Raw genomic sequence first — 911,463 nt, forward strand, 5'->3', positions numbered from 1 at the left:
GCCGCGTTCGGCCCGGAGGCGAAATTCCGCACCGACCTCGGCTACCACGTCGCCGGGTTCACCGCGCCCAACCATCTCCACCTCGACCACGCGGGCCTGCTCTACAACGAACCCGGTCTCGGCGCGATCGTCACCAGCCACCGCGACCCGGAGACCGTCACCGTCGGCCTCACCTTCCGCGGCGACCCGGACGGGTACGGCCGTCCCGACCTTGCCCGGCAGAAGGACATCGTCACCGAGGTCTTCGCCGACGCCGGATGGGAACTCCCGCAGCTGCTCACCGCGGTCGCCGACGCGCCTGACCTGTACTTCGACACCGTCGGCCAGATCAAGCTCGACAGCTGGTCGCGCGGCCGGGTCGTACTGCTCGGCGACGCCGCCTGGTGCGCCGGGCCGGGCGGATCCGGCACCGGTCTCGCGATGATGGGCGCGCAGGTGCTGGCCGGAGAACTGGCCGCGGCGGGCGGCGACCACGTGACCGCGTTCGCCCGCTACGAGCAGCGGCTGCGCAAGCCCGCCCGCGTCGGGCAGCGCAACGGAGCCGGTTCGGGCGACTTCCTGGTCCCGGCCACCGAGGAGAAGCTGCGCAAGCGCAACCGGATGTACCGCAAGCTGACCGGCCCGATCGGCCGCCGCCTCTTCGAATACATGGGCAACCGCGCGGCGAACGCGGTCAAATACCGCGAATACCCCCAGCCCCGCGCGCACGCCTTGCCTTGACGCTGACGACAACGTTTAGCGTCGCAGACATGCGCATCGGCGAACTGGCTCAGCGGACCGGGACCACCACGCGGGCCCTGCGCTTCTACGAGGCACAGGGCCTGCTCCCGGCGGCGCGCGCGGCCAACGGCTATCGCGAGTACGACGAGGACCACCTGCGGCTCGTCAAGGAAATCCAGACCCTGCGCACGGTCGGATTCAGCCTCGACGACACCCGCCCGTTCGTCGACTGCCTCCGCACCGGCCACGACGCGGGCGACGCGTGCCCGGCGTCGGTCGAGGTGTACCGGCGGAAGCTGGACGAGGTCGAGGCCTGCATGCGCGACCTCGCCGCGGTCCGGGCCGCCCTGCTCGACAAGCTCGCCGCCGCCACCACGCATCCGGCCGACCCGTGCACCGCCGAACCCGAGGAGTCCCGATGACCACCGACGCCACCTTCGCCGCCGACGTCCTGGACCACGACCAGCCCGTCCTGGTCGATTTCACCGCCGACTGGTGCCCGCCGTGCCGGATGATCGCGCCGGTGCTCGCCGAGATCTCCGCGGAACGGCCCGGTCTCACCGTGCGCGAGCTCAACACCGACGAAAACCCCGAAACGATGCGCGCGTACCAGGTGATGGCGTTGCCGACGCTGATGCTGTTCCGCGACGGTGCCCCGGTCGCGTCGTTCGTCGGCGCCCGGCCGAAGGCGAAACTGCTCGCCGAACTGGACAAGCTGCTGGGCTGAACCGGTGGCCTTCCCGGTTTGCCCGGTGGGCGGGTGACGGAGCAGGTACAAAGAGTGCACGACTTTCGGGGAGGCCGTGCCATGACCGCTTTCGTGCGCTCTTACCTGTTCCTTCGCCGCGCCATCGGGGTGCTCGGGATCCTGCTGCCGATCGTCGTGATCGTCGGGAAGGAACTGCTCGAGGGCGGCGGCCTGCTCGGTTCGCTGAGCGGCTATTACTACAGCGATCTCCGGAACGTCTTCGTCGGCACGTTGTGCGCGATCGGCGTCTTCCTGATCGCCTACCGCGGTTACGGCCGCGTCGACGACATCGCGGCCAATGTCGCCGCGATCGCCGGCATCGGCGTCGCGCTGTTCCCGACCCAGCCGGTCTCGCCGACGCCCACCGAGCACGCGATCGGCATCGCGCACCTGGTGTTCGCGGCGATCTTCTTCCTCACCCTCGCGTTCTTCTGTCTCTTCCTGTTCACCAAGGACGACGGCGCGCCGACCAAGCGCAAACGTTCGCGCAACGCGATCTACCGGACGTGCGGCATCGTGATGCTCGCGTGCCTGGTGCTGATCGTGGTCAACGGCTTGTTCTTCAGCGCCGCCACCGCGGCCCTGCACCCGACCCTCTGGCTGGAGTCGCTAGCGGTGTTCGCGTTCGGGTTCGCGTGGCTGACGAAGGGCCAGACGCTGCTGGGCGACCAGCCGCAGCCGCGGCCCGCGGCTCAGGCCAGCTTGCCGTAAGCCTCCGACACCTGGGTCAGCCAGGCGACCTCGGCGGCGAACGTCTTCGCGTCGTGGGCGTCGAACGCGCCGTTGTCCTGGCTTTCCGCCGGGGCCAGGCCGGAGGTCTTCGCCTCCAGCGCCTGGCGGATCTTGCGGGCCTCGGCCATCGCCTGGTCGCTGTCCGGGGTGTCGGCGCGGTCCATGTACGGGCGCAGCGCGCGCCAGCCGTCGCGGATCTCGATCACCCGGCGATGCAGCCGGTAGTGCAGGTCCGACCAGCGCCGGTCGGTGTCTCCCTCGGCCGGCGGTTCCAGCGCGATTCCCGGCGACGATTCGTACAGCGAATGCCACAGCGGGTAGAGCGCGCGATAAGAACGGTAATTGCGCTGCCATCGGGCGACCGACGAGACGTGCTCGCCCCACGACGGCATGGTCAGCCCGAACGACACGATCACGATGCCCAGCGCGCTGAACACCGACGGGGCGATCGCCCACGCGCCGAGATGCCAGCCGAGCGCCGGGCTCACGATGTTCACCGCGCGCGTGGCGCAGTAGCAGAACAGCACGACCGCGCCGACCGCGAGCGTCCGCAGCGTCCGGCGCAGCCACACCCGCGACGTGCTCCGCGCGTACGGCAGGCATTGCAGGTAGATCGTCACGCACGGCACGGCCTGCGAAATGATGAACAACAGCAGGTAGGTGAGGATCACCGGGTCGCTGCTGCCCACCGCGAAAGCGGTGCCGGGGGTGCCCGGTTTGTTGCCGATGAAGAACAGCACGGTCAACACGACGAACAGCACCGCGCCGGAAACGATCCACGCCCGGATCTGCGTGCGGATTTCCGCCAGGGGATTCGCCCACAGCATCAGCAGGAGCTGCGCGCTGATGCAGTACGCGACCGCGGCCAGGTGCAAGATCAAGATCGCCAGATTGGGGATCCCGAACAGCGAGCCGATGCTGAGCGAGAGGGCGCCGAGGGTGAAGGTGACGCACTGCAGGATCAGCGTCGTCATCAGCACGATGTAGGCCGGGTCGCGCCACGAACGGCGCATCGAGAAAAGCTTGTACAGCAAAGCCGCGTACGAGGAGACCGCCGACAGCGAGAATAAGATGATCTTCAGAGTGTTCACTCGCGCCCCCGGAACGGCCTCAGCGCCCGGTGGGCGGAACGGTGTGCGCGGCACTCTTGGCGGAATTGTTCACGATCGGCGACCATACACCACCGCAAGTGCCGGAACTAGGGCCGGAAAACTGGTTCTGGCCTGGGCGAATTCCGGATGGATCCCGGGTGTCGGCCGCCTGCTCGAGCGCTGCCGCGGGTGATCTTCCGGTGAACGGCGGGCGACCGGGTCGTGAGCGGCCGCAACAGGATGCGCCCGTCGCTAGGGTGTCGCCATGAGTCTCCAGGTGGTGATCGGGTACGGACCGGCGGGGGCGGCCACCGCCGCGCTGCTGGCTGAACAAGGGGAACGGGTCCGGGTGATCGGCCGGTCGCCCCGGGAGCCCGAACCGGGGCTGGAGCACGTCTCCCTCGACGCCGCTGACCAGGCCGCGCTCACCGAAGCGACCAAGGGCGCGACGGCGATCTACAGCTGTGCGAGCCCGCCGTATCACCGGTGGGCGGCCGATTGGCCGCCGCTGCAGGCCTCGATCTGCGCCGCGGCCGAGGCGAACGACGCGCTGCTGGTGTCGCTGGGGAATTTGTACGGTTACGGTCCGGTCGATGGTCCGCTCACCGAGAATCTGCCGCTCGCGGCCACCGGAACCAAGGGCCGGATCCGGGCATTGCTGTCCGAACAACTGCACGCATTGCACGACGAGGGCCGCATCCGCGCGGTCGAGGTGCGGGCTTCCGATTTCTTCGGCCCCGGCGTGACCGACGGCGGCCATCTCGCCGCTCGCGTGGTGCCGAACGTGCTGCGCGGGCAGAAGGTGCAGGTACTCGGCGATCCGGACGCCTCGCACAGTTGGACGTACATTTCCGATGTCGCGCGCACGCTGGTCGCGGCCGCGCGGAAAGAAAACGCGTGGGGCAAGGCGTGGCACGTGCCGACTGGTCCGCCGCGGTCCGCCCGGGTGATGGTCGCGCTGTTGTGCGAGGCGGCGGGAGTGCCTCCGGTGCCTGTGCAACGGCTTTCCCCGATGTTACTGAACGCGGCCGCGCTCGTTTCGCCGATGCTGCGCGAGCTGCGGGAGGTCCGTTACCAGTTCGACCGCCCGTTTGTCCTCGATTCCGGTGCGGCACAGGAATTTTTCGAGATTACGCCGACGCCCGAGAAAGATCAATTCCCGGCCACCGTGCGCTGGTGGCGTGATCGCTTGGCTACCGTGAGTTGAGGTGCCTGTGCATTCCTCCGCACCTTGCCCAATGCCCTTGAAAAACTGGGTAAGAACGGGCAATCTCGGTGTCGACTGGGTGGGAATCGGCACGAGGAAGTCATGCCATGGGGTCCGTAAGATCTGGGTGGGAAGAATCCGAAAATAGCCAGGACATCGCCGTTGTCGGAATGGGATGCCGTTTTCCGGGGGCGCGCAACGTCAACGAGTACTGGGATCTGCTGAGCGAGCCCAAACCGCAGTTTCGGCGGGTGCCGGATTCGCGGTGGCGGCGGGAAGCGTTCTACAACGACGATTTCCGGGACAGCGGCGCGGTCTACTCCGACCGCATGGCGCTGCTGGAGGACGTCGGCGACTTCGACGCCGGGCACTACAAGATCCCGCCGCGGCGGGCCAAATCGCTCGATCCGCAGCACCGGCTGCTGGTCGACCTGACCCGCGAGGCGCTGCAGGACGCGGGATGGGAAGCCGAGGGCTTCGACCGCGAAGACACGTCGGTGATCATGTCGCTCAGCGACAGCGGCTACCGCGACATGAGCACGCTGCACCTGCGGATGAAACAGCTGATCGGCGGCGAGTTCGGCCGGGCGGGCGATCCGGCGATGGCCGAGGCGGCGTCCGCGGTCAGCGGCCTGCACGCCACCGCGATGGCCGGGCTGCTGCTCAACATGGGTCCGAGTTCGATCAGCAACGTCTTCGACCTGCACGGAGAGAGCTACGCGCTCGATTCGGCCTGCTCCGGCGGGCTGACCGCGGTGGCGAACGCGGTGTTCGCCCTGCGCGCGGGCCGCTGCCGGATCGCCGTCGCCGGCGGCGCGCAGCTGGTACTGGCCCCGGACCTGTTCGTGGGCCTGTGCCGGATCGGCGCGATCTCGCGCGCAGGCGAATGCCGTCCGTTCGACCGCCGGGCGGACGGATTCGTGCTCGGCGAGGGGGCAGGCGTCCTGGTGCTGCGCCCGCTCGCGGACGCACGGGCGGCGGGCGACCGGGTGTACGCGGTGATCCGCGGCGTCGGACTGTCCAACGACGGCACGGTCAAGGGCGGCATGATGCCGCAGGAGTCCGGTCAGCTGCGGGCGCTGCGGCGGGCGTACCAGGACGCGGGGGTCGACCCGGCGTCGGTCGGGTACCTGGAAGCACACGGCACCGCGACCGCGGTCGGCGACGACGTGGAGATCAGCGCGCTGAGCGAGCTGCGCCGCGGCGCGGAGAACCCGGCGTATCTCGGAGCGGCGAAGTCGGTCGTCGGGCATTCCCTTGGCACCGCGGGAATCGCCGGTTTGATCAAGTCCATTTTGTCCGTCCACAAGGGACAGATCCTGCCGCAGCCGGATTTCGAATCGGCCGATCATCTGCCGCTGCGGGACGCCGGGCTGCAGGTGGCGGGCCAGGCCACGCCGTGGGACAGCGACGGACCGCGCCGGGCCGGGGTGAGCGCGTTCGGCTTCGGCGGCTCGAACGTGCACGTGGTCGTCGAGGAAGCGGCGCAGGAACCGCCGCCCGCCGAGACGCCGCGGCTGCTGCTGCTCACCGCACGGGACCGGGCCGGGCTCGCCAGGCACGCCCGCGAGGTGGCCGAGGCGCTCGGCAGCGAGAACCCGCCGCTGGCCGCCGTCGCGGGCACGCTGGCTCGCCGGACGCTCTTCCCGGAGCGGCTCGCGGTGGCCGCGGACGACGTCGCGGACGCGGTGTCCAAGCTCGTCGCCGCGTCGGTCGCGCTCGAATCCGGCCAAAGCGGCGAGCTCGTGCCAGGCGTGTTCGCTGGTGTGGTGTCACCGGGAGCGGAGCCGATCGAGGACGGGGTGCCGGCCGAGCTGGCTCCCCGCGCGGTCGCCGGGGCGGGGCTGCGTCCGGTGGCGGACGGCCTGCCGCGCTGCACGCTGCCGCCGAGCCCGCTCAGCCCGCGCCGGCACTGGGTGGTCGACGACGCGAAGCTCGCCAAGGCGCAGACGCTGGAGCCGCTCGGGGCTGCCGCGACGCCGGTCGAGGAGACGGAGGAGACGACGTCCGCGCGGGATGTGCTGGCGATCGTGCTCGAGGAAGTCGCGCGGACGACCGCGTTTCCGGTCAGCGAGTTGTATGCCGGGCAGTTGCTGGTGGACGATCTCGGCTTCGATTCGTTGATGCTCACCGAGTTGGAAGCGCGGCTGCGGAAGCGGTTCCCGGGGGCTCCGGTGGAGGTCGAGCAGTCGGGGTCGCTGACGGTGGGGGCGGTCGCCGGGATGCTCGCTCCGGCAACGGATTTGGTGCCTGCCGCTCCGGTTCCGGCTGCTCCGGCTCCGTCGTGGGATCCGGCCAGTGCGGCGATCGAGGAGTTCCCGGAAGCAGCGGCTATCGAGGCGCGGTTGACGGAGTTCGACGATCTCGGGGTGCCTAATCCGTACTTCCGCAAGCATCAGGGGCGGATGGACGCTACGACGTCCGTGTCCGGGCGGGAGTACCTGTCCTTCTCCAGCTACAACTACCTTGGGCTGGCCGGGCACCCTGCGGTGACTGCGGCGGTGCACGACGCGGTCGAGCGGTACGGGACTTCCGTGTCCGGCAGCCGATTGCTTGCCGGGGACCGGGATTTGTCGCGGGACCTGGAGACGGAGCTGGCCGCGTTCCTCGGGGTCGAGGACAGTCTCGTCCTGGTGAGCGGGCACGCCACGAATGTCGGGGCGATCGGTCATCTGGTCGGGCCCGGGGATTTGATCGTGCACGATTCGCTGGCGCACGACAGCATTCTGCAAGGGTGTGCGCTGTCCGGGGCTACGCGGCAACCGTTTCCGCACAACGACACAGCACGGCTGGAGGACGTGCTGCGTCGGACGCGGTCCCGGTTCCGGCGGGTGCTGATTGTCGTTGAAGGCGTTTACAGCATGGACGGGGATCTTGCGGATCTGCCTGCGTTGATTGAGCTTAAGCAGCGCTATGGGGCGTTGCTGATGGTTGACGAGGCGCACAGTATCGGGACGATGGGTCCGCGCGGGGCTGGGGTTGGGGACCACTTCGCGGTGGATCGGTCCGGGGTTGATCTCTGGATGGGGACGCTGTCGAAGTCGCTGGCCGGGTGCGGGGGGTATCTGGCTGGGTCGGCTCGGACTGTGCGGTGGTTGCGGTATTCGTTGCCTGGGTTTGTTTACAGTGTGGGGATTACTCCGGCTAATGCGGCGGCTTCGCTTGCGGCGCTTCGTGTGTTGAAGGAAGAGCCGGAGAGATTGGTGCGGTTGCGGGAGAATTCCCGGTTGTTCTTGGAACTGGCCGCTGCGGCGGGGGTGCCGACTGGGGTGGCTGGGGGGACGCCGATCGTGCCTTGCGTGGTGGGGAGTTCCCAGGTCGCGTTGAGGCTGGCTACGGCGTTGTTCGAGCGGGGGGTGGTGGTGGATCCGATTTTGTATCCGGCGGTGGATGAGGAGTTGGCTCGGTTGAGGTTCTTCATCACCAGTGAGCATCGGGAGGATCAGCTGCGGTATGCGGTGGGGGTTTTGGGGGCTGAGTTGGGTGCGTTGAGGTAGGCGGCTCGTCGCCTGGCGGCGACATTGCGCGCCTTGGTTGCGTGGGGCACCCCGAAGCTTGATTGTGCTGACGGGCGGTGGGTGCTTGTCAAGGCGGGAAAGATGCCTTGACAAGCACCCACCGCCCGCAGGGAGGCTTCGTATCGGGGTGCGGGGGAGGGGCTGGGTGCCTCGATAGCGGGTGCATCGGCTGCGGTTGGGTGTCTTGATGGTCGGGTGCATCGGCTGCGGGGGTGTGGCTGGGTGCTTCGATCGTTGGGTGCACTGGCTGCGGGTGGTTCGTGGTGGGAGCTAGCGCCCCAATGTGGCATTGGGTGCGTCAGATGCACCCAATGTGGCGTTCGGTGCGTCCCCCGCACCCAATGCCACATTGGGGCGGCATCCCGGCCGACGGCTGCGAGCCCCGGCGGGGTGGTCCGTGAAGGGCTCCTCGAGGGAATCTAAGTCCGTGAAGGGGCCCCTCACGTACTTCGGCTGGTCGTGAGGGGAACCCTGAGGGAATCAGAGTCCGTGAAGGTGGCCCTCACGTACGGTGCGCTAGAGGAGCGAGCGTTCGATGCGGTCCATCGGCTTTTCCCCTGCTTTGGGGGTTTCGGCGATGGGTTTCGACGGCGTGCCCATGCGTTCCGACAGCAGGAAGGCGATGATCTCCGCTTCCTGTTCCTGTGCGTCGTCGTAGGTGGCGCGCATCAGCATGTCCCGGACGATGTCCGGGTCCAGGTTGGGGAACAGCGAGCGGGCGCTCTCGTCGTCAAGGAGACCCGAGCCGCGATGACAGCAGATGATGTGACCCAGCTCGTGCAAGATGATGTGCTCCTGGTGCGCCCCGGTGGTGTTGGCGTCGAAGAAGATCAGGTCCTCGCCCCGTGCGGCTACCCACATGCCGCACGGGTGCGACGCTGGCATCGGCAGCGGCACGAGGGTGATCGGCCGTTCGCGGATTTCGCCCAGGCGGGCGCACAGGGTGGCCAGGTCGTACTTCGGCGGGAGGTCGAGTTCGGCGATTCGCTGGGCGCCTTCGTCGCGCATCCGCCGCAGCTGCTCGCGCCGCTGCGGGGCTTCGGACGGGGTGCCGGTCACCGCGCCGCTTCGTCCGTGACCGGGGGCAGCCCCTGCATTTTGCGGTATTGGTCCATGATCGTGGTGATCGCCTGGAGGTTTTCCTCGCGCATGCCCGCCGCGCGCATGGCGACCGCGCGGACGCCTGCCTGGCGCATCGCCTCCACCGCGGCCAGCTCCGACAGCACCGATCCGGCCACTTCGTCGTCGAAGAAGTACGCGACGGAGACCCCGAAGAATTTCGCCAGTGCGGCCAGCAGCTCCTGAGAAGGATTGGTCCGTTTGCCCGTGCGTAGCTGAGACAGGTACACCGCGCCGACCTTCAGCTCCGGCGTGGCCCGCTTCAGTTCGGCTGCCACCTCGGCGTTCGTCCAGTGCCTCCCCTGCGGGCGCACCGTGCGGAACAGGTCGTCGAGTCTGGAGGCCAGGGTGGGCCGGGCATCCGCCGGCTGAGTGTCATCGGACATGCTGCTACGCCCCTCCAGTTGCAGCTGATTGCTCTCAGCTAAGGCGACTATCTCAGATTAGCTCACAGTTGACAATCGCCGGAGGGCTCCACAAGACTGTGCCTCAACGAGATAGCTGGTGGCTAACTCGCCACACAAACCGGGCAAGAGCGGCAGGCGTAGTACCGGCCCGGGGCGACGCTGGGGGTGTCGCCCCGCTCGGTCCGCCGAGGCCGGGTCCGGAGGCAGCAGACGTGTCAGCGAACTGCCTCCGGACCCGGCGCACTACGCCGCTGGCCGGGCTGCGGAGCGCGCCAATGCCAGGGACGTGCGGAACGTCGGGAGCCGGTACCTGGCAGCGGCCGGCGCCGGACTGACGGATCGCGCCTGTCCAACAGCCGACCGCGCTGGCACCGGAGGTGTTCCGGCGCGGAACCTCCAGCAAGCACCGTGGCTGGCAGAGCTGTCAGCGAACTGCTTCCGGACCGGCGAACTGCGCCCATTCGTCAGCCCACCGCGCCGCGCGCCGGTGGTCGAGCACTCGCCGCGCGATCCAGAACGCGCCGCCCAGCACGCCGACCGCGCACAGCCAGCAGAAGGCCGCGACGAGCACGCCGTTGGTGACCGCGTCCGCGTGCGTCAGCGGGGCGGTGGTCTGCTTGCCGCTGTCGTCCAGCCAGATGTCGGTGGTCGAGCCCTCGGTCGCGGAGGCGGCGGGCACCGTGATGACACCGGTCCGCTGCACGCCGTGCGGGGGCTTCCAGACCGCGTTCACGCGCGCGGTGTTCGCGATCGGCGCGCTGTCGCCGACTGAGGCGGCCGGCTGCGCGGCCGTCGTCAGCACCGTGGCGGTGACCTGGTGCCGCGACTGCAGCTGCGCGTCCGACGCGGCGGTCTCCGCGGCGATGTCCTCGCTGCCGATCATCATCGCGAAGGGAATCGCGATGAGCGCCAGCAGCGTGACGATCCCGGCGAGTACGCCTTCGATCCGGTCCGACCGTCGCACGAGCGGGTTGCGCACGGCGCCGAGCCGTCGGAGCAATCGTTTACCAGGGTGTGGTGGTCTGCCTGCCCGAGTCCTGTTCCGCATGCCTCTCATGGTCCTCTTTCGCGCGCGCGAGCGCTGTGTCCCGCACAACGTTTTTCATGTTTTTCCTGGGGATCCGGTGTGTTTTCGCTTACCTCCGGGCCCGGGGACTACCCGTGTGGGTGACGACGAGCGGAGGTTGCGCCTTGCGGGGGCAGGGTTTCGCGGGGCGCGACGAGTGGTCCAGGCCAATGTCTGGCGGGTCCGGTACGCGTTGCCCGGGTTGATCTTTCGCCGGGTTCGGCCGCGGATGGGTTGCGGTATCGATGGTTCGGCGCCGCGGTCGCTCGGTGGATCGTCTGATTCGCACGGTTCGCGTTGGCGGGCAAGCGATCTTGCGGCCTCGGCGGCCGGTGCGACTGTGTGCCGGGAGTTCGCCTGCGGGCAACCGGAGGTTTCCGCCGGGGACAGCCCGGGCAGACAGGTCCGCCCGGGCCGCTCGGGAAAACGCTCATTGCCGTCCGGTCCGGAATCGGGGTATCGCCAAGCACAAACCGGGGGAACGCTCCCGATATCCGGGAACCATTCAGTCGACCAGTCGAATCGTCGCCGTCGGACTGTGCGAACGACGCCGGGTGATCCCGTGTTCGGCGACGATTCCGAGTTGGATGCTGCGATCGGCGGGCGCCCAGTAGCCCGTGCGCACGAAATAGCCGTCCATTGTGCAGAGCCGGTTCGCGCTCTTGCGGGAACTGATCGCTTCCCAGCCCCATTGCCGTCCGGTCTCCTCGACGCCGTTGCGCCGCACGTGCAGCCGCGGGTTCCCGATCTCCCGGCAGTACGCGCTGCCGTCCGCGATGTACAGCACGCCGTCGACCTTGTAGAACCGCTTGCCGTCCAACAGGCTCACCTGGCCGGACAGGGTGAAGTGCACCCTGCCGCCATGGGCCCCGTCCATCGTCCAGTCGAGACAGAATTCCTTCGTCGGAACCTCGAGCGACTGGGTCATGGCCGTGTCTCCTTTGCTCGCCTTCCGGAGCGTCCAGGAAAATATAAGGAAGAAACGCGTTCCCGACAGGTATCGGGAACCGTTTTCACCCGAAGAGGCCCGGCGGACACGCATCGTGGTCAAGCCCCGATTAATCGGTGGAATTACCGCCGATGGGGTATCGCGGATACGATCAGTGAATTCTCCTTGCCCGAAACCGGTGGCGGCGCACCGGCGCCGGGACCGGCGGGCCGTGCGGGTCGTGTCGGCAGCGTGACATCTTCCATGACGCTTGTCATAGACCCGGCCGTGTGCCACCCTCGGGTTATGACGACTGTCATGACCGCCGTGCGACCGGCCACCGCCGGTTCCGTGGCCGACCTCGTCCGCGCCTGCTCGCCGGAATCGCTGAGCCGCCGGTTCACCCTCGGCGGCCCGATCGAGCCGGACGCGGTCCTGTCCAGGTACCAGCGATTCCTCCTGGTCGACACGGCCCTCGTCGCCGAGGTTTCGGGTGTGCCCGCCGGGCTGCTGAACGCGGTCCCGGAGGACGACCGCCGCGTCGAACTGGGGCTGCTCGTCGCCGACCGGTGGCAGCGGAGGGGCATCGGCCGCGGCCTCGTCCGGCTGGCCGCGGAGCAGTGGCTCGGCTGGAAGCTGCACGCCACCGTGCAGGAGGGCAACGTCGCTGCGGAAGGATTGCTGCGGGCGTGCGGGTTCCGCTTCGTCCCGGGGTACCGCGGCGAGAACGAGTACGAGCTGACGGTCACGGAGGAGACGCTCGATGACGGAACGGCCGGCGCGCGACCGGATGGTCTTCAGCGCTGCGCAGTTGCTGCGTACGCAGGGCTTGAGCGGCACTGGCATGCGCGAGGTGGTAGCGCATGCCGAAGCGCCGCGGGGGTCGCTTCAGCACTACTTCCCGGGCGGTAAGGAACAGCTGTTCGGCGAGGCCATCGATTGGGCAGGGCGCTACGCCGCGCGACGCGTGACGCGCGCGATGGACTCTCTGCCGGACCCGACGCCGTCCGCGCTCTTCGCCGCGGTGGTCGAGAACTGGCGCGCGGAGTTCCTCGAGATCGGTTACGACTACGGCTGTCCGTTAGTGGCCACAGTCACCGACACGGCGGCGTCGAGCGAGCCGTTGCGTGAGCGTGCGAACGACGCCTTCGCGCAGTGGCGGAAGCCCATCGTGTCCGCGCTGCAGCAGATGGGCGTACCGGCGGCGCGCGCTGCTTCGCTGGCAGTGTTGATGATCAGCGCGCTTGAAGGAGCTTTAGTGCTGGCCCGGGTCGAGCACTCGGTGACGGCGCTTGACACGGTTGTCGAGGAGTTAGGTCCAGTTCTCGACGCCGCAGTGGACAAGCGCCGCCGCCGCTAACGCCTGCCGAGCTTCGCGCGCAACGTGGCGACAGTGTCCGGGTCGTGCAGCAGTTCGGCGAAGTGCTTGGACTCCGACTCCATGCGCTCTTCGACGCTCTCGTCAGTGCGGTCGTGCAACAGCGCGCGCGTCGCCGTCACCGCGCGTACCGACCGCTCCGCGAGGGTCGCGACGCGTTCTGAGACGCGCTTGCTGAGCGCTGTCTCGTCAGGGAGCACTTCGTTGACCAACCCGAGTTGCGCCGCTTCGACCGCAGGCAGGCGTTCTCCGAACAGCAGCAGCTCCGTCGCACGCTGCGGTCCGACTCGACGCGGCAGCGCGTAACTACTGCCGAACTCCGGCACCAGCCCCAGCGGTACGAAGGGGAACTGCAGGTAGCTGCGTTCGGTGGCGTAGACGAGGTCGCAGTGCAACAGCAGGGTCGCGCCGATGCCGACAGCGGGACCGTCGACCGAGGCGACGACTACTGCCTGCGTCGCGAGCAACGCCTCTTGGAAGACCCGCGCAGGTGTCTTCGTACGGTCACCGGCTTCGTGCGCAAGGAAGTCGCCGAGGTCGTTGCCTGCGGTGAACGCGCCGCCGGCTCCGCTCAGTACGACGATCGGCGTACGGACAGCGTCGAAGGCGTCCGCGAGGGCGACGTACATCGCCTTCGTGAGCGCGTTCCGCTTCTCCGGACGGTTGATGGTGATGGTGGTGATCTGTCCGTCGACAGTCGTCTCGATGCTCATTCACAGCTCCGCAACAGCAGCGAGCAGCAGATCAACTTCCGCTGCAGTCGTGTACGGCGCGATGCCAGCGCGTACGGCACCAGTGTCGCCAAGACCGAGATGCCGCGCGCACTCGATGGCGTAGAACGTCGAAGCAGGCGCGTTGATCCCGCGCGCGCCGAGACGCTCGTACACCGCCTGCGGCGTCAGCCCGGTGACCGAGAACAACACTGTCGGCGTACGGCGACGCGTCGGCGAGCCGTATCGCACGACGCGCGGCAGTGCGGCGAGCCCGTCTTCCAGACGCTGCAACAGTGCGTCTTCGTGCTCTTCGAGCGCCGTAAGCGACGTACGCAAACGTTCGCGACGACTGCCTTCACTCGGCACGAGCCCTGCGAGGAAGTCGATAGCGGCGGTAGTGCCCGCGAGGAGCTCGTACGGCAACGTACCCAGCTCGAAACGTTCCGGGACCGCGTTGCTCGACGGCAGCAGCTTGTCCGGCTGCAACGTCTCCAGAAGATCCGGTGCGGCGGCGAGAAGGCCGAGGTGCGGTCCGAGGAACTTGTACGGCGAGCAGGCGTAGAAGTCCGCGCCCAGCGCGGCGATGTCGACCACCGCGTGCGGCGTCAGGTGCACGCCGTCCACGTAGCTCAGCGCGCCTGCTTCGCGGACCGCGCCGGTAATCGCCGGGATGTCCGGACGAGTGCCCAGCAGGTTGGAGGCAGCAGTGACCGCTACCAGGCGCGTCCGATCAGTGAGCAGTTCCGTGATCGATGACGTCGGCAACTCGCCGGTCTCGGGATCGAAGTCCGCCCAGCGAACAGTCGCACCGCGCGCTTCGGCCGCCTGGACCCACGGCCGGACGTTGGCGTCGTGGTCGAGCCGGGTGACCACGACCTCGTCGCCCGGCCCCCAGTTCTTCGCGAGCGTACGGGAGAAGTCGTAGGTCACCTGCGTCATGCTGCGCCCGAAAACGAGGCCCTCCGGTTGCGCGCCGAGCAGGTCAGCGACGGCTTGCCGGGCTTCGCGCACGACGCCGTCCGCGCGGCGCTCCGCCGCCGTGACGGTGCCGCGGTTCGCGATGGCGGCGCAGAGGGTCGAGGAGACTGCTTCGCCGACCACGTCCGGGACCTGGGAGCCACCGGGTCCGTCGAAGTGGGCAGCGCCGTTCTCGAGCGCGGGGAAGTGCTTGCGGATCGCGTTCACGTCGTAGGCCACGGCTGCCAGCTTGCCTGATCCCCGGGCGAGTGTCGTGCTCCGCGCGGGTGCGATCATGCCGCTGTCCCGTTGCCCTTGGAGAGGGGTTCGCCGGTGCTTGCCGAACAGGTCGAAAAACTGCTCGCCCAGCCGTTGCCGTGGCCGATCGTGCAGGCAGGCGACCCAGTGCTGCGCGCCGCCGCCCGTCCGTACGAGGGCGAACTGAGCGACGAACTGCTGTCTGGACTGATCGCGGGCATGAAGGAGACCATGCACGCGGCACCCGGCGTCGGTCTCGCGGCTCCGCAGATCGGCCTGTCGGTCCGGATCGCGGTGGTCGAGGACGGCGCCCGCGACCGCCCCGGCGTCGCTGAGTCCACGCTCGCCACCCGCGGGATCGTCCCGTTGCCGTTCCGCGTGCTGGTGAACCCCGAGTACACCCGAGTGGGCGACGAAACCGCCGCGTTCTTCGAAGGCTGCCTGAGCGTGCGCGGATGGCAGGCCGTCGTCGCGCGCCCCCTGCGGATCCGGCTCCGCGGCACCGACGAAACCGGTGCGGCCCTGGACGAGGAATTGTCCGGCTGGCCAGCACGAATCGTCCAACACGAGACCGACCATCTGCACGGCATCCTGTACCTGGACCGAGCCGAACTGCGCTCGCTGTCCACCCACGAAGCCGTCGCCCGCCGCTGGACCCAGCCGACCCCCGCCGACGCCGCCCGCGAACTGGGCTTCGACCTCCCCTGATTTCTCGCCGGCCCGTTTTTGTCGGTGCCCGCTGATACGTTCCTCCGCAGTTGCCCCGCCCGGGGCTCGCCACTGGGGAGGACCCTGATGAACTCGTTGCAAGACAAGGCAAATCTCTTCCGCGAACTGCACGCGGCTGATGTTCTCGTGCTGCCGAACGCCTGGGACGCAGGCAGCGCAGTCGCCATCGAACGCGCCGGTGCCCCCGCGATCGCCACCACCAGCGGAGGCGTCTCCTGGGCCCTAGCCAGAGGCGACGGCCAGCACCTATCGCGGGCGGAAATGCTGACCGTGATCGCCCAAATCGCCGCAGCCGTAAAAGTCCCAGTAACCGCCGACATTGAGGGCGGCTACGGCCTAGCCCCCTCAGCGGTCGCCGAAACCGTGCGAGGCGTGGTGGAGGCGGGCGCAGTCGGCGTGAACCTGGAAGACTCCCGCGCCGGAACCGCCACCCTCTTCACCCCCGATGAACAGGCAGAACGCTTCACCGCAGCCCGCGCCGCCGCCGCGACGGCCGGTCTGTCGGAACTGTGGATCAACGCCAGGACGGACGTGTACCTCTTCGGAATCGGCGAACCCACCGGCCGCTTCGACGACGTCCTGACCCGAGCCCGCGTCTACGCCGACGCCGGAGCGGACAGCATCTTCGTCCCCGGCTTGACGGACGTCGAAGTCCTGGCAGAACTGGCAAAGTCCTCGCCGATCCCGGTAAGCGCCATGGCAGGCCCCGGTGCGCCCCCAGTGTCCGACCTGGCAGCCGCTGGCGTGCGCCGGGTGAGCGTAGGAACGTCCATCGCCCAGGCGGCCTACTCCCTGGCCCACCACGCCGCGGCAGAGGTGCTGAAGCAGGGGACTTACGGGGAGGTGACGGGTGCATTGGACTTCGGGACGGTGAACGGCTGGTTCAACTGACCCTCGGCGGAGGGCGGGAGCCGCTGGAGTGGGGCGCCGCGGGCAGGCGATCTGAACGGGCGGGCGAGGCGAACTGGAGAGACCGGCGAGGCGAACTGGGGCAGACGGGGGAGGTGAGCTGGGGCAGACGGGCGAGGCGGGACGCTGGCTTGCCCTCAATCCGAGCCGCAACTCACCCCACCCAAACCGCGACCCGGCCGCCCGCCTCGACCGCAACTCACCCACCAACCAACCGCCCAAGCCTCGGCCAACTCACCCTGCAACCAAACACCCAAGCCGCGGCCAACTCACCCTGCAACCAAACACCCAAGCCCCGGCCAACTCACCCCGCAACCAACCACCCCAGCCGCAGCCAACTCGCCCCCCGACTCACCCCGCGACCAATCGCCTACCCCGCTCCAGTTCCAGCAACCTCCGCTTGCACTCCACCCCAGCCGCGTAGCCGGTCAGCGATCCGTTGCTGCCCAGCACCCGGTGGCACGGCACCACGATGCCGATGGGGTTCCGGCCGTTCGCCAGGCCGACCGCACGGGACGCCGTCGGGCGGCCGATCGACTCGGCCAGTTCTCGGTAGGTCGTCGTCTCGCCGTACGGGATCCGCAGGAGCGCCCGCCACACCGTCTCTTGGAAAGGAGTGCCGCTGAAAGCTAACGGAAGGTCGAACTCGACCCGATCCCCGGCGAAGTACTCGTTCAGCTGACGGGTCGCCGCGGCGAACGGGCGGTCGTCCCGGTCGCCGAAGGCGGCTCGGGGCGGGCGGTACTGCTCGTCGCCGATGTACAGGCCGGCCAGGCCGCCGTCTTGGGCCATGAGGGTCAGCGGGCCCTCGGGGCTGTCGATGACGGTGTGCACCACGGTCATGCCGATTCCTCAGCGGGGATCCGGTTGATCGGGTGGTCGCCGGTCGCCCACAGGTGCTGGACCGCGTACGCGCGCCAAGGCTGCCACCGGGCGGCGTGCGCGATCAAGGCGGCTGGACTTGTTGGCAGGCCTAGGATTTCGGCCGCGATCTTGACGCCCAGGTCGGTCGCGACGAAGGCGTCCGGGTCGCCGAGGGCGCGCATGGCGATGCTCTCGACGGTCCACGGGCCGAAGCCGGGCAGGGCGGCCAGTTGTGCGCGGGCGTGGACCCAATCGCCGCCGGCGGTCAGGTCGACGTCGCCGGAAACCAGGGCCGACACGAGGCCCAGCAGGGTCGCGCGGCGGGATTTCGGCATGGCTAGCGTTTCCGGGTCCAGTTCCGCCAGCGACTCGGGCGACGGGAACAGGTGCGTCAGGCCGCCTTCCCGGTCCTCGATCGGGGTGCCGTGCGCCAGGACCAGGCGCGCTGCGTGGGTGCGGGCGGCCGCGGTCGAGACCTGCTGGCCGAGGACTGCTCGCACGGCGAACTCGGCCGAGTCGGTCGTGCGCGGGACGCGCCTGCCGGGTGCGGCGGCGACCAGGGGAGCGAGGGTCGGGTCCGTGGCGAGCTGTTCGTCGACGGCTACCGGGTCGGCGTCCAGGTCCAGCAGCCAGCGGCAACGGCTGATCGCGGCGGCCAGGTCGCGCAGGTCGGTCAGGCTCAGGCGGCACGCGACGTGGTCCAGCTCCGGGCGGAGCGACACCACGCCGTGGCCGTGCGGCAGTCGCAGGGTGCGGCGGTAAGCGCCGTCGCGCCATTCCTCGACGCCCGGGACTGCGGTGGCGATCAGGTGCCCGAACAGGTTGTCCGGACACAGCGGCCGACGGAACGGGAGCCGCACCGACAGCACTCCCTGCGACTTGGTCCGCTTGCCGCCGCGGACGCGGGAGCGCAGTTCGCTCGGCGTCAGGGCGAAGACTGCCCGCACGGTTTCGTTGAACGTCCGGATGCTCGAAAACCCGGCCGCGTGCGCGATGTCGCTCATCGGCATCGTCGTGGTTTCGATCAGCAACCGGGCGGTCTCGGCACGCTGGGCCCGGGCGAGGGCGAGCGGACCCGCGCCCAGTTCGGCCTGCACCTGGCGTTCCACCTGCCGGACGCTGTACCCGAGTCGCGCGGCCAGCCCCTGCACGCCTTCGCGGTCGACGATCCCGTCGCCGATCAGGCGCATCGCGCGCGCCACCATGTCGGCGCGTTCGTTCCACAGCGGCGAACCGGGCGACGCGTCGGGCCGGCAGCGTTTGCAGGCGCGGAATCCGGCGGCCTGCGCTGCGGCGGCGCTCGGGTAGAAGCGCATGTTCTCGACCTTGGGCGGCACCACCGGGCAACTCGGCCGACAGTAAATCCCCGTGGTCAGCACCGCGGTGAAGAACCATCCGTCGAACCGGTCGTCTTTCGACTGCACCGCGCGGATACAGCGTTCGGTGTCCTCGTACACGCCGACCAGTCTGCCCCGCCTCGCGCGCGAAACCTCGCGAAAAAACGACATCACCCTGGCGGGGCAACCGGCTCCCGGTCCACCGCCCGCGTGTCGACGACCGACAATCCGCACACCAGCCCGGTCAGGCCCCGATGTCCGCGAGTGAAGACCATGAACACCAGATGCGCCAGCAGCCACAGCGACGTCCACCCGGAATCCAAGCCGACCAGGATGAAATAGCCGCCCGAACCGATCAGGAACCGGACGATCGACTGCAGCATCGACGGCGGCCGCCCGTCCGCGCGGACCACCGTCAGCAGAACCGCGCGCTGACCAGGCGTCGCGCCGTTGCCCGCCAGCGGCACGAGCAGCAGCATGACCGCGGTGGGCACCCAGCGGCCGAGGACGTCGTCGATCAGCGTGTTGTTCTGCAGCGTGCCCTTCGTGACGTACTGGACCGCGAGCGCGATCATGCTCAGCACGACACCCACCAGCGTGACCGAAATCAGGTCGAGCACCATGCCGAGCAGCCGTCGCCGGGCGAGGACCGGGCGCGGTTCGTCGGCCGGACGCAGCCGTCCAGAGCGCCGCAGCACGGGCGCGAGAAGTGCGCCGACCCCCGCGCCGACGGTGTTGGTCAGCAGGTCGCCGGTGTCGAACAGCCGGTACGGGCACTCCATCAGGAACCACACGCCGGTCAGCTGGGTCGTCTCGATGGCAAGGGACACGAAAAACCCAGTGACGATGGCGAAACCGATGCTCCGCCCGAACAATCGCCGCACGAACACGCCCCACGGCACGAAAAACGCGACGTTGAACAACACCTGGCGCAGCGCGGGATTGTCCAGTAGCCCGGTGTTGAACTGCCGCATGTCTTCCAGGAACTGGAGCGGATTCCACACCGGGCGCCGCAGAGCTTCGTGCGTCGCGCAGTACGCCGCGTCCACGTCCGGCAGCGGCAAGAGCGTGTAGGTGACCAGCGCGAAGCAGTACACGAGGAACGCCGGCGCGGCGATCGCGCGCAGCAGGCCGAGCTCGCCGCGTTTGCGATAGCTGATCGCGACGTACGGGACCACCAGAACGAACGCCAGCCCGAACCCGGCGAACACGGCGATCAGCGTGGGACCGCTCCACTGAGTCATCGTTCCTCCACCCCGCGTGAGCGCACAGGCTAGCGGGCGGCAGTAACCTGGGCACGCGGGAAGGAGGAGCAGTGGACGACGACATCGAAGACAACGCCGACACCGGCGTGCTGGATCCTGAAGACACCCTGGAGGACGGCGACCCCTACGACGAGGGTTATTCGCCGCCGGAACGTCCACTCGCGACTCGCGACTGGGGCACCACCGCCGCGGAAGAAGCCGCCGGGGAAAGCTGGGCGGGGAGGTTGGCCCGCGAACTCCCGGACATCCGCGCGACCGACGGCGACGGTCTCGGCGACACTGACGACACCGACGGCGAACTCGTGGACGTCGAGGTCGGCGACTTCCGCGCGGGCCGCCTGGTGGCCGCCAACGCGGGCTTCGGCCCGGACACCGAAGACGAGCTGTACGCCTCGGACATCGGCATCGACGGAGGCGCGGCCTCGGCGGAGGAAGCCGCGGTGCACGTCGTCAACCCGCGGGATTTGTGACCGGTCGGCAGCACCGGGACTAGTCCGCCGGATCCCCGATCCAGACCGACGCCGGAAGCACATACGGCCGCAGCAGCTTGACCAGTTCCGGGTCCCCGCCGCCGTGCAGGGATTCCTCGGTGAGCCGCCGGGCGACTCCGGCCAGGAAATCGGCCAGCTGGACCCGCGGTTCGGACCTCGAGTCGACGAATCGCCACCGCGGCACCGGATCGAGCAGCTGGGCGAGCCGGGCCGGAGTGAGGGACGGCTGCTCGTCGTGGATGACCAGTTCCGGACGCCAGAACGCGATCGTGTCGGCGAGCGCGGGCATCAACGGGTCGATCGGCGAGACGAGACCAGGGTCGGCGAGGAGTTCGTCGCGGAGTGCAGTCACCTGCGGGCGAGCTGCGACTAGTTCGCCGAGGACGTCCGTCTGGGCGAAGAACTCTGCGGGGGTGGTCGCGGGGAGGCGGCGGTTCGAGGTGCGCAGCAGCCCGGTGAACGAGCGCAGGAATTCGGTCCAGCGCCGGGTGCCGTGAATGCGCGGGCCGTCTCGGTGCAAGGCGCGGGCGCGGCCGTCCGGACGGTGGCGCAGGCATTCCGGGTAGGGGGTCCGGTCGACGAGCAGGTCGACGATTTTGCCCGCGAGGAACAGGGTTTTGTCGACGAGCAGGACGCTGGCGGCGTCGGCGAGGGGTTCGGTGAGCAGCCACTCCAGGGCAGCGCGGTTCTTGGCGCGCAGGAGATGGTTTGCTTTGTACTCGAGCGCGGGCGAACCGATGAATTCCCGCAGCCGCGCAACACATTCCGCGGCAGCCCCGGGCTCCAGCCGGACGGCGGCGTGCGCGAATACCGCGGTGTTCGCGCCGATCAGGTTCACGCCCTCGGAGCCGGACTCGTCGCACGCGATCGTCGGCGGCCGCACCTGCCCGATCCTGCCAGGTCCGCGGGGCGGGGGCGACCCCATTTCTCCAGGGAACCCCTGAGGTGGATTCCCGGATGTGCGGGCGGTCCCGGACGTTTCACCATGAAGGGGACGGAGGGAGCCGGTCATGGTGCTCGTCGAGGAGGACGTACACGCACTGGACGACGTCCGGCGCGGGCTGGTGGTGGTCCACAACGGATTAGCCGGGGAGTGCTACCTGTGGTCGGTCGGCGGGCGGGTCCCGCTGTGGGAGACGCAGGCGATGGACCGCTTGCGCCGCCGGGGCCTGGTGAGAATCGCCCGCCGCCGAGGGGCGCCGGCGAGCCCGGTCGTGCTGACGGATCTCGGTGTTGCTGCCGCTTGAGTCCTTTGTGGACTGACGGGCTCGCGGGGGCGGGGCGGTGGGCTGGGTGCTTGAACGGCGGCTGGGGAGAGGTACTGGGCGGTGGGTGACCGCCGTCGTGCTCTGCCGAAACCCGGCCTGATGCGATGGCCGCCGGTACGACTCGCCGCCGGCGGAGCTGGACTACCCGCGAAGGCCGTGGCGTGCGAACTGCAGCGCAAGTCGCCGTGGTCGAGCAACCCCCAACTGCTCCGGAACAAACCGCAGCACAACCCACCCCGGACCTTGCAACCCATCCCGTCGGAGCCGCGAGGGCCGGGAACGAAACAGCCCCAGGGTGCCCCGGAGCCGCCGGGAGGGCGGTGTGCGCAGCGCTCCCGGCGGCTCCAGGGCGGTCGGGCGGCCGGGGCGGTGATCCCAGTGCACGACACCGGCGTGCGCCGACCTGGTGAGCAAGCCTTCCGGCTGGATCAGTTGCGAACTTAGCCCAGGTCCGGGGCCCGCAGGCGGCGCGTTCCCCGATCGTGTCGGCGGAACCACGCTGGTGGGCGGGTATCGATCGGGGAGTCGCCGCGAGCGCGGACGCGGTGCCGGGAGAGGCGGGGGACTGCACCGGTCGGAGAGCCGCTGTCCAGCGCGGAATCGTCACCAGGAAAACGGGCCCGCGGCGATCGCGGAGCCGCCGCCCGCTGCGGAAGCGGCACCAGGAAAACCGGGGCCCGCACCGATCGGCTAAGCGGCACCAGAGCCGTTCGGCGCATCAGGAACCAGGAGGCACCGGCACCGGGCAACAAGCAACACACCTCGGCTGCGCGACAATCGGGCCCGACCGGGGGGATGATCGGGGGCATGGCCGGGTTCAGGGCCCGTCACCGGCGGGCGGTTGCGGACGAGGCGCTGGTCCGTGCGCTTTTCGAGGAGCACGGGCGGGCGATGCTCGCCTACGCCACCCGGCTGCTCGGCGACCGCGCGGCGGCGGAGGACGTGGTGCAGGAGGCGCTTGTCCGCGCGTGGCGGAGTCCGGACAGCCTGGTCAACGGGCGCGGGTCGGTGCGCGGGTGGTTGCTCACCGTCGTGCGGAACCTGGTGATCGACCGGTTCCGGGCAAAGGAGGCGCGGCCGCAGGAGGTGGCCGAGTCGCCGTCGGGCGGGCCGGTCGAGCGGGATCATGCCGATCAGGTCGTCGACTCGATGGTGGTGCTCGCCGCGCTCGACGGGCTTTCTCCGGAGCATCGCGAGGTGCTCGAGCAGATGTATCTGCAGGGGCGCAGCGTCGCGGAGGCGGCCGAGCGGCTCGGGATCCCGCCGGGCACGGTCAAGTCCCGCTCGTATTACGGGTTGCGGGCGTTGCGGGAAGAGTTCCGGCGAGCGGAAGGGGTGGCCGGATGAACACAGCCGACGAGCACGTCGACCTGGCGGGGTACCTGACCGGTCAGCTCGCCTCGGGCGAGCAGCGCGACGTCGAGGCGCATCTGGACGGCTGCGAGCGCTGCCGGGCGGAGGCCGCGTCTCTGCGGGAGGTGCAGAGTTTCCTCGGCGAACTGCCGCCGGAGGCATTGCTGGACGGGCCGCCGGTGGGGGCGGACTTGGTGTTGCAGCGGACCGTCGGCCAGGTCCGGGCGGAGTCGAGCGCGCGGGCTGGGCGGGGGCGGTCGATGGCGATCGTCGCCGCGGTCGTGGTGGCTGCGGTCGCGTTGGGCGTCGGGGTGATGGTGGGGCGGAGTTCGTCCGGGCCCGCGGTGGCGGTGCCGACTACGCCGCCGCCGACCAGTGCGGTTCCTGGCACGCGGGTCGTTTCCGGTGCGGATGCCAGCGGCAAGACCCGGCTGACCGCGAACATCGTGCCGCAAACCGGCTGGGTGCGCGTGGACGGTTCGGTGACGGGCATTCCGGCTGGACAGAAATGCCTGCTCGTCGTACTCAGCAAGAACGGCGAGCGGCAGGTCGCGGGCGGCTGGATGGTCTCGGAGCGGGCGGCGCGGGACGGCGCGTACCTCTACGGAACGGCGGTGATCGATCCGGCGCAGGTGGCGGCGGTGGTCATCGAGAACACCGCCGGGCACCGGTTCGTCGAGGCGGACGTCAGCTGAACCGCCGGTCGAGCCATTCGCGGGCGGACTGCCACGGCTCGTCGGCCGGGTCGATCAGGCGGAAGTGGTCGACGCCGGGAAGTTCGACGTAGTCCACGTCGTCGCCGGCCGCCTTCGCCGCGGCCACGTAGTCGCGGCTGTGCGCAACGGGGACCCGGACGTCGGCGTCGCCTTGCACGACCAGTTGCGGGCAGCCGAGCGGGAGCTGCTGGATCGGCGACGCCGCGGGGTCGTCGCCAGTCAGGAACAGTCCGGCGGCGCCTTCGCCCAGTTCCTCGGCCCGGGCGCGCGGGACGTCGGTGATCGGGGCCAGCGCGACGACCCCGGAAAGTCCGCCGGTCAGCAGCGCCAGGTGTCCGCCCGCGGAGTGTCCGATCGCGACCGTCGGCAGCTCGGCCGGACGGTCGACGGCGGCGATCGCGGCGCGCACGTCGTCCAGGGTTCGCGGCCAGCCGCCGGTGTCGCCGTCGATGCGGCGGTACTCGACGTTCGCCACGTACCAGCCCGCGGCGACCAGGTCGGCGGCCATCGGGTCGAGCTGGTGCAGGTCGTGCCGGGCGCGCCACCATCCGCCGTGGAGCAGGATCGCGGTGCCTCGCCCGCCCGGGGTGCCGTGAAGTTCCACGAACTGGCTGGGCTCGCTGCCGTAGCGGAGGGTCTCCATGCTGGCCATTAGATCACCATCGCGCCAGCCGTTCGTGCACTCGTGCCAGCCCTTCGTGCGCCGCGCGATACGCCTCGTACAGGCCGGTCAGGTCCGTGTCCGGGGTGAAGGTGCGCTCGACGGCGACGGTCGCGGCGGCGGCAGTTTTGACGTCCGGGTACCGGTCCGCGCCGACTGCGCCGAGCAGGGCGGCACCGAGCGCTGCGCTGTCGTGCACGCGGAGGCGTTCGACGGGGCGGGACAGCGCGTCGGCGTGGAGCTGGGTCCAGAGGTCGCTGCGTGCGCCGCCGCCGGAGAAGGTGACGGACGGAAGGGTTTCGCCGCAGGCTTCTTCGACGGTTTCCAGCACGTGCCGTGCGGAGAACGCGACTCCGGCGAGGACGGCTCGCGACAGGTCCGCGGTGGTGGTGGACGACGTCAGCCCGAGGAAGCTGCCGCGCAGACCCGGATCCCACAGCGGGGCGCGTTCGCCTTGCAGGTGCGGCAGGAAAACCACTCCGGGCCTGCCGTCCGCGGCGGAAGCGAACACGTCCGGTACGGACAGTCCGGACGCTCGGCTCCACCAGCGCACCGCGTCGCCCGCTGCTTGCGTTGGTCCGGCGTGCACGACGAGATCGCCGCGGGGCGGGAAGGTGACCAGGCCGCGGACCGATTCGTGCCGGTGCGAGGCGGCCGCGACGACCAGCGACGTCCCGCAGGTGACCATGGCGCGGCCGGGTTCTGTTGTGCGGGTACCGAAAACGGCGCCGAACGCGTCCATGGTTCCGACGACAACCGGGGCGTCGCCCAGTACGGCAGCGTGACCGAGAGGTTCCTCGGGAGCGAGCAGTTCCGGCAGCCGGTCGCCGAGTCCGTCCACGAGGGCGACCGCTTCGGGCAGATAACCCGACGCGCCCGCGATGCGCACGCCGGACAGCAGGTCGGTCGCGACGCGTCCGGTGAGCCGCGCGCCGATGAAGTCCTTGGGGCTCAGCATCCATCGCGCACGGGACCACAGCTCCGGTTGCTCGCGCGCGAACCACACGGCGCGGGCCCCCGCGAACGACGCATCGAGCACGATCGGCCCGCCCCAGATGCGTTTTTTGTCGTCGTCGGTGAAGCGTGCGTCGAGTTCCGCGGCGACCTCCGCGCAGCGCTGGTCCTGCCAGATCACCGCCGGGGTGAGCGGCCGCAGGTCTCGGTCGACGAGGAGGTGGGTGTTGACTTGGCTGACGATCCCGGCCGCGCGCACCGCACCGGCGGGGAGTCCGGAAAGGACCGTGCGGAGCGCGGTTTCCGTTGCGTGCCACCAGTCTTCCGGGTCCTGTTCGGCCCAGCCGGGACGCGGCCGCGCGATCGGGTAGGGCACCGAATGCGCCGCGAGTTCCCGGCCGTCCGCCGCGAACGCCGCGACTTTCACCGCGGTCGTGCCGACGTCGATGCCGAGCAGAGCTTCTTCGTCCATGCCACAGGGGTACCAGGAATTCGCTACCGTCGGTGCATGACCTCTGCCGCGGAGAATTACCTGCGCGAGTACCACGATCGCAAACCGGACGCGATGTCCGTGCTGATCGAGTCCGGCCGGGTGACCGGGGACGGCCGGACGAGTTACGAGGTGCTGGCCGACCGGGTCGCGCCCGCGCGCCGGGTGCTCGATCTCGGCTGCGGCGACGGTGCGCTGCTGGCCGTTTTCGCCCGCCGTGGCGCGGAAAAGCTCGCTGGTGTCGACCTGTCCTCGGGGCAGCTGGACCTTGCCCGGCAACGGCCCGAGCTGGCCGACGCGAGGCTGCATCACGGTCGCGCGCAGGAGCTGCCGTTCGAGGATGACAGTTACGACGCGGCTGTGTCGCACATGGCCTTCATGCTCATGGACGACCCCGAGGCGGTCGCCGCCGAGCTCGCGCGGGTGCTGGTTTCGCGCGGAACCTTCGCGTTGGTCGTCGGCGGTCCTGAGTCGACGGGCGCGACGCCGGTGTTTCTCGAATTGGCCCGGCCGTTGTTCCGCGAGGTGCCGGAGGAACGGCGTGCTACCTACACCGCCGAGCGGCGCACATCGAACCGCGAGGGGATCGACGAGGTGCTCGCTCCGGCCGGGTTCGCGCCGGTTTCCTGGGAGCCGTACGAGATCGACCTGACCGCCGCGCCGGAGGAGGTGTGGACGTTGTGCTGCGAATCGTATTACTCGACCGACACCCTCGATGCCGCTCAGCTGGCCCGGCTCCGCTCGTCCTTCTTCGCCGAGACCGAGCACCTGCGCACCGCGGACGGCCTCCTTCCGGCGGGGCTGTGCGTCAACCTGGCGAAAACGGAACTGCTGAAGTGACCGTTCGCGCTACCGTCTCGGACATGATGACGCCTGCCGAAGAGTTCCTCCGCGATTTTCACGACCGGAACCCGGCAGCCGCGTCCGAACTGGCCGAGCGGGGCCGGGTCGACGGACGCTCGGTGTACGAGGCGTTCGCCGACCACGTCGGCACGCCGGACAGCGTGCTCGACCTCGGCTGCGGGGACGGCGCACTGCTGGCGGTGCTCGCCGGTCGCGGTACCGGAAAGCTCGCCGGCATCGACCTTTCCGCCAAGCAGCTGGAGGTCGCGCGCGCCCGGGCCGGGCTCGCCGACGCGGACCTGCGACCCGGCCGCGCGCAGGAACTGCCGTTCGAGGACGACAGCTACGACGCGGTCGTGTCGCACATGGCGCTGATGCTCATGTCCGATGTCGAGAAGGTGATCGCCGAGACCGCCCGCGTGCTGCGGCCCGGCGGTGCCTTCGTGATCGGCGTGGGCGGCGGCGGGACCGACGCCCTCGAGGTGTTCCTGAAGGTCGCCCGGCCGCTCTTCGCCGTGGTGGCCGAAGACCGGCAGGTGCCGACCTCCGGCGACCCGCGCAGCCGCACCCGCGAAGGCCTCGACGCGCTGCTCGGCCCGGCCGGTTTCGCGCCGGTCGAATGGCACCAGCTGCGGGTGGACCTCTCCGGCACGCCGGATTCGGTCTGGCAGACCTGCCACGACACCTACTACCAGGTCGAAGCCCTGGACGAGACGCAGTTGCTGGGGCTGCGGACCGCGTTCAAGGTGGCGTCCCGGCCGCTGGTGACCCCGGACGGCACGCTCCCGGCCGGGGCACTCGTCAACGTGGCGACGACACGGCTGACCTGACCGGTGCGCCGAACCACTGCGTGAGCGCGGTTCGCAGCGCTTCGACGTCCGGCTCGGCGTCCGTGGAGGACCAGGCGACGTAACCGTCCGGACGGATGAGCAGCGCGGTGGGTGCGTCGCCGGTCGCCGTGGTGGACACGGTGGTGACGCGGTCTTCCCATGGCGCGGCGACGTCGGCGAGCACTGCGCCGGCCGTCAGGTCCAGCAGTACCGGGCGCGCGGCTTGGTACGCGGCGGTCAGTGGGCCTGGGTCGGCGAGCGGCAAGTCGGGAGCCCACCGGCCGCTGTCCGGGTCGGTGCCGTAGTGGATGTCCGCGCCGGACATCAGGTCGGCGATGTGCTGCCGCGTATCCGGAGAGCCGAGCAGTTCGACGAAGAATTCGCGCAGCGCGGTGACTTCCGGCCCGGGCGCGACGAGCGCGCTCTGCGCCTGGGTGTGCATCACGACGCGCTCGCTCACCGGGCGGCGTTCGGCTTCGTAGCTGTCGAGCAGCCCCGGCGGAGCCCAGCCCCGGACCTCCGCGGCGAGCTTCCACGCGAGGTTCGCCGCGTCCTGCAGACCGAGGTTGAGCCCCGGGCCGCCGAGTGCGGAATGCACGTGGGCCGCGTCGCCGACCAGCAGCACCCGGCCCCGCCGGTAGGTCTCGGCGATCCGGGTGTTGCCGCCGGACAGCCTGCGCAGCAGGAACGGACCGGGACCGGACGGCGGTTCGAGCGGCAAATCGACCCCAAGCACCCGCTGCACGCTCGCGCGCAGTTCTTCCATGGTCAGCGGATCGTCCTCGGCGAAATCGGCGGCGCCGCTGTGTTCGGTGACTGACAGCGCCGGGTTCGCCGGATCGAACGGCGCGAACACGAACAACCCGGTTTCCGTCCGGTGGTGCTGGAACGGCGGGATGACGCCCGTTTCCAGCTTCAGCCCGCCGGTCACCGGATCGACGAAGGACTGCGGGATCCGCACGTTCGCGCTGCGGGAGACGGTTTCGTCCCAGCTGACCCCGGGAAAGTCGATTCCGGCGAGCTTGCGCACCGTGCTGCGTCCGCCGTCCGCGCCGACCAGGTACTCGGCACCGAGTTCGTAGGGCCCATCCGGTCCCTGCACCTGCACGGTCACCGAGTTCTCGTTTTGGGTGAAGCCGGTGATTTCGTGGCCGCGGCGGAGATCGGCGCCGAGCGCGCGGATGTGCTCGATCAGCATCTCCTCCAGTTCGTGCTGCGGCTTCGGCAGGATGTACATCGGATTTCTGGGCAGATCGGCGAATTCGACCGGGAACGCGCCGAAGACGAACCTCGGGACCGGCGTGGGTTCGGGGACCGCGGCGAGCTTCTCGAACAGCCCGCGCCGGTGCAGCAGCGGCACCACCTGGCCGACGAGACCGTTGGCGCGGCGCAGCCCCTCAGGTTCGGCGAGCCGTTCGAGGACAATGGGGCGGACCCCGGCGAGGCAGAGTTCGGCGGCGAGCATCAGGCCGTTCGGCCCGGCGCCCGCGATGACGATGTCGGACATGGGGATCTCCTTGCGGGATCAGGGAAGCACCTCGGCGAGCGTGTCGAACGCCCGGTGCACGATGGCGGTCAGGTCCGCGGACGGGGCGGTGCGCAGCCACTCCTGGATGACTGCCCGCAGCACGCCGCCCGCGGTGGTGGCGATGAGCTGGACGCGGAGATCGTGGACGTCCGCGCCGAGGCGTTCCGCGATCGCCTCGGCCAGTGCTTCTTCGGCCGCGACATTGGCTTTGAGGAATTCGCCCGCCAGCGCGGGTTCGGCGATCATGACCTGGACGCCGGCCGTCCACTGCGGATCGTTGCCGCCGCCGGGGGAGGTGCCGCGGTCGGCGTCGAGCTGCATGAGCGACGCCTCCCGCAGCGCGGTCCACAGCGGTTCCGACGCCGGGCGCGCGCGGAGGTGATCAGCGATCCCGCGAGCCCGGTCCTGGTGCCGGGCGACGATCGCTTCGGCCTTGCTGGAGAAGTAGTTGTTGACGGTGCGCGGCGAAACTCCCGCTTCGCGGGCGATGTCCTCGATTGTCACGTTCGACAGACCGCGCTCGACTGTGAGCCGGACTGCCGCCCAGGAGATGTCGACCCGGGTCTCTTGGCGGCGGCGGTCTCGCAGGTTCGGTCGCTCGGTCATGAGACCACCATAGCGCGCTACTTGCGTGACGCGCAAAGTTTGCGCGTTACGCAAGTTTGGGGGCACGAAGAAGCCCGGGGCACGGATGCCCCGGGCTTCGCCGACGCGTCAGTCCTTCGTGCTCTTGAACGCGTCCTTGACCTTCTCGGCGGCCTGCTTGAGGTTGCCCTTGCCCTGCTCCGCCTTGCCTTCGGCCTGCCACTGCTCGTTGTCCGTGGCGTTGCCTACGGCTTCCTTGGCGCGGCCCTTGAGCTCTTCGGCCTTGTTCTCGGCTTTGTCGTTCACGATGGGTCCTCCCTTTCGTGCCTCGCGCTTCGGCTACCCGCTCTGCCGGGCGCCAAACTCGCGAATCGGTGCCCGGCGCGAACCGCCTCGAAACCTCGCAACCGACGTCGGCGAAGCGGCGGGTTTCCCTTTGCTGTGAAAGCGTTCTGTCCAGTTGCGAAAGGAGATCCCGGTCGCCGCGCTGGTGAAATCGACCGAGGTCAGGCTCGGCGTCGAGTGACCTAGGGCAGCACCCGGCACAGCGCCGCCAGCGCGCCCGACCACGCGCTGGCCGACGGGGTGCTGTAGCCGATCACCAGCGCGTCGCGGTCCGCGGGCGCGTCGGGATGGCGGAACGCGCCGAGCCCGTGCATGGCCAGCCCCTGCCACGCGGACCCTTGCACCACCGCGTCTTCCTCGCCGGACGGGACGTCCACCAGCACCTGCAAACCGGCGGAAAGCCCGGTCACCCGCGTGTTCGGCGCGTGCTCGGCCAGTGCCGCGACGAGCTGGTCGCGCCGGCGGCGGTAGTGCAGCCGCATCGCGCGGATGTGCCGGTCGTAGCTGCCCGAAGTGATGAATTCGGCCATGACGAGCTGGTCGAGCACGCCGGAGAACGGGTCGCGGTCGCCCTTGACCTCGGCGGCGGCCCTGGCGATCCGCGGCGGCAGCACCATCCAGCCCAGCCGGAGGCCCGGGGCGAGCGCTTTGCTTGTGGTGCCAAGGTAAATCACGTGCTCCGGGTCTAGTCCCTGCATCGCGCCGACCGGGCTGCGGTCGTAGCGGAACTCGCCGTCGTAGTCGTCCTCCAGCACCAGGCCGCCGGTCCGGCGCGCCCAGTCCACCACCGCGGCGCGGCGGTCCGGATGCAGCGCGACGCCGGTGGGGAACTGGTGCGACGGCGTCAGCAATACCGCGCCGACGGCGGGCAGGTCGTCGAGGCGTTCGACCTTCGCGCCGTCGGCGTCCACCGGCAGCTGCGGAGTGTCGAGGCCGACCTTCGCGAGATGCGCGCGATGTACCTGCAGGCCGTACGACTCGACGGCGACTGCTCGCGTTTCACGTTGCTTCAGTACTTCGGCGAGCACGATGAGACTGTGCGACGTACCGGTGCAGAGCATGATCTGGTCCGGGTGTGCGCGTACGCCGCGCGTACGGGCGAGGTACGCGGCTACGGCCTCACGTAGCTCTGGACGGCCGTACGGACCGCCGTAGCCGAACGCGTCGTCTGGTGCGTCGGTCAGGGCGCGTCGCGCGGCTTTAAGCCAGTCCGCGCGGGGGAACGCGGACAGATCGGGCTGGCCGGGGCGTAGGTCGTGCACGATCCGGTGTCGCGAAACAGGCTTCGGCACGGCCGGTGCGGGCGCGATCTCGGCGCGCGGGGCAACCCGGGTTGCGGCCCCTTGCCGCGCGGTGAGCCAGCCCTCGGCGACGAGTTCCGCATACGCTTGCGCCACGGTGTTCCGGGCGATTCCGAGATCCGCGCCGAGCGTGCGGCTGGACGGCAGTTTCGCGCCCGGGGTGAGCCGTCCGGTGCGGATGGCGTCGCGCAGGGCCTCCATCAGGCCGTCGCGCAGGCGAGGCCCGCGCAAGTCGAGGTGGAGGTCTTCACTCAGCGAACTGGCCCACTCCGCGCGCACGGAAATGGACCATAACAGAGTGCCAATCGCTCGTAGGGTCGAAGTTATGACAACGACAGAACGACTTCCGGTGCAACCGCCCCGCCTCAAGATGGCGGAACTGGCGCCCGAGGCCTACAAGACGATGATCCGCCTCGACGCCGCGACCCGGCACGGCCTCGACCCGGCGCTGCGGCAGCTGGTGCTGATCCGGGCGTCGCAGATCAACCACTGCGCCTTCTGCATCGACATGCACTCGAAGGACGCGTTGGCCGCGGGCGAAACGAGCGAGCGCGTCATCCAGCTCTCCGCGTGGGAGGAGTCGAAGCACTTCTACACGGCGAAGGAGGTCGCCGCGCTGGAGCTGACCGAAGCGGTCACCGTGCTCACCGACGGCTTCGTGCCCGACGACGTCTTCGCCCGTGCCGCCGAGCATTTCGAGGACGCCGAACTGGCTCAGCTGATCGCGACGATCACCGTGATCAACGCGTGGAACCGGTTCGCGGTCACGACGCGGATGGTGCCCGGCGAATACGTTCCGGGGAAGCATTGACCTGGTGGTCTGGACCACTATGTGAGCAGGATCGCGGGGCGGCATACCGCCGGTTTGCCCGGCGAAGGGAAAAAGGGCGCCCGGGGTTTCGGGTGCCCTTTTCCGGGATTGGTGACTTAACCGATCCAGCGTGATTACTGAGTGTGCTTGGGTGGCCTGGTGCAACCAGGGGTGGCCAAGTAAGCAGCTGCTTAACTACAAGGTCGGCAATGGTTTGGTGTCTTCTTGACCGCTTGTGACGGCGACTACTGACGGTGAGATTTACCCGCGAGGGTGAGGTCGATTCCGGATGCCGTAGTTAGCGTGGTCGGCGCGATCCAGGGACGGTTTCCCGGATCGCGTCCGCTCTCGCTGAAATGGGGTTCCGTGATGACCCGGGGTGACGCACCGGTGGTCTGGCTGATTGCCGGCACCCGGCCGGAGGCGATCAAAATGGCGCCGGTCGTGCAGGAGATGCGCCGGTCCGGACGGCTGGACCCGGTGCTCGTCGCGACCGGGCAGCATCCGGAGCTGGTCGACCAGGTGCTCGCCGCGTTCTCGCTGACCCCGGACCTGCGGCTCACCCTGAACCGGGTCGACGGCGGTCAGCCCGAGCTGTTCTCGCAGCTGGTCACCGGCCTCGACGCGCTCGCCGCGCAGCGTCCGCCCGCGGCGGTGCTCGTGCAGGGCGACACGACGTCCACTGTGGCCGGTGCGATGGTCGCGTTCTGGCGCAAGATTCCCGTGGTGCACCTGGAAGCCGGGCTGCGCTCGTTCGATCTGCAGTCGCCGTTCCCGGAGGAGCTGAACCGGCGGCTGGTCACGCAGACCGCGAGCCTGCACCTGGCCCCGACTCCGGCGGCCGCGCAGAACCTGCGTGCCGAGAGCATCGACGACAGTGTCCTCTTGGTTACCGGAAACACTGTGGTGGACGCGATTTCCCGGGTGACGGACCGGGGAGTGTCCTTTGCCGACAGTGCGGTCGGCGACGTGGTCGAGTCGGCGACGCGGGGCGAGTGCCGGTTGGTTCTGGTGACCGCGCATCGCCGGGAGTCCTGGGGCGAGCCGTTGACGCGCATTCTGTCCGCTGTGGACACGCTGCTGGCGCGGCATCCGGACGTTCGCGTGCTGCTGCCGATGCATCCGAACCCGGCTGTGCAAGAGGCGGTGCGCAAAGCGCTGGCTGGCCATCCGCGCGTGGTGCTCACCCCGGCGTTGCCGTATGAGCAGACCGCGACGGCGATCGCGGCGAGTTCGCTTGTGCTGTCGGATTCCGGTGGCATTCAAGAAGAAGCCCCGACGTTCAAGGTTCCGGTGCTGGTGCTGCGGGACACGACGGAACGGATGGAAGCCGTCAACGCCGGGTGTGCGATGCTCGTCGGAACGGACGCCGACCTCATTGTGGACACCGCGTCGAAGCTGCTGACCGATCCGGCGCAGCGGGCGGCGATGAGCACGCGCGCCAACCCGTTCGGCGACGGCCGAGCTGCGGAACGCACCGAACAGGCGGTGGCCTGGCTGCTCGGCCTGACCGATGATGCGCCGGAGCCGTTCGTCCCGGAGCGGGTTGAGGTCATGCAGTGAAGCAACGATTCCCGGCGTGGTTGCGGCTCGGGATGATTGTCGTTGCGGTGGTCAGCCTGGTGGGCGGAATCGTCGTGGTGGTCTCGGACGACGGCTCCGGTTCGGAAGCGGCGTCTCCGATCGAACCGGTGCTGCGGCAGCCGAAAATCGGTCTGGCCGGCCCGGGCGGGCGGGACGACCGGCGCACGTTGGTGCTCTTCGACGACGGGCGGCGGTTGCGGCCGAGTCCGCCCGCGACCCAGGTCGCCGAGGAGGCGCAGGCCAACGCGATCCAGACGGCGAACCTCGTTTCCCGTTCTACTGCTTGGCGAATGCTGCCCGCCGCGGACTACCGGAGCGGCCAGCTGAACGAGTACCAGGCGGTCGTCTACGTCGGCACGGTCTACGACGCGCAGCTCCCGCCCGCGTTGCTGGACGACCTGAGCCGGACCCGGCTGCCGGTGGTGTGGATGGGCAGCAACATCTGGCAGCTGTTCGACCACACGCCGGCGCTCGCCGGAAAGTGGGGTTGGACGTGGGCTCCGTTCCGGGAGGACAAAGTCACGACGGTGTCCTATCGGGACACTGACCTGCGGCGAGATCCCAATGCCGGCGTCGATGTCGTGGGCGTGCGGGTGACGTCGCCGAAGGCGAAGGTGCTGGCGCAAGCGAAGTCTGCCGAGGGAGTGTCGTCGCCGTGGGCGGTCCACAGTGGATCGTTCACCTATCTCGCCGAAGTGCCGTATTCGTACGTCGGTGCAGGTGATCGTTATCTGGCGGCTGCGGACATTCTCCTTGGCGTGCTCGCGCCGGACGCCCCGGCACGCCGACGTGCGCTCGTGCGGATCGAGGACATCGGCCCGCGCACGCCGCCTGCTGAAGTCCGGGCGATCACCGACTACCTCAGCGGGCACGGCGTGCCGTTCTCGCTAGCGGTGTATCCGTATTACGCGGACCCGCATGGTGCGGCGAACGGCGGTAAGCCGACGTTCGCGCGACTGGTGGACAGTCCGGAACTTGTTGCGGCACTGCGCGATGCGGTCGCGCGGGGCGGAACATTGGTGATGCACGGCTACAGTCACCAGTACAACGAGACCGACAATCCGTATTCGGGAACCAGCGCCGCGGACTACGAGTTCTATCGCGCGACCGTCGACCACCAGGACAACGTGCGGCTCAGCGGACCGGTGCTGGAGGATTCGCCGGAGTGGTTCCGCGGCCGCGTCGCGACTGGTCTCGCCGAGTTCGACCGGGTCGGGCTGCCTCGGCCGGATGCGTTCGAGTTCCCGCATTACGGCGGGTCCGCTGTGGACTATCAGGAGGCGGGCCGGGTCTTCCCGATGCGGTACGACCGGGGCAGCTACTACGCCGGTCAGTGCGACGGCGGCCACTGTGGACGGACCGACGTTTCCTATCGCGAGGTATACGGCCAGTTCTTCCCGTATCCGGTCCGCGACGTCTACGGGACTGTCGTGGTGCCGGAGAACGTCGGGAACGTGGCTCCGGCCAAGTTCAACCAGCACGCCGCCCGCACCGCCGACGACATCCTGGCTGACGCGAAAACCCATCGCGTGGTGACCGACAGCGTCGTCAGTTTCTACTATCACTCGTTTCTCGGCATCGGCGACCTCCGGAAAGTGGTCGAAGGGATCGAGGGGCTCGGCTATCGCTTCGTGTCCCCGGCCGCCGTCGCTGCCTGAGTTTGTTCTGGAAGGAAAAGAAATGTCTGTCACCCGGGTCGCTCCTGCCGTCGTGTCCGCCGCCGCGATCGGTGTCGCACCGTTCCACGGGGTGCTGTGGTTTGTCCTGTCAGCGGCCGGATTCGTCGCGATGGCGTTCACGGTCCGTTCGGTCCGGCTGCGTGCCAGCGGTTCCCGGGGCCGGCACGCGGCATGACGCAGCCGTGGTGGTTCGTGCTGCTGCTCTGCTGGTGGCCGGTCCACAACCTGGTACTGGCGGCCTTCGCCTGGCGGGCACCGCGGCCCGCGACTGAACGCGCGTCGCGCCCGTTGCTGTTCTGGATCGTTATTCCGGCGTTGAACGAAGAACGCGTTATAGCCAACACGGTGCGACACGCATTACGGCTGGGAACGCCCGAAACTCCGGTGCGAGTGCTGGTCATCGATGACGGATCCGATGACGCCACGCCAGAGATCGTCGCGGGTATCGCTGATGATCGGTTGCATGTGCTGCGGCGTGACTTGCCGCAGGCGCGACGCGGAAAGGGCGAAGCGCTCAACGCGGGTTATCGCTACATCGACGCCATTGCCGAGCGGGAGGGCACGGTTTCCCAGACTGTCGTGGGCATCATCGACGGTGACGGGCGCGGCAGCACGGGGCTGCTCACTGAGGTGGCGGCGATGCTGCGCAGCCGTGGCGTCGGTGCGGTGCAGTGCCGGGTGCGAATCCACAATAGACACCGGTTGCTGGCGTTGTTGCAGGACTTGGAATTCGGCGCGATCGCGGATGCTTCGCAGTCGTTGCGGGACGTGCTCGGCAGTGTCGGGATGGGCGGCAACGGGCAGTTCACGCGACTGTCCGTGTTGCGGAAGTTCGGGCCGTCTCCGTGGAGTGATTGTCTGGTCGAGGATCTTGAGCTGGGCCTGCGGCTGCACCTGGCAGGAGTGCGGATCCGGTACACGCAACGGGCTTGGGTGACCCAGCAGGGCCTGGAAGACGCGCGCCGCCTGCTGCGGCAGCGGACCCGGTGGGCGCAAGGGAATCTTCAGTGCTCACGACATTTGCGCAGTCTCGCGACCTCTCGATTCATTGCCGGGACCGGATTGTTCGACTTCCTGGTCTACCTGGTCGTGCCGTGGCTGACTGTTCCGCTGTCGTTGATCGCCGCGGCGCTGCTGGTGATCGTGCCGACGGCGTTGTTGACCGGGAACACGTTCGGCGGGTTAGTCGCGGAGACCGGGAACCTGGCGCAGGCGGTGGTGTGGTGGCTGGCCGCCTTGCTGCTGCCCGGGATCATGTGGGCGATCGTCTACTTTGTCCGGTTGCGCGACGAACCCCTGCACCGCGCGTTGCTGGCCGGATTGTGCTATCCGGCGTTCCTGTTGCTTGGCGTGCTGGCGACGTGGCGGGCGGTGTTCCGGATCGTCTTGAAGCGGAACGTGTGGGCGAAAACGGAAAGGCTGGCAGAGTTGCCAGCCTGACCGTCCTCAGAGAGTGCGCAGCAGTCGCACGGGGTTTTCGATGCAGTCGGCGACGAACCGGAGGAAGCCGCCCGCGGTGCCGCCGTCGCAGACGCGGTGGTCGAACGCCAGCGTCAGCTCGGTGATCTTCCGCGCGGTGACCTGACCGTCCACAATCCACGGCCGGTCGATGATGCGGCCGACGCCGAGGATCGCCACCTCCGGGTAGTTGATGATGGCGGCCGAACCGTCCACTCCGAACACGCCGTAGTTGTTCACGGTGAACGTGCCGCCGGTGAGGTCGGCCGGGGCGAGGCGTCCGGCGCGGGCCTGTTCGGTGCGGTCGGCGAGCGCGGCGGAGAGGTCTTCCAGGGTGTGCTGGTGCGCGTTCTGGACCACCGGGACGACCAGACCGCGGTCGGTCTGCGCGGCGAATCCGAGGTGCACGGCGGACGGGATGACGATCTCGTCGCCTTCCAGATGCGCGTTCAGTTCGGGGAACCGGCGCAGTCCCGCGACGGCGAACCTGCCGATGAGCGCGAGCAGGCTGATCTTCGGGGCGTGCGGATCGCTGTTGAGCGCGGTGCGCAACTGAAGCAGTTCGGTCGCGTCGACATCCACCCAGACGGTCGCCTCGGGGATCTCGCGGCGGGAGCGGGCGAGTTTGTCGGCGACGGTTTTGCGCAGGCCGCGCAAGGGGATTCGCTGCTCGTCCGAGGTGGGGACTGCTGGGGTTTCGGTGGCGGCGATCGCGCGTTCGACGTCGGCGCGGCTCACGATGCCGTCGGTGCCGGTTCCGGTGAGCGCGTGAAGGTCTACTCCGGACTCGCGGGCGAGGCGGCGGACCAGCGGCGACACGACACGAATACGGTCCGAAGTGGACTTCGACGCAGGAACCGGTGCGGTCGCTGGGGCCTTGCTGCCGCGCGGCCGCCGCGTGCGCCGAGTGCGGGTTTGGCTGGTGCCGTATCCGATCAGGACGTTCCCGCTGCCCTCCGGCGTCACGACGCCGGGTTCGGTGAAGTCCGCGGCACTGTCCACTGTGATCAACGGGCTGCCGACGGTCAGTACTTCGCCCGCTGCTCCGTGCAGCGTCGCGACTCGGCCCGCGAACGGCACCGGCACCTCGACGCTCGCCTTCGCGGTCTCGACCTCCACGACGGTCTGGTCCACGGTGACGGTGTCGCCGACCGCGACGTGCCACGTGACGATCTCCGCCTCGGTCAGGCCTTCGCCGAGGTCCGGCAGTTTGAAGACGGCCATCACTTCTCCCCGTCGAGCGGTGCCGCGTCGTCCCACTGGAGGCGTTCGATCGCGTCCAGGATCCGGTCGACGCCCGGCAGGTGGTGCTGTTCCAGATTCGGTGCGGGATAAGGAATGTCGAATCCGGCGACGCGCAGGACCGGCGCTTCCAGGTAATGGAAACAGTGCTCGGAAAGCTGCGCTGCGACTTCGGCCCCGTAACCGCAGAATCGGCTCGCCTCGTGCACCACGACGGCGCGACCGGTGCGCCGCACGGACGCGGCGACTGTTTCCGGATCGAATGGCGCGAGGCTGCGAAGATCGATTACCTCGGCGTCGTAGCCTTCTTCGGCGGCCGCTTCGGCAGCTTCGAGCGTGGTGCCGAGTGCTCCGCCGTAGGAAATGAGGGTGACGTCGCTGCCTTCGCGGCGAATCACCGCTTTGTCGAGACCGGGCGAACGGCGTTGCGGGTCAACGGTTCCCTTTTCCCAATACCGGCGCTTGGGTTCCAGGAAAATGACCGGGTCCGGGCTGTCGATCGCCTCGCGGAGCAGGGTGTAGGCGTCGTCCGGCGTGGCCGGGGTGACGACGCGCAGGCCGGCCGTGTGCGTGTAGTAGACCTCGGACGAGTCGCAGTGGTGCTCGACGCCGCCGATGCCGCCGCCGTAGGGCACGCGGATCACCACGGGCAGTTCGACCTGGCCCTTGGTGCGGTTGCGGAGTTTGGCGAGGTGGCTGGTGATCTGCTCGAACGCGGGGTAGGCGAACGCGTCGAACTGCATCTCGATCACCGGGCGCAGGCCGTTCATCGCCATCCCGATCGCGGTGCCGACGATGCCCGATTCGGCGAGCGGCGAGTCGAAGACGCGAGCGTCGCCGAAGCGCGCGGCGAGTCCGTCGGTGACGCGGAAGACGCCGCCGAGCGTGCCGACGTCCTCTCCGAAGACGAGCACGCGTTCGTCCTCGGCCAGTGCGTCGGCGAGCGCGCGGTTGAGTGCCCCGGCGAGGGACAGCGTCGTGTCGAGAGTCGCGGTCATGCCTGGTCCTCGGTGTTCTCGTGCGCCAGTTCGGCGGCCTGCTGGCGCAACGCGGCGGTCGGTTCGGCGTAGACGTGCCGGAAGAGGTCCGCCGGGTCTAGCTCGGTGTCGACGTTCATCCGCTCGCGCAGCGCCGCTGCTTCCTCTTCGGCGCGCGCGTCGATCTCCTGCTGCACCTTGTCGTCGAGGAGACCACGGTCGGTGAGGTACTGCTTGAGGCGGCTGATCGGGTCGCGCGTGAGCCACTGCTCCACTTCGGCCTTCTCGCGGTAGCGCGTCGCGTCGTCGGCGTTGGTGTGCGACTCCATTCGATAGGTGACAGCTTCGATGAGCGTCGGTCCTTCGCCAGCCGCGGCGCGTGCGACAGCCTGCTCGACGACAGCGTGTACGGCGGCAGCGTCGTTGCCGTCAACGAGCACGGAGGGCATGCCGTAGCCGACGCCCTTGTACGCGAGCGAAGGAGCGGCGGTCTGCTTCTCGAGCGGGACGCTGATGGCGTAGCCGTTGTTCTGTACGAGGAAGACCACCGGTGCCTTCCAGACAGCGGCGAAGTTCAGCGCTTCGTGCGTGTCGCCTTCACTGGTGGCACCGTCGCCGACGAGAACGAGCGAGACCGTGTCCTCGCCCTTCACGCGCGCCGCGTGTGCGAAGCCGACCGCGTGCAGCGTGTTGGTGGCGAGAGGCGTGCACTGCGGGGCGACGTTGGCGCGGTACGGGTCGTAGCCGCAGTGCCAGTCGCCGCGCAGCAGCGTGAGCACCTCGACCGGGTCGACGCCGCGCGCGACGACGGCCATCGAGTCGCGGTAGGTGGGGAAAAGCCAGTCCTGCGGGCGAAGCGCGAGGATCGAGCCGATCTCGGCGGCCTCCTGTCCGCGCGCCGACGGGTACACCGCGAGCCGGCCCTGTTTGGTGAGCGCGGTGGCCTGGGTGTCGAAGCGGCGTCCGGAAACCATGCCGCGGTAGAGGCGGAGGAGGACGTCGTCCGCGGGCATCGCGAGCGCCGGGTCGGGCGCGGGCGTGCCGTCGGCGGTCACGAGGCCGAGCGGCTCGTCGCTGGGCAGGAAACAGGACGCGGCAGTGCGTTCCGTAGTGGTCACCGACAGCTCCCATCGACAAAGACGAGTAGGCCCTGATACTCGCTGTCAGGCGATCAGGGATCCAGACTTGACGGAGAACTGTGGAATGATGGCCTGGCTGACGGGTATTGATTGGACGATTGGCTTGCGAGGTGGCGCGGATGTCCCAGCCGGGTGGACAAATGGCAGCGGCGCTGGACGAGGTCGACCTGAAACTCATCGCTGAGCTGAAGAAAGACGGCCGCGCTTCGATGCGCGCGCTCGCCGAACGCGCGCACATTTCGCGGGCCGGTTGCTACACGCGAGTGGAGCGGCTGCACCGCGAGGGCGTGATCACGGGGTACGCGGCGGTCATCGATCCGCGCCGGATGGGGCAGGGTTTGGCGGCGTACGTGTACTTGAAGGTCACGCAGAACTCGTGGCGCACGGTGAGCGCGGAGCTCAAGCACATCCCGGAAATCGAACACGGCGGCCTGGTGTCCGGGGACAACGACCTGATCCTGTTCGTGCGGACCCGCGACGCGGACAGCCTGCGGGACTTGGTGTTCGAACGGTTGCAGAACATGCCGGACGTGCTCTCGACGCACACCGTGCTGGTCTTCGACGAGCTGTGAGCCGCCGTCAGGCCGGTTTCACCAGGTAGACGGCGAGCTGGTAGACCCCGGTGGCTTCGAACGGCATCGGCGTGCGGCGGTACCCAGCGCGTTCGTAGAGGGCGATGTTGCGCTCGCTGGACGCGCCGGTGAAGAGGACGAACTGCTTCGTCTCCGGCGGAGCGTGCCGCTCGGCGTGTTCGAGGAGCAACCGCCCGAGGCCGCGCCCGGCGAGATCCGGCGCGACCATCAAGCGGCCGATTTCCCAGCCGCCGTCCTCGACGGTGCGGGCCCGGACCGCCCCGACGAGCCGGTGTCCCTGCCGGACGATCCAGCTGCGCCAGGTCTTGATCGCCTCGCGCACCTCGGCGAGGTCCTCCCTCAGCGCGGGATGCTCCAGGGTGTTGTTGAGCAGGGCTTCCTGCACCCAGCAACACCGCTGGAGCACCATCAGCTCGGCGGCGTCGTCGGGGGTCGCGGGGAGCAGGGCCGCGCCGGGGAGGGTTTCGAGGTCCACCTGTTCTGTTCTAGCACCGGTTCCGGGGAGTCGGGGTTCACGAGCCAAGAACGAACTCCGTGCCGAACGGATCCTTGATGGTCACCATGCGTCCGTAGGGGCTGTCCTGTGCCTCGACGACCTCGCCGCCGTGCTCGACCGCCCGTGCGCCTGCCGCGTCGGCGTCGGTGGCGAGGAACAGGGTGCCCCATGCCGGTGCCGCGGCGGACGGATCGCCGAAGACGCCGCCGATTTCGTGGCCGTCCGGGCGGCGGAGGAAGGTGAAGTCGACGCCGGGCAGGTCGTCGTTGCCGTCGAGGGTGAAGGCGAAGACCTCGCAGTAGAAGTCACGTGCTGGTTTGGGGGCTGGCGTGACGAGGTCGTTGCGCAGCAGAGTGCTGGGTTCGTTGACGAGCCGGGCACCGGGGAGCTCTCGGCCTTGCCAGAGCCCGAACCGCGCACCGGTCGGATCTTCCGCGACGGCGATACGGGCGTGCTCTCCGTCGTCGTGGGGTTGGTCGAGGAGCTTGCCTCCCGCGTCGGTGACAGCTTTGGCGGTGCTGTCGCAGTCGTCGGTCGCGAAGTAGACGGTCCAGGCTGGTCGCGGGTCGGTTCCTTGGCGCAGGCCAGCGACGGGTAGGTCGCGGAGCTGGCACTGATCGCCGTCGAAGGTCCAGCCGAGGACAGCGCCGTAGAAGCGCTGCGCGCGGTCCAGATCCGGTACGGCGAGGTCGATCCAGGTCGGGGTGCCGAGCGGCTGGTTGCGGTCGACGGTGCTCATCGGGGTCCCTTCGTCGGTGATGGCGGCGACGCTAGGGCCGATCGCGGACAGCTGCGGTCCTCGGCTGCTCACCATGTGGGAGGCAGTGGCCGCGTCCGGCCCGGGGCACGCATTCTGGACGGGCACCCCGGATCTGGAATGGCAGGCGAGAATGAGCACGTCCCCGCTCGAAAACCCCGCTTGGGCCGCGCTGAGCGGCCCGCACGCTTCGTTCGCGGAGCAGAAGGGGCAGGTGCTGCGGTATCCGGTGGATGTCTCTCCGTTCCTCGCCGTGCCCGACCAGCCGGACGAACACGTGTGGCACGACATCGCCGACCTCGTCGGACCGGGCGCGTCGACCGTCGTGGTCGGGAAGGTCGGGACGCCGCCGCCTGCGGGCTGGACGGTGGAGTCCGAGATCGCCGGTGTGCAGATGGACGGTTCGGCCGCGCCCGCTGCCGCCGACCCGGAAGCGGTGCGCCTGACCGAGGCGGACGTGCCGGAAATGCTCGACCTGGTGTCGCGCACGAAGCCCGGCCCGTTCCTGCCCCGGACGATCGCCCTGGGCGCCTACCTGGGCATCCGCCGTGACGGTGCACTGGTGGCGATGGCGGGCGAGCGGCTGCACGTGCCGGGATGGACCGAGATCAGCGCGGTGTGCACCGACCCGGCGTTCCAAGGGCAGGGCTTGGCGGCCCGGCTGGTCCTCGCGGTGGCCGCGGGGATCCGGGAACGCGGCGAGCGGCCGTTCCTCCACGCGGCCGGGACGAACACCGGCGCGATCCGGTTGTACGAGAAGCTGGGGTTCCGGCTTGCTCGCGAGATGCAGTTCGGCGTTTACCGGGCTCCTTCGCTGTAGTCGGCGGTTCCGGCGGGCGGTGCAGTTGGTCGCGGTGGCCGACCTGCACCAGGTCGGCGTGCGTGATGCCAGCCATCGCTGACGGTTCTTCGGCGAAGGCTCCTTTCGGCCTAGGGGCGGACCTGACTGTCCATTGTGGATCTAGGGGGAGTTAGGGGTCGTTGCGCGCGGTGGGCGCGGTTACCGTGGGTCGGCGAAGAAGGATCCGTGGCCGGGTCGTCCCGGCGCAGACGTCGGAAAGGCGGTGGGACGACATGACGGGTAGCGCGAATTCCGACGAGGACAGCTGGTTTCGCCGCTTCCACACGTCGCCCGAGGCGAAGGCAAGGCTGGTGTGCTTGCCGCACGCCGGAGGTTCGGCTCCGTTCTACTTCCCGGTTTCGCGGGCGCTCACGCCGGACATCGAGGTGCTGGCGGTGCAGTATCCGGGCCGCCAGGACCGGCGGCACGAACCGTTCCTGACCACCGTCGACGCGCTGGCCGACCGGATCGCCGAGCTGCTGCGCGGCCGCGACGACCTGCCGCTCGCGCTGTTCGGGCACAGCATGGGCGCGATGATCGCCTTCGAGGTGACCCGGCGGCTGGAGGCCGCGGGCACCGAGGTGCACACGCTTTTCGTCTCCGGACGCCGGGCACCGACGCGGCTTCGCAACGAGAACGTGCACACCCGCACCGACGACGGCGTGATCGACGAACTGCGCCGGTTGAGCGGCACCGAAATGGACCTGCTCGGCGACGACGATGTCGTGCGGATGATCCTTCCCGTGGTGCGCAACGACTATCGCGCCGTGGAGACCTACCAGTACCGGCCGGGTGCGCCGCTGGCCGCCCCGGTGGTCGCGTTCACCGGCACCGCCGACCCGGTCGCCTCGGTGGACGAGGTCCGGTCGTGGAGCGAGCACACTTCGGCGGGCTTCGAGCTGGTCCCGCTCGCCGGCGGGCATTTCTTCCTGACCCGGCACCAGGACGTGATTCTCCAGCACTTGACCGATCGGCTTGTCGACAAGGGGCGTGCACATGTCTGAGGCACTGGCGGTCGGATTCGACAGCAAGCTCGAGGAACTGCGGGAGATCAAGGAGGCCGCGCGCCGCGGTCCGGACGACGCCGCGACCGCTCGGCAGCACGACCGCGGCAAGCTGACCGCGCACGAGCGCATCGAACTGCTTCTCGACCCAGGTTCGTTCACCGAGATCGAGTCCTTGCGCCGGCACCGCGCGACGGCTTTCGGTCTCGAACACCGCAAACCGTACTCGGACGGCGTGGTGTGCGGCTGGGGGACGGTGTACGGACGCACGGTTTTCGTGTACGCCCACGACTTCCGCATTTTCGGCGGCGCGCTCGGCGAGGCGCACGCGCAGAAGATCCACAAGGTGATGGACCTCGCCGCGACGGCCGGGGCTCCGCTGGTGTCGCTGAACGACGGGGCCGGTGCGCGGATTCAGGAGGGCGTGACGGCGCTCGCCGGGTACGGCGGGATTTTCCAGCGCAACACCCGGTCTTCGGGAGTCATCCCGCAGATCTCGGTGATGCTCGGCCCGTGCGCGGGCGGTGCCGCTTATTCGCCCGCGTTGACGGATTTCGTCTTTATGGTGCGCGAAACGTCGCAGATGTTCATCACCGGCCCGGACGTGGTGCACGCGGTGACCGGCGAGGAGATCACCCAGAACGGTCTCGGCGGCGCGGACGTGCACGCCTCGACGTCGGGGGTCGCCGCGTTCGTTTACGACGACGAACCCAGCTGTCTCGAGGATGTGCGGTACCTGATTTCGTTGCTGCCGTCCAACAACAACGAGGTGCCGCCAGTGGAGCCGACGGCTGATCCGGTGGATCGCCGCACGGACAAGCTGCTTGAGGTGGTGCCGACGGACGCGGCCCGCGCGTACGACATGTGTGCGGTGATCGAGGAAATCGTCGACGACGGCGAGTTTCTTCAGGTGCATGCCGGTTGGGCGACGAACGTGGTGTGCGCCTTGGCGCGCCTCGACGGGCACGTGGTCGGGATCGTGGCGAACCAGCCGGCGACGCTCGCCGGGGTGCTCGACATCGAGGCGAGCGAGAAGGCCGCGCGGTTCGTGCAAACCTGCGACGCGTTCAACATTCCGCTGGTGACGCTGGTCGACGTGCCGGGTTTCCTGCCCGGGGTGGACCAGGAGCACGGCGGCATCATCCGGCACGGTGCGAAGCTGCTGTACTCCTACTGCAACGCGACGGTGCCGCGTGTGCAGGTGATCCTGCGAAAGGCCTACGGCGGCGCGTACATCGTGATGGACTCGCGGTCGATCGGCGCGGACGTTTCGCTCGCGTGGCCGACGAACGAGATCGCGGTGATGGGTGCCGAGGGCGCGGCGAACGTGATCTTCCGGCGCGAGATCAACGCTGCCGACGACCCGGAGGCGGTGCGGCGGCAGAAGATCAAGGAGTACAAGACCGAGCTGATGCACCCGTACTACGCGGCTGAACGCGGACTGGTCGACGACGTGATCGAGCCCGGCCGGACGCGGGAGATGCTGATCCGGTCGCTGTCGATGTTGCGGGCCAAGCACGCCGACGTTCCGGCGCGCAAGCACGGGAACCCGCCGATGTGATGGCGGCCCGGGTCGCGCGGTTAGGGACGGGGGATGTGATGGGGGCGGCGGAGTTGGAGGTTCTTGCCTCGGTTGGCGAGTCGGGCGGTGCGCGGAGTGGGGCCGGCGGGGTGCCGGGTGGTTCTGGTTCGGTTGCTGGGACGCATGGGGAATGGTGCGAGGGGATGGCAGGGGACGTAGGTGTGGCCAGGACGAGGCTTCCTGCGGTGTCGCGGGGAGTTGCTGGCTTGGGGGTTGCTTCTGCGCGTGATGGACGGCGTGATTCGCTGGCAGCGGCTGCGGATGTGGCTGCCGGGGAGCGCGATGGACGGCGTGCTGCGGTGGCAGCGGCTGCGGGTGCGGGCGTGGGTAACCGGGAAGCTGATGGAGAGCGCGGTGAACAGCACGCTGCGGCGGTAGTGCCCGCAGTACGTGTGGTGCGTGGGAATCCGGATGACGTTGAAGTGGCTGCGTTGATGGTGGCGTTGGCCGCTGTCGGTCAGGCTGCGGGGGCTGGGGGCGCGGAAATTGCTGTGCCGTCACCTCGGCGACCGTTGGCAAGGTTTGTTCCGGCGACGAGCTGGCGGGCGCGGTAGCTCGGCTCGTCCAGGGCGTGAGGGAGCGAGGCCCGTATCGGCGCAGGGCGATGCGGGCTTTTCGCAGTACCGCGGTTCCGGCTTCGGCGGCTGTGCGGAATGCGGGTCTTCGAAACAGTCGGGCCGGGCGAGAAGCCGATCTCGAAGGCAAGCGCGATCGGTGGCGGGTGGCAGAAGTGTGCGTGACAGCAGTGCCCGCACCGGCAGTGCGAGTGCCAGAAGCCTTGCGCCACAACAGAATTACCACCTCGTCCACAACGGACGACAGGGGAACAGGTCCAAGATCCATATCCCCAAGTTACCGCCGCCAGTCGAACATCTGCACGGTATCGATCCGGTGAATCAGGCGTGCACCGCGGTGCTGTCCAGGTAGGTCAGGACGGCGCGGATGCGGCGGTTCTGGTCCCGGCTGGCTTCCAGGCCGAGCTTCGCGAAGATGTTGCTGATGTGGTTTTCCACTGCTCCCTGAGTCACCACCAAGGCCTTGGCGATGGCCGTGTTCGACAGGCCTTGCGCCATCTGGGCGAGCACCTCGGTTTCCCGCGCGGTCAACGCCTCCAACGGATCCCGGCTGCGGGAAAGCATTTGGGCGACCACGTCCGGGTCGATGGCTGAGCCGCCGTCGGCGACGCGGCGGACTGCTTCCAGGAAGTCCGCTACGTCGGCGACTCGTTCCTTCAGCAGGTAGCCGACGCCGGACGTGCCTTCCGCGATCAGGTCTACCGCATAGCTTCCTTCTACGTACTGCGACACCACCAGCACCGGCAGGCCGGGGATTTCCTTGCGGGCGGCCAAAGCCGCGCGCAGGCCCTCGTCGGTGAAGGTCGGGGGCATGCGGACGTCGGCGATCACCAGGTCGGGGCGGTGGTCTCGGATGGCCACCAGCAGATCGTCGCCGTTGTCGACCGCGGCGGCGGTTTCGATGCCTACGTCCGCGAGCAGGCTTTGCACCCCGGCGCGCAACAGTACCGAGTCTTCCGCGATCACGACGCGCATTTTCCTTGCCTCCACAACAGGATTCACCAGCGGACGGGCAGATCGGCCCGCACGACGGTGGGGCCGCCGGCGGGGCTGACGACGGTGAGCACGCCGTCGATCGTGGCGGCGCGGTCGGCCAATCCGGCCAAGCCGCCGCCGGGGCGCATCGACGCGCCGCCGTGGCCGTTGTCGGTGATCTCGACGACCACGGTGTCGTCGTCGCGGGTCACTCGCACGGACGCGCGGTCGGCGCCGGAATGTTTGGTCACGTTGGTGAGCGTTTCGCTCACGATGAAATAAGTGGTCGTCTCGACAGGTGCGGGCGGACGGGGTTGTACGGTAACCTCGACCTCAATAGGGATAGGCATTCTTGCGGTAAGAGAAGACAGCGCCGCGTCCAGGCCGCGATCCTGGAGCACCGGCGGATAGATTCCGCGCGCGAGGTCACGCAACTCCGAGACAGCGAGTTTGGCGTCGGCGTGCGCGGCTCCGATGAGTTCGCGGACCGCGGTCGGGTCGTCGAGATCGAGTTTGAGCTGGGCGCGGCCCAGGCTCATCGCGACGGATACCAGCCGCTGCTGTGCGCCGTCGTGCAGGTCTCGTTCGATCCGGCGTCGTTCGGCCTCCACCGCGTCGACTCCGCGCGCTCGCGAGTTCTGCAGCTGCTGCGTGCGCGCTTCCAGTTGCGCGGTGCGGTTCGGGCCGAGGAACGACGTCGCCAGTTCGCCGTGCACCGCCCCGATGCGCGGTGCCACGAAAATACCGAAAGGAGGTACTGCGATGGATACGACGCCCGCCACGAATTCCACGATGCCCAACGGAAAAGCGATGAGCACGAACGCGAACTCGTGCCAGGTGGCGGCGTCGAGCAATCGCGCCTGCCACACCGCGAGCATGCCCGGTCCGGCCGGCTGCCGGCGGACCGGTTCGGCGACGGTGACGCCGAGCATCCGGCGTGCCCAGCGTCGTTCGAAGGCGCAATACGAACGCATCAGCGAGGTCGCGACCAGCAGGACGGGGATGCCGATCCACAGCATCGTCGTCGCGACGCCGACCAGCATGGTCACCAGGATCAGCACGAACGCGACGAGCCGGATCGGGAGGCTCAGCACGAGAAACCCGATCGCCCGCATGGTCGGCGGCCGCGTCACGGGCATAGCGCCATCCGTTCCAGTTCCGGTACGAGGTCGTCGAGAGTGGGTGTCGCGAGCATCTCGTCGCGCACCTCGAGCGCACATTCGCGAAAGGACGGTTCTTCCAGCAATCGGCACACTCCCGCCCGGACCCTCGAAGGGGTTGCGTTCTCGAGGTCCACCAGCAAACCGTTGCCGCGCTTCGCCTGCGCAACCGCTGAGCAGCGTTCGCTCCACGTGGTGCCTGGGATGACCAGCTGCGGGACGCCGTTGACCGCCGCGTTGCTGATCGTCGCGCCGTCGCCTTGGTGCACAACAGCGGAGCACGAGGCGAGGAGTTCGTTCATCGGCGCGGAATCGACTGCGCGGACGTTGTCCGGGATCGCGCGCACGGGCGCGAGCTGGCTTGCGTCCGCCGTGGCGATTACCTCGATGTCGAGGTCGGCGAGGCCGTCCAGCAGGTCTCCGATGGAGGGCTGCTCGATGCCGGGGGTCTGGCAGTCCGAGCTGCCGAGAGTGAGCAGCACCCGCGGCCGCGTCGGGTGCTCCAGCATCCACGACGGGAGGGGCATCGGCTTGTCCTGCGGCACGAACCGGGCCGGGAGGTAGTCGACGTCCACGCCGTCGTACCGCAGATACGACGGATGGCAGTCGATGGTCCGCACGCCGTAGCGCAGGGTTTCGTCGTAGTCCGCGCCGAAGCGGCCGACCGCGGCGGACATCCACGTCACGAATGGGTCCGGCGACGTGCCGGAGGTGTTTTCGGGGCGGCTGGCTCCGCGGTCGCGGTACTGCGCGCCGAGGCGGGCGGTCTGGTCGGCGGCGTCGATCATCCGCAGGTGCGGCACCCCGAGCGCGTGCGCGACGATCGGCGCGGCGTAGACCACCGGGTCCCACACCACGAGGTCCGGCTGCCAGTGGCGGGCGAAGAGCACGAGTTCGTCGAGCAGCGAGTCCGGCGTGGTCCAGCGGAACACGTCGACCCAGTGCTCGTACACGTTGCGCACGTACTCGTCGGTGTAGCACTCGGGACGGCTTTCGGAGATCCGGAAGTCGCCCTGCCTCGCGGTGTTGCCGTCGACCTGGAGCCTGCGGTGCCGGGCGAGGTCGAGTTCGTCGCCGAACCACATGGCGTCCAGCCCGGTCTCGGCGAACGGCGCGACCTCGCGCGGGTTGCGCTGCCCGACGAAGCGCACCTCGTGCCCGGCAGCGGCCAGCGCCCAGCCCACCGGAGCCATGCTGTACACGCGCGCCCTCGTCGGGAGGACCATCAGCATCACGCGCATCGCGGCGGCTCCCGGGATTCGTAGGTGCGGCGGGACAACGGAAACGGTAGGGCCGGCGCACGGCCCCGCCCACCCGGTAGGGGACCCCTGAATCCGGCGCGGGGAACGCGGATTTGGCTCGGCTTTAGATGCCCCTTAGGGGCTGGTGGCGCGCGGGCTCCGGCGGATAGACAGGTAACCGGATCCGGCCGCGCTGCGCCGGAGAAGGACGAGGGAGGCGAACGAGGTGATGAGCATGGCCGTGGCGCCCACCGCGAAAGGCTGGGTCCCGTTCGGCGAGCACCGCACCTGGTACCGGGTCACCGGGCAACCGGGAGGGGCGGCTCCCGCTGTGGTCGTGGTGCACGGCGGGCCGGGCAGCACCCACGACTACCTGCTGAGCCTGACCGAGCTCGCCGAGCACGGATTCCCGGTCGTGCACTACGACCAGCTCGGCAGCGGCGGATCGAGCAGGCTGCCGGACGCCGACCCCGGATTCTGGAACCCGGAGCTGTTCGGCGACGAGCTGGACAACCTGGTGCACCGGCTCGGCATCGAGGACAACTACGTCCTCTATGGACAGTCCTGGGGCGGGCTGGTCGTCGCGCGGCACGCCGCGGAGCGTCCGGACGGCCTGCGCGGGCTGGTGATCGCCAACTCGCCGGCGTCGTACGAGCTGTGGCGCAGCGAAATGGACCGGCTGCGCGCGCTGCTCCCGCCCGGCGTCGACGAGGGCCTGCGGGCGCACGAAGCGGCCGGCACGACGGACACGCAGGAGTACTTCGACCTCATGCGCGTCTTCTACGACCGGCACGTCTGCCGCGTGCTGCCGTGGCCCGCCGACTATCTCGCGTCCTTCATGGAGATGGCCGACAACAACACCGTCTACTCGGTGATGAACGGCCCCAGCGAGTTCACCGTCACCGGCACGCTCGCGGACTACTCGGTGATCGACCGCCTCGACGACATCGAGGTGCCGACCCTGCTCATCTCCGGCGCGCACGACGAGGCCACCCCGGCCACCGTGCAGCCGTACTACGACCGGATCCACGACGTGCGCTGGGAGATCCTCCCGGAATCGAGCCACGTCCCCCATCTCGAGGAACCGCAGCGGTTCCGCGAAATCCTGCTGGGATTCCTGCAGGAAGTCCATTCCCCCGCCGAAAGAGAGGTCGCCAGTCATGGATGACGCCAGCCAGGCCGGATCGGCGGTCGTGTTCCCCGGGATGAGCCCGTGCCGGTTCGTCGACTTCGGCAAGTTCCTGCTCATCAACCCGTTCGCGCGCAGGCTCATCAAGGACGCCGACGACCGGCTGGGCTACTCGCTGGTCGACCGCTTCCGCGAGGCCGAGGGCGACTACTCCGAGTACGCCCAGGTCGGGTTCATGCTCACCTGCGTCGCGCTCGCCGAATGGGCCGAACAGGAGTACGGGATGAGCCCGGACTACTGCACCGGCCCGAGTTTCGGGGAGAAGCCGGCCAGCGTGTACGCCGGTTCGCTGACTTTCCCGGACGCGGTGTGGATGACCGCGAAGCTCGCGCAGTGCCTCGACGAGTTCTTCGCGACCGAGCACACCGACGTCGTCACGCACTCGTTCGTCCGCACGCCGGAAGAGAAACTGCGCGACGCGCTGACCGAACTGGACGGGCGCGGCGAATGGTCGGACATCTCCTGCTACATCGACCACGACTTCTACATGGTCTCGGTGCGGGAGCGGAACCTCGACTGGCTCAAGCAGACCGTGCGGGGCATGGGCGGGCTGTCGCTGTACACGATGCGTCCTCCGCTGCATTCGCGCGCGTTCGGCGCGTTGCGGCGCAAGGCCGAGGACGAGGTGCTCGGCGGCCTCGACTTCCATGATCCCCTTCTTCCGATCATCGCCGACCAGGACGGTTCGGTGCTGCGGACCGGCGAGCAGGTCCGCACGATGCTGCTGGACAGCATCGTCGAGCCGCTGCGCTGGCCGGACGTCGTCTCGTCGCTCGAACAGCTCGGCGTGCGCAAGCTGTGGGTGGCCGGGCCGGACACGCTCTTCGGCCGCGTCCGCGCCACCACCAGCCGGTTCGAGGTGACCACGGTGAACCCGCGGCTCGCGCTGCAGCCGCGGCGGCGCGGCGCGGGTCCCTCGCGGGTCAGCTAGCCGGCTGCAGCTTCGACAGCGTCGTCCAGAGGCGTCCGGGGTTCTCGAACGTCTCCAGGTTCAGCGCGTCGTCGGAGAACCGGACGTTGTACTTCTCCTCCAGCACCGCCAGCAGTTCCACCGTGGCGAGCGAGTCGAGGCCGTACTCCTTGAGCGGGGTCTCGGCGGTCAGCGCCTCGTCGGCGGGCAGGAACGGAAGGTACGGGCGGAGGGCTTCGTCGAAAGAGCTGTCCCACATGGCTACTCCGGTGGCTGGGTCGGGCACTTCACCGGGCAGGGAAACCGACCGCCCGGTTCGGTTTTGAACCTTACCCCGCGCCGCCGCTTCCGGGCGACGCACCGGCACCCCTATTACCGATCCGGCCGAAAGCCGCCCGACCCCCGACCCGGCACGGAACCGTTGCCGCGAAGCCACGAGGCCGTGACTGTGGGTCGGGTCAGCAGCGATCGGCACAGCAACGCGGAGGACCACGATGGACACGACGACCACCTCGGGACTGCATGCGCGGTTTCTGCGCGGGCTGGCCCGTTCCGAGTCCCGGCCGGCGGTCAGCGTCGGCGGGCAGACGCTGACCTACGGCGAACTGCACGAGCGGGCGTTGCTGTGGGGCGGCGCGCTGGCGGAGTCCGGCGCCCGCACGGTAGGGGTGCTGGCCGGCAAGGGCGTCACCGCCTACGCCGGGATTCTGGCCGGGTTGTACGCGGGGGCGACGGTCGTCCCGCTGCGGCCGGACTTCCCGGCGGCCCGGACCGCGCAGATGGTCGAGGCGGCGGAGGTGGACGCGCTCATCGCCGACGAACGCGGCCTGACCGTGGCTCCGCCGGTGAAGACGCTGCTGGCTCCGGAGGCCGGTCAGAAGGGATTGCTTCAGCCGAACACCGCGCTCAGCGAGCCGATGGCCGTGCGGCCGGAGGACTCCGCGTACATCCTGTTCACCTCGGGCTCCACGGGTCGGCCGAAGGGCGTCCGGATCGGCCACGGCTCCACCGAGCACTACTTCGGCCTGCTCGACGCGCGGTACGACTTCACCCCGGACGACGTCTTCTCCCAGACGTTCGACCTGAACTTCGACTGCGCCATGTTCGACCTCTTTTGTGCATGGGGCGCGGGCGCGGAAGCGGTGGTCCTGCCGGGAGCGGCGTACCGCAATGTGCCGGCGTTCGTGGAGGAGCGCGGCCTTACCGTGTGGTTCTCCACGCCGAGCGCGATCGATCTGGTGCGTCGCACCGGACGGCTCACCCCAGCTGCGATGCCCGGTTTGCGGTGGAGCTTCTTCGCCGGGGAAGCATTGACCGTCCGCGACACCGCGGACTGGCGGGCGGCGGCGGGCAATTCCGTGACCGAGAACCTTTACGGGCCCACGGAGCTCACCGTCACCGTTGCCGGGTACCGGTGGGACGACGAGGAAACCCCGCGGATCGCGGTGAACGGCGTGGTGCCGATCGGCGCGGTGCACGAGGGGCACGAGTACGTGCTCATCGACGAGAACGAGGCGGGAGAGGGCGAGCTCGCCATCGCCGGACCGCAGCTGACGCCGGGCTACCTCGACCCGGCGGACGAGAAGGGCCGGTTCCTCGACCGTGACGGGCAGCGATTCTACCGCACCGGCGACCGGGTGCGGCGGCTCGGCGGCGGCGACCTGGCGTACCTGGGGCGGCTTGACTCGCAGGTGCAGGTGCTCGGCTGGCGCGTGGAGCTCACCGAGGTGGAGCACGCGCTGGAGACGTGCGGGGTGCAGGCGGTGGCGCTCGGCGTCCAAGGGGACAGCGGGACGGAGCTGTTCGTCTTCTACACCGGTCCGCGGCGGCCGGTGATCGAACTGGTGCGGGCGCTGCGGGCGGTGCTGCCCGAGGGCGTGATCCCGCGGCGGTACGAGCACGTCGAGGAGTTCCCGTTGAATTCCAACCGGAAGATCGACCGGAAGACGCTCGCCGCGCGGGCCGCGGAGCTGCTGAGCCCGGTCCCCGCCTAGTCGTTCGCGAAAGGGCTCCTTGAGGGAATGCGGATTCCCTCAAGGAGCCCTTCGTGTTGTCCGGGTCGGAGCGGCAGAGTGCCAGCTAGGGGCCGTTAGGGGTGTGGGCCACCGCCTGCGCGCGGATAACTTTCCGGACGTCGGGGAGCGATCCCGCGCAGGCACGGTGATTCTACGAATCCTTTCGGGAGTGGCAGTCGTGAACGAATCCGGTTCTCTCGTCCATGCCCTGCTCGACGCGGCGGCGGCCAGTGCGCCGGACGCCGCCGCGGTGCGCGACCGGGCGGGGGTGTGGACGTATGCCGAGCTGGCCGCTTGGAGTCACGCGGTGGAGGCGGTTCTCGCGCGGCGCGGAGTCGGGCGCGGCGATCGCGTCGTGGTGCAGTTGCCGACGGATCGGGCGCTGGTCGCGCTCTTCCACGGGACCTCGCGGCGGGGCGCGGTCTTCGTGCCGATCAACCCGGCGATGAAGCAGTTCCACTTCGATTCCGTCGTCGAGAACGCCGAGCCGGTGCTGATTCTCCAGCCGGACGAGTTCGCTCCACTGTGGACGGAAGTCGAAGAAGCTCACCGCGAGCAGACCCGTGTCGAGCCGACTGAGGTCGATTTGGACGACGTCGCGGTGCTCGTGTACACCTCCGGCAGCACGGCCGCGCCCAAGGGCGTCATCGGGCCGCACCGGCAGGTCACCTTCGCGGCGGGCGCGATCCAGGCGGTGCTCGGCTACCGCCAGGACGACGTCGTCTTCTGCCGGTTTCCGATGTCCTGGGACTACGGCCTGTACAAAGTCCTCCTCTCGACGCTCGGCCGCAGCGAGATCGTGCTCGCCGACGCCGAATCCGATCTTCGCCTGCTGCAACGGATGCGTGAGGTCGGCGCGACGGTCGTCCCGATCGTGCCTTCGCTCGCCACGATGATCGCCACCCTCGCCGAGCGGGAGCAGGGCGAATCGGCTCCGGTGCGGCTGTTCACCAACACCGGTGCGGCGCTGCCGGACTCGACGATCACGAAGCTCCGCGCCGCATTCCCCGGCGTCCGCGTCGTCCGCCAGTTCGGGCAGACCGAGTGCAAGCGGATCACCGTCATGCCGCCCGAGGAGGACACGGAGCGTCCGGGTTCGTCGGGTCTTCCGCTGCCGGGGACGACCGTGCACATCCTCGCTGCCGACGGAACTCCGTTGCCAGCCGGGGAAATCGGCGAGATCGTGGCCGCCGGGCCGCACGTGATGCCCGGTTACTGGCGCGCGCCGGAGCTGTCCGCGCGAGCGTTCCGCCGCGACGAGGCCACCGGCGAGCTCCGCCTGCACACCGGCGACTACGGCCGGCTCGACGAGGACGGCTACCTCTACTTCGAGGGCCGCCGCGACGACATGTTCAAGCGCAAGGGAATCCGGATGTCCACGTTGGAGATCGAGGCGGCCGCGATGGACATCCCCGGCGTGCGCGCGGCGGGCGCGATCCCGCCGAGCGAGACCCGGGACCTGGCGATCTGCGTGGAGAGCGACCTGCCGCCGACCACGGTGCTCAAGGAACTGGCGCAGCGGCTCGAGCCGCAGAAGGTGCCCGCGCTGTGCCACGTCGTGGACGAGTTCCCGCTCACCGCGCACGGCAAGAACGCGACGAAGGAACTCGCCCTGCTGGTGGAAGGTGCCCGCAAATGAGCAAGTACGACGAGCTGGCCGCACGGTTCGGCACGCCGGCTTACGTGTACGACCTTGACGTGACCGCGCAGTCGCGCGATCAGCTGTTCGGCCTGCTGCCGGAGGGGTTCGCGGTCTACTATGCGCTGAAAGCCAACCCGCATCCGGAGATCGCCCGCGAACTCCGTGAGGGCGGCTGCCGCGCGGAGATCAGCTCGACCGGCGAACTGGCCAACGCGCTGACCGCCGGGTTCGCGCCGGAGGACATCCTCTACACCGGCCCGGGCAAGACCGACGGCGAGCTGGACGCGGCGATCACCGCGGGCGTCCGGCTGTTCTCCGTGGAATCGCTGACTGACCTGCAGCACATCGGTGCCGCTGCGCAGCGCCAGGACACCGTGGCGCGGTGCCTGCTGCGGATCAACACCACGCAGGGCAGTGCGTCGACCGGGATCCGGATGATGGGCCGCCCGTCGCAGTTCGGCGTCGACGCGGAGACTCTGCCCGAGCTTATGCCGCTGTTCAAGGCGGTCGCCGGGGCGAAGATCGTCGGCGCGCACTTCTTCACGATGAGCAACGCCCAGGACGAGGACGCGCTGCTCGGCGAGTACGAGTTCGTGCTGCAATCGGCCGCGCAGCTGCGTCAGGAGACGGGGCTGCCGCTGGAACTGCTCGACATCGGCGGCGGGTTCTCGTCGCCGTACGCGGTTCCCGGCGAGCGCACCGACTATCCGAAGCTGCGCAACGGTTTGGAACAGCTTCTCGACCTCTACCTGCCGGAATGGCGCGGCGGCGAGGTCGAGCTGGCCTGCGAATCCGGCCGCTACCTGTCCGGCACGTGCGGGACGCTGCTGGCCGGGGTCGTGAACGTGAAGGAGAGCCGGGGCCACCGGTTCGTCATTCTCGACGCCGGGATCAACGTGGTCGGCGGGCTTTCCGGCATCGGCCGTCTGCTGCCCGCCGCGGTCGGTGTCGACCAGGTCGGGGACAACCCGGGGCAGCTCGTCGGTCCACTGTGTACTCCCGGGGACTCGCTTTCGAAGGCCGCGAAGCTGCCCGAGCTGTCCGCTGGAGATCTGCTGACCGTGCCGAACGTCGGTGCGTACGGCGTCACCGCGAGCCTGATCAGCTTCCTCGGCAGGCCCGCGCCCACCGAAGTCGTGGTCCGCGGCGACGAGGTCATCTCGGTGTCGCGATTGGATTACCAGCGAGCTTATGAGGTGTCGCCATGAGCGAGGAAGTCCACGCGTACAGCGGCAGCGTCATCGAAGAACCCGCCGGGCGCACGGTGATCGTGAGCAGCATGGCGTCGGACTCGCACACCTGGAACCTGGTCTACCTGGAACTTCTCGTGGCGGAACTCGGCTTCGACGTGGTGAACCTCGGTGCGTGCGTGCCGGACGAGCTGCTCGAGTCCGAATGCGTCAGCCGCCGTCCGGCGATGCTGGTGCTGAGCAGCGTCAATGGGCACGGCTACCAGGACGGGCTGCGGGTCGTGCAGCGGCTTCGCGCACAGCCGGAGCTGCGCCGGCTGCCGATCGTCATCGGCGGCAAACTCGGCACCGGCGGACCGCTTTCGGACGAGCAGACCGCGGAGCTGCTGTTCGCCGGGTTCGACGGAGTCTTCGACGAGCAGAACGCCGCCGCCTTCCGGCATTTCGCGGCCACGCTTCCCGGCGGCGTCAGCCAGTTGGAGGAGGCGTGAGCTTCGAGCGGTTCGTCGCGCAGCGGCACGCGGCCGGGGAACTGGTCGTGCAGCCGCGCATGGGCTTCGACAGCCCGGCCGCGATGCGCGCCGGTCTGGTCGCGACGAAACAGGCGAACGCCGCGACCGTCGGCACGCTCACGCTCGACAGCTACACCCGCGTCCGCGACACCGATTCCGCGGCACACGCGTTGCGCAACGGAATCCCGCTCAATGGCTACCCGATTGTCAACCATCCGCCCGAGGTGACCCGGGCGATGCTCGACGGTCTCGAGGGCCCGGACTTCCCGGTGCAGGTCCGGCACGGTTCGGCGCGGCCGGTGGACATCTTCCGCGCGATGATCGCCGCCGGGCTGCACGCCACCGAGGGCGGGCCGATTTCCTACTGCCTGCCCTACAGTCGTACTCCGCTCGACGAGTCCGTGCGGAATTGGGCGTATTGCTGCGATCTGCTGGTCGACGCCGAACATCCGGGCGGCCGCCCGCATCTGGAGACGTTCGGCGGGTGCATGCTGGGACAGCTGTGTCCGCCGAGCGAGCTGGTCGCGATCAGCGTCCTGGAGGCGTTGTTCTTCTACCGCAAGGGCGTACGCAGCATCTCGGTGAGCTACGCGCAGCAGACGAATCTGCACCAGGACCGCGAAGCCGTCGCCGCGCTGCGCCGGTTGTGCGCCGAGCTGTTGCCGGAAGCGACCTGGCACGTGGTGATCTACGCGTACATGGGCCTCTTCCCGCGCACGCCCGACGGCGCGATGCTGTTGCTGGGCAAGGCCGCTGAGCTGGCGATGAGCACCGATTCGGAGCGGTTGATCGTGAAGACCGCCGCCGAAGCGCACCGCATCCCGACCGTCGCGGAGAACGTGACCGCGCTCGAACACGCGGCTGCCTCGGCGAAGGGCATCAAAGCCATTGTGGACGAGGACAACCAGGTCTACCGCGAGGCCTACGCCCTGGTCGACGCGGTTCTGAACAGTCACGCGGATCTCGACCGCGCGCTCGTGGTCGCCTTCAAACGCGGTCTGCTCGACGTGCCGTACTGCCTGCATCCGGACAACGCGGGACAGGCGCGCAGCACGCTCGACGCGGACGGCAGGCTCGGCTGGTCCGAGCTCGGTTCGCTGCCGTTGCGCGGGATCGCCGAACGCGCGCCGAGCGGCCGGATCACCTCGTCGACGCTGATGTCGGCGCTTTCCTACGTCCAGCACACCCATGACACCCAGGCATTGGAGCAGCCGATGACCGCGATCGGAGGGGAACCGCGATGAGCACTCGCCGGACTGTCCGGGCGTATCCGTTCGACATGCACGAGACGTCCGTTTCCGAGACCTACCACCAGTTGCAGCGCGACGAGCCGATGAGCCGGGTCCAGATGCCGTTCGGCGAACAGGCTTGGCTGGCGACGAAGTACGCCGACGTCAAGCTGGTGACCGCCGACCCGCGGTTCAGCCGCGAACTGGCACAGGGTCTCGACCAGCCGCGGATGCGTCGCCAGCAGATGGGCGACGGCATCATGGGGATGGACCCGCCGGACCACACCCGCCTGCGCCGCCTGGTGATGAAGGCGTTCACCGCGCGCCGGCTGGAGGCGATGCGCGAGAGCGTTCGCACCCTGGTGCACCAGCTGATCGACGAGATGATCGAAAAGGGCGCGCCCGGCGACCTCGTCGAAGATCTCGCACGGCCGCTGCCGGTGACGGTGATCTGCAAGCTGCTCGGCGTGCCGAAGGAAGACCACTCGATCTTCAGCGAGTGGACCCAGGCGCTGGTCGGTGACGCGACGGCGAAGGGCGATGTGCTCGACGTCTATGGCGACAAGCTGGACAACTACGTGGCCCAGTTGGTCGCGCAGCGTCGTGAGGAGCCGACCGACGACCTGCTCGGCGCGCTCGTCTATGCCCGGGACGCCGGTGACAAGCTCACCGAGAACGAGCTGATCGCGATCGCGGGCGCGGGGCTGCTTACCGGTGGCGTGGAGACGGTTTCCACGGCGCTGCCGAGCTTCATCTTCACCCTGCTGACGCAACCGGAACTGCTCGCGCAACTGCGGGCGCAGCCGGAGATCATGCCGACCGCGGTGGAAGAACTGCTGCGGTGGGTGCCGATCAACACCGCCGCGATGTTCGCGCGTTACGCCACTGAGGACATCCGGATCGGCGACGTCGTGGTGCGGACGGGCGACCCGGTGCTGCCCGCGCTGCACGCGGCGAACCGCGACCCGGAGGTCTTCGCGAATCCGGACGTCATCGACCTGACCCGCAGCCCGAACCCGCACGTCGCGTTCGGGCACGGCCCGCACCACTGCATCGGCGCGCAGCTGGCGCGGCTCGAACTGCAGGAGGGGCTGAAAGCGATTCTGGAGCGGTTCCCGGAATTGCGGCTCGCGGACGGGCGCGAGGGCGTGAAATGGGAGTACGGGGTGATCGTGCGCGGCCCGTCGCTGCTGCGCGTCGCCTGGTGATTTCCCGCCCCTAACAACGTTTTCTGGGGATCCGGCGCGGCCCGAGTCCGGCCTACGATCCGATCGACGACCCATGAATGCTGCCTGGCTACCGCGGTGGAGTGCGCAATGCGTGAGAGTGACAAGAATCGGGAATCCGGCTTCGCGGAGCGGCTGACGCTTCTGCCGCCGGCGGACCGCGCGAGGTTCCTCGCCGACGTGGTCCACGACGCGACGCGGGCGGCGCTGCAGGCCGCGCTGCCTGAGGTTCCGGCCGTCCTCGACCCGGAGAAAGCGTTCTCCGACCACGGTTTCGACTCGCTCGCGGCGGTGGAGCTGCACGCGCAGCTCACCGACGCGACCGGGCTGGAACTGCCGGTGACGCTGGCCTTCGACTATCCGACCCCGGCCGCGGTCGCCCGGTTCCTGCACGCCGAGGTGTTCGGCGCGGAGGAGTCCGTCGCGGCGCTGGCCGGCGGTGCGGCGGACGACGAACCGGTCGCCATCGTCGGCATCGGCTGCCGCTACCCGGGCGGCGCGGTGTCGCCGGAAGCGTTGTGGCAGCTGGTCGCCGACGAGGTGCACACGATCTCCGGCTTCCCGACCGACCGCGGCTGGGACCTCGACAGCCTGTATGACCCGGACCCCGACAAGCCGGGCAGCAGCTACGTCACCTCCGGCGGATTCCTGCCCGGCGCCGGGGAATTCGACGCCGGGTTCTTCGGCATCGCACCGCGCGAAGCGTCCGCGATGGACCCGCAGCAGCGGCTCGTGCTGGAGACCGCGTGGGAAGCGTTGGAGCGGGCCAAGATCGACCCGTCCGCGCTGCGCGGCACCCCGGCGGGCGTGTACATCGGCGCGGAGGCGCAGGAGTACGGACCGCGGCTGCACGAAGCTCCCGACGGTCTCGACGGCTACATGCTCACCGGCAACGCGCCTAGCGTCGTCTCCGGTCGCGTCGCTTACGCGCTCGGTCTGGAAGGGCCGACGCTGACCGTCGACACCGCTTGCTCCGGTTCGCTGGTCGCGCTGCACTTGGCGGTGCAGGCGTTGCGGCGCGGGGAAACTCAGCTCGCGCTCGCCGGTGGTGTCGCGGTGATGGGCGCGCCGGGCACGTTCACTGCCTTCAGCCGTCAGCGCGGTCTCGCGGAAGACGGCCGGTGCAAGGCTTTCGCGGCCGCCGCGGACGGCACCGGGTTCGCCGAGGGTGTCGGTGTCCTGGTACTGGAACGGCTTTCCGACGCTGTCGCGAATGGACACACGGTGCTCGCCGTGGTCCGCGGGTCGGCGATCAACTCCGATGGCGCGTCGAACGGCCTTACCGCGCCGAACGGTCCGTCGCAGCAGCGCGTGATCAAGCGCGCCCTGGCCGACGCTGGTCTGGAAGCGTCCGATGTGGACGCTGTTGAGGCGCACGGAACCGGCACCCGGCTCGGCGACCCGATCGAGGCGCAGGCGCTGCTGTCCGCCTACGGTCAGGACCGCGAGACGCCGCTGCTGCTCGGGTCGATCAAGTCGAACATCGGCCACACGCAGGCCGCGGCGGGTGTCGCGGGCGTGATCAAGATGGTCGAGGCGATGCGGCACGGCGTGCTGCCGAAGACGCTGCACGTGGACGAGCCGACGCCGCACGTCGACTGGACCGCGGGTTCCGTCGAGCTGCTGACCGAGCAGCGGGAATGGCCCGCGAGCGAACGTCCGCGCCGTGCTGGCGTTTCGTCGTTCGGCGTCAGCGGGACCAATGCGCACGTCATCATCGAGCAGGCTCCGGCCGTCGAGACCGTGGAAACCACCAGCGATGAGCTGCCGGTCGTGCCGCTCGTTGTCTCGGCGCGCAGCGAGGAAGCGCTGAAGGCGCAGGCTGCCGCACTGGTGTCCACTGTGGAATCCAGCAATCTGACTGACCTCGGCTTCTCGCTCGCCACCACTCGCGCCGCGCACGACCAGCGCGCCGTGGTCGTTGCGGAGAATGTCGCCGACGCTGTGCGCGGGTTGCAGGCGCTGGCGGCGGGGGAGCAGGACCCGAACGTCGTCCTCGGCGAACGCACTCCGGGCAAGCTCGCGATGCTGTTCACCGGACAGGGTTCGCAGCGCCTCGCGATGGGGCGTGAGCTGTACCTGGCGTACCCGAAGTTCGCCGAGGTCTTCGACGAGGCTGTCGATCACCTCGACGTGCAGATGGAAACCCCGCTGCGCGATGTCCTTTTCGGCGACAACGCCGAGGAACTTAACGAGACGCAGTACACGCAGTGCGCGCTGTTCGCGGTCGAGGTCGCGCTGGCGCGGCTGCTCGAATCGTGGGGCGTGCGGCCGGACATCCTGCTCGGCCACTCGATCGGCGAACTGGCCGCCGCGCACATCGCGGGCGTGTGGTCGCTCGCCGACGCGTGCCTGGTCGTCGCCGCTCGCGGACGGCTTATGCAGGCGCTGCCGGAAGGCGGGTCGATGGTCGCCATCGCGGCGACCGAGGACGAGGTCCAGCCGCTGCTGGGCGACCAGGTCAGCCTGGCCGCGGTGAACGGTCCGACGTCGGTCGTCGTCTCCGGCGAGCGCGAAGCGGTGGAAGCCGTCGTGTCGGTGTTCCGCATGCAGGGCCGCAAGATCAGCCAGCTGCGCGTGTCGCACGCGTTCCACTCGCCGCTGATGGAGCCGATGCTGGCCGAGTTCCGCGAGATCCTCGAGGTGGTCGAGTACGCGGCCCCGGCGATCCCGGTCGTCTCGAACGTGACCGGCCGGATCGCGACCGCCGAGGAACTCTGCTCGCCCGGGTACTGGCTGTGGCACGTCCGCCGCGCGGTGCGCTTCGCCGACGGGGTCCAGGCCCTGGTCGACGCGGGCGTGACGACCGCGATCGAGGTCGGTCCGGACGCCGTCCTGTCCGCGATGGCCGCGGGCACCAGCGACGCCATCGCGTTCACCCCCGCGCAGCGCCGCGACCGGCCCGAGGCCGCCACCCTCGCGACCGCGCTCGGCCGCCTGCACACCCGCGGCGTGGCGATCGACTGGACCGCGTTCTTCGGCGAGGCGCAGATTGTCGACTTGCCGACGTATGCCTTCCAGCACAAGCACTACTGGCTCACCGCGCCGACCGGCCACGGCGACGCGGCCGACCTCGGCCAGCTGGCTTCCGGACACCCGCTGCTCGCCGCCGAGATCGGCTTGGCCGGCGACGACGGCCTGGTCCTCACCGGTCGCGTCGCACTCCGGACGCACCCGTGGCTGGCTGACCACGCGATCGCCGGTACCCCGGTCCTGCCGGGTACCGCGTTCGTCGAGATGGCGTTGCACGCCGCCGCGCAGGTCGGCTACGGAGTGGTTGACGAGCTGACGCTGCAGGCCCCGCTCGCGCTGCCGGAGGCGGGTGGTGTCGCGCTGCAGACGCTGGTCGGCCCGGACGTCGACGGCCGCCGCACGATCGAGTTCCACTCCCGCCCCGACCACGACGCCGACGCGGCCTGGACCCGGCACGCCGTCGGTGTCCTCGCCGCCGGCCCGGTGGTCGAGCCCGCGCCGCGCAGCGAATGGCCGCCCGCTGGTGCGGAGGTCGTGGCTACTTCGGACCTGTACACCGAACTGGCCGAGCACGGTTACGGCTATGGCCCGCTGTTCCAGGGGCTGCGCACCGCGTGGAAGCGCGACGACGTCGTGTTCGCCGAGGTCGCGCTGCCTGCGACTGGTCGCGACGCGGCGTTCGGCGTCCACCCGGCGCTGCTCGACGCGGTCCTGCACGCCACCGACTTCGCCCCGGGCGAGGCGCGCGAGCCGGACGAGATCCGGCTGCCGTTCGCGTGGACCGGTGTGCGGCTGCACGCTTCGGGCGCGACCGAGGTCCGGGTGCGGATCACGTCCCCGGCCACCGGCGGCGTCTCGATCGACGTGACGGACGTGGCCGGTACGCCGGTGCTGTCCGTCGAGTCGTTCCGCTCGCGGCCGGTCCGCGAGGCCGACCTCGGCGCCCAGGCGCGCGACCTGCTGTACACCGTCGAATGGACCCCGGTCACCGTCACGGCCGAGCTGCCGTCGCTGGCTTCGCTGGGTTCGATCAGCGGTTTCGACGTTCCGGTGGTCGATTCGCTGGTGTCGCTGGTCGAGGTGCCCGAAGTCGTGCTGCTGCCGGTTTCCGTGCCGGGTAACAACATCGCCGCCGCTGCCAAGCAGACCGCGCATCGCGTCCGGACTGTGCTGCAGCAGTGGCTGGAAGGCGACCGCTACGCCGGTGCGCGCTTGGTCGTGCTGACGCGCGGCTCGCTGGCCGACTCCGCCGTCCGCGGGCTGGTGCGTTCGGCGCAGGCTGAGCACCCCGGTCGCGTGGTCCTGGTCGAGGGCACGGCCACGGCGGCGACCCTGGCCACCGCGCTCGGCTCGGGCGAGCCTGAACTGCGCATCGACGGCGACACGGTCTCGGCCGGCCGGATGGTCCGGCTCGTGGCGGAGGCCGGGGAGCCGACGTGGCGTTCTGACGGCACCGTGCTGATCACCGGCGGTACCGGCGGTCTCGGCGCCCAGGTCGCGAAGCACCTCGTCACGAAGCACGGCGTCCGCAGCTTGTTGCTGCTCAGCCGTCGCGGGCTTGACGCGCCGGGCGCGGCTGAGCTGGTCGAAGAGCTGGCCGAGCTGGGTGCGACCGCGAAGGTGGTCGCCTCGGACGTCAGCAAGAAGCGCTCCCTGTCGGCGGCGATCAAGAAGGCCGAGCACCCGCTGTCGGCCGTCGTGCACACCGCTGGCGTGCTCGACAACGCGATGATCGGTTCGCTGACCGCCGAGCAGCTCGACGCAGTGCTGGCCCCGAAGCTCGACGCGGCGTGGGCGCTGCACGAGCTGACCGCGGAGCTGGACCTGTCGGCGTTCGTCCTGTTCTCCTCCTCGGCGGGGCTCGCCGACGGTGCCGGACAAGCGAACTACGCCGCTGGCAACACCTTCCTCGACGCACTGGCCGAGCATCGGCACGCCGCTGGCCTGCCCGCGACGTCGCTGGCCTGGGGGCTGTGGGCCCCCGACGCCGGTCAGGCGATCGGCATGGGCGCGACACTGTCCGAAGTGGACCGAAACCGCATCGCGCGGCTGGGGCTGGCTCCGCTGACCGTGTCGGAAAGCCTTGCCGCACTTGACGCTGCGCTCGGCACCGGGGTTCCGACGGTGGTCCCGACCCGCGTTGACCGCGCTGCCCTGCGGTCGCGTGGCGAGGACGTTCCGGCCGTGCTGCGCGGGCTCGTACCCGCCGGCCGCCGCCGGATCGCCGTCGCCAGCGGGGAAGTCACGCCCGAGCAGCAGTTCGCCGAGCGGTTCGCGCACCTCGCCGAGGCCGACCGCGACCGCGCGCTGCTCGACCTGGTCCGCACGCACGTCGCGGCCGTTCTCGGCCACGACAGCGCGGACGCGATCAGCCCGGCCCGCCCGTTCGGCGAGATCGGCTTCGACTCGCTGGCCGCGGTGGAACTGCGCAACATCCTCGACTCGGTCACCGGCATGCGGCTGCCCGCGACGCTGGTGTTCGACTACCCGACGCCGCGCGCGCTCGCCGAGTACCTGGCGTCGCGGCTCGCCGGGCTGGCTCCGACTCGCACGATCACTCCGGTGACCACGGTGGACCCGGAGGAGCCGATCGCCATCGTCGGCATCGCCTGCCGCTACCCGGGCGGCGTCGAGACGCCGGAAGACCTGTGGCGGCTCGTGTCCGAGGGCGAGGAAGCGCTGTCCGGCTTCCCGGTCGACCGCGGCTGGAACGTCGACTCGCTGTACGACCCGGAGCCCGGCAAGCCCGGCCACTCCTACGTCAAGCACGGCGCCTTCTTGCACGACGCGGCCGAGTTCGACGCGGACTTCTTCGAGATCAGCCCGCGCGAGGCGGCCGCGATGGACCCGCAGCAGCGGCTGCTGCTCGAGGTGTCCTGGGAAGCCTTCGAGCGCGCCGGGATCGACCCGGTCGGCCTGCGCGGCAGCGCGACCGGTGTGTTCGCCGGCGTGATGTACCACGACTGGGGCACCCGCCTCGGCACGGTTTCCGACGACATCGCGGGCTACCTCGGCAATGGCAGCCTCGCCAGCGTCGTGTCCGGTCGCGTGTCGTACGCACTGGGGCTGGAAGGTCCGACGGTCACCGTCGACACCGCGTGTTCGTCGTCGCTGGTCGCGCTGCACTGGGCGGTGCAGGCGCTGCGTCGCGGCGAGTGCACGCTGGCGCTGGCCGGCGGTGTCACCGTGATGTCCACTCCGGACACTTTCATCGACTTCAGCCGTCAGCGCGGGCTTTCCGCCGACGGCCGGTGCAAGGCGTTCGCCGAAGCGGCGGACGGCACCGGCTGGGGCGAGGGCGCGGGTATGCTGCTCGTCGAGCGATTGTCTGACGCACGTCGCAACGGGCACCCGGTGCTCGCGGTTCTGCGCGGCTCTGCGGTGAACCACGACGGCGCGTCGAACGGCCTTACCGCGCCGAACGGTCCTTCGCAGCAGCGGGTGATCGCCAAGGCGCTGGCTGACGCTGGTCTGCGGCCGTCCGAAGTGGACGCTGTCGAGGGCCACGGCACCGGAACCACGCTGGGCGACCCGATCGAGGCCCAGGCGCTGCTGGCCACCTACGGGCAGGACCGTTCCGAGGACCAGCCGCTGTGGCTCGGGTCGATCAAGTCCAACATCGGCCACACGCAGGCCGCGGCGGGTGTCGCGGGCATCATCAAGATGGTCATGGCCATGCAGCACGGCCAGTTGCCGCAGACGCTGCACGTCGACCGTCCGTCCACTGTGGTCGATTGGGAGACCGGCGCGGTCCGGCTGCTGACCGAATCGCGGGAGTGGCAGGTCGACCGGCCGCGCCGCGCCGCGGTGTCGTCGTTCGGCATCAGCGGTACGAACGCGCACGTCATTCTGGAGCAGGCGCCGGCGATTCCGGTCGAGCGGGCTTCGGAGACGCAGACGATCGTTCCGGTCGCGCTGTCCGGCCGGTCCGCTGCCGCGGTGCGCGGACAGGCGGCGCGGCTGCGTTCTTGGCTGGCTGAAGGCGTTTCCGTCGCGGAGATCGCGCGTTCGCTGGCGGCGACGCGTGCCTCGCTCGAACACCGCGCGGTGGTGGTCGCCGAGACCGCCGGAGAACTCGCCGACGGGCTCGACGCGCTGGCCGGCGGAGACGCGCCGACCGGTCAGGTCGTGGACGGAAAGCTCGCCTTCCTGTTCTCCGGACAGGGCGCGCAGCGAGTCGGCATGGGACGAGAGCTTTACGACGCGTATCCGGCCTTCGCGACGGCGTTCGACGCGGTGTGCGCGGCAATCGACCCGTTGGTCGATGTTCCGCTGCGGGACGTCGTGTTCGGCACCACCGAGCTCGCTGACCGCGGCCTGCTGGACCAGACGCAGTACACCCAGACCGGGCTGTTCGCGGTCGAGGTCGCGCTGTTCCGGCTCGCCGAGTCGTGGGGCTTCCGGCCCGACGCACTCGCCGGGCACTCGATCGGCGAGCTGGCCGCGGCCCACGTCGCGGGCGTGCTTTCCCTTGCGGACGCGGCAAAACTGGTCGCCGCGCGCGGCCGGTTGATGGGTGCGCTGAACGACCGTCGCGGCGCTATGGTCTCGCTCGCCGCGACCGAAGAGGCGGTCCAGGAACTGCTGCGCGGCCACGAGGACGAGGTCAGCATCGCAGCGGTGAACGGCCCGGCCGCCGTGGTCGTCTCGGGCGACGCAGATGTGGTCGCTGAGATCGAGCGAGCCGCTGGCGATGTCCAAACGCGACGGTTGCGCGTGAGCCACGCGTTCCACTCGCCGTTGATGACGCCGATGCTCGACGAGTTCCGCGAGATCGCCGCCGGGCTGACCTACGAGGTGCCGAAGATCCCGATTGTCTCGACGGTCACCGGGAAACTCGCCACCGACGACGAGCTGCGTTCGCCGGAGTACTGGGTCAACCATGTCCGCGAGACTGTCCGATTCGGTGCCGCGGTGTCGACCCTGGCGGAGAGCGGCGTCCAGACGTTCCTGGAGATCGGGCCGGACAGCGTGCTGTCCGCGCTCGGCCAGCAGAGCGTCGACGCGGAGTTTGTCCCGTTTGGACGGCGCGACCAGGACGAGGTGCGCACCGCGCTCACCGCGGCCGGTCGCCTGCACATCCGCGGCGCGGTGAAGCTCGGCCCGCTGCTGGGCGACGGTCCGGTCCGGCTCGACCTGCCGACGTATGCCTTCCAGCACAAGCGTTACTGGCTCGACGCGACACCGTCCGGCGATGTCACTTCGGTCGGTCAGCAGCCGCTCGCGCACCCGATGCTGGGCGCGGTCGTGGCACTGTCCGGTTCGGACATCACTGTCCTCACTGGACGGTTGTCCGCCTCGTCGGTGCCGTGGGTCGCCGACCACGTGGTGAAGGGTGCGATCCTGGTGCCCGGCACCGGATTCGTCGAGCTCGCGGTCGCCGCCGGTGACCAGGTGGGCCACCCGACGGTGGAGGAGCTGACGCTGCAAGCGCCGCTCATCCTGTCGCCGGACGGCGCGGTCGCGCTGCAGGTCGTGGTCGGCCCGGCGAACGGCGACCGCCGCCCGGTCACCGTGTTCTCCCGCCCGGTCGAATCGGACGGCGACTGGACCCAGCACGCGCTGGGCACGCTGTCCGCGACTGCCCGGCCGGAACCCGCTGGCCTCACCGAATGGCCGCCGGCGGGTGCGACCCCGATCCCGGTCGAAGGCGCGTACGAGCGGCTCAACGAGCGCGGCTACGGCTACGGCCCGGCGTTCCAGGGGCTCACCGCCGCGTGGCGACGGGGCAACGAGGTGTTCGCCGAGGTCGCGCTGCCGGAACCGGCCGCGTCCACGGCGGGTTCCTACGGCCTGCACCCGGCGCTGCTCGACACCGCGATGCACGCCGACCTGCTCGGCGACCCGAGCGGTTCGACGCTGCTTCCGTTCGTGTGGAACGGCGTCACGCTGCACGCGGTCGGCGCTTCGGTGCTGCGGGTGCGGATCGTGCGGCTGGACGGTGACGAACTGTCCTCGATCGAGGTCGCGGACGGCGAAGGCAACCCGGTAGCTTCGGTGGAATCGCTGGTCTCGCGGCCGGTGCGGACCGAACTGGCCGCGCAGGCGGAGACCACGGACGGTTCGCTGCTCAAGATCGGCTGGCAGTCCGTGCCGGTCCCGGCCGCGGAGCCGGGCGACGTCGTCGCGATCGGCCGTGGCCGAGTCGGCGTGGCTGCCACTTACAGCGGGTTCGCGGACCTGCTCGGAGCGGTGGACCGCGGCGAGCCGGTGCCCGGTCTCGTGACGCTCTCGGTGCCCGCCGCCGACGGTGCGGTGCCGGAAGCGGCGCGGGCCAACGCGACCTGGCTGCTTGCCGAGATCCAGGCGTGGCTGGCCGAAGCACGGCTGACCGACACGAAGCTCGCCGTCATCACGCAGTCGGCGGTCTCGGCGGGTGAGTCCACTGTGGACGTCACCCAGGGCCTCCTGTGGGGACTCGCCCGGGCGGCGCAGGCCGAACACCCCGGACGCGTGTTCCTGATCGACGCGGATGCGGACACGAAGGTCGAGACGATCGCCGCGGTGGTCGCCTCGGGCGAGCCGGAGTCGGCGATTCGCGCTGGCTCGGTGCTCGCTCCGCGCTACACCCGCACCGAATCGACCGACACCACGTCGTGGGACGGCACGGTCCTGATCACCGGTGGCACCGGCGGTCTCGGCAGCCTGCTGGCGCGCTACCTGGTGGCCGAGCACGGGGTGCAGAGCCTGGTGCTCACCAGCCGTCGCGGGCTTGACGCACCGGGTGCCGCGCAGCTGGCCGAAGAGCTGACCGACCTGGGTGCGACCGTCCAGGTGGCGGCCTGCGACGTTGCTGACCGCGAGGCGGTCGAGCAGCTGATCAACGGCCTGCCGGACCTCGGCGCGGTGGTGCACGCCGCCGGTACCGCCGACAGCGGCGTCTTCGACTCGCTCACCGCGGAGCAGCTTGCCGCGGTGCTGCGGCCGAAGGTCGACGCGGCCTGGCACCTGCACGAGCTGACTGCCGACCGGCAGCTGTCCGCGTTCGTCATGTTCTCCTCGGCGGGCGGCCAGGTGCTGCCGGCCGGGCAGGCGAACTACGCGGCGGCCAACGCGTTCCTCGATGGGCTCGCCGAACACCGGCGCGCGGCCGGGCTTCCGGCCACCGCGCTGGCGTGGGGCTTGTGGGCGGAGAACACCGGTCTCGGCGGCGACCTCGCCGAAGCCGACCTCGCCCGGATGGCCCGCCTCGGCCTGCCCGCGGTGACCGCCGAGCAGGGTCTGGCCCTGTTCGACGCCGCCGTGGCCACCGAAGACGCGGTCATCGCGCCGCTTCGCGTGGACGTTCCGGCACTGCGGGCGCGCACCGACGAACTGCCCGCGCTGCTGCGTGGTTTCGTGCCGCCGAAGGCGCGTCGCGTGGCGAAGGCGGCCAAAGCGGCGGACAACGCGCTCGCCGACGAACTGGCCGCGCTGGTCGAAAGCGAACGGGACCGGGTGCTGCTCGACCTCGTCCGCACGCAGGTGGCCACCGTGCTCGGCTACGCGGACAAGTCCGAAGTGGACGGAACACGGGCGTTCAAGGAGCTGGGCTTCGATTCGCTCGCCGCGGTCGAACTCCGCAACCTGCTCGGCACCGCGACCGGCCTCACGCTGCCCGCGACGCTGATCTTCGACCACCCGACCGCCAAGGCCGTCGCGGACTTCGTCAAGGGCAAGCTCCTCGGCGCGGTCGCGAAGACCCCGGCGACGACGGCCCGGACGAACGCGTCGATGCAGGAACCGATCGCGATCGTCGGCATGGCCTGCCGCTACCCCGGCGGCGTCCGGTCGCCGGAGGACCTGTGGCAGCTGCTGGTCGACGAGGTCGACGCGGTCTCCGGCTTCCCGACCAACCGCGGCTGGGACATCGAAGGCATCTACGACCCGGAACGCGGCAAACGCGGCAAGACCTATGCCAACCAGGGCGGCTTCCTGCACGACGCGGCGGAGTTCGACCCGGCGTTCTTCGGCATCGGCCCGCGCGAGGCGATGGCGATGGACCCGCAGCAGCGGCTCCTGCTGGAAACCGCGTGGGAGGCCATCGAGCGCGCCGGGATCGACCCGACCGTGCTCCGCGGCAGCCTGACCGGCGTCTTCACCGGCGCGATGTACGACGACTACGGCAGCCGCGCCCCGGGCGCTCCGGCCGACGTCGCCGCCTACATCCCGAATGGCAGCTCCGGCGCGGTCGTCTCCGGCCGCATCTCCTACCTGCTCGGCCTCGAGGGCCCGAGCATGACGGTCGACACCGCGTGCTCGTCCTCACTGGTCACGCTGCACCTCGCGGTGCAGGCGCTGCGGGCGGGGGAGTGCGGACTGGCGCTCGCCGGCGGTGTCACGGTGCTGTCGCAGTCGGATCTGTTTGTCGACTCCAGCCGCCAGGGCGTGCTCTCGCCCAACGGACGGTCGAAGTCGTTCTCCGCGGCTTCCGACGGTGTCGGCTGGGCTGAGGGCGCGGGTCTGCTCCTGCTGGAGCGGCTGTCCGACGCGCAGCGCAACGGGCACGAGGTGCTCGCGGTGGTCCGCTCCAGCGCGGTCAACCAGGACGGTGCGTCCAACGGCCTGACCGCTCCGAACGGCCCGTCGCAGGAACGCGTGATCCACGCGGCCCTCGCCGCCGGTGGCCTGCAGCCGTCCGATGTGGACGCTGTCGAGGCGCACGGTTCGGGCACGAAGCTGGGCGACCCGATCGAGGCGCAGGCGCTCCTGGCCACCTACGGCCAGGACCGCGACCGGCCGCTGTACCTGGGGTCGGTGAAGTCGAACATCGGGCACGCGCAGGCGTCCGGTGGCGCTGCTGGCGTGATGAAGGTCGTGCAGGCGTTGCGGCACAACATGTTGCCGAAGACGATGCACGTCGACGCGCCGTCGCCGGTCGTCGACTGGACCACGGGCAACATCGAGCTGCTCACCGAACCGCGGCCGTGGGTGCGCAACGGTCACCCGCGTCGCGCCGGCGTTTCGTCGTTCGGTATCAGCGGCACCAACGCGCACATCATCATCGAGGAGGCACCGCCCGCTCCGGCCGTCGAAACCCGGCGCACCGCACCGGAACTCCCGGCGATCCCGTTGCCGCTGGCCGGTTCAGTCGCGTCGGCGCTCGCCGACCAGGCCGCCCGGCTGGCCGCGCACCTGCGGGCCAACCCGGACGTCAGCCTGACCGACATCGGCTACTCGCTGGCCACCGGTCGCGCCGCGCTCGACCACCGCGCGGTGGTCCTGGCGGCCGACCGCGAAGCGGCGCTCAAGGCGCTCGACGGACTGGCCGACGGCCGGACCCCGGCGGGCACCGTGGCCGGAACGGTCAGCGCGGCCGACCTGACGGCGTTCCTGTTCACCGGACAGGGCGCGCAGCAGCCGGGCATGGGACGCGGGCTGTACGAGGCGTTCCCGGCCTTCGCCGGAGCGTTCGACGAGATCTGCGGACTCTTCGACGCCGAGCTGGAAACCCCGCTCAAGCAGGTGATCTGGGAAGACTCGCCGCTGCTCAACCAGACCGCGTACACGCAATGCGCGCTGTTCGCGATCGAGGTCGCGCTGTACCGGCTGGTCGAGTCCTGGGGTGTGACGCCGGATTACGTCGCCGGGCACTCGATCGGCGAACTCGCCGCGGCACATGTCTCCGGAGTGTTCTCGCTGGCCGATGCCTGCTCGCTGGTCGCCGCTCGCGGCCGGCTCATGCAGGCGCTGCCGGCCGGAGGCACGATGGCGGCGATCGCCGCCACTGAGGACGAGGTGCGCGCTTCGCTGCCTGACGGGGTCGACATCGCGGCGGTGAACGGGCCGCGTTCGGTGGTCATCTCGGGTCCGGAAGCGGCGGTGCTCGCTGCCATGGCGACCTTCTCCGACGCTGGTCGCCGGACGAAGCAGCTGGTCGTGTCGCACGCGTTCCACTCGTCGCTGATGGAGCCGATGCTGACCGAGTTCTCGGTGGTGGCGGAGAAGCTCACCTACTCCGCGCCGTCGATCCCGGTGGTGTCGAACGTGACCGGCAAGATCGCGACCGCCGCCGAGCTGTGCTCGCCGCAGTACTGGGTGGGCCACGTGCGGGAGGCCGTCCGGTTCGCCGACGGCGTCAGCACGTTGCTCGCCTCGGGCGTGACCCGGTTCGTTGAACTGGGTCCGGACGCAGTGCTCACCGGGATGGCCCGCGAATGCGACACCGCGGTCGCCGACCGGCCGGACCGGGTCGTCCAGGTGCCCGCGATGCGCCGCGGCCGGGCCGAGGTGCCGACCGTGTTCACCGCGCTGGCCACGCTGTTCTCCCGGGGCGGGAAGATCGACTGGAAGGCGCTGTTCGCCGGCCAGGGTGCGTTCACTGTGGACCTGCCGACCTACGCGTTCCAGAACAAGTCGTACTGGCTCGACGCGACTAAGCCGACTGGTGACGTCACCACTTTGGGCGCCCAGTCCGCCGGACACCCCCTGCTGGGTGCGCTGGTGGAACTGCCCGATGGCGGCGCGGTGCTGACCGGACGGCTGTCGGTCGCGACGCAGCCGTGGCTCGCCGACCACGTGGTGATGGGGCGGACGATGCTGCCCGGCACCGCGTACGTCGAGCTGGCGATGCACGCCGGCGACCAGGTCGGTTGCGACCTGCTGGAGGAGCTGACGCAGCAGGCACCGTTGCTGCTGCCTGAGGACGGGGTCGACCTGCGCGTGGTCATCAGCGCGCCGGACGGCAGCGGTCGCCGGGAGCTGTCGGTGCACTCGCGGACCGAGGCGGGCTGGGTTCAGCACGCGGCGGGCACGTTGGCCAATGGCGCGGCTGCGGACTTCTCGCTGAGCGAGTGGCCGCCGTCCGGTGCCGAATCGGTTGACCTGACCGGGTTGTACGACGACCTGGCCGACCTCGGCTTCGGCTACGGGCCGACGTTCCGCAACCTGCGGGCGATCTGGCTGCGCGAAGGCGAGGTATACGCCGAGGTCGCGCTGCCGGAAGGCACCGCGGCGAACGACTTCGGCCTCCACCCGGGCCTGCTCGACTCGGCGCTCGGCGCGACGGACTTCCTGATCCCGGGCGGTCCGAAGGCGTTGACCGAGACGACGATCCCGTTCGCGTGGAACTCGGTGTCGCTGCAGGCCAGCGGCGCGACCGCGCTGCGGGTGCGGGTGCGGAAGACCGAGAGCGGTTCGTCGCTCGACCTGGCTGACACTGCTGGTGCTCCGGTCGCTCAGATCGCTTCGCTGATCACGCGGCCGGTGTCGGAAGGCCAGCTCGGCACGAAGGTGCCGGACTCGCTGTACCGGATCGAATGGCAGCCCGCTTCGGGCGTGCGGCTGGTGCCTTCGCTGGACGGCTGGGCTGTGCTCGGCACCGACGATCTCGGTCTGGGCGTGCCGCTGAAGGCCGAGCCGGTCGACGCGGAGGTGCTGGTGCTGCCGGTCGGCTCCGGTACCGGTTCTGTTCCGGCGCAGGTGCACCAGATCGTGCAGGACACGTTGCGGCACTTGCAGAACTGGCTGTCGATCGGGGACGGCAAGCTGGTCGTGGTCACTCGCGACGAGCTGGTGCAGGCTCCGGTCTGGGGCTTGGTGCGGGCCGCGCAGGCGGAAAACCCGGGCCGGATCCAGATCGTGGACCTCGACGCTTCGCCCGCGTCGGCTCGGGCACTGCCCGCGGTCGTCGCCTCCGGCGAACCCGAAGCCCGGTTGCGGAACGGCGAGGTGCGCGTGCCGCGGCTGACCCGGGTCACCGAGGTTGGCGAGCCGGTCGAATGGGACCCGAACGGCACGGTGCTGATCACCGGCGGCGCAGGCCTGCTCGGCGGACTGCTGGCCCGGCACCTGGTCGCACGCGGTGCCCGTGACCTGGTCCTGACCAGCCGCCGCGGTCTCGACACGGCGGGGGCGCGGGAACTGGTCGACGAACTGGCCGGCGAGGGCGCGAAGGTGACTGTCGCCGCGTGCGACGTCACCGATCGGGACGCGCTGGCGAAGCTGCTCGACACGCTGCCGCGGCTGACCGCCGTGGTGCACGCGGCCGGGCAGATGGACAGCGCGGTGCTGAGTGCCTTGACGCCGGAGCAGGTCGAGAACGTGTTGCGGCCCAAGGTCGACGCGGCCTGGAACCTGCACGAGCTGACGGCAACTCGGGACCTGGCGGCGTTCGTCCTGTACTCCTCAGCGGGTGGTCTGCTGCTCGCTGCCGGACAGGCAAACTACGCGGCGGGCAACGTGTTCCTGGACGCGCTGGCCGAGCACCGGTCTTCCCTCGGCCTCCCGGCGACGTCGCTCGCGTGGGGCCCGTGGGAAGGCACCGACGGCGAAGTGGACCTGGCACACATCGCCCGGTCCGGGGTCGCGGAACTGTCGGCGGCTGAGGGGCTGGAACTGTTCGATGCCGCGTTGGCTGCTTCGTCGGCGGCGTTGGTGCCGGTGAAGCTCGACCTCAAGGACGCGGACCGCGCGTCGGCCCTGCTGAAGGGCCTCGCCACTACCGCCCCGCGGCGGGCAGCTGTTGCCTCGTCGGCGTCGGCACAGCCGGAGGCCGGGTTCGCTGACAAGCTCGCCACGCTCCCGACGGACGAGCGAGACTCGGCGGCGCTGGACCTGGTGCGCGAACACACGGCGGCGGTTCTCGGGTATGACGACGCTTCAGCGGTCGGGGTTGAGAAGGGCTTCACCGACTTGGGCATCGATTCGCTAGCCGCGCTGGAGCTCCGCAACCGGCTCGGTGCCGCGACTGGTCTGCGGCTGCCTGCGACGTTGATCTTCGACTACCCGAGTCCGTTGCCGTTGGCTCGGCATCTGTTGGAGGAGCTGGCACCTGCTGTTGCGGAGGAGGTCGTCGAAGAACTGAACGGCACTGATGAGGCGGCGGCTGCGGTGGCTTCGATGGATCTGGCCGACTTGGTCCGGTCTGCGATGGGTGGTGCCGAGGAGTCGGGTGAGTCTCAGTGATCGGTAGGTGCGCTTCTTTGGTTGGGCCGGTTGTCGCCGCGTTGCGGCAGGCTGGGACGGATAACTAACGGCTCTGTAGGCAGTTAGCGCTGGTTGTTTGGCAGCCCGTGTCGATCGCGAGGATCGGCACGGGCTGCTGGCGTTCCTGGCGGGTGCGACCCGCCTGGCTTGGCGCGACCTGCCTGGTCTGGCCCGTCCCGGCTCGCCCTGCATGGTCCGCTCGAACGAAGTCGGTTTCCTTTGCGCGGCGCTCGATTCCGAGCCGGAGTTCATCGACATTAGCCAGCGTGCGCCAGATGCAGCCATTCTCCGAGGGGTGACACGTGCGCGCGTCGTCCTGCGTGCGTGCGGAACTCGTTCTCCGGGTCGGAAATCTCGACGTAGCCCGCGACTTTGGACGGCTGCTCCGCCTCGTAATGCATCGAGACCGCGTACTGGGCGACGAGGAGTTCCGCGGCCGCGGCGGCCTGCATCGGGTCCATCGCAGCGGGCGGCGGACTCGGCGGCTGGAGGTGCGGCGCGTCGACCACCGCGCCGTTGGCGGGCAGGAATGCCGAGTCGAACGGGCTGAAGCGGCGTGCGATGAGCCACCAGGAACCGTGGAAGATTGTGTCGCCGTCGTGGAAAACGCGTGGTCCGTCGGCCTCGACTGCCCAGTTCAGCTGCGGGTCGCCCAACCCGTCGTCTGCGGGACGGCGGTGACGCGGGAGGTCTGTGTGCGGTCTGCGCCAACTCGGTGGCCTATCGGGAAGAACCGCTGCTTCCCGGTGGCTGCCTGATGACTGCGGCGCTCACCGAGTACGGCGGCCGTCCCAACCGGGTCCGTGAGGCGGTGGCCGAGGTGTGGTCGCGCTGGCGGGAACAGCTGCGCGCCGACTTGACCACGGCGGTGGCGAGCGGTGAGCTGCCGGGCGGGTTCGATGTCGATGAGGCGCTGTTCGAGATCGTCGCTGCCGGGCTGGCGTTGAACGCTGCCACGTAGCTCCAGCACCACCGGGCGGCTGCGGGCCGGGCGCGCCGTGCGGTTGAACGGGCTCTCGACCAGTCCTGACTGGCTGGCTGTTCGCTTCGCTTCGGGGATGTGACCGCGTTCCAGCTGCCGGGCTAGTCCGGGGTTTCCCGGTGCCGGGGCGTGCTGGGGCGCTTCGGCCGAGTGCGTCGCGTGGTGCGTTGTGCAGTGCGGCCGAGGGTTTGGTTCGGTCGGAGGGCTGGGGTGCGGATGTCGGCCCAGGCAGGGGAGTGCTGCTGTGGGATCGGTCCGCGGGTGTCACGGGCCGGCTCAGGCCTCGCCGGTTACGACTCGGTGGCCATGCCCAGGGAGCACAGGGAGCCGGCCAGGGCGATCAGGTCGTAGCGGGTGTCGTCTTCGTTCGTGTGCCACAGGGCGGAGAGGGTGCTTGCTGCCCGGTCGACGTCGCCGTTGTGCTGTTTCAGGGCGATCCACATCGCGGCGGCTACCGGTTCGCACTCGATGTGGCGGTTGGACGTGCGGCAGGTGAGCTCCAGGTGGCCGTTGGAGAGCATGCGCTGGGTGACGCCGGGGGCGGTGGTGATTGCCATCATGATGGCCTCCTGGTTGAGAGGGGGTGTTTCCTTGATGTACCTAGTTTCTCGGAAGCGGGCCGCCGGGACCATGGGGTGTGCTCCTGAAGCTTCCCTGGGGTTTACCCACCCTTATCCCCGGTAGATCCCTGGTTGTCAGCGGGTCAGGGTTGTGGTGTGCGGGCGCGTCAGGGGCACCCGGGCCTTGGTGGGCGGGTGGGAATGGTGGCTTCATAGCTCCGCGCGCGGGCTCATGCTGTGGCTCGCAAGGGGGTGGGCGGCGGGTTGTGGGCGGTGTTGCGGAGCGGTTTCTGCTCCGGGTCGAGGAGGGACGGCGGGATCCAGTGGACGGTGCCGTCGTGGAGGGCGATTTTCCAGCCGCTGTGGTGGAGGAGGCGGTGGTGGCGTTCGCAGCACGAGGCCAGGTTGTCCAGGTCGGTGGGGCCGCCGTGGGCCCAGTGGACGATGTGGTGCGGGGTGGTCCACTTTGGACCGCGGTCGCAGCCGGGGAAGGTGCAGCCGCGGTCGCGGATTGCCAGGGCCCGGCGCTGGGCGTTCGTGGCGGTGCGGGCGGAGCGGCCCAGGTCCAGGACCTGGCCTTCGGTGCCCAGGACCGCGGGGTAGACCTTGGCGTCGCACAGGATTCGGCGCAGGTCGGCGGCGGACAGGACGGATTCGTCTCCTGTCACGACCGTTTTCGCGGTGCCCTGCAGGGTTTCCAAATCGACCGTCACCGTTGCGACTGCTCGTTCGCCGGCTTTGGCGGGCAGGTCGGGGGTGCGGGCGGCCAGGTCGACGATCGCGGCGAGGGCATCGCCGTGGCGTTCGGCCGGGGTGCGGGGGTCGGGGGTGTCCGGCGCGGTCGCGGGGTCCGGTGCGGCCAGGGGGACCAGCAGTTGTTCGATCAGGGTGCCGGTTTCGTGGTCTACGTTGCCGCTGAAGCGGAAACGGCCGCTCTGGGTCCACTGCCAGCGGAATTCCCGCCAGGGGCGGGCGGCTTCCTCGGGCCGCGAGTCCGAGTCGGGAACCGAGTCTGGGTCCAGGTCGTGGTCCACGTCAGGGTAGGCGGGATCGCTGTCCCAGTAGATCTTCAGCCGGGTCGCGGCGCGGCGGACGATGCTGGGGTTGGCCTGGGTCGCGAGGGTCACCAGGGTGTCTTCGGCGACGGTGTAGTCCTCGGGGGTCAGCCACCTCGGGGCGGCGGCGAGGAATTCGGCGATGACCGCGGCGTGCTGGGCGGTGATTTCGCCCGAGGACAGGGCTTTCCAGGTCAGCGGGAGGGTCCCGGTGGCTTGGGCGAGCCGGGAGCGGGCCTCGCGCGGGGTTACGTGCAGGATCGTCGCCAGGTACGACGACGTCGAGGTGTAGCCCTCGGGCAGGGCGCCGCGCGAGTGCAGTTCCCGGATTGTCTCCAGTTGCGCGGCGTAGGCGACGTTCTGCTGTCGTTGGGTGGTCAGGAGCCTGGTGGTCAGGTCCCGGTCTGACAATTGCCAGGCGGGGAGCGTCGCAGTCGTGCTCACCCCACAATTCAATCGAACGCGCGTTCGATTACGCTATCGCTCGAAGTGGTCAACCCGTACTGCCGACACAGTGCGCACAAGATCACCTTCCGGAGCCAAAGCCCAGTCGCAGCAGTGGAAATCTGCCACTCGCCTCCAGGCGAAGGCCAACAGAAGCCAGAGCAAAAGCGACGCTTGGTAATCGTGATCACCTGATTGAGTGACTTTAGATCGCGGTTGGCTGGGCTTAGGGGGCGGCTGCGACCGTGGTACCCGCAGGAAGATGACCGTTGGGTCGAGGAGCTTGCGATGGGCGTGAACTGGGGGCAGAACCGCCGCACCGAGCCGAATGAAGCAGTGTCCCTTCTCGAGGGCTTGCTGATCGAATGCGATGCGGGGGCAGGAGACACGGTATTGGTCGGCGGAGGACCGGCCAGCGGGAAAACGCAAGTGCAGAACCAAGTGGTGGCGCGGGCCCGTGAACTGGGCGTTCTCACGCTCACCGCGGCGGGTGCGGCCGACGAGCGCGACGTCGACGGAGGTGTGCTCGACCAACTGCTGGCCAGCCCGGCATTGCCGCGAGAAACACTGGCCGCCGCGGACGGCGAGGACCGGATCGCCGCGTTGTGCAGTGCCTTGCACCGGTTGGCGCGAGAGCGGTCGCTCCTGATCGCGGTCGACGATCTGCAGCACGTGGACGAGACGTCGGCGCGGTTGTTGCTGCGGTTGCAGCGGCGGGCGCGGTCGGCGGGGATGCTGCTGGTGCTGACGCAGCCGGACGGCTGGTATTCCGGCGAGGGCATGACCTTCGCCGCGCAGCCGCACCGGTACGTGCATCTCACGCCGTTCACCGTGGAGGCGATCGCACAGCTGGTCCCGGACCACGGCGAAGCTGAGCGGATCCACGGACTGAGCGCGGGAAATCCGTTGCTGGTCAGCGCTTTGGTCGACGCCCGCCGTAGCTCGGTGGACGACGGACCGGCGTATTCCGATGCGGTGCAACGGCTTCTGCATCGCTACGGTTCGCCGCTGCGGGAGGTGGCGACAGCGATCGCGGTGCTGGACACCGACGTCACGACGGACGCGGTCGCGACAGTCGCGGGCGTGGACCCGGTCGAGGCGGAGACGTCCGCGGGGTTGCTCGTGGAGACCGGGCTGGTCGACGGTGTGCGGTTCCGGCAGCAGCCGGCCGCGGCGGCGGTGGTCGGCGGGTTGCGCGGGTCCGAGAAGGTGCAGCTGCACATCCGGGCCGCTGAGGTGAAGCACGCACGCGGGTTGCCCGCACCGGAGGTCGCGCGGCATCTCGTGGCGGCGGGCGAAGCTCAGGCGGAGTGGGCGTTGCCGGTGCTGGTCGCGGCGGCGGAGCAGGTGATGCTCGGCGACGACGTCGACTTCGCGACCCGTTGCCTGCAACTGGCGGCATCAACGACTACTGCGTCGTGGGAGCAGCAGATGATTTCCCAGATGCTGGCCAAGATCACCTGGCGGGTCAACCCGGCGGCGGCCGCTCCGCATCTCGCGGCGTTGTGCGAAGGGGCTTCGCTCGACCAGTCCGACCGGATCGCGGTGGTGCGCCAGTCGTTGTGGTTCGGCGACCGGGAAACCTTCGAATCCGCGCTGGTCCGGCTGGGCGACGACCTCGAGCCGCTGCACCCGCGCACGGCGGCTGAGCTGACCCTCGCCGCGCATTGGCATTACGGCACGGCGCCGGAGTTGTCGGTCGACGCCTCGGATCCCTGGATGCGCACCGCGAAAACGCTCGCATCGGTCTGGCAGGTCGGTGGCAGCGAAGAGACTTCGGTGTGCGCGGAACGGATTCTCCAGAACTGCAGGCTCTCTGACACGTCGCTGGAAGCGCTCTCCACCGCGATTCTCGCCCTGGCGTACGACGGCAAGGCGGACCGAGCGGAAGGCTGGTGCACGTCGCTCGCCGAGGAGGCGGAGTACCGCGGCGCGGTGACCTGGAAGGCGATGCTCGACGCGATCGGCGCGAGTCTTCTGCTGCGTCGCGGCGAGCCCGCCAGCGCGGCGGAGGCGGCGAGCCGAGCGCTTGCGCTGCTTGACGAACCGAACTGGGGCGTCGCGATCACGTATCCGCTCGCCACGATGCTGACCGCGCACACCGCGGCAGGCGCGTTCAAGGCCGCGGCTGGGGTTTTGCGCCACGCGCTGCCGGAATCGGTGTTCACGACGCTCGGCGGGGTGCGGTTCCTCCGGGCGCGCGGGCAGTTCCATCTGGCCACGAACCGAGGGCTCTCCGCGGTGAGTGATTTCCAGCAATGCCAGCGCATTCTCCGCGAAAACGACCTTGACCTGCCCGCCGTGGCACCGTGGCGGACCGACCTCGCCGAGGCGAACCTCCGGCTGCGCAACCCGACCCTGGCGGTCGAGCTGGCGAAACAGCAGCTGGCGGACACGACGGACTCGTTCTCGCAGGCGGTGGCGCTGCGGGTGCTGGCGTTCGCGGGCGACGCCGGCGCGCGGTCCGGATTGCTGAACCGGGCGGCGGAGGCGTTCAAGGAATCCGGCGACCGGCTCGAACTGGCCCGCACCGTCCGCGCGATCAACCAGCTCGGCCAGCGCGCGGAACGCTCGGCAGGCCTGGTGAAGCCGGTGCAGGTGCCTCGGCAGCCGTTGCGCCCGCTCGCGCCTCGCCCGGTGGCGTCGAGACCGGAGCCGCCGCGCGCGGATCCGGAGGGACCGGCGGCGACCGCGTTGAGCGACGCCGAACTGCGGGTCGCTGAACTCGCCGCACATGGGCGGACCAACCGTCAGATCGCGGAAACGCTGTACATCACAGTGTCCACTGTGGAGCAACACCTGACCAGGGTGTACCGGAAACTCGGCGTCGCCGGGCGGCGGGGGCTGGCGGGCGAACTGGCCGGTGCCGGACAGTGACCGAAAAGCTGACGGAAAGCGTGCCGGAGAGCCTGACCGAATGCGGGGCGAGAGTGCTGACCGAGGTCGAGCTGCGGGTTGCGGAACTGGCCGCGCGGGGCACGCCGGTCGGGGTGATCGCGGAGGTACTGGGAGTGTCCGCGAACACCGCCGCTAGTCACCTCGCCGCCGTCTACGTCAAGCTCCGGAACGCGTGAAGGGCCTCTCGCGCGAGATCCGCGAGAGGCCCTTCACCGAGGGCGGGAACCGGTCAGGATCGGCGGTCGGCGACCACCGCGGCGATGATGTCGTCCAGCGAGCGCGTCGGCACGAAGCCGATCTGATTGTACGCGCGGGTGCAGTCGGGGATGCGGCGCTGCATGTCCTCGTACCCGTCGCCGTACGCCTCCTCGTACGGCACCTTCGTGATGGTGCTGCTCGAACCGGTCGCGCCGATCACACGCTCGGCCAGCTGGGAGATGGTGGTCTGCTCGTTGCTGCCGAGGTTGAACACCTTGCCGTACGCGGAATCGTCGGCGAGCAGGTCCGCCAGCGCGGGCACGACGTCGTGCACGTGGCAGAAGCAGCGGGTCTGCTGTCCGTCGCCGAACACGGTGATCGGTTCGCCCGCCAGGGCCTGGGTGACGAACCGGGGGATCACCATGCCGTAGCGGCCGGTCTGGCGCGGGCCGACCGTGTTGAACGGCCGCACGATCACGGTGCGCAGGCCGTGCTCGACGGCGTACAGGTGGGCGAACGTCTCGTCCAGAGCCTTCGCCTCGGCGTAGGACCAGCGGTTCTTCAGCGGCGACCCGATGATCCGGTCGTCGTCCTCGCGCAGGCCGTCCGCGGTGTTCTTGCCGTAGATCTCGCTCGTCGACGCGACCAGGATCGGCACGTCGTGCCGCAGCGCCGCGTCGAGCATGTTCTCGGTGCCGTGCAGGTTGGTGCGGAGGCTGTCCATCGTCTTGTCGAGGATGGTGAACACGCCGACCGCGGCGGCGAGGTGGAAGATCGCGTCGATGCCCGCCATGCACGATTCGACCGCGTTCGGGTCGGTGATCGAGCCGCGCACGAACTGGAAACCGGGGTGCCCGGCGACGCCGGCGAGGTTGTCCAGGGTGCCGGTGCTGAGGTTGTCGAGCGCGACGACCTCGTCGCCGCGGGCCAGGAGGTGTTCGGTGAGGTGGGAGCCGATGAACCCGGCGCCTCCGGTGATGAGGTAACGCACGTTAGTGTCCCTTTCTCAGTTCGTGAAGAGCGCGGGGTCGAGGCGGTAGGTGGCGTCGATGACGGTCGGGCAGTCGGCGAGCCATTCGTAGTCGTGGCCCGGTTGGATGGTGTGGATGAGCGCGACGTCCCAGTCCTCGCCGTCGGGCTCGGGGACGGTGTCGAGCGAACCGCCGGTCACGCGGACGTTCGGGACCAGCGGGTCGTAGTAGCCGACCTTCGCGCCCTTCGCGGCGAGCAGGTCGATGATGTCGAGCGCGGACGACGAACGCACGTCCTGCACGCCGGGCTTGTAGGTCACGCCGACCACCAGCACGCGCGTACCCGCCATGCCCTTGCCTTCGCGCGACAGTGTGTTCAGTACGCGGTCGACAACCTGCTTCGGCCGCTCCGCGATGGCGTGCATCGCCTGGGTCACCAACGGCGCGTTGCTCTGCGTCGCGCGCAGTTGCCACAGCAAATAGTGCGGGTCGCAGGGGATGCAGTGGCCGCCGACGCCGGGGCCGGGGTGGAAGGCCATGAAGCCGTACGGCTTGCTGGCCGCCGCGTCGATGACCTCGATCGGGTCGATCGCGAAGCCGTCGCTGATCTCGGCGAACTCGTTGGCCAGCGCGATGTTCACCGCGCGGAAGGTGTTTTCGTACAGCTTGGTCATCTCGGCCGCTTCCGGCGAGCTGACGCAGTGCACGCTCGGGGTCAGCACGTTGATCACGCGCTGCGCCATCGCCGTGCACACCGGGGTCACACCGCCGAGCACGCGCGGCGTCTCCGCCTGGGTGTGCGTGACGTTGCCCGGGTCGATGCGCTCGGGGCTGGACGCCACGAACAGGTCGCGGCCAATGGTGAATCCCTTGGCCACCAGCGGTTTCACCAGCAGCCGGTTCGAGGTGCCGACGTAGCTGGTGGAGGTGAGGATGAACGTCTGGCCGCGGCGGGCGTTCGCGACCAGCGCCGCGCACGCCGCCTCCAGCGGGCCGAGGTCGGGCATCAGGTACTCGTCGAGCCCGGTCGGGACGCAGACCAGCACCGCGTCGGCGTCGGCCATCCGCGCGGAGTCCGTGGTGAGCTGGAAGTCCTCCTGGTGCACGGCTTTCTCGAGCCTGCGGTGGTCGGCTTCGATGAGGTCGACCTCGCCCGAGCGGATCGAGTCGAGCCGGTTCTGCGACAGGTCGATGCCGATCACGCCGACGCCGCCGGCGTGCAGGCCGAGCGCGGTCGGCAGGCCGACGTAGCCCATCCCGATCACGGCGACCGACGTCAGCTCGTTCCGTTCGGCGATGGTCTCGAATTCAGCGACAGTACTGGTCATTCCTGGTCACCCGTTTCTGGATGGGCAGTGGAAAAGCGAGCGGGAAAAGCGGAGGGAAATCCGGTCATCGGACGGAACGGACGATTTCGAAAGCTTCGGCGAGCCCGGCGCTGACCTGTGAGCCGCGGTATTCGGCGAGTGCGCGGACGCCGCGTTCGCTGCGCGGGTTCGGCCACGGCTCGAGTTCCTTGCCGTAGGCGCGCAGGGCTTCGATTTTGCGCTCGAGGTGGCTTTCGTCGAGAAGCTGCCAGCAGTTCGGCCGGAAGGCGACCGGCAGCCCGGAGGCTTCTCCGACGTCCGTGGCGGAGCGGATCTCGAAGGTGCGGACTTCGCGCACCGGGCCCTTGCCCGGCCGGCCGGCGACTCGCGCGGCGCGGCTGACGAGGGCGTGGTCGGTGCTCAGGTCGCACATGCTGGTCGCGAAGATGGTGTCCGGCTCGAATTCGCGGACCTCGCGTTCGACGACCTGGTTGAGCGCGAGGTGGCTGACCGTGTCGAGCCGGTTGTCGCCGAATTCGTGGACTCGCACGCGTTCGATGCCCAGTGTTTTGGCGGCGAGTTCGATCGCGTCGGTGCGGTTGGTGACTTCGGCGCCGGCGGCCGAACGCGAACCGTCGTCGTTGGTGAGAATGCAAAGCGAAATGGAGACGCCTTCGTCGGCGAGCCGGGCGATGGTCCCGCCCGCGCCGAGCGTTTCGTCGTCGCCGTGGGCTCCCACCACCAGCAGCCTGCGTGTCAACGTGTGCATACGATTCCCCAGTCCTTGTCCGGGCGGTGAAACCCCCAGCGGAAACGAGCCGTGCGAAATGGCTTGGAACGCAAGAAAAATTTGACATCCGGCGGTGCTTGCGACAACCCCTAAAGACCGTCTAAAGCGGACCTTGGCCGCGCGGGAGGACAGGCGCGGCAAGCGCGTTAGGGGGTGGGCCGTCGCGAGGTCGGAAGCTGGTCGCTTTACCAGCGCACGGGAAGGTCGGCGCGCACGACGGTAGGCCCGCCCGCCGGGCTGACCACGGTGAGCACGCCGTCGATGGTGCCCGCTCGGTCGGCGAGGCCAGCCAGTCCGCCGCCCGGACGCACGGATGCGCCGCCGTGCCCGTTGTCGATGATCTCGACGACCACCGTGTCGTCGTCGCGAGTAACGCGTACCGACGCGCGGTCCGCGCCCGCGTGTTTGGCGATATTGGTGAGGATTTCGCTGACGATGAAGTACGTCGTGGTCTCCACGGGCGCGGGCGGCCGGGGTTCCACCGTCACCTCGACGTCCACGTGGATCGGCATCCGCGCGGTCAAGGCGGACAACGCGGCGTCCAGGCCGCGGTCCTGCAGCACCGGGGAGTAGATCCCCCGGGCGAGGTCGCGCAGCTCGGACACGGCGAGTTTCGCGTCCGTATGGGCCGCGCCAACCAGTTCGCGCACGGCGGCGGGATCGTCAAGCTTTAGCTGCGCCCGGCCCAGGCTCATCGCCACCGCGACCAGCCGCTGCTGCGCCCCGTCGTGCAGGTCGCGTTCGATGCGCTTGCGCTCGGCCTCTACGGCATCGACGCCGCGGGCCCGCGAGTCCTTCAACTGCCGGGAACGGGCCTCCAGCTGCGCCGTCCGGTCCGGCCCGAGCATCGACAGCGCCAACACGCCGTGCATCGCCCCGATCCGCGGCGCCACGAAGATGCCGAACGGCGGCACGGCGACGGACACGATCCCGGCCACGAATTCCACGATGCCCAGCGGGAACGCGAGCAAGGCGTAGAGCAGTTCGCGCCACGTGGCCGGGTCCACGAGCCGGGTCTGCCAGGTCAGGAGCAGCCCGGCGCCGTGCGGATGCCGGCGGGGCGGCGGGACGTCGACGCCGAGCATGACGCGCACCCAGCGGCGTTCCGCGCGGGCCAGGCCGCGGGCCGTCGAGGTCGCGGTGATCAGGATCGGGATGCCGATCCACAGCATGGTGGTGGCGATGCCGAGCAAGGTCGTGGCGAGCACGAGCACGAACGCGACGACGCGGAGGGGGAAACTCGCGATGAGGAAGCCGATAGTGCGGACGACGCGGGGCCGCTGCGTCACCGGCATCGAGCGATCCGCTCCAGTTCCGGCACGAGGTCGTTGAGGGTCGGCGTCGCCAGCATCTCGTCCCGGACCTCGAGCGAGCACTCGCGGAACGACGGTTCCTCCAGCAACCGCTGGAGTCCATTTCGGACGGAGCCCGGCGTGACCTCTTCCAGATCGATCATCAGGCCGTTGCCGCGTTTCACCTGTGCGAGCGCGGAAATCCGCTCGCTCCACGTGGTGCCGGGGATCACCAGCTGCGGGACGCCGTTGACCACCGCGTTGCCGATCGTCGCGCCGCCGCCCTGGTGCACGATGGCCGAGCAGCTCGCGAGGAGTTCGTACATCGGCACGAAGTCCACCGCGCGCACGTTGTCCGGAACCTTGTCGACCGACGCGAGCTGTTCCGCGTTGAGCGTCGCGATCACTTCGACGTCGAGGTCGGCTAGGCCGTCGAGCAGCGCGGAGACCGAGGTCTCCTCTTCGCCGAGCGTCTGCCGGTTGGAGATGCCGAGGGTCAGCATGACGCGCGGGCGCGACGGGGGTTCGACGACCCAGCGCGGCAGCGCCATCGGCTTGTTCAACGGCACGAACCGCGCCGGGAGGTAGTCGACGTCGACGCCGTCGTACCGGAGATAGGACGGATGGCAGTCGATGGTTTTGACGCCGTAGCGCAGGTTCTCGTCGTAGTCCGCGCCGTAGCGGCCCACCGCGTCCGACATCCATTCCACGAACGGGTCCGGGCTGGTGTCCTCGGGCTTGCTCGCGCGCAGGTCCCGGTACTGCGCGCCGATCCGCGCCGTCTGGTCGGCCGCGTACATCATCCGCAGGTGCGGGACGCCGACCGCCTGCGCGACGATCGGCGCGGTGTAGACCAGCGGGTCCCACACGACGAGGTCCGGCTGCCAGTGCCGGGCGAACCGGACGAGGTCGTTGAGCAGCGGTTCCGGCGAGTTCCAGCGGAAAACGTCGACCCAGCCGTCGTAAACGGTGCGCACGTACTCCTCGGTGTAGCGCTCCGGGCGGCTCTCGGAAAGCTGGTGCTTGCTGTGCGCGGTGTCGTCGCCGCCGGCGCTGAGCCGCCGGTGCTCCGCGATGTCGAGGTCCTCGCCGAACCACATCGCGTCGAGGCCGGTTTCGGCGAACGGCAGGACCTCGCGGGGATTGCGCTGGCCGACGAACCGCACCTCGTGCCCGGCGGCCGCCAGCGCCCACCCGACCGGGGCCATGCTGTAGACGTGCGTCCTAGTCGGGAAGACCATCAACATGACTCGCACAACGCACTCTCCGATGCCGGGGTCCGGGAAACACTGCTGGGGAAACGGTAATCGCGGCGGGCCGCTCGGCAGACCCGGCATTACGGCGTTAGGGGCCGTTAGGGGTGGGGATTCGCGGGCAGGCGCGAATAGCTTCGGCGAGGTCGTGGTGCGCGCGGGCGACCCGGCCCGCGACGGCAGGTGCCGAGACCGACGAACGAGGGGACTTCCCAGTGACCGGCCACGAGCAGAACACCGCACCGTCCACCGAGCAGATCGTCGCCGCGCTGCGGCAGTCCATGGTGGACAACGAACGGCTCAAGGCGGACAACCAGAAGCTCGCCGCGGCGATGAACGAGCCGATCGCGATCATCGGGATGGGCTGCCGGTACCCCGGCGGGGTCGCCACGCCCGCGCAGCTCTGGGACCTGGTCGCGGGCGGTGTCGACGCGGTCGGCGAGTTCCCCGAGGACCGCGGCTGGGACACCGATTCGATCTTCGACCCCGCGGGAAGCCCCGGCACGACGTACTCGAAGGAGGGCGGTTTCCTTTACGACGCCGCCGACTTCGAGCCGGAGTTCTTCGGCATCTCGCCGCGTGAGGCCCGCACGCTCGACCCGCAGCAGCGGGTGGTGCTGGAGACCGCGTGGGAGGCGGTGGAACGCGCCGGGATCGTGCCGTCGACGTTGCGGGGCAGCAAAACCGGCGTCTTCGCCGGCGTGATGTACCACGACTACGGCGCGGGCAGCAGCGACGGCAGCCTGATTTCCGGCCGCATCTCCTACACCCTCGGGCTCGAAGGTCCGTCGGTGTCGGTCGACACGGCGTGCTCGTCGTCGCTGGTCGCTTTGCACTGGGCGGCCCAGGCGCTGCGCCGCGGCGAATGCTCGCTGGCGCTGGCCGGTGGCGTCACCGTGATGGTGACCCCGGACATGTTCGTCTACTTCAGCGAGCAGCAGGGCCTCTCCCGGGACGGCCGGTGCAAGGCGTTCGGCAGCACCGCGGACGGCGTCGGCTGCTCCGAAGGTGCCGGAATGCTTCTGCTGGAACGGCTTTCCGACGCGCGCCGCAATGGCCACCACGTCCTCGCGGTGCTGCGCGGCAGCGCGGTCAACTCCGACGGCGCGTCCAGCGGCATCACGGTCCCGAACGGGCCAGCGCAGCAGCGGGTGATCCGCGCGGCCTTGGCGGACGCCGGACTGAAACTGTCCGATGTGGACGCCGTCGAAGCACACGGCACCGGAACGAAGCTCGGCGATCCGATCGAGGCGCAGGCACTGATCGCCACCTACGGCAAGGCGGCCACTGCTGATCGGCCGCTGCACGTCGGGTCGTTCAAATCGAACGTCGGCCACACGCAAGCCGCGGCGGGCGTCGGCGGCGTGATCAAGATGGTGGAGGCGCTGCGGCGCGGCGTGCTCCCGCGCACGCTGCACGCCGACGAGCCGTCGCCGCACGTCGAATGGACCGACACCGTCTCGCTTCTCCGTGAGCCGACGCCGTGGCCGGAGACCGGGCGGCCGCGTCGCGCGGGCGTTTCGTCGTTCGGCATCAGCGGGACCAACGCGCACGTGATTGTCGAGCAGGGCGACCCGGTGACGCGTTCTTCGGACGATGGACCCGCGACCTGGCTGCTGTCCGCCAACGACGCGGAGGCCCTGCGGGCACAGGCGGGCAACCTCGCGTCCTGCACTGCCGATGCGTCCACTGTGGACATCGGATTCTCACTGGCGACCACCCGGACCCAGTACGAGCACCGCGCCGGGATCGTCGCGGCCGACCGGACCGCCGCGATCCGCGCGCTGACCGAGTACGCGGCGGGCCGCGCACCGGCGGGTGTCGTCGAAGGCGTGGCGAGCACCGGGCGCACGGCGTTCCTGTTCACCGGGCAAGGCGCCCAGCGCGCCGGGATGGGCCTGGAGCTGGCCGCGGCCTACCCGGCGTTCGCTGAGGCCTTCGACGCGGTGGCGGCCGAACTGGACAAGCACCTCGACGTGCCGGTGCGGACCGTGCTGGGTTCCGACGAGACCGGGTACACACAGCCGGCGTTGTTCGCCGTCGAAGTCGCGGTGTTCCGTCTGCTCGAATCGTGGGGCGTCACCCCGGATTACCTGCTGGGGCATTCGATCGGCGAGCTGGCCGCGGCGCACGTCGCCGGAGTGCTCTCGGTTGAAGACGCGTGCACGCTCGTGACGGCGCGGGCCCGGCTGATGCAGGCCCTTCCCTCCGGCGGGGCAATGGTCGCTGTCGCGGCGGCTGAGGCCGATGTCGTGCCGCTGCTGACCGAGGGCGTGTCGATCGCCGCCGTCAACGGACCGGCGTCGGTCGTGCTGTCCGGCGACGAGGACGCGGTCCTCGCGGTGGCATCGAACTTCGAGAAGACTTCGCGGCTCAAGGTGTCGCACGCGTTCCACTCGGCGTTGATGGAGCCGATGCTGGCCGATTTCGCTCTCGTCGCCCGGAAGCTGACCTATTCCGAGCCCGCGATCCCGATCGTCTCGACGGTTTCGCCGGACGCCGATCTGACTTCGCCGGAGTACTGGGTGAACCAGGTGCGCGACGCGGTCCGGTTCGCCGACGGTGTCCGCACGCTGCTCGACGCTGGCGTCACGACGTTCGTGGAGGTCGGCCCGTCGGCCGTGCTCACCGCGATGGGCCAGCTGTGCCTTGGCGCGGACGACCGGGCGACGTTCGTGCCGGTGCTGCGCAAGGACCGGCCCGAAAGCGAGTCGGCAGCCGCCGCCGTGGCCACGTTGTTCACCACTGGGTCCACTGTGAACTTTTCGGCGTTCTACGCTGGCGGGGCATCGGTCGAGCTGCCGACGTATGCCTTCCAGCGCAAGCGTTACTGGCTGGAGAACCCGACCGGGGCCCGCGTCCGCGGGGTCGCCGAGGTCGGGCAGGTCGACGCCGGGCACCCGCTGCTGGGCGCGGTCGTGGCGACCGCCGACACCGGCGGCGTCGTGCTCACCGGGGAGCTTTCGCTGCGCGCGCAGCCGTGGCTCGGCGACCACGTCGTGCAGGGGGTTCCGCTGTTCCCCGGCACGGCTTTCGTCGAACTGGCCGTGCGGGCGGGCGACGAGGTGAATTGCGCGCGGCTCGACGAGCTGACGCTCGCGGTCCCGCTGATCCTGCCCGAACACGGATCCGTCCCGGTCCAGGTGACGGTGGGCGCGGAGGACGAGTCGGGCACCCGCGCGGTGGGCATTTACTCGCGGGCCGCGGACACCGGGGAGTGGACGCACCACGCCAGCGGGAGGGTGTCGCCGACGGCGGACACGCCCGTTGCCGCCGCGGAGTGGCCCCCGGCCGGTGCGGTCGAGATCGACGTGACCAGCCGCTATGACGAACTCGCCGCCCAGGGCTTCGACTACGGGCCGGTCTTCGCCGGGCTCCGCCGGGTCTGGCGCGACGGGAACACTCTCGCCGCCGAAGTCGCGTTGCCGGAGCACACCGACGGTTCGGCCTTCGCGTTGCATCCCGCCCTGCTGGACGCCGCGCTGCACACCATCGGTCTGGCCGGGCTGACGGAGGACAAGCCAGCGTTGCCGTTCGCGTGGAGCGGGGTTTCGCTGCACGCCGCCGGGGCGTCGAGCCTGCGCGTGGTGCTCTCCGCAGACGTCGAGAACACCATTTCGCTCACCGCCACCGATCCCGCTGGCGCGCCGATCGTGACCGTGGGGGCGCTGGCGCTGCGGCCGATCGCCGACGACGCGTTCGCCCGTCCGGCAGCAGGCGACTCGCTGTTCCGGGTGGAATGGCAGCCTTACTCCGGCGATGCCGCTTCCGGCGTTTCGCACGCCGTGCTCGGCGCGGATCCCTTCGGCCTCGGCGGAGAGTCCTATGTGGACCTTGCCGCGCTGACCGACGCGGTGGGGACGGGAAAGGCCGCCCCGGACGTGGTGTCCGTGTCGTTCGAGGCACCCGAGGAGGCGTCGCCCGAACTGGCCCGCGAGGCCGCCCACCGGCTGCTGGACCTGGTCCGGACGTGGGTCAGCGAACCGGCGCTGGCCGCTTCCCGGCTCGTCGTGGCCGCCTCCCATGCCATCGCGACGCGTCCCGACGAAGACGTCGCCGATCTGGTGCACGCCGCGCTGTGGGGCATCGTCCGGTCGGCCGAGCTGGAGTACCCGGACCGGTTCGCCGCGGTCGACCTCGACGGCAGCGAACCACCGCTGGCCACCGTGCTCGGCGCGATCCAAGCCGGTGAGCCCGGTGTCGCCGTCCGCGACGGGGCGGTGCTGGTGCACCGGCTGGCGAAGTTCGCCCCCGAGACTTCGGCACCGTCGCTGAGCCCGGACGGAACTGTGCTCGTCACCGGCGGCACCGGGGCGCTGGGCGCGTTGATCGCGCGGCACCTGGTGACCGACCACGACGTGCGTCACCTGCTGCTCACCAGCCGTCGCGGCGAGGCGGCACCGGGAGCGACGGAGCTCAAGGCGGAACTGGAGGAGCTGGGCGCTTCGGTTTCGCTGGCGGCCTGCGATCTCGCCGACCGGACCGCGGCGGCCGCGCTGGTGGCGGGCGTGCCTGCCGAGCACCCGCTGACCGCGGTCGTGCACACGGCAGGCGTCCTGGACGACGGGGTGCTGCTCGCGCTGACCCCGGAGCGGATGGACGCGGTGCTGCGGCCGAAGCTGGACGCGGCCTGGCACCTGCACGAGCTGACCGCGGAGCTCGACCTGGCCGCGTTCGTGCTGTTCTCCTCCGTCGCGGGCACGTTCGGTTCGGCCGGGCAGGCGAACTACTCGGCCGGGAACGTGTTCCTCGACGCGCTGGCCCACCGCCGGACGGCGCGCGGGTTGCCCGCGGTGTCGCTGTCGTGGGGCCTGTGGTCCGGCGGCATGGCGGGCGCGCTCGGCGACACCGACCTGGTCCGGATGGCGCGGTCCGGCGTGGCCGGGCTGTCGTTCGCCGACGGGCTCGAGCTGTTCGACGTGACGTTCGGCACCTCGCAGCCGGCGCTGGTGCCGGTCCGGCTCGACCTGGCCGGGCTGCGGTCCGCCGCGGACCGAGTGCCGCCGATGCTGCGCGGCCTGGTGCGCGCGGGCACGCGGCGGCGTGCCGCGGCCGCCGACGACTCGTGGGCCCGGATCGAGGCCCTGCCCGCCGGGGAACGGGAGCGGGCGCTGCTCGACCTCGTGTGCGGCACGGCCGCGGTGGTGCTCGGGCACGACCGCTCGGACGCAATCGACCCGCGCAAGGGATTCATCGAGCTCGGCTTCGATTCCCTGACCGCGATCGAGCTGCGGAACCGGCTGGACGAGCTGTCCGGTCAGCGCCTGCCCGCGACGCTGATCTTCGACTACCCGTCCCCGGGCGCGGTGGCGGGGCTCCTCGGAACGGGCCTGGCGGACCAGCCGTCCATTGTGGATTCCCGGTTGGCCGCTCTCGAAGCCGCGTTGCGGGACAACGCCTTGGCCGAGGACGACCGGGAGAAGCTGGTCAGCCGCCTGACCGCGTTGCTGACGGCGTACTCGGCTCCCGAGAAGTCGGCGGACATCGAGAACGCCAGCGCTGAGGACCTCTTCGCGCTCCTGGACGAGGAACTGGACACCAAACCGGTGTGACCCCGCGAGTCCCCGCTGACGCCAAGCCAATGGCGCAGCGGGGACTTGCGGCGGGCAGAGAAGCGCTTCACGACCGCGAGCGGCCGGGGGTGCTCACACCTCGGTGAGAAGTCCGAGGGAGCAGAGGGAACCGGCCAGCGCGATCATGTCGTAGCGGAGGTCCTCGACGTCCGTCTCCCACAGTTCGGCGAGGACGGCGCTGGCGCTGTCGATGTCGCCGTTGTGCTGCTTGAGAGCGATCCACATGGCCGCGGCGACCGGTTCGCAGTCCACCTGGCGGCTGCTGCTGACCAGCTCGAGATGCCCGTCGGGGAGCATCCGCTGGGCGACGCCGTGAGCGGGTCTGATGGCCATCATGGCTGCCTCCGAGGGGCGGTGGTCCGGTCTGTTTCCTTGCTGCACCAAGTTTCGCGGACCCGGGCCCTTCCGGCCATGGGGGCGGCACCTGAAAGCGGCCTGGGGTTTACTCCCCCGTCAGCCGCCCGAGATCAGGGGTTGCGGACGCGAGTACCTCCCCGCGCCATTCGCGCAAGCGCGCGGCGACGGTCGTCAGCACCCCTTCGAGCTGGGCGTTCAGGTAGAAATGCCCGCCCGGCAACACTTTCACCGCGCAGCCGCCGCGGGTGTGGCCACGCCACGCTTCGGCCTCGGCGAGGTCGACCACGGGGTCGTCCGCGCCCAGCAGCACCTGGACCGGGCAGTCCAGCGCGAGCCCGGGCTCGTGGCGGTAGGTCTCGACGGCGGTGTAGTCCCCGCGGACGGCGGGCAGCACCAGGCGCAGCAGTTCGTCGTCGCCGAAAACGGCGCTGCCGGTGCCGCTCATCTCCTTGAGGGCGGCGATCAAACCGTCGTCGCCGAGCTCGTGGACGTCCTCGGGCCGCGGCACCGACGGCGCCGGGCACGCGGACGCGAACAGCCCCAGCGGCCGGGCGCCCCGTGCCTCGAGCCGGCACGCGACCTCGTACCCGAGCGTCGCGCCCATGCTGTGGCCGAACAGCGCCACCGGCCGGTCGATCCACGGGCCGAGGTCGTCGGCGATGACGTCGGCCATCGCCTCGAGGTCGTCGAAACACTGCTCGTCGCGGCGGTCCTGCCTGCCCGGGTACTGCACGGCGATGACGTCGGCGTCCAGTCCGCCTTCAGCGGCCGCGCGCGAGAACGGGAAGTAAGCGGTGGCCGACCCGCCCGCGTGCGGCAGGCACACCAGTCGCACCGCGGCGTCGTCGGACGCGTGGAATCGCCGGAGCCATCGGCTCGATTTCTCGTTCAGGGCAGTCACAGTTCAGGAAGTCTCCGGCCCCTTCGCGCGCCCGGCAACCCCTAGCCGAGCGTCGCCGTGCCCGTCCGCCGTGCGGCGATCCAGGCTCGCTCAGGGGGCCAGGCGGCTGGTTAGGGGTGGGTATGCCCTGTTCACCGCTCGTAACGTACGGCGTCAGGTGGGTGCATTGGGCGATCACGGAAAACCCCGCCGAAGCCGTTCCCGGGGACCTCCCGGCAGCCGTGCCCTGGCGAACCGGCCCGCACCGCGCCGACGACCACGCGACTCAGGAGAAGGTCTGAATGAACAAGTCCGACGACAAGCTGGTTCACGCCCTCCGTGCGTCCCTGAAGGAGACCGAGCGTCTTCGCGCGCAGAACAAGAAGCTCAGCGGGGCCGGCCACGAGCCGATCGCGATCGTCGGCATGGCCTGCCGGTTTCCCGGCGGTGTGCGCACGCCGGAGGACCTGTGGCGGCTGCTGGCCGACGGCTCCGACGTCGTCGGCGAATTCCCCACCGACCGAGGCTGGGACACCGACCGCCTCTACGACCCGACCGGCGAGCGGCCCGGGGCCAGCCGCACCCGGCACGGCGGTTTCCTTTACGACGCACCTGAGTTCGATGCCGGGTTCTTCGGGTTCGGCGAGCGGGAAGCGCTCACGATGGACCCGCAGCAGCGCCTGCTGCTGGAGACCACCTGGGAGTCGTTCGAGCGGGCCGGGATCCAGCCCGCGTCGGTGAAGGGCAGCCCGGTCGGGGTGTTCACCGGGGTGATGTACCACAACTACCCGGGCCACTACGGTTCCTCCGCGGTGGTGTCCGGACGGCTCGCCTACGCGTTCGGTCTCGAAGGGCCCACGGTGACCGTGGACACCGCGTGCTCGTCCTCGCTGGTGACTCTCCACATGGCGGTGCAGGCCCTGCGCCAGGGCGAGTGCTCGCTCGCGCTGTCCGGCGGGGTCACGGTGATGGCTTCCCCGCAGACGTTCGCCGAGTTCAGCGTCGACGACACGCTGTCGGTCGACGGCCGGTGCCGTTCGTTCTCTGAGTCCGCGGACGGCATCGGCTGGTCCGAGGGGGCCGGAATGCTGTTGCTGGAACGGCTTTCGGACGCACGCCGCAACGGTCACCCGGTGCTCGCGGTCGTCCGCGGCAGCGCGGTCAACCAGAACGGCGCCTCGAACGGGATGATGTCGCCGCGCGGCCCGGCCCAGCAGCGGGTGATCCGCCAGGCGCTGGCCAACGCCCAGGTGTCCGGCGACCAGGTCGACCTCGTGGAGGCGCACGGCACGGCGACCCCGCTCGGCGATTCGGTGGAGGCGCAGGCACTGCTGGCCACCTACGGCAAGGAACGGCCGGACGGCCGGCCGCTGCGGCTGGGCTCGATCAAGTCGAACCTCGGGCACACCCAGGCGGCGGCCGGGGTCGCTTCGCTGCTCAAGGTCGTGCTCGCGCTGCGCAACGACCTGCTGCCCAAGACGCTGCACGTGGACGAGCCGAACCACCGGGTGGACTGGGCCTCCGGCGGCGTCGAACTGCTCACCGAACCGGCGGACTGGCCGCGCGCCGACCGGCCTCGCCTCGCCGCGGTGTCCGGCTTCGGCATGAGCGGCACCAACGCGCACATCATCCTGGAGGAGGCTCCCGAAGACACCGCGGTCGAGCAGCCGGAAACCCCGGCGGGCGGCGCGATCCCGTGGGTGCTGTCCGGCCGGAACCCGGAGTCGCTGCAGGCACAGGCCGCGCGGCTGCTGGAGCACGTTCGCGGCAATCCGGGTCTCGACCCGCTCGACATCGGCTACTCCCTCGCCACCGGCCGGTCGGCGTTCCCGCACCGGGCCGTGGTCACCGGGACCGGCCGAGAGGACCTGCTTCGCGGCCTGACCGCGGTCGCCGAGGGTGAGACTTCCTCCGAGGTCGTGCACGGGGTGGCGCGCGGCGAGACGTCGACGGCGTTCCTGTTCTCCGGTACCGCGTCCGACGGTCTCGGCCAAGAGCTGAGCGCCGCGTTCCCCGCGTTCGCCACCGCGTACGAAGAAGCCCGCGCGACGCTGGCCGAGAACGGCACCGCGTTCGCTGTCGAGGTGGCGTTGTTCCGGCTGCTGGAGTCGTGGGGGCTCACCCCGGACTTCGTTACTGGGAAAGGGATCGGCGAGCTGACCGCCGCGCACGTTTCCGGCGTGCTGTCGCTGGCGGACGCGGCCGCGCTGGTGGCAGCCGCCGACGCCGGACCCGATGCGGTCCGGAAGGCGGCCGAGCCGTTGACCTACGCGGAGCCGGAGATTCCGGTGCTGCCGGGCGGCGGCACGGAGCTGGCGACCGAGGAAGAGCTGCGCTCACCGGAGTACTGGGTCCGGCGGCTCGGCGCGAAGGCCCGCTTCGCGGACGGGATCCGCCACCTGGAAGCCCAGGGCGTCAATCGGTTCGTCGAGTTCGGACCCGCGGGCGCGCGGGAAAGCCTGACCGGGAACGCCCTCGTTGTGTCGACGCCGACCGGCGACCGGCCCGCGGAAGCCGTGACTGCGATGATCGGGGAGCTGCACGCGCACGGGGTCTCCCCGGATTGGCAGGCCTGCTTCGCCGGCCGCGGCGCACGCCTCGCCGAACTGCCCACGTACGCGTTCCAACGGCAGCGGTACTGGATGCAGTCGGCCAAGATCTACGGCGACCCGGTCTCCCTCGGCCTGGAGCCGGTCGACCACCCGCTGCTGGGCGCGGCCACCGTGCTCGCGGACTCCGAGGGCGTCGTGCTGTCCGGACGCGTCTCCGTCAGTACTCACCCCTGGTTGGCCGACCACGCCGTGGGCGGCTCGATCCTCTTCCCCGGCACGGGTTTCGTGGAACTCGCCATCCGGGCGGGGGACCGGGTGGAGTGCTCCCGGCTGCGCGAGCTGACCCTGCAGGAGCCGCTGGCGCTGCCCGCGGAAGGCGGCGTCCGGATCCAGGTCAACGTCGCGGCCCCGGACGCGTCCGGGGCGCGCTCATTCGTGATCAGCTCGCGCACCGACGACCTGACCGGCGAAGGAACATGGACCCGGCACGCCAGCGGGGTGCTGGCCGCCGCGAACGGCGCGGCGTCCTTCGCGCCGGCTTCCTGGCCGCCCGCCGAGGCCGAGCAGCTGGAAATTGCGGACCTGTATGAGGAAATGGCGGACCGCGGCCTGGACTACGGACCGGTGTTCCGCGGCTTGCGGGCCGCGTGGCGCGGTGCGGACGAGATCTTCGCCGAGGTGAGCCTGCCCGAACGGGCCAAGCGCGACGCGGCAGGCTTCGGACTGCACCCCGCCGTGCTCGACGCGGCCCTGCACGCGCTCGGCCTTGCCAGCGACGCAGAAGGCATCTCGTTCCCGTACACCTGGTCCGGCGTCGAGCTGTTCGCCTCCGGTGCCGCCGCGGTGCGGGTGCGGTTGCGGCGCACGGAGCCGGACACCGTGACACTGGAACTCGCCGACGTGGCAGGGAATCCGGTCGCCTCGGTCGAAGCACTGACGCTGCGGCAGATCTCCGAGGAACAGCTCGCCGCTGTCCGCGCCGCCGCACCCCGCCGGGAGTCCAGACGCGCGCCGGAACCGGTCGCACGGCGCGCCGCCGGCGCCCCGGAAACCGCCACTCAAGCCAGCGCTGAAGCCGACCCGGATTCCTTGCGGGGCAAGCTGCTCGCGCTTCCCGCCACCGAACGACTCAAGGCCGTGCGCGGGGTCGTCCTCGCCAACATCGCCGCGGTGCTCGACCAGGACTCCGCGGACCTCATCGACGTCGACCGCGCGTTCAACGACCTCGGCTTCACCTCGCTGCTCGCCGTCGAACTGCGCAACCAGCTCGGCGCGGCCACCGGGCTGTCCCTGCCGCCCACCCTCGTGTTCGACTTCCCGACCGCGGCGGAGCTGGCCGAGCACCTGTACCAGTCGCTGCTCGGCGAGCTGGACGGCAAGCAGGAGACGGTCACGCTGACCGCCCTCGCCGGGGACGAGCCGATCGCGATCATCGGGATGGCCTGCCGGTATCCCGGCGAGGTCGCCTCCCCGGAGGAGCTGTGGCAGCTCGCGTCGTCAGGCGGGGACGGGATCTCCGCCTTCCCCGCCAACCGGTCCTGGGACATGGACTACTGGCTCGGCCTGGTCGAGGCGAGCGGACGGGTGCCGCAGGGCGGGTTCGTGCACGACATCACCGATTTCGACGCGGCCTTCTTCGGGATCGGCCCCAACGAGGCCCCGATGATCGAGCCACAGCAGCGGATGCTGATGGAGACCTGCTGGGAGGCGCTGGAGCGGGCCGGGATCGACCCGGTTTCGCTCAAGGGCAGCGACACCGGCGTCTTCGCCGGGGTCATGAAGTCCGACTACGACCCCGGGCCCGCCGGCGACATGGAGACCAACGGCCTGTTCCGCAGCACCGGCGTGCTCGGCAGCGTGGTCTCCGGCCGCGTGTCCTACGCGCTCGGCCTGGAGGGGCCGTCGGTCTCGATCGACACGGCCTGCTCGTCGTCCCTGGTGGCGCTGCACTCCGCGAGCCAGGCGCTCAACCAGGGCGACTGCTCGCTCGCGCTGATCGGCGGCGTTTCGGCGCTCACCTCGCCGAGCCCGTTCGCCCACTTCGATTCCGGCGGCACCGCGGCCGACGGCCGGTCCAAGTCGTTCTCCGCGGACGCGGACGGCATCGGCTGGTCCGAAGGCGTCGGCGTCCTCGTGGTCGCGCGGCTTTCGGACGCCGTGCGCGACGGCCGCGAGATCCTCGCGGTGATCCGGTCGAGCGCGGTGGGCCAGGACGGCGCGTCCAACGGGCTGACCGCGCCCAGCGGATCCTCGCAGGAACGCGTGATCCGCAAGGCACTCGCGCTCGGCGGGCTGAAACCGTCCGATGTGGACATTGTCGAGGCATCCGCGACCGGGTCCACCCTCGGCGACCCGATCGAGGCGCGCGCACTGCTGTCGGTCTACGGGCAGGACCGGCCCGGCGACAGCCCGCTGTGGCTGGGCTCGGTCAAGTCGAACATCGGTCACAGCCAAGCCGCTTCCGGGGTCGCCGGCGTCATCAAGATGGTGATGGCGCTGCGGAACGAGCAACTGCCGATGACCCGGTACGCGGACAACCCGACCACGCAGGTCGACTGGTCGGCGGGCCAGGTCCGGCTGCTGGCTGAAACCATCCCGTGGCCGGACGCCGGACGTCCGCGCCGCGCCGGGGTGTCCTCGTTCGGATACAGCGGCACCAACGCGCACGTGATCATCGAGCAGGCGCCCGCGCAGGAGAAGGACGAGCCCGCGGCACCCGAGTCGCACGGGCCGTTGCCGCTGCTGCTTTCCGCGCGCAGCAAGGAAGCCCTGCCGTTGCAGGCGGAGCGACTGCTGTCCCGGCTGACCGCTGACGAACCCGGACTGGCGGACCTCGCGTACTCGCTGGCTACCTTCCGTGCCCCGGCCCCGCACCGCGCCGTCGTGGTCGGTGCGGACCGGCAGGAACTGCTCGCGGGGCTCGCCGCGCTGGCGAACGACGAACCCGCCGCCACGGTGCTGCGCGGCAGCGTCCGGGCGGGCGCGAAGACGGCGTTCCTGTTCGCGGGCCACGCCGCCGTCCGGCCCGGCAGCGGCAAGGACCTCTGCGCGGCCTTCCCCGCGTTCGCCCGGGAATTCACCGACGTGAGCGAGAAGTTCGGGGCGTACCTGGACCGGCCGCTGCTGGACGTCCTGTTCGCCGAGGAGGGCTCGGTGGACGCTCAACAGCTCGCGCGGACGTCGTTCACGCAGGCGGCGCTGTTCACCGTGCAGGTCGCTCTGTTCCGGCTGCTCGAATTCTGGGGGCAGCGGCCCGACTACGTGCTGGGCCGTTCCGGCGGCGAGGTGGCCGCCGCACACGTCGCGGGCGTGCTTTCGCTGCCCGACGCGGTCAAACTGGTCGCCAGCCGCGCGCAGCTGCTCGAGGAAATGCCCGGCGGCGCGATGGTCGAGGTCGAAGCGAGCGAGGAGGAAATGCGTCCGCTGTTGACCGCCCGGCCGCAGGCCGCGCACTCGCCGCGGATGGACGAGGTCCTGGCGGAGCTGGCCGAGATCGCTGGCGAGCTGTCGTACGGCACCCCGCGCGTCCCGGTGGTCTCCACGGTCACCGGAGCGCTGGCCGGGGACGAACTGTCCGAGCCCGCGCACTGGGTCGCCACTTTGCGCGAGCCGGTCCGCTTCCTCGACGCGGTCCGCAGCCTCGAAGCGGCCGGGGTGAACCGGTTCGTGGACCTCGGTCCCGGCGGCGCGCTCGCGCACGACGTGCGGCCGTGCCTGACCGGACCCGGCGAGGACGTCGCCGAACTGCCTGTGCTGCCTAGCGATCTTGCCGAGACCGCCGCGGTGCTGCGCGCGGCCGGACAGTTGCATGTGGACGGTCTCGCCCTCGACGGCACGCGCCTGTTCGCGGGCCAGCAGGTGCGGCGGGTGCCGGTGCCGCCGTACGCGTTCCACCGCAAGCGGTACTGGCCGGATGTCGACATGGAGGCGATCAGGTCGAGCGGCGACCTGGGCGCCACCGGGCTCGAGTCGACCGGGCACCCGCTCGTCGGCGCGGCGATGTGGCTGGCGGACTCGGACGGCATCGTGCTCAGCGGCCGGCTCTCTGCTGGCACTCACCCGTGGCTGGCCGAACACACAGTGGGCGGCGAGATCATGGTGCCGGGCGCGGCTTTCGTCGAGATCGCCGTCCGCGCCGGTGACGAGGCGGGCTGCTCGCGGGTCGAGGAGTTGGTCGTGCATACGCCGCTCGTGCTGCCGGAGTGCGGGAAGATGCAGGTGCAGGCCGTGGTCGGCGCTCGGGACGAGGACGGCGCGCGGTCGCTGACGGTGTATTCGCGTCCGGACGACCCGATCGCCGGGTGGATCCGGCACGCGACCGGATCGCTGACCGGCGGGAAGGCCCGGCCGGAAGGGCTTGAGGAGTGGCCGCCCGCCGCCGCCGAACCGGTGCCGGTGCGATACGAGGCACCGACAGAAGGAGGGCTCAGCCACGGCCCTGCGTTCCAGGGTCTGCGCGCGGGCTGGCGTCGGGGTGACGAGGTGTTCGCCGAGGTGAGCCTCGGTCAGGAGACGAGCCAGCAGGCCGGCCGGTTCGGGCTGCACCCGGCCGCGCTGGACGCTGCGATCCAGGCGTTCGGCCTGCTGCCCAGCGGCGAGCCGGGACTCGCGGTCGCGTGGGCGGGCGTCGAACTGCACGCCACCTCGGCGGCGAAGCTGCGCGTGCGGATGACTCCGGTCGGCGAGGACGCGGTCGCGGTGACGCTGGCCGACCAGGCGGGCAAGCCGGTCGCCTCGATCGAGGCCGTGACGGTGCGTCCCGTCGCCGAGGTGCGGGAAACCGTTGCCGCACCGGTGGAAACCGTCAAGGCCGGGCCGGTCCGGGTGCGCCGCGCGGCGAGCACCGGCGTCGCGGCCGACCCGGACGCGCTCCGCAAGCGGCTGGCCGGGCAAACCCAGGCACAGCGCGAGAAAATCCTCCTGGAGGTCGTGCTCGAGCACACCGCGGCCGTGCTCGGTTACACCGACTCCGCCGAGGTCGACCCGAACCGGCACTTCCTCGAATCGGGCTTCGACTCGGTGACCGCGGTGGGCCTGCGCAACGGCCTCAACGAGGCCACTGGGCTGAGCGTGTCCCCGACGGTCATCTTCGACCACCAGAACCCGATGGCGCTGACCGTCCACTTGCTGTCCGAATTGGACGGTGCGGGCGGTGCTTCGCCGGAGGACCCGGCTTCCGACGGGCTCAAGCAGATGTTCACCGAAGCGGTCCGTTCCGGACAGACGGAGAACGGGATCGGCTTGCTGAGCGCGGCGGCCCGGCTGCGGAAGTCGTTCCGGTCGTCGGCCGACATCGACCAGCTCCCGGCACCGGTCCGGATGGCCGAAGGACCGAAGCAGCCGCACCTGCTGTGCCTGTCCACCCCGGCGGCGATGGGCGGCGCTTACCAGTACGCACGGTTCGCCTCGCACTTCCGCGGCGTGCGCACGCTGTCGGCGTTGCCGATGCCGGGATTCCTCTCGGGCGAGCTGCTGCCCGAGTCCGCCGAGGCCATCGTGGACGTGCTCACCGAGAGCGTCCGCAAGGCCGTGGGCGATGAGCCGTTCGCGTTGCTGGGCTACTCGTCGGCGGGGATCTTCGCGCACGCCATCGCGGGCAGGCTGGAGGAATCGGGCACCGGCCCGGCCGCGGTCGTCCTGCTGGACACGTACGCGGCCGGCGGCGAGGACATGCAGCGCAGCGACCAGGCGGAACGGGACGAGGCCACCCTCGGCCTGGTCTCGGGGCTGCTCGCGAACGAGGACCGGTACGGGCCGTACGACCGGACCAAGCTGACCGCGCTCGCCAAGTACCTGGAGGTGCTTCCCGAGGTCACCCTGCCCAAGATCGCGGCGCCGAGCCTGCTGGTGCGCCCGGAGGACCGGTTCGACGCGGGCGAGGCCGTGACCGGGGATTCGGAGGCGTGGCGGACGGCCTGGAGCCTGTCCGATGACACCGCGGTAGTCCCGGGCGACCACTTCAGCCTGGTCGAGAGCAGTTCGGCGACGACCGCGCAGGCCGTCGAGGAGTGGCTCGGCTCGCGGTAGCCGCGTAACTCAGGCGGCGGAGGTGCCCCGTTCGGCGGGGTGCCTCCGCCGTTTCCGCGCGCGAAAACGGCGCTGCACGCCGAGCGTCACCGGTGCCCGACCCGATCGTGCCCAGCTGCCGCCTTCCGCTCCGCGGCGCCCTTCGAGTAAACTGTGCAAGCCCTACACTAATCAAGCTGAGAGGCTACGGGAATGGTCGTGGCGGCATCCAAGCCCGCGCCGGAACGCGTTCTGGCCGAAGGTCCGCTGTCGTGAACGCGACCCGCCGGTTCGCGGGCCGGGTCACCGAGCTGGACCGGAAACTGGCGGCCACCGAGATCGAGCACGCCCGCTCGCAAGGCGAGTACGACGTCGCCGAAGCGGCCCGGCGGCTGGCTCGCGTCCAAACCGCGACCACGCAAGCCGCGCTGCGGGTCGCGGTCGCCGGACAGACCGGGGACGTCATCCCGCCCGCGCTCGAGGCGGCGCCGCGGGTCGCAATCGCGCTGTGGCTGCTCGTCAGCGTCGTCCACATCGTGATCTGGCTGCTGGACGGCGTCCTCAACGGGGACTGGGACCCATCGTGGCTGCTCTGGGTGCTGTTCGGCGGCGGCGTGCTGGCGGGCGGCGTATGGGCCGCGCGCGAATGGGACCGCCGCCTGCGCGCGGTGTCCGGGGCGGGCGGATAAGGCCGGGCTGTCGACGGCGAAGCACGACCGGGGTGTCCCTGATCGGCGGCGCAATAGGGGTACTGGGGCATCTCCGGCGCGGCTAATCTCGGATCAACCATTCGCGCCGGGCGTGCCCCGGTTTCCTTTTCCTGGAGTGGATTCCATGCGTGTGCTCATGGCCGCCCCGTCTTCGCCCGCCCGGCTGCACAATCTCGCGCCACTCGCGTGGGCATTGCGGACGGCGGGCCATGACGTGAAAATCGCCGGACGCCCTTCGTTCACCGAGGAGATCCTCCGCACCAGTTGCGTGGCGGTCGAACTGGAAAACGGTGCCGAAGAGGCGCTCGCCGAGTCCGCGGCCTTGGCCGAGTTCGCCGAGTTGTGGCGCCCCCAGGTCGTGGTCTCCGACGCCCTCGCCCCGGCGGGAACGGCCGCCGCGCGAGCGGTCGGAGCTGTCGCCGTCCGCGTCCTCGGCGCGCTGGACGAGCCGGACGCGGACGACACCGCAGACGTCACTTTGGACACCGTGCCGCCGTCGCTGCGGACCGGTGAAACAGCCGTGCGAGCGGTGCGGCACGTGCCTTACTTCGGTCCCGTGGTGGTGCCGAACTGGTTGCGGCGCAAGGCACGACGCAGTCGCGTTCTGCTTTCCCTCACCGACGAAACGCTGTTCGGCCCATTGTTTGACGCGGTCGCGGAAGCGGACTTCGAACTTGTGTGCTCGGCCCGCGTGCCGGAGGGGGTCACGCTGCCGGCCAACGCTCGGCTGGTCGACTCCGTGCCGCCGGCCGCGCTGCTGCCGACGTGCGCCGCGGTCATCCACGACGGCGACGCGGCCCTCGCGCTCGCGGCGGCCGCGCATGGCCTGCCCCAGCTTTCCCTTGCCGAATCGCCGATTACCGCGCGCATCGCGGCGGCCGGAGCCGGGAAGACCGGCTCCAGCGAAGCGGCCCGCACACTGACGGCCGACGAAGAGCTCGACCGCGCCGCGAAGGCGTTGCGGGAAGAAATCGCGGCACTGCCCGCCCCGCGCACCGTGGTGGACGAACTGATTCGCTGACCGCACCGCAGAAGTCCGTGAGGGCCGCCTTGAGGGAATGAATTTCCCGCAGGGCGGCCCTCACGCATGTCCGCCGGTCGCCGACCCCGGACTCCGTCGGTTAGGGGTGGGACGGGGCACCACATCTGGATAGCGTTTTTCCCGGAATCACCTGGAAATCGCGGCAACTTCCCGAGGCGGTCGATTACGTGAGTGCCAATTTCTGCTTCGCCCGCGCCGGACTGGGGGCAATGACGTGAGCACGGAAAACGAGGGCAAGCTGCTCGGTTACCTCAAGCGCGCCACCGCGGAACTGCGCGAGGCGAAGCAGGCCCTGCGGGACGCGCGGGAGGCCGAGACCGAGCCGATCGCGATCGTCGGCATGGACTGCCGCTACCCCGGCGGCGTCAGTTCCCCGGAAGACCTGTGGGAGCTGGTGGCGACCGGCACCGACGCCATCGGCCCGTTCCCGGCCGACCGCGGCTGGGCGCTGGACGCGCTCTACGACCCTTCGGGCGAGCGGCCCGGCACCACGAACACCCGCGAGGCAGGCTTCCTCTACGACGCCGCCGAGTTCGACCCCGAGTTCTTCGGCATCTCGCCGCGCGAGGCACGGGCGATGGACGCCCAGCAGCGGCTGCTGCTGCAGACGTCCTGGACCGCGCTGGAGCGGGCCGGCATCGTGCCGGAGACGTTGCGCGGCAGCAACACCGGCGTGTTCGCCGGGGTGATGTACCACGACTACCTCGGCCACGAAGCCGCTGGCAGCGTCGTCTCCGGACGGGTCGCGTACGCGCTCGGGCTGGAGGGTCCGGCGGTGACGGTGGACACCGCGTGCTCGTCCTCGCTCGTCGCGCTGCACTGGGCCGCCCAGGCGCTGCGCCGCGGGGACTGCGCGCTGGCTCTCGTCGGCGGGGTCACGGTGATGGCCACGCCCGGGACGTTCGTGGACTTCGCCGAGCAGCGCGGCCTGTCGGACGACGGCCGCTGCAAGGCATTCGCCGCGAGCGCCGACGGAACCGGCTGGGGCGAGGGTGTCGGCGTGCTCGTTGTCGAGCGACTGTCCGACGCCCGCAGGCTCGGCCACGACGTGCTCGCCGTGGTGCGCGGCAGCGCGGTGAACTCAGACGGCGCCTCCAGCGGGCTCACCGTCCCCAATGGACCGGCGCAGCAGCGGGTCATCCAGCAGGCGCTCGAATCGGCCGGACTGTCCACTTCGGACGTCGACCTCGTCGAAGGCCACGGCACCGGGACGAAGCTGGGCGACCCGATCGAGGCGCAGGCCCTGCTGGCGACCTACGGTCAGCGCTCCGAAGCGGCCGGAGAGCCGCTCTGGCTCGGCTCGCTCAAATCGAACATCGGGCACGCGCAGGCCGCTGCGGGCGTCGGCGGCGTGATCAAGGTCGTGCAGGCCATCCGCCACGGCGTGCTGCCGAAGACCCTGCACGTGGACGCGCCCTCGCCGCACGTCGACTGGTCGGCGGGCAAGGTCGAGCTGCTCACCGAGTCCCGTGCGTGGCCCGAAGTGTCTCGGCCTCGGCGTGGCGCGGTGTCGTCGTTCGGCATCAGCGGCACGAACGCCCACGTGATCGTTGAGCAGGCGGAGGCTGCCTCGGAGGAGCCGACGACCCCGCCCGCGCTGCCGGTCGTCGCGTGGCCGGTGTCGGCCGACTCGGCGGACACCCTGGCCGCGCAGGCGCAGCGGCTCGCCGATGCCGCCGGTTCGCTCGCCGACATCGGTTTCTCCCTCGCCACCACGCGTTCGACGCTGGACCACCGGGCCGTCGTCGTCGGTGCCGACCACGCGGAACTGCTTGCCGGGCTGAACGCGCTCGCCGAGGGTGCCGACGCGCCCGGCGTAGTGCGCGATCGGCGGGGCAACGGCCGGACGGCGTTCCTGTTCACCGGTCAGGGCGCCCAGCGCGCCGGGATGGGCCTGGCGCTCGCCGAGCAGTACCCGGCCTTCGCCGAAGCGCTCGACGCCGTGGCCGCCGAACTGGACCAGCACCTGGACAGTCCACTGAGGACGGTTCTCGAAGACGAGGAAGCACTGCAGCAGACCGGCTTCACGCAACCGGCGCTGTTCGCCGTCGAGGTCGCGTTGTTCCGGCTGCTGGAAACCTGGGGCGTGCGGCCGGACTTCCTCCTCGGGCACTCGATCGGCGAGCTGGCCGCGGCGCACGTCGCCGGAATCCTCTCGCTGCGCGACGCCTGCACGCTGGTCGCCGCGCGCGCGAAGCTCATGCAGGCCCTGCCCTCGGGCGGCGCGATGGTCGCGATTCAAGCCACCGAAGCCGAGGTGACGCCGTTGCTCACGGACGAGGTGAGCATCGCCGCGATCAACGGCCCGGACGCGCTCGTGATTTCCGGTACCGAAGAAGGAACCGCCGCCGTCGCCGCTCAATTCGAGGGTCGCAAGACCTCGAAGCTGCGGGTCTCGCACGCTTTCCACTCGCCGCTGATGGAGCCGATGCTCGCCGAGTTCGCCGCCGTCGCGAAGAAGCTTTCCTATGCCGCACCTGCGATCCCGATCGTCTCGACGGTCTCGGCCGATGCCGACCTCACGACTCCGGAGTACTGGGTGCACCAGGTCCGCGCGGCCGTCCGGTTCCACGACGGCGTGTGCACGCTGGCTGGCGAAGGCGTCCGGACGTTCGTTGAGATCGGGCCGGGCGCGGTGCTCACCGCCGCCGCGCGGACCGCACTGGACGACGACGCACTCGCCTTCGTCCCGGCGCAGCGCAAGGACCGCGCCGAAGCCCACACCGTCGTCACCGCGCTCGCGACCCTGCACGCCCGGGGGATTCCCGTGGACTGGGCCGCGTTCTACGCCGGTGCCCGCCGGGTCGCGCTGCCCACCTACTCGTTCCGCCGCACCCGCTACTGGGCACCCGCCACCACTGCTGCCGGGGACATCGCGGACCACGGCCAGGAGCCTGCCGGACACCCCGTGCTGAGCGCCGTCGTGCGAGTCCCGGACTCCGACACGCTCGTGCTGACCGGCCGGCTGTCGACCACCACCGCACCGTGGCTCGCCGACCACGTCGTCCTCGGCACGATCCTGTTGCCCGGCACGGCTTTCCTCGAACTGGCGCAGCGCGCCGCCGACGAAGCGGGCTGCGCCCGGATCGAGGAGCTGACGCTGCACGCCCCGCTGACCCTCGCCGAGGGCGCGGGCGCGGCGATCCAGGTTTCGGTGGACGCCGAGGACGAAGGCCGCCGCCGGATCGCCGTCCACTCGCGACCCGACGGCCAGGACGCCTGGATCCGGCACGCCGAGGGGTTCGCCGGCACCGAGGCGGAGCCGCCGTCGTTCGACTTGGCCGAGTGGCCGCCGACGGGGGCCGTCGAGGTCGAGCTGGCCGACCCGTACGCGCGGCTCGCGGAGCTGGGCTACGACTACGGCACCGCTTTCCAGGGCCTGCGGGCGATGTGGCGCGACGGCGACGACGTGTACGCCGACGTCGTCCTGCCCGACGCCGCCGACGCCGTCGGTTACGGTCTGCACCCGGCGCTGCTCGACGCCGCGATGCACGCCCAGCTGCTCGGCCCGGCACCCGAGGAAGGCGAAGCGAAACCGATGTTGCCGTTCGCTTTCAGCGGCACCACCCTGCATCGCGCGGGAGCTGCGGCGTTGCGGGTGCACGTCTCGCCGACCAGTCCGGACACCATCACGCTGCGGATCGCCGACGACGCTGGCTCGCCCGTGCTGTCCGTCGAATCCCTTGCCGCGCGGCCGATCTCGCTGGACAAGCTGGCTTCGAACCGGGACTCGCTGTTCCGGGTGGAGTGGGAACCCGCCGGGAACAACGGGAACGCCGCGGACGCGAAGGTGCTGGAAGTGTCCACTCCGGACGGTCCGCCGCCCGAAGCGGCCCGCACGGTCACGCGACAGGTGCTCACCGCCATCCGGGAACTGCTCGCCGAGGACGGCGAGACCCGCTTGGCCGTGGTCACGCGCGGCGCGGTGTCGGTCGACGGCGAGGACGTCGACCCGGTCCTCGCTCCGGTGTGGGGCCTGGTGCGGGCGGCCGAAGCCGAAAACCCGGGTCGGTTCGCGCTCGTCGACCTCGACGGGAACGGCACTGCTGAAGCCGCCTTGGCCACCGGGGAACCCGAGACGGCCGTCCGCGGCGGCAAGGTTCTCGTGCCGCGCCTGACCCCCGCGACTCCGCCAGCCGGGGAGCTGAACTGGAACCCGGACGGGACCGTCCTCATCACCGGCGGCACCGGCGGGCTCGGCGCGGTCGTCGCGAAGCACCTGGTGACGCGGCACGGCGTGCGCCGTCTGCTGCTCACCAGCCGCCGGGGCGCCGACGCGCCCGGCGCGGCCGAGTTGTGCGAAGAGCTCCGGCAGCTGGGCGGCGAGGTGACGATCGCGAGCTGCGACGTCACCGACGCGGCGTCCGTGCGGTCGCTGCTCGACGCGATCCCGGCCGAGGCGCCGCTGACCGCCGTCCTGCACGCCGCGGGCGTCCCCGCCGCCGGCCGGGTCGAGGCCCTCGCCGACGACGAGCTGGACCGCGTCTTCGCCCCCAAGGTCGACGGCGCGTGGAACCTGCACGAGCTGACCGGCGACCTGGCCGCGTTCGTCCTGTTCTCCTCGGCCGCGAGCACCGTCCTCGCCGCGGGTCAGGCCGGGTACGCCGCCGCCAACGCCTACCTGGACGAGCTGGCTCGCCACCGCCAGGCCCAAGGACTCGCGGCGACGGCACTGGCCTGGGGTGCGTGGGCCGAGGACGGCGGCATGGCAGGCGAACTGGACGAGGCCGACTTCCGCAGGCTGCGCCGCCTCGGCACGCCGCCGATGGCCACCGAGGAAGCCCTCGCGCTGCTCGACGCGTGCCTCACCGCCGAGGACGCCGTGCTCGCGCCGGTGAAGCTCGACCTCGCGGCCCTGCGCGCCCGCAGCGACGCTCTTCCGCCGGTCCTGCGCGGGCTCGTGCGGCCCGCGCCGAGCCGCCGCCCGGCCGCCCGCTCCGGAGCCGCGGTCGCCGCCCGGCTGGGCACGCTGCCCGAGTCCGAGCGCGAGGCCTACCTCCTGAATGTGGTGGCCGAGCAGGTCGCGGCGGTGCTGGGCTTCGCTTCGGCCGCGTCCGTCGAGCCCGAGCGGGCCTTCCAGGAAATGGGGTTCGACTCGCTCACCTCGGTCGAGCTGCGCAACCAGCTCGGCGCGCTGACCGGCCTCAAGCTGACCGCGACCATCGTGTTCGACCATCCGACACCCGCCGCGCTCGCCCGGCGCCTGCACGAGCTGCTCGGCCCGGCCCGCGGCGCCGCGGAGCCGCTGCTGACCGAGATCGACCGCCTGGAAACCCTCCTCGGCGGCGCGGCCGGAACGCTGAACGGCTCGACCGCGAAGGTCGCCGCGCGACTGGACGCCCTGGTGCGCAAGTGGACCGACGCGCACGCGGGAGCCGAAACCGAAGCCGGTCTGGACGAGGCCACCGACGACGAGCTGTTTGCCGTGCTGGACGACGAATTGGGCATCTCATGAACGGGCAGACCATGAGCAACGAGGACAAGCTCCGCGACTACCTGAAGCGTGCGACGGCCGATCTCAAGCAGGCCCGCCGCCGGCTGCACGAGCTGGAGGCGCGCGACACCGAGCCGATCGCGATCATCGGCATGAGCTGCCGCTACCCCGGGGGCATCGCGACGCCGGACGACCTGTGGGACGTCGTCGACGAGGGCCGCGACGTGATCGGCGAGTTCCCGGCCGACCGCGGCTGGGACATCGAGGGCGTCTACGACCCGAGGCCCGAGCGGCCCGGCAAGACCTACACGCGCCACGGCGGTTTCCTTTACGACGCGGCGAATTTCGACGCCGAGTTCTTCGGCATCAGCCCGCGCGACGCCCGTCGTGCCGACCCGCAGCAGCGGATCCTGCTCGAAGCGTCCTGGGAGGCCATCGAGCGCGCCGGGCTCGACCCGCACGCGCTGAAGGGCAGCCCCACCGGTGTCTTCGCCGGCGTGATGTACCACGACTACAGCGGCGGCAGCCCCGAAGGCAGCCTCGTGTCCGGTCAGGTTTCCTACACGCTCGGTCTCGAAGGACCGTCGGTGTCGGTGGACACCGCGTGCTCGTCTTCGCTGGTGGCACTGCACATGGCCGCCCAGGGACTGCGTCGCGGAGACTGCACGCTCGCGCTGGTCAGCGGCGTCGCCGTGATGGGCACGCCCGAGATGTTCGTGGACTTCTCCAGCCGCCGCGGTCTCGCCGCGGACGGCCGCAGCAAGTCGTTCTCCGACGATGCGAACGGCACGTCGTGGGCCGAGGGCGTCGGCGTGCTCGTGCTGGAACGCGTTTCGGAGGCGCGCCGCTACGGGCACCAGATCCTCGCGCTGCTGCGCGGTTCCGCGGTGAACCAGGACGGCGCGAGCAACGGCTTCTCCGCTCCGAACGGTCCCTCGCAGGTCCGGGTGATCGAGGCGGCGCTCGCTGACGCCGGGCTCTCAGTGTCCGATGTGGACGCTGTCGAGGCACACGGCACCGGAACCGCTTTGGGCGACCCGATCGAAGCGCAGTCGCTGATGGAAACCTACGGCCAGCGCACGACGGGGGAGCCGCTGCTGCTCGGCTCGATCAAGTCGAACATGGGCCACCCGCAGGCCGCCGCCGGCGTCGCCGGGGTGATCAAGATGGTACAGGCGCTGCGGCACGCCAAGCTGCCGAAGACGCTGCACGTCGGCACCCCTTCGACGCACGTCGACTGGACCGCGGGCGCGGTGGAACTGCTGACGGAGCCGCGCGAGTGGCCCGAGGTGAACCGGCCGCGCCGCGGGGCCGTGTCCTCGTTCGGCGTGAGCGGCACCAACGCACACGTGATCCTGGAGCAGGCACCGGGCCAGGAGCGGGAAGAACCGCCCGCGCCGGTGGTCCACCCGCTCGTGCTGTCGGCGAAGACCCCGGCCGCGCTCGCCGCGACAGCGGGCCGGATCGCGTCCCATGTGGACAGTCACGCCGACGGGCTCGCCGACATCGCGCACACCCTCGCCACCGGACGAGCCCGGCTCGACCACCGCGCGGTAGTTGTCGCGCAGGATTCCACACAGGCTGCGGAAGCGCTGCGGGCGTTGGCTTCCGGCGGATCGCGCCCAGACGTCGTCACCGGTACCGCCGACGCACGCGGCAAGACCGTGTTCGTGTTCCCCGGCCAAGGCTCGCAGTGGACCGGAATGGCGACCGCGTTGCTGGAGCAGTCGCCGGTGTTCGCCGAGCGGATGGCCGAGTGCGACGCGGAACTGCGGAAGTTCGCGGACTGGTCGGTGCTCGCGGTGCTGCGCGGCGAACCCGGCACGCCGCCCGCCGACCGCGTGGACGTGGTGCAGCCGATGCTGTGGGCGGTGATGGTCTCGCTGGCCGCGCTGTGGCGGGCGCACGGCGTGGAGCCGGACATGGTGATCGGCCACTCGCAGGGCGAAATCGCCGCCGCGAGCGTCTCGGGTGCACTGTCCCTTGAGGACGGTGCCCGGGTGGTCGCATTGCGCAGCAAGGCGATCGGCGACGTCCTCGGCGGCCGGGGCGGCGGGATGCTCGCCGTCGGCCTGCCCGCCTCCGGCCTCGGCTCCCGGCTCGACGCCTGGGACGGCCGGATCTCGGTGGCCGCGGACAACGGCGCCACGTCGGCCGTGCTGTCCGGCGACGGCACCGCCCTTGACGAGTTGCGCGACCAGTTGGTCGAGGAGGGTTTCCGCGCCAAGCGGGTGCCGGTGGACTACGCGTCGCACTCCGCGCACGTCGAGCACCTCGCCGACCGGCTGCTGGCCGACCTCGCCCCGATCACCCCCGGCGCGGGGACGGTCGCGATGACCTCCACGGTGACCGAGGAGCCGGTGACCGAGTCCACTATGGACGCCAGGTACTGGTTCACCAACCTGCGCACGACGGTCCGCTTCGCGCCGGTGGTCGCGAAGCTCGCCGAGGCGGGTTACACGCGATTCATCGAGATCAGCCCGCATCCGGTGCTGGCCATGAGCATCCAGGAGACCCTGGACGAAGGCGGCCACAACGGTTCCGTCACCGGGACCCTGCGCCGCGACGAAGGCGGTCTGACCCGGTTCGCGACCTCGCTGGCCGAGCACTCGGTCCGCGGCGGCGCGGCGGATTGGGCCTCGCTGGTTCCCGGCGCACAGCTCGTGGAACTGCCGACGTATCCGTTCCAGCACAAGCGTTTCTGGCACGAAGAAGAGGCCGCGGCGGTGCCGGTGACCGGAGCCCAAGTCGCCGACCAGGACTTCTGGCAGGACATCGCCGCGGGCGACGTCGACGCGCTCGCCACCCGGCTCGGCGTCGAACCCGCCCCGCTGGCCGAGGTCGTCCCTGCATTGGCCGCCTGGCACGGCCGCCGCACCGATCTGTCCACAATAGAATCCTGGCGCTACCGAGTCTCCTGGGCACCGGTGAGCGTCGCGGGCGAGCTGGCCGGAACCTGGTTGGTCGTCGTCCCCGCCGATGTTCCGGAAGCGGCCGAGCTGGCTGATGCACTCGCCGCGCAGGGCGACGTCGTCCGGGTGATCGCGACGGCGGACCGTGCCGAACTGGCCGGGCTGCTCACCGAGGCGACCGCGGTGCGGCCGTTCGACGGCGTGCTGTCGCTGCTCGCGCTCGACACTCGCGAACACGCCGAGCACCCCGCGCTCAGCACTCCGGTCGCCGGCACCGTCGCGCTGCTGCAAGCCTTGCGCGACACCGGGGTTGACGCCCCGGCGTGGGTGGTCACCCGTGGTGCGGTCGCGGTGGACGCCTTCTCCGACGCCGACCCGGCCGCCGCGGCGGTGTGGGGACTCGGCACGGTCGTCGCGCTCGACCAGCCCGCCGCTTGGGGCGGCCTGGTCGACATCGAGGGCCCCGCGGACGCCGCGCGGCTGGCCGCCGTGGTGTCCGGGACCGACAACGAGGACCAGGTCGCGATCCGGCCGTCCGGGGTGTTCGCCCGGCGCATGGTCCGCGCTCCGCTGCCCGCGACTGACGCGGAGTGGAAGCCGCGGGGAACGGTGTTGGTCACCGGCGGCACGGGCGCGGTCGGCGCGCACGTCGCCCGCTGGCTGGCCGGACGGGGCGCCGAGCACCTCGTGCTCACCAGCCGCCGCGGTCTCGACGCTGAAGGCGCGCGTGAGCTGGTCGAAGAGCTGGCTGGCACCCGCGTCACGGTCGCGGCCTGCGATGTCACCGACAAGCAGGCGCTCGCGGCGCTGCTGGCCGAGCACCCGCCGACGGCAGTGGTGCACGCCGCGGGTGTCCTGACCGACGAGCCGGCCCTTGCCGACGTCACGCCCGCGGAGTTCGCCGCCGCCACCCGCGCCAAGATCACCGGCGCGGCACTGCTCGACGAACTGCTGGGCGACACCGAGCTGGACGCGTTCGTGCTGATGTCCTCCGGCGCCGCCGTGTGGGGCACCTCCGGCCAGCCTGCTTACGCCGCGGGCAACGCCTACCTCGACGCGCTCGCCCGCCGTCGCCGTGCCGCGGGACGCACCGCGACCGCGGTCGCGTGGGGATCGTGGGGCGGCGGAGGCATGGTCGACGCCGAAGCGAGCGACCTGCTGCGCCGCATCGGCCTGGCCGAAATGGCTCCGGAACTCGCTGCCGAGGCACTGGGCCAGGCGCTGGACCGCGACGAGACCCACCTGGTGGTCGCCGACATCGACTGGGCCACGTTCGCCCCGGTGTACCAGCTCGCCCGGCCGCGGCCGCTGCTGCGCGCGCTGGCCGAGGTCGCCGAGGAGGAGACCGGCCCGGTCGAGGACACCGGCGACCTGAAGGGGAAGCTCGCCTCGCTGACGCCCGCCGAACAGCAGCGGACACTGCTGGAGCTGGTCCGCGGCCAGGTCGCCGTGGTCGCCGGATACGACAACGGCTCGGCGGTCGAACCGGCCCGCGCGTTCAAGGAACTCGGGTTCGACTCGGTCACCGCGGTCGACCTGCGCAACCGGCTCGGGGCCGCCACCGGGCTCAAACTCCCGGCCACCGTCGCGTTCGACCACGTCAACCCGCAGGCGCTCGCCGAACATCTGTGGACCCAGCTGGGCGGCGGCGAGGCGGCGGTCCCGCTGGAGGCGGAACTGGACCGGCTCGAGGCGGTCGCGTCCGGTCTGGACGCCGCGGAGATCGACCGGTCCCGGATCGTCGTCCGCCTGCAGGCGATGGTGACCGCCCTGCACCAGACCCTGGCCGGCACCAAGGCCGCCGACGTCCTGCAAACCGCGACCACGGACGAGCTGTTCGCCCTCATCGACAACGAGCTCGGCGCCTGAGCGCACCCACCCAGCGACAAGAGGATTCTGGCGATGACTGACGAAAGCAAGCTGGTCGACTACCTGAAGCGGGTGACCGCCAACCTGCAGGAGACGCGTGAGCGGCTTCGCGCGGTCGAGGCGGCGGAGGCCGAGCCGATCGCGATCGTGGCGATGGGCTGCCGGTACCCGGGCGACGTGCGCTCGCCGGAGGACCTCTGGGAGCTGGTGGCCGGCGGCCGGGACGCGATCGGCGCGTTCCCGTCCGACCGCGGCTGGAACCTCGACACGCTGTTCGACGCCGACCCCGACAGCCCGGGCACGAGCTACGTCTCCGAGGGCGGCTTCGTCCACGACGTCGGCGAGTTCGACGCGCCGTTCTTCGGCGTCTCCCCGCGCGAGGCGCTCGCCATGGACCCGCAGCAGCGGATCGTGCTGGAGCTGGCGTGGGAGACGTTCGAGCGGGCCGGCATCGCGCCGCACTCGCTCGCCAAACAGCAGGTGGGGGTGTTCGTCGGCAGCGGCGACCAGGACTACTACGACGAGCTGCCGCCGTCCGTGCTCGCGGGCGAGGTCGCGGACTACCTGAGCACCGGCAACGCCGCGTCGGTCATTTCCGGCCGGGTCGCCTACGCGCTCGGGCTGGAAGGACCGGCGCTCACGGTCGACACGGCGTGCTCGTCGTCGCTGGTCGCCCTGCACCTCGCCGTGCAGGCGCTGCGGCAGCGCGACTGCTCGCTGGCGCTCGCTGGCGGCGTGATGGTGATGTCGCGGCCGGGTCCGTTCCTGGCGTTCAGCCGTCAGCGCGGGCTCGCCGCGGACGGCCGGTGCAAGGCGTTCTCCGACAGCGCGGACGGCACTGGTTGGGCTGAGGGTGCGGGAACCCTGTTGCTGGAACGGCTTTCCGATGCGCGCCGCAACGGTCACCCGGTCCTCGCTGTCGTGCGTGGTTCCGCGGTGAACTCCGACGGCGCGTCGAATGGGCTCACCGCACCGAACGGTCCTTCACAGCAGCGGGTCATCCGGCAGGCGCTGGCGAACGCGCGACTCTCGGCGTCCGATGTGGACGCCGTCGAGGGTCACGGCACCGGCACCACGCTCGGCGATCCCATTGAGGCGCAAGCCTTGCTGGCTACCTACGGCCAGGACCGGGACCGTCCGCTGTGGCTCGGTTCGATCAAGTCGAACATCGGCCACGCGCAGGGCGCGGCCGGTGTCGGCGGGGTGATCAAGATGGTCCAGGCAATGCGCAACGGCCTGCTGCCTCGCACGCTCCATGTCACCGAACCGTCCACAGAGGTCGATTGGACCTCCGGCGCGGTCGAGCTGCTGACGGAGGATCGTCCGTGGGCGGCTGGGGAACGCCCGCGGCGCGCGGGCGTGTCGTCGTTCGGCGTCAGCGGCACCAACGCACACGTGATCGTCGAAGAAGCCCCCGCCGTTGAAGCGGAGGAAGTGACGCCGAGCTGGCCCGAAGGCGTCCCGGTCCCGTGGCCGCTCGCCGGGCACGGTGCCGCGGCGCTTAAGGCGCAGGCGGCCCAGCTGCTGTCCGTTGTGGACGGTGCGACCCCGCTCGACCTCGGTTTCTCACTGGCGACGTCCCGGTCGCCGCTCAGCCACCGCGCCGTCGTGCTCGACGGGAAGGCCGGGGTCGCCGCACTTGCCGACGGCTCGACGTCGCCCGCGCTGGTCACCGGCACCGCCGTCGAGGGGCTCACCGCGTTCCTCTTCTCCGGTCAGGGCGCTCAGCGCGCACGCATGGGAGCCGAGCTGGCCGCCGCGTTCCCGGTGTTCGCCGAGGCACTGGACGAGGTCTTCGCCGCGATCGACCCGCACCTCGACCGTCCACTGAAGACGGTCGTCTTCGAGAACCCGCGGCTGATCAACCAGACCGGCTACACCCAGCCCGCGCTGTTCGCGATCGAGGTGGCGCTCTTCCGGTTGCTGTCGTCGTGGGGCATCAAGCCCGACTTCCTGCTCGGCCACTCGGTCGGCGAGCTGGCCGCCGCGCATGTCGCAGGGGTGCTGTCGCTGGCCGACGCCTGCGCTCTCGTCGCGGCCCGGGCGAAGCTCATGCAGGCCTTGCCGACCGGTGGCGCGATGGTCGCCCTGCAGGCGACCGAGGACGAGGTCGCCCCGCAGCTGACCGACGACGTCAGCATCGCCGCGATCAACGGCCCGGACTCGGTGGTGCTTTCCGGCACCGAAGACGCGGTCGCCGCGGTGGTGGCGAAGTTCGAGGGCCGCAAGTCCTCGAAGCTCAAGGTGTCGCACGCGTTCCACTCGCCGCTGATGGAGCCGATGCTGGCGGAGTTCGCCGCCGTCGCCCGCACGCTCACCTACTCGCGGCCCGAAATCCCGGTGATCTCCAACGTTTCCGGCGCGCTCGCCGGGGCCGAGATCGCCACGCCGGAGTACTGGGTCTCGCACGTCCGCGCCGCGGTCCGGTTCCACGACGGGCTGACCGCGCTGAGCGCACAGGGCGTTTCCCGCTTCGTCGAGGTCGGCCCGGACGGCGTGCTTTCCGCGCTCGCCCGGCAGAGCTTCGACGCGGTGGTCGTGCCGGTTCTGCGCAAGGACCGGCCGGAGCCGCAGGCTGCGCTCACCGCGCTCGCCGAACTGTTCGTCAGCGGGCTCGTCCCGGACTGGGCCGCGGTCTTCGACGGCCGCGGCGCCCAGCGCGTCGACCTTCCGCCGTATGCCTTCCAGCGCAAGCGCTACTGGATCGACGCCCGCGCCAACCGCGACGAGGTGACCGCGGCCGGCCTCGCCTCGGCCGGGCACCCGCTGCTCGGTGCCGCCGTCTCCCTCGCCGACACCGACGGCGTGGTGCTCACCGGGCGGCTTTCGGCGGAGACGCACGCGTGGCTGGCCGAGCACCGGCTCGGCGAGGTCATCACCGTGCCCGGCACGGCGTTCCTGGAGTTGGTGGTCCGCGCCGGCGACCAGGTCGGCAGTGGCCGGATCGAAGAACTCACGCTCAGCAGCCCGCTGGTGGTGCCGGAGCGCGGCGGCGTGCAGGTCCAGGTGACCGTCGGCGCGGCGGGGGAGCACGGCGTCCGCTCCGTGACGGTCCACTCGCGCGCGGAAGGTGCCGAGGGCGAGCCGTGGACGCTGCACGCGAGCGGCACGGTCACGCCACCGTCGTACCGCGGCGGGGTGGACCTGGCCGAGTGGCCGCCCGCCGGTGCCGAGCCGGTCGGGATCGACGGCGTGTACGACGACTTCGCCGACACCGGCCTGACCTACGGACCGCTCTTCCGTTCCCTGCAAGCAGTGTGGCAACGCGACGGCGAGATCTTCGCTGAAGTCGCGCTGCCGGAAGACAGTGACGCTGACCGCTTCGGCTTGCACCCGGCGGCGCTCGACGCCTGCACCCACGCTCTGCGTGTCGCGGGCGGCGGTGACGGCGGCGTCGGCCTGGTTCCGTTCTGCTGGACCGGCGTCGAGTTGCACGCCACCGGTGCGTCCGCGCTGCGTGTGCGGTTCAAGCCGACCACCGAGGACGGCTACGAGATCGCCCTCGCCGACCCGACTGGCGCTCCGGTCGCCACGGTCGCCGAGACGGTGTTCCGCTCCTTCACCGCGCCGGTCGCCGAGCAGACCGCTCCGCTGTACCGGATCGAATGGCAGCGGTCGGCGGAAACCGAATCCACTGTGGACACTGCCGACGTGCAGGTCCTGGAGTGCGTCGGCGAATCCGGCACCGCCGCCGAGACGCACGAGCTCACGCACCGCGTCCTGGCCGCTCTCCAGACCTGGCTCGCCGAGGAACACTCCGAGCAAGCCAGGCTCGTGGTGGTCACCCGCGGCGCGGTCCCGGCCGCCGGAGACGTCACCGACCTCGCCGCCTCGGCGGTCTGGGGCCTGGTCCGCTCCGCGCAGGAGGAGAACCCGGACGCCTTCGTCCTGCTCGACCTCGACGCCGAAACCACGCCGGAAGCGGTGTTGCCGCAGGTGCTGGCCTCGGGCGAAACGCAGGCGGCGGTCCGGCTCGGCACGGTCCTCGTGCCGCGGCTGGTCCGCACGACGCCGGAGCTGGACCGGCCGTACTTCTGCCCGCACGGCACCGTGCTGGTCACCGGCGCGTCCGGCGCGCTCGGCGGAAAGCTCGCCCGGCACCTGGTCGCCGAGCACGGGGTGCGCAGGCTGCTGCTGCTCAGCCGCCGGATCACGCCCGCGCTCGACCAGTTGGCCGCTGAACTGCGGGAAAGCGAGGTCGACGTCCGGCTGGAGCGCTGCGACGTCGCCGACCGCGAGGCGCTGGCCGCCGTGCTGGCGTCGCTGCCGGAGGAGAACCCGCTCACCGCGGTCGTGCACGCCGCCGGCGTTCTCGATGACGGTGTGGTCACCGCACTCACCCCGGAGCGGGTCGACGCGGTGCTCGCCCCGAAGGTCGACGGCGCGCTGAACCTGCACGAACTCACCCGCGAGACCGCGCTGTCCGCGTTCGTGCTGTTCTCGTCGGTCTCCGGCGTGCTCGGTGCGCCCGGCCAGGGCAGCTACGCCGCGGCCAACGCGTACCTGGACGCCCTTGCTTCGCACCGCGTCGCGCACGGTCTGCCGGGCTTATCGCTCGACTGGGGCCTGTGGGGCGAGGTCGGCGGCATGGGCGGCACGCTCACCGAAGAGGAGGTGCAGCGGCTCGCGGCCAGCGGCATCGTGCCACTGTCCACTGCGGACGGTCTGGCGCTGTTCGACCGCGCGCTCGCGGTCCGCAAACCGACCGCCGTCCCGGCCAAGCTCGACCTTCCGGTGCTGCGAAAACTCGACCGGCTCCCGCGCACGCTGGAACAGCTCGTCGGCCGCACCGCGCGCCGGGTCGCCGCCACGGCCGGGTCCTCAGTGGACTCCTTCGCCGGACGGCTGCTGAGCTTGCCGGAAGAAGACCGCCGCGACGCCGTGCTGGAACTGGTGCGCGGACACGCCGCGACCGTGCTCGGCTACAGCGGCGCGCACGAAATCGAGTCGTCGGCGCAGTTCTCGTCGCTCGGCTTCGACTCGCTGACCGCGATCGAGCTGCGCAACGGCCTCACCGCGGCCACTGGGCAGCGGCTGCCCGCGACCCTGATCTTCGACTACCCGACACCGACCTCGCTGGCCGCGCACCTGCTGGCCGAGCTGGCCGGCACGGCGGTCGAGATCAGCACAGTGTCCACTAAGGACAACTCGGAGGAGCCGATCGCGATCGTCGGCATGGCCTGCCGCCTGCCCGGCGGTGTCACCTCGCCGGAACAGCTGTGGGAACTGGTCGCCGAGGGCCGCGAAGCGATCGGCGACTTCCCGGCCGACCGCGGCTGGGACGTCGACGGCCTGCTCGACCCGACCGGCCGCCGCCCCGGCACGACGTATGTCGCACGCGGCGGGTTCGTCTACGACGCGGGCGATTTCGACCCGACGTTCTTCGGCGTCTCGCCGAAGGAAGCGCCGATGATCGACCCGCAGCAGCGGCTGCTTCTCGAAGCCTCGTGGGAGGCGCTGGAGCGGTCCGGGATCAACCCGATTTCGCTCAAGGGCAGCCCGACCGGGGTCTACGCGGGCGTCCAGTACCACGATTACGCGGGCGCGAGCAGCGCCGGTTCGATCGTCACCGGCCGAGTGTCCTACTCCCTTGGCCTCGAGGGCCCGGCCGTCTCGGTGGACACGGCGTGCTCGTCGTCGCTGGTCGCGATGCATATGGCGGCGCAGGCGCTGCGCGGCGGGGACTGCTCGCTCGCGCTGGCCGGCGGCGTCACGGTGATGGCGACCCCGGAGACGTTCGTGGAATTCAGCCGCCAAAAGGGGCTGGCCCCGGACGGCCGGTGCAAGGTGTTCTCCGACGACGCCGACGGCACGACTTGGTCCGAAGGCGTCGGCGTCCTGGTGCTGGAGCGCCTGTCCGACGCCCGCGCCAACGGGCACCCGGTGCTCGCGGTCCTCAAGGGCAGCGCGGTGAACCAGGACGGCACCTCGAACGGCCTGACCGCGCCGAACGGTCCCGCGCAGCAGCGGGTGATCCGCGCGGCGCTGGCCGACGCCGGACTGGAACCGTCCGATGTGGACGCCGTCGAAGCGCACGGCACGGGCACGAAGCTGGGCGACCCGATCGAAGTCCAGGCGCTGCTGGCCACTTACGGCACGCAAACCTCGGCGGACCGTCCCTTGTGGATCGGATCGGTGAAGTCGAACATCGGGCACACCCAGGCCGCCGCCGGCGCCGCTGGCGTGATCAAGATGATCGAGGCGATGCGGCACGGCGAACTCCCCGCGACGCTGAACGTGGGCAAGCCGTCGAGCGAGATCGACTGGTCCTCGGGCGCGGTGCGGGTGCTGGCCGAGCCGGTGAAGTGGCTGCCGAACGGGCACACCCGCCGGGCGGGCGTCTCCTCCTTCGGCGTGAGCGGCACCAACGCGCACGTGATCCTGGAGGAAGGCGACCGGCGCGAGGTCACCGCCTCGACTGGTCCGGAGTACGACGGCCCGGTCGCGTGGCCGGTCTCCGGTCGCGGCGCCGCGGCGTTGCGGGCACAGGCCGACCAACTAATGTCCTATGTGGACGAAGAGCCGGAAGGCAGCCTCGCCGACATCGGCGTCTCGCTGGCCACCACGCGCGGCGCGTTCGACCGCCGGGCGGTGCTGATCGGCAGCCGGTCGCCGCAGTTCGTGCGCGGTCTCGCGGCGCTGGTCGACGAGGAAGAGGCGCGCGGAGTCGTCAGCGGGACCGCCACCGCGGGCGGGCGCACCGCGTTCCTGTTCGCGGGCCAGGGTTCGCAGCGCGCGAAGATGGGGGCGCGGCTCGCCGAGCAGTACCCGGCGTTCGCCGCCGCGTACGACGAAGCCTGCGCCGCGGCCGACCGGCACCTGGACCGCCCCATCCGGCCGATCATCGACAGCGGGGAGGGCCTCGACGAGACCCGCTACACCCAGCCCGCGCTGTTCGCGCTGGAAGTCGCGCTGTTCCGCCTGGTCCGCGCGTGGGGCGTCAAACCGGACGTGCTCGCGGGGCATTCGATCGGCGAGATCGCGGCGGCCCACTGCGCTGGCGTGCTTTCCCTTGAGGACGCGGCGAAGCTGGTAGTCGCTCGCGGTGCGCTGATGCAGGCACTGCCGACCGGCGGTGCGATGGTGGCGATCGACGGAACTCCCGAAGCGGTTCGCGAAGCCGCAGGGGACACTGTGGACATTGCCGCGGTGAACGGTCCGACCGCGGTCGTGATCTCCGGCGCTGAAGAAGCGGTTGCCGCAGTGGCGGCGAAGTTCGAGCGCACCAAGAAACTCCGTGTCTCGCACGCGTTCCACTCGCGACTGATGGACCCGACGCTCGGCGAGTTCCGCACTGTCGCGGAAGGACTGTCCTATGCGGACCCGCGGATCCCGGTCATCTCGACGGTCACCGGCGGCCCGGCGGACCTGACCTCGCCGGAGTACTGGGTGAACCAGGTCCGCTCAGGGGTGCAGTTCCGCGACGCGGTCACTCGGGCCGCCGCGGACGGCGTGACCCGGTTCCTGGAGCTGGGCCCGGACACCACGCTCGCCGCGATGGCCGCGGGTTGCTTCGACGAGCAGCCCGAGGCGCTGGCTTCGCTGCTGCACAAGGAGAACGACGAGGCCGTGGCTGCGCTGACCGGTGTCGCGCAGCTGCACGTCAGCGGCGTCGACGTCGACTGGTCCGCGATCTACGAGCCGACCGGCGCCCGCCCGGTGCCGGTGCCGACGTATCCGTTCCAGCGCCAGCGCTTCTGGTTGGAGAGCACTTCTGGTGCCGTCGGCGAGGAAGACCACCCGCTGCTCGGGACGGCACTGGAACTCGCCGACGCCGACGGGCTGCTGTTCAGCGGACGGCTTTCGGTTGGCACACACCCGTGGCTGGCTGACCACGTCGTCGGCGGCTCGATCCTGTTCCCCGGCACCGGTTTCGTCGAGATGGCGATCCGGGCAGGCGACGAGGCGGGCTGCCCGCGCTTGGAGGAACTGACCCTGGAGTACCCGCTGGTCGTCCCCGAGCGCTCCGGCGTCCGCGTGCAGTTCGCCCTCGGCGCGGCCGACGGCAGCGGCAGCCGGACGTTCAGCGTGCACTCCCGGCCGGAAGGCGACAGCGCCGCTTGGACGCGCCACGCGATCGGCAAGCTCGCCAAGGCGGGCAAGGCCGGGAAGTTCGAGCTGGCCGAGTGGCCGCCCGCCGGCGCCGAGGAGGTCCGGCTGGAGGGCACCTACGAAGAGCTGGCCGCCGACGGGCTCGCCTACGGTCCCGCGTTCCGCGGGCTCGTCGCGGCCTGGAAGCGCGACGGCGAAGCGTTCGCCGAGATCCAGCTCCCGGCCTCGGTGTCCGATGTGGACCGTTACGGCATCCACCCGGCCGTGCTCGACGCCGCGCTGCACACCATCGGTGTCTCCGGCGCGGCCGGGGACGAACCGGCGCTGCCGTTCGCCTGGGAAGGCGTCCGGTTGCACGCCGTCGGGGCGACGACCCTGCGGGTCCACGTCCGCCCGGTCGGCTCGGGCGCGGTCTCGCTCGACGTTGCCGACGGTGCCGGGGCACCGGTCGCATCGGTGGAATCCCTGCTGCTGCGCCCGATGTCCGCCGTACCGCAGGCGGCACCGACCGGCGGTGGTGACTCGCTGTTCCGCGTCGCCTGGGAGCAAGCCGACCTCGACGCCGTCGCCGAGGTCACCGACTGGACTGTGCTCGGCCCGGACGCCTTCGGCCTCACCGAAGCGCTGGGCGCCAAGGCCGCCGGGACGGTCGCCGAGGCGAGCGGACTGGTCGTGCTGCCCGCGGGCGGCACCGACGACGTCCACGCCGAACTGCACCGCGTGCTCGGCCTGCTGCAGGACTGGCTCGCCGGGTCCACCGGTTCGCTGATCGTGGCGACCCGGGGCGCGGTGGCCGCCGAAGAGGGGGAGAACCCCGACCCGGCCGGCGCCGCGGTCGCGGGCCTGGTGCGCTCGGCGCAGGCCGAGCACCCCGGCCGGATCACGCTGGCCGACCTCGGCGCGGGCACCCCGGCCGGCCGGACGCTGGCCGCGGTGTCGGCCTCGGACGAGCCGCAGGTGGCGTTGCGAGCGGGCGCGGTGCTGGTGCCGCGCCTGGTCCGGGCGGCCGACGCGGCGGCGGCCCCGGTATGGGACGCCGAGGGCACCGTGCTCGTCACCGGAGCCACCGGCGCGCTCGGCACGGCCGTCGCACGGCACCTGGCGACCGAACACGGCGTGCGGAACCTGCTGCTGGTGAGCCGTCGCGGTGCGGACGCACCGGGCGCGGCCGAACTGCGGGACGAACTGTCCGGTCTCGGCGCCGAAGCCACGTTCGCCGCCTGTGACGTGGCCGACCGGGACGCGCTGGCGGAGCTGCTGGCCGGAATCCCGGCCGACGCGCCGCTGCGGGCGGTGGTGCACGCGGCCGGCGTCCTGGACGACGGGGTGCTGACTTCCCTTACCCCGGAACGACTCGACAAGGTCCTGCGCCCGAAGGTCGACGCGGCAGAGGCGTTGCACGAGCTGACCCGCGAGCTGGACCTCACCGCGTTCGTGCTGTTCTCGTCGGCCGCCGGGGTCCTCGGCGCACCGGGGCAGGGCAGCTACGCCGCGGCCAACGCGTTCCTGGACGCACTGGCCGCCCGGCGCCGCACCGAGGGCCTCACCGGCACCTCGCTGGCATGGGGCCTGTGGAGCGACGGCATGGGCGCGGCGCTGGAAGACGCGGACGCGCACCGCATCGGCGAGACCGGCATCACCGCACTGTCCACTGAGGACGGTCTGCGGCTGCTGGACGCGACGGTCGGCGCGGCGGAGGCGCAACTGGTGCCGATCGCACTGGACACGCGGGTGCTGGCGTCGTCCGGCGGCGACGACCTCCCGGCCGTGCTGCGCGGTCTGGCAGGCACGCCCGGCCGCCGCGCGGCGCAGGACACGGCCGAGGACAACGAATCGCTGGCGAAGAAACTGGCCGGGTTGGCGGCGAACAAGCGCGTCCCGATGGTGCTGAACCTGGTGCGCACGCACGCCGCGGCGCTGCTGGGCCACGCCGGTCCGGAAGCGGTGGAAGCGGACCGTTCGTTCAACGAGGTCGGCTTCGATTCGTTGTCCGCCACCGGGTTCCGCAACAAGCTCAGCCTCGTCACCGGGCTGAAGCTGCCGGTCAGCCTGATCTTCGACTACCCGACGCCGCGGATCCTTTCCGAGTTCCTCGTCGGCGAACTGGCTCCTGCCGAAGAAGCGCCCGCCGAAGAAACCGTTACGGAGCAAGGAGTCCGGGAGGCGCTGGCGGGAATCCCGCTGGAGAAGCTGCGCGCGGCCGGGCTGCTGGACGGGCTGCTGGAGCTGGCCGGCGTGCGCCTTGCCGAAGACCGCGCCGAGGAGCCGGAAGCCGTGGAGGAGGCGTCGATCGACGACCTCGACACGGACGCGCTGATCAGCATGGCGATCGGCGCCGGCGACGACTGAGCACACCGGGCGCGAGGGGCGGGAACCCCTAACCCGGCAGGCCCCGGCCACTGTTGTCCGGCCCTGCCGGGGTGTGGCCCACTGACAAGACCCGAACGAGGAGAGGTAACCCCATGGTCACCGGCTACGCAATCGAAGCACGGGGGCTGCGCAAGTCCTACGGCGACGTGAAAGTGCTGGAAAGCGTCGACCTGAGCGTGCGGCGCGGCACGATGTTCGCGCTGCTCGGCCCCAACGGCGCGGGGAAGACCACGACGGTGCGGATCCTCAGCACCCTCCTGGACGCCGACGGCGGCACCGTGACCGTCAACGGCCACGACCTCGCCGGGTCCAAGCGGACGGTGCGCGAGCAGATCGGCCTGACCGGACAGGACACCGCGGTCGACGAACTGCTCACCGGCCGCGAGAACCTGGAGATGATGGCCCGGCTGTTCCACCTGCCCGCCGCGCGGGCGAAGGCGCGGGCCACCGAACTGCTCGCGCAGTTCGACCTCGTGGAGGCCGCGGGCCGCCAGGTCAAGACCTACTCCGGCGGCATGCGGCGCAGGCTCGACCTGGCGATCAGCCTGATCACCTCGCCGCCGGTGCTGTTCCTCGACGAGCCGACCACCGGCCTCGACCCGCGCAGCCGCTCGGCGATGTGGGACGCGATCCGCGAGCTGCTCAACGGCGGCACGACGATCCTGCTCACCACGCAGTACCTCGAGGAGGCCGACCAGCTCGCCGACCGGATCGCGGTGATCGACAAGGGTCGCGTCGTCGCCGAGGGCACCGCCGCCGAGCTCAAGCGCAAGGTCGGCACCGAACGGTTGAAGCTCACTTTCGCCACCGCCGCCGACGCGGCGCGCGCGCACGACGTCGCCGGCGGGGTGCTGACCGGCGAGACGGTCAGCGTCGCGATCGACCAGCCCGCCCAGGTCCGGCAGGTGCTCAACCGGATCGACGAGGCGGGCCTCGAAACCACCGGGCTGGAGCTCTCCGAACCGACCCTCGACGACGTTTTCCACACCCTCACCGGAACCGCGGGAGCGAACTGATGACCCAGACCCTGTCCAGGGAGATCGAGGGGACGCACATCCCCGGCTCCCCGAGCCGCTCGTCGTTCGCGCTCGCCCTGTCCGATTGCCGGGTGCTGGTCGCGCGCAACGTCAAGCACATCGTCCGCAACCCGGAGATGCTGATCCAGGCGTTCTCGCTGCCGATCGTGCTGCTGCTGCTATTCCGCTTCATGTTCGGCGGCGCGATCAACCTGCCCGGCATGGCCTACGTCGACTACCTGGTGCCCGGCCTGGTGGTCGTCAGCATCGGCTTCAACTCGACGACCACCGTGGTCGGCGTCGCCGCTGACCTGACCCAAGGCCTGGTCGAGCGGTTCCGCTCGATGCCGATGGCGGGCTCGGCCGTGCTCGTCGGCCACGTCGTCTCCGGCGTGCTGCGCAGCATGCTTTCGCTCGTGGTGATGGTCGTGGTCGGCCTGGCCATCGGATTCCGCCCGGCGGGCGGCGTGCTCGGCTGGCTCGCCGCGACCGGACTGCTGGTGCTGTTCGCCGCCGGCGTGTTCTGGCTCGCCACGCTGGTGGGGTCGATCGCCAAGACCGTCGAGGGAGCGGGCGGCCTCGGCATGATCTTCGTGTTCGTCCCGTACGCCACCAGCGCGCTGGTCCCCACCGGGTCGATGCCGTCGGTGCTGCGGGCCGTCGTCGACAACCAGCCGGTAACGGTGGTGATCGACGCCGTCCGCGGCCTGATGAACGGCACTGCGGTGGCGTCGACGGTGTGGCTGGCGTTCGCCTGGTCGGTCGTCCTCACCGCGGTCGGCGCGTACCTCGCGATCCGGAAGTTCCACCAGCGCGCCCGCGGCTGACCCCCTCGCCGCGGTGGCGAAGGCGGCCCGTGCCCCGAGCACGGGCCGCCTTTTTCTTGAACCCGAGACGCGGGCTGCGTCAGACCGCCCAGGTTGCTGTGGGGCAGCTTCCGCACGGCGGCAACCCGGGACCGGCCTAGCTCGTAAAGGCGGGTGAAGCGGTCGGCGTCGAGTTCGCCGTCGGAGATGTGCAGCGAGCAGCCGCCCGGCCTGACACCCCCGGCAGTGTACTAAACCGACTCCCCGGTTTTCCCAGTAAAACAGGCCGGTCGGTTTGGTTGCTGATCACAGTGCGCCGCACGAAAAAGGGCGACCCCGCACCGCCGGGCCGCCCATCTTCCGAAGCTTCACACCGCGGCCGTCTCCTGCTCCGCGCCGCGCGGATCGAACCGGTGCAGCCGCCGCGGCGGGACCACCGAGTTCAGGATCAACGTCCACATGTACTCCGTGCGCTCGAGCAGGTCGTTGCGGCCGGTCAGCACCTGGGAACTCAGCTGGATCCCGGTGAACGACGCCTGCACGTACACCGCGAGGTCGTACGCGTTGATCTCCTTGCGCACATCGCCCGCCGCCTTCGCCGCGAGCAGGCAGCCGTGGATCGTGTCGATCCACCGCTTGTACGCCGCGCCCGCCGGCGCGATGAACGAACCCTGCTCGATGACCAGCCGGACGCTCGCCCGGACCCGCACGTCGGACTGCAGGCTGGCCGCCATCCCCTGAGTCAGGTCGATGACCGTCTGCAGCCCCGGGCGTTCGATCGCCGCGAGCGGCTCCCAGACCGTGAACTGCTCCTCGATCAGCGCGTCGGCCAGGTCTTCCTTCGACTTGAAGTGGAAGTACAGCGCGCCCTTCGTGACGCCCGCTTCGGCCAGGATCTCCGACAGGCTCGCGCCGAGGAAGCCGACGGCGTCGAACCGCGAGGCGGCCGCCTCGAGGATCGCGTTCCGTGTCTGCTCCGCACGCTCTTGGCGAGCCACAGCGGCCCCTCTCGCTCTGGCGGCTCGGTCCACAGCAGACCCCCGCCCAGAAGGACAGTCTACGTCCCGGCGGCCCGGAAAGCCACTAAAAACCGCTCGGTTGGTATGGTTTCAGCGGGGAGCAGGGGGCTCCGGTCAGGGGAGCAGGGCGGCGATTCCGTCCAGGACTCGTTCCAGCGCGAAGTCTTCGGGCGCGGCGGCCGGCCAGCCGCGGGATTCGGCCAGTTCGGCCAGGTGCGGATAGCCGCCCTCGGACAGTCGCGGTTGCAGGAAAGCTCGTACTTCGGCGGAGTATTCGGCGGATTCGGGGGAATCCGGGTCGGCCGCCGTCCGGCGGCGGTCCGCGGTGGCCCGGACGACCGCCGAAACCAGGTCCGCGCACCCCAGTGCGTCCACAGTGGACAAACCGGCTCCGGTGAAAATGTCCAGGAGCTGTTCGGTCCAGCGGAGGCGGTGCGGGGTCAGGCTCTCGCGGACGTCCAGCAGCCAGGGGCGGGCGGCGTACCGTTTGGCGGCGGCGTCCGCCCAGGCCCGGACCGCGGAGCGCCACTCCAGGCCCTCGGCGGGTTTCGGGGGCGGGCCGAATCCGGTCTCGGCCAGCAGGATCAGCAGTTCGTCTTTCGAGCTCACGTAGCGGTACAGCGCGTTGGTCGTCAGCCCGAGCGCGGACGCGATGTTCGGCAGCGACGCCGCGGCCAGGCCCTCGGTGTCGGCCAGTTCGACGGCGGCCGCCACCACCGCCTCGACGGTGTGCGACGGCTTCGGCCCGCGACGGGGACGCGGGCCGCCTTGCCATGCCGGGGACAGGCCTGGGGGCAGGGCGCGGGGGTCGGGCTCGATCGGCATCTTTCGCTCCGGGACGTCTTTCAGTAAACTGTGCAAGTCTTACACCGATCTGGCCTGGGGGCGAGCCAACGTGAGCGAGACCAATCGATCCGGGGCCGGGAGCGCCGCCGAGGCTGAACGGCGCACCCCTGTTTCGCGACGGCCAGCGCGCTGACCTGGTCCGGCATCGGCGGGAATCCGGACCCGCCGCAACTGCTTCGCGCCCTGTCCGGCGGCGCCGTCTGAGCTGCTCCGAGGCCCTGTTGCCGGGGCCTGGGGTTTCCCGATCATCCGGGGTCCGCTAAACTGTGCAAGCCTTACACAATTAATCCCGACTCCGCCGAAGCCGTATTGGGGGGCCTCTCATGTCGGAGAGCACCGAGAAGACCCGTTCGGGGAGCGGATCCGCTCGCCTGATCGTCACGATCGCCTGGGCGGCCGTCCTCGGCGTCCAGTTCGTCATCTGGCTGCTGATGTGCCTCATCAGCATGTCCTTCAAATGGCCGTTCTGGCTGTGGACGCTGGGCGGCGGCGTGATCGTGCTCGGGGTCTGGTGGTCGCTCGACCGCCGCGGTTCCGGGAACGGATCGGAGTGAACGACGTGTCCACCACCACCACTTCCGTGGCAACGCCGGTCCAGCTGGACGCGGTGCACAAGACCTACGGCCGCGGCGAGAGCGCGGTCGAAGCGCTCGCCGGCGTGTCCGTCGCCTTCCCGGCAGGCACTTTCACCGCGGTGATGGGCCCGTCCGGTTCCGGCAAGAGCACGCTGCTGCACTGCGCGGCCGGGCTGGACACGCCGACCTCGGGCACGGTCACCCTCGTCGGGACCGACCTCAAGGGCAAGAACGAAACGAAGCTCACCGAACTGCGCCGCGAGCACGTCGCATTCATCTTCCAGTCGTTCAACCTGATGCCCGCGCTGAACGTGGAACAGAACGTCACGCTGCCCACGCTGCTGGCCGGCCGCACGCCGGACAAGGCGTGGGTGGACCAGGTGATCGCGCGCGTCGGACTGTCCCAGCGCGTCAAGCACCGGCCCGGCGAACTGTCCGGCGGGCAGCAGCAGCGCGTCGCGATCGCCCGCGCGCTCGCCGCCCGCCCCGCCGTGGTGTTCGCCGACGAGCCCACCGGCGCGCTCGACACCACCACCGCGCTCGAGGTGCTCGGCCTGATGCGCGAGCTGGTCAGCGCGGGCCAGACGATCGTGATGGTCACCCACGACCCGGTCGCCGCGTCCCACGCGGACAACGTGCTGTTCCTGGTCGACGGCCGGATCGTCACGCAGATGGCGAACCCGAGCGTCGACGCGGTGGCGAGCACCCTGGCGCACCTCGGCGAACAAGCGAGGAGGCAGCGGTGAGTTCGCGGCGAGTCGTGCTCGCGCTCGCGCTGTCGAGCCTCCGGTACCGCGCGGCGGCGTCGCTCGCGTCGTTCATCGCCATCTTCGTCGGCTGCGGTCTGCTGATCGCGTGCGCCGGCCTGTTCGAGACGGCGATCGTGCTGAAAGCGGCCCCGGAACGGTTGTCCGCCGCGCCGCTGGTCGTCGGCGGATCCGCCGGGTTCAAGCTGCCGGACGAGGAATCGCAGGTCGTCCCGTACGCCGAGCGTGCGGTGCTGCCGGAGGACCAGGTCGCCAAGATCTCCGCGGTGCAGGGCGTCGGACAGGCGGTGCCGGACGTTTCGTTCGCGACCGTGCTGCTGCACGACGGTGCGCCCGAGCCGGGCGCGTCTGTCCTTTCCGGACACGGCTGGGATTCCGCTTCGCTGGGCGGCTACAAGCTGACCGAGGGCGCGGCTCCGAACACGCCGGGCCAGGTCGTGCTCGACGCGGCCACCGCGTCCGCGGCCGGCCTGCACGCGGGTTCGGCCGTCGACCTGGCGGTGAACGGACAGCGCCAGTCGTTCCAGATTTCCGGCGTCGCACAGCCTTCGCAGGCCGTGCGCGCGCCCGCGTTCTTCTTCTCCGTCGCGGACACCCAGCGGTTCAACCCGCATCCCGGCACTGTCGGGCTCGTGGGCGTGTTCCCGGCCGACGGGATCGACGCGACTGAACTGGCGGGCAAGATCTCCGAACAGGTTCCGGCGCTGACGGTGCTGACCGGCGACGACCGCGGTTCGGCCGAATTCGTCGGCGTGAGCGGAAGCCAGCTGCCCCTGATCCTGCTCGCGGCGATCTTCGGCGGCATGGTGCTGGTCGTGATGGCGCTCGTCGTATCCGCGACGATCAGCCTCACCGTCCGGCAGCGGCAGCAGGAACTCGCGCTGCTGCGGGCGACCGGGGCGACGCCGAAACAGGTGCACCGCATGGTCGTCATGGAGACGATGGCGGTCGGCGCGCTCGCCGCGGTGTGCGGGGCGTTCCTGGGCAGCCTGCTCGGGAACTGGATCTTCAGCACCAGCGGCTCGCTCGGCATCGTGCCGGACGAACTCGCCTTCACCCAGGACATCATCGCGTTCGCGGCGGGCATCGTCGTCACGCTCGCGATCACCTTCGGGGCCGCGTGGTTCGCCGCGCTGGCCGCCGCACGGGCCCGGCCGATCCAGGCACTGGCCGAGGCGGCGATCCCCGGGGCCAAGGTGAACGCGGTGCGCCGCATGGGCGCGCTGATCTGCGGTGCGGCCACCGTGCTGCTGGCTTCGACCACGATCTTCATGCCCGCCGACAGCGCGGCGGCGATCGGCGGTCCGGCGCTGCTCACCGGTGCGATCGGCGTCGCGCTGCTCGGTCCGGAGATCATCGCCTGGGTGGTGGACCGGTTCGGTCCGTTCGTGCGCCGGGTCGCCGGCCGCGACGCCACGCTCGCGGTCATCAACACCCGGGCGCGGGCCGTCGCGTTCGCCGCGGTGCTCACGCCGATCACGCTCGCCAGCGCGGTCGCGCTCGGCAACGTGTATTCCGAGACCACCGCGCAGAAAGCACAGGTCAACGCGTACGCCGGGCAATTGCAGGCGGACGCCGTGCTCACCTCGACCGCGGGCGGGTTCTCGCCGGACCAGCTCGCGCAGATCCGCAGCACGCAAGGGGTTTCGACCTCGTCGCCGCTCGTCACGAGCTCCGGCTGGATCGAAGATCCGTACGACGGCAACGGAAGCGACCCGTTGCGGCTGCTGGGCGTCGCCCCGCAGGACCAGGGCGGCACGGTGCTCTCCACCGAGGTCACCGAAGGTTCGCTGACGGCATTGCGCGGGGATTCCGTGGCGCTGCCCGCGTCGGTCGCGGACAGTCTCGAGATCAAGGTCGGCGCCAAGATCAAAATGCGGCTCGGCGACGGGGCACAGGTCCCGGTGACCGTGGTCGCGCTGCTGGACAGCCCGTCCAGCTACGCGAGCATGGTGCTGCCCGCAGACCTGCTGGCCGCGCACACCACAAGCGGCCTGGCGTCGCAGGTGCTCGTGCGGGGCGGCGACGCCAGCGCGATCGTGTCGGCACTGTCGGACCGGACGAAGGACTGGCCCGGGGTCACGGTCGGCGACGACAGTACGCTCGCCGCGAGTTTCCAGGCGAGTGCCGACGTCGAGGCGCTGATCAACTACCTGCTGGCCGTGCTCGCCATCGCGTACGCCGCGATCGCCGCGGTGAACACGCTCTCGGTAGCGGTGCTGGCCCGCCGGCGGGAGTTCGGCGCGCAACGGCTCGCCGGCGCCGACCGCGGCCAGGTGAAGCGGATGCTGTTCGTGGAAGGCGGGATCGTGGCGGTGACCGGGCTCGTGCTCGGCATCGTGATCTCGCTCTTCACCGTGGTGCCGATGGCCCTGACCACCGGCGAGATCATCCCGTCCGGACCGGTCTGGGTGTTCCTCGCCGTGGTGCTCGCGATCTTCCTGATCGTGTGGCCGGCGACCGCGCTCTCGGCGAGGCTGGCGATGCGCCGCAACGCCGTCGAAGCGGTGAAAATGCCCGGCCAGTAACGATTTCTAGGGGTACGCCGGGCCGGGCCGGGGTGGATAGTCTCGAAAGGACTGTCCACCCCGGCCCGGCTTTTGCCGTCTCTGGAGCTATCCCATGCGTGTACTCCTGGCCGCGCCGTCCTCGACCGCCCGGCTGCACACCCTGGTGCCGCTGGCCTGGGCGCTGCGGACCGCCGGACACGACGTGAAAATCGCCGGACGCCCCGCGTTCGTCGAGAACATCCTCCGCACCGGCTGCGTCGCGGCCGAACTCGAAGACGGCGACGCGGAACTGACTGAATCCGCCGCACTGGTCAAGTTCGCGCGACTGTGGCGGCCCGCTGTAGTCGTGTCGAACGCACCCGCCGGAATCACCGCCGCCCGCGAGGTCAACGCCAAGGCAGTTCGCGTGCTCGGGCCGTCGGATTTCGAGGGCACCGCGGACCACACACTCGACGTCGTCCCTCCTTCATTGCGCGACAAGGACTCTCCGGGAACTTCAATACGGCACGTTCCGTATTTCGGTCCGGCCGAGATACCCAACTGGCTGCGTCGCAGGGCATGCCGCCCTCGCATTCTCCTGTCGCTGACCGATCCTTCCTGGTATGAGCCAGTCTTCAGCGCACTGTCCGATGTGGACGCCGAGTTCGTCTGCAAGGCGGAACTGCCAGCCGGGCTCACCCTGCCGCCGAGCGTGAAACTAGTCGACTCCGCGCCTCCTTCTGCCGTGCTGCCGACCTGCGCGGCGGTGGTGCACGACGGCGACGAGACCTTGGCCCTTGCCGCAGTGGCGTACGGGCTGCCGCAGCTGTCGTTGACCGAGTCCGCCTTCGGTACCCGCGTCACCGCTGCGGGCGCGGGGCTTACCGGTTCGGCGGAAAAGATCTCCCGACTCACCGACGACACACTTCGCGCCGGTGCGGCCGCATTGCGTGCTGAGGTAGCCGCGTTACCGGCCCCTCGCGCGGTCGTCGCCCCCCTGCTCCCGCTAGGTCGGCTTTAGATCGCTCCGGCACGCTCTGTGGAGTAGAGAGGACCACTGCGTGAAGTGAGGTGGCGGCAATGCCGACCCGGGTGATGGAAAAGCCGGTCGATCCAGTGGCAGCGTGGCTGGCCCCGCTGGCGGACGACCCGGCGGGCGCGGTCGCGTTCCTCTCCGAAGTGACCGACCGCGTATCGCGGCGCCACGGTTCAGGAAGAGTCCTGGTCCCCGGCGGCGGCCCGGTAGCGGACGCACTGGCCGGCGAAGGCTACGAGGTCCACCTGGAACCCGGCTCGCGCTTCGACACCGGCTACCTGGGCGCGGACGTGCTGTCCCGCCTGCCCGACCAGCGAGACCAGCTGCGCGCGATCGGCCGCTACAGCCGCCTCCTGCGCCCAGGCGGCGCCCTGGTAGTCCAGGGCCGCCACCCGGACCCGGCCTGCTGGACCGCGGACGCCCGCGTACGCACGGTAGACGACGTCCGGCAGATCGTGCACCTGACTGACGCGTCGCTGCCCCTGCGCTATGTGTGGCCCGCCGAACTGGACCTGATGGCCGAACTGGCGGGCCTGGCCTTGGACAGCCGCTGGGGCGGCTGGTACGGCGAACCAGTCACGGGCGGCGGTTTCGTAGTGTCGGTTTACCGCAGCTGAGGCTCTCGCCCTAGCCCCACAGCACAAAGAACGGCCCGGTCTCCCGCTTGTGGCGGAAGACCGGGCCGAATCCGGCGCGGTCAGGATCAGACCGCGTCCGACATCTCGCCGACAAGAATGCTGTGGTGCAGCTTCCGCAACGAGCTCCCGGGCTCGATCCCCAGCTGCTGCACCAAATTCTGCCGAGCCGAAGCGAACGTCTCCAACGCCTCGGCCCGCCGGTTGGACCGGGCCAGCGCGGTCATCAAATACTCGGTGAACGTCTCCCGCAGCGTGTGCTCCTTGGCCAGCGCGGACAGCTGCCCGACGACCTCGCGATGCCGCCCGATCAACAGCTCGGTCTCCATCAGCAGCTCAAGGCAGCCGAGCCGGCTCTCCTCGAGCAGCGTCGCGTAAGCCTGCACGTCCGGCGAGTCGGCGAATCCGCCGAACGCCGCACCGCGCCAAAGGCTGGTGGCCTCCCGCAGCACCTTCGCCGCCTGCCCGTAGCCGCGGTCCCAATGCAACGTCCGCCCCTGCTCGTAAAGCCGGGTGAACCGGTCGGCATCGAGCTCGCCGATGCCGACGTGCAGCGAATACCCCCGCGGACTGGTGACCACCGGGCTCTCTTCCGCATCCTTGCTCGTGCCGCGCAGCAGTTTCCGCAGCTGCGACACGTACACGTACAGTGCCGCGCTCGCCCGCGCCGGCGGATGTTCGCCCCAGATCTCGCTGATCAGGTGCTCGGCGGTCACGACCTGGTTGTTCTTGGCCAGCAGCACGGACAGCAGGGTCTCGATCTTGCGGGCCCGCGGGGCGCAGACGCCGGGCCGGCCGCTCACTCTGATCTGTCCGAGAATTTCGTAGTTGAGCATGACTGCCCTCCGATGTCTCTCGCGCCGGACCCGTCCGGCGGCGCCCCCAGCGCCGCTGCCTGCCGGTCCGAGCCGGGTCCGTGACAGGACCATAGCAAACCGGGAGGTCGGTTTTCAAGGTAAAACCGGGTGGTTGGTCTGTTCCGGTCGCGACCTGCCGGATACGGCCAGGCAATCGGCCCTGCCGACTAGTAAACCGGGCGGTCGGTATGTCATGATGAGCAGGCCGGGAACCCACGCCGTGTCGTTCCCGGCGCGAGACGATGGGGAAGACGGTGACTAAACAGGCCCGTGCGGAGCTGACCAGGCTCCTGCTGCTGGACGCCGCGGCGACACTGTTTTACCGCGACGGCTACGCGGCCACGAGCATGGTGGACATCGCCCGCGAGGCCGGCGTGACCAAGGGCGGCCTGTACTTCCACTTCTCGTCGAAGGACGAGGTCTGCGACGAGGTGCAGTCGGCGGCCGTCGCGGTGCTGCACGGGCACGTCGCGCGAGCGCGCGGGAGCCGTCCGCATCTGCGCAGGCTGGCCGACCTGAGCCGCGCGTTGATGGGCTGGCTCGCCGAGGACGCCAAGGTGGGCGCGAGCTTCCGGCTGGCCCGCGAAATGGGCTCGAACGACCCGAGGTTCGTCGCCTTCGTCCGCGCGTGGATGGGCCAGGTGCGCGCGCACATCGCCGCGGCGCACGGGGCGGGGGAGCTGAGTCCGCGCGTCCGCCCGGATCTCGCGGCGCTGCTGGTCGTGGTGACCTGCGTCGGCCTCGAAACGGCGGCGGCGAGCGGCACGATCCCGGCGGGCACGGATCTGGCGAGCACGCTTTCCGAGCTCTGGCGGGTGATCGAGGTGGCGCAGCCCGCGGATTCGTCCGCCGCCGAGGCAACGGGCACCTGAGCGGCCGCGACGTCTACGGGTCGAGAATTCCCTGCGCTGCGCCAGCCAAGCGAACCGCGCGGATCCGCCGAAACCCGTTGCGCGGCAGCACCTTCACTGAGAAGACCGACCGCCCGGTTTCCCCAGTCTTACACCGCGTCGGCGGGAGGAGTCCCGGCCGGATCGAACTTGTGCAGCCGCCGCGGCGGGACCACGGCGTTCAGGATCGTCTGCCACATGAACGTGATCCGCTCGTGCAGGTCGGTCCGCCCGGTCAGCACCTGCGAACTGAGCTGGGTCCCGGTGAACGACGCGACGACATACTGCGCGAGATCGTGCGCGTTGACCTCTTTCCGCACGTCGCCCGCGGCTTTCGCGGCGAGCAGCAGGCCGTGCACGGTGTCGTTCCACTGCTTGTAGGCGTTCGCGGCCGGGGCGACGAACGACCCCTGTTCGATGACCAGCCGGATGCCCGCGCGCACGCGCACGTCGGTGCGCAGGCTGTGGCCCATGTTCTGGGTGAGGTCGATGGCGGTCTGCAGCCCCGGGTTTTCGACGTCGGCCAGCGGGTCCCACACGATGAACTGCTCGCGGATCAACGCGTCCGCCAGTTCTTCCTTGGACTTGAAGTGGAAATACAGCGCGCCCTTCGTCACCCCTGCCTCGGCGAGGATGTCCGACAGGCTCGCACCGAGAAAGCCGACCGCGTCGAACCTGGACGCGGCCGCGTCGAGGATGGCCTTGCGGGTCTGCTCCGCGCGTTCCTGGCGAGCCACTGCGCACACTCCTTTCGGGAAGCCGCGGGCCCGGAACGGCCGCGCAGGCACGCCAGTCTACCTCCGTCCCGGCCATCGGATCCAGAAGAAAAAAACCGGTAGGTAGGTATGGTTTTGTCCGGCCGTATCCGCTAAACATGGTGTGGGGGTACTGGGGAAGTTCTTTTTTCTGGGAGGACCGACATGGTCGGTATGTTGTTAGAGGAGTCTGTCCGAGGAACCTTCATCACCGATGGCGAAAGTTCGCCGGGCGGACGCCCGGTCGACTTCCAGCAGACGATCCCGCGCAATCTCGTGCACCGCGCGGCCGTCTCGGAAGTTTTCGTCACTGATCTGAACATCGTGGGCGAGGGGCAGTTCGAGGTCGGCGCGCAGTGGCCGCGCCGGCACGGCTTCTTCGGCCCGCGCACCGCGGGGTCGCACGACCCGATGCTCTACGCGGAAACCACCCGCCAGGCGTCGCTGCTGATCGCGCACCGCGCCTACGGCGTTTCGCTCGGCAACGCGTTCATCTCCGACTGGAAGACCAGCTCTATCGCCCCCGAAGGGCTGGTCACCGAAGGTCGGCCGATCGACGTGGTGCTGCGGGCGAGCGCGCACGACCCGGTGTTCCGGGGCAAGAATCTCATCGGGATGCGGACCGAGTTCGGCTGCTTCCGCGACGACGAACTGGTCGGCACCGCTTCGGAAACCTGGCGTTGCGTGTCCCCGGCGGTCTACCGCCGGCTGCGCGGCGACCATTTCGCGGCGACGCCGTTCCAGGCCCGTGCGCTGCCCACGGTGGCCCCGGCGCTCGTCGGCCGGGACCGGGGGGAGGACGTGCTGGTCGCGGAAACCGCGGTGCCGGGCACCTGGTCGCTGCAGTTCGACCCGGACCATCCGGTGCTGTTCGACCACTCGGTGGACCATGTCCCGGGCATGGTGCTGATCGAGGGCGCGCGGCAGGCGGCGCTGCTGACGCTCGGCGATCCGTACGCGCTTCCGTTGCGTTCGGATTTCGAGTTCTCCGCCTACGTCGAGTTCGATTCCGAATGCCTGCTGGTGGCCGAGGAACTCGAACCGGACGCGGACGGCTGCCGCGTGGTGCGGGTGGTGCTGGAGCAGAAGGGCCGCGCGGCCGCCACCGGCATCCTGGCGATGCGCAGGTCATGACTGCCGGCCTGGGGGCGGACAGTACGACCGGGGACATCCTCGTCACCGGAGCGACCGGGTTCATCGGTTCGGCGGTGCTGCGGGCGTTGCTCGCCCGCGGCGCCGCGGTGCGGGTGCTGGCGCGCGGTGCGGTGCCGGAGTGGATCACGCGATCCGGCGCGCGGATCCACCGAGGCGATCTCACCGACGCCGCCGGGCTGGCCGGGGCGTGCACGGGCGTCGCGACGCTCGTGCACGCCGCGTCCCGGATCGGCGGCACCGAAGAGGAATGCGCCGAGGTCAACGACCGCGGCACGGCCCGGCTGCTCGCGGAAGCACACCGCGCGGGCACGCGGCGCGTCGTGTACCTCAGCACCTGCGCGGTCTACCGCGACGGCGAGCATCGAGGCGCGCCCGAGGACACGCTCGACCTCGGGCCCGCCTCGGCCACCAGCCGCACCAGGCTGGCCGGAGAACAGCAGGTCCGCGCCGCGGGCGGGATCGTTCTGCGGCCGCACCTGGTGTACGGCGACGGAGACCGGCACGTGGTCCCCGCGCTGGTGAAGTGGCTGCGAGCGGTGCCGGCGTGGGCCGCGGGCGGCATGGCTCGTACGTCAGTGGTGTCGTCGTGGGATCTCGCTGCCGTGCTCAGCGCGTTCGCGCTGGACCCGGCGCTGGGCAGCCCCGGCGAGGTGTTCCACGTGGCCGACCCCGAACCGGTGCGGATGCGCGAGCTGCTCGAAGCCGTCTGCGGCACGCTCGACCTGCCGGTTCCCGATGCGGACCTGCCGCTCGCCGAGCACCGGGCGCGCACGCCGTGGCTCAGCGAGCACCAATGGTCGCTGCTCACCCGGGATCATTGGTACGACAGCGAAAAGGTCTGGAAACTCACCGGAGTGCCGCCGGGACCGGGGCTGCGCGTCCGGTTGGCCCAAGCCCGGAACTGGTATCGGGAAACGCTGGCAATTCCCGCGCCGGTCTGATCGGGGCGAATTCATTCGGCGATAAACGACGGCGGCCCTCCGGAAATTCGTCCCGGACGGCCGCCGCCGTTTCCGCGGAGTTCATTTCGGTGGCGGCGGACCCGGGCGCGGCGCGAAGATGATCGTCATGTCCCGACGCGAGCTCGTCGTGCTGGGTTCGGCGAGCCAGACACCGACCCGGCACCGCAACCACAACGGCTACCTGCTGCGCTTCGACACCGACGGCATCCTCTTCGATCCGGGCGAGGGCACCCAGCGGCAGATGATGTACGCCGGCGCGACGGCGAACGAACTCACGCACCTGTGCGTGACCCACTTCCACGGCGACCACAGCCTCGGCCTCGCCGGCATCATCCAGCGGCTGTCCCTGGACGCCGTCGCGCACCCGGTGCGCTGCCACTACCCGGCGTCCGGCCAGGAGTACTTCGACCGCCTGCGGCACTCGACGTCGTTCCACGAACGCGCCGAACTGGTCCCGCTGCCGATCTCCGCCCCCGGCCCGCTCGGCGGCGCGTTGTCGGCATACCCGCTGGAACACCGCATCGACTGCTTCGGCTACCGCTACGCCGAACCGGACGGCCTCCGGATGCTGCCCGACGCGCTCGCCGCAGCCGGCGTCCAAGGCCCCGCGGTCCGAAAACTCCAGGCCGACGGCGTACTCGAGACCGCGAACGGCCTGGTCCGGCTGGAAGACGTGAGCGTGCCGCGCCGGGGCCAGGTGGTCGCGTTCGTAATGGACACGCGCCTGTGCGCCGGCGCGTTCGCCTGCGCACAAGAGGCGGACCTGCTGATCGCCGAATCGACCTTCCGCGCCGCCGACGCCGACCTGGCCTACCGCTACGGCCACCTGACCAGCACCGACGCCGGACGGCTGGCCGCGGAGTCGGGTGCCCGGGAACTGCTGCTGACGCACTTCTCGCAGCGCTACCCCTACGAGGAGGCGGACCGGTTCCGCGACGAAGCCGCGAAGGTGTTCGACGGAGAGATCCACGTGGCACGGGATCTGGACGTGGTGCCGCTTCCGCCGCGCCGGTGAGGAGTGGAATGGTGCCACCGGTCCCCGCTGACCTGCTGGAAATCGCCGAGGCGCTTGTCCCTGGTGCCCCGGTCGGCTCCGCTCGCCTTGCCACGCAAGGGAATATGCACCACGTGGTGCTGCTGCCCGGCGTCGCCGCGGTACGGATCAGCAAGCGTCCCGATTCCGCCGCCGAGCTGCCACGCCGAACCGAGATCCTCCACATGATCGCGGCGGCCGGGCTGCCGTTCGCCATACCGGAGCCGCTGACCCCGGTCACCAGCTTCGGCGATCGCGCGGCCGTCGCGGTTTCGTGGATCGACGGCGAGGGGTTGCCGGAAGGCGTCGGCGATCCAGCAGCGTTCGGTCCGCTGTTGACGGCACTGCGCGAGGTCGAGATCTCCCCGGCGCTGGAAGCCGTTCTCCACCGCCCGCGCAGCTCGGACTGGGCGGAGGTCCTGCACGACGTCATTCCCCGGCTGCCGGCGAAGTGGCAGGACGACGTCCGGCAGCGGCTCGACACGCTGCTCGCGCTCGAAGACGTCCCGGCAAGACTCGTCCACGGCGACCTCGGCGGCGCCAACGTCCACTTCACCGCGGACGGCAAGCTGACCGGCGTCCTCGACTGGGACCTGGCGGTCCTGGCCGACCCGGCAATCGACGCCGCGCTCGTCGCGACCTGGCACGGCTGGGACGTCCTCCGCGCGGCCACCGACGAGGAGACCTGCCGCCGCGCCCGGGCCTGGAACGACCCGATCGGCGTCGAACACCTCCACCCACTCTTCGCTCAAAAGCCGCTGACCAGCATCGATGGCTTCATTCAAGCCGTCGTGACCTGGCTGGAGACACACCGCTAAAAATCTTCTCAAGAATTTTCGGCTGCGCTGTCGGATCGGGTCGCCGGTGTTCGTAGCAGTAGTGAAGCCGCCCGCAAGAGGCAGCACCGAAGCGAAGGAACCGACCATGAAGCTCACGACCGTGACCCAGTTGACCGTCGACGGAGTCGTGCAGGGCAACGGCGGCGCGTCCGAGGAAGACCGCCGAAACGGATTCGACCGCGGCGGATGGGCGCTGGGCAAGGGCGACCAGGACACGCTCGCGTTCATCAACGACACCTACCACCGCGCCGACGCCTTCCTGTTCGGCCGCCGGACGTACGACCTGTTCGCGGCGTCGTGGGGCATGATGAGCGCCAACGCCGCCCCCGGCCGCGAACGCATCCGGCTCGCCCTGAACGAGCGGCCGAAGTACGTGGCCTCGAAGACGCTCACCGCCCCGGCGTGGTCCGGCACCAGCGTCCTGTCCGGCGACCTGGCGACCGCCGTCGCGGACCTCAAGGCCCGGCCCGGCGGCGAACTGCAGGTGCACGGCAGCGGCACCCTGGTCCGGCGGCTGCTGGAAATGGACCTGGTCGACGAGATGATTTTCCTGGTGATCCCGGTGATCGTCGGACAGGGCCAGCGGCTTTTCCCGCAGAACGGCCCGGATCTGGCCCTGGATCTGGTTGAGTCACGAGTGGACACGAAGGGCGTGACGACGCAGGTCTGGCGCCCGGCCGGGCGTCCGCAGTACGCGGGCCGCTGACCTCAGAAAGGATCCTGCGATGCAGTACCTGATTTCCGTGATCCACGACCAGCCCCCTTCCGTCACGCCGGAGGAGGACGCGGCGATCGACGTTTTCAACGAGCGTCTCCAGACCGGAAACCACTGGGTCTTCGCGGGCGGTCTGGCCGCGCCGGAAACCGCGACCGTCATCGACAACCGGGACGAGGCGGGAATGGTCACCGACGGCCCGTTCCTGGAATCGAAGGAATACCTGGCCGGCTTCTGGATCATCGAGGCGCCGGACCTCGACGTCGCGCTCAAGCTCGCCGCCGAAGGTTCGAAAGCGTGCAACCGCAAGGTCGAGGTGCGACCGTTCCAGTGAGCGACGTCCGGGAGGCGATCACCCGCGCCCACCGCGAGGAGTGGGCCCGGGTGGTCGCCGGTCTGACCAAACGTTTCGGCGACCTGGACATCGCCGAAGAAGCCGCCGCCGAGTCGTTCGCGACCGCGGTGGAGCGATGGCCGTCCGACGGCGTGCCGCCCAACCCCGGCGCCTGGCTGACCACCACCGCCACCCGCAAAGCCATCGACCGCATCCGCCGCGAAAACAAACGCGACGACAAGCAACGGGAGGCCCAGCCGGTGTACGACGCGACGCCTCCCCACCTCATCGACGACGACCGCCTCCGCCTGATCTTCACCTGCTGCCACCCGGCGTTGGCCGCCGAATCCCGGGTCGCGCTGACCCTGCGCATGGTCGGCGGCCTGACCGTGCCCGAGATCGCCCGCGCCTTCCTGGTTTCGGAAAGCACTATGGGACAACGGATCACGCGGGCGAAAGCCAAAATCAAGGCCGCCCGCATCCCGTATCGAGTGCCCGCCGCCGAAGACCTCCCGACGCGCGTCTCCGGCGTCCTGACCGTGCTGTTCCTGGCCTTCAACGAGGGCTACCTGGCCACCGGCCCCGACACCGACCCCGTGCGCCAGGACCTGACCGCCGAAGCGATCCGGCTGACCCGCCTGATCCGCACCCTGCTCCCCGAGCACGGCGAGGTGACCGGCCTGCTGGCGCTGATGCTCCTCACCGAAGCCCGCCGCCCCGCCCGAGTGTCCGCCGACGGCGAGCTAGTCGCCCTGGACGAACAAGACCGTGCTCTCTGGGACGTGTCGCTGATCGCCGAAGGCCACCGCCTCGTACGCGAGCGCCTCGCCACCGGCGTCGCTCCCGGCCGGTACCAGCTCCTGGCGGCGATCAACGCCGTGCACACGTCCGCGCGGGACATGCGCGAGACCGACTGGTCGCAGGTTCTCGCCCTCTACGACCAACTCGTCCGCGTCGATCCGTCGCCGATCGTCGCCCTGAACCGCGCCATCGCCGTCGCCGAACTCGACGGCCCTTCGGTGGCGCTGGGTTTGGTCGACGGTCTCGGGGACCGGTTGGCCGGATATCACCCGTACCACGCCACCCGCGCTGACCTGCTCCGCCGGTTAGGCCGCGACGAGGATGCGCGCGCGGCTTATGACCGGGCGATCGAGCTGGCGGGCAACACCGCGGAGACTGCTGCGCTGTCTCGTCGACGGGATGAGTTGCGGTAGGGGCGTCGACGCACGAAACGCCGGTCAGTCAGCAGCCCGACGTGCGCACATGCCGGTGCCCCCTGGCCGGGAAGTCCGGAGGCGCGGGCGGCAGCAGTTCAGCGAGCATGTAGCGGCATTTTTCCGCGACCCGGCAGGACGCCGGATTGTCTTCGGCATGCAGCAAGTCCAAGCGGTCCACCCGGACGATCTGCTGCGTGTCGAGCGCCCACCGCGACGTGACTTCCAGCGCCTGGGCAGCGATGCCCCGCCCGCGAGCTTGGGCAGCCGTCCAGTAGCCGACCTCGGCGGCACCCTCGTCCCGGACCTTCACGACGACATGACCGACCGGCGTGTCGTCGACAGCCGCCACCGCGAAGCTGAATTGCGTCGCGGAGTCCCAGCCGGACGCCTGTGCGTCCAGCCACCGCTGAGCCTCGGCGTCGTTGGCGAGGGAAGTCGTCAACCGGCGGCGCAACAGCGGATCGCGATGTGCGTCGACCAACGCCTGCCGATCTTCCGACCTCCACGGGCGCAGTCGCAATGTGGTCCGGGGGATGGGCAGAACGACGGTCACGGTTTTCATTCTGCACCGCCCAAACGTGTCTCGCCCGAATACAGACCGAGCAATGTCCTTGCCCGACAGCGGCTTCAGTTGTGCTGCCCGGGAATGTCGCCGCAGTAGGGTAATCTCACTGCATGCTCATCGAGGTGGACAGAGGCTAGCCGCCGGGTTCTCGGCGGCGTACCGGCCGACGAGTGCCCTGGCCCGACTCTTTCCCACCGAATTCCCCTTCGCGCCCTTGGCGTGCGCTCCGCTGTGCGCTGGTCGCGGGGACGATGACCTTCAGGAGCACTCATGACGCACGATTCGCCGCGTCCGCCATTCGATCCAGAACTCGCCGCGATGCTGCCCGCACTAGCCGACCACGCGCCGGTCGGCATGACCGCGGACCGCTTGCCGCACTACCGGAACCTCCCTTTCCCCAGCATCGAAGACCAAATCGGCAACCGCCCGGTCCGTTGCGCCCACCACACCATCACCGGCTACGACGGCGCGGAGATCGCGGTCTCCGTCCTGTCCCGTGCGGACCACGAAACCCCCGGCCCCGGCATCTACTACCTCCACGGCGGCGGAATGGTGATGGGAGACCGCTTCGCCGGAGCGAGCCCGCTGATCGAATGGGTGCTGAAGTACGACGCGGTCGCCGTCACCGTCGAGTACCGGCTGGCCCCGGAACATCCCGACCCGGTCCCTGTCGAGGACTGCTACGCGGGCCTGCGCTGGACGGCCGCCAACGCGAACGCCCTGCGCTTCGACCCGCAACGCCTGGTGATGTTCGGCGGCAGCGGCGGCGGAGGACTAGCCGCAGGCACCGCGCTGCTGGCCCGCGACCGAGGTGCCCCGGCGCTGCTCGGCCTGCTGCTGCAATGCCCGATGATCGACGACCGCAACGAGACGGCGTCGTCCCGCCAGTACGACGGCACCGGTGTCTGGGACCGGACCAGCAACCTGACCGCGTGGACAGCCGTCTTGGGCGACCGCCGCGGAACCGCCGACGTCTCGCCCTACGCAGCAGCCGCCCGAGCAACCGACCTGAGCGGCCTCCCGCCGACCTTCATCGACGTCGGCGCGGCGGAAGTCTTCCGAGACGAGGACGTCGCCTTCGCAACCGCGATCTGGGCCTCAGGAGGCAACGCAGAACTCCACGTCTGGGGCGGCGCGTTCCACGGCTTCTACGACCTCGCCCCGGACTCCGCGCTGGCCCACGCGTGCGTCGCGGCGCGTGAGTCGTGGCTCGAGCGGTTGCTCGGCCGCCCGATGCCGTAGCGGACCGCGCGCCGTCCTGCCGAGGTTGGCGGGGCGGCGCGTTCCACGGCTTCTACGACCTCGCCCCAGAATCCAAGCTGGCCCACGCGTGCGTCGCGGCTCGTGAGTCGTGGCTCGAGCGGTTGCTCAGCCGCCCGATGCCGTAGCGGACCGCGCGCCGCCCTGCCGTGGCTGGCGAGGCGGCGCACACCTCCCATCACACCCGTTCCCGCCCACTCCAAGATCATCCCACCCGCCACCGACAATTCCGGGCGGCGTGTCGGCACCCGCCTCGCCAGAGCCCTCCCTCGGCCGTGACAGACTGCCGGGCGATGTACACGCCGTCTGATCTCGCTGACCTGCTCGAATGCGAGCACCGGAGCATCCTCAAGCAGGCATTGGCGGCGGGGATACCCGGCGCGCCGCGGCCCACTTCGGCACCCGATCGGCTGGCGGTGAAGCACGGGCGGGCGCACGAGGCGGCCACGCTCGGGCGGCTGCGCAGCGAGCGGACGCAGGTCGTCGAGATCGAGGAACACGATCCGGTCGTCGCGGCGAAGGCCACCGAGGAAGCGTTGCGCGCGGGTGCGCCGGTCGTCTACCAGGCGGTGTTCCACGACGGCGAGTTCTCCGGCCGCGCCGACTTCCTTCTGCGCGACGACCAGGGCCGCTACGAGGTCTACGACACGAAGCTCGCCCGGCACGCCAAGCCGTCGGCGGTTGTGCAGCTCACCGCGTACGCCGACGCTCTGCGCCGCGGCGGCTGGCCCGCCGGGCCGGAGATGCACCTGCTGCTGGGCGACGGCAGCACGCGCAGCCTGCGCGTCGACGACTTCCTCCCGCTCGTGGACCGCCTCCGCGACCGGCTGGAGGACCGTCCGCCGCAGCTGCCGGACCGGATCTGGGCAGACGAACGTCCGGCGTGCACCGGATGCGCGTTCGCCGACCACTGCTCGTCCGCGCGCGAGGCCGACCGCGACCTGTCGCTGGTCGCCGGGATGCGCAGCGAGCAGCGGCGCAAACTGGTGACCGCGGGGCTCGGCACCATCGACGCGCTCGCCGACGCCGAACCCGCCGACCGCCCGCGCGACATGTCCGAGGGCACGTTCGCCTCGTTGCGCGCGCAGGCCGCGATCCAGGTCCGCCAGGACGAAACCGGGGAGCTGGCCTACGAAATCATCTCTACGGATGCGCTCGCCGAACTGCCCGAAGCCAGCCCCGGCGACGTCTTCTTCGACATGGAAGGCGACCCGTACGCCCTGGCTGGCACCGGCCTGGAGTACCTCTTCGGCGCGGTCACCCCGGACGAGCGCTTCACCCCGTTCTGGGCGCACTCGCGCGCGCAGGAGAAACGAGCGTTCGAGGAGTTCGTCGACTTCGCCACCGCACGGCTCGCAGAGCACCCCGACGCGCACGTCTACCACTACGCGCCGTACGAGGTCACGGCGATCAAGCGGCTCGCCGCCGTCCACGGCACGCGGGAGGAAGCCGTGGACGAGCTGCTGCGCAGCGGCGCGATGATCGACCTGTATGCCGTGGTACGCAAGGCTTTGCGGGTAGGACAGCGGTCGTATTCGATCAAGTATTTAGAACCACTGTACATGCCGGAAGCCCGTGCCGGCGAGGTAAAAACGGCGGCGTCGAGCATCGAGGCGTACGAGGATTACCTGACGCTCTCGTCGGCGGGAAACACCGAGCAGGCCGAAGAAGTGCTGCGCGGCATCGCGGACTACAACGAGTACGACTGCGTCTCCACCTTGCGCCTGCACGAATTCCTGCACCGCGTGCGCACCGAAGCCGGAATCGCCCTCGCCGAGCCGGACCCTGAGTCCGAAGTGGACGCTCTGCTCCGCCGCACCGAAGAAGAGGAAGCCGCCCAGCGCCGAGCCGAACGCGCCGCCGCGATGGCTGCGCTGGTCGACCCGCTCCTGGACGGCGTCCCCGACGACCCCGCCGATTTCACCCCCGACGACCACGCCCGCGCGCTGCTGGCCGCCTCCGTCGGCTACCACCGCCGCGAGACGAACCCGGCGTGGTGGGAGTTCTTCCGCCAGCTGGCCGCACCGATCAGCGATCTCGAAGTGGACACCACCTGCGCGGTCCCGGTGTCGGTGACCGCGGGCGAGTGGGTGCCGCCGTCCGGCCGGTTGCGCACCGCGAAACGCACGCTGGTCGTGAGGTGCGACCCGGACCGTCCGCATCCGTACGCGCCTGGTGACGACGTGCGCTTGCGCTACGGCACCGATGCGCGCGACGCGAAAGTCGTGTCCGCGACGGCCGTCGAAGTGACGCTCGAAGAGAGCAGCGCTCCGGACCGGACGTCCAACGACCTCCCCGCAGCAGTCCTGCCCGGCAGCCCGGTCCGCCCGTCGCCGAAGGACGAGGCGGTAGCCGATCTCGCCCGGCTGGTAGGGGAAACTCTGCCTGCGCTGCCGTCACACCCCGGCGTCGACCTGCTGCGCCGCATCCCCCGGTTGCGCGGCGGACTGCCCGAACCAGGCGAAGATCTGGTCGCCACGGTGATCACCGCAGTCGACCAGCTCGACGGTTCCGTACTCGCCGTCCAGGGCCCGCCCGGAGCCGGAAAGACTTACCTGGCCGGGAAACTCATCGCGCATCTGGTGCGTTCGGGCCGGACCGTCGGCGTCACGTCGAACAGCCACAAAGCGGTCGAGAACGTGCTCTCGGCGGCCATGGAAAACGCGCCGGAGATGGCCTGCGCCAAGCGCGCGAAGCGGACGCCGGACCCGGCATTGCCTTGGGAACAGCCGAAAAGCAATACCGCGCTGGTACGCTGGCGTGAAGAACACGACACCGGCCACCTGGTCGGCGGCACGGCGTGGACCTTCGCCAACGCCGCCGTGCGCGAGGAACCCTTCGACGTCCTCGTCATCGACGAAGCCGGTCAGTTCGCACTCGCGGACGCGCTGGCGGTGTCGATGTGCGCGAAAAACCTGGTACTACTGGGGGATCCGCAACAACTACCGCAGGTCGTGCAAGGCACGCACCCGGCCGGTGCGGAGGCGTCGGCGCTCGGCCACCTGATCGGTGAGGCGGACATCATCCCGCCGGAACTGGGCTATTTCCTGGACCTGACGCGCCGCATGCATCCCGCTGTCTGCGCCCCGGTTTCCAACCTGTCGTACGCGGGGCTGCTGCATTCGCATCCCAGCGCGGAGCGTTCGGTCGAGGACTTCCCGTCCGGTCTCTATCTGGCATCGGTCGAGCATCGCGGGAACACCACGCGTTCGGTGGAAGAAGCCGAGCAAGTGGTCGCGGTGATCAAGTCCTTGCACGGCCGTTCGTGGGAAGGCCGACCGCTCACGGACGCCGATTTCCTTGTCGTAGCCCCGTACAACTTGCAAGCGCGAGTCGTGACGCGCGCACTCTCCGACGCCGGCTTCGGCGACGTCCGAGTCGGCACAGTGGACCGGTTCCAGGGTCAAGAAGCACCCGTTGTGGTGACGACAATGACCTCCTCGTCGGCGGTAGACTTGCCGCGAGGCCTTGATTTCTTGTTGTCCCGTAACCGGTTGAACGTCGCTCTCTCCCGCGCGCAGTCCGTCGCTGTCCTGGTGTGCTCTCCGAAGCTGCTCGAAGCCGACATCAGAACGGTAGACCAGATGCGGCTGGTCTCAGGGATGCTCGGATTGCTCCGCGATGCCCGCGAATGGATCGGCTGAGCCAGGCGCTTGGCGACGGGTGAGTGCGCTTGTGCTGGGACGTGTCACTCGGTGTGGGGCGTCCGTGCCTGTGGTGCGATGCGTTGCTCGGTGAGTGGTGCGTTGCCTGTGCCGAGGGCGTCACCCGGTGTGGGTGTGCATGCCTGTGCCGTGATGTGGGCGTGCGCGCCTGCGGGTGGTGTGTCGCTCAGCGAGGGTGCGCTGCGCGCGTGGGGACGCGTTGCTAGGTGAGGGCGTGCATGCCCATGCCTGGATGCGTTGGTCAGTGTGGAGCGTGCGCCCGACCTCGGATGCTTCCCTGTGTGGAGCGCCCGCGAACGGTCCGGGGTGCGTTCCTGGGTGAGTCGCGCGTGACTGCGGCGGCGACGAGTTGCTCGGCGAAGGGGGCTGCCCGCGCCCGGAAGCGTTGCTCGGTGACGGGCGAGCTTCCCCCGCACCGTGATGCGGTCACTCAGCGAGGGCCGGGTATTGCTGTGCCGTGATGCGTCATTCGGTGCGGGAGCGCGCGCGATGCATCGCCCAGCAAAGGCAACGTCTGCCCGCGCCGCAAAGCGGTCAGGCCCGGCGAGGGGCACCCACCCGGCCGATCCGGTCGGGATCCGGCGGCCGGGCGGGCGCATGTCCCCGCTCGCGCGACCGTGGGGGAGGGGGTGGCGCGGCGAGCGAGGTGGTTTGGGCGCCCCGCGCGTCCGGCTTGCGGGAGCCGGAGCGGGGGCGCGGGGTCCCCGTCCGCGCGGGGCACTGGGGAGAGATGCCGCAGCGGACGGGGTGGCTTGGAAAACGGCGTGTCCGGTTCGGACGGTCTCAACCGGACTGCCCGGCACACCGACGAGCGGCGCAACCCAGCTCGTCCGGACTGCCGACGTGCATCTGCGGCCGAGCTCGGTTCGAACTCTGACCGCATTTGCGGCCGAACCCGATTCCTCCGAACTCTGCGGCGCAACCCGGCTTATCCGGACTCCGACGCGCACCCGCGGTTGAACTCAGCTCAACCGGACTCAGCTGCGCATCCGCAATTGAACTCGGCTCATCCGAACTCATCTGCGAACCCGCAGTCGAACCCGGACTCATCCAGTGGGCAAAGCCTGCTCCCCCACACCCCATACAACCCCTTGCGGGCCAAGAACATTCCCGCGGCCGGGGGTGTGCTCCCGCTCTCCGTCCGGACCGGCTGGGGGTTACCGGCCGGCGGGAGCAGGAGCACCGGATCCCGTTCCGCGTCTGGGGGGAGCAGTCACGCGGAGCGGGTGGTTCTGCGCCGGTACGGGGGCCGCCTCGCGGCGAGTGGCACGACCAGGCTCCGGCCGGACCGGTATTCCTGGAAGGCAGAAGGTGAGGCCCGGGGGCACCTCCGTACCGACACCCTGTACAACGCTCCAACCGCCCGAATGTTCCGGCCCCCTCAGGTGATCTGGATCGCCACCAATCGAGTGACCGCTTGGTAAACCAGGCGGATCTCGATCAGGTTGCGCTGTCTGGCGAATCGTTGTCCATTCGCCGCGAGCCCGGACGCGCGAATCGTCCACAGCCACCCATCGGGGCCGGGGGTTGACCGGCGTCACCCGGTAGCGAACTTGTTCGTAACGAACATGTTCGTTAAGCTGAGAGCCAACCACAGAGAAAAGGAGCAACCCATGACCATCACCATCGTCGGCGCCGGCCTCGGCGGTCTCAGCCTCGCCCGCGTCCTGCACGTCCACGGCATCGAAGCCACCGTCCTCGACCTCGACGCCTCCCCGTCCGCCCGCGCGCAGGGCGGCATGCTCGACATCCACGAAGACTCCGGCCAGGTCGCTCTCCGCGCCGCTGGTCTGCACGACGAATTCCGCACCCTGATCCACTCCGGCGGGCAGGAAGCCCGCGTCTACGACCGCACCGCCGCACTACTCTTCGCCGAAGAGGACGACGGCAGCGGCGAGCGGCCGGAGATCGACCGCGGGGTCCTGCGCGACCTCCTCCTCAACTCGCTGCCCGAGGGCACCGTCCGCTGGGGCATGAAGGTCACCGCCGCGGAACCGTTGTCCGGCGGGCGGCATCGCCTCACTTTCGCCGACGGCACGTCTCTCACCACGGACGTCCTCGTCGGAGCCGACGGCGCCTGGTCGCGGATCCGCCCGCTGGTCTCACCGGAAAAACCGGAGTACACCGGGATCTCCTTCGTCGAGATCGACCTCCTCGACGCCGACTCCCGGCACCCGGACGCGGCAGCGCTCCTCGGCGGCGGCATGAGTTTCGCGCTCGGCGAGGACAAAGGCTTCCTCGCCCACCGCGAACCGGACGGCAGCCTGCACGTCTACGCCGCCGTGCGCGTCCCGGAAACCTGGACCGCGTCCATCGACTTCACCGATCACGCCGCCGCCAAGGCCGCCGTGCTGAGCCACTTCGACGGCTGGTCCGACCGGCTCCGCGCCCTGGTCGAGGAGGCGGACGGCGAGCTGACCCCCCGGCTGATCCACGCGCTCCCGGTCGAGCATTCGTGGTCGCGCGTGCCCGGCGTCACGCTGCTCGGCGACGCCGCACACGTGATGTCGCCGTTCGCCGGAGAGGGCGCGAACCTCGCCATGCTGGACGGCGCTGAGCTGGGACTCGCCCTCGCCCGGCACCCGGACGACGTCGAACGCGCGCTCGCCGAGTACGAGGCCGCGTTGTTCCCGCGCAGCGCGAAATCGGCGGCGGAGTCGGCGCAAAGCCTCGACAGCTGTTTCCGCCCGGACGCACCGGCGGCCTTGCTCGAGCTGTTCGGAGCCTGACGTCCATAGTGGACGCGAGTACGACTTAAGCGGTACCCGGATCGAGCCGTCAAGCCGATCCGGGCCGAGCGGTTCCGCTCGCACAATGGGTTTCCGCCCGTCGTGAGAGAGGAATCGCCTGATGACCGCCGTCCTGGCCGACACCGTCCATACCGGCCTGCAGTTCGCCGCCATCGCCGGGATCGCGGTGCTGGTGGCGTTCCCGGTCTTGCTGTTCATCGGCGCGCTGGTGAGCGTGCTCGGCAGTCCGCTCGGCGCCGGGATGAAGTTCGTGTGGGTGGTCTTCGCGTTCTGCGCGCCGTTCCTCGGGCCGATGCTGTGGTTCCTGGTCGGCAAGCGGAGCGCGGAAGCTTCGTTCCGCTGACACAAGATGTCAGTGGGGCGCGGTTAGCGTCCGGGCATGGATCAGGAGATGGACGCAGGCGAGTTCGCCAGGCGTTATGTCGCAGTGTGGAACGAGCCCGACCCGGCCGCCCGGCGCGCGGCGATCGCCTCGTTGTGGGCCGAGGACGGGGTGCAGTTCACCGAGTCCGCGGAGTATCGGGGCCATCGGGAGCTTGAGCGCCGGGTCAGCGAGGCTTTCGAGGAATTCGTTGGCGGGGCGGGATTCGTGTTCCGGTCCGCCCGAGACGCAGTCGGCCATCACGGCATGGTCCGGTTCAGCACCTATATGGTCCCGGCGGCGGGCGGGGAGGCCGCCTGGACCGGCTTCGTCGTGCTCGAACTCGGCGAAGACGGCCGTATCCGGCGCGACTGCCAGTTCGCCGAACCGCCGCGTCCCTCGTTCCCGGACGCCCGGGCGGTCGTGGAGGAATTCCTGCGCCGGATCGAGCAGGGCGACCCGGACCGGATCGCGGAGCTTTTCGCGGAACCGGTCGACTGGCGGTTGAGCTGGCCGGAACCGGCGCATCCCGTGGTGCCGTGGATCCGTGCCCGTTCCTCGCGCGCGGACATCGCGGACCACTTCCGGACGCTCGGAAGTGCTTGTGTGCCAGAGGAAAGCGACGTCCGGTTCGGCCGGATCCTGGTCGACGGCACGGGCGCGGTGTTCTTCGGGACGAGCACCCAAACGGTCAGGTTGACCGGCAAACGCTTCACAACCGGCTTGGCGGTGCGCGTAGCCGTCAGCGGCGGGCAGATCACGCGGTACCACGTTTACGAAGACAGCCTCGCCGTCGCCGAGGCGTTCGCCGGATGAAGCGCCGGGCAGCCGGAGCGGGGATTCCGCCTGGCTGCCCGGCATTCCGCGCGGTCAGGAAACGTTCAGGTCGATGCAGGCGTAGAACGCGTTGCCGGTGTCCGCGATGTTCCACACCGCGAGCACCTTCTGCTGGCCGGTGTAGCCGCTCAGGTCGACCTGGTGCGACACGGTTTCCCCCGGTGCGTGGCCGCCGCCGTCGAAGCTCGCGACCATCGTGTCGCCGATGAAGTACTCGTAGTCGAGGGTGGCGTGCCGCGCGGTGAACACCCAGTTGAAGGTCACCTGGCTGCCGACCGGGGTGACCTTCCAGCCCTTGCTGTCGTCGTCGAGGTCGGCGAACCGCTCGTTGCCGCCGCTGCAGCTGTGCAGCCCCTTCGGGCCCTCGACGCTCTGCGGTTCCCATTTGATGTCGCCGCAGGACACCGTTCCGTCCGCGCACTGGGCCTGTCTGCTCGGCGGGGAGTTGACGTAGCCGTGCGCGCTGGCGATGCCGGGGCCGATCAGCATCAGCACCGGGGCGAGGACCGCGCCGCCGAGCGCGGCGAGCAGCTTGCGTTTGCGGGGCATGGTGGCTCCTTCGAAGCCGGGCCCGCTCCCGCGCCGGAGGGCGGCCGGACGAGCCACGGCACGACCGACGAGCCCGCGGTGGGGTGGTGCGCGGGCGGAGGGGTGGGGAGATTTGTGGTCTAGACCATACTCGTGCGCCAGCGCTCGGTCAAGGATCGGCTACTCTGTGTCATCTATACACGGGATACTGTATGCAATAGAATGTCGGCGAGGATGCCGACCGCAGGGAGACCGCGATGTACACGGTGACCGACCCGGCCACGGGCCAGCTGATCGAGGAAATCGAGAACGCGACCGATGCGGAGGTTCGCGCGGCGATCGAGCGCGTCGACCGCGGATATCGCAGCTGGCGGGCGCGTCCGGTCGAGGAACGAGCAGCGATCGTCGCCCGCACCGCGGACCTGTTCGAGCAGCGCGCCGACGAACTGGCCGCGATCATGACCTTGGAGATGGGCAAGCGGATCAACGAGGGGCGCGGCGAGGTCGGGATCGTCGTGGACATCTTCCGCTACTACGCGGAACGAGGCCCGGACCTGATCGCCGACCAGCCGCTCCCGATCCGCGGCGGTTCCGCGGTGATCCGCAAGGAGCCGATCGGTGCGCTGCTGGGCGTGATGCCGTGGAATTTCCCGTGCTACCAGGTCGCCCGGTTTGTCGCGCCGAATCTGGTTCTGGGCAATACGATCCTGCTCAAGCACGCGTCGATTTGCCCGCGTTCGGCGCTGGCGATCGAGAAAATCCTGCAGGAAGCAGGCGTACCGGACGATGTGTACGTGAACACCTTCGCGTCCAGCCGCCAGGTCCCGATGATTCTTGCTGACCCACGGATTCAAGGCGTTTCCCTGACGGGCAGCGAACAAGCCGGTATCTCGGTGGCGGCCGAAGCGGGCCGGAACCTGAAGCGATGCGTGCTGGAATTAGGCGGCGCGGACCCGTTGCTGGTGCTCGACACCGCGGATCTGGACGAAACAGTGCGCGCTGTCGCGACCGCGCGGATGCGTAACTGCGGGCAGTCCTGTAATGCTCCGAAGCGGATTATTGTCCAGTCTGACCTTTATGACGAATTCGTGGACCGGTTCACTAAGCGGGTCGCGGACTATTACGTCCCCGGGGATCCCGCCGACCCGTCCGCGAAGCTGCCTCCGCTGGCTTCCGTCGCCGCAGCGGACGAGGTCGCCGCCCAGGTGGCCCGCGCGGTGGAACAGGGCGCGACCTTGCGGACCGGCGGTCGTCGTGGCGAGGGCGCGTATCTGGAGGCGACTGTCCTGACTGATGTCACGCCGGAGATGGACGCATACCGGGAGGAGATCTTCGGCCCGGTGGCGATCCTGTTCCGTGCTGAATCGGATGATCATGCCATCGAGATCGCCAATGACTCGCCATTCGGTTTGGGAGCGGCGGTGTTCGGGACGGATCCGGCTCGATTGCGCCGGGCCGCGGATCGGCTGGAGGCGGGGATGGTGTATTTCAACAAATCCGGCGGGTCGCAAGCGGATTTGCCGTTCGGCGGGATCAAGCGCTCGGGGATGGGGCGGGAGTTGGGGCCGTCGGGGATTGAAGAGTTCATGAACCAGAAGTCGATCCGGCTTTGAGCTGCTGTTTTGTTGCGTTTGGGCCCGCCAGGCCGTCTCGGGATCCTGGACCGTTTGCTGCGGTCGGCGGGGCTTTAACACTCGGTTGGTTGCCGCCCGGGCCCGCTTGTGGCTCGACGGTACGAGGTGGGTGTAGATCCGGAGCGTGTATCCGGGGTCGTAGTGGCCGAGGTACTCGGCTACTTCCTTGATCGACACGCCGTTGGCGAGCATCGTGGAGGCGAAGAAGTGCCTCATGGCGTGTATCCCGTCCCGGCGTTCGACGTAGTCAAGCCGTGCACGCGCGAAGGCCGGACGCCAGGCGTGGTACGCGAAGTTCGACCCCTTGATCACGTTCCCGATCGGCTGCCCCGCGTAGGCGCTGCGCTTGATAACACGACCGATCAACACGCGCACGGTCTCCGGCCGGCCACCCGGTTCAAGCCAGGGGAGCGTCAGTGTGACGGGCTCGAAGGTGGCCATGTAGTCGTCGAGGTCATCGAGCACGCCTTGCCCGAGCGGCCGGCTGAGTGCCGATCCACCGAATCTGACGTTGAACGTTGACGATCATCTCGTCCCGGTCAACGTCGTCTGGGCTGAACCCGAAGATCTCCATCTGCCGCACCCCGAGGCCGGCCCCGAGCGGCACCGTGACGGTGTGCTAGGCGGGCAGGGCGAGCCGCACCGCGCGGACCCGGCTGTCCGTCCACGGGATGACCTTCCGCTGAACGGGCTTGGGCAGCTTGACGCTCTTCGCCCGGCACGGGTTGGCGCGGATCTTCTTGTCGTCGTAGGCCGTCTGGAGGATGGCGGACACGGTGTCGAAGAGCATCGGGCGGGTGGACGCCATCAGGCCGCGTCCGCCTTCGCTCTTCGGCCGTTCCAGCCAGTCGAGCCAGTCGCGAATGGTGTCGGTCTTCGCGGCCACCTTGAGCGGCTTGTCTCCGAGGAACGGGAAGATCCCGGTCTTGAGGTGGTTGCTCACGGTCTGCCGGGTTCCGGCGTCGGCGGACTGGCCCTTGCTCCACTGGGCCGTGTAGTCGCGGAACTTCTCTTCGCCGGACTCGGCCGAGATGTACTCACCGGCCAGCACGTCGTGTTGTATCTTGGTCAGGAAGACGGCGGCCGCCGAAGTCGTGCGGGTCTTCCCGCACCGTAACGCCATCCCGGTCGAGCTGTGGGATCGGCTAATCAAGGAGGCGTCGGAGACAGTTGAGGTCCTGGTGCACGCCGCGCTGTTCCTGGTCGAGCGCCCGCGCTTCATCAAGGACCTGACGGCCAAGGCTGCGGCCGGCGCGAAGATCCGCCTGGCCTTCGGTGACCCGGAGGGTGACAGCGTCGCGCTACGCGGCGAGGAGGAGCAGCTTGGCGACGGGACGCTTCCGGCGCGTATCCGCAACGCCCTTGCGTTCTACCGGCCACTGATCGGGGTGGAAGGCATCGAGATGCGGTTCCACAACACGACGCTGTACAACTCGATCTTCCGGTTCGACGACGAGATGATCATCAATACGCACGTGTACGGGTTCCAGGGGCCCATGCCCCATCCCTCCACCGCGGCGGCTCTCCGTCGGGGACCTCTTCGAGACGTACTCGGAGAGCTTCGAGTCAGTCTGGAACCTTGCCAAACCAGCCACCTTCTAGGAGGCAGCATGACCCGAGTCGACTACTACAACGACCCGAACGCGCCCAAGGCAAATAGCATTGCGGTGGCCGTCTCAGCGTTCATCCAAGACGACGATGGCCGGATCTTGATGATCAGGCGCACGAACAACGACCTGTACTCGATCCCTGGCGGCCAGTTAGAACTCGGCGAAACCTTGGCTCAAGCTGCCGGCCGCGAGGTTTGCGAGGAGACTGGCGTCGACTGCGAGATTACGGGTGTGATCGGCCTATATTCCGATCCTAGTCACGTCATAGCTTACGACGACGGCGAGGTTCGACAAGAGTTCTCTATCTGCTTCCGCGCTCGGGCTATAGGTGGTGCACTCCGGACGAGCGTCGAAAGTAATGAAGTTCTCTGGATAGAACACAACAAAGTGGACACTCTATCCGTACATCCATCCATTCGAAAGAGGATCGACCACGGATTAAGTGCGGACGACGTCTACTTCACATGAGGTGTTGGCTATCGTTTGACCTTCTTCCGCTCGGGCTTGAAGTTGCGAATCCAGGCCTCCAATGAGTCAAAATTGACGATCGGAACTGGAGTTTCCAGCACGCGCGGTGTTATTAGGTCGCGGCTCGTAACTATCAGAGACACGATCTTCCAGCCTTTTCCTGCGAGGCCAAAGGTTGAGAGAACTAGGGATACATGCTCCTGCAGCCAGGCTGACCGGCGCTGATGCTTCTTGAGGGCACTTTTCTCACCACGAACGAGATCGTCGGCTTCATTTGCTAGCTCTGTCGCATTGCGGGCAATCTCGAAATCCTTTGCTTCAACCGCGAAAATAATTCGCTTCTTCTTGTCGAATGCTAGGACATCGATGTCGCCCAGGTCCTCACCCGATTTTGACGTTATGCGCTTAGAGCCGACCTTGGTGACGCCTCTGCGTACGGGTGCGCAACCAGAATTCTCGAATGCCACCGATACCTCGGTCTCAAACTGCTGATTTTGACCTTGGCGAATCGATCCCATCAAGATCTTCATCTCTTTGCTTTTCGCGCGCACGCGCCCGGTCCGGATCAAACCAGTCCAGTATTCCGCCGAGTCGATCAGGTGTCGGGCGCCCCAGTAGAGGTCGTGGCTACCATCGTCTCGGCTGAAGAGAATAAATGGTCTCCTGAGGTACGACCATTCCCGATTGTAGCGCCAAGGCCATGCATCTGACCCAACCGATAGAAATTTCTTGCGCGCCTTCAGGCCAAGCTGGGCGAAGAAATGAATGGACTTGCTTCGATTCCAATCGAGCCTTTCATTTATTAGTTCGATCACTTCCTGCATGGGGAGGGATGTGGCGGTGTCAACTCCTGCATCAATGCTGATGTTGATGAGTTCATCGAAAACATCAGAGATATCCGAATGTGTGAATCCGAACTCGGCACGCATGGCTGTGTCGATCGCATCCAAGGAGTCCGTAGAAGCTGTACGAGTGCCCACGGTGCCGGGCGGTGAGATGGCTATCCTTCTCGCGGCTTCGGCCATAGCCTTGCTTAGCGCGGTCGTTCCTGCCTCGAATCTGTCTCCGCGTGACACGCCTAACCGGCCTGAGGGTAAGATAGAAAGGTCGTTTTCGGCGAAACCATGGTAAATGGCGTCTGATAGTGATGCTCGTGCGATCAGCTCGGCGGAGATGGCCATCAATTGGTCAAAGCTGGATAGTGTCAGATCGAGATTTCCCTTTGGCTGGGTTGCGGCAACGTACTCGATGAGGAATCGTATGGCAATTTTCGATTCTGTAAGCTTGTTTCGCCTTTTAGCCAGCTCTTCGGATTTGATGCTTGATTCACCGAAGCACGCGATCTGATAGGGAAGATCGGCCGCAACCACGGCGGACTGGTTGATCAGGCTCTCGTGGAATGAGAGGAGCTTCTGCAGTGCTTCTCGCCCTGGTAGCTCTGCGGTCAATGCGACAACTTTGCCAAAATAGAATTCAACGACCTTGCCAAGGGTTTCCACGCGTTTCTCAGAGGCAATAGGGCCAATGTCATATTGCTGCTCGGATAGCCAGTGCGCTAGTTCATCCATGGCGACCGAGGTATCGTATTCTTGGACAAGCCGCGGAGGGAAAGACTCTGAGGGGTACCGCCTGACATCGTTAAGGGCGACAGTCCGCATCATCTTCTTCTGGGGCGGCGAACACAGTCTATTGACAAAGTCAGTTGGATCACCATCTATAACGTGTAACTTGAGCCCGTCTAGTAAGGCTTTAACGAGGAGCTTCTCACTGTTGGTGTTGGAGCTATCGACGCGGAACAGATCCGATAGTATTTCGAGCTTTACTTTTCCTTCTTGAGCATCGACAACTCGAATCCAGGATCTATCCTCGCTAGTTCCATCGATCTCGCCTGCAAGGACTTGCCCCATCTTTTCTGGATCGTCTATCTCGATCATTATGAAAATCTGCCGATTTTTGCCAACCGAGTCAATGAACGCTACCGATTTGGAGTCGAACATCTGCCATAGCCAAAACGATAGGGCGGTTATGAGGCTTTCAAAGAAATCTTCGACGACCCCGCTGTAGTGGTTGTTTCCTGCGATCCAGACTTCCGAATTCTCCAACTCTAGAAAAAGGCCTCGCCGCCTGTGCCGCGGATGCATGAAGTAGATAGGAGCTACATCGGTTCCCCATAGTGAAATGACCTCAAAGTACCGCTGGCCGTCGGGGCCAAGAACTTCATGTGAGTCGATGCGCTTTTGAGCTTCGACTCGGAGAGAAGTGCCGCTTCCGTTTACGATTGAGAAGAAGGTGGGGGGTCGATCATCGCCAACGTAGTAACTGTGGTTTGCATCGCGGTATATCGCATAGTTATCAAGTGTGCTGAATGTTTGAACTGTAGTGCTGTCATGAAGATCGGAATCTGCCTGAGCAAACTTCCACAGGAAAAGCGGATCTGAGCCGTCAAGTTCTGCCATAACTTGCAGCTCATCTAGTGATAGGGTCGTAAATGGGCCTGGAAGCCTAGGTTTCTCATGACCAAAGAAGACATGCCGGCCGATGCCTTCGAGAATAACTATCCGAAGTGTCTTGTGGTCATCTTCGGTAGGATTCCTTGCGGGGTCTATACTGTCCTGAACTCTGGCACTTAAATCGTCAGTGCGCCATCTGCCGAACGGGTCTGTGACATCGTATTCGCCTAGGTCGTCGATAACGATTGCGACGTCTACATACTTATCCTCAAGGAGTTTATATCTGCGACGAATAAATCCTTCTTCCTGCTCATCTGTCGCAATTCGCGTTGTTCCCATGAGTTTGAATAAACTGTCAACTTGGGCCACAACCTCAGAGTGAAAAGCGTCTCGGAGAACCTCAAGGCAACCGTGCTCTATTGCTGACTTGATTAGGTGATGGCGCAGAGATGCGGCAAGTTCTCCAGGGTTTGCGATGATCAATTCATCGTCTGTTTCCACAATTGGCGTGATCACAAACGTGTTATCTGTGTCGATGCCTAGATTTAGATCATGGAATCCGGCGCGTACGGAAAACCTCTGGAGCGAAGCGATGAGATCGTTGTTTTCTAGTGTGCTAGATAGTTCTTCATTTCTGAATGATACTGCGTGAAGAAGTGGTTCAAGACCTGCTGCGCTGGGGACATGAACTGGGGTGCGCGCAGATAATTCGGGTGGAGGCGTGCCGCGCTTGATGCCCGCTTTCGAGCAGATAGCGTCACTTATGGTCAACACGGCGGTGGCGGCAACGATGGAATCCATGAAGTAGTCTTCTGGAAATTCTTCTTCATGATCCCGTAGTGCGCATAGGAACAATGACAACGAGTGCGCTGAGCGCGTGCTGAGACCTTGTAATACCATCTTTGGTCCGCCAAAGAACGGTATCTCGACGGAATATATGTCGTCGTAAGGATCCTCTTGTGAGATGACATTGGAGGCGCTAATGAGCGGATCTTTTATGATACTCTTGAGTCTAGTTGGCGACAATCGGGGCGCGGTTTCTCGGATCGGTAGAGAGGCGCCAATCGCGGCTAGTCGCTGAAGACGAAGTACGCAGGCGATGTTTATTGGGATCAGCTGAAGGGCGGCAGCAGCCCTTGCCAGCGACGGTCCGTCTACCCCTGACCAAGGCATCGAGTCCTTTAAGCCTATGCTCACCGGCGCATCTCCATTCCGCTGTCTGTGTTCGTCGATTACCGATGCCGCCATGCCGAATCTAGCTCTATGGGATCTAGGCGCGCCGCCGGCGGCGGCGCGCACGTCACCACCCGTGCGGCGGGCCCGCCCTCATGCGACACGGACGGCCTGCCGCACCGCTCCGGCCGCCGGTCGCAGGGCGGCCCGCCGAAGGGCCGGCTGCGTACGCGCGCCGCCGCAAGCTGGTTGATCCACTCGTCCCCATACGCCCAGAGACGTCGGCGAGTCGATCAGTGTTACGCCGAACAAGGGCACGATCAGGTGACCGCTCCCTCGTCGGCGATCGTTTAACACCGGCCGACCGCCATCAAGGGCGCCTGCGGCGTCGCTGCGCGATGGACGCAAGCGCCCACCCTTGACACCGGCCCTCCGGCGCTAACGGCAGCGGGGACGAGGACGACGGGGGAGGTCTGCCACCTGGCCGGATGGGCGCAAGAGCGGCAGAGAGCCAGGCCGTCTACAGGCCGTCAGACGTCCAGGCAGGCCCGGACGTGACCGGACCCAACAGACGCAAAAGAGCAGGTCAGAGGCAGTATGCCCAAGAACGCCCCCAGGCCCACTGACCGCCTGGATAGTTCATGAACCAGAAGTCGATCCGGCTCTGAGCTGTAGCGGTCCGCGGACGGCGAAGTCGCGTGTGGACTAATTCCGGTCTTCCTCGGGCGGCGGGGAAAACCGGGCAGCCTGACGCTCCTCGTAACTGGCCCAGTAGAGGGCTTCGTGGTGATGCCAGCGGTCGTAGTCTGCGACGGTTTGATACATCCGCGCGTTCGCGAGATGGAAGGCCGCCCAAGTCGCACGGGTCGCGTTGGATGCTGGACGCCGGGCTGTCGCAGCGGAGTGCGCGTCGTGCAGGGTCGCGGGTTCAGCTTTGTTCGCCATGGTCCATGCCCTTCCGCTGGCACGTTTGGTTGCTGGAGCCTGCGAGGCGAGGCTCTGGAGTAGAAGTAGTTCTATTAGGCGCGCGGTCGACTAGGTTGTCAATAGAACTACTTCTATCTAGTCTGACGGGCCAAGGCGTTCTGATACCGCTAGCGTTATCGCCGCACGGAGGAGGATGACGTGGGCATTGGGTACCGTGACCTGGCCGCGAGCCTGCGCGACGCGATCCAGCGAGGCGAATACGCACCGGACTCGACGCTGCCGAAGCAGGAGGAACTGGCTCAGGAGCACGGCGTCAACGTCAACACAGTGCGCAAAGCCGTAAGTGTCCTCGAGGCTGAGGGGCTGGTCACGCCGGTCCGGCGCCGCGGCACTGTCGTTCGCGCGCGTCCGCCGATGAAGCGTCTCGGTGCTGATCGCTACGCCAAGAGCAAGTGGAAGTACGGCGAAACGGTCGCGTTCGTCGCTGACCGCGAGGCGTCCGGTCGCGAATGGAAGCCCGCCGATCAGACGCAGACCGTCGCCCGGATCGAAGCTGATGCGGAGATCGCCGAAGCCTTGGGCATCGAGGTCGGCTCGCCCGTTTATGAGCGTGCGCGCCTGGTCAAAGATGCGGGCCATCCGACGCACATCCTCTCCAGCTACTACCGTCCGGAAGACGTCGAAGGCACTCGCCTCGTCGACGAGACGCCGGGGCCGGCGGGGCGAGGCGGAGGCTTCCTGGTCCTCACCCTGCAGGGGCTCGAACCCGACACGATCAGCGAGACCGTCTGCTCGCGCATGCCCACGCCCGTCGAGATCGAGACGCTGGAACTCCCCGCGGGAGAACCGGTGATGGTCTTGGAACGCCGTACATTCACGGCCAAGGGCCGGGTCGTGGAGTTCGCGCGCGGCGTCCACGCGGCGAGCAGGTTCTCCTGGTCCTATACCTTCAAGATCCCCGACTGACTCCGGAGTCCTCGCATGCCTGAGCGCTCGACCACCGTGCCGGAGCACCTCCGCACCGACGTCCAAACGCTCTGGGATTACCACGACCTGCACCACGAACTCCGGCCGACGGACGTCGGGATCGGCCTGGGCAGCCACGACCTCGGTGTCGCTACTTACACAGCGGAGCTGTACCACCAGGGCAGCTTTCCTCGGATCGTCTTCACCGGAGCCAATGCGCCGACAACCGTGGAGCGATTCCCTCGCGGCGAAGCCGTGCACTACCGGGAGCGCGCGTTGGAACTGGGCGTTCCCGACGGCGCGATCCTCGTCGAGCCCACGGCCCGCAACACCGGAGACAACATCACGCGAAGCCGTGAGCTGCTGGCAGCACACGAGATAGAGATCAAGTCTGTCACGCTGATCTCGCGCCCCTACCAGCAGCGGCGGGCATACGCGACGTGCAAGAAGCTCTGGCCTGACATCGACGTTCTCTGCGCCTCCCAGTCATTACCGCTGGACGAATACGTCCGGAGCATCGGCGACGTGGACCGGGTCATCACCATGCTGGTCGGCGACACGCAGCGGATAAGCCTCTATGCCCAGCGAGGATTCGCGATACCTCAAGACCTTCCGGATCAGGTTGAGCGAGCGTTCGAGAGCTTGGCAGCACACGGATACACCGCCCGGCTCCTCACCTAGGAACCAACAACCCGCTCAACCACCCAGCGAACACCTGCTGCACATCCGCCCGCACCCGCCCCGGGTCGTCGGCGTGCGCGATCATCCTCGCCGCCTCCATCACCGCCGCCAAGACCAGTTGCGCCAAAGCATCCACCGGCGTATCCACAATCAACCCGGCATCCCGCGCAGCCGTCAGGTGCTCCGCGACCAGCCCCAAGCCGTACTCGGCCTCCAGATCGCGCCAGGCGTCCCAGCCCAGCACAGCCGGGGCGTCGGTCAGCGAGATTCGCCGGACATCCGGGCGCAGGCAAGCGTCCAGGAACACCCCCAGTGCGGCTGAAAGACCCGAAAGCGGATCCGGCGCACCGTCAAGGACGTCCGAGACCTCGGCGGTCAGTTCGCGTTCCAGCACTTCGACGACGGCCCGGAACAGGCCCTGTTTGTCGCCGAAGTGGTGGTACAGCGCGCCCCGCGTGACGCCTGCCGTGCGCGTGATTTCTTCGGCCGGCACGTCGTGGTAGCCGCGTGCGCCGAAGAGGTCTCGGGCGGCCTTGATCAGTGCGGCTCGCGTCGCGTCGGAGCGTTCTTGCTGGGTACGTCGCACGCACCTAATCTGCCATGGCGGCGGCGAAGCGCGTGATGTGCCCGGCCAGTGCGTCCGGCTGATCCTCCGAGACGAAGGTGTACGAGTCCGCGACCTCGACCAGTTCCGCGTCCGGCAGCACCTCCGCCAGGCGGTGCGCGAGGCTGATCGGGAACAGCTTCTCCTCCGGCGGCCAGACCAGCAGTACCGGACGCTTGAACTGGCGCAGTTTCTCCGCCGCGGCGAGGGTGTGCTTCGAGTCGACGGTGCGCAGGAACTTGCGCAAATCCCTTCGCAGACCAGGGGATTTCCGCAGTTTGCCCAGATACTCTTCGGCGACGTCCGGCGGCAGCGGGCGTTTCGTGACCCAGCCGAACAGCAGCGGCAGCCGGTACAGCGCCTTGATCCGCAGCAACTGGCCGAGCACCGCCATCGAACCCGGCACGCGGGCGAGCACCGGCAGCGGCTGGAAGATCGGCGGGAAGAAGTACTCGAAGCTGTCCGACGGCGTCAGCACGACCCGGCCGACCCGTTCCGGATACCGCGCGAGCAGCAGTTGCGTGATGGCGCCGCCGGTGTCGTTGGCGACCAGGATGACGTCTTCCAGGTCCAGTGCCGTGAGGAAGTCTCCCAGGAGGGTGGCGAGGCCGGCGGCGCTGAGGTCGGCGTCCGAGCGCATCGGCACCGGGTGCGCGCCCAGCGGGAGATCCGGGGCCAGGCACCGGAATCCGGCGTCCGCGACGGCCGGGACGACCTTGCGCCACAGCAGGGCGTTGGTGAGTACGCCGTGCACGAAAACGACCGGACGGCCGTGTCCGCGCTCGAAGTACCGGAGTTCGCCTTGGGGGAGGTTGACGTGCCGGGCAGTGCCCAGGTCTTCGTATGCGCTCATGCTGGCGAAGATACATACATGCAGTCTGTATGTAAATTACCTCTGGGGTAATGCGGGGCCTGACCAGGGCGGTTACCGGGCGTCCAGCCGCCGGGTGACCCGGTCGAACAGGTCGTCCAGGGGTTCGCCGAGGTCCTGGCCGAACTCGGTCAGGCCGTAGGTGACCTGAGGCGGGGTGGTCGGCTCGACGCGCCGCCAGACGAGGCCGTCCTCGACCAGTGCGCGCAGGGACTGGGCGAGCATCTTCTCGCTGATGCCGCGGATGCTTTCGCGCAGTTCGAAGAACCGGAGTTCCTTGTCCCGCAACGAGATCAGGATCCAGATTCCCCACCGGCTGGTCACGTGGTCGATCACGGCACGCGCGGGGCAGTCGGTGTGAAACACCTCATAACGCGGCGTCGGGACGGCCGGGGTGAACTGCGCGCTTCCTGTCACGTATCGAGCTTACCGAAAGGTATGTCCTTACGAAGAGTAAGCGGATCGGCCTAGCGTCGGCGGCCTACGAAGGGAGCTGTTCATGATCGTGGTGACCGGGGCGACCGGAAACATCGGCCGGCCGTTGGTGCGGGCGCTCGCCGACGCGGGCGAGCAGGTGACGGCGGTGTCGCGGCGGGCCGCTGAGGTGCCGGAAGGGGTCCGGCACGTCGTGGCAGACCTGGCGGATGCGGCCAGTCTCGAACCCGCGCTGACCGGGGCGAAAGCGTTGTTCCTCTTGCTGTCCGGCGATCTGCACGCGGTCGGCGCGAACCCCGTCGATCTCGTCCCGAAGGCCGCGGATGCTGGGGTGCGCCGGGTTGTTCTGCTGTCGACCCTAGGCGTGGCGACCAGGCCGTTCGGCACAACGCGGATCGCGATGCGCGAACTCGAGGACGCCGTGCGCGAATCGGGTCTGGACTGGGTGATCCTGCGGCCGGGCGGGTTCGCCTCCAATGCGCTGTGGTGGGCGGAATCCGTTCGCACGCAAGGAATTGTCGCCGCGCCGTTCGGCGACACCGGGGTGCCGATCATCGATCCGGCGGACATCGGCGAGGTCGCCGCGGCTTGCCTGCGCGACCACCGGCACGTCGGCGGTGTGTACGAGCTGACCGGGCCGGCGGTGATCACGCCGCGTCAGCAAACGGAGGCGCTGGCCGCCGCGCTGGGCAAACCGGTGCGGTTCCGGGAGCTGACCCGCGCCGAGGCCAAGGCGGGCATGATGCAGAGCATGCCGGGCGAACTCGCCGACGACACCTTGGACATCCTCAGCTCGCCGACTCCGGCCGAACTGCGCGTGAGCCCGGACGTCGAACGGATTCTCGGCCGCGCGCCGCGGTCCTTCGCCGACTGGGCGGCCCGCAATATCGCCGCGTTCCGCTGAGCCTTACTCGGCCGGATCGCAGCGCGAGCACAGGCCGGACACCGCCTCCTCAGCGGATTCCGTCGGCGCGCCGGGGATCGCCTCCAGCCGGCCGCATTGGCGGCACAGCAGGTGCCGGTGGTCGAAGCCGGAAAGCTCGTAGCGTTGCGCGACGCCGACGTGGTCGAAGCGGTGCACGAGGCCGGCGGTGACGCCGGTGGTCAGCACGTCGTGGACGCCCCTCGTGGACGCCATCGACAGCCGTTCGCGGACCAGCGGCAGCAGTTCCGCGACGGTGACGTGCGGGTTTTCGGCCAGCACTTCCAGCACGACCTGCCGGGCGGTCGTCACGCGCAGGCCGGCGCGCCGGAGCCGGGTTCCGGCGTCGGCGCTGGACGGAATGGGTGCGGAGGTCGTGAGCACGCCTCCTTTGTAGTCCCCAAAGTTGATCCAGTCAAATGTAAGAACGGGTCAACTCTGGGACTGTGAGCCAGTGCACGCCAGAATTGATTCGGTCAAGTCTGGGGGTACGATCCGGGCCATGGACGAGTTCGGGACGCGGTTGCGCGACAAGGGTCTGCGCAACACGCCGCAGCGGCGTGCGGTGCTGGCCGCGGTCGCGCGGACCCCGCACGTCACGGCCGCGGAAATCGCGACGGTGCTCGACGCCGACGGGGCCGTCGGCGCGTTGTCCAGGCAGGGCCTCTACAACGTGCTCGACGACCTCGTCGGCGCCCGGCTGCTGCGCCCGCTCGAACCGGCGGGCTCGCCCGCGCGGTTCGAACTCGAAACCCACGACAACCACCACCACCTGGTCTGCCGCGGCTGCGGCCGGATCCAGGACGTGCCCTGCGCGATCGGAGCCGCGCCGTGCCTCGAACCCGGTCCGGTGCCCGGTTTCCGGGTGGACCAGGCGGAGGTCACGTGGTGGGGGATGTGCGCGGAGTGCGAGGCCAAGGCTTAACGCAGCGCGTCCTGCAGCGCCGCGAGCCCGACCGGGCCGACGGCCAGCGCGTCCTCGTGCCACTGGCGCAACGTGAACCCGGGTTTGGCGGCGGCTTCGGCCCGCGCCCGCAGCCAGGCGCGTTCGCCGATCTTGTATGAGATCGCCTGGCCCGGCCAGCCGAGGTAGCGCACGATTTCGGCGTGCACCCGGTGTTCGGCGGCCAATCCGCGCTCGTGCAGGAACCGGCACGCGGTGTCGAAGTCCCAGCGGGAACCGTCCGGCAGCGGCAGATCGAGGTGTGAGCCGAGGTCGATCACGACGCGCGCGGCCCGCAGCGCCGAACCGGCGAGCATGCCGAGCCGGGTGCCGCGTTCGGAGAACCAGCCCAGTTCGTCGGCGAGGCGTTCGGCGTACAGCGCCCAGCCTTCCGCGTGCCCGCTCACTGAATGGACGCGCGCGTAGCGGCTCACCGAGTCTCCGGCCAGGCCCGCGACGCCGATCTGCAGATGGTGTCCGGGAACACCTTCGTGGAACACCGTCGTCAGCTCGGACCAGGTCGCGAAGCGTTCCCTTCCGCCCAGCGGCCACCACGTGCGCCCGGGACGGGTGCCGTCCTCGGCGGGTCCGGTGTAGTACGGCGAACCCGACGCGGAGCCGTACGCGAGCACGACGTCCAAGGCGCGCAACGGTTCCGGGATGTCGAAGTGCTCGCTAGCCGATTCCAGCGCCCGGTCGTGCGCCGCGCGCAGCCAGTCCAAATAGGACTCTTCACCGTCCACCGCGCACTCTTTGTCCAGCAGCGCCAACACTTCCGCGACGCTCGCGCCGGGCTGGATTTTCGCCACCTCGGCGGCGATTTCCGTTTCGATGCGCTGAAGTTCCGCCCAGCCCCATTCGTAAGCCTCGGCGAGATCCAGGTCCGCACCAAGGGAAAGCCGGGCCGCGACGGCATAGCGTTCCGCGCCGACGCCGTCGGTTTCGGTGGCGTGCGAGGCGTAATCCTCGCGCAGGAAGCGGGCGAGCGCCGCATAACCGCGGTGGGCGGCGTCGGCACCGGCGCGCAGCTCGGCCGCCTGCGGTCCGTCGCCGTACTCCTCGACGAGTGCATTGTGGACACCGGCGTACCGCGCGGCTTGCGCCGCCGTCTCCAGTGCTTGGCGGCGGGCCGCGCGCAGACCGCGGTCGAGACCGGCCTGCAGCGTCTTCTGCCAGCCGGCGAGCATCGTTTCGACGCCGGTCATCCGGACCGCGACGACGTGCCAGTCGTCCGCGTCGCGGCGCGGCAGCAGCCGGACTGAATCGGCGATCGAATTCAGCGTGCCGAAATGCGCCTGTACCCGGCGAAACGGCTCGTCCAGCTCGTGCCAGGCCAGTTCGGCCTCGAGGCTGTTCCGCAGGTGCGCGGACGCGATCCGGTCCGCGCGGGACTCGGGGGTCAGCGTCGCGAGAGCGGCGAGCGTGCGGCGGGCCAGGTCGGCGCGGGCCGCGAAACCGTCCGGGGTGAGGTCGGTGAGCGCGGTCGCGTCGGTGGTCACGCCGTCCAGGGTCGCGGCGATCGGGTCGAGCGCTGCCTCAGCCGTGACGTGGTCGGCGGAGAGCTGAAAAATCGGGGTCACGCCGCCACGGTAGCCGGGAGCCGCCGCCCGAATGTAGAGACGTTCGCGGGGTGCGGACGCTGGTATAGAGAGAGAATGCCCGCGCCGGTACGCCGACGCGGGCATCCGCGGGAGAAAAGCCTCAGTCCGTGCCGGACTCCATCGCGGCGCGGTCGAGCAGCTCGACGTCGTCGGCCCGGCCGCGGGACGCGATCGTCTCGGCCCCGCCCTCGGGCATCGCGCCGATCAGGCCGGTCGAGGCCGCCTGCGCGGCGCCGATCAGCTTCGGGTGCGAGGTGCCGCCGACCATGCCGAGGCTCGCGTACTGCTCCAGCTTGGCGCGCGAGTCGGCGATGTCGAGGTTCCGCATGGTCAGCTGGCCGATCCGGTCGACCGGGCCGAACGCGGAGTCCTCGGTGCGCTCCATCGACAGCTTGTCCGGGTGGTAGCTGAACGCGGGGCCGGACGTGTCGAGGATCGAGTAGTCCTCGCCGCGCCGCAGCCGCAGCGTGACCTCGCCGGTGATCGCGGTGCCGACCCAGCGCTGCAGCGATTCGCGCAGCATCATTGCCTGCGGGTCGAGCCAGCGGCCCTCGTACATCAGCCTGCCGAGACGGCGGCCTTCGTTGTGGTAGCTGGCGATGGTGTCTTCGTTGTGCACCGCGTTGACCAGCCGCTCGTACGCCGCGTGCAGCAGCGCCATGCCCGGGGCCTCGTAGATGCCGCGGCTCTTGGCCTCGATGATCCGGTTCTCGATCTGGTCGGACATGCCGAGCCCGTGGCGCCCGCCGATCGCGTTGGCCTCAAGGACCAGCTCGACCGAGGTGCCGAACTCCTTGCCGTTGATGGTCACCGGACGGCCCTGTTCGAAGCCGATCGTGACGTCCTCGGTCGCGATCTCGACTTCCGGGTCCCAGAACCGCACGCCCATGATCGGCTCGACGATCTCGATGCCGGTGTCGAGGTGCTCCAGCGACTTCGCCTCGTGCGTGGCGCCCCAGATGTTGGCGTCGGTGGAGTAGGCCTTCTCGGTGCTGTCGCGGTAGGGCAGGTTGTGCGCCTGCAGCCACTCCGACATCTCCTTGCGGCCGCCGAGCTCGCCGACGAACGCGGCGTCGAGCCACGGCTTGTAGATCCGCAGGCCCGGGTTGGCCAGCAGGCCGTAGCGGTAGAACCGCTCGATGTCGTTGCCCTTGTAGGTGGAGCCGTCGCCCCAGATCTGGACGTTGTCCTCGAGCATCGCGCGGACCAGCAGGGTGCCGGTGACCGCGCGGCCGAGCGGGGTGGTGTTGAAGTAGGCCCGGCCGCCGGTGCGGATGTGGAAGGCACCGCAGGTCAGCGCGGCGAGCCCCTCTTCGACGAGGGCTTCCTTGCAGTCGACCAGCCGCGCGAGCTCCGCCCCGTAGGCGTGCGCACGGCCGGGGACGGACGCGATGTCGGGTTCGTCGTACTGGCCGATGTCGGCGGTGTAGGTGCACGGAACCGCACCCTTGTCGCGCATCCACGCCACCGCCACGGACGTGTCGAGGCCGCCGGAGAACGCGATGCCGACCCGCTCGCCGACGGGAAGGGAAGTGAGCACCTTGGACATAGGAATGATTATGCACGACGATGTATGAATGTGCATCCCCGGGTGGTGTGAACTCGCTCTCCCAGGGATTCGCGCAGGTCACCGTTCGTACAGCCGCCGGCGCCACCACGCGGAGGCGTGCCAGAGGCTGAGGGACCAAGCTGCCGGGTCGGGCAGGGTTCGCCGCCGGAAGTCGTCGTCGAGGGGAGCGAGGATCCGGCGCAGTTCCGCACGGTCGCGGCGGGGGAGGACTCGCAGGGCGGCGTCCAGGTCGTCGCGGGCGTCGACTGGATCGCAGCACGGGCAATCGGACAGCGGAAGATACAGCCAGCGGCCAGGCTGGCGAAGGAAGCTCCGGTACCGGTCGAGTGCTGGGGAAACGCGTTCGGCCCACAGATCGCGGGCCTCGGGCTGGTCGGCGCGCAGCGCGCCGGGCGTCCTACGAGGCATTGCCCCTTCGGGTCGACATCATGCCGTGAGGATGCCATATCCCGCTGATGAGCGCGGCAGTGTTCAGTAAGTCCGGCCCTTCCACCCAGTCCGGCGACGGGCGGAGTCGATCGTCATAAGCGTGTACAGCGCGGCAGTGAACGGCAGCAACAGCCCCGCGGCCAGCGGCTGCCGGTAGTACCGGGCGACGGGGACGAACGTCGCCGCCATCAGCAGCCAGGCGACGGCGGCCTGCCACGAGCCGGTCAGGGCGAGTGCAGGCGGGGCGAGGAAAACGGCGATCATCCCGACGACCGTCCCGGCCAGCAGCAGCGGCGAATGCCGGAGCTGGGTGTAGGCGCTGCGGGCGACCATCTGCCACAGGTCCGCGAGCCGCGGGTACGGCCGGACGCTCCAGACCTTCGTCGCGTAACCCAGCCAAATCCGGCCGCCCGCGGACGCGACGGCACGGGCGAGTGCGACGTCGTCGATGACCGCACCGCGGATCGCGGCGATTCCGCCGGCGCGTTCGAGCACTGAGCAGCGGACGAGGACGCAACCGCCGGCCGCGGCGGCGGTGCGCCAGCGCGCGGAGTTCACGCGGCGGAAGGGGTAGAGCATCGCGAAGAAGTAGACGAAAGCGGGCACGATCAGCCGCTCCCAGAACGTCGCGGTGCGCAGAACGGCCATTTGCGACACCAGATCCCGGCCGCTGGTCGCGACGAGAGTTTCCAGCGAATCGGGAGCGTGTGCGATGTCGGCGTCGGTCAGGAGGAGGAAGTCGACGTCTCCTGCCTCGCGGACGCCGTGTGCGACGGCCCAGAGTTTCCCGGTCCAGCCGTCCGGTGGTTCGCCGGGGCTGGTGACGGTGAGCGGGAGTCCATTGGGGACAGTCAGTGCGCGGGCGACTTCCGCGGTGCCGTCGCTGCTGCCGTCGTCTACGAGAATCACTCGCGCGTCGCCGGGATAGCTCTGGCGGAGCAGCGTGGGCAGGGTTTCTGGAAGCAGTTCGGCCTCGTCGCGGGCTGGTACCACGATGGCGACGGACGGCCAGCGTTCCGGCCGGACCGGCTCGGGCAGTCGCTGGTCGGTGCGCCAGAACCAGCTGTGGCACAACGCGAGCCCGGCCCACACCGCCAGCGTCGCCCACGCGAGGACCGTGCTCATGCGCGGAGTGTAGTGACTGGCAGCAAACTGACAGGTCGCTCCCAGCGGACTCATAGATTCGCGGCTGAGACTGGGTGTTCCCACCACCGGAGAGGACACCCGGCATGGACCCGGACATCAGGAGAAGGCAAGCGGAACGGGCACGCGTCCGGCACCGGACTGCGCTCGTCACGGCGGTCGCGGCGGCGCTCGGAGTCGCGGCGGCAGGCGGGATCGGCTACGGGCTGACGGCGGCCGGTTCGACCAGCAGCACCACCTCGACCGACAACAGCACCACCTCGACCGACAGCGGGACGGGGTCGAGCACCTCGGACCAGGACCAGTTGCAGGCGCCCGCGCAGGATCCCGGATTCGGTTCCGGGCACGCGCACACCGGCTCGGGTGCGTCGTGACCGGGCCGTACTCGGCGGCGTTTCCCTCGCTCGGCACGACCGCGCGGGTGCTCGTCACCGAGGAGGCCGCGCTCGGCCCGGCGACTGAGCTGCTGCGGACGCGGCTCGCCGAACTCGATCGGGCATGCAGCCGATTCCGGACGGATTCGGAAATTTCGGCCCTCCACCGCGCCGCGGGCCGGGAAGTGGCGGTGAGCCCGCTGCTGGCCGACGCGCTGTCAGCTGCGTTGCGGGCCGCGTGGCTGAGCGGCGGCTTGGTCGATCCGACGGTGGGCGGGTCGATGGCGGCACTCGGCTACGACCGGGATTTCGCCGAGATCACCGACGGTCCCGCCGCGGCGCCGGTCCCCGCGCCGGGTTCGCATTGGGTGCTGTTCGACCCGGCCCGCCGGATCGTCGTGCTGCCGCGCGGCGTGATGCTGGACCTGGGCGCGACCGCGAAAGCGTTTGCCGCGGACCGGACCGCCGCCGAAATCGCCCGCCGCACCGGCTGCGGCGTGCTGGTGAACCTCGGCGGCGACATCGCGGTCGCGGGCCCCGCTCCGGCAGGCGGGTGGAAGATAGCGATCGGCGACGATCACACCGACTCGGCCGCCCACCCGGACATGACGATCACGCTCACCAGCGGCGGCCTGGCGACCTCCGGCGTCGCCCGGCGAACCTGGCGACGCGGCGGGCGCGTGGTGCACCACATCGTCGACCCGCGCACCGGCGATTCGGCGGATCCGTGCTGGCGGACGGTATCGGTAGCGGCACAGTCCTGTGTGGACGCCAACACCGCGAGCACGGCGTCGGTCGTGTTGGGCGTCGCCGCGTTGGACTGGCTGAGGTCGCGTGGGCTGCCCGCGCGACTGGTGAGTTCGCGTGGCGCCGTCCGGACTACCGCCGGTTGGCCGGGGGATCGCCGGGAGCGTGCGTCGTGAGTTCCGCGCTCTGGTACTTCAGCCGTGCCACTGGAATTGTCTCGCTGGTGTTCTCGACGGCCGTGGTGGTGCTCGGTTTCCTCAACTCCGGACGATTCGCGACCCGTCGCTGGCCCCGCTTCGCCCTCGCCGACCTGCACCGAAACCTCGCCCTGGCCAGCCTCGTCTTTTTGGGCGCGCACATCGTCTTCGCGGTCGTCGACGGTTACGTGGACCTCAGCTGGCTCTCCGTTGTCGTCCCGTTCGTCTCGGGCTACGAACCGTTCTGGATCGGCATCGGCGCGGTAGCAGTGGATCTGCTGCTCGCCATTGTCGTGACGAGTCTCCTGCGGACTCGTATCGCGCCGCGGGTGTGGCGCGCCGTGCACTGGCTCGCCTACCTGTGCTGGCCAGTCGCGCTCGCGCACAGCGTCGGCCTGATCGCTTCCGACAGCGCCCGCCCGCTGCTCATCGCGCTCGACATCGTGTGCCTGATAGCCGTTTTGGCGGCCGTGAGCGTGCGGTTCGGCAGCACCAGCCCCGACACCGAGGCCCGCCGCCTCTCTCCCCTCCAGAGGTGACTCGTGCTACTTCCGTTGCACCGTAACAATCTTGCCGCCCACCTGTCCGTCCATGGTGGACTCCCAGCCTTGGACCGCGACGCCTTGATCCACGCAATCGACACCGCCGGTATCCGCGGCCGAGGCGGCGCTGGCTTCCCCGCCGCGGCGAAACTGCGCTCTGTCGCACCAGGACGGTCCATTGTGGTCGCCAACGGCTGCGAGAGTGATCCCTTCAGCAGCAAGGATCGCGCTCTCCTGGAGCTTGCGCCACACCTGGTACTGGACGGTATCCAGGTCGCCGCTCACGCTGTCGGCGCTACCGAGGCTTATCTTTGCCTGCACGGAGAAAACCGAAGCGTAATGGCAGCTCTGGCCGAACGTCGCGACGCAGTTCCGGTGAAGGTCGTCGCAGTCCCGCCCCGATACGTCGCCAGCGAAGAAACCGCGCTAGTGCATTTCCTGGCCACCGGCGACGCCCGCCCGACCGGCAAATCCCCCCGCCCAACCGAACGCGGCCTGCGCGGACGCCCGACGCTAGTCCAGAACGTCGAAACCCTGGCCCGCTTCGCGCTCGTCGCCCGACCTGGCGCGGACCGCTCTGTCCACACAGACCTGGTGACCGTCACCGGAGCCGTCGCCAGCCCCGGCGTACTGGAAGTCCGAGCCGACACCCCGATCTCCGCAATCCTCGCCCGCGCCGGCGGTTCTGTTACCGCACAAGCAGTCCTGATCGGCGGCTACGGCGGCACCTGGATGCCTCGCGCCTTGGCCGACCCGTTGCCGCTCGGCCGTGAACCGGGCTTGTCCTCGCTGCACCTGCTCCCGGAACCGAACTGCGGCCTGGAGCTGACTCGGAATATTCTCTTTGCCCTGGCTGGAGAATCAGCCCGCCAATGCGGCCCGTGCATGTTCGGATTACCGGCCATCGCCGCGGATTTCACCGACCTGCTGTCCGGAAGGGACGCAACCGGCCGCCTGGCCCGCCGCCTCCCGCTCCTCAGCGGACGCGGCGCGTGCGCCCACCCGGCCGGAGCTGTTCGCCTAGCCGCAAGCGCGTTACGCGTCTTCGCCGCCGACGTCCACGCACACCTCACGATCGGCTCGTGCCGGATGATGGCAGGTGCGGCATGAACCGCCTGACTGTGGACCCGATCGCCTGCCGCGCACACGGTTTGTGCGCGGACGTCCTGCCGGAACTGATCACAGTGGACGAATGGGGTTACCCGGTAGTACGCGGGGAATCGGTACCCGAATCGCTGCTAGCCGAGGCACGACGGGCGGCCGCGGCTTGTCCGGCGCTGGCGTTGCGGCTGCGGAAATCGTAGTAGCGGCAACGCCAACGCCGGATTTAGCGGTGAATCAGCAACGCCACCACGCCGAAAGCGCTCCTGCAGCTACGGTGAACCACGGGGCATAGTCGGCGAATGATGCGACCACAAACGACAAGTCGAGCTCCTCGTGAACGTGCTAGTGATACATGCTGCGTAACATGTATGACGCAACAACCGAGCTGCCTGGGATTCCGGTGCTAGCCTCGATGAGTTTTACTCTGTGTGGCTGTCTGCCGGGTGAGACAGTCTCGGCAGGGGCATCTTGTCGTAAGGACGGGTGATCTCGCTAGGCACCCCCTGTTGTGTCACCCGTTCGAGGTTGCAGAGCGACGCGGCGCAGGCATGGCGACAGTGCGTTCGCTGTCCCTGGCCTGCGGAATCGCATGAGGATTCCCGGCCGCGGCCAGCTGTTGTTCGACGCGGTCGGCCTTGGCGTCCTTGCCACGACCCCGGTAAAAGGCGGCAGCGCGCCGCCACGCGTCGACAGCGTCTTCATGATTTCCGCGTGAGTAAAGAATTTCGGCGAACGCTTCCAAGGCTCGGGCCTGACCGGTCGCGTTGTGGGCACGTTCGGCGAGTTCTACCGCTTCCTGGGACAACCGCAGCGCGGCGCGGTCGTCCCGTTCGGCTGCGGCGAGCCGGGCCTCCACAGTGCGCAGCCGCATCGTCGCGGTGAGATCGCCGGCGATCTGGGCATGCGCCAGCTGGCAATGCCGGTGGGCGACCACGAATTGTTCCTCTCGGAGATGGAGTTCCGCGAGTGTCGTGTAGGTCGTCGCTTGACCTGCGGTGTCGCCGGTGAGCGCCCGCAGGTGGAGCGCGCGGTGGTAGTGCGGCAGGGCTTTCTCGTACTGGTCGAGTTCGGCGAGGGTCTCGCCGAGGTACTGCTCGGCCTTCGCCTCGCGGACCGCGTCGCCGTTGCGCTGCGCGTGCGTGATGCAGCGACGGAAGAGAGCGATCGCCTCCACGGGGCGTCCGGTGTGCCGGTACAACTGTGCGAAGTTGATGTTGATTGTCAACACCCCGATGGGCGATCCGTCGGCGGTGGCGAGTTCCAACGCTTGGGTCAGCGCGTGCTCGGCCGCTTTGTGGTTGCTGAGCGTGAGGTTGAGCTCGCCGAGATCATTCAGGCTCGAGGCTTCCGCGTGCGAATTGTTGTTCGCTCGCGCGGCCCGTGCGGCAATGCTGAACCCAGTGCTCATTTCGTCATAAAATCCATACCTGTCAAGGGTATCCGCAAGGAGATGCGGCAGCATGTACGCTATTTCGAAGTAATGATGCTGCTCCGCCACTGCGGCGAGTGCTATCGTATTTGTTCTCTCTCGCAAAAACCATCGCTTCGCGGCTTCCGGAGTCGTGAACTGCGTCGGACGGATGCCGGGTTCGGGATCAAGCCGCGGCGGGCGGTCGCGATACGGGTGCGCCATCCGATGCGCGTGGTACGCGGTGCTGTAGTAATGCGACAGCAAGCGCCGCAAGGGCCGCGAGTCGTGGTCTTGATCGCTGAGCGTTCGCGCGTACCGGTGGAAGATCGAGACAATCCGGTAGCGGTCCGTGTCGCCGGGCTGGTCGATCAAGTGCAACGCGACCAAGGTTTCGAGCGCTCGCCGGGTTTCCGCGGCGGGGAGGCCGGCCGCGGACAGCAAAGTGTCGACGTGGATTTCCGCACCGGGGTGGTGGCCGAAGAGCCGGAAAACGGCCTGGCTCGGAGGCTCCAGCATGCGATACGACGAGGAGAAAACGGCGCGCAGGCTCCGGTCATCGCCGTCGTCGCCAATGCTCAGCAGCATCTCCGGATCGCGCAACTGGTCAAGCATAGTGCTGAGACTCAGCCCCGGACGGCGAGCGGCGCTCTCGGCAATCAAGGTGAGCGCGAGTGGCAAGCCGTCGCAGAGGTGGGCGATTCGGCGGGCCGCGTCGGGTTCTCGTTCGCCTCGGCCGTTCAGGCGGCGGACGAACAGTTCCAGGGAATCGCGGTCGTCGAGGCGGTCGAGGCTGAGGGCGGCGAGTTCGTGTCGCCGGGTGAGTGCGCCGAGCCTGCGGCGCGAGGTGATGATCACCGAGCATTCGGACAGCACGTTCAGCAGCTGGTCGACGTGTTCGGAATTCTCCGCGTCGTCAAGGATGACCAGGACGGACCGGTCGGTGAGCTGCTGGCGCAGGACCGCGGCGCGGGCGGTCGCGTCTACCACGTGGTCGAAGGGGTAGTTGAGTTCCTGCAGGAGCCCGTCGACGATGTCGGTCGGTTCGAGGCGCGGTGCCGGGCCGAAGCCGTGCAGGTCGAGGTAGATCGTCCCGCCGGGGAACCAGTCCGCGGCGCGGTGTGCCCAGTGGACGGCGAGGCTTGTCTTTCCGATTCCGGGCGGGCCGCTGAGCACGACGGCGGGCGAGCGGGTCGGCGAGCCGGGGCGGAGCCACTGGTCCAGCGTGTCCAGTGCGCGGGTGCGGCTGATGAACCCGCGGAGGTCGCGGGGGAGCGGATGGGTCGGAGGCGCGGCTCGGCGTACCGGGGCGGCCGGCGGGTTTTCGTGGCGGTCGCGGAGCTCGTCGTGGAAGGCGCGCAGCATGGCCGTGGCGGTGTCGTCGGCGGCGTCGCGGAATCGCCGGTGCGCGTCGAGGTAGTGGGCCTGGGCCTGCTCGGACTGCCCGAGCGCGTAGTAGATCTGGATCTGGAGCTTGACGAAAGCCAGGCGGCTGGCGTGTTCGGGGGCGAGATCCTGCATCCGCCCCGCGGCCTCGTCGGGACGGCCGAGCGTCAGCAATTGGCTCGTCAGGAATTCTCGCGCGGGAAGCAACATGGACTTTATTCGGTCCTCGCGCCAATTGTCCGCGCGTTCGGTGCGGAGCTCCGGCAGCGGTTCATCACGCCATAAGGAAAGAGCGGCTTCGGCTGATTCGCAAGCTGCTTCATGATCGCCGGAACTCGCCGCGGCGTGTGCTTTCCGCATTGTTTTCCGAAAGAAGGAGACATCCACGAGGCTCTCGTCGAGGTCGATCAGGTAACCGTCGCCGGACCGCGCGACCGTGGCGTGCACGTCCGCTTCTTCGAGGGCGGGACGCAGCCGGTGCACCGCCTTGTACAGGGCTTCTTGCGGGTTTCCGGGCAGGTCGTCGTCCCAGAGCCACGAGATGAGGGTGTCCTGGGAAAAACGCTGGCCCGGCCGGGTGAGCAGGATTCCGAGAATATTCCGGGTTTGCCGCTGGCCCCACTGCTCGCTCATCTTCCCGTGCATCCGCACCGCAGTCTGCCCGAGAATTCCGTAGGCGAAGTCCATTCGACGCCCCTCCCTCGTCGATTGCCCAGTTTCGCATTGATCCGCACGATCGGCGACCGCTTTCGGGATAAGGATCATCCAGGGAATTGTCTTGTCCGGTTTCGGTCCGCTTTGTGTCCAGCGGCGGGAAGTCCCCGGTCAGGACCGCGCCGCAGCCTCGGTTCGTCGGTTTCCGGACGGAGGGGATGAAGATGGCGCACGACGTGTGGGTACGCGGTCCGATCGGTCTCGACGCCGCGTCGCGGGTGACGCGGCCGGGGTGCCGGACCGTGCTGGCGGTCGTTCCGACCGTGACGGCGGGGACGCGGCTGGTCGAACTGCTCTCGCTGCTCGAACGGGACTTGCGGGTGCAGGTGATGTTCACCGTTCCGCACAGCACCGACCGATGGGCCGGGGTCGAGGAGTACGTGCGGGCGCAGCACGGGCTCCTGCTGCCGTGGGAGCAGGCGGTGGCGCACCGGTTCGATCTGGTGCTGGCGGCCAGTCACCGGAATCTCGACCAGGTGCGCGGACCGCTGATGCTGATCGGACACGGTGTCGGGCAGGTCCCCGGCCGTCGGTTCAGCCGGAAGGCAGGCGGTGCGACGTTCGAAACGACCGAGCTGGACCGGGAGTTGCTCACGTTTCGCGGGCGAGTGCTTCCGGCGGTGCTCGGCCTCGGTACTGAAGCAGAGGTGGAAGTACTGCGCGAGCGGTGTCCGGAGGCGGTGCCCGCGGCCGTCGTGGCCGGGGATATCTGCCTCGACGGGATGCGGGCGGCGAGCGGGCACCGGGAGCGATACCGGCGCGCGCTGGGCGTCGGCTCGCGGCGGCGGCTGGTGGTGCTGAGTTCGACCTGGTTCACTGACTCGGCGTTCGGCCGCGTCCCGAAGATGTACGAAGCCATCGCGAACGCGCTGCCGGACGACCGTTACGCGGTGGCGGCGGTTTTGCATCCAAACGTCTGGGCGGTGCACGGGCGGCGTCAGGTCGCGGCCTGGCTCGCCGGATGCCGCGGACTGCGGGTGATCCCGCCCGAGCAGGGATGGCAGGCGACGATGATTGCGGCTGACTGGGTGATCGGCGACCACGGCTCGACCACGGGTTACGCGGCGGCCATCGGCAAGCCCGTGACGCTCGCGTCGCTGCCGGACGGGCGGCCGCAGGCCGGGAGCGTCGCGGACGTGGTGCAGGCGCACGCGAAGCCGCTGGATCTGGACGCGCCGCTCGAAGCCCAGGAAGAAGCCGCGATCGCGGTGGCTCCGCGGCTGGCCGCAGAGGTGCTTCCGGTCGCGAGCACGAGGCTCGACTGTTCGGCGGGGATCTTGCGGTCGGCGATGTACCGCCTGCTGGAGTTGTCCGAACCGGCCACGCTGGCGTGTCCGCCGTTGCCCGCGATGCCCCGGCCGCTGCCCGGGTGGGACGCGTGACCGCCGGCGTCGCGCGCGTGCGGCTCGCGTTGCCGGGGCATCGCGCGCTGCCGGTGCTGGTCGCCGATGTCGATCGCGCCGGGCCGCGGTGCTCGGCCGAGGCGGACGTCGTGGTCCAGTGCAGTACTCGGGCCGCGACGAGAAGCGAGGCTGACGAACTACGGGCGGAGTGGCCGGGAGCGATCGCGGCTGCGGTGTGCTGGCCGGGCGGCGTGGCGTGGTCAGTGCGGCGGCTCGGCGGGATCCCCGCTGAGGCGGCGGGCCTCGTCGAGATGGCGCTGGGCGCTTGCCTCGTCGCCGTGACCGCGTTCGAGGTCGGCGAGCGCGGTGAGGACCTCGGCCTGGAAATGCGGTGACTGGAGGCGTGTGACGCCTTCGAGTGCCTTCAGGAGTTCGGTGCGCGCCCGGCGGTAGTCGCCTCGCCGGGCGTGGACCGCGGCGAGCGGGATGACCGCGCGTGCGTGCTGGATGTCGTCGCCTTCTTCGGCAAGGATGGCCGTGGCTTCGGCCAGTTCACGCAGTGCTTCCTCGTCGCGTCCTAGCTTGATCAGGACTTCGCCACGCCGATAGCGGGCCTGGCCGACGCCGCGGGGAAGGCCGACCTCGGCGTGTTTTCGGGCGCTGCGCTCGTACAGTTCAAGCGCGCCTTCCCAATCTTGCTGTCTTCGCGCGTTTCTGGCGAGCCGCGCCAGTGCGGAGGCCTGGGTCGGGCCGTGCTGCTCTCGTTCGCCGATCTCGAGAGTCACGGCATTGTGCGCGGCTGCTTCGTCGTAGTGGCCGAGCTGGTCGCAGACAAAACCGGCCTGGCTGTGCATCCGAGCTTCCACCAGCGGTAGCTGACATCGCCGAGCCGCCTCGATCCCCGCCGTGCACAGGTCCAAAAACGGTTCGTAATCCCGGTAGTGCAGGAAGAATCCCCACGACGCTTCGGCGAGTTGCCACAGTTCCTCGTCCCACCCGTGTGCCGTGGCGGCTTTCGCGACGGCGTTGATGACCGGTCGGTCGCGGCGCCACCAGGTCACCGCCTGGTCGCGGTCGGCGAAAGATGCCGTCGCCGCAACGGTTTCGGCCGCGAAGGTCGGGCGGAACGGGTGGATGAGCGCGCTCGCGGTGACGGTTTGGTCCCGGTACCAGCGGATGTAGCGGCGGACGAGATAGTGCCGGTCGGCCTCGGCGTCCTGGCGTTCGGCGCGCACGCGGGCGTCGTGGCGGACGACGTCGTGCTGTGCCACGGTTTCGTCCTCCAACTCGTGGAGGAGGTTGGCTTCGATCAGTTCGTCGACGGCGTCGTCCAAGTGGGCAGGCGAGCTCTGCAGCGTGTCGGCGAGCGCGTCGACGGCGTGATGCGGGCCGGGCAGGATGCCGCACGTTCGGTAGAGCCGGGCCGCCGAGTCGTCGAGCGCGGCGTACGAGGCGTCGAAAACCGTTGCCAGATCAGTAGAACCGCCTAGGCGTCGAGCACGTCCACGGCGGGCTTCCTGATGCGGGTTGCGTCTTGGCCGGACGCGCAGCCTCGCTCCGGTGATGGTGAGGGCCAGCGGAAGACCGGCGCACGCGGTCAGCAGGTTTTCCGCGTCCTCCTGGCTGATCTGCCGTTGCCCGGCCCGGCGGACGAGCACCTCGCGGGCCGGTCTGTCCGGAAGCGGGCTCAGCGGAAGGATTTCCGCGCCGTCCAGTGCGAGACTGGTCAGCTGCGACCGGCTGGTGACGAGCACGAACGCGTGCGCGCTGGACGGCAGCACGGCACGGGCGTCGGCGCTGTGCACGACGTCGTCGAGCAGCACGGCGAACCGGCGATCCGCGGTCACCGCACGGAATTCGGCTGCGCGCTGGGCGAGCGAGGCCGGGATGTCGTCGGCCGGAATGCCCAGCGCGGCAAGGAAACCGTGCAGTACGCCGCTCGCGGATTCCGCGGTTTCGGTACCCTCGGCGGAAAATCGCGCGCAGAGGATGCCGTCGGGGAACTGGGCGCGGTGGGTGTGCAGCCAGTGCAGGGCGAGTGCCGTTTTGCCGATTCCGCCGACTCCGGTGAGCACGACGACGGACGGGGCGGGGTCGGAGCGGAGCCGGATTTCGTCCAGCCGGTCCAGCTCCGCGTTGCGGCCGAGCAGCACGGACGGCGCGGGCGGGAGCTGGACCGGCGCCCGCACCGGTCTGTCGGACGTCACCGCCCCTGGCCGCGGTTCAGTCATTCCACACCCCCCATTATTCCTCCTTACCGGGTCCGGATGGCGAATGAAATGAAAAGCGTCAGGAATCACCCACCCCTGGGGGGAAGGATCAGTAACGGGGGGTATCGGGCTTGCGCCGATCGAGAGCGTTCTGGCCGCCATGCGGGCGGATCGTCACCTTTTCCCGCAGCAGCAAGCGACGGATCGTGCCATAGGACGCCTGATGCGCGTCCGCGATGCTCTGGATGGTCGAGCCGGATTCGTATTCCCGGACTATCCTCGGCACGTCGAGTTCGCGGCGCACGCCCTGGCGGATTTCCGGCAGCACCGCGCCTTCCTGCCGCAGCAGCCGCCCGGTCCAGCTCAGGGACAGGCCGTGCTCCCTGGCGATCTCGGTGATCGACGCGCCGGCCCGCCAGGATTCGAGCATCCGGCGATTCCGCTCGATCCGATTCGTGCGTGCCTCGTCCGGCGTGTCCATGCAGGCGCTCCCGCTGCTTGGCCCGAAGGTGATCGACCCTCCATTATCAGCGTCGCGGAGCGGGAATGTGAACCTACGAACGGGGTGCATGCGCGGGAGGGTGTTTGTCCGCAATTGGTGACACCAAGCGGGCGAGCTGAATTGAATATTCAGCAAATGGAGCAGGTCGCTCCGGAAAGCGCAACGCTTCCCCGGAAGCGAGGTAGAATCCGCCGCGTCAGTGCGGCACCCACAGCGTGACCCGGGTCCCGTTGCCGGGCGTCGATTCCACCCGTCCGGTGCCTCCGACCTCCGCCAGCCGGGCTTCGATCGACTGCTGGATGCCGAACCCCGGACCCCGTTCGCGCACGTCGAAGCCGCGGCCCTGATCCCGCGCGACCACTGCGGTCCCGCCGTCGCGTTCCTCCACCCGGAGTACGACGCGGCTCGTCCCGGCGTGTTTCACGGTGTTGCGCAGGGCTTCCCGCACCGCTTCGCACATCGCCGTGCGCCGGTCAGCGGAAAGGCGGTCGTCGTCGGCGAAGTCGGCGGCTACGAGCTGGGTGCGGAGGCCTTCGCGGGCCATTTCGGCGGCGACGTCGGCCAGCTCGACCACAAAGCTGCGCCCCTTGCGCGGTTCGATCGGCTCGGTAATGCTCCGGCGGAGTTCGGCCGCCTCGGCGTGCGCGACCGAGCGCAGCTGGGCCAGCCGTTCGGCGGCGTGGTCGGCGTCGTCGGACGGGGCGATGGCGAGCGCTTCCAGGGTCTGCAGCACGCTGTCGTGCAGCAGCCGCTGGGTGCGCCTGCGTTCGGCCTCCTGACCGCGGCGCAGGCCGATGTCCAGGGCGAACCGGGTGCCGACGCCCAGCAGCACCAGGATCCCGCACGCCACCACGATCGACACCGCCAGCGCGACCAGGCAGCCGATCGACCGGCTGATCGCGAGCGGATCGTCCAGCCGCAGCCCGCCCGCCACGGTCAGCAGGACGCGCACCGGCACCGCCGCGGCGAGCAGCAGCACGGCCGCGGGCAGCCCGGACGTCCCGGCCCACATCGCGACCGAGCCGACCAGCCACGTCCAGGTGACGTCGATCGCGAACGGCTGCACCGCGTCCGGGGCCAGCACCGCGATCAGCAGGTTCAGCGCCAGCCCCGCAGCGAGGTCGACGGTGAGCACCCGCCGCGTGCGCCGCGCGGGCAGGCCGCCGGAGCGCAACAGCCACCACAGGAACCCCGCGTTCGCGGCGACGCCCAGCGCGGCCGCGGGCAGCACCGGGAACAACCCGGTGCTGCCGTTGGCCGCGGCGAAGCCGATGAACACCTTCACGAACGCGGCGATCCGGTAGGCGACCGGGACGACGACCCAGTACCGCGCGGCGCGCGCCAGCGTCGCGTCGCCGACCTCGGCGAGATCCCCGCCGGTGTCCGGCCGTTCCGGCGGGCTGCCGCGGTGCAGCAGCGTCCGCACGAATTCCCGCCGTGGTACGGCAAAACCCGGTACGGGCATCGTCCCTCCCCGTGTCTTCGGCGAGGATATTCGATTGGTGTAGTCCAGTGTGGAAACGCCGGGTCACGCTCTGGACATGGTTAACCGCCACAGGATCGTGCGTTCCCGGGAACGTGCCGCGTGCAGCGGATCGGCACTGTCCGTGGCGCGTCGGTGCCGTGGCGTGGTTTCGCGGCGTCCCACGACCTTGAGGCCAGCGGCGGAGATCCGGTCGAGCAGTTCGGCACGCGTCCGCAGACCGAGGTGTTCGGCGAGGTCCGACAGGATCAGCCAGCCTTCCCCGCGCGGCGTCAGATGGTCGGGCAGGCCGTCGAGAAACCGGTGCAGCATGGCGGACGAGGCGTCGTAGATCCCGAGTTCCAGCGCCGAGGCCGGGTTTCCGGGCAGCCAGGGCGGATTGCAGACGACCAGGTCAGCGCGCCGGTCGGAGGGCCACAGGTCGGTTTCGAGGACCTGGACCCGATCGGACAGGCCGAGCCGGCGCAGGTTGTCCCGCGCGCAGCGCACGGCGCGCGGGTTGAGGTCGGTCGCCACCACTTCGGCGGCACCCCGCCGGGCGAGGATGGCGGCGAGCACGCCGGTACCGGTGCCGAGATCGAAGACGACCGGAGACCCCTTGCCCGGCAACGGTTCCTGCGCGACGAGGTCGAGGTATTCGCTCCGTGTCGGCGCGAACACGCTGTACGACGGATACAACCGCGCGCCCAATGCGTTGAGATGGATGCCTTTCTGATGCCATTGATACGCGCTCAGGGCGCCGAGCAGCTCACGCAACGAAAGCAGCGTGCCGGGTAAACCGCCGAACGCGTGCTCGCAGGCGGCTCGGATGTCGGGGGCCCGGCGAAGCCGAAGCGAATGGTCGGCTTCCACGGAGACCAGGACTTTTCCGAGCAGCGCTGCGCGTTCAGCCCGAGCGGCGCGCACCTCGGCGAAAGATCCCGCGCGCTGCGGGAGCCGCCGGTCCATGGCGCGCACGAGCTGTCGGGCGTTGGGGAAATCGCCGCGCCACAGCATTCCGGTGCCGACGCGCGCGAAACGCAGTGCGGCGGCAGCGGTCAGCCGGTCATCGACGACGACAATGCGGCCCGGCGGCGGAGTTCCGTTTCCGGAATGCCAACGGGCGGTGCGGGTGGTTTCGTTTTCGGTCCACGTGACGGTGGACATGAATGCTCCCGGGAAGGGTCGAAGGGCCAGTCAGCCGTCGACGCTTCGCAGAGAGCAGGCGAGGATTCCCGCCGGTCAAGACAGCGGCGAACCCGCGTGCTCCCGCGAAACGCGGGAGCGGCGGTCGCCGAGAACCATGCCCATCAGCACGGCACATCACTTCCTTCGAAAACTCAGTGGTGCGTAACGGAATGGTGCGTGGTGCCGGTGCTGTGGCCCTTCGTCGCGATCAAGTAGACGATCACCGCGATCACGATCAGCGCGAGCACCGCCGCGATGGCGATCTTCACCTTGCTCCACGGACGCTGACCGTGGATCTCGCCGGTGCGGCCGTTCACGAGGATCTGCCAGTTCTTCCCGGCGTACACATAGGTCGCGACCCACACTGGCAGCAGCATCAGCTTGAAGGTGACGTTGTTGTGCTGCGTGTCGACCGAGTTCAGCCGCTGCGTGTCGCCGCCGATGTCGTACTTGCAGTCGTCGGCGATGATCGGGGCCATCCGGTTCTTCGCCTCTTCGAAGCCGTTCTCCGGTTCGACGTCGTACCGCAGCGCGAAGTGCCCGGAGAGGAACTGCGGCTGGTACGGGGCGGAATCGAGCAGCGGCCACGGCGCGAGCTTGTCCAGCTCCGGCAGCGGCAGCTGGGTGCTCGCCGGCACCAGGACGTCGTCGAAGTTCCGCGCGACCTGCCCGCGCGCCGGGTACCAGCGGGTATGCCGCACCTGGCGCGTCTTGCGCTCGCCGTTGTCGTAGTAGGTCTCGGTGACGTAGTAGTACTCGCCGCGCGCGCCGGTGTACACGGACACGGTCTGCGAGTCGTACGTCCAGTGCGGGATGTACGTGCTCTTCGTGGACTCCGCCGTGGTGACCTTCTTCAGCGCGGTCGGCGCGAACCAGCGCGAAGACGTCCACTTCTTCAGATGCGTGCTCACCGCGGGCCGGTCGAACGCGAACGGCAGCACGCCTTCGGGCACCAGCTGGCCGGACGCGCCCGGGTCGATCACCAGCGGCGCGCCGCAGAACTGGCACATGCTGGCGGTCTCGTTGGTTTCCGTCCTCGCCGCGCATCGCTGGCACACGAAGACGTACTTGCCGATCGACCCGACTGGCTTGCGCGCGAGGTTCGCCAGCTCGGCGAACGGGATCTCGCGGATCTGCCGCTCCCCGGCGGCGATCTCCTGCCGGAACCCGCAGTACGGGCACTGCATCGCGGTCGTGCCCGGCGCGAACTCCAGCCGCGCGCCGCAACCGCCGCACGGATAGGTCGTGTTGGCCACGCCTTCCTGCTGGAAGCGCGGGTCAGTCATGGGTCCCCCAGATGGTCGGCGCGGCTCAGGACGGCGGCAGCGGCGGCGGGGCCGCGCCGAACAGCGCCGACACCTCCGGCACCTGCGCGGCCGGGGTCCACTGCGCCATGCCTGCCTTCCACACCAGGGTGTCCCGGGCGAGCGTGCCCGAGGAGATCTGCTGGCCGAGGCCCGCGCGGTCGAACGGGCCGAGCTGCTGGCCGTTCGCGCCGACGAACCACTGCTCGCTCTGCGGCAGCGGCGGCGGCATCTGCGGCGGGGCCTGCTGCTGGTACTGCGGCTGCTGCGGGGCCTGCTGGTACTGCTGGGGAGCCTGTTGCTGGTACTGCTGCGGGGCGGGCTGCTGCTGCGGTCCGGCCGCGCGCTGGCCGAGCGCCATGCCGAGGCCGATGCCCAGTCCCTCGCCCGCGCCGCCCTGGTTGTTCGCCGCCGCCTCGATCGCGTTCGCGGACTGGAACTTCGTGTACTGGTCGAGGTCGCCGACGACCCCCATCTGGGTCCGCTTGTCCATCGCGGCCTCGACCTCGGGCGGGACCGAGATGTTCTCGATCATGAACTTCGAGATCTCGATGCCGACCTCGCGCAGTTCGAGGTTCAGCGCGTTCGCGATCTTGCCCGCGATCTGGTCCTGCTGGGTGACCAGGTCGAGCATCGGCACCTGGGCCGCGGCGATCGCGGGCCCGAGCTTGCTGATGACCATGCTGCGCAGGTAGTCCGACACCTCTTCGGTGCGGAACTGCGGGTCGGTGCCCGCCAGTTCCTTCAGCAGCGCGACCGGCTCGACCACGCGGACCGCGTAGCCGCCGAACGCGCGCAGCCGGACCATGCCGAACTCGGCGTCGCGCAGGATGACCGGGTTCTGCGTGCCCCATTTGAGGTCGGTGAACTGCCGGGTGTTGACGAAGTACACCTCGGCCTTGAACGGCGAGTTGAAGCCGTACTTCCAGCCCTTGAGGGTGGACATGATCGGCATGTTCTGCGTCTGCAGCGTGTACATGCCCGGCGGATAGGCGTCGGCGACCTGGCCCTCGTTGACGAACACCGCGGCCTGCGACTCGCGCACGGTGAGCTTGGCGCCCATCTTGATCTCGTTGTCGTAGCGCGGGAAGCGCCACACGATGGTGTCCCGGCTGTCGTCGGTCCACTCGATGATGTCGATGAACTCGCCGCGGATCTTGTCGAAGATGCCCACGTCTGACCCCTCGTCGCGTTGCCTCGTGCCCGCGGGCCACAGTACCGTGCCCGCCCCGCCGCGGATCACTCCGGCGCGGCGGCCTCCTGCCAAAAGTCCTGCATGTGCGGTATGCCACCGGGTCCGTCCACCCCGCGCTGGGTGAGCAGGATCGCCACCGAACTCGTCGACGGCGTCAGGTAAGCGCTGGTTCCGGTGCCGCCGACCCAGCCGTAGCGGCCCGGGACCTGCCACGGCCGCGTCGGCGCGACGTCGACCGCGCCGCCGAAGCCCCAGCCCTGGCCTTCGAGGAAGAGCGGGTTGGCCGCGATCTGTTCCGCGGTCAGCTGGTTGGCCGTCATCTGCCGGACGGATTCCTTCGACAGCAGTCCTTCCCCGTCGGAAAGGAGCATCCGGGCAAAGCGGTGCCAATCGTCCGCGGTCCCAGCCAGTCCGCCGGAGCCGGCCGGGAACGGCGGCACCTCGCGCCACTGGCCGTCCGGCGCGTCGGCCAGCTTGAGGCCGTTCTCTCCCGAGCGGTAGTAGCTGGCGAACCGGTCCCGTTTGGCGGCGGGGACCTCGAACGCGGTGTCGGCCATGCCGAGCGGCTCGAACACCCGCTCGGCGAGGAAGTCCGGCAGCGACTGGCCGGACGCGCGGGCGATCAGGATGCCTTGCAGGTCGGCGCAGGTGTCGTACAGCCAGGCCTCGCCGGGCTGGTGCAGCAGCGGGATGCGGGCCAGCCGGGCGAGCCACTCGTCGGGTTCCGGGCGCAGCCGGACCTCGCGGCCGTCGGTCTGCACCGTGCGCAGCTCCTGGACCTGCGGGAGCGAGAAGTCCGACGGGAAGCCGTAGCCGGCGCGGAAGGTCAGCAGGTCGCGGACGGTGATCTGCCGTTCGGCGGGCACGACGTCGTCGACCGGGCTTCGCGGCGTCCGGACGACCATGGGGGCGGCCAGTTCGGGCAGCCATTCGGCGATCGGGGTGTCCAGGCCGAACCGGCCGTCCTCGACCAGCATCAGCACGGCCGCCGCGGTGATCGGCTTGGTGATGGAGGCGAACCGGAAGATGGAGTCGCGGGCCATCGGCGCGGTGCGCTCGACGTCGAGGTGTCCCATCGCGGTGACCTGCACGTCGTCGCCGCGCGCGACGAGGGCTACCGCGCCGGGGATGAACCCGGACTCGACGTGGCGGCGCAGGGCTTCGTGCATCATCGGTCGTTCCCTTCGCGGGCGGATGTTCCGCGGGGTGGTCGGTGCCCGGGCCTTCCGGCGCGGATCACTCTAACGGCGCGGCGCGGTGGTCGGGTCCGATGCGGAGGACGTGCCCGGTCCAGTTTTCGCGCAGCCGCCGGTCGTGCGTGGCGGCGACGATCGCGCCCGGGCTGGTGCCGAGGGCGTCCTCCAGTTCGTCGCACAGCGTGGGGGACAGGTGGTTGGTCGGCTCGTCGAGCAGCAGCAGGTGCGGCGGGTCGGCGATGAGCAGCGCGAGCGCGAGGCGGCGGCGCTGCCCGACGGACAGCTCCCCGACCGGGCGGGAAGCTTCGCGATGGGTCAGCAGTCCCAACGAGTTCAGCGGGACTTCCGCGACGCGTTCGGGACCTAGCTTCGCGAGGTACGTGGCGCGGGCGGTCCGTTGTGGTCGGACGAAAGTGGTGTCCTGGCTGAGGATTCCGGTGGTCGTGCCAGGTTCGCGGGTGACGCCTTGTGCGTCGAGTTCTCCGGCGAGGAGCAGAAGCAGCGTTGACTTTCCCGCGCCGTTCGGGCCGGTGACCAGCAGCCGGGTGTCCGGCCGGATCTCCAGGCGGGATACGGAAAGCCTCTCCGGCAGGTGCACATTGTCCAGTGTGGCAAGGGTTTCTTGCGGATTCTCGACCGCCAGCGCGCGCGGGCGGAACCGGAGCGGCGGCGGTGGGGCGGGAAGCTGGGCGCGTTCCCGCTCGTCCAGTCTTCGCGTGGTGGCCCGGACCCGGCGCGAGATCTGGTTCTGCACCCGGCCGGACCGGCGGCCGAGGCCCATTTTCTCGTTGTCCGGCGCGAGCCGGCCCGGCGCGACCCGATGCGCGGTGACCCCGAGCGCGTCGCGCAGTTCCTCCAGTTCTTCCTGCTCCTCGAGGTACTGCCGTTCCCAGCGCTCGCGTTCGGCGCGTTTCCAGCCGAGGTACTCGGTGTAGGTGCCGCCGTGGCGCACCGGGCCGTCCGGAGCCGGGTCGAGGTCGAGGATGTCGGTGCACACCGCGTCGAGGAACGCCCGGTCGTGACTGGCGAACACCACCGTGCCGGGCAGTTCCCGCAGCTGGGCCTCGAGAAACGCGGCGGCTTCGGCGTCGAGGTGGTTGGTCGGTTCGTCGAGCAGCACCGCCGACGGACGGCGCACCAGCAGGTCCGCCAGCGCGAGCCGGCCGCGCTGACCGCCGGACAGCGAGCCGAGCGTGCGCTGTCGGTCGATGTCGGCGAGCCCGAGCCCGGTGAGCACGACCTCGGCGCGCCGGTCCGCGTCCCATGCCTCGTGTTGCTGTGCCAGGTCGAGCAATTCGGCGTACTCGGCCAGGAACGCGGCGTCTTCGGGTTCCTCGGCGAGCCGCGCCGCGACCCGGTCGAGTCCGGCCAGCACTTCGCGGGCCGCGGCGAGGGCCTGCCCGAGGACGTCCGCGACCGTCTCGTCCGGATCGAACGGCATTTCCTGGTGCAGGAAGCCAAGATCCGGCGGCCGCTCGACCTCGCCGCGATCCGGCGCGTCCACGCCCGCGAGCACCCTCAACAGCGTCGATTTCCCGGTGCCGTTCTCGCCGATCACCCCGATCCGGCGGCCGGGGGCCGCGGTGACCGACACTCCGTCGAGCACGCGCCGTTCCCCGAGCACCCGCACGATCTCGTGCGCGCGCAGGGCGGTCATCCCGTGATCCCGGCCGTTTCCCGGAGCTGCCCGTCGTCCAGCCGCAGCCAGCGGCCGACGCCGATCTCGGCCAGGAACCGCTCGTCGTGGCTGACCACCACGAACGCACCCTGGTAGGCGTTGAGCGCGCTCTCCAGCTGGCCGGCGCTGACCAGGTCGAGGTTGTTCGTCGGCTCGTCGAGCAGCAGCAGCTGCGGGGCGGGCTCGGCGAAGAGGACGCACGCGAGCGTCGCGCGCAGCCGTTCCCCGCCGGACAGCACCCCGACCGGCAGATGCGCCCGCGCACCGCGGAACAGGAAGCGCGCCAGCAGATTCATCCGGTCCGCAGGCAGCATTTCCGGTGCGGCGGCAGCGAGATTCTCCGCGACCGTGCGTTCGGAATCCAGCAAATCGAGCCGCTGCGACAGATACGCGATGCGCCCGTCCACCCGGCTGATCTCGCCCGCGTCCGGGGTGAGCTCGCCCTGCATCAGGCGCAGCAAAGTCGACTTGCCCACGCCGTTCGGTCCGGTCAGCGCGATCCTTTCCGGACCGCGGACGGACAGATCCGCACCGTCGCCCGCGAACAGCCCGCGCACGCGAAGATGCTTGCCGTCGAACAATGTCCGACCGGCCGGAACTGCCGTTTTGGGCAGCTCCAGGCTGATCTTCTGCTCTTCTCGCAACGACCGTTCGGCCTGGTCGAGCTTGGCTTTCGCCGCGCTGACCCGCGCCGCGTGCGTACCGTCCGCCTTCGCCGCGGACTCCTGCGCGTTGCGTTTCATCGTGCCCGCGAAAATCTTCGGCAGACCGGCGCTGGACAGATTGCGCTTCGCGTTGCTGGCCCGTTTGTCCGCGCGTTCCCTGGCTTGCTGCATTTCGCGTTTCTCGCGTTTGACCTCTTGCTCGGCGTTGCGGATATTCTTTTCCGCGACCTCGCGTTCGGCCTGCACGGCCTGTTCGTATTCGGTGAAATTGCCGCCGTAGAACCGGATTTCGTCCGCGCCGAGCTCGGCGATCCGGTCCATCCGGTCGAGCAGCGCACGGTCGTGGCTGACCACGAGCAGGCAGCCGGACCAGTCGGAAAGCACGTCGTAGAGCTGCTGGCGGGCGGTGTGGTCGAGGTTGTTGGTGGGTTCGTCGAGCAGCAGGACGTCCGGGCTGCGCAGCAGTTGCGCGGCGAGGCCGAGCGAGACGACCTGTCCGCCGCTGAGCGTGCCGAGCAGCCGGTCGAGCGCGAGATCGCCCAGCCCGAGCCGGTCCAGCTGCGCCCGGGTGCGGTCCTCGATGTCCCAGTCCGCGCCGATGGTGGTGAAGTGCTCCTCGGCCGCGTCGCCGCCCTCGACGGCCGTGATGGCTTTCAGGATCGCGTCAATGCCCAGCACCTCAGCGACCGTGCGGTCCGCCGTAAGCGGCAGGTCCTGCGGGAGATACCCGAGCACCCCGTCGACGCTGACGCTGCCCGCGGCCGGTTTGAGCTGCCCGGCGATGAGCTTCAGGAGAGTGGACTTACCGGCCCCGTTGGGCGCGACGAGCCCCGTGCGGCCTGCCGGGAACGTGGCGGAGAGCTGGTCGAAGACGAGAGTGTCGTCGGGCCAGGAGAAGGAGATCCCGGACAGGACGATACGAAGATCGGACATGGTGCGGCCTCGCGGTGGATCGGCAGGGAAGTGCCCCTGCAGGTGGTGGTAGTGGACGACATGGGTGGGGCCGTTCGCGACCTGCTGCCCGGCTTGCGCCTGGGCTTCCCCCGATCGGCGCTTGCCTTCGGGTTGCCTCGCAGCCCGTGGGTCCAGTGGCGTACGTCGCCCGACCGGCACGGGAACCTCCACGCGCGGCTCGCGGCCGCGCAGGGATCAGCGAGGGGCCGGTGCCGTACTGGCCCGTGCCCCGGGCTCACCCGGAGATGTCGTCTTCACCTGCCACGATAGAAATCCTCTTGATCGAGTCTGCTGTCCGTCGGCCAGGATACCAGGAAGCGGAGGACGCGCATCCGAGTTCCACAGTGGACGGACTGCGGTTCAGAACGTCTGCCCCAACCGCTCCAGCAACGGGGCCGCCTCCTTCAGCACCGCCAGCTCTTCCGGCGAAAACTCCGAGCCGAGCGAAGCCGCGAACTGGCGCATCCGGGCGTCCCGCCGGGCTCGCAGCACCTCGCTGCCCTCGGGAGTCAGCGAGACGATCACCTGTCGTCCGTCCGCCGGGTCGGCGCTGCGGGTGACGAAGCCGCGGACGGACAGGCCGCTGATGGTCGAGCTCATCGCCTGCGGGGTGATCTGCTCGGCGCGGGCCAGTGCGGCGGTGGTGGCCGGGCCGTCGCGGTCCAGGCGGGACAGGGCGGAGCGTTCCGGCAGGGACAGTTCGGCCGTGACCTGGCTCTGGCGCAGCCTGCGGGCGATCAGGCTGACCGCGCCGTACAGCGTCGCGGCCAGTTCGTCGGGGTCGGACATGGGAAGAGGCTAGAGCAGGTGCTCCGGGACGGCGGTGAGGTCGCCCGCGTCGGAGATCAGGCCGAGATAGCCGTCGGGGCGGAGCAGGACCAGGGTGCGGTCGGCCGGGGAGTACGCGCGGGCGAGGTGGCCGGCGGAATCGGCGATCTCGTCGTCGGCGGCGGGCTCGGCGACGACGTGGAAGGTGCGGACGGGGGAGTCGAATCGGGGGCCGAAGTTCAGCAGGGTGAACTGGCCGCCGCGGGTGAGGTCGAACAGGCGGCATTTGCCGGTCGTGGTGGTGAGGCCGGGGGCGTCGGGGGCGCGGTCGCCTGCCCGGAGCTGGGCGGACTCGTCGCGGTCGTCGCGCGCCAGCGTGGAGCCGCGGTAGTTGACGCTGAGCTGGGTCGTGTCCCGGTCGCTGCGGATGGGGATGCGCTTCTGCTCGGCCGCTTCGGCCAGGCGTGCGGTCGACAGCCGCAGCACGCCGGCGGCGATCGGGCGGCGTTCGGCCTCGTAGGTGTCCAGCAGTTCCGGCACTCCGGCGGCGAGCTTCCAGCCCAGGTTGCGGGCGTCTTGGATGCCGGTGTTCATGCCCTGGCCGCCCGCGGGGGAGTGCACGTGCGCGGCGTCGCCGGCGAGGAAGACGCGGCCCTCGCGGTAGCGGTCGGCCAGCCGGGTGTTGGAGCGCCACACCGACGTCCACTCCGGTTCTTGCAGCCGGATGTCGGTGCGGCCGCTTCGCCGGTCGAAGATCGTTTGCAGGGTGGCGAGGTTGAGGCCGGTGTCGCCGAGGATGGGCGCTTGGTACTGGAACAGGTGGGTGGACGGCAGCGGGCAGAGGCTGACGAAACCTTCGTCGCAGCGCCACATGTGCCAGGCGTCGCGGTCGAGGCCGTCGACGGCCAGGTCTGCGACGATCATCCGGATCCGCTCGTCCGTCTCGCCTTCGAAGGCGATTCCGGCTTGTTTGCGCACGACGCCGCGGCCGCCGTCGCAGCCGACCAGCCACTGTGCGCGGACGGTTTCGGTCTGGTCGCCGGAGCGCAGCACTGCCGTCACGGCGTCGGCGGATTGCTCGAACCTCTCGAGCGCGGTGCCGAATTCGACCGTGCCGCCGAATTCGGCCAGCCGCAGGCCGAGGGTTTCCTCGACCCGCCATTGCGGGGTGATGACCGAGGCGGGGTACGGAACGTCGGGCCGCTCCTCGAAGGCCGGGCCGCCGCTCGTCCGGCCGTCGGGGTCGGTGAGCAGGATCGGCATCGCCGACCGGCCGTTGGCGAGGATGCGGTCGATGACGCCGAGGTCGTCGAACACCTCGAGGCTGCGCGGCTGCAGTCCCTTGGCGCGCGAGCCCGGGCGGAGGCCGGGGGACGCTTCGACCAGCCGGAACGCGACGCCGCGCCGGGCGAGTTCGCAGGCCAGCGTCAGCCCCGTCGGGCCCGCGCCGACGATCAGGACCGGCACTTCCGGCGTGGACAGGTGTGCTTGCGGCATTTTCAACCCCCTGGCTCCGAAGAACTTCTGTCCGCAAGCGTAGGGAAACTTGCTAAGAAAGACAAACCTTTCTATCGTGGGCTGAGTGGCCCCTGAAACCGTGCGTCGCCGGCATGGCGAGCAGCTGGAATCCGCGTTGCTCGCGGCCGGATGGGACGAACTGGTCGAGACCGGTTACTCGCGGCTGACCATGGAATCGGTGGCCGTCCGCGCCCGCACGAGCGAGGCCGTGCTCTATCGGCGGTGGGCCAACAAGGACGAACTGGTGCTGGCCGCGATGCGCCGGCACCGCGACGACCACCCCATCGTCGTTCCCGACACCGGAAGCTTGCGCGGCGATCTGCTCGGGTACCTGACCTCGGCGAGCGAAGCACTGGCCGGATTCTTCGCCATCGCAGCCGCCGCGGCCATCTCCGGACTGTCGGCCAGCACTGGTGCCAGCCCCGGCCAGGTCCGGGACCGGATCATCGGCGACCGGCTGCTCTCGCGAGACATGTACACGCGCGCCCACGCCCGCGGCGAGATCGACCTGACGCGCCTTCCCGGCGCGGTGCTGGAAATGCCGTTCCAGCTGATGCGGCACGACCTGCTGCTGAACCTAGCCCCGCTCCGCCCCGCCCGGATCCGGTCGATCGTCGATGAACTCTTCCTGCCTCTCGTCCAGCCGACGGGCGGAGTTAAGTACTTAACTGCTGCTTCGGAAAACCAGCCGCGACCGACGTCCGGAGACCTTTTCCGGTCGATTCGCTGGGCGCAGCGCAAGCGAATCGAGGAATGGAGCCGCACGCGCGACCTCACCTTCGAACAGGCCCTGGTTCTCGGCTACCTGGAGCGGCAGCCCGGGGTCATTCAGCGAGATGTCGCGGAGATGAGTTACACGACGCCCGCGAACGTCTCGCTGCTGCTGAAGGGCCTCGAACGCCGCGGGCTGGTCGAACGCCGCACCGAGGGAGGACGCAAGCGCGTCTACGCGACTCCGGCCGGAATCGACCTGGTCACCGGCCTCGACGCGGTGCTGGCCGAGGCTGAGGAACTGGTCTTCGCCCCGCTCGACCGGGACGAGCGGGCCGGGCTGGAAAGGTTGGTGGACAAGATCAACGCGCACCTGGCCGGGAGTTCTTGAGAGGTGATGACGGTTCTTGCCGGGATTGCCGCGGACGAGACCTGAATTCGCGCCGTTCGGGGAGGTGAGGTCGACTGCGGCGGGGAAGGGCAGGGGTTCGCTCGCTCGCGGCACCAGTGCGCGGCAAGCACGCCCCGGCCGCCAACACACCGCAAGACGTCTCCGGCCGGTGTTTGCCAGCGCGCCACCCGAGCGAACCCCAGCTCACCCCCGAAGCCGCCGCAAATTTCGTTTCTCCATCACCGCCAGCACCGGCTTCACCGCCAGCCACTCCCCGAACCGGTAATCCCGCCCGGGAACCAGTCGCTCCGCCAGGTCCGGCCGGTGTCGCCGCAGGTAATGCCGCGCCTTCTCCGCATGCAAGGAATTCGAGACGATCTTGATCCGGTCCGCGTCCTCGATCAACGGCACCGCACCCAGTACGTTCTCCCACGTCGACCGGCTCTCGGTTTCGAGCACTAGCTCGCCTCGGTAGCCGCACTCCCGGGCGTACCGGGCCATCAGCGCGGCTTCGGACTCCGTGCCGCCGACGGCTCCGCCGCACAACACCAACCTCGACGGGCCCGGCGCCTGCGAACGTACTGCCGCTCTCACTCGCCAGCGATTCACGAAATTGGCCCGCGACCCGCGATTGCGGTAGCCGAGCACGACCACTGCCTCGCCGGTGCCCGACGTTCCGGGGCGGTCGCCCATTCCGCGGCGCGAGGAGCGCCAGTGTTCCCATTCGGCCCAGCTGAACACCATGACGAAAAGCATCAGAAAACGGCGCGCCACTCACCCGATCCTACCAGCGTCCACAAAGGACAAACCGGGGAACGGAAGAACGCACGTCTGGAACTTGTCGATCCGCGAAGGTACTGTCACACGAACCGCTACGTCGCCGTCCGGTAGTCGGGAGGAGCAGTGTCGCTCGGAGGGATACCGTCGCAGGGCTCCGCTGTCCTGCGGCCGCCGATCGCCGATTCGTGGCGTCGGTCCCGGCTGTTCGGCGTCGAGCCGGAGCTGGACCGGGGCGCGATTTCGATCGGCGAGGTCGACCAGCGCAGCAGGCTGATGACCGCCGCCCGTCCGGTGCTGGACCAGCTCGTCGAGCAGCTCACCGGCACCCGGTTCTCCATTCTGCTCGCCGACCGCGACTGCCGCCTCGTCTTCCGCTGGTTCGGCGACCGCGGTCTGCAGCACCAGCTGGAAGAGCTCGGCGTGCTGCACGGTTCGCAGCTCAGCGAGGGCCGCGTCGGCACGAACGCGCTCGGCACGCCGCACGAATCGCGCCAGGCGGTGGAAATCCACGGCCAGGAGCACTACGCCGACGCGTTGAAGCGGTTCAGCTGCTACGGCCATCCGATCCGGCATCCGCTCACCGGACGGATCGAAGGCGTCCTCGACATCACCGGCGAAAGCGACAGCAGCAATCCGCTCTTCGGGCCGCTGGTGAAACGCGTCGTCGGCGACATCGAACAGCTCGTGCTGGAGAGCGCGCGCGCCTGCGAACGGCGGCTGTTCCTGGCGTTCCAGCAGGCCACGCACCATCGCAGCGTCCCGGTCGCGGTGCTCGGCGGCGATCTCGTGTTCGCCAACGAAACCTGCATCGAACACCTTCGCCCCGCCGATCCGACCCTCTTGCGCACGTTGCTGCCGCAAGTGCCGGAACGCGGAGTATTCGACACTCGCCTCGATGTGGGTGACGGAATCAGTCTTTCGGTCGTAGCCGAACGCGTAGAAGGTTCGACAGACGGCGCCGTCTTCCGCATCGCGCGGAGCACCAGCAGCACCCGAAAACCCGTCCCCGCACCGGCAAAAACCGCACGCTCGGTTCTCATCGCGGGGGAACCCGGCACCGGCCGGACCACCGAAGCCCGCGCGCGAGCCGGCGTGGACGATCCGGTCGTCCTGCACGCCGCGGCCGCGCTGCGCGAGGAACCACGAGACTGGGCAACAAGATTCGCCGACCTCGTCGCGCAGCCGCGCACCGCCGTCGTCCTGGACGACGTGCATCTGCTCCCGGAAAGCCTGCTCCCGTTGGTCGGCGAGGCGCTCGACAACCCGGGATCGGCCCGGTTGCTGCTCACTTCCGTCCCCTCGGACGCGATGTCCCCAGCCGTAGCGGCGATCGCGGCGAGATGCGCGGAAACCGTCGCCCTCGCCCCGCTGCGCGAACGCCTCGACGACCTGCCCACGATCGCCGCGGCGATGCTCCGCGACGAATATCCCGACCGGAAACCGCACTTCACCGGTACCGCGCTGGCCGCGCTGCGGACGCATCCGTGGCCGGGCAACCTGCACGAGCTGCGCGCGGTGCTGCGCGAGGTGTCCCGCCTTCCGTACACGGGGGTGATCGACCTCGCCCAGCTGCCACCCGCGTGCCGAGGCAGTTCCCGCACGCGGCAGCTCGGCGGGCGCGAACTCGCCGAACGGAACGCGATCGTCACGGCGTTGCGCGCCAGCGAGGGCAACAAGCTGCGCGCGGCCCGCGAACTCGGCATCAGCCGCACCACGCTCTACCGCCGCATGCAGGCGCTGGGCGTGACCGACGACTGTCCACTTCTGTAACACTTCGCCCCCGGTCCGCCGGGTGACGATGACCTCCGTCACAACGAAGTGAGGAGGCGCCAGGTGACCGCAACGGTGGAATTCCCCCTGCACACCCAGGTCCGGGAGTTCGTGTCCGGCCCGCTGGAGCTCTTGATCGGCGGGCGCTGGGTCCCGGCCGCGTCGGGCCGCACGTTCCCGACCTACGACCCGGCCACCGGGGAGAAGATCGCCGAGGTCGCCCACGGCGAGGCCGAGGACGTCAACCGCGCCGTCGCCGCCGCGCGCAAGGCGTTCGACGAGGGCCCGTGGGCCGCCATGAAGCCGAACGAGCGCGAAAGGCTGATCTGGCGGATCGGCGATCTGCTGTCCGAGCGGGCGGACATCTTCGGCCAGCTGGAAGCGCTCGACAACGGCAAGTCCGCGGCGATCGCGACCGCCGTGGACACCGGCTGGGCCGCCGACGTCTTCCGCTACTACGCGGGCTGGGCGACCAAGATCGAAGGCAGCACGGTGAACGTGTCGATGCCGTTCGCGCCGGACGCGCAGTTCCACGCCTACACGCTGCGCGAGCCGGTCGGCGTGTGCGGGCAGATCATCCCGTGGAACTTCCCGCTGCTGATGGCCGCGTGGAAGATCGCGCCGGCGCTCGCCGCGGGCAACACCGTGGTGCTCAAGCCCGCCGAGCAGACGCCGCTGACCGCGCTGCTGCTGGGCACCCTGTTCGAGGAAGCCGGATTCCCGCCCGGCGTGGTCAACATCGTCACCGGGTTCGGCGACGCCGGGGCCGCGCTGGCCGCGCACGACGGCGTCGACAAGGTCGCTTTCACCGGTTCGACCGAGGTGGGCAAGAAGATCGTCCAGGCGGCGAGCGGAAACCTGAAAAAGGTTTCGCTGGAGCTGGGCGGGAAGAGCCCGAACGTGGTGTTCGCCGACGCCGATCTCGACCTCGCGGTACCCGGTTCGGTCAACGCGTGGATGTTCAACCACGGCCAGTGCTGCGTCGCCGGGACGCGGCTGTACGTGGAGGACACGATCTTCGAGGAGTTCACCCAGGCAGTCGCGCAGGCGGCGAGCCAGGTGAAGATCGGGCCGGGCCTCGACCCGGAAACCCAGCTGGGCCCGATGGTTTCCCAGGAGCAGTTCGACCGCGTCTCGCGCTACCTCGGCGAAGGGCTCGCCGACGGGGCCCGCGCGCTCACCGGCGGAAAACGCTGGGGCGACACCGGATACTTCATCGAGCCGACCGTTTTCGTTGACGTGAAACCGGAATTCAGCATCGTCCGGGAAGAGATCTTCGGCCCGGTCGTGGCGGCCATGCCGTTCAACGCCGAACAGGGCGTGGCCGCCGCGGCCAACAACAGCGAGTACGGACTCGCCGCCGGGGTCTGGACACGCGACGTCGCGAAGGCGCACCGTACTGCGAAGGAACTGAAGGCAGGCTCGGTGTGGGTCAACCAGTACAACGGCTTCGACACGGCGATGCCGTTCGGCGGCTACAAACAGTCCGGCTGGGGCCGGGAACTGGGCGCGGCCGCGCTCGACCTCTACACGCAAACCAAGTCCGTGAACATCGCGCTGTGATCCGCCCGCTCGAACAAAGGAGTTCCCGATGAAGACGAAAGCTGCGGTCGTCTACGAGGTGGGCAAGCCGATCGAGGTGGTCGAGCTCGACCTCGAAGGCCCCGGCGAGGGCGAGGTGCTGATCCGGTACACCCACGCCGGGCTGTGCCACTCGGACGTGCACATCGCGCACGGCGACCTGGAGGCCCGGCTGCCGATGGTGCTCGGGCACGAGGGCGCGGGCATCATCGAGGACGTCGGCCCCGGCGTCACCCGCGTCAAGCCGGGCGACCACGTGGTGTGCTCGTTCATCCCCAACTGCGGCGTGTGCCGCTGGTGTTCCACCGGGCAGCAGGCGATCTGCGACATGGGCGCCACGATCCTCGAGGGCTACCTGCCCGGCGAGCGGTTCCCGTTCAGCGGCCCCGGGCCGGTCAAGCAGTACGGCGCGATGTGCATGCTCGGCACGTTCAGCCAGTACTCGACCATCCACCAGAACTCGGTCGTGAAGGTCGACGACGACCTCCCGCTCGACAAGGCGGTGCTCGTCGGCTGCGGCGTCCCGACCGGATGGGGCTCGGCGGTCAACGCGGCCAACGTGCGTCCCGGCGAGACGGTGATCGTGTCGGGCGTCGGCGGCATCGGCATCAACGCGGTGCAGGGCGCGCGCTACGCCGGCGCGAAGAACGTGATCGCGCTGGACCCGCTGGAGAACAAGCGCGAAAAGGCGATGGAACTCGGCGCGACGCACGCGGTCGCGACGCCGGAGGAGGCGGCTGAGCTGGCGCAGTCGTTCACCAACGGCAACGGTGCGGACAAGACGATCGTCACCGCGGGCATCGTCACCGAGGAGATCGTGACCGGCGCGTTCAACGCCACCGGCAAGGGCGGCACGATCGTGCTGACCGGGCTGAACAAGCTGTCGGTGAACAACGTCAACCTGCCCGGTTCGATCCTGACGCTGTTCAAGAAGACGGTGAAGGGCAGCCTGTTCGGCGACTGCAACCCGACCGTGGACATCCCGAAGATCCTCGGGCTGTACCAGAGCGGGGATCTGAAGCTGGACGAGATCATCACCCGCACGTACACGCTGGAAGAGGTCAACCAGGGGTACGACGATCTGCTGGAGGGCCGGAACGTGCGCGGCGTCCTGGTCCACGACGCACCGTGACGGCTTTGTCGGCGGACTGCGGGCCGGTTTCCGGTCCGCAGTCCGCGGTCCCCCTCCTGACCGCGGACGTGGTCGGCCGCCGCCGAGAAATCGAACTCCTGCTGGCCGGTTTGGATTGCGGCGCGCACGTCGTGCTCGAAGGCCCGCCCGGCACCGGCAAAACCACCCTGCTGCGCGCTGTCGCGGAAGCAGGCGGTTCACCGTTTGTATTCGTCGAAGGCAATGCCGAACTAACGCCCGCGCGCCTAGTCGGTCAGTTTGACCCTTCGCGAGTGCTGGCCGAAGGCTACGTGCCCGAGACCTTTGTGGACGGTCCGCTCATCGAGGCCCTGCGCACCGGCGGCCTGCTGTACGTCGAGGAAGTCAACCGGATCCCTGAGGAAACCCTCAACGTCCTGATCACGGTCATGTCCGAAGCCGAACTGCACGTGCCACGCCTGGGCCGAGTACGCGCGGCGGACGGATTCCGTTTGGTAGCCGCGATGAACCCGTTCGACGCCGTCGGCACCGCGCGTATTTCGTCGGCTATTTACGACCGGGTCTGCCGGATCGTGATGGGCTATCAAACCCAAGACGAAGAAAGCGACATCGTAGCCCGCCGCAGCCCCGCGGTCCCTGCTGAATGGCGCGACCGAGTCGTAGACCTGGTACGCCGCACGCGCAACCACGCCGATGTCAGGGTCGGTTCCTCAGTACGCGGCGCCATCGACGTAGTGCGACTGGCAGTTTCCCTAGCCCGCATCCGCAACGCGTCGACCACAGATTGGCGAATCGGCCACGATGCCGCACTGGCTGCGTTGTCCGGCCGAATCGGCCTGCACGAATCCAGCGGACGCACCGCGGAATCGGTGATCGACGAACTGTATGTAGCGGTTTTCGGCGAGGAATCCCCGCCGCAGGATTCCGAAGGCGGCGACCCGCCGGGGGAAGCCTAAGCCCGCCACCGGCGGGCCCACAGCAACACCAACGCCCACCCCGGCCAGGCTCAGCGCGGAGCAGCACCACCCCGCGCTCTGAACTCTCCCGGAACGGCCGTTTCGCGGAAATCTCGCCCGAGGTAGGCGTCCTGGACGAGGAAGCGTTCAGCACGGTCTTCCGCGAGGATGCAGACGAAGCAATGGCCTTGCTGGTCGAAATGAGCAAGGCCACCGACGAGTCCCTGCGCGCAGCAGCACGAGATCTGGCCCGCAGACTAATGATCGACGTCGCCCGCCGCGGCGTCGCACGAGGCCGAGGCGTAGGAAAACTACGCCGCGACCGAGCCGACCGAGGCGGCGAACTAGACCTGGACCGCTCCTTGCCCGCACTAGTAGACGCAGCCGCAGTCGGCCGGGTCCCAGCACTGGACGACCTAGTGTCGCGCCGCTGGGCCCGCCCAGAATTGGCCCTATGCCTGGTAATCGACACCAGCGGCTCAATGACCGGCGCGCGACTGGCCGCAGCAGCCCTCACCGCAGCAGCCTGTTCGTGGCGGGCTCCAGTTGAACACGCGGTGGTGTCCTTCGCGCGGAACGCTGAGGTGATCCGCCCGCTGCGATCCTCCCGATCGAAGTCCGCGGTGGTGGAGTCGGTGTTGTCGTTGCGAGGACACGGAGTCACCGCATTGGCCGCAGCTTTACGGAAGGCGAATGAGCAACTGGCTACCTCGCGCGCAGCAAGGAAAACGGTTCTCTTGCTGTCGGATTGCCGGGCCACGGATGACCAGGACCCGCTGCCTGCCGCTCGCGCGTGCGAAGAGCTGCTGATCCTGGCCCCCGCAGAGGATTGCGAGGAAGCCGAACGCTTCGCACGTGAAGCCGGTGCCCGCTGGCGTCCGCTAAGCGGTGCCGCAGCCGCCCCCGCCGCACTGGCCGTGTTGCTGGACCGTACGTGAGGGCCACCCTCACAGCCGCTGATTCCTTCAGGGTTCCCCTCACGCCCCGCCGACGGTCCGTGAAGGGCTCCTTCACGGACTTGGATTCCCTCAAGGAGCCCTTCACGGCCCGCCCGCCCGCTCGCCCCGCGCCCGCCCGCCGCGCCCGCTCGGGATGCGCCCCAATGCGGCATTGGGTGCGTCGCATGCACCGAACGCCACTTTGGGTGCATCAGATACACCCAAAGTGGCATTGGGGCGCACGCCCCCACCCCACCCAAACCGCCGCCGATGCACCCAACGATCGGTGCACCCACACCACCCCCGCACCCCGATACGAAGCTCTCCTGCGGTCTGAGGGTGCTTGTCAAGGCATCTTTCCCGCCTTGACAAGCACCCTCAGACCGTCAGCACAATCAAGCTTCGGGGTGCCCACCGCACGCCAGGGCGCAATGTCGCCGCCAGGCGACGAGCCGCCCGTCAACCAGACCCAGGCTCCCCAACCAACACCTCATCAGCAAACCCAGCCGCCAACGCCCGCAACCCGGCATCCAAATACAACGTCAAATCAGCATCCGCCCGAGCCGACCACCGCTCATAAGCCGCCCGGCACGTAGCCAGCACCGCCCGCCCCACCGCCAGCGGATACAACGAATCCTCAGCCTGCCCAGTCCGCCGAGCCACAAACCCGATAACGGCCCGCTCCCAAGCGTCATAATGCCGAGTAGCACTAGCCGCCAACTCAGCCACAGTACTAAGCAAATTCATCCGCATCCGCAGCTCGGGCACATCCTCAGCCCGGTAATGATTAGCCGCCAACACTGCCCGCCGCACAGCCTCCAGCACGGGCACATCCTCCGGAGCCTCAGCAAGCAACTCCCGGATCGTGTCCACCTCGGAGTCGAACTCGTTCCACAAGACGTCCGACTTGGCGTCGTAGTACCGGAAGAACGTCCGCCGGCTCACCCCGGCCGCAGCCGCGATCTGATCCACCGTGGTCTCGTGAAACCCCTGCTCAGTGAACAGCCGCAGCGCGATCTCCTCGAGCTGCCGCGCGCTCGTCCCTCGAGGCCGCCCCCGCCGGGGCCGCGCCTCGCCAGACTCGCCGACCGGATCTGCAGGCATGCCTCCCCCTCCCGCGGGCGCTTCTGTCACCGGGTGACACTACTCGGCCGCGCACCCCCGGCCACCACAAGGCCGCCCCGGCGAGATCCACAATGGATGGTCGAGTTAACGAAGAATGCGCAATAAAAGACCGTAAGTCCGAAACAAACCCCATTCACCGATTCCCGCAGCGATATCCCCGAATTGCCACTCGAAAGAGGGACCTTGTGGACAGTGGACAAGTCTGTTGCGCCCGGTGTCAGATGTGAAGATCCTGCCGCAAAGCAGAATCGAGGATCCGATGAGTGAGACCGCTGCTCGCCCGACCTCACCCGCCACCGCCGGGATCGCCGATCCGGGACCGCTGGGCCTGGCCGGTTTCGCCGCTACCACTTTCGTCCTGAGCGCGGTGAACGCCGGTCTCATCCCCAAGACCGTCGAACCGGTCGTCCTGCCGCTGGCCCTCTTCTACGGCGGGCTGGCCCAGCTGCTCGCCGGGATGTGGGAATTCCGCAAGAACAACACCTTCGGCGCGACCGCGTTCGGCACTTTCGGCGCGTTCTGGCTGGCTTTCGCCTTCTACGTCTGGCAGTTCGCGGCGAAGATCCCGCCCGCCGACGCGGCGACCGCGACCGGGATGTTCCTGTTGGTGTTCACCATTTTCACCGGCTACATGATGATCGCGTCGCTGCGCACGAACGCCGTCCTGATCGGCGTGTTCGTCCTGTTGTTCCTGACCTTCCTTTTCCTCACCATCGGCGAATTGGGCGGCGCGGAAGGCGCGGGCAAGATCGGCGGCTGGCTCGGGCTCGCCACCGCGGTGGTCGCCTGGTACGGCTCGTTCGCGGTCGTCACCAACACCACCTTCGGCCGCACGGTGCTGCCGACCGGGACGATCGGCAAGCGCTAGCCAGGCGGGAGCCAACGTCACTCCGGCCGCTCCTCACCGCGCACCCAAGAGTCGAGCACGATCAAAGTACGCGTACTGGTGATCCGGTGGCTGCGCCGCAGCTCGTCGATCGTGGCCTGCAGATGCGCCATGTCGCGGCTGCGCAGCCACACGACCGCGTCTGGGTCGCCGGCGATGGTGAACACCGCCTGCGCCTCCGGGATCCGGGTGGTGGTCTCGACGATCTCCGCGACGTTCGTGCTGCCGAAGAACCGCAGCTGCGCGAACGCCTCGATGCCCCAGCCGAGCTTCGCGTGGTCGACCTGCACGGTGAAGCCGGTGATCACGCCCTTCTCGCGGAGCCGGTCGACGCGCCGCTTCACCGCCGCGGTGGAGAGCGACACCCGCCCGGCGATGTCCGAGAACGTGCGCCGGGCGTCCTCGCGGAGCAACGCGATGATCTCGTGGTCGGTCGCGTCCAGCAGTTCTTCGGCCATGAGCGGCATCGTACGCAACAGATCTGCCCGATCCGCCCTCTCGCGCGTCATCCTTTGCGTCCTTGCCACTACAGTGGCCGGGCACGTTGCGCCGGGGTCCGAGCGTGAGGTGAGGTGGCTCACGTCCCAACGGCGGGTGCCCGTGGGCTTGATGGCGTGCGGAAGGGAAGTGCGGATGAACGCCTTCACGTTGGAAGACCGGTACGTGCGCGAAGCGGGCACTGTCTACTTGACCGGGGTGCAGGCGCTGGTGCGCGTCCTGCTCGACCGGATCCGGCTGGACCGGCTGAACGGCGCGGACTCGGCGGCCTTCGTGTCCGGGTACCAGGGTTCGCCGCTCGGCGGGTTCGACCTCGAGCTGGCGCGGCGGGCGGGATTGCTGGCCGAGCACAACATCGTGCACAAGCCGGGTGTGAACGAGGAACTCGGCGCGACCGCGGTCATGGGCAGCCAGCTGGCCGCCCGAGCAGGCACGATGCGCCCCGACGGCGTGGTCGGCATGTGGTACGGCAAGGCCCCCGGCCTCGACCGCGCCACCGACGCGCTGCGGCACGCGAACCTCGCCGGCACCGATCCGCGCGGGGGCGCGGTCGCGCTGGTCGGCGACGACCCCAACGCGAAATCCTCGACCATCCCGTGTGCGTCCGAGCACGCGCTCGCCGACCTCGCGATGCCGGTGTTCTTCCCGGCCGATTCGCAGGACGTGCTGGAGCACGGCAGGCACGCCGTCGAACTTTCCCGCGCGAGCGGGCTGTGGTCCTCGATGAAGATCGTCGCGAACGTCGCCGACTCCGGCGGCACCGCGCTGGTGGATTCGGAATGGACCGCGCCGGAGATGCCGGAGGGCGCGTACAAGCACCAGCCGAACAGCCGTCTGCTCGGGCCGGAGCTGATCACGCTCGAGCACAGTCTGCACCGCGTGCGGCTGCCGCTCGCGATGGAATACGTGCGGGCCAGCGGAATCAACCGGATCGTCCGATCCGGACCGAACGACCGGGTCGGCATCGTCACCGCCGGGAAGTCCTATTTGGACCTTCGGCAGGCGCTGCGGATGCTCGGCCTCGACGAGTCCGAGCTGTCCCGTTACGGCATCCGGCTGCTGAAGCTCGGCGTCGTGTACCCGGTCGAACCGGGCATCATCAAGGAATTCGCCGAGGGCCTGGACGAAATCCTGGTGATCGAGGAGAAGCGCGCGCTGGTCGAACCGGCGATCAAGGAGATCCTCTACGGCCGCACCGGCGCGCCGCGCGTGTACGGCAAGTCCGACCAGCACGGTCAGGTGCTGTTCACCGAACTCGGCGAACTGGACCCGGACCGCATCGCGAGCGGCGTGGCCAAGCGGCTGCCGGACGCGGAACCCGTTGCCGCGTGGAAACAACGCCGTCGCCGCGAGCGGATTTCGGTGCCGCTGCTGGCCCGCACGCCGTACTTCTGCTCCGGCTGCCCGCACAACTCGTCCACCAAGGTCCCGGACGGCACGCTCGTCGGCGCCGGGATCGGGTGCCACACCATGGCTTTGTTCATGGAGCCGGAGCAGGTCGGCGAGGTCGTCGGGCTGACCCAGATGGGCGGCGAGGGCGCGCAGTGGATCGGCATGGCCCCGTTCGTCGAGACGCCGCACCTGATGCAGAACATCGGCGACGGCACGTTCATGCACTCCGGCAGCCTCGCCGTGCGCGCGGCGGTGGCGGCGGGCGTCGACATCACCTACAAGCTGCTGTACAACTCCGCGGTCGCGATGACCGGCGGTCAGGACGCGGTCGGCGGGCTGTCCGTGGAGAAGGTGGCGGCGCTGCTGCTGACCGAGGGCGCGGCGAAGGTCGTCATCACCTCGGACGCGCCGCGGCGGCTGCGGAAGCGCAAACTGCCGCGCGGGGTCGAGGTGCGCGATCGGTCGGAACTTCTTCGCACGCAAGAAGAACTCGCGGCGCACCGCGGGGTCACGGTGTTGATTCACGAGCAGGAGTGCGCGGCGGAGAAGCGGCGCAAGCGCCGTCGCGGGAAGCAGGAAACGCCCGCGCGCAAGGTGTTCATCAACGAACGCGTCTGCGAAGGCTGCGGCGACTGCGGGGTGAAGTCGAATTGCCTTTCGGTGCAGCCGGTCGAGACGGAGTTCGGCCGTAAAACCCAGATCCACCAGGCTTCGTGCAACGTCGACTACTCGTGCCTCGACGGCGACTGCCCGTCGTTCCTGACCGTCGTCCCGACCGGCGAGGTCAAGCGGCGGCATCTCGCCCCGATCGGCGCGGACGCCGTGGCGGAACCGGAGAAAACCCGGTCCGACGTCGCCGTGCGGATCACCGGCATCGGCGGCACCGGCGTGGTCACCGTCGCGCAGATCCTCGGCGTCGCCGGGGTTCTCGACGGCAAGCAGGTGCGCACCCTCGACCAGACCGGCCTCGCGCAGAAGGGCGGCGCGGTCGTCTCGGACGTGAAGATCTCCGCCGGCGCGGTCGAGCAGGCCCCGAAGCTCGCCAACGGGGAGTGCGACCTCTACCTCGCGTGCGACGCGCTGGTCGCCGCCGACCCGGCGTACCTCGGCGTGGCCGACGCCGAGCGGACGGTCGCCGTGGTGTCCACTTCGGAGGTTCCGACCGGGCGAATGGTGGTGGACAAGGAAGTTTCCTACCCGGACCAGTCGAGCATCCGCGGCGCGCTCGGCGACGCGACCGCCGCCGGGCACTACCTCGACGCGCGCGGCCTCGCCGAGCAGATCTTCGGCGACGACCAGTTCGCCAACATCCTCCAGCTCGGCGCGGCGTACCAGACCGGCTCGCTCGCGGTCACCGCGGAGAGCCTGGAACAGGCCATCAAGATCAACGGAACCGCGGTGGAGACGAACCTGCAGGCGTTCCGGCGCGGCAGGCAGCTGGTCGCCGACCCGGACGCGCTCAACGCGGAACTCTCGCCGTCGGCGGAGGACCCGGCCCCGGCCGCGGTCGACGCGGAAGCGGTCCGCCGGGTGCGCGCGCTGGTGCGGGCCGACGGCGAACTCGCCCGGGTGCTCGACCTGCGGATCCCGGACCTCATCGCCTACCAGGACGAGCGCTACGCGCGGGAGTACGCGGAGTTCATCGAGCGGGTCCGCACCCGCGCCAGTGCTTCGGTCACCGAGGCAGTCGCGCGCAATCTCTACAAGCTCATGGCCTACAAGGACGAGTACGAGGTGGCGCGGCTGTCGCTGGACCCGCAGCTGACCGCGGAAATCGAAGCCCAGTTCGGCGTCGGCACCCGGTTCGCGCACCGGCTGCACCCGCCGGTGCTGCGCGCGCTGGGCATGAACCGCAAGATCAGCCTCGGCGGCCGCAGCTTCCGGCCGGCGTTCGCGGCGCTGCGGGCCATGCGCAAGCTTCGCGGGACGAAGCTGGACCCGTTCGGCCGCGCCGAGGTCCGGCGGGTCGAGCGGGCGCTGATCGGGGAGTACCGGCAGGCCCTGACGCGCGCGCTCGAGGTGGCCGACCGGGGCGACTCCCGGCTGGTCGAGCTGGCCGCGCTGCCGGACGCGGTGCGCGGGTACGAGGAGATCAAGCTGGCGAACGTGGCGTCCTACCGGAAGCGGCAGGAGGAACTGCTGCGGGAGCTGGAGACGCCGGACTCGGTACGGGTCGCCACTGCCTGAGCCGGAGTCAGCCGCACTGTTGCGGCAGATTCCGCACCTAATCCCCTTAATCGGAGCGTGATCAACCTCCGCAAACGGCATCTAACGCGGATTCCGTGCCGAACTTCCGCGAAACCTCCGAAACGGCGGGAGGGCCGGGCAAACCCGGTCTCCCGCCGTTTCGGCTTTCCCGCCACGCCCGTCCCGGCGCGAAAAGCCCTGTAGGTGTCACACCAATGGGTGGTCCTGGCGAACCTCTTCGGGCGACCCGCGTCCGTCCCCCGATCGGTGGGGTGGGCGGCGCCCGGCGGGGTGGCACGACGGCAGCCCTGTGACCAGCGCGGACGCGCCGAATCCCCTAATGCCCCTAATCGGGGGAGCGGCGAAGTCCCTAGTGGGTGCCCCGGCTAACCCGGGTGACCCCCCGATGGCGGGCATTCGGCGGCGTCCTATGTTCGGAAAAGGAGCCGGCTCTGGGGCCGGCTCGTCCGTTTCTCGGACACCCCACCCCGATCCGTTGTCACCACAGGAGAATACAAACTATGGGCCCGGTGCAGACGCTGCACGAATTCGCGCTGAACCTGCTGAACGACCCGCAGTCGCTGGCGGAGTACAAGGCCGACCCGCAGGGGGTGCTGAACGGCGCCGGTCTGGGCGAGCTGAACCCCTCGGACGTGCAGGACATCATGCCGCTGGTCATGGACAGCGCCCCGCTGCCCGCCGCTCCCGCCGTCCCGGCCGTCCCCGCGGCGCCGGGCGTCCCGGCCGCGCCGAGCATCCCGGCCGTGCCGGGCGTGCCCGCCGCGCCGAGCGTTCCGTCCGCTGACCTGGGCGGTGCCTTCGACCAGGCGAACTCCGCCGCCGAGCCGGTGGCGCACCAGGTCGGCGACGGCCTCGGCGGTCTCGCCGGCGCCCTGCCGAACCTCAGCCCGGTCTTCGAGGGCGTCAGCAACGTCGCGGACGCGACCGGCCTGAACACCGTCACCCACGGCGCGCTGGGCGCGGTCTCCGGCGTGCTGGACCACGTCGCCGAGGCGACCCACTCGGTGCCGGTCGTCGGCCCGATCGTCGACGCCGCCGCGATCGACACGCAGAACACCGTCAACGCGGTGGGCGAGCACGTCTTCGACGGCAAGCTCGTCGGCTCCGCGGTGGACGCGACCACCAACCACCTCGGCGACGCGCTGACCTGGAAGGCCGTCGTGGCCGAGTCCGGCAAGCTCCCGGTCGTCGGCGGCCCGGTCAGCGGCATCGTCGAGGACGTCCGCCAGGGCGGCTCGCACCTGCTGGGCACCGTCAACGAGGCGATCGGCTCGACCCCGGTCGGCGTCCACGAGGACAGCCTCCGCGCGGACCTGACCCAGGCGACCGGCGACCTGACCCAGGCCGGCGACCTGTCCGGCACGCTGGACCACGCGACCGGCGCGGTTCCGGGTCTCCCGGCCGTCCCGGCGGTGCCGGGTGCGGGCGAGCTGCCGCAGGTGCCCGGTGTCGGTTCGCTGCCGCAGGTCCCGGGTGTCGGTTCGCTTCCGGCCGTGCCGGGCGCGGGCGAGCTGCCGCAGGTTCCGGGTGTCGGCGCGCTGCCGGCCGCCCCGTCGGTCCCGGGCGTCGGCGAGCTGCCGCACGCTCCGGCGCTGCCGGCCGCCCCGAACGCGGGTTCGCTGACCCACGCCATCGAGGGCGCGACCGCGCACGCGCCGGCCGTCAACGCGGCTGCGCACCACGTCACGAACACCGTTCAGGACGCCGTCGAGACCGGTGCCCAGCACGCGACGACCGGCGAGCTGCCGGACGCCTCGCACGCCGCGCCGGTGCTCAACGAGGTCCAGAACCACCTGCACGACGTGGCGGGCGGCCTCGAGTCGCACGCGAGCAACGTGCACCTGGACAGCCTGCACCTGGGTCACTGATCCTGGCGCGTTAAGGGTTTTCCCGCCGCGGGCTCGGGCCGGTCACGGTCCGGGCCCGCGGTGTTTTCTGTGCCGGGCAGCAGCGACAGCACCAGTTCGCGATCCCGGAAGAGGCCGCCGGTGGGAGCACCGGCCGGCAACGTCGCGGCCCACACCACGCCGCGGGCGCTTTCGCTCGCCGGGCGGGCCGTGTCCTCGTCGCCGCGTTCGGGATGGGTGGCGGTTTCTCCCGGATCGACGGCGTTGACGAGGATCGGGGTGTCCCGCAGCGCCGAGGCGAGTACGCCGGTCAGGGTGTTCAGCGCGTGCTTGGCGAAGGAATGCGCTGGCGCGCGGAGGCTCGCGCCGAGGTCGAGCCCGGTGGAGATCTGCAGCGCGGAAATGCTGGAAACATTGACGATCCGGGCGGCCGGAGCCGCTTTCAGCGAAGGAAGCAGCAGCTGCGTCAGCTGCCACGGGCCGAGCACGTCGATGTTCAATGCGGATCGGACGGCGGGCAGATCGACGTCGAGCGCGGACAGCGTCGCGAAATCGACGACGTCGCTGGCATTGTTGATCAATACGTCGAGGTGGCCGAAGGTTTCGGCCACCTGGTCGGCGGCGGCGGTCATGGTGGCGAGATCGGCGAGGTCGAGCCGTAATGCGGTGGCGTTCGGGAGTTGTGCGGCAAGGGATTCGGCGCGGGCGAGGTCCCGGGCGGTGAGGACGACGTGGTAGTCCTGCCCGGCCAGAAGCCGGGCGATGGCGAAACCGAGGCCGGCGGCGCGGCTGGTTCCGGTGATCAGGGCGGTTTTCGACACTGCGTCGCTCGTTTCAGTGGGCGGTGTGTTTCGGGAGGAATCCGACGAGGGCCAGCGCCCCGAGGTAGAGACCGGCGCAGAGGCCGAAAACCAGTTCCGCGGCAGGGATCCAGGACGGTGCGGCGGCAGGTCCGACGCGGGCGAAGAAGACCGTGCCGAGCGCGGCGACACCGATGGCTCCGGCGAATTGCTGGGCGGCGTTGAGCATTCCGGAACCGCTGCCGACTTCTTCGGGCGTCGCGTCGCCGAGGATGAAATCGAAGAGCGGGATGAACAACAGCCCGGAACCGGCGCCGGTGACGAAGAGGGCGGGGGCGAGCTGCCAGATGGTGATGGCGGCGCCCCAGTGCGCGATCGACCACCACAGGGCGAGCAAGCCGACAACCGCGATGGCCAGTCCTAAGTGGAGGGACGCGCCCGAGTTTCGCGGCGAGCACCGCGCCGGACAGCAGGGTCGCGATCGCGGTGCCGGCGGCCCAGGGGAGCAGGGCGAACCCGGATTGCAGCGGCGTCCAGCCGAGACCGGACTGCAGCAGCAGGTTCACGACGAGCACGAAGCCGCTGAGCGAGGCGTAAAACCCGCCGGTGATCAGCAGTCCGAACACGAAACCGCGCTTGGCGAACAGGGACGGCGCGATGACCGGGTGGCTGCTGCGGCGTTCGGATCTGGCGAAGAGGACGAAGGCGACGACACCGGCGGCCATCAGCACGTACGTCCAAGCAGGCCAGCCGAGTTCGCGGCCTTGGATGAGCGGGACGATGAGCAGCGCTGACGCGGCGGTGAGCAGGCCGACGCCGCGCAGGTCGAGGCGGGCGCCGCGGTCCTCGCCGCTGTGTCGCGGCAGCACGCGCAGGGCGAGCAGCCCGGCGAGGATGCCGAACGGGACGTTGATCAGGAAAATCGAGCGCCATTCGCTGCCGAACAGGTTCAGGTGCAGCAGCCAGCCGGAGAGGATCGGCCCGGCGACGGTGGCCATGCCCATGATCGGGCCGAACGGCATCAGGGCTTTGCGCAGCTGATCGGGCGGGAAGACGACCTTCACCAGCGCGATGCCCTGCGGGATCATCGCCGCGCCGAACAGGCCCTGCAACACGCGGGCCCCGATCAGGAACCCGGGGCCGGGGGCGAGGCCGCAGGCCAGCGACGCGAGGGTGAAGCCGGTCATGCCGAGCAGGAACAGCCTGCGCCTGCCGAGCAGGTCGCCGAGGCGGCCGGACGTCACGAGGCCGAGCGCGAACGCCGCGGTGTAGGCCGACAGCACCCACTGCAGGGTCATCGGCCCGCCGCCCAGGTCAGCGCGGATCGAGGGGCCGGCGAGGGCGGCGACGCTGGTGTCGATGAGGTCCATCAGATCGGCGATCACGACGACCGCCAGCACGAGCCACGCCTGGACCAGCGGAAGCGGCTCGGCGCGCGTTGACGAACTAAGTTCAGTAGTCACGAACTAAGTTCTAAATGACGAACTAAGTTCGTGTCAAGCTATAGTGACGGCATGCCCGCTGCCCCCCGAGAGCGCCGCGCCGCCCGGCACGCGTCCGCCGAGGCCCCGCCGAAACCGCGGAAAGAACCCATCACGGTCGACCGGATCACCGACGCCGCGCTGCAGGTCGTCGCCACCGAGGGCTACGACGCGCTGACCGTCCGCCGGGTCACCGCCGTGCTCGGCACCGGACCGTCCTCGCTGTACGCGCACATCGTCAACAAAGAGGACCTCGACGATCTGCTCATCGGCAGGCTCTGCGCGCAGATCGACCTGCCCGAACCGGACCCCGCGAAGTGGCGGCAGCAGGTCCTGGACGTCTACGGGCAGATCCGCGACCTGTACCTGAAGTACCCCGGCGTCTCCCGCGCCGCGCTGGCGATGGTCCCGACGCACCTGGAAACGCTGCGGGTCAGCGAAGGGATTTTCGCGATCCTGCTGGCCGGCGGCATCGAACCGCAGACCGCCGCGTGGGCGCTGGACTCGCTCACGCTCTACGTCACCGCGTACGCCTGGGAGCGGTCGCTCGTCCAGCAACGGCAGCAGCACGGCGGCGAGTGGGTGCTCAGCCAGGAGGAGTTGATGGAGCGGTTCAGCGGGCTGTCGGAGGAGAAGTTCCCGCACACTCGGCGGTATGCGGCGGAGCTGACGTCCGGTGCCGGGCATGACCGGTTTGCCTTCATGGTCAACCTGATCACGCAGAATCTGGCAAGCGGGGCGCCGGAAGGTGCGTGAGGGGAACCCTGGGGGAATCAGATTCCGTCAGGGTTCCCCTCACGCACCTCGCGGGCTGCTTGGCGCGGCTGGGGTTAGCGGGGTTCCGGGATCGCCGGGTCGCAGCAGCCGGTCATCCGGGGCAGTTCGCGGTTGACCTCGGCCAGTTCGGCGGCGACCGCGTGGCACTGCCCGCACACCGCGAGGTGTCCGGCGAGGACTCCGGCCCGGCGGGCGGGCAGGGTGCCGCGCAGCCACGCGCCCATCCGGCGGCGGACTTCTTGGCACTGCGGCAATTCCGCGTCCGGCACCTGGACTTGCAGGTACGCCTGCCGCAGTCCCTCTCGGGCGCGGCGGGCGAGCACCGCGACGCCGTTCGGGGAAACGCCGAGCACCGGCGCGAGTTCCGCCGGGGTGTTGCCCTCGGCGGACATCCGCCACAACACCGTGCGCCAGCGGCCGGGCAGGGTTCGGTACGCCGACCACACCAGCCGGTCTTCGGAGCGCATGACTGCGAGTTCGTCAGCGCCGCCGTCCAGAGTTACGGGTTCCGGAACCGTGGCGTAGAGATCGATGCGGTTTTCGTGGCGGCTCCACCGGGCGAAGAGATTTCGCATGGTGGCCACGAGATACGCGGGCGCGTTCGATTCCGGGCCGCCGCCCGCCGCGACCGTGCTGAGCACGCGGGCGAAGGCTTCGGCGACGAGATCGTCGCGTTCGGCTTGCTGGCGCACCAAACCGGCGGCGACGCGGCGCATCAGCGTGACGTGCCGCCGGAACAATTCCCCGCCGGCCTGGCAATCTCCGGCGCGCACGGCGGCGAGGAGTTCGGCGTCGGTGCGCGCGTCCTCGTCCTCCTCGGTGACCAGCGTGCTGCCCAGTGTCGCGTCCACCGTGCACCTCCCACCGGACCGGCCCACACCTCGTCACGCGGGACTACTGAAAGTAACTGGTACAGCAGTGTACTCCATATGCCGCCGAGGATCCGGCAGTCGGTCGCGCGATTCCGCACCGATCGCCGCTGTCAGCCGAACGAGGAAGTCCTGGCCGTTCAAGGACATTTCGTTCGGCCGCCGACTGTCCGAAGTGGAATATTGACGGATGGTCAGGAAAGTTTTCCGGCCAATTCGGTGAAATAGGGCGTCTTGGCCGGGTGGTAGTCGGCGAAGTCCGGCTTCGGCGGTCCATTGCCGCGCCTGGGGTCTCCAACAGCAGCGCCAGCCTCCGGGCGCCGGATTCGTCGGTGGCCGAAACAGTCAGTCGTCGCGACGGTCGAGCCGCTGCTGTCAGGCGGGCGGGGCGAGAAGCTGGGTGAGCCAGGCGGTGAGTTCGGCGAAGCCTCGCAGGTCGAGGGCGTAAAACCGTTGCCTGCCCACGAGTTCGTCGCGCACCAGCCCGCTTTCCCGCAGTACACGCAGATGCCGCGACACCGCGGGGCGGCTGATGGCGAAGCGCGCGGCGATTTCCCCGGCGGGCAGGCGCTGGTGTCGCAGGAGCGCCAGGATGTCCCGTCGCACCGGGTCGGCGATCGCGCTGGCGGCCAGGTCCGCAGCGGAAGCGTAACCCTGCAGTTACGCGACCGGCTCACGGCCAGGTCGACGCACCGCCGCGGCGTTTGCGGACCGCTTTCCCGGTGCCGGGCGGAAAACCGTGCTTGGTGAGCCGGACCTCGGCGAGTTCGTCGGCGCTGGTGACGGTGAGGAACAGGCTCAGCAGCAGGCTGATCAGCAGCGCGGCGACGATCATCCCGGCGGGCATCGGCGTGACCAGGGTGAGGACGACGTAGCCGGCGATCAGCCAGGGCAGCGCCTCGGCGAAGATCCGGAACGCGAAGCGCAGCACCCAGGTCTTCGCGGTCGCGTCGTACAGCACCCACTCGCGGTACTCCTCGGGGAGTACCCCGCCGTAGACGTAGTGCAGCCAGCGCACCGGGCCGGGTCGCTTCATCCCCGCCGGGTACCCCGGGCTCAGGCGGGATACGCCCCGAGCTTGGCCGGGTTCATCAGCCAGAACACGCGGTGGATGCCCTCCTCCGACGCCGTCGCGGTGAGCACCGCGGTGACGGTTCCGCCGTGGCTCACCACCGCCGCGGGCTGGCCGTTGGCTTCGCTCCAGCGCACCTCGGCGCCGGCCCAGAACCGGTCGGCGAACGCGCGGACGTACTTCGCCACCGTGGCCGCGCCGACCACTGGAATCCGCGTCGCGCGGACCGCACCGCCGCCGTCGGAGTAGCTGACGACGTCCTCGGCGAGCAGTTTCTCCAGCGTCGCCAGGTCGCCGGAGCGCGCGGCGTCCACGAACGCGGTGAGCAGCCGCCGCTGTTCCGCTGGTTCGACGGGCGCCCGGCGTTCCGCGGCGAGGTGCTTGCGCGCCCGGCTGACCAGCTGGCGCGCGCTCACCTCGGTGGTCTGCACGATGTCGGCGATCTGCTGGTACGGGTAATCGAACGCCTCGCGCAGCACGTACGCCGCCCGTTCCGTCGCAGGGAGCTTTTCCAGCAGGAACAGCACGGCGACCTCGAGCGCGGCGGCCCGCTCGGCGCCGAGCTGCGGGTCTGCCGAGGTATCGACGGGTTCGGGCAGCCACGGGCCGACGTAGGTTTCGTGCCGGGCGCGCGCGGTCTGGCTCGCGGTGATGGCCAGCCGGGTCGTGGTGGTGGCGAGGAACGCGCCCGGGTTGCGGACGGCCGAACGGTCGCAGGTCTGCCAGCGCAGCCAGACGTCCTGCAAGAGGTCCTCGGCGTCGGCGACGCTGCCGAGCATCCGGTAGGCGATCCCGAACAGCCGCGGCCGGACCTGCGCGAACACCGAGGCGGCCTCGGCGATTTCCTCCATCGGCGGCGCGTTCCTTCCTGTTCCGGCGGGCATTCGCGAGCTTAGCGGGCCGGGGTGTCACAACTCGGCGCGCTGTCCGGTCCTGACTGGCGACGCTCGCGGCGGCCGCCGCGGCGGGAACGGAGGGAACGAGCATGAAGATCGTCGTCATCGGCGGAACCGGGCGGATCGGCTCGCAGGTCGTGGGGCTGCTCGAGGGGCACGAGGTCGTCGCCGCCGCGCCGAGCACCGGCGTGAACGCCTTGACCGGCGAGGGGCTGTCCGGCGCGCTGCGGGGTGCCGACGTGCTGGTGGACGTGTCGAACTCGCCGTCGTTCGCGGACGACGACGTGATGGAGTTCTTCCGGCGTTCGACCGGGAATCTGGTCAAGGCGGCGAGTGAAGCTGGGGTGGGGCATTTCGTCGCGCTGTCCGTCGTGGGTGCCGACGAACTGCCGGATTCCGGGTATCTGCGGGCGAAGGTCGCGCAGGAGAAGCTGATCCAGGACAGCGGGCTGGACTACACGATCGTGCGCGCGACGCAGTTCCTGGAGTTCGCGGTCGCGATCGCGGACACCTCGACGGTCGACGGCGTGGTGCGGCTCTCCGACGGCGGCACGCAGCCGATCGCGGCGGAGGACGTCGCGGTGGCGGTCGCGCGGGCCGCGGGCGAGCCGCCGGCCGGCGGGATCGTCGAGATCGGCGGACCGGACGTGCTGCCGATGGACGAGTGGATCCGGCGGGTGCTGACCGCGCGGAAGGACCCGCGCGAGGTGGTGACCGACCCGGCCGCGAAGTACTTCGGGACGGTGCTGGGCAAGGACAGCCTGGTGCCCGCGGAAGGCGCGTGGCGGGGGAAGGTCGGGCTGGCGGAGTGGCTGGGCCGGTGAACGGCGATCCCGGTTCTCGCCGGGATCGCCGCTCGCGAGTTACGAAAGCTGGCCGTCGTAATCCGGGAGTTTGAAGCCTTTTTCGTAGTCCCCGCCTTCGAGGTCGGTGGACCGGTTGCCGATGTTCGCCGTGATTGTGTAGCCCTGGTCGGTCAGGTCCGCGCGGCAGCGTTGCTTGCCTTCCGCGGTGTGCTCGCCGGATTTGCGGGTGCAGATCGCGTCGATCGGATAGCCCGCATTGCCCAGCTGCGTGCGCGCCGAGGAAGAACTGGTCCGCGCCGTCACGAAGAGGACGGACACGTGGTGCTCGCCTGCCCATTGCGCGACCGCGAGCACCGGCCGGTTCGGTTCGCCGGGGTGGTATTCGGTTTCCAGCGACGTGTTGTCGATGTCCAGCACGATCGCCAGCCCGGACCCGCCTTGCGCGACCCGGTCGGTCAGCCACGGAATGGCCGGATCGACGGCTTCGCGCACGTCGGCCTGCCATTGGTCGTAGCTGGGCAAGTCGGCTGGCGCGGCCGAGGCGGTGGCAGGCGCGGCGATCAGCCCGGCGACGGCGAGAATGGCGGCGCAGGCGGTTTTGACGTTCATCGGCGCGTTTTCTCCTTAGCGTGGCGGAAAGTGCCGTCGAGCACGCTAATCGCGCGGGGGATTCCGGTGTACCGTCGTTCGTCGGTGAATATTTCGTTCGCGGAGGAGAATTCGCGGTCCGTTCACCGGGAGCTGCGGGGGAGTTTTCCGCCGCGATTCGGGGCGATGATTGTCGACGCGGGTTGACAATCATCACCCCGAATCCGCCGTTATCCGGCGATGGTGTCCAATTCGGCCAAGGCGTCCGCGGGCAGTTCCAGTTCGCCCGCCGCCACGTTCTCGCGCAGGTGCGCGACCGACGACGTGCCGGGGATCAGCAGGATGTTCGGCGACTGGTGCAGCAGCCAGGCCAGCGCGACCGCCTTCGGGCTGGCGCCGAGCCGGGCGGCGACGTCGTCCAGCGTCGAGGACTGCAGCGGGCTGAACCCGCCGAGTGGCCAGAACGGAACGTAGGAAATCCCTTGGGCGGCAAGGGATTCGATCAGCTTCTCGTCCCCGCGGTGCGCCACGTTGTACCAGTTCTGCACGGTGACCACCGGCGCGATCGACTGCGCCTCGGCCACCTGCTCGGCGTCGACCACGCTCACGCCGAGTTCCTTGATCTTGCCTTCCTGGCGCATTTCGGCGAGCGCGCCGAACGGTTCGGCCAGCGAACCCGGCACCGGCGAGTGGCCGTCCGGTCCGCCGCCGACGCGCAGGTTCACCACGTCGAGCGCCTCGACGCCGAGGTTGCGCAGGTTCGACTCGACCTGGTCGCGCAGCTGCGCAGGCGAACGCTCGTGGATCCAGCCGCCCTGGTCGTCGCGCACCGCGCCGACCTTGGTGACGATCTGCAGCCCGTCGTAGGGCGCGAGCGCTTCGCGGAGCAGTTCGTTCGTGACGTGCGGCCCGTAGAAGTCCGCCGTGTCGATGTGGTTCACGCCCAGCTCGACGGCCGTGCGCAGGACCGCGAGCGCCTCGTCGCGGTCGCTCGGCGGCCCGAACACGCCGGGTCCGGCGAGCTGCATCGCGCCGTATCCCAGGCGGGCGACGGTGCGCCCGGCCAACGTGAACGTCCCGCCGGGGAGGTTGTCGGTCAATGTTCCGCCCTTCTTTCCTCGCCGCGCCGGTGCCGTCGCGGCTGCCGTCCATGGTGCGGCCGGTCGCGCGGCGCGGCCAGTACCCCTCGGTCCTGGGAGTGTCAGGGCCAGGCTCACGGGACAGCTGTTCGGTAATTTGGTATACCATTAGCATGGCTTCTCTCACTGTGACCGGCGTGCGCCCGTGGGGCGGCGAGCCGGCCGACCTCGTCCTCGACGGCGACCGCATCTCCGACGTCCGGCCCGCGGGTTCCGCCCCGGTCGAGGGCGAGCGGATCGACGGCGCGGGGCTGCTCGCGCTGCCCGGGTTCGTCAACTCGCACGCCCACGTCGACAAGAGCTGGTGGGGCAAGCCGTGGGTCTCCTACGGCGGCGTCGCGAGCACCGAAGGCCGCATCGCGCACGAGCGGGCCGAACGGGACGCGCTCGGCATCCCGAGCGTCGAAATCGCCGAGACGGTGCTGCGCGAATTCCTGCGGCACGGCACCACCGCGGCGCGCAGCCATGTGGACGTCGACCTGGGGCTCGGCCTGCGCGGGATCGAGATCGTGCAGGAGGCCGCGGAACGGCTGGGCGGCGCGGTGGAGGTCGAGATCGTGGCCTTCCCGCAGGACGGCGTGCTGCGGCGGCCGGGTGTGCTCAAACTGCTCGACGAGGCCGCCGCGGCGGGCGCGGGGCGGATCGGCGGCCTCGACCCGGCGGGCATCGACCGCGACCCGGTCGGCCAGCTCGACGGGCTGTTCGAGATCGCCGAGCGCCGCGGCGTCGGCCTCGACATCCACCTGCACGACGGCGGTGAGCTGGGCGCGTTCCAGTACGAGCTGATCGCGGACCGGACCGTGCGCACCGGGCTGCAGGGCAAGGTCACCGTGTCACACGGCTTCGCGCTCGGCGAGGTTCCCCCGGCGCGGCAGGCGGCGCTGCTCGACCGGATCGCCGAGGCAGGCATCTCGCTGGCGACGGTCGCGCCGGTGCGGGTGGCGCCGCTGCCGTGGGCTGAACTGTCGGCGCGCGAGATCCCGGTCGGCCTCGGCACGGACGGGATCCGCGACCTGTGGTCCCCGTACGGCGACGGCGACATCCTGCAGATCGCGCTCGGTTTCGCTCGCTTGCACGGCTTGCGGAGGGACGAGGATCTGACGGCGGCGGTGGAGCTGGCGACGCGGCGTGCGGCGTCGTTCGTGGGCCGGGAGCGGCATGACCTGGCACCGGGTTGCCGGGCGGATGTGGTGTTGGTGGCGGCGGAGAACGTGCCGGACGCGCTGATGCGGGTGCCGGTGCGGTCGTGGGTGATCGCGGGTGGCCGGGTGGTGGCGCGGGAAGGCGAGGTGCTCGTCTGAGCAGTTAGTCCGATGCTCCAGTCGAGCGCGGATTTTTCCGCATCCTGAGACGAACTTTTGCTCCCGCCGCGGCGATACCTTCCCGGGATGGACAAGCTCGACGCTCTCCGCAGACGGCTGGAGCAGGACCTTCCCGCGCTGCTGGACCACCACCGAGTCCCCGCCGCGGTGATCGCGGTCGCGGTCGGCGAGGAGACCGCCGCCGCGGCCGCCGGGGTGCTGAATCTCGGCATTGGCGTCACCGCCACGGCTGATTCGGTATTCCAAATCGGTTCGATCACCAAGGTGTGGACCGCCACTCTCGTCCTGCAGCTCGTGGACGAGGGCCTGGTCGATCTCGACGCTCCCATCCGGAACTACCTCCCCGGCCTCAAACTGGGCGACGCGGCCATCACCGTGCGCCAGCTGCTCAGCCACACCGCCGGGTTCGAGGGCGATCTCTTCACCGACACCGGTCCCGGCGACGACGCGGTGGAGAAGTTCGTCGAAACCCTCGACGGCGTCGCCCAGCTGTTCCCGCCCGGAGAGTTGTTCTCCTACAACAACGCCGGGTACGTCGTCCTCGGGCGGCTGGTGGAAGTGTTGCGCGGCAAGCATTACGAGGACTGCCTTCGCGAATACCTCGCCGCCCCGCTGAAGCTCCAGCAGTTCTGCCCGAACGCCCTCGACGCGATCCGCTTCCGCGCCGCGATCGGGCATCTCGAACCCGAGCCGGGCGCGGACCTTGTGCCCGCGCCGTTCTGGTCGATGCTGCGGTCCAACGGACCGGCCGGGTCGTCGCTCGCGATGTCCGCGGCGGATTTGCTCGCGTTCGGCCGCATGCACCTCGCGGGCGGCGCGGGGGTGTTGAGCGCGGAGAGCACCGCGGCCATGCTGCAGCGGCAGGTCAGCCTTCCGCCGCTCGGCATCATGGGCGACGCTTGGGGCCTCGGCTGGGAGCTGTTCGACACCCCGACCGGCCAGGTTTACGGCCACGACGGCAACACCGTCGGCCAGGCGGCGTTCCTGCGGCTGGTGCCGGAAAGCGACCTCGTCGTGGCGTTGCTGACCAACGGCGGCGACGCGATGAGCCTGTACGCCGACCTCGTTCCCGCGCTGCTCAAGGAATTCGGCGGCGTCGAGGTGGCGCTGCCGCCCCGTCCGCCCGCCGAACCGGAGCCGTTCGCCGCCGACCGGTATCTCGGCACCTACGCCAGCACGGTCGCCGATCTCGTGGTCTCCCAGGACGACGACGGCCGGGTCTGGCTGGAGCAACGTCCTAAAGGGACAGCCGCGGAACTGAGCGCCGCCAGCAAATCCGAACTGGTCTTTCTCGAGGGCGACACGCTGATCCTTCGCGAGGCGCAGGGCGGAATCTATCTGCCGCTGGTCTTCCTGGGCGACGACGGTTCGGGCCGCGCGCGATACGTCCATTCGGGGAGGGCGACCCGTCGCGCCGGGTGACCGGACGGCTTTGCCCGAACTGAACGATCCGGAGGCCGTTCCCGGGTAAGGTTTTACCTCGTGGCCGCTGATCTGGGGTGGAATACGGGGCAGACGCGCATCCACGCTGCCGACGGCCGCCTCCTCGGCGCCGGCGTGCTGATCGGCGGTCGCTACGTCCTGACCTGCTCCCGGGCGGCCCGCGACGAAACCGTTTTCCGGGTCGAATCGGCGGGTTCCGCGGCGCTGGCCGGGCTGGTCCCGCCGCTCGCGGGCGCGCGCGGCGACCTGGCGCTGCTCGAACTGGACACTCCGGTGATCGGCGGCGCGACCCTCCGGCGGAAGGTCGGATCCGGGCGGGAAGTCCGGATCCACAGCCTTCCGCTCCGCCTCGGCTACGGCATTTGGGTGCGTGCCACCACCGGTGCGGCCGACGGCGAACGGGTGCCGCTCACTCTGCTGGAGGGCGGCGTCGACCCGGACCTGTCCGGCTGTCCGGCGTTCGACCGCACCACCGGGCGGCTGCTCGGCATCGTGGTGGTCGACACCGCGGTGCGGCTGGTTCCGGCGGACACGGTGCTGGCGTACTTCCCGCAGCTGCGCGAATGGGTGACCGACGATTCGGTGCTCGAGGACCGGCTCGACGAACTCCTCGTCCGCACCGGCAGCCGGCCCGCGCCCGGGGACCTCCGGGTCTCGCTGCCGAAAGCGACGCCGCCGGACCCGTTCGACGCCGTGCTGCCCGACGCGGCGCTGCCGGAACGGCACCGGTTCTGCGGGGAATGCGGCAATCCGGTGGGCCGCGGCGAGGCCGGGCGGCCCGGCCGGGTGCGCGGCTACTGCGTGCGCTGCGGCACGCCGTTCACCTTCCTGCCGACGCTGGACCAGGGCACGGTCGTCGCCGGCCGGTACCGGGTGCTCGGCTGCATCGCGCACGGCGGGTTCAGCTGGATCTACCTCGCCCGCGACGAGGCCGAGGGCGGCCGGTTCGTGGTGCTCAAAACCCTGGTCGGCGAACGGGACCGCGGCGGCGCGCTGGCCGCCGCGCAGTCCGCCGTCGTCCCGCAGCTGCTGGAACTGGACCATCCGAACGTCGTCCGCACCCTCGCGCACGTCGAACACCCGGACCCGGAAACCGGCAGGCCCAGCGGGTATCTGGTGATGGAGTACGTGCGCGGCATTTCGCTGCGGTCGGTCCTCCAGCGCGCGAAGCGGCTGCGTCCGGAGCACGTCGCGGCGTACGGGCTGCAGCTGCTCGAGGCGGTCGGGTACCTGCACGCTCGGGGATTGCTGTACGTCGATGTGAAGCCGGACAACGTGTTGCAGGACGGCGATCGGATCACGCTCGTCGACCTCGGCTCTGTGCGGCGGCAGGACGACCGGGACAGCGCGATCGTCGGCACGCCGGGCTACCAGCCGCCGCGGTCCGAGCTGGACCGGGAAGGCATCAGCGTCCGGTCGGATCTCTACTCGGTCGGCCGCACCCTCGAGGAACTGCTGCGGGAGTGTTCCGGGTCGTACGGCGGTCTTGGCCGGGAAATGCTTCAGGTGCTGATCGACCGGGCCACCGCACGTTACGAGGACCGGTTCGTCACCGCCTACGACATGGCCGAACAACTGCGCGGGGTGCTGCGGCAGCTGCTCAGCCAGCGCACGCGCGTGCCGCGTCCGGTCGTGTCGCGGGTGTTCGCCGAACCTCGCGAGCTCGCCGCGGCGGGGCTCGGGGTTCCGGAGTGGGAAGCCTGGGGGCCGGAACCGCCGTTGCGCGCCGACGATCGCCTTCGGGACGACGACGTCCGGGCTGCCTTGCCCATGGCTCTCTTCACCGCATCCGAGGAAGTCTCGGCGGCCTGGCGCAGCGCTGCGATCCTGCTGGACGCGGGCTCGCTGGACGACGCCGAGAACCAGTACCGGGAGTGCGCGCGGCTGGTGCCGGGCGAGCTGGCACCGTTGCTGGCGCTGGGTTTCTGCGCCGAACTGCGAGGGTTGGCGGCGGCCGCGGCGCGCTACTACGAAGCGGTGTGGGTGTGCGACCGGTCCATGGTCGCGGCGGCGTTCGGGCTTGCCCGGATCCGGCTCGGGCAGGGTGATCGGGTCGGTGCCGCCGCGGTTCTGGACGAAGTACCCGCGGCGTCGGGCTTGACGGCTCGGATCGGCGCGGTGCGGGCGCTCGCCGCGCTCGTGCCAGGTGAGACGGAACTGCCGAGCCTCGACGAAGCCGCTGCCGCGTGGGTTCGACTCGGCGAGCTGAACCTGGACGAGGACGCGCAGAGCCGGCTCACCGCGGTGGTCGGGGAAACGCTGCTGCGGCTGGCCGCCGAGAATCCCGCAGCTGCCACCCGGTTTCCTGACTTGCGCCAGGTGAAGCACGACCTCGCGCAGGTCTATTGGGAGCAGGCGAACCGGGCGTGGCCAGCGCTGCGGGACCATGCGGGGCGGGTGCGCGGCCTCGAGGTGCCGCGACCGGTCTCGGCCGCACAGCCGAAAGTCGTGGTGCACTACCCCCGTTACCTGCCGTCGCGCACCTCCAGCACGACCGTGAAGGTGACGGTCACGGCTGGCTCCGGCGGCGGTCCGATGCGGCTGTTCGTGCGGGAATCGCCGGGGTGCGTGGTGTACCGGGTCAGCCAGCTGGCTCCGCGAGAGTTGCATAAACCCCTGCCGCAGCGGCGAATCAGCGAGGAAGGCCTCGATCTCGGGCAGTGGACGCCAGGGGAAACCAGGGAGTACGCGCTGAGCTTGCTCGTGCCGTCGGGGTTGGCGATCGAGCGGGACCATCAGCTGGTCGCGATGTGGGCGCAGCAGGGCTCGGTGCAGTCGGAGGCGGAGACCGTTTCCGTGCGGCTGACCGATGATCCGGCGCATCTGGCCCAGGCACCGGTCGGTCCGCACCTGGGCCTGGGGGCTGCCGTGGATGCCGCGCTTTCCGCGTACCGCAACGGAAACCTGAGTGCCACGCTGGACGCGCTGGGTTCGGCGGTGGCGTTGGCGACCGCGCAGGGCAACGAGGCGGTGCTGGGCCGGTTGCGGTTGCTGGTGGACGTCGTCGACGCGGAGAGCGGGCTGGTCATCCTGCACGGACCGCTGGCTGGGGAAGAGTTTCTTTCGGAGCGGATTTCGGTGACGTTGCCGCCGCCGGTCACTGCTGATGCCGCGAAGCCCGTTGAGGACATCCAGCTCGAAGGGCCGCAAGCACAGGTTTACGGCACGGTGCTCAGCGCGCGGGTCGACTCGCGCCGGATTGATTCGCGCCGGGTCGATTCCCGGCGCGTCGACTCGCGTCGGGTGGATTCCCGGCGCGTGGATTCCCGCCGGGCGGATTCGCGGCCCGCTACCTGGCGCACCGGCCGGACCGGGTATCCGGTGCCGGGCGAGGTTTCGGGGCTGCCGCCGTTCTCCTCCCGGCGGGTGCTCTGGGCGGGCAGACGGCCGCCGGACGCGACACCGCCGGACGACGGCCCGCCGCCGGGACCGGGCCTGCTGGAGGCGACCGTCGAATGCCGGTCTGACGATCCGGTGGTCGTCGGGCGGGCGGTGCGGGTCGCGGTTTCGGTGCGGCGCAAGGAACCCGCGAGCGCGCCGGCCGGCGTCGTGCGCGTCCGGGTGCTGCTCGACGCCGCGCCCGGGGCGGCCCAGCCGATGTCGCGGGTCGGCTGGATCACCGGCGACCGGCTGCGCGAGCCGGCGGAGTTCGACGTCGTCCCGGTCGCGCCGGGGCCGCTGCGGCTGGTGTTCCGGATCTACCGTGAGCACGACGCCCAGCTGCTCCTGGAAATCGCGGCCGCGCTGCCGGTGGAGGTGCCGTCATGACCCGCCAGCTGAGCGCCGAGGTGACCGTCGACAACACCGCCGGGCTGAGCCGCGTCGCGGTGCCGCCGTACAACCGGGCGCGGACGGTCAACCTGCGGTTCCTCGAGTTCCCCGGGGTGCCGGGGCTTCTCGTGCAAGCGTGGGGCAGCGCGTTCCCGGAGGACGGCGGCGGCGGGTACCAGGGCCGGATCGCGCACAGCCTCGGCGAGCTGAACTCCCGGATCGACATCCTCCGCGAAACCTGGCAGCGGCACGTCGTGGACGTCGCCGAACGGACCGAGCGCGGGCCGCGCCGCCACCCGTTCGCCGACGACTGGGACCTGTCGCAGCGACCGGAACTGTTGCGCCGCGCCGGTTTCGCCCTCGCGGACGCCGGCTATCTGATGTACCGGCTGCTGTTCGCCGGTCCGGATCGCGGGCTGCAGCGGATCCGGGCGCTGCTCGAACTGGCGCTCGCGGAGGGCGAGAACGTGATCAGCATCGAATCGGACAGCCTGATCGTGCCGTGGGGCATGCTGTACACCTCGCCGCGGCGGCCGGACGAGTACCCGGACGACGAGAACTGGTCGCTCGCCGGGTTCTGGGGCTACCGGCACGTCGTGGAGCACACCTTCTCCCGGGTCGACGACTTCGACGCGCGGATCACCGTGGACGGCGGCAAACCGGTCGTGGGGCTCAACGTCGACCACGGCGTGGACCGGCAATTCCCGGAGACGCCCTACATCGCGCCGGTGGTCGACTTCTTCCACGGCCGGGCCGAAGTCGTGCTGCGACCGGACAAGAAAACGCTTGCCGTGCATTTCCGCAGCCGCGATTTCGCCGACCACGTCACGTATTTCGGCTGCCACGGCAAGGTAAGCGGATCCGGCGGCCTGATCGAACAGCCGTATCTGAAACTCGGCGACGGCGAACGGATCTACGGCACCGATCTGACCGCGTGGCTGGAGGAAGCGCCGCTGCCGACGAAGCCGTTCGTGTACGTCGGGGCGTGCCAGGGCGGACAGGTGACGTCGGCGTTCTACTCGGCCTTCGGCAAAGCGTTGCTGGGCAACGGCGGACGCTGTCTGATCGGCCCGCAGATCGACCTGCCGCCCGCGTTCGCGTGCGAGTATTCGCGGCGGTTGTTCACCGAATTCATCGATACGGGCGCGAAACTGGGGGACATCGTGCGCTCGCTGGCGCGCGCGTTCGCCGACGAACACCACAATCCGCTCGGGCTGATGTTTTCGCTGTACCGCGGGATCGACGTGCATCTGTGGCAGGAAGGGCGACCGTGACCGAACCGGTGATCCTTGACCTCGACGAGCACGGCGATTTCGTGGATCCGGAAACCGGCGAGCCGGTGCCCGCCGAGGCGGTGCCGCGTTTTCTGGCCCGGTGGCTGGAGGTTCCGGCGACGGCGACCGACATCGTCGTGTTCGTGCACGGCTGGCAGAACAACCGGGAGACGGCGGACCGGCGGGCGCGGCAGTTCTTCGGGCTGCTGGAGGAACGGCACGCGGCTGGGTCTTACGAAGGACTCGGTGTGTGGCAAGGGTTTTACGTCATGGTGCGGTGGCCGTCGATGAGCAACCCGTTCCTGACCGGGTACCGGCGGATCCGCGACCGGGCGCATGCGATGACCACCGACGGGCGGGCCGCGGAGGCGCTCGGCCAATTGCTCGGATATCTGAACGCGGAACGTCAATTGCCGGGCAGCGCGCCGAGTTTGCGGACCGTCACCGGACAGTACCTGCATTGTGTCGGCCATTCCTTCGGCGGCCGATTCGTCGTGGAAGCGGTGCAGGCGGCGGCGGGCGACGGTCCGCCGGTTCTCGGGTGGGATCGGGCTGACCCGCGTTATCCGTACACTGTGGACACTCTGCTGGTGTTCCAGATGGCGGCGCGGCCGGACATCTTCACGAACCGGTTCGCTCCGGTGCTGCGTGCCGCGCCGATCAACGGGCCGGTCGTGCTGACCAGGTCCCGGTTTGACCGGGCGACCGGGTTGTGGCACCGGTTGGCAGAGGGCGTGCGCGGGATCGGGAACGTCGGGGTGGAAGCTCCGGCCGACGAGGTCGCGAACACGGTGCTGCACAAGGTATCGGCGGAGTATTCACGGTCCGAATTGGACCGGCGGATCGTCAACGTCGAGTCGGGGTGGCGGTTCCGGCGCGGGCGGTGGTGGAATCCAGCCGGGGCGCATTCGGACATCTGGTACCCGGAGTCGGCGCATTTGCTGCTGTCGCTGGCCGAACTGGCCCGCTGAACGAGGCTCGACGGTCCCAGGCGGACCGCCGAGCCCCGAAAGCGTTCAGTAGCCGTAGTGCAGCCAAACGGCCTTGGTCTCGGTGTACGCGTCCAGCGCCCACGGACCCATCTCGCGGCCCCAGCCCGACGCTTTGTATCCACCCCACGGGGCGGCCATGTCCGGGATCGGCGGCATGTTCACGAACACCGCGCCCGCGCGAATGCCGTCCGCATAGCGTTGCGCGGTACGGATGTCGCGGGTCCACACGGTCGCGGCGAGGCCGTACTGCGTGTCGTTCGCGCGCGCGACCAGTTCGTCCGGGTCGTCGTACGGCGTCACCGCCAGCACCGGGCCGAAGATCTCCTCGCGCATGATCGTCATGGTGTCGGTGACGCCCGCGAAGAGCGTCGGCTGGTAGAAGTAGCCGTCGCGGTCGACTTCCGAGCCGCCGGTGATCAGGTCCGCGCCTTCGGAACGGCCGGTCGCCACCAGGTTCGCGACGTGCCTGCGGTGCTTGTCCGACACGAGCGGCCCGACCTGGGTCGTCTCCTCCAAACCGGGGCCGACCTGCAGGCCCGCCAGCCCGGCGGCCATTTTCTCCACGAACTCCTGCTCGCGCTTGCGGTCGACGTAGAACCGCGTGTACGCCGCGCAGACCTGCCCGGTGTTCAGCGTCGCGCCGGCGAGGTTGCCCGCGACGGCGGCGTCCAGGTCGGCGTCGGCGGCGATGATGCTCGGGGCCTTGCCGCCGAGTTCGAGGGTGAGCCGCTTGAGGTTGGACTCCGCGCTCGCCGCGGTGATCAGCTTCCCGACCGCGGTGGAACCGGTGTAGGAAACGTGGTCGACGTCGTGGTGTGAACTCAGCAGCGCGCCCACCGGGCCGTCGCCGGTGACCAGGTTGACGACGCCCGCTGGGATACCAGCCTGCTCGGCCAGCTGTACCAGCCGGATGCTGGTGAGCGGCGTGACCTCGCTCGGCTTGATCACCACGGTGTTGCCGGTGGCGAGCGCGGGCGCGAGCTTCCACACGAGGATCATCAGCGGGAAGTTCCACGGCGTGATCAGCGCGTTCACGCCGACCGGCTCGCGGCGCGTGTAGTGCAGGGTGTCCGGGAACGAAACCGGGTTCGTGGTGCCCTGGATTTTCGTCACCCAGCCGGCGAAGTACCGCAGGTGCTCGGCCGCGCCGGTGACGCTCACCTGGCGCGAGATGCCGATCGGCTGGCCCTGGTCGCGGGTTTCCAGCGCGGCGAGTTCCTCGTGGTGCTCGTCGACGAGGTCGGCGAGGCGGAACAGCAGTTTCGCGCGCTGCACCGGCGCCAGCCCGGCCCACTCCGGCGAGGTCAGCGCGCGGCGCGCGGCGGCGACCGCGGCGTCGACGTCGGCCCGCGTCGCCGTCCCGACGTCTTCGAGAACCGTGCCGGTGGCCGGATCGCGGGTCGGGATGGGCTCCCCGCCGGCCTCGGTCCACTGACCGTCGATGAACAGGCGTGTCGCCATGGTGCTCCCTAGTCCCGGTCTTCTGGTCGCTCCCGAGTATCGGCGCGCGGCGGGCGGGCGGTCTTGTCCGCGAGGGCACGCCCGTTGTCGGCGAGTGAAGACAATTCCGGGCGCGGCCGGGGGACCGGCCAGGATCAGGACATGGACGTGATCGTGGTGGGTGCGGGTTCGGCGGGCTCGGTGGTGTGCCGGCGGCTGGTCGATGCGGGCGCGAAGGTGACGCTGCTGGAGGCGGGCGGACCGGACACGAACGCGGCGATCCACGACCCGTCGCGCGCGGCGGAACTGTGGCACGCCGCCGAGGACTGGGACTACTACACGGTGCCGCAGCCGCACGCCGGGAACCGCAGGTTGCACCTGCCGCGCGGCAAGGTGCTCGGCGGCTCGCATTCGCTGAACGCGATGATCTGGGTCCGCGGCGCGGCGGCGGACTACGACGGCTGGGCGCTGCCCGGCTGGACCTGGGACGACGTGCGCCCGGTGTACGAGCGGATCGAACGTGACCTGCTCGACCTCGAACAGCATGATCCGCTGCAGCCGATTCAGCAGTCCATTGTGGACGCGGCGCAGGAGATCGGCCTGCCGTTCAACGACAATTACAACGGCGGCACCCTCGACGGCGTCTCCGTGCAGCAAGTCACCATGTCCGGCGGACGGCGGCGCAACACCTGGCTCTGCTACGCCGAACCGGTCGCCAGCCAGATGACCGTCCACACTGGCGCGCTGGTGCATCGCGTGCTTTTCGAGGGCGATCGCTGCATCGGCGTGCTGGCGGAGGTCGATGGCAAACTGGAGTCGCTGTTCGCCGACCAGGTCGTGCTCGCCGCCGGCGCCCTCGCGTCCCCGGCGATCCTGCTGCGCAGCGGAATCGGCCCGGCTGACGACGTCGCCGCGCTGGGCTTGGACGTCGTCGCGGATCTGCCAGGGGTCGGCGAAAACCTGCACGACCACCTGCTGTCGCCGGTCATCTTCGCCACCGACCGGCGCGCGGTCGCGCCGCCGCAGACCGGGCTTTCGGTGACGCAGACGCATCTGTTCTGGCGCAGCCGCCCGGGCCTGGCGGTGCCGGACACGCAGCCGATCCACTTCAGCGTGCCGATGTACGAACCGTGGATGACCGGACCGGCGACCGGGTTCTCGCTGATGGCGGGCATGATCACGCCGCAAAGCCGGGGAACGCTGCGGCTGCGCAGCACGGATCCGGCCGAGATGCCGCTGATCGACCTGGCCGCGCTGGCACACCCGGCGGACTTCGAAAGCCTGGTCGCGTCGGTGGAACAGTGCCGGTTGATCGGAGGCGCCCCGGCACTGGCCGAGGAATGGGGCGCGCGGGAGCTGTACCCGGGACCGGCGGATATCCGGGAGTACGTCCGGCGAACGGCGATCACGTATCACCACCAGGTGGGCACGTGCCGGATGGGAACCGACGAGCTGGCGGTGACTGATCCGGCGCTGGCGGTGCGCGGAGTGTCCGGACTGAGGGTCGCGGACGCTTCGGTGCTGCCGCGGGTGATCAGCGGGAACACGAACGCGCCTGCGGTGCTGATGGGGGAGCGGGTGGCGGAGTTTCTGCTGGCGTAAATCGCGCGCGGGCGTCAGTAGGCTTGTCGGGTGGATGATCTTCTCGCCGCCGACTATTCGAAGCTCGACGTTTTGGCTGCCGGCCCGTCTTCGGAACGGGCCGCGTTGGCTGTGCGCGCGGGCGAGCTGTACCCGGCGGCGAACGACGACCAGCGGCGGCACCTCCATTACCTGCTGTACCTGCTCGGGACGGACAGCGATCCGGTCTTGCTCGATCTGCTGACCCGGCTCCGCACGGCCAGGCTGCTCGAGGAGGTGGTGCGGCGAGGCCTGCCGGTGCCCGAACCCGTGCTGGATCAGCTGATCAAGGAACTGGGATATCAGCCGCCGGTCATCGACGCGGCGGGGTTGTCCGGCGCCCGGCGGCGGGCGAAAGCGCTCGGTACGCTGCTGAAGGACGACGATCTGTGCGGCCGGGCGGCGCTCGCACTTGCCCGGATCGGTGCGCGCGAATGGACGGTGCCGATCGCCCGGCGGCTTTTCGCGTCCGCCGGGCTCATGCACACCTTCTTGGCGGTCGCGCTGGAGGAAATGGGCGACCCGGCCGCCGTCCCGGTGCTGCTCGACTGGCTGGCGAACGGCCCGGAGCAGCCTGCCTGGGACGTCCACCGGGCGCTGGTCCGGCTCACCGGACGGTCTCCGTTGCTGCCCGCGCCCGACGATATCCGCCGGGTTTGGGCCGCGCTCGACCGCACCGCCGGGCCAGTCCCCCAGGTGCGAGACGTGGTCCCCGATTCTCCTTCCGCACTGCGGTTTTCCGTCGACGAAGGCCGGGCCCGGGTGCGCGTCAGTTCGACGCGCCGTCGCCGGGACCGACGTGGCCGCGCTGCGATCAGACGCTGTACATCGGGGATCGGGCGCGTTTTGGCGTCGGCTCCGGGTGCGAGACCTGCGAAACCACGCTGCACCTGCTCGGCTTCGGTCCCGCCGAAGCGCTGGCCGGCGCCGACCAGGTACGGGAAGTCCTCGCTGGGCTGCGGGAACTCACCACCGCGACCGTGCGCGCGCTGGAACCGCTGCTGCAGGAGCTGGAGACTGGGCACTACCGGATGCTCTTGGCCGATCTGCCGCTGGAACGAGTGCGGACGGCGGAGCAGTCGTGGTGGTGGCTGCGCAGAACCGAGACGCGCAGTGCGTGGGAGGGGGACCCCGACTGGCCGGGCATCGAGCATTTCCAAGTCCCGCGGGCGATTCCCGGCGAGATGCCGGCGTACGGCAGCGTGGTTCCGTCGCAACCGCTGGACGCGCTGGACCCGGTGACAGTCGGCCGGTACGCCGAAGCCATCGCCCGCGGCGAGCGTCCGGCGGCGTTGCTGCTGGTCTGGGCGGAGGACAGGTACATCAGCGCCGAGTGGCCGGAACGGTTCGTGCTGGGCGTCGTCCTTGACGGACACCACCGGCTGGCCGCCTACGCCGCGGCAGGCGTACCCGCGCGCCTGGTACTGCTGGTGCAAGGGGAGAGCGGCGAGACGGTGGAGGACTTTGTGCGTGGTTGTCCCGGTTAGGACCGGGACAACCACGCACGAGCCCTAGTCCCGCGCGTAAACCCGCTTCCCCCCGAACCACGTCTCCCGCACCGTGATCCCGGCCAGTTCGTTTGCCGGGGTCTTGAACGGATCCTGGTCCAGCACCACGAAATCCGCCGACTTCCCCGGCGTCAGCGACCCCGTCACGTCGTCCAGTCCGCACGCGCGGGCTGAGTTCAGCGTGAACACCTGGATCGCCTCGGCCAGTGTGATCGCCTGCTCCGGCCACAGGCTCCCCGGGTGTTTGCCGTACGGGTCCTGCCGCGTGATCAGGCCCTCGATGCCTTCCCAGGCGTTCGGGGATTCGCTCACCGGCCAGTCCGAACCTCCGGCGACGAGTGCGCCGGTGTCCAGCAGTGTCCGGTTCGGCTGCATGCGCGCCGCGCGTTCGGCGGGGATCACCTGGGCGATGGCGTCCGGGATCACGCCGGGCACCCAGAGGAACGGCGAGATGTCCGCCGACACGTTGAGCGTCGCGAACCGCTCCAGGTCGTCCGGGTGGATGAATTGTCCGTGCGCCACTTGGATTTTCGTCGTGTAGTCGCCGCGGGCGCGGAGGTTTCCGGCAGCGTCCAAAGTGGCCCGGACGGCAGCGTCGCCGGCGCAGTGGATCTTCGCCGACAGCCCGGCCGAGACGGCGACATCCAGCCATTTCGCGAGTTCCTCCGGCGGCATCGTGGTGTCGCCGCAGAAGCACTCGTGGTGCAGGTACGGCTCGAGGAACGCCGCGGTGTGCGCGGGCGGGGTGCCGTCGAGGAAGATCTTCACGAAGTCCGGCCGGTGGTGCTCGCTGCGGTACGCCGCGGCCCGGTCGAGCAGTGGTTCGCCGATCGGGTCCGCGCCGAAGATCGGGTCGTTGACCAGCATCGACGACACCACCCACGCGGCCAGTTCGCCCGCGTCGTCCAGCGTCTTCAGCGCGGCGAGGATGTCGAGGGTGGCCCCGGCGTCCTGGAACGCGGTGATGCCGTAAGAGTGCAGGATCGCGATCGCCCGTCGCGACGCTTCGGCGTGTTGTTCGGCGGTGAGCGTGCGCGTGTCCCGCATCGCCCGCTCCACCGCCAAGCCCGCGGTCTCGATCAGCAGACCGGTCGGCGCGCCGCTGTCGAGGTCGCGGTGGATCGTCCCGCCGGTCGGGTCAGGTGTGGCCGCGGTGATCCCGGCCAGTTCGAGCGCCCGGCTGCTCGCCCACCGGTTGTGCCTGCTGTCCTCGATCAGCACCACCGGACGGCCGCCCGCCGCCTCGTCCAGTGCCCGCCGCACGGACTCGTGGCCGAGTTCGGGGGCCAAAGTGGACGGCCAGGCGCCGCCGACGACCCATTCGTCCGGACCGAGCCCGGCCGACCATTCCCTGACTGCGGCGAGGATTTCGTCCAGGCCCGCGCCGCTTTCCAGGCGCAGCTCGAACACTTCCCGGCCGGCGAGGGCGTGGTGGCTGTGCACGTCCACGAAACCTGGCAGCACGAACGCGCCGCCGAGATCGACGACCTCGGTGTCCGGACCGGCCTCGGCGGTGCTCACCCGGCCGTTCTCCACCGCGAGCGAGGCCGCCCACGGCCGATCTTCGTCCACTGTGTACACAGTGGCGTTGGTGAGGAGCAGTTCAGGCGCCACGGGTCACTGTCCAGCGGGGTCGTAGTCCGGCGAATAAACAGTGTTGCTGAGCAGCCGGCCGTACGCGCCGAAGGTGAAGTGCGTCGGCGACTTGCCGTCCTCGCCCAGTCCGAACAGCGAACCGTGCGACCGCAGTTCCCGCACGTTCCGGTGGTCGGCCACGGTCACCGACGCGCACGGGATGACCTTCTCGCGCCAGGTGAACACGTAGATCCCGGGCCGGATCTGGTAGACGGAATTCTCGTCGGTGTCGGCGAGACCGCGCTCCGGGCCGGAAAGGCACTGCCAGGTGTACCAGTGCGGGGTGAGGTAAACGTGCTCGTACGCGTGCTCTTCGCTGTAGACCCACTGCACGCGGCGGCCGATCAGCGCGGTGCTGGGCGCGATTTCCTCGCCGTGCGCCTCGCGGCCCTGGATGGTCGCAGGACGGAACCTTTGCGTCACGCGGGGAAGTCCGTCGCCGATCGTGCTCGTGACGACGAGCGCGCGGCCCTGGCGCACGTCCAGCAGCAGGCTGTACGAGGTTTCCGCGCCGGGGTGGAACTGCACGTAGAACAGTCCGGCGTCGACGAGGAACGTCTCGGAAGCGGTCTCGCCGGTGGCGCCGTCCTCGTTCCACGACGCACGGTCGCCGGTGAAGCTGATCGAGAACGTGCCGCCGTCGGCACAGTCCAAAGTGAACGACTGGTTGTCGAGATCGTCCACAGTGGCCGCTTTGTTGGCGTCGAAGCCGGGGGCGAGCCCGTCGAGCGGGAGCCAGGTGGAGGTGTCGGACAGATTGGTCGCGGGCATGGAGCCTTCCTCAGTGTTCGCAGTGGCCGTGGGCGGCCGAGGGCAGGTCGAGTGCCGGGTTCCGGTCGCAGAACCCGTAGGGGCGCACCATGAATCCGGAGTAGTCGACCGGCATGACCGGCCAGTCCTCCGGACGCGGGATGTGCGTGGGGCCGAAGACGTGCCACAGCACGACGTCGGTGTCGCTGACGGAGCGGTCGGCCGCCGTCCACGCGGGCAGACCGGCTCCGCCCGGGTGCGCGTTGGGGCGGTCGCCCGCCGGGAAGCGCTCGTCGGGCGCGTAGGGCGTGACCCACAGGTGGTTCGTGGCGAACGTCGCGCGCTGGTACACCGTCGATTCCGGTTGTGCCATCAGGGTTGCCGACGGCCGCGGCACGAGCTGGTACGCGGTCGGCGCGCCGAGCCGGTTGGTGTGCTCGGTGCTACGGACCTCCCACACTCGCGCGGTCGCGGGGTTCGCGTGCCGCTTCGCTTCCTGTTCGGTGCGCAGTTCCGTGGCTTTCCAGGTGAAGGCGTTGCCATACGGGTTCTTTTCGCCGACCGGAATGCCGACAGCGTCCACTTCGTACACAGAGTTGCGCTGACCGTCGACGGCGAAGTCGAGCCGCGCGCAGAATAGGTGCTGGTGCACCGGCGCGAACAGGCCGGGCGCGATTTCGGACGCGTGCGGACTCGCGGACCCCGGCTCGCCGGCGCCGGAGAAGACGATCCCGGTCGCCTTGGCTTCGCATTCGATGGTGCCGTCGAGGTAGAGATACCAGAAGAACCCGTAGTCGTAGTTGCCGATGGTGGAGATCGACGAGATCACCAGCCGGCGCGAACGGCGGACCTCGGCCTTGCCGTCCAGATCTGTGTGCTTCCAGAGGATCCCGTAGTCCTCCTCGTGCATGCAGATCGCGTTCGGCACGCGCACCGGCTGGCCGTGGTCGTCGGCGAGGAAGGCGTCGAAGTAGTGGATCACGCCGAGGCAGTCGCAGCCAAGGCGCAGGCTGTTGCCGTTCTTGCCGAGCAGGTATTCGCCGGCGTCGAAGTAGCTGATCCAGAACCGGCCGATTGACGTATCACCGTAGGGAACAACCATCTCAGGCACCGACGCGCGGTACAGCACCGAGCGGTCCTGGAAGGTCAGCTGGTGCAGGGTCAATCCCTCGCGAGCGTTGAACCCGACGCGCAGCTGCCAGCCCTCCCACGTCACGAGCGAGCCGTCGACCTGGAAGCTCGGGCCTTCCGGCTGGGTGATCTCGATCGGCTTGAGCGTCGTGCGCGCGGGGTGGTGCCCGTACCGGCCGGAGTCCTCCGGGACCGGGGTGTCGCCCTCGTCCTCGACCCGCAGGACGCGCTGTTCGGTCAGGTTGAGGTGCGCGACCAGGCCCTCGACCGGATGCGCCCACGGGCTGTCGGTGTCGTCCTCGCGCAGGAAGGTGAGCGAACGGATGACCCGGCCGGTCTCGTCCTCGCGGCCGAAATAGCCGGGGGCGAGCGGCGCGCAGAACGCGTGCTCGATGCGGTCGCCGAGGCCGCGGCGCTCCATGGCCGCCCGCCATTCCGGCGAGGCCTTCGTGACGGCCTCGGCCAGGTCATACTCGTCGAAGAGATACGGGGGCTGGCCCTCGCCGCACTTCTCGTGGCTGACCAGCGCCCCGGCGGTCACCGACACGACCGCGTCGGCCGATTCGCCGGTCGCGGTGTCGAGCAGGGTGAACTGGATCCGGCGGTCGGCCGGGGCGCCGGCCAGCACGGCGGCCTTGTCCGGCTCCACCGGGAGGACCTGCGGAAACCGCGTCGTCTCGGTGATCAGCCCCTGTGCCTCCAGCACGGCCCGGCCTGCGGCGAGCTCGTCGGCGGTCAGCGGGTCAAGGGGGTGCGGGTGTGCGTTGCTCATGGTGTCCCTTCGCGCTCCTCGCCGCAGTGTTCGCGGTGCCCCGGGGACAGCGGTAGCCGGGACCCGGGGTCGTGCGGTCGCTGACAACAAGGATGCACTCGTTGCCAATCCCCGCGGGCGCCGTTGCTGCAGGATTGCCGGATGCGACTCGACCTCGACGGCAAGGCTGTGCTGATCACCGGGGCTGCGTCCGGGATCGGGCTGGCCTGCGCGCGGGCGTTCCTGGACGAGGGCGCGCGGGTCGGGATCCTCGACCGGGTCCGGCCGCCGTCGCTGCCGGGGGACGTCGTCGCGGCGCGGGCGGACATCACCGACGAGGACCAGGTCGCCGCGGGCGTGCGGCTCGTGGCGGAGTCGTTCGGCGGGATTGACGTGGTAGTCGGCTGCGCTGGGATATCAGGACCGGTCGGACGGCCGCTCTCCGAGACCAGCGCGGCGGACTTCACCTCGGTGATGGCGGTGAACGTGCTGGGCCAGTTCCTGGTCGCGAAACACGCTCGGCCGTGGCTGGCGGACGGGAGCTCGATCGTCTTCCTGGCCAGCGATTCGGCCTTCGTGTGCGCGCCGGGGATGGTGCCCTACTGCGCGTCGAAGGGCGCGGTGGTGTCGTTGACGCGGGCGTTGTCGGTCGAGTTCGGCGGCGTCCGGGTCAACTGCGTGTGCCCGTCGGTGGTGGACACGCCGATGGCGCGAGGGGATTTGGGGGACCTGCTGGACGAACCGGGGTTCCCGGTCCAGGCGGCCGGGGAGGTCGCCCAGCAGGTGGTGTATCTGGCTTCCGCGCTGGCGCGGACGGTGAACGGACAGGCCTTGCTCGCCGACTTCGGCTATTCGGCTCGGTCTGGGTTTCCTGCTTGAAAGGGAGAAATGACGATGGCAGACACGCGGGTCGTGGCGATTACCGGCGGAGGGACGGGCATTGGGGCTGCGGTTGCTCGGCGGTACGCCGGCGAAGGCACACAGGTCGTGGTTCTGGGCCGGCGGCGCGAGCCGCTGGAGAAGGTCGCTGCGGAGACTGGCGCGCACGTGATCGCCGGCGACGCCAGCGTCCGGGAGGACGCGGAGGCGGCGATCGCGGAAATCGTCGAAAAGTTCGGGCGGCTGGACGTGATCGTGGCCAATGCCGGCGGGCACGGGCTGTCTTCGGTGGTGGACACCGGCGACGAGGAATGGGAGATCGCGCTTCGGTCCAATTTGTCCAGTGCGTTCGTGTTCTGCCGCGCTGCGTTGCCCTCTCTCGTGAAGAGCGGCGGCCAGGTCGTCATCGTTTCTTCGCTGGCCGGGTTGTTCGCCGGGCCCAATGTCGCCGGGTACACGGTGGCGAAGCACGCGCTGATCGGGCTGACCCGGTCTATCGCTCGGGATTACGGGCCGCGCGGGGTGCGGGCCAACGCGGTGTGCCCGGGCTGGGTGCGGACGCCGATGGCGGACGGGGAGATGGAACAGTTCGCCGAGGCGGCCGGGTTCGACGGCGGGCACGACGAGGGGTACCGGCGGGTGACCGCCGAGGTGCCGCTGCGGCGTCCGGCCGAACCGGAGGAAATCGCTTCCATCGTGCGGTTCCTGGGCTCGTCGGAGTCCTCGTACATCACCGGGGCCGTGCTGGTCGCGGACGGCGGGGCGCACGCGGTCGACTTGCCCACCTTGGCCTTTGAGCGCGCCGGGATGTAGCCCGATAATGGCCGGATGACGTTCGAGGGGGACTGGGCGGAGAAGACCGCGACGGCCAACCAGCGGTTCGCGGACAAGGCCGTCGAGATCGCCCGGGAAGTCGAAGTCCTGCTCGGCCGGGAGGCCATGACCTATCCGCGACACCCGGTCGCGCGCGCCCGCGAGGCGCTCGCCGACCGGGTGTTCGCGCTTCTGGCCGCGGCGCGCGACGCCAGCCAGACCTTCTACAACGTCGACCAGGTGCCGGTGGCGATCGTCTCCGACGGTTACGGCGACGACTGGGTCGAGAAGGTGGCCGACGCCGCTGGCACGCTCGCCGCCGCGATGGCCCGGGCCGCGACCGTGCTCACCGGGGTGGTGGGCGGCGAGTTCAAGGACGCCGACACGAAACAGTGGTTCACCGGCGTTCTGGACGATGTGCGCAACGCCGCCGCCGAAGTCCTCCGCGAAGCTGCCAGCCGTCCCGATCAGGCGACGTGACAAGGACAACGCAAGCCGCGGTCCGCGCGCGATTGCTGGGGCACGAAATCCGGCGGTTCTTCGACATCGCGGTTCTTCGACGTCGACTGCTGGGTGCTCGGAGCCACCGCCGAGACGTCCGATCGGTACCTCGACCTGACGATGCGTTCGTGGCGCGACCGGGGCTGGGCGACGGAGTTCCTCGCGGAGCCGCAACGGATACCTCAGCATGGCGGGGACGACGCCGGTCTTCGCCGCGGACTCGCCCGAGGGCGATCCGTTTCCCAGCCGGATCGATCGTCGCGTCAGCTTGATTCCGCCAGGGTCCGCAGCCATTTCGTGAGCAGCTGGGTTTCCGTCGCGCCCAGAATCTCCGGGTTCGCCGCGGCATGCTCCAGCACGCGGTGGATTTCGGCGGACCGGTCCCCGGTCGCCGAGGTGCCGGTGATCGCGGCGATCGCGCCTTCCCGCACCGCCACGGACAGCGGGCGGTCTTCCTCGGCGAGGATGATCTGCCGCAGCGTGACGCCGATGTTCGCCACCAGGATGTGCGCGGCTGCCTGGTCCGGCGGGACCGTCAGGCGGCCCTGGTCGGCCGCCGCCTTGGTCAGCGCGCGCAGCATCGCGCTGGGGCGTTCTTGCGCCTCGGGGGCGTGGCCGGGGTGCACCTGGCCGTACATGAGCGTGTAGAAGCCGGGGTTCGCGATTCCGAACGCGACGTGGGCGTCCCAGCCGTCGCGCAGGTCCTGGATCGGGTCGCCGGACGGCTCGTGCGCGCCCTTCTCCGCGAGGTACAGGTCGAAGCCGCGCTCGACGACCGCGTCCAGCAGGCCCTGTTTGCTGCCGAAGAAGTGGTACAGCGTCGGCATTTTCACCCCGGCTTGGGCACAGATCGCGCGCAGCGAGATGTCCTCGCCCGGCGTCGCGGCGACCTGTTCGGCGGCGGCGTCCAGGAGCCGGGTCCGTGTATCCGCGTTCGCAATCTGTGTCACACCGCTATGGTAGCCGCTATTGCACTGCTACAGTGATACATATCAGCGATAAAGAGATGGAGGGGTCCTCATGACCGACCACACCCTCAAGGGCAAGAACGTCCTGGTCGCCGCCGGGGCGAAGAACCTGGGCGGGCTCATCAGCAGGCAGGCCGCCGAGGCCGGCGCGAACGTGGCGATCCACTACAACTCCGAGTCGACCCGGCCGCAGGCGGAGGAGACGCTCGCCGCGGTCGAGGCGGCGGGCGGCAAGGGCGTCGTGCTCACCGGCGACCTCACCGTCCCGGCGAACGTGGAGAAGCTGTTCGCCGACGCGGAGGCCGCGCTCGGGAAGATCGACGTCGCGGTCAACACGGTGGGCAAGGTGCTGCGCAAGCCGATCACCGAGACCACCGAGGACGAGTACGACTCTATGTTCGACATCAACTCGAAGGCGGCCTACTTCTTCATCAAGGAAGCGGGCAAGAACGTCGCCGACGGCGGCAAGATCATCACGATCGTGACCAGCCTGCTCGCGGCGTTCACCGACGGGTACTCGACCTACGCGGGCGGCAAGAGCCCGGTCGAGCACTTCACCCGCGCCGCGGCCAAGGAATTCGCCCCGCGCGGGATCTCGGTCACCGCGGTCGGGCCCGGCCCGATGGACACGCCGTTCTTCTACGGCCAGGAAACCCCGGAACGGGTGGAATTCCACAAGTCGCAGGCGATGGGCGGGCAGTTGACGAAGATCGAGGACATCGCCCCGATCGTGTCGTTCCTCGCGACGTCCGGCTGGTGGATCACCGGGCAGACTATCTTCGCCAACGGCGGCTACACCACCCGCTGAGCAACGACAGCAAGGGAAACGCCATGTCCGAAGTGGAGATTCCGGAACCGGTGGCGTCGTTCGTCGACGCGGTGAACCGGCACGACGACGCCGCGTTCCTGGACGCGTTCACCGAAAAGGGCGTCGTGGACGACTGGGGCCGGTCGTTCGCCGGGCGCGCCGAGATCAAGGGGTGGAGCGACGTCGAGTTCATCGGCTCGCGCGGCGTCCTGACCCCGGAGGAGGTCACGGTCTCCGGCGGCACCGTCACCGTTGTCGGGGATTGGCGCAGCAATCACGCCAACGGACGGTCGAAGTTCGTCTTCGCCGTCGAGGGCGACCGGATCGCCAAGATGACCATCCGGGAAGGCTGACCGGCCGGGGCGTGGGCGTCCCACCGCGGAACGCCCACGCCCCGGGTCAGTTGGTGCCCAGATACGCCTGGTGCAGCGTGTCCGGCTGGTCCAGCAGGGGCTGCGACTCCCCGGCGTAGGTGACCCTGCCGGACGAAACGACCACGGCTTCCTGCGCGACTTTCAGCGCCAGGTGGGTGAACTGTTCCACCAGGAGGATCGCCGCGCCCGCGTTGGCGAATTCGGTGACCGCCGGGAGAAGCCGGGTGAAGACGGCCGGGGCCAGGCCGAGCGACATCTCGTCGATGAGCAGGAACTTCGGTTTCGCGGCGAAGGCCCGGCCCAGCACCACCATCTGCTGCTCGCCGCCGGACAGCAGTGCGGCGGGCGAGTTCTTGCGTTTCTCCAGTTCCGGGAACAGGGCGAGGACTTCTTCCACGCCGGCCGGGGTTTTGGCGGTCAGGCGCAGGTTTTCCAGGACGGTCAGGCTGGCGAACACCGCCCGTCCCTGTTCCACGTGCGCCAGTCCGAGCCGCGCTCTGGCTACCCGCGAATGTTTCGTGACATCGGTATGTCCAATGTGGATCGCTCCGGATGCCGCCGGGATCACGCCGGACAGGGCTTCCAGCAGACTGGTCTTGCCCGCTCCGTTGGGGCCGACCAACGCGGTGATCTTGCCCGGTTCCAGTGTCATTCCGACGTCGGCGATGACTGGGCCCGCACCGCGCGCGACGGTCAGGTTCTCGATTCGCAGCGTGCTCACAGCATCTCCGTTTCGCCAAGGTAGGCTTTCAGAACCGCCGGATCCGCCAGCACTTCTGCCTGCGGGCCGCTCGCCAGCACCTCGCCGAAGTCGAGCACGGTCAGCGTGTCGCAGACCGACCGGACCAGGTCCAGGTCGTGTTCGATGATCAGCACCGAGACGCCGAACCGGGCCGGGACCTGCCGCAGGCGTTCGCCGAACGCGACGTGTTCCTCGTGCGGGAGACCCGCCGCCGGTTCGTCGAGGAGCAGCACCTGGGGCTTGGCCATGAGGTGGCCGACGACTTCGACCAGCCGGCGCGCGCCCACGTCGACGCGGTCCAGCGGCGTCGCGGCCGGCGGGCAGCCGAAGAACTCCAGCGCGGCAGCGACTTCGGCGGCATCCGGGCGTCGGCGGGCGACGAACCGGACGTAAGCCTCGATGGTCAGGCCCGCGGGGACTCGGTCTTGCTGGAAGGTTCGGCGCAGGCCGGAGCGGGCTCGTTGCGTCGGATTGCCGGTGAGCGGACGGTCGGCCAGTTCGACGGTTCCTTCCGCTTGCGGTAGGAAGCCGCTGATGGCGTCGACCAAAGTGGACTTTCCCGCGCCGTTCGGGCCGATGACGCCTAGGACTCCGCCCTTCGGTACGGCCAAGTCCACTCCGGACAGTGCCTTCACTTGTCCGAAGGTGACACTCAGGCCCCGGACCACCAGTACCGGCTCGCCGGGCGGCAGCCGCGGAGGTTCTTCGCCCAGCGCAGTGATCTGAACCCCAGCGCTGGCCCTCGATCGACGCCGCCACAGCTCGCGGATCGCGGTGCCGAGGTTGCCGCGTCCGGCCAGTGCCTGGATGCCCAGGAGACCAAAGATCACGTAACCCCAGTCTTGCGGGACTCCCCACCGCTTCAACAGCTCTGGTACGGCAACCCAGAGGACAGCACCGAACACTGCCATATCAATCAGGTGCGCACCGGACATGATTGCCAGCACGTACAACGCCAGCGATTGCAGCGGGGCGAAGCTGGTCGGGAACGCGAACCCGACCTGTGCGGTCAGCAGGCCGCCGCTGATACCGCCCAGAGTGGCGCTGACCGCGAAGGCCGACAGCTTGGCCGTACGAACGCTGGCGCCTGCCGCCGCGGTACCGCGCTCGGAGAACGCCACCGCGGCCCAGCTGCTGCCCCACGGACCGCGCCGGAGGAAGTGCACGAGCAAGGCGCAGACGATCAGGACGATGATGCACATGAGGAAGTACGCGTTGTCGTCGGCCACAAAGGACGGACGGTCCACCGAGACGCCGTCCGTGGTGCCGGGGAACTGGATTTCCACCAGGGTGACGTCGGCGGCCGCGGCCAGGCCGAGCGTCACCACCGCCAGGTTGATCCCGCGCAGGCGCAGCGCCGGGAGTCCGATGAGGACACCGACGACACCGGCGGCGAGACCGCCCAGCAGCAGCCAGAAGAAGAAGCCGCCGGGGGCACCGGCTTTGTTCAACGCGGAGACGACCCACGCGCCGATCGCGCCGAAGGTCAGCTGGCACAAGGAAATCATTCCGGCGCTGCCGGTGACGACACCTAAGCCGAGCAAGGCGATCGCGGCTACGACGACGCTGACGCCGAGGTAGGCGAAGTAGCCGTTGAGACCGACGGTCAGGCCGATTCCGACCAGCACCGCGACCACCGCGACGACCAGTGGGGTTCCGAAGCGGGACACTGCGCCCCGGTCAGCGAGCTGCATCCCACACCTCCTTGCGCTGAGACCACACGAGCAGGCCGACGATGGCCAGGAACGGGACGAAATTCCGCACTACCGAAAGCTGGTCGACCTGCGCGAGCGCGCCCTGCAGCATGCCGAGAACGAGTCCGCCGACGACGGCGAGGTCCAGCCTGCGGAACCCGCCGAGCAGGGCCGCCGCGGCCGCGGGCACGACCAGCATGGACAGCGAGGTGGCATCGTTCGATTGGGACGGCGCGACGATCACGATGATGACCGTGCTGATCAGCCCGGTGGCGCCCCACACGGCGGCACTGAGACGTTTCGCGGGGATACCTAACAGCTCAGCTGTCGTCGGGCGTTCCGACAAAGCACGCAGTGAGATACCAACGGGCGTCTTTGTCAGGATCAGCCGCGCGGCGAAGGCGATCACCACCGCCAGCACGACGGTCACGACCGTCACCTGGCTGATCACCACCCCGCCGACGGTGAACGCCGGGCCGGCCAGCAACGCCTGGAACGGCTGCGGTTTGTTGCCGAACAGGATGAACGACAACGAGATCAACAGCAGCAGCACCGCGACAGTGACCGCCGAGCGGGTGCCGGTGCCTGCTTCGGCGAGCCACGTCGAGACGACCCAGCCGATCAGCACGCTCAGCACTCCGCCCAGCAGCACGCCGAGCACCACCGCCAGCCACTCCGGCAGTCCGCCGTGGACGGACAGCGCCACCCCGACGTAACTGCCGAACATGCCGGTCGCCGCCTGCGCGAAGTTGACGACCCGGACCAGCCGCGACATCAGCGTCAGGCACACCGCCAGCACCGCGTAAAGCCCGCCGGCGGCGAGCCCGGCCAGCGCTCCCTGCACCATTGCAGTCTCCTCTTTCCAGAGCGGATCGGGTCAGCGCCGCGGAATCCGCAGCCAGTCGGTACCGGCGATCTCCCACCGGTTCGTGCCCGTCGCGAGCTTCACCGGCCAGCCCGCGATGTTGTCGTGGTGCGTCTGTCCGGGGCCGAACACGTACGGCGTGCCGACCATCGGATCGGAGATCGGCTTCATTTCGCGCAGCGCCTTCGTCACCGATTCCCGCGTGATGTCGCCCGGCATGCCTTCCAGCACCTTCAGGAAGTACTTCGCCGCGAGATAGCCGCCCTGGCTGAACGAGGTCAGCGGAATGTTGTTGCGAGTCATGAGATCCCGCCACTCCTTGGTGCGCGGGCTCGACGGATCGGTGAACGGGTAGAACTCGGCGGGCACGTAGACGCCCTTGCCCGCGTCGGAAACCGCTTTCGCGTACTGTTCACTGTAGACACTCGTGAGCAGCAGCCAGGTCACGTCTTTCCAACCTTGTGCCTGCGCGGCTTTCAGCTGGCCGATCGAGTCGGGCTCCACCGGGTTCACCGTCACCGCTTTGCACCCGGCGGCACGCGCCTTCACGATGTAAGGCGTGTAGTCGGAACCGTTGTACGGCACGGTCGCGTCGACGTACTTCAGTTTCTTGCCGGTGATTTTCGACCATTCGTCAATGGCCGCGCGGTAGTATGGCAACGTGTTCCCGGCGATTTCCAGCAGTGCGCACATGTCTTCCAGGTGCAGCACTTCGGAGCCGTACAGCAGGGTCAGCGTCATGTCGTGGAACGGCCCGACGTTGGCCGGCCCGATGTTCGGGCTGGTGAAGCACGACGGGTCGACGCCGATGCCGGAGATGGAGAGGACTCTTTCCTGCTGGTAGTACTTGGCGTTGATCTGGCATTCGATGAGGCTCGACGAACCGACCAGCGCCACCGCCTGGTCGCCGCCCACGATTTCGCGGGCCGCGGCCGCCGCGGCGGCGGGGTCGCCCTTGTCGTCGATGGCGTGGTATTCGATCTTGCGCCCGTGCACGCCGCCCGCCGCGTTCGCCGCGTCGAAGACGGCCTTGGCGGCCTGGGAGGATTCCGGGAAGGTGGCGGGACCGCTCAGCGCGTTGACCGAGCCGACCACGATCGGTCCGTTCGGATCGGCGGTGCCCGCGCAGCCCGCCGCGACCAGCGTGACGAGCACGGCCGACGCGAGCGCGGGCAGGAACTTTCTCATCATGGCTCGGCTTTCCGGTCCACAGTGACCAGAGGGGGAGGGGAGAGAGAACGGGGGCGGTGCCGGGGGAAGGACCGGCACCGCCGTGGCGCGGCAGGCTCAGTCGGTCGCCGCGGCGACCGGTGCGGAATCGACGATCTGCTCGAAGCTCGCGACCTTGTCGCCGTCGAACTTCCACACGTGCGCCACGCGCGCGGTGAAAGCCTTGCCGGACTTGCGGTTCTTGCCGGTGTAGGTGCCGAGCCCGACGATCGAATCACCGGCGTCCAGCAGCGCGGACAGGGAGAACTGGTAGCCGTCCCAGTCGCGGGCGATTGCCTCGAAGACGTTGCGCCGTACCTCGTCCGGCCCGGTGTAGGTGCCCGCGTAAGGGAATCCGGCGGCCTCGGTCCAGGTGGTCTCGGGGCCGATCGGCGCGAGCATGCCGTCGAGGTCGCCGCGGTCGCTCGCCTCGTAGTGCGCGGTGATCACGTCCAAATTGGACACAGGGAAACTCCTTAAACGGGCTGGACGTCGGGGTAGCTGATCGAGCCGAGCGGGTAGATGTGCCCGCCCGCGCGGGAGTGCTCGGACCGGCCGTCGCCGGTGATGCCGAGGAAAACGCCGGTGGTGCGCAGGTCGTAGCCGAGGTCGTGCAGCCACACGCTGGCCACCGCGATCCGGAACTCCCGGAAGCAGAACAGGTACAGGCCGTCGGCGAACTTCCAGACAGTCGACATGTCCACGTCGCCGTGCCCGCGCTGCACGCCCTCGACGCACTGCCAGCAGTAGCGTTCGGAGGAAAGGTAAACGTGCTCGTACAGGTGGTTCGGGCTGTAGCGGTAGACGTTGCGCTTGCCGATGAGGTCCCGCGACGGCCCGGGCACGTCCCCCGTCGGCTCGCCGCCGTCGGTGGTGCCGGCGTGGAAGGTCTGCGAAACCCGCGGCGTGCCTTCGATGTCCTCGTCGCCGATCACCGACCGGATGGTCATCGCGCGGTGCGTGGTGGTCGAGTAGACGATTGTGAGGGCCTCGCCTTCGACGCTCGTCAGCGGCAGATTCACGAAAAAGACGTCAGGACGCACGGCGACCGCGTCGTACGGGTCCTCGATGCCGTTGAGCGTGAGCCGTTCGCCGTCGAGGAACCGCAACTCGAGCTTCGCGCCGTCATCGAGCGTGACGGTGAGCTCCTGCCCGGTGAGGTCCGCGTTGGGCAGCCGGTAGGTGTCGATCCCGGCGGCGAACTCGTCGTAGGTGCGCCATTCGTCTGGGGAAGGGTCGGACATGCCCATCATGCTCGCCGCGCTCCGGCCCGGGAGCGAACGTTCGTGCGCTGGCGGGCAACTGCCGGACGCTCGCGGTCAATACCAGCGGCTTCGAGGCGAAACGGCAACGGCGCCCCCGGTGATCGGGAGCGCCGTGGATGGTGTGGGAGCCGGGTCAGCCGCGGGCGCGCAGCTCACTTGGCGACTGTGCGAAGGCCGCCCGGAACACCCGCGAAAAGTGCGCCGCGTCGACAAATCCCCACCGCGCCGCGATTGCCGCCACCGGACGGGCCGCCAGCAACGGATCCCGCAGATCCCGGCGGCAATGCTCCAGCCGCCGCTGCCGGATCCACCCAGCGACGGTCGTCCCCTGCTCCTGGAACAACCCGTGCAGATGCCGCGTCGAAATGTAATGCTCCGCGGCGATCTGCGCCGGACCGAGATCAGACCGCGAAAGATTGGCGTCGATGTAACTGCGGATCCGCCGCATCAGGTCGTGGTGCGGGTCGGCCGCCGTGCGGTCCAGGTCGAGTTCCGTGGCCAGCATCGTGGTCAGCAGGTCGACCGCGTTGTGGGCCAACCGCACGCCCACCGGGCTCGTCAGCACGTCCAGATTCCCGCCCAGCTGCGCCAGGAACGGCACCACGACGTTGCCGACGCCCTCGCGTCCGGACATCCGCACCGCGGTGAGCTGACCAACGAGGTCGCGTGGCAGGTCAACCTGCTGCTGCGGGAACATCAGCACCAGCGTCCGGAAATTCTCTTCGAACACGAGAGAGTACGGCCGGTTCGTGTCGTACAGCGCGACGTCGCCGGGCCGCAGCACGGCTTCGCGGCCGTCCTGGGTGAGAATGCCGGTGCCGGCCAGCATGACGCTCAGCTTGTAGCACGGCCGGTCGGCGCGGGCGATGAGTTCCGGCGTCCGCTCGACGGCGTGCGGGGACGCGGTGATCTCGGTGAGCGCGATCTCGCCCGCCTCGTGCGTGCGGAGCCTGCCGTGGAACCGGTCGCGGTGCTCGGTGCTCACCTGCAGCGGCACGAACGATCGCAGGACAGCGGACCGGAACTCCGTGAAGTCCTGCGCGACCGTGGTCGGCGTCTGCAAGATAGCCGTCATCATGTCACCTCTCCGTCGAAGTGCCGGTACCGCTGCGTGCCCGGGGAAGGGACCTGGCGTCCCTTCCCCGGACGGGACGCACCTTAGACCTGTTCGCCCAGTTTGAAACCCTGGTCGGCCCCGTCGGCGCGGGTGTAGGAGAACCCGTCCGCGCCGATGGTGACGTCCATTTCCTTCGTCTCGGTGCGTTCCTCGACCGGCTGGAGCTTCCCGTCCAGGTCGAGCACCCGCGAGGCCTCGGTGTACCAGCTCGGCACCACCGGATTGCCCCACCAGTCGCGGCGCTGGTTGTCGTGCACGTCCCAGCTGATCACCGGGTTGTCCGGGTCGCCGGTGTAATAGTCGTGGGTGTAGATCTCGATCCGGTGCCCGTCCGGGTCACGCACGTACAAATAGAACGCGTTCGACACGCCGTGCCTGCCGGGACCGCGCTCGATCTGGTCCGATTTCCGCACCGCGCCGAGGTGGTCGCAGATGTGCAGGATCTGGTGCCGCTCGTGCGTCGCGAACGCGATGTGGTGCAGGCGAGGGCCCGCGCCGCCGGTGAGCGCGACGTCGTGCACGGTCGGTTTGCGGAACATCCACGCCGCGTACACGGTGCCCTCGTCGTCCACGATGTCCTCCGACACCCGGAAGCCGAGGCCCTCGTAGTACTTCCGCGCGGCCGGGACGTCCGGCGTGTTCACGTTGAAGTGGTCCAGCCGCGACAGCGCGCCCGGGCCGTGCACGTCGTAGCGCTGGGTGAAGCGCTCGACGTGTTCGGCCTCGTAGAAGAACTCGATCGGGAAGCCGAGCGGGTCCACCACGCGCACCGCTTCGCCGATGCCGCGCGTGGTTCCCGCCGGGACGCGGCGCACCTCGACGCCGAGTTCCCGGTAGTACGCCTCGGCGACGTCGAGTTCGCCCTCGCCGCGCACGCGGTACGCGAGCACGGCCAGCGCCGGTTCCGCGCCCTTGCGCAGGATCAGAGAGTGGTGCAGGTATTCCTCGAACGCGCGCAGGTATATCGCCTGGTCGTCCTCGTATGTCACGACGAGGCCGAGAACGTCCACATAGAACTCTCGCGACGCTTTGAGGTCGCTGACGATCAATTCCGCGTAGGCGCAGCGGATGACGTCCGGCGGGGTCGTGGTCATGCCTTGTCCTTCCCGGCCCCGAAGCGCGCCGTGTGCACGTCGCCGAGCGTGATGTGCACGGCCTGCTGTTCGGTGTAGAAGTCGATCGAGCGGTAGCCGCCTTCGTGGCCGAGGCCGGACGCCTTGACCCCGCCGAACGGCGTGCGCAGGTCGCGCACGTTGTGCGAGTTCAGCCAGACCATGCCGGCGTCGATGCTCTGCGCGAAGTTGTGCGCGCGGGTCAGGTCGGCGGTCCAGACGTAGGCGGCCAGGCCGTACTTGACGTTGTTCGCCAGCTCGAGAGCTTCTTCGTCGGTGTCGAACGGGGTGATCGCCACGACCGGGCCGAAGATCTCCTCCTGGAAGATCCGCGCGTCCGGCTTCACGTCGGCGAACACCGTCGGGGCCACGTAGTTCCCGGTGTCCAGGCCCTCCGGACGGCCGCCGCCCGCGAGCAGTTTCCCTTCCGTCTTGCCGATTTCGATGTAGCTCATCACCTTGTCGAAGTGCTCCGGGTGCACGAGCGCGCCGACCTCGGTGGCCGGGTCGTGCGGGTCGCCGACCACGATGTTGCGGGCGCGTTCGGCGTACCGGGCGCAGAACTCCTCGTAAATCGGGCGCTCGACCAGGATCCGGCTGCCCGCCGTGCAGCGTTCGCCGTTGAGCGAGAAGACGCCGAACAGCGTGGAGTCCAGCGCGGCTTCGAAGTCCGCGTCGGCGAACACGACCGCCGGGGACTTGCCGCCCAGCTCCATCGACATGCCCTTGAGCCCGGGCGCGCAGTTGCGGAAGATCGTTTCGCCGGTGGTGGTTTCGCCGGTGAACGAGATCAGCCGGACGTCCGGGTGCTTGACCAGCGCGTCGCCCGCTTCCTCGCCGAGGCCGTTGACGAGGTTGAACACCCCGTCCGGCACGCCCGCCTCGCGGAAGATGTCCGCCCACAGGCTCGCCGACAGCGGCGTGAACTCGGCGGGCTTGAGCACCACGGTGCAGCCGGACGCCAGCGCCGGCGCGAGCTTCCAGCTCTCCAGCATGAACGGCGTGTTCCACGGCGTGATCAGCCCGGCGACGCCGACCGGCTTGCGGTTGACGTAGTTGACCTGGCGGCCCGGCACCTTGTAGGTGTCGTCGGCCTGCGCGACGATCAGGTCGGCGAAGAACCGGAAGTTCTCCGCCGCGCGCTGCGCCTGGCCGAGCGCCTGCTTGATCGGCAGGCCGGTGTCGAAGGTTTCCAGCTCGGCCAGCTGCTTGTCGCGGCTCTCCACGAGATCGGCGATCTTGTTGAGGATCCGGGCGCGCTGGCGCGGCAGCATCTTCGGCCACGGGCCGTGGTCGAACGCCTCCTTCGCCGCGGCGACGGCGAGGTCGATGTCCTCGGCCTTGCCCGCCGAAGCCGTCATGTACGGCTTGTTGGTGACCGGGTCGAGCACCTCGAAGGTCTCGCCCGAGACGCTGTCGGCCGGCGCTCCGCCGATGTAGTGGCGGATGTGCTCCGGCAGGTTCTCCGGAACGTAGTGCGCGGTCATGGTCACTTTCCTTCCACGGTGAAGCCGTCGACGGGCGAGAGGTACTGCTCGCCCTGGCGCATCAGTTCGGTGATCCGGGCGATGCCCGGTTCGGTCGGGGTGATCAGCGGCGGGCGCACGAAGCCCGACTTGATCAGGCCGCGCTGCTCCAGCACCCACTTGCCCGGCGCCGGATTGGTCTCGACGAACAGCAGGTCGACCAGCGGGTGCAGGCCGTAGTGGATCTCGCGGGCGCGGTCGAAGTCGCCCTCGGTCCACGCGCGGTACATCTCGGCGCTGGCGGCCGGGGCGATGTTCGCGGTGGCGCTGACGAACCCGGTGCCGCCGAGGGAAAGCAGCGGCAGGCACAGCAGTTCGATGCCCGACCAGACGAGCAATTCCTTGCCGCACAAGTGCAGTACGCGGGAGAAGTGCTCGAAGTCCTTAGTGGTCTCCTTGATCCCGACGAAGTTGTCGAAATCGCGGAACAGCCGCGCGACCGTCTCCGGCGCGAGGTCGACCGACGTCCGGCTCGGCACGTTGTAGGCGACGATCGGCAGGTCCGGGAATTCCTTCGCGACCGTGGCGTACCAGCGGTAGAGCGCTTCCTGGGTGGGCCGCGCGTAGTACGGGGTGATGATCAGCGCGGCGTCGATGCCCGCGTCGCGTGCTTCGGAGGTCAGCTCCAGCGTCTCGTCGAGCTTCGCCGAACCGGTGCCGGGCATGAACGGCACCTTGTCGTCCACCGCCTTGGCGACCGTGCGGATCGTCTCCGCGCGCTCGGCCAGCGTCATCGCGCCGGGCTCGCCGGTGGAACCGCCGATCGAGACGCCGTGCGAACCGGACGCGAGCTGCCAGTTCACCAGGTTGGCCAGGCTGTCGTGGTCGACGGCGCCGTCGGCGGTGAACGGGGTCATCAGCGGCGCGATCGAGCCGGTGATGGCGTTCGGGGTACTGCGGAACCTCATGGGGTGGGGTCCTTCCTAGGGAGCTTCGGCGGGCGGGGCGGCCCGCCGGTCGAGGTAGGCGTCGAGGGTTGCGGTGCGGTGCCGGCGCGCGGCCAGTTCGAGTTCCAGCGGGTCGGCGTTCTGCTCGATCAGCACCAGCAGTTGTTCGTGTTCCTTGACCGATTCGTGCGCGCGGCCCGGGACGAAGCTGAACGTCGAATCGCGCAGCGACGCCAGCCGGTGCCAGCCGCGGTGCACGAGGTCGAGCACGTGCGGGTTCGGGCACGGTTCAAAGAGGACAGAGTGGAACTCTTGGTTCAGCTCGGTGAACCGGTGCGGTTCGAAGTTTTCCAGCGACAGGCGCATCTGCTCGTTGACCGCCCGCGCCCGTTCGATGTCCTCAGTGGACAGTTTCGGCGCGGACAGCGAGGTGGCGAAACCTTCCACCAAGGCAAGCGTTTGCATGGTGTGCTCGTAGGCGGTCTCGTCGACCATCACCACCTGCGCGCCGACGTTCCGCTCGAACGTGACCAGCCCTTCGGCTTCGAGCAGCCGGATCGCCTCGCGCACCGGGACGACGCTGACGTCCAGTTCCTTGGCGATCTGCCCCAGCACCAGGCGATAGCCGGGACCGAAGGTCCGGTCCGCGATCCGGTCCTTGATCCAGCGGTACGCGCGCTGGGATTTGCTCTCGCCTGCTACGGGCGCCACTGGGCGTACCTGGCCTTCCAGTGCTCGTTCATCGGGTAGAGGCCGTCGACGCTTTCGCCGTTCGCGACCTGCTCCGCGATGAACGTTTCCTGGCGTTCCTGCTCGATCGCCGCGTCCGCGATCTTTTCCACCAGGTGCGGCGGAATCACCAGGACGCCGTCGGAATCGCCGACAATCACGTCGCCCGGCTGAACGGTCGCGCCGCCGCACGCGATGGTGATGTCGACGTCCCACGGAACATGGCGGCGACCGAGCACGGCCGGATGCGGGCCGGAGTGGTAAGTCGGAATGTCCAGCGCTGCCACCGCAGCCAGGTCACGAACGCCGCCGTCGGTGACGATGCCCGCCGCGCCGCGGACCTGGGCACGCAGCGCGAGGATGTCGCCGATCGTGCCGGTTCCCTTTTCTCCGCGGGCTTCCATCACCAGCACGTCGCCGGGGTTGAGGGAATCGATGGCGCGTTTCTGGGCGTTGAAGCCGCCGCCGTGGGATTTGAAGAGGTCCTCGCGGAACGGGACGTAGCGGAGCGTCCTCGCGCGGCCGATGAGTTTCGTGTCCGGACGGGTGGAGCCGAGGCCGTCGATGGAGACGTGGTTGTAGCCGTTCTTGCGCAGCTGGGCGGAAAGCGTTGCCGTGCCTACGCTGGTGAGCTTGGTCTTGAGTTCCTCGGTGAGCACGAATTCCGCCGGGAGCCCCGCGGATTCCCGGTCGCTGTAAGCCTGTTCGCGCTGGTTGTCGTCGATTTTGGGCTGAGCGCTGAACTCCGGCAGCGGCGTAGTGCCCTCCACGACCGGCGTGACCAGCCGCCCGGTCGTCAGGTCGCCGTGGCTGACCTCGACCTCGACCGTGTCGCCCGGCTGCACCACGGACGATCCCGCCGGAGTCCCGGTGAGGATGACGTCGCCGGGCTCGAGGGTGCTGAGCTGGGAGAGGTCGGCGACGAGGGTGCCGAAGTCGAAAATGAGGTCCTCGGTGGTGTCGTCCTGGACGAGCTCGCCGTTGACCCAGGTGCGGACGCGAAGCTTCCGAGGGTCGACCTCCGCGGCCGGAATGGTCGCCGGACCGAGCGGAGTGAACCCGTCGCCGCCCTTGGAGCGGAGGTTGGAACCACCGTCGGCGTGCCGCAGATCGTATACGCCAAAGTCGTTGGCGGCGGTGACGCTCTCGACGCAGCCCCAGCCCTCATCTGGGCTGACGCGGCGGGCCTGCTTGCCGATGATCAAGGCGATCTCGCCCTCGAAGGCAAGGAGCTCGGTACCCGCAGGGCGCTCGATCGGGGTGCCGGAGGCGCTGATGGACGTCGCGGGTTTGACGAAGTAGGAGGGCTTCGCCGGGATCCTGCCGCGCTGCTTCGCGCGGGACGGGTAGTTCAAATGAAGCGCAATGACCTTGCCCGGCCGCTCCGGCGGGGTGGTGCTCGATACGGGACTCATGGGGGTTGACCTGCCCGGATGTCGTCGGGAGAGGAAGATATCTCAAAAGATATACGATCCTGACCGGTTGGGGCAAGGGGTCGCTTCTGGGCTTGCCTGGTAACGCCTGCGGGCGTGTCCCCGGGCATCCCCGCTGGTCAGACGTGTTTATCCAGCGTTGACTGTTTGCGACCTGCTGACAATCCCTTGCTTCGGCCACTACAGTGACGGCGCGAGCACGCACAGTTGTGCGGGCAGGGGGTGAAGATGGCGGGTCACTCTGACGCGTCCAACGTCGTCCAGGCGCTAGTACGCCTCGACGACGTGCCGGAGCGGTTGCCGGAGCTGGTGTTCGTGCTGGTCATCCTGGGTCCAGAGGGGCAGCCGGGCAGGCTCGAAGTCCGTCGCACCACGCGGAACGAGTCAGCGGTCGCGGCGTATTCGTCGATCGATCGGCTGGTCGATGCCTGCGGGAGCGGACAGCCGTGGGCGCAAGTCGCTCGCGACCGGTTGCTCGAAGCATGCCGCGAGCTGGGAATCGGCATCGTGGCGTTCGATGCCGTGCTCGACCTCGCACCGCGGTATCCCGAGATCGACAGCCGGGACCAGCCTCCGCTGGAGCCGGTCCAGCCGCTGGACGACCAGGACGGCTTCCTCTACGTGCCTTCGAGGCCGGTCCGGGCCGGCCAGCAGATAGTGGAACTGGAACTGCAGCCGGCTCGCAACGGCAGGCCGGTGCTCCTGGCCTACACCTCGCCGGAGCTGCTGGCCGCGGGGTGCGGACCGTATCAACCCTGGGTCGCGATCAACGGCGACGAGCTCGAAGCCGTCGCGGACGAGGCGGGAGCGCACGGGGTATTGCTCAACCCCGTGCTCGCCGAAGAGTCCCGGCACGCCGCTCCCGTGCGCGATTGGACGTCTCGGCCCGCGATCGGAGGGGAATAGGCATGTCCGCGCCCTATGGGGACACGACCGGTTACAGCTTCACCGAAGGAGCGCTCAAGAGCATTGCCGGCCAGCTCCGCGATGCGGAGAAGGCACTCGACGGCGTCACCTCGAACGTCGTGCGGGGCGTCGACGCGGGTGCGTCGTCCGCGATTGTCGGGACCGTGCTGGACGACCTGGTGAAGATGGGCGTCGGCGCGGCTGGCGCGGCCGGTGGTGCGGCGGAGAAGGTGCACGCCGCCAACGGTGCCTACGACGACATCGAAAACACCCACGCCGGGCAGCTCAAGCTCAATGACAAACACGCCGACGATCCTGATACACAGAGGGAAACGCACGTCCACGGCTGAGAGGGGCAGCATGGGGCAAGCGCTCAACACCACGGTGAACGGCTCGTCCGGCACCTGCGTCGCTGCCGCGGACTGGCTGCACACCGTCGCCGAGGCAGGACATCGAGCCGCCGGGAACGTCCGTGCCGCACGCAGCGGTGCCGAGGCGGGCTGGCACGGGCCTTCGAGCCAGTCGTTCCAGGAATCGATCGCCAACATCGACGTCGCCGCGGACGACATGGCGAACTGGGCCGCGACTGCCGAGCGCGGCCTCCGGGAGTTCGCGTCGTCGCTGGACGCGGTGACAGCCCGGATGAACGAAGCACTCGCCCAAGCGCACGCAGGCGGGTTGCGGGTCGACGGCCCGTTCATCGTCGAGCCCGATCCGATCCCCGCGAACAAGCCCGGCACTCCGGTCGAGGTGTGCACCGCTGGCGGCGCGACCCGGGCGGTCGGCACTTACCAGGGCGACATCAAGCAGTACAACACCCTTGTCTTTCAGTACAACGGCAAAGTCGCCGCCTACAACGAGTGCAAAGCGATCGTCGATGCGGCACGGACTGCCGAAGGCAATGCGCACCAAGCGCTCCAGCACGCCCTTCAGCCGCCGTCGGGACGGCTCGACATCGACGCCTACGTGGTGGGGACAACTACGATCGCCCGGGTCAACGGCTACATCAGTTCGTTCGAAAACCCCCGCAAGGAAGCGCTTCTCAACGCCCAGCGTTCCGCGGCGAGCGCGCAGTTCTTCGATGATTGGGCGCACGGCACGCGCGTCAGCCTGACCGCACTCAACAAGGAGGACCTCGCGTGGGCGGCCGACAAGGCGCGGGACAACAAGGCTGCATACGAGACACGGGCGCGGCAGTTTCAGCAGTATGTCGACAAAGTTCCGGAGCCCGTGCGCAGAGCTATCGCCGCTTACCCTGGAAAGGGCAAGTACCACGTCTTGCCCGAAGAAGCGGGAGCAAGCCTGAAAGCCGGCCAGAAGCTGCTCAAGGGAATGCCGTACGTCGGCAGCGCGCTCACCGTGGTCAACGAGGCTGCCGGAGCAATGAGCGGTGAGCAGTCCTGGGGCAAAGCTGTCGCTGATTCGGGCGGTCTGATCGTCGGAGGCGCGGCAGGGGCGGCCCTCGCCGGTGCGGGGGCGAGTGCGGCCGCGGGTGCTCTCTTCGGCACCCCGTTGGGCCCGGTCGGTTCTTTCGTGGCGGGCACAGCCGGCGGAATCGCCGGTGCTGTCGGGGGTCAAGCTGTCGCTGACTGGCTCGTGCCGAAATAATCAAGGAGCCGGATTCGATGACAGATTCAGCAGAGGCCGACGACCACGTGATCGATGCGCTTCCACCACGACCGGACCGGGAGACAGGCGAGCCGTTTCCCCCGCACGGTCTGAGTTACTTTCGCGGCGGGGAAGCATCCTCGGAGCACGATGCCCACCGGGAGAGCAGGCTGGCGCATCGTCCGGACCCGCCGCCTGGCCTTGGCCCCGTTCTCGCCTGGCATCGGGAGAGCCGCCGCGGGAAAATCGCGCTGATCCTGACCAGCGCGGCCATCCTGATCGCCGGAACCTTGGTCATCTCCTTGTTCCACCGAGGAGGACTCGGGATCTTGACGGCGTGGCCGATCTGGGCAGTTATCGTCGTCGCCGTTTTCTTGATCTCCAGCCCGTTCAGTTACTTCACTTATGCGGCGGGCGCGGACTGGCTGATGGTCGAGCGCACACGGTGGGGCGTGAAGAGCCGGGCCTGGATAGATACCTACGAGCTGACGAAGATAGACGCGGCGTACGGCGGGACGACCTTCCATCTGTGGCTGTACGACAAAGACATGGGACTGACTCGCAGCAGCGAAGAACTTCAACGCGATCGGCGAATCTGGGATCTCGTGTACAACGGCATCCTGCACTCGGTCGCGAACGGGGCCCAGGTGAGCAATCAAGCGATCGGCATCTTGCAGCTAGGCAAAACGCCAGCGCTGAAGATGCGGGACGCGGAGCACCCTGACCGGTGACGTGGGACTTTCCTCGACAGCAGACGGTTCCCGACCCGAAAGCCCCGGCTCGCCCGGACGCGGCGCGTACCCAGCCAAGCGCCCAGGCGAGCCCGCCGCGCCTGCTCTAAGCCCCCCACCTCGCCAAGGGAAGCGCCGGAACCCGGTGCCCCCGATGCCCGGTCATCTCCTCGTTCGCCACCAGCGCGTTCAACACCGCCTCCTCCACCGCCTGCACCACTGCCTCGAAGAACGGGTCGATAGCACCCCACGGCACGAATCGCATGCTCTCGTAAGGTTCGTCGTCCGGTCGGGGGAAATGGCTGGTCAGAGCGCCCGCGTTGGCTGTGCTGAACGCCAGGAACAGATCGCCCGAGAAGTGCGACCCGGTGGTTCCGGTGCGGGCCAGCCCCAAAGGCACGCGACGGGCCAGCGCAGTGCACTGACCAGGCAACAGCGGCGCATCCGTCCCGATCACCACGATCACCGAACCGGCACCGGCAGGGGCTAGCCAGCTGGTGTCGGCCATGGGGTTGTCGTCAGCGAGTTCCGCGCCCAGATGCGAACCGGCCACGGTGAGTTCCGGGCGGCTGCCGAAGTTCGCCTGCACCAGGGCCCCGACTGTGTAGCTGTCCGACCCATGCGCGACGACCCGTGACGAAGTGCCGGTTCCGCCCTTGAAGCCGTAGCAGGTCATGCCGGTGCCGCCGCCTACCGAGCCCTCCGCGATGGTGCCGGTGGTGGCCGCGTCGATGGCGGCTACTGCGTGGTCGGTCCGGATGGTCGGGGCGTTGACGTCGTTGAGGTACCCGTCCCACGTCTCCGCGACCACCGGCAGCAGCCACTCCGCCGCGGCGTCCGGGCGTTCGCGGACTACCCAGTCGATCGTTCCCCGGTGACACTGCCCGACGGAGTGCGTACTGGTGATCAGCACCGGCAGGGTCAGCGAACCCGTCTCGGCCAGCCAGGCGCGGCCGGTCATTTCTCCGTTGCCGTTCAACGAAAAGGTGCCCGCGGAGCACGGCACGTCGAACTGGGAACGGCCGCGCGGCAGGATCGCGGTGACCCCGGTCCGCACCGAATCTCCTTCGATCAGGGTGGTGTATCCGACCTCGACGCCTGGGATGTCAGTGATCGCGTTGTGCGGGCCGGGCTTGCCGCCGAGGGCCAGTCCTAGGTCGCGGGCGCGGGTCATGCGGGGTCCTCCAGGGAGCATCGGGTCGAAACGCGGGCATAAGACAAGACCGCGGTCTCGGCGACGGATCGGTCGAGCGGCGGAACGGCTTGGGTCAGGTGCAGGCCGTAGCCGTCTTCGAGGGTGACGAGGTTGCGGGCGATGGTGACCGGGTCGTCGGTCAGGTCGAAAATCCCGGTCGCGGCACCGGCTTCCAGGATGCCGACGTAGCCGCGCACCTGGCGTTCGTACAGGGCGATGTGCCGCGCGGCGTAGGCCGGGTCGCGGCGGGCGATGGTGCCCAGTTCGTACAGCAGCACGCACAGTTCGTCGTTCTTGCCGTTGGGCAGTCCGCTGCCGATCATCGCGCGCAGCCGGGCGCGCGGGTCGGCCTCGGCGGCGACGGCGGCTTCGCGCTCGACGCAGAAGCGTTCGACAGCCTCCTGCTGCACGTCTTCGAGCAGGTCGCTCAGGGAAGGGTAGTAGTACAACAGGGAACCCGGCGACATGCCGGCGTGGTCCGCGACGTCGCGCAGCTTCAGGTTCAGCACGCCGCGTTCGACGACCGTGTGCCGCGCCGCGGCCACCAGTTCCGCCCGCCGCTCGGGGGCCTTGCTCGGTCTTGCCATGCCTTGATTCTTTGAATAAATCTCGAAAAACGCAACCCCCGATCCGGATCGAGACCGGCGAAGCCTTGACGTAGCGGACGTGAGGGCCTTAGCTGAACGCCCGGCTGGTTATTTGAGTTCCATTCAAACAACGTACTTGAGCAACGACTTGATGGAGGCCAGCGTTGTCCACCCCCGTCTTGCGCCGCGGGTTGCGCACCCTCGGCATGCTGCTGATCACGCTTTCCGCGATCAGCCCGGCGTCCTCGGTGTTCGTCATCGCACCGGGCGTCCTCACCGGCGCCGGATCGGGCGCCTTCTACGCCTTCCTCGCCGCCGCCGTGGTCGGCGTGTTCATGGCCTTCGTGTACGCCGAACTGGGCTCGGCCTTCCCGAGCGCGGGCGGCGAGTACACGATCGCCGCCCGCACGCTGGGCAAACTGCCCGGATTCATGGTGCTGGGCATCATGATCGTGACGCAGGTGCTGATCGTCGCGGTGATCGCGCTCGGCGTCGGCACCTACCTGAGCGTGGTGCTGCCTGGCGTCTCGCCCGCGGTCGTGGCGTCGGTGACCTGCGTGCTCGCCGCCGTCGTCGCGGTGTTCGACATCAAGCTGAACGCCTGGGTCACCGGCGTTTTCCTTGCGGTGGAGCTGCTGGCGCTGGCCGTGGTCGCGGTGCTCGGGCTGGTCAAGCCGGCCCGTCCGTTCACCGACCTGCTCGCGCATCCGGTCGCCCCGGGCGGCGGTCCGGCGACGATCAGCGCGGTGATGATCGCGACGGCGATCGCGATCTTCGCCTACAACGGCTACGGCTCGGCTGTCTACTTCGGAGAGGAAACCAAGGACGCCGGCCGCGGGGTGGCGCGCGCTGTCCTCATGGGACTCGGGGTCACCGTGCTGGCCGAGCTGATCCCGGTCACCGCGGTGCTGATGGGCGCACCGGATCTCGGCACATTGTTCAGCTCTCCCAACATGTTGTCGTACTTCGTGCAGTCCCGCGGCGGCAGCACGCTCGACACCGTGCTGAGCCTCGCGGTCGCGCTCGCCATCATCAACGCGGTCCTCGCGATCGTGCTGATCAGCTCCCGGCTGGTGTTCAGCAGCGGCCGCGACCGCGCCTGGCCGAAGGCGATGAACCGCGCGCTCGCCGCGGTGCACCCGAAGTTCGGCACTCCGTGGGTCGCGACGCTGGCGACTGGTTTCATCGCCGCCGCACTGTGCTTTGTGGACCCGCAGATCCTGACCGTCGTGACCAGCACGTCGATCGTCGTCGTGTACGCGGCGCTGTGCCTCGGTGCCATCCTGGGCCGCCGCTCCGGTGCGACGGCGGGGGCGAAGTACCGGATGCCCGGATTCCCGATCGCGCCGGTGGTCGCGCTGGTCGCACTGGCATTCGTGCTGTACGTGAACGCGACCGACCCGGTGATCGGACGGCCGAGTCTCATCGTCACCGCGGCGATCGCGTTGCTGGCCTTGGGGTACTACCTCGTGGTGCTGCGCCGCCGCGGCGGTTGGCAGTTGAGCGAAGCGGTGGAGGAAGAAGAGGACGCGCCCGCGCCGGTGCGGGAGACCTCGTAAGCCGCGGCTGGACCGTCCACTTGAGACCGTGGACGGTCCGGTTGTCGTCCCGCATCGGGTCCGGGATGATGCCCGGGTGCGGGTTTCAGTGCTGGACACATCGCCGATCGTCGCGGGGTCGACCGCGCGCGAGGCGCTGCAACGCACGCTCGACCTGGCCGAACTGGCTGACGAACTGGGATATCACCGCTACTGGTTGCCCGAACACCACAGCATGCGTGGAGTCGCGAGCGCCGCGCCTGCCGTGGCAGCGGCCCGCATCGCGGATGCCACGAAGAGGATCCGCGTCGGCGCGGGCGGCGTTCTGCTGCTCAACCACCCGCCGCTCGTCGTCGCCGAACAGTTCGGCACGCTCGCCGCGTTCCACCCCGGCCGGATCGACCTCGGGCTCGGCCGCGCGCTCGGCGGCCCGCAACGGGTGGCGGACGCGCTCAATCCCGGCCCGGCGGAAAGCTTTCCCCGCCGCGTCAGGGAATTGCTGGAGTATTTCGCCGACGCCGAGCAGCCGTTGCGCGCCACTCCCGCACAAGGCAACGTGCCGGATGTCTGGCTGCTCGGCTCAAGCACGGCAAGCGCTCGCCTCGCCGCCGAACTAGGCCTGCCGTACGCGTTCGCCTACCATCTCCGTCCCGCTGAAGCTGCTGCCGCGACGCGAAGCTATCGCGAGAACTTCCGCCCCGGCCGCACCGCCGAACCGTCCATTGTGGTCAGCGTCGCGGTGGTCGCCGCCGCGACCGAGGAGCACGCGGAATGGCTCGCCAGGTCCATTCGGGCTAAGGCATTGAGCCGTTCGCGCGGCGAGCGGATCTTGTTGCCCCGGCCGGAAGACGCGGTGGTCGACCCGGCGATCGGCCCCGGTCCGGTGCTCGCCGGAGCCCCGGCGGCACTGCGGAATTCGTTGCGCACAGTCATCGCCGAGACCGGCGCGGACGAGCTGATGATCACCACCCCGATCCACGACCACGCGGAGCGGAAACGGTCCTATGCGCTGGTCCGGGAGATCTCGGACGCGCTGTCCGCGCAAGTTTGATCCTTTCTGTCCGGTTAATCGGCTGGGCCGCCCGGGGTTTCCCCAACGTTCAACCTGGCGCGGGTTCGCATGTCACTTGTCGTGCCTAAGTTCCTCACGGCTTCGGAAAGTGGGGATTCATGGGAACCAGCGACGCGGTGCGAGCCCGCGCGATCACCAAGTGTTTCGGCGACGTGCTCGCGCTCGACGGTGTCGATCTCGACGTCGCGCACGGCGAGATCCACGGGCTCGTCGGCCCGAACGGCGCGGGCAAGACCACGCTGCTCGGCCTGCTGCTCGGACTCGCGGTCGCGGACGAAGGCGAACTCGAGATCCTCGGCCGCCCGGTCGGCCGCGCGCTCGCCACCCCGGACGGCATCTCGGGGTTCGTGGACGGGCCGGGGCTGTACCCGTCGCTCACCGCGCGGCAGAACCTCGCCGCGCTGGCCTCGCTGCGCGGCCAGACCGTCGACCTCGACGACCTCCTCGCGCAGGTCGGGCTCACTGACGTCGCCGACGACCGGGCGCGCGGCTTCTCCCTCGGCATGCGCCAGCGCCTCGGCCTCGCCGCCGCGCTGCTGACCAAACCGCGGCTGCTGATCCTCGACGAGCCCGCCAACGGCCTCGACCCGGCAGGCAAGAAACACGTGCACGGCGTGCTCGCCCGGCTCGCCGACGAGGGCACCGCGGTGGTGCTGTCGAGCCATCGGATGGACGACCTCGAAGCGCTCTGCTCGGAGGTCACCATCCTGTCCGCCGGCCGCGTCGTTTTCACCGGCCCGCTGGCGAAACTGTCCGCTGAGGACCGCGAACTGGCGTACCGCCTGGTCACCTCGGACCAGAAGACCGCGCGCGAGATCGCCGAGAACGTGCCCGGACTGCGGATCGACGACGCCCAGACCCCGCGCGGACAGGCCGACGTCCTGGTGGTGCGCGGCCTGGTGCCCGCGCTGGACGACCTGGTCGCGCGCGTCGTCGGCAAGGGCATCGGCGTACGGGAACTGGCTCCGGTCGTCTCGCCGCTGGAGGCCGCGTTCCTGGAGCTGACGGAGCAGGGGGAGAAGCGATGACCGTCCTCGACGCACCTGTCGAGCAGCAAGCCTCGGTCGGACTGGGCCGCGGTTACCGGTTCGAACTGGTGAAGCTGTTGTCGCAGTGGCGGATCCGGGTGCTGCTGCTCGCCTGCTGGCTCGCGCCCGCGGTGTTCGTCGCCGCGGTCAGCCAGCAAAGCGATCTCCCGGTGGACACCCTGTTCGGCCGCCTGATGAACGCCACCGGCTGGGCCGGTCCGCTCGTCCTGCTCGGATTCGCCGGCAGTTACGCGCTTCCGCTGCTGACCTCCCTGGTCGCCGGGGACGTCTTCGCCGTCGAAGACCGGCTCGGCACCTGGCGGCACCTGCTGGTGGCGATGCGGTCGTACCGGCGGATTTTCGTCTCGAAAGCACTCGCCAGCCTCACCGTGATCCTGTTGCTGGTCCTCGGTTTGGCGGTGTCCAGCGCGGTCGGCGGTCTCGTCGCGGTCGGCGGGCAGCCGCTCACCGGACTCGACGGGCACCTGCTGTCCTCGGGCGACGCGGCGGTGAAGGTCGTGCTCGCCTGGATCTGCGTGCTCGCCCCAACCCTTGCCCTGGCGGGGATCGGCCTGCTCGGCTCTGTCGCATTAGGACGGTCGCCGATGGGCTTGCTGCTGCCCGCGGTGGTCGCGCTGGTGATGGCGGTGGCGCAGCTGCTGCCGCTGCCAGTCGTCGTGCGGCTTGCGCTGCCGACGTACGCGTTCATCTCGTGGAACGGCCTCTTCACCGACCCGGTACAGCTCGGGCCGCTGCTGATCGGCGTCGGAGTGAGCCTGGTCTGGGCAGCGGTCTCGACTGCGCTGGCCTACGTGCTGTTCGTGAGACGCGACTTCACCGATCTGACATACGACGGTGCGGGTCGTCGCGTACTAACCGCGGGCTTGTTGCCGCTGGCCGGGCTGATCGGCGTCACGGTGGCAGTCGTCGCGGTCGCTACACCGGCGTCGGGTTCGGGCATCGACCAGGCGAAGCTGCAGCAGTCGCTGTCCACCGAGTTCGCGCATCTCTACCGGATCCAGGCCGCACAACTGCACCGCCCGGACGTCACGGAGGAGCAGCTAGGTGCGAGCACGGAATGCACCAAGGGCGGCGGCCTCGTCGAGGCCGAAGGCCCGGGCAACGACTGGCGCTGCGTCGTCTCCTGGCATCTCCCTGGTATCTCAGCGACCGGGCAGGCGATCTACCAGCTCGATGTCACCTCGGACGGGCGGTATGTCGCCGACGGCGACGGACCGAAGGAAGTGAACGGCTACTTCCAGGTGCGGACCCCGCAGGGGGACCAGCCGAACCCGCTGTGGCAGTTCGACGGCAACGTCGAGCTGCTCTCCTCCACGAAGGGATGAGGACATGCAAGTAACGCGCCGTCGCAGGCGTGGCGGGAAGAAAGAAGCCCGCAAGCTGCGCTTCGTCACGGCAGGGGCGACCGCGGTCGCTCTCGTCGCCACGGGCTCGGGCATCGGCCTCGCCTCCACCAAGCAGTTCGGCACCGACCAGGTCGGCCAGGAAACCGAAAACGGCCTGACCATCTCCAGCGACCAGTACCTCAAGCCGATCGGGGAGCGGCTGGTCCTGCCGAACGGCAAGATCATGTCCTCGACGGTCAGCCCGGACGGCAGCCACCTCGCCGCGCTGACCACCGACGGCGGCATCGCGCTGACCATCGTCGACCTGAAGTCCTGGAAGGTCCAGCAGCTCGTCGGCAAGGACAAGAAGGCCGACCTGCAACTGCCGGGCAACGACGTCGGCCAGGAAGGCCCGTCGTACTCGCCGGACGGCAAAACGCTGTGGCTGGGCCAGATCGACGGCTACCGCAAGTTCACCGTGAACCCGGACGGCACCGTCGCCAACCCCACGTGGGTCCCGATCCCGGCCGACGGCTCCAAGCATTCCCTCGCCGCGGGCGCGATCTTCTCCGCCGACGGGTCCACTGTGTACTCCGCGGTGAACGGCCAGAACCGGGTCGTCGCGATCGACGCGGCCAGCGGCCAGATCAAGCAGAGCTGGACCGTCGGCAACGCACCGCGTGCACTGGTGCGGATCGGCGACCGGATCTACGTCAGCAACGAGGGCGGCCGCGCGGCCAAACCGGGCGACACCACGATCAACTCGTACGGCACCGACATCGTCGCCGACCCGAAGACCGGGGCCGCGACCACCGGCACGGTCAGCGTGATCGACCTGGCGAACCCGTCCGCTCCGGTCAAGAACATCGACGTCGGTCTGCACCCGACCGCGTTGCGTGCCAAGAACAACACCCTGTTCGTCGCGAACACCGGCGGCGACAGCGTTTCGGTGATCGACGCCCAGCGCAACGTCGTGGTGCAGACCATCGCGACGCAGCCGTGGCCGGAAGCGCAGGTCGGGTACGAGCCGACCGACATCGCGCTCACCGACGACGGCCACCTGCTGGTGACCCTCGGCCGGGCCAACGCGGTCGCGGTCTACCGCTACTGGTTCCCGCAGGCCCCCGCCGCCTTCATCGGACTGCTGCCGACGGACTACTTCCCGTCTGGTATCTCAGCGTCGGGCAACAACATCCTGGTCGCCAACACCCGCGGCATCGACGCCCGCCGCCCGACCACCGCGACCGGGCACGCCACGCACGACACCACGTCGAGCCTGCAGCGGTTCACCCTGCCGACCGACTGGCAGACCTGGACGCAGACGCGTCAGGTGTTCAAGCAGAACGGCTGGACGCCGGGTTCGGTGCAGACGGGCAACCGCAACGTCAAGCCGGTCCCAGTGCCCCGTCGGCTCGGCGACCCGTCAACGATCAAGCACGTTTTCCTGCTGGTGAAGGAAAACCGGACCTACGACCAGCTCTTCGGCGACATCGCGAAGGGCAACGGCGATCCGGCGCTCGCGCAGTTCGGCCAGGCGGTCACGCCGAACCAGCACGCGCTGGCCACCCAGTTCGGCTTGTACGACAACACTTACGACATCGGCACCAACTCGGCCGAGGGCCACAACTGGCTGATGCAGGCCGACAACCCGGAGTACACCGAGTCGTCGGCGGGCGAGTACAAGCGCAGCTACGACACCGAGGACGACGCGCTGGGCCACCAGCGCAGCGGCTTCCTGTGGACCGGGGCGCAGGCGGCGGGCAAGACCGTGCGCGACTTCGGCGAGTTCCACCAGTTCCTGACCAAGCCCGCGGACGCGAGCTGGCAGAACCTGTACTGCGACTCGAAGAACATGGCCGCGACCGGCGAGCCGACCGCGTACCCGCTGGTCTCGTCGTCGCCGATCCCGTCGCTGAACAGCGTTTCGGTGCCGGGCTTCCCGAAGTTCGACACCGCGGTCCCGGACCAGTACCGGTACGAGATCTGGAAGAACGACTTCGAGAAGAACGGCCCGGCGGACCTGAACATGTTCTGGCTGTCGAGCGACCACACCGGCGGGCCGCCGAGCCCGGCCGCGCAGGTCGCCGACAACGACCTGGCCGTCGGCAAGATCGTCGACAAGATCTCGCACAGCCAGTACTGGAAGGACTCGGCGATCTTCGTGGTCGAGGACGACTCCCAGGCCGGGCTGGACCACGTCGACGGGCACCGGGCTCCGGTCCAGATCATCAGCCCGTACGCGCAGCGCGGCGTGACCGACAGCCGGTACTACTCGCAGATCACCATGATCCGCACCATCGAGCAGATCCTCGGGATCCACCCGATGAACCAGAAGGACAGCGCGGCCACCCCGATGGCGACCGCGTTCACGCCGAAGCCGGACAACACGCCGTTCACCGCGGTGCCGAACCAGACGTCGCTGACCGCGGGCCTGAAGACCCCGCCGTCGTGCGGCACGGACAACGTCCCGACGGCCTCCACCGCGGCGGCGTCGGCGGCGGTGCCCGCGGACAAGCAGCAGCTGGCCCAGCAGTGGCAGCAATGGCAGTCCCAGCAGAAGCTGACCGGCCCGAACGCCACGGCGGACTACGCCAACCCCGCGCAGATGGACCACTTCACGTGGTACCAGGTGCACGGATGGACCCAGCCGTATCCGGGCGAGGACAAGATCTTCGCCCCGGACCAGGTGCCGGGCGCGTTCATCCCGTCGGCCGATTCGGACGGCTGATCCGTTAGCCGGCAAGGGAAAGCCCCTGCTCGCCGTTGAGCGGGCAGGGGCTTTTCAGCGACCTGCGATCACCAGCCGATCGGCATCCGGCGCGGGCCGCGCACCGGCATGTCGACCTTCCACTCGATCTCTCCGGCGATCCGCAGCCCCGGCAGCTTGGTCAGCAGCGCGCGCAGTCCTTCCTGGAGTTCGACCCTGGCGAGGTTCGCGCCGAGGCAGTGGTGCACGCCGTGCCCGAAAGCCAGGTGCGAGTTCGCCTTCCGGTCGAAGCGCAGCACGTCGGGATTTTCGAACCGCCGGGGATCCCGGTTGGCCGAGGCGAAGTCGGTCACCACGGGCTCCCCGGCGCGCACCAGCGAACCGCCCACCTCGACGTCCTCCGTCGCGTAGCGAGGAAAGCCCTCCCAATGGCTCAGCGGGACGAACCGCAGGAGTTCCTCGGCCGCGGCGGGCAACAGGCTGAGGTCGGCCCGCAGTTCGGCCAGCCGCTCGGGGCGCTCCAGGAGGACGAAGACCGAGCTGGCGATCAGGGACGCGGAGGTTTCGTGGCCGGCCACCAGAAGCCCGTCGCACAAATCGATCAGCTCCGCCTCGGAGAGCCGGTCGTGCTCGTGGCGGGCCTCGACCAGCGCGGTCATCAGGTCGTCGGCGGGCTCCGCGCGCCGGGCGGCGATCAGCCCGCGCATGTACTCCTGGAGTTCCGCCTCGTTGGCCTCGTACTCCTCGGCGGTGGTCTCGCTCGTGGACAGGATCCCGTCGCTCCAGACCCGGAACTTCGGCCAGTCGGCCATGGGCACCCCGAGCAGCTCGCAGATCACCGACACCGGCAGCGGCAACGAGAAATTCTCCACCAGGTCCGCCGGCCCGCCGCCGGCCGCCATCGCGTCCACGAGGTCCTCAGCCAGCTGCCGGACCCGCCCGCGCAACCGCTGCACCCGGTTCTGGGTGAAGGCTTGGGCCACCAGCTTGCGCAGCCGGCTGTGTTCCGGCGGGTCCATCATGACGATCCCGCCGTCGAGCTTGTGCGGCGTCATCCTCGGCACGTCGGCATCGGCGGCCATGGCCCGGCTGAACCGCCGGTCGCCGAACACCATGCGAACGTCGTCGTAGCGAGTGGCCAGCCACGCGGGCTCGCCGTAGAGCAGCTTGATCCGGATCATCCCCGGCGCGTCGCGTGCCTCCGTGTAGGCCGGGTCGAGGTCGACCCCCTCCGCTGAGCCGAAGGGATATCTGATGGGCTCGATCTGCACATCACTGGTCATTCTTCGTGTGTATCGAGTCCTCCGGGATGAGAGCACCCCTAACGCGCCGCCCCTATGCACACTGGGCACGCCTGGGCAAGCCCCTTTCGGGCCCGCCCAGGCGTTGCGGCATCAGCTTCTCAAGACCCGGCGTGCTGCTCCGGCGTCAGCGAGTTCCCCGCCGCGATGTGCCCGCAGCTGGACGGCGCGGCCTTGCCCGCGAACCGGTCGTTGAGCCAGGCGATCGCGGTCGGCGCCCACACCGGGAGGGCGGTGGCGTGGCTGAGCGCGTCGTACTGCGTGTACTTGATCGAGGTGTTTCCGGTGTCGCAGTACTGATTCGCGAGCGCGCGGACGTCCCCGGCCACCATCACGCCGTCGCCGCCGCCGATGCCCGGTTCGTTGCTGACGGTGCCTTCGAGCGCGCCGTTGCTGGCCTGCCCGATGAACCCGGGAATCGAGGGCGTCGCCGCCGAGCCGATGTTCACCTTGTTGACCGCGTCGACGTACGGGGCCACCGAGTTCGGGTTCGCGTACTCCGGTTTGACCAGCTTCTGCCAGGTCAGCCCGGGGTAGCGGCCGAGCGCGTTGGCGATCGACGCGTGCTCGAGCTCGGCGAGCACCTTGAGGCCGTACTCGCTGGCGTACGGCTTGAGGTCGATGCCGTAGCTGCGCGAGACGCCGATCAGCGCCATCGGGATCACGCCGGACCAGACCGGGCTGCCGCCGACGTATTTCAGGTTGTGCGCGGGGTCGACAAGCACCCCGCCCTCGGCGAACCCGACGAGATTCTTCTCGACCTCCGGCGCGTAACTCCCGGCGATCGCCGACGCCCAGCCGGTCGCGATCGCACCGCCGGAATAGCCGAGAAGGCCGAATTTCGTGGACTCCGTCATTCCGGTCCCGGACGCGTGCGTCGCGGCGCGAATCGAGTCCAAAGTGGTCTTGCCGTATTCCGGACCGGCCGCGAAATCGGCGGTCGGGCCTTCGGTGTCCGGGATGACGACGCTGTACCCGAGCGCGAGCGCCGGCGCGATGAGCACCGACTCGGCGTTGGGCAGCACGCCGCCGAGCCGGACGTCGCCCGCGATCGCGCGGGACGGTGCGTCGGCGGGATCGAGCGAGTCGTACGCGGACTGGTACGAGATGGCTTTCCCGTTGCCGCCCAACGGATTTCGGACGACCGAGGTGACGTTCGCGGTGGGATTGCCCTGTGCGTCGGTAGTCCGGTAGAGCAGTTGGGTGGCCTGCACTGGAGTCGGGAAGCCGAAGACGTGATAGCTCAACGTCCGGCTCTTGAGGACGGTGCCCGGAGCGTACGACGAGAGCGGTGTGCTGCCGTCGTAGCTGTAGAAGGAATCGGCCGAAGCCGCGGCGGGCAGCGCGACGGCGGACGTGATCGCGAGAGCGGCGGCGGCGATCAGCGCACGGACGGGTTTCCGGATCATGACTCCCCTTTGAACCATGAAGTGGATCACGACTGGCGGGTAACTTACCAGCGAGTAGGTATCCGCACAACTACGGAAGGTGCAGGCAGTGCCGGTGCGGAGGGCTCAGGCGGGCCCGGCGTAGGCGGCGGCGATCGCCGTGGCGCGCTGGTGCAAGGCGGTACGCAACGCTTGCGGCGCAAGCACTTCCGCGGCTGTGGCGAGCTGCCACAACGCCCATTCGGCGTGCCGGGAATCCTGGAAAGCCGCCTCCAGCTGTAACCATCCGTTCGTCCTGATTTCTTCAGCGCGAATGGCGAGCGCGGTGCGGGCCAATTCTTCCCGCCGTTCCGGGCGAATTCGGACTAGTGCGACGATCTGGTCGCCACCGGTCCGGAACCGCGTGCTGCGTTCCTGCCAGGCCCGGCCCAGGTCCACGCGATCCGGCCGCTGCGCGGGTTCGTCGAGTTCCTCGGCGGCCAGCACCCGGGACAGCCGGTAAGTCCGGTCCTCGCCTTCGCGGGTCGCCAGTAAATATCCCAGCTCCCGCACGGTGACCAGTCCAATCGGGTGCACTGTTCGCCACCTCGGGGCTTGGCCAACCGCTTGGTAGCGAATGCGCACCTGGTGCCCGGCGAACACCGCGCGCCGGATCTCGGCGACCACGGCGTCGGGTGCCTCCTCTGCAACCGCGCGGCGCGACAGGAGGTCGATCTCGGGGTCGATGAGCAACCGCTCGGCCACGCCCGCGGCCGTGGTCCGATGGCTTTCCGGCAGTGCGTCGACCACCTTGAGCATGGCCGAAGCGAGCGCCGAACCGAGACCGAACGCCTGCGCGCCGCGCCGCGATCCGGCGACCAGCAGAGCGAGCGCTTCGTCGTGGTTCAACCCGGTGAGTTCGGTCTGAAATCCGGGCAGCAGCGCGAAACCGCCGTTCCGTCCGCGCTCGGCGTAGACCGGGACGCCCGCCGCGGACAGCGCGTCGATGTCGCGCAACACGGTGCGCGTGGACACCTCGAGTTCGCGGGCGAGGGTGGCCGCGGACAGCCGGCCGCGCTGGCGCAGCAGCAGGACCAGCGAGACCAACCGGTCGGCGCGCATGCCGAAAACCCTACCTAATACACGACACAGGATGTCGCGTATTGCTTGCGAGGCTGCTCCGCGTACTGCTGAAACGCGAACAGGAGCGAATGGTGGAGAGAACGACGGTCAACCCGTGGGCGTGGTCGACGGCGATGGGTTATCACCAGGGCGAACTGGTGTCCGGGCCGGTCCGGACCCTGTACTGCTCGGGGCAGACCGCGATGAGCGCCGACGGCGAACCCCAGCACGCCGGGGACATGGCGAAGCAGGTGGCGCTGAGCCTCGACAACTTGGAGGCAGTGCTCGCCGAAGCGGGCATGTCGCTGGAGAACCTGGTCCGGCTCAACGTCTACACGACCGACGTCGACCTGCTTTTCCAGCACTACGGCGTTCTCGCCGGCCGTCTGGCCGCGGCCGGCGCCGCCCCGTCGACCACGATGCTCGGCGTGACGCGGCTGGCGATCCCGACGCTGCTGGTCGAGCTGGAGGGGACCGCGGTCGCTGACGAGTAGGTTCCTTGCTTCGGCCACCAGTATGTATCGCGACGTGATATATATGGACGGGTGACCGAACGAGGCATGTCGGAGCAGGTCTTCCTGATCCTCACCGCGCTCGCCGACGAGCCGAAGCACGGCTACGGCATCGTCCAGGCCGTCGAAAAGCTGTCCGAAAGCCGGGTCCGGCTGCGGGTCGGCACGTTGTACGGCGTGCTGGACCGGCTGGTCGCGGACGGATGGGCGGAGCGGGACAAGGAGGAGATCCACCAGGGGCGGCTCCGCCGGTACTACCGGCTGACCGACCTCGGCGGCCGCACTTTGGCCGAGCAGACCCGGCGGCTGGCCGCGAACGCCGCTGCCGCGGAGTCGGTGTTGCGGGCGCGGGGCTGGGCGCTCGGGGGTGGGGCATGAGTGCTCTTCGGCCGACCGGGCAGTTGTTTGCGGAGGCCGCGGGATGACCGCGCCGGAGCTGCAATACCGCCGGATGGTGCGGATTCTTCCCCGCTGGTACCGCGCCGACCGCGAGGACGAGATGGTCGGCACCCTGCTGGACGCGCGGGAAGCCGGTCGTCTCGCGGAAGGGCGCGAACTGCTCGCGATGCTGGGGTTGGGCCTGCGCGCTCGGCTGGCTGCTGGCTCGGCCCCGGCTCGCGTGGTCGCTTTCGGCGACACTGTCCGGCTGGTAGCCCTGCTCGGACTCCTCTGGGGCGTGATGAAGGGCGCTTTCTCCCTCGGTCACGACTTGTGCGACGCGCTCGGCTATCCGCGAGCGACCGGTCTGTATTCCTCGACCGGCGAGGCCAGCCTGTCGCTTTACGCTGCCGCGTCGGTCCAGCAGTTGGGGCAGGGCATCGCGCTGGTCGCCGCCGCGGTCGTCCCTCTCGCGCTCCTTTTCGCCGGACGCCGCCGAGCCGCGCGGGCTGTTGCCGCGCTCGTGCTGGTCGCCGGATTCGCCGCGTTCCTGTACCAGTATTCGTTCAGTTTCAGCCCTGATCTGCTTGGCTATTTCATCCCGCAATGGCTGCCGCTGCTGCTCCTGATCGCCGGATTCCACCTCGGCGCGCCGCTTCCGTCCGCGCGAAAATGGTGGATTGCGTTGACCGGTGTTGCGGCCTGCGCGTTTTACTTCGGCTCTTTCGTTGATTCGGATCTGCGCGGGCTTTCCTGGTTCACGTGGGCGGCCGCGCTTGTCATTCTCGCCTATTTCGCCTTCCGGCGACGCACGCCTGCGTGGTCGTTCTCGCTCGCCGTGTGCTGTTCGCTGGTGTTGATTCAGCCGCTTGTCCTCCTCTCAACCATGGCCGCGGGCGTCGTCGATCCGCTGGTTCTCGTGCAGGTCTTCCTGGTGGGCGCGGGCATCGCAGCACTGACCGCGACCGGAATCGTTGATTACCGGCGGCAAACCGCATAGCGCTCTTTCCGCAAGGAGTTTTAATTGAACACCATGCCAAGGGTGCTTCCGCGCGCCTTGAACCAGCCCGATTCCACGTTTAAGAACAGACGAAGAAACAGCTGGATAATCGCGGGATCCGTCCTCCTGATCGCCATTCTCGGCTACGTCACCCGCTGGATCTGCGACGACGCCCTGATCTTCACCAGAATCGTCGAGCAGATCCTCGCCGGGAACGGTCCGGTCTACAATCTCGGCGAACGCGCCGAAGCTTCCACGAGCACGCTGTGGCAATGGCTGCTCGCGTTCGCCGGATTCGTGTTCGGCCAGTCGGACACGTCGACGCTGTCCTGGATGCTCGGCCTCCTGCTCACCGCCGCCGGGTTCGGCTTCGCGGTCAGCGCGACGATCCGGTTGCACGGCGGGCGCGTCGCGGCGATGCTGCCGTGCGGCGTCCTCGTGCTGCTGGGGGTGCGGCCGGTGTGGCAGTACGCGACGTCCGGGCTGGAGACCGGGCTGAACACGTTCTGGATGGCGCTCTGCTGGTGGCTGCTGGTCCGCTTCCGAGGCAGCACCTCGGCCAAACACGTTGTCACCGCGGCGTTCGTGATGGGATTGGGCCCGCTCGTCCGTCCAGAACAGACACTGGTGGCGGCGGTATTCCTGGTCGCGCTGTGGCTGGTGACCAAGCCGAACTGGCGGGTCGTCTGCGCCGCGGTCGCGGCCGCCGGAGCGCTGCCGGTCGGGTACGAGATCTTCCGCATGGGTTTCTACGGCATCCTCGTGCCGATGCCCGCGCTCACCAAAAACGCGAGCGAATCCTTCTGGGGCCGCGGATTCGGGTACGTCGGCGATTTCGTGAACCCGTACCTGCTGTGGTTGCCGCTGGTGCTCTGCACGGTCCTGCTCGCCGGGGTCCTCAGGCGGCAAAGCACCGATCGGATCGTCACCCTCACCCCGGTGGTTGCCGGTGTGCTGTCGCTGGGATACCTGCTGAAGATCGGCGGCGACTACATGCACGCGCGCATGGCGCTGCCGATCTTCTTCCTGCTGATGCTGCCGGTGCTGGTGCTCCCGGCGGCGAAGAAGACGCGCGTGCTCGGCGCCGTCCTGCTGGCGTGGGCGGTTCTCTGCGCCGGCATCGGCCAGTTCGTCCCGCAAGACGGCAAGCTCATCGACGACGAGCGCGGCTACTACCACGCGTGGACCGGTCAGTCGTATCCCACCGAGTCGGCGGATTTCACCCCGAGGATGAAATATCTCAACGACGCCGTCAGTCCGCGCACCCTGACCTACGAAGGCCCGCGGCAGCAGATCCTGACGACACCACTGCGCGCGGACGTCCCGTCGAAGTCCATGATCATCGGGGTGTACCTGGGGACAGTCGGCGTCATGTCGCCGGTGGACGTCGGCGTCGTCGACTTCTGGGGCCTCGCCAACCCGATCGGCGCGCGGTTCGAATTCCCGACGGTGAAACCAGGACACTCGAAACCGCTGAGCAACGCCTGGCTGCTGGCGGACTACGCGGACCCGGCGGCCCCCGTCCTCAGCCCGGGCAACTTCGCTCTGCGCGCCGACATCACCGCCGACCAGGTCGCTGCCGCCCGGCACGCGCTGAGCTGCGGAGACCTGGCGGAGATCCAGCGGTCGACCCGCGAGCCGATGTCGCCGGGCCGGTTCTGGGCCAACCTGACCGGAGCCGTGCACCGGACCGGGGTGACTGTCCCGCCGGACCCGTTCGAGGCGGAACGAACGTTCTGCGGAAGCCCGTGATCCGTCCGGTGGAACTGCTCTTGCCCAGGTCAGAGCGGTAGCGCATGCTGGAGTCCGCAGCGACGCGGAGGTGAGGGGATGGCGGCAGAGCCGACCTTGATCGGGTCCGTGCAGCGCGCCCTGCACCTGCTCGACGCGGTCGGCGCGAGCGAGCGGCCGGTGCCCGCCAAGGTGCTCGCGCGGACGGTCGGGTTGCCGCTGCCCACGACGTATCACCTGCTGCGCACCCTCGTCCACGAGGGATACCTGTGCAAACTCGACGACGGCTACGCACTCGGCAGCCAGGTGAGCGAACTGCGCCAGCACACGTCGCTGCACGCGCTGCTGCCGAAGATCCGCCCGGTGCTGCGAGCCCTGCGAGACGAGGTGCACGGCGCGGCGTACCTCTCGCTGTACTCCGACGGCGACATCAAACTCATCGACATCGCCGACGGCCCGACCGCCCCGTCGGTCGACCTGTGGGTCGGCGTGCACGAATCGGCCCACGCGACGGCGTTCGGCAAGTGCATCCTGTCCGGCCTCGACAGCGAAGGCCGCCGCGACTACCTGTCACGGCACCAGCTGGCGGACCTCACCCCGCACACCATCACCGACAGCCGGGTCCTGGAGCAGCGGCTGTCGCAGAGCGGGGATGTGTTCAACGATCGTGAGGAGTACCTGCTGGGCACGGCATGCCTGGCGACGACGGTCCGCACGCCGGGCGCGTTGGGCGCGGTGGCGATCTCGTTGCCCGCGCGCCGACTGGGTTCGGCACCGTTGCAGTCGTTGCGTCGGGCAGCTCAACGGGTGTCTCGCGCCCTCGCCGTCACACCCTGAACCCTCCGGTTATCACCATCTGAAATCCCGCCCGTTGTCCGGCGGTCCGCGCCCGGCGAAAGTGGCCTCCAGAGCGAACGGGAGGTCCCATGGAAGCGCAGGACAGGCTCGACCTGTACCGCACGATGGTCCTGATCCGCACCTACGAGGAGGCCATCCTCCGCGAGTACCACGCCGACAAGAAACCCGTCTTCGACATCGGGGCCGGTCTCGTCCCCGGCGAGATGCACCTGTCCGCGGGCCAGGAACCGGTGGCGGCGGGCGTCTGTGCGCATCTCACCGGCGACGACGCGGTCACCGCGACGCACCGGCCGCACCATTTCGCCATCGCGCACGGCGTCGACCTGAACCGGATGACCGCTGAGATCTTTGGCCGGACAACTGGACTGGGCAGGGGACGCGGCGGGCATATGCATCTGTTCGACCCCGCCGTGCACTTCTCCTGCTCCGGCATCATCGCCGAGGGCTACCCGCCCGCGCTCGGGCAGGCGCTCGCGTTCCAGCGGCGCGGGACCGACCGGGTCGCCGTCGCGGTCACCGGCGAGGGCGCGGCTAACCAAGGGGCGTTCCACGAATCGCTCAACCTCGCGGCGTTGTGGCAGCTCCCGGTGATCTTCCTGGTGGAGGACAACGACTGGGGCATCTCGGTGCCGCGCAGCGCGTCCACCTGTGTCACGTCGAACGCGGACCGCGCCGCTGGGTACGGGATCCCGGGTGTGCGCGTCGAGGACAACTCGGTCGAGGCGGTCCACGAAGCGGCGGGCCAGGCGGTCGCGCGGGCTCGGGCCGGGGAAGGGCCGAGCCTGATCGAGGTGCACACGTTGCGGCTGTGGGGGCATTTCGAGGGCGACGCGCAAGGATATCGGTCCGATTTGGACGGTGTGCCGGGCCGGGATCCGTTGCCCACCTACGAGAACCAGCTGCGCGCCGACGGCGATCTCGACGACGCGAAGGTCGCGGAATGCAAAACCGCGGCCAGCGAGCGGGTCGAAGCGGCGATCGCGTTCGCCAAAGAGAGCCCCGAGCCGGATCCCGCCACCGCGCTGGATTTCGTGTTCGCGCGAGCCTGACGACACAGCGAGGAGAAGCAGCAATGACGCTCACCGAACCCTCCGCGCCCGCCGGGCGGAAACTCAGCACCGCGAAGGCCATGGTCGAGGCCATCGCCCAGGAAATGGACCGCGACGAGCGGGTGTTCGTGCTCGGCGAGGACGTCGGGTCCTACGGCGGGATCTTCAGCTCCACCACCGGATTGCTCGACCGGTTCGGCCCGCGCCGGGTGCTCGACACGCCGATTTCCGAGACCGCCTTCATCGGCACCGCGATCGGAGCGGCGGTCGAGGGCATGCGGCCGGTGGTCGAGCTGATGTTCGTCGACTTCTTTGGCGTCTGCATGGACCAGATTTACAACCACATGGCGAAAATCCACTACGAATCCGGCGGCAACGTGTCGGTGCCGATGGTGCTGACCGCGGCGGTCGGCGGCGGGTACTCGGACGGGGCGCAGCATTCCCAGTGCCTGTGGGGAACGTTCGCGCATCTGCCGGGGATGAAGGTCGTCGTGCCGAGCAATCCCGCTGACGCCAAGGGATTGATGACCTCCGCGATCCGCGACGACAACCCGGTGGTGTACTTGTTCCACAAGGGAGTCATGGGCCTGCCGTGGATGGCGAAGAACCGCCGGTCGATCGGCCCGGTGCCGGAAGGCGACCACGAGGTCCCGATCGGCAAGGCGAACGTCGTGCGCCCGGGCAGCGACGTCACCGTCGTGACGCTGTCGCTGTCGGTGCACCACGCCCTCGACGTCGCCGACGATCTCGCCGGACAGGGCGTCGACTGCGAGGTCGTGGACCTGCGCAGCCTGGTGCCGCTGGACACCGACACGATCCTCGATTCGGTCGGCAAAACCGGCCGGTTGCTCGTGGTCGACGAGGACTACCTGTCGTTCGGCCTGTCCGGCGAGGTGATCGCCCGGGTGGTGGAGCGGGACCCGAGCCTGCTGCGCGCCCCGGCCGCGCGCGTAGCGGTGCCGGACGTGCCGATTCCGTACGCGCGTCCGCTGGAGTACGCGGTGCTGCCGACGCCGGCGCGGATCCGCCAAGCCGTCCTCAACCTGGTGGGCGCATGACAGACGTCGCGTTCCCCGTCCTGTCCGAGAACGACCCGGACGGCGAGGGAGTCCTCGCCACCTGGTTCGCGACGGACGGCGCGACCGTCCGCGAGGGCGAGCTGATCGCGGAGGTCGCGGTGGACAAGGTCGACGCGGAGGTCCCGGCCCCCGCGACTGGCGTGGTGCGGTTCCTGGTGGGGGAGGGCGAGGTGGTGAAGCAGGGCGCGCCGATCGCCCGCATCGAGTAAGCGCACGGGTGGCCCCGTGCTGGAACGGGCCGCCGCCGGGTCCCACCGTTGCCCGGCGGCGGCCCGCGCTCGTGTCAGCTGAGCGTCGCGAACTGCCCCGGCTGGTACAGCCCGGCCGGCATGCGGACGATGACGTTCATCCGGTTGGCCGCGTTGATCAGTCCGATCAGGCATACCAGCGCGGCGAGCTGGTCGTCGTCGTATGCCCGGCGGCGGCCCGCGCTCGTGTCAGCTGACCGTCGCGAACTGCCCCGGCTGGTACAGCCCGGCTGGCATGCGGACGATGACGTTCATCCGGTTGGCCGCGTTGATCAGTCCGATCAGGCATACCAGCGCGGCGAGCTGGTCGTCGTCGTATGCCCGGCAGCGGCCCGCGCTCGTGTCAGCTGACCGTCGCGAACTGCCCCGGCTGGTACAGGCCGGCCGGCATGCGGACGATGACGTTCATCCGGTTCGCCGCGTTGATCAGTCCGATCAGACATACCAACGCGGCGAGCTGGTCGTCGTCGTAGTGTTCGCGAGCCTGCGCCCACGTTTCGTCGGAAACGCCGCCGCCGTCCGCGATCCGGGTGCCTTCCTCGGCCAGCGCGAGCGCGGCCCGTTCGGCGGGGGTGAACACGTTCGCCTCGCGCCAGACGGCAACCAGGTGGAGCCGTTCCGCGGTCTCGCCGGCCGCGGTGGCGTCTTTGGTGTGCATGTCGACGCAGAAGCCGCAGCCGTTGATCTGGCTGGCCCGCAACGAAACCAGCTCCTGCGTCGCCTTCGGCAGCGCCGTGTTGTTCAGCAGCATCGCCAGCCCCGCGAACCGCTTGCCGAGCGACTTGCCGAGGTCGTTGTTCATCAGGTCGAACCGTGCGCTCATCAGATCCTCCAGTGGTGTGTAGCGGATGCCCATGAGATGCCGGCCGTCCGCCGGATGTGACAACCCTGGATGTGACCCGCGTCGCACCCGGCCAGCCCGCTGCGCGAGAGGTACGTGAGGGCGCTGCCGAGGCGGGGGCTGCGGAAAACCGGTGGCCCGGCCGCCGTGCCGGGCCACAGAATGCGGAGATGGCCGACCAAGGCGGTACCGCGCGGGCGACCGGGCTGAGCCTGGTCGCCTGGGCGCTGTTCGCGAGTTCCGGTCCGCTCGCCAAGGCGGTGCTGGACGCGGGCTGGAGCCCGGCCGCGGTCACCGCGGTGCGGATCGGCCTCGCCGCGGTTCTGCTGGCGCCCGGCGTCGCGCTGCTGCGGCCGCGGGCGCTGCGGTTCCGGCGTGCTGAACTGTGGCTGCCGCTCGGCTACGGACTGCTCGGCGTCGCGGGCGTGCAACTGTTCTTTTTCGTTGCGGTGTCCCGGATCCCGGTCGCGGTGGCGATGGTGCTGGTGAACCTGTCGCCGGTGCTGGTCGCACTGTGGGTGCGCGTGGTCCGCCGGACGCGGCTGCCCGCGGCGGTGTGGCTGGGCATCGCGCTGGCGATCGCCGGACTGGTGCTGATCGCCGGTCTCGGACCCGGGACGCAGCTGGATTTCCTCGGCGTCGCAGCAGGATTGGCGTCGGCGGTCTGTTCCGCCGGGTACTTCCTGCTCGGCGAACGCGGTGCGCGACAGCACGATCCGCTCGGAATGACCGCCGCGGGACTGGCGATCGGGGCGGTGGCGACTCTCGCGGTAAGTCCATTGTGGACGCTAGCGATCGCCGCGAATCCGGTATCGCTGGGCGGCGCGACGATCCCAGTCTGGCTGGCCCTGCTGATTCTGGCAGTCTTCGGCACGGTGCTGCCGTACCTGGCCGGGCTGCACGCGTTGAGCAGTTTGCCGGTCGCCCTGGCCGGAGTCCTGGCGCTGGCCGAACCTTTGGCCGCCGCCCTGCTCGCGTGGCTGCTGCTGGGCCAGGCCTTGGGTCCGGTGCAGCTGATCGGAGTGGCGGTGCTGCTCGGCGGCGGAGTGTTGGTACAGACGGGAAAACTTGCCCCGCAACCGGAATCGGCTGCGGGGCAAGCGAACCCGGTCACATCTTCGCGGCGCCGGCCTTGATCGCCTCGCGGATCCGCGAGTACGTGCCGCAGCGGCAGACGTTGCGGATCTCGTCCAGGTCGGCGTCGTTGATCTCGCGGCCCTTCGCCTTGGCCTCCTTGACCTTCGCGACCGCCGCCATGATCTGGCCGGGCTGGCAGTAGCCGCACTGCGCGACGTCGTTCTCCAGCCAGGCTTCCTGCATCGGGTGCAGGTCGGCCTTCACGGTGTCCGGCAGGCCCTCGATCGTGGTGATCTCGTCCGTGGCCTTGATGTCGGCCACCCGCACCGAACACGGGTTGAACGCCTTGCCGTTGAAGTGCGACGTGCAGGCCTTGCACACGTTGATGCCGCAGCCGTACTTCGGGCCGCGGACGCCGAGCACGTCGCGCAGGACCCACAGGAGCCGCACATTGTCGTCGACGTCGACGGACACCGGCTTCCCGTTGAGGATGAAGGTGTGCTTGCTCATCGTGCTCCTCAGTAGGTGTGGCTCAGGCCGTCGGTCGGCGATTCGGGAACGGGCGGGACGAACGACTTGACCTCGAAGGCGATCGGGTCGTCGTGGTTGATCGGGAACCGCTTCGGGACCTTCCCGGTCGCGCGGGCGTACGCGCACGCGACGGCCGCGACGGAGCAGGCGACGCCCGCCTCGCCGGCGCCGCCCGGCTGCTCCCCGTTGGACGGCATCGCGATCGCGGTGAAGTCCTGCGGGATGTTCCACTGCCGGGTGTAGAAGTAGTTGTCCCAGCTGGCTTCCAGGAAGTGCCCGTCCTTCAGGTGGACACTGCTGGTCAGCGCGAGCGCCAGCCCGTCGGCGAAACCGCCCATGATCTGCGCCTCGATGCCGCGCGGGTTGATCACGAGCCCGGCGTCGAGGGCGATGACCGCCTTGGTCACGCGCGGGCCGGCGACGCCGTCGCGGATCTTGCGGTTCACCGTCTCCGGGCGGCAGTCGATTTCCACCAGGCAGGCGCTCGCGCCCTTGTATTCCTTGTGGATCGCGATGCCCTGCGCGGTGCCCGGGGCCATCTTCTTGCCCCAGCCGCCGACCTCGGCGACCTTGCGCAGCACGCCCTTCACCTTGTCGTTCTTGAGGAACTCCATCCGGAAGTCGTACGGGTCCTTGCCCATCGCCTTGGCGAGCATGTCCACGACGAGCTCGTTGGCGCAACCGACGTCAGGCGAGTAGACGTTGCGCATCGACCCGGTGTTGAACCGCTGGTCGGTTTCGGTGAGCGTCTGGTCGACGACGCCGAAGTTGTACGGCATTTCCTGGCTCAGCACGAAAACCGCCTCGGCGACGCCGAGGTTGCCCAGCCCGGTCGGGAGCTTCGTCGCGACCGAGGTCAGCATTTCGCCGAGCCCGTGCCGGAACGACGTTTCGACCGAGGTGTGCCGCTGCTCGAAGGTGAGCACGTTCCCGGCGAGCACGGTCGCCCGGATCCGCGACGTCGCCATCGGGTGCAGCCTGCCTTGCCGCGGCTCGTCGGCGCGGTGCCACATCAGCCGCACCGGCTTGCCGAACGCCTTCGACGCCTGCGCGGCTTCGACGGCGTGGTTGCCGAACAGCTTGTGGCCGAAGGAACCGCCGCCGGTGACGACGTGGACCTTCACCTTGCCCTGCGGCAATCCGATCGCCTGCGCGACCTCGCCCTGCGCCACGATCGGCGACTTCAGCCCGGCCCAGATCTCGGCGCTGCCGTCGCGGACGTCGGCGACCGCGCAGTACGGCTCCAGCGCGGCGCTCGAGCGGAACATGAACTCGAAGTCCGCTTCGACCGTCTTGGCCAGCACCGGAACCTTCGGCACCGCCAGCGGAAGCTCGGCGCGGCGCAGGTTGGCGAGCACGGATTCGTCGTTCTGGCCCTCGACGCTGCCGGGGCCCCAGTCGACCTGCAGGGCGCGCACGCCGTCGATGCACTGGCCGAACGTCTCAGCGCGGACCGCGACGCCGGTCGGGATGATCGCGATGTCGGTGACGCCGGGCAGCTTCAGCACGTCGGCCTTGTTACGGACGGCCTTCGGCGTGCCGTTGAGCGTCGGCGGACGGCAGATCATCGTCGGCAGCGCGCCGGGGATGTCCAGGTCCATCGCGAACTGCTTCTTGCCGGTCACGATGTCGTGGGCGTCGAGGCGGTTCTGCGGCTTGCCGAGCACCTTGAACTCGCTGGAGCCCTTGAGCTTGCTCGGGTCCAGCTGCACCTGCTTGGTGGTGCTGGACGCGGCCTTCGTCGCCAGTTCGCCGTACGTCGCGGTCTTGCCGTTCGGCGCGGTGACGACGCCGCCCTTGACGATGAACCGTTCCGCGGTCCCGCCGAGCAGGATGGCCGCGGCTTCGAGCAGTTGCTGCTTGGCGATCGCGGCGGCGACGCGGATCGGCGTGTAGGTCGAGACCGTGGTGTTCGACCCGCCGGTGAGCTGGTTGAACAGCAGTTCCGGACGCGCCGGCGCGAGCGTGACGTGCACCTTCTCGACCGGGAGGTCCAGTTCCTCGGCGATGATCATCGCGGTCGAGGTGGTGATGCCCTGGCCGACCTCGGCGCGCGGGATCTCGAACGAGGCGCTGCCGTCCTTGTTGATGGTGACGGTGATGAGCTGCGACGTCGGGAGCGCCGCGTCGGTGAGCGCGTCGTTGAGGTCGTACAGCTCGGGCGGCTGCGGAGCGGAGGGCACGGCGGCGGACGCGGAGGAGGCGAGCCCGACGTCCGCGGCCACGACGAGGGTCCCGGCCGCGACGACGTACCCGAGGAAACCGCGCCGGGAAACGCCCGGGCGCTCCTTCCCGGTGTCCGGCTCGGAGTGACTGAGAGTCACGCTGATTCCCCTTTCGAGGTAAGGACCGCGTGCCGGATGGCAACACGTGCACGCGGGTGGTGGTGATGGACCACCTTGCCGGGTGAATCGGGGCTTGAGTGTTCAAGTTCTGTACAGCGTCAGCGGAGAGCGATGGTTATCCTGCTGCGCGTCACCAACGAAGGTGGAGATCGCGTGAGCTCGATGACGTCCTCGCGCAGCGTGGTGCTGCGGGAACCGATCGCCCAGTCCTGGCGGCGCGCCTCGCTCGCCGGTGTGCGCCCCGAAACCGCGCTGCTCGACCTGCGGTTCGACGAGGTCGACCCGGCCAGCAGGCTCCTGTCGGCGGCGGCGCCGGTGCTGGAGGACCTCGACGAGCGTCTCGCCGGGACCGCGATGTCCACTGTGCTCGTCGACCACGACGGCAGGCTCGTGCACCGCTGGAGCGCCGACCGCGCCGTCGAAGACTGCCTGGACCAGCTGGGCATCGGCGTCGGCACCTGCCTGCTGGAGGACGAGGTCGGGACCACCGGCCCGGGCACCGCGCTGGAAACCCGGTCGAGCATCGTGGTGCACGGGGAGGAGCACTACGCCGAGGCGCTGCGCGGGTTCAGCTGTTACGGGCACCCGATTTTCCACCCGGTCACGCGCAGGCTGGAGGGCGCGCTCGACATCACGCTGCTGGCCGCCGAGGCGAATCCGCTGCTCGCGCCGCTGGTCGCGAAGGCGGTGGAGGAGATCGAACGGCAGCTGCTGGAAGGCAGCCGGGTGTCGGAGCGGTCGCTGCTCGCCGCGTTCCAGTCGGCGTCCCGCCCGACCCGGCCGGTGGTCGCGATCGGCCCGGACCTGTTGCTGTGCAACCAAGCCGCCGCGGACCTGCTGGAAGGCGCGGACGTCGCGCTGCTGTGGAACCTGGCGGGCGAGGCGGCCGGACCGTCCGAAATGGAGACCGAACTGCGCTCCGGCCAGCGCGCCAGGGTCCGGGCCGAGCCGGTGCCCGGCGCCCGGGGCGGGATGCTGGTCGAGATCCGCCCGCTGAGCCCGTCCGAGGCCCGGCGGACGCGCCGCCGTGGTGCTGTCACGCCCGGTCCGGTGGCCGGGCACGTGCACATCTCGGGCCCGCCTGGGACCGGCCGCACCACTGAAGCCCGGCTGCGCGTGCCCGAGGAACCGTGCACCACGTTGACCGGCTCGGAAGCCGTGCTCGGCGGATCCGCAGCCTGGGCCGCGAGGTTCACCGCCGCCGTCGAGACCGGCTCGGGCAGCATTTGCGTGGACGGTGCGGATCTCTTGCCCGCTGAACTGGTCGACCTCGTCGCGCGGCATGCCGCCCGCGGTGTCGGCCCGCACCTCGTGCTGACGACCGGCCCGCGCGAGGGGCTGACCGGTCCGGAGCGGGCGCTGATCGCGTCGTGCGGGGAGAACGTCGAGCTGCTGCCGCTGGCGCACCGGCCGGACTTTCCCGAGGTCGCGGCCCGGATGCTGGCCGAACTCGGGGCCGCGCGCACGCACAACATCACGCCGGGCGCGCTGCGCATCCTCGGCTCGTACGACTGGCCGGGGAACCTGCCTGAACTGCGCGGCGTGCTGAGCCAGGCGATCCGCAAACGGTCGGTGGGCGCGATCGGCCCGGGCGATCTGCCGCCCGCGCTGGTGGCGGACGCTTCGGGGCACGAGCTGGCTCCGATCGAACGGGCGGAACGGAACGCGATCGTCGCGGCGTTGCGGTCGGCCGGCGGGAACAAGGTGCGGGCTGCCAGCACGCTCGGGATTTCGCGGACGACGTTGTACGCGCGGATGCGGGCGTTGAAGGTGCCGGGTTAGCGGAAGTCTCCGGGCGATCGCCCGGTCCACCGGCGAAACGCTCGCCGGAAGGCGCTGGCTTCGGAGAAACCCAGCCGCTGCGCCAATTTCTCGATGGGTTCGTCGCCGCGGCCGAGACTGGCTATCGCGGCGTCCCGGCGGACCTCGTCCCGGATTTCGCTGATGGACGTTTTCTCCGCGCGCAACAACCGCCGCAAGTGCTGGGCGCTGATCCCGAGTCGTCCGGCGATGTCGCCCGGCGCGGTAATGCCCTGCTCAACGACGGCGCGGACCTGGTCGGCGTGGGCCGAGCCGTAGTCGCGGGTGGCGAGCCAGACGTCCGGCTGGTCGTCCAGGAACGCGGCCAGTTCGGCTTCGCCGCGGATCACCGGGGCGGACAGGAGTTCCTGGTCGAAGACGAGGACCAGCGAGTCCGCGTCGAACCGCGGATGGCGGCCGAAAACCGCCTCGTAGTGCGGCGCGTGGTCCGGTTCCGGCCACGGCAGCCGAAGTTCGCGCAGGGCGATGCGCTGTCCGGTGAGCCAGCTCAGCAGCCGGTGGACGACGATGGCGACCAGTTCCGCCGCGACGTGCTCCGGGTCGTTGAGCCCTCGGACGTCGATGTCCACCTCGACCAGCGGATCTGCCGTCCGAACCGCCACCGCGGGCATCCCGGGCAGGACCTCGGCGGCTTCCTCCAGTCGACGCAGCACGGTGCGCAGGTCGGGTGCGGGGGCGACCGACCGGACCACCAGCCGGAACAGTCCGCGCGGGGCTCGCGGGCCGAGGGCGAAGAGTTCGTCGTCGGTCTGGAGCCACAGCTCGCGGGTGAGTTCCGAGACCTGCTGGCGGGTGACGCCGGTGCGGTCCGGCCGGATTCCGAGGCGGTGCAGCAGCGCGGGGACGTCGAGGTTCCGGCGTTCGCCGATCCGCGCCTGCCGCCGGGCCAAGGTGTCCAGAACCGCCGGGTCGTCCACGGTTCAAGGCTAGCGGGCGGTTAACAGGCGATTTTCTACCCGATCGGGTGACGGGGCTCGGTCGTGAATCGCGCGCCGAGCAGCCGTTCGGTCTCCGTCCACAGCCACGCGCCCAGCTCCGGATCCCGGCTCGTCGGCACCGGCTGCTGCACCTCCGCGGCGGCGCTGCGATGCGGGCCGAGGTACTCGCCGCCGCGCAGGCCCGGCGAAGCGACCGCGGCCACGACCGGTCGAGCCGCCTGATCCTTCCCCAGCACGATCCCGCGGGCCGCCGCACGCAGCACCCGCGCGCCGGGCCGTCCCGGCGTGAGCGCGTCGATCGCCGAGCCGGGGTGGACCACAATCGACTGCGCTGAGATCTCAGCCAGCCGCCGCTGGGATTCGAACCCGAAGATCTCCACCGCGTGCTTGGACATCGCGTACGCGACCCGCGCCCGGTAATCCCTTTCGGACAGCCAATTCTCGCGGTCGAACGGGATCTTGCGGGTCAGCGCGCTCCCGAGATTGACCACTCGCCGGACCGCGGGCAGCGCGCGGCGCAGCAGTTCCGCGTGCGCGAGATGGTTGATCCCGACGATTTCCTCCACCCCGAACGCCCCGATCCGGTGCGCTGGCCCCGGACCGAACGCTCCGGCGACGACACCCGCGTTCAGCACGAGCGCGTCCAGCCGCGGCAACGCGCCGAGCCGGTCGCCGACCCGGCCGATCGACGTGCGGTCGGCGAGATCCAGCGGGACGAACTCGTGCAGTTGCGGGTCGGGGAGCGCGGAAATCGCCGCGCGGCCACGGGTTTCCGATCGCCCGAGCACCAGCACGCGCGCGCCCAGTTCGGCGAGCTGCACGGCAGCGAAGAAACCGATCCCGGAGGTGGCCCCGGTGATCGCGACGACCTGGCCGTCGATCCGTTCCGGTTGAGCTATTTTCGACACAGCAGCGACGTTAGGTTCGCCGCGGGTGTCCGCACCAGGACCGGGGTTCGCAGGTTTCGGGACCGTTCCGCGCATTCCACGCTCGTCACGGCTTTCCGGCGAGCGCGGCCAGCCGGTCGGCGATGCGGTCGATGTCGGCTTCGGTGGTGCGGTAGTTCGCGACGCACGCGCGGATCGCAGTCTGCCCGTGCAACCGGGCCGGACCCAGCAGTGCAGTGCCTTCGTCGGCGAGTTGGGCCAGCAGCGCCGGGTATTCCTCGTCGCGACGGCCATCGATACGCACGCAGACGGCGGTCAGCGCGACCGGGTTCAGCAGATCCAAACCGGGCTCGGCGGCGACGCGTTCCCCGAGCCGCGCAGCCAGCCGCAGACAGCGTTCGGCGGCTTCGCGGAAGGCGTCCACGCCGAACGTCCGCAGCGCGGCCCACACCTTCAATGCCTTGAAACTACGGGAAAGCTGCGGGCCGTAGTCCATGAAGTCGAGCATCAGGTCGTCTTCGGCGACGGTGAGATACGACGACGAGAACGCGAAGGCCGCCCGCAGTTTCGCGGCGTCTTTCACCACTAGCGCCCCGGCTTCGAGCGGCGTGAACAGCATCTTGTGAGGATCCAGCGCGATGGAATCCGCGCGGGACAGCGGGGCGAACGTTTCCCGCGCAGAGTCGGCGAGGACGAACAGCGCGCCGTACGCGCCATCCACGTGCAGCCAAAGGTTTTCTCGCTCGCACAGGTCGGCGATGGGGCCGATGGGGTCAATCGAGCCGCTGGTGACCGTGCCAGCGGTGGCGACGACGCAGAACGGCTCGAGCCCAGCGGCCCGGTCCGCGGCGATCGCGTCGGCGAGGAGGTCGACTCGCAGCCGGAATTCGTCGTCAGTCGGGATGTGCCGGACGTGGTCCAGTCCGATGCCGAGAGTGGCGGCAGCCTTGTCGACGCACCGGTGTGCCTCCTCCGAGGTGTACAGCACCAGCGGCGGAGCACCGGATTGCAAGCCGCGCTCACGGAAATGCGGCCGGCGGTGGGTGAGGGCGGTGGTGATCGCGTCCTTGGTCGCGCCGGAACCGCCGTTGGTGAGAATGCCGCCCGCGCTGGGGCCGAGGTGGAAAAGACCGGCGAGCCACTGCACCACCGACCGTTCGACAACACTCGCCGCGGGGGAGAGTTGCCAGAAGTTGCAGTTTTGGTTGAGCACCGCGGAAATCGCGTCCGCGTACGGCGCGATCCCGTTGGGCGGCCCCTGCACGTACGCGAGGAACCGCGGGTGCGCGATGGTGGTCGAGTTGGGCACGATGCGGTCGCGGAGGTCGGCGAAAAACCCTTCCACGCCAATGCCTTCCGCGGGAAACGGCTCGGCAAGAAGCTTCGCCAGAGTGTCGCGGTCGACGTCCGGCAGGATCGGCCTCGTGGGCAGGGATTCCTCGTAGCTGTCGACGAACCGGGCCAGTGCGTCGGCGGCTTGCGCGCGTTCCGCGGGGGAGAGGACGAGAGGGTGCACGGTGCTGCCTTCCGGGAGTTCGAGTGCCGGAACCGACGGTAGTGCGGACGGCAGGGCAGCCGATGCTGAATATTGCGTTTTCCGGCGGTATGATTAGCATCCTGTGCCATGGATAAGACTGATCACGCAATCGTCCGCCAGTTGATGGCCGATGGACGGCTACCGAATAATGAACTCGCCGACCGCGTCGGGCTGTCCCCGTCGCCGTGCCTCCGCCGGGTCCGCGCCCTCGAAGCGGCCGGGGTGATCACCGGGTACCACGCGTCAGTCGACCCAGCCGCGCTCGGCCGCGGGCTCGGAGTGCTGCTGCATGTCGAAATGGCGGATCAGCGCAGCGAGGTCATCGAGGCTTTCGAGAACACCGCTCTGGGGCTGGACGACGTGGTGTCGTGTCGCCGGATGTTCGGCGCGCCGGACTATCTGATGCAGATCGCGGTGCCTGATATGGCAGCGTATGAACAGCTGTATATGACGGAGTTGACGCGGATGCCGGGTGTGGCAAGGACGAATTCGCAGTTCGCGATGAAGACAGTGAAGACGACGCCAGGTCATCATTGGTGATCCGCGGCCGACGTCGACCGCTCGGGCGCTGCTTTGGCGACCGCCACAATGCCCGGCCCGAATCTCTGGGCTCTCGTCCAGGGCTGCCGCGATCCGGCCGGAACCGGGCCGTGGCAGGAGACCGCCGTCCACCTCACCGCCGCGACCCGAGCCGTCCGCCGTCGGTGAACGCCGAGAAGTCGTTCACCAGCCGAGCTGGTCCCCGAGCCGCAACCGCAGCCACAGCACCAGGCGCTCGTCCGGATCCGCCAGATCGAACCCGAAAATCTCCTCCGCTCGCGAAAGCCGGTACCGGATCGTGTTCGGGTGCACCGACAACCGCGTCGACGCGGCCGCGATGTCGCCGTTCGTGTCGAGGTAAGCGAGGATCGTCGGCGCGTAAGTGGTCCCGTGCTCGACGTCGTGCGCCCGCACCGCCGGGCCCAAACGCCGCGGCAAAGACGCGTCACCGGCCAGCAACTGCGCCAGCACGGACAACGTCGCCCCGGCCCACACCTCCTCGATGGCCGCCACCTGGCACGGTTCCGGCGAGGTGCGCTGTTCGGCCAGCGTCCGCAGGACGAGGTCCGCGTCGGCCCGCGAGGAAGCGATCGACCGGAGCCCGGGGACCGTCGACCCGAGCCCGGCCTGCACCGGCATCCGCAGCGCGCCGTGGGCTCGGCGGGCGATGTCGGCGACCAGTTCGCGGTGCGCGGGGCCCTTGGGGAGCAGCGCGTAGACCCTCCCGTCGATCAGCGCGCAGCCGTGCCTGCCGTAGTGCGCCTCGCAATGCAGGCTCACCAAATCGGCCAGCCGGGTTGCCGCGTGGGCGGCTAGAACGTCTTCCGGGTCGGCGACGGTGAACGCGGCGACCGCGACGGGCGCGTCCGGGTCCAAACCGAGCTGCGGCGCGACGGCGGTGACGCTGCTCGGGTCGGCGAGCAGGCGTTGCAGCAGGTCAGCGCGCCGCCGGCGGACCACGTCGACCGCGGTGCGCGCGGCCAGCAGGTGCAGTGCGGCGATCTCGGCGGCGTCGAACAGGGCTTGCTCGGCGGTCTCGTCGAGGCTGTCGTCGGCGTCGACCACCCAGATCGACCCGAGCATCTCGCTGCCCGCCCGCACCGCGACGCCGAGCCGCGGCAGCCCGCCCGGCAGCGACGGGAACCGGCAGGCCCGCCGTGTCCGCGCGAGTTCGCGGTACTGGTCGTCGTAGAACACCGGCCCCTCCGGCACCTGCAGGCCGAGGATGCCCTGGCGGCGGCCGTCGTCGATGGGCTGGCCGGGCAGCGTCGAATACGCCAGGATCCGCCGGTGGAGGTCCTCGATCGTGGTCGCGCCGCCGACCATCCCGGCGATGGCGTTGGCCAGCGCGAACAGATCGCCGGCCGCGGGTGCGCCGGGCGTGCGCACGGCGGGCGCGAGCGCCGAGGAGATCATCGCTTCGAGGTGGTGCCACGGCACGGCCTCGTCGGCGGCGAGCAGCACCACCCCGGCGTCCTGCGCGGCGTCCGAAAGCTCGGTGAGGGGTTCGCCGAAGCTTTTCACCACCAGCGCCGCGTATCCCACCGCCGCGTTGATGAGATCTTTCGCCTCGGCCGGATCCGCCCCTACCGCGAGCAGGATGGTGTCCTGCCCCGGCGGCGCACCGCCGCGGCGCTCGTGGATGAGCACGCCGGACACCGGCACCGGCCGGTCCGGCAGCGGGGTGACCGGCCGCAGCAGCGAAGCGCCGAGCGCGGCGAGGACCTGCCCGAGATCGGGCGGCACCGGATCGAGCATCGTCACCTCTTTAGCCAGACGCACAAAACATCCGCGGAATCTCTGGACCGGCACTGCACGCATCCGGACGATCCGGCCGCGAGGCTGTCAGCATGCACGTTCCACCAGGCGCACCAGCGACCGTACTCCCTCCGGCCCCGGACACGGCCGTCTCGACTGCCCTGCGAGCCGCGAACCGGGCAGGCGTCCGGATCCGGCTCGCCGACGACGTCCGGACGCTCGAAGCAGTGTCGCGATTCCTCGCCCAGGTCTGGCAGACGCCGGAGTCCCACGCCCCGTTCGGCGCGGACGCGCTGCGCGCCGTCGTCCACGCGGGCGGCGCGGTGCATTACGCGGCGGACGACGACGGCATTGTCGCCGCCTCCGGGCTGATTTTCTGTCCGCCGGTGACCCGCGCGGTCTACTCGCTGATCGCCGCCGCGCGCGCGAGCGACCGCGGCGTGGGCTTCGCGCTGAAGCAGGCGCAGCGGGTGTGGGCGCTGGATCAGGGTGCGGAAACCATGGTCTGGACCTTCGATCCGCTGGTGAGCCGCAACGCGCATTTCAACCTGGCGAAACTCGGCGCACGCGGAACCGAGTACACAGTGGACTTCTACGGCCAGATCGAAGACGGCGTCAACGGCGCGGACGAAACCGACCGCTTCACTGCGGTGTGGCCGCTGCGGGACCCGAATCCGGCCCAGCTTCCGGGGCCGGACTTGACCACTGTGGACGTCGACTCGCGCCGCGCCCCCGACGGTGAACCGTTCCTGGCCCGCGACGGTTCCGGGTATTGGTGCCGGGTCCCGTCCGACATCGTGGGCCTCCGCCGGTTGAACGCGCGCCTGGGCGCGGAGTGGCGCTACGCGATCCGCGACGCGCTCGTCCCGTTGTTCGCCGACGGCTACACAGCCACCGGGTTCAGCCGGTCCGGGTGGTACCGCCTGACCGAAGGGGAGCGGGCGTGAAAATCGAACGAATCGATCTGATCGAAGTCAGCCTCCCGCTTGTCCGTCCATTCCGGACTTCGTGCTCAGTGGACACCGAACGCAACACACTCCTACTGCACGTGGTGACCGACGTCAGCGAGGGCTGGGCAGAATTCGGCGGCGACCCGGAACCGGTGTACAGCCCGGAGTTCGCCGCTGGAGCCGAACAGATCCTGCGCGATCATCTCGTCCCGCGCGTCACCGCCCTGCCGCAGCTGACCGCCGCCCGGGTCGCGGGTGCGATGGCCCCGGTCAAGGGAAACCCGCTGGCGAAAGCCCTGCTCGAAACCGCCATCCTCGACGCGGAATGCCGCGCCTACGCGATGCCGTTGTCGACCTACCTCGGCGGCGTGCGCGACCGGATCCCGGCCGGAGTTTCCGTCGGAATCACCGACACCGTGCCGGAATTGATCGACACCGTCGCCGGTTATCTGGCCGAGGGATACGTCCGGATCAAGCTGAAGATCGAACCCGGCTGGGACCTAGAACCAGTCCGCGCCGTCCGCGCCGAGTTTGGCCCAGACCTGGTGCTGCAGGCCGACGCGAACACCGCCTACTCCCTGTCCGACGCGGACCATCTGCGCCGCCTGGACGAGTTCAGCCTGGTCCAGCTAGAACAACCACTCGCCGCGGACGACCTCGGCGGACACGTCGAACTCGCGAAACTCCTGCGCACCCCGATCTGCCTGGACGAGTCGATCTGCTCCGCCCGCGACGCCGCGTTCGCGATCCGGTTGGGAGCGTGCCGGATCATCAACATCAAACCCAGCCGCGTCGGCGGATACCTCGAAGCACGACGAATCCACGACGTGTGTGCCGCACACGGACTCCCGGTGTGGTGCGGCGGAATGCTCGAAACCGGCATCGGCCGCGCGCAGAACCTCGCCCTAGCCACACTGCCGGGCTTTGTGCTGCCGAATGATATCTCAGCGTCGAGCCGTTACTACGCCACCGATCTCACCGCGCCGTTCGAGCTAGAAGACGGTTGCCTGTCCATTCCAGACGGCCCGGGCGGCGGCGTCGCTGTCGATCCGCTCGCGCTGCGCAAGCACACCGTCGCTTCGCAAACCCTCTTCGCAGGCTGACGATTCCAGCAGACCGTCTAACAGGCCCTTTCCGTCGCCCCACCGGACCGCGCCCGGTCCGGTTTCACCGAACGGATCATCAACCCGCTCTGCCTGCACGAAACCTACTGACCCGGCGGGGAACCACCATCGAAGAACCGGATCTGCGGTCCTGCACCGACGGCGTCGACACAGCGGAATGGAACGTCGCCGAAGCCGATGCCTCCGGCGAACTGATCTCCACCGGCACGGACACACAAAGTTCTGGACTTCGTTGCTGAGCGGGAAACTGCTGCCACTCGCACTGATGACGGAAAAAGACCGTCCTGGATGACGGCGGTAAGGGATACGGCCTTGGCGTCCAACGATACGAACTGACCCCGAACTTCCCAACATGGGGCCACAGCGGCAGCGTGGCCAGCGGCCACGACTTCCGCAACGCGGTGACAGGGGACGGAAAACGCTCGGTCACCGTGTTCATCGACACGGCAGGCTATTCGAAGGCCCAGTCAGACCGGATAGACGCGATCGTGGGCGCACTGGTCCGCGACCTCCGCTAAAACCTCCGGGCGGTTGCGGCGTCCCCCAGCGCGGCAACCGCCCGGACCCCACGGGCAGCGTGTCGTGCTTACTCGCCTTCCGCGATCCTGCGGGCGAGTGGAGCGATCGAGTCGAAGAGCTCCTGCACCCGCTTCGTAAGGGTCTTCAACCCCAACTCGGCCAGGACTGCCCGGTAGAGAATCCGCTCGTCCCATCCTTCGCTTTCCGCTACCGCGGCGAGAAGAGAAGCGAGTTCGCGAGGAGGAACGTCGGAGAGCTGACGCGGCCCCAGCTCGCGGATCCGCACCCGCGGCTGGTCTGGCAGATGGTACGTCCGTTCCTTGATCCGGCCCTGTTCTGTCGGGTTGTCGACGAGCAGGTCGCCGCGGCGCACCGCTTGGGTCAGCACCGCATCGAGCTCGTTCGCGATCAGCCGGCCGACCCGGCTGCCCTTGGCAGCCTCCACGTAGGCCCGGTGGACTCGTTGTCCCAGTACCGGTCCTTCAGCCTGAACGATCGCGAGCACGCCCTCGGTCATTTGCTTCCGGGAGGCCTCGGAAGTCGGAATGAGCGCACCGGCGAAGGTCGTATAGGAAGACAAGGCGCCGGCCGTCGAGGCAACCTCCGGCTCGCTGGGCTCAGGTTCCAGCACCAGTTCGCCGGTTGCCGGACGGAACTCCTCTTCGACAGCGACGACGGCGGCGACAGCGGCCGTCTCCTGAGGCGAAGACGCGGGTTCCAGCGCAGGAGCCTCCGGCATCGGTGCCGGAGCTGTCCGCACCGGAGACCAGCCTGCCGGATAGATCTCCTCCTCGTTCAGGATCTCCCACAGCTGCGCGAGGGCCTCGTCCGGATCGACGTCGAACGAGGAGCCGCTGATCCGGAAGAACCGCCAGCCGCATCGTTCAAGGTCGCGCTGCCGGGCGAGATCGCGCTCGTAGACGTCCGGTCCGTGCCAGCGGTCGCCGTCGCATTCCACGGCAAGCCTGGCCCGGCCGCCGACTACCACGAGGTCGATCCGGTAACCAAGCGCTTCGAATTGCGGTTCGACGGTGTAGCCGCGTGCGACGACGCGGTTGTACACCCGTTGCTCGAAAAGGGAATCGAACGGTTCGACGCGCTCGTTGTCCGGTACCGCCGACGAGCGTCCGGTCGCGCCCGCGGGCCGGTCGCGCAGGCCATAGCAGTAATCGAGCAGCTGGTACCGCATGCACTCGCTGTTGGGCAATTCGTCTTGCCGGACCGAGTGGAACACCCACACCTGGTCTTTGGCCCGGGAGACCGCGACGTTGAACCGCTGCACGTACTGGTCCTGGGTCAGCGCGATCATGCGCCGCTCCGGGTCGGGCGCGGCGACCATGGACAGGAAAATGACGTCGCGCTCCGAACCCTGGAAGTCGGCGGCGTCGCCGCACCGGAGGTCGCGGCTCTGCCAGTCCTCCCGGGAGAGCCGGGCGAGCAACTCGTCTTCGATGCGTTTCGCCTGGGCCTTGCCGAGGAGGGACACGACGCCGAAGGTCTTCCCGTCGTAGGCAGGGTCCGAAAGGCATTTCTCGATCTGCTCGACGATCGCGTCGGCTTCGACGGGATTGATCTTGTTGGTGGCGCCCCGCTCGTAGCCGTCCTCGAGGTAGACGGCTTTGACCGGATCGAGCCGGTCCGCGCCGTACTGCCGGACCGGCAGCAGCCTGATGCCGTCCGGTTCGTAGGCGATCCGGTTGGAGAAACCGATGATCTCCGGGACGCAGCGGCGGTGTTCTACCAGGGTGATCGGCCGGCCGTAGCGCATCTTGGCCTCGTCGAACAAACTGCGCTTCGGGTCGTGCCACGAGTCGCGATAGCGGTCGTCGGCAAGGTACTGCCGGGCCAGGTCCCGCAGTTCCTGCTGGTCGGTGCCGACCGCGGACGGGGAGACCTGCTTGTCGTCGCCGATGACCACGATCTTGCGCGCCAGGTACTGGAGGAAGACCGCTTCGGTTCCGGCTTGTGATGCCTCGTCGATCACCACGACGTCGAACATGTCGGGACGGACCCGCAACTGCTCGGCGATCCGGTAGATCGGCATGATCCACACCGGAACCGACGGCCGGCACCGGTCCATCGCCTTGCGGATCTCGGCGCGCCGCTGGTTGCGGTAGATGCCGGTGTTCTTGCCCGCGCGCTGCACCAGTTGTGCGTACTGGGTGAGGTCTGCGCGAGCGGTCCCGGTGAGCCGGCTCGGGGACGCCGCGTGATCCCAAGCCCGGCGCGCGGCGACGGCCTCGGCTTCCTTGCGGATATCCGCTTCGATCCGGGAAATCCGGCGCTGGACGTCGTTGACGTCGATCGCCTCCTGATCGACCACCCACGCCCGGGTCGCCGCCCAGCTCCACGCTTCCTGAAACCGGTCGATCCGCTCCTGCCAGAACGCAGCTCCAGGGTCAGCCTCGACCGCCTCGCGGAAGCCCGGCGCCGCAGTGCCGAGCACGGAGCTGACGTGGTCTCGTCGAGAGATGCGCTGCCGGACCTCCCACAGCCGTTCGAGCCGCTGGCGTGCGCTCGCGTAGAGCTCGTGATCGCGGGTCTTCGCGCCGGACATCAGATTCGCGACACACGGTGCCGCGTCTGTCCATTGCGCAGTCTCGCGAAGGACGGCTTCGAGGTCGCTGAGCGGCTGCGTCGCCGTGACTCGCGCTTCCTCGGCGCCGCATGCGTCCGCCAAGTTGGCATACCTGCGGACGTCGCTGAGATCTTGCCAGTTCGGCACTGGAACCTGGAGCCAGCGCAGCTGGTTTTCTTCCTGGACCAACAGGTCCGCCAGCGTCAGCACATGTTGCAGTTGCGCGAGCTCGGTCGTGTGCCATTGGAGCCGTTCCTGCAGCGTGTCCTCGGGCGGGATCTCCACGTCCTCCGGCCAAGCCCGGTCGAGCGCGGCCAGCACCCGCATTCCCTCGGCCCACGCCAGGAATGTCTGGAGCTGCGCGGAGGAGGTCGGAGGGACGCCGTCGACCCGGACCCTCTCGAACAACGGCTGCGCCTGCTTCAGCACTTTGCCCGCGAACGCGCCGATCTTCGGGGTTCCGTCGGCCTGCGTCTTGATCACGCCGCCGTCGCCGAGATAGCGGGCGACCTCGCCGGCGAGCGTGGCCAAGGTTCCGAGATCGCCCTCGCGGACCACGACTTCCGTCAGCGCGCCAAGGTGGGCGACCGGACGGGCGCACGCTTCGACGAGACCGGCGATCGTGCCGGCACGGGCCCGCCACTGATCGGCTCGTCCGGACCGGACGTCGCGCAGCGCGGCGTCGAGCCACTGTTCCCGGCGGCTCACGAGCTGATCGGTCTCGTCGGCGATGTGCTGCAAGCGCTGCCGCAACTCTGCCCGTTGCTGCGGCGCGAGGCGGAGCACGGCCCCGAAAGCCGGGTGCTGCTTGAGCGGCGCGTATCGCGAGTCTGCCTCGAACGCGGCACATTCCCTGGCGGCGAGGTTCGCGAAGGCCGCTGCGTCGCTCACCGAGTCAAGGGCGAGCAAACGCAGCCGGGACTCCGCCTCGTCGGCGAGGAGCTGGTCGTCAAGCAGGTCTCGGTGCCAGCTTCGCACCTCCGCGGCGGACAGCGGTACCGGTGCGTCGGGAGCGATAGTGTCCAACATGGACAGCCAGCTGAGCTCTTCCTCCGCGGCCAACTGCTGCGCAATGCGCGACAGCGTGCCGCGATAGCCCTGATGGGTTCGTTCCCGGACTTCGGCTTCCCGCGCCTCGATCAGGCGGCTGTGCAGGGCCGAGCGCTCCCGGCTCAACCGGTCGACCGCGTCGAGGTTGCGCTGGACGGCCCGGGCGTTCTCCGCTCCGTCGTGGTCTCCGGCCGCGGCGGCGATCTCCTGCACCGCGATCTTGAGATCGGCCATGTCCTCGCGCGAGGTGCCGACGACGGCGACCGCGAGCGGTTTGATCTGCTCCGGGAGCTTGTCCCGCACCTCGCGAAGCGCGCGGTCGGTCTGGGCGGTCACCAGAACCCGCTTGCCCTGGGCGAGCAGATGGGAGATCAGCGCGGCCGCGGTGTGGGTCTTGCCGGTGCCGGGCGGGCCTTGAACGAGCACCTGCGAGCTGGAGTCAACGCGCCGGATGACCTCGAGCTGTTTCTCGTTGACCGGCATGGGGAGGAACGGCTCGTCGTCGACGGCGAGAATCGCGCCTGCGTCGCCGGCCTGCTCCGCGACTGGGACGTAGTCGGGATCGAGCAGCGGCACCAGCCCGGCCGGGACCTCGCCGGTTTCCTCGATCTGGCGCAGGATCGCGTCGAAAATCTCGATCAGACCGTGAAAGGTGCGCTTCCGGAGGATCACGGCGGGGGCGAACGTCGCGACCGCGTTGCGGGCCGGCACCGCGGCTTCGTCCTCGTCGCGGTATTCACCGTCCGGGTCGATGCTGTGCACGATGCGCTGGACGAATTCTCGCGCCGCCGCGCGGTCCAGTGCGGACCCGTCGTGGGCTTTGACATCCTCCCGGACCTCGGTGACCTTGTCCGGTGTCGTGATCAGGCGGAGGTCCACCATGTCGAGTTCGAGCCGGGCTGGCTCGGCCGACTCGACGGTCCGCACCTCGATGACGCCGGTGCGGTCGTCGAAGTGGATGCTGACCTCGCTGGTGAGCGCGTGCCGCCGGATCCGGGGGCTGTTGACCGGCTGCCAGCTCAGGCATCCGGTTCCGGCGAGCAGTTCCAGCTCTTCCGGGCTTTCGGTCGCCCGGACGTACATGAGGTAGAGGCGTTGGTAAAGGTCTCGTGCCGGCCGGTCGACGAGTTCCTGGTCGGCCCAGCGCTGCCAGCGGGCGAGCCAGCTCGGGAACGCCGCTTCGACGGAGGGGAAGTCGTTCAGGGACAGGTACTCCGGCGCGCGCTCGGCACCGGGTCCTTCCTGGTCGAGGGCCCAGTCTTCGGCGGGTGTTTCGACTATCCGCTTGCGCAGCGCGGGCGCCTGCTCCGGGTCGTCGAGCGGGCTGCTCAGCCAGCGGGCCAGATCGGCGTCCGGTTCGGGCGCCGGGACGACCGGGACCCGTTCGATCGCGAGCACCGGGCCGTCCGGGTCGCCCGGCTCCGCCGTCCGCACGGAGACGGCGGGATGTCGGGGTGCTTGGCTCAGCCAGACCACGTCGCCGTCGCGCTGGTAGGTGTCGGTGGTGCGGACCGGACTGGCCTTGAGGTGCTGCGCACCTCGCAGAAACTCGAAAAGCCTGCGTGCGCGATCCACCAGTGACGTATCCATTCCACCTGCCAGCCGTACCCCGTGCGCAGTGATTCCGCGCCTCTCCTCAATCGGATTCCGGACTGAAACGTGACAGACGGTTACCGAATCGTGAGCTGCGGGACGGCGCCGGCCAGGCTGCGGGCAATCCGTGCAAATGGCCAGTAACGGCCCGATGCGGGACAGCGATCGTCAGGAGGACGCCGCGGGAAGGTCTCTCGCGCGCAGGGGGAAGGCATCGGAAGTGGCTCTGTTCGGCAACCGGGAGAACCCAGAGGTGATTGCGCTGCAGCAGCAGCTGGCCGCGGCGCACGCGACGATCACCGAACTGCGCGGATGGGTCGGCCACTTGCGCGGTGCGGGGACGGCTGGCCTCGAAGCGGAATTGCGAGACCTGCGGTCGGCGGTCGAGCGGACGAAGCGCGAGGCAGCGCAATTGGCCGCGACGCGCGATCAGGTCAGCGCGGAGACCGTGAAGTGGCAATCGACTCTGGTCGAGACCCGGGAACTGGCGCTGCTCCAGGAAGCCGGAGTCTACGAGTACGCGCACCCGCCGACGACTCGGTCGAGTACAAGGACGAACTGAAACTGCTCCGGGACCGGATCAAGCTCGAAGCGCGGGCTGATGCGGTCACCTGTCAGGTCGACTGGGCGGTGAACGGCTCGGTCAAGGAAGGCCAGCGGCTCGGCCGCGACATGGCCAAGCTGATGTTGCGCGCGTACAACGCCGAAGCGGACAACGCGGTCCGCGTGGTGAAGCCGCACACCCGCGAGTCAGTGAAGAAACGGCTGACGACCACGCGGAATACGATCGGGCGGCTGGGCGTCCTCATGCGGATCGCCGTTTCGGACAGCTATCACCGGCTCCGGCTCCGCGAGATCGACCTGACCGCGGATTACCTGGCGAAGGTCGAAGCCGAGCGCGAGCAGGCGCGGGCCGAACGCGAACGGCTTCGCGAAGAAGCCAAGGTCATGAAGGAGATCGAGCGCGAACGAACCCGGCTCGCGAAGGAACGCGCGCACTACGCGGCCGCTCTGGCCAAATTGGAGGCGAAGGGCGATTCGGAGGGCCTGGCCCGGGCGCGAGAACAGATGACGGCCGTCGACGAAGCCATCGCCGGAGTCGAGGCGCGCGCGGCCAACATCCGGGTCGGGCACGTCTACGTGATTTCCAACGTCGGCGCGTTCGGCCCGGGCGTGGTCAAAATCGGCATGACCCGGCGGCTCGAACCGCTCGACCGCGTCCGCGAACTCGGCGATGCCTCAGTGCCGTTCCGGTTCGACGTCCATGCGCTGGTCTTCTCCGAGGATGCCGTCGCGCTGGAAACCGTTCTGCACCAACGGCTGAGCCACAAGCGAGTGAATCTGGTCAACCTGCGGCGGGAATTCTTCTACGCGACTCCGGCGGAAGTGAAGGAGCACTTGATCGCCGTCGGCGACGCGCACGTCCTGGAATACACCGATGTCCCAGAGGCAATCGAGTGGCGGGCATCGGATCCGGGACGGCGCGATGCGCGTGACGAATTGGTGCCGGTCGGCCCGTGGGCTTCCGCTGACGGCGATCTCAGCGACGACGGTGGTGAATGAGGCGTGACTCGCCCGCAGGTACCGTCGCGCCCGCCGGCCTGGCTGCCGGATCCTCTCGACGACGCCTTGGTCCGATATTGGGACGGCTGGCACTGGACCTTCCACACCGCTGTGCGCCAGGCAGCGGCCCAGCCCGAGGCGGCGTCGATCGCCCCGGAGCGGGCACCGGAACTGCGTCCGGACATCGCCAGAGCGGTCAGCAGAGTCAGCGGCCTGCTCGCGGGAGCCAGGAAGGAGATCGCTCTCCTCGCGGACTATCTCCGGCCGGAGGAAGAGGTTCTGGCTCTGAGCGGGGCACAGGGCGACGGGCTCGGCGTTCTGGCCTGCACGAACCAGCGGCTGCTCTTCCTCTTCGTCGGGATCGTGCGGCGCCAGCTCCTTGAAGTGAGCTGGAACGAAGCCAAAGCCGCGATTTACAACCGGTCGACGAAGAACCTCGCGGTGTATACGACGAAGCCCACCAAACGCGCGGTTCCTGCGATGTCTGTCCGCGTGGCCAACGTTTCGGATGCTGCTGCGCTGGTCGAGGCGGCTGAGGCTGCTTCGGCAGCGCCTCGGCTCGACGTCGTTTAGGGCTCGCACAGGCACTGGTGCGGCCTGCTCCCGCGTCCCGGCGAAGATTGGGCGCTGTCGAGCCTTGTCCCGCCTATCCGACCCCCGGTGCCGTAACACGTCGTTCGGTGGATCGGCGCTCGATCGCTTCCGCGACGCCGTCGATCGCCTGGCGGATCATCGCGCCATATCCGTCGTCGGCCAGTGCGTCCTGACATGCTCGCGCTGCGGCGAGCTGTTCCGCCGCTGCGGAGAATGAGCCCAGGCGGCGGAAGTTGTCGGCCAAGTTCAGGTGCAGTGACGGGTAGAAGCCCGCGATCCGGAGCCCAGCGTCGTGGGCTTGGACGTGCTCGTCGGTGACCGTCGCGGCGGCGTCCAGGGCTCTGACATCCCAGACCAGTGCCTCTGCCGGGTCAGCGAACAGATCTGCTTGGTAGTGCGCGAGAACGCAGCGGTAGAACGGATCGCCGCCCGGGCCGAGTTCGTCCCACAGTTCCTGCAGACGCGCTCGCGCGGCATCCGGCGCGCCCGCTCGGCCTTGCGTGACCGCGGCGGTGATCTCGGCCATCGTGTCCGTCATTCGGCAGTTCCTTTCACTGGCATGGCAAGGGTGGTCAGGTCGCCGTCGTCGGCGGAGCGCACGACGACTGGCAGGTGCGAGCCCGCGACGTCCAGCATCACGTCCGGGCCGACGGCGGTGCTGATCGCCGGGTGCAGCGTGCTCACGGCGAACGAGAGCGAGATCGGCGGGCCGGTGACGTCCGCGGGGATTGCTTCGGTGCCGACTGTGACGGCGGTGGTGGAGATGTCCAACTGGATCTGCGGGGTGTATTGGCGCTCCAGACATGCCACGAGCGCGTTGCGAGATATCAATGCCCGCGTAAGGACTTCTGGCAGTGACGCGAGCATCAGGCGGTAGTCGGGGAAGTCGTCGGTGAGCGTGCGGCACGTTCGTACGGCGTCGCCCTGGAAGGAGATCTCGTCGGCGTGGAGGCTCAGGTGGAGTTCGTGTTGCCGGCGCGTCCACGGCATTGCCAGCCGCAGGTCGTCGGCGTCGACGGTCGCGGTCCAGGTGGAGGGGCTTGGTTCGGCTGGGACGAGGGTGCGGGTCGAGAGGCGGTACCGGTCGGTGGCCGTGAGCACGATCGCCTCTGGGGAGACCTCGAGGTGCACGCCATTCAGCACGGGGAGGTCCTGCGTCGTCGCGGTCAGCACCTGCTCGACGGCGGCAGTGAACACCGGGCCAGTGAGCCGGACCGACGGTGCCAGGCCTGGGGTGCCCAGCGTGGCTTTTACCGCCGCGGCGGTTTTCCGGGCCTGGTGTACCTGAGATACCAACCCGGCGACGTGGTCGTCGATGATCCGCGACGCTTCTGCCGGGTCGGCGGTGAGGACCGCGCTGACTCGCTCCAGCGGCAGGCCGATCTCCCGCAACCGCCGGACAAGCAGCGCGGCCGAGACCTGGCCGGGGGAGTAGTAGCGGTAGCCGGATTCCTCGTCGACCCGGATTGGGCGCACGAGTCCGGAATCGGCGTAGAAGCGCAGCGCGCTGGCGGTGAGGCCGCAGCGACGGGCGAACGCTCCGATGGTCAGCAGGTCGGGCACCCGCCCATCATCGGGGTTCAAGCAGCTTGAAGGTCAACCGCAGCACGGTGACCACGGGATCGTGCTAGTACAGACGGGTGACTGACCCGATCGAGGAGGCGGCGCTGTCCGGTGGGCGCGGTTACTCGGTCTGGCTGCTCGGCGTCCAGCCAGCGCAGGCAGAGGGGATGCCTGGCCGGATCGGAGCAGCCCTGGGAGGGCTTCCTTCGGCCTCCTTCAGCACGGTGGCGCCGACCGCGCTCAGACCCGGTCCAGAAGCTCGCGCAGCCGCACGATGTCCTCGGTTCGCGTGCGCCAGCTGATGACGCACACCCGCAACGCCGGTCGTCCCGCGACGCGGACTGGGCTCACCCACGCGGAGCCGGTGGCGTTGACCCGGTCCGCGAGATCGCTGTGCCACTGCCAGGATTCCGCCGGATCGGCCGGTGCGTCCGCGCGCGTCACGCAGACGATCGGCAGCGGCGTGTCGTTGATGGCGAGCCAACCCGCGCCCGTGAGCTGATCCCGCAACTCCTGCCCGAGCGCCGCGTCGTGTTCGATCTGGGCGCCGTAGCCGGAAACTCCGTATGCCAGCAGACTCAGCCACAGCTTCAGTCCGATGAACCGCCGCGACCATTGATTGCTCGTCGTGTACGGGTCGGCAGTGTCGTCGACTTGGCCCGGCATATACGAGGTCGACACGGTGAACGACGAACTCAGCTCGGCTCGGTCGCGGGTGAAGAACATCCCCGCGCCCATCGGCACTGACAGCCACTTGTGCGCGTCGACGGTGATCGTGTCCGCGCGTTCGATGCCGGTCAGCACGCCGCGTAGCCGATCTGACAGGCAGACGGCTCCGCCCCATGCCGCGTCTACATGGAACCGCAGCCCGGCGTCGTGTGCCAGATCGGCGATGCGCGGCAGCGGGTCGATCATTCCGGCCCCGGTGGTCCCGGCCGTGGCGACGACGAGGAACGGCGCCTTGCCGTCCTGCCGGTCTTCGGCGAGCAAGGCTTCGAGTGCGGCGACGTCCATCCGGCCGCTTGCGTCGGACGGCACCAGTCGGCACGCGTCGCGGCCGAGACCGGCGGCGTGGGCGATTTTCAGCCAGGCCAGATGGGAATCCGCACCGGCGTAGAACACTGGCGCGGCGTCGAGGGCACGCAGGCCGCCGGTGCTGTACTCGGGAAACGCGTGGGTGAGCGCGGTCAGCACTGCGGTCGCGTTGGCCTCCGCGCCGCCGCTCGTGAAGTGGCCGCCCGCGGTGACCGGGAGGCCGAGCCGCGCGGAGAACAGGTCGATGCATCGCTGTTCCGCCTCGACCGCGAACGGTGCGTGGCTCCACGCGGCGAGCTGCGGATTCACCGCCGCGGTGATGAGATCTCCGGCGACGCCTGCCCAGGTCGCGGACGGGTTGAACAGCCCGAAATACCCCGGATGATCGGTGTGCACGGTCCAGCGATCGAGAGCGGCGAGCACCTCCGGGACGGCCTGCTCAAGGTCTTCCGGCTTCTCGAGCGGGTACTTGTCGAGCCAGGCGCGGATCTCCGCGGCGTCGGCGGTCACCGGGCTCGCCGGGTGCTCCGGCCGCGTGCGCCATCCCTCGACCAGCTGATCTACGACACCGTGCAGCAGCTTTGCCGCCGATTCCGCGTCCGTCGCCACCCCACCGCGGTCCTGCTCGCTCGTCATCAGCCCACTCCCCAGAATGTGCTAGTACGTAACAGGTTCTGTACTAGCTTGAGATGAGGCTAGGTGGCCTCGAACAGCGCCGCAAGGAAGTAAATCCGGCCATTCCTGGCCCGATTCGTGCGCTAGGCCAGGGTGAGCGCGTCGTCGATGGTGGCGTCCAGGAACGCGAGCGTGTCGCGTCGCCGGGCCAGGGGATTCCGGTAGCTGCGCCGCCCTTCCGCGCCACCGGTGCGCAGGCTCAAGCTTTCGGCGATGATACGCTGCCATCGCGGGTCGAATTTCCTTGCCGCATAACGCCCTGCGCCAGTTTTGGAGGTCAGCTCCCCGGTGGCGACGAGATGGTGCAGACGGCTCACGCCGAGCACCGCCCACACCGGGAACAGCGGGCTCATCCCGAGCGCGAGCGACAACGCACTGGTGCGCCGGTTCTTCTCCCACCACGGCCGCCAATAGCTGCTCAGGTTGTCGACAGTGAACGCGCGCAAGGCATCCTGATCCGCCCACACGTCCACATCGGACGGCTCCGGTCCGCGCAGCGCGATCCCGCGCCTGGCGAGTTCGCAGAACGTCACCGGGTTGAGACCGTCTCGTCCCGCCTCGGTGAAACGGCTTTCCTGCGCGCACGGAACGTCCGGGCAGTCGTCGGGCCCGGCGGCGAGATCGGCCCAGGTGAGTACGGAGCCGTCGAAATGCGACTTCGGGAACTGGGCGACTGTCGTGGCATGAGCCTGCGCCAGCGCTGAGATCTCAACCCGATCCGGACGTCGATCAGTGACCGCGACGAAATCGATGTCGCTGGTCGTGCTCAGCCGTCCGCGCCCGGCGCCGCGGGCGTGGAAGTCGCCGAAGCAGACCGAACCGACCAGGTAAAAACCGGTCACCAGCCCGGGCGCGGCTAAGTCCACTGTGGACAGGAACAGTGTGGTGCTTCGGCGGACTTCCTCAGGTATCTCACTCGGCACGCCTGCCACGGTACCGAGTTACGCGAGTTCGGCGGCGGCCCTCGCCAGGTCGTCGACACTGCCGGACATGACCGTGCGGACGTGCTTGGTGAGGTGGTCCAACGGCCAGTCCCACCACGCGATCGCCAGCAGTCGTTCGACGTCCTCGTCGCGATACCGGCGGCGGATCAGCTTGGCCGGGTTGCCGCCGACGATGCCGTAGTCGGGCACGTCGTCGACCACGACCGCCCCGGACGCGACGATCGCGCCGTGCCCGATGCGGACGCCGGGCATGACCATCGCCCGGTAGCCGAGCCAGACGTCGTTGCCCAGCACCGTGTCGCCGCGGCCGGGCAGGCCGGTGATGGCGTCGAAGTGCTCGGCCCAGTCGCCGCCCATGATCGGGAACGGGAACGTCGACGGCCCGTCCATCCGGTGGTTCGCGCCGTTCATGATGAACCGCACGCCCTCGCCGAGCGCGCAGTACTTGCCGATCACGAGCTTCTCCGGCCCGTAGTGGTACAGCACGTTGCGAGTCTCGAAGGCGGTCGGCTCGTCCGGGTCGTCGTAGTAGGAGAACTCGCCGACGTCAATCAGCGGCGACGTGACCAGCGGTTTCAGCAGCACGACTCGCGGCTGCTCGGGCATCGGGTGCAGGACGTTCGGGTCGGGGGAAATGGGTTCACTCCTCGCGGTGACAGGTTCAGCCGCGGGTTCAACGGCGGACGGTGGCGGGTTCGGCGGTGGGCTGGCTTAGCTGCGAGCAGCACCGGATGCAACGGCGGACGGCGGCAGGTTCGGCAGCGGGCGCTGACGGGTTCGGCGGTGGGCGGAGGGTTCGGCGGAGGACGGTGAGGGGCTCGGCAGTGGGGGCGGCGGGCGGTGGGCGGTGACAGGTTCGGCGGAGGGCTTAGCGGCGAACGGCGACGGGTTCGGCGGTGGGCTGGCTTAGCTGCGAGCAGCGGCGGATTCATCGGCGGACGGTGGCAGGTTCGGCAGCGCGCGTTGACGGGTTCGGCGGCGGACGGTGAGGGGCTCGGCGGTGGGCGGCGGGTTAGGCGTGGGCGGTGACAGGCTCGGCAGAGGTCGGCGGGTTCAGCGGCGAACAGCGGTGGGTTCGGCGGCGCACGGCGGGTTCAGCGGCGGGCGCTGACAGGCTCGGCTGAGGGTTGAGCGGCGAACAGCGGCGGGTTCAGCGGAAGGCTCGGCAACGGGCAATGGGCAACGGATTCAGCAACGCGCAGCAGCAGACCCGAAACCCAGCCACGTGTGCCGGTTGCCCCACCAGCACCAGCCGACCTTGGGGGCGTTGCGGCGTTCGCTGCCGTCGCGGCCGGTGCCGTTGCTGATCCACAGTGCTGGCGTGCGGGCGTCGAACTTGCCGTTCTCCTTGCGCAGCCGGGAGCCGATGGTCATGAAGCAATGGTTGCGCTCGAGCGCCGACGGTTGCTGCAGCACCCAGTGAATCCCCTCGGTGAGCAGCAGCGGACTGCGCCCAGCCTTGGTGATCGCGGGCAGAGCTTCCTCAGGGCTCCAATTGGCCATCTCGTCGCCGCGGTCGAGGCCGGTGACGAGGTACAGCGGTGCGTCGGGCAGGTCGATGTCGCGCGGCGCGAACTGGTCGACGTCCGGCATGTCGGTGACGACGAATCCGGCCTTTCCTTCGCGCCGGAGCAGCGGCGAGAGCGCCGACGCGGGTGCCCGGTCCGGGTGGACCGCCAGCAGCGCACCGGCCGCGGCGTGGTGCTCCGCGGCGAAAGCACGCACGTCGTCGGCGGAAAGCTGGGCGATCTCGGGCACTCCCAGCGCGATGAGGTGGTCTGCCTGGTCCGCGAGCGACGGGAGGGCAGCGATCGACAAGTGGGTCTCCTTCGGGCTATATTTACGTCGTTAGTAAAAGTATGCCGAGTCCCACTTGGGTGTCAAGGTAAAGTTACGTCGGAGGTAAGTTTTCGATGGATGTGGGCCTGCGGGAAGCCAAGAAGCAGGAGACGCGCCAGCTGATCTCCGACCACGCGACGCGGCTGTTCCTGGAGCAGGGCTTCGAGGAGACGACGATCGCCCAGGTAGCGGCGGCCGCGCGGGTCGCGAAGAAGACGGTGACCAACTATTTCGCCCGCAAGGAAGACCTGGTCCTCGACCATCAGGACGAGTTCGTCGCGACCCTGGCGGCGGCGGTGTGGGCGCGCGAACCGGGGGAGTCGGCGCTCGCGGCGCTGCGGCGGGCGTTCGAGGCGGCGGTCGCGACGAGGGACCCGGTCGTCGGGTTCGCCGGGCTGGAGTTCAGCCGGATGATCGCCGAGAGCCCGACGCTGTCCGCCTGCCTGCGCGGCCTGCACGAACAGCGGGAACGGGCGCTGGCCCAGGCACTGGCCGACGCAGTCGGCAGCCCCCGGACGGACATCACCGTCCGCACGGCAGCCGCGGTGCTGGGGGCCGTGCACCACAGCCTGTTCCAGCGGATCGAGGAGCTGACGCTGGCCGGACGGCCCGCCGACGAGGTCGCGGAGACGGTCGCGGCGGAGGCGGCGCGGGCGTTCGACCTGCTGGAACCTGCGCTGGGGGACTACGCGGTGGCCTGATCCGGGGAGCCTCCGCAGACAGTGTTCGAGCAGCCGCCTCCCCGCCGTCCGAAGAAGTTTTCCCGGTGATGTCGATCCGCGTGCACCCCGATCGTCGCTTCAGTGAGACGACTGGAAAGACACGCAGGGGAGACAGAAATGAGCGCCGGACGACGCGAGTGGCTGGGCCTGGCAGTACTGGCCTTGCCGACCGTGCTGTTGTCGCTGGACATGAGCGTGCTGCACCTCGCGGTTCCGCACCTCGCCGCGGATTTGCGGCCGTCCAGCACGCAATTGCTGTGGATCATCGATATTTACGGCTTCATGATCGCCGGATTCCTCGTCACGATGGGCACGCTCGGCGACCGGATCGGCAGGCGGAAGCTGCTGATGATCGGCGGCGGCGCATTCGGGCTCGCGTCGGTCGCGGCGGCGTTCTCGACCACTCCGGAGATGCTGATCGCGGCGCGGGCCGTGCTCGGGATCGCCGGGGCGACGCTCATGCCGTCGACGCTCGCGTTGATCAGCAACATGTTCCCGAACCCCAAACAGCGCGGCACCGCGATCGCGGTGTGGATGAGCTGTTTCATGGGCGGCATGGTGGTCGGCCCGGTCGCGGGCGGGTTCCTGCTGGAGCATTTCCGCTGGGGTTCGGTGTTCCTGATGGGCGTGCCGGTGATGGTCCTGCTGCTCGCGACCGCGCCGAAGCTGGTTCCCGAATACCGCGACAACGCCGCCGGGCGCCTCGACCTCGCCAGCGTCGCCCTGTCGCTCGCCGCGATCCTGCCGGTCATCTACGCGCTCAAGGAAATCGCCAAGAACGGCTTGTCCCTGACCGAAATCGTCGTGCTCGTCGCGGGGCTCGCGGTCGGCGTGGTGTTCGTCCGGCGGCAGCGGCGGCTCGAGCATCCGCTGCTGGACCTGCAGTTGTTCCGGGTGCGCGCGTTCAGTGCGGCGGTGGCGATCATGCTCGTCGGCGCGGTCACCATGGGCGGCGTGTTCATGCTGGTCAGCCAGTATCTGCAGATGGTCGCCGGGCTGAGCACGGTCGACGCGGGGCTGCTGCTGGTTCCGCAGGCGCTCGCGGTGGTCGCCGGGTCGATGATCGCGCCGCGGCTGGCGCGCCGGTTCCGGCCGGAATTCGTACTGGGCTTCGGAATGCTGATCGCGGCGGGCGGAATCCTGTTGTTCACGCTCGCCAATGGGGCAGGCGGGGTGGCTTTCGTGGTGCTGGGCATGTCGGTCGCCAGCTTCGGCATGGGGCCGCAGGGCGTGCTGTGCACCGAAATGGTGGTCGGCTCGGTCCCGCCGCAGCGGGCCGGCGCGGCTTCGGCGATGTCGGAGACCAGCGCGGAATTCGGGATCGCCATGGGGATCGCGGTGTTCGGCAGCGTCGCGACGGCGGTGTACCGCGACCAGATCGCGGTACCAGCCCACGTGCCCGCCGCGGCGGCTGCCCAGGCGACCGACAGCATGGCCGGTGCGATGGAGGCGTCGGCGACGCTGCCCGGTGCGACCGGCGAACAGCTGCTGGCCACGGCACGGGACGCGTTCAGCTCGGGGCTGCACACGGTCGCCGGGATCGGGGCGGCGATCGTGGTGGTGTTCGCGGTGGTGGGGATGGTCGCGCTGCGGCGTTCGCCGGCGGCTGCGAAGGCGGCGGAACCGGTGCCGGTCGCGTCGTAACCTGTTGTGCGGTAACGGGTTCCCTGTGACAAGAGGACCGGTGGTCCAGCCGAGCGTTCAGCCCGGCCGGACCACCGGCCCGCAGTCGTAAGATCTCAGGGTTTCCGCGCGACCCCGACCGCCACGATCCGCTGCGCGACCGTCGGCTCGCTCAGCAGCGGGCCGTCCGGCCACCATTCGACCACCGGCACGATTTCCGCGGGCTTGTTCGGCCCGCTCGGGATCAGCTCCATGCCGTGGAACAGTTCCTTGATCTCGGCGCGGGTGCGGGACGAGACGTCCTTCATCGACCCGTTGTGGATCGATTCGATGATGCCCTGCACCGCTTCGTCGTCCTCGGAACCGTCGTGCGGGTCGAGCAGGTGCGAGATCGCCACGTACGAACCGGACGGGAGCCGGTCGATGAACTCCTTCGTCACCTTCGCCGGGACCTCGCGGTCGCCGGTCTGGTGGTGCAGGGCGAGCAGGAACAGCACCGCGATCGGCTGGTTCCAGTCGAGGTGCTCGGTGACCGTCGGATGGTCGAGAATGCTCGGCGGGTCGAAAAAATCCGCCTGGATGTATTCGGTGAATTCGTTCTCGTCGAGCAGCGCGCGGCCGTGGCTGGCCACCACCGGGTCGTAGTCGACGTAGACGACCTTCGCGCCCGAATCCCCGCGCTGGACGATCTGGTGCACGTTTTCCGAGGTCGGCATGCCGGAACCGCAGTCGATGTACTGGCGAATCCCCGCGTGGAAGGCGAGGAACCGGCAGATCCGGGTCAGCAGGTGCCGGTTGACCCGCGCGGTTTCCGCGACGTCCGGCATCACCCGGGCGATTTCCCTGGCGACCTGGCGGTCGATCTCGTAATTGTCTTTCCCGCCCAGCAGATAGTCGTACACGCGGGCGGCGCTCGACTGGTTCGGGTTGACCCCCGGCGGTGCGTTGACAGCGTCGGTCACGACGCGTACCTCCCGCGTGTTGACACGGTGATAGATGCCACACCGAGAGTAGCGGACTTCGGGGACGCCGCGAAACCGGTGCGGCTAAGACTCCAGCAGGGCTCGTTTCAGCGCGCTGACCAGCTCTTCCAGCACGGGTTCCGGCGCGCCGAAGGTGAGCCGGACGTGCGTGTCCGGAGCGTGCAGGTCGGCGCCGCGGATCGCGGTGACTCCGTTGCGCAGCAAGGCTCGGTCGATGTCTTCCGGGGTAGCGCCGAGCCGGCCGCAATCGGCGAGCAGGAACGCGCCGCCGCCGGGGCGCACTGGTGCGGGGAGCCCGCTGGCCGCGATGCCCTCGCACACGAGGTCGCGCTTCCGCTGGTACGTCACGAGTTCGCGGTCGAGCCACTCGCGCGGTCCGGTGAGGGCGGCGGCCGCCGCGTGCTGTGCGACCGCGCCGCAGCAGACGGCTTCCCATTGCAGGCGGCGTTCCATCGCGTCGATGATTTCCGGCGGGGCCAGCACATAGCCGATCCGCCAGGTCGCCAGCGCGTAGTACTTGCTGAGGCTGGTGACGGTGATCAGGTGCGGCCACTCCCCGGCCGCTCCCTCGATCGGATGGTGTTCGTTCCGGTCATAGGCGAAGTGCCGCCACGAATCGTCGGAGATCACGACAAGGCCGTGGCGGGCGGCGAGGCCGACCACCGCGGCGATGGTTGCGGCATTGGGGAGGTAGCCGGTGGGATTGACCGGATTGCACAGGAGAATGGCGCGGCTGCGCGGGGTGACCGCGGCGGCCATGCGGTCGAGATCGAAGGTCCAGTCCTCTCGGGAGGGGACGTACGCGGGCACTGCGCCGGATTCGCGGATCGCCCCGTCGAAGAAGTACGCTGGGGTCGGCACGATCACCTCGTCGCCCGGCTCGAGGACGGTGCGCAGCACAAGGGAAAGCCCGTGCTGTGCGCCGTGTGTCACCAGCAGCCTTCGTTCGGGATCGATGCCGGGGCCGAGTTCCGCGGCGATGGCCGACCGGAGTTCGGGAAGGCCCCGGCTGTCGCGCGGGTCGGGTTTGTCCATCGCCAGCCGGACGGCCTCGCGGACGTGTTCGGGCATCGGCAGGACCGGGGCTCCCACGAGCGGGAGCATCCGGACGCCGGTGCGGCGGGCCCGGTCGCGAGCGCTCAGCGCGCCCAGCGCCGGGACATCGCGAGAGGCGGGGAGTGTCCAGGAGGTCGAACTGCTTCGCGGCATACGAGCAGCTTCGCACATTGAGATATCAGTATCAACGGTAGATATCTCTGGAGGTCTCTGAAGATGTACCCGTGCCATATCAACCAGCAATACTGGTATTCTGAGTGGGTGTCCGACATCCACGACGTTCTCACCGGCACGCCGCACATCCCCGCGCTGCTGCTGGTCGGCCAGGACGAATCCGGCCTCGACCGGACCAGCCAGGCGTACCGGGCGATCCGCCGGCAGATCATCGATCTGACGCTGCGTCCCGGCAGCAGTTTCACCGAGACCTCGCTCGCGCAGCAGTGGCAGATCAGCAAGACGCCGGTGCGCGAGGCGCTGGCCCGGCTGCGCCGAGACGGTTTGGTCAGCGCGCTTCCGCGCGCGGGCTACCTCGTCAGCTCGATCACGTTGCAGGACACCGACGATCTGTGCGGCCTGCGTACGCTGCTGGCCGCCGAGGCGGCTGCCGAAGCGGCCCGCAACGGTATCTCGGTGCCCGCGATCGAGCGGCTCGAAGTGCTGTCGAAAATCGCGTCGGACTACGTCCCGGGCGAGACGGCGCTCGACGACTGGCTGCCGGTCGGGATCGAATTCGAGGCCATCATGGCCCACTTCAGCGGCAACAGCCGGCTCGTCAAATCGCTCGTCGACGTCCTCGACGAACTGGAACGGGTGCTGCGGATGGTGTTGATGATCGCTCCGGACGTCGCGAGCCCGCCGGGTGAACTGCACGCGATTTTCGAGAGCCTGCGCGACCGTGACGCGGAGGGTGCGCGCTTCTCGATGCGGGCCCGGTGCGAGCGGGTGCGCCGTGACGTGCTCCAAGTGCTGACCAAGAGCACTTCGGTCAGCAGGGCGAACATCGAAATACCGCTGAATTGACCGGTGCGGTCCGGGGAGCACGGTCTCCCCGGACCGCTCCGCTCAGACCGCGGTCGGGAAGTGCAGGCTCGCCTCCTCTGGCGCCTCCGGCCAGCGGCTGGTCACCGCCTTGGCGCGGGTGTAGAAGGCGACGCCCTCGGGGCCGTGCATGTGGTGCGCGCCGAACAGGGACTGTTTCCAGCCGCCGAACGAGTAGAACGCCATCGGCACCGGGATCGGGACGTTCACGCCGATCATCCCGACCTGCACCGACCGCTGGAACTGCCGCGCCGCCCGGCCGCTGCCGGTGAAAATCGCGGTGCCGTTGGCCCAGTCGCTCGCGTTGATCAGGTCGATCGCCTCGGTCAGCGAATCGACGCGCACGACCACGAGCACCGGGCCGAAGATCTCGTCGCGGTAGACGCTCATCTCGGGGGTCACGCCGTCGAAAAGCGTTGGCCCGACGAAGAATCCGCTGTCCTCGACGGTGATATCTCTCCCGTCGACGACGAGTTCGGCACCCGCCGCGACCCCGGCGTCGAGGTAGCCCCGGACGCGCTCGAGTGCTTCCGGCGACACGACAGGTCCCATCTCAGACCCTGGTGCCAGCCCCGGACCGACCTTGATCGCACGGGCCTTTTCGCCGATCAGCTTGACCAGCGGCTCGGCCACGTCACCGACCGCTACGGCCACGGAAATCGCCATGCACCGCTGGCCCGCAGATCCGTACGCGGCGGAAACCAGGTGCTCGGCCGCGTTTTCGAGATCGGCGTCGGGCAGGACGACGGCGTGGTTCTTCGCGCCGCCGAGCGCCTGCACGCGCTTGCCGTTCGCGGTCGCGCGCTCGTGCACGTACCGCGCGATCGGGGTCGAGCCGACGAACGACACCGCGGCGACGTCCGGATGGTCCAGCAACGCGTCCACCGCGACCTTGTCGCCGTGCACGACGTTGAAGACGCCGTCGGGCAAACCGGCCTCGGCGTAGAGTTCGGCGACGAAGTTGGCCGCGGAAGGGTCGCGTTCGGACGGTTTGAGCACGAACGTATTGCCGGTCGCGATGGCGATCGGATGCATCCACATCGGGACCATGGCGGGAAAGTTGAACGGCGTGATGCCCGCGCACACGCCGAGCGGCTGCCGGAAGGAAAACAGGTCGACGCCGGTCGAGACCTGGTCGGAGTACTCGCCTTTGAGCAGTTGCGGGATTCCGCAGGCGAAATCGATCACCTCCAGGCCGCGGACGAGTTCGCCCTTCGCGTCCTCGAAAACCTTGCCGTGTTCGGCGGAAACGATCCGTGCCAGGTCGTCGAGGCGGCTTTCGACCAGCGTGCGGAACGCGAACATGAGCCGCGCCCGGCGCATGACCGAGGTGTCGGCCCAGTCCGGCGCCGCGATGCGCGCGGCTCGCACCGCGGCGTTGACGTCGGCCGGCTCGGCGAGCAGGACGTCGGCTTGGCGCTCGCCGGTCGCCGGGTTCCACACCGGCGCGGTCCGGGTCGAATGACCGGTGGTTTCCCGGCCGCCGATGCGGTGTCGGATGGTGGGGTGCACGAGGGAACTCGCCTTCTGGTCAGGGTTTCGGGCAGCACCGGACTCCGGTGCTGTGATCTGGCAAGGGTTTTCGCCGAGGTGAAGCTCAGACGATGAGGTCGCCGCCGTTGATGTCGATCGCGGCGCCGGTGATGTAGGCCGCTCGGTCGGACGCGAGGAACGCGACGAGTTCCGCGACCTCCCAGGGCATCCCGGCGCGCGGCACCGGGAACGAGCGGGTGGCTTCGCCGAGCGCGGCGGCGGAAAGCAGACCGCGGACCATCGGGGTGTCGATCAGGCCGGGACAGACGGCGTTGACCGTGATCCCGTCCGGCCCGTAGTTCTTCGCGAGGTGCCGGGTGAGGCCGAGGACGCCGTGCTTGGCCGTCGTGTAGTGCGCGCCGCCCGCGGTGCTGATGGTTTTTCCCGCGGTGGAGGAGAAATTGACGATCCGGCCCCATCCGCCGGCTCGCATCGCGGGCAGCGCGCGTTGGCAGCACAGGAACGTGCCGTGCACGCTGACCGCGAGCACCCGATTCCATTCGGCCTCGGTGATATCTTCAAACGCTGTCGGTGGCGCGATACCCGCCGCGTTGACCAGGATGTCGAGCCGGGTTTGTTCGGCCAGCACCGCGTCGAAAGCGCGGCCGACCCGAGCGGCATCCGTGACGTCCACCGCGATCGACCGGATCCGCTCCGCCGGAACCGCCAGCGTCGCGGCCAGTTCCTCGGCGGCTGGCGCGGCGGGGTCGAACACCGTGACGGTCGCGCCCCGGCTGGCCAGCGCGTGCACTGTGGCCAGACCCATGCCGCTCGCGCCGCCGGTCACGATCGCGACCCGTCCGGCGAGTTCCCGGCTGTCCGTGCTGGTAGGAGCGCGGAGATCCTCGACGGCGGTCATGCGGCCGCCAGCAGACCGCGGACCCGGCCGAAAGCCGCGGCTGCCTGTTCGAGGTGCTCCCGCGTGTGCGAGGCCGAGACCTGCACGCGGATCCGCTCTTCACCCGCCGGGACGACCGGATGCGAGAGCGCGAAGACCAGGACGCCTTCCCGTCGCAGTGCCGCTGCCATATCAACGGCGAGCGTTCCGCCTCGCAGCATCACCGGGACGATCGGATGTTCGCCGGGCAGGACCTCGTACCCGAGATCCCGCAAGGCGCTGCGCAGCCAGGAAGCGTTGGCGGCCAGGCGTTCCCGCAGTTCTGGGCGGTGAATAGCGAGCCGGATCGCGGTCAGTGCGGCGGCCGCGAGCGGAGGTGCCATCGCGTTGGTGAAGACGTATGGCCGCGAAACCTGGCGCAGGGTTTCGGTGACCGCGCGCGGCCCGGCGACGAAGCCTCCGGCCGCGCCGCCGAGTGCCTTGCCGAGTGTTCCGGTGACGAGGTCGACCTCGCCGACCAGGCCGAAGTGCTCGGCAGTGCCGCCGCCGAGCACCCCGGTCGCGTGCGAATCGTCGACCAGCAGCACCGCGTCGTACCGCCGCGCCAGCTCGGCGAGCCGGGGGAGCGCGGCGAGGTCGCCGTCCATGCTGAACACGCCGTCGGTCACGATCAACCGGTGCCGTGCCTCCGTGCTCTCGGTGAGATATCGCTCCAGCTCGTTGAGATCCGAGTGGGCGTAGACGCGCCGCTGGGCCTGCGACAGCCGGATGCCGTCGATCAGGCTGGCATGGTTGAGCGCGTCGCTGAAGATCACGTCGTCCGGGCCGAGCAGGGCGGCGAAGACACCGAGGTTCGCGTCGAAGCACGAGCCGTACAACACGGCGTCCTCGGTGCCGACCAGTTCGGCGATGGCCGTCTCGAGTGCACTGTGGACACTTCGGGTACCGCAGAGCACCCGGCCGGCGGCCACGCCGAGTCCTTGATCGCGCATCGCTTCCCGGGCCGCGGCAAGGACTTCCGGGGATCCGGCGAGTCCGAGATAGTCGTTCGAAGCGAGATTGACCAGGGTCTCGCCGTCCAAGCTCAACGTCGGTCCCTGCGCACCGGAGACCACTAGGTCGTGCCGAGGCGGGCGGCCCTCGAGTTCGGTGCGGAGCCGGTCCAGCAACGCCGTGTTCACGCAGTGTCTCCGATCCATTCGGCGCAGGACACGACCTCGAATCCTCGGCTGGGAAAGACCTTGTCCAGCAAAAAGTCGTTGACGGCCGGATCGCTGTCGGCGCATCCGTCGCGCAGCACGGTCACCGGGTAACCGCGATCCGCCGCGTCGTAGCACGTGGCGGTGACCATCGCGCTGGTCGCCACCCCGGCGACCGCCAGGTCACGGACGCCCCGAGCGCGGAGCACGAGATCGAGGTCCGTGCCCGCGAACGCACTGGCGCGGCGCTTCAGGACGACGACGTCCTCTTCGGACACCGGCAACGCCAGTTCGGTGCCCGGCGAGCCTTCGTGGAACGCGTCGCCGGCGTCGAAGAACGACCGGTAGAGCGCGCCGTCGGGCAGGTCGGTCCCGTTGTCCCGCATGGCGAAGTGCACGAAGACGACGAGCGCCCCGGCTTTCCGGGCGCGCGGCAGCAGCCCGGTCAGCGGTGCCACGACCTGGCGGGCGAACGGGTAGCCGTCCGTGATGCCCCGCTGGATGTCGCCGACGATCAGTGCAGTGGTCATGAAAGGTTCCCGTCCAGTCGTTCCATCCGCCGCCCCGTGGTGAGCAGGGCGGCCAGTCCTGCCGTCATGATGATCGCGATCGCCAGCAGCGCATAGGTGAAACTGCCGGTCGCCGACGCGACCGCGCCGGTGAAGTACGGCCCGATGAACCCGCTGAGATTGCTGACCGAGTTGATCAGCGCGATCCCGGACGCGGCGGCCGCGCCGGTCAGCCCGATCGCCGGGATACGCCAGAACTGCGGCATCGCGGTGAGAATCCCGGAGACGCTCAGGCAGACCGCGATGACGAACAGCGTGCCGCTGCTGGTCAACGTCGCCAGCAGCAGGCCGACAATACCGAGCGCCATTGGTATGGCAGTGGCCGTCACTGCAGTACGCCGGGCGGCGAAACGAGCCCATACCAGCAGCGCCAGCAATGCCACCGCGTACGGAATCGCGGACAACAGCACGCTGCTGACATCTCCCGTGCCGCCGATGCTGTGCGTGATGGACCGCAGCATCGTCGGCAGGAAGAACTGGAGCGGGTAGAGCCCGAACGCGATGGCGAACCAGGTCACGGCCATGATCCAGACCCGGCGGCTGGTCAGTGCCTCGCGCAGGCCGGAAAGCGCGCCGTGGGCCCGGTGTTCCTCGGCTTCCGCGGCCAGCGTCGCCTCGATCGCGGCCTTCTCGTCGTCGTCGAGCCAGCGCGCGGTCGCGGGGCGGTCGGGAAGGAAGACGAAGACCAGGATGCTGACCACCACCGTCAGCAGGCCCTCGACCAGGAACAGCGAGCGCCAGCCCGCGATGCCGAACAGTTGCTGGCCCCATTCGAGCAGCGCGGCGGCCAGCGGCGAGCCGATGATCGAGGACACTGGTGTCATCAGGAAGAACGCCGACAACGCCCAGGAACGCTGGCGGCGCGGGAACCACAAGGTCAGGTAGAGCAGGATCCCGGCGGCGAGCCCGGCCTCGGCGAACCCGAGCAGCAGCCGGGCCAGGTACAGCGTCGCGGCCGAGTTCACCGCCGAGGTGGCCGCGGTGACCAAGCCCCAGGTGATCATGATGCGCGCGATCCATTTGCGCGCGCCGAACCGCCGCAGCGCCAGGTTGCTCGGCACCTCGACCAGGATGTAGCCGATGAAGAACAGTCCGGCGGCGAGCCCGATCTGGCCGGTGCTCAAGTGCAGGTCGCGGGACATCGGGGCGGCGAGGTAGCCGACGTTGGCGCGGTCGATGTAGCTCGCCACGTAGGCGAGGCCGACCAGCGGGATGATCCGGATGCCCGCTTTCCGCCAGGTGCGCGGAGCGACGCTGCTCCGGCCGGCGGCGACATGGGAACTCATGGCGAAGTCCGATCTGTCGGGGAATGGGAGTGGTGGTGCGTCAGCGCGCCTTGCCGCGTGCGGCGGCGGTGGCGGCCAGGTCGATCCCCCCGTCGTCGATGACGACGCCGTAGTCCCGTTCGGCTCCCTCGCGGGTGACCTTGCCGTCCAGGACGTCTTCGAGCACCCGTTCCGGCTCACGGCCGAACGGGTGTCCGTGACCGCCCCCGCCTGCGGTCACGTGCCGGTGCCGGGTTCCGGCGGTCATGGCGAAATGCGGTTTGGACTCCAGCACGCGTTCGCCCGGACCGCCTTGGTCGAGGACGTTGAGCGACGGAGTCCCCGGCGCGCCGCCGGACAGCCCGTACGGCAGGAACTTCCGCCGGTCGGACCGGATCTGCACGCTGGCCTCGGGAGCCAGCAGCGTCATGTCGCGGAACGTCGCGAGGCCGCCGCGCCAGCGTCCCGCGCCGCCGCTGTCGGGCAGGTAGCCGTAGCCGTCGATGCGGAGATGGCCGGAGCGTTCGAGTTCCTCGACCGGGGTGTTGGTCAGGTTCGCGCCCAGCGAGCTGATCCCGTCGACGCCGTCGCGGTCGGGCCGGGCGCCCCACGCGCCGGCGAGCGGATCCCACAGCACCATGGATTCGCCGTCCGGGCCGACGAGTCCGATCGCGATGCCGTCCGGACCTCCCTCGCCCGCGGCGGGCACCCGGTCCGGGAACACCGGTGCGAGCGCGCCGAGCACCGCGTCGATGATCCGGAAGCCGACCAGTCCGCGTGCCCCGCGAGCGGCCGGGCGCTGTCCATTGAGGATGGACGCCGGCGGGATGACGAAACTGAACGGCCGGTAGAAGCCGCTGTTCGCCGGGATGTCGGAGGCGAGGACGCCTTGCAGCGCGGCGTAGGCGGCGGAGCGGGTGAACGATTCGGTCGCGTTGAGCGCGGAGCCGACCTGCGGCGAGGAACCGGTGAAGTCGAGTTCGATTCCGGACTCCGACAGGGTCGCTTTGACGCGGATCGGGATCGGCCCGGATCCGAGTCCGTCGTCGTCGATGTGATCGGTGAACTCGTACGTGCCGGGAACGGCTTCGGCGAGTGCGGCGCGCAGGAGGGTTTCGGAGTAGTCGAGCAGTTCGTCGATCAGCTCGGAGAGCCGTTCGACGCCGTGGCGAGCGGCGAGGGCGCGCAGTCCTTCGGCTCCGGTGTGGCAGGCGGCCAGCTGGGATTCCAGGTCGCCGCGCAGGAGTTCCGGTTCGCGGACGTTGCGCAGCAGCACGCGCAGGAAGGTTTCGTTCGTGGTGCCCGTGTCGATCAGCCGCGAGGGTGGGATCTGAATTCCCTCGGCAAAGATATTAGTGGACTGGACTGCCATCGACCCGGCCGCCCAGCCGCCGACGTCGGTGTGGTTGACGACGGTGACCGCGAACCCGAGCAGCGTTTCCCCTCCGAACACCGGGGAAACCGCGAAGATGTCCGGCAGGTGCATGCCGCCGAGCGACGGGTCGTTGAGCAGGTAAAGGTCGCCGGGCGCCACCGAATCGCCGAACTCGGCGAGGATCGCTTCCATCGCGTCCGGAATGGACCCGAGGTGCACCGGAAGCGTGTTCGCCTGGGCGATCACCCGGCCGCGGGCGTCGCACAGCGCGGCGGAGAAGTCCATGCTGGACGCGACGAGCTGCGAATGCGCGGTGCGCAGGACGGTGATCGCCATTTCGTCGGCGATCCCGGTGACGGCGTTGCGGAAGACCTCGAACGTCACGGCGTCGCGGATCATGCGGCACTCCAGGTGATCACGATGTTGTTGAACCGGTCGCGGTGCGCCTGCGCACCGGGCGGGACGAGGGTGGTGGCGTCCATGTCCTCGATGATCATCGGACCGGGCGCCGGGGTGGCGCCGAGCGCGGCGCGGGTGATGACTGGAGCGGAAACTGTTTCGGCGAACCGACATTCCCGGGTCGATGGTGCCATGCTCTCGGACTCGGGGAGTGCCAGCACGTCCGAAATGGACACTGGAGTGGGCTGCCTTCCGCGCACCCGGAGGTTCACCGGCTCGACCAGGTCGTCGGTGCCAGCTCGGCCGTAGGTGCGCTTGTGTTCGGCGTGGAACCGGGCGCGGGTCTCGGCGAGCAGGTCCTCGGTGAGCTCGCCGTCGGGAACACGGATGCGTAGTTCGAAGCGCTGTCCGCGGTAGCGCATGTCCAGCAGGCGGTCCACGATCGCGTCCTCGCCGAGTTCCTCGCGGACCTTTTCGGACAGTCGCGCGAATTCCTCGGCGAGCGCTGGTGTCTCAGCGAATTCGGCGCGGTACGGGGACAGCTCGTGTCGTTCGGTGTCGGCGACGAGCAGGCCGAGGCTGCTGAAGAGTCCGGGGTGCACCGGTACGAGCACAGTGTCGATGCCCAGTTCGCGGGCCAGCGCGGCGGCGTACAGCGGGCCGGCGCCGCCGAACGCGACCATCGTCGCTTCCCGCGGATCCCTACCGCGTTCGCTGGTGACCGCTTTGACCGCGGTTGTCATACTAGAGACGGCTACCTGATATGCCCCGCGTGCGGCCCCTGGGATGTCTTCGCCGAGCTGTTCGGCCACTGTGGACAGTGCTTTTTCGGCGAGGTCCGGATGGATCGCGACGCGCCCGCCTGCCAGGGACTGCGGGCTGAGATATCCGAGCGTGACGTTGGCATCCGTCAGGGTCGGCAGTTCGCCGCCCTGGCCGTAGCAGGCTGGCCCCGGCCGGGACCCGGCGCTCGCCGGTCCGACGTGGAGCGCACCCGCGGAGTCGACGGAGATGATGCTGCCGCCGCCGGACCCGACCTCGGCGATGTCGATCGACGGTGCCCGCACCGGGTAGCCCGCCCCGGAACTGAGCCCGCGCGCCACGTTCATCCCGCCGCCGACCTCGTAGTCCGCCGAGACGAACGGTTCCCCGTGCTCGATCAGCGAGGCCTTCGCCGTGGTGCCGCCCATGTCGAAGGCGACCACTGTGGACAGTCCGATCAGCTGCCCGAGCTTCTGCACGGCGGTGACCCCGGCGGCAGGGCCGGACTCGATGATCTGCACCGGCCGTCGCACGACCGAAGCGGCATCGAGCAGGCCCCCGCTGGACTGCATGACCAGCAGTGGCGCACGGACGTTCTCGGCGCGCAGTCCCGCTTCCAGCCGGGTGAGGTAACCGTGCACCGCCGGGCCGACGTAAGCGTTGACGGCCGCGGTGCTGGTGCGTTCGAATTCGTGCGGCTGAGGGGATACGTCGACTGATGCGGTGACGTAGACCTCGGGCAGTTCGGCACGCAGCAACTCGGCGACCCGCCGTTCCTCGTCCGGCCGGATGTAGGAATTGAGCAGGCACACGGCGACTGCTTCGATGCCGTCCGCGCGCAATCGCCCGGCCAGCGCACGGACCTCGTCCGCGTCGGCCGAGGGGGAGAGCTGCCCGTCGGCGGTGATGCGCTGGTCGAGCTCGTAGCGATTCCTCCGGCGCGCCAACGGTTCCGGCTTCGACCAGGACAGGTCGTAGAGCGACGGACGCCGCAGCCGCCCGATCTCCAGCACGTCGCGGAAGCCGCGGGTGGTGACCACCGCGGTCCGGACTCCGCTCATCGACAGAATCGCGTTGGTGGCCACCGTGGTGCCGTGCAGCATCGCGACGACTGACTCCGCCTCCGTCCCGGCGGCCGACAGCACCGCCGTCGTCGCCGTCACCACGCCCTCGCCGTACTCGGGCGGGGTCGACGGCACCTTCATCGGGACGACCTCGCCTGCCGGGCCCAGCGCGATGACGTCGGTGAACGTACCGCCGATGTCGGCGCCGACCCGCCAGCCGGCCGGTTGAGGATCGTGACTGCGAGGCACTGCGATCTCCTTCGTTCAGCGAGCGACTGGGATCACAGTAAGTGTGCGTTGAGATATCAACAAGGAGCAGTTGCCATTTTTTAATTCAGAACTGGTAGTAACAGGAAGCGGTGAGGCGGGGGTTTGCGGTGCGGTTCAGTGCGTGGACCTGCGGGTTCGGCAGGGCTGGATGGTGCGGGAGAGGTGATGTCCGGGTTTCGGCCGCGGCAGGCGCCCGACGCGAGGTGCGGCGCGGCTGGGATGCGAGGGGGTTCGGCGGTGTGAGGTGGGGCCCGGCGAGGACGTGCGGTGGGGCTCGGCGGGGAAGCGAGGGGGTGCGGCGGGGATGCGGTGCGGAGGCGAGGTGGGGTGCGACGAGGTCGCGATGTGGCGTGCGGCGGGGAGGTGCGGTGGGGCGCGACAGGGATGTGAGGCGGGGTCGGACGGGGTGCGAGGTGCGGCTCGGCGGAGACCTGAGGGTGGGTTCGGTGGGTTGCGAGGTGGGTTCGGCGGGGTCGCGATGTGGCGTGCGGCGGGGAGGCGCGGTGGGGCGCGACAGGGATGTGAGGTGGGGTGCGGCGGGGGTCGCGAGGCGGGGCGCGGCGAGGTCGTCGGGTGCGACTCGGCGGGGCGCGAGGTGCGGCGCGATACGGCCGGGTAGCGCGGAGCTGGCGGAAGAATTCGGTCGGCGGAGGGCGTGCTCTGCCTGTGCTCTGCCTGTGCCGAGCGTGCTTCCGCGCGGCCTTGGTCGCGGGAGACTTTAGGGGGGTCGCCGGACGGTACGTGCCAGGCGGTGCACCACGCCGTTTCTTCCGCGGGGCCGTACTCGTTCGCCAGTCGCGCGGCGGGCATCTGCCGCCGGACGCGGCGCAAAGTGGGTCGGAGTTCTGGTTCCCCGCGGGTTGTCGTGGTTATGCGTCAAGGGCGAGCAGCGCGCCGAGCAGTTCCTCCGGCGTTTCGACCTGCGGCAAATGCCCGGTACGAGGAAGCACAGTAAAGGTCGAACCCGGGATCGCCGCGGCATAGGCCTCGCCGTACCCAGGATCGGCGATGCGGTCGCTTTCGCCCCACAGGACGTGGACGGGGATGTCCGCTTTGCCCAGTCGCTCGGCCAGTGTCGGGTCGGTCATCGCCGGGCCGGTGTAACCCACCAGTGCCAGCACGTCGGGGCTCGGGCCGGTGCTCCCGGCGGGCGGTACCGGGGCCTTTGACGGGTCGTGGAACGAGAACTGCTGGATTTCGGCGACGGTCTTGCCGCGGACGTCGGCCAGCGGGTGTCCGGCGGCTTCGATGCCGATGCCGTCCACGATCACTGCGCGGCTGACGCGCGGGCTGTGCAGCAGGGCGATTTCCGCGGCCAGCCAGCCGCCGAAGGAGTTGCCGATCACGGTCACGTTTGAGGTGTCTAGGTGGTCTAGCAGGGCGACGTACGCCTTGGCCAGTGCGGTGACGTCGGTGAGCTCAGCCGCTTTCGGGGTGCCGTTGAAACCGGGGTGGGTGGGGAGCAGGACGCGCGAGCGGGTGCGTTCGGCCAGCAGGTCGGCGAAACCGGCCATCGTCGCGACGCCACCTCCGCCGTGCAGCAGCAGGAACGTCTGGGTGCGGTCGTGGACGGTGAGTTCGACCGGTCCGGCCGAGGGGATCTGGAGTGTCTCCGAGGAATTCATATCAGGAACCTTATATAAGGAAACTTAGATAAGCAACCTGTTTCGCAACGGGGTAGGCTCCCCGGCCATGAGGTACCGCCACGCCGACGTCGCACTGGCCGTCAAGCGACTGCAGCACCGCCATCACCGCGCGCTGAGCCAGGCGTTGCAGCCGCTCGGGCTGTCGCTCGTGCAGTGGGACACCTTGCGGCACTTGGCGAATCACCCGGAGGCGTCGCTGCACGACCTTGCCGTGCTGACCTTTCAAACCGACCAGTCCTTCGGCACGCTGGCCGCGCGGATGGTCGAGCGCGGCCTGATCGAGCGGGTGCCGGGGCCGGGTCGCGCGGTGCGGCATCGGCTCACGGAGAAGGGTGCTGAGCTGCGGGCGGCGGGGCAGGAACTGGCGGACGTCGTGGTGAAGAAGTCGTTCAGCCGGCTTTCGGCGGCTCAGCTCAACGAGCTGGGTGCGTTGCTGGATGTCGCGCTGGAGGAGGATCCGGCGTAACCGGTCAGGCGGTCGGCTAGGGCGCGCATCTGGTCGCGGAGTGCGTCCGGCCGCTCGATGACGAACGGCCGGTCGAGTGCGGCGAGGCGCGGCGGGATCCAGTCGAGGCGTTCGGCCCGGATTCGCGCGCGGACCCACGGGTCGTCGGCTTCCAGAATGGCGATGGACGGCGGGAACATCGCGCGGATTTCTTCTGCGGTCGCGCGGATCCGCACTGCTACCTCGTGCTGGTGCGGTGCTTCGGCGATGCCGGTGAGCACCTGGTGGGCGGGGTCGAAATCCGTTGGGGCGCTGAAGGTTCCGTCCTGCGGCTCGGCCCGCTCGATGCGGTCGACGCGGAACGTGCGCACCTGTCCGGCATTTGAGTCGAAGCCGGTGAGATACCAACGGCCGGAATGTGCCACGACACCGTACGGCTCGACGACGCGTTCGCTGCTTCGGCCGTGCGCCGCTGTGTAGGCGAGTTTGACCGGACGCTGGTCGCGCGCTGCCTCGGCGACTGCGAGGAGTACCTCTGCCTCGGCGGTGAGCGCGGGGCGAGCGGGCGTGGTGAAGTCGGCGACCTCCAGCAACGCGTCGAGCCGGCGGCCGAGCGCCTCGGGCAGCACCCGGCGGACCTTCGCGACCGCGCTTTCCGCCGCCGCGACCGACGTGGTGACCAGCCCGGCGCGCCGTCCCGCGACCAGCCCCAGCAGCACCGCGAGCGCCTCCTCGTCGGTGAGCATCAGCGGCGGCATCCGGTAACCGGGGGCGAGCCGGTACCCGCCGTAGCGGCCGCGCACGGAGCGGACCGGGATGTCGAGGTCGAGCAGGTGCTCGACGTACCGGCGAACGGTGCGTTCGTCCACGTCCAGCCGCCCGGCGAGTTCGGCGACGGTCCGGGTGCCGCCGCCCTGCAGGATTTCCAGCAGCGCCAGCACGCGTGCGATCGGCCGGGTCATGCGGAGAATTCTCGCAATACCGGGCGGATCCTGTCCACTATTGCTTCTAGCGTGGCCACTGAGCAACCAGAAAGGAATGTGGCCGTGCAGTTGACTTCTGTCCGCATCATCACCGGTGACGTCGACCGTTTGACGTCCTTCTACGAGCAGGTGACCGGTCTCGTGGCGAGCCGTCCGGCGAAGCAGTTCGCCGAGTTCGTCGGCGCGACGGCGACGCTGGCGATCGGAGCCGCCGAGACGATGGCGCTGTTCAGCGCGGGTGCGGCGGTGCCGGAGGAGAACCGGACCGTCATCCTGGAATTCCAGGTCGAGGACGTCGACCGGGAGTTCGCGCGGCTGCGGCCGCTGCTCGCTGAGGTCGTGCAGGAGCCGACGACGATGCCGTGGGGCAACCGTTCGCTGCTGTTCCGCGACCCGGACGGCAACCTCGTCAACCTGTTCGCGCCGCAGACCGAGGAGGCCCGCGCCCGGCTCGCCAGGTGACGGGAAATCGGCTCGCCCGACCGCCCGGAGACCGGCCAGGATCACCGCATGACACGTGCGCTTCTGCTGGACCGCTTCCGCTGGGTCGACGGACATGCCGACCTCTGGCCGGTTTTCCGGGACGGCGCGGCGTTCGCCGAGGTGGTCAAGGCACTGGCCGACCCGTTCCGGGACGCGGGGGTGACCGCGGTGTGCGGGATCGAATCGCGCGGCTTCCTGCTCGGCGGGGCCGTCGCGCTGGAACTGGGCGTCGGGTTCGCCGCGGTCCGGAAGGCAGCCGGGCTGTTTCCCGGCGAGAAGCTGACCCGCGAAACGGACCCGGACTACCGGGGCTTCCGGCATGTCCTGCGGATGCAGCGGTCGGCGCTGTCGCCGGGCGATCGGCTGGTGCTGGTGGACGACTGGATCGAGACGGGCAGCCAGGCTTCGGCGGTGCGCGACCTGGTGCGCGAGGCGGGCGCTGAGCTGGTCGGCTGCGCGGTGCTGGTCGATCAGCTCGACCCGGCGCTGCGTTCGCGCTTCGGGCGGGTGCATTCGTTGCTGGCCAAGGACGAACTGCCGGAGGAGTGACTACCGCTGGGGCAGCAGTTCCGGCGGCAGGCCGTTCGTTTCCTTGCTGCCGCGGAGGATCTGCGCCCGTCCGGCACCGGGCCAGCTGTTGACCCAGCTCGAGCCGAGGATTCCCTTGGCCTGCTTCTTCAAGGGTGCCAGCAGCCGCGCGCTTTCGCGGTACGTACCCGTCGAGGAGCCGGTCTGGACGAGGCTCGCGAGGGAGAGCGTGACCGGCACCCCGTCGGCGGACCAGTCGTGGCCCAGGACGGCGTCGGCGAGGGCCGTGATGTCCTCGATGCCGCATACGACCAGGAAATCGTCGCCGCCGACGTGGCCGACGGTGACGTCGCCGAGCCGCCGGGCGTGGTCGGTCAGCGCCCGCCCGATGGCGCGGATGAGGTCGTCGCCCGCGGCGAACCCGGCGGTGTCGTTCAGCCGTTTGAAGTGGTCGATGTCCAGCCAGGCCACGACGAACGGCCGTCCGGCTCCGGCCCGGCGGGCGACGTCCTGGGCGATCGCGTCGCTGCCGGGCAGCCGGGTGAGCGGGTTGAGCGCGACCGCGGCCTCGACCTTCACCGCGGCCATCCGGCGCATCACCTCGTTCGGCCGCACCACGCCCTGGTACCGGCCGGACGCGTCGGTCACGACGAGGTCGTCGCCGCTGTTCTCGGCCCCGCCGTCGGCGATGAGCTCCAGCAGTTCGCGGGTGCCGGTGTCGATCCGGACCAGCCGCGGCGGTCCGGCCAGTTTCGCGGCGGGTTTCCCGGAGTACAGCGCGTGCCCGTACCGGCCGGTCACCGCGAGCAGGAACCGCATCCGGTCGATCGTCCACTGTGGACGTGCTTGCTGGTCCAGCCCGACAATGGCCTTCGGCGCGTGTTCGGCGGACAGGATCGCGTGGACGTCGTCGCACGTCGCGTCGTCCGGCAGGGTTTTGGCCTGGCGGAGGAATTCGGGGATCCGCAGTCCGGCGGCGGGCGAGACGGCCGCGGCACCAGGCTGGTCGCCGCGTTCGGCGGCGGGCAGCACTCGGTCGGGGGCGGCGGTGGCGAACAGATTCCCTTGCACCAGCCGGATTCCCGAGCGCCGGGCGAGGTCGAGTTCCGCGTCGTTCTCGATTCCCGTCGCGACGAGCCGCAGGTCGGTTTGCGCGGCGAACTGCACCAGGGCCTCGACGAGCGCGACCGTGGCCGCGTTCGCCGGCAGCCGGCGCAGTGTCGCGCGGTCCAGTTTGATCATCTCGATCGGCGCTTCGGCGAGCAGGTTCATCGGCAGGCCCGCCGCGCCGAGCCGGTCGAAGGCCAGCCGGAAGCCCAGGTCGCGCAGCCGGTGCAGGCCCCGCAGCAGGGTGCCCGGATTCGGGAGGGCGAGCGGGGCGGTGACCTCCAAGACGACGTCGGCTGGTCGGCGGCCGGTGCGTTCCAGGGTCTGGAGCAGCGGGATGAACCGCTCGGCGGGCGCGCCGGCGGCGCTGGCGCTCAGGTTGAGGTGCAGCGACACCCCGGTCGCGTTCGGCGGGACCACCGCGGCCGCGCGGGCGGCGAGGTCGAGGTCGGCGTCGATCAGCTGCGCCTGGTCGCCCGCCGCGTCGAGAAGGTCCGGGACCCAGCCGGCGCCCGGATGCCCGACCGCTTCGACTGCGACCGCCGAGCCGCTGTAGAGGCTGTACAGCGGCTCGAAAGCGAAACGAACCTGGTCGGCGGGGGCGAGCACACGCAGATCCTCGCCTGGAACGCACGGATCTCCATGAAACCGTTATCTTCCGGTGACCTTCCCAGTCGGCGGCCGAACTGGAAAACTCTTCGGGATCGACTGCTGTGCTCGGGATTCGTGCGCGCCGGAGGCAAACCCTCGGTATGGCCCGTGATCACCATCACAAATCGGCTACGAACCACGTGTGACCAGGCGTGATGGCTCGACCACGAGCGATGTGCTAGCCGCGGGTGCCGGTGATGTACCGAAGGTCGCCCATGCGGAGATCGTCGTCCTGAAGCGGCGGCAGGCCGTTGGCCGCGAGCAGTTCCCGGACCGTGCTTCCGCGCACCGTCCAGCCGAGCCCGCTCAGGTACGGAGCCGCTTCGTTGCGCTCGCCGAAGTAGCGCAGCCGCGTCATGTCGGTGTCGAAACCCTCGCCGCGCCACTGTTCGGAGATGCGGTCGAGGCGTTCCTTCGTCTTGTCCTCGTCGCCGGGACGCGGGTTGGGCCGGTTTTCGGTGGCGACCCGGCTTCCCGGCGCGCTGAGTTCGGTGATGGTGTCCAGCAAGCGATCCTGCGCTTCGGGCGGCAGGTATCCCAGCAGGCCTTCGGCGCTCCACGCGGTCGGCTGGGCCGGGTCGAAACCGGCGGCGCGCAGGGCAGCGGGCCAGTCGTCGCGCAGGTCGACGGCGACCGGCCGCCGGTCTGCGGTGGGCTCGGCGCCGAGGCGGGCCAGGGTGCGGGCTTTGAACTCGACCACCGGTTCCTGGTCGAGTTCGTACACCACGGTTCCGTCGGGCCAGGGCAGCCGGTAGGAACGGGAGTCCAAACCGGACGCCAGGATCACCGCCTGCGCGATGCCCGCGGCGGACGCGTCGAGGAAGAACTCGTCGTAGAACTTGCCGCGGATCTTGGCCGCGTCGATCCAGATCTGCCCGACCAGCGCGCCCGACTCCGCCTCGCCGGACGCCAGTTTGGCCAGCAGGTCGACGCCGACCGCCTGCACGAGCGGTTCGGCGAAGCGGTCCGAGAACAGCGTGCTGTCCTCGCGGGTCGCGATCGCCCGCGCCGCCGCGGCCATCGTCGCGGTCGCGCCGACGCTGGACGCCAGGTCCCAGGTGTCTCCGTCGTGCCGGGAAGAAGTCATTGGCCGCAACCTACTCCGATCCCCGACACCGTGTCGCACAGTTCGCCGGGTTTCTTCCGTCGCCGCGTCGGAGCGCCCGGCCCGGCGTGCTGCGTAACGTGCCGGGCATGACGGCTGCGGCGCGGTTGCTGGAAACCTTGGCGCAGTGGGGAGTCGAGCACGTCTTCTGCTGCCCCGGCACCAGTGAGATACCAGTGCTCGACGCTCTTGCCGCCCGGCGAGGCGGACCCGAGTTCGTGCTGACCACCCACGAGGCGATCTCGGTGTCCATGGCCGATGGCTACGCGCGCGCCTCCGGCCGGATCGGCGTCGCCTACCTGCACACGAACGTCGGGGTCGCGAATGGCTTGGCGCATCTGTACGCGGCGCAGGTCGCGCGCAGCAGCGTCGCGATTCTCGCGGGGATCAAGGGAACGGCGACGCTCCCGCACCGCGCGTTGACGACTTCGCCGCGGTTGCTCGAAACGGCCGCGCCGTATGTGGGTCATGCCTGGCAGAACCTCCGCGCCGAGGACCTGCTTGAAGATGTCAGTCGGACGCTGTGGCATACCACGGTCGTTCCGGAGCAACCGGCGATTCTCACCATCCCACAAGACCATCTGGCCGCTGAACCCGGTGTCGCGCCTCCAGTCCGCCGGGGTGCGCGGCAGGGCCCGGCCGCGGAGGCGGTCTGGCACGCGAGCGCGTTGCTCGACGCGGCGCGACGACCGGTGATCGTCGCGGGATCGGACGTCGCCCGGCGCAGGGCCGAGACGGACTTGGCGCGGTTGGCGGAGCGGCTCGGCGCGCCGGTGTTCGTGGAGTCCCGCCGCGACCTCGAACGATGGTCCTTCCGCACGGATCATCCGCTGTACGCCGGATTGTTCGAGCCTCGCGCGCCGATGCTGGCGGAAGCGGACCTGCTGGTGCTGGCGGGCATGCCGACCCCGCTGGAGTTCTCGGCCGAGGTCGCGGCGCTGCCGTCCGGCGTCCCGATCCTGCATCTCTCCGAGGACGCTGCCGAGCCCGGCCGTCGGTATGTCCCAGCCGGGGCGGTGGTCGGCGATACCGCGGCCGCGTTGCGCGGATTGGCCGACGGAGTCCGCGCGCCTTCCCGGAACGAATGGCCTGCCCGGGTGCTCCAGGACAGCGAAAACCGACGCGCTCGCTGGGCAGCGGAAGTGCCGTTGGACGGGGAATTCAGTGCTGCGGTGGCGATGCGCACCCTCGCCGACGTCATCGGCGGGGAACGTCTGCTGGTCCTCGACGCGGTCACCTCGACGCTCCCGTTGCTGCGGTTTCTGCAGCGCACGCGGGCGGATTCGCTGTTCGCCACCGCGAGCGGTTCGCTCGGCTGGGGAATGGGTGCCGCGGCAGGTGTGGCGATGGCGCGACGCGAGCGCGTGCTCGCGGTGGTCGGCGACGGCGTGGTCCAGTTCGGCGTGCCCGCGTTCTGGACCGTGGCACGCTACCGGCTGCCGGTGACATATCTCGTGGTGAACAACGGAAAGTACCAAGCCGTGGTCGCCGGGATGCGGAACAGCAGCGGTGAGCGAGAGGAGTACCCGCTCACCGACATCAGCGGGGTGGAGATCGCCGCGCTGGCGACGTCGTTCGGCATCAAAGCGACGACGGTCGACGGAGCCGCCGGGTTGCGCGCCGCGCTCGCCGAGGACCCGGGGCCGGAGGCCGGACCCCGGTTGATCGAGGTCCGCGTGAACGACCAGCTGTGGCAGTAGCTTCCGACACCGTGTCCAGTCGCGCGCGCCGGATTTGCGTCGCCGAGGCGATGAAGCGAGGGCTCGCGCCGACCTAGCATCGCGGCGATCTCCGCACCCGCACCAGGATTGGCAGGCGACGCACATGGCCCTGTGGGATCTCAGCGAGGCAGACGGGCATATCTACTCCGGCGGCTGGCGTACCGGAGGCGGAGGCACGCAACCGGTGGTCTCGCCGGGCGACGGCGGGAAGGTAGGTCTGGCAGGCATCGCCGACCAGCACGACATCGAGCGGGCCGGAGCACGTGCCGCGCAAGCGCAGGCGGAGTGGAGCCGCGCGTCGTACCGCGAGCGGGCCGACGTCCTCACCCGGGCCGCGGACGCGTTGCGCGACCTCCGCACCGACGTCGAGGACGTGCTCGTGCGCGAAAGCGGCTCGCTGCCCGCGAAGGCGAAGCACGAGGTCGACAAAGCGATCGACGAGCTGATCGCCGCGGCCGGACTGGTCACGATGTCGCAGGGCGATCTTCTGCCGGTGGAAGACCCGGCGACGCTGGGGCTGGCCCGGCGGATCCCGGTCGGCGTCGTCGGGGTGATCGCGCCCTGGAACGCGCCGTTGATGCTCGCCATGCGCTCGGTCGCCCCGGCGCTCGCGCTGGGCAATGCGGTGCTGGTCAAGCCGGACGTGAAGACCGCGTTCTCCGGCGGTGCGGTGCTCGCGCACATCTTCGAACAAGCCGGTCTGCCCGACGGCGTGCTGCACGTCCTGCCCGGCGGCGCGGCGACCGGCGAGGCGGTGGTGCGTTCGCCGCACACGAACGCGATCTCGTTCACCGGATCGTCCGCCGCCGGCCGCCGGGTCGGCGAGATCGCTGGCGGTCTGCTGAAACGGGTGGTGCTCGAACTCGGCGGCAACAACGCGTTCATCGTGCTGGCGGACGCGGATCTCGACCGCGCGGCGGCCGGTGGCGCCGGTGGAACTTTCCGGCACCAAGGCCAGATCTGCATGGCGACCGGACGGCATCTCGTCCACGAAAGCATCGCCGACGAATACGTCGCGCGGCTCAAAGCGGCGGCGGAGAAACTGCGGCTCGGCGACCCGAAGGCACCCGGGACGACGCTCGGCCCGCTGATCACCACCGCGCAGGCCGAGCGGGTGCACGGCATCGTCGAGGCCGCGATCGCCGACGGCGCACGAGTCGTGCACGGGGCCACGCACGACGGCGCGTTCTACCAGCCGACCGTGCTCGACGGCGTGACAGTTGACAATGCAGCTTTCCGAAGTGAGATCTTTGGCCCAGTGGCACCGGTAACCCGCTTCTCGACCGAGGAGGAAGCGCTCGAACTGGCCAACGCCACCGAATACGGCCTGTCCGCGGCGATCCACAGCCGCGACGTCGCGCGCGCCCTCGGTTTCGCCTCTCGCTTGCGCGCCGGGATGGTCGCGCTCAACGGCCAGACCATCTATGACGCCGCGCACATCCCGATGGGCGGCCTCGGCGCGTCCGGCAACGGCGGACGGCACGGCGGGCATTGGAATCTGGACGAGTTCACCTACTGGCAATGGGTGACGGTTCCGACGATCCAGTCCTGAGCGGTTCCGACACCGCGTCGGACTTTCCTACACGGTGTCGGACGCCCTCGGCGGAGATTCCCGCAGCGGACCGATTCTTCGGCGTCGCGATTTCCGTAGCTTCGAATCGTCGCCCGGTGCGGGCCCGTCACAGACAAAGGAGTCGGAGTACATGGACATTTCCGGTGCCACCGGGGCGCTCACCGGCGAGCAGTACACAAAGAGCCTGAACGACGGCCGCGAGGTCTGGCTCGACGGCAAGCGCATCGAGAACGTCGCGGAACACCCGGCGCTCAAGCCGACCGTCGACGAGTTCGCCCGGCTGCTCGACCTGCGGTTCGCCACTCCCGAGGGGCGGGCGGCGACCCTGTTCAAGTCCGAGGAGACCGGCAACGAGGTCAGCTACGCGTTTTCGCTGCCGAAGACGCCGGAGGAATTGCGCGCCAAATTCGCCGCGTCGGAATGGTGGATGCGGGAAAGCCTCGGGCAGCTCGGCCGTTCGCCCGACTTCATGTCGAATGTCGCCGCCGGTCTCGCCGATTACGCTGACGAGCTCGACCAGAACCGCGAAGGGTTCGGCCAGAACGCCCGGGATTACCGCCGGTTCGCGATGGAGCACGACCTCGTCCTGACCCACGCGCTCGGCGACCCGCAGATCGACCGCAGCGCCAGCCCGCTCGACGACCCGGACCTCGCGCTGCGCGTCGTCGAGGAACGCGAGGACGGCGTCATCCTGCGCGGTGCCAAGCAACTCGCCACCCTCGCACCGTTCTCCCACGAGGTGCTGGTGTACCTCAACGGCGTCACCGCAGCGCGCGGAGCGGAAGACTTCGTCATCTGGTTCGCGCTGCCGATGAACACGCCGGGCCTCAAGATCCTGCTGCGCGAACCGCTCGGCGCGGCCGACAGCGGGCACTCGCATCCGCTCGGGAACCGGTACGACGAGCAGGACGCGATGCTGTTCTTCGACGACGTCTTCCTGCCGCGCGAACGCATCTTCCTGCTCGGCGACTCCCTGCGCGCGCTCAAGGGCCTCGGCCGGATCAACGTGTGGAGCTTGCAGAGCACGCACATTCGCTTCCTCGCCCGGATGAAGTTCTTCACGTCGGTCGCGAAGAAACTCGCGCACTCCATCGGCGTGGACACCTTCCGCGGCATCCAGGAACAGCTGGGCGAACTCATCTCCTACGTCCAGACGCTCGAACTGGCGATCAAGGGCGCCGAGGCGGACGCCGTCGTGACGCCGGGCGGGCACCTCGCCCCCAGCAATACCAACGGCGTCGGCTTCTGGTCGGCTGACATCTCAGCGCGGATGGTTCAGATCTTGCGCCAGGTCGCCGCGTCCGGGCTCATCATGCAGCCGACCGAAGCCGACCTGGCGAACCCGGAACTGCGTCCGTTCCTGGACCTCTACATGCGCGGCCACGACATCGGCGCGGCCGAGAAGGCGCGGCTGTTCCGGCTCGGCTGGGAACTCGCCGGCTCGAGTTTCGGGATGCGCCAGGAACTGTACGAGTACCTGCACCGCGGCGACCCCGGCGCGGGCCGCACCCGCCTGCTGCGCTTCTACGACACGTCGGCGACGGACGCGCGCGTCGACGAACTCATCAGCAAGCCGCTCGTCTGAGACGCAAGGAGCATCCCGTGATCATCGACGTCCACGGCCACATGTCCGCGCCGGACGCCTACTACGCCTGGAAAGCCTCGCTGCTCTCGCACCGCGGCGCGCACGGCGGCAAACCCCCGGCCATCAGCGACGACGCGCTCGCCGCCGCGTATCACCACCCGCACCCGAGCTTCGGCGACATCTCGCATCTCGCGCACCTCGACGGCGCCGGGATCGACCTGCAGGTGATCTCGCCCCGCCCGTTCCAGATGATGCACAGCGAACGGCCGGCGAAGCTCGTGCAGTGGTTCACCGAGGAGACCAACAACCTCATCCATCGCGCGACCGAGCTGTTCCCCGGCCGGTTCAAGGGCGTCGCCGGGCTGCCGCAAAGCCCGGATCTGACGCCGCGGGACTGGACCGCCGAGCTGCGGCGCACGGTGACCGAACTCGGTTTCGTCGGCGCGATGCTCAACACCGACCCGTATGAGGGCACGGAAACCCCGCTCGCGCTCGGCGACCGGTACTGGTACCCGGTGTACGAGGTGCTGTGCGAACTCGACGTCCCGGTGCTGCTGCACGCGGCCGGATGCAAGCCGCCCGCGCGCGAGCCGTACAGCCTGCACTTCATCCAGGAAGAAACCATCGCGGTGTGGAGCCTCGTGAACTCCACCGTGCTGAAGGATTTCCCCGACCTCAAGGTGATCGTCTCGCACGGCGGCGGCGCGATTCCGTACCAGGTGGGCCGGTTCCTGCCGTCGGTGGTGCGCACCGGAGTGTCCTATCTGGACAAATTGCGCCGGCTGCACTTCGATTCGTGCCTCTACACCCAGGACAGCCTGGAACTGCTGATGAAGGTCGTCGGTACCGACCGGGTGCTGTTCGGCTCGGAAAAACCGGGCACCGGCTCGCAGATCGACCCCGAGACCGGGCGCTGGTTCGACGACATCCACCTGCTCATCGACGACATCGCCTGGCTCGGCGAAAAGGAGCGCGCCGACGTCCTCGAGAACAACGCCCGCGCGCTCTTCCAGCTCTGAGGGGAGATCATGACCGAGATCGTCGCCGGGATCGGCACTTCGCACGGACCGCAGCTGAAGGCGCCACCGCCGCACGCCTGGGATACCAGAGGCACGGCGGACCGCGCCAGCAAAGGCTTGAAGTTCCGCGGCGAGACCTACCGCTACGAGGACCTGCGCGAGCTGCGGGAGGACTTCTCGCACGAGATCACTCCCGAGGTGATGGCGCGTCGCTGGGAAAGCTGCCAGCGGTCGATGGACCGGCTCGCGGACTTCATCCGCACCCAGGACGTCGACGTCCTCGTCATCGTTTCCAGCGACCACAAGGAAACCTACGGCGACGAATGGCTCGCCCCGTTCTCGGTGTTCTGGGGCGACGAGGTCGCGCACGTGCCGTTCACCCAGGCGCAGCTCGACGCGATGGCCCCCGGCCTGGCCGAGGCGGCGACCGGCGATGTCCCGGATCGCACGATCATGCGGCCCACGCACCGCGCGCTCGGCAAGCACATCATTCAGTCCACCCAGGCCGAGAATTTCGACACCGGCGCCACCGAGGTGATCCCGGCCGGGCGGTACGAGAACCACACCATCCCGCACGGCTTCGGGTTCATCTACCAGCGATTCCTCGGGCAGGAGTCGACGCTGCCGATGGTGCCGATCTTCATCAACACCTTCTGGGAGCCGAATCCGCCGGGCGCCAAACGCTGCTACGACTTCGGGCGCGCGGTCGGGCGGGCAATCCGGTCGTTCCCCGGCGACCTGCGCGTCGGCGTCGTCGCTTCGGGCGGGCTCAGCCACTTCGTGATCGACGAGAAGCTGGACCAGGAGTTTCTCGAGGCGCTGCGGAACCACGATGCCGACTACCTCTCGTGCGTCCCGGCTGCCGAGATGCGGTCCGGCGCGTCGGAGCTGCGCAACTGGATCGCGGTCGCTGGGATCGCGGACGAGGCCGGCCTCGCCGTGACGAGCGTGGACTACGAGCCGTGCTACCGGACGGAAGCCGGTACTGGCAACGCGATGGGTTTCCTTACCTGGGAACGGAAGTGAGCATGTCTCCCGAAGAGATCATCTCCGCGCTGCGCGGGCTCGACAGCTGCGCGGTCTCCGACGCACTGGACACGCTCGGCCTGCCCGGCGCGGTCACCGCATTGAAGCCGATGTGGCCCGTCGGCACCGTTCTGGCTGGCCGCGTGCGCACGGTCACCGCTGCGCCCAAAGCGACTGCGGGACCGGCGACGCACATCGCCACTCCGCTGGTCGCGATCACCGAGCCGGACGACGTCGTGGTGATCGACAACCACGGCCGCACGGACGTGTCCTGCTGGGGCGGTCTGCTCGCCGAGGCCGCGGTCCGGCGCGGCGTGGCTGGCGTCATCGTGGACGGTGCCTGCCGCGACGTCCAGGAGAGCGAAGCGCTGAAGCTCCCGGTCTTCGCGCGCACGGCCGTTCCGGTCAGTGCGCGGGGCCGCATCGTGCAGGCCGCGATGGACGAGCGGATCCAGATCGCTGGTATCTCAGTTGCCCCGCAAGACTTTGTGCTCGCGGACGTGAACGGCGTCGTCTTCGTCGCCGCGGGAGACGCCGAGCGCGTTGTCGAACTCGCGCAGCGGATCGCTGATCGGGAAGCCCGCATGGCGGAGGCGGTCCGGTCCGGTCGTGACGTGCAGGAAGTCATGCACGATTCCCAATTCCCCTCAGTCACAGTGGAGCAGCGCTGATGTCTCTCCTCGACCGCTTCTCCGCGCTCGGCACCGCGACGGTGTCCGACGCCCTCGACAAGCTCAAGCGCCCGGGCAGCCTGCTCGGGCTCGCCCCGCTCGCGGACGGACAGCGCATGGTCGGCCGCGCGTTCACCGTGCGCTACGTCAGCGCGCAGGTCCCGGCGGGCACCGTCGGCGATTTCATCGACCAGGTCGAACCGGGCCAGGTGATCGTGCTCGACAACGACGGCCGGGTCGACTGCACGGTGTGGGGCGACATCCTGACCGCAGTAGCGCACCAGCGTGGTATCTCAGGCACGGTCATTGAAGGCGTCTGCCGCGACACGCACCGCGCGCTCTCCATCGGCTACCCGATCTACAGCCGCGGTCGCTTCATGCGCACCGGCAAGGACCGGGTCGAGGTGGCTGAGGAACGCGGGCCGGTGACCATCGGCGGCGTGACAGTGCGCCATGGCGACATCCTGCTCGGCGACTCGGACGGAGTCGTGGCGATCCCGCGGGATTGCGAGGACGACGTGCTGGAGGTCGCCGAGATGATCCAGGCGCGCGAGGAAGCGATCCTCACCGCCGCGCTCGGCGGCGCGACGATCGCCGAAGCCCGCGCGAAGTACGGCTATCACGATCTGCAGCGGGCGGACGCATGACCACGTTGGCGGAAGACACCAAGGAACTGCTGACGCTCGGCACGGCCACGCTGTACGAGGCTTCCGGCCTCGACTGCTTCCTGGACCCCGCGTTCCGGCCAGCCTGGGACGGTGCGCAGATGGTCGGCCGCGCGGTGCCGGTGTCGGCGCAGCTCGGCGACAACCTCGCACTGCACCACGGCATCGAAGCCGCCGGGCCGGGTGACGTGCTCGTCGTCGACGCTGGTGGCGCGCCGTTCGGGTACTGGGGCGAGGTGATGGCGGTCGCGGCGCAGGCACGCGGCATCAACGGCCTGGTGATCGACGGCGGCGTCCGCGACACCCAGCAGCTCGCGTCGCTCGGCTTCCCGGCGTTCAGCACGGCGATCTCGATCCGCGGCACGATCAAGAACTGGCCGGGAACCGTCGGCCGCCCGATCACCTTGCGCGGCCGGGTGGTGCGCCGAGGCGACGTCGTCGTGGCCGACCGGGACGGGATCGTCGTGTTCCCGGCGGACGAGTACGACCGGGTTCTCGCCGCGTCCCGGGCTCGTGCCGAGAAGGAAGCGTCCTATCTGGACCGTCTTCGCGCCGGAGAGACCACTTTGGACGTCTACGACTTCCGCCAGCTCGGCGTTCCGGACGAGACGAGGTGAATCCCATGACCTCCGACCAGCAACGGATCGACAGTTTCCGCCAGGCCGCCGGACGGTTCGCTTCCGGGGTCACGGTGGTGACGACCGCGCTCGACGGGCACCTTTACGGGATCACCGCGACCTCGTTCGTTTCCCTTTCGCTGAACCCGCTTTTGGTGACGGTCTCGATCAATTCGCACAGTCCGATCCTTGACGAGATCCGCGCGAGCGGGGTCTTCGCGATCAACGTGCTCGGCCGTCATCAGCAGGACGTCTCCGCGTGTTTCGCGCGACGTGGACGCGGCCGGAGCAAGGAACGGTTCGACGAGGTCGAGACGCACACCGAGGCCACCGGCGCGCCAGTCGTCACCGGCGCGCTGAGCTGGTTCGACTGCACGGTGCACACGATGCTCGGCGGCGGTGACCACATCATCCTCGTCGGCGAAGTCGTTTCCGCGGGCGGTGGGACCGGGCAGCCGTTGCTGTACTGGTCCGGCGAATACCGTGAACTCAGCACGGCGGAAGAAGCCGAGGCGGACATCGGCCGGATCGCGGATTCGCTGTCCATTCAACTGCATTTGCACGGGATGCGAACCGAACAGCTGCTGGAAGCGCAGCACGCGGTCGAACCCGCTGCCGCCGCGCTCGCCGCGCGTGCCGCGGCTGACGACCAGGTCGCGCAATTGCGAGCGCTGGTCGAGGAATCGGAGAAACACGTCCACGACGCCAGCCGCTACAACCCCCTGTCGCTGGAATTCCATGCCCGGCTCGGTTTGCTCAGCGGGAACCCGGCGATCGCGGCGTCGGTCGGTGCGTTGAACCGTCCCCGGGAAAGCGTGTATGCCGTGCACACCAACGCTGAACGGGCTTCCCGCGCTGTCGACGCGCACCGCCGCATCCTTCAGGCCATTGAGGACCGTGACGAGGATGCGGCCCGCCGGTTGATGACCGAACACCTTGGCGTGGTGGCACAAGGAATGCCGTGCTGAACGGAGAAACCATGGACGCAGACGTCCTCATCGTCGGCGCGGGTCCGGTCGGGCTTGTCGCCGCTTTAGACCTCAGCAGCCGCGGCGTGTCGGTGATTGTCGTCGAGGAACGGGAGTTCCTGGAACCGCCGAACGTCAAATGCAACCACGTCGCCTCGCGCACCATGGAAAGCTTCCGGCGGCTCGGCATCGCGGCCGAGGTGCGCGCGGCCGGGTTGCCGCGCGACTACCCGCAGGACGTCGCGTTCCGGACCTCGCTGACCGGACGGGAACTGTCGCGCATCCCGATCCCCGCGAGCGGGGAGCGGTACACCTCCCGCGTCGGCCCCGACACGAGCTGGGCGACACCGGAACCGCCGCACCGGATCAACCAGACGTTCCTGGAGCCGATCCTCGCCCGGAACGCCGCTGCCGCCCCCGGCGTGACCCTGCTCAACCGCACCAGGTTCCATTCGGTGAGCCAGGACGAATCGTCCGTCTGGGTAGTCGTGTCCGACAGTTCGGGCGAGCGCACTCTGCGCGCTCGGTACTTCATCGGCGCGGACGGCGGCCGTTCAGCGGTGCGCAAGCAGATCGGCGCGAAACTCAGCGGCGATCCAGTGCTCCAGCACGTGCAGTCCACGTGCATCCGCGCGCCGAAGCTGTACTCGCTGATGTCCGCCGACGAACCGCGGGCATGGGGTTACTACACGTTCAACTCACGCCGCGTCGGGCACGTGTATGCGATCGACGGCACGGAAACGTTCCTCGTGCACACCTACCTTGCGTCGGAAGACGAGGCGGTCGACCGAGACGAAGCGATCCGCGCGATCCTCGGGGTGGACGAGTCGTTCGAGTACGAGGTCCTGTCCAAAGAGGACTGGGTCGCCCGCCGGTTGCTCGCCGACCGGTTCCGCGACCGGCGGGTTTTCCTCGCCGGGGACGCTTCGCACCTATGGGTGCCGTTCGCCGGATTCGGGATGAACGCGGGCATCGCGGACGTGCTCAACCTGACCTGGCTGCTTGGCGCGCGTCTCGCCGGCTGGGCCGAGGAAGGGATTCTGGCCGCCTACGAGGCCGAGCGACGGCCGATCACCGAACAGGTGTCGCACTTCGCGATGAACCACCAGCGGAAGCTCGCCCGCCCGGGACTTCCCGCCGAACTCGAAGACGACACCCCCGCCGGTGCGGTCGCGCGCTCGTCGTTCGGTGCCGCGGTACGGGCGTTGAACGAGCCGCAGTTCGCCGCCGCAGGGCTGAATTACGGCTACGCGTATCACGATTCCCCGATCATCGCCTACGACGGCGAGGAAGCGCCCGGTTACACGATGGGCAGCTACACACCGTCCACTGTGCCCGGTTGCCGTGCCCCGCACTTCACGCTGGCGGACGGATCCTCGCTGTACGAACATTTCTCGCCCGGCTACACGGTAATTGCTGGCCGAGGAGTTGATATCTCAGCGCTGACCGGTGAAGCGGCACGCCGAGGTATCCCAATCGCGGTCGTTGAAGTGGACACGCTCCCGGTCGAATATGTCTGTCCCCTCACGGTGGTGCGTCAGGATCAAACTGTGGTGTGGCGAGGTGCTCCGCCTGATCGGGCGGTTGCGGCCGAGTTGTGGGAAAAGCTTCGCGGCGCTTGACCCCCGGCCCACAGTGAAGGCCTCCTCGAGGAAATCCCTCAAGGAGGCCTACACTGGTTTCACCGGCGGATGATTTTGCTGGCTGCCATGGCTTTCAGGCCTTCTACGCCGAACTCCAGCCCGTAGCCGGACGACTTCGTGCCGCCGAAGGGGATCGCCGGATCGACGCCGCCGTGCTGGTTGATCCAGACGGTGCCCGCCTCCAGTCGCTGCGCCACCGCGTCGACCTCGTTCGCGTCCGCACCCCACACCGAAGCGCCCAGCCCCTGGTCGGTGCCGTTGGCGCGGCGCACCGCGTCGTCCACTTCGGAGTACCGGATCACCGGCAGCACCGGTCCGAACTGCTCCTCGTCGACGACCGCGGCACCGTCCTCGACGTCCGCGATGATCGTCGGCCGGTAGAACAGTGGCCCCAGTTCCGTCGCCGGGGTGCCACCGGTGACGACGCGGGCGCCGCGTGCCCGGGCCTCCTCGACCAGTCGGGAGACGATCTCGAACTGCGCGGGATTCTGCACCGGCCCGAGCCGGTTCGCCTTGTCCTGCCCCGGTCCCATCGGCGCCTTCTCCGCGCGTTCGGCCAGCGCGGACACGACGTCGTCGTAGATCGATTCGTGCACGTAAAGCCGTTTGAGCGCGGCGCACACCTGGCCAGTGTTCATGAAAGCCGCCCAGAACAGCTTGTCCGCGACGGCGTCGACGTCCGTGCCGGGCAGCACGATCGCCGCGTCGTTCCCGCCCAGTTCCAGGGTGAGCCGGGCGAGGTTGCCTGCTGAGCTTTCGACGATCCGGCGGCCGGTCGCGGTCGAACCGGTGAACACGATCTTGGCGATCCGCGGATGCGCGGCCAGCGCGGCGCCGACCTCGCGATCGCCGGAAACCGCGGTCAGCACGTTCGCGGGGAGGTGGCGGCGGAAGATCTCCGCCAGCGCGAGCACGCTCAACGGCGTGTTCTCGGAAGGCTTGAGCACCACCGTGTTTCCCATGCGCAGCGCCGGCGCGACGTGCCACACCGCGATCATCACCGGGAAATTCCACGGACCGATCGACGCGACGACGCCGAGCGGGACGTAATGCTGTTCCGCGCCGTCCGGCAGCGACTGCGGTTCGAGCACCGTGTCCGCCGCGGACCGGAGCCAGTGCGCGGCGCCGTGCGCCTCGCCGGCGCCACCGGCTTTTCCTTGCTCCGCAGTGATGATCTCGCCGAGTTCTTCGGCGTGCGCGTCGATGTCGTCCGCGATGACGTGCAGGATGCGCGACCGTTCAGCGTGTCCCAATGCCGCCCAGGACGGTTGTGCCTCGGCCGCGGCGGCGATCGCGGCGTTGAGCTGGTCGACCGTGTGCACCGGTGCGTGGCCGACGACTTCCCGGGTCGCGGCGTCCAGGATCGGCCGTCCGCGGTCGTCGGCGACCGAGACGGTGGTCAGCAGTGCGTTCATGCGGGACCCTTCCGTAAAAGTCCACATTGAATATAGTCAATTGGAGGCGGGGCGGCTAGCGAAGACCGGCCAGCGTCGCGATCCGCAGTCCCGCGTGGAGTTCGCGGCGCACCTTCCCGTCGGCGAGATCGACGTCGGCGACCGCGCGCACGCGATCCAGCCGGTAGTAGAGGGTGCTGCGGTGGACGTGCAGGGTCTGCGCGGTGCGCTGGGCGTCGCAGCCGCAGTCGAGGTAGGTCTCCAGGGTCTGCGCGAGGTCTGGTCCGGACTGCGCGTCGAGCAGCCGTCGTACGGCATCGGGGAGATCTGAGATATCAAGGTCCTCGAGGGGGAGTTGCAGCAGCAGCCGGTCCAATCCCAACTCCGACCAGTGCGCCGCGCAGCCGGCGTCGCCGCCGCGCAAGGCGATCCGGGCTTCCCGCAGGGACCGGTGCACGCCGGACAGCGGCGCGTGCGCACCGCCAACCCCCGCGTGCAGACCGGAGAAGGCGGGCTGCGCAAGGAGAGCAGACAGTCGTGCGGTGTCGATTTCGTAGGGCACCAGCAAGACAGCTTCGCTGCCGAGCACCGCGCCGACGGCTTTCAAGGTGGGGAAGGCTGGGATGCTCGACAGCGCCCGGTCCAGTACGAGGCGGAGGGTTGCCGAACTGGGCTCGGCGCGCGGCGGGGTCGCGATCGAGATGACCGTGTAGTGCGGGACGGGGGAGAGCAAACCGCTGGCGAGCAGTTCGTCGGCGGCTCGGACGCGCTGGTCGTCGGTGCCTTCGAGGAGCGCGGCGAGCAGGCGTCGCGCGCGGTCCTCGTCTTCCCGGTTGCCGAGTGCCATCGCGGCCAGCAGCAATCCGATCTGCGCCCGGCGTTCGCGCAGCTCGTCGTCGTCCTCGTAAGCGGACTCGTCGTCCTCGGGGATCGTGGAGGAGAGGTAGCCGACGAGCCGCCCCTCGTGCCGGACCGGCGCGACGAGCCGGGACTGGCCGCCGTCGAGCGGCGGGATCCGGACCGGGTCCTGCGCCTGGCCCACCCGGTAGTCCCGGATGGACTCCCGGGCGCGCGAAGATCCTTTGTGGGACAAGATGATCGCCAGCCGGGCGTGGTCGACGTCCTGGTCGTGCACGCTGAACGCGATCACCGTGAAGTCGGCGTCGAACACGATGATCGGCCGCCCGAGCCGGTCGGCGTAGGCCTGCACCTGTCCTTCGAGAGTCATGCTCGCCTCTTCCGTTGCCAGCTGCCCGAGATTTGATCTATATTCATTATAGACATTTGACGAGAGGGATCCGCATGGCACAGATGACAGGCGGTGACGCGCTCGCCAGCGCGCTCATCAGCGAGGGCGTCGACACGGTCTTCGGCATTCCCGGGGTCCAGCTGGACGGGCTCACCGACGGCATGTACCGCAAGCGCGACGAGCTGGAACTGGTCGTTCCGCGGCACGAGCAGGCGACCAGCTACATGGCGGACGGCTACTACCGCACTTCCGGCCGTCCCGGGGTGGCGATGGTCGTGCCGGGCCCTGGAGTGCTGAACGCCGGCGCTGGGATGGCAACGGCGTACGCCTGTTCGTCGCAGGTGATGCTGCTGGCGGGGACGATTCCGTCGCCGCTCGTGGGGTCCGGGCTCGGGGCGCTGCACGAGATTCCCCGCCAGACGGACACGGTTCAGGGGCTGACCAAGTGGTCGGCGCGGCCCAAGCGGGTCGAGGAGATTCCGGATCTGGTGCACGAGGGGTTCCGGCAGATGCGGACTGGACGGCCTCGTCCGGTCGCGCTGGAACTCGGGCCGGACTTGCTGCACGCGGTCGCGGATCTCAAGCCGGGGGAACCGTTCGGGGTGCGCGAGCCGGAGGCGCCGGAGCGGGATGTTGTCGAGCTCGTGCGGCTGCTGGCGGCGTCCGAGCGGCCGGTGATCCATGTCGGCGGGGGGATGCGGGATCCGCGGGCGTTCAAGTTGCTGGCTCGGCTTGCTGAACTGCTGGACGCGCCGGTGGTGATGAGCGAGAACGGGCGGGGGGCGATTGACGCTCGGGATCCGCATGCGTTGCCTGCCTTTGCTTTGTGGGAGCTGCGGGCTACTGCGGATCTTGTGGTTTCGTTCGGTAGCCGGTTTTTGACGCCGTTTGGGCAGCAGTTGAATATTGGGGACGCGCGGCTGGCGTTGGTGAATATTGACGCGGCTGATCTTCGCGCGCCGCGGCGGCCGGATCTTGCGGTCAATGCTGATGCTGTTGCGGTGTTGGAGGCGTTGGTTGGGCGGCTGTCGCCTCGGGCTGGTTGGGGGACTGAGCTGGTTCGGTTGCGGGAGGATTGTGCGGCTCGGATTCGGGCGCAGGCTGGGCCGCAGATGGAGTTCGTGGACGCTATTCGGGCTGCGTTGCCGGAGGACGGGGTTTTTGTCAATGAGTTGACGCAGATCGGGTATGTGTCTACGTACGGGTTTCCGGTGCAGGCGCCTCGGTCTTATGTGTGGCCCGGGTATCAGGGGACTCTCGGGTATGCGATGCCTACTGCGTTGGGGGCCGCGGTGGGGGCTGGGGGGCGGCCGGTGGTCGCGGTTACCGGGGATGGCGGGATCGGGTGGTCTTTGCAGGAGTTCGCTACTGCTAAGAAGTATGGGATTCCGTTGGTTACTATTTTGTTTGAGGATTCTCGGTTTGGGAATGTTTGGCGGATTCAGCGGGATACTTACGGTGGTCGGTTTATTGGGTCTGAGTTGACTAATCCTGATTTTGAGCTGCTGACTCGGGCGTTTGGGTTGGATTTCGCGCTGGCTGAGGATGCTGGGGCGGTGGAGAAGCATGTCGGGGCGGCTATTGCGGCGGGGCGGCCTGCGGTGGTTAAGGTGCCGGTGGGGGTGTTTCCTTCTCCTTGGCCGTTGATTCACGAGAAGCATTGAGTTCTCGTCGCCTGGCGGCGACATCGGGCCTGGGTTGCGTGGGGCACCCCGAAGCTTGATTGTGCTGACGGTCTGGGGGTGCTTGTCAAGGCGGGAAAGATGCCTTGACAAGCACCCCCAGACCGCAGGGAGGCTTCGTATCGGGGTGCGGGGGAGGGGCTGGGTGCCTCGATGGGTGGGTGCACCGGTGCGGTTTTAGGGCTGTAGGTGGCTTAGGGCTAGTGCTGTTAGTGCTGTTGCTTGGTCGCTTAGCACACTGTCGTCGAAGATTGCGCGCGGGGAGTGGTTCATTTCTGCGGTGTCTGGGGCGATTCCTTCTGGTGTGGTGCCTAGGAAGATGAAGGCGCCTGGGACCGCGTTGAGTACCGCGGAGAAGCTTTCCGATGCCATGATCGGGTGTTCCAGTGGTACGGCTCGTTCTGTGCCGAACAGGTCGGCTAGCACGGTTAGCGCGTGTGTTGCTGCTTTCGGGTCGTTCGCGGTTACTGGGTAGACCGAGCGGAACTCCGTCTCTGCTTGGCAGCCGAAGGCTGATGCGATTCCGGTTGCTAGTGAAGGTAGTTCACGGGCCAGGATTTCTACGCTCTCTGCGGACAGTGCGCGGATCGTCGCGGCTAGTGTTGCCTCGTCTGGGATTGCGTTGATGATGTCGCTTGCCTGCATTTTGGTCACTGACAGCACAACTGGGTCGAAGACCGGGAACCGGCGGGTGACGTAGGTGTGCAGGGCCGAGATGATCTGGGCTGCGGCTGGGACTGGGTCCACCGCTTGGTGCGGTCGTGAGCCGTGGCCGCTGCGGCCCCGTACTCGGACCGTCAGGCTGCTGGCTCCGGCCATGATCGAGCCGGGGCGGGTGGTGAATACGCCGGAGCGGCCTGGCAGGACGTGAATGCCGTATGCGGCCTCGACGCCTGCGAGGATTCCCTCGTCGATCAGGCGTTGTGCGCCGCCGCCGGCTTCTTCGCCTGGTTCGAACATGAAGACAACCGAGCCGGCGATCTCGTCTCGGTGGGCGTTCAGGAGTTTTGCTGCGCCGACGAGTGCGGCTGTGTGCAGGTCGTGGCCGCAGGCGTGCATCAACCCGGGCGTCTGAGATGCGAACGGCAGGTCGGTTTCCTCCGTGACGCGCAGGGCGTCCATGTCTGCGCGCAAGAGGACCGAGGGGCCGGGGCGGGCACCGCGCAGTACTGCGACGATTGAGGTGAAGTCGGGTGGGCCTGGGGTTACTTCCAGGTCCAGTCCAGACAGTGCGGACAGTACGGTTCGCTGGGTGTGCGGGAGGGCGAACCCGGCTTCGGGGTGGGTGTGGAGGGTGCGGCGGAGTGCGACCAGTTCTGAGTGAAGGGCAGCGGGGGCGGAAACCGGCATGGGGGCTCCTTAGGCAACGGTGCGTGCCGCGCTGGTGACGCATGCGTCTAATGTCTACAATCAATATAGACGATGCCGGGTGTTCGGGGTTCCGGTGCGCCTCTAATCTGTCACTACGCGTGACCCGCGTCGGCGACGTCACCGGACCGAGTACTTCGGAGGACCCTTGCCGCAGATCACGAACACCGCCGCTGCCGTCCAGGTCGCTCGCGCGCTCGAGGACGAGATCGTCTCGGAGGGCTGGAGCGCCGGGCACTTCGTCGGGCGCCGTCAGGAGCTGATGGCGCGCTTCGGGGTCGCTCCGGCGACGTTGAGCGAGGCGATTCAACTGCTGCGCGCCCGCGGCATCGTCGATGCCAAGCCGGGGCCGGGCGGCGGGATCTTCGTCGCGACGCGTTCGCCCTTCACGCACCTGAGCGATCAGCTGCTCCAGCTGCGCGAGGGTAAGGCGACCGTGGAGAACTGCCTGCGCGTGCTGGACGCGCTCGACGGTTCGGTGCTGCACGACGCGGTCGAGAACGCTAGCGACGAGGACATCGCTGATATCTCAGCGTGCGCCGACACGTTGAAGGCGGCCTGGGATTCCGCCGAGGCTCCGACGGCGATCTGGGCGCTGCACGCGCGCATCGCGCAGGTGTCGCCGAACGAGCTTTTGCGCAGCCTGTATACGAATCTCGTCGACTACATCATCGCCGCGAAGCTCGAGGGCGTCACCGCGCCGACCACGAAGGAGCGGTTGCGCACGCACCTCGACTTCGCCGAGGCGGTCATGAAGCGCGACCACGAACTGGCGGAGTCGGCGATTTCGCGGCACCGCCGACCTGCCGTGGCAGCTCGGCCTTCCTGAGATCTTGATCCGGGCGAACTTGATGGATGTACACGCGCTCAGAATTATGTATATTCATTACAGTTAATCGTCCGGCTTGAGGAGGATGCATGCTGCTGGAGCTCCGCAGTGTGGTCGACCGCGTGCTCGCCGCCCCCGATCGCTCGTCCCGCGGTGCGCAGCCGCCGATCCGCTTGTCCCAGAACGAAATGCCGTGGGCACCCGCGGACGTCATCGTCGCCGCGATGACCGAAGCGGCCCGGAATGCCCACCGCTACCCCGATTACCACCGTGCCGCGGCACGCGCCGCGGTCGCCGAGGCGATGGGTCTGGACGCGGGGCGCATCGCGATCGACAACGGATCCGGCACGCTGCTGCACGCGCTCGCCCGCCTGGTCTGCGAACCCGGCGTGCACGGCGTGCGCCCGGCGCCGTCCTTCGAGGCGTACGCGGCGGCGCTTTCGCTCGCCGGCGCGGAGTCCACAGAGGTCGGTCTCGACGCGAACGGCGCGATGGATCTCGACGCGATGCTCGCCGCGGTCGGCCCGGAAACCCGCATTGTCTACCTCTGCAATCCCAACAACCCGACGGGCGGGCTGCGCGGGGTCGAGGATATCCGCGACTTCCTGAAAAGCGTCCCGTCGCGCGTGCTGGTTGTTGTCGACGAGGCGTACCGCGAGTTCGTGTCTGCCGAACCGGTGGACGCGACTGTCGGATTGCTCGACGAGTTCGAGAATCTCGTGCTGCTGCGGACACTGTCCAAAGCACACGGTTTGGCGGGCATCCGCGTCGGTTATGCCGCTGCCGCACCGCGGATCGCGGAGGCACTGCGCCGCACGTCTGTCGGCTTCGCGCTCAACAGCGTGGCCGAGGCAGCGGTCATCGCGGCGTTGAGCGCGGAAGGATTGGCTGTGGCGAAGGAAAGAACCGCCGTCATCGTCTCCGAACGCGCCCGGATCGAGGCCACGCTGACCGCGGCGAACGTCGCGTTCGTGCCGAGCCAGGCGAATTTCCTTTTCCTGCCGGGAAACGCGGCCGGCCTGCTGTCCCGTTTGGAGGCTCGCGGCGTGCTCGCGCGGCCGTTCCCGAAGGCGGGCGGGGCGCGCGTGACGATCGGGCTGCCCGAGGAAAACGACGCGGTGCTCGCCGCCCTGATCTGATCAGCGGTTTCCTCCGACACCGTGTCGGAGGAAACCGGAAGGACTTCGGAGAGCCGCTCGATGAGCCGCCGCACCCGAGTTCTTACGCTAACCGGCAGGACGGACGGAGCGGTTCGTCCCCGCGGCGGGCAACCGGCCGCTCGCAGGAAGGAACGACTGCAGTGACGGAGCGCCTTTTCGAGCACGACCGGCGAGCGTCGATGCGCCGCTCGGTGACCGGCGGTGTGCTCAAAGCAACCCTGCTCGCCGGGCTCACGCTGATTTTCGTCTATCCGGTCGCGATGATCGTGCTCGGCGCCTTCCGCGACGGGCTGCCCTCGGACAACATGCCGTTCACCATGGGCGGCCTGCTCGCCGCGTTCGAGGCCCCGGAAACGTGGCACACGCTGTGGAACTCGATCGTGCTGGTCGTCGTGTGCGGCACCATCTCGGTGGCCGGCGGCGGGCTGTTCGCCTGGATCGCGGCCAACACGAACGTGCCCGGCCGCAAGCTGCTCACGCCGATCATGGTGATCAACCTGTTCGTCCCGCCGCTGTTTCACACCCTCGGCTGGATCATGCTCGGCAACGCGCAGAACGGCCTGCTCAACCAGTTCGGCCGGGAGCTCGGCACGCACGGCCCGCTGATCAACATCCAGGGCTGGGGCGGGCTGATCCTGCTGACGTCGCTCGGCTACCTGCCGTTCGCGTACCTGCTGCTGCTCGGCGCGTTCAAGAACCGCGACCAGTCGCTCGACGAGGCCGCGGCGATCAGCGGCGCGGGCACGGTGCGGACCTTCTTCACCATCACGATCCCGTCGGTCGGCCCGGCGATCACCGGCGCGGCCCTGCTGATCGCGGTGCTGGTGTTCCAGTCGTTCGACGGACCGCAGCTGATCGGCCGCCAGGCGGGCATCTACGTCTTCTCGACGCAGATATATCACTACGTCCGGGATGAGGCGCCAGCCGAGTACACCAAGGCGTTCGCGCTGTCGCTCGTGCTGATCCTGCTGGTGCTGCTGTTGTTCCTGGCGCAGCGCTGGATGCTGCGCGGCCGCAGCTTCACCACGCTCACCGGCAAGACGTCGCGGCGCGATCCGCAGGAGCTGGGCCCGATCCGCTGGGTGCTGTCCGCGCTGATCGTCGTGGTGGTGCTGCTGAACTTCCTGCTGCCGCTGTTCGCGATGGTGCTCGGCAGCCTCCAGCCGATCTTCGGCGTGATGAGCACCGGGCTGACCCTGGACAACTACGTCACGATGCTCACCGACCCGCAGTTCAGCTCGAGCCTCGCGCTCACCGCGTGGCTCGCGGTCATCGGCGGCTTCGGCTCGATCTCGATCGCGCTGCTCACGACGTACGTCACCGCGCGGCGCCGGGGATTCCTGCGCAGCTACACCTCGTTCGCCGTCTGGATTCCGTGGGCGCTGCCCGGCGTCGTGCTCGGCCTCGCCTACATGTTCGCCGTGCTTTACCTCCCGGCGTTCCGCGGGCTCTACGGTTCGGCGTTCCTGATGACGCTCGTGCTGGTCGTCGCCACGATCCCGGTGTCCAGCCGGATCGCCGAGGGCGCGCTCGCCCAGCTGTCGCCAGAACTGGAGGAGGCCGGCCGGATGTCCGGCGCGAGCGCGGGCCGGGTGCTGGTGACCATCGTGCTGCGCCTGGTCATCCCGAGCTTCCTGGCCGGCTGGTTCCTCTCCGCGCTGTTCATCTCGGGCAACCTCGCCGTGCCGATGCTGCTGGCTCCGCCCGGGCTGGAACCCGTTTCGCTGACCGCCTTCCAGCAGTTCCTCACCGGCGAGATGTCCCGCGGCGCGGCGCTGTTCATGATCATCCTGCTCGCCGCGTTCGCCGTCCTCGCGCTCGCCGCGGTGTCCGTCAAGCTCGGCGGCCGGATCCTCGGCCGCCGCACCGACCAGTTGTCCGGCTCGTTCTCCCGCATCACCCACTGACCCGAGAGGAAGAACAATGAAGTTCTCCCGCACGAAACTGCGCGCGCCAGCGCTGGCGCTCACCGCCGGGCTGCTCGTCTCGCTCACCGCCTGCGCGTCGGCGGGCGCGACCAAGTCGAGCACCCCGGTCGAGGTCCCCGGTGCGTCCGCGGCGGCCAACAAGTACATGAACGAGCTGTACGACAAGGCGTTCGCGGCCAACCACACCCAGCTCGTGCTGTACGGGCCCGGGGTGACCGCGAACCAGGCGATGAACGACGTGTTCACCAAGCGCTTCCCCGGGATCAAGCTGCTCCCGCAGGACCAGGCGGACGCGCAGATCCTCACCAAGCTCGACACCGAGGCGCAGAGCGGGAACCGGATCGCGGACATTTACGTCGGCGGCGAATCCCCGCAGGCGGCGGCGAAGCCGAACATCTGCACCACCGCGGACGTGCGCACCGCCGACCCCGGGTTCAAGATCCCGACCGACAACGACGGCCGGCTCACCTACTTCGCCTTGCGCTACTTCGGTTTCGTCTACAACACCGACCAGGTGCAGAAGCAGGACGCGCCGAAGAACTGGCACGACCTGCTCGACCCGAAGTGGAAGGGCAAGATCGCGGTCGGCGACATGACCGTGCCCGGCGGCATCCGGTACATCCTCGAATCGCTGATGCTGCCGGAGAACGAGAAGAAGTGGGGTCGCTCCTACCTGGAGAAGCTGGCCGCGCAGGACCTGCAGATATCTCAATCCGAGCCGATGGTGCCCACAGATGTCGCCAGCGGCCGGTTCCCGGTCGGCATCGCCGTGTACCAGGGCTACTTCGAGGCGCAGAAGAAGAAGGGCGCGCCGATCGACATGGTGTTCCCGCTGGAGGACGGCGGAAACTATATGGCGCGCTCGGCTCTGTGCCTGATCAAGAACGCGCCGCACGCTGAGGCCGCGCAGCTCTACGTCAACTGGCTGTACTCGCCGGAAGGCCAGAAAGCGCTGGCCGAGAAGGACAATTCCTACGGCCGCACGCCGACCGCGCCCGGTCCGCCGGGACTGCCGTCGCTCGACAAGCTGCCGCGGCTGCCGTTCTCGAACCCCGACCCCGCGTTCAACAAGCCGTACTTCGACTTCATCACCCAGGCGTTCAAGAAGTAGCGCCTCGCCTCCCGGCCGAAGAGAAAGCGCAGGTCACGATGACCGAGGTCCAGGTATCCGGACTCACCAAGAAGTACGGCGCGAAGGCGGCGCTGCACGAACTGGATCTGACGATCGAGTCGGGGCAGTTCGTGACGCTGCTCGGCCCCTCGGGCTGCGGCAAGACTACGACGTTGCGCTGTCTGGCCGGGCTGGAACGGCCGACCTCGGGCCGGATCGTCATGGGCGACCGGGTCGTGGTCGACACCGCGCGGCGCACGTTCGTGCCCGCGGACAAACGCCAGGTCGGCATGGTGTTCCAGAGCTATGCGCTGTGGCCGCACCTCAGCGTCACGGACAACGTCGCGTACCCGCTGAAGGTCGCGCGGATGCCCGGCCGGGAGCGTGCGCAGCGGGTCCAGGAAATGCTGGACGCGGTCGGTCTTTCCGACCTCGGGAAGCGTTCGGTCACCGCCCTGTCGGGCGGTCAGCAGCAGCGCGTGGCCCTCGCCCGTGCGCTGGCCGCCCGGCCGGGGATCATCTTCTACGACGAGCCGCTGTCCAATTTGGACAGCAAGCTGCGGTACCAGATGGGCCAGCAGGTGCGCTCGCTGCACAACCGGTTCGAGACGACGTCGGTCTACGTGACGCACGACCAGGAGGAAGCGATCACGCTGTCCGACCGGATCATCGTGATGAGCGAGGGCGTGATCGTCCAGTCCGGTACGCCGAGCGACCTGTACGACCGCCCGAATTCCGCGTATGTCGCGGATTTCATGGGCTTTCAGAACATCCTGCCCGGGACGGTCACCGGCGTGCACGGGAAGACCGCCGACGTGCGGGTCGACGACACTTCGCTGGTCTTCTCCGGGATCGCGACCGGCGAGGTTTCGATCGGGGACCGAGCCGACATCGCGTTCCGCGCGGCGCATGCCCGGCTGTCTCCGCAGGGTTCCGGGCCCGGTGCGTTCGGCGGAATTGTCGAGCGCACCACCTATCTCGGCAGTGCTGTCAACCTCCTCGTCCGCGCGGACGGGCTGCCCATGCGCGTGCGCACCGAAACGGCCGAACTGTCCGCGGAATCGGTCCCGACCGCCGGCGAGGAACACACTTTCGCGGTCAGCCCCGACCGCGCCGTCGTCATCCCGCACGAGAACGCGGCCCCCGCCGACGACGACTACCTGACCACGATGACCGATGCCGCCGTCGCGCCCCGCTGACGCCGGACGAAGGGAAGAATCCGTGCCCGATTTCTCCAGTCCTCGCTCCGACGGGCCGCGGATCCGGGAACTCGCCGAGATCGGCGGGCGCACCGACACCCGCGACGTCCTCGCCCACGCGACCAAACAGGCCGAGCGGGAGTACGACGACTACTTCATCGTCGATATCGACGCGCACGTCTCGGAAGACCATTTCTGGGGCGAGGTGCTGGAACTCATCGACAACGACGTGTGGCGCCAGATCGGCATGGACCAGTTCGGCAAGTTCGCGGGCAACAACGCGCTGCTGAACATTCAGCCGGGGATGTCCCACCAGAGCGTCGGCGGGCGGATCGGGCATCAGGGCCGCAAGGAGCCGCTTGACGGGGTGTCCGGGCATCCGTTCGTCGCCGCCGCCCGGCGCGGGATGGATGCGATGGGGCTGGACTACCAGGTGGTGTTCCCCAGCGCGATGTTGCTGCTGGGCATGCATCCGCAGGACGAGATCGAGGTCGTGCTCGGGCGCGCGTTCAACCGATGGCTGACCGAAGTCGTTCTGCCGCAGGACGATCGGCTCAAGGGGATGTTGTACCTGCCGTACAATACGCCGGAGGTCTGCGAGGAACTGGTCGAGAAGTATGCCGGTGATGACGGGATCATCGGGTACACGGTGTGTTCTACGCGCAACAATCCGGTGCATTCGGATGTTTACACGCGGTTGTACAAGCTTATCGAGGACAGCGGGAAGCCGCTCGCGTTCCATTCCGGGTATCACTGGGGAGATCCGTCGTTCGCCCAGTTGAACCGCTTCCTGTCGATGCATGCGTTGTCGTTCACGCATTACAACCAGATTCATGTGACCAACTGGATCATCAACGCGATGCCGGAACGGTTTCCGCGGCTGAAGATGGTGTGGGTGGAGAGCGGGCTGGCCTGGATTCCGTTCCTCATGCAGCGGCTTGACCACGAGGTGTTGATGCGGCCGAGTGAGGCTCCTGGGTTGACTCGGTTGCCCAGTGAGTACATGAAGGAGATGTGGTATACGAGTCAGCCGATGGAGCGTACCAGCATGGAGTTGCTGGAGGCGGGGATGAAGGCGTTCAACGCGGAAACTCAGTTGTTGTATTCTTCGGACTGGCCGCATTGGGATTGGGACGCGCCGTCTACGATTACGCGGTTGCCGTTTTTGTCTGAGCAGGCTAAGCGGAATATTCTGGGGTTGAATGCTGCTCGGGTGTTCAATCTTCCTACTGATCGGCGGAAGCCTGCTGCGAAGAGCGTGCTTCATGAGCGGCCTGGGGTTTCGTGATGACATCTGAACTTGCTTCGCTGGTATCTCGGCTGGGCTCGCTGACATCTGAGATCGCCTCGGGGGACCAGGCCGCGGCGGTCGCCGACGAAGAGATCGCTGAGTTGTTGTACGCGGCGGCTCGGTTGTTCTCTGCCAAGACGGATCGGGTGGGGAAGATTTCCTGGCCGGTTCGCGAGGACGCGTTGACGGCTACTGAGACCGTGGTTTTGGTTACTGCGTTGCTGGATGCCGCGGATGTGAATCTTTTCGATATGGCGATCTGGTATCGGAGGGCCGAATGAGCTCGGTGCGGCGGGACGTTGTTGTTGCCGGATTGGCGGATCTTCGGGTCCGGGGGCGGGTCGTGGTGGATGTCGACGGTCTGGAGGTCGGGGTTTACTTTCATGCTGGGGAGGTGCGGGCTTGGCAAAATGTGTGTCCGCATCAGGGCGGGCCGGTTTGCCAGGGGAAGATGATGCCGCGGACTGTTCAGCCGGTTCGGGAGGATCGGAAGAGTGCTGGGCCTGCGTTTCATCCGGCTGATCGGAATATTGTTTGTCCTTGGCATGGGTTTGAGTTTGATGTGTTGACTGGGCGGCATCCGGCGGATGGTTCGGTGCGGTTGAGGGCGGTTCCGGTTCGGGTGGTGGGGGATGAGGTTGTGGTTCGTATTTGATGTCTGCTTGGTGGGCGGCTCGTCGCCTGGCGGCGACATTGCGCCCTGAGTGGTTGCGTGGGCACCCCGATTTTTGATTGTCACTACGGCGCGGGGGTGCTTGTCAAGGCGGGAAAGATGCCTTGACAAGCACCCCCGCGCCGTGTTTTTGGCTTCGTATCGGGGGTGGGGGAGGTGTGGGTGCCTTGCTTTGGGTGCATCGGCTGCGGGGGCGAGCGGGGAGCGTGAGGGGGGCCTGAGGGTATCTGGGGCGGTGAGGGTGCCCTTCGCGCGCGTGCGTGCGTTAGATCGTGGTGGGGTCTACGTCTACTGCGGCGAAAAGGGTTCGCGCGCAGAGGTCTCGTAGCTCTTCGGTGCTGATCTTCGGTTCGTCCAGCCAGTCCAGGATTAGTGTTGCCACGAAAGAAAGCCATCCCCGCACCGCGAGTTGTGTCGTGGGGGTGACTGGGCGCAGTTGGCTCACGGCGGACAGGATGCGGTCCGCGTTCGCTGCCATTCCTGCTTCGCAGATTTCCCGGATTTCGCGGTCCGCGTCGCCTGCGCTGCGGTGCACGATGCGGTAGCCGTCGGGGTGGGTGCGGGCGAATTCCAGGTATACCTCCAGCCCGGCGCGCAACTGCTCGGCTACCGGCAGCGCCGGGTCGGGTTCGCTCATGGCCAGGAGCTGGTCTCGCTGGCCGCGCACGATTGCGGCGAAGAAGTCCTTTTTGGTGGGGAAGTAGTGGTACAGCAAACCGCGGGAGACGCCCGCGATTTCGGCTACCTCTTCGATCCACACCTCGTCGTACGGGCGGCCCGCGAACAGGCCTGCTCCGATGGTCAGCAGCTGTTCGCGGCGCTGTTCGGTGCTCAGGCGCGTCCGCATCTCCCCAGCTTACTTGACACCGGTTCAGTAGCGGGGGATGGTGACCCTATTGGATGTGGGTTCAGTAGGGAGCGAAACTGTGGACACCACCGCGATTCCGCATCGGCCGGGCCGGTTGCCGGTGCTCGGGGACCTGCTCGGGACCAATGTGCGCACGCCGTTGCAGAGCACCATGCGGGCCGGTGCGGGGCTCGGGCCGATTTTCACCCGGAAGTTCTTCGGTCTCGAGATCGTGTTCGCCTGCGGGATCGACCTGGTCACCGAGCTGAACGACGAGACAAGGTTCGGCAAGCACGTCGGGCTTGGCGTCGAACGGTTGCGCGGGGTCGTCGGCGACGGGCTGTTCACCGCGCACACGCGCGAGCCCAACTGGCGGCTGGCGCACGACATCCTGCAGCCCGCGTTCTCCGCCGAGGCGATGCGCCGCTACCACTCGATGATGCTCGACGTCGCTGGCGAGCTGACCGCGGCGTGGGACCGCGCGGACGGTCCGGTCGACGTCGCTGCCGACATGACCCGGCTGACGCTCGAGACGATCGGGCTCGCCGGGTTCGGGTACCGGTTCGGGTCGTTCGAGCGGGCCGAACCGCATCCGTTCGTCACCGCGATGATCCGTGCGTTGCGGTTCGCGCAGCTGGACAACGTCAAGCTTCCGTTCGTGCGGCGGGCGCTGGCCGGGTCGGCCGCGCAGAACCAGGCTGACATCGCGACGATGACGAACCTGGTCGACGAGGTCATCGAGAGCCGCCGCAGGGAAGGCGGCGAAGCGCGTGACCTGCTCGGTCTGATGCTCACCGACGGGCACCCGATGACCGGGGAGCGGCTCGACCCGGTGAACATTCGCAACCAGGCCATCACTTTCGTCGTCGTGGGGCACGAGACGACGTCGGGCGCGCTGTCGTTCGCGCTCTACTACCTGACGCGCCATCCGGAACTGCTGGCGAAGGCGCGCGCCGAAGTCGATGCGGTGTGGGGTGGTCGCGAACCGGCTTTCGGGGACGTCGCGAAGCTTCGGTACGTCCGCCGCGTGCTCGACGAGGCGATGCGGCTGTGGCCGACCGCGCCCGGCTATACCCGGGAAGCCCGGGAAGACCTGGTGCTGGGCGGAAAATACCCGATGCGCAAGGGCGATTCAGTCATCGTGCCGCTGCCGATGCTCCACCGCGATCCGACCGTCTGGGGGCCGGATCCGGAGAAGTTCGATCCGGACCGCTTCGAGCCGGCGGCGGTGCGGAAGCGTCCGGCTCAGGCGTACAAACCGTTCGGCACCGGGGAACGCGCGTGCATCGGCCGCCAGTTCGCGCTGCACGAAGCGGTGCTGGCGCTGGGGGTCATGCTGCAGCGCTACGACTTCGAGGCAGACCCGGCGTACGAGCTGAAGATCGTGGAATCGCTGACGCTGAAGCCAAACGGGTTCACCCTCCGGCCGCGGATCCGGGAACGGGCAGCCGGGCTGACCTCAGCTGCTGCCCGCTAGTTCCCCGGACAGGGTCTCGTGCATCGCCGCGCTGTGTTTGTTCAGTCCGACGATCTCGACGGTTTTCCCGCGGGCCTCGTACTTCGTCGTGATGGCGTCGAGCGCGGCCACGGTCGAGGCGTCCCAGATGTGCGCGGCCGATAGGTCGACGACCACGCGCTCCGGGTCGTCGGCGTAGTCGAACTGGTAGACCAAGTCGTTGCTGGACGCGAAAAACAGCGCCCCGGTGACGGTGTACCGGACGCTGCCGGGCTCGCGCACCGCGGTCACCTCGACCAGGTGCGCGACCCGGCGCGCGAAGATCACCATCGCGGTGATCGACCCGACCACGACCCCGATCGCGAGGTTGCTGGTCGCCACCACGATGCCCACGGTCACCGCCATCACCGCGACCTCGCCGACCGGCATCCGCTTCAGCGTCTTGGGCGCGATCGAATGCCAGTCGAAGGTGCCGAACGCGACCAGCACCATCACCGCGACCAGCGCGGCCATCGGGATCCGCGACACGACCGGCCCGAACACCAGGCACAGCACCATCAGGAACGCCCCGGCGAGGAACGTCGACAGCCGCGTCCGGCTGCCCGCGACCTTGACGTTGATCATGGTCTGGCCGATCATCGCGCAGCCGCCCATGCCGCCGAAAATCCCGGTGACGACGTTGGCGACGCCCTGCCCGACCGCTTCCCGCGTCTTGTTCGAATGCGAGTCCGTGATGTCGTCGACCAGTTTGGCGGTCATCAGCGATTCCATCAGCCCGACCAGGGCGAACGCCAGCGCGTACGGCGCGATCAGGCCGAGCGTGCCGAAGGTGAACGGCACGTCCGGGATCCCCGGCACCGGCAGCGCCGAGGGCAGCGCGCCCTTGTCGCCGACGGTCGGCACGGCGATTCCGGCCGCGATCGTCAGCGCGGTGAGCACCGCGATCGACACCAGCGGCGCGGGCACGGCCTTGGTGAGCCGCGGGAAGAACACCATGACCGCGAGACCGCCGGCGAACAGCGGATACACCGGCCACGGCACGTCGATCAGCTCCGGCACCTGCGCCAGGAAGATGAGGATCGCCAGCGCGTTCACGAAGCCGACCATCACGCTGCGCGGCACGAACCGCATCAGCCGCGCGACGCCGAGCGAGCCGAGCACGATCTGGAACAGCCCGCCCAGCACCACCGTCGCGACGAGGTAGCCGAACCCGTGTTCCCTCGCCAGCGGCGCGACCACCAGGGCGATCGCCCCGGTCGCCGCGGAGATCATCGCCGGACGGCCGCCGACGAACGAGATCACCACCGCCATGGTGAACGACGCGCACAGGCCCACGCGCGGATCGACCCCGGCGATCACGGAGAACGAGATCGCCTCCGGGATCAGCGCGAGCGCGACGACCAGCCCGCCGAGGATTTCGGTGCGCGCGACCCGCGGCGACAGCCATGCCGGACGTCGAATGGACACAGTGGACAGTGACGAGGGCACGGTGGATTACCTGTCGGTTTCGGGGGCGGGCAGAAAGAGCCGTTTCCGACGGTAGCGGACCGATCGGACAGGGCCGCCGTCTCCCGCTTTCAGGTGAGTTGTGGGTCACCTCGCTTCCCGGCCGCGGGAGACCGCGCTACGATCAGGGCAGTCGTTCAGGACGATCGCCCTGAACGACTGCCCAGGACGATCGACCAGGAGAAATGCGGATGACTTCACCGGCAGCGGCACGAGGGCGGGACGTGCGGCAACGGTTGCTGGCAGCGGCGACGGAGCTGGTGCCCGAACGCGGCTGGGCAGCGGTGAGCACCCGCGTGCTGGCGGACCGGGCGGGGGTGACGCCGAGCGTGGTGCACTACCACTTCCCGTCGCTGCAGGCGTTGCTCCGCGAGGCGGTCCTGGACGCGATGCGCGAGGTGCTGGAGAGCGTCGGACCGGCGCTGGCCGCGACGCAGAACCCGGCTGACCTGGTGTCCGCGCTGTTCGGGTCGGTCGAGCCGTACAGCGGGGTGGACCCGCTGTCGGTGCTGTTCATCGAGGCGTATCTGGCGGCACGGCGCGACGACGAACTGCGGGACCAGATCGGGGGACTGCTCCTGGCGTTCCGCGCGCAGGTCAGCAGCTGGCTGGCCGAACGCGGCGTCCCCGATCCGGAGGCGACCACGGAGGTGCTGGTGGCGACCGTCGACGGCTTGCTGCTGCACCGCGGGCTCGCCCCCGGCGGAGACCCGGCGGCGGTCACCGCCGTCCTGCGCGGGCTGGTCACGCAACCTCAGGGAGGGGAAATGCGATGAGAATCCTGGTCTGCGGCGCCGGTATCACCGGGCTGGCCGCGGCGAACCGGCTGTCGGAGCTGGGCAACGAGGTCACGCTGGTGGAGCGGGCGCCCGGGCCGCGTCCGCAGGGCTACATGATCGACTTCTTCGGTCCCGGCTACGACGCGGCCGAAGCGATGGGAGCGTTGCCCGCCATCAAGGAGGCGGCGTATCCGATTTCCGAAGCGATTCTCCTCGACGCACAAGGAAAGCGTCGGTCCGATATTCAATTCGGCCAGTTCGCGCGCACCGTCGGCGGCCGGTTGCTGAGCGTCCTGCGGCCGGATCTGGAGCAGGCCTTGCGCACGTCGCTGCCCGCGGCGGTCGAGCTTCGGTACGACAGCGGGGTGGTCGCTGTCGAGGACGACGGCGACCGGGTCGCAGCGACGCTCTCGGATGGTTCCGTGCTCGAAGCCGACCTGCTGGTGGGCGCTGACGGGATCCATTCGACGGTCCGGCGGCTGGTGTTCGGCGAGGAATCGCGGTTCTTGCGCTACCTCGGCTTTCACACCGCGGCGTTCCTGTTCAAGTCCCCCGAGATCCACGCCGTGGCAAACGGACGGTTCTGCCTCACCGACACCGTCGGCAGGCAGATGGGTTTCTACGGCTTGCGCGCGGGAACGGTCGCCGCCTTCGCGGTCCACCGCACGCCCGATCCCGCCCTGCCCGGCGACGTCCGGGAGTCGCTGCTGGACACCTATGGCTCGCTGGGCTGGATGGTGCCGGAAGCGTTGCGGCACTGCCCGCCGTCCGGGGAAATCTATTACGACCAGGTCGCCCAGATTGAGATGCCAACGTGGCGCAAGGGCCGCGTCACGCTGGTCGGGGACGCGGCGTACGCGGTGTCGCTGCTGGCCGGACAGGGTGCGTCGCTCGGGATCGCGGGCGCGTACGTGCTGGCCGATCAGCTGCACCGGGCGTCGTCGATCGCCGAAGGGCTGGCGGAATACGAGCGGCTGTGGCGTCCCGTCGCGGCCGACAAACAGCAATTGGCCCGCAACGGCGCACGATGGTTCCTTCCGGACAACAAACCGCAGCTCTACTTGCGTCGGCTCGCGCTCAAACTGGCCCGGTTGCCGGGAATTGACCGAGTCGTGGCCGGGAGTTTGACCGGGAAGTCCACCGCGCTCATCACGAACCTGCACCATTCGGCAAGGGAAGGAGTCCGACCGTGAAACCGATCGCGCGCACGGTCTTCAAGGCGCCGGCGAAGCTGTACGACCGCGACCTGGGATGGTTGCTGGGCAAGCGGTTCCTGTGCCTCACGCACGTCGGCCGCAAGTCCGGCCGCGAGTACCGGACGGTCCTGGAGGTGATCGGCCTCCGTCCCCTCTCCGACGAGGTGCTGGCCATCGCGGGATTGGGCCCGTCCTCGGACTGGTACCGCAACATCCAGGCGGCCCCCGCGGCGGAGGTCGCGATCGGCCGCCGGAAGTTCGTCCCCGCGTACCGCGTCCTCGACGAAGCCGAAGCCGCCGACGCGATCGCCGACTACGAACGCCGAAACCTGCTGCTGCGCCCGGTTTTGCATCCCGTGCTGAGCAAACTGCTGGGCTGGCGCTACGACGGCTCCGACGCGGCGCGGCACCGGATGGTCCAGCAACTGCCGATCGTCGCCTTCCGTCCCCGCGACGGAGCTGAACCCGACCAAGAAGGTACTGACCGCTGATGAACTACATCGCCGAACTGCGCGCACTAGTCGGCACCCGGCCGCTGATCCTGCCCGGCACGTCCGTGCTGATCGCCGACGAGCGCGGCAGGCTGCTGCTGGTGTTCCGCGAGGAAAGCCAGGACTGGGGGCTGCCCGGCGGATTCCTCGACCCCGGAGAGTCCTACGAGGACGCGGGCCGCCGCGAGGTGCGCGAGGAAATCGGCCTGGCGGTGCGGGACCTCGAACTGTTCGGCGTCTATTCCGGACCGGAGTACTTCTACCGGTACCCGCACGGCGACGAGGTCCACAACGTCACCGCCGCGTTCACCGCGACCGTCGAGAACACCGAGGTCACCATGGACGGCACGGAGATCACCGGCTACGAGTTCTTCGAGCTGGACCGGTTTCCGGACGACATCATCGCGCCGGAGAGGCCGATCGTCGAGGATTACGTGAAGCGGTTCGGCGGCTGACCTGGCTTGGTCGGTGGGGCGCATCGTGCTCAGCGGACCCGATTGGCCGCCGGGCCCGGTGGGCCTCGCCGCAGCCGACGAGGCGCACCGGATCAGCGCCGGGCTCGCAGCTTACTTGCCGAGCGCGTCCACCCCGGCCTGGGCGAAGGTCTCGTCCTGCGCACCCGACGGCGCGCCTGCCACGCCGACCGCCGCGATCGGGGCGTTGTTCGCGTCCACCGGGACCGCTCCGGCGAGGAACAGGGTGCCCTTGATGTCCTTTAGGGTCGGGGCCTGCTGCAGCCGGCCGGTCAGTTCCGAGGTCTTGGCGTTCCACACGACCGCGGTGAACGCCTTCTCCTCCGCCGACGAGTACGACTGCGGGCCGGCGCCGTCGCCGCGCAGGGTCACGATGGTGTTGCCGTCGCGGTCGACCACCGCGACCGACACCTTCTGGCCCGCTTTCTCGGCGGCGTCGAGCGCGGCTTGCGCGGCCTTCTGCGCGGCGGCGATCGACAGGTGCGTGGTCTGGACCAGCCCCTTCGGCGCGGCCTGGGCGGGAGCGGCGGCGGCCGCGGCGTTGGCGGCGGGGGCGGCCGGGGTGGCGGCGTTGGCGGCCAGCGCGCCGGTCGTGGCGGCTCCGATCACGGCGAGCCCGCCGACGACGGTGGCGACGCGGGTCTTGGCGGTGAAGTTCTTCATCGGGTGCTCCTTGGCTTGTCCGGCTTGATGGATTCATCGTGCGTCCGGGACCGCCTTCACCGGATCGGAGTCTCGGCTCGCCTCGCGGCGCGGAACGGCCGACACTCGGGTCATCCGATCGGCTGATGCCGACCGGGTTCGCACAGGTCAGGCTCGATGTGGGACCGGAAAAACGGAGGGCGGCGATGACCGATCGGGACGCGCGGTGGCTCGCCGCGACCATGCACACGGCGTTCTTCCTGCTGCTGGTCGCGTCGATCGTGCGCTTCCTCGACCACCACCACGGCGAACCGGCCGCGCCCTGGGTGATCGCGCTGACCGGTTGCCTGGCGGCGGTCTACGCGGTCGGCCTGGTGCTGCGGGTCACCGGGCCCGAGCAGGTCACCGTGCCGTATCTCGGCTGGCTGGCCGTCGTGACCGTGCTGTGGGTGGTGCTGGTGCTGCTCGCGCCGAGCTTCGCGTGGTGCGCGGTCCCGCTGTTCGTCACCGGCCTGCGCACGCTGCCGACCGGACCGGCGTTAGTGCTGGTCACGCTGGTAACGGCGCTCGTGGTGATCTCGCAGAACCGGCTCTCGACCGGCTTCGACCCGAACCTGACGATCGTGCCGGTGGCCGTCGCCGCGGTGACTGCCGCGGTGATCACGTACCTGCGGCGGCAGGCGGTGCGGTTGCGGGAAACCGAGCGCCGCGCGGGGATGCTGGACGAACGCCAACGGCTGTCGCGCGAGATCCACGACGCGCTCGCGCAAGGTCTGTCCAGCCAGGCGATGCTGCTGCAGGCGGCCGACCGCGCGTGGGCTGATCCCGACCTGGCTCGCGAGCATTTGCATGCGGCACAACAGATCGGCACGCGAAACCTGGCCGAAGCCCGCGGTCTCGTCCAGGACCTCGCCCCTGCCGACCTCGACGGGCACTCGGTCGAGGAAGCCCTCCGGAACGTCGCCGAACGCGAACCGCAGCCGGTGCGCGTCCAGGTCGACGGGCCCGCCCGGCCGCTGCCCAGCCGGGTGCAGTCCACTTTGGTGCGGATCGCGCAGGGCGCGCTGGCCAACGCACGCGAACACGCCAACGCGTCGGGAGTGGCGCTCACTCTCACCTACCTAGACGATGAGGTCGTGCTGGACATCACCGACGACGGCCGCGGTTTCGACCCGTCCGCCCCGAGCGCCGACGGCCGCGGCCACGGCCTGCCCGCCATGCGCGCGCGGGCAACGCAGCTCGGCGGCCGGTTGACCGTCGAATCCGCGCCCGGGCAGGGCACCGCCATCTCGGCCGCGATTCCGTTGGGACCAAGCCATGTCTGACGACCAGCTCATCCGCGTCGTGCTGTGCGACGACCACGCCATGGTCCGCGCCGGCCTGCGTGCGTTGCTGGCCGGTGCGGGCGGGATCGAGGTCATCGGCGAGGCCGCGACTGGGCAGGAGGCGATCAATCTCGCTGCTGCGTTGCGGCCGGATGTCGTGTTGATGGATTTGCAGCTGGGTGACGGGATGGACGGGGTGGAGGCTATTCGGCGTATTCGTGCTGTTGCTGAGCCGCCTCGGGTTTTGGTGTTGACTACTTATGACACTGACGCTGATATTACTCGGTCTATTGCGGCTGGGGCTACGGGGTATTTGCTGAAGGCTGAGTCCGCGGACGAACTGTACGCGGCGATTCGGGCGGCTGCGGCTGGGCGGACTGCGTTGTCGGCGCCGGTGGCGGATCGGATGATGGCGCAGTTGCGCGCGCCTCGGCCTGCGTTGACTGATCGGGAGCGGGATATTCTCGAACAGTTGGCGCAGGGGGTGGGGAATCGGGAGATCGCTCGGCGGTTGTTTATCAGCGAGGCTACGGTTAAGACGCATTTGGGGCGGATTTATGAGAAGTTGGGGGTGGATACTCGGGCTGGGGCTGTTGCTGTGGCTAAGGAGCAGCGGTTGCTTTCTTGATAACCGTGGTTGCGTGGGGCACCCCGAAGCTTGATTGTGCTGACGGGCGGCGGGTGCTTGTCAAGGCAGGAAAGATGCCTTGACAAGCACCCGCCGCCCGCAGGGAGGCTTCGTATCGGGGTGCGGGGGAGGGGCTGGGTGCCTCGATGGTTGGGTGCATTGGCTGCGGGGGCGGGCTGGGTGCCTCTATCGCGGGTGCATCGGCTGCGGTTTGGGTGGTGGCTAGCGCCCCAATGTGGCATTGGGTGCGTCGGATGCACCCAATGTGGCGTTCGGTGCGTGGGATGCACCCAATGCCGCATTGGGGCGGCAATCCCGATGGCGAGCCGGGCGGGGGTGGTCCGTGAAGGGCTCCTTGAGGGAATCTAAGTCCGTGAAGGAGCCCTTCACGGCGCGCGGGGAGGTGCGTGAGGGGAACCCTGAGGGAATCAGAGTCAATGAGGGCGGCCCTCACGTACTGGCTGGCGCGGGGAGTGTGACGTGGGGTGACGTGCACACCGCGCACTGCTAGCGTGGTTTCGCGCGTACCAGGAACTAGGGGTGGGGCTTGATCGACGCGGTTGCGGTGTTTTCCAGCGAGGCGGCAAAACTGCTGGCCACCGCCTTGGTCGGGCGGGTCGACAAGGGGCTGGGGCAGCTGGCGGGCATCGCCAGGGCCAAGTTCGGGGCGAAGTTCGGGTCCGGGCCGGTTTCTGTGGCGGAGCTTCGCGGGCAGGTGTTGGCCGCTTGTCAGGACGATCCTGGGTTTTGTGCTGAGCTGATGGAAGCCGTCGCGGTGTTGAATGCTGCGGGGCAGCGGCCGCCCGTCGTTGAGGGTATTGAGCGGTTTTTCAATCATGCCGAGCATCTTCGGGAGCCGCGCGAATCCGGGGTTTGTCTTATTTACGGGGCGGTCGGGTCCGGGAAGACCGAGCTTGCCCGGCAGATCGCGGGGCTCGTGCGGGATCGGTTCCCTGGCGGCTGGATCGAGATCGACGTCGCGGAATCGCGTACTGGCGCGGTCGTCGATCTGGCGCTCGTCAAACGGCAGGCGCTGCTGAAGCTGGGCATTCCCAGCGGCGAGATCGCGGCCGACGACGCTGGTCTGGACCAGCAGTTCGGCTCCGTGCTGGCGACCCGGTTGTTCACCGTCATTCTCGACAACGTCGGTTCGGCGCGCGAGGTCGAGCTGTTCCGTCCGTTCCGGATGAATCTCGTGCTCGCGACCTCCTCCGCTCGCACCCGCGACCTCGACGCGCTCGATCCGGCGCCGATTCTGTTGGGCGGCCTCGAGAACGAGGGTGCGCGGGAAATGCTTGCCTACTATTGCGGCGCGGTCCGGCTTGACGCGGAACCCGACGCGACCGACGCGCTGCTGGAGATGTCCGGCCGGATGCCGTCCGCGATTCGTGAAGTGGGCTTGAGCCTTGCGCGGCACAGTGGCGAGCCGTATCCGGTCAGCGGGCTCCTCGCGCGCTACCAGGCGAACGGGATCGTGGACGCTGAGGGCGTCATCAACGACTCGCTGGAACAGGCTTTCGCGAGGCTCGCGCCGGAAACGGCCGAGGCGGTCGCGTTGTTGTCCGGGTTTCCCGGGCACTGGTTTACCCGGGAAACCGCGGTCGCTTACCTCGGGATGCTGGACGACGTGTTCGACGCGGTTGTCAGCGCGATGCTGACTGAGCAGGTCGGCGGCTGGCATCGGCTCACCGCGCTGGTATCTCAGTACGCGGCGAAGCTTCCCGCGGATCGCGACGCGGCGTTTCTCCGGCTGTTGAGCCATGTCCGGGATCGAACGGTCGCCGCGGATCTCGCGGGGGACGCCGGGCGGTTGCGCGAATACGTCGTTCCGCCCGGTCTGTCGTGGACGCTCCCCGAGGACCGGCTCGACTGGCTGCACCGGCATCTGGGGCTCATCACCGAGGTGGTGCGCGCCGCGGCTCGGCGGGGGAAGCACGTGGAGGTGTGCCAGCTCGCCGGTGCGTTGGAAGTGCTGATCACCCGGCGCTGGCTATGGCGCGAGTACGCCGAGATCAGCGACCTCGCGGTCCGCGCGGCGGCGGCCTTGGCCGGTGGCGAGCCACAGGCGCTTTACGCGCGGACCTTGTCCATGCGGGCCAAAACCTGTTTCCTGGCAAGGGCTTTCGACACCGCAGACGCCGATCTCCGTCTGGCGTGGGAGTTGGCTGAGGCCGTCAACATCCGTCCGGCGCGGCGGGAGCGGCTGCAATCATCGGTGGCTGAGTTCCGGGCGCGGTTCTTCGAGGAACAGGCCGACGCGCGTCCGGCGGAGCGCGCCAGTTTGCTCGCTGAAGCCGAGGTCTGGCTCCGGAAGGCCATCGCGCTCGACCAGCATCTCGAACACGGCTACGCGCTCGGCATTCACCATCGGATGCTCGCTTCGGTCCTGGTCAAGGCCGGACGCCCGGCGGAAGCGATGGCCGAGATCGAGAGCGGCCGTCAGCACGCGACCGGTGCCAACCTCAGCCGGCTGGACATGGTGGCTGCGCGGGCGTTCCTCGCGCTGGGCGACCTGGTGCGCGCCCGGGAGTGCTGGAGCCGTGCCCGCGCGGAGCTGAAATCCACTGGTGCGGACCAATACCAGTGGGAAGTCCGGGAAATCGAGGCGCGCATCCTTGCCGCGGAAGGCCGGCCGGAGGCTGCGCGGACGGCGTGGGGACAGTTGATCGGCGACGCCTGGAAGCTCGGTCATCCCCGGACGAACGAGTACATCACCGAATTCGAATCGCTACGTTGACCCGGTTCCGGCCGAAGTCGAGTTCGGTCCGTCCTAAGTAGAGCATCGACACTGCCGCCAGCGGGTCGACCTGCCGGGAGTCCGGGACCAGTTCGTAACGGCGGCCGCTGCGATCCGCGGCGAGGCAACGGTCTTCGAGTCGGGCGGCAGCGAATTGTGCGTCCGGCCACTGCTTGAGGACGGCGGCAGCCCAGTCGGGGAAGTCGACTTCGGCGTCGTCGGTGAACACGATGGCGGCTGCCGACAGTTCGCGCAGCGACGCGCGGGTGTGGTGCGCGATCACGTGCAGATGGTGCAGTTGCTGCGGCACTTCGGTCGCGGGCAGCCGGACCAGCACATCTGTCGACCCGTGCTCGCGGATGCCGGCGATGAACGCGACCGGTTCCGTTCGGGTCGGTGAGGTGACCGGGTAGCTGGTGAATTCCGCGGGGCCGCTCGGCTCCGGCAGCTTCATCAAGCGGTAGCACGCGGCACGCAACAGCTCAGCCGACCGTCCGGGGACCGCGACCGCTTGCTTGGCAACAGGTTCGTAGCTGCCCGGGACATGCCGGTCGATCGCGTCGTCGATCTGCGCGGCCAGCGGACCGTCGGCGGCAAGCGGGTCCGTGCGCGCGGCCAGCATCGCGGCGGGAGAACCGGGAACTGTTGCCGGAGAAGGACTTCCGGCCATCAGCATCGGCCGATCCAGCGCGGCGGCGTAGAGCGACACAGAACTTTCGTCCCCGATCACGCACGAGGACGCGGTCACCGCGGCCTGCCAGCCGGTTTCGGACGGGATCACCAGCAGCCCAGCCTGTTTCGCCTCGGCGAGCCACGCGTCAAGCTGCCACGAGCTGTGCGCCGCCGCGATGCCGGGATGCAGGATCGCGCACACCGTGGTGGTGTCGACCGGCAGTTCGGCGACGAGCCGGAGCGGAAGGTCGGGACGCTGTCCGAGAACCGACGACGGACCCCAGGTGGACGCGATCGTCACGAGCCGCTTGCCCCGTCCGGCCAGCGCCGCGCGGTACTCGGCCGCCCGGTGCGCCCCGGCCACGAGCCGGTCGAGACACGGATCGCCGACGACCTCCGCGCGCTCGGCCGCCTCCGGGCTCGCCGCGCGGAGCTGGTCGCGCTGCTCGGCGTGCGCGACGGCGATCAGCGCCGGGACGACCCTGCCGTCGTGCACGAGCCGTTCCGGGTTGAGCCCGGCGACGACCGAACTGCCGGGGTAGTACTTCTGGTGGCCGATCCCGTGCGGCAGCAGGACGACCGGGGCGCGCAGCAGGTGAAGATCGTCGTTTTCGCTGGCCGCGATCGCGAGGTCGAACTCGGTCGTGATCGCCTGCTGCCACGGGACCACCGCGGCGCCCAGCTGTTCCAGCAGCCGGGGCACGCCTGCCCCGAGGATGGCCGGACGCTCGCGGTCGAAGGTGAAAACGGTCTGGACGCGGTGGTCGCCGCTGAAGAGCGTGAGCACGTCGAGCAACCGGTTGAGCGTCGTCACGGTCCGCACCACCACCAGGACCCGGCGCTCGAAACCGACGGTCAACCAGTGGTCAAACCCAGGATCCACGGGCACTCTCCGTGAAAAAAGTCCGGGGGGGGGGGTAGGTATTTGCCATCAGACCGCGCACATCACCTGGCGAAACACTGGTGAAGCCTACCTGCCGCGCCCGGCCGCTCGCGGGAGTGCCCGCGACCACCGGCCGTGGTCGCGGGCGCCGCGCTCACTCCTTGCGGGCCACCCCGGCGAGCAGCAGCGACTCGTTCGCCGCGTCGAGCGGGATGGTCCGGTCGTCCGGGCCGGCTTCCTCCGGATGCCACAGCGGGGTCCAGGTGACGCCGGGCTCGAGCAGGGTGAAGTCCCCGAACAGCGCGGTGATCTCGGCGCGGTCGCGGTAGATGAGGTCGGTGCCCGCGGCGGCGTAACGCTGTTTGGCGTCGGCCAGCAGTTGCTCGCAGTGCGGCGGGACGCCCTCGTCGGTGACGTGCGACAGCGCCAGATACGACCCCGGGACGAGGAGTTCGCGGTACTCGGCGGCGACGCTGGGGCCGAGGTCCGCGGTGCTTTCGCTGCCGGGCACGGGTGGCTGCTCGATGTGCAGGACGCAGATGAGCAGCAGAGCGATCGGCTGGTCGAGGTCGATGACGCCCGATCCGGCGAGCAGGGACCACAGCCGTCGCGGGTCGCGCAGGTCCGCGTGCAGGGCGACGTGCCGGGCCGGGTCGCCCTTTTCGCGCAGCAGGCTGGTGGAATGCGCGACGGCGACCGGTTCGCAGTCGACGTACGCGACCTTCACCTCGCCCGGCGCGATCTGCTCGGCGATTTCGTGCGCGTGCCCCATCGTGGGGACGCCGGATCCGAGGTCGACGATCTGCCGGATTCCGGCGCGCACCAGATGCCGGACCACGCGGTGCAGAAATCGGCGGTTGGCCTGGGCGATCGGGCGCACCGTCGGATAATCGCGCAGCATCCGCCCGGCGAACTGCCGGTCGATTTCCCAATTCGCGGATCCGCCGAGGTAATAGTCGTAGACCCGCGCCACGCTGGGACGGCTGAGATCGATCCCCGGCGGCGGAAAGGACTCGTGCTCCAGGCCAGTCACCAGTTTCTCCTCGTGGTCGACGGCGCGGGATCAGCGTAGCGTCTCTCCGGCCCGGCGGGGAGAGGGCGGACGGACGCTGAGCAGATCCGCCTCGGCTTCTTCGAGCAGAATTGCCGATTCCTCCGCCGAAAGGGCGACACTCGAAAGGGATTCCCACGATTGCAGATCGGTGTCGTACGTTTCGGTGTCGTTGAGGAAAGACTGGACGCCGTTCGACGTTTCGGCGAAAGAACGGTCGAGCTTGCTGTTGACGAACTGCAAAATGGTGAAATCGGGGCCGACGTGCAACGGGCCTTTGTCGAACGGCACGAACCGGATGGTCGCCCAGGGGCGGGTGCGGGCGAGGGCGAGCAGATGCCGGACCTGGCCGAGCGCGACGTACGGATTGTCCGTGCGCGCCCGGGTCAGCCGGTGGACCGCGCTTTCGCTGAGGAGGAACTTGTACGTCCGGTCCGGGTGGTCGTCGAGGAGCTTGGCCCGCAGTTTGCGCTCGTGCACGGCGTCGGTGACGTCCGTGCGGCCGTAGGCCTGGAACTGCTCCATCATGTAGTCCTCGGTCTGCAGCATCCCGCTGATGCGCTCGCCGGTCCACTTCAGGATGATCGCGGCCTCCTGCTCGGCCTCGAACACCGGATGGAACCAGGCCGGGCTGGCCGCGAGGCGCCGCGCGTTCCACACCCGGTCGGCGCGGGCGGCCAGGTTGTAGTGCCGCATCCGCTCGGCCTCGGCGGAATCGATCTCGAGGACGTCGATCCATTTGTCGAGCAAATGCGGATGGATCCGCGTCTTGCCGCGCTCCATCTTGCTGATGTTCGGCTGCGTGTAGCCGAGGGCGTCGCCGAGTTCGCCCTGGGTCAGCCCGCGTTCGACGCGGGCGGCGACGAGAATTTTGCCCAGTTCGACAAGCTGGGCCTCGACGGAAAGCCGGCTCACGAGGCGCGAGCCGTCCGATCGGGGGAGAAAACCACACCTTTTCCGGGCACGAAATCATGATAGTCCCTCGCATTACCGACGGCCAGGACGGACGGGTTCGCCCGGTTGTCCGGAGGCGGCGCCGAATGGGGGACCGGGGCGGGCGATCTGTGCGCGATCAGCGGTCGAACTGCCCCTCGCGCAGCGCGCCGGCGAATGCGGCCCATTCCCGATTGTCGAAGACGAGGGCGGGAGAACGGCCGATCTTGGAATCCCGCACCGCGACGACGTCGGGATCGCTGAGATTGATCTCGACGCAGTCGCCGCCGTTGCCGCCGCACGCCGACGGCCGCTGCCAGGCCGCGTCGTCGAGCGAAGAACTCACGGTGTTCGGATCGTAGGAACTCATGGTTTCGTCCTTGTCAAGCCGATGACCTTCTTCGGAATATTCAAACCTCAGGATCGAGGAGGGAATAGGGCGAAGCAAGGCGCGGACTTGCACCGTGCCGAAATGGCCCGATAAGTTCACCTGTTTGGCGTCGGGACAGTTTTCTCGCGGTGATCGCGGTGATGGCGGTGTCCTTTTCCTGGCCGGGATCTGTCCAATGCCGCGGTGTTAGCGGCCGGTCGGGAGCTTTCCGGCGGGTCGTCGCCGGGGCCCCGGAAGCCGGGTGGGCAAGGCATGTCAGAATATTCTGCCTAGGCGGGGCAGGTATGCATATTCCAGTCGGCAGATGCCGTGCGGTCTGCGATAAACGGAGAACGCCGCGGTGGGTTGGCTGAAGGCCAATATTCTTCGCCGGTCTGGCTTTTTCGGGAAAATCACTGGTCAGAGCTCCCTGTGGCATCCGGTGGCGATGCGGTCTCAGCTCTCGGTGATCGTTCTCGTCGAGCACACGTTACCACTCTTGTGAGTGATGAAAAATTGTTCTCGCTGCGCTAGGAATCGCCGCCGTCTTCCGGCTCGACGAGGGTTTCGCTCGCTGCCGGGGGCTTCGCGTGCAGTGCTGAGCCGTGCCTGTTAACGCAGGTCGGAGCCGGTGGGGACGGCTGCGAGCCGGAGTTCGGCCGGGGAGTTCGTTGTCGCCGAAGTTACCGGCGCCGTCCGGCAGAACCGGCGGACGATATTGCGCACGGTAGTTCGTCGTGTCTCTTTGCCGTTAACCGACAGTTGGATGCCGCTGGGCGAGACGACCGTCAGTGGGTATCGAGTTCTGTGTGCACTCGTGGTCAAGATGAGAAGTATCGAACCGGGCCGCGCGCCCGGAGAGATGGATGTGGCCCCCTGCGGGAACAGGGGGCCACGGAGTTGTCTGAAACCAGCTTCTAGGCAAAGGAACAGACGCGATGACTGTACCGCCGGAGAACACCGATCCGCTAGACGACGACCACGCCGGAAGGGTGGAACGCGTCGAATTCGGGGCCGCCGTCGCCCCGGCCCGTGGCGGGAAACGGATCGCCACCCGCGACGAGATGCTCGCCGCCGCCACGAAAGTCTTCGCCCGCCGCGGCCCGGGGCGGCACCGCAAGCCGGTCGCCAGGGGCCGCTGGGTGTGCGCGGCGTCGGAAACGCTGTCGTGGCTGGCGCCGGTGTTGTGGGGGTGCCTGCAACTGTCCTTCGCCGCGAGCGTGATCAGCGCGGTGGCGCTGCTGATCAGCCCGGTGGTCGGGGTCGCGGTCGCCGGGCTGGTGCTGATCTGCAGCGTCGTCCTGTTCAACCCGGCCCGGCCGAGTCATCGCCGGTAGGTGTCGTATTCGGCCGTTTTCGGAAGGCTCGCCGGGGCGCTGACCTGCCGAAGCAACGTCAACGCCTCCTCCGAGGCCGACCCCTGCGGAGCGGTGCACACGATCAGCACCTGCTCCGGTGACCGCGCCACCGACAGCGTCTGCTGGGTCACCGTCACCCGGCCGACCACCGGGTGCCGCAGTTCGTACGAATCGGCGTCACAGGGTCCGACCCGGTGGTCCTGCCACAGCGAGACGAACTCCGGGCTCTTCATCGTCAGCTCGCCGATCAGTTCGGCCAGCAGCGGGTCGTCCGGGTGTTTCCCGACGGTGATGCGCAGGTTGCCGACCACCGCGCGGGCCTTGCGTTTCCAATCCGCGTACAGCTCGCGGCAGTGCGGGTCCAGGAACAGCATCCGGCTCAGGTTGGGGCGTTGGCCTAGGTCCAAGTGCCCGGCCAGCAAAGCGTGCCCGAGCGGGTTCCACGCCAGGACGTCCGTCCGGCGGCCGAGCACCAGCGCCGGGACGCCGTCGAGCGCGCGGAGAAGGTCGCGCGTTTCGTCGGCCAGCTTCTCCGGGCGGGGACGGCGCGGCTGGGGCGTGCGGCGGGCCGCGTCGGCGAGGCGGTCCAGGTGGGCTCGCTCGTGGGTGTCGAGCTGCAGGGCGCGCCCGATCGCGTCGAGCACCTCGGCGGACGCGCCGCGCGAGAGGCCCTGCTCCAGCCGCGTGTAGTACGAGACGCTGACGCCGGCCAGGTGCGCCAGCTCTTCCCGGCGCAGTCCGGCGACCCGGCGGCGGGGTCCGACGTCCTGCAGGCCGACGTCGGAGGGGCGCAGCCGGGCGCGTCGTGCGTGCAGGAAGTCTCCGAGCGGGCCAGCGGTCATGGGTTCCACTATCCGCCGCGGTGAGATATCACTGCCACCCCCTGCGCGGGGTAGGAAAACGCGGGAGTGGTCCGGGCGCACCGGTCCGCGCAGGCTCGGTCGCATGGACGAGATCATGCTGGGCGACGTCACGGTCACCCGCGTCAAAGAGTTCTCCGGGTCGGTCGAGATGACCCCGGACCAGTTCTTCCCGGACAGTCCGGCGGGCTCGTGGGACGAGCATCGCGGCTGGCTGGCCCCCGATTTCTGGGATCCGGAGACCGGCGAATGCCAGTCGGCGATCCAGTCGTGGCTGCTGCGCAGCGAGGGCCGCACGATCCTCGTCGACACCGGCGTCGGCAACCACAAGGACCGGCCGTACGCGCAGGTGTGGAACCGCCTCGACACCAGCTACCTCGATCACCTCGCCGCTGCCGGTGTGTCGCCCGAGGACGTCGATGTCGTGATCAACACCCACCTGCATATCGACCACGTCGGCTGGAACACCCGGCTCGACGGCCGCGCCTGGGTGCCGACGTTCCCGAACGCCACGTACCTGATGCCATTGAGGGACTTCGAGTTCTGGGATCCGGCCAACGAAAACGAGACCGTCCTCGGGCGCGGGAACCAGAACGTCTTCGAGGACAGCGTCGCCCCGGTGCGGCGGGCGGGGCAGGTCCAGTTGTGGGACGGGACGCACCGGATCGACCGGAATCTGCGGCTCGACCTCGCACCCGGGCACACGCCCGGCTCCTCCGTGCTGACGCTGGACTCCGGCGGCGACCGGGCGCTGTTCGTCGGCGATCTGGTGCACACCCCGCTGCAGATCGCGGAGCCGGAGACCAACTCCTGCTTCTGCGAGGACCCGGCGGAGGCGCGGGCGACCCGGCGCACCCTGCTCGGCCGGGCCGCGGACGACAACGCGCTGCTGTTCCCGGCGCACTTTCCCGGTTCCGGTGCGGCGGATGTCGAGCGGGACGGGTCGAAGTTCGCGATCAAGAAGTGGGCCGGGTTCTCCCGGATCTCCTGAAGGGATTCTCGTGTCTCAGCAAGAACATCCGGTCGTCGAGACCGCGGCGGGCGCGGTGCGCGGCCTTCGCGACGCGGCGGGCGAGCTCTACCGGTCCATTCCCTACGCCGCAGCCCCGATCGGGCCGGGCCGGTTCGCTTCGCCGGAACCGCATCCGGGCTGGTCCGGAGTCCGCGACGGTACTCAGCCGTCGCCGACCGCTCCGCAGCCCACGCGCGACTTCGGCCGCCTTGACATGACCCCATACTTCGGCCCGGGCTGGGTTCCCGGCGAGGAATATCTGACGCTCGACGTGCGTACCCCAGCGGCGGACGCTGGTAACCGTCCAGTCATGGTCTTCGTGCACGGCGGCGGGTTTGTCACCGGTTCGACCCGCGCCGCACTCTACGACGGCAGCGCTTTCGCCCGCGACGGGATCGTCCTCGTGACGGTCAACTACCGGCTCGGCATCCCCGGTTTCCTTGCGCTGGAAGGAGCTCCGGACAATCGCGGGCTGCTCGACGTCATCGCCGCACTCCGGTGGGTGCGCGACTCGATCGCCGCGTTCGGCGGGGATCCGGGGAACGTCACGGTCTTCGGGCAATCGGCGGGGGCGACGCTCACTTGCGCGCTGCTCGCTACCCCGGAGGCGGTCGGACTGTTCCGGCGCGCGATTGTCCAAAGTGGAAGCGGCACGGGTGCGTTCACTCCGGAGCAGGCGCAACGGGTTACCACGGCTGCGGCTGCCGCATTGGGCGTCGAACCGACCGCGGCGGCGTTCGGGGAGATTCCCGACGAACGGTTCCTGGAGATGTTGCCCGCGCTCGCCGGGCTGGACCTGCACACCGCGACCGCTGCGGATCCGCTCGCCGGGCTCAGCCCGTTCAGCCTGGTTCTGCCGGTGCAGCCCGCCGACAGCCTGGTCGGCGATGTCGATCTGCTGATCGGCACGAACACCGAGGAGGGACGGCTTTACCTGGTGCCGCAAGGAAAGCCGGACGCCACCGCCGACCAGCTGGGCGAGTTGCTGTTCGGGGCTGGCACCGCTCGGATGGCACAGGCGCACGCTGAGACCTCAACCGGCGGCCGCACGTATGTCTACTCGTTCGGCTACCGTTCCACAGCGCTGGATGGACGGCTCGGCGCGGCGCATACCGTCGAGCTGCCGTTTGTCTTCGATCTCGCGGATGAACCGTGGCTGCACGGCGATACCGGTTTGCTGGGCCCATCCGCTGCTCCGGCTGGTTTGGCGGCGGAGGTGCACGCGGCGTGGGTCGCGTTCGCGCGGACCGGGGAGCCGGGCTGGGCGGAGGGTGAACTGCGTCGGTTCGGCTGATTCTCACCGAGTCATGGCGGTCTGGCGTCGGAGTTCGGTTTGGTAGCTGCCTGGTGTCTGGCCGACGATGGCGGAGAAGGTCTCGATGAAGCTGGTCGGGTTGGCCCATCCGCAGCGCAACGCGGTGTAGGTCACCGAACGGCCCTGTCCGAGGTACACCAGCGCGTGCTGGATCCGCAGCTGTGCGCGCCACTGCGAGAAGCTCATCCCGAGTTCCGTGCGGAACAGCCGGCTGAGTGTCCGCTCGCTGGCCCCGACCGCCCGGCCGAGTTCGCCGAGCGTGGCGGTTTCGGCCGGGTTCCCGCGCAGGCGATCGGTGACCGCGCGGAGCCGGTCGTCGGCGGGTTCGGGCAGGTAGACCGCCTGCTCCGGGAGTGCGGTCAGCTCGTCGACCAGCACTCGGAGCAGCCGGTCGCCGACGTCCGGCCGCAGGGGCGCGCCGCCGGTCAGCTTCAGGACCGCGGCGCGCAGCAGCGCCGAGACGGTGAAGACGGTCGGCGTGGCGGGGAGTGCGGAACACAGTTCGGCGGGCACTTCGAGAATGCTGATCTCGGTCTCGCCGTACGCGCGGTGGCCGTGCTCGAAGGAGGGCGGCGTCCACGAGATGCGATCCGCGGGCGCGACCCACGTGCCCCGCTCGGTGGTGGTGGCCAGCAGCCCGCTCGCCGCGTACAGCAGCTGCCCCTGCGCGTGCTGATGCGCGGCGACCCCTTCCCCGTGGGCCAGCGACCAGCGGCCCTGGATGGGATCGTCGCCCGACCAGCAGAAGTGGCGGCGTTTCGGCATCGGCTCCCAGGATACCGCCGAACGGCCTGCCGGTGATCTTGGCGGGATCCCGGTATCGGCTGTCCGACGGGCGGTGGCGGCGGGTTTCTCGCCGGGTGAAGCTGGTGAGGCAGGGGTGTGGATTCCGTTCGAGATCAGGAGAATCGCTATGCCGGAAGAAGTGCCCGCCGCCGACCGGCAGGCGATCGCCGACTTGACGACCGGCTGGATCCATCGCGACCGGGAGGACTGGGACGCACTGGCGAAGCTCTTCCACGACGACGCGACCCTGACGATCCTGTGGTTTTCCGGACCGGCCAAGGATTTTGTCGAGGGATCACGGCGGATGAGCGGCGGGCCGTTGCGCAGCAAGCACTTCATCGGCACTCCGGTCATCGAGGCCGTCGGCGACCGTGCCTTCGTGGAGACCAATGCGATGCTCGTCGCCGATCACCTCGAGCTGGGAATCGGCGTGACTGTCCACAACAGATTTCTCGACCGGATCGACCGGCGGGACGGCGTCTGGCGCATCGCGCGCCGGGATTCCGTCTACGACATGGGCGGCTTTACCTATCCCTATGGGCTCCGGCCTACTGACGATCTTGATCCGCTTCGGCATCCGCGCGAGTACGCCGCGTTGGCGTATCTGCTGGAGCACAGTGGACATCAGGTGACCGATACCTGCGCGACTCGATTCAGCAAGCGGGAACAGGAAATCATTGAAGAAGGCCGCACCTGGTTGCGGAGAGTCCGTGCATGACTGGCAGCCGGACCGCGCTCGCCCGCATCGGCGAGCGCGAGGCTCGACGTGTGCGGCGGCGTCGGCCGGTAGCGGTCACGAGTCCGCGGGGCTGATCTCCAACGGGGCGGCCGACCCGCCGTCGAGTTGCTGCCGCCGGGTGACCGCGTGGTCGAGCTGCCGCGCCAGATGCGGGACGTTCGCCGAGGTCAGGTAGGTCTCCGCGCCGGCGTCGAGCAGCCGCCGGACCGGTCCGTGGTAGCTGACGCCCAGTTCCGGGTCGTCGACCTCGGCGAGGACGACCCGCGCCTTCGGGAACTGCGCCCGCAGCCCGCCGATCAGCTGCGGGCTCACCGGCGGCACGAGCAGCACGTCGGCGGTCGCCGGTGCCGAGTGCAGGTCCAGCACGAGGTAGTCGGAGCCGAGTTCGGCGGACAGCGACATCCGGGCCGAGGCCGACAGCTTCATCGCGGTGGCGACCACTGTCACGTCGTCGTATTCCGTCCGCGGCGGTTCGGGCCGGACACTGGCGCTGGAGACCGTCGCGACTGGGTTGCCGTCCCTGGTGAGGACTAGGTTTTCGCCCGGTCTGAGCGACTCGATGAGGTCTGCGACGTCCTCGGGCAGACGGCCGACGTCGATCTGCCGCGCCCGCTCGCCGGTCATGATCGGACCGGTCGGCTCGGCAACTTTCCGGAGCGCGGCGACCGCGGTGGTGTCGTCATGGAACTCGATCATCCCACAAACCGCGATGCCGTGTCCGGTCCTTCGGGTGATGGCGGATTTTCGCCAGCGTTCGCGTGCGGTCCTTTCTACGCTCGGCCCGTGCATTCGGAGAACATTCGCGGTCCTGTCGTCTGGTTCATTTCACTCGCCGCCGCGCTGGGCACCGCGGCCGTCTACCCGCTGCAGCCCGCGATCGCCGAGGTCGGCGGAGCGCTCGGCACGTCCCTCGGTTCGGTCGGCGTCGCGCTCGCCTGCGGACCGGTCGGCTACCTGTGCGGACTCGCGCTGCTGGTGCCGCTCGTCGACCAGTTTCCGCCGCGCTATGTCCTGTCGGCGCAGTTCGGCGCGCTTGCCGTCGCGTTGGGACTGAACGCGATCGTCGGCCAGGTGTGGCTGCTCGGCCTGGTGCTCGGCGTGCTCGGCGCGTGCTCGTCGGTAGGGGCCGGGCTGAGTTCGGTGACCGCCCGCCTGGCGAGCCCGGACCGGCGCTCTACCGCGCTGGGAATCGTCACCGCCGGAATCTCAGCGGGCATTCTCGCGGGCCGCATCATCGGCGGCTGGCTGTCCGACCTGATCGGCTGGCGCGCGATGCTGGGCGTTTTCGCCGCCGGATGCGTGGTGGTCGCGGTGGCGGTGCTGCTCGTGCTGCCTTCGGTGACCGGTACGAACAATCGCGGCTACCTTGCCACGTTGCGCTCGATTCCGGGACTATACCGGCGATATCCGGTGCTTCGGCTCGCGGCGGTACGGGGAACGCTCTGGTTCTTCGCGTTCTGTGCGGTGTGGTCCGGGATCGCGGTTGCCCTGTCGAAGCCGCCCTTTTCGTACTCCGCCGAGCGGATTGGGCTGTACGCTTTCGCTGGCATATTAGGAATTCTCGCTACCCGAATCGCGGGAGCGTGGACCGATCGCGTGGGCGCGCGCCGGGTGATCCTTTGTGGACTGAGTCTCGCCGGAGCGGCCAGTGCGGTGCTCGCTCTCGCGTTGCCGAGCACTGTTTCGACGCTACTGTGCTTGGCGCTGTTTGACGCGGGGCTTTTCGCGGCGCAGGTGGCGAATCAGAGCACTGTGCTGGCGATTGAGCCAAGTGCGCCCGCGCGGTTCAACAGTGCTTACATGGTGGTGTATTTCGCTGGGGGAAGCCTCGGCACGGCGTTCGGCGCGACTGCGGCGGAGCGGCTCGGCTGGCCGTTGACCGCGTTGGTTACCGCTGCGGTGATCGTGGCCGCGGGTGCCATCACGCTGCTCGCTCAGGGCGCGGAACATCCGGCGGCGGGCGTGGAATCGGTCGCGGCGCGGAACTAGGAACGCGCGCGGCACGTCGGAGAGCCGTATCCGCAGCGCCCTTCGAGAGGACCCTATCGGTGAACGACGACTGGCCGGAGCAGGCCGACGGCTGGGAACTCGCCCGGCACGACCGGGTCGAGGCCTACCGCAAACGCCTCGCCAACAACGTCACGGTCACCGCGACCTGGGACGACAGTGTCGGCACCGGCCGGGTGGAGGCTTACGTCGAACCCGCCGGGATCGGGCGGACGTTGAGCCGGAGTCGCAAGGATTTCCGCGACAAGGAAGCGTTCTGGACCGCCGCGCACTCCGTCCTCGAAATGGCCGCGAACCTGCCGTCGCTGGGCCAAGGACAGGAAAGCCCGGCTGAGCTGGTGCTGTTCGGAGACGTCGCGGGGACCGTCGAGGCCGAACCGGGCAGTGCCGGGATCCCTGAGGCAGAGCTGACGTTCACGCTGACCGACGGCCGCAGCGTCGCCCTGCGCCTGTCCGACGAGCAGGCGTTCGACCTGTGCCGGCGCATCGATCGGCTTGACGACCACGTGTGGTCAGCGGAACGAGAGGAATCGGCGGACTCCTTCGCGGAAACCGATGCTGAAGTCCCGGATGCGCGCGGGATCCAGTCGAGCCCGGACACCGGCCACGACGTGGTCGCGCTCCTGGGCACGCAGTTCGGGGTCGGCGAGGACCATCTCCTGGCGCACGTCGACTGGTCGGCGGTGATCGTGGTCGGCGAACCCGCAGTCAGCTCGCTGATCGCGCGGGGTGACGAACTGGCCGCGGCGGTCGGTCCGCGTTGGCAGCCCGCCGTCGTCGACCGGCCGGGGGAGCGGTGGGTCGTGCTGAGCTGATGTCTTTCAGCTTGGGCGCAGGTATGTCAGCGTGTGGTGGGAGACCTGCCGTCCGGCGTCGTCGGTGACCGTCGCGGTGCCGTAGATCGTGCGGCGGCCGGTTCGGGTCAGGGACGACTCGCAGGTCAGGTCGGACCGCGCGGCGCCGAGGAACGCGGTGGTCATGTTCACCGTGACGGCCGGTTCCTCGGGACCGAGCGCGGAGAGGATCGCGATCCAGCAGGTGACGTCGGCGAGCGTCATGGCGCAGCCGCCCTGCAGAACGTTGCCGGGGCGGAAAAACTCCGGACGGGCGGGCAAGGAAAGCGTCGCGGCGCCCGGTTCGACCGCCTTCACCACCAAACCCCACCACGGCCCGAACGGGCTGCTGTCGATAATCTCCTGAGCCCGCACCGTGTCCACGCTCAGAAACATAACATGATTAGGTAGATGGATGCGGCGAACGAACGAGGAACGGTCCCGGACCACCCGCCACGACCTGGTCGAGGCCGCGCGGCTGCGCTTCGCCGAGCAGGGCTACGCGGGCACTTCGCTGGCCCAGATCGCCGCCGCGGCCGGGATCACCACCGGTGCGGTCTACCACCACTGGGAGAACAAGCAGGAGCTGTTCCACGCCGTGGTCGAGCAGGTGCACGCCGATCTGCACCGGGTGCTGCGGTCCCGCTCCGGTGGCACGGCGACGCCGTCCGACCGGCTCAAGACGTCCGGCTCGCTCTTCCTGCGCCGGTGCGCGGACCCGGCGGTCGGGCGGATCCTGCTGGTCGACGGCCCGTCCGTGCTGGGCCAGGAACGGTGGCGAAACCTGGACGAACAGTGGTGGCGGGAGCCGACTGTCGCGTTGCTGCGCGAGGCGGGCGGTTCTGGCGGCGGTCTCGAAGAGCTCGCTGTCGCGTTGCTCGGATCGCTTACCGCGTTGGGGCAAGAGATCGCGCACGATCCGCGTCCGGTGCGGATTCGGCGGTGTCAGCAGGTGTATCGGACGCTAGTGGACGCGGTGTCAGGTCAGGTGAACTGAGATATTACGAAGCAGCAAGAAGAATCGCTGCCTGCACCGCTTCCTCGGTGCGCACCGCATCACCACGTCGCAGCGCGTCCTCGGCTAGTTTTTCCAGTCCTCCCAACAAGATCAGCGCTCGGTTCCGCGACAGCGGAGCGCCGCCGGACGCGCGGAATTCGTTGCCTGCCGAGATGGCGCGGGCGACGTCGATGTACGCGTCGTGGTTCAGGTCCGGAGCGTCCAGCAGCGGTACGTCGTGGAGGTAGCTCAGCATGAGCGCGGGCCGGGCCTCGACGACGCCGATCCACGCCGTGACGAGCTGACGGAGTTGCGTCTGCCAGGGCGCGGTGCGGTCGACCGCCGCGGCTACCTGCGCGGATCCGGTCGCGGCGGCTTCCTTGAGCAGGGCGGCCAGGCAGGCTTCCTTGGAATCGAAGTGCTCGTAGAAGCCGCGGCGGGAGGTGTGCGCGCGGCCGACGAGGTCGCCGATCGTGATCTTCGGGAAGCGTTTTTCCGCGAGCAGCGACTCCAGCGCGCCGGTGAAGCGGCTCCGGTAGGCGCCGGGGCGTTCGACGGGCGGATGCGGCTCTGCAGCGCGTGACACCGCGCGGGTCCTTCCTGTCCGCGGTTGTCCCGCGATTCTACCAGTCCGGCACCGGCCGGTATTCCGAAACGGGAGCGCGATATCCGAGGAATAGCAAGGGAGGAAAACGCGCGGCGGCATTCGGCGGCGCTGGCTGGTCCGGGTGGCAGTAACGCCGGCGACGCTCCGGGAGCGGTTACGCCATCTCAGTGACATGACGGGAAGACGTTTGGCCGATTGCGGGTACGTTCGGTAGTGTTTTGTTCCAGCGTCAGATTGGGGAGTCGAGCGCTAGGGGGATCCAGGTGTTTTCACCGTTTTTCTTCACGCCGCGCGCTAGACGCGGCACTCTGTGACGAAATAGCTGTTACCGCAGGTCAGCGGGTCTAGTGACGGGTGCGTGCGCGCCTGTTCTGATCGACCGCGCCTGCTCGCCGGAATGCTCCGGCGCATACGTCCCGCCGGCGTTGGGGGCCGGCGGGGACGACGCGGCTGTTCTCGTCCCGGCATTACCGTGCCGAGGACAAAACCTGAATGTTTTTCGTTCAGGCTGGGGGAACATCCGCTCAGGGGAAATCAGGAAAAGAATGGGGAAATCATGACAATGGGGTCTGCGTCTCTGAAGATCGCCAGGGTGGCTTCGGTCGCTTCGCTCGCGGTCGTCATGTCCGCGGGGATCGTTTCGGCCGCGAACGCGTCGCCGTCCCGGGTGGCTGTCCCGGCGAGCTGCGGCAGCGCCGGCGGCGGCACCTGGTGCCACGGTTCCGGCAGCGACGGCATCTGGAAGGGCTGCTTCTCGAATTACAACCACCCGAGGAACTACCACAGCTCGACGGCGGCCATCGGCGGCGCCAACGACAAGCGGTACGCGTCGGCGGGTTCCTGGTCCAACGCGCACACCAGGGCGGGATGGGCCTACACCTGCTACACGTACTACAACCCCAACGCGTGATCGTGGCCTGACGCTCCGGGCATGATCACCACGGCGCGGTGCCGGGCCAACGGGGTCCCGGCACCGCACCTCCACCGCAGCAAGCACGCAGCAGCGACGAGAGCGAGCTTTCCGTGCGACTGATCCTCTCTCTTCTTTTCGCGGGAATACTGTTCGCTGTTCCGGCGGTCGTCCTGATGGACGTGGTTCTCGAACAGGAAGCACACAGCGAGACCGCGGCGGACCGGATCGGGGTGCCGTTCGTCTGGCCGGAACGCCCGCAGACCGCCGATCCGGACACGACGCTGCGCATTCTCGCCGAAGCGGCGGAGAAGACCGGTGCCACGGTTGTGCGCACCACCGTGAGCACTCAAGCGGACCGCAAGCACATCACGCATTACGTCTTGCTCGGCGGCGATCGGACGGCGCTGTTCGGCGAATTCGCTCTCGCACAAGGACGTTGGCTGAGCCCAGCGGAATCGCGGAGCGGTTCGGCGACCGTCTCAACGTCCGGCAAGGCGGGAAACGTCGGGGTGCCAGCGGTTTTCGCGGACCGATACGAGCTGACGTTCGCGCCGTTGCGCCAGGCGTTCGATTCCTTGCCTAGTTCCGGCCAGTACGTGGTGGACGCTGGGCCCGCCACAGACCGTTTTCTCGGACTCGTCCGCGAGCGGTTGGCGGAAGCGGGCGTCCCGGACGCCGAGCTGACTCCGTCGCAGCGCGGAGCGCAGCCGACGACGGAAACCGGACCAGGGTTGCGAATCCTGGCGTATCTGCTGGCCGGAGTGTCCACTGTGGTCATTGCGTTCCGGTTGCTGCGCGAGGGAAAGCGGATCGGCGTGCTTCGCCTGGTCGGGCATCCGACGGCACGGATCTGGTACGAGGTCGTCGGGAGAACGCAGATCGGCGCCACTCTCGCGAGCCTGGGTGCGTGCGCGGCAGTCGTGCTCGTCTCGCCCAGCGTGGACTCGTCGTTCCTGTTCGCGGTGGCGCCGGTGACGGCCGCCGGGTTCGCGGCGACGCTGGGCATCGGGCTGCTCGTCGTCACCCGGGTGCGCATTTCGGATCTCGTCAAAGGAAGTCTGCAGTGAATCACAGGACTCGACACCGCTCGCCCTTCGGTTTGGCGATCGCCGCACCGGCCGTGGTCAAGGCGGTCTGCGGCGCGATCCTCGCGGTGCTGGCCGTGGTGGTCTGGCAGCAGTTCTCCGAACTGGCCAAGCAGCAGGATTTGCTGGCACCGTGGGAGAAAGTCCAGGGCTACGCGGTCTTCTACCCGCGCATGATCGGAAACGACCAGCAGGAAATGGAAACCGGGGGCAACGCGTCGTCGGTCGCGGAAGCCCGCGACCTCTATCCGGTGCTCGACCGGGCAGGCGCGCTCTTCGTCGACGCCGCCAACTACGAGCCGGGCACACCGCCGGATCCGACGTCCCGCTGGCCGGTGCCGCCGATCCGGGTCAACACGCATTACCTCGAGCAGTACCCGATTCTGGACGCCGCGCGGAAGCCGATCACGGTCGCCGCCGACGATCCGGAGTGGGTCGTGGCCGTTCCCGAGCAGTTCAAGCCGCGGGAAGCGCAGATCCGCCAGCTCCTTCAGGAAACCCGCACCGGCGGTCCGGGAATCACCGGGGCGACGCAAGCGGAACAACGCATCACCGGCGACCAGCCGCGGTTCACGAGCCAGCGCGTCCGGATCGTCTGGACCGCTTCCGGGCAAGGCGTGTTCAGCTACGATCCGCAGGTCAATCCCGGGCACGGGAACCTGATCACCGACCCGATCGTCGAGATCATGACCCCGGCGAACAGCCTCACTGTCGACCGGCTCAACGCGATCACCGGCGGTCTGGACACCGGGCTCAAGGTCCGCGTCGGCGACGATCCGGCCGGCACGCTCGCCGCGCTCGGCCCGAAGCTGAAGCAGCTCAAACTCGACGACAACCTCCAGCATCTCGTCACCGTGCACCAGGCCATGGCCGCGCAGCTCGACCAGGTGCGCGGCGGGATCACGCAGATCGCGGTGTTCGCGGGTGCGGCGCTGTTCGTCCTGGTCGCCCTGACCGCGGTGATCGTGCTCATCGGTTCCGACCGGCTGCGCCGCCGGCTCACCGTGCGCAGACTCCACGGCATCGGCTTCGCCCGGTCGTACCGGGAACTGCTGATCGCCCTCGGCACCACGTGGCTGGGCCAGACCGTGCTGGCTGGGATCGGACTGGCGGTGCTGGCGATGAACACGCTGTCTCCGGCGGATACCACGGCAGGCCCGCTGGACCGGTTACCGGAGCTGGCTGCCATATCAGTGCTCTCGCTGGCGATCGAGGCGATGTTCGTGGTCGTGACCGCTCGCATCCTGGAGCGCCGCAACACAGTCAACCGCTTGAAGGAGCTGTGACCCATGGAATTCTCGTGCGAACTCCGCGGAGTCCGGAAACAGTACGCTGCTCACCTGGACGATTTCGCCCTCCGCGTCAGGCCAGGCGAGTTCATCGCGCTGACCGGCGCGAGCGGGGCTGGGAAGTCGACCGTCCTGAACCTGCTCGGCCTGCTGGAATCGCCGGACGGCGGCGAGGTCCGCCTGTTCGGCGAACGCGCGCCCCGGCCCCGCTCGCGGGCGGCGAATCTGCTGCGCCGCAACCGGTTGGGCTATCTGTTCCAGAACTTCGCGCTCATCGACAACGAGACGGTCGAGCACAATCTGGAGGTCGCGCTCACCTACGCCCAGCGTGGGACGCCGAAGCCGGACCGGATCAAGGAGGCGCTCGCGCAGGTCGGGCTGCGCCGGTCGGAACACCGGAAGATCCACTCGCTGTCCGGGGGCGAACAGCAACGCGTCGCCGTGGCGCGGCTGCTGCTGAAACCGTGCGACCTCGTCCTGGCCGACGAACCGACCGGCTCGCTCGACGCCAAGAACCGGGATCGGGTCCTGGACCTTCTGCAGAAGCTCAACGAGGCGGGCAAGACGATCGTCGTGGCGACGCACGACGAAGCGGTGGCCGAGCGGTGTTCGCGCGTGGTGGATCTGTCTGCCCGCGAGGCGGAATCAGTCGCCATCGGGCACTGACGCCGCAGGAGTCTTCGCGGGTCCGGCATCCGGTCCCGGCCGGAATACCTTCCGGTACGCGCCGGGCGTCACCCCGATCGCCTGGCCGAACTGGGAACGGAAATTGCTCGTCGTGGGGAATCCGGTCTGCGCGGCGATCCGGTCGACGGTGTGGTCGGTGGTTTCGAGCAGTTCCTGAGCGTGGCGGATGCGCACTCCGGCCACCCATTGCATGGGGCTTTGGCCGGTTTCGTCCTTGAACCGCCTGGTGAGCGTGCGCACGCTCATCCCGGCCGCGTCCGCGAGATCCGCGAGCGCGAGGTCCCGGTACGCGTTTTCCTCGATCCACGGCAGGACCTGGTCGAGCGTGGTCGGGCGGCTGGGCGCGCGGTTGCGGACGATGTATTGCGCCTGTCCGCCGGGCCGGTGCAACGGCGCGACAGCGAGCCGGGCGGCGTCGGCGGCGACCGCGGTTCCGTAATCGTTCTGGACGATGTGCAGGCACAGATCAATTCCGGCTACCGCACCCGCGGAAGTGAGGATTTTCCCGTTGTCCGTGTACAGCACGTCGGGGTTCACCTGGACTGCCGGGTACTTCCGCTTGAATTGGTCGGCGGCGAGCCAATGCGTGGTCGCGTCCAGGCCGTCGAGCAATCCTGCTTCGGCGAGGGTGAACGCTCCGACGCAGATCGACGCGATTCGGGTGCCTCGATCCGCGGCGGCCCGCAACGCGTCGAGGACGGCTGGCGAGGTCGGTGCCAGCGGGTTCTCCCGTCCGGGCACCACGATGAGGTCGGCCCGCTGGAGGGCGTCCAGGCCCTCGCTGACCGCCAGCCGCAACGGACCCGCCGCGATGTCGCGCTCCGGACCGGCGACGAGCGTCCGGTACCCAGGGCGGCCGTCCGGGAGCCGGACGCGTCCGAAGGTCTCGATCGGGGTGGCCAGATCGAAGGGGATCGCGTCCGGGAGAGCAAGCACCGCGATGGTGTACATCCCTGGATCGTAAGGCATCTCCCGTCTGGCCAGATACCGGCGGAAGATGTCCAGATAGCCATTGTGGAGATCATCGCGGAGGGCTTTCGATGGACGAAAGCGTCCATCGAAAGGAACCACCCATGCTGCGGGCCCAGTTCGTGCTCTTCGACGGGTTCGACCCGCTCGACGTCGTCGCTCCGTTCGAAGTGCTGTCGGCGAGCGGCAAACTCGCCGTCGAACTCGTGAGCGCGGACGGCCCTGGCGTCGTGCGCTCCGGCGTCACCGGGCTCACCCTCACCGCGACCGCCGCGTTCGACCCCGACGCGTCCGGCTACGTCCTCGTCCCCGGTGCCGCCGGCCCGGTGGACGAAGATCCCGACCCGAACGTCGAGACCATCCCCGTCCTGCTGTCGCGCTTCGCTTCGGGGGACGCGAAGCCGTTGCTGCGCCGCGCGTTCGCCAACCCGGACAGCACGGTCGTGACCATCTGCGGAGGTTCGCTCGCGCTGGCGATGGCGGGTTTGCTCGAAGGCCGCACCGCGACGACGCATGTGCTCGGCGTCGACCGGCTCGCGTCCATCGGAGTGAACGCCGTCCGCGCCCGCGTGGTCGACGACGGCGACCTCATCAGCGGCGGTGGCGTCACTTCCGGTCTCGACGCGGCGCTCTACGTGCTGGAGCGAGATTTCGGTTCGCACACCGCGCATACCGTCGAGCAGCTTTTCGAATACGAACGCCGCGGCACCACCTGGGTCAGCACGAGCGGTGCCGGTGAAGTCGCGTGAGCGCTTTCCTGCTGTCGATCCACGTCCTGGCGGCCATTCTCGCCATCGGCCCGGTCGCCGTCGCCGCGAGCATGTTCCCAAGCGCAGCGCGGCTCGCCGCTGATGACCCGAAGAAAGCCGCGACCCTGCAGGTTCTGCATCGGACAACCCGCGTCTACGCGGCGATCGGGGTGCTGGTCCCGGTCTTCGGCCTCGCGACCGGTGCGCGGATGGGAGTGCTCGGGGATACCTGGCTGATTATCTCGCTGCTTCTGACAGTCGCCGCCGCCGGGATTTTGGTCGCGCTTATCCTGCCCGGGCAGAAACGTGTTGTCGACGCGCTCGGTGCTGATCAGCCGGTAACCGTTCGCCTGGGAATGACGACCGGAATTTTCAACCTGCTCTGGGCGGCGGTCGTCGTTTTGATGATCTACCGTCCCGGCTCAACGACAGGGGTGGGATTGTGAGCCCGAGGCGGATTCTGGAAATCATCGGCGCGGTAGAATTGGTGACGCTTGTGCTGATGCTGGGAAACATAGTGACAGTGCACCAGCCGGAAGTCTCGCAGGTACTGGGTCCAGTGCACGGATTGGCTTACACAGCAACGGTGATCGCTGCAGTGCTGGTGATGGGCGGCCGTCATCGGGTGTGGCTGCTGGCTTTGGTGCCGGGAATCGGTGGGCTTTTGGCGTCTCGGGCGGCGCCTAGTCCCGAAGATCAGGCATGTCCCTGAGCTGTCTCCGCGATGTAATCCCGAGCTTGCGAAAGATGTTCCGCAGATGCGCATCCACCGTCCGAGGGCTGAGGAACAGCCGCGTAGCCACCTCCTTCGACGTGGCTCCCGCGGCGACCTCACGCGCGATGTGCATCTCCTGCATGGTCAAGCGGTCGTAGGTATGCGAGGAACGGTTGCGCGCCACCTCCCCGGTCGCGCGCAACTCATCGGCAGCCCGTCGGGCGAACGCCTCCAACCCGATTTTCGACAGTTGCTCATGCGCCGCACGCAGTTGCTCGCGCGCATCTCGACGGCGTCCCGCGCGGCGCAGCCATTCCCCGTATCGCAGGTGCGCCCGCGCGACCTGCACGGAAAGCGGGCTGTCTGTGAGATATGACAGCGCCGCGACGTACTCGTCCTCCGCGTCGTTGACCGTCGCCCGTGCGCTTGCCGCGATGCCGAGGGCGAAGTTGGTGCCCGCGGGTTCGGTGCGCTCGACCAACGCGTCCAAGGCGGACCGGGCGACGGCGTCCTCCCCGCATCGCACGGCGGCTTCGATTTGCTCGGGCAGCGCGATGCCGGTGAGGAAGAGGTCGCCGCTCGCGATCGCGTGTGTCGCGGCCTCAAGAGCAGCCGGGTACTCGCCGAGGCCGTTGTGCAGTACGGCCATCGCCCAGTGCGCGTTCGCGGTCAGCTGGCCGGTACGTCGGCTCGTGGCCTCGGCGAACAGGTCGAGGACCTCCTGCCGGCGGCCGCGCATCGCCGCCAGGTGCATTCGCGGGTAGAGCTGTGGCGGATCGCCGAGCGCGTCGGCGATGGCTTCTTCCTCGGCGATCGCGGCCATCGCCTGTCCGAAGTTCCCGGTGAACACCGCGTAGAGGGCGGCCTGCGACAGGCCGAGCCGGACGGTCATCGGCGATCCGGTCGACTCTCCGGTCCGCGCCAGCCAGTCGACGATCGTCCGGTGCAGGTCGAGATCCCACAGTTCGCCCGCGAGCACGGTGGCCAGTGCGGGCGTGCGGGTCCAGCCCTCGTCGTCGCCGGTGAGAGCCTGCCGGATCGCGGGCACCCCGGCGCGGTGGCCTTCGGTCGTCAGGCGCACGAGTGCGGTGAGAAGGTCCGGCGGCCCGGCCGGGGGAGCGGCGGCGAGCACCTGGTCCAGCACTCCGGCGGGCCTTCCGACGACGAGGCCCATCTCCAGCGCGGCCACCAGGAATTCGCGGGACCGTTCGGGATCGCTCCCGGCGAGCTGCTGCGCGGCCCGCAGGATGATCTCCGGACCGCGAACTGCCCCGTCCGGGCCCTGGACGAAGGCGATCTGCCCGCGCAGCAGATCGACGGAGGCGCGCTGGGGGAGAGCCAACGTCGAGGTGTCGATGCTGGTCAGAAGGTCGGCAGCGGCGTCGGTCCGGCCTGCCGCGAGCGTTGCCCGCGCGGCGGCGAGCGTGCGTTCGACCTGCTTGCCGTGGTCGAGCGAGAGCGCGGCGGCCCGTTCGAGGAACGCCGCGGCGGCCGCTACGCCACCGCGGGCCTGCGCGCGCGACGCGGACACCTCCAGCTCAGCCGCGACCTCCTCGTCCGGCCCGGCGGTCGCCTGCGCGCGGTGCCACGCGCGGCGGTCGCCAGCGGTGTCCGGGTCGGTCGAGTCGGCTAGCGCCTGGTGCGCGGCTCGCCGTTGTTTTGGCTCAGCCGCGCGGTAAGCGGCCGAGCGCGCCAGCGGATGGCAGAACCGTGCGCGGGTGTCGAACTGGATCAGCCCGGACGCCTCAGCCGCGGCGCTCGCGGCGGGCACGTCGAGGTCCAGCTGCCGGGCGGCCGCCCACAGCAGGCCCGGGTCGCCGGTGGGATCGGCGCTGGCGAGGACCAGCAGCTCGCGCGCGTCCGGGGGCAGGTCCGCCATCCGGGAGAGGAAACTCCGCTCGATCCGGCTCGCGATCGGCGACGGCGTCGGCAGCGCGAACCCGCCCGCTTTCGGCAGTTCGATCAGGGCCAGCGGGTTGCCGCGGGCCTCGGCGAGCAGGCGATCGCGCACCCGCTCGTCCAGGGTCACGGTCTTCTCCCCGGCCAGCAGTTCGCGGGCGTGCGCGTCGCTGAGCCCGCCGACGGTCAGCCCGGGCAGCTCGTCGAGCGCGGGGACCGGCTCCTGGTCGCGGGCGGCGAAAACCATCGCGATCGGCTCCGCCGAGATGCGCCTGGCCAGGAACGTCAACGCGCGCGCCGAGGCGGGGTCCAGCCAGTGCGCGTCGTCGATCACGCACAGCAACGGACGTTCCGCCGCGGCCGTGGCCAGCAGTTCGAGGGCGGCGATCCCGGCGCGGAACGGGTCCGGCGTGCCCTGGGCCAGGCCGAACGCGGTGAGGAGAGACTCGCGGTAAGGCGTCGAGAGGCTGTCGAGGTGGGCCAGCACCGGAACGCACAGCTGGTGCAGCGCCGCGAACGGCATCTCTCCCTCGAACTCCGACCCGGACGCGCGGATGCGCTGAAACCCTTCCGCTGCGTGCTCGACGTAGCCCAGCAGCGCGCTCTTGCCGATGCCCGCCTCGCCGCGCAGCACGAGCACCCCGCCCTCGCCCCGCTCCGCCGCGCCGACCAGCGCGAGAAGGCGGTCGATCTCGTCGTGCCGGCCGATGAGGGAGGGCGTCGTGGGCATAGGCGAAACCTTAGGGGTAGGCGAAGTAGGCGATTGTCACCGACGCGAGCGGCGGGGCGTCCGAGCGAAGGTGGGGACAGGCCACCGGAGGAAAGGAAGTTCCACAATGGACACCGTGCTCGTCACCGGCGCGACCGGGACCGTCGGGTCCGCGCTGATTCCCGCTTTGCAAGCCCGCGGCAGCGCTGTCCGCGCCATGACCAGGGGACGTCCCGTCGACGGCGTCGAGACCGTCGTCGCCGACCTGCGCGACCCCGCCTCGCTCGCGGTGGCGCTGAAGGGGGTCGACGCGGTCTTCCTCAACAGCCCCTCCGCCCCCGACGCGGCTGAACTGCAGATTCAGTTCGCGAACCTGGCTCGCGACGCCGGCGTCAACCGGCTCGTGCTGCTCTCCCAGTACGCCGCCCGCCCCGATTCGCCGGTGCGTTTCTTGCGCTGGCATGCCGAGGTGGAGGCACACGTCGCGAAGCTCGGGCTCGACTACACCGTGCTCCGCCCCAACCTCTACCTGCAGGCGTTGCTCAACTTCTCCGCCACCATCGCGCAGGGCTTCATCGCCGCGCCCATCGGCGACGCGGCGGTCAGCGCGATCGACACCCGTGACATCTCAGCCGCCGCCGCTGCCGTATTGACCACTGACGGACACTCCGGCCGCACCTACACCCTCACCGGTCCGCGCGCGGTGACCCACGCCGAGATCGCCGACGCGCTCTCTGCCGTCGCCGGGCGGGACATCGCCTTCCACGACGCATCCGCCGACCAGTTCGCCGCCGCGCTCAACGGTTTGCTCCCGTCGTGGCAGATCGGCGGACTGGTCGAGGACTACGCCCACTACGCGCGCGGCGAGGCCGCCGAGGTGGACCCCGCCGTCGCCGACCTCACCGGACGCCCCGCCCGTGACCTCACCGACTTCGCGCTCGACTACTCCGCCGCGTTCGCGGCCCGCTGAAAGGAAATTCCGATGATCTACCACAGCATTCGCTTCACGCTCAAGCCCGAGGTCACCGCGGCGGAGAAGACCGAACTCGCCGCGACGATGCGCGAACTGTTCGACCGGATCCCGGCGGTGAAGGCACGCGTCGTCGGCCCGGATTTCGGCGGGAAGTACGAACTGGGCGCCGTCCTGGTGATCGAGGACATCGCGGGGTACGCGGAGTACATGAACCACCCCGCGCACCTCGAACTGGACCGGGTGGGGCTGCCGCTGGTCGAAGAGTTCATGTCGTCCGACATCACGGACGACCCGGACCCGGAGACCGGCGCGAAGATCGCCGAGGTCCACCGGAGCCGGTTCGCGAACGTGCCGGACATCGCGGAGCTCATCTCCGGGCTCGCCGAGTACACCGGCAGCGCGGCGCCGGGGGAGCACGGCCACTGACGCCACGCGGGTGCGTGAGGGGAATCTGATTCCCGCAGGGTTCCCCTCACGTACCGCGGAGCGTGAGCCGCGTTAAATCGCTGGCGCGGGGCCCGGCCCGCTGAGTACACTGTCGTCAGTTGTCGCCGTTCATCGGAGAGGTGCATTGATCTTCTGAGGTGTAAAGACACCGCGATCCCGGGCTCTTCCGCCCGTCGCGCGTCTGGCCTCGGATGACGGCACCCTGAAATCGCCTCCCCTGCCCGCGCCGCGGTGTCTCCACGTTCTTGTGTCCGCTTGCGAACGGGGAGTTACGCCTATGTCTTTTTCCATCGTGTGCTCGGAGCTCAGTTTCGCCTGGCCGGACGGCGAGGTCGTCTTCGACGGCTTCTCCGTCGCCATCGCTGAGGGCCGCACCGGATTGATCGGCCTGAACGGGTCCGGGAAATCCACCCTCCTGCGGCTGGTCGCCGGCGAACTGCGGCCGACCGCAGGCTCGATCAGCGTGTCCGGCGACCTCGGCTACCTGCCGCAGAACCTGATCCTCGCCGCCGAGCGCCGCGTCGACGACGTGCTCGGCGTGGCGGAGGTCCGGTCCGCGCTCGCCGCGATCGAACGCGGGGACGCCGCCGAACGCCATTTCGCGACCGTCGGCGACCAGTGGGACGTCGAGGAACGCACCCGCGCGACGCTCGATCAGCTCGGCCTCTCGCACGTCGCCCTCGACGCGCGGGCGGGGGAGCTGTCCGGCGGCGAACTGACCCTGCTCGGCCTTGCCGCGCAGTTCCTGCGGCAGCCGGACGTGCTCGTGCTCGACGAGCCGACCAACAACCTGGACCTGCGGGCCCGGCGGCTGGTCGGCGAGGCGGTCCGGGCGTGGAAAGGCGTGCTGGTGCTGGTATCTCACGATCGCGAGCTGCTGCGGCACGTCGACCGGATCGGAGATCTGCGGTCCGGGGAGGTGACGTTCTACGGCGGCAATCTGGAGGATTACGAAGCGGCGGTGGCCGTCCAGCAGGAGGCGGCTTCGCGGATGCTGCGGGCTGCGGAGTCGGACCTCAAACGGCAGCAGCGCGAGCTGATCGAGGCGCGGACGAAGCTGGACCGGCGGGCCCGGTACGGCCGGAAACAGTGGGAGAACAAGCGCGAGCCCAAAGTGCGGATGCGCAAACGCCAGGAGGACGCGGAAATCGCCGCGGGCAAGCACCGCACGATGCATCTCGACAAGGTGGCGGAGGCCAAGGACCGGGTGAAGGAAGCGGAGGAGGCGATCCGCGCCGACGACGAGATCCGGATCGATCTGCCGGAAACCTCGGTGCCGTCCGGGAAAGAAGTGCTCACTCTGTCCGATGTGGAGCTTCGGAACGGGCTCGCGGTGAACCTCGCCGTGCGCGGGCCGGAGCGGATCGCGCTGGTCGGGCCGAACGGTTCCGGCAAGACCACGTTGCTGCAGACGATCACCGGGGCGATCGAGCCGCGATCGGGGACCGTCAAGCTGCCGGTGCCGGTGCGCTGGTTGCCGCAACGGCTCGATCTGCTCGACGACACGCTGTCTGCCGCGCAGAACGTGGCGCGGGCGGCGCCTTCCGCGTCGAACAACGAGATCCGCGGTCAGCTCGCGCGGTTCCTGGTGCGCGGCAGCCGGGCGGATCAACCGGCCGGAAGCCTTTCCGGAGGGGAGCGTTTCCGGGCCACGCTGGCGACGTTGCTGCTGGCGGAACCTGCGCCGCAACTGCTGTTGCTGGACGAGCCCACGAACAATCTGGACCTGGCGAGCGTTCGGCAGTTGTCGCAGGCGCTGAAGTCGTACGCGGGCGCGCTGATCGTGGTCAGCCACGATCTCCCGTTCCTGCACACCATCGGGGCGACGAGGTGGGTGGAGCTCGGGTCCACAGTGGAGGAAACCGTGGTCAGCGGATCGCGGTGAGGAGCGTGACTGCTCCCGCCGCGATCAGCGCGGCGGCGAATCCCGTTCCGCCGCCGAGATTGGCGATGGTGCTGAACACCGCGACCCCGCCGCCCGCGCCGATGGCGAACCCCACCTCCTGCGTCGCCCCGGCCGCGCCCGCGTGCTCGGCGGTCGCGGCCTCGAACAGCGCGGTGGTCGCCAAGGTGCCGATCGCGCCATAGCCGAACCCGACCAGCGCGACCGGAAACACCGTGTGACTCAACGGGATCGCGGCGAGCCCGACAGCTTGGATCACCAGCGCGATGGACGTGGATGTCCGGCTGCGCAGCCAGTTCACACTGAATGGTGCGACCAAGCCGCCGACCGCGGTAGCCACGGCTTGCGGAGCGAGTGCGAAACCTGCCTCGATCGGCGTTTGCCCTTGCGTGTGCTGGAGTTCGAGGCTGACGAGGTAGAGACAGGCCGCGGCGGTCGCAGCGGAAACGACGATCCGCGCGAACGCCGACGCGAAACCCGGTCGCAGGAACAGCCGGACCTGCAACAACGGTTGCCGAAGCCGGAGTTGCCTGCGCACGAACACCATCCCGGCAACTACACCAGCCGCAATGGCCACCATCCCGCGCAATGGTGCGACGGTGATTTCCTGCAGCCCGTACACAATCCCGCCGATCGCCGCCACCGACCACAGCAGGCTCGGAATCTCCCACCCAGCCGACGCCTGCCCGACGGATTCGGGCAGCAACCACACCGCCAACGCGATCGTGAGCACCGCGAGCGGCACCAGCGCAAGGAAAACCCAGCGCCAGCCCGGCCCTTCCGTCAGCAATCCGCCGACGACCGGGCCCAGCGCATTGCCCGCTCCCAGCACGGTGACCCACATCCCGTTGGCGAACGCGAGATCCCGCCCGGAAAAGAGCGACCCGATCGTGCCGACGACCCCGGCCAGAATCAACGCACTGGCCACCCCGAGCAACCCGCGGCACACAATGAGCAACACCGAACTGGTGGCGGCCGCGGCCACCGCGTTCAGCACCGCCAACGCGCTCACCCCGAGCAGCAGCACGCGCTTCCGCCCGTAGCGGTCGCCTGCCCGAGCCGCCCCGACCATCGCGACTGCCAGCGCGAGCGGGTACACGTCGACGATCCACGCCCGCGCCGACGCCGACACCCGCAGTTCGTCCGCGATCCGCGGCAGTGCCGTGTTGACCATGCCGAGGGCGAGACTTCCGCCGAGAACCCCAGCCAGCAACGGAATCAGCACGAGCCCGCGCCGAGGCTCCACCCGGGTCAACGCCATGCGACGATCCTGTCCGGACACCCCCGCGATCGACAAGTACGGACTTTGCCGTCCAGTACTGACCGAATGGATAGTGAGGAGGCCGGATGCGCCCGCAAACGGAAAAGGCCGTACGAGCGTGGCGAACGAGCTGCGCCGCCGAGATCACGACGATGGTGCTGGGCGGCGCGTGGAAGCCGAGCATCTTGCACGCACTGGCCGAACACGGCGTGCTGCGCTTCGGGGAACTCTCGCGCCTGCTGTCAGATCTCACCGACCGCGTCCTGACGCGCCAACTCCGCGAACTGGAAGCCGACGGTCTGCTTCGCCGCGTCGTGTACCCGCAGGTGCCGCCGAAGGTGGAATACAGCCTGACGGAACTGGGCGAGAACGCGCAGGAGGTGCTGAACGCAATGGCGGCGTGGGGCCGTTCCTACGCCTCGTACGCGGTCGAGCAGCAGTAGTTTCTCCGTACGATCACGACCATGAGCGAGCGGAACGACCTGCCGAGCAACTGGGGCCGCTGGGGCGCCGACGACGAACTCGGCACGCTGAACCTGATCACCGACGAGGTCCGCGAACAAGCCGCGCGCGAGGTGCGCACCGGCCGCTCGGTGTCCCTGGCGGTGCCGATCCGGCCGGCTCCGGTGCTGAGCGGTCCCTTCCCGCCGCGGACCGCCGAGGAATCGCCGGTCCAGCAGATGATGCTGTACACCGGAAGCCCCGCGATCGCGTACGCGGACGCCCTGACCGTGACGAACCACCACACGCTGTCCACGCATCTGGACGCGCTGGCGCACATCCCGCAGGACGGCCAGGTGTATCCCGGCCGGCTGGCGAACGAGAGCGTCACGATGGGCGGCGTCGTGCACGGATCGACCACCGCGTTCGCCGAAGGCATCGTGACCAGGGGAATCCTGCTCGATTTCGGCGCCGACGGTCCGGTTCCCGCCGACCGCGCGCTCACCGCACAGGACCTCGAGGCCGCGGAGGAACGGTTCAACGTCCACGTCGAACCGGGTGACGCCCTGGTCGCGCGGTTCGGCTGGGTGCAGACCCGGTACCGAGGCAACCCCATGCCCGGCATGAGCCTCGACGCGACGCGGTGGATGCACGACCGCGGGGTGTCTCTGTACGCCGGGGACCTCTCGGACGCCTACCCGCCGGTGTGCTCGCCTCCCGCGATGCACGGGGTCGCCCTCCCGCGGCTGGGGATGCCGTTGATCGACGCGGTGGACGCCGACGAACTGGCCGCGGTGTGCGCGGAGCTGGGGCGGTACAGCTTCCTGTTCGTCGCGGCTCCGCCCCGGATCCTCGGGCTGACGGGGGTGCCGGTCAATCCGGTCGCGGTGTTCTGAGCGGCTGTGCGGTGTCCTGACGGCCGGGGGTTGAGTGGCTGGAAGGGCAGTCTTAGGCGCACGGCCGGCTTTGCTCCGCACCTGCGGGCAGAAGGGTCTTCTCGGCCGGGGTGAAGTCCCGGTCGTTGATGCCGCACAGGTGCCGCATCCAGGCGGCGCCGTCGAGCGGGACCGACGGCCGCGGGCCCGGCCTGGTGTCGAGCACCAGGTTTCCGTTCTCGACGGCCCGGTTGAGCGATCCGTCGCCGAGTTGGATGTCGGTGACCAGCTTGTGGTCGGGCCAGTGCCACACCTGGAAGTCCAGGGTGGCTTCGCCGAACAGGTAGTCGCCGTCGATGCCGTACAGGGTGTTCATCGACGCGGGCATCGTCGGCAGCGTCCGGTTCGCGTTGAGGTCGAGCAGGACCACGCCGCTGACCACCCCGTTGACCATGGCCGCGAACGAGCCGGTGGGGTCGATGGCCGGGGCGCCGGGGTAGAAGTCCGAGTGGAACGTCTCGATCGCTTTCCGGCTCGGGAGATCCCACACCGCGGCCGTTTTCCCGCCGTAGACGAAGATCTGCCCGGGATGTCCTGGTCTTGCCTCCGCCTTGGCGACATCGGGCTGCGTGGTCAGCGGCAGCGGCGCCGCGGTCTGCTGCCCGGTGGCCGGATCCCAGAACGTGACCGTTTTCGCGTGCAGGACGACCACGCTCTGTCCTGGGACGGCGATGATCGTGCCGTCGTCGTTCGGGTCCGGGTCGCCGGGAAGCGGCGCTTCGTGTTCGAGGACGAGGTCGTCCGCCCGGTAGGTCCGCAGTGTGCCGTCCTCGCTGACGGCCAGGACGTGTTTTCCGCTCGGGTCAAAGGAAAGCGCGGTCGGCACGGGCACTGAGACCTGCTTCAGCACCTGCTGATGCGCGTCCAGGAGGGCGAGTTCTCCGGCGTCGGTGCGGGCTGCCCACTGCCGGCCGTCCGGCGACCGGGCGGCCGGGTTCCACGAGGTGGCGTCGGCGGGTTTGGCGTCCGTCGCGGGCACGGCGCTGAGCTGCATCGACCCGTTCCGGACGGTCAGCGCGGTCAACCGGCCGTCCGCGGCGGGGAGGAGGACCGGGGCCGGCGAGGTGTGCGCGGTTGCCCAGTTGACCGTCACCGAGGGATCGGCGAACAAGTACCGCTTTCCGTCCGCCCAGTGCACGGCCCCGAGCGGTCCTGCTCCGGGTTTGTTCAGCAGAAGGAATTGCCCGGTGACGTCGATGTCCATTCCGGAGCAGTCGACGCCGTTCGCCAGCTGTCCCGACCGGGTGCCGGAAACGTCCAGGAGGGTGACTGTTTCGCCGTCGCAGGCGGCGAACTTCCGGCCGTTGCCGACGAGAACGCCCTGGCCGAGCGAGCGGATCAGCGCGCCGGTCGCGGCGTCGCGCACCACTGCCTGGTTCTTGGCGTGGGGGTCGCTCGGCTGCTCGAACAGGACGACCTGGCGTCCGTCGTCGGTCGGGTAAACCGTGTTCACCATGCCCGTCGCCAGGCTGGCTGGCAGCGGGGTCGAGGTCGCGTGGCGGGTGTGGAGATCCCAGACCTGGAGGAGCCGGGGCCGGGCAGCCTCGTTGGGCACTCCCACGAGGTACCGGCCGTTCGCGCTGAACGCCACGGATTCGAACGCTGTCGCGTCGCCGGCCCGGAGGACGACCGGCGGGGCGGAGCCGTCCAGGTCCCAGATCTTGACCCCGGGCTCGTTCCCGGACTCCGCGAGCAGCCTGCCGTCCGGGCTCAGTTCCAGGTAGGAGGTGGGGTTGACGGCGAGTGCGCGCGACTGGGGCGTGGGTCCGGGCAGCCCTTGCCAGAGCGTGACCGGCGTCGTGGGGTCGGCGGATTTGATGATCATGCGCTGGCCGTCCGCAGTGGACACGATCCGGTCGGTCGCCGCGATGTGCTGCGGCGGAAGGATCCGGTCGATCCCCCGCCAATAAAGCTCCTGCTGCAACAGCGCGCCATAAGCCTCGCTGCTGTGCGGGTTTTCCCGCCACGCCGCCTGTGCCATCTGCAACGCCGACGTGTCCTGCCCGTTCGCGTCGCGCAAGGATTCCTGGGCCAGCAGGATCGCGTTGGCGGTGTGCAGATTGTCGTTGATGGTCGCCTGATTGCGCAGTACCACGACGGTGAGCACGCTCGCGGCCAGTGCCAAGGTGAGTGCGACGGCGGTGACGATGCGCCAGCGCCGGATGCCGCGTCGTTCGGCGGCGTAGCTGCGCTCGATGTATTCCTTGTGCGGTGCGGGGATATCCGACCCGCGCTGGGCGAGCCATTGCCGGGCAGCGGCGAGCGCCGCGCCGCGGAGCAGGCCGCCGTGGTCCCGGTCGGACTGCTCCCACTGGTCGATGTCCTGCCGCAGGTCTGCTTGCCACACCAGGAAATCCCGGTCTTCGGCGAGCCAGTCCCGCAATTGGGGCCAGTAGTCGATCAACGCCTGGTGGACGAGGTCCGCGCGCTGGTCGTCGTCGAGCACCACGAGGCGGCGGGCCGCGAGTTCGTGCGCGATGTCCCGCAGTTCCGGCCCGAGTTCGCCGAGCCGGACCGAACGCCGGGCGAATCCCGCGTCGCCGTCCGGTCTCGCGAGCTGCACGAGCAGTCTGCGTGCAGCGTCCTTTTCGGACGGACGAAGGGCTTCGAGCGCTTCGTCGGCGGCCTGGCCCAGCGCACCGGGCACCCGGCCGAGCTTTTCGTAAGCCGCGTGGGTGAGCCAGCCGCCGTGCCGTTGCTGCCAAAGCCGTTCCAGCACCAGGGAAACCAGCGGCAGCGTGCCGGGCTGGTCCATCGCATCGTCGAGGATGCGCGGCACCAGGCCGGATTCGAAGGCGAGACCGCCGACCTCGGCGGCCGGTCCGGTGATCGCCTCGGACAACTCGTCGCGGGACATCGGCTGCAGGAAGCGGACAGCCTTGTTGAGCCGGTCCGCGGTTTCGCGGGTGATGAGCGAGTCGAGGGACCGGGCGCGCAAGGTGAGCACGACCCGCAGCGGGGCCGGTTCGCCCGGTTCCCGTCGTTGCGACGCGATCATCCGGGTGAGCAGTTCGAGCAACCGGCGCGCGCCCTCGCGGTCCGCGACGACGATCTCCTCGAACTGGTCCACGAAGAGCACTGCGGCACCGTCGGAGGCGAGCGCGTTCGCCGCTGCCGCCGGGTCTTCGACCGGCTGCCCGATCGCGGCGGCGAACATGGCGACCGGTTCGGTCCCGGTGTCCGGGCGGATGTCGAGCACCCGCGCGCCCGCGGCGCGGAGGCGGGGCAGCAGACCGGCGCGGACCAGCGACGACTTGCCCGAACCGGACGGACCGGCCACGACGACGAGGTCTTGCCGGGCAGCTTGTTCGGTCAACTCGGCCAGTTCGGCGTCGCGGCCGTGGAACAGCGCGGCATCTCGTTCTTCGAGAGGTTTCAGTCCCCGGTAAGGGTTTTCCGCCGCGACGGTCCAGGTGTCGCCGAGCGCGGTGGTGGGGATGAGGTGCGCGGTGGTGTCGTGGCGGTTGGCCCGGGTGACGACCATGCCGACGACGCCGTTCGCGTCGTCGTCCCACACCGGCGCGCCGCTGAACCCGGGCTCGATGCGCCACTGCCGCGCGTCGGTCTCGATCTGGATCCGGCCGGTGCCCTGCGCGCCGAGCAGCCTGCCCTCGATCCAGATGCCGGCGTCCTGGTCGAACGGGAACCCGAACGTGCGGAACGAATGCCCGCGGACGTCGTCGGTGATCCGCGAAGGAGCGGGCAGCGCGCCGGACGGGGCGGGCTCTTCCAGTTGAAGCACCGCGACGTCGCCCGCTCCGTCGCCGCTGTCCGGCTGCCAGTCGACCACGCGCGCGGGAATCGGAGAACCCGTTGCCAGCAGGGGAAACTCGACCTGCACGAGCCCGTCCGGGCACTCGGTGTCCCCGAGTTCGCCGAGCGCCGCGGCCACCACGTGCGCACACGTGGCGACCCGGCCGGGAGCCACCAGGAACCCGGCCCCGGCGACCCCGGCCGCCCCGCTGATCCGGACGACGGCCGCGGCGAGCGGATCAGCGCTCATGACGACGGCGCGGTCCACTCCATGCTGACCGTGAAATTCGCTTCGCCCGCGGTTTTGGCGATCGCCAGGTTCGCCTCGCCGGTGACCTTGATGCCGAACTGCAGGCTGATCTTGGACGGCCGCTGCTCCATCGCCCGGAACTCGGCGAGCACGGCCTCGGCCGCGGGCCGGATCCGCTGGAGCGCCTCCTGGACCGACTCGGACGCCTGCTCGATCGACGGACCCCGGCCGACCGGCTGGTTCCCCCTGGCGGCCCGGCTCACGCCGTCATCGGCATCGGTTTCGAAAAGAATGGCGTCGCCGCCGCCGACCGGCATGCTGACCCACTGCGTCATGGCCTCGGTACCCCTTCGGACCCGCGATCGCTTCGTGCCGGTCAGTCAATCACAACGGCCGGGGCGGGGAGGGCGGAATCGCGGAATCCGGTGCCTGGCATCGCCCCGCGCGTGCGCTCACGACAGTGCTCTCACTCCGGACCATTCGCGAGAAGGGCTTGCGCTTGGTGACTCGCGAGGTCACCCGATCGGACGCGGGGCTCGGAGGTGAAGATCGCCGGGTCCCGGACGTTAGGGAGTCGAGGAGCTCATTGCCTCCCCGCCCGTCACCCGGGCGGGTGGGCCAGTTCCGCGAGTGAGGAGTTCGCCGGTGATGAGTTGTGCCGGTGGTGAGCCTGGAGAATTCCCGTGCCACGGGTCTCCGGGGGTCTGGTCGTGCCGTCCGTCCGCCCTGTGCGGCGGCGAGAGCGACCGGACGAGGGTCCGCGAAGCGTTCGATGCGTTCATTGACGAGGCCTATGACGCAGCACTGGCTGCTGCGAAGAGGTTCACGGAAGGGGACACGGCACTCGCACAGGACCTGGTTCAGGACGCGTTCGTCAAGATGTGGTCGATCGTCCTGACCGGGACCTCGGAAGTGACGTGGAGCATCGGGTTCGCGGTGACGGTGGTCAGGAATCTGTTTCTCGACCATCGGCGGCGCCAGGCTCGGGAGCGCAAGCTGATCGCCCGGGCGGCGCGGCCGGAGGCCGCGATGCTGGATCCGGACCAGCGGACTATCGATCGTGCTGTGGTGCTGGAGTTTCTCCGGCGCCTCCCCGACCGGCACCGGGAGATTTTCTTCCTGAGCGAGGTCGGCGGCTTCAAGGCGGCGGAAGTCGCCGAATTGCTGAAGCTGGCTCCGGGCACGGTCAGCAATTACCTGTCGAGCGCCAGGAAGCAGTTGCGGATGCTGGCATCCGGCCTGGCATGAAGGAAGAGAAGGGGTGATGCTGTGGGCGTAGGCTTCGGCTACGACCACGTTGACGCCCCGGCTCGGCAAGATCAGCTGGCAAAGACCGCGCACCTGCGCAGCATTCGCGCCGCACTGGATTCAGCGGATTCGAATGCCGCGCAGGTGCGCGGCGCCGGCGGGACGGCCTTCCCGGGCGATCCCGCCGGCGGTTGCTCGCTTGATCAAGGCAGATGGCCTTACGCCGAACTGGCCTGCTCCTTGCGGGAGGCCGGCAGAGGACGAGGCGATGCGGCCCGCCGAGTCGCGGAGTTGCTGGAACTGTTGGAACTACCCGAGGACGCGGCCGTGTGGTGGCACCGTGCTGCCGAGTCCGGAGACCGGGACGCGGCGATGTATGTCGCTGCTCTCGACGCTTCCTAACTCGCTGATCGGGTCCGCGTAGCGGACAGCGCAAGGCTCCTCGTGTCCGAGAAACGGAACTGCCTATGCCGGGTGTACGGCGGTTCCTCGCCAGGAAAGGAAAAAATGATAGCCCGTTCGGAATCAGTAGTGCTGCTGCTGCGGGTATCGGCAGCATTGGCACTGTTGACGGTTGCTGTGACGAGGGCGGGGGGCCTCGCCTCGGTATTCCGGCGGATCGCCGTCGACATATCGTGTTGATGTCGTCGGCATGACAGGTGCGGCCCCCGGGAGTCGGAGACTCCGGGGGCCGCATCCGCCGCACAGGTCTGGCTGAAATGAGATCGGTGGTTCCCCATTCGTTCGGTAGCTGTCAAAGGCACCGACCCCGGAGGAGTCCCGACTATGCCGACCGAGCGCCGTATCGCAGAGGAGAGGGACGGCCGGCCGACGCACAACTGGGCGAGCACGGTCGACGGCTGGGTACGTGATCCGGCGATCCGGCGGCACGCATTGCTCGCCCTTGCGATGGTGCTGGTGACGGCTCTGGTCGCGGTCGGCATCATTACTGGCGTGGCAGGCCAGTTCGCCGCCGTGCTCCTGCGCCATCAACTTGTTCTCTGGCTGGGCGGCGCTGGTGTTGGCGGCGCTGGGTGGTGGATCCGCCGTACTCGCCGGGCCAGGTGAGCGCTGGTTCAGTTCCGGTTCGGGCGGGAATTCCGGTCGAAACGATGAAGCAGGACGCCGAATCCGAAGGTGACGGCTACCGGCGTGGCGTAAAGGACGAGCGGCAGAACCGCGTAAACGTCCAGGTATCCGAGCACCCGCGCCACGACTGGTACCACGACAAGCGGCGCAAGAAGGACCAAAGCGGCACGACGCCCGCTTCGGGTGCGGAGGCGGCAAGCGGCGAAGACACCGACCACGAGCACCACCAACTGCACCAATTGGGCGAGCGGCAGATGCATTCCGCGAGCGGTTGTCGTAAGCGCAAGCAGCACAACGACCGTGCCGACGAGGATGGACAGTCGCAAGCGGCCCAGCAAAGCCAAGCCATGGCGCGGCCCCGGGGACGCAGTCATTGCGAGGGCCGCGAAAACGCTGAGCAGCACCCAGCCCGGAGCCACGTCCACCGACCAATGCCGGGCGGGATCGAGGATTGTGACAGTGATCAAGGCGGCATTAGCCACCCACGCGAGGATCACCGAGGCGCGACGCATCCCCCACACACCGAGCGCGACGGCGGCCAGCCAAGCCGACCACACCGGGACGTCGGCGAGCGCTCCCAGCCACATCCGCAGCGGCCACCCGTCCAGCCGGGCCACGCTCCGGATCTCGCGCACGGTGGAGGCGGCTCCGGTCAGCAACAGCACCGGTGCCAGCAGGCTGACTATCGCCAACGTGTCCCGCCGGGAGTGTCCGCGCAAAGCATGTCGCCAGTGGACCTGGACGGCGCCCCAGACGAGGTCAACCGTTTCGGCAACCCCTGGCGTGCTTCGGTTTTCGGCACCGTCGAGCAGTACTCCCAGCATTTCTTCGCCGTGCGCGGCTCGGTGCGCGCGCGGGTACAAAGCCAGCAGGCACCGGTAGCGTCGCTCCAAGCCGCTCACGCCAGTCCTCCTGCGCTGCGGAGCTGAAGCCGTTGTTCGGCAGCAGTCGTGTGACGTTGCCGTCGCTGGACTTCCGCGGCCAGCCGCGCGGCGCCCGGTTCGGTCAGGCGGTAGTAGCGGCGCAGCCTGCTGTCCACGACTTCCTCGCGATCCACTTCCACCCAGCCCTCCGCGTGAAGCCGGTCCAGTGCGGCGTACAACGTGCCAGCCCGCAGCTTGACCTGGCCGTCGGAGATCGTTTCGACATCGCGCAGCACGCCGTAGCCATGCTGCGGCTGGGCGGCTAGCGCGGTGAGGACCAGGAAGGTCGGCTCGCGCAGGGCTGAGTCGCTCATGACGTGAGCATATACCGATGATCTGCATATGGCGAGCAGGTCAGGCGAACAGTGTTCGGCGAACGAACGCTCCGGGATAAGGTGCACCGGTGGACCCCAAAGAGCGGCGCGCAGCACGGCATCAGCCACCGAAACCCGGAGCCAGCACGAAACCTCGGCGGCGCACGGTGCCGATCACTGTCGAGCAGGTCGTCGACGCCGCGTTGGAGATCATCGCCACCGAGGGGTACGAGGCGTTGTCCATGCGCCGCGTGGCCGATGCGCTGAACACCGGTCCCGCCTCGCTTTACGCGCACGTCGTCAACAAGACCGACCTCGACGAGCTGCTCATCGCGCGGCTGTGCACGAGAATCGTTCTGCCGGAGCCGGACGCCGCGAACTGGCGTGAGCAGATCCGCGACGTGTGCGTCCAGTTGCGCGACCTCTACCTGGCCTATCCCGGGATCTCCGGTGCTGCGTTCGCGGTGGCACCCACCGACCTCGACACCGCGCGGCTCAATGAAGGGATGCTGGCGATCCTTCTGAACGGGGGCGTCCCAGCGCAGGCCGCGGCGTGGGGCGTGGATTCCCTGCTGCTCTACGTGGCCGCCTACTGCCTCGAGACCTCGATCGTGCGCCGGCGGGTGGCGGAGAAGGACGCCGTGTGGGTCGTCGGACGGGACGAGATGCAGCGGCGGCTCGCTTCGCTGCCCGCGGAGGATTTTCCTTACACCGCAAGCCATGCCGTCGAGTTGACGGCGGGTGAGGGCCATGACCGGTTCGACTTCACGCTCGAAGTGATGATCGACGGTTTGGCGCGTCGCTAGGCGATTGGTCGCGGGCCGGGTTTGTCGTCCGTGAAGGACTCCTTGAGGGAATCAGATTCCCTCAAGGAGTCCTTCACGGACCTGTCTGCATGGTCCAACGGGAGCTGATCGGGCCGGGGAACCGTCCTGGCGGGGTTCTCTGCGCGTTGACAAGAACACTGTTCGTTGGTAGAACGGTGTTCGTGGAAGCATGGACAGAGCGGCCGGTGGTGAAGACCTCGCACGGCCAGATGCGCGGGACCCCGTCGGGCTTCCGCGGCATTCCCTTCGCTGAGGTGCCCGTGGGCGACCTGGCGCCTCAGCCGCCTCGCACCTGGGAGTACGTACTTGACGCCGGGGAATTTCGGACGGATCCCCGCTCAGGCGGCCGCGATCGAGCCTCGGCAACCTGACCGGTCCGCTGGTCGGGAAATCGCTGGGCCCGCGACCGAGTGCCGAACTCGCCGCGCTCTCGTCGGCGATGAGAACGGCGCGGGGACGGCCTGGGTGATCGGCGCGGACCCGATCGTGCGGCCTTGTCCGGAGCAGCTGTCCGTGAACCTGCGGGCTAGCCACGACTTCCTGTGCCTGCCTCTTCGATCCTCGGCCTCGCGCCGGGAAGGGATTGCCTCATGAAATCGGTCCGGTTCAGCACCTTCGGCGGCCTGGAAGTCCTCGAACTCGCCGACGTCCCGGATCCGCACCCGGGCCCCGGCGAAGTCCGGATCTCGGTGCGTGCCGCGGGGATCAACGCGAGCGACTGGAAGAAACGTCAGGGCCTGATGGACCAGGAACTCCCGCAGACGATGGGACACGAGGCGGCGGGCGTCGTGGACGAACTCGGCGAGGGCGTCACGGATGTCGCGCTCGGCGACCGCGTGTTCGGATTCTCCGCTTCTGGTGGCGCACAAGCGGAATTGACCGTGCTGTCCTGCTACGCGCCCATCCCGCCGTCGCTCAGTTTCGCCGAGGCGGCTGCCTTGCCCGCCGCAGCCGAGACGGCCGCGCGTGCGCTCGACCAACTCGGCGTCGAGAGCGGGGCCACGGTGCTCGTCAACGGTGCTTCCGGCAGCGTCGGTGCTGCCGCGGTCCAGCTCGCCGTGGCGCGGGGCGCGCGGGTGATTGGCACAGGAAGCCATGCTACGCATGACTTTCTGCGCTCGCTCGGTGCCGAACCCATCGCCTACGGACCTGGTATGTCAGACCGGGTCCGTGCGCTCGCACCCGATGGCGTCGACCTGGCGCTGGACGTCGCCGGAAGCGGTGTCCTGCCGGAACTGATCCAGCTCGCAGGCGGTCCGGAGCACGTCATCACGGTCGCCGACTTCGCCGGTGCCCAGCAGCACGGCGTCCGCTTCAGTCGCGGCGACGGCGGGCACGCGCTGTACGTGCTATCTCAACTCGGCGACCTGGTGGAAGCCGGAAAATTCACCCTGCCCGTCGGGCAGACGTTCCCGATGGCCGACGTCGCGGAAGCGCACCGCGTCGGCGAATCGGGCCGGGTACGCGGAAAACTCGTCCTCCTGCCCGGCTGACGGGCCAATTCAATCGAGAGAACTTCATGAACTCTGACCTCTCGCCGACCGGGATCGCCCAGTCGGCTCCCCGAAGCGCGCGCGGAAACGCCGCGCGCCACCAGTACCGCTGGCTGACGCTCGTCGTGCTGAGCCTCGCCCAGCTGATGGACATCCTCGACTCCACGATCGTCAACATCGCCCTGCCGAGCGCACAGTACGACCTCGGATTCCCCGCCGATTACCGGCAATGGGTGCTCACCGGCTACGCGCTCGCGTTCGGCAGCCTCCTGCTCCTCGGCGGCCGGCTCTCCGATTACTTCGGCCGGAAACGGCTATTCCTCGTCGGCGTCGGCGGGTTCGCCGTCGCGTCCGCGGTCGGTGGCGCCGCCGGGAATTTCACGACCCTGCTGGCCGCGCGAATCGGCCAAGGCGCGTTCGCCGCGATGCTCGCTCCGGCCGCATTGTCCTTGCTGTCCATCACTTTCGCCGACGACGCCAAGGAACGCGGCCGCGCGTTCGGCATCTTCGGCGCGATCTCCGGTGCGGGCGGAGCAGTGGGTTTGCTGCTCGGCGGCGTCCTCACGCAGGGCCTGTCGTGGCGGTGGTGCCTCTACGTCAACCTGATCATCGCGGCGCTCGCGTTCGCCGGCGGACTAGTCCTCCTCCGCGACGGCGACCGGCCGCAGCGGGTCCGGCTCGACGTCGCGGGCACGGCCGCGGTGGTGCTCGGCCTGATCGGGATCGTCTTCGGTCTCGGCACCGCGGAACGCAACGGCTGGCACGACATCCGGACGCTCGGACCGGTGCTCGCGGGCGTCGCGCTCATCGCTGCGTTCGTCGTCGTCGAACGCCGCACCGCCCACCCGCTGCTGCCGCTGCGGGTGATCCTCGACCGGGTCCGCGGCGCCGCGTACCTGACCTTGGGCATCACCGGGACCGGGATGTTCGCGATCTTCCTGTTCCTCACCTTCTATCTCGCGAACACGCTGGGGTTCAGTCCGCTGCAGACCGGCGTCGCGTTCCTTCCGATGATCGGCCTGGTCATGGCGGGAGCGGTGTTCTCCGGCGCGGTGCTTCTGCCGCGCTGGGGACCTCGGCCGATCGTGCCGCTCGGCTGTCTCCTCGCCGCCGTCGGCATGGTCATCTTGACCGGAATCGGCGCGGACTCGAGCTACGCCGGGAACATCCTGCCCGCCCTGCTCGTCACCGGGATCGGCTTCGGATTCATCTTCGGCCCGGTGCAGAACGCCGCGACCAGCGGAGTCCGGCCGCACGACGCCGGGGTGGCGTCCGCGCTGGTGACGACGGCCCAGCAGATCGGCGGCTCTATCGGAACCGCGGTGTTCAGCTCGCTCACGACGTCCGCGATCGCAGGCTACCTGGCCGCACATCCAGGAACCCTCGCCGCGGCGACCTTCGCCGGATACCACCTGGTGTTCTGGACCGCGGCGGCGGTTTTCCTGTGCAGCGCGCTGCTGGCCGCGTTGCTGTTCCGGAGTGGTCCGTTGCCGCTGCCCGCAGACCCGGCGATCTGAGACGCGAACGCTAGCCTGGTGGTATGGCAGAGACCCGTCCTGGAGGCCGGGCGGCGCACAATGCCGTGCGCGAGTCGCCGTCCGGAGTTCTGGGTCGCCCGCGGCATAGACTGGCCTGCGTGGCCGGCCAGAAACTTCTAGCTTTCCTCCGCGAACTGCGGGCGACCACCACCTGGAAGGTGACCGCCGACGACACCTCGGTGAGATGGCAACTCAGCGGGTTAACGTGGCAGACCACGGTGATCGTCGACCCGCGGCGCTGGCTCGGGCTGGAGTTCGAGGCACGGGACCCGGCGACCGGCAAGCTTGTCACGTATGACATCGACACCGATCTGTACGACATCACGCAGGAGCGTCAGCGCGAGTTCGCCGAGGAGATCGAACGCGACATCATCGAGTTTCTCGACAACCTGCGGAAGGGCTCGATGCTGCGCGGAACCGACGGCGCGCTCGTCTTCCCGCTCGACGGTTCGTGGATCCGCGTCGTCCGAGGGCGGTTCCTGACCAGCGCGTCGACGCACACTGATGCTGCGGCAGCCCGGGCCGGTGGCGACTATGCCGTGGTGCGGTAAGGGCTGCTGATACTTCACCGGGTTGCCGTTGAGATCGCCGCCGTCGCACGGCCTGGGTCCGTCGTCCAAGGGGCCGAGCCCGCTGCCGTCGTCCGAGAAGCCGGCCGCGATGCGGTCGGCAGCGATCAACAGCGGCTGCCAGCGTGCCGCGGCGAGGTCGGTGTCCTCTGGTGTCAGAGAACCGAGCGGGATGGCGGTCGGCCAGACTGACCGGCCATCGGAAGCCAAGACACGCAGACGCCGTCCGCCAGCAGGACGAACGCGCCGAGCTATTCGTGCTCGAGCGCGACCGAACGGAGGACCGCGCCGACGAAGTCGAGTTCGGCCAGGACGTAGCCGCCCGCGTCTCGGTGGGCGATCCACACCGTCCCGTCGAGGCTGACTACCGGCGGGTACGGGTGGCCGTCGGCACGGGGCTGCAAGAGGACCGCACCCGAGGAATCGAATGCGGTGTAGGTGAAGGGAACCCTGACGGAATCAGATTCCCCCAGGGTTCCCCTCACGTACCTCGGCAGCGCTTACGCGGCAGTGCCCTCGATGTGCGCCTTCAGCAGTTCCAGCCCGGGCTGGATGCGGGCCGAGTCCTCGACCGGGTGCGGGCCGGCGGGTTCAGTGGGCGGGACCAGGCGCTCGAACAGACGGCAGAACAGCGTCGTGCCGTCGCCGAGGTCGAAGGTGGTGAAGGTGGCGATCGCGTGCATCGCCGGCGCCAGGGTTCCGTCGTCGAGCACGTCGCGGCCGACCACTGTCCACAGTTTGCCCGGCACTCGCGCGACGACGGTGTACAGCTTCGGCTTTTCGTTCAGGTCCGGCACGATGGTTTCGAGCAGCACGTCGCCGAGTTCGGCGGGGACGTCCGGAGTGCCGCGGCGTACTTCGGTTCCGGTGGCCATCGGCAGCCACTTCGGCAGGTTCGACCAGGTGGTCACCCAGTCGTAGACCTCCTGCGCCGGGCGGTTGACCACGATGCGGTTTTCGACGAAGCGGATGTTCAGGTTGTCCGGGATCTGCGGGACGTACAGTGCGGTGGACATGATTGTTCTCCTTTTCGGGGTTATTTGGTGGAATGCTGACCGGTCATGAGCGCGCCGAGGTCGTCCGGTTCGAGGAACGACGGCGGCGGGGGCGGGCCCCAGCTGAACAAGCCCTGTGCGCCTTCGAAAACCTCCGGCGTCCAGATCTCGTCCTCGGGGATGCAGTCCATGTCGGCGTAGTACTCGCTGAAGTTCCCCGCCGGGTCTTTGAGATACCAGAAGAAATTGGACCCCGCGTGATGGCGGCCGAGGCCCCACACGTGCCGGTCGGGGTGGCCGTTCAGCATCGCTGCTGCGCCGCGGCCGACGTCGTCGATGTCGTCGACCTGCCACGACGTGTGGTGCAGGAAGTTCACCGGGGCCGCGAGCGCCAGCACGTTGTGGTGATCCACCGAGCAGCGCATGAAGGCGCCTTTGTGCCCGATGTAATCGCTGACCTTGAAGCCGAGTGCCTCGGTGAAAAAGCGCATGGTGGCGTCGAGATCGGTGGTGCCCACGACGCAGTGGCCGAGTTTCTTCGGGCGGATCGGGTACTCGCGCACGACGCCGGGCGCGCGGCCTGACCGTTCGATGCGGCCGGGGCCGTTGTACGGCGTGGCCAGGACGGGGTTTTGCGTGATCCGCGGCGAAATCTCGACCCGGACCGTGAATCCGGAGACTGGCTCGATCGCGCAGACGGCGGTGCAGCTCTCCGTGCTGACTACGCCGAGCCGGTTCAGGCGCGCCGCGGTTCGGGCGAGGTCGTCGGCGTCGTCGACTCCCACGCCGAGTTCGAGCAGTTGCCGGTAGGGCGCGTGCCGGACGCGCAGCTGCTCGCCGCCTTCGAGGGTGGTGAAGGATCCGTCGCCGACATGGGTGAGTCCGAAATCGGCGTAGTAGGCAATGGTTTCCGCGACATTCGGCACACCCATGGTGACGCGGGTCAGCCGGTGCATCCCCATGTCAGTCCTCCAGCGCGGCGACGAAGGTCTGCCGCATTTCGCCGAGACCTTCGATCCAGCTGACCAGTTCTTCCCCGGCCCGCAGGAACCGTTGCGGCGTACGGCCGACACCGACCCCGGACGGGGTTCCGGTGAAGACGAGATCGCCCGGGTACAGGGTGATCGTCTGCGACAGCGCGGAAATCAGCCGGGCGACCGGGAAGATCAGCTCGCGGGTCCGGCCGTCCTGCACGGTCTCGCCGTCGACCGCGCAGCCGAGTGCCAGGTCGTCGCGGTCCGCCAGTTCGTCCGGCGTGACCAGCCACGGCCCGACCGGGGCGAAGTCCGGGAAAGACTTGCCGAGGCTGAATTGCGGGGCCGGGCCGGCCAGTTGCGAGACCCGTTCGGAGAGGTCCTGTCCGATCGTCACCCCGGCGATGTGCTCCCACGCTTCGGATTCCGCGACGCGGTGCGCGGTTTGTCCGACGACCGCGACGAGTTCCACCTCCCAGTCGACGTTGCCGCCCGGCGGCAGGACGACCTCGGCGTCGGGACCGGTCAGTGCGGAAACGAATTTGGTGAAGACCGGAGGAAGGCCGTCGGGCGAGGCGAAACCGGATTCCGCGGCGTGTGCGTCGTAGTTGAGTCCGATCGCGACGATCTGCCGCGGCTCGGGGGAGGGCGGACCCAGCTGGGTCCGGGCGAAGACGACATCGGGTTCCGCGGTGACCTTTTCCGCCCAAGCCTGGAATTCGGTCCAGTTGCGGTACAGCGAGCCGAGGCCGAAGAGGCCGCCCGACGCCTTGGCGACGTCGATTCCCTTGTCCTCGGCGGTCAGCAGGACGGCCCGGCCGTCCACATTGGCCAGTTTCACGGATTTCTCATTTCTGGAAGCAGAGCGTCAGATTGGTTCGGACGGCGAGCGGGAGACTGACGACGAGATCGGTCCCCTCGGACCGGGTGCGCAGGCCGGGCGAATCGGCGGCGAGCACGTCGTCGCGGAACAGTTTCCAGGGCCGGTCGACGTTGCCGATCCGCAGCGTCACGTCGGCCGGTTTCCCGGCCACTGGCCGCAAAGTCAGTGCCAGCAACGACTTTTCCCGGTCGTACCAGGCGCGAACGAACTCGGCGGGGCCTTCGATCGCCGTCACCGCGGGCTCCCGGAAATGTTCCGCGGTCCACGGATGGTGATACATCTTCCACAGCCCGTCGGCGACGTTCAGCCGGGCGTAGCCGAGCATCGCGTTGCCGGTCAGCCGGTCCATGAAGATCATGTTGCCGTTCTCGTCGAACGACCGGTCCTCGCGCGGGTAGAACAGTCCTCCGTTCTCCCAGGTCGGGTTCAGGTAAGCGTCGGCGTAGCCGAGGAGGCCGCGCAGGTTCTCGTGATCGCCGACCTCGGCCATGCAGGCCGCGACGTAGCCGAAAGCCGGGGCGCGCCAGGCGAAATCCAGGTCGCGGGTGAACTCCGGTTCCCGGCCGGCGAGGCGCGCCTTGCGAGCTTCCAGTGCCGCGGTCGGTTCGGCGAGGGTGACCAGGCCGTCCGGGGTGCGCCGGATCTCGTCGCGGATCTGGTCGGGATAGAGCCGGTGCACCAGGTCGCGGCTCCAGGCGTTCAGGTTCAGCGCCGTCCAGGCGTTGCCGCCGCCTTCCAGGGGCATCTCCGGCCGGTTCTGCTCGACCAACCAGAGCCGCCAGTACTCGCCGTACTCGTTGAGGATGCCCCGTTCGTCCCACGCCGCCTGATAGTTCCGGGTGACCTCCTCGGCGACCGACGTGCCTTTGCGCAGGTCGAGGAACCGGAAGCCGAGGATCGGGAACTGGTTGCAGACGAGGAAAAGGCAGTTGGGTTCGCAGACGATGCCGTACCAGCCCTGTTCGGCCATCTGCCAGTACAGGTTGTCGGCGAGCGAGCTGAGCGAGTACTCGTAGATCTCGGTGCCGAGTCCTTGGAAGAGCGGGTCCCAGCGGAAGGAAAGCGCGCCTGCGCGGTCGTACTGGTCGCTGTCGAACAACATGCTGTGCATGCCGAGAATCGCGAAGAACCGGCCGCTGTACATGATGTTTTCCTTGACCACCGGATCGCGCCAGCCTTCACGCAATTCGGTCAGGTCAGGGTTGTTGCGGATGCTTCCCCGGCTGGTCTCGCGCCAGTACGCCCACACTTCCGGAAGCTGCATTTTCCGGATGATCTCCTCGAACACCGGCCGGAACGCTCCGGGGGCGGCGGGAAGATGGTGGAAATGCGCGAAACCCAGCGTGTAAGCCATCTGGGTCAGCTGGTAGCGGTAGGCGTCGGTCCATTCCTGGCCCCACCGCATGCTGCCCATGTTCGCCCATTCGTTGTCCTGCTGGGCGATCAGATTGCGCACGTGCTGGACGTGGCCCGCTTGCTTGTCGTCGAGTGCCGGATACCCCGAGATGTCCGGGGCGGCCGGCGTCACCGATCCGCCAAACAGGACTTAAGTGCGGCGGCGATGTCGTTGCTGTCCACCGGATGCACGAAGTGGGCGAGGTATTCGCCCTCGGGGCCCATGAGGTAGGTGAACGCGCTGTGCGGCGTCCGGTACCCGTCGGGGTCGTCGACGCGCCGGGAGTGCACGTGGTAGGCCTTCTTCGCCGACTCGATTTCGGCGGCGGGTCCGGTCAGTCCGGTGATCCGCGGATGATTGGCCGCCAGGAAATCGCGCATGACCTCCGGGGTGTCGCGTTCCGGATCGACCGTGACATAAAGGGCCTGCACTCGATCTGCGTGATCGCCGAGGTGGTCGAGCGCCTGGTCGATCCGGGCCAGCGCGGGCGGGCACACGGTCTGGCAATGCGTGAAGCCGAAAAAGACGAGGAGGTATTTTCCGAAATAGGAACGTTCGGTGACTGCGGTGCCGGAATCGTCGATCAGCCGGAAACTTCCGCCGACTGTCGGAACCGGGCGCGAAATCGTCGCGGAAGCGGAACCGGACCCGGAACCGGATCCGGGAGGGGTGCAGCAGGAGGAATTCATTTCCATGACTCACACGCTAGGAGCCGTGGTCATGCCCGTCCAATGCCGCGTTGGCGCTCGGCTATGTCGGTTGGGTATAGCCGCTGATGGCCGCCCGGATCTCGGCCGCGACCTCGTCCAGTTTTCGCATCATGAGCAGCATCGTCGGCGTGAGCTGCCTGCCCGCGGGCAGCGTGACGCCGACCGATTCCACGATGCCGAGGTCGATCGGCAGCGCGGACAGCTCCGGTTCGGTGTCGGCGACGAGCTGCGGCATCACGACCAGGGTGTCGGTCTCCAGCGCGATGGCGCGCACGGCGAGGAACGAACCGCATTCGATGCGGTTGGCCGGGGTGGAGAGGCCGCGGCTCAGGAGCTGTTCCTCGAATTGCCGTCGCTGCGGGTTGTCGGCGGGCGGCATCGACCAGAGTTCGCCGACCAGATCGGCGAGCGTGAGCCCCGGCCGCCGGTGCGCCGGATGCTGGCTGCGCGCCACCACGCGAGCGGGCTCGTAGTAGAGGTGGTGCTGGCGCAACCGGTCGTTGTTCGCCGGTTCGAGCGTGCCGACGACCAGGTCGACGTCGCCCGCGAGCAGCGCCTCGTACAGCGCTTCCGGGCCGCCGTGCCGGATGATGACGGTCAGGTCGGGGGCGACGGCTTTCACTCGCGCGACCGCGCGGGGCAGCAGCACGCTCGCCCCGGCGAGGAAGGTGCCGATCGTGACGGTGCCGGCGTGGCCGTCAACGAGTTCTTCGAGATGCCGCCCGGCTTGGCGGAGTTCGGCGAGCACTGCCCGGGCGTGGTCGACGAAGACCTCGCCGAACAGCGTCGCCGTCATCCCGCGCGGGCTGCGTTCGAACAGCTCGACCTTGAGGATCGACTCGAGTTCGCGCAGCCCGCGGGTCAGCACCGGCTGCGTGATGTGCAGCCGTTCGCCCGCGGCGACCAGCGAGCCCTGTTCGGCGATCGCCACGACGTAGCGCAGATGGCGCAGCTTGAGCCTGCCGTCGGCGAGATCGGTCATCGGGAACGCTCGGCTGGTAGCATGCGCCCGATTCTGCCGGTCCGCTCAGTGGTGGCCGCCCACCGGCACGACGAAACTGACGGTTTTGCTGTCCAGGACGTGGTGCGTCGGGTCGGCCAGCCCGATCCACACCTTGTGCGGGCCGGGCGGCAGCGCCTGGATGATCAGCGGTTCGCCGCTGCCGTCGGCCCAGTGCCAGGGCGCGTCGTCGACCGTCACGTGGATGTGGCCGATGCGCGGCGAGACGTCGAGCGCGGCCGAGCCGTAGACCGGGACGATGCGCAGGTTGTCCGCCCGGTAGCGCAGGACGACCAGGCCTTTCGCGAGCTGTTCGGGCAGCGGCGCGTCGACGGTGAGCGCGGGCGGCGGCTGGGACGGCAGCGGCACGACGGGGGCGGGCGGCCACCCCGAGGCCGCGGCGGGCGGAGGGGCGGAGGCCACCGGAGGCGCGGGAACGGCGGAAGCGGAGCACGCGGTCGCCAGCAAAGCGGCTGAACCGAGGATCGCGGTGCGAAGAAAATGAGCCATGGAACGAAAACTAGGCAGCCGTTGATCATCTTCGCGTCGGTCGGACGACCGGATCGCTGTACGTCATGAGGGAAGTGCCGTGCGTGCCGCTGGGGTCGGCACGCACGGCACAGGTCAGCGGCAGCGGTAGCTGGACGCGACGGCGGGGTCGCCGTAGCCCTTGTACCGCGAGACCCGCGGGTACGCGCACAGGTCGCGGGTCTGCTTCCCGTCCGCGGTCGCGGCCGCCAGGGTGGCCGGGGCCTTGCCGTGCTCGACCCAGTCGACCAGCGCGCCGAGCGGGTTGGTCGGCGTCGCGCCCGTACCGCCACCGCAGTGTTCGACGCCGGGGGCCAGGAACAGCCGGTAGAAGTCGTTCACCCGGTGGGCGCCGCCCATCGCCCGTTCGACCTCGGCGCGGTAGCGCAGGGTGCCGCCGGGCGGGATGAGCTGGTCGTCCGTGCCGACGAAGGTCAGCAGCTTGCCGCCGGTCCGGCGGAAGGCCGACAGGTCCGGGTCGGCGGTGCCGATGACGTCGTCGTACTCCCGCACCGACTGGCGGAACACCTGCGCGAACTGGGCGTAGCTGAGCTTCGAGACGTCGAAGTCGGCCTGCTTCTCCACGAACGACTGCACCCACTTGACCGCGACCGGGAACCCGGTGGCGTACGGGCTGTCGCCGGTTCCGGCCAGCCAGGTGAAGTCCGCGCCCTTCGGGAGGCCGTCCCACAGCTTCCGCTCGCGCTCGTCGGTCGGCCCGGCCCAGATCTTCCGCATGACGTCGGCGTCCTTGGCCGTGACGGTGATTTCCTTGCCGTCGCAGAGGACCTTCGTGCCGATCAGGGAGCGCGGGTCGTAGCTGCACTCGTCCGGCCGGTCGACAATGCCGTTCTTGACGCCGTCGTTCGCGTCGCACGCCTGGACCGCGGCCTGCCGGAACGCGGTGAAGACGCACGCGCTCGGGAAGTCGTGCTCCTGGTTCATCACGATCTGCGGCCAGAGCGTCGCGACCGCGAACTGCGTCCAGTGGACCGCGGGCGCGTTCGCCAGGATGCCGTCGAAGTCGCCGGGGTAGTTCTGCGCCTCGGAGTAGCCCTGGCGGCCGCCGGTCGAGCAGCCGTTCCAGTACGAGTAGGTCACCGGCCGGTGGTAGAACCGCTGCGTGACGTCCTTGCCGATCAGCGCGGCCTCGTGCACCGAGCGGGTGGCGAAGTTCGTCAGCAGCGGCTGGTCGACCTTGCCGGGCGCGGTCAGCGCCCACGAGGTGTCGAGCCCGGACAGGACGCCGGCGTCGGTGGTCACGCCCGCGTAGCCGTCCTTGGCGGCCTGGGCCAGCGGTGCGCCGAAGTCCCCGGCGGCGTACGCGCTTCCGCCGACCGCCTGGAGCCGTCCGGTCCAGCCGGTCTGCGGCAGGGCCACCCCGACCTTGACGTGGTCATTGGCCCCGGGATGGGTGAGCGTGACGGTGATTTCGCAGTAGCCGGGCTTGGCTTCGGCCTGCACGGATTCGATCTTCGCGCCGCTGGGCGCGGTGACCGGGACGGTGGCGCAGGCGGTGGTTTCGGCCGCCGCGGCGCTGGGCGCGAGCTGGGTGACGGTGGTCACCAGCAGCGCCGCGAGCGGCAACGCCGAGAGAAGTGTTCGGGTGCGTCTCATCGCTTTCCTTTGTGGAGGGTCGCTTTCGCCTGAAACTAAGGCGGCCGCCGTACCCTTCGCGCCCGTCGGACGACGCCGTTGACGTACGTCGTCGCCCGGTATCGTCAGGGATCATGACGCTGCGCGGACGGGACGCCGAGCTCAAGGAGCTGACCGAGCTGGTGGACGGCCCGGAAGGGCGCGTCGGCGTCCTCGTCCGGGGCGAGGCCGGCATCGGGAAGTCCGCGCTCGTCGGCGCGGCGGCCGCGGCCGCGTCGGTCGCGGGCATGCGGGTGCTGCGGACGACCGGCGCCGAGGCCGAACAGGACCTCGCGTACGCCGGGCTGCACCAGCTCCTGCACCCCATTCGCGCAGGTGTGGCCGGGCTGCCCGCGCCGCAGCGGACGGCGCTGGAGACCGCGCTCGGGCTCGCGGACGGACCGGAACCCAGCGCGTATCTGGTCGGGCTCGCCGCGCTGACGCTGCTGGCCGACACCGCCGCCGCGAAGCCGGTGCTGGTCGTCGCCGAGGACGTCCATTGGCTCGATCGCGCCAGCGCGGACGTCCTGGCGTTCGTCGCCCGGCGGATCGAGACCGAACCGGTCGCCCTGCTCGCGACGCTCCGCGACGGATCCGGTCCGCTGGTGGACGCCGGGCTCTGCCTGATGCCGCTCGACCGGCTTTCCGACGACGCCGCCGCGGAGCTGCTGGACTCGGTCGCGCCGAGGCTCGACCCGATGGTCCGTACCCGGCTGCTCGCCGAATCCGCGGGTCATCCGCTCGCGCTCACCGAGCTTCCGGCCGCGGTCGCCGACCTCGACGTGCTCGATCCGGTCCTGCCGCTGACCGAACGGCTCGAGCGGACGTTCGCCTCCCGGGTCGCGACGCTGCCGGAAGCCACCCGCGCCGCCCTGCTGGTCGCGGCGCTCAACGAGACCGGTTCGATCGCGGAAACCCTAGCCGCGACGGGAGTTCTGCTCGGCGCGCCGGTGGAACCCGAGGTGCTGAGCCCCGCTGTCGACGCCCGGCTGGTCGAGTTCGCGGTCGGGTGCCTGACCTTCCGGCATCCGCTGATGCGGTCGGCCATTCCCGCGGCGGCGACGCTCAGCGAGCGTCGGCGGGCGCAGCTCGCGCTGGCCGAGACGGTGCGCGAACAGCCGGATCGGCGGGCCTGGCACCAAGCCCGGTCTGCCGCCGGTCCGGACGAAACCGTGGCCGCGGCCTTGGAATCGGCAGCCGACCGAGCGCGGCGGCGAGGCGGGGCCGCGGCGGCGATCGCGGCACTCGAGCAGGCGGCGCAGCTCAGCGAAAACCCGGACGCCCGGGCGGATCGGTTGCTGCGGGCCGCCGAGCTGGCCGTCGAATCCGGTCGCCGCGAGACCGCTGAACGGCTGGTGCGCGAGGCCCGGAACGGATCGCTTTCCGCGCGCCGGAAGGCCACCGCGAGCCAGTTGCTCAGCGGTTTCGAGGACGGCGTCCGCGAGGATCCCGCCCGGATCGGGGAGTTGGCGGCGCTCGCCGAATCCGTCGCCGCCGACGGACAGGACGACGCCGCGATGCGGATCCTGTGGGGCGCGGCGATGCGGTGTTTCTGGGCTGAACCCGGCGCGACAGCCCGTCAGACGCTACTGGACGTCGCTGCCGAGCTGCCGCTACCGGACGACGACCCGCGCCTGATCGCGGTCGCCGCGTACGTCGCGCCGTTCGAGCGTGGCACCGCGGTCCTGGCGCAGCTTCGGGTACTCGCGGGCGCGACCGGGGCCGATCCGGAAACCGACCGCTACCTGGGCAGCGCGGCCTTGCAGGTAGGCGCCTTCGACCTCGCCGCCCGCTTCTCGACGGCCGCGGTGCCGGGCCTGCGCGCGCAAGGCAGGCTCGGGTTGTTGCCGCGCGCGTTGGCCGTCCAGGCGTGGAGCCGGGTCCGGCTCGGCGACCTGGCTGGCGCGGCACCGTCTGCCGCCGAGGCGGTCCGGCTCGCGCAGGAGACCGGGCAGCCGTTCATGGGTGGGCTGGCGCTGGCGGTCCAGGCCGAGATTGCCGCGCTTCGCGGGGACCACAAGCAGGCCAACGCCCTCGCCGACGAGGCCGAACGCGCTGGGCTCGCCGCCGGAGCGCGTCCGGTGCTTGCCACGGTCCAGCTCGCGCGCGGGCTCGTGGCGTTGAGCGAAGGCCGGTACGAGGACGCGTTCGCCGACTTGCGCCGGTTGCTCGACCCCGCGGATCCGGCGTATCAGCTGGCTCTCCGCGCGTACTGCGTCGCGGAGCTGACCGAAGCCGCCGTCCGGGCCGGGCAAACCGATGCGATGCGGGAAATCCTGGCCGAGCTGGAGCCGTTGGGAGCCGCGTCCGAGGCACCGGCGCTGCACATCGGCCTGCGGTACGCGCGGGCCGTGCTCGCTCCGAAGGAAACCGCCGAAGACCTGTTCACGGCGGCTTTGCAGGCGGACTTGAGCGGATGGCCTGCCGAACGCGGACGGGTCCACCTGGCGTTCGGCGAGTGGTTGCGGCGGCAGCGCCGGGTCGTCGAATCGCGGGCGCACCTGCGTACCGCACGGGAGACTTTCGACGCGCTCGGTCTGGCGGCGTGGGCCGAGCGGGCGCGGCGCGAGTTGCGCAGCGCGGGGGAGTCGAGTCCGAACCGCAGCCCGGACGCGCGCGACAAGCTGACGCCGCACGAGCTGAGCATCGCGCAGCTGGCCGCCGAGGGGCTGACGAACCGGGAGATCGGGCAGCGGCTCTATCTTTCGCACCGGACCGTCGGGACCCACCTGCACCGGATCTTCCCGAAGCTCGGCGTGAGCTCCCGCGCCGAACTGGCCGACGCGGTGCGGGCGCTCGGCGACTGACTTACGCCGGTTGCGTCATCCGACGGGCGCGGCCGGGCGGCCGGGCTCCCTAGCGTCGAGACCGTCCCACGGTCTTGCGCACAGGAGTTCAGATGATCAGCAGGAGACGATTCACCCAGATGTTCGCGGCCGGTGTGGCAGCGACCTCGCTCGCCGCCTGCTCGTCGCCCGCCGCTTCGCAGCCCGTGGCTCCCGACCTGCGGGCGGGTTCGGGCGAGCACACCTCGCTGGGCACGATCAAGCACGCCGACGCCGGAGTCGTGAGCATGGCGTACGCCGAATTCGGCCCGGCGGGCGGCAAACCGGTGATCCTGCTGCACGGCTGGCCGTATGACCCGTACAGCTACGCCGACGTCGCGCCGTTGCTTGCCGCACAAGGGTTCCGGGTGATCGTCCCGTTCCTGCGCGGGTTCGGCCCGACGGTGTTCAAGTCCGCGGACACGGTCCGCAACGGGCAGCAGACGGCCATCGCGCTCGACGTCGTCGCGCTGATGGACACGTTGAAAATCGACAAAGCGATCCTCGGCGGATACGACTGGGGTTCCCGGACCGCCGCGGTGATCGCCGCGCTGCGGCCCGAGCGGTGCCAGGCCGTCGTCCCGGTCAGCGGGTACATCGTCGCCAACCTCAAGGCGAACCTGCAGCCGCTGCCCCCGGCCGCCGAACTGGGCTGGTGGTACCAGTATTACTTCGCGACCGAGCGCGGCCGCGCGGGCTACGCGGCGAACCGGCACGATTTCAACAAGCTGATCTGGAAGACGGCTTCGCCGACCTGGCATTTTGACGACGCGACGTACAACCGCAGCGCCGCGGCGTTCGACAACCCGGACCACGTCGCGATCGTCATCCACAACTACCGCTGGCGGCTCAGCCTCGCCCCCGGCGAACCGCGATACGACGCGGACGAACAGAAACTCGCCGCGGGCGCGACCATCGGCGTCCCGGCGATCACCCTGGCCAGCGACTTCGACGGCGCGGCCAAGGACGGCAAGGGCTACCGCGCCAAGTTCACCGGAAAATACGAGCACCGGATCCTCGACGGCATCGGGCACAACGTGCCGCAGGAGGCGCCGCGGCCGTTCGCGCAGGCGATCGTGGACGCGGCCAAGCTCTGAGGATTCATCGAGGTTTGATCGAGAGCGAATACGGTGCGCACGCCTCTCGCCGGAAACCCGGCGGCTGTCGAACTTGAGGAGTGCGATGAGACGCAAAGCTTTCGGTGCCGTGGCGGTCGCGGCCGCCTTGATCGGCCTGGCCAGCCCGGCTTCGGCGGAAACTCCCGCCGACATCCTCCAAGCGGGCGCCCAGGCCGGCGTCAGCGCGGGATACCCTGGGGTGATCGGGCTGGTCCGCAACGGCGAAAGCACGCAGTACATCCACGCCGGATACGGAAACCTCACCACCAAGACCCCGGCGGACCCGAAAGCGCGGTTCCGGATCGGCAGCGACACCAAGGCGTTCACCGCCGCGGTGCTGCTGCAACTGGAAGCCGAAGGCAAGCTCTCCCTCGACGACACCATCGCCCGCTGGCTGCCCGGCGCGGTGAACGCCAACGGGAACGACGGCACGAAGATCACCGTCCGGCAGGTGCTGCACCAGACCTCCGGATTGCCGGACTACACGGGCGACTCGCGGTTCATCAACTCCTACGTCGCGAATACCAACCCGCGCCAGGCGTGGCCGCCGCAGACGCTGGTGGACATCGCGACGTCGCATCCGTCGCTGGGCACGTCGTTCCACTACTCGAACACCAACTACATCCTCGCCGGCATGGTGATCAAGGCGGTGACCGGAAACGAACCGGCCGTCGAGATGCAGCGGCGCATTTTCGAGCCGCTCGGATTGAGCAACACCTCGTTCCCGACCGCCGACCCGGGGTTGAGCGGCAATTACCTGAACGGCTACTACATCTCGTTCGGCGTGTTCTACAACGACTTCACCGTGTCGAATGTGCAGGCCTTCGGGACCGCGGGCGCCATTGTGTCCACAGAGGACGATCTGGCGACGTTCGAACGCGCGCTGTTGAGCGGAAAGCTCCTGCCGCCGCAACAGCAGGCCGAGCTGAAGACGACGGTGCCGATCGACAACGCGGGCAACCAGTACGGGCTGGGGATCGGCCTTTCGCCGACGGCCTGCGGAATGGCGTGGAATCACAGCGGCGGGGTGCTCGGCTACTTCAACACGTGGCTGACCAGCGACGACGGCAGCAAGCAGGTGCTGGTGGCGGCCAATGAGAACCATCTGGCCGGAGCCGCGACCCGGGGGCAGACCACGCTCGGCAACGCGGCGCTGAAGGCCTACTGCGCGTCCTAGGCCCGCTGTCGGTCGTGAGGGGAGCCCTGCGGGAATCAGATTCCCTCAGGGTTCCCCTCACGTGCGGTCCGGTCCGTTGGGCTCGGCTGGGCGGCCGAGTTCCGGTCAGCGGCACCTGTCCGGCGTGGATTCCCAGCACCAGGCGGCCGCCGCGGACTTTCTGGGAATCACCTCGTGACACGGGCCGGTCACGGGTGGTTCACTATGTTAGGAAGTTTTCCTAATGAAGGCTGGAGGTCGCCCGGTCATGTCATCCTCCCGTAGGCGTTTCGCTGTGGTCGGCGCCGCCCTGGCGCTCGCCGTGCCGCTCGCGGTCAACTCCGCGCACGCGGAAACCGCCGACGCCACCGCCAAGTCCTATACGGCCGCGCAGGTGCTGGCCGGTGTCAAGAAGAACAGCACGGACGCGAACAAGGTCAACTCCAAACCGCACATCAACACCATGACGCGGGCCAAGAACGTCAACGTCTACCAGGTGGCGAAGGGCGTCTACGCCTACGGTTCCGGACTGGCCGTCGACACCGACGGCAGCGACCCCGACCCCGATCCCGACCATCAGGGCACGACGACTTTCAAGGACAGCAACGGAAAGTCGCTCGGCGCGCACCACGTGCCGTTCTACGTCCTCGGCGACGACTGCTACGACAAGAAGAGCCCCTGCCCGCATTTCTTCTACAAGGAACACGGCATCAAGGGCCGTCAGTTCGCGCTGATGTTCTACAAGAGCAAGGTGATCGGCGCGATCTTCGGCGACACGCAGACCGCCAACGACCAGGACACTTCGGACAACGACTCGCGCGAATTGGGCGAGGCGTCGGTGAAGGCGGCTTCGCTGCTGGGAATGAACAGCAGCGGCACTGACGGCGGCGTCGACAACGGCGTGACCGTGGTGATCTTCTCCGGTTCGGACTGGGTCGTGAACGGCACCAACTCCAACCTGAACGCGACCGCCCAGGGCATGGTCACCAAGGCGCTGGACAGCCTTGGTGCGAGCATGGGTATCTGATTTCTCCGCCGAACGCGGTCACTGCCGAGGCTTGCAGTGGCCGCGTTTGACGTGTTGTTCTCCGGTTCGGTTGACGGCGAAGTTTGCGCTGTTCGCCAGTCTCCGGAGAAGATGTCTTATGGCGACCACGACCACCGTCATTGTCGACCAGGACGGCGGTGTCGACGACGCGCTTGCTCTCGTTCTCCTGGCCCGTACGCCCGGGGTGGAGATCGTCGGCGTGGGTTCAGTGCACGGCAACGTGTCCGCGGCGGCCGCGGCCGACAACGGCTTGCGAGCGCTCGAGCTCGCGGGGGATCACTCGACAGCGGTCGCGGTAGGAGCTTCTGATCCGCTCGCCCGTCCTCTGCATCTCGCCCACCCCGAAGATCTGCTGGGCAAGGCGGCGGGTTCGCCGAAGCGGACGCCCGTACGGGAGGAAACCGCCGCCGAGCAACTAGTGCGTCTTGCCTGGGAGAGCCCCGGCCGGGTCGATCTTCTGACGCTCGGCCCGCTCACCAATGTCGCGCTCGCTCTCCAGGCTGAACCCGAGTTGCCCCGGCTGGTCCGGCGCGTGGTGTCGATGGCTGGCGCATTCGAGGTGACGGGCAACATCAGCGACTGCGCGGAAAGCAATGTGTGGCACGATCCGGAGGCAGCGGCCCAGGTCGTGGCGGCTGGGTTCGACCTGACGCTGGTTCCTCTCGATGTGACCCGCAATGCCACCGTCACCCGGCTATGGCTCGAACGCCGCGCTGCCGATCAGGACCGGCTGTGGGGGCGGATGGCGGCGATGCTCCTTGCCATGCCGGGAAAGTTACCGGCTTTTCCCCTGCATGACCCCTTGGCCGCCGCGATTCTGCTCGACCCGTCGATCGCCAGGTTCTGCCACGCGTCGGTCACCGTCGACGTCGGGGAGCGGCGTGGGCAGACCCAAACTGGTGAGGCGACGCCCGGGGCGAACACGGCTGTCGTCGTTGCCGCTGATGCCAGCGCCCTGCTCGCACAGTTGACCCACGCTTTGCTGCCTTGTCGGCGCTAGGAGAGTGTCTTGTGGAAATTTCTTTCTCGCCGAGTCCCGTCTACACGCCTGCTGGGCGAGAATATGCCCATGCTGAAGGCTTGGCTGCCATTTCCCAACACGATTTGCAGTGGTATTTCTTCCTCGGCCAGCTTTCGATCTCCCATGCCGGAATCGGGATCGGGCCTCCGTGGGGCTGGGTGCCGCTGTTCGACGCCATGTTCTGCGTGCGTAACGTGATGGCCGTCGCCCGGACAGGAAGCGGAACCTGGACGATCGACTTCACGGAGAACGCCGAACTCATCGTCTTCGACTTCGATCGAGGTTCCCTCCGGGTCACTCCGACCTATCTGGATACCGTAGTGCATTGCTCCGCCGACGAATTCGTGGCCGCTGGGACCGGCTTCATCACGGGAGAACTGCGCCGGGTGCTGGCCGAGTACCCCTCGCTGGCCCGCAACCAGGCTGCTCGGACGCTGGCGCGGGACGTGGGGCTGGAGCTCCCCGCCGGGTAGCGCGGCTTCCCTGGTCGACCCTTTGTGTCGCGGAACAATCTTCTTTGGCGCGTCCCACAATCGCACGACAATTCCCCTGGAAAACGCGCCAGCGAAGATCATCCCGTGTTGACGCCCCCTTTCCTTCTCCAGTACACCAGACCTCGGACTCGCCCTGTCCGGAGGTATTCGGGCAGGAGAAGAAAATCCCGGAAAGGAACGGCGTCGTGGCGAAAGCGGTGGGCATCGACCTGGGGACGACCAACTCGGTCATCGCGGTGCTGGAGGGCGGTCAGCCCGCGGTGATCGCCAATGCGGACGGGGCTCGGACGACCCCGTCGGTGGTCGCGTACACCGATTCGGGCGAGCGGCTGGTCGGGCAGCTCGCGCGGCGGCAGGCGATCATGAATCCGAAGGGCACGATCTCGTCGGCGAAGCGGTTCATCGGCCGCCGGTTCGACGAGGTGGCCAGTGAGATCGACGCGGTGTCCTACGACGTCGTGCCGGGACCGGACGACGCGGTGCGGTTCGACGTGCACGGCAAGAAATACGCGCCGGAGGAGGTTTCGGCGCTCGTGTTGCGCAAGCTGGTGGACGACGCGTCGAAGTTCCTGGGCGAGAAGGTCACCGAGGCGGTCATCACGGTGCCGGCGTATTTCAACGACGCGCAGCGGCAGGCGACGAAGGACGCGGGCCGGATCGCGGGGCTCGAGGTGTTGCGGATCATCAACGAGCCGACCGCGGCGGCGCTGGCTTACGGGCTCGACAAGAAGCAGCACGAGACGGTGCTGGTGTTCGACCTCGGCGGCGGCACGTTCGACGTCAGCGTGCTGGACATCGGCGACGGCGTCGTGGAAGTGCGTTCGACCGCGGGCGACACGCATCTCGGCGGCGACGACTTCGACCGCCGGGTCGTCGACCATCTCGCGGATCAGTTCGAGCAGGAGAACGGCATCGACCTGCGGGCAGATCCGCAAGCGCTGCAACGGTTGTTCGAGGCCGCGTCCAAGGCGAAGGAGGAGCTGTCGTCGGTCACACAGACCACGATCAACCTGCCGTTCATCACCGCGGACGCCTCGGGTCCGAAGCATCTGAACACGACGTTGATGCGCTCCACTTTCGACCAGATCACCTCCGACCTCGTCGAGCGCTGCAAGGTGCCGGTGGAGCGGGCGCTGGCCGACGCGAAGCTCACCGCGAACGACATCGACGAGGTCATCCTGGTCGGCGGTTCGACGCGGATTCCGGCGGTGCAGGCGCTGGTGCGGCGCATGACCGGCGGCAAAGACCCGAACATGACGGTCAATCCGGACGAGGTCGTCGCCCTCGGCGCGGCGGTCCAGGCGGCCATCATCAAGGGCGAGGCCAAGGACGTCCTGCTGCTGGACGTCACCCCGCTTTCGCTGGGCATCGAGACGATGGGCGGCGTGATGACCAAGGTCATCGACCGCAACACCACGATCCCGGCCCGGCGCAAGGAAACCTTCTCCACCGCCGAGGACAATCAGTCCGCAGTGGACATCGTGGTGCTGCAGGGCGAACGCGAGAAGGCGGCGGACAACCGGGTGCTCGGCCGGTTCCGGCTCGAGAACATCCCGCCCGCCCCGCGCGGCGTGCCGCAGATCGAGGTCACCTACGACATCGACGCCAACGGCATCCTCAACGTCTCGGCCAAGGACACCAATTCGGGCCGGGAACAAACCATCACCATCTCCGAAAGCTCCAATTTGGACTCCGCGGACGTCGACCGCATGGTCGCCGACGCCGAGGCGCACCGGGCCGAGGACGCCAAGCTGCGCGAGATCGTCGACGCGCGAAACACCTTGGACAGCGCCGTTTACCAGGTGGAGAAAAGTGTCTCCGAGCTGGGCGACGCGGTGCCGGTCAACGAGAAGGCTCGCGCGGAGAACCTTGCCGTGGACGCCCGGGACCTCCTCAAGCAGGACGAACCGAGCCTGGCGAAGCTGCGGTCGATGACCTCGGAACTCCAGCAGTTGTTCCACGGGCTGTCCGCGGTCGCGTCCACCGCGGGCGACGCGCCCGGTGCGCAATCCCCAGACGACGGCGACGACGTGGTCGACGCCGAATTCACCACCTCCTGACCGCCATGGAGAACCAGCAGCAAGACGCTGCGGAACCGGAAAGCAGCACCGAACTCCAGGCCAGAGTCGCCGAGTTGGAGAACAACTGGCGCACGGCGCTGGCGGATCTGGACAACCTCCGCAAGCGCACCGTGCGGGACACCGTGCAGGTGCGGCAGCAGGAACGCAAGCGGGCCGCCAAAGAACTCCTGACCGTGCTGGACAACTTGGACCTGGCCATCGGGCACGCCGAGGCGGACCCCGCGACCATCGTTGCCGGGGTGCAAGCGGTGCGGGCGCAGGCTGACCTGGCGATGTCCAACCTCGGGTTCCCGCGGCACGCGGACGACCAGGGGGAACCGTTCGACCCGCAGGTGCACGAGGCGGTGTCGGTCGTTCCGGCGGTGGGCGTCGAGCCGGGCACGGTGGTCCAGGTCGTGCGCCCCGGCTACGGCGGCGCCGAGAATCAGTTGCGGCCCGCGGCGGTCGTGGTCGCGAAGGCGGATTGATGAGCGACAGCGAGGACTTCTACGAACTGCTCGGCGTTTCCCGGACAGCCAGCCAGGATGAAATCCAGAAGGCGTACCGCAAACTCGCCCGCAAGTACCACCCGGATGTCAACAAGGACCCGGGCGCGGAGGAGAAATTCAAGGCCGTCTCCGAGGCGTACGACGTGCTTTCCGAACCGGAGAAACGCAAGCGTTACGACGCGTTCGGCAAGGACTTCCGCCAGGTTCCCCCGGACATGGACCCGGACACCTACGCGCGCGCCAAGGCAGGCGGCGGTTTCCAAGGCGGCTTCCAGAGCAGCGGTTTCCAGAGCGCCGAAGGAGTCAACTTCGAGGACCTCTTCGGCGGCATGTTCGGCGGCTTCCAAGGCCGTCAGCGCGGTCCGATCCCCGGCGCCGACCAGGAAGCTGGCGTCGAGATCCGCCTGGACGAGGCCTTCCACGGCGGACGGCGGTCGTTCACCCTCGACGGCCCGGAGGGTTCGCGCACGGTCGACGTCAACATCCCGGCCGGAGTGACCGACGGCAAACGCATCCGGCTGGCCGGGCAAGGCGGCTACGGCAGCGGCGAAGGCGCGCCGCGCGGCGACCTGTACCTGGTGGTGCATCTGGTGCACGACAAGCGCTACCGGGTAGAAGGCCGGGACGTGACCGTCGATCTTCCTTTGCTGCCTTCAGAAGCAGCGCTGGGCGCGACCGTCGCCATGGACCTTCCCGGCGGCGGCGAAGCGAAACTGAAGATCGCGGCGGGAACGTCCAGCGGACGGAAGCTCCGCCTGCGCGGGCGTGGCATCCCGAACAACCGCGGCAACCCCGGCGACCTGTACGCCGCGGTCAAGATCGTCGTCCCTCAGCACCTGACCGACGAGCAGCGGAAGCTCTACGAGGAGCTGGCCGCGGCCACTGACGACAACCCGAGGAGGCCGGGATGACTTACGCGCTCGTGCGCCGCAGCCCCGGTGCGGCGCATCTGGACCTGCCGACGTTCGCCCACGCGACCGGCCTGCATCCGGAGCTGGTCCGCCGGTTCACCGTGCTGGGCCTGCTGGAACCGGTCGAGGACGCGCGCGGCGAATGGTGGTTCCCGGCCGCGCAGGTGTCCGCGGCGGCGCGGATCCAGCGGCTGCGCGCCGGGTTCTCGCTGAACTACGCCGCGGTCGGCCTGGTCGCCGACCTGCTCGACCGCATCGCGGACCTCGAAGCGGACCTCCGTACCCGATCCCGACGCAGCGGAGACTGACCATGGATCCCAACCGGCTCACCCAGAAATCCCAGGAAGCGCTGCACGCCGCCCAGACCGCCGCGCTGAAATACGGCCAGCCGGAGGTCGACGGCGAACACCTGTTGCTCGCGCTGCTCGACCAGCCCGACGGGCTCGCGTCCCGGCTCCTCGAAGAGGCGGGCGCGGACCCGGCGCGGCTCAGGCAAGAGCTGGAAGCGGAACTCGGCCGCCGTCCCAAGGTGAGCGGCCCCGGCGTCGCGCCCGGCGAAACGCGCGTGACCGCCCGGCTAGCCCGCGTGCTCGACGCGGCCGATCGCGAAGCGGGGCGGTTGAAGGACGATTACGTGTCCGTCGAACACCTCGTCGCGGCATTGCTGGAGGAGGGGAGTTCGAGCGCGGCCGGACGGCTGTTGCGCGGCGCGGGCCTGACCCGGGACAAGTTCCTGGAGGTGCTGCGGAAGGTGCGCGGCAACCAGCGGGTCACCTCGGCGACGCCGGAATCCGCTTACGAGGCCTTGGAAAAGTACGGCCGCGACCTCGTCGCCGACGCGGCGGCGGGCAAGCTGGACCCGGTCATCGGGCGCGACGCGGAGATCCGCCGGGTGATCCAGATCCTGTCGCGCAAGACGAAGAACAACCCGGTGCTCACCGGCGATCCGGGCGTCGGCAAGACCGCGATCGTCGAAGGGCTCGCGCAGCGCATCGACCGCGGCGACGTGCCGGAAGGCCTCAAAGGCAAGACGGTCTTCTCGCTCGACCTCGGCGCGCTCGTCGCGGGCGCGAAGTACCGGGGCGAGTTCGAGGAGCGGCTGAAAGCGGTGCTCAACGAAGTGACCGCGGCCGAGGGCCGGATCCTGTTGTTCGTCGACGAACTGCACACCGTCGTCGGCGCGGGTGCCACCGAAGGCGCGATGGACGCGGGCAACATGCTCAAACCCATGCTCGCCCGCGGCGAACTGCACCTGATCGGTGCGACGACGGCGGACGAGTACCGCAAGTACATCGAGAAGGACGCCGCGCTCGAACGACGGTTCCAGCCGGTGCTGGTGGACGAGCCGTCGGTCGAGGACGCGATCTCGATCATGCGCGGGCTGCGGGAGCGGCTCGAAGTGTTCCACGGCGTGAAGATCCAGGACAGCGCGCTGGTCGCGGCCGTCGTGCTGAGCCATCGCTACATCTCCGACCGGTTCCTGCCGGACAAGGCGATCGACCTGGTGGACGAGGCGTGCGCGATGCTGCGCACGGAAATCGACTCGATGCCCGCCGAACTGGACGAGCTGAGCCGGCGGCTGACTCGCACCGAGATCGAGGAAGCCGCGCTCGCCAAGGAAACCGACGCGGCGAGTCACGCCCGGCTGGAAGAACTGCGTCGCGAACTGGTCGATCTGCGCGCCGAGGCGGGCGGGATGCGGACGCAGTGGGAGGCGGAACGCTCCGCACTGCACAAGGTGCAGGCGCTGCGGGAGGAGATCGAGCAGGTCAGCCGGGACGCCGACGCGGCCGAGCGGGCCTACGACCTGAACAAGGCCGCCGAACTGCGCCACGGCAAGCTTCCCGAGCTGGAGCGTCGCCTGGTGGGCGAGGAAGAACTGCTCGCCACGCGGCAGGCGGGCACCCGGTTGCTGCGCGAGGTCGTGACGGAGGAGGAGATCGCGGCGGTCGTGTCGCGCTGGACCGGCATTCCGGTCAGCCGGCTGCAGGAGGGCGAGCGGGAGAAGCTGCTGCGCCTGGACGAACTGCTGCACGAGCGCGTGATCGGGCAGGACGAGGCGGTGCAGCTGGTCGCGGACGCGATCATCCGGGCACGGTCGCGGATCAAGGACCCGCGCCGTCCGATCGGCTCATTCCTGTTCCTGGGCCCGACCGGGGTCGGCAAGACCGAACTGGCGAAGGCGCTCGCCGCGGACCTGTTCGACACCGAGGACAACATCGTCCGGATCGACATGAGCGAGTACCAGGAACGGCACACGGTCTCGCGGCTCGTCGGCGCGCCGCCCGGGTACGTCGGCTACGACGAGGGCGGCCAGCTCACCGAAGCCGTGCGGCGCAAGCCGTATTCGGTGGTGCTGTTCGATGAGATCGAGAAGGCGCACGCGGACGTGTTCAACGCGCTGCTGCAGGTGCTCGATGACGGACGGCTGACCGATTCGCAGGGCCGCACGGTCGACTTCCGCAACACCGTGATCATCATGACCTCCAACATTGGCGCGCATTTCCTGCTCGACGGCGTGAATGCCGAGGGCGAGATCACCGAGTCCGCGCGCGACGAGGTGATGACGGCGCTGCGCGGCCACTTCCGGCCCGAGTTCCTCAACCGCATCGATGACATCGTGCTGTTCAAACCGCTGACGCTGCCGGAGATCGAACGGGTTGTCGAACTGATGCTGGGCGAACTGCGCAAGCGGCTCGCCGAGCAGAACATGACCCTGGAGGTGTCCGACAAGGCGCTGCGTTTCATCGCGGAACAGGGCTTCGACCCGGTGTACGGCGCCCGGCCGCTGCGCCGGTTCCTCGCCCGCGAGGTCGAGACCCGGATCGGACGCGCGCTGCTCGGCGGCGAAGCGCACGACAACACGGTCATCGACGTCAGCCTCGACAACGGCGTGCTCACCGTGACGTGCCGGGACCACGCGGCAGCGGCGTGATCCGATGACCGCCGGCGAGCTCGTCGCGTGGGTCCGGCAGCGGCTGCCGCGGCTGATCGAGGACATCTGCGCGACGGTGTGCGAGCGGATCGACCTCTACCGCGACGAGAAGATCGTGCCGCGCGCGGACCTGCACCGTTCGGTCGCGGTCAACGTGCGGTTCCTGGTCGACGCGCTCGGCGGGATCGAGGACCCGGACCAGGGCGCACCGCAGGAGACCGGCAGCAGGCGCGCGCACCAGGGCGCGCCGCTGCCGGAGGTGCTGCAGGTGTACCGGATCGGCACCGCGATGCTGTGGGACCTGCTGGCCGGGCACGCCCGCGAGACCGGCAGCACCGACGTGCTGATCGACGCGGCCAGCCTGCTCTGGCAGGTCACCGACGAGCACGCGGTGCACGTGACCGAGGCTTACCGGACGGCGAGCGCGGAGCTTCTCGTTGCCCAGCAACGACGTCGCTCCGCGTTGGCCGAGGCGTTGTTCACCGGCCAGCGTCTCTCCGGCGCCGGACCGTGGGAAGCCGGACGCCTGCTCGGCCTGCCTCCCGACGGCAAACTCGCCGTCGTCGCGGCCGAGACGCGCGGGCTGGCCGAGGAGAGCCTGGTCGGCATCGAACGGCGGCTCGGGCAGCTCGGCATCGTGTCGGCGTGGCAGCTCACTCCGGCCTGGCAAGCCGGGCTGGTTTCGTTGCGCGACGAGCAATACCGCGCGGTGCTGACGGTGCTCAATGAGGTGGCGCTGACCCGCACCGGGGTCAGCCCGCTGTACACGTCGCTCGCCGACACTCCGCGCGCGCTGCACCTGGCGCGGACCGCACTGGCCAGCGGACCACCCGAACGCGTCGAGGTCCGCGCGTTCGATCCCAGTCCGCTGGCCGCCCTCGTCGCCTACGACCCCGACGAGGGCAGGCGGCTCGGCGACCAGGTCTTCGGCCCGGTCCTGGATCTGCCCGCCGACGAACGAGATCTGCTCCTGGAGACCCTCGAGGCCTACTTCTCCGGCGGCGGCTCTTCCGAACGCGCCGGGCAGATCTTGCACTGTCACGCCAACACCGTCCGCTACCGGCTGCGGCGGATCCGGGAACTCACCACCCGGTCGCTGACCGACCCGCGCGACGTGGCCGAACTGGTCACCGCGATGCAAGCGCTGCGCGTCGACACTCAAGCCCACTCTCAAAGGAACTGACGATGAACCAGATCACCGCGAAAACCCTCGGCACCCCGAGCGGCGGGCTCTTCGACAACCCGTGGCCGCCGGATTTCCCGGCCGCCGGACAGCGCGTCGCGATCTTCGCCTACGAAGTCACCAGGGTCGACGGTACTGGCCAAAACATTCGCACATATCACGTCGGTCCCGCCGAAACCGCCGCAGAGGGACCGATCGGATCGAGCCGCGACGAGCCGCAAGGCGTCACCGTGGCCTGGCGCGGCTGCGGCACCGGCACGGTCACGTCGGTGTCGGCGCCGCTGGGCCGCGAACGCACCTGCGAGGTCACGCCGGACGAGCCGGGCCTGCTCTGACCGCCCGGTAACCCGGTTTCGCGTCAATCACCGCAGGCGGCTGGCGAAGAACGACACGATTTCGCGGACTGCGTCGCCGCGCTGCTGTCCCGGAGACAGTTTGCCGACGCAGTCCGCGGGCGCGTCGTCCTCGCCGCCGATCTTGCCGGGGGACCATTCGGTGTTGAAGAAGTTGTGGTTCGCCCCGGTCAGCGTCACCGAACTGATGTCGGGGTTGCGTCCTTCGGCGTCCTTGACGTACTGCAGGCCCACGGTGCGGACTGCGCCGTCGCAGGTGCCGACGACCACCTTGAACGGCACCCGGGTGACCAGCACGTCGCTGTTGTCGTCCTCGGTGGAATTGAAATAGACCGGCGCGAGCGGGACGACCGCGCGGATCCGGACCCCGGCGGGCCATTCGGGCGTGTGCTTGTCGGAGGCCTGCCACATCACGCCCTTTCCGCCGCGGGAATGCCCCATCGTCCCGACCCGGGAAAGGTCGACGTGGCCGCGGAACCGGCCGAGCGTGCGGGCCAGCGGTCCTTCGCCACGGGCGAGGTCGCGCCACAGCTCCAGATGCTTGTTGACCAGATGCGCGCGCGAGTAGTAGCCCTCGTCGCCGAGCAGATGCGCGTTGATGGCGTTGGCGCTGATCGACACCACGATGAAGCCCCGCTCGGCCAGCTTCTCGCCGAGGTAGTCGTAGCCGCGGAAACTCGGCAGCGACCGCTGTCCCGGCGGACACGGCCAGTCGCCTCCCGGGGTCTTCGCGATCGGGTCCACGCAACTCCACCAGCTGCCGTGCTCCTGCACGATCAACGGATGCGGCCGTCCGCCGAGATCGCGCGGATAGTGCACGACGGCGGCCAGCTCCATCGGCACGGACACGGTCGGATCGTGGAAGGCCTGATCGCCGAGGTTGTACTCGACGACGCCGACGCCCTGTCCGGTTTCTGCTCCTGCTTTTGCTTGCGGTGCCGCGATAGTCACCGTGGCCAGCACCAGTGCGGCGAGGGCCATGCGAAGGAAAGTCATGCGGGAGAGGGTGCCGAGCGAGTGTCAGGGACTCGTGAGCGACGGAGGAACGGGCCGATTCATTGCCCGATGAGTCCGGGTTTCCGGCTTGCTGCTACTCCGCTTCACCGAGATGATTCCGCCAATCGTTCTCCGTGAAGGGAATTGCGCCGACTGGATAACTGGTGCCGCCGAGTTTCACCGCCGCGTCGTACCAGCGGCGATTGCTCTCCACCATCTGCTCGGCGATCGCTGCGGTCCTTGCGTAGCGGAGTGCCGCGACGAGGAAGATCGTCGGCGCGTCCGGCACTCGGAAGAGGGGCGTGGCGAGCGCGTCCGCGGGAACGGGGTAAGTCAGGATCAGCCCGGAATCTCCCAGGTCGGCGTGCGTGAGGTCGGACATGATCCCGTCGACGAAAGTGTCGACGGCGTGGTCGGGCAGAAACAGGTTCGCCCACGGATGCGGCGAACGCCATTCGCCGGTGGATTCGAGGTAAACGACGGTTTCGGCAAGCCGGGTGGCGAACTCCGCATAACTGAGGTCTTCGATTTTGTCCCTAGCCGCGTCGAAACCGAGGCCGTCGAGCAAGGCGTCGTCCGGTTCGGCGGGCGGAGTGGAGAAAGCGGCGACGTCGAGCAGATGGAGCCAGCCCGCGTCGCCGGGGATGATCTGTCCTTGGAGAAAGTCGAACCGGCGCTCGCGGAGGAGTTTTCGTTGCTGCGCGCGAAGTTCGGCCGCAGTCGGGTAGTAGATCTTGACTCGCCGCACCCGTGCCGGCGCGGGAATGAGCGGAATGGTCGCGCGCACGATCACCCCGCCTCGGCCGAACCCGGCGAGCACCGCTGCGAAGAGGTCCGGTGCTTCGGTCGGGGAACAGGTCCGGAGTGCCCCGTCGCGGGTGACGACGTCGAGGGACAGCACGTTGTCGGTCTGCACCCCGTACCGGTGGCTCGTGCCGCCGATCCCGCCGACGGACAACGTCCCGCCGACCGAGAGATGGAGGTAGTCGGTGAGGACGCGCGGAGTCAACCCGCGCTGGAGCGTGGCCGCCAGGAGTTCGGCCCAGGTCGTACCGGCGTCGACGACTACGCGGTCGTCGCTGATGTCGTGCACGGTACTGAGGCCGCTGAGGTCGAGCACGATGCCGGAAGCGGCCTGAGCCTGGCCCATGCCGGTGTGGCCTTGTCCTCGTGGCGTGACAGAAAGGCCGTGCTCCGCGGCGAAGCGGAGGACCTCGCTGACATCTCGGGGCGAGCTGACCCGGGCGACGGCCAGCGGGGGACGGGAGACGATGCCGCCGAAGTCGGCAGCGGCGTAGGCGATTTCGGGTGGGTCGGTGGTCAGTGTGCCGTCGAGCTGGAGTCCTGCGAAGGGTTGCCCGGGCATGCACTGCCTCCTGGTGTCCTCACCGTGCGCTTCGGCCACGGTAGCCCCGGAACGCTGTTCCGGTTCCGCGGCCGAAGCGCACGGGGTCAGGACACCGCTTTGGCGGCGGAGACGTCGACGCCGTGCGCGGCCACGACCTCGGCGCTGCCGTCGGCCAGCCGGTAACGCAGGCCGACGACCGCGGCCCGGCCGTCCGCGACCCGGTCGGCGAGCACGCGGGAGCGGTCCAGCAGCAGGTCGACGGTGTGCTTGACGTGCTCCGCCAGAATCTCGTGCGGCTCGACCCGGCCCGCGGCCCGCGCGGCGAGGACGCTGGGCGTCACCTTCTCGACGACGTCGCGGACGTAGCCGACCGGCGCGAGCCCGTCTTCGAGGGCGGCCCGGGCCGCGCCGACGGCACCGCACGAATCGTGGCCGAGCACGACGACGAGCGGGCAGTCCAGCAGGTCGACGCCGTACTCGATGCTGCCGAGCACCTCCCCGCCGATCACCTGGCCCGCGGTGCGCACGACGAACAGGTCGCCGAGACCGCGGTCGAAGATGATCTCGGCGGCGAGGCGCGAATCGGAACACCCGAACAGGACCGCGAACGGATGCTGGTTCGGCGCGATCGCCGCGCGGCGGGCAGCGTCCTGGTTGGGGTGCTCCGGGGCGCTGGTGACGAAGCGGTGGTTGCCTGCCATCAGCAGGTCGAACGCTTCCTGCGGAGTCGGCGGTGTCGTGTCGGCCATGCCCTCAGCCTAAGCCGACCGACGCCCCGAACGGTGTTGCGATCGTCTCTCCGGGCCCAGGTTTGAACGGGCGGCGGACGGGTTAACGGCCCCGGCCGAGCGCGGACCGCTTCACGAAGCCGACCGCGGCGGTCGCCAGGAACAGGACCGCGCCCACGACGACGAGCCAGAACAGGCCTTTGATCACCACCCCGAGCACGATGCACACCAGCCAGATCACCAGAAGCAGACCGAGCAGTGCCAGCATGGAGCCCTCCTGACCGTCGCCGGGAAACCGCGGTACTCGGGAGGGGTACCCGTTCGCGGCCGGGCTATGCGAGCCGTCCGGCCCCGGCCGCCTGGGGAAGGCGACCGGGCGTCGGTGTGCTGCGGAACCACTGCCTGAGGACGTCGATCAGGAACAGCGCCAGACATACGGGTGGTAGATCCCGTCGGCGTCCATGCGCGCCCCGGCCACCGTGCCGTCGTCGCCGATCCGGGACGGGAGGTCGCGCGTGATGTCGCCGAAGTTCGACACCCACGCGCCCTGCCGCCACACGCCATAGCCGGTGCCCTTGGAGTCGTTGCCGCCGTGCGCCTCGTCGATCCGGCCGGTGATCAGGCCGTCCCGGTTGAGGGTGAGCTGCGGGTTGCCGTTGGACAGGTTGTAGCTGGAGCCGGGCAGCACGTGCGCGGCGCCCTGCTGGTCCCAATAGACGCCGACGGGCTTGTTGTTGTAGCTGGCGTTGCCGACCACGCGCCCGTTGGAGAACGCCGTGCCGTCGGGGAACTGCAGGCCCGGCAGGGTACCGAGCGGGGTGATCGTGCCCGCCCGCCAGATCGCGAGACCGGAGTCGCGCAGCAGCAGGACCGAGCCGTCCTCGTCGACCGCCTGGGGCTGGGTGCGGTCCGGAGCCAGCCCGGGAAGCGCGGTGACGGTGCCCGGTTGCGCGGCGGGCCAGCGCACCACGGTGGTCAGGCCGCTGCTGTCGCCCCAGACGTAGCCGGTGATGTCGCCCGCGTCGTTGATGCCGAGCGCCGCGGCCTTGGTGTTGTTCCCCAGCTTCGGCAGTTCCTCCAGCACGTCGCCCCGGGAGCGGAACGCAGTGCTCACCGAGACCCCCGGGAAACTGACCCGGGCAGTGCCGACGATCGTGCCCGCGCGGTTTTCGTCGGCCACCTCGTAGCTGAGCACGTCGTTCATCACGGTGAAGACGGAGTACGCGCCGTTCTTCCAGGCAACTGGCCGCTGCCGCCCGCCGATGTCGGCGACGCCAGCGAAGCCGCCCTGGTGATCGGTCGCGGTCGGCATCCCGCCCTGGCCCGGCACGGGAAGCGCCGTCGCCCGCCAACTGCAAGCCGCCGCGGCGGACGCGGTCGAGGTCGGGACGAGCAAGGCCGCCGCGACCAGCAAGGCGCTGCCTAGTAACCGGTATCTGTGCACGTTTCCCTCCAAAGGGTGGCGGTGAACGCCGTCTAGGATCGCGTTCACGGCCGCGGGAGGGGGCGTGGATAGGGGTGGTTTCGCGTGATCAGGGGGCCGTGTGCGATTTCCGGCTTGCCGCGCGTGCTGGCTGGAGTTGGCCGCCCCGGCTTTCTGGGCGACGCCTGATCGGCATAGGTCTTGAACTATTTTCGGAGTTCGAGCTACCAAATCCATAGCTGTCGTTGGTCCGTCCAGCCGCTTTCGTCGATGCCGACGAGGTGGGCGGCTTCGGGGCCGGTGCGCGAGTCTTCGTCCAGCGGGATGGCGAAGCGGTGTTCGCCGGAGTCCACCGCGAGGTAGCGATCGGGGACCAGTTCGCAGTGGTCGATCACCGCGCCGATGTAGGAAAGCATGACGACCGGCGATTGTCCTTCCGGGAAGCGCCATGCGCGGCAGCCATACAGACCGAACGGGTTGGCGAGAGCCCGCAGGACGGGTCCGTCGAAGTGCAGTTCGACGTAGTCGCGGACGAAGCAGACCGCGCTGATCTCGCGGCCTACGAGGAGTTGCAGCGGCGCGGCGAGGTCGTCAGCGGTGGTCATGCGACCAGGCTGCCAGAAACTCAAGCGATCGTGACGCCCGCGCCGGAGAACTCCCGCCGCCCCCGAAAATCAGTGCGGCGGCCCGTACAAATCGGTCCTCCGGTCCCCGAATAGATGGTTGCGGGTACTGATGTTCTTGTCCCGCCCCGCGGAAAGCTCGGTCTCCCAGCAAGCCAGCCCGTCCTCTCCCGCGACGGCGGCGACCCAGCCATTGTGGTCGACGATTGCCGTTCCCTCCGTCCACCGCTGGCCGCGTTCGGGGCCGGAGCGGTCGCAGCACGCGATGGCGACTCGGTTGACCCTCGCGGCGGCCTGGGCGATGACTACCTCCGGCGGTCGCTCACCCGCAGGGCGGGGGACTTCGGGCCAGTTGGTCGGGACTGCGATCACATCGGCACCCTCGAGAGCGGCCCGGCGAGTGTACTCAGGAAACTCGAGGTCGTAGCAGACCATCACCGCGATCCGGCCGAAGCGGGTGGTGGTGACGGGCGGCGGCTCGCTTCCGGGGGTGAAGAACAGCTTTTCCCGGTCCCACAAATGGGTTTTGCGATAGCGGGCCAGGACGCCGGTGGCATCGAACAGCACCGCGCTGTTGTAAAGAGCACCGTCCGGGCCGCGTTCGGCGTATCCGCACACGACGACCGAGTCGCCCTCGATCGCGGCCGCCCACTCGGCGATCATCGGGTCATCAGACGGGATCGAGCACTCCCGCGCCTCCGCGGGCGATTCGAAGACGTATCCGCTCGTCGCCAGTTCCGGCAGCACGAGAATGTCGGCGGTCGTGTTTTCGCTGATCGTGCGGACGATCTGCCGGTGGTTCTCGGCGAGGCGGCCGACCTGCGGGGCGAGTTGCGCGCAGACGATCCTGGTCATTCGCTGTCTCCCTGCTCGGCGATCTGCGTCCGGACCCGCTCGGCCAGGCCGGGCACCGCGGCCACGACGACGGTCGCGACGACGAGGACTCCGAGAATGATGTACGGGAAGAACCGGTACGGGCCCGACACGCCCACCACGTTCTTGAAAATGGTGTAGGCGATGAAGGCGAGCGCGAGTACCGGGACGACCGCCTGCCAGCGGGGCGCTTTCGGCTTCCCGCTGAGGAAAAGGAAGCGAAAAGCGCCGATAGTGGCCATGGCGTAAGCCACCAGCAGGGCGATGGTTCCGATGGTGAGCCAGTAGAAGGTCGCGTCCAGGACCCCGGTGCCGGCCAGTCGCTGCCCGACGGCGAAGCAGAGGATCAGGACGCTGGTCACGACGATCGTGCCGACCGGGGCCCCGCGTTTGGTCAGCCGCGCGACCGGCCCGGGGACTCCGGCGTCGCGGAGCAGCGCGTAGCCGACCCGCGCGGCGCCGTTGACGGTGCCGAGGGTGATCGCGAACAGGCTGACGCTGGCGACCAGGTTCAGCAGGACGCCCATCGCGCTGCCGAGATACTGACCAGCCAGATCGCCGTACGGGTCTTCGGCCGCGGCGAACGCCTTCACCCCGTCCGGCCCGGTGCCGTAACCGAGCGCCTGCCCGGCGATGGCGAGCAGGAAGAACACGCCCACCACCGCGATGGTGATCTTCAGCGCCCGGGGGATTTCCCGCTTGGGGTTCATCGTCTCCTCGCCGAGCGACGCGGCGCCCTCGAACCCGGCGAACGCGAGGAATCCGAACACCGCGGCGCCGGCGATCGTGCCCACTCCGGTTCCGGCGGGCAGGTGCAGGAAATTCCAGCTGAACGTCTGCCCGTGCGGGCCGTGGCCCGTCGCGACCCGCGCGATGATCACGATGCTGAGCAGGCCGACCAGTGCGGCCCCGGCCAGTTCGCAGATCAGCAGGATCCGCGTGATGACCCGGATTTCGCTCAGCGACAGCGCGACGACCAGGACCAGCGCCACCAGCGCGGTCCAGATCCATTCGGCCGACCCGGCACTGGCCAGGCCCAGCTGGCTGAGGACTTTGTTGAAGAACAAGGCGATTTCGGCGGTCGAGCCGGTGCCGATGGTCGCGTACGCGGTGAACAGCGCGGTGCCGGCGACGAACCCGGCGCGCGGGCCGAGCGTGCGGCCGACCAGCGCGTAGACGGATCCGGTGTGCGAGATGTGCTGCGACAGCTTCACGAATCCGTAGCCGACGAGCGAAACGCCGAGGATGGCGAAGACGAAGGCCCAGGTGGCCCCTTCGCCGAGCAGCCCGGCCGCTCCCACGCCGAGCAGCGCCATCGCGCCGACCGGGCCGATGAGACCCACGGAGAACGCGGCCGCGTCCGTGACTTTGAGTTCTCGCCGCAGTTTTTCCGGTGCGGCCGCGGCTTGGTTTCCGTTGGCGGGTGCGGACATGTCCTCAGCCTCTGTCTGGTTTTCGGTGCCGGGGAGCGGCAGGGGGCGGCGGGCCGGACCGGCGGACGCGGTCCGGCCCGGGAAGCGGGCTCAGGTCCGTTCGACGGCGGGAGTGCCGTCGAACGCACCGGAATGCCTGCCGAGGTGTTCGATGCGGACGGTGGCGGTGGCCTCGTGCGCGGCCAGGCCCTCGAACGCGGAGATCCGTTCCACGGCAGGCGCCAGCGCCGCGGTGCCTTCCTTCGCGGCGCGCTGATAAGTGAGCGGCTTGAGGAACCGCGACACCGACAGCCCGGCGTTGTAGCGGGACGTCTTGCCGGTCGGCAGGACGTGGTTGGTGCCCGCGATTCCCTTGTCGGAGTAGGCGACCGTGCTCCACCGGCCGAGGAACAGCGAGCCGTAGTTGGTGAGCGTCTTGAGGTAATAGTCGTCGTCGGCGGTCTGGATTTCCAGGTGCTCGGGACCCCAGACGTCGCTGACCGCGGCGGCCTGGGCGCTGTCGCGCGCGACGACGACCGACCCGAAGTCGCGCCACGCCGGGCCGGCGACCTCGCGGGTGGCCAGCGTCGCCAGCCTGCGTTCGATCGCGGCGACGACCTGGCGGCCGAGTTCCTCGGAGGTCGTCACGAGCGCGGCGGGCGAGTTGGGGCCGTGCTCGGCCTGCCCGAGGAGGTCGGCGGCGACCCAGTCGGGGTCGGCGGTCTCGTCCGCGAGCACGGCCACTTCGGACGGTCCGGCCAGCAGATCGATGCCGACCCGGCCGAACAGCTGCCGCTTCGCTTCGGTCACGTAGGCGTTTCCCGCGCCGACGAGCATGTCCACCGGGGCCTCGTCCAGCAGTCCGAACGCCATCGCGCCCAGCGCCTGGACGCCGCCGAGCGCGAAGACCCGGTCCGCGCCGGACAGGTAGGCGCCGTACAGGACCGCCGGGTGCGCGCCGTGCTCGCCCGACGGGGGAGTGCACGCGAGAACGGACGGCACGCCGGCCGTCTTGGCGACCCCGACCGTCATGAACGCACTGGCCAGCAAGGGAAAACGGCCGGCGGGCAGGTACGCGCCGACCCGGCTGACCGGCACGTAGCGCTGTCCGCAGACGACCCCGTCGGCCAGTTCGAGTTCGAAGTCCGTCAGGTGCTCGCGCTGGGCGGCCGCGAAGCGGTGAGTGCGTTCGTGGCCGAGTTCGAGCGCCGCGCGCAGGTCGGCGGGGAGCTGGTCGCCGGAGCGGCGCAGTTCGTCGCGGCCGAGTTCGAGCGCGCCGGTCCAGCCGTCGAGGTCCTCGGAGTAGCGCCGCACCGCGGTGAGACCGCCGCGTTCGATGTCGCGCAGCATTTCGCTGACGCGTTCGACGACGCGCGGGTCGCGCTGGGCGGGCGGTCCGTCCACGGCGGGCTTCTTGAGCCAGGTCAGCGGGCCGAGCTGGGCTGCCTCGGAGGGAGTGATTTGCATGGCACGAGACGGTAAGCGCGATCCGGCCCCCGGACTAGAGGGTGCGATCCTGGGCGAACCATCGGGTTGCCCTATGCCAGCCAGGACAAAATGTCCATTATGGACAAAAGCGGAACCGTCCACACCGGACCCGGGTCAGCCTCGGGTCTGCTTGGGCCGGGCGGCAGCCGGGCCGCGCGCGTCGCTGACCGCGTCCTCGGCCAGCCGGGCCAACTCCCGGGTGGCGCGCGACAGCGGACGGCCGCGTTTGCGGGCGATGGCGATCGTGTCGAACAGCGGCTCCTCGAATGGAGCCGTGTGCAGGCCCGGCGGGAAGGCGGCGCTGCGGACCACCGCGGTGCTGGCGATGGTGTCGCCCGCCCCGTCGGCGACCAGTTTCAGGGCCGCTTCCACGTGCTCGATCTCGAAGACCGGTTCGATGCGCACGCCGGCCAGCTGCGCCCGGTCGGCGAGCTGGCGGCGGGTGGGATCGCGCCAGCCGTAGCGGGCGTCGTAGAGGACCAGCCGCGCGGCCGCGAAACGCCGGATGCTCACGGGTTCCGCGGCCGCGGCCGGGTCGGCGCTCACGTAGAGCACCTCGTCCCGCATCAGCGGGGTGATGTCCAGTCCCTCGTCGTCGACCGGGAGCACGATGAGCCCGGCTTCGATGTCGCCCGCCCGGATCGCGTCCGCGGTCTCCGCGGAATTCTGCCCGACCAGCCGGACCTTGACCGACGGATACCGGCGGTGGAAGGTCTGCGCGAGATTGCCGAGCAGGTAGTAGTCCGCGTTGCGCAGGACGCCGAAGGTGGCGGTGCCGCCGCCGAGCGAGCCCAGCGACTGCACCGCGCGGACCCCTTCGTCGGCCGCGTGGACCGCACGCCGCGCGAACGGCAGCAGTTCCTCGCCGGCCGCGGTCAGCGTCAGCCGCCGGGCGCCGCGATGGAAGAGCACCGCGTCGAGTTCTTCCTCCAGCCGCCGGATCATCTCCGACATCGAGGCCTGGGACACCTCGAGCTGGGCCGCGCCCCGGGTGAACGAGCCCTGGCTTTCGGCCGCGACGAACGCCCGGAGCTGGTTCAGGGTCACCCGGTCGCCGTCGCGGGACTCCTGCTCCATCGGCCGATCCTAAGCGGACGGACGTCCCGCCGCGCTCAGTAGATGTTGGTGTCGGCGAACGAGCTTTCGTGGCCGTTGATCTGCGCCCGCAGCGCGATCTGGTCGAAGACCCGGACCTCGCGGACGATCCGGCCGTCCTGGACGAGGAACTGCGAAACGCCGAGCAGGTCGACCGGTTTGCCGGTCAACGGCCCGAAATCGGCGACCCCGCGGTACTCGCCCCGCATGACCCAGAGCACGGCGACGCGCAGTCCCGCGTACCGCTCGGCGTAGTTGGCCTGCACGTCGCGGATCTCGAAGCGGGCGTCCGGGAATGGCGCGATCTGCGCGAGCAGGTCCTTCTGGTAGCCGTCCGGGCGGAGGACCGTGCGGTCGCCGACGGTGTGCAGGAAGAGGTCCCGGTGCATGAAGTCGGTGACCTTGTGCAGGCGCCGCGCGTTCCAGACCTCTTCGACGAATTCCAGCACCATTTCGCATTCGGGCCGGTAATCGTCCGCGCGCGGGCCGCTGTCGCCGACGGCCAGGACGTCGGCGGGCGCCGGTTTCGTCATCGAGCCCTCGTAGCCGCGGAACCGCAGCCCGCGCGCGACCTCGGCCGGGTCGAGGCCGAGTTGCAGGCAGTCCGCGAGGTCGTCGCGGACGACCCATTCCTCGACCATGCGGCCCCGCCGGTACAGGCAGTTCGCGATGGTGCGCTTGCGGATCGGCACCGGCCGGCCCGCCACGAGGTGCGTGTCGGCGGAGAAGACGAGGTGCGAGCTGAGGAAGGCGTCGTCGCCGCGGGCTTCCCAGACGACGTCCTCGGCCTGGCCCACGTGCTGCGGCACCTGCGCGATCCGCATCAGGCTGCCCTCGATCACGTCGTCCCGCCCGGTCACGGTGCCGAGGCCGCCGTGCACAATCGAGTCGGGTTCGTAGTTGTCGACGATGTAGGAGATGTCGCGCTGCACCCAGATCCGGTCGGTGACCTCGCGGATGAAATCGTCCGGGTCCGCGTAGGGCTGGTAGGCGACCGGGTCGAGCGGCATGGCGGGTTCCTTTCTCGGCTGGCAACGTGCGCTGGGCACTGTATCCGTATGCATTGCTCCGGGCAAGAGCAGCCGTCGAACCGTGGCCGCGGCTGATCTTCCGCACGTGACCTCGGCAAAATTCGCGGCAGCGGCGGTCTTGACCCGGTGACCCGGGCCACTTAAGTTGCCATCCATACGTATGCAGACGGCTGAGCCGTTGTGAGACGCCACTGGAGGTGTCATGTCCACCGTCACGCCGACCGCGGCCGCGACGGCCGAGGCGACCGGACGTCGGAAGGCGATCCGCAAGGTCGTCCTCGCCGGCAGCATCGGGAACTTCGTCGAGCAGTTCGACTACGGGCTCTACGGCTACATGGCCCCGGTGCTCGCCGCGTCCTTCTTCCCGGCCAGCGACCACACCGCCAGCGTGCTGAGCGCGTACGCGGTGATCGCGATCGCCTGCCTGGTGCGCCCGCTCGGCGGCACCCTCCTCGGCCGGTGGGGAGACCGGCTGGGGCGCAAGCGGGTGCTGTTGTGGACGGTCCTGTTCATGGGCGTGTCCACGGCGGCGATCGGCGTGCTTCCCACGTACGGCCAGATCGGGCTGGCGGCTCCGCTGATCCTGCTCGTGCTGCGGGTGGTGCAAGGCATGGTCGCGGGAGGGGAGTACGTCGGGGCGGTCGCGTTCGTGGTCGAGTGGGCCGAGCCGCGCCGGCGCGGTTTCTACACGTCGTTCGCGTCGAACAGCTGCTTCCTCGGCATTCTCGCCGGGGCCGGCACGGCAGCGCTGATGAGCGCCTTGTTCAGCGACGCGGCATTGCACAGCTGGGGCTGGCGGATCCCGTTCCTGGCAGTGCTTCCGTTGTGCGCGATCGGAGTCTGGCTGCGCAGCCGGCTCGACGAGACCCCGGAATTCGTCGCCGCCACCGAACACGGCACGAACGTCGTCGCCGCGCCGCTGCGCGAGGCGCTGCGTTCCCAGTGGCGGCCGATCCTGGTGTTCTGCGGCGCGTCGATCATGCTCGCGATCCTGTCCTACACCTGGGTCACCTTCTACCCGGAGTACCTGTCCGAAACGCTGCACCTGCCGAAGTCCGCGGCGTGGCTGTCGAACATGATCTCGGTCGCGGTGCTGATCCCGCTGCTGCCGCTCGCCGGCGCGATCTCCGACCGGATCGGGCGCAAGCCGATGCTCATCGCCGGGGCGGTGTGCTGCATCGTGCTGGTGCCGCTGGCGTTCAAGGTGGGCGAGGCGGGCACGTTCGGGGCCGCCGTGGCGAGCCAGCTGATCTACCTGGTCCCGGAGTTCTTCCTGACCGGCATCGTCACCGTGTGCGCGGCGGAGATGTTCGCGACCCGGACCCGGTTCAGTGCGAGTTCGATCGCCTACAACTGCTCGTTCTCGATCTTCATGGGCATCACGCCGTTCGTCGCCACGCTGCTGGTGGCGGAGTCCGGCACGATCTACGCGGTGTGGATGTACCTGGCCGCCGCGGCGGTGCTCGCCCTCGTGGTGATCACGGTGTTCATGAAGGAGACCTACCGCAGCGACCTCTCGGCGGACAAATACGCCCGGTGACCTGCCGGGGCCCCGCGTCCGCCGCGGCGGACGCGGGGTTCACCGCTGCGCGTGCGTTCCCCGGGGCACCAGCGACGGGGCGAACACGGTGCGCCGCGGTGCTTCGCTGTTTCCGGCGAGGCGGTCGACCAGCAGGCCCGCCGCGGCCTTGGCCATGCCGTCCAAGTCGTGGCGGACGGTCGTCAGATCGAAGGTCTCCCAGGAGGCCATCGGCAGGTCGTCGAACCCGATCACGGTGAGGTCGCCCGGGATGTCGATGCCGAGGCGCCGGGCCGCGTTGATCGCGCCGATCGCGATGACGTCGTTGCCGCAGAACACCGCGGTGGGCCGGGGGTTTTCCGCCATCAGGTCGAGCAGTCCCTCGTACCCGGTGCCGTGGTCGAACGGGCCTTGCCGGACGCGGCGGCGCGGCAGGCCGACGCCCGCCTCGGACAGCCCGATCCGGAAGCCGAGCTCGCGGTCGCGTCCGGTCGTCGTCTCCGCCGGGCCGCCGATCAGCGCGATGTCGGTGTGGCCCAGCCGCAGCAGTTCCTCGGCGACCAGCCGCCCGCCCGCCTCGTTGTCCACCACCGCGGCGTCGGCGTTGCCGGCGCCGGTCTCCCGGTTGAGGAAGACGAACGGCAGCCCGCGCCGGGTGAGTTCGGCCGGAAGGCCGGAGCCGATCACCGCGGTGGTGAGCACCACCCCGTCGATCGACCGGTCGAGCAGCCGCTCGGTCTCCAGCGCGGCCTCGCTGCGCTCGGCGAAGAGCATCATCCGGTAGCCGTGCTGTTCGAGCGTGTCGTGCAGCGGCCCGATCAGATGCGGGTAGAACGGGTTGGTCAGATCCGTGACGACCACCCCGACGCAGTGCGTCGACCGGGTCGCCAGGCTCCGGCCGGCTTCGCTCGGCACGTAGCCGAGCGCGTCCGCCGCCTCGCGCACGCGGGTGCGGGTGGCCTCCGAAACCCGGTGGTCCCCGCGCAGCGCCCGGGAAACGGTCGGCTGCGAGACCCCGGCGAGCCGGGCCACGTCATGACTCGTGATCGACATCCGCTCCTCTTCCGCGCAACGGGCGTGCATACGGATCCTAGCGGAAATTCCGGACCGCCCGCGCGAAGGCCTGACGCTGGAGCGTCTTGACAGAATCCGGCGGCGATGGTCGTATGCATACGTATAAACAACCAGGTTTCGGAGGGGTGCCATGCGTACCGACGAAGGGCCGGTGACGGCGGGCGAGCTGGCCCGCCGGACGATCCGGCGGACCGATTTCGTGTCCTGCGACCAGGCGTTCATCGACTGCCGGACGCCGGGGTCGGACCGCAAGGAGAACTACTCGATGATCGGCCCGGGGGTGACCCAGAACGCGGACCAGGTGGTGAACCTGCGCGAGCCGCACGGGTTCAGCATCGGGGCGGCGGCGATGCCGCACGGGATCACCAACAACCTGCACCTGCATTTCACCGCGGAGGTGTTCCTGTGCTTCCGCGGCGAGTTCCTGCTCCGCTGGGGCGCGGACGGCGACGAAGGCGAACTGGTGCTGCGCGAGGGCGACATCGCCTCGATCCCGACGTGGATCTTCCGCGGGTTCACCAACATCGGCCCGGACGACGGCTGGCTGTTCACCGTGCTGGGCCACGACGACACCGGAGGCATCATCTGGGGCCCGTCGGTGCTGCGGGAGGCGGGCAGGCACGGCTTGCACCTGACCGCGGACAACCGGCTGATCGACACTCTCGCCGGCGACGAACCGCCCGACGCCGCGGAACTGGTCCAGCCGATGGCTCCGGCCGACATCGCCGCCCTGCCGTCCTACGACGCGGCGAAGCTGCGCCGCCGCGTGGCCACGGCCGATGATCTGCAGTGGTCCGCGCACGCCTTGCTGGGCGGTGCCGTGCCCGGCGGGCGCGCCGAACTGGCCCCGGTCATCGGCTTCGGCATGACCGAAGACCGCGACCAGGAACCGCCCATCTACAACCCGCACGGGCACAACGTCGCGTGGCTGCGCGCCGAGCCCGGCGAAGGCATCCCGCTGCACCGGCACGACGAAACGCAGGTGCTGCTGGTCAAGGACGGCGAATGGGAGGTCACGCTCAACCGGCACGACGAGACGAGCGTGCGGCTCGGCCCGTGGGACATGGTTTCCGTGCCGCGCGGCGCGTGGCGCAGTGTCCGCAACGTGTCGGATGAGCGGGCGACGCTGCTGGTCGTCAACGGCGGAGACGGCCGCGTGCGTCTCGACTGGGACGACGAGGTCGTGAAGGCGGCTGCCGACGCGGGCGTCGGCCTGGACCACAACGGTTACCTCGCGCCGTGGCATCTGCTGCCTCGCGCGGCCGGCCGGTGACTGACCTGCCGGTGGTGCTGGTCCCCGGAATGCTGTGCGACGCCGAGGTCTGGCCGCGGCTGCCCGGACGAGTGGTCCACGCGGAGATCTCCGCGCCGGACATCGGCGGCATGGCCGAGCAGATCCTGGCCGCGGTCGAGGGCCGGTTCGTGCTCGCCGGGTTGAGTCTCGGTGCGATCGCCGGGTTCGAGGTCGCGCGCCGGGCGCCGGAGCGGCTCGCCGGATTCTGTGCCGTCTCGACCAATGCCGGCGCGCCGACCGCGGAGCAACTCGCCGCCTGGGCCGCGTTCGACCGCCGCACGCTCGCCGGGGAATTCGACGACGTGGTCGCGGAGGAAATCCTCCCGACGATGTTCTCCGGCCCGGATCCGGTGCTGGAACAGCGTTTCCTCGCCATGGCGCGGCGGGTCGGGCCCGGCGTGTTCCGCGCCCAGCTCGCCGCCCAGGCGACCCGGCGGGACGCGCACGCCGCGGTGGCGGGCCTGTCCTGTCCGGTGCTCGTCGTCTCCGGGGCACAGGATCGCTTGTGCCCGCCCGAATTCCACCGTTCGATCGCCGCGCGGGCGCGATATTCCGTGCTGCGCGTGCTTCCCGAAGCCGGACACCTGCTGACGCTCGAGGCACCCGACGTCGCGGTCTCGGCCTTGACCGAGTGGCTGTGCAGTCTTTCCCCATTCTCGAAGGAGTCCTGAATGCGCAAGACCCTGAAATCCGCTGTCCCCGCCGAGCAGGTCGCGGCCGACCGCACCGACGTCGGCGACCGGGTCCGCGCGATCATCGCCGACATCCGCGAACGCGGGGACGCCGCGGTCCGCGAGTGCTCGGAGAAATTCGACTCGTGGTCGCCCGAATCGTTCCGGCTCTCGCCCGAGGAGATCGAGAAGATCGTCGCCCGGGTGCCCGGCCAGGTGCTCGACGACATCCGGTTCGTCCAGGACCAGGTGCGCGCTTTCGCGCAGCGGCAGCGGGACTCGTTGCAGGAGTTCGAAATCGAGACGCTTCCGGGTGTCCACTTGGGACAGAAGCACGTTCCGGTCGCCGCCGCGGGCGCTTACGTGCCCGGCGGCCGCTACCCGCTGACCGCCTCCGCGCACATGACGATCGTGACCGCGAAGGTGGCCGGGGTGCCGCGGGTGGCCGCGTGCACGCCGCCGATCCGCGGTGAGGTGCCGGAGGCGACCGTCGCCGCCATGCATCTGGCTGGCGCCGACGAGATCTACCTCCTCGGCGGCGTGCAGGCGGTCGCCGCGCTGGCGGTCGGGACCGAAACCGTCGGGCGCGTCGACCTGATCGCCGGGCCGGGCAACGCTTATGTCGCCGAAGCGAAGCGGCAGCTGTTCGGCGAGGTCGGGATCGACCTGTTCGCCGGCCCGACCGAGGTGCTGATCGTCGCCGACCACACGGCCGACCCGTTCGTCGTCGCGGTGGACCTGCTGTCCCAGGCCGAACACGGCCCGGACTCCCCGGCTGTGCTGATCACCACGTCCGAGGACGTCGCGCGGGAGGTGCTGGAGCACGTCGAGGCGCTGCTGCCGGGCATGCCGACCCATGACTTCGCCGCCCCGGCCTGGCGCGACCACGGCGAGATCCATGTCGTGGACGACCTCGACGAGGCGTTCGCGCTGGCGGACTCCTACGCGTTCGAGCACGTCCAGGTGCTTACCGAGCAGCCGCGTCAGGCGCTGACGAAGATGCGGGACTACGGCGCGCTTTTCCTCGGCCCGGGCACCTGCGTGTCCTACGGCGACAAGGTGATCGGCACCAACCACGTCCTGCCCACGCGCGGCGCCGCCCGCTACACCGGCGGGTTGTGGGTTGGGAAGTATTTGAAGACGGTGACCTATCAGGAAGTCACGAGCAGCGAGTCGAGTGTGCGGCTCGGCGAAGTCTGCGGACGCGCGGCGCGGGTGGAGTTGTTCGAAGGCCACGCGCGGTCCGGCGATGTGCGCGCGGCGGAGTTCCGGCGGAGCGAGCTTTCCTGGAACCCGGCGTGACCGCGTCGCTTTCGGGACGGACCGCGCTCGTCACCGGCGGCGGGAACGGGCTCGGGCGCGCGATCGCGTGCGCGCTGTCAGCGGCCGGCGCGCGGGTTGTCGTGACCGGGCGGCGGCGGGACGCCCTCGATGCCACGGTCGCGGCGCTGTCCGGACCGGGCCGGGCAGCGGTGTGCGACGTCGCCGATCCGCGTTCGGTCACCGCCCTCGCCGAGGAACTCGCGGACGAGGAGATCTCGGTGCTGGTCAACAACGCCGGGGTCGCGGGGCCGGTGAAGCCGCTCGTCGAGGTCGAACCGCAGGAGTGGGACGAGGTGTTCGGCGTCAATGTCCGCGGGGTTTACTTGGTGTGCCGCGCTTTTCTGCCGGCGATGACGGCGCGTGGCGCGGGCGACGTTGTCAACATCGCTTCCGTGAGCGGGAAACGGCCGCTCCTGCGCCGTACGCCGTACTGTGCTTCGAAAATGGCCGTGCTTGGCTTGACGGCCACGCTCGCCGGCGAGGTCGGGCCGTACGGGGTGGCGGTGAACTCCCTGTCGCCCGGGCCGGTCGAGGGCCCGCGGATGGAACGGAACTTCCGGTTGGAGGCGGAACGCACCGGCGTCACTTACGCCGAAGCCGAACGCGCGTTCACGGGCCGCGCCGCACTGGGCCGGATGGTTACCGAGTCCGAGGTAGCCGCCGCGGTGCTCGCGATGCTGGCGATGCCTGGCCTGTGCGCGGCGGACATCGACCTGTCGGCGGGAATGGTGGCGCGGTGACCACGCTCAAACAACGCCTGCGGTCCGGGGAACGGCTGCTCGGCGGGCTGCTGCGGCTGCCGTCGGAGACGCTGGTCGAGATGGCCGGGGTGGCCGGGCTGGATTTCGTCGTGCTCGACTGCGAACACGGACCGGCCGACCTGGTGCCCCTACAGCAGCATCTCGTCGCCGCGCAAGCACACGGCATGGGCGCGCTGGTCCGGGTGGGGGCGGCGGAACCGGCGCTGGTCCTGCGGGTGCTCGACCTGGGCGCGGACGGCGTGATCGTGCCGCACGTCGACACCGTGGACCAGGCCCGCGCCGCGGTCGCCGCCGCGCATTACTCGCCGCTCGGGCAGCGGGGTTTCGCGACCTACAGCCGAGCTGGCCGGTTCGGTGCCCGCACCAGTGCTGAGCATCTGGAGACGGCGGCGGAAACCACTGTCGTCGTGCCGATGCTGGAAACGCCCGAAGCGTGCGCGGCGGCGGGCGAGATTCTCGCGGTCCCCGGAGTCGATTCGGTGCTGGTCGGGCCAGCCGATTTGGCGGTATCCCTCGGTCTGCCCGGCGGTGCCGCCGAACCGGCCGTCGGGCGCGCACTGGACGCGGTCGCGGCAGCGGCGAAGAGCGCGGGCAAGCCGATGACCAGCATCGTGGGAACCGTGGACCAGGCTCGGCAGGCACCGCCCGGGGCGGTGGTCTACAACCTCGCGCACGTGCTGCTCCACGCTCTCGGCGACCTCACCGGGGCGCGGACCGCGGACCGGTAACGCGACGTCAGTTCCGGCCGAGGTGCGTTCATCGCGCCTCGGCCGGGCCCACGTCGGGGAATTCGACCGGCACCGTGGCGACCCGGCGGGCGGTGGCGTAGGCGTGGGCGACTCGTTCGAGGACGGACGCGTCACCGGATTCCTTCAGGTTCTCCTCGACCGGTTCGCCGGCGTGCGCAGCCCGGCTGGTCCGGATGACGTCCGCCCAGTCGCCGAAGTACGTGATGTCGGCCCGCGGCGACGGTTCGAGGGAGAAGCGCGCGCCGAGGCCGCGGTCGAAGCGCAGCACCCAATGCACGGTGCCGGACGGGCCGTCGCTCAATTCGTAGGCTATTTCGCAATCCCGGTCCAGGTCCGCGCACGCGGCCCGGACCTCGGCGGAAGCAGCGAGCAGTTCGTTCATCCGGGCGACGTGTTCGGGGGACATGAACATCGAGGCAGGCACGGGACCTCCTGATTCGGGTCGGGTTCTTGGCACGGTCGGGTCAGCGGTTCGCGTAAGCCCGCACATTGAGCTCGACGGCGGTGAGCGGGAGAGTGCCTTGTCCCAGCACGGTTTCGTGGAACTCCCGCACGTCGAATCGGCTGCCGAGCGCGCGTTCAGCGGTGCGGCGCAGCTCCCAGAACTTCTCGAAACCCAGCCGGTAGGACAGGGACTGGGCAGGCAGATCGGTGCCGTACCGCAGGATTTCGGTGGACACCTGGGCCGGCGACTCCATGGTCGTCGAGGACAGGTATTCGCGGCCCTTGTCCTCGGACCAGCCGAGTGTGTTGAGGCCGGTGTCCACGACCAGCCGCTGGGCCACGAACCGTTGGTGCAGGCAGGCGCCGTAGTGATCCCACGGGTCGCTGAACAGGCCCATTTCGAAGCCGAGCGAGGCGGCGTACTCGGCCCAGCCTTCGCAGTAGGCACTGAGCGATTCCGCGGCGGCTTGCCCCTGGAGCGGGTGCAGGGTGGCGTCCTCGGCCTGGCGGGCCAGGTGGAAGTGGTGGCCGGGCACGAGCTCGTGGAAGATCAGCGCCGCGGCCGAGATCTGCGCGCGGCCGGCGAGGCCGGATCCGTTGAACCGGTAGCGGCCGACCGGATTCGCGGCGATCGGCTGCTCGTAGTAGCCGAAGGTCATGCCCGCTTCCAGCTCCGGGTCGAGCCGCTGAACGCCGAAGGCGGCCCGCGGCCGGACGCTGAACCACTGGTCGAGCAGCGGTTCGATCGCGTCGATGTGCCTGCGGTAGGTGTCGGCGACGTGTTCGGGGGAGGGGGCGTGGAAACGGGGGTCGGCTTCGAGGACGGCTCGGTAGGCGGTCTCGTCGCCGTCGAAGCCGACTTCGCGGCGGATTTCGGCCAGCTGCTCGGTGAGTTCCGCGACGGCCTTCAGACCGAGTTCGTGGACTTCTTCAGGCTCGATGGGGTAGGTGGCGTAGTGGCGCACCAACCGGCGGTAAGCCTCGTGCCCGCCCGGGTACTGGCCGAGGCCGATGCCGTCGACGGCGCTCTGCGCGCCCGGTCCGTCCAGGTGTGCGAGGACGGCGTCGAAGGCGGGCAAGAGGTCGTCGACGACAAGCCGGTCGACGCCGTCGGTCAGCATCGTGCGCGTCGCGGGATCGAGGCCGGCCAGGCGGGACTCCGCAGGCCGCAAGAATTCGGCCGCGGCGGCCCGATGCGCGCGGACAGCGGCCAGGAAGCCGGGCAACGCGGGGCGCGGCAGCACGATGCCCTGTTCGGCTTGGCCGATGAGCTTGGCGTGCGCGGCCTTGATCGTGTGCGTGAAGTCGTTGACGAGGGACAGGTAGCGCTTCGCCTCGTCGCCGGCGGTGAAGGCGAACGGGCGGAACACCTGCTGGCCGTACAGGGTCCAGCCGAAACTCTGGTAGGGCGCGACCGGGAAGCTCCACCAGTAGTCCTCGTCGGCTCCGGCCAGCTGGGTGGCCAGCGCACGGACGACAGCGGCGAGGGAAGTGTCCACATCGGACTCCGGGGCCCGGTCGAGTCCGGCCAGAATCCGCCGGCCCAGCGCGGCGGCTTCGCTCGCTTCCTCGTACGTGCCGCGGGGAAGCTGCGTGACCGGTTCGCCGGCGTGCAGCGCGAAGTGCGGCTGGGTGCGCTGGAGATGTGCCCACAGCTCGTCGGCCAGGTGACGAGTCGGATCGCTCGGTTCTGCCATGCCAGCGAACGTATCGCCGGGCGCGGCGGGCCCGGAATCAACAACGGTCGCGTCTTGCGCGGGAGATGCTGCGCGTTTGTCGCGGGCGCCGGCGCCGGTCAGCCGCCGAGCCGGTCGTCGTACGCGGAGGCGAGCAGGCGCAGTTTGAGGCCAAGGTGCAGCATGAGCCGGTCGTCGCCGTCGTCGAGGCTGCATCCGGTGATCTGCTCGATCCGTTTGAGCCGTTGGTAAAGCGTGGCCCGGTGCACGCGCAGCGTGTCGGCGGTGCGCTGGATGTTGCCGCCGTGGTCGAAGAACGCGGTCAGTGTGTCGAGCAGGACGTGGTGCCGGTCTTCTCGATCGAGGGCCTGGAGTGCCGGAACCCGGGCACTGCTGCGCAGGTCGTCCGGCGGCAGCTTCAGCAGCAGTTCGTAGGGTCCCAGTTCGCCCCAGCGGGCCAGGTCGCCGACGCTGGGCAGCAGCAACGCGGCCCGCACCGCCAGCGACGCCTGCTGATACGACTCGAGGACGGCGTCGAGTTCGGTGACGGTTCCGCCGAGACCGGCGACGGGCCGCGCGGCGCCGTCGGTCAGCCGCTGGAACCGGCTGGTGATCCGCTCGGCGATCGCGTCGACGAGAGCGCGCGCCGGCGGTTGCCGTTGGACGAGGAGAAGCCAGCCCCGTGAGCGGTTGGCCACCATCAGCGCGACGTCGTCCACGACGGTGCGCACGCCCTCCTCGATCGCCGCTTCGAAGGCGACTTCCTGCGGCGGCGCGGCTGCTCCGGACACGCGGCATTGCACTGCGAGCACGGTGAAGCAGGTGCGGTCCTCGCCGAACAACTGCTCGGCCCGCAGGTCGGCGATCGCCTGCGCGCGCATGTCGGCGTCGGGCGAAACGAGTTCGCGCAGGATGCCCTCGTGCCGTGCCTTCGACCGCTCGTGCAGCAGCAGCCTGCGGTAAAGCACGGAGCCGGCGGCGTCCGCAGCGGCCGCGGCTGCCGACAGTTCGGACTCGCTGAACGAGCCGTCCTCGTCGATGAGCCACAGGTAGCCGAGCAGCATGCCGTTGCACCGCACCGGCGCGCACAATCTCGGCTTGGCCCCCTCGACGCGGACGACGCCGGGTTCGGTCCAGCCGGCGATGCCCAGCGCGAAGAGACCGGTGGTGATCTCAGGCCGCACGGCCCGGTTGAGCACCGAGCCGACCCGGACGGCGTCCTCGTCGCCGAAGTGGCGGCTGGCCGCGAGAAGTCGGATCGCGGGGTCGTCGATGGCCACCGAGCGGTGCAGGCGCTCGGCCAGTTCGTCCACAATGGACTGGAGGTCACCGTCGGACATGGGCGTCCATTCCGCTTCGCGCGCTCTTCCGTGCCGAGCACCGACGCTACCACCGTCCACAGAGGAGCGCGGTCAGCCGAGCACGGTTCCGGAGCTGTTCTGGTGGTGTTTCCGCTTACGGGAGAACGCGCCGAGGTCGATGGGCAGGCCGGTGTGTGCACCGGTGTACTGGACTGGGTGTGCGTCGTGGTCGGCTCCGGCTTCGACCTGCTCGATCAGGGTGCTCATCAGGCGGCCGACGACCGGCGCGTTCTTGAACTGGTTCCCGCTCGTGCCGATCGCGACGTAGAACCCGGGCAGCTCGGTCCGGTCGTAGATCGGCGTCCAGTCGTCGGCCACGTCGTAGACGCCGACCACTCCGCGCGCCCGGTTCGGCACGCGCAGCGCCGGCAACCGGCGGGCCGCGCGCGTCACCTGCGCTTCGAACACGGCCATCGTCGGGTTCGGATCGGCGTCGTCGGGATCGTCGAGCCACTGGAACGGATCGCATTCCGGCTCGGTCCCGCCGACGAGCAGCCCGCCGCCGACTTCGCCGCGGAAGTACGTGCCCAGATCCATGTCCGCGACCGACGGCCCGACTCCGCCGCTCGGGTGATAGCCCTCGGGGGCGAGCACGTGGGCGACCTCCTGGCGCATCGGCCGCACCGAGACGGCGAAATCCGACCCGACCCCGGCCATCCGGTTGAGCTTGCCCGACCAGGGCCCCGCCGCGTTCACCACCACCGGGGCTGCGATCCGCGTTCCGTCCGCCAGCACGACCGCGCCGACCCGGTCATTTTCCGATTCCACCCCGGCGACCGTCGCGCGGAACCGGAACTCCGCGCCCTCCTTCGCCGCGGCCGCTGCCAGGTTCTGCGCGGCCAGCTGCGGATCGCTGACGTAACCAGCGTCCGGGGTGTAGACCGCGCCGAGCGTCGTGGCCGCGTCGGACCAGAACTGGTCGTCCTCGATCCGCTTCGGCGGCCAGTAGCGACCGTTGTCGATCCCGGGCAGCCGCCGCGACAGCGTCGCGCTGTCCCACTCCTCGTACGGAACGCCGACCTCGTCGAACAGCGGCAGCCAACCCGCGCGCGGAGCGGCGTCCACGTCGAGCATGACCATGCCGCTGCGGGTGAACCGGGCCAGGTCCCCGACGTCGTGGCCGAGGTGATCGGCCCAGGACGACCAGCAGAAGTGCGATTCCCAGGCCGTCGTCACGCCGGCCAGGGTGGAGAAGTTGTACCGGATCACGGCACTGGACGCGCTGGTCGAGCCTTGGCCCGCCGCCGCGGCCCGGTCGACCACCACCACCCGGCGCCCGGCCCGGGCCAGCTCCAGCGCGACCGCCGACCCGATCACCCCCGCTCCGACGACAACGGCATCCGCATTCATCGTGGCCTCTCCGCAGTTCAGGTGCTCAGTGCCGCCGATTCTGGCGCGGGAGAACCCCGTTCCGCGATCGACATGTGTCGCGGCGATCGAGCTGCTTGCGCGCCACCTGTCGTTCGGAATCCGGGCGGCGGCGGGGCACAGTGGATCCGTCCACAACGGACACCGGCTAGGCGGAAGGATCGAGCGATGGCCGACGAACAGCTGGACTACCCGGTTGCGCGGACTGTCGACGCGCAGGACACAGTCGCGGGCCTCAGCTTCCCCGATCCCTACCGCTGGCTGGAAGACGACGGCGAGGAAAGCGAAGCGTGGCAGCAGGCGCAGAACTCGCTCACCGACGCGTTCGTCGATGACTGGCCCCATCTGGCCGCGCTCCGCGCCTCGGTCGACCGCTGCGTCGCGGACGGCACCGGCTCGGCCAACTGGATGGTCGAACCGGCCCCGCGTTTCGCCGGCGGCCGCTGGTTCCGCCTCGACCGCGGCCCCGGGCCGGACTACCCCGACCGTGCGGTGCTCGTCGTATCCGACCTCCCGGACGGCCCCGGCCGGGTGCTGTACGACCCCAATGCCGACGGAACCCGGCAGATCTCGTGGTTCGTGCCCTCCCCGGACGGCCGGATCGCCGCGCTGGGTGTGTGCGAGGGCGGCTCGGAACTCGCCGAGATCTGGTTGCTGGACACGGAAACCGGGGAACGGCTGCCGGACCGGATCCCGCAGCCGACGATGGGGCCGACGGTCGTCCCGCAGTGGCTGCCGGACAGCTCGGGATTCTTCTACACAGCAGGCGACCTGACCTCCGAGGCGTTCGCCTTCCGGGCCTATTTTCACGTCGTCGGCGGCGAACCGGCCAGCGAGCCCGAACCGGTCGATGTCGTGCACGCGCCGACCGTCCAGGTATCCGCGGACGGCAAGCGCGCCGTGGTGACCGCTGTGTGGCCGCTTCCGGAGTATGTCTGCGAATTGCCGCAGCGGACGTGGCGGCCGTTCGTCCGAGGGCTCGACTCGTCGGTGGCAGGCGTGATCGACGGTGACCGGTATGTCGCCGTCACGAACCACGGAGCACCGCGGGGGCGGATCGTCGCGATCCCGTTCGACGCGGCCGTTCCGTCCGATCCGGCGACCTGGACGGAACTGGTCCCGGAATCCGGTCGCGTGCTCAGCCACCTCAGGCTGGTCGGCGACCGCCTGGTGGTGACCGGGTCGGTCGACGCCGAGGCGCGCGCCTGGGTTTTCGACCGCGACGGGCAGGAGTTGGAGGAGGTCCCGCTTCCCGGCCGGGGCGCGCTGCCGCTGGAGGTCCTGCCGACCGCCGGCTTGGCCCCCGACGGCCATCCGGACGAGTTCGTGTTCCTGTTCTCCACTCCCGTTTCCTCGCCCGGTCTCTACCGCTACCGCCTGGGCTCGCCCCAGGTCGAGACGCTGTGCCCGCCGCGCGTGCACCTCGCGGGCGCGACTGTGTCGCTCCGCTGGGCGGAGTCCCAGGACGGCACCAGCGTGCCGTACCACCTCGTCCTCCCGGACGGCGCGGACGGAACCTTGCCGACTCTCATCACCGCGTACGGCGGCGGCCGCGTCTCGTGGCCAGCGCAGTTCCCGGGCCCGGTGGCGGCCTTCGTCGAGGCCGGCGGCGCCCTGGTGATCTCCCACCAGCGCGGTGGCAGCGATCTCGGATCCGACTGGGCCGACGCCGGGCGGGTCAAGAACAAGCAGAACAGCTACGACGACCTCTACGCCATCGCCGAACACCTTGTCGCCAGCGGCGTTACCTCTCCGGACCAGCTCGCGGTGACCGGCTGGAGCAACGGCGGAGTCATGGCCGCGACCGCGTTCACGCAACGGCCGGAGCTGTGGGCGGCTGTGGTGGCCCAATGCCCGGTCGCCGACCTCATCGGATGCCACCGGCACCCGTACGGCCGGTTCGCCGTCACCGCCGAATTCGGCGACCTGGCTGACCCGGAAGACATCGCCCGGCTAGCCCTGATGTCGCCGTACCAACTTGTCCGGCCCGATGTCGCGTACCCCGCCCTCTACGTGCACGCCGGGGGCGCCGACGTCGCGTGCCCGCCGGGTCCGACCCGCAAGTTCATCGCCCGGACGCAAGCCGCAGCGGGGGCTGTCGCGCCGATCCTGTTGCGGGTGTGGGAAAACGTCGGGCACGGAACCGCCACGAGCCGGTCCGAAGGCGTCGCCCACACGACGCACTGGCTCGCCTTCTTGATGAAGCGGTTCGGCATGGTGCCGCGCGCGGACAACTGAGCTGCCCGCATTCGGCGGTCAGGCCGGCCGAACGCAGAAGGGATGTCCCGCGGGGCTCGCGTAGACCCGGACGCCGGACCGCTGACCGGGCTCCAGGCACCGTCCGCCTGCCGCCAGGACCAGCCGGTGCGTTTCAGCCGGGTCGTCGGTGCGCAGGTCGAAGTGCAGCTTCTGGTCGTTTCCGTCCGGCCAGGTCGGCGGCACGTGGCCGGGCACGGCCTGCACCACCAGCGCGGGGAATCCGTCGGCCTGGAGGAAGTGGTGGCTCGCGGTCTTCGTGACCGAGGCGCCCAGCACCCGTTGCCAGAACGCGCTTTCGGCGTCGATGTCGGCGGCGTCGATCACCAGGGAAAGAAGGGTGGTGCGCATGGGTTGCCTCTCGTCAGAGGGCGGGGATGATCCCGCCGTCGACCCGGAATTGCGCCCCGGTGAGCCAGCCGGCCCGGTCCGAGGCGAGGAACGCGATCATCTCCGCGACGTCCTCCGGTTCTCCCGGCCGTCCCATCGGGATGTCGAGGTGATCGACGATCTGCTGTTTCACCTGGTCGAGGCCGACGCCGCGCTGATCGGCGATGCGCTGCAGATGGGCGAGCGCGCCGTCGGTGACCACGAAACCCGGAAGCACGCACACGACCCGCACCCCCTGCGGACCGACCTCGGTCGCCAATTCGCGGCTGTAGGCGTTGAGCGCTGCTTTGGCGGCGGCGTAGGACGCTTCGGTGCGCTGCGGCAGCCGGCTCGCGATCGACGAAACGTGCACGACTACGCCGGACCCGCGCTCCACCATGCCGGGCACGAGAGCGCGGTCGAGACGGACGGCGCTGAGGAGGTTCATGTCCAGGTCCGCCAACCAGGATTCGTCGGTGCGGCTCAGCGTCGGAGCCGCGGAGCTGGCCGCGGCGGCGTTGTTGACCAGGACATCCACTCCTCCGACGGCTTCGGTGACGCGCCGTCCGAGCTCGGCGGCACCTTCCGCGCTCGACAGGTCAGCGGCGATGAACGTGGCAGGCAGATCGTCCGCGGGGGCGGTGCGGGAGGCAGCCAGCACGGTCGCCCCGGCAGCCGCGAACCGGCGGACGGTCGCTTCGCCGATGCCGCGGCTGCCGCCGGTCACTAGGACCCGCAGCCCCGGTAGTTCTTCTCCTGGCGGCTTCATCCAGGCCTCGCTTCAGTAAGGTGAGTCTGACTCCGTTAACAGTACACAAGCGGAGTCGGACTCACCTTATGGAGGTTCTGGTGCCGTCGTCCCGTCCGCTGCGCGCTGATGCCCGGCGCAACCGCGAAGCGCTGCTGGCCGCAGCTCGGCAAGCCTTCCTCGCGGGAGACGCTGATGCGCATGTCGAGGACATCGCTCGCAACGCGGGCGTCGCGATCGGGACGCTCTACCGTCACTTCGAGACGCGCGAAGCCCTGATCGAAGCTGTCTACCGCAAGGAAGTCGACGAGCTGTGCGACGCACCGGCCGCGCTGCTGGAGACGCGGTCCCCGGACGAGGCGCTGCGGCATTTCCTGATGCTGCTGGTCGACCACGCGGCCGTGGGCAAGGGGATGGCGGTGGCCCTGCAACACATCATGACGACGAACTCGCCGGTATTCGGCGAGGCCCGCACCCAGATGTCGGACGCCCTCGCCCGGCTGCTCGCCGCGGGTGCCTCGGCGGGTCTCGTGCGGGACGACATCACCGGCACCACCCTCCTGCACGCACTCGGCGGCATCTGCGCGTTGCAGGTCGCCGACGGATGGCAGGACGAGGCGCGGCAAATCGTGTCGATCCTCTTCGACGGCCTGCGCATCCGGTGACCACGGACCGGATGCTTCGACTCGCTTGCGTCCTAGCGCTGCGGTGAATCTTTCGCGGCGAGGTGAGCGAGCACGAGACCGAACGAGGCGATGATGATGTGCGGAAGGGCTGCCTGGAGACCGTTCCATTTGCTCGATTGCCACATCTGAAACCACTCTCCGCCTATTGCCAGGAAACCGATCCCGAAAAGCATCAACTGCATTACCCAGCCCAGGCCGGACAGCTTGTAGGCCGTCGACGGAGCGTGCCCGGATATGTGGTTTCGTATACAGCCGATAAATCCGCAAATGAGCACCAGCGCGGTGAGAACCTCCCACGCGATGATGGCGAGGTAGGCGGCATCGGCAAGTCCGGGGCTGGTTATGGCGCGCCACATCATGTTGGGCGACTGAAATGTAGTGTCCATCGCCAGAACATGGCGGACGAAATCTTGATTGGTGCCGAAGTCCGTGATGTTGCCGACTGCGACAAGTGTCATCTGCAGGGCCGTTGTTCCCGTGAGAACTGTGACCGCGGCGGGGAGAGCGCTGAACCTGCTGAAAAGAGGCATACCTGAATACTAGACTTATGGGCAAAGTGTTTTAGGGGCGAATTGCGGGATGCGCAGTTGTGCCACACGCTTCCCGGGCGATCGGTAGCGGCCGCCGCGGACCGCGAGGGCTGGCGACGCTTGGCGGCTCGCGTACTAATCTCTTGCTCACCCGGGTCCGATCAGGAGCCGCCTGGTCAGGACGGATCCGCCGATGAGCGCAGTCCCCGATGCCGACACGCCGCCCGCGGACCGCGTCGTAATCCTCGAGCCGGAGGAGGGCCGTCCGGCGAGTCAGGACCGGTCGTTCGCGCCGAGCTTGCGCTGGAACCGGGGCAAATTGCGCAGACGTGCCGTGCTCCTGTTCGCCCTCGTGGCGGCGGGCGTGGCGCTGATCGTGTTCGCCCGGTCGAAGATCTACCTCGCACTTCCCGCCGTCGCGACTGCTTTGGTGGCTGCCAGGCTCTGGCTGCTCGTCCGGGCCGCCTTCCGTGCCCCGCACAAAGTGCGGGAACGATTGCTCGACCTGCCGTTCCGCAAAGTGCCCGTGGACGGCAGCATGCTCCGGGCCACGAAGCGCGCGCTGTACCTGAGGCTGGCCGACGACCAGTGGTTCCGCATCGGCCCGCCAGTGGTCAACGGTTTGATCAACAGCAGGGGATATGTCTGGGTGGTAGGCCCCGAACCTTCGGGCCGGGCAGGGCTTGTGGTGCCAGGCACCGTGAGCACGGCCGTCCTCCGCGCCCGCGAACTGCCGAACTCGGCGCATCCGGTATCGACTCCGGTGCCGCCTCCGACGCACAACGAGCAGTTCGGTCTCATCATCCGGCTCTACCGGCCCCGGAGAATCGCGGCCGCCATCACGAAGCTCGCACTGGCGGCCTGGCTGGTCGCCACCTACGCGCCCCTGCTGCTGCACACCTACCGGCAATCCGAGGAACTCCTCGGGCTCGCCACGTTCCTCGGGCTCTATCTGGCCGCCGCTCTGGTCTGGACGTCAGCGACATCCCTGCACCAGTGGCTGATCCGCGCACCGCGGGCAGTTCGGGCAACCCACTGGACGCCACTGCGGATCGTCCCCGACTCGCTGAGAAACGGCGGCAGTCGCCGGAAACTCACCTGCCGGGTCACCTCACCGGAAGGATCCCGCACGGTGTCCATCGGCGATTCCCCCGTCGTCCCGACGGTGCGGGCGACCGGGGTCCTGTGGGTAGGAGGCCGGCCGAAGAAAGGCGTTGTGGCGATCGGATTGCCCGGCTACCCGATCCTGGGCCACGCGAAACTCGGGCGCATCGAGCACCGTTGAGGCGGCGCGCGGTCGCCGCTCAGGACAAATCCACGAACCCGACCGCGAGGCGTTCGGCCATCCGCATCAGTGCGTCGATCAGTTCCGGCGCGGTCATCGGCACGGCTTTGGAGCGCCATGCCGTCGCCGCTTCGACGAAGCCGCCGATGCCTACCAGCAGTGCCACCCGGAATTCGGCGGCGGACGCGTCCGGGGCGAGTTTCGGTTCGGCGTACGTCATGAACATGTCGACGACGGCGTGCACGGTGTCGCGCCGCATCGACTCGAGGACGTCGCTGCCGCCGTGCTCGCCGAAGAAGATCTGGGTGGTGCCGAAGTTGTCGGCGATCTGGCTGACCACGACCTCGAGGGCGGCTCGAAGCTGTACGCGCAGCGGTGCGTCGCGACGCGGCAGGACCGCCTCGAGAATGAGGGCCAGGATTTCGTCGCGCACGCTCTCGGCGACCGCCACGAGCAGTGCGTCCCGGCCGGTGAACGACTCGTAGAAGTACCGGTCGGTGAGGCCGGCGCGGGTGCAGACACCGCGCATCGTCACCGAAGCCCAGCCGCTTTCGCACCACAGTTCGCGTCCCGCGAGCAGCAGTGCGGCCCGGCGCTCCGCACGCCGCTCGTCAGCTGATTTCCCGCCGTAGGGCCGTCCCTTCTCGACTCGCGCCATGGCCCGATCTTGACAGCCGAAGGCGCGAACCTCCAATCTGAGGGCATGCGCCTTCAGAATTACCCGGCCCCGGGGCTCTCGCTGCGCAGCCGCGCGGCGATGGGGTTGCTCGGCGCGACCTGGCGGCCGCTGACCCGGCTCATCCCGAACGGACGGGCCGGCACGCTCGTGAGCCGGTCGCTCATCGCCGCGGGGCTCCGGTTCGGATCCCGTCCGGTGCGGGGCGCGACGTTCGAGCGGGTCGAGGAGGGCGCGGGCCCGGTCGTGCGCGGCGAGTGGGTGCGCACGCCTGCCGCGGACCGCTCGGACGGCGTCGTGCTGTACATCCACGGCAGCGGGTATGTCGTGTGCTCCAGCCGCACCCACCGCGGTCTCACCTCGCAAATCGCCGAACGCACGGGTCTCCCGGTCTTCTCGGTCGACTACCGCCTCGCGCCGTCCCACGCCTATCCCGCCGCGTCGGACGACGTGCGCGCCGCCTGGGACTGGCTCGTCGCGCAGGGCCACGACCCCGCCGGCATCGTGGTCGCCGGCGATTCCGCGGGCGGTCATCTGGCCCTGCTGCTGGTGCTCGAACTCGTCCGAGCGCGCCGGCCGTTCCCCGCCGCGCTCGTCGCTCTCTCGCCCGTCGTGGAGCTCGACCTCGCCCGCGGCATGGTCCGCGACCGGATCGAGCGCGACCCGTTCGCCGCCGCCGCGGTCGCGCGACGGGTCCTGCGCCGGTACGCCGACGAGGAGGCCCTCCGCAGTGATGCGCTGCGCGTGGCCTTCGACGACCTCGAGCATTTCCCGCCCGCGCTGGTGCACGCAGGTTCCCGGGAAATGCTCGCCGCCGACGCCACCGAGCTGGCTCGCCGGATCGAGGCAGCGGGTTTCACCGTGGACCACCGGATCTGGCCGGGGCTGATGCACGTCTTCCAGGCGATGACCGCCGTGCTGCCGGAGAGCGAGGCCGGACTGGCCGCGATCGCGGACTTCATCGACACCCATCTGCCGCGCGGTTCGGCGCGGCCAGTCCCCGCGGAGGTGGCTACGGCATGATCGGATTCACCAGGCCCGTGACGAAGGGCGCTTCAGCCGTCGTCACGGGCGCAGGCAGCGGCATCGGGCGCGCGTTCGCGATCGAGCTGGCGAAGCGCGGCGCCCGGGTCGTCTGCTCCGACATCGACGAGGCCAGCGCAAAGGAAACGGTTGCTCTCGTCGAAGCGGCCGGGAGCATCGGCCTCGCCGTACGGTGCGACGTCTCCGGCTCCGAGGAAGTCGCGGGTCTGCGGGACCGCTGCATCGAGTGGTTCGACGGAGCCCCGACGCTGGTCATCAACAACGCAGGCATCGGAGCCGGGGGCCACACCGTCGGACACACGCCGCTCGAAGAGTGGGAACGCACGCTGCGAATCAACCTGTGGGGCGTCATCCACGGGTGTCACCACTTCCTGCCCGCGATGAAAAACGCGGGCCGCGGCGGTGTCGTCAACGTGGCATCGGCCGCGGGGTTCGCGGCTGGGCCGAGGATGGCGGCGTACAACGTGAGCAAGGCGGGCGTGATGAGCCTGTCGGAGACCCTCGCCGCCGAGCTCGCCGGCACCGGGGTGCGGGTGACGGTGCTCTGCCCGACGTTCGTGCGGACGAACATCTTCAGCGGCGAGCTGATCGACCGCGCGGCATCGGGCGCCGCGGCTCGCATCGCCGACGTGGTCGGGATGTCGCCGGAGAAGGTCGCCCGGATGACGCTCGACGGGCACGACAAGGGCCGGTTGTACGTCGTTCCCCAGCTCGACGCCCGCGCGATCTGGCTCAGCAAGCGCCTCACCCCGGCCGCGCACGCACGGATCGGCGGCTTGCTCGCGCGAGTAGCGCCGTTCAGCACCGAAGCGGATCCCGAAGGAGCAGACCTGTGACCTATGACTTCGACGCCATGCTGGCGAAGATCATCGAGAAGCAGTGGTCGCTGGCCGACATCGACTGGGACGCGCCGGGCGCGGAGACGATGTCGGACGAGACGCGGGCCAGGATGAAGCCGTTCATGGCCGATCTGGTCTGGATCGAGCACATCGGCGCGCGGGGCTTCGCCGCGTTGGCGAAGAAGGCGCCCACGCCCGCCATCCGCGAGATCTACCGCTACTTCCACGCCGAGGAGCAGAAGCACGCCAACGCGGAACTCGCCCTCATGCGCCGCTGGGGCATGCTCGAGGACGGCCGCGTCCCCGAGCCGAACATCAACGTCAAGCTCGCGATCAAGGTCCTCGACACCTACGGCGACCAGCTCCCGCTGACCGGTCTGGCGGCGCTGATCCCGATGCTCGAGGTCGCGCTTGACGGAGCGCTCGTCAAGTTCCTCACCGACGAGGTCAAGGACCCGGTGTGCCACGAGGTTTTCCGGCACATCAACTCCGACGAGGCGCGGCACATCACCACCGACTTCGAGGTCCTCGACCTGATCGGAGCCCGCGGCCCGGTCGAGAACCTCGTCAAGGGAGTCGGGCTCCTGGACCCGCGCGTGCTCGTCGGGCTGATCGTGGTGTTCGTGCCGCTGATCAACAAGATCCGCGACAACGTGGTGGGGATGGGCCTGGACGAGCGCAAGCTGATGAACGCGGTCCGCCGGTTCGCGAAGATCGGCGGACGCGGCGAGCACACCCGGTACGTGCCGACGTACCACATCTTCCGCGTGCTGGCGGGGATGATCACCGACCGCGAGCACCCCTACCACCGGCTCCTGGCCGACCCGATGGTCAAGCTCACCGGGAAGATGCCGGCGAGGCTCCTGGGCAAGCCCCAGTCCTGGGTCAAGGGCCTGTCTCCCGAGGCGGTCGCCTGATGGCCCGTCTCCTGACCGGAACCGACTGGTTCGAGCACTCCTACGTCGGTGAACGGGTGGCTCTGCTGGCCACCGGTGCCGAGGCCGCTTCGATCCTGCCGGAGCTGCTCCACACGGCTTCCTCGGTCGTCGTGTTCGAGGAAAGTCCCGCCTGGGTCACGCCCGTCGGCGTGCCCCCGCCACTGCGCCGGGTCGCGGCGAAGACCTGGCTGCGGCTGGCGGTCCGCGATGCCTGGACCCGGCGCCAGCTCACCCCGCACCGCGCTTACGACTCCGGCCGCACCCAGGTGAGCCCGAGCTACTACGCGGCGTTGCAGGACCCGCGGACCCGGTTGGTGCACTGGCCGGCGTACGCGATCGTCGACCAGGGCGTCCGCGCAGCGGACGGCGTCGAGTACCGCGTCGACACCGTCGTCGTCGGCGCCACCTCCCGATTCGCCGCCGCGCGGATCCAGGCCAGCAAGGAGTCCGCATGAACATCCGTCCCGACCACGAGGTGCTCATCGTCGGGGGCGGACTGTCCGGCATCGGCGCCGCCATCTTGCTCGACCGCGCCGGGTTCGGCGACTACCTCGTCCTCGAGGAGGGCGACGGCTTCGGCGGCGCCTGGCACTGGAACACCTACCCCGGGGTCGGCGTCGACATCCCGTCGTTCTCCTACCAGTTTTCGTTCGAGCAGCTCTCCGGCTGGTCCCGCGTCTACGCGCCCGGCGCCGAGTTGAAGGCCTACGCCGAGCACTGCGTCGACAAGTACGACATCCGCCGCCGCAGCCGCCTGCGCACGACAGTCGCCGGAGCCGAGTACGACGACGCGACCTCGCTGTGGCGCGTCCGGCTCGGCGACGGCGAAACCCTCACCGCCCGGTACGTCGTCAATGCCACTGGCGTGCTCACGAAACCCAAGAAGCCCGACATCCCCGGTGTCGACGACTTCGCGGGCACGCTCATGCACACCGCCCGCTGGGACCACGGCGCGGATCTGACAGGCAAACGCGTCGCGATCATCGGCACCGGTGCCTCGGCGGTGCAGATCATCCCGTCCATCGCGCCGGACGTCGAGCACCTCACCGTCTTCCAGCGCACCCCGATCTGGTGCCTGCCCAAGCCGGACGCCGGCATCGCCGGACCGCTTCGGACCGCACTCGGACTCGTCCCGGGCAGCAAGGCCGTCGCCAGGTTGATCAGCCAGTCCTATGTGGAAGTCACGTTCCCGCTCGCCGCGCACTTTCACGGCTACGTCCCGACGGCCAGCTTCGGAGAGAAACTCGGCCGCCTCCACCTCAAGCGCTCGGTCAAGGATCCGGAGGTGCGCCGAAAGCTCACCCCGGCGTACTCCCTGGGGTGCAAGCGTCCCAGCTTCTCCAACAGCTACCTCAAGACGTTCAACCGCTCGAACGTCCGCCTCGAGACGACCTCCATCGAGGCGATCGCCCCGACCGGCGTGCGCACGACCGACGGCCGCACCCACGAGGCCGACGTCTTGATCCTGGCCACCGGCTTCAAGGTCTTCGAGAAAGGCAACATGCCGGCGTACCCGGTGCGCGGCTCCGGCGGAACCGACCTGGAGACGTTCTGGACCGAGAACCGCTTCCAGGCCTACCACGGCGTCAGCGTGCCCGGCTTCCCCAACTTCTTCTCGATTCTCGGCCCCTACGGATACAACGGATCGTCCTACTTCACCCTGATCGAAACCCAGAGCCAGCACATCATCCGCCTGCTCAAAGCAGCCAGAAAACGCAACGCGACCCGGATCGAGGTGACCCAGGAAGCGAACGCCGAGTACTTCCAAGCGATGCTCGGACGACGCGACAAGCAGATTTTCTTCCAAGGCCAGTGCTCTTCGGCGAACAGCTACTACTTCGACGAACACGGCGACGCGCCGCTTCGCCCGGCGTCCACATTGGAAACCATGTGGGACGCCAACCACTTCCCCCTGAGGGCCTACGAATTCAGCAGTTCCGCTCGATGACCGCGGCTGCTCGCGTCTCGCGGCCGGGACGCGAAGAACGCATAAAACCCTTTGCGCAATGCGGATTTCACGTTGACAGTGCATGATCAACTGCTCGATTCGGGTGTTGATGGTCCGAGGCACGGACAAGTGCCTGAGCTGGCGAGCGAAATCATCCGCGCGGAACGTGTTGGGTATGTCCGAAGTTCCCGGAATCGCCCTTGACCGGCGCGATCGCTCCCTCGATAGTGGGCGCATGCATGACTTCGACTTTCTCTTCGGTTCCTCGAATGTGGCCAATCGACGGCTGGCTGCCCTCCTCGAGTACTCGACGGAATCGGCAACATCGATGAGGTGACCTTCCCGACGCACGGGTTCGGCGGCGTCACCCGGCCATGGTCGCCGACTGCCATACTTCAGTGTTGCCAATGCCGCGGCAGACAGCCGACCGGTTGATCGGCCGGTCATGAGACGACGCGGATAACGGCAAGGTTCGATCGCAAAGGGCTCGCGAGGAGGAACAGTGGTCACTGCCGAGGACATCCGCGCGCTCACCGCGTCATTGCCGCGAAGCGAGGAAGGAGTCGTGCGAGACCAGGTGAAATTCCGCGTCGGACGGCGCGTCTACCTCGCGTTGTCACCGGACGAATCGACGATGGGGTTCGCGTATCCGAAGGAGCATCGTGCCGGGCTCGTCGCTGCCGAGCCGCACAAGTTCCAACTTCCCCGTGAGTCGGACCTGCGCTTCAATTGGGTCCATGCGGTGCTGAGCGAACTCGACGCTGACGAACTCGCCGAGCTGGTGGTCAACGCTTGGATGATGTGCGTACCCAAGAAGGTGGCGGCGGCGTATCTGGACGCGGGCTGAACCGAGACGGCCACTGCCTGGCGCGCACCGCCGCGGCTGCGTGACCTCGACCCTGATCAGTGCCTCGTCCGGCCGCGGGCGGAAAGCCGAAGTATCCCGGCACGCCCGAGGCAGAAGCGTCGGGCGGCACCGTGATCGTGACTGAGCCGGAACCCCGCTCGCGGACGACAGCCGCTCGAACCTGGACCGCGATGCGTCATGCTGATCGTGCCGACTGGTCGATCACGAGCGCAGCGGCTCCTGGACGTCTTCGAAAACTGCGGAAACCTCGGCTGGAAAAGGAAACAAATACGTTTTGCATCGATATTGAGGTGCAAATTATCGCGTTTCATGGAAGCATTCTGAGCAAGGTGGCGTTGCTTGAGCCTATGCGACGACTCCTTCGCGGGGGGCGAGGAAGTCACGAGTCAGGGGAGTGCCGACGGGGTATGCATTCAGTATGGGAGGACGAAGACCAGAGGAGCTGGAACCCGGCGAAACGGTCCTGTGGACCGGCCATTCCCCGTTCCGGAAGCGGCCCCGGTGGCCGTGGGTGTTGTTGCTCGGATACGTGACCGGACTCGCGGTGCTCGGGTTTGCCTGGCGTTGGGGTGTCGCCATCCAGGCGGGCCTTACGACGTTGACCTTGACGCTGGCCGATCGGCAGTGGACGAAGGCGACTCTCACGCGCGGCCGCTACACCGTCACCACCCGGCGGGTTCTGGTCGAGGCAACGTGGTGGGGACGTCCGATCTGCCGCGCCGAGCGCCTGTCGGACCAAAGTACTTGGGATACACGAAGACCGAGCAGGTGTCCGCAGGTAATACAGCGATCTGGGAGAACATGGATGCCGTTTTCAAGGGTGCGAATTTCCGAAATCCCTTCCAGCCGACTAAGGACTCAGCTCGAGATGGAACCTGCGGACTGGACATCGGGCCTGATGGAGAGCTGTGAGGGCTGACATGGCTGGCGAAATGAGCAAGGAGTTGATCATCAGCCCTCGCAGTGAGCGAGTGAGAGAGGAGTTGGCAGACGCAGATGCCTGGAGTTCGTATGCGGCAGCACTGCGCCAGGTGCTCACTGCGGTGATCGCGAAGAGCGGCATTGACTTTCTAGAGGTCGGCGAGCTACTGGTGAATGACCCCCTTCCTGACAGGCACCGCGGCCTTCGCAACGGCGCGGAGGTCCAGTTCCCGCAGGCGATTGACCTTGTCGAGGGAATGGCAGCGGGGCGCGGGCCGTATTGCCAGCTTTCCATCCCGGAGCGGCTTCAGATCGAGTCGGGATGGGACGGGGCTGTACACCTCTACCTGACGCGAGCGGTGGCCGCCGATCTCGCGAGACTCCGTTCCCAGGACGCGATTCTCCAGTGGCGCGACGCAGCTCCTGAGCCCACCGCGATCTCGAATCCTGTTGGTGCCGTCGCGGACGAGAGTTTTTGGGAGACGGTGGCGAAGATATCCGAACGCCTCACCTTAGTGTGTGAGCGCTGGGCGTACGGTACCTCCGGGTGCCGATGGTTCCGCGTAAGTCGGGAGAACGCAGCCGAGGTGGCCCGGCTCATGCGACCACGTTCACTGGTTTGCGTGATAAGCGATCCGGCATTGCAACCTCGGAATGAGCTATTGGAGGACGACTTCACGGCCTTCGCAGCCCCACTGCTGCCCGGTGAGCTGCGCTATCGGGCCTACCCCGGTGGTGCCGATACGCTCTCTGAGGTTACGGGTGAGGGTTTCTCTCTCATGCTGGCGGACAGATTGATAGGCGATTGGTGCGCCGTGATGCCGGACTCGGACGGGGTGAACAGGGCGCATTGGGAAAGCCCAGGGTCCTAGTTTATAGGCCAACACTCTAGGTCGGCGTCCTCAGCCAAATGCTCAACCGTCGGCCTGACGTCGGGTCGTAGCGGAGTGAGCCGGGTGGGATGTTCCGAATACTTCTCCGTGACATGCTGATGCCCGTATAGCCGCGGCGGCGTTCGGATACCTTCGCCCTGAGCCGCAACAGAAGCGCCAGAGCGTGGGCGTGTGCTCACGCGATACTCGCGTCGGTCGATCCCCGGATCCGCGCTGCCGTGCATGCCGCAGCCGACGCGCTCGAGAGGGCCGGGCGTGAACTGGTCGAAACCGACATTCGGTTGAGTGAAGAAGCGACCGCCGCTTATTTCACGGCCTGGGTCGCATATGTCGCGCAACTGCCGGTCCCTGTCGGACGCGAGAACGATCTGCAGGAGGTGACCAGGCTACTGCGGCGGCTCGGAGCCGCTGTGGTGCCGGCCGACCTATCAGGCGAGGTCGCGTTGCTGGACGCTGCCCACAACCGAGTGGATGTCGAGCTCGGTCCCGGCTGTTCGCGTCCGAAACTGGCGATCGGTGAGCTGCGGCGTTCCGACCCGGTGGCTGCTGTAGCAGCGCAAGCTGAGTTCGCGCCGTTCACGATCCCTGCCAACGTCGAAGGCAGACCAAGCATCACAGTCCCGGTTGGGCTCCCGGCGGACCCGGGCCCCCTTTCGCTGTAATGCTGTCCGCACGCCGTGGATATGATTGGTGGCTCTTGGTATTTGCAGCCGAGGTCGAGCACGCTGTGGATGGCTTCCGACGGCCGGAATGCCCATCGCGCACGTGCACCACTGGGGGAGATTCGTGGTGACAGCATCGTCCAGTACAGCGGAGAAAGCCGTGCTTCCCCGCATTTTTCACGTCTGGCTGGGCGGTGCTCTGGTGTCGCAACTCGGCGACGCCGCTTTGTACTTCGCATTGGGGTGGGCGGCCTCGGCTCACGGCGGCCTGGCGTCCGGTTGGATTCTGTCGGCGGTCGCGCTGCCGCGGACGATTCTGCTCTTGTTCGGCGGCGCCGTCGGCGATCGGCTCGGTGCCCGACAGGTCATGATCGTCGGTGATGCCGTGATGCTGGTTGTCGCCGTAACACTGGCTGTCGTGTCGGGGGCAGCTGGGGCACCGTTGGCCATTCTCGTGATAGCTGCCCTCATAGTCGGCACAAACGACGCCTTCTACCTGCCCTCGTCCGGATCGATGCCCCGCCGGCTCGTCGAGCCCGAATTGCTCCCGCGGGCAGTCGCGCTTCGTCAGAGCGGAACGCAGGTGATTAGTCTGGTCGGTGCTCCTATCGGTGGTGCCTTGGTGGCATTCGCCGGGCTCTCCGCAGCGGCATGGGCTGACGCGATTACCTTCGCCGTGGTGCTGGTCGTGCTGGTTATGGTGCGTCCGCCGTTCACCCCGCCGTCGCCCGCGCAGCGCAAGCACATCCTGCGCGAGGTGTGGGAAGGGATCCAGGTCGCGGTCAGGACCTCCGGACTGGGACCCGTCCTGTTGCTCGTCGCGGGCGCGGCGGGATTCGTGCTGCCTTTTGCAACTTTGCTGATCCCGCTGCTGGCGCGAGAGCACGGATGGGGTTCGACCGGTGCGGGGTTTGTGGTCGGAGCCCAGAGCATGGGCACGATCGTCGTAACCCTGATCATCAGTCGCCGCGGGATCTTCGCCCGCCCCGGCATTGTTGCCGCGCTCGCGCTGGCGGTGGTCGCCGTGGGCGAACTGGCGGTTGGCCTCGCGCCAGCGCTGCCAATGGCCATCACGGGCGCGTTAGGCGTCGGCGCGGCGAGCGGCATGTTCGTCAGCCACCTCAGCCCGCTGCTCCTCAGCGCCGCTCCTGATACTCATCTCGCTCGTGTACAGGCAATCCTCTCGGTGATCCAGAGTGTGACCCTGTTGGCGACCAACAACATCATCGGCTCGGTTGCCCATGCGCTCGGACCTCAAGCCGGGACCCTCGTGTGTACGGCCGCGCTGCTTATGTGCGCCGCGGCGGGACTCTTCAGCCGGCCCGTCCGCAGGATCGCCCGACCGGCTGGCCGAGCTGTGCGTTCTTGATGGTCTGTCCGCAAGGGCATCGTCTGAACAAGGACAGCGGACGATGGTGCTAGCCACGACACTCGCGGTTGAAATGTCGGCGGCGCATGTCGGTTTTCGGCAGCGGCATCGCGACGTTGCGCGCGTATGAGCCTGCGAGGCCTGGCCGCGGCCGGATCACGTTCCCCCGCCACGAGCCCGTGCGCCCGCTCAACACGAACAGCCGGCCCGACGAACTGCCTGGCGTGCTCACTCCGGACGGGAATCCGTCTGGGGCGCTAGTCCTGGGGCAGTTCTCGTTTGGGGATGCCTGCGCTGACGTTGGTCGCGGAGCGGCGGGACGCGGTCGGCTCAGGCGGATGGGAGCGCTGTTCGCGGTCGGCGCACTGTCGGACATGATCCGCAGGTCCGCGATGGACATCCTCATGCCCTGGCTAATGGACACCTACGGGCAAGGTGGTCGGCCCGCTGTCCACCATGGACGGCATCGCGTTCTTCGTCGAGACGATCTTCCCCGGCATCGATCTATACGCCTGCGGTCATCTCCTGCCACGACGGCACCTTCATCTGGAGCAAGTGCTGGCCGAGTATGTCGATTACTTCAACCACCATCGACCCCATCGCTCCTTGCATCAACGGCCGCCCGACCAAGTCTTGGTACCCGGCCGCATGACCGGTTCGGGGCGGGTTCGGCGTCGTGATCGGCTCGGCGGACTGATCCATGAATATCAGCAGGTCACATGACGTGACACAGTTCTCGGCACTCACAGGATGCTGCGGCATTCCTCGATCACCGTCACCTCCGACACCTACACCACGGTCCCGCCTCAGGTCGCGTTCGCGGCGGCGGAAGCGACGGCGGCGATCATCCGGCGGCAGTCGGCGCGAAGTCTCGGGCTCACCTCGGGCTCGCCAATGACCACAATGGACAGTTCGGAACCGGAAGAAAAACGTCCAGAAAACCAAAATCCCCAGGTCGATGAACCTCAAGACCTGGGGAGTGGGGGTGCGCCATCAGGGACTCGAACCCCGAACCCGCTGGTTAAGAGTCCACGGCCGGACCTGTCGGGTGGTGTCGAGTGATGTCAGGCAAGACCTTTTCGTGTGGTCGCGGGGCGTGGTGTGTTGGCCGGTGTCGTCGTGCGGTGGAGGTCTCGGGCTCGCAAATGCCAGGTTGTGTCGCTTGGTCCGGTCCGGGTCTGGCACCGCGCCTTGGGGATGTCGTGACGGGGTCGGCGGTTCGGCGTGATGCTGTCGTCTCGGCGGTGAGCCGAGTCGAACAAGGTCGATCGGGCCAGACACGAAGCGACGTTCTCTGCGAAGTTTGTCCTGATTCGGAAGGATGCCGGTGGCTGCCGAACCGCACCCGGCGGCGGAGGAGCGGCTCAACTGCGAGTTCCGCCGCAGGATCAACTGCGTCACCGACTCCCGGCGGCTGATCTCGCTGCTGGGCATGCTGTCGAAGACGGTGTCGCACGGTTTCTACGAGGCGCACGCCGACTGACCGGATAAAGCTGCGGACGACCAGCGCCGGATCCTGAACGCGCTGAGCGCCCGGTCGGCGGCGTGTGCTCGGTCGATCGTGGAGAAGCACTTCTCCGACGGCGGTGAGCGCGCGGTGGCATTGCTGGAGAAGCAGGGCTTCTGGGAGCGCTGACCGAGATTCCGCCGCGAATGCGGTCCCCGGCTCGAAGGCGGCTTGACCGGCGGGCCAGACCATGGACGACGGGCTCGTCCCCTTCGTGCAGGTCGTAGTACGACTATCCCTTGACCACGGCGGGTTCCTCCTTGTCCGTGCGGGCACGGCGGACGATCTCATGGCTATCGCGATATACGCCGAACCCTCCGGGGATGTCGCCGACGATCCCGGCAACGTGCGGGTGAGCAGCTCGGCTGTTGGCTGGCCCGCCAGCACCGAGAGCCTCGTCGCTGTGCTCTGATCTCTAATCACTCTCGGTGCGAGTCTGGATCCCGACTGCCGCATCGGCGTCGCGCGCATCCGGCGAGGGGGTATTCCAACTGCCCAACAGTCGCAAGGCGTCTTCGGCAGGCGAGCCCGGTTCAGGCAGGAACGTCACCATCTGAAGACCGGCGGCGCCGGGCAGTTCCAGCGATTCGTAGTTCAGGACGATTTCCCCGACGACGGGGTGCTGGATGCGTTTCTTTCCGCGCCGGTGAACGGATACGTTGCGAGTAGCCCACATCGTGCGGAACTCCAGGCTGGCGGTGGAGAGCTGTCCGATCAGTTCGACGAAGGCCTTCGCCCGAGGCGTACGCGCCGATTCGGCTTGCAGGGTCGCCACGGTGTCCTCGGCCACCGCGTTCCATTCGGGGAACGTTTCGTGGCTGTGCTCGTCGAGGAATACGTAACGGGCCAGGTTCGGGAGTCCCGTACCGCGATGACGGTTGTAAATCTCGGAGTACAGAGCCCGGCCCAATGAGTTCGTCGCGAGGAGATCGAGGCGTCCGTTGTGGATCGACGCGGGCAGTCCCGGCATCGCGTCCATCAGCTGCCGCACATTGGCGTGGATCTTGCCTGCCGGCGCGGGGCGGCGCGAGCGGGGGCCCGCGGCGCGGGAGAGATCCAGCAGATGTTGCCGTTCGACCTCGTCGAGCTGCAGGGCGGTGGCGATGGCGTGCAAGATCTCCTCCGAGGCGCGGGCGATGTCACCGCGTTCGATCTGGGCGTAGTACTCGGTGCTCACGCCGGCGAGCACGGCGACCTCCTCGCGGCGCAGCCCGTCGACCCGGCGCTTGCCTCCTCCGGGCGGCAGCCCTGCCTGCTCGGGGGTCACCTTGGCGCGCCGCGTCATCAGGAATTCCCTGACTTGTCGCGAAATGTCCATTCCTCCACTTTAAGGAACGGGGGCGTGGGGAGGCATCTGCCAGCAGCCCACCCCAGATCCGCGTTTCGCCAGGGCATAGCGGGCGTCCTCGGGCAGGCAGCGCAACGGAGAGCGCCGCTGTCATGAGTGTCCGCCTGGGTCGCCGAGGGGCGGCAAATCAGGCCTCGATTCGTGCTGAGGCGGTGTTTCTGTCCCAGCTTGATTCGACCGACCCGCGGCCCAGGCGGAGAGGAGGCGCAGCCCGTTCTCGGTGGCGGACCCCGGGGCCGCGGACATGAACACGACGGATTGCTCGGGGTCGTGGGGGCAGGTGAGCATCTGCCAGTCCATGATCAGCTCTCCGGCGACCGGGTGCTGGTAGCGCTTGGTGCCGAACGTCTTGAGCGCGACCTGATGGGATGCCCACAGGCGGCGGAAGTCGTCGTTCCCGGCGCACAAGTCCTCGACCAGGCGGTCGAGTTCGGGGTCGGCCGGCGAGGAGGCGGCGTCCATGCGGGCGAAAGCGACGCACAGACGCGAATTCTCCTCCCAGTCCTGGTCGGTGTAGAGCGCGCGGACTCCTGGGTGGAGGAACGTGAGTCTCAGCAGATTGCGCTCAGCTGCGGGGAGCGCCCCGAAGTCTGTGTACAGGGCGGCGGCCAGTGGATTCCACGCCAGGATGTTCATATGCCGCCCGAGCACCAGGGCCGGGGCGTCGTTCATGCTGCGCACGAGGCGCAGTGTCTGCGGATGCACGCTTTGCGGCTGTAACTCGCCGACCGTGGGGGAGTTGGTGCTTCGGTCAGCGAGCTGGTGGAGGTAATGCACCTGGTCGGCGTCCAGCCGGAGTGCGTCGGCGATGCAGCCGAGCACGCCGGTGGACGGCGGGAGCCGGCCTTGTTCGATCCGGGTGTAGTACTCGGTGCTGATCGACGCGAGCTTCGCGACTTCCGCCCGTCGCAGACCAGCGACGCGGCGCGGGTGTCCGGTGTTCAAAAATCCCACCTGATCGGGGGAAATGTCAGCCCGTCGGGCCCGGAGGAAGTCGCCGAGCGCGTTGTCCCTGGCGTGCTGGTTCGTGCGCATGAGGTATCCCGTTTCTCTCGCGGTCAGGTTCCGGGAAGGGGGTAGAGATCTCTGCCCCTCAGATGCCCCGCACGATCGCCGCTCAGATGAGACAGTCCGGATTGAGCAAACGTTCCAGCCCTCTGGCTGCGGAATCGAATGCACTTCCAGGAGGCGTCAGTCGTGGAAAACATCGAAACCGTCACTTTCAAGAACAAGAACGTGGACGTCGCCGCGGACATCCACTTCCCGCCCGGGTTCGACCCGGCGCAGAAGTACCCGGCCATCGTCAGCGCCCACCCGGTCGGGAGCTGCAAGGAGCAGACCTCCGGCTCGGTCTACGGCAAGGCCTTCGCCGAAGCGGGCTTCGTCGTACTCGCCTTCGACGCGGGCTACCAGGCCGGCAGCGGCGGCGAGCCACGCCAGCTCGAAGACGCGACTGTGCGGGTGGAGGACTTCCGCTGCGCTGCCGACTACCTGGTCACCCTCGACTACGTGGACGAGGACCGCATCGGGGTGTTCGGCATGTGCGCCGGCGGCGGCTACACCTGGTCCGCCGCGATGACCGAGCGCCGGTTCAAGGCGGTCGCGACCGTGACCGGCGTCAACCTGGGCCGCCTGATGCGCGAGGGCGACATGTCCCCGGACGCGGCCATCACGACACTGGAAGCGGTCGCGAAGCAGCGCACCGCGGAAGCCCGCGGCGGCGAACAGCGACGCGACAGCTCGCTGCCGCCGTCGGTCGAGAAGGCCAATGAACTGGGTCTCGTGCCGCCGATGCACATCGACGTCGCGGAGGCCACCGAGTACTACAAGACGCCGCGTGGAGCCCACCCGCACGCGACGAACCTGTGGCTGTTCTCGTCCCTGGCGCCCACGATCGGCTTCGACGCCTACCACCTCGCGGACAAGCTGCTCACTCAGCCGCTGCTGCTGGTCGTCGGCAACAAGCCGGGGGAATTCGGCGCCTACCGGGACGGGCACACCGTCTTCGACCTCGCCGCCTCGAAGGACAAGCAGCTCCTGATCATCCCGGACGTCTCCCACTACGACCTCTACGACAAGCCCGAGGCCGTCGGGCCTGCTCTGGAGGCACTCATCCCCTTCTACCGGAAGCACCTCTGAGCGGTCCGGCCCCGCCAACGGGCCGGCCGTTTCGGCAAACGGCCCCTTCGTCCTGTCGGAGGGGCCGTTCTGCGCATGCCGTGCGGTCGACGCGTCCCTCATCCTGTTAAGCCGTCTGGAGTTCACTGATGACCACCGCCACTTCTCCTGAGGCGATCGCTTCCGCGCTGGCGCAGGGGTTCGCCTACACCCGGCGCGTCCCGGTGCTGCGTCGTCCTGACGAGTACGGCCTCGCCTACGAAGATGTCAGCTTCCCTTCGCAGGACGGCACGCCGCTCGAAGGCTGGTTCATCCCGGCCGACTCCGACAAGCTCGTCATCGCCAACCACCCCATGCCCTGCAACCGCTACGGCTACCCCGGGCACCTTCCCGCCTACGCCACTCCCTTCGCGGACTTCGAGGTCAACTTCCTGCCGGACTGCAAGAACCTCCACGACGCCGGCTACAACGTTCTGGCGTATGACCTGCGCAACCACGGCCGTAGCGGCGCGGCCAACGGCGGCCTCGTCGGCATCGGCCTGTTCGAATACCGCGACGTGATCGGATCGGTGCGCTACGGCCGTGAGCGCATGGGCATCGGCACTTCGCGCATTGCCCTCCTCTCCCGGTGCCTGGGAGCGGACTCCACGATCGTCGCGATGTCCAAGCACCCCGAGGTGTTCGACGGTATTCCGGCTTTCGTCGCCGTTCAACCCGTGTCGCTCCGCGCTCTCGCGGAAACCGCACTGGCTCAGGTGCCCGGCGGGATCGGCCTGCTGGAGGTGGAGCTGAAGAACCTCACCGGCTTCGACCTGGACGAGCTGTCCCCGCTGAATCATGCGAAAGACGTCACCGTGCCGACGCTCATCGCCCAGGTCCACCACGACTCCAGCACCCGGCCCGAGGACGTTCAAGGCATTTACGACAACCTCGGCGCGAAGGACAAGAAGCTGCACTGGATCGAGGGAACCACCCGCCGTTTCGACGGTTACAACTACTTCGCCGAGAACCCCGGGCAGATGGTGGACTGGTTCACCTCACACCTCGCTTGACTCGCCTGGAACTGCTGCCCTGGCGCGCCCCGGAGATCAACCCCGAAGCTGGCCGGACACTGTCCGGCCAGCGCTCCGATGGATCGGGTATCGGCCCGAACTGACGCGAATGGCGTGCGACTGTCCACTGCGGCCACCTGCGCATCGCCCCCCCGTGCCGTTGCCTGACAGAGGGCAGGGGTCATCCGATGAACCGGGGCGGCCGCCGCTCGGTGAAGGCCGCGATGCCCTCGGCTGGGTCGGGTCCGGCCATCGCCCGCAGGACGGCCTCGCGTTCCAGGCGTAGCCCGGTTTCGAGCGGCTCTTCCGAGGAAGCGCGGCAGAGGCTTTTCATCGCGGTCAGCGCGGGCCGGCTGCGCTCGGCGAGCGTTTCGCAGTACTCGAGCGCGGCGGCGGCCAGTTCGGCGACAGGCACGACATAACTTGCGAGGCCCCACTGCAGCGCGGTCGGGGCGTCGATGCGGCGTCCGGAATACATCAGGTCCAGTGCGCGGTTCGGCCCGACGACGCGGGGCAGCCGCTGGGTCGCGCCCCAGGCCGGGACCAGCCCGTATTGCACGTGCTGGTCGCCGAACCGGGCGTTGTCCGCGGCGAAGACCACATCGCAGCAGAGGAGCAGCTCCAGGCCGCCTGCCAGGGCCATGCCCTGGCAGGCGGCCACGACCGGGAGCGGACTGCCGGACAGCCGGGCCAGCGTGGCGTGCACGAGCCGAAGGAATCCGTCCAGCTCGGCGGAATCGCCGAGCATCGACTTGGCTTCGGCGAGGTCGCCGCCGGTGCAGAAGTGGTCGCCGTCCGCGTGCAGCAGGACGGCTCGCACGCCGGATCCCGGCCGTTCGAATGCGTCCATCCCGTCGGCCAGCTCGAGGAAATCCTTGCGGCGCAAGGCGTTGAACTTCCCTGGCCGGTTCAGCTCCAGCAATCCGACCGCTCCGGCTCGCGTGACGGCGACCATCAGACGGCCGGTTCCGCGGAACCGGACCGAGCCTCGACGGTCGTCTTGACCGACCGGGGCAGCTCCCGCAGGAGCAGACCGGCGACGACGGAGATCAGCGCCGCGCCGCCGTTGTAGATCGCGACCGTTGTCCAGCTGCCGCTCGACTTGAACAGGGCCGCGGAAATCAGCGGGGCGAACGAGCCGCCGAGCACAGCGCCGAGGCCGTACGACACGGCGAGCGCGCTGTAGCGGATCGAGGGCGGGAACGCGAGGGCGAAGAAAGTCGGCTCCGCGGCGGAGTTCGCGCTGACTGACATGAACAGCAGCACGAAACCGGCTGCCATCGGCAGGTAACTGCCACTGCCCAGCAGTGGGTAGAACGCGAACGGCGTCAGCACCAGTGCGATCGCGGACACGACGAACACCTGCTTGCGGCCGAACCGGTCGGTCAGCAGACCGAACAGCGGGGTCGAGAACATGTACATCGCGGTCACGATGAGCAGAATCGACAGCAGCGTGGTCTTCGGCTGGTGCAGCACGGACGTGCCGTAGGTGAGCGAATACACCGTGACGACATAGAAATTGACGTGGGTGCCGAGGCAGCACAGCATCACCAGGATCATCGGGCGCCAGCCGCGCTTGACCGCGTCCGCGAGCGGGACTCGCTTCACCGCTTGCGCGTTTTCCACGCGGACGAACTCGGGGCTTTCGTCGAGCTTGACCCGGATGTAGAGGCCGACCAGCACCAGTACCGCGCTCAGCAGGAACGGGACGCGCCAGCCCCAGGTGAGGAAGGCGTCGCCGGGCAGTTCATTGAGCACCAGGAACAGCAGGTTGGCCAGGAGCAGCCCCCAGCCCGCGCCGGAGTTGACGAACGCGCCGGCCAGGCCGCGTCGTTTGTCGCCTGAGCTTTCCACGCTCATTACGAAGCCGCCCGCCTGTTCCCCGCCGAGAGCGAGGCCCTGGATCAGCCGGCAGAGCACGAGCAGGATCGGCGCGAAGATGCCGATCGTGCGGTAGGTCGGCAGCAGGCCGATGGCGAAGGTGCCCACGCCCATCAGCATCATGGTCAGGAACAACACGCGCTTGCGGCCGATGCGGTCGCCGAGGTTGCCGAAGATCGCCGCGCCGATCGGGCGCATCACGAACGCGATCGCGAAGGTGGACAGCGACAGCAGAACCCCGGCGGCGGGGTCGACCTGCGGGAAGAACAGTTTTCCGAACACCAGCGAGGCGGCGACTCCGTAGACCAGGAAGTCGTAGTACTCGACGGTGGTGCCGACCATGCTGGCCACCACGGCGCGGCGGCCGGACCTGGCACGGCCGGCGGATTCCGGTGCGGGCGGGGATTTCGGCGTCGTCATTGAACGCCCCTCTCCGAATGGGTGCGGGCAGACCGGGAATGTGATCGAATAGTCCCCGAGTGGGGTTGCCGTAGCGTAAGCAGGCTCACCCGCGCAATCAATTCGGAGTTCCCGAAGCACCGCTTCGGGTTTGCGAAATAGGTTTCCTCCGCCCGCGCGCGTAGCGTCCCGTGGATGGGAGACACGCATTCCGGGCCGCTGGCGGGGGTACGGATCGTCGAACTGGGCGGCGTCGGGCCGACGCCGTTCGGCTGCATGCTGCTGTCCGATCTCGGGGCCGAGGTGCTGCGGATCGAACGCCCGCCCGGCTATGACGGCGGCGCGCCGATCGAACCGCGGTTCGAGCTGATGAACCGCGGCCGCCGCGGCGTCCCGTTGGATCTCAAACGCCCGGAGTCGGTCGCCGCGGTGCTGCGACTGGTCGAACGGGCCGACGCGCTGGTCGAGGGGTTCCGGCCGGGCGTCGCGGAGCGGCTGGGACTCGGGCCGGACGAATGCCTGGCCGCGAACCCTGCGCTGGTGTACGGCCGGATGACCGGCTGGGGCCAGGACGGGCCGCTGGCCAAGGCCGCCGGCCACGACGTCAACTACGTGTCGCTGACCGGCGTCGTGCACTCGATCGGCGAGGCGGGCGGTCCGCCGGTCATTCCGTTGAATCTGGTCGGCGACTTCGGCGGCGGCTCGCTCTACCTCGCCCTCGGCGTCGTGTCCGCGCTGCTGGAGAGCCGCACGTCCGGCAAGGGGCAGGTGGTGGACGCGGCGATGGTCGACGGTTCGGCGTCGCTGATGACCGCGTTCTACGGCTTCCGCGCGGCGGGCTACTGGACCGACGAACGCGGCACGAACCGGCTCGATTCCGGCGCGCCCTGGTATCAGGTGTACGAGACCGCGGACGGAGGCTGGATCAGCCTTGCCGCGAACGAGACCCGGTTCTGGCGCAACAGCCTCCGGATGCTCGGGTTCACCGAGGACGAACTGCCCGGTCAGCACGACCGGGAGCACTGGCCGGAGATGAAAAAGCGCTTCGCCGAGGTGTTCCGGACGAAGACGCGCGACGAATGGTGCGCGCTCGCCGAGGGACAGGACGTCTGCCTCGCGCCGGTGCTGTCGATGGCCGAGGCTCCGCAGCATCCGCACCTGCGGGCGCGCGGGACGTTCGTCGAGGTCGACGGCGTCGTGCAGCCCGCTCCGGCACCGCGGTTCAGCCGTACGCCGGGAGCGATCCAGCGGCCGCCGGCCGGGCCGGGGGAGCACGCGGACGAGGTGCTCGCCGACTGGGGGTTCTCCGCCGCCGAAGCCGCCGCCCTGCTCGGCTGAGTTCGGAAACCCCGAATCCGGCCTTCGGGAATCGTCAATTGGCTTTCCGGTCCGGCCGCATTAACCTGATGGAAACCGCGATGGGAGTACGAGAAAATGTGCGCGAATTTCCTCAATGAATCGCAGGCGGAATGGCTGAAGACCGTCAACGACTTCATGGACAACGAAATCACCGTCGAGTACGTCCGGAACTGCGACTTCGAACGGCAGTACCCGTACGAGGCGTATGACAAGATCGCGAAGCAGGGCTGGCTCGGCATCCTGATCCCGGAATCCGAGGGCGGCTCCGGCGGGGACATCTTCGACTACTCCCTGATGGCCGAGGGCCTGGGCAAGTTCGGCTTCGACTTCGCCTGCTCGGTCCTGGTGCCGACGTTCACCGCGATGAACATCATCAAGTACGGCACCGCCGAGCAGAAGGCGCGCTACGTCAAGCCGTTCATCGACGGCGAGATCCGGTTCTCGGTCTCGATTTCCGAGCCGGACGCCGGTTCCGACGCGGCCAACACCAAGACCCACGCCCGCCAGGACGAGAACGGCGACTGGATCGTCAGCGGCTCGAAGCTGTGGTGCAGCGGCGCGGCGGCGAAGGACACCGTCATCGCGATGCTGGTCCGCACGGACAAGAACGACAAGCACAACGGCCTGTCCGTGCTGCTGATCCCGAACGACACCCCGGGCTTGGACATCCGCAAGCTCCCGACGCTGTCCCGGCACGCGACCGGCACCACCGAGATCTTCCTCGACGAGGTCCGGGTGCCCGCCGACGCGCTGCTCGGCGAGGCCGGTCAGGGCTGGAAGATCATCACCGAGCACCTGGAGCTGGAACGCTGCGCGGTCGCCGCGGCCTACACCGGCAACGCGCAGGAAGCGGTGAACAACGCCAACCGCTACGCCCACCAGCGCACCCAGTTCGGCAAGCCGATCCGCGATTTCCAGGTGCTCAAGCACATGCTGGCGGAGAACCAGACGCGCGTCGACGCCGCCCGCCTGCTCTGCTACCGCGCCGCGCAGATGAAGGCCGAGAACCTGCCGGCAGCGCGCGAGACGTCGATGGCGAAGCTGTACGGCTCGGAAACGCTGAAGCAGTGCGCGCTCGACGGCATGCAGATCCTGGGCGGCTACGCGAACCTGCCCGAGGGCGACATGGAGCGGTACCTGCGCGAAAGCATCCAGTCCACGATCGGCGGCGGCACCTCGCAGATCCAGCGCACGATCATCGCGAAGTCGATGCGCCTGCCCGCCTGACCCGCTCGTTTTCCTGAGGAGAGAAGATCAATGGGGATCAACAACCGCATCGACATGCCCTACGACGAGCTGGAGGTCGGCCAGGTCTTCCGCACCGGCGGGCGGACGATCACCGAGGCCGACGTCGTCAACTACTGCGCGCTCACCGGCAACTGGATCGAAATCCACTCCAACAAGCATTACGCGGAGCAGACCCGGTTCGGCAAGCGGCTGGTGCAGGGCTCGCTGACGTACTCGATCATGACCGGGCTGATCCAGTTCGGCCCGTCGATCCAGGCGAACTACGGGATCGACAACCTGCGCTACCTCAAGCCGGTCGCGATCGACGACACGATCTACGTGACCGCCGAAGTCACCGCGAAGAAGGAAAAGGACGACAAGTACGGCGTCACGACCTTCCTGATGAAGGCGCTCAACCAGGACGGTTACGTGGTGCAGCGCAGCGAGTGGAGCCTGCTGATGCTGCGCCGCCGCGAGGACCTCGAAGCGCTGCTCGCGGCGTCCCTGCCGACGGAGAAGCAGCCGGAGAAGAAGTGAGCGCCGGCGAACCGGTCGCCGCGATCGTCGGGATGGGCGACGCGTACGCGTCGAAGGCCGACCGGAAAGACCCGCTGCAGCTGGCCACCGAGGCGACGATGGCCGCGCTGGCCGACGCCGGGATCGGCAAGCACCAGGTGGACGCGGTGTTCACCGGGCGCTCGCCGTGGGCGGACAAACGGTCCCAGTGGAGCAACATCTTCATCTCGCACCTGCAGATGCCGGTGACGCTCAACAGCGAGATCACCCTGCACGGCGCCGGATTGACGTCGACCATCGCGGTGGCGTCGCAGATGATCGCGGCCGGTGCGGCGGAGTACGTGCTGTGCGTGCAGAGCGACGCGACCGAACTGTTCGTGGACGCGGTCGCGATGGGTTCGGAGGCGGACTCGGACCCGCAGTACGAGGTGCCCTACGGCCCGACCATCCCGTCGCTGTACGCGCAGGCCGCGCACCGGTATTTCCACGAATACGGGATGACCGAAGAGGATCTCGCCGACGTCGCCATCGCCAATCAGCGATGGGGCGCGCAGCATCCGCACGCGGCGAAGCGCAAACACGGCGAGATCGACCGCGAGAAGGTGCTGTCCTCGCCGTACGTCGCCACACCGCTGCGCCGGTGGATGTGCTCCACCTGGGGCGGCGGCACCGGCGGCGCGCTGGTGGTGACCTCGCCCGAACGCGCGAAGGAAGCACGCGATCCGATCTGGGTGCGGGGCTACGGGTCGGCGACCACCCACGAGTACCTCACCGACCGGATGAACATGCGCTCGGGCCGGTTCGCCGGACTGGGCGAGTTTCCGAACCTGACGCACACCGCGACCGTGGAGGCCGCCCGTCAGGCATTCACCCGGTCCGGGCTGACTCCGTCCGATGTGGACATGCTGCAGCTGTCGGTGAACTTCGCGCACATGGGCCCGATCATCATGGAGGACCTGGGTTTCGCGAAGAAGGGCCACGGCATCGACGTGTACCGCGAAGGCCGGACCGGCGTCGACGGCGACCTGCCGACCGACACCAACGGCGGCTGGCTTTCCTTCGGACAGCCCGGGATCTCGTGCAATATGGACAGTCTGGTCGAGGCCGTCCGCCAGCTGCGCGGCACCGCGCTGGGGCTCGCGCCGAAGCGGAAACCGCGCACGGTGCTGGTGCAGGGCGCGGGCGGGATGCTCGCCGCGGCGGGCGTGATGGTGTTGTCCGGCAACGAAGCTGGGAGGCCGTGATGAGCGAGGACTGGCCGCAGCCCTACCGGCTGCCCGACGCCGAACCGTACTGGGCGGCGCTCGGCGAGGAACGGCTCACCTATCAGCGCTGCGGTGCGTGCAGCGAGGTCGTGTGGCCTGCGCACTCGTACTGTCCGCACTGCTCGGCCAAGTCGCTGGGCTGGGAGGAATCGCGGGGCCGCGGCACGGTGTGGTCCTACAGCACGGTCATGCGCGGCCCGACGCCGACGTGGGCGGCGATCGTGCCCTACACGGTCGGGTTCGTCGAGATGGCGGAGGGCTACCAGCTGTTCACGCAGATCGAGGCGGAACCGGACGCGATCGAGATCGGCATGCCGGTCGAGGTCCGGTTCGTGCGGCGCGGGGAGCAGACGCTCCCGGTGTTCGCCCCGGCCGCGGAGGGATGACATGGCCGGACCGCTCGACGGAGTGCGGATCCTGGACCTGACCTCGAACTTCATGGGTCCGTACGCGTCCCTGCTGCTCGCGGACCTCGGTGCCGACGTCGCGAAGGTGGAGCCGCCGGAAGGCGACACCACCCGCGGCGTCGGGCCGCGGCGCAGTCCCGGGATGGCGGCGATCTTCCTGCACCTGAACCGGAACAAGCGCAGTCTCGTCCTCGACCTGAAGCATCCGGACGGGCGGGACGCGCTGCTGCGGATGACGCGGTCGGCGGACGTGCTGCTCTACAGCCTGCGCCCGGCGGCGATGCGGCGGCTCGGTCTGTCCTATGCGAACCTGCGGGAAGTCAATCCGCGCTTGGTGTACTGCGGTTGCTTCGGCTTCGGCCAGAACGGCCCGTACGCGAGCAAACCGGCCTACGACGACCTGATCCAGGCCGCGGTCGGAATGCCGGTGCTGCAGAGCCGGGGCGCCGGAGAGCCGGCGTACGTGGCCACCGCGATCGCGGACCGGGTGGTCGGCATGGCGACGTCCTCGGCGGTGACGGCGGCGTTGTACCGGCGGGAACGCAGCGGGCGCGGCCAGGAGGTGCAGGTGCCGATGTTCGAGACGTTCGCGCACTTCGCCATGGGCGACCACCTCTACGGGCACACCTTCGTGCCGCCGATCGGGGACTGGGGCTACGCGCGGATGATGAACTCCGACCGCCGCCCGTACCGGACCCTCGACGGCTACCTCGGCGTCAACATCTACACCACCCGGCACTGGCAGCGGTTCTTCGCCGCGGTCGGGCGGGCGGATCTCGGCGAGGACCCGCGATTCGCCAGCATCGACGGCCGGACCGAGCACATCGGCGAGCTGTACGCGTTCCTGGCCGAGGTGTTCGCCACCCGAGCCACCGCGGACTGGCTGAAGCTGCTCGGCGAGGCCGACATCCCGGCGATCCGGATGAACACGCCGGAGACGCTGCTGAGCGATCCGCACATGGAGGAGATCGGGTTTTTCGCGGAGCAGGACCATCCTTCGGAGGGACGGCTGCGCACCATCGGCATCCCGCAGCAGTGGAGCGAAAGCGCTCCCGGGCTGCGGTACCCCGCGCCCCGGCTCGGCGAGCATTCGGCGGAGCTGCTGGGGGAGTTCGGGTTCGGCGAGAACGAGATCGGCGCGCTGGTTGCCTCGGGCGCGGCCGGGACGGGAGTGCGCGATGACGCGTGAACTGCCCCTGACGGGGATCGTCGTGGTGGAGCTGAGCGACAGCGCGTCCGCGCCGTTCGCCGGCAAGATCCTCGCCGAACTCGGCGCCGAGGTGTGGAAAGTCGAGCGGCCGACCGGCGACTCCGCGCGCAGCTGGGGGCCGAGCGAGTGGAAGGGCGACGGAGCGGCGTTCCACGCGCTCAACCGCGGCCGCCGCTACCTCAGCCTCGACATCAAGGACCGCGGGCAGCTGGCGACGCTGCACCGGCTCATCGCCGAGCGGGCCGACGTGTTCCTGCACAACCTGCGGCCGGGCACTGCGGCGCGTTACGGCCTCGACGCGGAGAACCTGCGGGTGACCAAACCGGAACTCGTGCACTGCGAGATCGGCGCGTTCGGCAAGGCCGGGCCGCTGCGCGAACTGCCCGGCTACGACCCGCTGATGCAGGCGTTCGCCGGAATCATGGACATCACCGGCGAAGCCGACGGCGGCCCGGTGCGCGCCGGGGTGTCCATTGTGGACTTCGGAACCGGGATGTGGGCGGTGATCGGCGTCCTCGCGGCGCTGAACCGGCGGCACGTGAAGCACACCGGGGCGGCGGTGGACGCGTCGCTGCTGGAGACGGCGATCGCGTGGAACTCCGTCGGCATCGCCGGCTACCAGGCCGACGGGCATCCCGGCGGCAGGCACGGTTCCGGCGTGGCGTTCATCGTCCCGCACCGCGCGTTCGCGGCCTCGGACGGCGCGTTGATCGTCAGCTGCGCCAACGACGCGCTGTTCGCCCGGCTGTCCGAGGCGCTCGGCCATCCGGAATGGGCGGCCGACCCGAGGTTCGCCGGAAACGCCGCACGGCTGGACAATCGCGCCGAAATCGACCGGCTGATCGGCGAGCGGATCGCGACCGGCACCCGCGCGCAGTGGCAGGAACGGCTGGAGGCGGCCGGGATCCCGTGCGCGCCGGTGCAGACGACGCCGGAGCTGGTCGGCCACGAGCAGACCCGCGAACTCGGCATCATCGGCACGGTCGACGAGGACGAGATCGGCGTCGTCGGGCTGCCGCTGTCGTTCGACGGCTGGCGTCCGCCTCCGCTGCACCCGGTCCGCCCGACCGGCGCGGACAACGACCTGCTCGGCTCGGTGCTGCCGACCCGGGCCTGAACCCCGTCCCAGGACAGAAGTGGAAAATGTCATGGCTGCGCCGTATTCGGAAAAGCAGTGGAGCGCGATCGAGTCCGCCTCGGCGGACGAGGCCAGGGTCGTGCAGGAAGAGCGGCTGCGCGAGCAGTTGGCGTACGTGGGCGCGCGGAGCGAGTTCTACCGGGAGAAGTTCGCTGCTGCCGGAGTGGATCCGGCTGCGGTCCGGACGGTGGAGGACCTGGTCCGGCTGCCGTTCACGGAGAAGCAGGAGCTGCGCGAGAGCCTGGCCGCCGCGCCGCCGCTGGGCGCGCACGTGGCGGCGGGCCCGGACGAGATCGTCCAGATCCAGGCCTCCTCGGGGACCACGGGCAGCCCCTCGTATGTCGGGCTGACCCGCAGCGACATCGAAACGTGGTGCGAGCTGGGCGCGCGGGCGCTGTACGCGAACGGGTTCCGGCCCGGGGACCGGCTGCTGCACGCGTTCGGGATGAGCAAGGGGTTCGTCGGCGGGCTGCCGGTGGTGCAGATCCTGCAGCACATGGGGATCGTCGACATCCCGATCGGCGCCGAGGCCGGTGCGGAGCGGCTGCTGCGCGTCCAGGCCGACCAGCGGCCGAACGCGCTCATCGGGACGCCGTACTTCCTGGCGTACCTCGCCGAACAGGCCCCGTCGATCGTCGGACTGGACGCCCGCGAGCTGGGCGTTCGCGCGATCAGCGTCGGCGGCGAACCCGGCGGCGGGCTGCCCGCGGTGCGGGAGAAGCTCGAAGCGCTGTGGGGCGCGACCTCGCGGGAAATGCTCGGCGGGACCGACATCGCGTGCACTTACTGGGGCGAGTGCGAGGAAGCGAACGGGATGCATTTCCTGTCGCCGGACCTGATGGTCGCCGAGCTGATCAACCCGGACACCGGGGAGCAGATCGCCCCGGTCGAGGGCGCGCAGGGCGAGCTGGTGTACACCGCGCTGCGGCGGCAGGCGTCGCCGCTGGTGCGCTTCCGGACCCGGGACCACGTCGTGGTGACCGGCACGGACTGCGCGTGCGGGCGGACCGGGTACACGGTGCGCTGCATCGGCCGGACCGACGACATGCTGATCGTGCGCGGGATCAACGTGTTCCCCTCGGCGATCAAACAGCTGGTAGCGGAGCTGGCCCCGGTCACCACCGGCGAGATGCGGATCCGGGCGGACTTCGAGGGGCATTCCACCCAGAAGCCGCTGCCGCTCGTGGTCGAACACGCGGCGGGCCTTCCGCCGGAGAAACAGGATGAACTCCGAGCGTCCCTGGAGAGCCGGATCCGGTCCGCGCTGAACGTGAAAACCGCCGTCACGCTGGTCCCGGACGGCTCCTTGAAGCGCCCCGACCACGTGAAAGTCAACCTCGTCGAACGGGTGCCCGCGCAGACCGCGTGATAGAGGTAAAGCGTGAGCGCGTTCAACAGGCTGCACCTGATCCGGCAGGTCGACCTCCTGACCCTGCGGTTGTTCCTGTCCGCGGTCGAGGAGAAGCAGATCGGGCTGGCCGCGATCCGGGAGAACGTCTCGGCGTCGACGGCGACGAAACGGATCCACGACCTGGAGGCCATCGCCGGCATCGAACTGCTGGACCGCGGCCCGCGCGGGGTGGTGCCCACGCCCGCGGGCGCGGTGCTGGCGCGGCACGTGCGGAAGATCTTCGGCAGCCTGGAGGACATCCGGTCGGAAATCGCGGCGTTCAGCGAGGGAATGCAGGGCGATCTGACGATCGCTTCGGCGCGGTCGATCTTCGCGCCGTTTCTTGCCCGGGAACTCGGTGAATTCTCCCGGCAGTACCCGCAGGTCCGGATAATCGTCCACGAAATCGAAAACCGGGAAATCCTGCAGGAGGTCGCCCGCGGCGAAGCGGACCTCGGCGTGTTCGCCGCGGCGCACGAACTCGATCTCACCGGAGTGGACGTGACGCCGTACCGCCGCGACCGGATCGTGGTGGCGCTGCCGCGCGGCCACCGGCTCGCGGACCGGCTGAGCGTGACGTTCGAGGAACTGCTGCCGGAGCCCCTGATCGCGGTCGGCCCGATGTCGGGTGCGTTCCGGGCCGCGGCGCGGCGCCTCGGCGAGGAGTTCGAACCGGCGTTCAGCGTGCGCAGCGGGGAGGTCGCGCTGAGCCTGGTGCAGGCCGGTCTCGGCGTCGCGGCACAGCCGGAGTGCATGGTGACCCGCGAATTCCTGGAGCGGGTGGCGGTCGTCGAACTCGCCGAACCGTGGGCCGAGCGAAAGATCCACCTCGCGACCGCGGCGGGCCGCCGTCCGGCTGCCGCGTGCCGGGCGCTGATCGAACAGTTGCTGGACCGGCCCGTCGACGAACCCCCGGTGGCCGACTGAGGTCCGTGAAGGACTCCTTGGGGGAATCAGATTCCCTCAAGGGGCCCTTCACGGACCTCAACTCGTTCCGGCGGGTGCTCCGCTTTGCCTTGGCGGGCAACGCAACCGCGCGGCCCGCCACCCCCGCGCCGCTGCTGAGAAACCTCGTGCGCGGCGATCGCCGCGCACGACCGCTTTCCCGTTCTCGAATTGCTTCTTCGGATATTCCGAATTGATCCCGCGGGCGTGATCTGCCTAACATCGAACGTGCGGCGGGAAATCTCCTGCGTCACATTTCGCACTTTTCACCAGCGCTTTTCCGCGCTGTCCGCAAAGGAGGCCGAAGCCTATGGGCGCACATCCGGGCACGGTGGTCGCGTGCTGACCCGCGGCGCGGTGCTGCGGGCAACTCCCGGCCAGTACGAGGTGGTCGAACTGGAGGTCGAGGACCCGCGGCCCGGCGAAGTCCGCGTCAAGATGGCCGCGAGCGGCCTGTGCCACTCCGACGACCACTTCGCCACCGGCGACCAGACCCCGCCGATCCTGCCGTTCGCCGGCGGGCACGAAGGGTCCGGGATCGTCGAGGCGGTCGGGCCCGGCACGCCGGGCTTCGCCGAGGGCGACCACGTCGTGTTCTCGTTCCTGCCGGTCTGCGGCCGGTGCCGGTTCTGCGCTCGCGGCCTGCAGAACCTCTGCGACCTCGGCGCCTCGCTCGGCACCGGCGCGCGGCCGGAGGACCCGACGTCGTTCCGGCTGTCGCTCGACGGGCGGCCGGTCGCCCAGATGGCCGGGCTCTCGACGTTCTGCGAGCACACCACCGTGTCCACCGCGTCGGTGATCAAGATCGACCCGGACATCCCGCTCGACCTCGCGTGCCTCACCGGCTGCGGCGTCGGCACCGGATGGGGCGCGGCGGTCAACTCGGCCGCGGTGCGGCCCGGGCACGTCGTGATCGTGATGGGCATCGGCGGCATCGGGATCAACGCCGTCCAGGGTGCCGCGCACGCCGGCGCGGCCGCGGTGATCGCGGTCGATCCCGTTGCGTTCAAACGGGAATCGGCCTTGAAGCTCGGTGCGACGCACGCGGTCGCGGACATGGCCGAGGCCACCGAACTCGCCCGGTCGATGACCAACGGCCAGGGCGCCGATTCGGCGATCGTCGCAGTCGGCGTCGTGACCGGGAAACACCTCGGCGAAGGGCTCGCCGCGGTCCGCAAGGCGGGTACCTGCGTCGCGGTCGGGCTTGGCGAGAGCTTCGTCCGCGACGGCGACTTCAACCTGCACGAACTCGTCCTGTACCAAAAGCGCCTGCAAGGTTCCCTGTTCGGCGCGAGTTCGCCGACCGCGGACATCCCGGCGCAGCTCGAGATGTACCGCCAAGGCGTGCTGAAACTCGAGGAACTGGTCACCACCCGCTACGCCCTCGACGACGTCGCCGCCGGTTTCGACGACATGAAGGCAGGCCGGAACCTGCGCGGCGTTCTCGTCCACTCCTCCTAACGCCCGAAGACCGAAAGGACAACGATGTCCGCACACGCTTCGCCGCGCGAGACGATCTCCGTCGGCGACATCAGCATCACCTACCTGCCCGACGGCGAGGCCAGCGTCTCCGAGACCGCCCTGTTCCCGGCCGGGACGCCGGAACTGTGGAACGCGCACCGGGAGCTCTTCGACGACGACGGGAAGCTCCTGCTCTCCCTCGGCACCTTCCTCATCCGGACCGGCGACCGCAAAATCCTCGTCGACCTCGGCTTCGGCGACCACACGGTGGCGTTCCCCGCCGCGGACGGCGAGTTCCGCTCCGGCCGCCTGCTCACCAGCCTCCGCGAAGAGGGCCTGACCCCGGAAGACATCGACACGGTCTTCTACACCCACCTGCACATCGACCACGTCGGCTGGACCGCGCAGGGCGACGCGCTCACCTTCGGCAACGCCCGCCACGTCGTCGGCGAAGGCGAAATCGACTACTGGTCGTCGCTGGGCGACAACCCGATGGCTGCGGTCGGCCCCGGCGGCGTGCTGGGCCCGCTCGAAGGGCGAGCCGACGCGGTTTCCGACGGCGCGGTCATCGCACCCGGCGTTTCGGTCGTCGCGACTCCCGGGCACACGCCGGGCCATTGCTCGCTCGTCGTCTCATCGGGACAGCAGCGCGCGATCATCCTCGGCGACGTCCTGCACTGCCCGGTCCAGCTGTCCGACAACGAGGTTTCGCTGGTCTTCGAGGTGGATGCCGAACTGGGCAAACGGACCCGCGACCGGATGATGGGCGAGCTGGCGGGCGACCCGCACGCGGTCGCGGCGCAATGCCACCTCACCGGTTCGGCGTTCGGCCGGGTCCTGCGCGCCGATTCGCGGCGGAGCTGGACGACGCTCAGCGCGCAGGGGGTCTCGTGACCACCGGCACCGCGATGGCCACCCCGGGCGCGACGACCGAGTACTTCGAAATCGACTCGACCGCCGTCGGAGCCCGGTTCGCGGTCAGCGTTTTCCTCCCGCGCGGCTACGAGGGAAGCAGCCGGGAGTACCCGCTGGTCTATGCGACGGACGGCAACCTCATCGCACCGCTCACCGAAGGCGTGCGCGGCGCGATCACCGATCGGCAGCAGGCGCGGCCGGTGGAGCCGTATCTGCAGGTGAACGTCGGGTACGTCGCCGCCGACGCGCCGAGGCAGCTGGTGCTGCGCAACCGCGACCTGGTGCCGCCGGGGGAGGGCGTGCCGGACTTCATGCGCGCGCACATCCGGCGGCGGCTCGGCGTCGAGTCGGGCGCGGCGCCGGAGTCGATGTACGAGGAATTCTTCGCCCAGCAGAAGAACGCCCGCGCGGACAACTTCCTCGCGTTCCTGGAGACGGAACTGCACCGGGAAATCTCCGCGCGCTACCGGTTCCGTGCCGACGACGTCGGGCTTTTCGGCTATTCCTACGGCGGGCTGTTCACGCTGTTCGCGCTCACTTCGGGATCGAGCCTGTTCACCCGTTTCGGGGCCGGCAGTCCCGGGGTCGTCGTCCCGGACAGCCGCATCTACGAACGTTACGAAAAACTGCTGGCGGACACCGAATCTCCGGTACGGGAAACTTTCCTGCACCTGACCGTGAACGCGTACGAAATGCTGGGTCCCAGCCAGTTCTACCGGCATCTGGGGATCGAGTTCCTGCGCTTTCTCGACGTGGCGACCGAACGTCCGCTGCCCGGCCTCCGGGTCAGCACCGAGCTGATCGCGGACGAGTCGCACAGCAGCGGAATCGTCGACGCCTACCGGAGTTTCCTGCGCACCTGCTACCCGGGAGCCGCCTCGTGAAGACGACCGCCGCACTGCTGTGGGAAGCACCGGGCACGTGGGACGTGCGCGAGGTCGACCTGGACCCGCCGAAGGCCGGAGAAGTCCTCGTCCAGGTGATGGCGTCCGGGCTGTGCCACTCCGACGACCACTTCGCCCAGGGCGACATCCCCTTCCACTCCTACCCGGCCTGCGGCGGGCACGAGGGCGCGGGCATCGTCCGCGAGGTCGGCCCGGGCGTCACCCGGGTCGTGCCGGGCGACCACATCGTCACGTCGTTCATCCCGGCGTGCGGGCACTGCCGGATGTGCGTCACCGGACGGCAGAACCTGTGCGACAACGGCGCGCTGATCACCGTCGGCACCCAGCTCGACGGCACCTTCCGGATGCACGCCGACGGTCTTGGCGTCGCACAGAACGCGTGTATCTCCACGTTTTCCGAGTGGACTGTCATCCCGGAGGTCTCCGCGACGCCGATCCGGCGCGACATCCCGTTCGAGGTCGCCGCCATCGTCGGCTGCGCGGTGCCGACCGGCTGGGGATCGGCGGTCCGCGCGGCCGGGATCGACGCCGGCGACGTGGTGATCGTGATGGGCGCCGGCGGCATCGGGATGAACGCCGTGCAGGGCGCGCGCTACGTCGGCGCGGAGCGGGTCATCGCCGTCGATCCGGTGGCCATGAAGCGCGAACTGGCACTGAAACTCGGGGCCACGGACGCGTTCTCGGACATCGGCGAGGCGGCCGAACTGGCCCGATCGCTGACCGACGGCCAAGGCGCGGATTCCGCGATCGTGTGCGTCGGTGTGCTCGCCGCTGAGCACTTGGCACAGGCGTACGGGACGATCCGCAAGGGCGGCACGCTCGTGGTGACGAGTGCGGCCAACCACGACCTCACCGGAATCCCGGTGCCGCTGCTCGATTTCACCATGTCGGAGAAACGGATCCAAGGCGCGCTCTACGGAATGGGCGGCCCGGCCCGGGAAATCCCGCTGCTGCTGGACCTGTACCGGAACGGCTCGCTGAAGCTGGAGGAATTGATCACCCGTACCTACGACATTGAACAGGTGAACGAGGCGTACTCGGATATGCACAACGGGTTGAACGTGCGCGGCGTGGTGAGTTTCGCGGACCGGCACCGGTGATTCGGACTTCCCGAAGGACCGATTCAAAATTCGTCACTTGAATGGGAGGTGCCCGCGAATTACGGTGAAAACACCGGAAGAGCACCGAACCGCGAGGAGGCGGCAATGCTGCTGGGCTACGACGAAGTGGCGAAAGCCTTGGCCGCGGCCGGGGTCCCCGCCGTGCGGGAGCGTCTCGCGGCGTCCCCGGCGGAGGCGGTCGCCGCCGCGGACGAGTTCGGCGTTCCGGTCGTCTTGAAACTGATGAGCCCGGCGCTGGTGCACAAGGCGGACGTCGGCGCCGTGCTGCTCGACGTACAGGGGCACGACGCCGCGGTCGCTGGTGCTGCGCGGTTGCGGGAGCTGGCCGGGGAACTCGGTCTCCCGGGCTGGCAGATCCTGGTGCAGGAAATGGTGCGCCCCACCGGGATCGAGGTGTTCGCCGGGCTCAAGCACGATCCGGCGTTCGGCCCGGTGATCGTGGTCGGCGCGGGCGGCTCGCTGGTCGAACTGCTGCCGGACCGGATGCTCGCGCCGTGCCCGGTCACCGCCGCTGAGGCGACGGAGCTGCTCCGCGGCACCGTGCTCGGGAAGCTGCTCGGCGGTTACCGTGGCGCGCCGGACGTCCTCGACGAGGTGGCGGAGGTCGTCGCGGCGGCCTCCCGGCTCCCGGCGGAGGTGCCGGATCTGGTCGAAGCCGACCTGAACCCGGTCGTGCTGACCGAGCGGGGGCCCATCGTCGTGGACGCGCGGATCGCGGTGGCCGAGGAGCCGGTCCCGGCGCCGCCCGCCGCGCGGCCGGTACGGAACCTCGATCCGCTGTTCGAGCCGAAGTCGATCGCCGTGATCGGAGCGAGCGCGAGCGTCGTGCAGCCCGGCAACCGGGTGCTGCGCTACCTCAAACAGCACGGTTACGCGGGCCGCGTCGTGGCTGTGCACCCGAAAGCCGAGGAGATCGACGGGTTCCCGGCCGTGCCGAGCCTGACCGACCTGAAACCCGGCGAGATCGATCTCGCGTGCGTCGCGGTGGCCGCCGCCGGATGCCCGGAGGTGTTCGAACAGTGCGGCGCCCTCGGCGTGAAAGCCGCGGTGGTGATCAGCTCCGGGTTTTCCGAGACCGGCGAGCACGGACTGGAACAGCAGCTTGTCGAACTCGCCGAACGGCACGGGATCCTGTTGTGCGGCCCGAACTCGGCCGGGGTGATGAGCCCGGGCAGCAAGGTCCAGGTCTCGTTCATCCAGGCGCAGGACATGATGAACACGCCGGACGGCGGCGTCGCGATCGTGGCGCAGAGCGGTGCGCTCGGCGGGAGTCTCGCGTCGCAGGCGTGGGAACGCGGAATCGGCATCGGCCGCTACGTCAGCGTCGGCAACCAGGCGTCGATCACGGTCGCGGACTATCTCAGCCACTTCGCCACCGACGACGGAACCGAGGCGATCGCCGTCATCCTCGAAGGCGTCACCGACGGCCGTGGCCTGCTCACCGCGATCGAGCAGGTGACCGCGGCGGGAAAGCCGGTGCTGGTGCTGAAAACCGGCCGTTCCGAAGCTGGTGCGCGAGCGGTCCAGTCGCACACCGGAAGCATCGCCGGCGACTACCTCGTGTACCAAGCGCTGCTCGACCGCAGCGGTGCGACCACAGTGGACTCGATGACGGAAATGCTGGACACGCTGCAAGTGCACCACGCCTCCGGTGGCATCCCGCGCGGCTCCCGCGTCGCGATCGTTTCCACGTCGGGCGGGGCCTGCTCGATGACCGCGGACCTGTGTGCCCAGTACGGCTTCGAGGTTCCGACCTTCAGCGCGGAACTGCAGTCAGAGCTTGCCGCGATCCTTCCCGGCTACGCGGCCTTCGCGAACCCGGTGGACGTGACCGGCCGGGTGACCGCCGATCCGGCGATCTTCGGCCAGACCCTCGAGGTCCTGCTCGATTCGGACGAGGTCGACACCGTCGCGATCTCGATCACGACGGTCGCCGATCCGATGGCCGAGCAGATCGCGGGCCAGATCGCCGAGCAGGTGGCGGCTTCGCCGAAACCGGTCGTGGTGTCGTGGACGATCGCCGCGGAACTGGCGCGGCGCGGGCTGGCCGTCCTGCGCGAGGCCGGCATCCCGGTGTTCGACGACCCGGCCCGGCTGCTGAAGGCGATCAGCCTGGCGGACACGACGGAGGTGCGGCGATGAGCCGGCTGAACGGAAAGGTAGCGCTCGTCACGGGCGGCACCGGCGGGATCGGCCGAGGCGCGGCGCTCCGGCTCGCCGCGGGCGGCGCGTCGGTGGTCGTCAACGGCCGCGACGAGGGCAAAGCCCAACGGGTGCTGGCGGAAATCGCCGAGGCAGGCGGCACCGGCCATTTCGTCGCGGGCGACGTGCGGTCCACAGTGGACATGCGGGCCGCGGCGGCGGAAGCGGTGGCGCGGTTCGGCGGGCTCGACATCGTGGTGCCGAGCGCCGGCGGCAATGACGACGAGGCCCGCACCACCGCGGTCCGCGGTCCGTTCGCCGAGGTCGATCTCGACCGGGTCACCGCTTTCGTCGGCGCCGCGGTCGGGGCGAAGCTGAACGTGGTGCAAGCGGCTGTGCCTCATCTGCGGGAGCGCGGCGGGGGCAGCGTCGTCTTCGTGACGTCGGAGGGCGGCCGGGTGCCGACGCCGGGGCAGACCGCCATCGCCGCTTTCTCCGGCGGCCTCATCATGGCCAGCAAAGTGTTGGCGAAGGAACTCGCTGCCGAGCGCATCCGGGTGAACTGCGTGTGCGTGACCGTGGTCCGGGACTCGCCGTCCTGGGTCGCGGCGTTCGAAAGCGAGGGCGCGGTGAGCGACCGGCACCGGCGGCAGTACGAGAAGATCCTCGAACGCAGCCCGCTCGGCGTCGCGGCGCCACCGGACATCGGCGACGTGGTGGCCTTCCTGGCCTCTGACGAATCGCGCTATCTCACCGGCCTGACGGTCAGCCCCACCGGCGGGTTGACCATCCACTGAGGAGAGTGTTGTGCGCGAACTGCTGCCCGGCGATCTGCGCGGACGCTGGTACAACGCACCCGCTTTCGATCCGGACGACCCATGGGCGGGCTTCGCGCCGCGGCACACGGCCGTCGTTCTGATCGACCTGGTCAACTGGCAAGCCCATCCGGAGGGCCTCAGCGCCCGCTTGTCGCGCGACGGCTACAAAATCACCCGCTGCACCGAGATCGTCCGGCCGGCGCTGGCCGGCGTCCTGCCCGCGGCGCGGGCCGCGGGCGCGATCGTCGTGCACGCCCGGTTCGCGAGCCGGGCCGCCGAGTACGGCGACATCGTGCCCGCGTTGCGCGAATACGTGCGGGCAGCCGGTGCGCGGGAGGGGAGCTGGGAGGCGGAACCCTTGGCCGGGCTCTACCAGCCTGGCGACGTGTCCGTCACGAAGTCCGGCTCGGGCGCGTTCGGCAGTTCCGACCTGGACGGCGTGCTGCGGAATCTCGGCGTGCGGACGGTCCTGTACGCGGGCGTGGTCACCGACAGATGCGTGTTGCTGACCGCGGCGGCCGGGTTCGACCTCGGCTACCGGCAGTACCTGCTGACCGACTGCACCGCCGCCAGCACCGCCGCGGAACAGGCAGCGGCCGAAGAACTCATCGCGGGATACTTGGCGCAGCCGGTGACCGGAGCCGAGGCTGCGGCCGCGTTCGGGTGAAGAACGCTGCGAAGAGGGCCGCGGTGTTCGAGGTGCTGATCGACCAGGCGGACCGGCGAGAGCTGGTCGATAATCGCGACGTCACGGAGTTCGCGAACGCTGGGCCGTAACTCTCTCGAGGGCGTCCGAGAGGGCGATCGTCCTGGGCCGGTATCGACCGTCAAGCCGCACTCAGGTGCAGAAAGCCAGGCCAGATGACACCTCTGCCCCGTTTCCGGCTCGTGCCCATGCGTCCCCGCGACCCCCGCGAGGAGGGGCGGGCAGCCTCCACTTTGGAGCTGTTCTTCGACCTCGTCTTCGTCGTCGCGGTGAGCATCGCCGCGGTCCAGCTCCACCACGCGCTCACCGAAGGCCATGTGCTGGACGGGATCCTCAACTACGGGATCGTGTTCTTCGGGATCTGGTGGGCCTGGATGAACTTCACCTGGTTCGCGACGTCCTTCGACACCGACGACTGGCTGTATCGGGTGTTCACGATCGTGCAGATGGGCGGCGTGCTCGTCCTCGCCTCCGGCATCGCACCGGCGTTCGAGAAGCACGACTACTCGGTGCTGATCATCGCCTACGTCGTCATGCGCCTCGCGCTGGTCGCCCAATGGCTCCGGGCCTCCCGCTCGGCCGGTGCCGCACGCCGGGCCACACTCGTGTACGCCACTGGCATCACCGTGGTCCAAGCTTTGTGGCTCGCCTCGTTGCTGCTGCCGGATTCGATGTTCACCGTCGCCCTCGTCGTGCTGATCGTGGCCGAGGTCAGCGTGCCAGTCCTCGCCGAACGCACCGGTTCCACGCCGTGGCACCCGCATCACATCACCGAGCGCTACGGGCTGTTCACTCTGATCCTGCTCGGCGAGAGCCTGCTGGGCTCGGCCAACGCGATCATCGAGGCCCTCCACGACGCCGGCGATCTCGGGACCCTGATCGGGGTTGCCGCTCTCACCCTGATCGCCACTGCGGCGTTGTGGTGGATCTACTTCTGGCCGCCGCACCACCACGCGATCAGCAGCTTCCTCAGCTCCCTGGCCTACGGCTATGGGCACTTCTTCATCTTCGCCGCCGCCGGCGCGTTCTCCGCTGGCATCGAGGTCGAGATCGACGTGCTGGGCGGCCACAGCGAACTGAGCCAGCCTTGGGCCTCGTTCGCTTTCACGGTGCCCCTCGCCGTCTTCGTCCTCGGCATCTGGGCGCTGGCGATCAGGCCCCACGCTGACCGAGTGGTGAACACAGTCATTCCGCTGGCCGGACTCCTGGTGCTGATCGACCCGCTGATCCCGGTGCCGTTCGCTCTCGCCGCGGTCGTCCTCGCCGGCGCTGTCGCAGTGCTCGTCTGGAGACCGCCCGTCGAGGAGACCGGCGAAGCCGCTGCGGCCTGACCACTGCGGATGCACAGGCAGCATCCGCGGACAATCGACGAAGGACTTGGCTGCTGCGAGCCCGCGGCGTTGCGGCCAGATCCGATGCGAGACCGGCACATAATCGGTTCCTTGAGTCGCTCGTCCCGGCTCCGGTTGCAAATATCGACGCCTCGTCGCTGGCCAGCACCGACGGGTTCGCGCGGAGGTTTGTCGAGGCGCTGTCGGGCGACCGCGTGCGGAGCCGGTGCCCTTCCGCATGCAGACCTGCTGCTGGCTACTCCGCGTAGATCTCCTTGGCCATGCGGAAGGCAGTCCATGCCTTGGGCCAGCCGGCGTAGAACGCCGCATGGGTGAGCACCTCGGCCATCTCCTCGGCGGTGACGCCGTTGGCCTTAGCTCGCTGGATGTGGTGTTGGAGCGAGCCGTCGAGCACTCCGCTGGACATGAGCGCGGTTACTGTGACGATGCTGCGGATCCGGGCTGGGAGCTGCTCCTCCCGGGACCAGACCTCCCCGAAGAGGACATCGTCGTTGAGGGCGGCGAATTTCGGCGCGAACTGCCCGAGCGCATCCCTGCCTGCTGTTACTTTCTCCGCCATTGGCGCTTTTCCTCGTTCGAGAGTTCGTTGTATTCGTCGTCGGTGACCGGCTCGAGCCATTCATTGCCGACGCCCTCGCCGGGCGTGATGAATGCGAGGTGGGAGAACCACGTGCCGGCCTTCGCGCCGTGCCAGTGCTTGGTGCCGGCCGGCACTCGGATCACCGTTCCCGGTTCCATGCTGACCGGCTCTTCGCCCTCGGCCTGGTACCAGCCGGATCCGGCGGTGCAGAGCAGGATCTGGTCGCCGCCGCCAGCCATGCCGTGGTGGATATGCCAGTTGTTGCGGCAGCCGGGCTCGAACGACACATTGCTGACCGGGACGCTGCCCGCGGTGAGTGCGGCGAGGTAGCTCTGGCCCGTGAAATAGCGGGCGTAGCCGTCGTTCTTCTCGCCTAGAGGGAAGATTTGTGCGAAAGTGTTGTCGTTCATGTGATTTCTCGCTTCAGCCGAACACGACGACGCTGCGGGCGGTCTCGCCCTTTTCCAGTTTCGAGTAGCCCTCGTTGATCCGTTCCAGCGGAATGGTCTCGGAGACGAGGTCGTCGAGGTTGAGCCGGCCTTGCTGGTAGAGGTGGGCGTAGAGCGGGATGTCGACGCCGGCGACGGTCGCTCCCATGTAGACGCCGCTGAGCTTCTTGTTGCCGCGCAACAGGTCGTCGGCGGTGAGCGATGCGCTGGCGCCGGGCTTCATCTTCCCGACGACATAGGTCGCACCTCCGGCGTCGGTGATGTCGATCGCCTGCTGGACAGTCTGCGGCAGCCCGATGACTTCGAAGGCGTAGTCGACTCCGCCCTTGCCGACGATCTCGCGGACGCGGCCGGCGAGGTCGGTCACCTCGGCCGGGTTGATGACCTCGGTCGCGCCGAACCTGCGGGCGAGGTCGAGCTTGGCGGGCTGGAGGTCGATGGCGATGACGTGGCTGGCTCCGGAGATCGCGGCTCCCTGGACGGCGTTGAGGCCGACTCCGCCGCAGCCGATGACGGCGACCGCGTCGCCGAACCTCACGCCGACGGCGTTCTTGACGGCTCCGACGCCGGTGATGACGCCGCAGCCGAGCAGGGCGGCCCGGTCGAAGGGAATGGCGTGGTCGACCGGGACGAGGTTGCGTTCGTGGACCAGGATCTTCTCGGCGAACCCGCCGATGTCGCCGATCTGCGCGACCGGGGCGCCGTCCAGGGTGTACCGGGGCCGCTGACCGGGCCCGCGGCGGATCGCGCCCGGGTCGGTGCAGTTGGTGGGCACGCCGAGCAGGCAGTTCGCACAGGTGCCGCAACTGGAGATGAGGTTGGCGACGACGTGGTCGCCGATCTTCACGTCGGTGACATCGCGGCCGACGGCTTCCACCACGCCGGCGACCTCGTGCCCGAGGACCATGGGCACCGGCCAGCCGAAATCGGTCTTCATGGTGTGCAGGTCGCTGTGGCACAGGCCGCTGGCCTTGACCTCGACCACGACCTCGTGCGGCAGGGGGTCGTCGATGTCGATGTCCTTGATCTCGAGCGGCTGTCCTACCTCGAGCATCACTGCCGCTTTCATCGGGTTCTCCTGGTTCTCTCGATCAGGTGGTTCTGCGGGTGGCGTGCCGGCGGTTCAGCGGGCAGGCCACGGCAGGTCGGCGGGGATGCCGATGCTGTTGATCTCGACGAATTCGTCGAAGCCCTCGGGGCCGAGTTCGTAGCCGAGCCCGCTGTCCTTGACCCCGCCGAAGGGCGCGGCCAGGCCCGCCGGGAGCCCGTTGACCTCGGTCATGCCGGTTTCCATGCGGGTGGCGAAGCGCGTGGCCCGGATCGGGTCGGCGGAGTACACGGCTCCGCTGAGGCCGTAGCGGGAGTCGTTGGCGATGGCGAGAGCCTCGTCCTCGGTGCTGTACTCGAGCACCGAGATCACGGGCCCGAACACTTCCTCCTGGGCGATGTTCATCGCCGGGGTCACCCCGGTGAACACGGTCGGCTCGACGAACCAGCCGGTGTCCAGGTCCTTCGGCCGTCCGCCGCCGAGCACCGGGACGGCGCCTTCCTTCACCGCGGCGGCGATCATGGCCTCGACGCGGCCGCGGTGCGCCGAGCTGACCAACGGTCCGAAGTAGACCGTGGGGTCGAGCGGGTCGCCGATCTTCAGCTCGGCGATCTTCGCGGTCAGGGCGTCGACGAAGCGGCCGGAGACGGTGCGGGGGAGCACGAGCCGGGTCTTGGCGGTGCAGACCTCGCCGTTGCTGCGCAGCGCCGCGTGCAGGACCGTGTCGACGGTCTGCTCCACGTCGACGTCGTCCAGCAGTACGGCGGCGGACTTGCCGCCGAGTTCCAGGGTGACGGGGCGCAGCAGCCCGGCGCAGACGGCGGCGATGCTCTTCCCCACGCCGGTGGAGCCGGTGAAGGAGATCGTGTCGACGCCGGGGTGGGAAACCAGGTGTTCGCTGGCCGGGCGGTCCCCGGAGACGATGTTGAGCACGCCCGCGGGCAGGCCTGCCTTCTGCGCCATCTCGGCGAAGAGGTACTGGTTCAGGGGCGCGTCGGGCGCGGACTTGACCACGACAGTGCAGCCGGCCAGCAGGGCGGGGGCGAGCTTCATGATGGTGATCAGGTGGGGCGCGTTCCACGGGACGATCGCGCCGAGCACGCCGGTGGGGCGGCGGTGCACGAGAGCACGGCCGGACGGCGCCTGGCGGATCTCCTCGAACGGGTAGCTCTGCGCGAGTTCGGTCATCTGGTCGACGATCAGCCGAGGGCGCTGGGCCTGGATGGGCACCGAGTGCTGGATCGCCGTGCCCATCTCGGTGGACACCAGCTCTGCCATCGCCTGCTCGTTGGCCTGCATTTCGGCGCTGAGCCTGCGCATGACTTCCGAGCGCTCGGCCAGGCTCATCCGCGGCCAGGGGCCGTGGTCGAACGCCTCGCGGGCGGCAGCGACGGCCCGGTCGATGTCGGCTTCGACGCCCATCGGGACGGTCGTGATGGTCTCCTCGGTGTACGGGGAGATCACCGCCAGCTTCTCGTCGGTGGACGGGGCGACCCATTCGCCGCCGATGAACAGGCTGTCGCAGTGGTCCTGCCACGTGGTCTCGGCCATTGTTCTTCTTCCTCTCGTGTCTTCTGTTGCCGGTTCGCGGCGATCGGGCAGTTGTGCTGATCACCGGTGCATTCGGTGAAGGGGCTTGGGTGCTGGCCCGGGGCCGGTCGAGCGGGTCACCCGGCCACTGGTCCGGTTTGGGCCGCAGCGAGCGGCTCCAGATCCGTCACGGCGGCGCGCAACCGCTCCATGGCCGTCGCGGTGTCGGCCCCGGTGCCCGCCGAGACGGCGGGCGGCTGTCCGTCGTCAGCTGCCGCCGAAAGAGGCGCCTGGGCGACGACGTCGAGGTCACGGGAGACCGCCTCGATCTGAGCGCAGGCGGCTGCGCGCTCGTCGGTGCTCCACAGCGGTGCGAGCGCGGTCAGCGCGGCGATCTGGGCCCTCGCGCTCGTCAACGTGCGGACGGCCGGGTCGAGCGCGTCGTTGCCCCAGCGGCCGTGCCGGTCGCGGGGTTCGTGGCGGGCGCTGCCCGCGGCGGTGGCGAACTCCAGCCCGGTCAGCCGTGCCCGGACGTCCGCCTGTGCGACGGCGAGCCGGTGTGTCTCGTCGTCGGCCGTCCACAGCAACACCAGCGCGTCGATGTGCCGCGCGGTCGCCTCGGCCCACTCCTTCAGCCGCTCGGTGAGCAGGCGGCGCTGCCACGTGGGAGCGAGGAGATAGGCAGCGAAGGCAAGCAGGCAGCCGATGACGGTGTCGAGACCGCGGGTGGTCGCCCCCAGCGGGCCGGGGCTCAGGGAGGCGATCCACGCGACGACCCAGAACATGGTGTACGGCTGGCCGCAGCTGCGGAAGGCGAGGTAGCCGTAGAACAGCAGCAGGAGCACGACGGCGTGCAGCAGCGGATTCAGCGGGGCGAAGGACAACGCCACGCCGAGGACCGCGCCTGCGACGGTGCCGATGGTGCGGCCGATGCCGCGGGAGAACGTGGAGCCGTAGTCCGGGAACACGATCAGCGCAGCGGCCACGACGGCCCAGAAACCGTGCCCGGCGAGGAACGCGCCAGGTCCGAGCCACCGGCCCACGGCCATGCCGGCAACCTGCGCGACGACGCACACGATCGCCAGTCGCACGGCGTGGCGCAGGATCGGGGATCCCGGTCGCAGCTCGCCGCGGACCAGTTCGAGCGGGCTCGGCACCCGCCGCTGGTCCGAGGTGTCCGGGACGTCCCCGCCCGCGGCCAGCGCGGTGGCCGCGTCCACTGCGCGCGACAAGGCCGATTGGAGGGCGTCTCCCGGCTCGGCTGGCCATGAGGCGGCGACGTGCACGCTTCCGTTGCGGGGCTGCAAGACCGCAGCGGCGATCGCGGTCAATTGTGCGCTGGCGGCCTCGTGCCACCGGGCCGACGTGTCGTCGGCGCGGTTGTCGAGTGCTCGCATCTGCTGGGCGATCTGCTCGCCGCGCGCGACGAGCTGCGCGAGCCGGTCCAGCTCGCGGTGCCGGTGCCGTCGCAGCAGCGCCAGGCTGCGCTCGGCCGTCAGCAGGGCGGTGTCCTGCGCCCGCCCGGCGGCGATGGCCTGGTACAGGGAGGCGACAGCGCGACGCTGAGCCGAGTGGCGGGACCCATACGCCGGCAGCAGCTGGGCGAGCACCATGATCGCGAACCCCAGTGCGAAGAACCCGGTCGCGCCGCCGACGCTCAAGGTCAGCGCCGAGGAAATCTCCGCGAACGCCAGGAACACGATCGTGACCACCGTCAGGCGGATGCTCAGGCTCATCGCGACGGCCCGCAGCAGCCCGGAAATCAGGAACAGCACGAAGATCAGCGGCAGCACGACGGCCCACCTGTCGCCGAGCAGCAGACCCGCGGCCGCGGCGGCGATCTGCGCGGCGCTGGTGGCCGCTGTCGCGACGATCCGGGACCTGTTGTGCGGCATGACCGCCGCGATCGTGGCCAGGAACGCCCCCACTGTGATCAGCAACTGGGCTTCCGGGTCGTGCAGGAGATAGCCGACGACCGCGGCGATCAGCATGCCGATCGCCACGCGCAGCAGCTTGAGGGGCTCCTGCAGGGGTTTGCCCGGCTGCATGCCGCGCCGCGCGGCGTTCCGGAGAGCAGCCCAGTCCATGGTGGTGATTCGCCTTCTTCCGATGTCCGGCGGGTTCGTCCGAGCGGGTTCAGCCGCCGTTGCCGAGGTTTCGGTGCAGCCGGGCCAGCAGAGGCCAGGCCAGGTCGGGGTCGATGTCGGAGACCAGGCTGTTCAGCCACTGCTCGACCAGCGGCAGCACCTCCTGGATCCGGCCCTGCCCGGTCGCGGTCGCGGTGAGCGTCTGCACCCTCCGGTCCTCGTCGTCGCAGCCGCGGACGACGAGGTCGCGCTTGACCAGTCCGTCGACCAGCCCGGTCACGGTCGCCCGCTTGACCTCAAGCTGTTCGGCAAGCCGGGCCGGGGTGATGCCCGGCATCTCGCTCACCGCGAGCAGCGCGGCGAACCGTCCGCCCGACAGGTCGTGCCCGGCCAGCAGCGCGTTGTACCGGTCGTCGATCTGACGCGCTGTGGCCAGCAGTCCCATCGCGAACTCCCCGCTGCTCCCGCCGGTGAGCCGACGCAGCAGCAGCCCTTGCCTCGTGCCCAGCATCTCCTTCATAGGCACCATACTATCAGGCGCCTAACTATATTTCCAGGCGTGGCGTGCTGAGCGCTGCGCCGAGGTCGCACGGGCCGCTCGATGCCTCGGAGAATCGCTGTCCTGCGGCAGCGGGGGACCGGACTCCGAAACCGCTACCAGACGGGCTGGTCTCCGTCGGTGCCGGGTTTGTTCACGCCGAGGTTCTCGCGGACGTGGTTCTGCGGGTGGGCGACGATGTCGGCGACGAGCGCGCCGACGCTCTTGCGCGAGACGGTGGTGCCCTTGAACGGTTCGTCGCGCTGGGTGATCTCGTACGAGACCTCGTCGGCGTCAGACAGCCACGCCGGGCGCAGCACCGTGTAGTCCAGGGACGAGGCTTCGATCGCGTCGGAGGCGGCCGCATAGGTGTCGAGCGTCGCGTCGCCGATCGTGGTGCGGTTCCACCGGCCGAACGCGCCGGGGACCTCCTGGTAGATGCCCAGCGCGGTCACGAAGATCAAGCGTTGAACCCCCTCGGCCTCCATGACGTCCACGATGGCCTTCGCCTGTTCGTCGATGTCGCCGGCGAGGTTCGCGTAGACGATGTCCTGTCCGCGCACCGCTTTCGTGAGCGCTGCACGGTCGTTGACGTCGCCCTCGATCACGGTCGCACCGTCAGGGACGTTGCTGATGCGGTTCTTGTTGCGGGCGAACAGCGTAAGCGTCGCGCCCTGGTCGGCGAGCATGTCGATGGCCCAGGAGGCGATCTGCCCGGAAGCGCCGAGCACGAGAACGTTGGTCATGAGAACTCTTTCTGTTTGACGAGGCCGGTGAGGCCGGGGCCATTGCCATGGACGGCGATGGCCCCGGCGGTGTTGTGCTGGAGGCTCTCGTTGACGGTTAGAGGTTTTCGGTGAAGAACGGGGTCAGCTTGGCCATGGCCTGCGCGACGGGCTCGTCCTTGTCGTAGAGGTCGTAGTGCGACCATCCCTTGATCACGGCGAGCTCCTTCTTCTCCGACCGTGCTCGGCGCACGATCTCGTGCCCGTCACGGTACGCACCGAAACTGCCGGGAATGTCGCCGACGATTACCAGCAACGGCTGGGTGAGCAGCTCCTCGGCGAGGTGGAAGGCATCCCAGCCATAGGCGACACCCATGCGGGAGCGGAGGGTGAGGTTCACACCATTGGGTTTGGCGCCACGGTCGGTCTTGTAATACTCGGTCGCACCGAGGATGTCGACATCGGTGATGCCCCACTCCGCAGCCTGCTCCAGCGAGGACGGCAGCCCCGGATCGATCAGCCAGTCGGCGCCGCGAGCCTCGGCGGTGCGCTGCTCGCCGATCTGCTCGAGCTTGGCGATCACACCGGCGACAGAGCCCTCGGTCTCGCGCAGCAGCTTGCCGTAGTTCGCGCCCGTGACGGTCGCGACAGCCTTGTAGCGGCGCTCGGTCATCACGGTGTTGATGGCATACCCGCCCGCTCCGCACATGCCGACCAGGCCAATGCGGTTCGCATCCACGTACGGGAGGGTGACGAGATAATCGACCACGTGGCGGAAGTCCTCCACCCGCAGGGACGGATCCTCGGTCGAACGCGCCTCGCCGCCCGACTCGCCCTGGAAGCTCGCGTCGAAAGCGAGAGTGACGAAGCCCTGCTCGGCCAGCTGTGCCGAGTAGACCTCACCCGAAGTCTGCTCCTTGCAAGAACCGATCGGATGCGCCACGACGATGGCCGGGTACTGCTCGGACGCATCGAAGTTCGGCGGGAAGTAGATGTCCGCCGCGATTTCCCAGTACATGCCGCGGTTCTTGAACCTGACGTGTTCGACAGTCGACACGACGTGCTCCTTCTGCAACTGCTCAATGATTTCTGACCGGCCGCCGGAAACGGGTGGCCGGAGCGGCGGAACCGATCGGATCCGTCCGGTACTTCAAGGCTAGGAAGCCTGTCGTGAATGAGGCAGTTGCCAGCAGCCCACCCCAGCCGCTCCTTGCGTGGAGGGGGTGCCTGCGCATCGAGCGTGGCCTCAGAAACTGGCGGCGACGGCGTATTCCAGTTGCCTGGCAACTGCAGGGCGTCTCTGGACGGTGAGCCCGGCTCAGGCAGGTATGTCACCGTCTGCACGTCCGGTACCGGGCCGCAATTCAACCCCGCCATGAGGTTTCGGTCCTGCGCCGTCACATCGGCAAGGCGCGTCCCGCCTGGCCGGATCGTGCCGGTCTCGTCCGCGTTGACACGGTTGCTGCCCCGCGACCTGCGCCGGCTCCGCACGTGACGCCAGGCACGTTGCTGGCGTGGCATCGTCGTCTAGTCACCCGGAAATGGACCTACCCCAACCGGCCTGGACGGCCAACGGTCGATGATGAGTTGCGCGAGTTGGTCGTCCGGCTTGTCCTGGAGAACCCGGGTCGGGGGCATCGCCGTGTCCAGGGAGAGCTGGGTACCACGTCGGTGCGGGGACAATCCGCCGGATTCTCGCCGCCTCCCGCATCGGTCCGGCGCCGCGGCGGACGAACACCGGTTGGCGTACCTTTCTGCGCACCCAAGCGGGGGCCCGCTGGCCACGGACTTCTTCCATCTGGACACTGTCGGTCTGCGTCGGCTCTATGTCCCTGTTCGTGATGGAGATCCGTACCCGGCGAGTTCACATCGTCGGTGTGACCGCTCATCCGACTGCGGCTTGGACTACGCAGGCTGCTCGCAACCTGCTGATGAGTTCTCGGCGGGGGAATCTCCCGATTCCGGTTCCTTGTCCGCGACCGGGATACGAGGTTCACGGCACCGTGTGACGCGGTGTTCGCCTCCGAGGGCATCGACGTGGTGAAGACCCCGCCGCGAACGCCCCGAGCGAACTGCTTTGCGGAGCGGTTCGTGCGCAGTGTCCGGTCGGAGTGCACCGACAGGATGCTGATCTACAACGAACGCCACGCTGTCGCAGTCCTTGATGAGTTCGCCCGGCACTTCAATGATCACCGTCCGCACCAGGGACGTGAGCACCGCCCACCCAACCACGATCCCGCCGAGCGGGATGAATCGACCACAAAACCGAAGCTCACGGACCGAGTCGCCAGTTTTGGCATGGTACAGGGTGCCGGGTCACTTGCCGCCCGCCGTCAGGCTGGCACCGCCGTCGACGAGCACGGTCTGGCCGGTGACCCAGCCCGCGTCGGGGGAGAGCAGGAACGCGACGACGCTGCCGATGTCGGCGGGCTCGCCCAGCCGCCGCAGGGGATATGCGGCCGCGGCTTCGTCCTCGCGGCCCTCGTAGAGTGCGGCGGCGAAGTTCGTCTTCACCACGGCCGGGGCGACGCCGTTGACTCGGACAGCCGGGCCGAGTTCGACGGCGAGCACTGCGGTGATCGAGTTCAACATCGCCTTCGTGGCACCGTACATCCCGAGGCCCGGGGCCGCCCTGACGCTGCTGAGCGACGAGACGTTCACGATCGCGCCGCCGTGCTCCTTCATCCACGCTCGGTGCGCTTTCTGAATCCACGACAGCGCCGCGACGCAGTTGACCTCGATGGTTTTGCGGGCCGCGGCGAGGTCGAGTTCGGCCATCGGGCCGTAGACCGGATTGATCCCGGTGTTGTTGACCAGGAAGTCCGCGCTGCCGAACTGTGCCAGCGCTTGCCGGATCACCTCGTCCTGGTGCTCCGGGTCGTCCGCTTTGCCGGCGACGCCGAGAGCGTGCCGGGATCCGCCCAGTTGGGCGACAGCCTCGTCGAGGGGCTCCTTCGTACGTGCGGTGACGACGACTCGCGCGCCCTCGTCAACCAGCCGGCGAGCGACGGCGAAGCCGATTCCGCGGCTGGCGCCGGTGACGATCGCCGTGCGCCCGGCGAGCCGCGCCGTCACGAGAGCCGCTCCAGCACCATCGCCATGCCCTGGCCGCCGCCGACGCACATGGTCTCCAGCCCGAACTGCTTGTCGTGCCACTCCAGCGCATGGACCAGTGTGCTGGTGATGCGGGTGCCGGTCATGCCGAACGGGTGGCCGACCGCGATCGCGCCGCCGTTCACGTTCAGCTTGTCGTCTTCGATGCCCAGTTCCCGGGCGGAGGGGATGACCTGTGCGGCGAACGCCTCGTTGATCTCGACGAGGTCGATGTCGCCGATGGTCAGGCCTGCCCGGGCGAGCGCGCTCCGCGAAGCCTCGACCGGACCGAGGCCCATGATCTCCGGTGACAGACCGGAAACGCCGGTGCTCACGATCCTCGCCAGCGGCGTCAGCCCCAGCTGTTCCGCCTTCGCGTCGGACATCACCACGACTGCGGCGGCACCGTCGTTGAGCGGGCAGCAGTTCCCGGCGGTCACTGTGCCGTCCGGCCGGAACACTGGCTCCAGCGCGGAGACCGCTTCGAACGTGACGCCTGCCCGCGGCCCGTCGTCGGAGTCGACCACGGTCCCGTCCGGCAGAGTCACCGGGGTGATGTCTCGAGCCCAGAAGCCGTCCGCGATCGCCTTCTCCGCCCGGTTCTGGCTCCGGACGCCGAACTCGTCCTGTTCGGCCCGGCTGATTCCCTTGAGCTGAGCCACGTTCTCCGCGGTCTGTCCCATGGCGACGTACACGTCCGGCACGAGGCTGTCGAGACGCGGGTCCGTCCAGGTCCGCCCGCCGCCGGCGAAGCTTTCCGTGCGCTGCCCCGCCTGATCGAAGACGGGGTTCTGCGTGTCCGGCCACGAGTCGGCGGCCCCGCGCGGGTACCGGCTGACCGTCTCGACGCCTGCCGAGACGAACACGTCGCCTTCTCCGGCCTTGATCGCGTGAAACGCCATGCGCGTGGTCTGCAGGCTGCTGGAGCAGTACCGGTTGACCGTCACGCCCGGCAGGTGGTCCATCCCGGCCAGGACGGCGACCGCGCGGCCGAGATTGTTGCCGGACTCGCCCGCCGGCTGCCCGCAGCCGAGGATCAGGTCGTCGATCTCGCGCGGGTCCAGAGCGGGCGCCTTCGCGAGTGCGGCCTGAACCATCTGTACGGCGAGGTCGTCCGGGCGCAGGTCCTTCAGCGACCCTTTGCCCGCCCGTCCGATGGGCGAGCGAGCCGTGGCGACGATGACGGCTTCAGGCATCAATACTCCTTGGTGAGGTGGGGGAATGGTGCGGGCGGCCGGTACGCGGCCGTGGTGTTCGCTCGTCAGAGCCCGAGAACTCGCCGCAGCCACGGCACCCGGGCCGCGGTGGCCTGCCGGGACACCGCGGCGTCGGGCGCGTACCCGTAGAAACCGTGGAAGCCGCCGGGCCAGACGTGGAGTTCGGCTTGCCCGCCTGCTTGCCAGATCCGGGCCGCGTAGTCGAGCACTTCGTCGCGGAAAGTCTCGGCCGATCCGACGTCGAGGAACGCGGGCGGCAGCCCGGACAGATCCTCGGCGCGGGCGGGGGAAGCGTACGGCGGAACGTCGGCAGTGCCTCTGCGGTCGCCCAGCAACGCGGTCCACGCCACGTCGGTCATCTGCCGGTCCGCGACGCCCAGCCCGCTCATCTGGTGGGCGGACGGCGTGTCGTTGCGGTCGTCGAGCATCGGGCACAGCAACAGTTGGGCGGCCAGGTCCGGTCCGCCGCGGTCTCGGGACAGCAGGGCAAGCGACGCGGCCAGTCCGGCGCCCGCGCTCGCTCCGGCCACGACGATCCGGCGGGGATCGATGCCCAGCTCGCCGGCGTGCGCGATCGTCCATTTCAGTCCGGCGTAGCAGTCCTCGATCGCGGCCGGGTAAGGGTGTTCGGGCGCGAGCCGGTAGTCGACGGACACCAGGGCCAAGCCCAGTTCGTCCGCCCAGCCGAGGAATCGCGCGGTTTCCGGGCCTCGGTTGTCGCCGATGACCATTCCGCCGCCGTGCATGTGGAAGATCACGCCCACCGGCTCGTGCGCCGCCGCCGGACGGCAGACGAGGAGCGGGACCTCGGATGTCTCGTCCGGTCCCGGCACTGTGACCTCGCGCAGGTCGTAGCGTCCCCTCGGGTTCAGTCGTTCGTCGGGAAGCCGCAGCCGCTCCGCGAAGTCGCGAAGCAGCGGAATGTCCTCGGCGGTCGCCGCACGCGGCATCTGTTCGCGCAGCGCGGCCAGGGCGGGTTCGAGTTCGGGGTCGAAGGGCGGGGGAGGGCCGACCTTCCGGGCAACGTACGGCGACGTCATTCGATTTCCTTCGCGGGCTTGGGCACGGTGTCGTGCAGGTCGGATCGAGGGGTCAGGCAAGGGACGCCAGAGCGGCGCGGTCGATGCCGCTCTTGAGGATCTTGCCGGTGGCGCCTTTCGGCAGTTCATCCACAATGGACACAATGTGCGGTACCTTGTACGCGGACAGTCGTTTTTTGGCCCACGCACGGAGTTCGGCGGCGGCGAGCTCAGCGCCGGGGCGCAACGCGATCACGGCGGCGACTTCCTCGCCGTACGTGTCGTCCGGAACGCCGAGCACCGCCGCCTCCACGATGTCGGGATGCTGGTAGAGGACTGCCTCGACTTCCCCCGGATAGACGTTGTAGCCGCCGCGGATCACCAGGTCTTTCTTCCGGTCGACGATGCGCAGGTTTCCTTCCGGGTCCATGACGCCGAGATCGCCGGTGCGCAGCCAGCCGTCGGCGAACGCCTCGGCAGTCGCCTCCGGCCGCCGCCAGTAGCCCTTCATGACCACTGGCCCGCGAAGGCGGACTTCGCCTACCTCGCCGGAGGGCAGTTCGTTCCCGTCGTCGTCGCACACGCTGACCGCGCACCCGGGCAAGGCGCGGCCCACCGTCCCGGGCTTGTTCCGGCGCGCGGTCTGATACGTGGCCGCGCCGGTGCTTTCGGTCAGCCCGTACGCCTCCACCACGGTGCAGCCGAAACGGTTTTCGAACGCGCGCAGGACCTCGGCGGGCAACGACGCGCCTCCGGACAAGGCATGCCGCAGACCGGCCAAGTTCTGTTGCCCGGGTTCCGGCGCGGCTGCGTGCAGAATCGCGTTCCACATGGTCGGCACGCCTGCCAGGAAGGTGAGCCGGTCGCGGCGCTGCGCGGCGAGCAGTTCCCCGGCGTCGAACCGGGGCAGCAGGGACAGGCTCGCGCCGGCGTGCAGCATCGTGGTCAGGCACGCCTGGCCGTAGACATGGAACAGAGGAAGGGCTGTTCCCGCGCGGTCGTCCGGTCCGATGTCGTGGACGTGGCGAAACAGCGAGGCGCAGGCCGTGAAATTGCCGTGGGTCAGCTCCGCGCCCTTGGGGCGGCCGGTGGTGCCGGAGGTGTAGAGAATGCTGGCGGTGTCGCCGTCGGCGCTCGGGTGCACCGCAATGGTCCCGGTTCGGCCGGGGAGATCTGCGAGGTCTGGCCGGAGCGCTCGCCACGGCACGCCGAGAGCGTCAGCCGCCGCGCGCGGTGCCGCCGCGGACTCGTGCCAGCTGAGCACCAGACGCGCGTCCGAGTCTTTCGCGTAGTACTCCAGTTCCGGTTGCGGGGACATAGTGTTGACGGTGACGGCGATGCAGCCGGCGGCGTGGATGCCGTAGTAAGCGGCGGCGAACTCGGGCGAGGTGGGAGCGACGAGCAGGACCCGGTCGCCGGGCCGGACGTCGGCGCGGCGCAGCAGCGTGGCCACGGCGCCGATCCGGTCGACGAGCGTCCGATAGGTCCAGGCCTGGCCGGCGGGCCCGCGCAGCGCGATCCGCTCCGGGGACGACCATGCCTCGGCGAGGATCGCATCGGTGGTGTTCGCCATCGCGTCACCGCGCCGTTTCGGCTTGCAGCGGAGGGAATTCGGGGTTCCGGCCCTCGAGGTAGCTGGACACTCCCTCGCGAGCGTCCGGCCGGTGGAACGACTCGAACATCAGGTGGTCCGCTTCGGCGAACGCGGTCGCGAAATCGGTGTCCATCGCGCGGTGGACCTGGTGTTTGATGATGCTCATCGAGGTGGGCGAGCAGACTGCGGCCAGTTCGGCGGCGTACGCGACGGCCTGGTCCACGAGCGCGTCCGGCTCGACAATGCGGTCGACCAGGCCCATCGCGAGCGCTTCCGTGCCGCGGACCACTCGTCCTGACAGGAGCAGGTCCAGCGCACGGGCGCGGCCGACCAAGCGCGGCAGCAGCCAGGCGACCCCGTATTCGGCGATCAGGCCGCGCCGGACGAACGCCGTGGTGAGTTTCGCGTCGGGGACGGCGAAACGGAGGTCGCAGTACAACGCTTCGACCAAGCCGAGTCCGGCGGCCGCGCCGTTGATCGCGGCGATCAACGGTTTGCGGAAGCTCAGCGGATAGGAGCGCGGCCCGGCCGAACCGGGCGGTTCGCTGTCCGGTCCCGCCTGCTGGAGATCGGTCAGATCGGCTCCGCTGCAGAAGCCGCGGCCGGCTCCGGTCACGACGACTGCGCGCACGTCAGGGTCGGCGTCCGCTTCGTCGAGCAGCGTGAAGTAGCGGCGTTCGAGTTCCTGGGTCCAGGCGTTGAGCCGGTGCGGCCGGTTCAACGTGAGCACGAGCACCGCGCCGCGCCGCTCGGCGAGCACCGTCTCGTCGAGCGCGGCCGGGGTGGGAGTCATGCGGAAACCTCCGTGGTGTCCATTGTGGATGGTTGAAGCCGCCGGTTCAGTCGGCGGCGACGGCTTGTTCGAGGCCGGGCACGGCAGCCGGGTCGTTCCGCACGGCCTCGGGGTTCGTCTCCCGCAGGACCAAGGCGCAGACCAGCGTGATGGCGCCCATGGCCGCGAGGTAGGCCGACACCAGCACGGTCGAGCCCGTTTTGGCGATGATCGCGGCCATGATGAGCGGGCTCGCGCCGCCGACCGCGATCGAGGAGAGCTGGTATGCGGCCGAAATGCCGGAGTAGCGCACCTGGGGTGCGAACAGTTCGGAGAGATACGCGGCCAGCGGGCCGTAGATCAGGGTGCCGCCGAGCACGCCGACGAAGATGGCCGCGGCGAAGAGCGCGAGCGATCGGGTGTTCACCAGCCAGAAGTAAGGGAATGCCCAGAGAACGGTCAGCGTGGCGCCTGCCAGGACAACCGGCCGGCGCCCGATGCGGTCGGACAGCCATCCCGTGAGCGGCGTCAGCAGCGTGCCCGCCAGAGCGATCGGCGCGCCGACCGACAGGACCGATGAGATGCTGAACCCGAGCGTGGTGGTCGCGTAGTTGATGAGACCGGTCGTCGTGACATAGGAGACCGCGTTCGTTCCCGCCATCAGACCGGCGCCGAGCAGGATGACGCGCCAGTGTTTCCGGATGACTTCCGCCACCGGCGCGCGCACCACGTGGTGGCCGGACTGCTTGCCGCGCTGCTGCGCCAGCCGCCGGAATTCGGGCGTCTCGTCGACCTTCCGGTGAATGTAGAGCGCGACCGGGAAAAGCAGAATGCTGACCAGGAAGGGAATGCGCCAGGCCCAGGACAGGAAGTCGGCCGGGGAGACGAGATCGACCAGCAACAGGAACAGCAGGAGGCCGCCGGTGCTGCCGATTGACACGCCCATCTGGCCGAAGGTTCCCGCGAGTCCCTTGCGCTTCGGCTGTGCGGACTCAGTGAGCAGCAGGACCGTCCCGCCCCACTGCGCGCCGCACGCGAGGCCTTGCACCAGCCGGACCGCGACGAGGAGGATCGGGGCGGCCACGCCGATCGCGCGGGCGCCGGGAAGACAGCCGATCGCGAAGGTGCCCAGTCCCATCAGCGCGAGCGACACGATCACCATGCCCTTGCGGCCGCGGCGGTCGCCCAGGTGGCCGGCGATCAGCCCGCCGAGGGGACGGCCGACGAACCCGGCCCAGAACGTGGCGAAGGACAACAGGATGCCCGCCGTGGCGGAGGAATCCGGGAAGAAAACGTGCGGGAAAACCAGGCTTGCCGCCGTGCCGTACAACGCGAAGTCGTACCACTCGAACGAGGCGACGATCATTCCGGCTGCCAGCAGCTTGGCGCGCGCTCGTCCGGAGGGATGCCCCTGGACCGCCGGTGCGGTCGGGCCGGCATGGTGATCGGTCATCGGTGATTCACGCTCCTTTGCGTGCCGCGATCAAATCGCGAGAGTGCCCCCGGGTCGTCGTGCGTGGTCTCCTGGCCGTCTCGAAGCGACGGCCGCCCCCGGCATGCGGTCTCGCCGCGGGCGAGACTGTCGATCGTGATGCCGCCCCCGTGTCAGGCAGCCGGTCCGCCGGCCGCGTAGACGACCTGGCCGGACACGAACCCGGCCTGCTCGCTGGCCAGGAACGACGCCAGGTGGGCGACGTCCTCGGGCAGTCCGGCCCGGTTGACCGGGATGCCGGCGACCGCGAGCCTGCGGAGTTCCTCGAACGAGAGGCCCATGCGCCGGGCGGTCGCCCGGGTCATTTCGGTCTCGATGAATCCCGGCGCGACAGCGTTGGCGGTGACGCCGAACTTGCCCAGCTCCAGCGCCAGGGTTTTGGTCAGGCCCTGAAGCCCGGCTTTCGCGGCCGAATAGTTGGCCTGGCCCCGGTTTCCCAGCGCAGACATGCTCGACAGGTTGACGATGCGGCCGAATCCGGCGGCGACCATGTGCTCCTGGACTGCCCGGGCCATCAGGAACGACCCGCGCAGGTGCACGGAAAGCACGGTGTCCCAGTCGTCCGCGGTCATCTTGAACACCAGGTTGTCCCGGGTCACGCCGGCGTTGTTGACCAATACGGTCGGCGCGCCGACTGTCTCGACGGTGCGCCGTACCGCGGCCGCGACCGCTGATTCGTCCGCGACGTCGGCGCCGATCGCCGCGGCGGTCCCGCCGCGGCTGCGGATGGCTTCTGCAGTGTCGCCGCAGGCGCTCTCTGTCAGATCGACCGCTGCCACGGCCATGCCGTCCTCGGCCAGCCGGAGCGCGATCGCCGCACCGATGCCTTGTGCCGCACCGGTTACGATCGCCGTTCTGGTCACCGTGCCCACTCCTGGCCTCGCTCTCTGTCTGATGCGGATAGCCGCGGGGCTCGCCCCGGACGCTTCCGCGGCCGTTGCCCGCCGGATCGCAGCCGCGGCCTGACCTGTTCGCGCGCCGCACCGTGCTCGACGCGGCTCTGATCGTTCGGTTGTCCGCAGGCGGTGCCGGTCTTGCCGACTGGGTTTCCCGGGCTGCTGAAGGGATCCGGTCCGCGTGCGGCCTGCCGGCGGGCAGCGCCGGACTCGCGCGCCCGGCCGGGCCGGCTGGGCACCGGCCGGAGCCTCACCGGGCTCCCGCCGCACCGGCCGGGACCGGCGTCGGGGCGTGCGCTGTTTCCGTTTCCGTGCGGTGCCTGCGCAACTCGTGCCTGGCGATCGCCCGCTTGTGCACCTCGTCGGGCCCGTCGGCCAGGCGCAGCGTGCGCAGGTGCGCGTAGGCGCTGGCGAGCGGGAAGTCGTCGGTCAGCCCGGCTCCGCCGTGCACCTGGATCGCCCGGTCCACCACGCGCAACGCCATCTGCGGGGCGGCGATCTTGATCGCGGCGATCTCGGTGCGCGCCTCGCGGTTGCCGACCGTGTCCATCATCCACGCGGCTTTGAGCGTGAGCAGCCGGGCCTGGTCGATTTCGACCCGGGACTCGGCGATCCAGTCCTGGATGTTCGCGCGCTCGCCGAGCGGGCTGCCGAAGGTCACCCGCTCGCCGGCTCGCCGGCACATCAGCTCCAGCGCGCGCTCGGCCATGCCGATCGCCCGCATGCAGTGGTGGATGCGACCCGGCCCGAGCCGCGCCTGGCTGATCGCGAACCCCTCGCCTTCCCCGGAGAGCAGGTCCGCGGCGGGCACCCGGACATCGCGGAACTCGATCTCGGCGTGGCCCTCGCGGTCCTGGTAGCCGAAGACCGGCAGGCTGCGGAGCAGGGTGACGCCCGGGGCGTCGATCGGCACCACCATCATCGACTGCTGACGGTGCGGGGGCGCGGCCGGATCGGTCTTCCCCATCACGATCAGGACCCGGCAGTTGCGGTGCAGCGCGTTGGAGGCGAACCACTTCCGGCCGTTGAGCAGGTACTCGTCGCCGTCGCGCTCCATGCGCAGTTCGATGTTGGTCGCGTCCGAACTGGCCACCGCGGGTTCGGTCATCGCGAATGCCGAACGGATAGTGCCGTCCAGCAACGGCTTCAGGTAGCGCCGGTGGTGCTCTTCGGTGCCGAAAAGGGTGAGCACCTCCATGTTGCCGGTGTCCGGGGCCGAGCAGTTGCACGCCTCGGAGGCGATCGGGCTGCGGCCCAGGATCTCGGCCAGCGGCGCGTATTCCAGATTGGTGAGCCCTGGCCCCCACTCGCGGTGCGGGTGGAACAGATTCCACAGTCCGCGCCGGCGGGCTTCGGCCTTCAGGTCTTCGATGATCCGCGGATGATGGTGCGGGTCCGCTGCCTCGCGCATCTGCCGCTCGTACTCGGGCTCCGCGGGGTATACGTGCTCGTCCATGAACGCGAGCAGGTCCGCGCGGTACTGGCTCGCTCGTTCGGAAATGGAAAACAGGTCCACTGGACCCAGCTCCCCTCGACGGTGGCCGCCGGCCGCTGCGCGGGCGATGCCCGCCGGTCCGGCGCTGGTCCCTGCTTTCTACTTGAATTCGGATTCAAGTTCAAGTAGAAAGTGAGGACACCTCCCGGAAGGAGCTTTGCCACTCATGCTCGACATCACGCGACTGCCGGTGCGCCCCGCGACGTTCGACGATCTCCAGGCGCTGATCGGCCGGGAGATCGGGCCGACCGGCTGGCACGAGGTCACCCAGGAACGGGTCACCGCCTTCGCCGGCCTGACCCTCGACCGGCAATGGATCCACGTCGACGTGGAGCGCGCCGAAGCGAGTCCGCTGGGCGGCACGATCGCCCACGGTCTCTACAGCCTGGCGCTGGGACCCGCGTTCTCGTACGAACTGCTGTCCTTCGACGGCTTCGACCGCAGTCTCAACTACGGGTACGACAAGATCCGGTTCCCGGATCCGGTCCCGGTCGGGTCCAGGATCCGCATGCGCACCACGCTTCTTTCCGCCGAGCGGGTCTCCGGCGGAATCCAGTTGCGCAGCAGTCAGGTATTCGAGCGGGAAGGAGGCGGGAAGCCGATCGTCGTCGCGGAGTCGCTGGGGCGATTGGTCGAGTAAACGGGAGATTACCGGGCGATACAGTTCACCCGCACTGCCCGACCGGAAAGACTGCGAGCGGAGACGATGGCGACCCCAGGCGAGACCGGCGGCCCCGGCACGAGCAAGCCGGCACCGCGCAGCAAACGCGGCGAACGCACCAGAAACGCATTGATCACGGCGGCGCGCGCGGTGTTCGAACGGGACGGCTACCTCGAAGCCCGCATTGCGGACATCGCCCGGGAAGCCGGAGCGGCGACCGGTTCCTTCTACACCTACTTCTCCGACAAGGAGTCGATCTTCGCCGCCTTGGTCGAAGAGGTGCAGGAGGAGATGGTTCATCCGCACCTGCGCGAACGAACCGGAATCAGCGACCCCCGCCTGCTGATCGACTCGGCAAACCGGGAATACCTCAATTCGTACCGGAAAAACGCACGACTGATGGCCCTGTTCGAGCAGGTAGCGCACATCGATCCCGAATTCAGGAAACTCCGGATCGACCGCGGCATGGCGTTCTACCAGCGCAACGCGGCCATGATCCGCAGTCTCCAGGAACGGGGCGAGGCCGATCCCTCGCTCGACCCTGATGTCACCGCGCACGCACTGTCCGCCATGGTCGGCCGCATGGCCAACATGGTCTTCGTCCTCGGCCACCCGATTCCGTTCGACCTTCTTGTCACCACCCTGAACAAGATCTGGATCAATGCGCTGCGCTTGGAGTGAGAACGTTCTGAACTGGAGAAAACCATGTCTCAGCACCGATTGCGGTCTCTTGCGGCCGCGCCGCTCTGCCTCGCGCTCTCCGCCGCTCTCGCGACCGCCGTCCCGGCCGCGGCGACGGCGGCCGACGCGCCTGTCGTGTCCACAACGGACGGTTCGGTGCTCGGCACCGCTACCGCGACCGGCAGGCAATTCCTCGGAATCCCGTACGCCGCGCCGCCGGTCGGCTCGCTGCGCTGGCAGCCGCCGCAACCCGTCGCCCCTTGGACGGGGGTGCGCTCCGCCCAAGCCTTCGGCCCGCACTGCGCGCAGCCCAGCAAACCGCCGCTGGGCACCGGCAGCACGTCCGAAGACTGCTTGTACCTCAACGTCTATACGCCGGCCAGCCCGCCGAAGCGGCCGTTGCCGGTCATGGTGTGGATCCACGGCGGCGCGCTGACGATCGGGCAAAGCGACGACTACGACCCCCAGCGCCTCGTCGGCAACGGCGCTGTCGTGGTCAGCCTCAACTACCGTCTCGGCGCGCTCGGCTTTCTCGCGCATCCCGCACTGGCCGACCACGCAGGCGGCCCGTCCGGAGACTATGGCCTGATGGACCAGCAAGCGGCATTGCGCTGGGTGCAGCGCAACGCAGGCGCCTTCGGCGGCGACCCGGGCAACGTGACTGTCTTCGGCGAATCCGCGGGAGGCCTCAGCGTGTTGTCGCAGATGGCGTCTCCCGGCGCACAGGGCCTGTTCCAGCGGGCGATCGTGGAGAGCGGCGCCTACAACCCGACGCAGCGATCGCTGGCCGACGCCGAACAAGCGGGCGAGACCTTCGCCGCCAAAGCAGGCTGCCTCGACCAATCCGCCGAATGCCTGCGCGCCCTGCCGGTGTCGACGATTCTCTCCGACCAGAACTCCGGCGGTTACACGCCGAACATCGACGGCCGGACCCTGACCGAGTCGCTCGCGACGGCGTTCGCCTCCGGCAGGTTCAATCAGGTCCCGGTGATCAACGGGTCCAATCACGACGAATACCGCCTGTTCGTCGCGCTGGCCGAGCAGTCAGGCGTGAAAGTCACGCCCCTCACCTATGTGCCGCTCATCTCGATCGCCCTGTCGGTCGACCCGCTCACGGCGATGAAGATCGCTCAGGAGTACCCGCTGAGCGACTACCCGAGCCCGCCCGTCGCGCTCGGAGCAGCCGGCACCGACGCGGGATTCGCCTGCTCGGCGCTGAACATGGACAAGTCCCTGTCCCGGTTCGTGCCGACCCGAGCCTATGAGTTCAACGACGAGAACGCGCCGGTCCTCAAGCTGCCGCCGGTGAGCTTCCCGTATGGGGCCTTCCACGGTGCCGAGGTGCAGTACGTGTTCAACACCTCGACCGAGCCGGTCAGCGGCGGTCTGTCGGCCTCCCAGATCCAGTTGGCCGATGCCGTCCAACGGTACTGGACCGACTTCGCCGCGAACGGCGATCCGGGAGCCCGCGGCGTGCCGGTGTGGCCGCAGTTCAGCGCTGGCAACCCGGCGATGGCGTCGTTCGCACCGCCCTCGCCCGCGACCGAGACGGCCTTCGAGGCCGACCACCACTGCCGATTCTGGAATAACCTCGGAGTGCTGGGCCTGAACCGGTGAGGAGCGCCGGTGCCCGCGCGCGGCGCGGGCACCGGCTTCCGCGCCCGAAAGCCGGCCGAGAGCACGCTGCGTCGAGCGGGGACAGCGTTGCCGGAAAACCCGCGCGGTCTCGGCTGCGTCACTGCGTCGCCGAGTTCCTCCGCGCCCATCCGCCCGCCGCAACCGGGCGGCAGGCGTTCCTGCGAGCCCGCTTCGATGCCGGGCTTGCCCGGGTGCATTACCCCGAGGGGCGCGGCGGGAAGGGCCTGCCGCGAACCCTCCAGCCGGAAGCGGACCGGCCGTTCGCCTCCGCGGGCGCACTGGACAACGATCTCGCGGCCAACGAGATCGGTCTCGGCATGGCCGCGCCGACTATCCTCGCCTACGGCGCCGAGGAGCAGCGGCGCCGATTCCTCCGTCCATTGTGGACTGACGAGTAGATCTGGCACCAGCTCTTCTCCAAGCCCGGAGCCTGCTCCGGGCTGGCCGGCCTGTCCACCCGCGCGGTGCGCGACGGCGAGCAGCGGCGGCTGAGCGGGCAGAAGGTCTGGACCTCCGGGGCGCAGCAGGCGCGTTTCGCGATCCTGCTCGCCCGAACCGACCCGGAGGCTCCGAAGCACTGCGTCGTCGCCGAGCCGCTCCTCACGGCGAACCGGCGATCCAGGAGGCGCTGCTCGCCGGCGCGGCGCTGCTGGCCGCCGAACAACTCGGGATCGCTCAGCAGCGCCTGGACACCACAGTCGCGTACCTCAAGCAAGGTCGGCAGTTCGGGCGGGTCGTCGGCGGGTTCCAAGCCCTCAAACACCGTCTGTCCGACCTGTACGCAGAGATCGAACGAGGCGCCGCTGCCTCCCGGCATACCGCTGCGACCCTCGCCGTCGACGATCCTGATGCCCGTACCGCCGACGGCGTGGCCCAGGCGTTCTGCGGCGACCTGGCCGTCCGGGCCGCAGAGGAGGCCGACAGCTGCGCGGCGGCCTCGGCATGACTTGGGAGCATTCCCTACATCTGTATCTCAAGCGTGCCGAGGCCGATCAGATCGCCCTCGGCGCCCCGGACGCGCACCGTGGCTCCCTCGCCTCGTTGGTCGATCTGCCCGCTCCTGCCTGGTATCCGGTCATGACACGCGCCGCAGCGCCTCGCGCTTGAGATCGGCGAGCGCAGGAAAGCCGTCGACGGCCATGATCAGGTCCAGTTCCGCCAGCAGCGCGCGCACGACGTGGACGACTCCGTCGGTGCCGCCGAGCGCGAGTCCGTGGACGTAGGGCCGGCCGAGCGCGACCGCGGTCGCGCCCAAAGCCAGCGCCTTCGCGATATCGGCTCCTCCGCGCACCCCGGAGTCGAAGAGCACAGGGGCCCCGTTCGCAGCCTCGACCACAGCGGGCAGGGCGTCTATTGCAGGGAGCCCGCCGTTGGCCTGGCGTCCGCCGTGGTTCGAGCAGTAGATGCCGTCCGCGCCCAGGTCGAGCGCCCGGCGCACGTCGTCGGGATGGCAGAGTCCTTTGAGGACCAGCGGAAGGGAGGTGAGCGACCGCAGCCACGCCAGATCCGCCCACGTGAGCGGGTGGCCGGCGATATCCGCCCAGGCCAGCGCCGCACCGCGCCGATCCTGCTCGGGCGGATGGTTCAGCCGGGCGCGGAAGACCGGGTCGGCGGTGAAGTTGGCCAGGCAGTGCCCGCGGAGCTGGGGGAAGTTGCCGGTCGCGAGATCTCGCGGACGCCAGCCGGGGGTCCAGGTGTCCAAGGTGACCACGATGGCCCGGAATCCGGACTTCTCCGCGCGGCGGACGAGGCTCTCGGCGAGGTCGCGGTCGTCGGGAGTGTAGAGCTGGAAGAAACCGGGCGTCGCACCGAACTCCGCGGCCACGTTCTCCATCGGGTCGGCGGAGAGCGTCGATGCGATCATCGGCACGCCGGTGTTCGCGGCGGCGCGGGCGGTCGCGAGGTCGCCGTGTCCGTCCGGAGTGCAAATGCCGAGCACGCCGACGGGCGCGAGCAGGAGCGGTGACGGCAGCTGAAGCCCGAACAGCTCGACGGACAAGTCTCGTCGCGTGGTGTCGACGAACCTGCGCGGGACCAGGCCCCACTGGTGGAACGCGCTGACGTTGGCGCGTTGGGTCTGCTCGTCGCCTGCGCCCCCGGCGACATACGACCACACCCAGGGCGGCAGGACTGCCTCCGCCCTGGTCGCGAGCTCGGCGTGGAGCATTGGGTACCGGGGCCGGACGCCGTCCAGCCCGGCAAGGTAGATCTCGTTCTGATAGGAGCTGAACGACTCGTTCATGACACTGGTCCTTCCGGATTGCCGCGCGGTCGGCGCGGGCGTTGTCTGCTGTGCGGCCGACCGGCGCGGGCCGGATTCGGTGTAGACACTCAGTCGAAAAGATCGGGCTGCTCGGCGATGACCTCTTCCCACATCGGCCGCAGCTGGAACCAGCCGGAAAGCGGCGTGCCGGTCTGCGCGCGCACGGCGAGCGCGGTTTCCCGGTCGATCTCGTGCGGGTCGCCCGCCGCCATCGCCAGGAGCTGCGCCTGGCAGGAGCGCTCCAGGCTGATGAACCACCAGGCTGCCTCCGCGACGGTGCGGCCCACCGTCAGAAGGCCGTGGTTGGCCAGGATGACCGCCTTGTGGGGACCGAGCGCGGCGGCGATTCGCCTGCCTTCCTCCGCGTCGTTCACCACACCGCGGAAGTCGTCGTAGAGACCGTGGTCCTCGAAGTACGCGCAGGCGTCCTGCGTCAGCGGCGCCAGGTGCCTGCGCAAGGATGAAAAAGCCTTGCCGTGCACGGAGTGCGCGTGTGCCGCGGCGACTGCGTCGGGCCGGGCGTCGTGCACCTCGGAGTGGATGCAGAAGGCCGCGCGGTTCACCGGCCGCGTGCCCTCCACCAGCGCTCCCGACCGATCGACCAGGACCAGGTCGGAGACCTTGATCCGCCGGAAGCTCATCCCGAACGGGTTGACCCAGAACCGGTCCGGGTGCTCGGGGTCGCGCGCGGTGAGATGCCCGGCCGTGCCTTCGGCGAATCCGAGTTTCCCGAACAGCCGGAACGCCGCGGCCAGCTCCGCTTTGCGGTGCAGTCGCTCCTTCTCCGGCGACTCGAACACGGGCGGCAGCGGGAGGCGGAATCCCGCCGGAGCCGGCCCGAGCGCGACCAGTGCTTCCTCCGGAATCGACGGCATGGGAACACCCTCCTGTCCGCAAACGGATGCATGTGAGTATCGGATACATATCTGTATCCGATACGACAATGTATGATGCGCGGAGCCACTGCGGCGTGTCAATGACTTGGGAGGCAGCCGGTGCCAAGAGGACAGACCAAACGCAGGCCGCAGACCGTCTCGAGCCTGCTCGACGCTGCTCTCGAGGTTTTCGCGGACCGCGGGTTCCGCGGGACCTCGATCGAAGAGGTCTGCGAACGAGCCGGTCTGACCCGCGGCGCCTTCTATTCCAACTACCGCACCAAGGAAGAGCTGTTCTTCGCCCTGTTCGACCGGCACGCCCAGCGTGTCCTGGACCGGCTCGCCGACGCCGTGGACGCCATGCGGGGCTCTGTCGAGCCCCTTGCCGAGCTGATCAGCCGCACCAGCGCGGTCGACCACGCCGAGCACCGCTGGTACTTGCTGTCCACCGAGTTCACGCTGCACGCGATCCGCAACCCGGACGCGGCCCGCCGCCTCGCCGAACACGACCGCCGCCTCCGAGCCGAAGTGGTGCGGCTGTTCGAGACCCTGTTCGACCAGCTGGGCAGACGACCGACGGTGGACTTGGACTCCCTCGCCCGTTTCACGACCGCGTTGCACGAGGGCGCACTCGCCCAAAGCCTCGTCGAACCCGACCAGCTGGCGCCTGACGAGCTGGCCCGCGCCTATTTGCCGCCGCTCATCGAAGCGATATCCATCGCGAAGCCGGACGCCCCGCAGCCCGGCTGACCTGTCCGTGGCGACGGGCGAATTCGCCCGTCGAAAGAGAGAAGGTCGCTTCGTTGCCGGGAATCGTGCTGATCCCGGCTGAACGGGCGCGGAGGGGCCCGTTGCACGACGGTCACCGATTTATCGCGGAACTCCAGGAACTCTGGAGCGGTCGGGAAAAGGACGGTTTGGCTCTCGCAACCGAGGCCGGCCGGACGAGCGTGCTCGCCGGGTTGGCTTCGACTGTCAGCGGACACAATCAGATGCTGCGGCTGTCGCGCGAGCCCGTCGAGGCACCGCATGATTCTCGGCCTGCCGCCGGGTGCCGAGGAGTGCTCAGTGATATCGCAGCAGGCGGTCCTGGCGGTGTGCTGGTCGGCCCGTCGTGCCAACGACCGCAATGGACATTCCGGAACCGGAAGAAAGGCTTCCAGAAAACCAAAATCCCCAGGTCGAAAACTTCTCGAACCTGGGGAGTGAGGGTGCGCCATCAGGGGCTCGAACCCCGAACCCGCTGGTTGAGAGTTCGCTGCCTGAGGTGTCGGATGGTGTCGAGTGATGTCGGCCAAGACCTTTTCGTGTGCTGGCGAGGCTTCCGTGGTGTCGTGCTGTGTTGTCGTGTGTTGGAGGTCTCGGGCTCGCAAATGTCGGATGGCGTCGTCTGGTCCAGTACGGGTTTGGCAGAGCGTCGTGGGGTGGTCAGCGTGACGGGTCGGGTGCTCGGCGTGATCCGGTCGTATCCGCGGTGAGCGTCATGGTGGCGGTCGTTGTCGGGCTGATGTCCGTGAAGAAGCACCGAGCGAACCGGTTCGCATGGCCGAGCCGACTTGGGCGGCCCGGCTCTCATCGACGATGCCAGTTGATTTGGCGAGCGCCGGTTGGCTCTGGAATTCCCAGTTCGATCAGCGGGCGGGAGTGTCCGTCCGTGGTGCGAATCGTGGGTCGCGGCCTTCGGCGAATGCGGCTGCGGCTTCCTTGGCGTCGGGTCCGAGGGACGCCTCGACGCTGGCCAGGGTCTCGCGGCGCATGATTTCCTCCGTGGTTCCTTCCCAGGCTTGGTCGAGGAGGTTTTTGGCGAGGCGGAGTGCGGTGGGGGACTTGAGCTTGAGGCTGCGCACGATCGCGGCGATCTCGTCGTCCAGGTCGGCTTCGGCTACGACCCGGTTCACGAGTCCCCAGGTCCGCGCCTGCTCGCCGGTGAAAGGCTCGCCGAGCAGGATGATCTCCTTTGCTACCACCGGGCCGGCGGTTCGTGGCATGACCGCAGTGAAGCCGTTCGTGACGACGAGGCCTACTGCGGTCTCGGTGAAACGGAAGACGGCCGAACTGTCCGCGACCACCAGATCGGCGCTGAGGGCGATTTCCGCGCCGCCGCCGATTGCGTAGCCGTGTACTCGCGACACCACGGGGATCGGGCAGGCGCGGATGCGTCGGGTGATTTCGTGCAGGCGGTCTGTCGTGGCGGCCATTTCGTCCTCGGTCATCGGTGGCTGGTCGGCCTGCTCCGCTGACCACTTGAGGTCGTGGCCGGCCGAGAAGGCGCGGCCCGATCCGCGGAGGATGACGGCGCGCGTCGTCGGCTCCAGTTGCTCGAAGGCCTTGTCGAAGGCATCCAGGAGTTCGGGATTCAGGGCGTTGAGGCGCTGCGGCCGGTTCAGGGTGATCGTCAGGGTGTCATTTTCGAGCGAGGTCAGCACCACGGGTTCGGTCATGCGGGCATCGTCGGTGCGGACGCGGGATATTGCGGCGATAGCGGGCCAGGCGATGCCCGTCCGGGGGAATCGAGCAGACAGGTTCGCATTCGTGGTCGCGACTCCGCGTCAGCCGGGTTGTCCGATGAAGTCCGAGACGTGGAGATCGAGCAGCTGGTCGGCCAGGTCTCGGTCGATCTTGAGCAGGGGCATCAACGCCGCGGCCGCGTCTCCCCTCGACGAACACGACGAAACGGCCTGGATTATGGCTGCCGGGTGCTGTCGTGCCCGGGCGATTGCGTCCTGCATGTCTTGCCATCGCTCGTTTTTGGTCATCAGTGTCGGCTTTCTGTCCTGGGTATGAGCACCGTGCACCGAGACGGTGTGGATTCGGCTGGGGGCGGTCGAACTATGCCCGGCCGGGTGATCGAGAGGCGGCGTTTTTGAGATCGCAGGCAGGACTGTGCCCGCCTGGGGGAAGGAAAGGAGGCAGGGGAGTAGTTATGGTGCCGTGCTAAGCAAGCGCTTAGACCGGATCTGGGCGGGTGCATCGCACAGAAGAGGCGTCGACGCGTGGTCAGGCTGCGAGCGGAGAGTTCGCGCGAGAACCGCGGGCGCTGCACAGCAGCGGTGTTGCAGTGCTGAGCGGGAAGGAGACGGCATGCTGATCGGGGTGCTCAAGGAGGCCCAGCCGGGGGAGACGCGGGTGGCGGCGACTCCGGAGACGGTGGGCAAGCTGCGCGGGCTGGGCTATGACGTGGCGGTGGAGCCGGGGGCCGGGCTGGCGTCCGGCTTTTTCGATGAGGCGTATGCGGACGCGGGCGCGACGTCCGGGTCGATCGCGGACGCGGACATCGTGTTCGGAGTCAACGCGCCGTCGTCCGGGCAGTTGGACGCGGTGAAGTCGGGTGCGGCGGTGGTGAGCCTGCTGGCTCCGGCGTTGAACTCGGAGCTGGTGGAGGATCTGGCGCGGCGGCCGATCACGGCGCTGGCGATGGACGCGGTGCCGCGGATCTCCCGGGCGCAGTCGCTGGACGTGCTGTCCTCGATGGCGAACATCGCCGGGTACCGGGCGGTGGTGGAGGCGGCGCATACGTTCGGGCGGTTCTTCACCGGTCAGGTGACCGCGGCAGGGAAGGTCAACCCGGCGAAGGTACTGGTCGTCGGCGCGGGTGTCGCGGGGTTGGCGGCGATCGGCGCGGCGGGAAGTCTCGGGGCGATTGTGCGGGCGACGGACCCGCGGCCGGAAGTCGCCGATCAGGTGAAGAGCCTGGGCGGGGAGTATCTGCCCATCGAGGACCCGAACGCCGAAGTCTCCGCCACCGGATACGCCAAGGAGATGGGCGACGACTACAAAGCGCGTGAGAAAGAGCTGTACGCGACGCAGTGCAAGGACGTCGACATCATCGTGACGACCGCGTTGATCCCGGGCCGTCCGGCCCCGCGGATCATCACCGGTGAGATGGTGGCGTCGATGAAGGCCGGTTCGGTCATTGTGGACATGGCGGCGGCGAACGGCGGGAACGTCGAGGGCTCGGTCGCGGGCGAGAAGGTCGTCACGGACAACGGGGTGACGATCCTCGGCTACACGGACCTGGCGGGGCGGCTGCCCGCGCAGGCGTCTCAGCTGTACGGCACCAACCTGGTGAACCTGATGAAGCTGATGACCCCGGAGAAAGACGGCCAGCTCGTGGTCGACTTCGAGGATGTGGTGGTCCGGTCGATCACCGTCGTGCGCAACGGCGAGCTGACGTGGCCGCCACCGCCGGTGCAAGTCTCCGCGGCACCTCAGAAAGCCGCCGCGGCTCCGGCGAAGGAAGAGCCGAAGAAGGAGCCGATGTCTTCGGGCCGCAGGCTCGGGCTGGTGTTGGGTGTGGCGGCGGTGTTCTTGTTGCTGGCGGCGTTGGCCCCGGCGGCGTTGTTGCCGCATTTGACGGTGTTCGCGTTGGCGATCGTGATCGGCTATTACGTGATCGGGCATGTGCATCATGCGTTGCATACGCCGTTGATGTCGGTGACGAACGCGATTTCCGGGATCATCGTGGTGGGTGCGCTGCTGAATCTGGTCAGCGGGAACACGGTGGTCGTCGTGCTGGCGGGGGTGGCGACGTTGCTGGCGACGATCAACATTTTCGGCGGGTTCGCGGTGACCCGCCGGATGCTCGCGATGTTCTCCCGCAGCTGACCCGGAAGGCGTTCTGTTCTGATGACTGTGCACACTGCGAGCCAGGCCGCCTACATCGTGGCCGGGCTGTTGTTCATTCTCGCCCTCGCCGGGCTGTCCCGGCACGAAACCGCCCGGGTGGGGAACTATTTCGGGATCGCCGGGATGGTCGTCGCGCTGATCGCGACCATCGCCCAGGCCGTCACGGGGGAGATCACCGGGACGTCGGTCGCGTTGATGATCGTCGCGATGGCGGTCGGCGCGGGGATCGGGTTGCGGCGGGCGGCGGTGGTCGAGATGACCGGGATGCCCGAGCTGATCGCCCTGCTGCATTCCTTCGTCGGTCTCGCCGCGGTCCTGGTCGGCTGGAACGGCTACCTGCAGGTCGAGTGCGACCCGACCGGCGGCGAGTCCCGCCACCTCGAAGCGTTGGGGACGTTGGGGATCCATCATGCCGAGGTGTTCATCGGGGTGTTCATCGGCGCGGTGACGTTCACCGGGTCGATCGTGGCGAACCTGAAACTCTCGGCGCGGATGAAGTCCGCGCCGTTGATGCTGCCCGGGAAGAATTTCCTGAACCTGGGCGCGCTGGTGCTGTTCGTGGCGTTCACCGCCTGGTTCGTGGCGAGCCCGCACCTGTGGCTGCTGATCGTCGTCACCGTCCTCGCCCTCGCACTCGGCTGGCATCTGGTCGCCTCGATCGGCGGCGGCGACATGCCGGTGGTCGTGTCCATGCTGAACAGCTACAGCGGCTGGGCTGCGGCGGCCTCAGGGTTCCTGCTGGAGAACGACCTGCTGATCATCACCGGCGCCCTCGTCGGCTCCTCGGGTGCATACCTGTCCTACATCATGTGCAAGGCGATGAACCGGTCCTTCATCTCCGTGATCGCCGGAGGCTTTGGCATCGAGGCCGGACCCAGCGGGGACAAGGATTACGGCGAGCACCGGGAAATCACCGCCGAAGGCGCGGCCGAGCTGCTGACCGGGGCGTCGCGGGTGGTCATCACCCCGGGCTACGGGATGGCGGTCGCGCAGGCCCAGTACGGGGTGGCGGAACTGACCCGGAAACTGCGGGACAAGGGCATCGAGGTCCGGTTCGGCATCCACCCCGTCGCGGGACGTCTGCCCGGGCACATGAACGTGCTGCTGGCCGAAGCGAAGGTGCCGTACGACATCGTGCTGGAGCTGGACGAGATCAACGACGATTTCTCCGACACCGACGTCGTGCTCGTGATCGGCGCCAACGACACGGTGAACCCGGCCGCGGCCGAAGACCCGGGCAGCCCGATCGCGGGCATGCCGGTGCTGACGGTGTGGGAAGCGGAGAACGTCGTGGTGTTCAAGCGCTCCATGGCCTCCGGGTACGCGGGTGTGCAGAACCCGCTGTTCTTCCGCGACAACTCCGCGATGCTCTTCGGCGACGCCCAGGACCGCGTCAACGACATCCTCACTGCGCTCTAGGTAGGGATACAGGTACCTTCGCGCATCCGGGATCAGCACGGGGCGGCGATGCTTGCGTCATGTCGATTTCCGCGCAAGCATCGCCGCTGGCACCGTCGCCGAACGGCGGACGGCAACTCACCGCGACCTTGCGACGTGAAGACGCCGCAGAGGAGCGTGCCGGTCTGTCGCCGCACGACCGGATCAGTTGCCCGGTGCATCGCCGTTGGCTCTATCAATGCGTTTCTTCGCCCGCGCACGCGATCCGGGTCACCGGGCATCGCTGGTGCCGTGAGTGCGACGCAGCCGCGGCCGTCGCCGTCGACGAACTGACGGGCGCGGTCGTCGTCACGTGCTCGCGCTGCCTGCGGGTGCCGGACAGTGCGGCGAATCGCCAATTGCTCCGGGCCTGCCGAGCGAGCGTCGTCGCCGCTCGGCAGGCCCGGCACCACCGCCAGCCTTGGGAAACAAGGCTGGCGGGGTAGGTCACCGGCCGAGGCGGTCGGTCAGCCGGTCGGCGAGCCAGCCCAGGCGGACCGTCGCCGGGTTGACGATGCCGGGGGCGAAGCGCGGCGATTCCCGCCACACGGTGCGCAGATCGTCGTGCATTCCTTCGCCGCCGACGAAATCGGCGAGCAAGGTGCCGAGGTACGGCGCTTGCGGCAGCCCGTGCCCGTTGCAAGCGAGGGAATAGGAGACGCGCGGGGTCGCTTGCCCGGCGACTGCCAGGTTCGAGGGCGTCATGCCGATCCATCCGCCCCAGGCCTGTGCCGGGGCGACGTCGCCCAAGGTCGGGAACCGCTCCCGGAAGCCACGGACGAGGTCGTCCACAATGGACTGTTCCGGCATCCGGTCTGCTCGGGGACGCCGGGACGTCTGCAGATTCCGGGTGCTGAAAACGATGGTGTTGCGGTCCGTCGTCCGGAAGCTCTGCATCACCAGGTGGGTGGTGACAATCGGGACCCGGCTGGTCCACCCCGCGGCGTCAAGGGCTTCCGGCGGCACCGGCTCGGTTTCGACCGCGGTCACCCACACCGGAGTGCTCAGCCGGCGCGGCGCGATGTCGAGCTGGTTCTGGAACGCGTTGGTCGTCAGGATCGCCCGCTCGGCGCGGATCCGGCCGCCGGGCGTCGTGATCGTCACCGAATCGCCGTTGTCGGCGACGTGGTGCACCGGCGTCTGTTCGAACACCCGGACGCTCGAACCGCGAACCAGCTCCCGGACGCCGAGTGCGAATTCGGCGGGGTTGAGGACGCCGCCGACGTGCACGTGGATCCCGCCGTGGAAGGCAGGCGGAATCCCGGCCTGCTCCGCGGCTGCGACCGTGGACCGCTTGCCGGACTTCGTGGTCGCGAGGACGCGCCGGAACCGCGCGGCAGTAGGAGCGGCGGAGAAGATGCCGGTCTGCCGGTATCCGCAGTCGATGTCCTGGTCCGCGATCAATTTTTCGGTGTGTGTCACGGCATTGCGGGCGAAGCGGAACAGACCCGTCGCGCGATCCGGGTAGAAGCGCGCGAGGATCCGCGGGTCGCTGCCGACGGTTCCGGTGACGTAGCCGGCGTTGCGCGCGCTGGCGCCCCAGCCGCACAGGTCCGCTTCCACCAGTACGACGTCATGGCCGAGTTCCGCCAGGCGGAGCGCGGCGGACATCCCGCCGAGGCCGCCGCCGATCACGGCGATCTCGCACGTCAGGTCGCCTTCGAGGGCAGGCTCGAGCGTCATGGGGCGGGTGGCCCAGCCGCTGCCGGACAAGTAGGTCGTGTTCATGGGCCGGACTCCGTTCAGATCCGTTCGGAGACGACCTCGACGACCGGGCCGTCGGGGCGGTTGTCGACGAATCGCGCGAGCTGCTCGAAGTAGATCTCCGGGTCGACGGCGCCTTCGGGGCCGTGCACGCCGAGCGTCGTGATCTGGCCCCGGCACAGCATCAAGGCCGCGACCGCGAGCGGATACCCGGTGACCTCGCCCATGTTGGCGGCCGGGATGATCAACGGCGACGCGCCGACCCGGGTGGGCACGCCGTCTTTGACGCCTTCGGCGACCGCGAAGAGGTCCCCGTGGATCGTGGCGGGCCCGGCCGCGGGACCGCTGATGTTCGGTTCGTGCAGGATCGCCTTGGCGGCCGCGGGGACATCGAGTTCGCCGGCCCGCACCCGGTCGGCGATCCGCTGCAGGGCTTCCATCAGGCCGCGGCGCGCGACCATCAGGTTGTACGACTCCTGGATCTCCGGACGCACGCGCGGAAGCGTGAGCGGTTCGGGGTGGCCGCAGACCCAGGCCGAGTCCTCGCCGACGCCGGGATAGCTGAGCTTGATCTCGTCCAGGGCGTGGGAATCGACGAGTTCGCCGCCGCGGCGGACCTTGATCTGCTCGGTGCAGTTGTGGATCCAGTGTTCGCCCGCGGCGTTCGGCTTGTCCTCCTCGCCGGGGGGCGGCGGCTTGAGCCCGCCGATGCGCCAGGCGGTGTAGACCCGTTCGGCGGAGTCGAGGCCGTTCATGCACAGCATCGCCAGCAGGTTGCTGGTGCCCGGGCTGGCTCCCATGCCGATGACCGCGGTGACGCCCGCGCCGCGCGCGGCTCCGTCCAGTTCGAGCATCTCCAGGGTCGGTTCCCAGTCGTCGCAGATGTCGAGGTAGTGGGTGCCGGTCGCGATCGCCGCGCCGAGGACTTCGCGGCCGAACCGGTAGAACGGGCCCGCGCAGTTGAGGACGATGTCGACGTCTTGCAGCGCCGCGCGGAGCGCGTCGGAGTCGGAGATGTCCAGCCCGGCCGCTCGGGCTTTCGGACCCAGTTCGGCGGCGAATCCGGCGGCACGGTCGTGGTCGCGGTCGGAGACCACGACGGTTTCGACTTCGTCCGCCTGTGCGAGGGCGCGGCAGGCGTAGCGGGCCATCTCGCCCGCGCCGCCGGTCACCAGGATTCGTTTGTGGGCAGGGTGTTTTCCGGGAGCAGTTGTCATGCGGCCAGTGTGGGCGCGCGACGACGCCGACGACGTTTCCCGGAGCTGGGTTGCGCCCTTACGGGGGAGCCCGGCATCACAAGGTCTTCGCCTGCGCGGAGATGCCCAGACCGCCAAGCCCTGCTTCCTGTGCTGCGGCAAGGGATTGCCGGGTAGCAGTGAGGATGCGAGGGCTCATGCCGTTGGCAGCGAAATCCGCGAGCGCGTGGTCGACACCTTCCGCGAAGATGTCGAGGGTGGCTTGGTCGGTGGTGTGTTCGCCGGTCTGGACCGCTTGCGCTGCCTCCGCGGCTGCGCCCTTCAAGTCCCGTACCAGGGAAGCGGTCGCCTCGGCCACTGCCGCCTCAGGTACCCCGGTGGAAAGCAGGTACTTCGTCGACTCGACGAAGGAGCTGAGCGCCGAGGTGTAGAATGCGGCCATGCCCTGCAGCAGCGCTGAGTTCAACCCGGGAGGGCCGGGCATGAACCGGGTCGTGCCAAGGCGTTTGAGCACGGGCTCGCCGCGTTCCCAGGCTTGCCTGCTGCCGGAGTACGCGAAATAGGCATCGGGAGTTCCGACCGCTCGCGGATAGGAGATCACCGAGCCGTCGAGGTAGTCGATCTCTCGCTGCGCGGCCCAGGCGGCGAAGGTTTCCGAATCGTGCGGGGTGCCGCTGGTGAGATTGACGAGCAGTTGTCCGTTCCAGGTGCGTACCTCGTCGAGCGTGTCGTAGAGGTTTCCGTAGTTGGCGGTGCAGGCCAGGACGAGCCCGGAGGCGGCGATCCCGGCCGCGACATCGCGGGTCGGGGTGACGTTCGCTCCGGCCAGTGCTTCCGCGCGCGCGAAGGTGCGGTTCCACGCAGCCACGCGCAGCCCGTCGCTCGCGAGCGTCCGAACCAGCGCTGCGCCCATGAGGCCGCAACCAACGACACACACGTCATGTCCGGGAACCTGATCGCCAATGCTCATTGCCTGATCGTCTGGCATCGGCGAGGGAGTTCGGAGATCTGCGTCCAGGGAATGCCCGAACGGGGGGGCGGAAAGCTCTGGCCGGCCGCGTTCCCCCGGACGGGCACACAACGGTCGCGTTCGCCCGATCATGGGGCAAGGGGCGGGCAAAGTCGTGGGCCAGTCCCGTTTGCTCTGCCCGAACTGGAGTTGTGGTCCGATGGCTAATCCCGACAGTCTCTTCGCAGCGTTGCGGCGATCCGCGGCCGAAACGCCCGACACGGAGTTCCTGCGGGTCTCGGGCCTGGTGTTCACCTACCGCGAGGCGCTGGAACGGGTCGAGGCGGTGGCGCGCGGTCTGCGGGCGCTGGGCGTCCAACCTGGGGACCGGGTCGGGATCCTGGCCGGCAACTGCCCGGAAGCGGTCTGGGCATGGTTGGGCGCGAACGCCGCGCGCGCGATCGACGTGCCCTTCAACACGGAGGTCCGCGGGCGGTTGCTGGACTACCTCGTCACCGACGCGGCGCCGCAGGTGCTGATCGGTGCGCCGGGCTTTCTCGCGGAGGTGGCGGACGCGAGCGGCTACGACCCCGAGATCGTCGTGCCGATCGGGGAATCCGGTCCGTGCGCGTTCAGCGGGCGCTCCCGTCAGGTCTCCTTCGACGAGCTTCTCGACCTCGGCAGGTCGGCGGGCGGAGAGCTGCCGCCGCCCGGCCCGCAGGAGATCGCCACGGTCATGTACACGTCCGGAACGACCGGCCCGTCCAAGGGCGTGATGCTGCCGCAACGCTATTACCCGGCCCAGGCGGACCACGGCGACAACCTCTTCGGTTTCCGTCCTGACGACGTCTATTACCTGGTGCAGCCGCTGTTCCACATCGACGCGCGTTCGTATGTGTCGGCGTGCCTGTGTTTCGGCGGCGTGGTCGCGCTCGGCACGCGCTTCAGCGTCCGGGACTTCTGGAACGAAGTGCGCGAGCACGGTGCGACGATCTTCGGCACGATCGGCACGATGCTCTGGCTGCTGTACAAACAGGACCCGCGGCCGGACGACGCCGACCTGCTCGCCCGGATCGCCGTGTGCTCGTCCACACCGCGAGAGATCCTCACGGACTTCGAGAAGCGGTTCGGGATCAAGATCGTCGAGGCCTACGGCATGACCGAATGCCTTTTGATCACCGCCGTCCCGCCGGACGAGACCCGGCCCGGCAGCATCGGGAAGCCCGTAGCGGAGATCGAAGTGCGGGTGGTGGACGAGCACGACGCGCAGGTCGGCCCGGGGGAAGCCGGCGAACTCGTCTACCGGCCGCGCGACCACTTCTCGATGATGCAGGGCTACTGGCACAAACCCGAAGAGACGGTCGAGGCGTGGCGCAATCTCTGGTTCCACACCGGGGATCTCGTACGGCAGGACGAAGAGGGCTGGATCGAGTACATCGGCCGGAAGAAGGATTCGATCCGGCGGCGCGGCGAGAATGTCTCGGCGTGGGAGGTGGAGCAGGCAACCGCCGCGCATCCCGACGTGCTGGAGGCCGCGGCGATCGGAGTGCCTTCCGAGGTCGGGGAGGAGGACGTCGCGGTGCTCGTGGTCCGGGGCCCGGCGACCGGCCTCGAACCCCAGGATCTCGTCGAGTTCCTGAGCAAGGACCTCCCGCGGTTCGCCGTGCCGCGCTACGTCGAGTTCGTGGAGAGCCTGCCCAAGACGCCGTCGGAGCGGATCGAGAAGCGCAAGGTGCGGGAACGCGGGATCACCGCTGCGGCCTGGGACGCGAACGTGGCACTCGGGCGACGCTGAGGCAGCGTCCGGCTGACCACTGTGGACAGACAGAATCCGGCTCATCCCCAAGGGATGAGCCGGATTCGGCTTTGGTGGGTCACCTGCCCACGGTTTCGCGCCAGTTCGCCGGGACGACGGCGAAGTACACCCGGGTCCCGACTGTCGCTGACGCGGACACATTCGCACCCTTCTCGACGGTGATGACGTCGCCGGACGTGCCGACGACCGTGTCGCCGTTCGCGCGGATCGTCAGCTCGCCGTCGAGGATGTACAACGCTTCTTCGTAGGGCTGAACCCATTCGTCCGTCGGCGTCTCCTCGACGAACTCGGCGAATCCGGTGGCGAGATCGACCAGCCCGGAGCCGATTGTGCGCCGGTCGATGCGGATCGGCCCGATGGCGTCGTGATGGGCAGGGTCGAACTCGAGCTTGCGCGCGGCGGAATCGGTCATGGTTCGTTCCTTTCGGGCACAGGACGGGATTTCCGGTGAAGTCCCATGTTTTCGCATTTGCCCGGGCCTGCCCTCCCCCGTAAGGGCGCCCAATCGGCGGCGGCGGACCGATCGTCCGGCGAGGTGATTACCGTCTCCGCGACCCGAACCCAGACTGGAGAATCACATGGAAAGCACGCCGCCGACGAAGCCGGTCGTTTCCCCAGCCTCCGGCGAGTCCGTCCGCGCCCCGCAGCTGAAAGGAAAGCTCGGCACGGGAGGACTTCTGCTGACGGTGCTGGCGTTCAACGCGCCGATCGGAGTGATGGCCGGGCTGATGCCGGTCGTGATCGCCATCGGCCTCGGACCCGCCACCCCGTTCGTCTACTTGGGAACCATGGTCCTGATGCTGTTCTTCGCCGCCGGCCTGGTGGCGATGGCCCGGCACATGTCGCAGCCCGGCGCGTTCTACAGCTACATCACCCACGCGATGGGACGGACCGCGGGACTCGGCGCCGGGTTCGCGGCGCTCGCGACGTACGTCATCCTCGCGTCGGGCACCTACGTCTTCATGGGGATCGTGATGAACACGGTCTCGACGGACCTGCTGCACGGCCCCAGCCTGCCGTGGTGGGGGTGGACCATCCTCGCGTGGGCGGTGGTGTCGGCACTGAGCCTGTTCAACGTCGACGTCTCGACCAGGGTGCTCGGGGTGCTGCTCGTCGTCGAGGTCGCCATCGTTCTCGTGTGGGACCTGCGAGTGTTCGTCAACGGCGGTCCGCAGGGCCGCGGGCTGGACCTCGCGGCCGGGACCGGGAACGGCTCGTGGGGACTCGCGCTGCTGTTCGCCATCGCCTGCATGACCGGCTTCGAATCCGTCCAGGTGTTCCGGTCCGAGACCCGCAACCCCGACCGCACCGTTCCCCGCGCGACGTATCTGGTGATCATCATCCTGGCCGGTTTCTACGCCCTCAACTCCTGGGCGTACCTGACCGGTTTCGGCCTGAAAGGCACTCTGGACGCGTCCGCGTCGCCGGCCGAGAGCTTCTTCGGCAGCCTCCAGCAGTACGTCGGCACGGTCGCCCGGGACGCCGCGAACGTCCTGGTCGTCACCAGTTTGTTCGCCGCCATCCTGGCGATCCAGAACATCGGCGCCCGCTACACCTTCACGCTGGCACGGGACGGTGTGCTGCTGTCGCCGCTCGCGCAGGTGCACCCGCGGCGGCGCGCTCCCACCCGGGCGGCGGCGGTGCTCGCCGGCCTCGTCATCGCGCTCGACCTGGTCCTCGCGATTCTGCGCGTCAACGAGATCACCTGGTATGTCGCGCTGCAAGGGCTCGGGCTGTGGGGCTTGATCGCGCTGATGGCGTGGACTGCCTTGTCGATCATCTTGTTCTTCCGCAAGAACAAGAACCTCGAATCCTCGGTCTTCAAGACGGTGATCGCCCCGGCGATCGCGGTGGTCGGCTTCGCTGTCGTGCTGTTCCTCGCGACGAAGAACACCGACCTGCTCATGGGCGGCGACGGAACGGTCGGCCGCTGGTGCATCGCGGCGATCTGCGCGGTCGCCTTGGCGGGCATGGCGTATGCGCGCTGGTTGCGGTCTCGCAAGCCCGAGGTCTGGACGCGTATCGGCGCCTCTGAAGACATTCACTGAACTGGCAACGAACAAAAGCAAGGGATACCAGGTTGAAACCAGCCGACAAACCGGCCGAATCCGCGTTGGGCGCTCTCCGGGCACGTTTCCGCGGCGAGCTGATCGAGCCGGACGACGCTTCGTACGACGAGCAACGCAAACTGTTCAACGCCTATCTCGACAAGCGGCCGGCACTGGTCGCGCGCTGCGCGGGAACCGCCGACGTCGTGGCGGCCGTGCGGTACGCGACGTCGCAGGGCCTGGAGATCGCGGTCAAGTCGCAGGGACGGCACATGGCCGGGTTTTCTTCGGTGGACGGCGGCGTGGTGATCGACCTCGCGCCGATGCGGTCGGTCAAAGTGGATCCGAAGGAGCGGACCGCCTGGGTGCAGACCGGGGCGAACGGTGCCGACGTCGAAGCGTCGACGCTCGTGCACGGATTGGGTGCGGTCGTGGGCGCGGCGACGTCGACCGGGGTCGGCGGTCTCGTCCTGCACGGCGGGATCGGCTGGATGTCGATCAAGCTCGGCTGGAGCGTCGACACCATCCTCGAGGCGGAGGTGGTGACCGCTGACGGCGCCGTGCTTCGCGCGGCGCCCGACGAGCATCCCGACCTGTTCTGGGCGCTGCGCGGCGAGGCCGCCAACTTCGGGGTGGTCACCTGGATCAAGGTGAAGCTCGCCCCGATCGGCCCGATGTTCGCGGGCGGGCTGATGTATGACGGCGACCAGTCCGAGGACATCCTGCGCTTCCTTCGCGACTTCAACGTCGAAGGATCACCGGACTTCCAGCTGATGCTCGACTTCCTGGCTGCGCCGCCGGAGGAGTGGGTGCCCGAGCACCTGCACGGAAAGCTGGTCCTGTCGGTCACGTTCGTCCACGTCGGCGGCCTCGACCAGGCTCGCAAGGAGATCCAGCCGCTGCTCGACGCGTTTCCCCCGGCGGTCAACACGCTGGCGGAGCGCGAACTCCTCGACTACATGCTGGAGATGGACGCCGACTACCCAGCGATCCGGCAGTGGTTCGACGAAGAACAGGTCGCCGAGCTCACCGACGAGGTCATCGACACGGTGGTGGCGCGGGCCAGGTTGCTCGCCGAGTGCGGCCTCAGCGGCTACCTGATCCTGTACCCCTTCCGCGGAGTTCTGGCGGACGAACCCGAATCCCCCGGCTGCTTCCCGCGCGGCCGCCTCGGCGGCTGGAGTGTCGGCACGGCGGCGTTCTGGGAAGACGAATCGGCTGATGAAGCCCATTCTTCCTGGTCGGACGAGACCATCGAGGCCGTGCGCGGGACCGGGGCCACCACCGGGGTCGTGTACGGCAACGTCCAGCAGGTTCCCGATGTGCAGCGCCGCCGCAAGGCGCACGGCGAGGAAGCGTGGGCGAGGTTGCGGGCGGTGAAGAAGCGGTACGACCCGCAGAACGTGTTCCGTCGCAATCACAACATCCCGCCGGCCTGATCCAACGCGCCGAAAAACAGAATGCCTCCGGTCGCACGGACGACCGGAGGCATTCTTGTTTCAGCTGTCACGGTTGTTTGCCGTTGTCGATCCAGGCGCGAAGCAACGCGAGATCTTCCTCCGGCCAAAGGACGTCACAGGGCATCGTGCCGTCCTCGATGCGTTCGTAGATCAGTTCCGCGCGCGGGCAGACGTCGGCGTAGGACGAGAGATCGAATGCGTAGCGCATGACGCGGACATCCTGCTCGCGAAACAGCGGCTTGATGTCGCGCTCGAAACTGACTTCCTCAGACATGGCGGAGCGCCTCACGACTCTCGGATCGACACGGTCATCCGCGTCGGTTCGTGGACGAACGACGCTTTGCCCCACACGACGTCGTCGACGACGATGTCGAGAGACCCGTCGCAGAGCGCGGACAGGATCGTCTCGCTGATCAGCTTCGCCGTGTGGCGGCCCGGGCAGGTGTAGAACCCGGTGCCGAAAGTGGTTTGCAGCGCTCGCTGGTCGCGTTCCAGCCGGTATTCGTTGGGCTGGTCATAGGTCTCCGGGTCGCGATTGCCGAACGCCCACAGCATCGTGAGCGCGGTGCCCGCGGGGATGCGGAGCCCGTGGTAGTCGAAATCGCGAAGCGCCGCGCGCGTGGTCCCCAGCACGGGAGAATGCAGCCGAGTGCCCTCGTACCAGGCGCTTTCGATCAGCACCGGGTTGCGCTTGACCAGAGCGTGGCTATCGGGGTTCGAAAGCAGGCTGAGCACGTTGTTCGCGGCCGCCGCCCCCGCGGTGTTGAACGCGTCCGGCAGCGCCACCCCGAAGTGGGTGCACACGTTCGCCGGGCGGCCGAGTTCGCCCATGTTCGCGTGGTCGCCGGCGAGGTCGGCGAGCAGCTCGTGCCTGCCGGTGCTCATTTCGCGTTCCAGCGCCGCGGTGATCAGATCGACGAACCGGTCGGCGGCGCGCGTTGCCGCCGTGAGGTCTTCCTCGGTCGCGACGAGGCTGAACGGGAGGAAGAAATCGGGCAGGATGGTGAAGATCTCGTCGGTTTCGGCCGGGGTCAAGCCGAGCACCGCCTGCCAGAACCCGGCCAGCACCGGATGGACGAACTCCGGGACGAAGTCGATCTCCTTGCGTCCGGTGACCGATTCCAGGGCGCCGCGCACCGCCTGGTTCGCGGCGTCTTGGAACCGGCGCACGCTTTTGGGCGTGAGCTGCCTGCTGATCAGGGATTTCGCTGGCCGGTGCTCGGGCGGCTGCATGCCGAAGGTGCTGGCCTGCATGAAGCGCGCCTGAAGTCCTTCGACATCGTTCAGCACGTCTTGATGGCTGACATCCTCGTGCGTGCCGATCGCGACGAGGTCGGCGTTCCGGTAGACGACCACGCCGAGGCTGTCGTGCCGCAGCAGTCCCTGGTAGTCGCGCCGGCACAGGTCGTCGGCGATCCAGTCCAGGTCGGCCCCGAAATCGGGCGACTCGATCTCGGTGAAGACCGGGAGGTCCTCGATGCGGCGGATTCCAGTGCCGGCAACGGGCGCTCCGGCTGAGTCGGTGCTCATGAACGGCGGCTCCTTCGCTTGGTGCGTATGGCGGTGCCCAATATCACCCGGGTCCGCTCTCCGAATGAGGGAAGAAGGCCGCGGCACGCCTTTTCGGGGGATCCGGGCGCCCGGCCGGGCCTGGTCTAATCGGTTACTGGCCAATTGCGTTCAGATCGGCAAGTACAGGCGAATGCCGAGACGAGAAGAGGCGGGCATCGTGATGACTCAGGCCGCGGAACCGGCGGAATCCGTCGAGACGCTGCGAACGGGATTCAACGGCGAAATAATTCTGCCAGGAGATCCGGGCTACGACGCGCACCGCGCACACTTCAACAAGGTGTACGACAAGCACCCCGCGGTCATCATCCGTCCGGTCGGCACCGCCGATGTGGTCGCTGCGGTCCGGTACGCGCGGTCGGCGGGCCTGGAGATCGCGGTGAGTTCGGGCGGGAAGCACGGCAGCGGGTTCTCGCGGACCGACGGCGGCGCCGTGATCGATCTTTCGCTGATGCGAGGGGTGCACGTAGATCCCGACGCGCGGACTGCCTGGCTGCAGGGCGGGGCCAACGGCGGCGACCTCCAGGCGGAGGCGCAGGTGCACGGTCTCGCCGGGGTGATCGGCTGGATGCGCGGCACCGCGGTCGGCGGGGTCAATCTGCACGGCGGTTTCGGGATGCTCACGTCGAAGCTGGGCTTCGGCGTCGACACGATTCTCGAACTGGAATTGGTCACCGCGGACGGCCAGGTGTCGCGCGTGACGAACGAGAGCGACCCAGAGCTGTTCTGGGCGCTGCGCGGCGCAGCGGCGAATTTCGGCATCGTCACCTGGGTGAAACAGCGGCTCACGCCGGTTCCGCCGGAAATCGTCGCGGGCCAGCTGCTGTATTCCGCGGAGCACGCGCCAGCTGTTCTGAGCGGGTTGGACGCCTACGCGGCTCAGGTGTCTGAGGATTTGACGGTCTTCGGCAGCTACACGGTCGTACCGCATGATCCGGACTATCCCGAAGAAATGCACGGCCGACCGGCCTTGCTCCTGACCGTCGTGCACATCGGCGACGCGGACCAGGCAGCCGACGACCTCAAGCCGCTTCGCGAGAAACACCCGCCCGCTGTCGACCAAGTCGCGTCCATGGGACTGTACGACTTCATCTGCTCGATGGACGCTTACATTGTCGCCGGCCGCCAGTGGTACGACACAGTCGAACTCGGGCGGCTCGACGAACCCGCCATCTCCGCTCTCGAGCGGGGCGCGGAAGCGTTGGCGGCAACCGGTTTGGAAGGCGAACTCATCGTCGTTCCGTACGGACGCGGACGCCCGGAAACCGTGCCGAGCGCCGTCACGACCGGGCGGGCCGGCACCACGTCGATCGTGACCGGGGTCTACTGGCAGGAGCCGGAGGACGACGCCCGGGCAGAAGGATGGTCGACACAGGTGCTCTCGGAACTGCGCGAAACCGGACGCGTTGTCGACTCGGTGTACGGCAACATGGCGAATCCGGTCGACCCGGAGCGCGACCGGCGTTCCTACGGCGAGGAGAACTGGAACCGGCTCCGCGCGCTCAAGGCGAAGTACGACCCAGAGAACCTGTTCCACCTCAACCACAACATCCCGCCTGCGGGCTGATCCCCTGAACGGGCGCGGATTCCCGCTGATCGCGTGCGCGGCGATCGCGGGCCGGTACGAATGCAGCAGGAACCTCGGGCCGCGCGGAGCGGCACGCGATCGATTTCTGGAGGGCCTGATGGCCACGAGCGAACGACCTGCCGACAAGGTCAACGTCGGCGACCCCGAGTTCTGGCGGGAGGGGCCGCCGGTCGAACTCTTCGCCAGGATGCGGGCGCAGTGCCCGGTGCACTGGTCCGGTCCGCCGGGGCCGCCGGACATGCCGGGCTTCTGGTCGGTGACCAAGGCAGGCGACATCGAGGCGGTCAGCCGGGACTGGAAGACCTACTCCTCGCAGCGCACCGGTATCGACAACCTCGACAACGAGGTGATCACCGCGTTGGACAACAAGACGTTCATCGCGATGGACCCGCCGCGGCACGACCGGTTCAAGACCCTGTTCCTGGAGCGGTTCACGCCGTCGCGGATCGCCGCCGACGAGCCGTGGATCCGCGGGATCGTCGACACGGTCTTCCGCCGCGTGGCGGGGCGCGAGACGATCGATCTGGTCGAGGACGTCGCGCAGCCGATCGTGTCGCGGGTCATCCACGGGATGTGCGGGATCCCGGAGGAAGAGGACGCCAAGTGGGCCGCCTACATGAATCGCTACATGGCTCGCGAAGACCCGGGGTACAACCCCGGCGGGCTCAGCGAGTACGTCGACGAGTTCGTTCCGTTCCTGGTCCGGGAAGCGACGAAGCTGATCGAGCCGCGCCGTCGCGCGGACGCCGCCCAAGGGGCGGGGGACGAGGACCTGATCAGCGTGATGGTCAACGGCGAGGTCGAGGGCGCGCCGTTGACCGACGAAGAGATCGCGATGACCATCCTCTTGGTGCTGTCCGCGGGCAACGACAGCACGAAGTCCACCTACGTCAGCGCGATGAAGGCGCTGATGGAGAACCCGGACCAGTTGCGGCTGCTGGTCGACGACCCGTCGCTGATCCCCGGTGCGGTGGAAGAAGCGCTGCGGATGTTCCCGCCGTTCACGAGTTTCTGCCGCACGGCGACGCGCGACGTCGAGCTGAGCGGACAGGTCGTGCGGGAGAACGAAAAGATCGCGATGTGGTACTCGTCGGGCAACCGGGACGAGAGCAGGTACGAGAATCCGGACGTGTTCGACGTGCGCCGCAATCCCGAGCATCAGGCGTTCGGCGGCGGTGGCAGACACTTCTGCCTCGGCGCGGCTCTGGCCCGGCTCGAACTGCGGCTGATGATCGAGGGCACCGTGAAGCGCTATCCGGGCATCCGGCTCGTCGGCGAAACCCCGATGGCGTCGTCGTTGACGCTCAATCAGTACACGGCGATGCCGGTCCGGCTCGCCTGACCGCCGGAGCCGGTTGCTTCGCCTGGCCCGTGCCGGTGGGTGCGGGCCAGGCGAAGCAGTCAGCGGTCGCCGTCTGAGTGCCGGGCGAACCAGCTCGCGATCTGCGTGCGGGTCGTGAAGCCCAGCTTGGCGAGGATCTTCTCCACGTGTCCTTCGGCGGTGCGCGGCGCGATCACCAGTTTGTCGGCGATCTGCTTGTTGGACATGCCTTCCGCGACCAGCACGGCGACTTGGCGTTCCCGCCGGGTGAGTGGGTTCGCCGCGGGGACCGGGGTCTCGCTGGCCGCGGGCTCCGGCAATGCGTAACGCAGCAGTTCGTCGACGCCGAGTTCGCTTCCTCGGCTGAAGGCAGCCTCATAGCAGCTGTCGCCGACGCTCGCGCGGGCCAGTGCCTCGTAGTGCGCGCGTTTGCCCCGCAGGTGACGGGAGCCGATCGTCCGCCAAATCTGATCCGTGCCGCCGAGGAGCACTCCGGCGCGTTCTGCTTCTCCCTTGGCCGCCGTGGCCCAGGCGAGCACTTCGAGCGTCAAAGCCAGTCCAAGCGTGTCCCGGAAGACCCGTTTGATGCGCAGCACTTCCAGCAGCTGCTCCGCGACCCGATGCGGGTTCTCCTTCTTGAGCAAGGAAATCAGCGCGCGCAGCCACATCGCGTAGGAAAGATTCCAGCGCTCGCCCTCGGCCCGGCAGCGCGCGAACAGGTCGTCGGCGAGTTCCTTGGCACGGTCGAATTCGTGCAGCAGCGCGTGCGTCGTCGCCAGCTCGACCACGACGGCGTCGCGGTACTGTGCGGCAAGGCCGGTTTCGGCGTATTGCCGGATCGCTTCGGCGAACAGCGGGATCGCGGACCGGATGTCGCCGTGCCCGAGGGAGCGCCGGAATCCGATCACGTGGTTGGCGAGCGTGAGGGCGGGCAGGTCGCGGAGTTCGAGCGCCATCGCCCGTGCCCGCTCCGGCATTTCGTGCAGCGCGGCGTCGTCTCCGCGGAAGGCCGCGATATAGGCGCGGTTCGCCAGGGCCCACGCGTGCTCGCGGGATGGTTCGGAAAGCTGGGCGAGGCCCCGGTCCAGCCACAGCCGAGCCTCGTCGAGATGTTCCGTCGCCGACCAGAACCACGGCTGGGCCGCGATCCGGAGGCCGGTCGCCACCTCTCCGGGGCGCGCCATCGAGTATTCGAGGGCCAGCCGGATGTCGGCGTGTTCGAGACGCAGGCGCACGGCCCAGTCGACCTGGCGCGGGCCCGCCCACTCGCGAGTCGCGGTGTCCACCAGGCGCGCGAACCAGTCCCGATGCCGGCGGGCCAGTGCCGGCCGTTCCCCGGACTCGGCAAGCCTGGCCTGTCCGTACTCGCGGATCGTTTCCAGCATCCGGAAGCGCACCTGCGCGCGATGCTCCTCCCGGACGAGGACGGACTTGTCGACCAGCCCCGCCACGGTGTCGAGAAGGGCAGGCGGCGGCAGCGCGTCGTCGCTGCACACCGCCTCGAGCGCGTCGATCGCGAACCCGCCCGCGAAAACCGACGCACGCCTCCACAGAAGCTGTTCGGCAGGCGTGCAGAGGTCGTGACTCCAGCCGATCAGCGCGCTGAGCGTCTGGTGCCGCTCCGGGACGCCGCGGGCGCTCTGCCGGAGAAGCAGGAAGCGGTCGGCGAGCCGGTCGGCCAGTTCCGGCAGGGTCAGCACCCGCAGCCGCGCGGCGGCGAGTTCGATCGCCAGCGGAATGCCTTCGAGCTGCTGGCACAGCCGGACCACCGCGGCTTGGTTGTCCTCGGTGATCGCGAATTCCGGGACGATCGCGGTCACGCGGTCCTGGAAGAGCGCGATCGCCGGGTAGTCCAGCACGGCGCCGGTTTCCGGCGGATGTTCCGGATCGGGCACGCGCAGCGGCGTCACGGGGCAGAGGTGTTCGCCGGCGACGCGCAGAGCGTGCCGGCTGGTCGCGAGGATCTTCAGGTCTGCCGCCGACCGCAGGAGACGGCCGGCGAGAACGGCCGCGGCGTCGACGAGGTGCTCGCAATTGTCCAGCACCAGCAGCATCCGGCGGTCGCGCACGCACCGTTCGAGCGCGACCACGGCGTCCGCTTTGGGCCGTTCCCGGACTCCCAGCGCGTCGAGCACGGCTTGGGGGAGCAGATCGGGTTCGGTGAGCGAGGCCAGTTCGACCAGGCAGACCCCGCCGGGGAACGCCCGCCGCATCTCTCCGGCGGCCCGAAGCGCCAGCCGGGTCTTGCCCACTCCGCCGATGCCGGTGAGGGTCACCAGCCGCGCGGACGAGAACAACTCCCGGATCACAGCCAGTTCTTCGCGCCTGCCGACGAAGCTCGAGACTTCGGCGGGCAAGGCCGGCTCCGGTTTCGCGGGCTGCGGAGTCACGCCCGTCCTCCTCTGTGCAACGCTGCACGAATACCGTGACGTCCCCGGCGCGCGGCGGGGCTACTCGAGGATCGCGGTCGCGTCGATCTCGAGCAGCCATTCGGGTTCCGACAGTCCGGTGACGCCGATCAGGGTCATCGCGGTCCGGCCCGCGCCTGCTTCCCGTGCCGCTTCGGCGAGGCCTTGGTAAAGGTCGTTGAGGCGGGACTCGGTCGGGTCGACCACGTAGATCATCAGCCGCACGATGTCGGCGGGCGTGCCGCCGCCGGCGGCGACGGCCGCGTAGACGTTCTCGGCGGCGCGCCGCGCCTGGGACCGGTAGTCGCTGCCGGCCAGCTTGCCGTCGGCGTCGATGCCCACCTGGCCCGAGGTGATCACGGTCCGGCTGCCGCTGGCGACGACGACCTGGGCGAACCCGTGCGGGCGGACGAGGGTGTCGGGATTGATCTTCTCGTGCGGCATGCGCGCACCTTGGCCTTTCGTCGGGGGGAAGTGCGGTTCCTGAGCGGAGCGGCGCCCGTCCGGGGGATCGGCGGTCAGGGCAGCAGGCCCAGGTGCTGTGCCCGGCTGGCCGCCCCGGCGCGATTGCGCACGCCCAATTTGCGGTAAACGGCACTGGTGTGTTGTTTGACCGTCCATCGGGACAGGCACAGCGCCTCCGCGACCTCGAGGTTGCTCAGCCCCATCGCGAGGTGCTGCAGGACGGACAGTTCTCGCTGCGACAGCTGTTCCGGCAGGGCCGAGGTCGTGTCCTTGGCGAACACCTGGGCACCGTCGGCGACGCGGCGGACGGTCGCCACGATTCCGGCGGCCGGCATGTGCTTCGGGAGCGCCGCGGCGGCGCCATGCAGCTGGGCCGAGGCCGCGGACATCCGGCCCTGACCGGACAGCAGGACGATCCGGAGGTGCGGCATCCGCTCTTTGAACGTGCGGCACAGCTCCATCGCGGAGTTGCCGCCGAGCGACGTGCTGACCAGCACCACCTGCGGGTTCTGCCGCCTGGCCACCTGCCAGGCCGCGTCCGCCGACCCCGCCGTGAGACAGGATTCCACCCACGGTTCGGCCGACAGCACCGCGCGCAGCCCGGCCAGCATCAGCTCGTTCTCGTCCACCACCAGCACCTGCTGGACCTGACAGCGCTCTTCGGGCGCCAACGCGCTGTCCGCGCCGACCCGATCGGCAGTGACCAAGGCCATGACAACACCTCCGCAGTTCGAAACCGGGTACAGACTCGCTGCGGGCTTCGCCGGGGGCACGCGGGAAACTACCCGCAGAGGTGCCTGTATGGGGGATCCGCGGTCTGGCTGGGACCGGAGAAGCGGACGTACGATCGCCCGATCGCACCCCATCCGAGCACGTAGGGACCCCATGGCAGCGAAGCCGAACACCGTGCCCGCCGATCTCACGACCTTCGTGGGACGCCGGCAGGAGGTCGCCGCGGTCCGGCAGCTGCTGACCGCGGCCCGGCTGGTGACGCTGACCGGGATCGGCGGGGTGGGGAAGACCCGGCTCGCGACGACCGTCGCCGCCGATGTGCGCCGGGCCTTCCCGGACGGGACGTGCCTGGTCGAGCTGGCGTCGCTGAAGGACCCCGCGCTGCTGCCGCACACGGTCGCGGACGCGCTGGGGATCAGCGAGCAGTCGACCCGCTCGGCGGCCGAAGTCGTGTGCGGCCACCTGCGGGAGCGCCGCATGCTCCTCGTCCTCGACAACTGCGAGCACCTCGTCGACGCCGCGGCGGAGCTGACCGACCAGGTGCTGCGGGCGGCTCCGCACGTCCGGGTGCTCGCGACCAGCCGGCAGGCCCTGCGGCTCGCCGGCGAGCACGTCTTCCCGGTTCCGCCGCTGCCAGTCCCCGAACCGGGCGAACCGATGGAACCGGGCACCGCGACCCGGTTTCCCGCGGTCGCGCTCTTCGCCGACCGGTCGGCCGCGGCCGTGCCCGGGTTCGAGCTGACCCCGGCCAACGAACAGGCCGTCGTGCGCTTGTGCCGCAGGCTGGAGGGCATCCCGCTGGCTATCGAGCTGGCGGCGGTGCGGTTGCGAGTGCTGACTGTCGACGACCTCGAACGCCGCCTCGACGACCGGTTCCAGCTGCTGCGGGAGGGCAATCGCAACGATCCGGAGCGGCACCGGACGCTGCAGTCGCTGGTGGACTGGAGTTACGAGCTGTGCACTCCGGGCGAGCAGGCGCTGTGGGCCCGCGCGTCCGTGTTCGCGGGCGGCTTCGACACCGGCGCGCTCGAGGCGGTCTGCGCCGACGAGGCAGTGCCCGCCGACGACGTCCTCGACACGGTCGCCGGACTGCTCGACAAGTCCGTCTTCATCCGGGAAGAGCGCGGCGGGCACGCCCGCTTCCGCATGCTCGAGACCCTTCGCGAATACGGCCAGGCCCGGCTCGCCGAAACCGGCGCCGAGCCTGAGGTACACCGACGGCATCGGGACTACTACTCCGAGCTGATGGAGCAGGCAGGCACGCAGTGGTACGGCCCTCGGCAACTGGAGTGGGCGGACCGGCTGCGCGACGAGCACGCCAACCTGCGCCGCGCGTTCGAGCACTGTCTCTCCGAACCGGCGGACGCGGGCCGCGCTCTGCGCATGGCCGGGATGGTGTGGTTCTGGCTGGCGATGGACCACATCACCGAAGGACGGCTGTGGCTGGAGCGAGTGCTGCCGCTCTGCCCCGAGCCGACGCGGGAGCGCGCCTGGGGCCTGGCGACCGCCTCCTATCTCGACAGCGCCCGGGGAGAAGAGGCGGGAGCGACCCGGTCCGCGCAGAGCGCGGTCGATCTCGCGGCAGCGCTCGACGATCCTGCCGCGCTCGCCTACGCCAAGCACGTCCTCGCGGCGACCCGATACCTGCACTCTGATCTGTCCGAGGCGATCGTCCTGTTCGAGCAATCTCTTGCCCAGTACGAGAAAGCGGACGTGGAGCCGCAGTACCCGGACCTCATGCGCACGGAGATGGCGAGCATGCTCGTCCTGTCCGGACAGCTGGACCAAGCCGCGAAAATGCTCGAAGAGCTGTTGGCCCGCGGCGAACAGACCGGGGAACAGTGGCAGCTCTCGTACGTGTTGTGGGTGCGCGGCCTGTCGACCGTGCTCGCCGGGAAACCGGAGCAGGCGGGAGCGGACTTCGCCGAGGCCCTTCGGACCAAGCGTTCGTTCCACGACACCCTCGGGCTCGCTCTCGCAGTCGACGCACTGGCCTGGGTCAGAGCGGCGGAGGGAGACGGCGACCGCTCGGCCGCGTTGTTCGGCGGCGCCGCTGCCTTGTGGGGGCCGCTCGGGTCTCCGTTGTTCGGATCGGTGCACCTGACCGAGCTCCACGAGACCTTCCTGCGGATGGCTCGAGAGCAGTTGGGGGAGAACGAATTCCAGGCCGCGTACGACCGCGGGCGCGCGATGCCTCCCGACGCCGTCTTCGCGCTGGCGTTGGGAGAACAGCCGCCTGCGTCCCAGACCGGGCGCAAGCAGCCCTCGGTGTTGACGAAGCGCGAGAGGGAGGTCGCCGGGTTGGTGGCGGACGGCCTGACGAACCGGGACATCGCGGCGCGGTTGGTCCTGTCGCCGCGAACCGTCGACGGCCATGTCGAGAAGGCGCTGACGAAACTGGGGTTCACGACGCGCACGCAGATCGCGAACTGGATCGCGCAGCAGCGCAAAGACGCGAGCTGACCGGGCGGAGGCGGAGCCGACCCCCGTACGGGCTGTCTTCGCCCCTGGTGCCGCGGACAGCGGCGAATCTCCTGCCATCGTGCGGACATGACTAACGCAGCGGATTCCTTGTCCTTACCGGATTTCGATCTCACCGGCCGCCGCGCTCTCGTCACTGGTGCCAGCCGCGGCATCGGGCGGGCGATCGCGGTGGGGTTCGCACGGCACGGCGCGCATGTGATCGGCGCGGCCCGCTCGGCGGAAAATCTGAAAGAGACCGCCGAACTGGCCGCGGACGCGCCGGGCAGCTTCGAACCCTACTCCGCCGATCTGCGTTCGCCGGAGGCGATCGAGACGTGTGTCGAGAACGCCGCGCGGACGCTGGGCGGCCTGGACATTCTCGTCAACAACGCGGGCGACGACCACGATTCGTCCATCGAGAAGACGGATTTGTCAGTGTGGCAAAGGATTCTCGAACTGAACCTGCAGTCGTGCTGGCTGCTCACCAAGGCGGCGTCGCCGTTCCTGAAGGACGGCGGCGGGAAGGTCATCAACATCGCGTCGGTGCTGGGGCTGATCGCGATGCGCAACGACAGCGCCTATATCGCGGCGAAGCACGGGCTGGTCGGCGTGACCCGCGCGATCGGACTGGAGTGGGCCCGCAAGGGCGTGCAGGTCAACGCGATCGCGCCGGGCTACGTCGAAACGGCGATGCTGCCGGATCTGGAAGCGAACGAGGACGTCGCGACTTACATCCGGCGCCAGGTCCCGATGGGGCGCTGGGCTCAGCCCGAAGAGTTCGTCGGGCCCGCGGTGTTCCTGGCTTCGTCCGCGTCCGCCTACATGACGGCGCAGGTCCTGGTTGTCGACGGCGGCGTGACCGTCCAGTAGGAGGGTATTCGGCACACCGCGGCGGGCCCGGCACGATCAGGTGCCGGGCCCGCCGCGGTGTTCGGTCAGCCGTGGCTGATGACGGTCCGGATCCCTTCGCCGCGCTTCATGTGCTCGAACGCCTCGTTGATGTCGTCGAGCGCGATGCGCCGGGTGATGAGCGACGCGAGGTCTAGCCGGCCCGACTGGGCCAGGCCGAGGATCCGCGGGAAGTCGACCGGCGGGTTCGCCGACCCGTAGTTGGACCCCACGATGCGCAGCTCCGTCAAGGCGACCATCGTCGGATCGGCTTCGAAGGCGACGCCCGAGGGCGGCATGCCCACCAGTACCGCGGTGCCCCGCGGGCCGAGCATGCCGATCGCCTGCTCGATCGTGGCTTTCAGCCCGATCGCCTCGAACGCGAAGTCGGCTCCGCGTCCGCCGGTCAACTCGGCGACGGCGGCGACCGGGTCGGTCTCGCGTGCCTTCACCACGTGCGTGGCGCCGAAGTGCTTGGCGGTCACGAGCTTGTCTTCGTGGACGTCGACCGCGATCACCATCCCGGCCGACTGGGCGACGCAGCCCAGGATGACCGACAGCCCGACTCCGCCGAGACCGATCACGACGGCGGTGTCGCCGGCGCGGATCCGCGCGGTCTTGGTCGCGGCGCCGAAGCCGGTCGTGACCGCGCATCCGACGACCGCGGCGACGTCCATCGGCGACCCTGCCGGAATCGGGACGGCACCGGTCTCCGGGACGACGGTGTACTCGCTGAACGAGCCGGTCCCCATGTAGGTGTAGATCTCCTGGGCACCTTTGCGCATCCGGGTCGTGCCGTCGACCATGACGTTGGAGCCCGTCGTCTCCATCATCCGCTCGCACAGATTCGGGCGGCCGGTCAGGCAGAACCGGCATCGCTCGCATCCCGGCGTCCAGGACAGCGACACCGGGTCGCCTGCCGCGTGCCGGGTCACCCCCGGACCGACCGCTTCGATCGTGCCCGCGCCTTCGTGGCCGAGCACGATCGGGACCTGCGGGGGCCAGCCGCCGTCGAGGGCGTGGAGATCGCTGTGGCAGACGCTGCTCGCGGCGAGCTTGACCATCACCTCGCCGGGTCCGGGCTCCGCGATCTCGATTTCCTCGACGGCCAGCGGCTCGTTGACGCCGTACATCACCGCGGCGCGGGTCGTGCGCCCTTCGAATCCCATCGGTTCCGTCCTCCTGTCACGCACGGGTGCGAATGAGCTTGCGGTTCGCGAATTCGTCCACTCCGAAACGGCCCAGTTCCCGGCCGAAGCCGGAACGCTTGATCCCGCCGAAGGGCACTTCCGGGCCTTCGCCGCCGAAGGTGTTGACCGAGACCATCCCGGCGTCGATCTGGCCGGCCACCCGCAGCGCCTGCTCCTCGTCGGCGCTGAACACGTACGCCCCGAGTCCGAACGGCGTGTCGTTCGCCACCGCGATCGCCTCTTCCTCGGAGGAGACCCGGTAAATGTGCGCGAACGGACCGAAGAACTCTTCGCGGGCGGCCTCGTTGCCGGGGTCGATGTCGACGAGCACAGTCGGTTCGACGAACGCGCCCTGCCGCTCGCCGCCGAGCGCGACGCGCGCCCCGCCTTCGACGGCTCGTTTGAGCTGGTCGGCCAAGGTTTGCGCAGCGCCCGCGGAAGAGACCGGGCCGAGCAGCGTGTCGGGCTTAGCCGGGTCGGACGGACGCAATTCCTTCAGCGCGGCAAGGAACTTCTCCAGGAACGGTTCGTACACCTCGTCGGCCAGGATGAACCGCTTGGCGCCGCAGCAGACTTGCCCGGCGTTCTCGTAGAATCGCGCCCACAGCGCGTATTCGACGGTCGCGTCTAGGTCTTCCGTGCTGAGCACGACGAACGGGTCCGAGCCGCCGAGTTCCAGGACGACCTTCTTCAGGTGCTGCCCGGCGACCCGCGCCACCGCCGATCCGGCCGCCTCGGACCCGGTGACCGACACGCCCTGCACCCGCGGATCGGCGATGACGTCCTCGATCTGCGCGCTGGTCGCGTAAAGCGCTTCGTACGCGCCTTCCGGGTAGCCCGCGTCAGCGAAGAGCCGGGCGATCTCCGCGGCCGACGCCGGGCACTGCGAGGCGTGCTTGAGCAGGATCGTGTTGCCGAGAAGCAGGTTCGGCGCGGCGAACCGAGCGACCTGGTAGTACGGGTAGTTCCACGGCATGATCCCGAGAACCGTCCCGATCGGATCGCGGCGGACGATCGCTCTGCCCGGTGTCTCCCGCAGTTCGAGTTGTTCGTCGGCGAGGAATTCCGCGGCTTTTTCCGAGTAGTACTGGAAGATGTCGGCACAGATGTCGACTTCGCCCAGCGCGGAGGTGATCGGCTTGCCCACCTCGCGCACGACGATCGCGGCGAGGTCTTGGCGCCGATCCCGGCACAGCTGCGCGACCCGGCCCAGCAATGCCGATCGTTCGGCGACGGGCGAAGACCTGCCCCACTTCCGGTACGCGGCGTCCGCGCGAACGATCCGGGCCCGCACCTCGTCGTCGGAATGAGTCGCGAACGTCGCTGCTGTCTCGCCGGTGCTCGGGTCGGTAACGGTGTACTTGCTCATCTGTCCCCTCGCTCGTCAGCTCGTCCGGCTGCCGCGCCATTAGAAGCACAGCGCCGCACCGCATCCGCGTCCTGACCGGCATTGAGCACCCGCACGGGGGAAGGCGTTCGCGCGTCGCGGCACTGCCCGGACGGGCGTACTTCGCGTGCGATGCGCGGTTTCCTGGTCCTCGAAACGGTTTGCTGGAACGCGGAAAAGCATTCGCTTCGACCTCAGGAGTTGACGTGCCTAGCGAAGAACCAGGTGACGGCAGGCGTCCGGTGGTGGTCATCGGCGCGGGCCTCGCCGGTCTGTGCTCCGCGCACCGGCTTTCCGCGGCGGGAGTACCGGTTGTGGTGCTCGAAGCACGCGACCGGATCGGTGGGCGGGCTTACACGGTCCGCGACGGATTCGCCGGTGGCCTGCAGTGCGATTTGGGCGGCGAACTCCTGTGGGGGCCGTCCGGGGCCGTCGCCAAGCTGTGCGCCGAAGTGGGCGTCGGCCTTTCGGAGCCGTTCCGGCTGAACCCGGGTCACATCGTTCTGGGCGGCAAGGCCCTTCGCGGCGAACGGTTCGCCGCGGTCGACCGGGAAATCCGGTCCGCAGTCGACGAGAATCCGCTGGCACCGCACGAACTGGTCAGCCAGTGGATCGGCAGCCTGGGTCTGTCGCCGGGCGCTGAGGCCGCATTGGTCGCCGTCTCCTACCTGGCACCCTCGCTCGCGGGGAAAGGTTCAGCCACCGTGCAGCGGGTGGTCGGCGGAGCGCAGGCGCTGCCGGGAGCGTTGGCCAGAGGGCTTGACGTACGGCTGAACTCGGCGGCGCGCGCGGTACGTCAGCGTCGCGGTCGCATCGAAGTCGAATTGGAGAACGGGGAGCGGCTGGCGGCTGAGCGAGTGATCGTGGCTGTACCGGGACCTCTTGCCGGAGCGTTGGGTTTCGACCCTCCGTTGCCAGCCAACATCGTGGCGGCGCTGTCGTCGCTGCAGAGCGCACGGGGAGGCAAGGTCGCCTGTCAGTACGCAGAGGGGGACGCGGTGCGCAAGGCGCTGACCCCGGCGGTAGTCTCGGACGGCCCGATCGCCGCTGCGTTCGTGAGTAATCCGCACCAGGCCGAGGGACCGGCGGTGGTCAGCGGCTTTGTCACTGGTCCCGAGCGGTTCGTCCTGGAAACCGAAGGCGCGGCGGCCGACGCGCTGGACGCGGTGGTGGAGGCGGCGGTCGGTGCGCCGGTCACGCGCCTGGCGACTCGGCAGCACAACTGGACGGCAGACCCGTACGCGCGCTCAGTCAGTGCTCACGCCGGTTTCGCCAGCCGCGCGGGCGATCTCGCCGCGCAGTTCGCCGTACCGCACCTTCGCGTGCATTTCAGCGGCGACTACACCGACGGCTGCCACCAAGGAAGTCTCGAAGGCGCGGCGCTGTCCGGCCTGCGTGCCGCGGACGAAGTGCTGCGTGCCTCGAAACGCTTGTCCCTGCAGGAAATCGAAGAAGGATTGGTGCGAGCATGACCACTGTCGTCGTCGGAGCCGGTCTCGCCGGGCTTGCGGCAGCGAGCAGGCTGCGGGCAGCCGGCGAGGAAGTCGTCGTCCTCGAAGCCACGTCCCGGGTCGGCGGGCGTACGCGCACGGAGCGGTTGCGCTACGGCCAGTCCGGCGACCTGGGCGGGTCGTTCATCGATCTCGGCCAGGACCGGATTCTGCGCGCGTGTGCCGACTTCGGGGTGAAGCTCACGCCGACGATTCGCCTGTTCGAGCCAGGACCGGACGGGCGAATCGATCTCGGCTCGGTTCTGGACAACACTGTGGTGGTCGAAGGGCGGCTGCTAGCGCCGGAGGAGCGCGCGAAGGCGGTCGACGAGGTGCGCGCGGCGCTCAGTGCCGTTCCGCCGGTGAGCACGGAGTCGGTCGCGTCGTGGACGGCTCGGTCCGGGTTGTCCCGGTTGGCCCGTCGGCTGGTGCGGGCGCAGACGGGGATGAATCCGGTGCACGAGCCGGAGGAGATTCCGATGTCCGCGATCCACCCGCCGCATTCCGGGAAGACGTGCTGGATGATCCCCGGCGGGGCCGATTCCCTCGCGACCGCGATGGCCGCCGGTCTGGACATCCGGTTCGGCCAGCCGGTGCGGTCGATCAGCCGGAACCGGTCCGAGACCGTCGTGACGACCTCGTCCGGCGAGTTCGCTTGCGACGACGTCATCGTGGCGACGCCGGTGACGCCGACGCGCGGCATCGGGTTCGACCCGGTGCTGCCGGAGTGGAAAGCCCAGGCATTGGCGGCGACGCCGATGTCCCAAGGCGGAAAGGTCGTCGGGCAGTACGCGGACGGGGACGCGCTTCGGCGGCGGCTGGGGGAAACGGTCACCAGCGACGGGCCGATCGCCTTCGCTTGGGCAGGGCCGATCGGCGAGCAGGACACCGTCGTCGTTTACGGTCTCGTCCCGGACCGGAACGACGGTTTCCTGCGGGATGAAGGACGCGCACTCGCCGCTCTCGACGACCTCGTCCGGGCGGCGACCGGCGCGGAGCCCGAACGGCTCGCGGGCGTGCTCCAGGACTGGACCCGGGAACGCTTCGCCGGAGGGGTGGTGTCGTGCCCGATGGCGGATTTCCCGCGGTTGCCCGCGCTGCTCGCCCGCGAGGTCGGCCAGGGGAGGATCCATTTCGCGGGCGAGCACACGGCGGAACACTGGGTGAGCAGCATGGACGGTGCGCTGCGCTCGGGCGACCGCGCCGCGGACGAGGTGCTGCTGCGGCGTTCCGTGGGTTCGGCGTTGTAGCACGGCAAAACCTGGACGGTGCCAAGGGAATCTCCGCAGCCGTTCGACCGGGCTGGGTGGCTTCTCCGCTTCCGCCGACGTCTGTGAGGGGAACCCTGACGGAATCAGATTCCCTCAGGGTTCCCCTCACAGACGTTCGCACCGGCCGGACCGCGCCCGGCACAGCTTCACGCACCGCGCTCGTGGGGCTGGCACGCGGGGACTTCAACGGGAGGGCCGCTCGGTGCGTCTCGTCGGCGGTGCTCCGCAGCGTCCTGACAAACACCGCTACCGCCCACCGCGCTACTCAGAAAACCTCAGCGTGCGCTCAGCCGCGCGCGGTCCGCAACATGTCGCTGAGCGCGACGAACTTCTTCCGCGGCCGGGCCTCGCCGGAGCCGCGCGTTTTCTCCGCCTCGTCGATCCGCTGCCAGCCGGCCTTGTCGACGACGTTGACACCGCGTGCGGCGAGCAGTTCCGCCAGCGCGGCCGGATCGTGTCCGGGCTCGGTCAGCCGGTCGGCGGCGAGGTCCTGGAGGATGCTGTCGACCGTTTCGGTCGCGTCGGTCTTGTTGGTGCCGATGATGCCGCGTGGACCGCGCTTGATCCAGCCTGAGCAGTACAGCCCGGGGACGTCCTCGCCGGAGGCGGGGTCCACGGCACGGCCCGCGTCGTGCGGGACGGTCGCGGTGACGGGGTCGAAGGGCAGGCCGTCGACCTCCAGCCCGCGGTATCCGATCGCGCGGAACACGGCCGCCGCGGAGATCGTTTCGACCTGGCCGTCGGTGCGCCGGAAGGTGATCGACTCCACCCGGTCGCTGCCTTCGATCGAAACCGGTTCCAGTCCGAAGCGCAGGCGGATCACGCGATCGGAGCGTCCCCCGGCCTCGTCCGCCGCGCGGAGCAGGATTTCGTGGCGACGGCCGTGATCGGGGGCAGCGGCGACTTCGCTGGGTTCCGCGAGCAGTGAAATGCCGTCGAGTTTCGACAGCGCGAGAAGCTCGCCGAGCGAGTACGCCGCGTGCTCGGGGCCTCGGCGGGCCACGATGTCGACTTCCCGGATGCCGGACCGGGAAAGAGCGTCCAGCGCGGCGTCGGAGATGTCGGTCTGCCGGAGCACGTCGGGGCTGAGGAGCAGGGTCCGTGCCACGTCGAGGGCCACGTTGCCGTTGCCGACGACGACCGCGCGGTTGCCGTCGGCGGAGAACGAGCGGTCCGCGAACTCAGGGTGGCCGTTGTACCAGGCCACGAAGTCCCGCGCGGACCAGACACCGTCGAGGTTTTCGCCCGGAACGCCGAGCGTGCGGTCGGCCGCGGCTCCGCCTGCCCAGATGACCGCGTGGTGGTGTTCGAGCAGTTCCGGCAGCGTGATGTCCCGTCCGACTTCGACGTTGAAATAGCAGGAGACGTTGCCGCGGCTCAGGTAGTCGCCGAAGCGGTCGGCGATCGACTTGGTGCGCGTGTGGTCGGGTGCGACGCCGGAGCGGATCAGGCCGAACGGTGTCGGGAGCCGCTCGAACACCGACACGCTGACGCCGGGGATCTCGCTCAGCAGTCCCGTCGCGTACATGCCCGCCGGTCCCGAGCCGACGACCGCGACCCGGAGGCTGTCGTGTCCCTCGGCGAGCACCCGGCGGGTGTAGCTGGGCACGTCTCCGCCGGACAGCGGGTGCGCTTCGAAGTACTCCGCGTTCAGGTCGGTGTAGTCGCTGTAGCCGTCCGGGACTTCGTAATCCGGGTAGATCGCCTCGACCGGGCAGGCGTCCATGCAGGCGCCGCAGTCGATGCACGCTTTCGGGTCGATGTACAGCTGCTCGGTGTGGGTGAAGTCGGGGTCGCCGGGGCGCGGGCGGATGCACTGCACCGGGCAGGTCGGGACGCAGGAGCCGTCGTTGCAGCATCCTTGGGTGATCACATATGCCATTGCGGGCTCCGTATCGGGGTCAGCGGGGGACGAGGTCGTTCCACGGCGTGCGGTTCCGGATGGCCTGCCGGTAGTGGGCGATGTCGCGGGGCGAGTTCACGCACAGCGCGCCGCACACGAGGCCGCGGCGGCCGAAAACGACCGAGATGCCGTTGGCGTCGAGTCGCCGGACAGCTGATGTGTCGGCGTCGGCGGTGATCCCGACGCTGTGGATCTTCGCGTCGAACTGATCGGACCAGAAGTACGGAACATGGGTGTAGGGCTCGTCCGAGCCGAGCAGGCTCAACGCGGCGTGCTGGCCCTGCTCCACCGCGTTGAGCCAGTGCTCGACGCGCATGTCGTGGCCGAAGAGCGGGTTGTGCCAGCGGGCGATGTCCCCGGCGGCGACCACGCCGGGCAGCGTGGTGCGCAGCCTCTCGTCGCAGACGATCCCGTCGTCGATCGAGATGTTGCTGCGGGCGAGCCAAGCCGTGGCCGGGGTGACCCCGACGCCCGCGACGACCACGTCGGCGGTGAGCCCGGTCCCGTCGGACAGCTCGATCTTGGTCTGGCCTCCGGACCGTTCCATCCGCTCGATGCGGCTGCCGCACCGCATCGACACGCCGTTGGCGGCGTGCAGTTCGGCGAACCAGCGACCGGTTTCCGCTCCGAGAACGCGGGCGAGCGGGGCGGCCTCGATCTCGATCACCGAGACGTCCAGCCCCAGTTCCCGTGCGGTGGCGGCGATCTCCAGGCCGATGAACCCCGCCCCGATGATCACGACGTGCCGTCCTGGACGGAGTTCTCCGTGCAGCGCTGCGGCGTCGGACAGGGTGCGCAGCGTGCGCACCGGCCCGGTCCGCGCGGACTGGCCCCAGGCCCGCACGGCAGAACCGGTCGCTACGACGAGACCGTCATAGCGCAGGCTGCTTCCGTCGGCGAGCGTGACCTGCCGGTCCGCCGCGGAAAGGCCCGCCGCGGGCTGTCCGAGCCGCAGAGTGATGCCGTGCTCTGGATACCATTCCGGCGATTGCAAGGCCGCGGGTGCAGCGCCGGGGCCGGTCTTCAACGCGTCTTTCGAGAGCGGCGGCCGGTCGTACGGCAGTTCCGGTTCAGCTCCGACGAGCGTGATCTCGCCGCCGAAGCCGTTCTTGCGCAACGTTTCGACGGCGTTGACCCCGGCTACCGAAGCGCCGACGACGACGATCCGGTCCATGTCAGCATTCCCGGAGTTCGAGCGCGGCGGCCGGGCACGCGCGGACCGCGGTTTCCGCTTCCGCGCGCCGGGCGTCGTCGATCTCGTCGACCAGCACGACGACCTTCCCGGTCGTCTCGTCGACGTCGCACAGATCAGGGGCTTCCATCAGACAGCAAGCAGTTCCCTTGCACGCGCCAGTGTCCGCGATAATTTTCAGTGTCATCGAGCGATCCTTCTCCGTCGAGGCTGCGTTGACTGTCGCGCGGAAAAGCCGGTCCGCCGACGTTCCGCCGGAAAGGACAGCCCGTGCGGGGGAGCGGCATCCGCCCGGCCGGGCGCAGTTCGGCCCGCCAAACCGCGAAATGCTGATCGGCACCGACACGATGAGGCGCACGACAGCGATTCCTGGAGGAGAGATGACGACATTCGCCGACCACACGGGCGGATTGCCGGCGCAAGGCCTTTTTCGTTGCACCACATCGGGATCGTCAGCGCGCGGAAACGCTACGGCGACGTGGTCGCCGCCATCGTCGATTGCCTCGGCGGCATTGTCGAGGAAGAGGGCGGGGACGAGGAACTCGACATTCAAGGCTCGTGGATCCGCGTGGGCTCCGGCACCCGGCTCGAGGTGTTCGCACCCCGCGGCCGGATCGAAAGCCCGATCACGAGGTACCTGGCCAGAACGGGTGGCGGCCTGCACCACGTTTCCTTTGAAACCACCGAGATCGGCGCGTGCAAAGCGCTGGCGGTCGCCGGCGGCGCCGCGGTCATCGGAGAGTCTGCAGACCACGACGGCTGGGCGGAGCATTTCCTCGACCCGGCGCAGACCGGTGGCGCGCTTCTGCACTGGATGCAAGCCGTCGATCAGCGCGCCGGCGAATCCGGGAACCAGTAGCGCGGCATCCCCCCTACGGGCACAGTATCGCCGCCGTAGCGCCCGCTGGCTCCGGATTCCTGCGAAGGTGACGCCCGTCCGATCATGAGCAAGCGCTTAGTTATCTGGAGATCCGATGCGTGAAGCCGTCATCGTCGCCACGGCCCGCTCGCCCATCGGCCGGGCCGGCAAGGGATCGCTGAAAGACCTGCGTCCCGACGATCTGGCCGCGACGATGGTGGCGGCCGCCCTGGCGAAGGTTCCCGGACTCGATCCGCGGGACATCGACGACCTGATGCTCGGTTGCGGCCAGCCCGCCGGGGAATCGGGCAACAACCTCGCCCGCGCCGTGGCCGTACTGGCCGGGATGGACCATCTGCCGGGCGTGACTGTGAACCGGTATTGCTCGAGCAGCCTGCAGACCACCCGGATGGCGTTGCACGCGATCCGCGCCGGCGAGGGCGACGTGTTCGTGTCCGCGGGGGTCGAGACCGTCAGCCGCTACGGCAACGGCATGGCGGACAACCCCGAGGGGCGCAACCCGGTGTTCGCGGATGCGCTGGCGCGCACGGAGAAGTTCGCCGAAGGGGGTCAGCGCTGGGCAGACCCCCGGGGCGACGGCAGCATGCCCGACATCTACATCGCGATGGGGCAGACCGCGGAGAACGTGGCCCAGCTGAAGGGCGTCACCCGAGCGGATCAGGACGCGTTCGCGGTGCGCAGCCAAAATCTGGCCGAGCAAGCCATCGCGAACGGCTTCTGGGCCAAGGACATCATTCCGGTGACCCTCGCGGACGGCACGGTCGTGAGCGCGGACGACGGCCCGCGCGCCGGGGTGACAATCGAGGGCGTCTCCGGGCTGAAACCGGTCTTCCGTCCGGACGGGACGGTCACCGCCGGAAACTGCTGTCCGCTCAACGACGGTGCCGCCGCGGTCGTGGTCATGTCCGATGAGAAAGCGAAGCAACTCGGTTTGACGCCGCTGGCTCGCATCGTGAGCACCGGAGTTTCCGGGCTGTCGCCGGAAATCATGGGTCTCGGTCCGGTCGAGGCGTCCCGCAAGGCGCTGGCGCTGGCCGGTCTGACCGTCCGCGACATCGACCTGGTCGAGATCAACGAGGCGTTCGCGGCGCAGGTGCTCCCTTCCGCGCGCGAGCTGGGGATCGACGAGGACAAGCTCAACGTCAACGGCGGTGCGATCGCGGTGGGACACCCGTTCGGCATGACCGGTGCGCGGATCACGAGCACCCTGATCAATTCCCTGCAGTGGCACGACAAGGAGTTCGGTTTGGAAACCATGTGCGTCGGCGGCGGCCAGGGCATGGCGATGGTGCTGGAGCGGTTGTCATGACGGGGCGTTTCGACGGCCGGACCGCGATCGTCACCGGCGCCAGCCGCGGGATCGGGCTGGGGATCGCCGAACGGCTGGTCGCTGACGGAGCGCGGGTCGTGATCACCGCCCGGAAACAGGAGACCCTCGACGAAGCGGTCGGGAAGCTGGGCGGCGCGGGGCACGCGCTCGGCGTGGCCGGGCGAGCCGACGACGCCGAGCACCAGGACGAGGTCATCCGGCAGGCTCTCGATACGTTCGGCAGCGTCGATTTCCTGGTGAACAACACCGGGATCAACCCGACTTACGGGCCGATGGCGGAGCTTGACCTCGGTGCCGCGCGCAAGATCGTCGAGGTCAACTGCATCGCCGCGGTGTCCTGGATCCAGAAAGCGTGTGCGGCCTGGATGAACGCGAACGGCGGCGCGATCGTCAACGTCTCGTCGGTGTCGAGCCTCCGCCCGGCCCGCAACATCGGCTTTTACGGTGCGACCAAAGCGATGCTGAACTCGATCACCGAGCTGCTCGCCCTTGAGCTGGGGCCGGGCATCCGGGTCAACGGCGTCGCCCCCGCGGTGGTGAAGACGCGGTTCGCGGCCGCTTTGTACGAAGGCCGCGAAGAGGAGACCAGCCAGGCGTACCCGCTCAAACGACTGGGCGTTCCCGAGGACGTCGGCGGGGTCGTCGCGTTCCTTCTTTCGTCCGACGCGGCCTGGATGACTGGTCAGACCGTCGTTGTCGACGGCGGCGGAACTCTGATGTCGATCGTCGAATGACCCTTACCTACCGGAGTGATCTCTCATGACTTCAGCTGACGCACCGCGCACCGCCATCGTGACGGGCGCCGCCCGGGGAATCGGGGCAGGCGTCGCGAAACGGCTCGCTGCCGACGGATTCGCGGTCGCGATCCTGGATCTCGACGAAGCCGCGTGCGCGAAGGTCGCCGACGAGGTGACGGGTGCCGGCGGCCGTGCCCTCGCCGTTGCCGTCGACGTGACCGACGAGGCGGCGGTGACCGCGGCTGTCGACCGGGTCGCGGCCGAACTCGGCGACCCGGCCGTCCTGGTGAACAACGCCGGAATCATCCGCGACAACCTGCTCTTCAAGATGAGCGCCGACGACTGGGACGCGGTCCTGAACGTCCACCTGCGCGGTTCGTTCCTGATGAGCCGTGCGGTCCAGGGGTTCATGACGAAGGCAGGCTGGGGCCGGATCGTCAACCTGTCCAGCACGTCCGCGCTCGGCAACCGGGGCCAGGCGAACTACTCGGCGGCGAAAGCGGGCATGCAGGGGTTCACCAAGACGCTCGCGATCGAACTCGGGAAGTTCGGCGTCACCGTCAACGCGATCGCGCCGGGCTTCATCGAAACCGAAATGACCGAGGCGACCGCCGCACGGATGGGCATGTCCTTCGAGGACTTCCGCAAGGCCGTCGTTGCCCAGATCCCCGTGAACCGCTCGGGGCTGCCCGCCGACATCGCCCACGCGGTCTCCTTCTTCGCCAGCGAAGGCGCGGGATTCGTATCGGGCCAAGTGCTGTACGTCGCCGGAGGGCCGACTTCATGAAGGTCTTCCACGGCATCGACGAACTCGAACGGGCCGTCGGCACGCACCTCGGCTACTCGAAGTGGCACACGGTGACCCAGCAGCAGATCGACCTGTTCGCCGATGCGACCGGTGACCATCAGTGGATCCACGTCGATCCGGCGCGCGCCGCCGACGGCCCGTTCGGCACGACGATCGCGCACGGCTACCTGACGTTGAGCCTGGTGCCGATGCTGCTCTGGCAGATCTACACCGTCGAGGGAGTTCAGGCCGCGGTCAACTACGGCGCGGACAAACTCCGCTTCCCGGCACCGGTCCCGGTCGGTTCCCGGGTCCGGGCCGGTGCGGAATTGCTCTCCGTCGCCGAGGGGCCCGGCGGGTGGAAACTGGTCGTCCGCGTGACCATCGAACGGGATTCAGGCGGAAAGCCCGCCTGTGTCGTCGAAACCGTCAGCGTGGTGACCCAGTGACGGAGCAGAGTCCGCCGGGCCTCGACCTGCACCGGCTCGGGCAATGGCTGCCGACCGCGGTCCCGGTAGCCGGGAGCGCGCTGTCCGCGACGCTGATCGCCGGCGGCAAATCCAACCTCACCTACGAGGTCAGTGACGGCACGAGCACGTGGATCGTGCGTCGCCCGCCGATCGGGCACGTGCTGGCCACCGCGCACGACATGGCGCGCGAGTACCGCGTGATGGCCGCGCTGCAGAACACCGACGTCCCGGTGCCGAAGACGTTCGCGCTGTGCGAAAACACCGAGGTGCTTGGCGCGCCGTTCTACGTCATGGAGCGAGTGGACGGCGTCCCGTACCGGGTCACCGCGGATGTCGCCGGGTTGACCTCGCAGCGGGTCCGCACGATCTCGGAAGCGCTCGTGGACACGCTCGGCGCACTGCACGCCGTTGACCCGGCAGCGGTCGGCCTCGCGGACTTCGGCCGTCCGGAAGGGTTCCTGGCGCGCCAAGCGAACCGGTGGAAGAAACAGATCGACGCTTCCCATACGCGCGACCTTCCGGCCGCCGACGAACTCCACGCGCGGCTCCTCGCCAGCGTTCCCCCGGAGTCCGCGGCCGGGATCGTGCACGGCGACTACCGCCTCGACAACGTCCTCATGGACAACCACGACCGCCCGGCCGCAGTGATCGACTGGGAGATGGCGACGCTCGGCGACCCGCTGACCGACCTGGCTCTCCTGGTCGTCTACGGCCGCCTCGCCGACACTGCCGGGAGCGATCTGATCGCGGATGTCTCGACCGCACCCGGTTTCCTCGGCGAGGACGAGATCATCGAACGGTACGCGCGCGGCAGCGAACGCGATCTCTCCGGGTTCGGCTGCTACCTGGCGCTGGCGTCTTTCAAACTCGCCGGAATCCTCGAAGGCATCCACTGCCGATACGTCCGGGGTGAGACCGTCGGAGACGGATTCGCCGGGATCGGCGACCTTGTCGTGCCGCTGCTGGAAAGCGGGCTGAAGGCCCTGAAGGAGCAACGCTGATGGAATTCGCCTTCGACGCTCGGACCGAGCGCCTGCGCACCGAACTGCTCGACTTCATGGACTCGCACGTATATCCGGCCGAAGCCGTTTTCGCCGAACAGCTGGCCGGGATGGGGGACCGCTGGGCGTGGGACTCCGCGCCTGTCCTCACCGAACTTCGCGCCGAGGCCCGGCGGCGCGAGCTGTGGAACCTGTTCCTCCCGGGCGAACACGGCGCCGGGCTCACCAACCTGCAGTACGCACCCCTGGCGGAGATCACCGGCCGCGCCCTGCACCTGGCTCCGGCCGCCCTCAACTGCGCGGCACCCGACACCGGCAACATGGAGGTGCTCGCCCAATTCGGCACCGAGGAACAGAAACAGGAGTGGCTGGCCCCGCTCCTGGACGGTCGCATCCGGTCGGCGTTCGCGATGACCGAACCGGACGTCGCTTCCTCGGACGCCACGAACATCGCCACCCGGATCGAACGGGACGGCGACGAGTACGTGCTCAACGGCCGGAAATGGTGGATCACCGGCGCGATGAACCCGAACTGCCGGATCTTCGTCGTGATGGGCAAGACGGATCCGGACGCCGACCGGCACCGGCAGCAGTCGATGATCCTCGTTCCCCGGGACGCCCCGGGCCTCGTCGTGGAACGGGGCATGGAGGTGTTCGGCTACGACGACCACGAACACGGCGGCCACGCCCAGCTGACCTTCACCGACGTCCGCGTCCCCGCCGCGAACCTGATCTCCGGCGAGGGCGACGGGTTCGCGATCGCGCAGGCCCGGCTCGGACCCGGCCGCATCCACCACTGCATGCGCTCGATCGGCGTCGCCGAACGGGCCGTCGAGCTGATGTGCGCTCGCGCCGAGGAACGGGTTGCGTTCGGCAAGCCGCTCGCGCAGCAAGGCATCATCCGGGACTGGATCGCTGAATCCCGGGTCAAGCTGGAACAGCTGCGGCTGCTCGTGCTCAAGACGGCCTGGCTGATGGACACCGTCGGGAACAAGGGCGCGCACTCCGAGATCCAGGCGATCAAAATCGCGACCCCGCGGACAGTGCAATGGATCCTCGACAAGGCGATCCAGCTGCACGGCGCCGGCGGGCTGTCGCAGGACTTCCCGCTGGCCGCCGCATACGCCGGGATCCGGACGCTCCGGTTCGCCGACGGGCCCGACGAGGTGCACAAGAACTCGCTCGCCCGCGCCGAAATCCGCAGGCAAGCCGAACAGAGAGGACAGCGATGACCCCCGACCAGCTCCGCGTACGGGTCGCACAGTTCCTGGCGTCCCACGACCCGGCCGCCACCGGCCCGCCGGAGTTCCTCCGGGCACGCTTCGACGCCGGTCTCGCCTGGGTCTCCTACCCCGAAGGCTGCGGCGGTCTCGGGCTCTCGCAGTCGCTGCAGCCGGACGTCGACCGGATGTTCGCTGAGGCGGGCGCGCCGACCAACCGCCCGGAAGCCAACGGAATCGGCCTCGGCATGGCGGCACCGACCATCGCGGCCTTCGGCACCGCCGAACAGAAAAACCGGTACCTGCGTCCACTGTGGACCGGCGAAGAGATCTGGTGCCAGCTGTTCAGCGAACCGGGCGCGGGCTCGGACCTGGCGAACGTCGCCACCCGCGCCGTCCGCGACGGCGAGGGCTGGGTCGTCAACGGGCAGAAAGTGTGGACGTCCGTCGCGCACCTGGCCCGGTTCGCGATCCTCCTCGCGCGCACCGACCCCGACGCGCCCAAGCACGCCGGCCTCACCTATTTCCTGTGCGACATGACCGCGCCCGGCGTGGAAGTCCGGCCGCTGCGCCAAATCACCGGAGAGGCCGAGTTCAACGAGGTCTTCCTCACCGACGTGCGGATCCCGGACAGCCAGCGGCTCGGCGCGATCGGCGAAGGATGGAAGGTCGCCAACGCGACGTTGAACAACGAGCGGGTCTCCATCGGCAAGTCCTCCGAACGGGAGGCCGGCATGATCGGCGTCGTCGCGCGGACCTGGCGTGACCACCCGGAACGACGGACCCCGGAACTGCACGAACGCCTGCTGCGACTGTGGGTCGAAGCCGAGGTCGCGCGCCTGACCGGGACCAGGCTGCGGCAGAAACTCGCCCAGGGCCAGCCCGGCCCCGAAGGCTCGACGATGAAGCTGACCTTCGCGCGCCTGAGCCAGCAACTGTCCGGATTGGAACTGGAAATCCTCGGCGAGGACGGCCTGCGCTTCTCCGACTGGACCATGACCCGCCCCGAAGTCGTGGCCTTCACCGGCCGCGACGCCGGATACCGCTACCTGCGGGCGAAGGGCAACTCCATCGAAGGCGGCACCTCGGAGATCCTGCGGAACATCGTCGCCGAGCGCGTGCTGGGCCTGCCCGCCGAACCCCGCGCGGACAAAAACGTGCCGTGGAAGGACATTCCCCGATGAACGAATTCGACCTGCTCCCGAACGAACTCGAGCAGGACCTGCGGGCGACCGTGCGGGACCTGCTGCGGGACCGGTGCTCCCCGGCGGAAGCGACCGCCCTGTACGACGGCGACCGTTCGCTCGTCCCGGGCCTGTGGAAGGCACTGGCCGGAGACCTGGGTCTGGCCGGTCTGCTGATCAGCGAGAAACACGGCGGCCACGGCGCGTCGGCCCGCGAAGCAGCGGTAGTCCTGGAAGAACTGGGCCGAGCAGTCGCGCCGGTCCCGTTTCTCACCAGTTCAGTCATCGCCACCACCGCGCTCGCCGACAGCGATGCGGCCCTCCTCGGGGACCTGGCAGCAGGCACCCGCACCGCGGCGCTGCTCGTGCCCTGGTCAACCGCACCCGACGCCGACCTGCCGGTGCTCAGCCTGGACGGGGACCGGATCACCGGCACGGTCACCAGCGTCGCCGGAGCGCTCGATGCGGACGTGTTCCTGGCAATCGCCGACGGACCTGCGCTGTACGAGGTCGCCGCCACCGACGCGTCAGTGACACCGGTCGTCTCCCTCGACATGTCCCGTCAACTCGCCGACATCCGCCTCGATTCTGCTCCCGCCCGCCTCGCCGCCACCGACTGCTCCCATCCGGTCCGGCACGCCTTGGAGTACGGCGCCGGACTGCTAGCCGCCGAGCAGGTCGGCTTGGCCCGCTGGTGCCTGGAGACGACCGTCGAGTACCTCAAAATGCGCCGCCAGTTCGGTCGCGTAGTCGGAGGGTTCCAAGCGGTCAAACACCGCCTCGCCGACCTGTACACCAGCGTCGAATCCGCTGCCGCAGCAGCCCAATACGCCGCGGTCGCACTCGCGACCGACGACCCGGACGCGCCGGTCGCGGCAGTCGTCGCGCAGGCCTACTGCGGCGACGCCGCGGTGGTGGCCGCGGAGGAAGCCGTGCAACTGCACGGCGGCATCGGGATGACTTGGGAACATCCGGCGCATCTCTATCTCAAACGCGCCAAGTCCGACCAGATCGCTCTCGGAACCTCTGGTGCCCACCGCTCCCGGCTTTCGGCGCTGGTCGACCTTCCTGCTTGATCAGAAAAGGCCTCGGAGCGGCATACGAGCCTCGGGGTCCCGTTCGGGCTCCTGCCCGGCGCGCAAGCGGTGCGGTTGCCCGCTGCTGAGGGTAGTCAATCCCCGCCGTTCCTTGCGATCGACGGCGAAGGATTTCAACGGTTGCTGCGGCGCGCATCCTCGACATGTCGGTGGTCTCTGTGGATGGAGGCGTCATGGCGAAGCGATCCGGTGGGCGGGTATTCAAGAGGTGCGGGTGCGTCAATCCGGCTGATGGCCGTCGGTGGGTTCGCGTTGTCCGCGGCTGGGCGAGCGTGGTCACGGCCGGTGGTATTTCGCGGTCGAGTCGGCGGCCGGCCCAGACGGTGGTCGTCGTCGGGTGCAGCGCGGCGGGTTCGCCTCGCGCGTCGCCGCGGAACGTGCGCGGGGTTTCTGGTTGGGCGATGACGTGGATCCCGGACGGGCGTTGGTGACGGTGGGGCAGTGGCTGGACGTATGGCTGGCGACCAGGATGGCGTTGCGGCCCTCGACACGACGGCTGTACAGGCAGTTGATCCGGGACTATCTGCAGCCGAGGGTTGGCGGGCTTGCGTTGTCGGAGTTGAGAGTGGGGAAGGTGCAGGCGGCGTTCACGGCGTTGGTGCGGGCGAGCGCGACGCGGTCGCGGCCGTTGTCGGCGACCACGTTGCAGCGGATCCGCGAAGTGTTGCGGGCTGCGTTGAACGGTGCGATCCGGCGCGGTCTGATCACGCATAATCCGGCGCGCTGGGTGGAGTTGCCGCCGGCGCGCCGACCGCGTGCGGTGGTGTGGACGCAGGCTCGTGTCGAGCTGTGGCGCCGGACCGGCGAGCGGCCGCCGGTCGCGGTGTGGACGGCGGAGCAGGCCGCGGTGTTTCTGGAGCATGTCCGTGATCACCGGTTGTACGCGCTGTTCCACGTGGCGGCGCTGCTGGGGCTGCGGCGCGGCGAAGCGGTCGGTTTGCGGTGGTGCGACGTCGACGTGGGGACGCGGACGTTGTCGGTGGTGCGGCAGCTCGTCGAGCGGGACGGGCGCGGCGTCTGTCTGCCGAAGACGGATGCCAGTTGTCGCATGGTCGCGTTGGACCGGGGGACCACGGCTTTGTTGCGCGGGCTGGCGCGGCGGGATCCGGCTGGCGATTGGGTCTTCTCTCATGACCGGGGTCTTCCGTGGAGTCCGAGCTACGTGTCGCGCACGTTCCGGACGTTGGTCGAGGAGGCCGGTTTGCCGCCGATCCGGTTCCACGACCTGCGGCACGGGGCGGCGACGCTGTCGCTCGCGGCGGGCAACGAGCTGCGGGTGGTGCAGGCTCTGCTCGGGCATTCGAGCATCGTGCTCACTGCGGACACCTACACGAGTGTGCTGCCGAGCCTCGCGCAGAAGGCCGCGGACGCGACGGCGGCATTGGTCCGCCGGGCCGGCTGCCATCGCGGAGCCAAGATCCGGCACGTCGTGCTGCCGCGGCAGCGCAGCGGATCGCCGCGCGCACGGCTGGTGCCGGCCGGTGGCTGACCGCTAGACCGCACGTCGGCTGCACACGGGCTGCACACAAGATCAAAGCCCACCAACGGTAAACCCCGAAAACCGGGGAAAACGTTGGTGGGCTTTGCTTTTTCGTTGTGCGCCATCAGGGACTCGAACCCCGAACCCGCTGGTTAAGAGCCAGCTGCTCTGCCAATTGAGCTAATGGCGCTTGGTGCTTCCCGCCGCTGTGGTTTCCCTCGGCGACGTGGAAAAGATTAGCAGGGCGTTCAGGCCCCGTTTCAGGGGGGTCCCCTTTTCGGCTCGCCGGGACAACAGCCCAGGTCAGCGGCGGTGACCCACCGTGTACCCAGGCAGCATCGGCTGGCGCGGCAGCGGGCAGGCCGGACGGGGGACCCCAGTGACCTGCGCGACACCGGCACTCGCCACAGTACCCCGGAAATGACAAAACCCCGGCTTCTCCGAAAAAGATCTCGGTGAAGCCGGGGTGTACGGGTGGCTAACGGGGCTCGAACCCGCGACCTCCTGGACCACAACCAGGTGCTCTACCAGCTGAGCTATAGCCACCATCTGGCAAAAGATCTCGCGATCACCTTGCTGGAAGCAATCCTAGCGGGTGCCCGCGAGCGCTTTTCAGGGGGTCACCCTCGGTGGCGTTCCAGCACTTCGGCGGCGGCGGCTTTGGCCTCGTCGCTCGTCGGGCCGGGCTGGGGGACGAAGGCGATCGCGCGGTAGTACTCGAGTTCGCCGACGGACTCCTTGATGTCCGCGAGCGCGCGGTGGGCCAGGCCTTTCTCCGGCTTGGCGTAGTAGATCCGCGGGTACCAGCGGCGCACGAGCTCCTTCACCGACGACACGTCGACCATCCGGTAGTGCAGATGGTTGTCGAGTTCCGGCATGTCGCGGGCGATGAAGCCGCGGTCGGTGGCGATCGAGTTGCCGGCCAGCGGCGCGCTGGCCGGGTCCGGCACCCATTCGCGGATGTACTCCAGCACGCGCTGCTCGGCCTCGGCGAGCGTGGTCGTCGAGGCGCGGACTTCTTCGGTGAGGCCGGACTTGGCGTGCATGTCGTGGACGACCTGCGGCATGCCGTCGAGCTTGGCGTCGTCGGCGTGGATGACGATGTCGACGCCCTCGCCCAGCACGTTCAGGTCGGCGTCGGTCACCAGCGCGGCTATTTCGATCAACGCGTCCTTGCCGAGGTCGAGCCCCGTCATCTCGCAGTCGATCCAGACAAGATGGTCGTTCACCCGCACCACCCTAACCCGACACGGGGATATCAGCGGCGTCACCTGGGCTTCCGGCGCGTTACGCTCGGTCAGCCAGTGCAGCGAGGTGTGATTTCGGACTCGGAACGGGGTGCGGCCAGTGGCCGAGCAAGCGTCGGGACCAGCGGCGGAGATCGCGCAGGGATACGTGAGCGACGGGGCGGCCGTCGAGCTGGGCGCGGTGGTGATCGACGGGAAGACGGAGGCGTCGGCCGCGGTCCGGCTGCCGCTGGCGACGCTGAACCGGCACGGGCTGGTCGCGGGCGCGACCGGCACCGGCAAGACCAAGACGCTCCAGCTGATCTCCGAACAGCTGTCGGCGGCCGGGGTTCCGGTCGTGCTGGCCGACGTCAAGGGCGACCTGTCCGGCCTGTCCGCGCCCGGCGAGGCGAACGATCGCACCGCGAAACGGTCCGCGGAACTGGGCGACGAATGGGCGCCCGAGGCGGGTCCGGTGCAGTTCTTGTCGCTCGGCACCAGCGGCACCGGCATCCCGGTCCGCGCGACGATCACCAGCTTCGGTCCGGTGCTGCTGTCGAAGGTGCTCGGGCTCAACGAGACGCAGGAATCGACGCTCGGCCTGATTTTCCACTGGGCTGACCAGCGCGGGCTCGCCCTGCTGGACACCAAGGACCTGCGGTCGGTCATCACGCACCTGACCAGCGACGAGGGCAAGGAAGACCTCAAGGGCATCGGCGGGGTGTCCGCGGCGACGGCCGGCGTCATCCTGCGCGCACTGTCCAATCTGGAGGCTCAGGGCGGCGAAGAATTCTTCGGCGAGCCCGAGCTGGACGTCCACGACCTGATGCGCCAGCAGGACGGCAAGGGCGTCATCACGCTGCTGGAACTGGACAATCTGCAGTCCAAACCGGCGCTGTTCTCGACGTTCCTGATGTGGCTGCTGGCCGAGCTGTTCGAAGAACTGCCCGAGGAAGGCGACCTCGATCAGCCGAAGCTGGTGTTCTTCTTCGACGAGGCGCACCTGCTGTTCTCCGACGCATCGAAGGCGTTCCTCGAGCGGATCGAGCAGACGGTGAAGCTCATCCGGTCGAAGGGTGTCGGCGTGTTCTTCTGCACGCAGCTGCCGACCGACATCCCGAACAACGTGCTGTCCCAGCTCGGTGCGCGGGTGCAGCACGCGTTGCGCGCGTTCACACCGGACGACCAGAAAGCGTTGGCGCGCACGGTAAAGACGTATCCGAAGTCGCCGCACTACGACCTCGAGACGGCGTTGACGTCGCTGGGGATCGGCGAGGCGATCGTCACCGTGCTGTCCGAACGCGGCGCGCCGACGCCGGTCGCGTGGACGCGGCTGCGCGCCCCGCGGTCGAAGATGGGGTCGATCGGGGCGGACGCGATCCGCGCGGCGGTCGCGTCGTCGGAGCTGAACGCGAAGTACGGGGAGACGATCGACCGCGAGTCGGCGTACGAGAAGTTGGCGGCGAAAGCCACGCCAGCCCCGGAATCGGTGCCGGCCGCGGAGCCCGAGGCGCCGGTCGCGCCCAAGCCGGAGAAGGAGGAGCCGGGGATGATCTCGCAGGTGCTGAGCAACCCGGCGGTGAAGTCGTTCATGCGGTCGGCGGCGAGTTCGCTCGGACGGGAGTTCTCGCGCGGGCTGTTCGGCAACCGGCGGCGTTGAGATACCTGACAGGAGATGGCAGGTATCGGCGGTTGACTGTGCGGGATCGAGTTTCCGGCAGGGGAGCAACAGCATGACCAGGACCGCCGTCGCCGCGTTCGAGCTGGACAAATGGGAGCCGCAGGCGCAGGACGAGGCCGGCGGCACGGCGTTCGCGCAGGTGCTGATCGAGAAGACGTTCACCGGGGCGGTCGAGGGGACCAGCCGGGTCGAAATGCTGACGGCGTCGAACGAGACGTCGCGCGCGTATGTCGCCTTCGAGCGGTTCACCGGCTCTGTCGACGGCCGGAAGGGAAGCTTCGTTCTCCGGCACACGGCCGGCGACGAGGGGCTGTCGCTGGTCTTGCTGCCCGGTTCGGGCACGGACGAGCTGGTGGGCATCTCCGGATCGGCCGACATCGCCGTCGACGAGGGGAAGCACACGTTCACGCTGGTCTACGAACTGCCGGGCGCGTGAAGAAGCCGCTCTCTCCAGGCCCCGAATTTCCCGGAGAGAGCGGCCAGGTTTCCTCACCGTCCCGAGAGTGAGGAGCGGAGGCGGGCCGCCCCGACCACGGTCCGCCTCCGGAGTTCCGGTCAGCCGTTGACGATCTGGTCGACGATCTTCTTGGCGTCGTTGATCGGGATGGCGAACCCGATTCCGACGCTGCCCGCCGAGGAGTTCGGGCTGTAGAGCGCGGAGTTGATGCCGATCACCTGGCCCTGGCTGTCGACGAGCGCGCCGCCCGAGTTGCCCTGGTTGATCGAGGCGTCGGTCTGGATCGCGGTGTAGCTGGGGCCGGACGTGACGTTCGAGGTCTGCCTCCCGAAGGGCGAGTTCTGCTGATCGCCGTCGCCGCCCCCGACGTCGGACAGCGGCCGGTTGAGCGCGCTGACGATGCCGGTGGTGACGGTGTTCTGCAGCCCGCCCGGCGACCCGATCGCGATGACCTGCTGCCCGACGGCGAGCTTGCTCGAATCGCCGAGCGTCGCCGCGGTGAGCCCGCTCGCGCCCTGGGCCTGCAACACCGCGATGTCGCTCTTGGTGTCCGAACCGACGACCCTGGCCTGGTACTTCTTGCCGTCCGACGTGGTGACCGTGACGGTCTGCGCGCCCTCCACGACGTGCGCGTTGGTGAGGATCCGGCCGTCCGCGGTGAGGATGACGCCCGATCCGATCGCCGTGCCCCGCCCGGTCGTGACGTTCACCTGAACCACACTGGGCACCACCTTCGCGGCGACGGTGCTGACATCCCCGGAAGCCGTGGTGTTGCTGATGGTCTGCCCAGTGGCGGCGGTCGACGCGGTGCTTGAGGACGCGCTGGTGCCGCCCGTCAGCCCGACGATCGCCGCACCGGCACCGCCGCCGAGCAGGGCCGCGGCCAGCGCCGTGGCTCCGACGAGCGCCGCCATCCGGCCGGGTCGCTTCCGCGGACCAGCCAGGGCTGCGGGCGGTTGCGCGGGTTGTGGCATTGGGCCGTAGTGCGGGATGCCTGACTGCTGCTGTGGGGTGTCAGGTTGGTTTTGCGGAATGCCTGGCTGTTGCGGGGCGGCGGGTTGGCTGTGCGGAGCTCCGAACTGCTGCTGCGCGGTGCCGGGTTGGTTGTGCGGCGTGCCTGGCGGGTGCGGCGCGGTGTTCGGCCCAGACTGCGCGGCAGTCCCCGGCTGAGGAACCCGGACCGCTCCGGGTCCGGCTGCCTGGGCACCGCTGGGCAGTTGCGCGTTGCCCGGCCCGGCCTGCCGAGCGCTGGCGGCCGTCTCCTGCTCGCCACGCCCTCCGGCTTGCCCGACAGGACCGCCTCCGACCTCCTGCGGACGTCCCTGTCCCGCAACGAACGGACTCGACCCGGCCCGGTACTGGCCGTACTGCTCACTGCTCTGGTGCGGCTGGTGCCCACCGGGTGTAGCGGGGCCGGGCCGGCTCTCGTTCTCGGTCATGAACCCAGACTCGCGCCTGTGCTTATGAGCAGCCTGTGGAAAACCCTCAGGCTTTCCTGAGAAGAATCAGCTGAGAATTCTCAGTCGTTCTCAGGCAGTGCATCCTCGTCCGTGCCGTGCCGTGCCGTGCCGTGCCGTGCCGTGCCGTGCCGTGCCGTGCCGTGCCGTGCCGTGCCGTGCCGTGCCGTGCCGTGCCGTGCCGTGCCGTGCCGTGCCGTGCCGTGCCGTGCCGTGCCGTGCCGTGCCGTGCCGTGCCGTGCCGTGCCGTGCCGTGCCGTGCCGTGCCGTGCCGTGCCGTGCCGTCCAGAGCGATGAGCCCGCGGAGCTCACCACCGCCGATCAGCAATGCGTCAGTCCAAACCGTCCAAAGCTTCCGCGCAACCCGGCAAGCTGGACGCGGCGCACCTCCTTTCCAGCCTTCCGGCCATCGTCATCCACCAACTCCCACACTTGTCAGTCAAAGAAACTCGGCACGTCCAACGCCCCTCCCGATGCCTCGAACTCGTCGTGCACGGCTTTGCGCAGCGCCGCGTCGGCGAGATAGTCGGCGGCTGTCAGAGCCAGCCCCAGCGCGCCGTCGATGACCGCCTGATCACCCGCCGGCGACCCAGCAGCCTCAGCGAATTCCTTGGTGTGCAAGGCGACCGTCGGCCCGGACACCGCGATCATCGGGTGCAGCGCGGGCATCCGGAAAGACAAATTCCCGAGGTCCGTGCTCCCCGTCAGGAACTCCGGCACGATGCCCGGCGGCAGCGGTTTCCGCCCCGTGCCCTGTTGATTGACCGACCACCGTCCGGCCAGTGTCGTGTTGAACCGGATCGGCAGATACGCCGGCTGCGCGTCCCAGCGCAATTCCACTCCGCAGCCCGTCATTTCGGCCGCGCCGTGGGCGATCGCGGTCATCCGGCTGGCCAAGTCGCGCAGCGTGTCGGGATTTGCCGACCGGAGGTAGAACAGGAGAGCCGCCCGGGCCGGGATCACGTTCGGCCGCGCGCCGCCGTCGGTGAAGATGCCGTGCACCCGGTCGCTCGACGGCAGCTGTTGTCGCAGCGCCGACACTCCTTGATAGGCCGCCACCGCCGCGTCGAGCGCGTTGCGCCCCATGAACGGCTGGGCCGAAGCATGCGCGCCGACGCCGTGGAACACCATCTCGAGCTGCCGCCTGCCGAGGAACGGGTGCAATGCGATGTCGTGGCTGAACGGGTGCAGCATGATCACCGCGTCGACATCGTCGAAGACCTCGGCTCGCGCGAGCGTCTCCTTGCCGCCACCGCCTTCCTCGGCAGGGGTGCCCACCAGGGACACACGTCCGCCGAGTCGTTCGGCCACTGCTGCCGCACCGAGGAATCCGCCTGCTCCGGCAGTGCAAATAACGTTGTGCCCGCAGCCGTGTCCCAATCCGGGCAGTGCGTCGTACTCGGACAGAACCGCGATGTGCGGCCCCTTGTTGTCCGGAGTTCCGGTGCGCAACGCGGTGTCCAGCCCGCCGAGGCCTACGGTGACTTCGTGCCCATGGGCGCGCAGCAAGTCGGCGAGCGCGCCGACTGACCGGTGTTCGGCGAACCCTTCTTCCGGATGCGCGTGCAGATCCTGGCTGAGCGCGACGAGTTCGCTCGCGCGGGAACGCACTTCTTCTTCAACCGCAGCACGGGTTTCCGCGTCGGCCCCGGCGTAGTCGGAGCTGAGCGGTTCGGCGGCGGCCACGGCATCGGCGGTGGCTTCGACTAGGGAACGGAGGTGGCTGTCGTCCGGCGGGACAGGTGCGGCGTGGGTCATGCGGGGAATGCTAACTCCGAACCCCGACAGAAATGGATCACCGCACGTCGGACAGCCGACCGGAGACGAGTTGGGCGACGCCGAAGTACTGCTCGCGCACCTCGTCGAAGCCACGCGCGCGCAAGCCGGCCGCGATCTCCCCTCGGTCGAACATGCGTTGCCCGCTGACGATTCCTCCTGCGGTGTCGGCGATCCGGGCCAGCCGGCAGTCTCGGCGGGCGCTCGTGAGCAGGACGATCCGGCCGCCGGGACGCAGAATCCGGGTGAACGAATCGAGCGCGCGTTCCGGCTCGGCGAACATGTGCAGGGCGGCGAAACAGCAGACAGCGTCCACAGTGGACGAAAGCAACGGCGGTTCGACCGCGTCGGCGCGGAGGTAAGCCACGTTCGGCGAGTCAGTTTCTTCGACCGCGCGCGAAAGCATGCTGCGTGCGCCGTCCAGGCCGATCGCGAGTCCGTCCGGTCCCACCGCGTCCCCGAACGCGCGCGTGAACCGGCCGGTTCCGCATGCGACGTCGAGCACGACTTGGCCCGGCTGTAGCCCGAGACGTTCAGAGGCCAGCGCGACCTCGTCGGCCATGCTCGGGCCGCTGGGGCCTTTGAGGACGCGGCCGAGCACGGGCCGCCAGTAGTGTTCGTATACCTGCGGCAGCAGCGTGGTGCGCATGAGCCGCTGGGTGAGCCCGGTGGGCGGGCCGGCCTGGGCCGCGTCGCCGAGGGTGTCGAAGAAACCGTCGGCTGTCGTGGCCGGTTCGCTGAGCAGATCGGTGAGCCGTTGCTGGGTGCTGTGGTGCGGCACGGAGGTCCTCTCGGTGGGATACCGGCAGTATGCGGCATCAGCTGCTCACTCGTTCGAGTGAAGATCTGCCCGATCAAGCGTTCGAGGCCCGGCATTGTCGGTGGCTGTTCCTAACGTCGTCCGCACGGTCTCCGACTCGCGGAGACCAGCGAGGAGGACTGACTGATGACCGCACCGATCCTGCGTCCGATCGACCTGCCCACCGGTGAAATCGCCGTGCATGGGGCCTTCGACCTGAGCGCCGCCTCGCGGTGGCTCGCCGGCGCGGGCCCGGCGGGGTCCTTCGCCGCCGAACCGGGCGTGCTGCGGATGGCGTTCCCGGTGGAGGGGGCCTGGACCCATGCCGGGGCCGCGATCCGGCAGAGATCCCCGGGCACGGTCGAAGTCGGGGTGGCGGCGCCGGTGGAGGTCGCCGCGCGGGTGGTCGCGCAGGTGAGCCGGATGCTTTCGCTTGATGTCGACGAATCGGGGTTCGCCGAGGCCGCAAGCCGGGACTCGGTGGTCCGGCGGCTGCACGCCCGTCACAGCGGAGCGCGCCCAGTGCTGTTTTCGTCGCCGTACGAAGCGGCTTGCTGGGCCGTGCTCACGCAAGGAATGCGGGTCCCGCAGGCGAGACGATTTCGCGAGCAGTTGACTGTGCGCCATGGCCGTCAGGTCGGCGAAGACGGGCTGTTTTCCTTTCCCTCGCCGCAGATTCTGGCCGAGCTGGGCGACGAACCGTCGGTGGGGCCATTCCGGCTCGCGCGCCTCCGAGCTGTCGCCCGGGCAGCTGTAGACGGTCGCCTGGACACCGAGGAGTTGCTGGCGCTGCCGATCCCCGAAGCGATGAGCCGCCTGTGTGCGATCCCGGGCATCGGAGCGTTCTCCGCCGAGCAGATCTTGCTGCACGGCGCGGGACATCCCGATCTCTTCCCCCGCCTGGACACCCAGCTCCACCAGATTCTGTGCGCGGAGTACGCGTTGCCTCCCGACACGCCGCCGGACGAGCTTGAGCCGTTGGCTGAGGATTGGCGTCCGTATCGGTCATGGGTTGCCCATCTATTCCGGTTTGATCGGCTGAAGGTGTCCGTGGAGGTCGCGGACTGAGCGGTACTTGAAGTCGCGGATCGGCAGGAGGGAGATGCCATGGAGTGAGGCCGCGGCCCATACCGAATCGCGGTCGACGGATGTTGCCTGGGCACTCACAGCAGCCAAATAGGGCCTGTGGTGAGGTGTCCGCGTGACTACGCCTGTACTCGCCGTCTCGACTGTGCTCAGTGCTCGACCGGGCACCGGAGAAGTCTCCGGTGCGGCCATGGCCGCGAGCACTGGGACAGTCAGCGCGGCGCTGGAACAGGCGAACACGCCGAGCGTCATCACGTTGGTCACCGGCGCGATCGCTTTGCTGGTCGTGCTGGCCGGCGGGACGCCGTGGCGGTTCGCCCGCAACGTCATCACGATCGTGCACGAGGCAGGCCATGCGCTGGCCGCGGTGACAGTCGGACGGCGGCTGCGGTCGATCCGGCTGCACTCGGACACCTCCGGGGTCACCGTGTCGCGCGGCAAGCCTGAGGGGCCCGGCATGGCGTTCACCGCTTTGGCCGGATACATCGCCCCGTCGGTCCTGGGACTGCTGTTCGCGAGCCTGGTCGGAGCCGACCTGATCACCGCGGTGCTCGTGCTGGTCGCGTTGCTGCTGCTGGGCGTGCTGATCATGGTGCGCAATGCCTACGGCGTGTTCACGGTGGTGGCAAGCGCTGTCGTGCTCGGGCTGGTGGCCTTGGTCGCGCCGAAGGTGGTGCAGGCGCCCTTCGTGTACCTGCTGACCTGGTTCCTGCTGTTCGGCGGGGTTCGGCCGGTGGTGGAGCTTCAGCTCAAGCGGCGGCGTGGCCAGGCGCGGGACTCCGACGCCGATCAGCTGAGCCGGCTGACCGCTGTGCCCGCGGTGTTGTGGGTGCTGGTGTTCGGCGTGCTCACGGCGAGTTGCGTGATCGCGGGCGGGTTGTGGCTGCTGCAACCGTTGGCGTTGTGATGCGGTCGCTGCGGTTGTCGGTTGCGGTGAGGTGACGCGGACTGGCGGCTCGGTGGCGTCGTGCGACGGCGCGCGGTCGCTGGGAAGCCCGTGGCGGTGCGGCGGCGACGTTCATGCACGCTCCGCGTGCGAGCGGACGGCGGCCGCGGCGGATTGGTCGAGCGCTGGCTGGGCGGCCGCGGCGGATTGGTCGAGCGCTGGCTGGGCGGCTCACGGATCGGTTGAGCGCTGGCTGGGCGGCTCACGGATCGGTTGAGCGTTGGCAGGGCGGCCCATGGATCGGTTGAGCATTGGCTGGGTTGCCGACGGATTGGTTGAGCGGCAAGCAGTTGAGTGGCAAGCGGTAGGGTGGAACGGCCGGTTATGGGCGCACGCTGTCGTCGGCAATGCCGTGGCAAGCTGTCGCCGCGCTTGGCAGGGCGTGCGCGACACTGCACGTCCGAGTGCTTGGTGGCGTTCGCGCCTGACCCAGCTCTCCTGGGTGGTTGCGATCTCCAACCGCTGCGGGTGATCAGTCACGACGCCGCGGTGAGGGGTGCGGGAGCTGTTCGGCGTTGGTCACGCGTCGGATGTCATTTGCATGCCTTCGTCTGGTGCGCGCCGAACTTGGCCTGGGCACTGGTGAACTTCTCACCGTATTTCGAGGACAGTTGCTGGATCAGGCCGGTGCACGAGAACGAGGTGTAGTCCAGGTATGACTGCGCCGCCTTGGCTGCCTGTTCGTTCCAGTCGACGTCCAGGCTGTCCACCGCCTGGGTGGCGACGTTCTTCGGGTAGCTGTCGCCGTACTTGGAGGACAGCTGATCGATCAGGCCGTTTCGCGAGAAAGCGGTGTAGTTGAGATAAGACAGCGCGGAGTCGCGGGCCTGCTCGACCTGGGGCGGGTACTGCGGTGCCTCGCTCGTTGGGCTGGACTCGACCGGAGGAGGGGATTGCGGAGTCTCGACGGCCGAACTCGTCGGGGCCTGGGGAGTCTCGCTGGTGGGGCTGGACTCGACTAGTTGCCCGTTGATGCATGACTGTCCGGCTTTGAGCGGAGGGCAGGACTCTTGCGGCGAGTAGCTGGGCGTCGAAGCTGAGGTGGGAGTCAAACCACTGGTGCCGAGACCGCTGGCGTCACCCTCACCGCCGGAGCAGGCGGTGAGGGTGACGGTCGCTGCGGCCGCTGCGGCGAAGATGGCGAGGCCCTTGATCATGCGGTGCTCCTTGGCCTGAGGTGGTTTGTAGTCGTGTGTGCTGCTCCGTTCGTTACGGCGGTGATGTCCACTTACCTCAGGTGCTTTGATCGCCGAACGGTGCCTGTTCCGGCGGTCTGATCAGGAGGTCGTGCACCGTTGCTTTCGGGCGACTTTGGGGTCTGGAAGCCCTGTCGGTTTCCAGCACCGTCGTGCTTAGGAACTGTGCGCGGGTGCTCCGGCCTTGGCGATCGCGACCTCGTCGCCCAACGGTCGCGGACGCTTTTCGTGCTGCCCGGGCTCAGGGGCGCGAGCAGTGCCACGCCTACGGCCACGGCGGCAATCCCGGCTCCACGTCGGCAGAAGGTTGCTCGTTCGCTGGGCACGTCGCTGCCTTTGGTAGGTTTCCGGAACTCATGGGAAGCCTCTCGTGGTCGGTCGGTGCGTCCCGGCGTCTGGCCCGCGATGAGGGTCCCGATGCAGGTCAGAGGCGGGTGTCCGGCAGACTGGACGTCTGCTGAGCCGCCGGAGGGAGACAGGCGATGGACGAGGTCGCGAAGGCCGTCGAGGAGTGTGCGCGGGCGGCGAAGGCGGCTGCGCCGTCGTTGGCTGCCGCCGGGGACGAGGCGGTGGACGCGGCGCTCGTCGGGATGGCGGAGCGGCTCGTCGCGCACCGGGACGAGGTGCTTGAGGCCAACCGGGCCGATGTTGCCAAGGCTACGGCCGACGGGATGAGCGCTGGTCTGCTCGACCGGCTCACCATCACGCCCGAGCGGCTCGACGGGATGGCCGATCAGCTGCGTCTGCTGGCCGGCGCGCCGCACCAGGAGCGGGCCGTCGACGTGTCCACGCTGGACGGTGGGCTGCGGCTGGTCGAACGGCGGCGTCCGGTGGGCGTCATCGGCGCGAACTACGAGGCGCGGCCGAACGTGACGGTCGACGTGGCCTCGCAGCTGGTCAAGTCGCGCAACGGCGGCGTGCTGCGGACCGGGTCGGCGGCGCTTGGCTCTGCGCAGCGGTTGCGGGACGTCGTGATCGCGCCCGCGCTCGAGGCTGCCGGGATCAACCCGGACGTCGTGCAGTTGGTGCCGCGCGTGGAGCGGGAAGCCGCGTCGGCGCTGGTTCGGCTGCCTGGGCTTGTACCGCTGGTCATCCTGCGCGGCAGTGGCGACAGCACGCGCGCGCTGGCGACTGAGGCGGCGGTGCACGGGGTGCGCACGTTGGCGCACGCTGACGGCGGCGGTGTGCTGTACGTCGACGCCGCGGCGGATGCGGGCAAGGTTCGTGACCTCGTGTTCTCGAGCCTCGACCGGCTCGGCGTCTGCAACCGGCTGAACCTGCTGCTGATCCACGAGGACGTGCACGACACGGTGTGGCCGCAGATCGAGTCGGCGCTGGCCGAGCGCGGCGTCACGCCTTCGCTCGCGCCGCACGAGCATCCGATCGGCTACGAGTGGGCGCTGGACTCCGAGCGGGAGGCGACGGTCACCGTGGAGAAGGTCGGCGGGCTCGTCGACGCGGTGGAGATCGCGAACGAGCGCACGTCCGGGCTCGCCGCGGGGATCGCGACCGAGGACCCGGCGGCCGCGGAGCGGTTCTTCGACGGCTACACCGGCACGGGCGTGTTCTGGAACGCGCCGACCCGGCTGCTGGACGGCTTCAAGCTGCTCGCGGTGCCCGAGACCGGCATCAACCTCGACCGGGTGCCGGGGCCGCGCGGGCCGGTGACCTACACCGACCTGTACGTCCGCCAGTACGCCGTAGTGCCCGCCTGACCTGGCCGGAGCGCGATGAGCGGATGGGCACGATGACCGGGCGGCCGCACGTCCTGCTGTCCGCGGCGCAATCGCTGGACGGCTACCTCGACGACGCCGGCGCCACCCGTCTGCTCCTGTCCAACGAGGACGACTTCGCGGAGGTCGACCGGCTCCGTGCCGAGGCCGACGCGATCCTCGTCGGCGCGGGCACGGTGCGGGCCGACAACCCGCGGCTCCTCGTGCGCTCCGCCGAACTCCGCCGCGAGCGGGTCGCGGCGGGACGGCCGGAGCAACCGGTCAAGGTGACGGTCACCAGCAGCGGCAAGCTCGATCCGGCGGCGCGGTTCTTCACCGTCGGCGACACCGAGAAGCTCGTCTACGCGCCGCGAGGCAGCGCGGACAGCTTGAGTGCGGTCGCGACTGTCGTCGAGGTCGGCAGTCCGCCGCGGCTCGAGCACATCCTGGACGACCTCGGCGCGCGCGGGATCCGGACGCTGCTCGTCGAGGGCGGCGGGGCGGTGCACACGCAGTTTCTCGATGCCGGGCTCGCCGACGAACTCCGGCTCGCGATCGCGCCGATCATGGTCGGCGACCCGCGAGCGCCGCGGTTTCTCGGGCCGGGTGCGTTTCCGCGACCGCTGGAACTGACGGAAGTGCGGCGGCTCGGCGAGGTCGCGGTGCTGCGGTACCGCGCCGCGGTCGAACCGTCGTCGCTCGATCTGCTGCGGTTGCGGCAGGCCATCGAGCTCGCCGACGAATGCCCGCCGAGTTCGACGTTTCGGGTCGGCGCGGTCGTCGGTCTGCCGGACGGGACGGTGCTCGCCACCGGGCATTCCGGTGAAGGCGATCCGCGTAACCATGCGGAAGAAGCCGCGCTGGCGAAGCTCGATCCGCACGACCCGCGACTCGCCGACGCGACCATGTACAGCTCGCTCGAACCGTGCAGCGATCGCGCGTCCCACCCCAAAAGCTGCACGCAGCTGATCCTCGAAACCGCGATTCCCCGAGTGGTGATGGCCTGGCGGGAACCGTCGTTGTTCGTCGAGGCCGAAGGGGTCGAGCGGCTTGTCGCGGCCGGACGACGGGTGATCGAAGTGCCGGCGCTGGCTTCGGAAGTCCGGCGGGCGAACACGCACTTGCCCGGCGTTCGGCCCTGAGCACCGGACGATCGGGCGCCGCGGCACGGAATCCGCGTCGCAGCGCCCGATCGGGAAAAAAACTAGCCGGTCAGCAGCCGCCGTTGTCGGTCCAGACGCCCCACTGGCCGGTCGTGCCGGGTTCCTCGCCCTGGGTCCACCATTTGGCAGTCCATTTGTGGCTGTTGTGCGCAACCACGGCACCGCCGGTGTAAACCTGCGTTTTCTGCCATTCCGGTGCCGAGCAGGTTCCCGGAGGATTGCTGGTCGGACTGGTCGGACTCGTCGGTGGAGTGGTCTGCGGCGGGGTCGCGCCGGCGAACCGGGTGGTGAACTTCGTGAAGTCCCAGTCGTTTTGCTGGACGTTCGAGCACACGCTGTTGTCGGTCGTCGTCGTGCATTGCCGGTCCCGGTTCACCGCCCAGAACGTGAACCGGCCGAGGTGGTGGCTCGTCGCGTAGTCGTACACGGTCTGGAAATCGGAAACGTTGAAGTATTCCGAACTGTCGGATTTCCCGTTCATTCCCGAGAAACCCTCGTGCGCGTACGCGGTGGCGCTGTCCCAGCCCAGGTGGCTTTGGAGCAAGCCGTGGAACGCCTCGAGCGCCGACACCTGCGCCGCGCCGCCGCCGCTGAAACCACCGTCGAACGGCATGATCGAGAAGTTGTTGGGAGAGAAGCCGATCGACTTCGCCTGGTCCAGCAGTTGGGTGCCGAACCAGCCGGTGCCCGCGGCGGTTCCCGGCATGGTCACCGAGACGAAGAGACCGGGGTTGTCCGCCTGCAGTTTCTTCGCGGCGCCGAGTTCGTTCGCGATGGCCGCGGTGTCTTCGTACTCGGGTTCTTCGAGGTCGAAGTCGATGGCTTTCAGGTTGTATTTCGCGACGACCTGCTGGTAGGCCGCGGCGGTCGCGTCGACGGTGCCGCAGGTCTGGCCCAGTTTCGTGCCGCCGTAGCCGCCGACCGAAACCGACACGTCGCCGCCGTTGCCGCGGATGCGGTTGATCGCGTCGCCGACGGTCGTGTCCGAGGAAACCGGCGAGGTGCCGTCCCAGGTGGGGCTGCATCCGCCGCCCTTCGGCGCGAGGATGAAGGCCAGCTGGAACGCTTTCTGCCCGGTCGCGTTCATGACGGTCACCGGGTCCGGCGGGTTGTTGCTCTGCGGCATGAGGTACGGCGCGGCGGCGTACCAGTTGTTGTCGAGGCCGGTCGACGCCCCGGTCTGCGCGTGGGCGGTCGCGGCCACGACGGCAGCCGCCCCGGCCACGGTAGCGGCGGCGACGAGTGTGGCGGCCAGTCTGCTTCGCTGCATCTGTCCTCCGGCGAGCATTCGGAAAATGAATGCGGTAAGCATTGGACTAGACCATTATGAAGTCAAGGTGCGGTCGGCTGCTCTTGTCCGGCGGTGGGCTGGTTCGGGAGGTATGCCGGAATCCGCTGCGGCGGGTTAGCCCTTGTGGCGCAACGGTTCCGCGCAAAAGGACGCGGACCGCCGGGGCGAGTGGTCCGCTGGGAGAGGGGGAGACGGTGACGGTGCGGTTGGACTGGGCAGGCGCGGGCCGGGGGCGCCGGTCGGGGGTCGCGGTGGCTGCTCGGCGGGGGCGGTTCGGCGAGTGGTGGCGTGAGCTGTGGTGGTGGCGTGGTTGGGCGGGGCGGGCTTGGCGGTAGGGCGAGGGTCAGGGGGCTGTTCGGCGGACCTTCGCGGGGGTGGGCGGCTGGGGCCGCAGTTGGCCTAGCGGGTGCGGCCGAAAGGGCGTGTGCTGGCGATGGAAGAGGCGTGGGTCGGGGCGTGCCCAGGGCGTCGAACGGCTGGCCAGTGGCGTGGCGAAAGTGCTGTGCGACGGCTGAGGCGGGGAGAGCGCTGGTGGGCCCGCGTCGCGGCTGGAGAAGCGTTGGCGCCGGGTTGCGGATCGGCCCGCAACCCGGCACAGCGAAGGCTCAGTCGTTCTCCAGATCGCCTTCCAGCGTCAGGTAAACCTCGCGCATCTGGGCCATCAACTCCGGATCCGGCTCTTCCCACAGACCCCGATCCGCGGCTTCCGTAAGGCGTTCGATGATTCCCCGCAACGCCCATGGGTTCGCGTCGCGCAGGAACTGCTGGTTTTCCTCGTCCAGAACGTACGACTGGGACAGCTTCTCGTACATCCAGTCGCCCACCACGCCCGCGGTGGCGTCGAAGCCGAAGAGGTAATCGACGGTTGCCGCGAGTTCGAAGGCGCCCTTGTACCCGTGGCGGCGCATCGCGGACAGCCAGCGCGGGTTGACGACCCGGGCGCGGAAGACGCGGGCCGTTTCTTCGCCCAAAGTACGGGTGCGGACGGCGTCTGGGGTGGTGGAGTCGCCGACGTAGGACGCGGGGGCGGAGCCGGTCAGGGCGCGGACGGTGGCGATCATTCCGCCGTGGTACTGGAAATAGTCGTCCGAGTCGGCGATGTCGTGTTCGCGGGTGTCGGTGTTCTTCGCGGCTACCACAATGCGTTTGTACGACGATTCCATGTCCTCGCGGGCGGGGCGGCCGTCCAGATCCCGGCCGTACGCGAAGCCGCCCCAGACCGCATAGACCTCCGCCAAATCCTTGTCGTCGCGCCAGTTTCCGGAGTCCATCAACGGGAGCAGGCCGGCTCCGTAGGCACCTGGTTTGGAGCCGAAGATGCGGGTCGTGGCGCGGCGGTTGTCGCCGTGGGCGGCCAGGTCTGCGTTGACGTGGGCGCGGACGTAGTTGTCGGCTTCGGGCTCGTCCAGGGACGCGGCCAGGCGGACCGCGTCGTCCAGCAGGGTGATGACGTGCGGGAAGGCATCGCGGAAGAAGCCGCTGATGCGGACTGTCACATCGATCCGGGGGCGGCCCAGTTCGGACAGCGGGATGGGCTCGATGCCGGTCACCCGACGGGAAGCCTCGTCCCAGACCGGCTGGATGCCCAGCAGCGCCAGGACTTCCGCGGCGTCGTCGCCGGAGGTGCGCATCGCGGAGGTGCCCCACACCGAGAGGCCGACGGACCGCGGCCAGTCGCCGGTGTCTTCGCGGTAGCGGCGGAGCAGGGAGTCCGCCAGGGCCTGGCCGGTTTCCCACGCCAGGCGGCTGGGGATGGCCTTCGGGTCGACGGTGTAGAAGTTGCGGCCGGTCGGCAGGACGTTGACCAAGCCGCGCAACGGGGAACCGCTCGGGCCGGCGGGGATGTAGCCGCCGTCGAGGGCGTGCAGGACGGCGTCCACTTCGGACGAGGTGCCTGCCAGGCGGGGGACGATCTCGGTGGCGGCGAAGGTCAGGACGCGGGCGACTTCGTCATCAGAAGTGCCCAGGACTTCGCTCACCACTGAAGAAACCGAAGAAGGGGACCATGCGCGGGTCTCCATCAAAGAAACCAGCGCGTGCGCGGTCGCCTCGATAGCGTCTACTTCGGACAGCGGGGCGTCCGAGTTTTCCTTCAACCCCAATGCGGAACGCAGGCCGGGGACGGCGCCTTGCTTGCCGCCCCACATTTGCTGGGCTCGGAGCATCGCCAGCACCAGGTTGACCCGCGCCTCGCCGACCGGGGCCTCGCCCAGGATGTGCAGGCCGTCGCGGATCTGGGCGTCCTTGACCTCGCACAGCCAGCCGTCGATGTGCAGCAGGAAGTCGTCGAACTCGGCGTCGTGCGGGCGTTCCTCGACGCCGAGGTCGTGGTCGAGTTTCGCGGCCTGGATGAGGGTCCAGATCTGGGCGCGGATCGCCGGGAGCTTCGCCGGGTCCATCGCGGCGATGTTGGCGTGCTCGTCCAGCAACTGCTCGAGCCGGGCCAGGTCGCCGTAGGACTCGGCACGGGCCATCGGCGGGACCAGGTGGTCCACGATCGTCGCGTGCGCGCGGCGTTTCGCTTGCGCGCCTTCGCCGGGGTCGTTGATCAGGAACGGGTACACCAACGGCAGATTGCCCAGTACGGCGTCGGGGGCGCAGGCGGCGGAAAGGCCCGCGGTCTTGCCGGGCAGCCATTCCAGCGAACCGTGTTTGCCGAGGTGGACGACGGCGTGCGCGCCGAATTCCTCTTCCAACCAGCGGTAGGCGGCGAGGTAATGGTGGCTCGGCGGCAGGTCCGGGTTGTGGTAGATCGCGACCGGGTTCTCGCCGAATCCGCGCGGCGGCTGGATCATCAGGATGACGTTGCCGGACTGCAGCGACGCCAGGACGATGTCGCCCTCGGGGTTTGCCGACGTGTCGACATACAGCGAACCCGGTGCGGGGCCCCAGTGTTCTTCCATCGCCTCTTGCAACTCGACCGGCAAGGCAGCGAACCAGGCGCGGTAGCGGGCGGCGGGGACGCGGATCGGGTTGCCGGAGAGCTGTTCTTCGGTGAGCCATTCGGGGTCCTGGCCGCCCGCGGCGATCAGGGCGTGGATCAACGCGTCGCCGTCCGGCTGGTCGGTGCCGGTCGGGTCGACGCCGGGGAAAGCCTCGGGGCCGAGGTCGTAGCCGCGTTCGCGCATGAGGCGCAGGAGTTTGATCGCCGACGCGGGGGTGTCGAGGCCGACGGCGTTGCCGACGCGCGAATGCTTCGTCGGGTACGCGGACAGCATCAGGGCGATCCGCCGGGAAGCGGGCGGGGTGTGGCGGAGCCGGGCGTGCGCGAGGGCGATGCGCGCGACGCGGGAGGCGCGTTCGGCGTCGGCGATGTAGCGGGGGAGGCCGTCGTCGTCGAATTCCTTGAAGGAGAACGGGACGGTGATGATCCGGCCGTCGAATTCGGGTACCGCCATCTGGTTGCCCGCGTCGAGCGGGGACAGGCCGTCGTCGCTGGCGGACCAGGTTTCGCGGTCGCTGGTCAGGCACAACGCTTGCAGCACGGGCACGTCCAGCGCGGCCATTTCCGCGACGTCCCAGGATTCGTCGTCCCCACCGGCCCCGGCTTCCGACGGACGGGTGCCGCCCGCCGCGAGCACGGTGACCAGCAGGGCGTCGACCTTGCCCAGCTCAGCCATCATCTCCGGCGCGCGCGTGCGCAGGGACGCGGTGTGGATCGGCAACGCGCGGCCGCCCGCGGATTCGACCGCGTCGGCCAGCGCGTGCACGAAACCGGTGTTCCCGGACAGGTGGTGCGCTCGGTAGTAGAGGATCCCGATGACCGGGCCGTCGTTCGAGGAGGCGGGCCGCGAAAGCACGCCCCACGACGGCAGCTCGGCGGGCGGTTCGAAGCCTTCGCCGGTGAGCAGCAGCGTGTCGGACAGGAAGCGGTGCAGCTGCGTGAGGTTCTCCGGACCGCCCTGCGCGAGGTACAGATGCGCTTGCGCGGCGATCCCGGCGGGCGTGGTGGAGAGCTTCATCAGCTCCGCGTCCGGCGTCTGCTCGCCGCCGAGCACGACCACGTGCGCACCTGACGCGCGCAGCGTGTCCAAGCCTTCTTGCCAGGTCCGCGGCGTGCCCAGGATCCGGACGACGACGATCGACACGCCGTCCAGCAGCCCGGGCAGGTTGCCGAGGGGAAGCCGGGACGGGTTGCCGAGGCGGTAGTCCGCGCCGCTGGCCCGGGCGCTGAGCAGGTCGGTGTCCGAAGTGGACAGCAGCAGGATCACGGCGTTCCTCACTCGGGGTGTCCGCGCCCCGGGTCGTCGGGCACGCCGGCGGGAGTTCCTGGCTGACGGCGGCCGCGGGGCCGCCGGTCACAGTGGCGGGACCGCCCCGGATTTCCACCGGGTTCCTCCGCGTGCCGACGCGTGTGCGCTCTTACTCTCGCCGGGCGCACCGGCGCCGTCAAGGTGAGCAGACCCTCACGCGGGCTTGCTTTCGTCCCCGATCCGCGGGAAGGGCGCGGTGGAGAAGAGCACCTCCACCGCGACCTCGAAGAACTCCGCGATCCGCAACGCCAGGTACAGGCTCGGGCTGTACTCGCCGCGCTCCAGGTACCCGATGGTCTGGTAGTGCACGCCGAGCGCGTCCGCGAGCTGCCGCCGCGAGATGCCGCGTTCGGCGCGCAGCACCGCGATGCGGTTGTAGACGTTCTCGCTCACCGCGCCTCACACACGCTGAAGTGCCCTTTCCCGTCGCGCCGCCACCGACGACCCCGATTCGCGCCGGGCCATCCGCTTCAGCAGGATCGGGGCCAGCACCAATCCGATCACGGCCCACGCGAGCAGCACCCCCAGGGTCGCCCACGGCCGCCACGACTGCCCGATTTCGACGACGACCGCCTGGTCGGGCAGCAGCGCCGAACGCATGCCGAGGCCGAGCCAGTACATCGGGAAGACCTGCGCGACGTCCTGCAGCCAGACCGGCAGCGCGGTGATCGGGTAGAAGATCCCGGAGATCGCGCCGAGCCCGAGCATCGGCAGCATGACCAGGGCCATCATCCGCGAATCCTGGATCAGCGAGCCGATCGCCGCGCCGATCGGCATGGTCGCGACCAGGCCCGCGGCGAGCACCCACACCAGGTGCAGGATCGAGAAGAACCCGTCCGGGGCCAGCCCCTCGAACAGGAACAGGGACGGCACCAGCATCACGACGATGCCCGCGACCTGCACCATCGAGAACGTCGTGACCTTGCCGATCAGGTAGCCGAGCATCCCGTTCGGCGTCGCCTTGGCGCGCAGCAGCGTGCCGTCCTCGCGGTCGACGATCAGCGCCCCGGCGACGGCGGACAGGCCGTTGAACACGATGCCCGCCCCGATCACGCTCGGCACCGTCGCCGTGCCCAGCGAGAACGACGTGCCGGGCAACTGCGCGCCGCGCATGAAGATCAGCGTGCCGAAGATCATCCCCAGCCAGATGATCTGGCCCAGCAAGTCGTCCCGGTTCGTCCATTGCTGGCGGAATTCGATGAACCCGCGGCGGAGCCCCACCCGCGCCGCGGTCCGCTGCGCCGACGCCGTCATAGCGCACCCGCCGGGGCCAGTCCGGATTCCGCGCGCTGCACGAGCGTCAGGTACGTGTCCTCCAGCGACGCGCGCCGGACCTCCAGGTCGGCGACCGCTTCGCCGTGTTGCTTGAACAGCTCGTACACGTACTTCGTCGCCTCCGTGGTCGAGTGCACGAACCGCTGTCCGTCGAGCGTCCAGCGCACCTCGGCCTCGCCGGCGATCTGCCTGCTCAGCTGGTCCGGCGACCCGTCGGCGGCGATGCGGCCGCCGCTCAGGATCAGGATCCGGTCGGCGAGCTTCTCGGCCTCGTCGAGGTCGTGCGTGGTGAGCAGGATCGTCGTGTCGTCGTCGGCGAGCCGGTGCACGAGCTCGTGGAAATCGCGGCGCGCCATGGGGTCGAACCCGGCGGTCGGCTCGTCCAGGAACAGCAGTTCGGGGCGGCCGACGATGCCGATCGCCACGTCCAGCCTGCGCCGCTGCCCGCCGGACAGCATCCGGATCTTCTTGCCCGCGTGCTCGGAAAGCCCGACCGCCTCGATCAGCTCGTCGGTGTCCCACGGCCGCCGGATCCGGTCGGTGGAGTACGGCGAGTAGAACGACCCGAGCAGGTCGAGCAGCTCGCGCACGCGCCATTTCCCGTGGTCGCGCCAGGACTGCAGGACGACCCCCAGCCGCGCCCTCCAGTCCTCGCCGCCGCGTGCCGGGTCGGTGCCCAGCACGGACACCTCGCCTGCGGACCGCATGCGGAACCCCTCGAGGATTTCGATCGTCGTGGTCTTGCCCGCCCCGTTCGGGCCGAGCAGGCACAGCACCTCGCCGCGGTGCGCGGTGAACGACGTGCCGTGCAGCACGTCGTTCGCGCCGTACCGCATGCGTAGGCCTTCGACGCGGAGCACGGTGTCCGCTAGATCTCTCATTGGATGACCCCCATCCTGCCTGTGCGATGAAATGTAGCAGATGTACTACATCTGATCGCAAGCCTGTTAAAACAGCCGCGGGTTACAGTGAGCGCCATGCCCAGCCCTGCCCGCGTGCGCGCCGACGCCTGCCCTGGAGTCTTCGCGACGCACGACGCGGCGGACGGGCCGCTCGCCAGGGTCCGGCTTCCCGGCGGCGTGGTGACCGCGGATCGGTTGCGCGCGTTGGCAACCTGTGCGGAAGACCTCGGCGACGGCGACGTCCACCTGACCTCGCGAGCCAACGTCCAGTTGCGCGGCGTGCACCGGCCGGGCTTGGCCGGACGGCTGACCGACGCCGGGCTGCTGCCGTCGCCCAGTCACGAGCGCGTGCGGAACGTGCTGGCCTCGCCGTTGAGCGGGGTACGCGGCGGGCTAGCGGACGTCCGGGGTCTTTCCGCGACGCTGGATCGTGCGCTGTGCGCGCGGCCCGAACTCGCCGAGCTGCCCGGGCGGTTCCTGTTCGGCTTTGACGACGGTCGCGGCGACGTCGTGGGCACTGACGTGTGTTGGCGTGCGGTGAGTTCGTCGACCGGGGTGGTGCTCCTGGCGGGGGCTGATTCCGGCTGGCTGGTGCCGCGGGACGAGGCGGTGTCCGCGCTGCTCACGGTGGCGGAAACGTTTGCGCGCACGCGCGGTTCGGCATGGCGGATCGGGGAACTGGCCGATCCTTCGGCACTGCTGCCGGACGGTCCGCGGGAAGCGCCCCAGGCACGTCCGACGCGGATCGACCCGACGGTCGGGAGGATCCGGCGCGACGACGGCGGCGAAGCGGTGGGCGTCGCGCCGAGGTTCGGGCAGTTGACCGCCGCTCAGTTGCGCACGCTCGCGGACTTCGGCGACGCCGTGGTCACGCCGTGGCGTTCGGTGCTGCTGCCCGGCGGCGCGGACGTCGAACGCCTGCACGCGGCCGGGCTCTCGACGGATCCGGCGACGGCGGAGCTTAGCGCCTGCGTCGGGGCGCCGGGGTGTGCGAAGTCTCTCGCCGACGTCCGCGCGGACGCGGCGACACTGGTCGCGGACGGGGAGCGGGTGCACGTCTCGGGCTGTGCACGGCGGTGCGGACGACCGTCCGGCGCCCACCGCGACGTTGTCGCCGAACCCGGCGGCTACCGTGTCGACGGACGCTGGACCCCGGCGTCCGAGTTGGCGGATGCGTTGGCGAGAAAGGGACCTTCGTGATCGACTACCTGCGGGACGGGGCCGAGATCTACCGGCACTCGTTCGCCACGATCCGCGAAGAGGCGGACCTGGCGATCCTGCCCGACGACGTCGCGGGCGTCGCGGTCCGGATGATCCACTCCTGCGGCATGGTCGACCTGGTCGACGACCTGCGGTACTCGCTCGACGTGGTCGAGGCGGGCCGCGCCGCGCTGGAGGCGGGCGCGCCGATCCTGTGCGACGCGAAGATGATCGCCAGCGGCATCACGCGCAAACGGCTTCCCGCGGCGAACGACGTCGTGTGCACTTTGGACGACCCCAGCGTGCCCGGGCTGGCCGAACGGCTCGGCACCACGCGGTCGGCCGCCGCGCTGGAACTGTGGCGGGACCGGCTTCCCGGTTCGGTGGTGGCGATCGGCAACGCGCCGACCGCGTTGTTCCGGTTGCTGGAACTGCTGGACGAGGGCGTCGGCGCACCGGCCGCGATCATCGGGGTCCCGGTGGGGTTCGTCGGCGCGGCGGAGTCCAAAGTGGAACTGGCGAAGCGCGCGCCCGCGCCGTACCTGGTCGTGCACGGCCGTCGCGGCGGCAGTGCGATGGCGGTCGGTGCTGTGAACGCGATTGCGAGCGCGGTCGAATGACGGGGCGGCTGTACGGCGTCGGGCTGGGACCCGGCGACCCGGAACTGATGACGGTCAAAGCGGCGCGGCTGATCGGCGAGGCGGACGTGATCGCCTACCACAGCGCGCGGCACGGGCGCAGCATCGCGCGGTCGGTGGCTGAGCCGTATCTGCGCGAGGGGCAGCTGGAGGAGCGGCTCGTCTATCCGGTCACCACTGAGACCACCGATCATCCCGGCGGTTACGAGGGCGCGATCGCCGATTTCTACGAGCTGAGCGCGAAAAAACTCGCCGAGCACCTCGATGCGGGACGCGACGTGGTGCTGTTGTGCGAAGGCGACCCGTTCTTCTACGGCTCCTACATGTACATGCACGAGCGGCTCGCCGGACGGTTCGAAGCCGAGGTGGTGCCCGGCGTGACGTCAGTGAGCGCGGCGGCGTCGGTGCTCGGCCGTCCGTTGGTGCAGCGCGACGAAGTTCTCACGGTGCTGCCGGGAACGTTGCCAGCGCCCGAATTGGCGCGTCGGCTGGCGGACACCGAAGCGGCGGCGGTGCTGAAACTGGGCCGTACTTTCGGTTCTGTGCGGGAAGCGCTCGCGGAGTCGGGCAAGCTCGACGACGCCTGGTACATCGAGCGGGCGACCTGGGGACAGCAGCGGGTGGAGCCGTTCGCGGACGTCGATCCGGAGTCGGTGCCGTACTTTTCCTTGGCGCTCTTGCCGAGTCCGGCCTACAAGTCGCGAGTGGAGGGTGAGCCCGCGGCTGCTTCTTCGGCTCCGGTTCCGGTGGAAGGCGGCGAGGTCGTGGTCGTCGGGCTCGGTCCGGCCGGGCCGGAGTGGCTGACGCCGGAAGCGTCGGCCGAACTGGCGGCAGCGGACCACATCGTCGGCTACGGGCCGTATGTCGCACGGGTTCCGCAACGGGCGGGACAGCAGCGGCACGCGTCGGGGAACCGGGTCGAGGCGGACCGGGCGGTCGAGGCGCTGCAGCTGGCTTCGACCGGTGCGCGGGTGGCCGTGGTGTCGTCCGGGGACCCGGGCGTGTTCGCGATGGCTTCGGCGGTGCTGGAACAGGTTTCGGCCGGAAACGGCACCGGCGCGCGGGTACGGATCGTGCCCGGGGTGACGGCGGCACAGGCGGCCGCGTCCCGGGTCGGTGCGCCGCTGGGACACGACTATTGCGTACTGTCCCTTTCGGACCGGTTGAAGCCGTGGGAGATCATCGAACGCCGTCTCGACGCGGCTGGCGCGGCGGATTTGGTGCTGGCGCTGTACAACCCGGCTTCGCGGACTCGGGTGACGCAGCTGGCCAACGCGCGGGAAGTCCTGCTGCGGCACCGGGATCCGGAGACGCCCGTGGTGGTGGCCCGGGATGTCGGCGGGCCGGAGGAGGACATTCGCGTGACCACGTTGGGCGGGCTCGATCCGTCTACTGTGGACATGCGGTGCCTGCTGATCGTGGGCTCGTCGCGCACGGTGGTGGAGGAAGGCCCGGACGGGCGGTCGATCGTGTGGACGCCGCGGAGTTATTCCTGACCTTCGCGCAGCAGCCGCTCCGCCTCCGCGAGGTGGTGGGTGAGTTCTTTCCGTTGCGCGGCACTGAGTTTCGGTGCGTGCGCGGCGAGGGCTGAGGCGATCGAACCGTCCGCGCGGGTGCGGAACATCTCGCGCGCGGACGGTTCGATCTCCAGCCGCGACTTGCGCCGGTCGGTTTCGTCGGGCCGCACGCGCAGGACGCCCGCGTCCGCCATCCGGTGCGTGATCCGGGAAACGAGGCTCTGCGCCAGCCCGGTCCGGCGCGTCACGTCGCTGATCGTCGCGCCGGGGTTGCGCGACACGTCCTCGACCACCGCCAGCTCTCCCGCGTTGACCTGGTCCGTGCCGGTGTTCCCGGTGCTGGTCAGGGCGATCTCGCGCAGGGTGCGGGCGAGGAGGTGCAGGTCGGCGGCGCGCATGGCCGTATTCAATCACTGGTGATACATTCGAGGAAGCATCACTAGTGATGGAGTTGGCGATGGTCGACGACGTGCTGATCGCGCTCGCGGTCGGGATCCTGATCGTGCGGCAGTTCCAGTGGCGGTCCGCCGAACCGCGGCGGATGCTGGTGATGCCGTTGGCGGTGATCGCGGCAGGGCTGGTTTGCCTCGGTTTCGAGCTGGACGGCGGATTCCAGTCGGCGGACTGGCTGCTGGCCGGCGAACTCGTGCTGGTCGCGGGCACCGGGACCGCGATGGGGTACGTGACGCGCTTCCGGCGGGCCGGCGGGCTGCAATACCGGCTCACCGGCCCGGGAATCGCGTTGTGGGCGGTGTTTCTCGCGATCCGCATCGGCTCGTTCGCGCTGGCCAGCGTCCTCGGTGCGCAGTTGCTCGACGCGACTGGGCTCATTCTCGTCTCGTTCGGCGTCAACCGGCTCGCGGCGAGTCTCGTGGTGCGTCACCGGGTTGTCCACTGTGGAGGTAAAACCCCGGGGTATGCCCGAGGGAGCGCCGGAACACGTCGATGAACGCGCTGGTGGTGGCGAATCCGCACAACTGCGCCACCGCGGTGACTGACCGGCCCTCCACCAGCAGTCGCAGGGCGTGGTAGAGCCGTAATTGGGTGCGCCACTGCGGAAACGTCATGCCGGTGTCCGCGCGGAATAGCCGGGTCAGCGTCCGGCCGCTGGCGCCGACCGTGCGGCCCAGTGCTTCCAAACTGCGTGAGTCGGACGGATCCTCCTCCAGCAACTGGCACACGGCGGCCAGTCGCGGATCGCGCGCGGCGGGCACCTGCACCGGGCGTTCCGGGGCGAGGGTGAGCTGGTCGAACAGCACCGCCCGCATCCGCTGGCCTGCCGGGGTCGAGCGGTCGTCGCCGAGTTCGGTGTACGCGATCAGCAGTTCGCGCAGCAGCGGGGTGACCGCGAGGACGGTCGGCTCGGTCACCGGCAACGGGCTCAGTTCCTGCGGAAAGCCGAACAGATGCAGCCGCGTGACGCCGTATGCGCGGTGGGAATGCACGGTGCCCGCCGGAATCCACAGCGCTCGGTGTGCGGGTGCGATCCAGCGCGACCGGTCCGTGTGCACGGCCAGCACGCCGCTGCTGGCGTAGACGATCTGGTGCTCGTCGTGCCAGTGCTCGGCGATGCCCGTGGTGGCCGCCAGGTCGCGGGTGTTCGTGGGCGCGGTCGGCAGGTGGCTGGAAATCGACACAACTCGGCACAATAACGGAATCGCGAAGGCAGGTCCGGGCCTGACGATGATCGAGTGACGACGACCCTTCCCGCTCCGACGCGTCCCGCGCGTTGGCCGATGCCGCTGATGGTGCTCGGCCACGCGGTCGACGACCTCTACCAAGGCGCGGTCCCCGCACTCGTCCCGTTTCTCGTCGCCGAGCGGCATTACGGCTACCTCGCCGCGGCCGGGATCACGGTGGCCGCGACGCTGCTGTCCTCAGTGGTCCAGCCGCTGTTCGGGGTGCTGACCGACCGGCGGCCGATGCCGTGGCTCGTGCCCGTTGGGATGACGGTCGCGGGGGCCGGGATCGGGCTGTCCGGGCTCGCCGATTCCTACCCGCTGACCTGGCTCGCGATCGCGCTGTCCGGTCTCGGCGTCGCCGCTTACCACCCAGAGTCGGCGCGGATCGCGCGCCGGATCGCCGGGCGCGGGCACGTCGGGATGAGCTGGTTTTCCTTGGGCGGCAACGTCGGTTTCGCGCTCGGGCCGATCGTCGTCACCCCGGTGCTGCAGGCGGGCGGGCTGGGCGCGACGCCGTATCTGGTCCTGCCCGCGCTCGTCGCCGGGGTGGTGATCGCCGCGTTGTTCCGGCGGATGAGCGACGTCCATTCCGCGGCGGGGCACAAGGCGCACACCGGGCGCGACGATTGGCAGCAGTTCGGCTGGCTGACCGTGGTGGTCGTCGGACGTTCCATCGCTGCCTTCTCGCTCAACACCTTCCTCGCCATCTGGGTCGCGCAGCGGACCGGCAGCGTGCTCGCCGGGGAAGTGGCGTTGGTGGTGCTGTTCGGCGTCGGCGCGCTGGGCACGCTGCTCGGCGGGGTGCTGGCCGGACGGTGGGGGCGGATCCGGACGGTTTACCTCGCGTATGTCGTGTCAGTGCCCGCGGTCGCCGGGATCGCGCTCTTGCCGGGGTACGGCGTGTTCCCGCTGATCGCGTTGGCGGCGCTGGCGTTGTACGTGCCGTTCTCGCTGCATGTCACGCTCGGCCAGGACTATCTGCCGAACCGCCTCGGGACCGCCAGCGGGGTGACGCTCGGGCTGGCAGTGAGCGTCGGCGGGGTGGCCGCTCCTGCCGTGGGGGCGCTCGCTAACGCGGTCGGGTTGCAGTGGGCGTTGCTGGCGCTGGCGGTGCTGCCCGCGGTGTCGGTGTTCGCGGCGCGGCGGCTGCGGGAGCCGCAGTGAGCGGTCAACCGTGGCGGTGACGCGCAGCCTCGTCGTGTCAGAGATGGCGGTGGAAGCGTCGGCAGCGGTAGACGCGGGTGAACGTGTCCCGCAACTGCTGCTCGCGGGCCGCGTCGGCGTGCAGGAAGGCCCCGGCGACGGTGAATCCCGGGCCAGGGCGAACGGCGCGAGCGGTTTCCTCGCCCCGGGTCCAGGCGTCCACTTCGGTGGCGCCCAGGTCGCGCAGCCGAGGCAGGACGGTCTCCAGCAGGCCGGTCGCGATGCCCTGGGACTGGTGGTCGGGATGCACGGCGATCGTCTCGACGGTCGCGAGCCGGTCCCGCACTGCCGCGTCGAGCACTCCCGTCACCAGCCCGCCGGTGACCGCCGGGTGCAGCCTCGCGTGGCCCTCGACAAGATATTTCGAGGCGTGGCCCGAACTCGAGAGCGCCGAACCGAGCGGTTGTCACGCAACCTTCCCCAAGGCAGCCAACCCGGTTAACGGGTCGGGTCCTTGCCGTTCGGCTGCGAAGGCCCGGGTCCAGGCGACCACCAGCCCCACACGGTCTTCTCGCCGTGCCGCACCGTCGGCGCCACCCCGGTCGTGTACGGCTCGATCTGCAGCAGCTGTCCCCACGACTGGTACGGCTGCCCGTTCAGATAGCTCGGCACCTCGGGCTCGTCGGCGATCTCCTCGAGCCAGCCGTTCGGGCCGCCGTTGGTGCTGGACGCCCATTTCGCCTCGTCGGCGAGCTGGCCGGCGGTGATGCGGTAGTCCGGCATCGCGGAGATGCCGTCGTGCGAGGTGACCGGGTTCGCGCACGGGTACACGAACGACGCGGGCCAGTCGATGTACACCGATTTGCCCGCGAGCTTGTCGGTGAGCGTGGTGAAGGTCGGCACGCGCGGCGCGGACGCGGCGATCCAGCCGTCCTCGGTGAGGTCGTTGTCCACCATGACGATCCGCACCGACGTGGTCTCCGGCGGCAGGTCGCGCAGGTTGATCCGGGTGTCGTTCCAGCCGCCGGTGCCCGCGCCGGGCGGGAGCGCGAACTGGCCGCGCAGCACGCGCACGCCCTCGGGAGTGTTCACGCCGTACTCCAGGCTCACCGACGTGGGACGGCGCGGCTGGCTCGCGGTGGCGACCACGATCTGGCCGTTCTCGGTCCGGTCGGTGAGCGCGTACCAGTCGCTGCGCAGCCGTCCGGCGCGGGTCTGGGTGTCGAGGTAGCTGCTCCACATCGGCACCTGGTCCTGCTTGAACCCGTGCGGCGGTTCGGCCAGCGGGTCCTTGTCGTCGACCGGGCTGGTGTGGAAGCCGGTCTGGATCCGGCCGTTGTCCTGGTCCGGGCTCGGCAGCGGGTTCGGCGGGTTCTGCGTCACCGGTTTCTCCGGCACCGTCCGCTGTTCGGGCTGCGGGTGCAGGATGCTCTTCGCCGCGTCGCGCTCGACCATCACGTGGTCGGACAGGTTGCAGCTCTTGCCGAACAGGTGCCCGATGTTGGCCGCGCCGAGGCTGTAGCTGTCGCGCTGGAAGTAGATCGCCGCGCCCATCGTGTAGATCTCGCCCGCCGCGACCAGGCCGCACACCACGACCAGCGACAGCGAACCGAGCCGCAGCGACCGGCTCCGGCCCTCCTGCTGGGTCAGCGCCGGGCCCGGCCGGTGCGCGCGGATGTTCTCCACGAACGCGTAGATCCCGGCGATCGCGGCGGCCGCGAGCAGGATCGTCGACAGCGGGATGCCGCCGATCGACGGCGCGACGTTCGTCCACGGCACGCCGATCCGCGAGACGAACCAGTACGTGTTCGGCCCGGTCGCGGCGAGCGCGCCGACCACCAGCAGCACGGCGAGGAACGCGGCTCGGTTGCGGTTGGAGCGCAGCACGGTGGAACTGGTCGCGAGCGCGGTGAGCGCCGCCATCGACGCGCCGACCGCGGCGAACGCGCCGAAGTGGTGCGTCCATTTCGTCGGGGTCAGCGCGAGCAGCAGGAAGAACAGCGCGGTGGTGCCGATCAGCCGGCGGCTCGGCCCGAGCGCCGCGCCGGGGATCCGGCCGCGGCGCAGCAGCACCACCAGGCAGGTGACCGTGCAGAGCAGCACGAGCAGCACCGGGAACCGGCGCGGCGCGGAGCCGTCCGGCAGGTTCTCGAAGAGCAACTGATACCGCGCGAGTTCCTGGAACCACGACAGGTTCGGGCCGACCGCGGTGCGGATGCGGGTGGCCTCCTCGACCGTCGCGAACGTCTGGTCGGCGAACATCACCACGAGCACCAGGAAGCCGGACGCGAGGATCGGCGCGAGCATCGGCAGCCAGCCGCTCGCCGACCGCTGCCGGACCAGCTTGAACAGCGGTTTCCCGGCGACCAGGAAGGGCGCTACGGCGATCAGCCCGGTCGGCGTCGCGGCGAGGGTGAACGCGGCCGCGGTCAGCCCGAGGCACAGCGGCAGCAGGCGGCGGGTGACCAGGGCGCGTTCGACCGCGCAGATCGCCAGCAGCGACCCGAGCGCGGCGACCGGTTCCGGCCGGACGCCGTTGTTGTAGGGCATCCACCAGACCAGGAACACCGCGGCGGCGGCCCAGCCCGCGGCGCGGCTGCGGCGGACCTGGGTGCCCAGCCGCGGCATCACCTCGCGGCTGATCAGCAGCCAGCTGATCACGCCCAGCAGGTACGAGGGCAGCCGGATCCACGGCGGCACCGTGCTGACGTGCGTCATCAGCTCGTACAGGTGGTAGAACCAGCCGAACGGGGCCTCGGCGACGCCGAACCAGCGGTGGTAGTTCGTGAGGTACCCGGTGGCCTCGGTGACCCGGGCCATGGTGAGGATGTAGCCGTCGTCCGAGGTCACCGGCCCGATGAAGACCCACGCGCCGAGCACGCCGAACACCGTCGCGTCGCGGCCGGTCAGCCGCCACCAGCCGACCGGGGCCCAGCGCGGCGCGCGGCGGGCGAAGCCGGAGTCCATCCGCCACACCGCGATCAGGCAGCCGAGGAACGACAGCGCGGCGAGGATGCCGACGACGATCTTCAGCGTGGTCGGCGAGGTCTGGTAGCGGGTGTCCGGGACGACCGACACGTGCAGCCCGGCGATCGGGTCGCGCGCGGAGGTGATCGAGGAGTAGATGCCGAGCACGCGCGGCCGGACGTCGCCGGTGGTGTGGAAGATCGAGGTCTTGCCGACCGAGAGCGTCATCTGGGTCGCGTCCGAGTCGAGCGTGACCTTGCAGCCGTCCTGCGGCAGCGGCTGCTGCGCGATCTGCTGGCCCTGGCTGGACGCGAGCAGCACTCCGTTGTCGACGCGCAGCTGCATGCCGACGCCGTTGGCCGCGTGCTTGCCGGTGCGCCCGTCCGGAACGGTCGAGAACAGCAGTGCGGGACCGTTCGTGCGCGCGTCGAGCGAGCGGATCGTCTCGCAGGGCAGTTCGGCCTTCAGGTCCTGTGCCCAGTACCCGGTCAAGGGCGCGTTGACGGAACGCGTGTCGGAGGCGACGGGCCAGACGACTTCCGCGGTGTCCTGCACGACCGGCAGGAAGGGATAGGCCAGGGCGCACAGCGCCGAAAGCAACCCCAGCACTACGGCAATCGGACGCATTAGAGGAAATCTATTGGGTCAGGGTTGACGCGGTTGCGCGGACCCCTCGTCGCGCGGGGTGAACCGCTCGTGGTGTAACGCGCTGGCCAGCGGCGCGCGGCTGCGCCAGCCGTGCCGCTCCAGGTCGGGAACCTCGGCCAGATTCGTTACCGGTCCTATACAAAGCCAGGCCACCGGGCGGATCCCGGCGGGAATGCCGAGCAGGTCCGCGAGCACGGGTTCGCGGTAGAAACTCACCCACCCGACGCCGAGTCCTTCCGCGGTCGCGGCGAGCCACAGGTTCTGGATCGCCAGGCAGACCGAGTACAGCCCGGCGTCGGCGATCGCGTGCCGCCCGAGCACCGCCGGGGCGCCGCGCTGCTCGTCGTAGGTGACGACGATGCCGAGGCTCGATTCGCGGATGCCTTCGACCTTGATCCTGGCGAACGTCTCCGCGCGCTCGCCGTCGAGGGACGCGGCGAACACGTCGCGTTCCTCGTGCACGTGGCGGGCGAATTCCTCGCGCGTGGCGGGGTCGCGGACGAGCACGAAGTCCCACGGCTGGCTCATCCCGACGCTCGGCGCGGCGTGCGCGGCCTCGAGCACCCGGGTGAGGACGGCGTCGTCGATCGGTTCGCCGGTGAACTCGGCGCGGACGTCGCGGCGCCGGTGCAGGACTTCGTAAAACATGGCGTTCATTGATTCAGCGTTCATCGGCTGAGCACCCATTCGACGGCGGCGGCTGCGTCTGTGGTTTCCGTGGCTTCCGGAGCGGACGGTCGGGGCGGCCGGCGCACGACGACCACCGGCAGGCCGAGTTCCCGCGCGGCGGTCAGCTTCGCGGCCGTCATCGCGCCGCCGCTGTCCTTGGTGACCAGCACGTCGATGTCGTGTTCGGTCATCAGCGCGCGTTCGCTGTCGAGGCGGTACGGGCCGCGGTCGAGCACCACCTCGTGGCGGCGCGGCAGCGGCTGGCCGGGCGGGTCGACGCAGCGGATCAGGAACCACAGCGGGTCGAGGTCGGCGAAGGCGGCCAGGCCCTGGCGGCCGCTGGTGAGGAACACGCGGGTGCCGAGGCCGGGCAGGAGTGCGGCGGCCTCTTCGAGGTCGTCTGCCCAGTGCCAGCGATCGTCTTCGCTCGGCTGCCAGCCGGGGCGCGCGAGCCGCAGGAGCGGAATGCCCGCGGCTTGGGTGGCATGGAAAGCGTTGGCGCCGATGCGTTCCGCGAACGGATGCGTGGCGTCGACCACTGCCCGGACACCGTTTTCGCGCAGCCAGGTCGTAAGGCCTTCGACGCCGCCGAACCCGCCGATCCGCACTTCTCCGACCGGCAGGCGTGGTCGCGTGACGCGTCCGGCCAGCGAGGAGACCACCGGGACGCCGCGTTCGTGCAGCTGTGCGGCGAGGTCGCGGGCCTCCGCGGTGCCGCCCAGGATCAGGACGGTCATCGCCCGTACCCGACGGCCGCGCGCCACCGGTCGAGCGTGCGCATGTTGGCGAGCGTTTCGGCCCAGGTCAGCTCCGGGCCTTGCCGGTCCGCGACATGCGCGGCGACGTAGTCCGCTTCCCGCGCGTAAACCCCTTGCGTGGCTTCGATTTCGATGACCTCCGGCTCGCCGTCCGACGGAGTCAGCACGATCGTCGAAACGCCCGGCGCGCGCAGTTCGTGGATCCACGCGGGCTTCGGCACGTACAGCTGGCCGGCGGTGCCGTAGATCCGGATGTGGTCGTCCTGGGTGAGCAGGTAACCGCAGGACATCTGCGCGATGATGTCGCCGGGCAGCCGCAGCAGGCCCATCGCGAACTCGTCGACGCCGCTTTCGGTGAGCCGCGCCATGCCGGTGACCAGCGTCGGCTCGACCGCCGGGATTCCGGTCGCGGCCTGCGAAACCAGCCGGGCCAGCGAGGTGCAGTAGCAGCCGACGTCGAGGATTCCGCCGCCGCCGAGCGCGGGGTCGCCGAGGCGGGCCGCGTCGTTCGCGTCGGAGTCGAAGCTGAACGTGACGTCCACGGCGCGGACCTCGCCGATCGCGCCGGATTCGATCAGCTCGACCAGCCGTCGCGTCTGCGGGTGCATGCGGTACATGAACGCTTCCATGAGGAAAACGTCGTTGCGCCGCGCGGCATCGATGACTTTCTCCGCGTCGGGCGCGGTGAGCGTGAGCGGTTTCTCGCACAGCACGTGCTTGCCCGCTTCGGCGGCTCGGATCGCCCATTCCTCGTGCTGCGCGTGCGGGGTGGCGACATAGACCGCGTCGACGTCCGGGTCGGCGAGGAGTTCCTCGTAGCTGCCGTACGCCTTCGGGATTTCGTACCTGGTCGCGAAATCCTGCGCCCGCTGGGCCGTGCGCGAGGCCGCCGCGGCGAGCACGCCGTGGCGGCTTTGCTCGACGCCGGCGGCGAATTCGGCGGCGATGGTCCCGGTGGCCAGCAGGCCCCAGCGCAGTTCGGTCACAACGACTCCGGTTGGCTCGCCCGGTCCCGGGTGCTCGAATACAGGAAACTGTCCGGGAATCCGCCCGCGGCGAGGACCCGGCCGACGAAAATCGTGGCCGCGCGGGTCATTCCGGCGGCCCGCGCTTGACCGGCGATGTCCTTGAGCGTGCCGCGGACCACCGTTTCGCCGGGCTGGCTGGCCAGCGCGACGACGGCGGCCGGACAGTCCTCGCCGTAGTGCCCGGCGAGTTCTTCGGTGACGCGCTCGACATGGTTGATCGCCAGGTGCAGCGCGAGAGTCGTGCCGGTGCGGGCGAAATTCTCCAGCGTTTCGGCGTCCGGCATCGCGGTGGACCTCGCCTGCGCGCGTGTGATCACGAGGCTCTGCCCGATTCCCGGGACGGTCAGTTCGCGGCCGAGCACGGCGGCGGACGCGGCGAACGCCGGAACGCCGGGGACCATCTCGTACGGCACGCCTTCCGGTTCCAGCCGCCGGACCTGTTCCGCGACCGCGCTGTACAGCGACGGGTCTCCGGAACACAGCCGCGCGACGTCCTGCCCGGCTTGATGCGCTTCGATCAGTTTCGCGGTGATCTGGTCGAGGCTGAGGTTCGCGGTGTCGACGCGCTCGGCGTCCGGCGCGCAGTAGGCGAGCAGGTCGGTCGGCGTCATGCTGCCCGGGTACAGGCACACCTGGCAGCGCGCGAGCAGGTCGCGGCCGCGCACGGTGATCAGGTCGGCCGCGCCCGGTCCGGCGCCGATGAAGTAAACGGTCATTTCCAGCTCCACTGCGTGACTGCTCGGGACGGCGTCCATCCGGTGAACCCGCCGAGCGGTTTCGCGTGCTCCACGGAGATCCGTTGCAGTTCCCCGCCGTGCCGGGCGTACGCGGCGGCCAGGATCTGCTCGGCTTCGAGGGTGACACCGTGCGCGACGATCCGGGCGTCGGTTTCGACACACTGGTCGAGGACGCCGGGCACGGTCAGGCCGCCGCCGACGAAGATCGCGTCCGGGCGGGGGAGTCCGGCGAATGCCTCGGGCGCCGGGCCGGTGACCACCTGTAAGTCCGGCACGCCAAGGGTATTGGCGTTGCGCTGGACGCGTTCGGCGCGCGCGGGGTCGCGTTCGATCGCGATGGCGCGGTTCAGTGGATGGGCACGGGACCATTCGATCCCGATGCTGCCCGCGCCCGCGCCGACGTCCCACAGAAGTTCGCCCGGAGCTGGGGCGAGGCGGGCGAGGGCGGACGCGCGGAGGTCGCGTTTGGTGAGCTGGCCGTCGTGCTCGAAGGCGTCGTCGGGGAGGCCGACGAGCGGGAGGCCGGGACCCTTGCAGAGCACGGCGAACACAGTGAGCGGGCCGGGGTCGCAGGTCCAGCCGTCGGAGCCGCGCTCGTCGTCCGCGCCGAGGTTTTCCCAGGCGGTAAGGGCGGAATCGCCGTACCCGCGGGCTTTGAGCAACTCGCGCAGTTCTGCTGCGGAGGCGCCCAGGACCAGCAGTTTCCGGTTGGGTGCCAGGGCTCGCGCGACGCGGTGGACAGCGCGGCCGACGACGGTCACGACCTCGGTTTCCTCGAACGACCAGCCGAGCCGCGCGCGGGCCAGTGTCGCTGACGAAACCGCAGGGTGGACGTCGAGCGCGTAGCCGCGGTCACGGAGGGTGGTGGCAATGCCGGACAGATACGGATCGCCGCTGGCCAGCACGCACACCTGGCCGGTCTGCTTCGCGAGGATTTCGTCGAGCGCGGGGAGCAGCGGGCTCGGCCAGGGCTGGGTCCGGAGGTCCGCGGGCAGGGATTTCAGCTGCCGTTCCGAACCGAGCACGACGTCCGCCTGCCGCACGGCGTCGCGGGCCGCGGGGGTGAGCCCGGCCCACCCGTCGGCCCCGATCCCGACCACCGTCAGGCGTGATTCTTCGCGCACGATTTCCCACCCTAAGCGAAGGCTTCGCTGTGCGATGATCGGCCGGACGCCGACCCACGAGGGAGTGCTCTTGAAGCCCTATCCGTTCACCGCTGTCGTCGGGATGCCGGACCTGCGTCTGGCGCTCGTCCTGTCCTCGATCTCGCCCGCGGTCGGCGGGGTGCTGGTGCGGGGCGAGAAGGGCACCGCGAAGTCGACCATGGTGCGCGCGCTCGCGGGGCTGCTGCCGGGCGTCGACGTGGTGGAGCACTGCCGGTTCTCGTGCGACCCGGTCAGCCCGGACCCGGCGTGCCCGGACGGGCCGCACGCGGCGGGCGCTCCCGCGCACCGGCGGCCGGCGCGGCTGGTGGAACTGCCGGTCGGCGCGGCGGAGGACCGGGTCGTCGGCTCGCTGAACCTGGAGAAGGCGCTGGCCGAGGGCGTCACCGACTACCAGCCCGGCCTGCTGGCCGCCGCGCATCGCGGGCTGCTGTACGTCGACGAGGTCAACCTGCTGCACGACCATCTGGTGGACACGCTGCTCGACGCGGCGGCGATGGGCCGGGCGACGGTCGAGCGCGAGGGCGTTTCGGTTTCGCACGCGGCGCGGTTCGTGCTGATCGGGACGATGAACCCGGAGGAGGGCGAACTGCGGCCGCAGCTGCTCGACCGGTTCGGCCTGACCGTCGAGGTCGCGTCGAGCCGGGATCCGGAGCAGCGCGTCGAGGTCGTCCGGCGGCGGCTGGCCTACGAAGCGGACCCGGACGGTTTCGCCGACGGCTACGCCTCGGCGGACGCGGAGCTGGCGGCGAAGATCGAGGCGGCGCAACGGCTTCTGCCGTCGGTGAAGCTGCCGGACGAGGCGCTGCGGCAGATCGCCGAGGTGTGCGCGTCGTTCGAGGTCGACGGCATGCGCGCGGACATCGTGACGGCGCGGACGGCGGTCGCGCACGCGGCGTGGGCCGGGCGCGCCGAGGTCACCACCGAGGACATCAGGGTCGCGGCGCGGCTCGCGCTGCCGCACCGGCGGCGGCGGAATCCGTTTGACGCGCCGGGGATTTCCGAGGAGCAGCTGGAGCAGGCGCTGGAGGATTCGCAGCCGCCGCCCGAGGGACCGGACGACGACGGGCCCGGCGAGGGCGGCCCCGGTCCGGATGACGGCGGCCCGCCGCCGGACGGTGGCCCGTCTGGTTCGGACGGTCCTCCGCCCACTGACAGCGGTGAAACCCCGGCCCCGTCGGGCAATGGGTCTTCGCCGCAGAAGACGGTCAGTGCCGGGGATACCTTTCGGGCGCGGGTCTTCCGGGTGAAGGGCACCGGCGAGGGCGAGCGGGGCCGTCGGTCGCGCGCGATCACCGACACCGGCCGGACGATCGGCGTGCAGCCGCCCAGCGTGCGGGAGGGACGGCCGCACCTGGTCGCGACGATCCGTGCTGCCGCACCGCATCAGCAGGCGCGGGGCCGGTCCGGGGCGGGTCTCGAAGTGCGGTCCGCGGATCTGCGGTTCGCGCTGCGCGAAGGCCGCGAAGGCAATCTGGTGCTGTTCTGTGTGGACGCGTCGGGCTCGATGGGCGCGCGGGCGCGGATGCGGGAAGTGAAGACCGCGGTGCTGTCGCTGCTGTTGGACGCCTACCAACGGCGAGACAAGGTCGGTCTCGTCACGTTCCGTGGCTCGGACGCCGAGCTGGCGCTCCCGCCGACAATCAGTGTCGAAGCCGCAGCGGCCCGGCTGGAAGGCTTGCCGACTGGCGGCCGCACGCCACTGGCTGAGGGATTGCTGGAAGCCGCGCGGGTGCTGCGGGTCGAGGCGATCCGGGATCCGCGCCGTCGGCCGCTGCTGGTGCTCGTCACCGACGGCCGCGCCACGAGCGGTTCCGACGCGGTCGCGCGGGCCAAGGCCGCCGCGGGTTTGCTGACGGACGTGACGACGATCGTGATGGACTGCGAGACCGGCCGGATGCGTCTCGGCCTGGCCGCGGAACTGGCCGGGCATTTGGGAGCCGAACACGTGCCACTGTCCGATGTGGCCGCTGAATCGCTGGCCTCGGCCGTGCGCGAACGGACGGGGAGGGCTGCCTGATGCCGCAGGGAAAACCGGCTGTCGTGCCGAAGGACGGGCTCACCACGCGGCAGCGCCGCAACCGTCCGCTGCTCGCCGTGCACACCGGCGAGATGAAAGGGAAATCCACCGCGGCGTTCGGCATGGCTTTGCGCGCGTGGAATCAGGGCTGGTCGATCGGCGTGTTCCAGTTCGTGAAGTCGGCGAAGTGGCGCGTCGGCGAGGAAGCCGCGTTCAAGGCGCTCGGGAAGCTGCACGACGACACCGGACAGGGCGGTCCGGTCGAGTGGCACAAAATGGGCGAGGGCTGGAGCTGGTCGCGCAAGCAAGGGTCCGAAGAGGACCATGCCGCCAACGCCCAGGAGGGCTGGGCGGAAATCAAGCGCCGGCTCGCCGCCGAAACGCACGATTTCTATGTCCTGGACGAATTCAGCTACCTGCTCAAATGGGGCTGGCTCGAGGTCGACGACGTGGTGTCCACTTTGGCCGCGCGGCCCGGGCACCAGCACGTCGTGATCACCGGCCGTTACGCGCCGCCGGAGTTGATCGAGGCCGCGGATCTGGTCGCGGAAATGACGAAGGTGAAGCACCCGATGGACGCCGGGCAGAAGGGCCAGCGGGGGATCGAGTGGTAGCACGGGTCGTCATTGCCGCACCCGGTTCCGGGCACGGCAAAACCACCATCGCGGCCGGTCTGATGGCCGCGTTGCGCACCGCCGGGCACGCCGTGTCCGGGCACAAGGTCGGTCCGGACTTCATCGACCCCAGCTACCATTCGCTCGCCACCGGCCGCCCCGCACGGAACCTGGACCCGTTCCTGCAAGGCGAGGACACGCTGGTTCCGTTGCTGCGCCACGGTTCCGCGGGCGCGGACATCGCGGTCATCGAAGGAGTGATGGGCCTTTTCGACGGCGCTTTGGGCACCGAAGGCTACGCGTCGACCGCCCATGTCGCGCGGCTGCTCGACGCGCCGGTCGTGCTGGTGGTCGACGCTTCGGCGGCTTCGCGCAGCGTCGCGGCGACCGTGCTGGGGTTCGCGCAGTACGACACCCGCGTCCGGCTGGCTGGGGTGATCCTGAACAAACTGGGCTCGCAACGGCACGAGGACGAGATTGTCACCGCGCTGGAAGCGACTGGCGTCCCGTTGCTGGGTGCCTTGCGGCGCAACGAAAACGTGCACGCGCCGAGTCGGCATCTCGGGTTGGTTCCGGCCGTCGAACGGGCGGCGGAGTCGCAGCGGCTGCTGCCGGAACTGGCGGAATGGGTTGCCGCTGGGGTCGATCTCGAAGGCATCGTGCGGGTGGCCCGAAGCGCCCCCGCACTGACTGGTCCTTTGTGGAATGCCGGTCCCGAGTGGGACGGTCCGCGTGCGACCCTCGCCGCTGCTGGCGGTCCGGCGTTCACCTTCCGCTACGCCGAGAACATCGAATTGCTGGCCGCTCGCGGAATCGACGTCGTGGACATCGACCCCTTGCGAGACAAGGCCCTGCCCGCCGGGTGCGCCGGGTTGTACTTCGGTGGCGGATTCCCGGAAGTGCACGCTGCCGAGCTGTCGTCCAATGTGGAACTCCGGACGGCAGTCGGTGAGGCTATCGACGCCGGAATGCCGGTGAGCGCGGAATGCGCGGGCTTGCTGTACCTGTGTCGTTCTCTGGACGGATTGCCGATGGTCGGCGCGGTCGCCGCGGACGCGACCATGACGTCGCGGGGGAAACTCGGTTACCGCCGGGCGGTCTCGGTCGTGGACAACGTGCTCGCAGTGGCCGGGCAACGGGTCACCGGACACGAATTCCACCGCACCGAAATCACTCCCGCGCACGGAGAAACCGCCGCGTGGGGCTGGGATCGCAGCCTGGACGGGTTCGCCTCGGCTTCGCTGCACGCGTCTTACCTGCACGTTCACTGGGCCGGGCATCCCGAACTGGCAGACCGTTTCGCCTCGCGGGTGCGTGCTCATTCCCTGGCAGCAGTCCATGGCTGAGTACGACCTCCACCACCACGGCGATCGCGAAGTCGGCGAGGGACTTGTCGACCTGGCTGTGAACGTCCGGCTCCCGGCTCCGCCTTCGTGGCTGCGTGCGGAACTCGCCGCCGCCCTGGATGACCTGGCCGCCTACCCGGATCCGACCCTCGCCGCGGAAGCCGTCGCTGCCCGCCATGGCCGGGATTTCGCCGACGTCCTGGTGACTGCCGGTGCCGCGGAAGCGTTTACGCTGCTGGCTTCGCTTCCCGCTGAGCACGCAGTGGTAGTCCACCCGCAATTCACCGAACCGGAAGCCGCTCTGCGCGCCGCCGGACACACCGTCGACCGAGTCACCTTGTCCGAAGTGGACGGTTACCGCTTAGATCCCGCCGCGGTCCCTGATTCGGCCGACCTGGTCTTCGTCGGCAACCCGACCAATCCGACCTCGGTCCTGCACCCCGCCGATTCGCTGCGGGCCTTGGCACGCCCCGGGCGGGTGCTCGTGGTGGACGAAGCTTTCCTCGACGCCGTCCCCGGAGAAGTCGAAAGCCTTGCCGGAGAACGAATCCCCGGCGTGGTGGTGGTGCGAAGCCTCACCAAAACGTGGGGCTTGGCGGGCCTGCGAGCCGGATACGTCCTCGCCGAACCGTCACTGATCGCCCGTTTGCGCGCGGTACAGCCACCCTGGTCAGTGTCCACTTTGGCCGCTGTGGCGACGGTTGCCTGCTGTCGTCCCGCCGCCCTGGAAGAAGCTGAAAAACTGGCCGCCGCCGCGGAAGCCGACCGCGACTACCTGGAATCCGGCTTGGCCGCCCAGGGAATTCCCGTACTCGGCACCCCGCGCGGCCCGTTCGTGCTGATCCGAGTCCCCGGCGGTGCGGACGTCCGATTGCGACTGCGCGAAGCAGGCTACGCCGTCCGTCGCGGTGACACTTTCCCCGGCCTTGGCCCCGACCACCTTCGCCTCGCGGTCCGAGACCGCGCGACGACGGACGCTTTCCTTGCTGCGCTGGCTAATGCTTCTGGAGCGCGGTGAATTCCTCAAGCCAAGCGTAATTCGGCGCTGCCGTGCCGTCGGGATTCTTCTGCACGGTCGCGCGCGCGAACACGCTGTTGAGCAGCCACGGCGGAGTATCCGGTCCGAAGTCCCCGCCCTTGAGCGCAGCGATGCCCTGATCGATGCCGTACGCGGCGACGGCGAGCTTTCCGGTCGCGCGGAACTTCGTCATCTGGTCGGCGAGGAAGTTCTTGTTGTTCTCGAACCACGGGCTGGTGCGGAGGAAATCGTCCCACCGCGCCTTGGGGAACGGCCGGTGCAGCGCGTTGCGGATGACTTGCCAGACCTTGGTGTCCTGCGGCACGTGGTACTTGCCCGCGTACTCGGCCGAGATCCGGTCGGCGAGATGTTTCTTCCACAGTTGGACCAGGGAGAACTCGGTGACGAGGAACTTCTTGCCGCCCAGCTTGGGCAGGGTGTAATCGAGAAACGCCTGAACCTCGTCCGGCGCGCCGACGTGCGGATGAAGGTCGGTGCCCGCGATCTCCGGCGTGTCTCGGACGTACTTCAGCCAGCGTTCGGTGCCCGCTCCAGTCCACTTGGGATCCTCGAGATTGTTGAGCGCGCCCATGTAGAGGGCGGTCTTTCCCTTGCGCTGCTTGATCACGTGAGCGGCGACGGTCTCGTAGAATTCGTTGAGCGCGCCGTTGTTCCAGTCCGCCCGCGGGCATTCGATGAACGGCTCGTTGCCGATCACCAGGATGTCGACCTTGTCCATCACGGCGGGAAGCACTTTGTCGACCCGCGCGAGATCGGTCTGCATCTCCGGGGTCCCGGGCCGCGGAATCGGTTTGTGGGAGTCGGGAAAATACGGGAACTTGAGCGACAGAACGGTGCCGTACTGGCGATCGGCCGCTTGCAGCAAGGTCTTGATCGTCGGGTTTTCGGTGGCAGCGTGCTTGTCCAGGTCGGGCATCGCGGTGAACCCGCGCACCCACTTCGCGCCGGACCGCTGAAGCTCGTCCCAGCCCATGGTGTCCGGATCGGCGTTGAAATTCGCCCCGAGCGCTCCGTCCGGCTTGGGCACCGCGGTGTTCGGGGCCGGGGCATCGGGCGTCGAACTGCAGGCAGCCGTGGCGAAAACCGAAAAACCGGCGGACAACTGGAACAGCCGACGCCGGGTAAAGTGCGCGGATGCGGGCGAGCTGGATGCCACGAGGTCCCCTCGGTCATGCGTCGCGGACTCTTCCTTGGTAACACGAGTGGAGCTCGCGTCGCAGCCTGAGCGTCGATTTCACCGCGCCCGGCGGCGTCTCGGACGGCGATGTGAGCGGCGCGTTTTCGTGGCGGACGTCGGCGAAATCCTTGTGTGGGTCACCTGTCCGGTTTGGACGACGCCTGGTATGTGACCTAGGCGGTCGCCAGCAACGCCGCCGCCACCGCCACTTCGACGCACCCGCCGAGGACGTCGCCGGTCACTCCGCCGATGCGCTGGACGCACCGGGCCAGCAGCACCGCCGCGGCCGCGTACCCGAGCGCTACCGCGAGACCCCCTCGCCACCACGGCAAACCCGGCGTCAACGCGGCGCACCCCGCCGCGAGTACGAACACCAGTACGGCCGCCAGGACCGGAACCGATCCGGCGACCGTCGCGCCCAAGCCCTCCGGCCGGGCCGAGGGGACCCCTCGTGCGCAGCACAGCGAGAGCACGCACCGTCCACAGAGGACGGAAAGGACGGCGGCGGCGATGCCGTGTCCGTGTGCGATCGCGCCGGTCAGCGCGCCGGTCTGGACGAGCAGGACGAAGAGCAACGTTGCGACACCGGTGGGCCCGGAGTCGCCGCGGCGCATGACGTCGAGGGCTTTCGCGCGGTCGTAGGAGGCACCGAGTCCGTCGGCGGTGTCGGCCAGCCCGTCGAGATGCAGTCCGCGGCTGCCCAGGGCTACCGCCCCCAGCGCCAGCGCGGCTACGGCCAGCGCGGGGAGCCCGATCGCAGTCCCGCCCGCGACGATGAGCCCCGCCACCGCGGCGAGCGGGAGCGCGGCAAGCGGGCCGAGCGCCATCGCCACGCCCGCGACCCGCCGATCGATCACACGCGGCGCGGGCACCGGGACGGTGGTGAGGGTGCCGACGGCGAGGCGGATTCCGTCGCTGAGCCGGGTCACGAGGCGCGCCCCAATGCGGCGTTGGGTGCGTGGGGCGCGACGAATGCGGCTTTGGTTGCGTGGGGTGCACCGAATGCCACATTGGGTGCGTCTAGCGCACCCAACGCCACATTGGGGCGATCCCCAGCAGAATGGATGCCGCGCCGATCCGCGAACCGGGCCACGAACCGAGTCCCGCGCTGGGCACCGGGTTCAACCCCAGCGGGGACCCCGGGTCGAATCCCGGCCAAGACCGCGAGCCGGATCCCAGCCGGACCTGCGAACTGAACCCCAGTCGAACCCGCAAGCCGAACTCCAGCCAAAGCCCCGGCCCGGACCGCAGCCGAATCCGCGGGCCGAAGCCCAGCCGAATCCGCGAGCCGGAGCCCAGCCGAATCCGCGAGCCGAACCCCAGCAACAACCCCAGCCCGAGCCGCAACCCCGCCCCCAGGCCAAGCCTCGAACCGACTCCGGCGCAAGGCCTGCCCTTCGCGCACCCCGGTCACCCGAGGTCCGCCAGCAAACCCATCTCCGCGATCACCGCGCGCGCCGCGCGCAGGGTCGGCACGGCTTGCACCGCCCCGCTGCCCTCGCCGAGGCGCAGGCCCAGGTCGAGGATCGGCGTCAACCCCAGCGCCTTCAACGCAAACGCTTGCGCGGGCTCCGTCGAACGATGTCCGGCCAGCCACCACTGCTCAGCCCCGGGCGCGATGTCCCGGGCCACCAAGGCCGCTGTCGCCGAGAAGATTCCGTCCAGCACCACCGGGATTCCCCGGACGGCCGCCTCCACCAGGAAGCCGGCCGTCGCGGCGAGGCAGGCGCTGCCGAGGGCGGTCAGGCGGTCGAAGGGGTCGGTCACGGGGCGTCGCGACAGGGCAGCGGCGACGACAGCGGTCTTGCGCTCCAAGGCCTCCCCGGACACCCCGGTGCCGGTGCCTACCACCTCGGCCGCGGGAAGGCCCAGCGCAGAAGCGACGACCGCGGCGCAGACGGTCGTGTTGCCGATGCCCATGTCGCCGGGAATGAGAACGTCCGCAGTGGACTCCGAAGCAGCGATGGCCCGTCCCGCCTCAAACGCGGCAAGTGCCTCGCCGGGCGCCAACGCGTCCTCGACGTCGATGGCGCCCGAACCGCGGCGGATCTTGTGGGCGGTGACTTCGGCGGGAACGTCCGAGGCGTCCCAGTCGACCGCGATGTCCGCTACCCGCACCGAAGCCCCGACCTGTGCCGCGAGGACCGTTACTCCGCTTCGCCCGGCGAGGAACACGCGCACCATCGCCGCGGTGACCTCGCGGGGGTACGCCGACTGCGCCGACACCCCGTGGTCGCCGGCGAAGACGACCACGCGGACGTCGTCCAGCGGGCGCGGCGGGACCGCCCCGTGCGCGGCGCTCAGCCAGGCCGCGAGTTCTTCCAGCCGACCGAGCGAGCCGACCGGTTTGACCAGGCCGTCCAGGCGCTCCAAGGCGGCGGCGCGGGCGGCGGCGTCCGGGACGGGGATGGCGAAACTCGGCACGGCTGGCTCCTCACGGAAGGTCGAGCGCCCGCCCGGCGACGATGAGCGACACCCGGTCGCTGTCGGCGGACACCCGGTTGTTGAGTGCGCCCAGCACATCACGGAACAGCCGTCCGGACACCGTTGCGGGCACCACACCGCTGCCGACCTCGTTGCTGACCGCGACGATCGGCACCCGGGCCTGGCTCCACGCGGCGAGGAAATCCTCGAGCCGGTCGTCCAGTCTGCGCTCCCAGCCCGTTTTGCCCGACCACGCGCCCACCTCGTCGAGGACCCGCGAGAGCCAGGTGCCGAGACAGTCGATCAGCAACGGGCTCGTCGCGTTGCGCAGCACGGTCGCCAGGTCGGTGGTCTCGACCGTCGTCCAGTGGCGCGGGCGGCGGGCCCGGTGCGCCTCGACCCGGGCGGCCCATTCCGGGTCCTCGGCCGACGGGGGCAGCCCGGGAGCGACGTACACGAGGTGGGGGTGGTGCGCGACGAGCCGCTCCGCGTGCCTCGACTTGCCCGAGCGGACCCCGCCGAGAACGAGCACCTTGCCGTCGTCGCGTCCGTACCGGCGGAGGGCCTGCGCCAGGGTTTCGAGAGACCCGGCGAGCCGGTGCGTCAGCTTGGTCATACCCGGCATTCTCTCCCTAGCGCTACGGTTCGCCACGTGCCACTCCGACAAGCCGTCACCGCGGCCGGGCTGATCGCCGGATACGCCGCCGACGCCTGCTTCGGCGACCCGCGCCGGGGACATCCGGTCGCGGCCTTCGGCACCGCCGCTGGCCAGCTGGAACGCTGGTGGTGGGCCGATTCCAAGCCGCGCGGGGCGGCGTACGCGGCGGTCTGCGCGGGCTCGGCCGCCGGGCTCGGCATCCTCGCGGAACGAGCCGCCCGGAACCGGCCGGGTGTCCGATTTGTCCTGACCGCCGCGGCGACGTGGGCCGTCCTGGGCGGCCGCGGGCTCGCCGCGGAGGGGCGCGAAATGGCGCGATTACTCGAATCGGGTGAATTGCCCGCCGCCCGGCAGCGGCTCAGCCACCTCTGCGCGCGCGACGCCACCGGTCTCGGCACGGCCGAGCTGACCCGCGCGGCCACCGAATCGATCGCCGAGAACACCTCCGACGCGGTCGTCGCGCCGCTCCTGTGGGGCGCGGTCGCGGGCGTGCCGGGGCTGCTCGGGTACCGCGCGGTGAACACCCTCGACGCGATGGTCGGCTACCGCTCGCCGCGGCACCGCAACTTCGGCTGGTTCGCCGCGCGCACCGATGACTGGGCCAATCTGGTGCCGGCACGCGTCGGCGCAGTGCTGACGGCGGTGACCGCGCCGCTCGCCGGCGGCCACGCCCGGTCGGCCTGGCGGGCTTGGCGACGCGACGGGAGCGCGCATCCGAGCCCGAACGCGGGACAGGTCGAGGCGGCTTTCGCCGGGGCGCTGGACATCCGGCTCGGCGGGACGAACACGTATCACGGCGAGGTCGAGCGCCGGAGCACACTGGGCGACGGACGTCCGCCGGGGGCGAGCGATCTGCGCCGGGCGGTGCGGTTGTCGCGGCTGGTCGGGGCGGCGGCGCTGGCGGTCGCGGCCGGGATCGCGGTGAGCAGGTCGCGGAGTGCGGGGCGGTTCACCGGACCGGCCGCTCCGGGCATTACGGTGGCGGGATGAGCGGGCTGCTGATCGCCGGGACCACCTCCGACGCCGGGAAAAGCCTGGTCACCGCCGGAATCTGCCGCTGGTTCGCGCGGCGCGGCGTGCGGGTCGCACCGTTCAAGGCGCAGAACATGTCGAACAACTCGATGGTCTGCGCGGACGGCGCGGAGATCGGCCGCGCGCAGTGGCTGCAGGCGCGGGCCGCGCGGGTGGAGCCGGAAGCGGCGATGAACCCGGTGCTGCTCAAGCCGGGCAGCGACCGGCGCAGTCACGTCATCGCGCTCGGCAAGCCGTACGGCACCCTCGAAGCCGGGGAGTACGCCACTGGCCGGGCAGGGCTCGCGGAGATCGCCTTCGGGGCGTTTTCCGAGCTGCAGCAACGGTTTGACCTCGTCGTCTGCGAGGGCGCGGGCAGTCCGGCGGAGATCAACCTGCGTTCCGGCGACTACGTCAACATGGGCCTGGCCCGGCGGTTTTCGCTGCCGGTGCTGGTGGTCGGCGACATCGACCGCGGCGGGGTGCTGGCGGCGATGTACGGCACGCTCGCGTTGCTGTCGGCCGAGGACCAGGCGCTGGTCGCGGGCTGGCTGGTGAACAAATTCCGCGGTGACGTCGGACTGCTGCAGCCTGGTCTGAACAGCCTGGAGAAGGTCACCGGGCGGCCGGTGCTCGGCGTGCTGCCGTGGCTGGACCGGGTGTGGATCGACTCGGAGGACGCTCTCGCCGCGGCCGGATGGCGGCACGAAGCCGCGCAACGCGGATTGCGCGTCGCGGTGGTGCGGTTCCCGCGGGCGTCCAACGCGACCGACGTGGACGCGCTCGCGGCGGAGCCCGGCGTGACGGTGAGCCTGACCGCCGATCCGGACACCGTCGCCGCGGCGGACTTGGTCGTGCTGCCGGGGTCGAGGGCCACTGTGGACGATCTGAAGTGGTTGCGCAGCAGGGGTTTGGCGGACGCGGTGACGGCACGGGCCGCGGCGGGGCGTCCAGTGCTGGGGATCTGCGGCGGGTACCAGATGCTCGCGGAGTCCATTGAGGACGACGTCGAATCCGGCGCTGGTCTGGTGGACGGGCTCGGGCTCTTGCCGACGCGAGTGACGTTCGCGGGGGAGAAGGTGCTCGGCCGTCCGGTCGGCGAATGGCGCGGGCATCGCGTGGACGCTTACGAAATCCACCACGGCAGCGCCGGCCCGGCGGACGCGGAGTCGTTTTTGGACGGTTACCGCGTCGGTTCGGTCTGGGGCACGACGTGGCACGGTGCCTTGGAGAACGACGGGTTCCGGCGCGCTTGGCTTGCCGAAGCCGCGGCGCAGGCGGGCATCGAATGGCGGGCGGCCGAGGGCGCGCCGGGGTTCGCGGACCTGCGCGAGGACATGCTGGACCGGCTGGCCGACGCGATCCAGTCCGAAGTGGACACTGGAATGCTGATGGCGCTGGCGGAGGCGGGCGCGCCGGGCGGGTTGCCGTTCGTGCCGCCGGGAGCTCCCTGACCGGAGGGTTCAGGCGAGCCCGGCGTCGTGCACCAGGATCGCGACCTGTGTGCGGTTCGCGGCTTCGGTCTTGGCCATGATCCGTCCCAAGTGGACCTTCACGGTCGCTTCGCTGAGGCCGAGTGCACGGGCGATTTCGGCGTTGCTCGAGCCCTGCCCGACGGCGACCGCGACCTCGCGTTCGCGGGGCGGGCGTCGGCGTGGCGGCGGAGTCCGTGAGCAGTCGTCAGCAGCGCTGACTGGACGGTTCAGGCGAGCCCGGCGTCGTGCACCAGAATCGCGACTTGCGTGCGGTTGGCGGCTTCGGTCTTGGCCATGATCCGTCCCAAGTGGACCTTCACGGTCGCTTCGCTGAGCTCCAGCGCACGGGCGATCTCAGCGTTGCTCGAGCCCTGCCCGACGGCCACCGCGACCTCGCGTTCGCGGGGTGTCAGGGGTTCGAGCCGGGCGCGGGCGGGTGTCGGCGTGGCGGCGGTGGCGAAGTGCGTCAGCAGCCGCCGGGTGATGGACGGCGACAGCATCGCCTCACCGCTGCCCACCACGTGCATCGCCTTGATCAGTTCGCGCGGCGGCGTGTCTTTCAGCAGGAAACCCGTGGCACCGTGGCGAAGCGCCTCGTGCACGTACTCGTCCAGGTCGAACGTCGTCAGCACGACCACCGCGGGCGCGTCCGGTTCGGCGGTCACCAGGCGGGTCACCTCCAGGCCGTCGACCTCGGGCATCTGCACGTCGGTGAGCACGAGGTCGGGCCGGTGTTCGCGGACGAGTGCGAGCGCTTCGCGGCCGTCGCCGGCTTCCGCGACCACCTCGATCCCCGGGTCGGACTCCAGGATCATCCGGATGCCGCTGCGCACGAGCACCTCGTCGTCGATCAGCAGGATTTTCAGCACGATTCCTCCGCTCGCAGCGGGAACGCGGCCCGCACCCGGTAGCTGCCCGTGCCGTCCGGGCCGGCGCGGAGTGTTCCGCCGGTCAGCGTGACGCGTTCGCGCATGCCGATCACGCCGTAGCCCGCGCCCGGCAGCCCGGACGAATCGGCGAGCGGGTTGGCGACTTCGACCACCAGGTCGTCGTCGGATGTGGACAGTCGCACGTCGATGGTCGTTCCCGGCGCGTGTTTCGCCGCGTTCGTGAGCGCTTCCTGCACGATCCGGTACGCCGCACGCCCGATCGGGTCGGGCACGTCCGGCATCGGTTCCGGCAGGCTGGCGCGCACCTGCGCACCGGCGGCGGCGAGGTCGTCGGCGAGCTGGCGGACCCCGTCCAGCGTCGGGTCCGGCAGCGAACGCGGCTCCGGGCCGTCGTCGCGGAGCACCTTCAGGATGTCGCGCAATTCGTTGAGCGCGGCGGAACTCGATTCGCGGATCACCTCGGCGAGCTGCGCGGTCTCGTCGTCCTTGGCCCGCACGGAAAGCGCGCCCGCCTGCAGCGCGACGATGCTGACCCGGTGCGCGACGACGTCGTGCATCTCGCGCGCGATCCGCCGCCGCTCGGCCGTCACGGCCCGCTCGCCGAGCAGATCGCGCTCGCGTTCGGCCTGCTCCGCGCGGTCGCGCAGGGCCGCGAGCAAGGCCGCGCGCTGGTGCATCCACAGCCCGGCCAGCGTCGGGACGACGACCTCCATGCCGAGGGCGAGCCCGAACGTCTTCCAGTCCGGCAGGTTCGCCGGCCGGACGAACGACACGAGCAGTCCGGTTTCCGCGAGAACGGCGACCGCGGTCGGCCAGCGGAGCCCGCGCAGCGAAGCGACCGTGTAAAGAGTGACGGAGGTGCCCCACAACGGCGGCGTGGCCAGCGCGACGCCGACTGAGACCAGCATCGCGGGCAACGGGAACCGGCGGCGGAGGAGCACCGCCAGGAACATCACCGCGACCGCGATCGGCCAGAACCACGGGTGGTCCGCGTCCGGCAGGTCACCGGCCAGCGTCAGGCCTAGCACGGCGAGCGCCACGGCCAGGTCGATCAGGTGGTTGCGCACCCCGCCACCGTAAGCCCTGCACGAAATTCCCCCACCGGGCGTCTTCGAGGGAAACCGGGGTCCGGCGGCCGCTCCGGTTGCCGAAGGGTTTTCCCCGGGTATTCTGCCGAGCGTCGCGATCAAACCCAGCCCGGGAGTGCGGATCATGTCCTACGCCGTCGATTTCACCGCCGTGTCGACTGTCGGCCTGGAGTCTTCCCCGGTCGCGGACGCGCTCGCCGGGCTGCGGGCGAACGAGGCGCGCTACTTCAAGAACAAGTACGACCACGTCTTCACCGTCGAGCCCGCGGCCGAGGTCCCGGAGATCATCGACTGGGTGCACCGGATCCTCAAGGAAGAACGCGATCTCGTCATCGCCTCGCGGCCGCTCGAGGCGACCGAATTCGAGGTCGACGGCATCCGGATGTCCTACGTGTTCTACGAGAGCGGCCTGTCGATCAACGTCATGTACACCCTCGAAGAGGGCGGCAAGCGGGCCGTCGGGTTCAAGCTGTCCGACGGGATGGACGTCCCGGAGGAACTCGCCGACAAGTTCAAGTTCGCGCGCCAGAAGTCGAAGCTCGCCGGGACGATCCGCGGGTCCTACTTCGTCATCAAGAACGCGTACTGACCCGCAGCGCGGCGCTGCGCAGGCACAGCAGCAGCGGCAGGGAACTGTCGTCGCGCAGCCTCGGCGGCAAGGCGTTCGCTTCGGCCACCGGTACGCCGTCGGCCAGTTCCTCGCCCAGCGCGGCCAGATCGATTTCCAGGACGGTGACTCCGGCGCTGTAAAGCCGTTCCGCGCCCTTCGCGCGGCGGCTGGTCAGTTCGGTGCTGTCGACGGACAGCCGGGTCACGCCGAAGAACTCCGGTTTCGCGCCGCGTTCGAGCCAGCGTGCAAAACCGGTCAGCCGCGTCTCGGAGATCTCGTTGGGCCGGACGGCCGCCTCTTCGCACAGTTCGCGTTCCATCCCCGCACACACCGCGGTGTGCAGGGTCCGGCGGGTTCCTCCTTGCGGGGTAAGGAGATCCCGCGGTTCCAGGCTGCCGCTTCCGGACGGGGCGAGCAGGAGCCCGCTGGCCGAGTTGCGGGCCGACTGGCGGACCACGACGAGCAGGCCGTCCGAGGTGAACGCGATCGTGGACACGCCGACGAGGTCGGCGAGCGTGCTCGCGCCGAGGGTCCGCAGCGCGCCGGACGAGTCGGTCAGTTCCTCGTTGCGCAGGTCGTACTCGTGGCCGTCGGCGGAGTTCGTGATGCGCAGCGACGCCAGTTCGTTGCTGCAGACCGCGTCGAAGAACCGGGCGCGATGCAGGACGATCGGCGCCGGCCGCGCCCCGGCTACCGGCAGCGGTTCGCCGCGCATGCCGACGATCGGGCCGTTGAACAGCAACCGGCCGCGAGCCCGCAACGGCAGCACGTGCGGCGCGGTCGCCTTCAGCTTCGCGGGCAGCCGGTAGGGATCCTCGGCGACGGTGATGCTGAAGGTGGTTTCGGCGAGCGCCGCGTCGATGGCGTCGCTGACCAATGCGGTGCCGCGGGAGGGAACCGCCAGGTACTGCGCGTCGGGATAGGCCTGCGGCGGCGGAGTGTCGGCGATCGGGAACGGCGCGACGATCGCGGTGAACTCGTAACCGGCCCACCGTTTCCGCAGGAGGCGGATGTCCCGCACGAGGGTCAGCAGGCCGAGCAGGAGCGCGACGATCGACACGACGACGCCGAACGCGCTCGGCAGGATCGTGACGGCGCCGAGCACGACCCCGAGCGCGGACACGGCGACCGGCCATTCCCCGGCTCCGACGAAGACGAGATAGTCGGCCGTGGCCCGGGCCCGGCGGGTCAGTTTTCCCATCGCCGCACTGTTTAGCACGGATCGGGCCGCCGGGTCACCGAGTCGGGTGAAGAGTTACCGCGAGATCGTGCAGTAGAGGTGGCGGCCTGCCGCGGTGGTCCGGCGCGTAAGGGAGGTCTCGGCGCCGCGACGAAGTAGTCAAACCCGTTGTGCCGCAACCAAAAATTCTCACCGACTGCTGATCATTCGCTCAACGCGCCACGAAACTCCCGCAACCCCTCGATCAACGCCAGAATCGACGGCCGGGCGTAGTGGTCCCGCCGCCATCCGGCGTACAGCGGCACCGTCAGCATCCCGTCGGGGGTTTCGATCGGGATGGAGCGCAGGCCGAACCGGACCAGGTCGGTCACCAGGCACACCTCGCCGCGGCCGGCGGCGCGGGCCTGGGCGACGCTGGGGGAGCCGGTCTCGTTCAGTTCGGCCGGGACGAGTCCGGCGCGGTGGAACGCTTCGTCCACGACCAGGCGCGCGGCGTTGCTGCGGTTCATCACCAGCAACGGTTCGGTGGCCAGCTCGGCCAGCGGGATCGACTCCGCGTCGTACCAGCGGTGGCCGGGCCGGACCTGTGCGCTGACCAGGACCCGGCCCAGCGCGGCGGTTTCCAGCTGCGCGGGCGGCGGGGACGTCGAGATGCCGAGGTCGGCGCTGCTGTGCAGGAGCCGGTCGAAAACTTGGTCCGGCGGGACCGGGAAGGCATCCCGCAGCACCGGCCCGGCCTTGCCGGTGGCCATGAACGGCGCCAGCAGGCTGTCCACTGTGCTCGGCGGAGCGACGAGCGTCAGCGGGGTGTCCTCGGTGCGGCCGATCGCCGCCATCACCGCGCCCGCCTCCTCTGCACGGCGCACCAGGTCCTGGGCGATCGGCACGAACCGGGTGCCTGCCGCGCTGAGGGTGAGCGAACCCGGCGACCGCGAGAACAACGCCACCCCGAGTTCGGTTTCCAGCGCGCGAAGCTGCCGCGACAGCGACGGTTGCGCGACCCGGACGGCGCGCGCCGCGGCGGTGACCGAGCCTTCCCGCACGACGGCCAGGAAATAACGCACCACACGCAGTTCCACGCCTATGCCTCCGAGGTATCGGAATGGGTCCGGACAGGTATTGGACAGCATAGGTCGCGGGACGAAGACTCTGGGGAACACCGCCGCCAGGGAGTTGCCCGTGAACCACGAAACCGCCACCGGCCGCCGGGCCGCGCTCGCCTCCTTCGCCGGGACGGCGATCGAGTGGTACGACTTCTACCTGTACGGGACCGCGTCCGCGCTGGTCTTCGGGAAGCTGTTCTTCCCCGAATTGAACCCGGCGACCGGCGTGCTCGCCGCGTTCGGCACGTTCTGGGTCGGCTTTCTCGCCCGGCCGCTGGGCGGGATCGTGTTCGGGCACCTCGGCGACCGGGTCGGGCGCAAGAACACGCTGGTCGTCACGCTGCTGCTGATGGGGTTCGCGACCTTCGCGGTCGGGCTGCTGCCGACGTACGCCAAGATCGGCATCGCCGCGCCGTTGCTGCTCGTCGCACTGCGCGCGGTGCAGGGCGTCGCGGTCGGCGGGGAGTGGGGCGGCGCGGTCGTGCTCGCCGCGGAGAACGCGCCCGCCGGACGCGGGTCGTACTTCGCGATGTTCGCCCAGCAGGGCTCGCCCGCCGGGTCGATTCTGTCCACAGTGGTCTTTCTCGCCGTGAGCGCGTTGCCGGACGAGCAGTTCCTGACCTGGGGCTGGCGGGTGCCGTTCCTGCTGTCCGGGGTGCTGGTCGCGCTGGGCCTGCTGATCCGGCTGAAGGTCGAGGAACCGGCGGAGTTCGTGCGGGCCAAGGCGAAAGCCGCCGTCGCGAAGGTGCCGCTGGTCGAGGTCCTGCGGACTGCTTGGCGGACCGTGCTGCTCGGCATCGGCGCGAGCATCATGGGCATCGCCGCCGCGTACTTCAGCAACACGTTCGTCCTCGCCTGGTCCACGAACGAACTCGGCATCGGCCGCCAGACCATGCTGTACGTGCTGCTCGGCGCGTCGGTGGTGCAGTTCTGCTGGCAGCCGGTCGCGGCGCGGCTGGCCGAACGCGTCGGCGAAACGCGGTTCATGGCGGTTTCGCTGGGCTGCAACATCGTGGTGACCGTGCCGATGTACCTGCTGATCGCGTCCGGCAATCCGGGACTGGCGTTTGTCGGCATCGCAGTCGCGACCGTGTGCGGCTCCGGCTACTACGCGGTGCTCGCCGGATTCCTCACCCGCGGCTTCCCGATTCACCTGCGGTACACCGGAATCTCCCTGTCCTATCAGCTGTGCAGCACCATCTTCGGCGGCACCACGCCGTTCATCGCGCAGGCGCTGCTCAACGCGACGCACGGTGCGATCTGGCCCGTGGTCATCTACCACGTCGTGCTGCTGACGCTGACCCTCACCTGCGTCCTGGCGCTCGCCCGCCGGACCGCTGCCGTCGCCGACTCCGCGAAAACCCTGACCCGACAAGGATGAACTCAGTGCGTCTCGATGCGTTATTCCACAATGGACGTTTCACCACGCTGGACCGGGACCGTCCACAAGCGACCGCGCTCGGCGTGATCGGCGGCCGGATCGTCGGATTCGACGACGAGGTCCGCGGTCTCGCCGCGGACACGGTGGTCGACCTCGGCGGCGCGCCGGTCGTCCCCGGCCTCAACGACGCGCACCAGCACTTGAGCATGCGCGGCAAGCTGATCCGCGGGCTGGACGTCTCCGCCGAAGCCGCGCCGACGCTCGACGCGCTCTACCAGGCCGTGGCGGAGCGAGCCGCGACGCTGCCCGCCGACGCGTGGGTGACCGGCGCGGGCTACGACCAGAACAAGATCGGCGCGCACCCCACCGCCGAAGCCCTGCACCGCGCCGCCGGAGGACGGCCGGTCTGGCTCACGCACACGTCGCGGCACATGGCCGTGGCGAGCACCGAAGCCTTTGCGCTGGCCGGATATCCGGACCGGCTGGGTGTGCCGGACGTTCCCGGCGGCACTGTGGTGCGCGACGAAGACGGCCGCGCCACCGGGTTGTTGCAGGAACGCGCGACCGTCCTGGTCGACCGCCTGCTGCGTCCCGAAGCGACCGAAGAGGTCATCGCCAACATCGCCGCGGGTGCGCACGCCGCGCTCAAGGACGGCCTGACCAGCGTCACCGAGCCTGGCATCGGCACCGTCGACGGCATCGGCCACGGCCGCGCCGACTTCGATTCCTTCCAGCGCACCCGCGAACGCGGGCTGCTGGGCGTGCGGATGACGGTGATGCCCTACATCACCGCCCTGCGCGACTGCGGCCCGTTCGAACCCGGCGGCGAGTGGTTCGGGCTCGACCTCGGCGTGCGCACCGGCGCCGGCGACGACCGGCTGCGCATCGGCCCGGTCAAAATCCTCTCCGACGGCTCGCTGATCGGCCGGTCCGCCGCGATGTGCTGCGACTACGAGGACGCCCCCGGCAACCAGGGGCTGATGCTGTTCGAACCGGACGAACTGCGCCGCTACATCCTCGAAGCGCACCGATGCCACTGGCAGATCGCCACGCACGCAATCGGCGACGCGGCTCTCGGAGCGGTCCTGGACGCGTATGAGGAAGCTCAGCAGAAGTATCCGCGCGAGGACGTCCGGCACCGCATCGAACACTGCGCGGTCGCCGACGATGCCGCTGTCGCGCGGATCGCGGAGCTGGGCGTGATTCCCGTGCCACAGGGCCGGTTCCTGTCCGAGATCGGTGACGGACTGCTCGCCGCGCTCGGCCCGGGACGCAGTCGGCTGGCGTATCGGATGCGGAGTTTCCTGGACGCCGGTGTGGTTCTGCCGGGCAGCACGGACGCTCCGGTGGTCGCGGCGTCGCCGTTGCTGAGCATCCACGACATGGTCAACCGCCGGACTGCGGCTGGGCAGCCGATCGGGCTGGAGGAAGCGGTGACGGCCGAAGAAGCGTTGCGGGCATACACGGTGGGTTCGGCGTATGCGGTGCATGAGGAGAAGGTCAAGGGCACGTTGAGCCGGGGGAAGCTGGCTGACTTCACGGTGTTGAGCGACGATCTGCTGACGGTCGCCCCAGCGAAGATCGGCGAGATCACCGTCGGCGCAACGGTCGTGGGCGGCGAGGTCGCGTACGACGACGGGGCCGCGCATTAAAAAGGACGGGTGCGACGCCGTTGTCGCACCCGTCCGACAGCCGGGGCCAGCGCGGCGGCAGTGACGCGTCAACCCCGAAACTGAATGGGGCTCAGCGCGGCGACGCTGCCGCGCTTGGCCCCGAGTCTGAACGGAGCAGGCGCGGCGACGTTGACGCGCCTTGCTCCGAGTCCTCAGGAGATCGGCCGGTCCGTCGGCGCGATCGGGGCCGGGAGCACGCCCCGGCCGGTCAGGAAGGCGTCCACGCCGGCCGCGCACGAGCGGCCCTCCGCGATCGCCCACACGATCAGCGACTGCCCGCGGCCCATGTCGCCCGCCACGAACACGTTGTCCACAGTGGTCTTGAAGTCCTTGTCCCGCACGACGTTGCCGCGCTGGTCCAGCTCCACGCCCAAGTCGGTCAGCAGGCCCTCGCGCTGCGGGCCGAGGAAGCCCATCGCCAGCAGCACCAGCTGCGCGGGCAACTCGGTCTCGGTGCCCTCGACCGGGATGAACTTGCCGCCCTCGTTGCGCACCTCGACCAGCTTCAGCGCACGCACCCGGCCGTTCTCGTCGGCCAGGAACTCCTGCGTGTTGACCGAGTACAGCCGCTCGCCGCCCTCCTCGTGGGCGGACGTGACGCGGTAGATCATCGGGTACGTCGGCCACGGGTGCGCATCGGAACGCGACTCCGGCGGCTTCGGCATGATTTCCAGCTGGGTCACCGACTTCGCGCCCTGCCGGTGCGACGTGCCGACGCAGTCCGCGCCGGTGTCGCCGCCGCCGATGACCACCACGTCGAGGCCCTTGGCCGAGTACGGCGACTCCTCGAGCTCGCCCGCCGCGACCCGGTTGGCCGGCGGCAGGAACTCCATCGCCTGGTGGATGCCCTCGGCCGAACGGCCCTCGATCGGCAGGTCGCGCCACGCCGTCGCGCCGCCCGCCAGGACCACCGCGTCGTGGTTCTCCCGAAGCTCCTCGACGGTGACGTCCACGCCGACGTTCACCGACGTCCGGAATTCCGTGCCCTCGGTCCGCATCTGGTCGAGGCGGCGGTCGAGGCGGAACTTCTCCATCTTGAACTCGGGGATGCCGTACCGCAGCAGCCCGCCGATCTTGTCCGCGCGCTCGTAGACCACGACGGTGTGGCCCGCGCGGGTCAGCTGCTGCGCCGCGGCCAGCCCGGACGGACCGGACCCGACGACGGCGACCTTCTTGCCCGTCTTGGCGACCGGGACCTGCGGCGTGACCCAGCCTTCCTCGAAGGCCCGGTCGATGATCGAGATCTCGACCCGCTTGATCGACACCGGGTCGTCGTTGATGCCGAGCACGCACGCGGTTTCGCACGGCGCCGGGCACAGCGTGCCGGTGAACTCCGGGAAGTTGTTCGTGGCGTGCAGCCGGTCCGCCGCCTGCTGCCAGTCCTCCCGCCACACCAGCGTGTTCCACTCCGGGATCAGGTTCCCGAGCGGACAGCCCTGGTGACAGAACGGGATCCCGCAGTCCATGCAGCGCCCGGCCTGCTTCTCCAGCTTGGTCGTCGCGAAGTCCTCGTAGACCTCGCGCCAGTCCATCAGCCGCAGGTCCACCGGACGCCGCTTCGGTTCCTCGCGCGTGGTGGTCAGAAAGCCCTTGGGGTCAGCCATGTGCGGCCTCCGTGTTCTGCGGGATACCCGCACCCAGTCGGCACTCATAACTGGCTTCGCGATTATCAGCCATGAGCTGCCTCCATGATCGCCTCGTTCACGTCCCGCCCGTCGCGTTCGGCTGCCACCTGAGCGGCGAGCACGCGCTTGTAGTCCTTCGGCATGACCTTGCCGAACCGGTCGACCGCACTGTCCCAGTCCGCCAGCAAGGCCCGCGCGACGGCGGATTCCGTTTCGTTGTAGTGCTTTTCGATGGTTTCGCGGAGGAAGTCCACGTCCGCGGTGTCCAGCGGGTCGATGTCGACCATCTCCGGGTTGACCCGGTGCGCCGGCAGGTCCAGCACGTACGCGACGCCGCCGGACATGCCTGCCGCGAAGTTGCGGCCGACCTTGCCCAGCACGACCATCCGGCCGCCGGTCATGTACTCGCCGCCGTGGTCGCCCACGCCCTCGACGACCGCCAGTGCGCCCGAGTTGCGCACGCAGAACCGCTCGCCGACCTGGCCGCGGATGAAGATCTCGCCGCTCGTGGCCCCGTACGCGATCACGTTGCCCGCGATGATGTGGTCTTCCGCGACGATCGGCGATTCCTTCGGCGGCCGCACGACGATCCGCCCGCCGGAGAGGCCCTTGCCGACGTAGTCGTTGCCGTCGCCGTAGAGCCGCAGCGTGATGCCCTTCGGCACGAACGCGCCGAACGACTGGCCCGCGGTGCCGGTGAAGGTGACGTCGATGGTGTCGTCGGGAAGGCCCTCGCCGCCCCACTTCTTGGTCAGCTCGGACCCGAGCATGGTGCCGACGGTGCGGTTCACGTTGCGCACCGGCAGTTCCAGCCGCACCTTGTCGCCCGCCGCCAGCGCGCCCTCGGCGAGCTGGATCAGCGTGTTGTCGAGCGCCTTGTCCAGCCCGTGGTCCTGCTTGACGGTCTGGTGCCGCACCGCGCGCGGCGGCAGCTCGGGCACGTGGAAGATCGGCGACAGGTCGAGCCCGGCGGCCTTCCAGTGGTCGACCGCCTTGCGCTTGTCGAGCAGCTCGGCGTGGCCCACGGCCTCCTCGACGGACCGGAAACCCAGCTCCGCCAGGTACTCCCGGACCTCCTGGGCGATGAACTCGAAGAAGTTCACCACGTACTCCGCCTTGCCGCTGAACTTCTCGCGCAGCTTCGGGTTCTGCGTCGCGACGCCCACCGGACAGGTGTCGAGGTGACAGACGCGCATCATGATGCAGCCCGACACCACCAGCGGCGCGGTCGCGAAACCGAACTCCTCGGCGCCGAGCAGCATCGCGATCATGACGTCGCGGCCGGTCTTGAGCTGGCCGTCGGTCTGCACCACGATCCGGTCGCGCAGCCGGTTGGCCAGCAGCGTCTGCTGCGTTTCGGCCAGGCCCAGCTCCCACGGTCCGCCCGCGTGCTTGATCGAGGACAGCGGCGAGGCGCCGGTGCCGCCGTCGTGGCCCGAGATCAGCACGACGTCCGCGTGCGCCTTGGACACGCCCGCCGCGACCGTGCCGACGCCGACCTCGGACACCAGCTTCACGTGGATGCGCGCGTCCGGGTTGGCGTTCTTGAGGTCGTGGATCAGCTGAGCCAGGTCCTCAATGGAATAGATGTCGTGGTGCGGCGGCGGGGAAATCAGCCCGACGCCCGGCGTGGAGTGCCGCGTCTTCGCGATCCACGGGTACACCTTGCCGCCGGGCAGCTGCCCGCCCTCGCCGGGCTTCGCGCCCTGCGCCATCTTGATCTGGATGTCGTCGGAGTTCACCAGGTACTCGCTGGTGACGCCGAACCGGCCGCTCGCGACCTGCTTGACCGCGCTGCGGCGCTCCGGGTCGTACAGCCGTTCCGGGTCCTCGCCGCCCTCGCCGGTGTTCGACTTGCCGCCGAGGCGGTTCATCGCGATCGCCAGCGTCTGGTGCATTTCCATCGAGATCGAGCCGTACGAGATGGCCCCGGTGGCGAACCGCTTCACGATCTCCGAAACCGGCTCGACCTCCTCGATCGGCACCGGCGTGCGGTCGCCGAACTTGAAGTCGAACAGCCCGCGCAGCGTCAGCAGCTTCTCGGCCTGGTCGTTGACCGCCTTCGTGTACTCCTTGAAGATGTCGTACTTCCCGGACCGTGTGGAGTGCTGCAGCTTGAACACCGTCTGCGGGTTGAACAGGTGCGGCTCGCCTTCGCGCCGCCACTGGTAGTCCGCGCCGGTTTCCAGCTCGCGGTGGCTCGCCCGGACGCCGTCGACCGGGAAAGCCCGCACGTGCCGCTGCGAAACCTCCTCGGCGAGCGTGTCGAAGCCGACGCCGCCAAGCCGGGAAGTGGTTCCGGTGAAACAGGTGTCGATCACCTCGGCGCCGAGGCCGACCGCCTCGAAGATCTGCGCGCCGGTGTAGGAGGCCACCGTCGACACGCCCATCTTGGACATGGTCTTGCGGACACCCTTGCCGAGCGCCTTGATCAGGTTCGTGGTGGCCTGCTTGGGAGTCACGCCCGGGATCAGGCCCCGGTGCGCCATCTCCTCGACCGTCGCCATCGCCAGGTACGGGTTCACCGCGGCCACGCCGTAACCGACGAGCAGCGCGATGTGGTGCACCTCGCGCGCGTCGCCAGCCTCGACGATGAGGCCGACCTGCGTGCGCGTCTTCTCCCGCACCAGGTGGTGGTGCACCGCGCCGGTGAGCAGCAGCGACGGGATCGGCGCGTGGTCGGCGTCGACCCCGCGGTCGGACAGCACGATCAGCCGCGCGCCGTCCTCGATCGCCTCGGACACCTCGGCGCGGATCTCGTCGAGCCGCTGCACCAGGGCGTCCCCGCCGCCGTTGACCTTGTACCGGCCCATGACGGTGACCGCCTGGAACTCCGGAAGGTCGCCGTCGTCGTTGACGTGCACCAGCTTCGCGAGCTGGTCGTTGTCCAGCACCGGGAACGGCAGCACGATCCGGCGGCAGGACGACGCGTCCGCGGCCAGCAGGTTCGGCTCCGCGCCGATCTGCGTGCCGAGCGCGGTCACCAGCTCCTCGCGGATCGCGTCCAGCGGCGGGTTGGTCACCTGGGCGAAAAGCTGGATGAAGTAGTCGAACAACGGGCGCGAACCGGACGAAAGGGACGCCAGGGGCGAATCGTTGCCCATCGACCCGATCGGCTCCGCGCCGGTGCGGGCCATCGGCTCGAGGATGGTTTCCAGCTCTTCCTCGGTGTAGCCGAACGCCTGCTGGCGGCGCACGAGCGCGGCGTGCAGCGGGACCTCGCGGTCGCGTTCGGGCAGCTGCTCCAGGCGCAGCAGCCCGGCGTCGACCCATTCGTCGTACGGGTGCTCGGAAGCGAGCTGGCCCTTGATCTCCTCGTCCTCGACGATCCGGCCCGCGACGGTGTCCACGAGGAACATCCGGCCCGGCTCCAGCCGTCCCTTGCGAACGATCTTCGCCTGGTCCAGCTCCAGCACGCCGACCTCGCTGGCGAGCACCACGAGCCCGTCGTCGGTGACCCAGTAGCGGCCCGGGCGCAGGCCGTTGCGGTCCAGCACCGCGCCGATCTGCGCGCCGTCGGTGAACGCCACCAGCGCCGGCCCGTCCCACGGCTCCATGAGCGTGGAGTGGAACTCGTAGAAGGCGCGGCGCGCGGGGTCCATTTCCTGATGGTTCTCCCAGGCCTCCGGGATCATCATCAGCACCGAATGCGGCAGCGACCGGCCGCCGAGGTGGAGCAGCTCCAGCACCTCGTCGAAGGAGGCCGAGTCGCTCGCGCCGCGCGTGATGACCGGGTAGATCCGCTTGAGGTCGCCCGGGATCAGGTCGGTCTCGAGGAGCGCCTCGCGGGCGTCCATCCAGTTGCGGTTGCCCTTGAGCGTGTTGATCTCGCCGTTGTGCGCCACGTAGCGGTACGGGTGCGCGAGCGGCCACGACGGGAAAGTGTTGGTGGAGAAGCGGGAGTGCACCAGGCCGATGGCGCTCGTCACGCGCTCGTCGGTGAGGTCGAGGAAGAACTTCTCGACCTGCGGCTCGGTCAGCATTCCCTTGTAGACGATCGTGCGCGAGGACAGCGACGGGAAGTAAACGTCGTCCTCGACCAGCTCGTGCTCGGCGCGCTTGCGCACGCAGAAGGCGGCGCGCTCGAGGGCGAGGCCGTCGAGGTTGTCCTTGTGCCCGGCCAGGAACAGCTGGGTGAAGTGCGGCATGGTCTGCGCGGCGGTCGGGCCGCAGTGCGCGGTGTCGACCGGCGGTTCGCGCCAGCCCACCACGCGCATGTCCTCCTCGGCGGCGATCCGCTCGATGGTGGTCATGGCGCGGCCGCGGCGCTTTTCGTCCTGCGGCAGGAACGCGGTGCCGACGGCGTAGCTGCCTTCGGCCGGCAGCTCGAACCCGGCGACCTCGCGGTAGAACGCGTCCGGCACCTGGATGAGCAGGCCCGCGCCGTCCCCGGTGTCCGGTTCCGCCCCGCGTGCCCCGCGATGTTCCAGATTTTTCAGCGCGACAAGGGCTTTCGCCACGATCTGATGGTCTCGGCGACCGGTCAGGTCCGCGACGAACGCCACCCCGCAGGCATCGTGCTCGTAGGCGGGGTCGTACAGGCCGTCGGTGGCCGGGGTGCTCGAACGGTGGGTCACGGCTGGCCGCCTCCCAAGGCGTTGGCGCGGGTTCTTTCACTCCGAAAGGGGGTTCATCACTGAACCGGTTAACGAAGTGGTCCGAAACCGCGATGGTCAGTCGAGAAGGGAAACCATCCGGTGCCTCCGCTGTCGCGAGGCGCGGCACTGCGTCGCGATGCGTGGCTGACCGCGGCCGGTCGACGACCGGGCCGGGTGCCGGATGGTTTGTCACCGCACGGCGATGGGCGGCGGAAAAAGTTCTGCACGTCGCTGTACAGGCACACGCGCCGGGGTCGGTCAGCCTGTGTGGTGGGGGCCAGCCGGGGCGCGTGGTGGTGACTCCCGGGTTCGCCGGGTCTTATGACGATAGTGTGAATTCGCTGTGATCGACATACGTCATCGCGCTCTCGTGGGAAAGGCCACGCATACGTTGACGCCCTCCGGGGTACTCCCATATGTCGGGCCGTCTCTCCCGCCACGCGGTCAGCGAAGCCGCTGACCTGCGTAAACCTGTCTGCCTGCCGGGTGTCAACCCCGCGTTCGGTGCTGGTTGACTGGGGGTCATGACGGGGAGCGCCGATGACTGATCGTTATCTGTCCGTGGCAGTGGCCGGGCTGCACGAGATCGAAATACGGCGTTCACGGTTCCTGTGCGCGCTCGCTCCGGTGGGCGACGAAGCGGCCGCGCGGGAGATCATTTCGGCCCGCCGGCGCGCGGAGCCCGCGGCGCGGCACCACTGTCACGCGTTCGTCCTCGGCCCGGACGGCCGTACTCAGCGTTCGAGCGACGACGGCGAGCCAGCCGGGACGGCCGGGGTGCCGATGCTGGAGGTGTTGCGCCGCCGCGAAGTCACCGACACGGTCGCGGTGGTGTCGCGGCATTTCGGCGGAGTGCTGCTCGGCGCGGGCGGGTTGATCCGCGCGTACGGGCAAGCGGTGTCGGACGCGCTCGACGCGGTAGGCCTGGTGGAGTACCGGCGATTGCGGCTGTTCGACGTAACGATGGACTACACGCGGGCGGGCCGCTTCGAAAACGATCTCCGCGCGTCGCCGTACGTGCTGCACGGGACACGCTTCGAAGCGGCGGCGCACTTCGAGGTCGGGCTCGCTCCCGGCGAGGAAGACCGGTTCAGCGGCTGGCTCGCCGACCTCACCGGCGGCGAGGCTGTCGCGGCCGAGCTGGGGGAGGAGTGGGTGCGCGGGTAGTCCCCGGCTCAGGCCCCGAAGATCAAGCCGCGACGGGCTTTCCGTCCAGCGCCCGCGCCCCGGCCTCGGTGAGCACCGCGCGCACCCGCGCGCCGCACGCTCCGTCCTCGGCGGGTTCGATCAGGCCCTTGCGGACGAGGTCGCGGACCGTGCCCTGGTCGCAGAGGCTCAGCCCGTCGACGAACAGGTCCGGTTCACAGCTGCAGCTGATTTCCGCGTGCCCCTCGGCGACGGCACGCAGGGTTGCCCGCTCCCGATGGTTCAACTCGGCAGTCACGGCGGTTCCTCCTTCTGTCCCGGCCCCTGGTGTACCCCGGGAACGGTTCCAGTGTCCGTCGCGATTGCCGGGTTGTCGCGTATTTCACTCCTTTTTACGGGGGTATGTCGCGGGGTAGTCCGGGGGTACCCCTCATACGCCCCACCATGCGTCGGCGAGGGAGACGAAAGTAGGTTCTCGCGGCGCCGGGAGCACGTCGAGGTACCAGCGAAAGTCGCTGTACACGTGCAGAAGCGTGTAGGCGAGGCAACGGCGGGAGAAGTCCGGGCCGAGCTCTGCCGGATGGTAACCGTAAGCGAGCAGAAGACTCCGCAGAAATGCCGAGTCGCCGCTCGAAACGAACAAGCCGACCGCCGCGAACTCGTATTCCGGCGCGCCGCGCATCGCGGGTTCGAAATCGAACAGGCCGGACAGCCGCCAGCCATCCCCTTCGCGGGTGACCATCAGATGGTCGCGCATGACTTCGGTGTGCAACGGCACGGTTTCCGGCGTGCCCAGGTCGACCGCGTCGACGAAGTCCGGGAGCTGGGCCAGCCAGTGTTCGTCCAATGTGGTCTCGCGGTGGTGGTCGACCAGTTTTTCGCGTTGCCCGGCAAGGAACGCGGCCCAGTCCGGGGGAGCGAGCACGGACAACGCCGGGTCGTTCACGGAGTGCAAGGCGGACAGCGCCTCACCGATCTTCGGGGCGAGCGCGAGTTTGTCCGCTGTGGACAGTTCGGGCCACACCTGCTTGAGCGGGCGCCCGCGCAGCCGTTCCATCACGACGTAACCCCAGCCGTCGCGGAGTCCGGCGTGCACGACGCCCGGGGTCGGGACGGGGAGCTTGCCGTGCAGGACTTCCAGCATGGTGCGCTCGGTGGTCAGCTCGTCCAGGTGCACCGGCGGATAGAGCTTCAGAACGAGCTGGTCGCCGACGGCGTACACCGGCAGGGAACCGTCCTCGAAGGGCACGGGTTCGCCGGGCTCGCCGAGCGTCCGGAGCAGGTCGCGTACCGCGGGCAGGAGGGCTTCGCGGGTCAGCTGGTCGGGCTCGGTGGCGGACGGGAACATACGCCGACGGTATCGGCGCGCCTTCCGCCGCTATAGCGAATTACTTGCTGCGTTCGAGCAGGGTGCGCACGGCCGGGCCGATGAGCCGCTCGATCTCGTGGGCGGGCGCAGTGGCGAGCGGGTCCTTGCGGGTGATCGAGCGGACCAGCCCGATGCCGAGCAGCCAGGCCATCGCGAGGTCGGCGCGCAGTTCGGCGTCCGGCGCGTCGGTGAGCCCGGACAGCGCGCGGGTGTACTCGGCGTCGAGCTGCGCGCGCAGCGCCTCGTCGGCGCGGTCGGTGCCGGAGGACCGCAGGTAGGTCTCGATCGAACGGGACGCCGAGTCGTCGCGTTCGAGCAGGCTCCGCAGGGCCGCGGTGAACAGCCGTTCGGGCGGGGTCGTCTCGACCTGGGCCAGGCCGCCGCGCGCCATCACGTGCTCGAACAACGCGTCCTTGCTGCCGAAGTACCGGAACAGCAACGCCTGGTTGACGCCCGCGCGGTGCGCGATGTCGCGCACCGTCGTGCGGTCGAAGCCGCGGTCGGCGAACAGTTCGGCCGCGGCGTCCAGCAGCGCGGCCTTGGTCGCCGTCGCGTCGCGTTTGCGCGAAGGCTGGTCCGCGGCCATCGGTTCCCCCTGGTGTGCGCTGGTGTGCGCGACGAGGTTAACCCGAGTGGCCGCGGATCGGCCGGACGAACTACGCGGACCAGGCGACAGGCAGCTCCTCGGGGCCGTAGACGAGCGTGTTGTGCTTGTATGCCAAAGCTTCCTTCGGCACGGCGAGTCGCAGGTCGGGCACGCGGCGGAACAACGCGGTCAGTGCTTCCTGCATTTCGACCCGGGCGAGTTGCTGTCCGATGCACTGGTGCGCGCCGAACCCGAAGGCGACATGTGTGCGCGGCGATTCGCGGGTGAAGTCCAGCCGGTCGGCGTTCGGGTACCGGTCCTCGTCGCGGTTGGCCGAGTTGAGCGCGGCGATCAGCCAGTCGCCCGCGGCGATCGTCTGGTCGCCGACCTTGACCTCCTCGGTGGCGTACCGCAGCACGCCGAACTGCACGACCGACAGGTAGCGCAGCAGTTCCTCGACCGCGCGCGGCGGGTCGGCGAGGGCCTGCGCGCGCTGCTCCGGGTGTTCCATCAGCACGAGCGCGCTGAGCGCGATCATGTTGGCGGTGGTTTCGTGCCCGGCCACGAGGAGGCTGAGGCCGAGCATGATCAGCTCGTCCAGGTCGAGCGCTTCCCCGGACGCCTCGGCGCGGACGATGAGCTTGCTGAACAGGTCCTCCTGCGGGTCCTGTTGCTTGCCGGCGAACAGCGCGCCGAGGTAACCGGCCAGTTCGTGGAACGCCTGGTCGGTGGTGCCCGCGTCCTGGTCGGTGCTGACCAGCAGGCTGCTCTGGCGCTGGAACAGCTCGCGGTCGGCGTACGGGACGCCGAGCAGTTCGCAGATCGCCAGCGACGGGATCGGCAGCGCGAAGTCCTGGACCAGGTCGGCGCGGCCGGGCTTGGCGAGCATCGCGTCGAGGTGCCGCTCGACCTGCTCGCGGACGTACTCGCGCAGCCGCTCCACCCGCCGCACGGTGAACTCCGCGACGACCATCTTGCGCAGCCGGGAATGCTCCGCGCCGTCGAGCTGGATGATCGAACCCGGGTCGACCTCGTCGTACGGGTCCAGATCGGCTTTGACGTGCGCCGACGAGGCTCCGCGCGAGCTGAGCGCCGGGTCGGCGAGCACGGCGCGGACGTCGTCGTAGCGGATGACCAGCCAGGTCTCGAACCCGGCCGGGCAGCGGATCCGCGACACCGGCGAGGTCTCCCGCAACGCGGCGTACTCGGCGGGCGGGTCGAACGGGCAGCCGGCCGGGCGGTCGGTCGGAAGGGCCGGGGTCTCGGACGGGGTGGGCATGCGGATGGCGCCTTTCCTCCGGCGGTGCGGGCATCTTCCACTCTGGAGACGCCCGCACCGGCATGGGGCCGTTGATCGGGATAGGCGACGGAAGGACCACACCTCTGCCCGATTCACCATTCCCGGTTAGACCGGTTCGGCGAGCGGCTCGTCGGCGAAACGGCGGGCGACCCGTTCCGCTCCTGCTCGCGCCCAGGCCGTGGTGGCGAGGACGGCGAGCGCGATGATCAGCGTGGTCCCGCCCGCGACCGCCCACCACGCCGTGGCGTACCCGGTGAGCGGGGTGGCCGCGGCGGCGAGGATGGTGCCTGCGACGGCGACGCCGAGGGTCTGCCCGACCTGCCGGGAGGTGGACGCGACCGCGGCGGCGACCCCGGCCTGGGACCGGGGCATGCCGCTGACCGCGGCGTTGGTGATGGGCGGGTTCAGCAGCCCGAAGCCGAGGCCGAACACGCCGTACGCGATCGCGAGGACCCACAGCGGCGTCGTCGCGGACGCGGTGGTGAGCAAGACGGCGACGACGGTCATCGAGATCCCCGCGGTCAGCAGCGGAATCCGCGCGCCGCGCGTGGCGACCAGGCGGCCGGACAGCGGCGCGGCGATCGTCACGGCCACGGCGGTCGGCAGCAGCATCAGACCGGATTGCAGCGCCGAAAGCCCGCGCACGTCCTGGAGGTACAGCGGCGACAGGAACAGGAACGTGCCGAACGCGGCGAGCCCGCAGACCGCGCTGATCGTGGCCGACGAGAACGGCGCGCTCCGAAAGAACCGCAGCTGGACCAGCGGTTCCCGGCGGCGGAGTTCCCAGCGGATCAGCGCGAACAAGGCGAGTACGCCGAGCCCGGCCATGCCGAGGATCGCTGGTGAGCCCCAGCCGAGCCGCTGGCCTTCGATCGCCGCGGTCACCACCGAACCGAGCAGGACCACGACCAGCACCTGTCCCACCGGATCCGGCCGGCGCGGGTGCGGGGCCCGCGATTCCGGCACGTAGCGCGCGGTCAGCACGAGCGCCGCGACGACCACCGGCACGTTGACCCAGAAAATCGCCCGCCAGCCGATGCTCTCGGTCAGCACGCCGCCGAGCACCGGTCCGACGCCCAGCGAGATCCCGACGATCGACCCCCACACCCCGATCGCGCGCGCCCGCTCGCCGGGGTCGGCGAAGACGTTCGTGATGATCGACATCGCGACCGGGTTCAGCATCGCGCCGCCCAGCGCCTGCACGACGCGCGCGGCGACCAGCCAGCCGATCGACGGGGCCACGCTGCACAGCAGCGAGCCGAGTCCGAAAAGGACCAACCCGGCCTGGAAGGTTCGCTTGCGCCCCAACCGGTCCCCGGTGGCCCCGGCGAGCATGAGAAAGCAGGCGATCACGAGGGTGTAGGAGTCGATCGTCCATTGCAGACCGTTGATCGACGCGCCGAGGTCGGTGCGGATGACCGGAAGCGCGACGTTGACGATGGTGTTGTCCATCGCGACGACCAGGATGCTGGAGCAGAGGATCGCGAGAATGCCGAAACGGCCGCGTGCGGTGTCGGCTCCCATTCAGTGCTCCGTCCGGTCGGTGGTGATTTCTTCGCCCGCTGCCCACACTTCGGCGGCGTAACCGTCCGGGCGGACGAGGACGGCGGCCAAGTCGTGCCAGTCGCGGGTTGAGCGAACGACATTCTCGCCCTCGGCAACGGCGGAACCGAAAGTCACGAGCGTGAACCGGTCCGGCCGCAGCGCGCGATGGAGGGTGCGGCCGTCGGCGAGCGGAAGGTTGGGTACGCGACGGCCGACGAGGCTGCCGTCCTCGGCGTAGGAAACGTCCAGTCCGGACAGCCAGCCGCGCAGTTCGTCCGCGGTGTCGCCGTCGCGGCCGATGAGGTCGGACATCAAGTCCCGCAACGCTTTTCCGCCCGGAGTGAAGGTGACCATGAGCGCCGCCTGGGCGAGGGTGTTCGCCGCGAGCAGGGCCGCGATGGGGCGGCGTTCGGCGTCGTAGGACTGCGGGCCGTCGATGATCCGCCGCGGCGCGCGCCCCTGTACCTCCGCGGCGAGTTTCCACGCGAGGTTCGCCGCGTCCTGCACGCCGACGTTGAGCCCCTGCCCGCCCGCTGGCAGGTGGACGTGCGCGGCGTCGCCCGCGAGGAACACCCGGCCGACGCGGTACTGCTCGGCGTGGCGCGTGGCGTCTCCGGTTCGCGACGCCCACAGCACCTCGGTGATGCCGAAATCGTCGTCGGCGAGCCGCTTGAGCGTCGCACGCAGTTCGGCTTCGTCGGGGATCTGAGTCTGGCGGCGCGCGGCTTCCTCCGGGGTGAGGCCGGTGTCGCCGGGTTCGTGGCCGAAGATCCGGTAAATGCCGCCGGGCAGCGGAAACGCGCTGTACGAACCGCGTTCGTAGTCCCAGTTGTGCGGATGGGCCGGCGGGCGTTCCAGCTTGACGTCGGCGAGGAACCCCATGGTGGACGCGGGTGTTCCGGGGAAAGCGAGGTCGAGCGCGTGCCGGGTCGCGCTGTGCGCGCCGTCCGCGCCGATGACGTAACCGGCGCGCCGGGTGTCGCCGGTTTCCGAGACGATGGTGACGCCCTGCTCGTCCTGCGTCAGGCCGGCGAGTTTCCACCCGGGCTCGATCACGACGCCCTGCCCGGCGAGGTGTTCGGCGAGCAGCCGCTCGGTTTCCGGCTGCGGCAGCAGAAGGACGAACGGGAACGAGGTGTCGAGCCCGCGGTAGTCCAGCCGGTTCGGCAGAGTCGCGAAATGCGCCGCGGGCACGGGGTTTCCGGCGGCGACCATGCGCGCGGCCAGCGAACCCGGTTCGTCCGGGATCGCGTCGAAAAGCTCGAGGGTGCGCGGGTGGATCGTCGTCGCCCGCGACTGCCCAGCGCGGGTCGGATCCGCCTCGAAGACCCGGACCGCGACCCCCGCTCGGTGCAGGAACGCAGCCGCCGCCATCCCCACCGGTCCGGCGCCGATCACTGCGACCTCGATGTCCATTATTCCCCCTTTGTCGAAGTTCTTGTGGCGAACTCTCTTGACGTCAAGGTATTCTCCCACTGTCTTGATGTCGAGAGAAAGGTCCGAGCCGGTGAACACAGCGCCGCGGGACGCGGTCGACGATCTGGTGGACGCTGTCCGGCGCGGGGGCGGCGACGAGGGCGTGCTGGCCGCGAAGTCGCTGTCCTACCGGCTGCGCCGCGTCGCGCACCAGCTGGAACTGGCCATGCGCCGCGAACTGTCCGCGCACGGGATCGAACTGTGGGAGCTGGAGATGCTCGCCGCGCTCAAGCGCGCGCCCGGGCACCGGCTGACGCCCGGGCAGGTGATGGCCGCGGTCGAGCTGACCTCGGGTTCGGTCACGCACCGGATCACCCGCCTGGAGGCGCGCGGCTGGGTCCGTCGCGACAAGGACCCGGGTGACCGGCGTTCGGTGCTGGTGTCCCTCACCGAGGAGGGCAAACGGCAGGCGCTCGCGTCGTTCGAGCTCAAGACGGAGATCGAACGCGAAATCGCGAAGGCTCTCGACCCGGAAACCATCGACGTGGTGAACGACGCGCTGCGGCGGGTTTCGCACCACCTCAAAGGAAAGGACGAGCAATGAAGCGGGAAACCCTTGGCGCGGCGGCCGTCGTCGCGGGCTTGGCCGCCGCCGCGCCGTCGGTGTGGCAGACGGTCACGCACATCACCGATCCGAGCTACCGCGCACCGGAGGTCCGCCACGGCGAAGGGCACGTGCAGTACCACATGGCGCGCGAAGCCCTGATCACCGCGGGCGCGTTCGGTGCGGTGGGCACCGGTTTGGCTGCCGGGCGGGATCGCTCGCCCGCGCTGTGGCGGGCAATGGCTTGTGCCGCAGGCGGTTTCGTGGCGGCGATGTGGTCGGGCGGCCCGGCGACGGGGGTGTGGGCACCGAACCGGAAGGCGCTGGCGATTCACGTCGCGTCGACGAGCGCGTTGTCGGTGGGCGTCGCGTTGCTGCGGCCCCGGCGGCGTTAGAGGAACACCCGGGCGTTCTCCAGCCACGCCTTCGCGTCCTTGCCGATCGCGGCCAGCCCGGTTTCGTCCAAGCCGCGGCGCTGGGTGATGCGGAGGCAGAAATCCCTTGCGCTGCCGCGGATCCGTTGTGCCGCGTCGTCCGGGCCCCAACCCCAGAGGATCCCTTCGGGGCTGGTCAGTTCGACCCGGATCGGCTCGGTCGGCAGCGGCAGCTGAGCGGCGTAGAACGACAGCCCGCGCCCGGCCACGCCCAGTGCGGCGATGTGCTTGAGCCGGTCCGTCGGGCGGTGCTCGACGCGCACAGTGTCGAAGATGTCCTGCCCGTGCGCCCACGTTTCCATCAGCCGAAGCGCCACCCCGAGGGCCGCGGTCGACTGCGAGCCGTACCACGGAAACGCCTGGTCCAAGGGGATTTCGCCGAGCGCCGCGGCGACTTCGGCACGTCCGGCGCGCCAGTGGTCCAGCAACTCCGCACGCGGTCGCGCGGCTCCCTCGGCCGCGACCGCGTCGGCGTTTTCGCCCAGCACCGCGGCGAACTTCCCCGGCACCCGGATGGCGAGGACGACGTTCGCGTCGGCTGCCGCGAGGTGCGCGATCTGGTGCGCGATCGTCCAGCCCTCGGCCGGCGTCGGTCTCGACCAGTCGGGTTCGGCGGACACCACCGCGTCGAGGTCGTCGCCTTCCGCGAGCAAATCGGGCAGCGCGGCTTCGCGGGTGATTTCGGACAGATCCAGGCCGTAGTCCAGCATGCGACCACGCTATCGGCAACGCGGCCGCGGCCGGGTCGTTCGGGAACCGGTCATGGCACTAACGGGCAGCCGGTTTCCGCCGCGACGATCAGGAAGTTCGGCATGCGCACGTGACTCTCGATCCCGTCCGCCAGCGCGGGATCCAACCCCGGCTCGGCAACCTCCCGCACCCGGCAGCCGAGCGCGGCCACTTCGTTGAGATAAGCGGAAAGCGGCCGATGAAAGTCGGACGCGTCGCGTCCGGCGATCTCGTACTCGGCCAGATACTCCGTCTGGCGGTACTCGCCGTACTTCCGCCAGGTGCCGAGCAACTCCTCGAACGCCGGATGCACGATGGCGAACACGAACAGCCCGCCCGGCCGCAGCGCCTCGACGCAGGCGCGCATCGCGGGCTTCCACTCGGGAATCGCCATGAGCACCATGCTGCAGACGACGGCGTCGAACGGCTCCATCTCCGGCAGCCGGGCGAGATCCGCCTGTACGTAGGAAATCCCCTCGCCCGCCTTCTCCCGCGCGAACGAAATCAGGCTCTCGGCCGGTTCGACCCCGGTCACCTCGGCTCCGCGTCCGGCGAGCATCCGGCTGAAATACCCGTTGCCGCAGCCCGCGTCGAGCACCCGACGGCCGCGCACGTCGCCGAGAAGCCGCAGGAGGACCGGGTTGAGCAGATGCTCTTTGGCGAAGTCCCCGCGCTCGGCGGTCGCTTCCATCGATTCCCGGGTGCTCCCGGAGTTCCACTGCTGGATCGCGGTTTCGTTCGTCCACGCGGAAGTCATTGAATCGAGCCTAGTGCTCCAGCCGCGCCGGAAGGTGTACTTACTGCCACCTTCAAGTCGGATAGGAGCGTTACTGCCTCAGGCACGCCGCGACGACATGCTGATTTCGTGCCCGAGGGGCGGGCACCGAAGGGAGTCAGGTGCCATGGCGTGCGGTGTCCCACGGATTCGTCCGAAAACCGTGGCCGCTTCGACGTTCCCCTTACTGGCCACGGTTCTCACCGTGCTCGGGCTGGCGATGATTCCCTGGCTGGTCTTCCTGCACACCGAACTGCCGGCCACTGCTCAAGCCTCGCACTGGGCCTGGACGTGGACCGGGCTGGACAGCCTTGAGGCGCTCGGTCTGCTCGTCACCGGACTACTCCTCAGACGCGGCGACTGCCGGGCCGGGCTGACCGCCGCCGCGACCTCGGCCCTGCTGCTGTCCGACGCCTGGTTCGACACGATGACGGCTGCCCCGGGTCCGGACTTCCAGCTGGCGATGCTGATGGCGGCCTTCGCCGAGGTGCCGCTGGCGGTGGTCTGCGCGGTCCTGGCGACTAGGGCCTTCCCTCGGCCGGGTCGCGGAGCGGAAGAGCTCGTGCCGTGACCGGCGTTGGGGCGTCGTGCAAGGCCCTTCCTTCCTCGGCCCAGCACCGGAATCGGGTGTGGGAATACCGCGGCTGCACCTCCGCCCGCTCTGGAACTTCCCCGCGATCCTCAGGTCCGGGACGCGCCGAGGAATCGCAGCACGGCGAGGACGCGGCGATGGTCCGCGTCGGCCACGGGCAGGTCGAGCTTGGCGAAGATGTTGTTGATGTGCTTCGCCACCGCGCTCTCGCTCACCACCAGCGCCTGCGCGATGCCGGCGTTGGAGCGTCCCTCGGCCATCAGCCCGAGCACGTCCCGTTCGCGAGGGGTCAGCCGCGCGAGCGGGTCGCTGTCGCGCCGCAGCAGCAGCTGGGCGACGACCTGCGGGTCCAGGGCGGTGCCCCCGTCCGCCACCCGCCGGACCGCCGCCACGAAGTCGGCGACATCGGCGACCCGCTGTTTGAGCAGGTAACCCACCCCGCTGGTGTTCGCGGACAGCAGGTCGGCCGCGTACCGCTCCTCCACGTACTGCGAAAGCAGCACCACCGGCGTCCCCGGCCAGCGGCGGCGGATTTCCATCGCCGCCCGCACCCCCTCGTCGGTGAAGCCGGGAGGCATCCGGACGTCGATCAAGGCGAGTTCGGGCCGATGCTCTTCTATCGCAGCCAGCAGTCCGTCCGCGTCGCCGGCTTCCGCGACGACCTGGAACCCGCCCGCCTCCAGCACCTTGATCAGGCCGACTCGCAACAACACCGAATCCTCGGCGATCACCGCGCGCACGGCAGCTCCGCGGTGACAGTGGTGGGCCCGCCGACGGGGCTGCTGACGTGGAAGGTCCCGTCGAGAGAGCCGACCCGCTTGGCCAGCCCGGTCAGACCCGTCCCGGTGGCGGCGTCGGCACCGCCCAGCCCATTGTCGGTAACGCGCACGCGCAGCACCTCGCCGATCCGGCGCACTGTCACCTCCGCCCGCATCGCGTTGGCGTGCTTCGTCGCATTGGTCAGCGCCTCGGAAATCACGAAGTACGCGACTGACTCCACGTTGGGCGCCACCCTTTCTTCCAGATCGACCCGCAGCCGCACCGGGAGGGGCGTGCGTGCCGCCAGCCCGGACAACGCAGCGTCCAGTCCTCGGTCTTCGAGCACGGCCGGGTGCAGGCCCCGCACCAGGTCGTCGAGTTCGGAGATCGCCTCCTTCGCCTCCAGATGCGCTTTCGCGAGCACCTCGCGGGCATCACTCGGCAGGTCCGGGCGGGTCGCGAGGGCGAGACCCAAGTTGACCGCGAGAGACACCAACCGTTGCTGGGTGCCGTCGTGCAGGTCGCGCTCGATCCGGCGGCGCTCCGCGTCGACGGCCTCGATCAGGTCGGTCCGGCTCCCGGCCAGCTGATCGACCCGCTCCTGGAGCCGCTGCGCCCGGCTGGGCCCGAGCAGGCTCAACGCGAGCCGCGTCTCGGCCCGGGCTGCTGCCCGCGCGGTCCAGGGCAGGGCGCACAGGAGGAGGAGTCCAGCCGCTGTGTAAGCCGGTAATTGGGTCAGGTAGCCGAACGCGTGCCGGCGGATTTCGGTTGGCAGCGCCCAGGACCAGGCGTAGGCGAGGGCACCCGCCAAGCCCGCGGCTGCCAACGCGAGCACCAACAGTTCCAGCAGTGCGAGCAGCGGGCCCAGCAGGAGGTGGTAGCCGATCTTGCGCCACGGACGCGTCGCCGCGAGCCACCGGGCGGTCGAGGACCACGTCCATTGTTCCGGCGCGGGAGTGAGCCGGGGGACGTCCACGCCGATGAGCGCCCGGTAGCGAACCCGCTGAACGGCCGTCAGCACGGGGGTGCCGAGCAGGACCAAGGCGGCCGACACGGGACCGGTGAGGAGCCAGTTCTCCGTCCTGGCGGCAGTCACCGCCGCCCAAGCCCATACGGGCACCAGCGCCAGGTGCGGCAGCACGCCCGCGGCGAGAAAGCCGGTGTCCCGCCGCGCCCGGAGGACTGCGCGGCTCAGCCCGGCTGGAATCTTCATGGCATGACGCTAGGACACCGCCGGAAGACGGTGCCATGAAACCCGCACCCGGTCTCGTGGTGAACCTAGTGCCACCCGGTCCCCGGAAGCTCCTGGCGGATTGACGCGCGGCCGATGTCGGGTGTAGGCATGTAAGCACCTGCTTACAACGGTACCCGGGGAGTCGTTGGCATGACCACCACGCACACCGAACCGCTCGCCTACCCGTTCAACGAGGAGGCGGGCCTCGCGCTCAACGAGGCCTACACCGCCGCTCGCGAGAACGCCGGGATGATCCGCGTCCAGATGCCGCACGGGGAGGCCGCCTGGCTTGCCACCCGCTACGCCGACGCCCGGCTCGTGCTCGGCGACCGGCGGTTTTCCCGCGCGCTGGCGCAGGAAAGCGACGAACCGCGGATGTCGGAGTACCGGCGTCCGGGCGGCATCCTCTCGATGGACCCGCCCGACCACACCCGGCTGCGCACCCTCGTCGCGAAGGCGTTCACCGCGCGGCGGGTCGAGGAACTGCGCCCTCGCGTCGCGCGGCTGGCCGACGACCTGATCAAGGAGCTGCGGGAGCACGGGCAACCGGCTGACCTGGTCGATCTGTACGCGCTGCCGATCCCGGTCGCGGTGATCTGCGAGCTGCTCGGCGTGCCGGTGGGCGACCGGCCGCAGTTCCGCGAGTGGAGCGACGCGGCGTTGTCGACCACGCGGCTCACGCCGGAGGAGTCGGAACGCAGCCGCGAGGAACTGCGTGCGTACATGGCCGGGTTGATCGCCGAGCACCGCGCCCAGCCGCAGGACGACCTGATGACCGCGCTCATCGAGGCTCGCGACGTGCGGGATCGGCTCACTGAGCTGGAGCTGGTGGACCTGTGCGTCGGGATTCTGGTCGCAGGCCACGAAACGACCGCCAGCCAGATTCCCAATTTCGTCTACGCGCTGCTGGACCAGCACGAGCACTGGGAACGGCTGTGCGCGGACCCGTCGCTCATCCCGACCGCGGTGGAGGAGCTGCTGCGCTTCGTGCCGCTCGGCGCCGGGGCCGGGTTCGCCCGGTACGCGACGGAGGACGTCGAGGTCGGCGATGTCCTGGTGCGCCAAGGGGAACCGGTGCTCGTGGCGATCGGCGCGGCCAACCGCGACCGGCTGCAGTTCGGTACTGCGGACCAGCTCGTGCTGGACCGCGGGGACAACCACCATCTCGGTTTCGGCCACGGGGTGCACCACTGCCTGGGCGCTCCGCTCGCGCGGCTGGAACTGCAGGAGGCGTTGCGGGCGCTGACCCGCGAGTTGCCGGGACTGCGGCTGGCCGGGGATATTGAGTGGAAGACGCAGATGCTGGTCCGCGGACCGCGGTCGATGCCGATTGGGTGGTGACGGATGACCTGGAAGGTCGAGGTCGACGGGGGCACGTGCATCGGCAGCGGGATGTGCGCGTCGCTGATGCCGGAGACGTTCGCGCTGGACGGCGCCACTGCCCGGGCGATCGCCGAGACCGTGGAACCGGACGAAACCATGCTGGACGCGGCGGATTCCTGTCCCGCCATGGCGATCACTGTGCGAAACGGGGCGGAGATCGTCGGCCCGCGGCCTTAGCCGAACACGCCGTCCTCGGTGACCACCGCGGTGATCAACGCGGTCGGCGTGACATCGAAGGCCGGGTTGAAGACCGCCGCTCCGTGCGGCGCGACCTGAGCCCCGCCGAACTCCGTTAATTCGGCAGCCGCACGTTCCTCGATGGAGATGTCCGCGCCGGTGGCGATGCTTTTGTCCACTGTGGACGTCGGGGCGACGACCACGAACGGAACACCGTGGTGCGCGGCGGCGATGGCCAGCCCGTAGGTGCCGATCTTGTTGGCCACGTCGCCGTTCGCCGCGATCCGGTCCGCGCCGACGAGCACGCAGTCCACCCATCCGCGTGCCATCGCCGCGGCCGCCGCGCCGTCCGGTTGCACGCGGTAGGGCACCCCGGCCTGCTCGAGTTCCCAAGCGGTGAGCCGGGATCCCTGCAGCAACGGCCGCGTCTCGTCCACCAGCACCGACTCCACCAGGCCGCGCGCGTGCAGGTGCCAGACGACCCCGAGCGCCGTGCCCCACGAGACGGTCGCCAAGTGCCCGGTATTGCAGTGGCTGAGCAGTCGCAGCGGCCTGCGCGGGCACGCGTCCAGCACGACTTCCGCCGCGTGCGCCGACGCCGTGCGGTTGCGCTGCTCGTCCTCGTCGAGCATCGCCCACGCCTCGGCAAGCACCGCATCGGCACCGTCCGGCAGCCGGTCCAGTGCCCGGGAAACGCCCCAGGCCAGGTTGACCGCCGTCGGCCGGGCGTGCGCGATCCGGTCCGCCTCCGCCCGCACGTCCCCGCCTTGTCGAGCCGCCAGCGCGACCCCCAGCGCGCCCGCCGCGCCGAGCGCTGGTGCTCCGCGAACCGCCAGCCGTTGGATCGCTTCGACCAATTCGGTCACCGTGCGCAGCGTGAGCGTGCGGTACTCGCCCGGAAGCGCGACCTGGTCCACGATCACGATCGCCCCGTCGGCCCAGTCGATGGTCCTGCGCATACGCCCTCCGTCCGGAAATCCCGTGGCGGACCGCCGCCGCGGTGAGCGACGATCCGCCTCGTGACCATTGAACGGCAGAACCCGCCCGCCTTGCATCCGACTCCCGGCTACCACCACGTGACCACCGTCGACGCGCGCCGCACCGTGCACCTCGCCGGCCAGTGTCCGCTGACGCCCGGCGGCGAGGTCGTCCCCGGCGACGTCCTCGCGCAGGTGGACCAGGTCGTCGCCAACACCGAGATCGCGTTGACGCATGCTGGCGCGAGCCCGGAGGACGTCGTGCGCACGGTGATCTACGTGGCCACCTCCGATCAGCCGACCCTTTCAGCGGTGTGGCAGCGGCTGACGAACTCCTCGATCGCAGCGGCGTTCACCACCGCGAGCACGCTGGTCGGCGTGGCGTGCCTGGGCTTCACGGGGCAGCTTGTCGAGCTGGACGTGACCGCGGCGCTCGCCTGACTCACCGCCCAGCCGCGGCCAGGCTGCAGCGGGACACCGAGTCGGTCAGCTCCGCGCGGTCGAGGTTCCGCCCGATGAGGACGAGCTTGCTGATCGGCGGCGCCGCGCCCCAGTCGCCGGCGTCCGTCAGTTCGTAGATCCGATGCACGCCTTGCAGCACCGTCTTGCGGTCGAAGGCGAGGATTCCCTTGAACCGGTACAGGTCGTCGCCGCGTTCGGCCAGCAGGGCGGTGAGCCACTGTTCGAACGCGGCGCGGTCCAGGGGGTAGTCGAGTTCGATCGAGACCGATTCCAGCGTCGGATCGTGGTGGTGCGATTCGTCTTCGAGCCAGTCCGGGTCGGCGGCGACGGTGCGGTTCAGGTCGAAGGCGTTGATGCCGAGGATGTCGTCCAGGTCGACGCTGCCGTAGCTGGACGTGAGGATGTCCGCGGTCGCGTTGACCGAGCGGAGCTGCGTGCGCAGTTCCTCGATCTCCGGCTCGGTGACCAGGTCGATCTTGTTGAGCACGATCCGGTCGGCGAACGCGATCTGGTTGCTCACCTGGCCGCCGACACCGTCGTGCTCGCCCTCCTCGAGATGGCTGCCGACGTGCCGCGCGTCGACGAGCGTCACGATCGCGTCCAGCGCGAAGGCCGACGACACCTCGTCGTCCACGAAGAACGTTTGCGCGACCGGGTTCGGGTCGGCCATGCCGCTGGTCTCGATGAGAATCCGGTCGAAGCGTTCGCGGCGGCGCAGCAGCGACTGCAGGATTTCGATCAGGTCGGTGCGCGCGGTGCAGCACAGGCAGCAGCCGTTGCTCATTTCGATGATCTTCTCGTCGCCGCCGAGCACAAGGGCGTTGTCGATCGGGATTTCGCCGAATTCGTTCTCGATCACCGCGATCCGGTGCCCGTGGTTCGCGGTGAGGATGTGGTTGACGAGCGTGGTCTTGCCGGAGCCGAGAAAGCCGGTCAGTACGGTCACCGGGATTTTGGCCATGGTGTTTCCCTCCTTAAACGTTCCCGCCGAGAATCCGGCGAGCGTGCTGACGTGCTTCTTCCGAGACGACAATGCGGTTGCCGTCGAAGTGCGGGCCGCGGGTCGCGTCCAGGCCCATCCGGGACGTCGTCCCGTCGGAGCCCGAGGACGGGTCGAGCGGCGAGCCGGGCAGACCGTCCACAGTGAACAAGTCCTGGTGCGGCTGGAAATGCGTGGCGAGCGCCCAGAGGACGTCGCTGTCGCTGGTGACGTCGACGTCCTCGTCCACCGCGATCACGGTCTTCACGTACGGGTCCCAGCCGAGCAGGCCGAGCATCACCTGCCGGGCTTGACCGGGCCGTCGCTGGCGAAGCGCGACGTAGCAATGGAAGTGCGTGCCGGACGTCGGATAGTGCACTGCGGTGACGTCCGGGAAGCGTGCTTTGAGCTTCTCCGCCATTTCCGATTCCCGTGGCACGCGCGCGAGATTCAGGTGCTCATCGGTGTTGCCGCCGACGACGTCGATGAGCATGGCGTCGGAGCGGCGCAGGACGGTGTGCACGCGCAGGAGGTTGTTGGTCGAGCGATTCGAGGAATAGCCGGAGAATTCGCCGAACGGGCCCTCGTCCGCGTGCTCGGACGCGTCGATGGTGCCTTCCAGCACGAAGTCCGACCAGGCCGGGACGCCGATGCCATGCCGTGGGGTACGCACGACTTCGAGTGGCTCGCCAAGCAATCCGCCGGCTACCGCGCGCTCGTCCACGTCGTAGCCGACCCGCGCGGACGCGGCCAGCATGAACAGCGGATGCCCGCCGAGCACCATCGCGACCGGCATCGGTTCGCCGCGTTCGGCGTACTTCTGCAGCATCCGCCACAGATCCCCGCGAGAATGGAGACTGGTCGCCAGTTCGGTGCGGGAATGCGGCATCGCCCGGTGGTAGCTGAGGTTGCCGACGCCGGTGTCCGGATCCTCCGCGACGATGATCCCGCTGGTGACGTAAGGGGAACGGTCGCTGGCGAAGTGCCGCAGCATCGGGATGGTCGCCAAGTCGACCTCAGAAGTCACCTCATCCAGCACCGGTCCGCTGTCCACCATCCGCGGCGGGACCGCGCGGAGCGCCCGCTGTTGGTAGGCACTGTGCAAACCGGACGGTCCAGTTTCGAGCATGCGGGCGATCCGCTGCCGCGAAGCGAACATGTTGCTCACCACCGGCACGTCGAGCCCGGTCACCTTCCGGAACAGCACCATCTCGTGCCGTCCGGCCGCGGCGAGTTCGTAAATCACCCCGGTGACGCCCTCGTCGGCCGGGACCGGGTCGTCGAGGACGAGCACGTCGTCGGGAAACTCGTGGCGGTACTGGTCAACGAAAGCGTGGGGATCTTGCCGGTGGTTCACCGCGAAACTCCTTGCGAGGCGGGCGGCCCCTGCCAGCGCGCGAACAGGTCGTGCTCGATGCCGAACTGGTCGAGCACCTTGCCGGTCAGGTGGGCGAGGATGTCCTCAATGGACTCGGGCTGGTGGTAGAAGGCGGGCATCGGCGGCAGCACGGTCGCGCCCGCCTCGGTCACCGCCACCAGATTGCGCAGGTGCACGAGGCTCAACGGGGTTTCCCTGGCGACGAGCACGAGCGGACGGCGTTCTTTCAGGGTGACGTCGGCGGCGCGGACGAGCAGGTCGTCGCTGTAGCCGTGCGCGATCCCGGCGACGGTTTTCATCGAGCACGGCACGACGACCATGCCCATGGTGCGAAAGGAACCGGACGCGATCGACGCGGCGATGTCCCCGCGCGCGTGGCGGACGTCGGCGAGGTCGGCGACCTCGGCGGGCGGCATCCCGGTTTCCAGTTCGACGGTGCGGTGCGCGGCTCGCGACATGACCAGATGCGTTTCCACCGTGCCGAGCTTGCGCAGCGCGGTCAGCAGGTGGACAGCCAGGTGCGGGCCGCTGGCCCCGGTGATGCCGACGATCAGCCGGGGCCGCTGCGGTTCGGTGCCCATGACGTCCTTTCAGGACTGGGAAAGTTTCGCGGCGGGTTCTCGGTGCACGAGCGGCTCTGCTGGCCGCCGTTTCCGAGCAGCGAAGAAAAGCAGATTCAGCAGCACCGCCAGCACGGTTCCGGTGGCCACGCCGCTCTTGAGGAAAACCTGTGCGGCGAAGGGAAACTGCTTGTAGAAGTCCGGCGCTCCGGCCGGGATGAGGCCCACGCCGAGCGACAGCATGACGATCACCAGGTTGCCGGTCTGGTTGAAGTCCACTCGGGACAGCAGCTGGATGCCGGACACGGTGAGCGCGGCGAACGTGGCGACCGCGGCCGCGCCGATCACCGGCTGCGGGATCGCCGCGATCACCCGGCCGACCGGTTGCACCACGCCGAAAACGACGAGGATCATGCCGCCGACCGCGACCGGGTACCGGCTGCGCACCTTGGTCAGCGCGACGAGCCCGATGTTCTGGCCGAAGGTGGTGTAGGCGAAACCGTTGAACACGCCGCTGAGCGCGGTGAGCAGCCCGTCCACCCGCAGCAGGTTCGCGACGTCGCGCGGCCCGACCTTCTTGCCGACCACCTGCCCGACGGCGAGCCCCTGTCCGGACGCCTCGACCATCAGCACGAAAACGATCACCAGGAACAGCAGAATCGACGGGATGTCGAAATGCAACGCTCCGTAGTGCAGTGGTTTCAGCAATCCGAAAACGGGACCGTCGGCGACCCCGGCGAGACTGCCCAGTCCGGTCAGCCAGCCGACGATCGCGCCGACGGTCAGCGCGATCAGCATCGCCAACTGGCCGAGCAGACCGCGGAACACCCGGTAGAACACCGCGATCAGCGCGAGCGTGAACCCGGCGAGCGCGAGATTCGCGGGCGCGCCGTAATTGTGCGCGGACGGAGTGGAACCGGCGATGAGTTTCAGCCCGACCGGGATCAGCGTCAGCCCGATCAGCGTGATGACGGTTCCGGTGACGACCTCCGGGAACAGCTTGAGCAGTTTGCTGAACAACGGCGCGATCAGCACCCAGAGCACGCCGACCACGAGCAGCGAGCCGTACACTGTGGACAGCCCCTGGGTGCTGCCGATCAGCACCATCGGGACGATGCCGTTGGACGCGGCCCCGACGACGAGCGGCATCCGGATGCCGAATTTCCAGACGCCGAACGCCTGCAGCATGGTGCCGATCCCGGCGAGCACCAGGTCGACGCTGACCAGGTCGGCGATCTGCGACTGCGGAAGCCCGAGCCCGGCGCCGACCACGATCGGCACCACGACGACGCCGGCGTACATCACGAGCACGTGCTGCAAACCCAGCAGCACCAGCGGACCGAACCGGGGACGTTCGTCCACCGGGGACGGGGGAGACGGGTGACTGGCCATGATTCCCTCACCTCGTTGGGCCGGCGGGGCCGGGAAACGGCCGGGCCGGGCGGATCGCGGGGCGTCGCCGGAGCCGGACGGGCTGCCGGCGGCGAGGACCCCCGGCCGCGCGCGAACCTGCCGCCGCACCTACGGGGTTATGGAATGAGCGAGGTTTTTCCTTCCCTGCAAGGAGTTTCGACTATGGTGCATCGGAAGCCGCCGAGGGTCAATACCCGGGCGCGGCTTCCGTTCCGGTGCGCGGAGCCCGTTCGCGGCGGTTGAGCACGAGGTTCAGCAGGAACGCCGCGATGCCGCCGGCGGCGATGCCGCTCGTCAGTACCGTCTGCACCACAACGGGCAGATGTTGGTAAAACTCTGGCGCGCCGACCGGCAAAAGGCCGAAGCCGAACGAGATGGCGACGATCAGGATATTGCGGCCGTTGCTGAGGTCCGCCTGGCTCATGATGCGCAGCCCGACCGCCCCGACGGTGCCGAACATGACCACGCCGACGCCGCCGAGCACCGGTCCCGGCAGCGACGCGACGGCCGCGCCGAGTTTCGGCACCAGGCTCATGAGCACCAGCACCGCGCCCGCGGTCGCGACCACGAACCGGCTCATCACGCGGGTGATGCTGACCAGCCCGACGTTCTCGCCGAAGGTGACGACGGTGAACGAGCCGAACACCCCGGCGAACGCGGTGCCGAGCCCGTCCGCGCGCAGGGCCCGGGAAATCTCGGGCGGACCGACGTCGCGGCCGACGATCTGCCCGATGGCGAGCGTGTCGCCGGTCGATTCCACCATGTTCACCAATTGCACGATGATCATGGGCAGCAAGGCGGACAACGCGAACGTCGGCATGCCGAATTCGAACGGCTTCACCACGCCGAACCAGTCCGCCTGCCCGACCGAACTGAAGTCCGCCATGCCGAGCGGAACCGCGACGAGGGTGCCGACCGCCAGCGCGATCAGGATCGCGAAGCGGCGCACCGCGGGCGGGGCGAACCGTTCCAAGCAGACAGTCAGCACGATGATGCCCAGGCCGAGAATCAACCGTCCGGCCGAACCGTGGTCGGCCGCGTTCGGGTTCGACCCGGCGATCAGCGTCGCGGTGGAGGGCAGCAGCGAGAACCCGATGATCGCGATGATCGTCCCGGTCACGATCGGCGGGAAGAACCGGATCAGCTTGCTGAACCACGGCGCGACCAGCCAGGTCAGCAGCCCGGCGACGATCGTCGCGCCGAAGACCGCGGGCAGCCCGGCCTCCTTGCCGACGATGATCGCCGGGGTGATGCCGGTGAAGGTCGAGCCCATCACGATCGGCAGCCGGACGCCGACGTTGCCGATCCCGAGCGTCTGCAGCAGCGTCGCGATGCCGCTGACCAGCACGTTCGCTGTGATGAGCGTGGCGATCTGCGCGGTGGACAGGCCGACGCCGAGCCCGATCAGCAGCGGAACGGTGACCATTCCGGAGTAGGCGACCAGCAGGTGCTGGATGCCGAGGGGGAGCATCTGCCGGAACCGGGGGACGGTGTCGACCGCGTCGCGGGTTTCGGCTCGGGTGGTGCGCGGACGGAATCGCATGGTTTCCTCCACAGCGGGGAAGGGGGAGCGCGGATCACCGCGCCCAGGGAGTGAGCAGTCCGCCCATGCCGCTGCGTTCCAGCAGCCGGGCCGCGTGCCGTTCCGCCTCGTCGGCGGCGGCCGCTTCGTCGACGCGGACGCACTGTCCGGCGCGGTAGACGATCTCGCCGCCCACGATCGTCAGCTCCACATCGGACCCGCGGGCGGAGTAGACGAGGGCGGCGACGGCCCGGTGCACCGGGCACACGTGCGGACGGTCGAGCGCGGTCACGATGACGTCGGCGAGTTTGCCCTCGCTCAGCACTCCCGCGTCGATTCCGGCGTAACGGGCCCCCTCGCGGGTGGCCATTTCCAGTGCGTCCTCGGCCCGCAGCGCGGTCGGGTCCAAAGTGGCCGTTCGCTGGCCGAAGACGCTGAGTTTCATCGCCTCGAAAAGATCTTGCCGATGGCCGCAGCTGGGACCGTCGGTGCCGAGCGCGACCGGGACGTGCTGTTTCCGCATGTTCGCGATCTGCGCGGTGCCGGAGGCGAGGTAGCCGTTGGACGCCGGGTTGTGCGAAACTCCCGCGCCCGCCGCCGCGACCTGCTCGATTTCGGCTTCGTCGAGCCAAATCGCGTGCGCGAGCGTGGCCCGTTCGTCGAGCAGGCCTTCCTTCGCGAGCCACTCGACCGGCCGCACCCCGTGGGTTTCGAGGTAGCTGACCGGATCGGTTTTGCTCTCGCAGCAATGGGTGTGCCAGCGAGTGCCGTATTCCCGGGCGAGTTCGACCGTCTGGCGGACGAGTTTCTGCTCCACGTAACAGAGGTTGAGCGCGGCGGGCCAGACGGAGACCTTCGAACTCGGCGGCCGATGCTGCATCGCCTCGCGAGTGATCGCGAATTCGTCCTCGCTCGAGTAGCGGAACAGTTCGATCGGCTGGCCGCGACGGTCGGCGATTTCGGTGCGCTCGCCCAGCATGCCGCGGGCGACCGCACCGCGAAGCCCGGCTTCCTCGATGACGTCCGCGACGGCGAGCGTCGTTTCAAGATCGCTTGGCGCGTAATGGTTGTCGATCACCGTCGTGATGCCGGCGCGCAACGCTTCGACCGCACCGAGCCGTGCCCCGGCCACTGCTTCCGGCCCGGTGATCGCGATCGAATACGGCCACATGAATTCGCACAGCCACGGCACGATCGACATGCCTTCGCCGAGCCCTCGGGCGAGTGCTTGGTAGAGGTGGTTGTGCCCGTCCACCAGGCCGGGGAGCACAGCTTTGCCGCGGCAGTCGACGATTTCGGCGGCGCGCCAGCGTTCGGTGCCAGGCCCTTCGCCGACGCCGGCGATCCGGTCGCCGATGATCGCGACGTGGCCCGTCTGATGGACAGTGCGCTGGTCGTCGACGGTCACCACGGTGCCGCCGGTCAGCAGGAGATCGCAGGGTTCCGGTTCCGCAGCCGACATCGGGCCGCCCTTCCCCGGGCGGGGTCGGACCCGGCCCGGCGGTCGTCTCCAGCGCGCGGCTGGAGGCAGTTGGCCGAACGGTTGGCCCGAAACGGGAGGTCACCGGCGCCCGGCAGCGCCGCCGGGTCGTTCAATGCAAAGCCCTCCCGGGACCGGTGTCAAGAGGGGAGTCCGGAAAAGTCTTGCCGCGCAAGGCATTCGGCGATCATGTGTTGACACCGGGCGGCGGAGGTGCTGCACTCGGTTGCGCCGGAGCGCGGATCGCGCTTCCGGGTCCCGTAGGTGCGGTGAAGCGCGGCCGGGGAGTCCTTTACTCAAGTCTTGCGTAAGGAGACATCCGGTGATTATCGATACCCATGTCCATCCGACGAATCTCGTCGACGAAGCCTGGCGGCACACCGGAACCCCGTTCACCGGCGAACGCACGCTGGAAATGATGGACGGTCCATTCTGGATCAACGGCAAGCCGCGGCGCGTGGACGTCAGCTGCATCATGCCGCCGCCGGGGAACACGACCTGGCGCGAGGGCAACAAAACCGGCCGCGAGGGCATCCGCGAATACCAGGCGTACGTGACCTCGCTGGTGCAGCAGTACCCGGACCGGTTCGTCGGCAACTTCATGTACAACCCGCGTTTCGGCCCGGAAAACGGTGCCGCGGAGCTGGCCTTCCACGTGAAGGAATACGGCTACAAGATGCTGAAGCTGCACGCCAACATGCATTCCTACCGCCCGGACCGGGCGCTGGACTGGCTGCGGCCGGTGATGCGGGTGTGCGACGAACTCGGCGTGATCGTGCTGATCCACACCGGGGACGGGCCGTACTCGATCCCCACCCAGTTCTACCCGATCATCCGCGAGTTCCCGAACGTCACGTTCATTCTCGGCCATTTCGGCATCCAGACCGGCGGCGTCTACTGTTTCGAGGCGTTCTGGATGATCCAGGACTCCCCGAACGTGATCGGCGAATCGGGCTGGCTGCTGCAGTCGCGCATCGTCGAATTCGCCAAGGAGATGAAGAAGAGCGACCTGGTCTTCGGCACCGATTCGCCGCCGAACGAGCCCGGCATGTGGGCGCGCGAGCTGGAAGTGCTGTGCCACCAGCCGCCGCAGGGCCTGAACCTGTCGGAGGACGACCTGGAGGGCTACCTCGGCAACAACATGGCCAAACTGCTCGGCCTCGCGCCGACGCCGCCGCCGAAGGACAAGGCGGAAGCCGAGGCGTATTTGCGTGGCGACATTCCGCAGGCGTCCGCGGCGAATACGCACGCGTCGCATTATCTCGGCTACACGCCTTCGGCGTGGGCAGAGGCCGCTAGTTCCTGATTCCGTTGGCGCGCCGGCTGCGGGGTCAGTCGCACCCGCAGCTGGCGCGCGCGGTCAGGTGGACGTCGAGGACGCGGTCGTCCGGCTGGGTGTTCCCGCGGAGCTGGTCCAGAGTGGACACCGCGGCGTCGGCGAAATCGTCGAAGGAATGCCCGGCAGTGGACAGCGCGGGCCAGCTGTGCGCGGCGGCGTCAGTCCCGCCGAAGCCGATCACCGCAAGGTCTTTCGGCACGCTCAAGCCAAGTTCCGCCGCGACTGTGAGCGTGTCGAGCGCCAGCCCGTCCGCTGTCGCCATGATCGCGCGCGGCCGCTCCGGCGACTGCAACCACCGCCGGATATCGGCCCGCGCGGCATGCCGGTCGAGTCCGGTGCGGACGACGTTGCCCGCGCTCCGCTTCGCCGCCCGCATCGCCTCGGTCCAGCCTCGGGCGCGATCGGCCACCGGCCCGGACCGCGCGGTTCCGGTAAGACAGCCGATCTCCCGGTAGCCGTGCCCGAGCAGGTGCTCGGTGGTCAACCGTCCGCCCGCCTTGTTGTCCAGCACGACGGACGGCGCGGCAGTGCCTGCCGGGGCGTGGTGGTGCAGGTAGACGACCGGAACGTCCAAAGTGGAGTGGGTAGCGGCCGCTCCGGCGATCTCCGCGCGGACGAGCAGCAGGCCGTCCACGCGCATGTTCGCCAGCGATTCGGCGTACCGCAGTTCCTGTTCCCGCGAGAACGCCGAATTCCCGAGCAGCACAAGCGATCCGCGAGCGAATGCGGCCCGCTCGACCGCGTGCGTGAGCTGGGTGAAGTAGCCCTCGCTGCTGTCCGGCACGACCAGCCCGAGCACATTGCTGCGCGTGGACCGCAACGCCCGCGCGACGAGGTTCGGCCGATAGCCGAGCTCGGCGATCGCCTGCTCGACGCGCGCTCGCGTGGCGGGCGCGACCGGCCGCGGGCCGTTGTTGAGCACGTAACTGACCACGGCCGGCGAGGTGCCCGCCAGCCGTGCGACATCGTCCCGGGTGACCCGCTGCATGCGCCAGACGATACCCGAAGAGCCGTTGACAGTCCCGATCTACACGTGTTGAATCCGTGCAGTCGGCAACGCAGGAAAGCTGGTGGTCATTGTGGACTCGCTGGTACGCGCCGCGGAAACCGGGAGAGCCGCCGGGGTGGGCGAAAGCGCCCTCCGTCCGGACGGCACCGCCAAGGTAACCGGCAGGTTCGCCTATTCGTCGGATTTGTGGATCGAGGGAACGGTCTGGGCGACTACGCTGCGCAGCCCGTACGCGGCCGCGCGGATCCGGTCCATCGACACGAGCAAGGCGCTCGCCCAGCCGGGCGTGCACGCCGTGCTCACCCACGAGGACGTGCCCGGCGCGAAAACGTACGGAATGAAATCCGCCGATCAGCCGGTTCTCGCGGTGGACGAGGTTCGGTATCACGGCGAACCGGTGGCGCTGGTCGCCGCCGACGACCCGGAAACCGCCCGGCAGGCAGCAAAACTGATCATCGTCGACTACGAACCGCTCGACCCGGTCACCGATCCGATGACCGTCCTGGACGAGGACGTCCGTCCCATCCATCCGGACGGCAACCTGGTCCGGCACGTGAAAATTCGCCACGGCGATCTGGCCGCGGCGCGCGCCGAAGCGGACGTCGTGGTCACCGGCGAGTACGAAGTCGGCATGCAGGACCAAGCTTTCCTGGGCCCGGAATCCGGCTTGGCGATTCCTTCCGAGGACGGCGGCGTCGAGCTTTACGTTTCCTCGCAATGGCTGCACAAAGACCTGGAACAGTTGGCCCCGTGTCTGGGCTTGCCGCCGGAAAAAGTGCGGCTGACCCTGGCCGGCGTCGGCGGTGCCTTCGGCGGCCGGGAAGACCTCTCCGTCCACGTGCACGCCTGCATGCTCGCTCTGCGCCTCGGCCGTCCGGTCAAGATGTCTTACAACCGCTACGAATCCTTCTTCGGGCACGTGCACCGCCACCCGGCCAAGATGCGCTACGAACACGGAGCCACCAAGGACGGCCGCCTGGTCTACGTCAAAGCCCGCCTGGTTTTGGACGGCGGCGCTTACACCTCAACTTCGCCCGTGGTAATCGCCAACGCTTGCTACTTCGTCACCGGCGCATACGACGTCCCGAATGCCGAAATCGACGGCCTGGCGGTATTCACCAACAACCCGCCCTGCGGCGCAATGCGCGGTTTCGGCGCCGTCCAATCGGCCTACGGCTGCGAGTCCAATATGGACAAACTGGCGCACGAACTAGGCATGGACCCGATGGAGCTGCGGCTCCGCAACGCCATGACGACGGGCACCGTCCTGCCCACCGGCCAAGCCGTCGACGGCCCAGCCCCAGTCGCGGAACTGCTGCAAGCCCTCCGCGACCGTCCGCTGCCGCCGGCTGGCGCTGATGATTTGCTTTCCCTGCCCGGCGGAGCCGCCAACACGACGCACGGCGAGGGGGTGCGTCGCGGAGTCGGCTACGCGGTCGGGGTGAAAGCGATCGGCTACTCAGGAGGCGTTGACGACATCTCGACGGCCCGAGTCGCCTTGGCGGTAGTGAACGGCGCCCCGGTCGTCTCGGTGCACACCGCCGCCGCGGAGTGCGGACAAGGCGTCACCACGGTGCAGTCACAGGTAGCGAGCACGGAACTGGGTGTCTCCCGGGTAGTCGTCCTCCCCGCCGACACCCAAATCGGCGACGCCGGTTCCGCGTCCGCCTCCCGCATGACGTGGATGTCGACCGGTGCCGTGCAAGGCGCCTGCCGCCACATCGCCCGGGAACTCCTGCGCCGCGCCGCCGACGCCTACAGCCTGCCCGCTTCGGCCCTGTCGCTGGGCAACGACCACGTCCTGGACAGCGGCGGCCATCCGGTGTGCCCGATCGTCAGCGTCGTCGGTTCGGACACTGTCTCGCACACCTTCGAATACCACCACCGCCCGACCCAAGGCATCGACCCGGAAACCGGGCAGGGCAACGCACACATCGCGTTCGCCTTCGCCGCGCACCGAGCCGTGGTGGACGTGGATGTCGACCTGGGTTTGGTGAAGGTGGTCGAGCTGGCGACCGCCCAGGACGTCGGCAAGGCAATGAACCCGCTAGCCGTAGAAGGCCAGATCGAAGGCGGCAGCGTACAGGGCCTGGGTTTGGCTTTGATGGAAGAAATCCTGGTCGACCGCGAGGGCCGGGTACGCAACCCGTCCTTCACGGACTACCTGATCCCGACCGTGCTGGACGTCCCGCCGATGCCGATCAGCCTGTTCGAATTCCCGCATCCCGACTCGCCGTACGGCCTGAACGGCGTAGGGGAGCCGCCGACCCTGTCGTCGACCCCCGCGATCCTGAACGCCCTCCGCTCCGCGACCGGCCTGCCCCTGCCGAACGCCCCCATCCGCCCGGACGACATCGCCTTGGCCGGTCGTCGCGCCGCTTCGTGATGGTGGCTCGTGTGCGCTCGTGTGCAGTGGTCCGGCGTGCCCTGTTCGCAGCGGTCCGTTTCGTGAACGGTCCGTTTCGTGAACGTGGTGGCCCGTGCGCAGCGGTCCGCCATGACCTGTCCGCAGCGGTCCGTTTCGTGAGTGCGGTGGCCCGTGCGCAGCGTTCCGCCGTGACTGTCCGCAGCGGTCCGTTTCGTGAGCGCAGTAGCCCGTGTGCAGCGGTCCGGCGCGACCTGTTCGCAGAGGCCCATTTTTCCTTCGTGCCGCATGCCCCCGGCCTTCCTCCCCCTTCTCGCCCGTGCCCCTTTGCCCTTCCTGCCCGTCCCTGACCGGCAGTCTGCCTCCCGGAGGTGCCCCGTGGATTTCCTGACCCCCGCGACCTGGGCCGAAGCCCTGGCCGCCAAGTCCGCCCGCCCGGACGCCGTGCCGCTGGCCGGCGGCACCGACGTCCTGGTCGAACTCAACTTCGACCACCGCCGCCCGCCCGCGCTGCTGGACCTCACCCGGATCGGCGACCTGACCGAATGGACCGAGCGAGACGGCCGGATCCGCCTGGGCGCAGGCGTCTCGTACACGCGAATCATCACTGAATTAGGTACCCGCCTCCCCGGCCTGGCGATGGCGAGCCGCACCGTCGGCTCCCCGCAAATCCGCAACCGAGGCACCGTCGGCGGAAACTTAGGTGCGGCCTCTCCGGCTGGAGACGCCCACCCCATGCTGCTGGCCTGCGACGCGACCATCGAAGTCGCGTCCGTCCGCGGCACCCGGATGATCCCGGCGACGGAGTTCTACCAAGGCGTCAAACGCAACGCTCTGGCCCCCGACGAGCTGATCGCCGCCATCCACCTCCCCGCCGCGACCGGCCCGCAACAGTTCGCGAAGGTCGGCACCCGCAACGCGATGGTCATCGCAGTGTGCTCGTTCGCCCTGGACCTGGCCCCGGAAACCGGCTGGATCGGCGCCGCGGTCGGTTCGGCCGCCCCGACCCCGCGCCGGGCAACCGCCGCCGAAGACTTCCTCCGCGACGCCCTGTCCGACGCGTGGACCTCCCGCTCTCGGCTGCCGGACGCGGTCGTCCGCCGCTTCGGCGAACTGGCCGCGAGCGCCGCGTCTCCGATCGACGACGTCCGGGGCACCGCCGACTACCGCATCCACGCGATCGCCGTACTGGCCCGCCGGACGTTGAGCTGGGCCTGGGAAGACTATCGGAAAGGCGGGCAGCCGAAATGCGCCTGAACCTCACTGTCAATGACGAACCGCGCACCGTCGACGAGGTGTGGGAGGGGCAGAGCCTGCTCTCCGTGCTGCGTGATCAACTGGGTTTGCCAGGCTCGAAAAACGCCTGCGAACAAGGCGAATGCGGTTCGTGCACAGTGTATTTGGACGGTACCCCAGTGTGCTCGTGCCTGGTCGCCGCGGGCCAAGCCGAGGGCAGGAACGTCCGTACCGTAGAAGGCCTAGCGGACGGCGACCAGCTGGACGCAGTACAACAAGCCTTCCTCGACACCGGCGCCGTGCAGTGCGGCTTCTGCACACCGGGGTTGATCGTCGCCGCGCACGAGTTGGTGCACCGCGTGGATGCCCCTTCGGATCCAGAAATCCGCGAGGCATTGGCCGGGAACCTCTGCCGCTGCACCGGATACGAAAAAATCCTAGACGCGGTCCGCCTGGCCTCGGCCCGGGTGGCGGAGCCTGGGTGATGTTTGCGGGTGCCTCGATGCTCGCCAGCTCGCAGGGGTACGAGGCCGAGCTGACTCAGCCCTCGCGGAGCTTGCGTTAGCTCGGCCGTGCTCGGGAAGGCACAGCTCGACCTCGCCCATGGACCGCAGCCCAGGCTGGGCGACCGCTCCGCCCAGCCAGCGGACGGCTCGCCGCTTGCCCGCGACGGCCACTCCGACCCGCCCCGAGCGCCTGTCCCGCGCCGGAAGCCCATTGCCCGGGGCCTCGCCCGAGCCTTCCCCAGCCCTGAGGCCAATGAAGATGGCTCGGTTCGAGGGTTCGCCAGTGCCGGTCTAGGGCTGGGGCCAGCAACCCGCGGGCCAGGCCCGGTCTGTCTCGGGCCCGCAGACCGCAGTGGAAACTCGCACCGGGCGGTTGGTCCGCCCCGGTCTTGGGCTCGCGCCGGTGACCCGTCCGCGGGCTCGGCCTGCAGCAGTCTCTGGCTTGCGGACCGCAGCGCAACTCGCGCCCGGTGGTTCGTCCGATCCGACCTTCGGCTCGTGCCGCTAACCTGCGTCCGGGGGCTCAGCCCGCGCCTGTCTCAGGCACGCAGTCCCCAGCGGGACCTCGCACCCGATGGCTCGTCCGTCCCAGCCTTGGGCTCGTGCGAGCGATCCGCCCGCAGGTTCGGCTCGCGCCGGTCGAGGGGCCGCCGTTCACAGCGGCAACCCGCGTCTGGCGGTTGCACGAACCCCCGAACCCCTGCGCTCATTCGGTCCGGTCAGAGGCCCTTCATCAGGTCCGTCTCCGTCACCCCCGGCCCCTGTCCTTCCCGGATGAACCATTCCGTCCCGAAGGCCTCGCCGAACTTGTCGTCCGGGAGCGCCAGGAAGAACGACTCCTCGCTGATCTGGCTCCGATGCGCGCGCATCGCCGCCCGCTTCACCTTCAGGTATGCCGTGACGTCCACTTCGGCCGTCAGCTCGGCTTCCGGTTTCCCGATGATCATGTCCGCGTCCGGGCCGCCTTCCTCACCAGCCGCGCGGGCGGCTTCGGCGGCTCGGCGGATCTGGTCGCGGTTCGTCGAGCCCTGGTAAACCCGCGGCGTGCCCGCGAGTTCGGCCGCGCGCATGCCGACCCGGTGGACCTGGATGTGGTCCGGGTGGCCGTAGACGCCGAAGTCGTCGTACACCGTGAGCACGTCGGCCGACTCCTCGATCAGGATCGCAGCCAGCCGCTTCGCCGCTTCCTCGACCGGCGCGCTCCAGAATGTTTCCGGGCCGTCGTTGGAAGGGTCGCCCATCATCCCGGAGTCCTGGTATCCCAAGAACTCCACTCGCGAGACGCCCAGCACCTCGGCCGCCGCCTGCGTCTCCTGCACTCGGCGGTCCGCGAGCTGCTCGCCGTCGTCGAGCAGGCCCTCGGGGATCTCGCCTTTTTCTCCGCGCGTGGCCACCACGAGCACCACCCGGTGCCCCTCGTCGGCCGCTTTGCGCATCACGCCGCCGGTCATGATCGCCTCGTCGTCCGGGTGGGCGTGGAACGTCACCAATGTCGCCATGCCACCGAACGTACCGGCACCCACCGACAAAAACCGGCGCCCGCCGGAAACGGCTTCCGGGGAATCAGCCACACCCTCCATTGTGGACAGGTCGCCCACATGGGTGGACCTGCGGCTTTAACGGCGCGAGGGGTCCCCTCGCGCGCTCCGGCGCTTGGCTTCTCCCGCCGCCCGGCTTACGTTGGGGTCCGCCGACCGAGGAGGCGTCATGGCAGAACGGACGAAATACATCCTGGACGAGGCCGATCTCCCGGCGCAGTGGTACAACGTGGTGCCGGACCTGCCCGAGCCGCCGCCCCCGCCGCTGCACCCGGGAACCCGCGAGCCCGTCGGGCCCGCGGACCTGGCCCCGCTGTTCCCGCAGGCGCTCATCGAGCAGGAAGTCACCACCGAGCGCTACATCGACATTCCCGAGGAAGTCCGGGACGTCTACCGGCTCTGGCGGCCATCCCCGCTCTACCGCGCCCGCCGGCTGGAGAAGGCGCTCGGGACCCCGGCCCGGATCTATTACAAGTACGAGGGCGTCAGCCCGGTCGGCTCGCACAAGCCGAACACCGCTGTGCCGCAGGCGTTCTACAACGCGGCGGAGGGCGTCACGCGGCTCACCACCGAGACTGGCGCCGGCCAGTGGGGGAGCGCGCTGGCGTTCGCGTGCGCGACGTTCGGGCTGTCCTGCGAGGTCTGGCAGGTGCGCGCGTCGTACGACCAGAAGCCGTATCGCAAGCTGATGATGGAGACCTTCGGCGCGCAGGTGTACCCGAGTCCATCGGATCGCACCGCCGCGGGCCGGGCGATCCTGGCGGAGAACCCGCAGTCGACCGGCAGCCTCGGGATCGCGATCAGCGAAGCCGTCGAGCAGGCCGCCGCGGATCCGGGCGTGCGGTACGCGCTGGGCAGCGTGCTCAATCACGTGTTGCTGCACCAGACGGTGATCGGTGAGGAAGCGCTCAAACAGTTCGAACTGGCCGGCGACACCCCGGACGTGCTCGTCGGCTGCACCGGCGGCGGCTCCAACTTCGGCGGGCTCGCTTTCCCGTTCCTGCGGGAAAAACTGGCCGGCCGGATGAACCCGGTGATCCGCGCGGTCGAACCGGCGGCCTGCCCGACCCTCACCCGCGGCCGCTACGCCTACGACTTCGGCGACACCGCCGGTCTCACGCCCCTGCTGAAAATGCACACGCTCGGCCACGGCTTCATCCCGGACCCGATCCACGCCGGCGGCCTGCGCTATCACGGGATGTCGCCGCTGATCTCGCACATCTACGAACTGGGCCTCATCGAGGCGCTCGCGATCGGGCAGCAGGAATGCTTCGCCGCCGGGGTGCAGTTCGCCCGCACCGAAGGCATCATCCCCGCTCCCGAGCCGACGCATGCGCTGGCCGCGTGTATCCAGGAGGCGTTGCGCTGCAAGGAGACTGGCGAAGAGAAGGTGATCCTGACCGCGCTTTGCGGACACGCGCATCTCGACTTGCCCGCGTACGGCGCATATCTGGCGGGCGACATGGTGGACAACGAACTTCCGGATACGGCACTGGAGGAATCGTTGGCGGCACTGCCCTGAGAGGTGCTGCTGGCGGGGCGCAGGAAGGAGGTGGCGGGGAGCGGAGGTGCGTTGGGAGGGTGCGGTTGGTGAGGGTTGGTGGGTTGGTGGAGGTGTGCTGGGAGGGCACGGTTGGTGAAAGTTGGTGGGCTGGCGCAGGTGTGCTCGGAGGGCGCGATTGGTGAGGGTAGTGGCAGGTGAAGGTGTGGCTGCGTGGGAGCGGTTGGTGAGCTGACGAGGCTGCGGTGCGACGGCCCAGTTGCTCCCGCGTTTCGGCGAACGGGCCGTCGGTCATCATGACCGCGCCGTTCGCGGGGCGGACGACGGTGGCGGGATGCGAAGGGCGCAAACCGCCGACCAACACCCAGGCACCGAAGGTTTATGTCGTCGGTGCCTGGGTCGGTGCAAGCCATCTGGGCGGTCAGTTCCTCGCCGGTCTCCAGCGCGGTTCGTCTCCCCGGGCGGCCAGCAGGTACTGCTTCACGGCGAACTCCCCTGGCGGGGTCTCTTGCCTTGGTTATCAACGCGCGCGACGCCATGAGACACCTCGGCAAGAAGAATTTCTCACCGTTCCTTGGAGACGGTCGCCAGTAGCTCCGGACCCCGCGTCACCAGTCGTTGCTGGGCGAGCGAACCCCACCACCATGCCAGCGCGATGCCGGTCGCGATTCCGGCTGGGATGCCGAGCCACTGCAGCACCGGCAGGTCGGCCAGCTTTCCGGCCACGCCCAGTGCCACTACCGGCAGTGCGCCGAGCACGATGAGCAGTGTGGTCGCCAGCATCAGGGCGGCTCGGGCGCACCCTGGGCGTCCGCCGGAGGACCATGGGCTGCCGCTTCGGCGTTGATCTGGCAAGGGGAAGGCCAGGAAGACCGATTGCAGCATCAGGACTCCGGCTCCGGCACCCAACGTCGCGGGGACCAGGCCTAGGACCCACGGGTACGCGCCCGGTACGCCGGTGACGCCGGGCAGGACCAGGGCCAGCACCAAAGCCACGGGGGCGACGATCAGGACCCACGCCAGTTGGCGGCCGCGGATGTCGGCTCGTTCGGCGCCGGGGACGACCAGTGTGTGCCACAGGGCGCTGCCGTCCATTCCGTACAGGTTGCCGGACTGCATCGAGGCGAAAAGGACTACTGCGACACCGAAATACGGCAGCATCGCCGATTGGCCGCCCCCGCCGGAGAGGGCTGGGACGACGGTGATGACGAAGCCGATCAGCAGCGTCGACAGGAGGGCGACGCGGCGGCGGGCGTCTCGCCACCAGGTGCGCAGTTCCTTGCGGGCCACGGCGCCGACCGGGGTCGCGGGCAGCAGGCTGCGTCGCGTGCGGGTGCTCTTCGCGCGGGTGCGGGAGGCTCCGCGGAACGACGGCGTGGTGACCTGGCGGGCCAGCAGCGCGCCCCAGAGCACGACCAGAACCGCTACGACGCCGAGCAGTGCGGCGAAGAGGCCGCCGACTGTGCCCCAATTCCCGACTCCGGCCGCGTGTACTGCGAGCGTGCCCCAACCGGACGGGAGGGCGTGCATGACGCTGACGAAGCCGGGCATCTGACCGGTGACGATCGCCGGGCCGACGCTCCGCATCACGTAGTTGACCGCGACCCCGGACAACCCGGTGAGCGCCACCAGGATGATGCCGAGTTCCTTGCCCTTGCGCGACGTCAGCAGCGTGCCCAGCGCGGCCATCACCACGCGGTACAGCAGCACCACGAACGCCAGCTGCAGCACGGTGAACACGAGACCGACGAGCGCGGCGCCGGCGCCGAATCGCAGGCCGTAGAACACCAAGCCCAGGAACGCCAGCAGGCTCACCACCGCGGTGACGCCCACGAAGCTCGCCGCGAGCAGACCGACCGCCAGCTTGCGGCGGCCGATCGGCAGCAGTGCGAAGTGTTCCGGCCGCAGGGTGTCGTCGCCGCCGCCGGTCGCGATCGGCGCGAGCACCCAGCCCGCCATCCAGACCGCGTAGATCGAGGTGAGCAGGTCGACGGTGATCCGCGCTTCCGGAGCCGGGAACACCGCGATGCCGATGGTGAACAGGGCCGCCAGCAGACCGAAGAGGCCGCCGACGATCATTCCGGCGATCTGTCGGCCGCGGAGGGAGTTGCGCAGGACTCGGAGCTTCAGTCGGATGAGGATGCCGATCATGCTGGCGCCCCCGTTCCGATGGCCCGCGCGCCGACGATGGTTCCGGCGAGTCGCCCGCGGAGGGAGTCGCGCAGGACCCGCGGCTTCAGTCGGACGAGGACGCCAACCACGCCAGCCCCTCCGTTCCGCCCGTCCGGCCGCCGACGATGTGCACGAACGCGTCTTCCAGCGTGCCTTCGCCCCGCACGTCAGCCACCGCGCCCGCGGCGACGACGCGTCCGCGTGTGATCACTGCGACGTGGCTGCACAGCTGTTCCACCAACGCCATCACGTGGCTCGACAGCACGACCGCGCCGCCGGAGGCGACGAATCGCTGCAGGATGGTGCGGATCGTCGACGCGGAAACCGGGTCGACCGCCTCGAACGGTTCGTCCAGCACCAGCAGCCGTGGGCCGTGCAGCAGCGCCGTCGCGAGGCCGATCTTCTTGCGCATCCCCGCGGAATAGTCGATGACGAGGGTGCGCTCGGCGTCCGTCAGCTCCAGCACGCCGAGCAGTTCCTGGGCGCGTTCGGCGACTGTGTCCGGCGCTAGCCCGCGCAGCAGGCCCATGTACGTGAGCAGTTCCCGTCCGGTGAGCCGTTCCGGAATGGACAATCCGTCCGGAAGAACGCCGATCAGGCTTTTCGCCCGTTCCGGTTCCCGCCACACGTCCACGCCGAACACGCGCGCTTCGCCGGCGTCCGGCCGAAGCAGGCCGACCGCCATCGACAGCGACGTCGTTTTCCCGGCTCCGTTGGGGCCTACGAGGCCGAAGAACGACCCCCGCGGCACTTCAAGCCGCACATCGTCTACTGCCAGCGTGGTCCCGAACCGTTTGGTGAGTCCGTAAAGCCCCATGGCCGCGTCGTCGGACACCGGTTCCCCCTTCCCGTGGTGTGCGCACGACTGTACGCGGGGTCACCGACAAAAAGCGGGCGGAGTGGTGTCGGAAAGCCGTGGATCCGGGGTCCCGGACATCGCGAGCAGCCCGCGCACCGCGCGCACGAGCTTGGGCCACGAGGTGGGCTTCCGGACGTCGTACGCGCGCAGCAGCTGCCGGAGCATGGTGAGCGTGTCGAAGTAAATGCGTTCGCACACCAGCTGTTCGTCCGCGTCGAAGAGGAAGTACGCGGTCATCCGGACCCGGAACCGCTGCCCGGTGGGCGGGATCTTCCCGAGCGGCCCGCGATGCGTGCCGAGAAGCCAGAATTCGACGATTACCGCATCCGCGCTGTGGCGCAGAGCGATGATTTCGTGGTCTTGATCGGGAAAAGCGCGGCGCGTTTCGTCGTAGTAGCCGCGCACGGCGGAATCACCGTCGTGCACGGTCATCGTCGGCACGATCTCGTAGTGCGGATGCGGGAACGTCGCCAGCACGTCGTCCCAGTCCTGGCGCACCTCGTCGTGGAAGTGGTCGAGGACGAGCTTTTGCCGGGCACGCAGCACTTCGGGCGCGGGGATGGCCAACGGGTCCACGGGTTCCTCCAAACCAGGGGAGCGAAGCCGCAATTTAATCCACACTGTGGGTTTAACGCAAGTGCGCCATGATGGAGCCGTGAACACCACGACGCGCCGGGGACGCCCGCGCAAGGGAGACGCCAGGCTGTCGCGGGAGGCGATCCTGACGGCCGCGCTGGAAGTGGTCGACGCCGACGGGGCGGCAGCGGTCAGCATGCGGACCGTTGCGCAGCGTCTCGGCGTGGACGCGAAGAGCCTCTACCACCACATCGACGGCAAAGAGGCCTTGCTCGACGCCGTCGCCGGACACGTACTGGGCGGGATCGATCTCCCGGAGCTGACCGGGCAGCCTGAAGCGGACCTCCGCGCCATCGCCCAGTCGTTCCGGAAAGCAACCCGAGCGCACCCGCAGGCCGCCGCGTTGGTCCTAACCAGACAGTTGCCGTCGATCGCCGCGCTCGCTCCGGTCGAGGCGGTGCTTTCGGTGCTGCGCAAGGCAGGCGCGTCACCGGAAGAGGCGGTGCACCTGCTGCGCTCGCTCCTGGCCGTCGTCGTCGGCTCGCTTCTGCGCGAGGCGGGCGCGGGACCGGCGTTCGGCGTCACCGACGAAGCCGGGATCGCCCACCGCCGCGCCGAATTGGAGCAGACCGAGCTTCCCGCCGTGGTCGAATCCGCGCCGCATCTGGCGCGGTGCGATCACGAAGCGGAGTTCGCTTTCGCCGTCGACCTCGCGGTAGCCGCCACGATGCAGCGACTCGCTACTCCCCGCAGGTGATCTTCGGCTGCGGGTTGTAGCGGACCGACCGCGTGTGCCGCGAAACTTCCCGGCCCGACGAGGCGTCGCGCAGGATCCGCGTGTCGCTCGCGGTGAAACCGGGCGCGCCGTTGGACGCGTGGCAGTTCTCCGCCGTACCCGGTTTCGTCGGCGGCGGCGTCGGATTCGTGCGCTCGCCGGGGACCGATTCGACCGTGTACCGCTTGGTGCCCCACAGTTTCACGGTGATCGACGACGGCGTCCAGACGGTCTGGATCGCGACGCCGGTGTCCGAGTCGTTGGTGAATTTCAGGTCGATCACGCTGGCGCCGTTGGGATTCTGGAACACCGTCGCCTCGCGCGCGGCCGGGTAGCGGCTGATGTAGTAGCTGTGTTCCTTGTGCCCGGCGTCCTTCATCCCGGAGAAGTACGCCGCGTTGTACAGCGTGGTGGCGAACTGCGAAATGCCGCCGCCGACCTCGCGGGCGGGCGCGCCGTTCTCGATCACGCCGGCCTCGACGTAGCCCTGCGGACGCCCGCGCGGACCGGTGAATCCGTTGAGGCTGAACGTTTCTCCCGGCTTCACGATCGCGCCGTTCACCTTCTCGGCGACCACCCGGATGTTCGTGCCGGAGTCGGCGGCGAAACCGCCGGTGGTGAACTCGCCGATGACTTCCTTGACGCCCAGCTTGTCCGCCTGCTCGGTGGTCACCTTCGCGGGCGTCTTCTTGTAGATCGCCTTGAGCTCGCGGCTGTCGGTCTGCTTCAGCGTGTTCGGCAGCGGCTTGAGGCTCTGCTCCCAGTCGACCGTGTTGCCGTCCGCGGACGGCTCGACGACCGGTTTCCCGCCGGAGAACGCGATGGCCGCGTCCTTGCCCTCCTGCTCGGTGGACTTCAGCTGCGGCGCGAGCGCGTCGGTGACCTTCTTCGGGTCGATCTGCGGGGCGAGGCCGCCGCCGTCGCCGGGCACGAACGTGAGCGCGCCGGCGATCTGCTCCGGCGTCAGCGTCGCGTCCGCGCCTTCGCCCTTGACGACGACCGGCGCGGACACCGCGGGCTTGGCGAATTCGGTGAGCGCGCGCTGAACGCCCTCGGCGGTGGTGCGCACCGGCGTCGGCGTGACCGGAAGGGTCAGTTCGCTGCCCGAAGCCCAGCCGCTCAGCACCTTCGCCCGCGCCGCCGCGACGTCCAGCTTCTGCCCGACCTGCGGCGGGACCGCGACCGGCGTGGTGCCGTCGAACCGGATCGTGCCCTCGGCGGGCGCCCGGTCGACGCGGCCGCGCAGGTCCTCGAGCGCCGGGTCGAGCTTCGCTGCCTCGACGTGCGACACGACGCCCAGTTCCCGCGTGCTGAAGAACGACGCCAGCCGGGTGAAGGGGTTGATCGGCTGGTCGCCCGCCTGGTCGAGAGTGCCGCTCCAGTCGAGCCCCAGCCCGGCCTCGGTCGGCGACAGCTTGGTGTGCGCGTTGCCCGCGGTGACCGTGAGCGGCTGGGTGAGCCGGGGCTCGATCTTCCCGCGCAGCTCGCGTTCGGCGACCGGCCGCTCCAGCCCGCCGACGTCCACGCCGGCCACGACCACGCCGCGCGGCACCCGGCCCTGGCTGGTCAGCAGGTCGATGAGGTACGCGACGACCAGGACGCCGAGCACGCCGCCGCTGATCCAGCCGGCTTTGCGCAGGCCGCGCCTTCGCGGCGGGGACGGAGGTTCCTCCGGTGGTACGACCGGCAGGACCTCGGTCTGGTCGCTGTCGGTTTCCGGCCAGCGCGGTTCGTACTGCACCTCACGACCCCTTCGATTCGCTGCGGTCAGGGGCACAGCGTACGGGCCGAGCCGGACATGCCGGACTACTGCCCCCAGCGGAACAAACCGGTCACCCAGCGTCCGGTTCCGGATTGGCGCCGGCGCGGGCGAGGAAGTCGAAGTCGCAGCCCTCGTCGGCCTGCGTGATGTGCTCCGCGTACAGCGCACCGTAACCCCGCTCGAACCGCGGCGCAGGGGCGGCCCACGAGGCGAGACGACGTTCCAGTTCGGCCTCGTCGACCTCCAGCTGCAACGTCCGCGCGGGCACGTCCAGGGTGATCAGGTCGCCGTCGCTGACCAGCGCGAGCGGCCCGCCGACGTGCGATTCCGGTGCCACGTGCAGCACGCACGCGCCGTAACTGGTGCCGCTCATCCGGGCGTCGGAGATCCGCACCATGTCCCGCACGCCTTGTTCCAGCAGGTGCGCCGGGATCGGCAGCATGCCGTACTCGGGCATGCCCGGACCGCCGAGCGGCCCGGATCCGCGCAGCACCAATACGGAATCGGCGGTGATGCCCAGCGCCGGGTCGTCGATGCGCTTCTTCAAGTCCTGGTAGTTGTCGAAAACCACTGCTGGACCGGTGTGGGTGAGCAGAGCGGGGTCGGCGGCGATGTGCTTGATCACCGCGCCGCCGGGCGCGAGGTTGCCGCGCAGCACGGCCACGCCGCCCTCGCTGGCGACGGGGTTGTCGCGCGGGCGGATCACGTCGTCGTTGTGCACGCGGGCGTCGGCGAGCGAGTCGGCGAGCGGACGTCCGGTGACGGTGACCCGGTCGAGGTGCAGCAGGTCGGTCAAGCGGGACAGCAGCCCGGGCAGGCCGCCTGCGTAGTAGAAGTCTTCCATCAGCCAGTCGCCGCCGGGCCGGATGTTCGCCAGCACCGGCACGCGGCGGGCGATCGCGTCGAAATCCTGCAGCGACAAGGAAATCCCGCTGCGGCCGGCCATCGCGATCAGATGGATCACCGCGTTGGTCGACCCGCCGAGCGCCAGCACGGTCGTGATCGCGTCGGCGTACGCGCGCTCGTCGACGATCTTCGCGATCGTGAGGTCCTCCCACACCATGCCCACGATGCGCGCGCCGCTCGCCGCGGCCATCCGGTGGTGCGCGGAATCGACCGCCGGGATCGAGGCCGCGCCGGGCAGCGTCAGCCCGAGCACCTCGGCGGCGGACGTCATGGTCGACGCGGTCCCCATCGTCATGCAGTGGCCGGGGGAGCGGGCGAGGCCGCGTTCGAGTTCGGCCAGTTCGCGGTCGCCGATCGTGCCCGCGCGCCGTTCGTCCCAGTACTTCCACATGTCGGTGCCGCTGCCGAGCACCTCGCCGCGCCAGTTTCCGCGCAGCATCGGGCCCGCGGGCACGAAAATCGACGGCAGCCCGGCGCTCGCCGCGCCCATCAGCAGCGCCGGGGTGGTCTTGTCGCAGCCGCCCATCAGCACCGCGCCGTCGACCGGATACGACCGCAGCAGTTCCTCGGTCTCCATCGCCAGCAGATTCCGGTACAGCATCGGCGTCGGCTTCTGATACGTCTCCGACAGCGTCGCCACCGGGAACTCCAGCGGGAATCCGCCCGCCTGCCACACGCCGCGCTTGACCTGCTCCGCGCGTTCGCGCAGGTGCTGGTGGCACGGGTTGATGTCGCTCCAGGTGTTGAGGATGCCGATCACCGGCTTCCCGAGGTGTTCTTCCGGCTCGTAGCCGAGCTGCCGGGCGCGGGTGCGGTGGCTGAAGTTCCGCAGGTCGTCGCCGCCGAACCAGCGGTGGCTGCGCAGGTCCTCGGGTGCCTTCATTGCTGCGCGTCCTCTCGGTCGACGGATGGCATCTGATATATGATCGTACGTGTCGACGTTCGGAGACGCCCGCCTGGTTGAATGTGCGGGGACGAGCGCGAAAGCCAGGAGGGTCGGCATGCCGTCCACGTTCAGCCTCCCCGCCTCCCGCACCGAGGTGGTGCTGGAGGAGATCCGGCGCGGCATTCTCGCCCGCGAGCTGGTGCCCGGTCAGCAGCTGGTGGAGGCGGAGCTGGCCGCGCGGCTCGGGGTGTCGAAGACGCCGGTGCGCGAGGCGCTCAAGGTGCTGTCCAACACCGGGCTGGTCACGTTCAGCCCGTACAAGGGCGCGTCGGTATGCGTGGTCGACGGGGAGCTGGCGCGGTCGGTCTACGACGTGCGGATGGTGCTGGAACCGGAAGCGCTGCGCCGCGCGGTGCGGGCGGCGGACCGGGAGTCGTTCGACGAGGCCGCGCAGATTCTCAAGGAGGCGTCGGCCGCGGATGCCGACCAGACCACGTTGAGCCTGCTCAACCGGCGGTTCCACCGTGCGTTGTACGCCGGCTGCGGCAACCCGCTGATGGTGTCGATGCTGGACGACCTGCGCGACCGCGCCGCGCTGATCACCGTGGTCGGCTGGGACGCGAATCCCAGCTGGCGCAAGGAATGGAACGAGCACAAGGCGGTGCTCGCCGCCGCGCGGAAGGGCGACGAGGACGGCGCGGCCGAGCTGCTGCGCGTGCACATCGCGGCGTTCCTCGACCACGTGCTCGAGGCGATCGGGGAGGAGTGACGGCGTGCGGTTGCTGCTCGTCGCGGACACCCACCTGCCGAAGCGGGCGAAGGAACTGCCCGCGCAGGTCTGGGACGAGGTCGCGAAGGCCGACGTCGTGGTGCACGCGGGCGACTGGGTCGACGTGGACACCCTCGACGCTCTTGAAGCCCGCAGCACGCGGCTGATCGGCGTGTACGGCAACAACGACGGTCCTGAACTGCGGAAACGTCTGCCCGAAGTGGCCAGGGAGACGCTGGAGGGCGTCCGGGTGGCGGTCGTCCACGAAACCGGCGACGCGAAGGGCCGGGCGGCTCGCTGCGACGCGTTGTATCCGGACGTCGACGTGCTGATCTTCGGACACAGCCACATCCCGTGGGACACGGTGACGCCCGGCGGGCTGCGGCTGCTCAACCCCGGCTCGCCCACCGACCGGCGGCGGCAGCCGTTCTGCACCTACCAGACTGCGGAGATCAAGAACGGCCGTCTCGGCGACGTCGAGCTGCACGAGCTGCCTCGCCGCGGCTGAGCGGGTAAAACAGGAGGCATGGACCCGGCCCGCGCGCTGCGCGACATCGCCTTCCAGCTCGAGCGCGCCGGTGAACCGACTTACCGCGTGCGCGCGTTCCGTCAGGCCGCCGCTGTGGTCGACAGGCTCTCCGAAGAGGAGCTGGCGTCGCGCGTCGGCGCGAAGACGCTTCAGGCGTTGAAGGGGATCGGCAAAGCCACTGCCGGCGTCATCGAGGACGCGTGGCACGACCGTACGCCCGCGTACGCGGCGAAGCTGCCCGAAAGCAAGCTGCCGGACGGAGGTGCGTTGCGTACGGCGCTTCGCGGCGACTGTCACACGCACTCCGACTGGTCCGACGGCGGCAGCCCGATCCTCGAGATGGCCGAGACGGCACGCGACCTGGGGCACGAGTGGATCGTGCTCACCGACCATTCGCCGCGGCTGACCGTCGCACGCGGGCTGTCTCCGGAGCGGCTGCGGGCGCAGATGGACGAGGTCGCGCGAGTGAACGAGCAGCTGGCACCGTTTCGCCTGCTGCACGGCATCGAGGTCGACATCCTCGACGACGGCGCGCTCGACCAGACCGAGAAGCTGCTGGACCGGCTCGACTTCGTGGTGGCGAGCGTGCACTCGAAACTGCGGATGCCCGCGCGGGAGATGACGCCGCGGATGCTGGCCGCCGTCGAGAACCCGCACGTCCGCGTGCTGGGGCACTGCACCGGACGGCTGGTCGGCGGACGCAGCAGGCCGGAGTCGCAGTTCAACTCGGAGAAGGTGTTCACCGCGTGCCGGGAGAACGGCGTGGCGGTGGAGATCAACTCGCGGCCGGACCGGCTCGACCCGCCGATGGGCTTGCTGCGCCAGGCCGTCGAGCTGGGCTGCGAGTTCGCGATCGACAGCGACGCGCACGCGCCCGGCCAGCTCGACTGGCAGGCTTACGGCTGCGAGCGCGCGGAAAAGGCGGGCATCGGACCGGACCGGGTCGTCAACACGCGGACGGCCGATCAGTTACTGCGATGACCGCGCGGGATCGAGCCAGCGCAGCACCGCGATCAGGTCGTCTTGTGCGAGAGCGACGCAGCCTGCGGTCGGTCCGCCAGTGGACACGTGCAGGAAGAACGCCGAACCGGCCTTCGCGCGCAACGCCGATTCCTTGCGCGCCGACGTCCGCTGGGTACGGGCCGAGCTCCCGTACCCAGCGGTCGCCGTCGCGGTCCCACGCGGAGGCGGAGTGCGAGAACCTGCTGCGGGCTCAGTTGATCTCGTACGGGTCGCCGTAGACCTTCCACTTCAGCGGTGTGTGCAGATCGAGGTTGCCGTCGTTGAGGAACACCAGCTGCTCGGTGTCGACGCGGGAGGTGTCCGCATGCGCTTCCTCCTTCTTCATGACCACCTTGCGCGCGTCGAGGAACGCTTTGAGGTAGGCGGTTTCGTCGCCGCCCTGGGACGGCGGCTTCGCCTGCGACAGCGCGGCGTCGCGGATGCCGCCGAAGCTGTCGGTGCTCGTGCCGGGGCCGTGCATCACGATGGCGTCGTAGTAGATGAACTGGCCGAGCGCGCCGAGACCGTCGGACTTGCCTTGGTTCACCGCCGGGTCGAAGTACACGCGGTCGCGCTCGCTGTTCTGCGCGGCCTGGAATTCCTCGGTGCCCGCGGCCTGCTTCCACGCGCTTTCGAAGGCCGAGCCGAGACCCTCGTGCGAATCGGAGCCGTTGACTTTTTCCAGCGCGGGCAGGAACTTCGCCAGGGGGTTGTCCGGCACGGACTTGGTGTAGGCCTGCACGAGTTCGAGCATGTCGCCGGTGCCGGAGCAGAACCCGATGATGCCCGCGGTGTACCCGCGTCCGTCGCCGATGTCCTCGATGTAGGAGTACTGCTTCTTCCAGTCGAGCGACGAGTTTTCCGCGCTCGACACCAGCTGCATCGCGATCTCTTTTTTCTCCGGGGAGGCGAGGTCGCCGCCCGAGCCGAGCACCGAGGACGCCGAAGCGGCGAGCGGGGCGGGCACGGCGGCGGCCGAGAGAGCGGGAGTGCTGAGGACCAGAGCGAGGGCCGAGGCAGCCGTGAGACCGGCGGCCAGCGCGGGCCGCATCGTCTTGCGCATGGGGGGAATCCCTTTCCGCGGTACGTGGGCAAGGCGGCCGGACCGGCGAATGAACCGGTTCCGGGTACTGCTGCGGCGTAGCGCCACGATAACCGAGCGTGAAGTGGCGAGGCAAGGGATACGAAAATTTTTCACGGATGTGAATGTCAGTGGTCCACTATGGACGATGAAGGTTGCCTGAAGCAGGCCGGAAAATGACTGGGACCACGGGATCCGGCCGTCATCTGTCTACTGTGGACTCAGGGTGGAGCTCCCGGCGAACCTTAAAGACATGGTAAACTCGTCCCGAGATGACGACTGCTGCCGCCGCTCCCGCGCCGCGGCACCGGTCCATCCTCGTCCTGCTGCTCGCCGCGCTGCTCCTGCTCGGCGTGGCCGTCCCCGGGCCAGGACCGGCTGGCCCGCGTCCGCACGACGCCGAACCCGCCCTGGTCCAGGAACAGGGCCCGCATCTCGTCGCCGCGCATCCGCTGCCGCTCGCCGACGCTCCCGGCGAGATCCGCCTCGCCCGGCCGGATTGGTGCACCGTCCCGTTTTCCGCCGCGCCGCCGGTCGAACTGGACCGCGCGCCCGCGCCCGCCGCGGCACGCGCTCCTCCGGGTTGCTGAGTACTCGTTTCCCACCTGTACCCGGCTCTCAAGAGGATCTCATGAGCAACGGTCATGCTTTGCTGGCCGTCGGCGGCGCGTTTCTCGCCGCCGGCGCCCTCGCCCGCGTCGGCGCCCGGATCGGGCTGCCCACGATTCCCCTGTTCATGCTGGCCGGTTTCGTCTTCGGCCCGCACACCCCCGGACTGTCCCTTGTGGACGATCCGGCCGAATTCGGCGTACTGGCCGGGCTCGGTCTCGTATTCCTGCTCTTCTATCTGGGACTGGAGTTCTCGCTCGACGACCTCGCCCGCGGCGGCGCCAGACTCGCCGGCGCGGGGGTGGCCTACCTCGTGCTGAACATCGGCGGCGGGCTCGCGTTCGGCTTCGCGCTCGGCTGGGGCACGCGCGAGGCGCTGGTGATCGCCGGCGCGATCGGCATCTCCTCGTCGGCCATCGTCACCAAACTGCTCCTGGAAACCCGGCGGATGAACAACCGGGAATCCCGCCTCATCATGGGCATCGTCGTGCTCGAAGACCTGTTCCTCGCGTTGTACCTGGCGTTGCTGCAGCCGGTGCTCAGCGGTGCGGACGGCTTCGGCGCGGCGCTCGCCGACTTCGGCAAGGCGTTCGGCTTCCTGCTCGTGCTCGCCGCACTGGCGCGCTGGGGCGGACGGCTCGTGTCGCGGCTCTTCGGTTCGGCGGACGACGAACTGCTCACCGTCTGCTTCGTCGGCGTGGCCGTGCTCGGCGCCGCGGTGGCCGAGGAGGTGGGCGTGTCCGACGCGATCGGCGCGTTCATGGTCGGCATGATGCTCGGCAATTCCCAGGTCGCGCCACGGGTGCACAAGCTGGTGCTGCCGCTGCGGGACGCGTTCGGAGCGTTGTTCTTCTTCATCTTCGGGCTGTCGATCGACCCGGGCGCGGTCGGCACGGTCGTCCTCCCGGTGCTCGCCGCGGTCGTGTTGACGCTGGTGCTGAACCTCGCCGCCGGCGCGTTCGCGGCCCGGTTGCACGGCTTCGACCGCCAGGAAGGCGTGAACATCGGCCTGACCGTGCTCACCCGGGGCGAGTTCTCGCTCGTCTTGGCGACGATGGCGACCGCGGCCGGGCTGGACTCGCGGGTGGCCCCGTTCGTCGCCGGGTACGTGCTGCTCCTGGCTGTGATCGGCCCGCTCGCCGTGCTCCGCTCGGACCGGCTGACCTGGCTGCTTCCGGCCAAGCTCGTGCGGCCGCGTCCGGCCCCGGTGCCGTGAGCGGGGGACGCCGGGCTGTCGCTCGCGGCATATTCGGAAGCCACGACGGTCACGCACGGCTATCCTTGGCCCAAGTATGTCCACTCCAGCCCCCTTCGCAGAGCTGCGCGCCCAGCTGCCCGAATTGATGCTGCGCGACGAGCACCGGCTGCGCCGCCGTCTCGACGGCGCGCGCCGGTCTCGCGACAAGCAGCAGACGGCCGAGCGCATCGCCGCCGACGTCGAAACGGCGCTGCTGCGCGTGCAGCAGCGCCGCGAAAGCGTGCCGAAGATCGAGTACCCCGCCGAGCTGCCGGTCAGCAGGCTCAAGGACGAGATCGGCGACGCGATCCGCGACCACCAGGTGGTGATCGTCGCGGGGGAGACCGGGTCGGGCAAGACCACGCAGCTGCCGAAGATCTGCCTCGAGCTGGGCCGCGGCGTGCGCGGGCAGATCGGGCACACCCAGCCGCGCCGGCTGGCCGCGCGCACGGTCGCCGACCGGATCGCCAGCGAGCTGAAGACCGAACTGGGCGACACCGTCGGCTACAAGGTCCGGTTCACCGACCAGTCCGGCCAGGACACCCTGGTCAAGCTGATGACCGACGGCATCCTGCTGGCCGAGATCCAGACCGACCGGATGCTGCGTCAGTACGACACGCTGATCATCGACGAGGCGCACGAGCGCAGCCTCAACATCGACTTCATCCTCGGCTACCTCAAGCAGCTCCTGCCGCGCCGTCCCGACCTGAAGGTGATCATCACCTCGGCGACGATCGACCCGGAGCGGTTCTCGCGGCATTTCGACGACGCGCCGATCGTCGAGGTCTCCGGCCGGACCTACCCGGTCGAGGTGCGCTACCGGCCGCTCGTGGACCCGGACGATCCCGAGGGCGACCCGGACCGCGACCAGACGCAGGCGATCGCCGAGGCGGTCCAGGAGCTGTCCGGCGAAGGCCCGGGCGACATCCTCGTGTTCCTCTCCGGGGAACGCGAGATCCGCGACACCGCGGACGTGCTGAACCGGCTGGAGCTGCGGAACACCGAGGTGCTGCCGCTGTACGCGCGGCTGTCCGCGGCTGATCAGCACCGCGTGTTCCAGCGGCACACTGGACGGCGGATCGTGCTGGCCACGAACGTCGCCGAGACGTCGCTGACCGTGCCGGGGATCAAGTACGTGATCGACCCGGGCACCGCGCGCATCTCGCGCTACAGCCACCGCACGAAGGTGCAGCGGCTGCCGATCGAGGCGGTTTCGCAGGCGTCGGCGAACCAGCGCAAGGGCCGGTGCGGGCGTACCTCGGACGGCATCTGCATCCGGCTGTACTCCGAGGAAGACTTCGAGTCCCGGCCGGAGTTCACCGATCCGGAGATCCTGCGGACGAACCTCGCGTCGGTCATCCTGCAGATGACGTCGCTCGGCCTCGGCGACATGAACGCGTTCCCGTTCGTCGAACCGCCGGACCGCCGCCAGGTCACCGACGGCGTCCAGCTGCTGCAGGAACTCGGCGCGTTCGAGACCGGCGATTCCTCGAAGCTCACCGAGGTCGGCCGCAAGCTCGCGCTGCTGCCGGTGGACCCGCGGATGGGCCGGATGGTGCTGGAGGCCGCGCAGAACGGCTGCGTGCGCGAGGTCATGATCATCGCCGCCGCACTGTCCATTCAGGACCCGCGCGAACGGCCCGCGGAGAAGCAGCAGGCCGCCGACGCGCAGCACGCCCGGTTCGCCGATCCGACCTCGGACTTCCTCTCCTACCTCAAGCTGTGGGAGTACGTCAGCGAACAGCAGAAGACGCTGACCGGCAACCAGTTCCGCCGGATGTGCCGCACCGAGTACCTGAACTACCTGCGGATCCGCGAGTGGCAGGACATCTTCGGCCAGCTGCGCCAGCTCGCCAAGCCGCTCGGCATCACGCTCAGCACCACCCCCGCCGAGCCGCAGCACGTGCACACGGCGCTGATTTCCGGGCTGCTGTCGCACATCGGGCTCAAGGACCCGGCGAAGGGCGACTACCTCGGTGCGCGCGGGGCCCGGTTCTCGGTGTTCCCGGGTTCGGCGCTGTTCAAGAAGCAGCCGCGCTGGGTGATGTCGGCGGAACTGGTCGAGACGTCGCGGCTGTGGGGCCGGGTCAACGCGCGGATCGAGCCGGACTGGGTCGAACCGCTCGCGCAGCACGTCGTGAAGCGTTCGTATTCGGAGCCGCACTGGGAGCGCAAGCAGGGCGCGGTGATGGCGACCGAGAAGGTGACGCTGTACGGCGTGCCGCTCGTGGCCGACCGGCGCGTGAACTACGGCCGGATCGACCCGGAGATCTCGCGCGCGATGTTCATCCGGCACGCGCTGGTCGAGGGCGACTGGCATACGAACCACCGGTTCTTCGCCGAGAACCGGGCGCTGCTGGACGAGGTCGAGGACCTGGAGAACCGCGCTCGGCGGCGCGACATCCTGGTGGACGACCAGACGCTGTACGAGTTCTACGACGCGCGAGTGCCCGAGGACATCGTGTCCGTGCGGCATTTCGACAGCTGGTGGAAGAAGGCGCGGCGGAACGAGCCGGACCTGCTGTCGTTCGAGAAGTCCATGCTCATCAACGAGGTCGCGGGCGCGGTCCGCGAATCGGACTACCCGGACTCGTGGACGCAGGGCACGCACGTTTTCAAGCTGACCTACCAGTTCGAGCCCGGAGCAGACGCCGACGGCGTGACCGTGCACATCCCGCTGCCGGTCCTGAACCAGGTGACGCCGGACGGTTTCGACTGGCAGGTGCCCGGTCTGCGCGGCGAACTGGCGACGCAGCTGATCAAATCGCTGCCGAAAGCGTTGCGGCGCAACTTCGTCCCGGCTCCGGACACGGCTGCCGACGCGTTGACGCGAATGTCCCCTTCGGACGGTCCGCTGCTCGACATCCTCGGCGACGAACTGCACGCGATGCGCGGCATCGACATCCCGCACACGGCGTGGGACCTCTCAACGGTGCCGGACCACCTCCGGATCACCTTCCGCGTGGTGGACGAGCGCGGCAAACGGGTGGCCGAGGGCAAGGATCTGGACGAGCTGAAGCGCCGTCTCGCGCCGCGCGTGCGGGAGACGATTTCCAAGGCCGCCAACAGCATCGAGAAGGCCGGCCTGGTGCAGCCGTCGTTCGGCGAGCTGCCGAAGGTGTTCGCGTCGACCCGGCGCGGCCACGACGTGAAGGCGTATCCGGCGCTGGTGGACGAGGGCGCGTCGGTGGCCGTGCGGCTGCTGGACACGCCCGCCGAACAGCAACACGCGATGTGGTCCGGCACGCGGCGGATGCTGCGGCTGAACCTGAACTCGCCGATGAAGTTCATTACGCGGTCGCTGTCGAACTCCTCGAAGCTCGTGCTGAACCGCAACCCGCACGGCAGCGTCGCGGGCCTGCTGGAGGACTGCGTCGACTGCGCGGTCGACGCGCTGATGGCCGCGGCGGGCGGCCCGGTCTGGGACGAGGCGGGTTTCGCCGCGCTGCTGGAAAAGGTACGCGCGGGGTTGAACCCGAAGGTGCTGGAAGTGCTGACGGAGGTCGAGCGGATCCTGCGCGCGGCCATCGACGTGGAGACTCGTCTCGCGGACACTCGCGGCCCGGCCGAATCGCTGGCGGACATCCGCCGTCAGCTGGACGGTTTGGTGCACGCGGGCTTCGTGACGGAGACCGGCGCCGCCCGGCTGCCCAACGTGGTCCGGTACCTGCGCGGCATCGAGCGGCGGCTGGAGAAGCTGCCGCTGGAGCAGACGCGCGACCTGCAGCGGATGGCGGACGTCGCCTGGATCACGAAGGAGTACGAGGACGCGATGGCCACGCTGCCACCGGGGACGTCGTCGCCCGCGCTGGCGGAGGTGCGGTGGATGATCGAGGAGCTTCGGGTGAGCTTCTTCGCACAGACACTGGGGACGGCGCATCCGGTGTCGTTGAAGCGGATCACGAAGGCGTTGGACGAGGCGCTGGCGTAGCCGTCACTTCACGAGGAGAGTGATGGTGGCAGCGCTGGCGGAAATCGTGCCCGCGACGGCGGACAGCGAGGCCGCCACTCCGCTCAGGTTGCTGAGCATTCTTCGGAGCGCTTTCGCCGGTGCTTGCTCCTTGACCGCCATGGTGAGCTTCTGCCATTTGTGCTGCCGGATGTGGCAGCCGAGCAGGATGCCGTTGGCGTTGTTGCGGCAGAACTCGTTCTTTCTGGTGTTCGCGACGTCCGGCCCGATCGACGGGATCGCCCACAGGGCGATGACCGCGGTGAAGGCAAGAAAGCTCCAGAAGCTGCCAAGTGTGCGTCGTGTTTTTCTCCCCGCCATGGCGCACGACGGTACTGATCATTTCCGATCGGCGGATAGCGCCTTTGCGGTGGAATGTCCCGCAGCGAGTGCGACCGACGGCAACCCCGCGTCCCCCGAACGGATTTCCCGGGTGCCGCCACGTGGTTGCTGGGAAACGTGAGTCAGCTGATCACTTCGCCTCCGCGTAATTGTCCACCGATTTCGCTTCCATGGGAAATCGCACCGGGCACGCCTCGCCGAAGACCAGCCGGGCCGCTTCCTGGATCGCTGTCTCCACGATTTCCGCGACCTCATCCGCCAGCTCCGCAGGGGCATGCACGATCACCTCGTCGTGCAGAAAGAACACCAGATGCGCAGGTTCGGGCAGCCGACCGCGCAAGGTAGCCAGCAAGACCGCCGTCAGGTCAGCTGCACTCGCCTGCACCACGAAATTCCGCGTGAACCGGCCCCAACTGCGCGACGCCCGCCGCGCGCGGGTTTCTGTTGCCTCATCCTCGGTGAGCCCGCCGGTCAAGGCACGCCAAGCAGCAGACGGGGCCGGAGAAGTACGGCCCAGCCGCGACCGGACCCGTTCGCCCCGTTCGCCCGCCGCAGCGGCGTGCTCCACATAGGACACTGCGTCCGGGAAACGCTGGCGCAGCAACGCGAGCAGCGGACCGGCCTCGCCGGAGGTGCCGCCGTACATCGCGGAGAGCATGGCGATTTTCGCGCGGGAACGGTCGTCTCGCGTGTCTCCAGGGCGGAGCGGGACGTAGCGGGTGCCGGAAAACAACGCTTCCGCCAGCCGGGCGTACAGATCAGTGGCCGCGGCGACTTCGGCCAGGCGGCGGTCGCCGGACAGCGCGGTGAGGACGCGCGGCTCCAGTTGCGCCCCGTCGGCGACGACGAGTTTCCAGCCGGGATCCGCGGACGCGCACGAGCGCAGCGCGCGCGGGATCTGCAGCGCCCCGCCGCCCCGGGTAGCCCACCGGCCGGACACCACGCCGCCGACCACGTAGTGCGGCCGGAAGCGTCCGTCGGCGACCCATTCGTCCAGCCACGCCCAGCCATTGGCCGAGTGCAGCCGCGACAGCTCCTTGTACTCCAGCAGCGGCGCGACCGCGGGATGGTCGATGTCCTGCAGCAGGTACTTCCGCGCCGCCGGGATTTCGATGCCTTCCCTGGCCAGCGCGCGGACGACGCTGGCCGAGGAATCGGGATTGACCGGCCGACCGCCCAGCGCCGCGGAGATTTTCGCGGCGAGCTCGACCAAGACTTTCGGGCGCTGACCAGCGGGTACGCGCGGGCCGAGGCGTTCTTCCAGCAGCTGCAGGTGCCGGTCGGCGCGCCAGGGCAGCCCGGCGGCCGAGATTTCCGCGGCGGCCAGTGCGCTGGCGGATTCGGCCGCGAGCAGCAGTCGCATCCGCGCGGGGGCCTCGGTGGCGGCGATGCGTTTCTCTTGTTCGGCCAACACTCGCCGGGCCGCCGCGGCGACGGTGACTCCCGGCGGCAGTCCGGGGCCGCGCGGGGAGAACAGCGTGGGTTGCGCGTCTTCGCCGAAGGCCGGGCCGTCGTCGGGCGGTTCCTCCCCGTTCGCCCGGGCCCACGCTGCCCGCAAACTGCGCGATTCGCCCTCCCTGCCCTCGTAGGCGAGCAGCAGCCCTTCGGCGAGCGACAGGTCGTGGCACCGGCCCAGCCGCACCCCGGCCTTGATCAGCGTGGGATAGATCTCCTCGGCCGAGGGCAGCACCCAGCGCGGGCTCTCGGCCGCCTCCAGCCGGCGGACCTCGTCGGCCCAGTCGGCGCGCGAAAGCCCGCGGAGGGTCCCCGCGGGGCCCTCGATCGTGTAGCCGGAGTCCTCCTCCCGGCCGGTGATCACCTGCACCGTCCCATTGTGCGGACCAGCACCGACAATTTCTGCGCACCGGCTCTCGAAGCGCTTCCCGGACGGTCCGTGACCGGCGCTGGAGATTTCCTCCCCGGCCGGGCACTGGTGCGCGGACGGGCCTTGCTTTACTGTCGAGTAACTCCCATACCGGCGGTACGGAGACCGTCGGCGTGGGCGCTCCCGCCGCAGCAATGGAGGTGCCCGGATGAGTGTGGCCGAGCTGGCCGGCCAGGTGGCAGGCAAGCTGACCGAGACCGTGCGCAGCGTCGAGGTGATGCGCCGCGCCGGGCTGGTGCCGTTTCCCCGGCTCGACGAGGGTCTGCGCTCCCTCGTCGCGATCCGCAAGTACGGTCCGTTCGCCGGCGCGAACCACATCGCCGCCCGGCGCGATTCGACGGCCGTCGGGATCGTCGACGACCTCGGCCCGCTCACCTTCAAACAGCTCGACGACCAGTCCAACGCGCTCGCCCGCGCCTGGTCGCAGCGCGGGCTCGGCCCCGGTTCGGTGATCGCCGCGCTGTGCCGCGACCACCGCGGGCTCGTGCTCACGATGGCCGCCTCGGGCAAGCTCGGCGCGCGGCTGCTGCTGATGAACACCGGGTTCGCCAAACCGCAGTTCGCCGACGTCGCCCAGCGCGAGGGCGTCACCGCGCTCGTCTACGACCAGGAGTTCACCGGCCTGCTCGACGCGATCGACGAGAACGTCGACCGGTACTTGGCCTGGGTGGACGAACCGGCCGGGCACGAGATCCCGGTGCTCGCCGAGATCATCGCCAGCACCGACGACCGCCCGCTGCCCGCGCCCGCCAAACCCGGCGGCTTCGTCCTGCTCACCAGCGGCACCACCGGCACCCCGAAGGGCGCGCCGCGACCGCACACGTCCGCGCTGGCGTCGGCGCAGTTCCTGGACCGCATCCCGCTGCGCTCCGGCGAAGCGACCTTCATGGGCGCGCCGCTGTTCCACGGCACCGGGCTGTCGCAGTTCATCCTCAGCTTCGCGCTCGGCTGCACGGTGGTGATGCGCCGGAAGTTCGACCCGGAGGCCACGCTGAAGGGCGTCGCCACGCACCGGTGCACCGCGCTCGTTCTGGTGCCGACGATGCTGCAGCGGATCGTCGACCTGCCGAAGGAGGTCCGCGACCGGTACGACACGTCGTGCCTGCGGATCATCTTCGTCGCCGGGTCCGCGCTGTCGCCGGATCTCGGCAACCGGGCGAACGAGGAATTCGGCGACGTCGTGCACAACCTGTACGGCTCCACGGAAGTCGCGGTGGCGACGGTCGCGACGCCGGAGGACTGGAAACGCGCACCCGGCACGGTCGGCCGCGCGCCGGTCGGCTGTCGCGTCGCGCTGTACGACGAACATGGCACCAAGATCACCGAGCCGCACGTGACCGGGCGGGTGTTCGTCGGCAGCGGGCTCAGCTTCGGCGGCTACACCGACGGCCGCAACAAGGAAATCATCGACGGCCTGCTCTCCAGCGGCGACGTCGGCCACTTCGACGAGGACGGTCTGCTGTTCATCGACGGCCGCGACGACGAAATGATCGTCTCCGGCGGCGAAAACGTGTTCCCGATCGAGGTGGAGAACCTCTTGGTGGAGCGCGAAGACGTCCTCGAAGCGGCGGTGATCGGCGTCGAGGACCCGGACTTCGGCGAGCGGCTCAAGGCGTTCGTGGTGCGCACCGAGGGCTCGACGCTCGACGAGGACGGCGTGCGCGAGTACGTGAAGGCGAACCTGGCGCGCTACAAGGTGCCGCGGGACGTGGAGTTCCTGGACGAATTGCCGCGCAACGCGACCGGGAAGGTGTTGCGGACCAAGCTGAGCTGAGCGCGGTCAGGGGAAGAAACCCTGTACGTAGGGATCGGCGAGGGAGCGGATTTCGGCGGGGGACCCGGCGGCGACGGTGTCGGCGTACGCGCGCAGGCTTGCCCACACCTCGTACGCGGTGCCGCGGTCGAGGGACGCGCTAGGTTCGTCCACCACGAGCAGGTCCGGTTCGGACAGCAAGGCCGCCGCGAGCGCAGCGCGCTGAACCTGCCCGCTGGAAAGCTGGTGGGGAAAGAGCTCCAGCGTCTCCATCGGACAGACCGCTGCCTTGCAGGCGTCCTCGACGCTCCGTCCGCGATAGAGCTGCTGACGCTCGTCCAGCTGCGCGCCGACGGTTCGCTCCGCAGCGAACGCCGTGACCCCGGACTGCGGCACCAGGCCGACGGTGCCGTTGACCCGCACGTCCCCCGAGCTGCGCGCCACCGAAGGAAGCGAACCCGTCAACGCCGCCGCGACCATGGATTTGCCGCATCCGGATTCGCCGAGCAACGCGGTGATCTGTCCCGCTGGCACCGCGAAACACACCGAGTCCAGAACCGTCTCGCGCCACCGTCCGGTGTCGACCACGACGGTCAGCTCGCGCACCTCGGCTACCGGAGTCACGAACCCCAGCCGATGCCGAAGATCCCCGGCCCGAAATCCAGCGCGATCGCGTGCACGCCGTTGCCGCTGTCGAGCCGCAGCCGGCGCCGGGCCGGTGCTTCGTCGGTGGCGTTCGCGTACTGCCAGCACCGGGCGGGCACCGCGGTCGGGTCGAAGCGGATCTCCAGCAGGTACTCGCGGACCGGGCGGCGGAATTCCCGGTAGTGCGTGGCCCGGCAGTGCGGGTACGGCGGCCCGGAGTTGCGCAGGGTGTACTCGATGAGGTGCGTCTCGCCGCGTTCCAGCGCGCGGTCGAAGAGCAGTTCGGCCACCAGGATGCCGTGGTCGTCGTCCACTTCGGCGCGGCCGACGCGGCAGTTGCGCACCGGCTGCAAGTCGGGCACCGCCGTCGCGTCGCCCTGTGCGTACACCAGCAGCCAGCGGTCCTGACCGTCCGCACCGGACTGGAACACCGCGCGCGAGGTGACCGAGAGCTGGCCGCCGTCGGCCGCGATGTCGCAGCGGTCGTGCAGGCCGATCAGCTTCAGCTGGTGCTGCTGGTCCAGCGCGTCGGGCGCGCCGACGCGTTCCAGCAGCGGCTGCAGGATTTCACGGGTGAAGGTGACCGGTTCCTCGCCCGCCCGGTCGCGTCTGCTCGCGCCGCGCGGACGGGGCGGCGGCAGCAAGCCGAGCAGCGCGCCGTCGGGGACGTCGAGGATTTCCTCCAGCACCCGCACCGCCGAAAGCGATCCGGCCCGCTCCGGCTGGCGTTTGCCCGACTGCCAGTAGCTGAGCGCGGTGACGCTGACCGTCGCGCCCCGCGCGCGCAGCCGTGCCTGGATCCGGTCCAGGGAAAGGCCGCTGGCTCCGATCGCGGCGCGCAGCGCGCTCGCGAACGCGGTCCGGGCACCTCCGTCGGTGTCCGGACCGGCGTGGTCCGCCTGCCGCTGCGTCATGTCCCGCCGCCCGCCCCCGCTGGTAACCGACCGTGCCGAGCCCGACACAGGCACGGTAGCAGCCGTCCGACCAGGTTGTACCGCCGTGCCATTCGGACGAACGGGCTAGTACTGGCAACTGGGAACCATTGCCGTGACCTGCGCGGTCGCGCTTCCATGGCCAGGACGGAACGCGCCGCCCCCGGCGCGTCCGGAGCCTCGGCCCCGGCAGCGCGGACCGCGCCCCGCGCCCGGCCGGCGGCCGCGCCCGGAACCGGTGGCCCGGCATGCCCCCAGAGGCCGGGCCACCGGTCATCCGCCGCGGCGAGCGCGAAACTCCTTCGGTTTGCTCCCGGGCCTTCGACGGGATCACACGGACCGCCAGGTGCGGTTACCAGCGGGTAGGCTCCGGGCATGGTCTTGCGGCAGAACATCCTGATCACCGGAGCCAGCTCCGGTCTCGGCGAGGGAATGGCCCGGCAGTTCGCCGCTCGCGGCCGCAATCTCGCGCTGTGCGCCCGGCGCACCGAACGGCTCGACGACTTGGCCGCGGAACTGCGTGCCGCATACCCCGGGATCACCGTCGCCACGCGCGCGCTCGACGTCACCGACCACGACCGCGTCTTCCAGGTATTCGAGGAATTCCGGGCGGAACTCGGCAGGCTCGACCGCGTGATCGTCAACGCCGGGCTCGGCAAGGGACAGCCGGTCGGCGCGGGACGGTTCGACGCCAACCGGCAGACCCTCGAGACCAATCTCGTCGGCGCGGTGGCCCAGATCGAGGCGGCGGCGTGCATCTTCCGCGAACAGCGCGACGGGCACCTCGCGGTGATCTCGTCGTTCATGGCGCTGCGCGGTTTTCCCCGGAATCTCACCGCGTACTCCGCGTCCAAGGCGGGGATCTCCGCGTTCGCCGAGGGTGCGCGGCTGGAGCTGAGCAGCCACGGCATCACGGTCACCGACGTGCGGCCCGGCTACATCAGTTCGGAGATGACCGCTCGCTCGACCAAACGCAACCCGCTTATGGTGTCCGCCGAAGCCGGTGCGCACGCGCTGGTCAAGGCGATCGAAGTGGAACCGAAGCGCGCGTACGTGCCTTCGTGGCCCTGGGTGCCGCTGAGCCTCGCGGTACGCTTGGCTCCTGGCCGGTTGCTGCGGATGTTTTCCTGACGGGACGGCATAAATGGGTGCGATTTACCTGATCCGGCACGGCCAGGCGTCGTTCGGCGCGGCGGATTACGACGCGTTGTCGCCGCTGGGGTTCGAACAGTCCACATTGGTCGGCGCGGAGCTGAAACGGCGCGGGGTCGAGTTCGCGCAGGTGCGCTCGGGAACGCTGGCCCGCCAGCGGGACACCGCGGCGACGGCGTTGAAGGCCCTCGGCTGCGACGTGCCGGCGATCGAGGACGAACGCTGGAACGAATACGACCACGTCGACATCGCGGCGCACCACGCGGGCGGTGCGCCGCAAGAGGATCCGCGGGAGTACCAGCGGTTGCTGGACGCCGCGCTGACCGCGTGGGTCGACTCCGGCGACAGCGGCCCGTGCACGGAAAGCTGGCCTGCTTTCCTCGGCCGCTGCACGGCGGCGCTGGCCGAGCTGGCCGGTTCGCTGGGCAAGGGCGAGAACGGGCTCGTGTTCACCTCCGGCGGAGTGCTGGGCGCGGTCGCCGGGGCGTTGCTGGGCACGCCGGGGCCCGGGCTGCTGAAGCTGAACCGTGTCACCGTGAACACCGGCATCACGAAATTGACGTCCGGCCGCGGCGGCGTGAACCTGTTGTCCTTCAACGAGCATCCGCACCTCGAAGGCGAGAACGCGCGGCTGCTCACCTACCGGTAGGAGGCCGGCGTGCAGTTCGGTGAGGTCACCATCGTGCCGGTGAACGGGCACGGTCCGGAAGACGTGGTCGTGGACGCCGAGGGCCGGGTCTACACCGGTGTCGACGACGGCCGGATCCTGCGCGTTTCGCCGGACGGACGGCGGATCGACCTGCTCGGCGACACCGGCGGCCGCCCGCTCGGGCTGGAGCTGTACGGCGACGACGAGCTGCTGATCTGCGACGCCCGCGCCGGTTTGCTGACCATGCCGCTGGCCGGCGGCGAGACCACGACCCTCGCGACGTCCGGGGCCGGGCTGGACTTCGTGTTCTGCAACAACGCCGCGGTCGCCGCCGACGGAACGGTCTACTTCACGGATTCCTCGCGCCGCTTCGGCATCGACAACTGGCGTGACGACCTCATCGAACAGACCGCGGGCGGACGGCTGCTGCGCCGCACGCCGGACGGGCACATCGACCTGCTCGCCGACGGTCTCCAGTTCGCGAACGGCGTCGCGCTGCCGCCGGACGAGTCCTATGTGGCGGTCGCCGAAACCGGCGCGTGCCGGGTCAGCCGGGTCTGGCTGACCGGACCGCGCGCGGGAGACCGCGACGTCCTGATCGACGACCTGCCGGGCTTCCCGGACAACATCGCGACCGGTTCGGACGGGCTGATCTGGATCACCGAGGCCAGCCCGCGCCTCCGTGCCCTCGACGTCGTGCGCCGCCTGCCCACGGCGGTCCGGACCGCCGTGCGCGCGTTGCCGGATTCGCTGCAGCCCGCCCCGAAACGCCAGGTGGGCGCCGTCGCCGTCACCCCGGCGGGCGCGGTGGTGCGGGAATTGCGCGGCGAGATCCCGGGATTCCACCTGCTGGTGGGCATCCGCGAGTATCACGGCCGGTTGTGGTTCGGGTCTCTGGAAGAGAACGCGATCGCCTACACGGATCTCTGAAGGGCTTCTTGACTCTCACACCGTGTCAGGCGGTCAACTCGAAGGCGTCATGTTCAGTATCGGAGACTTCGCCCGCCACGGCCGCGTTTCGGTCCGCATGTTGCGGCACTACGACGCGACCGGGCTGCTGCGCCCGGCTCAGGTCGACCCCGACACCGGCTACCGCTACTACGCCGCCGCCCAGTTGGCGCGCCTCAACCGTGTCATCGCGCTCAAGGATCTCGGCTTCACTCTCCAGCAGGTGCAGGAGATCCTCGACGAGAAGGTCACCACTGAGCAGCTCGGCACCATGCTGCGGCTACGCCGGGCCGACCTGGAAGCGGCGATGGCAGCCGCGGCGGCTCGGCTGGTCCGGGTCGAGGCGAGGCTCCGAGCGATCGAAAGCGAGGGGCACATGCCCGAGAACGACGTCGTCGTCAAGAACGTCCCCGCGGTGCGGGTCGCGGAGCTGACCGCGATCGCCGCGAGTTTCGAGCCGGAGGACATCGGTCCCGTCATCGGACCGCTCTACGACGAGCTTTTCCGGCGAATGGAGGCGGCGGGCATCGCCTGCACCGGCCCCGGGGTGGCCTATTACGAGGACGTCCCGGAGGGCGACGGCAAGGTCGTCGTCCACGCCGCCGTCGAGGTTTCCGCCCCGGTGCGGGACGGCGACGTCCGGGTCCTCGACCTGCCGCCGCTGGAGCACGCGGCGACCATCGTGCACCGCGGTTCCATGGAGACGATCGATCCAGCGGCCCAGGCTCTGGCCCGCTGGATCGACGCGAACGGCTACCAGTCGACCGGCTATCCGCGCGAGGTCAACCTGGAGTGCCCGGAAAACCGCGACGACTGGGTGACGGAACTCCAGGTCTCGGTGATCCGGTCCTGATCAGCGTCCGGTCCACTGTGGACTGCGGCCGGCGGCCCAGGCGGCGTAGAACTCCTTGTGGTCCTTCGCGGTCATCAGCAACGCCTGCGTGATGGCTTCCAGTTCGATCGAGCTGCCGAGGTCGCTGTCGAGTTCGCGGGTCAGCAGCACCTTCGTGGTCGAGTACGCCAGCGCCGGACCGTCCGCGAGGCGGCGCGCCAGCGCGGCGGCCTCGCCGGCCAGTTCGTCGTCTGGCACGACCCGGTTCGCCAGTCCGATCGCCTCGGCGCGCGCGGCGGGGAGTTTGTCGCCCAGCATCAGCAGTTCCGTCGCGCGGCCGAGGCCGACCAGGCGCGGCAGCAGATACGCCGAACCCATGTCCGCGCCCGCCAAGCCGACCTTCGTGAACAGGAACGCGAACTTCGCCGATTCGGCCAGCAGCCGGAAATCGCTCGCCAGCGCGAGGACCGAACCGGCGCCCGCCGCGACGCCGTTGATCGCCGCGATGATCGGGATCGGCGTCTCGCGCATGGCTTTCACCACCGCGCCGGTCATCCGGGTGAATTCGAGCAGTTCCGCGGTGTCCATTTTCTGGAGTTCGCCGATGATTTCCTCGACGTCGCCGCCCGAGCAGAACCCGCGGCCCTTTCCGGTGAGCACGAGCACCCGCACGTCGCCGCGGTGCGGCAGTTCGGCGACGAGGTCGCGCAGGTCGGCGTAGACGTCGAAGGTGAGCGCGTTGAGCTTCTCCGGCCGGTCGAAGGTCACCGTCGCGACCCCGTCGTCCACCGTGAACTCGAAGTGCTCCCACGATTTCGTGAGCGGGACACTGGCGCGGAACGGGCTCATTTCTGGATTCCTCCACCGTCGAGTACGAGGGTCTGTCCGTTGATCGCGGCCGCCTCCGGGGCGGCGAAAAACTCCACGGCGTACGCGATTTCGCCGGGTTCGAGCAGCCGTCCGAGCGGGGACGCGGCAGCGAGCGCGGCTTCCGCGTCGGCCTCGTCGCGGCCGGTGCGCTCGCGGATCCGGGCGACCGAGGTCGCGGTCATGTCGGTGCGCACGAACGAGGGGCACACCGCGTTCGACGTGACGCCCGTGCCAGCCACTTCCGCCGCCACCGCGCGCATCAGGCCGACCGCCGCGTGCTTCGACGCGGTGTAGCCCGAGGTGTAGCGCGCCCCGGCCAGACCTGCGGTCGACGCGACCGTGACGATCCGCCCGAAGTCGCGTTCCCGCATCCCCGGCAGCACCTCGCGCGTGCACAGGAACGCACCGGTCGCGTTCACCTCGAACTGGCCGCGCCAGTCGTCGAGGCCGGTCTTCGCCAGCGGCGCGCTCGAGGACACCCCCGCGTTGTTGACCAGCACGTCGACCGGTCCGAGCTGGGCGAAGTACGCGCGGACGGCGGCCTCGTCGGTGACGTCGCATTCGGCACGGCCGGGGGAGTGCACGGTCGCACCGGCGCCGCGGAACCGCTCGGCGACGGCCGCGCCGATGCCGCGGGTGCCGCCGGTGACCACGACGACTCGGTCGGAAAAACTGCTCACTCCCGAAAGCTACACCGCAGCGGGCTGAGGTGTATAGAGTTGGCTCGTGCCCGACACCGAACCCGCCCGCACGCCCCAGGAGCTCGTGATGACGCTGCTGGGCAGCTACGTGCGCCCGCGCGAGAGCAGGCGCGTGTGGTCCGGCGGGCTCGTCGCGCTGCTGCACGAGCTGGGGTTCTCCGACGGAGCGGCCCGGATCGCGCTGACCCGGCTGGTGCGCCGCGGCCTGCTGTCGCGGCACCGCGAGGGCAGGCTGGTGCACTACTCGCTGACCGCGCGCACGGTCGCCCTGCTCGACGACGGCGACCGGCGCATCTTCGGCCTCGGCCGCCGCGACGAACCGGCCGGGACCTGGACCGTGCTGTGGCAGAACATCCCGGAAACCCGGCGCAAATCCCGCGAACGGCTGGTGCGGCGGCTGCGCTTCCTCGGCTTCGGCCCGGTCCAGGACGGCACCTGGCTCGCCCCGCACGACCGCGAGGCCGAGGTGCTCGCCCTGCTTACCGAACTCGAGGTCGCCGAACACGCCGGTCTGATGCTCGGCACGCCGTCCGCCGCGCTGGACGTGCGCCGGCTCGCCGGACGGGCCTGGGACCTCGACGGACTGTCCGCCCGCTACGCCGCGTTCGTAGCGGAATTCGGCGACTGCCCGCGCGAGCTCGGCGATCCGGAAGCGTTCGCCGTGCGCACCCGCCTGGTGCACACCTATCGCGAATTCCCTTCACTGGACCCGGAACTGCCTGCCGAGCTGATCCCCGCGCCGGAGACCAGGGCCGCGGCGGTCAAGCTGTTCCACGACCTGTACTCGGCGCTCGCGCCACCCGCCCAGCGCCACTTCGACCGAACCCTGTCCACGAGATGAGGAACCCGATGACCGGAACCGACGACACCCAGGCCGCACTCAGTTACACGTCCTATCTGGCCCTCGACGAGGTGCTCGGCGCCCAGCGCCCGCGCTCGGACGAACACGACGAACTGCTGTTCATCGTGATCCACCAGGTCTACGAACTGTGGTTCAAGCAGATCCTGCACGAGGCCGAGTTCCTGCAGGAAAGCCTCGAAGCGGGCAAGACCGCGCATTCGATCCGCACGCTGCGCCGCATCCTGACCGTGCTGAAGGTGGTGGTCGCGCAGATCGACGTGCTGGAGACGATGACGCCCAGCCAGTTCACCAGCTTCCGCGCCCGCCTCGACGCTTCGAGCGGTTTCCAGTCCGGCCAGTTCCGCGAACTGGAGGCGGTGCTCGGCCGCCGCGACGAGCGCGTCTTCGCGCACTACCCGGACGGCGGCGAGCAGCGCACCCGGATCGCCGACGCGATGCGCCGCCCGTCGGTGTTCGACTCGTTCCTGACGTATCTGTCCGGAAAGGGCTATCCGGTCGCCACCGACCGCGACGTGACCCGTCCGCTGGAGCCGTCGCCGGAACTGCAGGAAGTGCTGCTGAAGGTCTACCAGGACGACGGCGGCCCGTCGGTGCTCGCCGAGGCGCTGGTCGACCTCGACGAGGGCCTGCAGGAATGGCGCTACCGGCACGTGAAGATGGTCGAACGCACGATCGGCGACAAGACCGGCACCGGCGGTTCGTCCGGCGCGGCCTACCTGCGCACCACGCTGTTCAACCCGATGTTCCCGGACCTGTGGGCCGTCCGGAGCCGGCTGTGACCACAGTGGAGTCCTTGCGCGCCAAGGAAAACGCACTCGCCCCGCATTACTCGCGGTTCCGCGTCGCCGACCGGCTGCTGCTGTCCGCGCATTCGCACCAGGCTTGGCCGGACGTCGCCGAGGAGGGGCTGCGCGAAGCGTTCGCCGACGCCGCGGAGGAGGTGGACGAGAAGTGGGGCCGGGCGTTCGCGAAGGCCGACGAGCTGCGGAACGGGTTCCGGCAGTGGCTGTCCGATCCGCACGGCGACTACGCGCTCGGCCAGAACACGCACGAACTCGTGCTGCGGTTCCTCTCCGCGATCGACCTGCGGAAGCGGCCGCGATTGGTGACCACGGACGGGGAATTCCACACCCTGCGCCGCCAGCTCACCCGGTTGGCCGAGGAGGGCGTCGAGGTCGTCCGCGTGCCCGCCGCGCCGGTCGCGACGCTGGCCGAACGGCTCGCCGAGCAGGTCGACGACCGCACTGCCGCGGTGCTCACGTCGGCGGTGCTGTTCGAGACGTCGTGGATCGTGCCGGGCCTCGCGCATCTGGCTGACACGTGCCGGAGCTGCTCGGTCGAGCTGGTCGTGGACGCGTACCACGCGGTCGGCGCGGTCCCGTTTTCGTTGCACGACCTCGGCCTCACCAACGCGTGGGTGCTCGGCGGCGGCTACAAGTACCTGCAGCTCGGCGAGGGCAACTGCTTCCTGCGCCTGCCCGCGCACGCACAGGAGCTGCGCCCGGTGATTACCGGCTGGTACGCGGAATTCGGCGCCCTCGCCGACGAACGCCGGCCAGACGAAGTCGCGTACGCACCCGGCGGCGACCGGTTCGCCGGAGCCACTTACGACCCGTCGAGCCACTACCGCGGCGTACGAGTGCAGCAATTCTTCGCCGAGCAAGGACTCACCGCCGAGTTCCTGCGCGAGGTTTCGCAGCACCAGGTCGGCCTGCTGGCCAGCTGCTTCGACAGCCTCGGCCTGCCGGACGACGTCGTCACCCGCGACCGCGAGACCCCGCTCGACGGCATCGGCGGCTTCCTCTCGCTGCGCAGCCCGGTCGCCGGGCAGCTGTGCGAACGCCTTTCCGCGCGCGGCGTGCGGACCGACAGCCGGGGCCACTACCTCCGGTTCGGACCCGCGCCGTACCTGTCGGATGAACAGCTCGAGACCGCGATTTCCACGCTTCGGGAAGCTGTCGCGGATCTGGGGTGAAGCTCCCGGGATGCGGGTGGTGGCCCGGAGAACGGCGAAGTAGGTTGACGGTGTGCACTGCGGGACGGGCAACCCCCGTTCCCCGGTGCGCACCGTTCACACATTTGCGCGGCCACGAGCCGCGTGGGAGACAAAGGAGTCACCACCGTGACCGAAGGCGTGTTCGGCCGTCACACCGGCCATGAACAAGTCGTGTTCTGCCACGACGAGGCCAGCGGGCTGAAAGCCATCATCGGCATCTACTCCACCGCTCTGGGCCCGGCCCTCGGCGGCACCCGGTTCTACCCCTACGCCACTGAGGACGCCGCCCTCGACGACGTTCTCGCGCTCTCCAAGGGAATGGCGTACAAGAACGCACTAGCCGGCCTCGACCTCGGCGGCGGCAAAGCCGTCATCATCGGCGACCCGAACACGCTGAAGTCCGAAGCGCTCCTGCGCGCGTACGGCCGCTTCGTGGAATCGCTCGGCGGCCGCTACATCACCGCCTGCGACATGGGCACGTACGTCCGCGACATGGACGTGGTCGCCCGCGAAACCCGGCACGTCACTGGACGTTCCCCTGAGGACGGCGGGGCAGGCGACTCCTCGGTGCTCACTGCTTTCGGCGTGTACCAGGGAATGCGCGCGTCCGCCGACCAGGTCTGGGGCGTACCCGAACTGACCGGCCGCCGCGTCGGCGTCGCAGGTGTCGGCAAGGTCGGCCACATCCTCGTCGGCCACCTCGTCGAAGCCGGCGCGCACGTGGTGATCACCGACGTCGCGCCCAGCGCGGTGGAACGCACCCGAGCGGCGTACCCCGGGGTCGAGGTGGTGTCCGATGTGGACGCCATGATCGGGACCGAATTGGACGTCTTCGCCCCCTGCGCGATGGGCGGCGTGCTCACCGACGAGACAGTCGCCGCCCTGCGCACGCAAATCGTGTGCGGCGCGGCGAACAACCAACTGGCGCACCCCGGCGTCGACAAGCTCCTGGACGACCGCGGCATCCTCTTCGCCCCCGACTACCTGGTGAACGCGGGCGGCGTCATCCAGGTGGACGACGAACGCCACGGCTTCGACTTCGCCCGCGCCCAGCGCAAAACGGCGGCCATCTTCGACACGACGAAAGCGGTGTACGACCTGGCGAAGGACGACGGCGTACCCCCTGCCGCCGCTGCCGACCGCCTTGCCGAACGCCGGATGACCGACGTCGGCCGCCTGCGCTCGATCCTCACGGTGTAGCTCGGCCGAGTACGTGAGGGGAACCCCCACGGAACCAGATTCCTTCAGGGTTCCCCTCACGACCCACCACCGGTCGTGCCGGTCGTGAGGGGCCCCTTCACGGACTTGGATTCCCTCAAGGAGCCCTTCACGGCCCGCCACCCGCGCTCGCTCGCCCGGGATGCGCTCGCCCGCCTCGCGCTCGCCGGAATGCGCCCGCCCGCGCTCGCCCGGGATGCGCGGGCTCGCCCCGCGCTCGCCGGAATGCGCCCGCCCGCCCCGTGCTTGCTCGCCCGCGCAAGTCCGGGATGCGCGCGCTCGCCGGAATGCGCTCGCCCGCCCCGCGCTAGCTCGACCTGAGCTCGCCAGGATGCGCCCCAATGTGGCATTGGGTGCATCCCACGCACCGAACGCCACATTGGGTGCATCCCACGCACCGAACGCCACATTGGGTGCATCTGACGCACCCAACGCCACATTGGGGCGCTAGCCCGCCCGCCCACCCAACCGCAGCCAACACACCCGACGAGCGAGGCACCCACACCACTCCCGCACCCCGATACGAAGCCAAAACACGGGCGGAGGGTGCTTGTCAAGGCATCTTTCCCGCCTTGACAAGCACCCTCCGCCCGTAGTCACACTCAAGCTTCGGGGTGCCCCACGCCACCCTCAGGAACGGCGATCAGCCGCTCTTCCGCCGAAACGTCCGCTTGTTCGCCGCGGGCCCGTGCGCGTGCTGGCTCTGCTGCCCCGCGTTCTCGTGCGCGGCCCCGTCCCGCGCCTTGGCCTGCTTCCGTTCCAGCGCCTCGCGGAACTTCCGCTTGACGTCGCCCTCCCCGTCGCTGGGTGCCGGTTGCGCTTCACTCATGGCTGACCTCCGAAGGTGACGACGTGATACCCCGTCAGCCTGGCACCCTTCCCGCACCTTGGCGAGCCATTTCAGAGTGACGCCACCCGGCGGTGGCTCGATTCGACCGCCTTCCGCGGCACCGGCACGACAGCTTCCGCGACCACCGGAGGATCCCGCCGGACCACGCGCCATCCAGTACCGGCAGCGAGCCCGAACCCCGCCGCACCAGCCAAGATCACCGCGACCCATCCGGTCGCCGCGGTGAAAACCAGGGTCCCGGCTCGGCTGTAGACGAAGCCGGAAAGCACCGCCCAGCCCACTATCGCCGCGCCGCCCGCCGCGAGGGGAGTCGTGATCACTGCCACTGCACCGACCGCGAGCGCGACGGCCGCCACGGCATAACTGGGATGCGCGGGAGCGAGCTTCGCCGCGATCGCAGCCGCCACCACCGCCACGCAACCGAGCGGGAAACCGAATCCGCCAGCCAGCCGTCCGTCAGTACGCATGCCCCATGGCACCTCGCGCGGGCGCGTAAGGGAGGGCGCGCGGACAGGTTCCGTACGCTCCGGCGCGAGGTATTGACGGCTTCTTGACCCCGGTCAGGCGCGGGCGGCCGCGCGGACGATCGCCGCCACGATCTCCGGCCACAGCGGCTCCGGCAGGTCGTGCCCCATGCCCGGGACGATGACCAGTTCCGCGTCCGGGATCGCCGCCGCGGTCGCCTTCCCGCCGCTGACGTCGATCATCACGTCGGAGTCGCCGTGCAGCACGACGGTCGGCACCCGGACGTCGTGCAGTCGTTCAGTGCGATCGCCCGACGCGACCACGGCGGCGGCCTGCCGCTGCATCCCGACCGGATGCCGTCCCCGGTCGTAGTTCCGGGTTGCCTTGCGCCGCAGGTATTCCTCGGTGGCCGGATAGCCCGGCGACCCGGTCACCCGGTAGTTCGCGACGCTCAGCTCGATCTGCTCCTCGCGCGTTTCCGGCGCCGGCTTGGTGAGCGTTTCCAGCGCGGCGGGCGAGACCTGGCCGACCGACGGGTCGCCGGTCGTCGACATGATCGAGGTCAGGCTCAGCAGCCGGTCCGGGTGGTCGATCGCCAGCTGCTGCGCGACCATTCCGCCCATCGAGGCGCCGACGACGTGCGCCTTCGCGAAACCGAGCGCGTCGAACAGCCCGACGACGTCGTCCGCGAGGTCCGAGAGCAGGTACGGCGCCGGGGCCGTGCCCGCCATGATCCCGGCGAGGTCCGGCGCGCCGAGTTCGTCGAACCAGGTGGACAGGCCCGCGTCGCGGTTGTCGAAGCGCACCACGTGGAAGCCGCGGCTCGCGAGCAGCTCGCAGAAACCCTCCTCCCAGGTGATCATCTGGGCGCCGAGTCCCATCACCAGCACGATCGGCGGCGCGGCCGGGTCGCCGAACGTGTCGTACTCGAGTTCGAGGCCGTTGGCCTGTGCGCGTGGCATGCCCCGATCATGCCGCAGCGTGGAACCGCGTGTGGCCGAGCCGGGCGGTCGCCGGTTACGGTGCACGCCATGCCGACTTCGCGTGCCGGACAGCGCGCCCGGTCCCGTTCCGCCGCCGGGCTGCCCGCGGTCACCGCGAAGAAGGTGATCGACGCGGCGGTGAAGCTCACCGTCGAACGCGGCCTGGAGAACTGGACGCTGCGGCAATTGGCTGCCGCGATCGGCGCGTATCCGGCGGTCGTCTACCACCACGTAGGGGATCGCGACGCGGTCGTGTGCGCGGTGCTCGACCGGGTGGTCGGCCAGCTGCGGCTGCCCGACGAGAAACTGGACTGGCAGGAGTGGTTCGTCGAACTGCTGACCGGTCTGCGCGAGGTGCTGCGCAAGCACCCGGGCACGGCGCGCCGGATGGCGTCGTTCGGCCCGTCGGTGGCCGCGGCCACGCCCACGGTGGACCGCGGCGTCCGGATGCTGCTGGACGCCGGCTTCGGCGACGAGAGCGCGCTCGCCTACACGATGCTCACCACCACCGCGTGCCAGTACGTCGCGCTGGAGGACGACCGGGACTGCAGCCTCGGCCTGCGCCTGGACAACACCGAGGAGTACGCCTCCTACCACGACCGCGAGGACCTGCCCGGGATGGCCGCGCACGGCCGCGCGATGCGGGAGCTGCTCGCCGACCCCGCGGCCGCCGCCGGTTACCATCCGCAGCTGTTCGACTTCGCGATCCGCAGCTGCCTGGACGGGCTCACGTGCCGATTGGCCCGGTTGCGCGGCTGAAATTCGCGAAATTGCCCGGCCGGGGCGTCCGCGCTGGGCCGTCCGCGTGGTCGTGGTGAAAAGTGGGACTGTCGCCGCGCCGACCGACACCGATTCGACGCCTTCCCGGCGTAGCGTGGACAGCTACCGGGGGCCTCGCCTCCGGAAGGGGCCCCCGGCACTTTCCTCCCCCCCTCGTGGTGCCGGGGGTTCTCCTTCCGGTACGTCAGTGCTGGGGCGGGTGCTGGATCGCGGGGAAGACCTGGCCGACCACGGTCACGAGCGACATGGTCAGCAGCGTGTGCACTTGGCGCCGGTCCAGCGAGCGGTGCACGAGCCATTCGCGGCCCGCCGCCTTCACCATGCCGGCGAACGCGCGCACCGCCGCGTTCAGCTCCTCGCCGTGCGCGCTGTCGCGGGACAGCCCGACCGCCTCCAGGACGCGGTCGGCCGACGCGCGGTCGGCCTCGGCGACGATCCGGTCCACCTCCGGATCGCGGCCGATGCCCTCCGGCGCGATCGCGGCGAGCCACAGCTTCTCCTGCCCGCGCACCATGTCGAGCAGCCAGTCGATGGCGGCGTCCGCGCGTACTTCCAGCGGGCCGTCCGGCAGAATCTGCACCGCAATCCGTGGCACGGTAAGCGCGCGCCGAACGATTTCGAGGTACAACTCCCTTTTCGTTCCGAAATAATGATTGATCAGTCCGCGGGCCACGCCTGCCTCGGCCGCGATGTCCGAAGTGGACACTTCCGAATACGGTCGTTCGCCGAACAGCCGCGCCGCACAGGCGTAGATCTGCTCTTTGCGTTCGTCCGGTTCGAGTCGCCGCCACTTCGGCGCCGGATCGGTGCTCATGGCATCAGTTTGGCATGATCGGTTCAGTAAGGCGGAACAGCCGGGCGGAATGTCGCGGCGGAAACACGTTCGGCTGCTACCGCGCGGTATGGGTTGACGGCTTTGCTCAGTCCGGGAGTTCGATCGGCGCGAGGTCCGCGAAACGGTCGCCGGGGCCGGGATTCGCCGGATCGCTCGTGCCGCCGAAGTGCCGCTGCACGCCCCATACCGCGTTGAGGGCGGTCTGCACCGCGCCCTCGGCCCAGCCCGCCGTCCACGAGATGTCGTCGCCCGCGAGGAACAAACCGCGATAGCGCTCGGGCAGTGAATCCTGCACGAAATGCGTGAAAAGCCGGTGCTGGTACCGGTAATGCCCGGGCAGGTTCGCCTTGAACGCGCCCATGAAATGCGGTTCGGCCTCCCACGACACGGTCACCAGGTCGCCCACGATGTGCCGCCGCACGTCGACGCCGGGGTAGATCTCGCGCAGCGACTGCAGCATCACCTCGACGCGGTCGGACACGCTGAGCGGCAGCCACTTCAGCGAATCGTCGGCCCACGTGTAGGACAGGCAGATCACCGCGGGCCGGTCCGGGTCGTCGCCGAGAAGGTAGGTGCCGCGCGGCATCCGGTCGGTCAGCGTCATGCTCATCGTGTCGCGGCCGGTGACCGGATCGCGGTCGAGCCAGAACGGCCGGTCGACCGGCACGAACACCTTGGAGGAGGCCATGTAGTGCGTGCGCTCGATGGCCGTCCAGTGGTCGATCGGGAACAGCGCCTCGTCGCATTCGATCTTCGACAGCAGCATCCAGCTCTGCGCGGTGAAGACCGCGGCGCCGAACGTGCGGATGTGGCCGGAGGCATCGGTGACGGTGATGTTGTTCGGCGCGGTGCGGTGCAGCCGCGTGACCCCCGGCCGCGGCGCGCCGTTTTCGTGCAGGGAAGCCAGATTCGTCCCGGACGGCCAGTGCGCGAGCTTCTCCGGGACGTGCTCCCACAGCCGTTTCGGAAGCTGTCCGCTGCCGCCGACGATGCTGCGGTGCTCGTCGTCCGCGCCGGTATAGACGACCCGGAGGATTTCCAGAATCGAGTTCGGGAAGTCGGTGTCCCAGCCGCCGGTGCCGAATCCGACCTGGCCGAAGATCTCGCGATGTTGGAAGGAGGAAAACGCCGGGGAATCGCACAGGAATCCGTAGAAGGTCTGGTTGTCGAGCCGGGGCACCAGCTCGTTCCAGATCTTTTTCACCGTCGCGACGTCGCGATTGCGGATCGCGGTCTGCATCTCGGCGAACGAGGCGTGTTCATCGAGCGTGCGCTGCCACGCGCGCGCCACTTCGCCGTACACGTCGGGCAGATCTTCGGGCGTGCGCGCGTAATGGCTGCGGCCCTTGAGATCGACCACCGTGCTCGGCGTGGCGGGCGAAAGCGGGTTCGGGAAGGGCGTGGTTTCCAGCCCGGCCTTGGCGATGTAGTGGAACAGCGACGTCGACGACGGCGGGAACCGCATCGCGCCCATCTCGGCGACCACGTCGTCGGGCAGCCCGGGGAAGCGGTGCGTGCGCAGCCGCCCGCCGATGCCGTCGATCTCGTAGACGACCGGCCGCAGCCCGAGCTTCATCAGCTCGTAGGCGGCCACGATGCCGGAGAGGCCGCCGCCGATCACCGCGACCTCGGTGCCGTGCGCCTGCTCCGGCACGCTGCCGAGCCCGGCCGGATGCGCGAGGTAGTCGTCGTAGGCGAACGGGAAATCGGGGCCGAACATGGTGATCGGCCGGCCGGCGGGTTCCTCGGCGTGGATCGCGGCGGGAACTGCGGAGGTCATGCCCGGGGTCCTTCGGTGAGAGAGCGGTACAGCGACGGCCGTCGGTCGGCCAGGTACGGGGTTTCGGCTCGCGCCTGGGCGAGCACAGCGGGGTCGATTACGGCGAACAACAGCTCTTCGTCCGGCCCGGCCTTCGCGACGACTTCATCCGGCGACGCGACCGTCGAGCCTCCGCAGTAGGTGAGTTCGCCTTCGGTGTCGCAGCGGTTCGCGTACACGAGGAACAGCTGGCTTTCGTGCGCACGAACCGGAATGAGCAGGTCGGCGATGCGCTCGTACGGCCGCATCAACGCGGTGGGTACGAGCAGCAGCTCCGTGCCCGCGAGCGCGTGCGCGCGGACGAGTTCGGGGAACTCGACGTCGTAACAGATGAGCAGACCTGCGCGCAGACCGTTGAAATCGGCCTGCACCACCGGCTCGTCGCCGGGCGAGAACTGGTCGCGGTCGAGGTCGCCGAACAGATGAGTCTTGCGGTAGTTCGCGAGCCGTTCCCCTTGCGCGGACAGCAATTGCGCCGAGTTGTACACCGCGTCGCCGGCGCGCTCGGGATAGCCGTAGACCACGGCGAGCTGGTGTTTGGCAGCCAACGCGCCCAACTCGGCGGCTCGCGGTCCATCCGCTGGTTCGGCCAGCTCCCCGACGGCTTTCGCGCCGATGTTGTAACCGGTCGTGCCCATCTCGGCAGTCACGATCAACTCGGCTCCGCGCTCCGCCGCGGCGGCCATCGCCTCGGGCAGCCGGTCGAACGGTCCCTGGTGGACGGCGATGATCATCGGACGCCTTCCGCGAGCCGCGAGCGACGGATGCTGTAGCCGAAGTAGATGACGAGCCCGACCAGCATCCACGCGCCGAACACGACCCAGGTCGCCCCGTCGAGGCTGAACATCATGTACGCGCAGCAGGCCATCCCGATGATCGGCGTGACCGGCGAGAACGGCACCCGGAACGTGCGCTGCGCCTCGGGACGGCGTTTGCGCAGGATCAGCACGGCGACGTTGACCAGCCCGAACGCGAACAGGGTCCCGATGCTGGTCGCGTCGGCGAGCTTGCCGAGCGGGATGAACGCGGCGAGCAGCGCGACGAACCCGGACACCACGAAGGTGTTGGTGCGCGGCACACCGGTTTTCTCGTGCACGGTGGACAGCGACTTCGGCACGAGCCCGTCGCGCGACATGGCGAAGAGGATCCGCGTCTGTCCGTACAGGACGGTCAGCACGACGCTGGAGGTCGCCACGATCGCGCCGATCGCGAGCAGGATCGCCCAGAGCGGGTTGCCCGAGATCGTGGCGAGCACGTGCGACAGCGCGGCCTGCTTGTCGCCGAACTGCTGCCAGGGCATCGCACCGATCGCCGCGACCGCGACGAGGCAGTAGAGAACGGTCACGATGCCGAGCGACAGGAGAATCGCGCGCGGCAGGTCGCGCTGCGGATTGCGCGCCTCCTCGCCGGCCGTGGAGGCGGCGTCGAACCCGATGTAGGAGAAGAACAACTTCGCTCCGCCCGCGCTCACCCCGGCCATCCCGAGCGGCACGAACGGCGTGAAGTTCTGCGCCCGGATCGCGGTGAACGCGATGGCGCAGAACAGGATCAGCGTGCCGATCTTGACCACGACCATGATCGCGTTGGCCCGCGCGCTTTCCTTCGCGCCGGCCAGCAACAGCACCATCGCCAGCAGCACCACGACGATCGCCGGAATGTTGACCAGCCCGCCGTCGCCCGGAGGCCCGCTGAGCGCTTCCGGCAACGTGACGCCGAAGGCCAGGTGCAGCAGTTCGTTGACGTACTGCCCCCACCCGACCGCGACTGACGCGACGGAGACGCCGTACTCCAGCACCAAACACCAGCCGCACACCCAGGCGACCAGCTCGCCGAGCGTCGCGTATGCGTAGGAGTAAGAGGAGCCGGAGAGCGGGATCATGCCCGCCAGCTCGGCGTAGGAAAGCGCGGAGAACAACGCGGTGATCCCGGCCAGCACGAACGAAACCACAACCGCGGGCCCGGCCACCGGAACCGCCTCGCCGAGCACGACGAAGATCCCGCTGCCCAGGGTGGCCCCGATGCTGAGCATGGTGAGCTGACTGAGCCCGAGCGTCCGCTTGAGCGGCCCGTGATCCGCCTCGGCCACCAAATCGGTGACCGGCTTGCGGCGCAGCATGGCCGTGCCGAGCCTCCCGCGCGCAGAAGTGGGACTGGTGCTCACCGGGCGGCTCCTAGCGATTGATTGTGACGCCACTGTCGACTTCGAGCCACGGTATCGATCGAAAATTGCCCCGAGAACCGAGATGTGTTGTGGATTGCTGGTGGTGACAGGTGATTCATTGCGCTCTCGAGGTCGGTTTCTGCGGGGGTTGCTGCCGGGGGTGGGTGGGGTTGCGGGCCGTCGATGACTGTAAGTGATCGGGGTGCGGGGGCTGGGGTGGCGGGTTTGTTTGCGCAGTTCAGGGCTGGGTTATCCGGAGTTGCTCGGGATGAGGCTGAGGAGGATGCGGGGCCGGGCGGTTGCTCGAGGCCCTGCTAGGGCGGCCGTGGGCGGCGGGCCGGGGTGGGCATCGCTGGGGTGGCTGTGAGCGGCGGGCCGGGGGTCGGCATCGCTGGGATGCGGGCAGGGCCGTCGTCGTGGCTGCGGCCCCTCGCATGGGGCTGGGGAAGTGAATGAAGCTGGGCCGCGGGTGCCGTGGCGCGTGCCCGCGTGCTGCTTAGCGGAGGTGTCCGGAGTGATGGGCGGGGCTGGGTTGCGGTTCCGGCGGATCGGGGCAGCTCCGTGATCGGGGCTGGTCGCGGGGGCGGGCGAGGAATTCTGCGGTCAGTGGCGGCGGGTGAGGCGTGCGGTGTTGCCTGGCGGTGAGCCGGGAGAGCAGCACCCGGTCGTCTGCGGCGTGCGGATCTTGGCGCGGAGGGCAACTGCTCCGGCCGCATGCCGCGGACGCTGCGCGAGAGCAAGCACTGCACCGCCCGGCAAGGGCTGGTCAGGAGGCGGGAGCTTCCGGAAGCAGCAAGGTGAACGTCGGCGGATCGGGGCGCGACAGGCGCAACCGGCCGCCTTCGGCTTCGGCCAGGCTTCTCGCCAGGCGGAGGCCGATGCCGTGCCCGCCGGGGGTGTGGTCGGAGAACGGGTCTCGTTCGCCCAGGTCCGGGCCTTCGTCGACGACGTCCACGGCCAGGGCGCCGCCGGCGTCTCGGGCTCGGACGGTGATGGTTCCTTCGCCGTGGTTCACCGCGTTGTCCAGCAGGACGGCCAGCACCTGCCGCACCGCGGGGGCCGACGCGCGGACTGGGGGCGGGTCGGTGATCTCCAGGCGCAGTTCGCGGTGGTCGGGCAGCGGGACGTCGGTCAATTCCGTCAGGAGGGCGGAAAGGTCCAGCTCGTCGCGAGGGGTGCGGCGTTCCCGGGACAGCGCGAGCAGGTCTTCGACGGTCCTTTCCAAGCGGTCGGCGGCGGTGATTCCGGCGCGCACGGCCGCGTACGGGTCTCGGCCGGGGGTTTCCAGCGCGGATTCCAGTTGCAGGCGCAGTCCGGCCAGCGGGGTGCGGAGCTGGTGCGAGGCTTCGGCGGAGAAAGCGCGTTCCCGTTCCAGGGTTTCGCCGATGCGGGTCGCGGTGACGTCCAGGGCGGCGCCGACGCGGTCGATCTCCGGGATCGCCGAACGCCGGGACCGGGCGGAGAAGTCGCCTTCGCCTAGCCGGGCCGCCGTGCAGGCCAGGTCTTCCAGCGGACGGGTCAGCCGGGCGGCGATCCGGCGGGCCACCAGCCAGCTCGCGAGCACCGCGCCGATCGCGCAGCCGGCCATCACCAGCCAGGTGATGCCGACGTCGCGGGTCAGCGCCGAGCGGGGGAGCGCCGCGCGCACGATGCCGGTGAGCCGGGCGCCGGTCAGCACCGGGACGGCCAGCACGTCCTCGTCGCCGACCTTCTGGTTCAGCATGTCGCTGCGGGTCACGGCGACCCCGCGCACGACGTCGTCCGCGGTGGGCGGGCCCTCCCCGGCGAGGAGGTGGCCCTTCGGGTCGTAGACGCCGACCTCCGCGCCGTCCTCGTTGTCCGGGATCTGGAAGCGCTCGCCGGCGGCGAGCGCGTCGGACACGACGACGGCTGTCCCGTCGGCGGCCCGCTCCAGCGCGGCCGTGGTGTGCGTGCGGAAGTACCACAGCGCACCGACGGCGAGCGGCAGCCCGAACAGGCTCGTGGCCAGGACCGCCGCGAGGACGGTGAGCGTCACGATCCGGCGGCGCACCCCGTTCAGTCCCCCTCTAACCGGTATCCGTGCCCGCGCAGGGTGGCGATCCTCGGCACCTCGTACGGCGACTCGGCGGCCGAGGCGAGCTTGCGGCGCAGCGCGGCGATGTGCACGTCGAGCGTCTTGGTGGAGCCGTGCCAGTGCGAATCCCACACGTCCGACATCAGCGTGTCCCGGCTCACCGCCTGCCCCGGCTGGACGGCCAGCCGAGCGAGCAGGTCGAACTCGCGTGCCCGCAGCACGACCTCGCGGCCGTTCAGGCTGACCCGCCTGCTCGCGATGTCGACCTCCAGCGCGCCGATCCGGACGACCGGCGTCGACGGCGCGGCGGGCGCTCCCCGGCGGAGGTGCGCGCGCACCCTGGCGAGCAGTTCGGCCAGCCGGATGGGCTTGGTGAGGTAGTCGTCGGCGCCAGCTTCGAGCCCGACCACGACGTCCATTTCGTCCGCCCGCGCGGTAAGGATCACCAGCACCGCGCCCGGCAGGGCCGAACGCAGCCGCCGGCACACCTCGACGCCGTCGACGTCCGGGAGGCCCAGGTCCAGCAGCACGAGATCGGCCGCCGTCTCGCGCAGCGCGCTCCGGCCGTCCCGGCACCATTGCACTGTGTGGCCGTGCCCGCGCAGCGCGGAGTCGAGGACGCTGCCGATCGCCGCGTCGTCCTCCACCACCAGTACCTTCGCCATGCGGGAAGCCTAACCGGAGCATCCCGGCCGCGTCCGCACGTCCACAGTGGACCCCCAGCGGGACGCGGCCGAGGTCGGGCATAGTGGCTGCATGCTCGGTCTGTACCCGGAACTCGATCCGTACGACCACGGGATGCTGCCGGTCGGCGACGGCAACACGCTGTATTGGGAGGAATGCGGCAATCCCGAAGGCAAACCGGTCGCGTTCCTGCACGGCGGGCCCGGGGGCGGCGCGTCCGCGCGGCACCGGCGGCTGTTCGACCCGGAGCGCTACCGGATCGTGCTGTTCGACCAGCGCGGCTGCGGCCGGAGCACGCCGCACTGCAGCGAACCGGACGTCGACCTCTCGGTGAACACGACCTGGCACCTGGTGTCCGACATGGAGCAGCTGCGCGAGGACCGCGGCATCGACCGCTGGCAGCTGTTCGGCGGCTCGTGGGGCAGCGTGCTCGCGCTCGCCTACGCCGAGACCCATCCGGAGCGGGTGACCGAGCTGATCCTGCGCGGTGTCGCGACGCTCCGGCTCAAGGAAGTGCAGTGGCTCTTCGGCGGGGGCGCGGCGTGCGTGTTCCCGGAGGCGTGGTCGCGGTTCCTCGCGCCGGTGCCGTACGCGCGCCGCGGCGGCGACCTGCTCGAGGTGTACCACGAACTGCTGAATCACCCGGACCCCAAGGTGCACGGGCCCGCCGCGCTCGCGTGGAGCCGGTGGGAGGGCGAGACGGTGAAGTTCACCCCGCGGGAAGAGGTGGTGGCGGCGTTCGCCGAGCCGGAGTTCGCGCTCGCGATCGCGCGGATCGAGAACCACTACTTCCGCCACGGCGGCTGGCTCGCCCCGGACCAGCTGATCCGCGGGGCCGGGAAGCTGTCGGGCATCCCGTGCGTTCTGGTGCAGGGCAGGTACGACGTGGTCACTCCCGCCACCACCGCCTGGGAACTCGCGCAGGTGCTGCCGGGCGCCGAGCTGAAGATGATCGGCGACGCCGGGCACGCCTTCGACGAACCGGGCACGCTGCACGAGCTGATCAGCGCGACCGACCGGTTCGCGGCAGGGTGGGAGGGCAGGTCCGGGCTGTCGAGCGCGGAAGTCGAACGAAAGGAAATCCGCATGCTGTTCGGTGACGAGCACGTTCGCCGTTACGAGGAGACCGACGGGGAGGTCGGGCACGACTGGCAGGAGGGCGTGCCGACGCTGGTGCTCACCACGAAGGGGCGCAAGACCGGGCAGGACCGCAAGTTCGCCCTGATCTACCAGGAGGACGACGGCAACCCGGTGATCGTCGCGTCGAAGGGCGGCGCGCCGAACCACCCCGGCTGGTACCTGAACCTGCAGGAGAACCCCGAGGTCCGCGTGCAGGTGCGGGCGGACAAGTTCACCGCGCGCGCCCGGACCGCGACCGGCGAGGAACGCGCCCGGCTGTGGGACAAGCTCGCCGCGGTGTGGCCCGCCTACAACGACTACCAGAAGAAGACCGACCGCGAGATCCCCGTGGTGGTGCTCGAGCGGGTGTGATTCCCGCCGCGTCCTGAGGTCGCGCGGCACCGAACCGGAGCGTCTTCCGCTACGAATGACGCTCATGGCGCTGCGCACCCGGACCCGGGACCACTGGACCCCGCTCGAAGGGGAGCTGCTCGGCTTCCGCGGCATGCAGAGGTACGGCAGGCGCTTCGCCCGCTCCGGACGGGGCGCCTGGTACCACTTCGCGATCGAGGTCGTGTGGCAGCTGCTCGCCCTCACGAGCCGCTTCCGCGTGCGCGGCGCGCGGAACATCCCGCAATCGGGCGGGGTCGTGGTGGCTTCCAACCATCTGTCGAACGCCGACCCGACGACGCTCACCGCCTTCTGCCTCGGCTCCGGCCGGGTGCCGCGGTACCTGGCGAAGGCGAGCCTGTGGAACGCCCCGGTGATCAAGTCGGTGATGCGTTCGGGCAAGCACATCCCGGTCCACCGCGGCGCGCCGACCGCCGCGGGCGCGTACCGCGACGCCGTCGCCGCGGTGCGGGCGGGCGAATGCGTCGCGATCTTCCCGGAGGCCGGGCTCTCCGCGCACCCGGACGGCTGGCCGGCGAAGGGCAAGACCGGCGCGGCGCGCATCGCGCTGGAGACCGGCGTGCCGGTGATCCCGGTCGCGAACTGGGGCACGCACGAACTGCTGCCCGCCGGTTCCTGGTTCCCGCGCGTGCTGCCGCGGCGGAAGATCGAATTCGTCGCCGGCGAGCCGGTGGACCTCGCCGACCTGCGCGGGCGGGAGCTGACCAGGGACGTGCTGGAGGAGGCGACCGCGCGGATCATGACCGCGGTGACCGAGCTGCTCGCCGGGATCCGGGGCGTGCGCCCGCCTGTCTGACCGGCGGACTCCGCGGTACCCGCGGGTGCCACTGTGGACGATCCGGTTGCACTGGAAAAGGTTTCGCCGCGGATCAGACGGCGGAGGACGCGCCGCAGCAGCGGGCGGGCCGCCCAGGACGAGCGGCGGCCGGGCGGAAAGCGGGCGCCGTCACGCCGCCCCGAGCGGGCGCGGGAGGTAGTTTCAACGGTATGAGCGCAGACTATGACGTGGTGGTCCTCGGGGCCGGAGTCGGTGGGTACGTCGCGGCGATCCGGGCTTCGCAGCTGGGCCTGAGCGTGGCGGTCGTGGAAGAGAAGTACTGGGGCGGGGTGTGCCTCAACGTCGGCTGCATCCCTTCGAAGGCGCTGCTGCGCAACGCCGAGCTCGCGCACACGGTGAAGGAGGAGGCCAAGACCTACGGCATCTCCTCCGACGGGGAGATCCGGTTCGACTACGCCGCGGCGTACGAGCGCAGCCGCAAGGTCGCGGACGGGCGCGTCAAGGGCGTGCACTTCCTGATGAAGAAGAACAAGATCACCGAGTACAACGGGCGCGGCACCTTCGTGGACGCCAACACCCTCGAGGTCAACGGCGAGCGCATCACCTTCACCTACGGCATCATCGCCACCGGCGCGACGGCCCGGCTGCTGCCGGGCACGCAGCGCAGCGAGCGCGTGGTCACCTACGAAAAGCAGATCCTCGAAAGCGAGCTGCCGGGCAGCATCGTGATCGCCGGGGCAGGCGCGATCGGCGTCGAGTTCGCCTACGTGCTGCGCAACTACGGCGTGGACGTGACGATCGTCGAGTTCCTCGACCGGATGGTGCCGCTCGAGGACGCCGAGGTGTCGGCCGAGCTGGCCAAGCGCTACCGCAAGCTGGGGATCAAGGTGCTGCTGGGCACCAAGGTCGAGTCGATCGACGACTCGGGAGCCAAGGTGGCAGTGACCGTGTCGAAGGACGGCGAGCAGCAGGTGCTCGAGGCCGACAAGGTGTTGCAGGCCATCGGGTTCCGGCCGAACGTGGAGGGCTACGGCCTGGAGAACACCGGCGTCGAGCTGACCGAGCGCGGCGCGATCGCGATCGACGGCCGCGGCCGGACGAACGTGCCGCACCTGTTCGCGATCGGCGACGTGACGGCGAAGCTGATGCTGGCGCACGCGTCGGAGTCGATGGGCATCGTGGCGGCGGAGACGATCGCCGGCGCGGAGACCATGGAACTGGACTTCGTGATGATCCCGCGCGCGACCTACTGCCAGCCGCAGATCGCGAGCTTCGGCTGGACCGAGGAGCAGGCGCGCGAGAAGGGCTTCGACGTGCAGGTGTCGAAGTTCCCGTTCACGGCCAACGGCAAGGCGCACGGCCTCGGCGACGCGGCGGGCTTCGTGAAGGTGCTGAGCGACGCGAAGTACGGCGAACTGCTCGGCGCGCACCTCATCGGCCCGGACGTCACGGAGCTGCTGCCGGAGCTGACGCTGGCGCAGCAGTGGGACCTTACGGTGCACGAGGTTTCGCGCAACGTGCACGCGCACCCGACACTGGGCGAGGCGGTGAAGGAAGCGGTGCACGGACTGGCTGGTCATATGATCAACTTCTGATTCCTCGACGGTCGCCCTGGCCCGCGGTGGTTTCGCGGTCCGGGGCGCTGTCGTTTCCGGACAGGGAGAACACCAGTTCCGGCCGGGACCACGAGATCTTCGGCGGTTTCGGCGGGACGGTCCCGATCTGCCGGGCGCCCATGCGTTCGTAGAACTTCACCGCGGGCGGATGCGACACCACGCGCACCTCGGTCAGCCCGTTTTCCGCTGCCAGCTCGAGGACTCGCTGCACGAGCCGGGCACCGAGCCCGGTTCCCTGCGCTTCGTCGGCGACGAACAGCAGGTCCAGTTCCGCGTCGGCGAGCGCGGCGAAACCCACTCGCCCGGACGGGCCCCGGGCGACCAGAACCTGGTGCTGGCGCAGGTAATCCGGCGTGACGGCGTATCCCTCCAGGATCGAGGCGTACTGGCCTTGGTAGGCCGACGAGGCGTGCATGAGGTCGGTGAGCGCGGCGGCGTCGGCAGCGGCCGCGCGGTCGATCTTGAACATGGCAGCCACGGTAACCTGCACCACCGACAAAAACTGATCATCGGCTCCGGCGGGCGGGCAACGCGGCGGCGCTGAGCAGACAGAGCACGGCGCCGATCCCCAGCGAGAAGCGCACGCCGACCACTCCGGCGGCGATCCCGCCGAGGGTGATGAAAATGGGTTTGGCGGTGCGGGTTCCGGTGGACCAGGCGGTGAGTGTCCGCGTCAGGACGGTGTCGTCGATCAGCGACAGCCGGTACGCCGAATAGGTCGGGTTGAAGATGCCCGCCACCAGCAACAGCCCGAAGTCCGCGGCGATCAGCAGAACGACTCCGGCCGGTCCGGGAAAGGCGAACGGAGCGGCGAGCAGCCACGGAGTACGCGCGAAACTGGTCCAGAGCAACACTTTCCGCGCGCCGTACCGGGAGCTGAGCGTCGGCGCGAGCCGCGCGCCGAGTAGCCCGCCAAGGCAGGGAACGCCGAGCACCAGCCCGTATTCCCAAGGCGCGAAGCCGAGATCCCGCAACATCAGCACGGTTTGCAGCGGCGTGACCCAAAGAACCGCGCCGCTGAACAACACGGAGTTGAAGAACAGCGGCCGCAGTTCAGGGCTGCGCAGCAGGAAACGCCATCCGTCGGTGAATCCGCGGCGAGCGGGCCCGGAAGCAACCGCAGGCGGTGGTTCCGGCGTACGCAGACGACGGATTCCGAGTGCGGACAGCAGAAACGAGAACGCGTCGATGAGCATCGTCGCGGTCGCGCCCAATCCACTGATCAAGACGCCGCCCAAGGGTGGGCCGGCCGACCAGCAGACCCAGTCGGTGCTTTCGAAGCGGCTCAAGGCGACAGCCCGTTCGTCCGGCGCGACAAGGGCTTTGAGGTGTGCGCCGCTGGCTGCGGAAAAGATGACGGCCGCGGTGGCGACGACGATGTCGACCGCATAGAGCTGCGGCATGGTCAGCACGTGCAGCGCAGCCGCCAGCGGCACGCTCGCCAGCGCGGCACAGCGGATCAGGTCTCCGGTGATCATCGCGGGACGCTTCCGGGCGAATTCGACGCGAGGCCCGAGCGGGAAAGCGAGGACCGCGCTGGCGGCGGCCGAGATGGCGGTGATCAGGGAAACCTGCCACGCGGGAGCGTCGAGCACGAGCACCGCGACGAGTCCGAGGGCACCCGCGCCGACCGTGCTGCCTGCCGTGCTGATCGCGTACGCAGCCCACAGCCGCGCGAAATCCCTCCCCAGGTTCGCCACGAGAGCAGAGTGCCAGCTCCGCTTCGGGCCGGGAAGCGCCCGTTGACGTCTCACCAGGTGGGCCATCCGGGCAGATACCACTTTGGTCGGTGGTATTGGCCGCGGTCGCTATTTAGATTCACGTGACCACAGTGGGTGGCCGGGGGCGAGGACAGGAGTTGTCATGAGAAGAACGAGCCGGGTAGCCGCGTATTCGGTGCCCCTCGCGGTCGGGGTGGTGCTCGCCGGGAGCGGGGTCGCCGTCGCGCAGCCGTCGGCGGCGGACGCGGCGAACGCGCGCGCTGGGACGGGGATCAGCGCGTTGCAGGGGATCAAGAAGACCCTCACCCCGGCCGAGCGGAAGCAGTCCAGCCAGCTGGTCGTGGAGAAGCGCCTGCGCGCGGACCGCGGTCTCGCCGCGCTGCTGCCGGATTACCGCACCGGTCTGCCGGTCACCCAGGCCGGCACGGTTTCGGTCGACATCGCCGGTACTGCCGGAGCCGCGATCGCGAAGGCCGTGCGTGCCGCGGGCGGCACCGTGCAGTCCACCTCGTCCAATGGCTCGGTTCGCGCCCAGTTGCCGCTCAACGCGGTGGACCGGATCGCGGCGCGCGGCGACGTCCGCCAGGTCCAGCCCGCGACGCAGGCGATGACCTGGAACGAGCCCGACGCGCAGCGCCGGCAGTTGGCCAAGAAGGCCGTCGCCGCCGTGCAGGTGTCCGAAGGGGACAAGACCCACGGCGCCGACACCGCGCGCACGCAATATGGCGTGAACGGCACCGGCGTGAAGGTCTGCGTGCTTTCCGACGGCGTCAACTCGCTGAAGAAGTCGCAGGACGCGGGCGAACTTCCCGCCGTCGACGTGCTGCCCGGCCAAGCCGGCAGCGGCGACGAGGGCACCGCGATGCTGGAGATCGTCCACGACCTCGCCCCGGGCGCGACGCTCGGTTTCGCGACCGCGTTCACCAGCGAGTCGAGCTTCGCGGACAACATCCGCGCGCTGCGCAGCACCGGCAAGTGCACGGTGATCGTCGACGACGTCGCGTACTTCGACGAGTCGCCGTTCCAGGACACGCAGGTCGCGCAGGCGGTCAACGACGTGACCGCGGCCGGCGCGCTCTACTTCTCCTCCGCGGGCAACTCCGGCAACCTCACCGACGGCACCAGCGGTTACTACGAGGGCGACTTCCGTTCGTCCAGCACCGCGCTGCCGGGCGTCACCGGCACCCCGCACGACTTCGACCCGGGCAGCGGCGTGCAGACGACCGACCCGCTCTCGCCGGGTTCGCTCGGCAGGCCGGTGACGCTGTTCTGGTCGGACCCGTGGGGCCATTCGGCCAATGACTACGACCTGTTCCTGCTCAACGCTTCCGGCGGCGTCGTCGCCTCCAGCGCCAACTCGCAGGACGGTTCGCAGAACCCGTACGAGAGCCTGACCGTGCCGACGTCCGGCTCCGGCTACCGCGTCGCGGTGGTCAAGTACAGCGGCGCGGACCGGTTCTTCGCGCTGAACGTGATCCGCGGCCGGTTCGTCGACTCCGGTTCGCTCAAGGGCTTCAGCACCGCGGGCGTGACCTCGGGCCACTCGGCGGCGGCAGCGGCGTTCTCGGTGGCCGCGGCCCCGGCGGCGACCGCGTTCGGCCGTCCGCTGGAGACCGGCGACCCGGCGAACCCGGCCGGCCCGTACCCCGGCCTGTTCACCTCGGCCAGCAAGTGGGAGCGCTTCACCTCCGACGGCCAGCGGCACCTCTTCTACAACGCCGACGGCACCGAGCTGACCCCGGGCAACGTGTCCTCGACCGGCGGCGCGACCCGGGCGAAGCCGGACATCACCGCGGCCGACGGCGTGGCCACCTCGGTCGCCGGCTTCCAGCCGTTCTACGGGACCTCGGCGGCCGCCCCGCACGCGGCGGCGATCGCGGCGCTGCTGCTGTCCGGCAAGCCGGCCGCGACCCCGGCGGACGTCCGCACCGCGCTGGTGTCGAGCGCGATCGACCTCGGCGCACCGGGATTCGACGCGGTGACCGGCAACGGCGTGATCATGGCGGGTCCGGCGCTGGCCGCGCTGGGCGTGCCGAAGAAGTAGCGGTTGCGGAAAGGGCGGGCTCCTCGACCGGGGAGCCCGCCCTTTTCAGCGTCCGGCGACCAGCAGGTGGAACGCCCTCGGCCCGTCGCCGAGCCGGTCGTGGCGGCGCAGTTCCAGCCCCGCGTCCGCGAGCGCCTTCTCGATCTCTTCCGGCGGCCGCAGCCGGAAACCGTGGCTGGTGAAGGGCATTTCGCGCATCATCGCGGGATCTCCGATGCCGACGACGAACCGGCCGCCGTTCGCGAGCACCCGCGCGACCTCGGCGAACGCGGGCACCAGGTCGGGGATGAAGTAGACGGTGTTGACGGTCAGCGCCGCGTCGATCGTCCCGTCGCCAAGCGGAAGCTCGGCCATTCCGGCCTGGTGCAGCACCAGCCGTCCGGCGGCGAGGTTCTTCGGGAACGTCCGCCGCGCCCGGGCCAGCGCTGTTTCGGAGATCTCCGCGCCGTGCACGGTGCCGCCTTCGGTCGCGCGCAGCAGGAGGTCCAGGCCGAGACCGCCGCCGAAACCCAGGTCCAGCGCGGTTTCGCCGCGGCGGATCTCCAGCGCTTCGACCGCTCCGGTGACCGGCCCGCGGTTGACGTTGTTGAGCAGCCGGACGACAGCCTGTCCGGCCCGGCCCCGCGGATGGCCCAGCTGTTTGGCGAACCCGGCGAGCAGCGTGTCACGTGGTCCCATGAACCCAGTGTGCCGCGATATGGCAACGTGCGGGCGAACGGACTTTGAGGAGGCCGACATGTCGGAGAAGACCGCCGTGGTCACCGGGGCCGGTTCCGGACTGGGCCGCCGGATCGCCGGTGCGCTGCTCGACGCGGGTTACCGGGTCGCGCTCGCCGGACGTCGCGAGGAGGCCCTGCGCGAGACGGCCGGTTCCGCCGCGAACGCGCTGGTCGTGCCCGCGGACGTCGCCGACCCGGCTTCGGTGGAGGCGCTTTTCTCGGCCGTGCGCAGCGAATGGGGCCGGTTGGATCTGCTGGTGAACAACGCCGGGGTGTCGCTCGGCGGCACCGTCGCGGATCTGTCCGTCGAGGACTGGCGGCGCACCGTCGACACGAACCTCACCGGCATGTTCCTGTGCGCGCAGCAGGCCGTGCGGCTGATGCGCGACCAAGACCCCCAGGGCGGCCGGATCATCAACAACGGCTCGATCTCCGCGCACGCGCCCCGTCCGGCGAGCGTCGCCTACACGGCCACCAAACACGCCGTCACCGGTCTCACCCGGTCGATTTCGCTCGACGGCCGCGCCTGGAACGTCGCGTGCGGACAGATCGACATCGGCAACGCGGCCACCGAGATGACCGAGCGGATGGCCGCGGGCATCCCGCAGGCCGACGGGCGGCTGCTCGCAGAGCCGACCTTCGACGCGGGCCACGTCGCCGACGCGGTGCTCTACATGGCGGGATTGCCGCTGGACGCCAACGTCCAGTTCCTCACCATCACCGCCACCACGATGCCGTTCATCGGCCGGGGATGACCTGGTCGCGGCGCAACTCGTCGAACAGCCGGTAGAACATCTGCTCAGTGTCCACATAGGAGTGGAAACCGGCGCGGCGTGACTTCGACGTGTCCGCGAACATGTCGTAGCCCCACGAGAACACGAAGTCGCCGAAGGCCCACGAAGAGACGTCGGCGTACGAAGCAGTGAGGCCGTGCTTCGCCGCCATCTCGGTCCACAGCGGTTCCTTATCGGCCATCACGGTCGTCAGCGGCAGCTGCAACGGCGAAGCGACTTCGAGGTCGAAGTACGCGGCCAGCTTCGGCCACAGCTCTCGCCAGCGAAAGAGGTCACCGTTGGCGATGTTGAACGCTTCGTTCTGACTGGACGTCGCCGCCCACACTGTGCCCTCGGCGAGCAACTGTGCGTCCGTCATCTCCAGCAGGCTGTCGTACGCGCCGGGCTTGCCGGGAAAGCGCAGCGGCAGGCCGAGTTCCTTCGAGATCGACGCGTAGACCGCGATCACGAGCGCGAGGTTCATCGGGTTGCCGAGCGTCGTCCCGCCGACCACGGACGGCCGGATCGCCGACCACGACCAGCCTCCTGCCGCGGCTCGGCGTTCGAGGAACTTCTGCTGGTCCACGTTGAATTCCGGCGGCATGTGCTGTCCGGCGTCGGCCTCGCGGGCGGGAGTCTTGAACGGGCCGAGGTGCGCGCCGTAGACCTTGTAGCCCTGCATCAGGCTGACGTGCTCCAGCGGACCTTCGTCGAGGCCGTTCACCAGGTTCTCCAGCATCGCGACGTTCGGCGGCACGAGTTCCGCCCACGTCGGCCGGTCCTGGTAGGCCGCGTAGAACAGGTGCGTCGCGCCGACGCCGGCCAGCGCCGCCCGGGTGCCCGCCGGGTCGAGCAGGTCGACGGCGAGGCTGCCCGGTCCGCCGCGCCGGGAGAGCCCGAGCACCTCCCAGCCGTCGAGAGTCCGCAGGTGGGAGATGAGTTTCCGGCCGATGATCCCGTTGGCCCCGGCCACGAGGGCCACGCGTGTGCTGCTCATGTCTCCGATCCTGACCTCGCTCGCGCGATGAGTCCAAGGCTTACTTCTCACCGCTTCGATAAACTATGCTTATGACAAGCCTTAGGCAGCTCGAGTACCTGGTCACGGTGGTCGACACCGGTTCGTTCACCCAGGCCGCCGAGCAGCTGCACGTGACGCAGCCCGCGCTGTCGCATCAGATGCGGGCGCTGGAGCACAGCGTCGGCGGGCCGTTGCTGGAACGGTTGCCGCGTTCGGTCCGGCTCACGCCGATGGGGCGCGCGATGCTGCCGCACGCCCGCGCCGCGCTCGCCGACGCCGAACGTGCCCGGTGCGCCGCGCGACAGGCTTCCGGCCAGGTAGCCGGAGAACTGCTGGTCGCCACGGTCTACTCGGTGAGCCTCGGGGTGCTGCCGCCGGCGCTGCGGGTGTGGCGGCGCGAACGGCCGGACGTCGACGTGCGGCTTTTCGAGTACCGCCATGCCGATGAACTGCGCGACGCGATGCTGGCCGGAGAAGCGGATCTCGCGATCGGTCCGCGTCCGGCCGGGTGGACGGGCCCGGTGCGGACGCTGGGCACCGAGGAGTTCGTCGTCGTGCTCCCGGCCGACGGCGCCACGGAGTCCACTTCGGACGGTACGGTCGACCTGGCTGACCTTGCCGACTGCGCGTGGGTGCACTACGCGCCCGGCCACGGCTTAGCCGAACTTCTCGACGCCGCTTGCGCAGAAGCAGGATTCCGGCCGCGACCCGCGGTGCGCACGGAACAGACCGCCGCCGCACCGTTGCTCGCGGCGGCCGGATTGGGGCCCGCGCTGGTTCCGGCGAACGTGCTCCCCGCCGAGTTCAGCGGCCGGGTTTTGCGCCCGGGCAAACCGATCCGGCGAGAGCTGGTCGCTTACGGTCGCAGCGAGCCGGATCCGTTGACGGCGGCGTTCGGCGAAGTGCTGGCGCAACACGCGCGGGTTTAGTCGCGCAGCCGGGTCAGGTCGATTCCGGCGAACGGCGTCGTCACCGCGTCGTGGACCCGGGCGGACCAGACGGCGTGGCCATGCGCGGTCCACAGTGGAATCGCCGGAAGATCGCGCAGCGCCTGGTTCTCGGCGACCCGGAACAGCTGCGCGGCTTCTTCCGGTGACGCGGTGGTTTCGGCGGAATTGAGATCGGCGGCGAATCCGGCATCGGTGTAACCGGCGGCGTCCGCGAGCGTGTGGAGGAGGTCGGCCGGGCTCGGCGAGACCGCCTTGACCTCCAGCGCGGACGGACCGGTCGGCTTGCCTCCGGTGGCTTTACGCTGTGCGGTAACCGAAATTCCCAGACTCTTCGACAGGCCCGCGGCCAACGCCTGCGGCCAGGTGCCGTCGAAGCTGTCGTAGTACACGGCCGCGTCGCCGGTGAATCCGGCTTGGTCCAGCAGGGATTTGGCGGCCGGACCGTCGAAAGTGCACGGACGGCAGTTCCCAGACCGTTCGCCGGGCGCGACCGCCGGCGGCAGCAGTCCCTTGGCCGCGTCCGCCTGGTGCGCGAGCGGACCGGATTCCAGTGCGGCGCGGTCGGTGCCGAGCGCGAAGGCGTGCCGCACCGCGGGATCGGCGAATCGCGTTGCCTCGGCGGAAAACACCAGGTAGCCGGCGCGGGGGAGCGCCCACATCGCGTGCCGGTCGGCGAAATCGGCGTGCATCGCCTCGTGCCGGTCGCCCGGGACAGACGTGGCGACGTCGAGTTTGCCCTCCTTGACCTCGTCGTACTGCTCCGCCGGATTGCCGACGCGCAGCTCGATTTCCTTCGCCCGGCCCGGATCCGCGGCGACCCGGACGAGCTTGCCGCCGGAGCCGGACTGCCAGTCGCCCTCCAGTCGCAGGGGGCCGTTGCCGATCGGATGGCGGGCGAACCCGTTCCAGTCGCGCGATTTCAGCACCGACGCGGGCAGCGGCACGAGCCCGGGCGCGGACAACCAAGCGGGCACCTGATTCGACGGCCGGTCGAGCACGATCCGCAACTGCTTCTCGTCGACTGCGGTGATCTCCTTGGCCCGCAAGGACTTCGTGAGCACCGGTGTACTTGCCCAGTGGTGACCCGCGATCGCCTTCCAGGTGTCCACATAGGACTGCGCGGTGACCGGCGTGCCGTCGTGGAATTTCCCGGGCCGCAACCGGACGGTCCAGGTCACCCGGTCGGTGCTGGTGATCGACTCGGCCGCGCGCGGGGTGACTTTTCCGCTGGCCGGATCGTAATCGGCGAGCGGAGTCCACAACGCGCCGGTGACGAGCCGCCCGGACGGATCGGTGACGTCGGCGGGCAGCAGCGTGCCGGGTTCGCCGAGGCCGACCGACAGGACGCCGGGCCGGGCGGGTTCGGCCGACGACGAACAGCCGGAGAGACCGGCCGCGACGACGGCGGCGAGCGTGAGCGGGACCAGCAGACGCGATCGCATGCTGTCTTATTACCAGGTGGAAAGCAACGAAAGGCGGTTGTGTCCGGTTAGGGACCGTCTTAAAGTACTTCAGTCACACTGGGGTCTCTTGGAGGTTTCGCGTGCGCCGTTGGTGGATTCGCTCCGGACTGGCGATCGCGACCGCGGCGGCGACGCTCGTCGCCACCGGATTGCCCGCCGCGGCGTGCGAGGACGACAAGCCGGTCACCGAAGCGAAGCACAGCCTCGGCGATCCGGGCGCGGTCAAGGGCGTGCGGCCGGTCGGCAACGTGCCCGACGCGCAAGGGGCCATTTCGGCGAACTTCCTCAGCTACGGCAAACGCGACGTGATGGTCGTGTCCGGCCAGTTCGGCCTGAAGGTGTACGACCTCACGGACAATCCGGCGAAGCCCCGCGCGATCGGCGAGCTGAGCCTGCCCGGGCTGTGGGAAACCGAGGACACCGAGGTCGACGCGAAACGCAAGCTCGTGTTCCTGTCCCGGGACCCGCGCGCGTTCAAGGGCAACACGCACACCGGCGAGTCCGGCATCTACGTGGTCGACGTGGCGCGTCCGGAGAAACCGGAGATCCTCAGCTACGTCAAGGTCCCGGCGGGCCACACCACCAGCTGCGTCGACGACTGCCGCTATCTCTGGACCGGCGGCCCGGCGAAGGCCGACGACCAGCCCGCGGACTGGGGCGGCAGGCCGATCTGGGTCACCGACGTGCGCAACCCGCGCGCCCCGAAGGTGCACCCGGACCCGATCGAACTCGCCCGCAACGACGGCAAAACCGACTACGTGCACGACGTGCAGGTCGACAAGATGGGCGTCGCGTGGGTGTCCGGCGCGGGCGGCGTGCGCGGCTACTGGACGTCCGGCCTCCATCGCGACCCGGTGCAGAACCGCTACCGCCTGGCGAGCGCGCTCAAGCCGGTGCCGTACGCGGGCGGCGGAGTGTCGGAAACCGCGGCGCCGTCGAAGTTCCTGCACAACAGCTTCCACCCGGTCGGCTCCCGCGACGACGGCGCCTGGCGCGGGCACGACCTCGTGTACGCCACCGAGGAAAGCTTCCTCCCCGGCTGCGCGGGCGACGGCGTCCTGACCATTTCCTCGCTGGACGGCTCGTACCAGGGCGAAGGCTGGCGGTCGACGCCGGAGAAGCCGTTCCGGATGCGCAGCATCGGCACCTGGAGCGTCGCCGGGCAGGAAGGCAGCGACCCGGTGTCCGACGACTGCTCGGCGCACTACTTCGACCTGCGCGGGCACGTGCTGGTGCAGTCGTTTTACGCGCAGGGCACGCGATTCCTCGACGTGAGCGACCCGTCGAACCCGACGCAGATCGCGTACTTCCGCCCGGCGGACGCGGCTTCGTGGGCGCCGTACTGGCACGACGGGTACGTGTACGTGGCGGACAACAAGCGGGGGATCGACATCCTGAAGCTCGCCGTTTAGCGGCGGGTCAGCCGCGCACCGCGGTCCAACCGGGCCTCGATGAGCGGCAGCAGGGGCTCCTGGAACCGCCTCGGTCGTGGGTCTACGGCAAGTTGGGGGTCTCGCGGGACATGCTCGGCGCCTTGGCCCGGGACGTACCGCTCGGCCGCATCGGTGTTCATGCCCACGCTTGACCGCTCAGCGGCCCGCCAGTTCGCGGAGGAACTTGCTGCGGAGGTCGATTTCGAAGTCGAGATACCTGCGCTCGCGGACGGTCGGGACTAGGCGGATCACGCTCACTGATTCTGCCGTCCGGAACCCGCCCCACCAACCGGATATCGGACAGCCAGCCCGTCCAGCAGCGCCTGCAGTCCGATCTCGAACAGGTGGTCCAGATCGAGGTCGTACCCCTCGGCAAGGTCCGCCACCATCCGCGCCAGCACCGGATACCGCCCGGACCCGGTCAGCGCCGCGTATCCCCGCGCCTGCGTCTCCATCCACTGGTCCTCGGTGATCCCGGTCGCCCCCATCGCGTGCCGCTCGCGTTCCAGATGGATCGCCGTGCCCTGGATGTGGTTGTAGAACAACACATTCAGATCGCACAGGTCAGCCGCGTTCAGGCCGAAGACCGACAACGCGGCCAGCGCGCGTTCGTTGTGCGCCGCCAGGTTCGGCAGCGGCCAGGGCCGGGTGAGCGGGACGAGATGCGCCAGCCACGGATGCCGCCGGTGCACGGACCACAGCGTGCGCGCCGACAGCTCCAACTGCGCCCGCCACCCCTCCGGTTCCCGTGCCGGGTAACCGGTTTCGCCGTAGACCGTGTCCGCCATCAGGAAGACCAGTTCGTCCTTTCCGGACAGATACCGGTACGGCGCCATCGCCGGAACACCCAGCCGCGCGGCGAGTCCGCGCATCGACAGAGCCGCGACACCTTCCGCGTCGGCGATGGCGATTGCCGCGCGCACCAACCGATCCCGGGTCAACACTGGTCGCTTCGCCTCAGTCTCAGCCTGCTGACCGGCGACGACATAACCCGACCGCGGTTCAGCACGGAGCACGCCCTCGCGGCGCAACACGTCGAGCGCCTTGGCGGCGGTGGCGTTCGCGACGCCGTGCGTCGAAGCCAGCTGACGCGTCGAAGGCACCTTCGCGCCCGGCGGCAGCTGCGAGATCTCGTCCCGCAGCGTGGCGGCGATGCGGAGGTACGGCGGCTCGGTCGGCATCGGGGTCCTGTCTGTACTAGGTCAGCGGGTCATCTGTACTAGGTCAGTTTTGGCGGCGGAAGGCAGGTCACGGCAGGTTCATCAGGGTAATGATGCACCGTACCGAGGGGTGAGGACATGCCTGAAGCACTGGTTTGCGGCGCGGGAGTCGCTGGTTGCGCGTCGGCCTACTGGCTGCGCCGCAGCGGCTACGACGTGACGGTCGTGGAGCGCGCCGAGGGGTTGCGCAGCGGAGGTCAGGCGATCGACATCCGCGGGGTCGCGCTGGAGGTCATCGAGCGGATGGGCATCGGCGAGCAGGTCCGCGCCAAGCGCACGCGGATGCGCGGGATGTCCATGCTGGACGCGTCCGGCAACGAGGTGTTCCGTTCCGAGGAACGCACGTTCAGCAGCGGCCGGCTCGACAGCGCGGACATCGAGATCCTCCGCGACGACCTGGTCGAGCTGCTGCACGACGCCGCCGATGTCGAGTTCCGCTTCGGCGACGAGATCACCGCGCTCGACGCCGAGTCCGGCCGGGTCGAGTTCGCCAAGGCGCAGCCGCGCACGTTCGACCTGATCGTGGGCGCGGACGGCGCGCATTCGGCGGTTCGGCGGCTCGCGTTCGGCCCGGAGGACCAGTTCCGCCGCTACCTCGGCCAGTACCTGGCTGTTTTCCCGGCGGCCAACACCGTCGGCCTCGAGGACTGGCAGGTCTGGTTCCAGGGCGAGGGCGTCGGCGGCGCGGTCTACCCGGTGCCGGGCAACGAGGAGATCCGGGTGACGCTCGGCTTCGCCGAACCGGAGTACCGCGAGATCCGGGACGTCGCGGAGCAGAAGAAGCTCATCGCGGACCGGCTGTGCGAGGTCGGCGGTCCGGTGCCCGAGCTGGTCAAAGCCATGGAAGACTCCGAGACCTTCTTCTTCGACGCCATGCTCCAGATCCATCTCGACCGCTGGACGACCGGCCGGGTCGCGCTGGTGGGCGACGCCGGGTACTGCGCGTCCGTGCTGTCCGGGCAGGGCACGAGCCTCGCCTTGGTCGGCGCGTACGTCCTGGCGGACTCCGCCGCCGACTACGAGACCCGGATGCGCCCGTTCGTCGAGCTGAACCAGGCGCTGGCCACGGAAAACGCGGCCGGGCCCGCGTCGGAGGAATCGGTCGAGCGGGCGAAGAACGCGATCAGCCTGGACCGCTGACCCGCCAGCTGGCGGGAGATTCCCGCCGCCCGGCTGGCCCGGTCCGGCTCCCGGGCGGCGAGGATGGGTCCCGCACCCCGATTCCTTGGAGGCTCCCGCGATGACCGCCTATCCGCCGCTCCCGTTCGACCCCGAGCTCGCCGCGGCGCTCGAAGTGCTGGCGGCCGAGCGGCCGCCGATCAAGACGCTCGAGTCGATCCCGGCGGTGCGCGCGGCCGCGGCGAAGCGGCAGATTTCGCTGGAGGAGATCACCGCCGACGGGTCCCTCGAAGTGTCCGAAGTGGACGCCGAGGGCCCGCGCGGACCGATCCCGCTGATCGTCGCGCGGCCGGCCGGGGCGGTCGACGTCCCGGTGCTGTACTGGCTGCACGGCGGCGGCATGATCATCGGCGGACACAAGGGCGGCGACCTGTACTTCCTCAAGGAGTACGCGACCGAACTGGGCCTCGGCTTCGTCTGCGTCGACTACCGGGTCGCGCCCGAGCATCCGCATCCGGCACCGGTCGAGGACTGCTACGCCGGCCTGGAATGGACGGTCAAGCACGCCGCCGAGTACGGCTTCGACTCCTCCCGCGTCGTGATCGGCGGCGCGAGTGCGGGCGGCGGCCTCGCGGCGGGAACGGCGCTGCTCGCCCGCGACCGCGGCGGACCGGACCTGATCGGCCAGCTGCTCGTGTACCCGATGCTCGACGACCGCAACGACTCGCCGTCGGCGATCCAGATGGCCGAGATGGGCAGCTGGGACCGCGCCGCGAACCACGTCGGCTGGACCGCGCTGCTCGGCGACGCTCGCGGCGGCCCGGACGTGTCGCCCTACGCCGCGCCCGCGCGCGCCGAAGACCTGTCCGGCCTCCCGCCCGCGTTCCTCGACGTCGGGAGCACCGAGACCTTCCGCGACGAGGTCATCGCCTACGCGAACCGGCTGTGGCTGTTCGGGGTGCAGGCGGAACTGCACGTCTGGCCCGGCGCCTTCCACGGCTTCGACGGCTCGGCTCCGCAGGCGGCGCTGTCGCAGCAGGCCCGCGCCGAGCGGACGCCGTGGCTGCGGCGGCTGCTCGGCTGAACCGGACGAGCGATGATGGACCGATGAGGGAGCTGGTCACGCATCTGAGCGCGCTCGATCCCGGCGCGGCCGAGACGGTCAAGGTCATCGCCTATTTCGACCGGCTGGTCGAAGGCCGCGCCGGGCTCGAGCCGATCGTGCGCGGGGCGGCGGTGCTGTCCGGCTGCCCCGCGCGGCTGGCCGACGACGAACGCCGGGTGCGCGTCCGCGTCGAACCGGACGGGCGCGTCGTGCCGTCGGCCGGACCGCCCGATCCGGAATGGCCCGCCGCTCCGGTGCGTCCCGACGGGCCGGTCGCGCTGTGGCTAGAACGGCCCGGCCCGGCGAGCCCGGTGGACGCGATGGTGCTGGAACGCGCGTCGGCCGCAGCTCGGGCGGTCCTGGACCGCACCCGTGGCCGGGTCGTCGATCCGGCGTCCGTGGAAGTGGTGCTCGACGCATCGGCGGACGAACGAACCCGGCTTCGCGCCGCGCATCGGCTTGGGCTCGGCGCCACCGCGCGAGCTGTCGTGACCGACGCGGTCCCGCTGGTCGTCCCTCCACAGTGGACTCCGCCGGAACGGGCCCGGGTCGGCCTTGGCACTGTCGTGGACCTGGCCGACCTGCCGGTGTCCGGCGAACAAGCCCGGACGGCTTTCCGGTTCACCGCAGCCGAAGACGACCCAGGACCGTCCGTTGTGGACTACGCCGAACTCGGCGGACTGGCCGTGCTTGCCGACGCGGTGGGACCCCGCACCAAACCGGTCGCGGACGTCGCCACCCTGGAGCACGCCCGCGCGGCGGCCCCGTGGGTGTTGCCCACGCTGGTCGCCGTCGCGGGCGCTCCGAGTCTGCGCGGCGCCGCGAACACGCTGGTAGTGCACCATTCGACCCTGCAGGAGCGCCTGGCCCACGCCGAGCACCTGCTCGGCTGGCCAGTGCGCGATCCCGCCGGCCGGTTGCGGTTGCAGCTGGCTATCGCGCTGTGGCGGCTGCACCGCACCGGCTGATCACGGGGTGAGCAGCGGCAGCAACGGCTTCCGCACCGCCGTCGCGACCCCGTCCGACTCGGCAGCCGCGGCGATCCGCTCGTCCGTCGGCGTTCCGTACGACGTGGTCCGCTGCCGCAGCGGACGCCCGAGCGGCTCGACCATCGCGCGCATGTCGCTGATCGTCTTGTACGACCCGTTCGCCGCGCCCGCCATCCGGCTGATCGTCTCCTCCATCAGCGTGCCGCCGATGTCGTTGACGCCGCCCTGCAGCACCGCCCGGCTGCCTTCCTCGCCGAGCTTCACCCAGGAACTCTGGATGTTGTCGAAGGTGCCGTGCAGCAGCAGCCGCGACAGCGCGTGCACCGCCCGGTTCTCGCGCAGCGTCGTGCCCGCGCGGGCGAGCCCGGCCAGGTAGATCGGCGAGCTCTGGTGGATGAACGGCAGCAGCACGAACTCGCTGAACCCGCGCCGCCCGTTGCGTTCCACGCCTTCGCGCTGCAGTTTTGCCAGCAGTTTCAGGTGCCCGACCCAGTGGCTCGGGTTGTCCACGTGGCCGTACATCATCGTCGCCGTGGTCGGCAGCCCGATCTCGTGCGCGGTGGTGACCACCTCGATCCACGCGTCCGTCGGCAGCTTGCCCTTGGTGAGCACCCACCGGACGTCGTCGTCGAGGATTTCCGCCGCGGTGCCCGGCAGCGAGTCCACTCCGGACTCCTTCGCCCGGATCAGGAAGTCGCGAATGGACAGATTCGTCCGCGACGCGCCGTTCACGACCTCCATCGGGCTGAACGAGTGCAGGTGGATGTCCGGCTGCCGCCGCTTCACCTCGGCCGCGAGGTCGAAGTACGCGGTGCCCGGCAGATCCGGGTGGATGCCGCCCTGCATGCAGATCTCGGTCGCGCCCGCGGCCCACGCTTCGTCCACCCGGTCGCCGACCTGCTCCAGCGACAGCGTGTACGCGTCCGCGTCGGTCTTCCGCTGCGCGAAGGCACAGAACCGGCAACCGGTGTAGCAGACGTTGGTGAAGTTGATGTTCCGCGTGACGACGAACGTGATGTCGTCCCCGACCACCTCGCGCCGCAGGTCGTCGGCCAGTTTCGTGAGCGCGTCCAGCTCCGGCCCGTCCGCGTGCAGCAAGGCGAGCGCGGCGTCGTCGGACAGCCCGGCGGGGTCCTTTTCCGCGCTGCGCAACGCATCCCGGATGTCGGTGTCGAACCGCTGCGGTCCGGTCTTGATCTTCCGGCCGATCTCTTTCCAGTCGCCGTAGACCGAATCGAAGTCGCCCCGGCGGTCCTCGGTGCGGCCGGTGGTGTCGATCTCGGTGTGCAGATCGGTGCGCCCGGACTCCTGCCAGCCGCCGTCCGGCTCCTGCCACGGGATCCCGACCGGCATCGCGCCGTCGCGGGCCAGCCCGGTCTCCCCGTCGACCAGCGCCGCGACGTGCCGCGTGACGCGCGGGTCCAGCCACGGCTGGCCGCGCTTCACGTACTCCGGGTAGATGGTCAGCCGCTCGCGGAGCTCGAAACCGGCCTTCTCGGTCTGCCGCGCCAGCAGGTCGATCTGCGGCCACGCGCGTTCCGGGTTCACGTGGTCCGGCGTGAGCGGTGAAACGCCGCCCCAGTCGTCGATGCCCGCGCGGATCATCAGGTCGTACTGGTCGCCGATGAGGTTCGGCGGCGCCTGGATGCGCATCCGCGGACCCAGCACCAGCCGGGCCACGGCGATGTTCGCGGCCAGTTCTTCGAGGTCAGCGTCCGGGGTCGCGCGCATCTTCGTGTCCGGCTTGGCCCGGAAGTTCTGCACGATGACTTCCTGGATGCCGCCGTACTCGCGGGCGGTCTTGCGGATCGCGAACAGCGCGTCGGCACGCTCCTCGTGCGTCTCGCCGATCCCGATCAGCACTCCGGTGGTGAACGGCACCGAGCTGCGGCCGGCGTCCTCGAGCACGCGCAGCCGGACCTCGGGATCCTTGTCCGGCGAGCCGTAGTGCGGCCCGCCCTTCTCGCTCCACAGCCGGCGCGCGGTGGTCTCCAGCATCATGCCCATCGACGGCGCGACCGGCTTGAGCCGCTGGAAGTCCTGCCAGCTCATGACACCCGGGTTCAGGTGGGGCAGCAGGCCGGTCTCTTCGAGCACCCGGATCGCCATCGCGCGGACGTAGGACAGCGTGTCGTCGTAGCCGTGCGCGTCCAGCCACTCGCGCGCGGCCTTCCAGCGGTCCTCCGGCCGGTCGCCGAGGGTGAACAGGGCTTCCTTGCAGCCCATCTCGGCGCCCTTGCGGGCGATGTCGAGGACCTCGTCCGGCGACAGGAACGGCGATTCGAGCTTGCCGGGGACGGTGACGAAGGTGCAGTAGCCGCACCGGTCCCGGCACAGCCGAGTCAGCGGGATGAACACCTTGCGGCTGTAGGTGATGATCCCGGCGCGACCGGCTTCTTCGAGGCCCGCGTCGCGGATGCGGGAGGCGTGGTCGGACAAAGTCTTGAGGTCGTCGCCGCGGGCGTGCAGCAGCACGGCCGCCTCGGCGACGTCGAGCGTCTTCCCGTCTCGCGCCCGGGCGAGCGCACGGCGCATGGCCGACGGGGTGGGCGTGGTCACGCCAGCTTCGGGCTCCATTCCCGCCACGCTAGGACCCGGCCGCCGCGACCAGCCAGCTCTTAGCCCGCCACCCGCCGCGCGACCGGCCCGAGGTGATCATTAGCGCAGGTTGCGGGCTTGTCGGCGACGGCTGGCGGCGGTATTACCTAAAGGGTGGCGTCAGTGATCGGGAAGCGCATCGGCGGGCGGACGTACTACTACCTCGCCGAGTCCGCGCGCGTCGACGGCAAGCCGCGTGTGGTCGGCCAGCGGTACCTCGGGACGGCCGAGGACATCGCGGCGGCGGTCGCGGGCGGCGGTCCCGAGGCGGCTGGCGCGCGCCATCGGTCGTTCGGGGACGTTTCCGCCGTGTGGGGGACGCTGCAGCGGCTCGACCTCGTCCGGCGCGTTGATTCCGTGGCTGGGCCGCAGCGTGCTCGGCCGACACTCGGTCTCCATGTCGCGCTTGCCGTGCTGCACCGGGCGACCGCGCCGGAGACTGAGTTCGAGGAGTGGTGGACCGGCTGTCTCGCGCAGGATCTGGTTCGGCCCCGGCCGCCTAAGGGTTCGATCACGACGGCTGGGCATTGGCGGGCGTTGCAGCGGCTTACCCCGGAACGGATCGCTGCGGTGGAAAGTGTGGTGGCGGAAGCGGTTCTGGATCTTCTTGGCGATGACGGGACGGAGGCGCTGGCGGTTGATGTGGCGCAGTTCGCCGCGTTTACCGCTGCGGATTGCACGTTGCCGTCGGCTTGTCAGGACGTGCTGGCCGGGCTCGGGTTGGTCGTCACGCGGGATGGGGCGATTCCGTTGGCGTCCCGGGTTTATCGGAGGGAGAACGCGCCGACCTTCGGTGCGCTGGCCGCTGAATTAGGGGAGCGGCATACGTTGGTTTTCCACTCCGGGCAGGCTGCGCAGCTCGATCTCGGCGCGCGGACCGGGTTTGTCGGGTCGCTTCCGTTGGCGGATCATCCGGAGTTGCTTGCGCGGCCCGCGTCGGTGCGGCGGCGGGTGGATCCGGAGCGGTTTGCCGGGCTGACTGCTTTTGACACCGTGGCGACTGTGGACGGTGCCCGGAGACGGGTGATCCTTCTTCATTCCGCGACGCTGCACGCGGCGCAGTATCGGGCGTTCACCAGTGAATTGAGCACTACGGTGCGGGAGCTTGACGGGCTGGCTGCGGCGCTGGCGGCCGGGACTCATCGGGGGGACCGGACGCAGGTGCACGCGGAGATGTCGCGGATTATCCGTGGTCGGCGGGTGGAGCGGGTGCTGAATACTGCTCTTACTGGCAACCGTGCTGGGGAACTGCGGTTGGAGCGGCGGGTTGACGAGGCTGCGGTCGCTCGGTTGGCGGAGGAGTTTTTCGGGAAGCAGATTTTGGTGACGGATCGGGATTGGCCGGTTGCTGAGGTTGTGACTGCTTATCGGGCTCGGACTTACCTTGACTCGACGTTTCGGTGGTTGACCGGGTCTGCGGTGGCTGGGCCTTCGCCTCGGTGGGAGTGGACTTCGCATCGGATCGCGGTGCATGCGTTGGTGTCTGTGCTCGCTGCGACGGTCACGCATCTGATGCGGCGGGAGGCGGATCGGGCTGGGATGAATCTTTCGGTGGCCGAGTTGCTGGATCAGTTGCGGGGGATCGGGGAGACCGTGTTGCGGCATCGGTCTACTGGGGGGAGGCCGCGGACTCGGCGGATTTTGTCTGATCGGACTGGGCGGCAGCAGGCGTTGTTCGAGTTGTTCGGGTTGGAGAGGTTTGGGCCTGCTTGAGGTTCGGCTCGTTGCCTGGCGGCGACATTGCGCGCCCGTTGGTTGCGTGGGGCACCCCGAAGGTTGATTGTGCTGACGGTTCGGGGGTGCTTGTCAAGGCGGGAAAGATGCCTTGACAAGCACCCCCGAACCGCAGGGGAGCTTCGTATCGGGGTGCGGGGGTGGTGTGGGTGCCTCGCTCGTTGGGTGCGTCGGTGCCTGTTTAGGGCCGTGAGGGGAACCCTGAGGGAATCAGAGTCAATGAGGGTGGCCCTCACGTGCGTTGGCTCAGTTTTCGCGGTCGATGTTCAGGGCGGAGAAGGTTTGCACGACCGGCATCAGTTCGATGACGTTGATGTTCACGTGTGCTGGCTGGGAGCTTGCCCAGAAAACTGACTCGGCGACGTCGTCTGCGGTCAGCGGGGTGGTGCCTGCGTAGACGTTGTTCGCCTTGGCCTGGTCGCCGCCGAAGCGGACGGTGGAGAATTCTGTGCCGCCTACCAGGCCCGGTTCCACGTTCGTCACGCGGACGCCGGTGCCGCGCAGGTCGGAGCGCAGGTTGAGGCTGAACTGGTGCACGAACGCCTTCGTCGCGCCGTAGACGTTCGCGCCGGGGTAGGCGTAGCTGCCTGCGACCGAGCCGATGTTGATCACGTGTCCGGCGCCGCGTTCGACCATGCCGGGCAGTACTGCGCGGGTGAGGTGGACGAGACCGGTTACGTTGGTCTCGATCATCTGGTCCCAGTCTTCCAGCTTCGCCTCGTGCGCGGGTTCCAGGCCCTTCGCGAGGCCGGCGTTGTTGACCAGGATGTCGATCTTCGCCCACTCCTCGGGCAGCTGCGCGACGACATCCGCGACGGCGGCCGGGTCGCGTACGTCCAGGACCAGCGGGTACACCGCGTCGCCCAGTTCGTCCGCCAGCGTCTTGAGCCGGTCGCCGCTGCGGGCCGCGGCGACGACCCGCGCGCCTTCCGCTGCGAACCGGCGCGTGATCGCTGCACCGAAGCCGGCGCTGGCGCCGGTCACCAATACGGTCTTCATGGAGTGCGTCACCGTTCTTCCGCGTGGTCCTGGTCCAGGAAGCGGCCGAACACGTCGTTGAACTCGGCCGCGCGCTCCAGGTTAGGCAGGTGCCCCGCGCCGTCGAGCACCACCAGCTCCGAGCCAGCCACGAGCCGGTGCAGCAGCTGCGCGTCGGCGACCGGAGTGAACTCGTCCTCACTGCCCACCGCGACCAGCGTCGGCACGCTGACCTGCTTGAGCGAATCGCGGTAGTCGGGGCGCTTCGCCCGGGCCCGCAACGCGGCCGCCGCGCCTGTCGCCGGTGCGTGGCGCATCATCTTCCGGACGTGCCCGGTCACCTCGGGGTTCTCGCGGAAAGTGCCCGGCGACACCATCTTCGGCAACAGCTCGTCGGCGTACGCGGTCATGCCTTCCGCGAGCACCCGGTCCGCGGCGTGGTTGCGGGTCACCTTTCCTTCGTCGGTCTCGGGCTCGGCGAACGTGTCGGCGAGCAGCAGCGCGGCAATGCGCTCCGGGCAGTCCCGGACGGTCTGCATCACGATCTGCCCGCCCATCGACAGTCCGCCCAGCGCGAAGCGTTCGATGCCGAGGTGATCGGCCAGCCCGACGAGGTCCTCGGCGAAGTCTTCGAGCCCGCGAACCGCTGGACCGGTGCTTTCCCCGTATCCCCGCAGGTCAGGCACCACGACTCGGCGGCCGTTGCGGGCGAGGTGCTCGGCCTGCGGACCCCACATGGACCGGTCGAACGGGTGCCCGTGCACGAGAAGCACCGGGACCTCCGACCGCGGTCCGAGGTCGTCGTAGGCGATCCGGGCGCCGGAGGGGAGAAGGACTGTCTGCATGGTCCCGACGCTAATCGGGGCGATTTCTCCGTGCAATAAGGTGCAATGTAGTCGGAGCAATGTTTTTCTAGCGCAGCTTCGCGAAGAACTGCCGGACGTCGCCCGCCCACAGGTCCGGCACCTCCTGCGCCGCGTAATGCCCGCCGCGGCCGTACTCGTTCCACGACACGAGGTTCCGGCGATGTTCGGTGAACACGCGGATCGACGGCAGGTCGCCGGGAAACTGCGCGACCCCCAGCGGCACCGGATTGCGGCCTTCGGCGGGCGTCTCCCGGGCTTCCTCTGCGTAGATCCGGATCGCCGAACCCGCCGTGCCGGTCAGCCAGTGGATCGTGACGTGGGTGAGGATCCCGTCCGCGTCGAGGCCGTGGTCGTGCATCGCCTGCGCGTTCCAGCCGAGCAGGCCGACGGGGGAGTCGGACAACGCGTGCGCGAGCGTCTGCGGCTGCTGCGCCTGGACGACGCCGTAGGACGCTTCGTCGGCGAAGTAGCGGTGGAACGCGTCCCACGCGGCTTTGTCCTTGTCGGACAGGTCGGCAATCCACTGTGGATCGTCGTCCGGCGGCGGATCCCAGGTCTGCGTCACGTGCGCGCCGATCACGTGTTCCGGCGCTATGCGACCGACCTCCGGCGCGATCCCCGAACCCCAGTCGTTGCCCGCGGTCCCGTAGTGCTCGTACCCGAGCCGGCGCATCAACTCCGCCCAAGCCCGCGCGATCCGCTGCGGACCCCAGCCGGTGTCGGTCGTCGGTCCGGAAAAGCCGAATCCCGGCAACGACGGCAGCACGACGTCGAACGCGATCGACGGATCAAGCCCGTGCGCGCGAGGGTTGCTCAAGGGCCCGACCGCGGCCAGATACCCCGCCGCAGAGCCCGGCCAGCCGTGACTGAGGATCAACGGGATCGCGTCCGGCTCCGGCGAACGAGCGTGCAGGAAATGCACGTTGCTGCCGTCGATCGTGGTCGTGAACTGCGGATACTCGTTGAACCGCCGCTCCCAAGCCCGCCAGTCGTAGCGGTGTCGCCAGTGCTCGGCCAGCTCGCGTACCCGGCCGACGCTGACGCCGTACCCCTGATCACCGCCGACCGGCTCCGGCGCCCACCTTGTCCGGTCGAGCCGTTCTCGCAGGTCGACCAGGTCTGCCTCGGGGATCTCCAGCCGGTACGGCCGGATCTCGTCAATCATGCTCAGCTCCTTTGGAGAGCCGCCGGGCGCAGGCGTTGAGATACCGCACCTGGCGGATGTTCGTGGCGAGTTCAGCCGCGCGCAGGTACGCACTCCGCGCCGCTTCGCGGTCGCCCGCCTTTTCCAGAAGATGTGCGCGCGCCGCATAGAACCGCCGGTCCCGGTGGTCCAGCGCGTCGAGCAGTCCAAGCCCGGCGGCGGGTCCGTCCGCCATCCCGACCGCGACGGCGTGGCTCACCTTCGCGACCGGACTCGCCGAAACCTTGAGCAGCAGCCGGTAAAGGCCGACGATCTGCCGCCAGTCGGTCTCCTCGGCGGTGGCGGCCTCGTCATGGACCGCCGCGATCGCCGCCTGCAGCTGATACGGCCCGACCGGCCCGCGCGGCAACGCCGCCGTCACCAGCTCCACCCCGCGCCGGATCGACTCGGTCTTCCATCGCGTCCGGTCCTGCTCGTGCAGCGGAACCAGCTCGCCCTGCGCGGTCACTCGCGCCGGCGACCGCGCGTCCGTCAGCAACATCAACGCGAGCAGCCCCGTGGCCTCGCTGTCGTCCGGCAGCAAGGCAGCCGTCATCTCGGCAAGCCGGATCGCCTCTCTTATGAGGTCGCCGCGGCGCAGATCTGGCCCCGACGTCGCCGAGTACCCCTCGGTGAAAATCAGGTACAGGACATGCAGGACGGCATCGAGCCGCTCGCGGCGCGTTTCTTCCGGCGGCATCCGGAACGGCACGCCGCTGTCCTGGACGGTCCGCTTGGCTCGGGAGATCCGGCGGGTCATCGAGTCCTCGGACGTGAGGAACGCCCGCGCGATCTCCGCCGTCGTGAGCCCGCCGACGGCCCGCAAGGTGAGCGCGACCTGCGACGCCACCGAGAGCGACGGATGGCAGCAGAGCAGGAGCAGGATCAAGGTGTCGTCCCCGGCCTGCTCGCCGACCTCCTCGCGCGCGGCGCGGATCTCCCGCTCGCGTCTTGCCTGGTCAGCGCGGAGCAGATCGATCAGCTTCCGGCTCGCGACCTGCAGCAGCCAGCCGAAGGGCCGCTCGGGAATCCCCGTCTCCGGCCACCGCTGGGCGGCTGTGAGCAGGGCTTCCTGGACCGCGTCCTCGGCCGGGTCGAACCGCCCGTAGCGGCGGACCAGCGCGCCCAGCACCTGCGGCGCCAGGGTGCGCAGGGTGTCGTCGAGCGTGGCCGGGAGGGAGGGGTCGGTCATCTCTGCCGCCTCGGTCGCTTGGTTCCTCTGGGTTCAGAGTTCGCTGTCGTTCCCCATCACCGGCCGGACCACGACCCCGGCGTCGGCCAGCCGTCCCGGGGCTTTGAGCAGTCCCGCCGCGATGTCGGTCGCCCGGTCGATACTGGCGCAGTCGACCATCCAGTACCCGGCGATGACCTCCTCGGTCTCGCCGAACGGCCCGTCGGTGACGACCGGAGCCCCGTCCCGCAGCTGGAGGCGGCGCGCCAGCACGGGAGCGGCGAGCCCCTGGGTCTCGACCAGTTCTCCCGAATCGGCCAGCGCCCCGGTGAACCCGGCGAGGAACTCGTCGACCGCCGCCATTTCCGCCGGGGTCGCCCCGCCCTCCTTGCCGCTGAGGTGGTCGTAGTCCTGCTGGTTGCCGTACGCCAGGATCAGGTACTTCATCGGATGCTCCCTCTGTCTTCTGTCTCGCATGGCCGTCAGTCGGGGAAAGAACGAAGCCGCCTGCCCCGCACCGGACATCGTCTCGACGTTCTTCTGGGTGACCCGGGTCACTCGCTGGTTCGGCGCTCATGATGCCTCCGAACCGCCCGCCCTCGGTGTCGTCCGGCGCGGGCACGCCGATGTCCAGCGGCAATCGGCTCTCGCCGGCGCCTCGCTCGGCAAGCGGGTCTCGGCATTCACCGATAACGCGAGCCGCCCGTTCTTCCGCATTACGGCATCCGCGACCCGATAAGCCACCGGATTCGCCGCGCTCCGGTCCGCCGGATCGGGGCCGCGGCGCCCGCCGGATCGGCCGCAGCGGGCCTATTCGGCCGGTTGACCTGCGAAGATCGCATTAAGGGACCCCCCTGTTTAGGGCCGTTTTGAGCCGTGTAATCTTCTCTTCGTCGCCAGGGAAACCGGGCGGCCGCCGGGACACGAACCAAGCTCTCGCCTCTAGGGTGATTGAGTGGGTGTCCCACCAAAAACTGCTAGGAATGACCGCTTCGGTCAGGCTCGCCCTCACGGGGGTTGGGTTTGGTTCGGGGTGTGTTGCTTGAGAACTCAACAGTGTGCTAGTGAACTAAGCCAGTAGAGCTTAATATGAAACCCCCTCGTCGGGGTTTCCTTTGAGAATATTGATTGAGAATAGTCTCGATCGAACTGTTCATTGTTGGAGAGTTTGATCCTGGCTCAGGACGAACGCTGGCGGCGTGCTTAACACATGCAAGTCGAACGCTGAACCGGTTTCGGCCGGGGATGAGTGGCGAACGGGTGAGTAACACGTGGGTAATCTGCCCTGTACTCTGGGATAAGCCTGGGAAACTGGGTCTAATACCGGATACGACCACTACAGGCATCTGTGGTGGTGGAAAGTTCCGGCGGTATGGGATGAACCCGCGGCCTATCAGCTTGTTGGTGGGGTAATGGCCTACCAAGGCGACGACGGGTAGCCGGCCTGAGAGGGTGACCGGCCACACTGGGACTGAGACACGGCCCAGACTCCTACGGGAGGCAGCAGTGGGGAATATTGCACAATGGGCGCAAGCCTGATGCAGCGACGCCGCGTGAGGGATGACGGCCTTCGGGTTGTAAACCTCTTTCGCCAGGGACGAAGCGCAAGTGACGGTACCTGGATAAGAAGCACCGGCTAACTACGTGCCAGCAGCCGCGGTAATACGTAGGGTGCGAGCGTTGTCCGGAATTATTGGGCGTAAAGAGCTCGTAGGCGGTTTGTCGCGTCGGCTGTGAAATCTGGAGGCTTAACCTTCAGCGTGCAGTCGATACGGGCAGACTTGAGTTCGGCAGGGGAGACTGGAATTCCTGGTGTAGCGGTGAAATGCGCAGATATCAGGAGGAACACCGGTGGCGAAGGCGGGTCTCTGGGCCGATACTGACGCTGAGGAGCGAAAGCGTGGGGAGCGAACAGGATTAGATACCCTGGTAGTCCACGCTGTAAACGTTGGGCGCTAGGTGTGGGCGACATTCCACGTTGTCCGTGCCGTAGCTAACGCATTAAGCGCCCCGCCTGGGGAGTACGGCCGCAAGGCTAAAACTCAAAGGAATTGACGGGGGCCCGCACAAGCGGCGGAGCATGTGGATTAATTCGATGCAACGCGAAGAACCTTACCTGGGCTTGACATGCGCCAGACATCCCCAGAGATGGGGCTTCCCTTGTGGTTGGTGTACAGGTGGTGCATGGCTGTCGTCAGCTCGTGTCGTGAGATGTTGGGTTAAGTCCCGCAACGAGCGCAACCCTTATCCTACGTTGCCAGCGCGTCATGGCGGGGACTCGTGGGAGACTGCCGGGGTCAACTCGGAGGAAGGTGGGGATGACGTCAAGTCATCATGCCCCTTATGTCCAGGGCTTCACACATGCTACAATGGCTGGTACAGAGGGCTGCGATACCGCGAGGTGGAGCGAATCCCTTAAAGCCGGTCTCAGTTCGGATCGCAGTCTGCAACTCGACTGCGTGAAGTCGGAGTCGCTAGTAATCGCAGATCAGCAACGCTGCGGTGAATACGTTCCCGGGCCTTGTACACACCGCCCGTCACGTCATGAAAGTCGGTAACACCCGAAGCCCATGGCCCAACCCGCAAGGGAGGGAGTGGTCGAAGGTGGGACTGGCGATTGGGACGAAGTCGTAACAAGGTAGCCGTACCGGAAGGTGCGGCTGGATCACCTCCTTTCTAAGGAGCACAACACATCCCAGTCATCGTGCTGGGAGTGGCCGGAGCTTAGGCCTCGAATGCAGGTCTGTTCTGGTTGCTCAAGGAATTGTGGAACTACTGGTTATGGGTTCTCGCGGTGGTGATGCCGCCGACTTAGTACTGCGGGGCTTCGGCTTCGCGTGGAACGGCGGCCGCGGATCCGGGCGGGTTCTTGTTCACTCAGCACGCTGTTGGGTCCTGAGGCAACACACGTTGTTTCTGGTGTGGTGTTTGAGAACTGTAGAGTGGATGCGAGCATCTTTGTGGTCAAGTTGTTAAGGGCACATGGTGGATGTCTTGGCTTCAGGAGCCGATGAAGGACGTGGGAGGCTGCGATATGCCTCGGGGAGCTGTCAACCGAGCTGTGATCCGAGGATTTCCGAATGGGGAAACCCAGCACCAGTGATGTGGTGTTACCCGCCGGTGAATATATAGCCGGCGCGGAGGGAACGCGGGGAAGTGAAACATCTCAGTACCCGCAGGAAGAGAAAACAAAAGTGATTCCGTGAGTAGTGGCGAGCGAAAGCGGAAGAGGCTAAACCGTTTGCATGTCAAGCTGTCAGGCGTTGTGCAGGCGGTGTTGTGGGACCCAGCGTCGAGGATCTGACAGTCCTCGGAATGTGCGCGCGTGTTAGTGGAACCGCTTGGGATGGCGGACCGGAGTGGGTGAGAGTCCCGTACGCGAAAACATGTTGCGTGTGTTTGTCTGGTGTTCCCGAGTAGCAGCGAGCTCGTGGAATTTGCTGTGAATCTGCCGGGACCACCCGGTAAGCCTAAATACTTCCTGAAGACCGATAGCGGACGAGTACCGTGAGGGAAAGATGAAAAGTACCCCGGGAGGGGAGTGAAAGAGTACCTGAAACCGTGTGCCTACAAGCCGTCAGAGCGTTTCGGCGTGATGGCGTGCCTTTTGAAGAATGAGCCTGCGAGTTAGTGCTGCGTGGCGAGGTTAACCCGGGTGGGGTAGCCGTAGCGAAAGCGAGTCTGAATAGGGCGATTGAGTCGCGTGGTCTAGACCCGAAGCGGAGTGATCTACCCATGGCCAGGGTGAAGCGACGGTAAGACGTCGTGGAGGCCCGAACCCACTTAGGTTGAAAACTGAGGGGATGAGCTGTGGGTAGGGGTGAAAGGCCAATCAAACTCCGTGATAGCTGGTTCTCCCCGAAATGCATTTAGGTGCAGCGTCGCGTGTTTCTTGCCGGGGGTAGAGCTACTGGATGGTCTAGGGGCCTTACCGGGTTACCGAAATCAACCAAACTCCGAATACCGGTTAGTGAGAGCGCGGCAGTGAGACGGCGGGGGATAAGCTTCGTCGTCGAGAGGGAAACAGCCCAGAACACCAGCTAAGGCCCCTAAGTGTGTGCTCAGTGGGAAAGGATGTGGGATTGCCCAGACAACCAGGAGGTTGGCTTAGAAGCAGCCACCCTTGAAAGAGTGCGTAATAGCTCACTGGTCAAGTGGTCCTGCGCCGACAATGTAGCGGGGCTTAAGCACACCGCCGAAGCTGTGTCATTCGTGCAATACATCCGCAAGAGCTTTCGGGTTCTTGTGCAGTGGTGTGGATGGGTAGGGGAGCGTCCTGCATCCAGGGAAGCGGCCGCGGAAGCGAGTCGTGGAGGGTGCGGGAGTGAGAATGCAGGCATGAGTAGCGAATGCAGAGTGAGAAACTCTGCCGCCGGATGACCAAGGGTTCCTGGGCCAGGCTAATCCGCCCAGGGTAAGTCGGGACCTAAGGCGAGGCCGACAGGCGTAGTCGATGGACAACGGGTTGATATTCCCGTACCCGAGCATGTGCGCCCATGGCGAGGCGGTTGACACTAACCACCCGAAGCCGCGGTTGAAGTCTTCGGACGGATTCCGTGTGTGGAGCGTGGGACCTGATTCCGTAGTAGTCAAGCGATGGGGTGACGCAGGAAGGTAGCTCCGCCAGGCGATGGTTGTCCTGGTGTAAGCGTGTAGGCCGTCATGTAGGCAAATCCGCATGGCATATAGGCTGAGACGTGATGCGTAGCCGTTTGAGGCGAAGTGGGTGATCCTATGCTGTCGAGAAAAGCCTCTAGTGAGTGCATGCACGGCCCGTACCCCAAACCAACACAGGTGGTCAGGTAGAGAATACCAAGGCGATCGGGTGAACTGTGGTTAAGGAACTCGGCAAAATGCCCCCGTAACTTCGGGAGAAGGGGGGCCAAGCATCTTGAAGTCCCTTGCGGACGGAGGGGTGGTTGGCCGCAGAGACCAGCGGAAAGCGACTGTTTACTAAAAACACAGGTCCATGCGAAGTCGCAAGACGATGTATATGGACTGACGCCTGCCCGGTGCTGGAACGTTAAGAGGACCGGTTAACCCACTTTGTGGGTGAAGCTGAGAATTTAAGCGCCAGTAAACGGCGGTGGTAACTATAACCATCCTAAGGTAGCGAAATTCCTTGTCGGGTAAGTTCCGACCTGCACGAATGGCGTAACGACTTTCCGGCTGTCTCGACCACAGGCCCGGCGAAATTGCATTACGAGTAAAGATGCTCGTTACGCGCGGCAGGACGGAAAGACCCCGGGACCTTTACTATAGTTTGGTATTGGTTTTCGGTTCGGCTTGTGTAGGATAGGTGGGAGACTGTGAAGCGCTCACGCTAGTGGGTGTGGAGTCGTTGTTGAAATACCACTCTGGTCGGATTGGGAATCTGAACCTCGGACCATGATCTGGTTCAGGGACAGTGCCTGATGGGTAGTTTAACTGGGGCGGTTGCCTCCTAAAGGGTAACGGAGGCGCCCAAAGGTTCCCTCAGCCTGGTTGGCAATCAGGTGTCGAGTGCAAGTGCACAAGGGAGCTTGACTGTGAGACAGACATGTCGAGCAGGGACGAAAGTCGGGACTAGTGATCCGGCACCTCCTGGTGGAAGGGGTGTCGCTCAACGGATAAAAGGTACCCCGGGGATAACAGGCTGATCTTGCCCAAGAGTCCATATCGACGGCATGGTTTGGCACCTCGATGTCGGCTCGTCGCATCCTGGGGCCGGAGTAGGTCCCAAGGGTTGGGCTGTTCGCCCATTAAAGCGGCACGCGAGCTGGGTTTAGAACGTCGTGAGACAGTTCGGTCCCTATCCGCCGCGCGCGCAGGATACTTGAGGAAGGCTGTCCCTAGTACGAGAGGACCGGGACGGACGGACCTCTGGTGTGCCAGTTGTCACGCCAGTGGCATGGCTGGTTGGCTATGTTCGGAAGGGATAACCGCTGAAGGCATCTAAGCGGGAAGCCTGTTCCAAGATGAGGTATCCCACCCCTTTGTGGGTTAAGGCCCCCAAGAGACGATTGGGTTGATAGGCCAGAAATGGAAGCACAGTAATGTGTTGTCGAGTTGACTGGTACTAATAGGCCGAGGACTTGCCCACAAAGATCGCTCGCATCCACTCTACGGTTCTGAAACACCACACCGGCCCCACCATCAAAGGTGGTGGGTGTGTGTTGTTTCGGAGTGTTTCGGTGGTTTTAGCGTCAGGGAAACGCCCGGTCCCATTCCGAACCCGGAAGCTAAGCCTGACTGCGCCGATGGTACTGCAACCGAAGGGTTGTGGGAGAGTAGGACACCGCCGAACTTAATTTAAGAAAAAGGGGCGGGGCTCCGGTTGAGAACCTGAAAAGGTTTTCCCGGAGCCCCGCCTCTTTTTTCATGCCCAAAAAACCGGCGGACCGTGAGAACGGCCCGCCGCCCTCACACCGGCCGGCGCAGCAAATACGTGTCCATGATCCACCCGTGCCGCTCCCGAGCCGCGGCCCGCGTCTCCCGGATCTTCGTCGCCAACGCCTCATCCAGTGGTCCGGACAGCAGGATCTCGTCCGGAGTCCCGACGTACGCACCCCAGTAGATCCACAGCCCCTGATCCGCGTACTGATCGAACGTCGTGTGCGCGTCGAGCAGCACGAAGACGTCGTCGGCGTCACTCGGCCAGCCCTCGGCCAACCGGCGACCGGTCGTGAGCTGCACGGCGCGGCCGATCTGGTTCATCGTCGTGCGATGCCGGGCCACCAGCGCGGAGATGCTGCTGATCCCCGGCACGACCTCGTAGTCGAACGCCACGTTCCCGCGCGCCAGCACGGCCTCGATCAACGCGATGGTGCTGTCGTACAGCGCCGGATCGCCCCAGACGAGGAAGGCGCCGGTCTCGCCGTCGGCCAGTTCGTCGCGGATCAGCTGCTCGTAGACGTCGGTGCGGAGCTGATGCCAATCAGCGACCGCGGTGCGGTAGTCGGCAGGCTTCCGGTCGCGATCGGGGTCCTTCGCGCTCACCACGCGATACCCCGGGCGGCTCACGAACCGCTCCAGTATCTCCTGGCGCAGCTGCACCAGGTCGGCCTTCGCGCTGCCCTTGTCGAGCACGAAGAAGACGTCGACGCGATTGAGCCGGTCGACCGCCTGCACCGTGAGGTGTTCCGGGTCGCCGGCACCGATCCCGATCGCGTAGATCTTCCGCATCCTTGCAGTCTCTCCCGGCGGGTAACCGGGTTCACGACAGGGTCCCCTGGCATGCCGCTACCCCCTAGGGGTATAAAGGAGGAGCAAGCGGAGAGACGATAGGGAGTGTGGCGATGACCGAAACGACTTACACCGTCGAGGGCATGACGTGCGGGCACTGCGTCGGATCGGTGAAAGAGGAGGTAGGCGGCCTGGCCGGCGTGCAGACGGTCGACGTCGACCTCGCCACCGGCGCCGTGAAGGTCACCAGCGTGGAGCCGATCTCGCGCGAGGCCGTCGAGGCCGCCGTCGCTGAGGCCGGCTACCAGGTCGTCGCGTAAAAAGGAGTGACATGAGCACCACGACACCAGCCCCCGTGCAGTCGGTCGAACTCGCCATCGGCGGGATGACCTGCGCGTCGTGCGCTGCTCGGGTCGAACGGAAGCTCAACAAGGTCGACGGCGTCACCGCGAGCGTCAACTACGCGACCGAGAAGGCGCACGTCGAATACCCCTCCACCGTTTCGGTCGACGACCTGGTGGGCGTCGTCGAAGCGACCGGGTACACCGCGCAAGCACCGCAACCGGAGAAGCCGGAAGAACCCGAACAGGACGAAACGCGGCCGCTGCGCGACCGGCTGCTGTACTCGGCGATCCTCACCGTGCCGGTGATCGTGCTGGCGATGGTCCCCGCGCTGCAGTTCACGAACTGGCAGTGGCTGTCGCTCACGCTCGCCGCGCCGGTCGTGGTCTGGGGTGCGTGGCCGTTCCACCGCGCCGCCTGGACCAACCTCCGGCACGGCGCGGCGACGATGGACACGCTGATCTCGCTCGGCGTCTCGGCCGCCACGCTGTGGTCGCTGTACGCGCTGTTCTTCGGGATGGCGGGCATGCCGGGCTTGCGGCACGGCTTCGAGTTCAGCGTGTCCGGGGGATCGGGAACCGACAACATCTACCTCGAGGTCGCGGCGGGCGTCACCACGTTCATCCTCGCCGGACGCTACTTCGAGGCGAGGTCCAAGCGTCGCTCCGGCGCTGCGCTGCGGGCCCTGCTCGAACTCGGCGCGAAGGACGTGACGGTCCTGCGCGACGGCCGCGAGCAGCGGATCCCGGTCGACCAGCTTCGGGTCGGAGACACGTTCGTGGTGCGGCCCGGAGAGAAGATCGCTACCGACGGCGTGGTTACCGACGGTAGCTCGGCTGTCGACGTCAGCATGATTACCGGGGAATCCGTACCGGTCGAGGTCGCAGTGGGTGACGGCGTGACGGGCGCGACGGTGAACGTCGGCGGCCGGATCGCAGTGCGCGCGACGCGGGTCGGAGCGGACACGCAACTCGCGCAGATGGCCCGGCTCGTCGAGGAAGCACAGAACGGCAAGGCCGCGGTCCAGCGACTGGCCGACCGCGTCTCGGCGGTGTTCGTGCCGATCGTGCTGGTGCTGGCTGTGGGTACGCTGGTCACCTGGCTGCTGACCAGCGGAAACGTGACCGAGGCGTTCACCGCCGCGGTAGCGGTGCTGATCATCGCCTGCCCGTGTGCACTGGGTCTCGCGACCCCGACCGCCCTGCTGGTCGGCACCGGCCGCGGCGCGCAGCTCGGGATCCTCATCAAGGGCCCGGAGGTGCTCGAATCCACTCGCCGGGTCGACACCGTGGTGCTCGACAAGACGGGAACCGTCACGACCGGGCGAATGAGCCTGGTGGACATCCACGTCGGCGAAGGCGTCACGGAGCGTGAACTGCTGCGCTACGCAGGGGCCGTCGAGCACGCCTCGGAGCACCCGATCGCGAAAGCAATCGCAGACGGCGCCCGCGAACGAGTCGGCGACCTCCCGTCGGCGACCGAGTTCCGCAACACCGAGGGCCTGGGCGTCTCCGGCCTCGTGGACGGCACCGCTGTCCTCGCCGGCCGCGCAGCCTTCCTGGCCGACTGGAGCGTAAAGGTCGACGACCAGCTGTCCTCGGCGAAGACCGCAGCAGAAGAACGAGGCGCGACGGCAGTCTTCGTCGCATGGGACGGCGTCGCCCGGGGTGTGCTGGTGGTCGCGGACACGATCAAGCCGACGTCCGCCCAAGCCGTCGCCGAACTCCGCGCGCTGGGCCTGAAGCCGGTACTGCTGACCGGCGACAACGCCGGTGCCGCGCGAGCAATCGCCGACGCCGCGGGCATCACCGAGGTGGTCGCCGAGGTAATGCCCGAGGAAAAGGTGGCCGTGGTGAAGCGCCTGCAAGCCGAAGGCCGAGTGGTGGCCATGGTGGGCGACGGCGTCAACGACGCAGCCGCCCTCGCCCAAGCCGACCTCGGCCTGGCAATGGGCACGGGAACGGACGCAGCAATCGAAGCCGGCGACCTGACGTTGGTCCGAGGAGACTTGCGCGCAGCAGTAGACGCGATCCGCCTGGCCCGGCGCACGCTGGGCACGATCAAGGGAAACCTGTTCTGGGCGTTCGCCTACAACGTCGCGGCACTGCCACTGGCAGCGTTCGGCCTGCTCAACCCCATGATCGCAGGCGCGGCGATGGCCTTCTCGTCCGTGTTCGTGGTGTCGAACAGCCTGCGCTTGCGGCGGTTCCGGGCTGCGTGATGCGCCTGGACCAGTGAGTGGCTGCGATGGTTCCGGCCGGCTTGAGCTGGCCGGGACCATCGCAGCGGCCGCGGCGGTCTCAGTCGGCTTTGATGTGCCTTGAGACCGCCAGCGGCCGTGCCGTTAGGGGCGGCTTGAGGTGTCTTGGACGAGCGAGCAGTTGTGACAGCTCAGGTCGGCGTGGTGCGCCTGGGATCGGCGAGCGGTTGTGCCGGGCCGGCGTGACGTGCGTGGACCGGCCAGCGATTGTGCCGGTTTCGGTCGGTGTGGTGCAGATAGGGATCGGCCAGTTTCTACGACGGTCCGGTTCGGCTTGACTTAACGGGCCAGCGGCGGGAGTTTCCGCGGCTGGCCCGTTTTTGCTTTCTGGCGAGGGTCCGTTCGCGCCGACCCCAGCCCATGCTTCTGAGCACCCGGACGTGTTCTCCGCCTGCGGCGGCGAAGCGCTTCTATGCCCTCTCGGCCTGGGAAACACCGGGCCGAGGTCGCGCCGGGAAAACTACTTCAGGAACGCACCAATCGGGCGATCGCGTCCGAGGCCTCGCGCACCTTCAGGTCCGCTTCCTCCCCGCCCGCAGCCGCCGCTTGGACGACGCAAGTCGCCAGGTGCTCGTCGAGCAGCTCCAGCGAGAAGGACTGCAGCGCCTTCGTCGCCGCGGACACCTGCGTCAGGATGTCGATGCAGTACTTGTCCTCCTCGACCATGCGCTGCAGGCCGCGGATCTGCCCCTCGATCCGGCGAAGGCGCTTGAGGTAGGCCTCTCGTTCACTGCCGTAGCCGGTCATCGCACATCGTCCCTTTTTCTCGGCATCCCCGTTGGTTCACCGTCAAGTATACCCACCCGGCGTATCCGGGGCGGGCGTTCAGCCAGTGGTGGCGACCTCAACGACTTCGCTCAGCGCGGAGGTCCGGCATCGGTGTGGCACCGGTTGACGGCATCCTCGGTCCACCATCGCGGGCCGCCCGGACGCCGAGACTATTCCGGCCGCTGTCGAGAGGTCGGAGTTTCGCGGTGGTTGCCCGCCGCGCCTGCCGTGCCCGCCGCGCGCGGGGCGTTCGGTCAATCGGGACGGCATCGGCGACGTCGGTGAGCGCACCGGTCCGGCCGTCGGACCAGCTCGACGTCGGCGTTCGCGGGGTTGACCGCAGAGCTGCTGTGCCGCTCGAGCCTGGTGCTTAGCCCGTCGGGGCGGCCTCGGCGACTTCAGTGAGTGCGGAGGTACGTCGCTGATTCGGCACGGGGGTGCCGTCCGGGGCGAGGTCGGCGTTCGCAGTCGCCAGTAGTTCGCGGGCTCCGCGCAGGGCGGCTTTCACCCGTTGCTGGACGGCGGCGAGTTCGGCGACCCGCTGTTCGGCGTCGGCGACGATGCGGGTCGCGTGGTCGGTGGCTTGGCGGACGTGCGCGTCGGCTTCGGCGCAGGCGGCGGCGGTGCGGTCGGCGATTTCGCGGAGAGCGTCGGTGCGGCGGTCGGCCAAGGTGCGCGTGAGGTGTTCTTCGAGCCGCTTGCGTTCCTTCGCCGCCGCTTCGTCTGCGGCTTGGCGTTCTTCGACTGCGCGGCGCAGCAGATCTTCGTGTTGTCGCCGCTGTTGCTCGCGATCCGCGGCGACAGCTTCGACGAGCGTGCGTTCCTTTTCGGTGAGACGGACGGCTTCTGCCTTGGCGTCAGCGATGATCCGCGCGGCGGTGTCCTCGGCGCGGGCGGTGATCTCCGCGGCTTCCTCGCGCGTCAGCTCGACCATCCGGCGCGAGCGTTCCTGCAATGCGTCCGGCTCGATGGGGGTGCGGCTGATCCGGTCGACCGTCGCGCGCAGTTCGCGATTGCGCTCGGCGAGTTCGGCCGCCTGGTGTGCCGCGGCGTCGCGTTCCGCGGCGAGGCGCCGGAATTCCGCCTCGACCCACGTGACGAATTCTTCGACCTGGCCGCGCTGATAGCCGCGCCAAGCCGAGTCGAAGGACGGCCAGACAGCCATCAGGTCCTCGCCACCGCCGGGGGCCATGCTCTCACCTCCCATTTGGATGGTTTCTCCTCGGCGCTCGTTTTTCTTGCCGCACCGGGGTTTCCGCACTGCCTCCAGTGTGCCTGAAGTCCGGCGATCCGTGGGAGCCTGGGGCGGGTCAATCTTCGAGCGGGTCTTCGGAGCCTGTCGCAGTGCTTCGCACGCCGGGCAATTCGGCCAGTTCCGCGGTGAGGTCGGCAAGATCGCCGCGCCCCTGCAGCAGCAGTGTGACGACCGCGATCCGTTGCCCCTCTTCGGAAACTGTCTCGCGATCGACCGCCACCCGGTGGACTGCCCAGCCTCGATCGGTGCAAGCCGCGAGCACGGCACGCAGTACGCCGTGCCCGTCGTTATAGCTCAACCGGAGGATCGGCGGCTGCCGCCGATGGCGCGCGACGAACCGGGAAAGCGGCGGGAATCCGCGAGTGATCACGACGAGCCCGGCGGTGGTCGCGACGGCCAGCACCGGCAGTCCGGCGCCGCACGCGACACCGACGGCCGCCGCGAGCCAGACGGTCGCCGCGGTCGTGAGGCCGCGCACCGCGTCGCGGCGCACGAAGATCAGGCCGCCGCCGACGAACCCGATGCCGGACACGATCTGCGCGGCGATCCGCGACGGGTCGAGCGCCACGTGCTCGATGCCGAGCAAATCGGCGAAACCGTATTTCGACACCAGCATGAAAACCGCCGACCCGACGCCGACCAGCGTGTGCGTGCGCAAGCCGGCCTGCTTGTTGCCGACCTCGCGCTCGATGCCGATCACCGTGCTCAGCAGCAGGGCGAGCAGCACCGGCGGCAGCAGTTCCCACTGTTCGCCGGTGGACCAGAGAGCATGCACGGACGTACCTCCTCGCCCGTCACAATGCCCGGCCCGCGGAGAGCCCGCGCGCCCGGCCCGGCCGGCACGCCTAAGCTCGGGCAATGGCCCGCTACTTCGACGTGCACCCGCAGAACCCGCAGCGCCGCGCGCTCTCCCAGGTGGTCGACCTGCTGCGCGACGACGGGCTCATCGCCTACCCGACCGACTCGTGCTTCGCGCTCGGCTGCCGCATCGGCAACCAGCAGGGGATGGAACGGATCCGCACCATCCGCAAGCTCGACCACCGGCACCACTTCACGCTCGTGTGCCAGGACTTCGCCCAGCTCGGCCAGTTCGTCCACATCGACAACGCGGTGTTCCGGGCGATCAAGGCCAGCACTCCCGGCGCGTACACGTTCATCCTCCCGGCGACGAAGGAAGTCCCGCGGCGGCTGCTGCACGCCAAGAAGAAGACCGTCGGCGTGCGGATCCCCGACCACGTGGTGACCCAGGAGCTGCTCGGCGAACTGGGCGAGCCGATCCTGTCGAGCACACTGCTGCTGCCCGATTCGGGCGAGCCCCTCACTCAGGGCTGGGAGATCAAGGAAGAAGTCGACCACGTACTGGACGCCGTCATCGACTCCGGCGACTGCGGCGTGGAACCCACCACGGTGATCGACTTCTCCTCTGGAGAGGCGGAGGTCGTGCGGCACGGGGCAGGTGACCCGTCCCGGTTCGAGTGAACGGGGTCGTCATCGGTTTTGTCTCCTCCTGACGGGGTTGTGTTCGATCCTGCTGCGGGCGGCGGCTCCGGCCCGCTCGGAGCGACGGTTGTTGACGCGGTTTTGCTCGACTTGACGGTTGCTCCTGACAGCTTCTTGACTCGACGGCTCTTGTCTGGGCGGCTACTGACACGGGCTGAATGAACCGACGCCTGTGGTGACGGCAGCTTGGAGCGACTGCCCCCGCACGTGCAGCGACCGTTCCGCACGCGGAGCGCGCCGCTCAGCTCGGGATGCTCGCGGCGAGGCTGCCAGCGCAGGTCCGCGTGTCGGGCGATCGCCGCTCCGGCCTGCTGCGGACACGAGCGCACACGCCAGCGCATGCCGCTCGAAGGGCTGGCCACTCCAAGTCGGTCCGCGCACGCCACGCGAAGTGCCGACCACATCGGGTCGGTCGGCGCACGCTATGCGAACTGCCGACCACGCCAGGTCGGTCGGCGCACGCCACGCGAAGTGCCGACCACATCGGGTCGGTCGGCGCACGCTATGCGAACTGCCGACCACGCCAGGTCGGTCGGCGCACGCCACGCGACGTGCCGACTGCGCCAGGTCGGCGGACGACCGTGCAGGTCGCTAGCGGGCCTCCACCTCATGCAGGCTGCGAAAGGTTCTCGGCGCCCGAGGCACCGAGCACCCTCGGCGGCGACCTTCGCAATCAGCTCGCGCACCCAGCGTTCACGCATAGCCGGTAGCTGCTCCAGCGTCTCCGTTGACCCTGGTCCTGGCTCTCTGGACTTCTCTCGCACGCAGGAGCATGCCGTTGGCGCGGGCCGCAGCGATCCTCGCTGTCATCGGCGGCAGCTGCTGCGGTCTCGTTCAGGCACGAGCCGCGGTAGGTGCGGGCTGGCACGGTGGCGCGGTTCGACCTGGTCGGGAGAAGCAGCGGCGGATCGCATCCGGTGGGGTGCCGAAGCGGGCTGGCAAGGTACCGGCACCGAGGGTCCGCGCTCTCAGGTGTGTTCGATCAATGCTCCTTTCATGCGTCGCAGGTGGGCAGCTTCAATGCGCGGGGCGGGCGAACCCGAGCACCGTCGAAGAGATCACACAGTTGCCTCCGCAGGGGTGTTGAGCAGGCGAGACAGGGCGTCTGCGAGCGGGACCTCCGACGAGGAATGCCAGCCGACGATGGCGTCCGGCCGGAGCAGCAGCGCGCCGTCTGAAGGCAGTTCCGTCTCGGACAGCCACGCCTCGTCCGCGACCGGGACGAGGCGGAGGCCTAGCCGGTTCGCTTCGGCCGTCCACCGAGCACTGTCCGGGCCGCAGAGCAAGGTGAGGCCAGGAATCGCCAAGTCCACTGTGGACGTCGTGGCGTCGAGCCAGGCGTGCGGCACCCGGGTGCCTGGGCGACCGGCCGGGGCGTAGCGGTCTTCCGGTGCGGGACCGCGTCCGTCCGGGACGAAGGCACCCTGTTCGTATTGCACGCCGAACAGCGCAGCGAGCGGGTCGATGCGCGGCGCGTCCTCGCTGGTGATCGTGGCGAGCATGGTGCCGAGATGGCCGCTGGCCATGCTGGAGAACTCCGCCGTCGCGTACCCGATCGGGTACCGCTCGACGTGATAGGTGTCGAGCAGGGCAGGCGTCGCCGTGCCGGCCAGCACCGCGGCGAGCTTCCAGGCCAGGTTGGCTACGTCTGCAATCGCGGTATTCGCACCTGCGGCGGCCATCGGCGGCATGGCGTGCGCAGCGTCGCCGGCCAGGAAGACCCGCCCGGAGGAGAAGCGGTCGGCCACGTACATCCCGGATTCCCAATGCATCCGGCTGAGCACTTCCACCTCGAGGTTCGGCACGCCGACGACGGTGCGCAGCAACTCCCGCCAGCCGTCCTCGCCCAGAGAATCCGACCCGGGGAAGTCGGAGGTGGAGAAGAGCCACCGGTCGGTGCCGTTGACCGACACGAACGCGCCGGAGGCGGCCGGGTTTTCGATCCGGCACAGGTTGAATGGTTTGTCCCGGACGAGTTCGGCGAGGTCGGCGCGGAAACAGACGTCCAGGTTGTCCGCCAGGTGCCCGTGCCCACTGCGCGTAATCCCGAGCGCGGTGCGGATCGGACTGCGCGCGCCGTCCGCCGCGATCAGATATTCGGCGCTGACCTGGTACGGCTCGCCGTCAGCCGGGCGCAGGTGGGCCGTGACCCCAGTGTCGTCCTGTTCGAACGACACCAGTTCGGTGCCGAAGCGAACCGACACGCCTCGCTCGACCGCGGCCTGCCTCAGCACCGGTTCCAGCACGTCTTGCGGACACAACACGCTCGGCGCGGGGCTGAGGTCGGGCATTTTCGAGTGCTGGACGAGCCGTTCGCGCAAGGTTTCGCTGGCCTCCGGCCAGGTCGCGTCGGCCAGCGTGGTGCCGGAGAGCATTCCGGTGAACGACGCGAGCGGTGCGCTCGCTTGCTCGACCTGGTCCATGAGGCCGAGCCAGCGGAACACCTCGGTGCTGCGCGGGTTGAACCGGCGTGCTTTCGGCTGCGGGGACGTGCCAGCGTGCTTCTCGACCAGCACCGGCGCTACTCCCTCGCGGTGCAGCAGCAGCGCCGCGGTGAGTCCGGCGATCCCTCCGCCGCAGATCAGAACAGGAATTCGTGCAGTCATCTCATAACCCCCAGGGTCGTGTACGTCGTACATCTTGTGTACGTTGTACATGACGATGTACTGTGTACGCAAGCGGGCTGGAGACAGGGAGATGAATGGGAGATCAAGGGCTGACACCGCCGATTTGGCTGTTGCCTGAGCCGCCGGAACGCGGATGGGGTCTCGGACGAGTCGACATCGTCAACGCGGCCGTGCGCCTGGCCGATCACGGCGGCGCGGAGGCGCTCACGATGCGGGCAGTGGCGAAGGAGCTGGGCGCGTCCACGCCGATGTCGCTGTACCGCTACGTGCACAGCAAAGACGGTCTGGTGGACCTGATGCTGGACCTGGCTAACGCCGAGGTGCGCACCCCGGAAGTCCCGGGCGAGGACTGGCGGGGCGAGCTGACGGCCGTCGCGGTCGACACGTGGGCGATGACGAAGCGGCATCCGTGGTACGCGCGGCTCGTGCACCAGCGACCTCCGGCGGGGCCGAATGCGAGCCGGCGGACTGAGTTCGTGCTGGCGACGTTCGACCGGCTGGGCCAGGACCTCGCGTCGGCGCTCGGGTACGCGCGGCTGCTCGACGGCTACGTCACCGGTCAGGCGCTGCAGTGGGCGGAAGAGCGGGCGATGTGGCAGCGCAACGCGTTCGTCGACGTGGTGGACGTGCAGCGGCAGGCGCGGGCTTGGTTCGGCGACGTCCCGTCGGAGGACGGGCCGTATCCGTTGCTCGTGCGGGTGCTGGAGAGCTTCCTGGCCGAGCGGCACGACGCGGCGGGTGAGACCGGTGCGGACAGTGCTGTTGGTGCGGACGGTGCGGTTGGTGCGGACGGTGCTGGATCGGACGCGGAACCGGACGCATCGAGCCGGGCGGTTGGTGTCGGTAGTCCGGGTGCCCGGCCGGGTGCGGACGAGGCTGGGGCTGGCCGGGGTGCCGAGGTGGACCGCGAGGTTGCCGGGGCCGGTCGGGCGGTCGAGCCGGGCCGCCGGGGCTCGGGCCAGCAGGGCGTGGGCCAGGACGACACGGGTCGGCAGGACACGGAGCGGCCGGGCTCGGGTCGGCCGGGCTCGGGTCAGGCGGCGGAGGCGCATGCTGCCGCCGACGCGCGGAAGGTCGCCGCGGCGGCTGCCGAGGACGCGCAGTTCGAGCTTGGCCTCGAATGTCTGCTGGACGGCATCGCCGCGCGGCTCCGCTGATCGTCGAGAGCTCGGAGTTGGTGAGCCGGGTCGCTGTCGGGACCGTTCACGCGCGGAGCGTGCGGCTCCCGGCTGCGGATCTAGCCGGGGAGAGTCGGCTGGGCGAGCCTTGGCGAAACGAAACGAAACGGAGCGGGCGGGAGGACCGGCGAATCCGGAACGGAACAAGTCCTGTCAAGCGGCTGGGGTTGTGCGTTCCAGGAGGAAGACCCGGATTTCGCGGTGGGCGGCGCGTTCGGCGTAGCGGTCGTAGGCGGGCCAGTAGGAGGCGACTGCGTCCCACATTTCCTGGCGTTCGGCGTCTTTTAGGAGACGGCCTCGGACGGGGACGGTGCGGCCGTGGACGGAGACTGTCGCGTCGGGGTGGGACAGGAGGTTTGCCGTCCAGGCGGGGTGGTGTTCGCCGCCCCAGTTGGAGCCGATTACTACGTATCCGCCGGGGCGTTCGACGTACAGCAGCGGGACCTGGCGTGGTTCGCCGGAGGTCCGGCCGATCGTGGTGAGCAGGAGGGTGCGCAATCCGACTGCCGCGCCTACGCCTACGCGGCCGCCGCTGATGCGGAGGAGCAGGCGGTCGGCGGGCATCATCGCTTGGCCGAACGCGGCGAATGCCTTGCTGCGGCCCAAACCGGCGAAGATCCTGCGCAATTCCATGGGGCGCAGCCTACGGGGCGGTGCGGGGGAGGCCGCCGCCCCGGCGGCTCGCCGGGCCGTGCGGCGGGGTGGCAGTGGTGCCGGATGGACGGGTGGGGGCGTGGGGTTTGGGTGGTGAAGTGGCCAGTGGCGCTGGGCGGGCCGGTGAGGGGGCGAGGCTCGGGCGGTGTAGTGGCAGGGGGAGCGGCGGAAGTGTGCCGATGGCCGGGTCGCGGAAAGCCGGCGGGTGAAGTCTTGCTCGCGGTCCGCGGCTATCTAGCAGCGGCGCACACCACCTGACTGTGCGGCTAGCTAGCAGTGTGGTCAGGTGGTGTGCGCGTGTGGCTGGTCAAGAGGTGACGATCGGCGCCTCAAGGTTTGGGTTCTTTCGGCAACCGTCCGGACGTGAGGCATCACAGTGGGAAGGAGGCACTAGAGCCCGCTCGTGGTCAGTTTCAGCAGGGCGTCGGTCAGTGCGGCGGCGTGTTCCACCAGGTAGAAATGGCCGCCTGGGTAGGTCGTCAGGGTGAAATCCCCGGTGGTGTGGGACGACCAAGCCTGTACGTCGTCCACGGGGGCGTGCGGGTCGGCGTCTCCGGTGTGGGCGTGGATGGGGGCGGCTAGCGGGCCCGGGCTTGGGCGGTAGGTCTCGACAGCTGTGTAGTCCGCGCGCAGGGCTGGCAGGAACAACTCTCGCAGTTCGGGGTCTCGCAAGACCTTCGGGTCGGTGCCTGCCAGGCCTTCGATCTCGGACAGCAAACCGTCGTCGTCTTGGAGGTGGACTTGTTCGTTGACCAGGCGGGACGGGGCTCGGCGGCCGGAGATGACTACTGCTTCCGCTGGGGTGCCTCGCGATTCCAGGCGCAGCCCTACCTCGTACGCGAGCGTCGCGCCCATGCTGTGGCCGAACAGCACTACCGGGAGGTCCAGCCACGCCAGCAGGGCTTGGGTGACGCCGTCCGCCAGCTCTTCGATGGTGCGCAAAGCCGGTTCGGCCATTCGGTCCTGGCGGCCGGGGTATTGCACCGCCAGGACGTCGACAGCGGGAGACAGCGCCTTCGACAGCGGGTGGAAGAACGGGGCCGCGCCGCCTGCGTGCGGGAGGCACACCACGCGGGCGGGGGCGTCGTCGGCGGGGTGGAAGCGGCGTAGCCACGGGTCCGTCATGCGCGCGATTTTACCGGCGACCCCTGTCAGAAAAGGGGCAAGCGGCGGAATTCGATCTTTTCGTACGCGCTGGTGACGCCCGTTTCGAACAGCACTCCGACGGTGAAACGGTCTGGTTGGACCAGGTCGGAGTAGCCGGCGGGGGCGTCGGCGAGAATGGTGGACGGCTCCCAGGTTTTGCCGCGGTCTGAGCTGGTCCTGAGTTGCATCGTGCGGCGGGCCGCTGGATCGGACGGGCCGGAATAGAGGAGTACGCGGCGGTTCGTCGTTTGCAGGACGCTGCCTTCCACCTTCGGGCCGGACAGGGTTGGCTGCACTTGGTAGGGGCGGGTCAGGGTGGCGCCGCCGTCGGTGCTGTAGGCGTCCAGGCGGTGTTCCGGGGCCGAGCCTTGGTTGCGGCTCGAGAAATACACCGTGCCGTCGGGGAGTTCGGTGGCGGTGGTTTCGTTGGGGGCGAGGACGCCGTCAGTCGGGTCGTCGGTGAAGCCGATGTGCCAGGTGCGGCCGTTGTCGTCGCTGTAGAGATCGTGGCCGCCGTAGTACTTGGCTTCGGTTCCCACGTCCGCCGAACCTGCGGGCGGGGCGCTGGAGTGGTTGGCAGGCACGACGATCCGCCCGGCGTGGCGGCCGTGTTTGAGGACGGTGGCGTGGCCGGGGGCGGTGGCGTACCAGCGCCAGGACGGGAGTTTCGTCGTGGCGGTGATGTCGCGGGCTGGGGTCCAGGTGAGGCCGTTGTCGGGGCTGCGTTGGACGAAAACCCGGCGGGTGTCTTGTGCGGACACGGTGCCGGACATGATGGCTTTTTCGCTGACGGGTCCGTTGTGGACGGTCAGGAGCACCAGGTCGCCGTTGCGGGCTACCGCGGGGGTCGGGTTTCCGGCGGTGGCCTCGCCGTTGCTGTCGACTACCCGCAGGTCGCCCCAGGTGCAGCCGCCGTCGTGGGAGGTTTTGGCGACGGTTTGGATCGCGCCGGAGTCGCCGGGGGAGTCGCGGCGGCCTTCGGCGAAGGCGATCAGCGAGCCGTTCGCTGCGCGGACCACCGCGGGGATGCGGAAGGTGTGGTAGCCCTCGGCGCCTGAGACGAACGGGGTCGACGACGTGCAGCTGCCGCTCGCGTGGGCGGGCGGGGTCGGGGTGAGGCTCAAGAGGGTTGCGGCGAGCGCAAGCGTGACTGTTCTCGGGAGCACCGGGGGACCGCCTCTCGCTCCGGACGTGGGATGTCCGACGTCCTATGTCCGGAGAACTTAGAGAGGCGGTCGCGCGGCGTCAAGACTCCGGGTCGGTGGTGGTGGCGCGGGTGGGTTTCGGCTGAGGTGGTCGCGCGATGTCGAGGCTCTGGGTCGGTGGTGGTGGCGCGGGTGGGTTCCGGTCGAGGTGGTCGTGGGGTGTCGAGGCTCTGGGTCGGTGGTGGTGGCGCGGGTGGGTTTCGGCTGAGGTGGTCGCGCGATGTCGAGGCTCTGGGTCGGTGGTGGTGGCGCGGGTGGGTTCCGGTCGAGGTGGTCGTGGGGTGTCGAGGCTCTGGGTCGGTGGTGGTGGCGCGGGTGGGTTTCGGCTGAGGTGGTTGCGCGGTGTCAAGGCTCTGGGTCGGTGGCGTTGGCGCGGGTGGGTTCCGGCTGAGGTGGTCGTGCGGTGTCGAGGCTCTGGGTCGGTGGCGGTTGTGCGGGTGGGTTCCGGCTGAGGTGGTTGCGCGGTGTCAAGGCGCCGGATCGGTGGCGGTCGCGCGGACGGATCCGGCCGAGGCGGTTGCGGTGATCCGCAGCGGGGTGGTGCCGGTCGGGCGTACGCGCATGATTTCGGCGGCTACCGGGGCGGCCAGGTGGGTGCGCAGGGTCCGGCGCAGGCCGCGGGCGCCGTATATCGGGTCGAAGCCTTGATCGGCGAGGAGGTGGACGGCGGAGTCGTCTACTTGGAGATCGACGCCGCGGCGGCGGAGTCTCGTGCGCAGCAGGTCGGTTTCGAGGCGGGCTACTTGTTCGATGGTGGTGCGGTCCAGTTCGTCGAAGATCACCGTTTCGTCGATGCGGTTCAGGAATTCCGGGTCGAAGAACGACTGCAGGGCTTTGCCGACCACGGTGCGGCGGGTGTGGCCGCGGTCCAGGAGCGTGCGCCAGCGGGAACCGCGGCGGCGGGCGAGTTCCTTTGAGCCCAGGTTCGAGGTGAGGAAGACGAAGCTGTTGCGGAAGGAGATTTTCTCCTGGCCGTTCGCGAGACGGAGGATTCCGTTGTCCAGTACGCCCAGGAGGGCGCGCAGAACAGTAGGGTGGGCTTTCTCCACCTCGTCGAAAAGGACGATTCCTGGGGTGTACGGGTCACCCTCCACAGTGGACCGGTCGAAGACGGTGAAGGCTTCCTTGCTTCCCGCGTATCCGGGCGGGGCGCCGTTGAAGGAGGCTGCGTAATGCTCCTGGGCGAGGGAGTTCATGTCCACTCGGCACAGGTCGTCCGGGCCGGAGCGCAGGGCGGCGGCGACCTGGCGGACCAGTTCGGTTTTGCCTACGCCGGTGGGGCCGAGGAGAAGAACAGTCGCGGGGGGACGGTCGGGTTCCGTCGCGCCCGCGCGGGCCAGGGTGATCGCGCGGACGACGGCGTCGATGGCTGGGTCTTGGCCCAGGACGCGGCTGCGCAGGCGTTGTGCGAGCGCTTCGGGAGTGTCCGGAGTGGACGGAGCGGGGGCGGCGGCCGGAGCGGCTGGCTGCCGGTTCCGGTTCTGGTCGTGGTACCTGTCGGTGATGAACGGCATGGTGTCCTTTCCCTGAACCGAAAAACCGGCAGCTAGCGGGGGATCAGGCCTGCTTGGTCTTTTCCGCGGGCAGCTGGCCGACCGGGCATTCGGCCACGCCGATCGTGCTGCGCGTGATGGCCTCGACGTTTTCCTGCGCCTTCTGCGCGTCGGTGACCCACGTGCGGTAGAACTCGAACGGGCAGTCCGCGACGCCCTTGTCGCCGTCGCCGGCCGCGTGCACGCCTGAGTAACCGCGGTGCAGCAGTTTGAACAGGTGGTTCTGCGACTGGTCGTACTCGCGGGCGTCCCGGATCGCCGAAAGCGACAGCTGGGCGAACTGGATTCCGTATTCCTCCTCGCCGGTTTCGCCGAGCGTCCGGCCGTCGAAACCGATGATCGAGGAGTGGCCGAAATACGAGTACACGCCGTCGAATCCGGCCGCGTTGGCGACCGCGACGTAGCAGTTGTTGGCCCACGCCATGGCTTTCGCCATCAGCACCTGCTGGTCCTTCGCCGGGTACATGTAGCCCTGGCAGCGGACGATCAGCTCGGCGCCCTTCATCGCGCAATCCCGCCAGATTTCCGGGTAATTGCCGTCGTCGCAGATGATCAGCGAAATTTTGAGCCCCTTCGGGCCGTCCGTGACGTACGTCTGGTCGCCCGGGTACCAGCCCTCGATCGGGCACCACGGCAGGATTTTCCGGTACTTCTGCACGATCTCGCCGTGGTTGTCGATCAGCACCAAGGTGTTGTACGGCGGTTTGTTCGGGTGGTCCTCGTGCTGTTCGCCGGTGATCGAGAAAACGCCCCAGGTGTCGGCTTCGCGGCAGGCGGCGGAGAAGATCGCGGTCTCCTCGCCGGGGACGGTCGCCGCGGTGTCGTACATTTCCTGCTCGTCGTACATGATCCCCTGCGTCGAGTATTCGGGGAACACGACGAGATCCATTCCGGGCAGGCCGCTCTTCATGCCGACCACCATGTCGGCGATCTTGCGCGCGTTGTCGAGCACCTCGGCCTTCGAATGCAGCCGCGGCATCTTGTAGTTCACGACCGCGATGCCGACCGTGTCCGGGCTCGAGGAAATGTCACCGTGTCGCATGGGATTTCTCCTTCTGGTGGAGGGTCAGGCCGCGGCCGCGGCGCGGTCGGGGACGGAGCGGGACTGGCCGCGGAACCCGAGCACCGCGGCGAGGGCGACGAGCAGGATCGCGATTGCTGCCGCGATGAGAGCGGCGGTCGCGGTGGAGCGGTAGCCCCCGGTGAGCGCGAGGAACGCGGGCAGCGTGCAGGTCGGCTGGCTCAGCAGGACGGTCGTCCAGCCGGTGAACCGGGTCAGCTCCTCGCGGCCGAGCCCGAGCACGAGGAAGAACAGGCCCCACAGCAGGGCCCAGGACAGCCAGATGACGCCGAACACCGGATCGTCCTGCCGCCAGAACGCCAGGCCGGCGTACACGATCGCGGCGCCCGCGACGAACAGCGAGAACCAGCCGATGCCCTCGGGTTCGAGACCGGCGAGGTTCGCGATCCCGACGTACAGGTAGGTGAAGCCGAACAGGAACAGCCCGGACGCGCCGAGGATCGCTTCGGAATCCCCGTGCGCCTGGATGATCAGCACCGTCGGCGTCACGCACTGCAGCCCGCCCACGAACAGATTCAGCGCGGCGGCCGACCGCGCGGGCACGCGCCCGAGCAGCATCAGCCCGTTGACCAGCAGTACCGCCCCGACGTAGAGCAGGCCGACGTTGTTCATCGCACGCTCCTCAGTTGGTACCAGATGAAATACTGTCAAGTGAAAATAAATGGGCGGACGGCGGCCGTCAAGAGCGGAGCGGGACGGGTCAGAGCCGGGTGATCGGATCGAAGTCGCAGCCTTGCGCGGCGGCGAGGTGCACGTGCTGGGCGGCTTGCTGGCCGTGGAATTCGACGGTGCCGCGCGGTCCGTCGTAGGCGACGCCGTCGATCGCGGCGTTGAAGGCGTGCATGTCCGGAGTGCCTGCCCGGCGGGCGAGTTCGGCGAGCGTATGCAAGCCCTCGTAACAGGATTCGGCCGCGTTGTTGAGCGGCGGCGCGGCCGGGCCGTGCAGGTGGACGTAGCGGCCGAGCAGGTCCATCGCGTCCGCGGTGACGAGGGAGCGGAAGTACGCGGCGGACGCGAAGAGGTTCCGGGTCGCCTCGGCTCCGCTGGCCAGCAGCATGTTTTCTTCCATCAGCGGACTGAAGCGGAGCATCTGCTCGTGGAGGCCGCGCGCGGCGAACCGGCGGTTGAACCGGACCGCGTCCTGCCCGACGAACAGCATCAGAACGCCGTCGCACGCCGAGGTTTCGACGCGCCGGACGAGCCGGGCCATGTCGCCCGAGCCGAGTCCGACGAATGCTTCGCCGACGATCTGGAGATCGAGTTCCCTTGCATAGCGCCGGATCGCGTCCGCGGAACCGCGCGGCCACACGTAATCGTCGCCCGCCACGAACCAGGTGCGCGCGCCGCAGTTGTCGCGCAGCCACCGCAGCGCGGGCTGGATCTGCACGCGCGGGATTTCGCCGGAACAGTAGATGCCGGAACGACTTTCACCGCCTTCGTAGAGCGACGTGTACACGTACGGAACGCGGTCGGCGAGGACCGGCGCGAGGGCGTTGCGGACCGAGGAAATGTGCCAACCGGTGACCGCGTCGACCTCGCCCGCGTCGACCAGCCGGCGCACGGCCGAGGCGACCTGGGCCGGGGGAGCGCCGCCGTCGACGACTTCCAGCGCGACCTCGCGGCCGAGGATCCCGCCCGCGTCGTTGAGTTCCCGGACCGCGAGTTCGCTGATCGCCTCGCACGAGGGCCCGAAAAGGCCCGCCGGTCCCTGCAGCGGGACGACCAGCGCGACGCGCAACGCGCTCGCGCGGCTGGCGACTCCGAGTCCCATGCCGGCTCCGGGCTTCTTTGCCGGTTGACTTGCTTCCATTTGAAAGTCTTACAATGCGGAGGCATTTGCGCAAGGGCGGAACGAGGGCGGGCGAGATGAGGCAGGCACAGGCGGCCGAGGCGTCGCTGATCCGCGCGCTCACCCGCACCGCACGCGCAGTCACCCTGCGGATCGAGCCGCTGCTCAAGCAGGAGGGGCTGTCGCTCGACGGCTGGCTGGTGCTGGACGCGCTCGCCGCCGGCGACGGGCTCACGATGACCGAACTCGCCGGGCGCACGCTGGTCACCGGGCCGACGCTGACGCGGGTGGTGGACCGGCTGGTCACCACCGCGGCCGCGTACCGCGAGGTCGACGCGGAGGACCGGCGGCGGGTCCGGGTGTATCTCGCGCCGCGCGGACGCAGTGCGCATCAGCGGGCGACGGCCCGGCTGGCCGAGGTCGAACGCGACCTGGATCCGGACGGCGGCGTGCTGACGGCGATCGTGAGCGTTGAAACCGGTTAGAACCGGCTTTGCCACTCACGACGGTGCTGGGTAAGGACTTTGATCAGCTCGTCCTTGCGCTCGGCCACTTCGGCGTGGCTGCCCATGATCCCGACCGCGGCGACGGTCCGGCCGTCCTCCACCACGGCGACGGACACGCCGTCCGCCTCGGTCGAAGCGCTCGGCGCGGCGACCAGGCCTTCGGTGCGAATCCGGGTCAGGTCCTGCACGAAGCGTTCGACCAGTTCGGCATCCGCGGGCGGCAGTGCGCCGATCTGCGGCCACAGGTCCCGGTTTTCCATGGCCGCCAGCAAGATCCAGCCGGTGGACGTGCGGATCGGCGAGCGGCGCACGAAACCTTCGGCGAGATAGGCGTAGCGCGGGTCGTGCGAGGCGTAGTCGACGTAATAGAGGTCGCTGCCCACCATGATCGCCAGCACCGCGGTCATCCCGGTTTCCTCGTGCAGCGCTTCGAGGTCCTCGTGCGACACCGTGGTGACGGTGGGGCGGCCGACCAGTCGGACGAGCAGGAACGGGGCCGGGCCGAGGGAGTAGCGGCGGTCGTGCTCGTCGAGGTAGCCGGTGGCGACGAGGCCGTTGACCAGGCCCTGGATCGAGCTCATCGGCGCGTCGAGCTTGCGCGCGAACTCGGTGAGCGTGACCCCGTTCCGGGAGCGCGCGGCCCGCTCCAGGATGGTCGACACCCGGTCGATCATCCGGTGGTGCGGCCTCGGGCGGCCGTCCGGCGTGGGGTGCGTCGGCATCGGTGCTTTCTCTCCTCGGGTGATCGGGAACTCTACCCGGACCTGCGGGTTGCGTAAATACGTATTTCGATGCCAGTATGCGTAGCGAGGAGGTGCGCTCGTGAGCATGCCACTGGACGGTGTCGTCGTCGCGGATTTCAGCCGGGTGCTGGCCGGTCCGCTGGCGTGCGTGAACCTGGCCGACCTCGGGGCGACGGTGATCAAGGTCGAACGACCCGGCTCCGGGGACGACACGCGCGGCTGGGGACCGCCGTGGACCGCGCACTCCAGCTCGTACTTCGAATGCGCCAACCGGTCCAAGCAGTCCGTCGTGCTCGACCTCGGCGATCCGGACGACCTGGTGCTGGCGCGCGAACTCGCCCAGCGCGCCGACGTGCTCGTGGAGAACTTCCGGTCCGGCGCGCTGCAAAGGCGCGGGCTCGACTACGAATCCGTCCGCGTGGGTAATCCCGGCATCGTGTACTGCTCGGTTTCCGGCTTCGGCGGCGACGCGGACCTGCCCGGCTACGACTTCCTCGTGCAGGCCATGGGCGGTCTGATGAGCGTCACCGGCACCGACGAACCGGCGAAGGTCGGCGTCGCGCTGGTCGACGTGCTCGCCGCGAAGGACGCCACCATCGGCATTCTCGCCGCGTTGCGGGCCCGAGAGCAGTCCGGGCGGGGGCAGCGGGTCGAGGTGAATCTGCTGTCCAGTCTGCTCGGTTCGATGGCCAACCAGGCTTCCTCGTATCTCACGACCGGACGCGCGCCGCAGCGGATGGGCAACGCGCATCCGTCGATCGCGCCGTACGAAACGTTGCGCTGCAAGGACGACGTGCTCGCGTTGGCTTGTGGCAACGACGGGCAGTTCCGCCGCCTCGCCGAGGTGCTGGGCGCTCCGGAGCTGGCCGACGACGAGCGGTTCGCGACGAACGCCGAACGCGTGCGCCACCGTCCGGAGCTGCGCGCCGCGCTCGAACGGCAGCTCGGCACCGACACGGTGGCGGCGTGGGCCGCGCGGCTGACCGAGGTCGGCGTGCCCGCCGGTGCGGTCGGCGATCTCGCGGACGGGTTCAAGCTCGCGGAATCGCTCGGCCTCGCGCCCACCGTGCCGGTCGGCGACTCGCCGCCCCAGGTCCGTCACCCGATCGGCTATTCGGAGACGCCGGTCGCCCGCTACACCGCCCCGCCCCGGCTGGGGCAGCACAGCGACGAGATTCGCCGCTGGCTCGCAGAGGAGAAGAAATGAGCGCCACGAAGTCCCTGCCGCCGCTGGATCCGCGCGACCCCGCCGGGCTCGGCGACCTGTTCACCGAAGACGAGAAGGCGATCGCGGACGCGGTCCGCCGGGTCTGCGCCGACCGGATCGACCCGTACGTCGGCGACTGGTTCGAGCGCGGCGAACTGCCAGACGTCCGCGGTCTCGCCAAGGACCTCGGCTCGCTCGGGGTGCTGGGCATGCACCTGGAGGGCTACGGCTGCGCCGGGATGTCGGCGACCGAGTACGGCCTGGCCTGCCTGGAGCTGGAGGCGTCCGACTCGGGCATCCGCTCGCTGGTGTCGGTGCAGGGTTCGCTCGCGATGTTCGCGATCTGGAAGTGGGGTTCGGAGGAGCAGAAGCAGCAGTGGCTGCCGTCGATGGCGGCGGGCGAGGCGATCGGCTGCTTCGGGCTGACCGAACCGGACGCCGGCTCGGACCCGGCGAGCATGCGCACCCGCGCGCGGCGCGACGGCGACGACTGGATCCTCGACGGCCGGAAGATGTGGATTACCAACGGAAGCGTCGCCGACGTCGCCGTGGTGTGGGCGCAGACCGACAAGGGCGTGCGCGGCTTCGTGGTGCCCACGGACACTCCGGGCTTCTCGGCGCCGGAGATCAAGCACAAGCTGTCGCTGCGCGCTTCGATCACCAGCGAGCTTGTCCTCGACGGCGTGCGGCTGCCCGCGGATGCGGTGCTGCCGGAGGTCACCGGGCTGAAGGGGCCGTTGAGCTGCCTCAACGAAGCCCGCTTCGGCATCGTCTGGGGCTCGGTGGGCGCGGCGCGTTCCTGCTTGCAGGCGGCGATGTCCTACGCCGAGGAGCGCACGCAGTTCGGGAAGCCGATCTCCGCGTTCCAGCTGACGCAGCAGAAACTTGTCGACATGACGCTCGAGTACACGAAGGCGTTGCTGCTCGCGATCCACTTGGGACGGCGCAAGGACGCCGGGGTGCTGCGGCCGGAACAGGTGAGCCTCGGCAAGCTGAACAACGTCCGCGAGGCGATCGAGATCTGCCGCACCGCGCGCACGATCCTCGGCGCGAACGGGATTTCGCTGGAGTACCCGGTGATCCGGCACATGAACAACCTCGAATCGGTGCTCACCTACGAGGGCACCGTCGAGATGCACACGCTGGTGGTGGGTCAGGCGATCACCGGGCAGTCGGCTTTCCGCTGAGGGCTCCGCCGCGGCACGGCCATGGCCGCCAGTCCGGCGGCCGCGGCCAGCATCCCGAGCCCGGCGAGCGTCCAGCCGAGGAAGCCGAACGTCAGCACGAGCGGGACCAGTACGATCGGTCCGGTGATGCGCGCGAGCGCGGTGCTGGTGGCGAACAGCGCTTGGTACTGGCCCTGATGTCCTTCGGGGGCAAGGCTGAACGCGAGATGCCAGGCACCGGCGGAGGCGGTCGTTTCGGCGAGGGTGAGCAGGAGCGCGCCGACCAGGGCCAGGACTACCGGGTGTGCTGAAGCGCTGAGCGAGCCGAAGACGGAGCAGGCGGCGATCAGGAAGATCCCAGCCACGGCAAGGGATCGGCGTGCGGTGCGGGCGTCGCGGACCTGGCGGCTGATCGGCAGTTGGAGCAGGACGACGAGGACGGTGTTGGCCAGCAGCACCACCGCTGACGTCCATTGTGGAGCGGAACTGCGCGTGACTATCCACAGTGGAAGCGTCACGCTGAGGATCGGCATGGTCAGCTGCGTGATCGCGGCCAGCAGCGTCAGAGTGACGTAACGGCGGTCGCGCAAGGCTGGCCAGCCGGTCTGGCGTTCGGTGGGTGCGTCCGGTCCGGCGTGCAGGTACAGCGCGGTGGCGAAGACGAACAATCCGGCGTCGACGAGGAAAACGGTGACCGCGTTGGTGCCGGCGGCCAGGACGAGCGCGCCGACGCCGGAGCCCGCGCCGATGCCGATGTTGACGGCGGTGTGCAGCAGGGCGCGGGCCCGGACGCGGCCTTCGGGAGCCACCACCGTCGCGACGACGGCTTGGCGGCCCGCCGCGAGCGCGCTCTGCCCGCAGGCGAAGAGCGCGCACGCGGCGATGTACAGCGGAACAGTGTGCGCGACGGCGAACAGCAGCAGGCCCGCGACCGAGGCGACGGTCGCCGCGGCGAGTGCGCGGCGGGCACCGATCCGGTCCAGCAGCGTTCCGAACGGAACGGTGGTGGTCAGGCTCGTCGCCGCGCCGAGCGACAGCCCGAGCGCCACGATTCCGGCCGGCAGGCCGACCCTGGTGGTGAAGTGGACGGCGGACACGGCCAGTACCGCGCCGTCGCCCGCCGAGGTCAGGGCTTGGGCGGTGGCGAGCCGCCGGATCGCCGTGCGCGTGCTGGTCATGCCGGGCTGACCGACCAGCACCGGGTCGAGACGCCGACCGTGTTCCACATGTTGATGGCGGTGATGAGCGCGATCAGCGCGGCCGCGCCTTCCTCGCCGAATGCCGCGACGGCCTCGGAAACGGTCGACTCGGGCACGTGCGTTTCGGAGAGGCGCGTGACGTCCTCGGTGAGCGCGAACGCGGCCCGCTCGGCAGCGGTGAACAGGCCGGATTCCGCCCAGACCGCGAGAGCGTCGACCCGCTGAGCGGTGACGCCTTCCTTGCGCGCGGCCTGCGAGTGCATGTCGACGCAGTAGGCGCAGCCATTGATCTGGGACGCGCGGAGGCGGACCAACTCGCGCAGGCCCGGGTCGATCTCGGCGTGGTCGAGCTGCTGGGTCGCGGCGTCGTCCAAAGTGCTCATCGCACGGGAGAAAATCGGGGCCAGCGCGTCGAAATCGAGGCGCTGGGGGATCGGGATCGTCGTTGTCATGGACCTAGATTAGGTCTCGAATGGTCCGGGTTCCCGGCCAATCTGAAGCTAAGAACTCAGACCATTTGCCAGCGCGTCGGCGGCCAAGGCGAGGGCGCGCGTGGCTCGGGCGGACGACACCGCGCCGTAGCCGATGACGACTCCGGCGCGGTCCGGGTTGCCGCCGGGGGCGCGGTAGTCGGCGAGTCCTTCGAGGGCGACGCCGAACTGGCGGGCGGCGGCGAGCGCCCGTTCTTCGGCCGCGGCGTCCGGGAGTTCGACCAGGCATTGCAGACCCGCGGCGAGGCCGCCGGGCCGCAGGTCCGGAGTGCGTTCGGCGAGGAGCTGGGCGAACAGTTCGCGACGCGTCCGGAACGTGGCGCGGCGGCGGCGGACGGCACGGTCGTACTCGTGGGAATCGAGGAAACGGGCGAGGACCTGCTGGTGCAGACCGCTGGGCGTGACGCCGCTGAGGCTTCGCTGCCGGAGCAACTCGGGGAGGAGGTCGGGCGGGGTCACGGCCCAGGCGACGCCGACGGCCGGGGCGAGGGCTTTGCTCGACGTGCCCAGGTACACGACTCGATCCGGCGCGAGGGCTTGGAGTGCGCCGATGCTGCGGCGGTCGTAGCGGAATTCGCCGTCGTAGTCGTCTTCCAGGATCAGCGCGTCGCGCGCGTTCGCCCATTCGACGGCGGCCCGGCGGCGTTCCGGGGAGAGCGGGACGCCGGTCGGGAACTGGTGGGCCGGGGTGAGGAAGACCGCGTCGGCCTTCGTGCCGTCGAGGTCCGCGCCTTCCGCGTCCACGGGGATCGGGACGATGTCCAAACCGGACTCGGCGATGATGCGCCGGTGCCGTTCGTGCCCGTACTCCTCGACGGCGATCCGCTTGCCGCCGCGCGCGCGAATACTGCGGCAGGTCAACGAAAGCAGGTCGCCGAAGCCGCTGCCGATCACGATGTCCCCCGCGGTGACGCCGCGCGTGCGGGCCAGGTATCCGGCGAGGGTGTCGCGGAGTTCGGGCACTCCCTCGGGCGGTGCGTAGGCGAACGCGGAGACCGGCATTTCCGACAGCGCCCGCCGGGTTTGCGCGCTCCATTGGCTGCGCGGGAAGTCTCCGGCGTCGGCGAGGCCGCCGCGAAGTTCGTATTCGGGCGGCGATTGTTGTTGTGCGGCAGCTGGTTGCGCCTGCCGCGGGAACCCGGCGATCCACGTTCCTGCACCGACGCGGCTTTCCAGCCAGCCTTCGGCGGCGAGTCGCGAGTAGACCTCGGAGACGGTGCTGCGGGCGATGCCGAGATCGGTGGCGAGTGCGCGCGACGCGGGCAGCCGGGTGCCCACCGGGAGACGGCCGTCGACGACCGCGGCGCGCAACGCCGTTTCGAGCGCGTGCGCTGGGCGCGTGGTGGACACGGGCAGGTAGAGGTCGAGCCCGTCGGCCGCCGATGCGCGCTTCATGGCCGGACTTTAGCCGCTTCGTCAGCGGAGAGCCTGCGCGATCCGCCCGCGCCGGGCGTGGCCCGGCTCAAGCGACGAAGCGATCGGCACGCGGAAACGCCCGGCCAGGACTGCCCGGCCGGGCGTTTCCGTTATGCGCGCACGTGTTCAGCGGTGATCATCGCCGCGGACCGGGGTCGCTGAAGCTCGGCCGGCCGGTCTCGTTGTGTCCGGCGAACCGGCGCAGGTAGCCCGGCGCGGCGGGGTCGGTCAGCGAGATGTCGAACCAGCCGAACGCGGAGGCCGTTTCGCACGGTACCCGGCGGGTTTCGCCCGGGCCGAGCACGATCGTGCGGGCGGCACCGCGGCTGTAATCGTTGCGCAGCTTGAGTTTCCGGCGCTGCCGGCCCGGGTTCGTGACGGTCAGGGTCAGCAGCGGGGCACCATAATTGTTCGTGGACACCGAGACCTCGGGTTCGGTGGTGTCCGCGGTGGTGCCGGTGAACTGCGCGAGGTAACCGTTCGCGCCGGTCACGCGTAGGTCGTAGTTGCCGTGCTCGTCGGTGCCCGGTGCGCCGTCCCAGGTGTCGGTGAGGGTGTCATGCGCGGCGACCGTGTAGCGGCGGGGCGAGTCGCCGTGCGCGTAGACGTAGAAGTGCGCGCCCACGGTGCCGTCGTTGGTGAACCGCACCGAAACCGAGTGCCCGTCGCGCTTTCCGGCGAGCGCAGTGGTGAACCGGTACGGCAGCGCCCGTGCGGGACGGACGCCCGGCTCCTGCTTCGGCATCGCCTGCGGCAGCTTCACCGAGAACGGCTGGTTCTTGCTCGGCAGCGGGGCGGGCGTGGGTGTGACGACCGGTTTGGTCTGCGGGCGGGAGAAGTCGAACGCCGAGGTGAGGTCGCCGCAGACGGACCGGCGCCACGCGCTGATGTTCGGCTCCGCCACGCCGAACCGGGCTTCGAGGAAACGCAGCACCGACGTGTGGTCGAAGGTTTCGGAGCAGACCCAGCCGCCGCGGGACCACGGCGACACGACGAACATCGGCACCCGGGAACCGAGTCCGGCCGGGTGCTTGCCGGCCAGCCGGTGGCCGCTCGGGCCGGTTCCGGTGCTCGGGCGCAGCTTGTCGAAGTCGAGGAACTCGTCGGCGAGGCTGGCCGAGAGCGCCCGCGACACGAGGCCGTCCGTGCCCGGCTGGTTCAGCAGCGGGGGCATCGGCGGGACGACGTGGTCGAACAGGCCGTCGTTCTCGTCGTAGTTGACGAAGAAGACGGTCTTGCTCCACACCTCGGGGTTCGAGACCAGCGCGTCGAGGACGAGGTTCAGGTAGTACGCACCGTCGCTGGCGGATGCGGCGGCGTGCTCGCTGTACTTGTACGGCGGGACGATCCAGGTGACCTGCGGCAGCTTTCCGGCCTGCACGTCGGCGCGGAACTCCTTGAGCGTGTGCGTCGAAACGCCCTGCTCGACCAGCGGGCCGGACGCCCCCTCTTGCGGGTGGTACTGCGCGAAGAACTCGAGGGAGTTGTCCGTGTAGTTGTCCGTCGGCTCGCCCGGGATGCCGCTGCCGCCCTGGTAAAGCTTCCAGGTGACGCCGGCCTTCTGCAGCCGCTCGGGATAGGTGGTCCAGGTGTAGCCGTTGGTGTTCGCGCGCTCGTCCAGACCGGGACCGTTCGCCTTGGTGCCGAGCCGGTTCTGCGTGTCGATGGTGCCCGACCAGAGCATGATCCGGTTCGGCGCGGTGTCGGCGGGAACCGAGCAGTGGTAGGCGTCGCAGATGGTGAACGCCTCGGCCAGCGCGTAGTGGTAGGGCAGCTCGGAACGCTGCTGGTAGCACATGGTGAACACGTCCTGCTTCTCGTTCACCCAGCCGTCATAGCGTCCGCCGTTCCAGAGCGGCTCGCCGCTGCCCCAGCTGTGGTCGGTGCCGGCGATGTGCTCGCTGGTGCGCAGGGCGTCGAGCGGGAACGGCAGCACGTACTCGGCGTCGTCGGGAAGGCCGCGGCCGTTGTAGCGGGAGGTGCGCGTCTTCGCCGGCGGCTGGTAGAACACCGGCCGCCCGTTGGGCAGCAGGTGCGGCCGCGGGTCGCCGTAGCCGCGCACGCCGCGCATGGTGCCGAAGTAGTGGTCGAAGGACCGGTTCTCCTGCATGAGGACGACGACGTGCTCGACGTCCTCGATGGTCCCCGACCGGCGGGCCGGTTCGACCGCGAGCGCCTTCCCGATGGACCCGGGCAGCAGCCCTCCGGCCGCCGCCCCGGCGAGCGAAGCGCCCGCCATGCCGAGAAAGTTCCGGCGACTCGTACCCGCCATGTCGTGTTCCTCCATGCGCTCGCGGCGAGACAGCGGTCGCCCGGATTTACCGGCCGCCGCTCGCCCGGGGGAGATCATGAACGAGCCGAGTGTCCCGGATCTGGCGCGCGGGTGAATACTTCCGGTTCGCCGCGACCGCGCCGGATCCCGGCAATCCGGACGCCGCCCGCCCGTCACGTCGAGGGGCCGGTTGCCGGGCATTCCGGGCAAATGGCGAGTTAACCGCTCATAACGGCTCGGCTATTCGAGCTAACTTGCCCTGCGCGAACCATGTGCCTCGAACGCCGGTGGTTTCCTCTGGTGGGTCCGAAAACCGGGGGAACGGGGGATGCGGGGATGAGCGATCCGCTGTCCGGTGACGCCGGCGACGCGGCGGCGCGCGTGGACCGGATGGTGGCCGAGGCGAAGCAGAAAGCCCAGCGGTACCAAGCGATGCAGGCCGCGGTCGGGCAGGTCTCGGTGACCGAGACGGGCAAGGACGGTCTGGTCACGGTCACGGTCGACTCCGCGGGGAACGTGACCGATCTGCGGATCACCGATCAGGTGCGGGAATGCTCCGGGGCGCAGGTGGCCGCCGCGGTGCTGACGACTTTGCGGCGCGCGCAGGCGCGGTTGCCGGACCGGCTCGGCGAGGTCATGGCGGAGACGATCGGCGACGACCGGCAGACGATGGACACGATCGTCGGCAACTACCGGGCCAAGTTTCCCGAGCCGGAGCCGGAGGAACCGGACCCCGGCGAGGACTGCAACGTCCGGAATCTCGGCGGCATCGACGAGGAATCCGCGCCGAAGCCGCCTCCGGTGCGCAGGCCGCCCGGCGACTCCGACGACGGCGACGACGGCTTCGGCCAGTCCTTCATGACACGGGGATGATCCGATGGCAGGTGACGGTTCCGGCGGCTACGAGGTCCATCCGGACGATCTCGCCAAGCACGCGCAAGCGGTGGAGCAGGTCGGCAAAACACTCGGGCAGGCGTTGGCCGCGGCGGAGCAGGTGACGGTGGGGGTGCAGGCGTACGGCCTGATCACCGGGCCGTTGTTCGTGCCGATCGTGCTCGCGGTGAGCGCGCCCGGGCTGGCGACGCTGGCGTTGGCGCAGCAGGCGATGGGCCAGGTGGCGCAGACGGTGAACCAGGCCGTGACGACGTATCAGACCGCTGAGCAGAACCACACGCAGACCATCAACGGCCTCGGGAAGAAGCTCTCGTGAGCAACCCGTTGGTGGCGCAGCGGCAGGACTCGACCACCTGGCACAGCGGGATCAACGTCCTCGACGACGCCGCGGGCGTGTACGACGGGGTGCAGTCCGGTTCGTGGATCGAAGGCGGGATCGCCGCCCTCGGCACCGGCCTGGACATGCTGACCATGGCGATGAACCCGGTCGGCACGCTGATCTCCTACGGGCTGAACTGGCTGATCGAGCACGTCAAACCGTTGCAGGACGCGCTGAACCAGTTGGCGGGCGACGGCGACCAGATCTCCGCGTACTCGCAGACCTGGAAGAACGTCGGCCAGGCCACGCAGCAGGCGGCGAAGGACCTCGCCGCGACCGTGCAGAAGGACACCGCGAACTGGAAGGGCGCGGCGGCCGACGCGTACCGGGCCAATATCGGCAAGAAGATCGACCACATCAACGCCGCCGCGACGTGCGCGAACACGATCAGCACGGTGGTGGAGGTCGTCGGTGTGATCACCGCCGCGGTGCGCTGCCTGGTCCGCGACATGATCACCCAGGCGGTCGGCGACTTCATCCAGGACGCGCTGGAGGAGGTGTGCTCGCTCGGGCTCGGCACGCCGGTCGTGGTGGCGCAGGTCGTCGAGCAGGTGTCGGCGTGGCTGGAGAAGATCGGCGCGCTGATCAAGAAGCTGATCAACTCCGTCGAAAAGCTGCGGCCGCTGATGTCGAAGCTCGAAGAGATCTTCGCGTCGATCAAGAAGGTGCTGGCCGAACTCCACGGCGGACGGGGCGAAGCCGGCGACGCGACCCACGTGTCGTCGGCCGAGGATCCGCACACTTCCCCGCACGGCAAGGAACCCAGCGGCGACGGTACGCAGGCCGCGCATGCCGACGATCCCGCTGCCGCGCCGGACGGGCACACCTCGCCGAGCGAGGCGCGCACCGGGAATCCGGACGGCGAAGGCTCGGTGCACGAGAACGGCGAGCCGCGCAAGGACGGCCGCTCCAACGACGGGAAATGCGAGGGCGGCGACCCGATCGACCTGGCCACCGGCGACATGCTGATGGTGCAGACCGACGTCGAACTGCCCGGCGCGCTGCCGCTCGTGGTGACCAGGGCGCACCTGTCCTCCTACCGCGCCGGCCGGTTTTTCGGTCCGTCCTGGGCCTCGACGCTGGACGAGCGGCTCGAGGCGGACGGCACGCGGATCTGGTACGCCGCCCCGGACGGCGTCCTGCTGGCGTACCCGGTCCCGCCCCAGGACGGTTCGCCGGTGCTGCCGGAGGAAGGCGCGCGGTGGCCGCTCGCGCGCACGCCGGACGGCGGCTACGCGATCGACTGCCCGGAACTCCGCCGTACGCTGAGTTTCTCGCCCTCGCACCAAGCCGGCGCGATCACCGTGCTGCCGCTCGCGTCGATCGCCGATCGCAACGGCGACCGGATCGACGTCGACCGCGACGAGAACGGCGTCCCGACTCTGCTGCGGCATTCGGGCGGGTACCGGATCGCGGTGGACAGCGGCAACGGGCTGGTGACCGGGCTTCGCCTGCTCGGCCCGGACGCCGGGGCCGGGATCGACCTGGTGCGCTACCGCTACGACGACGCGGGCCGGCTGGCCGAGATCCTCAACTCCTCGGGTCTGCCGGTCCGGTTCGAGTACGACAGCCACGGGCGCGTGGTCAAGTGGACCGACCGCAACGACCGTTGGTATGCCTACGTTTTCGACGAACTCGGCCGCTGCGTCCGCACCGACGGCACCGGCGGGGCGCTGGCCTGTTCCATCGGCTACGACTCGTCGGCCCGGACGACGACCTACACCGATTCGCTGGGACAGGTCACGACCTACCACTTCAACGACGCGTGGCAGCTCGTCCGCGCGGTCGATCCCTTGGGACACACGGTCGTCACCGAACGGGACCGGTACGACCGGCTGCTGTCGCGCACCGATCCGCTCGGGCAGACGACGCGCTTCCGCTATGACGAGGACGGCAGGCTGATCGCCGTCACCGACCCGGACGGCCGGACCACGACCGCCGAGTACGACAGCGACGGCCAGCCGGTCGTGCTGACCGGGCCGGACGGGACGGTGTGGCGCAACGAGTACGACGAACGCGGCAATCTCGCCGCCGTCACCGATCCCGCGGGAGCGGTGACCCGGTACCACCTCGACAGCCGCGGGCATCCGGCCGGTCTGACCGACGCGCTCGGCCAGACCCGGCGCGTCGAATCCGACGCGGCGGGCCAACCGGTCGCCGTCACGGATTTTCTCGGCGCGACCACCCGCTACACCCGGGACGTCTTCGGCCGGATCAGCACGGTCACCGATCCGCTCGGCGGGATCACCCGGTTCTCCTGGACGGTCGAGGGCAAGCTGCTGTCGTGCACGCAGCCGGACGGGACCACCGAACACTGGCGGTACGACGGCGAGGGCAACGAGATCGCTTACGTCGACGCGCTCGGCCAGACCATCCGCACCGAGTACACCTTTTTCGACTCGCCGTCCGCGAAGATCGACGTCGACGGGTCCCGGCTGGAATTCGCGTACGACACCGAACTGCGCCTCCTGTCGGTTACCGGTGCCCGCGGCCGGGTGTGGCGGTACGACTACGACGCGGCGGGCAACCTGGTTTCGGAAACCGACTTCGGCGGGCGGACGTCGTCCTATGCCTACGACCCGGCCCGCCAGCTGATCGCGCGGACGAACGGAGCGGGCGAAGTCATGACGTTCCGCCACGACGCGCGGGGGAACGTCATCGAGAAGAGCGTCGGCGGCCGGGTCACGACGTACGAGTTCGACGCGGCCGATCAGCTGGTCCGGGCGGCCGGGCCGGATGCCGAACTGGTCCTCGAGCGGGACGCGCTCGGCCGGGTGCTCAGGGAAAGCTGCAACGGCCGGGCCGTCGAATCGGGGTACGACCTGCTAGGCAGGCGGATCCTGCGTGTGACCCCGGCCGGGGTGCGGACCGGCTGCGAGTACAACGGGAACGACCAGCCGGTGGTGGTCCGCACCGACGGCCACACGGTTCGGCTCAGCTACGACGCGGCCGGTCGCGAGGTCCGCCGTCAGCTCGGCGGCGGCGCGATGGTGAACCAGAGCTGGGACGCGAACCACCGCCTCGTCGGGCAGCAGGTCACCGACGCCTCCGCCCGGTCGCGTCAGCGGCGCGCCTACCACTACCGCGCGGACAGCGTCGTCACCAGTATTCAGGACCAGCTCGCTGGCGCCCGGCAGTACGACCTGGACCGCTGGGGACGCGTCACCGCGGTGCACGGGGCCGGATGGACGGAACGCTACGCCTACAACGAATTCGGCGATGTCAGCAGCGCCGAGTGGCCGGATCAGGATCCTGCCCCGCAGGGCGGTCGGGAATACGCGGGCGTCGTCCTTCGCCGCGGCGGCGCCGTGCATTACCGGCACGACGCGCAGGGCCGGATCGTCGAACGTTCCAGCCGCACGCTGTCCGGGCAGCGGCGGGTCTGGAGCTACACCTGGGACTCCGACGACCGGCTGACCGGCGTGACGACCCCGGACGGGACCAGGTGGCGCTACCGGCACGACCCGCTCGGGCGGCGGATCGCCAAGGAGCGGCTCGGCCCGGACGGCGTGAGCGTGGCCGAAGAAACCGTTTTCGCCTGGGACGGCGTGCATCTCGTCGAACAGAGCACTCGTGCCGTCGACCGTCCGGACGTGACGACCACGACCTGGGACCGCGACGGGGTGCGTCCGGTGAGCCAGGTCGAACGCCGGACGGCGGCGGACGCTCCGCAACATGTGGTGGACGAACGGTTTTTCGCGATCGTCACCGACGTGCTCGGCACTCCCACCGAACTGGTCGACGAGAGCGGCGCCGTCGCGTGGCATGCGCGGCGCACCGTGTGGGGCGTCACCAGCCGGGCCCCGGACTCGACCGCCGACACGCCGCTGCGGTTCCCCGGACAGTACTTCGATCCCGAAACCGGCTGGCACTACAACTACTTCCGGCATTACGACCCGGCCACCGCGGAGTACGCCAGCGCCGACCCGCTCGGCCTCGCCGGCGGTCCGAACCAGCGTTCGTACGCGATCAACCCGATGGCGTGGCTGGACTATCTCGGATTGCTGACGTGCAAGCAGAACGCCGCGATCCTGCGCAACAACATGGCGGCCGAGGGGCGCGCTCCGGCACCGGGGGAGGCGGCGGCGCACATCGTGCCGTCGGGCGGGACCAAGAACCAGTGGGCGTGGGGCGCGAAGAGCCGGGATCTGCTGGACGCGCACAAGGTCGACATCAACGACCCGGCGAACGGCATTCCGCTGGGGCATCCGACGCCGCACAATTACACCCACCGCGGCGGATTTCACGAGAAGGTCTACAACCGGCTGCAGGGCGTCGTCGCACAGGGCCAGGCGCGCGGTCTCAGCCAGACCGCGATCGGCGGGCTGCTGCGGAACGAGTTGCGCGGCATCGGGAAATCGGTGCTGGGCGAGCTTTCCAGCGGCGCGCCGGGGCCTGGGGCATACTGGACCGCGTGATGGCCGACATCCCACGTGGCCGGGCGGTGTGCCGCCTGCTGCCGAGCGTGAGCGAAGCCCGCGGGGAGTATCGCGCGCTGACCATCGGGGGCGAACTGACGAAGGTCGTCCGCTGGATGCTGTCGGGCTCGCCGGACGACTATCCGCGCGGGATCCACGCGGAGTGGGTCGGCGACCCGGGCTGGCGGCCGGTCGAGTTCTCGCCGGGCGCGGACGAGGCCCCGATCGTCGGCCGCCGCGTCGCCGACGAGTTCCGGGCCGATTTCGAGGCTTCCGGAAGCTTGCTGCCGCTCATTGTCGACGGCAAGGAGAGCGACGAGTGGTTCCTTTTTCTCGTCGAGCAGGTCGTCGACTGCCTGGATCTCGGCGAGTCGTCCGAGCCGGAATGGGACGGGGTGATCCGGAAATCGGTGTTCCGCCCCGACGCGGTGCCCTCCGGCCTCCCGGTTTTCCGGGTTCCGCAGTCGACCAAGCTCTACTGGAACGAATGGGCGGCCGACCGCCTGCGGACCCTGGCGGCTCCCGACGTGGAAAGCCGCCTCATCTGGTCGGCGGACCCCACCAGAACCCCGCACCCCGACCCCTGGAGCTTCTGACCGGCCAAGCCGTGCTCGAAGGACGTACGAAGTGACGACGCTGCGAGCCGACCTGACCGCCTTGTTCGCGGCCGCCGAGCTGACCGACGTCGAAGTGGACGCCGCGATCGCGGACGAGCACGTCCGTTCCGCCGCCTACCGCCGCGTCATCGCGGCGGACAGCACCGACCCTCGAGAGCTGGCCGCGGTGCTGGCACGGGACCCGGAACCACTGACAGCCAAGACCGCAGTGGTGAACCTGCTTGACTACATCGCAGAAAAAACCGCAGACCCGACCAAATTCCAGCAGCAGTCGGCAGACATCGTCACCGAAGCAGACCGCCTAGCACCGCCAAACGACCGCGCGTTCGTCCGCCAACGAGTACGAGACTGGCAACTGTGGCTGGACACCGAAAACGGCCAGCCCCCGGACGCCGCCGCCCTGTCCGCCGCGAGCGACTGGATGCAGCGACGCCTAGCCGATTTCTCCGCGTCCCCTCAGACCCTCGCCCTGCTAGCCGAACACGCCCGCACGAAGAAAACCCGCAACACCGCCGCAACCAAAACAAACCCCCGCAACCCCTGACCCGCACCGGCACCGACAAGACCGACGGAACCACGCGCTTTGGGGGGTCCGGGGGGCGAAGCCCCTCCGGGCGGGGCCTGGGGGTTGCACCCCCAGAAAACACCTCGAGGCGAGGAAGGCCCGCGCGTTGTGCGGGCATACCTCGCCTCGAGATCCGAGCGTGGGCGATACTGGGATCGAACCAGTGACCTCTTCGGTGTGAACGAAGCGCTCTCCCCCTGAGCTAATCGCCCGTTGTGCAACGCACCAGCCTGGGGTGGACTGGAGTGCGCGATACTGGGATTGAACCAGTGACCTCTTCCGTGTCAGGGAAGCGCTCTCCCGCTGAGCTAATCGCGCTTGCTGCTGTGCAACGTGTCGTAAACATTAGCGGATGCCTCGGCGACGTCGCACGGGGGGCCCGGTTTCGGGGACTTCGCTGGTCACTGTCCTGCGTGGACAGTCATGCGCACGCCTTCGGCCAGGCGGTAGGGGCGGGTGTCGACGATGGCGCCGAGCAGGCGGCGCAGGCGCGACACCTCGGCGCGGACGGTGACCAGGTGTTCGGCGTCTCCGTAGAGGGCGTGGCTGAGCGCGACCGCCGACAGGCCGTCGCGGCCGGCCTTTTCCAGGCGGACCAGGATTTCCGCGTGGCGTTTGGTGATCGGGCGGCGCCAGCCGGTGTCGCCTGCTTGGAGGCTCAGCAGGGGTGCGGGCGTGAGGTCGAGGTCGAGCCGGACGGTGCGGGCGGTGTCGGCGGGGCGGACGAGCCAGCCGTCGGCGACGGGTTCGGGGAGGCAGGCTCCCAGGCCGGGGACGGCGACGACCTGGCCCGCTTGGGGGGCGGCGATGCGTTCGCCCGCGGAGACGCCGACGCTGTGCGCGACCCAGCCGTCCTCGTCGACGACCAGGGCGGGGCCGGAGGAGAGGACAGGTTCAGCCATTTGGCGCAGTCGTTCGAGGCGCTGGCGGTGGGTGCGCCACAGTTGCGATTCGGCCAGCCGCTTGCCGGTTTCGACGAGGGCGCCGATGGCGGGGTGGAGGGTGAGCGCGGGGCCGCTGACGTCGATGACGCCGAGCAGTTCGCCGGTGCGCGGGTCGTGGATGGGCGAGGCGGTGCAGTACCACGGGTGCTGGTTCTGCTCGAAGTGTTCGCCGGCGAGCAGTTCGATCGGGGCGGCTTCGGCCAGCGCGGTGCCGATCGCGTTCGTGCCGACGCGGGATTCGGTCCATTCGGAGCCTTCGGTGAAGCCCAGCGTGTCCGCCTTGCGCCGGATGGCGGACGAGCCTTCGCGCCACAGGATGATGCCGTCGGCGTCGGTGACTACCAGCAGCATGTGCGCCGAATCGGACGTCGCGCCGACGACCTGGCGGAGGTCTTCGATGACGTGCCGCAGCGGGGAGCCGTGCCTGCGGCGTTCGACCTCGTCGCCGGGCACCGAATCGCGGGCGTTCATCCCGTCGGCGGTGAGGCCGAGGCTCAGCACGCGGGACCAGGAACGCGAGACCAGCGGACGCGGCGGCACCGCGGGACGGCTGCCGCCGATGACCGCCTCGTGCATGCGGACCAGGTCGCGGGCGTGGGTGGGCAGGTTGCGGCCCGGAGGCACCGCACTGTGCACCACCACAGTCACCTCCCGCACCGTCGCGCTAGCCGCCCAGCATAGGTGACCTGCGCCGATGTTTCCACGTACCGGGCGCGTGCAACACGCTGCAACCCTTGCCGCACCCTTCGCCGGAGGAGTGTGATCGGCGCTACACCCACGACAGCGACGTCCGAGGAGTAGCGATGACACAGACAGTCGACCGGATCGCGGAGGCGAGCACGCCGCAGGCCCGGGTCGAGGACTGGCTGGCCCGGTTCGAGGCCGCGCTGGCCGCTCGCGACATCGAGGCTGCCTCGGCGTTGTTCGCCGTCGATTCCTATTGGCGCGACTTGGTTTCGTTCACCTGGAACCTCAAGACCGTCGAGGGCCGCGACGGGATCGCCGGCCTCCTCGGCGGCTGTCTGGAGACGACCGATCCGAGCGGGTTCCGCACGAGCGAACCGGCCACCGAGGCCGGCGGGGTCACCGAGGCGTGGATCGAGTTCGAGACCGCCGCCGGACGCGCGAAAGGGCATCTGCGGCTGAAGGAAGAAGGCGCGTGGACGCTGCTCACCAGCCTGCGCGAGCTGAAGGGCTTCGAGGAGTCGCAGCGCGAACGGCGGCCCAAGGGCGTCGAGCACGGCGTGGTCCGCGGCCGCCGGTCGTGGGCGGAGAAGCGGGCCGAGGAGCAGGAGACGCTCGGCTACGGCCAGCAGCCCTACGTCGTGGTGATCGGCGGCGGGCAGGGCGGGATCGCGCTCGGCGCCCGGCTGCGCCAGCTCGGCGTGCCGTCGCTGGTGGTGGAGCGCAACGACCGGCCCGGCGATTCGTGGCGCAAGCGGTACAAGAACCTCTGCCTGCACGACCCGGTCTGGTACGACCACCTGCCTTACCTGCCGTTCCCGGAGAACTGGCCGGTGTTCGCGCCGAAGGACAAGATCGCCGACTGGCTCGAGATGTACACGAAGCTGATGGAGGTGCCGTACTGGACGCGTTCGGCGGTCACCTCCGCGGTGTGGGACGACGACGCGAAGCAGTGGCACGTCACGGTGGACCGCGACGGCGAGCAGGTGGTCCTCACGCCGCGGCACGTCGTGTTCGCGACCGGGATGTCCGGCAAGCCGAACCTGCCGTCGTTCCCCGGCATGGACGAGTTCGAGGGCGACCAGCACCACTCGTCGCAGCACCCCGGCCCGGACGCGTACGCGGGCAAGAAGGCGGTCGTCGTCGGCTCGAACAACTCGGCGCACGACATCTGCGCGGCGCTGTGGGAGCACGGCGCGGACGTGACGATGGTGCAGCGTTCGTCCACGCACATCGTGAAGTCGGATTCGCTGATGGACCTCGGCCTCGGCGACCTGTACTCGGAGCGCGCGCTCGCTGCGGGCGTCACCACCGAGAAGGCCGACCTGATCTTCGCGTCGATCCCGTACCGGATCATGCCGGAGTTCCAGATCCCGGTGTACCAGGCGATCCACGAACGCGACAAGGACTTCTACGCCCGGCTCGAGGCGGCGGGCTTCAAGCACGACTGGGGCGACGACGGCTCCGGCCTGTTCATGAAGTACCTGCGCCGCGGCTCCGGCTACTACATCGACGTGGGCGCGTCGGAACTCGTCGCCAACGGCAGCATCAAGCTCGCGCACGGCCAGGTCGACCACCTGACCGCGAACTCGGTGGTGCTGTCGGACGGCACGGAGCTGGAAGCCGACGTGGTCGTCTACGCGACCGGCTACGGCTCGATGAACGGCTGGGTCGCCGACCTGGTCGGCCAGGAGACCGCGGACAAGGTCGGCAAATGCTGGGGACTGGGCTCGGAAACGACGAAGGACCCGGGCCCGTGGGAGGGCGAGCAGCGCAACATGTGGAAGCCCACCCAGCAGGAGGGATTGTGGTTCCACGGCGGGAATCTGCACCAGTCGCGGCATTACTCGCTGTATCTGGCGCTGCAGTTGAAGGCGCGCTTCGAAGGGCTTGAGACGCCGGTGTACGGGCTGCAGGACGTGCATCACCTGTCTTGAGCCCGGGAGAAAACCCGGTGGCTGCCTCGGCGGTCACCGGGTTTTTTCGTGCAGGCCAGCCAAAAGCACGCGCATTCCGTCGGTGAACTCGGTTTCCGGATCGCTTCGCGCGGCGGCTTCGGCGATCTCCCGGAGCCCGGCGAACTCGTCGTGATCCAGTTCCGCGATCCGGTCGGCGGTCTCGGCGGAGTCCGCGTCGCGCGACAGCGGACCAGCCAGTTCGGCCTGGGCGAAGCCGGCCACGAAGGCGGACACCGTGCGGAACGCGACCAGCAGCTCGGTCCCGGATCGTCCGCTCCGGACCAGCGCCCGGACCAGCGCCTCGGCCGGCCGCAGGGTCGGCAGGTCGAAACTGCGGCGGGTCAGAATCAGCGGGATGGCGTGCGGATGCGCCCGCACCGCCCGCCACATTCCCTCGGCGACGGCGTGGACGTCGGCGCGCCAGTCGTCGGACGGATCCGGCCAGGTCGCCGACGCCATCACCGCTTCCGTGACGAGGTGTTCCAGCCCGTCCCGGCCGTCGACGTAGTTGTAGATTGTCATCGGCCCGGTGCCGAGTTCGGTCGCGAGGCTGCGCATGGTCAGGCCGTCCAGCCCGGCGGCGTCGACCAGTGCGAGCGCGGCGGCCTGCAGCCGTTCGCGCGTGAACTTCCGCGGTGCGGGCATGCTTCTCCTTGATTAAGTACAAGGTACGTGTTTAAGCTAAGTTCACGTACAACGTACTTGATGGAGGGATCGTGCGCACTGCTTTCCGTTCCGGCCGCGACCAGTGCGCGGCCTGGCTGACCCTCCCGGACCGGGCGGGTCCGCATCCGGCCGTCGTGCTCGTGCACGGCGGCGGCGCGACCCACGAGATGATGCTCGGCCAGTACGAAACCTGGTTCTCCGCGGCGGGTTTCGCCGTGCTGGCGTTCGATTTCCGGCACCTCGGCGAGTCCGGCGGCGAGCCCCGGCAGCTGGTCAGCCAGCGCCGGTACGCCGAGGACGTCGACGCGGCGCTGGCGTTCGCCCGCTCCCGGCCGGAGATCGACGCGGGCCGGATCGCGTTGTGGGGCACGTCGTTCGGGTCCAGTCACGTGCTCGCCGCGGCGGCGCGGCATCCGTCGCTGGCCGCGGCGGTCGTGCAGTGTCCGGTGTTCAGCGGCCGGGCCGTCGTCGCGCGAGCCGGGCTGCGGCACCTCGCACGCTTCACCGGGCCGATCGGGTCGGACCTGGTGCGGTCCGCGTTGCGGCTGCCGCGCCGGTACGTTCCGCTGGTCGGCCGCCCGGGCGAGCTGGCCTTCGTGAATCAGCCCGGAGCGTTGGCGGGCTGGGAATCGGTGACGCCCGAAGGCGATGAGTTCGACAACCGGATCACCGCCGCGTCCGGGCTGGACATGGTGTTCTACAACGCCGCCGCGCAGGCCTCGCGGGTGCGGTGCCCGTTGCTGATCTGTGCTTGCGACCGCGAAAACCTCATCGATCCGTCGATCGCCGCCGCGGTGGCCGAGGACGCGCCGCGCGCCGTGCTGAAGCACTACGATGCGGATCACTTCACCGTCTACCATCCGCCTGTGGTCGAAAAGGTCGTCGCGGATCAGCTCGACTTCCTCGCCGTCCACCTGACCCAGTGAGGACGAGCGATGACGCGTATCCACGACCTGCTCCGCACCGCCCCGGCGGACGCCGTCGGCTGGACGGCCGGGTCCCGGGACCTCCGGTTCGGCGAGATGGACGCCTGGTCGGACCGGATCGCCGCCGATTTCCTGCGGCGGGGCGTGCGGCGCGGCGACCGGATCGCGGTCAACGGGCGCACTACGCCGGAATGGCTGGCGGTCTACTTCGCCGCCGCGAAGATCGGCGCCGTGGTCGTCGGATTGAGCCCCCGGTACCGGGAAACCGAATTCGCGCACATCCTGAACGATTCCGGCGCGCGCCTCGTGGTGACCGAACCTTCGGCGGGCGACGTCGATTTCCTTGCCCTGATGGGAAATCTCGGGTTGCCGGGCGTTTCCGCGGCGACTTTCGCCGAAGTGGGCACGGCGGAGCCGGACGCCGAGGCGCTGGCTGCTGCTTCGGCGGCAGTCGAGAAGGACGATCCGGTGATGATCATCTACACCTCCGGCACCACCGGTCATCCCAAAGGCGCGACGCTGACGCATCGCGGCCAGCTGGCGTCTGCCGCCGCGGAAGCCGATCACCTGCAGTTGAGCGCCGACGACGTGTTGCCGGTAGCCGTTCCGCTGAACCACGTCAGCGGCATCACTTGCTGCATTCTGTCCGCGTTGGTCGCGCGCAGCCGGACGGTGCTGCTGCCGTCCTTCGACGCCGGTGCCGCTGCGGATCTGTTCCGGACGGCTGGCCTCACGATGTGGGTCGGTGTGCCGACGATGCACACGCTGCTGCTGAACCACGAGCGTTTCGCCGGTGTGGACACTTCGGCGATCCGCGTGGTCGTCACCGGTGGTGCGAACGCGGAACCTGCTTTGCTGCAACGCCTTACGGCTGCTTTCCCGAAGGCGGCCGTGATGAATCTGTACGGGCTGAGCGAGGTTTCCGGTGCCGTGGTGATGACGCCGTGGAACGCCAGCACGGAAGCGACTGAACGCTCGATCGGCGTCCCTTTCCCCGGCGTGGAAGCGAAAATCGCGTCCCCGTCCGGAGAAGCCCTGCCGACCGGCGAAACCGGTGAATTGCTGTTCCGGACCCCGTCGATCATGGCTGGCTACCACAATCTGCCGGAGGAAACCGCCGCGGCGGTCGACGCGGACGGCTGGCTGCACACCGGCGACATGGCCCGCGCGGACGAGGACGGCTACCTGACGCTGCACGGCCGCGCCAAGGACATGTTCGTCCAAGGCGGATTCAACATTTACCCGGTCGAGGTGGAGAACGTCCTCGCCGCGCATCCGGGGGTGCTGCTGGCGGCCGGGGTCGGCGTGCCCGATCCGGTGCTGGGGGAGATCGGCCGGTATTACGTTGTCCCGGCGAAGGATTCGGCTGTCACCGAGGCGGAGCTGAAGGAGTACTGCGCGGCGCAGGTGGCCGATTACAAGGTCCCGCGCCAGATCGTGCTCCGCGACAGCCTGCCGCTGACGCCGTCCGGGAAGGTGCAGAAAGCGGCGCTGCGCGCGGAAAACGGCTAGCGGTCAGACGTTCGCCTCGACCGCTTCTTGAATCACCCGCGCGGCGTCGGCGAACGCGTCCGGATTCGGCCCGGCGTAGTTGAGCCGGATGAAGCGTCCGGTCGGCTCGGCGGGGAACCATTCGTCGCCAGGGCCGATCACCACGCCGGCGGACTCGCAATCCCGAACCACTCGCGGCAGGTCGACCGTTCCGGGCAGCCGCGCCCAGAGGTTCAACCCGCCCTGCGGCACGGATTCCACTTGCACCGCGGGCGCGTGCTCGCGGAGGCCGGCGAGCAGGAGGTCGCGGCGGGTCTTGAGCTGGTGCCGGACCCGGCGCAGGTGGGTGCGCCAGGCGGGCTGGGTCACGACGTCGAGCGCGACGGTCTGCAGCACCGTGCTGACGTACATCGATTCCGCCAGCGTGTCGACGAGAATCCGGTCGCGCGCCGGGCCGCGGGCGATCAGCGCGGCGACGCGGATCGCGGGGGAGACGCTCTTGGTGAGCGAGCGAAGGTAGACCACGTGGCCGTCGTCGTCGCGGCCCGCGAGCGGCTGCGGTTCCGCGGTGATGCCGAAATCGTGCGCCGAATCGTCCTCGATCAGGAAAGCACCGTGCCGGCGGACGGTGTTGAGGACGCGGTCGGCGAGATCGGGCTGCCACAGCGCGCCGGTCGGGCTGGCGAAGCTGGGCTGCGCGTAGAAGGCCCGCGCGCCGGTTTGCTCGAACGTCCGGTCCAGCGCGTCGGAATCCGGTCCGTTCGGGCCGCTCGGCACCGGAACCACCGCGACGCCCGCTTTCGTCGCCGCGAGGATCGCGCCCCAGTACGTCGGGGATTCCAGCAGCAGCGGCTGCCCCGGCCCGACCAGTGCGCGGAAGGCCGTGACCAGTCCGCTCTGGCTGCCCGGGGTGATCACGACGTCTCGCGGGTTCACCGGCGCGATCCCGGCCGGGGTCGCCGTGCGCAGTTCCGCGGCGAACCAGGCCTGCAGTTCGGGAACGCCCGCGGTCGGCGGCCGTCCGACCAGCGCCGCCGTCCGAGCGGCCCGGGAGAACGCGCTCCGGACGAGCCGCTCCGGCAGCAGCTCCGGGTCGGGGTAGCCGGAATGAAGCGCTACTGTGCCCGTGGAGACCGATTGCAGCGATGCGGGCTGTTTGAGCGGCCCGTGCCCCGGGGCGCCGAGCGCCGCGGTCTGCCAGCCGTAGTCGCCGGACCCGGTGGCGGGCGCGGCGCGGACGAACGTGCCAACTCCCGGCAAACTCTCCACCAGTCCTTGGGAAGACAGGCTGCGCAGTGCTTTCTGGACCGTCACCGGACTGGCCGAATACCGCGCGACCAGCTCCCGCGACGACGGCAGCTTCGCGCCCGCCGGGGCGGTGGCGATCCACTCGCGCAGTGTCGAAGCGATCCGGGAGCTGCTATCGTCGGACATGAAACTGAAGGATAGCGCTACTCTCCCGGCGGCACCGGCGCTACCCCGGGCCGGTCTCTGGTGGGGTCTGCTCGGCGTCGTGGCGTTCTCGTTCACCGTGCCGTTCACCCGGGTCGCGGTGGAAAACGGCGGCCTGTCGGCGATGTTCATCGGCTCGGGGCGGGCAGTGGTCGCCGCGGTGCTCGCGAGCGTCGCGCTGATCGCCACCAAACAACGCCTCCCGCGCGGCACGCAATGGTTCCGCCTCGCCGTCGTCGCGGGCGGAGTGGTGATCGGCTTCCCGATGCTGACCTCGTACGCCCTCACCACAGCCTCCGCCAGCCACGGCGCCGTCGTCATCGCGCTGCTCCCCGCCGCGACGGCGGTAGCAGCGGTGCTCCGCACGCGCGAACGCCCGCCCGCCACTTTCTGGGCCCTGGCCGCCGTCGGCGCCGTCGCGACGATCGGCTTCGCCGTCCTGCAAGGCGGTGGCCTCAGCGGACTCCAATGGTCGGACGCACTGTTCTTCGGCGCGGTGCTGGCCGCTGCGGTGGGTTACGCAGAAGGCGGAGTGCTCGCGCGGGAATTGGGCGCCTGGCAAACGGTTTCGTGGGCGCTGGTGGTCGCCTCGCCGTTGATGGTCGCGTTGACCGTCGTGTCGGTGACGAACCACCCTCCACATGCGACAGTGGGTGAGTGGGCCGCTTTCGCCTATCTGGCGGTGGTGAGCATGTATCTGGGCTTCTTCGCGTGGTACCGGGGGCTGGGACTCGGGCCGATGACCCGGGTCAGCCAGGTGCAGTTGGTGCAGCCAGTGCTGAATCTGGCGTGGGCAGCGGTCTTCCTGGGCGAGGAACTGACCTGGCAGACCATGCTGGGCGGGCTGGCGGTGATCGTCTGCGCGGGGAGCGCGGTGCGGGTGCGGACTGCTCGGGGTTAGGCCCGGGCGGCCCGGTGACCGAACGGTTGTCGACGGGGCGCAGTCCTGCGTACACGCCCTGGTTGCCGCTCGTGGGGCTGGCGTACCTGCCGTAGCAGGTTGTCCCCGCGGACAACGCCTTGGTGAGGCCGGGCATCTGCGAGCGAAAGTCCCGCGTCCGGCAGCTCAGGCGCGGGGCCCGCGAGACTCAGCCGGGCCGGCGACCAGCCCGACATCACGTCCAGGTCGTCCTCCGGCGCGCCAGTTCGACCATGACCTCCGCGGAACCGTAGTCGGCCGCGGCGTGCAGCGGCGGGTCGTGAAGAAACCCGACGTGCGGGTCGCCACCCTCGTCCAGCCAGACCCGCACCTTGCCGAGACCAGCATGTCGGATCAGGCGCGATACGCGCGACCAAGGTGATCCTGAAGCCGCGCATGGCGAAACTGGTAAACCGCCCCCGCCTGTCGCAGCACCCCGCGCTGGTACGCGTCATCGAGAAACGCCGGTACCGCCCACGGCAGACGGCCGGTCAGCGGCAGCCAGATGCGCGCCAGCAACACCCACTGTCCCCAAGCCGTGAACGCCAGTACATACGAGAGCCCGCCCCCGAGACCTCCGACGGCGCCGATCAGCAGGCCCGACGACAGTGGCCACCGGAGCGGACCCAAGGGACCCTGGAGAAGCTCCACCAGCAACGCACCACCGAAAGCGATCGAGAGAGCGACCGTCGGCACCAGAATGAGCAACTGCCGCAACGCTGTCGTGCGATTCGTGGCCAGCAGACCGAGCGGGGTGGCGGCCGAGCCGACGTCCAGCGGGATTTCCAGCGCCGCCATCAGCCCGAACACCAGTCCGGCCGCGAGCCCGAAGATGAGCCCGTAAACGAGCGTGGGCACGAGCATTTTCTCGGCGAGCGACTTGCCGTCCGGCGGAAAACCGAAGAGCAGGCCGTGCAACGCCGTGTTGACCGGGCCGTATCCGAGGCCGATCACGAACCCGCCGAGCAGGGCGGCGCCGAGCCGGGCGGTGTAAGCGCGGAAGAATTGCCTGCCGGTCCGATGCCGTCCGCGCAGCCGGATCTGGACGCGCGACGGTTCGATTTTCCGGCCGCCGCACACGATCATCAGGCCGTGGACCAGCCCGAACGCCAGGCCGACCATCGGGCCGATCAGGAGTCCGTCCATCAATCCCGCGCGGAAGGTGAACGCGGTGCCGCGGTCGATGAGGTCGAGGGGGACGAAGACGAGCCAGTTCAGCACAGCGATGGCGAGCGTCGAAGCCATGACGAGAGCGAGGATTCGCGACGACCGGCGCAGCGAAGCGCCCAGGTGCCACCACGCCAGATCGTGCTCGTCGAGGTGACCGATGTGCTGGGCCAGATAGCCCAGCCACCGTTGGGCGCGTTCGGGATCCCAGCTCCGGACCGGGCGGGCGACGTGCGGAGGCCGGTGCTGGTAGACGGTGGGCACGAAGCTGGCGAGCAGGTGGTCCTCCAGCGCGTCCGACGTCGGGAACCGGGCGCTGTCCAGCAAAACCGCCGGGTCTCGGCCGTCGCTGTAGACGGTTCGCGCGAGGACCACCATCAACGGTGTGCTCAGCGCGGTCGCGAGGGGTCCGTCCGGGCAGCCGCGCAGTTCGGCGAGCACTGGGTCCCACCGGTCTCCGGCGCGGGAAGTCGTGCGGGGCAAGTAGTTGGCGACGTCGGCCGGGGTGAGGTCGAGCAGTTCCACGCCCGCGGTCGAGGTCGGCACATCCGTCGCGGCGACCGCGGTCGCGTACTCGGCGGGACGGCTGGTCAGCAGGAACGGCAGTGACGTGGCGCTGAGCGCGGCCAGTGCGGCGGCGTGCAATCCGGCGGCGATCTCGTCGAATCCGTCCAGAACCGGGAGGACGCACCCGGTTTCGACCAGCTCGGCGGCCAGCGGACCGGTCAGGCCGGGGTAATCGGGGTAGTCCTGCGGCAGGCGTTCGATCAGCCAATCCCGCAGCGTGTGGGCCGTCGGGTCCCACGAGCTGACGTTGAAGATCGTCGGCACCGGTTCGGCGGCGGTGCGCGTGCGGAGAAAGCCCAGCACGAACCGCAGTGTCAGGATCGTCTTTCCGGAACCGGCCCGGCCGAGGACCGTCAGACGGCCGGACGGGATCCGCCGGTAGACGTTCGCGATGTCGTCCAGTTCGCCGTTCAGGTCCAGCGGTTCCGCGGTGCCGCCCGGCCGGACGCCGCGGATGTTGTCCCAGCGATCGGTCAGCCGCGGCGAAGCCGGCTGCCACCGCACCGGCAGCGGGAAAGGATCGTGGACGCGACGCTGCTCTTCCTCGCGTTGCCAGCGAGAAGCGACCACCCGCGCGAACTGGTCCGCGGCGTCGGACAGCGCGCTCCGGATCCGCGGCGGCTCGGCCTCTTCCGGCGCGGGGGAGACGCCGAACTCGGCCAGCAGCGCGCGCCGTTCGGCCGTCGTGGTTCCGAGCGCGTCGGCCAGAAGCTTCACGGTGCCCATCCGCGGATCGATGGGCCTGCCGTTCTCGAGCCGCCGGATCGTGCTGACGCTGACCCCGGAACGCTCCGCCAGCTGCTCTTGGGTCAACCCCGTCTGACGCCGCATTTCGCGCAGCAGAACGCCGGCCCGGCTCGTCACCGCGGAGACCCCTCACTATGCGCCCGCTCACCCCGAAACGAGCTTACCGCGCCGGCCGGTCATGCCTGACCGGCTTGTGCTCTGGTGCGGTGACCTGCGCGAACCCCACGATGACCGGGATCGGGTCACCTCGGCATCGGAGAGACATGGCCGCCGACTTCCGGTACTGGTGCGGCGAATGCGGCTACCGGACACCTTGGCTGACGCAGTCGCAGAGCGCCGAACAGCGAGCTCGGCATTACGCCCGGTGCCATCCCGGCGTTCCGCCAAGGGGGCAGGCGGAGCGCCGGCGGTCGAACAGCGGCGGGGCCGGCTGCCTGGTGCTGGTGGGCGTGCTGCTGCTGATCGTCGTGGCGGTGGCCGTCTGCCGGTACACGGCCAGGTAGTTCCGGAACCCTTTGAGCGAAGGAGAGAGTTTGTGCGCAGACTGAGACAGGCGGTTTCGATTCTGGCGAGCGCGGCTGTCGCCGTGGCGCTGGCCGCACCGGCGTCCGCGGCCGATGCCCACGCCGACACCCAGGCTGTTCTCAACGGCTACCAAGCCCACGCCGGACCAGGCGCGGCCGTCTACGCGGGCAACGCGTCCGGGTCGTGGCATCTGTCGACGGGCAGCGCCACGATCACCGGCGCCGCGCGTCCCCTGGGGCCGGACGAGCATTTCCGCATCGCCAGCCAGACCAAGACCTTCACCGCCGCGGTCGTGCTGCAACTGGTCGACGAGGGCAAGGTCGCGCTCGACGCGCCGATCGAGCGCTACCTGCCCGGCCTCGTCGACGGCAACGGGTACGACGGCAACCGGATCACCGTCCGGCAGCTCCTTCAGCACACCGCCGGAATCCCCGCCCCGGATGTGGTGGCGTGGGCGCAGAAAGCTGCCGGGCTGGTCAAACCGGACGGCAGCATCGGCCTGCACGATCTGGTCCAGGTCGGGCTGCGGAACTTCCCGCCCGCGTCCGCGCCCGGCACCAGCGTGCTCTACTCCAACCTGGGCTACCTGATCAACGGGCTGCTGATCGAGCAGGTCACCGGGATGTCCGTCGGCGACGCGATCACCACCCGGATCATCGACCGGCTCGGACTGGCCCAGACCAGTTTCCCGCGCGCGGGCGACCGGTCGCTTCCCGCGCCGTACCTTCCCGGGTACCGCGGGGTCCGGGCGGGCCCGTTCTTCTTCTGGACCGAGACGACCTCGGCCCCGGTGATCTCCGAACCGTCGATCGAAAGCTCGGCCGGAGCGATCGTCTCGACGCTGACAGATATGTCGACGTTCTACCGAGCCCTGCTCGACGGCAAGGTCGTCTCGCCCGCCGCGCTGGCCGAGATGCGCCGGACGATCCAGGTGCCGGTGCACGATCCGGCCTACGTCGGCCTGGGCCTCGGACTGCAGGCCATCACGCTGTCCTGCGGCGGCGAAGCCTGGTTCCACAACGGCCTCGCGGCGTCCGGCTACACCTCGTGGACCGCGGCGACCGACGACGGCCGGTACGCCTCGATGATGACCAACGCGTGGGAGGAGACGAGCATCCGGCCCTCGCCTCTCGACGTGATCGACTCCGCTCTCTGCGGCAGCAGGCAGTGAACCCTACGAATCAAGGAGCGTGCGTGCGCACCCGACGTTTCCTCGCCGCGATCGCGGCGGTCGTCCTCGTGGTCACTGGGGCGGCCGGCGCCTCGGCCGAACCCGCCAAACGGGTCTTCAACTCGATGCAGATCCTGTTCGATCTCAACACCCCCGATCATTTCTGCACGATCGGCGCGGTCGGCACCGACAAGTACGACCGGAAGATCGCCGTGTCCGCGGGGCACTGCCTGGTGGACGCCCCCGGACAGCACTACTCCGACCGGGACATCCCGGAGAACATCGCACCGGTCTACGACCGCAACGACACCGGGTTCGGCCCGATCGGCTACGTCCGGTACTTCAAGAACCGCGAGGGCTCGATGACGGGCCACCCGACCAAGGACTACATGATCATCGAGCTGGTGCCGTCGGTGACGCCGTCCTCGCAAGGGCCGTACCTGAAGCAGACCGGTGAACTCGAAGTCCCCGACGGGCAGCCCAGCCCGAACGCGCTCAACCCGTCGCTGAACAACGAACGCCTCCTCGGCGCCGCGCTGAACAACACCAACGAACTCGTGGTGTCGGGTCAGCTCGGCGTCTGGTACGGCCGCGTCACCAGCAACGCCAACGGCGTCTACCAGTCCTGGGCCAAGCACCAGGCGAACGACTCCGGCGGCCCGTCGATCTGGCACGTGCCTGGCACCGAATATCCCGGCCAGGGCAACAACTTCCAGGCGGCCGGCCCGTGGGCGGGCATCACCAAGGCGATCATCCTCGGCGTCCCGCAGTACGTCTACACCAGTTCGGCGAACATCCTCGCCGACCTGCGCGCCCGCGACGCCGCGCACCCCGGCACCTATGGCGCCGGTTTCCACGTGACCCAGAACCCGTGACCCCGCGACCAGGGAAAGTGACCATGAGACTGTTGCTCAAGCGCGCACTGGTGTCCGCCGCGGCCGCGATGCTGGCCTTCACCAGCCCCGCCGCGCACGCCGACACCCCCGCCCTGCCGACCTTGACCGACGGCTTCGGCCTCACCCAGGTCGGGACCGCGCAAGGCACCCCCACCAACTTCGTCCTCACCGTGACGACCCCGGCGGTCGCGGGACAGCACCACATCCGCGTCATCGTCCCGAGCAGCTACTACGCCGACACCACCACGCGCTACCCGGTGTTCTACTTCCTGCACGGCGTCGGCGACGATCCGAGCAACCCGTATCTGGCCTATCCCGCGATGCTGGCCAGCCAGAAGATGATCACCGTGATCCCGGACGGCGGGCTCCGCGGCTGGTACACCGACTGGGTGCGCCAGGACACCGCGGCCGGGGCGCAGAAGTGGGAAACCTTCCATCTCGACCAGGTGATCCCGTTCATCGACGCCAACCTCCGCACCGTCGCGGCCAAATCGGGCCGGGCGGTCGGCGGGCTGTCCATGGGCGGGTTCGGTGCGCTGCACTACGCCGAGGACCGTCCGGAGTTGTTCTCCCAGACCGTTTCGCTGTCCGGCGCGATCGACTTCAACCTGTACTGGGTCCGCACGGCGATCCGCGGCACGTTGTCCAACGTCGGGTTCGCCATGTCGGGCACGTCGGGCTCCGGCGAGGGCGCCGGCGGCAGCGGGTTCGGCCCTGCGGTGCCGACCGATTCCGCGTTCGGCTCGCTCAACGAGGCGGGCGACATGTCCGCGGCGCTGTCCCACGGCCCGGTCGTGAACGCCGGGAAACTCGCCGGCGTCGGCGTTTCGCTCTACACCGGGTCCGGCAACGGCAACCCGATCAACGTGCTGCTCGACGAACCGGCGTTCGCCGAGTCGGTCACCGAGGCCGCCCAGCAGAACCTGAAGGCGGCGCTGGACAAGGCCGGACACTCTTACTACGCCGTGGATTACGGCAACGGCAAGACCTGGGGACCGAACTGCCAAGGCAAGCACACGGCCGGCTGCTGGGGACAGGACCTGGTGGACTACCTGCCGCGGCTGGAGCGGGCTTTCGCCGCCGCGTAAGGAAATGCTGGGGGTGCCCCGGACGGATCCGCTCCGTCCGGGGTCCTTGCGGTCGACCGTAACGCTAACCGTTGCAAAACACTAACCGTTGTTGTTAAGTTGGCGGCATGAAAGCAGTGCGCTTCGCCGCCTATGGCGGCCCCGAAGTCCTTGAGCTGGACGAAGTCCCCGAACCCCACGCCGGACCCGGCCAGATCCGCGTCGCCGTGCGGGCGGCCGGCGTGAACCCGCACGATTGGCGCACTCGCGAGGGCCAGTTCCAGCGGATCCGCCCGATCGAACTGCCCTCCGGCGTCGGCCAGGACGCCTCCGGCGTGGTCGACGAGATCGGCGAAGGCGTCACCGGCATCGCGGTCGGGGACCCGGTGCTGGGCCGAGGCTCGAATACCTACGCCGAGTTCGCCGTGCTGAATTCCTGGGCGCCGTTGCCGTCCGGGCTGACCTTCGCCGAAGCGGCCGGATACCCGTCGGTGGTCGAGACGGCGCTCCGCGTCCTCCGGCTGGTGGGTGTCCAAACTGGACAGACGCTGCTGGTGAGCGGCGCCGCGGGCGGAGTTGGGTCGGCGGTGCTGCAGGTCGCCCGGGACCGGGGAATCAAGGTGATCGGCACGGCCAGCGCCGCGAATCAGGATTACGTGCGCGGCCTGGACGCCATCGCGACCACCTACGGCGAGGGCTGGGTCGACCGGGTGCGCCAGCTCGGCCAGGTCGACGCCGCCCTCGACCTCAACGGCACCGGGGTGATCCGCGGCCTGCTGGACCTGACCGGGGACCCGGACAAGGTGATCACGATCGCCGACCTGGAGGCCCCGATGCTGGGTATCCGGTTCGCTGGGACAGGGGGGAACATGAAGGAAGCCCTCGCGGAGACCGTCGACCTGATCGAGCGCGGCAAACTCCACATCCCGGTCGACAAGTCCTACCCGCTGGCCGAAGCTTCGGCGGCGCACGCGGACAGCCAGGCGGGACACACCCGCGGGCGGCGGGTTTTGCTGGTCTGACTATCGCTCAACCGGCGATGCGCCGCACCTCGCCCGCGATCACCCGGGCGAACCGTTCGTGTGAAGGCACGCTGAAGTGCGTCCCGTCGGCTCCCGTCTCAGCCACGGTGGCCGCGTCGACAAACGTCGCGCCGCGCGCCGCCGCGAGTTCCGCGAGCGGTCCGGCCAGTTGTAGCGCTTTCGCGGCCGATGTCGCGTCGTAGAAGGCTCCGTTGACGTCGGCGAAGTCCGGCGCGGTCACGTCGATGTGCGGCGGCGACACCAGCACGACCTCGGGTGCGCGTCCCGCATCCGTCCTCCCGTGCGCGGCCACGTCGTCCAGCAGTCCGGCGATCGCGGCGACCACTTCCGCTGCCGTTCGCCCGAACTGGATCTTCAAGTCGTTGGTGCCGAGCATCAGCACGACGACGTCGACCGGGTTGTGGCTCAGCAAAGCGGGCAGGAGGTAGGTGCGTCCGTTGCGGCCCGGCCGGTTCATCGATTCCGGGTAGTCGAGGTCGGTGGTCCGGCCGCCGAGGCCCTCCTCGAGCACGTGGTATCCGCCGCCGAGGAGGGCCGCCAGCTGGCCGGTCCACCGGATGTCCGCGGGCCACCGTCCCTTGTCCGTTTCCTCGGAACGCTGGCCGTAGGTGTTGGAATCGCCGTAGCAGAGCACGCTGATCATGCAGCTGCGCAACGCTATCGCCGGGCTGTTATTCCCGGGCGAGGCGCGCCGAGCACCTGCTCCAGATCAGCCGCGACGCGGAGCAGGAGATCGTCGCGGTGGTGCGGAGCGACGAGCTGGACCGCGCATGGCAGGCCGTCCGGGCTGAGACCGGTGGGGACGCTGATCGCGGGATTGCCGGTGTCGTTGAACGGCGCGGTGAAGGCGATCGGGATCGTCCGCCGCTGGACGTCAGGGCCTTCCGCGGGCCAGGCGGTGGTCGGGGTGGTCGGGGTGAGGAGCAGGTCGCAACGGTCGAAGAGTCCGGCGGCCCAGCGGTCGAGCTGCCCGCGGTGTTCCCAGTAGCGCGAGAGTTCTGCTGTGGTGACGGAACTTCCGTGGTCGAGGAGGTCCGCGAACCAGGGCTCGAACCGGTCGCGGTGCGCGGAGAACTCCTCGGCGACCGCGGCGAACCGCTGGTAGGCAAGGACTTTCTGGCGCAGCTGGACGGCGGCCGGGAAGTCTTGAGCGTGCGGATGGGCGATTTCGTCCTCCACGACGTCATGGCCGAGTTCTCGCAGGACCTCGATCGTGCGGTCGAGCGCGTGCAGCACCGCCGGTTCGGGCTCGGCGACGCCGAGGGTGCGGTGGACGACGATCCGCAGCGCGGGCGGCCGCTGCTCCAGTCCGTCGACATAGGACTCCACTGGACACGGGAGGGAGTACGGATCTGCCGGGTCGAACCCCGCGGCGAGATCCAGGTGCAGCGCGGCGTCGCGCACCGTGCGGGTCATCGGCGTGAGACAGCTGTGCTGCGTCCAGGACGGAATCGCGGCCGGGCCGTGGGGAATGCGGCCGCGGGTCGGCTTGAACCCGACGATGCCGCAGAGCGCGGCGGGGATCCGGGTGGAACCGCCGCCGTCGCCTGCCGTGGCGAGGGAAACCAGTCCGGCGGAGACGGCCGCGGCGGCCCCGCCGCTCGAACCGCCCGGCGACTTGTCGAAATTCCACGGGTTTCGGGTGATGCCAAAGGCTTCGTTGTGGGTCGCGATCGCGGCTCCCATCGGGGGAGCGTTAGTCTTGCCGATCACGATGGCCCCCGCCGCGCGCAGCCGGGCGACGTGGACGCTGTCGGAGGCGGCGGGCGGAGCGTCGCGGAAAGCTTTGGTCCCTCGGGTGGTGGGGAAACCCTCGGCGTCTTCGAGGTCTTTGACCGCGATCGGAAGTCCGGCGAGCGGCCCGGGCTCGGCTCCGTGCGCGAGCCGGTCGGTCAGCGCCGTCGCCTCGTCGAGCGCGCGTTGGGGGTCGAGCGACACGACCGCGTTGAGGTCACCGTTGATCGACGCCACGCGGTCCAATGTGTGGCGCATGAGTTCGAGCGGCGAGAGTTCGCGAGCGCGGATCATTGCGGCGAGTTCGGTCGCGGTGGCGAAGGACAGGTCGGTCACGCGTGCTCCTGAGCCGGGCTGGTCGCTGGGCGGATGTTGGACGCTGGGGAAAGGCCGATGCGCGCGGCGTCGCGTTGCGGTCGGATGGCGAAAGCGGCGTAAGCGCCAGTCAGCACCATGATGGCGGCTCCGACGGCGAAAGCGGCCGGATAGCCGTAGTGGTCGATGAGGCTGCCGGTGACCGCGGGCGCGATGATCCCGGGAAGCGTGCTGATCGCGACAGCCAGCCCGAAAACCGTGCCCCGCTGCCGGACGGGCACGAGTTCGCCTGCCGTCAGGTACCCAAGAGGATAGGCGAGGCTGCCCGCCGCGAACGCGATCATGATCAGCACGACGCGCAGGCCGTCCGACGTCGTGAGGGGGAACAACGCCATACAGACGCCGGCGAGCGCGACCGCGATCCCTTGCGTGGCACCGCGGGCCCACCGGCTCGAGACCCCGCGCCGGACGAGCCGGCCGGTCGCCGGGACGACGGTGAGGATGAGCACGATGCTCAGCGCGGCGTGCAGGCTGATCACCGTCGCCGAGGTCTTCGGGCCGAATCCGGCTTCGGTTTGCAGGTACGCGGGCAGCCAGGACGAGCCGAGCGCCAGCGACCAGTAAGCGCCGAAAGCACTGGCGAACCCGCCGAAAACCGTGCCGTTGAGCAGTAATTTGCGGTACGGGACACGTGCTGGTTCGGTGTTCGTGGCAGCCGCCGTCGGTGCGGCGTACGGCCCGTCGTGCCCGATCGGCAGCCACACGAGCGCCCAAAGTCCGGCGACCACCGCGAGAACGACGAACGCGGCCCGCCATCCGTAATCGGTGATGATCCAGGTGAGCAGCGGCGCGGCGACGAAGATGCCGGCCGAGCCGCCGGTGAGCTGCAGCGCGGTGGGCAAACTGCGGCGCTCGTCGGGAAACCATTTGTACAGTGCGTGCATGCTCATTCCGGACGCCGGGCCTTCGGCGGCGCCGAGCAGGACGCGGCTGGCGAACAGCGTCGGCACCGCGGCGAACACGAGCACCGGCACCTGCGCGACGGCCCAGCACACCGCCAGCGCGAACAGGATCCAGCGGCTGGCGACCTTCGCGGAAAGCAGTCCGGCGGCGAGACTGGTGATGCTGAACAGCAGGTAAAAACTGCTCGCCAGCAGGCCGTAGGTGCTGTTGGACAGGTGCAATTCGCGCATGATCGGCACCGCGGCGAGCCCGAGCACCGCCTTGTCCGCGAAGTTGATGACCATGAAGACCGCGATGAGCGCGGTGACCGCCCAGGCCCGGCGGCGGATCGACCGGGGCGCATCCGGGGACGGCGGCGCTGCGAAAGGCATGATCGGCTCCTTTGCCGGAATCAGATGACGCCGTCGCGGCGGAGGGTCGCGAGGTCGTCGTCGCGCAAGTCGAGCAGCTGGCGGAGAACGTCGTCGGTGTGCGCGCCGAGGCTGGGCCCGAGCGAGCTGATGCGTCCCGGGGTGGCACTCAGCCGGGGGATCGGCGCGGCCATGGAAACCGTGCCGTGCTCCGGGTCCTCGACGTCGACGATGGTGCCGCGCTCGCGGTAGTGGACGTCCGCGGCGATGTCGGCGATCGTCATGATCGGCGAGGACGGGATGCCCGCGTCGTTGAACACCCGCGTCGCCTCGTCCGCCGGCTGCTCGGCGACCCAGCCGGCGATGATCGCGTACAGCTCGTCGGCGTGCTCGGTGCGAGCGGCGCGGGTGGCGAACCGCGGATCGGCGGCCAGTTCCGGCCGGCCGATCACCGCGGCGAGCCGGCGGAACAACGGGTCGGTGCCGGCGTGGACGGAAATCCGCCGTCCGTCGGCGGTGTCGAAATCGCTGGCGGGCACCACGTGCGGATTGCGGTTGCCCATCCGACGGCGCACCCGGCCGTTCGCCGAGAAGTCGAGCAGCGCGTCCTCGACCGCGCGGAACCCGGCCTCGTACAGGCCCAGATCCACGACCTGGCCGTTGCCTCCGTTGACGTCCCGCTCGTACAAGGCGACCATCGCCGCGAAAGCGGAAAGGTACGCGCCCATGTAGTCGATCACCGCGTAGCCGGACCGGACCGGAGCCCGCCCGGGTTCGCCGCTGACGTCGGTCAACCCGGCGAAGGCGCTGGCGATCCGGTCGAACGCGCCCCGGTCGCGGTAGGGGCCGGACAAGCCGTAGCCGGTCAGGTACACCAGCACCGCGCGGGGATTGAGCGCCTGCAGCGTTTCAGGGTCGAGGCCCCACTTCTCGAGCGTCGGCGGGCGGTAATTGGTGATCACGACGTCGAAGTGCGGCACCATCCGGCGCACGAGGTCCTGTCCGGCGGGCTGGCGCAGATCCACCGTGACCGACTTCTTGTTGCGGCCCTCCTGCAGCCACTGCAACGACCGGCCGCCCCGCTCGGCGGCCCGGCCGCGAGTGAAATCGCCGCGGCCCGGTTCCTCCACCTTCACCACCTCGGCGCCGAAATCGCCGAGGAACGTGGCCGTCACCGGCGCGGCCAGCACCGTCGCCACGTCCAGCACCCGCACGCCCCGCAACGGCAGTTCTGCTTCCACCACAACTCCCAACGAAGTGTTATTAACGAAACGTTGGTAACGAACCGTATAGAGTGGCCCGAGGCACAACAAGGCGTACTGACGAGTAACTTACGAGGGGACGGCGTGACCGAGCAGCCGAGCACCGCACCAACCCGACGCCGGCGGCGCAGCCGCGAGGAGACCAAGGCCGATCTGCTCGCCGCCGCCCTGCGACTCCTTCGCCGCGACGGCGTGCTCGCGGGAATCAACCTCCGCGAGGTCGCCAAGGAGGCGGGCGTCAACCACGGGCAGATCTACGTGTACTTCGGCAGCCGCCAGGCACTGTTGCGCGCGGCGATCGCCCAGATGCTCGAACAAGACCGCCTTGACCCGAGCACACACTGGGAACAGCCCTTCGCTGAACGACGGCGAGCGATGTGGCACTGGGCGCTCCGGCAGCCGGACCTGGTCAAACTCGAAGCGCTGCTCGCCCTCGACGAGGACCCCGAACTCACCCCGTTCCCGGCGCTGGACCTCACCCGCCGCGCCCTGGAACGAGACAAGAGCGACGGCAGCCTCCCCGCCGACGCCGACGGAGAAGTCATGCACGCCATGACTGCCGCCGCCTACTTCGGCTACTGCATCTTCCGCACGGCGTTCGCCCGGGACCTCGATGTGCCGCCGGAGGAACTCGACGCCCGGGCAGCCCGGGTCTACGACCAGATGGTGTCGGCGCTGGCCTCTCAGAAACCGGAGGGGTGAGCGGAAAGCCAGTCGGCGTGCCGGCGTTTCAGCTCGTCGCGTTCGCTGGTCGTGGGCAGCAGGACGTCGGCACCTCCGTCGTACGGATGGTGCACGCGGTCAAACGACAAGCTGGCGATCATCACGTGGGCGGCGACCTCGTCGGCAACGGCGCGGAGCAGGCGGTCCACCAGCCCGGTACGCCAACGTCGGCGGCCCGCGTAGAGTTGGGTGTAGACGATGAATTCCGGGTCGGTCTCGCTCTCGTTCGCGCGCACAGTCGCCCAATGCTGGGCACCCGGATTCCAGAGCGCGTGTCGCTCGGACAACTCCGGGGGCTCGGACGACCCTGACCAGTCGGCGGTGACGATCCAGACCTCCTGCCCGCCGAACAATTCGTCCAGAACCGTGTTGTAGCGGTCGAGCACGATTTCGTACTCGGCGTCGGTGCCGGGATAGCGCTGGGATTCAGGCAGGCTGTGGAAACGCACCCATCGGTCGGGGTAGGCGTGCTTCAGGCCGTCGGCCAGCGGACGGCACTGGGGCCACTGCTCCCGCCACAACGCGGACAGCTTCACGCGGGCTCGTCGACTTGAGGCTCGCTGGCCCCGATCAGGCCGAGAATCGGCGCGGGCACGGGATAAACCCGCTCGACCGGCAGTTCCTCCCGAGCGGCGTCGAGACGGCCATCGCTGACCTGGCGGTGGACCCGCTCCGCGAACGAGGTGATGTCCGTGATCTTGGTGATCCACTGGTCGAGATAGCGGTCGACAGCCTCGCCGGACAGTCCGATCTGGATGGCGCGCCGGTTGAGCGGCGCGAGTGTCACCGATCGGTCCGGATCCCACTGAATCCGCACCGGACTGGCATTTTTGCGCTCAGCCCACTGCTGCTGGCTCGCGTAGGTCCCGGATTCGTAGCTGCTGAGGGCAGCGTGCGCGAGCGCCCATTCGAAGCCGTCCCGGGTGAGCTGGATTTCCAGGATCCGTTCCTGCCCCGGTTTGGCCGCCCACCCGGCCCGGTACATCATCCACAGGAATGAAGGCTTGATCCAGGTCATCCGCTCGCGCTTGAACGGAGCCGCGAACGTCTGCGCTTCGACTGCCGCGCCGGCGATTTGCGGTGAGTACGCCTGATAGACGGTGATGGTGTGGTCAGTGAAACTGGCCCGCACGTCACGGCGCGGCATGCTTGGCGCGTCATGTTTCGTCGGTGAGCGGTCGGGGGTGAGCTGGCCGGACACGTGCTTGCCTCCGTGGTCGTCAAGTGAGGCTGATTGTGCCTGCTCGCAACGATTGTGTCGCTTGCATTTCGGCTCTCGCGCGACTCCTCCGTGTAACGGATTCGCCGCAGCGACGACCTGTTGTTGTCGGAAGAGGAGGTTCGATGACGGACGCGGTGACTGACGAAGTCGCGGCGAGTGATGCTGCGACGTTCCAAGTTCCCGGAACTGCGGTGCTCGCCATTGGCGGGGGAGACAACGGCGTGGAGTCGCTCGCCGTGTGGCACGTCAGCGCGGTGGGTGCGCTGACGGGAGCCTGGGTCTCGCCGGTCTCGGAGGTGTTCGGTGCTCGCTCGGCGGCACGGCGCGTTCTGTCGTTCCTCGAACGCCGCGCTGTCGCCGACGTGTATCCGGAGACAGTGCCGGGCTGGTTGGAGCAGTTGACCGCGGCGGCGGATCTTCCGGAGCGGAACGGCTGGTGGAAACGCCAGGAATTCTCGCCGGTCGAAGCGTTCGGGGAGATCGTCGAGCGTCGGCGGAGGTACGCGGGCACCGTCGAAGAGGAACGTGCGCGGAACAAGGCGATTACCGATCTGGAGTGGGTGCACGAACTGTCGGACGGCGTTGAGGTCGGCAGCTTCGAGGAGCTGCGGCGGATTGCCGGGGTGCGCACCGCGGAGGGGAACCCTGTCGTGTCGGAGGCGCTGACGATCGCGCGGACGTTGAGGTGGGTGGCGTCGGTGTGGGCTGAGACTGAGAAGGCGAAGAACCGCCGTCGTTATGTGCGGGAGGCGCACGGCGAGGTGGAACCCTTGCCGCCGAGCTGGCTGAGCGCGGTGCAGGTCGCGAGTGCGACGAGGTTGCCGCTGTGAAGGCCGTGCACGGTTACGCCGTCATCGACACCGAGACCACCGGAATCCTCACCGGCGGATGGCAGCACCGGATCGCGGAGATCGCCGTCGTCCACGTCAGCCCGGACGGCACGATCACCGGCGAATGGTCGACCTTGGTCAATCCGGAGCGTGATCTGGGCCCGCAGAACGTGCATGGCATCCGCGCCGTCGACGCGCGGCGCGCCCCGTTGTTCGGCGAGGTGGCCGGCGATCTCGTGGCGCGGTTGCGCGGACGAGTCGCCGTCGCGCACAACTGGTCGTTCGACGCCAGGCACCTTCGGTCCGAGTTCGAACGCCTCGGCATCGAGACGCCGTTCGAATCCTCGTCGGGCCTGTGCACAATGCGCGCGGCCGGCCGGATCCGCCTGGGTTCTCGGCGCTCTCTGGCCGACTGCTGCGCGGCGGCAGGCGTGCCCGAACGTTCCTGGCACAGCGCGCGTGACGACGCACTGGCAGCGGCCGAACTGCTGGGGTACTTCATCCGCTGTGCGCCGGACGCGGTGACGCTCACCGAAGCGCAGGTGGGTGCCGCGTTCTGGGACTGGCCGCGGATTCCGGTTGGCACCGCGGCTGCGGTGAGGCGCAGCGAACCAGGACACGTGGAACCGCATTTTCTCGCACGGCTGGTAGAGCGGATGCCGCGCGACGAGGAACCTGTCGCCGACGCGTATCTGGCCATGCTCGACGCGGCGCTGCTCGACCGGGACATCTCCTCGACAGAGGGGGACATGCTCGTCGATCTCGCGCATGATCTCGGCCTGGGCCGCAACGAATTGGTCGCACTGCATTTGAGCTATATGCGCGATCTTGCCCGGGAAGCATGGGCCGACGAGATGGTCACCGACGAGGAACGACACGACCTGCTCACCGTCGCGACGCTTCTCGCGCTCGATCACGTGGTGGTGGACCAAATCCTGGACGAGGAACGCGCGGCGGCCTCTTCCGTTGCGCCTTCCGGCGGCAGACTCGGCGGGCTGGCGCTGAGACCAGGAGACAAGGTGGTGTTGACCGGGAGCATGGCGCGGGGGCGCGAAGAGATCATCGCGCAGGCAGCAGCCGCAGGCGTGAGAGTGACCGGGAGCGTCAGCCGGCAGACTCGCGTGGTGGTGGCGGCGGACCCGGACTCGCTGTCGGGCAAGGCACGCAAGGCGCGTGAACTCGGCGTTCCGGTGGTGTCGGAAGAGGCGTTCCTGACAGTCCTCGACCGGTTGGCGGAGCCGGTTTCAGCACCGGTCGTGACGATTGACGATCTGCTCGACCGCTGAGGCGGAGGTCTTGCGCCCGGGCGACCCAGGCGCAAGCTGCGTTCCGCCCGAGGAACATCGTCGTGGACGGCGAAGTTGTGTTGCCGCACTGCCCCGTCATCGATCCAGCGCGATTTCGACACCGAGCCCTTTGCTCACCACACGCCGCAGCACCAACGCCGCCGTAGCGATGTCCTGGACCGCCACCCCTACCGAGTTGAACAGGGTGATCTCACTTTCCCTAGTGCGTCCGGGACAGACTCCTGCCAGCACTTCCCCCAGTTCAGTCGCCAGGTGCTCCTTGCTGATGACGCCCTCGTGCAGCGCGGTGAGCGTGGCACCCGACTCGGTCAACGCGGTATGCCTGCTGTCCACGACGACGCGGGCGCGCCGCAGGCATTCCGCGTCGATTTCGCGGTGGCGAGGGCGGGGCGGCGCGCCGACCACGTTCAGATGCTGGCCCGCGCGCAGCCAGGTTCCGTGCACGATCGGGTCCACTGACGGGGTGAGCGTGCACACCACGTCGGCGGCCTGAACTGCTTCGGCAGGGGTGTCCGCCAAGCGAATTTCACACCCGGAACCAGCTGTCTCGTCCCGGAACGCCTGTGCGGTCGCGGGATTGCGGCTCCAGACCACCACCGTCCTGATCGGACGGACGCAGGAAATGGCCGCCAGGTGCGCTCGCGCCAGTGCACCGGCCCCGATCAAGCCCAGCACTGAGCTGTCCGGATTGGACAGTGCTCTGGTCGCTACTGCTGAAGCCGCCGCGGTGCGGTAGCGGGTGATGACCGCACCGTCCAGCAGGGCTTCGGCGCGGCCGGTCGCGCTGTCGAGCAGAGTGATCGTCGACTGCTGGCGCGGCCTGCCTGCCGCCGGATTTCCCGGCAGGTCGGCCAGCAGTTTGACGCCCCCGGCACCGTCCACTGTGGCCGTCATCGGGACGAGAAGCCCGTCGTTGCCGGGGATCGGCGCGCACGAGCGGCCGGGCTGGGTGGCTCCGCCGCGCACGAGCTGGCGGTGCGCGTCCTCGACGGCGTCGATCACCTCGCGCAGGTCGAGCACTGCCTCGACATCCGAACGCGTCACGATGCGAACCATGTCTGCCTCACCGTTCGCCGGTCGCCGGAACCGGCTGGACTGGTTTCCTCGCCGGCGAAAGGATTTCGCGCGCCCGGCGGACGATCGGGATCTCGTGGTCGACCGGTTTGCCCGCATAGAGTGCGGACAAGCCCGCCGCGACCGCCGCGTTCACCGCGGCCGCGATCAGTCCGCTGTTGACGACTCCGCCGACCGGAGCCTTGCTGAAGTACAAGAACGCCACGGTGACGCAGCCCGCGATCAGCCCGACAGCCAGCGGGACCGCGCGCAGCTTGCGGAAGAACAGCACGCCGAGCCAGGCCGGCACCAGTTGCGCGGTCAGCGACAGCGCCAGGTTGAGGAACGTCAGCATGATCGAGGACGCGAACGTCGTCAGCGCCGCCGTGCCGACCAGGAACGCCGCCATGATCGGCTTGAGCCTGCCCTGCGCGGCCGCTTGCGAGCGCTTCGGCAGGATGTTGCGGGTGAGCACGCCGCTGAACATCAGCGCGTTGCCCGCCAGCACCAGCACTCCGGCCAGCCCGGCTCCCGCCGCGACGAGGCCCACGATCCAGTCCGGCGCGAGTTCGCGGGTCACCTCGAGAAAGACCGAATCGGCGTTGTGCAGGCCGGGCCTGGTCTGCAGGCCGTAATAGGCGGCGAAGACCAGCAACGGGTACATCAGCATGTACAACGGCATCCAGATCACGGACTTCTTCACCCCGGCCTCGGACCGCGCGGAGAACAGGAACTGCGCGGGAAGCGTGAGGTAGAACTGCAAGGACTGCATGAGAATCGTGGTCATCGCGAAGACCAGCCCGGCGCCGCCGACGGTGGCCAGCCGCGGCGCCGTTTCGACCACGGCGAAAACTCCGGGCACGCCCTTCGCCGCGATCACCGCCGCGATGCCGGCGAGCATGATGCCCAGCAGCATGAACACGTCTTTGACGATCGCGACGAACGCGGTCGAACGCATGCCCGACGCGGCGACGTAGACGAACGCGATGACCCCCGCTCCGACGATCGCCTCCAGGCGGGTGACCGGGATGCCCAGCCCGGTGAGGACCGTCTGCAGCCCGATGAACTGGAAGATCGCCCACGGCACCAGCGCCAGCACGAACGAGACCGCGGTGAGCCGTTCCAGCAGCCGGTTGCGGTAGTGGCCGTACATGACGTCGGCGACGGTGACCGCGTCGTACGCCTTGCCCGCGCGCCACACGAGCGGCGCGAGGAAGTAGCCGAGGACGTAGCCCGCCAGGATGTAGCCGATGAACCAGATCCCGTAGGAGGCGCCTTTGGCGTAGATGCCGCCCGGGAAGCCGAGCATGGTGCCGATGCTGTAGATCTCGCCCACAGCGAGGAAAAAGATCAACCGGCTCGGCAACGCCCTCCCGGCGACCAGCGTGGCGACCGCGCCCTTGCCGGTCCCGCCGCGGCGAGCGGCCAGCGCCACCCCGATCGACAACGCCATGACGACGGCGAATACCGCTGCGATCATTCTTCTCCGCCTTCCACTCGCCGGTACTGCGCACGATCGAAGAACCGCCACGACGCCCACAGGCAGAGCGTCGTCAGCGGCAGCCAAGCGAACAGCCACGCGAACACCAGTGGTATGCCGAACACGGTGGCGGTGCTCTGACTGCAGAGCGGCACGCCGACGAAGATCGCCAGCCCGGGCAGGCCGAGGGCGATCACGAGAGACCAGCGACTTCCGAGCATGAGACCTCCTGAAGCCTGGGACGGCACCCGCCGGGACGACAGCGGCCGGGTCGGTTGCCCGGCTCCGGATGCGGTGTCCCGGAGGCAATTTGGTATACCAGAACTACGGTAAGAGGGCGGCGAGGTCCAGCGACAGGTCCAGTTGTGAGCCAGATCTCAGTGCCAGATGGTAGGCCTGACTGAGCGTCGCGGGCTCGGGCGCGCCTCCGCGCCGACCGTGTGAATGCTCGGCGGCCGTCCGAATATTCCGATTCCCGAAATGCTGCCGCGAGAGTACGGTCCCTCGTCGTCCCAGCCCTCCGGAAGGCTCCTGATGCTCGAAGAAGATTTCGTGCGCGATCTGCGAAAGCTGGCGCACGAGACCGGGCTGGAGGGGGACTCGTTCGAAAGCGGCCATGCTCGCTGGCGCGTATATTCCGCCGCCCTGCGGATTCCTGGCAGAGCCGACCAACTGATCTCAGCGCTCGGCCATGAGCCAGACGAGGCAATCGCTGTTTCGGTTGCCTTGAAGTGCATCGAGGAGCTTCCCGAGCCGCTTCGCGAGATGGTAGCGAGCGCGCTTCCTGTTGGTAATTCACAAGAGTTCGTAAGAGCGCGCATGGCGGACCTGTCGGTTCTCGATGCGCTCGTTTCACGGCCTGGTGATCAGGTGGAGCCAGCTTCGATGGAGCGCTGGTCGCCGTGGCTGCAGCTGCGGGCCGCGACCTCTTCCTCTCGGCAGCAAGTGCTCGAGTACCTGGCTTCTTCAGGGCGCACGAAACGAATCAGACGGATGGCACTAGCTCGATCGAAGGAATTGAGCAGTTGAGACCAGTGCCGATCGCGCTGATGCTTCAGTCTCCCGCAGCCTGGCGGTAGCCGACGAGACGCAGTGCGTGATCGTCGTACGCGTACGCCAGCGCGTCCTCCGCGAGGTCGCCGTCCTCCCGGTACCAGACGGAAATGCCCATTCCCATGTCGAGAACCGCGTAAGACGTCAGCTTCGGCGAGCGCGTGTGGAACACCCCGGCCGCGGCGCCTTCTTCGATCAGTTCGCGGAATCCATTCTCGTAGCGGGTTCGCTGTGCCACCACCTGGTCATGCGGTTCCGGTTCCAGGTTACGGATTTCTCGCGTTCCCACGAAGGCTTCGAGCCGTCGTCGGGCGTGGAAGCGCACGTGGGCGTCCACCGCGCGGCGGAAGCGGTCTACTACGTCGTCGGTGCTTGCGGTCGCCTGGTCGAAGCCGTTCTGCAGGTCGCGCATCGTGGCGGTCATGATTTCGGCCAGCAGGTGCTGTTTCGAGGGCACGTGCTTGTAGATGCTGGGGCCGCGGATCCCGACGGCGGACCCGATGTCGGCCATCGTCGTCGCGAGGTAACCGCGTTCGGCGAACAGGGCGAGCGCCGCGTCCCGGATCTGGTCGATCCGCTCTTCGGAGCTCATGCTGCCGGGTAGGCGCGCAGGCCCGCCGCGACCAGTTCGGGGACGGCTTGCCCGACGGTGTCGAACCCGTCGCCGACGGTCTGCCCGGCCAGGTGCCGGGCGTGGATTCCTTCGGCGATCACCGCGATCTTGAAGTATCCGAGCGCCAGGTGGAAGTCCAGATCGGACAGATCGCGGCCGGATTCGCGTGCGTAGTACTGCGCCTGGGTTTCCCAGGACGGCAGGCGGTCGTCGGTGGACGCGGCGCCGCCCGGAAGGACCGGGGCGAAGGCCGGATCGCGGTACACGAGGCTCAGCGCCAGGTCGGCTAGCGGGTCGCCGAGCGTGGCCATTTCCCAGTCGACGACTGCCCGGACCTCGGCTGGGCGGCCGGTGCCGAGGATGGCGTTGTCGATGCGGAAGTCGCCGTGGACGATGGCGGCGCCGGACTCGGCGGGCACCGCGGCGGAGAGGCGGGCGTGCAGCGTCTGAAGGTCGTCGAGTTCGCGGGTCGCGACCCGTCGCCACTGGTCGGCCCAGCGGTCGACCTGACGCCGGAGATACCCGGCTGGCCTGCCCAGCCCGCCCAGGCCGACCTCGGCGTAGGGCACGGCGTGCAGCCGGGCCATGGTCGTCATCAGCGTCTCCGCGATTTCGGCGAGTTCGGCGTCGCTGAGCGGGTTCAGGTCGGCCGCGGTGCGCAGTACCGGACCGTCCACATGCGACACGATGGAGAACGGCGTACCAAGCACCGCTGGATCTTCGCACAGGGCAACCGTCCGGGCGACGGGGACGGCGGTGTTCTGCAGGGCGTCGACAACCCGGTACTCGCGACCCATGTCGTGCGCGGACGGCATCAAGCCGCCCAACGGCGGGCGGCGCAGCACCCATCGCACGCCGTCTGCGCGCAGCAGATACGTGAGGTTGGAACGGCCGCCGGACAGCAGTTCCGCTTCCACCGGGCTGGTGAAGCCGGGGACTGTGCGTCGCAGGTATGCCTCGAGCGCGGGTACGTCGAGGCCGACGGGCGAATCAGGCATCCGCGGCCGTCCTCGCCTGCTTGGCCGCGCGCTTGGCGATCGCCCAGCGGTGGGTCTCGGACGGGCCGTCGTAGATCCGGAACGGCCGGACCTCCCGCAGGAACCGGGACAGTGGCACATCGCCGGAAACGCCCAGCGAACCGCAGAGTTGCAGCGCGCGGTCGACCGTCCGGTACACCGCCTCGGCGGTGAAGGTCTTGGCGATCGAGACCGATTGCGCCGACGGCTGGTCCAGGTCGAGTTCCCAGCACGCGCGCAGGATCAGCGCGCGGGCCGCGGCGATGTCGATCTCGTTGTCGGCGATCATCTGCTGCGCCATGCCCAGTTCGGCCAGCCGGGAACCGAACAGCCGCCGTTCGTTGGCGCGCTCCAGCGCGATGTCCTGTGCCCGGCGGGCGATCCCGAGCCACCGCATGCAATGCGTGAGCCGGGCCGGGCCGAGCCGCACCTGCGCGTACTCGAAGCCCCGGTCGACCTCGCCGAGCACGGCGTCGTCCGGAACGAAGCAGTCGTCGAAGACGAGTTCGCAATGCCCGCCGTACAGCGACTCGTCGAGAGTCTCGATGTGACGCACCATCCGCATGCCGGGGTTGTCCGCGTCGACGAAGAACATCGTCGCGCCTCCGCGGTCGCCGGGCGCGCCGGACGTCCGGGCCATGCAGATGGCATAAGCGGCACCATCAGCGCCGGTGATAAACCATTTGCGGCCGTTGAGGACCCAGCCGCCCGCCGCCCGCGCCGCGTGGGTGGTCAGCGCGGCAGGATCCGCGCCCGCGCCCGGCGCCGGTTCGGTCATCGCGAAACACGACCGGACCGCGCCGGTCGCCAGCGGGCGGAGGTACCGCTCCCGCTGCTCCGGAGAGGCGATCCGCTCCAGCATGTGCATGTTGCCCTCGTCCGGCGCGGCGATGTTGAGCGCCAGCGGCCCGAGCAGGGAGTAACCGGCTTCCTCGAACACCGGGGCCCGTCCGCGCATGTCCAGCCCGTGGCCGCCGTACTCGGCGCTGACGTGCGGCGCGAAAACCTCGGCGTCCTTGGCGGCCTGCTGCAGCTTGCCGCGCACGGCTTCGCCCTCGTCGCCGGTCAGGACGCCGCTGGACGCTTTCTCCGCGTCGAGGACGGTGTCCTTGACCAGCCGCCTGGTCCGGTCCGCTAGAGCGAGCACCTCGGGGTCCTGCGCGAAATCGACGGCCATGCGGTCCTCCTGGCTAATTGAGATTAGCTGAGCGAGATCTAGGACGTTAGTTGTCCGTCAGTGTAAGGCTAACGTACATTAGCTGCTCGCGGCGCCCGTCGCGAGGAAGGCGAAGGAGAGTGGCGTGATGTCGGTACTGGACCTGTTCCGGCTGGACAGCAAAGTCGCGGTGGTCACGGGGGCGAGTTCCGGGCTGGGCGCCGGATTCGCGCTCGCGTTGGCCGACGCGGGCGCGGACCTGGTCCTCGCCGCGCGCCGGACCGAACTCCTCGACCGGACGCGCGCCGCGGTGGCCGAACGGGGCAGGCGAGCGCTGGCCGTGGCGACCGACGTGCGCGACCCGCGTCAGTGCGACCGGCTCGTGGAGGCCGCGCTGGCCGAGTTCGGGCAGGTCGACGTGCTGGTCAACAACGCGGGCATCGGCACCGCGGTACCCGCGCTGCGCGAAGAACCGGACGAGTTCCGCAAGGTCATCGACGTCAACCTGAACGGCGCCTACTGGATGGCCCAGGCGTGCGGCCGCGCGATGGGACCGGGGTCGAGCATCGTGAACGTCGCCAGCGTGCTGGGGCTGATCAAATCCTATGTCCCGCAAGCCGCGTACGCCGCGAGCAAGGCCGGGCTCCTCGGCCTGACCCGCGACCTGGCCCAGCAGTGGTCCGGCCGCAAGGGAATTCGCGTCAACGCGCTCGCGCCGGGCTATTTCCAGAGCGAGATGACCGCGGAAGTGCCGAGCGAGGGTCTGGCGGAGTTCATCCGCTCCACGAGCCCGCTCGCCCGGATGGGAGAACAACACGAACTGGACGCGGCGATGCTGTTCCTCGCGTCACCGGCGTCCGGCTACGTCACCGGCACGACACTCGCGGTCGACGGCGGAATGTCCATGCACTGACTGCGTCGCGGGGCGACCAGTCGGCGTGCGTACTGGACGCAGCACTCGGCTGTGGGTGTTCCAGGGGCGGCTGACCGCGGATACGTCCGTCTACTGTGGACGGACCTGCCCGGTGGCCGAGGTGCCTGCGGAGATGGCACGCCACGCCCGATGCGGCGGTCCGGGTCCTCCGCTCGCGGACAAGTCAGCCGCGAATTGGTTCTTCGAGGTTCGGCGCATGCGGACAGAGCGCCTTCACCGCCGCCGGCCTCATCAGCCTCGGGCGGGTCTCGACGATATCGGCGTGGCAGGCCGCGCCTTGTGTGAAGGGCGGGCACAATCTCGATGGTGATCACGGAGACTTCCTCGTCGTCAAGGAGCCCGGATCGCAACCGCGCAGCACTGAAGCTGGGTGGGGCAAGATAATCGCGACACGTTGAACCAGCAGGCTAAGGGAGTCTGAGCACCAGATGCCGCACCGCACCGTCCGACTCGCCACCGCTGCCGTCGCCACGATCGGCTTGCTCGCCGCCTCCGCCTGCGGCGGTGAGACCGGCGGGACCGGAGGAACTGCTCAGCCGCCGGCCAGCAGCCCGGCCGACAGCGGCGGCTCGGGGCCCAAGGTTCCGGCCCCTCTGCCTACCAAGGACTTGCTCGCCGATCCGTGCAGCGTGCTCAACGCCGCGGAGGCAGCACAGGTCGGTCTCAAGTATCCCGGCGAGAAGAGCTCCGGCGTGTTGAACGGGTGCCGCTGGACTTCCTCCGGAAGCAACCTGAACTTCGTCAACAACACGCCGATCGAGCAGAACAAGCGCGGGATCAGCGACATCTACGACCAGAAGGCCAAGCAGGCCTACTTCGAACCCACCACGGTCAACGGCTACCCGGCCGTCTTCGCCGGTACCGAGGACAGCCGCTCGAACGGCATCTGCACCCTCTGGGTCGGCGTCACCGACCAGCTCGCCGTCTCGGTCCTGCCGAACATCAGCATGGGTTCGAACAAGAAGGACCCCTGCAGCATCGCGAAGAAGTTCGCCACCGCGATGATCGGACATCTCCAGGGGGCGTCGTGATCGTCACTCGACCTCTGGGCGGGCTCAGGCGGGAAGCTCAGCGTGTCTTGTCCCTGTCGTGGTCGGAGGGGATCCAGCGGTTACGCCTTCCGCTCGGCGGCGTCCGGCTTCTGGTGGCCCCGATGCGCTGATTCGACCAGCCCGATCCAGTGCTGTTACGCGCTGGGCGGCTTCGGGTACGAGGAGCGCGGATACCTGCGTTCGCCTCCGCTGATGCTCGAGCGGGGAAGCTGGCTCTTGTCGTCGGAGCGGGCTGGCCCAATGTGGTTGGCGGCTAGGCGGCTTCGTCCGTTGCGGTGGTCTTTGTGGACGGTCGGTGCGACGGCGTTACCGGCTGGCGGGCGAGGTCGATGCCGAGGGTGAGTTGCCCGGGTGACCGGCGGACTCTGGTCGGTTGGGCCGGCACCTCGGCGGCGCGCTGGTTCTCGGCAGGTCGCGGTGTGCTCGCGGTCAGTGATCGTGGGTGACGGGCGAGATAGTGGAGTTTGCGGAGGTGTCGCTGGACGAGCCCGGCGCGGCGCGCTTCCTCGAAGAGAACTCGGGCTGCTCGGTTCCGCGTTCGTCGGCTGGGACTGGGACGGTCGGACATGGGGATTCCTGGCGTGGGTGAGCTGGCTGAGGGCAAGATCACGAGTGCGGTTCGACCTGATTGAGGCGTCGTGATGGCGAGTGGCGGCGGGGTGCTTCTGAACGGGCGGGAGTGCCGACTCGGCGCAATGCCTTGCCGGAGCCGTCGGATGCGCTTCGACCGCGTCCAGCAAAGGTATGGGCCGGCTGATTTCCGGCCTTCGGCCGGGCCTGGCCAGGGATTCCCCTGACCAGGCCGTTTGTGCCCCCGGCAGGACTCGAACCTGCGACCTAGAGATTAGAAGGCTCTTGCTCTATCCAGCTGAGCTACGAGGGCCCGGGTGGCTGACAGCTGCTGACCTCCAGCATGGGCAGCTTAGTCATCGCCAATCTCTCGATCGTTCGACACCGTCGAATCGTTTCAGCTTCCGTTCGTCGGATTTGCGGGTCTTCGGGGGCGGAATGCCACAGCGTGCGACGGTTCCGGTACGCACTGCGCGGGGGAGCGGCCCGCTGCTGCGGCTGGACTGGGGTTTGTGCAGCTTGCGCACCTGGATCTCCTGAGCGGGGCGGCGGGACGGGGGTCGGGGGCGGGCGGTGCGGCTGGGCAGACTGTGGCGATCTTGTGATGTAAGGCGTCTGACCCGGGCGGGGGCGATTGGGCGGTTCGGCGGTTGCGGTCGGTCTCCAGGGTGTTCGAGCGGGGCTGGACCACCTCGGCCCGGCAGGCGGGGCGCGCACGAACTCGGACATCACGTCCGCGCACGTCAGGTCGGTGTGCGAGCTCCTGCCGTCAGGTTCCGCGCGGGGATGCTGGCGTCAAGTCGGAGCGCGAACGTTGCTGCCAGGTCCGGGCGACAGGCGGGTCCTGCTGAGAGCAGCGGCAGCCGCAGAGCACAGCAGACCTGCACCCGAACGGCACCGAACCTCCTGGGCCGCGGTGGAGGACAGGGAGCCTCGCCTCCCGCCCCCGGGTCGGGGGCCGGGAGCGGGAGGCGAGGGGCCCGTGGGCGCGATGGTTCCGGGCTGCGCGCCCACGGGCCTGGGGCCGCTCGGGGGTGCGGCCCCCGGGGCAGGCGGCACTAAGGCTGCGAGTCGACTCGGCCTGGAGCGGCCTCGTTCGCCTGGCCCGGTCTCGGGAGGGCGGGGCCTATTCCCACACTTTCAGGGCACGCACCGCGAACGGGGACTGCGGGACGTACGTGCCACCGCCCGGATAGGTGATGAAATCGCCTTCCGTCGAACAGTCCGCTCCTTGGTAGATGGTGACGTCGCGGGTCATCCGGTTGACGAAGGAATGGCCTTGGAATCCCTCGGGCAGGGGAATGCAATCACCCGGATTTGCCGTGCGCAGGTCATAACTCTGCACGCCGCCCGAATAGGTTTCGGTGTCCCACAGGCAGAACTCGCCCGCACCGCAGGCGGGAGCGGGCGGAACGGCCGGGGCGGCTTGGGCCAGGCCGGAAGTGGTCAGGAGACCGGCGGTGACCAGCAGCAATACCCCGGGCAGGCGGGACGCGGCGGCGGGCCGGGAGCGGCGGCCGGGGAACGGCAGGGACGGCAGCAGACGGCGGAACATCGTGGGAACTCCCCCTCAATCGAAGCGATGCCGGGCGAAGGAGCCGGCGGGTATCCCGGGAATCCGGGCATGTCTCCACCTTGGCGGGTTCCCCGCGATTTGTCTGCCCGCATTCCTGCGTCTGTGGACAAGTAGTTTCGCGTCACCCGGACGAGACCTAGTTGTCCACAGATCGCCGAGCGGTCTTGCTAAATCGCGGCCGTGCTTTCCCGGACGGCCAGCGAGACGGGGAGTTCGACAGGTGGCGGAACCGGGGCGGCGGCGAGGAGATCCACCACCAGTTCTCCAGCCACCCGGCCCTTGCCTGCCAGGTCTTGCCGCACGGTGGTGAGGGGTGGTTCAGACCACGCGGCTTGCGGGGTGTCGTCGAAGCCGACGATCGAGACGTCGGCAGGCACCCGCAGGCCCAGCCGGTGGGCGGCGGCGATCGCGGCGAAGGCCAGCTGGTCGGACATGCACAGCAAGGCCGTCGGACGCTCCGAAGCGGTGAGCAGGTCCGTCGCGGCGGCGCGGGCGGTCGAGGCGGAGAGCCACGGGGCTTCGGTGATGGTGACGTCGGTGATTCCGGCGGCGGCCAGCGTGTCGAGGTATCCGGCGAGACGTTCGCGGGTGCCGTGGAAAGGGCTGGTCACCGCGGAAAGACGCGGGGCGGCCAGGATTCCGAAGCGGCGATGGCCGAGCTCCACTAAATGGCGGGCGGCCAACGAAGCGCCGCCGCGGTCGTCGCAGCCGACTCGGGCCGTGTCGGGGAGGGGCGGCTGGTCGATGACCACCAGCGGCAAACCCCGGGTCCGCACGGCTTCCAGCGCGGGAGTGCCGTCGGCGAGGGAGTACGCCACGGCGATATCCGCTTGTGCGGCCAGCACTCGCGACGCGGGCGGGCCTTCCTGGGCCTCGCGGCCGGGCAGCAGCAACAGCGCGTTCCCGGTGGGTTCCACGGTTTTCGCGAGCGCGTCCAGGGTGATCGACAGCGCGGGGTCGGAGAAGGCCGCCGACAGCGACGAATCCAGCAGGAAAGCGATCGCGCCGGTGCGGCTCGTGGCGAGGCTGCGGGCGGTCGGGTTCGGGCCGGGGTAACCGAGTTCACCCGCCACCCGCAGAATCTGCTCCCGCAACTGCGCCGACAGCTGGTCAGGCCGGTTGTAGGCGTTCGACACAGTGGCGCGCGACACCCCGACCGCCTCCGCGACGTCGTCCAGCGTCGGGCGGCGGCGACGGCTGCTGGTCATCGGCGGAGCATAGAGGAAAGCGTTGCCGTGCACCGGATTCCGTCCGGCAACCCGCCTCGACCAGCGCAAACACCGCAAGCGAGCGTTCCGGCGCGAAACCCGGCGAGCGTCCCGCCCCGCGCACCGCCGCGTGCGCGACCGGCCTACTCTCGTACCGTGAGCTCGGAACCTGTGACGAAACCCGCCCCGAACCGCGGCCGCAAGACGAGCGTGCTCCCGCTGCTTTCGGTCGGAGTCGTGCTCGGCGCGGTCGTCGCGGTCGGGCTCGTCGCGCTCACCGGCGGCGCGGGCTACGTCATCGCCGGGCTGCCGGACCCGGGGCTCGTCACCCGTTATGGCGTCACGGTCGTCCGAGTGCTCGCCGAAGCGGCGTCGGTCGTGTGCGTCGGCGGGCTGCTGCTGGCCGCTTTCCTCGTGCCGCCCCAGAAATCCGGCACGCTCGCGCCCGAGGGGTACGCCGCGGTCCGCACCGCCGGGATCGCCGCGTGGGTATGGTTCGCCGCCTCGATCCTGTCCGTCGCCTTCACTGCCGCGGACAGCGCGGGCAAGCCGTTCGGCGACGTCCTGTCCCCGGACACCCTGCTGAGCCTCGTCGGCGCGATCGAACAGCCCAAGGCGTGGCTGTGGACGGCGCTGATCGCGATCCTGCTCGCCCTCGGCTGCCGCCTGGTGCTCAGCTGGGGCTGGACGGCGGTGCTGTTCTTCCTGTCCGTCGCCGGGCTCGTCCCGGTCGCGGTCACCGGGCACTCGGCCAGCGGCGGCTCGCACGACCTGGCCACCAACAGCCTCCTGTTCCACCTCGTCGCGGCCGCGCTGTGGGTCGGCGGGCTGCTCGCCGTGCTCGCGCTCGGCTGGCGCCGCGGCAGGAACCTCAGCCTCGCCGCGCAGCGGTTCTCCAAGCTCGCGCTGGTCTGCTGGGTCGTGATGGCGGTGTCCGGCATCGTCAACGCGCTGGTCCGGATCAACCTCGGCGACCTCTTCACCACCGACTACGGCCTGCTCGTCGTCGCCAAGATCGTCGCGCTGCTGCTGCTCGGCGTCTTCGGCCAGCAGCAGCGCAGCCGCGGCGTCGCGAACCTCGTCGACGGCAAGGGCGGCAGCCAGTTGCTGCGGCTCGCCGCCGTCGAGGTGCTGATCATGTTCGTCACCATCGGCATCGCGTCCGGTCTCGCCCGCACGCCGCCGCCGGCCGACGCGGTCACCCAGCCGGGCACCGTCGAACTCCTCATCGGCTACGACCTCCAGGGCCCGCCGACGTTCTGGCGGCTGCTCACCGACTGGCGCTTCGACCTGATCTACGGCACCCTCGCGATCGTTCTCGCCGGGCTCTACCTGGCCGGCGTGCGGCGGCTGCGCAAGCGCGGCGACACCTGGCCGGTCGGCCGGACCGTCGCATGGCTCGCCGGCTGCCTCGTGATCCTGCTGGCCACCTCGTCGGGCATCGGCCGGTACGCGCCCGCGATGTTCAGCGTGCACATGGGCACGCACATGCTGATGTCGATGGTCGCGCCGGTCCTGCTGGTGCTCGGCGGCCCGGTCACGCTCGCCCTGCGCGCGCTCCCGCCGGCCGGCCGCGAAGCCCCTCCCGGCCCGCGCGAATGGCTCCTGGCCGCTGTGCATTCGCCGGTTTCGCGGTTCCTGACCAACCCGATCGTCGCCCTGCTGCTCTTCGTCGGGTCCTTTTACGCGCTGTACTTCTCCGGCCTCTTCGACAGCGCGCTCAACTACCACTGGGCGCACCTGGCGATGAACGCGCACTTCCTGCTCGTCGGCTACGTCTTCTACTGGCCGGTGATCGGCGTCGACCCTTCGCCGCGGCGGCTGCCGCCGATCGGGAAGCTCGGGATGATGTTCGGCGCCATGCCGTTCCACGCGTTCTTCGGCGTGATCCTGATGAACATGCAGACCGTGATCGGCCGCGAGTTCTACACGGCGCTGAAGCTGCCGTGGGTCGGCGACCTGCTGACCGACCAGCGCCTCGGCGGCGGCATCGCGTGGGCTTCGGGCGAGGTGCCGGTGCTGCTCGTGCTGATCGCGCTGCTGGTGCAGTGGGCCCGCCAGGACGAGCGCGAGGCGAAGCGGCGCGACCGGCGCGAGGAGACCACCGGCGGCGAAGAACTCGCCGCCTACAACGCGATGCTGAAGAACCTCGCCGAGGGCAAACGGGCGGAATGACTCCCCGGATTTGATATCGCCGGAGTGAGGACGACCTGACCCTCGGTAGCGCGGTGGTAACCGCCGTCAGGCCGCCGGAGGAGCCACTCTACGATCGGTGGCATGGCCGAGTTCATCTACACCATGAAGAAGGTGCGCAAGACCGTCGGGGACAAGGTGATCCTCGACGACGTGAGCACCGCGTTCTACCCCGGAGCCAAGATCGGCGTCGTGGGCCCGAACGGCGCCGGCAAGTCGACCGTTCTCAAGATCATGGCGGGGATCGAGCAGGCCAGCAACGGCGAGGCTTTCCTGCAGCCGGGCGCGAGCGTCGGCATCCTCATGCAGGAGCCGGAGCTGAACGAGGAGAAGACCGTCCGGCAGAACGTCGAGGAGGGCCTCGGCGAGACCAAGCAGAAGCTCGACCGCTACAACGAGATCGCCGAGCTGATGGCGACCGACTACAGCGACGCGCTGATGGAGGAGATGGGCCAGCTCCAGGAGGAGCTGGACCACGCCGACGCGTGGGAGCTCGACTCGACCGTCGAGCAGGCGATGGACGCGCTGCGCTGCCCGCCGCCGGACGAGCCGGTCACCCACCTCTCCGGCGGCGAGCGCCGCCGCGTCGCGCTGTGCAAGCTGCTGCTCTCCGCGCCCGACCTGCTGCTGCTCGACGAGCCCACCAACCACCTGGACGCCGAAAGCGTGCTCTGGCTGGAGCAGTTCCTGGCCACCTACAAGGGCGCCGTCCTCGCCGTCACCCACGACCGGTACTTCCTGGACAACGTCGCCGAGTGGATCATGGAGCTCGACCGCGGCCGCGTCGTCGGCTACGAGGGCAACTACTCCACCTACCTGGAGAAGAAGCGCGAGCGGCTCGAGGTCCAGGGCAAGAAGGACGCCAAGCTGGCCAAGCGGCTCAAGAGCGAGCTGGAATGGGTGCGGTCCAACGCCAAGGCGCGCCAGACCAAGTCCCGTTCGCGGCTCGACCGCTACGAGGAGATGGCCGCGGAGGCGGACAAGCACCGCAAGCTCGACTTCGAGGAGATCCAGATCCCGCCGGGCCCGCGGCTGGGCAGCGTCGTGGTCGAGGTCGAGAAGCTGCGCAAGGGCTTCGACGACCGGGTGCTCATCGACGGGCTCTCGTTCGACCTGCCGCGCAACGGCATCGTCGGCGTGATCGGCCCGAACGGCGTCGGCAAGACCACGCTGTTCAAGACCATCGTCGGGCTCGAGGAGCCGGACGGCGGCACGGTCAAGATCGGCGAGACGGTCAAACTGTCCTATGTGGACCAGAGCCGCGGCGGGATCGACCCGAAGAAGACCGTGTGGGAGGTCGTGTCGGACAAGCTCGACTACATCCACGTCGGGCAGACCGAAATGCCCTCGCGCGCTTACGTGAGCGCGTTCGGCTTCAAGGGCCCGGACCAGCAGAAGCCGGCCGGCGTGCTGTCCGGCGGCGAGCGCAACCGGCTCAACCTCGCGCTGACGCTCAAAGAGGGCGGGAACCTGATCCTGCTGGACGAGCCGACGAACGACCTGGACGTCGAAACGCTGGGCTCGCTGGAGAACGCGCTCGAGCAGTTCCCCGGCTGCGCCGTCGTGATCTCCCACGACCGGTGGTTCCTCGACCGGGTCGCGACGCACATCCTCGCCTGGGAAGGCACCGACGAGGACCCGGCGAAGTGGTTCTGGTTCGAGGGCAACTTCGAGGGCTACGAGAAGAACAAGGTCGAGCGCCTCGGCGCCGAAGCGGCTCGTCCGCACCGGGTCACCCACCGCAAGTTGAAGCGCGACTGACCGGCGCGGGGGTCCCGAGTGGAAACCAGCAGGCACAACCGGCCCAGCCCGTCCGCGACCGCGGACGGGCGGCCCGCCGTTGCCAGTGGCGGGACCCTCGCCGACCTCGGTCGGCTCATCGACCGGGCGGAATCGCTCCGCTTCCGGGCGCCCGAGCTTTCGCTGGTCCTCGGCGAACGCTCGGCCGCGCTCGCGGAGGCGGCGGGCGCGGACGGGCACTGGATCCGGGCGGAAGCGCTCGTGGTGTCCGCTCGCGTGCGGACCGGGGCGCGGACGTCCACGGTCGGCCGCGCGGTCGCGGCTTTGCGCGCGGCCGAGCACGCCGGGTACGCCACGACGGCGGCGCGGCTGCGCGTCGACCTCGCGGTGTGCTCGCGCAGCCTCGGCGTTCCGCTGATGGGGCTGGCCGCGCTGCGGCCGGTGCTGTCCGAGGACGTGCCGCCGTCGCTGCGCGCGGAAGCGCTGTGCCATCTCGTCGGGTGCCTCGCCCCGTTCGGCCGGAAGGCGGAACTGGACCGCGTGCTCGTCGAGGCGGACCGGCTGCTGGTGGCCGACGATTCGCTCGACGCGGACGACCGGCTGCTGATGCGGGCGTTGCTGCGCAACGGGACCGCGGCGCACCGGCGCCGGCACGGCGACCTCACCGCGGCCGCGGACGCCGCGCGGACCGGGCTCGGGTTCCTGGAGAAGATGGACCGGCCCGGCGACGACGGCGGTCTCGTCCGGATCCGGCTCGTGCTGCAGCTGGTCAGCACGCTGCTCGACCGCGGCGACGCGGACATGGCTTACGACATCGCCGAACCCGTGCTGCGGGAGCCGGTCCGGGCCGCCGGGGTCGCGCCCGCGGCGTGGCTGCGGCTGGCGGTGGCGACGCGCATTCACCTGCCTTCCGGCGCCGGTGACGCCGCTGCCGAGCTGGTGGGGGAGGCCGTCGCGGCCACCGACCGGCACGGGCTCGCGGCGGTCACCGCGCGGCTGTGGCTGGAGCTGGCGCAGATCGAGGAACGGTTCGGCAGCGCGGAAGAGGCGATCGGATGCCTGCACCGCGCGCGGGCCGCGGAACACGTGCACGCGCGGGCCCGGCGCCAGGCGTGCGGGCTGATCGCGGGCGAGCTGGGCGCCGAGTCGGTCGCGTCGATGGACCTCGACGACGTCCTCGCCGCGTCCGCCCCGCGCGACGGCCGCCCGGTGTCGATGGAGGTCGAGCCGAGGGTCGCGGCCGAGGAGACCTCGGTGATGCCGGCGATCCGAGACGTCCCCGCCGAGCGGCCGGACCCGGTCGCGGCTCCGCTGCCGGTCGTTCCCGCGCAGGTCGAGGTTCCTGTGGCACCGGTTTCGGCCGCGGCGTGGGTCGAGGCGGGGGAGAAGAAGCCGGCGTGGTCGTTCCGGCGGGCCGCGGCGGAGACGGAGGTCGAGCAGACCTCGGTGCTCCCGGCGATCCGGGAAGAGGCCGAGGAGGCTCCGCGGACCGGCGGACGGCGGCGGGCCGAGGACCGCAAGTCGCCGGTGCTGCCGGGATGGGCGCGGCCGTTCGGGCGGAAGAGCGCCGACGCGCCCGCGCCGCGGAAGCGGGCGGCTGCGGAGCCGGTCGGCCGGACGGAGGCTTCGCGAGCGGCGTCGGGACGTCCGGCGCAGGTCGCCGAGAGCGCGGCGGAGAGCGCTGGGGCACGGGCTGCCGAGGTCGCTGAGGCCGCGTCGGGTCGTCGCCGGGCGGAGACGGCGCAGCCTGCCGAGGAGACCGCGGTGCGCTGGCCGGAGAAGCCGCCTGCCGCGCGTCGGTCGGCGGAGGACGCGCCCGCTCGTCGGGAAGAGAAGACGAAGTCCGAGGAGCCGGTGCGGGCGGCTGCTGAAACGCGGCCCGAGACTCCTCGGCGCGCGGCGGAAGCGCAGGCTCCGGCCGAGGAGGCGCCGCGGTTCTCGCTGCGGATGCCGGATCTGTCGGACATCCTGCCGGAGCTACCGCTCGCCCCGGCTCCCGCGGACGAGCCCGCCGCGCCGTTGTGGGAAAGCGCCGAGTGGGCCAAGGAGGAAGCGGCCCGCCGCGACACCCGAGGCCGCAAGACCCGGCACGACGCCGAACACGGCTCGGTCGCCGCGAAGTCCGTGCTGGACCGGCTGGGCATCACCGCGAGCGGCGGTGGCGGCGGACGGCGCCGGGCCGACGAGCCCGGACGTCCCGAATCCGCCGCGGCGGAACCGGACACCGCGGCGAAGGACAAGCCGGAGCTGGCCCCCGCGCCGCGGCCGGAGGAGCCGGAGCCTGCCGAGGAGCCCTGGCTGCCGCGGCTGCGGATGCCGCCGGCGCTGGACCCGCTGTCCGACATCGACGCGTGGACGCCGTCGGAGCAGCCGTTCCCGGAGGGCTACGCGCGAGCCATCGCGGAGGACGAACCGCCGCCGGACGCCGGACTCGCCGAACTGCTCGCCCGCGCCCTCGCCGAGCACCAGGCGGGCACCGCGAGCGCGGCCGCGCTGGTGAAACGCCTCGGCCCGAACGACGAGCCGAACCCGATCAACGGCCGCGCGACCGCGGACCGCCACCGCAACAACGGCGACTGACGCGCGCCGGAAAGTTCTTGCACCGCACGGGAAACGCTGGCCCGGCCGGGCAGATTCCGCAGCGGGACAGCGATTCACGCGGACGCGACCTCGAGTGGTCCGTGAAGGACTCCTTGAGGGAATCAGATTCCCCCAAGGAGTCCTTCACGGACCACTGCGGGAGGGCAGCCTGCTGGCGGAAAACCTCGCCGACGCGGAGAATCCCGCGGCTCCGGCATCGAGAGGTACGTGAGGGCCACCCTCACGTACCTCGGCGGCACCACTCCGCGCCGGACCGGAAGATCGTCCCGTTTTCCGCGCTGCGCCAAGCGATTTTCCCACTCACTGGTTGAACACGCCGCGACGAAGCAGCACAAGCCGCCCGGCCCGCCGATCTGCGGACACCTCGCGGGCGCCTCATCCTGAAACCCCGGCTCCCTCCGCAGCAACGGAAGAATTAGCCCGTACGGGTGGGAATTCTCGCAGGGGAGGGACGCAACCTTTTCCGTTCCCGCCGCGGGCGATACGGGCACTGAACCGATCCCGAAGCGGCCGCCGCGGCCGCGAAACCGGCGCTCCGGCCTCGTGCCAAGCCTTTTGCCGGAAACCGCCCGTGCCGAACCCGCCGGTAGCTGAACCGATCCCGCGCGAGCGCGGCGCCGGGGACCCCTGAAACGAACCTTAAGTCTTTCCCCGCCGCGCACAGGGGCGTCTCCGGGCGGATTAGGGTGAGGGATGTCCGGCACGTTGTGGTGACGGACGCATCTCGGTCTCGCATACTGGAGAGTTGCTCAATGAGCTCGACGGGAGTTTCGTCCCCGCCCGATGTCGGCACCGAAGCCGGCGCCGCCCGCCGCACGACAGCCAGCCCGGAGCAGATCCGGGACGAGCTGATCGACACCGCCGCGGCGCAGGCGCCGGAGATCGCGGACCTGATCCGCTTGTACTACCGGCACATCCCGGCCGACGAGATCGTCGGCGACGATCCGGTAGCGCTCGTCGGCGCGGTGCGTTCGCACCTGCAGCTGGCGAAACAGCGCATGCCCGGGCGCCCGGCGGTCCGGCTGCTGAACCCGACCACCGCCGAGGACGGCTGGACGCGCGACGCGACCGTCGTGCAGGTCGTCACCGACGACATGCCCTACCTCGTGGACAGCGTCACCGCGGAGTTCGCCCGCGACGGCGTGCAGGTGCAGCGCATCGTGCACCCGATCGTCGTGGTGAGCCGCGGCCTGACCGGCGAGCTGGAGGGCCTGCACCTCGACGCCGACCCGGCCGATCCGCCGGCTGGCGCGTCCGCGGAATCGTGGATGCTGGTGGAGATCGACCTCGTCACCGACCCGCAGCGGGCGCGCGAGCTGGACAACCGGCTGACGTCGGTGCTCGGCGACGTGCGCGAGGTCGTCGAGGACGCCGAGAAGATGGCGCAGACGGCCTGCTCGCTCGCGGAAACGCTGGAGCAGCACCCGCCGAAGCTGCCCAGCGACGACGAGGTCACCGAGGGCGCGCGCCTGCTGCGCTGGCTCGCCGACGGCCACTTCACCTTCCTCGGCTACCGCAAGTACGAGCTGGTCGACAGCCCGCAGCCGGACAGCGACGAGCCCGCCCTGCGCGCGGTTCTCGCGTCCGGGCTGGGCGTGCTGCGCCAGGACAGCCTCGCCGCGCGCAGCCTCACCGCGGGCCCGGACAGCTCGGTCGACGCGCTCGCGCCGTCGCTGCTCGTGCTCACCCAGGCCAGCGCGCCGAGCACGGTGCACCGTCCGGTTTATCCGTATTACGTCGGCGTGAAGACGTTCGACGAGCACGGCAAGGTCTCCGGCGAGCACCGCTTCCTCGGCATGTTCACCACCACCGCGCTGCACGAGAACGTGCTCGACATCCCGGTGGTCGGCCAGCGCGTGCGCGAGGTGATCCACCGCGCCGGGTTCCCGATGGAGTCGTTCTCCGGCCAGCGGATGCTGGAGGTCCTGCAGAACTGGCCGCGCGCGGACCTGTTCTCCGCGGACACCGATTCGCTCTTCTACACCACCACCGGCGCGATCACCCTGTCCGACCGCCGCCGGCTGCGGCTGTTCCTGCGCCGCGACCCGTACGGCCGCTTCTACTCCTGCCTCGTCTACCTCCCGCGCGACCGCTACACCACGCGCTCGCGGCTGGCGATGCAGGAAGTGCTGCTGGAAGAACTCGAAGGCACGCAGCTGGAGTACAGCGCGCGCGTCGGCGAAACGCTGCTGGCGCAGGTGCACTTCATGGTGCACACCGACCCGTCGAACGCCCTCGAACCGGACACGCTGCGGATCCAGGAACGCCTGAACACCGTTGTCCGCAGCTGGGACGACCGGCTGGTCGAGGCGATCATCGCCGAACGGCGCGAGCGCGTCGGCGACGGCGGCCCGATCGGGATGATGGGCGAGGAGTCCGCGGTCGACCGGGGCCAGCGCTTCGGCGCGGTGTTCCCCGAGGCGTACAAGGAAGACTTCACCGCCGAGGACGCGCTGGCCGACCTGGCCAAGCTCGACACCCTCGCGGACGAGGGCGACCTCGCGCTGTCGTTCTACCTGCCCGCCGACGCCGAACCCGGCGAGCGGCGGTTCAAGCTCTACCTGCGCGGCGAGGGCGTCACCTTGTCCAAGGTGCTGCCGGTGCTGCAGGCGATGGGCGTCGAGGTGGTGGACGAGCGGCCGTACGAGCTGTTCCGCGAGGACGGCGGGGCCAGCTGGATCTACGACTTCGGCCTGCGCGTCGACAAGAAGGGCCTCGAAGAAGCCGACGAGGCGGCGGCGGTCGAGGTGCGCGAGCGGTTCCAGGACGCGTTCCACGCGGCGTGGCGCGGCGACGCCGAGGTCGACGGCCTCAACGGGCTCGTCCTGCGCGCCGGGCTCACCTGGCGCCAGGCCGCGGTGCTGCGGGCGTACTCGCGTTACCTGCAGCAGGCGCGCAGCCCGTTCTCCCAGTCCTACATCCAGAACACGGTCGTCAAGCACACCGAGGTCGCGACGAAACTGGTGCGGCTCTTCGAAACCCGCTGCGACCCGCAACTGTCCGATGTGGACCGGAAGACGCACGAGGAATCGCTGACCGCCGAGATCTCCTCGATGGTCGACGAGGTCACGAGCCTCGACGAGGACCGGATCCTGCGCCGGATGCTCGCGGTCATCAACGCGACCCTGCGCACGAACTACCACGTGCGCGACGCCGACGGGAACCCGCGGCCGTACCTGGCGCTCAAGCTCGACCCGAGCGGCGTGCCGGAGCTGCCCGAGCCGCACCCGAAGTACGAGATCTTCGTGTACTCGCCGCGCGTCGAGGGCGTGCACCTGCGGTTCGGCGAGGTCGCCCGCGGCGGCCTGCGCTGGTCGGACCGGCAGGAGGACTTCCGCACCGAGATCCTGGGCCTGGTCAAGGCACAGGCGGTGAAGAACGCGGTGATCGTGCCGGTCGGCGCGAAGGGCGGCTTCGTGGTGAAGCGCCCGCCGCGGCCCACCGGCGACGCCGGGGTCGACCGCGACGCCCAGCTCGCCGAGGGCATTTCCTGCTACCGGATGTTCATCTCCGGCCTGCTGGACCTCACCGACAACCGCGTCGAGGGCGAGACCGTGCCCGCGCCGAACGTGGTGCGCCACGACGCCGACGACAGCTACCTGGTCGTCGCGGCGGACAAGGGCACCGCGAAGTTCTCCGACATCGCCAACGAAGTCTCGGCGCAGTACGGCTTCTGGCTCGGCGACGCGTTCGCCTCCGGCGGTTCGGTCGGCTACGACCACAAGGCCATGGGCATCACCGCCAAGGGCGCGTGGGAAAGCGTGAAGCGGCACTTCCGCGAGCTGGGCAAGGACACCCAGACCGAGGACTTCACGGTCGTCGGCATCGGCGACATGATGGGCGACGTCTTCGGCAACGGGATGCTGCTGTCCGAGCACATCCGGCTGGTCGCGGCGTTCAACCACATGCACGTCTTCCTCGACCCGAACCCGGACGCCGCGTCGTCGTACGCGGAGCGGCGGCGGCTGTTCGACCTGCCGCGCAGTTCCTGGGACGACTACGACCGTTCGCTGATCAGCGAGGGCGGCGGGATCTACCCCCGGTCGGCCAAGACCATCCCGATCACCCCGCAGGTCCGCGAGGCGCTCGGCCTCGACGAGGGCGTCACGAAGCTCGCGCCGATGGACCTGATCCAGGCGATCCTGCTGGCCCCGGTCGAACTGCTGTGGAACGGCGGCATCGGCACCTACGTCAAGGCCGAGAGCGAAAGCCAGGCCGCGGCGGGCGACAAGGCCAACGACGCGATCCGCGTCAACGGCAACCAGCTGCGCGTGAAGGTCGTCGGCGAGGGCGGCAACCTGGGCCTGACCCAGCTCGGCCGCATCGAATTCGCCCGCACCGGCGGCAAGATCAACACCGACGCGCTCGACAACTCGGCCGGCGTCGACTGCTCCGACCACGAAGTCAACATCAAGATCCTGCTGGACCACCTGGTGGCCGGCGGCGAGCTGGAGCACGCGCGGCGCAACGAGCTGCTCGGCGAGATGACCGACGAGGTCGGCTCGCTCGTGCTCGCGGACAACTACCGGCAGAACGCGGTGCTCGGCGTCAGCCGGGCGCACGCCGGGCCGATGGTGTCGGTGCACGCGCGGCAGGTGTCCGCGCTGGTCGCGAAGGGCGCGTTCGACCGCAAGCTGGAGGCGCTGCCGACCCCGTCGCAGTTCCGCGCGCTGGAGAAGGCGGGCGAGGGCCTGACCTCGCCGGAGCTGGCGACGCTGCTCGCGCACGTGAAGCTCGACCTCAAGGACGAGCTGCTCGCCTCCGACCTGCCCGAGTCCGAGGTGTTCACCCGCAGGCTGCCGGAGTACTTCCCGGCCCCGCTGCGGGAGCGGTTCGCCGCGGCGATCGCGCAGCACCCGCTGCGCCGCCAGATCATCACCACGCTCATCACCAACGAGCTGGTCGACGGCGGCGGCATCTCGTTCGTCTACCGCCTGATGGAGGAGATGAACGCGACCGCCACCGACGCGGTGCGCGCGTACGCGGTGGTCACGCACGTCTACGACCTGCCGAAGCTGTGGGCCGAGATCGACGCGCTGGACAACGTGGTGCCGACCGAAGTCGCGGACGGGATGGTGCTGGAGACGCGGCGGCTGCTCGACCGGGCCGCGCGCTGGTTCCTCACCAACCGCCCGCAGCCGCTCGCGCCGCTGGCCGAGATCAACCGGTTCGGCCCGGTGCTCGCAGAACTCGGCCCGAAGCTCGGCGAGCTGCTGCGCGGACGCGAGCTGGAGTCGGTGGAGCAGGACGCGGCCGCGCTGGTCGACCAGGGCGTGCCCGCCGATCTCGCCCGCCGGGTGGCGCTGCTGCTGCACAGCTACGGCCTGCTCGACGTGGTCGAGGTGGCGGAGCTGGCCGAGCAGCAGGTCGGGCTCGACGCGACGCACACCCCGGCGGACACCGCCGAGCTGTACTACGCGCTGTCGGACCACCTGGACATCGACAAGATGCTCACCGAGATCAGCGCGCTGGAACGCGGCAACCGCTGGCACGCCCTCGCCCGGCTCTCGCTGCGCGACGACGTGTACGGTTCCCTGCGCGCGATCGCACTCGACGCACTGCGGCACAGCGACCAGGACCTGTCCGTCGACGAGCAGATCGAGCAATGGGAGAAGGCCAACGCGTCGCGGCTTTCGCGGGCGCGCGTGGCGCTGGACGAGATCACCCGTTCCGGGCGGCTCGACCTCGCGACGCTGTCCGTGGCCGCGCGCCAGATCCGGAGCACGGTGCGGTGACATTCGTTTCCCACGTCCAGCCGCGATGGTCGGACATGGACGTGTACGGGCACGTCAACCACGCGAACGTGGTGACGCTGCTCGAAGAGGCCCGGGTGCCCGTGCTGTTCGGCGAAGCCGAGCGCGCGGGGCTCACCGAACTGCCGAAGGGCGTCGTGGTCGTGAAGCTCGGGGTGCATTACCGCGCGCCGATCGTCGCGGCGCCCGGCCGCTCGGTGCGCGTGGAGATCACGCTCACCGAGCTGAAGGCCTCGACGGTGACGCTCGGGTACGTCGTGCGGACCGGTCCGGACGCGACCGATCCGGTCGCGGTCACCGCCGAGACCGTGCTGGCCCCGTACGACACGGCCAACCTCCGGCCGCGCCGGCTCAGCGACGAGGAATCCGAATTCCTCAAGCGGGTGCTGGCCGATGCCTGAGCTGCGGATTCCCGATCCGGGCGACCGGGAGACGCTCAGCGCGTTCGTGGCCCGCGCGGTGCGGCTGGACGGCACGACCGCCGTCCGGCTGCGCCGCCGGGGCGACGACGTCGTCGAGGCGTGGACGGCCACGCCGTTCGAGGTCCTCGCGACCCGCGCGGTGGCGGGGACGGTGACGCCCGCGGACGTCACGGTGTCCGGCAACGAACTGCTCGCGGCGCTCGCCGTCGCGGGCGGCGAGGTGATGGACCCGGGCCCGGCGCGCGACCTGCTGTGGCACGCCGAACTGCCGGTGTCCGACCGGTGGCAGAAGGTCGACGAGCTGCCGGTCGACGTGGTGTCGGACCTGGCCGACCGCGGCGTCGCGCTCGCGCGCGACAACGCCGGGCCGCACGGCACGCCGCCCGCCTCGCTGATGGACCAGGCGGTGCTGACCGTCACCGGGGGAGACCTCGAGGTCAAGGTCCAGATGCGGTGCCTGTTCGCGCTGTCCGGGATGGGGCTGTTCGATTCGTCGATCGACGGCGACGTGGTTCGGGTGACCGCGACTGATTCGTGGCTGCGCCTCGACGCCCGTTACGGTGCGGTGCTGAAGCGGCGCCAAGCGTTGCTGCCGCTGCTGTTCTGACGATTCTGCTGGCGGGAGCCGTCCGGCGATGTCATCGTGAACCGCATGACCGAACCGGACGGCGACCCGACCGCGGACTTCCTCGCCGAGGTCCGGCCCGAGGAGACGCCGTGGCGCACCGACCGGCCCGCGGACGCCGATCCCGCGCCGGAAGCCGAACCCGCGCCAGGGCGTGCGCGGTCGGTGGTGCGCGCGGTCGGCGAGGCCGCGCCGTACGTCCAGGCGGGGTTGTTCGCCGCGTGGGTGGCGACGTCGATCGCGGAGTCGGCCGACGGCGGCGATTTCGGCGGCCAATCGGGCTGAACCCGGCTGTCCTCAGTGGACAGTGTGCCGGGCGGATCGCCACGTCGAGCAAGGATTTCGCCTGCGGACGCGGCCGATCGAGCGATTTCCGCGGCGGCCAGACGGGTTGATCTCGGCTGCGGGCTTGTCCCAGCGGGTAGAGTCGGAGTCCGGTCCAGCTGCCGGATGCCCGATCCGGTGCGACCCCGATCATCGCGACCGCCGGCCTTCGCGCGAGGCGAAACCCCGGTTCGCTTGCTGCGCGAAGCGGAAGCGGCGGCGGAAGAGGAGACCCATGCTCCTGTCCGGTCCGGAACGCCCGATGTCCCTGCCCACCGCCGACGATCCGCAGGTCCTGCGGCAGGCGCTGGCCGCGTACGTGCGCGAGGTCGCCGCCGCGGTCGGAGTGTCGGTGGAGTGCACGTCGTGCGAGGTCACCGACACGATCACCGCGTACGTCGCGCTGAGCGGCCGGTCCCCGCGTTTCCCCGGCCGGGATCTGATGCTGTTGTGGACCATGCGGCAGGGCTGGTCGGTGGCGGTGGAGACGACGCCCGCCGAATCCCCGCAGCCGGTGGCCCAGCTGGGCGGCGACGTCACGCCCGCGCCGGAACGGGTGCGGCGGTTCGTCGCGGAGGTCGTGAGCTCGGCCGAAACGGCCGGGAAGCCGGGACCGGTGCTGGCGGTGTCCAGCCACGGCGACCTGCGGACCCGGCTCGAAGAGCGAGTCCGCAGGTCCTGACTGGCCCGCGACGCGAGATCAGCGGTCCGTGAGGGAATCGGATCCGTCCGGGTTCCCCTCACGGACCACAAGAGACGGGACGCTCAGGCGGCCTTGAGCTTGCGGGCGAGGCGTTCGGGCCGGGGCCAGCGCACGTGCGAGGCCCAGCGGAACTTCTCGAACATCCAGATCAGCCGCGCGGAGATGTCGAGCTGGCCGCGGCCGACGCCGTGCCGGGCCCCGGTCGGGTCGGCGTGGTGGGAGTTGTGCCAGGACTCGCCGAAGGACGCGATCGCCAGCGGCCAGAAGTTCGCCGACCGGTCGCGCGCCTCGAACGGGCGCTCGCCGATCAGGTGGCACAGCGAGTTGACCGACCAGGTCACGTGGTGCAGCGCGGCGACCCGGACCAGCCCGGCCCAGAAGAACGCGGTGAGCGCGCCCCACCAGGTCATCGTGATGAGCCCGCCCAGCAGCGCGGGCCCCAGCAGCGTCGCGACGGTCAGCACCGGGAAGAGCCGGTCGATCCGCTTCAGGTCGGCGTCGTCGAGCAGGTCGGGGGCGAACCGGCGCGGGTTGGTCCGGTCGCGGCCGAACAGCCAGCCCATGTGCGCGTGCCAGAAGCCCTTCGCGAGCGCGGCGGGCGACGTGCCGAAGCGCCACGGCGAATGCGGGTCGCCGTCGCGGTCGGAGTAGGCGTGGTGGCGGCGGTGGTCGGCGACCCAGTCGATCACCGGTCCCTGCATGGCCATGCTGCCCGCGACGGCGAGCGCGATCCGCAGCCCGCGGCGGGCGCGGAACGCGCCGTGGGTGAAGTACCGGTGGAAGCCGACGGTGATGCCGAGGCCGCTGACGCAGTAGAACGCGGCGGCGAGGCCGATGTCGAGCCAGCTCAGCCCCCAGCCCCAGGCCAGCGGCACCGCGACGGCGACGGCGAGGAGGGGGATGACGGCGAAGAGCTTCACCAGGAAAGCCTCGGTGCCGGATTTTTGGCCGGCGAGCATGGGCTGCGGTGATTTCGGGGGGCGCTGGAGGGTGCTCTGGGTGTCGATGGGTAACGCTCCTACTCGAGCTGGTCCGGCCGCCGCGCTCTGCGGGGCCGAGGCCGATGCCGCGGCGCGGACCAGGCGGAAGGGGGCCGCCTCGGGGGTGCGCCGTGCGTTGCGTACTGGCCAGGCAGGGGAGGGCCGTAAGGCCAGTCGCGACCTGCCCTGGTCAACGGGTGATCTCGCGTCCGGGTTCCCGGAACGCGGAAGACCTTGTGCGGCCGGGAAAACTCACCGGGCCGCACCGGGGTGCCGAGCTGTTTCGGCTGCCGTGGGCGGAAAAGTCCGCTTCGGCGCGGGTCCCCTGGTGCGGAAAGCCTTCCGCACCAGGGGAAACACCGGGGAAACTCAGATGGCGCGAACGCCAGTGGCCTGCGGGCCCTTCTGGCCCTGGCCGACCTCGAACTCCACGCGCGCGTTCTCCTCAAGGCTGCGGAACCCGTTGCCCTGGATCTCGGAGTAGTGCACGAAGACGTCGGCGCTGCCGTCGTCCGGGCTGATGAACCCGAAGCCCTTTTCGGCGTTGAACCACTTCACGGTGCCTTGCGTCATAAAAACGATCTCCATCGGACTCACAACAGATGCCACCTCGGCATCCGGGCCTGGCAACCGACGGTGTGCCTTCCGAAAAGAGAAACACCACGCCCGCTACATCTTGCGAGCGTGGCTGCGGGACGTACCCACCGCACGAACACAAAACACGACCGTCTTCAGTAAAGCACGCCCGGGCCGGTCTCACCAGGGCCGTCGCCCGAAGGGTCCACTGTGGACGTCGCGACGCGCGCGGCGGGGACGGCTCGCGGGCAGGTCGGAGGCGGGGAGTAGCGTCAGCACCGTCGAGAAGTCTCATCGTGCGCCGGCGTTCGAGCCGGCGTCGTCCCCGGCGGGCCCGCCCCCGCGGTGCCGCCGGTGGCCCCTTCCACCTCGACGAGGAGCGACATGCGCTCGGAACGACGTCCGCTGTCCGCCGAAACCAGTGAATTCGCCCGTGCCCGGGTGTCCGCCGAACAGGACCTGCGCGTCCAGCAGGAGCACGCCGCCCGCACCGTCGCGGGGCACGCGCACGATGTCGATGACCTGCGGGGATTGCTCGCGATGCTCGGTCTGGAGGCGGGTGCTCGCGTCTGACCTGACCGGGGCGGCCGCCGGGCTTGGGCTATCCGAGCCAGGCGGCTGAATCCGGGGCGAGTCTGCCGTCGATCAGCGGGCTGCTGGTGAGCAGCACCTCTCCCGGCGGCAGGGCGATCGAGCTGGCCGAGGTGTTCAGCGCGCAGATCAGCCCGCCCCGCCCGCGGCGGAACGCGAAACAGCCCGCAGGCGCGCCGAACCACTGCAGTTCGTCGCCGCCGCGGAACGCCGGGTGATGTTTCCGCAGCTCCACCGCGCGCCGGTACAGCGACAGCGTCGATTCCGGATCCTCGAGCTGCCGTTCCACGGTCAGCGACGCCCAGTCCGCGGGCATCGGCAGCCAGGTCTGCGCGGTGCGCGAGAACCCGTACGGCGGGAGCGTGCCCTCCCACGGCAGCGGCACGCGTTCGCCGTCGCGGCTGAATTCCGGGCCCTGTGAGCGGGCGCGCGGGTCGGTCATCGCCTCCAGCGGCAGGTCGGCGTTCGGCAGGCCCAGCTCTTCGCCCTGGTACAGGTAGACCGCACCGGGCAGGGCGAGTTCCACCAGCGCCATCGCGCGCGCCCGGCGGACCCCGGCCGCGCCGCCTCCGTAACGGCTGGCCGCGCGCCAGACGTCGTGGTTGGACAGCGTCCAGGTCGCCGGTGCGCCCGCCGAACGCGGCACCGCCAGCGAGCGCTCGATCGACGTGCGCACGGCGTCCGCGTCGAAATGGGTGAGCACCAGGCGGAAGTTGAACGCCAGGTGAAGTTCGTCCGGCCGCAGGTAGCGGGCCAGCCGCTCCTCGTCCTGCACCCAGATCTCGCCGACCGCCATCGCGTCCGGGTACTCGTCGAGCACCTTGCGGATCAGCTGGTGCACCTCGTGCACGCCGTCGTCGTCGAAGCGCGGGTCGCCCAGCACGCCGCCGCCGTGCGCGGGCGTGTCCGGGTCCATGTCGGGCAGCCCGGCGGGTTTGGCCATCCCGTGCGCGACGTCGATCCGGAAGCCGTCCACGCCCCGGTCGAGCCAGAACCGCAGGGTGCGCTCCAGATCGGCGCGGACGTCCGGATTGGCCCAGTTCAGGTCCGGCTGCTGCGGCGCGAACAGGTGCAGGTACCACTGCCCGTCCGGCACCCGCGTCCACGCCGGGCCGCCGAACACGCTGATCCAGTTGTTGGGCGGCTCCGCGCCGCCGGGACCGCGGCCGTCGCGGAAGTGGTAGCGCTCCCGCTCCGGGCTGCCCGGCCCGGCGGCCAGCGCGGACTTGAACCAGGCGTGCCGGTTGCTCGTGTGGTTCGGCACGACGTCCACGGTGACCCGGATGCCGCGCCGGTGCGCCTCGGTGAGCAGCACGTCGAAGTCGCCGAGGGTGCCGAACATCGGGTCGACGCCGCGCGGGTCCGCGACGTCGTAGCCGTGGTCGGCCATCGGCGAGGGGTAGAACGGCGTCAGCCACAGCGCGTCGACGCCCAGCAGCTCCAGGTAGCCGAGCTTGCTGCGGATGCCCTCGAGATCGCCGATGCCGTCCTCGCCCGAATCGGCGAACGACCGCACGTAGATCTCGTAGAACACCGCGTCCGACCACCACGACGGCCGCGGAAGGCGGTCCGGCCGCCGTCCCGCGACCTTGCGTCTCATCAGACGAAGCTGTTCATCATGCTGTGCGCGGCCATTTCCAGGTACGCCCACAGCTGGCTGAGGTACGGCTCGGGCAGGTTCTCCTCGTCGATCGCGATCCGGATGCAGCGCAGCCACGCGTCGCGCTCGATCGGGCCGATCTTGAACGGCGCGTGCCGCATCCGCAGCCGCGGGTGGCCTCGCTGGTCGGAGTAGGTGTGCGGACCGCCCCAGTACTGGATGAGGAACAGCCGGAACCGCTCCTCCGCCGGGCCGAGGTCCTCCTCCGGGTAGAGCGGGCGCAGCACCTCGTCGCGGGCCACTTCCTCGTAGAACCGCTTGATGATCCGGCGGAAGGTCGGTTCGCCGCCCACCGCCTCGTACAGGTTCGCCGGTTCCGGCTCGCTCACAGTCGACACACCTCCATCTTGCCCTGCCTCAGCTGCGCGGCGCGCCCGACTGCTTGTCCTGCATGGACGACAGCAACCGGCCGAGCGGCGGTTCGAAACCAGCCTCCTCCAGCGCGCCGAGCAACTGCCCGCGCAGCTTCCGCTGCACCGCCCACTGCTTGCCCGGTCGCACCTTGACCGTCAGGCGCAACACGATTCCCTCGGGCGTGACCTGTTCGACGCCGAGCATCTCCGGCGGCTCGAGCACGTTCGCCGAGAGCGCGTCGGATTCGACCGCCTTCGTGGCGGCGCCGCTGAGCACCTCGGTGGCCTTGTCGACGTCCGCGGAGTAGCTCAGCGGGACGTCCACCACGGCGTAGGCGAAGCCCTGGCTCGAGTTGCCGACGCGCAGCACCTCGCCGTTGCGGACGTACCAGACGGTGCCCTTCAGGTCGCGCAGCGTGGTGATGCGCAGGCCGACCGCCTCGACGGTCCCGGTCGCCTCGCCGATGTCCACGACGTCGCCGACGCCGTACTGGTCCTCGATCATCATGAACATCCCGGAAAGGAAGTCCTTGACCAGGTTCTGCGCGCCGAACCCGAGCGCGACGCCGACGATGCCGGCCGAGGCGATGATCGGGGCCAGGTCGATGCCCAGTTCGCCCAGCACGAGGATGAACGCGAGGCCGTAGATCAGGAACGTCGCCATCGACTTCAGCACCGAGCCGATGGTCTTGGCGCGCTGCCTGCGGCGTTCCACCACGGCGGTGCCGAGCATCTCCGGCGCCCGTTCGCGCAGCGGTCTCAACAGCGACGGGATCTTGCCGTTGCTGCCCGAGGCCGGGAGCGTGGTGACCCGTTCGATCAGCCGCTTGGTGAGATAGCGCACCACGAACGCGATGACGAGGATCATGATGATCTTCAGCGGCTTGGTGACGAGCCAGCCCGCCGACGCGGCGAGCCACTCGTTGTGCGTGACCGAATAGACCTGGGCGCACCACGACCCGGTCTCGGAGATGCAGCTGGGCGGAGCGCTGAGCACGGCATTCACTGGCTGAGCTAGTCCTTTCTCGTTGCTTGTCCCGGCGGCGCACAGGCGGCCGGCGAGTGGCCGCCGGGTCGCGGGTATGTGACACGTCACAGAACACGCGTGCGCCGGGGCCCTGATGTGTGGTCGACTATGCCTGCACCGGTGGAGGTGGTCGAGTGCCAGACCGACAACCCGTCCCCCTCGGCGGCGCCGGCCAAGCCATGGCCGAGCTGCCGCCGGAGGCGATCCTGCGTGCCTGCCCGGGAGGGTCCGCATCCGGCGGCTCCGTCCCGTCCGGGCCGGGGACCCGTCCAGGGGGAGCATCCCGTCCGCCCGGACAGCGTAGAGCCCGCGATCCGGTCGCCCCGGCGTGGGGGCGGCGCCGGGTCCTCCTGCTCAACGCCACTTTCGAGCCGCTGACCGCGGTGCCCATGCGGCGCGCGGTGGTGCTCGTCATGTGCGGCAAGGCGGAGGTCGTCCACGGCGATCCGGGCGGCGTCGAACTGCACGCCGCGACGGTGTCGCTGCCCGTTCCCTCGGTGATCCGGCTCAGCACGTACGTGCGGGTGCCGTATCGGGCGCAGGTGCCGCTCACCCGGGCCGGGCTGATGCACCGCGACCGGCACCGCTGCGCCTACTGCGGCGGCCGCGCGGAGACTATCGACCACGTCGTCCCGCGCAGCAAGGGAGGTCCGCACAGCTGGACCAACTGCGTCGCCTGCTGCGCGAAGTGCAACCACCGCAAGGCCGACCGGCTCCTGTCGGAGATCGGCTGGCGGCTGCGCGTGGTGCCGCGCGCCCCGCACGGCCCGCACTGGCGGCTGCTGGCGCATTCCAAAGAGGCCGATCCGCTGTGGCGGCCGTATCTCGGGTCGGCGGCCTAGCCGCCCGTTCCCGGACACGCCGGCGCCCCGGCTGCCTGTGCGGCGGCCGGGGCGAGCCGATGGACCGTGCTCGACGTCCCTGTTCCGGTGCTGGCGGTGCTCAGGCGGCGAGGCTGTAGTCGGCCTGGCAGGTGACGCGCGTGCCCATCGTGACCCGGGTGCCGCGCGTGACGCGGGTGCCGCGGGTGACGCGCGTGCCCATGGTGACGCGGGTTCCGGCGGTGACCCGGGTGCCGCGGGTGACGCGCGTGCCCATCGTGACGCGCGTGCCGCAGGTGACGCGGGTGCCCGCCGTGACGCGAGTGCCGGCCGTGACTCGGGTCCCGCGCGTAACGCGGGTTCCCATCGTGACGCGAGTTCCGGCCGTGACTCGGGTCCCGCGCGTAACGCGGGTGCCCCTGGTGACTCGAGTTCCCATGGTGACCCGGGTACCCATTGTCACGCGAGTGCCCGCGGTGACCCGGGTTCCGCGGGTGACCCGAGTGCCGCGCGTAACCCTGGTGCCGGACGTGACCCGCGTTCCGGGCACGAATCCGGTCTCGCTGGGTGACGAAATGGTCTCGGTGATCGCCTGAGCGGGGGGCTGGACGCTCTGCATGAGGTGTCCTCCTGGGACCGGTGCGTGACGGGCTGGGGCTGGGGAGGCGGGCACAAGGCCCGTACAGGTGAAAAAGCTACGAGGATTTCAAGGTTCGGACAAGCCGCTATCGCCCGGTACGGCCGCCTGTACGGCGAGTTGCCATCTTTCGGCCCGCAGCCTTTCGCCCCAACGTTCCAGCGGACGCGGGCCAAGCGGCGGACGGCGCCTCGGCGGCGACGAACGGTCGCCCCCGGTCGCCGGTGTCGCGCGGTGGCTGTCGGAGGCATCCGATACGCTCACCGGCGTGAACGTTGTCGAGACGATCCTGGTCTACGCGGTCATCCCCGGGGCCATTTACTTCGTGGTCGGCGCCGCGACCTTGCGGAAGAAGTTCTCGGGGACGCCGCGGTACCGGCCGGGGCAGCCGTGGGAGTACCCCGCTATGTGGTGGACCGCCAACCCGGACGGCGTAGGAGCCGGCCACGGCCCGGCGGTTGACGTGAATGCGGCGCCCGCGGGCGCTTCGACGGCCGCAGGAGGCGCTCGTGGCAAGTGGTGAAGTGACCCAGACCGCGGTCGCGGAGAAGGACCTGGCCTTCGGCGAGGTCATCACCAACAGCGGCAGGCTGTCCGCAGCGAAAATGTACGAGCCCGCAGCCCCGACGAGCCCGTTCACGGTGCAGCAGCTCGCCCGCCTGGACGAGGCCCTCACCTTCGCGACGCGCGAAACGGGCCTCGACTTCAGCATCTACCTGGGCGACCTGGGCGAAGACACCCGGGTCGGCGCGGAAAAGCTGCACGCCGCCACCGACGACCCGACGAACGCGGTGCTGCTCGGCGTTTCCCCCGCCCAGCGCGCGATCGAGATCGTCACCGGCGAGCGCGCCCACTCCCGCCTCCCCGACCGAGGCGCGAACCTGGCCGTGGCGAGCATGGTGGCGTCCTTCAAGGAAGGCGACCTGACCGGCGGTCTGGTCAATGCCCTGCGCATGCTGAGCGACCAAGCTGGCCCCGCGCCGAAGCACTGATACATCCCACACCAGAGCCGTCCCGCACTCAGCGGGACGGCTCTTTTACGTTCTGCCCTCCGGCGGTGCCGCCGTTCGTGAGGGCCACCCTCATTGACTCTGATTCCCCCAGGGTTCCCCTCACGACCCGCCACCCGTGCGTGAGGGCCTCCTTCACGGACTTGGATTCCCTCAAGGAGCCCTTCACGGGCCGCCTGCCCAGCTCGCCAGCCGCCGGATGCCGCCCCAATGCCGCATTGGGTGCATGGGACGCACCGAACGCCACATTGGGTGCGTCAGACGCACCCAATGCCACTTTGGGGCGCACGCCCCAATCCCCACGAGCTCAATCGCACCTGCCGCCGGAACGCACCCAACGCCACATTGGGTGCATCCCACGCACCGAACGCCACATTGGGTGCATCTGACGCACCCAATGCCACTTTGGGGCGCTAGCCGCACACCGTGAACCCCACCGCCACTAGCCCCAAACCGCGAACCCAGCCGCACCGGCGCACCCAACCATCGAGGCACCCAGCCTCTCTACCGCAGCTGATGCACCCAACGAGCGAGGCGCCCAGCCCCTCCCCCGCACCCCGATACGAAGCGCATCTGCGGTTCGGGGGTGCTTGTCAAGGCATCTTTCCCGCCTTGACAAGCACCCCCGAACCGTCAGCACAATCAAGCTTCGGGGTGCCCCACGCAACCAAAAGCCGATGTCGCCGCCAGGCGACGAGAAGTCAGACCTGACTGTCAAAATCCCGAGCAGCCAACGCCCGGACAATCCCAGCACGCCCCTCGGAAACAAGCCGCCGCAACGCCGCCGGATGATCCCCTGCAAGCCACTCATCCGAAGCATTCACCGTCGCAGGCTCAACCGCCCAAGACGGATACAACCCAATCGCCGTCGGCTGCGCCCGCTCACTGGACCGCCGAGCCCAGACATCGTCAATAACCTCGAAGTACCGCTCAATATAATCCCCGAGCAAATGCTTCTGCCCCGGATGCGAGAACCCGGAAATCAACGCGTCAGAAACCGCATTAGGAATCTCGTCGTCGTAAATAGCCCGCTGCCAAGTATCCGCCTTAGCCTCAGCAGTAGGCTGCAACGCCCGAGACCGCTCAGCATGCCGCCGCCCAGCCGCAGTGTCGTCCCGCGCCTGCTCGGCATTGATCTCGTCCGCACCAGCCTTGCCGTGCGCCACCAGCGCCTGCAGCAACCGCCACCGCAAATCGGTGTCGACAGTGAGACCCGGCAACGGCGCGGACCCGTCCAGCCACCCGGCGATTTCCGCGAGAATGTCCTCGCTCAACACCCCGCCGGCCAGCGAGTTCACAAACGCCAGCTGATGATCCGACCCAGCCTCCGCGGTCCGGGCCAGCTCCAGCAACCGGCCGCTGAAGGCGGGCCACCCCTCCGCCGCGGCCCACTTCTGGTCCGCATAAGAGTTGAGCGCCGTCTGCGCCTGCAGCAGCAACCGCTGCACCACGCCGACCTCGCTCTCGGCGTGAATCCCGCGCGCCACGAGCGTCACGAAGTCGCGGGCCTTCAGTTCGGCCTCGCGCGTCATCTCCCACGCGGCCGACCAGCACAGCGTGCGCGGCAGCGATTCGGTGATGTCGCCGATCCGGTCGATCAGCGTGGTCAGCGACGCAGGGTCGAGCCGCATCCGGCAGTAGGTCAGGTCGTCGTCGTTGACCAGCACGAGCTTGCCCGCGGCCTGGCCGACCAGGTCCGGGACCTCGGTGCGCTCGCCGGTGACGTCCAGTTCGACGCGGCGGGTGCGGACGATCTTGCCGTCGCTGTCCTCGTCGTACACGCCGACCGCAACGCGGTGCGTACGCAGTTCCCCGGCACCCGGCTTCGCGCCGGTCTGCACGACGGCGAACGACGCGAAGGTGCCGTCGGGCGCGATCTCGTAGCGCGGGCTGAGCGAGTTGAGGCCGGTGGTCTCCAGCCATTCCGCGCTCCACCACGACAGGTCGCGGCCGGACGCTTCCTCCAGCGCCGCCAGCAGGTCGGCGAGCGTGGCGTTGCCCCACGCGTGCTTGCCGAAGTACACCTTGAGGCCGTCGAGGAAGTGCTCGATGCCCACGTAGGACACCAGCTGCTTCAGCACGCTCGCGCCCTTGGCATAGGTGATGCCGTCGAAGTTGACCTCGACCGCGTGCAGGTCGACGATGTCGGCCGCGATCGGGTGCGTCGAGGGCAGCTGGTCCTGGCGGTAGGCCCAGGACTTCTCGATGTTCGCGAAGCTGGTCCAGGCGTTCTTGTACTCGGTCGCCTCGGCCTGGGCGAACACGCTCGCGAAGGTCGCGAACGACTCGTTCAGCCACAGGTCGTCCCACCAGCGCATGGTGACCAGGTCGCCGAACCACATGTGCGCCATCTCGTGCAGCAGCGTCTCGGCGCGGCGCTCGTAGGCGTAGCGGGTGACGCGGCTGCGGAAGACGTAGTCCTCGAGGAAGGTGACCGCGCCGGCGTTTTCCATCGCGCCCGCGTTGAACTCCGGCACGAACAGCTGGTCGTACTTGGAGAACGGGTACGGGGTGCCGAATTTCTCGTGGTAGAACGCGAAACCCTGTTTGGTTTCGACGAACAGCCGCTCGGCGTCCATGTGCTCGGCGAGCGACGCGCGGCAGTAGATGCCGAGCGGGATGGTGCGGTGCTCGTCGCGGAACTCGTCGGTCCACTCCGCGTACGGGCCGGCGACGAGCGCCACCAGATAGGTGGAAATGCGCTCGGATTCGGCGAACTGCGTGCGGCGCGCGCCGTCTTCGGTGTCCTCGGCGCTTTCGACGAGCGCGTTGGACACGACCTTCCAGTCGCGCGGGGCGTGCACCGCGAGCCGGTAGACGGACTTGAGGTCCGGCTGGTCGAAGCAGGCGAACATGCGCTTCGCGTCGGCGGTCTCGAACTGGGTGTAGAGGTAGACGCCGTCGTCGACCGGGTCGACGAACCGGTGCAGGCCCTCGCCGGTGTTCATGTAGCGGCAGTCCGCGGTGACGACGAGTTCGTTCTCCGCGGCAAGGCCGGGCAGCGCGATGCCCTTTTCCTCGGCGTAGCCGCTGACGTCGAGCTCAGTGCCGTTCAGCACGGCGGAGCGGACGCCTTCGGCGACGAGGTCGATCCACGACGCTTCGCCGGGACGGCTGCTGGAGAACCGCACCGTGGTGGTCGAGCGGAACGTCTTCTCCCCGGGACGGCCGCTGCCGTCGGTCAGGTCCAGCTCGATGTCGTAGGACGACACGTCCAGCAGGCCGGAGCGCTGCTTGGCTTCGTCACGCGTCAGGTTGGGGGCGGGCACGGGCACCTCTGGTCTTCGGATCCGGTGGGCACGACGTTCAGCATCCAATCATGACGGGCAGGGAAGGGGCGACCAGGGAACAATGCGGAGGGGCCGCCGCGTTGGCTCGCAGTGCGGGGGTTGGCCCCGTCCCCGGCGCGCGCCGGGGAGCAGCCTCGCCGAGGAGCCCGTGAAAAATGACTGACTCGTCCCAGCCCACCACGGTGGACTTCTACTTCGACCCGATCTGCCCGTTCGCGTGGATCTCGTCGCGGTGGATCCTGGAAGTCGAGAAGCACCGCGAGCTGGACCTGACCTTCCGGGTGATGAGCCTGTCGGTGCTGAACGAAGGCCGCGAAGACCTGCCCGAGCGGTACAAGGAGCTGCTGAGCGAGGGCTGGGCTCCGGTCCGCGTCGCGACCGCGCTGGCGCAGACCCAGGGGCAGGAAGCCGTGCGCGACTTCTACACCGAGTTCGGCACCCGCTACCACAACCAGCACAACGAGGACCGCAAGCTCGTCATCAAGGAGGCGCTGGCCGCGATCGGCGCGCCCGCCGAACTCGCCGAGGCGGGCGAATCGACCGAATACGACGAGGCACTGCGCAAGAGCCACCACGAGGGCATGGACCCGGTCGGCATGGACGTCGGCACGCCGACCATCCACGTCAACGGGAGCGCGTTCTTCGGCCCGGTGCTGTCGTCGATCCCGCGCGGCGAGGACGCGCTGAAGGTGTTCGACGGCGCGGTCGCGCTGGCGAGCTACCCGGACTTCTTCGAGCTCAAGCGCACCCGGACCGGGGACCTGAACTTCGACTGACGCGCGTTCGCGGGTGCTGGTCGCGTTTCTTCCGCGATCAGCACCCCAGCGCGGCCCTGGTGACGTCTTCGGGATACGGCGAGGTTTTCACCGCTTCCTCGATCGGCGTCTTGGCGGTCTTCAGCTCGTGCAGCCGCAGCAACCCGTCGCGATGCGTCCGGACGAACGCTTCGTCCACCGGGTCGCCGTGGCCGGGCACGACGACGCGCGGTTCGAGCGCGAGCAGCGCGTCCATTGCCGCGGCCCACGCGTCGAGTTGATCGTCCGGGCCGAACGAGTACGCGGTGAAGCCGTGCGGGCCGTGTTCCACGACGTCTCCGGCGAAGACGACATCCACGTCCGGCACGTGCACCAGCAGGTCGTGGTCAGTGTGCGCGACGCCGGGGTGCACGAGCGTGACGGTGCGGCCGCCGAGGTCGAGTTCGGCGCGGTCGGGTACCAGACGGTCCGGCGGCATGAGTCCGGTTCGTTCGATGGCGTCGGCGATCTCCGGCTTGCCTTCGTTGCGGTAGTGCGCGGCCCAGGTTTGCTTGTCAGCTTCGCCGTTTTTCAGCATGGCCTGCAGACAGCCGGGGTGGGCCCAGACGTCGCAGGGCAGGAACGGCGTGGTGCCGAAGGCGTGGTCGAAATGCGCGTGCGTGTAGACGACCGACCACGGCAGTTCGGTCAGCTCGCGGACCGCGGCGGCGAATTCGGCGCCCTGGTCGACGTCGCCGCGGGTGTCGATCACCAGGCACTTCTCCTGGCCGAGCACCAAGCCGGTCGTGAGGTCCAGTTCGTTGTACCGGCGGGCGAAAACCCGGTCGGCCACCTCGGTCCAGCTCATTGCCCCTCCAGGATTCCGCGCGACAGCCTCGCCACGCTAGCGCTGACGTCCTGCTGCGCGGCGAGAACGACGTCGTTTCCGTGGCCGGTCGCGGCGAGTTCCCGGCCGGAGGTGCAGGTGCGCAGCGCTGCCGGAACATCGGTGGCCGCGTAGGCAGCCGCGGCGAGCGCGGCTTCGGCGGACCACGAGCCGGGCAGCGCGCTGACGATCGCACCCGCGCCCAGCTGGTCCTCGACGCACGGCCGCAGCGGACCGAATTCCGCGCCTTCTCCGAACATGTCAACGCCCCAGCGTTCCCCGGCGGGAATGACGCCGATCGGCCGTCCGTCGGCGATTTCCCTGGCTTTCGCCGCGGTCGCCGACGCATTCCGCAGGCAACCGGCCAATACGTGCGCGCCGGTTTTCGCCGCGGCCGCGCAGAGCGTCGCACCATTGGGGGAGGGGAGGGCGAGCAGCGTGCCGGACGGGATCTCCGTCACAGAAGACGGCCGGAGCGTCCATTCCTCTTCGCCCGCGACCACCGCTCCCGCTCCGCGCGCCTCGGCGATCCCGCGTTCGTCGCGCCACTGCACCGGAAGCACGCGGCCGCCGCGGCCGACGACGAGATCCGTTGTGGTGCTGAAGGAAAGCACGTCGACGACGATCAGCACGGCGCATTCCGGGCCGAGGATTTCGACGCCTTCGCCGCCCCATTCGAGTCGCACGTCCGTGCCGTGCTGCGCTGCGATGTCCACCCCCGGAGCATGCCGGGTCGGCGGCGAGATGGCACACTCCCGCTGTGCGTGTCTACTTGGGATCCGACCATGCCGGTTTCGAGCTGAAGAACCACCTTGTCCGCCACCTCGGCGAACAGGGGCACGAGGTGACCGACATCGGTCCGTTCGTCTACGACGCGGCCGACGACTACCCGGCGTTCTGCGTCGAAACCGCGCGCCGCGTGGCCGCCGACGAGGGCAGCCTCGGGATCGTCATCGGCGGGTCCGGCAACGGCGAGCAGATCGCCGCGAACAAGGTGCCGGGCATCCGCGCCGGGCTCGGCTGGAGCGTCGAAACCGCGCAGCTGACCCGCCAGCACAACCACGCCCAGGTGCTGGGCGTCGGCGCCCGGATGCACACCGAGGAGCAGGCGACCGAGATCGTCGAGGCGTTCCTGGCCACGCCGGTGGACCCGGCCGAACGCCACGCGCGGCGCGTGCAGCAGCTGCTCGACTACGAGCGCACCGGCACCCCGCCCGCCCTGCCGGAGGCCTGATGCCCGAGGGGCACACGCTCCATCGGCTGGCCCGTCTCCACAAACGCCGCTACGCAGGCGGACCGGTCGCGGTCAGCAGTCCGCAGGGCCGGTTCGCCGCGGAGGCGGAGAAACTCGACGGGCAGGTGCTCGTTTCCGCTGAGGCGTACGGGAAACATCTGTTCCACGACTACGGTCCGGCGGGGACAGTCCATGTCCACTTAGGTCTGTACGGCACCTTCGGCGAAGCGCCGCTGCCGGAGACCGAGCCGGTCGGCCAGGTGCGGATGCGGCTCGCCGGCCGCACCCACTGGACCGATCTGCGCGGCCCGACCCGGTGCGAACTGCTGGATCCGGCGCAGGTCGACGCGATCAAGGCCCGCCTCGGCCCGGACCCGCTGCGCCGCGACGCGAAGCCGGATCGGGCGTGGGAACGGATTTCGCGCTCACGGACGACGATCGCCGCGTTGCTGATGGATCAGGCGGTGCTGGCCGGGGTCGGGAATGTTTATCGCGCGGAAGTGCTGTTCCGGCACGGGATTTCGCCGATGATCCCGGGCCGGTCGCTGGATCGCGCGCTGTGGGACGACATGTGGGCGGACCTGGTGACGCTGATGCGCGCCGGGGTCCGGGTCGGCCGGATCGACACGGTCGCGCCCGAGCATTTGCCCGCGGCGATGGGACGCGCTCCCCGCGAGGATCGGCACGGGGGCGAGGTTTACGTGTACCGGCGGGCCGGGATGCCGTGTTTGATTTGCGGGACGCCGGTGGCGCAGAAGGAATTGGCGGCGCGGAATCTTTATTGGTGTCCGACCTGTCAGCCTGCGTGAGTTCGGCGGTTCGAAGCGAGAGCAGCTCTCGTGTTTCTGCCCGCTTAGTGTTCGTCAACGCTCGATCGAGCGCAGGGCTTCCTGCGGTGTGCGGCCGGTCGCCTCTGCGAGGGCGGTGACCGCTCTCGCAGCCAGTGCGACCAGATACAGCGCCGCTCGCAACGCGTCCTGGCGGACGGCGGCGTCGGTGAGGTTGTAGGTATCCGCGTCCTCGTCGGCGAGGTAGGCCGCCACGGCGTCCACCGTGGTCCGGTGCAGGTTCGACTGCTTCTTCCGTTCGCTGTCGGGCATCCGGCCAGTTTCCTCCTGCGGGAACGACAAAGGCCCCGCGGCACGTCTGCCACGGGGCCTTTCACCGGAGTCACCGGTCAGAAGTCGAAGCCTCCGCCGTCAAACCCGCCGCCGTCGAAGCCGCCTCCGTCGAAACCTCCGCCGAAGTCCTGGCTTCCGTCGAAGCCTCCGCCGTCGAAGCCTCCGCCGTCGAAGCCGCCGTCCGCTCCGTCCATGCCGCCGGCGTCCAGGGCGTCCGCCTGGCCCGCGTCGTAGCCGGATTCCCAGGCCGACGCGCTGGCGATGCCGCTCATGCCGGAGAACATGGCGCTGAACAGGAACATCGAGCCGAGGCCCCACGCGCCCGCCACGAGCGCGGGCTTCCACCACGGCTCGCTGTACCAGCCTTGCGGCACCGGGCGTCCCGCGACGCGGCCGCCGGGGTAGTAGTACGGCGTGTCCTGGCCGGGGTCGGGCGAGGCGGCGTAGCGCTGGCCCTCGACGTCCACCTCGCGGTGTTCGGTGACCTTGCCCGCGCGTTCGCGTTCGGCCTCGTCCGGCAGCGCCGGGCCGGGGTCCATGCCCATCGCCACGCGCGCGGCGCGCACGTAGTACAGGCCTTCGACGGCGGTTTCCTTCACCAGCCGGGCCTGTTCGACCGTCTTGGCCTGCTCCAGCTGCGAACCGGCGGCGTTGTAGCGCTCGCTCGCGTCGGCCATCGCCTGCTGGGAGGCGGTGTCGGTGCCGGTGATGTTGAGGACCTGGCCGCCGAGGCGTTCGACGAGGCGGCGCGCGTCGGCCTTGGCGTCCTCGAGCTGGCTCTGCTTGGCCGCGGCCTGCTTCCTGGCCAGGTACAACCCGCCTCCGACGATGACGACGACCAGCACGATCAGGAGGATCGCGGTGCCCATGGGTCACTCCGTGTCTCGATCTGACGCGACGGCCGGGCAGCCGTCTCTGAAACGGACAACGCGGACCGTGCGCGGAGAGTTCCCGGCGGCGCCGCCGATCGGGCGGTGGCCGACAAAACTAGAACACGTTATAGTCCGCGGCATGAAGTTCTCCTTGTCGATCGCGATGAGCCCGCTCGACCAGCTGACCGGGCTGGCCCGCGCCGCCGAGGAGGCCGGGTTCTCCTCGATCGTGCTGCCCGATTCGCTCTTCTACTCCGAGAAAGTGTCCGCCGACTATCCCTACACGCCCGACGGCAGCCGGTTCTGGGACGAGAACACGCCCTGGGCGGATCCGCTGGTCGCGACCGCCTCGATGGGCGCGGTGACCGAGCGGATCCGGTTCTACACGTCGGTGCTGAAACTCGGCTCGCGCAATCCGGTGCTGCTCGCCCGGCAGGTCAACTCGGTCGCCGCGCTGACCGGCGGGCGGTTCGGCCTCGGGCTGGGGATCGGCTGGTCGCCGGAGGAATTCGAATGGTGCGGCGCGCCGTATCAGCGGCGCGGCAAACGGTTCGACGAGGCCATCGAGGTGCTGCGGCTGATCCTCAGCGGCGACATGGTCGAATTCCACGGCGAGTTCTTCGACTTCGACAAGCTCAAGATGAGCCCGGCGCCGCCGTCGCGCGTGCCGTTCTACATCGGCGGGCACACCGACGTCGCGCTGCGCCGGGCCGCGCGCGTGGCGGACGGCTGGTCGTCCGCGATGATGACGCTCGACCAGCTGCGCGACACCATCGGCAAGCTCAAGGGCCTGCTCGCCGAGCGCGGGCGCGCCGACGACCCGTTCGAGTTCCAGGCGGTGTGCGTCGACCGGTTCGGGCTCGACGGGTTCCGCGAACAGGCCGAGGCGGGCGTCACCGACGCGATCACCATGCCGTGGGTGTTCGAGGGCCACGGATTCGACGCGGACCTCGGCCCGAAGGTCGACGCGATCCGCAAGTTCGGCGACGAGATCATCGCGAAAATCGAGGAGTGACATGGGAGTCGAGGTCTGCTGGGACCCCGCGGCGAAGCAGCCGCCCGCGCGGGAAGCGGCGTTCAAGTCGATGACGGCGGCGACCGCGGGGGACAAGGACGGCTGGCTCGCGCTGTTCGCCCCGGACGCGGTCGTCGAGGACCCGGTCGGCCCGTCGATGTTCGACGAGGAGGGCAAGGGCCACCACGGCCGCGACGGTCTTTCCGCGTTCTGGGACAAGACGATCGGGAACGTCGAGAAGTTCGAGTTCGTGATCCGCGATTCGCACGCGGCGGGTTCGGAGGTCGCGAACGTCGGCACGATCACGACGTACTTGCCTGGTGGCTATCGCGTCGACACCGACGGGGTGTTCGTGTATCGGGTGAACGAGGACGGGTTGGTCGTTTCGATGCGGGCGTTCTGGGAGACGGAGCGGGCGATGGCGACGGCGCGGCAGGTTTGACGTCAGGCCGGGTCGGTTTCGGCGAAGTCGAGAACGTGCGTGGTGATGAGGTCGGGCTGCTGAAGCGTTAGCGCGTGCGTGGTTCCCGGCACGATTTCCGTGCTGATGCGGGGATTCAGCTTCGCGACCCGGGCGGCGACTTCGGACGCGCGGTGGATATGGCTGCGTTCGCCGAGGACCAGGCGGACGGGGACTTCGATCGCGCGGAGTTCGTCGTCGGTGAAGACGTGCTGCGGCGGCAGGTGCGCCTTGTATTTCAGGCTGGCGAACAGCAGGGGCCGCAAGGTGCGCCGCACCGTCGGATCGCCGGCGACGATCCGGCGCTGGATCGCGGCGGGCAGCAGCCAGCGGAAGATCTCCCGGAAACTCCACAGGAGGAATTTCGGGACGCTGATCTCCGCGAAGCCGGCCGGTTCCAGGCCGATGACGCCCGCGATCCGGTCGGCGGAACGGGTCGCGAGGTTCAGCGCCAGGTACCCGCCGCGCGAAACCCCGGCCAGGCAAACCTTCTCGTGGCCGAGCGCGGCGAGGACCTCGGAAAGCCATGCGGCGAGGTCGTCGTCGGTGCTGACTGAGACGGTCTCGACCGAGTGACCCGGTTCGCCGATCGAATCGACGGCGTAGACCGGATGACGGGCGGCCAGTTCGGCGAGGTGCGGGTACCAGGACAGGGACGAGCCCATGATGCCGTGCAGCAGCACGATCGGCGTGCCGTGCCCGGGACCGCTGCGCCGGACGCGCGTGGGGCCGAACTTCGTCGGGATCTCCAGTTCCTCGGACGGGACCGGCCATTCCCGCAGGACTCGCGCGTAGACGGCGAAGTAGCGTTCTTGTGCTTTGCGGTCGGTGAAAGCTCCCGGCATCGTCCCTCCTCGAGACAGGTGCGCTTCCACCGTAGCAGCCCGGCAAGGGCCTCGGTCAGGAATTGTCCAGGCGCAGCAAGGTGTTCAGCAGGCTTCCGCCGGGCAGCCCCTCGTCGCCGAAGATCCGGTGCTGCACCTCGATCACGAGCGGCATCGCGGCGCGCAGGGCGGCTCCGCCGGAGTCGGTGACCTCGACGCGTTTGGCGCGGACGTCCTCGGCGCTGCGCGCGCGGGCGACGAATCCCTTGCGCTCCAGCGTCTTCAGGATCTGCGACACCTGCATCGGGTGGATGTCGCCGGACGTCGCGAGCCCGGACTGGGTCACCGGGCCGCCGGTGCGGTTGAGCCAGCCGGCGAGCGCGAGCGTCTGGAACTGCAGGTGCGTCAGGTCGAGCGGGGCGAGGGCCTGGTCGACCTCGCGGACGTAGCGGTGCACGACGCGCCACATGACGAATCCCACCGCGTTCTCGGGGGCGCCGAGCGAGGCGGTGGCGAAGAGTTCGGCGAGCGCGTCCTTGTCCATCGGGAGGCATCGTAGCGGTTGCCCGAAGATAGTAAACGCGTTTAGTATGAGACCGGACGGAGAGGAGCACGTCATGACTGACCTGCGGCTGGACTTCGGCCTGTACCGCTACGACAACACCCGCCCGCTGTTCGACGGCCGGGTCCGCTTCGAGGGCGTCGACGCGACCCTGCACACTGCCGACATCGTCTCGGACCTGTTCGAGCGGATGGTGCGGGGCAGGGAGTTCGCTGTCGCCGAACTGGGGCTCACGTTCTATCTGCGCACCCTGGACCTGCCGGATCCGCCGTTCGTTGCGCTGCCGGTGTTCCCGAACCGGCAGTTCCGGCATTCGGCGATCTACGTCAACGCGCGCAGCGGCATCCGGGAGCCGCGCGATTTGATCGGCAAGACGATCGGCGAGTTCGCGACGTACGGGCACGACGCGGGCGTCGTCGCGAAAGGCATGCTGTCCGACGAGTACGGCGTGCGGCCGGAACAGAGCCGGTGGGTGATCGGCGGATTCGACTGGCCGATGGAGTGGTTCGATTTCGTTCCGCGACTGCATCCCGCGGAAGTGGAGGTGCGGCAGGCTCCGGCGGGGAAAGCGCTCGGGCCGATGCTGGAGAGCGGGGAGATCGACGCGTTCATTACCGCGGATCCGCCGCGCGGCATCCGGGAGGATTCGCCGGAGGTGGCGCAGTTGTTCCCGGATTACGTGCGGGTGGAACGCGAATATTACCGGCGGACCGGAATCCGGCCGATCATGCATGCGGTGGTCGTCCGGCGGGATCTGCTGGCGGAGAATCCGGGTCTGGCGGAGCGGCTGTATCGGGGGTTTGTCGACGCGAAGGAAGTCGCGATGGCGGATTACCGGCGGGGGCGCATTTTCAATCACATGGGCGATGCCGGGATGGTGCCGTGGTTCAGTGCGTTGTACGACGAGAACCGCCGGTTGTTCGGGGAGGATTGGTGGCCGTACGGAATTGAGAAGAACCGGCGGTCGGTGGAGGCTTTCCTGCGGTGGCACTTCGAACAGGGATTGTCGAAGAGGCTGATGAAGGTGGAGGAGATTTTCGTGCCGGAATTGCTGGATACCTAGTCGTTGCGCTGGCATGCTTCCGGATGTGGCGGACGAATGGTTCGAATACGACGGCGAGCTCGGCGAGACTGAGCGCCGCTTTGTCGAGGCGCTGCGGATTCGCGCGGCTCATTGGCGCGCGAGCCCGCTCGACAGCCGAGTGGATCCGCCCGACGCGGACCTTCCGCTGATCGCTTCCCTGGACCTGTCCGATCCGGTCGCGCACTGCGTGCTCATGACGCTCGGGGTGCATCTGGACGGCCGGACCCTGCGCGGCGACGAGGTGCACAGCCAGTTGTTCACTCTGCCGGACGAGCCGACCAAGCTGGCGTTCGCCGCGACCGGCGAGCCGGAAGAACTGGCGACGCGGGCGGCGAACTGGTTCGAAGCTGTCTTGCGTCGGCCGGTCGTGCGCTGCGAATGGACGCTCACGCGGCAGATCCACCTGTTCGCGGACACCGGGGAGATCGTCGGGGGCGGGGACGGCCGCAGGTTTTGCTCGCCCGGCCAGCTCGACCGGGTGGCCGCCACCGGTCGCCTCGACGGCGGACGCTGGGTCGACGCCGGAGGGTTCCGGCAGCCGGATCTCGTTGTCCGCGTCCGGTGATCAGGGCGGCCGCCGCGGCGCTCCGCGGTCAGCAGGTCGACCGCGCCCAGCCGGATGCTCACCGTCCATCCGTCCAGGGGAAATCCGCTCGCGACGTTCACCTTCCGCGGCGGGCGGGTGCCCGGCTACGACCGTCACCGGTGCACAGACGCTGGCCGAAGCGCTCGCCGCGCATCCCGGCGACCACGCCCGGGCTTTTCAGGTCTACGAGGCGAAACACCGGCGGCAGGTGGACCCGAAGCATCGGTGCGTCAACCTTGTCGCCGCGCTGCTCGTTCCGCGGACTCGGCACGGGCTGGCACTGCGCAATACCGTCGGCAGAGCGGTCGGCCTCATCACCCGAAACGCCGTGACTGCCAAGGAGAACAGCTGCCGGGATCTCGGTCAGGCGAGGCCCAGTTCCTCGCGCAACCCTTCCCACGCGATGACGTCGTCCTCGTTCCCGGTGTGCGGCGCGGAAAACCAGTCCGCGTACTCGCGCAGTTCGGAGAGCCGCCAGTCGAGGGCGAACAGTTCCAGCATTTCCGGGTCCAGACCCGGGGTGCCGGGCAGGTCGGCGTAGTCGCGTTCGCGCGGGGCGACGGCGAGGGTTTCCCAGTCGACCAGGCGCAGGCCGTCGGGCGTGGCGACCTGGTTGCCGTGGTGGGGTTCGCCGTGGGTCGGGACCCAGGAGTCGCGCTGGGAGGCGGCTAAAGCGGCCAGTTCGAGGTAGCGGTCGTTCCAGCGTTTGATCGCGTCGCCGCGGGACGCGAGGGCGGTGCGGGCTTCTTCGGCCAGCGGGCCGGACGTCCAGGGTTCGGCCGTGCGGGCGCGCAGTTCGTCGGCGAAGCCGGGGCCGACCTTTGGTGCCCACTCGTGCAGTCCGACGGGCGGCGGGGTGCGGTGCAGGGCGTCGAGCGCGGCGAGGATTGCCGGTTTGTCGACCTCGTCTTCCGCGGGGCTGCGGCCGTCCAGCATTGGAGTGACGCTGAGCGCGCCGGCTCCGGTGTCGACGGTGAAGCGGCCGGACCGCGTCGGCACCGGGGCGCAGACGAACTCCAGTCCGGCGGCGGCCAGTTCGGCGGCGCTCGCGTAGGTGCTTTCCAGCGACGCTGCGGTGTGCCGGGGTTCGAGCTGGTCCAGCGTGACGAACAGGGAGTCGGCGCGCCAGTGGTGCGCGCCGAAACCCCAAGGCAGGTAAGCGATCTCGGAGACGGGCTGCCACTGTTCGGCGAGTGCGCGGGTGATGGTGTCGTCGGTGGGAAAGGCCGGTCGGGATCGCACAAAACGGATACTAGGCAGCGCTTCGCGGTGGGAGCAACGGAGTTTCTAGAACAGCTCGGTCCGGTAGTTTTCGTCGACCACGTCGTACAGGGCGCCGTTCACGAGGTCGCCGAGGCTGTTGTTGATTTTCTGCGCCTGTTCGGCGATGGAGAGGGTGTAGAAATCGCCGCCGAGGGTCGCCGCCTCGGCGAGTCCGCGGGTGTCGCCCTCCCACAGTTTCGCCCGGATGACGGCTTTTCCGCACTGACCGAACACTTCGCGCACGCGGACGACCGTCGCGAGGACCGCGGGTTTGTTGTCCGCGCTGAGCATGCTCAGCAGTTCCGGGTCGTCGGTGACGAAGGCGTCGCCGTTGACGCGGATCACCTCGCGCAGGCCGGGCACGAAGAACACGAGCCCGATCGACGAGGTGGCGGTGACGTTCTCGAAGGTGTCGGCGAGTTTGTTGCCGGGCCGGTCGGGGATGGCGAGCGTCCACGGGTCGAGAACCCGCACCGAACCGGGCGGGTCGCCTTTCGGGCTGACGTCCATCAGGCCGTCCGCGCCGAAGGTGGCGGCGCAGAAGAATGGGCTGTGCGCGATGAACCGCATGGCGAATTCGCCGAGCTGCGGTTCCTTTTTCTCGGCGATGAACTGGTCCGGGAAACCGATGATCTCCCGGATGCGCGCCATCGTGATCGGGCTGTACGCGTCGGCTGCGGTGGTCATGGGCTCTCCCGTCACAGGTCGAGGACGAGGCGTGGGGTGCGGGCGCGGGAAACGCAGACGAACATCCGGTCGCCTGCCGCTTGTTCGCTCGGGGAAAGGATGCCGTCGCGGTGGTCGGGGACGCCGTCGAGCACCTTGGTCTCGCACGAGCCGCAGATGCCGGACCGGCACGAGGTCACCGGGCGGATGCCGGCCTTTTCCAGTGCGCTGACAATGCTTTCGTCGGCGGCGACGGACACGGTCTTCTTCGAGGCCGCGCATTCGACCTCGATCGGCTTGTTGTCCGCGGGAAGAGCCTGCGGGGCTTTGAAGCGTTCCAGGCGCAGTGCTTCGGCAGGCCAGTTCTCCGCCGCGGTGTCCAAATCGGACAGCAGGGAAGCAGGTCCGCAGGCGTAGACCTTCGCCCCGGCCTCGACGGGCTTTTCCAGCGCGGACAACGAAATCCGGCCGATGGTGTCCGACGGATGGCAGTGCACGCGCTCGCCGTAGCCGCGGAGTTCGTCGAGGAACGGCATCGACGTGCTGGTGCGGCCGCCGAAGTACAGCTGCCAGTCGGCGCCCTTGGCCGCCGCGGTGCGGACCATCGGCAGGATCGGGGTGATGCCGATGCCACCCGCCACGAAGACGTACGACTGGGCGGCGTGGAAGCCGAAATTGTTCCGCGGGCCCTTGATCGCGACGCGCTGGCCGGGGCGGAGAAACGCGTGCACGTATTCCGATCCGCCGCGGCTCGCGCGTTCCCGGCGGACGCCGATCCGGTAGTACGCGCGTTCGCCGGGCGGACCGCAGAGCGAGTACTGCCGTTCGACGCCGTTCGGCAGCATGAGGTCGATGTGCGCGCCGGGTTCCCAGCTCGGCAGCGGTTTCCCGGTGACGGCCGCCAGGTCCAGCGAGACGACGCCGTCGGCTTCCCAGCGCAGCTGCCGGACGAAGACGTCCAGCTGCCCGGCGGTTCCGGCGTTCGAGGTCATCGGCTTCCCTCCCTTTGTTAACGTTGTTACTCCGCGCCTCGCCGAGAGTATTGGTAACATCGTTAACATGTCAACCGACACGAAACGGGCGGGAATCGCCGCGACGCGCGCCGAGCGGGCGGTGGCCGAGGCGCTGGACCTGGTCGACGCGGGCGGGCTGGAGGCGCTCACCATGCGCCAGCTGGCCGACCGGATGGGGCTGCACTTGCCCGCGATCTACCGCCTGTTCGACGGCAAGGACGCGCTGATCGACGAGATGGCCGAGGCGATCCTCGCCGGCGCGGTCGCGAAGCTGCCCGCCGGCGACGGCGACTGGAAGAGCCGCGTGCGGAGCATGGCCGCCGGATTGCGCACGGCGCTGCTCGCGCATCGGGACGGGGCGCGGATCGTCGGCGGGAACTACGCGGCGAAGCGCAGCAATCTGACCTTTGTGGACAGTCTGCTCGGCGGCCTGCTGGCGTCCGGGCTGCCGCGCAAGCACGCGATCTGGGCGACGAGCGCGGTTTTCTGCTTCGTGCTCGGCGAAACGCTCGAGGAGCAGGGCGCGACCGGCGACGAGGTCGAGGTGCTGAAGGGCGTGCTGGGGGCGCGGAAGTACCTGCACCTGGAGGCGGGGCCGGTGGAGTCGATGCTCGATTTCGAGGAGCGGTTCCAGTTCGGGCTGGAGCTGCTGCTCGCCGGGGTGGACGCGGTGGCGGGGCGGCCCTAGTTACCGGCGGATTCCGTCCAGCAGGTAAGCGGTGCGCCGGTCGTAGGCGTCTCGGGCAGGCCGTTCGCCGTGTTTGAGGGCGAGGGCGTTGTCGACGACGAGCGCGTGGAGGTCGCCCGCGGTGAACTCCGGCCGCACCACGCCCGCGGCCCGCGCCGCCGCGACCAGTTCTTCGTTCGCCTCGCTTCCGACCCGGCAGATCTCCATGAGCTGCGGCGAGTGCGGGTAGATCTGCAACAGGACGTCGTTGACGGCGGGCTGGCGGTACTGGAGGTCGCGCAGCTCGGTGAGGTAGTAGGCGATCTGCTCGCCGGCGTCGCCGATGGCCCGCGTGCGGTCGATGACGGAGAACAGTTCCGTCGCGACGACCTCTTCGATCACCGCCTCGATGAGCCCGATCCGGCCGCCGAACCGGTTGAAGATCGTGGCCTTGCTGACCCCCGCCGCTCGCGCGACCTCCTCCAGCGGGACCGTGAGGCCGCGGCCTTGGAAGGCGCCGATCGCGGCGGCGCGGATCTGCTCGGAATTGCGCCTCGCGTCGGCGCGCAGCCCGGACTCCGAAGGCACTTCGCCCTCCCTCTCGCTGTCGCCTCGCGGCGTAAGTTGACTCGCTTGGTCAGCTTACCTAAAGTCGGGAGAGGAGAAGTTGACCAGTGGGGTCAACTTAGACCTAGGGGCAGAAATGATCGTTGTCACCGGCGCTACCGGCGGGTTGGGCGGCACCACCGTCGAACACCTCCTCAAGCGCGTACCCGCCGACGAGATCGGCGTCAGCGTCCGGGATCCCGCGAAGGCGCAGCACTTCGCCGACCGCGGTGTGCGCGTGCGGCAGGGTTCGTACGAGGACCCGGCCGCGCTGCGCGACGCGTTCGCCGGTGCTGGGCAGGTCCTTCTGGTGTCGGGCAACGACCCGGCCGCCGACATGGTCAGCCTGCACCGAGGCGTCGTCGACGCGGCTGTGGCGGCCGGGGTCCGGCGGATCGTCTACACGAGCCAGCACGGAGCCGTCCCCGGAAACCCGTACGGGCCGTCCGACATCCACATCGCCACCGAAGCGATACTGACCGACTCCGGAGTCGCCTGGACCGCACTGCGCAACGGTGCCTACGGCCCGCTTGACCAGGTGCTCGGTCCGTGGCAGCGGACCGGGGAAATCGCGCAACCGGAAGACGGGCCTGTCCCGTACACCGACCGTGCCGACATCGCCGAGGCCACTGCGGTCGTCCTCGCTGGCACCCGCGTCATCGACGGCCCTGTCACGCTCGCCGCTCCGGCCGCGGTCACCTTCGACGACTTCGCCGGGATCGCTTCGCGGCTCACCGGTCGTAGCGTCAAACGTGTTGTCGTGGAAGACCAACAGTGGGTTGCCGACCAGGTCGCGCTCGGCGTCCCGGAACAGCTGGCCCGGCTGATGCTGACCTGGTACCAGGCCTCCCGCGCTGGCTATTTCGCCGAGCCCGGCACCCTGCTGCCGGAGCTTCTCGGCCGCGAGCCGCGCTCGGTCGCGGAGCGGCTTGCCGTCAGCCTCGACCCGGCTGCGGGCTGATTCCGGCCACCGCGATCCGGAACAGCCGGCTGGCTTCGGCGGCCGGTTCCGGATGGCGTTCGGTCGTGAGCGTGATGCCGACGATCAGCGCGATCAGGTCGCCGACCGTCACCTCCGGCGAGACAGCCCCGTCGCGAGCGGCGCGGGCCACTAGCGGCGCCGCGGACTCCTCCAGTGTCATCGAGCAGGAGTTTCCGTGCGTCGGATCCGGCACGTCGTACGCGAGGGCGGCGGCGAGGCCGCGCGCGGTCACGCAGTAGCTGACCACGTCGTCCAGCCATTCCAGGAGCGCTCGGCGGCTGTCGGCTTCCCCAGCCAGTTCTTGGGCGCGCGCGGCCAGTAGCGCGATCCGTTCCTGCGAAACGGCTTCCAGCAGGGCATGGCGGGTGGGGAAGTGCCGTCGCACGGTGGCGGAGCCGACCCCGGCAGTGCGCGCGATCTGCTCCAGCGACGCGTTCGCCCCGTGTGCGGCGACCTCCGCCTCGGCCACCTCGAGAATCCGCGCGTAGTTGCGCCGCGCGTCCGCGCGCTGCTGGCCGGGCATGGCGTGACCTCCGGGTTTGCTAAGTGGCGGGCCCCGCCGTATCGTAGCGGACACGAAACGGCGGGCCCCGCCACTTAGCGTTCCCAGGGAGAATCATGAGTGAGGCAGCACCGGTACTGGTCGTCGGCGCGACGGGACGGCAGGGCGGCGCGACGGCGCGCGAGCTGCTGGCGGCGGGAGTTCCCGTCCGGGCGCTGGTCCGGGATCCGGCGGCGGACCGGGCGAAGGCGGTCGAGGCGGCGGGCGCGGAGCTCGTCGTCGGGGATTTGCTCGATCGGGACGAGCTGGCCCGGGCGGTGAAGGGCGTGCGGGCGGTGTTCAGCGTGCAGATGCCGGACATGAGCGGGGCCGAGCCGGATTTCGCCGGGGAGGTGACCCAGGCGGTGAATCTCCTCGAGGCGGCGAAAGCCGCGGGCGTGCCGCAGTTCGTGCACGCCTCGGTGAGCGGCGCGGGATCGCCGGAACTGGCCGACGAGCGCTGGGCGTTCCTGGCGCCGGCGATGGAGGCGAAGGCGGCGATCCAGGATCGGCTCCGGGCGGCGGAATTCCCGCGGTGGACGTTGCTCAAGCCGGGGTTCTTCATGGAGAACTTCCTGCCGTCCACGCAGTACGTCTTCCCGCGCGGCATCGAGGGCGGGCTGGTGACGATCCTGCGTCCGGAGACCCGGTTGTCGCTGGCCGCGACGCGGGACATCGGCCGGGCGGCCGCGGCGGCGATCGCGGAACCGGAGCGGTTCCACCGGGTCGAACTGGAACTGGCGAGCGACTACCGGTCGATGGCCGAGATCGCGCCGATCCTGTCCCGGGTGCTGGGCGTGCCGTTGTCGGTGCCGGACATGACCGTCGAGGAGGCGCTCGCCGCGGGGATGCCGCCGATGGGCTTCTCCCACGCGATGCTGAACGCGCTCGGGCAACCGGCGCGGCCCGAGTTCGCGCGGGAACTCGGGATTCCGCTGACCAGCTTCGAGGAATGGGCTGAGACAGCTACGTGGGCTTGAACGCTTGGCGCAGCAAGGATTCCAGGTCCGGACGGTGCGCGGGTCGTCGGTGTTGAGTGCACAGGACCCTCGTCGCCGTTCTGGCACGGCGGGCTGCTTTCCCGGTAGAAAGGAAAGATCATCGGGGAGGGAGTACCCAGTGAAGGTCCTTCTGCGTAAATTTGTCCCCATCGCGGCAGCCGCCGTCTTGGCAGTCACCTTGGCGCCGTCGGCAGCGGCGAGTCCGGCAGCTTCGCCCGAATGGCGCGTCGCCGACGGCCAGCTTCTCTGGACCGCGCCGAAGCCGCTGTTCGGCGACGGTGCGGTGGAGTTCTGGTCCGGCGGCAAGCTGCTCGGCCGCGCCCAGCCGCGGGCCGACCTGCGGACGTTTTCGCTGCCGGCCGGCGGGATCCGCGATCTGCGCGGGCTGGAGGTGCGCGTCGGCGGCCGTTCGCTGACCAATCCGCCTCGCGCGACGGCGAAGCAACCGGCCGCGGCGCCGTTGCCGGAGTTGCCCGCCAATGCGGTGGATCCCGGTAAACCCGGGCAGTTCTCGACGATCAAGGGCGAGTACTCGCTCGACCCGGTGCGGCTGCCGGGGCTGGACGGGCCGATCGAGATGCAGGGCCTGGTCGTCGCGCCCCGGCACGCACCGGGGAACCGGCCGCTGGTGGTGTTCCTGCACGGCCGCCACCAGCCCTGTTACCACCCGGCCGATCCGGACGACTACTCGACGGCTTGGCCGTGCAAGGCCGGGATGCTGCCGATCCCGAGCTACCGCGGCTACCTGCAGACCCAGGAATTGCTGGCGTCGCAGGGATTCGTGACAGTGTCCGTTTCGGCCGACGCGATCAACGCGCTCGACCACGCGGCGCAGGACGGCGGGGCGCAGGCCCGGTCGTCGCTGGTCCGGCTGCACCTGGCGCACTGGGCGGACTGGTCCGGCAGCGCGCGGGCGACCGCACCGCAGATCGTCCGGGATTCGCCGGCCGCGGATCTGTCTAATGTGTTGCTGGTGGGGCATTCCCGCGGCGGCGAGGGCGTCAACCGCGCGGCGATGGACAGCCTGTATCCGCCGCCGGGCGACACCGGGTTCTCCGGGCCGGTCCGGTGGAAGATCCGCGGCGACGTGCTCATCGCGCCGACCGTGTTCGGGTTCAACCCAGTGCCGGACGTCCCGTCGGTCACCTTCCTGCCTTCCTGCGACGGCGACGTTTCGAGTCTTCAGGGGCAGCAATACGTCGACGGTACGCGCGGCGTCAGCCAGGGCACGGCTCTGCACAGCGCGCTGTACATCTCGGGCGCCAACCACAACTACTTCAACTCGGAATGGACGCCTGGTGTCGCGGTAGCCCCGGCGCAGGACGATTTCTTTTCCCCGCAGCCGGATCTGTACTGCTCGCCCGGCATGTCCGCGCGGCTGACGGACGCGCAGCAGCGAGCGGTCGGCGCGACCTATGTCGCCGCTGCGGCGCACCTGTTCCAGAAGCACGATCTGCGCATGGAGCCGCTGCTGGACGGTTCCGGCGTGCGCGCGCCGTCCGCCGATCCGGCGCATGTGCTGTCGCACGCTCTCGGCGGCGCGCGGACCCCGGTGCTGGTCCCGGATTCGTCGACCAAGGTCACCGGGAGCGGCGACGTCTGTCAGCAAGTCGGCCCGGACCGGCGGTGCCTCGTCGACTCCGGCGCGTCCAAATCGCCGCACTTCGTCGGGCTGGACGACGCTCCCGATCCGTCGCGGACCGCCGTGCACGTGCGCTCCGCGACGGCCGGGGTACCGGCGAAAATCCAGCTGCCGCAACCGGTTTCGCCGAACGGCGCGCGGGCGCTGGCGATGCGGCTCATCGCGCCGGAGAACGTCCCGGCCGAGTCGTTCGACGTCGCGGTCTTCGACACGCGGGGCAAGCGCACGAAACTGGGCGCGGTGACAGTGGCCGGACTGGCCGGGAACGAACGCACGAAATCGTTCTGGGGCCAGGAAGTCCGGGTCCCGCTGCCGCCGCACCTGGAGGTCGCCAGCCTGGAGCTGACGCCGCGGACAGCGGGCGGCGAGGCGTGGCTGCTGGACGCGTACGCCTGGCGTCCCGGCCTGCCCGACCCGAACCCGGCTCCGCTGACCCGGATCGACCTCGGTTCGATGACGGTCAAGGAAGGCGATTCCGGCTCGAAGACATACCAGATCCCGGTCACCGTGACCGGCGACGGCGGCGGCTCGCTGCGCGTCTTCCGGGCAGACACGGTCTCGCCGATGTCGGTGAAGTGGACCTATCAAGCGGTCGCGCTCGCGCCGGGACAGCACACGCTCGACCTGCCCGTGACGGTCGCCGGGAATACCCGGTGGAGCTGGCCGTACCGGATGCTGGCCGAGGTGCAGGCCACCCGCGGCACAGTGATCGGGTCGGCGGAGGGCTCGCTGAACGTCGAGAACGACGACCCGGCTCCGAAGATCAGCGTCGGGCAGTCCGAGGTGTCCGCGGTGGAGGGCAGTGCGCTGACGTGGCCGGTCCGGCTGTCCACAGTGGCCGATTCGGACGTCAGCGTGCTCGGGCAGGTGAAGGCGCCGAAGACCGGGCCGGAACTGATGACCTCGGACGTCGATCCGGAGTGGCTGATCGAGCACGGCCTCGATCCGGCGAAGAAGCAGCCGTTGTCGGAGACCGGATTGACGGCGGTGGTGCAGATCCCGGCGGGGAAGACGAGCGGTGAGCTGACGATCCCGACTGTGCGGCACGACGGGGCGGACCCGGCGAAGCACGTGCTGCTGCAGGTGACGGGCGAGCCGAAGGAATCCGGCCCGGACGTGGACGTCACGGGGACGGTGACGGACGCGGGCTGAGGCCGGACCGCTCGGTCAATCCTCCTGGTCCGGGTTTCGGGCCAGGAGGATTTTCCGTCCGCGCCTGCCGGTTTCGCGGAAACCGTGCCGCAGGTAGAACGCGTGTGCCCGGAGGTTGACCTCGAGGACTTCGAGCACCAGCGGCTGTTTCCGCTCCGCCGCGACGTCGATCAGCCAGCGGATCAGCCGTCCGCCGATTCCTTGGCTTTGGTAGCGCGGGTCGAGTTCGATCCGGCCGAGCCAGATCTCCGTCGGCCGGTACTCGACCGCGAGCAGGCCCGCGTCTGCGCCGTCGACCGTGATCATCTGCCATGTGCCGGGTGCGAAGGCGTGGTCGTGGTAGCGGCGCTGGATTTCGTCGTCCCAGCCCCAGATCGCTGCGACGTACTCGCCCAGCGCGGCCCGGTGGACGCGGAAGCAAAAATCGCTGTCCGCGGGCGTTGTCGGGCGCAGGCCGATCTTGCCTGGCATGTGTTCAGGGTAGCGCGGTCAACGGTCCTGGTTGCGGAGCTTCGGCAGGATCCGCAGCATGGCCGTTCCCGCTGCCAGCAAAGCGAATCCCGCCAGCAGCAGCCACAGGACGTTCACTCCGGTGAACGCGAGTCCGCCGGTCATTCCCGCGGCCGAGGCCGCGCCGATTTTCTGGTACATGGGGTTCTCTCTTCCGTCCGGGTGTTCACCAGTTCTTGCGGGTGCGCAGGAGCGCGTCCGCGTATGCCTTGAGATGGCAGGCTTGCAGGAAATAGTCGAGCACCAGCTCGTACATCGACGCGGCGAGCAGCATCCGGCGCCAGCCGCGGTAGCGCACGGTCACCACGCGCTCCACCACGAAGATCGCCGAGATGCCGAGCCACCACGGGTTGAGGTGCAGGCCGTCGTGGAACAGGGCGATCGCGAGGGCGGTCAGGTAGATCCCGCTGACCAGCACGCCCGCGATCGTCATCAGCTGCCTGCCCCAGTACCGCCACGTGACGCGGGTAAGTCCATATTGGACACAGTTCTCCACCGCACCGCGCTTCCACCGCAGGCGTTGGGTCCACAGTGCACTCCAGCTGGTCATGACCTCGGTTTCCAGCGTGCACGCGCTGGGCGAGATCACCCGGTGGCCGAGGTGCAGCAGGGCGAAAGTGAGCTCGTTGTCCTCGGTGAGCACGGTGGTGTCGTAGATCCCGCCGCGGCCGTCGCCCGCGGGCAACCGTTCGGCGAGCCGGGCAGCGGAGACCTCGCGGAGGGTGCGGACCCGGAACATCGCCGCGGTTCCGGTCAGCACCAGGCATTTTCCGCGCAGCCGGTGCACGTCGCGGGCGTAGCGGGCGTATTCGTTGCGCTGGAGGTGTCCGACGAAACCGCCGCCCGGTCCGCCGCGGAAGACTCCGCCTACGCCGCCGTATCCGTGGTCGAGGTGGTGCAGTGCGGTGCTGACGAACTGCGGGTCCAAAGTGGAATCGGCGTCCTGGACGAGGATTACGTCGTCCTCGTCCAGGCGCGGCAGCAGCCAGGCGAGCAGCTGGTTGAGGGCGCCGGCCTTCTTGTGCGTGTTGTTTGTGGACGGTCGCACCCGGGCGCCGGCGATCGAAGCCACGGCGGCGGTGTTGTCAGTGCAGTTGTCGGTGACGACGAAAACCTCGTCGACGCTCCGGTCCTGTCCGCGCAGCGCGGCGACGGTGTGCGCGATCTGGGCTTCTTCGTCGTGCGCGGGGATGACGGCGACGACGCGCACGCTGCCGGAACGGTGCCGTCCGGTTCGTGGTTCGGCGAGCGTGGGTGCGGACATGAGCTGGGGTCCTCTGCGCGGAACTGCGACGTGGTGCGTCGCGCTTGACCCTTACTCTGTCGGCGGTCACGGAACGCTACATGAATCGTCCAGAGACCACCCGCGCGGGGGAGAATTTCCGCGAAACCTGTGTACTGCCTAGGGATTCTCAGTCTGCCAAATGGTCACTGTGCGTACTTCCTACTGAGACTGACGGTGCGTCCGCGGGGTCATCAGGCGGGTGATGAGCGGCGTCGAGCCGAGCCCGTGCAGGGCGACGCTGCCGAGGACGCAGACCACCGTCAGGGTCAGGACGAGGTCGCTCTCCTCGCCGGTCAGGCCGTTGATCGCCAGCAGTCCGAACACGACCGACGTCGTGCCGCGCGGGCCGAGCGCGCCGACGAGGAACCGGTCCCGGTGCGGCATCCGGGTCCGGCTCAGCGACAGCATCACCGGGACGATCCGCAGGACGGTCAGCGCGAGCAGGCAGAACACGACCGGCTGCCACGCGATGCCGAAGGACGCCACGACGACCGCGGCGCCGCCGACGACGAACCACATCGCCATGGTCAGGATCCCGGTGACCTCTTCGAGCAGTTGCAGGTCCTCCGACGGCCGGGCGAAGTGCTCGCGGGCGTGGCTGTCCGAGATGCGGAGGTGCCGCGCGGCGAAGGCGCGGTAGACGTAGCGGAAGGCGATCCCGGAGACGAAACAGGCGACGAATCCGTTGCCGTCGATGGCGACTGTCGCCGCGTAGGTCAGCAGGGGAGTCGTGAGGAGGGCGATGCGCCGTCCCTGTCCGGAAGTCCAGCCGGCGCGGACGGCGAGGAACAGCAGGATGCCGATCACCGTGCCGACGACGGCTCCGGCGACAATGGCTTTGATCGCGAACGGCAAAGCGGTCGCGAGCGCTTTCCCAGCGGTATTGGCCGTATTGTCGCTGCGCGCGAGAATCAGCGCGAAAAGGAATAGCGGCGAGACCAATCCGTCGTTGTAACCGCTTTCGACATTCAGCACGCTGCGCACTTGCGGCGTCAGGGTTCGGTCCCGCACGACGCGTTCCGCGGCGGCGAAATCGCTCGGGATGACGATGCACGCGACGATCAGCAGCAACGGCCACGACAGACCCGGGAAGAACGCCCAGCCGGCCAGCATGGCCAGGCCGAGGCTCAGCGGCAGCGCGAAGAACAGCACCCGTGCGACGAGGCCCGGCGCGTGTCCCCACAGCCGTCCGCCGCGCACCTCGGTGGCATCGACGAAAAGCAGCATCGCGAGAATGAGTTCGGCGACGTGCTGCGCGATTTCGGTGTCGAAGACCTCGAGCAGTTTCGCCGGACTCGCGAACAATGCGGTCGCGGCCCCGCACAGCACCATCAGCACGGGCGCGGCGATGTTCCACCGGTCGAGCCGTTTGGCCGCGAGCGCGCGCAGCAGAACCGCGGTCGAGAGGACCAGCAGTGCGGTAATCATCGTTCGTGAGGCTCCACGGCTTTTGGTCGCGCCCAGCCGTCTTCGGCCGCTGACGCTCCACAGTGTACCGGCGGGGGCCGGCCGGGCCCGGCATTCCGGGTGTACGTCACGTCCACCCGGATTCGGTCGATGGTTGGACGATTCTGCGGACTCCGCTCCCTAGCGTCGGGAACGCGGGTGTTCCGGCCCGCCTGACTCCAGAAGAAGGCCGTGATGACTGACGCTCTCATCATGGGCGGGATCCTGCTCGCCCTCGTTCTTTTCACCCAGGTGGGCCGCCATCGGCACAACCTGGTCATGGGCATCATGCCGTTCGTTTCGTGCACCGTCATCGGGGTCCTGTACTTCACCGGCGGGATCTCGCTCACCGCGCCGAACCTGACGGCCGGCCTGGTCGGGGCTGTCGTCGGCGGGGTCGCCGGAGCGGGGCTGATCGCGACCACGCGGGTGGAGCGCAGCCCGGACACCGGGCGCGTGCAGACCTGGGCGGGCTGGCCGTACCTGCTGATCTGGCTCGCCGTGCTGGGCGGGCGGCTGGTGTTCGTGTGGGCGGTGGAGAACGTGCGCCCGTTCGCGGTGAAGGTCGGCGAATTCCTGGTCAGCGCGCATCTGGACAAGGACGGTGTCGGCCTGTTCTTCGTGCTGATGGCGCTGGCGATGGTCGCGGTGCGGGCCGGCGGGGTGCTGTGGCGGTCCCGGCAGCTCGAAGCCGTCCGCGATGGGCAGCCGGTGCGGGCCTGACTACGCTGAGCTGCGAAGAAGCCCAAGGGGAGGGAATGCGATGACTCGGCTGCCGCTGGTCCTGATGCGGCTGCTCACGCCGGTTGCGTTCATCGCGATTCTCGTCACCGCGCAGCCCCCGGCGGAGTGGGAGTGGGCGCCACTGGCCGCTTCCGTCGCGAGCGGCCTGGCGTTCGGGGCGCTGGACCTTCGCTGGCCGCGGGCGGCGGTCGTGCTGCTTTCGCTGGCCGCGCTGTTCGGCACGGTCGTGGCGGTCGCGGACCCGAGTCTCACCGGACCGTCGCTGGTCTGCCTGTCCTTGCTCGTGTTGTCCTCGCTGGCGGCGATCACCCCGGCGGAGATCATCACGGTGGCTGCGGTCGTGGGGGTCGCAGCCGCCGTCGGCGGATACCTCGCCGGGCAGCCGGGCGAGCTGGTGGCGGGGAACGCGCTCGCGGTGGCCGTCGTGGTGCTGCTCGGGCTCAACCGGCGGCAGTACCGGGTGCAGGCTCGGCAGGCCCGGGACCTGCTGGACCAGACCCGGCTGACCCAGGAGGCCGTCGCCCGGGGCGCGACGCTGGAGGAACGCGCCCGGCTGGCCAGGGAGGTCCACGACATCCAGGCGCATTCGCTCTCGGCGCTTTCGCTGCATTTGCAGGCCGCGGCGCGGTTGGTGGCCGAGTTGCCGTCCCCGGACGAAAAACTCGCCGCGTGCGTGCAGAAAGCCGGGCAGCTGGCGCAGGAGGGCCTGATCGAGACTCGGCGGGCAGTACACGCATTGCGCGGCGATCCGATGGCGTTGCCGGAGTTGTTCGGCTCGCTGCCGGACAACGCGTCGATCCAGGTGACCGGCGAACCGCGCGAACTCCCCGCGGACGTCACCCTGCTGCTGTACCGCACTGTCCAAGAAGGACTGTCCAATGCGCGCAAGCACGCGGCGGGCGCGCCGGTGTCGGTCGAACTGTCCTATCTGGACGGCGAGGTGACGATGACGGTGGTCAACCGGACGGGATCCGGCAGCGGCCTGCCCGGTGCCGGGTACGGGCTGACCGGTCTGCGCGAGCGCGCGGAGCTGGTCGGCGGCGAGGTGACCGCGGGCCCGGATGGCGCGGGCTGGCGGTTGTCGGTGAGGATCCCGGCATGACGATCGTGCGCGTGCTCGTGGCCGAGGACCAGCCTGCCGTGCGGGAGGGTCTGGTGCTGCTGGTCGGGTTGCTGCCGGAGATCGAGGTCGTCGGACAGGCGGGCGACGGGATCGCGGCGATCGAGGAGACCCTGCGGCTGCAGCCGGACGTCGTGCTGATGGACCTGGACCTCCCGCGCTGCGACGGCGCGGCGGCGACCCGGCGGATCGTCGCGGACCTGCCGGGCACCCGGGTCGTGGTGCTGACGACTTACGCGGACAGCGCGTCGATCGTGCGTGCACTGGACGCGGGCGCGGTCGGCTACGTGACGAAGGCGGCGAACGGCGACGAGATCGGCCGCGCGATCCACGCGGCGGCGGCCGGGCAGACCGTGATGGACCTGTCGGTGCAGCGGACGTTGCTGGCCGCGGCCCGGCGCCCGGCCGCACCGCCGGAGGACGGGCTGACGGCGCGCGAGGTGGACGTGCTGAAGCTGGTCGCGGCGGGCCGGGGGAACCGGGAGATCGCGCGGGAACTGCAGGTCAGCGAGGCGACGGTGAAGACGCATGTGAACCGGATCTTCGCGAAGACCGGCTGCGGGACCCGGGCGCAGGCGGTGCGTTACGCGCATCAGCACGGCTACGCGGACTGAGCGACGACCTGGGTTCGCGGACAGTCAGCGGGCGAACCAGCCGGAGCGGAAGACCGGAGCCTCGCCCGCCACGGCGCGGCGGCACCAGTCCGCGACCGCCTCGCCGACCTCCGCCGGGCCGAGGGAGGACGTGTCGATCACGGTCATCGCCCAGTCCGGACCCGGCACGCGCCCGACCCAGCGGTCCCAGCGCATCTCCGGCCAGGCGTCCGTCGTGACAGCTTCCGGGAGATGACCCGGGTTGTGAGCGTGCGCGCGCAGCCACGCCGCGAATGCTTGGTTCGCGGGGCTCGGCTCGCCGCGGCGGGCGAGCCGAGCCAGGTGGGCCTCGTCGCTGAGGTCGAGCAGGCAGCCGGCGATGGCGATCCGGTCCGCGCTCGGCGCCGCCAGTGCTTCGCCGACCGGTATCGGATCGCCGGCCAGCAGCAGGTGCCTGCCTTCGGCTTCGAGCGCGATCGCGCGCTGCACCGCGATTTCCACCTGCTCCTGCCGCCACGCGACGGTCGGCACGGCCGGGATCGGGCCCAGCGTGCTCAGTTCGGCGGTCTCGTACGTTTCGCCGAGCAGAGGCCGCGCGTGCACGCGAGCGGTGGTTTTGCCGACGCAGGACGCGCCCGAGACAACCAGCAACATTGCCCCGACGCTAGGGCCTACTGCTCGGAACCTTCCACCGAATTTTCCCGCACGTACCGCGAAAGCGTCGCCGCGCCAACGCGTTCCACCGACACGCATTCCAGGTGCGCGGGACCGGTGCCGTCCGGGAAAAGGCGGGTGCCGTGGCCCAAAATGGTCGGGAAGGTCAGCAGCCGGTACTCGTCGACGAGGTCCGCCGCCATCAGCGTGTGCACCACGCTCAGGCTGCCGGTGACGACGACGTCCCGCTCTTCCCGTTTCACCGCGTCGACCAGATCGCCGTCGAGGACCGACGAGTTCTGCCACGCGCTGGTATCGGCCAGCGTGCTGGTGGCGACCAGCTTGGGCACGGCGTTCATCCGCTGCGAGAACGGGTCGTCGCGGTGCGGCCACAGGTGCGAGAACAGCTCCCAGGTCTTGCGCCCGAGCAGCAGGACCCCGTCGTCCAGCGTGGCGCCGAGGCGGAATTTGTCGCCCGCGACGGACTCCGGGCCGTGCCGGAAGGCCCAGCCGGCGTCCGGGGCGCCGGAGGAGGCGTCCGGGTCGGACGAGATGCCGTCGAGGGTGGTGAAGGCGATGACGATGACGCTCATGGCGGAGATCCCTTCAATCGGTGTCGCCAGTACTTACCGGCGGCCCCGGCCGAACTCATCGGCGAATCTCAAAAAATCTTCGCCGGCAGGTCGAACGCCTGGAAAACGCGCGGATCGGCGAACACGGCGTTGTGCGAAATCCGTCCGCCGGCCACGGTGAAGACCTGGAGAGTGTGCAACTGGCCGTCGGGGGTGTAGGCGGCGAGCGCGGGCTGCCCGTTGGCGGTGAGGCCGCGGACGGTCCAGCCGACGCCGCGCATTTCGAAGACCCGGTGCATGAACCGGCCGTAGTCCTCGCTGCCGCGGAACCAGAGCGGGACCGGCGGCATTTCCAGGATCGCGTCGTCGGTGAGCAGTCGGACGAGCGCCTCGACGTCGGCGGCCTCGAAAGCTTGCGCGTACCGGTCAATCACGGCCTGGGTTTCCGCGTCGTCCGGTTCGGCGATCTCGTCCATCGCGCCCGCATCGGCGAGCGCGGCGCGGGCTCGTTGCAGTGCGCTGTTGACCGCCGGAACGGTCGTCTCCAACTGGGTGGCGACCTCGGCCGCGCTGAATTCGAGCACCGACCGGAGCACGACGACTGCCCGTTGCCGCGCCGGGAGGACCTGGGTCGCGGCGACCCACGCCAGCCGCAGCCCGGCGCGGGTGTCGGCATCGCAGCGCGCGTCGGGGAACGGCTGCAGCCACGGGATGTCCATCGCCGGTTGCAGCGGCGCGCCCGGATCGTCGCTGGCGGTGCCGAGACCGGACGGCAACGGGCGCCGGGCCCGGCCTTCCAACGCGGTCAGGCAGACGTTCGTCGCGATCCGGTACAGCCAGGTCCGGACCGAAGCGCGGGCCGGGTCGTACCGGTCGCGGGCTTTCCACGCGCGCAGCAGCGTTTCCTGCACCAGATCCTCGGCCTCGTGGAACGAGCCGGCCATCCGGTAGCAGTAAGCGGTCAGTTCGCCGCGGTGCGATTCGAAGTCCACCGCGTCATCATCCGGCACGTGCGACGCTGAGGAAACGGTCGACTACGGGGTTGTTCTCGTGGTCGGTGCGCGAGATCGCCGAGACGGTGGAGAACGCGCCGGGGTCGGTGAGGGTGAGGTAGCGCAGTCCGGGCAGTTGCAAGGCGCGCAAGGCGTTCGGCACGATCGCGATGCCGGTGTCGGCGGCGACGAGGCCGAGCATGGTCGGGAATTGGACGGCTTCCTGGACCACGCGCATCCGGAATCCGGCCCGAAGACACAGCGTCTCGATGTGGTCGTGCAGCCGCGAGACGCGCGTGCGCGGGAAGGCGAGGAAAGGCTCGTCGGCCAGTTCCGCCATCTCGACGGTTTCCTTGTCCGCCAACGGATGCGTCTCGGACACGGCCACGATCAGCCGTTCGCGGCCCAGTGGGTGCACGGTCAGTCCGGCGGCTTCGCCAACCTCGCGGGCGATGCCGACGTCGAGCTGGCCGTCGCCGAGCGCGGCGATTTGCGCGTCCGTGGTCGATTCGGTCAGTTCAAATCGGACGTTCGGCCATTGCCGACGCATTTCCAGCACCGTGGCGGGCACGATTTCGAGCGCCGCCGAGCTGACGAACCCGATCCGCAGCAGTCCGAGTTCGCCTCGAGCGGCGTGGGCGACCGCGGTGAGGGCGTGCTGGCTGTCCGCGAGCACCCGACGGCCTTCGGTCAGCAGCACACGGCCCGGTTCGGTCAGCTCGACGCTGCGGGTCGTCCGCAGGAGCAGCCGCACGGACAGCTCCTTCTCCAGCTTCGCGATCTGCTGGCTGAGCGCGGGCTGGGCGAGGTGCAGCCGTTCGGCGGCGCGGCGGAAGCTGCGTTCCTCGGCGACCGCGACGAAGTAGCGAAGCTGGCGGAGTTCCACGCCGCTGATAATGGTTCCTTATCAGTGAGTAGGCAATAGATACTTCACTCTGTGTTCCGCGCGACTTAGCGTCATGGACGACAAGCACCGTCGCGAACGTCGAGGAGCACCCGTGGATCACGCATTGTCGTTGCAGCACTTCGTAGCGGGACGGTGGGTTCCCGGCGACGGACCGGTCGCGCGGAGTATCGACCCGGCGGATCCCGCGCAGATCGTGGCCGAGTACCGGACGGCCGGTCCGGAACTGCTGGACGAGGCGGTGCGCGCGGCGGTCGCGGCGCAGCCGGAGTGGGATCGCCAGGGCACCATCGCGCGCGGCCTCGTGCTGCGGCGGGCGGCGGAATTGCTCGCCCAGCGCGCCGAATCGGTGGCCGCGTTGATGACCCGCGAACAGGGCAAGACGCTGGCGGAGTCGCGCGGCGAGGTGGCCGCCTCGGTCGAGACGCTGCACTATCACGCGGGCCGGGCGCGCAGTGCCGACGGCGTGCTCTACCCGTCCGGCAACCCGGACGAGGTCGTCCGGACCGTCCGCCGTCCGCTGGGTGTCGTCGGCGTGATCACGCCGTGGAACTTCCCGGTGCAGATCCCGGCGTGGAAGCTCGCGCCCGCGCTGCTGTGGGGCAACTCCGTGGTGTGGAAGCCGGCCAGCGACACGGTCGCGCTGGCGGTCGCGTTCGCCGAGATCCTGATCGAGGCCGGGGTGCCGGACGGCGTGCTCAACCTGCTGCTCGCGCCCGGATCGCTCGGCGCTGAGCTGGTGGAACGGCCGGAGCTGTCCGGCGTCACCTTCACCGGGTCGGTGCCGGTGGGCCGGGCGATCCAGGCTGCCGTCGTGCCGCGCGGGGCGAAGGTGCAGCTCGAACTCGGCGGGCACAGCGCGGCGATCGTCCTGCCCGACGCCGACCCGGCCCAGGCCGCCGCGGCGCTGGTCACCGCGTCGATGAGCGGGACCGGGCAGAAGTGCACGGCCGCCCGCCGGATCATCGCGGTCGGGGACGCCTACGACCGGCTGGTCGCCGAGCTGTCCGCGCGGGTCAAGGGCCTTGTGGTCGGCACGGGCACGACGCCGGGAGTCGAGATCGGGCCGTTGGTGTCCGCCCGGGCGGCGGAAGAGGTAGAGGGTGCGATCCAGCAGGCGGTCGACGAAGGTGCGACGGTGCTGGCCCGCGCGGACTGCCCGCAGGGCGGGGCGTTCGTCGCACCGACGCTGCTGGCCGGGACGCCCGAACTGACGATCAGCCAGGAGGAAGTCTTCGGCCCGGTCGCCACCGTGCTGCGCGCCGCCGATTTGGACGAGGCGATCCGGCTCGCGAACGGCACCCGGTTCGGGCTCACCGCGGCGGTGTTCACCGACGACGAGCGCGCGGTGCGGCAGTGCCTGCGCGACCTGGACGCGGGCATCGTGAAGGTCAACGCGCCGAACACCGGGTCCGAGGTGCACGCGCCGTTCGGCGGTCTCAAGGACTCGTCGTTCCCCGCGCCCCGCGAGCAGAACGGCGAATCCGCCGCGGAGTTCTTCACCTGGACCAAAACCGCGTACCTGCGGACGTCCGCGCCCCGGGAACAATCGTGACCCGGCCCGCGGACACCGCGCTCGCCCCGGCGGAACTGGGCGCTGCCCGCTACACCCGGCACAGCTTCGCGCGGTCGTTCCTCCGCCAGGCCGCTCGGGAACGCTGGGCAGTGTCCCGCACCCGGTGGGAGTTCGACGACAGCGGTCACGGCGAGGCGGTGTACCGGATCGATGCGGGCGGCACTCTGCTGCACTTCACGGTGTTTTCCACGGTACTGCAGGAAAACGAGCGCACTGACCGCGTGATCGCGAAGCGGTGGGATGTTACTGCCGCGCTGGTGGAAGGCCCAGTTCCGGACACTCGGATGGCAGAGCTGCGTCGTGAAGTACCACGGCAGGAAGCTGGCCGAGCCGACGCCGCCACGCTCGTGTGGACTCGGGCGAACCGGAGCGAACGGTTCTTCGAGTACGTCGCAGCTCAACTGGCCGCCGGTGAACAGCCAGACTGCGCCACGATGGGCGACAACTGCTACATCCTGCGCAGCACTGCCTTCTACAGCAACGGAAAGTTCGGTCTCGCCGACTTCGACCGGCTTGCCGAAATCCCGCCGCTGCAGGTGCCCTACCGCGCGCAAATGCTGGCCGCGTGGCTGCTGCGCGAGTTCAGCTACGACCTGGTCGAGCATTGCGCCGCCCGGCGAAACCCCGCCGCGGCAAAGCTTTCCGGCGACTGGCGGCGGTACCTCGGCCTCGGGAACGCGACCGGACTCGGCATGGTCCCGTTCGTGGTGAACCATCCGCACATCCTCGACGCCTGGTGCTCGGCACGGGAACTCCCGCTGGCCCATGCGCTCGACGCGGAGGCGGACGCCGGTGCGGTCCGGCGGGCGAGCGAACTGCTCGACCGCGCCCGCCGGTACTTCGCCGAACGCGACACCCTGACGACCGCGCCGTACCTGACCGGTCCCGAATTGGCTGAACGTCTCGCCGGAATCGCCTCGCTGCTCAGCGAATTCCCCGCGGGCGGCTTCCGGTGGCGGGACCTCGACGACCGGGCCGCGGAGTTCGGCGCCGAGGCCCGGGCCGTGCTGCACACCGTCCTGGTCGAACTGGACGATTCGCTCGACTCGGAGATCGAGCACCTGCTGACCTGCGACCAACGGCGGCGCGTCGACCTCGCCCAGTCCTGCGGCGAGCTGCGCGACCTGCTCGCCGACCGGTACGACTGGACCCGCGAGTTCGACTTCGCCGACCCGGACGAACAGGCGCGGTTCTGGTTCTCCGCCGAGGACAACGAAGAACCCCGGCGCGGCAACCGCGGCCAGGACCCGGGCGAATCGATGGAGCATCCGATCGACATCGCCCGCGCCGTGCACGCCCTCCGGCACGATCTGGCCGGTGCCGACGCGGGCCGTTCGGTCGCGGAGTTCCTGCTGGAATTCCCGTGGCACCGGGGCATTGTCGCGCGTGTGCAGTCGGTCGCCGGGCTCCGCTACGGCGAGGTCCGCGCGAACCTGCTCGCCGACGATTTCCTCCCGCTGCACCTGCAGCGATTCCAGCTCGCCCTCTACGGCATGGAGAACTACAGCCCGCAATCGACCGACTGGTTGCGCGTCACGCTGTTCTCCGGCGCGCCCCGGGCGCGCGACGTCGAGTCCGGAGTGGACGACGACTGGCTGTTCACCCGCAAGCCCGGAAAGGAGTCCTGAGTGGACCCCCTGGAGCACGGCGACCTCACTGTCGTCGACGGACTGCAGATCAACAACTGGGACCGCAAAGTCCTGGAGGAACTGAAAGCCGGCGGCGTCACCGGGGTGAACGCGACCTGCGCGGTCTGGGAAGGCCCGCAGGAAACGCTGCGCGCGGTCGCGGACTGGTACGAACTCGCGCGGGACAACGCCGATCTGGTCGTCCTCGCCGGGAACGCCGACGACATCCGGCAGGCGAAGCGCGACGGCAGGCTCGCCGTGCTGCTCGGCTTCCAGAACACCTCGCCGTTCGGCGACGACTACCGGATGGTCGAGGTCTTCCACCGGCTCGGCGTGCGCATCGCGCAGCTGACCTACAACATCCAGAACCTCGTCGGCGGCGCCTGCTACGACGAGCACGATTCCGGGCTCACCGCGTACGGCCGGTTCATCGTCGCGGAAATGAACCGCGTCGGGATGCTGGTCGACCTGTCGCACGTCGGGAACCGCACGAGCCGCGACGCGATCGACGCCTCGGCCGGGCCGGTCGCGATCACGCACGCGAACCCGCTGTCCTTCGCGGATTCGCCGCGCAACAAGCCGGACGACGTCATCGACGCGCTCGCCGCGCGCGGCGGAGTGCTCGGCTGTTGCCTGTACCCCAACGTGATCGGCGGCGAGAAGACGACCCGGCGGCAGTTCTGCGAGATGGTCGCGGGGCTGGTCGAGCGGATCGGGCCGGACCACGTCGCGCTCGGCAGCGACTGCACGCGGAACTGGTCGCAGGACTACGTCGCCTGGCTGCGCAACGGCCGGTGGCGGCCCGCGTCGGCGGTGCCGGTGGAGCCGCAGTGGCCGGTGTGGCCGAACTGGTTCGGCGGACCGGCCGATTTCCCGGTCCTCACCGAAGGATTGCTGGAAGTGGGCCTGGACGAGACCGTCGTGGCGCAGGTGCTGGGCGGAAACTGGCTCCGGCTGTTCGACACGGTGTTCCCCGGAGCCGGGCAATGACCGCGGCGAGGGCCGAGCGCGTCTCGGCGGCCGAAACCGTGCAGACGCGGGTTTCGGTCCGGGAGATCCACGAGGTTTCGCTGCGCGCCTTGCGGGCTTCGGGTCTGAGCAGCGGCGAGGCGGACTACCTGGCCGAGGTCATCGCGACCGCGGAAATCCACGAGGCCGCCGGGCTCGACGCCTTGACCATCGAGACGGCCCGGATCCCGGCCGGACGGGTCGGTCTCCGGCTGGAACATTGCGACGGGTACGCCGTGGCGCACGACCCGGCTTCGCGCGGTCCGCTGCAGGCTTTCGTGCCCGCCTGCGAAACGGCCGCCGTGGTGGGCACGTTGGTCGTACCGGGAATGGCTGGCAGTCCGGTACTGGACTGGGCTGCTTTGGACATCGCCGAACGGGCCGGGCGGATACTGTCCCTTTCGGACGGTGGGCACCGCACAGTCGTCACGCCCGGCGGGGATCTGCTGCGGCTTCCCGCCGGGCGTGACGAACCACGTCCGCCGGTCGCGGGATTGGTGATCCGCCCGCTGTCCGAGGTTCCGGACGCGCAGGTGATTTCCACTGCGGCGGAACGGAAACAGCGGCATCGCGAAGCGGTCACTCATGGCGTGTCCGTGAAAACTCCATTGTGGACTCTCGCGTACTCGATCGCGCGCGGGTTCCTGATTCCGGACCACCGGGAGGGCCGATGACCTCGCGCGAGCTAGTGGCGCATCCGCACGGACCGCGGCCCTACGCCGGAGCCGCCGTGTTCGGCGGAGTGATCTGGGCGTGCGGGCAGGTCCCGGCACGGCGGGACGGCAGCGTCCCGGAAGGAATCGACGAGCAGGTGCGGGTCGCCCTCGACAACCTCGAGGACACCTTGCGGGCCGCGGGAGGGAGCCTGCGCACGCTGCTCAAACTGACGGTGTTCCTCGCCGACCTCGGCGAGTTCGACGCCTACCACCAGGCTTACCTCGACCGTTTCGCCGGCATCGACCTGCCGCCGCGGACCACGGTCCAGGTCGCCGGGTTCCGGGGGACGAAACGCATCGAGATCGACGCCGTGGCGGCGGTCGGCAGCGAGGAGACCAACCGACATGAAGACTGACCGCGCACCGGACAACGCTGTTCGGGCGACCCTGGATTCGGCCCGGCTCAACGGGTTCCACCGCAAGCTCGCGCTGTACTCGTCCGGCGGGCCGTTCCTGGACGGCTACATCCTCAGCATCATCGGCATCGCGCTGGTGCAGATCGGGCCGCAGTGGCAGATGGACTCGCTGTGGTCCGGCCTGATCGGCGCGTCCGCGCTGGTCGGCGTGTTCATCGGGGGAGCGGTGTTCGGCCCGCTCACCGACCGGATCGGCCGGAAGCTGATGTACACGATCGACCTGATCGCGATCATCGTGTGCTCGGTGCTGCAGTTCTTCGTCGCCGACGCCGCGCAATTGTTCGTGCTGCGGCTGCTGATCGGCATCGCGGTGGGCGCGGACTATCCGATCGCGACCGCGCTGGTCACCGAATTCGCGCCGAAAGCGTGGCGGGCGCGGCTGGTCGGCGGGCTGAACGCGATGTGGTTCGTCGGGGCCACCGTCGCCGCGTTCGTCGGGTTCTTCCTGCTGAACGTGGACCAGGGCTGGAAGTGGATGCTGCTGTCGTCGGCGGTGCCCGCGCTGCTGATCGTGATCGCCCGCACCAGCATTCCGGAATCGCCGCGCTGGCTGCACAGCAAGGGCCGCGACGCGGAAGCGCTGGAGGTGCTGCGCACGACGATCGGCGAGCACGCGACACTGGACGATCTCCCGGAAGCCGAAACGAAAACCCCGATGTCCGCGTTGTGGCGCGGCGGATATCTCAAGCGGGTCGTGTTCATCTCGATTTTCTGGACGTGCACGGTCGTTCCGTTGTTCGCGATCTACGCCTTCGGGCCGCAGATTCTCGAACTGTTCAACCTCGGCGGCGGCAACCTGTCGCACCTCGGCTACGGCCTGATCAATTTCTTCTTCTTCGTCGGCAATATCGCCGCACTGCTGCTGGTGGATCGGCTCGGCCGCCGTCCCGTCCTGATCTGGGGCTTCGCGATTTCCGCGGCCGGACTGTTCTATCTCGGTCTGCAACCGGGTGCCGCGCTGTGGCTGATCGCGCTCGCCTTCGCGGTGTACGCGGTGTTCAACGGCGGACCGTCCATTCTGGAATGGATCTACCCGAACGAGCTGTTCCCGACTGAGGTCCGCGCGTCGGCGGTGGGACTGTGCACCGGGATCAGCCGGATCGGCGCGGCAGTCGGCACCTTCGCGACGCCGTGGGCGCTCACCAATCTCGGATTGTCGGCGACGATGTACATCGCCGCCGGGATCGCCGCGCTGGGCGCGATCGTGAGCGCGTTCATGGCCCCGGAGACCAAGAACGTCGATCTGCACGTGGCGTCTTCGCTCAGCTAGAACGGGAAACCGGGCCCGGCGCAGGGGAGGCGCGCCGGGCCCGGTGGCTTCAGTTCTTGTTGGTGCCCGGGGTGAGGACCTTGTCGATGACGAACACGGTCGCGTTCTTGGTCGGGATGTTGCCGCACAGGATCTTCGCGCCGTTGACGGTCATGTTCTCGCCCGAACCCTCGATCTTCAGCGGGCCGCCCGCGGTGTTCAGCGAGGTCACGGTGCCCGCAGCCGCGAGGCCCTTGGCGTCGTAGCGCTTGCCGACGACGTGGTACTGCAGGATCGGCGCGAGCTGGTTCGGGTTGGCCGCCAGTTCCTTGAACTTCGCGTCGCCGAGCGCGTTGAACGCCGGGTCGGCCGGCGCGAACACGGTGATGGCCTGCTGGCTGTTGAGGGTGTCGACCAGGTTGGTGGCCTTGACCGCGGCGACCAGCTTCGTGAGCAGCGGGTTCGTCGAGGCGGCGGACGCGACCGGCTGCGGGCCCATCGAGTCGAGCGAACCCGGCGCGTTGCCCTGCGGCAGCTTCGAGCAGGCCGGGCCGAACACGTCGGCGTTGGTGGTGACACCGGAGTCGCTGCTGGACATCGGCGCCGAGGACGGCATCGACGAGGGCATCGCCGACGGGGAGCTTCCCGAGGCGTTGTTGTCGGTGCTGGTGCCGCACGCGGTGAGGGCGAGGGCGGCAGCGGCGCCGATACCGGCGAGGCGAAGGGTCTTCACGGCAATTCTCCGTTCACAGTGGATTGTTCGACAGGGATTCGGCGCCGGGCCGGCACCGGATTGGTCAGGAAGCGATAAAAGTCGTGGAATGCCATCCGGTCGCCCCGTCGGGCACGGTTCCGGCGCGGGCTTCGGTCTGGGTGTAGCCGGAGTTGTCGGTCGCGCGCACGAAAACCTGGTGCGTGCCGGGCTTGACGGAAATCTGGGTCCACCACATCCGCCAGGTGTTCCGGTTCACCTCGGCGGACAAGGTGGCCGGCTGCCAGGGTCCGCCGTCCACTTTGGTCTCCACCTTGGCGATCCCGGTGTGCTGGGCCCAGGCGACGCCGGCGATCCGCACCGCCCCGGCCGGAACGGTGGCGAATCCCTTGGGCGTGTCGATCCGGGATTCGGTCTTGATCGGCGCCTGCTCGCCCCAGCCGCGGCGAAGCCAGTACGCCTGCCGGGCCTTCCACGTGGTGACCTCGATGTCGACCACCCATTTGACCGCCGAGACGTACCCGTAGAGCCCGGGAGTGACCAGCCGCGCGGGGAAACCGTGTTCCAGCGGCAGCGGTTCGCGGTTCATCCCGATCGCCAGCATCGCGCCGCGCGAACGGTCCAGCGCGGCCGCGACCGGGGTGCCGGACGTCCAACCGTCCACACTGGAGCAGAACAGCTGCTCCGCGCCCGGCTGGACCCCGGCTTCGGCCAGCAGATCCGCGAGATCGACGCCGACGAAGTTCGAAGTGGACACATAGTCGCCGCCGACCTCGTTGGACACGCACGTCATCGTCACCGTGCGCTCGACCAGCGGCCGGTCGCGGAGATCGCGGTAGCGGTACCGGATTTCCCGGTCGACCATCCCGTGGATCCGCAGGCTCCAGTCCTCGGTGCGCACCTGCGGAACCGACAACGCGGTGTCGACGCGGTAGAAGTTCCGGTTGGGCGTGAGGAACGCCGGGGTGCCGAGTTTGGCGAAATCCGCGTCGGCGGGAATGGGCGGAGCCGAAACCGCGGGCACGAGCGGCCCGACCGCCTCCCGGGACGCCGCGGCATCTCTCGTTCCGCTGATGGCCTGCCCGGCACCGCCGAGAACCCCGGCCCCGACGACCGTGCCGACGCTGCCGAGCAAGAACGACCGGCGCGACGAGTCCGTCGCCTGCTGTCGCGCCGCGATTCGGTGCAGCAGCAGGAAAACCGCGACCCCGACGACGAGACTGGCCAGCGGAGCCAGCAACGCGACCGCGGTCAGATCCGGCCGTGCGGCGACTGCGACCCCGCCGATCAGTCCAAACGCGACAATGATCGCGACACCCGGCCACGGCTTCCGCCGGGACAGCAGCCCCGCCGCCGCGGAGACGACCACCAGCACCGCCGCCATGCCGCCGAGCAGGACGGCTTTGTCGTAGGTGCCGAAGGTCCGCACCGCGAAGTCTTTCAGCGGCAGCGGGGTCAGGTCGATGGCTCCGTTGCCGACCGCGAGGTACGGCGAGGCGTTGACGTTGCCGAACGATGCGGCCAGGTGCCCGGCGGCCAGCGCCGAGACCAGGGCGAGCACGCCGCACAGCGCTGCCGGAAGGAACCGCAGACGGGAGGTCATGCCAGGCATTCGCAGCCGGACCGGGCGCGGATGGGTGGGTGTGCGTCACCCGTCCGGGGGTCCGCTCGGGCCGGTGGCGCCTTTCTCGGCGCATTTGCGTGATTTCGTGCGCAAGCGGCTGTTCCGTCGGCTAAATTCCCGGACGACTCCGGATGGAGCAGTCATTCGGGAGAATGGGGACACCGATGCGGCGAATGTTGATCACTGCGGCCTGTCTGGGGGTGCTGGCAGCCACGGCCGCGTGCGGCGGCGGGGCGGCCCCGGCCCTGCCCACCGACCAGGCCGGACCGGCCGGGCAGCCGCCTGCCTCGTCCGCAGAGCCGGAAGCGGTCACCGCCGATCCGCCGATGGCGTTCGACACGAGCAAGGGCGTCGCGCTGCCCCGCACGGCGCTGCAGGCCAACATGGGCGGCTCGGTCACGTCGAAGTTCATGACGCTGCGCGACCGCACTGGCTACATCATCGCCCCCGAATCGCTGAGCGCGGTCGACGTCCTCACCGGCCGCGAGAAGTGGAACACCAGGATCGAGGGCCCGGCCGCCGACCCGAACGCGCACAAGGGCCCGTTCGTCGAGCAGAGCGGACCGCGTCCGCCGCTCGTCACCGACCAGCTCGCCGTCGGAGCCGTCCCGCTGCGGATGCCCGAGCAGGGCACGACGCCCGGCTACCTCGCGCTCGCCGTCATCGCGGTGAATCCGCAGACCGGGGCCAAGGTCTGGCAGACGAACACCAAGATCGCCGACGACCAGTACGGGATCAGCGGCGACCGTTCGGTCACGCACGTCGTCGCGGCCACCGGCAAGGCCGTGATCGCCAGCTTCGCGCAGTCGGAGGGCAACCTCACCGTCGCGCTGGACCCGGCGACCGGGAAGCAGCTGTGGGTGCGCAAGGACTACGACGCGGGCAGCGTGAACGGCGACGTCGTCGTCGGGGTCGACTCGAATGTCGCCGAGAACGAGTCGATGGTCCAGGCGACCGCGCTCGACATCGCCACCGGCCAGCAGAAATGGGTCGGCGCCGCCAAATCGAGCGCGGTCGAGATCCTGCCCGCCGATCCGGCGATGGTGGTCCTGAAGGCCAACGAGTACAGCAGCGGCCACGCCTTCCTGAAGTTCCTCGACGCGGCGACCGGCGCGGAGAAGTTCTCCGTGGAAGGCACCCGGAACCTCGGCCCCGATTCCTACGGCGACTGCCTGTACGACGAGCAGTCAGTGCTCGCCTGCACCGACTCTGGCGTGCTGACCGCGTACGACGCGAAGGCCGGGACCAAACTGTGGAGCCTCCCGGACCAGGCCGCGAACCGCGTCGCGCCGGGCGGCCTGACCGTCGCCTGGCACGGCGCGCTGTACGGCTACACCAACGGAAAGCAGCCGATCGTCCTCGACGCGAAGACCGGCAAGGACCTGTCCACCGAGGTGGGCTTCGTGCCGGACTGGGTCAGCAAGTACGCCGCGGCGGGCGTCGACCAGGACGGCTCGCCGAAGGCTTATCCGGTCAAGAAGTAGCCGATGCGCCGTCCTCCGCGAGGATCTGCTCGCGGAGGATGTCCGCGTGCCCGCAGTGCTGTGCGAGTTCCCGCAGTACGTGCAGGTAGACGAACCGCAGCGGCAGCGGGCCGCGCCGGTTGCCGGGGAGGATGTCGGTCAGTTCGAGCGGCGCGGTGGCTTCACGGGCGGCTTCGCACGCCTCGCGGTGCGCTTGCTGGATGGAGGCGATGGTGTCGTCGTCGGTGAGGACGAATGATTCGTCGGGTGTCTCCGGGATCCCGATTTCGGCGCGCGAACGGCCGGTGACGGCCTCGTCGAACCAGGCCTTCTCCACGAAGGTCAAGAAGTAGCCGTCGCGCCGTCCTCCGCGAGGATCTGCTCGCGGAGGATGTCCGCGTGCCCGCAGTGCTGTGCGAGTTCCCGCAGCACGTGCAGGTAGACGAACCGCAGCGGGAGCGGGCCGCGGCGGTTGCCAGGGAGGACGTCGGTCAGTTCGAGCGACGCGGTGGCCGCACGGGCGGCTTCGCATGCCTCGCGGTGCGCTTGCTGAATGGAGGCGATGCTGTCGTCATCGGTGAGGACGAACGATTCGTCGGGCGTTTCCGGGATCCCGATCTCGGCGCGCGAACGCCCGGTGACGGCCTCGTCGAACCAGACCTTCTCCACGAAGGTCACGTGTTTGACCAGCCCGAGCAGCGTGGTCTTCGACGGCACGAGCCTCCGGCGGGCCTGCTCCTCGGTGAGTCCGTCGAGACAGTGCTGGAGCGCTTCGCGGTGTTCGTCGATGAAGTAGTCGAACTGGGCCTTGGCGTGGTTGTCGATCGCTGATTCCATGGGCACGGACCCAGCTTGCCGGATGTCGGAATCCAGGTGAAGGAGCAGGCATGCCGTCGTTCGGCCTGTACTACCCGTGGACGCACTTCCAGAACGACAACTGGCTCAAGCTCGCGCTGCTGACCTGGGACCGGCTGGCCCGGATGCGCCCGCCCGCGGCGCCGGACCGGGACGGAGACCTTGTCCGCCGTCTCCGCGGCGAGACCGATTTCCTGGTGGAGACCGCGCCGAGCGCCGCCGTGCTGAACGTCGTCGCCGAGTCGTTCGGCGAGATCTTCGACGCCGACCCCGGCCGCCTGCTCGACCGCTACGGGCTGGACGAGCCGCGGTCGTGCGACGGAGACCCGAGCGGGCCGGGCTGGCGAGGGTACGCGCCGCCGATCACCCAGCACATGGTGATGGGGCCGCCGCCGGTCGAGGTGCTGACCGCGGTCCCGGCCGGCGGTCCGGGCGCGAAAATGACCGGCGGGCTCCGGGACGGGCTGGTCCGGCTCGGCCTCGCGGTGCCGATGGACGGACAGTGGGTCGGTCTCGACCCGGAACTGGCTTCCATCTACCTCGCGGTGCTGGCCGACGCGATGAGCCACCGCGAAGCGCTGTCGCCGGTCACCGACGACCCGCGCATGCATCACGCGACCGGTGCGCTGGACCGGTTGGTGTCGCTGGCGTTCGACGAGCACGTTCCGGTGCCGGCGGTGGAGAACGTTTCCAGCGCCTACCTGCAGATCGCGCTCGAGACGGTGCTCGAACCGTCCCATGTGGACCGGGTGCCGGTGGACAAGCTCATCAGTTTCCGGGAAAAGCACCGGGCCGAACTCGCCGCGTTCCAGTCGCACGTGGCGAGCCTCGGCCCGGAGCTGCAAGCCGCCGCCGAAGCGGAAAATCTGGAAGTGGCGGTGGCGCATCTGCGCGCGTTGTACGAAACCCGGACCCGGCCGCAGCTGGACGAACTCCGCAAAGCGTTGCGCGGCATGGGCATCGAGGCGTCCGCGGGAACACTAGTGCAGAAGATCGACCTCAACGCGGCGGCGGGCACCGTGCTCGGCAGCGTCGCCGCGGCAGGCGGACAGCTGGCGGTAGCGGGTGCCGCGGTCGCGGTGACGCTCGTGCCTTATCTCGCGGGGAAGACGAAGGCACGGCGGCAACAGGTGGCGAAATCGCCGGTGGCGTATTTGCTTGCGGCGGACCGCAAACTCACCGGACGCGCGCTGCTGCGGCGCGATCGCTAGGGGACGCGCGGTTCAGTGCGGCGCGGACCGGGTCTTCCCGGCATCGAGCTGAGCCAGCGCCGTTTCCACCGCGTTGACCTCCGCGAACCGGCCTTGGGCGCGGAAAAGATCGAGCGCCAGCTGCCACACCGAGCGAGCCTTGGCAGAGTCGCCCATTGCGCGGTGGGTGTGGCCGAGGTGTTCGAGGGTGTCGGCTTCCAGGTAGGTGTTGCCGGATTCCCGGTACAGCGCAAGCGCTTCGCGATAGTGCTCGATGGCGTCGATGTGGCGGCCGGTGTGGTGGGCGATGTGCGCGAGGCTGTCCAGGACGTCGGCCACCGCCGGGTGGTTCGCAGTCCGGTAAAGCTCGAGCGCGCGTTCGCAGTGCGGCCGGGCCTGCTCGTGCTGGCCGAGGAGGGTGAGATACCAGCCGACGCCGTTGTGGGCCTGCGCTTCCCACACCGGATTGCCGAGCGGGCGGAACAGCTCCAGCGAGCGCTGAGCGTGTTCGAGCGCGGCGCGCTGGTCTCCGTGCAGCTCCCAGGTTTGGGCGAGATCGTGTTCGATGATCGCCCGGACGCGCTGGTCCTCGCCGCGGTCGGCCAGGTCCAGCGCTTCGGCGAGATGGGCGAGGGCGTCGTCGTGCCGGGCCCCGCGGGCGCAGGCCAGGCCGTAGCGGCGGTGCGCGAGGACGCGGGTTTCCGGAGTCCCGAGCGCGTCGGCGGCTTGCACCGCGATGGGCCAGACCGCGAGGTCTTCGTGCAGGAATCCACGCCGGTAGTGATAGGCGGTCAGCGCCAAGGCGATCTGCCACGCGGGTTCGTGCCACCCGTGTGCGGAGGCGACGCGCTGGGCGTCGAGAAGGCAATCGTGGTCCGCGTCGAACCAGTCGAGAGCTTCGCCGGTGCTCGCCGGCGGATGCGGATAGGGATGATCGTGTCCGGCGTCGATGCCGGGCGGGAGGACGCCGTGCGGATGCAGGACGCGGTTTCCGGCCAGTGCGGTACCGGTGTAGTAGCCGATGACGCGGGCCAGCGCCGCGGTGCGCGCCTCGGCGGGAAGGCTGGTGTGGGTCCTCGCGAAGAGGCGGACCAGGTCGTGCATCCGGTAGCGGCCGGGCGCGTCCTGCTCCACCAGTGAAACCCGTTCCAGCGCAAGGAGAATCGCCGCGGTGGCGTTCGGGGACAAGCCGGTGAGGTTGGCGGCCGCGCGGACGCTGATGTCCGGCCCGGGAGCGAGACCGAGCAGTTCGAACACCTCGGCGTGCTGCGGCGGGAGAGCGCGCAAGGACCACGACAGGACCGCGGCGACGCTGGCATCGCCGTCGTCGAGCGCGCTCACGTCGGTGAGTTCGGCGGCCAGCGCGGCCAACGGGAAGTCGGGGTGTTCGGCGGCCCGGGCGGCCAGGATTCCCAGTGCCAGCGGAGAACCGGCGCAGCGGGTGACGAGTTGTTCGGCGGCGTCGGGGTCGGCATCGAGGTAGTCCGGGCCGAGCCGGTCGATCAGGACGCTTCGGGCGTGTGCCGCGGGCAGCGGCCGGACCGCCAGCGGAGTGGCGCCGTGCGTGGTGGTCAGGCTGGTCATGCGGTTGCGGCTGGTCACGACGACGGCGCAGCTCGGCTCGCCCGGCAGCAGCGGCGTGATCTGGCTGGGGTCGCGGGCGTTGTCGAGGACGACGAGGACGCGTTTCCCGGCGAGAAGGGTGCGGTAGAGCGCGGTCTGCGCGTCGGGTTCGGCAGGGATGGCCGAGCCGGTGACGCCGAGCGCGTGCAGAAAACCCCGCAACGCGACGTCGGGGGCGGTCGGGTCTCCGTCTGGGCTGAAGCCGCGCAGGTCGACGTAGAGGCGGCCGTCCGGGAACGCGGTCGATTGCCGGTGGGCCCAGTGCAGCGCGAGGGCGGTTTTGCCCATGCCGCCACCGCCGTGCAGGACGGTGATGGGCACCGTGGCGTGTGGTTCGGCGAGGGTGTCGAGGTGCCGGAGTTCGTCTTCGCGACCGGCGAATCGCGGCGGCGGGGATGGGAGTTGCTGGGGGACCGGCGCGGCCCACGCCCGCAGCGGTGCGGGGCCGGGAGCTTGGGCGGCGAGGATTTCCTCGTGCACCGCGCGCAGGTGCGGCGACGGGTCGGCACCGAGTTCGTCGACGAGCATCGTGCGGGTGCGCTGGTAGCGCGCGAGGGCTTCGTCGGTGCGGCCGCTGTGGTGCAGGGCGCGCATGAGGGCGGCGGCGATGCGTTCGTCCAGCGGGTATTCGTCCGCGCGCCGGGCGAGGAGACCGAGGACGGCACCGTGCTGTCCGCGACGCAGCTGCCGGTCGGCGTAGTCGAGTTCGGCGGCGGTGCGCTGGCGGGCAAGGGAATGCCGGACGTTGTCGGCCCACGCCGAATCGACCCCGAGCAACGCGTCGCCCTGCCACCGGCCGAGGGCGCGCTCGTACAGCCGCGCGGCCTCGGCGTCGTCGGCGGTCGCGCGGGCTTGGCCGACCAGGTCGGTGAACTGGTGCAGATCGAGTGCGTCGGGGCTGGGCAGCGGGATGACGTATCCGCCGGACCGCCGTTCGATCCCGCCGCCGTGCGGATGCAGGACCCGGCGCAGGCGGGCGACATAGGTCTGCAGCGCGTTCGCGACGCGGGACGGCGGATGCTCGCCCCACACCCGGGTCACGAGCTGATCGGCCGGAACGACGCGCCCGGCGTCGAGCAGCAACGCGGCCAGCACGAGCCGCTGCCGCGCGTGCCCGACCGCCAGCACCTCGCCGTCCGCGGTCGCGCCGACCTCGCCCAGCACCCGGAACTCCAGCGCCATCGCGTAGCCTCCCCGGTCCACCGGACGAGGCTAAAGCATTGCCGAGCGGGCATGAATCGAAAATGAGCCGGACTCTTGTCGCGTCACCGCGATCCGGCGGCCACCAGCTTCTCCGTGATCGGTTCCAGCGCGGCGATCAACTCGTCGAGTTCGGCCGCCGACAGAGCTTCGTACGGCGCGGCGGCAAGCTCGTCGGTCAAGCTCTCGATGCGCTGCTTCACTTCACGGCCCGCGTCGGTGAACCGACCCTCCGCGTCGACGAGACCTCGTTCGCGCAAGCCGTCCATGATCGCGGCCAGCCGCTTCTTCGGCAGGTGATGCACGCGCCCGAACGACTCCGGCGGGTGGATGCCCATTTCCAGCGCGGACAGGATGTGCGCCTCCGCACCGTCGATCCGCGCGCTGACCAGCGCGGCGATGTGCCCGTCCCCGCGATGCTCGCGCAGCATGGTCGCGGAATGCCACAATCGCGCGACCGGATCGCTCGGCATCGGCAGGGTGCGCATCCCGGCGTACATCATCCGACCCACGGTGGGCGCGCTCGTCGCGGCTTTGGCGGTCAGGTCGGCGGCGCGCACCAGACCCGGGGAACCGGCGAGTTCGTCGCCGAGGATCCGGCGCACCGACGCGGCGCTGCCTCGTTCCCGCGCGGCGACGGAAGCCTCGGGCGGGATCGTCTCCCACGCGCTCGGGATGTGCCGCGCGGCCTCGCCTTCGGCGAAGTTGTAGAACGCCGCGTGGACGACCTCCGCCGGCACCCGCCCCAGCGGCGCGGCCCGGCTGGCGAAGTATCCGTCCCAATAGGTGCGGTGGCCGAGTGCGGCCAGTTCTTCGTTGCACTCGTCGGCGAAGAAGGTGACGAGGCAGATCGGCTCCAGGAGCTCGAACATGCGCCGGGCAGTGCTCGTCATCGCTGCATCATGCCAGCGTGGTGAGGAAAATATCGGCGATTTGCTGGCCGAGGTCGACCGACGCGACCGCCCCGTCCGGGTCGTTCTCCGCGGGGGAGCGAAGGACGACCTCCGCTCGGTACAGCCCGCGCCGGGTCATCACGTTGAGCGCGCGGGTCGGCTGATCGAGGGTGACGCTGACCGTGTCCTCCCCGGCGAACCGGAGCTGGTCGCCGCGCTCGAGATCCGTCGTGGTCCCGTTGACGGTCAGCCGGAGCGGCCCGAGAGCGGTGAAAAGCCGGTCGATTCCCGGAAAAGACGAGAACGGCGCGTCTTCGAGAAGGTCCGCGACGCTGATCCGCCACCGGGAGGGATCGGCGTCGGCGGCGAGTTCGCGGGTGGTGCCTGCGCCGTTGCGCCAGGGGACCGGGGCGACTTCGGACGGGTTGAGCATCAGGGCATCTCACTCGTTCTCCGCGGCAGATGCAAACCCGCCGGGCGTCAAGCGAGGTTCACTGCGGCAACAGTGTGCGGACCGCGTCCGGGAATCCGGCCACTCCGTCCGGTCCGGACAGTGCCAGGTTGAAGAGAAACCCGGGCAGCAGCGCCAAAATCGCCTGCGCGAGCGCCTCGGCCGACACACCGGTCCAGGCCCCGGCCTCCTGGCGGCTGCGCACGAGACCGGCCACCTCGGCACTCATCTCGGCCGACGCGGCGGCGAGGCGCTCGGCGAGTTCCGGATTGCGCTGGGCCTCCGACCAAACCAGCACCGCCATGCTCGCCAGTTCCCGGTCGCGATGCAGCCCGGTGACGGCCTCCAGCAGTTCCGCCATCACCTCGCCGACGCCGCGCTCGCCGCCGCGGGCGAGGGCAGCGCGCAGCACGCCGGTGACGTCGTCGAGGTTCTGCGCGGCGACCGCGACGATCATGTCCTCCTTCTTCGGGAAGTACCGGTAAACCGCGCCCGCGGACTTGCCCGCCTCGGTGAAGACGTCCTGCATCGACGTGCGGTGGAAGCCGTCGCGGAGGAAACAGCGGCGCGCGGCCGCCAGGATTTCCCCGCGCTGGTCGTCCTTGTACTGCTGGCTCACCCTCGGCAACGTCCGCTCCTCGCCTTGACACCCGTCGCCGGGGCAGCCTAGCGTAAAAGAAAAGCGGATGTCCGTCCTCTTTTAGCGTCAGGAGACCCCCGCCATGCCCATGACTCCCGTCCCGGACGTCACGCTGACCCCGGTCGCGTCCTTCCCGGAGAAGTACTTCCCGGAAAACCTCGCCGTCCGCTCCGACGGTTCGGTGCTGGTCACCGTCCTCCTGCAGCAGGAGCTGTGGATCGTGCCGGAGCCGCAGCGACCCGTTCTCGTGCACCGCTTCGACCACCCCGTGACGGGGATCGTCGAGGTGCAGCCGGACGTCTTCGTGCTCAGCCTGACCGAGGGCTACACCACCCACGAATCGCATCTGGTGCGGCTCGACCTCACCGGCTGGACGCCCGGCGAACCGGTCGCCCCGGAGGTCGTCTTCACCTTCGACGGCCGGGTGCGCGCACTCAACGGCAGCTGCCTGCTCGGCCGCGGAGTACTCGCCGTCGCCGACTGCTTCGCCGGGCTGATCTGGCGCGTCGACCTCGATGCCGACGCTCGTAGTGGGCAGGCCCGGGTCTGGCTGGCCCACGACACCATGGCCGACGACCCGGACGCCGAGATCGCCCCGCCGCGGCAGCCAGGCGTCAACGGCGTCCGGTACAGCGCGCGGACCGGCTACCTCTACTACACGTCCACCGCGCAGAAAGTCTTCATGCGAGTGCCGGTCGATCCCGAGACGCTAGACCCGGCCGGTGGCGCGGAATTCGTCGCCGCGATCGACAACGCCGACGACTTCGCCCTGGACGACGAGGCCGGATTCGCTTACGTGACAAGGCATCGCGCCAACACGCTCGACCGGGTGCCGCTCATTCCGCGCCACGGCAGCGAAGTCCGGCACATCGCGGGCGAGCCGTTCGACGAACGCCTGGTCGGGCCGTCCAGCGCGGCCTGGGTTCCGGGCCAGGAAGGGCGAGCCTTCTACGTGACCACGGACGGCGGCACGACCGCCCCGCCGGACGGGATCCTTCGCAACGCCATGCTGCTGCGGGCTGACCTGCATCCGTGACGCTTAGGGGAGGCGGTTTCGGCGCGGATCAGGGCTTGCGCGCGACCCCGGCCAGCATCGCCGCCTCGCTCGGATCCGCGAAGTCGACCACCGGCGTGTTGACCCCGCTTTCCTCGGGATGCCAGGCGGCGGTCCAGGTGACCCCCGGGTCCAGCATCTCGAAATCGCCGAACAACGCGCGGATTTCCGCGTTCGAGCGCAGCACGTGCTTGCTGACATTGGTGTCGTACAGCTGGATCACCGCGCGCAACTGCCTGGCGATGTCCTCGGGCAACCCTTCGTGGGTGATCTGCGACAGCACGAGATACGACCCCGAGGGCAGCATTTCCCGGTACCGCGCGATGGCCTCCGGACCGAGGTCGCGCCCGTCCGGGCCGGGCTGCTGGATGTGCAGGACCGCGGTGACCAGCAGCGCCAGCGGCCGGCCGGGATCGATGACGCCGGTGTCCGCGACGGACTGCCACAGTTCGTCCGGTTCGCGAAGATCGCCCTGGATCACCGCGTGGCGTTCGGGATCCCCGTGGCGCTCCAGCAGGATCCGGGAATGCGCGACCGCGACGGGTTCGCGGTCGATGTAGACGACGCGGGAATCCGGCGCGACCTCGTCGGCGATCTGGTGGACGTTGCCCATCGTCGGGACGCCGGACCCGATGTCGACGAACTGGCGCACGCCGAGACGCACGAGATGCCGCACCGCGCGGTGCAGGAACGCGCGGTTGGCGCGGGCACAGTACATCCCGGCAGGGAAGGCGGAGAGGACCATCTTGCCGAACTCGCGGTCGATGGCCCAGTTGGCCGTGCCGCCGAGATACCAGTCGTAAACCCGCGCCACGCTGGGCCGGTCGAGGTCCACGCCCGGGATGGGCTCTTCAGGTCCTTGCGCCACGCCGCCTCCCCCGCAGTCGTGGCCCAATCGTAGCCAATCCGGCCGATCCCGCCGGACGGGCACGGCGGCGACCGCCGGCCCGGCGAGGGCGGTGGTCTGGACAACGCGGATATTCCTTGCGTGAGCCACTGCGTTTTCGTTAATGGGAAACAGCAGTTCAGCGCCGGGGAATCGGCCGGTGATCGTCGTTGAGTAGGCTGCTGCCAACGACTTCATTGGGGGAGCGATGACTGAAGAAATCGAACCGGTGCGCCGGGCCGCCGTCCGTTTTCCGGGAATCAGCCCGAGAGCCTACGAACACCCGGTGGACCGCGGCGCGCTCGCCACGTTGCGCGCGATGCCCGGATTCGCCCAGGTGATCAAGGCCGTCTCCGGTTTCTACAACGAACGCGGCGAACGGCTGATGGCACTGGCGTCGTCGATTCGCGTGGGACCGAAGCAGTATCCGGAACTCGACCGGCTGCGCCACGAATGCGCCGAAACGCTCGACCTTCCCGCCGTGCCGAACCTGTTCGTCTACCAGGACCCGCGGCTGCAAGCGTCCGCGCTCGGCATGGACGAGCCGTTCATCCGGATCAGCACCGCGCTCGTCGAGCGGCTGAGCCACGAATCGCTGCGGTTCGCCATCGGCCACGAAATGGGGCACGTGCTGTCCGGGCACGCGGTCTACCGCACGATCATGGTGCGCCTGATCAACCTCCAGATGTCGATGTCCTGGACGCCGGTCAGCGCGCTCGGCATCCGGGCGATCATCGCGGCGCTGAGCGAGTGGTACCGCAAGGCCGAACTGTCCTGCGACCGCGCGGGCCTGCTCTGCGGCCAGGACCCGACCGCCGCGCTGCGCGCGCAGATCCAGCTCGCCGGCGGCGTCGACCCGTCCCGCATCGACATCCCGTCCTTCCTCCAGCAGGGCGCGGAATACGAGTCGGGCGAAGACATCCGGGACAGCCTGCTGAAGCTGAAGTACGTCGAGACCGAAACCCACCCGTTCGCCGTGGTCCGGGCGACGCAGCTGCAGAAATGGGCCGCGTCCGGGGAGTACCGGGCGATCCTGACCGGCGAGTACCCGCGCCGGGACGACGACGCGCCCGCCACGGACTGGAAGGACGACCTGAAGTCCGCGGCGAAGTCGTACAAGGATTCCTGGACCGCCTCGGCGGACCCGCTGACGAAGGTCTTCACCGACGTCGGGGAGACGGTCGCGGACACCGCGAGCAAGGTGTGGGCCAAGTTCGGCGGGAGCTCGGAGAACGGCAACGCCTGAGGTCGGTTTCGCGCGGAAATGCGAAACCGGAAAAGGCCGCGGCGAAATAACTGACAATTCTTGTCTGCTCGGACGCCGACAAAGCGCAGCATCTTAACCGCGTATCCAGAGCCCGCGGAATGTGGGGTACGTCACCGCGTGCTGCGGTAATGGCGGCCTGATGTGCGCGATGGTATCTGCGGCGCGTGAGGGGATGGGGCGCGTCGGCAAACGGGGGAGGGGCATGCGGCAAACGGAGGAATGGCTTCCCGTGCCGCGGTGGATTCCCCGGCGTGGACCGGCCGTAATCGGCGAGTGCGGAAGATCCTCGCTGTTCTGTGGCCGGTAATCGGAGGAATTCAGCGTCCGAACGAAAGGGTTTCTTCATGGTGTTCAACCGGAAAGCTTCGCGCTTGGCCGGCTGTGTCGCCGGGGTGACCGCCGCGGGGCTGCTGGCCGCCGCGGCGCCGGCGAACGCGGTGGCCGGGGGTGCACCGGTCACCGGTGCCGCGGCGTCCTCGCTGGTCCGGCTCGCGATCGGGGGTGACGCGACCAGCGGCGGCCACGCCTGCACGGGAACCCTGGTTTCCTCGCAATGGATTCTGACGACCGCGTCGTGCCTCACCGGCAAGACCGGGGCGCACGCCGGCGACGGACTGGTCGACGGCGCGCCGCCTGCCGTCGCCGTGAACGCCGCGGTGACTGAAACCGGGAAGCCGACCCGGCAGATCGCCGTGGACCGCGTGGCGACGCGGACCGACCGCGACGTCGTGTTGCTGCGGCTGGTCGCGCCGGTTCTCGGGGCCAGCGCGGGGAATCTCGCCGCGACGCCGCCGCCGTCGAGCGGGCAGGTGACGGTGGCCGGGTTCGGCCGCACGGCGACCGAATGGATCCCGGACGCTCCGCAGTCGGCTTCGCTGACCATCGCGGCCGGCGCACCGGACCACGGACTGGCCCTCGAGGCGTCCGGCACGAGCGGCGTGTGCCGAGGCGACGCCGGAGCGCCGGTGTTCACTGCCGACGGGCGGATCACCGGCGTCATCACCGGTTCGTATCAGCACAACTGCCTCGGCGAGACCGCGACCAACCCGGCAGTGAGTGCCGCCCGGGTGGACGACCTCGGCGACTGGGTCACGGCGCACACCGTCGCGGGACACCACGGCCTGTACCGCGTCGACGCCAACGGGGCGGTCCTCGCCTATTCCGGCACCGGCAGCGCTTGGACGACCCTGGGCACCGGGTTCGACCGGGTCTACGCCGGGGAAAGCGCGGTGGTCGCGACCCGCGCCGACACTCACGACGTCTACCGCTACACCGGGACCCCCGGCCAGTGGGCGAAGATCGGCGGCCCGGGCGACGGGTTCGTGGTCAACGCCGACGGCGTCTACGGCTACAACGGCGGCGGCGTCCTGCGCTGGACCGGCACCGGCTGGGAAACGGTCGGCCCCGCCGGGACCGCGTTCTACGCCGCCGGCCACCTGCTCGCCCGGACCGTGCCCGGCACCGGCGACCTCTACCTGATGACCGCACCCGGCACCTGGGTCAAGATCGGCACCTCCGGCAGCGGCTTCGCGATCAACGACGACGGCATCTACGGAGCCAACGGCGGCGGCGTGTACCACTGGACCGGCAGCGGCAGCGCCTGGGCGAGCGTCGGCAAGGCGCAGAGCGCGCTGTACGCGGGCGCGCACACGCTGCTCGGCATCGAACCGGCCACCAAGGACGTCAACCTGCTGACCGGCAACGGCTGGACCCGCATCGGCGGCTCCGGCGACGCGTTCGCGGCCAACGCCGACGGCGTGTACGGCATCAACAGCGGCGGCATCTACCGCTGGAACGCCCAGTCCGGCGGCTGGGCGGCGATCGGTCCCGCCACCCGGGCTCTCGCCACTGACTGATCCCGCGCACCGGCCGTGAAGGACCCCTTGCGGGACTGGGATTCCCGCATGGGGTCCTTCACAGACCGATGAGAAATCCTCCGCCCGGTCGTCAGTTCTGGTGACCCCCTCTCCGCGGTGGAAGGATCGACGACCATGAGCCCGCCGGACACCGACGACCCAGCGCGCTTCGCGCTGCTGACCGAGCGCCACCGGCGTGAGTTGCAAGTGCACTGCTACCGAATGCTCGCGAACTACGAAGACGCCCAGGACCTGACGCAGGAGACCTTCCTGCGAGCGTGGAACAAACGGGAGTCCTTCAACGGCCGTGCTGCGCTGCGAACCTGGCTGTACCGGATCGCGACCAACGCCTGCCTCGATTTCCTGGACAAACGCAACGACCGCACCCCCGTACCGTCCGACCTCGCGGGCGCTGAGCTCCCGTACCTGCAGCCGTACCCCGACCGGATGCTCCCCGAGGATCCGCAGGAATCGGTGGTAGCGCGGGAGACGATCGAGCTGGCGTTCATCGTCGCAGTCCAGCACCTGCCGCCGCGGCAACGCGCAGTCCTCATCCTGCGCGATGTCCTGGGCTGGCCGGCACCGAAAGCCGCGGAAGCCCTCGAGCTGACCGTCGCGTCGGTAACCAGCGCACTGCAACGGGCGCGCGTGACAATGCGCGAGCAACTACCCGCCCGCCGCCTGGACTGGCGCAGCCCCGCCACCCACGAACTGTCGCAAGACGAGCGCGCCGTGGTGAAGTCGTACATCGAAGCCCACGAACGCAACGACCTCGACCGCCTCATGTCCCTTCTCCGCGACGACCTGCGCTTCGCGATGCTGCCCGACCCCGGCACCGTGATCACAACGGCCCGGGACGCCGTCAACGGCTGGGTCTCCGGCGGCCTCTTCCAGCGCTACGACGACTGGCGCTGCATCGCCACGACGGTCAACCGCATGCCCGCCGCCGCGCTCTACCTCCGGACCGCCGACGACCCGGCGTACCGGCTGCTGAACCTCGCGGTCCTGCACATCGCCGACGGAAAGATCGCCGAACTCACCGGATTCGAGGTCGCCGACAAACCATGGCTGGGCCTGGCCGCGACCCTGTGATCACCGCCTGGTCGCGTAGCGGGTCAGCATCACGCCGCCGGGAAACGTCCGCGTCTCGACCAGATTCAGGTTCACCCAGCTGTCCAGCGCGCTGAAGAACGGCGTACCGCCACCCACGAGAACCGGATGAGTGACCACCGCGTACTCGTCGACCAGCCCCGCCCGCATGGCCGCCCCGGCGAGCGTCGCGCCGCCGACACTCAGCGGCCCGCCGTCGCTTGCCTTGAGCCGGGCGATCTCGGCAACCGCGTCGCCAGCGAACAGCCGGGCGTTCCAGCCGACCTTGTCGATCGTCGAGGAGAACACCACCTTCGGAGTGTCCCGCCAGTTCCGCGCGAACTCGACCTCCGCCGCCGTGGCACCCGGCTGCTGGTCGCCGGTCGGCCAGTAGGAACTCATCGCCTCCCACAGCTTGCGCCCGTAGAGCGACATGCTGTTCGCGCGCTCCTGATCAAGCCACCACTGGAACAACTCCTCGCTCGGCGGCCCGCTCCAGCCGATGTCGTCTCCCGTCGCGGCGATGTAGCCGTCCAGCGTCAGGTTCATGCCGAAGATCAGTTTCCGGGTCATGTCAGCCTCCCTTGGGCGTCGATCGCACACATACAGACGGGCGGGGCGCGAAAACCTCATCGGGGGCTGTCAGGGCCATGCTGGATCTCCGTCAGCCCCACCACGACCTGGTCGCCGAGCCCAGCTCCGCCGGAGGCTCACCCCGCCCGGCGTCTTGGCGAGCCAGCACAGCCCGAGCCGGGGTGTCCAGTTGACTGCTTGGCAGTCGCGAACGACGCGGTCCACGGTCGTCTTCGACGGCAGCGGGCGGCCAGGGTTCGATGCCGGTGTCGCCGATCTCGCCCACGACCATCAGTCCTTTGCGGAGCAGGTAGCCGAGCACGGCGGCGAAGAACCTGGCGAAGCGATCGCTGTCTTCGGGAACCACCCGTGCTGTGTTGGTGATCAGCCAATCCAGCGAAACCCAGTCGTCGAGACCGTCCTCGATGGTCTCGACGACGAGCCGCTCGACATCATTCCGCGAGAACGGAAGCCTGCGCGCGGGAAACTGTTGCGATGAGCATCGCGACAATCGCAACGACGAGCCCGGCGACGCCACCCTCGACGTACAGCCTGAATGCGGGAGCGCACCCCGTGTCCTACACCCCCGCGGGATCTCGCGGCGGGCAGGGCGATTTGTGTCGGTGCGCACAAACGCTTCAGTGGGCCTCGCGAACGAATGGCGGAAAATTCTGACGGAAAAGGCGTGGCATCTGGGCTCACGACATGCACCGATCGCCGGGGTTCCGACTAACCTCGTACCCGATCCTGCTCCCTCCTCTGGAGTGGTTGCGTCAACGGCCAGGTTGGGAGTGAAAATGACTAACTTTTCGAACTTCGACAGCCACGGCGACCTCTACTACGGAGGCGGCGTGGCTCGGTTCTCTTTCGGCTTGCTGGTGGTTTCCTCCCCGGACAGTGTTGACGACCACTCGAGCGGGGACCCCGCACGCGAAAATGTGCACGCTGGCAAGGATTCAGTGCACGTGCCCGTTCGTCAGTCGGCCAGCGGGCTGGTTGCTGTCGCGTGTGTCGAAGAGCCCGTCATTCCGGAGGGGCTCGCGCTGGTGCATCGCGGCGTGATTCAGCTGGCTCGATCGTCGATAGTGCTCTACGACCCCAACGGCCAGCTTCGTTTGGAATTGCCCGTGGAACGCGACTTGAACGCGATATCCGTCTACGGCGACGACCCCGCAGAACCAGCCGAGGTCGTCGTGGTGCTAGGCGTTCCCCGACAACACCGTCCGGTGGCCGCTTCCTGGGGCCCAGGAAATAACTAGACAGCCTTGAGAGAATATTGATGGGAGCGAATATGACGGATATCGAGCAGTTGATGGATAAGCTGTGCCGCGCAGGCGTCACGGTAATCCTCAAGGCGGACGACGACAGAATGAGGGAGGGCGGCAAGCCGTGGACGTTGGTGATGTCAGGCCCGGGCCTCGGCGGGCAGGGATTCATCCGTGCCGAAGCCGCCAGCCTCGACGACTGCCTGGAACAAGGCCTCGAGCGACTGCGCGCCGAGTGCGACGGCTTCGAATGGCTGGCTGAGATCCAGCGCTGATCGGCCGGCGGCCTCAAGGATGAGTGATTGGACTGGAAATAAAATGACCGATCTATTCGCAGTGGTCGGCGAGGCCGCTGCCTGGATATTCGATCGCCGTGCAGATTTGGAAGACCGTGGCATGAGGGTAATCGTAGATTCGGGCAGCGACCGAATCTATACCTAGTCGAAACGGCCGCGGGTCGTTCGTGGATGAACTGCGGTGCGCACTTGGCGATCATGTGCGCGGTACCCAGCAGGACCGCGAGCGAGTTGAAGCCGGATTGATCGAAGAACAGGGCGGCATCGGTAATCTCAGCCACATTGTCAACTCACCCGGAGGGAACAGGTCCTGTTGGACGACCACGAGTTCTGGGCACTCGTCTCCTTGGTGCGGCAGGACCCTCCGGCGACGGATCAGGCCGCTTTCGCTCCTCTGGAAGAGGAACTCGGCAGGCGCGACGAAGCTGAGATCAAGAAGTTCGAGGACATCCTCGCCCAGCGTCTCTACGACCTGGACCGGTCCGAGTTCGCCGCGGTGCCGTCGGCCGCCACCGGTTTGCCTCTCTCCAACGATTCCTTCCTGTACTGCCGGGCAGCGGTGGTGCTGGCGGGGGAACAGGCCTACCGATCTGTTCTCGAAGACCCGGAAAAATTCGGTTCATACGCCGGGACCGGTGGACCAGAGGCCGAATTCCTGCTCTACGTCGCGCAACACGCATACGAGAGCTCGACAGGAAAAGAATGGGACCATGTCAGCCCTGTCGACTACGAGACGGGATCGAACCCGGCGGGCTGGAGCTGAAGTGGGGTTCGGAGACAAAGCCGTGCAAATTCGCCTCGCCAGAGAGTGAAGCACAGTCGGTTCGGGCGGATGTCCGCGTGGTTGGGATACCGAGCTCAAAATATTGACCTACCTCGCCGATCGCCTAAGAATTTCCGGGAATCAAAGCAGAGGTCACCAGTGGTGGAGAGGATGTTGTTGTGGTCGAGTATATGACGCCCGCACATATTGCGGTAGAGATGAGCGATCTTCCGGCTCTTCGGGATCTTTTGGATCAAGGTGTCGATGTCGACGAAGAATGCAACGGCATGACGCTCCTGCAGCATGCCATTGACGTCGAAGGCGATGGTCATGTGCAGACGGGCACTCCATTGCATGTCGATCTCACGGCTTATCTTCTCGCTCGCGGAGCCGACCCGCTTCGTCGAAGCACTGACTTCGAGCAGGTGACGGCAGAGGAGATGGCTCGAAGCTACGGTCACTGGCTGGCGCTTGCCCTGTTTGAAGCATGGAAACACCGCGAAAGTCGATCGTCTGATCTGTGATGTTGAGTCGGTGGCAGCGCAGCGATTGCTCCGGTGGTGCCGATGCCAGGTCATGCGATCGGGTCGGCGAGCCAGGTGCGGAAGAGTGCACCGTGTCGCAGTAGCCGCGGATGGGTGCGAGAGCTCTTGGGTTCCACCTTGAGTGGCGTAGATCACCCATCGATCAAGGCCTACCAGGCGAGCGAGCCGAGGTCAGTGCTCGGCGCGAAGGTGGCAAACCTCAAACAGAAGGGTGGCCGCGTCCGGCGGCACGAAAAAGGGGCTGAACCCGCAGGTCCAGCCCCTATCGGTCGGGATGACAGGATTTGAACCTGCGACCCTCCGCTCCCAAAGCGGATGCGCTACCAAGCTGCGCCACATCCCGGCACCCCCGAAGCCCGTGGTCCGGGAGCCTCATGAAGGCCTCCGGAACCCAGGTACCCGGGGGGTGTACGACCCACCCTAGCGGGCACGCTAAGCTTGCTTCGCTCCCGGGTCACCGAGGGCGCTGCGGGTGTAGCTCAATGGTAGAGCCCTAGTCTTCCAAACTAGCTACGCGGGTTCGATTCCCGTCACCCGCTCCAAGCACTTCCGAGTTCGAGGACGACGCCGCGTCCGCCTCCAGGCGGGCGGCGATCACGTCCAGCAGCAGGTCAGTGTCCACCGGCTTCGTGATGTAGTCGTCCGCTCCCGAAGCCAGCGTGCGTTCGCGGTCTTCCTCCGTCGCCTTCGCTGTGACGGCGATCACCGGCAGGTCTTCGTGGGCCGCTTCGGCTCGGATGGCTGCGATGGTGGCGTTGCCGTCCAGTTCCGGCATCATCACGTCCATCAGCACCAACGCGGTGTCCTCGTGGCGTTCCAGCGCCCGAATCCCGGCCACGCCGGTGTCGGCGTAGATGACTTCCAGGCCCGCTTGTTCCAGGACCGCTGCGAGGGCGAAGACGTTGCGCAGGTCGTCGTCGACGATGAGGACCTTTTCGCCGTTGAAGCGTTTCGGGGCGCTGTTCGGTTCGGCCACGGTGATGGTGCTCGGCAGGACCGGCAGCTTCGGGGTCGGGCGCACGGGGGTCGTCGGGGCGATCAGGTTCGCGGCGCCGACCGGCAGGTACAGCGTGAAGGTGCTGCCCTTGCCGGGGACGCTGCTGACGCGCAGTTCGCCGCTCAACAGCTCGGTCAGCTGCTGGCTGATCGACAGGCCCAGGCCGGTGCCGCCGTACTTGCGGCTCGTCGTGCCGTCCGCTTGGCGGAAGGCGTCGAAGATGACTTCCAGCTTCTCCTCGGGGATGCCGATGCCGGTGTCCTCGACGCCGAACGCGATGATCCCGGCCGCCGAGCGCAGGGACTCCTGTTCGACTTCCTCGGGGTCTGCCATCCGGATGTGCAGGCGTACGCCGCCCTCGTCGGTGAATTTCGCGGCGTTCGACAGGAGGTTCCGGAGCACCTGCTGGAGGCGGTGTTCGTCGGTGTGCACGCTGCCGGGCACCGGCGGGTCGATCATGACGGCGAACTCCAGGCCCTTGTCCGCGGTCAGCGGGCGGCACAGGGATTCGACGTAGTTCACCAGCTCCGGCAGCGTCACGTCGGACATCTGCAGGTCCAGCTTGCCCGCCTCGACCTTCGCCAGGTCCAGGATGTCGTTGATCAGCTGCTGCAGGTCGGAACCCGCCGCCCAGATCGTCTTCGCGAACTGGATCTGCTTCTCCGTGAGGTTGCCCTCCGGGTTCTCCGACAGCAGTTTCGCCAGGATCAGCGCGCTGTTGAGCGGAGTTCGCAGCTCGTGCGACATGTTCGCCATGAATTCGTTCTTGTACTGCGACGCGACCGTCAGCTGCCCGGCCCGTTCCTCGAGCTCCTGGCGGGCCTGCTCGATCTCGATGTTCTTGACCTCGATGTCGCGGTTCTGCTGGGCCAGCAGCGCCGCCTTCTCGGCCAGTTCGGTGTTCGACCGGCGCAGTTCGCCCTGCTGGGCCTGCAGCTGCTCGGACCGCGCGCGCAGTTCCTGGGCCAGCCGCTGCGATTCGGTCAGCAGCGCTTCCGTGCGCGAGTTCGACAGGATCGTGTTCACGTTGACGCCGATCGTGTGCCGCAGCTGCTCCAGCAGGTCCAGGTGCACCGCGGAGAACTCGTTGACCGACGCCAGTTCCAGCACGCCGAGCACCTCGCCCTGGAACAGCACCGGCAGCACGATCACGTTGACCGGCGGTGCCGAGCCGAGCCCGGACGACACCAGCGCGTACTCCGGGGGAGCGCCGTTGACCAGTATCGTCCGCCGGTCCACCGCGGCCTGGCCGATCAGCGATTCGCCGAGCCGGAAACGCAGGCCGGTGCGCGCCTGGGCGAGGCCGTAGGCGGCGATGCAGTCGAGCAGCTTGTCCGGGTCGCCGGCGTCCTCGTCGTCGTGCGCGATGAAGAACGCGCCCTGCTGCGCGCTCACCAGCGGGGCCAGCTCCGACAGGATCAGCGTCGCCACCGACGCGAGGTCGCGGTGGCCCTGCATCCGCCCGGACAGCCGCGCCAGGTTCGTCTTCAGCCAGTCCTGTTCGCGGTTCGCGGAGGTGGTCTCCTTGAGGTTCGCGATCATCTGGTTGATGTTGTCCTTGAGGTCCGCCAGCTCGCCGGACGCGTCCACGGTGATGTGCCGGGTCAGGTCGCCCGCGGTCACCGCCGTCGCGACCTGGCCGATCGCGCGGACCTGCGTGGTCAGGTTGCCCGCCAGCTGGTTCACGCTCTCGGTCAGCCGCTTCCAGGTGCCGGACACGCCTTCGACCTCGGCCTGACCGCCCAGCTTGCCCTCGGTGCCGACCTCCCGGGCGACCCGGGTGACCTCCGCGGCGAACGCGGACAGCTGGTCGACCATCGTGTTCATCGTGGTCTTGAGCTCGAGGATCTCGCCCCGGGCGTCGACGTCGATCTTGCGCGACAGGTCGCCGCGCGCGACCGCCGTCGTGACCTGCGAGATGTTCCGCACCTGACTGGTCAGGTTGTGCGCCATGAAGTTGACGTTCTCGGTCAGGTCCTTCCACGTCCCGGCCACGCCGGGCACCCGCGCCTGACCGCCGAGGATGCCTTCCGTGCCGACCTCGCGGGCAACCCGCGTCACCTCGTCGGCGAACGCGCGCAGCGTCTCGACCATGTCGTTCAGCGTTCCGGCCAGCGCCGCGACCTCGCCCGCCGCGTCGATGGAGATCTTCTTCGACAGATCGCCGTTCGCCACCGCGCTCGCCATCGTGGCGATGCTCCGGACCTGCACGGTCAGGTTGTCGGCCATGACGTTCACGTTGTCGGTGAGGTCTTTCCAGATCCCCGCGACGCCGGGTACGCGCGCCTGGCCGCCCAGCCGTCCTTCGGTGCCGACCTCGCGGGCGACCCGGGTGACCTCGTCCGCGAAGGCGGACAGCTGGTCGACCATCGTGTTCAGGATGTTCTTGAGCTCCAGGATCTCGCCGCGCGCGTCGACGGTGATCTTCTGCGTCAGATCGCCGCGCGCCACGGCCGAGGTGACCTGGGAGATGTTCCGCACCTGGTCGGTGAGGTTGTTGGCCATGAAGTTGACGTTGTCGGTGAGGTCCTTCCAGGTCCCCGCCACGCCCGGCACGGTCGCCTGACCGCCCAGTTTTCCTTCCGTGCCAACCTCTCGCGACACTCGGGTGACTTCGTCGGCGAAGGACGAGAGCTGGTCGACCATCGTGTTCAGCGTCGTCTTCAGCTCGAGGATTTCGCCGCGTGCGTCGACCGCGATCTTCTTCGTCAGGTCGCCCCGCGCGACCGCCGTCGCGACCTGCGCGATGTTCCGGACCTGCGCGGTGAGGTTGTTGGCCATGAAGTTCACCGAGCCGGTGAGGTCGCGCCAGATGCCGGCGACCCCGGGCACGGTGGCCTGGCCGCCCAGCTGCCCTTCGGTGCCGACCTCGCGGGCGACTCGGGTGACCTCGTCGGCGAAGGACGAGAGCTGGTCGACCATCGTGTTCATCGTGGTCTTGAGCTCGAGGATCTCGCCCCGCGCGTCCACGGTGATCTTCTGCGTCAGGTCGCCCTTCGCGACCGCGGTGGTCACGTGCGAGATGTTGCGGACCTGGTCGGTCAGGTTGTCGGCCATCTGGTTGACCGAGTCGGTCAGGCCGCGCCACGTGCCGGCCGCGCCGGGGACCTCCGCCTGACCGCCGAGGCGGCCTTCGGAGCCGACCTCGCGGGCGACTCGGGTGACTTCGTCGGCGAAGGATGAGAGCTGGTCGACCATCGTGTTCAGCGTCGTCTTCAGCTGCAGGATCTCGCCCCGCGCGTCGACGTCGATCTTCTTCGTCAGATCGCCCGCCGCGACCGCCGTGGCGACCTGCGAGATGTTGCGGACCTGGTCGGTCAGGTTGTCCGCCATCAGGTTCACCGAGTCGGTGAGGTCGCGCCAGGTGCCCGCCACGCCCGGCACGCGCGCCTGGCCGCCCAGGCGTCCCTCGGAACCGACTTCGCGCGACACCCGGGTGACCTCGTCGGCGAAGGACGAGAGCTGGTCGACCATCGTGTTGATGGTGTTCTTGAGCTCGAGGATCTCGCCCCGGGCGTCGACGTTGATCTTCTGCGTCAGGTCGCCGCGGGCCACCGCGGTGGTGACCGAGGCGATGTTCCGGACCTGCTCGGTGAGGTTGTCGGCGAGGAAGTTGACCGAGTCGGTGAGGTCGCGCCACGTCCCGGCCACGCCGGGGACCTCGGCCTGACCGCCGAGGCGGCCCTCTCCGGCGATCTCCCGCGACAGCCGGATCACTTCGGCGGCGAACCGCGACAGCTGCGCGTTGAGGCCGTTCACGGTCTTCGCCAGCTCGGCGTACTGCCCGCGCAGCGGACGGCCGTCCAGCTGCAGCGCCATCGGCTGCGACAGATCGCCCTCGGCGACCGCGCCCAGCACCCGGTCCAGCTCCACGACCGGGCGGCTGACGTCCTCGATCAGGCCGTTGACCGTGTCGACCGCGGTGGCCCAGCCGCCGGGGCCGATCTCGGTGCGCACGCGTTCGGTGAGCTTGCCCTCCTGGCCCACCTCGCCGCGCACGCGCATGAGTTCCGTCACGAGCCGCTGGTTGCGCTCGGCGATGTCGTTGAACGCCGACGCGAGTCGGGCGGTGATCCCGTCGCCGTGCGCCACGAACCGCCGCCGGAAGTTGCCGTCCCCGAGGTCGTGGACCGCGGCGAGCAGCCGCTCCAGTGCCGCGACCTCGTTCGCCGGGACGGAATCCGGGTCAGGGGCCCCGGAGTTCCGGGGGCTCCCGGAAGCCTGGGGAGTCTCTGTCATCTCTGCCGACCTTCCCACCACGCGTGTGCCAGCCATGGTCGTCGACCCAGCCTGCCACGGTTCGCCCTACACTTCGACCCAGTCCGCCCGCGCACACTGTGCCAACCTGGAAGGACCAGGACCGTCAGGTCGACCCGGAGGCAGGAGGTTCGTGCATGGTGTCACGGCCCGCTCCGGCGTCGGCCCTGCCACCCGGCGCCGAGCTGCCCGGGCACGCCGGTTTCTGGCGCTCGGTGCTCGACGACGTCCGGGAGCCGGTGTTCCTCCAGGACCCGGAAGGCGCCCTGCGCTGGGCCAACGCGGCCGCGCAGCGGCTCGGCCCGGCCGAGCTCGTCGGCGTGACCGAGACCACCGGCAAGGTCGGCCACCGCCCGGCCAAGGTCCGCGCGCTGCCCGGCGGCTGGCGCGCCTGGACCGTGGTCGACGACGGCCGCCGCCGTCCCGAAGAGTTCCTCGCCGAGGCCGGTCCGAAACTGGCGCTCGCGCGCGGACGGCACGGCACGGCCCGGGTGATCGCCGAGCTGGCGGCGTCCGCCTTGGGCGATTGCGCCTTCGTGCTGCTGCCGACGACCCGCGGCCGCTGGGAATGGTGGAGCTGCACCGAGCACGGCGCGGCGGGCCACGGCCGGATCCGGCGGGTGCCGGCCCAGCTCGCGCCCGTGGTGTCCGACGCGGTCACCGACGTCGCCCGGCCCGAGGTCCGCGCGGTGCCCGCGACCGAGGTCGCGGCGCTGCCCGCGGCGGTCGCCGAGCCGTTCGAGGGGCACCTTGAGGTGTCAGTGGTTTCGTTCGGCTCCGGCATGGCGGGCGCGGTGCTGCTCGGCAGGCGCGGCGAGCCCGCGTTCGGTCTCTCGCAAGGCGAAGCCGTCGAGGCGTTCGCGGACGCGGCCGGCACGGCGCTGGCCAACGCGCAGCGCTATGCCCGCCAGGAGGAAGCCACGCGCGGGCTCGAATCGACGTTGCTGCCGACGCCGCCCGCGCAGGTCGAGGGCGCGAATTTCGAGCTGTGGTACGAACCCGCGGGCGGGGTGCTGGGCGTCGGCGGCGATTTCTACGACGTCCTTTCCCGCGACGACGGCAGCGCGTTCGTGGTGGTCGGCGACATCTGCGGCAAGGGCGCCGAGGCGGCCGCGCTGACCGGACGCGTGCGGCATTCGCTGGCCGCGCTGCATCTCGTCGAACGCGACGGCCGGACGATGCTGCGGCTGCTCAACGAACTCCTGATCTCCGGCGGCAGCAACCGGTTCGCGACGCTCGTGCTCGGTTCGGTCGCGGCCGCCGAGTCCGGGCTCGACGTCACTCTCGCCTCCGGCGGCCATCCCGCCCCGCTCGTGCTGCGGCGCGGGGGCGGGGTCGAGGAGATCAGCGTGCCCGGCACGCTCGTCGGCGTGTCGCCGCAGGCCCGCTTCGCCGAGGCGACGACGCATCTGGACGAGGGCGACGTCTGCCTGCTCTACACCGACGGCGTCACCGAAGCCCGCAACCGCACGGAATCCACCGAACTGTTCGGCGACGAACGGCTTTACACGGTGCTGGAGGACTGCGTCGGGCAACCGGCGCGCGAGGTCGTGCGCCGGTTGCGCGAGGCGGTGCGGGCCTGGCTCGGGAATTCCGGCCACGACGACATCGCGGTGCTGGCGATCGAGGCCGCGCCGCGGGCAGAGTAAGCACCGTTTTCCTTGCCCGGCACCGGAAAGCTACTTCCCGGGCCGGGTCTCCGGCTCCGGCGCTCGCTCCGGTTCCGGAACCGCCTCGGCGTCCGGTTTCGGCTCGGCCGTGCGGGCGGGTTCCGGGCGCTCGAAGTGTTCGCGGCACTGCCGTCCGAACCGGCGCGAGTGTGCGGTCATCGGTTCCACCTCCCCGGCTCGCCACCAGGATCGCGCGCCGGGACGGACTTCGCCACCGAATTGCGCCGCGTCAGCCGACCGGGTGGTCCGGTCTGTCTAATGTGGAGGCTTGCCGCTCGGCGGACCGGTGGCCGTGTTGCGGGGCGGTTTCGTCTGTCCTGGCGGGGTTTTCGGCGGTGTCCGGCCCGGCTGGCTCGTCGGGCTGACCTGGCTTTCCGATGCCGGCGCGGTCTGGGCCGTCGTGCCGGGCGGAACCGCCGTGGTCTGCACGGGCGGCGTCGCCGCGTTCGTCGAACGGACCGGCGGCGCGGACGGCGAATGCCGCGGCGCCTGGTCCGGGGAATCGGACGGAGCGGACGACGGCGGAGAAACCGGAACCGGTGCCGGGTCGAGGCCCGGCGCGGACCCGGTGCCGGGGCGAAGCGGAGACGCGAACAGCAGCGTTCCGGCCGCGACCAGCACGACCGGCAGGCCCGCCGCGAGCACCGCGCGCCGCCGCGAGACCCGGTGGCGGCGGCAGAAGACGGCCAGCCGCGTTTTGATCGGAAGCCGCAACGTTTCCGTGCCGCGCAACGCACGCGCCACGGCGGTCGCGGAGGGTCTTTCTTCCGGATCGCGCATGGTCATCGCGCGCAGAGTCCTCGCAAGCGGTTCCGGCGTGCCCGGCGGCACCCGCGGCGATCGATGCAGCCGCACTACCGCGGTTTCCGCCGCCGTACCCGGGTATTCGCGGACGCCGGTGAGACATTCCAGGAGGACGAGCCCGAGCGCGTACACGTCCGAAGCCGGGCCGGGGTGCTCGCCGAGCACCTGCTCCGGCGAAAGGTACGCCGCCGTGCCGACGACCGCGCCGGTGTCGGTCACGCGGGTGGCGTCCACGATGCGCGCGACGCCGAAGTCGGCGATCCGCGGGCCGTCGTCGGACATGAGGATGTTGGCGGGCTTGAGGTCGCGGTGGGTCACCTCGTGCGCGTGGACGTGAGCGAGCGCCTCGGCCAGCTGCGCGCCCAGTTCGACCACCCGGTCGGCGGGCAGCGGCCCGGAGCACAGCCATTCGGACAGGTTGGGCCCGTGCACGCAGTCCATGACGAGGTACGCGTACCCCTCGTCGATTCCGGCGTCGACGAACCCGACCAACCCCGGATGCCGCACCGCGCGCAGCGCCGCGATCTCCTGGTCCCGGCGGTTGCGGCCCAGTTCGACCGCTCCGGCGTGGAACAGCTTGACCGCCACCTCGGCGCCGGTTTCGCGGTCCTCGCCGCGGTGCACGCTGGCGGTCGCGCCTTCGCCGATCCGCTCGCCCACCTCGTACCGGCCGGCCAGGACCAGCGGAGCGGGCCCGTACCGGCCCAGCGCGAACCGTCTCGCGGTCGTGCCCGCGTCCGCATCGCCGGTGCCGGTCATGTGCCGCTCGCCTTTCCCCCGGGTAGCGGGGACAACTTACTCGCCGCCGGGCGAGGACAAAAGCTGAGCCGCGGTCCGGGGGAGGACGCACGAGGTCACGCCGCCGGGCGGACCTCCCGGCGTTTCGCGAGTACAGTGGCAGCTGAGTACTACCGGCGCGCGCAATACTTGCAGTCACATTGACCTGCGCCGATGCTGCTCGGGGCCCGCGGCCGCCCGCAACCGGGGCCGTCTGGAGGAGGTGCACCATGTCGGTGTCGGACGACGCCGTCGAGGCGCGCGCGCAAGGCTGGCGGACGCTGGCGGCGCTGCACGCGCGGATCGAAGACCGGCTGAACCGCGCGCTGGAAAGCGAGCACGAGCTGTCGGTGAGCGAGTACACGGTGCTCGACGTGCTCGGCCGCCAGGACGGCTTCCACCTGCGGATGAGCCAGCTGGCCAACGCGGTGGTGCTGAGCCAGTCGGCGACGACCCGGCTGGTCACCCGGCTGGAGGAGCGCGGCCTGCTGTCGCGCTACCTGTGCCAGGACGACCGGCGCGGCATCTACACCGAGGTCACGCAGTCCGGGCAGAAGCTGCTGGCCGCCGCCCGCCCGACGCACGACACGGCGCTGTCCGCCGCGCTCGCCGAGGCGGAGGAGCTGCCGGAGCTGGCGCCCTTGGTCACGGCGCTGGGGTCGCTCACCTTCGCTGCTCAGTGACGTTCCGTGAAGGACTCCTTGAGGGAACCAGATTCCCTTAAGGAGTCCCTCACGGACCGCACATCCCGCGTACCAGGCCAGCGGCACCTTCGAGGGGCGATCAGGGCCGCAGGCGGTGCAGGTCCCGGGGGAAGAGCGTCGCCCCGCGCACGTTCGCCACGCCGAGCACGCGCGCGACCCAGCGCTCCAGCCCGATCGCGAACCCGCCGTGCGGCGGCATGCCGTACGCGAACGCGTCGAGATAGTCGGAGTATTGCCCGGCCGCCTCGCCGAGCACGGCGAGGTAGTCCGCGTGCCGGTGCAGCCGCTGGCCGCCGGTCACGAGTTCCAGGCCGCGGAAGAGCAGGTCGAAACTGTTCGACCGGGCCGGGTCCGCCGGGTCCGGATGGGTGTAGAACGGCCGTTTCGCCATCGGGTATCCGGTCACGAACAGGAATTCCGACCCGTGTTCCCGCTCGGCCCATGCGCAGAGCCAGCGTTCGTGCGCGGGCGCGAGGTCCGGTTCGCCGCGCGGGTCCTCGCCGGTGTTCCGGGCCAGAAGTTCTTGCGCCGCGGCGAAATCGATCGACGGGATCTCTTCCGGCACCGTCGGCGCGTCCGGTCCAGCCGCGGCGGCCATCTCCGCTACGACGTCGCGCAGCACGGCCATGACGTCGCGGTGGTCGGCGATGAAGCCCAGTTCCGCGTCGAGACTCGTGTACTGGGCCAGATGCCGTGCGGTGTCATGCGGTTCGGCCCGGAAAACCGGTCCCACCTCATACACCCGCTCGAACACGCCGACCATGGCCTGTTTGAAGAACTGCGGCGACTGCGCGAGGTAAGCGGGACGGCCGAAGTAGTCGAGCTGGAACACGTTCGCCCCGGATTCCGTCGCGGTGGCAACGATCTTCGGCGTATGAATCTCAGTGAATCCCTGCCTGTCCAACGCCCGGCGGAACGCCGCGACACTGGCCGCGGCCACCTCGAATCGCCGCCGCAGCACCGGATGCCGCAACGCGACCGCGGCATTGTCCAGCACCACCGGCAACCCGGCGGCCACTTCGGGCCGATAAAGATCGAACGGCGGCCGCTTTTCCGGCGCGGACAGCACTTCCAAAACCGGTTCTCGCAGTTCAATTCCTTGCGGCGCCTGCGGATTGGCGACCACCTGCCCGGTGAGCCGCACGACGGTCTCCTCGGCGACCTCCGGCGGCTCGGCGAACACCGCCTGCGCGGTGCCGGACCGGTCGCGGACGACCAGGAACGCCACGGATTTCAGCACGCGCCGGCGGTGCACCCAGCCGGCGATCGTCACGGTGGAGCCCACGCGGTCACGCAGGCAGGCCACCGGGGTGCGGGTACTCATTCCTTCTCCTGAGCGCACTCGGCGACCCCTTGGGGGTGCGGGCGAGAAGGGACACTCGCGGTGCCACCGCACCTTCGCCGCCGAGTGGGCGGCCTCGTTCTGGCCGGGTGACGGCGGCCGGGCCGGCGGGGCATTTCCTCCCCGCACTCAGGAGTGTCTTCGCGCAGGGCCGCGACGCTGCCTTCTCACCGGCGGCAGCTCTCTGTCCCTCGCGGCGCCCTGCGCTACTCGTCTCCGTCAACGTGTTGCCCGCAACGGTAAAACACCGCCGCCGCCCGCGTCGCCTGATTTACCGGACGCCCAGCAGGTGCTCCAATGCCAGCTGGTTGAGCCGGGTGAAGTGGTAGCCGCGGCGGCCGGCCGCTTCGACGTCGAACTCGTCGGCGGCCAGATCGTCCAGGGTTTCGCCCTCGGACAGCGTCGGCGTCGCCAGCTCCGGCACCCGCGACGCGGCGAGCGCTTCGGCGACCTCCGGATCGGCGCGGAAGGCACGGGCTTTCTCGCGCAGGATCAGGTAAGTGCGCATGTTCGCCGCCGCGGAAACCCAGACGTCCTCGGGATCCTCGGTGCGCAGCGGTTTGTAGTCGAAGTGCCGCGGGCCGTCGTAGCCGCCGTGCTCCAGGAGGTCGACGAGGAAGAACGCGCTGGCGAGATCGCCGTGCCCGAAGATCAGGTCCTGGTCGTACTTCGGGCCGTGCTGGCCGTTGAGGTCGAGGTGGAACAGCTTGCCCTGCCACAGCGCCTGCGCGATGCCGTGCACGAAGTTCAGCCCGGCCATCTGCTCGTGGCCGACCTCCGGGTTCAGCCCGAACAGCTCGGGCCGCTCCAGCTGCGAGATGAACCCGAGCGCGTGGCCGATCGTCGGCAGGAGGATGTCGCCGCGCGGCTCGTTCGGCTTCGGCTCCAGCGCGAACCGCAGGTCGTAGCCCTGCGACACGGCGTAGTCGGCGAGGACGTCGAGCCCCTCCTTGTACCGGGCGAGTGCGGCGCGGACGTCTTTCGCCGCATCGGATTCCGCGCCTTCGCGGCCGCCCCACAGCACGTAGGTCTGCGCGCCGAGTTCGGCGGCGAGGTCGAGATTGCGCCGGACCTTGGTCAGCGCGTACCGCCGGATGTCGCGGTCGTTGCTGGTCAGGCCGCCGTCCTTGAAGACCGGGTGGCTGAACAGGTTCGTCGTCGCCATCGGCACGCGCAGGCCGGTTTCCTCGAGCGCGCGCTTGAACTTGGCGATCGCCGTGTCACGGTCCGGTTCGGTGGCGAGGAGGTCGTCGTCGTGGAAGGTGACGCCGTACGCGCCCAGTTCGGCCAGCCGGTGCACGCTCTCGACCGGGTCGAGCGGCGGGCGCGTGGCGACGCCGAACGGGTCGGCCGCGGGCCAGCCGACGGTCCACAGTCCGAACGAAAATTTGTCCTCCGGTGCGGGGGCGTAGTCGGCCATGCCCGTCCCTTCATTTAGTTCACGTTGTAGACTAAATACTGCGCTACGGTCGTCCCGGCCGTCAAGAGCGGAGGTCTGCATGGAACCGGTCCGGCACGACGCGATGCGGGCGCGGAACCTCGAACTGGTGCTCGGCGAGATCAGCCGCGGCGGCCCGCTGACCCGCGCCGCGCTGGCGGAGCTGACCGGGCTGACCAAGTCGACGGTGTCCACTTTGGTCGGCTCGCTGCTGGACGCGGGCTTCCTGTCCGAGACCGCCGCCGTGCGCGCGGGGGAGCGCGGCCGGCCCGGGGTCGAGGTTTCGCTGAGCGGCGCGCGGATGGCTTCGCTGGGGCTCGAGGCCAATGTGGACTATCTCGCCGCGTGCGTTCTGGACTTGACCGGCACGGCCCGCCGGTCGGTTCGCATCGAGCGGGACAACCGCGGCGTGCCGGCGGAAACTGTGCTGAAGGCGGTGCGGGAACTGGCTTCCGCGGAGTTGGCCGAAGCGCGCGAGCTGGGCTTGACGGTCGCCGGTGCGGTGCTCGCGGTGTCCGGCCCGGTGCGGGACGGCGTGGTGCTGAGCGCGCCGAACCTCGGCTGGCGCAACGTTCCGGTCGAGCTGGAGCTGCCGGTCCCGGTTTCGGTGGACAACGAGGCGAATCTCGGTGCTCTCGGCGAGCTGTGGTTCGGTGCCGGGGCGGCGGATTTCCTTTACGTGTCCGGCGAGATCGGCATCGGCGCGGGACTGGTCGTGGACTCGCGGTTGTTCCGCGGCACCGGCGGTGAATTGGGGCACGTGCTGGTTTCCCCGTCCGGCCCGTCCTGTCGCTGCGGTGCGGCGGGCTGTCTGGAGACCTACGCCGGGCAGGAAGCAATGCTCGCCGCGGCCGGAGTGTCCACAGTGGACGCGCTCGCCGCCGCCTTGGCCGCGGGTGACGACGCGGCGTTGTCAGCTGTTTCGGCAGCGGGGGAGGCTCTAGGTCTGGCGCTGGCGTCGGCGGTCAATCTCGTGGATGTGGACCGCGTGGTGCTCGGCGGCGTATTCGGGCCGCTGTTTCCCTGGCTGGCTCCCGCTGCGGAGGCCGTGCTGCGGACGCGGTTGACCGGCCTCCGCGGTTCGGTGCCGGTGCTGAGCCCGTCCGCACTCGGCGATTCCGCCGCGACGCTGGGTGCGGCGGGCCGCACCATCCACGGCGTTTTGGCTGACCCGGGGCCGTTCCTCGCCCGTTAGCCGAGGTTGTCGGCAAGCAGGGTCACGACGTCGCGCCAGGCTCGCTCGGCCTGCACCGGGTGATAGCCGACGCCGGGGAGGAGCCGCTGCTCCGGGCCGATCGGCGGGTGGTGGAACGCGTGCTGGGCGCCGCCGTAGACGGTGAGCCGCCAGTCGACGCCCGCCGCCTGCATCTCGGCGGCGAACGCGTCCCGTTGCGCGGCAGGCATGATCGGGTCCTCCGAGCCGACGCCCGCCCACACCGGGCAGCGGATGTTCGCTGCCTCGCCCGGACGGCCGGTGACCAGGCCGTTGATCGTGCCGATCGCGCGCAGACCGACGCCCGCGCGGCCGAGTTCCAGCACGATCGCGCCGCCGGTGCCGTAGCCGATCCCGGCGATCCGGTCCGGGTCGGTCCGCGGTTCGGCGAGCAGCACGTCGAGCGCCGCGCGGCCGATGTCGCGCATCCGGTCCGGGTCGTCGAGCAGCGGCAGGCAGCGCGCCAGCATCTCGTCGGGATCGGTGAACCAGCGTCCGCCGTGGATGTCGAACGCGAGGGCCACGTAACCGAGTTCGGCCAGCGCGTCGGCCCGTGCGCGCTGAAAGTCGTTGAGACCGGTGCCTTCCGGCCCGATCAGGACCGCGGGCCGAGGGCCGGTGCCCGCGGGGAGCGCGAGACGCCCGACCATGGTGAGGCCGTCGGCCGGGTATTCGACGGTGCGCGTCGTGACGGTCTCCATGAGAACCCACCGTAATGAGCGCCGGGGTCAGGCGGGGTGCTGTTCACCGTCGGCGGACACGTCCATTCAGGTGACCCTCTCGCGGCGCTCCCGGAAATATGTTAGGAAAGCTTCCTAACTAAAGGAGGATCCGGATGCGCAAGACGATGGTGCTCACCGCGGCCGTGCTCGCGGTGGCCGGAGCGGTGCCCGCGGTCGCGATGGCGGGGGACGGCCCCGCCGCGGATTCCCCTGGCTGGCATCCGAAAGCGCGCAACATCGTCTACATCCAGGGCGACGGCATGGGCGCGGCGCAGCGGGAGTTCGTCCGGCTCGCGACGACCGGCCGCAAGGGCGACCTGGTCATGAACCGGCTCCCGGTCACCGGCATGGTGCACACCGACCCCGACGACCCGGAAGAACTCGTCACCGACTCGGCCGCGGCGGCGACCGCGCTCGCCACCGGGCACAAGACCCGCAACGGCGCGGTCGGCCAGGACGCGCAGGGCCGCCGTCTGCTGACTGTGCTCGAGCAGGCGAAACGCGCCGGGAAGTCGACCGGCCTGGTCACCACCGCGCAGGTCACCGGCGCGTCGCCGGCCGCGTTCGCGTCGCACGTGCCGTCGCGGGATCTGCAGAGCGACATCGCGAAGCAGTACATCACCGAAAGCCGTCCGGAAGTCCTCCTCGGCGGCGGCGAAGACTGGTGGCTGCCGAAGGGCGATCCCGGCGCGTGGCCGGACAAGCCGGGCGAGGAAAGCCGCAGCACGCACGGAAACCTGATCGAGCAAGCGAAGCGCTCCGGCTACACCTACGTGCGGAACGCCAGCGAACTCGCCGCGACTCGCGCGCCGCGGCTGCTCGGCCTGTTCGCGAACGAGGACATGGTCGACTACGGCCCGGACGGCAAGGGCGCGTACCAGCCGAAGGTCGCGTTGCCGGTGATGGCGAAGAAGGCGCTCGACACGCTTTCCGCCAACCCGCGCGGCTTCTTCCTGTTCCTGGAAGAAGAAGGCATCGACGGAATGTCCCACGAAAACAACGCCCACGGCGTCCTCGACGCGGGCCGGGCGCTCGACGCGGCTGTCGCCGAGGTGCTGCGCTTCACCCGCTCGCATCCGGACACCCTGGTGATCATCGGCGGCGACCACGAGACCGGCGGACTGGCCATCGAGAACACCGACGGCGCGCCCGAAGGCAACGAGGACGGCCCGTTTCCCGTTCCCGGCACCAAACTTTCGCTGACCGTCGACTGGACGAGCGGCGACCACAGCGGCGTGCCGACCCCGGTCACCGCGACCGGCCCCGGTTCGGACCGCCTCGACGGGACGCTGGACAACACCGACGTCTACCGCGCGATGGTCTCCGCCGCGCACCTTTCATGAGGCGAGATTCGTGACTCCGTCGTAGTCGTCGAGCGCGGCCGCTCCGGTGACGTCGTACTCCAGCAGCACCAACCCGCTGGGCGTGGCTTCGTGCCGGACGAGCCGCAACCCGGTCGCCGACACCGGATGCGGGAACTGCAGCCGTCCCGCCCCGAGCACCGTCGGCGTCATGACCAACCGGACCTTGTCCACGACTCCCGCGGACAACAGGCTGTTGCCGAGCCGGGCGCTGCCGTGAATCTGCAGCTCCCGGCCCGACTGCGCCTTGAGCTCGCGCACCGCGGTCGCCGGATCGCCGCGCAACACGGTGGTCGGGGCCCAATCGCCGGTTTCGAGCGTGTTCGACACGACGTACTTCGGCAGGGAGTTCATCCGCTCGGCGAACGGATCGTCCGGATCCGTGACCGCGGGCCAATCCCGAGCGAACGACGTGTACGTGCGGCGGCCGAACAACAGTCCGTCCGCCAAATCCAGCCACTCCGACGCCCGCTGGACGAACGCCTGGTCGAGATGCGGAACGAACCAGCCGCCGCGGGAGAACTCGCCGCTGGTGTCCTCTGTGGACGATCCGGGCCCTTGGCTGACGCCGTCGAGCGTGACGAACGCGGTGAGGGAGATTTGCATCAGGCCCCGCCCTCCGCGACCCGGGCGAGCTGAGCCGTGACCGTGCCCCAGCCGTCCGCGAACCCGAGATCGGCGTGCCGTTCCCTGGCCGCCGGATCCCCGTGCCGGACGACGACGCGGTAATCCGTCCCGTCCGGATGATCCCGGAGGACGATCTCCGCCGTCATCGCGACCGGTTGCGGGTTCGCCGGCCGCCACGCGCTGTCGAGGGCATTCGTGAAAACAAGCCGCTCGTAGTCCTCGACCACGAGGAAACAGGCGTCGAGATGCGGGACGAAAGTGTCACCGTCCTCGCTCATCCGCGTGACGAACGCACCCCCAGCGCGCACGTCCAGTTCCTCGACGCGGCACCGCAGCGGGGCGGGAATCCACCACTGGGCGAGACTGGCCGGGTCGGTCCAGGCGTCCCAGACGCGTTTGCGGGGCGCGCGGATGACGCGGTCGAGGGAAAGATCGAGGTCGGGGTTCACGGCTGGTCCTCCTGGCTGGTGACGAACTGCTCGAGCCGGTCGGTGCGCCCGGCCCAGACGCGCCGCTGCTCGGCGAGCCAGTCCTCGACGAGCGCGAACCGCTCGCGGTTGAGGACGCACGTCCGCACCCGCCCGGACTTCTCGGTGCGGATCAGCCCGTGCGACTCGAGCATCCGCACGTGCTTCATGAAGGACGGCAACGTCATCGGCGCGTCGCCCGCGAGCTCCCCGACACTCGCCGGCCCCACCCCGAGCCGCCGCACGACAGCCCGCCGGGTCGGATCGGCGAGGGCGGAGAAGACCCCGTCGAGCGTGGTCGAATACTGAGCCATGAGGCTAAGTATTGCGGGCGGGGATGGTTAGCGCAAGAGCTAAGTGTTTCGGTCGCGGCGAGGACGGGGCGCGGCTCACGGTCGGAGTCCGACGGGGTGTCGGCTGCGGGGCGGGCGAGGCAGCTGGCCGGGCGGAATGCGAGATCCTGCGCGAAGCAGGGTCAGCTGGTCGCGCTCCGTGCGGAGGTGCCGAAGCTTCCGTTGCGTCAGGTCAGGCCGGGCGGCCGATGTCGGCGCTCAAAGCCCAGCCTGCGAGGGGATCAGCTGTGCAACGGCCACCGCGAACCAAGGCAACTCCGCCCGACCCGTGCGGTCCAGCGGAACAAAGCGGCAACCGAGGGAGTCGAACCCTGCGCGGCTTGTGAAGGCGGCGCTCCTGACCGGCCCTGACCCTTCGGCGGGCGACGGCTGCCATGCATTGCGTGTACCCGTTTCAACGCCCGCCCCAGCATCAGAATTCCCGCTTCACCCGAACGGGGCCTGCTGGCAGGCTGGGCGCATGGACGATCTTCTCCTCCGCCGCGTCCGGGTCGGGTTGCAAGGGCCGCTGGCCGATGTTCGGGTGCGCGACGGTGTCGTGTCGGCTGTCGAGGAACCGGGCGCTGGGACCGGGTTCGCCGCCCGCGTGCTCGACGGGCACGGCGGCACGCTTCTGCCCGGGCTCGTCGACGCGCACGCGCACCTCGTGCAGTGGGCCGGATTCCGCAGGCGCATCCCGCTGGACGGTGCGCGATCCGCGGTGGGTGCGGTCGAATTGCTGATGGAGAAGCTGCTCGACGCTCCGGCGGGGGAGCTTGTCGTCGGAGTCGGGTTTCGGGACGGGCTCTGGCCGGACCGGCCGCACAAGGATCTGCTGCAGCGTGCGCTTCCGGGCCGCGCGGTGGCGTTGTTCAGCGCGGATCTGCATACGTTGTGGCTCAGCCCGGCCGCGTTGAAGCTGATCGGCCGTGAGCACCCGACCGGCGTCCTGCTGGAGAACGACTGCATGAGCGCCACGGCCGCGCTGCCGTCCGCGCCGGTCGAGGTCCAGGACGCTTGGGTTGCCGACGCGCTGGCTGCCGCCGCGAAGCGGGGCGTGACGTCGGTGGTCGACTACGAATACGCGGACACGGTCACGGATTGGACCCGACGGGCGGCCACGGCAAAGCCAGCGACGAGGGTTTCCTGTGTGATCGCAAGGTATTTGCTGGACGAGACCATCCAAAGAGGACACCGGACCGGGGACGTGCTCGACGCGGGCGAAGGACTGCTCACGGTCGGCCCGTTCAAGCTGTTCGTCGACGGTTCGCTCAACACCCGCACCGCTTACTGCCACGATTCGTACCCGGGATCCGGCGAGAACGGGCTGCTGGAGCTGCCGCCGGAGGAGTTGGTGCCGTTGATGCGCCGCGCGCACGAGCACGGGCTGACCCCGGCGGTGCACGCGATCGGCGATCACGCCAACACCATCGCGCTGGACGCGTTCGCCGAGGTCGGCTGCCCGGGCCGGATCGAGCACGCGCAGTTGCTGCGGCCCGAGGACGTGCCGAGGTTCGCCGCGCTCGGGCTGGTCGCGAGTGTGCAGCCCGCGCACCAGCCCGACGACCGCGACGTCGCCGACCGGCATTGGCACGGCCGCACCGATCGCGCGTACGCCTACCGCGCCCTGCTGGAATCCGGCGCCCGGCTGGAACTCGGCTCGGACGCGCCGGTCGCGCCGCTCGATCCGTGGGACGGGATCGCGGCCGCGGTCGGCCGGACCGACGACGAGCGGCCGCCGTGGCATCCTGAACAGGCCATCCCGCTCGCCGACGCACTGGCCGCATCCTCGGGCGGCCGCCGCGGCGTCCAGGTCGGCGACGTGGCTGATCTGGTCCTGACGGCGGCCGACCCGAGTGGACTGTCCACCAAGGAACTGCGGGAAATGCCGGTGTCCGCGACGGTCGTGGCGGGGAGGCCGACGTATCTGGCCTAGACCGCGCGGGCGATGGCGATCGCGCCCTTGAGCCGTTCGCCCGCCTCGTAGAACATGTACTCCTTGCCGTTCATCGTGCCGAACGACGCGGCGGCGCACCGGCCGTTGTCCGGCGCGCCCGCGAGCGGAGCGTGGAAGACGCCGAGGTGCTCGCGTTTGCCGAAGTCGTTGCCGACCTCGGTGATCAGCATGTTCCCGCCGGCCTCGATGTTCTCGTGGTACACGACGTAGGTGGAATTGTTGCGCCGCACCACGGTCGGCGCGCCGATGTTGCTCGCGCCGACTTCTTCGGGACGGATCAGCGGCGTCTGCGAGAACGTCCAGTCGCGAGCGTCGGCCGACCAGCCCCATCCGATGCTGCGGTGGTTGGCGGTGGTGTTGATCATGAACACCATCACGTACTTCGCGCCGCGCGAAGGCAGGTCGTGCTCGAACACCTTGGCGTAGGAGGTTTCGGTGGTGCCCTTGGGCAGCATCGACGTCGACAGCACCGTTTTGTCGTAGGTGAAGTGGATCCCGTCCTTTGACCGCGCGAGGCGAGTCGTGGTGTTCTCGCCGTGGAAATACAGCCACAGCTCGCGGGTCTGCTCGTGCCACAGGACGAACGGCGACGACACGTGCGACACGTCGTAGTGCGGCTTCCAGACGTTCTTGACGATCGGGTTGTGCGGGTATTCGACGAACGGCTCTTCGAGACTGTCCGCATAGGACAGACAGATGCCGCCCGGCGCGTCGTGCGGGGCGTAGTAGAGGTAATAGCGGCCGAGCGGGTTGGCGAGTTTGTCGTAGACGCCGCGGATGCACGGGAAGATCACCTCGCGCCTCGCCGGCGGGTACTGCAGTTTGCTTTTGTCGAACGCGGTGCGCACGAACCGGTACTCCGGGAATCCGGCGGGCGCGGCGCTCGCGGTTCCGGTGCCGAGCAGGGGCAGCGCGGCCAGTGCGAAGCTCGCTCCGGCTGCGCCGCGCAGGGCGGTGCGGCGGGAAAGTTCGGTCATGCGGACGCTCCCTTTCATCGGCGGTTACCGGGAGCGACTCTTCGGGCGCCGCTGAGGCGCTGTCAAGGTGCTAATACGTATTAGTCCCTCGCTCCGGCAAAACAGGACAGAAACATCCCGGAAGCCTTGACGGTGCCGGGCCCGGCGCAGATCCTCGCCTAATCCGCATTAGCGCTCCTCGGAGGTGACCCGTGCCCGGCCGCAACCGCATGCCGCGCCAAGCCGACATCGCCCGCATCGCCGGGGTGTCCCAGGCGACGGTTTCGGTCGTGCTGGCGGGAAACCGGACCGTGCGGATGGCCGAGTCGACCCGCAGCCGGGTGCTGCGGGTGGCTGAGGAACTGGGCTACGTGCCGAACCCGGCGGCCACCCGGCTCGCGTCGGCGCGGGCGAATCTGCTCGGGCTGTACACCTTCCGCACGGCGTTCCCGACCGACGAGGCCGACGCGTACCACCCGATTCTCTCCGGCGTCGAGGAGGAAGCCGCGGCGCTGGGCCAGGATCTGATCCTGTTCACCGGCACGAGCGGGCCGCACGCGCGGCAGGAGGAGGCGATCCGCCGCACACGGATGGCCGACGGCTGCTTGTTTTTCGGCAGGCACGTTCCGGAGGGACCGGTTTCGCGGCTGATGGCGTCCGGGTTCCCGTTGGTCTACATCGGACGCCGGCCGGAGCTGGACGGACAGATCCCGTACATCGGCGCGGATTACGTCACCGCTTCGGCGCAAGTGCTGGAGCGGCTGATCGGCCTCGGCCACCGGGAAATCCGGTACGTCCGGGAGGCGGACGAGGCACCGTCCTCTGAAGACCGTCAGCTCGGCGTGCTGCGCGCGGCTCCGGACACGAAGATCGTCCGGCTCAACGGAAAGCCGATTCCGATCCGGGAATGGCTCGACGAAGGCGTCACGGCGGTGGTCGTGGAAGGAACCGACACCGGTGCCGCACACCGTGCGGTGCGGGCCGCGATCGACCAGGCCGGACTGTCCACTCCGGACGACCTGTCCCTCGCGGTGCTCGGCGGGCCGGCGGGGACGAGCGGATTCGAGGTCCCGATGCGGGAGATGGGCCGGTTGGCCGTGCGCCTGCTCGTGGACCTCGTCACCGAGAAGACGACCACGCGGCAGCAGCTGCTGTGGTGCCCACCGGTGGTCGGCGAGGACGTCGGCGCACCACGATCCGGTTAGGACAGAGCAATGGCTGAACTCGGCACGGAGATCCTCGTCGCGGGCGGCGGGGTGGGCGGCGTCGCCGCCGCGCTGGCCGCTGCGTCGGCAGGACACCGCGTCGTGCTGACCGAGGAGACCGACTGGCTCGGCGGCCAGTTCACCGCGCAGGCGGTGCCCCCGGACGAGAATCCCTGGATCGAACAGTTCGGCGGCACCGCGACGTATCGCCGGTTCCGCGAAGGGGTGCGCGACTATTACCGGCGGCATTACCCGTTGCGGGCCGAAGCGGCCGCGCTCACCGATCTGAACCCCGGGGCGGGCCGGGTCAGCAAGCTGTGCCACGAGCCGCGCGTCGCGCTCGCGGTGCTGGAATCGATGCTGGCCCCGCATCGCTCGTCCGGCCGGCTGACTGTCCTTTTGCGACACCGGCCGGTCGCGGCGGACGTCACTGGCGACCGTGTCGAGGCGGTCACCTTCGAAGGGCCGGACGGGAACCGCACGACGGTTCGCGCCGAGTACACATTGGACGCCACCGAAAACGGCGACCTCTTGCCCCTCACCGGAACCGAGTTCGCGATCGGGGCCGAAGCGCAGTCCGAGCACGGCGAACCGCACGCGCCGGAGCAGGCCGACCCGGGCAACCTCCAGGGCATCACCTACTGCTTCGCGCTGTCCCATCACGCGGGCGAGGACCACACGATCGACCGGCCGGAACTGTACGGCGTCTGGAGCGAATACCAGCCGGACTTCTGGCCGGGCCCGCTGCTCGGGTTCCTCGCCCCGGATCCCCGGTCGCTGGAGCCGGTGCCGCGGACCTTCGACCCGAACCCGGAGACGGATCCGCTCGCGGTGAGCGCCGACCAGAGCGCCGACGCCGGGGACAAGGAACTGTGGGGGTTCCGGCGGATCCTCGCCAGGAAGCTGCACCAGCCGGGTGCGTTCGATTCCGACCTCACCCTGGTCAACTGGCCGCTCAACGACTACTGGCTGCGGCCCGCGCTGGAGATCGACGGGGTCACGACCGCCGCGGACGTGGCCCGCGCGCACTACGAGGCGAAACAGCTTTCGCTGTCGGTGCTGTATTGGCTCCAGACCGAGGCACCACGGCTGGACGGCGGCACCGGTTTCCCCGGCCTGAAGCTGCGCCCGGATGTGGTCGGCACCGATGACGGGCTGGCGAAGTCCGCGTACGTGCGCGAAGCGAGGCGGATCCGGGCGGTCACCACAGTCGTCGAACAGGACGTGTCGCTCGACATCCTCGGCCCGACCGGCCGCAAGCGGCGCGAGGATTCGGTCGGGGTCGGCAGTTACCGGATCGACCTTCACCCGTCGACCGCCGGGGACAGTTACCTCGACGTGCCGAGCGTCCCCTTCGAACTGCCGTTGGGCGCACTGCTGCCGCAACGGATGCGCAACCTGTTGCCCGCGGGCAAGAACATCGGCACCACGCACATCACCAACGGCTGTCACCGGTTGCATCCGGTGGAGTGGAACGTCGGCGAGGTCGCCGGCCATCTCGCCGGGTTCGCGCTGCGCGAAGGGCTGCAGCCGCACCAAATCCGGGAGGACCGGTTCGACGAGTTCGCCCGCGTGCTGGACCGCGCCGGGGTCGAACGGCGCTGGCCCGACGTCCGCGGCTACTGATCACGATTTCCCTCAGGAGGTGCGGACAATGGCGTTCCATCCCGGTCCCGTGCGCGTCGGCATCGACGTCGGCGGCACGTTCACCGACGCCGTCGCCGTCGACGCGCGGACGTTCGAACTGCTCGGCCAGGTGAAAGTGCCGACCAGCCACGACCACGAAGACGGCGTCGCCCACGGCATTCTCGAAGCCCTGGAGAAACTGCGGGCGGAGGTCGGCGTGGAGGACGTGTCGTTCCTCGCGCACGGCACCACCCAGGCGACGAACGCGTTGCTGGAAGGCGACGTCGCCACCGTCGGCATCGCCGGCGTGGGCACCGGTTTCGACGCGTTCGCCACCCGGCGGCTCAGTGCGCTCGGCAAAATGGAATTGGCTCCCGGGCGGCGGATGCCGGTGCGGTTCGCGCCGGTCGCCGACCTCGGGGTGGCCGGGGACGCGGTCGACGACCTGGTCAAACAGGGTGCCGAGGTGATCGTCGCCGTCGAACCGTTCAGTGTGGACGATCCCGAGGGCGAGCGGGCGGTGACCGCCGCGGCGAGGGAACGCGGAGTCCTCGCGACGGCGACGCATGAGATCACCGGGCTGTACGGGCTGACCAAACGAGCCCGGACGGCGGTGCTGAACGCCGGGATCATGCCGCGGATGGTGTCCACCGCGGACGTGGTCGAGGCCAGTGTGCAGCGTGCCGGGATCACTGCGCCGCTGATGGTCGTGCGAGGTGACGGCGGGGTGATGTCGCTGCCGGAGATGCGTCGCCGTCCGTTGCTGACGGCGTTGTCCGGGCCGGCCGCCGGCGTGGCCGGCGCGTTGATGGGGGAGAAGCTCAGCGAGGGCGTTTTCCTGGAAACAGGCGGGACTTCCACGGACATCAGCGTGATCCGGCGTGGTCGCGTCCAGGTGCGGCACGCACATCTCGGCGGGCACGAGACGTACCTGCCCGCGCTCGATGTGCGGACGGTCGGCATCGGCGGCGGCTCGCTGATCCGGTTCTCCGGGCGTGCGGTGACCGAGGTCGGGCCCCGCAGCGCGCACATCGCGGGGCTGCCGTACGCGTGTTTCGAGCCGGCTTCCGCGTTGGCGGGGGCGAAGCTGGCCACGGTGTCGCCGAGGCCGGACGACCCGTCGGATTACGTCGCACTGGAGCTGTCCGGCGGTCGTCGCTGCGCGCTGACGCTCACTTGCGCGGCCAACGCGCTCGGCGTGGTCCCGGATGACGCCTATGCGCGCGCCGAGCGCGAATCGGCACGGTTGGCGATGGAACCGCTGGCCGCGGCGCTGGGGGTGACGGTCGACGAGGCCGCGCGGACGGTGCTGGAGCAGGCGGTCAAACCGGTCCGGACGGTCGTGGACGGACTGGTCGCCGAATACCGGCTGAACCGGCCGACGCTCGTCGGCGGCGGTGGCGGAGCGGCGGCAGTCACGCCGTTCCTCGGCGCGCAATCCTCCCACGACTGGCGGATCGCCGCGCACGCCGAAGTGATCAGCCCGCTCGGTGCGGCGCTCGCGCTGGTGCGGGAATCGGTGGAACGGATCGTGCCGAGTCCGTCCAATGCGGACATTCTCGCCGTGCGCACCGAAGCGGAATCCGCCGTCGTGGCCCAAGGCGCGGATCCCGCGGGCGTCGAAGTGGACGTGACGGTGGACCCGCAGCGCAACCTGGTGCGTGCGGTCGCCACCGGGGCAACCGAACTGCGCACCAAGGATCGAGCCTCCACTGTGGACGAAACAGCGATCAGGGCCGAGGTCGCGCGCAGCATCGGGGTCCAGCCGGGCGAGGTGCGGGAACTGGATGGCACCGTGCAGCACCGCGTCTTCGGCGCGAAAGCGCGGCGTGCGGGATTCCTCGGGCGGTTCGCCCGGCCCGTCGAGCAGGTGCGCGTGGTCGACGGCGAGGGGGTGATCCGGTTGCACGGCACCGGCTCGGTCATCGAGCACACGGACGCCGGCTCCGCGCAAGCGCGCCTGGCGACGTTGGCCGACCAGCACACCCGTTACGGCGACGGCGGCTCCCAGGCGCCTGCGGTGTGGTTGCTGGTCGGGCCGAAGATCGCGGACCTGTCCGGCGTGCTCGACCGGGACCAGCTGGTCGCGCTGGCCGGAGCCGAGGTCAAAACCCGCGCGGCGGACGAGCCGGTCGTCCTGATCCTGGAGGACCGCCGGTGAACACCGATCTGGACCTGGCCGTCGACCTGCTGCGCGCGACGCCCACCCACGAGAACCGCAGCGAGGAACAGCTCCGCGAATGGGCGGCGATCGCCCTCGCCTACGGCGACGAACTGGCCGCCGGAACCGACGAAGACGTGCACGTCGTCGAGCGCGAGGGAGGGGTTCGCCGCGACGAGATCCTGGTCGCCGAACACCACGGAGGCACCGTCACGGTGTACACGGATTCCTTGACCCGACTGGCAAAACTCGCCGCCGAGCACGGGTATCAAGTTTCCCGCGAAGCGTTGCGAAAGGCTGCCGTCGCCCACGAGACGGCCCACCACTGCCTCGACGTCCGCGAGCTGAACCGCCGGCTCGGCCACACCGCGCTCCGGCTCGGCCCGTTCCGCGTGCGCGGCCACGTCGCCGGGGCCGAAGAGATCGCCGCACACCGCTTCGCCCACCGCCGCAGCGGCTTGAGCGTCAGCCCGCTGCTGCTCACCACCGCACTCGCGGGAGGGAACTGACCATGGGTATCGCGATTCTGGTCCTGATGGCGGTCGGGGTGGTGCTGATGCTCACCCGGGTGCTGCCGACGGCGTTCGCACTGGTGTTCCTCGCGATCGGCATCTCGCTGCTCGCCGGCGCGCCGCTGGCCGAGGGGAAGAACAGCATCCTCGCCGGCGTCCTGCAAACGGGCGCCGCGGCATTGGCGTCCACGATGATCGCCGTGCTGCTCGGCTCGTGGCTCGGCACGCTGATGGACGAAACCGGCATCGCCGGGACACTGGTGCGCAAGATCGTCGAATTCGGCGGCGAACGGCCGTCTGTGGTGGCGCTCGGCGTGTTCGCGGTGTCGATCCTGTGCGGCAGCATCACCGGCTCGGCCCCCGCCGCGATGCTCGCCGGGGTGGTCGGCATCCCGGCGATGATCGCGGTCGGCGTGCGCCCGGTCGCCGCGGGCGGCACCGTCCTGATGGGCATTTCCGCGGGCTCGCCGCTGGAACTCCCGGTGTGGCAGTTCCTCTCCGACGCGCTGGGCGCGCCGGTCGCCGACGTCAAGTCCATCATGATCAAACTGTTCCCGATGGCGCTGATAGTCGGCATCGTCTACGTCCTTGTCCAGACTCGCCGCGGCGCGCGGCACGCGTGGGCGGTGAAACTCGACCGGCCCAAGGCACGCGTCCGGCGCGGCGACGCGCCCTGGTACGCGCTGCTCACGCCGTTGCTGCCGATCGTGCTGGCGCTCGGGTTCGCGGTGCCGATCGTACCGTCGTTGCTGGCCGGAGTGCTGTACGGGCTGGTCGCCACCACGAAATGGGGCGAGCTCAATGGCCGCGCGCTGCGTTCGCTGTACAAGGCGTTCGACGTCGCCGCCCCGCCGATCGCGCTGTTCGTCGCGATCGGGATGCTGCTCGCGGCGGTGAAACTTCCCGGCGCCAAGAACGCGCTGACGCCGATCGTGTCGGCGATCAGCCCGTCCGGCGCCGTCTGGTTCGTGGTGGTCTTCGTGCTTCTCGTGCCGCTGTGCCTGTTCCGCGGGCCGCTCAACGTGTTCGGCCTCGGCGCGGGCGTCGCGGGCGTGCTGGTGACCGGCGGCATCTACCCGCTGCCCGCCGTGGTCGGGCTGATGGCGTCGTACAACCAGGTGTTCGGCGTGTCCGACCCGACCAGCACCCAGACGGTGTGGGCCGCGCAGTACTCCGGCGTGCGCCCGGAGCGGGCGATGGCCTCGACGCTGCCCTACACCTGGGTGGTCGCGCTCGGCGGCATGGTGCTCACCGCCGTGCTGTACCTGTGAATCACTTCCCG

Annotated in this window: 788 protein-coding genes, 7 tRNA genes, 3 rRNA genes, 7 pseudogenes and 1 riboswitch (2 of these 806 cut by a window edge); of the genes and pseudogenes, 414 read left to right on the forward strand and 391 right to left on the reverse strand. The window is 69.3% G+C overall.

Annotation, left to right across the window (positions count from 1 at the left end):
- The 4 genes from FKO37_RS13680 to FKO37_RS13695 form a co-directional block, all read left to right on the forward strand.
- Positions 1–720, forward strand: partial view of an FAD-dependent monooxygenase gene (locus tag FKO37_RS13680; protein WP_238604554.1) — the 3' portion only. The gene continues 480 nt to the left of window position 1, outside the view; 720 of the gene's 1,200 nt are visible here — the last part of the coding sequence; its start codon lies beyond the left edge, outside the window; the stop codon is at positions 718–720.
- Positions 721–749: 29 nt separating this feature from the next.
- Positions 750–1,142: a MerR family transcriptional regulator gene (locus tag FKO37_RS13685; protein WP_238604555.1), complete on the forward strand. Its 393-nt coding sequence runs from the start codon at positions 750–752 to the stop codon at positions 1,140–1,142.
- Positions 1,139–1,447, forward strand: coding sequence for a thioredoxin (trxA, locus tag FKO37_RS13690; RefSeq protein WP_134667424.1), 309 nt, complete (start codon positions 1,139–1,141; stop codon positions 1,445–1,447). Before FKO37_RS13685 ends, trxA begins: the two co-directional genes overlap by 4 nt.
- 81 nt (positions 1,448–1,528) lie before the next feature.
- A complete protein-coding gene (locus FKO37_RS13695) occupies positions 1,529–2,179 on the forward strand; it encodes a hypothetical protein (RefSeq protein WP_037815101.1) in 651 nt (216 codons plus the stop codon).
- Here FKO37_RS13695 and FKO37_RS13700 read toward each other — a convergent pair.
- Positions 2,161–3,291 (reverse strand): MAB_1171c family putative transporter, encoded by a 1,131-nt coding sequence (locus tag FKO37_RS13700; protein ID WP_037815100.1) that lies wholly within the window; start codon positions 3,289–3,291, stop codon positions 2,161–2,163. The genes FKO37_RS13695 and FKO37_RS13700 overlap by 19 nt on opposite strands.
- 265 nt (positions 3,292–3,556) lie before the next feature.
- Here FKO37_RS13700 and FKO37_RS13705 point away from each other — a divergent pair, with 265 nt between their 5' ends.
- Together FKO37_RS13705 and FKO37_RS13710 are read left to right on the forward strand one after the other, a co-directional pair.
- Positions 3,557–4,498, forward strand: a complete 942-nt coding sequence (locus FKO37_RS13705; RefSeq protein WP_037815098.1) for an NAD-dependent epimerase/dehydratase family protein — start codon at positions 3,557–3,559, stop codon at positions 4,496–4,498.
- 107 nt (positions 4,499–4,605) lie between these two features.
- Complete coding sequence (locus FKO37_RS13710; RefSeq protein ID WP_255806979.1) at positions 4,606–7,995, forward strand: aminotransferase class I/II-fold pyridoxal phosphate-dependent enzyme; 3,390 nt, start codon at positions 4,606–4,608, stop codon at positions 7,993–7,995.
- Positions 7,996–8,532: 537 nt separating this feature from the next.
- On the opposite strand, the gene FKO37_RS13715 is transcribed toward FKO37_RS13710, so the two are convergent.
- The 4 genes from FKO37_RS13715 to FKO37_RS13730 all read right to left on the reverse strand — a co-directional run bounded on the left by FKO37_RS13715 (position 8,533) and on the right by FKO37_RS13730 (position 11,536).
- Positions 8,533–9,075, reverse strand: coding sequence for a toxin (locus tag FKO37_RS13715; protein WP_037810612.1), 543 nt, complete (start codon positions 9,073–9,075; stop codon positions 8,533–8,535).
- Positions 9,072–9,521 carry a helix-turn-helix transcriptional regulator gene (locus tag FKO37_RS13720; RefSeq protein ID WP_037810611.1) on the reverse strand — a complete coding sequence of 150 codons (450 nt, stop codon included), beginning with the start codon at positions 9,519–9,521 and terminating at the stop codon, positions 9,072–9,074. The genes FKO37_RS13715 and FKO37_RS13720 overlap by 4 nt, the downstream gene beginning before the upstream one ends.
- 445 nt (positions 9,522–9,966) lie before the next feature.
- The gene (locus FKO37_RS13725) at positions 9,967–10,521 is read right to left on the reverse strand and encodes a hypothetical protein (protein WP_235146610.1); all 555 of its coding nucleotides are present in this window, start codon (positions 10,519–10,521) and stop codon (positions 9,967–9,969) included.
- A gap of 592 nt (positions 10,522–11,113) precedes the next feature.
- Positions 11,114–11,536 (reverse strand): hypothetical protein, encoded by a 423-nt coding sequence (locus tag FKO37_RS13730; RefSeq protein ID WP_037810609.1) that lies wholly within the window; start codon positions 11,534–11,536, stop codon positions 11,114–11,116.
- A gap of 306 nt (positions 11,537–11,842) precedes the next feature.
- On the opposite strand from FKO37_RS13730, the gene FKO37_RS13735 reads away from it, so the two are divergent.
- Both FKO37_RS13735 and FKO37_RS13740 read left to right on the forward strand, forming a co-directional pair.
- Positions 11,843–12,448: a GNAT family N-acetyltransferase gene (locus FKO37_RS13735; RefSeq protein WP_238604557.1), complete on the forward strand. Its 606-nt coding sequence runs from the start codon at positions 11,843–11,845 to the stop codon at positions 12,446–12,448.
- Positions 12,381–12,896 carry a TetR family transcriptional regulator C-terminal domain-containing protein gene (locus FKO37_RS13740; protein WP_238604558.1) on the forward strand — a complete coding sequence of 172 codons (516 nt, stop codon included), beginning with the start codon at positions 12,381–12,383 and terminating at the stop codon, positions 12,894–12,896. The genes FKO37_RS13735 and FKO37_RS13740 overlap by 68 nt, the downstream gene beginning before the upstream one ends.
- On the opposite strand, the gene FKO37_RS13745 is transcribed toward FKO37_RS13740, so the two are convergent.
- Together FKO37_RS13745 and FKO37_RS13750 are read right to left on the reverse strand one after the other, a co-directional pair.
- Positions 12,893–13,627 (reverse strand): enoyl-CoA hydratase-related protein, encoded by a 735-nt coding sequence (locus FKO37_RS13745; protein WP_037810606.1) that lies wholly within the window; start codon positions 13,625–13,627, stop codon positions 12,893–12,895. The genes FKO37_RS13740 and FKO37_RS13745 overlap by 4 nt on opposite strands.
- Positions 13,628–14,824, reverse strand: coding sequence for a cysteine desulfurase-like protein (locus tag FKO37_RS13750; RefSeq protein ID WP_238604559.1), 1,197 nt, complete (start codon positions 14,822–14,824; stop codon positions 13,628–13,630). It abuts the gene before it with no gap.
- 93 nt (positions 14,825–14,917) lie between these two features.
- Here FKO37_RS13750 and FKO37_RS13755 point away from each other — a divergent pair, with 93 nt between their 5' ends.
- Positions 14,918–15,550 (forward strand): peptide deformylase, encoded by a 633-nt coding sequence (locus tag FKO37_RS13755; RefSeq protein WP_238604560.1) that lies wholly within the window; start codon positions 14,918–14,920, stop codon positions 15,548–15,550.
- Positions 15,551–15,637: 87 nt separating this feature from the next.
- Entirely contained in the window at positions 15,638–16,462 is an 825-nt protein-coding gene (locus FKO37_RS13760; protein ID WP_238604561.1) for an isocitrate lyase/phosphoenolpyruvate mutase family protein, read from the forward strand.
- Between the two features lie 369 nt (positions 16,463–16,831).
- Here FKO37_RS13760 and FKO37_RS13765 read toward each other — a convergent pair whose 3' ends face one another.
- From FKO37_RS13765 to FKO37_RS13775, 3 genes are read right to left on the reverse strand one after another with little or no spacing between them, the layout of a single operon-like run.
- On the reverse strand, positions 16,832–17,323 hold the full coding sequence (locus FKO37_RS13765) for a methylated-DNA--[protein]-cysteine S-methyltransferase (RefSeq protein WP_238604562.1): 492 nt from the start codon (positions 17,321–17,323) through the stop codon (positions 16,832–16,834).
- On the reverse strand, positions 17,320–18,801 hold the full coding sequence (locus tag FKO37_RS13770; RefSeq protein WP_238604563.1) for an AlkA N-terminal domain-containing protein: 1,482 nt from the start codon (positions 18,799–18,801) through the stop codon (positions 17,320–17,322). Before FKO37_RS13770 ends, FKO37_RS13765 begins: the two co-directional genes overlap by 4 nt.
- 50 nt (positions 18,802–18,851) lie before the next feature.
- Positions 18,852–19,925: a VanZ family protein gene (locus FKO37_RS13775; protein WP_238604564.1), complete on the reverse strand. Its 1,074-nt coding sequence runs from the start codon at positions 19,923–19,925 to the stop codon at positions 18,852–18,854.
- Between the two features lie 71 nt (positions 19,926–19,996).
- On the opposite strand from FKO37_RS13775, the gene FKO37_RS13780 reads away from it, so the two are divergent.
- Positions 19,997–20,416, forward strand: coding sequence for a DUF5709 domain-containing protein (locus FKO37_RS13780; protein WP_238604565.1), 420 nt, complete (start codon positions 19,997–19,999; stop codon positions 20,414–20,416).
- Positions 20,417–20,435: 19 nt separating this feature from the next.
- On the opposite strand, the gene FKO37_RS13785 is transcribed toward FKO37_RS13780, so the two are convergent.
- The gene (locus FKO37_RS13785) at positions 20,436–21,320 is read right to left on the reverse strand and encodes a DUF3800 domain-containing protein (RefSeq protein WP_238604566.1); all 885 of its coding nucleotides are present in this window, start codon (positions 21,318–21,320) and stop codon (positions 20,436–20,438) included.
- A 127-nt stretch (positions 21,321–21,447) separates the two neighbouring features.
- Between FKO37_RS13785 and FKO37_RS13790 the strand changes: the two genes are divergently transcribed.
- The 3 genes from FKO37_RS13790 to FKO37_RS47405 all read left to right on the forward strand — a co-directional run bounded on the left by FKO37_RS13790 (position 21,448) and on the right by FKO37_RS47405 (position 23,753).
- Entirely contained in the window at positions 21,448–21,684 is a 237-nt protein-coding gene (locus tag FKO37_RS13790; protein ID WP_043836823.1) for a hypothetical protein, read from the forward strand.
- An 828-nt stretch (positions 21,685–22,512) separates the two neighbouring features.
- Positions 22,513–23,052 carry a sigma-70 family RNA polymerase sigma factor gene (locus FKO37_RS13795; RefSeq protein ID WP_037810598.1) on the forward strand — a complete coding sequence of 180 codons (540 nt, stop codon included), beginning with the start codon at positions 22,513–22,515 and terminating at the stop codon, positions 23,050–23,052.
- On the forward strand, positions 23,049–23,753 hold the full coding sequence (locus tag FKO37_RS47405; protein WP_043836821.1) for a zf-HC2 domain-containing protein: 705 nt from the start codon (positions 23,049–23,051) through the stop codon (positions 23,751–23,753). The genes FKO37_RS13795 and FKO37_RS47405 overlap by 4 nt, the downstream gene beginning before the upstream one ends.
- Here FKO37_RS47405 and FKO37_RS13805 read toward each other — a convergent pair.
- Positions 23,746–24,417 (reverse strand): S9 family peptidase, encoded by a 672-nt coding sequence (locus FKO37_RS13805; RefSeq protein ID WP_238604567.1) that lies wholly within the window; start codon positions 24,415–24,417, stop codon positions 23,746–23,748. The genes FKO37_RS47405 and FKO37_RS13805 overlap by 8 nt on opposite strands.
- A gap of 13 nt (positions 24,418–24,430) precedes the next feature.
- The gene (locus FKO37_RS13810; protein ID WP_238604568.1) at positions 24,431–25,861 is read right to left on the reverse strand and encodes an FGGY-family carbohydrate kinase; all 1,431 of its coding nucleotides are present in this window, start codon (positions 25,859–25,861) and stop codon (positions 24,431–24,433) included.
- A 36-nt stretch (positions 25,862–25,897) separates the two neighbouring features.
- On the opposite strand from FKO37_RS13810, the gene FKO37_RS13815 reads away from it, so the two are divergent.
- Both FKO37_RS13815 and FKO37_RS13820 read left to right on the forward strand, forming a co-directional pair.
- The gene (locus FKO37_RS13815) at positions 25,898–26,719 is read left to right on the forward strand and encodes a class I SAM-dependent methyltransferase (RefSeq protein WP_238604569.1); all 822 of its coding nucleotides are present in this window, start codon (positions 25,898–25,900) and stop codon (positions 26,717–26,719) included.
- A gap of 23 nt (positions 26,720–26,742) precedes the next feature.
- The gene (locus FKO37_RS13820; RefSeq protein WP_238604570.1) at positions 26,743–27,552 is read left to right on the forward strand and encodes a class I SAM-dependent methyltransferase; all 810 of its coding nucleotides are present in this window, start codon (positions 26,743–26,745) and stop codon (positions 27,550–27,552) included.
- Here the strand turns inward: FKO37_RS13820 and FKO37_RS13825 are convergent.
- From FKO37_RS13825 to FKO37_RS13840, 4 genes are all read right to left on the reverse strand, one after another.
- On the reverse strand, positions 27,524–29,059 hold the full coding sequence (locus FKO37_RS13825; protein ID WP_238604571.1) for an FAD-dependent monooxygenase: 1,536 nt from the start codon (positions 29,057–29,059) through the stop codon (positions 27,524–27,526). The genes FKO37_RS13820 and FKO37_RS13825 overlap by 29 nt on opposite strands.
- Positions 29,060–29,077: 18 nt before the next feature.
- Positions 29,078–29,686 carry a TetR family transcriptional regulator gene (locus tag FKO37_RS13830; protein ID WP_037810592.1) on the reverse strand — a complete coding sequence of 203 codons (609 nt, stop codon included), beginning with the start codon at positions 29,684–29,686 and terminating at the stop codon, positions 29,078–29,080.
- Positions 29,687–29,794: 108 nt separating this feature from the next.
- Positions 29,795–29,971 carry a CsbD family protein gene (locus FKO37_RS13835; RefSeq protein WP_009082264.1) on the reverse strand — a complete coding sequence of 59 codons (177 nt, stop codon included), beginning with the start codon at positions 29,969–29,971 and terminating at the stop codon, positions 29,795–29,797.
- 221 nt (positions 29,972–30,192) lie between these two features.
- Positions 30,193–31,590 carry a PLP-dependent aminotransferase family protein gene (locus FKO37_RS13840; protein WP_238604572.1) on the reverse strand — a complete coding sequence of 466 codons (1,398 nt, stop codon included), beginning with the start codon at positions 31,588–31,590 and terminating at the stop codon, positions 30,193–30,195.
- Between the two features lie 46 nt (positions 31,591–31,636).
- Here FKO37_RS13840 and FKO37_RS13845 point away from each other — a divergent pair, with 46 nt between their 5' ends.
- From FKO37_RS13845 to FKO37_RS13865, 5 genes are all read left to right on the forward strand, one after another.
- Positions 31,637–32,122 (forward strand): carboxymuconolactone decarboxylase family protein, encoded by a 486-nt coding sequence (locus FKO37_RS13845; RefSeq protein ID WP_037810590.1) that lies wholly within the window; start codon positions 31,637–31,639, stop codon positions 32,120–32,122.
- Between the two features lie 369 nt (positions 32,123–32,491).
- Complete coding sequence (wecB, locus tag FKO37_RS13850) at positions 32,492–33,685, forward strand: non-hydrolyzing UDP-N-acetylglucosamine 2-epimerase (RefSeq protein ID WP_238604573.1); 1,194 nt, start codon at positions 32,492–32,494, stop codon at positions 33,683–33,685.
- A complete protein-coding gene (locus tag FKO37_RS13855; protein ID WP_238604574.1) occupies positions 33,682–35,364 on the forward strand; it encodes a DUF2334 domain-containing protein in 1,683 nt (560 codons plus the stop codon). Before wecB ends, FKO37_RS13855 begins: the two co-directional genes overlap by 4 nt.
- A 22-nt stretch (positions 35,365–35,386) precedes the next feature.
- Positions 35,387–35,560: a hypothetical protein gene (locus FKO37_RS13860; RefSeq protein ID WP_238604575.1), complete on the forward strand. Its 174-nt coding sequence runs from the start codon at positions 35,387–35,389 to the stop codon at positions 35,558–35,560.
- On the forward strand, positions 35,557–36,825 hold the full coding sequence (locus FKO37_RS13865; RefSeq protein ID WP_238604576.1) for a glycosyltransferase family 2 protein: 1,269 nt from the start codon (positions 35,557–35,559) through the stop codon (positions 36,823–36,825). The genes FKO37_RS13860 and FKO37_RS13865 overlap by 4 nt, the downstream gene beginning before the upstream one ends.
- Before the next feature lie 6 nt (positions 36,826–36,831).
- On the opposite strand, the gene FKO37_RS13870 is transcribed toward FKO37_RS13865, so the two are convergent.
- Genes FKO37_RS13870 through pdhA form a run of 3 tightly spaced genes read right to left on the reverse strand, consistent with a single transcriptional unit; the run spans position 36,832 to position 40,180 of the window.
- Positions 36,832–38,067 (reverse strand): dihydrolipoamide acetyltransferase family protein, encoded by a 1,236-nt coding sequence (locus FKO37_RS13870; RefSeq protein WP_037810587.1) that lies wholly within the window; start codon positions 38,065–38,067, stop codon positions 36,832–36,834.
- Positions 38,067–39,083, reverse strand: a complete 1,017-nt coding sequence (locus FKO37_RS13875) for an alpha-ketoacid dehydrogenase subunit beta (protein WP_238604577.1) — start codon at positions 39,081–39,083, stop codon at positions 38,067–38,069. Before FKO37_RS13875 ends, FKO37_RS13870 begins: the two co-directional genes overlap by 1 nt.
- The gene (gene pdhA / locus FKO37_RS13880) at positions 39,080–40,180 is read right to left on the reverse strand and encodes a pyruvate dehydrogenase (acetyl-transferring) E1 component subunit alpha (protein WP_134667403.1); all 1,101 of its coding nucleotides are present in this window, start codon (positions 40,178–40,180) and stop codon (positions 39,080–39,082) included. The genes FKO37_RS13875 and pdhA overlap by 4 nt, the downstream gene beginning before the upstream one ends.
- Before the next feature lie 161 nt (positions 40,181–40,341).
- On the opposite strand from pdhA, the gene FKO37_RS13885 reads away from it, so the two are divergent.
- On the forward strand, positions 40,342–40,773 hold the full coding sequence (locus tag FKO37_RS13885; RefSeq protein WP_037810584.1) for an Lrp/AsnC family transcriptional regulator: 432 nt from the start codon (positions 40,342–40,344) through the stop codon (positions 40,771–40,773).
- 7 nt (positions 40,774–40,780) lie between these two features.
- Here FKO37_RS13885 and FKO37_RS13890 read toward each other — a convergent pair whose 3' ends face one another.
- Complete coding sequence (locus FKO37_RS13890) at positions 40,781–41,269, reverse strand: GNAT family N-acetyltransferase (protein ID WP_238604578.1); 489 nt, start codon at positions 41,267–41,269, stop codon at positions 40,781–40,783.
- Positions 41,270–41,306: 37 nt separating this feature from the next.
- A complete protein-coding gene (locus tag FKO37_RS13895) occupies positions 41,307–42,029 on the reverse strand; it encodes a VOC family protein (RefSeq protein ID WP_134729791.1) in 723 nt (240 codons plus the stop codon).
- A gap of 151 nt (positions 42,030–42,180) precedes the next feature.
- Between FKO37_RS13895 and FKO37_RS13900 the strand changes: the two genes are divergently transcribed.
- From FKO37_RS13900 to FKO37_RS13920, 5 genes are all read left to right on the forward strand, one after another.
- The gene (locus tag FKO37_RS13900; protein WP_134729789.1) at positions 42,181–42,867 is read left to right on the forward strand and encodes a GNAT family N-acetyltransferase; all 687 of its coding nucleotides are present in this window, start codon (positions 42,181–42,183) and stop codon (positions 42,865–42,867) included.
- A 254-nt stretch (positions 42,868–43,121) separates the two neighbouring features.
- A complete protein-coding gene (locus FKO37_RS13905) occupies positions 43,122–43,892 on the forward strand; it encodes a thioesterase II family protein (protein WP_037810581.1) in 771 nt (256 codons plus the stop codon).
- Complete coding sequence (locus tag FKO37_RS13910) at positions 43,885–45,453, forward strand: acyl-CoA carboxylase subunit beta (protein ID WP_037810580.1); 1,569 nt, start codon at positions 43,885–43,887, stop codon at positions 45,451–45,453. Before FKO37_RS13905 ends, FKO37_RS13910 begins: the two co-directional genes overlap by 8 nt.
- 249 nt (positions 45,454–45,702) lie before the next feature.
- Positions 45,703–45,852 carry a hypothetical protein gene (locus FKO37_RS13915; protein WP_238604579.1) on the forward strand — a complete coding sequence of 50 codons (150 nt, stop codon included), beginning with the start codon at positions 45,703–45,705 and terminating at the stop codon, positions 45,850–45,852.
- A 14-nt stretch (positions 45,853–45,866) separates the two neighbouring features.
- Entirely contained in the window at positions 45,867–46,028 is a 162-nt protein-coding gene (locus FKO37_RS13920) for an acyl-CoA carboxylase epsilon subunit (RefSeq protein WP_308196583.1), read from the forward strand.
- A 342-nt stretch (positions 46,029–46,370) separates the two neighbouring features.
- Here the strand turns inward: FKO37_RS13920 and FKO37_RS13925 are convergent, their stop codons facing one another.
- From FKO37_RS13925 to FKO37_RS13935, 3 genes are read right to left on the reverse strand one after another with little or no spacing between them, the layout of a single operon-like run.
- Positions 46,371–47,024, reverse strand: coding sequence for a response regulator transcription factor (locus tag FKO37_RS13925; protein ID WP_037810579.1), 654 nt, complete (start codon positions 47,022–47,024; stop codon positions 46,371–46,373).
- Positions 47,025–47,047: 23 nt separating this feature from the next.
- A complete protein-coding gene (locus FKO37_RS13930; protein WP_238604580.1) occupies positions 47,048–48,163 on the reverse strand; it encodes a sensor domain-containing protein in 1,116 nt (371 codons plus the stop codon).
- Positions 48,154–49,425: a nucleotide disphospho-sugar-binding domain-containing protein gene (locus tag FKO37_RS13935; RefSeq protein ID WP_238604581.1), complete on the reverse strand. Its 1,272-nt coding sequence runs from the start codon at positions 49,423–49,425 to the stop codon at positions 48,154–48,156. Before FKO37_RS13935 ends, FKO37_RS13930 begins: the two co-directional genes overlap by 10 nt.
- 235 nt (positions 49,426–49,660) lie before the next feature.
- On the opposite strand from FKO37_RS13935, the gene FKO37_RS13940 reads away from it, so the two are divergent.
- Together FKO37_RS13940 and FKO37_RS13945 are read left to right on the forward strand one after the other, a co-directional pair.
- The gene (locus FKO37_RS13940) at positions 49,661–50,593 is read left to right on the forward strand and encodes a proline iminopeptidase-family hydrolase (protein ID WP_037810576.1); all 933 of its coding nucleotides are present in this window, start codon (positions 49,661–49,663) and stop codon (positions 50,591–50,593) included.
- Positions 50,586–51,545 (forward strand): ACP S-malonyltransferase, encoded by a 960-nt coding sequence (locus tag FKO37_RS13945; protein ID WP_037810575.1) that lies wholly within the window; start codon positions 50,586–50,588, stop codon positions 51,543–51,545. Before FKO37_RS13940 ends, FKO37_RS13945 begins: the two co-directional genes overlap by 8 nt.
- Here FKO37_RS13945 and FKO37_RS13950 read toward each other — a convergent pair.
- A complete protein-coding gene (locus tag FKO37_RS13950; RefSeq protein WP_037810574.1) occupies positions 51,538–51,783 on the reverse strand; it encodes a phosphopantetheine-binding protein in 246 nt (81 codons plus the stop codon). The two genes, FKO37_RS13945 and FKO37_RS13950, sit on opposite strands and share 8 nt — an antisense overlap.
- Before the next feature lie 235 nt (positions 51,784–52,018).
- On the opposite strand from FKO37_RS13950, the gene FKO37_RS13955 reads away from it, so the two are divergent.
- From FKO37_RS13955 to FKO37_RS13985, 7 genes are all read left to right on the forward strand, one after another.
- Positions 52,019–53,518 carry an AMP-binding protein gene (locus FKO37_RS13955; protein ID WP_238604582.1) on the forward strand — a complete coding sequence of 500 codons (1,500 nt, stop codon included), beginning with the start codon at positions 52,019–52,021 and terminating at the stop codon, positions 53,516–53,518.
- Between the two features lie 190 nt (positions 53,519–53,708).
- Entirely contained in the window at positions 53,709–55,178 is a 1,470-nt protein-coding gene (locus FKO37_RS13960; RefSeq protein ID WP_238604583.1) for an AMP-binding protein, read from the forward strand.
- Positions 55,175–56,389, forward strand: a complete 1,215-nt coding sequence (locus FKO37_RS13965) for a type III PLP-dependent enzyme (protein ID WP_238604584.1) — start codon at positions 55,175–55,177, stop codon at positions 56,387–56,389. The genes FKO37_RS13960 and FKO37_RS13965 overlap by 4 nt, the downstream gene beginning before the upstream one ends.
- Positions 56,386–56,862, forward strand: coding sequence for a cobalamin B12-binding domain-containing protein (locus FKO37_RS13970; protein WP_037810569.1), 477 nt, complete (start codon positions 56,386–56,388; stop codon positions 56,860–56,862). Before FKO37_RS13965 ends, FKO37_RS13970 begins: the two co-directional genes overlap by 4 nt.
- Positions 56,859–58,127: a methylaspartate mutase gene (locus FKO37_RS13975; RefSeq protein ID WP_238604585.1), complete on the forward strand. Its 1,269-nt coding sequence runs from the start codon at positions 56,859–56,861 to the stop codon at positions 58,125–58,127. Before FKO37_RS13970 ends, FKO37_RS13975 begins: the two co-directional genes overlap by 4 nt.
- Positions 58,124–59,320 carry a cytochrome P450 gene (locus FKO37_RS13980; RefSeq protein ID WP_037810567.1) on the forward strand — a complete coding sequence of 399 codons (1,197 nt, stop codon included), beginning with the start codon at positions 58,124–58,126 and terminating at the stop codon, positions 59,318–59,320. Before FKO37_RS13975 ends, FKO37_RS13980 begins: the two co-directional genes overlap by 4 nt.
- A gap of 108 nt (positions 59,321–59,428) precedes the next feature.
- Positions 59,429–75,196: a type I polyketide synthase gene (locus FKO37_RS13985; RefSeq protein WP_238604586.1), complete on the forward strand. Its 15,768-nt coding sequence runs from the start codon at positions 59,429–59,431 to the stop codon at positions 75,194–75,196.
- 278 nt (positions 75,197–75,474) lie between these two features.
- Here the strand turns inward: FKO37_RS13985 and FKO37_RS13990 are convergent, their stop codons facing one another.
- Positions 75,475–75,873 carry an MBL fold metallo-hydrolase gene (locus FKO37_RS13990; RefSeq protein ID WP_238604587.1) on the reverse strand — a complete coding sequence of 133 codons (399 nt, stop codon included), beginning with the start codon at positions 75,871–75,873 and terminating at the stop codon, positions 75,475–75,477.
- On the opposite strand from FKO37_RS13990, the gene FKO37_RS47750 reads away from it, so the two are divergent.
- Positions 75,828–76,178 carry a TetR family transcriptional regulator C-terminal domain-containing protein gene (locus FKO37_RS47750; protein WP_374204296.1) on the forward strand — a complete coding sequence of 117 codons (351 nt, stop codon included), beginning with the start codon at positions 75,828–75,830 and terminating at the stop codon, positions 76,176–76,178. The genes FKO37_RS13990 and FKO37_RS47750 overlap by 46 nt on opposite strands.
- A gap of 311 nt (positions 76,179–76,489) precedes the next feature.
- On the opposite strand, the gene FKO37_RS14000 is transcribed toward FKO37_RS47750, so the two are convergent.
- Positions 76,490–76,759, reverse strand: coding sequence for a hypothetical protein (locus tag FKO37_RS14000; RefSeq protein WP_205673190.1), 270 nt, complete (start codon positions 76,757–76,759; stop codon positions 76,490–76,492).
- Positions 76,760–76,989: 230 nt separating this feature from the next.
- Entirely contained in the window at positions 76,990–78,258 is a 1,269-nt protein-coding gene (locus tag FKO37_RS14005) for an HNH endonuclease signature motif containing protein (RefSeq protein ID WP_238604589.1), read from the reverse strand.
- Positions 78,259–78,546: 288 nt separating this feature from the next.
- Between FKO37_RS14005 and FKO37_RS14010 the strand changes: the two genes are divergently transcribed.
- Together FKO37_RS14010 and FKO37_RS46905 are read left to right on the forward strand one after the other, a co-directional pair.
- A complete protein-coding gene (locus tag FKO37_RS14010) occupies positions 78,547–81,135 on the forward strand; it encodes a LuxR family transcriptional regulator (protein ID WP_238604590.1) in 2,589 nt (862 codons plus the stop codon).
- The gene (locus FKO37_RS46905; RefSeq protein WP_238604591.1) at positions 81,132–81,332 is read left to right on the forward strand and encodes a LuxR C-terminal-related transcriptional regulator; all 201 of its coding nucleotides are present in this window, start codon (positions 81,132–81,134) and stop codon (positions 81,330–81,332) included. The genes FKO37_RS14010 and FKO37_RS46905 overlap by 4 nt, the downstream gene beginning before the upstream one ends.
- A 53-nt stretch (positions 81,333–81,385) precedes the next feature.
- Here FKO37_RS46905 and FKO37_RS14020 read toward each other — a convergent pair whose 3' ends face one another.
- The 5 genes from FKO37_RS14020 to FKO37_RS14040 all read right to left on the reverse strand — a co-directional run bounded on the left by FKO37_RS14020 (position 81,386) and on the right by FKO37_RS14040 (position 86,961).
- Positions 81,386–82,345 (reverse strand): NAD(P)-dependent oxidoreductase, encoded by a 960-nt coding sequence (locus FKO37_RS14020; RefSeq protein WP_037810563.1) that lies wholly within the window; start codon positions 82,343–82,345, stop codon positions 81,386–81,388.
- A gap of 15 nt (positions 82,346–82,360) precedes the next feature.
- Positions 82,361–83,653: a nucleotide sugar dehydrogenase gene (locus FKO37_RS14025; RefSeq protein ID WP_037810562.1), complete on the reverse strand. Its 1,293-nt coding sequence runs from the start codon at positions 83,651–83,653 to the stop codon at positions 82,361–82,363.
- Positions 83,654–83,717: 64 nt separating this feature from the next.
- Entirely contained in the window at positions 83,718–84,401 is a 684-nt protein-coding gene (locus FKO37_RS14030; RefSeq protein ID WP_238604592.1) for a PIG-L deacetylase family protein, read from the reverse strand.
- A 206-nt stretch (positions 84,402–84,607) separates the two neighbouring features.
- Positions 84,608–85,717 carry a sensor histidine kinase gene (locus FKO37_RS14035; RefSeq protein ID WP_238604593.1) on the reverse strand — a complete coding sequence of 370 codons (1,110 nt, stop codon included), beginning with the start codon at positions 85,715–85,717 and terminating at the stop codon, positions 84,608–84,610.
- Complete coding sequence (locus FKO37_RS14040) at positions 85,708–86,961, reverse strand: nucleotide disphospho-sugar-binding domain-containing protein (protein WP_238608264.1); 1,254 nt, start codon at positions 86,959–86,961, stop codon at positions 85,708–85,710. Before FKO37_RS14040 ends, FKO37_RS14035 begins: the two co-directional genes overlap by 10 nt.
- Before the next feature lie 221 nt (positions 86,962–87,182).
- Between FKO37_RS14040 and FKO37_RS14045 the strand changes: the two genes are divergently transcribed.
- Entirely contained in the window at positions 87,183–92,519 is a 5,337-nt protein-coding gene (locus tag FKO37_RS14045) for a type I polyketide synthase (RefSeq protein ID WP_238604594.1), read from the forward strand.
- 93 nt (positions 92,520–92,612) lie between these two features.
- On the opposite strand, the gene FKO37_RS14050 is transcribed toward FKO37_RS14045, so the two are convergent.
- Both FKO37_RS14050 and FKO37_RS14055 read right to left on the reverse strand, forming a co-directional pair.
- Positions 92,613–92,876, reverse strand: a complete 264-nt coding sequence (locus tag FKO37_RS14050; RefSeq protein WP_051172840.1) for a hypothetical protein — start codon at positions 92,874–92,876, stop codon at positions 92,613–92,615.
- Positions 92,877–92,982: 106 nt separating this feature from the next.
- Positions 92,983–93,798, reverse strand: a complete 816-nt coding sequence (locus FKO37_RS14055) for a thioesterase II family protein (protein WP_238604595.1) — start codon at positions 93,796–93,798, stop codon at positions 92,983–92,985.
- A gap of 281 nt (positions 93,799–94,079) precedes the next feature.
- On the opposite strand from FKO37_RS14055, the gene FKO37_RS14060 reads away from it, so the two are divergent.
- The 8 genes and pseudogenes from FKO37_RS14060 to FKO37_RS14095 all read left to right on the forward strand — a co-directional run bounded on the left by FKO37_RS14060 (position 94,080) and on the right by FKO37_RS14095 (position 126,567).
- On the forward strand, positions 94,080–102,356 hold the full coding sequence (locus tag FKO37_RS14060; RefSeq protein ID WP_238604596.1) for a type I polyketide synthase: 8,277 nt from the start codon (positions 94,080–94,082) through the stop codon (positions 102,354–102,356).
- Between the two features lie 251 nt (positions 102,357–102,607).
- Complete coding sequence (locus tag FKO37_RS14065; protein ID WP_043836763.1) at positions 102,608–103,024, forward strand: DUF1707 domain-containing protein; 417 nt, start codon at positions 102,608–102,610, stop codon at positions 103,022–103,024.
- A 145-nt stretch (positions 103,025–103,169) separates the two neighbouring features.
- The gene (locus tag FKO37_RS14070; protein WP_238604597.1) at positions 103,170–104,066 is read left to right on the forward strand and encodes a nucleotide disphospho-sugar-binding domain-containing protein; all 897 of its coding nucleotides are present in this window, start codon (positions 103,170–103,172) and stop codon (positions 104,064–104,066) included.
- Positions 104,067–104,301: 235 nt separating this feature from the next.
- Positions 104,302–108,771 (forward strand): annotated as a pseudogene (locus tag FKO37_RS14075) (SDR family NAD(P)-dependent oxidoreductase); the annotation flags it as partial.
- A gap of 116 nt (positions 108,772–108,887) precedes the next feature.
- The gene (locus FKO37_RS14080) at positions 108,888–114,302 is read left to right on the forward strand and encodes a type I polyketide synthase (protein ID WP_374204297.1); all 5,415 of its coding nucleotides are present in this window, start codon (positions 108,888–108,890) and stop codon (positions 114,300–114,302) included.
- Between the two features lie 33 nt (positions 114,303–114,335).
- A complete protein-coding gene (locus tag FKO37_RS14085) occupies positions 114,336–124,703 on the forward strand; it encodes a type I polyketide synthase (RefSeq protein WP_238604600.1) in 10,368 nt (3,455 codons plus the stop codon).
- Between the two features lie 113 nt (positions 124,704–124,816).
- The gene (locus tag FKO37_RS14090) at positions 124,817–125,740 is read left to right on the forward strand and encodes an ATP-binding cassette domain-containing protein (RefSeq protein ID WP_238604601.1); all 924 of its coding nucleotides are present in this window, start codon (positions 124,817–124,819) and stop codon (positions 125,738–125,740) included.
- Positions 125,740–126,567, forward strand: coding sequence for an ABC transporter permease (locus tag FKO37_RS14095; protein WP_134729751.1), 828 nt, complete (start codon positions 125,740–125,742; stop codon positions 126,565–126,567). Before FKO37_RS14090 ends, FKO37_RS14095 begins: the two co-directional genes overlap by 1 nt.
- A 347-nt stretch (positions 126,568–126,914) precedes the next feature.
- Here the strand turns inward: FKO37_RS14095 and FKO37_RS14100 are convergent, their stop codons facing one another.
- Both FKO37_RS14100 and FKO37_RS14105 read right to left on the reverse strand, forming a co-directional pair.
- Positions 126,915–127,544, reverse strand: coding sequence for a ScbR family autoregulator-binding transcription factor (locus FKO37_RS14100; RefSeq protein ID WP_238604602.1), 630 nt, complete (start codon positions 127,542–127,544; stop codon positions 126,915–126,917).
- 135 nt (positions 127,545–127,679) lie between these two features.
- Complete coding sequence (locus tag FKO37_RS14105; protein WP_238604603.1) at positions 127,680–128,390, reverse strand: TetR/AcrR family transcriptional regulator; 711 nt, start codon at positions 128,388–128,390, stop codon at positions 127,680–127,682.
- Positions 128,391–128,734: 344 nt separating this feature from the next.
- Between FKO37_RS14105 and FKO37_RS14110 the strand changes: the two genes are divergently transcribed.
- The 5 genes from FKO37_RS14110 to FKO37_RS14130 all read left to right on the forward strand — a co-directional run bounded on the left by FKO37_RS14110 (position 128,735) and on the right by FKO37_RS14130 (position 133,895).
- The gene (locus FKO37_RS14110; RefSeq protein WP_037810549.1) at positions 128,735–128,965 is read left to right on the forward strand and encodes a hypothetical protein; all 231 of its coding nucleotides are present in this window, start codon (positions 128,735–128,737) and stop codon (positions 128,963–128,965) included.
- Positions 128,962–129,732 carry an ABC transporter ATP-binding protein gene (locus FKO37_RS14115; RefSeq protein WP_238604604.1) on the forward strand — a complete coding sequence of 257 codons (771 nt, stop codon included), beginning with the start codon at positions 128,962–128,964 and terminating at the stop codon, positions 129,730–129,732. Before FKO37_RS14110 ends, FKO37_RS14115 begins: the two co-directional genes overlap by 4 nt.
- Positions 129,729–132,281 carry an ABC transporter permease gene (locus FKO37_RS14120; protein WP_134729743.1) on the forward strand — a complete coding sequence of 851 codons (2,553 nt, stop codon included), beginning with the start codon at positions 129,729–129,731 and terminating at the stop codon, positions 132,279–132,281. Before FKO37_RS14115 ends, FKO37_RS14120 begins: the two co-directional genes overlap by 4 nt.
- Before the next feature lie 94 nt (positions 132,282–132,375).
- Complete coding sequence (locus FKO37_RS14125; RefSeq protein ID WP_238604605.1) at positions 132,376–133,263, forward strand: nucleotide disphospho-sugar-binding domain-containing protein; 888 nt, start codon at positions 132,376–132,378, stop codon at positions 133,261–133,263.
- A 59-nt stretch (positions 133,264–133,322) separates the two neighbouring features.
- On the forward strand, positions 133,323–133,895 hold the full coding sequence (locus FKO37_RS14130) for a hypothetical protein (RefSeq protein WP_238604606.1): 573 nt from the start codon (positions 133,323–133,325) through the stop codon (positions 133,893–133,895).
- Between the two features lie 86 nt (positions 133,896–133,981).
- Here FKO37_RS14130 and FKO37_RS14135 read toward each other — a convergent pair whose 3' ends face one another.
- On the reverse strand, positions 133,982–134,749 hold the full coding sequence (locus tag FKO37_RS14135) for an AfsR/SARP family transcriptional regulator (protein WP_037810546.1): 768 nt from the start codon (positions 134,747–134,749) through the stop codon (positions 133,982–133,984).
- Between the two features lie 275 nt (positions 134,750–135,024).
- Between FKO37_RS14135 and FKO37_RS14140 the strand changes: the two genes are divergently transcribed.
- Complete coding sequence (locus FKO37_RS14140) at positions 135,025–135,642, forward strand: ScbR family autoregulator-binding transcription factor (RefSeq protein WP_238604607.1); 618 nt, start codon at positions 135,025–135,027, stop codon at positions 135,640–135,642.
- A 128-nt stretch (positions 135,643–135,770) separates the two neighbouring features.
- On the opposite strand, the gene FKO37_RS14145 is transcribed toward FKO37_RS14140, so the two are convergent.
- Entirely contained in the window at positions 135,771–136,397 is a 627-nt protein-coding gene (locus FKO37_RS14145) for a ScbR family autoregulator-binding transcription factor (RefSeq protein ID WP_037810545.1), read from the reverse strand.
- A gap of 183 nt (positions 136,398–136,580) precedes the next feature.
- On the opposite strand from FKO37_RS14145, the gene FKO37_RS14150 reads away from it, so the two are divergent.
- From FKO37_RS14150 to FKO37_RS14180, 7 genes are all read left to right on the forward strand, one after another.
- Complete coding sequence (locus FKO37_RS14150; protein WP_037810543.1) at positions 136,581–137,549, forward strand: ScbA/BarX family gamma-butyrolactone biosynthesis protein; 969 nt, start codon at positions 136,581–136,583, stop codon at positions 137,547–137,549.
- Complete coding sequence (locus FKO37_RS14155) at positions 137,546–138,511, forward strand: NAD(P)-dependent oxidoreductase (RefSeq protein WP_238604608.1); 966 nt, start codon at positions 137,546–137,548, stop codon at positions 138,509–138,511. Before FKO37_RS14150 ends, FKO37_RS14155 begins: the two co-directional genes overlap by 4 nt.
- A gap of 127 nt (positions 138,512–138,638) precedes the next feature.
- Positions 138,639–139,547, forward strand: a complete 909-nt coding sequence (locus tag FKO37_RS14160) for a ribonuclease Z (protein WP_238604609.1) — start codon at positions 138,639–138,641, stop codon at positions 139,545–139,547.
- Positions 139,548–139,555: 8 nt separating this feature from the next.
- Positions 139,556–140,383 (forward strand): phosphotransferase, encoded by an 828-nt coding sequence (locus tag FKO37_RS14165; RefSeq protein ID WP_238604610.1) that lies wholly within the window; start codon positions 139,556–139,558, stop codon positions 140,381–140,383.
- Positions 140,384–140,489: 106 nt separating this feature from the next.
- Positions 140,490–141,110 (forward strand): dihydrofolate reductase family protein, encoded by a 621-nt coding sequence (locus tag FKO37_RS14170; protein ID WP_037810540.1) that lies wholly within the window; start codon positions 140,490–140,492, stop codon positions 141,108–141,110.
- A 19-nt stretch (positions 141,111–141,129) separates the two neighbouring features.
- On the forward strand, positions 141,130–141,453 hold the full coding sequence (locus tag FKO37_RS14175) for a YciI family protein (RefSeq protein WP_037810538.1): 324 nt from the start codon (positions 141,130–141,132) through the stop codon (positions 141,451–141,453).
- The gene (locus FKO37_RS14180; RefSeq protein WP_238604611.1) at positions 141,450–142,667 is read left to right on the forward strand and encodes an RNA polymerase sigma factor; all 1,218 of its coding nucleotides are present in this window, start codon (positions 141,450–141,452) and stop codon (positions 142,665–142,667) included. Before FKO37_RS14175 ends, FKO37_RS14180 begins: the two co-directional genes overlap by 4 nt.
- Positions 142,668–142,695: 28 nt before the next feature.
- Here FKO37_RS14180 and FKO37_RS14185 read toward each other — a convergent pair whose 3' ends face one another.
- Positions 142,696–143,223 carry a GNAT family N-acetyltransferase gene (locus FKO37_RS14185; protein WP_238604612.1) on the reverse strand — a complete coding sequence of 176 codons (528 nt, stop codon included), beginning with the start codon at positions 143,221–143,223 and terminating at the stop codon, positions 142,696–142,698.
- A gap of 282 nt (positions 143,224–143,505) precedes the next feature.
- Between FKO37_RS14185 and FKO37_RS14190 the strand changes: the two genes are divergently transcribed.
- The 5 genes from FKO37_RS14190 (at position 143,506) to FKO37_RS14210 (ending at position 152,087) form a co-directional block, all read left to right on the forward strand.
- Positions 143,506–144,477 (forward strand): alpha/beta hydrolase, encoded by a 972-nt coding sequence (locus tag FKO37_RS14190; protein WP_238604613.1) that lies wholly within the window; start codon positions 143,506–143,508, stop codon positions 144,475–144,477.
- Between the two features lie 311 nt (positions 144,478–144,788).
- Complete coding sequence (locus FKO37_RS14195; RefSeq protein ID WP_238604614.1) at positions 144,789–148,139, forward strand: TM0106 family RecB-like putative nuclease; 3,351 nt, start codon at positions 144,789–144,791, stop codon at positions 148,137–148,139.
- A gap of 1,634 nt (positions 148,140–149,773) precedes the next feature.
- On the forward strand, positions 149,774–150,889 hold the full coding sequence (locus FKO37_RS14200) for an NAD(P)/FAD-dependent oxidoreductase (RefSeq protein WP_238604615.1): 1,116 nt from the start codon (positions 149,774–149,776) through the stop codon (positions 150,887–150,889).
- Positions 150,890–151,010: 121 nt separating this feature from the next.
- Positions 151,011–151,253 carry a PLDc N-terminal domain-containing protein gene (locus FKO37_RS14205; RefSeq protein ID WP_037810531.1) on the forward strand — a complete coding sequence of 81 codons (243 nt, stop codon included), beginning with the start codon at positions 151,011–151,013 and terminating at the stop codon, positions 151,251–151,253.
- A 36-nt stretch (positions 151,254–151,289) separates the two neighbouring features.
- A complete protein-coding gene (locus FKO37_RS14210; protein ID WP_238604616.1) occupies positions 151,290–152,087 on the forward strand; it encodes a nuclear transport factor 2 family protein in 798 nt (265 codons plus the stop codon).
- Between the two features lie 54 nt (positions 152,088–152,141).
- Here FKO37_RS14210 and FKO37_RS14215 read toward each other — a convergent pair whose 3' ends face one another.
- Complete coding sequence (locus tag FKO37_RS14215; RefSeq protein ID WP_037810530.1) at positions 152,142–152,657, reverse strand: lytic polysaccharide monooxygenase auxiliary activity family 9 protein; 516 nt, start codon at positions 152,655–152,657, stop codon at positions 152,142–152,144.
- Between the two features lie 236 nt (positions 152,658–152,893).
- On the opposite strand from FKO37_RS14215, the gene FKO37_RS14220 reads away from it, so the two are divergent.
- Positions 152,894–154,249: an NAD-dependent succinate-semialdehyde dehydrogenase gene (locus FKO37_RS14220; RefSeq protein ID WP_238604617.1), complete on the forward strand. Its 1,356-nt coding sequence runs from the start codon at positions 152,894–152,896 to the stop codon at positions 154,247–154,249.
- A 183-nt stretch (positions 154,250–154,432) separates the two neighbouring features.
- Here FKO37_RS14220 and FKO37_RS14225 read toward each other — a convergent pair.
- Positions 154,433–154,711 (reverse strand): annotated as a pseudogene (locus tag FKO37_RS14225) (integrase); the annotation flags it as partial.
- A 178-nt stretch (positions 154,712–154,889) separates the two neighbouring features.
- Positions 154,890–155,321: a hypothetical protein gene (locus FKO37_RS14230; RefSeq protein WP_238604618.1), complete on the reverse strand. Its 432-nt coding sequence runs from the start codon at positions 155,319–155,321 to the stop codon at positions 154,890–154,892.
- A gap of 22 nt (positions 155,322–155,343) precedes the next feature.
- On the opposite strand from FKO37_RS14230, the pseudogene FKO37_RS47555 reads away from it, so the two are divergent.
- Both FKO37_RS47555 and FKO37_RS14235 read left to right on the forward strand, forming a co-directional pair.
- Positions 155,344–155,872 (forward strand): annotated as a pseudogene (locus FKO37_RS47555) (XRE family transcriptional regulator); the annotation flags it as partial.
- Between the two features lie 8 nt (positions 155,873–155,880).
- On the forward strand, positions 155,881–156,348 hold the full coding sequence (locus tag FKO37_RS14235; protein ID WP_238608266.1) for an NUDIX hydrolase: 468 nt from the start codon (positions 155,881–155,883) through the stop codon (positions 156,346–156,348).
- Positions 156,349–156,356: 8 nt separating this feature from the next.
- Here FKO37_RS14235 and FKO37_RS14240 read toward each other — a convergent pair whose 3' ends face one another.
- Together FKO37_RS14240 and FKO37_RS14245 are read right to left on the reverse strand one after the other, a co-directional pair.
- The gene (locus tag FKO37_RS14240; protein ID WP_238604619.1) at positions 156,357–159,995 is read right to left on the reverse strand and encodes a hypothetical protein; all 3,639 of its coding nucleotides are present in this window, start codon (positions 159,993–159,995) and stop codon (positions 156,357–156,359) included.
- A 681-nt stretch (positions 159,996–160,676) separates the two neighbouring features.
- Positions 160,677–160,916, reverse strand: a complete 240-nt coding sequence (locus tag FKO37_RS14245) for an AMED_5909 family protein (protein WP_238604620.1) — start codon at positions 160,914–160,916, stop codon at positions 160,677–160,679.
- A 180-nt stretch (positions 160,917–161,096) separates the two neighbouring features.
- On the opposite strand from FKO37_RS14245, the gene FKO37_RS14250 reads away from it, so the two are divergent.
- Both FKO37_RS14250 and FKO37_RS14255 read left to right on the forward strand, forming a co-directional pair.
- A complete protein-coding gene (locus FKO37_RS14250; protein WP_037810519.1) occupies positions 161,097–161,864 on the forward strand; it encodes a GntR family transcriptional regulator in 768 nt (255 codons plus the stop codon).
- Between the two features lie 15 nt (positions 161,865–161,879).
- Positions 161,880–162,545: a YdcF family protein gene (locus FKO37_RS14255; RefSeq protein ID WP_037810518.1), complete on the forward strand. Its 666-nt coding sequence runs from the start codon at positions 161,880–161,882 to the stop codon at positions 162,543–162,545.
- Here the strand turns inward: FKO37_RS14255 and FKO37_RS14260 are convergent.
- The 3 genes from FKO37_RS14260 to FKO37_RS46910 form a co-directional block, all read right to left on the reverse strand.
- On the reverse strand, positions 162,538–163,131 hold the full coding sequence (locus FKO37_RS14260) for a TetR/AcrR family transcriptional regulator (protein ID WP_238604621.1): 594 nt from the start codon (positions 163,129–163,131) through the stop codon (positions 162,538–162,540). The two genes, FKO37_RS14255 and FKO37_RS14260, sit on opposite strands and share 8 nt — an antisense overlap.
- Positions 163,132–163,135: 4 nt before the next feature.
- On the reverse strand, positions 163,136–164,002 hold the full coding sequence (locus FKO37_RS14265) for an alpha/beta fold hydrolase (protein WP_238604622.1): 867 nt from the start codon (positions 164,000–164,002) through the stop codon (positions 163,136–163,138).
- 72 nt (positions 164,003–164,074) lie between these two features.
- The gene (locus tag FKO37_RS46910) at positions 164,075–164,437 is read right to left on the reverse strand and encodes a helix-turn-helix domain-containing protein (protein ID WP_134728937.1); all 363 of its coding nucleotides are present in this window, start codon (positions 164,435–164,437) and stop codon (positions 164,075–164,077) included.
- Between the two features lie 82 nt (positions 164,438–164,519).
- On the opposite strand from FKO37_RS46910, the gene FKO37_RS14275 reads away from it, so the two are divergent.
- Entirely contained in the window at positions 164,520–165,359 is an 840-nt protein-coding gene (locus FKO37_RS14275; protein ID WP_134728936.1) for an NAD(P)H-binding protein, read from the forward strand.
- A gap of 3 nt (positions 165,360–165,362) precedes the next feature.
- Here the strand turns inward: FKO37_RS14275 and FKO37_RS14280 are convergent, their stop codons facing one another.
- On the reverse strand, positions 165,363–165,761 hold the full coding sequence (locus FKO37_RS14280; RefSeq protein WP_134728935.1) for a Fur family transcriptional regulator: 399 nt from the start codon (positions 165,759–165,761) through the stop codon (positions 165,363–165,365).
- Positions 165,762–165,879: 118 nt separating this feature from the next.
- Between FKO37_RS14280 and FKO37_RS14285 the strand changes: the two genes are divergently transcribed.
- Entirely contained in the window at positions 165,880–166,302 is a 423-nt protein-coding gene (locus FKO37_RS14285; protein ID WP_134665034.1) for a Fur family transcriptional regulator, read from the forward strand.
- Here FKO37_RS14285 and FKO37_RS14290 read toward each other — a convergent pair.
- The 4 genes from FKO37_RS14290 to FKO37_RS14305 form a co-directional block, all read right to left on the reverse strand.
- The gene (locus FKO37_RS14290; RefSeq protein WP_238604623.1) at positions 166,299–167,900 is read right to left on the reverse strand and encodes a DUF885 domain-containing protein; all 1,602 of its coding nucleotides are present in this window, start codon (positions 167,898–167,900) and stop codon (positions 166,299–166,301) included. The genes FKO37_RS14285 and FKO37_RS14290 overlap by 4 nt on opposite strands.
- 121 nt (positions 167,901–168,021) lie before the next feature.
- Entirely contained in the window at positions 168,022–169,470 is a 1,449-nt protein-coding gene (argG, locus tag FKO37_RS14295) for an argininosuccinate synthase (RefSeq protein ID WP_134665030.1), read from the reverse strand.
- A gap of 78 nt (positions 169,471–169,548) precedes the next feature.
- A complete protein-coding gene (locus tag FKO37_RS14300; protein ID WP_238604624.1) occupies positions 169,549–169,899 on the reverse strand; it encodes a hypothetical protein in 351 nt (116 codons plus the stop codon).
- A gap of 63 nt (positions 169,900–169,962) precedes the next feature.
- Positions 169,963–171,045, reverse strand: a complete 1,083-nt coding sequence (locus FKO37_RS14305; RefSeq protein ID WP_037810510.1) for a glycosyltransferase — start codon at positions 171,043–171,045, stop codon at positions 169,963–169,965.
- A 104-nt stretch (positions 171,046–171,149) separates the two neighbouring features.
- On the opposite strand from FKO37_RS14305, the gene FKO37_RS14310 reads away from it, so the two are divergent.
- The 5 genes from FKO37_RS14310 to FKO37_RS14330 are packed head-to-tail and all read left to right on the forward strand — an operon-like array spanning position 171,150 to position 174,227.
- Positions 171,150–171,437, forward strand: coding sequence for a hypothetical protein (locus tag FKO37_RS14310; protein ID WP_134728931.1), 288 nt, complete (start codon positions 171,150–171,152; stop codon positions 171,435–171,437).
- The gene (locus tag FKO37_RS14315) at positions 171,434–172,360 is read left to right on the forward strand and encodes an FAD:protein FMN transferase (RefSeq protein WP_238604625.1); all 927 of its coding nucleotides are present in this window, start codon (positions 171,434–171,436) and stop codon (positions 172,358–172,360) included. The genes FKO37_RS14310 and FKO37_RS14315 overlap by 4 nt, the downstream gene beginning before the upstream one ends.
- Positions 172,357–172,920, forward strand: coding sequence for a ferric reductase-like transmembrane domain-containing protein (locus FKO37_RS14320; RefSeq protein WP_037810506.1), 564 nt, complete (start codon positions 172,357–172,359; stop codon positions 172,918–172,920). Before FKO37_RS14315 ends, FKO37_RS14320 begins: the two co-directional genes overlap by 4 nt.
- Positions 172,921–172,923: 3 nt before the next feature.
- A complete protein-coding gene (locus tag FKO37_RS14325; protein WP_238604626.1) occupies positions 172,924–174,033 on the forward strand; it encodes an NADH-ubiquinone oxidoreductase-F iron-sulfur binding region domain-containing protein in 1,110 nt (369 codons plus the stop codon).
- Positions 174,030–174,227 carry a ferredoxin gene (locus tag FKO37_RS14330; RefSeq protein ID WP_037810504.1) on the forward strand — a complete coding sequence of 66 codons (198 nt, stop codon included), beginning with the start codon at positions 174,030–174,032 and terminating at the stop codon, positions 174,225–174,227. The genes FKO37_RS14325 and FKO37_RS14330 overlap by 4 nt, the downstream gene beginning before the upstream one ends.
- A gap of 311 nt (positions 174,228–174,538) precedes the next feature.
- Here the strand turns inward: FKO37_RS14330 and FKO37_RS14335 are convergent, their stop codons facing one another.
- Positions 174,539–177,508, reverse strand: a complete 2,970-nt coding sequence (locus FKO37_RS14335; protein WP_238604627.1) for a tetratricopeptide repeat protein — start codon at positions 177,506–177,508, stop codon at positions 174,539–174,541.
- 191 nt (positions 177,509–177,699) lie between these two features.
- On the opposite strand from FKO37_RS14335, the gene FKO37_RS14340 reads away from it, so the two are divergent.
- On the forward strand, positions 177,700–178,917 hold the full coding sequence (locus FKO37_RS14340) for a hypothetical protein (RefSeq protein ID WP_238604628.1): 1,218 nt from the start codon (positions 177,700–177,702) through the stop codon (positions 178,915–178,917).
- 221 nt (positions 178,918–179,138) lie between these two features.
- Here the strand turns inward: FKO37_RS14340 and FKO37_RS14345 are convergent, their stop codons facing one another.
- The 11 genes from FKO37_RS14345 to FKO37_RS14395 form a co-directional block, all read right to left on the reverse strand.
- On the reverse strand, positions 179,139–181,109 hold the full coding sequence (locus tag FKO37_RS14345) for a tetratricopeptide repeat protein (RefSeq protein ID WP_238604629.1): 1,971 nt from the start codon (positions 181,107–181,109) through the stop codon (positions 179,139–179,141).
- Positions 181,110–181,197: 88 nt separating this feature from the next.
- Positions 181,198–181,569: a helix-turn-helix domain-containing protein gene (locus tag FKO37_RS14350; protein WP_238604630.1), complete on the reverse strand. Its 372-nt coding sequence runs from the start codon at positions 181,567–181,569 to the stop codon at positions 181,198–181,200.
- A gap of 217 nt (positions 181,570–181,786) precedes the next feature.
- Positions 181,787–183,055, reverse strand: coding sequence for a sensor histidine kinase (locus FKO37_RS14355; RefSeq protein WP_238604631.1), 1,269 nt, complete (start codon positions 183,053–183,055; stop codon positions 181,787–181,789).
- Positions 183,056–183,118: 63 nt separating this feature from the next.
- Positions 183,119–184,219: a class I SAM-dependent methyltransferase gene (locus FKO37_RS14360; RefSeq protein WP_238604632.1), complete on the reverse strand. Its 1,101-nt coding sequence runs from the start codon at positions 184,217–184,219 to the stop codon at positions 183,119–183,121.
- A 173-nt stretch (positions 184,220–184,392) separates the two neighbouring features.
- Positions 184,393–185,526: a hypothetical protein gene (locus FKO37_RS14365; protein ID WP_037810495.1), complete on the reverse strand. Its 1,134-nt coding sequence runs from the start codon at positions 185,524–185,526 to the stop codon at positions 184,393–184,395.
- 25 nt (positions 185,527–185,551) lie between these two features.
- On the reverse strand, positions 185,552–186,718 hold the full coding sequence (locus FKO37_RS14370; protein ID WP_037810494.1) for an SPFH domain-containing protein: 1,167 nt from the start codon (positions 186,716–186,718) through the stop codon (positions 185,552–185,554).
- A gap of 65 nt (positions 186,719–186,783) precedes the next feature.
- Positions 186,784–187,911 (reverse strand): serine hydrolase, encoded by a 1,128-nt coding sequence (locus tag FKO37_RS14375; RefSeq protein ID WP_238604633.1) that lies wholly within the window; start codon positions 187,909–187,911, stop codon positions 186,784–186,786.
- A 64-nt stretch (positions 187,912–187,975) separates the two neighbouring features.
- Positions 187,976–189,592, reverse strand: coding sequence for an ABC-F family ATP-binding cassette domain-containing protein (locus FKO37_RS14380; RefSeq protein WP_238604634.1), 1,617 nt, complete (start codon positions 189,590–189,592; stop codon positions 187,976–187,978).
- The gene (gene abc-f, locus FKO37_RS14385; RefSeq protein WP_238604635.1) at positions 189,589–191,211 is read right to left on the reverse strand and encodes a ribosomal protection-like ABC-F family protein; all 1,623 of its coding nucleotides are present in this window, start codon (positions 191,209–191,211) and stop codon (positions 189,589–189,591) included. The genes FKO37_RS14380 and abc-f overlap by 4 nt, the downstream gene beginning before the upstream one ends.
- A gap of 381 nt (positions 191,212–191,592) precedes the next feature.
- Positions 191,593–192,021 (reverse strand): MarR family winged helix-turn-helix transcriptional regulator, encoded by a 429-nt coding sequence (locus FKO37_RS14390; RefSeq protein WP_037810484.1) that lies wholly within the window; start codon positions 192,019–192,021, stop codon positions 191,593–191,595.
- 9 nt (positions 192,022–192,030) lie between these two features.
- Positions 192,031–193,497 carry an FAD-dependent oxidoreductase gene (locus FKO37_RS14395; protein ID WP_238604636.1) on the reverse strand — a complete coding sequence of 489 codons (1,467 nt, stop codon included), beginning with the start codon at positions 193,495–193,497 and terminating at the stop codon, positions 192,031–192,033.
- A gap of 85 nt (positions 193,498–193,582) precedes the next feature.
- Between FKO37_RS14395 and FKO37_RS14400 the strand changes: the two genes are divergently transcribed.
- Complete coding sequence (locus FKO37_RS14400; protein ID WP_238604637.1) at positions 193,583–194,620, forward strand: TetR/AcrR family transcriptional regulator C-terminal ligand-binding domain-containing protein; 1,038 nt, start codon at positions 193,583–193,585, stop codon at positions 194,618–194,620.
- 204 nt (positions 194,621–194,824) lie between these two features.
- On the opposite strand, the gene FKO37_RS14405 is transcribed toward FKO37_RS14400, so the two are convergent.
- Complete coding sequence (locus FKO37_RS14405) at positions 194,825–195,394, reverse strand: YdcF family protein (protein ID WP_238604638.1); 570 nt, start codon at positions 195,392–195,394, stop codon at positions 194,825–194,827.
- A 129-nt stretch (positions 195,395–195,523) separates the two neighbouring features.
- Here FKO37_RS14405 and FKO37_RS14410 point away from each other — a divergent pair, with 129 nt between their 5' ends.
- The 5 genes from FKO37_RS14410 to FKO37_RS14430 all read left to right on the forward strand — a co-directional run bounded on the left by FKO37_RS14410 (position 195,524) and on the right by FKO37_RS14430 (position 201,756).
- On the forward strand, positions 195,524–197,170 hold the full coding sequence (locus FKO37_RS14410; RefSeq protein WP_238604639.1) for a helix-turn-helix domain-containing protein: 1,647 nt from the start codon (positions 195,524–195,526) through the stop codon (positions 197,168–197,170).
- A 63-nt stretch (positions 197,171–197,233) separates the two neighbouring features.
- Positions 197,234–198,733 (forward strand): aldehyde dehydrogenase family protein, encoded by a 1,500-nt coding sequence (locus tag FKO37_RS14415; protein WP_238604640.1) that lies wholly within the window; start codon positions 197,234–197,236, stop codon positions 198,731–198,733.
- A 28-nt stretch (positions 198,734–198,761) separates the two neighbouring features.
- Positions 198,762–199,883: an NDMA-dependent alcohol dehydrogenase gene (locus tag FKO37_RS14420; RefSeq protein WP_037810481.1), complete on the forward strand. Its 1,122-nt coding sequence runs from the start codon at positions 198,762–198,764 to the stop codon at positions 199,881–199,883.
- A 68-nt stretch (positions 199,884–199,951) separates the two neighbouring features.
- A complete protein-coding gene (locus FKO37_RS14425) occupies positions 199,952–200,818 on the forward strand; it encodes an AAA family ATPase (protein WP_238604641.1) in 867 nt (288 codons plus the stop codon).
- 182 nt (positions 200,819–201,000) lie between these two features.
- Positions 201,001–201,756 (forward strand): vWA domain-containing protein, encoded by a 756-nt coding sequence (locus FKO37_RS14430; protein WP_167754114.1) that lies wholly within the window; start codon positions 201,001–201,003, stop codon positions 201,754–201,756.
- A gap of 459 nt (positions 201,757–202,215) precedes the next feature.
- On the opposite strand, the gene mftR is transcribed toward FKO37_RS14430, so the two are convergent.
- Positions 202,216–202,860 carry a mycofactocin system transcriptional regulator gene (gene mftR / locus FKO37_RS14435; protein ID WP_238604642.1) on the reverse strand — a complete coding sequence of 215 codons (645 nt, stop codon included), beginning with the start codon at positions 202,858–202,860 and terminating at the stop codon, positions 202,216–202,218.
- 280 nt (positions 202,861–203,140) lie between these two features.
- Here mftR and FKO37_RS14440 point away from each other — a divergent pair, with 280 nt between their 5' ends.
- Positions 203,141–203,749, forward strand: coding sequence for an acetate uptake transporter family protein (locus FKO37_RS14440; protein ID WP_037820762.1), 609 nt, complete (start codon positions 203,141–203,143; stop codon positions 203,747–203,749).
- A gap of 17 nt (positions 203,750–203,766) precedes the next feature.
- On the opposite strand, the gene FKO37_RS14445 is transcribed toward FKO37_RS14440, so the two are convergent.
- Positions 203,767–204,225 carry an Lrp/AsnC family transcriptional regulator gene (locus FKO37_RS14445; RefSeq protein ID WP_037820760.1) on the reverse strand — a complete coding sequence of 153 codons (459 nt, stop codon included), beginning with the start codon at positions 204,223–204,225 and terminating at the stop codon, positions 203,767–203,769.
- A 175-nt stretch (positions 204,226–204,400) separates the two neighbouring features.
- Between FKO37_RS14445 and FKO37_RS14450 the strand changes: the two genes are divergently transcribed.
- Both FKO37_RS14450 and FKO37_RS14455 read left to right on the forward strand, forming a co-directional pair.
- Positions 204,401–207,844, forward strand: a complete 3,444-nt coding sequence (locus FKO37_RS14450; RefSeq protein WP_238604643.1) for an indolepyruvate ferredoxin oxidoreductase family protein — start codon at positions 204,401–204,403, stop codon at positions 207,842–207,844.
- A gap of 521 nt (positions 207,845–208,365) precedes the next feature.
- Entirely contained in the window at positions 208,366–209,733 is a 1,368-nt protein-coding gene (locus FKO37_RS14455) for an IniB N-terminal domain-containing protein (protein ID WP_238604644.1), read from the forward strand.
- On the opposite strand, the gene FKO37_RS14460 is transcribed toward FKO37_RS14455, so the two are convergent.
- Positions 209,727–210,533: an SDR family NAD(P)-dependent oxidoreductase gene (locus FKO37_RS14460; RefSeq protein ID WP_238604645.1), complete on the reverse strand. Its 807-nt coding sequence runs from the start codon at positions 210,531–210,533 to the stop codon at positions 209,727–209,729. The genes FKO37_RS14455 and FKO37_RS14460 overlap by 7 nt on opposite strands.
- Positions 210,515–211,975: an MFS transporter gene (locus FKO37_RS14465; RefSeq protein ID WP_238604646.1), complete on the reverse strand. Its 1,461-nt coding sequence runs from the start codon at positions 211,973–211,975 to the stop codon at positions 210,515–210,517. The genes FKO37_RS14460 and FKO37_RS14465 overlap by 19 nt, the downstream gene beginning before the upstream one ends.
- 51 nt (positions 211,976–212,026) lie before the next feature.
- On the opposite strand from FKO37_RS14465, the gene FKO37_RS14470 reads away from it, so the two are divergent.
- Positions 212,027–212,749: a TetR/AcrR family transcriptional regulator gene (locus FKO37_RS14470; RefSeq protein WP_134664960.1), complete on the forward strand. Its 723-nt coding sequence runs from the start codon at positions 212,027–212,029 to the stop codon at positions 212,747–212,749.
- Between the two features lie 74 nt (positions 212,750–212,823).
- Here the strand turns inward: FKO37_RS14470 and FKO37_RS14475 are convergent, their stop codons facing one another.
- The 4 genes from FKO37_RS14475 to FKO37_RS14490 all read right to left on the reverse strand — a co-directional run bounded on the left by FKO37_RS14475 (position 212,824) and on the right by FKO37_RS14490 (position 215,562).
- Positions 212,824–213,621: a sigma-70 family RNA polymerase sigma factor gene (locus FKO37_RS14475; RefSeq protein ID WP_107051165.1), complete on the reverse strand. Its 798-nt coding sequence runs from the start codon at positions 213,619–213,621 to the stop codon at positions 212,824–212,826.
- A gap of 393 nt (positions 213,622–214,014) precedes the next feature.
- Complete coding sequence (locus tag FKO37_RS14480; RefSeq protein ID WP_308196584.1) at positions 214,015–214,299, reverse strand: metalloregulator ArsR/SmtB family transcription factor; 285 nt, start codon at positions 214,297–214,299, stop codon at positions 214,015–214,017.
- Positions 214,300–214,312: 13 nt separating this feature from the next.
- Positions 214,313–214,675: a DUF5313 family protein gene (locus tag FKO37_RS14485; RefSeq protein WP_037817763.1), complete on the reverse strand. Its 363-nt coding sequence runs from the start codon at positions 214,673–214,675 to the stop codon at positions 214,313–214,315.
- A gap of 20 nt (positions 214,676–214,695) precedes the next feature.
- Positions 214,696–215,562, reverse strand: a complete 867-nt coding sequence (locus FKO37_RS14490; protein WP_238604648.1) for an RNA polymerase sigma-70 factor — start codon at positions 215,560–215,562, stop codon at positions 214,696–214,698.
- A gap of 134 nt (positions 215,563–215,696) precedes the next feature.
- Here FKO37_RS14490 and FKO37_RS14495 point away from each other — a divergent pair, with 134 nt between their 5' ends.
- A complete protein-coding gene (locus FKO37_RS14495) occupies positions 215,697–216,431 on the forward strand; it encodes an SDR family oxidoreductase (protein WP_238604649.1) in 735 nt (244 codons plus the stop codon).
- 39 nt (positions 216,432–216,470) lie between these two features.
- Here the strand turns inward: FKO37_RS14495 and FKO37_RS14500 are convergent, their stop codons facing one another.
- Both FKO37_RS14500 and FKO37_RS14505 read right to left on the reverse strand, forming a co-directional pair.
- Entirely contained in the window at positions 216,471–217,022 is a 552-nt protein-coding gene (locus FKO37_RS14500) for an HAD family acid phosphatase (protein WP_037817768.1), read from the reverse strand.
- A 209-nt stretch (positions 217,023–217,231) separates the two neighbouring features.
- On the reverse strand, positions 217,232–218,101 hold the full coding sequence (locus tag FKO37_RS14505; protein ID WP_037817769.1) for an oxidoreductase: 870 nt from the start codon (positions 218,099–218,101) through the stop codon (positions 217,232–217,234).
- A gap of 152 nt (positions 218,102–218,253) precedes the next feature.
- On the opposite strand from FKO37_RS14505, the gene FKO37_RS14510 reads away from it, so the two are divergent.
- The 5 genes from FKO37_RS14510 (at position 218,254) to FKO37_RS14530 (ending at position 226,921) form a co-directional block, all read left to right on the forward strand.
- Entirely contained in the window at positions 218,254–219,441 is a 1,188-nt protein-coding gene (locus FKO37_RS14510; protein ID WP_043836441.1) for an amidohydrolase, read from the forward strand.
- A gap of 87 nt (positions 219,442–219,528) precedes the next feature.
- Positions 219,529–220,884, forward strand: a complete 1,356-nt coding sequence (locus FKO37_RS14515; RefSeq protein ID WP_238604650.1) for a serine hydrolase — start codon at positions 219,529–219,531, stop codon at positions 220,882–220,884.
- A 60-nt stretch (positions 220,885–220,944) separates the two neighbouring features.
- Entirely contained in the window at positions 220,945–224,673 is a 3,729-nt protein-coding gene (locus tag FKO37_RS14520) for a serine/threonine-protein kinase (protein WP_238604651.1), read from the forward strand.
- A complete protein-coding gene (locus FKO37_RS14525) occupies positions 224,670–225,950 on the forward strand; it encodes a hypothetical protein (protein WP_238604652.1) in 1,281 nt (426 codons plus the stop codon). Before FKO37_RS14520 ends, FKO37_RS14525 begins: the two co-directional genes overlap by 4 nt.
- Positions 225,947–226,921: an alpha/beta hydrolase gene (locus FKO37_RS14530; protein WP_238604653.1), complete on the forward strand. Its 975-nt coding sequence runs from the start codon at positions 225,947–225,949 to the stop codon at positions 226,919–226,921. The genes FKO37_RS14525 and FKO37_RS14530 overlap by 4 nt, the downstream gene beginning before the upstream one ends.
- 45 nt (positions 226,922–226,966) lie before the next feature.
- On the opposite strand, the gene FKO37_RS14535 is transcribed toward FKO37_RS14530, so the two are convergent.
- Positions 226,967–228,403, reverse strand: a complete 1,437-nt coding sequence (locus FKO37_RS14535) for an aldehyde dehydrogenase (RefSeq protein ID WP_238604654.1) — start codon at positions 228,401–228,403, stop codon at positions 226,967–226,969.
- A gap of 141 nt (positions 228,404–228,544) precedes the next feature.
- On the opposite strand from FKO37_RS14535, the gene FKO37_RS14540 reads away from it, so the two are divergent.
- Positions 228,545–229,984: a GMC family oxidoreductase gene (locus FKO37_RS14540; protein WP_238604655.1), complete on the forward strand. Its 1,440-nt coding sequence runs from the start codon at positions 228,545–228,547 to the stop codon at positions 229,982–229,984.
- Between the two features lie 320 nt (positions 229,985–230,304).
- On the opposite strand, the gene FKO37_RS14545 is transcribed toward FKO37_RS14540, so the two are convergent.
- A complete protein-coding gene (locus FKO37_RS14545; RefSeq protein WP_238604656.1) occupies positions 230,305–230,613 on the reverse strand; it encodes a hypothetical protein in 309 nt (102 codons plus the stop codon).
- A 369-nt stretch (positions 230,614–230,982) separates the two neighbouring features.
- Between FKO37_RS14545 and FKO37_RS14550 the strand changes: the two genes are divergently transcribed.
- Positions 230,983–231,489, forward strand: coding sequence for a hypothetical protein (locus FKO37_RS14550; protein WP_238604657.1), 507 nt, complete (start codon positions 230,983–230,985; stop codon positions 231,487–231,489).
- A gap of 24 nt (positions 231,490–231,513) precedes the next feature.
- Here FKO37_RS14550 and FKO37_RS14555 read toward each other — a convergent pair whose 3' ends face one another.
- Genes FKO37_RS14555 through FKO37_RS14565 form a run of 3 tightly spaced genes read right to left on the reverse strand, consistent with a single transcriptional unit; the run spans position 231,514 to position 235,798 of the window.
- The gene (locus FKO37_RS14555; RefSeq protein ID WP_238604658.1) at positions 231,514–233,124 is read right to left on the reverse strand and encodes an amidohydrolase; all 1,611 of its coding nucleotides are present in this window, start codon (positions 233,122–233,124) and stop codon (positions 231,514–231,516) included.
- Positions 233,125–233,127: 3 nt separating this feature from the next.
- Positions 233,128–233,916, reverse strand: coding sequence for a molybdenum cofactor biosynthesis F family protein (locus FKO37_RS14560; protein ID WP_037817778.1), 789 nt, complete (start codon positions 233,914–233,916; stop codon positions 233,128–233,130).
- A gap of 10 nt (positions 233,917–233,926) precedes the next feature.
- Positions 233,927–235,798, reverse strand: a complete 1,872-nt coding sequence (locus tag FKO37_RS14565) for a primary-amine oxidase (RefSeq protein ID WP_238604659.1) — start codon at positions 235,796–235,798, stop codon at positions 233,927–233,929.
- A gap of 141 nt (positions 235,799–235,939) precedes the next feature.
- Here FKO37_RS14565 and FKO37_RS14570 point away from each other — a divergent pair, with 141 nt between their 5' ends.
- Genes FKO37_RS14570 through FKO37_RS14580 form a run of 3 tightly spaced genes read left to right on the forward strand, consistent with a single transcriptional unit; the run spans position 235,940 to position 237,949 of the window.
- Complete coding sequence (locus tag FKO37_RS14570; RefSeq protein WP_238604660.1) at positions 235,940–236,656, forward strand: SDR family NAD(P)-dependent oxidoreductase; 717 nt, start codon at positions 235,940–235,942, stop codon at positions 236,654–236,656.
- 15 nt (positions 236,657–236,671) lie between these two features.
- Positions 236,672–237,469, forward strand: a complete 798-nt coding sequence (locus FKO37_RS14575) for an SDR family NAD(P)-dependent oxidoreductase (RefSeq protein ID WP_238604661.1) — start codon at positions 236,672–236,674, stop codon at positions 237,467–237,469.
- Positions 237,470–237,484: 15 nt separating this feature from the next.
- Positions 237,485–237,949, forward strand: coding sequence for a hypothetical protein (locus tag FKO37_RS14580; RefSeq protein ID WP_238604662.1), 465 nt, complete (start codon positions 237,485–237,487; stop codon positions 237,947–237,949).
- A gap of 284 nt (positions 237,950–238,233) precedes the next feature.
- Here the strand turns inward: FKO37_RS14580 and FKO37_RS14585 are convergent, their stop codons facing one another.
- Complete coding sequence (locus tag FKO37_RS14585; protein WP_238604663.1) at positions 238,234–238,920, reverse strand: TetR/AcrR family transcriptional regulator; 687 nt, start codon at positions 238,918–238,920, stop codon at positions 238,234–238,236.
- Positions 238,921–238,990: 70 nt separating this feature from the next.
- On the opposite strand from FKO37_RS14585, the gene FKO37_RS14590 reads away from it, so the two are divergent.
- Complete coding sequence (locus tag FKO37_RS14590) at positions 238,991–239,746, forward strand: SDR family oxidoreductase (RefSeq protein WP_037817784.1); 756 nt, start codon at positions 238,991–238,993, stop codon at positions 239,744–239,746.
- Between the two features lie 23 nt (positions 239,747–239,769).
- A complete protein-coding gene (locus FKO37_RS14595; protein ID WP_134664930.1) occupies positions 239,770–240,099 on the forward strand; it encodes a nuclear transport factor 2 family protein in 330 nt (109 codons plus the stop codon).
- Positions 240,100–240,145: 46 nt separating this feature from the next.
- On the opposite strand, the gene FKO37_RS14600 is transcribed toward FKO37_RS14595, so the two are convergent.
- The 12 genes from FKO37_RS14600 to FKO37_RS14655 all read right to left on the reverse strand — a co-directional run bounded on the left by FKO37_RS14600 (position 240,146) and on the right by FKO37_RS14655 (position 252,681).
- The gene (locus FKO37_RS14600) at positions 240,146–240,841 is read right to left on the reverse strand and encodes an ABC transporter ATP-binding protein (RefSeq protein WP_037817788.1); all 696 of its coding nucleotides are present in this window, start codon (positions 240,839–240,841) and stop codon (positions 240,146–240,148) included.
- On the reverse strand, positions 240,838–242,556 hold the full coding sequence (locus tag FKO37_RS14605; RefSeq protein WP_134728861.1) for an ATP-binding cassette domain-containing protein: 1,719 nt from the start codon (positions 242,554–242,556) through the stop codon (positions 240,838–240,840). Before FKO37_RS14605 ends, FKO37_RS14600 begins: the two co-directional genes overlap by 4 nt.
- Positions 242,543–243,403, reverse strand: a complete 861-nt coding sequence (locus tag FKO37_RS14610; protein WP_037817791.1) for a branched-chain amino acid ABC transporter permease — start codon at positions 243,401–243,403, stop codon at positions 242,543–242,545. Before FKO37_RS14610 ends, FKO37_RS14605 begins: the two co-directional genes overlap by 14 nt.
- Before the next feature lie 30 nt (positions 243,404–243,433).
- Complete coding sequence (locus FKO37_RS14615; protein WP_238604664.1) at positions 243,434–244,612, reverse strand: ABC transporter substrate-binding protein; 1,179 nt, start codon at positions 244,610–244,612, stop codon at positions 243,434–243,436.
- A gap of 96 nt (positions 244,613–244,708) precedes the next feature.
- Positions 244,709–245,095, reverse strand: a complete 387-nt coding sequence (locus tag FKO37_RS14620; protein ID WP_238604665.1) for a nuclear transport factor 2 family protein — start codon at positions 245,093–245,095, stop codon at positions 244,709–244,711.
- Between the two features lie 11 nt (positions 245,096–245,106).
- On the reverse strand, positions 245,107–245,874 hold the full coding sequence (locus FKO37_RS14625) for a MoaF C-terminal domain-containing protein (protein WP_238604666.1): 768 nt from the start codon (positions 245,872–245,874) through the stop codon (positions 245,107–245,109).
- Positions 245,875–246,028: 154 nt separating this feature from the next.
- Positions 246,029–246,973: a helix-turn-helix domain-containing protein gene (locus FKO37_RS14630; RefSeq protein WP_037817793.1), complete on the reverse strand. Its 945-nt coding sequence runs from the start codon at positions 246,971–246,973 to the stop codon at positions 246,029–246,031.
- Positions 246,974–247,053: 80 nt separating this feature from the next.
- Complete coding sequence (gene hpaD, locus FKO37_RS14635; protein WP_037817795.1) at positions 247,054–248,106, reverse strand: 3,4-dihydroxyphenylacetate 2,3-dioxygenase; 1,053 nt, start codon at positions 248,104–248,106, stop codon at positions 247,054–247,056.
- Positions 248,103–249,611 (reverse strand): 5-carboxymethyl-2-hydroxymuconate semialdehyde dehydrogenase, encoded by a 1,509-nt coding sequence (gene hpaE, locus FKO37_RS14640; RefSeq protein WP_043836409.1) that lies wholly within the window; start codon positions 249,609–249,611, stop codon positions 248,103–248,105. Before hpaE ends, hpaD begins: the two co-directional genes overlap by 4 nt.
- Before the next feature lie 2 nt (positions 249,612–249,613).
- A complete protein-coding gene (dapA, locus tag FKO37_RS14645) occupies positions 249,614–250,558 on the reverse strand; it encodes a 4-hydroxy-tetrahydrodipicolinate synthase (protein WP_037817798.1) in 945 nt (314 codons plus the stop codon).
- Positions 250,559–250,573: 15 nt separating this feature from the next.
- Positions 250,574–251,248, reverse strand: coding sequence for a GntR family transcriptional regulator (locus tag FKO37_RS14650; RefSeq protein ID WP_037817800.1), 675 nt, complete (start codon positions 251,246–251,248; stop codon positions 250,574–250,576).
- Positions 251,236–252,681, reverse strand: coding sequence for a fumarylacetoacetate hydrolase family protein (locus FKO37_RS14655; RefSeq protein WP_238604667.1), 1,446 nt, complete (start codon positions 252,679–252,681; stop codon positions 251,236–251,238). Before FKO37_RS14655 ends, FKO37_RS14650 begins: the two co-directional genes overlap by 13 nt.
- Positions 252,682–252,927: 246 nt before the next feature.
- On the opposite strand from FKO37_RS14655, the gene FKO37_RS14660 reads away from it, so the two are divergent.
- The 4 genes from FKO37_RS14660 to FKO37_RS14675 are packed head-to-tail and all read left to right on the forward strand — an operon-like array spanning position 252,928 to position 255,944.
- The gene (locus FKO37_RS14660) at positions 252,928–253,605 is read left to right on the forward strand and encodes an SAV_915 family protein (RefSeq protein WP_238604668.1); all 678 of its coding nucleotides are present in this window, start codon (positions 252,928–252,930) and stop codon (positions 253,603–253,605) included.
- A 2-nt stretch (positions 253,606–253,607) separates the two neighbouring features.
- Positions 253,608–253,955, forward strand: coding sequence for a hypothetical protein (locus FKO37_RS14665; protein ID WP_037817805.1), 348 nt, complete (start codon positions 253,608–253,610; stop codon positions 253,953–253,955).
- A gap of 10 nt (positions 253,956–253,965) precedes the next feature.
- Complete coding sequence (locus FKO37_RS14670) at positions 253,966–255,213, forward strand: hypothetical protein (RefSeq protein ID WP_238604669.1); 1,248 nt, start codon at positions 253,966–253,968, stop codon at positions 255,211–255,213.
- A gap of 17 nt (positions 255,214–255,230) precedes the next feature.
- Positions 255,231–255,944 (forward strand): hypothetical protein, encoded by a 714-nt coding sequence (locus FKO37_RS14675; protein ID WP_051729414.1) that lies wholly within the window; start codon positions 255,231–255,233, stop codon positions 255,942–255,944.
- 106 nt (positions 255,945–256,050) lie between these two features.
- Here FKO37_RS14675 and FKO37_RS14680 read toward each other — a convergent pair whose 3' ends face one another.
- A complete protein-coding gene (locus tag FKO37_RS14680) occupies positions 256,051–257,118 on the reverse strand; it encodes a P1 family peptidase (RefSeq protein ID WP_037817809.1) in 1,068 nt (355 codons plus the stop codon).
- Complete coding sequence (locus tag FKO37_RS14685; RefSeq protein ID WP_238604670.1) at positions 257,115–257,726, reverse strand: TetR/AcrR family transcriptional regulator; 612 nt, start codon at positions 257,724–257,726, stop codon at positions 257,115–257,117. The genes FKO37_RS14680 and FKO37_RS14685 overlap by 4 nt, the downstream gene beginning before the upstream one ends.
- A gap of 164 nt (positions 257,727–257,890) precedes the next feature.
- Here FKO37_RS14685 and FKO37_RS14690 point away from each other — a divergent pair, with 164 nt between their 5' ends.
- The 5 genes from FKO37_RS14690 to FKO37_RS14710 all read left to right on the forward strand — a co-directional run bounded on the left by FKO37_RS14690 (position 257,891) and on the right by FKO37_RS14710 (position 265,438).
- Entirely contained in the window at positions 257,891–259,285 is a 1,395-nt protein-coding gene (locus FKO37_RS14690; RefSeq protein ID WP_134664913.1) for an APC family permease, read from the forward strand.
- Between the two features lie 76 nt (positions 259,286–259,361).
- On the forward strand, positions 259,362–260,315 hold the full coding sequence (locus FKO37_RS14695) for an MsnO8 family LLM class oxidoreductase (protein ID WP_238604671.1): 954 nt from the start codon (positions 259,362–259,364) through the stop codon (positions 260,313–260,315).
- A gap of 119 nt (positions 260,316–260,434) precedes the next feature.
- A complete protein-coding gene (locus tag FKO37_RS14700) occupies positions 260,435–261,364 on the forward strand; it encodes an ABC transporter ATP-binding protein (RefSeq protein WP_134664909.1) in 930 nt (309 codons plus the stop codon).
- Complete coding sequence (locus tag FKO37_RS14705) at positions 261,361–262,710, forward strand: ABC transporter permease (RefSeq protein WP_238604672.1); 1,350 nt, start codon at positions 261,361–261,363, stop codon at positions 262,708–262,710. Before FKO37_RS14700 ends, FKO37_RS14705 begins: the two co-directional genes overlap by 4 nt.
- 4 nt (positions 262,711–262,714) lie before the next feature.
- Positions 262,715–265,438, forward strand: coding sequence for a bifunctional YncE family protein/alkaline phosphatase family protein (locus FKO37_RS14710; RefSeq protein ID WP_238604673.1), 2,724 nt, complete (start codon positions 262,715–262,717; stop codon positions 265,436–265,438).
- A gap of 68 nt (positions 265,439–265,506) precedes the next feature.
- Here the strand turns inward: FKO37_RS14710 and FKO37_RS14715 are convergent, their stop codons facing one another.
- The 3 genes from FKO37_RS14715 to FKO37_RS14725 all read right to left on the reverse strand — a co-directional run bounded on the left by FKO37_RS14715 (position 265,507) and on the right by FKO37_RS14725 (position 269,207).
- Positions 265,507–266,700: a cytochrome P450 gene (locus FKO37_RS14715; RefSeq protein ID WP_238604674.1), complete on the reverse strand. Its 1,194-nt coding sequence runs from the start codon at positions 266,698–266,700 to the stop codon at positions 265,507–265,509.
- Positions 266,701–266,819: 119 nt separating this feature from the next.
- Positions 266,820–268,127 carry a lipase family protein gene (locus FKO37_RS14720; RefSeq protein WP_238604675.1) on the reverse strand — a complete coding sequence of 436 codons (1,308 nt, stop codon included), beginning with the start codon at positions 268,125–268,127 and terminating at the stop codon, positions 266,820–266,822.
- Positions 268,128–268,232: 105 nt separating this feature from the next.
- Positions 268,233–269,207 carry a YafY family protein gene (locus FKO37_RS14725; protein ID WP_238604676.1) on the reverse strand — a complete coding sequence of 325 codons (975 nt, stop codon included), beginning with the start codon at positions 269,205–269,207 and terminating at the stop codon, positions 268,233–268,235.
- Between the two features lie 92 nt (positions 269,208–269,299).
- Between FKO37_RS14725 and FKO37_RS14730 the strand changes: the two genes are divergently transcribed.
- From FKO37_RS14730 to FKO37_RS14765, 8 genes are all read left to right on the forward strand, one after another.
- Positions 269,300–269,701 carry a RidA family protein gene (locus FKO37_RS14730; RefSeq protein WP_134664897.1) on the forward strand — a complete coding sequence of 134 codons (402 nt, stop codon included), beginning with the start codon at positions 269,300–269,302 and terminating at the stop codon, positions 269,699–269,701.
- Positions 269,702–269,752: 51 nt separating this feature from the next.
- Positions 269,753–270,097 carry a PadR family transcriptional regulator gene (locus FKO37_RS14735; protein WP_238604677.1) on the forward strand — a complete coding sequence of 115 codons (345 nt, stop codon included), beginning with the start codon at positions 269,753–269,755 and terminating at the stop codon, positions 270,095–270,097.
- A 43-nt stretch (positions 270,098–270,140) separates the two neighbouring features.
- Positions 270,141–271,097 carry a hypothetical protein gene (locus FKO37_RS14740; protein ID WP_238604678.1) on the forward strand — a complete coding sequence of 319 codons (957 nt, stop codon included), beginning with the start codon at positions 270,141–270,143 and terminating at the stop codon, positions 271,095–271,097.
- A 24-nt stretch (positions 271,098–271,121) separates the two neighbouring features.
- Positions 271,122–272,849, forward strand: coding sequence for a glycosyltransferase family 39 protein (locus tag FKO37_RS14745; RefSeq protein ID WP_238604679.1), 1,728 nt, complete (start codon positions 271,122–271,124; stop codon positions 272,847–272,849).
- Between the two features lie 78 nt (positions 272,850–272,927).
- A complete protein-coding gene (locus FKO37_RS14750; RefSeq protein ID WP_134664891.1) occupies positions 272,928–273,665 on the forward strand; it encodes an IclR family transcriptional regulator in 738 nt (245 codons plus the stop codon).
- Between the two features lie 89 nt (positions 273,666–273,754).
- A complete protein-coding gene (locus FKO37_RS14755) occupies positions 273,755–274,735 on the forward strand; it encodes a thiamine pyrophosphate-dependent dehydrogenase E1 component subunit alpha (RefSeq protein WP_134728830.1) in 981 nt (326 codons plus the stop codon).
- Between the two features lie 23 nt (positions 274,736–274,758).
- A complete protein-coding gene (locus FKO37_RS14760) occupies positions 274,759–275,793 on the forward strand; it encodes an alpha-ketoacid dehydrogenase subunit beta (protein WP_238604680.1) in 1,035 nt (344 codons plus the stop codon).
- Positions 275,790–276,023 (forward strand): biotin/lipoyl-containing protein, encoded by a 234-nt coding sequence (locus FKO37_RS14765; protein ID WP_043836370.1) that lies wholly within the window; start codon positions 275,790–275,792, stop codon positions 276,021–276,023. Before FKO37_RS14760 ends, FKO37_RS14765 begins: the two co-directional genes overlap by 4 nt.
- A gap of 74 nt (positions 276,024–276,097) precedes the next feature.
- Here FKO37_RS14765 and FKO37_RS14770 read toward each other — a convergent pair.
- Positions 276,098–276,226 (reverse strand): annotated as a pseudogene (locus FKO37_RS14770) (carboxymuconolactone decarboxylase family protein); the annotation flags it as partial.
- Positions 276,227–276,405: 179 nt separating this feature from the next.
- Positions 276,406–276,885, reverse strand: coding sequence for a carboxymuconolactone decarboxylase family protein (locus FKO37_RS14775; protein WP_238604681.1), 480 nt, complete (start codon positions 276,883–276,885; stop codon positions 276,406–276,408).
- Positions 276,886–277,073: 188 nt separating this feature from the next.
- Between FKO37_RS14775 and FKO37_RS14780 the strand changes: the two genes are divergently transcribed.
- Entirely contained in the window at positions 277,074–278,039 is a 966-nt protein-coding gene (locus FKO37_RS14780) for a DMT family transporter (RefSeq protein ID WP_238604682.1), read from the forward strand.
- On the opposite strand, the gene FKO37_RS14785 is transcribed toward FKO37_RS14780, so the two are convergent.
- Both FKO37_RS14785 and FKO37_RS14790 read right to left on the reverse strand, forming a co-directional pair.
- Entirely contained in the window at positions 278,014–278,490 is a 477-nt protein-coding gene (locus FKO37_RS14785) for a (2Fe-2S)-binding protein (protein WP_037817840.1), read from the reverse strand. The two genes, FKO37_RS14780 and FKO37_RS14785, sit on opposite strands and share 26 nt — an antisense overlap.
- A gap of 8 nt (positions 278,491–278,498) precedes the next feature.
- The gene (locus FKO37_RS14790; protein ID WP_134728825.1) at positions 278,499–280,835 is read right to left on the reverse strand and encodes a molybdopterin cofactor-binding domain-containing protein; all 2,337 of its coding nucleotides are present in this window, start codon (positions 280,833–280,835) and stop codon (positions 278,499–278,501) included.
- A 183-nt stretch (positions 280,836–281,018) separates the two neighbouring features.
- Between FKO37_RS14790 and FKO37_RS14795 the strand changes: the two genes are divergently transcribed.
- Positions 281,019–282,638, forward strand: coding sequence for a sigma-54-dependent Fis family transcriptional regulator (locus tag FKO37_RS14795; RefSeq protein WP_037818009.1), 1,620 nt, complete (start codon positions 281,019–281,021; stop codon positions 282,636–282,638).
- Here the strand turns inward: FKO37_RS14795 and FKO37_RS14800 are convergent.
- The 3 genes from FKO37_RS14800 to FKO37_RS14810 all read right to left on the reverse strand — a co-directional run bounded on the left by FKO37_RS14800 (position 282,635) and on the right by FKO37_RS14810 (position 286,018).
- Positions 282,635–283,594 carry an AraC family transcriptional regulator gene (locus FKO37_RS14800; RefSeq protein ID WP_238604683.1) on the reverse strand — a complete coding sequence of 320 codons (960 nt, stop codon included), beginning with the start codon at positions 283,592–283,594 and terminating at the stop codon, positions 282,635–282,637. The genes FKO37_RS14795 and FKO37_RS14800 overlap by 4 nt on opposite strands.
- A 35-nt stretch (positions 283,595–283,629) precedes the next feature.
- The gene (locus tag FKO37_RS14805) at positions 283,630–284,523 is read right to left on the reverse strand and encodes an SDR family NAD(P)-dependent oxidoreductase (protein ID WP_238604684.1); all 894 of its coding nucleotides are present in this window, start codon (positions 284,521–284,523) and stop codon (positions 283,630–283,632) included.
- Between the two features lie 85 nt (positions 284,524–284,608).
- Positions 284,609–286,018: an aspartate aminotransferase family protein gene (locus tag FKO37_RS14810; RefSeq protein WP_238604685.1), complete on the reverse strand. Its 1,410-nt coding sequence runs from the start codon at positions 286,016–286,018 to the stop codon at positions 284,609–284,611.
- A 108-nt stretch (positions 286,019–286,126) separates the two neighbouring features.
- Here FKO37_RS14810 and FKO37_RS14815 point away from each other — a divergent pair, with 108 nt between their 5' ends.
- Positions 286,127–286,579 carry an Lrp/AsnC family transcriptional regulator gene (locus FKO37_RS14815; protein WP_037817843.1) on the forward strand — a complete coding sequence of 151 codons (453 nt, stop codon included), beginning with the start codon at positions 286,127–286,129 and terminating at the stop codon, positions 286,577–286,579.
- Positions 286,580–286,762: 183 nt separating this feature from the next.
- Here the strand turns inward: FKO37_RS14815 and FKO37_RS14820 are convergent, their stop codons facing one another.
- A complete protein-coding gene (locus FKO37_RS14820; protein WP_238604686.1) occupies positions 286,763–288,337 on the reverse strand; it encodes a CdaR family transcriptional regulator in 1,575 nt (524 codons plus the stop codon).
- Between the two features lie 92 nt (positions 288,338–288,429).
- On the opposite strand from FKO37_RS14820, the gene FKO37_RS14825 reads away from it, so the two are divergent.
- Positions 288,430–289,284, forward strand: coding sequence for a hypothetical protein (locus FKO37_RS14825; protein ID WP_238604687.1), 855 nt, complete (start codon positions 288,430–288,432; stop codon positions 289,282–289,284).
- A complete protein-coding gene (menC, locus tag FKO37_RS14830; RefSeq protein WP_238604688.1) occupies positions 289,281–290,390 on the forward strand; it encodes an o-succinylbenzoate synthase in 1,110 nt (369 codons plus the stop codon). Before FKO37_RS14825 ends, menC begins: the two co-directional genes overlap by 4 nt.
- A 607-nt stretch (positions 290,391–290,997) precedes the next feature.
- On the opposite strand, the gene FKO37_RS14835 is transcribed toward menC, so the two are convergent.
- A complete protein-coding gene (locus tag FKO37_RS14835; protein ID WP_238604689.1) occupies positions 290,998–296,148 on the reverse strand; it encodes an AAA domain-containing protein in 5,151 nt (1,716 codons plus the stop codon).
- A gap of 223 nt (positions 296,149–296,371) precedes the next feature.
- On the opposite strand from FKO37_RS14835, the gene FKO37_RS14840 reads away from it, so the two are divergent.
- The 3 genes from FKO37_RS14840 to FKO37_RS14850 are packed head-to-tail and all read left to right on the forward strand — an operon-like array spanning position 296,372 to position 298,287.
- Positions 296,372–296,713 (forward strand): hypothetical protein, encoded by a 342-nt coding sequence (locus FKO37_RS14840; RefSeq protein ID WP_238604690.1) that lies wholly within the window; start codon positions 296,372–296,374, stop codon positions 296,711–296,713.
- On the forward strand, positions 296,605–297,714 hold the full coding sequence (locus FKO37_RS14845; protein ID WP_238604691.1) for a DUF4041 domain-containing protein: 1,110 nt from the start codon (positions 296,605–296,607) through the stop codon (positions 297,712–297,714). Before FKO37_RS14840 ends, FKO37_RS14845 begins: the two co-directional genes overlap by 109 nt.
- Positions 297,715–297,717: 3 nt before the next feature.
- The gene (locus FKO37_RS14850; RefSeq protein ID WP_238604692.1) at positions 297,718–298,287 is read left to right on the forward strand and encodes a DUF2510 domain-containing protein; all 570 of its coding nucleotides are present in this window, start codon (positions 297,718–297,720) and stop codon (positions 298,285–298,287) included.
- A gap of 73 nt (positions 298,288–298,360) precedes the next feature.
- On the opposite strand, the gene FKO37_RS14855 is transcribed toward FKO37_RS14850, so the two are convergent.
- The 6 genes from FKO37_RS14855 to FKO37_RS14880 all read right to left on the reverse strand — a co-directional run bounded on the left by FKO37_RS14855 (position 298,361) and on the right by FKO37_RS14880 (position 304,343).
- Complete coding sequence (locus tag FKO37_RS14855; RefSeq protein WP_238604693.1) at positions 298,361–298,846, reverse strand: hypothetical protein; 486 nt, start codon at positions 298,844–298,846, stop codon at positions 298,361–298,363.
- Positions 298,843–299,871 (reverse strand): MerR family transcriptional regulator, encoded by a 1,029-nt coding sequence (locus tag FKO37_RS14860; protein ID WP_238604694.1) that lies wholly within the window; start codon positions 299,869–299,871, stop codon positions 298,843–298,845. Before FKO37_RS14860 ends, FKO37_RS14855 begins: the two co-directional genes overlap by 4 nt.
- Positions 299,872–300,111: 240 nt before the next feature.
- Entirely contained in the window at positions 300,112–301,542 is a 1,431-nt protein-coding gene (locus FKO37_RS14865; protein ID WP_238604695.1) for an aminotransferase class V-fold PLP-dependent enzyme, read from the reverse strand.
- Positions 301,543–301,664: 122 nt separating this feature from the next.
- Positions 301,665–302,504: an aminoglycoside adenylyltransferase domain-containing protein gene (locus FKO37_RS14870; protein ID WP_238604696.1), complete on the reverse strand. Its 840-nt coding sequence runs from the start codon at positions 302,502–302,504 to the stop codon at positions 301,665–301,667.
- Positions 302,505–302,522: 18 nt separating this feature from the next.
- On the reverse strand, positions 302,523–303,131 hold the full coding sequence (locus tag FKO37_RS14875; protein WP_240014197.1) for a CatB-related O-acetyltransferase: 609 nt from the start codon (positions 303,129–303,131) through the stop codon (positions 302,523–302,525).
- 582 nt (positions 303,132–303,713) lie between these two features.
- A complete protein-coding gene (locus FKO37_RS14880; RefSeq protein ID WP_238604697.1) occupies positions 303,714–304,343 on the reverse strand; it encodes a DUF5701 family protein in 630 nt (209 codons plus the stop codon).
- Between the two features lie 95 nt (positions 304,344–304,438).
- On the opposite strand from FKO37_RS14880, the gene FKO37_RS14885 reads away from it, so the two are divergent.
- Both FKO37_RS14885 and FKO37_RS14890 read left to right on the forward strand, forming a co-directional pair.
- Positions 304,439–305,065 carry a TetR/AcrR family transcriptional regulator gene (locus FKO37_RS14885; RefSeq protein ID WP_134664851.1) on the forward strand — a complete coding sequence of 209 codons (627 nt, stop codon included), beginning with the start codon at positions 304,439–304,441 and terminating at the stop codon, positions 305,063–305,065.
- Between the two features lie 138 nt (positions 305,066–305,203).
- Positions 305,204–306,730 (forward strand): MFS transporter, encoded by a 1,527-nt coding sequence (locus FKO37_RS14890; protein WP_134664849.1) that lies wholly within the window; start codon positions 305,204–305,206, stop codon positions 306,728–306,730.
- Positions 306,731–306,825: 95 nt separating this feature from the next.
- Here the strand turns inward: FKO37_RS14890 and FKO37_RS14895 are convergent, their stop codons facing one another.
- Both FKO37_RS14895 and FKO37_RS14900 read right to left on the reverse strand, forming a co-directional pair.
- Positions 306,826–307,671: an SAM-dependent methyltransferase gene (locus FKO37_RS14895; RefSeq protein ID WP_134664847.1), complete on the reverse strand. Its 846-nt coding sequence runs from the start codon at positions 307,669–307,671 to the stop codon at positions 306,826–306,828.
- A gap of 84 nt (positions 307,672–307,755) precedes the next feature.
- Complete coding sequence (locus FKO37_RS14900) at positions 307,756–308,901, reverse strand: pyridoxal phosphate-dependent aminotransferase (protein ID WP_238604698.1); 1,146 nt, start codon at positions 308,899–308,901, stop codon at positions 307,756–307,758.
- Between the two features lie 108 nt (positions 308,902–309,009).
- On the opposite strand from FKO37_RS14900, the gene FKO37_RS14905 reads away from it, so the two are divergent.
- Complete coding sequence (locus tag FKO37_RS14905; RefSeq protein WP_037817858.1) at positions 309,010–309,768, forward strand: GntR family transcriptional regulator; 759 nt, start codon at positions 309,010–309,012, stop codon at positions 309,766–309,768.
- 42 nt (positions 309,769–309,810) lie between these two features.
- On the opposite strand, the gene FKO37_RS14910 is transcribed toward FKO37_RS14905, so the two are convergent.
- The 8 genes from FKO37_RS14910 to FKO37_RS14945 form a co-directional block, all read right to left on the reverse strand.
- Entirely contained in the window at positions 309,811–311,298 is a 1,488-nt protein-coding gene (locus tag FKO37_RS14910) for a CoA-acylating methylmalonate-semialdehyde dehydrogenase (RefSeq protein WP_037817860.1), read from the reverse strand.
- A gap of 85 nt (positions 311,299–311,383) precedes the next feature.
- Positions 311,384–312,178, reverse strand: coding sequence for an SDR family NAD(P)-dependent oxidoreductase (locus FKO37_RS14915; RefSeq protein WP_238604699.1), 795 nt, complete (start codon positions 312,176–312,178; stop codon positions 311,384–311,386).
- Positions 312,175–313,338, reverse strand: coding sequence for a glycine C-acetyltransferase (locus tag FKO37_RS14920; RefSeq protein ID WP_238604700.1), 1,164 nt, complete (start codon positions 313,336–313,338; stop codon positions 312,175–312,177). Before FKO37_RS14920 ends, FKO37_RS14915 begins: the two co-directional genes overlap by 4 nt.
- Positions 313,335–313,886 carry a cysteine hydrolase family protein gene (locus FKO37_RS14925; protein WP_238604701.1) on the reverse strand — a complete coding sequence of 184 codons (552 nt, stop codon included), beginning with the start codon at positions 313,884–313,886 and terminating at the stop codon, positions 313,335–313,337. Before FKO37_RS14925 ends, FKO37_RS14920 begins: the two co-directional genes overlap by 4 nt.
- Positions 313,883–315,211 (reverse strand): MFS transporter, encoded by a 1,329-nt coding sequence (locus tag FKO37_RS14930; RefSeq protein ID WP_238604702.1) that lies wholly within the window; start codon positions 315,209–315,211, stop codon positions 313,883–313,885. The genes FKO37_RS14925 and FKO37_RS14930 overlap by 4 nt, the downstream gene beginning before the upstream one ends.
- Positions 315,212–315,251: 40 nt before the next feature.
- Positions 315,252–316,964 (reverse strand): hydantoinase B/oxoprolinase family protein, encoded by a 1,713-nt coding sequence (locus tag FKO37_RS14935; RefSeq protein WP_238604703.1) that lies wholly within the window; start codon positions 316,962–316,964, stop codon positions 315,252–315,254.
- Positions 316,961–319,039 carry a hydantoinase/oxoprolinase family protein gene (locus FKO37_RS14940; RefSeq protein ID WP_238604704.1) on the reverse strand — a complete coding sequence of 693 codons (2,079 nt, stop codon included), beginning with the start codon at positions 319,037–319,039 and terminating at the stop codon, positions 316,961–316,963. Before FKO37_RS14940 ends, FKO37_RS14935 begins: the two co-directional genes overlap by 4 nt.
- Before the next feature lie 890 nt (positions 319,040–319,929).
- Positions 319,930–320,685: an alpha/beta fold hydrolase gene (locus tag FKO37_RS14945; RefSeq protein WP_238604705.1), complete on the reverse strand. Its 756-nt coding sequence runs from the start codon at positions 320,683–320,685 to the stop codon at positions 319,930–319,932.
- A gap of 67 nt (positions 320,686–320,752) precedes the next feature.
- Here FKO37_RS14945 and FKO37_RS14950 point away from each other — a divergent pair, with 67 nt between their 5' ends.
- Positions 320,753–321,172, forward strand: a complete 420-nt coding sequence (locus FKO37_RS14950) for a MarR family winged helix-turn-helix transcriptional regulator (RefSeq protein WP_043836349.1) — start codon at positions 320,753–320,755, stop codon at positions 321,170–321,172.
- Here the strand turns inward: FKO37_RS14950 and FKO37_RS14955 are convergent.
- Entirely contained in the window at positions 321,115–322,113 is a 999-nt protein-coding gene (locus tag FKO37_RS14955) for a YafY family protein (protein ID WP_134728799.1), read from the reverse strand. The genes FKO37_RS14950 and FKO37_RS14955 overlap by 58 nt on opposite strands.
- Before the next feature lie 84 nt (positions 322,114–322,197).
- Between FKO37_RS14955 and FKO37_RS14960 the strand changes: the two genes are divergently transcribed.
- Both FKO37_RS14960 and FKO37_RS14965 read left to right on the forward strand, forming a co-directional pair.
- Entirely contained in the window at positions 322,198–322,596 is a 399-nt protein-coding gene (locus FKO37_RS14960) for a VOC family protein (protein ID WP_134664835.1), read from the forward strand.
- A gap of 48 nt (positions 322,597–322,644) precedes the next feature.
- Positions 322,645–323,166: a phosphoribosyltransferase family protein gene (locus FKO37_RS14965; RefSeq protein WP_134664833.1), complete on the forward strand. Its 522-nt coding sequence runs from the start codon at positions 322,645–322,647 to the stop codon at positions 323,164–323,166.
- On the opposite strand, the gene FKO37_RS14970 is transcribed toward FKO37_RS14965, so the two are convergent.
- Complete coding sequence (locus tag FKO37_RS14970) at positions 323,167–324,861, reverse strand: EAL domain-containing protein (RefSeq protein ID WP_238604706.1); 1,695 nt, start codon at positions 324,859–324,861, stop codon at positions 323,167–323,169.
- A gap of 220 nt (positions 324,862–325,081) precedes the next feature.
- Complete coding sequence (locus tag FKO37_RS14975) at positions 325,082–325,990, reverse strand: SAM-dependent methyltransferase (RefSeq protein ID WP_037817890.1); 909 nt, start codon at positions 325,988–325,990, stop codon at positions 325,082–325,084.
- Positions 325,991–326,097: 107 nt separating this feature from the next.
- On the opposite strand from FKO37_RS14975, the gene FKO37_RS14980 reads away from it, so the two are divergent.
- From FKO37_RS14980 to FKO37_RS15025, 10 genes are all read left to right on the forward strand, one after another.
- Entirely contained in the window at positions 326,098–327,708 is a 1,611-nt protein-coding gene (locus FKO37_RS14980) for a thiamine pyrophosphate-binding protein (RefSeq protein ID WP_238604707.1), read from the forward strand.
- 124 nt (positions 327,709–327,832) lie between these two features.
- Positions 327,833–329,281, forward strand: a complete 1,449-nt coding sequence (locus FKO37_RS14985; RefSeq protein ID WP_238604708.1) for an aldehyde dehydrogenase family protein — start codon at positions 327,833–327,835, stop codon at positions 329,279–329,281.
- A 151-nt stretch (positions 329,282–329,432) separates the two neighbouring features.
- Positions 329,433–330,887: a 4-hydroxyphenylacetate 3-hydroxylase family protein gene (locus FKO37_RS14990; RefSeq protein WP_238604709.1), complete on the forward strand. Its 1,455-nt coding sequence runs from the start codon at positions 329,433–329,435 to the stop codon at positions 330,885–330,887.
- A gap of 17 nt (positions 330,888–330,904) precedes the next feature.
- On the forward strand, positions 330,905–331,906 hold the full coding sequence (locus tag FKO37_RS14995; RefSeq protein WP_238604710.1) for an amidohydrolase family protein: 1,002 nt from the start codon (positions 330,905–330,907) through the stop codon (positions 331,904–331,906).
- Positions 331,907–331,915: 9 nt separating this feature from the next.
- Positions 331,916–332,932, forward strand: coding sequence for a hypothetical protein (locus FKO37_RS15000; RefSeq protein ID WP_238604711.1), 1,017 nt, complete (start codon positions 331,916–331,918; stop codon positions 332,930–332,932).
- Positions 332,933–332,934: 2 nt separating this feature from the next.
- A complete protein-coding gene (locus FKO37_RS15005) occupies positions 332,935–333,603 on the forward strand; it encodes an RraA family protein (protein ID WP_238604712.1) in 669 nt (222 codons plus the stop codon).
- Positions 333,603–334,250 (forward strand): RraA family protein, encoded by a 648-nt coding sequence (locus FKO37_RS15010; protein WP_238604713.1) that lies wholly within the window; start codon positions 333,603–333,605, stop codon positions 334,248–334,250. The genes FKO37_RS15005 and FKO37_RS15010 overlap by 1 nt, the downstream gene beginning before the upstream one ends.
- The gene (locus FKO37_RS15015) at positions 334,247–334,885 is read left to right on the forward strand and encodes a 4-carboxy-4-hydroxy-2-oxoadipate aldolase/oxaloacetate decarboxylase (RefSeq protein WP_238604714.1); all 639 of its coding nucleotides are present in this window, start codon (positions 334,247–334,249) and stop codon (positions 334,883–334,885) included. The genes FKO37_RS15010 and FKO37_RS15015 overlap by 4 nt, the downstream gene beginning before the upstream one ends.
- 5 nt (positions 334,886–334,890) lie before the next feature.
- Positions 334,891–335,853, forward strand: coding sequence for a flavin reductase (locus FKO37_RS15020; protein WP_134728790.1), 963 nt, complete (start codon positions 334,891–334,893; stop codon positions 335,851–335,853).
- Between the two features lie 11 nt (positions 335,854–335,864).
- Positions 335,865–337,475 carry an FAD-dependent monooxygenase gene (locus FKO37_RS15025; RefSeq protein ID WP_238604715.1) on the forward strand — a complete coding sequence of 537 codons (1,611 nt, stop codon included), beginning with the start codon at positions 335,865–335,867 and terminating at the stop codon, positions 337,473–337,475.
- A 59-nt stretch (positions 337,476–337,534) separates the two neighbouring features.
- Here FKO37_RS15025 and FKO37_RS15030 read toward each other — a convergent pair whose 3' ends face one another.
- Both FKO37_RS15030 and FKO37_RS15035 read right to left on the reverse strand, forming a co-directional pair.
- A complete protein-coding gene (locus FKO37_RS15030) occupies positions 337,535–338,911 on the reverse strand; it encodes an aldehyde dehydrogenase family protein (protein ID WP_238604716.1) in 1,377 nt (458 codons plus the stop codon).
- 55 nt (positions 338,912–338,966) lie between these two features.
- Positions 338,967–340,118, reverse strand: a complete 1,152-nt coding sequence (locus FKO37_RS15035; RefSeq protein ID WP_238604717.1) for a CdaR family transcriptional regulator — start codon at positions 340,116–340,118, stop codon at positions 338,967–338,969.
- Positions 340,119–340,192: 74 nt separating this feature from the next.
- On the opposite strand from FKO37_RS15035, the gene FKO37_RS15040 reads away from it, so the two are divergent.
- On the forward strand, positions 340,193–341,803 hold the full coding sequence (locus tag FKO37_RS15040; RefSeq protein ID WP_238604718.1) for a thiamine pyrophosphate-binding protein: 1,611 nt from the start codon (positions 340,193–340,195) through the stop codon (positions 341,801–341,803).
- 195 nt (positions 341,804–341,998) lie between these two features.
- On the opposite strand, the gene FKO37_RS15045 is transcribed toward FKO37_RS15040, so the two are convergent.
- A complete protein-coding gene (locus FKO37_RS15045) occupies positions 341,999–343,171 on the reverse strand; it encodes a M20 family metallopeptidase (RefSeq protein ID WP_238604719.1) in 1,173 nt (390 codons plus the stop codon).
- Positions 343,172–343,337: 166 nt separating this feature from the next.
- On the opposite strand from FKO37_RS15045, the gene FKO37_RS15050 reads away from it, so the two are divergent.
- The 8 genes from FKO37_RS15050 to FKO37_RS15085 all read left to right on the forward strand — a co-directional run bounded on the left by FKO37_RS15050 (position 343,338) and on the right by FKO37_RS15085 (position 351,362).
- Positions 343,338–344,018, forward strand: a complete 681-nt coding sequence (locus tag FKO37_RS15050; protein ID WP_037817913.1) for a FadR/GntR family transcriptional regulator — start codon at positions 343,338–343,340, stop codon at positions 344,016–344,018.
- Positions 344,019–344,107: 89 nt separating this feature from the next.
- On the forward strand, positions 344,108–345,157 hold the full coding sequence (locus FKO37_RS15055; protein WP_238604720.1) for a histidinol-phosphate transaminase: 1,050 nt from the start codon (positions 344,108–344,110) through the stop codon (positions 345,155–345,157).
- 161 nt (positions 345,158–345,318) lie between these two features.
- Positions 345,319–347,085, forward strand: a complete 1,767-nt coding sequence (locus tag FKO37_RS15060) for an iron ABC transporter permease (protein WP_238604721.1) — start codon at positions 345,319–345,321, stop codon at positions 347,083–347,085.
- A gap of 16 nt (positions 347,086–347,101) precedes the next feature.
- Positions 347,102–348,217, forward strand: coding sequence for an ABC transporter substrate-binding protein (locus FKO37_RS15065; protein WP_037817917.1), 1,116 nt, complete (start codon positions 347,102–347,104; stop codon positions 348,215–348,217).
- Between the two features lie 38 nt (positions 348,218–348,255).
- Complete coding sequence (locus FKO37_RS15070; RefSeq protein ID WP_238604722.1) at positions 348,256–349,416, forward strand: ABC transporter ATP-binding protein; 1,161 nt, start codon at positions 348,256–348,258, stop codon at positions 349,414–349,416.
- Between the two features lie 22 nt (positions 349,417–349,438).
- Positions 349,439–350,704, forward strand: a complete 1,266-nt coding sequence (locus FKO37_RS15075) for an amidohydrolase family protein (protein ID WP_043836458.1) — start codon at positions 349,439–349,441, stop codon at positions 350,702–350,704.
- Positions 350,704–350,988 carry a hypothetical protein gene (locus FKO37_RS15080; RefSeq protein ID WP_238604723.1) on the forward strand — a complete coding sequence of 95 codons (285 nt, stop codon included), beginning with the start codon at positions 350,704–350,706 and terminating at the stop codon, positions 350,986–350,988. The genes FKO37_RS15075 and FKO37_RS15080 overlap by 1 nt, the downstream gene beginning before the upstream one ends.
- A complete protein-coding gene (locus FKO37_RS15085) occupies positions 350,985–351,362 on the forward strand; it encodes a Rieske (2Fe-2S) protein (protein ID WP_238604724.1) in 378 nt (125 codons plus the stop codon). The genes FKO37_RS15080 and FKO37_RS15085 overlap by 4 nt, the downstream gene beginning before the upstream one ends.
- A 283-nt stretch (positions 351,363–351,645) precedes the next feature.
- On the opposite strand, the gene FKO37_RS15090 is transcribed toward FKO37_RS15085, so the two are convergent.
- Positions 351,646–352,227 (reverse strand): TetR/AcrR family transcriptional regulator, encoded by a 582-nt coding sequence (locus tag FKO37_RS15090; protein ID WP_037817921.1) that lies wholly within the window; start codon positions 352,225–352,227, stop codon positions 351,646–351,648.
- 79 nt (positions 352,228–352,306) lie between these two features.
- Between FKO37_RS15090 and FKO37_RS15095 the strand changes: the two genes are divergently transcribed.
- Positions 352,307–353,704 carry a cytochrome P450 gene (locus FKO37_RS15095; RefSeq protein WP_238604725.1) on the forward strand — a complete coding sequence of 466 codons (1,398 nt, stop codon included), beginning with the start codon at positions 352,307–352,309 and terminating at the stop codon, positions 353,702–353,704.
- Here the strand turns inward: FKO37_RS15095 and FKO37_RS15100 are convergent.
- The gene (locus FKO37_RS15100; protein ID WP_199818014.1) at positions 353,687–355,150 is read right to left on the reverse strand and encodes a SulP family inorganic anion transporter; all 1,464 of its coding nucleotides are present in this window, start codon (positions 355,148–355,150) and stop codon (positions 353,687–353,689) included. The genes FKO37_RS15095 and FKO37_RS15100 overlap by 18 nt on opposite strands.
- Positions 355,151–355,380: 230 nt before the next feature.
- Between FKO37_RS15100 and FKO37_RS15105 the strand changes: the two genes are divergently transcribed.
- The 4 genes from FKO37_RS15105 to FKO37_RS15120 are packed head-to-tail and all read left to right on the forward strand — an operon-like array spanning position 355,381 to position 358,110.
- The gene (locus FKO37_RS15105) at positions 355,381–355,965 is read left to right on the forward strand and encodes a TetR/AcrR family transcriptional regulator (protein WP_037817925.1); all 585 of its coding nucleotides are present in this window, start codon (positions 355,381–355,383) and stop codon (positions 355,963–355,965) included.
- A complete protein-coding gene (locus tag FKO37_RS15110) occupies positions 355,962–357,161 on the forward strand; it encodes an FAD-dependent monooxygenase (RefSeq protein ID WP_238604726.1) in 1,200 nt (399 codons plus the stop codon). Before FKO37_RS15105 ends, FKO37_RS15110 begins: the two co-directional genes overlap by 4 nt.
- Positions 357,158–357,655 carry a nitroreductase family deazaflavin-dependent oxidoreductase gene (locus FKO37_RS15115; RefSeq protein WP_238604727.1) on the forward strand — a complete coding sequence of 166 codons (498 nt, stop codon included), beginning with the start codon at positions 357,158–357,160 and terminating at the stop codon, positions 357,653–357,655. The genes FKO37_RS15110 and FKO37_RS15115 overlap by 4 nt, the downstream gene beginning before the upstream one ends.
- On the forward strand, positions 357,655–358,110 hold the full coding sequence (locus FKO37_RS15120) for an NUDIX hydrolase (RefSeq protein ID WP_238604728.1): 456 nt from the start codon (positions 357,655–357,657) through the stop codon (positions 358,108–358,110). Before FKO37_RS15115 ends, FKO37_RS15120 begins: the two co-directional genes overlap by 1 nt.
- Positions 358,111–358,221: 111 nt before the next feature.
- On the opposite strand, the gene FKO37_RS15125 is transcribed toward FKO37_RS15120, so the two are convergent.
- Positions 358,222–358,791 (reverse strand): heme-binding protein, encoded by a 570-nt coding sequence (locus FKO37_RS15125; RefSeq protein ID WP_238604729.1) that lies wholly within the window; start codon positions 358,789–358,791, stop codon positions 358,222–358,224.
- A 185-nt stretch (positions 358,792–358,976) separates the two neighbouring features.
- On the opposite strand from FKO37_RS15125, the gene FKO37_RS15130 reads away from it, so the two are divergent.
- The 3 genes from FKO37_RS15130 to FKO37_RS15140 all read left to right on the forward strand — a co-directional run bounded on the left by FKO37_RS15130 (position 358,977) and on the right by FKO37_RS15140 (position 363,460).
- Positions 358,977–360,095, forward strand: a complete 1,119-nt coding sequence (locus tag FKO37_RS15130) for a sensor histidine kinase (protein WP_238604730.1) — start codon at positions 358,977–358,979, stop codon at positions 360,093–360,095.
- Complete coding sequence (locus FKO37_RS15135) at positions 360,088–360,723, forward strand: response regulator transcription factor (protein ID WP_043829723.1); 636 nt, start codon at positions 360,088–360,090, stop codon at positions 360,721–360,723. The genes FKO37_RS15130 and FKO37_RS15135 overlap by 8 nt, the downstream gene beginning before the upstream one ends.
- Positions 360,724–361,270: 547 nt before the next feature.
- Positions 361,271–363,460: a hypothetical protein gene (locus tag FKO37_RS15140; RefSeq protein ID WP_238604731.1), complete on the forward strand. Its 2,190-nt coding sequence runs from the start codon at positions 361,271–361,273 to the stop codon at positions 363,458–363,460.
- Here FKO37_RS15140 and FKO37_RS15145 read toward each other — a convergent pair.
- From FKO37_RS15145 to FKO37_RS15160, 4 genes are all read right to left on the reverse strand, one after another.
- The gene (locus tag FKO37_RS15145) at positions 363,435–365,015 is read right to left on the reverse strand and encodes a hypothetical protein (RefSeq protein WP_238604732.1); all 1,581 of its coding nucleotides are present in this window, start codon (positions 365,013–365,015) and stop codon (positions 363,435–363,437) included. The genes FKO37_RS15140 and FKO37_RS15145 overlap by 26 nt on opposite strands.
- A 154-nt stretch (positions 365,016–365,169) precedes the next feature.
- The gene (locus FKO37_RS15150; protein ID WP_238608268.1) at positions 365,170–366,039 is read right to left on the reverse strand and encodes an SAM-dependent methyltransferase; all 870 of its coding nucleotides are present in this window, start codon (positions 366,037–366,039) and stop codon (positions 365,170–365,172) included.
- A gap of 39 nt (positions 366,040–366,078) precedes the next feature.
- Entirely contained in the window at positions 366,079–366,981 is a 903-nt protein-coding gene (locus tag FKO37_RS15155; protein ID WP_037817938.1) for a helix-turn-helix transcriptional regulator, read from the reverse strand.
- Positions 366,982–367,138: 157 nt separating this feature from the next.
- Positions 367,139–367,369, reverse strand: a complete 231-nt coding sequence (locus FKO37_RS15160) for a DUF397 domain-containing protein (RefSeq protein ID WP_009081852.1) — start codon at positions 367,367–367,369, stop codon at positions 367,139–367,141.
- 938 nt (positions 367,370–368,307) lie between these two features.
- Here FKO37_RS15160 and FKO37_RS15165 point away from each other — a divergent pair.
- A complete protein-coding gene (locus FKO37_RS15165; RefSeq protein WP_134664774.1) occupies positions 368,308–368,706 on the forward strand; it encodes a hypothetical protein in 399 nt (132 codons plus the stop codon).
- Here FKO37_RS15165 and FKO37_RS15170 read toward each other — a convergent pair.
- Positions 368,694–369,569 (reverse strand): helix-turn-helix domain-containing protein, encoded by an 876-nt coding sequence (locus FKO37_RS15170; RefSeq protein WP_238604733.1) that lies wholly within the window; start codon positions 369,567–369,569, stop codon positions 368,694–368,696. The two genes, FKO37_RS15165 and FKO37_RS15170, sit on opposite strands and share 13 nt — an antisense overlap.
- A 103-nt stretch (positions 369,570–369,672) precedes the next feature.
- Between FKO37_RS15170 and FKO37_RS15175 the strand changes: the two genes are divergently transcribed.
- Together FKO37_RS15175 and FKO37_RS15180 are read left to right on the forward strand one after the other, a co-directional pair.
- Positions 369,673–370,578: an MBL fold metallo-hydrolase gene (locus tag FKO37_RS15175; protein ID WP_238604734.1), complete on the forward strand. Its 906-nt coding sequence runs from the start codon at positions 369,673–369,675 to the stop codon at positions 370,576–370,578.
- 10 nt (positions 370,579–370,588) lie between these two features.
- On the forward strand, positions 370,589–371,893 hold the full coding sequence (locus tag FKO37_RS15180) for a carboxylesterase/lipase family protein (protein WP_238604735.1): 1,305 nt from the start codon (positions 370,589–370,591) through the stop codon (positions 371,891–371,893).
- A 3-nt stretch (positions 371,894–371,896) separates the two neighbouring features.
- Here FKO37_RS15180 and FKO37_RS15185 read toward each other — a convergent pair whose 3' ends face one another.
- Entirely contained in the window at positions 371,897–372,679 is a 783-nt protein-coding gene (locus FKO37_RS15185; protein WP_238604736.1) for a helix-turn-helix domain-containing protein, read from the reverse strand.
- Here FKO37_RS15185 and FKO37_RS15190 point away from each other — a divergent pair.
- Entirely contained in the window at positions 372,636–373,418 is a 783-nt protein-coding gene (locus FKO37_RS15190; RefSeq protein WP_238604737.1) for a nuclear transport factor 2 family protein, read from the forward strand. The genes FKO37_RS15185 and FKO37_RS15190 overlap by 44 nt on opposite strands.
- 75 nt (positions 373,419–373,493) lie before the next feature.
- On the opposite strand, the gene FKO37_RS15195 is transcribed toward FKO37_RS15190, so the two are convergent.
- Positions 373,494–374,135, reverse strand: a complete 642-nt coding sequence (locus FKO37_RS15195) for a hypothetical protein (RefSeq protein ID WP_308196529.1) — start codon at positions 374,133–374,135, stop codon at positions 373,494–373,496.
- 87 nt (positions 374,136–374,222) lie between these two features.
- Here FKO37_RS15195 and FKO37_RS15200 point away from each other — a divergent pair, with 87 nt between their 5' ends.
- Both FKO37_RS15200 and FKO37_RS15205 read left to right on the forward strand, forming a co-directional pair.
- Positions 374,223–375,428, forward strand: coding sequence for an MFS transporter (locus tag FKO37_RS15200; protein WP_238604738.1), 1,206 nt, complete (start codon positions 374,223–374,225; stop codon positions 375,426–375,428).
- 59 nt (positions 375,429–375,487) lie between these two features.
- Positions 375,488–376,261 carry a hypothetical protein gene (locus tag FKO37_RS15205; RefSeq protein WP_134664764.1) on the forward strand — a complete coding sequence of 258 codons (774 nt, stop codon included), beginning with the start codon at positions 375,488–375,490 and terminating at the stop codon, positions 376,259–376,261.
- A 6-nt stretch (positions 376,262–376,267) separates the two neighbouring features.
- On the opposite strand, the gene FKO37_RS15210 is transcribed toward FKO37_RS15205, so the two are convergent.
- Positions 376,268–376,663, reverse strand: coding sequence for a PaaI family thioesterase (locus FKO37_RS15210; protein WP_205670028.1), 396 nt, complete (start codon positions 376,661–376,663; stop codon positions 376,268–376,270).
- Positions 376,664–376,694: 31 nt separating this feature from the next.
- On the opposite strand from FKO37_RS15210, the gene FKO37_RS15215 reads away from it, so the two are divergent.
- Positions 376,695–377,276 (forward strand): TetR/AcrR family transcriptional regulator, encoded by a 582-nt coding sequence (locus tag FKO37_RS15215; RefSeq protein WP_238604739.1) that lies wholly within the window; start codon positions 376,695–376,697, stop codon positions 377,274–377,276.
- 4 nt (positions 377,277–377,280) lie between these two features.
- Here FKO37_RS15215 and FKO37_RS15220 read toward each other — a convergent pair whose 3' ends face one another.
- On the reverse strand, positions 377,281–377,862 hold the full coding sequence (locus FKO37_RS15220) for a TetR/AcrR family transcriptional regulator (RefSeq protein WP_238604740.1): 582 nt from the start codon (positions 377,860–377,862) through the stop codon (positions 377,281–377,283).
- Positions 377,863–378,445: 583 nt separating this feature from the next.
- On the opposite strand from FKO37_RS15220, the gene FKO37_RS15225 reads away from it, so the two are divergent.
- The 4 genes from FKO37_RS15225 to FKO37_RS15240 all read left to right on the forward strand — a co-directional run bounded on the left by FKO37_RS15225 (position 378,446) and on the right by FKO37_RS15240 (position 381,836).
- Positions 378,446–378,793, forward strand: coding sequence for a lactococcin 972 family bacteriocin (locus FKO37_RS15225; RefSeq protein ID WP_051729447.1), 348 nt, complete (start codon positions 378,446–378,448; stop codon positions 378,791–378,793).
- Positions 378,794–378,906: 113 nt separating this feature from the next.
- Positions 378,907–379,863: a hypothetical protein gene (locus tag FKO37_RS15230; protein ID WP_238604741.1), complete on the forward strand. Its 957-nt coding sequence runs from the start codon at positions 378,907–378,909 to the stop codon at positions 379,861–379,863.
- Positions 379,860–381,167, forward strand: a complete 1,308-nt coding sequence (locus tag FKO37_RS15235) for a hypothetical protein (RefSeq protein ID WP_238604742.1) — start codon at positions 379,860–379,862, stop codon at positions 381,165–381,167. Before FKO37_RS15230 ends, FKO37_RS15235 begins: the two co-directional genes overlap by 4 nt.
- 3 nt (positions 381,168–381,170) lie before the next feature.
- Positions 381,171–381,836 (forward strand): ABC transporter ATP-binding protein, encoded by a 666-nt coding sequence (locus FKO37_RS15240; RefSeq protein ID WP_238604743.1) that lies wholly within the window; start codon positions 381,171–381,173, stop codon positions 381,834–381,836.
- Here FKO37_RS15240 and FKO37_RS15245 read toward each other — a convergent pair.
- Positions 381,816–382,808, reverse strand: a complete 993-nt coding sequence (locus tag FKO37_RS15245; RefSeq protein ID WP_238604744.1) for a GlxA family transcriptional regulator — start codon at positions 382,806–382,808, stop codon at positions 381,816–381,818. The genes FKO37_RS15240 and FKO37_RS15245 overlap by 21 nt on opposite strands.
- 122 nt (positions 382,809–382,930) lie before the next feature.
- On the opposite strand from FKO37_RS15245, the gene FKO37_RS15250 reads away from it, so the two are divergent.
- The gene (locus FKO37_RS15250; protein ID WP_238604745.1) at positions 382,931–383,575 is read left to right on the forward strand and encodes a DJ-1/PfpI family protein; all 645 of its coding nucleotides are present in this window, start codon (positions 382,931–382,933) and stop codon (positions 383,573–383,575) included.
- Positions 383,572–384,021, forward strand: coding sequence for a hypothetical protein (locus FKO37_RS15255; RefSeq protein ID WP_134728738.1), 450 nt, complete (start codon positions 383,572–383,574; stop codon positions 384,019–384,021). The genes FKO37_RS15250 and FKO37_RS15255 overlap by 4 nt, the downstream gene beginning before the upstream one ends.
- 237 nt (positions 384,022–384,258) lie before the next feature.
- Here the strand turns inward: FKO37_RS15255 and FKO37_RS15260 are convergent, their stop codons facing one another.
- Positions 384,259–386,919: an AAA family ATPase gene (locus FKO37_RS15260; RefSeq protein ID WP_238604746.1), complete on the reverse strand. Its 2,661-nt coding sequence runs from the start codon at positions 386,917–386,919 to the stop codon at positions 384,259–384,261.
- 106 nt (positions 386,920–387,025) lie between these two features.
- On the opposite strand from FKO37_RS15260, the gene FKO37_RS15265 reads away from it, so the two are divergent.
- From FKO37_RS15265 to FKO37_RS15275, 3 genes are all read left to right on the forward strand, one after another.
- Positions 387,026–387,868 (forward strand): SDR family oxidoreductase, encoded by an 843-nt coding sequence (locus FKO37_RS15265; protein WP_037817959.1) that lies wholly within the window; start codon positions 387,026–387,028, stop codon positions 387,866–387,868.
- 12 nt (positions 387,869–387,880) lie between these two features.
- Complete coding sequence (locus FKO37_RS15270) at positions 387,881–388,297, forward strand: Dabb family protein (protein WP_238604747.1); 417 nt, start codon at positions 387,881–387,883, stop codon at positions 388,295–388,297.
- Positions 388,298–388,595: 298 nt separating this feature from the next.
- Positions 388,596–390,203, forward strand: coding sequence for an ABC-F family ATP-binding cassette domain-containing protein (locus tag FKO37_RS15275; protein ID WP_238604748.1), 1,608 nt, complete (start codon positions 388,596–388,598; stop codon positions 390,201–390,203).
- Here FKO37_RS15275 and FKO37_RS15280 read toward each other — a convergent pair.
- On the reverse strand, positions 390,187–391,482 hold the full coding sequence (locus tag FKO37_RS15280; RefSeq protein WP_238604749.1) for an MFS transporter: 1,296 nt from the start codon (positions 391,480–391,482) through the stop codon (positions 390,187–390,189). The two genes, FKO37_RS15275 and FKO37_RS15280, sit on opposite strands and share 17 nt — an antisense overlap.
- 86 nt (positions 391,483–391,568) lie before the next feature.
- Here FKO37_RS15280 and FKO37_RS15285 point away from each other — a divergent pair, with 86 nt between their 5' ends.
- Together FKO37_RS15285 and FKO37_RS15290 are read left to right on the forward strand one after the other, a co-directional pair.
- Positions 391,569–391,925: a helix-turn-helix domain-containing protein gene (locus FKO37_RS15285; protein ID WP_238604750.1), complete on the forward strand. Its 357-nt coding sequence runs from the start codon at positions 391,569–391,571 to the stop codon at positions 391,923–391,925.
- Between the two features lie 21 nt (positions 391,926–391,946).
- Positions 391,947–392,819 (forward strand): cyclase family protein, encoded by an 873-nt coding sequence (locus FKO37_RS15290; protein ID WP_238604751.1) that lies wholly within the window; start codon positions 391,947–391,949, stop codon positions 392,817–392,819.
- A gap of 52 nt (positions 392,820–392,871) precedes the next feature.
- Here FKO37_RS15290 and FKO37_RS15295 read toward each other — a convergent pair whose 3' ends face one another.
- Complete coding sequence (locus tag FKO37_RS15295) at positions 392,872–396,861, reverse strand: trypsin-like peptidase domain-containing protein (RefSeq protein ID WP_238604752.1); 3,990 nt, start codon at positions 396,859–396,861, stop codon at positions 392,872–392,874.
- Positions 396,858–397,196 (reverse strand): CU044_2847 family protein, encoded by a 339-nt coding sequence (locus FKO37_RS15300; protein WP_134664730.1) that lies wholly within the window; start codon positions 397,194–397,196, stop codon positions 396,858–396,860. The genes FKO37_RS15295 and FKO37_RS15300 overlap by 4 nt, the downstream gene beginning before the upstream one ends.
- A 313-nt stretch (positions 397,197–397,509) precedes the next feature.
- On the opposite strand from FKO37_RS15300, the gene FKO37_RS15305 reads away from it, so the two are divergent.
- The 3 genes from FKO37_RS15305 to FKO37_RS15315 all read left to right on the forward strand — a co-directional run bounded on the left by FKO37_RS15305 (position 397,510) and on the right by FKO37_RS15315 (position 399,177).
- Positions 397,510–398,109, forward strand: a complete 600-nt coding sequence (locus FKO37_RS15305) for an RNA polymerase sigma factor (protein ID WP_238608270.1) — start codon at positions 397,510–397,512, stop codon at positions 398,107–398,109.
- 21 nt (positions 398,110–398,130) lie between these two features.
- Positions 398,131–398,511, forward strand: coding sequence for a hypothetical protein (locus FKO37_RS15310; RefSeq protein WP_238604753.1), 381 nt, complete (start codon positions 398,131–398,133; stop codon positions 398,509–398,511).
- Positions 398,512–398,895: 384 nt separating this feature from the next.
- A complete protein-coding gene (locus FKO37_RS15315; protein WP_238604754.1) occupies positions 398,896–399,177 on the forward strand; it encodes a hypothetical protein in 282 nt (93 codons plus the stop codon).
- A gap of 8 nt (positions 399,178–399,185) precedes the next feature.
- On the opposite strand, the gene FKO37_RS15320 is transcribed toward FKO37_RS15315, so the two are convergent.
- The gene (locus tag FKO37_RS15320) at positions 399,186–400,100 is read right to left on the reverse strand and encodes a hypothetical protein (RefSeq protein WP_238604755.1); all 915 of its coding nucleotides are present in this window, start codon (positions 400,098–400,100) and stop codon (positions 399,186–399,188) included.
- Entirely contained in the window at positions 400,097–400,435 is a 339-nt protein-coding gene (locus FKO37_RS15325; protein WP_037817971.1) for a PadR family transcriptional regulator, read from the reverse strand. The genes FKO37_RS15320 and FKO37_RS15325 overlap by 4 nt, the downstream gene beginning before the upstream one ends.
- Positions 400,436–400,524: 89 nt before the next feature.
- Here FKO37_RS15325 and FKO37_RS15330 point away from each other — a divergent pair, with 89 nt between their 5' ends.
- From FKO37_RS15330 to FKO37_RS15345, 5 genes are all read left to right on the forward strand, one after another.
- Complete coding sequence (locus FKO37_RS15330) at positions 400,525–401,241, forward strand: TetR/AcrR family transcriptional regulator (protein ID WP_238604756.1); 717 nt, start codon at positions 400,525–400,527, stop codon at positions 401,239–401,241.
- A gap of 89 nt (positions 401,242–401,330) precedes the next feature.
- On the forward strand, positions 401,331–401,633 hold the full coding sequence (locus FKO37_RS47755) for a carboxylesterase family protein (RefSeq protein ID WP_374204314.1): 303 nt from the start codon (positions 401,331–401,333) through the stop codon (positions 401,631–401,633).
- A 219-nt stretch (positions 401,634–401,852) separates the two neighbouring features.
- Positions 401,853–402,755: an NADP-dependent oxidoreductase gene (locus tag FKO37_RS15335; RefSeq protein WP_238604757.1), complete on the forward strand. Its 903-nt coding sequence runs from the start codon at positions 401,853–401,855 to the stop codon at positions 402,753–402,755.
- 26 nt (positions 402,756–402,781) lie between these two features.
- Positions 402,782–404,272, forward strand: a complete 1,491-nt coding sequence (locus FKO37_RS15340; RefSeq protein WP_238604758.1) for a DHA2 family efflux MFS transporter permease subunit — start codon at positions 402,782–402,784, stop codon at positions 404,270–404,272.
- 119 nt (positions 404,273–404,391) lie between these two features.
- The gene (locus tag FKO37_RS15345; RefSeq protein WP_238604759.1) at positions 404,392–404,844 is read left to right on the forward strand and encodes a hypothetical protein; all 453 of its coding nucleotides are present in this window, start codon (positions 404,392–404,394) and stop codon (positions 404,842–404,844) included.
- 269 nt (positions 404,845–405,113) lie between these two features.
- On the opposite strand, the gene FKO37_RS15350 is transcribed toward FKO37_RS15345, so the two are convergent.
- The 9 genes from FKO37_RS15350 to FKO37_RS15390 form a co-directional block, all read right to left on the reverse strand.
- A complete protein-coding gene (locus FKO37_RS15350) occupies positions 405,114–405,266 on the reverse strand; it encodes a hypothetical protein (RefSeq protein WP_167754394.1) in 153 nt (50 codons plus the stop codon).
- A gap of 96 nt (positions 405,267–405,362) precedes the next feature.
- Positions 405,363–405,878 (reverse strand): SRPBCC family protein, encoded by a 516-nt coding sequence (locus FKO37_RS15355; protein WP_134669535.1) that lies wholly within the window; start codon positions 405,876–405,878, stop codon positions 405,363–405,365.
- A gap of 20 nt (positions 405,879–405,898) precedes the next feature.
- A complete protein-coding gene (locus tag FKO37_RS15360) occupies positions 405,899–406,819 on the reverse strand; it encodes a VOC family protein (protein ID WP_238604760.1) in 921 nt (306 codons plus the stop codon).
- A 1-nt stretch (position 406,820) separates the two neighbouring features.
- Entirely contained in the window at positions 406,821–407,672 is an 852-nt protein-coding gene (locus FKO37_RS15365; protein ID WP_238604761.1) for a fumarylacetoacetate hydrolase family protein, read from the reverse strand.
- A gap of 7 nt (positions 407,673–407,679) precedes the next feature.
- Positions 407,680–409,242: a hypothetical protein gene (locus FKO37_RS15370; protein ID WP_238604762.1), complete on the reverse strand. Its 1,563-nt coding sequence runs from the start codon at positions 409,240–409,242 to the stop codon at positions 407,680–407,682.
- Positions 409,239–409,805: an SCO family protein gene (locus FKO37_RS15375; RefSeq protein WP_238604763.1), complete on the reverse strand. Its 567-nt coding sequence runs from the start codon at positions 409,803–409,805 to the stop codon at positions 409,239–409,241. Before FKO37_RS15375 ends, FKO37_RS15370 begins: the two co-directional genes overlap by 4 nt.
- A gap of 55 nt (positions 409,806–409,860) precedes the next feature.
- A complete protein-coding gene (locus FKO37_RS15380; RefSeq protein WP_238604764.1) occupies positions 409,861–410,802 on the reverse strand; it encodes a LysR substrate-binding domain-containing protein in 942 nt (313 codons plus the stop codon).
- A gap of 45 nt (positions 410,803–410,847) precedes the next feature.
- The gene (locus FKO37_RS15385; protein ID WP_238604765.1) at positions 410,848–411,330 is read right to left on the reverse strand and encodes a DUF6130 family protein; all 483 of its coding nucleotides are present in this window, start codon (positions 411,328–411,330) and stop codon (positions 410,848–410,850) included.
- A gap of 114 nt (positions 411,331–411,444) precedes the next feature.
- Positions 411,445–412,965 carry a tannase/feruloyl esterase family alpha/beta hydrolase gene (locus FKO37_RS15390; protein WP_238604766.1) on the reverse strand — a complete coding sequence of 507 codons (1,521 nt, stop codon included), beginning with the start codon at positions 412,963–412,965 and terminating at the stop codon, positions 411,445–411,447.
- A gap of 113 nt (positions 412,966–413,078) precedes the next feature.
- Between FKO37_RS15390 and FKO37_RS15395 the strand changes: the two genes are divergently transcribed.
- From FKO37_RS15395 to FKO37_RS15455, 13 genes are all read left to right on the forward strand, one after another.
- The gene (locus FKO37_RS15395) at positions 413,079–415,790 is read left to right on the forward strand and encodes an AAA family ATPase (protein WP_238604767.1); all 2,712 of its coding nucleotides are present in this window, start codon (positions 413,079–413,081) and stop codon (positions 415,788–415,790) included.
- A gap of 92 nt (positions 415,791–415,882) precedes the next feature.
- Complete coding sequence (locus tag FKO37_RS15400; protein ID WP_134669523.1) at positions 415,883–416,905, forward strand: alpha/beta fold hydrolase; 1,023 nt, start codon at positions 415,883–415,885, stop codon at positions 416,903–416,905.
- Between the two features lie 85 nt (positions 416,906–416,990).
- On the forward strand, positions 416,991–418,103 hold the full coding sequence (locus FKO37_RS15405; protein WP_134669521.1) for a serine hydrolase: 1,113 nt from the start codon (positions 416,991–416,993) through the stop codon (positions 418,101–418,103).
- Between the two features lie 247 nt (positions 418,104–418,350).
- Complete coding sequence (locus FKO37_RS15410) at positions 418,351–419,109, forward strand: glycoside hydrolase family 75 protein (RefSeq protein WP_238604768.1); 759 nt, start codon at positions 418,351–418,353, stop codon at positions 419,107–419,109.
- 118 nt (positions 419,110–419,227) lie between these two features.
- Entirely contained in the window at positions 419,228–420,130 is a 903-nt protein-coding gene (locus FKO37_RS15415; protein WP_238604769.1) for a nucleoside hydrolase, read from the forward strand.
- Positions 420,131–420,141: 11 nt separating this feature from the next.
- On the forward strand, positions 420,142–420,624 hold the full coding sequence (locus tag FKO37_RS15420; RefSeq protein ID WP_238604770.1) for a hypothetical protein: 483 nt from the start codon (positions 420,142–420,144) through the stop codon (positions 420,622–420,624).
- Between the two features lie 206 nt (positions 420,625–420,830).
- A complete protein-coding gene (gene dnaK / locus FKO37_RS15425) occupies positions 420,831–422,705 on the forward strand; it encodes a molecular chaperone DnaK (RefSeq protein ID WP_134669517.1) in 1,875 nt (624 codons plus the stop codon).
- 5 nt (positions 422,706–422,710) lie between these two features.
- Positions 422,711–423,193 (forward strand): nucleotide exchange factor GrpE, encoded by a 483-nt coding sequence (locus FKO37_RS15430; protein WP_238604771.1) that lies wholly within the window; start codon positions 422,711–422,713, stop codon positions 423,191–423,193.
- Positions 423,193–424,125 (forward strand): DnaJ C-terminal domain-containing protein, encoded by a 933-nt coding sequence (locus FKO37_RS15435; RefSeq protein WP_134733826.1) that lies wholly within the window; start codon positions 423,193–423,195, stop codon positions 424,123–424,125. Before FKO37_RS15430 ends, FKO37_RS15435 begins: the two co-directional genes overlap by 1 nt.
- Entirely contained in the window at positions 424,122–424,433 is a 312-nt protein-coding gene (locus FKO37_RS15440) for a chaperone modulator CbpM (RefSeq protein WP_238604772.1), read from the forward strand. Before FKO37_RS15435 ends, FKO37_RS15440 begins: the two co-directional genes overlap by 4 nt.
- A 2-nt stretch (positions 424,434–424,435) precedes the next feature.
- Entirely contained in the window at positions 424,436–427,060 is a 2,625-nt protein-coding gene (gene clpB, locus FKO37_RS15445) for an ATP-dependent chaperone ClpB (RefSeq protein ID WP_238604773.1), read from the forward strand.
- 4 nt (positions 427,061–427,064) lie between these two features.
- Positions 427,065–428,243: a CdaR family transcriptional regulator gene (locus tag FKO37_RS15450; protein ID WP_238604774.1), complete on the forward strand. Its 1,179-nt coding sequence runs from the start codon at positions 427,065–427,067 to the stop codon at positions 428,241–428,243.
- Between the two features lie 2 nt (positions 428,244–428,245).
- Positions 428,246–428,578, forward strand: a complete 333-nt coding sequence (locus tag FKO37_RS15455) for a hypothetical protein (RefSeq protein ID WP_238604775.1) — start codon at positions 428,246–428,248, stop codon at positions 428,576–428,578.
- Positions 428,579–428,605: 27 nt separating this feature from the next.
- On the opposite strand, the gene FKO37_RS15460 is transcribed toward FKO37_RS15455, so the two are convergent.
- The 11 genes from FKO37_RS15460 to FKO37_RS15510 all read right to left on the reverse strand — a co-directional run bounded on the left by FKO37_RS15460 (position 428,606) and on the right by FKO37_RS15510 (position 439,592).
- Positions 428,606–429,592, reverse strand: coding sequence for a hypothetical protein (locus FKO37_RS15460; RefSeq protein ID WP_238604776.1), 987 nt, complete (start codon positions 429,590–429,592; stop codon positions 428,606–428,608).
- A 94-nt stretch (positions 429,593–429,686) separates the two neighbouring features.
- Positions 429,687–430,958, reverse strand: coding sequence for an FAD-binding protein (locus tag FKO37_RS15465; protein WP_238604777.1), 1,272 nt, complete (start codon positions 430,956–430,958; stop codon positions 429,687–429,689).
- Positions 430,959–431,044: 86 nt separating this feature from the next.
- Positions 431,045–431,689 (reverse strand): carbonic anhydrase, encoded by a 645-nt coding sequence (locus FKO37_RS15470; protein ID WP_037820036.1) that lies wholly within the window; start codon positions 431,687–431,689, stop codon positions 431,045–431,047.
- 82 nt (positions 431,690–431,771) lie between these two features.
- Positions 431,772–431,936: a hypothetical protein gene (locus tag FKO37_RS15475; RefSeq protein ID WP_167754393.1), complete on the reverse strand. Its 165-nt coding sequence runs from the start codon at positions 431,934–431,936 to the stop codon at positions 431,772–431,774.
- Between the two features lie 147 nt (positions 431,937–432,083).
- On the reverse strand, positions 432,084–433,112 hold the full coding sequence (locus FKO37_RS15480) for a hypothetical protein (protein ID WP_238604778.1): 1,029 nt from the start codon (positions 433,110–433,112) through the stop codon (positions 432,084–432,086).
- A 203-nt stretch (positions 433,113–433,315) separates the two neighbouring features.
- Positions 433,316–433,696 carry a hypothetical protein gene (locus FKO37_RS15485; protein WP_238604779.1) on the reverse strand — a complete coding sequence of 127 codons (381 nt, stop codon included), beginning with the start codon at positions 433,694–433,696 and terminating at the stop codon, positions 433,316–433,318.
- A gap of 69 nt (positions 433,697–433,765) precedes the next feature.
- Positions 433,766–434,569, reverse strand: a complete 804-nt coding sequence (locus FKO37_RS15490) for a nitrilase-related carbon-nitrogen hydrolase (RefSeq protein ID WP_238604780.1) — start codon at positions 434,567–434,569, stop codon at positions 433,766–433,768.
- Entirely contained in the window at positions 434,566–436,020 is a 1,455-nt protein-coding gene (locus tag FKO37_RS15495; protein ID WP_238604781.1) for an APC family permease, read from the reverse strand. Before FKO37_RS15495 ends, FKO37_RS15490 begins: the two co-directional genes overlap by 4 nt.
- Positions 436,021–436,110: 90 nt before the next feature.
- Positions 436,111–437,466 carry a histidinol dehydrogenase gene (gene hisD / locus FKO37_RS15500; RefSeq protein WP_238604782.1) on the reverse strand — a complete coding sequence of 452 codons (1,356 nt, stop codon included), beginning with the start codon at positions 437,464–437,466 and terminating at the stop codon, positions 436,111–436,113.
- Positions 437,467–437,601: 135 nt separating this feature from the next.
- On the reverse strand, positions 437,602–438,564 hold the full coding sequence (locus FKO37_RS15505; protein WP_134669494.1) for a LysR family transcriptional regulator: 963 nt from the start codon (positions 438,562–438,564) through the stop codon (positions 437,602–437,604).
- A 35-nt stretch (positions 438,565–438,599) separates the two neighbouring features.
- Positions 438,600–439,592, reverse strand: coding sequence for an ester cyclase (locus tag FKO37_RS15510; protein ID WP_238604783.1), 993 nt, complete (start codon positions 439,590–439,592; stop codon positions 438,600–438,602).
- A gap of 223 nt (positions 439,593–439,815) precedes the next feature.
- Between FKO37_RS15510 and FKO37_RS15515 the strand changes: the two genes are divergently transcribed.
- Positions 439,816–441,153 carry an MFS transporter gene (locus FKO37_RS15515; RefSeq protein WP_134733837.1) on the forward strand — a complete coding sequence of 446 codons (1,338 nt, stop codon included), beginning with the start codon at positions 439,816–439,818 and terminating at the stop codon, positions 441,151–441,153.
- Positions 441,154–441,192: 39 nt separating this feature from the next.
- Here the strand turns inward: FKO37_RS15515 and FKO37_RS15520 are convergent, their stop codons facing one another.
- Positions 441,193–442,185, reverse strand: a complete 993-nt coding sequence (locus tag FKO37_RS15520; protein ID WP_037820027.1) for a LacI family DNA-binding transcriptional regulator — start codon at positions 442,183–442,185, stop codon at positions 441,193–441,195.
- Between the two features lie 151 nt (positions 442,186–442,336).
- On the opposite strand from FKO37_RS15520, the gene FKO37_RS15525 reads away from it, so the two are divergent.
- From FKO37_RS15525 to FKO37_RS15545, 5 genes are read left to right on the forward strand one after another with little or no spacing between them, the layout of a single operon-like run.
- Positions 442,337–443,479: a cupin domain-containing protein gene (locus FKO37_RS15525; protein WP_037820025.1), complete on the forward strand. Its 1,143-nt coding sequence runs from the start codon at positions 442,337–442,339 to the stop codon at positions 443,477–443,479.
- Positions 443,446–444,171 carry an alpha/beta fold hydrolase gene (locus tag FKO37_RS15530; protein ID WP_238604784.1) on the forward strand — a complete coding sequence of 242 codons (726 nt, stop codon included), beginning with the start codon at positions 443,446–443,448 and terminating at the stop codon, positions 444,169–444,171. Before FKO37_RS15525 ends, FKO37_RS15530 begins: the two co-directional genes overlap by 34 nt.
- The gene (gene hisD / locus FKO37_RS15535) at positions 444,172–445,473 is read left to right on the forward strand and encodes a histidinol dehydrogenase (protein WP_238604785.1); all 1,302 of its coding nucleotides are present in this window, start codon (positions 444,172–444,174) and stop codon (positions 445,471–445,473) included.
- Positions 445,470–446,234 (forward strand): SDR family NAD(P)-dependent oxidoreductase, encoded by a 765-nt coding sequence (locus FKO37_RS15540; protein WP_238604786.1) that lies wholly within the window; start codon positions 445,470–445,472, stop codon positions 446,232–446,234. Before hisD (FKO37_RS15535) ends, FKO37_RS15540 begins: the two co-directional genes overlap by 4 nt.
- The gene (locus FKO37_RS15545; RefSeq protein ID WP_205673425.1) at positions 446,231–446,983 is read left to right on the forward strand and encodes an HpcH/HpaI aldolase/citrate lyase family protein; all 753 of its coding nucleotides are present in this window, start codon (positions 446,231–446,233) and stop codon (positions 446,981–446,983) included. Before FKO37_RS15540 ends, FKO37_RS15545 begins: the two co-directional genes overlap by 4 nt.
- Before the next feature lie 28 nt (positions 446,984–447,011).
- Here the strand turns inward: FKO37_RS15545 and FKO37_RS15550 are convergent, their stop codons facing one another.
- The 4 genes from FKO37_RS15550 to FKO37_RS15565 form a co-directional block, all read right to left on the reverse strand.
- Complete coding sequence (locus FKO37_RS15550) at positions 447,012–447,428, reverse strand: hypothetical protein (RefSeq protein WP_134733841.1); 417 nt, start codon at positions 447,426–447,428, stop codon at positions 447,012–447,014.
- 40 nt (positions 447,429–447,468) lie between these two features.
- Complete coding sequence (locus tag FKO37_RS15555; RefSeq protein ID WP_238604787.1) at positions 447,469–449,145, reverse strand: DUF885 family protein; 1,677 nt, start codon at positions 449,143–449,145, stop codon at positions 447,469–447,471.
- Between the two features lie 98 nt (positions 449,146–449,243).
- A complete protein-coding gene (locus tag FKO37_RS15560; RefSeq protein WP_238604788.1) occupies positions 449,244–450,464 on the reverse strand; it encodes a CdaR family transcriptional regulator in 1,221 nt (406 codons plus the stop codon).
- A 72-nt stretch (positions 450,465–450,536) separates the two neighbouring features.
- A complete protein-coding gene (locus FKO37_RS15565; RefSeq protein WP_037820015.1) occupies positions 450,537–451,835 on the reverse strand; it encodes an FAD-binding oxidoreductase in 1,299 nt (432 codons plus the stop codon).
- A gap of 186 nt (positions 451,836–452,021) precedes the next feature.
- Here FKO37_RS15565 and FKO37_RS15570 point away from each other — a divergent pair, with 186 nt between their 5' ends.
- Positions 452,022–454,091, forward strand: coding sequence for a prolyl oligopeptidase family serine peptidase (locus FKO37_RS15570; protein ID WP_037820014.1), 2,070 nt, complete (start codon positions 452,022–452,024; stop codon positions 454,089–454,091).
- A gap of 18 nt (positions 454,092–454,109) precedes the next feature.
- On the opposite strand, the gene FKO37_RS15575 is transcribed toward FKO37_RS15570, so the two are convergent.
- Positions 454,110–454,460: a VOC family protein gene (locus tag FKO37_RS15575; RefSeq protein WP_238604789.1), complete on the reverse strand. Its 351-nt coding sequence runs from the start codon at positions 454,458–454,460 to the stop codon at positions 454,110–454,112.
- 13 nt (positions 454,461–454,473) lie between these two features.
- Entirely contained in the window at positions 454,474–455,247 is a 774-nt protein-coding gene (locus FKO37_RS15580; protein WP_238604790.1) for an oxidoreductase, read from the reverse strand.
- Between the two features lie 80 nt (positions 455,248–455,327).
- Here FKO37_RS15580 and FKO37_RS15585 point away from each other — a divergent pair, with 80 nt between their 5' ends.
- On the forward strand, positions 455,328–455,891 hold the full coding sequence (locus FKO37_RS15585; RefSeq protein WP_037820054.1) for a TetR/AcrR family transcriptional regulator: 564 nt from the start codon (positions 455,328–455,330) through the stop codon (positions 455,889–455,891).
- A gap of 32 nt (positions 455,892–455,923) precedes the next feature.
- Here FKO37_RS15585 and FKO37_RS15590 read toward each other — a convergent pair whose 3' ends face one another.
- On the reverse strand, positions 455,924–456,442 hold the full coding sequence (locus FKO37_RS15590) for a DUF2165 domain-containing protein (RefSeq protein ID WP_134669468.1): 519 nt from the start codon (positions 456,440–456,442) through the stop codon (positions 455,924–455,926).
- Between the two features lie 193 nt (positions 456,443–456,635).
- On the opposite strand from FKO37_RS15590, the gene FKO37_RS15595 reads away from it, so the two are divergent.
- Positions 456,636–457,727, forward strand: coding sequence for a hypothetical protein (locus FKO37_RS15595; protein ID WP_238604791.1), 1,092 nt, complete (start codon positions 456,636–456,638; stop codon positions 457,725–457,727).
- Between the two features lie 19 nt (positions 457,728–457,746).
- Here the strand turns inward: FKO37_RS15595 and FKO37_RS15600 are convergent, their stop codons facing one another.
- A complete protein-coding gene (locus FKO37_RS15600; protein ID WP_238604792.1) occupies positions 457,747–458,385 on the reverse strand; it encodes a TetR/AcrR family transcriptional regulator in 639 nt (212 codons plus the stop codon).
- A 45-nt stretch (positions 458,386–458,430) separates the two neighbouring features.
- On the opposite strand from FKO37_RS15600, the gene FKO37_RS15605 reads away from it, so the two are divergent.
- From FKO37_RS15605 to FKO37_RS47155, 12 genes are all read left to right on the forward strand, one after another.
- Positions 458,431–459,426 carry an alpha/beta hydrolase gene (locus FKO37_RS15605; RefSeq protein ID WP_238604793.1) on the forward strand — a complete coding sequence of 332 codons (996 nt, stop codon included), beginning with the start codon at positions 458,431–458,433 and terminating at the stop codon, positions 459,424–459,426.
- Entirely contained in the window at positions 459,423–460,283 is an 861-nt protein-coding gene (locus FKO37_RS15610) for an SDR family oxidoreductase (RefSeq protein WP_238604794.1), read from the forward strand. The genes FKO37_RS15605 and FKO37_RS15610 overlap by 4 nt, the downstream gene beginning before the upstream one ends.
- Positions 460,280–461,203 (forward strand): ferritin-like domain-containing protein, encoded by a 924-nt coding sequence (locus FKO37_RS15615; protein WP_238604795.1) that lies wholly within the window; start codon positions 460,280–460,282, stop codon positions 461,201–461,203. The genes FKO37_RS15610 and FKO37_RS15615 overlap by 4 nt, the downstream gene beginning before the upstream one ends.
- Positions 461,203–461,679, forward strand: a complete 477-nt coding sequence (locus tag FKO37_RS15620; protein ID WP_134733853.1) for an FAD-dependent oxidoreductase — start codon at positions 461,203–461,205, stop codon at positions 461,677–461,679. The genes FKO37_RS15615 and FKO37_RS15620 overlap by 1 nt, the downstream gene beginning before the upstream one ends.
- A gap of 2 nt (positions 461,680–461,681) precedes the next feature.
- Positions 461,682–463,172: an NAD(P)/FAD-dependent oxidoreductase gene (locus tag FKO37_RS15625; RefSeq protein ID WP_238608271.1), complete on the forward strand. Its 1,491-nt coding sequence runs from the start codon at positions 461,682–461,684 to the stop codon at positions 463,170–463,172.
- A 502-nt stretch (positions 463,173–463,674) separates the two neighbouring features.
- A complete protein-coding gene (locus FKO37_RS15630; protein WP_238604796.1) occupies positions 463,675–464,019 on the forward strand; it encodes an MmcQ/YjbR family DNA-binding protein in 345 nt (114 codons plus the stop codon).
- Positions 464,020–464,972: 953 nt separating this feature from the next.
- Positions 464,973–465,833 carry a hypothetical protein gene (locus FKO37_RS15635; protein WP_238604797.1) on the forward strand — a complete coding sequence of 287 codons (861 nt, stop codon included), beginning with the start codon at positions 464,973–464,975 and terminating at the stop codon, positions 465,831–465,833.
- 203 nt (positions 465,834–466,036) lie between these two features.
- Positions 466,037–466,516 (forward strand): hypothetical protein, encoded by a 480-nt coding sequence (locus FKO37_RS15640; protein WP_308196585.1) that lies wholly within the window; start codon positions 466,037–466,039, stop codon positions 466,514–466,516.
- A 127-nt stretch (positions 466,517–466,643) separates the two neighbouring features.
- A complete protein-coding gene (locus FKO37_RS15645; RefSeq protein WP_238604799.1) occupies positions 466,644–467,885 on the forward strand; it encodes an MFS transporter in 1,242 nt (413 codons plus the stop codon).
- A gap of 456 nt (positions 467,886–468,341) precedes the next feature.
- Positions 468,342–468,608, forward strand: coding sequence for a transposase (locus tag FKO37_RS15650; protein WP_238604800.1), 267 nt, complete (start codon positions 468,342–468,344; stop codon positions 468,606–468,608).
- 604 nt (positions 468,609–469,212) lie between these two features.
- Complete coding sequence (locus tag FKO37_RS15655; protein WP_238604801.1) at positions 469,213–469,368, forward strand: hypothetical protein; 156 nt, start codon at positions 469,213–469,215, stop codon at positions 469,366–469,368.
- Between the two features lie 313 nt (positions 469,369–469,681).
- Complete coding sequence (locus tag FKO37_RS47155) at positions 469,682–469,804, forward strand: hypothetical protein (protein ID WP_255806986.1); 123 nt, start codon at positions 469,682–469,684, stop codon at positions 469,802–469,804.
- A 3-nt stretch (positions 469,805–469,807) separates the two neighbouring features.
- Here the strand turns inward: FKO37_RS47155 and FKO37_RS15660 are convergent, their stop codons facing one another.
- Both FKO37_RS15660 and FKO37_RS15665 read right to left on the reverse strand, forming a co-directional pair.
- Entirely contained in the window at positions 469,808–470,710 is a 903-nt protein-coding gene (locus FKO37_RS15660; protein WP_238604802.1) for a helix-turn-helix transcriptional regulator, read from the reverse strand.
- Positions 470,711–470,830: 120 nt separating this feature from the next.
- Positions 470,831–471,775, reverse strand: a complete 945-nt coding sequence (locus tag FKO37_RS15665) for a helix-turn-helix domain-containing protein (protein ID WP_238604803.1) — start codon at positions 471,773–471,775, stop codon at positions 470,831–470,833.
- Positions 471,776–471,937: 162 nt separating this feature from the next.
- On the opposite strand from FKO37_RS15665, the gene FKO37_RS15670 reads away from it, so the two are divergent.
- Complete coding sequence (locus FKO37_RS15670; protein ID WP_238604804.1) at positions 471,938–472,879, forward strand: alpha/beta hydrolase; 942 nt, start codon at positions 471,938–471,940, stop codon at positions 472,877–472,879.
- A gap of 128 nt (positions 472,880–473,007) precedes the next feature.
- Positions 473,008–473,910, forward strand: coding sequence for a S9 family peptidase (locus FKO37_RS15675; protein WP_238604805.1), 903 nt, complete (start codon positions 473,008–473,010; stop codon positions 473,908–473,910).
- 181 nt (positions 473,911–474,091) lie between these two features.
- Here FKO37_RS15675 and FKO37_RS15680 read toward each other — a convergent pair whose 3' ends face one another.
- Both FKO37_RS15680 and FKO37_RS15685 read right to left on the reverse strand, forming a co-directional pair.
- On the reverse strand, positions 474,092–474,865 hold the full coding sequence (locus FKO37_RS15680) for an enoyl-CoA hydratase/isomerase family protein (RefSeq protein ID WP_238604806.1): 774 nt from the start codon (positions 474,863–474,865) through the stop codon (positions 474,092–474,094).
- Positions 474,865–476,211 carry an MFS transporter gene (locus FKO37_RS15685; protein ID WP_238604807.1) on the reverse strand — a complete coding sequence of 449 codons (1,347 nt, stop codon included), beginning with the start codon at positions 476,209–476,211 and terminating at the stop codon, positions 474,865–474,867. Before FKO37_RS15685 ends, FKO37_RS15680 begins: the two co-directional genes overlap by 1 nt.
- A 174-nt stretch (positions 476,212–476,385) precedes the next feature.
- On the opposite strand from FKO37_RS15685, the gene FKO37_RS15690 reads away from it, so the two are divergent.
- The 18 genes and pseudogenes from FKO37_RS15690 (at position 476,386) to FKO37_RS15770 (ending at position 495,046) form a co-directional block, all read left to right on the forward strand.
- Positions 476,386–477,528, forward strand: coding sequence for a CaiB/BaiF CoA-transferase family protein (locus tag FKO37_RS15690; protein WP_238604808.1), 1,143 nt, complete (start codon positions 476,386–476,388; stop codon positions 477,526–477,528).
- Between the two features lie 96 nt (positions 477,529–477,624).
- Positions 477,625–478,776 (forward strand): acyl-CoA dehydrogenase family protein, encoded by a 1,152-nt coding sequence (locus tag FKO37_RS15695; RefSeq protein ID WP_238604809.1) that lies wholly within the window; start codon positions 477,625–477,627, stop codon positions 478,774–478,776.
- A gap of 30 nt (positions 478,777–478,806) precedes the next feature.
- Positions 478,807–479,313 (forward strand): MaoC/PaaZ C-terminal domain-containing protein, encoded by a 507-nt coding sequence (locus FKO37_RS15700; protein ID WP_238604810.1) that lies wholly within the window; start codon positions 478,807–478,809, stop codon positions 479,311–479,313.
- Complete coding sequence (locus tag FKO37_RS15705) at positions 479,310–480,536, forward strand: thiolase family protein (RefSeq protein ID WP_238604811.1); 1,227 nt, start codon at positions 479,310–479,312, stop codon at positions 480,534–480,536. Before FKO37_RS15700 ends, FKO37_RS15705 begins: the two co-directional genes overlap by 4 nt.
- Positions 480,536–480,943, forward strand: coding sequence for a Zn-ribbon domain-containing OB-fold protein (locus FKO37_RS15710; protein WP_238604812.1), 408 nt, complete (start codon positions 480,536–480,538; stop codon positions 480,941–480,943). Before FKO37_RS15705 ends, FKO37_RS15710 begins: the two co-directional genes overlap by 1 nt.
- Position 480,944: 1 nt before the next feature.
- Complete coding sequence (locus FKO37_RS15715) at positions 480,945–482,153, forward strand: CaiB/BaiF CoA-transferase family protein (protein ID WP_238604813.1); 1,209 nt, start codon at positions 480,945–480,947, stop codon at positions 482,151–482,153.
- Entirely contained in the window at positions 482,143–483,291 is a 1,149-nt protein-coding gene (locus FKO37_RS15720) for a CaiB/BaiF CoA-transferase family protein (RefSeq protein WP_238604814.1), read from the forward strand. The genes FKO37_RS15715 and FKO37_RS15720 overlap by 11 nt, the downstream gene beginning before the upstream one ends.
- Positions 483,292–483,322: 31 nt before the next feature.
- Positions 483,323–484,681, forward strand: a complete 1,359-nt coding sequence (locus FKO37_RS15725) for a phenylacetate--CoA ligase family protein (RefSeq protein WP_238604815.1) — start codon at positions 483,323–483,325, stop codon at positions 484,679–484,681.
- Between the two features lie 12 nt (positions 484,682–484,693).
- A complete protein-coding gene (locus FKO37_RS15730; protein ID WP_238604816.1) occupies positions 484,694–485,629 on the forward strand; it encodes a LysR family transcriptional regulator in 936 nt (311 codons plus the stop codon).
- 316 nt (positions 485,630–485,945) lie between these two features.
- A pseudogene (locus FKO37_RS47760) lies at positions 485,946–485,993 on the forward strand (DUF3982 domain-containing protein); the annotation flags it as partial.
- Positions 485,987–487,108 carry an NDMA-dependent alcohol dehydrogenase gene (locus tag FKO37_RS15735; RefSeq protein ID WP_238604817.1) on the forward strand — a complete coding sequence of 374 codons (1,122 nt, stop codon included), beginning with the start codon at positions 485,987–485,989 and terminating at the stop codon, positions 487,106–487,108. The pseudogene FKO37_RS47760 and the gene FKO37_RS15735, both read left to right, overlap by 7 nt.
- 24 nt (positions 487,109–487,132) lie before the next feature.
- Complete coding sequence (locus tag FKO37_RS15740) at positions 487,133–488,002, forward strand: MBL fold metallo-hydrolase (protein ID WP_238604818.1); 870 nt, start codon at positions 487,133–487,135, stop codon at positions 488,000–488,002.
- The gene (locus FKO37_RS15745) at positions 487,999–488,907 is read left to right on the forward strand and encodes an alpha/beta hydrolase (RefSeq protein WP_238604819.1); all 909 of its coding nucleotides are present in this window, start codon (positions 487,999–488,001) and stop codon (positions 488,905–488,907) included. The genes FKO37_RS15740 and FKO37_RS15745 overlap by 4 nt, the downstream gene beginning before the upstream one ends.
- On the forward strand, positions 488,904–490,028 hold the full coding sequence (locus FKO37_RS15750) for an NDMA-dependent alcohol dehydrogenase (protein WP_238604820.1): 1,125 nt from the start codon (positions 488,904–488,906) through the stop codon (positions 490,026–490,028). Before FKO37_RS15745 ends, FKO37_RS15750 begins: the two co-directional genes overlap by 4 nt.
- Positions 490,029–490,133: 105 nt before the next feature.
- Positions 490,134–492,191, forward strand: a complete 2,058-nt coding sequence (locus FKO37_RS15755) for an acetate--CoA ligase family protein (protein WP_238604821.1) — start codon at positions 490,134–490,136, stop codon at positions 492,189–492,191.
- Entirely contained in the window at positions 492,188–492,988 is an 801-nt protein-coding gene (locus FKO37_RS15760; protein WP_238604822.1) for an SDR family NAD(P)-dependent oxidoreductase, read from the forward strand. The genes FKO37_RS15755 and FKO37_RS15760 overlap by 4 nt, the downstream gene beginning before the upstream one ends.
- Positions 492,989–492,998: 10 nt before the next feature.
- A complete protein-coding gene (locus FKO37_RS15765) occupies positions 492,999–493,676 on the forward strand; it encodes a cysteine hydrolase family protein (protein ID WP_238604823.1) in 678 nt (225 codons plus the stop codon).
- 227 nt (positions 493,677–493,903) lie between these two features.
- Positions 493,904–495,046 (forward strand): low temperature requirement protein A, encoded by a 1,143-nt coding sequence (locus tag FKO37_RS15770; protein WP_238604824.1) that lies wholly within the window; start codon positions 493,904–493,906, stop codon positions 495,044–495,046.
- 256 nt (positions 495,047–495,302) lie between these two features.
- On the opposite strand, the gene FKO37_RS15775 is transcribed toward FKO37_RS15770, so the two are convergent.
- The 8 genes from FKO37_RS15775 to FKO37_RS15810 form a co-directional block, all read right to left on the reverse strand.
- Positions 495,303–495,626 carry a carboxymuconolactone decarboxylase family protein gene (locus FKO37_RS15775; RefSeq protein WP_238604825.1) on the reverse strand — a complete coding sequence of 108 codons (324 nt, stop codon included), beginning with the start codon at positions 495,624–495,626 and terminating at the stop codon, positions 495,303–495,305.
- Positions 495,611–496,057 (reverse strand): cupin domain-containing protein, encoded by a 447-nt coding sequence (locus FKO37_RS15780; protein WP_238604826.1) that lies wholly within the window; start codon positions 496,055–496,057, stop codon positions 495,611–495,613. The genes FKO37_RS15775 and FKO37_RS15780 overlap by 16 nt, the downstream gene beginning before the upstream one ends.
- A gap of 13 nt (positions 496,058–496,070) precedes the next feature.
- The gene (locus FKO37_RS15785) at positions 496,071–497,165 is read right to left on the reverse strand and encodes a Zn-dependent alcohol dehydrogenase (RefSeq protein ID WP_238604827.1); all 1,095 of its coding nucleotides are present in this window, start codon (positions 497,163–497,165) and stop codon (positions 496,071–496,073) included.
- 54 nt (positions 497,166–497,219) lie between these two features.
- Positions 497,220–498,695, reverse strand: a complete 1,476-nt coding sequence (locus FKO37_RS15790) for an aldehyde dehydrogenase (protein ID WP_238604828.1) — start codon at positions 498,693–498,695, stop codon at positions 497,220–497,222.
- 116 nt (positions 498,696–498,811) lie between these two features.
- Positions 498,812–500,761: an FUSC family protein gene (locus FKO37_RS15795; RefSeq protein ID WP_238604829.1), complete on the reverse strand. Its 1,950-nt coding sequence runs from the start codon at positions 500,759–500,761 to the stop codon at positions 498,812–498,814.
- Between the two features lie 49 nt (positions 500,762–500,810).
- Positions 500,811–501,281 carry a MarR family winged helix-turn-helix transcriptional regulator gene (locus tag FKO37_RS15800; protein WP_238604830.1) on the reverse strand — a complete coding sequence of 157 codons (471 nt, stop codon included), beginning with the start codon at positions 501,279–501,281 and terminating at the stop codon, positions 500,811–500,813.
- 134 nt (positions 501,282–501,415) lie between these two features.
- On the reverse strand, positions 501,416–502,045 hold the full coding sequence (locus FKO37_RS15805; protein ID WP_238604831.1) for an SDR family oxidoreductase: 630 nt from the start codon (positions 502,043–502,045) through the stop codon (positions 501,416–501,418).
- Positions 502,046–502,142: 97 nt separating this feature from the next.
- Positions 502,143–503,081 carry an alpha/beta hydrolase gene (locus FKO37_RS15810; RefSeq protein ID WP_238604832.1) on the reverse strand — a complete coding sequence of 313 codons (939 nt, stop codon included), beginning with the start codon at positions 503,079–503,081 and terminating at the stop codon, positions 502,143–502,145.
- Between the two features lie 983 nt (positions 503,082–504,064).
- Between FKO37_RS15810 and FKO37_RS47765 the strand changes: the two are divergent.
- Positions 504,065–504,190: pseudogene (locus tag FKO37_RS47765) on the forward strand (integrase); the annotation flags it as partial.
- A gap of 150 nt (positions 504,191–504,340) precedes the next feature.
- On the opposite strand, the gene FKO37_RS15815 reads toward FKO37_RS47765, so the two are convergent.
- The 8 genes from FKO37_RS15815 to FKO37_RS15850 form a co-directional block, all read right to left on the reverse strand.
- A complete protein-coding gene (locus FKO37_RS15815; protein WP_238604833.1) occupies positions 504,341–505,099 on the reverse strand; it encodes an SDR family oxidoreductase in 759 nt (252 codons plus the stop codon).
- The gene (locus FKO37_RS15820; protein WP_238604834.1) at positions 505,096–506,313 is read right to left on the reverse strand and encodes an acetyl-CoA C-acetyltransferase; all 1,218 of its coding nucleotides are present in this window, start codon (positions 506,311–506,313) and stop codon (positions 505,096–505,098) included. Before FKO37_RS15820 ends, FKO37_RS15815 begins: the two co-directional genes overlap by 4 nt.
- A gap of 65 nt (positions 506,314–506,378) precedes the next feature.
- Entirely contained in the window at positions 506,379–507,374 is a 996-nt protein-coding gene (locus FKO37_RS15825) for an alpha/beta hydrolase (RefSeq protein WP_238604835.1), read from the reverse strand.
- Positions 507,375–507,426: 52 nt separating this feature from the next.
- Positions 507,427–508,926 carry an AMP-binding protein gene (locus FKO37_RS15830; RefSeq protein ID WP_238604836.1) on the reverse strand — a complete coding sequence of 500 codons (1,500 nt, stop codon included), beginning with the start codon at positions 508,924–508,926 and terminating at the stop codon, positions 507,427–507,429.
- Between the two features lie 4 nt (positions 508,927–508,930).
- Positions 508,931–509,740: an enoyl-CoA hydratase-related protein gene (locus tag FKO37_RS15835; protein ID WP_238604837.1), complete on the reverse strand. Its 810-nt coding sequence runs from the start codon at positions 509,738–509,740 to the stop codon at positions 508,931–508,933.
- A 46-nt stretch (positions 509,741–509,786) separates the two neighbouring features.
- Entirely contained in the window at positions 509,787–511,172 is a 1,386-nt protein-coding gene (locus FKO37_RS15840; RefSeq protein ID WP_238604838.1) for an MFS transporter, read from the reverse strand.
- 152 nt (positions 511,173–511,324) lie between these two features.
- Positions 511,325–512,074, reverse strand: coding sequence for a 3-oxoacyl-ACP reductase FabG (gene fabG, locus FKO37_RS15845; RefSeq protein WP_238604839.1), 750 nt, complete (start codon positions 512,072–512,074; stop codon positions 511,325–511,327).
- 283 nt (positions 512,075–512,357) lie between these two features.
- Positions 512,358–513,623, reverse strand: a complete 1,266-nt coding sequence (locus FKO37_RS15850; RefSeq protein WP_308196530.1) for an acyl-CoA dehydrogenase family protein — start codon at positions 513,621–513,623, stop codon at positions 512,358–512,360.
- Between the two features lie 145 nt (positions 513,624–513,768).
- Between FKO37_RS15850 and FKO37_RS15855 the strand changes: the two genes are divergently transcribed.
- The 5 genes and pseudogenes from FKO37_RS15855 to FKO37_RS15875 all read left to right on the forward strand — a co-directional run bounded on the left by FKO37_RS15855 (position 513,769) and on the right by FKO37_RS15875 (position 517,528).
- Entirely contained in the window at positions 513,769–514,242 is a 474-nt protein-coding gene (locus tag FKO37_RS15855) for a MaoC family dehydratase (RefSeq protein ID WP_238604840.1), read from the forward strand.
- A 66-nt stretch (positions 514,243–514,308) separates the two neighbouring features.
- The gene (locus FKO37_RS15860; protein WP_238604841.1) at positions 514,309–514,944 is read left to right on the forward strand and encodes a TetR/AcrR family transcriptional regulator; all 636 of its coding nucleotides are present in this window, start codon (positions 514,309–514,311) and stop codon (positions 514,942–514,944) included.
- Between the two features lie 24 nt (positions 514,945–514,968).
- The gene (locus tag FKO37_RS15865) at positions 514,969–516,561 is read left to right on the forward strand and encodes a carboxylesterase/lipase family protein (RefSeq protein ID WP_238604842.1); all 1,593 of its coding nucleotides are present in this window, start codon (positions 514,969–514,971) and stop codon (positions 516,559–516,561) included.
- Positions 516,562–516,674: 113 nt separating this feature from the next.
- Positions 516,675–517,160, forward strand: a pseudogene (locus tag FKO37_RS15870) (acyl-CoA dehydrogenase family protein); the annotation flags it as partial.
- Between the two features lie 71 nt (positions 517,161–517,231).
- Positions 517,232–517,528 (forward strand): acyl-CoA dehydrogenase family protein, encoded by a 297-nt coding sequence (locus tag FKO37_RS15875; protein ID WP_238608273.1) that lies wholly within the window; start codon positions 517,232–517,234, stop codon positions 517,526–517,528.
- Positions 517,529–517,657: 129 nt separating this feature from the next.
- On the opposite strand, the gene FKO37_RS15880 is transcribed toward FKO37_RS15875, so the two are convergent.
- Positions 517,658–518,824, reverse strand: coding sequence for an alpha-hydroxy-acid oxidizing protein (locus tag FKO37_RS15880; protein ID WP_238604843.1), 1,167 nt, complete (start codon positions 518,822–518,824; stop codon positions 517,658–517,660).
- Between the two features lie 89 nt (positions 518,825–518,913).
- Positions 518,914–519,720 carry a class II aldolase/adducin family protein gene (locus FKO37_RS15885; protein ID WP_238604844.1) on the reverse strand — a complete coding sequence of 269 codons (807 nt, stop codon included), beginning with the start codon at positions 519,718–519,720 and terminating at the stop codon, positions 518,914–518,916.
- A gap of 120 nt (positions 519,721–519,840) precedes the next feature.
- Between FKO37_RS15885 and FKO37_RS15890 the strand changes: the two genes are divergently transcribed.
- Complete coding sequence (locus tag FKO37_RS15890) at positions 519,841–520,470, forward strand: TetR/AcrR family transcriptional regulator (RefSeq protein WP_238604845.1); 630 nt, start codon at positions 519,841–519,843, stop codon at positions 520,468–520,470.
- 881 nt (positions 520,471–521,351) lie between these two features.
- On the opposite strand, the gene FKO37_RS15895 is transcribed toward FKO37_RS15890, so the two are convergent.
- Positions 521,352–522,161: an enoyl-CoA hydratase/isomerase family protein gene (locus FKO37_RS15895; protein WP_238604846.1), complete on the reverse strand. Its 810-nt coding sequence runs from the start codon at positions 522,159–522,161 to the stop codon at positions 521,352–521,354.
- Positions 522,162–522,269: 108 nt separating this feature from the next.
- Complete coding sequence (locus FKO37_RS15900) at positions 522,270–522,476, reverse strand: hypothetical protein (protein WP_238604847.1); 207 nt, start codon at positions 522,474–522,476, stop codon at positions 522,270–522,272.
- A 325-nt stretch (positions 522,477–522,801) separates the two neighbouring features.
- On the opposite strand from FKO37_RS15900, the gene FKO37_RS15905 reads away from it, so the two are divergent.
- The 3 genes from FKO37_RS15905 to FKO37_RS15915 are packed head-to-tail and all read left to right on the forward strand — an operon-like array spanning position 522,802 to position 526,229.
- A complete protein-coding gene (locus FKO37_RS15905) occupies positions 522,802–524,325 on the forward strand; it encodes a Re/Si-specific NAD(P)(+) transhydrogenase subunit alpha (RefSeq protein ID WP_238604848.1) in 1,524 nt (507 codons plus the stop codon).
- Between the two features lie 21 nt (positions 524,326–524,346).
- Positions 524,347–525,765, forward strand: a complete 1,419-nt coding sequence (gene pntB, locus FKO37_RS15910; RefSeq protein ID WP_238604849.1) for a Re/Si-specific NAD(P)(+) transhydrogenase subunit beta — start codon at positions 524,347–524,349, stop codon at positions 525,763–525,765.
- A 59-nt stretch (positions 525,766–525,824) separates the two neighbouring features.
- A complete protein-coding gene (locus FKO37_RS15915; RefSeq protein WP_238604850.1) occupies positions 525,825–526,229 on the forward strand; it encodes a hypothetical protein in 405 nt (134 codons plus the stop codon).
- A 1-nt stretch (position 526,230) separates the two neighbouring features.
- Here FKO37_RS15915 and FKO37_RS15920 read toward each other — a convergent pair whose 3' ends face one another.
- The 3 genes from FKO37_RS15920 to FKO37_RS15930 all read right to left on the reverse strand — a co-directional run bounded on the left by FKO37_RS15920 (position 526,231) and on the right by FKO37_RS15930 (position 529,785).
- Entirely contained in the window at positions 526,231–527,511 is a 1,281-nt protein-coding gene (locus FKO37_RS15920) for an FAD-binding oxidoreductase (RefSeq protein WP_238604851.1), read from the reverse strand.
- A 14-nt stretch (positions 527,512–527,525) separates the two neighbouring features.
- A complete protein-coding gene (locus tag FKO37_RS15925; RefSeq protein WP_238604852.1) occupies positions 527,526–528,704 on the reverse strand; it encodes a saccharopine dehydrogenase family protein in 1,179 nt (392 codons plus the stop codon).
- Positions 528,705–528,780: 76 nt separating this feature from the next.
- Positions 528,781–529,785: an NAD(P)-binding domain-containing protein gene (locus tag FKO37_RS15930; protein ID WP_308196531.1), complete on the reverse strand. Its 1,005-nt coding sequence runs from the start codon at positions 529,783–529,785 to the stop codon at positions 528,781–528,783.
- A 67-nt stretch (positions 529,786–529,852) separates the two neighbouring features.
- On the opposite strand from FKO37_RS15930, the gene FKO37_RS15935 reads away from it, so the two are divergent.
- Complete coding sequence (locus FKO37_RS15935; RefSeq protein ID WP_238604854.1) at positions 529,853–531,427, forward strand: AMP-binding protein; 1,575 nt, start codon at positions 529,853–529,855, stop codon at positions 531,425–531,427.
- Positions 531,428–531,506: 79 nt separating this feature from the next.
- On the opposite strand, the gene FKO37_RS15940 is transcribed toward FKO37_RS15935, so the two are convergent.
- Positions 531,507–531,860, reverse strand: a complete 354-nt coding sequence (locus tag FKO37_RS15940; RefSeq protein ID WP_238604855.1) for a cupin domain-containing protein — start codon at positions 531,858–531,860, stop codon at positions 531,507–531,509.
- A gap of 166 nt (positions 531,861–532,026) precedes the next feature.
- Here FKO37_RS15940 and FKO37_RS15945 point away from each other — a divergent pair, with 166 nt between their 5' ends.
- Complete coding sequence (locus FKO37_RS15945; protein WP_238604856.1) at positions 532,027–533,496, forward strand: APC family permease; 1,470 nt, start codon at positions 532,027–532,029, stop codon at positions 533,494–533,496.
- Positions 533,497–533,528: 32 nt separating this feature from the next.
- Positions 533,529–534,935, forward strand: a complete 1,407-nt coding sequence (locus tag FKO37_RS15950) for an FAD-binding oxidoreductase (RefSeq protein WP_238604857.1) — start codon at positions 533,529–533,531, stop codon at positions 534,933–534,935.
- Positions 534,936–535,002: 67 nt separating this feature from the next.
- On the opposite strand, the gene FKO37_RS15955 is transcribed toward FKO37_RS15950, so the two are convergent.
- Positions 535,003–535,230: a hypothetical protein gene (locus tag FKO37_RS15955; RefSeq protein ID WP_238604858.1), complete on the reverse strand. Its 228-nt coding sequence runs from the start codon at positions 535,228–535,230 to the stop codon at positions 535,003–535,005.
- Between the two features lie 11 nt (positions 535,231–535,241).
- On the reverse strand, positions 535,242–536,486 hold the full coding sequence (locus FKO37_RS15960; protein ID WP_238604859.1) for a cytochrome P450: 1,245 nt from the start codon (positions 536,484–536,486) through the stop codon (positions 535,242–535,244).
- A gap of 172 nt (positions 536,487–536,658) precedes the next feature.
- On the opposite strand from FKO37_RS15960, the gene FKO37_RS15965 reads away from it, so the two are divergent.
- A complete protein-coding gene (locus tag FKO37_RS15965) occupies positions 536,659–538,092 on the forward strand; it encodes an FAD-binding oxidoreductase (RefSeq protein ID WP_238604860.1) in 1,434 nt (477 codons plus the stop codon).
- Positions 538,093–538,210: 118 nt separating this feature from the next.
- Complete coding sequence (locus tag FKO37_RS15970; protein ID WP_238604861.1) at positions 538,211–539,455, forward strand: cytochrome P450; 1,245 nt, start codon at positions 538,211–538,213, stop codon at positions 539,453–539,455.
- Positions 539,456–539,514: 59 nt separating this feature from the next.
- On the opposite strand, the gene FKO37_RS15975 is transcribed toward FKO37_RS15970, so the two are convergent.
- The 3 genes from FKO37_RS15975 to FKO37_RS15985 all read right to left on the reverse strand — a co-directional run bounded on the left by FKO37_RS15975 (position 539,515) and on the right by FKO37_RS15985 (position 543,020).
- The gene (locus tag FKO37_RS15975; RefSeq protein WP_238604862.1) at positions 539,515–541,824 is read right to left on the reverse strand and encodes a LuxR C-terminal-related transcriptional regulator; all 2,310 of its coding nucleotides are present in this window, start codon (positions 541,822–541,824) and stop codon (positions 539,515–539,517) included.
- 60 nt (positions 541,825–541,884) lie between these two features.
- Positions 541,885–542,286: a RidA family protein gene (locus FKO37_RS15980; protein ID WP_238604863.1), complete on the reverse strand. Its 402-nt coding sequence runs from the start codon at positions 542,284–542,286 to the stop codon at positions 541,885–541,887.
- Between the two features lie 74 nt (positions 542,287–542,360).
- A complete protein-coding gene (locus tag FKO37_RS15985) occupies positions 542,361–543,020 on the reverse strand; it encodes a response regulator transcription factor (RefSeq protein WP_238604864.1) in 660 nt (219 codons plus the stop codon).
- A gap of 172 nt (positions 543,021–543,192) precedes the next feature.
- On the opposite strand from FKO37_RS15985, the gene FKO37_RS15990 reads away from it, so the two are divergent.
- Both FKO37_RS15990 and FKO37_RS15995 read left to right on the forward strand, forming a co-directional pair.
- Positions 543,193–545,502, forward strand: a complete 2,310-nt coding sequence (locus tag FKO37_RS15990) for a LuxR C-terminal-related transcriptional regulator (protein ID WP_238604865.1) — start codon at positions 543,193–543,195, stop codon at positions 545,500–545,502.
- 87 nt (positions 545,503–545,589) lie between these two features.
- The gene (locus tag FKO37_RS15995; protein ID WP_238604866.1) at positions 545,590–546,372 is read left to right on the forward strand and encodes an SDR family NAD(P)-dependent oxidoreductase; all 783 of its coding nucleotides are present in this window, start codon (positions 545,590–545,592) and stop codon (positions 546,370–546,372) included.
- Positions 546,373–546,437: 65 nt separating this feature from the next.
- Here the strand turns inward: FKO37_RS15995 and FKO37_RS16000 are convergent, their stop codons facing one another.
- Both FKO37_RS16000 and FKO37_RS16005 read right to left on the reverse strand, forming a co-directional pair.
- Positions 546,438–547,559, reverse strand: coding sequence for a Zn-dependent alcohol dehydrogenase (locus FKO37_RS16000; protein ID WP_238604867.1), 1,122 nt, complete (start codon positions 547,557–547,559; stop codon positions 546,438–546,440).
- A 16-nt stretch (positions 547,560–547,575) separates the two neighbouring features.
- Positions 547,576–548,949: an NAD-dependent succinate-semialdehyde dehydrogenase gene (locus tag FKO37_RS16005; RefSeq protein ID WP_238604868.1), complete on the reverse strand. Its 1,374-nt coding sequence runs from the start codon at positions 548,947–548,949 to the stop codon at positions 547,576–547,578.
- A 224-nt stretch (positions 548,950–549,173) separates the two neighbouring features.
- On the opposite strand from FKO37_RS16005, the gene FKO37_RS16010 reads away from it, so the two are divergent.
- Together FKO37_RS16010 and FKO37_RS16015 are read left to right on the forward strand one after the other, a co-directional pair.
- Complete coding sequence (locus FKO37_RS16010; protein ID WP_238604869.1) at positions 549,174–550,439, forward strand: FAD-dependent oxidoreductase; 1,266 nt, start codon at positions 549,174–549,176, stop codon at positions 550,437–550,439.
- Positions 550,436–551,707, forward strand: a complete 1,272-nt coding sequence (locus FKO37_RS16015; RefSeq protein ID WP_238604870.1) for an NAD(P)/FAD-dependent oxidoreductase — start codon at positions 550,436–550,438, stop codon at positions 551,705–551,707. Before FKO37_RS16010 ends, FKO37_RS16015 begins: the two co-directional genes overlap by 4 nt.
- Positions 551,708–552,014: 307 nt before the next feature.
- Here FKO37_RS16015 and FKO37_RS16020 read toward each other — a convergent pair whose 3' ends face one another.
- Genes FKO37_RS16020 through FKO37_RS16030 form a run of 3 tightly spaced genes read right to left on the reverse strand, consistent with a single transcriptional unit; the run spans position 552,015 to position 555,010 of the window.
- The gene (locus FKO37_RS16020) at positions 552,015–553,610 is read right to left on the reverse strand and encodes an FAD-dependent oxidoreductase (RefSeq protein WP_238604871.1); all 1,596 of its coding nucleotides are present in this window, start codon (positions 553,608–553,610) and stop codon (positions 552,015–552,017) included.
- A gap of 19 nt (positions 553,611–553,629) precedes the next feature.
- Positions 553,630–554,805, reverse strand: coding sequence for an NAD(P)/FAD-dependent oxidoreductase (locus tag FKO37_RS16025; RefSeq protein WP_238604872.1), 1,176 nt, complete (start codon positions 554,803–554,805; stop codon positions 553,630–553,632).
- A gap of 1 nt (position 554,806) precedes the next feature.
- On the reverse strand, positions 554,807–555,010 hold the full coding sequence (locus FKO37_RS16030; RefSeq protein ID WP_238604873.1) for a ferredoxin: 204 nt from the start codon (positions 555,008–555,010) through the stop codon (positions 554,807–554,809).
- Positions 555,011–555,256: 246 nt separating this feature from the next.
- On the opposite strand from FKO37_RS16030, the gene FKO37_RS16035 reads away from it, so the two are divergent.
- The 10 genes from FKO37_RS16035 to FKO37_RS16080 all read left to right on the forward strand — a co-directional run bounded on the left by FKO37_RS16035 (position 555,257) and on the right by FKO37_RS16080 (position 565,018).
- Entirely contained in the window at positions 555,257–555,682 is a 426-nt protein-coding gene (locus FKO37_RS16035; protein WP_238604874.1) for a VOC family protein, read from the forward strand.
- 115 nt (positions 555,683–555,797) lie between these two features.
- Positions 555,798–557,012, forward strand: a complete 1,215-nt coding sequence (locus FKO37_RS16040) for an acetyl-CoA C-acetyltransferase (RefSeq protein WP_238604875.1) — start codon at positions 555,798–555,800, stop codon at positions 557,010–557,012.
- Complete coding sequence (locus FKO37_RS16045; protein ID WP_238604876.1) at positions 557,009–557,767, forward strand: SDR family oxidoreductase; 759 nt, start codon at positions 557,009–557,011, stop codon at positions 557,765–557,767. Before FKO37_RS16040 ends, FKO37_RS16045 begins: the two co-directional genes overlap by 4 nt.
- A 25-nt stretch (positions 557,768–557,792) precedes the next feature.
- Entirely contained in the window at positions 557,793–558,557 is a 765-nt protein-coding gene (fabG, locus tag FKO37_RS16050) for a 3-oxoacyl-ACP reductase FabG (RefSeq protein ID WP_238604877.1), read from the forward strand.
- Positions 558,554–559,006: a MaoC family dehydratase gene (locus FKO37_RS16055; RefSeq protein ID WP_238604878.1), complete on the forward strand. Its 453-nt coding sequence runs from the start codon at positions 558,554–558,556 to the stop codon at positions 559,004–559,006. The genes fabG (FKO37_RS16050) and FKO37_RS16055 overlap by 4 nt, the downstream gene beginning before the upstream one ends.
- The gene (locus tag FKO37_RS16060) at positions 559,003–560,028 is read left to right on the forward strand and encodes a phosphotransferase (protein ID WP_238604879.1); all 1,026 of its coding nucleotides are present in this window, start codon (positions 559,003–559,005) and stop codon (positions 560,026–560,028) included. Before FKO37_RS16055 ends, FKO37_RS16060 begins: the two co-directional genes overlap by 4 nt.
- Positions 560,028–561,260 carry an acyl-CoA dehydrogenase family protein gene (locus FKO37_RS16065; RefSeq protein ID WP_238604880.1) on the forward strand — a complete coding sequence of 411 codons (1,233 nt, stop codon included), beginning with the start codon at positions 560,028–560,030 and terminating at the stop codon, positions 561,258–561,260. Before FKO37_RS16060 ends, FKO37_RS16065 begins: the two co-directional genes overlap by 1 nt.
- Entirely contained in the window at positions 561,257–562,432 is a 1,176-nt protein-coding gene (locus FKO37_RS16070; RefSeq protein ID WP_238604881.1) for an acyl-CoA dehydrogenase family protein, read from the forward strand. Before FKO37_RS16065 ends, FKO37_RS16070 begins: the two co-directional genes overlap by 4 nt.
- Complete coding sequence (locus FKO37_RS16075) at positions 562,429–563,508, forward strand: acyl-CoA dehydrogenase family protein (RefSeq protein ID WP_238604882.1); 1,080 nt, start codon at positions 562,429–562,431, stop codon at positions 563,506–563,508. The genes FKO37_RS16070 and FKO37_RS16075 overlap by 4 nt, the downstream gene beginning before the upstream one ends.
- A 415-nt stretch (positions 563,509–563,923) precedes the next feature.
- Positions 563,924–565,018: a site-specific integrase gene (locus FKO37_RS16080; protein ID WP_238604883.1), complete on the forward strand. Its 1,095-nt coding sequence runs from the start codon at positions 563,924–563,926 to the stop codon at positions 565,016–565,018.
- Positions 565,019–565,126: 108 nt separating this feature from the next.
- On the opposite strand, the gene FKO37_RS16085 is transcribed toward FKO37_RS16080, so the two are convergent.
- The 3 genes from FKO37_RS16085 to orn all read right to left on the reverse strand — a co-directional run bounded on the left by FKO37_RS16085 (position 565,127) and on the right by orn (position 566,238).
- Positions 565,127–565,199 (reverse strand) — tRNA-Lys (locus tag FKO37_RS16085).
- 283 nt (positions 565,200–565,482) lie between these two features.
- A tRNA-His gene (locus tag FKO37_RS16090) sits at positions 565,483–565,555 on the reverse strand.
- A 74-nt stretch (positions 565,556–565,629) separates the two neighbouring features.
- Positions 565,630–566,238, reverse strand: a complete 609-nt coding sequence (orn, locus tag FKO37_RS16095) for an oligoribonuclease (protein WP_037817745.1) — start codon at positions 566,236–566,238, stop codon at positions 565,630–565,632.
- Positions 566,239–566,356: 118 nt separating this feature from the next.
- Between orn and FKO37_RS16100 the strand changes: the two genes are divergently transcribed.
- Both FKO37_RS16100 and FKO37_RS16105 read left to right on the forward strand, forming a co-directional pair.
- On the forward strand, positions 566,357–567,895 hold the full coding sequence (locus FKO37_RS16100) for a helicase HerA-like domain-containing protein (protein WP_134662594.1): 1,539 nt from the start codon (positions 566,357–566,359) through the stop codon (positions 567,893–567,895).
- A 73-nt stretch (positions 567,896–567,968) separates the two neighbouring features.
- Positions 567,969–568,352, forward strand: coding sequence for a DUF3224 domain-containing protein (locus FKO37_RS16105; protein WP_043839052.1), 384 nt, complete (start codon positions 567,969–567,971; stop codon positions 568,350–568,352).
- A 119-nt stretch (positions 568,353–568,471) separates the two neighbouring features.
- On the opposite strand, the gene FKO37_RS16110 is transcribed toward FKO37_RS16105, so the two are convergent.
- The 3 genes from FKO37_RS16110 to FKO37_RS16120 all read right to left on the reverse strand — a co-directional run bounded on the left by FKO37_RS16110 (position 568,472) and on the right by FKO37_RS16120 (position 572,387).
- A complete protein-coding gene (locus tag FKO37_RS16110) occupies positions 568,472–569,407 on the reverse strand; it encodes a S1C family serine protease (RefSeq protein ID WP_370318186.1) in 936 nt (311 codons plus the stop codon).
- An 858-nt stretch (positions 569,408–570,265) separates the two neighbouring features.
- Positions 570,266–571,588 carry a M20 family metallopeptidase gene (locus FKO37_RS16115; RefSeq protein WP_134662592.1) on the reverse strand — a complete coding sequence of 441 codons (1,323 nt, stop codon included), beginning with the start codon at positions 571,586–571,588 and terminating at the stop codon, positions 570,266–570,268.
- A gap of 37 nt (positions 571,589–571,625) precedes the next feature.
- Positions 571,626–572,387 (reverse strand): class I SAM-dependent methyltransferase, encoded by a 762-nt coding sequence (locus tag FKO37_RS16120; protein WP_037817629.1) that lies wholly within the window; start codon positions 572,385–572,387, stop codon positions 571,626–571,628.
- A gap of 165 nt (positions 572,388–572,552) precedes the next feature.
- On the opposite strand from FKO37_RS16120, the gene FKO37_RS16125 reads away from it, so the two are divergent.
- Positions 572,553–573,473, forward strand: a complete 921-nt coding sequence (locus tag FKO37_RS16125; protein ID WP_051729374.1) for a DNA-3-methyladenine glycosylase — start codon at positions 572,553–572,555, stop codon at positions 573,471–573,473.
- Positions 573,474–573,681: 208 nt separating this feature from the next.
- The gene (locus tag FKO37_RS16130) at positions 573,682–574,398 is read left to right on the forward strand and encodes a M50 family metallopeptidase (RefSeq protein ID WP_037817627.1); all 717 of its coding nucleotides are present in this window, start codon (positions 573,682–573,684) and stop codon (positions 574,396–574,398) included.
- Between the two features lie 572 nt (positions 574,399–574,970).
- On the opposite strand, the gene FKO37_RS16135 is transcribed toward FKO37_RS16130, so the two are convergent.
- Positions 574,971–575,594: an Ltp family lipoprotein gene (locus FKO37_RS16135; RefSeq protein ID WP_238604884.1), complete on the reverse strand. Its 624-nt coding sequence runs from the start codon at positions 575,592–575,594 to the stop codon at positions 574,971–574,973.
- Positions 575,595–576,115: 521 nt separating this feature from the next.
- Between FKO37_RS16135 and FKO37_RS16140 the strand changes: the two genes are divergently transcribed.
- Positions 576,116–577,348 (forward strand): aldehyde dehydrogenase family protein, encoded by a 1,233-nt coding sequence (locus tag FKO37_RS16140; protein WP_134730406.1) that lies wholly within the window; start codon positions 576,116–576,118, stop codon positions 577,346–577,348.
- 32 nt (positions 577,349–577,380) lie between these two features.
- Complete coding sequence (locus FKO37_RS16145; RefSeq protein ID WP_238608274.1) at positions 577,381–578,487, forward strand: dihydrofolate reductase family protein; 1,107 nt, start codon at positions 577,381–577,383, stop codon at positions 578,485–578,487.
- Positions 578,488–578,557: 70 nt separating this feature from the next.
- Here the strand turns inward: FKO37_RS16145 and FKO37_RS16150 are convergent, their stop codons facing one another.
- The 5 genes from FKO37_RS16150 to FKO37_RS16170 all read right to left on the reverse strand — a co-directional run bounded on the left by FKO37_RS16150 (position 578,558) and on the right by FKO37_RS16170 (position 586,208).
- A complete protein-coding gene (locus FKO37_RS16150) occupies positions 578,558–579,778 on the reverse strand; it encodes a chitinase (protein ID WP_238604885.1) in 1,221 nt (406 codons plus the stop codon).
- A 626-nt stretch (positions 579,779–580,404) separates the two neighbouring features.
- On the reverse strand, positions 580,405–584,010 hold the full coding sequence (gene cobN, locus FKO37_RS16155) for a cobaltochelatase subunit CobN (protein ID WP_238608275.1): 3,606 nt from the start codon (positions 584,008–584,010) through the stop codon (positions 580,405–580,407).
- 52 nt (positions 584,011–584,062) lie between these two features.
- Positions 584,063–584,138, reverse strand: a riboswitch (cobalamin riboswitch).
- Positions 584,139–584,205: 67 nt separating this feature from the next.
- A complete protein-coding gene (locus FKO37_RS16160) occupies positions 584,206–584,445 on the reverse strand; it encodes a helix-turn-helix transcriptional regulator (protein WP_037354504.1) in 240 nt (79 codons plus the stop codon).
- 6 nt (positions 584,446–584,451) lie between these two features.
- On the reverse strand, positions 584,452–585,306 hold the full coding sequence (locus FKO37_RS16165) for an ABC transporter permease (protein ID WP_238604886.1): 855 nt from the start codon (positions 585,304–585,306) through the stop codon (positions 584,452–584,454).
- Entirely contained in the window at positions 585,303–586,208 is a 906-nt protein-coding gene (locus FKO37_RS16170; RefSeq protein WP_238604887.1) for an ABC transporter ATP-binding protein, read from the reverse strand. Before FKO37_RS16170 ends, FKO37_RS16165 begins: the two co-directional genes overlap by 4 nt.
- A 96-nt stretch (positions 586,209–586,304) precedes the next feature.
- Here FKO37_RS16170 and FKO37_RS16175 point away from each other — a divergent pair, with 96 nt between their 5' ends.
- From FKO37_RS16175 to FKO37_RS16185, 3 genes are read left to right on the forward strand one after another with little or no spacing between them, the layout of a single operon-like run.
- Positions 586,305–587,429 (forward strand): nitrite/sulfite reductase, encoded by a 1,125-nt coding sequence (locus FKO37_RS16175; protein ID WP_238604888.1) that lies wholly within the window; start codon positions 586,305–586,307, stop codon positions 587,427–587,429.
- Complete coding sequence (locus tag FKO37_RS16180; protein ID WP_037354494.1) at positions 587,426–588,049, forward strand: precorrin-8X methylmutase; 624 nt, start codon at positions 587,426–587,428, stop codon at positions 588,047–588,049. Before FKO37_RS16175 ends, FKO37_RS16180 begins: the two co-directional genes overlap by 4 nt.
- A complete protein-coding gene (locus tag FKO37_RS16185) occupies positions 588,046–589,563 on the forward strand; it encodes a precorrin-2 C(20)-methyltransferase (RefSeq protein WP_238604889.1) in 1,518 nt (505 codons plus the stop codon). Before FKO37_RS16180 ends, FKO37_RS16185 begins: the two co-directional genes overlap by 4 nt.
- Here FKO37_RS16185 and FKO37_RS16190 read toward each other — a convergent pair.
- Entirely contained in the window at positions 589,554–589,982 is a 429-nt protein-coding gene (locus tag FKO37_RS16190; protein ID WP_051729372.1) for a MarR family winged helix-turn-helix transcriptional regulator, read from the reverse strand. The genes FKO37_RS16185 and FKO37_RS16190 overlap by 10 nt on opposite strands.
- A gap of 47 nt (positions 589,983–590,029) precedes the next feature.
- On the opposite strand from FKO37_RS16190, the gene FKO37_RS16195 reads away from it, so the two are divergent.
- Complete coding sequence (locus FKO37_RS16195) at positions 590,030–590,533, forward strand: hypothetical protein (RefSeq protein WP_238604890.1); 504 nt, start codon at positions 590,030–590,032, stop codon at positions 590,531–590,533.
- Here the strand turns inward: FKO37_RS16195 and FKO37_RS16200 are convergent.
- Positions 590,433–591,221, reverse strand: a complete 789-nt coding sequence (locus tag FKO37_RS16200; protein WP_238604891.1) for a helix-turn-helix transcriptional regulator — start codon at positions 591,219–591,221, stop codon at positions 590,433–590,435. The two genes, FKO37_RS16195 and FKO37_RS16200, sit on opposite strands and share 101 nt — an antisense overlap.
- Positions 591,222–591,275: 54 nt before the next feature.
- On the opposite strand from FKO37_RS16200, the gene FKO37_RS16205 reads away from it, so the two are divergent.
- Positions 591,276–592,430 (forward strand): MFS transporter, encoded by a 1,155-nt coding sequence (locus tag FKO37_RS16205; RefSeq protein ID WP_238604892.1) that lies wholly within the window; start codon positions 591,276–591,278, stop codon positions 592,428–592,430.
- Between the two features lie 37 nt (positions 592,431–592,467).
- On the opposite strand, the gene FKO37_RS16210 is transcribed toward FKO37_RS16205, so the two are convergent.
- The 7 genes from FKO37_RS16210 to cbiE form a co-directional block, all read right to left on the reverse strand.
- Positions 592,468–592,779, reverse strand: coding sequence for a GNAT family N-acetyltransferase (locus FKO37_RS16210; RefSeq protein ID WP_238604893.1), 312 nt, complete (start codon positions 592,777–592,779; stop codon positions 592,468–592,470).
- 128 nt (positions 592,780–592,907) lie between these two features.
- Entirely contained in the window at positions 592,908–596,003 is a 3,096-nt protein-coding gene (locus FKO37_RS16215; RefSeq protein WP_238604894.1) for an arabinosyltransferase domain-containing protein, read from the reverse strand.
- An 18-nt stretch (positions 596,004–596,021) separates the two neighbouring features.
- Positions 596,022–596,681, reverse strand: coding sequence for a 5,6-dimethylbenzimidazole synthase (bluB, locus tag FKO37_RS16220; protein ID WP_238604895.1), 660 nt, complete (start codon positions 596,679–596,681; stop codon positions 596,022–596,024).
- Positions 596,682–596,692: 11 nt separating this feature from the next.
- The gene (locus FKO37_RS16225; protein WP_238604896.1) at positions 596,693–597,430 is read right to left on the reverse strand and encodes a cobalt-precorrin-6A reductase; all 738 of its coding nucleotides are present in this window, start codon (positions 597,428–597,430) and stop codon (positions 596,693–596,695) included.
- A complete protein-coding gene (locus FKO37_RS16230) occupies positions 597,427–598,437 on the reverse strand; it encodes a Gfo/Idh/MocA family protein (protein WP_238604897.1) in 1,011 nt (336 codons plus the stop codon). Before FKO37_RS16230 ends, FKO37_RS16225 begins: the two co-directional genes overlap by 4 nt.
- A complete protein-coding gene (gene cobM, locus FKO37_RS16235; protein WP_238604898.1) occupies positions 598,434–599,195 on the reverse strand; it encodes a precorrin-4 C(11)-methyltransferase in 762 nt (253 codons plus the stop codon). Before cobM ends, FKO37_RS16230 begins: the two co-directional genes overlap by 4 nt.
- The gene (gene cbiE, locus FKO37_RS16240) at positions 599,192–600,340 is read right to left on the reverse strand and encodes a precorrin-6y C5,15-methyltransferase (decarboxylating) subunit CbiE (protein ID WP_238604899.1); all 1,149 of its coding nucleotides are present in this window, start codon (positions 600,338–600,340) and stop codon (positions 599,192–599,194) included. Before cbiE ends, cobM begins: the two co-directional genes overlap by 4 nt.
- Positions 600,341–600,410: 70 nt before the next feature.
- Between cbiE and FKO37_RS16245 the strand changes: the two genes are divergently transcribed.
- Genes FKO37_RS16245 through cobC form a run of 4 tightly spaced genes read left to right on the forward strand, consistent with a single transcriptional unit; the run spans position 600,411 to position 605,377 of the window.
- The gene (locus tag FKO37_RS16245; protein ID WP_238604900.1) at positions 600,411–602,399 is read left to right on the forward strand and encodes a putative cobaltochelatase; all 1,989 of its coding nucleotides are present in this window, start codon (positions 600,411–600,413) and stop codon (positions 602,397–602,399) included.
- Complete coding sequence (gene cobO, locus FKO37_RS16250; protein ID WP_134730433.1) at positions 602,399–603,013, forward strand: cob(I)yrinic acid a,c-diamide adenosyltransferase; 615 nt, start codon at positions 602,399–602,401, stop codon at positions 603,011–603,013. Before FKO37_RS16245 ends, cobO begins: the two co-directional genes overlap by 1 nt.
- Positions 603,007–604,359 carry a cobyrinate a,c-diamide synthase gene (locus FKO37_RS16255; protein WP_238604901.1) on the forward strand — a complete coding sequence of 451 codons (1,353 nt, stop codon included), beginning with the start codon at positions 603,007–603,009 and terminating at the stop codon, positions 604,357–604,359. Before cobO ends, FKO37_RS16255 begins: the two co-directional genes overlap by 7 nt.
- The gene (cobC, locus tag FKO37_RS16260; protein WP_238604902.1) at positions 604,352–605,377 is read left to right on the forward strand and encodes an Rv2231c family pyridoxal phosphate-dependent protein CobC; all 1,026 of its coding nucleotides are present in this window, start codon (positions 604,352–604,354) and stop codon (positions 605,375–605,377) included. The genes FKO37_RS16255 and cobC overlap by 8 nt, the downstream gene beginning before the upstream one ends.
- Here cobC and FKO37_RS16265 read toward each other — a convergent pair.
- The 4 genes from FKO37_RS16265 to FKO37_RS16280 form a co-directional block, all read right to left on the reverse strand.
- The gene (locus FKO37_RS16265; protein ID WP_238604903.1) at positions 605,355–606,554 is read right to left on the reverse strand and encodes a hypothetical protein; all 1,200 of its coding nucleotides are present in this window, start codon (positions 606,552–606,554) and stop codon (positions 605,355–605,357) included. The genes cobC and FKO37_RS16265 overlap by 23 nt on opposite strands.
- A gap of 194 nt (positions 606,555–606,748) precedes the next feature.
- The gene (locus tag FKO37_RS16270) at positions 606,749–607,504 is read right to left on the reverse strand and encodes an adenosylcobinamide-GDP ribazoletransferase (protein ID WP_238604904.1); all 756 of its coding nucleotides are present in this window, start codon (positions 607,502–607,504) and stop codon (positions 606,749–606,751) included.
- Positions 607,505–607,985: 481 nt separating this feature from the next.
- Positions 607,986–608,999 carry a nicotinate-nucleotide--dimethylbenzimidazole phosphoribosyltransferase gene (gene cobT / locus FKO37_RS16275; RefSeq protein WP_037817589.1) on the reverse strand — a complete coding sequence of 338 codons (1,014 nt, stop codon included), beginning with the start codon at positions 608,997–608,999 and terminating at the stop codon, positions 607,986–607,988.
- A gap of 10 nt (positions 609,000–609,009) precedes the next feature.
- Entirely contained in the window at positions 609,010–609,615 is a 606-nt protein-coding gene (locus FKO37_RS16280) for a bifunctional adenosylcobinamide kinase/adenosylcobinamide-phosphate guanylyltransferase (protein WP_037817588.1), read from the reverse strand.
- Positions 609,616–609,651: 36 nt separating this feature from the next.
- Between FKO37_RS16280 and FKO37_RS16285 the strand changes: the two genes are divergently transcribed.
- Both FKO37_RS16285 and FKO37_RS16290 read left to right on the forward strand, forming a co-directional pair.
- Positions 609,652–610,647, forward strand: coding sequence for a cobalamin biosynthesis protein (locus tag FKO37_RS16285; protein WP_238604905.1), 996 nt, complete (start codon positions 609,652–609,654; stop codon positions 610,645–610,647).
- Positions 610,644–612,122, forward strand: a complete 1,479-nt coding sequence (locus FKO37_RS16290; RefSeq protein WP_238604906.1) for a cobyric acid synthase — start codon at positions 610,644–610,646, stop codon at positions 612,120–612,122. Before FKO37_RS16285 ends, FKO37_RS16290 begins: the two co-directional genes overlap by 4 nt.
- 9 nt (positions 612,123–612,131) lie before the next feature.
- Here the strand turns inward: FKO37_RS16290 and FKO37_RS16295 are convergent, their stop codons facing one another.
- Genes FKO37_RS16295 through FKO37_RS16305 form a run of 3 tightly spaced genes read right to left on the reverse strand, consistent with a single transcriptional unit; the run spans position 612,132 to position 614,100 of the window.
- Complete coding sequence (locus FKO37_RS16295) at positions 612,132–612,374, reverse strand: LuxR C-terminal-related transcriptional regulator (protein WP_078870656.1); 243 nt, start codon at positions 612,372–612,374, stop codon at positions 612,132–612,134.
- Positions 612,371–613,012: a response regulator transcription factor gene (locus tag FKO37_RS16300; RefSeq protein WP_238604907.1), complete on the reverse strand. Its 642-nt coding sequence runs from the start codon at positions 613,010–613,012 to the stop codon at positions 612,371–612,373. The genes FKO37_RS16295 and FKO37_RS16300 overlap by 4 nt, the downstream gene beginning before the upstream one ends.
- The gene (locus FKO37_RS16305) at positions 613,006–614,100 is read right to left on the reverse strand and encodes a sensor histidine kinase (protein ID WP_238604908.1); all 1,095 of its coding nucleotides are present in this window, start codon (positions 614,098–614,100) and stop codon (positions 613,006–613,008) included. Before FKO37_RS16305 ends, FKO37_RS16300 begins: the two co-directional genes overlap by 7 nt.
- Positions 614,101–614,245: 145 nt before the next feature.
- Here FKO37_RS16305 and FKO37_RS16310 point away from each other — a divergent pair, with 145 nt between their 5' ends.
- The gene (locus tag FKO37_RS16310) at positions 614,246–614,710 is read left to right on the forward strand and encodes a phage tail protein (protein WP_134662565.1); all 465 of its coding nucleotides are present in this window, start codon (positions 614,246–614,248) and stop codon (positions 614,708–614,710) included.
- On the opposite strand, the gene FKO37_RS16315 is transcribed toward FKO37_RS16310, so the two are convergent.
- Both FKO37_RS16315 and FKO37_RS16320 read right to left on the reverse strand, forming a co-directional pair.
- Positions 614,694–615,932 carry a hypothetical protein gene (locus FKO37_RS16315; protein WP_134730445.1) on the reverse strand — a complete coding sequence of 413 codons (1,239 nt, stop codon included), beginning with the start codon at positions 615,930–615,932 and terminating at the stop codon, positions 614,694–614,696. The two genes, FKO37_RS16310 and FKO37_RS16315, sit on opposite strands and share 17 nt — an antisense overlap.
- Before the next feature lie 182 nt (positions 615,933–616,114).
- Positions 616,115–616,990, reverse strand: coding sequence for a LysR family transcriptional regulator (locus FKO37_RS16320; protein WP_238604909.1), 876 nt, complete (start codon positions 616,988–616,990; stop codon positions 616,115–616,117).
- 100 nt (positions 616,991–617,090) lie between these two features.
- Here FKO37_RS16320 and FKO37_RS16325 point away from each other — a divergent pair, with 100 nt between their 5' ends.
- On the forward strand, positions 617,091–618,395 hold the full coding sequence (locus FKO37_RS16325; protein ID WP_037817577.1) for an MFS transporter: 1,305 nt from the start codon (positions 617,091–617,093) through the stop codon (positions 618,393–618,395).
- Positions 618,396–618,400: 5 nt separating this feature from the next.
- Positions 618,401–620,047 carry an amidohydrolase gene (locus tag FKO37_RS16330; protein WP_238604910.1) on the forward strand — a complete coding sequence of 549 codons (1,647 nt, stop codon included), beginning with the start codon at positions 618,401–618,403 and terminating at the stop codon, positions 620,045–620,047.
- Between the two features lie 173 nt (positions 620,048–620,220).
- Here the strand turns inward: FKO37_RS16330 and FKO37_RS16335 are convergent, their stop codons facing one another.
- Both FKO37_RS16335 and gltB read right to left on the reverse strand, forming a co-directional pair.
- The gene (locus FKO37_RS16335) at positions 620,221–621,672 is read right to left on the reverse strand and encodes a glutamate synthase subunit beta (protein ID WP_238604911.1); all 1,452 of its coding nucleotides are present in this window, start codon (positions 621,670–621,672) and stop codon (positions 620,221–620,223) included.
- Positions 621,673–621,737: 65 nt separating this feature from the next.
- Positions 621,738–626,270, reverse strand: coding sequence for a glutamate synthase large subunit (gene gltB / locus FKO37_RS16340; protein WP_238604912.1), 4,533 nt, complete (start codon positions 626,268–626,270; stop codon positions 621,738–621,740).
- 561 nt (positions 626,271–626,831) lie between these two features.
- Between gltB and FKO37_RS16345 the strand changes: the two genes are divergently transcribed.
- Positions 626,832–627,458 carry a YigZ family protein gene (locus FKO37_RS16345; protein WP_037817567.1) on the forward strand — a complete coding sequence of 209 codons (627 nt, stop codon included), beginning with the start codon at positions 626,832–626,834 and terminating at the stop codon, positions 627,456–627,458.
- A gap of 22 nt (positions 627,459–627,480) precedes the next feature.
- Here the strand turns inward: FKO37_RS16345 and FKO37_RS16350 are convergent, their stop codons facing one another.
- The 6 genes from FKO37_RS16350 to FKO37_RS16375 all read right to left on the reverse strand — a co-directional run bounded on the left by FKO37_RS16350 (position 627,481) and on the right by FKO37_RS16375 (position 633,653).
- Positions 627,481–627,735 (reverse strand): hypothetical protein, encoded by a 255-nt coding sequence (locus FKO37_RS16350; protein WP_134730456.1) that lies wholly within the window; start codon positions 627,733–627,735, stop codon positions 627,481–627,483.
- 132 nt (positions 627,736–627,867) lie between these two features.
- On the reverse strand, positions 627,868–628,785 hold the full coding sequence (locus tag FKO37_RS16355; protein ID WP_238604913.1) for a phosphotransferase: 918 nt from the start codon (positions 628,783–628,785) through the stop codon (positions 627,868–627,870).
- A gap of 40 nt (positions 628,786–628,825) precedes the next feature.
- The gene (locus FKO37_RS16360) at positions 628,826–629,392 is read right to left on the reverse strand and encodes a TetR family transcriptional regulator (RefSeq protein WP_043839001.1); all 567 of its coding nucleotides are present in this window, start codon (positions 629,390–629,392) and stop codon (positions 628,826–628,828) included.
- 70 nt (positions 629,393–629,462) lie between these two features.
- Positions 629,463–630,671, reverse strand: coding sequence for a cytochrome P450 (locus FKO37_RS16365; protein ID WP_238604914.1), 1,209 nt, complete (start codon positions 630,669–630,671; stop codon positions 629,463–629,465).
- 126 nt (positions 630,672–630,797) lie between these two features.
- On the reverse strand, positions 630,798–632,216 hold the full coding sequence (locus FKO37_RS16370; protein WP_238604915.1) for an MFS transporter: 1,419 nt from the start codon (positions 632,214–632,216) through the stop codon (positions 630,798–630,800).
- Positions 632,217–633,653: an FAD-dependent monooxygenase gene (locus tag FKO37_RS16375; RefSeq protein ID WP_238604916.1), complete on the reverse strand. Its 1,437-nt coding sequence runs from the start codon at positions 633,651–633,653 to the stop codon at positions 632,217–632,219.
- A 91-nt stretch (positions 633,654–633,744) separates the two neighbouring features.
- On the opposite strand from FKO37_RS16375, the gene FKO37_RS16380 reads away from it, so the two are divergent.
- Together FKO37_RS16380 and FKO37_RS16385 are read left to right on the forward strand one after the other, a co-directional pair.
- The gene (locus tag FKO37_RS16380) at positions 633,745–634,257 is read left to right on the forward strand and encodes a MarR family winged helix-turn-helix transcriptional regulator (RefSeq protein ID WP_205669868.1); all 513 of its coding nucleotides are present in this window, start codon (positions 633,745–633,747) and stop codon (positions 634,255–634,257) included.
- Positions 634,254–634,652: a hypothetical protein gene (locus tag FKO37_RS16385; protein WP_238604917.1), complete on the forward strand. Its 399-nt coding sequence runs from the start codon at positions 634,254–634,256 to the stop codon at positions 634,650–634,652. The genes FKO37_RS16380 and FKO37_RS16385 overlap by 4 nt, the downstream gene beginning before the upstream one ends.
- On the opposite strand, the gene FKO37_RS16390 is transcribed toward FKO37_RS16385, so the two are convergent.
- Both FKO37_RS16390 and FKO37_RS16395 read right to left on the reverse strand, forming a co-directional pair.
- Complete coding sequence (locus tag FKO37_RS16390) at positions 634,649–635,401, reverse strand: maleylpyruvate isomerase family mycothiol-dependent enzyme (protein WP_238604918.1); 753 nt, start codon at positions 635,399–635,401, stop codon at positions 634,649–634,651. The two genes, FKO37_RS16385 and FKO37_RS16390, sit on opposite strands and share 4 nt — an antisense overlap.
- A gap of 50 nt (positions 635,402–635,451) precedes the next feature.
- Positions 635,452–636,177 (reverse strand): bifunctional 2-polyprenyl-6-hydroxyphenol methylase/3-demethylubiquinol 3-O-methyltransferase UbiG, encoded by a 726-nt coding sequence (locus FKO37_RS16395; protein ID WP_238604919.1) that lies wholly within the window; start codon positions 636,175–636,177, stop codon positions 635,452–635,454.
- A gap of 181 nt (positions 636,178–636,358) precedes the next feature.
- On the opposite strand from FKO37_RS16395, the gene FKO37_RS16400 reads away from it, so the two are divergent.
- Positions 636,359–636,766 carry a hypothetical protein gene (locus tag FKO37_RS16400; RefSeq protein ID WP_238604920.1) on the forward strand — a complete coding sequence of 136 codons (408 nt, stop codon included), beginning with the start codon at positions 636,359–636,361 and terminating at the stop codon, positions 636,764–636,766.
- A gap of 110 nt (positions 636,767–636,876) precedes the next feature.
- Here FKO37_RS16400 and FKO37_RS16405 read toward each other — a convergent pair whose 3' ends face one another.
- Both FKO37_RS16405 and FKO37_RS16410 read right to left on the reverse strand, forming a co-directional pair.
- A complete protein-coding gene (locus tag FKO37_RS16405; protein WP_238604921.1) occupies positions 636,877–637,527 on the reverse strand; it encodes a response regulator transcription factor in 651 nt (216 codons plus the stop codon).
- A complete protein-coding gene (locus FKO37_RS16410; RefSeq protein WP_238604922.1) occupies positions 637,515–638,759 on the reverse strand; it encodes a sensor histidine kinase in 1,245 nt (414 codons plus the stop codon). Before FKO37_RS16410 ends, FKO37_RS16405 begins: the two co-directional genes overlap by 13 nt.
- 171 nt (positions 638,760–638,930) lie before the next feature.
- Between FKO37_RS16410 and FKO37_RS16415 the strand changes: the two genes are divergently transcribed.
- Positions 638,931–640,121 carry a cytochrome P450 gene (locus tag FKO37_RS16415; RefSeq protein WP_043838989.1) on the forward strand — a complete coding sequence of 397 codons (1,191 nt, stop codon included), beginning with the start codon at positions 638,931–638,933 and terminating at the stop codon, positions 640,119–640,121.
- A gap of 3 nt (positions 640,122–640,124) precedes the next feature.
- Positions 640,125–640,340, forward strand: a complete 216-nt coding sequence (locus tag FKO37_RS16420; RefSeq protein ID WP_238604923.1) for a ferredoxin — start codon at positions 640,125–640,127, stop codon at positions 640,338–640,340.
- On the opposite strand, the gene mtnA is transcribed toward FKO37_RS16420, so the two are convergent.
- Positions 640,337–641,299 (reverse strand): S-methyl-5-thioribose-1-phosphate isomerase, encoded by a 963-nt coding sequence (gene mtnA, locus FKO37_RS16425; RefSeq protein WP_238604924.1) that lies wholly within the window; start codon positions 641,297–641,299, stop codon positions 640,337–640,339. The two genes, FKO37_RS16420 and mtnA, sit on opposite strands and share 4 nt — an antisense overlap.
- 60 nt (positions 641,300–641,359) lie before the next feature.
- Here mtnA and FKO37_RS16430 point away from each other — a divergent pair, with 60 nt between their 5' ends.
- Positions 641,360–641,758 carry a RidA family protein gene (locus tag FKO37_RS16430; RefSeq protein ID WP_238604925.1) on the forward strand — a complete coding sequence of 133 codons (399 nt, stop codon included), beginning with the start codon at positions 641,360–641,362 and terminating at the stop codon, positions 641,756–641,758.
- 1 nt (position 641,759) lies between these two features.
- Here FKO37_RS16430 and FKO37_RS16435 read toward each other — a convergent pair whose 3' ends face one another.
- From FKO37_RS16435 to FKO37_RS16460, 6 genes are all read right to left on the reverse strand, one after another.
- Positions 641,760–642,740, reverse strand: a complete 981-nt coding sequence (locus FKO37_RS16435; RefSeq protein ID WP_238604926.1) for a GTP-binding protein — start codon at positions 642,738–642,740, stop codon at positions 641,760–641,762.
- Positions 642,741–642,753: 13 nt separating this feature from the next.
- Positions 642,754–644,115 (reverse strand): UbiD family decarboxylase, encoded by a 1,362-nt coding sequence (locus FKO37_RS16440; protein WP_167754216.1) that lies wholly within the window; start codon positions 644,113–644,115, stop codon positions 642,754–642,756.
- Positions 644,112–644,717 (reverse strand): UbiX family flavin prenyltransferase, encoded by a 606-nt coding sequence (locus tag FKO37_RS16445; RefSeq protein WP_037817523.1) that lies wholly within the window; start codon positions 644,715–644,717, stop codon positions 644,112–644,114. Before FKO37_RS16445 ends, FKO37_RS16440 begins: the two co-directional genes overlap by 4 nt.
- Before the next feature lie 9 nt (positions 644,718–644,726).
- Positions 644,727–646,088, reverse strand: a complete 1,362-nt coding sequence (locus FKO37_RS16450) for a nucleobase:cation symporter-2 family protein (RefSeq protein ID WP_134730488.1) — start codon at positions 646,086–646,088, stop codon at positions 644,727–644,729.
- 208 nt (positions 646,089–646,296) lie between these two features.
- Positions 646,297–647,652, reverse strand: coding sequence for a nucleobase:cation symporter-2 family protein (locus FKO37_RS16455; RefSeq protein WP_205673240.1), 1,356 nt, complete (start codon positions 647,650–647,652; stop codon positions 646,297–646,299).
- Between the two features lie 34 nt (positions 647,653–647,686).
- Positions 647,687–649,093 carry an amidohydrolase family protein gene (locus tag FKO37_RS16460; protein ID WP_238604927.1) on the reverse strand — a complete coding sequence of 469 codons (1,407 nt, stop codon included), beginning with the start codon at positions 649,091–649,093 and terminating at the stop codon, positions 647,687–647,689.
- 340 nt (positions 649,094–649,433) lie between these two features.
- Here FKO37_RS16460 and FKO37_RS16465 point away from each other — a divergent pair, with 340 nt between their 5' ends.
- Complete coding sequence (locus tag FKO37_RS16465) at positions 649,434–650,417, forward strand: amidohydrolase family protein (protein WP_238604928.1); 984 nt, start codon at positions 649,434–649,436, stop codon at positions 650,415–650,417.
- 25 nt (positions 650,418–650,442) lie between these two features.
- On the opposite strand, the gene FKO37_RS16470 is transcribed toward FKO37_RS16465, so the two are convergent.
- Positions 650,443–651,438 carry a LacI family DNA-binding transcriptional regulator gene (locus FKO37_RS16470; RefSeq protein WP_238604929.1) on the reverse strand — a complete coding sequence of 332 codons (996 nt, stop codon included), beginning with the start codon at positions 651,436–651,438 and terminating at the stop codon, positions 650,443–650,445.
- 82 nt (positions 651,439–651,520) lie between these two features.
- On the opposite strand from FKO37_RS16470, the gene pucD reads away from it, so the two are divergent.
- From pucD to FKO37_RS16485, 3 genes are all read left to right on the forward strand, one after another.
- Positions 651,521–653,845 carry a xanthine dehydrogenase subunit D gene (gene pucD, locus FKO37_RS16475; protein ID WP_238604930.1) on the forward strand — a complete coding sequence of 775 codons (2,325 nt, stop codon included), beginning with the start codon at positions 651,521–651,523 and terminating at the stop codon, positions 653,843–653,845.
- A gap of 357 nt (positions 653,846–654,202) precedes the next feature.
- Positions 654,203–655,081: a xanthine dehydrogenase family protein subunit M gene (locus tag FKO37_RS16480; RefSeq protein WP_238604931.1), complete on the forward strand. Its 879-nt coding sequence runs from the start codon at positions 654,203–654,205 to the stop codon at positions 655,079–655,081.
- Positions 655,072–655,545: a (2Fe-2S)-binding protein gene (locus FKO37_RS16485; protein WP_037817511.1), complete on the forward strand. Its 474-nt coding sequence runs from the start codon at positions 655,072–655,074 to the stop codon at positions 655,543–655,545. Before FKO37_RS16480 ends, FKO37_RS16485 begins: the two co-directional genes overlap by 10 nt.
- 740 nt (positions 655,546–656,285) lie before the next feature.
- Here the strand turns inward: FKO37_RS16485 and FKO37_RS16490 are convergent.
- Positions 656,286–657,065, reverse strand: coding sequence for a PIG-L family deacetylase (locus FKO37_RS16490; protein WP_134662526.1), 780 nt, complete (start codon positions 657,063–657,065; stop codon positions 656,286–656,288).
- A gap of 208 nt (positions 657,066–657,273) precedes the next feature.
- Between FKO37_RS16490 and FKO37_RS16495 the strand changes: the two genes are divergently transcribed.
- A complete protein-coding gene (locus FKO37_RS16495) occupies positions 657,274–658,626 on the forward strand; it encodes a TrpB-like pyridoxal phosphate-dependent enzyme (RefSeq protein WP_238604932.1) in 1,353 nt (450 codons plus the stop codon).
- Positions 658,627–659,169: 543 nt separating this feature from the next.
- On the opposite strand, the gene FKO37_RS16500 is transcribed toward FKO37_RS16495, so the two are convergent.
- From FKO37_RS16500 to FKO37_RS16510, 3 genes are all read right to left on the reverse strand, one after another.
- Positions 659,170–660,756 (reverse strand): hypothetical protein, encoded by a 1,587-nt coding sequence (locus FKO37_RS16500; RefSeq protein WP_238604933.1) that lies wholly within the window; start codon positions 660,754–660,756, stop codon positions 659,170–659,172.
- An 85-nt stretch (positions 660,757–660,841) separates the two neighbouring features.
- Entirely contained in the window at positions 660,842–661,612 is a 771-nt protein-coding gene (locus FKO37_RS16505; RefSeq protein WP_037817506.1) for an ABC transporter ATP-binding protein, read from the reverse strand.
- A 42-nt stretch (positions 661,613–661,654) separates the two neighbouring features.
- Positions 661,655–662,212, reverse strand: a complete 558-nt coding sequence (locus tag FKO37_RS16510) for an ester cyclase (RefSeq protein ID WP_037817504.1) — start codon at positions 662,210–662,212, stop codon at positions 661,655–661,657.
- A gap of 79 nt (positions 662,213–662,291) precedes the next feature.
- Here FKO37_RS16510 and FKO37_RS16515 point away from each other — a divergent pair, with 79 nt between their 5' ends.
- Positions 662,292–662,969 carry a TetR/AcrR family transcriptional regulator C-terminal domain-containing protein gene (locus tag FKO37_RS16515; RefSeq protein WP_134730505.1) on the forward strand — a complete coding sequence of 226 codons (678 nt, stop codon included), beginning with the start codon at positions 662,292–662,294 and terminating at the stop codon, positions 662,967–662,969.
- Here FKO37_RS16515 and FKO37_RS16520 read toward each other — a convergent pair.
- Positions 662,953–664,728: a VanW family protein gene (locus tag FKO37_RS16520; protein ID WP_238604934.1), complete on the reverse strand. Its 1,776-nt coding sequence runs from the start codon at positions 664,726–664,728 to the stop codon at positions 662,953–662,955. The genes FKO37_RS16515 and FKO37_RS16520 overlap by 17 nt on opposite strands.
- A gap of 91 nt (positions 664,729–664,819) precedes the next feature.
- Positions 664,820–666,538, reverse strand: a complete 1,719-nt coding sequence (araD, locus tag FKO37_RS16525) for an L-arabinonate dehydratase (protein WP_238604935.1) — start codon at positions 666,536–666,538, stop codon at positions 664,820–664,822.
- A gap of 118 nt (positions 666,539–666,656) precedes the next feature.
- Here araD and FKO37_RS16530 point away from each other — a divergent pair, with 118 nt between their 5' ends.
- The 3 genes from FKO37_RS16530 to FKO37_RS16540 are packed head-to-tail and all read left to right on the forward strand — an operon-like array spanning position 666,657 to position 668,820.
- A complete protein-coding gene (locus FKO37_RS16530; RefSeq protein ID WP_043838955.1) occupies positions 666,657–667,310 on the forward strand; it encodes a GntR family transcriptional regulator in 654 nt (217 codons plus the stop codon).
- 4 nt (positions 667,311–667,314) lie between these two features.
- Positions 667,315–667,818 (forward strand): metallophosphoesterase, encoded by a 504-nt coding sequence (locus tag FKO37_RS16535; protein ID WP_037817497.1) that lies wholly within the window; start codon positions 667,315–667,317, stop codon positions 667,816–667,818.
- 18 nt (positions 667,819–667,836) lie between these two features.
- Complete coding sequence (locus FKO37_RS16540) at positions 667,837–668,820, forward strand: PHP domain-containing protein (protein ID WP_238604936.1); 984 nt, start codon at positions 667,837–667,839, stop codon at positions 668,818–668,820.
- Here FKO37_RS16540 and FKO37_RS47160 read toward each other — a convergent pair.
- Together FKO37_RS47160 and FKO37_RS16545 are read right to left on the reverse strand one after the other, a co-directional pair.
- Positions 668,809–668,943 (reverse strand): hypothetical protein, encoded by a 135-nt coding sequence (locus tag FKO37_RS47160; protein ID WP_255443417.1) that lies wholly within the window; start codon positions 668,941–668,943, stop codon positions 668,809–668,811. The two genes, FKO37_RS16540 and FKO37_RS47160, sit on opposite strands and share 12 nt — an antisense overlap.
- 109 nt (positions 668,944–669,052) lie before the next feature.
- Complete coding sequence (locus FKO37_RS16545; protein WP_043838950.1) at positions 669,053–669,904, reverse strand: chitosanase; 852 nt, start codon at positions 669,902–669,904, stop codon at positions 669,053–669,055.
- A 290-nt stretch (positions 669,905–670,194) separates the two neighbouring features.
- On the opposite strand from FKO37_RS16545, the gene FKO37_RS16550 reads away from it, so the two are divergent.
- The 3 genes from FKO37_RS16550 (at position 670,195) to hrpA (ending at position 675,699) form a co-directional block, all read left to right on the forward strand.
- Complete coding sequence (locus tag FKO37_RS16550; RefSeq protein ID WP_238604937.1) at positions 670,195–670,512, forward strand: hypothetical protein; 318 nt, start codon at positions 670,195–670,197, stop codon at positions 670,510–670,512.
- Positions 670,513–670,553: 41 nt separating this feature from the next.
- On the forward strand, positions 670,554–671,747 hold the full coding sequence (locus FKO37_RS16555; RefSeq protein WP_037817486.1) for a cation:proton antiporter: 1,194 nt from the start codon (positions 670,554–670,556) through the stop codon (positions 671,745–671,747).
- 76 nt (positions 671,748–671,823) lie between these two features.
- A complete protein-coding gene (hrpA, locus tag FKO37_RS16560) occupies positions 671,824–675,699 on the forward strand; it encodes an ATP-dependent RNA helicase HrpA (protein WP_238604938.1) in 3,876 nt (1,291 codons plus the stop codon).
- A gap of 3 nt (positions 675,700–675,702) precedes the next feature.
- Here hrpA and FKO37_RS16565 read toward each other — a convergent pair whose 3' ends face one another.
- Positions 675,703–676,038, reverse strand: coding sequence for a hypothetical protein (locus tag FKO37_RS16565; protein WP_238604939.1), 336 nt, complete (start codon positions 676,036–676,038; stop codon positions 675,703–675,705).
- A 151-nt stretch (positions 676,039–676,189) separates the two neighbouring features.
- Positions 676,190–677,884, reverse strand: coding sequence for a bifunctional 3'-5' exonuclease/DNA polymerase (locus FKO37_RS16570; protein WP_238604940.1), 1,695 nt, complete (start codon positions 677,882–677,884; stop codon positions 676,190–676,192).
- Positions 677,885–678,092: 208 nt separating this feature from the next.
- On the opposite strand from FKO37_RS16570, the gene FKO37_RS16575 reads away from it, so the two are divergent.
- Positions 678,093–679,718: an acyl-CoA synthetase gene (locus tag FKO37_RS16575; protein ID WP_134730517.1), complete on the forward strand. Its 1,626-nt coding sequence runs from the start codon at positions 678,093–678,095 to the stop codon at positions 679,716–679,718.
- 6 nt (positions 679,719–679,724) lie between these two features.
- On the opposite strand, the gene FKO37_RS16580 is transcribed toward FKO37_RS16575, so the two are convergent.
- Both FKO37_RS16580 and FKO37_RS16585 read right to left on the reverse strand, forming a co-directional pair.
- On the reverse strand, positions 679,725–680,321 hold the full coding sequence (locus FKO37_RS16580; protein WP_238604941.1) for an ATP-binding cassette domain-containing protein: 597 nt from the start codon (positions 680,319–680,321) through the stop codon (positions 679,725–679,727).
- Positions 680,318–681,256 (reverse strand): hypothetical protein, encoded by a 939-nt coding sequence (locus FKO37_RS16585; RefSeq protein ID WP_238604942.1) that lies wholly within the window; start codon positions 681,254–681,256, stop codon positions 680,318–680,320. Before FKO37_RS16585 ends, FKO37_RS16580 begins: the two co-directional genes overlap by 4 nt.
- Positions 681,257–681,649: 393 nt before the next feature.
- Between FKO37_RS16585 and FKO37_RS16590 the strand changes: the two genes are divergently transcribed.
- Genes FKO37_RS16590 through FKO37_RS16605 form a run of 4 tightly spaced genes read left to right on the forward strand, consistent with a single transcriptional unit; the run spans position 681,650 to position 684,876 of the window.
- A complete protein-coding gene (locus tag FKO37_RS16590) occupies positions 681,650–682,405 on the forward strand; it encodes an SDR family oxidoreductase (RefSeq protein WP_238604943.1) in 756 nt (251 codons plus the stop codon).
- 13 nt (positions 682,406–682,418) lie between these two features.
- Positions 682,419–683,075: a histidine phosphatase family protein gene (locus tag FKO37_RS16595; protein WP_037817477.1), complete on the forward strand. Its 657-nt coding sequence runs from the start codon at positions 682,419–682,421 to the stop codon at positions 683,073–683,075.
- Between the two features lie 9 nt (positions 683,076–683,084).
- A complete protein-coding gene (locus FKO37_RS16600) occupies positions 683,085–684,005 on the forward strand; it encodes an SMP-30/gluconolactonase/LRE family protein (protein ID WP_134662505.1) in 921 nt (306 codons plus the stop codon).
- 49 nt (positions 684,006–684,054) lie between these two features.
- Positions 684,055–684,876, forward strand: coding sequence for a MerR family transcriptional regulator (locus tag FKO37_RS16605; protein ID WP_238604944.1), 822 nt, complete (start codon positions 684,055–684,057; stop codon positions 684,874–684,876).
- Here the strand turns inward: FKO37_RS16605 and FKO37_RS16610 are convergent, their stop codons facing one another.
- Together FKO37_RS16610 and FKO37_RS16615 are read right to left on the reverse strand one after the other, a co-directional pair.
- Positions 684,877–685,704, reverse strand: a complete 828-nt coding sequence (locus FKO37_RS16610; RefSeq protein ID WP_037817473.1) for an enoyl-CoA hydratase family protein — start codon at positions 685,702–685,704, stop codon at positions 684,877–684,879.
- Positions 685,701–686,405, reverse strand: coding sequence for an SDR family NAD(P)-dependent oxidoreductase (locus tag FKO37_RS16615; RefSeq protein WP_037817472.1), 705 nt, complete (start codon positions 686,403–686,405; stop codon positions 685,701–685,703). The genes FKO37_RS16610 and FKO37_RS16615 overlap by 4 nt, the downstream gene beginning before the upstream one ends.
- Positions 686,406–686,493: 88 nt before the next feature.
- Here FKO37_RS16615 and FKO37_RS16620 point away from each other — a divergent pair, with 88 nt between their 5' ends.
- The 4 genes from FKO37_RS16620 (at position 686,494) to FKO37_RS16635 (ending at position 690,484) form a co-directional block, all read left to right on the forward strand.
- Positions 686,494–687,267 (forward strand): PaaX family transcriptional regulator C-terminal domain-containing protein, encoded by a 774-nt coding sequence (locus FKO37_RS16620; protein ID WP_051173119.1) that lies wholly within the window; start codon positions 686,494–686,496, stop codon positions 687,265–687,267.
- A gap of 8 nt (positions 687,268–687,275) precedes the next feature.
- The gene (locus FKO37_RS16625; RefSeq protein ID WP_037817470.1) at positions 687,276–688,067 is read left to right on the forward strand and encodes a tryptophan 2,3-dioxygenase; all 792 of its coding nucleotides are present in this window, start codon (positions 687,276–687,278) and stop codon (positions 688,065–688,067) included.
- Positions 688,064–689,263: a kynureninase gene (locus FKO37_RS16630; RefSeq protein ID WP_037817469.1), complete on the forward strand. Its 1,200-nt coding sequence runs from the start codon at positions 688,064–688,066 to the stop codon at positions 689,261–689,263. The genes FKO37_RS16625 and FKO37_RS16630 overlap by 4 nt, the downstream gene beginning before the upstream one ends.
- Positions 689,264–689,410: 147 nt before the next feature.
- On the forward strand, positions 689,411–690,484 hold the full coding sequence (locus tag FKO37_RS16635) for a Glu/Leu/Phe/Val dehydrogenase dimerization domain-containing protein (RefSeq protein ID WP_037817468.1): 1,074 nt from the start codon (positions 689,411–689,413) through the stop codon (positions 690,482–690,484).
- 661 nt (positions 690,485–691,145) lie between these two features.
- On the opposite strand, the gene FKO37_RS16640 is transcribed toward FKO37_RS16635, so the two are convergent.
- The 3 genes from FKO37_RS16640 to FKO37_RS16650 form a co-directional block, all read right to left on the reverse strand.
- A complete protein-coding gene (locus tag FKO37_RS16640) occupies positions 691,146–691,331 on the reverse strand; it encodes a DUF5302 domain-containing protein (RefSeq protein WP_037820589.1) in 186 nt (61 codons plus the stop codon).
- 71 nt (positions 691,332–691,402) lie between these two features.
- Entirely contained in the window at positions 691,403–691,819 is a 417-nt protein-coding gene (locus FKO37_RS16645; RefSeq protein WP_238604945.1) for a hypothetical protein, read from the reverse strand.
- A 93-nt stretch (positions 691,820–691,912) separates the two neighbouring features.
- Positions 691,913–692,779, reverse strand: a complete 867-nt coding sequence (locus FKO37_RS16650; RefSeq protein ID WP_134730536.1) for an alpha/beta fold hydrolase — start codon at positions 692,777–692,779, stop codon at positions 691,913–691,915.
- Between the two features lie 69 nt (positions 692,780–692,848).
- Here FKO37_RS16650 and FKO37_RS16655 point away from each other — a divergent pair, with 69 nt between their 5' ends.
- Positions 692,849–693,559 carry a TetR/AcrR family transcriptional regulator gene (locus FKO37_RS16655; protein ID WP_037820595.1) on the forward strand — a complete coding sequence of 237 codons (711 nt, stop codon included), beginning with the start codon at positions 692,849–692,851 and terminating at the stop codon, positions 693,557–693,559.
- Between the two features lie 205 nt (positions 693,560–693,764).
- Here the strand turns inward: FKO37_RS16655 and FKO37_RS16660 are convergent, their stop codons facing one another.
- From FKO37_RS16660 to FKO37_RS16685, 6 genes are all read right to left on the reverse strand, one after another.
- Positions 693,765–694,394 (reverse strand): TetR/AcrR family transcriptional regulator, encoded by a 630-nt coding sequence (locus FKO37_RS16660; RefSeq protein WP_037715077.1) that lies wholly within the window; start codon positions 694,392–694,394, stop codon positions 693,765–693,767.
- 106 nt (positions 694,395–694,500) lie between these two features.
- The gene (locus FKO37_RS16665; RefSeq protein ID WP_238604946.1) at positions 694,501–696,195 is read right to left on the reverse strand and encodes an NAD(P)/FAD-dependent oxidoreductase; all 1,695 of its coding nucleotides are present in this window, start codon (positions 696,193–696,195) and stop codon (positions 694,501–694,503) included.
- The gene (locus tag FKO37_RS16670; RefSeq protein ID WP_037820598.1) at positions 696,192–696,968 is read right to left on the reverse strand and encodes a carbon-nitrogen hydrolase family protein; all 777 of its coding nucleotides are present in this window, start codon (positions 696,966–696,968) and stop codon (positions 696,192–696,194) included. Before FKO37_RS16670 ends, FKO37_RS16665 begins: the two co-directional genes overlap by 4 nt.
- Complete coding sequence (locus FKO37_RS16675) at positions 696,965–698,350, reverse strand: amino acid permease (protein WP_037820601.1); 1,386 nt, start codon at positions 698,348–698,350, stop codon at positions 696,965–696,967. The genes FKO37_RS16670 and FKO37_RS16675 overlap by 4 nt, the downstream gene beginning before the upstream one ends.
- Before the next feature lie 811 nt (positions 698,351–699,161).
- Positions 699,162–700,427, reverse strand: coding sequence for a HAMP domain-containing sensor histidine kinase (locus FKO37_RS16680; protein WP_037820602.1), 1,266 nt, complete (start codon positions 700,425–700,427; stop codon positions 699,162–699,164).
- A gap of 5 nt (positions 700,428–700,432) precedes the next feature.
- A complete protein-coding gene (locus FKO37_RS16685; protein ID WP_037820604.1) occupies positions 700,433–701,116 on the reverse strand; it encodes a response regulator transcription factor in 684 nt (227 codons plus the stop codon).
- Positions 701,117–701,207: 91 nt separating this feature from the next.
- Between FKO37_RS16685 and pip the strand changes: the two genes are divergently transcribed.
- The 3 genes from pip (at position 701,208) to lpdA (ending at position 705,038) form a co-directional block, all read left to right on the forward strand.
- Positions 701,208–702,626 carry a prolyl aminopeptidase gene (gene pip, locus FKO37_RS16690; RefSeq protein ID WP_037820606.1) on the forward strand — a complete coding sequence of 473 codons (1,419 nt, stop codon included), beginning with the start codon at positions 701,208–701,210 and terminating at the stop codon, positions 702,624–702,626.
- 55 nt (positions 702,627–702,681) lie between these two features.
- Positions 702,682–703,461 carry a lysophospholipid acyltransferase family protein gene (locus tag FKO37_RS16695; RefSeq protein ID WP_078870824.1) on the forward strand — a complete coding sequence of 260 codons (780 nt, stop codon included), beginning with the start codon at positions 702,682–702,684 and terminating at the stop codon, positions 703,459–703,461.
- Between the two features lie 191 nt (positions 703,462–703,652).
- Positions 703,653–705,038, forward strand: coding sequence for a dihydrolipoyl dehydrogenase (gene lpdA / locus FKO37_RS16700; RefSeq protein ID WP_037820608.1), 1,386 nt, complete (start codon positions 703,653–703,655; stop codon positions 705,036–705,038).
- On the opposite strand, the gene FKO37_RS16705 is transcribed toward lpdA, so the two are convergent.
- Positions 705,028–705,528 (reverse strand): GNAT family N-acetyltransferase, encoded by a 501-nt coding sequence (locus FKO37_RS16705; RefSeq protein ID WP_308196532.1) that lies wholly within the window; start codon positions 705,526–705,528, stop codon positions 705,028–705,030. The genes lpdA and FKO37_RS16705 overlap by 11 nt on opposite strands.
- Before the next feature lie 37 nt (positions 705,529–705,565).
- Positions 705,566–706,759: an MFS transporter gene (locus tag FKO37_RS16710; protein WP_238604947.1), complete on the reverse strand. Its 1,194-nt coding sequence runs from the start codon at positions 706,757–706,759 to the stop codon at positions 705,566–705,568.
- Positions 706,760–706,922: 163 nt separating this feature from the next.
- Between FKO37_RS16710 and FKO37_RS16715 the strand changes: the two genes are divergently transcribed.
- On the forward strand, positions 706,923–708,824 hold the full coding sequence (locus tag FKO37_RS16715; protein WP_238604948.1) for a S8 family serine peptidase: 1,902 nt from the start codon (positions 706,923–706,925) through the stop codon (positions 708,822–708,824).
- A gap of 45 nt (positions 708,825–708,869) precedes the next feature.
- On the opposite strand, the gene FKO37_RS16720 is transcribed toward FKO37_RS16715, so the two are convergent.
- Positions 708,870–709,502, reverse strand: coding sequence for a class I SAM-dependent methyltransferase (locus FKO37_RS16720; RefSeq protein WP_134730547.1), 633 nt, complete (start codon positions 709,500–709,502; stop codon positions 708,870–708,872).
- 58 nt (positions 709,503–709,560) lie between these two features.
- Here FKO37_RS16720 and FKO37_RS16725 point away from each other — a divergent pair, with 58 nt between their 5' ends.
- Positions 709,561–710,298 carry an SDR family oxidoreductase gene (locus FKO37_RS16725; RefSeq protein WP_037820615.1) on the forward strand — a complete coding sequence of 246 codons (738 nt, stop codon included), beginning with the start codon at positions 709,561–709,563 and terminating at the stop codon, positions 710,296–710,298.
- Here FKO37_RS16725 and FKO37_RS16730 read toward each other — a convergent pair.
- The gene (locus FKO37_RS16730) at positions 710,282–711,313 is read right to left on the reverse strand and encodes an SDR family oxidoreductase (RefSeq protein WP_238604949.1); all 1,032 of its coding nucleotides are present in this window, start codon (positions 711,311–711,313) and stop codon (positions 710,282–710,284) included. The genes FKO37_RS16725 and FKO37_RS16730 overlap by 17 nt on opposite strands.
- A 71-nt stretch (positions 711,314–711,384) precedes the next feature.
- Here FKO37_RS16730 and FKO37_RS16735 point away from each other — a divergent pair, with 71 nt between their 5' ends.
- Complete coding sequence (locus FKO37_RS16735) at positions 711,385–712,263, forward strand: LysR family transcriptional regulator (RefSeq protein ID WP_238604950.1); 879 nt, start codon at positions 711,385–711,387, stop codon at positions 712,261–712,263.
- Here the strand turns inward: FKO37_RS16735 and FKO37_RS16740 are convergent.
- A complete protein-coding gene (locus FKO37_RS16740; RefSeq protein WP_238604951.1) occupies positions 712,260–713,726 on the reverse strand; it encodes an ABC transporter substrate-binding protein in 1,467 nt (488 codons plus the stop codon). The genes FKO37_RS16735 and FKO37_RS16740 overlap by 4 nt on opposite strands.
- 101 nt (positions 713,727–713,827) lie before the next feature.
- On the opposite strand from FKO37_RS16740, the gene FKO37_RS16745 reads away from it, so the two are divergent.
- Positions 713,828–715,159 (forward strand): LVIVD repeat-containing protein, encoded by a 1,332-nt coding sequence (locus tag FKO37_RS16745; protein WP_238604952.1) that lies wholly within the window; start codon positions 713,828–713,830, stop codon positions 715,157–715,159.
- A gap of 275 nt (positions 715,160–715,434) precedes the next feature.
- Here FKO37_RS16745 and FKO37_RS16750 read toward each other — a convergent pair whose 3' ends face one another.
- Complete coding sequence (locus tag FKO37_RS16750; RefSeq protein ID WP_238604953.1) at positions 715,435–716,361, reverse strand: TetR/AcrR family transcriptional regulator C-terminal domain-containing protein; 927 nt, start codon at positions 716,359–716,361, stop codon at positions 715,435–715,437.
- A gap of 117 nt (positions 716,362–716,478) precedes the next feature.
- On the opposite strand from FKO37_RS16750, the gene FKO37_RS16755 reads away from it, so the two are divergent.
- From FKO37_RS16755 to FKO37_RS16765, 3 genes are all read left to right on the forward strand, one after another.
- Positions 716,479–717,540: an FAD-dependent oxidoreductase gene (locus FKO37_RS16755; protein WP_238604954.1), complete on the forward strand. Its 1,062-nt coding sequence runs from the start codon at positions 716,479–716,481 to the stop codon at positions 717,538–717,540.
- A 100-nt stretch (positions 717,541–717,640) separates the two neighbouring features.
- Complete coding sequence (locus tag FKO37_RS16760; RefSeq protein ID WP_238604955.1) at positions 717,641–718,603, forward strand: alpha/beta hydrolase fold domain-containing protein; 963 nt, start codon at positions 717,641–717,643, stop codon at positions 718,601–718,603.
- A 23-nt stretch (positions 718,604–718,626) separates the two neighbouring features.
- On the forward strand, positions 718,627–719,592 hold the full coding sequence (locus FKO37_RS16765) for a helix-turn-helix domain-containing protein (RefSeq protein ID WP_238604956.1): 966 nt from the start codon (positions 718,627–718,629) through the stop codon (positions 719,590–719,592).
- Here the strand turns inward: FKO37_RS16765 and FKO37_RS16770 are convergent, their stop codons facing one another.
- Positions 719,593–722,190, reverse strand: coding sequence for a bifunctional FO biosynthesis protein CofGH (locus FKO37_RS16770; protein ID WP_255806992.1), 2,598 nt, complete (start codon positions 722,188–722,190; stop codon positions 719,593–719,595).
- A 141-nt stretch (positions 722,191–722,331) separates the two neighbouring features.
- Entirely contained in the window at positions 722,332–722,610 is a 279-nt protein-coding gene (locus FKO37_RS16775; RefSeq protein ID WP_238604957.1) for a hypothetical protein, read from the reverse strand.
- A 12-nt stretch (positions 722,611–722,622) separates the two neighbouring features.
- On the opposite strand from FKO37_RS16775, the gene FKO37_RS16780 reads away from it, so the two are divergent.
- Positions 722,623–723,924 (forward strand): transposase, encoded by a 1,302-nt coding sequence (locus tag FKO37_RS16780; RefSeq protein WP_238604958.1) that lies wholly within the window; start codon positions 722,623–722,625, stop codon positions 723,922–723,924.
- Positions 723,925–724,191: 267 nt separating this feature from the next.
- On the opposite strand, the gene FKO37_RS16785 is transcribed toward FKO37_RS16780, so the two are convergent.
- The 5 genes from FKO37_RS16785 to FKO37_RS16805 all read right to left on the reverse strand — a co-directional run bounded on the left by FKO37_RS16785 (position 724,192) and on the right by FKO37_RS16805 (position 728,590).
- Positions 724,192–724,944, reverse strand: a complete 753-nt coding sequence (locus tag FKO37_RS16785; protein ID WP_134662476.1) for an SDR family oxidoreductase — start codon at positions 724,942–724,944, stop codon at positions 724,192–724,194.
- Positions 724,945–724,952: 8 nt separating this feature from the next.
- A complete protein-coding gene (locus FKO37_RS16790; protein ID WP_238604959.1) occupies positions 724,953–725,768 on the reverse strand; it encodes an alpha/beta fold hydrolase in 816 nt (271 codons plus the stop codon).
- 67 nt (positions 725,769–725,835) lie between these two features.
- A complete protein-coding gene (locus FKO37_RS16795; RefSeq protein ID WP_238604961.1) occupies positions 725,836–726,954 on the reverse strand; it encodes an epoxide hydrolase family protein in 1,119 nt (372 codons plus the stop codon).
- Positions 726,947–728,164, reverse strand: coding sequence for an RNA polymerase sigma factor (locus FKO37_RS16800; protein WP_238604962.1), 1,218 nt, complete (start codon positions 728,162–728,164; stop codon positions 726,947–726,949). Before FKO37_RS16800 ends, FKO37_RS16795 begins: the two co-directional genes overlap by 8 nt.
- Before the next feature lie 33 nt (positions 728,165–728,197).
- The gene (locus FKO37_RS16805; RefSeq protein WP_238604964.1) at positions 728,198–728,590 is read right to left on the reverse strand and encodes a YciI family protein; all 393 of its coding nucleotides are present in this window, start codon (positions 728,588–728,590) and stop codon (positions 728,198–728,200) included.
- 28 nt (positions 728,591–728,618) lie between these two features.
- Here FKO37_RS16805 and FKO37_RS16810 point away from each other — a divergent pair, with 28 nt between their 5' ends.
- The 4 genes from FKO37_RS16810 to rrf all read left to right on the forward strand — a co-directional run bounded on the left by FKO37_RS16810 (position 728,619) and on the right by rrf (position 734,429).
- The gene (locus tag FKO37_RS16810; protein ID WP_134730579.1) at positions 728,619–728,882 is read left to right on the forward strand and encodes a hypothetical protein; all 264 of its coding nucleotides are present in this window, start codon (positions 728,619–728,621) and stop codon (positions 728,880–728,882) included.
- A gap of 417 nt (positions 728,883–729,299) precedes the next feature.
- A 16S ribosomal RNA gene (locus tag FKO37_RS16815) occupies positions 729,300–730,819 on the forward strand.
- A 286-nt stretch (positions 730,820–731,105) separates the two neighbouring features.
- Positions 731,106–734,225 (forward strand): 23S ribosomal RNA (locus FKO37_RS16820).
- Between the two features lie 87 nt (positions 734,226–734,312).
- Positions 734,313–734,429: ribosomal RNA gene (rrf, locus tag FKO37_RS16825) — 5S ribosomal RNA — on the forward strand.
- The 16S, 23S and 5S rRNA genes sit together here, the layout of an rRNA operon.
- Positions 734,430–734,545: 116 nt before the next feature.
- Here rrf and cobF read toward each other — a convergent pair.
- Positions 734,546–735,307 (reverse strand): precorrin-6A synthase (deacetylating), encoded by a 762-nt coding sequence (cobF, locus tag FKO37_RS16830; protein ID WP_238604966.1) that lies wholly within the window; start codon positions 735,305–735,307, stop codon positions 734,546–734,548.
- Positions 735,308–735,420: 113 nt separating this feature from the next.
- On the opposite strand from cobF, the gene FKO37_RS16835 reads away from it, so the two are divergent.
- Together FKO37_RS16835 and FKO37_RS16840 are read left to right on the forward strand one after the other, a co-directional pair.
- Complete coding sequence (locus FKO37_RS16835; RefSeq protein ID WP_043829400.1) at positions 735,421–735,627, forward strand: heavy-metal-associated domain-containing protein; 207 nt, start codon at positions 735,421–735,423, stop codon at positions 735,625–735,627.
- Positions 735,628–735,638: 11 nt separating this feature from the next.
- Complete coding sequence (locus FKO37_RS16840) at positions 735,639–737,870, forward strand: cation-translocating P-type ATPase (protein ID WP_238604968.1); 2,232 nt, start codon at positions 735,639–735,641, stop codon at positions 737,868–737,870.
- A gap of 504 nt (positions 737,871–738,374) precedes the next feature.
- Here FKO37_RS16840 and FKO37_RS16845 read toward each other — a convergent pair.
- The 3 genes from FKO37_RS16845 to FKO37_RS16855 all read right to left on the reverse strand — a co-directional run bounded on the left by FKO37_RS16845 (position 738,375) and on the right by FKO37_RS16855 (position 740,707).
- Positions 738,375–738,656 (reverse strand): metal-sensitive transcriptional regulator, encoded by a 282-nt coding sequence (locus tag FKO37_RS16845; protein WP_009081418.1) that lies wholly within the window; start codon positions 738,654–738,656, stop codon positions 738,375–738,377.
- Between the two features lie 391 nt (positions 738,657–739,047).
- Positions 739,048–739,869, reverse strand: coding sequence for a DivIVA domain-containing protein (locus tag FKO37_RS16850; RefSeq protein WP_238604970.1), 822 nt, complete (start codon positions 739,867–739,869; stop codon positions 739,048–739,050).
- Positions 739,870–739,987: 118 nt separating this feature from the next.
- Complete coding sequence (locus FKO37_RS16855) at positions 739,988–740,707, reverse strand: MgtC/SapB family protein (protein ID WP_037814149.1); 720 nt, start codon at positions 740,705–740,707, stop codon at positions 739,988–739,990.
- 83 nt (positions 740,708–740,790) lie between these two features.
- Between FKO37_RS16855 and FKO37_RS16860 the strand changes: the two genes are divergently transcribed.
- A complete protein-coding gene (locus FKO37_RS16860) occupies positions 740,791–741,411 on the forward strand; it encodes an L-threonylcarbamoyladenylate synthase (RefSeq protein WP_238604972.1) in 621 nt (206 codons plus the stop codon).
- A gap of 1,079 nt (positions 741,412–742,490) precedes the next feature.
- Here FKO37_RS16860 and FKO37_RS16865 read toward each other — a convergent pair.
- The gene (locus FKO37_RS16865; RefSeq protein WP_238604974.1) at positions 742,491–744,038 is read right to left on the reverse strand and encodes an FAD-dependent monooxygenase; all 1,548 of its coding nucleotides are present in this window, start codon (positions 744,036–744,038) and stop codon (positions 742,491–742,493) included.
- Positions 744,039–744,133: 95 nt separating this feature from the next.
- Here FKO37_RS16865 and FKO37_RS16870 point away from each other — a divergent pair, with 95 nt between their 5' ends.
- Positions 744,134–745,216, forward strand: coding sequence for a TetR/AcrR family transcriptional regulator (locus FKO37_RS16870; RefSeq protein ID WP_238604976.1), 1,083 nt, complete (start codon positions 744,134–744,136; stop codon positions 745,214–745,216).
- A gap of 174 nt (positions 745,217–745,390) precedes the next feature.
- Here FKO37_RS16870 and FKO37_RS16875 read toward each other — a convergent pair whose 3' ends face one another.
- The 7 genes from FKO37_RS16875 to FKO37_RS16905 form a co-directional block, all read right to left on the reverse strand.
- The gene (locus tag FKO37_RS16875) at positions 745,391–745,870 is read right to left on the reverse strand and encodes a nitroreductase family deazaflavin-dependent oxidoreductase (RefSeq protein ID WP_107051057.1); all 480 of its coding nucleotides are present in this window, start codon (positions 745,868–745,870) and stop codon (positions 745,391–745,393) included.
- Positions 745,871–746,281: 411 nt separating this feature from the next.
- Complete coding sequence (locus tag FKO37_RS16880) at positions 746,282–747,016, reverse strand: thioesterase II family protein (protein ID WP_238604978.1); 735 nt, start codon at positions 747,014–747,016, stop codon at positions 746,282–746,284.
- Positions 747,017–747,042: 26 nt separating this feature from the next.
- Positions 747,043–748,203: an exo-alpha-sialidase gene (locus FKO37_RS16885; protein WP_238604980.1), complete on the reverse strand. Its 1,161-nt coding sequence runs from the start codon at positions 748,201–748,203 to the stop codon at positions 747,043–747,045.
- Positions 748,204–748,709: 506 nt separating this feature from the next.
- A complete protein-coding gene (locus tag FKO37_RS16890; RefSeq protein WP_238604982.1) occupies positions 748,710–749,756 on the reverse strand; it encodes an AAA family ATPase in 1,047 nt (348 codons plus the stop codon).
- Between the two features lie 43 nt (positions 749,757–749,799).
- Positions 749,800–750,837, reverse strand: a complete 1,038-nt coding sequence (locus FKO37_RS16895) for an aliphatic amidase (protein WP_037814141.1) — start codon at positions 750,835–750,837, stop codon at positions 749,800–749,802.
- Positions 750,838–750,861: 24 nt separating this feature from the next.
- Positions 750,862–751,488 (reverse strand): AmiS/UreI family transporter, encoded by a 627-nt coding sequence (locus FKO37_RS16900; RefSeq protein ID WP_134663164.1) that lies wholly within the window; start codon positions 751,486–751,488, stop codon positions 750,862–750,864.
- A gap of 88 nt (positions 751,489–751,576) precedes the next feature.
- Positions 751,577–752,647 (reverse strand): substrate-binding domain-containing protein, encoded by a 1,071-nt coding sequence (locus FKO37_RS16905; protein ID WP_037814138.1) that lies wholly within the window; start codon positions 752,645–752,647, stop codon positions 751,577–751,579.
- A gap of 95 nt (positions 752,648–752,742) precedes the next feature.
- Between FKO37_RS16905 and FKO37_RS16910 the strand changes: the two genes are divergently transcribed.
- Complete coding sequence (locus tag FKO37_RS16910; protein ID WP_238604983.1) at positions 752,743–753,150, forward strand: MarR family winged helix-turn-helix transcriptional regulator; 408 nt, start codon at positions 752,743–752,745, stop codon at positions 753,148–753,150.
- Here the strand turns inward: FKO37_RS16910 and FKO37_RS16915 are convergent.
- Complete coding sequence (locus tag FKO37_RS16915) at positions 753,147–753,893, reverse strand: IclR family transcriptional regulator (protein WP_238604984.1); 747 nt, start codon at positions 753,891–753,893, stop codon at positions 753,147–753,149. The two genes, FKO37_RS16910 and FKO37_RS16915, sit on opposite strands and share 4 nt — an antisense overlap.
- A 106-nt stretch (positions 753,894–753,999) precedes the next feature.
- Between FKO37_RS16915 and FKO37_RS16920 the strand changes: the two genes are divergently transcribed.
- Positions 754,000–755,121 (forward strand): CaiB/BaiF CoA-transferase family protein, encoded by a 1,122-nt coding sequence (locus FKO37_RS16920; RefSeq protein WP_134663192.1) that lies wholly within the window; start codon positions 754,000–754,002, stop codon positions 755,119–755,121.
- A complete protein-coding gene (locus FKO37_RS16925) occupies positions 755,118–756,308 on the forward strand; it encodes an acyl-CoA dehydrogenase family protein (RefSeq protein WP_037814134.1) in 1,191 nt (396 codons plus the stop codon). The genes FKO37_RS16920 and FKO37_RS16925 overlap by 4 nt, the downstream gene beginning before the upstream one ends.
- Here the strand turns inward: FKO37_RS16925 and FKO37_RS16930 are convergent.
- The 4 genes from FKO37_RS16930 to FKO37_RS16945 form a co-directional block, all read right to left on the reverse strand.
- Entirely contained in the window at positions 756,275–757,465 is a 1,191-nt protein-coding gene (locus FKO37_RS16930; protein ID WP_134663162.1) for an MFS transporter, read from the reverse strand. The two genes, FKO37_RS16925 and FKO37_RS16930, sit on opposite strands and share 34 nt — an antisense overlap.
- The gene (locus FKO37_RS16935; RefSeq protein ID WP_134663161.1) at positions 757,462–757,938 is read right to left on the reverse strand and encodes a carboxymuconolactone decarboxylase family protein; all 477 of its coding nucleotides are present in this window, start codon (positions 757,936–757,938) and stop codon (positions 757,462–757,464) included. The genes FKO37_RS16930 and FKO37_RS16935 overlap by 4 nt, the downstream gene beginning before the upstream one ends.
- A gap of 48 nt (positions 757,939–757,986) precedes the next feature.
- Positions 757,987–759,372 carry a PLP-dependent aminotransferase family protein gene (locus tag FKO37_RS16940; RefSeq protein WP_238604985.1) on the reverse strand — a complete coding sequence of 462 codons (1,386 nt, stop codon included), beginning with the start codon at positions 759,370–759,372 and terminating at the stop codon, positions 757,987–757,989.
- Between the two features lie 157 nt (positions 759,373–759,529).
- Positions 759,530–761,665 (reverse strand): phosphocholine-specific phospholipase C, encoded by a 2,136-nt coding sequence (locus tag FKO37_RS16945; protein WP_238604986.1) that lies wholly within the window; start codon positions 761,663–761,665, stop codon positions 759,530–759,532.
- Between the two features lie 336 nt (positions 761,666–762,001).
- On the opposite strand from FKO37_RS16945, the gene FKO37_RS16950 reads away from it, so the two are divergent.
- The 5 genes from FKO37_RS16950 to FKO37_RS16970 are packed head-to-tail and all read left to right on the forward strand — an operon-like array spanning position 762,002 to position 768,517.
- Positions 762,002–762,538: a YbaB/EbfC family nucleoid-associated protein gene (locus tag FKO37_RS16950; protein WP_238604987.1), complete on the forward strand. Its 537-nt coding sequence runs from the start codon at positions 762,002–762,004 to the stop codon at positions 762,536–762,538.
- Positions 762,539–762,542: 4 nt separating this feature from the next.
- Positions 762,543–762,875, forward strand: a complete 333-nt coding sequence (locus FKO37_RS16955) for a type VII secretion target (RefSeq protein ID WP_134729508.1) — start codon at positions 762,543–762,545, stop codon at positions 762,873–762,875.
- On the forward strand, positions 762,872–767,356 hold the full coding sequence (locus FKO37_RS16960) for a DUF6531 domain-containing protein (RefSeq protein WP_238604988.1): 4,485 nt from the start codon (positions 762,872–762,874) through the stop codon (positions 767,354–767,356). Before FKO37_RS16955 ends, FKO37_RS16960 begins: the two co-directional genes overlap by 4 nt.
- Positions 767,353–767,952, forward strand: a complete 600-nt coding sequence (locus tag FKO37_RS16965) for a hypothetical protein (protein WP_238604989.1) — start codon at positions 767,353–767,355, stop codon at positions 767,950–767,952. Before FKO37_RS16960 ends, FKO37_RS16965 begins: the two co-directional genes overlap by 4 nt.
- 31 nt (positions 767,953–767,983) lie before the next feature.
- Positions 767,984–768,517, forward strand: a complete 534-nt coding sequence (locus tag FKO37_RS16970; RefSeq protein WP_238604990.1) for a hypothetical protein — start codon at positions 767,984–767,986, stop codon at positions 768,515–768,517.
- A gap of 161 nt (positions 768,518–768,678) precedes the next feature.
- On the opposite strand, the gene FKO37_RS16975 is transcribed toward FKO37_RS16970, so the two are convergent.
- From FKO37_RS16975 to FKO37_RS16985, 3 genes are all read right to left on the reverse strand, one after another.
- Positions 768,679–768,750: transfer RNA gene (locus tag FKO37_RS16975), tRNA-Val, on the reverse strand.
- Between the two features lie 34 nt (positions 768,751–768,784).
- A tRNA-Val gene (locus FKO37_RS16980) sits at positions 768,785–768,856 on the reverse strand.
- An 83-nt stretch (positions 768,857–768,939) separates the two neighbouring features.
- The gene (locus FKO37_RS16985) at positions 768,940–770,124 is read right to left on the reverse strand and encodes a GAF domain-containing protein (RefSeq protein ID WP_037814121.1); all 1,185 of its coding nucleotides are present in this window, start codon (positions 770,122–770,124) and stop codon (positions 768,940–768,942) included.
- 161 nt (positions 770,125–770,285) lie between these two features.
- Between FKO37_RS16985 and FKO37_RS16990 the strand changes: the two genes are divergently transcribed.
- Positions 770,286–772,103 carry an NAD(P)/FAD-dependent oxidoreductase gene (locus FKO37_RS16990; protein WP_238604992.1) on the forward strand — a complete coding sequence of 606 codons (1,818 nt, stop codon included), beginning with the start codon at positions 770,286–770,288 and terminating at the stop codon, positions 772,101–772,103.
- 33 nt (positions 772,104–772,136) lie between these two features.
- Here FKO37_RS16990 and FKO37_RS16995 read toward each other — a convergent pair whose 3' ends face one another.
- Positions 772,137–772,769: a TetR/AcrR family transcriptional regulator C-terminal domain-containing protein gene (locus tag FKO37_RS16995; protein WP_238604994.1), complete on the reverse strand. Its 633-nt coding sequence runs from the start codon at positions 772,767–772,769 to the stop codon at positions 772,137–772,139.
- Between the two features lie 71 nt (positions 772,770–772,840).
- Between FKO37_RS16995 and FKO37_RS17000 the strand changes: the two genes are divergently transcribed.
- Complete coding sequence (locus FKO37_RS17000; protein ID WP_238604996.1) at positions 772,841–773,716, forward strand: alpha/beta hydrolase; 876 nt, start codon at positions 772,841–772,843, stop codon at positions 773,714–773,716.
- A gap of 9 nt (positions 773,717–773,725) precedes the next feature.
- Positions 773,726–775,228 carry a class I adenylate-forming enzyme family protein gene (locus tag FKO37_RS17005; RefSeq protein WP_238604997.1) on the forward strand — a complete coding sequence of 501 codons (1,503 nt, stop codon included), beginning with the start codon at positions 773,726–773,728 and terminating at the stop codon, positions 775,226–775,228.
- A gap of 3 nt (positions 775,229–775,231) precedes the next feature.
- Here FKO37_RS17005 and FKO37_RS17010 read toward each other — a convergent pair whose 3' ends face one another.
- Entirely contained in the window at positions 775,232–776,641 is a 1,410-nt protein-coding gene (locus FKO37_RS17010) for a PLP-dependent aminotransferase family protein (RefSeq protein ID WP_238604999.1), read from the reverse strand.
- On the opposite strand from FKO37_RS17010, the gene FKO37_RS17015 reads away from it, so the two are divergent.
- A complete protein-coding gene (locus tag FKO37_RS17015; RefSeq protein ID WP_238605001.1) occupies positions 776,640–777,560 on the forward strand; it encodes a DMT family transporter in 921 nt (306 codons plus the stop codon). The two genes, FKO37_RS17010 and FKO37_RS17015, sit on opposite strands and share 2 nt — an antisense overlap.
- A gap of 214 nt (positions 777,561–777,774) precedes the next feature.
- Here FKO37_RS17015 and FKO37_RS47165 read toward each other — a convergent pair whose 3' ends face one another.
- Positions 777,775–777,909, reverse strand: a complete 135-nt coding sequence (locus tag FKO37_RS47165) for a hypothetical protein (RefSeq protein ID WP_255806993.1) — start codon at positions 777,907–777,909, stop codon at positions 777,775–777,777.
- Between the two features lie 23 nt (positions 777,910–777,932).
- Positions 777,933–780,176, reverse strand: coding sequence for an XRE family transcriptional regulator (locus FKO37_RS17020; protein WP_238605003.1), 2,244 nt, complete (start codon positions 780,174–780,176; stop codon positions 777,933–777,935).
- 146 nt (positions 780,177–780,322) lie between these two features.
- On the opposite strand from FKO37_RS17020, the gene FKO37_RS17025 reads away from it, so the two are divergent.
- The 5 genes from FKO37_RS17025 (at position 780,323) to FKO37_RS17045 (ending at position 784,740) form a co-directional block, all read left to right on the forward strand.
- Positions 780,323–780,562, forward strand: coding sequence for a hypothetical protein (locus tag FKO37_RS17025; RefSeq protein ID WP_238605005.1), 240 nt, complete (start codon positions 780,323–780,325; stop codon positions 780,560–780,562).
- Between the two features lie 32 nt (positions 780,563–780,594).
- Entirely contained in the window at positions 780,595–781,755 is a 1,161-nt protein-coding gene (locus FKO37_RS17030) for a serine hydrolase (RefSeq protein ID WP_238605007.1), read from the forward strand.
- Positions 781,756–781,778: 23 nt separating this feature from the next.
- Positions 781,779–782,630: a hypothetical protein gene (locus tag FKO37_RS17035; RefSeq protein ID WP_238605008.1), complete on the forward strand. Its 852-nt coding sequence runs from the start codon at positions 781,779–781,781 to the stop codon at positions 782,628–782,630.
- Positions 782,631–782,653: 23 nt separating this feature from the next.
- Positions 782,654–783,739, forward strand: a complete 1,086-nt coding sequence (locus FKO37_RS17040) for an alpha/beta hydrolase family protein (protein ID WP_238605010.1) — start codon at positions 782,654–782,656, stop codon at positions 783,737–783,739.
- A 107-nt stretch (positions 783,740–783,846) separates the two neighbouring features.
- The gene (locus FKO37_RS17045) at positions 783,847–784,740 is read left to right on the forward strand and encodes an NADP-dependent oxidoreductase (RefSeq protein WP_238605012.1); all 894 of its coding nucleotides are present in this window, start codon (positions 783,847–783,849) and stop codon (positions 784,738–784,740) included.
- Positions 784,741–784,747: 7 nt separating this feature from the next.
- Here the strand turns inward: FKO37_RS17045 and FKO37_RS17050 are convergent, their stop codons facing one another.
- Genes FKO37_RS17050 through FKO37_RS17065 form a run of 4 tightly spaced genes read right to left on the reverse strand, consistent with a single transcriptional unit; the run spans position 784,748 to position 789,364 of the window.
- Positions 784,748–785,404 (reverse strand): GDSL-type esterase/lipase family protein, encoded by a 657-nt coding sequence (locus tag FKO37_RS17050; protein ID WP_238605014.1) that lies wholly within the window; start codon positions 785,402–785,404, stop codon positions 784,748–784,750.
- A 14-nt stretch (positions 785,405–785,418) separates the two neighbouring features.
- Positions 785,419–786,831: an amidase gene (locus FKO37_RS17055; protein ID WP_238605016.1), complete on the reverse strand. Its 1,413-nt coding sequence runs from the start codon at positions 786,829–786,831 to the stop codon at positions 785,419–785,421.
- Complete coding sequence (locus FKO37_RS17060) at positions 786,828–788,144, reverse strand: MFS transporter (protein ID WP_238605018.1); 1,317 nt, start codon at positions 788,142–788,144, stop codon at positions 786,828–786,830. Before FKO37_RS17060 ends, FKO37_RS17055 begins: the two co-directional genes overlap by 4 nt.
- Positions 788,145–788,164: 20 nt before the next feature.
- Positions 788,165–789,364, reverse strand: a complete 1,200-nt coding sequence (locus tag FKO37_RS17065) for a CaiB/BaiF CoA-transferase family protein (RefSeq protein WP_238605020.1) — start codon at positions 789,362–789,364, stop codon at positions 788,165–788,167.
- A 105-nt stretch (positions 789,365–789,469) separates the two neighbouring features.
- Between FKO37_RS17065 and FKO37_RS17070 the strand changes: the two genes are divergently transcribed.
- The gene (locus FKO37_RS17070; RefSeq protein WP_238605022.1) at positions 789,470–790,087 is read left to right on the forward strand and encodes a TetR/AcrR family transcriptional regulator; all 618 of its coding nucleotides are present in this window, start codon (positions 789,470–789,472) and stop codon (positions 790,085–790,087) included.
- On the opposite strand, the gene FKO37_RS17075 is transcribed toward FKO37_RS17070, so the two are convergent.
- Positions 790,069–790,644: a hypothetical protein gene (locus FKO37_RS17075; protein ID WP_238605024.1), complete on the reverse strand. Its 576-nt coding sequence runs from the start codon at positions 790,642–790,644 to the stop codon at positions 790,069–790,071. The genes FKO37_RS17070 and FKO37_RS17075 overlap by 19 nt on opposite strands.
- Positions 790,641–791,255, reverse strand: coding sequence for a DUF4291 domain-containing protein (locus tag FKO37_RS17080; protein WP_238605025.1), 615 nt, complete (start codon positions 791,253–791,255; stop codon positions 790,641–790,643). The genes FKO37_RS17075 and FKO37_RS17080 overlap by 4 nt, the downstream gene beginning before the upstream one ends.
- 197 nt (positions 791,256–791,452) lie before the next feature.
- On the opposite strand from FKO37_RS17080, the gene FKO37_RS17085 reads away from it, so the two are divergent.
- Both FKO37_RS17085 and FKO37_RS17090 read left to right on the forward strand, forming a co-directional pair.
- Positions 791,453–792,160, forward strand: coding sequence for a DUF6218 family protein (locus FKO37_RS17085; RefSeq protein ID WP_238605026.1), 708 nt, complete (start codon positions 791,453–791,455; stop codon positions 792,158–792,160).
- Positions 792,157–793,446 carry an exonuclease domain-containing protein gene (locus FKO37_RS17090; RefSeq protein ID WP_238605027.1) on the forward strand — a complete coding sequence of 430 codons (1,290 nt, stop codon included), beginning with the start codon at positions 792,157–792,159 and terminating at the stop codon, positions 793,444–793,446. Before FKO37_RS17085 ends, FKO37_RS17090 begins: the two co-directional genes overlap by 4 nt.
- Before the next feature lie 96 nt (positions 793,447–793,542).
- On the opposite strand, the gene FKO37_RS17095 is transcribed toward FKO37_RS17090, so the two are convergent.
- Genes FKO37_RS17095 through FKO37_RS17105 form a run of 3 tightly spaced genes read right to left on the reverse strand, consistent with a single transcriptional unit; the run spans position 793,543 to position 796,221 of the window.
- Entirely contained in the window at positions 793,543–794,511 is a 969-nt protein-coding gene (locus FKO37_RS17095) for an ornithine cyclodeaminase family protein (RefSeq protein ID WP_238605028.1), read from the reverse strand.
- Positions 794,512–794,530: 19 nt separating this feature from the next.
- A complete protein-coding gene (locus tag FKO37_RS17100; protein ID WP_238605029.1) occupies positions 794,531–796,000 on the reverse strand; it encodes a sodium:solute symporter in 1,470 nt (489 codons plus the stop codon).
- Complete coding sequence (locus FKO37_RS17105) at positions 795,997–796,221, reverse strand: DUF3311 domain-containing protein (RefSeq protein WP_037814089.1); 225 nt, start codon at positions 796,219–796,221, stop codon at positions 795,997–795,999. The genes FKO37_RS17100 and FKO37_RS17105 overlap by 4 nt, the downstream gene beginning before the upstream one ends.
- A gap of 313 nt (positions 796,222–796,534) precedes the next feature.
- Between FKO37_RS17105 and FKO37_RS17110 the strand changes: the two genes are divergently transcribed.
- Positions 796,535–797,029: a hypothetical protein gene (locus tag FKO37_RS17110; protein ID WP_238605031.1), complete on the forward strand. Its 495-nt coding sequence runs from the start codon at positions 796,535–796,537 to the stop codon at positions 797,027–797,029.
- A gap of 25 nt (positions 797,030–797,054) precedes the next feature.
- Here the strand turns inward: FKO37_RS17110 and FKO37_RS17115 are convergent, their stop codons facing one another.
- From FKO37_RS17115 to FKO37_RS17125, 3 genes are read right to left on the reverse strand one after another with little or no spacing between them, the layout of a single operon-like run.
- Positions 797,055–797,645, reverse strand: a complete 591-nt coding sequence (locus tag FKO37_RS17115) for a TetR/AcrR family transcriptional regulator (protein ID WP_238605032.1) — start codon at positions 797,643–797,645, stop codon at positions 797,055–797,057.
- Positions 797,642–798,664, reverse strand: coding sequence for a phosphotransferase family protein (locus tag FKO37_RS17120; protein WP_238605034.1), 1,023 nt, complete (start codon positions 798,662–798,664; stop codon positions 797,642–797,644). Before FKO37_RS17120 ends, FKO37_RS17115 begins: the two co-directional genes overlap by 4 nt.
- Complete coding sequence (locus FKO37_RS17125; RefSeq protein ID WP_238605035.1) at positions 798,657–799,859, reverse strand: acyl-CoA dehydrogenase family protein; 1,203 nt, start codon at positions 799,857–799,859, stop codon at positions 798,657–798,659. The genes FKO37_RS17120 and FKO37_RS17125 overlap by 8 nt, the downstream gene beginning before the upstream one ends.
- A gap of 127 nt (positions 799,860–799,986) precedes the next feature.
- Between FKO37_RS17125 and FKO37_RS17130 the strand changes: the two genes are divergently transcribed.
- The gene (locus tag FKO37_RS17130) at positions 799,987–800,751 is read left to right on the forward strand and encodes an SDR family NAD(P)-dependent oxidoreductase (protein WP_238608278.1); all 765 of its coding nucleotides are present in this window, start codon (positions 799,987–799,989) and stop codon (positions 800,749–800,751) included.
- A 449-nt stretch (positions 800,752–801,200) separates the two neighbouring features.
- Positions 801,201–801,803: a DUF3558 domain-containing protein gene (locus tag FKO37_RS17135; RefSeq protein WP_043831439.1), complete on the forward strand. Its 603-nt coding sequence runs from the start codon at positions 801,201–801,203 to the stop codon at positions 801,801–801,803.
- Between the two features lie 830 nt (positions 801,804–802,633).
- Here FKO37_RS17135 and FKO37_RS17140 read toward each other — a convergent pair.
- The 3 genes from FKO37_RS17140 to FKO37_RS17150 all read right to left on the reverse strand — a co-directional run bounded on the left by FKO37_RS17140 (position 802,634) and on the right by FKO37_RS17150 (position 805,178).
- Positions 802,634–802,707: transfer RNA gene (locus FKO37_RS17140), tRNA-Arg, on the reverse strand.
- 813 nt (positions 802,708–803,520) lie between these two features.
- Complete coding sequence (locus FKO37_RS17145; protein ID WP_205669918.1) at positions 803,521–803,949, reverse strand: peptidase inhibitor family I36 protein; 429 nt, start codon at positions 803,947–803,949, stop codon at positions 803,521–803,523.
- A gap of 188 nt (positions 803,950–804,137) precedes the next feature.
- Positions 804,138–805,178 carry a LacI family DNA-binding transcriptional regulator gene (locus tag FKO37_RS17150; RefSeq protein WP_238605037.1) on the reverse strand — a complete coding sequence of 347 codons (1,041 nt, stop codon included), beginning with the start codon at positions 805,176–805,178 and terminating at the stop codon, positions 804,138–804,140.
- 156 nt (positions 805,179–805,334) lie between these two features.
- Between FKO37_RS17150 and FKO37_RS17155 the strand changes: the two genes are divergently transcribed.
- The 8 genes from FKO37_RS17155 to FKO37_RS17190 all read left to right on the forward strand — a co-directional run bounded on the left by FKO37_RS17155 (position 805,335) and on the right by FKO37_RS17190 (position 819,518).
- A complete protein-coding gene (locus FKO37_RS17155; RefSeq protein WP_051729016.1) occupies positions 805,335–807,353 on the forward strand; it encodes a cytochrome c oxidase assembly protein in 2,019 nt (672 codons plus the stop codon).
- A 102-nt stretch (positions 807,354–807,455) separates the two neighbouring features.
- Positions 807,456–809,132: an energy-dependent translational throttle protein EttA gene (gene ettA / locus FKO37_RS17160; protein ID WP_238605039.1), complete on the forward strand. Its 1,677-nt coding sequence runs from the start codon at positions 807,456–807,458 to the stop codon at positions 809,130–809,132.
- 18 nt (positions 809,133–809,150) lie between these two features.
- Complete coding sequence (locus FKO37_RS17165; RefSeq protein WP_238605041.1) at positions 809,151–811,691, forward strand: hypothetical protein; 2,541 nt, start codon at positions 809,151–809,153, stop codon at positions 811,689–811,691.
- Positions 811,692–812,464: 773 nt separating this feature from the next.
- Positions 812,465–817,447, forward strand: a complete 4,983-nt coding sequence (locus FKO37_RS17170; RefSeq protein ID WP_134729560.1) for an NAD-glutamate dehydrogenase — start codon at positions 812,465–812,467, stop codon at positions 817,445–817,447.
- Positions 817,444–817,866 (forward strand): thioesterase family protein, encoded by a 423-nt coding sequence (locus tag FKO37_RS17175; RefSeq protein WP_037814068.1) that lies wholly within the window; start codon positions 817,444–817,446, stop codon positions 817,864–817,866. Before FKO37_RS17170 ends, FKO37_RS17175 begins: the two co-directional genes overlap by 4 nt.
- Positions 817,859–818,494, forward strand: a complete 636-nt coding sequence (locus FKO37_RS17180; RefSeq protein WP_037814065.1) for a hypothetical protein — start codon at positions 817,859–817,861, stop codon at positions 818,492–818,494. Before FKO37_RS17175 ends, FKO37_RS17180 begins: the two co-directional genes overlap by 8 nt.
- Before the next feature lie 45 nt (positions 818,495–818,539).
- Positions 818,540–818,797 carry a hypothetical protein gene (locus FKO37_RS17185; RefSeq protein ID WP_037814249.1) on the forward strand — a complete coding sequence of 86 codons (258 nt, stop codon included), beginning with the start codon at positions 818,540–818,542 and terminating at the stop codon, positions 818,795–818,797.
- 274 nt (positions 818,798–819,071) lie between these two features.
- Positions 819,072–819,518 (forward strand): DUF6292 family protein, encoded by a 447-nt coding sequence (locus FKO37_RS17190; RefSeq protein WP_199817689.1) that lies wholly within the window; start codon positions 819,072–819,074, stop codon positions 819,516–819,518.
- An 83-nt stretch (positions 819,519–819,601) separates the two neighbouring features.
- Here FKO37_RS17190 and FKO37_RS17195 read toward each other — a convergent pair whose 3' ends face one another.
- Together FKO37_RS17195 and FKO37_RS17200 are read right to left on the reverse strand one after the other, a co-directional pair.
- Positions 819,602–820,498 carry a fatty acid desaturase gene (locus tag FKO37_RS17195; RefSeq protein ID WP_238605043.1) on the reverse strand — a complete coding sequence of 299 codons (897 nt, stop codon included), beginning with the start codon at positions 820,496–820,498 and terminating at the stop codon, positions 819,602–819,604.
- A 390-nt stretch (positions 820,499–820,888) separates the two neighbouring features.
- Entirely contained in the window at positions 820,889–821,092 is a 204-nt protein-coding gene (locus FKO37_RS17200; protein WP_037814060.1) for a cold-shock protein, read from the reverse strand.
- A 387-nt stretch (positions 821,093–821,479) separates the two neighbouring features.
- Between FKO37_RS17200 and FKO37_RS17205 the strand changes: the two genes are divergently transcribed.
- Positions 821,480–821,668: a hypothetical protein gene (locus FKO37_RS17205; protein WP_009081303.1), complete on the forward strand. Its 189-nt coding sequence runs from the start codon at positions 821,480–821,482 to the stop codon at positions 821,666–821,668.
- A 28-nt stretch (positions 821,669–821,696) separates the two neighbouring features.
- Here the strand turns inward: FKO37_RS17205 and FKO37_RS17210 are convergent, their stop codons facing one another.
- The 3 genes from FKO37_RS17210 to FKO37_RS17220 are packed head-to-tail and all read right to left on the reverse strand — an operon-like array spanning position 821,697 to position 824,705.
- The gene (locus FKO37_RS17210) at positions 821,697–823,286 is read right to left on the reverse strand and encodes a glycoside hydrolase family 13 protein (RefSeq protein WP_051729015.1); all 1,590 of its coding nucleotides are present in this window, start codon (positions 823,284–823,286) and stop codon (positions 821,697–821,699) included.
- Entirely contained in the window at positions 823,286–823,675 is a 390-nt protein-coding gene (locus FKO37_RS17215; protein WP_369806064.1) for a globin, read from the reverse strand. The genes FKO37_RS17210 and FKO37_RS17215 overlap by 1 nt, the downstream gene beginning before the upstream one ends.
- A gap of 28 nt (positions 823,676–823,703) precedes the next feature.
- A complete protein-coding gene (locus FKO37_RS17220; RefSeq protein WP_051729014.1) occupies positions 823,704–824,705 on the reverse strand; it encodes a mechanosensitive ion channel family protein in 1,002 nt (333 codons plus the stop codon).
- Positions 824,706–825,115: 410 nt separating this feature from the next.
- On the opposite strand from FKO37_RS17220, the gene FKO37_RS47770 reads away from it, so the two are divergent.
- Positions 825,116–825,568, forward strand: coding sequence for an HNH endonuclease (locus tag FKO37_RS47770; RefSeq protein ID WP_050788293.1), 453 nt, complete (start codon positions 825,116–825,118; stop codon positions 825,566–825,568).
- A 100-nt stretch (positions 825,569–825,668) separates the two neighbouring features.
- Here FKO37_RS47770 and FKO37_RS17230 read toward each other — a convergent pair whose 3' ends face one another.
- A complete protein-coding gene (locus FKO37_RS17230) occupies positions 825,669–825,914 on the reverse strand; it encodes a hypothetical protein (RefSeq protein WP_238605045.1) in 246 nt (81 codons plus the stop codon).
- A gap of 55 nt (positions 825,915–825,969) precedes the next feature.
- Between FKO37_RS17230 and FKO37_RS17235 the strand changes: the two genes are divergently transcribed.
- The 3 genes from FKO37_RS17235 (at position 825,970) to FKO37_RS17245 (ending at position 827,176) form a co-directional block, all read left to right on the forward strand.
- Positions 825,970–826,143, forward strand: a complete 174-nt coding sequence (locus tag FKO37_RS17235; protein ID WP_235146640.1) for a hypothetical protein — start codon at positions 825,970–825,972, stop codon at positions 826,141–826,143.
- Positions 826,144–826,452: 309 nt separating this feature from the next.
- Positions 826,453–826,707, forward strand: coding sequence for a hypothetical protein (locus tag FKO37_RS17240; RefSeq protein ID WP_037814055.1), 255 nt, complete (start codon positions 826,453–826,455; stop codon positions 826,705–826,707).
- Positions 826,694–827,176: a DUF5130 family protein gene (locus FKO37_RS17245; protein ID WP_238605046.1), complete on the forward strand. Its 483-nt coding sequence runs from the start codon at positions 826,694–826,696 to the stop codon at positions 827,174–827,176. Before FKO37_RS17240 ends, FKO37_RS17245 begins: the two co-directional genes overlap by 14 nt.
- 719 nt (positions 827,177–827,895) lie before the next feature.
- On the opposite strand, the gene pepN is transcribed toward FKO37_RS17245, so the two are convergent.
- Positions 827,896–830,463, reverse strand: coding sequence for an aminopeptidase N (pepN, locus tag FKO37_RS17250; protein ID WP_238605048.1), 2,568 nt, complete (start codon positions 830,461–830,463; stop codon positions 827,896–827,898).
- 176 nt (positions 830,464–830,639) lie between these two features.
- Here pepN and FKO37_RS17255 point away from each other — a divergent pair, with 176 nt between their 5' ends.
- Positions 830,640–831,260: a DsbA family protein gene (locus FKO37_RS17255; protein WP_037814050.1), complete on the forward strand. Its 621-nt coding sequence runs from the start codon at positions 830,640–830,642 to the stop codon at positions 831,258–831,260.
- A gap of 37 nt (positions 831,261–831,297) precedes the next feature.
- Here FKO37_RS17255 and FKO37_RS17260 read toward each other — a convergent pair whose 3' ends face one another.
- Entirely contained in the window at positions 831,298–832,086 is a 789-nt protein-coding gene (locus FKO37_RS17260) for an MBL fold metallo-hydrolase (RefSeq protein ID WP_238605050.1), read from the reverse strand.
- Positions 832,083–832,820, reverse strand: a complete 738-nt coding sequence (locus FKO37_RS17265; protein WP_238605052.1) for a 2-phosphosulfolactate phosphatase — start codon at positions 832,818–832,820, stop codon at positions 832,083–832,085. The genes FKO37_RS17260 and FKO37_RS17265 overlap by 4 nt, the downstream gene beginning before the upstream one ends.
- Before the next feature lie 44 nt (positions 832,821–832,864).
- Between FKO37_RS17265 and FKO37_RS17270 the strand changes: the two genes are divergently transcribed.
- Positions 832,865–833,338, forward strand: coding sequence for a ribose-5-phosphate isomerase (locus tag FKO37_RS17270; protein ID WP_134663129.1), 474 nt, complete (start codon positions 832,865–832,867; stop codon positions 833,336–833,338).
- Positions 833,338–834,147, forward strand: coding sequence for an Fpg/Nei family DNA glycosylase (locus FKO37_RS17275; protein ID WP_134663128.1), 810 nt, complete (start codon positions 833,338–833,340; stop codon positions 834,145–834,147). Before FKO37_RS17270 ends, FKO37_RS17275 begins: the two co-directional genes overlap by 1 nt.
- A 54-nt stretch (positions 834,148–834,201) precedes the next feature.
- Here FKO37_RS17275 and FKO37_RS17280 read toward each other — a convergent pair whose 3' ends face one another.
- Both FKO37_RS17280 and FKO37_RS17285 read right to left on the reverse strand, forming a co-directional pair.
- On the reverse strand, positions 834,202–834,438 hold the full coding sequence (locus FKO37_RS17280; protein ID WP_051729013.1) for a hypothetical protein: 237 nt from the start codon (positions 834,436–834,438) through the stop codon (positions 834,202–834,204).
- A 77-nt stretch (positions 834,439–834,515) separates the two neighbouring features.
- Positions 834,516–835,328, reverse strand: a complete 813-nt coding sequence (locus FKO37_RS17285) for a hypothetical protein (RefSeq protein WP_037814038.1) — start codon at positions 835,326–835,328, stop codon at positions 834,516–834,518.
- A gap of 142 nt (positions 835,329–835,470) precedes the next feature.
- Here FKO37_RS17285 and FKO37_RS17290 point away from each other — a divergent pair, with 142 nt between their 5' ends.
- Positions 835,471–836,346, forward strand: coding sequence for a TIGR03619 family F420-dependent LLM class oxidoreductase (locus FKO37_RS17290; RefSeq protein WP_037814036.1), 876 nt, complete (start codon positions 835,471–835,473; stop codon positions 836,344–836,346).
- A 1-nt stretch (position 836,347) separates the two neighbouring features.
- Positions 836,348–836,788, forward strand: a complete 441-nt coding sequence (locus FKO37_RS17295; protein WP_182894018.1) for a nuclear transport factor 2 family protein — start codon at positions 836,348–836,350, stop codon at positions 836,786–836,788.
- A 2-nt stretch (positions 836,789–836,790) separates the two neighbouring features.
- Here the strand turns inward: FKO37_RS17295 and FKO37_RS17300 are convergent, their stop codons facing one another.
- Together FKO37_RS17300 and FKO37_RS17305 are read right to left on the reverse strand one after the other, a co-directional pair.
- Entirely contained in the window at positions 836,791–837,651 is an 861-nt protein-coding gene (locus tag FKO37_RS17300) for an alpha/beta fold hydrolase (protein ID WP_238605054.1), read from the reverse strand.
- Positions 837,652–837,706: 55 nt separating this feature from the next.
- Positions 837,707–838,174: a MarR family winged helix-turn-helix transcriptional regulator gene (locus FKO37_RS17305; protein WP_037814027.1), complete on the reverse strand. Its 468-nt coding sequence runs from the start codon at positions 838,172–838,174 to the stop codon at positions 837,707–837,709.
- Positions 838,175–838,247: 73 nt separating this feature from the next.
- Between FKO37_RS17305 and FKO37_RS17310 the strand changes: the two genes are divergently transcribed.
- The gene (locus FKO37_RS17310) at positions 838,248–839,255 is read left to right on the forward strand and encodes a 4,5-dihydroxyphthalate decarboxylase (RefSeq protein ID WP_238605056.1); all 1,008 of its coding nucleotides are present in this window, start codon (positions 838,248–838,250) and stop codon (positions 839,253–839,255) included.
- A gap of 25 nt (positions 839,256–839,280) precedes the next feature.
- Positions 839,281–839,841, forward strand: a complete 561-nt coding sequence (locus tag FKO37_RS17315) for a hypothetical protein (RefSeq protein ID WP_238605058.1) — start codon at positions 839,281–839,283, stop codon at positions 839,839–839,841.
- 384 nt (positions 839,842–840,225) lie between these two features.
- On the opposite strand, the gene FKO37_RS17320 is transcribed toward FKO37_RS17315, so the two are convergent.
- Genes FKO37_RS17320 through FKO37_RS17330 form a run of 3 tightly spaced genes read right to left on the reverse strand, consistent with a single transcriptional unit; the run spans position 840,226 to position 842,783 of the window.
- Entirely contained in the window at positions 840,226–841,104 is an 879-nt protein-coding gene (locus tag FKO37_RS17320) for a phosphotransferase family protein (protein ID WP_238605060.1), read from the reverse strand.
- Between the two features lie 45 nt (positions 841,105–841,149).
- Positions 841,150–841,812, reverse strand: a complete 663-nt coding sequence (locus tag FKO37_RS17325) for an MSMEG_1061 family FMN-dependent PPOX-type flavoprotein (RefSeq protein ID WP_238605061.1) — start codon at positions 841,810–841,812, stop codon at positions 841,150–841,152.
- 11 nt (positions 841,813–841,823) lie between these two features.
- Positions 841,824–842,783: a PDR/VanB family oxidoreductase gene (locus FKO37_RS17330; protein WP_238605062.1), complete on the reverse strand. Its 960-nt coding sequence runs from the start codon at positions 842,781–842,783 to the stop codon at positions 841,824–841,826.
- 67 nt (positions 842,784–842,850) lie between these two features.
- Here FKO37_RS17330 and FKO37_RS17335 point away from each other — a divergent pair, with 67 nt between their 5' ends.
- Positions 842,851–843,492, forward strand: a complete 642-nt coding sequence (locus FKO37_RS17335; RefSeq protein WP_238605063.1) for a TetR/AcrR family transcriptional regulator C-terminal domain-containing protein — start codon at positions 842,851–842,853, stop codon at positions 843,490–843,492.
- Here the strand turns inward: FKO37_RS17335 and FKO37_RS17340 are convergent, their stop codons facing one another.
- Complete coding sequence (locus FKO37_RS17340) at positions 843,493–844,059, reverse strand: TetR/AcrR family transcriptional regulator (RefSeq protein ID WP_037814016.1); 567 nt, start codon at positions 844,057–844,059, stop codon at positions 843,493–843,495.
- A gap of 115 nt (positions 844,060–844,174) precedes the next feature.
- Between FKO37_RS17340 and FKO37_RS17345 the strand changes: the two genes are divergently transcribed.
- Positions 844,175–845,038 carry an NAD(P)H-binding protein gene (locus FKO37_RS17345; RefSeq protein ID WP_238605064.1) on the forward strand — a complete coding sequence of 288 codons (864 nt, stop codon included), beginning with the start codon at positions 844,175–844,177 and terminating at the stop codon, positions 845,036–845,038.
- Here the strand turns inward: FKO37_RS17345 and FKO37_RS17350 are convergent.
- Positions 845,013–845,582, reverse strand: a complete 570-nt coding sequence (locus tag FKO37_RS17350; protein WP_037814012.1) for a TetR/AcrR family transcriptional regulator — start codon at positions 845,580–845,582, stop codon at positions 845,013–845,015. The genes FKO37_RS17345 and FKO37_RS17350 overlap by 26 nt on opposite strands.
- A gap of 95 nt (positions 845,583–845,677) precedes the next feature.
- Here FKO37_RS17350 and FKO37_RS17355 point away from each other — a divergent pair, with 95 nt between their 5' ends.
- Positions 845,678–846,580, forward strand: coding sequence for an NmrA/HSCARG family protein (locus FKO37_RS17355; RefSeq protein WP_238605066.1), 903 nt, complete (start codon positions 845,678–845,680; stop codon positions 846,578–846,580).
- 187 nt (positions 846,581–846,767) lie between these two features.
- Complete coding sequence (locus tag FKO37_RS17360) at positions 846,768–849,395, forward strand: hypothetical protein (protein WP_238605067.1); 2,628 nt, start codon at positions 846,768–846,770, stop codon at positions 849,393–849,395.
- A 15-nt stretch (positions 849,396–849,410) separates the two neighbouring features.
- Here the strand turns inward: FKO37_RS17360 and FKO37_RS17365 are convergent, their stop codons facing one another.
- The 4 genes from FKO37_RS17365 to FKO37_RS17380 form a co-directional block, all read right to left on the reverse strand.
- Positions 849,411–849,866 carry an N-acetyltransferase gene (locus FKO37_RS17365; RefSeq protein WP_238605069.1) on the reverse strand — a complete coding sequence of 152 codons (456 nt, stop codon included), beginning with the start codon at positions 849,864–849,866 and terminating at the stop codon, positions 849,411–849,413.
- An 18-nt stretch (positions 849,867–849,884) separates the two neighbouring features.
- Positions 849,885–850,046 (reverse strand): hypothetical protein, encoded by a 162-nt coding sequence (locus FKO37_RS17370; protein WP_238605071.1) that lies wholly within the window; start codon positions 850,044–850,046, stop codon positions 849,885–849,887.
- Positions 850,047–850,071: 25 nt separating this feature from the next.
- Positions 850,072–851,169 (reverse strand): glycosyltransferase family 2 protein, encoded by a 1,098-nt coding sequence (locus tag FKO37_RS17375; RefSeq protein WP_238605073.1) that lies wholly within the window; start codon positions 851,167–851,169, stop codon positions 850,072–850,074.
- A 180-nt stretch (positions 851,170–851,349) separates the two neighbouring features.
- Positions 851,350–852,618 carry a cation:proton antiporter gene (locus FKO37_RS17380; protein WP_238605075.1) on the reverse strand — a complete coding sequence of 423 codons (1,269 nt, stop codon included), beginning with the start codon at positions 852,616–852,618 and terminating at the stop codon, positions 851,350–851,352.
- 213 nt (positions 852,619–852,831) lie between these two features.
- Here FKO37_RS17380 and FKO37_RS17385 point away from each other — a divergent pair, with 213 nt between their 5' ends.
- Genes FKO37_RS17385 through FKO37_RS17395 form a run of 3 tightly spaced genes read left to right on the forward strand, consistent with a single transcriptional unit; the run spans position 852,832 to position 855,114 of the window.
- Positions 852,832–853,359, forward strand: a complete 528-nt coding sequence (locus FKO37_RS17385; protein WP_043828319.1) for a hypothetical protein — start codon at positions 852,832–852,834, stop codon at positions 853,357–853,359.
- Between the two features lie 40 nt (positions 853,360–853,399).
- Positions 853,400–854,482 (forward strand): sensor histidine kinase, encoded by a 1,083-nt coding sequence (locus FKO37_RS47410; RefSeq protein ID WP_304512200.1) that lies wholly within the window; start codon positions 853,400–853,402, stop codon positions 854,480–854,482.
- On the forward strand, positions 854,479–855,114 hold the full coding sequence (locus FKO37_RS17395; protein ID WP_037814000.1) for a response regulator transcription factor: 636 nt from the start codon (positions 854,479–854,481) through the stop codon (positions 855,112–855,114). Before FKO37_RS47410 ends, FKO37_RS17395 begins: the two co-directional genes overlap by 4 nt.
- Before the next feature lie 24 nt (positions 855,115–855,138).
- Here FKO37_RS17395 and FKO37_RS17400 read toward each other — a convergent pair whose 3' ends face one another.
- From FKO37_RS17400 to FKO37_RS17415, 4 genes are all read right to left on the reverse strand, one after another.
- Entirely contained in the window at positions 855,139–855,747 is a 609-nt protein-coding gene (locus FKO37_RS17400) for a hypothetical protein (protein WP_238605077.1), read from the reverse strand.
- A 17-nt stretch (positions 855,748–855,764) separates the two neighbouring features.
- On the reverse strand, positions 855,765–856,340 hold the full coding sequence (locus FKO37_RS17405; RefSeq protein ID WP_134663113.1) for a dihydrofolate reductase family protein: 576 nt from the start codon (positions 856,338–856,340) through the stop codon (positions 855,765–855,767).
- Positions 856,341–856,408: 68 nt separating this feature from the next.
- Complete coding sequence (locus tag FKO37_RS17410; RefSeq protein WP_308196533.1) at positions 856,409–857,311, reverse strand: RNA polymerase subunit sigma-70; 903 nt, start codon at positions 857,309–857,311, stop codon at positions 856,409–856,411.
- Positions 857,312–857,318: 7 nt separating this feature from the next.
- A complete protein-coding gene (locus FKO37_RS17415; protein WP_043828316.1) occupies positions 857,319–858,197 on the reverse strand; it encodes a LysR family transcriptional regulator in 879 nt (292 codons plus the stop codon).
- 112 nt (positions 858,198–858,309) lie between these two features.
- Here FKO37_RS17415 and FKO37_RS17420 point away from each other — a divergent pair, with 112 nt between their 5' ends.
- Genes FKO37_RS17420 through FKO37_RS17445 form a run of 6 tightly spaced genes read left to right on the forward strand, consistent with a single transcriptional unit; the run spans position 858,310 to position 864,829 of the window.
- Positions 858,310–859,770 (forward strand): aldehyde dehydrogenase family protein, encoded by a 1,461-nt coding sequence (locus FKO37_RS17420; protein ID WP_238605079.1) that lies wholly within the window; start codon positions 858,310–858,312, stop codon positions 859,768–859,770.
- Complete coding sequence (locus tag FKO37_RS17425; RefSeq protein ID WP_238605081.1) at positions 859,767–861,419, forward strand: hypothetical protein; 1,653 nt, start codon at positions 859,767–859,769, stop codon at positions 861,417–861,419. The genes FKO37_RS17420 and FKO37_RS17425 overlap by 4 nt, the downstream gene beginning before the upstream one ends.
- Positions 861,420–862,409: a membrane dipeptidase gene (locus tag FKO37_RS17430; protein ID WP_037813984.1), complete on the forward strand. Its 990-nt coding sequence runs from the start codon at positions 861,420–861,422 to the stop codon at positions 862,407–862,409. It begins immediately after the preceding gene.
- Entirely contained in the window at positions 862,406–863,101 is a 696-nt protein-coding gene (locus FKO37_RS17435; protein WP_238605083.1) for a hypothetical protein, read from the forward strand. The genes FKO37_RS17430 and FKO37_RS17435 overlap by 4 nt, the downstream gene beginning before the upstream one ends.
- Positions 863,098–863,499 carry a RidA family protein gene (locus FKO37_RS17440; RefSeq protein ID WP_134663108.1) on the forward strand — a complete coding sequence of 134 codons (402 nt, stop codon included), beginning with the start codon at positions 863,098–863,100 and terminating at the stop codon, positions 863,497–863,499. Before FKO37_RS17435 ends, FKO37_RS17440 begins: the two co-directional genes overlap by 4 nt.
- A complete protein-coding gene (locus tag FKO37_RS17445; protein WP_037813975.1) occupies positions 863,489–864,829 on the forward strand; it encodes an MFS transporter in 1,341 nt (446 codons plus the stop codon). The genes FKO37_RS17440 and FKO37_RS17445 overlap by 11 nt, the downstream gene beginning before the upstream one ends.
- Positions 864,830–864,878: 49 nt before the next feature.
- On the opposite strand, the gene FKO37_RS17450 is transcribed toward FKO37_RS17445, so the two are convergent.
- The gene (locus FKO37_RS17450; protein ID WP_134729611.1) at positions 864,879–865,541 is read right to left on the reverse strand and encodes a fasciclin domain-containing protein; all 663 of its coding nucleotides are present in this window, start codon (positions 865,539–865,541) and stop codon (positions 864,879–864,881) included.
- Between the two features lie 64 nt (positions 865,542–865,605).
- Positions 865,606–867,123, reverse strand: coding sequence for a molybdopterin-dependent oxidoreductase (locus FKO37_RS17455; RefSeq protein WP_238605084.1), 1,518 nt, complete (start codon positions 867,121–867,123; stop codon positions 865,606–865,608).
- 185 nt (positions 867,124–867,308) lie between these two features.
- Between FKO37_RS17455 and FKO37_RS17460 the strand changes: the two genes are divergently transcribed.
- Positions 867,309–868,628, forward strand: coding sequence for a PQQ-binding-like beta-propeller repeat protein (locus FKO37_RS17460; RefSeq protein WP_158714494.1), 1,320 nt, complete (start codon positions 867,309–867,311; stop codon positions 868,626–868,628).
- On the opposite strand, the gene FKO37_RS17465 is transcribed toward FKO37_RS17460, so the two are convergent.
- Both FKO37_RS17465 and FKO37_RS17470 read right to left on the reverse strand, forming a co-directional pair.
- On the reverse strand, positions 868,618–868,944 hold the full coding sequence (locus tag FKO37_RS17465; protein WP_238608281.1) for a DUF664 domain-containing protein: 327 nt from the start codon (positions 868,942–868,944) through the stop codon (positions 868,618–868,620). The two genes, FKO37_RS17460 and FKO37_RS17465, sit on opposite strands and share 11 nt — an antisense overlap.
- A 5-nt stretch (positions 868,945–868,949) precedes the next feature.
- Positions 868,950–869,444, reverse strand: a complete 495-nt coding sequence (locus tag FKO37_RS17470) for a DinB family protein (protein ID WP_238608282.1) — start codon at positions 869,442–869,444, stop codon at positions 868,950–868,952.
- A gap of 50 nt (positions 869,445–869,494) precedes the next feature.
- On the opposite strand from FKO37_RS17470, the gene FKO37_RS17475 reads away from it, so the two are divergent.
- Complete coding sequence (locus tag FKO37_RS17475; RefSeq protein WP_238605086.1) at positions 869,495–870,673, forward strand: DUF6236 family protein; 1,179 nt, start codon at positions 869,495–869,497, stop codon at positions 870,671–870,673.
- A gap of 12 nt (positions 870,674–870,685) precedes the next feature.
- Here FKO37_RS17475 and FKO37_RS17480 read toward each other — a convergent pair whose 3' ends face one another.
- From FKO37_RS17480 to FKO37_RS17495, 4 genes are all read right to left on the reverse strand, one after another.
- Positions 870,686–873,478, reverse strand: a complete 2,793-nt coding sequence (locus tag FKO37_RS17480; protein WP_238605088.1) for a BTAD domain-containing putative transcriptional regulator — start codon at positions 873,476–873,478, stop codon at positions 870,686–870,688.
- A 62-nt stretch (positions 873,479–873,540) separates the two neighbouring features.
- Complete coding sequence (locus tag FKO37_RS17485; protein WP_037813959.1) at positions 873,541–874,368, reverse strand: hypothetical protein; 828 nt, start codon at positions 874,366–874,368, stop codon at positions 873,541–873,543.
- Between the two features lie 7 nt (positions 874,369–874,375).
- Positions 874,376–874,801: a HutD family protein gene (locus FKO37_RS17490; protein WP_238605090.1), complete on the reverse strand. Its 426-nt coding sequence runs from the start codon at positions 874,799–874,801 to the stop codon at positions 874,376–874,378.
- A gap of 58 nt (positions 874,802–874,859) precedes the next feature.
- Positions 874,860–875,438, reverse strand: coding sequence for a TetR/AcrR family transcriptional regulator (locus FKO37_RS17495; RefSeq protein ID WP_238608283.1), 579 nt, complete (start codon positions 875,436–875,438; stop codon positions 874,860–874,862).
- 103 nt (positions 875,439–875,541) lie between these two features.
- Here FKO37_RS17495 and FKO37_RS17500 point away from each other — a divergent pair, with 103 nt between their 5' ends.
- Entirely contained in the window at positions 875,542–876,495 is a 954-nt protein-coding gene (locus FKO37_RS17500) for a hypothetical protein (RefSeq protein WP_238605091.1), read from the forward strand.
- A 28-nt stretch (positions 876,496–876,523) separates the two neighbouring features.
- Here the strand turns inward: FKO37_RS17500 and FKO37_RS17505 are convergent, their stop codons facing one another.
- Positions 876,524–877,381: an SAM-dependent methyltransferase gene (locus FKO37_RS17505; RefSeq protein ID WP_374204333.1), complete on the reverse strand. Its 858-nt coding sequence runs from the start codon at positions 877,379–877,381 to the stop codon at positions 876,524–876,526.
- A 226-nt stretch (positions 877,382–877,607) separates the two neighbouring features.
- On the opposite strand from FKO37_RS17505, the gene FKO37_RS17510 reads away from it, so the two are divergent.
- The 3 genes from FKO37_RS17510 (at position 877,608) to FKO37_RS17520 (ending at position 881,614) form a co-directional block, all read left to right on the forward strand.
- Positions 877,608–878,645: a M48 family metallopeptidase gene (locus tag FKO37_RS17510; protein WP_238605092.1), complete on the forward strand. Its 1,038-nt coding sequence runs from the start codon at positions 877,608–877,610 to the stop codon at positions 878,643–878,645.
- Between the two features lie 365 nt (positions 878,646–879,010).
- A complete protein-coding gene (locus tag FKO37_RS17515; RefSeq protein ID WP_238605093.1) occupies positions 879,011–880,522 on the forward strand; it encodes a S1 family peptidase in 1,512 nt (503 codons plus the stop codon).
- 135 nt (positions 880,523–880,657) lie between these two features.
- Entirely contained in the window at positions 880,658–881,614 is a 957-nt protein-coding gene (locus FKO37_RS17520) for an RNA polymerase subunit sigma-70 (RefSeq protein WP_238605094.1), read from the forward strand.
- Here FKO37_RS17520 and FKO37_RS17525 read toward each other — a convergent pair whose 3' ends face one another.
- Positions 881,615–882,184 carry a dihydrofolate reductase family protein gene (locus FKO37_RS17525; protein WP_238605095.1) on the reverse strand — a complete coding sequence of 190 codons (570 nt, stop codon included), beginning with the start codon at positions 882,182–882,184 and terminating at the stop codon, positions 881,615–881,617.
- Positions 882,185–882,275: 91 nt separating this feature from the next.
- Entirely contained in the window at positions 882,276–882,722 is a 447-nt protein-coding gene (locus tag FKO37_RS17530) for a hypothetical protein (protein WP_238605096.1), read from the reverse strand.
- A gap of 259 nt (positions 882,723–882,981) precedes the next feature.
- Between FKO37_RS17530 and FKO37_RS17535 the strand changes: the two genes are divergently transcribed.
- The 4 genes from FKO37_RS17535 (at position 882,982) to FKO37_RS17550 (ending at position 885,032) form a co-directional block, all read left to right on the forward strand.
- Positions 882,982–883,443, forward strand: coding sequence for a hypothetical protein (locus FKO37_RS17535; RefSeq protein WP_134729642.1), 462 nt, complete (start codon positions 882,982–882,984; stop codon positions 883,441–883,443).
- A gap of 32 nt (positions 883,444–883,475) precedes the next feature.
- Positions 883,476–883,724 carry a hypothetical protein gene (locus FKO37_RS17540; RefSeq protein ID WP_238605097.1) on the forward strand — a complete coding sequence of 83 codons (249 nt, stop codon included), beginning with the start codon at positions 883,476–883,478 and terminating at the stop codon, positions 883,722–883,724.
- Between the two features lie 334 nt (positions 883,725–884,058).
- Positions 884,059–884,508, forward strand: coding sequence for a DUF4240 domain-containing protein (locus FKO37_RS17545; RefSeq protein WP_051729002.1), 450 nt, complete (start codon positions 884,059–884,061; stop codon positions 884,506–884,508).
- A 179-nt stretch (positions 884,509–884,687) separates the two neighbouring features.
- On the forward strand, positions 884,688–885,032 hold the full coding sequence (locus tag FKO37_RS17550; RefSeq protein ID WP_078870498.1) for an ankyrin repeat domain-containing protein: 345 nt from the start codon (positions 884,688–884,690) through the stop codon (positions 885,030–885,032).
- Positions 885,033–885,322: 290 nt separating this feature from the next.
- Here the strand turns inward: FKO37_RS17550 and FKO37_RS17555 are convergent.
- Positions 885,323–885,396 (reverse strand) — tRNA-Pro (locus FKO37_RS17555).
- Positions 885,397–885,521: 125 nt separating this feature from the next.
- On the opposite strand from FKO37_RS17555, the gene FKO37_RS17560 reads away from it, so the two are divergent.
- A tRNA-Gly gene (locus tag FKO37_RS17560) sits at positions 885,522–885,595 on the forward strand.
- On the opposite strand, the gene FKO37_RS17565 is transcribed toward FKO37_RS17560, so the two are convergent.
- Complete coding sequence (locus FKO37_RS17565; RefSeq protein ID WP_051729026.1) at positions 885,547–890,202, reverse strand: HAMP domain-containing protein; 4,656 nt, start codon at positions 890,200–890,202, stop codon at positions 885,547–885,549. The two genes, FKO37_RS17560 and FKO37_RS17565, sit on opposite strands and share 49 nt — an antisense overlap.
- Before the next feature lie 242 nt (positions 890,203–890,444).
- Here FKO37_RS17565 and FKO37_RS17570 point away from each other — a divergent pair, with 242 nt between their 5' ends.
- Positions 890,445–891,956: a PP2C family protein-serine/threonine phosphatase gene (locus FKO37_RS17570; RefSeq protein ID WP_037813923.1), complete on the forward strand. Its 1,512-nt coding sequence runs from the start codon at positions 890,445–890,447 to the stop codon at positions 891,954–891,956.
- Between the two features lie 30 nt (positions 891,957–891,986).
- Here the strand turns inward: FKO37_RS17570 and FKO37_RS17575 are convergent, their stop codons facing one another.
- Positions 891,987–892,136, reverse strand: coding sequence for a hypothetical protein (locus FKO37_RS17575; protein WP_158714492.1), 150 nt, complete (start codon positions 892,134–892,136; stop codon positions 891,987–891,989).
- Between the two features lie 96 nt (positions 892,137–892,232).
- Positions 892,233–893,540 carry a serine/threonine-protein kinase gene (locus FKO37_RS17580; protein ID WP_238605098.1) on the reverse strand — a complete coding sequence of 436 codons (1,308 nt, stop codon included), beginning with the start codon at positions 893,538–893,540 and terminating at the stop codon, positions 892,233–892,235.
- A 248-nt stretch (positions 893,541–893,788) separates the two neighbouring features.
- On the opposite strand from FKO37_RS17580, the gene FKO37_RS17585 reads away from it, so the two are divergent.
- A complete protein-coding gene (locus FKO37_RS17585; RefSeq protein WP_238605099.1) occupies positions 893,789–894,241 on the forward strand; it encodes a MarR family winged helix-turn-helix transcriptional regulator in 453 nt (150 codons plus the stop codon).
- Between the two features lie 100 nt (positions 894,242–894,341).
- Here FKO37_RS17585 and aspS read toward each other — a convergent pair whose 3' ends face one another.
- The gene (aspS, locus tag FKO37_RS17590) at positions 894,342–895,586 is read right to left on the reverse strand and encodes an aspartate--tRNA(Asn) ligase (RefSeq protein WP_238605100.1); all 1,245 of its coding nucleotides are present in this window, start codon (positions 895,584–895,586) and stop codon (positions 894,342–894,344) included.
- A gap of 289 nt (positions 895,587–895,875) precedes the next feature.
- Complete coding sequence (gene xylA, locus FKO37_RS17595) at positions 895,876–897,024, reverse strand: xylose isomerase (protein WP_134663091.1); 1,149 nt, start codon at positions 897,022–897,024, stop codon at positions 895,876–895,878.
- Between the two features lie 79 nt (positions 897,025–897,103).
- On the opposite strand from xylA, the gene FKO37_RS17600 reads away from it, so the two are divergent.
- Positions 897,104–898,237: an ROK family transcriptional regulator gene (locus FKO37_RS17600; RefSeq protein WP_238605102.1), complete on the forward strand. Its 1,134-nt coding sequence runs from the start codon at positions 897,104–897,106 to the stop codon at positions 898,235–898,237.
- Here FKO37_RS17600 and FKO37_RS17605 read toward each other — a convergent pair.
- The gene (locus tag FKO37_RS17605; protein WP_238605104.1) at positions 898,234–898,956 is read right to left on the reverse strand and encodes a dienelactone hydrolase family protein; all 723 of its coding nucleotides are present in this window, start codon (positions 898,954–898,956) and stop codon (positions 898,234–898,236) included. The genes FKO37_RS17600 and FKO37_RS17605 overlap by 4 nt on opposite strands.
- A gap of 134 nt (positions 898,957–899,090) precedes the next feature.
- Here FKO37_RS17605 and FKO37_RS17610 point away from each other — a divergent pair, with 134 nt between their 5' ends.
- Positions 899,091–900,320, forward strand: coding sequence for an alkaline phosphatase (locus tag FKO37_RS17610; RefSeq protein WP_238605106.1), 1,230 nt, complete (start codon positions 899,091–899,093; stop codon positions 900,318–900,320).
- On the opposite strand, the gene FKO37_RS17615 is transcribed toward FKO37_RS17610, so the two are convergent.
- From FKO37_RS17615 to FKO37_RS17625, 3 genes are read right to left on the reverse strand one after another with little or no spacing between them, the layout of a single operon-like run.
- The gene (locus FKO37_RS17615) at positions 900,315–900,944 is read right to left on the reverse strand and encodes a dihydrofolate reductase family protein (RefSeq protein WP_238605108.1); all 630 of its coding nucleotides are present in this window, start codon (positions 900,942–900,944) and stop codon (positions 900,315–900,317) included. The genes FKO37_RS17610 and FKO37_RS17615 overlap by 6 nt on opposite strands.
- The gene (locus FKO37_RS17620) at positions 900,944–901,414 is read right to left on the reverse strand and encodes an SRPBCC domain-containing protein (protein WP_238605110.1); all 471 of its coding nucleotides are present in this window, start codon (positions 901,412–901,414) and stop codon (positions 900,944–900,946) included. Before FKO37_RS17620 ends, FKO37_RS17615 begins: the two co-directional genes overlap by 1 nt.
- Entirely contained in the window at positions 901,411–901,746 is a 336-nt protein-coding gene (locus FKO37_RS17625) for a helix-turn-helix transcriptional regulator (protein ID WP_134663085.1), read from the reverse strand. Before FKO37_RS17625 ends, FKO37_RS17620 begins: the two co-directional genes overlap by 4 nt.
- A gap of 499 nt (positions 901,747–902,245) precedes the next feature.
- Between FKO37_RS17625 and FKO37_RS17630 the strand changes: the two genes are divergently transcribed.
- Positions 902,246–903,700, forward strand: coding sequence for an amidohydrolase (locus FKO37_RS17630; RefSeq protein WP_238605112.1), 1,455 nt, complete (start codon positions 902,246–902,248; stop codon positions 903,698–903,700).
- Here FKO37_RS17630 and FKO37_RS17635 read toward each other — a convergent pair.
- Entirely contained in the window at positions 903,697–904,698 is a 1,002-nt protein-coding gene (locus tag FKO37_RS17635; protein WP_238605114.1) for a hypothetical protein, read from the reverse strand. The genes FKO37_RS17630 and FKO37_RS17635 overlap by 4 nt on opposite strands.
- Before the next feature lie 191 nt (positions 904,699–904,889).
- On the opposite strand from FKO37_RS17635, the gene FKO37_RS17640 reads away from it, so the two are divergent.
- The 5 genes from FKO37_RS17640 to FKO37_RS17660 are packed head-to-tail and all read left to right on the forward strand — an operon-like array spanning position 904,890 to position 911,452.
- Positions 904,890–905,882, forward strand: coding sequence for a LacI family DNA-binding transcriptional regulator (locus FKO37_RS17640; protein ID WP_238605115.1), 993 nt, complete (start codon positions 904,890–904,892; stop codon positions 905,880–905,882).
- A gap of 9 nt (positions 905,883–905,891) precedes the next feature.
- A complete protein-coding gene (locus FKO37_RS17645) occupies positions 905,892–907,508 on the forward strand; it encodes an FAD-dependent oxidoreductase (protein WP_238605116.1) in 1,617 nt (538 codons plus the stop codon).
- A 28-nt stretch (positions 907,509–907,536) separates the two neighbouring features.
- Complete coding sequence (locus FKO37_RS17650) at positions 907,537–909,669, forward strand: hydantoinase/oxoprolinase family protein (RefSeq protein WP_238605117.1); 2,133 nt, start codon at positions 907,537–907,539, stop codon at positions 909,667–909,669.
- The gene (locus FKO37_RS17655) at positions 909,666–910,178 is read left to right on the forward strand and encodes a hypothetical protein (protein ID WP_238605119.1); all 513 of its coding nucleotides are present in this window, start codon (positions 909,666–909,668) and stop codon (positions 910,176–910,178) included. The genes FKO37_RS17650 and FKO37_RS17655 overlap by 4 nt, the downstream gene beginning before the upstream one ends.
- Before the next feature lie 2 nt (positions 910,179–910,180).
- Entirely contained in the window at positions 910,181–911,452 is a 1,272-nt protein-coding gene (locus FKO37_RS17660) for a transporter (RefSeq protein WP_037813899.1), read from the forward strand.
- Between the two features lies 1 nt (position 911,453).
- On the opposite strand, the gene FKO37_RS17665 is transcribed toward FKO37_RS17660, so the two are convergent.
- Positions 911,454–911,463 carry the end of an SDR family oxidoreductase gene (locus FKO37_RS17665; protein ID WP_037813898.1) on the reverse strand. The gene runs 755 nt beyond the window's last position, so the window shows 10 of its 765 coding nt (coding positions 756–765); the start codon falls outside the window, past its right edge; the stop codon is at positions 911,454–911,456.

Origin of the sequence: Amycolatopsis sp. Poz14, from assembly GCF_006704225.1 — a bacterium.
Classification (GTDB): domain Bacteria; phylum Actinomycetota; class Actinomycetes; order Mycobacteriales; family Pseudonocardiaceae; genus Amycolatopsis; species Amycolatopsis nivea.

What these genes read in the sequence shown, in the direction of transcription:
- FKO37_RS16130 (WP_037817627.1), top strand. Translation starts at nt 573,682, where the DNA reads ATGGCCGCGAGCACTGGGACAGTCAGCGCGGCGCTGGAACAGGCGAAC.
- FKO37_RS16185 (WP_238604889.1), top strand. Translation starts at nt 588,046, where the DNA reads ATGACGGGGCGGCTGTACGGCGTCGGGCTGGGACCCGGCGACCCGGAA.
- FKO37_RS16470 (WP_238604929.1), bottom strand. Translation starts at nt 651,438, where the DNA reads ATGCAGCGGGTCACCCGGGACGATGTCGCACGGCTGGCGGGCACCTCG.
- FKO37_RS16495 (WP_238604932.1), top strand. Translation starts at nt 657,274, where the DNA reads ATGGCAGAACGGACGAAATACATCCTGGACGAGGCCGATCTCCCGGCG.
- FKO37_RS17105 (WP_037814089.1), bottom strand. Translation starts at nt 796,221, where the DNA reads ATGCTCGGAAGTCGCTGGTCTCTCGTGATCGCCCTCGGCCTGCCCGGG.
- FKO37_RS13790 (WP_043836823.1), top strand. Translation starts at nt 21,448, where the DNA reads ATGGTGCTCGTCGAGGAGGACGTACACGCACTGGACGACGTCCGGCGC.
- FKO37_RS14495 (WP_238604649.1), top strand. Translation starts at nt 215,697, where the DNA reads ATGAAGATCGTCGTCATCGGCGGAACCGGGCGGATCGGCTCGCAGGTC.
- FKO37_RS16485 (WP_037817511.1), top strand. Translation starts at nt 655,072, where the DNA reads ATGCGCCTGAACCTCACTGTCAATGACGAACCGCGCACCGTCGACGAG.
- FKO37_RS14090 (WP_238604601.1), top strand. Translation starts at nt 124,817, where the DNA reads ATGGTCACCGGCTACGCAATCGAAGCACGGGGGCTGCGCAAGTCCTAC.
- FKO37_RS13940 (WP_037810576.1), top strand. Translation starts at nt 49,661, where the DNA reads ATGGCCGTGGCGCCCACCGCGAAAGGCTGGGTCCCGTTCGGCGAGCAC.
- FKO37_RS13820 (WP_238604570.1), top strand. Translation starts at nt 26,743, where the DNA reads ATGATGACGCCTGCCGAAGAGTTCCTCCGCGATTTTCACGACCGGAAC.
- FKO37_RS16860 (WP_238604972.1), top strand. Translation starts at nt 740,791, where the DNA reads ATGGCCCGCTACTTCGACGTGCACCCGCAGAACCCGCAGCGCCGCGCG.
- FKO37_RS15780 (WP_238604826.1), bottom strand. Translation starts at nt 496,057, where the DNA reads ATGAACGACAACACTTTCGCACAAATCTTCCCTCTAGGCGAGAAGAAC.
- FKO37_RS17395 (WP_037814000.1), top strand. Translation starts at nt 854,479, where the DNA reads ATGACGATCGTGCGCGTGCTCGTGGCCGAGGACCAGCCTGCCGTGCGG.
- FKO37_RS15280 (WP_238604749.1), bottom strand. Translation starts at nt 391,482, where the DNA reads ATGGCGTTGACCCGGGTGGAGCCTCGGCGCGGGCTCGTGCTGATTCCG.
- FKO37_RS16910 (WP_238604983.1), top strand. Translation starts at nt 752,743, where the DNA reads ATGAGGCAGGCACAGGCGGCCGAGGCGTCGCTGATCCGCGCGCTCACC.
- FKO37_RS15930 (WP_308196531.1), bottom strand. Translation starts at nt 529,785, where the DNA reads ATGATCGGGCGAACGCGACCGTTGTGTGCCCGTCCGGGGGAACGCGGC.
- FKO37_RS16575 (WP_134730517.1), top strand. Translation starts at nt 678,093, where the DNA reads ATGAGTGTGGCCGAGCTGGCCGGCCAGGTGGCAGGCAAGCTGACCGAG.
- FKO37_RS16365 (WP_238604914.1), bottom strand. Translation starts at nt 630,671, where the DNA reads ATGCCCACCCCGTCCGAGACCCCGGCCCTTCCGACCGACCGCCCGGCC.
- FKO37_RS15110 (WP_238604726.1), top strand. Translation starts at nt 355,962, where the DNA reads ATGAGAATCCTGGTCTGCGGCGCCGGTATCACCGGGCTGGCCGCGGCG.
- FKO37_RS14560 (WP_037817778.1), bottom strand. Translation starts at nt 233,916, where the DNA reads ATGCCCGCGACCAATCTGTCCGACACCTCCACCTGGCTCCCGCTCGAC.
- FKO37_RS15305 (WP_238608270.1), top strand. Translation starts at nt 397,510, where the DNA reads ATGAGTTGTGCCGGTGGTGAGCCTGGAGAATTCCCGTGCCACGGGTCT.
- abc-f (WP_238604635.1), bottom strand. Translation starts at nt 191,211, where the DNA reads ATGTCCGATCTTCGTATCGTCCTGTCCGGGATCTCCTTCTCCTGGCCC.
- FKO37_RS15515 (WP_134733837.1), top strand. Translation starts at nt 439,816, where the DNA reads ATGTCCACCGTCACGCCGACCGCGGCCGCGACGGCCGAGGCGACCGGA.
- FKO37_RS15710 (WP_238604812.1), top strand. Translation starts at nt 480,536, where the DNA reads ATGAGCGAGGACTGGCCGCAGCCCTACCGGCTGCCCGACGCCGAACCG.
- FKO37_RS16900 (WP_134663164.1), bottom strand. Translation starts at nt 751,488, where the DNA reads ATGAACAACGTCGGCCTGCTCTACGTCGGGGCGGTACTGCTGGTCAAC.
- FKO37_RS16565 (WP_238604939.1), bottom strand. Translation starts at nt 676,038, where the DNA reads ATGGCGGGGAGAAAAACACGACGCACACTTGGCAGCTTCTGGAGCTTT.
- FKO37_RS14345 (WP_238604629.1), bottom strand. Translation starts at nt 181,109, where the DNA reads ATGACTGAACCGCGGCCAGGGGCGGTGACGTCCGACAGACCGGTGCGG.
- FKO37_RS16545 (WP_043838950.1), bottom strand. Translation starts at nt 669,904, where the DNA reads ATGCGCAAGACGATGCGGCCCGCGCTGGCCGCCGGTCTCACGGCTGCC.
- FKO37_RS14685 (WP_238604670.1), bottom strand. Translation starts at nt 257,726, where the DNA reads ATGGCAAGACCGAGCAAGGCCCCCGAGCGGCGGGCGGAACTGGTGGCC.
- FKO37_RS17535 (WP_134729642.1), top strand. Translation starts at nt 882,982, where the DNA reads ATGACTAACTTTTCGAACTTCGACAGCCACGGCGACCTCTACTACGGA.
- FKO37_RS16135 (WP_238604884.1), bottom strand. Translation starts at nt 575,594, where the DNA reads ATGATCAAGGGCCTCGCCATCTTCGCCGCAGCGGCCGCAGCGACCGTC.
- FKO37_RS14335 (WP_238604627.1), bottom strand. Translation starts at nt 177,508, where the DNA reads ATGGACTTCGCCTACGGAATTCTCGGGCAGACTGCGGTGCGGATGCAC.
- FKO37_RS15510 (WP_238604783.1), bottom strand. Translation starts at nt 439,592, where the DNA reads ATGCCGCTCGACCCGGTCGCCTACCAGCCCTACGCGGACCCGGACGAT.
- FKO37_RS14610 (WP_037817791.1), bottom strand. Translation starts at nt 243,403, where the DNA reads ATGGTGCAGGGAGCGCTGGCCGGGCTCGCCGCCGGCGGGCTTTACGCG.
- FKO37_RS16750 (WP_238604953.1), bottom strand. Translation starts at nt 716,361, where the DNA reads ATGCCGACCGAGCCGCCGTACCTCCGCATCGCCGCCACGCTGCGGGAC.
- FKO37_RS14900 (WP_238604698.1), bottom strand. Translation starts at nt 308,901, where the DNA reads ATGCCGCGAAGCAGTTCGACCTCCTGGACACTCCCCGCCTCTCGCGAT.
- FKO37_RS15125 (WP_238604729.1), bottom strand. Translation starts at nt 358,791, where the DNA reads ATGAAGAACTTCACCGCCAAGACCCGCGTCGCCACCGTCGTCGGCGGG.
- FKO37_RS14715 (WP_238604674.1), bottom strand. Translation starts at nt 266,700, where the DNA reads ATGACCAGTGATGTGCAGATCGAGCCCATCAGATATCCCTTCGGCTCA.
- FKO37_RS15945 (WP_238604856.1), top strand. Translation starts at nt 532,027, where the DNA reads ATGGAAAGCACGCCGCCGACGAAGCCGGTCGTTTCCCCAGCCTCCGGC.
- FKO37_RS14000 (WP_205673190.1), bottom strand. Translation starts at nt 76,759, where the DNA reads ATGATGGCAATCACCACCGCCCCCGGCGTCACCCAGCGCATGCTCTCC.
- trxA (WP_134667424.1), top strand. Translation starts at nt 1,139, where the DNA reads ATGACCACCGACGCCACCTTCGCCGCCGACGTCCTGGACCACGACCAG.
- FKO37_RS15505 (WP_134669494.1), bottom strand. Translation starts at nt 438,564, where the DNA reads ATGGAGCAGGAGTCCCGCGACGGCGACCGGGTGACCCTGAACCAGCTC.
- FKO37_RS17170 (WP_134729560.1), top strand. Translation starts at nt 812,465, where the DNA reads ATGAGCTCGACGGGAGTTTCGTCCCCGCCCGATGTCGGCACCGAAGCC.
- FKO37_RS16850 (WP_238604970.1), bottom strand. Translation starts at nt 739,869, where the DNA reads ATGGCCCCCGGCGGTGGCGAGGACCTGATGGCTGTCTGGCCGTCCTTC.
- FKO37_RS17660 (WP_037813899.1), top strand. Translation starts at nt 910,181, where the DNA reads ATGGGTATCGCGATTCTGGTCCTGATGGCGGTCGGGGTGGTGCTGATG.
- FKO37_RS14170 (WP_037810540.1), top strand. Translation starts at nt 140,490, where the DNA reads ATGAAGCTCACGACCGTGACCCAGTTGACCGTCGACGGAGTCGTGCAG.
- FKO37_RS14675 (WP_051729414.1), top strand. Translation starts at nt 255,231, where the DNA reads ATGACAGATTCAGCAGAGGCCGACGACCACGTGATCGATGCGCTTCCA.
- FKO37_RS14875 (WP_240014197.1), bottom strand. Translation starts at nt 303,131, where the DNA reads ATGCCCGAGCAGCCGCGAGTCGTGCTGCTGAAACCGCTGGTCACGTCG.
- FKO37_RS14050 (WP_051172840.1), bottom strand. Translation starts at nt 92,876, where the DNA reads ATGATGGCCATCAGACCCGCTCACGGCGTCGCCCAGCGGATGCTCCCC.
- FKO37_RS15555 (WP_238604787.1), bottom strand. Translation starts at nt 449,145, where the DNA reads ATGGCAGAACCGAGCGATCCGACTCGTCACCTGGCCGACGAGCTGTGG.
- FKO37_RS15675 (WP_238604805.1), top strand. Translation starts at nt 473,008, where the DNA reads ATGACCACCGCCACTTCTCCTGAGGCGATCGCTTCCGCGCTGGCGCAG.
- FKO37_RS17575 (WP_158714492.1), bottom strand. Translation starts at nt 892,136, where the DNA reads ATGACCGCACACTCGCGCCGGTTCGGACGGCAGTGCCGCGAACACTTC.
- FKO37_RS14510 (WP_043836441.1), top strand. Translation starts at nt 218,254, where the DNA reads ATGGCTTCTCTCACTGTGACCGGCGTGCGCCCGTGGGGCGGCGAGCCG.
- FKO37_RS17540 (WP_238605097.1), top strand. Translation starts at nt 883,476, where the DNA reads ATGACGGATATCGAGCAGTTGATGGATAAGCTGTGCCGCGCAGGCGTC.
- FKO37_RS16865 (WP_238604974.1), bottom strand. Translation starts at nt 744,038, where the DNA reads ATGACTGCACGAATTCCTGTTCTGATCTGCGGCGGAGGGATCGCCGGA.
- FKO37_RS16500 (WP_238604933.1), bottom strand. Translation starts at nt 660,756, where the DNA reads ATGATCGGCATCCTCATCCGACTGAAGCTCCGAGTCCTGCGCAACTCC.
- FKO37_RS15605 (WP_238604793.1), top strand. Translation starts at nt 458,431, where the DNA reads ATGCGCCTTCAGAATTACCCGGCCCCGGGGCTCTCGCTGCGCAGCCGC.
- FKO37_RS15045 (WP_238604719.1), bottom strand. Translation starts at nt 343,171, where the DNA reads ATGCCGGTTTCCGCCCCCGCTGCCCTTCACTCAGAACTGGTCGCACTC.
- FKO37_RS15085 (WP_238604724.1), top strand. Translation starts at nt 350,985, where the DNA reads ATGAGCTCGGTGCGGCGGGACGTTGTTGTTGCCGGATTGGCGGATCTT.
- FKO37_RS16845 (WP_009081418.1), bottom strand. Translation starts at nt 738,656, where the DNA reads ATGACCGGCTACGGCAGTGAACGAGAGGCCTACCTCAAGCGCCTTCGC.
- FKO37_RS15805 (WP_238604831.1), bottom strand. Translation starts at nt 502,045, where the DNA reads ATGACCAACGTTCTCGTGCTCGGCGCTTCCGGGCAGATCGCCTCCTGG.
- FKO37_RS15755 (WP_238604821.1), top strand. Translation starts at nt 490,134, where the DNA reads ATGCTGCTGGGCTACGACGAAGTGGCGAAAGCCTTGGCCGCGGCCGGG.
- FKO37_RS16310 (WP_134662565.1), top strand. Translation starts at nt 614,246, where the DNA reads ATGTCCTACGCCGTCGATTTCACCGCCGTGTCGACTGTCGGCCTGGAG.
- FKO37_RS16125 (WP_051729374.1), top strand. Translation starts at nt 572,553, where the DNA reads ATGACCGCACCGATCCTGCGTCCGATCGACCTGCCCACCGGTGAAATC.
- FKO37_RS14160 (WP_238604609.1), top strand. Translation starts at nt 138,639, where the DNA reads ATGTCCCGACGCGAGCTCGTCGTGCTGGGTTCGGCGAGCCAGACACCG.
- FKO37_RS16955 (WP_134729508.1), top strand. Translation starts at nt 762,543, where the DNA reads ATGGCAGGTGACGGTTCCGGCGGCTACGAGGTCCATCCGGACGATCTC.
- FKO37_RS16740 (WP_238604951.1), bottom strand. Translation starts at nt 713,726, where the DNA reads ATGCGATCGCGTCTGCTGGTCCCGCTCACGCTCGCCGCCGTCGTCGCG.
- FKO37_RS15435 (WP_134733826.1), top strand. Translation starts at nt 423,193, where the DNA reads ATGAGCGACAGCGAGGACTTCTACGAACTGCTCGGCGTTTCCCGGACA.
- FKO37_RS14665 (WP_037817805.1), top strand. Translation starts at nt 253,608, where the DNA reads ATGTCCGCGCCCTATGGGGACACGACCGGTTACAGCTTCACCGAAGGA.
- hrpA (WP_238604938.1), top strand. Translation starts at nt 671,824, where the DNA reads ATGTCCACTCCAGCCCCCTTCGCAGAGCTGCGCGCCCAGCTGCCCGAA.
- FKO37_RS15410 (WP_238604768.1), top strand. Translation starts at nt 418,351, where the DNA reads ATGTCATCCTCCCGTAGGCGTTTCGCTGTGGTCGGCGCCGCCCTGGCG.
- FKO37_RS14705 (WP_238604672.1), top strand. Translation starts at nt 261,361, where the DNA reads ATGACCGTCCTCGACGCACCTGTCGAGCAGCAAGCCTCGGTCGGACTG.
- FKO37_RS17615 (WP_238605108.1), bottom strand. Translation starts at nt 900,944, where the DNA reads ATGCAAATCTCCCTCACCGCGTTCGTCACGCTCGACGGCGTCAGCCAA.
- FKO37_RS15955 (WP_238604858.1), bottom strand. Translation starts at nt 535,230, where the DNA reads ATGTCTGAGGAAGTCAGTTTCGAGCGCGACATCAAGCCGCTGTTTCGC.
- FKO37_RS17385 (WP_043828319.1), top strand. Translation starts at nt 852,832, where the DNA reads ATGACTGACGCTCTCATCATGGGCGGGATCCTGCTCGCCCTCGTTCTT.
- FKO37_RS16705 (WP_308196532.1), bottom strand. Translation starts at nt 705,528, where the DNA reads ATGTTCAAGATCGACCGCGCGGCCGCTGCCGACGCCGCCGCGCTCACC.
- FKO37_RS14785 (WP_037817840.1), bottom strand. Translation starts at nt 278,490, where the DNA reads ATGAGCAAGCACACCTTCATCCTCAACGGGAAGCCGGTGTCCGTCGAC.
- pip (WP_037820606.1), top strand. Translation starts at nt 701,208, where the DNA reads ATGCTCGGTCTGTACCCGGAACTCGATCCGTACGACCACGGGATGCTG.
- FKO37_RS14390 (WP_037810484.1), bottom strand. Translation starts at nt 192,021, where the DNA reads ATGTCCGACCCCGACGAACTGGCCGCGACGCTGTACGGCGCGGTCAGC.
- FKO37_RS15000 (WP_238604711.1), top strand. Translation starts at nt 331,916, where the DNA reads ATGACCGAGATCGTCGCCGGGATCGGCACTTCGCACGGACCGCAGCTG.
- FKO37_RS17275 (WP_134663128.1), top strand. Translation starts at nt 833,338, where the DNA reads ATGCCCGAGGGGCACACGCTCCATCGGCTGGCCCGTCTCCACAAACGC.
- FKO37_RS14975 (WP_037817890.1), bottom strand. Translation starts at nt 325,990, where the DNA reads ATGACTTCTTCCCGGCACGACGGAGACACCTGGGACCTGGCGTCCAGC.
- FKO37_RS15380 (WP_238604764.1), bottom strand. Translation starts at nt 410,802, where the DNA reads ATGACCGATCTCGCCGACGGCAGGCTCAAGCTGCGCCATCTGCGCTAC.
- FKO37_RS14010 (WP_238604590.1), top strand. Translation starts at nt 78,547, where the DNA reads ATGGGCGTGAACTGGGGGCAGAACCGCCGCACCGAGCCGAATGAAGCA.
- FKO37_RS15355 (WP_134669535.1), bottom strand. Translation starts at nt 405,878, where the DNA reads ATGTCCACCGCACTGTACGTCCCGCAGATCCCGGACAACCTGAACATC.
- FKO37_RS15680 (WP_238604806.1), bottom strand. Translation starts at nt 474,865, where the DNA reads ATGGTCGCCGTCACGCGAGCCGGAGCGGTCGGATTGCTGGAGCTGAAC.
- FKO37_RS15570 (WP_037820014.1), top strand. Translation starts at nt 452,022, where the DNA reads ATGGCCGACGAACAGCTGGACTACCCGGTTGCGCGGACTGTCGACGCG.
- FKO37_RS16590 (WP_238604943.1), top strand. Translation starts at nt 681,650, where the DNA reads ATGGTCTTGCGGCAGAACATCCTGATCACCGGAGCCAGCTCCGGTCTC.
- FKO37_RS15855 (WP_238604840.1), top strand. Translation starts at nt 513,769, where the DNA reads ATGCTCGACATCACGCGACTGCCGGTGCGCCCCGCGACGTTCGACGAT.
- FKO37_RS15360 (WP_238604760.1), bottom strand. Translation starts at nt 406,819, where the DNA reads ATGGGGATGCACCGGCTGACCCGCGTCACCATGGGTGTGCCGAATGTC.
- FKO37_RS17585 (WP_238605099.1), top strand. Translation starts at nt 893,789, where the DNA reads ATGTCGGTGTCGGACGACGCCGTCGAGGCGCGCGCGCAAGGCTGGCGG.
- FKO37_RS15920 (WP_238604851.1), bottom strand. Translation starts at nt 527,511, where the DNA reads ATGAACACGACCTACTTGTCCGGCAGCGGCTGGGCCACCCGCCCCATG.
- FKO37_RS17010 (WP_238604999.1), bottom strand. Translation starts at nt 776,641, where the DNA reads ATGTCCGACGATAGCAGCTCCCGGATCGCTTCGACACTGCGCGAGTGG.
- FKO37_RS15965 (WP_238604860.1), top strand. Translation starts at nt 536,659, where the DNA reads ATGCCGAGACGAGAAGAGGCGGGCATCGTGATGACTCAGGCCGCGGAA.
- FKO37_RS14440 (WP_037820762.1), top strand. Translation starts at nt 203,141, where the DNA reads ATGAGTGAGACCGCTGCTCGCCCGACCTCACCCGCCACCGCCGGGATC.
- FKO37_RS15925 (WP_238604852.1), bottom strand. Translation starts at nt 528,704, where the DNA reads ATGACAACTGCTCCCGGAAAACACCCTGCCCACAAACGAATCCTGGTG.
- FKO37_RS13695 (WP_037815101.1), top strand. Translation starts at nt 1,529, where the DNA reads ATGACCGCTTTCGTGCGCTCTTACCTGTTCCTTCGCCGCGCCATCGGG.
- bluB (WP_238604895.1), bottom strand. Translation starts at nt 596,681, where the DNA reads ATGAACGCCATGTTTTACGAAGTCCTGCACCGGCGCCGCGACGTCCGC.
- FKO37_RS17525 (WP_238605095.1), bottom strand. Translation starts at nt 882,184, where the DNA reads ATGACCCGGAAACTGATCTTCGGCATGAACCTGACGCTGGACGGCTAC.
- FKO37_RS17345 (WP_238605064.1), top strand. Translation starts at nt 844,175, where the DNA reads ATGATCGTTGTCACCGGCGCTACCGGCGGGTTGGGCGGCACCACCGTC.
- FKO37_RS15120 (WP_238604728.1), top strand. Translation starts at nt 357,655, where the DNA reads ATGAACTACATCGCCGAACTGCGCGCACTAGTCGGCACCCGGCCGCTG.
- FKO37_RS14070 (WP_238604597.1), top strand. Translation starts at nt 103,170, where the DNA reads ATGCGTGTGCTCATGGCCGCCCCGTCTTCGCCCGCCCGGCTGCACAAT.
- FKO37_RS17400 (WP_238605077.1), bottom strand. Translation starts at nt 855,747, where the DNA reads ATGTTGCTGGTTGTCTCGGGCGCGTCCTGCGTCGGCAAAACCACCGCT.
- FKO37_RS13760 (WP_238604561.1), top strand. Translation starts at nt 15,638, where the DNA reads ATGAACTCGTTGCAAGACAAGGCAAATCTCTTCCGCGAACTGCACGCG.
- FKO37_RS14155 (WP_238604608.1), top strand. Translation starts at nt 137,546, where the DNA reads ATGACTGCCGGCCTGGGGGCGGACAGTACGACCGGGGACATCCTCGTC.
- FKO37_RS17455 (WP_238605084.1), bottom strand. Translation starts at nt 867,123, where the DNA reads ATGACCTCCCGTCTGCGGTTCCTTCCGGCAGCGCTGTGCGGCGTGCTC.
- mtnA (WP_238604924.1), bottom strand. Translation starts at nt 641,299, where the DNA reads ATGCGCAGGACCATCGACTGGGCCGACGGGGCGATCGTGATCGTGGAC.
- FKO37_RS14865 (WP_238604695.1), bottom strand. Translation starts at nt 301,542, where the DNA reads ATGACGAGCGAGCAGGACCGCGGTGGGGTGGCGACGGACGCGGAATCG.
- FKO37_RS15460 (WP_238604776.1), bottom strand. Translation starts at nt 429,592, where the DNA reads ATGACTTTCCTTCGCATGGCCCTCGCCGCACTGGTGCTGGCCACGGTG.
- FKO37_RS15160 (WP_009081852.1), bottom strand. Translation starts at nt 367,369, where the DNA reads ATGAGTTCCTACGATCCGAACACCGTGAGTTCTTCGCTCGACGACGCG.
- FKO37_RS15190 (WP_238604737.1), top strand. Translation starts at nt 372,636, where the DNA reads ATGGGATCGTCGCCCGACCAGCAGAAGTGGCGGCGTTTCGGCATCGGC.
- FKO37_RS16550 (WP_238604937.1), top strand. Translation starts at nt 670,195, where the DNA reads ATGACGACTGCTGCCGCCGCTCCCGCGCCGCGGCACCGGTCCATCCTC.
- FKO37_RS16140 (WP_134730406.1), top strand. Translation starts at nt 576,116, where the DNA reads ATGGACGAGGTCGCGAAGGCCGTCGAGGAGTGTGCGCGGGCGGCGAAG.
- FKO37_RS47770 (WP_050788293.1), top strand. Translation starts at nt 825,116, where the DNA reads ATGCGGCGCGCGGTGGTGCTCGTCATGTGCGGCAAGGCGGAGGTCGTC.
- cobO (WP_134730433.1), top strand. Translation starts at nt 602,399, where the DNA reads ATGCCGCAGGGAAAACCGGCTGTCGTGCCGAAGGACGGGCTCACCACG.
- FKO37_RS16645 (WP_238604945.1), bottom strand. Translation starts at nt 691,819, where the DNA reads ATGCGTACTGACGGACGGCTGGCTGGCGGATTCGGTTTCCCGCTCGGT.
- FKO37_RS13925 (WP_037810579.1), bottom strand. Translation starts at nt 47,024, where the DNA reads ATGCGCGTCGTGATCGCGGAAGACTCGGTACTGTTGCGCGCCGGGGTG.
- FKO37_RS16775 (WP_238604957.1), bottom strand. Translation starts at nt 722,610, where the DNA reads ATGGAGACCGAGTGTCGGCCGAGCACGCTGCGGCCCAGCCACGGAATC.
- FKO37_RS15005 (WP_238604712.1), top strand. Translation starts at nt 332,935, where the DNA reads ATGTCTCCCGAAGAGATCATCTCCGCGCTGCGCGGGCTCGACAGCTGC.
- FKO37_RS16190 (WP_051729372.1), bottom strand. Translation starts at nt 589,982, where the DNA reads ATGCGCGCCGCCGACCTGCACCTCCTCGCCCGCACCCTGCGCGAGATC.
- FKO37_RS15840 (WP_238604838.1), bottom strand. Translation starts at nt 511,172, where the DNA reads ATGACCGATCACCATGCCGGCCCGACCGCACCGGCGGTCCAGGGGCAT.
- FKO37_RS15260 (WP_238604746.1), bottom strand. Translation starts at nt 386,919, where the DNA reads ATGCCCACGACGCCCTCCCTCATCGGCCGGCACGACGAGATCGACCGC.
- FKO37_RS17305 (WP_037814027.1), bottom strand. Translation starts at nt 838,174, where the DNA reads ATGGACAAGGACGCGCTCGCCGAACTCTTCGCCACCGCCTCGCTCGGC.
- FKO37_RS15760 (WP_238604822.1), top strand. Translation starts at nt 492,188, where the DNA reads ATGAGCCGGCTGAACGGAAAGGTAGCGCTCGTCACGGGCGGCACCGGC.
- FKO37_RS14265 (WP_238604622.1), bottom strand. Translation starts at nt 164,002, where the DNA reads ATGAGCGCATACGAAGACCTGGGCACTGCCCGGCACGTCAACCTCCCC.
- FKO37_RS17650 (WP_238605117.1), top strand. Translation starts at nt 907,537, where the DNA reads ATGGCGTTCCATCCCGGTCCCGTGCGCGTCGGCATCGACGTCGGCGGC.
- FKO37_RS14430 (WP_167754114.1), top strand. Translation starts at nt 201,001, where the DNA reads ATGGCCTTGCTGGTCGAAATGAGCAAGGCCACCGACGAGTCCCTGCGC.
- FKO37_RS15390 (WP_238604766.1), bottom strand. Translation starts at nt 412,965, where the DNA reads ATGAGACGCACCCGAACACTTCTCTCGGCGTTGCCGCTCGCGGCGCTG.
- FKO37_RS16455 (WP_205673240.1), bottom strand. Translation starts at nt 647,652, where the DNA reads ATGCGATTCCGTCCGCGCACCACCCGAGCCGAAACCCGCGACGCGGTC.
- FKO37_RS14945 (WP_238604705.1), bottom strand. Translation starts at nt 320,685, where the DNA reads ATGAATTCCTCGGAGACACTCCAGATCCCCTCGGCCGGACCGGTCGAA.
- FKO37_RS15495 (WP_238604781.1), bottom strand. Translation starts at nt 436,020, where the DNA reads ATGTCCGCACCCGCCAACGGAAACCAAGCCGCGGCCGCACCGGAAAAA.
- FKO37_RS15395 (WP_238604767.1), top strand. Translation starts at nt 413,079, where the DNA reads ATGACGCTGCGCGGACGGGACGCCGAGCTCAAGGAGCTGACCGAGCTG.
- FKO37_RS15025 (WP_238604715.1), top strand. Translation starts at nt 335,865, where the DNA reads ATGGACGCAGACGTCCTCATCGTCGGCGCGGGTCCGGTCGGGCTTGTC.
- FKO37_RS13905 (WP_037810581.1), top strand. Translation starts at nt 43,122, where the DNA reads ATGACGGGTAGCGCGAATTCCGACGAGGACAGCTGGTTTCGCCGCTTC.
- FKO37_RS17405 (WP_134663113.1), bottom strand. Translation starts at nt 856,340, where the DNA reads ATGAGCGTCATCGTCATCGCCTTCACCACCCTCGACGGCATCTCGTCC.
- FKO37_RS17025 (WP_238605005.1), top strand. Translation starts at nt 780,323, where the DNA reads ATGGCCGCCGACTTCCGGTACTGGTGCGGCGAATGCGGCTACCGGACA.
- FKO37_RS17200 (WP_037814060.1), bottom strand. Translation starts at nt 821,092, where the DNA reads ATGACGCAAGGCACCGTGAAGTGGTTCAACGCCGAAAAGGGCTTCGGG.
- FKO37_RS15030 (WP_238604716.1), bottom strand. Translation starts at nt 338,911, where the DNA reads ATGAACGCACTGCTGACCACCGTCTCGGTCGCCGACGACCGCGGACGG.
- FKO37_RS15960 (WP_238604859.1), bottom strand. Translation starts at nt 536,486, where the DNA reads ATGAGCACCGACTCAGCCGGAGCGCCCGTTGCCGGCACTGGAATCCGC.
- FKO37_RS15885 (WP_238604844.1), bottom strand. Translation starts at nt 519,720, where the DNA reads ATGCCGTCGATTCCGGAGGAAGCACTGGTCGCGCTCGGGCCGGCTCCG.
- FKO37_RS17600 (WP_238605102.1), top strand. Translation starts at nt 897,104, where the DNA reads ATGGAACCGGTCCGGCACGACGCGATGCGGGCGCGGAACCTCGAACTG.
- FKO37_RS14925 (WP_238604701.1), bottom strand. Translation starts at nt 313,886, where the DNA reads ATGACCACTGCACTGATCGTCGGCGACATCCAGCGGGGCATCACGGAC.
- FKO37_RS16930 (WP_134663162.1), bottom strand. Translation starts at nt 757,465, where the DNA reads ATGACCAGCACGCGCACGGCGATCCGGCGGCTCGCCACCGCCCAAGCC.
- FKO37_RS17645 (WP_238605116.1), top strand. Translation starts at nt 905,892, where the DNA reads ATGGCTGAACTCGGCACGGAGATCCTCGTCGCGGGCGGCGGGGTGGGC.
- FKO37_RS17115 (WP_238605032.1), bottom strand. Translation starts at nt 797,645, where the DNA reads ATGAGCTCCGAAGAGCGGATCGACCAGATCCGGGACGCGGCGCTCGCC.
- FKO37_RS14835 (WP_238604689.1), bottom strand. Translation starts at nt 296,148, where the DNA reads ATGGATACGTCACTGGTGGATCGCGCACGCAGGCTTTTCGAGTTTCTG.
- FKO37_RS16805 (WP_238604964.1), bottom strand. Translation starts at nt 728,590, where the DNA reads ATGAAGTACCTGATCCTGGCGTACGGCAACCAGCAGGACTACGACCAC.
- FKO37_RS15375 (WP_238604763.1), bottom strand. Translation starts at nt 409,805, where the DNA reads ATGGAAATGAATTCCTCCTGCTGCACCCCTCCCGGATCCGGTTCCGGG.
- FKO37_RS13730 (WP_037810609.1), bottom strand. Translation starts at nt 11,536, where the DNA reads ATGACCCAGTCGCTCGAGGTTCCGACGAAGGAATTCTGTCTCGACTGG.
- FKO37_RS13970 (WP_037810569.1), top strand. Translation starts at nt 56,386, where the DNA reads ATGAGCGAGGAAGTCCACGCGTACAGCGGCAGCGTCATCGAAGAACCC.
- FKO37_RS17110 (WP_238605031.1), top strand. Translation starts at nt 796,535, where the DNA reads ATGCTCGAAGAAGATTTCGTGCGCGATCTGCGAAAGCTGGCGCACGAG.
- FKO37_RS14950 (WP_043836349.1), top strand. Translation starts at nt 320,753, where the DNA reads ATGAGGTACCGCCACGCCGACGTCGCACTGGCCGTCAAGCGACTGCAG.
- cobM (WP_238604898.1), bottom strand. Translation starts at nt 599,195, where the DNA reads ATGACCGTTTACTTCATCGGCGCCGGACCGGGCGCGGCCGACCTGATC.
- FKO37_RS15275 (WP_238604748.1), top strand. Translation starts at nt 388,596, where the DNA reads ATGTCTTTTTCCATCGTGTGCTCGGAGCTCAGTTTCGCCTGGCCGGAC.
- FKO37_RS17510 (WP_238605092.1), top strand. Translation starts at nt 877,608, where the DNA reads ATGACTGAAGAAATCGAACCGGTGCGCCGGGCCGCCGTCCGTTTTCCG.
- FKO37_RS14670 (WP_238604669.1), top strand. Translation starts at nt 253,966, where the DNA reads ATGGGGCAAGCGCTCAACACCACGGTGAACGGCTCGTCCGGCACCTGC.
- FKO37_RS16770 (WP_255806992.1), bottom strand. Translation starts at nt 722,190, where the DNA reads ATGGAGCCCGAAGCTGGCGTGACCACGCCCACCCCGTCGGCCATGCGC.
- FKO37_RS15790 (WP_238604828.1), bottom strand. Translation starts at nt 498,695, where the DNA reads ATGGCCGAGACCACGTGGCAGGACCACTGCGACAGCCTGTTCATCGGC.
- aspS (WP_238605100.1), bottom strand. Translation starts at nt 895,586, where the DNA reads ATGAGTACCCGCACCCCGGTGGCCTGCCTGCGTGACCGCGTGGGCTCC.
- FKO37_RS17040 (WP_238605010.1), top strand. Translation starts at nt 782,654, where the DNA reads ATGAGACTGTTGCTCAAGCGCGCACTGGTGTCCGCCGCGGCCGCGATG.
- FKO37_RS14365 (WP_037810495.1), bottom strand. Translation starts at nt 185,526, where the DNA reads ATGACTGACCCGCGCTTCCAGCAGGAAGGCGTGGCCAACACGACCTAT.
- FKO37_RS15700 (WP_238604810.1), top strand. Translation starts at nt 478,807, where the DNA reads ATGGGGATCAACAACCGCATCGACATGCCCTACGACGAGCTGGAGGTC.
- FKO37_RS15265 (WP_037817959.1), top strand. Translation starts at nt 387,026, where the DNA reads ATGGACACCGTGCTCGTCACCGGCGCGACCGGGACCGTCGGGTCCGCG.
- FKO37_RS15415 (WP_238604769.1), top strand. Translation starts at nt 419,228, where the DNA reads ATGGCGACCACGACCACCGTCATTGTCGACCAGGACGGCGGTGTCGAC.
- FKO37_RS15055 (WP_238604720.1), top strand. Translation starts at nt 344,108, where the DNA reads ATGCTGCTGGAGCTCCGCAGTGTGGTCGACCGCGTGCTCGCCGCCCCC.
- FKO37_RS13720 (WP_037810611.1), bottom strand. Translation starts at nt 9,521, where the DNA reads ATGTCCGATGACACTCAGCCGGCGGATGCCCGGCCCACCCTGGCCTCC.
- FKO37_RS16030 (WP_238604873.1), bottom strand. Translation starts at nt 555,010, where the DNA reads ATGACACTGAAAATTATCGCGGACACTGGCGCGTGCAAGGGAACTGCT.
- FKO37_RS14040 (WP_238608264.1), bottom strand. Translation starts at nt 86,961, where the DNA reads ATGTTGATGGTCTTCCCGACTAGGACGCACGTCTACAGCATGGCCCCG.
- FKO37_RS15895 (WP_238604846.1), bottom strand. Translation starts at nt 522,161, where the DNA reads ATGACCGAACCCGTGGTGCTGACCTCGCTCGAAAATGACACCCTGACG.
- FKO37_RS14245 (WP_238604620.1), bottom strand. Translation starts at nt 160,916, where the DNA reads ATGGCGAACAAAGCTGAACCCGCGACCCTGCACGACGCGCACTCCGCT.
- FKO37_RS15035 (WP_238604717.1), bottom strand. Translation starts at nt 340,118, where the DNA reads ATGACTCTCGAAGGACAGGTGCAGGCCTACGCCGACCGGCTCGGGCGG.
- FKO37_RS14630 (WP_037817793.1), bottom strand. Translation starts at nt 246,973, where the DNA reads ATGATGACGGCTATCTTGCAGACGCCGACCACGGTCGCGCAGGACTTC.
- lpdA (WP_037820608.1), top strand. Translation starts at nt 703,653, where the DNA reads ATGAGCGCAGACTATGACGTGGTGGTCCTCGGGGCCGGAGTCGGTGGG.
- FKO37_RS14305 (WP_037810510.1), bottom strand. Translation starts at nt 171,045, where the DNA reads ATGAGCACGGTCCTCGCGTGGGCGACGCTGGCGGTGTGGGCCGGGCTC.
- FKO37_RS17050 (WP_238605014.1), bottom strand. Translation starts at nt 785,404, where the DNA reads ATGATCAGCGTGCTCTGCTACGGCGATTCCAACACCTACGGCCAGCGT.
- FKO37_RS16840 (WP_238604968.1), top strand. Translation starts at nt 735,639, where the DNA reads ATGAGCACCACGACACCAGCCCCCGTGCAGTCGGTCGAACTCGCCATC.
- FKO37_RS16595 (WP_037817477.1), top strand. Translation starts at nt 682,419, where the DNA reads ATGGGTGCGATTTACCTGATCCGGCACGGCCAGGCGTCGTTCGGCGCG.
- FKO37_RS13685 (WP_238604555.1), top strand. Translation starts at nt 750, where the DNA reads ATGCGCATCGGCGAACTGGCTCAGCGGACCGGGACCACCACGCGGGCC.
- FKO37_RS14060 (WP_238604596.1), top strand. Translation starts at nt 94,080, where the DNA reads ATGAACAAGTCCGACGACAAGCTGGTTCACGCCCTCCGTGCGTCCCTG.
- FKO37_RS16715 (WP_238604948.1), top strand. Translation starts at nt 706,923, where the DNA reads ATGAGAAGAACGAGCCGGGTAGCCGCGTATTCGGTGCCCCTCGCGGTC.
- FKO37_RS16150 (WP_238604885.1), bottom strand. Translation starts at nt 579,778, where the DNA reads ATGCAGCGAAGCAGACTGGCCGCCACACTCGTCGCCGCCGCTACCGTG.
- FKO37_RS13710 (WP_255806979.1), top strand. Translation starts at nt 4,606, where the DNA reads ATGGGGTCCGTAAGATCTGGGTGGGAAGAATCCGAAAATAGCCAGGAC.
- FKO37_RS15490 (WP_238604780.1), bottom strand. Translation starts at nt 434,569, where the DNA reads ATGACCAGGATCGTCTGCGCGCAACTCGCCCCGCAGGTCGGCCGCCTC.
- FKO37_RS17045 (WP_238605012.1), top strand. Translation starts at nt 783,847, where the DNA reads ATGAAAGCAGTGCGCTTCGCCGCCTATGGCGGCCCCGAAGTCCTTGAG.
- FKO37_RS14595 (WP_134664930.1), top strand. Translation starts at nt 239,770, where the DNA reads ATGTCCGAAGTGGAGATTCCGGAACCGGTGGCGTCGTTCGTCGACGCG.
- FKO37_RS15300 (WP_134664730.1), bottom strand. Translation starts at nt 397,196, where the DNA reads ATGACGCAGTGGGTCAGCATGCCGGTCGGCGGCGGCGACGCCATTCTT.
- FKO37_RS14540 (WP_238604655.1), top strand. Translation starts at nt 228,545, where the DNA reads ATGGACGTGATCGTGGTGGGTGCGGGTTCGGCGGGCTCGGTGGTGTGC.
- FKO37_RS14605 (WP_134728861.1), bottom strand. Translation starts at nt 242,556, where the DNA reads ATGCAGCTCGCTGACCGGGGCGCAGTGTCCCGCTTCGGAACCCCACTG.
- FKO37_RS15880 (WP_238604843.1), bottom strand. Translation starts at nt 518,824, where the DNA reads ATGAACGAGTCGTTCAGCTCCTATCAGAACGAGATCTACCTTGCCGGG.
- hisD (WP_238604785.1), top strand. Translation starts at nt 444,172, where the DNA reads ATGCGCAAGACCCTGAAATCCGCTGTCCCCGCCGAGCAGGTCGCGGCC.
- FKO37_RS16175 (WP_238604888.1), top strand. Translation starts at nt 586,305, where the DNA reads ATGCCCAGCCCTGCCCGCGTGCGCGCCGACGCCTGCCCTGGAGTCTTC.
- FKO37_RS17180 (WP_037814065.1), top strand. Translation starts at nt 817,859, where the DNA reads ATGCCTGAGCTGCGGATTCCCGATCCGGGCGACCGGGAGACGCTCAGC.
- FKO37_RS15285 (WP_238604750.1), top strand. Translation starts at nt 391,569, where the DNA reads ATGCGCCCGCAAACGGAAAAGGCCGTACGAGCGTGGCGAACGAGCTGC.
- FKO37_RS15090 (WP_037817921.1), bottom strand. Translation starts at nt 352,227, where the DNA reads ATGCGGACGCGCCTGAGCACCGAACAGCGCCGCGAACAGCTGCTGACC.
- FKO37_RS14780 (WP_238604682.1), top strand. Translation starts at nt 277,074, where the DNA reads ATGGCCGACCAAGGCGGTACCGCGCGGGCGACCGGGCTGAGCCTGGTC.
- FKO37_RS15520 (WP_037820027.1), bottom strand. Translation starts at nt 442,185, where the DNA reads ATGTCGATCACGAGTCATGACGTGGCCCGGCTCGCCGGGGTCTCGCAG.
- FKO37_RS14885 (WP_134664851.1), top strand. Translation starts at nt 304,439, where the DNA reads ATGGATGTGGGCCTGCGGGAAGCCAAGAAGCAGGAGACGCGCCAGCTG.
- fabG (WP_238604877.1), top strand. Translation starts at nt 557,793, where the DNA reads ATGACTTCAGCTGACGCACCGCGCACCGCCATCGTGACGGGCGCCGCC.
- FKO37_RS15600 (WP_238604792.1), bottom strand. Translation starts at nt 458,385, where the DNA reads ATGGCGCGAGTCGAGAAGGGACGGCCCTACGGCGGGAAATCAGCTGAC.
- FKO37_RS16870 (WP_238604976.1), top strand. Translation starts at nt 744,134, where the DNA reads ATGGGAGATCAAGGGCTGACACCGCCGATTTGGCTGTTGCCTGAGCCG.
- FKO37_RS14420 (WP_037810481.1), top strand. Translation starts at nt 198,762, where the DNA reads ATGAAGACGAAAGCTGCGGTCGTCTACGAGGTGGGCAAGCCGATCGAG.
- FKO37_RS13815 (WP_238604569.1), top strand. Translation starts at nt 25,898, where the DNA reads ATGACCTCTGCCGCGGAGAATTACCTGCGCGAGTACCACGATCGCAAA.
- FKO37_RS16395 (WP_238604919.1), bottom strand. Translation starts at nt 636,177, where the DNA reads ATGACTTCCGCGTGGACGAACGAAACCGCGATCCAGCAGTGGAACTCC.
- FKO37_RS17060 (WP_238605018.1), bottom strand. Translation starts at nt 788,144, where the DNA reads ATGCCTTTCGCAGCGCCGCCGTCCCCGGATGCGCCCCGGTCGATCCGC.
- FKO37_RS15185 (WP_238604736.1), bottom strand. Translation starts at nt 372,679, where the DNA reads ATGCCGAAACGCCGCCACTTCTGCTGGTCGGGCGACGATCCCATCCAG.
- FKO37_RS15195 (WP_308196529.1), bottom strand. Translation starts at nt 374,135, where the DNA reads ATGATCGAGTTCCATGACGACACCACCGCGGTCGCCGCGCTCCGGAAA.
- FKO37_RS14165 (WP_238604610.1), top strand. Translation starts at nt 139,556, where the DNA reads ATGGTGCCACCGGTCCCCGCTGACCTGCTGGAAATCGCCGAGGCGCTT.
- FKO37_RS15830 (WP_238604836.1), bottom strand. Translation starts at nt 508,926, where the DNA reads ATGGCGAACACCACCGATGCGATCCTCGCCGAGGCATGGTCGTCCCCG.
- FKO37_RS14450 (WP_238604643.1), top strand. Translation starts at nt 204,401, where the DNA reads ATGAACGCCTTCACGTTGGAAGACCGGTACGTGCGCGAAGCGGGCACT.
- FKO37_RS14700 (WP_134664909.1), top strand. Translation starts at nt 260,435, where the DNA reads ATGGGAACCAGCGACGCGGTGCGAGCCCGCGCGATCACCAAGTGTTTC.
- FKO37_RS14485 (WP_037817763.1), bottom strand. Translation starts at nt 214,675, where the DNA reads ATGAAGCGACCCGGCCCGGTGCGCTGGCTGCACTACGTCTACGGCGGG.
- FKO37_RS17310 (WP_238605056.1), top strand. Translation starts at nt 838,248, where the DNA reads ATGACTGACCTGCGGCTGGACTTCGGCCTGTACCGCTACGACAACACC.
- FKO37_RS13745 (WP_037810606.1), bottom strand. Translation starts at nt 13,627, where the DNA reads ATGAGCATCGAGACGACTGTCGACGGACAGATCACCACCATCACCATC.
- FKO37_RS14130 (WP_238604606.1), top strand. Translation starts at nt 133,323, where the DNA reads ATGCCGACCCGGGTGATGGAAAAGCCGGTCGATCCAGTGGCAGCGTGG.
- FKO37_RS16905 (WP_037814138.1), bottom strand. Translation starts at nt 752,647, where the DNA reads ATGGGACTCGGAGTCGCCAGCCGCGCGAGCGCGTTGCGCGTCGCGCTG.
- FKO37_RS14890 (WP_134664849.1), top strand. Translation starts at nt 305,204, where the DNA reads ATGAGCGCCGGACGACGCGAGTGGCTGGGCCTGGCAGTACTGGCCTTG.
- FKO37_RS16065 (WP_238604880.1), top strand. Translation starts at nt 560,028, where the DNA reads ATGGAATTCGCCTTCGACGCTCGGACCGAGCGCCTGCGCACCGAACTG.
- FKO37_RS15315 (WP_238604754.1), top strand. Translation starts at nt 398,896, where the DNA reads ATGCCGACCGAGCGCCGTATCGCAGAGGAGAGGGACGGCCGGCCGACG.
- FKO37_RS47155 (WP_255806986.1), top strand. Translation starts at nt 469,682, where the DNA reads ATGGCTATCGCGATATACGCCGAACCCTCCGGGGATGTCGCCGACGAT.
- FKO37_RS17365 (WP_238605069.1), bottom strand. Translation starts at nt 849,866, where the DNA reads ATGCCAGGCAAGATCGGCCTGCGCCCGACAACGCCCGCGGACAGCGAT.
- FKO37_RS17500 (WP_238605091.1), top strand. Translation starts at nt 875,542, where the DNA reads ATGCCCATGACTCCCGTCCCGGACGTCACGCTGACCCCGGTCGCGTCC.
- FKO37_RS14340 (WP_238604628.1), top strand. Translation starts at nt 177,700, where the DNA reads ATGGCGCACGACGTGTGGGTACGCGGTCCGATCGGTCTCGACGCCGCG.
- FKO37_RS17610 (WP_238605106.1), top strand. Translation starts at nt 899,091, where the DNA reads ATGCGCAAGACGATGGTGCTCACCGCGGCCGTGCTCGCGGTGGCCGGA.
- FKO37_RS15725 (WP_238604815.1), top strand. Translation starts at nt 483,323, where the DNA reads ATGGCTGCGCCGTATTCGGAAAAGCAGTGGAGCGCGATCGAGTCCGCC.
- FKO37_RS15985 (WP_238604864.1), bottom strand. Translation starts at nt 543,020, where the DNA reads ATGGCCTTGGTCACTGCCGATCGGGTCGGCGCGGACAGCGCGTTGGCG.
- FKO37_RS14590 (WP_037817784.1), top strand. Translation starts at nt 238,991, where the DNA reads ATGACCGACCACACCCTCAAGGGCAAGAACGTCCTGGTCGCCGCCGGG.
- FKO37_RS15970 (WP_238604861.1), top strand. Translation starts at nt 538,211, where the DNA reads ATGGCCACGAGCGAACGACCTGCCGACAAGGTCAACGTCGGCGACCCC.
- FKO37_RS14965 (WP_134664833.1), top strand. Translation starts at nt 322,645, where the DNA reads ATGACACGTGCGCTTCTGCTGGACCGCTTCCGCTGGGTCGACGGACAT.
- FKO37_RS16490 (WP_134662526.1), bottom strand. Translation starts at nt 657,065, where the DNA reads ATGGCGACATTGGTGACGTTCCACGCCCACCCGGACGACGAGGCGATC.
- FKO37_RS17135 (WP_043831439.1), top strand. Translation starts at nt 801,201, where the DNA reads ATGCCGCACCGCACCGTCCGACTCGCCACCGCTGCCGTCGCCACGATC.
- FKO37_RS17085 (WP_238605026.1), top strand. Translation starts at nt 791,453, where the DNA reads ATGACGGACGCGGTGACTGACGAAGTCGCGGCGAGTGATGCTGCGACG.
- FKO37_RS15685 (WP_238604807.1), bottom strand. Translation starts at nt 476,211, where the DNA reads ATGACGACGCCGAAATCCCCGCCCGCACCGGAATCCGCCGGCCGTGCC.
- FKO37_RS15525 (WP_037820025.1), top strand. Translation starts at nt 442,337, where the DNA reads ATGCGTACCGACGAAGGGCCGGTGACGGCGGGCGAGCTGGCCCGCCGG.
- FKO37_RS15825 (WP_238604835.1), bottom strand. Translation starts at nt 507,374, where the DNA reads ATGACGTCGCCGTACGTTGCCCGGAAGGTCGGCCCTCCCCCGCCCTTC.
- FKO37_RS16735 (WP_238604950.1), top strand. Translation starts at nt 711,385, where the DNA reads ATGACAAGCCTTAGGCAGCTCGAGTACCTGGTCACGGTGGTCGACACC.
- FKO37_RS17435 (WP_238605083.1), top strand. Translation starts at nt 862,406, where the DNA reads ATGACCGCGGCGAGGGCCGAGCGCGTCTCGGCGGCCGAAACCGTGCAG.
- FKO37_RS13885 (WP_037810584.1), top strand. Translation starts at nt 40,342, where the DNA reads ATGGCAGCGGCGCTGGACGAGGTCGACCTGAAACTCATCGCTGAGCTG.
- FKO37_RS16390 (WP_238604918.1), bottom strand. Translation starts at nt 635,401, where the DNA reads ATGCTGGACTACGGCCTGGATCTGTCCGAAATCACCCGCGAAGCCGCG.
- FKO37_RS15990 (WP_238604865.1), top strand. Translation starts at nt 543,193, where the DNA reads ATGGCAGCGAAGCCGAACACCGTGCCCGCCGATCTCACGACCTTCGTG.
- FKO37_RS15325 (WP_037817971.1), bottom strand. Translation starts at nt 400,435, where the DNA reads ATGAGCGACTCAGCCCTGCGCGAGCCGACCTTCCTGGTCCTCACCGCG.
- FKO37_RS16625 (WP_037817470.1), top strand. Translation starts at nt 687,276, where the DNA reads ATGACCGGAACCGACGACACCCAGGCCGCACTCAGTTACACGTCCTAT.
- FKO37_RS17460 (WP_158714494.1), top strand. Translation starts at nt 867,309, where the DNA reads ATGCGGCGAATGTTGATCACTGCGGCCTGTCTGGGGGTGCTGGCAGCC.
- FKO37_RS15660 (WP_238604802.1), bottom strand. Translation starts at nt 470,710, where the DNA reads ATGGACATTTCGCGACAAGTCAGGGAATTCCTGATGACGCGGCGCGCC.
- FKO37_RS17195 (WP_238605043.1), bottom strand. Translation starts at nt 820,498, where the DNA reads ATGCTCGCCGGCCAAAAATCCGGCACCGAGGCTTTCCTGGTGAAGCTC.
- argG (WP_134665030.1), bottom strand. Translation starts at nt 169,470, where the DNA reads ATGTCCAAGGTGCTCACTTCCCTTCCCGTCGGCGAGCGGGTCGGCATC.
- FKO37_RS15130 (WP_238604730.1), top strand. Translation starts at nt 358,977, where the DNA reads ATGACCGATCGGGACGCGCGGTGGCTCGCCGCGACCATGCACACGGCG.
- FKO37_RS16610 (WP_037817473.1), bottom strand. Translation starts at nt 685,704, where the DNA reads ATGAGCCCGTTCCGCGCCAGTGTCCCGCTCACGAAATCGTGGGAGCAC.
- FKO37_RS15405 (WP_134669521.1), top strand. Translation starts at nt 416,991, where the DNA reads ATGAGACGCAAAGCTTTCGGTGCCGTGGCGGTCGCGGCCGCCTTGATC.
- FKO37_RS16945 (WP_238604986.1), bottom strand. Translation starts at nt 761,665, where the DNA reads ATGGCGGGTACGAGTCGCCGGAACTTTCTCGGCATGGCGGGCGCTTCG.
- FKO37_RS14150 (WP_037810543.1), top strand. Translation starts at nt 136,581, where the DNA reads ATGGTCGGTATGTTGTTAGAGGAGTCTGTCCGAGGAACCTTCATCACC.
- FKO37_RS15250 (WP_238604745.1), top strand. Translation starts at nt 382,931, where the DNA reads ATGCTGCGGGCCCAGTTCGTGCTCTTCGACGGGTTCGACCCGCTCGAC.
- FKO37_RS16995 (WP_238604994.1), bottom strand. Translation starts at nt 772,769, where the DNA reads ATGCCCGCACCGCGGAAGTTCACGCGCGAACGGCTGCAGGCCGCCGCG.
- FKO37_RS14815 (WP_037817843.1), top strand. Translation starts at nt 286,127, where the DNA reads ATGGATAAGACTGATCACGCAATCGTCCGCCAGTTGATGGCCGATGGA.
- FKO37_RS14515 (WP_238604650.1), top strand. Translation starts at nt 219,529, where the DNA reads ATGGACAAGCTCGACGCTCTCCGCAGACGGCTGGAGCAGGACCTTCCC.
- FKO37_RS15175 (WP_238604734.1), top strand. Translation starts at nt 369,673, where the DNA reads ATGGACGAGATCATGCTGGGCGACGTCACGGTCACCCGCGTCAAAGAG.
- FKO37_RS16225 (WP_238604896.1), bottom strand. Translation starts at nt 597,430, where the DNA reads ATGACCGTCCTGATCCTGGGCGGCACCGCGGAGGCCCGCGACCTCGCC.
- hpaE (WP_043836409.1), bottom strand. Translation starts at nt 249,611, where the DNA reads ATGACCGCGCACTACGTTCCGGAGAACCTGCCGGAGCACATCCGCCAC.
- FKO37_RS14625 (WP_238604666.1), bottom strand. Translation starts at nt 245,874, where the DNA reads ATGTCCGACCCTTCCCCAGACGAATGGCGCACCTACGACGAGTTCGCC.
- FKO37_RS16880 (WP_238604978.1), bottom strand. Translation starts at nt 747,016, where the DNA reads ATGACGGACCCGTGGCTACGCCGCTTCCACCCCGCCGACGACGCCCCC.
- FKO37_RS15635 (WP_238604797.1), top strand. Translation starts at nt 464,973, where the DNA reads ATGAGCAAGGAGTTGATCATCAGCCCTCGCAGTGAGCGAGTGAGAGAG.
- FKO37_RS17210 (WP_051729015.1), bottom strand. Translation starts at nt 823,286, where the DNA reads ATGAGACGCAAGGTCGCGGGACGGCGGCCGGACCGCCTTCCGCGGCCG.
- FKO37_RS15720 (WP_238604814.1), top strand. Translation starts at nt 482,143, where the DNA reads ATGACGCGTGAACTGCCCCTGACGGGGATCGTCGTGGTGGAGCTGAGC.
- FKO37_RS14915 (WP_238604699.1), bottom strand. Translation starts at nt 312,178, where the DNA reads ATGACCGCCGTCGAGGATCTCCGCGCTCCTACCAGCACGGACAGCCGG.
- FKO37_RS16045 (WP_238604876.1), top strand. Translation starts at nt 557,009, where the DNA reads ATGACGGGGCGTTTCGACGGCCGGACCGCGATCGTCACCGGCGCCAGC.
- FKO37_RS15650 (WP_238604800.1), top strand. Translation starts at nt 468,342, where the DNA reads ATGGACGGCATCGCGTTCTTCGTCGAGACGATCTTCCCCGGCATCGAT.
- FKO37_RS15715 (WP_238604813.1), top strand. Translation starts at nt 480,945, where the DNA reads ATGGCCGGACCGCTCGACGGAGTGCGGATCCTGGACCTGACCTCGAAC.
- FKO37_RS14470 (WP_134664960.1), top strand. Translation starts at nt 212,027, where the DNA reads ATGCCCGCTGCCCCCCGAGAGCGCCGCGCCGCCCGGCACGCGTCCGCC.
- FKO37_RS14680 (WP_037817809.1), bottom strand. Translation starts at nt 257,118, where the DNA reads ATGACCCGCGCCCGCGACCTAGGACTGGCCCTCGGCGGCAAGCCCGGC.
- FKO37_RS13930 (WP_238604580.1), bottom strand. Translation starts at nt 48,163, where the DNA reads ATGCCCGTGACGCGGCCGCCGACCATGCGGGCGATCGGGTTTCTCGTG.
- FKO37_RS16990 (WP_238604992.1), top strand. Translation starts at nt 770,286, where the DNA reads ATGACACAGACAGTCGACCGGATCGCGGAGGCGAGCACGCCGCAGGCC.
- FKO37_RS17015 (WP_238605001.1), top strand. Translation starts at nt 776,640, where the DNA reads ATGAAACTGAAGGATAGCGCTACTCTCCCGGCGGCACCGGCGCTACCC.
- FKO37_RS16935 (WP_134663161.1), bottom strand. Translation starts at nt 757,938, where the DNA reads ATGACAACGACGATCCCGATCCCCCAGCGCCTCGATTTCGACGCGCTG.
- FKO37_RS14955 (WP_134728799.1), bottom strand. Translation starts at nt 322,113, where the DNA reads ATGACCCGGCCGATCGCACGCGTGCTGGCGCTGCTGGAAATCCTGCAG.
- FKO37_RS14755 (WP_134728830.1), top strand. Translation starts at nt 273,755, where the DNA reads ATGGAAGCGCAGGACAGGCTCGACCTGTACCGCACGATGGTCCTGATC.
- FKO37_RS16290 (WP_238604906.1), top strand. Translation starts at nt 610,644, where the DNA reads ATGAGCGGGCTGCTGATCGCCGGGACCACCTCCGACGCCGGGAAAAGC.
- FKO37_RS17145 (WP_205669918.1), bottom strand. Translation starts at nt 803,949, where the DNA reads ATGTTCCGCCGTCTGCTGCCGTCCCTGCCGTTCCCCGGCCGCCGCTCC.
- FKO37_RS16605 (WP_238604944.1), top strand. Translation starts at nt 684,055, where the DNA reads ATGTTCAGTATCGGAGACTTCGCCCGCCACGGCCGCGTTTCGGTCCGC.
- FKO37_RS14935 (WP_238604703.1), bottom strand. Translation starts at nt 316,964, where the DNA reads ATGATCCGCGACGCCGTGACGTTCGAGGTCTTCCGCAACGCCGTCACC.
- FKO37_RS13945 (WP_037810575.1), top strand. Translation starts at nt 50,586, where the DNA reads ATGGATGACGCCAGCCAGGCCGGATCGGCGGTCGTGTTCCCCGGGATG.
- FKO37_RS16105 (WP_043839052.1), top strand. Translation starts at nt 567,969, where the DNA reads ATGACCAGGACCGCCGTCGCCGCGTTCGAGCTGGACAAATGGGAGCCG.
- FKO37_RS17355 (WP_238605066.1), top strand. Translation starts at nt 845,678, where the DNA reads ATGAGTGAGGCAGCACCGGTACTGGTCGTCGGCGCGACGGGACGGCAG.
- FKO37_RS13985 (WP_238604586.1), top strand. Translation starts at nt 59,429, where the DNA reads ATGCGTGAGAGTGACAAGAATCGGGAATCCGGCTTCGCGGAGCGGCTG.
- FKO37_RS14720 (WP_238604675.1), bottom strand. Translation starts at nt 268,127, where the DNA reads ATGATCCGGAAACCCGTCCGTGCGCTGATCGCCGCCGCCGCTCTCGCG.
- FKO37_RS17490 (WP_238605090.1), bottom strand. Translation starts at nt 874,801, where the DNA reads ATGCTCAACCCGTCCGAAGTCGCCCCGGTCCCCTGGCGCAACGGCGCA.
- FKO37_RS14825 (WP_238604687.1), top strand. Translation starts at nt 288,430, where the DNA reads ATGCACGTTCCACCAGGCGCACCAGCGACCGTACTCCCTCCGGCCCCG.
- FKO37_RS15455 (WP_238604775.1), top strand. Translation starts at nt 428,246, where the DNA reads ATGAACCAGATCACCGCGAAAACCCTCGGCACCCCGAGCGGCGGGCTC.
- FKO37_RS15865 (WP_238604842.1), top strand. Translation starts at nt 514,969, where the DNA reads ATGTCTCAGCACCGATTGCGGTCTCTTGCGGCCGCGCCGCTCTGCCTC.
- FKO37_RS17120 (WP_238605034.1), bottom strand. Translation starts at nt 798,664, where the DNA reads ATGCCTGATTCGCCCGTCGGCCTCGACGTACCCGCGCTCGAGGCATAC.
- FKO37_RS17335 (WP_238605063.1), top strand. Translation starts at nt 842,851, where the DNA reads ATGTCAACCGACACGAAACGGGCGGGAATCGCCGCGACGCGCGCCGAG.
- FKO37_RS14105 (WP_238604603.1), bottom strand. Translation starts at nt 128,390, where the DNA reads ATGCCGATCGAGCCCGACCCCCGCGCCCTGCCCCCAGGCCTGTCCCCG.
- FKO37_RS13865 (WP_238604576.1), top strand. Translation starts at nt 35,557, where the DNA reads ATGACGCAGCCGTGGTGGTTCGTGCTGCTGCTCTGCTGGTGGCCGGTC.
- FKO37_RS16675 (WP_037820601.1), bottom strand. Translation starts at nt 698,350, where the DNA reads ATGCTGCGCCGCAAGCCGGTCACCGATTTGGTGGCCGAGGCGGATCAC.
- FKO37_RS13965 (WP_238604584.1), top strand. Translation starts at nt 55,175, where the DNA reads ATGAGCAAGTACGACGAGCTGGCCGCACGGTTCGGCACGCCGGCTTAC.
- mftR (WP_238604642.1), bottom strand. Translation starts at nt 202,860, where the DNA reads ATGCCTGCAGATCCGGTCGGCGAGTCTGGCGAGGCGCGGCCCCGGCGG.
- FKO37_RS16650 (WP_134730536.1), bottom strand. Translation starts at nt 692,779, where the DNA reads ATGCCACGCGCACAGGCCAACGGCCTCGAACTCGAGTACGACACGTTC.
- FKO37_RS17440 (WP_134663108.1), top strand. Translation starts at nt 863,098, where the DNA reads ATGACCTCGCGCGAGCTAGTGGCGCATCCGCACGGACCGCGGCCCTAC.
- FKO37_RS14035 (WP_238604593.1), bottom strand. Translation starts at nt 85,717, where the DNA reads ATGCCGGTGACGCAGCGGCCCCGCGTCGTCCGCACTATCGGCTTCCTC.
- FKO37_RS13740 (WP_238604558.1), top strand. Translation starts at nt 12,381, where the DNA reads ATGCGCGAGGTGGTAGCGCATGCCGAAGCGCCGCGGGGGTCGCTTCAG.
- FKO37_RS15240 (WP_238604743.1), top strand. Translation starts at nt 381,171, where the DNA reads ATGGAATTCTCGTGCGAACTCCGCGGAGTCCGGAAACAGTACGCTGCT.
- cobC (WP_238604902.1), top strand. Translation starts at nt 604,352, where the DNA reads ATGGCTGAGTACGACCTCCACCACCACGGCGATCGCGAAGTCGGCGAG.
- FKO37_RS14200 (WP_238604615.1), top strand. Translation starts at nt 149,774, where the DNA reads ATGACCATCACCATCGTCGGCGCCGGCCTCGGCGGTCTCAGCCTCGCC.
- FKO37_RS13805 (WP_238604567.1), bottom strand. Translation starts at nt 24,417, where the DNA reads ATGGAGACCCTCCGCTACGGCAGCGAGCCCAGCCAGTTCGTGGAACTT.
- FKO37_RS14660 (WP_238604668.1), top strand. Translation starts at nt 252,928, where the DNA reads ATGGCGGGTCACTCTGACGCGTCCAACGTCGTCCAGGCGCTAGTACGC.
- FKO37_RS16685 (WP_037820604.1), bottom strand. Translation starts at nt 701,116, where the DNA reads ATGGCGAAGGTACTGGTGGTGGAGGACGACGCGGCGATCGGCAGCGTC.
- FKO37_RS47410 (WP_304512200.1), top strand. Translation starts at nt 853,400, where the DNA reads ATGACTCGGCTGCCGCTGGTCCTGATGCGGCTGCTCACGCCGGTTGCG.
- FKO37_RS15915 (WP_238604850.1), top strand. Translation starts at nt 525,825, where the DNA reads ATGTCGATTTCCGCGCAAGCATCGCCGCTGGCACCGTCGCCGAACGGC.
- FKO37_RS15800 (WP_238604830.1), bottom strand. Translation starts at nt 501,281, where the DNA reads ATGAAGGAGATGCTGGGCACGAGGCAAGGGCTGCTGCTGCGTCGGCTC.
- FKO37_RS13735 (WP_238604557.1), top strand. Translation starts at nt 11,843, where the DNA reads ATGACGACTGTCATGACCGCCGTGCGACCGGCCACCGCCGGTTCCGTG.
- FKO37_RS14395 (WP_238604636.1), bottom strand. Translation starts at nt 193,497, where the DNA reads ATGCCGCAAGCACACCTGTCCACGCCGGAAGTGCCGGTCCTGATCGTC.
- FKO37_RS14445 (WP_037820760.1), bottom strand. Translation starts at nt 204,225, where the DNA reads ATGGCCGAAGAACTGCTGGACGCGACCGACCACGAGATCATCGCGTTG.
- FKO37_RS14330 (WP_037810504.1), top strand. Translation starts at nt 174,030, where the DNA reads ATGAACCGCCTGACTGTGGACCCGATCGCCTGCCGCGCACACGGTTTG.
- FKO37_RS16835 (WP_043829400.1), top strand. Translation starts at nt 735,421, where the DNA reads ATGACCGAAACGACTTACACCGTCGAGGGCATGACGTGCGGGCACTGC.
- FKO37_RS16215 (WP_238604894.1), bottom strand. Translation starts at nt 596,003, where the DNA reads ATGCGTCCGATTGCCGTAGTGCTGGGGTTGCTTTCGGCGCTGTGCGCC.
- FKO37_RS17230 (WP_238605045.1), bottom strand. Translation starts at nt 825,914, where the DNA reads ATGGGAACCCGCGTTACGCGCGGGACCCGAGTCACGGCCGGCACTCGC.
- FKO37_RS16020 (WP_238604871.1), bottom strand. Translation starts at nt 553,610, where the DNA reads ATGGCATATGTGATCACCCAAGGATGCTGCAACGACGGCTCCTGCGTC.
- FKO37_RS14535 (WP_238604654.1), bottom strand. Translation starts at nt 228,403, where the DNA reads ATGGCGACACGCCTGTTCATCGACGGTCAGTGGACCGAGGCCGGCGGG.
- FKO37_RS17260 (WP_238605050.1), bottom strand. Translation starts at nt 832,086, where the DNA reads ATGAGCTGGACCGAGGTGGCCGACCGGGTTTTCGCCCGCCGGTACAAC.
- FKO37_RS13795 (WP_037810598.1), top strand. Translation starts at nt 22,513, where the DNA reads ATGGCCGGGTTCAGGGCCCGTCACCGGCGGGCGGTTGCGGACGAGGCG.
- FKO37_RS16145 (WP_238608274.1), top strand. Translation starts at nt 577,381, where the DNA reads ATGACCGGGCGGCCGCACGTCCTGCTGTCCGCGGCGCAATCGCTGGAC.
- FKO37_RS17380 (WP_238605075.1), bottom strand. Translation starts at nt 852,618, where the DNA reads ATGATTACCGCACTGCTGGTCCTCTCGACCGCGGTTCTGCTGCGCGCG.
- FKO37_RS17125 (WP_238605035.1), bottom strand. Translation starts at nt 799,859, where the DNA reads ATGGCCGTCGATTTCGCGCAGGACCCCGAGGTGCTCGCTCTAGCGGAC.
- FKO37_RS17190 (WP_199817689.1), top strand. Translation starts at nt 819,072, where the DNA reads ATGCTCCTGTCCGGTCCGGAACGCCCGATGTCCCTGCCCACCGCCGAC.
- FKO37_RS13980 (WP_037810567.1), top strand. Translation starts at nt 58,124, where the DNA reads ATGAGCACTCGCCGGACTGTCCGGGCGTATCCGTTCGACATGCACGAG.
- FKO37_RS17130 (WP_238608278.1), top strand. Translation starts at nt 799,987, where the DNA reads ATGTCGGTACTGGACCTGTTCCGGCTGGACAGCAAAGTCGCGGTGGTC.
- FKO37_RS16445 (WP_037817523.1), bottom strand. Translation starts at nt 644,717, where the DNA reads ATGGGCACCGAACCGCAGCGGCCCCGGCTGATCGTCGGCATCACCGGG.
- FKO37_RS17605 (WP_238605104.1), bottom strand. Translation starts at nt 898,956, where the DNA reads ATGGAGACCGTCACGACGCGCACCGTCGAATACCCGGCCGACGGCCTC.
- FKO37_RS16360 (WP_043839001.1), bottom strand. Translation starts at nt 629,392, where the DNA reads ATGGCCGCGGACCAGCCTTCGCGCAAACGCGACGCGACGGCGACCAAG.
- FKO37_RS13775 (WP_238604564.1), bottom strand. Translation starts at nt 19,925, where the DNA reads ATGACTCAGTGGAGCGGTCCCACGCTGATCGCCGTGTTCGCCGGGTTC.
- FKO37_RS16040 (WP_238604875.1), top strand. Translation starts at nt 555,798, where the DNA reads ATGCGTGAAGCCGTCATCGTCGCCACGGCCCGCTCGCCCATCGGCCGG.
- FKO37_RS13825 (WP_238604571.1), bottom strand. Translation starts at nt 29,059, where the DNA reads ATGTCCGACATCGTCATCGCGGGCGCCGGGCCGAACGGCCTGATGCTC.
- FKO37_RS14135 (WP_037810546.1), bottom strand. Translation starts at nt 134,749, where the DNA reads ATGCTCAACTACGAAATTCTCGGACAGATCAGAGTGAGCGGCCGGCCC.
- FKO37_RS13870 (WP_037810587.1), bottom strand. Translation starts at nt 38,067, where the DNA reads ATGGCCGTCTTCAAACTGCCGGACCTCGGCGAAGGCCTGACCGAGGCG.
- FKO37_RS15610 (WP_238604794.1), top strand. Translation starts at nt 459,423, where the DNA reads ATGATCGGATTCACCAGGCCCGTGACGAAGGGCGCTTCAGCCGTCGTC.
- FKO37_RS15170 (WP_238604733.1), bottom strand. Translation starts at nt 369,569, where the DNA reads ATGACCGCTGGCCCGCTCGGAGACTTCCTGCACGCACGACGCGCCCGG.
- FKO37_RS16875 (WP_107051057.1), bottom strand. Translation starts at nt 745,870, where the DNA reads ATGGAATTGCGCAGGATCTTCGCCGGTTTGGGCCGCAGCAAGGCATTC.
- FKO37_RS14110 (WP_037810549.1), top strand. Translation starts at nt 128,735, where the DNA reads ATGTCGGAGAGCACCGAGAAGACCCGTTCGGGGAGCGGATCCGCTCGC.
- FKO37_RS15135 (WP_043829723.1), top strand. Translation starts at nt 360,088, where the DNA reads ATGTCTGACGACCAGCTCATCCGCGTCGTGCTGTGCGACGACCACGCC.
- FKO37_RS15980 (WP_238604863.1), bottom strand. Translation starts at nt 542,286, where the DNA reads ATGCCGCACGAGAAGATCAATCCCGACACCCTCGTCCGCCCGCACGGG.
- hpaD (WP_037817795.1), bottom strand. Translation starts at nt 248,106, where the DNA reads ATGACCACGACCCCGCCGGACGTCATCCGCTGCGCCTACGCGGAATTG.
- FKO37_RS15940 (WP_238604855.1), bottom strand. Translation starts at nt 531,860, where the DNA reads ATGACCGATTCCGCCGCGCGCAAGCTCGAGTTCGACCCTGCCCATCAC.
- FKO37_RS15450 (WP_238604774.1), top strand. Translation starts at nt 427,065, where the DNA reads ATGACCGCCGGCGAGCTCGTCGCGTGGGTCCGGCAGCGGCTGCCGCGG.
- FKO37_RS14455 (WP_238604644.1), top strand. Translation starts at nt 208,366, where the DNA reads ATGGGCCCGGTGCAGACGCTGCACGAATTCGCGCTGAACCTGCTGAAC.
- FKO37_RS16025 (WP_238604872.1), bottom strand. Translation starts at nt 554,805, where the DNA reads ATGGACCGGATCGTCGTCGTCGGCGCTTCGGTAGCCGGGGTCAACGCC.
- FKO37_RS14360 (WP_238604632.1), bottom strand. Translation starts at nt 184,219, where the DNA reads ATGTCCACCGTCACGTGGACCGAAAACGAAACCACCCGCACCGCCCGT.
- FKO37_RS16435 (WP_238604926.1), bottom strand. Translation starts at nt 642,740, where the DNA reads ATGGCCAAAATCCCGGTGACCGTACTGACCGGCTTTCTCGGCTCCGGC.
- FKO37_RS14500 (WP_037817768.1), bottom strand. Translation starts at nt 217,022, where the DNA reads ATGAACGTCAAAACCGCCTGCGCCGCCATTCTCGCCGTCGCCGGGCTG.
- FKO37_RS15860 (WP_238604841.1), top strand. Translation starts at nt 514,309, where the DNA reads ATGGCGACCCCAGGCGAGACCGGCGGCCCCGGCACGAGCAAGCCGGCA.
- FKO37_RS16460 (WP_238604927.1), bottom strand. Translation starts at nt 649,093, where the DNA reads ATGTCGGCTGCGGAACCGGAACCCTGCGATCTCCTGCTGACCGGCGGC.
- FKO37_RS16005 (WP_238604868.1), bottom strand. Translation starts at nt 548,949, where the DNA reads ATGAGCAAGTACACCGTTACCGACCCGAGCACCGGCGAGACAGCAGCG.
- FKO37_RS16385 (WP_238604917.1), top strand. Translation starts at nt 634,254, where the DNA reads ATGAAGCGGGAAACCCTTGGCGCGGCGGCCGTCGTCGCGGGCTTGGCC.
- FKO37_RS15905 (WP_238604848.1), top strand. Translation starts at nt 522,802, where the DNA reads ATGCTGATCGGGGTGCTCAAGGAGGCCCAGCCGGGGGAGACGCGGGTG.
- FKO37_RS14025 (WP_037810562.1), bottom strand. Translation starts at nt 83,653, where the DNA reads ATGACCAGTACTGTCGCTGAATTCGAGACCATCGCCGAACGGAACGAG.
- FKO37_RS15465 (WP_238604777.1), bottom strand. Translation starts at nt 430,958, where the DNA reads ATGCCCGGGCAACCCTTCGCAGGACTCCAGCTCGACGGCACACTGACC.
- FKO37_RS15580 (WP_238604790.1), bottom strand. Translation starts at nt 455,247, where the DNA reads ATGAAGCCGCCAGGAGAAGAACTACCGGGGCTGCGGGTCCTAGTGACC.
- FKO37_RS15335 (WP_238604757.1), top strand. Translation starts at nt 401,853, where the DNA reads ATGAAATCGGTCCGGTTCAGCACCTTCGGCGGCCTGGAAGTCCTCGAA.
- FKO37_RS15740 (WP_238604818.1), top strand. Translation starts at nt 487,133, where the DNA reads ATGTCCGCACACGCTTCGCCGCGCGAGACGATCTCCGTCGGCGACATC.
- FKO37_RS15695 (WP_238604809.1), top strand. Translation starts at nt 477,625, where the DNA reads ATGTGCGCGAATTTCCTCAATGAATCGCAGGCGGAATGGCTGAAGACC.
- araD (WP_238604935.1), bottom strand. Translation starts at nt 666,538, where the DNA reads ATGAAGGCACCCGAGGACCTGCGCAGCCACCGCTGGTTCGGCGGCGAC.
- FKO37_RS16415 (WP_043838989.1), top strand. Translation starts at nt 638,931, where the DNA reads ATGACCACCACGCACACCGAACCGCTCGCCTACCCGTTCAACGAGGAG.
- FKO37_RS16755 (WP_238604954.1), top strand. Translation starts at nt 716,479, where the DNA reads ATGCCTGAAGCACTGGTTTGCGGCGCGGGAGTCGCTGGTTGCGCGTCG.
- FKO37_RS16375 (WP_238604916.1), bottom strand. Translation starts at nt 633,653, where the DNA reads ATGGACATCGAGGTCGCAGTGATCGGCGCCGGACCGGTGGGGATGGCG.
- FKO37_RS15575 (WP_238604789.1), bottom strand. Translation starts at nt 454,460, where the DNA reads ATGCGCACCACCCTTCTTTCCCTGGTGATCGACGCCGCCGACATCGAC.
- FKO37_RS15620 (WP_134733853.1), top strand. Translation starts at nt 461,203, where the DNA reads ATGGCCCGTCTCCTGACCGGAACCGACTGGTTCGAGCACTCCTACGTC.
- FKO37_RS16075 (WP_238604882.1), top strand. Translation starts at nt 562,429, where the DNA reads ATGAACGAATTCGACCTGCTCCCGAACGAACTCGAGCAGGACCTGCGG.
- FKO37_RS17100 (WP_238605029.1), bottom strand. Translation starts at nt 796,000, where the DNA reads ATGATCGCAGCGGTATTCGCCGTCGTCATGGCGTTGTCGATCGGGGTG.
- FKO37_RS17370 (WP_238605071.1), bottom strand. Translation starts at nt 850,046, where the DNA reads ATGTACCAGAAAATCGGCGCGGCCTCGGCCGCGGGAATGACCGGCGGA.
- FKO37_RS14380 (WP_238604634.1), bottom strand. Translation starts at nt 189,592, where the DNA reads ATGACCGCCCTGCGCGCGCACGAGATCGTGCGGGTGCTCGGGGAACGG.
- FKO37_RS17625 (WP_134663085.1), bottom strand. Translation starts at nt 901,746, where the DNA reads ATGGCTCAGTATTCGACCACGCTCGACGGGGTCTTCTCCGCCCTCGCC.
- xylA (WP_134663091.1), bottom strand. Translation starts at nt 897,024, where the DNA reads ATGGCCGACTACGCCCCCGCACCGGAGGACAAATTTTCGTTCGGACTG.
- FKO37_RS15290 (WP_238604751.1), top strand. Translation starts at nt 391,947, where the DNA reads ATGAGCGAGCGGAACGACCTGCCGAGCAACTGGGGCCGCTGGGGCGCC.
- FKO37_RS16670 (WP_037820598.1), bottom strand. Translation starts at nt 696,968, where the DNA reads ATGATCATCGCCGTCCACCAGGGACCGTTCGACCGGCTGCCCGAGGCG.
- FKO37_RS14375 (WP_238604633.1), bottom strand. Translation starts at nt 187,911, where the DNA reads ATGATGCACGAAGCCCTGCGCCGCCACGTCGAGTCCGGGTTCATCCCC.
- FKO37_RS17635 (WP_238605114.1), bottom strand. Translation starts at nt 904,698, where the DNA reads ATGACCGAACTTTCCCGCCGCACCGCCCTGCGCGGCGCAGCCGGAGCG.
- FKO37_RS16280 (WP_037817588.1), bottom strand. Translation starts at nt 609,615, where the DNA reads ATGACCAAGCTGACGCACCGGCTCGCCGGGTCTCTCGAAACCCTGGCG.
- FKO37_RS16950 (WP_238604987.1), top strand. Translation starts at nt 762,002, where the DNA reads ATGAGCGATCCGCTGTCCGGTGACGCCGGCGACGCGGCGGCGCGCGTG.
- FKO37_RS17515 (WP_238605093.1), top strand. Translation starts at nt 879,011, where the DNA reads ATGGTGTTCAACCGGAAAGCTTCGCGCTTGGCCGGCTGTGTCGCCGGG.
- FKO37_RS16800 (WP_238604962.1), bottom strand. Translation starts at nt 728,164, where the DNA reads ATGACCGACCCCTCCCTCCCGGCCACGCTCGACGACACCCTGCGCACC.
- FKO37_RS15340 (WP_238604758.1), top strand. Translation starts at nt 402,782, where the DNA reads ATGAACTCTGACCTCTCGCCGACCGGGATCGCCCAGTCGGCTCCCCGA.
- ettA (WP_238605039.1), top strand. Translation starts at nt 807,456, where the DNA reads ATGGCCGAGTTCATCTACACCATGAAGAAGGTGCGCAAGACCGTCGGG.
- FKO37_RS13895 (WP_134729791.1), bottom strand. Translation starts at nt 42,029, where the DNA reads ATGAGCACCGTCGACCGCAACCAGCCGCTCGGCACCCCGACCTGGATC.
- FKO37_RS16785 (WP_134662476.1), bottom strand. Translation starts at nt 724,944, where the DNA reads ATGAAGACCGTATTGGTGACCGGCGCCAGCGCCGGCTTCGGTGCAGCG.
- FKO37_RS17185 (WP_037814249.1), top strand. Translation starts at nt 818,540, where the DNA reads ATGACCGAACCGGACGGCGACCCGACCGCGGACTTCCTCGCCGAGGTC.
- FKO37_RS15215 (WP_238604739.1), top strand. Translation starts at nt 376,695, where the DNA reads ATGCGGCGAACGAACGAGGAACGGTCCCGGACCACCCGCCACGACCTG.
- cobF (WP_238604966.1), bottom strand. Translation starts at nt 735,307, where the DNA reads ATGCGGAAGATCTACGCGATCGGGATCGGTGCCGGCGACCCGGAACAC.
- FKO37_RS14990 (WP_238604709.1), top strand. Translation starts at nt 329,433, where the DNA reads ATGGACATTTCCGGTGCCACCGGGGCGCTCACCGGCGAGCAGTACACA.
- FKO37_RS13955 (WP_238604582.1), top strand. Translation starts at nt 52,019, where the DNA reads ATGGACACGACGACCACCTCGGGACTGCATGCGCGGTTTCTGCGCGGG.
- FKO37_RS14210 (WP_238604616.1), top strand. Translation starts at nt 151,290, where the DNA reads ATGGATCAGGAGATGGACGCAGGCGAGTTCGCCAGGCGTTATGTCGCA.
- FKO37_RS16920 (WP_134663192.1), top strand. Translation starts at nt 754,000, where the DNA reads ATGCCACTGGACGGTGTCGTCGTCGCGGATTTCAGCCGGGTGCTGGCC.
- FKO37_RS15070 (WP_238604722.1), top strand. Translation starts at nt 348,256, where the DNA reads ATGACCGAGGTCCAGGTATCCGGACTCACCAAGAAGTACGGCGCGAAG.
- FKO37_RS13915 (WP_238604579.1), top strand. Translation starts at nt 45,703, where the DNA reads ATGGACGGCGTGATTCGCTGGCAGCGGCTGCGGATGTGGCTGCCGGGG.
- FKO37_RS15385 (WP_238604765.1), bottom strand. Translation starts at nt 411,330, where the DNA reads ATGGCTCATTTTCTTCGCACCGCGATCCTCGGTTCAGCCGCTTTGCTG.
- FKO37_RS14750 (WP_134664891.1), top strand. Translation starts at nt 272,928, where the DNA reads ATGGCGGCAGAGCCGACCTTGATCGGGTCCGTGCAGCGCGCCCTGCAC.
- FKO37_RS16895 (WP_037814141.1), bottom strand. Translation starts at nt 750,837, where the DNA reads ATGCGACACGGTGACATTTCCTCGAGCCCGGACACGGTCGGCATCGCG.
- FKO37_RS17205 (WP_009081303.1), top strand. Translation starts at nt 821,480, where the DNA reads ATGCGCTCGGAACGACGTCCGCTGTCCGCCGAAACCAGTGAATTCGCC.
- FKO37_RS14570 (WP_238604660.1), top strand. Translation starts at nt 235,940, where the DNA reads ATGCGACTCGACCTCGACGGCAAGGCTGTGCTGATCACCGGGGCTGCG.
- FKO37_RS17580 (WP_238605098.1), bottom strand. Translation starts at nt 893,540, where the DNA reads ATGACCGGCACCGGCGATGCGGACGCGGGCACGACCGCGAGACGGTTC.
- clpB (WP_238604773.1), top strand. Translation starts at nt 424,436, where the DNA reads ATGGATCCCAACCGGCTCACCCAGAAATCCCAGGAAGCGCTGCACGCC.
- FKO37_RS15105 (WP_037817925.1), top strand. Translation starts at nt 355,381, where the DNA reads ATGACTTCACCGGCAGCGGCACGAGGGCGGGACGTGCGGCAACGGTTG.
- FKO37_RS17445 (WP_037813975.1), top strand. Translation starts at nt 863,489, where the DNA reads ATGAAGACTGACCGCGCACCGGACAACGCTGTTCGGGCGACCCTGGAT.
- FKO37_RS15770 (WP_238604824.1), top strand. Translation starts at nt 493,904, where the DNA reads ATGCGTCCCCGCGACCCCCGCGAGGAGGGGCGGGCAGCCTCCACTTTG.
- FKO37_RS13900 (WP_134729789.1), top strand. Translation starts at nt 42,181, where the DNA reads ATGAGCACGTCCCCGCTCGAAAACCCCGCTTGGGCCGCGCTGAGCGGC.
- FKO37_RS14175 (WP_037810538.1), top strand. Translation starts at nt 141,130, where the DNA reads ATGCAGTACCTGATTTCCGTGATCCACGACCAGCCCCCTTCCGTCACG.
- FKO37_RS15015 (WP_238604714.1), top strand. Translation starts at nt 334,247, where the DNA reads ATGACCACGTTGGCGGAAGACACCAAGGAACTGCTGACGCTCGGCACG.
- FKO37_RS16055 (WP_238604878.1), top strand. Translation starts at nt 558,554, where the DNA reads ATGAAGGTCTTCCACGGCATCGACGAACTCGAACGGGCCGTCGGCACG.
- FKO37_RS16420 (WP_238604923.1), top strand. Translation starts at nt 640,125, where the DNA reads ATGACCTGGAAGGTCGAGGTCGACGGGGGCACGTGCATCGGCAGCGGG.
- FKO37_RS13845 (WP_037810590.1), top strand. Translation starts at nt 31,637, where the DNA reads ATGACAACGACAGAACGACTTCCGGTGCAACCGCCCCGCCTCAAGATG.
- FKO37_RS16335 (WP_238604911.1), bottom strand. Translation starts at nt 621,672, where the DNA reads ATGGCTGACCCCAAGGGCTTTCTGACCACCACGCGCGAGGAACCGAAG.
- FKO37_RS15440 (WP_238604772.1), top strand. Translation starts at nt 424,122, where the DNA reads ATGACTTACGCGCTCGTGCGCCGCAGCCCCGGTGCGGCGCATCTGGAC.
- FKO37_RS17350 (WP_037814012.1), bottom strand. Translation starts at nt 845,582, where the DNA reads ATGCCCGGCCAGCAGCGCGCGGACGCGCGGCGCAACTACGCGCGGATT.
- FKO37_RS13830 (WP_037810592.1), bottom strand. Translation starts at nt 29,686, where the DNA reads ATGACCGAGCGACCGAACCTGCGAGACCGCCGCCGCCAAGAGACCCGG.
- FKO37_RS15225 (WP_051729447.1), top strand. Translation starts at nt 378,446, where the DNA reads ATGGGGTCTGCGTCTCTGAAGATCGCCAGGGTGGCTTCGGTCGCTTCG.
- FKO37_RS15820 (WP_238604834.1), bottom strand. Translation starts at nt 506,313, where the DNA reads ATGCCTGAAGCCGTCATCGTCGCCACGGCTCGCTCGCCCATCGGACGG.
- FKO37_RS16355 (WP_238604913.1), bottom strand. Translation starts at nt 628,785, where the DNA reads ATGTTCCCGTCCGCCACCGAGCCCGACCAGCTGACCCGCGAAGCCCTC.
- FKO37_RS15595 (WP_238604791.1), top strand. Translation starts at nt 456,636, where the DNA reads ATGAGCGCAGTCCCCGATGCCGACACGCCGCCCGCGGACCGCGTCGTA.
- FKO37_RS16115 (WP_134662592.1), bottom strand. Translation starts at nt 571,588, where the DNA reads ATGACCCACGCCGCACCTGTCCCGCCGGACGACAGCCACCTCCGTTCC.
- FKO37_RS14195 (WP_238604614.1), top strand. Translation starts at nt 144,789, where the DNA reads ATGTACACGCCGTCTGATCTCGCTGACCTGCTCGAATGCGAGCACCGG.
- FKO37_RS14275 (WP_134728936.1), top strand. Translation starts at nt 164,520, where the DNA reads ATGATCGTGGTGACCGGGGCGACCGGAAACATCGGCCGGCCGTTGGTG.
- FKO37_RS14795 (WP_037818009.1), top strand. Translation starts at nt 281,019, where the DNA reads ATGACGTCCTCGCGCAGCGTGGTGCTGCGGGAACCGATCGCCCAGTCC.
- FKO37_RS15565 (WP_037820015.1), bottom strand. Translation starts at nt 451,835, where the DNA reads ATGAATGCGGATGCCGTTGTCGTCGGAGCGGGGGTGATCGGGTCGGCG.
- FKO37_RS16165 (WP_238604886.1), bottom strand. Translation starts at nt 585,306, where the DNA reads ATGACGGCGTCGGCGCAGCGGACCGCGGCGCGGGTGGGGCTCCGCCGC.
- FKO37_RS17285 (WP_037814038.1), bottom strand. Translation starts at nt 835,328, where the DNA reads ATGGGCACCGCGATCCTCCTGATCGTGCTGGTCGTCGTCATCGTCGGA.
- FKO37_RS16720 (WP_134730547.1), bottom strand. Translation starts at nt 709,502, where the DNA reads ATGGGACCACGTGACACGCTGCTCGCCGGGTTCGCCAAACAGCTGGGC.
- FKO37_RS15835 (WP_238604837.1), bottom strand. Translation starts at nt 509,740, where the DNA reads ATGACTCCCACCCCGGCCGCGCTCGACGAGACGGTGCTCGCCGAGCGG.
- FKO37_RS15590 (WP_134669468.1), bottom strand. Translation starts at nt 456,442, where the DNA reads ATGCCTCTTTTCAGCAGGTTCAGCGCTCTCCCCGCCGCGGTCACAGTT.
- FKO37_RS14125 (WP_238604605.1), top strand. Translation starts at nt 132,376, where the DNA reads ATGCGTGTACTCCTGGCCGCGCCGTCCTCGACCGCCCGGCTGCACACC.
- FKO37_RS47405 (WP_043836821.1), top strand. Translation starts at nt 23,049, where the DNA reads ATGAACACAGCCGACGAGCACGTCGACCTGGCGGGGTACCTGACCGGT.
- FKO37_RS17520 (WP_238605094.1), top strand. Translation starts at nt 880,658, where the DNA reads ATGAGCCCGCCGGACACCGACGACCCAGCGCGCTTCGCGCTGCTGACC.
- FKO37_RS14205 (WP_037810531.1), top strand. Translation starts at nt 151,011, where the DNA reads ATGACCGCCGTCCTGGCCGACACCGTCCATACCGGCCTGCAGTTCGCC.
- FKO37_RS15475 (WP_167754393.1), bottom strand. Translation starts at nt 431,936, where the DNA reads ATGCTGGCACTGCTCGGTCTGCTTCTGGTGATCTGGCTGGTGTGCATC.
- FKO37_RS15040 (WP_238604718.1), top strand. Translation starts at nt 340,193, where the DNA reads ATGGCACAGATGACAGGCGGTGACGCGCTCGCCAGCGCGCTCATCAGC.
- FKO37_RS14525 (WP_238604652.1), top strand. Translation starts at nt 224,670, where the DNA reads ATGACCCGCCAGCTGAGCGCCGAGGTGACCGTCGACAACACCGCCGGG.
- FKO37_RS16555 (WP_037817486.1), top strand. Translation starts at nt 670,554, where the DNA reads ATGAGCAACGGTCATGCTTTGCTGGCCGTCGGCGGCGCGTTTCTCGCC.
- FKO37_RS13935 (WP_238604581.1), bottom strand. Translation starts at nt 49,425, where the DNA reads ATGCGCGTGATGCTGATGGTCCTCCCGACGAGGGCGCGCGTGTACAGC.
- FKO37_RS16810 (WP_134730579.1), top strand. Translation starts at nt 728,619, where the DNA reads ATGGCCGTCAGTCGGGGAAAGAACGAAGCCGCCTGCCCCGCACCGGAC.
- FKO37_RS14725 (WP_238604676.1), bottom strand. Translation starts at nt 269,207, where the DNA reads ATGCGCGCCGACCGGTTGGTCTCGCTGGTCCTGCTGCTGCGCCAGCGC.
- FKO37_RS16665 (WP_238604946.1), bottom strand. Translation starts at nt 696,195, where the DNA reads ATGACCTCCGCAGTTCCCGCCGCGATCCACGCCGAGGAACCCGCCGGC.
- FKO37_RS14740 (WP_238604678.1), top strand. Translation starts at nt 270,141, where the DNA reads ATGACCGCGCCGGAGCTGCAATACCGCCGGATGGTGCGGATTCTTCCC.
- FKO37_RS16695 (WP_078870824.1), top strand. Translation starts at nt 702,682, where the DNA reads ATGACGCTCATGGCGCTGCGCACCCGGACCCGGGACCACTGGACCCCG.
- FKO37_RS15935 (WP_238604854.1), top strand. Translation starts at nt 529,853, where the DNA reads ATGGCTAATCCCGACAGTCTCTTCGCAGCGTTGCGGCGATCCGCGGCC.
- FKO37_RS16070 (WP_238604881.1), top strand. Translation starts at nt 561,257, where the DNA reads ATGACCCCCGACCAGCTCCGCGTACGGGTCGCACAGTTCCTGGCGTCC.
- FKO37_RS17485 (WP_037813959.1), bottom strand. Translation starts at nt 874,368, where the DNA reads ATGACGAGCACTGCCCGGCGCATGTTCGAGCTCCTGGAGCCGATCTGC.
- FKO37_RS17080 (WP_238605025.1), bottom strand. Translation starts at nt 791,255, where the DNA reads ATGCCGCGCCGTGACGTGCGGGCCAGTTTCACTGACCACACCATCACC.
- FKO37_RS16620 (WP_051173119.1), top strand. Translation starts at nt 686,494, where the DNA reads ATGACGCTGCTGGGCAGCTACGTGCGCCCGCGCGAGAGCAGGCGCGTG.
- FKO37_RS15430 (WP_238604771.1), top strand. Translation starts at nt 422,711, where the DNA reads ATGGAGAACCAGCAGCAAGACGCTGCGGAACCGGAAAGCAGCACCGAA.
- FKO37_RS14775 (WP_238604681.1), bottom strand. Translation starts at nt 276,885, where the DNA reads ATGAGCGCACGGTTCGACCTGATGAACAACGACCTCGGCAAGTCGCTC.
- FKO37_RS13875 (WP_238604577.1), bottom strand. Translation starts at nt 39,083, where the DNA reads ATGACCGCGACTCTCGACACGACGCTGTCCCTCGCCGGGGCACTCAAC.
- FKO37_RS16410 (WP_238604922.1), bottom strand. Translation starts at nt 638,759, where the DNA reads ATGAAGATTCCAGCCGGGCTGAGCCGCGCAGTCCTCCGGGCGCGGCGG.
- FKO37_RS15295 (WP_238604752.1), bottom strand. Translation starts at nt 396,861, where the DNA reads ATGAGCGCTGATCCGCTCGCCGCGGCCGTCGTCCGGATCAGCGGGGCG.
- FKO37_RS13860 (WP_238604575.1), top strand. Translation starts at nt 35,387, where the DNA reads ATGTCTGTCACCCGGGTCGCTCCTGCCGTCGTGTCCGCCGCCGCGATC.
- FKO37_RS14985 (WP_238604708.1), top strand. Translation starts at nt 327,833, where the DNA reads ATGGCCCTGTGGGATCTCAGCGAGGCAGACGGGCATATCTACTCCGGC.
- FKO37_RS17470 (WP_238608282.1), bottom strand. Translation starts at nt 869,444, where the DNA reads ATGGAATCAGCGATCGACAACCACGCCAAGGCCCAGTTCGACTACTTC.
- FKO37_RS15785 (WP_238604827.1), bottom strand. Translation starts at nt 497,165, where the DNA reads ATGAAAGCGGCAGTGATGCTCGAGGTAGGACAGCCGCTCGAGATCAAG.
- FKO37_RS16925 (WP_037814134.1), top strand. Translation starts at nt 755,118, where the DNA reads ATGAGCGCCACGAAGTCCCTGCCGCCGCTGGATCCGCGCGACCCCGCC.
- wecB (WP_238604573.1), top strand. Translation starts at nt 32,492, where the DNA reads ATGACCCGGGGTGACGCACCGGTGGTCTGGCTGATTGCCGGCACCCGG.
- FKO37_RS16195 (WP_238604890.1), top strand. Translation starts at nt 590,030, where the DNA reads ATGGAGTTGGCGATGGTCGACGACGTGCTGATCGCGCTCGCGGTCGGG.
- FKO37_RS16660 (WP_037715077.1), bottom strand. Translation starts at nt 694,394, where the DNA reads ATGAGCACCGATCCGGCGCCGAAGTGGCGGCGACTCGAACCGGACGAA.
- FKO37_RS17570 (WP_037813923.1), top strand. Translation starts at nt 890,445, where the DNA reads ATGGTGTCACGGCCCGCTCCGGCGTCGGCCCTGCCACCCGGCGCCGAG.
- FKO37_RS14580 (WP_238604662.1), top strand. Translation starts at nt 237,485, where the DNA reads ATGACGTTCGAGGGGGACTGGGCGGAGAAGACCGCGACGGCCAACCAG.
- FKO37_RS16370 (WP_238604915.1), bottom strand. Translation starts at nt 632,216, where the DNA reads ATGGGAGCCGACACCGCACGCGGCCGTTTCGGCATTCTCGCGATCCTC.
- FKO37_RS14980 (WP_238604707.1), top strand. Translation starts at nt 326,098, where the DNA reads ATGACGGCTGCGGCGCGGTTGCTGGAAACCTTGGCGCAGTGGGGAGTC.
- FKO37_RS15485 (WP_238604779.1), bottom strand. Translation starts at nt 433,696, where the DNA reads ATGACCACCGCTGACGACCTCGCCGCGCCGCTGCAACTCCTCGTAGGC.
- pntB (WP_238604849.1), top strand. Translation starts at nt 524,347, where the DNA reads ATGACTGTGCACACTGCGAGCCAGGCCGCCTACATCGTGGCCGGGCTG.
- FKO37_RS17295 (WP_182894018.1), top strand. Translation starts at nt 836,348, where the DNA reads ATGGGAGTCGAGGTCTGCTGGGACCCCGCGGCGAAGCAGCCGCCCGCG.
- FKO37_RS13810 (WP_238604568.1), bottom strand. Translation starts at nt 25,861, where the DNA reads ATGGACGAAGAAGCTCTGCTCGGCATCGACGTCGGCACGACCGCGGTG.
- FKO37_RS16315 (WP_134730445.1), bottom strand. Translation starts at nt 615,932, where the DNA reads ATGGGAAAACTGACCCGCCGGGCCCGGGCCACGGCCGACTATCTCGTC.
- FKO37_RS17475 (WP_238605086.1), top strand. Translation starts at nt 869,495, where the DNA reads ATGCCGTCGTTCGGCCTGTACTACCCGTGGACGCACTTCCAGAACGAC.
- FKO37_RS14095 (WP_134729751.1), top strand. Translation starts at nt 125,740, where the DNA reads ATGACCCAGACCCTGTCCAGGGAGATCGAGGGGACGCACATCCCCGGC.
- FKO37_RS16915 (WP_238604984.1), bottom strand. Translation starts at nt 753,893, where the DNA reads ATGCCGACGCACCCCACGCCGGACGGCCGCCCGAGGCCGCACCACCGG.
- FKO37_RS15165 (WP_134664774.1), top strand. Translation starts at nt 368,308, where the DNA reads ATGACTGTACCGCCGGAGAACACCGATCCGCTAGACGACGACCACGCC.
- FKO37_RS13705 (WP_037815098.1), top strand. Translation starts at nt 3,557, where the DNA reads ATGAGTCTCCAGGTGGTGATCGGGTACGGACCGGCGGGGGCGGCCACC.
- FKO37_RS16760 (WP_238604955.1), top strand. Translation starts at nt 717,641, where the DNA reads ATGACCGCCTATCCGCCGCTCCCGTTCGACCCCGAGCTCGCCGCGGCG.
- FKO37_RS17255 (WP_037814050.1), top strand. Translation starts at nt 830,640, where the DNA reads ATGACTGACTCGTCCCAGCCCACCACGGTGGACTTCTACTTCGACCCG.
- FKO37_RS17630 (WP_238605112.1), top strand. Translation starts at nt 902,246, where the DNA reads ATGGACGATCTTCTCCTCCGCCGCGTCCGGGTCGGGTTGCAAGGGCCG.
- FKO37_RS17150 (WP_238605037.1), bottom strand. Translation starts at nt 805,178, where the DNA reads ATGACCAGCAGCCGTCGCCGCCGCCCGACGCTGGACGACGTCGCGGAG.
- FKO37_RS14310 (WP_134728931.1), top strand. Translation starts at nt 171,150, where the DNA reads ATGGACCCGGACATCAGGAGAAGGCAAGCGGAACGGGCACGCGTCCGG.
- FKO37_RS14820 (WP_238604686.1), bottom strand. Translation starts at nt 288,337, where the DNA reads ATGCTCGATCCGGTGCCGCCCGATCTCGGGCAGGTCCTCGCCGCGCTC.
- FKO37_RS17300 (WP_238605054.1), bottom strand. Translation starts at nt 837,651, where the DNA reads ATGCCGGGAGCTTTCACCGACCGCAAAGCACAAGAACGCTACTTCGCC.
- FKO37_RS15775 (WP_238604825.1), bottom strand. Translation starts at nt 495,626, where the DNA reads ATGGCGGAGAAAGTAACAGCAGGCAGGGATGCGCTCGGGCAGTTCGCG.
- FKO37_RS16585 (WP_238604942.1), bottom strand. Translation starts at nt 681,256, where the DNA reads ATGACGCAGCGGCAGGCGGACCACGCCGGTCCGGACACCGACGGAGGT.
- FKO37_RS15795 (WP_238604829.1), bottom strand. Translation starts at nt 500,761, where the DNA reads ATGGACTGGGCTGCTCTCCGGAACGCCGCGCGGCGCGGCATGCAGCCG.
- FKO37_RS14565 (WP_238604659.1), bottom strand. Translation starts at nt 235,798, where the DNA reads ATGAGCAACGCACACCCGCACCCCCTTGACCCGCTGACCGCCGACGAG.
- FKO37_RS15900 (WP_238604847.1), bottom strand. Translation starts at nt 522,476, where the DNA reads ATGACCAAAAACGAGCGATGGCAAGACATGCAGGACGCAATCGCCCGG.
- FKO37_RS14190 (WP_238604613.1), top strand. Translation starts at nt 143,506, where the DNA reads ATGACGCACGATTCGCCGCGTCCGCCATTCGATCCAGAACTCGCCGCG.
- FKO37_RS16345 (WP_037817567.1), top strand. Translation starts at nt 626,832, where the DNA reads ATGACTGATCGTTATCTGTCCGTGGCAGTGGCCGGGCTGCACGAGATC.
- FKO37_RS14220 (WP_238604617.1), top strand. Translation starts at nt 152,894, where the DNA reads ATGTACACGGTGACCGACCCGGCCACGGGCCAGCTGATCGAGGAAATC.
- FKO37_RS15245 (WP_238604744.1), bottom strand. Translation starts at nt 382,808, where the DNA reads ATGTACACCATCGCGGTGCTTGCTCTCCCGGACGCGATCCCCTTCGAT.
- FKO37_RS15010 (WP_238604713.1), top strand. Translation starts at nt 333,603, where the DNA reads ATGTCTCTCCTCGACCGCTTCTCCGCGCTCGGCACCGCGACGGTGTCC.
- FKO37_RS14575 (WP_238604661.1), top strand. Translation starts at nt 236,672, where the DNA reads ATGGCAGACACGCGGGTCGTGGCGATTACCGGCGGAGGGACGGGCATT.
- FKO37_RS15690 (WP_238604808.1), top strand. Translation starts at nt 476,386, where the DNA reads ATGGGAGACACGCATTCCGGGCCGCTGGCGGGGGTACGGATCGTCGAA.
- FKO37_RS14085 (WP_238604600.1), top strand. Translation starts at nt 114,336, where the DNA reads ATGACTGACGAAAGCAAGCTGGTCGACTACCTGAAGCGGGTGACCGCC.
- FKO37_RS14765 (WP_043836370.1), top strand. Translation starts at nt 275,790, where the DNA reads ATGACAGACGTCGCGTTCCCCGTCCTGTCCGAGAACGACCCGGACGGC.
- FKO37_RS16765 (WP_238604956.1), top strand. Translation starts at nt 718,627, where the DNA reads ATGAGGGAGCTGGTCACGCATCTGAGCGCGCTCGATCCCGGCGCGGCC.
- FKO37_RS15020 (WP_134728790.1), top strand. Translation starts at nt 334,891, where the DNA reads ATGACCTCCGACCAGCAACGGATCGACAGTTTCCGCCAGGCCGCCGGA.
- FKO37_RS15560 (WP_238604788.1), bottom strand. Translation starts at nt 450,464, where the DNA reads ATGTCCGACGGTGACCTCCAGTCCATTGTGGACGAACTGGCCGAGCGC.
- FKO37_RS16170 (WP_238604887.1), bottom strand. Translation starts at nt 586,208, where the DNA reads ATGAGAGATCTAGCGGACACCGTGCTCCGCGTCGAAGGCCTACGCATG.
- FKO37_RS14030 (WP_238604592.1), bottom strand. Translation starts at nt 84,401, where the DNA reads ATGCACACGTTGACACGCAGGCTGCTGGTGGTGGGAGCCCACGGCGAC.
- FKO37_RS16015 (WP_238604870.1), top strand. Translation starts at nt 550,436, where the DNA reads ATGACCACTGTCGTCGTCGGAGCCGGTCTCGCCGGGCTTGCGGCAGCG.
- FKO37_RS15065 (WP_037817917.1), top strand. Translation starts at nt 347,102, where the DNA reads ATGAAGTTCTCCCGCACGAAACTGCGCGCGCCAGCGCTGGCGCTCACC.
- FKO37_RS47755 (WP_374204314.1), top strand. Translation starts at nt 401,331, where the DNA reads ATGGTCCAACGGGAGCTGATCGGGCCGGGGAACCGTCCTGGCGGGGTT.
- FKO37_RS15470 (WP_037820036.1), bottom strand. Translation starts at nt 431,689, where the DNA reads ATGGCCGACACGACACCGCCGACTCCGCAGGAAGCGTTCGACCTGCTG.
- FKO37_RS14490 (WP_238604648.1), bottom strand. Translation starts at nt 215,562, where the DNA reads ATGGAGGAAATCGCCGAGGCCGCCTCGGTGTTCGCGCAGGTCCGGCCG.
- FKO37_RS15270 (WP_238604747.1), top strand. Translation starts at nt 387,881, where the DNA reads ATGATCTACCACAGCATTCGCTTCACGCTCAAGCCCGAGGTCACCGCG.
- FKO37_RS14255 (WP_037810518.1), top strand. Translation starts at nt 161,880, where the DNA reads ATGCCTGAGCGCTCGACCACCGTGCCGGAGCACCTCCGCACCGACGTC.
- FKO37_RS14710 (WP_238604673.1), top strand. Translation starts at nt 262,715, where the DNA reads ATGCAAGTAACGCGCCGTCGCAGGCGTGGCGGGAAGAAAGAAGCCCGC.
- FKO37_RS16725 (WP_037820615.1), top strand. Translation starts at nt 709,561, where the DNA reads ATGTCGGAGAAGACCGCCGTGGTCACCGGGGCCGGTTCCGGACTGGGC.
- FKO37_RS16000 (WP_238604867.1), bottom strand. Translation starts at nt 547,559, where the DNA reads ATGGGATTCGAAGGGCGCACGACCCGCGCCGCGGTGATGTACGGCGTC.
- FKO37_RS16640 (WP_037820589.1), bottom strand. Translation starts at nt 691,331, where the DNA reads ATGAGTGAAGCGCAACCGGCACCCAGCGACGGGGAGGGCGACGTCAAG.
- FKO37_RS17325 (WP_238605061.1), bottom strand. Translation starts at nt 841,812, where the DNA reads ATGACCACCGCAGCCGACGCGTACAGCCCGATCACGATGGCGCGCATC.
- FKO37_RS13765 (WP_238604562.1), bottom strand. Translation starts at nt 17,323, where the DNA reads ATGACCGTGGTGCACACCGTCATCGACAGCCCCGAGGGCCCGCTGACC.
- FKO37_RS15665 (WP_238604803.1), bottom strand. Translation starts at nt 471,775, where the DNA reads ATGCGCACGAACCAGCACGCCAGGGACAACGCGCTCGGCGACTTCCTC.
- FKO37_RS17330 (WP_238605062.1), bottom strand. Translation starts at nt 842,783, where the DNA reads ATGACCTCGAACGCCGGAACCGCCGGGCAGCTGGACGTCTTCGTCCGG.
- FKO37_RS13910 (WP_037810580.1), top strand. Translation starts at nt 43,885, where the DNA reads ATGTCTGAGGCACTGGCGGTCGGATTCGACAGCAAGCTCGAGGAACTG.
- FKO37_RS14855 (WP_238604693.1), bottom strand. Translation starts at nt 298,846, where the DNA reads ATGACGGACACGATGGCCGAGATCACCGCCGCGGTCACGCAAGGCCGA.
- hisD (WP_238604782.1), bottom strand. Translation starts at nt 437,466, where the DNA reads ATGCAAATCACTCCCTCCGAGGCAGCCCAGCTCGGCCCGCTGACCTGG.
- FKO37_RS16450 (WP_134730488.1), bottom strand. Translation starts at nt 646,088, where the DNA reads ATGGCCAGTCACCCGTCTCCCCCGTCCCCGGTGGACGAACGTCCCCGG.
- FKO37_RS17290 (WP_037814036.1), top strand. Translation starts at nt 835,471, where the DNA reads ATGAAGTTCTCCTTGTCGATCGCGATGAGCCCGCTCGACCAGCTGACC.
- FKO37_RS16540 (WP_238604936.1), top strand. Translation starts at nt 667,837, where the DNA reads ATGGACCCGGCCCGCGCGCTGCGCGACATCGCCTTCCAGCTCGAGCGC.
- FKO37_RS17280 (WP_051729013.1), bottom strand. Translation starts at nt 834,438, where the DNA reads ATGCCCGACAGCGAACGGAAGAAGCAGTCGAACCTGCACCGGACCACG.
- FKO37_RS15400 (WP_134669523.1), top strand. Translation starts at nt 415,883, where the DNA reads ATGATCAGCAGGAGACGATTCACCCAGATGTTCGCGGCCGGTGTGGCA.
- FKO37_RS16795 (WP_238604961.1), bottom strand. Translation starts at nt 726,954, where the DNA reads ATGATTGACGAGATCCGGCCGTACCGGCTGGAGATCCCCGAGGCAGAC.
- FKO37_RS14300 (WP_238604624.1), bottom strand. Translation starts at nt 169,899, where the DNA reads ATGCCTCGTAGGACGCCCGGCGCGCTGCGCGCCGACCAGCCCGAGGCC.
- FKO37_RS16655 (WP_037820595.1), top strand. Translation starts at nt 692,849, where the DNA reads ATGCCGACTTCGCGTGCCGGACAGCGCGCCCGGTCCCGTTCCGCCGCC.
- FKO37_RS17375 (WP_238605073.1), bottom strand. Translation starts at nt 851,169, where the DNA reads ATGTCCGCACCCACGCTCGCCGAACCACGAACCGGACGGCACCGTTCC.
- FKO37_RS17005 (WP_238604997.1), top strand. Translation starts at nt 773,726, where the DNA reads ATGACGCGTATCCACGACCTGCTCCGCACCGCCCCGGCGGACGCCGTC.
- FKO37_RS15995 (WP_238604866.1), top strand. Translation starts at nt 545,590, where the DNA reads ATGACTAACGCAGCGGATTCCTTGTCCTTACCGGATTTCGATCTCACC.
- FKO37_RS16790 (WP_238604959.1), bottom strand. Translation starts at nt 725,768, where the DNA reads ATGCAGACAGTCCTTCTCCCCTCCGGCGCCCGGATCGCCTACGACGAC.
- FKO37_RS16890 (WP_238604982.1), bottom strand. Translation starts at nt 749,756, where the DNA reads ATGCCGTTCATCACCGACAGGTACCACGACCAGAACCGGAACCGGCAG.
- FKO37_RS14615 (WP_238604664.1), bottom strand. Translation starts at nt 244,612, where the DNA reads ATGATGAGAAAGTTCCTGCCCGCGCTCGCGTCGGCCGTGCTCGTCACG.
- FKO37_RS14235 (WP_238608266.1), top strand. Translation starts at nt 155,881, where the DNA reads ATGACCCGAGTCGACTACTACAACGACCCGAACGCGCCCAAGGCAAAT.
- FKO37_RS15080 (WP_238604723.1), top strand. Translation starts at nt 350,704, where the DNA reads ATGACATCTGAACTTGCTTCGCTGGTATCTCGGCTGGGCTCGCTGACA.
- FKO37_RS14350 (WP_238604630.1), bottom strand. Translation starts at nt 181,569, where the DNA reads ATGGACACGCCGGACGAGGCACGCACGAATCGGATCGAGCGGAATCGC.
- FKO37_RS16730 (WP_238604949.1), bottom strand. Translation starts at nt 711,313, where the DNA reads ATGAGCAGCACACGCGTGGCCCTCGTGGCCGGGGCCAACGGGATCATC.
- FKO37_RS14930 (WP_238604702.1), bottom strand. Translation starts at nt 315,211, where the DNA reads ATGAGTTCCCATGTCGCCGCCGGCCGGAGCAGCGTCGCTCCGCGCACC.
- FKO37_RS16530 (WP_043838955.1), top strand. Translation starts at nt 666,657, where the DNA reads ATGCCGTCCACGTTCAGCCTCCCCGCCTCCCGCACCGAGGTGGTGCTG.
- FKO37_RS14355 (WP_238604631.1), bottom strand. Translation starts at nt 183,055, where the DNA reads ATGCCCGTACCGGGTTTTGCCGTACCACGGCGGGAATTCGTGCGGACG.
- FKO37_RS14655 (WP_238604667.1), bottom strand. Translation starts at nt 252,681, where the DNA reads ATGAGTCCCGTATCGAGCACCACCCCGCCGGAGCGGCCGGGCAAGGTC.
- FKO37_RS13950 (WP_037810574.1), bottom strand. Translation starts at nt 51,783, where the DNA reads ATGTGGGACAGCTCTTTCGACGAAGCCCTCCGCCCGTACCTTCCGTTC.
- FKO37_RS14760 (WP_238604680.1), top strand. Translation starts at nt 274,759, where the DNA reads ATGACGCTCACCGAACCCTCCGCGCCCGCCGGGCGGAAACTCAGCACC.
- FKO37_RS14215 (WP_037810530.1), bottom strand. Translation starts at nt 152,657, where the DNA reads ATGCCCCGCAAACGCAAGCTGCTCGCCGCGCTCGGCGGCGCGGTCCTC.
- FKO37_RS16940 (WP_238604985.1), bottom strand. Translation starts at nt 759,372, where the DNA reads ATGAAGCGCGCATCGGCGGCCGACGGGCTCGACCTCTACCTGCCCGTG.
- FKO37_RS14285 (WP_134665034.1), top strand. Translation starts at nt 165,880, where the DNA reads ATGGACGAGTTCGGGACGCGGTTGCGCGACAAGGGTCTGCGCAACACG.
- dapA (WP_037817798.1), bottom strand. Translation starts at nt 250,558, where the DNA reads ATGAGGTTCCGCAGTACCCCGAACGCCATCACCGGCTCGATCGCGCCG.